We start from the raw sequence: 761,862 nt of genomic DNA, 5'->3' as shown, positions 1-761,862 counted from the left end.
GGTATCGAAATCATATAAAGAGGCTTCATCTTTGTATTCTTTTAAGGCAACTTTTGCAGCGAGTTTAGGGTGGTTTTCAAAGTATAAACGAGCGCCATCTTCAGACCATGTTAATGATGCTGTTTTGCCGATAGTCCAGCTGCTATCTGTAGAGTTAATGGTTGAAAGTGCGCCGTTTTGTAAAAGCTGTAAGCTGTGGTCGCGTCGGCGTGTATCATCATTAACGTAATTACCAACTAACAGCGCTGCGGTATTACTGTTTGGTTGCCATGCAATTTTATTTGCAACCACACCTGGCTCATCAATCAACACGCTAGTTGCAAAGCCATTATTAAGGTCAACTAACACTACTTGGTTGTCGGCCCCATCACTGTAGCTTTGGCTTGCTAGTAATTGCTCGCCAGTGCTGCTCATCGCATAGCTAAATACATTATTTACAGTGTGAGTGGTTTTGTCTTGTAGGTTAACAAGCACTAAATCAAAGCTTTTGTCTTTTTTGTCTGGCTTGATTTCGCTGCTGTTTTCGTCTTTTTCTTGGTCGTCTTTTTTATCTGCTTTTTCTGCTTTCTTATCGAGTCGGTAAGCAAGCCATACACCATCATCTGATAACGCGTAGTCTTTTACATCGTTAAACGTTTGTTGCTCACCATTTTTAGTATTCACTAAAACTAGGTTATTTTTTAGTTCATCTTTTTTCTTGGTGGTTTCTTTTTCAAGCAGGGTAGGTACCTGAGTAAAAGCCACCCAGTTTGCTGCTTTATTAATAGTAGGGCGAGTACCGCGCTCAACGCTGGCAAGCAGGGTGTTATTGTTTAATGTATAAACCTGACCTTGTGCATTACCGCGATAAGGGTCAGCACTAAAGCTAAGAATTTGGCCATCTTCAGAAAGTTGGGTGCCTTTTGCGTATTTAAAATCAAACACGTCTTTAAATTGCAGAGCTTCTTTCGCACTAACTTGTGCACTACCAAGGCTTGTCACCAAGGCTAAGCTCAAAAGTGATAATTGCGCTTTCATTCATCTTTCTCGTTGTTTTTAAAATGATGCACCCAGTGTAGCGTTTTAAATTAACAATTCGAGTAGATACGATAAGTGGCGTGTTTGGGGAGTTGGACGGGAAAGTTTCAAGGGAAAAGTTACAAGGGGAAAGTTAGAAAGCAACTCGTTAACTTTACTCTTTCCCCTAACAACTCACTACAACCAAATCTTTTGTAACTCTGGCCATTGTTTTTCAAATTGTGCACTTGGTTTTGCTTTAAAGTCGCTGCGCACGAATTGATTCATCTTACCTTCTACGTAGGCGAGTAAGAAGTTGGCTAGGGTGGTTTCGTCTGATTGAAATGCTTTGCCTTCGCGCAGTTTGCGTTCGCGTAGCACTTGCTTGAACTGAGTTTCTAGCTTTTCAAATAGGCCTTGTACACGCTCACGTAAACGCTCTTGTTCACCTTGCAAGGCATCACCGGTCAAAATGCGGGTAATACCCGGGTTTTTCTCAGCAAAGGCTAATAATAGCAGTAAAATATTGTACACACGTGTTTGGCTTTCTTTCTCATTTTCTAAAATGAGGTTAATGCGTGATAACAGGGTATCTTCAATAAACTCGATTAGGCCCTCAAACATCCGTGCTTTACTCGGAAAATGACGATACAACGCAGCTTCAGACACACCTACCTCAGCCGCTAGTTTTGCAGTTGTGATACGTTGACCTGGGCTGGTTTCTAACATTTGTGCGAGTGCTTGCAGAATCTGCTCTTTGCGATTACTTCTTTTTGTCGCAGGCATGACCATTCCTTTCTTATAATTTATTACTTGCGCTCTTAGGAGTCAGACAAGCCATTTTTTGTGCAAATGAGAGGCTTATGTTAATGTTTTATTCAGTTTCTTTCCAGCATTTTTACAAACGCTTGGCAAGCTCAGTCATCACGCTCATGGCCAAATCTTTTTTACTTCCCATCGCTAAATCTAGCTGCTCATTGTGCCAGAAAAGTGTTAAAGCATTATGATCAGAATTAAAGCCAAGGCCTTCTTTTGATACGTCATTTGCGCAGATCATATCGAGATTTTTGTTCTTTAATTTACCTTGTGCATAGCTTGCAACATCTTGGGTTTCGGCGGCAAAGCCCACGGTATAAGGACGGTTTTTGCTAAGCGCTGCAACGTTTGCGATAACATCTGGGTTTTTAACTAAGGTGAGGGTTAGTTCATCACCTTGTTTTTTCATTTTTTGCTCATGAATTGCTGCTGCACGGTAATCGGCTACTGCTGCACAGCCTATAAAGGCATCTGATTGTACGGCTAGTTGCATTGAGGCGGTGAGTAATTGCTCAGCACTTTCTATAGTAGTAAGCAGGGCATTAGCAGGTGCTTTAATTGTCACTGGGCCAGAAATTAAGTTGACCTTTGCACCTAAAGCAAGTGCAGCCTCGGCAAGGGCATAACCCATTTTGCCAGAGCTGTGATTAGAGATATAACGAACTGGGTCGAGGGCTTCTCGGGTTGGTCCTGCTGTAATAGTAATGGTTTTGCCGGCAAGTAATGGCTCAACTTCAGGTTGTGTACAAAGCGCGACTAACTCATGAGGCTCTAACATACGGCCTGCGCCTACATCACCACAAGCCTGCTCGCCTTTACCAGGGCCCCAAATAGCCACGCCGCGTTCGCGAAGTGTGGCAATATTTGCTTGTGTAGCAGGATGGGCATACATTTGCTGGTTCATGGCAGGTGCTACAGCCACTTTTGCAGGGGTGGCTAATAGAAGTGTTGTTAGTAAATCATCGGCAATACCCATTGCCATTTTCGCTAAAATATTACTGGTAGCAGGGGCAACTAAAATAAGGTCGGCCCATTTAGCAAACTCAATATGGCCCATTGCTGCTTCTGCTGCTGGGTCGAGTAATGAATCAGAAACAATTTCACCGCTTACCGCTTGCATTGTTAAAGGAGTAATAAAGTGTTTTGCTGAGTCGGTCATGACGACTTTAACTTCACAGCCTTGATCTTTTAAACGGCGGACAAGCTCTGCACATTTATAGGCTGCAATACCACCACTCATACCTAGCAGGATTTTTTTATTTACTGATTTAGTCATTACGTGAAATTTAACTTTTGTCGATATGGGCTAACGATAGCAAATCTTTACCGATAGCATGAAGTTTTCTTTTTCATGGCAGGAAAAAACTGGATTTTCTAGGTTTTATAGTACAGTTTAGTCATTGATATAGTTGTTTTAAGGATGAAGCAATGCCATTAACCGATTTACCTCTTTCAGCAAGGCCTCGCGAGAAGCTACTTGCTAAAGGTGCTAAAGCACTTTCAGATGCAGAGCTATTAGCAATATTTTTACGCACAGGCGTGCCGGGCATGAATGCTATTGAGCTTGCAGAGCATTTACTCAGTATAAATAGTACATTGCAAAACTTGTTTAACGCGAGCGAACAAGAATTCTGCGCACAAAAGGGCTTAGGGGCGGCTAAGTATGTTCAGTTGCAAGCGGTACTTGAATTAAGCCGGCGCTATATGCTTGAGCAATGTAAACGCGAGGCACTATTTAATTCGCCACAAGCTGTGTACGACTACTTAACTATTCAGTTGCGTGGTTTGCAGCAAGAAGTATTTATGGTGCTGTATTTAGATAATCAAAATCAATTAATTAAAGACGAAGTACTTTTTTACGGCACTATTAATGCAGCTTCTGTGTACCCACGCGAAGTCGTTAAAGCAGCATTACGTAATAATGCCGCGGCGCTGATTCTTGCCCATAACCATCCAAGTGGAGTAGCTGAGCCAAGTCAGGCTGATAAATTGATCACCACGAAATTGCAGCAAGCGTTAGCCTTAGTTGATATAAATGTGCTGGATCACATCATAGTGGGAGGTGAAAATTGTGTGTCGTTTGCCGAAAGAGGGCTTATATAAAGCTTGTTAGGCTAGAGAGTGTGTTAAAAATGAGCAGTTTAGGGCGATTTTAGAAATTAGTTTAATTTAAATGCAGTTTTTACTTTCCCTAAGGGCATTCGATCTTTATAATTAGCCGCTATCAAATTTACACATGAGCTGATTGGATAAGATCTGTTACTTGATCTTTGCCTGTATAAGCTGTATAAAGAGCGCCCTTCGATTTATCCCGGGGCACAAATACTGGCCTAAGGGAAAATTAAGCTCGAGCGAAGTTATTGGAGATATATAGACATGTCTAAAGTATGTCAAGTTACAGGTAAGCGTCCAGCGGTTGGTAACCACCGTTCACACGCGAGAAACGCGACTAAACGTCGTTTCCTACCTAACCTACAAACTCACCGTTTTTGGGTTGAAAGTGAAAAACGTTTTGTAACACTACGCACTACTACTAAAGGTATGCGTATTATCGATAAAAAAGGCATCGACGCGGTTCTTACAGAAATCCGTGCTCGTGGCGAAAAAGTTTAAGGAACTGAATCATGCGCGATAAGATCCGTTTAGTTTCAACTGCTGGTACTGGTTTTTTCTACACTACCGACAAGAACAAGCGTAACATGCCTGAAAAAATGGAAATCAAAAAATACGATCCTAAAGCTCGTAAACACGTGATTTTCAAAGAAGCTAAAATCAAGTAATTTTAGTTTTCAGAATCTCAAAAACCCAGCCTCGGCTGGGTTTTTTGTTTTTAGCGCTTAGAAAATTTTATTAGAGCACAATAATCTAGCTTGGCTTGCTGTTTTATCTTGCTTAATTATCAATCTAAGCGTAAAATGCGCGCTCATTTCGGCTTATTAAATTTAATTCCTTGCCTTAAACCGACTGGCCGAAACGGTAGAAGGCTCTATTAACCGTAAGGAATATCCATGCGTCATTACGAAATCGTATTCATGGTTCACCCTGATCAGAGTGAGCAAGTAGCTGGTATGATCGAACGTTATACTGGTTCTATCACTGAAGCTGGTGGTACTATCCACCGTCTTGAAGACTGGGGCCGTCGTCAATTGGCTTACCCAATCGACAAGCTTCACAAAGCTCATTATGTTCTTATGAACGTTGAAGCACCTACTGAAGTAATCAGCGAGCTAGAAACTACTTTCCGCTACAACGATGCAGTGCTTCGTAACTTAGTTATGCGTACTAAAGACGCTGTAACTGAAGCATCTCCTCTTGCGAAAGAAGAGAAGAAAGAAGCACCAGCTGCTTAATCGTTTTGAGTTCAAGCATGGCGCTTGCAGTTGAGACAAAAAGATGAGCCAACCGCTTAATCCTTATATGAATCAGCTGACATTATCTGGGGTTGTATGTAAAACCCCAAAATATAGTCAAAGCCCTGCTGGTATACCGCATTGTATTTTTGTTCTTGAACATAAATCGATGCAAGTTGAAGCAGACCTTAACCGTAATAGTTATGTCAGGCTTCAAGTTGTTGCCAGCGGCACGCCATTGCAACAACAGACTCAACAATTGCACGTTGGGCACCAAGTGCAGGTGACGGGGTTTTTAAACCGTCACGAAGGTCGAAACGGCTTAAGCCAATTGGTCTTGCATGCTCAACATATAGAAAGAATTTTTTGAGGAATTTTACTCATGGCACGTTATTTCAGACGTCGTAAGTTCTGCCGCTTTAAAGCGGAAGGCGTACAACAAATCGATTATAAAGATCTAGCTACTCTTAGAAACTATGTTACAGAAAGTGGCAAAATCGTACCTAGCCGTATCACAGGTACTAGCGCTAAATATCAGCGTCAGCTAGCAACTGCTATCAAGCGTGCTCGCTACTTAGCCCTTCTTCCATACACTGACTTACATAAGTAAGCAGCGGATTAACAGTTTTTAAAAGGTGTAGAGACATGCAAGTTATTCTACTAGACAAGATCGCAAACCTAGGTGGCCTAGGTGACCAGGTTGTAGTTAAATCTGGCTTCGCACGTAACTTCCTTTTCCCAAAAGGTAAGGCAGTTCCTGCAACTAAAGCTAACATCGAAACTTTCGAAGCACGTCGTGCTGATTTAGAAGCTAAGATCGCTGAAGATCTAGCTGCTGCTCAAGCTCGCGCTGACAAGTTAGAAGCATTAGCTGAAGTTACACTAGTTTCTAAAGCTGGTGACGAAGGCAAGTTATTCGGTTCTATCGGTACTCGCGACATCGCTGAAGCTATTTCAGCTGTTGGCGTTGAAGTTGCTAAATCAGAAGTTCGTTTACCTCTAGGTACTATCCGTGAGACTGGCGAATTTGACGTAGCAATCGCAGTACACTCAGACGTAACGGCTACTATCAAAGTAATCGTTATCGCTGAAGCTTAATAGCAATATTAAGTAAAAAAAGCCGCGCTTAGGTGCGGCTTTTTTGTGCCTGAAATTTGAGTAATAGCCACTTTCTGAATTAGCCTTAAACACGCTTAATTGTAGCGTTTTGTACCGCTATCAACTCATAGGTTTACGGTAAATAGTATTGGTTTTCATATTTTAAATACCTAATTTATAATCCTATAATCTTACCTATTTTACAAACAAACATTCTTTTTTCTTAATTTTATTTTTCTTATTAGTATAATCGGATGAATAAAAGTAAATTGGTTAAAATTGACACTGACAACGCTGTCATTTATATTGTTTTAACAAAAAAGTATTAGAGGTATTAAGATTGTTAAATGCGCTCGTGTTAAGTGGACAAGGTAAGCAACGTGGTTTTACATTAGTTGAATTACTTATTGTTGTAGCAATTATAGGTATTCTCTACAGTGTGGCATTACCCGCTTATACTGAGCATATGCAGCGCAGCCGACGCGCTGATATTCAACAAGAATTACTTCAATATAGTGCAAGTCTTGAGCGTATCTATTCGCGAAATGGTGGATATCCCAATACATTCACAACGCAAGATACTAGCTATTACTCTTTTACTTATACTGCCACCGATAAAGCTGCTGGTGCAGTGAGTGATTTTAAAAACCGTGGCTACAGTTTAAAAGCAACGCCTAATACGGGCTCTGCACAAGCGGGCGATCGCTGTGGTGAGCTTGTCGTTAACCATGATGGTAGTTACAGCGCGACAGCCAATGATTGTTGGGAGTAACTAAATTGCGTCGTTTAGTTGGTTTTACCCTAGTTGAATTATTAGTGGTGCTCGGTGTTATTGGGATTTTGGCAAGTCTTGCATTGCCATCTTTTAGCCAGCAGATTTTGCAAGATCGCGTCATTACTACCGCAAATCAACTCAACAACGTTTACAAATATGCACGCAGTGAAGCTGTAAAACGCGATAAGTCGATTCGATTAGTTGTGAGTGATAACCGCTGGGAAGTGACTTTAAATGAAGCCGGTGTTGATACTATTTTAAAAGCATTTTCTGTGACAAAAGCTGGCGTTAGCGTCAATTTGGTCTCATTAACGGTGAGTGCCAGTGGTGAGGTTGATAGACAAGCAAGTATTCGTATTCAAGATGAGCATGTTAACACCACAGACTATGTGATGTGTGTACTTAAAAGTGGGCAAAATTGGTTAGTTGAAAGTTCACAGCGAGGGTGTGCATGAAGAAACAAGCAGGTTTTTCATTACTAGAGGTCATGATTTCTGTTGTTATTGCTGGGATAGCGTTATTGGGTTTAGCTGCAGCGCAGTTGAAGTCTTTACAGTATGCGACCAATAGTTTTCATTATACGGTGTCACTTATTCAAGGCCAAAACACAATTGAGCGTTTATGGCCGCATGTGTGTGAAATTCAAAAAACCGATCCCGCTTTGTTTCAGGATGCCACTTTTAGAGAAAGCCTTAAGCCACAAGTAAACGACTACCAACTGACGATTCCGGCTTCTTACAGTAACGATATGCAAATAAATGTTGGTTGGGTTGATAAACGTATGACTGATAACGCTGAAAACCAAATTAGTTTAAACGCCAGTTTTCCCGATTTATCGGCGGCTTGCTAATGATGAAGCGTGGTAAGGGTTTTAGTTTAGTTGAGCTGATGGTTGCACTTGCAGCAGGGGCATTTTTACTTGCAGGCGTGAGTTTATCTTATTCGGCTATTAAAAGTACGATTGCGGTAAGTAAAGAACTTGAAAACGCCCAAGAAGTGATTCGCTTCACAAGTAAAGTGTTCACCCGAAGTATAAAACAAACGCAATTAACGCCAATCGTTAGTGCAGATAACAGCACGATCACAATTACGCAGCCAAGTGGCGTTATTGCCTGTGATGGCTCTATTACCACGTCTCAAGTGACAGAAATCTATCGTTTAAATGGCAACGACTTATTATGCTCGTTAAATGGTGCGGTTGCCGAACGCTTACTAACTGGTATTGAAGCATTATCGTTTAGTTTATCTGGTGACTTGGTCACGATAAGTGTCAAACCACGGGATTTACCAACTCAATTTGGTCAAGGTATCAACATCGATATTGCCTTAACGAACGCAATTTTACTCAAAGCATATGGGAATAGTCGTGTTTAATAAACAAGCTGGTTTTACGCTTTTTACGGTTCTTATTTTAACCAGCATGGCGAGTATTGTGGTGCTGAGTTCATTACGCGAAACAATTGTACAAGAGCGCTTAAGTGGTAATTTTCAGAAAAAACTAAACAGTCGTTTACTAGCCGAAAAAGGTGTTTTTGAACAAGCTAAGTTATTGCAGCAAACTATTAATCGAGAAGGTATTCTCGCGGTTGATGAGTTGATCAATAAAACAAGCGATGCCTCAGGAGTGGGCGTTATCGCTGCTGATGCCACGTTTAATGCCAGTGTAAGTAAAAATGCCGATGGTGAACTAGAAATTGCCAGTTTAGGTCAGCGTTTTGAGGGAGATGCACAAAGTAATCTAGTTGCACGTTTTGCACTGCAAGGAGCTAAAGGAAGCTCTGTATTTACTAATGCGATGGTGGGTTGTAAAGGAGTTAACTTATCGGGGAGTGGCAGTATTGATAGCTACGACTCTAGCAAAGGTAGCTATGAAGAAACAAAATCGAATGATGGCGATGTATCGACCATCGCTGGTGATTCGGATGTTGTGCTGTCTGGTCATTCACCTATAAGAGGTGATGTTAAGGCTACAGGGGTTATCTACTTAAATGGTTCATCACCGATTATAGGTAATATTCATTCAAATACCGGGGTGTATATTTCACCAGGTAGTGGTTTACGTGTTGACGGTAACGTCTACACGGGTGGGTATTATACCCATCGTGGTGGCACTGTGTCAGGTGTTGTTAGAGCTAATGGCGATGCCAAAATGCAGTGGTCGACGTTTATTACAAATAACCAAGGTGAAGCGCTGGATATTATGTATGGTGGAACTGGTGACTTTAAAGATACCTATAATAATCAGCAAAATGGTGTTCATTACAGTGATAGTAAGTTTAATGTAAACCCAAATGTTGCACCTGTTACCGTTGCAGATCCTAGTGCACCAGATTACGATCCGAGCAACCCAGACACCAACTGTGATCCTCTTATACTTCCAGAGAAAATGGTCGATATTCTCGATGAAGTTACTGACTATGATACTGTTTCGATTGGGCCAACACAGCAATTCAAGCTGAACACTCAAAAAGGTTTTTTTAGTCAAAATGGTCGACAAATTATCTTTCCGACGTTTGCGGATATTTTCTTGTTTGATTCAAATCCACAAACAAAAACAAGCGGTAGTAATAGTAAGGAATCTATATTTGCACTAGACCGATTAAAAATGACCAGTGACGGCAAAATGGAGGTCTCTGGTGGTGATGTTATTTTATTGGTTGATGGTGACTTCACAATGGAAGGCGACACGACTCTTACAATAAAGAAAGACAGCAGTTTAACCGTGTTAATCACCGGCAAAGTGAGCATTGGTGCGGGAGCAAAAGTAATCACTGAACAAGAAGGGTTAACCAGCAGTGGTCATCCTTCACTGTCATTTTATTCAACATTTAATGGCATCAATGGAGTGCAATTTAGTGGAGCTGCAAATTTATATGCTGCGATATATGCGCCCCTCACAACGGTAAAATTATCTGGTAGTGGTGAGCTATTTGGTAGCGTTCGTGGCTCAAGTATCACAGCAACAGGGGGCAGTGGTGCCCATTACGATGCAAGTTTGTTGCAGGTTAAAAATGGCACGACACCGTCATCTCCAGCTCGTATTGTGTTTTTAGGTTGGCGCTACAAAACCGCAGAAACAAGCGAAGACGAAAGCGACGCATCACCTGCAGAATAACGCAAATCCCCCAAATAAAATTGTGTAAGCTCAATTATTTGTAGCTTACACAAAAAAATTTAATTTCATTTAAACCTTTTGAATCCCCCCTTACGTCTAATACACTAAATTCACAATAATAATCATAAAGGACAACATCCAGGATGTTGATAGATGCAGAACAAGCGTTCGTCCAGCAAAGTGAGCATGCCTTGATCGAGCGGGTTAAAAGCGGTGATCAAGCTGCCTATGCAACACTTTATGAGTTGCATGTGAAGCGAGTATATAGCCTTTGTTTACGATTGCTTGCAGATAAAGAGCACGCAGAAGATGCCACGCAAGAAGTGTTTGTACAGCTTTGGCATAAAATTGCTAACTTCGATGGACGCTCACAGTTTTCGACTTGGTTACATAGTGTTACCAGCAATATTGCGATTAGCTACATTCGCAAACATAAGAGTTGGCTGCAAAAAGTCGTGAGTTTTGAACAAAGTGGTATGGATGAGCAAAGCGCTGCAGATTGCGACGGCTTTAACGGCCTCGATAAGTTGGTGCTGAGATTACCTGAACGAGCACGTATGGTCTTTGTGCTGCACGCCATTGAAGGCTATCGCCATGAAGAGATAGCGAACATGCTAAACATGGCAGTTGGTTCAAGTAAGTCGCAATTTCACCGTGCAAGGCAGTTATTAAAAGAGTGGTATGAAAATGAGTAAGCAAGAATTTGAACAATTTTTAAATGACTCGCTTAACCAGAAGCAAGATATTAGCCCAGATAAAGATCTCTGGCCGGGTATTGAGCGAGCAATTGCTGAGCCGCAAACGCAGCAAATTGAGAAACCAACTCATGGCTGGAATAAGCTCGCGGCTGTGGCTGCTTGTTGTATTGCTGCACTGTTGACCGTACAGCTTTTTGTCGGTCAAGGTGAATCAAATAGCATGATGGCAATGAGTGATTATTTCACTAAGCAAAAGCAAAGTTTATTGGTGCAGTATCAAAATCAACCTGCATTAACCGATAATTGGCAGCAACAGCTTAAAGAGTTAGAAGAAGCAGAAAGCGCCATCAAGCAAGCACTTGAGAATGAACCTGAAAATCCAGCTTTATTACAAATGCTCTCGCAGGTTTATCAGCAGCAACTGGACTTAATTAACAAGGTGCATGCACCGAAGTGGCAAACGATTTAGGAGTGACAATTATGAAATTACTAGCTTTAACATTAGGATTATTGCCACTGATGGCAATGGCAGGACAAACCATTAACGAACAAATTGATGTGCCTGTAAATAAACGTATTTTTATTGAAAATCAACGGGGTGATGTACGCATTGAAGGCTGGGATAAGCCTCAACTTAAAATCGAAGGTGAGCTTGATGATAAAGCCGAAGGTTATCGTTTAGATGTGGAAGGCAGCCGTGTTGAATTTATCGTCAAAATGCCGCGTAACTTACGTGGTTGGAATAACGGTGATGGTTCACGTTTAACCATTTACATGCCAAAAAGCAGTGAGCTTGAGTTTGCCGGTGTGAATGTAACCGTCAGTGCTAAAGAGCTTGAAGCAGGCGCTGAAATCGATACCGTCAACGGCGACATTACAGTGCAAAAAATTAGCGGCAATATGAGCTTTGAAACAGTCAATGGTGATGTAAATGCCCATGATCTTAACGGTGATATTCGCTTTGAAACGGTCAATGGTGAAATCAACGATAAAAACTCACAGGGTGCCTTACGCTTTACTGCAGTTAATGGTGATATAAAATCAAAAACCAAAGCGCAAGATGTTCGCCTTGAGAACGTAAATGGTGATATTGACTTTGCCTTTGATGCAATTAAAAAGCTACGCATAAATACAGTAAACGGTGAAGCGGAAGTTCACATCAACAAGCTGCTAGCAGATGCCAATATTCGTTTTGAATCAGTCAGTGGTGACGCCGAGTTTTACTTCCCTGCAGCTGTATCGGCAAAGTTTGAAATTGAAGCTCACGCAAACGGTAAAATCGTTAATGAGCTGAGTGATGACAGAGCAACGAAGGCTAAATACGGCCCATCTAGCGACTTAGAATTTAGTATTAACGGTGGCGATGCTGATATCGAAATGGATACGATTAGCGGACGCATTGAACTTCGTAAACAGAAATAACGATTACAGAATATACCCAATTACAATAAAGCGGGAGGACTTCCCGCTTATACCAATCGTGTTAAGTTGTTGGTCTTAAATAGCGACAGATAAATGAAGTGATAACAAGGCAGAAATTTTGACATGTAGTTACTCTACTTTAGACATTTCTAACGCAGTTAGCGCTTTATTTAGCACGCTAGAATGACCAAATATTTAAGTCGATTGGTATTAACTATTTGCACAGCCTTAGCAAGTCGATAGAATAGAGCCATTCAATTTAAGTTTTGTGAAGTTATGGCCAAACCAGATAAGCAAGTCGACACGTTAAAAGTTCCTCCCCATTCAATTGAAGCTGAGCAATCTGTTTTAGGTGGTTTAATGCTTGATAATCAAGCGTTTGACCGTGTTGCTGAGTTAGTGGTTGCACAGGATTTTTATACCCGCACCCACAAGCTAATTTTTGAAGCAATGGTGAGCCTTGCTGAAAGTGGCGACCCTATCGATTTGATCACTATTTCTGAAAGCTTAGAAAAAAATAATCAGTTAAGTAGTGTCGGTGGTTTTGCCTACCTTGCCGAAATTGCCAAAAACACGCCAAGTGCAGCGAACATTGATGCTTACGCGAATATTGTTCGTGAACGTGCTGTTATCCGTGAAATGATTGGTGTTGCGAACGAAATTGCCGAAGCTGGCTTTAGCCCTGAAGGGCGTACCAGCCATGATTTGCTCGACTTTGCCGAAAGTAAAGTATTTAAAATTGCAGAGCAACGCACAAAAAGTACTGAAGGGCCGCAAAGCTTACATAGCATCTTAGAAAAAACCGTCGATAAGATTGAAGAGCTTTATCAGTCGCCGCAAGATGGTGTAACCGGTGTAAGTACAGGTTATACCGACCTTGATAAAATGACGGCAGGTATGCAGCCTTCTGACCTTATCATCGTGGCGGCACGTCCATCGATGGGTAAAACCACCTTCGCGATGAACTTAGCCGAACACGCAGCTATGACACAAGATAAGCCTGTGCTTATTTACTCACTAGAGATGCCTTCAGAGCAAATCATGATGAGGATGCTGGCATCGCTAGGTCGCATTAACCAAACTAAGGTGCGTACTGGTCAGCTTGATGATGATGACTGGGCGCGCCTGTCGTCAACCATGGGCTTGTTGATGGAAAAAGGTAAGATGTATGTTGATGATGCATCGGGCCTAACACCCACAGATGTACGCTCGCGTGCACGTCGCATTGCCCGCGACCATGGCGGTATTAGTATGATCATGGTCGACTATTTACAGTTAATGCGTGTACCAAGCTTATCTGATAACCGTACCTTAGAGATTGCTGAAATATCTCGCTCATTAAAAGCACTGGCAAAAGAACTGCAATGTCCGGTTATTGCATTATCACAGCTAAACCGTACTCTAGAGCAACGTGCCGATAAACGCCCAATCAACTCCGACTTACGTGAATCAGGCTCGATCGAGCAGGATGCCGACTTAATCATGTTTATTTACCGTGATGAAGTGTATAACGAAGACAGTGCTGAAAAAGGCGTGGCCGAAATCATCATTGGTAAGCAGCGTAACGGCCCAATCGGTAAAGTACGTTTAACGTTCCAAGGTCAATTCTCGCGTTTTGATAACTACGCGGGTCCAGCTATGGATGACGAATACTAATGCGCTTAGCCATTGCCGAAATCAACCTTCAAGCACTTGCCCATAATTTAGCGCAAGTGAAGCGCTTTGCGCCTGGTTGCAAAGTAATGGCGGTGCTAAAAGCCAACGCCTATGGTCATGGCTTAGTAAAAATTGCCCAATACTTAAATGATGCCGACGCTTTTGCGGTAGCACGAATTGACGAAGCGTTAGCGCTACGTGCCGGTGGACTGACAAAACCGATTGTATTGCTTGAAGGTTTTTTTCATCAAGACGATCTGCCCATTTTGCTGGCAAATAACTTTCAAACCATCATTCATGATGAGAATCAGCTCACCAGCCTTGAAAATGCAATGCTTGATGCACCAATTGCATGCTGGTTAAAAGTGAATACGGGTATGCATCGACTGGGTATTGCTCCTTCGCAATTCGAGTCTTTCTACAATCGCTTAAAAGCAAGTCCTAATGCCCGTGATGACATTAAATTAATGACGCATTTCTCGTGTGCCGATGACATCAATGATGAAAAGACCGCTCAGCAAATTGCTTTGTTTGACTCATTAGCTGATGGCAAAAGCGAGCAGCATTGCCTTGCAAACTCAGCTGGCATTATTGCTTGGCCAAAAGGTCATGGCGAGTGGGTACGCCCGGGGTTGATGCTCTATGGCGTATCGCCAATGCTTAATGGTGTTGGTCAACAGCACGGGCTTGAACCTGTTATGCGTTTAACGACTCGCGTTATTGCGATTCGTGATGTTGAGGCTAATCAATGTGTTGGCTATGGTGGCCGTTGGTGTAGTGATAAAGCCACTAAGCTTGCCGTAGTTGCGATGGGCTATGGTGATGGTTATCCGCGTCATGCCGAGCAGGGCACACCGGTTATTATTAAGTCGCAGCGCTATGGTATTGTTGGCAGTGTGGCGATGGATATGATCACGGTCGATATTGGTGATAACCACGACAATATCAAAGTAGGAGATGAGGTGATCATGTGGGGGCCTGAGCTTCCTGTTGAAGAGATTGCCCAGTGTGCGACCACCATTCCTTACGAGTTACTGTGTAATATCACCCCGCGAGTAAGTTACGAGTATCAAGAATAACTATTCTTTAATAAAATACACGTCGCTAAAGCCCATTCGTGCGAATTCTTGATCACGAAAATTACGCACTGCTGCAGAACCTTTTGAAGTCATTTCGACTTGCTGTTCCATCTTTAAATAATTCGTTAAATCAATGCCTTCAGCCGCAGCTATCGCATGATACATATCGCGGTATTTATCTTTAGCAAAATTGATTTCGCGCGGTTGGTTTTTAAATTTATAAGTGATGCGGCGTGCCATAATGAGTCCTCAATGTTTATCGGGGCTGATTTTACACTAAAAAATAGCCAGAGCCATGACTTGTTAGTATAAGCGAGTTACAATGCAATACTTTGAAAATACTCGGTAACGCATATGAAACTTTCAGTAGAGATCAGCAAGTATCCACTTCACCAAGATTATATTCCGTTTATTAAAGGTTTTATTGACCGTGTAAATAGTTATGAAGGTCTAAAAGTGATCACCAATACCTTATCGACACAGATTTTCGGTGATTATGATTTAGTGATGTCTGTACTTAATACTGAAATCAAACGTTCATATGAAGAGTTTGGTAAAGCTATTTTTGTTTGTAAATTCTTACATGGTGACTTGTCGCCTAGCGAAGACTAATCTCTAAAGTAGCGCGTGTTATGGAATTTTTGAGCGAAACCTTCTCAGGCTTTACTGCCATGTCGCATTGGGAATACATTGCCGTTGCATTGTCGATGGCGTATTTACTGTTAGCGATTAAAGAAAGCCTATGGTGTTGGCCTGCCGCGTTTTTGAGCACCTTTATTTATACCGTGATGTACTGGAATGGCGCACTGTTGATGGAGTCGCTACTTAATTTTTACTACATGTATATGGCGGTATATGGTTGGGTAGTTTGGCGCCGGGGCATGAACAATAAAGATCATCTGCCAATAATTTCTTGGTCGTTGAAGCGCCATGCAGTGATTTTGCTTGCTACTTCATTAGCTTCAGTTGTTATTGGTTTTGTGATGACCAATTACACCCATGCTGATTTTGCTTATTTAGACAGTTTTACCACCTGTTTTGCTGTGGTGACAACCTACCTTGTTGCTAAGAAGGTACTGGAAAACTGGTTATACTGGATTGTGATTGATGCAGCTTCGATGTATTTGTACTTTGAAAAAGGTTATTACCCAACCTTAGTGCTTTTTGTGTTTTACACCATTATGGCAGCGTGGGGCTTTAAAACCTGGTACGAAGAATACGAGCAGCATCAGGCTAAGCCGCTTGCACAGCTATAGATGAAAACAGAGCAACAAATTCACGCGTTGTTTGCGCGTTTTGACCCCCATTTAATTATTACCTCAATCAGCCCGCTGGTTGAGGGATTAAGCAATGACAACTACTTAGTAAAAACCTCAAATAAAGATTTCTTGGTTAAGCATTATCGCGACCACTGGCCTGCAATTGGCCTTGCTGCGCAAACGCACTTTGCAAAGCAAAGCTGCTGTCCAGCACCGCTTTGGTTAGAGCAAGCAACCGATACCGCTATTTTTGAATACGTGGCAGGTAGCATTGCAAGCGGTGAGTTCTGTAGTAGCTTATTGCCTGATTTAGTGAATTTACATCGTTATCCTGTGCTAACTGAGCCTATGGATATTGCCTACGAAATTAACTATTACCAGCAAACACCCCGTTACCAGCAACACGCAGAGCTAATTAAGCAATCACTGGCTTATATTGCTTCAGCACCAAAAGATATGGGCTTTTGCCATAATGATTTAGTAAAAGAAAATATCATTGTGAATGAATCAGGTATGTTTTTGATCGACTTTGAATATGCCAAAAGTAACGATGTTTATTTTGACTTAGCGGCGCTAGTGGTGAGTTTTGCACTGAATGACGAGCAGCAACTAGCATTACTTAAAAGTTACCATGCGCTTGTGTGCGACCATCACGAGTTTAACTTATCAGTTGAAAAGCTCGCAGCGTTTCATGCACTGTTTTTACTTTTATGTATTTGCTGGTATGAACAACGTGGTGCGATGGACAAAGTGGCGCCACTGCTTACACAGCTTAACCACTTCATATTAAAAGTTAAAAACTAAAGACCGCCAATTCGCTCGGCAAGCTCTTTATATTTTTTTACGTCTTCTGGATCAAACAAAGGCTCACCTTTGTCATCTTGTGATTTAGAGATCAGTAAATGTTCGCGAGCAAGGCGTTTTACACGTTCAACTTTGACACCTAAAAATTCCGCCACTTGCTCTGTAGACATTAAACTCATGATCAAATTCCCCTTATGCGGCAATGAATGCCACCTTGTTATTAATTTTACTAAGTATACGTTAATACCTTGGTTCTGCCCGAAAGTGAAGTGTTTTAATGCAAATTGCTGAATTTATGTGCATATAGAGAGCTCGGCGCTAGCATTTAATGACAGATGCCATTATCATTGCCGGGTTGTCATGCTGATATCGCGAGTCAGTACTGGCGACGACAAATGTGCTCTCGTGGTGAAATGGATATCACGTGGCCCTCCGGAGGCTAAGTTGCAGGTTCGATCCCTGCCGAGAGCGCCATTTGCTCTTCACTTTAATATCTTCTAAGCTCGATTTACTCTTTAATAAAACTCAAAAGTAAAATGACCTATCAACCCATAGACTGTAGCGACTACGATAAGTACGAATTATGGTGCATGCATAAATCATTATTGAGTATTACCTTAGTATCTGGTGAACAGGTAGAGGGAAGGGCTGAGACACTCAAAATAGTTAACTCCGATGGCGAGCACCTGATTTTGGCGACAAAAAAAGGCGAACATGCCGTCCGCCTTGATTTAATTAAAAAGGTTATCGCGTTATAGCCACTTCTTATTTTTAAAGTAAATGCCAATTCCAACGGTTAGCACCAGCAAGAAAATAATAAACAAGCTAAATGCATAAGGGCTTTCAGTGCCCGGAATTCCACCCACGTTTACACCGAGTAAGCCTGTTAAGAAGCCAAGTGGTAAAAACAGTGCAGCAACTACCGACATCACATACATGCGTTGGTTTAGTTGCTCCGACACTTGGCTGGTAATCGCTTGTTGAATAATTTGCGCACGTTCAATCGAGCTGTCTAGCTCCTCTAAATAACGGATCAACATATTGGTTGTTTCGTTTAAGCGTGCTTTATCGTCTTCATCTAGCCACTTATATTTGTTGTTTAGCAAAGTAATAAGTGCTTCTTTTTGTGGTCTTAAATAACGTTTTAACGCGATTGTCTGACGACGAATTTGCGCTAGCGATTGATGATCAAAGCCTTTGTTTGGTTCATCAATTTCATCTTCAAAGCCATCGAGTGTGTCATCAAGGCTATCGATCACCGCTTGCATACGAGACGTTAGGTTTTGCGCTAATTGACACACTAATTCAGAGATTGAGCAAGGGCCATTACTACCATCGAACGATTCAACAACGTCTTGCACCGATAATAAACGGCGTTTACGCGTTGTAACAATAACATTCTCGTTGATGAATAAACGTAACGACACCATATCTTCTGGACTTTGCGCGGGGTTTAAATTTACACCACGTAAAAACAGCATGTTACCGTTGGTAACTTTAGTTAGGCGAGGGCGTGTTTCATCAGCAATAAGGGACTCAAGTTCGTAATCTGTTAATAAGTTACTTTGTTCAAGCCACTGCACTGCATCGGCCTGACTGTAGTCCATGTGAACCCAAAGTTTTCCGTGTGCAGGTTGCCAATTTTGCAGCTCAGTACTATTGTCAATAGCACGTGCGCCGCCTTGTTCGTCTAAGATTAAGACATGAAGTAACCCATTGATCATATTGAGCTCTCATTTTACAAATAGTGCGATATAGTTGAGTATATACATAAGTATAGTCAAGACTATATTAATGAAATCGATTTATCGAGGGGATAAATATATTTCGTTGGTGTTTCTAGCGCTGTAGCGTATAAGACACTTTTTTAAAGAGGGCACATGAATGACCGCAAAAATGATAGTTGGCTGGCGTGAGTGGCTGAGCTTGCCAGAACTGGGCATTGAGAAGATCAAAGCGAAGGTGGATACAGGTGCGCGTACATCTTGTATTCATGCGTTTGATATTGAGGAATTTTCAGAAAATGGCGAAAACTGGGTGAAATTTAGTACCCATCCTCTGCAAGAAGATGTAGAAACAACAGTGTTGTGTCGTGCAAAAATCGTTGAGCGTAAGTACGTGACCAGTTCGAGTGGTCAGCGTGAACTTCGTTACTTTATTGAAACAAAACTCGTTGCAGGAGACCAAAGCTGGCCTGTAAGAGTAACCTTAAGTAACCGTGCAACGATGAAATTTAGAATGTTGCTAGGGCGCACAGCAATGGAAAATCGTATAGTCGTTGATCCGGCTTTATCACACTTATTATAAAAAGGACTTATGACACATTTTTAATGTGTATGAGTTAAACAGTTAAGGTTTTAACTATGAAACTTGGTATTTTATCTCGCAACCAAAATTTATATTCAACACGTCGCTTGATAGAGGCAGCAGAACAGCGTGGTCATGAAGTAAAAGTGATTGATGCACTACGTTGCTACATGAACATTAATTCAGAGCAACCAGAAATTCATTATCGTGGCGAAAATTTAAAAGATTTTGATGCTATCGTGCCACGTATAGGTTCATCAGTAACTTTCTATGGTTGTGCGGTATTACGTCAGTTTGAAATGATGGGCGTATTTCCTGTGAACGAGTCTGTTGCTATTACCCGTTCACGTGACAAATTACGTTCACTACAGCTACTCTCGCGAAAAGGTGTGGGTATGCCAGTAACAGGCTTTGCGAGCAAACCTGATGACGTAAAAGACTTATTAAGCATGGTAGGTGGCACACCTGTAGTAATTAAACTACTTGAAGGTACGCAAGGTATCGGTGTGGTATTAGCTGAAACACGCAAAGCAGCAGAAAGTGTAATTGAAGCATTCATGGGCTTGAAAGCCAATATCATGGTGCAAGAGTACATCAAAGAAGCTGGCGGTGCTGATATTCGCTGTTTCGTACTAGGTGATAAAGTTATTGCTGCTATGAAGCGTCAAGCTCAAGAAGGTGAGTTCCGCTCGAACTTACACCGTGGTGGTAGTGCGACACTTGTGCGTATTACGCCTGAAGAAAGAAGAACTGCGGTTGCAGCTGCTAAAGCGATGGGCTTGAACGTAGCAGGTGTCGATTTACTTCGTTCTGCACGTGGTCCATTAGTGATGGAAGTAAATTCATCACCAGGCCTTGAAGGCATTGAAGTAGCAACAGGCAAGGACATTGCTGGCATGATCATCAATTTTATTGAGAAAACAGCCGCTACAAAAAGAACTGCAACTCGTGGTAAAGGCTAAGCCTTTACCCATAGGATAATAAGCGCTCTATTAAAAGGAACAGTGCGTGGCTAAGGTTAAGAAAAATACACCGTTTTCAATTTTAGGTGATACGGTGGGGGTTGGCGAACGTAAAACATTTTCTATTGAAGCTGCTAAGCTTTATACCCATTCGCCGTTAAATATTCCGATTGAAGTCGTCAATGGTGTGCAGCAAGGACCGGTATTAATGGTATGTGCGGCCATTCATGGTGACGAGCTCAATGGTGTTGAGGTTGTTAGGCAATTACTGGCTAAGATTGAGCCTGAGCAACTGCGAGGGACAATTATTGCAGTACCGATTGTGAATGTATTTGGATTCATTCACAAATCACGCTATTTACCTGATCGCCGAGATATGAACCGTAGCTTTCCGGGCTCAACCCGCGGTTCACTAGCTGGGCGCATGGCTAATGCATTTTTCTCGCAAGTAGCTATGCATTGTACGCATATTATTGACTTACATACGGGCGCGATACACCGGACAAACTTGCCGCAAATTCGTGCTAATTTAAGTGATCCTGCAACGGCAGCTATGGCGAAAGCCTTTGGTACTCCAGCGGTGATTGATGCATCACTTCGTAATGGCTCATTACGTAGTGAGGCGGCAAATTTAGGTATTCCAGTGATTACTTATGAAGCTGGTGAAGCGCTTCGCTTTGACCCTATTGCCATTGCTGCAGGTGTGCAAGGTGTTGATTATGTAATGCGCCATTTAAAAATGGTACGTGGTAAGCGAGCTAAGAAGCTACCAGAGCCGGTTATTGCAAGCTCAACAAGCTGGGTGCGCGCCGAAGTTGACGGTATTGTGCGTGCACAAGTATCACTTGGTGAGCGAGTAATGAAAGGGCAAGTGTTAGCTTATATCAGCAGCCCACTTGGTGATGCTGAGCTTGAGCTACTCGCTCCGCGCAGTGGTATTGTGATTGGTCAACAAACCATGCCGCTTGTGAACGAGGGGGATGCCGTATTCCATCTTGCTTACTTTGCTCATGCAAATAGTATTGTAGAGCAACAACTTGAAAACTTTATTGATGAAATAAGCGATATTGAAGACGAGTTGAAAACGGCAGATTTAAATAATTAGCCGATAAAGTATTTTATAAAAAAAGCCGCAATTGCGGCTTTTTTTTGCTGGACGTTAATTACATATATTTCTGATTAAGCAGATGTTGATTTAACTTTTCTAGTGTTTAAAATAGAGACAAATGGAATTGGTAAATTAATAAGGAAATTACCATGTCTGCACATGCTCGCCGTGCAATTGCACAAAGGCAACGTCAAAAAGAAATTCAAAACATACTCGCCAGTAATAATCATACAATGTTAATCATGAACTCAGCGGAGTTTGTTGACTACATTATTTCTGTAAAAATGAAACAGGGATATTCTCGTGCACAAGCAGTTGACTGGATTGACGGGAAGTTAAAAGAACATAAGTCTAGACCAAATCAATGGGAAAGATATAAAAATGAGCTAAAGTTCGGTGCTGGGTTATACCCTTTACTTAGTGATGTAAAAGCGCTAACCGTTTTGGCTATGGCACTTAAAGAGCAGGGGAATGTATTTGGAAAGTTTAAAATTAAAGTTTACAACGGCTCGCCTGCCATAATCATAGATTCATACCCACGAATTCGTGAACACTTAACAGGGACTCGGTATTTAGCTAGTAACCCAAAACTATTTACTGTTGGTGTGGGTAGGTTAGAAGCGGCAAAGTCAATGAAAGGTGGTTTTGTAGTTACTTTAATCATATCAGTTACTTTTCATGCTTTAGATCTCATTCTTAAAGATGAGAAAACATGGCATGATTTTGTTGCAGGTGTTGCTGTCGATATGACAATTGTTGCTACAACTATCGCTGCAACAATATTAGTTGCAAAAGTGCTCGTAGGTATTGTCGGTACCGCTGTTATTACTACAGCAGCCGTTCCATTAATTATTGTTGTTGTAGTTGGTGCTGGAGTTACGTATTTATCATCAGTTTTCAAAAAAGAAATAGATGAGGTAACTAGCCTTCTTTCAGAACAGCTTAGAGCTCTTGAAGAAGAGGTTACCAATGGTATCGTAAAAATAATTCCTAAAAATGTAATTTATGAGAAAAATTATTGTGATAACTTTTATAACTATTTCTATAAAATAACAGGAATACCAAGAGTAGGTATTAGCAAAAGTAAGAGCAATATATGCAAATTCTGAAGTGGGAAAAATCTGGAGAGAAATTCTCCGACCTTGAGCTAGGTAGAAGATTAACTATATATTTTGGGGTGATCTTATTTGTCGTTCTTACTTTTGTTTTTGTTCATGCAACTTATACAGGTTTTCTAAATTATATATTTATTAATACAAACTATTATTATATTTCTGAATATGGATATGTTGCCCCATTAATTTTTTTTGTACCATTTCCATTGCTTTTAACTGTTGCAGGTATTCAAAAGTTATTGAATTATAAGAATGAAAGAACTTTTTTATTAGCAGTTAAAGTTATGTTTGTAGCTATTCCTGTGTATTTTGCTTTTTCAATCATATGTAGTCTTTATATCGAATCTAACTTAAAAAACCATGGCTACACTTATTGTTCTTGGTATGAATTTTCACCAACACGTTCACCAGATGTATGGTTAAAGAATAGCGAGCTTTGTTTGAAAGTTCATCATAATATTGTGTCAGATATTGAAGAATGGTTTAAATGGCACAATGAGCAAGGTATTGAACCTCAACTTGATGAACTTAAAGCCTTTATTGCAAAAAAAAATAAAGAGCAAGGTCGCTAAAAGAAAGGAATAAAATTAGATATAAGGAAAGGAACTTCATGCCATTATTAAAGTGGGAGAAATCAGATGAAAAATTTTCTGATCTTAATTTCACTACTAAATGCTGGCTACTATTTGGCTTGATATTTTTGACTTGTATTGCAATTTTATTACTTTATGGAACAAATAAAGGAATGAATGAGCATGTGTTTTTTAATACAGATAATCATTATGTAAGTGAGGTTAGCATTCAGGCCCCAGCTTTCTTTTTATTGCCATTCCCGTTTTTAATGATGATTGGGATAATTCAGAAGATATTTAATTATAAAAATGAAAGAACTTTTTTGCTGATGATAAAGTCAACGTTAGCAGGTATAGTTTTGTACTTTATTTCGTCGATTTTGTTGAGTTACTATATTGAAGCAAACTTAAAAAACCATGGCTATACTTACTGCTCTTGGTATAAGTTTTCCCCGACACGCTCACCAGATGTATGGCTAAAAAATAGTGAGCTTTGTTTGAAAGTTCATCATTATGTTGTGTCAGATGTTAAAGAGTGGTTTGAGTGGCATAATGAGCAAGGTATTGAGCCTCAACTTGATGAACTTAAGGCCTTTATAGCTAAAAAAAATAAGGAGCAAGGTCGCTAACCGACTATTTTAGACTAGCCAGACATTTTTAGTGTGATTCAAAAGCCGCAAATTGCGGCTTTATTTTTTGGGCCCTAAAATACGCTTTATGGTTGGCGCTTTAGTCGCTGTTGGTGGGGTCTTTAACACCATCACAGGGCGGGTAACAAAGATGTTGTTTGGGTAAATGACTTTGTGGCCATCAACATGCTCAAGCACCACGTTCATTAACCCCATTTCGATAATACGCCCTTCTAAGAAGTTTGCACCGTCAATTACTCTCACCCAAAAACCAACCCGACAATCGTTTTGAATAAACATCAGCAAGAAGGCTGTTAGGTTGCTTAGTAACGACCAAGCAGCAAAAAGGGCTACACCCAACATGGCAAAAATGGATGAGCCTAGTACTAACAAGCCGCGCAGCTCTATACCCCAAAAAACTAATACTAAGCATAGCATTACGATCGCCAAAATAATGTTAAGGAGTAGCTCTGCACGGTACTCTCGATGCGGATCAGCTTTACCTTTAATGGCTTTTAAAAGCAGTTTTTTGGTGGTTTTACGTAGTAGCGGATAGAGCAAAACCGCGATGATTGTCACGATTAAATGATATTGCTCATTAAAAAATTCGACGAAGTCCAAAGGGGTTCCCAAGCTAATAATTTACGTCCGATTTTAGCGCGTTAGTTGCTGAATAACACTAGCTTAAAAGGTATTTTTAACAGTCACAAGCCATTGTACTGAATCTATCTCATCATCGTGATTATTTATCGGTGCGGCAACATCTAGATGGATTACTGTTCCTGCATTGGCACGACTAGGGGCTAAACGAAGACCCACACCGACATTTTGTAGTACATTGCCATTTTCACCATTGTTTTTGTCGTTATACCAAGCTCTGCCAATATCATAAAATGCCGCGCCACCGACTTTGAATAACTGCAATAAATCGTATTCCCAATAATAGCGTTTTTCTAAAGTCACTAAAAAGCTACGATCGCCTACTTGGTAATCGAGCGGGTAGCCTCTGAGGCCGTTTTCTCCACCTAGAGTAAGTTGTTTGTCGGCGGTCAGGTTTTTTGCGTACTGCAGGCGTGCTTTAGCATACCAGCTTTGCCTAAGAGTCGTATTAAGGTAATACTGAACTTGCGTGCTTGTAAAAAGATTTTCAACATCATCAAGGGCTTCGTTCCAATAGCCGTCTATGTCGGCTTTAAAGCGCCAAAGTTGATTATCTCCGCTGTAGTGTGCTTTTGATAATGATAGTGAGTAAATGGCACGACTTGAATCATCGCTAAAGTCTTTGCTTGAATAACCAAGAAGAGCTTGGATATTCCAACCAAGGTTGAGGTCTTCGGTACGATATATGCTGTCGAAGTTTCTTACTTTGATGTAATGATCTTCAAACCATTGCGCACTCACATAGGGGTAACTAAGGCTACGATCATCTGCAATAGGGAAGCGCGTTTGTGAAATGGCTTTAAAGGTCTCTTCGCGGTTTTCAATGCCGAGTTTTATGCGCTGGGTCCAATTATTGGCAAGTTGGGATGAGTGACCAAAGTAAGCGCGGCTTAATACAGTTTTTTGTTCAAACTCACTGACCACATCTCCCCGATAATAAAGTGATTCGCGGCGCTCATCAGAGTAGCTTGTTGCGCCATAACTATAAGGTGTATCGATAGAAAAAAACGGGTAACTTACATCGATGTAATGGCGCTTACCATCGTCGTTATCGGAATATTCTAGCCGCCCACGATAGCGGCTTGAAAAGATATTAGGATCATCATAAACAAATAGGTAACCGGTGCGGTCAGCATCATGCGTACGCGAGAACGACACGCGTTTACCCCAACCTAAAAAGTTTGACTCGCGAAACCCAAGGCTTGACTCATTTTCGCCACCGCTGCGGCTGAAACTTATTTCTGGCAGTAAGGTCCATAAATCGCGGGTGACAACATTAACGTGTACATTTCCGTCACAGTCAAGTTTGGCGTTAATACGGGCGTCATACAAATAACCTTGTTTACGCAGCAGTCGCTCAGACTCTAGTAATTTACGTGGATTGTAAACATCACCTTCTTTGAACAGTAAAACGCTATGTATTACATCCGGCTCAGTGGTCATGTGAGCACGATTAGCAAAGCGAAATAAAAAGTTATTTTCTTCTTCAAGCTCGGTATTAAATACATTGAGCTGCTCAAGTTTTATAGAAGTTATTTTGCTGCCTTCAGCAGCCTGCGGAAGTGGGTTATCGGTATCAAGTTGGCGGCGCAAATTGTTATCTTGGGATTTTAGTGTGCGCTGATTTTGACAATAGTTGCTATCGTCTATGTCTTGCTGTTCTGCATACACGTTCGTTACCAAGCTCACTGGCAACAAAATTAGTAGAGCAACGAAGTGCGACTGCTTAAAACCCATTTACACCCTTAGTTGATTGTTTCCTATACAGTCACTACATACTAAGCGTGGAAAAAAGTCTAGCTTATTATTGTAACTGTGTGACTAAATGCTGATAAAGCTCGCCTAATATCTCTGTAGCTTCTACGCCCTCAGCATTTATCCAAATACTTTCACTGTAATGTTCAAAGTTTAGATTAAAACTATGATCTGTAAAGTGAAATCTTAACTGATGTCGATCGGCTCCAGCATCAAAGTCGGCAATTTTTATTGCGGGTGTATGTAAAAACAAGGTAGCCCATAATTCAAAATCTTCGTCATGAGGAGGCTCGCTTGCTTGCACAATGATGACTGCATGTTCTGCATCAAAAGTAAGTTCAGTCATGGTTGTCCTAGTTTGCGGCTAAGTAGTTGCGGATAGTATTTAAAAATGGTGCGCCGTATTTATTTAGTTTAGTAAAACCAACACCCGACACTTTTAAGAACTCGCTATCATTAGTTGGCATAAGTTGCGCCATCTCAGCAAGCGTTTTATCGTTGAATACTACATAAGGTGGCACATCATCCGCATCAGCCAGTTCTTTACGTAAGGCACGTAATTTAGCAAACAGTTTTTTGTCGTAATTAAACTGGGCGAGTTTATCTTGGTATACGTGCTTGGCTTGTAAGCGAGGCTCGGCAAGTTGTAATGCATATTCACTTTTAAGAACTGCACGGGCGGCTTCGGTTAAGCGTAATGACGAACCTTGGGTAATATCTTGGCTTAATAACCCTTGGTGAATAAGTTGCCTTAAAATACTTAGCCAAAATTCCACACTGTGATCTTTACCAATACCATAAGTACTTAGCTGGTGGTGATTATTATCACGAATGCGGCTGGTATTTGCACCACGTAGTAGCTCAACAATATAGCCAATACCAAATCGTTGCTCGGCACGATACACACAAGATAGCGCTTGCTGCGCAACGAGTGTGCCATCAAAGCTGGTTGGTGGGTTTAAGCAAATATCACAGTTGCCACAGGTTTCGCGCTTATATTCACTAAAATAATTGAGTAAAATTTGTCTGCGGCATGTTTGTGCTTCGGCAAAGCTGGCCATCGCATTAAAGCGCTGTTCTTCAACGCGGCGTCGTTGCTCGTCTTCAATATCTTCAAAAAAACGGCGTACGCGGCCTATGTCAGCTGGATCAAAATACATAATCGCTTCTGCGGCAAGGCCATCACGACCAGCTCGGCCTGTTTCTTGGTAATAGGCCTCAATGCTTTTTGGAATATCGTAATGCACCACAAAGCGCACGTTTGGTTTGTTGATACCCATACCAAATGCAACCGTTGCAACCACAATTTGAATATCGTCTCGGGCAAAACCTGATTGCACAAATTGGCGTTGCTCGTTACTCATGCCTGCATGATAGGCTGCGGCATTAAAACCTGCATCAGCAAGTTTTTCAGCAACATCGTCAACCCGTTTACGGCTGGTGCAGTAAATAATGCCACTTTGATTCTGCTGCTCTTTTAAATAGCGAAGCAGTTGCACCATAGGTTTGAATTTTTCTTCAATGGTGTATCGAATATTAGGTCTATCAAAGCTGCCTGTGTGCACATACGGTTGGTTAAGCTGGAGCTGTTCGATTATATCGTAACGAGTTGCCTTATCTGCTGTCGCTGTAAGTGCCATCATAGGTACATGCATAAAGCGATGTTTTAACTCGTTGAGTCGACAATAATGTGGCCTAAAGTCATGGCCCCAATGAGACACACAGTGTGCTTCATCGATGGCAAAAAGTGCTAAATTAAGATGACTTAAACGTTCTAAAAATTCATGTTGCAACACTTTTTCTGGCGCCACATACAACAGCTTAATTTGCCCGTAGTGCAATTGCTGATACACCGCTTGCTGCTCTTCAAAGGGAAGGCTGTTATTAATATATGCAGCCTGTACGCCAAGCGCTCTTAGTTGGGCAACTTGGTCTTGCATCAGAGAAATAAGTGGCGAGATGACCACAGTCACACCATCGAGGATTAATGCTGGGACTTGATAGCATAAGGATTTGCCTCCACCTGTTGGCAGAAGTACAAGCGAGTCTTGTCCGTCTAGCGCTGCGGCTATAATCGCTTCTTGGCCATCACGAAAATCTTTGTAACCAAACACTTGTTTGAGTACGGCGTGTGGTGATCGAACGGGTGTGTTGGACATTGCGGTATTGGTATTCATCGCCGAGCATTTTAGTGGTTTTTTAAGGCGATGTCTTTAGCAATATACCAAATGACCTCAAGATGCAGAATTAAGCGTTTCACAGGTGCTTAATATCAAGGCGTTACTTTGCAACAATGGCAGTCCCTTTTTAGAAGTAAATACATGGGTTTATTTAACGCGTTTTGGTTGCGTCACTGCTTAGTGGGCGTAAAATAAGGTTTTTAACCTACAAAGCCAAGCTTATGCCTACCAATATTGAACAGCGAAAAGGGGTTATTTTCGCATGTTTAGCTTTTTTTATGTGGGGTCTTGCACCCATTTACTTTAAGTTTTTGCAGCAAATATCTGCATTTGAAATCTTGATGCACCGCGTTATTTGGTCGGTGTTATTTTTACTTCTTATTATCGCAGCTCGTCATCAATGGCAGCGTATTCGTATTGTGCTTGGGCAACCTAAATTACTACTGATGTTGGTGATAACAGCCAGTTTACTAGGCTTTAACTGGGGCTTATTTATTTGGGCTGTGAACAATAATCATATGCTTGATGCAAGTTTAGGATATTACATCAATCCATTGCTCAATGTGTTACTTGGTATGTTGTTTTTAGGTGAGCGACTGCGTAAATGGCAAGGCGTTGCGGTAGGTTTAGCACTTTGTGGTGTGTTACTTCAACTTGTGAGCTTTGGTTCATTCCCCGTGGTTGCTTTCTCACTAGCCGGTTCGTTTGCCATTTATGGATTATTACGCAAAAAGCTGCCAATTGAATCATTACCAGGCTTATTGCTAGAAGCGCTTATTTTATTGCCTGTGGCGCTTATTTACTGGTGGTTGATGGCGCCTTCAGCAAGCTCTGATTTAACAGCGAATGATTGGCACATTAACCTGTTACTCATCAGTGCCGGAGTGGTAACAACCTTGCCGCTGTTATGTTTTACAGGTGCCGCAAAGCGCCTGCAGTACAGCACGCTGGGCTTTTTCCAATACATAGGTCCAAGTTTAATGTTTATACTTGCAGTGGCTTTTTACGGTGAAGTATTTGATGCTGAGCGTGTAGTGACCTTTGCGTGCATTTGGAGTGCGCTGGCACTATTTAGTTGGGACTCGTATCGACAAAGCCGTAAACAACGAAAGGCGCAATTAGAAGCGGTGACAAAGCCTGTTTAGGCTTTAGCTAACTAACTTATTGCGTCCAGACTCTTTTGCTTGATAAAGCTTTAAATCAGCCTGTTTAATCAGTTCATCTAGACTGTAAATAGGCTGATGATGAAAGCCTATGGATAAAGTAAAATGAATTTGCTCTTTACTAAACTCTGGGCTGTGCTTTTCAATAAAAGCGCGAAATTTTTCTAGGCGTTGTAATGCTTCTTCTGGATCTTGATCTGCAAAATACACGGCAAACTCTTCACCACCAAAGCGGCCTACTAAATTATCTGCAAAATATTGGGTCATGTGATGTGATAACGCTTTGAGCACTTCATCACCTGCATCATGGCCATAATTATCATTAATAGATTTAAAATGATCAATGTCGATCATGCCAAGGGATACCGCCGAGCCAGCTTGTTTAGCGGCTTTTAAATGTCTATTTGCTTCACCGAAAAAGTAACGTCGGTTTGGTAGTTTAGTTAGGTAATCGGTATTTGCTTGTAAACGAATCGTTTTGATGTTTTCAAGCATGTCGACGTTTTGGCTTAGTCGACAGTAGAATTCTTCATTATTAAATGGCTTTCGTAGGTAATCGTCTGCGCCTGATTTTAAAAAACGCGTTGATAGATGCAAAGTATCATAAGCAGAAATACCGATAATTGCTTTTTCATCGTTGGAGTATAAACGGCGTATTTCAACACAGAGCTCAGCACCGCTCATGTTCGGCATTTCGTTATCAGTTATTATCACTGAAATTGTTGGGTTTTCAGCTAATACTCTGAGAGCATCGACGCCATCAACGGCTTCAATTGTCTGGTATTTGTGGCGAGCTAATAAATGACAAATTAGCTGACGAGTTGCTTTTGAATCATCGACCACTAACACCAGTATTTGCTCATTGCGAGGTAAACGCGCCAGTTGTTTTTCTAAGTATTGATAGGCTTGTTTATTTTCTTTGGTAATGTAATCAATGATTGGGTGCTTTTCGACGATATTACGCGTGGTTTCGTCAAGGTTACCGGTCATAACAATAGTCGGTATATCGGCAGCGATGGTGCAGGGGACGGCTTCACCTAAAGGTGCGTCTGGGAGAATAAAATCAACCACAGCACAAAAATAATTGTGCTCACTTATAAGCTTTTTTGCTTCGGCTAAATTACCTGCAATGTCTGCTTCATAGCCAACTTTTTGCGCGATATGTTTTTGCACTCGCGCAATGGTTGGCGTATCTTCAATTATTAGTATTCTTCGAGTCACAGCTTGCCTTGTAATAACTTATTGGCGAAACAAAAGTTATTACAAGTTTTAACCCTAAAAGGGTAAAAAAGCAAATCGTTATAAGCTATCTGACTCAGAATAATACTCAACACTTTGCGGTGTAGGACTGGCAATACGTGAACGACCAAACAAAGTGTGAAACTTCGTTTTACAGGTTGTTTGTTTTAGGTATTTCATCCAAGCGCGTTCAACTGGGTTTGTTGCTTCAAGGTTACCGGTAACAACTTGCACAAATTGAGTTTGAAATTCATTTTGTGGTTCTAGGGTTTTGTTGTATAAACCCTTTAATACAACACCATGCTGTTCGAGAATGTCGGCTTCTAGCAAAGTGAAGTGACCACTACGACCAAAACCGCGTGGGAAGTTTTGATCATCATAAAATTGACGTTGGCTTGCAAATGCCTGACGAAGTGATGAAATGTCATTGCTCATGGCTTTATCCTCATGCCCTAATTTCTTGCAGGAGTATGGATCAAGTTGTCGATTTTATTAAACAAGTTATTTTTATCGTAAGGGTAAAAAATGGATATCGATTTATTGAAGACTTTTGTCGAAGTGGTTCGTACTCGCCATTTCGGCAAAGCAGCTGAAAATTTATATATTACGCAGTCTGCAGTGAGTTTTCGGATCAGGCAGTTAGAGCAAGGTTTAGGCGTTAACTTATTTATTCGTCAACGTAACAATATTCAGTTAACAGCACCGGGTGAGCGATTACTGCCACATGCGCAAATGATCATTACCGGCATGCAACGTGCAAAAGTTGATGTGGCGCTTGCTGATAATATGCATAAGCAAATTAGTCTAGCAGGTACACCTAATATTTGGGATGCTTTTTTACAGTTTGGGATCACAAATATTGTTTCTGCCATGCCGGGTGTATCGTTAGTCGCTGAAGTAAAAGCACAACAAGAAAGCACTCGCTTACTATTAGAGCGTACATTAGATTTAGCGGTACTGTTTGATCCTCCTAAAGTGGATGAGCTAGTTGTTGAACGAATTTGTGAGCTGCCAATCATTCCTGTGAGTGCTTTTGAAACAGCTAACAGCGAAAACTTTTTCGACAATCAATATGTTTATGTTGATTGGGGTACTACCTTTTCTTTGTGGCATGCTCGTGAGTTTAACGGCCACGCGCCTCCTTACTTTAGAACCAGCACAGGACGTATTGCTCTTGATTTAATTTTGAAGTGCGGAGGTAGTGCGTTTATTCCTAAGTTATTAGTAGAAGAGCAGTTAAAAGCGGGTGATTTATATCATGTTGAAGATGTTGCTCATACCTCGCGAGATGTGTTTGTTGCTTACCACAGAGATAATGAACAAACACCTCTTTTAGAAAAGTTGGTAACCTTACTAACTGAGCTGCAAATAAAAACTTAAAATTTATTTAAATTAGCTTTTATAAAAACTTAACCGTGAAACAGTAAGTTACGTTTTTATTTCAGAAATAATTATATTTCGTGAAGCTAAATTGACGATTTTATTTCAATTGTCATCTTTCTGTCATTTTTCGCTGTCACACTGCGCGCATTGAAACACAACATGTGTTTTTTGTTGCGATTATTGAGGAAACGACATGAAATTTGCAAAGTCTAGCTTATTCCTAGCTTTATTTGGTGGCTTATCTTTTTCTGCATTAGCTGATGTAGATGTATATGGTAAAGCAAACGTGACTGTTCAATCATCAGATGATGGCGAAGGGTCTTTCACAGAAATTAAAAGCAATAACTCACGTTTTGGCTTAAAAGGCTCAGAGAAAATCTCTGAAGGCTTAGAAGCGGTTTATAAATTTGAGTTTGGTGTTGACGTATCTGACGCTGATTCAAAAGGCGACAATGATGACAACATCACTGCACGTAACCAATATGTAGGTCTTAAAGGCAGCTTTGGTCAGGTTGTTATCGGTCGTAACGATACAGCTATGAAGCAATCTCAAGGTAAAATTGATTTATTCAATGACCTTGAAGCAGATATCAAAAATGGTTTCAAAGGCGAAAACCGTTTAGGTGACACAATTTCTTATGCTTCTAAAGATTTCAGTGGCTTCAAAGTATTAGCAACGTATGTGGCTGAAGATGATGTAGATGCTGATAACGGTTACTCAGTAGCGCTAACTTACGGCGATGCAAAACTTAAAGAAAGCAAACTTTATGCATCAATTGCAGCTGACAGCGAAGTAAAAGGTTACGACATTGTTCGTGCAACAGTGCAAGGTAAAGTTGGTGACTTCAAACTAGGTGCTATGTACCAAACACAAGAGAAAGTGGATGGTAGTGCAGAAGCTGATGGTTACTTAGTAAATGCTGCTTACCAAATGAATAGCAACACCTTCAAAGTACAATACCAAGTAATTGACTTTGATGAAGGCGATAAGAAAACAGCTATCTCTGCAGGTGTTGATCACAAGCTTAGCAAAAACACGAAAGTATTTGGTTTCTACTCAACGTTTGATACAGATAATCAAGTTGACCAAGATTACTTAGGTGTTGGTATTGAATACAAGTTCTAATCCAACCCTTGGATAACTCCCTAACTTGTCAGCCCAGCTTATTAGCTGGGCTTTTTTATTGTTTAGTAGGAAATTTTTAACGCAGTTAGCGACAGGTTTAATCCCTCAAAATGATTAAGTATTATCGCGGATTGGTATTAGACACTTGCGATTAAGCTTGTGCGTAGTCTGATTTGCCAGCAAGCCAGCGTTGAATCAATTTATCGGTAAGTGTTGGGTAGTCGTTTAATATTTTGAAGGCAATGGGTCTTACATGGTCGAGTGTTTGTTTATCGCGGTTTAGGTCAGCAATTTTAAATTCAGCTAGGCCTGTTTGTTTGGTGCCAAGTACTTCGCCTGGGCCACGAATTTCAAGATCTCGTTCAGCAATCACAAAGCCATCATTACTTTCACGCAGCACTCCTAAGCGTTTTTGCGCTGTGGCTGACAATGGTGCATGATAAAGTAAAACACAGTGTGATGCAGTTGCCCCGCGACCAACGCGACCACGCAGCTGGTGGAGTTGTGCAAGCCCCAGCCGTTCAGGGTTTTCAATAATAATAAGGCTAGCATTAGGCACATCAACACCCACTTCAATCACCGTTGTGGCGACGAGTACATGAATATTACCTGCTTTAAACTCGCTCATAATGGCTTGTTTTTCAGTGGCTTTCATACGGCCATGTACTAAGCCGACGTTTAGCTCGGGTAGTGCTGCTTTTAATTGCTCTGCGCTATCTTCTGCGGCTTGGCATTGCAGTACTTCAGATTCATCAATCAGGGTGCAAACCCAATAAACTTGCCGACCTTGATCTGTACATGCGGTTTTAACACGTTGAATGATTTCGTCTCGACGGGCATCAGGAATAGCCACCGTTGTAATAGGCGTTCTACCCGGTGGTAATTCATCAATTACAGAGGTTTCTAAGTCTGCGTAGGCTGTCATGGCTAAAGTGCGCGGAATAGGCGTTGCAGTCATCACTAATTGGTGTGGGTAACAGTCACCAAAACGGCCTTTTTCACGCAGTGATAAGCGCTGATGAACACCAAAGCGGTGTTGTTCATCGATGATGATTAGCACCAGATTATTAAACTCGACCTGCTCTTGGAATAACGCATGGGTGCCAACAATCATTTGTGCTTCCCCAGAGGCGATTTTTTCCAAAGTTGCTGTGCGCTCTTTACCTTTACTTTTGCCACCTAACCAAGCGACTTCAACACCGAGTTGATTAAACCATTGGCTAAAGTTGATGCCATGCTGCTCGGATAAAATCTCAGTAGGTGCCATTAAAGCTACTTGGTAGCCTTCGCTTATAGCGGTGAGAGCACTGAGTGCTGCAACTAAGGTTTTACCTGAACCTACATCGCCCTGTACTAAGCGCATCATCGGAAACGGGTGTTGTAAGTCACCTTTGATTTCTGCCACGACACGACTTTGCGCGTTGGTTGGGCTGAAGGCTAAATTTGCTAAAAACTGTTGCTCAAGTTGGTTATGGGGCTTTAAAGGGACGGCTTTTACGGCTTGCCCTTTTTGGCGTAACTTTAAAAGGCTTAAATTTTGCGCAAGTAACTCTTCAAACACTAACCGTTGCTGGGCAGGGTGCATACCTTGTTCAAGGGCGGTTAAATCAACATCGTTTTGTGGGCGATGTAAGGTCATTAACGCATCGGCTAAGCTCATTCCGGTTGGTTGAAACTGTTCTGGCAGTAATTCTTCTACCGGGTATTTAGACAATAGCGCAAGCGCTTGATCGCTAAGCGCGCGAATAGATAATTGTTTTAGTCCTTCAGTAACAGGATAAACCGGCGTGAGCGTGGTATTTGTAGGTTGCTCTGAAGGGGTATCCGATAGGCTGTATTCAGGGTGTGTCATTTCAAAACCAACACGACCACGGCGTATTTCACCAAAGCAGCGAATGATCTTACCTGCACTTAAAGCATTTTTTTGAGCTGCGCTAAAGTTAAAAAATCGCAGCGTTAAACGGCCCGTGCCATCGTTAATTTGGCAAACCAGCATGCGTCTTTTACCAAAGGTGATTTGGCTGGTTTCAATGGTGGCTTCAACACTAACATGGCTATGCGGTTGTAGTTCGCAAATTGGGTGAATGCGGGTGCGGTCTTCATAGCGGTGAGGCAAATGAAACAGCATGTCTTGCACCGTATGAATATTTAGCTTAGCGAGGCGCTCGGCCATTTTCGGGCCGACGCCTTTTAATTCTGTGATTGGGTATAACGCTAAGCTAGGGTGACTCAAAGGTGACTCAAATTGTTAATTAGTAGACTATTTTTTCAGTTTACTTGCACTCGTTAGAGGCATCAAGCGATTGCGTATGTTTTAAGGTATGCCAAAACGCTTCATCAGCAATAATGTTGCCGTTTTCATCAAGCTCAGGATAAGGCAGTTCCTTATCTCGGCATTGCTCAGCAATAATAGGGTGGCAGCCTTCAAATAAAATACGATGCTTAACTTTAGCATCAAGCATATTGCGGTCGTAGAGCCCGGCTACTTCTCTTTGGCGCTGTGCTTCAAATAGAATAAGTGCAGCAGCAACAGACACATTAAGAGACTGCACCATGCCTTGCATTGGAATGATGATGTGCTTATCGGCATGTTCAAGTGCCCGAGGTGAAATTCCATCTCGTTCTTGACCAACAATAACAGCCGTCGGTTTGGTGTAATCAATGTCACGAAAATCAACGGCATCATCACTGAGATTAGTTGCTAAAATTTGTACCTCAGGATTATGGGCACGCATTGTGGCTACAGCCTCATCAATATTGCGGTGTAAATGAGTTTCAAGCCAATTCTTACTACCGCCTGAGGTATTGTTAGTTAACCACTTTTGGTTATCGGGCCACACTGCATGTACATGATGACACCCCGTGGCATCTGCTGTGCGGGCAATGGCTGATAAATTATGATGTTTATGTACTTCTTCTAAACAAACCGTTAGGTCCGTTTGGCGGCGATCTAACACGCGCTTTACACGCTCAAAGCGAGTTGTATCCATAGTTGTGTGCTCGTTGACGGATTCTAATTGGCGCTGATTATACCCTAGGGAACAACAGCACGGCTAATTGGGTTTTGAAGTGAGATCAGCGTTTCTGTTGATTGAATGGCTTCAATCGCTTGGATTTTATTGATCAGTACATCTTGTAAGTGATCAATTGAGCGAGCCATTACTTTGATAAAAATACTGTAATTTCCCGTGGTGTAATAGGCTTCAACCACTTCTTCTAGCTCTTTTAGGTGCAGCAAGGTTTGCGGATAATCACGGGCGTTATTGAGGTTAATACCAATAAAGCAACAGACATCATAACCAAGTTGTTTAGCATTAATACTTACTTGGGTGCCTGTAATAATACCTGCTTGTTTCATTTTTTCGACTCGTACATGAATAGTACCCGCGCTCACAGCAAAGCGTTTAGCAAGTTCTGCATACGCTGTTCGGGCATTTTCCATTAATGCGTTAAGGATGTTTTTATCGAGATTATCGATTTGATAATTTTCCATAGTATTTCTTGTTGCTAATTGTTGAATCAGTAATTTTTATAGCATTATTTTTATGAAAATTTCAATGTTAAGTTCTTTTTGTTAATGGTTATTGAAAATAATCTTGGTTTAGTTGAGGATTGATTTATCGGAGAAAGCCAAGCAGCGGGCTTTTCTCATAAAGCAAGTAACAATAACTGGGAATGAGGCCAATTATTATGAGTTCACACTATCTGCAGCAACAGCAGCAAATTAGTAAAGTAAAACAGTTCTTTTCAAGCCAATTAGAACAACAATTAGGGTTAGTTGAAGTACAAGCACCAATCTTGGCAAAGGTGGGCGATGGTATTCAAGATAATCTAAGTGGTACTGAAAATGCTGTCTCGGTCGCAGTAAAAACAATTCCTGGTAGTCAATTTGAAGTAGTTCATTCTTTAGCTAAGTGGAAGCGTAAAACCTTGGCTGATTACGGTTTTTCAGTAGGTGAGGGGCTCTATACGCATATGAAAGCACTTCGCCCTGATGAAGAGTCACTTAGCCCAATTCATTCAGTGTATGTTGATCAATGGGATTGGGAAAAAGTAATTTGCGAGAGCACGGAGCGTACTCTTGATAAGCTTAAAGAAACTGTGACATCACTTTATCAGGCGATTAAAGCAACCGAGCGCTTTGTAGCGAGTGAATTTGATTTAACGCCTTTTTTGCCTGAGCAAATCACCTTTATACATAGTGAGCAGTTGCGCCAGATGTATCCTGACTTTACTGCGAAACAACGTGAAAAAGCGGTGGCGCAAGAATACGGTGCGGTATTCTTAATTGGTATTGGCGGCACACTCGCGGATGGTAAAATTCATGACGTACGGGCACCGGATTATGACGATTGGTCAACGCAAACATGCAGCAAATTTGCAGGCTTAAATGGTGATATTTTAGTTTGGAATCCTGTGCTTGAAGATGCTTTTGAAATATCTTCAATGGGCATTCGCGTAAGCCCTGATGCTTTAGCTACTCAGTTAGCGATTACTGGCGATCAGGCTCGCTTAGAGTTTGATTGGCATAAACAGCTACTTGCGAAAAAGTTTCCGCAAACAATAGGTGGTGGTATTGGCCAATCTCGACTGGCTATGTTGCTGTTACAAAAGCAGCACATTGGACAAGTACAAGTAGGTGTATGGCCTGAGCAACTAAAACAGCAAGTGGAAGGAATTCTTTAAATTAAGATTAATGACCCTGGTAAAAAGAGGCTTTAAGCCTCTTTTTTATTAACTGGTTTTAAACTCTACCTCAACCTTGTTTTCTTCAAGCTTGACCTTACACGGTGGGTATTGGCGGTTTGTACGCAATACTTTGTCGAAAATATGAATTTCTACACCAGAGTGCAGTGTTTTATTAACAATGAGCTTTGCGTCTTCAAGTAAGTCATGTAGGTGGTTCTCAAGCGTTGATAGTTTTTTTTCTAACATTTCAGCTTGCTCACAGTAATGCATTTGTGTGGCACCTATTTTAGCGAGTAACAGTTTTTTCTTCTCAACATCTTTTACTTGATCCGCTTTTTCTATTGCTTCTTGAAGAGTGTCTAGTTGTGAGTCTGTCTGCGCAAGATCTTTTAGGCATTGATCTGTTTGTGCGGTGACGTCGGCACCTGATGCTGCTAAGTTTATTAACATTTTTGCGCCAGATTCATTGCCAATTTCACCAGCAATAACCATTTGTGCATCTAAAATCTCACCGCCAAACAGTTTGCCCTGCGGGTTATCTTCTTGACCAACTTGTAACAGCTTAGTGGCTTTCATGACACAGTGGCTAGATTGACGTTCAATAAGGATATTATTCGCTTCTAAGTAGCAGTATTGGCCATGAGATAAGTGAATATCACCTTGGCAAATAATATTACAGGAAAGACTTTTATCTTCTAGCTGATGACCAATGACGCCTTGCTTTATTGTGATGTTGCCAGCGGCGGATAAGTTACCTGACTCAACGGTGCCCATTACGGTAATGTCGCCTTTGGCGTTAATACGCATGCCAGGTTCAACGTTGTGAGTAACAATGACGCTACCTTCAAAGTCTACGTGACCACTTTTTACGTTTACATCGGCGATAGTAAAAATATCATCTACGCGCATTCCGTTGGCGATCTCAATCGGCACACCTGCAATGACAGAAATAAGTTCTAGTGGGTTGTTTTTAGAGATTTCGGTGCCTTCACCTGCGACCAAAGTGAGGCTCTCTCCCGGTTTGGCGGGAAGTACATCGCCTGTCACTGTAAAGCCTTCTTTTCCTGGAGTCGCTGGAATTTGCTTAATCAACAGCACGCCGGGCTCAACGCTAGCTAATTTACCAAAATCACGCATATCAACAGTGCCATCTTCGCGAAGTTTTGGTTTTTTTAGGCGATCTTTTAGTGTTTCGACTTGTGGCACAAACTTGGATGGCTGACCATCAATTGGAAGACGGCCTTTTGCTAAAACACCTTCTGTTTTGGTGCCTGCTGGTAATTCAAATTGCTGTTGTAATAACTTTTCTAAAAATGCCTGTTTGTAACCTCGTGCTACACCTGCTTTTATTAGCTCTTTTTTGGCGTCTTCTAAGCTCATAACTTTGCCGCCTTCAGCGACTGTTAATTCGCCTATCGCCTGCATTTTGTCATCACTTATTTTTACTTCTAGAGTTGCATCATGTTTAGAGGCAACAACGAGCGTACGCTCATTCGATTCACTTTTAAAAAAGTTATTAATAGAGTCGTGATCAACTCGGCACTCACTATAAGGTGATTTCTCAAGTGCTTCGATGATAAATGCAGCACTTGGTGGCGAATGTTCATGAACATCTAATAAAACGTTGCCATTGTGAGCGAGCTTAAACACGTGGAGATCCTTTTATACAACAATAGTGAAAGGGTTACTTAGTAAACCCAAACCATCTCAAAAATTTAGCTTCTAACTGGTATTCAAGCGCTTCTAATAAGGTTTTGATTCACATAATGGTAAAAATCAATAACGCAATATAAATCGCTTTTAAACCAATCGTTTGAACATTTCTTTGAGCCTAATGTTTATCGGTGGTACTTCTTCAAATAAATTGCCAACAAAGGCAAAGTAATACGTTGATATTAAGCCTATTTAAAATGCAAACTATGACATTTTGAGGTGATCTGAATACCTTTACTATACAGATTGCTAGAGAATCGTTGGTGAGTCAAGAATTTCGGATGAGGTAAAATAGAAATTTGTCAATAAAAGTGCCAGCAACAAATAGCTGCTGGCATAGCTGATTAGTTTGTTGAAGGCAGCTCCATGATACCGTCAATCTCAATTTGCACACCTTTTGGTAAAGCGCTAATACCAATTGCAGCGCGTGCAGGGTAAGGCTGCTTGAAGTATTGACTCATAACTTCGTTAACAATCGCAAAGTTTGATAAGTCAGTTAAGAAGATATTTACTTTCACCATATCTTGAATTTGACCGCCAGCAGCTTGGCAAACAGCAGATAAATTTTTGAATACTTGGTGTGTTTGTTCAGTAAAGTCTTCTGAGATCACTTCCATTGTTTCTGGCACTAATGGAATTTGACCTGATAAATAAACAGCCGTGCCTACTTTAACTGCTTGGCTGTAAGTGCCGATTGCTGCAGGCGCATTATCAGTAGAAATAAATGATTTGTTCATAATTATCCTTGTTACTTTTTACGATAGACTCTTTGTACATCAGGCATCACGCGAATGCGGCGCATAATGTTGGCAACGTGAACACGGTTTTTAACCGTGATACCTAGGTCTATCATGTATAAATTGCTTTCTTTTTCATCGGTGGCTATCTCAACTATGTTAGCTTGGGTTGAGGCTACAACATTGGTTAATTTAGCCAGCGCACCCTGATGATTGATGATCTCAATACGCAGAGCGGCTATATATTCTTTTTCTGGGTTATCGTCCCATTTTACAACTAAGTATTTTGAGCGTTCTTTTTCCCAACCTCGAATGTTCTTACATTCTTGGCGGTGGACAGTCAGGCCTTTACCTTGGCTGATATGAGCTGTGATGGCATCACCTGGTACAGGGCGGCAGCATTTAGAATAGTTAACTAACATGCCTTCTGTGCCTATGATTGTTGCTTTGGCTTTTTTGGCGATGTCATTTATATCTTCAACATCGTCTTGCATCAAGCGTTTAGCAATTAATACGCTCATAAGATTACCTGAACCAATCTCTACGAGTAATTCAAGTAAAGTATTTAGGTTATGTTCTTGTAATACTCGACGGATATTTTCATCTGGGATGTCATCTAATTTTGACTCACCAAGTGCAGAATCTAATAAACGGCGACCAAGCAACATCGCTTCTTCATGTTGTTGGCTTTTCAGATAGTTACGTATACCTAAACGTGCTTTACCGGTTACAACAAAGTTTAGCCACGTCGCATTTGGGTGCGCGCCAGAGCTGGTGATTACCTCAACAGTTTGCCCAGTATCGAGAGGTTTGCTCAAAGGGTGAGGTTTACGGTTTACTCTTGCACCCACACAGGTATTACCTACGTCTGTATGTACTGCATATGCAAAGTCAACAGCGGTTGCTCCCATTGGGAGCTCAACGATACGGCCATCTGGCGTGAAAACATAAATTTCCTCTGGGAAGAGTTCAGTTTTAACGTTTTCTACAAATTCAAATGATGAACCAGCACTTTGTTGCAGTTCAAGTAAGCTTTGCATCCATTGGCGAGCGCGTTGTTGCGCAGTATGTCCTGCGTTATCACCGGCTTTTTTATACATCCAATGTGCAGCTACCCCTTTGTCTGCCATATGATCCATATCGTGAGTGCGAATTTGAATCTCAACAGGAATACCATGCGGGCCAACCAAAGAGGTATGTAAAGATTGGTAACCGTTGGTTTTAGGAACCGCTATATAATCTTTAAAGCGGGTTTCAATTGGCTTATAAAGGTTATGTGCCACACCTAGTACGCGGTAACAGGTATCCATGTTATCGACATTGATCCGAAACGCGTAAATATCCATCACTTCGTTAAATGACAGCTCTTTATTTAGCATCTTCTTGTAAATGCTATATAGATGCTTTTCTCGGCCAGAAATGGTGGCGTCGATACCTGATTCTTCTAAGCGTGCTTCTATTTCTGTTTTAATATTGCTAATGACTTCTTTTCGGTTTCCACGGGCTTTGATAACCTCTGATTTCAAAGCGCGATGACGCATTGGGTATAACGCTTGAAAACCTAAATCTTCCAATTCGTTTTTAATATCATGGATACCTAAGCGATTGGCTATCGGGGCATAAATTTCGAGAGTTTCACGAGCAATACGACGGCGTTTGTCTGGGCGAAGTGCGCCTAAGGTGCGCATGTTGTGAGTTCGGTCAGCAAGTTTAATTAAGATCACGCGAATATCTTGGGTCATCGCCATGATCATTTTTCGATAATTTTCAGCCTGAAATTCTTTTTTATCTTTAAAGCTGAGTTTATCTAGCTTACTCACTCCTTCAACAAGCTCAGCAACGGTCTCGCCAAAAATTTCGGCTAAGTCTTGCTGGCTAAAATCGGTATCTTCAATCACATCATGCATCAAAGCTGCCATGAGTGTTTCATGGTCTAAGTGCATGCCGGCAAGTATTTGTGTAACTTCAACTGGATGAGTGATGTAAGGCTCGCCGCTTGAGCGAGTTTGGCCTTCGTGAGCTTCACGGGCGACCACGTATGCTTTTTGAACCAGCTCTATTTCAGCAGGTGGCAAATATTCGGTTATTTTCTTTTTTAGGCCTTCGAATAGATACAAAGTCACACTCCAATGCGCAAATGAAGTAAATCGGTAACGGTATGAATAGAATATACGATGAAAAGAAGGGCTTGCCAACGGCTAGTGTTGAAATACTAGCCGTTAAGCTAAATCAAAGCAGGGCGCTTGATTATTGGTTGCCACCAACGATAGCAGCAACAGCAGCCATTTCTGCTGCTTCTTGATGTTGTTGCTCTTCACGGTCGATCAGGTCCATAGACGAGCTATTTACTAACCCTTTTTCAATTTCACGTAGAGCAATTACAGTAGGTTTATCATTTTCAGCATCAACGAGTGGATCTTTACCACCAACCGCGATTTGGCGGGCACGACGAGCCGCAACTAAAATTAAGTCAAAACGATTACCAATTGCATCTACTGCATCTTCAACAGTTACGCGAGCCATCTTAGCACTCCAAATAAATTCTTAAGCAAAGGCGTAGTTTACTGTACCAAGTTAAATTCGCCAATAGCTTGTGGTTAATTTTTATCTTATTCTTAAAAAAGTATTATTTAAGTAAGTTCTCTAATAGCGCCTGATGGCGCACAGTTTGGCTTTTTAACGATAAACGTTTAGCCATCACGATCGTTTCGATTTCTGAAAGTGCAGTTTCAAAGTCATCGTTTACAACAACGTAATCATATTCATTGTAGTGGGAAGTTTCAGATTGTGCTTTTGCCATCCGTCCGGCTATTACTTCTTGTGAATCTTGACCACGATTATTTAAACGTGATTCAAGTTCTTCTTTTGACGGCGGAAGAATAAAGATAGTCTCAACATCATCAACTAATTTACGAATTTGCTGAGCACCTTGCCAGTCAATATCTAAAAATACGTCGATTCCAGCGTCTAACTGACTCTCGATTGCTTGTTTAGAAGTACCGTAGTAATTATCAAAAACTTGCGCCCATTCAAAAAAGTCATTTTTCTCGATCAATGCTTTAAACGCTTCAACAGAAACAAAATGATAATGAACACCGTTTTCTTCACCTGGTCGAGGTGAACGAGTCGTGTGTGATACTGACACTTTCATATCGTTGTGTTTTTTGAGTAAAGCACTTATAAGACTTGATTTTCCTGCACCAGAAGGAGCCGATAAGATAAATAAATTTCCGCGAGTTTGCGCCATGATCTGTCTCTAATAAAAAATAAATAGGCTTGGACTATTGCTAACCCAAGCCTTTAATTTATCCATTGTACTTTATTTCGCTAAATGCGCTCAAGTTCACACAAGCGAACCTTTAACATTAAGGAATAAGCTGTATAGATAATCTAAACAGTCTTTTGCAAATTAGATTTTTGCGAAAGCGTCTTGTAGTGGTGGTACAACTTGCTTCTTACGGCTTAATACACCATCTAACCAAACGCGACCGTCTTCTGATTTAACATCATAAGCAGCTTCGATTACTGCTACGTCATCAGACGCAATTAGCATTTCAGAGCCTTCTTTCATGATATCAGTTAACAGGAGTAATACTGAGTGGCGGCCGCCTTCTTCTTTAAGCTTTGCGATGTCTGCTTCAAGATCTGCTTTGATTTCATCAAATACAGTAAGGTCGATAACTTCTAGCTGGCCAATACCTACTAGCTTACCGTTCATATTGAAGTCTTTGAAATCACGCATTACTAAATCGCGTGCTGGCGTGCCTTCAACTGCTGATTTAACCTTGAACATTTCCATGCCAAGTTCTTTGAAATCTTCAATACCAGCGATTTCAGCAAGTGCTTCAACACACTTGATATCAGCCGTTGTGCAAGTTGGTGATTTAAAGATCACAGTGTCGCTTAGGATAGCGCATAACATGATGCCTGCGATATCTTTTGGAATTTCTACATTGTAGAAGTCATACATCATTTTGATGATGGTGTTTGAACAACCAACTGGGCGGATCCAACATTCAAGTGGTGTTGACGATGTTAAGTCGCCTAGTTTGTGGTGATCAACAACACCCACAACACGTGCTTCATCGATGTCATCAGGTGCTTGTGTTTTTTCTGTGTGGTCAACGATATAAACGTCTTCGCCTGCGTAGCTAAGTTTTAGCTCAGGTGCTTCGAAACCGAATTTATCTAGGATAAATTGTGTTTCAGGTGATACTTCACCTAAACGCGTTGGGATCGCAGGTTCATTGATCTGGTTTTTTAAGTAAGCAAGCGCAATTGCACCGCAAATTGAATCTGAATCAGGGATCTTATGACCCACTACATACATTGACATTGACGGAACTCCTTTAAATTTGGCGGATATTTTAGCAAAGTATCGACAGATTGATACATAACAGACATGAAATTTTGTTGATCAATTACAACTGCCAATTAATGTCCTTTTTGGTTACACTTTAAGATATTGAAAACTGAGGAAGATACTGATGCGTTTGAGCCGAAAAGCATGGAATAATGTGGTGATTATTTCGATGCTACTGATGATTTTTTTCTTCAATGGCCTACATAAAAAGCTCAATACTCAGCCCGTTGAAGAAGGAGTGCAAGCGTTACTCCCAGAGCAAAGCTTCATTTTGGCGATGGCATTTCCAGAATTAAAAATTGAGCGTATCGGCACCTCTTGGCGTAGCCAGTCATTGCAAGAAGCCTCTTGGCAAGGCGATGAACAACAGCTCGAACAACTCGTTGAGCTTTGGCAACATCAAAAACTCACTATTGCCAGTCTTCCTGTTAGTCAAATTTCTCAGTCGTCAGCAGATTATGTTGCTTCTGTGTGGTTAGCCGGGGAGCAATTGCCTGCTGTTTATCAGTTGTACCATATAGATAGTAAATATTATTTATTAGATAAGCGGTTACAGCGGGTGTTTGTGCTTGAGCAAGCTGATGCCGCTAAGTTATTTCCGTTATACCCGTTTTAAGAGAGTCACAGATGCCTGAATTACCAGAAGTTGAAGTTAGCCGTTTGGGAATAACGCCGCATGTGCTTAACCAAACAGTGACCAAAGTAAATATTCATAACGCCAGTATGCGTTGGCCTGTGCCGGATGATGTCTATCAATTACAAGGCCTCAAAGTGACATCAATTGAGCGCAGAGCAAAATATTTACTACTCGGCTGTGAGCTCGGTAGTGTTATTTTGCACTTGGGGATGTCGGGTAATTTGCGTGTTGTTAATGCAGATGAACCATTGAAAAAACACGATCATATTGAGTTTATTTTGGCCTCAGGTAAAGCGTTGCGGCTTAACGATGCTCGTCGCTTTGGTGCTTGTTTATGGCAGGCGCCAGGTGAATGCCATACTTTGCTGAGTAAGCTTGGGCCAGAGCCATTAACAGATGAGTTTGTGGCACAGCGAGTTTACGAACAATCGAGAAATAAAAAAGTACCGATTAAACAGTTTATTATGGATAACGCGGTGGTAGTTGGTGTAGGTAATATCTACGCTAACGAATCGTTATTTAAAGCGGGGATCCATCCAAAGCGAGAAGCTGGCAAGGTTTCTTTGCAGCGTTATCAGCAATTAGTGCCTATTATTAAAGAGACACTCGCTGCAGCCATCACGCAAGGCGGCACAACGTTAAAAGATTTTGCTCAAAGTGATGGTAAGCCAGGTTATTTTGCCCAGCAATTACTGGTGTATGGCCGCAAAGGTGAGCCATGTGTTAATTGCGAGGAGCCATTAAAAGAAATTAGATTAGGACAAAGAAGCACAGTGTACTGCTCTAATTGTCAAAAATAACAACGAATCCCTCATCTATGTAGTATTGCAACAGATAGCAAGATAGAGACAGGCTTAAGGAATGAGAAGGTTGTATGCTATTAAACAAATACCTCATAGGATATGTGTTGGTAATGGTGCTTGTTGGTTGCTCAAAAGAGCAACCAAACGAGGTAATTGAAGAAGTTGTTACTGCTAAGGTCAAACAGTTTGATGTGCCATTATACGGAAACTACGTGGCACGCACAGATGCGTCGCTGGATGTTGAAGTACGCGCGCGGATCACAGGCTTTGTAGAAAGTGTTGAGTTTGTCGAAGGAAGCTGGGTTGATGAAGGGGATTTACTCTATACCATCGACGATAGACCTTACCGAGCCAAGCTTAATCGCGTTAAAGCGGCGCTGCAAAAAGACCAAGCAGCGTTGGCTAAAGCCAAACGGGATGTAACTCGTTTAAAACCCCTTTACGAGCAAGATGCAGCAAGCCAGCTCGACTACGACAACGCTATTTCTATTCAAGAGCAAGCGCAAGCGTCATTATCAGCAACCCAAGCAGAGCTTGAAGAAACGAAGCTCGAACTCGAATATACCCGCATTACAGCGCCAATTAGTGGCATGGTAGGTAGCTCTGAAGCTGATTTAGGTGCGCTAGTCGGCACTAACGGTATTTCTTTGCTAACCACTATTCAGCAAATAGATCCTATCTACGTTAATTTTAATATGTCGGCACTGGATTACTTAAACGCAAAACGCCGTATGAATAGTTTGATGGATCAGCTACAAGCCGAACAAAAAGGTAAAGCGCTTGAAGGATTCGTGCGTATTTCTTTGCCAGATGGCAGCGAATATCGCTACTGGGGTGATGTGAGCTTTACTGACCCTAAGATTAGCCCGAAAACAGGCACCTTTAAAGTACGGGCACAATTACCCAATCCCGACAGTGAATTATTACCAGGCCAATATACTAAAGCGCGCATAAAGTTGTCGCAGATCAGTAACGCCATTGTCGTCCCTGAGGAAGCTACACAAGTTGAACAGGGTGGTATTTATGTGATGGTGGTGCTTGATTCAGGTGCGATAGAGCGGCGCTTTATTGTTGTTGAGCATTATGGTGAGCAAGGTATTGTGGTCAGCGGTGGCTTGAGTGCGGGTGAACTAGTCGTGGTTAAAGGCTTGCATCGTATTCGTCATGGCCAACAAGTGAAAGCGATTTCACTCGAGGAGTTTGAAAAGCATCAACTAACCCCAAACGCCGATCATCAACTGCTCGCCCCAGATAAACCTGCAAAACAGGAAGATAAAAATAAAGCGCAGGGAGTTTAATTATGTTTTCGCATTTTTTTATTAAGCGCCCGGTGTTTGCCATTGTTATTTCGCTAGTTATTTTACTCACTGGCCTGGTCTCGCTTTTTACTTTGCCAATTGATCAATACCCCGATATCGCCCCGCCATCGGTTAAAGTGTCGGCTTCATTTCCGGGAGCAACCGCCGAAACCGCATCTGAATCTGTAGCTATTCCACTTGAGCAAGAATTAAATGGCACGCCAAACATGTTGTATATGGAGTCAAAGGCCACTAACTCGGGGAGTGTTGGGATCACACTTACTTTTGATGTTGGCACTGACCCAGATCTCGCCCTTGTAGATGTGCAAAATACAGCAAGCCAAGCTGGCAGTAATTTACCTGTTGATGTGCAAACTGAAGGGGTGACAGTGTCTAATGAAAGCTCAGTCGAGCTTTTGAAGCTAGCGCTGACATCTGATGACCCTCGCTATGACGAAATCTACTTGAGTAACTATGCCAGCATTAATGTTGAAGCGGCTTTAAAGCGCGTACCAGGGGTTGGGCGAGTTCGTAATACCGGCTCGCGCTCTTATGCTATGCGGGTCTGGTTAAAACCTGACATTTTAGCGGGCTATGAATTAACCGTGAATGATGTGAGTGCAGCAATCAAAGCACAAAACAAAGAGGCCGCTGCCGGTGAGATAGGTGCACAACCTATGAAAGATGCCATTAAACTTAACTTTCCGGTACGAGCGCAAGGAAGGCTTAATAAGGTTGATGAGTTTAATAATATTATGCTGCGAGTTAATCGTGATGGCTCGATGATTCGCTTGCGGGATGTCGCAAGGGTTGAGCTGGCTTCCTCTGCGTATACCTTAAACTCAAAACTCAATGAACAACCAGCCACTATTTTACAGGTTTATATGTTGCCAGGCTCTAATGCATTAGCGGTTACTGAGCGTGTTAAGGCAGAGATGGAGCGCTTGAGCGCGGCTTTTCCGAAGGGAGTGAAATGGCAGCTTTTTTATGATGCCTCTGAGTTCATCAAGCTGTCGATTAATGAGGTGATCAATACCCTTATTCAAGCACTAGTTTTAGTGATTTTAGTGGTGTACTTATTTTTGCAAAATTGGCGAACGACCTTGATACCTGCTTTAGCTGTGCCAGTGTCGATAATTGGTACTTTTATCGCCTTGGCTGCATTTGGTTTTACCATCAACAATGTCAGTTTATTGGCTATGGTTTTGGCAATCGGTATCGTCGTTGATGATGCGATTGTGGTGGTCGAAAGTGTTGAGCGACTGATCAATGAGCAAAATATGGAGGTAGTTGCTGCCACTAAACAAGCCATGACAGAGCTTTCAGGTGCCATAGTAGCAACGTCTTTAGTACTTGCGGCAGTGTTTGTGCCGGTGTCGTTTTTAGCCGGTATTACGGGCATTATGTACCGTGAATTTGCGATTTCAATTACCGTTGCCGTGCTCATATCAACCTTAGTTGCTTTGACCTTGAGCCCCGCTTTATGTGCGATTTTCTTAAAACCTAGTATCCCCTCAAATAATAAGATTTTTGTTAAGTTTAATAGCTGGCTTGAAGGTATTGGCGAAAAATACACCTGGCTCGTAAAGGCTAGCTGTGCAAAAGCAAAGCGCAGCTACATTGCCTTTTTTATTATGTTAGTAGGAGGCTATTTTATGTTTAGCCAACTACCAAGCAGCTTTATGCCGCAAGAAGATCAAGGGCGCTTTTTTGTTGATATTACCTTGCCAGATGCGGCAACGGTCTCACGTACCAATGAAGTAATAAGCAAAGCAAACCAATTTGTTATGAACCATGCGGGGGTGGCTTATTCGTTCACTCTCGCGGGTGAAAACCGCCGTGCTGGTAGTGCGCAATCGCATGGTCAAATGGAGGTGATTTTACAACCTTGGCAAGTGCGTGCGGAGCAAGGATTTACGGTCACAAGTGTGATGAATGATATACGTAAGCAGCTGTATGCCATTCCCGATGCTGAGTTTAATGTGTTTCAACCATCAGCTGTGGCAGGGCTTGGTTCGGGCTCTGGCGTTGAGTTTGCACTACAAGAAAAAACAGGAGGCAACTTAACAAGCCTAGTTGAATCGCTTGAGGTTTTACTGGCAAATTTAAATAACCGCCCTGAAGTTGCTAAAGCAAGTAGTTCACTGCGTGGCTCAGTACCTCAGCTGTTTTTAGAGTTAGATAGAGAAAAAGCCATGGCATTAGAGGTGCCGATTGCCGATGTCTACAGCACAATGAAAGTGCTTACTGGCTCATCAACAATTAACGACTTTAACTTATTTGGCCGAGTTTATCGGGTTAAAGTTCAAGCTGAAGATGAATTTAGAGCACGCCCAGAAAACCTCAACGAATTTTATGTGCGTTCTAAAAATGGCGCTATGGTGCCATCAAATGTGCTTGCTAAGCTTAATCTAACAACCGGTCCGTCTGCGATAAATCGCTTTAATATGTTTACCAGTGCCATGGTGAATGTGTCACCAGCTACTGGCTATGCATCGGGTGACGTAATTAAAGTAATTAAAGAGGAAGTGGCTAAATTACCAACAAATATTGGCTATGAATGGACAGGCTTAACTTATCAAGAAATTCGCTCATCCGGTCAACTAGGCATTGCGGTGAGTTTGGCTATTGTGTTTGTTTTTTTGTTTTTAGCAGCGCTTTATGAAAGTTGGGCATTACCATTTGCGGTATTACTTATCAGCCCTATTGCCATGTTAGGGGCCTCTATATTGACCTTGGTGACGGGGCATGAAAACAACTTATTTTTTCAAGTCGCATTTATTGCATTGATAGGCCTTGCAGCGAAAAACTCTATATTGATTGTTGAAGTGGCTAATCAGCTTTACCAAGAAGGTATGAATGCCGTTGATGCTGCAATAGAAGCCGCCCGTTCTCGTTTTCGACCCATCTTAATGACCGCAGCCTCTTTTGTGCTTGGCGTTTTGCCGTTAGTACTTGCCTCTGGCCCCGGAGCAGTTGGTCGGCAGTCGGTTTCTATGCCTATTTTAGGGGGGATGTTACTGGCAAGCTCTATTGGCATCATTTTAGTGCCACTGTTTTTTATTACCGCGGCACGCTTTGTGAAAAAACAGCAAGCACCCGCCTCTAAAGTGTTATCAAAGGAGCAAGTTGATGCATAAATTGTTGCCATTGTTTTGTTTTACTTGCTTACAAGGCTGTGCTGTTGGCCCTGATTTTGAAGTGCCTGAGCATAGCAAAGTCACTAACTTTATGGGGGCCGCAGCAACGCCACAGTCTGAAGCTTTAGCTGGCTGGAAGCAAATATATAGCGACCCACATTTGCAAAAACTGATTAGCCAAGCGCTGGTCAATAATCAAGATATGTTAATTGCGCAATCGAAAATTATCGAAGCGCGAGCTCGATATCGGATTAGCGATGCCGCTTTATGGCCTGATGTAAGCGTAGGGCTTACCTCAGAACGAGAAGAAGAGCTTAATAGTAGCCCTGAAAACTCATTTGATTTAAAAGGTTACTTAAGTTGGGAGCTAGACTTATTTGGCAGCAACCGGCGCGCAAGCGAAGCCGCACTGGCAAATTATTATAGCCAAGAGCAAGCCCGAAATGCCTTGCAGCTCGCCTTGATTGCTGATGTGGCGCAGCAGTTTTTTGCCCTTAAAGAAGTAGAAGAGCAATTAAAAATTAGCCTAAGTACAATTAAGCTTCGTGAGAAAGAGCTTGAAATTGCGCGTATTCGTAAAAAAGGCGGTATTATTTCAGGGCTAGAACAACGCCAAGCTGAAGTAGAGTTAGAATCAGCAAAGGTGAAGATCCCGCCATTACAGCACAGTGAAAGGCGGATTATTAATCAGTTAAAGTTTTTAATTGGTGATGCCAATGCTGATGTGCAAGGGGGTAATGAATTATCTGTGCAAACCCTTCCTAAGCAACTACCAACAGGGTTACCTAGCGAGCTGTTAAAGCGTAGACCAGATGTGCAACAAGCAATGTATCAATGGCAAGCTGCAATGGCTGAGATTGGGGTCGCAAAAGCGGCGTTATTTCCAAAACTTAATTTGTATGCTGAGCTTGGAAGTGAAAGTACTGATTTTAGTGATTTGCTTGCCAGTAATTCGCAGGTTTGGTTGTTGGGCTCAGAGCTGTTAATGCCAATATTTAATATGGGCCGCAATCAGGCAAATTTAACAGTTGCGGAACAACGGGCTTATCAGGCAAGTATCAAATACCAAAAAACAGTGCTGGTGGCACTGCAAGAAGTGAGCAATCAGTTATCGAACTACCAGTCGGCAGAGCAAAGCTATGATGCGCAAAGAAGCTTGGTGCTCAGTAGTCAAGATTACTACCGCTTAGCACGCCTTAGGTATAGCAATGGTGTTGCCAGTTCACTTGACTTAATGGATGCCCAGCGGCAGTTATTTTCGGCAGAAATAGCGTTATCGCAGGCAAAGAATGACCGTCTGCAAAGCCTAGCAACACTCTATAAAGCCCTTGGTGGCGGATGGTATGAATTGAGCGAACAGGAATTAGAAAAAGAAAAAGTAGTGGATTAATTTAAAGAGCATGCAAAAGCATGCTCTTTAAAAACTTATAACTCAAATGGTGCTACGCCAACGGCTTTCATCTTGTAGCCTACTTGAGCAATTTCACCAGACCAGGTTTCGGTGCTGATAACGCCTGTCACTACGATCGCATCGTACAGGCTTTCGATTGGCACACCGCCTTTAATAGTAACATGCACAATTTGGTTTGGTGGCGGTGGTGGTACGTGAATACACGCTCCAAAATAAGGCACTAGTAAAAACTCGGTGATCACTTCGCTATCGCCTTCTAGTGGTACCACAAAACCAGGCAAACTCACTGATTTTCCATCAAGCTCTTTCACCACAGGTGCATCAAGGTCTGGTTGCACCCAGTTTTGCTCGCTACCTTCATGGTTTGCTTGTGCTTGGGTGTCGATTTGGACATGACCTTTGGGAATTAAATCTTCCCAGAAAATTTCTTTTGGTGCGCCAGCATTGGCTGTAGCGCACACAAATAATGTGACTAAAGCGACGAGTTTTCGAAAAAACGGCATAACATTCCTTAAATTTTAATACTCATACCATCAGCAAGAGAGTAGAAATACGCACGGGTTGCAGGAATTAACCCAACAATAAAGCCTGCGACCATTATCGCAGCTAAGAGCATAAGTTCATAGGATGACAATAAAGCTATATTTAGGCTTATTCCGGCATGGCTTTGCAAGTAATCTGCGCCGAGTAGCATTAAAGCATAGAACAATGCGGTGCCAACAATGCAGCCAAGCCCTGTAATGAGTAACGATTCGACACTGATCAAGGTGAAAATATGCCAAGGCCGTGCGCCAACAGAGCGTAAAATAGCAAGCTCTCTGCGGCGTTGATTTAAGCTTGAAAGCAGGCTCGTTAACATGCCAAGTAAACTGATCAGTACCACGACAATAGAAAATAACAGCAAGATTTTTTCCACGATAGAAAGCATTTCCCAAAGTTCACGCAAGGTAACGCCCGGCATAATGGCAAGCAGTGCTTCATCTTTGTATTGGTTGATATTACGACGCACTTGTAAGGTATAAAGCGGAGAGTCAAAACCAAGTAAAAAAGCGGTTATTTGTTTTGGTGTACCCACTAAATCAACATCATCATGCTGGTCGTGGTCGTGGTCGTGGTCGTGGTCGTGGTCGTGGTCGTGGTCATTTGCATCAGCCTGAGCGGGTTGATGTTGATGAGCATGGCCGCCATGAATCTCATCAATTGCTGCCAGTGGAATATGTAGGGTTTTATCAACAGGCGTCCCCGTTGCTTTTAAAATACCAACCACTTTAAATGGGTTATCGTCATGGTTATGAAAGCTGGTATTGCCCATGCCGTGTGCAATCACCACTTCATCGCCAAGCTGATAGCCTAAGGTGTTGGCAACCTCAGCACCTAACACAACCTCAAACAAGTGATTAAATTCATGACCTTGTGAAAAGCTTAACGGTTGCTTTTTAGCAAAGCGATAGTGCTCAAAATAGTCTTTATTTGTGCCAAGCACAGCTAAGCCTTTGTGGCTGTCGCCAAGCGACATAGGAATAGCCCATTTTACGCCGCGTTGCCCTGTGATGTATTGGTAACTTTTCCAGCTCACGCCATTGTTAGCATGACCAATACGAAATACTGAAGACAGCAGTAGTTGGATGTCACCGGTACGTGCGCCAACAATTAAATCAGTGCCTGAAATTGTATTGCTAAAGCTACTTTTGGCATCGACTCGAACGCGCTCAATCGACATCAGTAGCATAACGCTAATTGCTATCGTAAATAACGTGAGTAGGGCACTGGCTTTACGGTTTAATAAACTTTTCGCGGCGAGTTTAACGAGTAGCATGTGTGCCTCCTTGTAACTCGACAAGGCTGATACTACGAGTAAATAATGTTTGTAGTGTTTCATCATGACTGACAAACACCAGCGTGCTATTTGCCGCGCTTGCTTGCTCAAATAATAATTTTACGAAGGCTTGGCGATTTTGTGTATCGAGTGCTGAGGTAGGTTCATCTGCAATGATAATTTCAGGGCTGCCTATAAAAGCACGCGCAGCAGCAACTCTTTGTTGTTGACCAATACTAAGCTGTGCAACGGCTTGATGTTGCAAGGAATCATTTAGCCCTAAAGCACTGAGTAAGCGGCTTGCCTCTGCTGCTAATGTTGCACTATTTTTTAATGCGTTTGTTTGCCTTTGTTTTGAAAACTGGCATCCTAAAGTTACGTTTTCAATAGGGGATAAATAAGGTAATAGATTAAAGCTTTGAAAAATATACCCTATGTGGTCGGCACGAAAACGGTCACGTTGACTGTTGCTAAGCTCGTTTATCGCTTTATTAAGTAATTCGATACGACCTTGATTAGGAATAGTAACACCAGCGAGCAGTGATAATAAGGTTGATTTACCACAGCCGCTTGGACCATGAAGAAAAACATGTTCGCCTTGATCAATATCTAATTTAGAAATATTGATCGTCGGCTCAGGTTGTTTTGTGTGCCACTTGAATAGCACGTTTGCAAGCGTGATCATAACGACCTATCAATTGTTACCATCGCCAGTAATTTAATTTTTTGCGCATCTTAAAGTTACGAATAAAGTTACGTGGTTTTGGCTTAAGTGCTGGATTGCTCAATAGTAATTCATTGCTTGCAGCAAGTACACGTTGACTCGATAAGCCGTCTTGATAAGGGTGAAGCTGTTTACAAAACTGCTCAATTTTTTCCATTAATTCAGCTGGTCGTGTAAAGGCATAATCTATCGCCTCAGTTAGCTTATCGGCATCAGTGATATCTATTAGGTGTTCGCCAGGTGCTTGGTTACAGAAAGTGACAACAGGCTTTCTTTGTAAGATAAACATCAACAAAATAGACGAGGTATCACATAGCATGACATCTGCCGCTTGTAATAGCGGTAATACATTATCGGTCTCGACAAAGGTAAGATTCTCATTTTGAAGCGCTTTGTATTTCGCAACAAGCTCGCTTGGCATTTTCGGGTGAAACTGCATTAAAATACGCCACTTTCCTTGCTCACTGTACGCTTTTATCTGCTCGTATAATTTAGGGGCAAGAGATAGGTTGCGAGAAAATGTTGAACAAATTAAAAGCGTTTGCCTTTGATCGCTTTCATCTATGTATGGATTGTTCGCCATTTTCGAAAATAACGGATCAAGAGTTGGCCAACCTGTTTCTTTGGTTATAAAAAAGCCATGTGCTTTAGCTAACTCTGAAAATCTTTTACTCGTATTTGGGCCTTGAGTGCAATATAAGTCAAAACAACCTCTTATATTGAAGTGATCTTCATATCCTCTTCGATTTAACTTTCCTGAGTTAAAGCCATGAAAAACAGCTACTTTTTTACCGGGTATAAAGTTTGGAATAATATTGCCAGGTATAAAAGAAATATCCGGATTCCAATCTATTACCGATTCAATTGAAGTGAGACAAGATTCATCAGAGTGCAAAAAGTCAGGATTAACTTCATCACCCTCTAAAAACCATTTTACTTCGCCTCCGCGCGCTAGAATCTCTTTCTGTAAAGGGCGCAAAATAGCGTAAGAGTAGTTTTGAGAAATATACATTAAGTATTTTTTGTCTGCTGTAGCTGCTAAATAATCCAAGAACACCTCCTATTGCGAGACAATATTATAACGAAATCGCGGTTATGACAGCAAAATTACAGAATCGTGAATTATTTATTGTGTTTAGCGTTCTTGATTATGCGCAGATAACCGGGCAATGATTGAGCTTTAAGCACGTCTGGATTATTATAGGCGGCCATAACCCCAATCCCATACATGTGCTCACAGGAGCATGCCAAATACTATCGGAGATAGCATGACTAGCTATAAAGTTTTAGACGTAAACGATGATTTACCGATCCGTACAAAAGGTGCGGTTCATAGTGGTAAAGTGCGTTCAGTTTATTGGTTAACTGATGAAGACAGCGCTCGTTTAATTAGTGAAAAAGGGTACCAAGTTCCAAAAGGTACTGAGCTGGCTATTATGGTTATTTCTGACCGCATTTCAGCGTTTGATTGTATTTGGCAAGGTGAAAACGGCTTAAATGGCGTGCCAGGTAAAGGGATTGCACTGAACTCAGTGGCATCTCATTGGTTTAAGTTATTTGATAAAGCAGGCCTTGCAGGTAATCACATTGTTGATATTCCTCATCCATATGTGTGGATTGTCCGTAAAGCGAGTACGGTTAAAGTAGAAGCGATTGCTCGTCAGTATATTACGGGTAGCATGTGGCGTGATTACGCTAAAGGTACGCGTAATTTCTGTGGTATTGATTTACCTGAGGGACTAGCAGCGAACCAAAAGCTAGATGAAGTGTTAATTACGCCATCAACCAAAGGTATTATCCGCGGTGTTGCTGATATTCCAGAAGTTGATGATGTGAATATCACGCGTGAAAACATCACGAATAACTTAGCTGTTTTTAACTTTAAGTCTGAAGACGATGTCGCTAAATACGAGCAATTACTTGTTGAGGGCTTTAAGCTGATTAGTGATGAACTTGCACAGCTAGACCAAATCTTTGTCGATACTAAGTTTGAATTTGGTTATGTTGAAGACATTGATGGCTCAGATAAGCTTATTTACATCGATGAAGTGGGTACACCTGATTCATCACGCATTTGGGATGGCCCTGCTTATCGTGACGGTAAAATTATTGAAAACTCAAAAGAGGGTTTCCGTCAGTTATTAATTAATAACGTGCCAGACAGCGACGTGTTATTAAATAAAGACCGCATGGATGAGCGTGAGCAGTTAGCAAAAGATTACACATTGCCAGAATCTGTGATGCTTGAAGTGTCTAATACCTATGTTGGCATTGCCAGCAAAATAATTGGTCAAGAAATTACGATTCCAGCTGATCCTCGTAGTGAGGTCATTGCGATATTAGATAAAGAGTACGGCTTAATTAAGCACGGTTAACTTTTATCAATCAGATTTAGCAATTTGCTAGGTCAATAATACTAAAGCCAAGCTTTTTTCTAAGAAAACAGCTTGGCTTTTTCTTGCTTTTAACGCTTCTAGTCATTAACTTAAACTAAGATTAACCTATACTAATTAGCTAACTAAGCTAAGCAAGGATCTAATTATGTCGATTTTTGCGCATTGTGCTCGCGCTGTGTGTGGTCTTGCAATATTTTTCAGCTCTATAAACTTATTCGCTGCAGATCTTTCGTTTGTTGTGCGTGATCAATCTGGAGAGCCTTTAGCTAACGCCGTTATTGAGCTTGAAAGTTCAGCACATTCGTCACCGCAATCCTTGCCAGTAGCGATAATGGATCAGGTAGATAAACAATTCTCACCGTCAGTTTTAGTGATCCAACCAGGGCAGTCTGTGGACTTTCCTAACAGTGATAACATTCGCCACCATGTATATTCATTCAAGCACAGTAAAGTATTTGATATTAAATTATATTCAGACCGTCCAGAGCAGCCGGAGCGCTTTGAAGACCCAGGTGTTGTTGTGCTGGGTTGTAATATTCATGACTCAATGGTGGGGTATATCTATGTGGCAAATTCGAACAAAGTCATAAAAACCACAGCTGATGGCAAAGTGACTCTTAACGGCGTGACTTTACCTACTACCTTTACTGTGTGGCATCCTAATCAATTAACACCGCTCACTAAAAAGCAATCAGTCACCTTATCTGAGCAAGGCAAAGATGTAAGCATTAACGTTCAAGAACCTGCACCACGAAACACATTTGGTGAAATGTTTAAGGGCAACAATGATTAATAGTTTAAGAGGGCGCATCATTGCATTGTGTGTGAGCCTAGTCCTTTTGACTAGCTTAGTTAGCTTGGTAAGTTCCTGGTGGTCAGCGAATCGCTTTAATGATCAAAAGTTACTTGAAGACATTAATGTTGCTGAAAATGTTTTTAAACAGTATCTAAGTGCTAAAGAAAGTTTATTACTTACAGCTGCAAAAGTGTTGACCGCTGATTTTGGGTTTAAGCAAGCGGTTGCTACTCAAGACGCAGACACAATTAGTAGTGTGTTGAATAATCACAGTCGTCGCATAAATGCTGATGTGATGATGCTAATTGATTTATCTGGGCAATTAATTTCCGCAAATACTGATTTTAATCATACGCCTAGTGAATTTACCCCATTAATGAATCAGCTTATGGTCAATGCTGATCAATCGAACTTCATTGTGTTAGATAAAACGCTTTATCAGGTCATTTTATTGCCAGTTCGAGCTCCTCGTACTGTGGCATATAGTTTAGTGGGATTTGAAATCACGGACCTTGTGGCTGAAGAGCTAAAAAATCTCACCACGATGGATGTTAGTTTTATTGGCGAAGATGATGGTGTGGTTGAAACATCACTGGCAGAGCAGCCAAAAAATAACTCAGTATTAGCGCATTTTAATACGCAAACAACACAACGTATTTTTGGTGAAAAGCCCGTTTATCGTAATCGACTTGTGCAGTTACCTTCTCTACCAGGACATTTAGTTTCTGTATTGTTAAGTGCAGATCTTACTCATAGTTACCGAGAATTTGAGCAGCTGTTTTTTACTATTATTATTCTTGCTGCCATAACGGTTGTAATAGGTGTGCTTACTAGTGGCATATTAGCAAAAAACCTTACCACTCCCTTATCAAAGCTCACCTCACTGGCACAACAATTTGCGCTTGGAAACTATAAAGCTGAGTTTGTAGGTAATAAGCAAAGTACAGAAATCATTACCTTAGTTGATGCATTTAATAACATGGGTAATGACATAAAAGAGCGTGAGCGGCAAATAAGTTTTCAAGCAAGTCATGACTCTTTAACGGGCTTTTTAACCCGCTCTGCGATGTTAGAAGCAATGGAGTCATTATTTGAAGAAGGTGCAGAATACACGCTGGTTGCAATCGATATACGTGGCTTACGTCATATCAATGATAAGTTAGGACCACGTATTGGCGATGATTGTTTAAAAGCGGTTGCACAACGTATTGCCGAATTTGCAGCGCACTCAAAAGGAATGAACGCACGTATTGGGGGGGATGAGTTTTTAACCATTCTACCAGCAAGAGATACCGGGCAGTTTAAAGATGCTGTCATGAAGATGCTTGCACAATTACAAGCGGGTTATTTAATTCAAAGCTTAAACATCACGTTACGCTTTAGTGTAGGAGTTGTGCATTGCTTTTCACAAAGTGTCAGTCCTGAAGATCTAATGAGACGAGCATTGATTGCGGTTGACACCGCTTCTTGTGAGCACAAAGCCATTCATTATTACCAAGAAGGCGAAGATGAAGAACACCTTGAGCGTTTAGCGATTATTGATGAATTAAAGCAGGCATTATTGGATGATGACGGTCAGTTGTTTATGACTTATCAACCTAAGCTAAATATTAAAACACAGCGTATTGATAAAGTTGAATCGCTGATCCGTTGGCAGCGAAAAGACGGTCAATGGGTGTCTCCAGAGTTGTTTATCGACTTAGCAGAACAGTCGGGTGTTATTGTTGAGCTGACATCATGGGTTGTGAAGACCGTGGTTTCGCAAGTTGCACAGTGGCAACAGCAAGGGATTACGATGCAAGCTGCTATTAATGTTTCTGCACAAGATATTGCCTATCCTCACTTTTATTCGCACCTAGCAAAACAGCTAGAACAACATAATTTAAGTGGCCATTTGATCACGATAGAGCTAACAGAGCGCGACATGATCGAAAATGAAGAGCAAGGCATTAAAGCGCTAGAAAACTTAAAAACATTAGGTGTAAAAATATCACTTGATGACTATGGCGTTGGGCAAACCTCATTGGGGCGCTTGAAGCTACTACCTATTGATGAGTTAAAGCTGGATAAGTGTTTTATTTTACAACTCGATCAATCGAAGCAAGATCAATTTATTGTTGAGTCAACGGTGAACTTAGGCCACCAGTTAGGTTTTTCTGTTGTAGCTGAAGGTGTTGAAAATAAACCATCGCTAGACTTATTGATAGACATGAAGTGTGATTATGCACAAGGTTACTATTTGAGTAGACCACTAAAATCAGAGCAATTTTTGCAGTGGTTAGAGGTATACAATGAAGCATCTTAATGGGTTTTTTAGCTTAGTTCTTTTAGCCTTTGCAAGTACGGGACACGCAGCTTCAGGAAAATTATTAGCAACACCAGGCGTATCGCAAGTTGAAGGCAGCGCTGGCGGCGGTATCGTACCTTGGGCGCAACTTGCGGGCTATGCAAGCGATAACGAAATAGCCATCAATGGTTTTTGTAGCCGTGCAGATGTGAGTGATTACAGCTTAGATGTATGTGGTGCACAAGTTAACTTTTATGATCGTGTGGAGCTTAGCTACGCGGAGCAGCGCTTTGAAGTTCCAGCATTAAATACCGATATTGAGCAATCAATTACTAGCGCAAAAGTACGTGTCTATGGCGATATTGTTTACAGTAAATGGCCACAGTTGAGCTTGGGTGTACAACATAAATCATTGGATGATGGGAGTATTGCAAACCTATTAGGTGCAAAAGACACCAGCGGTACTGATATCTACTTAGCTGCCAGCAAGTTGCACTTGGGCGCTCTTGCAGGTTACAACTGGTTTTGGAATACCACCTTTCGCTACAGCGATGCGAATCAACTAGGTTTGTTAGGCTTTGGCGGTGCTGATAGCGATAAAGAGGTATTATTTGAAGCATCGACAGCGGTGTTTTTAACGCACCAATTAGCTGTAGGGGTTGAGTATCGTGAAAAATCCAACAACCTTGGCTTAGGGGAGCAAGATTGGCAGGATGTGTTTATTGCCTGGTTTCCTAATAAACATGTAAGTGTAACAGCTGCGTGGCTCGATTTAGGGCGTATAGCTGGTGCTGACGACCAAACTGGTTGGTATCTTTCTGTAACAGGGTATTGGTAATGATGAAACGTCTTTTTATTCTAGTGTGTTGTATTACTTTTCTTGGTTGTGCAGGCAAAAGTAATAACACCGTTTATCAGCAGATAGGCGGCCAACAAGGTATTGAAAGTCTGGTCGATAGTTTTATCAATCAAATAGGCCGTGATGCTGATATTTTGCCTTATTTTAAGCAAACGAATGTTGCACACTTTCGTCAAGGATTCATTATCCACTTGTGCAGTGTTACCAATGGCCCATGTGAGTATCAAGGTGATAGCATGGTCGATATCCATACTGGCATGCATATCACTGAAAAAGATTTTAATCGAGTTGTTGAACTATTAATAAACGCGATGGATGAGCAACAGATCCCGCAAACAGTGCAAAACAAGATTTTAAGCCGTTTAGCACCCCTTCGCCCTGAAGTCATTAATATTTAGCTTTTAACAAACTTTTTATTGATGGCTGAAACAAAAATGTAATTTATGTACAATGGCCGGCATTATCAACTATAAAGCTGTAAAAAATGCAACTATACTTTGATGTTCAACATCTTTATTACATTCCGCAGTACACCCCTGTATTAAAGGAGTTGTTATCAAATGGTCACCAAGTGTCGATGGTTTTCTATGAAAATCAAGATGCACGCAGTTTGGCTGCATGTAAAAGGTTTATAGAAGAACAGGGTATTAATGCGTTTTGGTTAACAAATAAAGAGGAAACCTTCTCTTTCTATCAAAACTCAGACGCAGATTGGGTTATTTTTGGTAATACCTTTGCCGGGGCTGAGCAGCTCAATAAGAAAACGGCGTTGATGCAACATGGTATTGGCCCCAAGCAGTGTTATTATGATGTATCGCATAATAAAACAACGGTACGTTTTGTTGAGGGAGAGCACAGGTTGCAGCGCCTCCAAGCGTTATACCCAGACGGTAACTTTGTTGATAGTGGCTACGCCAAATTAGATCCTATTTTCAACCAAACAATGAGTCATATTGACCTCAGTCGCTTAGGGTTAGACCCTAGTAAAAAAACACTTTTATATGCCCCTACTTTTTATCCAAGCTCGATAGAGTGTATGAGTGACAGTTTTCCTGCACACTGTGAGAAGTTTAATATCATCATTAAGCCGCACTTCTTTAGCTTGTTTAAACAAAAGTACAAAAAGCAGCGAACAAAACTTCAGCGATGGTCAGAGTTTAAAAATGTTTATGTAGCGAATGAGCATGACTTTGATCTAACGCCTTTTTTAGCAATCGCTGATATTATGGTATCTGATGCTTCATCAGCCATATTTGAATTTGCAGCACTTGAAAAGCCTGTCGTATGGTGTGATTTTTATAAGTTACGCTGGTCATATCGTGGTATTTTTTCATTCCGACTTAAATCTCGATTAGATGAAGATATTAAATACTTCAACAAGCTTTGCTCACGGGCAGGAGACTATAACGAGTTGCAAACTATACTTAACTCCGATTTTTGTGAGACAGCAGAGTTTAAAGAGTCAAGAAAACACATTATTAATAAACTAGCGGGTAAAACGGACGGTCGCTCAGCTAAAAGAATAGTATCTTATTTAGAGGAGCATAAATGAAACGTGTAATAACGTTTGGAACATTTGATATTTTCCATGTGGGTCATATTAATATTTTGGAACGGGCAAAAGCTTTGGGCGATTATTTAATCGTTGGAGTATCTTCTGATGAACTAAATCAAACTAAAAAGGGTCGTAAGCCTGTATATAGTGAATCAGACAGACTGAAAATTATTAGTTCTCTAAAGTGTGTTGATGAAGTGTTTGTCGAACACTCTCTTGAACTAAAAGGCGAATATATTAAAAATCATCAAGCTCACCTACTTGTTATGGGCGATGATTGGGCAGGACGCTTCGATCAATTTAAACATCTTTGCGATGTGACTTATTTAACGCGAACCCCTTCTATATCGACTACAGAAATAATTGAGGTCGTAAGGCAGCCATAATACTGTCATCTAAAATTAACATAATAGCTATATGCACATTTATCTTCTTTCTAATTTAGGTTTTAAGATTTTCTCATATGGCTTTTATTTTTATCTCTCGCAGCAATGTACATGCACGCTATTATAAAAAATTAATTAAACAACTATCCTTCAATTGCACACTGCATATTATGGGCGTACCGCGATTAGGCGCTTTAAAATACCTAAAAAAAGCGTCGCAAGTTGACTTTAATAAAGTTATTGCAAATCAACTTTTACGCAAGCAGGCGCGAAATAGCTTGTGGCGTAATGCAATAATCATAAAAGTTTATACGATGTTTATGTTATGTGTAGAGCGCTGCCGCTTTGCTAAGTACTATGATTTACTTAAATCAGAGTCACCCGAAGCTCTGGTAATTTGGAATGGTAATAAGCTGCCAAATATCACAGTATGTATGGCTGCTAAACAGCTAGGACTGACTACTTATTTTTATGAAAATGGGCTGCTACCGGGCACGACTAGTTTAGATCCGAGTGGTATTAACTATGCTGCATCTTTGCCAAGAAACAGTCAGTTTTATTTGAATTTCGACAAAGCGAAACAGCTACCATTTTCAGCTCCTGAGTTAATCCCTCGTATAAATCATAAAAAGCGTTGTCAATTTGATGCTATTGAGCTGCCCGAAAGGTATCTTTTTGTGCCTTTTCAAGTGCCTCATGATACACAGATAGCATGTTATTCACCTTGGTTAAAATCAATGGAAGCGTTATATGATGCAGTTGTGGCCTCGGTGAGAGAATTAGCAGATCCAAACCTTAAAGTTGTATTTAAAGAACACCCATCTTGGCATAAGCATTATGCGCACTTGTACGACAAAGACGACGTTGCAATTTTTGCAAATGGCAACTGTACTCGAGAACTCATCAATGGCGCTGAGGCAGTAATTACAATTAACTCGACAGTCGGCTTAGAGTCCTTATTACTAGATAAACAAGTGATTACCTTGGGACTTGCTTGTTACAACATTGATGAGCTTGTACTACACGCCAGTGATCAAGCTACTTTGATTAAGTCCTTAGAAAAACTACAAAATGGCTGGCAAGCAAATAGTATTGTAAGAGATAAATTTTTTACCTACTTAAAGCATGTGTATTGCTTGCCCGGTGTTTGGAAAGAATGTACAACTGAGCATGTTGAAGCGGTCGAAAAGCGCTTAACTCAGCAAGATACATTTGTACAGCTATCGCAAAAGGAAAGTTAATGAAAAACATTGTCTCGCCAGAGTGGCTTAACGAGCATTTAAACCACGATAATTTGGTTATTTTTGATGCCGGAATGGTGCGTCCTGGCCTGTCTGGGGAATATGCGCCTAAAGCAATGCTACCTAATGCACAGCGTTTTGATTTTAAAAATACGCTGGCAGATAGCACTAACCCTGTACCAAGTATGATGTGCAGTAGCGAGCAGTTTACAGAACATATGCAGTTTGCGGGGGTTAACCAAGACTCACTGGTTGTAATTTATGAAGACCAAGGCTTATTCAGTTCAGCGCGTGCGTGGTGGATGTTTAAAGCCATGGGTTTTGATAACGTAAAAGTTTTAAGTGGCGGTTTAGCTAAGTGGCAGGCACTTGGCTTTGCAACACAAGCAAGCTATTCAGCTGCTTCTGGGCAAGGCAATTTTGTTGCAAGCCCGCGTGCTGATTACTTTATTAGTGCTGAGCAAGTGCTTAACTCACTTGATGAGCAAAGCACACTAACACTCGATGCACGCCCTTATGCTCGATTTACAGGAGAGCAAGCTGAGCCGCGTGAAGGTATGCGCAGTGGTCATATTCCTAATAGTCGTTGTTTATCGCTGTCAACCGTATTGAATGATGGTGAGCTTAAACCGCTTAGCGAGTTGCAGGCATTATTTGAGCAACATATAGCGCCGCATCATACCCAATTGCAATTTAGCTGTGGTTCGGGTGTGACCGCTTGTGCAATAGCATTGTGTGCCGATGAATGCGGTTACGCTAACTTACGTGTTTATGATGGCTCTTGGAGTGAATGGGGCGCTCGTCACGACCTACCTATTGAAACAGGCCCGCATCAATAAACTCAGCGTAATTTTGCCAGCTGCCGATACTGTTTTTATTCAGTGGCTGGCGAATTTGTTTTTTACTCGCGGTGGCTGATGCTGCATTGTTTTTATAAAAAGTTAGGCAGTTTTCCTGCCAGCTTAAATCACAAAACGCATAGAGCTTCTGAGTTTGTTGGGTAGGCTCGGCCACTAATTGCTCATAGCTTTGTAAAAAAACGTTTTCAGGATACTTGTTGGCAAAATGACTGACTAAAGCCAAGTAATCTTGATGGAATGAGGCTATATCTTCAAGTGTAAAGCTGTAGTGATGAAACACACTTTGCGGGCTATACATCTGCCTAAAATTGGCAATGCTGCAATCACGCCACTCCCGTTGCATACAAACGATTTTAGCATTAGGAAATGCCGCTAAAATAAAATCAATATAGTAAAAGTTAAATGGCTGTTTATCACAACTTATAAGGCCATCACTCAGCAGCTGTGCTCTTTGCTGATAGCTAGCGAGTGCTTTAGTTACAGCGGTTGATGAATAAGCTTTATCAAGCATTTCGCTATCAATCACACGAGCTGATTGCGTGGCGTGTTGTATCAATTGCGCAATATCATTTAATTCCCCAATACCTCGTAGCTGTGTACTTTGATTAAGGATTTTTTCAACTAAGGTTGTGCCAGAGCGGGGCATACCAACAACAAAAACAGGCGAGAACTCAGAGTCACTTCTTGCAAGTACTTGCTGCTTACTTTGCGTAATGAGCTTTTGACAAAAGTGGTGGTGTTGGCTTGCTTGATAGTTAAGTTTACTTGCTATGACTTGCTTACTTAGTGCAAAGTACTTAAATGCATTTTTGTAGTCATTGAGGTGCTCATAATTAAGAGCAAGACTATGAAAATACACTTGTTGTTCAACAATGCTTTTTTCTTTATCCGCCAAAGTTTGTAGTTTTTGAATATGTTGCTCTGCATCTAGAACAGTATTGAGTTCAGCCAGCGAATAGTGGGCTTGATAAAAGCGAGGTTGCTTTGTAGTTAGTTGCTGTAACAAGCTTTTAGCTTCATCGAACAGTCCGTGAATTTTAAAACACACCGCCAAATTATAGCTAATTTGTAGGTTATCCTTGTTGCGTTGGTAGGCTGCTTTTTGCAAGTTAAGAGCGTCGTCATAATGCCCTAAACGGGTGGCAATATTAGCTAATGTATCAAAGTCAGCGGCGCTAAAGTCAGCTGTTTGCAACGCGCTTTGATAGTGCACAGCTGCATTACTTACTTTGCCTAACAGTACGTATAACTTGGCAAGGGCTAAATGGTAAATCGCAAAAGAGGCTAGGCTTAGCGCTTTTTCAAGGAGTTTAATCGCTTTGTTGATATCACCAGCTGCGGTGTTAACTTCGCTGAGTAAAAAGTAACAAACGTGGTCTTCAGGATTTTGCTTTAGGCGCTGCACAAGTAGGTAATGTGCATCGTTTAGTTGCTTGTTGCTTAACAACTGTTGGATATGAGCGCGAAGCGCTTGTTGGGTATCATTTAGCATAAGCGCATATTATATCAATTCACCAGAATACTTAATTATTAAAAAGCCCTGCCTAAAAGTGGCAAGGCTTTTATGGGTATGTTTAATTACAGCTCAAAGTTGTAGCTAAACTTCATACCGATAGTACGAGGCGCGGTGGTGTAGTGGCCATAAACACGCTGCAGCTCAGGTAGCTCTTTATTAAGCTCAGCATATTGCGACATACCAGCCCAAGACTTATCACGACGTACAGAAGTGAATGCATACTTATCGAATAAGTTGTCTACGTAAAGCGTTGCAGACCACATATCGCCAGTAATTTTGGCAGATAAGTTACTTAGTGCATAACCCGGTAATACTTCGCCGTCTGCTTTTAAGCCTACTTTGGTGATCACATCGCTTTGCGCTGTAATACCGTAGTTTACGCTTAATAGTTTATCGCCTAGGATATCTTGCTCGTAACGAAGACCAAATGAGAATTGATGCTCAGGAGCACCCGGTAAACGGTCGCCTTTGGCACCATCATAGTAGCTTTGGTATTGCGCTAGGTCGTCGCCTAATACACCAAATAAGTAAGGCGCATCTTCGGTCAATTCAGCCTTTGCATACGCATATGTTGCATACGCTGCCCAGTTATCACCAATCATTGCGCGAGTAGAAAGTTCAACACCTTTAGAATTAGCAGAGCCTGCGTTCGAGGTAATTAATTCTTGGCCATTTACAGTGCTGCTACCAACTTGCGCATCTTTCCAATCAACATTAAATAGCGCTGCATTGAAGTGTAGGCGGTTACGTAACCATGACGACTTAAAGCCTAGCTCATAGTTGACTGTTGTATCTGGCTTGTAATCTTCTTCGTTTGGTAGAGCACAAACAATTTGTTGTTCAGGTAGTACATCAGGGCACGGGGCAATACCGTTACCACCACCAATACGGAAACCCTCACTCACGGTAAAGTAAGCAAGCACACCATTATCGAATGTATAGTTAGCATTAAACTTGAATAAGTTTCCGTTATCGCTGGCGCTTACATTTTCCATAACTAGATTATCGAGTGAATCAAAATCCCCTGAGTAAAGCGGTGTTGCAGAACCTGATGTTGTTGATACATCGTATTCGTAAAAACGAGCACCTAAAGTTATATCAAACTGATCTGTGATGCTGTAGCCGATTTCACCAAAAAGTGCTTTTTCTGTGGTTTCACTATCTGAAATTAGAATATACTCAAGGTCTTGTTCAACATTGGGAATACCGCCACCCCAATACTCAGTCAGACCCGGCGTGTACTCACGGTCATCTGAGTAACTTTCTACTTTGTTGTAGAAGCCGCCTACAATCCAGTTAAAAGCACTATTACTATTTGATACTAAACGAAGCTCTTGCGTAAAGGTATCGCGATCTGAGGTATCGTGCGTGTAGCCAACAAAAGAAGGGAAGTCAGCATAACCTGACCAAATATCGTAAAGTAGATCAGTTTGATCGCGTTGACCAGACTGCTCATAGCTAGACCAACCAGATGCAGATACCAGCTCAGCAAAACCAAGATCTGCTTTTACTTCTAAACTTAATAAATCATTTTCTTCTTCGCCAGGCTCAAGTACACGAGCTACGTTTTCGTACTTTCCTGGGACACCTTGTAGTGCACTACTATCAGCAAGTGAGCCGTATTGCGATGTCGAGTTACCGCCATTTTCTTGCTTTTGATAAAAGTAGTTTAGCGTTGCATCAACATCTTCGGTTGCAAGCCAACGCAGTGATAAACGTGCTGTGGTGATTTGCTCATCGTTAACATCGCTTACGCTTTTTAAGTTGGCATTTACATCGCTGCTGTCTGAAAAGTCAGGGTTTGGGTTTGATACACCCGGTTCTTGAACCACGTGAGTGTAGTCAATGTAACCAGGGTTATCGTAATAGTTTAAGCTGGCACGAAATGCGAGTTTTTCTTCAATAAGCGGAGTGTTGAATACCACGCCAAACTCACCGCCGGTGCCGTCGCTTTCGTTGATACTAAATACATCGCCTGTAACCTGACCTTCTGTTAGATCTAGATCGGGCTGCTTAAGTAAGTAACGGATCGCACCGCCTAAAGTTCCCGCACCATAAAGTGTACCTTGTGGACCAATTAACACCTCTACACGGTCAACATCAGTTAAACGTAAGTCGATGCTAAGTGGAATTTCACCAACATAAGTGGCCACTGTGCCACTATCAGAAATACGATCAGAGGTATTTGTGTTTAAACCACGAACGATTATCGGAGAACCTTCACGGCCACCTTGATCAGAAATTGTTAAGCCTGGTACCCAGCGCGCGACATCTTCAAGATCACCAATGTTTTGGTCGCTAATTACATCACCATTTAGGGCTGTGATATTAAGCGGTGCATCTTGCACTGAACCTGCACGTCGTGTTGCAGTGATTTGAATAGTTTCAATTGATTTATCAACTTCTATAGCATCTTCAGCTGCAAACGTCATATTGCTATTGATTAAAACCGCAGAAATTGCACTTGCAAGTAGAGCAGGCTTAAAGGTGTTCATGATTGATTCCGATTATGTTGTAGTAAATTTATGCTCAAAAATTAAACAAAGTTAATAATTTAAGCGTAATTCTAGAGTGAATTAGTGAATTTATATCCAATTATAATGTATTTTTATTCTTTTCGTCATGTCTTATTTGCAAAAAAATTCACGTTATTTGAATAAATACTCTAGTGAGGAGTCGTTAGTCATTGAAGGGACAATGAGTACACCCGTTGGTGCAGCACTTACCACGCTTTAAAAAGAACCAGCGGCTAAACACCATATAGTTGTTTTCTAATGTGTAATCGAGGTTTTCAATCAAATTACCATGCTGGTAAAAGGGTTTCGCAAAGGCTATTTGCTCAGCCAGGGGCTGTTCATATAGTTTTGATAAAAAGATATTTATCTGTTTTATAGTACACTCACGACATAAGCAGGATGTTGCATTATTAATAGGTAAGATTGCAGGCAGTTCGTTACACCAGCAGGCATTTATATCATCAGCACGACATGTTAATGAGGCACCGCAGTGTGAGCAGGTAAGGGTTGTCATTGAGTCAAGGATTAACCGGTCAGTTTAAAAGGTAAGCATAGCAAATGGATAAATTACACGCATTAAGTCAGTTCGCTTGTTTTGGGGAGTTTTGGGATGAGGCTATCACTGTAATTGCTGCCTGCCCAGATAGCCAAGAGGGTGAATATATATTGACCAAGACAGTATTTCGCCAAGTTCTAGAGCGAGCTATTAATGGTGAAATTGATTTTGATGATCTGGTGCTTTGGGCCAGTGTTTTAGAGTCTCGTCAAGATATAGATGAGAGCGCCGTTGAAGGTGCTGTGTATGCTTTAAGTAATCATGAACAAATGGGTGAACTTACAAAGATGACATTAGTAAGGTTGTTAGCCTTGGTATAAAAATAACTCATCATTAGATGGTAGATTTCTATTACCATTAATTTTAGCTACAATATGCGCCGTTTAATTTTTCGGTAATCACAGTGGCTAATATTTTTAATAACGCAGTTTTAGCGCTTCGCGCACAGCAAATGAGCGAATCAAGGCGCGAATTTAAAGCACGAGGTGCAAAGCTTACTCGTTGTGAGCGTTGTTTATTAGCTGAAAACTATTGCATTTGTGAAGGTGTTGAACAAGCGCAGTGTAATGCCGCAGTGTGTTTACTGATGTATCATAATGAAAGCTTTAAACCATCGAATACAGGGCGTTTGATTGCTGAAATTATTCCTGAAAACTATGCCTTTAAGTGGGACAGAACAGAACCTGATCACGCATTATTAGCCTTATTACAAGACCCACAATATCAGCCAATGGTGATTTTTCCGGCGAGTGATGTTGAAGATGAAACGCGAGTAATCGATGAAGTATCGCCACAGCAAGGTAAGCGCCCATTGTTTATCTTTTTAGATGGTACTTGGCGTGAAGCAAAAAAGATGATTCGCAAAAGCCCTTATTTAGATAACTTACCTGTATTGTCTATTACCCCAGAAAAGCTTTCAGATTATCGTTTACGAGTTGCTCCACATGAGCATCAACTAGGTACAGCTGAGGTCGCGATAATGGTGCTTGCGCTTGCTGGTGAAGTAGATGCTACACAAAAGCTCGAAACGCACTTTATAAAGTTTAGGGATGCATATTTACTAGGAAAGCGAAATAAAGGACGCCCAGAGTAATACTAATTTGCTTAATTAATCCCTCAAAATGATTAAGTATTGTTGCGGATTGGAATAACTATTTTCAGGCAAAAGAAAAGCGCGAACTATTGCTAGTCGCGCTTGCGGAATCTTCTTAATTTTTTGCATCCTGCAATTGAATCTAATCAACTCCCTAAACTTTGCCTATCCATGCGATTGCACTTTACTTTTTGGTTCTATGCAATGTAAGGCTTTCCAGCCTTGTTTCCTTGTCACTCCTTTACATCCATGCGGGTAATTTCTTTACCTATCCTTTACGCGTCGTCCTGACACTATCCATATGTTAGCAATTCCATTGCGATACCTTTCGGCCTGTCCTTTAATCCACTTTTGAAACATCCTGTATAACAACGTCCTGTTGTTATGCCATTTCACATCATCCTGATGTTGTCCTTAGTGTGTCATTCCATTGCGATACTCTTCCTGAGCCTGTCCTTAGTTCCTTTTTATCCTAATGAACCTTATTCCGCGGTTTTATGAGTAATACTTCCATATCCGTTTACTCATTAAGCTTCTTGCTTAGTTGTTGTATTTAAGTATAGGGAATTAGTGAGCATCGAATAGGTCAAAATCGCAATTAAAATAACGGTTACATTATTGTAATTAATAATAAATCACTATTTATCAATGTTTTAAGCTTTTTTAGGGACCGTTTTTCGAGTTTTTTTACTCAATAACTGCCATTTAGGTGAGATATATCTTACAAGTAAGTTCTCAAATGGCAGTACGTAAACTTATAGGGGGAATATAAACGGGTGCACTTTTAGCAGAGTATAGGTAAAATATTTTGATAATTGTTATTATTTAGGTGCCAACAATGAAAAAAACAGCCTTACTGATTTTGACTACTTTAATGAGTACGTCAGCACTTTCTGCCGATGTGGTTAATATTTATTCGTTTCGTCAACCATTCTTAATTCAGCCAATTTTAGATGACTTCACCAAGCAAACTGGTATTAAAACCAATGTGGTGTTTGCGAAAAAAGGCTTAATTGAACGTGTGAAACGTGAAGGTAAGCACAGCAAAGCTGATTTGGTGCTTACTTCAAACTTTAGCGCACTTATTCAATTAGAAGATCTTGGCTTAACTCAATCAATAAAAAGCGATGTTATAGATGCAAATGTTCCTAGCACATTTCGTGATGCTGATGGCCAATGGATCGCTTTAACGAAACGAGTTCGTAATGTTTACTCTTCAAAAGAGCGTGTTGGCGCACTCGCTGATTTAAGTTATGAAGACTTGGCTGATCCCAAATATAAAGGCAAAATCTGTACTCGCTCAGGTAAGCATCCATACAATTTAGGTTTAGTTGCTTCTATGGTTGCGCATCATGGCGAAGCAAAAACTAAACAATGGTTAGAGGGCGTTAAAGCCAATTTAGCACGTAAGCCACAAGGTAACGACAGAGCGCAAGTCAAAGCTGTGAAAGAAGGATTATGTGATCTGGCATTAGGCAACAGCTACTATTTTGGTAAAATGATGCAAGATGAGCAGCAAAAGTCATGGGCTGAAGCGGTTAATATTAACTTTCCAAACCAAACCAATCGTGGCTCACATATTAATGTTTCGGGTGTTGTTATGACGCGATACGCTAAAAATCCGGAAAATGCCTTGAAACTGATTGAGTATATGACCGACAATAAAGCGCAAAATATGTATGCTTCGGTCAATATGGAATACCCAGTAAAGCGAGGGGTTGCATTGTCTGAGATGGTTGCGTCATGGGGTGAGTTTAAAGAAGATAGTCTTGCTCTTGATGAAATAAGTAAATACCGTCCTGTTGCGTTAAAGCTTATTGACGAAGTAAAGTTTGACTTATAACGAGGTTTTTCCTCGTCTTTTATAAAAGCTGTTTTTTAACAGCTTTTATTTTATCTGGTATTAATCCACTTATGCATGTGAAGTTTTCGTTGTCGCGTTGGCAAGTATTGGCTTGGCTAATCGGTTTGCTACTTGTTACGCCACTAGGTTTTTTATTGTTTGAATCTCTGCAAGGTGGTTCGGATGTCTTTCAGCACCTTTTCGATACTGTGCTGTGGGATTATACGCGTAATACCCTTGTACTCATAGCTGGGGTTGGGTTATTGAGCTGTGTTATTGCGCTGCCGCTTGCGTGGTTGACTGCGTACTGTGAATTTCCTGGTCGAAAACACTTTGAATGGGCACTGATGCTGCCTTTGGCAATGCCAACTTATCTCATTGCTTATGTTTATACGGACTTACTTGATTATGCTGGGCCTGTACAAATTGCGCTCAGGGACTGGTTTGATTGGCAGTCACCCGATGATTATTGGTTTTTTGATATTCGAACTTTGCCGGGTGCAATTATTATGATTGCATTAGTGCTGTATCCGTATCTTTATCTTATTTTTAAAACGGCCTTAAGAGAGCAATCTTTTAAATTAGTGCAAGCTAGTCAGTTAATGGGGTTATCGCCATTACAAAGCTTTTTACGGGTAAGTTTACCGCTTGGTCGAGGGGCAATTGTGGCAGGAGTTACGTTAATCAGTATGGAAGCTATGGCTGATTTTGCCACTGTTAATTACTTTGCAGTGAGCACACTAACGACCGCTGTTTACGATACCTGGCTTGGCTATTATTCATTAACCGCTGCGGCAAAAATATCAGGCATTATGCTGCTTATTTTGTTTCTCACTATTATGGTTGAGCGCTTTAGTCGTCGTAATCAAGCTGTGTATGAACGCCAGTCGAGCATTAACAGCGCAACTTTATATCGCTTAAAAGGTAGCACAGCATGGGCTGCAAGTTTAGTCTGCACAGTTGTGCTGGTACTTGCTTTTGTCTTGCCAGTTGGAGTGCTTGTTAAATACGCTATTGTTTATGCGGATGAAGCATGGAATGGGGCATTTTTTAATTATGCTTGGCAGAGCTTTAAAGTCGCCATTGTTGTCAGCCTAGTGACAATCCTTCTTAGCTTGTTGGTACTGTTTTATCAGCGTATTGCTAAACAAGCGTATCCACTTATTCCGGGGCGTTTAGCAAGTACGGGTTATGCGCTACCGGGTACGGTACTGGCGATTGCGGTATTGTTACCACTAACACAAATTGATGATGCACTTAATCAATGGCTTGAACCAATAGGTTTATCGCCGGGCTTACTTCTGAGTGGGACATTATTTGCGATGATTTTTGCGTATATTGTGCGCTTTTACGCGATTGCACATGGCGCCCTTGAAAGCAGCTTTTTACGTATTAGCCCTTCTCTTGATATGGCAAGTCAATCTATGGGTAAAAGTGCATTTCAAACCTTGTATAAAGTACATCTGCCTTTACTTAAACGCGGCATTTTAACCGCTGGGCTTCTGGTATTTATTGAATGTATGAAAGAGCTACCCGCGGCCTTGTTATTACGACCGTTTAATTTTGAAACTCTTGCAACTCATGTTTTTCAATATGTTAGTGATGAGCAGTTAGAGTTAGCGTCTATCTCGGCCCTGTTTATTGTGTTAGTCGGGCTTATTCCTTTGTATTTCGTTAATCGTTCGATGGAGCAAAATCATTCATGAGTCATTTGATAATTAAAAATTTAGCTTATCAATACAATGGCACTAAGGTATTGGATGCGCTTAACTTGAATGTTGAACAAGACGAAATCGTTTGCCTGCTGGGGGCAAGTGGTTGCGGTAAAACAACGACGTTAAAAGCGATTGCCGGAATTATAGAGCCCTCACAAGGTTTTATGAGCATTGATTCGCTTGTTGTTAATGACGACAAGCATTTTGTTGCACCAGAAAAACGTAATATTGGCATGATGTTTCAAGATTACGCGTTATTTCCTCACTTATCGGTGAGCGACAATATTGCATTTGGTTTAACCAATATGAGTAAGTCGCAAAAGCGTGATCGCGTGGATGAAATGCTGAGCTTAGTTAAGTTAACTGGCTGTGCAGAACGTTATCCGCATCAATTATCAGGTGGTCAACAACAGCGTGTTGCAATTGCTCGTGCGCTTGCTTATAAACCCAGCTTGTTATTACTTGATGAGCCATTTTCTAATATCGATACGCAGGTTCGCTTTGAGTTAATTGCCGACATCCGTCGTATCATTAAAGCTCAGCAAGTATCAGCAGTGTTTGTTACCCATTCGAAGGAAGAGGCGTTTGCGTTTGCTGACACCTTGGCTGTAATGCATGGTGGAAAAATAGCCCAACAAGGCTCATCAGAACAGTTATTTAGCCAACCTAACTCAAAGGAGGTTGCAGAGTTTCTTGGTACAGGCATATACTTAACGGCGAAAGTCTTAACGCCAACTGAATACGAAACGGCGTTTGGTGTAATACATTCACTCACAGTAAATAACAGTGCTCACAAACAAGGGCAAGTTTATGTACGGCCTCATTATATTCAGTTATGTGAAGCTGATCAGAGTGATGAAAATAGCCTGACAATTTTGCACAGACGCTTTATAGGCACACGTTATGTTTATCGTGTGAATATAGCGGGGCAGGAGTGTGAAGTCGCTGCAGAGCAAGACCGCGTGTTTGCAGTTGAGCAGCCTGTAAAAATAAAAATAATGCCGCACACAGTCAATTTTTTTCATGATTAGTACTGCTTAACAATCTTGAATTCTTGGCTAGGTGCAAATAACGAGAAGCTAAGGATTCACTATGGCGCAAGCGCAATCTGGGATTTGTGCTGAAGCAAACTTACATGGTTTGCACCTGTTTTTTAATGTTTATGATGGCCATGACGAGTCATTACGTAAAAAGCTAAAACGCGTGAGCGTCATTCAAGATGAGTTTGCGGATCAGTTCTCAGAAGCCATGCTGTCGTGCGTGGTTGCGCTTGGTGCGCAATATTGGCCGCATATTTTGCCTGAGTTTATTCCAAGTCAATTACAAAGCTTTCCTAATGTGACTCATAGTGAACATGTTATGAGTGCACAGCCATTTGATTTATTTGTACAAATTCGTTCAGACCGTGAAGATGTTAACCATCTTTTTGCCCTACAGATCCTTAAATTATTTACGCCAGATGTAGAGCTTGTGGAGCAAGTGCGTAACTTTCGTTTTTTAGATGGCCGCGACTTTAACGGCTTTATTTATGCGGGTGACACCCCTCATGGTAGACAAAAACGCAGTACCGCATTGATAGACAGACCGGGGCATTTTGAAGATCAAGGCAGCTACATTCATGTTCAGCGCTTTGTGCACGATTTAAGTGTTTGGCAACATTTGTCGTTATCAGAGCAAGAGCAAATTATGGGGCGTACTCGGCTTGATAACACCTTAATTATGCCTGCACTCGAAACTAGTCATGCAGTGCGTAGTGAACTAAAAGATGAAAATGGCCAGCCGTTGATACTTAATCAGAGCATGCCGTTTGGTGATGTTCATAAGCAGGGTATTTTAATGGTGTCATGTGCCGCGCAAGGTGATGCGTTTGAGCAGGTATTAAAGAGTCGCTTGGGGCAGGGCGATTGCTACGACCATTGGCTTGATTTTACTCAAGCCGATATGGGGTCGGCGTTTTTCGCCCCGTCAGTAAACTTTTTGAAGCAGCTTTAAACTGTATCGAATAAAGTGCGCACGCGATCAAGCGTGACATCTATTTCAGAAATCTTTGCAGGAGCGATAAAAATTGTGTCGTCACCTGCAATTGTACCAAGTACCCCATCAGCTTTACCTAATGAGTCTAGTAAGCGCGCGATAAGTTGTGCTGCACCTGGGCTGGTACGAATAATAATCATCATTTCGTTATGCATAATATCGATAACGAGTTGACGCAACGGGCTTTTCGCTGTTGGTACTCCCATTTCAGCGGGTAAGCAATACACCATTTCTTGTTTTGCATTACGGGTGCGTACCGCGCCAAACTTGCTTAACATGCGAGAGACTTTACTTTGGCTTATGTTGTCGAAGCCTTGCTCTTTTAATGCTTCGACAATCTCACCTTGTGAGCCGAAGTTTTCTTCTTTTAATAGCGCTTTGAACGCTTTGATTAGTGCTTCTTGTTTGTCTTGTGGTTGCATGTTGCCGTATCTGTAGTCATAAAACGTGAAGTAATTCTACACAACTCTGCATACTTATGCAGTACTAGTTTACATTTCTCGCCCTAAATGCTGTGTGTTTACAGTATAGTTTACAACTATGGTCGAAATTATACGCGAAATAAGCAGGATAAATTTGTTTTTAGTCGCTAATTTCATTATCTTTAGGGCCACAAATATTTCCTACCTCAAATTACGGAGAATTCCAATGAAAGTTGCTGTTTTAGGCGCAGCTGGCGGTATCGGCCAAGCATTGTCTTTATTATTAAAAACAAGTTTACCTGCAGGTTCTGAATTATCATTATACGATGTTGCCCCTGTTGTTCCTGGTGTAGCGGTTGATCTTTCTCACATCCCAACAGACGTTAAAGTTGAAGGTTTCGGTGCTGATAACCTAGACGATGCTTTAGCTGGTTGTGATATCGTTCTTATCCCAGCGGGTATGCCGCGTAAGCCGGGTATGGACCGTGCGGACCTTTTCAACGTAAACGCAGGTATCATCAAAACATTAGCTGAAGGCATCGTTAAAAACTGTCCTAAAGCGTTAGTTGGTATCATTACTAACCCAGTAAACGGCACTGTGCCAATCGTTGCTGAAGTATTCAAAAAAGCGGGTACTTACGATGCTGGCCGTGTATTCGGTATCACAACACTTGACGTGATCCGTTCAGAAGCATTTGTTGCTGAACTTAAAGGTTTAAGCGCTACTGACGTTAAAGTTCCAGTGATCGGTGGCCACTCAGGCACTACAATCCTTCCTCTTCTATCTCAAGTTGAAGGTGTTACTTTCACTGACGAAGAAGTGGCAGCATTAACTCCACGTATCCAAAACGCAGGTACTGAAGTTGTTAACGCTAAAGCGGGTGGCGGTTCAGCGACTCTTTCAATGGGTGCAGCAGCAGCACGTTTCTGTATGTCTTTAGTTAAAGGCTTACAAGGTGAAGAAGTAGTTGATTACGCATACGTTGCAGTTGAAAACGGTGACGCAGCATACTTTGCACACCCAGTACGTTTAGGTAAGAACGGTGTTGAAGAAATTCTTTCTTACGGTGAATTAAGCGCTTTCGAAGAGCAAGCTAAAAACGACATGCTTGAAACGCTTAATAAAGACATCCAAGAAGGTGTTGATTTCATCAACGGTTAATTCCGATAGATGATAGGTGCTATTAAAGCACCTAAAACAAAAAAGCCTGCATATGCAGGCTTTTTTAATGGCTCGAATAAATAGAGTTTAATGATCGCGGGCAACGGCGATGCGTGCCAAGCTCTCTAATGCTTGCTTGTATGGCGTTTCTGGTAAAAATGCAATACAGGCGATGGCTTTATCAGCCTCTTGCTCTGCCTTTTGCATTGTAAACTCAAGTGCTTTGGTATCAGCTAACGCCTCAAGAATGCTGTCTAGGTGATCCATACCATTGCCAAGTTCAATTGCTTCACGAACGAGCTTGATTTGCTCTGGCGTGCCTTTTTGCATGGCATAAATAAGCGGTAAGGTAGGTTTACCTTCGGCTAAATCATCACCAATGTTTTTACCAAGTTGCTCAGCATCGGCGTTGTAATCAAGCACATCATCAACAAGCTGAAAGGCTGTTCCTAAATGCATGCCGTAAAGGTTTAATGCCTCAAGCGTTTTATCATCTTGTTCAGTGATAATTGCTGCAAGGCCTGTTGCTGCTTCAAATAACTTAGCTGTTTTGCTGTAAATGACCTGCATATAGCTTTGCTCTGTGGTGTCAGGATCGTTACAGTTCATTAGCTGTAATACTTCACCTTCAGCAATGACATTCGTTGCATCAGCTAAAATTTCCATGATTGGCATTTTACCAAGACCAACCATCAACTGAAATGAGCGTGTGTAAATAAAATCACCAACTAGCACGCTAGCGGCATTGCCAAACTCAGCATTTGCTGTAGGCGTACCACGACGTAAATGTGACTCATCAACAACATCATCATGCAGTAAAGTTGCAGTGTGAATAAATTCGATGATAGTGGCCAGTGTAATGTGGTCTTTACCTTCATAGCCTAAAGCTTTTGCTGCTAAAATGGCCAACATAGGGCGAACACGCTTACCACCGCTGTTTACTATATATAAACCGAGTTGATTGACCAATGCGACATCTGAGCGCATTTGGGCATGTATAAGTTGATTGACGTCATTCATCTCATGATCGATTAACGTCTGGATAGCTTTTATATCCATTGATCTCCGAGCCAATATTTATGGGTATACGAGGCTGATTGTACAACAAAAAAAGCACTTGCTCGATATTTTGTGCTGATTCAGTAAAAAAACACTGTAAAGTTTTTTATTTTAAATCAAATTTGAACAGTTAATTGTAGTTGTTTGGTTGAATAGTAAACATGCTTGCATTTATTTAACGGCGCTTTTGACGTGTTAATTTAATTGTCATGAGATCGTAAAAACCGCTTGGCATACGGTGTTTTTAGGATAGAATAAGGAAAAATATTGAATTGCTCTCAATGCAGCTATTTTTTATTCATTTTATAGCAAAAGAGGCTTGCTAGTTTTTGCGCATTAGCGTAAACTTCGCGCCCTATTGAAGAATATTTTAGTTGCGTCGATTTGAGGGCGCACAGACGGAGTTAATTATGTACGCGGTTTTCCAAAGTGGTGGTAAACAGCACCGTGTGACTGAAGGTCAAACAATTCGTCTTGAAAAATTAGACGTTGAAACTGGTGCAGCAGTTGAATTTGATTCAGTACTTTTAGTTGCTGATGGTGAGAAAATCGAGATCGGTGTACCGTTCGTAAACGGTGGTAAAGTAACAGCTGAGGTTGTTTCACACGGTCGCGGTGAGAAAGTGAAGATTGTTAAATTTAGACGTCGTAAGCATTCTCGTAAGCAAATGGGCCATCGTCAATGGTTCACTGAAGTTAAAATCACTGGCATTAGCGCTTAATTAGAGGTACTGAGAAATGGCACATAAAAAAGCAGCTGGTAGTACTCGTAACGGTCGCGATTCAGAAAGCAAACGCCTAGGTGTTAAGCGTTTTGGTGGCGAATCAGTTCTAGCGGGTAGCATCATTGTTCGTCAACGTGGTACTCGTTTCCACGCTGGCGCAAACGTAGGTATCGGTAAAGACCACACTATCTTCGCAAAAGCAGATGGTAAAGTTCAATTCGAACAGAAAGGTCCTTTAAACCGTAAATACGTAAATATCGTAGCTGAGTAATCATCTCGATATTTGAAAAACCCCGCCTTTGCGGGGTTTTTTGTTTTAAGGCAAATAATAAGGCGTATAAATATATATCTAAGCTAAGCCTGCAATCAGAAGGGCTTAGGTATATAATAGAGTTATTAACAAGCCAATCTTAAAGTGAGTAATCATGAAGTTTGTAGATGAAGTAGAAATTCGTTGTGACGCGGGTGATGGCGGCAGCGGTGTCGTATCTTTCCGACGTGAAAAATATGTACCAGACGGCGGTCCTGATGGCGGCGATGGCGGCGATGGCGGCAGCGTTTATCTACAAGCCGATGAAAACTTAAATACCTTAATTGACTATCAATTTGAGCGTTTTCATAAAGCAGAGCGCGGCACAAATGGCCAAAGCCGTAACATGACAGGTAAAAAGGGCGCTGATTTGACGCTTAAAGTACCTGTAGGTACGCGTATCACTGACGTTGACACTGAAGAGTCACTAGGTGATTTAACTAAACATGGTCAAAAAATTGTAGTTGCGAAAGGTGGTTTCCATGGCTTGGGAAATGCACGTTTTAAATCAAGTACTAACCGTGCACCACGTCAAAAGACACTAGGTACACCTGGTGAAGTTCGCAGCCTACGTTTAGAGTTAATGTTACTTGCAGATGTTGGCTTACTTGGCTTACCAAATGCCGGAAAATCAACGTTTATTCGCAGTGTTTCAGCAGCGAAACCAAAAGTGGCGGATTATCCGTTTACGACGCTAATTCCTAACTTAGGCGTGGTTCGTCCTGATGCAAATAAATCATTTGTGATTGCTGATATTCCAGGTCTTATTGAAGGGGCTTCAGAAGGTGCAGGCCTTGGTATTCGCTTCTTAAAGCACTTAGAGCGTTGTCGTGTATTACTACACATTATTGATATTATGCCAGTTGATGGCACTAACCCTGTTGATAATGCCTTTGCAATTATTAACGAGCTGCACCAATACAGCCCTAAACTTGCAGAAAAGCCGCGTTGGTTAGTTTTCAATAAGATTGATTTATTGCCGGAAGATGAAGCCGAAGCGCTATGTAATGAGATTGCTCAAGAGCTAGGTGAAGAAACTAATGTTTACCGCATCTCTGCAGCAAATAAGCAAAATACCCAAGCATTATGTCATGACATCATGGCGCTGCTTGATAGTATGCCGAAAGAAAAATTCGCTGAAGAAGAGAAAGAAGAAGTTGAATTTAAGTGGGATACTTACCATCAGAAAGCAACATCTCAAGACGATGATGATTGGGATGACGACTGGGACGATGATGACTACGATGTAGAAGTTATCTACCAACGATAAAATTTGAAACTGAAAAGGAGCCATGCGCTCCTTTTTTATTAATAAGAAAAAAGTATTAAGGTTTAGTGTGAAAATTTCAATGATTGCTGCTATGGCAAATAACCGAGTAATAGGTCAAGACAACCAAATGCCATGGCATTTACCTGCCGATCTGCAACACTTTAAAAAAGTAACCATGGCAAAGCCGGTGATCATGGGGCGTAAAACTTTTGAATCAATTGGTCGTCCATTACCTGGCCGTCAAAACATTATTATTACTCGTAATGCAGATTATAGTGCACAAGGCATTGAGGTAGTCACTTCGCCTGAGGCAGCGTTGGCATTAGTCGCTGATGTTGAAGAAGTCATGATTATTGGTGGCGGAAATATCTACGAACAGTTTTTACCTCAGGCTGAGCGATTATATTTAACGTTCATCGATCTTGAAGTTGAAGGTGACACTCAGTTTCCAGATTACGAAAGTGTTGCTAATTGGACGGTTGCTGAGCAAGAACAGCATCAGCCTGATAACAAAAACCCTTATTCGTATACCTTTGTAACCCTGTATAAAAATTCGTAACATTATTGCGGTAAAACTAATTGGTTGGTATAATAATGTCCGATATTTCTACGAAGAAAGTATTGCATAAGGGCAAAATATGATGAAGTTATCTAACTTATTACTCGTGGCGGCAGTTGTTTCGGCTTCGGTTGCGTATACCGCACCAGCGAAAGCTGATGACCAATTAGCTGTATCTATCTGTGAATATATCGCGGCAGATGATAAAAACCGTTTACGTGATAAGCTTAAGAGCTCACGTGTTAAAATTCGTAACATTTTTGACGCTGTAAAATGTAATGGTAATAATATGCTTCGTCATGCTATCGAGAGCGGTGCTGCTGATACTGGTGAGTACATTGTTAAGAACTTATCAAAAAGCTCTTTAGAAGATGGTGCTGACATCGCATGGGCTGAAGCAAATGGCCATGGTGGTTCACCACTAATCGCTGTTATTAAGGACCGCGCAGGTCTTTAATACTAAAAGTAAACAGATTTTGAAAAAACCGCACAGAGTGCGGTTTTTTATTTGTATTATGCCAATACGTAATAATACGTAATAATGCTTAATCATGCTAAGACAATAAAAAGAGTAAGCCCAGCGATAGGCTAGGCTTTAGTCAACATTCGTGTTTTTAATCGTTAACTAAACTTATCAGTTTCCTTTTCTAAATCAGTTGTTAGACCTTTAATTAGATCAGTTGCTGTGTGCGCTTGATTAGAAACATCTGCCGTTTGTGATGCTGTATCAGAGATGATAACGATACGTTTGGCAGTGTCTTCGCCTGCATCGAGTTGCTCTTTAGCGGCAATTGCGATTTGGTCGCTCATTTGTGCTATGGCACTTAGTGAGCTGGCAACACGCTTTAACTCATCATTGGCTTTGGTGGATTTTTGCACTGTTTGTTCACTGGTTGAAATACTTAGCGAGACAGCAGACTTGGCATCCTGAGTTGCTGCTTGTAACTTGCCAATCATATTACGTATTTCTTCTGTACTGGTTTGTGTGCGCTGAGCAAGTCCGCGAACTTCGTCGGCAACCACAGCAAAGCCTCGCCCTTGTTCGCCGGCGCGCGCAGCTTCTATTGCAGCATTAAGCGCAAGTAAGTTAGTTTGCTCAGCAATACCTTGAATAACACTGAGCACATTTGCGATGTTATTTACTTCATCATCAAGCACTTGAATATTATTACCAGCGCTGTCAATTTGTTGCTCTAAAAGCGCGATAGTGTCAGCGGCTTCGCTGGTTAAGTGGCTGGCACTTTGACCTTGTTGCTCCGCCTCTTGCACTGAGTAGGCCGCTTGTTCTGCATGTTCAACAACTGTTTGCGCCGAAGCTGTTAACTCAGTGATAGCAGAAGCAACCATTTGAGTTTCTTCGTTGAGGCTACGAGTAAGTTTATCGAGCTCAACAGAACGTGATTCGTTATCAAGACTTTGGTTCTTTAGGCTATCTGTAACGCCTTTTATACCGTCCACAACGCCACGTAAGCCTTGCTGCATGTAATGCATAGCAGCAATAATGCTTTCAGGTGGGGCATCTTGGCGAATATGTGAGTTTAAGTTGCCGCGAGAAACGTTTTTAACAATACCGATTACTTCGTCAATTTCGCCGCCTAAGGCATTGGTGAGTGATGAGCCAAAGCGAGCAATAGCAAAAGTAAGTGCAATAGTGATGAGCATTGATAAACCCAGCAACCACTTTGCGGTATTCCAATAACGTTCATCAACTTCCTTGGCGCTAATGCCTGTACCAACATACCAGCCAAACAGCGGTGTTTTTTGTACTACAGAGGTTAAATCAACGGTTTCTCCATCTCGCACTGAATCCCAGTGATAGGTGATGATTTTATTGGTTGTATTACCCACGAGGTTTTCGACCATACGGCCGATGCTGTTGCCACTGGCATCTTTAAAATCGTTAAAGCTGGTGCCGTGCAGTTCAGGGTCGTGAGGAGTCGCAACAAAATCTAAGTTGTTGTCGACAACATAAACATATTCTGATTCGTGGTATTTATTTTCACGAAGCACCTGAATAGCAAGCTTCTTTGCTTGTGCTTCTTCGAGTTGATTGTTTTTAACCATCAACTCAAATTGCTCAACAATATTGGTGGTGCTCTTCATGAGCTGGTTGATACGCGCGATGTTGTCGCTTTCGCTGGCATGGCGTAAAGATTGTAAGCCAAGTAAAGCTATCGCAGATAACGCAATAAACATAGCGATAGCAAATAAGGTGATTTTTGTTTTTAAAGCTAATCCTGATAACACAGTCAGCCTCCTTTATTATTTCCCCTTATTACTTCTACCACGTTTGTATTATTTTATTAAGTAAAAATGACAGCGTTATCATGATATTTGCTCAAGTACCTATTTAGAGCTTCAGTTCGGCTTCTGTAAGCGCTCGATATTCACCGCTTGCAAGGTTTTCATCAAGAGTAATATCAGCTATTTTTTCACGATGTAATTCAACAACTTTATTACCTACAGCGGCAAGCATTCGCTTAACTTGATGGTATTTACCTTCGCAAATTGAAAGGCGTAAGCTGTAGCTTGCAAGTTTTTCAACAATAGCAGGGCGAGTTAGCTCTTTCTCGTTGTGCAATTGCACCCCTTGCTCTAACGCTGCAATTGCCTCGTCTTCAATAGGTTCTTGAGTTTCAACTAAATACGTTTTGAATTTGTTATGCTTTGGTGCGGTAATTTTATGCGACCAGTCGCCGTCATTAGTGATCAGCACTAAACCTGTGGTATCGATATCTAATCGACCTGCAACATGAAAGTCGCTCATGTTTGGCTCATCGATTAAATCAAATACAGTAGGGTGAAGCTCATCTTTATTAGCGCATACATAACCTGCAGGCTTATGTAGCATGTAGTAGCGTTTACCTAAAAATACTAGAGGCTCACCTTGCCAGCGAATATCATCATCTTGTGTTACAGACAAATCGAATGAGGTAATCACCTCACCATTAACAGTGGCGTATTTGCGTTTAATACCAGCTCTGGTCTTACTGCGCGGTAACTCAGCAATATGGCTAATAAATTTATCTAAACGGCATGGAAATTTCATTGGGATCACATTTTTAGTCAGCTACAATGGCGGCGAGTATAGCGGATACTAGTTACCTATGACAGTAAAGCAAGGACAAATATTACAGCACTACCAAACAGAGATAGCGAATGGCAACTTAACTGAGGATGTCGCTCAAAGAGCAGCTATAACCGCACTGGATCAGTTATCACAATTGCTAACAACGCCAAGTCATTGGTGGCAAAGAGCAAAGCCGATTAAAGGTGTGTATTTGTATGGCCCTGTTGGTCGCGGTAAATCAATGCTAATGGATATATTTTATCAACGAGTTAGCATTGAGGGTAAAATCCGTTTGCATTTTCACCATTTTATGAAGCAAGTGCATGAGCGTTTAAGTGAGTTGCAAGGGCAAAAAAATCCGCTAAATGTGATTGCTAAAGAATGGGCAGAGCACATTCGCTTGATTTGTTTTGATGAGTTTTTTGTGTCTGATATTGGCGATGCCATGATCTTAGGAGGCTTATTTAAAGCCTTGTTTTCGCAGCAAGTCGTGTTAGTGGCAACGTCGAACTGCCAACCGGAACAGTTGTATCGTAACGGTTTACAGCGAGCTCGCTTTTTACCCACTATCGATTTATTAAATGATCATTGCCATATTCTGAGTGTTGAAGGCCATACAGATCATCGCTTTCGCTTTGGTAAACAAACCGAACATTACTTTATTGATAATAAAGAGGCGCTAACAGAGCGCTTTTTAAAACAAGAGCAAGCAATACAGAGGCAAACAACGATAGAGGTTTGCCATCGCAAGCTTAGCTGTGTAATGCAAGCTCAAGACGCCATTATGTTTGACTTTATGACACTTTGCTCAGGGCCCAGAAGCACTGCGGATTACATTTACTTGGCAGAGTATTTTCAGCGTGTTTATTTACTCAATGTGCCGGTAATGGGGCGCGGAGCAACGGGCAAACAAATTGTGCATGGCATTGAAGATAGTTATCAGCGAGAAAAACAGGATTTACAAGAACACTTTTTTGATGATGAAGCACGGCGCTTTATTGCTTTGGTTGATGAGTTTTATGATCGCAACCGATTACTGGTGATCTCGGCCGAGGTCGGTATAAGCGATTTATATCAAGGGCAAAAGCTGGCATTTGAGTATGCGCGTACCGAGTCTCGACTAGTTGAGATGCAAAGCTGGAAAAGATAAAAGGCGCATTTTAAATGCGCCTTTGTTGTCAGCCTAGCTGGGGATCTTCATATGAAATGGTTAAAAGCTATATTGAGCACCTACATACACGTAGCGACCAGCACCACCGCCGTATGCGCTATAGTAGTTACCACGGCCATATGGATAAAAGTCACCTTTATTATCAAACACGTTATTTACACCACCGAATACGCGCAGTTGGCTCTGTTCACCAAGTGACATGGTGTAAGACGCTGAAAGGCTGTGCTTTAAGAACGAGCCATAATCTTGGTAGGCAAGTTTTTCTGGGTTACTGATACAAGTATCTTCACCAGCCTCACAGCGGGCATCGTTTTCGGCAATATACTCTTGATAGTCTTCTTCAAGACTCTGGCTTGCTTTAAACGAGCCTAAGTAATTTGTGCGCCAGCGAATACGTAAGTTATCGTTACGCCATGTAACTGACATTGATGCTTTATCTTTGCTGCTGCCATAACCTGCGTAGTGACTGGTTACCAAGCTGCCATCAAGGCCTTCATAAGTTTGCGAGTTTTCGATTACATGGTTGTAATCTAGTTTAAACGACAACTGACCCAGGTTATCTAAGTCTAATTTGTACTGTGCAACCACGTCATAACCCCGCGCTGTTAGCTCATCGAGGTTATATTGACGTTGTAAGATTTTAATAATATTACCTTCGCTGTTACGGGTAATGTCATTACAAAACACGTTGTCTTCGCCCCATGCTGCTTCTGAGTTGTAGCACTCACGCATGATGTTTTCATTACTGATCTGCGAAATCGCATCAACAATGGCAATATCATAGTAATCAACGGCAAGATTAAAGTTTTCTAAAAAGGTTGGAGCCACTGTAACCCCAAAGGTATAGGTATCAGCGGTTTCTTCTTTTAGGTTTTCGTTACCAGTACCCGGTGAATAGCTGTTGTTCTCATCGCTAAACTCAAAGTTAGGATCAGCAGCAAGTTGTGCAGCTAATGTAGGCTCCTTACGGCAGTTATCGTGACCTGGTTTAGTCGATGTTGCCGTTAAACCGTCACAAATATCGTCATAGCTGTCGTAATCGCCACGTGGTGGTGACATAAGCTCGGTGATCGTTGGCGCACGTTGAGCACGGGCGTAGTTTGCTCTAAATGCATAGCCTTCGATTGGCTCCCAAAATACACCTAGCTTGTAGCTGGCAACAGTATTGACGTTTTCCATGCTGTAGTTAGCTAAACGTAATGAAGTTTCTGCGCTTAAGCTTTTTGCTAAAGGAGCATCTTTTAACAGCGGGATCGCAAGCTCTGCAAAGGCTTCGTAGACTTCAACTTCACCATAAAAATTTGGTACATAGTTAAAGGTAATACCGCCAGCTTTCATGTCGTCGCTGGTTGATAGGTCTTGGCTGTCTTTACGGTATTCACCACCAAATACTGCGGATACTGAGCCTGCTGGTAATTCAAATAAATCACCTGTTATGTAGCCAACCACACCGTATTGCTTTATTTCGGTATCAATAATTGGGTTAGTGCGGATCCAAGCCGCCATCTCTTCGGTGATAGAGCCTTCACCAAATAAGTTAATTGGTACACAGCCTTCAGCGCGAGCTGCTTCATCAATACATTGAATGGTGCCATCCGCTAACTGTTCAGCTTGCAAAGCTTGATTAAGTTTTACGGTATTTAATTCATTGCTGCGAATTTGGTGCTGGGTAAAACGACCATAACTTGCAGATAGATCCCAGTCCCACTCATCGTTAAATAACGTGCCTTGAAGACCTGCCCAGCTACGAATCGTTTTACGGGTATTATCTGTGCTGATATTACCAACTTCGCTGAAGCGGCGATCCCAATAAATGCGATCTTTATATGGGTTGGCATCGAGGATTTCTTGCGGCACATACGGGTTGTCGATTGGGATATAGCCCGGTGCTACATCTGCAAGGGGCTCGCCAGTAGTAGGGTTGTAACGTGGTACATACGCACCTTCGTATTCATCTTCAGGCGACTTATTGTTAAACGAGCCACTTTCGCTGTATTGAACTTGTGCGTAAAACATCACATCGTCAGTTAAGTCATAATCAATTTTAACTGCCGCAGACACGTTATCGCTTGGAACATCAAGCATTACGTATTGATTTGAGTTAATACCGTAAATTTCTTCATTGCCTTTCCAGTCATCACGTAGAGTTTGACCGTCATACCAAAACTGCGTGTCGTTGCGGCTGTTTTCTAAGAATACACCGCCCGGAATACCATCACTTTTGCTAACCCAGTCAGCTTGTGTGATGTCGCGCATACATTGATCGCCATCTGCTGTTTGCATTACATTACACATGCGATCTGGATCGTAATCGTAACTATCTTCAATTTGTGCGCGTTTACGATCGTAAAAAGTCATACCAAAATCACGGTCCCAGTTGGCACTGAAATAAGCGTAGCCACGCTCATTAGCAAACGAGGTACCGTAGTTTAAATCAAGGGTAAATTCTTTACCGCCGCCATCAGTGGTTTCACCTGTGTTCGCTTTAAAATCAAAGCCTTCTTTTTTTGATTGGGTGATAATATTCACCACACCTGCTACGGCATCAGCACCATAGGTTGCCGATGCACCGCCACTGATTATCTCCACGCGCTCTACCATGCCGCTTGGAATGGTATTTAAACTAACATAGTTGCCGCTGTAGCTATTTGATACAACACGACGGCCATCAATCAGTGTTAGAGTGCGGTTAGCACCTAAATCTCGTAGTTGGACAGTAGATAACCCCGTTGCTGAAACACTTGATTGGCTGGTGGTGTTACCTATGCTCTCACTTAGAGCTGGCATGTTATCAACAAGAATATCTGATAAATTTGTTAAACCGGTATCGGCAATGGCTTCACGGTCCATTGTGACCAGCGGTGTAGGAATTGAAAAGCTATCACGCTTAATACGCGAACCCGTTACAACAATTTTTTCAGGCTCTTCAGTTTGTTCATTAGCTGTTGGGGTGGTGTTGGCGGTGCGGGCAATCTCAGCTTCATTGGCAAATGCATGTTGGCTAAAACCACTGGCAACAGCAAGTGCAATAGCACAGGGTTTGGTTAGTAGATTTCTCACAGGTGTTCCTAGTTGTTTTATTTTTAATTTTTAGAACCAGAGTGATGCTCTTTTTAAGGGCAGTTAAAATTTACAGTGAGCAACACTCTGGCTGGTCGGTATTGACGTAAAAATATTTATAGAAATGTGAACTTAACTACAATCTTAGGTGGCTCGTTTATGTCTCTATTTTATATCTACTGAATATCTATTCATTTAAAATCAGCGAGTTAAGAAATGTTCATTGTTAACTGTTTTGCAACGTTAAAGCTGGTGAAAGAAACGCTTTTAAGATAAATTGATAGGGCTTTATACTGCTGTACTTCTAAAATGGGGTTTTATTTAGAGTTAATGGAAACATCTAATCGCGCGTATCGGCTGGGTTCTTGTGTTATTAACCCACTCGAAAACAAACTTAACTGTAATGGTACTGAACAGATACTACAGCCTAAGTTTGTTGAACTATTAGGGTGTTTAGTCGCACGGTATCCTGAGCCCATCACACGCGAAGAGCTCATTAATCATGTCTGGGATGGTAACTTTTATGTTGGTGAAAAAGCCTTAACAAATGCTATTTGGCATCTACGAAAAGCATTTAAAGAACTCGACCCAGAACAAACTTACATAGAGACACTACGTAAAACGGGCTATCGTGTTTTGTTAAAGCCTGAGCCAATAGATACAGCTGATAAAGAAAAGTCAGTGGGTATTAGCATCACTACTGCGCAAATTCGTCAGCTGTTTGTGGCAATGTGTGTAATTAGTCTTGTGGTAATGTATTGGCTGTTCTCTTCGCCTTCGGAACAAATAAAGTCAAGCTTTGTGTTACCGCTTAATAGCATCGAAAGTGTTACTGCAAGCCCAGGTCGCGAGATTTACCCTTCAATTTCTAATGATCAGCACTATTTGGTGTATTCATGGCGACAGCTCGGTAAACCAAATAACTTATATTTACGCGATTTACATTTTCCTGAGCATCCAGCCAAGCAACTAACTGACTCTCCTTATACAGAAGGGCGCTCTGTGTTCAGCCCAGATGCAAATACTTTGTACTATTACCGCATGGGGTCTGATGTCTGTGAAATTGTTAAGTTGTCTTTGATTAATGCCACCAGTGTCGTATTAGGGGAGTGTAGTAATAAATATCCGACTGATCTCGATATTAGTAGTGATGGTAAAACCTTAGTCTATATTGCTGATCACACCACGCAATCAGGTGACTATGTCACTCGTATCAAACTGCTCGATTTACAGGCAAAACAAACAAATGAAACGTTTATTCCTTGTAATGATGACTGCGAAACTGTGTATGAGTCTGTGTCGTTTTCACCAGATGCACAGCGAGTTGTGGTTACGCGTAATGTTAAAAACAACCAAAAAGCGCTGTTTTTAATTGATGTAAAAACAGGGCAAAGCCAACGCCTAACTCATGATTTTGTTGATATTCATGGTGTAGATTGGCATCCATCTAAAGCGCAATTGGCGTTTAGTGCAGTTGAGGGTGGCAAACGTTATGGCTACTTCTACGATATTGATAATCAAACCCTAATCAACACGCAAATCGCTGGCATGAGCTCTCCTAACTACAGTAGCGATGGCAGTGTTTATTATCATCAGTGGGATTTAGATAAGGTGATCACGCGTCTGAAAATAGACGAACAAGTGGCCAGTTCACCGTTTTCTATGTTATCGACCAATTTTAGCTCGCTATTCCCAGAATATAATCAGCAGCAAAACAAACTGCTGTATGTGTCGAATGAATCGGGCAGTTCACAGCTTTGGATTGTTAACCCCGATAGCAGCTCGCGAAAGCAGCTTACTGACTTTGCACATAACACCGGGGAAATTCGTGACCCAACTTGGTCAGCCGATGGACGCTATATTTTGTTTTCATTGTATGACAATGGCAGTACCCGCTTATATTTTTATGATTTCAAAGTAGAGCAAAGCCAACAAATCAAACTGCCATTTAGCCATGCTGTTAAACCCAAGTTTAGTGCTGATAGCCAGCATATTTTAGTCTCTGATGGAGACTATCTTTACCGTTATGACTTAACAGCAAAAAGCTTCGGTAAAGCAGTTGAAGTGCCAGCGCAGTATGGTGTTGAAACACAAACAGGTGATATTTTATTTACTAACTCGCGCCATGCTATTTGGATTAAACATCATGATACGGGTGTAGAAGAAATGCTGGTGAATGATATTAAATTAGCGCGCAGCTATGCATGGTTGCTAGTGGCAAAGAATGCTTATCATGAGGGACGTATTTATTACTATAAAGAACGCTTAGGTGATTACCGTATTAGCTACTATGACTTAGCAAGTAAGCAGCATCATGATTTAATTGCTTTACCAGAGCGTGCTTATAGTCGCTCATCGGGCCTGACCTACATACCCAATGAGCGTTGGCTGGTTTACACTGCGTATTTATCGCCTGAGATAGAAATCAAACGCTTACCCGCAGCCTATTTACCAAAGTAATTAACACTTTCGGTAGATATCAGCATCCATATCGTAAATATTAACGCTTAGGCTATACGAGCGGCGACAGTATGTTCTTAAGCAACTTAGTAATTGCTCACTGAGCATTTGCTTTTGCTCTATGGTTCTTCCTGCCATGATTGATGCGCCGATGTGAATAAAGCCATCTTTGCCTTCACCTAATTCGTAATGCTGATAAGCAATTGCACGAGTCTTTATGGTCGAAAGCTCAAATAAGCCAGAGTCAAAAACGGCTTGGTGAACTTTTTCAACTAACACTTGTGGCAGAATTGGCAAATCTTCTGAGTGTTCTATAACAATGTGCGGCATGGGGTCTTCCTTAAAAGCGGTAACTAAAACCGATGTTTGTCTGAAATTGGTTTAACACATCACCATCAAAGTGCCATAGACATTGATTGTCTTCTGATGTTGGTAAAGTGCACGATACGTTACTTGCATTATTTACAATAGTTGCCAGCCAGCGAGTTTCAACATAAACCCGTGCTTGTTCAGTAAATAAATAATCGACGCCTGCATAAAGGCCCGAGGTAAAATACGTATCTGAGTCGGCAAAGTCAGTGCTGACGTGGTTTGCGCCAATTTGGGCGCCAACAAAGCTAACCACACGATTAGCCAGTGGCACTTCTATGGCACTTTGAAATAGCAGGTATTGCATCTCGACTTGCTTGTTGGTTTGGTCTTTCATATCAAGCTCGGTTGCCGAATAGAAGAAGCCATAGCGAGCATTATCAATGGTTCTATCGAAGCTGACAGTAAAATGGCTGTCATCCTCAAGCTCAATCTTTAGATTTTCTTCGGTTTGCACCGAGTTAGTAAAGTTTTTGCCGAAACCGGCGCTAATTGAGTAGCCAGCTTGAGCTGTACTACTTAAGAACATGAAACACAGTAAACCAAGCGATTTTTTCATTGTTTAGGTGCTCGTTGTTGAAGATATTTTGAGATAGTATTGAAACATAGCAAGCAAATCGTTGTAAACGGACAACTATCGCTTTTTAATAAGGAACACTAGGATGAAGTTACTAAAATTAGCTGGACTTACTGCGTCACTTATTTTGTTGAGTGGCTGCTCGGATGATGCTGCTTCGGTAAGTTTAGGGTTATTTACTACAAAAGACATTAAAGTAGTATCACAACAAGACCCAATTATTAGCGGTGTAACCTGTCACATCAGCCACATTGAAGCCAACCTAGACTTTGCTGATCCTTCTGATATGTCTATTGCCTGTCGTCAAACAGGGCCTATTACAGCGGAACAATTACAAAAAATAGATCGTAGTAAATCGGGTGAGGTGGTTTTTAAATCATCAAAAAGTATTTTATTTAAGTCATTAAAAGTGCGCCGTATTTATGATGCGCCAACACGTACACTTTTATATTTGTCGTATTCAACAAAAGAATCAAGTGGCAGTCATCATCACGCTTTATCAACAGTGCCTTTGTATAACACTGATGCATGGCAATGGGCACAATCACAAGAGTAATTTATGTTAGCGTTATTTAAATCAAGTCCCCTTATTGATGAGCAAGAGCAGCAGTGGCTAATTGATACCTTTTTGTGGGCTGTTGAGCACTTTGATAGTGATTATTTTTTAAAGCATACGAAAATCATTTTACCTAATGGGCAGTTCTTTCCTGATAGGGTATCAAGTGTAGCCGAAATGGCTGAAAAGGTATTTAGTCGGGTGGTTGATTATGCGGGTATGCAGGCGTGGCCAATTAACTTGGTTGCACCTTCTGGGCTGACACCTCAGGTGTTTCCACACTTCGAATTTTTAGACGCAATACGCGGCGAAAATGTACAGTTGATCGTTCCTGCAAATCATCACGTGAATATTTCATATAACCCGAACCAAATAAATCAGCCACAAGATTTAGTCGCCAGTTTTGCAGGGACATTAGCGACGATTTTGATTCACCATGTGGGTGTGTTACCACCTGGCGGTAAAGAGTATTTACCGCAGGCAAGTGATGCGTTGGCATGTTATTTAGGCTTTGGGGTGATGATGAGCAATACGGTGTATCAATTTAAAGGAGGTTGTGGCTGCGGTTATAACCCATATGCTAATCGTCAAGCGGCGCTGACTGAGCCACAAACGCTGTTTATGCATGCGCTGGTTACACACTTTAAAGGGGACAGTCAGTCGAAGACGTTTTTAAAGCCACATCTTCGCAGCCAATATAAAAAAGCGCAAAAACAAATTAAAGCTCTCATGCATGACAGTGCTAATCCTATGTTATTGGCATTAGATCAAAAAGCGATAGGGTAAGTAGTTGTGCAGTATCTAGATGAGTTTTTATTGATTGCCATTGCCCATTTTTTTGCGGTAGCCAGTCCTGGACCTGACTTTGCGATAGTGCTTAAGCAAAGTATTCAGCAAGGACGTAAAAATGCACTTTGGACTAGCGCTGGTGTTGGCGCAGCTATTTTGTTGCATATTGCCTACTGTGTATTAGGTGTGGCGTTAATTTTATCGCAGTCGCCTAGCTTATTTATGGCTTTAAAATACGTAGCGGGGGCTTATCTGGCTTACTTAGGCGTGCAAGCTTTACGCAGTGCCAAGCCGAGCGATAGTAAACAGCAACCCCTTGCTCAGGCTGAGCCAGAATCGGTGTATAAAGCATTTCGACGCGGGTTTTTTACCAATGCACTTAACCCTAAAGCAACCCTATTTTTTATGTCGTTATTTACCCTTGTAATTAGCCCTGAGACACCCGTTTTAGTACAAGCTGGTTATGGTTTATATATGGCTATTGCAACTTGGCTATGGTTTTCATTTTTATCTTTGGTGCTATCAAGAGCATCGGTTCGTTCATTTTTCTTAAAAAGCGGGTACTGGTTTGATAGAGGCATAGGTATTGTGCTTATTGCGTTAGCTATTCGCGTTGTTGTGTGAGGTGACTATGACTATTTATAACTTTTCATTTGGGTCAAATATGTCTTCGAGCCGTTTGCTTGCAAGGCTTCCAGAAGCAAAGCGTATTGGCACAGCTATTTTAAAAGGCTATGAGCTTACGTTTGATATGGTCAGTACCGACGGCTCTGCAAAGTGTAGTATTCGCGAAACAGATAATACAGATGCCTTGGTGTATGGCGTGGTATATCAGCTCAATGAGATGGAAAAGTCGATTCTTGATGAAATTGAAGGCCCGCGTTATGACTGTGTAGATATCACCGTTGAGCTTATTGATGGCGAGCGTGTATCAGCTCATTGCTACATTGCCAATACCGTTGATGACTCACTTTTACCATTCGACTGGTATCTTCAGCACGTTCATCGCGGAGCGCTTGAAGCGGGCGTACCAAATCATTACAGTGAAGCAATACTCGCAAGACAAAGTTGCGATGATCCAGATAAAACCCGGGCAGCGAGAGAATTCGCTATTCACAACAATAAAAATCACCAAGGGACATTATGATATTCCGTAAATTAGCCGTTGCAGCGGCATTGTTATCAAGCTGTTCATTTTACAGTTATGCCGACATTGATACTAAAAAAATAGAAGACGTTATCGAAACCTCAATGGCGCGTTTTGATGTGCCGGGTATGGCAGTGGCGATTGTTGAAAATGATAAAGTCGTGTTAGCAAAAGGCTTTGGTATCGCAAACCTTGATACTGGTAAAAAAGTGAATAAAGATACCTTATTTGGTATCGCGTCAAACACCAAAGCATTTACTGCCGCAGCGTTAGCTAAATTGATTGATGAAGGTAAGCTCAGCTGGGATGACAAAGTAATCGATCACTTACCTGAGTTTCGTTTATATGACCCTTATGTAACCCGTGAAATGACCATTCGCGATTTATTAAGCCATCGCAGCGGCTTAGGTTTAGGGCAAGGCGATTTAATGATTTGGCCTGATACTGACAAATCAATTGATGAAATTATTGCGGGCCTTAAGTATTTAAAACCGGCGAGTAGTTTTCGTAGTAAATACGCGTATAACAACCTGATGTTTGTAACCGCAGGTGAAGTGGTTGCGCGTGTATCTGGTATGAGCTGGAATGATTACATTGAGAAAAATATTCTCGAGCCACTCGATATGAAAAACTCACGTGCAGGGTTTTCACGCATTCCTAGTAGTAATAAAAACTGGGCGACGGGCCATATTCCAATGGATGGTCAATTACATCCATTTTTTGTGAACTACCTTGAAGATTTCCGTGGTGCAGGTGCAATCGCTTCTAGTGTGAGCGATATGAGCCAATGGCTACGCACGCAGCTTGCGCATGGTAAAATGCCAAATGGTCAGCAGTTATTCACTGAAAAGCAGCAACAACAAATGTGGCACCCGCACATTACCTCACTGGCATCAAAAAGCGCTTACGAAGCTTATCATCAACAATTTAGAGGTTATGGTTTAGGCTGGAGCATTGAAGACTTTCACGGTATTAAAAAACTGGGTCACGGTGGCGGCATCTTAGGCATGGTGTCTCAAGTGACGCTACTACCAGAGAAAAACCTTGGTATTGTTATTCTAAGTAACCAGCAAGCATTTAGTGCGCTATCTGCGGTGACCTATGAAGTGCTTGAAGATGCGTTAGATCTTGAAGACAAAGATTGGGTCGAAGAGTTGGCTAAAAAGCATTTCGAAAACAAAGAAAAAGCGTACGCAAATGCAAAACCAGAAACGCCAGCAGATTATCAACCAAAACTGCCAAACATCAACTACACAGGCACACTACATGACAACTGGTATGGTGATGTGGTCATTGAAGAATTAAATGGTCAGTTACGTATTGATTTTACTCATACAAAGCGTTTGAAAGGCCAGCTTGAGCATTACACCGGCAATACCTTTATTGTTAAGTGGGATGAAAAGTTACTTGAGGCCGATGCCTTTATTGAGTTTCAAATGAGCCCAGATAACCGTGTGAGTAGTGCGAAAATGCGGGCTGTCTCTACTGAAGTAACTGACTTTAGTTTCGATTTTAGAAATCTAGAGTTACACGCTAAAAAGTAAACAAAAGTCGCAAAGCCACCATCAGGTGGCTTTGTTATACTGGGGGAAAATAATCCAAGGAGTGTATTATGAGAACGGCTGTAATAACTCACCCATTTTGCCGTAAGCATAAAATGATTGACGATCACCCTGAATGTCCAGCACGCTTAGATGTGATCACAGACCGTTTACTCGCCAGTGGTGTTGATGTTGCAATTACTCACTTACAAGCTCCTAAAGCTACCCGAGACGATTTTTTACGTGCTCATGACGAATCTCTCGTTAACCACGTCGAGCAGACTATTCCTGATGAAGGGCTCGCTGAATTAGACGGCGATACTTGGTTATGCCCAGATTCAATGAAAGCAATTGAACGCGCTGTAGGCGCTGGATTATTAGCGGTTGATGAAATTCTTGCTGATAATCTCGACGCGGCTTTTTGCTCCGTTAGACCGCCAGGCCATCATGCAAACCGCAGCACCTCTGCAGGGTTTTGCGTTTTTAATAATCTAGCCATTGCGGTGAAATACGCGCAAAGCAAAGGCGTTAAGCGCATTGCTATTTTGGATTTTGATGTACACCACGGTAATGGTACCCAAGATATCTTTTTAGATGACGACAATGTGTTGTTTTGCTCTTTGTTTCAACATCCGTTTTATCCTAATACTGCCGTTGAAAATAATGCGACTTTAGTTAATTCGCCGCTGCCGATAGCCAGTGATGGTAATGATCTTAAAGCTGTTTACCTTGAGCAGTGGCTACCAAAACTTAATGATTTTAAACCTGAACTGTTGTTTATTAGCGCCGGTTTTGATGCTCACTTAGAAGATGACATGGCAAGCCTCAAATTTGTTGAAGACGATTACGCATGGCTAACTACGCAACTTGCTGAGTTTTGTCAGCAGCAAGAATGCAAGGGAATTGTTTCGTTTTTAGAGGGGGGCTATGCCTTATCAGCCCTTGGTCGAAGTGCCGTGGCGCATATTAAAGCGCTGGTGGACGCACCTTAATCTGCCAGCATCGCAAAGGCTTGCGTTGCAGTAAGCCTAGTTACTTTACTTAAACAGCACACACCTTCTTGTGCTAGATGCTCAGTCACTTTATTAGCAAGCTCTACGTCAGTTAACGCTTTAACACTTTCTCCCTGCAAGTTGACATAGTGCCCTGTTGCTAAAAGTATCCTCGCTTCTTGTTGCTGCTCTTCACTTAAACCATAAATAAAGCTTTCTATATCGGCTTCATCTTCAACTAATGCCAATTCATTAGATGAAAAAATTATCTTAGGAAAAGATGTGTGCATTTATTGTCCTGCGTCAAAGTTGCCAAGGATGAAATGATTATAATTGTCAGTCCATGCAAGAACTAGGATTATTTACCTATGAATCAACCAAGACGACATCAAAAGGTGTGCGATGTATTTTCGCAAAAGCTCGTTTCATGTCCTGCGCATACGCCTTTGGTTGATGCCGTAAGGTTGATGCATGTGCATGGTGTAACCGCCATTTTTATTAAACATGAAAAGTCGATTGTTGGTATCTGGACTGAAGCTGATTGCTTAAAGGTAGATATAACTAATCCCACTTACAAGAATCTTGCAATTCACGAAGTGATGTCGGCACCGGTTATCTCAGTGCCAAGTCAGTATCCAGTAAGTGATGCAACATTACGTTTTCAACAACACGGTATTCGTCATTTATTGGTAATTGATGATAATAGCCAGCCTTTAGGGATGTTGAACCTTTCTGATATCGTTCACAACCAAGGTTTAGACCACTATTTGCAGTTTAGGCCCATTCATGAGCAGTATTGTACAGAATTAGAAGTGGTTGATGCCGATACGCCTATTGAGAAAGTGGTTGAACTGATGCGCATGAAACACCTTGAAAGTGTATTGGTTTATAATCAATCACTTGAAATTTATGGCATCATTACCCAGCGTGACATCGTTGAGTTGATTTTACAAACAGAGTGGTTAAACCCGTGCTGGGAATACGCGAGTTATCCACTTATTGAAATTGATAATAAAAGTAGTCTTTTTGATGCTTATCGAGTCATGACAGAACGCAATGTGCGTCATTTGGTGGTCAGAGACACCGCTATTTGTGGAGTGATTTCATTTGCTGATTTAATAACAGAGATTGAGTCGGCTTATTGCTGCGAGCTTGAGCGAGCGATTGAACAGCGTGACATTGCTTTGCAAAAATCACAGCGAAACCTTTTTCTTGCAAATAAAATTATTGATGCCTCACTCGATGGCATTATGTTAACCCGTAAAGACGGCACTATTATTCAAGTTAACCCTGCTTTTACTAAACTGACTGGCTTTGCTGAGCATGAAGTTATTGGCAAGCGGCCCAACATTTTAAGTTCAGCAAAACATAGCCGTTCCTTTTATCAAAAAATGTGGCATGCCATTGAATACGAAGGGGTTTGGCAAGGAGAGATCTGTAATCGTAGAAAAGATGGCGAAGAGTATGTTGAGTGGCTAACGATCATTCAGATCAAAGATCCCAACTTTGACGAAGTGCTCTATGCCGCTATTTTTAGTGATATTACAGAGCGTAAACGTGCCGAAGAAAAGATTGCCCAACTTGCCTATTACGATGAGCTGACTGGTCTGCCTAATCGGCGTTTGTTTCATGATAGGTTATCAATTGCATTGAGTGCTGCAAAACGAAATCATGACCTACTGGCGGTGATGTTTATTGACTTAGATCGCTTTAAAGAAGTGAATGATAGTTTAGGACACGATGCTGGTGATAACTTGCTTGAGCAAGTTGCAGAGCGAATTTTATCGATCCTTCCGGATGGAGATACCTTGGCGCGGTTAGGTGGTGATGAGTTTGTTTTACTATGTGAAGTAAATCGTATTGAAGACTTGCTAAACTTTGCTGAGCAAGTGCTTCAACAAGTTAGTATGCCTTTGGCTATTAACGAGCATGTTGTGGCCATTACGGCATCGATTGGCGCAGCGGTTTACCCTGATGATGGTGTAGATAGCGCTACCTTACTTAAGCACGCCGATATTGCGATGTACCGTGCTAAAGAAGTTGGTCGTAATTCATTTCAATTATTCAAACCTGCGATGAATGCGCGCTCTTTAGAGAGACTTGCAATGATGAGCCGGTTACAAAATGCGATTGAGAGTGATGAGTTTGAGCTGTATTTCCAACCTAAGCAGCAGTTAACTTCAGGGAAAATTTTAGGGGTAGAAGCACTCCTACGTTGGCACGAACCAAGTTTAGGGGTGATTTCTCCAGCAAAGTTTATTCCCTTGGCTGAAGAGTTAGGCCTCATTGTAAAGCTAGACTTATGGGTGATAGAAGAGGCTTGCAAAGAGTTAGTTAATTGGCAGCAACAAGGCATTGAAGCAGGGCGCTTAGCCATTAATATTTCGGCGAATCATTTACGTCAGGGGCAACTAGCGTCGAATGTAGAGCGGTTACTTGAGCACTATGAGGTTAACCCCTATCAGTTAGAGATAGAGCTCACAGAAAGCTGTTTTATTAGTCACTTTAGTGAAGCGAAACAAGAACTCATGGCACTGAAAAAACTCGGTGTGCATATAACTCTTGATGACTTTGGTACGGGTTACTCTGCGCTTAGCTATTTGACTAAATTGCCAATCGACACACTAAAAATTGATGCCAGTTTTATCGCTAAAGTGCCTGATGAATACGGCAATAGTGAAATTGTAACGGCAATCGTCACATTAGCTAAAAGCCTTAATATGCATGTGGTTGCAGAAGGGGTTGAGAAAATAGAGCAGTTAAATTACTTACGTTCACTTAACTGCGATACTATTCAAGGTTATTACTATTGCCGCCCAATTACGAAGCAGCAATGGTATGCCTTTTACCTCAATACCGAAAAAAGTGCCTAAGCTAGGCTAATTTCGTAAGAAGTAAACTTACGAATATTAATGACGCCAGTATCAAAAATTAAGTACTGGCCTTTAATACCTTTTAAAATGCCCGATACTTCTGGCGCTTTATCAAAATTGAAAGAGCTGATTTTGCTAGGGTATTCACTCACGGGATACTCTAGCTCAACAACATCTTCATCTAGTTTTTCAATGGCTGTGGCCCCAAATAGCTCAGCGAGCTCACTGAGTTTTTCATCAATTTGTGGGATAAGCTCTTTGGCAGCGGCTTTCAAATCAATTGCTTCTGATGGGCCTTTTAGCATGTTTCGCCAATTCGTTTTATCAGCAATAAACTTGGCTAGTGCAACTTCAACTAATCCTGATTGCAAGCGAGTTTGTACTTTAAAAATAGGCAGTGCTTGCGTTGCACCTTGGTCAATCCAACGCGTTGGAATTTGTGTATGGCGAGTAATCCCTACCTTTAACCCTGATGTATTCGCTAAGTATACATAGTGTGGGATCATACAGTTTTCTTCGCCCCATTGTGGCTCGCGGCAGGTACCTTTATCGAAGTGGCAGGTTTCAGGCTTCATAATACACATATCACAGCTAGCTAATTTGCGCATACATACAAAGCAGTGTCCTTGTGAGTAACTCTTTTTGGTTTTTTTCCCACAGTTACAACAAAAAATATTGCCCGTAAACGTAAGTGTTAGTGGCTTACCAATATAGTCATTTAATGAAACTAGCTCATCACCAATAGGTAATTGATATTCGACTGGAGAGGTGAGGGTCGACTTTAATTTTCTGAGCGTACCTTGCATCTTCACTTGGCCCCTAAAGATGTTAAAAGAGGCAAGTGTAACATGGTCTATTTAAATTGTGTGGCAATAAACGTTAGATACTCACTTAATGGTATCGCTTTGCTGTAATAATAGCCTTGGCCTTGATCTGCGCCCATTTTTATAAGCATCTGTTCTGTTTCTTGATCTTCTATGCCTTCAATGGTGATATTCATATCGAGGTTATGGGCCATATCAATGGCTGTTTTCACGATAACTTGGTTGTTGTCGTTAGTTGTTAAATCAAGGGTAAATGATTTATCTACCTTGATAGTGCTAAATGAATAATTAACCAGATAATTGAGCGATGAGTAACCTGTACCAAAGTCATCTAAAACCACTTGGCTACCTAGTTTATTGAGCTCATTGATGAAAGATACCATTTCATTATGGTTTTTAATTAGCGCGAACTCGGTAAGCTCAAATTTTAATTGGCTGGCCATAATGCCATGCTTCATGATGGTATTTTCAACTTTTTCAATAAGCTTTGGAATGGTGAGATTTTTGGCACTTAAATTAACACTGATTGTATGGTCACGATAACCATGCTGATTAAGGCTTGCAACACTTTGACAGGCTTGATCAATTACCCATAAGGTAAGCTCGTTTATTAGCCCTGTGCGCTCAGCTAATAGGATCAGCTGCTCAATATGGATCTCTTTATCGGCGCAAGGCCAGCGTAATAAAGCTTCTGCGCCTGCCACTTTGCCTGTATTTAAGTTGATAATTGGTTGCAGGTAGATAGCTAAATTATTGTTTCGAATAGCGTGTTGCAGTGCAGCAGCTAAACTTAGATTCATATCTACATGAGGTTTTGCATGTTCAATATTATATTGAGGTCGTTGAGACAAGCTTAAGTAACCACGCTGTAACCAGGCATCAAATCCGTCGTCAGCAATCGGTTCTGCGACACTGCAGCGATAGTTAAGTTGTAGATCAAGACCCAAAATGCTGTATTGTTTTGGCAACTGTTTCGATAAGTCGTTAAGCTCTGCATAGAGCTCCTCTGGTGGCTGAATCTTTGTAGAGATAAATGCCAGTATTCCGTTTCCTAAGTCTGCTATTTTAGGGCTGTTATCGAGGGCTGATTCAAGGTTAATGAATTGCCTATGTTTACTTACTTGACGTTCTAGTGAATCAGCAACTGTGATGATGATATGACTGCTTTGTGTTGAATTTAGAATATTCATCAGTGCAGTGAATTGCTCTATCTTTATAAGGCACAGATTAGCTGATCTTTGTTGTTTTCTCAGAACCATATAAGCTTGTTTGAGCATGGCCTGATTTAGAAGTTGTGTTTGTTGAGTATGAGTTGCGTGATAGAGAGCTTTCTCTCTTTGATAGCGCACTCTATCTGCTAGAGCCATAGCCATTAATACAATCTCGCATAAAATAGCGACTAAAAATATATGCCTAACGGTAAAGCTATAAGGGATAAAGCCGGTAAGTTCTAACGGTTGAATTGCTGCGCCAACAATCAGAGGGACCCATGACATCACATAAAATTTTGCCCACCGAAAGCCACTCACTAATTTTTTATAAATCATGCAAATACATAAAATGTACAGCGGCACCATAATGGCAAAGAAAATTTTTGATGAGTGGTATTCGAGCATAAAAAAGCTAATTAAGCTTAAGCTGAACAGTAGGGCTAAAAAGCTGAGACTAAGTTTATATAAGCGGCAATTGTCTTTGTGGTAGCGTAAAAACATGGTGCAAAAAGCAACGGTAAAAAAGGCAATAGCGTAGTTACTAAATACCACCTGTTTATTTAAAAATAACTGCCACGATAATGGCCAGAGATAAAAGCCAAAGCCGAGCACTGAGCCCATCAATAACAGCGCCGAAATAATATAGCCTATGTAAATTAGGTATACACGATCTCGTATGCCAAAAAATAACACTAGGTTATAGAGCGCAGCCATGATCAGCACACCAATAAAAATTCCCCATACACCTACTTGTGCGCGAACTAAGTCTTGAAATTCATTTTTACCATAGATGTTAATAGGCGTTTTACTGATCCCCACGGTATCAACTTTAATGATGATGGATGTTTGCTCATTACCATTAAGAGTGAAAGACGTATGTGGGGTACTGTATTTAAATAGGCTTAGATCAGGTACTTTATCGCCTAACACTGTTTTTTTAATAAGCTGTTGTTGTGTGTTTACACGGTAAACAGTGAGGTAATCAACCATAGGGTTATCAAAGTGAATAATGAGATCAATCGGCTTCGTTTGACGGTTTTCTAAGTCGAGTTTTAACCAGTAATCTTGAGCGCCTAAATGCCACTCAATTTGCGAGAATGGCTTTTTTATAAGTTGTTCTGGCTCTGCAAGAAATTGGTTAAGGGTGAGAGACTTGCTTTGGTCAATACGATAAGCCATTTGAGAATACACTGGCGCTGTCTTATCAATTGTATAGCGAGTTGGACTGGCCAGATGCGCGCACAAATTGGCGATGATAAAAAACAAAGTAGCAAGAATAAAAAAAGAAACAAAATTATATTTCAATGCTTTATTATTCAAAACGCGTTCTTTATCTAGTTAATTATTCTTAATAGTGTAGCATTAAAAAAGCGCAGATAAACTGCGCTTTTAAGAGAAATAAGTTTTAACTTACTTACTTTTGTTCGCGAGCAATAGCGCGGTAAGCGATATCAGTACGATATTCCATGCCTTCCCAGCTGATTTGATCAACGAGTTTATAGGCACGTTGTTGCGCTTCAGTTACAGTGTTACCAAGTGCCGTTGCACAAAGAACACGACCGCCAGCCGTTACTACGTTATCGCCGTCTTGCTTAGTACCTGCGTGGAATACTTTCTCACCTTCAGGGTAAGTAACTTGCAAGCCGTTGATAGTGTCACCTTTCGGGTAGCTATCAGGGTAGCCTTTAGCTGCTAATACAACACCTACTGCTGCGCGCGGGTCGAACTCGATATCTGTTTTATCTAGCTCTTCACGGTTAGCCGCTTCGATTAGCTCAACAAGATCAGACTTAAGACGAAGCATCATAGGCTGTGTTTCTGGGTCACCAAAACGACAGTTGTATTCAATCACTTTTGGCGTGCCATCAGCGGTGATCATTAAACCTGCATATAAGAAACCAGTGTATGGGTGGCCTTCTTTTGCCATACCTTCAACCGTTGGGTTGATCACTTCTTTCATAATGCGTTGGTGAATTTCATCCGTCACCACAGGGGCAGGTGAGTATGCGCCCATGCCGCCAGTATTCGGACCTTGGTCACCATTGTAAGCGCGTTTGTGGTCTTGGCTGGTTGCAAATGGCAGTACGTTTTTGCCATCAACCATGACGATGAAAGAGGCTTCTTCACCTTCTAAGAACTCTTCGATAACTACACGGCTACCCGCTTCACCGAAGCTGTTGCCTGCTAGCATATCGCGAATAGCTTCTTCAGCTTCAAGCTCAGTCATCGCAACAATAACGCCTTTACCTGCTGCTAAGCCGTCAGCTTTAACAACAATTGGCGCACCTTTTTCTTTCAGGTAAGCAAGCGCAGGTTCGATTTGTTCAAACGTTTGGTAATCAGCTGTTGGAATATCGTGGCGTGCTAAGAAGTCTTTGGTGAACGACTTAGAGCCTTCTAACTGTGCTGCACCAGCCGTTGGGCCGAAGATAGCCAGACCGTTTTCACGGAATGTATCAACGACACCTAAAACCAGCGGTACTTCAGGGCCAACAATGGTTAATTCAACGTTGTTTTCTTTTGCAAAAGTAACTAAACCAGCTAGGTCTTCAACATTGATAGCTACGTTTTCAAGTTTTGGCTCAAGTGCAGTACCAGCATTACCTGGAGCGACGAAAACGGTGTTTACTTTACTATTTTGTGCAGCCTTAAACGCAAGAGCGTGTTCGCGGCCGCCACTGCCGATGACAAGTACATTCATGGCGTATAATCCTATTTAAAGCGGTTTTTTAAACTTCAGCGTCATACGATCACTTTCACCAATCGCTTTATACTTCGCGGCATCTTGCTCGCCTAAACGAAGGCTTGGTGGCAGTGTCCACACCCCTTTAGGGTGATCTGCTGTATCAAGAGGGTTTGCATTAATGTCACTGCTTGCCACTAGTTCAAAGCCAGCTTGTTTTGCAATATCAATTACATAGCTTTGCTTCATATAACCTGATGATTTCTGATCTTCATCGCTGCGCGACTCAGGAAGGCGGTGTTCAACTACGCCTAATGTGCCGCCCGGCTTAAGTGCTTTGTAAAATGCTTTAAATGCACTCAACGCGCCTTCTTTATCTTTACCCATGTACCAGTTATGAACATTTCTAAAGGTTAAAACAAGATCTGCGCTACCCGCTGGTGCAATATCAAGATGTGTTACTGGCGCAAATTCAGTCAGTTTAACTTCACTGAAGCGCGCGTCTTCGCTCATCTTTTTCTTAAAGCCAGCTAATGAACGTTGGTAATAACCTACTTCAGAATCTGCTGGGAAATGTGCCGCGTAGTAAACACCATGGCCTTTTACAGCTGGCGCAAGGATTTCGCTGTACCAACCACCGCCTGGTGCAATTTCAACGACTGTCATATTTGGCTTAAAGCCAAAGAAATCAAGTGTTTCAACTGGGTGGCGATATTGATCACGTGCGCTATTTTTAGCATCACGTTCGCTTGATTGTACAGCACTTGTAAGCGCTGATTCATGGCTGTGGCTTAAAGCCTGTGCTGATGTTAGTGCAAGGCCTGCAACTAGCAGTGTTTTTACGGCAAATTTCATCATCTATTCCTTCATTATATGGGTCATTATTATTAGTAATCAGAATACGTGAATTTGTGGCAAACAAAAAGGGCTAAACTTTTCGCTTAACCCTTTGTGTTATTAGTGACGGAAATGGCGCATACCTGTAAATACCATTGCCATACCAGCTTCATCAGCTGCAGCGATAACTTCCTCATCGCGCATTGAACCACCTGGTTGAATAACTGCTGTGATGCCAGCCTCTGCTGCTGCATCAATGCCGTCACGGAATGGGAAGAATGCATCAGATGCCATAACAGAACCTTTCACTTCAAGGTTTTCGTCAGCGGCTTTGATACCTGCAATTTTCGCCGAGTAAACACGGCTCATTTGGCCTGCACCAACACCGATAGTCATACCGTCACGTGCATACACAATCGCGTTAGACTTAACGAATTTAGCGACTTTCCAGCAGAATAATAAATCTTTTAATTCTTGCTCAGTTGGTTGACGCTTAGATACAACTTTAAGATCGCTCTGCGTTACCATACCTAGGTCGCGGTCTTGAACCAAGATACCGCCATTAACACGTTTAATGTCGTGACCTGTTGCATTACCAGACCATTCACCACATTCTAATAAACGTACGTTTTGTTTTGCAGAAACGATCTGTGCAGCGGCTTCAGAAACTTTAGGCGCAATGATAACTTCAACGAATTGACGAGAAACAATTGCTTCAGCTGTGTCTGCATCAAGTTCTTTGTTGAATGCGATGATGCCACCAAATGCTGATGTAGGGTCAGTTTTGAATGCACGGTCATACGCTTCAAGAATGTTGTCACCAATTGACACACCACAAGGGTTTGCATGTTTTACGATAACACACGCTGGTACGTCGAATTCTTTTACACATTCTAATGCTGCGTCAGTGTCAGCAATGTTGTTGTAAGAAAGTGCTTTACCTTGCAATTGAACCGCAGTTGCAACAGATGCTTCTGTTAGGTCGTTTTCAACATAAAAAGCGGCGTCTTGGTGTGAGTTTTCACCGTAGCGCATATCTTGCTTTTTAGTAAACTGCATGTTGATAGTGCGTGGGAACTTAGTCTCTTCAGCAGCTTCTTCTGTGTAATCAGGAACCATTTTGCCGAAGTAGTTTGCAATCATGCCATCGTACTGAGCAGTGTGCTCGTATGCTGCAATTGCAAGGTCAAAACGTGTTTTATACGTTGTTGAACCGTTGTTGTTTTGCATTTCGCTGATTACACGGTCGTAATCTTTTGCATTTACTACGATAGTTACATCTTTATGGTTTTTCGCCGCAGCGCGAACCATAGTAGGACCACCAATATCAATGTTTTCAATCGCATCTTCTAGGCTGCAGTCTTCTTTCGCAACAGTGTTTGCGAAGGGGTATAAGTTAACTACAACGATATCGATAGCAGAGATGTTGTGATCCTCCATTACGTCTTCATCTTGACCGCGACGCGCTAGGATGCCGCCGTGAATTTTTGGATGAAGTGTTTTTACGCGACCATCCATGATCTCAGGGTGACCAGTATGGTCAGATACTTCAGTGACTTTAATGCCGTTATCAGCAAGTAATTTGCAAGTACCGCCAGTTGATAAAATATCTACGCCTTGAGCTTCAAGAGCGCGAGCAAATTCAACGATACCGGTTTTATCTGACACACTTAATAGTGCGCGACGAATTGGACGATGTGTATCCATTGTAGTTTTGATTACCTCAATGTTTGAGCTAGCTTAGAAAGGCGGTATTTTAACTGAATATTGCTGAGAAAACGATGTTTAAAGCGTGAGGATTTTGCATAGTTTTTAACAGCAATAAAAAAAGCACCCTAAGGTGCTTTTTATTCAAAACTTTTATACCAGTTGTAATGGGGGAGTAAGCGTTTATTAGCACAATGAATATGCAGGCTTACTATCAGTCCATTAAGACGGGTATTAGTTCATGCCGTATTTTTTAAGCTTCTTACGTAAAGTACCACGGTTGATACCTAGTAAGATTGCTGCACGAGTTTGGTTACCACGCGTGTACGTCATTACTTCTTCAAGTAATGGTGCTTCTAGCTCAGAAAGAACAAGGTCGTACACGTCTTGAACGTCTTGACCATTAAGTTGCTTTAAGTAGTGATGAACAGCTTTTTTCACTGCATCACGCAACGGCTGTGGTTTCTCGTGTGACTGTACATGAGGGTTTGTGATAAATGGAGAAGTCACGTTTTGTTCGAACATCGTTATATGTCTCTTTCTTTCTTAGTTAGCTGCTAGTGTTTTAAAGTATTCTTCTAATGCGTCGACTTGTGCCTGTGGGTTATCTAACGCATTAAATACTCGCCTAAACTGACCGTCACTGTCATGGGTTTGCAAATACCAAGATACATGCTTTCGAGCGATACGCGCTCCCATTGGCTCCCCGTAAAACTGATGAAGATTGTCTAAATGCTCCATCAAAATGCTACGCACCTCTGCAATTTCAGGTGCTGGCAAATGTTCTCCAGTTCGCAAATAGTGGTCTATCTCCCTGAATATCCAAGGGCGACCTTGGGCGGCTCGACCAATCATAATGGCATCTGCACCCGTATAATCCAAAACCTGCTTTGCTTTTTCTGGTGAAGTAATATCACCATTGGCAACCACAGGGATAGACACTGAACGTTTAATATCCTTAATTGTGGCGTACTCAGCTTCACCTTTATACATACATGCGCGTGTACGCCCATGTACGGCCAATGATGCTATGCCATAACGTTCAGCGATTCTCGCAATCTCGACACCATTACGGTTTTCCTGATCCCATCCGGTACGGATTTTTAATGTGACAGGAACATCTACGGCATTGACTACCGCATCAAGTATCTCTTCCACTAATTCAGGAAACTGTAATAAGGCAGAGCCTGCAAGTTTCTTATTCACTTTTTTAGCTGGGCACCCCATATTGATATCTATGATCTGTGCGCCATTGCTGACATTGAATTGTGCTGCCTGCGCCATAAGCTCAGGATCGGCTCCGGCGATTTGCACCGAGCGAATTCCCGACTCACCGCTGTGATCCATACGGTTCATCGATTTTTCGGTTTTCCATACTTTCGGGTTTGACGAGAGCATTTCAGAAACAGCAAGGCCAGCACCTAAGCGACGGCAAAGTTGTCTAAATGGTCTGTCTGTAATGCCTGCCATTGGCGCGACAATTACGTTGTTCTCAAGTTGGTATGAACCGATACGCACGTTATTCAATTGGCCTCTTTTCAAGGGGCGCTAAGTTTACGGTTTTTTTTGCAAAAATCAAAGGCTATAAATTGAACAAAAGTGACTTTTTTTTGCCCTTTTCGTATTGACTTTTGATAACAGTTTGACGAGTAGGTTGATTTGTTTGTTATTTGAACAAAAATAATTTTGCTTGTACAAAGGCGAGAAACTGCAGACTGTAAAAATAAGGTAAAGCCTGTTAAATACTGGCTTTACCTATTAGCTTAGAGTTAATGCTCTAGAGAGGGTTAAGCCTTCTTCGTACCACTTACTCGGGTCCATTCACCTTCAATAGCAATCTCATCAAGTGCTAAAAACGGGGCATAAACGTCCGCTACAGACTGAGCTTGCTCTTCTAAAATACCTGACATAGCAATTTTACCATTCGGTTTTAAAAGGCCTAAGATCACTTCATGTAGTTCGCGAAGAGGCTGAGCTAAAATATTTGCAACGACTATATCGGCAGTAAACTCTGGTTGATCTTCTGGTAAATAGACTTCAAGTTTATCTGCGACACCGTTACGCTGTGCATTATCACGGCTTGCTTCAAGTGCTTGAGGATCAATATCGATGCCGATCATACGCTCAGCGCCAAGCTTGATCGCGGCTATTCCTAAAATACCCGATCCACAACCAAAATCGACCACGGTTTTACCTGTTAAATCTTGGCTTTCAAGCCACTTCAAGCAAAGCGCTGTGGTTGCATGGGTGCCTGTACCAAAGGCAAGGCCTGGGTCGAGTAATACATTAACAGCATTAGGATCGGGAATATCACGCCAGCTTGGACAGATCCATAAGCGCTCACCAAATTGGATAGGGTGGAAGTTATCCATCCATTCACGTTCCCAATCTTTATCTTCAAGCTGTTCTATTTTATAAACGAGCTTATCGGCAAGGGTTGCTTCAGCTTTTAGAGTTTCTACCACGCTGTCCATGTCATGGTTAGCGTCATAAAGACCAATTACAGTCGTATCGGCCCATAGTTGAACAGTGCCAAGCTTAGGTTCATAAATAGGGGTATCTTTGGCGTCAACATAAGTTACTGACGCGCTGCCAGTGTCCATTAATAAGTCGCTGATTAATTCTGCGTTGTCAGCATTTGCATTGATGCGAATTTGGATCCAAGCCATGAATATCTCTCGAATAGAAAAAAGGCCGCAACAGCGGCCTTTTAGTTAATAATGCGATACTAAGTTACTTAGCATCTAAGAAGCTTTTCAGTAAGTCTGAGCGAGAAGGGTGACGTAATTTACGTAACGCTTTCGCTTCGATTTGACGAATACGCTCACGTGTTACGTCAAACTGTTTACCTACTTCTTCTAATGTATGGTCAGTGTTCATATCGATACCAAAACGCATACGTAGTACTTTAGCTTCACGTGCTGTTAAGCCCGCTAGTACATCGTTTGTTGCGCCACGTAATGATTCCATTGTTGCAGAATCAATAGGTGAATCGATTGTGGTATCTTCAATGAAGTCACCTAAGTGCGAATCTTCATCATCACCGATTGGTGTTTCCATCGAAATTGGCTCTTTCGCGATTTTAAGTACCTTACGGATCTTATCTTCAGGCATTAACATACGCTCAGCTAATTCTTCTGGGCTCGGCTCACGACCCATCTCTTGTAGCATTTGACGAGAGATACGATTTAGTTTGTTGATCGTCTCAATCATGTGCACAGGGATACGGATGGTACGTGCTTGGTCAGCAATCGAACGTGTAATTGCTTGACGGATCCACCATGTTGCATAAGTTGAGAACTTATAACCACGGCGGTATTCGAACTTATCAACCGCTTTCATTAGACCAATGTTACCCTCTTGGATAAGGTCTAAGAATTGTAAACCACGGTTGGTGTATTTTTTCGCAATCGAGATTACAAGACGTAAGTTCGCTTCAACCATTTCTTTTTTCGCACGGCGAGCTTTCGCTTCACCAATACTCATACGACGGTTGATGTCTTTAATTCGCTCGATACTTAAACCCGTGCTTTCTTCAATTGCACGTAACTTGCTAATGCAACGGATGATTTCTGGTTTAACTTCTTCAAGTGCAACCGAATATTTCTCGTTTGCAGCAATTTCAAGGTCAATCCAGCTAGTATCTGTTTCGTTGTTAGCAAAATGCTTGATGAAGTTCTTTTTCGGTAACTTCGCAATTTGTACAGCTTGTTTCATGATGATACGTTCTTGTACGCGAACGCGGTCCATCATTTCACGCATGTTGTTTACCATGCGGTCAAACTGTTTAGGAACTAACTTAAAGGTTTTAAATAGTTCGCCAATTTCTGCAATAGCTGCTTGTGAATCTGGGTGAGCACGGCCTTTTGCTTCAAACGTATCACGTGCTTTGTTGTAAAGCTCACGTAAGTTTTCGAAGTGAATACGTGCTTCTTCAGGATCTGGACCTGTATCACCATCGCTATCATCATCGCTATCGTCATCATCGTCTTCATCGTCAGCTTCGTCGTCTTCGTCGTCAAGCTGCTCTTCGTTTAGCTCTGAACCGATGTGTGTGGCAGAAATTTGTGATTCGTCTTCATTATTAGGATCAAAGAAACCAGAGATAATGTCGCTTAAGCGCATTTCTTCGGCTTCAAACTTATCCCATTGCTCTAGTAGATAAGTAATTGCTTCTGGGTATTCAGCAACAGAAATCTGAACTTGGTTGATACCTTCTTCAATACGCTTAGCGATAACAATTTCGCCTTCACGTGTGAGGAGTTCAACAGTACCCATTTCACGCATATACATGCGCACAGGGTCGGTTGTTCGACCGATCTCTTTTTCTACAGTCGCAAGTGCAGCGGCCGCGGCTTCTGCTGCGTCTTCGTCTGTCGTTGTTTCTTGCATCATTAATTCATCAGCATCAGGCGCATTTTCGCTAACCTTGATACCCATGTCATTAATCATGCTAATGATATCTTCTACCTGATCTGAGTCGATAATGTCTTGTGGAAGGTGATCATTAACTTCTGCAAAAGTTAAATAACCTTGCTCTTTACCTTTTTGAATCAGAAGCTTTAATTGTGACTGAGGAGTTGGATCCATAGAGATTTATTCTTCCACTCTGAAAGTTGATACAACAGGCGCCAGCTCGCTTACTAAATAAGCGACACGAAAACTAACTAGACGCAGTGAATAGCACAGTATAACAGAATTATTCAGTTCTGACTAGCTGTTGCTACCTTTTAACGCTTGTGTTAGTAACAGACATTCTAGCCTTTCTTCGCTGCTTAAGCCTTGGGTCTTGTCTTTTATTAATAGGGTCTCTAGTCGATAATTTAAACACTGGTCTTCAATAAATTTAAAAGTATTTTTAAAAACTGTCTCTAAACGATCGTCATTTATTTGGTGCTGCCAAGTCGCTAATTTAATCAACGCATCGTACTCTTGGCTACCTCGGAACGATTCTAAAATTTGTGCCGTGGTGATACCTTGTCGCTCAAGCGCTAAATGCTGAATGCGTAAAAATAACTCAATACCGGCAATTTTCATTTCAGCAAGTTCTGGCATATAAGCAATGCTTGTCGCGAGATTTGGATGCTGTAATAAAATTCCGATAGCTTGGCGCATTGGCGTTATTTTAAATTTACGCTCAATAGCATGCTGTTGCTTTGGAGTCTTAACACGGTTGTTTAATTGTTCTCTTGTTCGACCAATTAAACGGCCTAAATGTTCCAAAATATTTTCTTGATAAAAATCACTTGGGATTTTTTCAATTAATGGTAAGGCATCACTGAGTAGCTTTGCTTTACCTGCATCTTGAGTTAGGTCAACTTCTTGGCTGAGCTTATTAAATAATACTTTACTAAAGTCGTCGGCATCGCTCAATCTTGCTTCAAAGGCATCTTTACCTTCTTTTTGTACCAGTGAATCAGGGTCTTCACCGTCAGGTAAAAATACAAATTTTAATGATTTACCATCGCCAAGATAAGGAAGTGCATTCTCAAGTGCACGCCATGCTGCATCACGACCAGCACGGTCACCATCGTAACAACAAATCACTTTATCTGTGGTTCTAAATAAAGTGTGCATATGTTCTGCGGTTGTTGCTGTACCAAGGGCTGCAACGGCATATTCGATACCTTGCTCAGCCAAAGCAACCACATCCATATAACCTTCAACAATCAAAATATGGTCAAGTTTTTTATGTGCTTGTTTTGCTTCGTATAAACCATAAAGTTCAAAGCCTTTATGGAAGATACGTGTTTCTGGTGAGTTGAGGTATTTAGGCCCTTGATCGGCCTGCATGACTCGGCCACCAAAGGCGATAACCCGACCGCGTTTATCGCGAATAGGAAACATGAGTCGATCACGGAAAAAGTCAAATTGGCGACCAGGCGACTTTTCAGAAGCAAGCTTTAGCTCTACTAACTGCTCTTTTTGTTCTTTGTTACGGCCAAGTTGCTGGCATAACGCCTCCCATTCACTAGGCGCATAACCAATCATGAATTTTTTCGCTGTTTCACCGCTTAAACCACGCCCTTTGATATAGTCGATGACCATTTTAGAATTAGCATGATGCTTCAATTGATGTTGATAAAAGCGAGCGGCGTGTAACATTAAATCGTAATCAGAGCGCTTTTGTTCTGCAGTGCGTTGAGGACCTGAGCTGCCACCTTGTTCACGAGGCACGTCTAAATTGAGCATACTCGCTAGCTCTTCAATGGCATCAACAAATTCTAGTTTGTCGTATTCCATAACAAACGAAATAGCATTGCCATTAGCGCCACAACCAAAGCAGTGATAAAACTGTTTATCTTGGGAGACAGTAAAAGAAGGGGTCTTCTCGTTATGAAAAGGACAACATGCTTGGTAGTCTTTTCCCGCTTTTTTTAAGCCAACTTTTGAATCAATTAGCTCCACAATATCTGTACGAGCGAGTAAATCATCAATAAATTGTCTAGGGATTTTTCCGGCCATAGCTGTTGTTTTTTCCTGCGCTATCTATGCGTTTTAAAATAAGATTTGAACACAAATACGGTGTTTATGAAAGACTAAAAGCAAGAAACCGAGCACTAGGCTCGGTTTGCTTGAATCATACATCTGTATGTGGGGGTTAGGCAGTTAATCGTTGCTTGATTAAGCCAGAAATCTTACCTAAATCGGCACGACCTTCAGCTTTGCTTTTGATAACTCCCATTACCTTACCCATGTCTTGCATACCCGCTGCATTTGTATCAGCAATAGCCGAGTCAATAAGAGCAATGATTTCTTCTTCACTCAATTGTTGAGGCAAGAATTCTTCAAGTGCTTTAATCTCATTGGCTTCAATTTCAGCTAAATCTTCACGACCCGCATCAATGTACTGGGTGTAAGAATCGCGACGTTGTTTTACAAGCTTTACTAAGACAGCGGTGATACCGTCGTCATCAAGTGTAATTTGCTCGTCAATTTCACGTTGCTTGATTGCTGCAAGTACCATGCGGATTGGCTTAAGACGTTCTTTGTCTTTTGCCTTCATCGCATCTTTTTGCGCATCTTTTAGCGTTAATAAAAGGCTCATTTATACAAGACCAAATACTGATTAGTATAATTTAACGCGACGTGCGTTATCGCGAGAAAGCTTCTTCATGTGACGCTTTACTGCAGCAGCTTTTTTACGCTTACGCTCAGCTGTTGGTTTTTCATAGTGCTCGCGACGACGAACTTCTGAAAGGATACCTGCTTTTTCACATGAACGCTTGAAGCGACGAAGTGCTACGTCAAACGGTTCGTTCTCTCTTACTTTAATTACTGGCATTAAAAATTCACCTACCTAAATAATGAGCGTTGCTCAAGTTGATCGAATAACGATCAAGTGGTTCAAAAATGGTGCGGTATTGTAATCCGAAGCAACACCACATGTAAAGGATAATATTAACAGAATCTGAGTCGGCAAAACAGTGCTAATTTGTTTCGCGTTGATACAATCTACAAAGGACTTGGCCTGCAGTTTTTTCTTTTAAAAGCAGCCAGTTATCAGGAATGTCTAAATTACTAAGCTCACTTTCAACCTCTACATAGATAAGAGCTTGCTCAGTTAACCAGTGATTTGATTCGAGCAAAAAACAACTTTTTTCGGCTAAATTCTGACGGAATGGTGGGTCAACAAAAACCAAATCAAATTTATCGTTCTCAGCATTATTGTTTAAGAGTGTTAGGCTGTCCCCATGCTTTACTGTGGCATTTTTAAGTTGCAAAGTAGCGATATTGCTATTCAACTGCGCCGTTGCGCTTTTGTCGAGTTCGAAAAATACCGCGCTGGCTGCAAAACGAGAAAGTGCCTCAAAACCAAGCCCTCCAGAGCCGGCAAAGCAATCGAGTACGGCTGCGTCACGTGTATCTTGCATTAGCCAGTTAAATACAGTCTCTTTAATACGATCTGTGGTCGGACGTAAGCCCTGCACATCTTTTACGGGCAGTTTTCTGCCACGGAATTGACCACTAATGATACGAATAAAGCCATTGGCTGTTTTATTGTTAGCGGCTTTAACTGGGCGTTTAGCTGTTGATTTTTTTCTCATTTAACTCACTAATCATTGGTAACTGACCACTTGCTCAGATAATATTGTAAGCAATGGCTAGCGTGTCATTTTTCTAAAGCGCTAAAAGTGTTAGTATTGCGACCCTAGCGATAGATGGTATCCGTTTTAGTTTGGCTAAATTAGCTGGACTACCACCAAACTATTATTCATGTAAGTTTATCAGATTTTTATAAGTGGTTATTAGCAAGTATGGCAAAAAAAAGTAAATTCTTGTCTTGGTTTGGTTTTGGCAAATCAGAAAAACAAAAAGCAGAGCAAACAGCGACTGAGGCTGATAACCAGAAGCAATTAGAAGAACAACAGCGCATCGCTGCTGAAAAGGTAGAAGCTGAACGTTTAGAGCAAGAGCGTATTGCTGCCGAAAAGGCCGAGGCGGAACGCTTAGAACAAGAGCGCATCGCTGCTGAAAAGGCTGAGGCTGAACGTTTAGAGCAAGAGCGTATTGCTGCCGAAAAGGCTGAGGCTGAACGTTTAGAGCAAGAGCGTATTGCTGCCGAAAAGGCCGAGGCGGAACGCTTAGAACAAGAGCGCATCGCTGCTGAAAAAGCAGAGGCTGAACGTTTAGAGCAAGAGCGCATCGCTGCTGAAAAAGCAGAGGCGGAACGTTTAGCTCAAGAGCAGCAAGCGGCAGAACAACAACGCCAAGAACAACAAGCTCGTCTTGCTGAGCAAGAAGCAGCAATGAAATTAGAGCAAGAACGTGCTGCAGCAGAACAGGCGCAGCGTGAAGCTGAGCAACTTGCAGCAGAAAAACGCGATGCTGAACGTGCAGAGCAAGAACGCATTGCTGCCGAAAGACGCGATGCTGAACGTTTAGAGCAAGAGCGCATTGCTGCTGAAAAAGCACAAGCAGAGCGTTTAGAGCAAGAGCGTATTGCTGCCGAAAAGGCACAAGCAGAGCGTTTAGAGCAAGAGCGTATTGCTGCCGAAAAGGCAGAGGCGGAGCGCTTAGAACAACAGCGTATCGCTGCCGAAAAGGCAGAGGCGGAGCGCCTAGAACAAGAACGTATAGCTGCCGAAAAGGCTGAGGCGGAACGCTTAGAACAAGAGCGTGTTGCTGCCGAAAAGGCAGAGGCGGAGCGCTTAGAGCAAGAGCGTATCGCTGCCGAAGAGGCGGAGCGTTTAGAACAAGAACGAATTGCTGCAGAACAAGCAGAGGCGGAACGTTTAGAACAAGAACGAATTGCTGCCGAAAAAGCAGAGGCGGAGCGCTTAGAGCAAGAGCGTATCGCTGCCGAAGAGGCGGAGCGTTTAGAACAAGAACGAATTGCTGCAGAACAAGCAGAGGCGGAGCGCTTAGAACAACAACGAATCGCTGCAGAACAAGCAGAGGCGGAACGTTTAGAGCAAGAAAAAGCTGCTCAAGCTGCGGCTGAAAAACCAAAGAAAGAAGGTTTCTTCGCACGCCTTAAAAAAGGCCTATTAAAAACTCGCGTTAATATAGGTTCAGGCTTTGCGTCTATTTTTAGTGGTAAGAAAATAGATGATGAGTTATTTGAAGAACTAGAAACACAATTACTGACTGCTGATTTAGGTGTTGATACAACAATGAAGTTGATTGATAACCTAACTGATGCAGCAGACCGAAAGCAATTAAAAGACGGTGATGCGCTTTACGAGCTGATGAAGCAAGAAATGGCAAGCATGCTCAAAACGGCTGAGCAGCCGCTGGTTATTCCTAGTGACAAAAAACCATTTGTTATCTTAATGGTAGGTGTAAATGGTGTTGGTAAAACCACCACGATTGGTAAATTAGCTAAGCAGTTCCAAAACGAAGGTAAGTCAGTGATGCTTGCAGCTGGTGATACTTTCCGAGCTGCAGCGGTTGAGCAGCTACAAGTGTGGGGCGAGCGTAATAGCATTCCGGTTATTGCCCAGCACACAGGTGCAGACAGTGCGTCAGTGGTATTTGATGCATTTCAAGCTGCAAAAGCACGTAACATTGATGTGTTAATCGCCGATACAGCAGGGCGCTTGCAAAATAAAGACAACTTAATGCAAGAGCTTGAAAAAATTGCTCGTGTAATGAAAAAAATCGACCCAGATGCGCCACATGAAGTCATGTTAACTATTGATGCTGGCACAGGGCAAAATGCAATTAGCCAAGTTAAACTATTTAATGAATGTGTTGGTTTAACTGGGATCACCTTATCTAAGCTTGATGGTACAGCTAAAGGTGGTGTGATCTTCGCTGTTGCAGATAAATTTAATATTCCAATTCGTTACATTGGTGTTGGTGAGAGTATTGATGATTTACGTACATTTAATAGTAATGACTTCATTGATGCACTATTCAGCCAAGATGAGGACGATGCATAATTAATTAAAAGGGAGCGTGCTCCCTTTTTCGCTGCAAGATGATTGATAATTAAAATGATAAATTTTCAGCAAGTCAGTAAAACATACCCAGGTGGCCACCGTGCCCTTGAGAAAGTTAGTTTTCATATAAAGCCTGGCGAGTTAGCCTTTTTAACGGGTCACAGTGGCGCAGGTAAAAGTACTTTGCTAAAGCTCATAAGTTTGATGGAGCGACCATCGGCAGGGCAGGTACTTATTAATGGTGTAGACTTAAACGCTGTTAAATCGCGGCAAATACCTTATGTGCGCCGCGATATAGGGATCATCTTTCAGAATCACCGCTTATTAGAACGTTACTCTGTGTTTGATAATGTTGCTTTGCCTTTAATAATCGAAGGGACGCATCATAAACAAATTGCAAAACGAGTAAATGGTGCGCTTGATAAAGTGGGCTTACTTGATAAAGCCAAATGTAATCCTGCGACACTATCGGGTGGTGAGCAACAACGTGTTGGTATAGCCCGAGCAATCGTCAACTCCCCCCCGATTCTACTTGCCGATGAGCCAACGGGTAACTTAGATCCTGAGCTTTCTATGGATATTCTGCGTTTGTTTGAAGATTTTAATAACCACGGTACTACAGTGCTTATTGCGACTCACGATATAGGTCTTATTGCACGCATGCGCTATCGCAGTTTAACGCTCAAAGATGGTCGTATGATTGAAGACCCGTTAGCTGAGGGGGCACTATGAGTTTATTATTTAAAAGCCGGCCTAGCCAAAATGAGCGCCAAAAAAAATCACTTTTAGCAGCGCCGTACTTCTTTATTCTTAACCTTATTCGTCAAGGTATTCACAGTTTGGGTGAAATGTGGCGAACGCCTCTTGCCTCGTTAATGACCATTGCGGTATTGGGGTTAAGTTTAACGCTCCCTGCGACACTTTATTTAGTAGTCAAAAATGTCTCACAAGTAAGCAGTGGCTTTGAAGATGCAGCAGAGATCTCATTGTTTGTTAAAGAAACTATGACAGAGCAACAAACGCAAACTTTAGTTAAGCGTTTAGCACTCTACCCAGAAGTTGATAAAGTGGAGTTTATCTCAAAAGGTGATGCCCTCACTGAATTCAAACAAGTATCAGGATTTGGTCAAGCACTTGAGTATTTAGATGCTAATCCGTTGCCAGATGTTGTGATTGTTACGCCTACAGCACGATACCGTCAGCCGAATACAGCCAAGCAATTACTGCAAAAGCTGGAGGCCGAAAGAGAAGTTGATTTTGGTAAGCTCGATATTGCTTGGCTTGAACGCTTAAATGCACTTTTAAGTTTATTAAAAGAAAGCGTTATTACCATTGCTCTACTATTATTAACTTCCGTCACTTTGATCATCGGTAACACTATCCGTTTATCAATTATGGATAAGAAAGATGAAATTCAAGTGATGAAATTAGTTGGCGCAACGAACACCTTTATTCATGCGCCATTTTTATGGACAGGGATTTGGTACGGCATTATTGGTGGTTTGTTCTCTTTTATTTGTGTTGCTTTAATGATGTGGTGGCTAGGAGCTGCGGTGAGTGAAGTGGCTGGCGTATATGAAACAAGCTTTGATTTAATCGGATTAACTTTGGCTGAGTTTGCTATTTTAGTTGCTCTTGCAACTGGATTAGGATTTGTTGGTTCTTACTTATCTGTAAACCGTTATATAAAAGAAATAGAACCTGATAAAGTTTAGCTAGTCGTATTGAGCGCTATAATTTTAGCGCTTTTTACTGTCGTTAATTTGTCATATTTAGCCGTTATGCTGTTTATTTAGGTTTTGAATGGATACTCTATTTACCTTTCAAAACGCCTAAAAAGCTAGAATTCATCGCTTATTCAGCGCCTTAAAGTAAAATAAAATTATCTTAAAAAAACCACTTGATTTGAACTTTAAAAAAGTTTTTAATTCAAGTTAGCACTCTCGCTTAAAGAGTGCTAAGATGGTTTCAAATGTTTATCACTGAGGTGAAAAATGAGTAAAGATTTATACGCAATGGCACTTACTGCAGGTCAACAGAGCGCAAGTATGGACGGCTACCTTCAAGCGGTTAGCACTATTCCTATGCTTGATGCAGAGAAAGAAAAGCAGTTGGCGACACGTCTTCAGGAAGAAGGTGATCTTGAAGCTGCGAAGCAACTCATTATGTCGCATCTACGCTTTGTTGCTCATATTGCGAAAAGCTATTCAGGTTATGGCTTACCGCAAGCTGATTTAATTCAGGAAGGTAACATCGGTCTGATGAAAGCGGTAAAACGTTTCGACCCAAGTGTAGGTGTTCGCTTAGTCTCATTCGCAGTACATTGGATTAAAGCTGAAATTCATGAGTACGTACTGAAAAACTGGCGTATCGTGAAAGTTGCAACAACAAAAGCGCAACGTAAATTATTCTTCAACCTACGCAAAAACAAAAAGCGTCTAGGTTGGTTTAACCAAGCTGAGGTTAGCACTGTTGCTAATGAGCTAGGTGTAAGCGAAAAAGAAGTACGTGAGATGGAATCACGTATGAGTGGCCAAGATATGGGCTTTGACTTAACGGGCGACGACAATGACGACGCACCGACAAGCACATACTCGCCAGTACAATATTTAACAGATGGCAGTGCTGACCTTGCTGACGATATCGAAGAGCAGCAATGGCAAGAGCAATCTCATGCTCGTTTATTCAGTGCGTTAAAAACCCTTGATGAACGTTCACAAGACATTGTAAGTGCACGTTGGTTAGCTGATGACAAAGCAACACTGCAAGAACTTGCTGAGAAATATAACGTTTCAGCAGAGCGTGTTCGCCAGCTAGAAAAAACAGCGATGAAAAAACTGCAATCAGCAATGAGCTAATAGCAATCGCTATAGCAAACCATCTTTAGTAGACTACAAAGCCTCGCAAATGCGGGGCTTTTTGTTTTAAGGACGCGGTATGTCACAGATTGATTATCAACACGTATTAGATGAAATCACAAAAGAAGTTCAGCCATTACTGAGTCAAGGTAAGGTTGCTGATTATATCCCTGCACTTGCAGAGGTTGAGCCCAACCAGTTCGCTATTGCGATTCATACCGTGGATGGGAAAACCTACTGTGCGGGTGATTGTGGTGCACGTTTTACTATTCAATCTGTTTCTAAAGTAATGACCTTAACCTTAGCACTTCAGCGTTATGGTGATGAGCTGTGGCAACGAGTCGGAAAAGAGCCTTCAGGTACTGCCTTTAACTCACTAACACAGCTTGAATTTGAACAGGGTATACCACGCAACCCATTTATTAACGCCGGTGCTATTGTCACCTGTGATGCTTTATATAGTCGTTTATCAGCACCGATGCATTCAATGCTTGAGTCATTTCGTCAGTTATCAGGGAATCCTCAGGTTGTTATAGATAAAAAAGTCGCAAATTCTGAATATGAGTTTCGTCACCGTAATGCCGCCATGGCGCATTTAATGAAATCATTTGGCAACTTTAATAATGAGGTTGATGATGTGTTATGGGCCTACTTTAACTTCTGTGCCATTGAACTTAACTGTATAGAATTAGCAAAAGCTTACAATTACTTAGCGAATCAAGGTAAAGATGCCAGCGGCAATAAAGTGCTCAACGCCAGACAAAATAAGCAGTTAAACTCGTTACTATTTACCAGTGGTTTGTACGATGCTGCGGGAGATTTTGGCTACCGTGTTGGCATGCCGGGTAAGTCAGGGGTATCGGGTACTATATTAGCTGTGTTACCGAATCAATTTACTGTGGCTGTTTGGGCGCCAAGGCTTAATTCGTATGGTAACTCAGTAGCTGGGATAGCCGCTCTTGAGCGTTTATCCCAGAAACTGGATATTTCGATTTTCTAAAAGCGGTTACTGATCCCAGTAAACTTGCTCTAAACAATCTTCACGTTCAGGTAAACCACGCGATAAACGTGGAGAGTGCTGAACAAGTACTTCATAACTTGCACGGTTAGCGTATTTACTAATTTGTGCAAGTGATGAGTAAGTCATTGCAGGTTGCTGATGCTTCGCTGAGTTTGCCACATTAAGTTTGTGGTAAACGTTTGCTGATAAGTCATGTAATACCGCAGCAAGAGCGCAATCGCCTGCACCATTGGTGTTTTTAATGCTGTCTGGGCCGCCCATAAATGGTGCTGTGTGGCTATAAGCACGAATAGGGTTTTGGCAATCGTCTTTACGCATAGCGCGCGAAAATTCATAGCGGTTAAAGTCAGCAATCGCACCTGGTAATAGTGGATATTCTGTTTCACGCTTGAATGAATCGTCTACATAACCTGCCATAAATAAGCCTTTTTCGCCGGCAGTGCAAATAACTAAGTCTGTCCAGTCTAGTGCTTTGTCGGCAGCCAGAAGTGGGTCTTCAAAGCCAGTAATAGCAAGCCCTTCTTCTTCGTTCATCGCAAGAATATCAACATGTTCTTTAACGAAATCAGCCCACCAGGTAGGGTCTTGTTCAATTAAGAACTTAGTTCCAAGCGTTAAAACCACAGGTACGCCTGCATCATTGGCATATTTTACTGCCTGCATGGTGGCTTCTGTCATGGTTTCATCACCTTGCGTACGCATTAGGTATGCGCTGATCACCAGTGCTGAAGAGTTCTCAATAAGTTCTTGATCGATAGATTCAGGGCGAAGATGATTCATAAGTCCAGCGCTGATCGCAAAGGTACGTTCACCTGTTTCGTCAATCAAGGTAAAGCAGCGACCAATTGGGCCGTCTACAGGCTGAAGATAATCAAGATCAACACGGCTAGAGGTATTACATAAAAAGCGGTATGCATAGCTACCAATTTTAATGTTTTCACTCATGACTCCTAATAACACTGAACGGTCGTCAGCTAGTGTTGAGTAGTTGTGCATGGTGTTACCTACTGTACCGCCGGCAAACTCATAGTCGATCATGTTGTCGAGTTTCAGTCTGTCGTATAACGCATTGGTAATATCGCTATCGATTACTTGCGACATGCCACGGCGCAATTGAAATTCATCTAGGAAAGCTTGATCAACTTTCGCTTCAATATCCACCACAATTTGGTCGATACCCGTAATATAACTACGTTGTAGTCGTTCGGTTGAGTTAAGTTGATTCGTCAGTGGATCTTTGGCTTCCACCGGAAAATAATGTTTATGCCTGCGGCGTCCAGGAAATTTCATTTGCTACCCGTGTTGTAAGCTAAATAAAAAAAGCGCGAGATTATAGCGCAATATGAGGCTGTTGAGCCATGAAAAAGCCACTAAATTTTGCGTTAATTTTTAAGTGTAGCAGTATTTATTGCCGACATTTTTCACTAACTAGGTATAATTACTCACAGTTTTACAAGATTTGTGTGATATATGAGCGAACAATTTAGCGACCAGTATTGGATGGAAAAAGCATTGAGCTTTGCCAATGAAGCGGCAGCGATTAATGAAATTCCGGTGGGTGCTGTGCTCGTAAAAGACAATCAACTAATAGCTTTTGGCTATAACCGCTCAATTACCGATAACGACCCATCCGCTCACGCAGAAATGATGGCAATCCGCGAAGCAGGCAAAGTACTTAATAACTATCGCCTAATAGATTGCACCTTGTATGTAACCCTCGAGCCGTGTTCGATGTGTGCAGGACTATTGGTTCATAGCCGTATCAAGCGACTCGTATACGGTGCTAAAGATGCCAAGACGGGCTCTGCGGGTTCTATTATGAATCTATTACAAGAACCAAGGCTTAATCATCAAGTTGAAGTAACCGGTGAAGTTATGAGTGAGCAGTGTGGGGCGGTGATATCTAAGTTTTTTAAGCGTCGTAGAGAAGAGAAAAAGGCGGCTAAGCTTGCAGCTCGCAACGCCTAGTTATACAACCGGCGTTGCAGGAACTTGAGCTTCCATTAACTGCATCGCAAATAAGCGGCGACGCCAAATAACTTTTTTGTGTGTATTACGCAGCATGATACGACGGCGTGTCGCTGTTGAGTAAATAACATTACGCTTGAACTTATGTGTCTTGCGTCTTCTTTTTAACATGTGTGCTCCTTAAGTGAGAGAAAAGCATTATATACCCAAGCCACCTCAAGATGCGAGTTTCAGTTGGAATTAAAAGCGATTTAGGCAAGGCATTGATTGCAAGTAATAGTGGTTCTATTGTTAAAATCAATAACGCAGTATAAATCGCTTTTAAACCAACCCTTTGGGCGTTTCACAGGCACTTACTCTCATCGTTGTTACTTCTTAAAAGGGATGGCCATTCTTGCAAAGTAACGCCTTGATATTAAGCACCTGTGAAGCGCTGAATTCTGCATCTTGAGGTGGCTTGGGTATATTGATCTCTACAGGAAGATAATGATCATTTGATGACAAGTAAACAGATTTCTGGTGCTTTAGGTTAGTTGTTTTCTAACGTCTGCTGCTCTTGGGGGTCTGGTTGTGTTGTGTCGTTTGGCTTTTCGCTCGTTTCTGTGGAAGTGTTAACCTCTTCAATGGTTTGCTCTTCTTCACTTGGGTCAGCAATTGCATCATTTTCATCAAGCCAAACCAACGCATCGTAATAACGACGAATATTGTCAACATACTGCACGGCAACATCGCCACGTGCATAACCATATTTGGTTTTACGATAATAACGCTTTTTAATTAAAAGCGGTAAGCGTTTTTTTACATCCGCCCACTTATCGGGGCTTGCCCCTTCTTGCTCGGTAATAATTCGCGCGTCATTTACGTGGCCCCAGCCAACATTATAAGAGGCTAAGGCAAACCAAGTTCTATCGGGTTGTGGAATACGTTCAGGGATCCACGAAATAACCTTCGCTAAATATTCGGCACCGCCTTTGATATTTTGCTCAGGCTCTAAACGGTTAGTAACACCAACTTGTTTTGCTGTAGTTTGCGTAAGCATCATGATCCCGCGAACACCTGTCGGTGACTTGGCTTTAGGGTTCCACATTGACTCTTGATAGCTCAAGGCGGCCAGTAAGCGCCAATCAATATTCCCTGAATATTGCTCAAACCAAGGTTGATATTTGGGTAGTGTTTCTTTGATAGCTTCGATATAGGCTAGGGTATTAACATAATTAAACTGACGAACGTGGCCAAAATACTTTTCTTCTAATACATAAAGTTGGTTGTTTTGTTTTACATCACCAAAAAAGGGCACCATCAAGGCATATAAAGAATCGTCACCATCCTTTCTTAGTAACCAAGCGATAGGGTCGTTACGAGTCACTGAAAAGCCAATACTTAAATTAGGGTGGTAGCGGCGAAATAATGACAAGGTGTGAGAGTCTGCGAGAGTGTAATCAATTTCACCATCAATGACAGCTTGCAGAAGTTCTTCTTCATCCATATCTTCTGTTTCATGCCATTTTAAGTCTGGATGAAGCTGTTTAAGTTGCTGTAATGCAAGTGAGTGACTACTTTTCGCAAGAACCGTTAGGTTCCCCGTTAAATCGGCAAATTCTCGAGGGCGAGTGCGGCCTTGCTTGTATACTAGCTTTTGGCTAATGGTGCGGTAAGTTGGCCCAAAACGATAATGTTCAGCCCGAATGGTATTATAAGTAAGTCCAGAGGCAATAATGTCTAAATCACCACTTTCGAGGCGAGAGAACATATCTGTAAGATTAAAAAAAGGCACCATCTCGAGCTCTACGCCAACATAATCGGCAAACTCTTGTGCTAATTCGTACTCAAAACCCTGCACACCTTGCGGTGCTTGATAGTAATTACTCGCGCCGGCTAAGGTGCCGACTCTTATCTTATTCTGTGCTTTGATATGAGCAAGTTGTGATGGTTGTTGTTGCATATCGCATGCACACAACATGAGCACAAGCGTAAATATAGCGAGTATTTTTTGCATAAATTAGAAATGCCCCTTAAACCATTACGTTACCGTTATAGCAAAACTTCACTGCCACGTCACTTCGCATATAGTTTTATATCTCTATTTAAAAATTAATAACTGTAATAGTAGCGGTAATAGATAAGTCATACAGAACAACAGCCTGCGGGAAAATAAAGAGTACTAAGATAGTTAATTGTTGCAACCATAATCGCGGTTATGAAGATTATTTAAATAAAAGCGCAATTTTGAGTTAAATCTAGACGTTATTTGCACTATAATACGCGCCTAAAATATCGTTCAATCCCTAACCCCGGATGAAAATACCTATGTTGATCCTTCGTGGTGCACCAGCACTTTCCGATTTTAGAGTTCAGAAAATTTTAGCGCGTTGCCAACAGGCACAACTTCCAGTCACTAACGTTTATGCTGAGTTCATGCATTTTGCTGATCTTACTGCTGAGCTTTCAGCTGATGAGCAAACAAAGCTTGAAAAGCTGCTTACTTATGGTCCAACGATTGCAGAGCACAGCCCTGCAGGCACGTTAATTCTTGTAACGCCGCGTCCTGGCACTATCTCGCCTTGGGCATCAAAAGCAACCGACATCGCACACAACTGTGGCTTAAGCCAAGTTCACCGTGTTGAACGTGGTATTGCATACTACGTTGAAGGTAATCTATCAGCTGAGCAAACAGCTGAAGTAGCAGCGTTATTACACGACCGTATGACTGAAGCAACGCATGCGGATATGGCTGATGCAGCTAAATTATTCCGCCACGATGAACCGCGTCCAATGTCATCAGTTGACATTTTAGGTGGTGGCCGTGAAGCACTTGCTAAAGCCAATGTTGAGCAAGGTTTTGCGCTTGCAGATGACGAAATCGATTACTTGGTAGAAAATTTCCAAAAGTTAGGGCGTAACCCGAACGACATCGAATTATTTATGTTTGCACAAGCAAACTCTGAGCATTGTCGTCATAAAATCTTTAATGCTGACTGGACAATTGATGGCATCGAACAGCCAAAATCATTGTTCAAAATGATCAAAAACACTTACGAGCAACACCCTGAAAATGTGTTATCTGCATACAAAGATAACGCAGCGGTAATGAAGGGCTCAGTAGCGGGTCGTTTCTTCCCGAACAGTGAAGGCGAGTACGCATACCATCAAGAAAACATCGAAATCTTGATGAAAGTTGAAACTCACAATCACCCAACAGCGATTGCACCATTCTCGGGTGCTTCAACAGGTTCTGGTGGTGAGATTCGTGACGAAGGTGCTACAGGTCGTGGTTCTAAACCAAAAGCTGGTTTAGTGGGCTTCACTGTATCTAACCTTCGTATTCCTGGTTACGAGCAACCATGGGAAACCGACTTTGGTAAGCCTGGTCGTATCGTTAATGCACTAGATATCATGACTGAAGGTCCATTAGGTGGCGCGGCATTCAATAACGAATTTGGTCGTCCTAACTTACTTGGTTACTTCCGTACCTACGAAGAAAAAGTATCAAGCCACAACGGTGAAGAAGTACGTGGTTACCACAAGCCAATCATGCTTGCAGGTGGTTTAGGTAACATTCGTTCTGAACATGTTCAAAAAGGTGAAATCCCAGTTGGTGCAAAACTTATCGCACTAGGTGGTCCGGCAATGAACATCGGCCTTGGTGGTGGTGCTGCGTCTAGTATGACATCAGGTCAATCGAACGAAGATTTAGACTTTGCATCGGTACAACGTGAAAACCCAGAAATGGAACGTCGTTGTCAGGAAGTTATCGACAAATGTTGGCAGTTAGGTGATGCAAACCCAATCGCTTTCATTCACGATGTGGGTGCAGGTGGTCTTTCAAACGCATTCCCTGAGCTTGTAGACGACGGTGGTCGTGGTGGTAAATTCCAACTTCGTGATATTCCAAACGATGAGCCGGGTATGGCACCACACGAAATTTGGTGTAACGAATCTCAAGAGCGTTACGTATTAGCAGTTGCAGCTGAAGACTTCGCGCGCTTTGAAGCAATCTGTAAACGTGAACGTGCACAATACGCAGTTATCGGTGAAGCAACAGAAGAGCGCCACTTAACGGTTGAAGATAGCTACTTTGGTAACAACCCTGTTGACCTACCGCTTGATGTTTTACTTGGTAAAGCACCAAAAATGCACCGCGAAGTGGAGTCTAAAAAAGCACAATCGCAACCATTAGACGTTGCAAACATTGATGCTGCAGATGCCGCACAACGTTTATTACGCTTACCAACGATTGCTGAAAAAACATTCTTAATCACCATTGGTGACCGCACGGTAACGGGTTTAGTTGCGCGTGACCAAATGGTAGGTCCTTGGCAGGTGCCAGTAGCAAACTGTGCGGTAACAGCCGCTGCGTTTGATACTTACCACGGTGAAGCAATGTCACTAGGTGAACGTACACCAGCTGCACTGTTAAACTATGGAGCTTCTGCTCGTTTAGCTGTGGCTGAGTCATTAACGAACATCGCGTGTGCTAACATCGGTGGCCTTGAAAATATCAAGCTATCTGCAAACTGGATGGCCGCAGCTGGTCACCCTGGCGAAGATGCGGGTCTTTACGAAGCTGTTAAAGCGGTAGGTGAAGAGCTTTGTCCGGCACTTGGTTTAACAATTCCTGTGGGTAAAGACTCAATGTCGATGAAAACTCAATGGGATGAAAACGGTGAGCAAAAATCGGTTACTGCACCATTATCACTAATCATCACTGCCTTTGGTCGTGTTGAAGATGTGCGTAAAACAGTAACGCCACAGCTACGCACTGATAAAGGTGAATCATCACTATTATTAGTTGATTTAGGTGCGGGTCAAAACCGTATGGGTGCATCAAGCCTTGCACAGGTTTATAAGCAATTAGGTGATGTAACACCTGATGTTGATAGCCCTGAGTTATTAAAAGGTTTCTATGAAGCAATGCAAGCGCTTGTTGCTGATAACAAGTTACTTGCCTACCATGACCGTTCAGACGGTGGTTTATTCACAACTGTTGCGGAAATGGCATTTGCTGGTCACACGGGTGTTACTGTTGACCTTGCAGGCCTTACAGGTTCAGACATCGAAGCGCTTTATAATGAAGAGCTAGGTGCGGTTATCCAAGTGGCAAACGCTGATTTAGATGCAGTTAAAGCCGTTCTTGCTGATCACGGCTTAGCAGCTATCAGCCATGAAATTGGTACACTAAACGCTGATGACCGCGTGGTATTCACTCGTGGTGATGATGTGGTGCTTAACCACACGCGTACTGAGCTTCGCACTATTTGGGCTGAAACAACTTACCAAATGCAAGCACGTCGCGATAACCCAGAGTGTGCTAAGCAAGAATTTGACGCTAAGTTTGACGCAAAAGACCCAGGTCTTAACGTAAAACTAAGCTTTGACTTAAACGAAGACGTTGCTGCGCCTTACATTGCAACTGGTGCGAAGCCGAAAATGGCGATTCTACGTGAGCAAGGTGTTAACTCTCATTTAGAAATGGCTGCGGCATTTAACCGTGCTGGCTTTGCAGCGGTTGACGTACACATGAGCGACATCCTTGAAGGTCGTTTAACACTTGAGCAATTTAAAGGCTTAGTGGCATGTGGTGGTTTCTCTTACGGTGACGTATTAGGCGCAGGTGAAGGCTGGGCTAAGTCAATCTTATTTAATGAGATGGCGCGTGAGCAGTTCCAAAGCTTCTTCCACCGCGAAGATACATTCAGCCTAGGTGTGTGTAATGGCTGTCAAATGCTTTCAACATTGAAAGAGTTGATCCCAGGCACTGAGCACTGGCCACGTTTTGTAACCAACAAGTCAGAGCGCTTTGAAGCTCGCTTTAGCCTTGTAGAGGTGCAAGAAAACCCATCAGTATTCTTTAACGGTATGGCTGGTTCTCGTATGCCTATCGCTGTTTCTCATGGTGAAGGTCATGCTGAATTCGCTAACAGCGATGCAGTTAAAGCTGCGCTTGAGTCAGGCACTGTGGCAGTGAAGTTTGTTGATAACTACGGTAACCCAACAACGCAATACCCAGCTAACCCGAACGGCTCGCCTGAAGGTATCACAGGTATTACCTCTACTGATGGTCGTGCCACGGTTATGATGCCGCACCCAGAGCGTGTATTCCGTACTGTTGCTAACTCATGGCACCCAGATGAGTGGCGTGAAGATAGCCCATGGATGCGTATGTTCCGCAACGCACGTAAAAACGTTGGCTAAAACTTAGCTATATACCTAGCTATACAAGCTAGGTTCATACAAATCGTTTAAACTAAAAAGGCTGCACTATTAAGTGCAGCCTTTTTGTTTATAATGGTGCTAGTAAGTGTAAGTTCAAAGGCAAGGAGAGTTTTTTGAGTTTTAAGCGGGTAAGCGTAGGGTTGCTAGGTATCGTGCTAAGCATGCTGCTGTTGGCGTATCTGTTCAGGCTACCACTGACATCGTGGTACTTAACGCCTATGCTTAGTAAAAATGGCGCTGAGCTTCACTGCATTGATTGGTCATTGACCAGCCAGCTTGATTTAAATATCGAGAAATTATGCTTAACTTATCAAGGGCAGCAAATAGAGTTAGCTGGCATCCTTGCTAACAAGCAACAGGTTAGGGTTTCTCGCGCTAATCTCATCGTTAGCGACCTTGCAAATAAACAACAACCAGAATCAGCACAGACTGAATTTAAAAAGCTCGCTTTAGTATTACCAGAGCAAAGACCGCTAATAAGCATTGAGCAGCTTGATGTAGTCTCACCGTTTACCGATAGCCCTGTTAGGTTGGCAATACAAGAAAAACGCTTAAACCATTTTACGATTTCACGTGATCTTAATGCAGATGTTGAAATATCTAATTATGAAATAAAAGCCGATCTTACCCTTGATGAGCAAGTAGCTAGGCGGTTCATAACATTGCCAGCAAGCAGCCATTTTGGCACTCAATCGCAGGTTAAGTTTGATGGTATTACGGTTGCAATTGAAAGCACCATCAATGCAAGTTATCAGCATGCTCTAGCGCAATGCGACCTAGGTTTTACCACTGAAGGGCAACTGAGTGCGAAGTATCAATTAAACCAACAGCATTTATCTGCGGATTTATCAGCGATACAAAATCAACTTAGCGCAAACCAAGCATGTTTAAGCATCATCAAAGACCAACAGCATCAATCATTTATTGAAGCGCAGCTACCGCTTACTTGGCAGTTAGAAATTGAAAAACCAGTTAGTGTAGAAGCCGAGCAGCTATCAGTCCCAATCGTAAAATTGCTAGCAGCTGAAGGGCAAAGTGAAGTGACAGTCATTAATACGACCCTTTCTTTACAGGATCCGCTCGCATCACTTAATAGCCAAGTTAGTATTGATTTTAACAGTAAAGATATTGATGAGCTAAAGCTCAATGCGCATTTGCATGAAAGTGACGTTAGCGCTGATTTTCAACTGTCACTTGATTCACTCCCTGCATTTTTGGATTTTCAGGCTGACGGTGCTCTGGTTGAGGGTATTGGGGCTAAAGGAAAGCTAAATATCGATGAGTTATTTTCTAGCCCGATAGCTGCTAGATTGAACGCAAATGTCAGTGTTAAAAACGCGCTTATATCGGCTGCTCAGATAGCCGACTTTACCAGCACGATTGAGGCAGAGCATAATGCCGAGCAACACTTAATTGTTAAAGCCAACAGTAAGGTTAAATCATTAAATTATAATGATATTAACGCAGCAAAAATCAGTAATGAGCTAACCCTTAGTACAGATCTCAGTGTGGGGGAATTATTTGCTGATATTGATGCCAAAACCACGGCTGCTAAATTATCAACACCTGAATTTACTTTAAATAAGTTGTCTGTCGTTACAAATGCCCTACAAAGCCGCGCTTTGCAGGCAACGCATCATGTGTTTGCTGATGGCTTTGAAGCGCTTGTTAGCCATCATATGTCTAAGGTTGCGCACCCATTTGAATTGGTGATACCTGAGCAGGCAGTATCCAAGCTTAATCCGATAATTGCTCAGTTTGAGCCCCTTGCAACCATCACTGATGGGGTGGTTTCAGGGATTATTAAAGGTGATGTAAATCTTCAGCAAGCAGAAGGTAGTGTTCACATTAATAAACTCAGTGCGCTTTATAATGACTACCTAGCAAATGATTTTGCCGTGGATTTAGATGGGACGTTTAATTCAGGGAAGCTTAATATTGCAGCGACTAAATTTACACTCAATGAACTGCGCGCAGGTGCTGTGGTCAAAAATATGCAGGGTCAGTTGCAGGTAACGGCTAATCAGCCTTGCGCAGCTGATCTAACCGGTCAAGTTATGGGCGGCAAATTTGTGGTGAATAAATACTGCCCACTGAGTGACAACCAAACCGCGACCGTTAAGTTTGAAAATATTGATGCCAGCAAATTAGTCACCCTTGATGCTGAGTCTGGAATTAGTTTAAGCGGGCGCTTAGCGGGCACCTTACCTGTTGTTATAAGCAAACAGGGAATAGAGGTAAAGCAAGGGCAGCTAGTTAATCAAGGTGATGGTAAATTACTGATCACCAATAATGCGGGTTTTGAAGCTGTAAAAGCGCAGCAACAGGAGCTGAGTACCACGCTGAGTTTACTTGAGAATTTAGATATTAAAAAACTACGCAGCAGTGTTAACCTCAAACCTGATGGTTGGTTACATTTAGGTGTTAATTTAGAAGGTTATAATGAAGCGCAGCAGCAAGCAGTGAACTTTAATTATAACCATGAAGAGAATGTATTTACTTTACTTAGAGCGCTGCGTTTAAGTGATGAAATTACTCAAAAAGTTGAGAAAGAGTATGCAAAAAAAGGAAGCAATGATGGCTAAGTGGTTAGTAATGCTGACGGCAGTAGGCATGCTGAGTGCCTGTACTCACCGTGTTGAGGTGGCAGCAAAAGAGCCGATTACAATCAACTTAAATGTAAAAGTTGACCATGAGATCCGCGTAAAAGTGGATAAAGAACTTGATACCTTATTCAGTGATGACAGCGAATTATTCTAAGGAGCACACATGCGTAAATTACAACTTAAAAAACTAAATGTGATCACCTTGATCAGTGCTGTTTGTTTCTCTTTTTCTGCGTGGGCTATTAGCCTTGATGACGCAAAGAGCCAAGGCTTAGTGGGTGAAGATAGCTCAGGCTATTTAGGTTTAGTGGTTAATAATAGTGAAGCAAAAGCAGTCGTTGATGAAATTAATGCAAAGCGCAAAGAGCAGTACTTAAAGCTAGCGAAAAAGAATAATCTTTCGTTAGCGCAGGTAGAAGCACTTGCAGCTGCTAAAACTATCGAGAAAACTAAGCCGGGTCACTACATTGAAGTGAACGGTGAGTGGGTAAAAAAATAACTCACTAAGTTAAATTAGAAAAGCCAGCATTGCTGGCTTTTTATCTTTATAACGCCGGCAGGCGTTAGCGTTTATCGATGCAGCTTTGTAATAGCTGCTGCCAAAAGTCGATGCCTTTACGTCTTGCAAGTTTAATGTTGTGCTCTGGGATAGACTCAGGTTCATTGTAGTTATCTAACGCTTCGCTCATACTGGCTTCACGGATCAAATGTAGTGTTGGATAAGGTGCGCGGTTAGTATAGTTTGCAGCATCGCTGTCATCGCTATCGGCAAACACATAGTCAGGATGAAAGTTAGCTATTTGATACTTACCCTCATAACCTTGTGCAGCTAAAAGCGCATTGGCTAAATCGACTAAATCTAAGAACTCTTCAAAATCCTTAAAGCCTTGCTCAAACATCAACAGGGTTGTTTCACGCTGTGCTTGTTGGTCTAACTCGCTACACTGCTCAAGCATATCCATTACCGCATCATCAAGTGTAATAGACTGGCTGATTTGATAATGAATGCAATTGCTTTCAACTTCTTTGCGGGCAAACGGGCAGAAATTGTATTTCACGATTACACTTGATACCCATTCACGCATTTGTTTTTCTGGGCGATTCATCACTTGCTTTGAAGTCACGTTATTTCTCTATTCTATGTCTCTATTTTACTTTTCTAAGTAAAGCTCAATTAAATTAACCGTTTTACTGATAGCACCTTGATTATTAGCCACGCATTTTGCAGCTTGTTGACCAAGCTTTATGGCCTGTTCTGCATCATTACTCAAAGCGATAAGCGTATCAGCAAGTTGGTTTTCATCAGTGACAATTTTAGCTCCTTGAGCACTAATCAGCTCAGGGTAAATATGGTCAAAGTTATAGGTATGAGGGCCTGCTAATACGCCAACCGAAAACGCTGCTGACTCTAACGGATTATGGCCGCCTCGCTCTATTAAACTACCGCCAATATAGCTGATGTTTGCCACTCCATATAAGCATTGTAGCTCGCCTAACGTATCCGCTAGCACAACTTGCTGGTTGTTATAGTTATCTGCACTGCGACGGCTAAAGCTCATATCTGAGTTTTTTAAAACTTCAGCGACTTTATCAAATTGCTCGGGGTGACGCGGAGCAATAATCAAAAGAGCGTTGGGCAAGGCTTTTAACAGCTTTTTATGAGCACTTAAAATAAGCTCATGTTCAACAGGGTGAGTGGAGCCTGCAACCCAGATAAAGCGCTCGTTGTTATACTGATTTTTAAGTGTTGCGACTTTATTTAATTGCTCATCTGACGGCGTGATATCAAATTTAATTGAGCCAAACACGCGAGCCTTTTCAGGTTTTAAACCTAGTTCAATAAAACGTTTGGCATCATCTTGATTATGACTAGCAAGGTCGCTAATTGATTGCATGATCAGCTTAGTTAATGGCATCACCTTTTGATAGCCTTGCTGTGATTTAGCTGAAAGCCGGGCATTTAAAACAAGTACTTTTGTGCCGTAGTTGTTGCTTTGAGCCATAAGGTTAGGCCACAGCTCTGTTTCTAAAATACACAGTACCTTTGGCTTGATACGCTTTAAAAAACGCTGTGTAGCGAAGAAAAAATCAATCGGTAAATAACAGCAGCTAACAGTATCGTTAAAGTTGTTTTTTATTTGCTCGCGGCCAGTTGGGGTATTGCAGGTTACTAAAATCGTAAGCGCAGGGTGTTCGAATTGAACTGCCTTAATAAGCGGGGTTGCCGCTAGCACTTCACCTACAGAGGCACAATGAAAAACAATATCGTGGCGCGATAAATCTGCATAGCCAAAGCGTTCAGCAAAATGCATTCGGTAGCCTTGGTTTTTCTTACCTCGCAAAACATATAAGTAAAAAACAATTAGCGGACTCAAAATGTATAGGAGTAAAGAATATATAATACGCGCCATTGGTTAGCCTATATGAATAAAACCCTATGATAGCGTGGAACATACGCTATCTAAATATAAAATGTTAAAAAGGGTTATCTATGAGAGTTTTAAGTGTTTAGTTTCAGGTAATTTGGTAGTATTTCGATTACTTATTAAATAAACGAAGCAGTTATGAAATTTAAAATGATAAAAGCCTCGGTAGTAGGTGCTCTCTTAAGTTGCGCTATGCCTTTATATGCAACACCCACCGCTTATTTACCTGTTGGCATGGACGCACAGCTTGATCATCAATTAGATACTTTGTTTGCACTAACAATTGGCACTCCTATGGCTAAACCATATCGTTTAGCAGAAGTCGAGAAAGCACTTCTTGTACTTGAAAAGGAAGAGCCTGGGTTAGCTGCTGCTATTCGTTCAAAAATAAAGCCATATCAAAGTGATGATGCAGTGACTCGTGTCGGTGTAAAACTACAAGTAGATACGGATAATGCAAAGAAAATAGCGAATCAAAGAGGCCTAAGCTCGGATGAATGGGGGCAAGGTTTTTTTGAAGGTATTTGGCGTGCTAATGATTACACCTTGGTACAAGTGGGTGTAGATTACCGAGCTAAAGCTAATAAATTTGTAAATTATAATTCGTTTATAAGTTTTGCAGGCGAAGATTTACAGTTAAATCTTGGTTATAAAGAACACTGGTTCTCGCCGTTTAAACATTCTGCGCAGATTATTTCTACCAATGCTAAAACAGCACCTTCGATTTCATTGGGTATGGTAAAACCAGCCCACAATTGGTGGAATTTTGATTTTGAGCTTTATTATTCTGAGCTTGAGCATGTCGATAATGGTATTCTTTATCAAAATGAGCTCCATAGCGGCACACCAAAGCTCGCTGGGACGCATTTTAGTATTGAGCCGATTGATGGTTGGAAGCTGGGCCTTAATCGTATGATGCAGTTTGGTGGGGGCCCCCGCAAAGTCGATGTTGGTGATGTGGTCGATGCATTTTTTGATCCTGCGGGCAATGACAACTCAGGGCTCACTGGTAGTAAAGATAATGAGTTAGGTGACCAATACGTAACAATTACCAGCACGGTGAATTTTAATTGGGGAATGCCAGTTGAACTTTACTTTGAATATGGTGGTGAAGACACAAAAGACCACAAAAACTACCAATTTGGTAATACTGTTAGCAATTTTGGCTTCTTCTTGCCAAAACTGAGTAATACAATGTCGCTTAGGTATGAATATACCAACATGCACAGCCTGTGGTACGTCAATGAGATTTATCCAGTATATGGTAATACAGTGGGTGGTTTTGTAACGGGTCATTATGCGGCTGATCAACGTTATACTGAGTTACATGCCAATGGTGTTGCGAGAGTTTATGCTGATGCGCCACCGACGCAAGTGCACAGCATGGAGTTAACTTATAGTGAAAACTACCGCTCACTTTGGCGCAGTAAACTCACACTGATAGAAAACGAAAGTAATTACCTAAATGAGTGGGGTCAAACGACCGGAGATTATGAGCGTGCCGTTGAACTGCAATTAAGCAATACACGCCAATTAAACGAGCATACATTAGAGACAACTCTTACCTATGGCGAAGATGTATTTGGCGATAACTATACGTGGTTATCTGTTGCCTATTTTTGGTAAGTAAGCCGTTAATACTTTTTAAGGAATTTATATGTCTAATCTTGATTCTGTAGCGGCAAGCTACCTCGAAAGTTTAAATCGCCATCAAATGTTGTTTGAAACGATGGAGACCTACCACCCAGAAGTGATGCAATTACTTGAAGCATGTCACAGTGCTTTGCAAGCGGGTGGCAAAGTCATTTGGTTTGGTAACGGCGGAAGTGCGGCAGATGCACAGCACTTAGCTGCTGAGTTTGTGGTGCGTTATAAATTAGAGCGCGGTCCACTTGCTTCAATCGCACTGACTACTGATACCTCAATTTTAACAGCGCACAGCAATGACTATCACTTTGATACTGTATTCGAGCGCCAAGTTCAGGCCCTGTGTAAGCCAGATGATTTGGTTATTGGCTTAACCACCTCGGGTACTAGCCCTAATATTAATTTAGCGCTTGCTGCTGCTAATGAAATCGGCGCTTTTACCGTAGCATTAACAGGCCGAGATGGTGGCAAAGTAAAAGACATCGCTAAGTTACCTATTATTATTAAAAATGATGAAACCGCACGTATTCAAGAAGCCCACATGTTCATCGGGCATTGGCTATGTGAAGCCATCGATATGGTTGTAGCGGAGCAAAAGTAATGGATTTAGCGTTACTAAAAAACCTTTCAAAGGCACGTATTTTAGTTGTTGGTGATGTCATGCTAGATAGATACTGGCATGGCGATTCTGGGCGAATTTCACCTGAAGCACCGGTCCCGGTTGTGAAAGTGAGTAAATTTGAAGACAAAGCCGGTGGTGCAGCAAACGTCGCAAAAAATATTGCTCGTTTAGATGGTAAAGTAGGCCTATTAGGTTTAGTCGGTGAAGATGAAAGCGGGCAAATTCTTGAAACCATCTTAAGTTCAGAAAAAATTGATTCGCAACTTGTAAGTGTGTGTGACTTACCGACAATTTCTAAAATGCGTGTTATTAGTCGTCATCAGCAAGTTGTTCGTTTAGACCTTGAAGAAACCTTCACTGACCAGCACAGTCAACTATTACTTAATCGCCTAGAGCTAGTATTGGATGATTATGACTTTGTGTTGTTCTCTGATTACAACAAAGGCTCACTGAGCTTAATTCAACAAATGGTTCAGGTTGCAAAGAAAGCAGGCAAAACAGTGCTTATTGACCCTAAATCATCAGACTTAAGCTTATACCGTGGTGCTGACTATATTACGCCTAACCTAAATGAGTTTAAGCTTGCTGGTGGTTTGACGGACTCTGAGCAAAACTTGACTGACAGTGCTCGTAAATTAATTAGTGAAGCGGGCATAGCTGCGATGCTATTAACGCGCTCAGAGCATGGTATGTCGTTAATTAGTCAGACAGAAAAACATGATTTTGCAGCCCAACAGCTTGAAGTTAGCGATGTAACCGGTGCCGGCGATACTGTAATTGCGACATTAGCAGTGATGCTAGGCGCTGGTATGGCAGCAAAAGATGCTGTTGAAATTGCCAACCTTGCAGCAGGTATTGCTGTAAGCAAGCTTGGAGCTGCCACTGTTTCGCCTGAAGAACTCAGCCGTAAGCTTGGTCAATATTTACAGCAAACTGGCGAGCATTATCAAACACCGTTTGAAGATGTACTTCAGCATATAGAGTTTGCCAAACAAAATGGTGAAAAAATTGTTTTCACTAATGGCTGTTTTGATATTCTTCATGCAGGTCACGTACGCTACCTTGCACAGGCAAAAGCTCGTGGTGACAGGCTTGTTGTTGGCTTAAATAATGACGAGTCTATCACTCGCTTAAAAGGCCCACAAAGACCAATTAATCCACTCGATGAACGTGCCATGGTTTTAAGTGCGCTGGCGTCTGTTGACTGGGTTATTCCATTTGGTAGCGTTGAAGAGAATGACACACCAGCTAAGCTCATTGAGCAAATTAGCCCCGATGTACTAGTAAAAGGCGGCGATTACACTGTTGACCAAATTGCCGGAGCTGATCATGTATTACGCCATGGCGGTAAAGTCGAAGTGCTTGAGTTTCTTAATGGTTGCTCAACATCTAACGTAATTAGCAAGATTAAGTCTTAAGCAAAGCTTGGTAGTCACATATTAGTGACTGCCAATCACTTTGTCGCCAATGCATTTCTTCGTTACGGCCTTGCTCTTTTGCAAATGAACGAGCAAGGCGTTTAATATTCTCTGTTTGCCAGCTAGGGTGCGGCTTTTTGATTTCACCGCGGTCAAAGTCGATGATAAACACCGTACCAGTATCATCGAACAAGATGTTATTGATGTTTAAATCTGCGTGGTATACCCCGTGATTGTGAAAATCGCTGAGGGTGGCTGCAATCGCTTTGAGTTCAGACTGGCTTAGTGGGCGAGTGATTAAAATATCTAACACACTTTTTGCGCCTGTCACTGCCTCGGTGATGATATCGCCCCGATAGATAAAGCCGCTGGTTTTAATTTTGGCCCCAATCGGTGTGGGCACATTCAGGCCAAGCTCACGCAAACGCATCATTAGTGTAAATTCTTTATAAACTCGGGTTTGTTTTAAGCCAAAGTATAGGTACTGATCGCTGAGTAGCTTACCAACGAGTCCTCCTCGCCAATAGTGGCGCAGAACACCTGTGAGCTGTTGATGTTTAAAAAACCACGCTGTTGCGCGGCCTTTTTTTGCGCCAACTATTTTTTCTTGTTGTTGCCAGTAGCTGGCATCGAACCACTGTTGCGTGAGCTCATCTTTGTAGTCAGGGTGACACAAAAGGGTGGTGTTTTGTAGATGCTGAGTTTCGAACATAACAACTTCAAGATTAAATAGAATTAGCGCTATCTTACCGTATTTTTAGCTTTTCGCATAAGTGCTTGCATTAGCATCAAGTTAATTTAAGATCGCATATTATTTGCTGTAGCTAAGGGCGCACGTGACTCAATCAACCTCCTATTCAGATATTTGTATTTTAAGGCTTTCGGCTATTGGTGATGTATGTCACGCCGTATCCGCAGTGCAAGCAATTCAAAAGGCACATCCGAAGGCAAAAATTACCTGGGTGATAGGTAAAGTTGAGGCTATGTTGTTGGCTGATTTACCGGGCGTTGAATTTGTTGTATTTGATAAAAAACAGGGTAAACAGGCCTATCAGCATCTAAAAGATACTTTCAAGGGGCGTAAATTTGATGTGCTCTTACACATGCAAGTGGCGCTAAGAGCAAATTTAGCAGCTCGTTGTATTCCGGCAAAAGTCAAAGTAGGGTTTGATTGGGCTCGTTCAAAAGAGTTACATAGTTTATTCATTAATAAGCGTATTGCTCCGCAATCTGAGGCACATGTCCTTGAGGGCTTTAAGGGCTTTGCTCAAGCGATTGGTGTACCTGACTATGCGCCTCACTGGCAAATGCCAATCACAGATGAACATCAACAAGCTGCTGATGCCTTATTGGGTGAAGAACGTTTAGCTGGGCGTATTTTTGTTATCTCACCTGCGGCAAGTAAAAAAGAGCGTAATTGGTTGCCCGAGCGTTATGCGGCACTTGCAGAGCACGCGTATCAGCAAGGTTTTTCGGTGGTTATCACAGGAGGACCAACACCTTTAGAAATAGAGTTGTCTGAACAAATAATTTCGCAAACGAATGCGCCTGTGCTTAACTTAGTAGGTAAAACTAAGCTTAAAGAGTTGTTGTGTGTGTTGAAGCGTGCTTCTTTAGTTTTAGCTCCTGATACGGGGCCTGCACACATGGCTGTAACTGTTGGTACACCTGTAATAGGTTTGTATGCCCACTCAAACCCGAAACGTACAGGTCCATACTTGTATCTAGATTACGTGGTTGAGGTGTACCACCAAAACTTACGTGAACAGACAGGGAAAACAGCTCAAGAGCTACCTTGGGGAACACGCGTTAAAGGAGCTGATTTAATGACGCAAATAAGCATTGATGAGGTTATAGCTATGTTTAACCGTGTTGTAGATAAAGAGCAATTGTCATGAGTAAAGTACTGTTTTTAGACCGCGATGGTGTGGTTAATGCTGATCACGGTTATGTATATAAACCGGATGAGTTTGAGTTTTTACCCGGTGTGTTTGATGCGTGCAAAAAGTTTATTGATGCAGGTTATGAAATTGTCATTGTGACTAATCAGTCAGGTATTGGGCGTGGCTACTATTCAGAACAAGACTTTTTAAACCTTACAGACTGGATGAAAGCTGAGTTTATGCGTCATGACGTGCCAATTCTTGATGTGTACTTTTGCCCGCATCATCCGACTAAAGCAGAGCCTGCCTATTTACAGGATTGTCATTGTCGTAAGCCTGCTCCTGGCATGCTGTTACAAGCCATTGAAGAGCATAGTATTACTCCCTCACAAAGTATTATGGTAGGCGATAAGCTGGGCGACTTAATTGCAGCAGAAAGAGCGAAAATCGCGACCCGTGTGCTGGTTCGTTCAGGGCAAAGTTATGCTGAATCAACAGAACAACATGCTGATTACGTATGTGAGTCTTTAGCTGATTTACCTGCTTTAATTTTACAGTCTTAGCAGGTAAGACCAGTTTTATTTCCTTAGCCTCAAGGTTTGCGACGAACTGCAAACAGTGCAATTGTTCGTCTAAGCTTTTACAATAGGCGCAAATTTTACAGTCATGCTAATCATTTCTGGTTAGATACAAGAATATTTGGAGATTACAGATGAGAGCATCTGCGTTTTTTAATCAGCTGCAACAGCAAATCGACGAAGTAAAAGCTGAAGGTTTATACAAAAGTGAACGTGTTATTACATCGCAGCAGCAAGCTCAAATTGAAGTTGCCTCAGGTGATAAGGTAATCAATTTTTGTGCGAACAACTATTTAGGTTTAGCCAATAGCCCTGAGCTGATCAAGGCCGCGCAACAAGGTTTAGATGACCATGGTTTTGGTGTTGCATCGGTGCGTTTTATTTGTGGTACTCAAGATATTCATAAAACATTAGAGCAAAAGATTTCTGAATTTTTAGAAACCGAAGATACGATTCTTTACTCATCTTGTTTTGATGCAAACGCTGGTTTATTCGAAACAATTCTCGGCCCAGATGATGCAATTATCTCTGATGCGCTAAACCACGCCTCAATTATTGATGGTGTTCGCCTTTGTAAAGCAAAGCGCTTCCGTTACGCTAATAACGACATGAGCGACCTTGAAAAGCAACTTATTGCTGCTGATGAAGCGGGTGCTAAAACAAAACTAATCGCAACTGACGGTGTTTTCTCAATGGACGGTGTGATTTGTAATCTTAAAGCGGTTTGTGACCTTGCTGACAAATACGATGCCTTAGTTATGGTTGATGACTCTCACGCTGTTGGTTTTGTTGGTGAAAATGGTAAAGGTACGCCGGAGTACTGTGGTGTTCTTGACCGTGTTGATATCATCACAGGTACACTTGGTAAAGCACTTGGTGGCGCATCAGGCGGTTACACATCTGGTAAAAAAGAAATTGTAGAGTGGTTACGTCAGCGTTCTCGTCCTTATCTTTTCTCAAACTCACTTGCGCCATCAATTGTTACTGCGTCGATTAAAGTACTTGAAATGCTGAGCAATGGCGGTGAGTTACGCGCAAAACTTTGGGATAACGCAAAATATTTCCGTGAACAAATGGAAGCGGCAGGATTTACCTGCGCAGGTAAAGACCATGCAATTATCCCAGTTATGTTAGGCGATGCAAAAGTCGCTTCTATGATGGCAGACAAATTACTTGCCGAAGGTATTTATGTAACAGGTTTCTCATTCCCTGTTGTACCTAAAGGCCAAGCACGTATCCGTACGCAGATCTCTGCGGCGCATACAAAAGAGCAATTAGATACCGCTATTGCTGCCTTTACCCGTATTGGTAAAGAAATGGGTGTTATCTAATTTTATTTCCTAAACCGAAGCTTTTGCTTCGGTTTTGTTTAATTGAGTGTAAATCATGAAAGCATTATCTAAATTAAAAGCAGAACCAGGGATCTGGATGACTGATGCGCCAAAGCCAGAAGTTGGCCATAACGATCTGCTTATTAAAATCCGCAAAACAGCAATTTGTGGAACAGATGTCCATATTTATAAATGGGATGAGTGGGCACAAAATACAATTCCAACTCCTATGGTTGTTGGCCACGAGTATGTTGGTGAAGTAATTGATATGGGTCAGGAAGTACGTGGTTTCCAAGTAGGTGACCGTGTCTCTGGCGAAGGCCATATTACTTGTGGTCATTGCCGTAACTGCCGTGCTGGTCGTGTGCATTTATGTCGTAATACAACTGGTGTTGGTGTTAATCGTGAAGGCGCATTTGCAGAATACCTTGTGATCCCTGCTTTTAATGCATTTAAAATTCCAGATAATATCTCAGATGAATTAGCCTCAATTTTTGACCCATTTGGTAATGCAGTTCACACCGCATTGTCGTTCGATTTAGTGGGTGAAGATGTATTAATTACAGGTGCAGGCCCAATTGGTATCATGGCAGCTGCGGTTGCTAAACATGTTGGTGCGCGTCATGTAGTTATCACAGACGTAAACGAATACCGCCTAGATTTAGCACGTAAAATGGGTGCGACTCGTGCAGTAAATGTAGCAAATGAAAAGCTTGAAGATGTAATGAAAGAGCTTGGCATGACAGAAGGCTTTGATATTGGTCTTGAAATGTCAGGCGTACCCGTTGCATTTAATAGCATGCTAAATAACATGAACCACGGCGGAAAAATCGCTATGCTAGGTATTCCGCCTTCAGATATGGCGGTGGATTGGAACCAAGTTATTTTTAAAGGCCTTATCATTAAAGGTATTTATGGTCGCGAAATGTTTGAAACTTGGTATAAGATGGCGAGTCTAATTCAGTCTGGTCTTGATCTTAACCCAATTATCACGCATCAATTCTCGGTAGATGACTTCCAAAAAGGCTTTGATACAATGATTTCAGGCCAGTCTGGTAAAGTTATCCTGAATTGGGATTAAATGAAGGTCTAAAAGCCTCAAAATTAAGGCGGCTTTAGGCCGCCTTTTTAGTTTAGAGAGTATTATGTCGTATAAACATATTTCAGTTAGCGAAACCTTTTCGCTGTTAGAAAAAGACGATGTCGTGATTGCCGATATTCGCGATCCGAATTCATTTCAAAGCGGACATATTCCAGGCGCTGAGCATTTATCGAATGCAAATATCAGCGAGTTTATGATGAACAAAGAGTTTGATCAGCCAATCATCATCGTTTGTTATCATGGCGTAAGTTCTCAAGGTGCTGCGAGCTATTTAGTTGAACAAGGCTTTGAAGATGTTTACAGCATGGATGGTGGCTTTACTGCGTGGCAAACGCAACTTCCGGAGCATATAGAACGATGATTGAACTGGGCAGCATTAATAATCCGCGCGCCGCACAAGGCTTTATTGACTACATTAAAAGTAAAGGATTACAAGGTGAGCTGCGCTCGCAAGATGGACAAACTGTGATTATTTGTGTTGCTCCAGAGCATTTTCATCAAGCTCAACCTTTATGGCAAGAGTTTGCTGAAAATCCCAACGATGAAAAGTACTTACAAGCTTCATGGCAGGTAGGAAGTACACAATCGCCGTTGTCATATCAAGGCCAATCACTTGATTTAAAAGCGCGATTTAAGGCTTTAAGTTGGCTTAATCGTACCGTAACCTTAGTATCTATAGTCATCTTTGTTGCTTTTCTGATGGGCGGCTTTGAAACTATTTATGGCATGCTCCAATTTAACCCTGCCAAGCCACTTACTTGGCTTACCCCTGCCATTGTGCATTTTAGCTCTATCCATCTTATTTTTAATTTGATCTGGTGGATGACGCTGGGTAACGATATTGAAAAGCGCAGCGGTAAATTAACCTTAGTAGGGTTATTTTTAGTTACAGCGTTTATTAGTAATTGGGCACAATTTATAGTTGTAGGCCCTAATTTTGGTGGATTAAGTGGCGTTGTTTATGGTTTGCTTGGGTTTTGCTGGATTTATAGTGCAATGCGCCCTAACGAACCACCTTTAGTCAGCAATAGTATTGTTGGTTTTATGTTGGTTTGGCTTATTCTAGGCTTTGTAGATATGTTGCCAGTGAGTATGGCGAATTGGGCTCACTTAGCAGGTTTGCTGGCTGGTATGGCATATGCTGTGTCTGATAAGCTGCTTACACGTAAATAAAAAAGGCGGTTAAACCGCCTTTTTTATTAAACAAACTATTAATGGTACAAATACTTAGTAAATAACACTTCTCTGACAATTTCTTGGCCAGTTTCTTGTTTAAGTAGTGACTTTAATTTTGCAGTACAGCGTTTTCTGATTTCTTCTCGACCAGTAAGCGATTTAATGTTTTCTTCAGGCTCTTTTGAGAGTATTTCAACAATCGCATCACGCAGTAGAGGGGTGTGATGTTCAACAACGCTGATATCGGCTGTATCATTTAGCATAAGGTCAACGGTAATGCGCACGTAGCCTAGCTTCTTATTACCTTGGCCTATGTAGTTGGTGATGATATCAGGCTCAAAACCAAAGTAGCCAACTTTTGACTCAGCCTGTGCAGACAGACTGGTCATTGCGCCAATTAGTAGCATACTGACTAAGTAAATTGATAACACTGATGTTTTCATAATTAAAAATATTCCACCCTTTCAATGGTTTTAGTCTATACCCAAATTCGCTTGAGATACAGGCTGTTCTGTGATTTTTAACCGTGCTTGAGATTAAATCATGACTTTTGCCAAACGTGCAGCAGTGATATCATTTGCACGGTTTTTAAAAATAATGAGTCGTTGTGATCACATTCCCAGTTTCATTAGCTGCAAATTGGCAGCCTGCTTCAGCATTTCCAGATTTGACGCAACAACAGCAAGGTTGGCTGCTTGAAGCCGGTTCATTAACAGCTAAGCTCAAAAGTCACTGTCAGGCTTTTTCAGTTGAGGTACTAAACGAAGCGCCTTTTGATTTAACTGCCGAGCAACAAGCGCTACTAAATACCTCTTTAAGTCAGGCATTAAACCGCGAGGTGCTATTATTGTGCGATGGTAAACCTATGGTTTATGCGCAGAGTTGGCTACCAGCAGACGATACTTTAAAGAAACAGCAGTTGTTAAATATGGGGACGAGGCCGCTTGGCGATGTTATTTTTCAAGACCCCAGCTTGCAGCGAACAGAAATCGAGGTGGCTGAATTTTCTCAGCAGCATGCCATTCAAGCGTTAACAGCTCACCTTGGCTTACCGTCAAATTCTTTGTGGGGCCGACGCAGCGTGTTCGCATTATCAAATGCTCACTTTCTTGTGGCTGAAGTGTTCTTACCTGAGGCATATATCTACTTATGAAATTAGCTGCATTACATCGCGCAAACATTCCTTATTACAAACAACTGATGCGAACGGATAAGCCAATCGGTACTTTGTTGCTATTGTGGCCAACATATTGGGCTTTATGGCTTGCTAATCAAGGCACGCCTAGTTTGTTAAATTTTGTAGTGTTTAGCTTAGGTGTCTTTGTGATGCGAAGTGCAGGTTGTGTGATCAATGACTTTGCCGATCGTAAAATCGATGGTTCAGTAAAGCGAACTGCTCAGCGCCCTCTGGCTGCAGGACTGGTTTCTAGTGCAGAGGCAATGAGTTTGTTTGTGTTACTTATTGCAGTGGCATTCGGATTGGTTATGTTACTTAGCTGGTCAACTATTTTGCTTTCATTTGGTGCTTTAGCACTGGCGTTTTGTTACCCATTTATGAAGCGTTATACCCAATTACCGCAAGTAGTGCTTGGTGCTGCATTTAGTTGGGCAATTCCGATGGCCTATATGGCATCAATTGGTTCAGTACCATTAGAAGCCTGGCTACTATTTACCGCTAATCTTGTTTGGACTGTGGCTTATGACACCATGTATGCCATGGTTGATAGAGATGACGATTTAAAAATAGGGGTTAAGTCAACGGCAATCTTGTTTGCCAGCTATGACAGACACATCATCTTTTTACTCAATGCCTTATTTATCGCGATTCTTGTTTTCATCGGCATGAGTAACCATCTTGGTTTGCCTTATTGGTTGGGTTTAGTGGCAGCGGTTGGGTTTTTACTTTATCAACAAATGCTTATTCATAAACGAGAGCGAGATCCTTGCTTCAAAGCATTTTTGAATAATCACTATGTGGGGTTAGTGATTTTTATCGGTTTAGCAGCATCCTTGCCACTGCCATTTTAATTATCTAGGTGGGTCGATAATGCCGCTGATCGAGGCATTTTTTCTGAACCAACCCGCAATAGAGTAGCGAACATCATTTGCGGGTAATACCTCATGCATAAAGCGTTCGCTTTCAAACATTACCAGCATGCCAGCTTGAGGTTTTACGACAATCTCGATATCTTTACTTTTCGGCTTGTAAATCACCAACTCACCGCCAGATTCTGGCGTATTTAAGTAACAAACTGTTGTGAAAATACGGTTCGAACGGCCTTTGAAGGCATCATAGTGCTTTTTATAAAAGTCACCTTGTTGATACTTTGCATAATGGCATTCGTAGTCAAATAACCCTAAATAAAAACTACGATTTAACTGCGTTTTTATTGCTTCCATGGTCGCCAGATAAGTAATTTGTGCTTGGCTTGAACTATCAAACCAAAAGGTCTTATCTTTACGGACATTTTTATCAATTTGTTGGTCGTTTAAACGACCAATACCCGCTGTGTGAAAATGCGGATTTATACGATAGCAGTCGGCGATTAAATCATTGATTAATGTTTCATCAATCGCGTTTTCAACAATAGCATAACCAGCTTGTTCAATTGCATCTAAATAAGTGTCAGAAATCAGCTGAGCGTTCATTTATATACACAATAAAAAAAAGGTGCGTAAGTGTATCTGAAAAATAATGCGATGCACGCTTTTTATGCAATAAATAAGTGATCAGTAAAAGACGGGAGAGCTAGCCTGTTTAATTCAGGCTAGCAGATATAAGAGACGACTAATGCTGGCTTGCTAAGGCCATTTTTTCAATAAGATCAAGCAAGTGACTTACATGAGAGTTGTCGTTGATTTTTTGATTTGTTTGTATAACAAGCTGCTCTTGAGCAACACCTTTGTTGGTTTTTAAAAGCTGCAAGGCCGGATCAGAAGCAACATTGTTTGCGTGTTCAATACTAGCTATTGCAATATGGTTCGATCGTTTTAGTCCTTCCATAACTTGTTCAATACTACCTACTTTAACACTGGCTGACTTATCGAATGAATCAATGGCGTCGTTTAGCATCTGTTGTACTTGTTTCGATTGTGAAAAGCAGCTGTACATAGGGTAGTCGGCAAAATCGCGTTTGCTGATATCACTCTTATTCGCTAATGGATGATCTTTAGCAACAAATAAAATCAGTTGGTCAGGTAAATGGATATCGCTTCCTATACTATTCATTGCTTGCGAACAAACACTAATATCAATTTCACCAAGCTGTAGCTTACGCATTAGCTCGCTTTGCTCTTGTAGTTGCATCTCGATTTTTACATGTGGATACTGCGCTAAAAATTGCCCGCAAGATACAGGAACGACAGCACTGGCTTTATTAGTGTAACCAATAACAAGCTTTTCGCTTGCGCAGCCATTTAGTGATTCGAAAAGATGTTGTTTTGTTTCTTCTAGATTGTCGAGGGTTTGTTGCGCATATTCTAAGAAAATTTCACCTTCTTTGGTTAACTTAACGGAGCGGGTTGAGCGAGTTACCAGCTCATAACCAATTTCGTCTTCAAGAGTTTGAATACTCCGGGTTAACGCTGAAGTGCTTATTTGTGTTTTTTCAGCAGCTTGGCGAAAATGCCTTAATACGCCTAATGCTACAAACTGTTCAAGTTGTTCAAATCTCACTTTATATAGTCCCTTGTTATAAGTAAGCCCTACATCCAGGCAATATAATTATAATCTACAGTGGCATAGTAAATTATAGTACCTGTTTTGGGAAGTTCGTTTTACAGAAAAGTTACATCTAGTCAGGGTAACGATCTTTAATCTCAAGGAAAAGTGGTAAATTTTCAAGTAACAAGTCAACAAGATTTGGATCAAAATGTTTCGAACGTTGCTCTTTTATCAATGACAGTGCTTCATCTAAGGGCCAAGCAAGCTTGTAGCAACGGTCGCTACATAGCGCATCAAACACATCGGCAAGGGCGGTTATGCGACCAACAATGTTGATTTCATTGCCAATTAAACCTTGCGGATAACCTGAACCATCCCATTTTTCGTGATGCTGATATGAAATCAAAGCGCCGCAAGTCAGAATTTCGTTACTTGAATTTTTTAAAATTTCGTAACCCACTTCTGCATGAGTTTGCATTATTTTCCATTCTTCATCAGTTAATTTACCTGGCTTATTTAAGATGCTATCAGGAATACTAATTTTACCAATGTCATGTAGTGGTGAAGCGAGCTTGATAATTTCACATTGAAATGGACTGAGTTGTGATAGTTTTGCAAGTAATTCACTATATAAAGCAACGCGCTTAACATGCGAGCCTGTTTCTTTAGAGCGTTTTTCAACGGCTTCACCTAAAATGTAAGACAACTCTTTTTGTGATTCTTTAACCATTTCTCTAAGCTTAAGGTTGTCGTAGGCTAGGGCAATATTGTTCGCGTAAAACTCTAATAGTTGATGATCGGTTGTTTGCAGTTTACTTCCTTTATGAACATATAACATGGTCTCAAGGCCTGCTTTTGTCGGAAAGTAACCAATATAGTCGGTGCTCGTTTTTAATGATGATTTACGCTCATGGGCGTCAATAAATAAACTTTTCACCTCATCTGGAATAGTATTTTGATTCGGCGTTGGTCCAACTCCCGACGCGGCTAATAGTTGAAAATCTTTCGCCGGCGAGGACTGAAAATTAACTGCTGCAGCGCAATAGATTTGTGCGTCATTAATCCCCATTACATTCGTGACGTGACTCAAAATAGTGGATGCAAATTCGTTAACACTATCGCATTTTAAGAAATTCGCAGACGCATTAATAATTTGCTCTAGGCCACTTTTATGGCGATCAATAATTTGTATATCGCGATGCCCTCTGAGTGCAGAATAAAGAAGCGTCTTAATTTTTATAGCCGTTAGTTCGGTTTTATTCTTGTAATCGTTTATATCATAATCACGGATAATCGACTCTTCAGGTGCCTCTCCAGGCTGACCTGTACGCAGAATTAAGCGAATATCATGGTTTTCTATTTCATCGCGAATGTATTGGATAAGCTCAAGCCCTGCATGGTTTGTTTCCATGACAACATCGACAAGTGCGACTGAAAAAGGAATATTTTGCTTTAATAACTCTTTTGCTTCGGCTGCTGAATAGGCGTCATAAAAGCGCAGACCTTTATTTTCGAAAGTGAAGCCAGCTAGCACTAATTTCGTAACTTGGTGAATATCTTCTTCATCGTCAACAACAAGAATATGCCAACATTCTGATTCATCAATAGGAACGTTATTTTCTTCTAGCTGCTCATCAGAAAATAAAAAATCTTCCACAAACACACCACTTATTGTTGCATCTCGTAACAATAAGTATAGAGGCAGAAATTTACTCTGCCTTATCAGCTACTGGTTTTTTTTCGATATTTTTTAATTCGATTTCGATGGCATCGCATGAAATGTGGATCTCATACAAAGAGGTTAAAAGTGACATCGCTAAGCAAGCTAGGCTAATCCCAAATAAGATGATGCCTGTGGTATTAAATTCTATAAATAAAGCGAACATTGATAAGGTGCACATTAAAAATGAGGCAACGCCGTATACTTGCATCACTCTTATTAACTTAATGCGCTTTCTTAAGTTGGTAATTTGTGCGACAACAAGAGGGCGAATACTTTCCCCTTCGCGCGCATTCAGTTCACGAATAAGTTGGGCGAGCACCAAAAAACGATTGGTGTAAGCGAGTAAAAGTAAAGAAATCGCAGGAAATAGTAGTCCTGGTGTCGTTAATGTCATGTAGTTACCTTGAAATAAGCATTGCGGCAAAGCTTTTGTAGTTTAGGTTTTATATTTAGAAAAGTAAAAGAGAAGTAATTTGCAAAATAAGAAATTAAATCAAACCGCTAGCTCAGAACCGTTCAAATGGGTACGAGTATTTCAGGCTGAAAACAGTCTTGAAGCGAATATTATTAAAGGGCTGTTAAACAGTAAAGGTATTGAGTGTCAGTTACAAGGTGAGCTCTTACAAGGGGCATTGGGAGAGATACCCTTTGAACAGACGGGAGTTGATATGCTTGTTTACGCATTAAAAGAGCGCCAGGCGCAAGAAATATTGTTAAACTATCAGCAAGTAAAACAATCGGCTCCTGATTGGGTGTGCCCAAAGTGTCAAGAGCTTAACGGATCAACATTTGAACTTTGTTGGTCTTGCGGGACTGTTAAAAATGACGAAAGCGAATAATTTTCAACGCATTAGAGAATTAAACTATTTACAAAAAGCAGTATTAGGTGGTGCTTTGTTAGAACGCATGCTGCCTAATTACAGTTTATTCTGTGAAGCCACAGGGTTTGGTGATGCTGCGGTTTTTCGTAGTGCTTTGAATGTTTGTTGGGAGAAGATTTTACTGCCAAAAAGTAAAATTAGCCTCGAAAAACAAATCGAAAAAATAGAGCCTAATGTGCCTGAACTAACTGATTTTGATATGTTTGGCACTTACCCTGCTATTGATACAGCAACAGCTTTACTGGGCATGTTACACGGCTTAATGGCAAAAGATGACCAAGAGTTTTTGAACATTAGTAAAATTTCACAGGCATCGGTGGCACGTTACATTGAATATCAACTTACCGTTGATGGTGAAGTAGCTGACAATAAAGCAGTTCGTGAACACCCATTAATGCAATATGAAATTGAAGTACTGGCTGAGTTAATTGATTTTGTAGAGCAAATGGGCCGAATTAGCTCTGAAAACGTAAAAGAACTCAAACAGCTTGCGGTATCAGACGGTCAAACCAACATTGGTATTGCAATTTAATATTCAGTAATGCGTATTTTCACTGTAAAATACGCGTTTATTTTTCTTGGCGGAGTAATTGATGCGAATTTTAGGTATTGAATCATCATGTGATGAAACAGGTATTGCCATTTACGATGATGAACAAGGCTTATTAGCACATCAACTGTATAGCCAAGTAAAAGTGCATGCTGACTACGGCGGTGTCGTACCTGAACTTGCGTCACGTGACCACGTGCGTAAAACCTTACCTTTAATTGATGCCGCCTTTGCACAAGCGGGCTGTGGCCCAGAAGATTTAGATGGCATTGCTTATACTGCGGGCCCTGGATTGGTTGGCGCACTCCTTGTGGGTACTTCTATTGGTCGTTCTTTAGCCTATGGTTGGAATATACCAGCGGTAGCGGTTCATCATATGGAAGGGCATCTTCTTGCGCCAATGCTTGAAGAAGACAAACCTGAATTTCCGTTTATCGCGTTATTAGTATCTGGCGGCCACACCATGATGGTTAAAGTATCTGGTATTGGTGAATACGAAGTATTAGGTGAGTCAGTTGATGACGCCGCAGGTGAGGCATTCGATAAAACGGCGAAATTACTTGGGCTTGATTACCCAGGAGGCCCGCGTTTGGCAAAACTTGCTGAGCAAGGTACACCTGAGCGCTTTGTATTCCCGCGTCCGATGACTGACAAACCCGGCTTAGATTTTAGTTTCAGTGGTTTAAAAACGGCTGCGTCACTCGCTATTCGTGATAGCGATGATGATGAACAAACTAAAGCGGATATTGCTCATGCATTCCAAACAGCGGTTATTGATACCTTAATTATCAAGTGTAAACGTGCATTAAAGCAAACCGGTATCAAGCGCTTAGTGATTGCTGGGGGCGTGAGTGCAAACGTGCAATTGCGTGCGCAACTTGAGCGAGTAATGCAAGGTATGAAAGGGCGTGTGTACTACCCGCGCACGGAGTTTTGTACAGATAACGGTGCGATGATCGCTTATGCAGGTATGCAGCGCTTAAAAGCAGGGCAGTTTGCTAGCCTTGATATGAAAACAAAGCCGCGCTGGCCAATAGACTCGTTAGAGGCTATTTAACATCAACCTTCTTCATGTTCAGGGGCTTTTTTCTTAGCCCCTACTTTTGGCTCTTCACCCGCGAGTAAGCGAGTGATATTTGCTCTATGACGGAAAATTATCAACACGGTTAAAAAGGTTACAGGCAACGTATACAAAGGTTTTATCCACCAAGTATAAAGAGGTGCTAACGAAACCGTGACTAACGCTGCAAGAGATGAGTAGCGCGTGATAGCAACAATTAAGATCCAAGTTGCAATTAACATCCCACCTAACGATAAACCAATGGGTAATAACGTGCCAAAAGCGGTCGCGACAGCCTTACCGCCTTTAAAACTGAAAAACAGCGGGTACATATGGCCTAAACAGGCTGCTACACCAATCAAGCCGAGCATAAGTGGCTCTATTTTTAAGAAGTAAGCACCCCAAACCGGAATGGTTCCTTTTAAAATATCAAAGACAAGAACAAGTACAGCAGGGACTTTTCCACCTAAGCGGTAGACATTCGTTGCACCTGGGTTGTTCGATCCGTGACTGCGTGGGTCCGGTAGTTTAAACAGCCGAGAGACAAGGATTGCGGATGAGACCGATCCCAGTAAATAGGCTAAAACTAACATTAGGGCTGTTAACACGCGCTTCCTTATTTTTAAATCTGCACTTTTGGGCTATCATTGGCGGCAAAACCATCTGCCACTATTTTTGAGTAGAACATGTGAGCAATAATGCATCGCATCTACCCGTTATTGTAGGGGTAATTTTTATATATTAAAACAGTATGACAACTTATAGCGCGGATTATTCAAATCAATAAGCGTTTAGTATGAGAGGTGTTTTAATATTTATGTCACTTGGAGTATCAATGGACAAGGTATATATATCACAATTGCATGTAGACACCATTATCGGTGTGTATGATTTTGAAAAAGAAAGTAAACAAAGCCTGTATTTTGATATTGAAATGCTATGTGATATTTCTGCGGCAGCTGCGACTGATGATATTAACCTTGCACTTGATTATGCAAAAGTCAGCGAGCGGGTTATCGCTCATACAACAGCAAAACCAGTAGAGCTGCTTGAAACCTTAGTTGAACAATTAGCGGCCATTATCTTAACTGAGTTTGCAACTGAGCAAGTGACCATTCGCGTGAGTAAACCTGCAGCAGTGCCACAAGCCAAAACGGTGGGAGTCGAAATCACCCGTCGCAAGGCATATTAACATGGCGCAAATTTTTATTAGTTTAGGCTCTAACGTTAATAAAGAGCATTATATTCGTCAGGCGCTTGATGCTCTAAAAGTACATTTTCCTGATTTTATTCACTCATCAGTTTTTGAGAGTGAAGCGGTCGGTTTTGCAGGCAGTAACTTTTATAACTCAGTATTAGGGGCGCAAACCGATATGCCACTACCTGAACTGTGTAAGTTATTGAAAGAAATTGAGCTTGAAAATGGCCGTACCCGTGATGACAAAAAGTTTAGTCCACGAACGCTTGACCTAGATCTTTTATTTTATGATGACGTAATTTGTGATTCGCCTGCACAGCTACCTCGCGATGAAATTACCAAAAATGCATTTGTTCTTCAGCCTTTAGCTGAAATAGCCCCTGATTTTTTTCACCCTGTAGCAAAATGCACGCTAGCAGAGCTATGGGATAATTATAATAATCCGCAACAAAAACTATGGAAGGTGGAGTTTTCTTACCCATGAGTATTATTGAGATAATTGTTTTAGCCTTAATTCAAGGATTGACTGAGTTTTTACCTATTTCGAGCTCAGCACATTTAATTTTACCTTCGCAAGTTTTAGGTTGGCACGACCAAGGTTTAGCATTTGATGTGGCCGTTCATGTTGGTACTTTAGGTGCCGTGGTATTGTATTTCCGTAAAGAAGTGGTAGACATTCTAGGCGCGTGGTTTAAATCGTTTGGCTCTCAAGGTGCCACCGATGACAGCCGCTTAGGCTGGTGGATTATTGTCGCAACCATTCCTGCATTATTAATTGGTTATTTGTTTAAAGATTTCGTTGAAAGTTACTCGCGAAATGCGTGGGTTATTGCCACCTCTACCATCGTGTTTGGTTTGTTACTTTGGTATGCCGATGTAAAAGCAAAGCAAGTTAAGAACATTTACCAAATCAATTTTTTCAGTGCGCTATTGTTAGGCTTTTCACAAGTGCTGGCTATGGTATTCCCTGGGACATCGCGTTCAGGTATTACCATCACCGTAGGTTTAATGCTGGGCCTTAACAAGCAAAGTGCTGCGCGTTTTTCATTTTTAATGTCAATTCCGGTCATTGCAGCAGCGGGTTCCTATTATGTGTATCAGCTTGCAACAGCGGGCGAGGCGATTGATTGGCATGCGATTTTACTCGGCGCTGGCTTATCATTTGTATCAGCTTATGCGTGTATTTTCTTTTTCTTAAAAGTTATTGAGCGCATGGGTATGATGCCATTTGTTATCTACCGCTTGTTACTTGGTGTTGGTTTGTTTGCATTCTTAATGCTGTAAATAACCATTCAACTTAATTCGAAAAACACCTCAAATTTGAGGTGTTTTTTATGATGGCTATTTGGCAATACTCTATTGACCGCTAGTCATGGTAAGTAAAGCTTATATTTGGCATTATAACGCCTTAGTTTATCTCTCATTCATTTTGCTCAGGACAGTAGATGCATATTCATATTCTTGGAATTTGTGGCACCTTTATGGGTGGTATTGCCGCAATCGCTAAATCGTTAGGTCATACAGTGACAGGCTCTGATCAAAATGTGTACCCACCGATGAGCACGCAATTAGAAGAGCTAGGTATTACGCTCACCCAAGGTTATGACGTTGCTCAACTAGAGCCTGCGCCAGATATGGTAGTAATTGGTAACGCTATGAGCCGAGGCAACCCTTGTGTTGAATACGTGCTTGATAAAGGCTTACCTTATACTTCAGGTCCTGAATGGTTAAAGCATAATCTGTTGCAAAATTCGTGGGTGTTGGCTGTCGCTGGAACACACGGCAAAACAACAACAGCGAGTATGTTAGCTTGGTTATTAGAGTATGCCGGAATGAAGCCTGGCTTTTTAATTGGTGGCATTGTGCAAAATTTTGGTGTGTCAGCACGGGTTGGTGAAACGCCATTTTTTGTAATCGAAGCCGATGAGTACGACACGGCATTTTTTGATAAACGCAGTAAATTTGTTCATTACTTACCACGTACCTTAATTCTTAATAACCTTGAATTTGATCACGCTGATATTTTTGAAGATTTAAACGCAATAAAGAAACAATTTCATCACTTGATGCGTACATTACCCTGTAGCGGTAAGGTTATTTGGCCAAGCCAAGATGAAGCCTTACAAGATGTGATTGAGCGTGGTCTTTGGAGCGAAAGCGAAACGCTGGCAGGTGATTGGGATTACCGTTTACTGAGAGCTGATGGTAGCGAATTTGAAGTGCTACTTGAGGGAGAAGTTCAAGGCGTTGTTAGTTGGCAAGCGATGGGCGAGCATAATGTGAAAAATGCTATCATGGCTATTGCAGCAGCGCGCCATGTCGGGATTGCCGTACCAGTCAGTATTGCGGGCTTGGCTGAGTTTATTTCTCCTAAGCGCCGTATGGAGCTTAAAGCCGATATTAACTCGATTAAGGTGTATGACGATTTTGCCCATCACCCAACGGCAATTAAAACAACTTTGGCAGGGCTTCGTGCAAAAGTGGGCGATGAGAAGATTATTGCCATTTTAGAGCCTCGTTCAAATACCATGAAAATGGGCGTGCATCAGCAAACCTTGATTGACTCACTTGAAGCTGCCGATGAGGTGTATTTATTTGAACCAGACAATTTAAGCTGGTCACTCAAAGAATACGCCGCTGCGGCAGGTATGCATTGTAGCTCTAGCACTGAAGAAATTATTAAACACGTGGTTGCAGGTAAAGCGCCTAAGCAGCATGTTTTAATTATGAGTAATGGTGGCTTTGAGGGGATTCATCAGCGCTTAATTACCGCTCTTGAACACAACTAATCGGTATATGGAGCGTCAAAATATGCAATTTAAAGATAAAATAACCTTAGCTTTTAGCGGTGCCTCTGGTGCGCCATACGGTTTACGGTTATTAGAAGTGTTACTTCAGCAGCAGTTTCAAGTTTATGTGTTGATCTCAAGTGCTGCTCGAGTGGTTTTTGATACCGAATCGAATATCAAGCTATCGGGTAACGAAGATAAAGCGACAGAACAGTTAAGCACGCTTTTTAATGCTGCGCCTGAGCAACTAAAGGTGTTTGGTAAAGACAACTGGTTTAGTCCTGTTGCGTCGGGCTCTGCTGCACCGAAAAAAATGGTGGTTTGTCCGTGTAGTGCAGGTTCAGTGTCTGCAATTGCGGTAGGTGCGTCAGATAACTTACTTGAACGCGCCGCCGACGTGGTTATTAAAGAACGGGGGCAGCTGATTTTAGTCCCGCGTGAAACGCCATTTAGCGAAATTCATCTTGAAAACATGCTGAAACTAGCAAGGCTAGGCGTAACGATTATGCCTGCGGCACCGGGTTTTTATCATCAGCCAGAGCAGATTTCAGACTTGGTTGATTTTATGGTGGCGCGAATTTTAGATCATTTAAACATTGAACATACTCTGACCAAGCGTTGGGGTTATGGAGAGGGCAAACAGTGAGCGAAAAAACGATCGCATTAAATATTGAAGGCCTAAAAAAGGTTTATAAAAATGGTGTTGAAGCCGTAAAGGGCATCGACTTACAAGTTCAACAGGGCGATTTCTTTGCTTTACTTGGTCCGAACGGTGCCGGTAAATCAACTACCATTGGTGTTATCTCATCGTTAGTGAACAAAAGCGCTGGCCGTGTCCAGGTGTTTGGGCATGACATTGATACAGATTTGGAAGCCGCTAAGTCTGAACTAGGTTTAGTGCCGCAAGAGTTTAATTTTAGCCAATTTGAAACACTGAACCAAATTTTGGTTAACCAAGCGGGCTATTATGGTGTACCAAGAAAGCTGGCGCATGAGCGTGCTGAAAAGTATCTAAAGCAACTGGGTTTATTTGAGAAAAAAGATAAGCAAGCGCGTACGCTGTCAGGTGGTATGAAGCGCCGTTTAATGATTGCTCGTGCTCTGATGCATGAACCTAAATTACTTATTTTAGATGAGCCAACAGCCGGTGTTGATATTGAGCTACGTCGCTCTATGTGGGATTTTCTTCGCGAGATAAATAAGCAAGGTGTGACCATCATCTTGACTACTCACTACCTAGAAGAAGCTGAGCTGTTATGTAAAAACATCGCGATTATCGACAGTGGCGTGATTGTTGAAAACACCACTATCAAAGCGCTACTAGCCAAGCTTGATAAAGAGACCTTTGTACTTGATTTAAAGCAGCCAGTGCAACCAATTAGCATTGAAGGTTACAAATATACACTAACTGATGACCACACTTTAGAAGTTGAAGTGGCGAAGTCTCAGGGCTTAAACCAAGTATTCAGCGCGTTGACCGAACAAGGTAATACCGTGCTCAGTATGCGAAATAAAGCAAATCGTTTAGAAGAACTTTTTGTAGGCTTATTAGAACAAGGGCGAGGCGAATAATGTTTAAATATGGAGTAGCGCTAAAAAGTATTTGGATCAAAGAGTGTATTCGCTTTTTACGTATTTGGGTGCAAACCTTAGTTCCGCCAGCAATCACGATGAGCCTTTATTTTGTTATTTTTGGTAACCTGATTGGTTCGCGTATCGGTGATATGGGTGGCTTTACTTACATGGAGTTTATTGTACCGGGTCTGATTATGATGTCGGTGATCACTAACTCTTACTCGAATGTAGCTTCAAGCTTTTATTCGACCAAGTTCCAAAAGAGTATTGAAGAGCTATTAGTTGCACCAGTGCCAAATTACATTATCGTACTTGGCTACATGGGCGGTGGTATGACCCGCGGTATGCTAGTTGGCTTAATCGTTACCTGTGTATCATTGCTGTTTGTTGATATCCAAATTCATAATATTTTTGTGATCATGGCGACGGTTATTTTAACCTCAGCGGTATTTGCTTTAGGTGGCCTTATTAACGCAATTTATGCAAATAGCTTTGATGATATTAGTATTATTCCAACCTTCATTCTTACTCCACTGACTTATTTAGGCGGAGTGTTTTACTCAATCAGCTTGTTACCTGAGTTTTGGCAAGGTGTATCGCAAGTGAATCCAATCATCTACATGGTCAATGCATTTAGATTTGGCTTTTTAGGCGTGTCTGATGTCGATTTATCGGTAGCTTTTGGGGTACTTGGTTTATTTATTGTGGGTTTATTTACTTTAGCGTTAACGCTTATTAAACGTGGTGTGGGGCTTAGACACTAATGACGGATGCAAATTCGAGAAGTATTGTATCGAATCAGCCTGGCTTACATGAAAAGTTAGACGAAATAGTTTTAAAGCACTTAAGTGCGGATTTTAAAAAGCCGATTGCACAGCATACGCAAGCGGCTTTTGATGAGGTAAATGCAAAGGTTCAAGCGTTTAACGGGCCTATAATCCTTGATTCGTGTTGTGGTGTAGGTGAAAGTACGGCTAACTTAGCTAAGCGTCACCCTGATGCGTTGGTGATTGGTATCGATAAGTCATCTCATCGCTTAGAGAAGCATGAGATAGAGTACAAGCAAACCGATGCGGGCCAGTATATTTTAGTGCAAGCAGACTTAAACGACTTTTGGCGTTTAGCGGTAGCTGCTAATTGGAAACCGACGCATCATTATTTGCTATACCCAAATCCATGGCCAAAAGCAAAGCACTTGCAAAGGCGCTGGCATGGCGCTGCTATTTTTCCGTTTATCATTAAATTAGGCGGTCGTTTAGAGCTCAGAAGCAATTGGGATATTTACGTGAAGGAATTTGCCCGCTCGCTCGAGCTTGCAGGACATCCTTGTGATGTTCAATTATATGAGAGCGATATAGCAATCACGCCATTTGAACGTAAATACTGGGCTAGCGGTCAGCAAAGCCACCGTTTAGTGATCAACCTTTAATGAATGTAGGGAGCTGGCGATGAAAAGTGGCTCCCCTGCATTAAATTAATCCCCGCACGAGACAGCGCGTCAGCAATTTGTTCGTTATCGACTTGTTCAGCGATAACTTGCAGGTTTAGCTGATTAGCGTACTTTACTAAATTCTCAATAAACAAAAAGTTATCATTATTACTGTGAATTTGACTCACAAGGTTTTTATCGAGTTTTAAACCATCGATCTCTAATTTTAGAATATGCGGTAAGTTTGAAAAGCCTGAGCCAAACTCATTAATAAACACCTGCGCTCCCTTATTTTTTAAAAGGCTAATAAAGGTTTTTACCTCACTAAAATAAGCAATAGCATCGCTTTCATGAAATTGAAAAATAATGTTATGAGGCTGTGGGTAGCGTCTTAGTTGCTGTTCGAAAAACTCACTTAAGCTTGGATCAAGAATATCTTGCGCGGTGATGTTAATGCTCCAGCTTAGGTTGGTTTTTCTAAAATGCTCAACACAACGGGTAAACATGGTACGTCTTAACAGCCCATCCATACGTGAGCGTTTGAGCACCGTCATAAAGTAGTCAGGACTATGAATACGGCCTTGGGCACTGGCTAATCTCGCTAGACATTGGTAGTGCTCAATCTGCTCAGTGTTGGTATCATAAATAGCTTGAAAGTAAGGCACAATGCGATTGTTATCAAATGCTTCTTTCACCTCTTTGGCAAGCGTTACATTATTTCTAAAGCGCTCTTCGACTTGTTTAAAAACATTTTCATAGCGAACAACTCGCTGATTATTAAACTTTGCTTGCTGTAAGGCTATGTGGGCATTTTCGATAAGCATAAGCTTGTTGCCAGATGCAATGCCTGCATACAAGCTAACGTAAATGAACGGTTCTTTTAACACCGGGATCGCATTGTTGAAGGTGTTAATTATTTCTTCTAATTCTTTGTCAGAGCTGCGCGTTTGCAACAAAGCTATCTTATTCGTGGCAAGGCGATAGGCATAGCAGTCATTTGGCAAACGTGCTTGAAAGTAGCCAAGTAAACTTGCCATTACTTTATCGCTGACTTCGGTACCGTAAAAACTACTGATATCGTCTAATTCATTAATGACGATAACCGCGAGCTCCATGCGATATTTTGTTGTCTTTTTTAAGTAATACTCTAGCGCTACATGGTTGGCAAAGCCTGTGCGAGCATCTGTTGATAGTGAACGTTTGAGTTGTAAAAAATAGAGGCCTGCAATTAATACTGCTATAAAGAAAAAGAAACAGGCTGTAATTGCTGCGCGAGTAACACTGTATTGCAATTGCTGATTAAAATCGCTAAGTGTTATGTCTGCACCGGTGATGTAGGTCTGGCCGTTGTTATCGACAAAGGTTACGAAAATGCTTTTAAAGTAGCCCCATTGATCTTGTGAAATTTCATAAACAGGTTCTGTTGAATTAAAGGCTTCTTTATTTAATTCTGTTGCTTCAGGGTAGATGTCAAAAAACTCGGTAACTTTGCCTGTATTTTGATCTTTTTGAGTATAGCTTGAAGCACTGAAGTAGACGGTATCATCACGCTTAACCATGGCATAGACATAGGCAAGTTGCATTTGTTTTGCATACTCAGAGAGTGCGCGACTTTTTTCTTTGTATACAGCAGGAGAGATAGCTAAACCAGCATTAACTCGATCATGGTAATCATCACCTAAGATATGTTTTACACTCACAGCAGCATTAAATAATTTGTTATCAACATGCGTGATTATTTCATTGCGAGTGGTTTCATAGGTATAGTAAATGTAACCAAATAAGCTAACAAAAAAAGCGGCAAAGCCATAAAGTAGCCAGCTGGTTTTTTGCATTCCTTTGGGCATAAGTGCTCCCTTAGCTGTTATTACTTGATTATACTGAAAAAAGACTTAATCGATAGTATAAAATTACCGCAAATGTCATTTTTAGATCACTTTTTTGTCATCGAAGACGTGGCTTTTTTGCTTTAGACGAGACATTTTCGTGATATTCCAGTAAAGTTAGCCAATTTCGTAGCAACAGTGCCGCAAAAGTGAAAACGGTGATGTTTCAACATCTAATTCATTTTTAGCTGCTTAGAATGGGTATTAGGATGGATCAAAAGCGTTGTGCCGTCGCCTCTAAAGAAAGCTTGATTCGTATATTTACGGTGCCAGAAGCACCTGACTCAACCTTGAGTAAAATCGAATCAGAAATTTCAAGCAATCTTGCTGGGTTCTTAAATGAGAACATAGCGGCGATTGAGAAGCCCTTGCACGAGATTGAAAAAGATTTTCAGTCGGCCACTATCCCTGAAGAGCCAACTTTCGTCTCTGACTATGCACAAGACATTATGGAGCAGTTAGTTGCGCATTCTGTTCATACTGCTGCACCAAGCTTCATTGGTCATATGACCTCGGCATTGCCGCACTTCGTTTTGCCATTATCAAAACTGATGGTGGGCTTGAACCAGAACCTAGTTAAAATTGAAACATCAAAAGCGTTTACACCCCTTGAAAGACAAGTGTTAGGCATGATGCACCATCTAGCCTATAGTGAAGACGATGCTTTTTACAGCAAGTGGATGCATAGCGCTAAAACCTCTCTTGGGGCGTTTTGTTCAGGTGGCACAGTAGCCAATATCACCGCATTATGGATTGCCCGCAATCGGCTATTAAAAGCCGATGGTGATTACAAGGGAATTGCAGCACAAGGTTTAATCGCCGGTATGTTGCACTACGGCTATAAAGGGTTGGCTGTGCTTGTTTCTGAGCGGGGTCATTACTCTTTGGGGAAAACGGTCGACTTATTAGGTATTGGTCGCGATAACATTATTGCCATCGAAACTGATAAGAATAATAAAGTTGACGTTAATGCCATGCGTAAGAAGGCTTATGAACTCGAAGCGTCAGGCATTAAAGTGATGGCATTAGTAGGGGTTGCTGGTACTACAGAAACCGGCAGTATAGACCCACTCAATGAAATGGCTGATTTAAGTGCTGAACTAGGCTGTCATTTTCATGTCGATGCTGCATGGGGGGGAGCCACTTTACTATCAACGAATTATCGCCACCTACTAAGCGGTATAGAGCGTGCTGATTCGATCACTATCGATGCGCATAAGCAAATGTATGTGCCTATGGGGGCAGGCTTAGTGTTATTTAAAGACCCTGCTGCTACAGATGCGATTGAACATCATGCCGAGTATATTCTTCGTAAAGGCTCGAAAGATTTAGGTAGTCATACACTTGAGGGAAGTCGCCCAGGTATGGCGATGTTAGTGCATGCTTGCTTACGTGTTATTGGCCGTAAAGGCTATGAAATGTTGATTGACCGCGGCATAGTAAAGGCGCGTACCTTTGCACAGATGATTAAAGAAGATGAAGACTTTGAGCTTATTTCTGAGCCTGAGCTTTGTTTATTAACGTACCGCTATGTGCCTAAAGAAATTCAGGCCAAAATAAAAGACGCCGACGAAGAGACCAAGCTCGACATCTATGCGTCATTAAATCGCTTTACTGCAAGTATGCAAAAGCGTCAGCGTGAAGCCGGTCGTTCTTTTGTATCGCGTACTCGTTTGACACCTGCAAAATATGACCATCAACCAACTGTGGTATTTCGAGTTGTATTAGCAAATCCGCTCACTTCTAAAGCCATCCTTAAAGATATTTTGGCGGAGCAAAAAGAGCTGGCGAAAACCGATCCGGTATTTAAAAAGTACTTAAGTAAGTACATGGATTAAAAAAGGGAGCGTGATGCTCCCTTTTTATTATACCCAAGCCACCTCAAGATGCAGAATTCAGCGTTTCACAGGTGCTTAATATCAAGGCGTTACTTTGCAAGAATGGTAGTCCCTTTTAAGAAGTAACAACGATGAGAGTAAGTGCCTGTGAAACGCCCAGAGGGTTGGTTTAAAAGCGATTTATACTGCGTTATTGATTTTAACAATAGAACCACTATTATTTGCAATCAATGCCTTGCCTAAATCGCTTTTTATTCCAACTGAAACTCGCATCTTGAGGTGGTTTGGGTATATTCACTAAAGCAGCTTGCTTTAATCATCTTGCTAATTATCTCTTGTGACGGTTTTATTTTTTCCATCGCTAAAAACTCATCAGGCTGGTGGGCTTGATTAATTGAACCTGGCCCCATCACAATCGTTTCGCAACCTAGTTGTTGAATAAAAGGAGCTTCAGTGCAGTAGTTTACAGCAACAGCAGGTTGTCCTGAGATTTTTTCAGCTAGTTTTACAAGCGCAGTATCTGTGCTGCCACTAAATGCAGGGATAGGTTCATGCATGTCGATAACACTCACTGCATTTGGGTATTGGGTATTTATTTCTTCAGCAGCACTTAGCAAAATCGCCTGCAGTTCTTGCACGCTCAAACCGGGCAATGGTCGCATATCGATGTGCATTTCACAGCAGCCACAAATACGGTTGGCGTTATCGCCACCATGAATATGACCAAGGTTCAAAGTAGGGTACGGAATTTCAAAGTGGTCAACTGAATATTTATTCTTTAATTCTTCTTTAATGATTAACAATTTTGTAATCATTTTATGCATCACTTCGATGGCGTTTAAACCACGTTCAGGATCAGAGCTATGGCCTGAGCGACCAATTACCCGAATGGCTGTACTCATATGTCCTTTATGAGTGAAAACAGGAGTCATATCGGTTGGTTCACCAATAATACAGCGCGCTGGTTTCAAGTTAGGGTGGCGGCAAATTTGTTGCGCACCCGCCATTGTGGTTTCTTCATCGGCGGTTGCTAAGATTAATAAAGGCTCTGTTTGCTTTGTTGCATCAAGCTCACTAATCGCTTGTAAAACAAAGGCAAAAAAGCCTTTCATATCAATACTGCCTAAGCCATATAATTTATTGTTATGCTCGCTGAGTTTGAAGGGATCATAATTCCAGCGGCTATCATCAAATGGCACTGTATCGGTATGACCTGCCAACATTAATCCACCGTCACCTTCCCCGCGTTTTGCCAATAAATTATAACGGCCTTTACCTTGCTCCAGTTCTGTTATTTCGCAAGTAAAACCGAGGCTTTCACACCAAGAGGCAAGCAAGGAGATCACCTCTTTATTGCTCATACATAGTGAATCTTCAATTGCACTGATTGAAGGCGCTGCAATCAATTGCTGGTACATAGATAAAAAAGACGGTAAAGACATAAAAAATCCAAAAATAATTATTCAATCTAATTGCATAACAATATAAAAGTATTTATGATGAATATCAATTCACTTTTTAAGCATAAATATTAGTGTAACTGTACTATGAACACAAAACGACGATAACCTGATTTCATTACTTTAGACAGTGTTTTTATTCGCTTTTCAGCGAGAAGTTTTAGGCGTATCGATAAATAGATTTAATAGGTAAAAGTAAGCAATGAATGTAGTGATTATTGGCGCAAGTGGTTATAGCGGCGCAGAGCTAGCAAGTTTAGTTGCTAAGCACCCTAAATTAACCCTACAAGCATGTTATGTCTCAGAGGGCAGTTTAGATAAAGGTAAATTATTAAGTGATTTATATCCTGAGCATTTAGGGCTGTTAGAGTATCCTTTACAAGCACTAACAACAGCTGCTTACAAAGATATTGAAAATAATGCTGATTATGTGTGCTTGTGTACTGATCACAAAGTAAGTGTCGACCTTGCGCCACAATTTTTAGCTATGGGTAAAAAAGTATTCGACCTTTCAGGTGGCTTCCGTTTAGCTGGGAATGAGGATTACCAAACTTATTACGGTTTCGCACATGAACACCCTGAGCTTTTAGCACAAGCTGCATATGGTTTAGCTGAATGGAATAGTGATGCGATCAGTAAAGCAAACCTTGTTGCTGTAGCGGGTTGTTATCCGACAGCAGCGCTTAACGCATTAAAGCCCCTTAAACAAGCAAACTTACTGGCTGAGCAGCCTGTTATTGTTAATGCTGTGTCAGGTGTGACAGGCGCTGGTAGAAAAGCCAGTGTTAATACGCATTTTTGCGAAGTATCACTTGCCCCTTATGGTTTATTTAATCATAGACACACGCCGGAGATTGAGCAGCATCTTGGACATCCAGTGTTATTCACCCCGCATTTAGGTAATTTTCCACGCGGCATCCTAGAAACCATTTATGTGCAGCTAAAGCCAGATGTTACCCCTGAACAGGTTAAAGAGGCATATCAAGTTTTAGCCGATGAGCCATTGATCCGCTTATTAGGTAATAAGATCCCAAGTATAAAAGGTGTTGCAAAACAACCTTATGTAGATATTGCATGGCAACAAAAAGGTCAGCAATTAATTGTAATGTCTGCGATTGATAACCTATTAAAAGGTGCTGCAGGCCAAGCGTTGCAATGTATTAATTTAGCGATGGGTGAACCTCATCATACAGGCCTTAGCGGAGCACTATGATGAAAACATGGGTTATTAAAATTGGTGGTGCAGTATTAAACACTGCCGATGCAGCAAAAGCATTGTTCGATGTTCTAGCATCGCAAGAACACGCTAATTTTGTGATTGTGCATGGCGGTGGAGCGCTTGTAGATGCATGGTTAAAAGAGGCGGGTTTTGTAACTGCAAAGCACCAAGGATTACGCATCAGTCCTAATGAACAAATGCCTTATATTGTCGGGGCGCTTGCAGGTTGTGCTAACAAACAGCTTATGAGTCAAGCTATCGGTGCGGGCCATAAGCCTGTTGGTTTGAGCCTTTATGAGGCGGGCGTTGTAGTTTCAGAAAAACTCAAAGTATTAGGCCAAGTTGGTCAATGTAGTGGAAGCTGTCATAGCGTGTTACCGAGCTTATTAGAACAAGGTCGCTTACCCCTTGTTAGTTCAATAGGCTTTGGAGAGGACGGTCAGTGGTATAACGTAAATGCCGATGAAGCAGCCGCAGCCATAGCGAAAGAGCTCAATGCAGAGCTTATTTTTATGACTGATGTAGAAGCTGTACTTGACGCAAATAAGCAGCCATTACATCAATTAAATACGCAGCAAATCGATACACTTATCCTTGAAGGAGTTATTCAGGGCGGGATGGAGGTCAAAGTAAAGACCAGCCTTCTTGCTGCCCAACATTTACGACGTGGTGTGTATATCTCAAGCTGGCTAAAGCCAGAAAACTTAGTCGCTTTATTACAAGGCGAGCACGTAGGAACGAAAATTACACCATAGGTATTTCATGTTAAATCATTTTTTATCGGGTCTAGAGTTAGACCAAAAAGGCGCACTTAAACTTCTTAACTTAGCGCAAAAAATTAAAGCAAATCCTGCAGATTTTAGCCAAGCGCTTGCAGGTAAATCAGTGGTTACTTTATTTGAAAAACCTAGTTTACGTACCCGTTTATCATTTGATATTGGTATTAATAAGCTAGGTGGTCATGCGGTCTATCTTGATTCACAAAATGGTGCCATGGGCGCACGTGAATCAGTTAAAGACTTTGCACTTAATATCTCAACGTGGGCAGATGGTATTGTTGCTCGTGTATTCGAACACAAAACACTTACCACTTTGGGTGAGTTTTCAAGCGTACCTGTTGTTAATAGCTTGTGCGACTTATATCACCCATGCCAAGCTTTGGCTGATTTCTTGACTCTTCAAGAAGTACATGGCGATGTTAGTAAACTTAAGCTAGCTTACTTAGGTGAGGGGAATAATGTAACTCACTCACTGATGCTATTAGCAGCCACTTTAGGTACTGATTTTGTGGCAGTTTGCCCTAAAGGTAGCTCACCTGATTCGCAAATTCTTAAGCAAGCTGAGCAAATTGCAGCGATGAATGGCGCCTCTGTAATGGTCAGTGACCGAATTGAAGCGGCAGTTGGTGCAAATGCAGTCTATGCTGATACGTGGGTTTCGATGGGTGATAAAACACCGCTTGAGCAAGTTAAAGCTAAGTATATGCCGTATCAGCTAAATCAGGCATTGCTTGAGAAGACTGGCGCACAAACTGTGCTGCACTGTCAGCCGGCTCATCGAGAGTTTGAAATTACCTCTGAGGTAATGGATGGCCCGGCATCAAAAATTATTCAACAAGCAGAGAACCGTATGCATGCGCAGAACGCTCTTCTTGTGACATTACTAAATCCAAATTTTGTTTAAGGAACACCAATGAGTTCAATTAAAAAAGTCGTATTAGCCTATTCTGGTGGTCTAGATACATCGGCAATCGTGCCTTGGTTAAAAGAAAACTATGGCTGTGAAGTAATTGCCTTTGTTGCTGATGTAGGTCAAGGCGCTGAAGAACTAGAAGGCGTTGAAGCAAAAGCGATTGCTTCAGGTGCGTCTGAGTGTCATATAGTTGATTTAAAAGATGAAATGGTAAGTGATTATATTTACCCAACATTAAAAACTGGCGCTATTTACGAAGGTACGTACTTGCTAGGTACGTCTATGGCTCGTCCGATTATTGCTAAAGCACAAGTTGAAATTGCCCGTAAAGTAGGAGCCGATGCGCTTTCGCATGGTTGTACGGGTAAAGGTAACGACCAAGTGCGTTTTGAATCATGTTTCGCAGCCCTTGCACCTGACCTAAAGGTGATTGCACCTTGGCGTGAGTGGGACTTATCAAGCCGTGAATCATTACTTGATTACCTTGCAGAGCGTAATATTCCGTGTTCTGCTTCTGCGACAAAAATTTATAGCCGTGATGCAAACGCATGGCATATTTCACACGAAGGTGGTGAGCTTGAAGATCCATGGTGCCAACCAAGTGATCAAGTATGGACTTGGACTAACTCTCCTGAACAAGCTCCTAATGAAGCTGAATATGTGACATTAAATGTTGTTGAAGGCGAAGTGGTTGCTGTGAATGGTGAATCACTAAAACCGTATGACTGCTTAGTTAAATTAAATAACATTGCTGCGCCACATGGTGTTGGTCGTGTTGATATCGTAGAAAACCGTTTAGTAGGCATGAAGTCGCGTGGTTGTTATGAAACGCCAGGAGGCACTGTGATCATGGCTGCATTACAAGCTGTTGACGAACTAGTGCTAGATAAATCAAGCCGTAAATGGAAAGAAGTACTTGGCGGTGAGTTTTCACACTTAGTGTATGACGGTCGTTGGTTTACACCGTTAAAAGACTCAATTTTAGCGGGTGCGGAGTCTCTGGCTAAATTGGCAACAGGTGAAGTAGTACTGAAGCTTTATAAAGGCCAAGTAACTGCGGTACAGAAGAAATCTCCAAACAGCCTTTACAGCGAAGATTTTGCAACCTTTGGTGAAGATGATGTTTATGATCAATCACATGCAGAAGGCTTCATTCGTTTATTCTCGCTTTCTAGCAGAATCTCAGCACTAACGAAAAAGTAATTTTATTATCGCCCCGCTTTGCGGGGCGATAGCCCAATTTGGAGACAGTTCAATGGCATTATGGGGCGGACGTTTTTCTTCGGGTCCAGATGAAGCGTTTAAACAATTTAACGACTCACTTCCTTTCGATTATCAGCTTGCAGAGCAAGATATTATTGGCTCAGTTGCATGGGCAGGTGCTTTAAAGCAAGTTGATGTTTTAAATCAGCAAGAGTATGACGATCTTGTTGCAGCACTGAATACTTTGTTAGAAGAAGTTAAAGCTAATCCACAAGCTGTAGCAGTTGCAGGTCATGAAGATATTCATTCATATGTTGAGTCAGCACTGATTGACAAAGTAGGTGATTTAGCAAAGAAACTGCACACCGGTCGTAGTCGTAACGACCAAGTTGCTACAGACTTCCGCTTATGGTGTCGTGACACCGCAGAGCACATCTTAACAGCAATTAGTGACTTAAAAGCGGAGTTTGTTGCCTTAGCTGAGCGTGAACTCGGTACTATTTTACCGGGCTACACACACTTACAGCGTGCTCAACCTGTGTTATTTAGCCATTGGTGTATGGCTTATGTTGAAATGCTTGAGCGTGATGAAAGTCGGTTAAATGATGCCAAAAACCGTATGAATTATTGCCCATTAGGAAGTGGTGCATTAGCAGGCACTGCGTACCCAATTGACAGGCAGATTCTTGCCGAGGGGCTAGGTTTTACCGGGGCAACACGCAATAGCCTTGACGCTGTATCTGACCGTGACTTTGTGGTTGAGCTATTAAGCTGTGCATCAATTTCGATGATCCACTTATCGCGTATGGCTGAAGATCTGATTTTTTATAATTCAGGTGAAGCAGGCTTTATAGAGCTTTCAGATGGCGTAACCTCTGGCTCATCATTAATGCCACAGAAAAAGAACCCTGATGCATTAGAATTGATCCGTGGTAAAACAGGCCGTGTTTTTGGTGCATTTAGCGCCATGATGATGACATTAAAAGCGTTGCCACTAGCCTACAACAAAGACATGCAAGAAGATAAAGAAGGCTTGTTTGATGCAATGCCAACTTGGCTTGCTTGTATTCATATGGCGCAAGCATGTATTAAAGGTATCAAAGTAAAAGCTGATAAAACGCTTGCAGCAGCTAAAGGTGGACACTCAAATGCGACCGAGCTTGCAGACTATTTAGTTGCTAAGGGAATTCCATTTAGAGAGGGTCACCACATTGTAGGAACCTTAGTGCAAATGGCTATTGCCCAAGGGAATAACTTAGAAGATTTAAGTTTAGAAGAATTTAAGTCTGTGCATAGTATTTTTGAGTCAGATGTTTATCCTGTACTAGAGATAGATGCTTGTATTAAAGCCCGCCGAGCTCTTGGTGGCACTTCATTAGAGCAAGTGTCGAGTGCAATTAAGCAGGCAAAAAAAACAGCAAATAACGGTTCGTGATGCAAACTTAGGTGATGTTGAATCGATAGCAAAGCTTATCCAATATTGGGCTGCGGTAGGTGAAAACCTTCCGCGAGCTAAAAGTGATATGGTTCATTCAATCAACGAGTTTGCTGTTACACAATGTAATAACAAAATTACTGGCTGCGCATCACTATATATCTATGATACCGGTCTTGCCGAGATCCGCTCGTTAGGCGTTGATCCACAAGCAAAGGTGTCGGGACAAGGTAAGCTACTTGTTGAGCACTTACTTGTAAAAGCCAAAAAATTGGCGCTTAGCAGGATCATTGTACTTACGCGTGTGCCAGAATTTTTTGCAAAGCAAGGGTTTAGCCACTGTAGCAAAGACAGCTTGCCCGAGAAAGTTATAAAAGACTGTGAGCTTTGCTTACGAAAAGATAATTGCGATGAAGTTGCAATGGAATTCATTTTAAAGCCAAGTACTAAAGCGGTGATCCCGTGTAAAAGCGTGGCTTAAATTCCCTGGATAGAAAAAACGCACGGTTACCCCTGTGCGTTTTTTTATGTCTAATAATAAGCTGAAGATCAAAAAGATCATATGTTAACGAAAAGTTGGATCGCTAATTGCTTTTAGATTAGTGTGGTGGCAACATCACATTAATGCACAAAAAAGCGTCAAAAAAAATGAGAACGCTTAACAAGTTACATATTTCATGTAAACCTTGGTGCAACAACAATTAACTTAAAGGAATTATCTTATGCAAATTTCAAATAATAGCCAATTGCAAATGCAAGCATACAGCCAAATGCAACAAACTAAGCCAGCTTTGGAACAAACTACTAGTAATAAAACCCTGCAATCTGATACAGTAACTTTATCAAGTGAAGCACTGTCTTTATCAGGTGGTGCAGAGATTCAACGTGGCGGTGGTGCAATGCTTCCACCTAGCAAGAAAGAGTACTAGGAACTGAATGTCTTTTATAGAGCAACTAGGTTTTTTTTCCCTGTCTGCGATGAGTGCATGGGGATTTTTAATGGCGTTCTTTTTTAATATTTTTGTCTATTGCATAGACGAAAATAAAAGAAAAACCACGTTGCTCTTTAGTTCATTTATTATGATGCTCTCTTATTTAGGGGGAGATTACTTTTTTAATTGGATAACTTACACTGCAACAACATTTCTAGATTGGGCTCTTTACGATCTGGCTACGCTAATATTCTTAGCTATTTCTTTCTTTGTTATTAAACGAACGACTCCTTCATTCATTTATCTTATTGTAGGCTTGATAATAAACACTATTTTATTCCTTGCAGTTTACTTGGACGTTGAAGTTTATAAAAATACAACTCATTGGATACTCTGGGATATTTATTCGCTTGGAGTTAACATTGTCGATTTTACGATGATTATTGCTTTAATAGTTGATCGTGACTTTCTCTTGTTAAACAAGTTAAAAAACGCAGTTTTTTCTGCTTCAAATACCCAAAGCTTAGCTTAAATATTTTCAATATGTACATAAGTGATGTTGTTGGAAGCTTGATAGGCTCCTTTATTGAGTGGGGGTTTTTGATGGCTTTTCTTTGCAATCTAGTGACTCACATAAATAAACCAGATAAACGCCTTGTTATCTTGGCATTTATCATGATGGTTTCGTACTTTTTAAGCGGTATTTTTAATTTTTCAGTTTATAGCTATATGAACTGGTTTTATTTTGACCTACTTACAATAACAGTCATATTTTCTTGGGGTTACTTTGCAAAGATCAGCTCTTTTTGCGCTCTTTATTACGCAATATTGGGATTATTTTTGAATTCCCTTTTGATGCTCTCAATTTATGTAGATATTGTACTTCTCGAAAACCGGACTCCATGGGGACTTTGGAGTATTTACTCTTTTGGTGTCAACATTATAGACATTACAATGATAATTGCATTGATAACAAACCGTGACTTTTTGTTTATTTTTAAGTTAGGTAAAGCTATAGAGAGTAAAGTTATTTTCTTTTCTAAAGAGTTTTCAAAAAGTGGTGCTAACGTTTCATAATGCCTTTTGTAAATTGAAGTCAAAAAGTTTGACGTTTGTATAATGCTTAAATTAATCCAAGAAAACTTTGGGGTCTATCTCGCCGCATTTATTATGTGGGGGTTTCTGATGTCTTTTTTATATAACATGGTGAAGAAGTCGTCTACGCCAAATGGTGATAAAACACTAATGTGGATGTCGCTGGCACTGTTTATCTCTTATATGATGAGTGATCCATTACTAAATATAGCGCTAGGCTATAATATTCTAGACTCGAGCTTTGCTTATATGATCTGGGCTGTTTCGGATCTACTAATACTTTTAATTATTAGCTTAATTGCTCGTGGCAGAAAGGTAACTTTGGTGCCAGCAAAGCTCTATATTTTTACTGGGCTTTTGATCAACACATCGCTTTTTTTAGGTATGTATTATGACATCAATTATGCCTATACGGGTGATTGGTGGTTCTGGAGCTTTTATACAGTTACAGTCAATGTCATGGACATCATGATGCTTATTGCACTTTTCTCTAATAAAGACTTTTTGGGGCTGGTGCGGCTCTATAAGGGCTTAACAGGTCAAGCTAGGCTAGCTTGACCTCAATTAGTTAAAAGCGGTATTCCCAGCTGGTTCTGAGGGCCGTGTTGGTTTCGTTGTTATCGTTTAATTCATCTCTTGAAATTAATCCAGTTACTTTCCAAAGACCGCTGAGTAATGCTTGTTGATAGCCTACTTCTAACTGCAATTGGCTACTCTTAATGATATTTTCACTATTAATCCAGCGTAGTTTAGCATGTCCGCCATAGCCGTTGAGGGTGTGATAATAAGCCCCAAGCACTGCTGATTTACTTTGCTCTGGTGTTGAGCTGCCAATTAAACGCGAGCGCTGAGTATAGCTGCCTGAGCCATACACACAGTCACTGGCAATATTACATTGTTGCTGAGTATTCGAGTATTCGAGATACGTTTTTAGCAAGCTATCAGTTGTACCAAAGTAGCTTTCAAAGCCAACGGTGTAAAACGGCTCACTTGGTGCCAAACCGCTTTCGTTGCGGCCCATTAATTCACCATATACGGCAATAGGAACTGACATTAAAGTGGTTGAGTATTTAACATCAATCCCTGTTAAACGATGCGTTTGCTCGTTATTCTCAAGATTAATAGGAGCTAATTCTGGAGTTGTTAAATAGTCAGACCCAGCTGTATTAACAGCCACTTCTAAACCATTTAAAGGGGTACTAGCAAACCTCAACGCCCAATAATCACCTTTGTCGCTTGTATTCAAATATGGCTTTTGTTTGGCATAAATACCAGTCAGTTGCCAATTACCAATAAATGATAACCAACTAGGGCCTACATATTGAGTATTCGCTCTTGTAAAGCGTAAACCTTTCATGGGAGCTGCATTATTTGAAAGTAGTAACGCGTTATCGTTACTTGGTCCCCACCAATGACTGACTTGTTCGGCACTGAGTGACCAATTACCAACCAGCACCGCTAAATAGCTATCTTGGTAGTTTACATGCTGTTCGTCGAGTGCATCATCTGCGTAATTAACACTCACTTTTGCACTTACACGTTTACCCGTTATTGAACCGTAGCTATTAACACCGCTTTGCTGTTGATGGCGTTTACCAAACCCTTGTTGAGTATCAGTGCTGCCATTGTAGTTTAGTCGAACCCCTGAATCTGTTTTTTGCTTGGCAATATTTAACGCGTGTTTCACATGTTGATAAGCAAATTGAGACTGTTCATCAAGTTGATTGCTATCTACAAGGCTAAGATCGCGAGCAATACCTTGCCACATCAAAGGGTAGCTATTTATAGGCTGTTTAATCACACCTTGGTTAAATAACATCTCAATTGAGGCGCGTAATAATGGATCGTCACTTTCAACCCAAGGGCCTGCTATAGTCGGTGTCGAGACCATAAAAAAGGCCCCTAGGGTAAGTATTTTTTTTAGCTTCATCCGCGAATTTTTTCCTGTAAAGCTTTAGCAACAATAGGATCAACAAACTCGCTAACATCACCATTGTGTCTTGCTACTTCTTTTACTAAGGTTGATGAGATAAACGAATTTTTTTCGGCGGGTGTTAAAAATACACTTTCTAAATCAGGGTTAAGTCGACGGTTCATATTGGCTAATTGAAACTCGTAATCAAAGTCAGAAACAGCTCGAATACCGCGAATGAGCACTTCAGCTTTATGGTCGCGAGCTAAATCTGCTAATAGTCCAGAAAAACCAATTACACTCACATTATCTAGGTGTGCCAAGATGTTATTAGCAAGTTCAACGCGCTCATCAAGTGTAAAACACGGTTGTTTACTTGGGTTGTGCGCAATAGCAACGATGACATGGTCGAACATTTTCGCTGCTCGGTGAATTAAGTCAGTATGGCCATTTGTAAGTGGGTCAAATGTACCCGGGTATATTGCAGTAACGTTCATAACTATCAGCGATTTAGAAATTTGCCTGCTATATTAACAGTGTTTTAGCCTGTCTGCAGCTTAGAAAATACGCGTATCTTATTAGATTGTAAAACCCATCTAAGGTACTGCACCGATTGAGGTTATTATTTTTCAAGGTAGTATTTAATTGTCACGCATTTGTTTATACTGCTTGGCTTAGCAGGGCAATAGAATGCAATAACCACAACAACAGAGTAAACAGCATATGAGTACAAAGGATAAAATCATACACACCAGCATCGAGTTATTTAATCGCCACGGTGAGCGTGCTATTACAACCAACCATATTGCTGCACATATGGGCATTAGCCCTGGTAACTTGTATTACCATTTTAAAAATAAAGAAGACATTATCCGTCATATCTTTGCTTTGTATAGTGAACATTTACATACGCATTTTAAACCCTTGTCTCCTGATGATGATGCACTTGAAAACCTAGCAGGTTACCTTGATTCGCTGTTTGAACTGATGTGGCGTTATCAATTTTTTTATGACAACTTGGGCGATATTTTATCTCGCGATGAAGTATTAAAAAAAGATTACATTGATTTTCAAGCGGCGTTGCTAGAGCAAGTGAAAGAAGTTTTATTAGCACTTCGTGCTGGCGGTATCATCTGTATTGAAGATGATGATGTTACAGAGCTTGCACACATGTTAAAAATGACGGTTAGCTTTTGGACCCCGTATATAAAGGCGCGTCGCTTAAGTGGTGAGTTAGCAAGGGAAGATATCTACAATGGTATTTTAAAAGTGCTATTGCTGTTAAAAGCGCATTGCACAGAGCAGCATTTACCACAGGTAAATCAGCTAAGGGCAAAATATTTAGCGCTCAGCGAAGCCTCAGATCCTGAACAATAACCCCAGCCAAGCAGTTTATTTCCTAGACGCTATAATTTTTGTTATAATCGCGCGCCCTTGAGGTTGGTATGCCTCGGGGCGTGTGAATCCCACAGTCTAAGAGTGAACTATGCTTAAATTTATCGTCAAATTACACCCTGAAATCGCTATCAAGAGTAAATCTGTTCGTAAGCGTTTTACCAAGTTATTAGAAAATAACATTAAGATCGTCTTACGTCGTGTTGACGAAAAAGTACAAGTTAGAAACAACTGGGATAATATTTCGGTTGTGAGCCTTTTAGATTCTGAGCAAGTTCGCCTAGATATCATCGATGGCTTAAAACGCATTCCGGGTATTGTGCAATTTATCGAAGTTACAGAAACAGACTTTGATTCGTTAGACGATATTTATCAAAAAGCCCTTGAGCTAATTGGCCACACTATCGAAGGTAAAACATTCTGTGTGCGCTGTAAGCGTTCGGGTAAACACGATTTTACTTCTAGCGATGTAGAGCGTTATGTTGGTGGCGGCTTAAACCAACATGTTGCAGGTGCAAGCGTAAAATTATCCCACCCTGAAGTAACCATTCGTTTAGAAGTGCGAGATGATAAAGCGTATATCGTTACTGAAACTCACTTAGGTATGGCAGGCTTCCCGTTACCAACACAAGAAGATGTACTGTCACTTATGTCGGGTGGCTTTGACTCAGGTGTAGCAAGCTACCAGATGATCCGCAAAGGCGCGCGAACTCACTTCTTATTCTTTAACCTAGGTGGGGCAGCTCACGAAATCGGTGTTAAACAAGCCAGTTATTATATCTGGAAACAGTTTAGCTCTACCCATAAGGTAAAGTTTGTCACTGTAGATTTTGAACCTGTTGTAGCTGAAATCTTAGAAAATGTAGAAAACAGTCAAATGGGTGTGGTGCTTAAGCGTATGATGATGCGTGCAGGTAGCCAAGTTGCAGAAAAGTTAGGTGTGCAAGCATTAGTAACAGGTGAAAGTATTGGCCAAGTATCAAGCCAAACACTGGCTAATCTAAGTGTGATTGACCGTGTAACTGAAACTTTAATCATTCGCCCGTTAATCCAACACGACAAGCAAGATATTATTAATATTGCTCGTAAAATTGGTACCGCAGAAATGGCAGAAAGCATGCCTGAATACTGTGGTGTGATTTCTAAAAAGCCAACGGTTAAAGCCAAAATTAAAACGATTCTTGCCGAAGAAGCTAAATTTGATTTTGACGTGTTAAATACGGTTGTTGAAAATGCCCGTGTGATGGATATCCGTGATATCGACACCGAAGCTAAGCAAGAAGTAAAAGAAGCCGAGTCTGTATCTGATTTACCAAAGGGAGCGGTTGTTGTTGATATTCGCTCACCTGAAGAAGAAGACGCAAATCCACTTGAGCTTGAAGGTATTGAAGTTGTGCATTTACCTTTCTTCCGCTTAGCGACTAAATTTGGTGACTTACCAAAAGATAAAGAATATTACTTATACTGTGCTAAAGGTGTGATGAGTCAGCTTCAAGCGCTGATCTTACACGAAGAAGGCTTCAGCAACGTAAAAGTGTATCGCCCGTAAGGGATGGTGATAAAAGCGCGACATGTTCGCGCTTTTTTAATGCCTGAAATAATTGTCAGAAGCTAGTAACTTTACTCTTTCCTCTAGTAGCTAGCTTTTTATTTTTATCATACTCAGCATGGCTTGGTTATATGGTGTTTTTACACCTAGCTTCGCGCCTTGTTCACACACATAACCACAAATTGCATCTATTTCTGATTGTCGGTTATGGCTGATATCTTGCTGCATAGAAGAAAAGTTTTCTGCAGTTGCAGTCATCACCGAGTAGGCTTGATCCAGTGCCTCGCAGAGCTTTACATCAACACCTTGTTTATTGGCTACCAGACACGCTTCACTCAGTAAATTAATGATGCGAGTGCTAAATTGCGGTGCACGGAGTTGGCCATTTTTAACGTTATGGATTGCTGTTAATGGGTTAATGGCAATATTGACTAACAGTTTTTGCCAGCGCAATGAGTGAATATCATCACTCACTGAAAAGTGTGGCAGGCTGCTAAATAGATGTTCAAGTTCATTGAGTTTTTCAGTTGCTGCTGCATTACATGCGCCAAGCACACTTTCGCCATTTCCTGTGTGGTTTACACTATAGGGCGTTGCTTTAAAGCCAGCTAAACGAGTTGTTAGAAACGATAACCCTTGAGTGTCTAACAGTTGGGCATTAAGTTCATCGACATTACCCATACCATTGTGAGAAATAACAAGTTGGCAGTTTTTAGTAAGGTAAGGTTTTATTTGCTTAAAAGCTGCTTGCACCTGAAATGCTTTAACAGTAATTAATACCAAGTCAAAGGGCGGCGATTGATTTAATTCTGCATAATTAATAAGGCGCGCTTTAATAGGATGTGATTTGCCATTACTTGCTTGATAAAAACGCGTGGTCAGGGTTGGCTTACGAGTCAGTAATGTGATGTCATGTTGTGCAGATAAAAAATGGCTAAATAGCAGGCCTATTGCGCCATCACCCACTACTAATAAATTAGCCATTACGTTGATTACTACCTAAATGAAAGCCAAGCTTTATAGCAAAATAGCTTACAGCACCAATAAAGTCAGCGATAAAGTCACCAACTGAGGCTTGGCGATAAGGCAGCATATCTTGCATAAATTCAATGGCGGCTCCGTAGCCTGCTAACAGTAAAATTTGTACCATTAGAGGTAACTTAAATGCCTTGTCCATCACCAAAGCGAGTATGAAGAAAATACCAAAGTGCGCTACTTTATCGACGTGAGGAAACAGGTTGCCAACCCCTTTAATTTCTTTGGCAAATAAAATCGTAAAGCCAATAATGCTGGCTAAGAAGATAACTTGGTAAACACGCCTTGTCACAATAACCCCTAAAAATGCCGAAATTGAATGGCCAGTATATCAAACAATTTTTGCATCGCACCTGAACAAATCGGATAAAAATAGAAAGAATCGACAAATAAGCGTTATAATTGCCAACCATAAACGAATTTAAAAAAGACTATGTTAGGAGAACCCCATGCCTTCATTTGATATTGTTTCTGAAGTAGAAATGAACGAAGCGCAGAATGCAGTAGATAATGCAAAGCGTGAACTAGAGACGCGTTTTGATTTTCGTGGTGTTGATGCATCAATCGAACTAAGTGACAAAGTAATTAAGTTAAAAGCTGAAGCACCACAGCAAGTGATGCAACTTTTTGACATTCTTGCAGCAAAAATTTCAAAGCGTGGTTTGGATGTATCTAGCCTTGAATTAAGAGACGAGTCACGTAGCGGCAAATACGTAATGCGTGACGTTGCACTTAAGCAAGGTATCGAAAAAGACGTAGCGAAGAAAATCGTTAAGTTAATTAAAGACTCAAAAATCAAAGTACAAGCCGCGATTCAAGGTGAAGAATTACGTGTAACTGGTAAAAAACGTGATGATTTACAAGAAGCAATGCAAGTTGTTCGTACTGCTGATTTAGGTCAACCATTCCAGTTCAAAAACTTCCGCGATTAAAACTTATGGCTTTAAGCTGTAAGCCAGTAAGTTTCTGAGCTTTACAAGGAGCGTATCATGAGACGAATATTAGGTTACAGAGAAAAAGATATCTTCTAGCTATTTTCAGCTAGAGGATATTTATGTCAGTAAAAAACAAAACAATTGACCGTAATAAATACGGTAAAATAAACAGAAAATACACAGGTCCACACAGTACTTATTTTTATCAACAAACACCAAGTTGGTGGGTAAAAATGACGATGACTAAGCCAAGAAGACGCTTAAATAAAGCACTTTGCAAGCGTGTGATGAATGGTGCTGACCCAGAAGGAATTGTTTTTCCGTTAGGAAACTCAAAACCTCATGAGTATTTCTGGTAATTATTTGTTTGATAAAAGCCAATCAGCATGCTGATTGGCTTTTTTACTTTCGGCTTACGGCTTACAGCTTAAAATTTGTCTTTAGCGGTATAGCCGTCCATTGACATTCTTCCCTAAAATCATCACAATAGCAGCCTATTTTCAAGGTGCTTGCTGTATCTACAAAGATACGTGTTATTTCAAAGGGTGAAATAGTCGCAAGATAATCGGGAAGTTGGTGCGTTTTCAGGGAGAAAACAATGCCAACACTGCCCCCGCAACGGTAATGTGTATGCCATACATACGCAGAGTCCGGAGACCGGCCTTGAAGTAACTTACTATTTGCGTGTGCGGTGGGCACAGGCTAGGGGATATCATGCTAAATAAATCTGCGTTAGGCGTAGCGATTGCTGCTGCGTTGTCTTTTTCTGTATCTGCTGACGAGCAATCAATCGAGCACATCACAGTTACTGCCAATAAATTCGAACAATCAATTAATGATGTATTAGCTAGTGTTACAGTTATTGACCGTGCTGATATTGAGGCAAGTTATGTTCGTGACTTACCAAGCTTACTGGCAACTCAAGCTGGCTTTCAAATTAATGCCAATGGTGGTTTTGGGCAAAGCTCAGGTGTTTCACTACGTGGTGCAAGCTCTCGCCATACGCTTATTTTAATTGATGGTGTACGTACAGGATCAGCAACACTTGGCTATAAAAGTATTAGCAATATTCCTTTAAACAGTATTGAACGTGTTGAAGTAGTAAAAGGCTCACGTGCTGCTGTATATGGTTCTGATGCGCTAGCGGGTGTGATCAATATCATTACGCGTAAAGCACAAAATACGACTTTAGATGTCACTTTTGGCTCAGATGCTTATCAAGAGTATCAAGTGGCGACAGGCGGTCAGTTTGCGGGCGTTGATGTTGCTGTTAATGCCGGCTATGAAAAAACAGATGGCTTTGATGTGCTGCAAGGTTTAGCGCCAGATGAAGACGGCTACGAGAACAAAAACCTTGGCTTTAATCTAGGTTATCAAAATGAGCAACTAGGTGAGTTTTTAGCGCAAGCACAATACTCAGAAGGCGAAGCACAATACGATAGTGCCTATAGCCCAGCAGACAGCACGGTAGAAAAAGGTGAGTTCGAAAATTACCAAGCATCATTAGGCTGGAAAAAAACTTTCGACAAACACAGCCATGCCATCGATATTGCCATATCAAGTGATAGTTCAGATGACTCACGTATTGATTACACAGGCGCAACGGTGGTCGATAAGTTTGAAACTGAGCGTGAGCAAATTGATTACAATGGCCAATACTTTTTCAATCAAGCATTAACACTAAGCGGCGGTTTAAATTGGTATAAAGATGAAGTAAACACTAACTCAGGTACTTACTTAAAAGACAGCCGTGAAGTATTCGCTGCGTTCATTGGCGCTTATTATGATGATGAACAAGTACTTGCAAACCTAACTGTTCGCCAAGATGATGACCAGCAGTTTGGTGATGAAACCACTTACACAGCCGCTGTTGGCTATCACTTAAATGACATCGCCACATTCCGTGTAAGTCAAAGTACTGGTTTTAAATCTCCAACTTTTAATGACCTATATTATCCAGGCTCGGGTAATCCAGAGTTAAACCCTGAAACATCAGATAACCAAGAGCTAGGCCTATCACTCAATGTGAATGATATTAGCCTTGATATTGCGATTTTCCGCAGCGAAATCGACAAAAAAATCGCCTGGGCGCCAAATGCATCAGGGCAGTGGATCCCCACTAATATAAACGAAGCTCGCCATGAAGGTGTTGAGTTTAGCTTTAAAAACCAAGTGTTTGGCTTTGATCACAGCTTTAACTTCACTTACCTCTCTGCTGAAGATACCGAAACCGGTCAGTCACTAACCTATGTGTCAAACCACAGTGTGAATTGGTCATTACATAAAGCATGGGGTGATTTTGATGCCGGTATTGATATGCAATACCGTGGTGACCGTGATGGCAAGTTAACGCACTTACCTTCGTATACGTTATGGAATTTAGTTGGTCACTACCAAGCAACTGACAACTTAACTGTGTCACTACGTGTAGAAAACCTATTCGATAAAGAGTACAACGCCGTTGATGCCTATGGTACAGACCTAGATGGTGATTACATCAACGACGAATTTTATTACTACAACACGGCCGAGCGCCGCTTGTTTGTAGGTGCCCGTTATCAGTTCTAATAATAAGGAAAATTATTAGTTCTGCGTCTAAAAGCTCGCTACCTACTTAGCGAGCTTTTTTCATTTTAGTTTATCAGCGAAGTATTGACCGAATTTCTCAAGTTTAGGCGCGATAAGGATACTGCAATAACCTTGATTCGGGTTTTCATTGTAATAGTCTTGGTGATATTGCTCTGCTGGGTAAAAGTTCGATATTGGGCTAAGCTCAGTGACAATTGGCTCACGAATTTGCTTCTGTAAAGCTGCTATCATTGTTTGCGCTTCAGCTTTTTGCTGCTCAGTATGATAATAAATAACACTACGATACTGTGTGCCTACATCGTTGCCTTGTCGATTTAATTGTGTGGCATCGTGTAAAGTAAAGAACATTTCAAGAAGGGTATTATAGCTCACAATACTGCTGTCAAAATCGAGCTGAACAACCTCAGCATGACCCGTTAAGCCAGTACATATTTGCTGATAACTTGGGTTTTCAATTTCACCGCCTGCATAGCCAGAACTGACATTAAGCACGCCTTTCACTCGTCTAAATGCAGCATCAATACACCAAAAGCAGCCACCGCCAAAAGTAGCTATTTGTATGTTGTTATCCATCGTTTATTCCCTCACTGTTTTGCTGACTATAGCCGAAAAAACAAAACGCCGTAAAGACGGCGTTTTATTGTTGCTTAAAGACAGTTCTAAATTTCTTCCAACGGTTTGTCTTTAGCTTGTTGTTCTAACTTGCTTTGTAAATACTCAGGCGACTGAGTATTACGGGCTAGGGCAGTATATGCTGCTGGCACAACAAATAGAGTTAGTAAGGTTGCCACTATTACACCTGTAAATACCACCACACCAATTACCATACGGCTCTCTGCACCCGGGCCACTTGCAAGTACCAGTGGTACCGAGCTCATCACTGTGGTCAGTGAGGTCATAATAATCGGGCGTAAACGCTGCGTTGCCGCTTGGGTAATCGCTTCGTTAAATTCAACGCCTTTATCACGCAGTTGGTTGGCAAACTCAACGATTAAGATACCGTTTTTCGCGCTTAAACCAATCAGCATTACGATACCAATTTGGCTGTAAATGTTCAGAGTGAGATCTGTGTACCAAAGGCCAAATAATGCGCCGACTAAGCCAAGCGGAACAGTCAACATAATCACAAATGGGTGAATAAAGCTTTCAAACTGTGCAGCAAGAACTAAGAAAGTTACTGTGAGCGCAAGAATAAACACATAGGTCATTGCTGATGCGCCTTCATAGAACAGTTGCGACTCACCTTTATAGTCAATTGCACCATCGATGTCGTTTTCTTCAGCGGCAACTTGATTTAAGAAGTTAAGCGCTTCTTCTAGGGTATAACCATCGGCTAAGTTTGCACTTAACGTAATTGCGCGCATACGGTTATAACGATTTAAACGTGATGCTGTGGCTTCTTCTTTTAAGCTAATTAAGCTATCTAGCGGCACTAATTCGCCACTGCGTGATTTTAAGTAGATATTTGAGATATCGGTCGGGTTCGCAAAGTCTTCTTTAGTACCTTTTAGTATCACATCGTATTCTTCACCACGGTCAATAAAGGTTGTTACGCGGCGCTGCCCCAACATGGTCTCGAGAGTGCGGCCTACATCAGACACCGAAACCCCTAAATCCGCTGCTTTGTTTTTATCAATGTTGATTAAAAACTGCGGGAATGTTTCTTTATAATCATGGTCGATTCTTACCAAACCAGGGTTTTTCTCTGCACGTTTAATAATGCGGTCTCGCCAATCGGCTAGTTGGTCGTAATCGTTACCTTGCAGTACAAACTCAATAGGACGTGATGAGCCACCGCCGCCAATACCACGGCGCATAATTGCAAACGCACGCACATCAGTTACTTCGGTCATTTTACTGCTTATCTCGTCCATTACTTCCCAGGTTGAGCGCTTACGCTTATCCCAGTCAGCCATGCCAATGATAGCAACACCACCTTGACCACCCCAGCCAGGCACACGAACAAGCACTCGGCTTAATTCGCCAGACTCTGAGTAAGGCATTAAACGTTCTTCAATTTTCGCCATGTTGGCTGCGTTATTTTCATAACTTGCACCCTCAGGCCCACTCATCATGATAAAGAAAGTACCCCGGTCTTCTTTTGGCGTAAGCTCTGATTGTACTTTTTGAAATAGCATAAAGCTGGCAACACCGGCCAAAATCATGGTTAGTAGTAAGCTCCACTTACGGCCCATATTAGAAGTAAGTGAGTTACGATAAGCATTTTCGATTTTGGCGAAGGTTTTATCCATCCACTGGCTAAATTTACTCTCTTTTTCAGAAGCCTTGAGTACTTTTGAACACAGTGCCGGAGAAAGTGTTAATGCTGTAATACTAGAAAAGAACACAGCAGCACTAACAGCCATCGCAAACTCGGTAAATAAAGCACCAATACGGCCATCCATAAACACCAGCGGTACGAACACAGAGATGAGGACGAGGGTAGTGGCAATAATCGCAAAACCAACTTCACGAGCACCACGGAACGCAGCCAATAAAGGTGGCTCGCCTAACTCAATGCGGCGGTGAATATTTTCTAGCATAACAATCGCGTCATCTACCACTAAACCAATAGCCAATACCAGTGCTAGCAGAGTTAATAAGTTGATTGAGTAGCCCATAGCAAGCAAGAATATAAAGCTACCCACTAACGCAACAGGTACTGTCACAGCAGGGATAAGCGTTGCGCGAATATTACCTAAAAATAAGTAGATAACTAACACTACCAGCGCCATTGAAATCGCAAGCGTTCTATATACTTCGTCAATTGATTCTTTGATGAAAATTGATGAGTCGTAGCTGTCTTGAATAGTGGTGCCTTCTGGCAAGTTACGCTTAATTTTTTCGAGCTCAGCGCGGGCGTTATCAACCACGGTAAGCGTGTTCGCTTTGGCTTGTTTTACAATACCCAAACCAATCATGTTACGGCCATTACCACGGAACAGGCTTTCGTCGTCAGCAGCTTCTAAATGAACATCAGCCACTTCACCTAAACGCACCAAATAGCCATCTTCACCCCGTTTAATTACTAGGTTTCGAAAGTCTCGCTGATCTTTATAACTACGCGCGGTACGTACTGTAAAATCACGGTCAATAGATTCAATTTCACCGGCGGGTAATTCAACGTTTTCTGTACGTAATGTATTTTCAATATCGCTACTGGTAATGCCGCGTGCAGCCATCGCTTTACGGTTTAGCCAGATTTTCATAGCGTATTTACGCTCACCACCAACGCGCACGTTAGAGACACCATCAACAACGGCTAATCGATCAACAATAAAGCGTTGTGCGTAATCAGATAACTGCAATGAATCCATGGTGGTACTGTTTAGTACGAACCACGCGATTGGGCTTTCATCACTGTTTGATTTAGAGACCTCAGGCGGGCGAACCTGCTCTGGTAAGCTATCAAGCGCGCGGGCTACACGTTCGCGTACATCGTTAGATGCGGCATCAATGTCGCGGCTGATATTAAACTCAATGGTGATGTTAGAGCGACCATTACGGCTTGATGAGTTAATGCTTTTGATGCCCTCAATACCCGAAATGCGATTTTCGAGTACTTGGGTGATTTTAGTTTCGATAATTTCTGCACTGGCACCGGTATAGTCAGTGCTTACACTGACTATTGGCGTTTCAATATCAGGGTATTCACGCAGTGGTAGCATTGAAAATGCCACCAAACCAAAGGTGAGTAATAACAGGTTTATTACGATCGCAAAAACCGGGCGTTTAACGCTAGTATCTGTAATTTTCATGGTTTATCCCTTGATACTAACTTTACTGCCGGTACGAATTTTAATAATGCCCTCGGTCACAACTTGCTGACCATTTTCAAGACCTTTATCAATAGCAACCCAACCATCATGACGACCAGCAACATGTACTTCTACTTTGTTTGCTACACCGTCTTCAATTTGGAATACGTAGTGTTTGTCTTGTTGAGGGATTACGGCTTTTTCTGGCACCATTAATGCCTGACTTGAGCTTAGCTCCAATGCGGTGTTTAACAGCATACCAGGTCGTAATAAACCGCTTTCGTTAATAAAGCTTGCGGTGACTTCAACGCTGCGAGTAACAGAATCTATGCGCGAGCTGATGTGGGTCACTTTACCTGTGAAGGTTTTATCAGGATAAGCATCATTTTGCGTCATCACTTTCATACCCAGTTGTAATTGCGCTAAGTACTTTTCAGGTACTTTAAAATCAACTTTAATGATGCTGATATCATCAAGGGTGGTGATGTTGGTAGTGTTGTTAACGTATGTACCGATAGAAATTTCGCGCTTGCCAAGTAATCCTGTGAAGGGCGCTTTGATGGTCATTTCAGCAAGCTTTGTTTTTGCACTTTCAAGTTGTGCTTCGGTTGCGTCTACGCGTGAAAGTTGCTCTTCTAATAACGATTTAGCGGTTGCTTGCGAGCGTGAAAGCTCGGTTAGACGGTCTAATTGGCGTTTTTCTTCGCGTAGGTTGATACTTAACTCTTTAACGGCGAGTTCTTCTTCTTGTGCTTGTAATTGTACGAGTTTTTGACCTTTACTTACTAAGTCGCCATCATTGAAAAAGATGTCAGTAACATAATCGTTTTGAGCGCTTCGTATGTAAATAGCCTGATTGGCACGTGCGCTGCCTATTGCTTCAATAAGCACTGCGTTTTCTTCAGCGGTGACTGTGTGTGCTTTTACTTGCGTTGTGCGATCGCCAAAATTTGATTGCTCGCCTTGACTTGAAGGTAAGTACAAATAAATACATAACCCTAGCAATAGTGTGATAATAAAAGGAAAAAGAGCTTTACCGGATTGTGTAGAATACATCATCGTGTTACCAGAAAATTAGTTGAGAGTAGTGTACAAAATTAGTACGTGCCACGTATGTCAGATATCTCGTTTATTTGTGAATTTGGCGTAAAAGTTAAAAGTTCGGCAAATTTGTTCCTTTTATGAGATGAAAAGAGAGGTTTTGGTGTGGGTAAAGAACCAAAGTGTAACTATTGTTTAACGATCCGAAAGATAGTTTTGGTCACTATTGTTATGTTTATTTTTTATTTTTCGTTTTATGGATAAGCAAGCCCCTATTTTGCGAGTGCGAGCCCAAGCATCTCGACATGGTATTGAATGTTTACTTGTTGGGGGCATTGGGTTGGTGTTTATTATGTTGATTAACCTGCTTAGGCCTGGTGAGATCAGCATTATCGAAATATTTTTAGCAACAAGTTGTATTGCCGCTATTTTCATTGGCTTTTTAAAGACTCAAGAACCATATTATAGTTTTACTTTTTCTGGGAAATTACTTATTTTTCATCATAAAGCTGGCAATTGGCAGTTGAATCGCGATAATTTTTACCAAAGTGGTATACCAAAAGTGCATCTAGACCTCGAATACCTTGAGTTAAACGCAGTTGGTATTAAACTCAATAATATAGATGAATTTTTAACGCAGCTCCCTCCCAGAATTGCCGGGCGATTATTGATAGAGCAACGTCATTTATTTATGCAAGTTATTAAAAATCATTGCAAAAATGGCGATTGCCCATCAGAATGGCTTATAGAAGACACGGAATACACTGCCCCAAGTGGTCAGCTTTACAAAGGATTGATTGCTATGTTTGCTAATCGCACGCAGCATTTAAGGCAATTGACTGGATATGATTTATTATTGCCTGCCAATGTTCTTGATACTGACATTTGGCAATTTAGTGCAGATTTAAATCGTTGGAAGTTAAACCCAAACAAGTTTATTAATACTCGCTTAAATAATGAGCAGTAGGTGGTAGTAAGTAGGAACAGGCTATGAGTCAAGAACGTGCTTTTATTAAAAGCGGTCGCAACACGATTATTCATAAAGATAAGAAGCTCGACTTGGTGATCGTCAATGGCGAAACTCACCCACGAATTAAAGTGACCCAAAATGGCCTAGAGCCGTTCAAAGATGAACTGCCAAAAAACCGCCGTGAAGCCAAAGAACGTTATTTAGAAATGGTTTATATTTCAAGCACTGATGTGTTTGCAGAAGAAAAGCGATTACTGTTTATTCAAGCCCTTGATGGCAGAGAGTACAAAGTAGACTACAGTAAAGTCGGTACCAAATTGTTTGTCCGTATCCACCAAGAAAGTTACCTATAACCCTTAGCTTGGCACTTAATTTGCTTATTACTTCCTTATTTGTCAGTTCCTAATAAATTGGCGTGGTTAATTTAAGGTGGTAAATATGAGATTAGTGCTTCTTACCTTTGTTGCATTAACGGCACTATCGGCCTGTGGCGGAGGAGGTGGTTCAAGTGAAACCCCACTTGCAGCGACTGTTAATGCAGGTCTTGATCAGCAAATTATCGAAAAAAGTGAGTTTACCGTTTCTGCGAAGGGCTCTCCCGCTGATGGTACGTTTACATGGCAACGCGTCAGTGGTCCTGTTATTGAAGGCTTTCCAGCACAAGGTGCTGAGCAAACACTGACTGCTCCTGATATTAAATTAGACTCAGAGCTTATTCTGAGAGTTAATTATCAAACGACGGATGGGCAACTGGTTTCTGACGAGGTGAGTATTTTTATCACCTCTAATAATCAATTGCCGGTCGCTGTAATCACTCAAATTGCCCCTGAAGAGCTGCCATCACAATATAACGACACAATCGTACTCAGTGGTGCAGAGTCAATCGATATTGACGAAAATGGCTCCGTTGACAGCTATCTTTGGAATAAACTCGATGGCCCAGAGCTCATCGTTGATAGCTTTGAAAATCAAACAATCAGTTTTACCCACCCATTACTTGAATCAAATACGCCAATTACTTGGCGACTCACGGTGACTGATGACGAAGGCGGTTCAGCCAGTACCGAGCAAACATTTACCTTAAACAAAACTCTTGAAGTGATTATTGCCAATGCCGGTGAAGATCAACAAGTAATTGAGTTTGATACGGTCACTCTTGATGCCAGTGGTAGCGAAATTGTTACCGCAACAAAAGAGTGTTTTTGGCAGCAAATGAGTGGCGAAACAGTCACTCTTGCTAATCAAAATCAGTGTATTACCACTTTTGTTGCCCCTGATGTTGATACCGATACCGAGCTTAGCTTTGAAGTAACAGTAACAGACAGTAAATCGCGTAGTGACACCGACACGGTGACTATCGATATTAGCCCAAAACCGCTTGGTTTAATTAACGATACTGGCATGAGTGATTGCTATAACAATTCACAAAAAATAAACTGTAAGAGCGCTGATTTTCCAGATCAAGATGCGGATCTTGGTCGCGATAGCGTTGCAAACCAACTGGATAAAATTGGTCAGGGCGATTTAGCATTCGATTTCACAAAAATGAATGAATTTGCTGATGAACTACCTGATGATGCGACCACATTTAGTTGTGTTCGAGATAACGTTACAGGATTAATTTGGGAAGTAAAATCCCCAAGCACAGCACTGCCTCCAGCCACAACAACTCGCGCTGCGACTAACCACTATACTTGGTATTTAACGACTTCAAACGGCATTCAAGCAGGCAGCGTTCAAGGCGCTGCAAATTCAACTTGCCCAAGTGCAACATCGTGTGGTTTACAAACTTATGTAAATGAAGTGAATGCCACTGACTTCTGCGGCGGAACGAATTGGCGTGTTCCTACTTATACTGAGTTACTCGGGTTACTCGATTATGCTAAACAAGGTGGTACAAGTTTACTATCAACTGAGTTTTTCCCCAATCAGCCAAATGCAATGCAATTAAGTACTGATGGCAGTGCATTCATGCCGTACTGGACTTCACAAACTGCAGCGGATGGTACCAGTTTGTCGCAAGCGTATATCATAAATATGAGTAACGCGAATGACTTAGCTTATCCAAAAGGCAACACGGCTTTTGTGCGTTTAGTAAGAACTCCGGGAGAGTAAAATGATGAAATATCTATCTGCAGCCGTTACTTTACTGGTTAGTGTACCGAGCATTGTCAGTGCTCAGGTCTGTTATGATGCAGCAACCGAAACAACCCCAACAAGCCGCTTTGTCACGCATATCGATGGTACTGTTAGCGATATTAAAACGGGTTTGATGTGGCAACGTTGTACTTTTGGGCAAAGCTATAATAGCGATATTGATGCATGTGAAGGCACCAGCCAGCAATTAACATGGGGTGAAGCGCTACGAGGTGCTAAAAATGCTACATTCGCTGGTTATTCTGATTGGCATGTTCCCAATATTAAAGAACTTGCAAGCATCTTAGAGCATAGTTGTGTGCAGCCTAGCATTAACGAAACAGTATTTTTATCAACTAAGCTGCAAAACTACTGGAGTAGCACATCCGGTATAACTCGCAGTGATTTAGCGTGGGTGTATCAGTTTGATAAAGGTATCAACAGTTTACATGCTAAAACATCGGATATTTATTTACGCCTTGTACGTTACGAGAAGTAACGACTAATGGCGCTGAGCCGCGCTTGTTCGAGCGCGGTTTTTATATCGGCCCCTTTAATACCTTGTGCGATAAATTGCTGAGGGTTAACAGCCTTTGCTTGGTTTGCAGCAAGTGTTAACGACTCATGGCATGGTACGGGGTGCTGTAAACTGATTTCTAACACTTTAAGTACCTGTTGAAAACGCTCTGGGCGTCGCCATAAATCAAGCTGGTTAAAGCAGTTAAAAACCTCGTCGCAACTAGGCTGTTCGCTAGCTAAAACTGCTTGATGGGTTTGCGCGTTAATAGCCAGAACGCGTACTTCATTCGGTAAGCGAATTGTATTTGCGATACTGTTAATTTCCTGACTAGATAAACTTAGCGTTACTTGGCTGAATAAGAGTGCAGTATCATGCAACTGATGGTTATTAGCATAATCGAACCGAGCTTTGAGTGTTTTATAAGTATCCTCATTCCACTGTTTTTCAAGCTCTGCACTGATCACACTCAGGCCACCAATACTTGCAAGAACATTTAAAAAATCGCTAAATGCACCATCGCTTAATGACTTTTCACACTCTAACCACACTCGCTCTGCAGTGAGAGTTGTGAGCTCACCCGCTTTAACCATAGCAATGAGTAACTGTTTAGTTTCGGGGGCAATGGTAAAGCCCAAGTAATGATACCGAGCAGCAAAACGCGCTACACGCAATATCCGTAATGGGTCTTCGCTAAATGCATCGGATACATGACGTAATACACGCTTTTTGATGTCATCTTGACCACCGAATGGGTCAACTAAGCTGCCATCTTCGGCTTGAGCAATGGCATTGACGGTTAAATCACGGCGAATTAAATCTTGCTCTAGAGTTACCTCTGGAGTGAAATCACAGATGAACCCTGTATAGCCTTGCCCTTGTTTGCGCTCGGTGCGAGCAAGCGCATATTCTTCTTTGGTTTTTGGGTGCAAAAACACCGGAAAATCTTTGCCAACTTGTTGGAAACCTTGGTTTATTAGCTGTTCAGGTGTGGCGCCGACAACCACATAATCGCGTTCTTTAATTTCACGACCAAGTAGAGCGTCTCTGACTGCTCCACCGACTAAATAAACCTGCATAGATCACCTTCAATTTTGTGTTTTCAGTATTTTACGTTATTTGTTCAATAAAATGCGAACAAGGTTTTAAGTAGCGTAGTTTTTTGCCATTATAGGCGGTGATTTTAAACGCAAGGAATATCACGGTGTATTTAAGCTATTTCGGCTTGTCAGAAAAACCTTTTTCGATTGCCCCCAATCCTGAGTATTTATTTCTGAGTGAACGCCATAAAGAGGCGTTGGCACACCTTACTTATGGACTCGGTGAAGCGGGTGGCTTTGTGCTATTAACAGGTGAAGTCGGTACAGGTAAAACAACATTAATAAGAAGCCTGCACGAGCAGTTGCCTGAAAACACCCAAGTAGCGCAAATCCATAATCCAGCTTTGTCGCAGCTAGAGTTGCTTGCCAGTATTTGCGACGAACTGAAAATAGATTACGACAGTGACAACGCGACATTAAAAACCCTCACTGATGTGATTAAAAAGCACCTTGAGGCAAATAACCAAGCTGGTGGCCATACCATCTTAATTATTGATGAAGCGCAATTACTCGCACCAGATGTGCTTGAGCAGTTGCGCTTACTGACCAACATCGAAACCGATCACAAAAAGCTGCTGCAAATTGTGTTAGTAGGGCAGCCAGAGCTACAGGAGCTTTTAAAACGTACTGAACTTCGACAACTTGCCCAGCGTATTACGGCACGTTACCACCTACTGCCACTGACTGAAGGGCAAGTATTTGCCTATGTAAAGCACCGCTTGTTTAAAGCGGGCACTGAGCAAGCCTTGTTCTCAGGTGATGCGTTAAAAGCGATTTATCAAGTTACTCAAGGCGTACCTAGATTAATCAATTTATTGTGTGAGCGTTGTTTGGTGGGGGCTTTTTCGCAGCAAAAACTTACCATAGACAGTGAGCTTGTGATGCGTTCGGCCGAAGAGGCATTGCCGCCAACCAGCACTGAGGTTATACCTAAAGGTGCTCGAGAGCCGAGCTATGTATGGCTTTATCCTGTTTCATTTTTAGCCGTATTAGGAATGGGTATTGGTTTATCCTACCTAATTTAACGAGTGATCAATTATGTCATTACTTTTAGATGCAATAAAACAATCGGCTCAACATGAGCAAACAGCCGTTGATCACGATCAGGCTGCTTTACAACTTAAACAGCAGCAAGAGTTAACACGCTATAAGCGTTTAGCCTTTTCATTTGGGTTATTACTGGCTGCAATTTTAACGCTAATGGCTGGTTTTTCGATTGGTAAGTGGTTACAGCAAAGTAAGCCATTTGCTGAGCAGCCAGTACTAGCAAATGAGAATGAAAAAGTACCCAGTGCGACAGCTGAAAATGTTGCGGGTTCTAAAGATCAAGAGCAACTTCAAACAGATAACTCTGTAGCTAAAGTACCGTCTGGTTCGCAACCTGTGGTGGCACAACAGCAAATGATGCAACAACCCCCTCAGCAACAAACCATGATGCAGCAAGTTCCTGTACAAGGTGCTCAGCAGTACCAATGGGTACAAGTGCCTGTAAACACAGTGCCAGTTTATGCAAATCAAGCACAGCCGCAATATGCTCAGCCAGTGTATCAAAATCAAGCCGCTTATCAGCCGCAGCCACAGTTTTCGCAACCGATGCAAATGCAGCAAGCTGCACCACAGCCGACAAATAGTAATGGTATTGATTACAGTAAATACAAGGTACTTGGTAAGCCCCTTGATGAGAACGCCAATAATCAAACTAAGCCAGATGATGAGTTAAACGAAGTGTCGGATTCGTTAAAAAAAGCTTTTGCGCAAGCGGTTCAGGATGTTGACCAGCAACGTTCTTCGCAGGTAACGCATAGTACTAAAAGTTCGTCTTATGCTGATCCGATAGAGCTGCTCCCTGAGTCTATTCAAAATGCAATTCCAACACTTAAATACCAAGCGCATATCTACGCATCTGAGCCATCAAAGCGTTGGATAAAACTCAATGGTCGTGAGCTTTATGAAGGTGATAATATCGGTGTGTTATCGTTAATCGAAATCACGCCAGAGCAGAGTTTACTTAGCTATGATGGCTATGAATTCACTTTAAAAGCACTGCAAGACTGGCCTGAGTAGCCAGTCATGATGAGTCAAGCTTAAGGTAGAATAGAGCTTTTGAAAAAACGGATTAGATCGATGTTAAATTCACTCGGTCTGACCGCTGCTTCAAGGCTGTCGTGGCAGCGACTGTTTGCTAAATCGATATCTTGTACTTCTGTATATCGGGTATGTTTAGCGTGATAAAAGACTTTCACTTGAGGTTTAAGTGGGCTTGTTGGGTTGCTGCGAGTAACCACACCAAGTTTTTGGCTTTCTAGCCTTACCAATGTGCCAACTGGGTGAATACCAATGCATTGAATAAATTTAGTGACCAAATCACCATCGAAACTATCTGGGCAGCCATCTTTTAAAATTTTGAATGCTTTGATTGGTTCCATTCCTGCCTTGTAGACTCTTTCTGCGGTCAATGCATCATACACATCAACAATCGAGGCCATACGTACATACAGGCTTATTTCATCGCCACTTTTACCAAAAGGATACCCACTACCATCTAAGCGCTCATGGTGAAAGCCTGCAATATCAACGGCAATACCACTGAGGCCAGACTGCTCTAATATTTCTTTGCTAAAGCGCGCATGATTTTGAACGAGTTGGTACTCTTCATCAGTCAATTTACCTGGTTTATTGAGTATTTTATCGGGGATATTAATTTTGCCGATATCATGAAGTAATGCACCGGTGGCAAGTTCTTGAATAATCGATTTTTCGATACCTAAATGCTTTGCAAAAATGCTGATCAAAATAGACACGTTAATTGAATGCTCAAGTAAGTAAGCATCTTTTTCTCGCATGCGAGTGATACAGGTTAATGCATCTTGATTTCTAAACACAGAATCGATAAAACCGCTTGCTAGCTCTTGAAAAGGGGCAACATCAATTTTGTTTCCTTCTCGAATGTCTGCAAATGCTTTGCTTTGGAGTGATTTGGCTTCTGTATAAAGACTATTTGCTTTTGTCATCTCTGCCGACATACTGTGCGTAGTGTGCCATGGATCGAATGGCTTAGAAGAGACGGCTGGTGCTGCAGGTTTTGGTTTTTCAGTGATTTTATTGTCACTATCAAGATTTAGCGTTTTATCAGGATCGATTTCAATTTCTAAAATACCAGCTTGCTTAAGCTTATCAATACTGCCTTGTGTTTTTACCCAACCTTGGTTTTTTATACGGATCTTGCCTGTCTGTTTTGTCACGCCGTGAACAAACATGCCAGGTTTAAGTTGATTGATAGGGAGTGTTTTCAAGGCCTTTACTTCTGCTCAGATACAATACTATTAAACTAGCAGAAAATGTGTATTCCAGTAAATATTAATAGTACTTAATGGTGTTTTAAACTGCAGGGCAACCTTAAAAACGACTATAAAAAAAGCCCCCAGCTGATAAGCTGGAGGCCCTTAGAAGTGACAATAAGTTAGATAAACTTATTTACTCGTCGTCTTCAACCAATGTCATAAGTGATGTGTTACCACCTGACGCTGTCGTGTCGATACTGATTGTTTTCTCAGTTAGTAGACGTTTGATTAGCGTATCGTAGTACTCAGAGCTAATTACCGGCAGGATTGCACCTTTACGTTGTGCTAACTGCTGGCTGAAATAGCCTAAGCGAGATGAACGCGCAGCAACAACGGCACCAGCAAGGTGAGGATGCGCTAAAATAGCTTGTAACTGATTAGGTTTAGCTACTTGGAATACACCCTCTGCAATACCTGTTGAGATAAACTTATCTTTAAACGCCACAGCTTCGTCATAGAACAACTCTGAAGCAACAGTGATAACAGTATTACCAGCCGCAAGTGCAGTGATAATAGAAATTGCCCAGAAGTTAAATGACGTACTCTTATCTGCATAACATACTACGCAACCACGTGGTTCTAAGTGTAGCGTGTTTGACTCACCCGTAGGTCCAGGCAACACAGTGTGTTTACGCATGTGCTTTTCAAGACGGTTAAGCTGCGCACGTGCATCAGCAAGGGTTAATGCTAAGTCATCAGCAAGCTCATCAATGATTTCAACGGTTGCAACTTTAGCAAGTAATTGACGCACAGCCGAAACTCGGTCATTTAACGGTGTTGAACGCCAGATCTTCTCATCACGTAATGAGTTTTCCATTAACTTAGCAACTTGCTCAGCCGCACCTGAATAGTGGTGAGTATCTAGCTCATCAGGTGTTAGGTTTGTCATTTGCACGTTATCTGGTGATGCTTTCTCTTTCACTAGACGTTGTAAGTAGTTAGGGCCACCTGCTTTCGGACCAGTACCTGATAGACCACGACCACCAAAAGGTTGAACGCCAACAATCGCACCAATCATGTTACGGTTGATGTAAACGTTACCTGCACGCGACATTTTCGCTAAGTATTCACAACGCTCTTCGATACGTGAATGCACACCCATCGTTAAGCCAAAGCCAGTGCCATTGATTTGATCAATCACGTTATCAAGCTCTGTACCTTTGAAACGGATGATATGTACACACGGGCCAAATACTTCACGTTTAAGCACAGATAAGTCTTTGATCTCATATAGACGAGGAGCAAAGAAATAAGCGCCATTTTCGTTGTTATCAGGAATTTCACACTCATAATGAAGTGTTGCGTTACCTTTTAGGTATTCAACATGTTCATTTAAGTTTTTCAGTGCTTTTTCGTCGATTACAGGACCAATGTCAGTCGAAAGTAACGAAGGATCGCCAACATGTAGCTCTTTTAATGCGCCTTTAAGCATTTCGATGATGCCATCAGCAACATCTTCTTGTAAGAACAACACACGGAGTGCAGAACAACGTTGACCGGCACTTTGGAAACCTGAGCTGATCACATCGTCAACAACTTGCTCTGGTAGAGCTGTTGAGTCAACGATCATACAGTTTTGACCACCGGTTTCTGCAATTAGTGGTACTTGAATATCGTTACGCGCAGCAAGTGTTTGCGAAATAAGCGTACCTGTTTCTGTTGAACCTGTGAACATAACAGCTTGAATTCGCTCATCAGGAACAATTGTTTTACCTACATCGCTACCACGTGCGATAACAGGTTGTACAACGTGCTCAGGTAAACCAACAGATAACATAAGCTCGATAGTACGTAAGGCAATTAAGCTTGTTTGTTCAGCAGGTTTTGCAATAACTGTGTTACCAGTCACGATTGCAGCAGCAACTTGGCCTAAGAAGATAGCTAATGGGAAGTTCCATGGGCTGATACATAAGATTACACCACGTGCTTCAAAACGCTCATCTTGTGCTAATTCTTCAGCTCGAGCTGCGTAATAGCGGCAGAAATCAACGGCTTCACGAACTTCATCAATACCATCTTTGGTAATTTTACCCGCTTCTTTAATACAGATAGCAACTAGCTCATCGTGATGACGTTCTAGAATATCAGCAATACGGCGTAGTAAGTTAGCACGCTCTTTAACCGGTGTTTGTGACCATGATTCAAATGCTTTTTCTGCATTTTCTAATAATGCTGTCATCTCTTCAGAAGAGTGAAGTTTTACATGACCAATCACTTCTTTGTGATTTGCTGGATTCTTCACTGCTAGAGAGCCTTCAGGCACATCATTTAAATCAATACGATGCTCTGCAAACCACGCATCTAGATTTTCTTTAAATGGAGTGATGACATTGATATCAGTTAAGTCCATGCCTTTTGAGTTAGCACGTTCTTCACCATATAAATCAATTGGCATTTTAATTTGCGTGTTGTACTTGTTACGTAAACCTTGCAGTGTTTCTACTGGGTCAGGTAAAAGTGACTCAACAGGCTTAGTGGTATCAACAATCGCATTTACGAATGATGAGTTAGCACCGTTTTCTAATAAACGACGAACTAAGTATGCAAGTAAGTCTTCGTGTTGACCAACAGGCGCATAAACGCGACATTGAATTTTTTCTTGGGTTACGATTTGGTCGAATAACGACTCACCCATACCGTGTAGGCGTTGGAATTCAAAGCCTTCGTGGTCGCCTTTAGCAACTTCTAAAATAGTTGCTGCAGTGTAAGCATTGTGTGTTGCAAATTGCGGGTAAAGCACATCACGTGCTTCAAGTAGCTTGATAGCACAGGCTTTGTAAGAAACGTCAGTTGTCGCTTTACGAGTAAATACAGGGTAGTGATCTAAACCATCTTGCTGAGTAGTTTTGATTTCTGTATCCCAGTATGCACCTTTAACAAGGCGAACCATTAATTTACGGCCAACGCGACGAGCAAGATCAGCAACCCACTCAACCACAAAAATAGCGCGTTTTTGGTATGCTTGAACAGCTAAACCAAAACCATTCCAGTTACCTAAATCGTCATCACTAAATACAGCTTCAATAACATCTAGTGAGATATCTAAACGATCAGCTTCTTCAGCATCAACAGTGAAGCCGATGTCGTAGCTTTTCGCTGCAAGGGCAAGTTCTTTTAACTTAGGTACGATTTCAGCAATTACGCGCTCGCGATGAGTGAATTCATAGCGTGGGTGAATTGCAGAAATCTTAACTGAGATACCTGGGCTTTTGATAGGACCACGGCCATTTGCCGCTTTACCAATTGCATGGATAGCCGTCATGTAGCTGTTGAAGTAACGCTCTGCATCTTTCATTGTGCGAGCGCCTTCACCTAGCATATCGTATGAGTAAACGTAGCCTTTTTGTTCTTTATCTGCCGCACGTTCAATCGCTTCGTCAATGGTACGACCCATAACGAATTGCTTACCCATGATCTTCATAGCGAAGTTCACAGATTTACGAATAACAGGCTCACCTAAGCGACCAATGGTCTTTTTCAGCACACCAAATTGTTGTTCTTTAGACTTGTCGCTGTAGTTAACCATTTTACCAGTTACTAACAGACCCCAAGATGATGCATTTACAAATAATGAGTCACTGCTACCTAAGTGCGAACTCCAGTCACCTTTAGCAAGCTTGTCACGAATTAGCGACTCTTGCGTTGCTTTATCTGGTACGCGTAGTAGTGCTTCAGCAAGACACATTAAAACAACGCCTTCTTCACTTGATAATGAAAATTCGTTAAGTAGTGCATCTACACCGCTTTGACCATCCTGATCGCGACGGATATTTAAAACCATTTGACGAGCACGTTCCCACGCTCGGCTACGCGCTTTCACGCCTACTTCAGCCAAAGGCAAAATATGATCAATTACCGCGTTTTCATCAATACGGTAAAAATCACGGATTTTTTGTCTTATTGGACATTCAGTTGTCAAATCGCCATTAAATAGCATATGTAACCCTCTGGTGTGTGGAGTCGAGAAATACAATTAACGCATTTCTTGCCATTGATATATTTCGTGCATTCTAATTAAAATCCAGCAGAATATGCTGGTTATATTTTTCGATTTACGATAATTTACAGGGCATACCGTTAACTTAGCCGCATAAAATTCTGTTATGACTAGTCCGAATAGATTACGCATGTTAGATCGCATCGATTTAGCAATTTTAGACGCTCTGCAAAAAAATGGCAGAATATCTAATGTGAACCTGGCAAAACAGGTAAATTTAAGCCCAAGTCCATGTCTTGACCGTGTAAAGCGTCTTGAACAAGAGGGCTATATTGAAGGCTATTATGCCAAGCTAAGTGAAGCAAAACTAAATCAAAGTTTATTAGCACATGTACAGGTATCACTTGTCACATCGAATACATCGGTGTTTAAAGTATTTCGCGAATATATTTTAAATATCCCACAAGTTGTTGAGTGCGATATGGTCGCAGGTGGCTACGATTACTTATTAAAAGTACGAGTTTCAGATATGGATGAATATCGTCAGGTATTGGGTGATTTAGTTGATATACCGGGGGTAGGCACCCATCACACTTATATGGTGATTGAGAAAATCAAGCAAGACAGTGGTTTGCTCTTTGATATCTAAATTAAACAGACAATAAAAAAGCACCTAACGGTGCTTTTTTATTGTTGATAGATTATGCCCAACCATCATATCGCTTACGGCGCGACAACATAATGGTAAGGATAATACCTAACAATAAACCAATAAATGCAATTGCGCCGCCATAGGTAAGTAGCTGACGTTTTTCTTTTGCACTGGCTGTTTGTTTAGCGTTGCGCTCAGATTCAATTGTGTTTTTAAGCGCTTGGATTTGCTCACTTAGTGCTTGGTTTTGCTCTGTGAGGGTTTTATTTTGCTCTTGTAACTGAGGCAGTTCAATTTCTGCTTGGCGTAGTTGCTCTTGCATTAAAGTCATATCATTACTTAATGCTTGAAACTGCTGTTGAATACCTGCATTTTCAGTCACAAACTTTGCTTCTACCCAGCCTTCACGATCTTTGTCGTCACGGATTTTAAAATAACCATTATCTTCAGCTGACAGTAAAGTAACTTGAGTACCTGCATCAACCGAACCTAAAATACGGTAGTTTTTACTCGGACCAGAGTGCATAAAGGTGTAGAGGTTATCGACTATGTATGCGGTGTTTTCGTTACTGCTTGGCGCTTCTTCTGCGTAACTAATAAAAGAGGTGGCCGCTAGGAGCAACCCAAAAATACACTGTTTTAACATCAATCTACCTTGTTAACGTAACCATTGCCTAGAAATGGCCAAATTTATAATTTCTTTATGTATAGAGATAGTAGGGATTTCAACTATTAATAGCAAGGAAGATATTGTAATCCATAGCCAAGCTCAAGATTAAAATTCAGGAAAAAGTTTGCATTAAGTAGCTGCTTTGTTTATTTTGAGCACTTAATTATTTTAAATGTACTCCGCAAAGCGAATGGATACTGAGATAGAACTGAAGTTTTTGGTGTCAGATGCCGTTGTTCCACTGATCCCCGCATTAATTACTCAATTTGCAAAAACCGTTACAAACAAGCCCTCACGTAGCTTACAAAATGCTTATTACGATACACCAAGCCGAGAATTGCGCGCATTAGATATTGGTTTACGTACGCGTTGCTGCGATAACCAATGCGAGCAAACCATTAAGCTTGCAGGCGAAGTGGTTGGTGGTTTACATCAACGCCCTGAATACAACTTACCGCTTGAGGGTACGCGCCCTGATTTACTTGCTTTTGATGCTGCAATTTGGCCGCATGGTATGCAAGTTGGGTCAATAGCCGATAACCTATACCCAATTTTTAGTACTAATTTTATTCGCCGTACATGGTTAATAGAAACTGACAGCGGTGCAAAGATTGAAGTCGTGCTTGATAAAGGTGAGATTTCTGCGTCGGGCAAAGTTGAACCCATTTCTGAACTAGAAGTTGAGCTAGTAGAAGGTAGTCGCCAAGAGTTATTTGCTTTAGCCGATAAGCTAGTGCGCGAAAGTAATGTACGTTTAGGCTTATACTCTAAAGCAGCTCGTGGTTATCGCCTTGCTGATGACAATCCGTTAAAAGCAAGCAAATCAATTGGTTTTGTGCCGTTAAAGCGTGATGCAACGCAAGAGCAAGCGCTTATAGAAAGCATCAACTATGCAATTCGCTTTGTGCAAAAACATGAAGCTTGTTACTTCATCAAGCCAAGCCTAAAAACCCTTAAACGTGTGACCGATGGAATTCGTTTGATTCGCCACACTTTCTGGTTGTTTGATGACATAGTAAGTAAAGATGACACTGATTTATTACGTACAGAGCTAAAATGGCTGCTAAGCGAACTAGCGTGGGTAGAAAATGCAATTCAGTTAAAAACCTACACATCTAAACGCCACGCTTATTATAAAAAAATTAATAGTGCGCCAGAACTCACGCAAGTTATCAACGACTTAAAACAGTTACAACCAAGCATCGAAGATGTACAAGAGCTGTTTCATAGTACTCGTTATAATCGTTTATTGTTACAACTAACTACATGGTTGATAGAAAAACAGTGGCGTAAATCATGGGGACAAGCTGAGTTTAAAGCGGCTGAAGAGCCCGTTGCTGATATTGCAAAGCGATTATTTGCTAAAGATTGGCACGACATGCATGAGCTCATTCCAGAGCAAAAAGTGTTTACAGACAAAGATTACTTAGCACTGCGCACGCGCCTAGAAAATTCTCTGCTTAGTGGAAATTGTTTAGGGGCGCTATTTAACAAAGACGACCGTAGTGAGTTTCGTATTCCATGGTTAGATATCTCTCATGGTATTTATGAACTAAGTACACTTGAGTATCTAAAACAGCTGTGTGCTGGTCATGAAGATTTAGAACTTGCAAAAATACAGTCTTGGTTGGAGCAAAAATCTGAATTTTTAGTAAGTGCAATGGAGCAAAGCCGTCACGCTACATTCGACACAGACCCTTACTGGCTATAAATAAAGTGCGTCTTTGCTTAATAGTTGGGTTAGCTTGGCTGAGTTTATCTGCCTGTGCTAATCCGATTGAATGGCAAATCTACAAGCAACAAGACGACATCAAGGTTAGTTATAAAAAGCATGACACCGGCATTATAGAAATTAATGCTTCTGTGCTGGTTAAAAACGCCAAAGCGAGTGACTTTATGGCGTTATTAAGTGATACAGAAAACGCGCCTAATTGGCTCGAAAACGTGAAAAGCGTAACCTTATTGGAGCGCTTAAGTCCCTCAGAAACTCTTGTTTATACCCACTTTAATTCGCCTTGGCCGGTATCAGATCGAGACTTGGTGAGTTACTCTTGTTATCGCGCTTTAGGTGAGCATAAAACTGAGCTACAAATTAAAAGCCAGCCCTATGCAAAAGCAGAAGTGGCAGGAGTTGTACGAATTAAAAACCTCACTGCATATTGGCGCTTAGAACAGCAACAAGATAATTTATTAGTGAGCCATCAAGCTTATGCAGATCCGAGTGGCTCTATCCCTTATTGGTTAAGTAACAAAGTGTCATTAAAAAGTGTTTATAAAACACTACAATCGCTCAGAGAGCAGTTAACTAATAATCAGTTTTCGCGCACCAAAACCAGCAGCATCCCCGGTAATTGCTAGCAATTAAAACAAGAGTCTTATGGTGACAGTGTAAGAGTTTATTATTATGATCAGGTTAATTCTGAGGCAGTAGGTAAAAAATGAAAGAACCAAAAATCCCCCTGGTCAATAAGCCAAATGGCCTTGGTATTGGACGCATTTTAAAAGCAACTAAATGCTCGATTAAAGGCTTTAAAGCGGCGTTTAAAGAAGAGTCTGCATTTCGTTCTGAAATTTATTTAGGACTGTGTTTGTTACCCTTGTCGGTCGTATTGGCGCAGTCACTTAATCACTGGTTAGTGTTGTTTATTCCCTATTTATTATTATTAATCGTCGAGTTACTTAACTCATCAATAGAAGCGCTGACTGACCGAGTTGGCATTGAGTATCATGTATTATCAGGGCGAGCCAAAGATATGGCCTCTGCAGCGGTGACATTGTCGCTGGTGGTTTTAGCCTTGGTATGGGGTGTGGCTGTTTACGAAAAAATAGTTTCCTACTTTTAAATCAAACACAAAAAAAGCGCCAAACGGCGCTTTTTTCATTTTATTTAACCTATTACAGGCCAGCAGCTGCGCGAAGTGCGTCAGCTTTGTCTGTGCTTTCCCAAGGGAACTCATTACGACCGAAGTGACCATAAGCCGCAGTCGGTTGATAGATAGGACGCTCAAGATCAAGCATTTGGATTAAGCCGTAAGGGCGTAGGTCGAAGTGCTCACGCACTAATTCGATTAGACGTGCTTCATCTAATTTACCTGTACCAAATGTTTCGATGCTGATAGATGTTGGCTCTGCAACACCGATAGCGTAAGAAACTTGTAGCTCACACTTGTCAGCAAGACCAGCAGCAACCACGTTTTTAGCAACGTAACGTGCAGCATATGCAGCTGAGCGGTCAACTTTTGATGGATCTTTACCAGAGAAAGCACCACCACCGTGACGAGCCATACCACCGTATGTATCTACGATGATTTTACGGCCTGTAAGACCACAGTCACCCATAGGGCCACCGATTACGAAACGGCCAGTTGGGTTGATGAAGAACTTAGTCGCGCTTGAGATAAGCTCAGCAGGAAGAACCGGCTTAATGATAGTTTCCATTACCGCTTCAACTAAGTCGTTTTGTGAGATTGAATCACAGTGTTGAGTTGAAAGAACAACTGCATCAATACCAACAGGCTTGCCATTTTCGTATGCAAACGTTACTTGAGATTTTGCATCTGGACGTAACCAGTTAAGCTCACCGCTCTTACGAACTTCAGCTTGACGCTGAACTAGACGGTGTGAATAAGTGATTGGTGCAGGCATTAAAACGTCAGTTTCATTACATGCATAACCGAACATTAAACCTTGGTCACCAGCGCCTTGGTCTTCTGGACGAGCACGGTCAACACCTTGGTTAATATCTGGAGATTGTTTACCGATAGTGTTTAGGATTGCACACGAGTCAGCATCGAAACCCATGTCTGAGTGCGTGTAACCGATTTCACGTACAGTTTTACGTGTAATTTCTTCGATATCTACCCAAGCGCTAGTAGTGATTTCACCACCAACCATAACCATACCAGTCTTTACGTATGTCTCACATGCAACACGGGCATGAGAATCTTGCTCTAAGATAGCATCTAGAACCGCGTCAGAGATTTGGTCCGCGATTTTATCCGGATGACCTTCAGAAACAGATTCAGAAGTAAATAAATGTTTTGCCATTGTATTTCTGCTCACAAATATTGCGCTCCACAAACGTCGGTAATAGCGCTAAAAAAATAAGGGGCGTATTTTATCTAAAACAAATATGTTTGCATAGTAATTTTACGCCTAGACGTCCATTTAAAATTACTAATAACGTATTGTTCTTAACAAACGCCCATAAACGGTGCATTTAATGCGGATTTTTAATTGCACTGTACCCTTACAATAAGTAAGAATGGAGCTTCATAAACAACCAGCGCAAATACATAAAGGTAGGAGAATTCATGCCATCACGCAAAGAACTTGCAAATGCTATTCGCGTCTTATCAATGGACGCAGTACAACAGGCCAAATCTGGCCACCCTGGCGCCCCTATGGGCATGGCAGATATCGCAGAAGTACTATGGCGCGATTATCTAAAGCACAACCCTACGAATCCAGAGTGGGCAGACCGCGATCGATTTATTCTTTCGAATGGTCACGGTTCAATGCTGATCTATTCTCTACTGCACTTAAGTGGCTATGACTTACCACTCGAAGAAATTAAAAACTTCCGCCAAATGCACTCAAAAACACCGGGCCACCCAGAATATGGTTATGCGCCTGGTATTGAGACCACTACGGGTCCATTAGGTCAAGGGATCACAAATGCTGTGGGCATGGCAATTGCCGAGAAAGCACTTGCTGCACAGTTTAACCGTGAAGGCCACGATATTGTTGATCACTACACCTATGCATTTATGGGTGATGGCTGTTTAATGGAAGGTATTTCTCACGAAGCCTGTTCATTAGCCGGTACATTAGGCCTAGGTAAACTAGTTGCGTTTTGGGATGACAATGGCATCTCAATTGATGGTGAAGTAGAAGGGTGGTTCAGTGACGATACACCAGCGCGCTTCAAAGCATACGGTTGGCACGTAGTAAGCGATGTAGATGGTCATAACCCTGATGCAATTCGCGCCGCTATCGAAGAAGCACGTAGCATTACTGATAAACCATCACTAATTTGCTGTAAAACAATCATTGGTTACGGTTCACCTAACAAATCAGGTAGCCACGACTGTCACGGTGCACCACTAGGTGAAGACGAAATCAAAGCATCTCGTGAGTTCCTAGGTTGGACAGGTGATGCATTTGAAATTCCAGCTGAAATCTACAGCGAGTGGGATGGCAAAGAAAAAGGTAAGCAACTAGAAGCTAGCTGGGATGAAAAATTTGCCGCTTATGCAAGTGCATACCCAGAGCTTGCAGCTGAGTTTAAACGCCGTACCAACGGTGAGTTACCAGCTGATTGGGCTGAAAAGTCACAAGCTTACATTGAAGAGCTACAAGCAAACCCTGCAAACCCAGCAACACGTAAAGCATCACAAAATGCACTAAACGCGTTTGGTCCGTTACTACCAGAATTCATGGGCGGTTCTGCTGACCTTGCTGGTTCTAACTTAACACTTTGGGATGGCTCAAAAGGCTTAGAAGCAAATGATGCAAGCGGTAACTACATTTTCTACGGCGTACGTGAATTTGGTATGTCAGCGATTATGAATGGTATTGCACTGCATAAAGGCTTTATTCCTTACGGTGCTACATTCTTAATGTTCATGGAATACGCACGTAACGCAGTACGTATGGCTGCACTAATGAAGCAACCAAGTATCTTCGTATACACGCACGACTCAATTGGTCTAGGTGAAGATGGTCCGACGCACCAACCTGTAGAGCAAATTGCAAGCATGCGTTTAACGCCTAACCTAGTGAACTGGCGTCCATGTGACCAAGTAGAGTCTGCGATTGCATGGCAACAAGCTATCGAGCGTAAAGATGGCCCAACGTCACTTATTTTCACTCGTCAAGGCCTTGAGCAACAAGCGCGTACTGCACAGCAGTTAGCTGATGTGAAAAAAGGTGGTTACGTACTTAGCTGTGACGGTGAGCCAGAGCTTATCCTTATCGCAACAGGTTCTGAAGTACAGCTTGCACAAGATGCAGCTGCAGAGCTTCGTTCACAAGGTAAAAAAGTACGTGTGGTATCTATGCCTTCAACAGACTTATTTGATGAGCAAGACGCTGCATATAAAGAAAGTGTACTACCAGCAAGCGTTACTCGCCGCGTAGCAATCGAAGCGGGTATCGCAGACTACTGGTACAAGTATGTAGGCCTAAATGGCGCAGTAGTAGGTATGACGACCTTCGGTGAGTCAGCACCTGCAGGCGAGCTATTCAAGCACTTTGGTTTCACTGTTGAAAACATCGTAAATAAAGCAAACGCTTTGTTCTAAGCTTAAGCCACTAAAATTTAAAAGCCCGCCCTGTATGTCACAGTGCGGGTTTTTTTATGCCGGTTTTGGGATCGGAATGAATCCAACACACTCGGAGCTGGTAGATTGGGTATAACGGATTGAAGTCCAACACATTCTAAGCTGTCAGCCATGATATAGTCCTTAATACCAATAGATACCTAGTTATGGTATCAGTTGAGCATGGATGTGAGATGTGTAACAAAGCTTTCAAGCCATATTTTTGAACTCAAACTAAATCAAGAATAATGCATTGGATGAGGTAAAGTAATGTCGTCGCTTATCATGCAGATACTCGTGCTAAAGCACGACCTACCACCATTGCACGATCGGCTTAAAACTGACAGCTAACCCGACTTGATTATTTCTCACCCAGCCACTCTTGAATGCTAAACCGACAACTGGCAATGTTTATACGTTAATAATAAAACATAACAGGAGTAAGTATGACTCAGTTTGACAGTGTAAGTGTTGTAAAAAAAGCGAATGTCTATTTTGATGGTAAAGTTTCGAGCCGTGTTGTGCTATTCGCCGATGGCAGCACTAAAACATTGGGCTTTATGCAGCCGGGAGAATTTGAGTTTGGTACAAATCAGAAAGAGCATATGGAGTTACTAGCAGGAGAGTGGCAAGTATTACTGCCTGGCGAAACTGAGTGGCAAGCCATGAAAGCTGGAGATTCATTTAACGTAGACGCACACGTGACATTCCGCGTGAAGGTATCAGATTTTGCTGACTACTGTTGTTCGTACACTTAATGAACTGTTGTTAACCTTTATAAAAAGCCCGTGTGATGCGGGCTTTTGCATATTTTATCCGCAACGCATGATCTAAATCATCTGTGGTTACAATCAATTACTAATTATCTGCAATTTTCGCTTGTGTTAATTCAATTCGCCCCCAATACTAACTGTGAGGTAACAAGAAAAAAGGATACCCTATGAAGATTAATATTTCTGGTCATCATGTTGACGTTACTGAGGCTGTTAGAGCTCATATCAACGAGAAGTTCTCGAAAATTGCTAGCCATTTTCCATCATTAATATCTCTCGATATTATTCTTTCAAAAGAGCATCACAAATACCAAGCTGAGATAAGCACGACCTATGAAGGCGCACGCTTATCAGTAAAAGGTGAAGACGAGGTGATGTACCCAGCAATTGCAAATGCTGCAAAAAAACTAGATGCATCATTGAAACATCGTAAAGGGCAAATGAAAGCCAAACTACACGAAAAGCCGGTCAGTACAACTCCGGAAATTGCCCACGAAATTATTCAGGAAATGGATTTAACTTAATTTTACTTAATAAAGTGCCGCGCTAGGTTTAGCTAGAATCTAGCGTTTACAATCAAACTAAGAAAGCCAACCGTTGTGAAACGTTTGGCTTTTTTGGTTTTAATATTCAGCCGTCAGATTGAAGTTTCAAAAGTTAGCGAGTTACTTGATTCGTTAGCTAACTTGCTAACGTGCTCTGCTTCCAATCTCACCTAAAACGCTGTAAGTTGCTTGTTACTAAGAATAAAACACACACAACTTATGCAATCAGCAGTATCAAATTGGCAATCTAAATTAAATGCATTAGGGCCGGGTATTTTAATGGCCACAGCTGCCATTGGTGGCTCACACTTAGTGGCATCAACACAAGCAGGGTCGTTATTCGGTTGGCAATTATTTTGGCTAATCATAGTAGTAAATGTATTGAAGTACCCATTCTTTCGATTTGGCATGGAGTACACCCTTGCGACCAAACAAAGTTTAGTTGAGGGCTACAAGCAAAAAGGGCCGGGGTATTTCTATAGTTTTATTGCGCTTAATATTGTTGCCGCTGTGGTGAACACCGCTGGAGTTTTATTATTAACGGCCAGCCTGCTGCACTACGCATTGCCTGTTACGGTTTCTGTAACGCTATTATGCTGGCTGATTTTGGCTGTGTGTTTGCTTATTTTGTTATTGGGGCACTTTAAGGCGCTCGATAATGTTTCAAAGCTAATTATGGGGTTGCTAACGGTTACGACATTAGCAGCACTAGTCGTCGCTATTAATAATGGCCCAATGGCTCCTGTTGACTACGTGGGCCCGTCGCCTTATGAGCTTGCCATGCTTGGCTTTATGGTCGCGCTCATGGGCTGGATGCCTGCGCCTATCGAGATATCAGCAATTAGCTCACTGTGGCTAAAAGAAAAGCAGCATCAACAAGCGCTGACAAAACAACAAGGCTTGTTTGACTTTAATTTGGGCTACTGGCTTACCGCAGCACTTGCATTAGTATTTTTCTCACTAGGTGTATTAGTGCAATACGGTCAAGCCCAGGCTGTGCAATTAGGTGGCGTTGCCTTTGCAAAGCAGCTAATTGATATGTACGCCCTCACTATGGGCGAGTGGGCAAGGCCACTGGTTTCAGGTATCGCTTTTTTATGTATGTTTGGCACCACGCTAACAGTGCTTGATGGCTACGCCAGAACATTAAATGAGTCGCATAAACTGCTACCGATTAAACAGTCTAAACACAGTTTAAATATGTGGTTATTACTGCAAGCATTTGCTGGCATGGCTGTGATTTTATTCTTTAAATCGGCCCTAGGCCCAATGCTTACTTTTGCAATGACCCTCGCTTTTGTCACGACCCCTGTCTTTGCGTGGCTGAACTTTAGCTTAGTGCGCTCAGAAGCCAGTATTCATCACTCAACCTTACTTCGCATATTGAGCTGGTTAGGCTTAGCTTATTTGGTGGGCTTTGCGCTGGTGTTTTTGGTTTGGAAGATAATGTAGGTTAGTAAAGTTTGCGCGATGTAAAATCGCGCCTACAATTTTAACTCAACTCCCTAATTGCATTACTAATCCCATCTAGCGTGAGTGGATACATACGGTTATCCATTAACTGCTTTATAAAATCAATTGATTGATAATAGCGCCAGTGTTCAACGGGTTGCGGGTTGAGCCAAGCGACTTTATCAAAGTGATTAGTTATGCGGTTTAGCCAAGCGCTGCCGGGTTCTTCATTCCAATGCTCAACGCTGCCACCGGGGTAGGCGATTTCGTAGGGGCCCATGGTGGCATCGCCAACAAAGATCACCTTGTAGTCGCTGGTGAACTTGTTAATCAAGGTCATGGTATCAAGTACGTTTGAGTGACGACGCTGATTATCTTGCCAAACATGCTCATATAAACAGTTATGAAAATAGTAAAACTCTAGGTGCTTAAATTCGCTATGAGCGGCGCTAAATAGCTCTTCGCAGGTATGAATGTAATCATCCATTGAACCGCCGATATCAAATAGCATCAATACTTTTACTGCATTGTGGCGCTCAGGTGCCATTTTTACATCGAGCATGCCGCCTTGCTTTGCAGTTGCGCGGATGGTTTCGGTTAAATCGAGGGTATCGCTGGCACCAGTACGGGCAAATTTACGCAGTTTTTTTAGGGCAAGCTTAATGGTGCGTGAGCCAATTTCACGGTCGCTATCAAGGTTTCGGTAGCTGTGTTTATCCCATACTTTTACCGCACGGCGATGTCGGTTTCCGTCTTGACCAATACGCACACCTTCAGGGTTATAACCATAGGCGCCAAATGGCGAAGTGCCACCGGTACCTACCCACTTATTACCTCCAGCATGGCGTTTCTGCTGCTCTTCAAGGCGTTGCTTGAGGGTTTCCATGAGTTTATCAAGGCCGCCCATGGCTTGTAATTGCGCCTTTTCTTCTTCGCTTAAGTGCTTTTCAAACTCTTTACGCAGCCAATCATCAGGCAAGGCATGTTGCTGTTTTAAGCTTTCGAGCAGATCAAGGTCGGCCACGCCACTAAAGTAATCAGCAAAGGCTTTATCAAAGCGATCAAAGTGGGTTTCATCTTTAACCATGATGGTACGCGCTAAATAATAAAACGCGTCAACATCGGCAAAAATAACCCCTTGCTTGAGCGCATTGATCAAATCAAGTAGTTCTCGCAAACTAACAGGTAAGCGGTATTCGCGAAGCTTAAAGAAAAACGCAATTAACATCTTAACGGCGGCTCATAAACGCAAGTTTTTCGATTAAGCTAATGTCTTGCTCGTTCTTTAATAACGCGCCAAACATTGGCATTAAACCGCCTTTTTGGCTTTTATCATGCAGTGTTTTAGCGTCTATATCTTCAGCCATCAGTAGCTTTAACCAATCGAGTAATTCACTGGTAGATGGTTTTTTCTTAATGCCATTAACTTCACGTAGATTAAAGAACACCTCAAGTGCTTGGCGTACTAGATCTTGTTTAACATGCGGGTGATGCACATCGATAATTTGCGCCATTTCTTCACTACTAGGAAAATCAATGTAATGGAAAAAACAACGACGTAAAAAGGCATCTGGCAGCTCTTTTTCGTTATTTGACGTGATGATCACAATCGGACGTTGCTTAGCAACAACGCGCTCACCGGTTTCATAAACATGAAACTCCATTTTATCGAGCTCTAATAGCAAGTCGTTGGGAAATTCAATATCGGCTTTGTCAATTTCATCAATCAATAATACAGGGCGTTTGTTATGTTGCTCACCATAAGTAAAGGCTTGCCATAATTTCCCTTTTACAATGTAGTTGCTGATATCGTGCACACGCTCATCACCTAATTGGCTGTCGCGAAGACGAGATACAGCATCATACTCATACAGGCCTTGCTGCGCTTTAGTGGTTGATTTGATGTGCCATTGAATTAGCGTGGTGTCTAAGCTTTTGGCAAGCTCTTCGGCCAGCATGGTTTTACCTGTGCCGGGTTCACCTTTTATAAGCAGGGGCTTTTCGAGCAAGATAGCTGCGTTAACCGCTTGTTTTAATGAATTACTGGCAATGTAGTTATCGGTTGAATTAAAAAGCACGATGTCACCTTATCTGGTCTGAGCAGTGATTAATAACGTCATGATGCCACAGTTAGTCGGCGTCTGAAAGGTATGCAAAGCGTGGTACGGTTTTACCCTCTACTATGACCGTTTCTGTAAACATACTAAGCGGGCGTGCCCACATACCAAATTCACCGTATAGCGCTTGGTATATAACAAGTGGCTCATTGCTTTCGCTGTGTGTGGCAACATACTCTACTTTGTATTTTGGGCCTTTATAATGTTGGTAAATGCCGGGTTTGATTGTCATGTGTTTATCTCGCATCTTGGAGTCATTTGGGTATAATTGCAGTTTGCACATTTTACCCTGAAACAAACTGCCTAAACTATGAATTATATTTCGTTAGATGAATACAAAAAAGCCTGGGTTTTTCGTCATAAAGATATGCCGATAAGCGCAGAAGATGCCGCACAAATAAAACCAATGACAGCTGAGCGCGCAGCGGTTTTATGGACCACTATGGTAAGCCGTGAGCATGATCACCCTGACTTTTTTGATAAAACAGATTGGTGCGGTAAAGATGACAGTTTTTCTGAAACTGTTAACTGGGAAAATGCATGGGAAGCGGGTGATGAGCAACTACCTGAAGAAATCCTTAACCATTTAGAGTGGGAAGCCAATACGACCGTGTATTTTTGTATGGCGCGCGACAATATTATCGAAACCAGCTTTGCCGTATTTAAGCGTTGTTGGCAAAACTTTATGTTTTTAGCCGATGGTAGTTTATTGCTAGGTAAAAAGCGTGATGCTGTGGTGCAGTTTTTAGAATCTGGTAATGCAAAACTGGGTAAAAAAGGTGCAGTAAAGTAGCGCTCAATAAACGCTCTATGCTATAAAACAGTCAAGCAATTGTTTTATAAGAGCGCGCATTGTCTATTTCTCATTCACAAAGTGAAACGTCACAACAAGCTGAAATTTGGCAAACAGATGCCGAACGAGCATTGTATGCACAGTTATGTAACGCGTTTTATGCTCGTGAGATCCCACGGTTAGTTGATGAACCTGATGCAGCAAGGCTAAAACGCTTATTAGCAAGTTTGCCTTACTACATAGAGCGTTTAGCGATGCGTATCGTAAGCGGTGATGCACCATTACAACTTGATTCGCAAAATGGTAGTTGGCTCGAGAAACAAAAGGCATCGCCTCCGGTCTACAGTAAAGAAGACTCAAAAAATTTTTACACTAAATATGCTAAGCGCGGGTTAATTGTTCCTGTGTTAATTAATGATGAGCAATGTACAAGGGTGCGCATAGACAGCTTAGATCAAGTAAGCGACAATAAGGTACATTGTAATGAGCTAGGTTGGTTTGATGTGTCGGGAGAGTCACTAGAACACATACCAGCGCAAATATTAAAGCCATCAAAATTGGTTATGACAGCTGCATGCTGTGGTCATCAGTGGCAATACAATAAGCGCATAACACCTAAGCGTTTGTCATTAAGAGAAATGCTACTAGCAAGTAATATAAATTGGCGTAATCTAAAACGCCCTTTGACTTAATTTAACCGCGAAGGAGTGTTCAATGCGGGTTTTTCAATTCGCCTTGTTATGTTTGGCATTATTTATTCAGTACCGTTTGTGGTTTGGCCATAATGGAGTGCAAGATTACACTCGTTTAAAACAAGCCGTAGCATCACATCAAGATACGAATGCTAAATTATTAAAACGTAATACGGTACTAAAAGCCGACATTAAAGATTTAAAGCTTGGTCAAGAGGGTATTGAAGAACGAGCGCGTAACGAATTAGGAATGATTAAACCTGGTGAAACCTTTATTCGAGTATTACCAGGTCAGCAGTATAATGAACAATAAACAAATTATTACCGCAATTGTTCCCGCTGCGGGAGTAGGGAGTCGAATGCAACATTCGGCGCCTAAACAATATATCGAGCTTGCGGGTAAAACTATTTTAGAGCATACCTTAAGCAAGCTTGCTGAGCTTGAATGCCTTAATACCATAAAAGTCGCTATTAGTGATGATGATGGCTATTTTGCCGATTTACCCTATATAGATGCGCGAATTGAACGTGTGAGTGGTGGTAAAGAACGCGCCGATTCAGTGCTAAATGCTTTGCTATCACTTGCTGACAACCCACCTGACTGGGTACTTGTTCACGATGCGGCAAGACCGTTAGTGTGCTTGGCAGATATTCAGCGTTTAATCGCTGAATGTACTGCTGCCAATGAAGGCGGTATTTTGGCATCAAAAGTAAAAGACACCATAAAGCGCGGCCATACCCACAGTGAGCAAACAGTGCCACGTGACGATTTATGGCAGGCGCTAACCCCTCAGTTTTTCCCTTACAAATTGCTGACCGATGCGCTATCAAATGCCCTTCAAAGTGGTGTGACTATTACTGATGAGGCATCGGCAATTGAATGGGCCAAACAGCCTGTTAAGCTGGTTGCTGGTCGCAGTGATAATATTAAAATCACCACCCCTGAAGATTTAGATTTAGCAGCATTTTTATTGCAAAAACAACAAAACGAGAGTACCTCATGATTCGAATTGGCCATGGCTTTGATGTACACAAATTTGGTGGCGAAGGGCCACTGGTGATTTGTGGTGAAAAAATTGATTATCCACAAGGCTTTTTAGCACATTCAGATGGTGATGTGGCAATTCATGCTTTATGCGATGCAATATTAGGTGCACTTGCAATGGGCGATATTGGCAAGCACTTCCCTGATACTGCTAGCGAATACGAAAATATTGATAGCCGAATTTTGCTACGCCACGTGGTTGGGCTTGCTAAAGAGCAAGGTTATGTTCTTGGCAATGCCGATGTCACGATTGTTGCTCAAGCCCCCAAAATGTTGCCACATATTCAAGCAATGCGTGAAAACTTATGCCAAGACCTTGAAGCAGATATTTCACAAGTGAATGTAAAAGCAACGACTACAGAGAAGTTGGGCTTTGAAGGTCGTAAAGAAGGTATCTCAAGCCATGCTGTGGTAATTATGAGAAAGCAAGATTGATGAGTGAACTAAATTACCTTTACGGCAAACCTCTTTCGAAAGCTGATTTTAAAACCACTGCCGAAGATTTTATGGTTGATGAAGACTTGGGCATTGAGTTTACAGGCTCTGGTGAGCATGTCTGTTTACAAGTGGTAAAAAAAGGTGAAAACACTCAGTTTGTTGCTAAACGTATTGCTGAAAAAGCCGGTGTTTCCCCGCGTGATGTGAGTTACGCGGGCTTAAAAGACCGTCATGGTGTATGTACACAATGGTTTAGTGTGCCAGTGCCAATTAAAAAGCATATTGAATTTAGTGAACTGAATAACGAGCAGTTTTTTGTTATTTCGCAACAGCGCCACAATCGCAAACTCAGAACCGGCTGCCATAAAGGCAACCGCTTCACCATCACTTTACGTAATGTGACTGAACCACTTGATATTTTATGCCGTATTAACGCGGTGCGTGCCGGTGTGCCTAATTACTTTGGTGAACAACGCTTTGGTCATGGTGGGCACAACCTTGAAATGGCAAAACGCATGTTTGCCGGAGAGCGTATTCGCGACAAAAAATTACGAGGTTTAGTGATCTCTGCAGCGCGCTCTTATGTGTTTAATGAAATTGTGAGCTTGCGCGTTGCTGAACATGGCCTTGCGAAAACCATGCACCGCGAAGTATTTATGTTAAGTGGCAGCAATGCCTTTTTTGAAGATAACATTAGCGACGATAATATTGCCCGCTTAGCGTCTGGCGATATCGTGATGTCGGCCCCTATGGTTGGTAAAGGTGAAAAAGGCCTTACCGAGGCCGAAAAAACGTGGCTCGAACCTTATCAGTCTTGGATAGCTGGCCTTAGCGAACTTGGTCTTAAAAACGAGCGTAGAATGTTACGCTTGATCCCAGATTCATTAGCGGTTGAAACCCTAGACGAGACAACATTAAAGCTGAGCTTTGGGTTACCAAAAGGGTGTTTTGCCACAGCCTTGTTGCGTGAGCTGGTGGACTATCAAGATGCCAGCCCAAAAGAACAAAAACAAAAGGATGCGTAGATGAAAATTTTATTAAGTAATGATGATGGTGTAAATGCAAAAGGGATCGCAGTTTTATATCAAGCCCTGACCCAAATTGCTGATGTGACACTTGTTGCACCTGATCGTAATTGCAGTGGTGCAAGTAATTCATTGACCTTAATGAATCCACTGCGTGCAACAACCTTAGAAAATGGTTTTATTTCAATTAATGGCACGCCAACTGATTGTGTGCACCTTGGTGTCAATGAGTTAATGGATGAGCAGCCGGATCTTGTGGTTGCAGGCATTAATCATGGTGCCAACCTCGGTGATGATACTTTGTATTCGGGCACTGTTGCTGCTGCAACCGAGGGACGCCATTTAGGGCTTCCGGCTATCGCCGTATCTTTGTGTTCTAAAGAAGGGAATCATTTTGAAACCGCCGCTGCTGTTGCTGTGAGTATCATTAAAGAATTAGCTTCGCACCCGTTACCAAAAGATCAAATTATCAATCTAAACGTACCTGACGTGCCACTTGTTGAATTAAAAGGCGTGAAAGTAACACGCTTAGGAGCACGCCATAAAGCCGAAACCATGACTAAACAGCAAGATCCATGGGGTCGCGATATATACTGGTATGGTACCTTGGGTGCTGAAAGTGATGCAGGGGAAGGCACTGATTTTTATGCCATTAATAATGGCTACGCATCAGTCACACCTCTTAGTGTTGATATGACGGCTAAAGAAAGCCTACAAGCCGTTGATAGCTGGTTAGCAAATATGGAGATTAACGGTGCTGACTAATTATAATCGCAGTGCACTTGCATTAGCTGAATTATTAAAGCGCGAGGGTGTCGAAGACAGTGTCGTGCTAGAGGCAATTGCAACAACGCCTCGCCATATCTTTGTTGATGATGTTTTACAGCATAAAGCCTATCAAAATACCGCATTACCAATTGGTCAAGGGCAAACTATTTCGCAGCCTTACATTGTTGCACGTATGACAGAGTTACTTCGTTTAGCTGGGGTTCGCGATAAAGTGCTTGAGATAGGCACTGGGTCTGGCTACCAAACAGCGATTTTAGCTAAAACCTTCACCAAAGTGTGCTCAGTTGAGCGCATTAAAGCACTACAGTGGCAAGCGAAGCGCCGCTTACATAAGCTTGATTTATACAATGTCACTATGAAGCATGGCGATGGCTGGCAAGGATGGCAGTCACAAGCGCCCTTTGAGGGGATCATTGTCACTGCTGCGGCAGCAACAATGCCGCACGGATTACTTGAACAACTTGCTGATGGTGGCGTGATGATTGCACCCATTGGTGAGCAAGATCAGCAATTAATGATGGTTGTTAGAAATGGCGACACATTTACAGAACATAAAGTTGCACCAGTGAGATTTGTACCTTTGGTGCCTGGTGATATTGAATAGGACCTAATACTTTGAAGTTGTTTACTAAGTTATATGATATGGCGCTTGTATGGGCTAAACACCGACATGCTGAGCGTTATTTAGCAGGGATGAGTTTTGCTGAATCTGTTTTTTTTCCGGTGCCGCCTGATGTCATGCTAGCACCGATGTCGCTTGCACAGCCAGATAAAGCATGGCGCTTTGCCAGCTTTACCACCATTGCTTCTGTGATTGGTGGTATTTTAGGTTATTTACTTGGCTTTTGGTTATTCGAACCAGTTGTTGAACCTCTTATTGCGCAAATGGGTTGGCAAGCTAAATTTGATACAGCCCTAAGCTGGTTTGAAAATTACGGTGTTTGGGTGGTTTTCTTAGCTGGATTTTCGCCTATCCCCTATAAGGTATTTACCATAGGCGCAGGTCTAATGCAGATGGCATTTTTGCCATTTTTACTTGCTTCTGCTGTTGGTCGTGGGGCACGCTTCTTTCTTGTTTCGGCACTAATGAAATGGGGTGGAGTTAAAATGGAGCAAAAATTACGTCAATATGTTGAAGCCCTTGGCTGGGGATTGGTTGTTTTAGTGGTGGTTGCGTACTTTTTACTACGATAAGCCATAAAACCATTAGTTAGTACGATAAGGAGCATTTTACGATGAGCAGGCAGATAACAGTCTATGTTACTTTGTTTACTAGTATTTTGCTCTTTGGCTGTACGTCTCGCGAAGCACCCGCTCCGGTCAATAGTTTAGATAATCATGTAAAGCCGACGACGCGCAAAGTAAATATCACAGGCTCAAAATACACAGTGAAAAAGGGTGATACTTTATATTCAATTGCCTTTAGTTCTCAACGAGATTTTCGAACCCTCGCAAAAATAAACAATATTCCAGCACCTTACACTATCTTTCCCGGCCAACGTATCTTGATTACAAAGCAGGAACAAAAACACAAAAAGGCGAAAAAATATACGAATTCGAGTAAAAAGTCTACTTTTTCCACACAAAAAAATAACAAAAAATTAAAGAAAGAGCTTGATCAGCCAAAACAACGAGAGTATGTTCAGAAACAAGCCAACAAAATAATTAGTGACAAAAACGGTAATTCTAATTCTAAAGTTGTATGGAGCTGGCCGGCTAAGGGCAAGGTCACGCGACGCTTTTCTAATAAAGAAAACGGCTTTAAAGGGTTACAGATCACTAACAAAGAGGGGGCTTCTGTTTTAGCTGCTGCACACGGAACTGTGGTATACGCGGGTAACGCGTTGCGAGGTTACGGTAATTTAATTATTTTGAAACATAATGATGATTACCTAAGTGCTTACGCGCATAATTCAACGTTGCTTGTAAAGGAAAAACAGGAAGTAAAGGCAGGGCAGAAAATAGCAGAAATGGGCAGTTCAGACTCTTCGGTTACGGCTTTGAGATTTGAAATTCGTTATCGGGGTCAAGCAGTCAATCCTGCTAAGTATCTACCTTAGCCATTAGGGTATTGATAAAAGTGATTTAGCTCAATCACATATTTGCTCGGGAGGACGCTTATGGGTCACACAGCAAAACTAGAGAAAACAACTGACGCGATTGACGATAAATTTGATGACACGGTAGTCGAAGATGATGCTTCTGAATTATTAGAAGAAGTTGATAACGAAGAAGATATATTTGCAAAAGACGAAGTTGCTAAAAACTTAGATGCAACCCAGCTGTATTTAGGTGAAATTGGTTTTTCTCCACTGTTAAGTGCAGAAGAAGAAGTATTTTTTGCTCGCAAAGCATTGAAAGGCTGTGAAGCCTCTCGCAAGCGAATGATTGAAAGTAATTTACGTCTAGTAGTGAAAATTGCCCGCCGTTATAACAATCGTGGCCTTGCACTACTTGACCTTATTGAAGAAGGTAATCTAGGCCTTATCCGAGCTGTTGAAAAATTTGACCCAGAACGTGGTTTTCGCTTTTCAACCTATGCAACATGGTGGATCCGTCAAACCATTGAACGCGCCATCATGAACCAAACACGTACAATTCGTTTACCAATTCACGTAGTTAAAGAACTAAATGTGTATTTAAGAACTGCACGTGAACTAACCCAGAAGTTAGACCACGAACCAACCGCAGAAGAAATTGCAGAGTGCTTAGATAAGCCGGTTGAAGACGTGACTAAAATGCTGCGTTTAAATGAAAAGATAACTTCAGTTGACACTCCTATTGGTGGTGAAAACGATAAAGCTCTGCTTGATATCATAGCCGATGAAAAAGGCTCTGGTCCTGAGGGAGAAGTACAAAATAACGACATTAACAAACACATTGTTGATTGGTTAGGTGAGTTAAACCCTAAACAACGCGAAGTACTCGCTCGACGTTTTGGTTTACTCGGTTATGAGCCATCAACTTTAGAAGATGTTGGTCGTGAAATTGGCTTAACACGTGAGCGTGTAAGACAAATTCAGGTGGAAGCATTACGTCGCTTAAAAGACATATTGCAACATGAAGGTTTAAGCACTGATAGCTTATTTGACCAATTCACCTGATATATAGCAAATTAGACAACAATACATAGGCTTTAGGGTCTAGAACACACAATAAAGCTGACATTGCGTCAGCTTTTTTTATATCTATGTTATACCTACAGTAAATCTTTTAATTGATACAGTAGTTGGTGTGCTTGTCTTGGCGTTAGGCTGTCTGGATCAAGCTGTTTTAAGGTTAATTCAAGCTCAGACGGTTCATCATCAAAACTTAATGTTTGTTGTTGCTGCTCAATGGGGGCCGTGACAGGTTGGTGGTTTTCGAGCATTTTTAGCTTTTGTTTGGCTTGTTGGATCACCGCTTTTGGAACACCGGCCAAGGCAGCAACTTGTAGGCCAAAGCTTTTGCTTGCTGCGCCTTCAAGCACAGTATGCATAAAGGCAATGGTGTCGTTATGCTCAATGGCATCTAAATGCACATTTACCAACCCTGTTTTTTGTTCGGCCAGCTCTGTTAACTCAAAATAGTGAGTTGCAAATAAGGTTTTAGCGGCAATTTTTGAAGCTAAATAGTCAGCTGTTGCATAGGCTAGTGATAAACCATCATAGGTCGAAGTACCGCGACCAATTTCATCCATTAGCACCAGTGATTGTGCTGTGGCGTTATTTAAAATAGTTGCCGTTTCTGTCATCTCAACCATGAAAGTTGAACGCCCTGATGCTAAATCATCGCTTGCCCCAATACGTGTAAAGATACGGTCAATATTTCCGATTTCAGCACTATCTGCAGGTACATAAGAGCCAATGTGTGCCATTAGCACGATAAGTGCAGTTTGACGCATATAGGTTGATTTACCACCCATATTTGGGCCTGTGATAATCAACATTTTACGGTCGTTATTAAGCTCCACTGGGTTGGCAATAAACGGGTCTTTCATTACCTGTTCAACCACCGGGTGGCGACCTTGTTTAATACTGATGTTATCGTTATCGCACAGTGTTGGCTTAGCATAATTAAGCGCTTGTGCTCGTTCTGCCAAATTGTTTAAAACATCTAAATCAGCCAGTACGGCAGCCATAGTTTGTAACTGTTCAATGTGCGGAGCAATAAATTCGAACAGTTGCTCGTAAAGCTGTTTTTCAAGCGCAAGTGCTTTTGATTGGCTACCGAGTACCTTATCTTCATGCTCTTTTAGCTCAGGGATAATATAACGCTCATTGTTTTTTAGCGTTTGGCGACGAATATAATCTGCAGGCACTAAATGAGAATTGGCGCGGCTTACTTCAATAAAAAAGCCATGCACTTTGTTGTAGCCAATTTTTAAAGTGCTAATGCCAGTGCGCTCTCGCTCACGCTCTTCAAGCTTTTCAAGAATATCGGTTGCACCTTGGCTTAGTGCACGCCATTCATCAAGCTCACTGTTGTAACCTGGTGCAATAACGCCACCATCACGAATAAGTACTGGTGGGGTTTCGATTACAGCACGTTCGAGTAAATCTTGTAGTTCAGGTAACTGTTGCGACTGAGCAATGATTTGGCTAATACGTGGGTCATTAGCATCCATCAGTAATTCGTGTAGTGGTGCTAGTGCTTGCAGTGCACTACGCAGGCGCGTTAAATCACGCGGTCTTGCGGTACAAAGTGCTAAACGGGCAATGACACGTTCAATGTCACCAATTTGTTTTAACGACTCTTGCAGTTCACCACATAATTGCGCATCAATAATGGCGCTAATAGCGTTGAGTCGAGAGTTGAGCTCTGTTTTACTGCGCACCGGTGTATGAATACGGCGTTTTAATAAGCGTGAACCCATCGCTGTCGCTGTTTTATCAAGTACTTGCGCAAGGGTATTTTCGTAACCGCCTGATAAGTTAACTGTAAGTTCAAGGTTTTTACGGGTGGCTGCATCTAAGATCACTGCATGTTCGTTTTGCTCAAGGGTAATGGCACGAATATGCGGCAGGGCAATGCGCTGCGTATCTTTTACGTATTGCATTAAACAGCCCGCAGCCACTAAAGCGGCATGTGCTTTGTCTACACCAAAACCAACCAGATCTTTAGTGCCAAATTGGTCGCACAGTAAATGCTGAGCAGTATCTAGATCAAATTCCCATTCAGGGCGACGACGTGCACCTTTAATGTGCTCAATTAAGTGCACATTCGCAAAGGTTTCACTATAAAGTAACTCTGCCGGTGCTAAACGCTGTAATGTTGAGCTAAATGCTTCATCAGTATTAACTTCTAATACATTGAATCGACCAGAGTTTATATCAAGATAGGCAACTCCATATAAGCCTTGCTTGTTTTGCCAAACACTGGTCAGAAGGTTGTCTTGGCGCTCTTGTAGTAACGCTTCGTCAGAAATTGTGCCAGGGGTAACAATACGCACAACTTTACGTTCCACCGGGCCTTTGCTGGTGGCGGGGTCGCCAATTTGCTCGCAAATAGCTACTGATTCACCCATTTGTACAAGGCGAGCTAGGTAGTTTTCAACGGCATGATAAGGCACACCTGCCATTGGTATTGGATCACCACCTGCTTTACCGCGATGAGTTTGAGAAATATCAAGAAGTTGCGCTGCACGTTTAGCGTCATCAAAGAAAAGTTCGTAAAAATCGCCCATACGATAAAACAATAAAATATCCCGATGCTCGGCTTTTATTTTTAGATACTGCTGCATCATAGGGGTTTGTTGTTTTATAGTGTGCGGTGCATAAAGATCAAACGACATGTATTTACCCAAAGGCTGAATATGGAATTACATCAAGAGATTAAAACACTTGCTGCGAAATTAGGAGCTATTTTAACGGATAAACGCTTATGGATCACTACCGCAGAATCATGCACTGGTGGTGGCGTTAGTTATGCGTTAACTGATACCCCCGGCAGTTCGAATTATATTGACCGTGCGTTTGTTACTTATAGCAATCTAGCAAAACAGCAATTAATAGGTGTTAGTGAGCAAACATTAAACAATTTTGGTGCTGTCAGTGAGCAAACCGTGCTTGAAATGGCATCGGGTGCTGCAAAAGCTGCAAACGCAGATATTGCAATTGCTATCTCAGGGATTGCAGGCCCCGGTGGTGGAACACTGGATAAACCTGTAGGGCTGGTATGGTTTTGTATTCATTTTGCCGGAAAAAACTACCCAAGCGAACAGGTTTTCTCAGGAGATAGAGCTGAAGTTAGACTGCAAGCTATTGTTTATTCATTAAAAACTGTAATTGAATTGATAAAATCAGAAAATTAGCTTGATACTGTGATTTCATACAGTATACTGTCTGCATTAGCCGGATTTGGAGAACAGAATGAACGATAACAAACAAAAAGCCTTAGATGCTGCTTTATCACAAATTGAGCGTCAATTTGGTAAAGGCTCAATTATGAAACTGGGCGACAACAAAGCCCTAGACATTGAAGCTATCTCAACAGGTTCACTAGGTATCGATATCGCATTAGGTATTGGTGGTTTACCTACGGGCCGTATTGTTGAAGTGTATGGTCCTGAATCATCAGGTAAAACAACGCTTACTTTACAAGTTATCGCTGAAGCTCAAAAGCAAGGTAAAACCTGTGCATTCGTAGATGCTGAGCACGCTCTGGATCCTGTATACGCTCAAAAACTGGGTGTAAACATTGACGAATTACTTGTTTCTCAACCAGATACTGGTGAGCAAGCATTAGAAATTTGTGACATGTTAGTTCGTTCAAGTGCTGTTGATGTTGTGATTGTCGACTCGGTAGCTGCTTTAACACCTAAAGCTGAAATCGAAGGCGACATGGGTGATTCACACATGGGCCTACAAGCTCGCTTAATGTCACAAGCACTACGTAAGCTTACAGGTAACATCAAGCGTTCAAATACGCTGTGTATTTTCATCAACCAAATCCGTATGAAAATTGGTGTTATGTTTGGTAACCCAGAAACAACAACCGGTGGTAACGCGCTTAAATTCTACGCTTCAGTACGTATTGATATTCGTCGTATTGGTTCAGTAAAAGAAGGCGACGAGGTTGTTGGTAACGAAACCCGCGTGAAAGTTGTTAAGAACAAGGTAGCGCCGCCGTTTAAACAAGCTGAATTTATCATCATGTATGGTGAAGGTATTTCTAAGCAAGGTGAGCTAATCGACTTAGGTGTTAAGCATAAGATTGTTGAAAAATCAGGTGCTTGGTACAGCTACAATGGCAATAAAGTTGGTCAAGGTAAGGCAAACTCAATTAAGTTCTTAAAAGATAACCCTGAGATCGCAGATGAGATCGAAGGTAAGTTACGTGAGATGCTATTACTACAGGCAACTGTACAACCAGAAGATGGTGAAGATGCAGGCCTAATAGCTGAAGACGAGCTATAAACACTACTAAAGAGTACAGTTAAGCGTGATTTGACCCGCACTTAACACAAAAAAGACCGCTACAATTGTTAGCGGTTTTTTTATGGGTGCTTATAGCTGCGATTTTATATCGCGTTTAATCACTAGATTGTTGGCGGTATTCTGTGGTTGCGTGTAGCTTTCAGCTGTCAGAACACGCGATAGTGACTGTAACTTTCCCCTTTCTAACTTTACTCTTGCAACTCTTTCATGAAAAAGCCGCAGATGATGCGGCTTTTCAGTACTTAAGCTTTAAACTTCTAGCTCAAAGCTTATAACTGCCAGTTGAAAGACACTGAGTAGTTACGTGGTGCGCCGTAATAGCCTTGTGCCCAGAACAGGCTATGAAGATATTTTTCATTAGTGACGTTGTTGATATTAAGGTTAATACTTACATTATCATTGATGTCATAAGTCGCCATTAGATTTAATAAGCCATAAGCATCTTGAGTTGTGGTAATGAGAGGGGCATTAGTATCAGCATCACGAACTTGTACACGCTTGGTGTCGTCTTGCCATTGATAATTTAAGCCAAAAGTTAAGCCATCAACTTCAGGTACTTTGTGTGTTACAGCAAGTTTGAATTGATTTTCTGGTGTGTAGTCTTTAACTAGCTCATCACCATCAATATTTAAATTACTGTAACTGAAACTCGCACTCAAGGTATCGTTAATTTGACCGCTTAATTCTACCTCAAAACCATCACTGTTTATGCCATCAGCACCATAATAACGTGTATCATCAGGAAGTGAGCCTGGCACGGCAACAGCAAGACCTTCCTGTTTAGCATCAAAATAGGCAAGAGTAACAAATAAGTTATCATCAAGTAGCTGTGCTTTTACACCAATCTCGCTGCTTTTACCTGTGATTGGGTCTAAGTAATCGCCATTGATGTCACGTTCAGTTTGTGGCACAAAGGTTTCAGTGTAGCTTGCGTAAGTTGATAAGCTTTCGTTGATATCATACACAGCACCGAAGTAAGGCACAGTTTGCTCACTGTCTTTATCTTTTGCTTTACCATATGACTCGCCCTCTGTTTCCCAGTTTACTTGGCTTACACCAGCTAAAATACTGAAAGCATCTGTGGCACGGATACGTGTTGAAATATACGCAGAACGTTGACGGCTGGTGATATCAGCACCTGTTAAACCATCAGTAAGTGTTGGCACTGGCGCAACACCATTCCACCCACCTAACTCCGGCATTGCAGGGAAACCATTACCAGTCGTGTAGTCATAGAGTGATTTATCTTTGTAATCAATATCTGCTTGGTTTACGCCAAAAGATAGGTCATGTTCCATACCAAATAAATCAAATTTACCCGTTGCGTAAATATCTAAAATGTCGTGCTTATCTTTGTGGTCATATTCACTTGCGTAACCTGTTAAGCCAAGACCTGTTTCTCTGTCTGGGGTACCGTAAACATAGAAAAGTTCTGAGTCTTGCTCATTTTCTAAGTGTGCGTAGCTTGCTTTTAAGAACCAAGTATTGGTAATTGCTTGCTCAATTGATAAAAACAACTGCTCTGTTGTGTTATTCCAGTATGACCAATCAGACGCTGTGCTGGTTGATGTATCAAAGTTTGTTGCAGTACCATCGCTATAATAAAGCGGTAGCGCGCCCCAGAGTGGGCTGTCGGCATCTTTCTTTTGATTTACATAGTTAGCAGTTACAACTGTGCTATCAGTAAGCTGACCTTCGTAGGCTAGGTAATAAATTGTTTTATCTTGCTCGTAACGGTCAAGGTATGACTCTGTTTTGTGCTTGGTGAATACAGCACGCACTGCATGGTTTTCGTTGATAGCAGTTGATGCATCAAGCTCTAGACGTTTGTTATCCCATGAACCATACGATACAGATGCATTTACTTGTGTTTGGTAAGTAGGGCGCTTTAGAACCATGTTGACGGTTGCAGATGGGTTACCAGCACCTGTCATTAAACCATTGGCACCACGTACAATTTCAACACTATCAAAAATAGAAGTATCTAGAGTACCTTGGATTGAACCGTTATCTTGTGGCATACCCATGCCATTAACTTGGAAGTTAGTGATCTCAAAACCACGGGCTTTAAAATAAGTACGGTCAGTTTCGATTTGTTCAACAGTCACACCAGGGGTGCTTTCTAATACGGCATTTAGGTTATCGAGGGAGAAATCATCCATTAATGCACGTGAAACAACAGAGATTGACTGTGGTGTTTCTTTAATTGTTAGTCCTAACTTAGTTGCTGACTGTGCTTCTTCGGTGATGTAATTTTTATGATGCTGGCCATAAACAGCTATTTTTTCAATAGCTTGTTCTTCTTTTTGTTGTTCAGCTAAAGCGTGTCCACTAAGTAGTGCTGAGGTCACTAGGCTTAACTGCGATAAGCGCAAAAATTTTGTTGATGACATGCAAAGTTCCAATTAGTTCAATTAATAATGAAATTAACGCGTAATCTAAACTAAATGAGAACGATTTGCAATTAAGTTTTTGTAGGACTTGAAATGTTTTTAAAAATGCAACGCAGGAGAATCCAAACGCTTGATAAAAAAAAGCGGCCGAAGCCGCTTCAGGAAGTAAAACTTTTAATTTTAAAACACGTATTTTGCAGAAAATTGCAGACGATCCATATCGCCATCAGTGCCACTTTCAAGCTCACGCTCTGCATGTTTGAATTCAACCCCAAAAGTCAATTTTTTAACTGGTGAATACAATAGGTTAGCGCTAAAGCTTTGGCTTGTCTTTGTTGGGTCAATAGACATAGCTAATAAGTCGGTATTGTTATCAGCAGAGAAGAATGAATACAGGAAGGTTGAGCGCCATTGGCTGCTCCAGTTTTGTTGATAAGCAATAAAGCCAGATGTTGAATCAATCGCATCTAGATCATCGCCATCAAGTACCGCACCATGAGCAACATTTAAACCAACATAGCGGCCTAAACCAGAACCTTGTGTAAGCATAAATTTAAGATTATTTTCACCAAAATTTACTTTACCTGATGCGCTGATACCAAACGATGATGTATCCGCATCAATGCCATTTTGTTTATAAGTAAGCTGGCGTGCCAGACCTGTTACAACAAGCTCACCCCAATCAGCCTTATGGGCATAACGTGCTGTAAAGTCAGGCATTGAAGCATCATCAGTCGCCACACGAGCACCACCTACAGTGACTGTGCTTTCTGGGTTTTCAACAGAGAATGACCAGTTACCTGTTGTATAGCGAATTTGTGCTTGGCGAGCAAACACAGTACCTTCTGCTGGGCCAACAAAGTCTAAGGTTTCAGGAAGGGCACCAACGTTTTGGAAGTTTGACCAAGCTTGACCAAATAACCATCCATCATAAGTTACAAATGCTTGGCGTATACGCGGTGCATAAGAGTTTGTAACACGCTCATTTCCACCTGGTGCAGAAGCAAGGAAATCGATTTCTATTTTGGTTTTAATTGTTTTCCCATCATCTAATTTAGTTGCTGTGCCTAGGCTAAATCGAGACTGGCGAGCATGCATATCAAAGACAGCATCACTGTCGCTGTCTGCGCCCACGGGGGTCGTACTTGGGACATAGAAGTCACGGCCAATGCTGCCACCGGCTGGTACACCTGCAGAGTAATCACTCCACATCGCATCTAGTTTTACATAGCCACCATAAGAAACGTCGGTGTTACCAATGGTTGCAGCGTTAGCGGTACCTGCAAGTGCACATAAAACAGCCGAAGCTGTCAGTGTTTTTAATGCGGTTACTTTTGTTGTTGTCATAATGTGTATTCCTGTCGAAGCTACTTGTTGATTGCATTAATGTTGTTGTATCACTGTTGTTTAAGAAATGACTTCTCTCAATTATCTATTGGTCTATTAGACTAAGGTGGTAAGCGACTCAAAATCGCTTACCTGCGAACATTGGACTAGATTATAGAAGGCGATTTCGAAGTTTTTTGTGAAATGACAAGATATACAACTAAGGTCTAATACTTTCAGGGGCTTTGCTGAGTGATCCTTGAGGCAGGCCGAAGGCAAGTAATTAAAATGGAGACGACAACAATGTCAGAAAGTATCTATCCAGTACCAGCGCATATCAAGAATGCAGCATTAGTTGATAACGATAAATATAATACAATGTATAAGCAATCTATCGATGACCCTGAAGGATTTTGGCGAGAGCACGGTAAACGCCTTGATTGGTCAACTCCTTATAATAAAGTAAAGAACACCTCATTCGACAAAGGCCACATCAGCATCCGCTGGTATGAAGACGGCCAACTTAACGCTTCATATAACTGTATTGACCGCCACCTTGCTACTAAAGCAGATAAAACAGCCCTTATTTGGGAAGGTGACAACCCTGAACACAGCGAAAATATCAGCTACCAACAACTTCACGACGAAGTAGCAAAATTGGCAAATGGCCTTAAAAAGTTAGGCGTATCAAAAGGTGATCGCGTTGCTATTTACATGCCTATGACACCGCAAGCTATTTACGCTATGCAAGCATGTGCGCGTATTGGTGCGATTCATTCTGTGGTATTTGGTGGTTTCTCTCCATCAGCGATTGCTGACCGAATTAATGACTCAGGCGCTAAAGTGGTAATTACTTCAGACGAAGGTCGCCGTGCTGGCAACTGTGTACCACTTAAAGCAAATGTTGATGAAGCGGTATCACAAGACTCAGTAACTACGGTTGAACACGTTATTGTGCATCAGTTAACCGGTGGCGAAGTTGAGTGGAATAGCCACGATGTTTGGTGGCATGAACTTGTCGCTGACCTACCTGCTGAGTGTGAACCAGAGCCAATGAATGCAGAAGATCCGCTTTTCATTCTTTATACCTCTGGCTCAACAGGCCAACCAAAAGGGGTGGTTCATACTACCGGTGGTTACCTCGTTTATGCATCAATGACACATGAATACGTGTTTGACCTAAAAGAAGACGATATCTTCTGGTGTAGCGCTGATGTGGGCTGGATCACAGGGCACAGCTACATTGCCTATGGGCCATTAGTAAACGGTTGTACGCAAGTGGTTTTTGAAGGTGTACCAACGTATCCAACGGCGGGTCGTATGGGTGAAGTGATTGATAAGCACAACGTGACTATCCTTTACACTGCACCAACAGCTATCCGTGCTTTAATGGCGAAAGGTGATGAGCCAACAGCTACCTCAACACGTAATAGTTTACGTATCATGGGTTCAGTGGGTGAGCCGATTAACCCTGAAGCGTGGGCTTGGTATTACGAGCACATTGGTAACGAAAACTGCCCAATTGTAGATACGTGGTGGCAAACAGAAACTGGTGGCATCATGATCACACCGTTACCAGGTGCGACAGATATGAAACCAGGTTCAGCAACTCGTCCTTTCTTTGGTATTGCACCGGCACTTTTTGATGCTGAAGGTAATACATTAGAAGGTGCGGTTGATGGCAACCTTGTTATTTTAGATAGCTGGCCGTCACAAGCTCGTACAGTTTATGGTGACCATGAACGCTTTGAACAAACCTATTTCTCAGCTTACCCTGGTGTGTATTTCACCGGTGATGGTTGTCGCCGTGATGAAGATGGTTACTACTGGATCACTGGCCGTGTGGACGATGTACTTAATGTATCAGGCCACCGCCTAGGTACGGCAGAAATTGAAAGTGCATTGGTTGCTCACGAAGCTGTAGCAGAAGCTGCTGTAGTTGGTTATCCGCATGACATTAAGGGTCAGGGCATTTATGTTTACATCACACCAAATGAGGGTGTTGTAGTGAGCGATGAACTAACAAAAGAAGTGCGTAACTGGGTTCGTAAAGAACTAAGCCCAATTGCTTCACCAGATATGATCCAATGGTCTCCGGGTCTACCGAAAACACGTTCTGGTAAGATCATGCGTCGAATTTTACGTAAAATTGCGGCAAATGAGCATCAACAGCTAGGTGATACATCAACTCTTGCCGATCCAAGTGTGGTAGATGAACTAATCGAAAACCGATTAAATCGTTAAAATCACGTTAAAAACTTGATTAGAAGTTGATTCTAAACGTAGTATATCGGCTGTCACTTAGAAATAGGTGTCAGCCGAATTTATTAGGAGTGAACCATGAGTCAGTTTTTAATAGCGGACGATCATCCGTTATTTCGTGAAGCGCTGAAAGGGGCATTAAGTGCTAAGTTCGCTGATTTAGAAGTGTTTGAATCGGAAAACTTTGAGACCACTTTACAGGTGTTAAACGAACAAGAAGATCTTGATATCTTACTACTAGACCTTCACATGCCAGGCAATGGCGATTTATACGGCCTTATTCGCATTCGCGAAGATTATCCTAGCTTACCAATTGCTGTTGTTTCTGGCAGCGAAGATATTAACGTTGTCTCTAAAGTAATGGCCTATGGTGCAATGGGATTCATTCCAAAATCATCATCGTCAGATGATATTGCCATGGCAATCAACCACATTCTTGAGGGGGATGTGTGGCTACCATCAGAATTAAAAGATAAAGTCTCTGATGTTGATGGCGAAGATAAAGAAATTGCCGCTCAAGTTGCATCGCTTACGCCACAGCAATATAAAGTTTTACAATACTTACACGAAGGCTTGTTAAACAAACAGATTGCTTACGAGTTACACATTTCTGAAGCGACAGTGAAAGCACACATTACAGCAATTTTTAGAAAGCTAGGTGTGTATAACCGTACTCAAGCGGTATTAATTGCCTCTAAATTACAACTAGAGCCTATTGAGTCGGCATAACAAAAGATAATAACAACAATAAAGAGGCCATACAGCCTCTTCATTTTATTGCTTAAGCGAACACCACGGTTCGATTTCCATTGATAAACAGTTTATGTTCAGACGCGAGTTGCAGCGCTTTGCAAAACACCGTTTTCTCAACATCTTTCCCCATTTTTGCCATCATCTCAGCGGTATCCGCATGGCTAACATGTGTCACATCTTGTAAAATAATCGGCCCTTCATCAAGCTCGTTATTAACAAAGTGAGCGGTCGCACCAATTATTTTTACACCGCGCTCAAATGCCTGATGGTAAGGCTTCGCACCAATAAAGGCAGGCAAAAACGAATGGTGAATATTAATAATCTTACCTTCAAAGCGCGCCACAAATTCAGGGCTTAAAATACGCATATATTTAGCAAGGCCGATAATGTCAGGCTGATAGCTGGCAATTAAATCACCCACTTGTTGATCATGCTCAGCACGGCTTAAACCTTCGTGCGATACTACATGAAACGGCACGCCAAAGCCTGCAGCCAGAGGAGCTAAGTCTGCATAGTTGGCTATCACAGCCAGTACTTCGATGTTTAATGCTTTTTCGAATTGCTTTAGTAATACACCACCTAAACAATGTGCTTCTTTGGTGGCCAGTAATACCACTTTGGTTTTTTCACTGCTGTGCAGGGCAAGCTCTGCGCCATCAGGAAGTAGCTCAGCAAGGCTTGGTAAAAAATCATCTGAAATAACGCCGCTTAACTCTGTACGCATAAAAAAGCGTTTAGCGTCTTTATCTACAAATTCGTTATTACGTGTAATGTTTAAATTATGCTGATGACAAAGACCGGTGATCTTGGCAATTAGACCAACATCATCATCGCATTGTGTGGTTAAAATCGTGTTCATAGTCCTCATTCTAATCCCGTTTGTGTGAGCCTCATTATTTGCTAATTTTTTAGCGCTGCATAGCGCAAATTGAACTATCTAATAATTTATCTGACTTCATTGTCTAACCTTACAAAATGTAATCATTATTTACTTTTCGTGTAAAAGTAAGCTGCTTTCACTATAAATGTGATTTTCTGTCCATAATTATGATTAATTGAGTGCCTTTCTATACCTTTTTCTACACTTTTTAACCTTAACGTAAGTAACTGTAAGTGAAGGTAATCGTTTGTAAAACATAGAATTTTATTGCTTTGGTTGAGTCAAAGTAGATTATTACAAACAATAAGGAATAAACTTCATGAAAAGTACTCTGCTTAAAACAATTGTTGCCACAAGTTTGCTTTCGGTGCTGGCTGCCTGTTCTAGTGACGACAGCAGCAATAGCAACAGCGGCTATGTGCAACTGTACAATGGCTCTTATAATAGCCCCTATACACGTTTATTTGTTGATGACACTGAACGTTCGGGCGCAGATTTTGGTGATGTATCAACCCGCCATAATTACAGCTCGGGTGAGTATGAGCTGAGTTTTCAGTATGTTGATGTCAACGATAGCTATATCACTATTGATGAAGAAACCATTAAAATTAAAGACGATCAAACCCAGTTGCTAGTAATGAATGGTGATTTTGCTGAGCCAACATTCACTGAGCTAAGTGTGCCATCTTCAAGCGATGAAGATGAGTTTAATGTTGGCTTTTTTAATATCGTCGGCGAAGACAATATTTACGACGTTTACATTGCCACTGATGACGGGTTATTTGATACCGCTGAGTTACTGATGACTTCGCAGTACCTTGTAGAGCCAGAACTATCTACGCTTGAGGAAGGTTATTACACTATTTATGTCACTGCTAGTGGTAGCACTGATGTGATTTTTGAATCACCAAAATTGTATTTTAATGATGAAGCAACTTACATGGCGATGATCCGCCCAAGTTATGCAACAGAAGAAGACGGCATTACCCTTGATGTAGTGACGGCAAGTAGCTCGGTGACTCAACTAAACCACCAAGACGCACAAGGCCAGTTGCGATTTATTAATACTATTGATGATTACACACAAACCCAATTTAAAGTAACCAGAGGAACAACGTCTACCAATACCGAAGTTGTAAGCAACGATAGTTACTCTGAATACATGAGTATGTCACCAAATAGTTACAGCGTAGCCATGTTAGATGAGGCTGGCGACAAGATTGTTGATAACTTCTTAATGACATTAGAGCGTGAGCAAAGTGCGGTTGGCCTATTCTACAATGACAAAGACTACGGCCCTCGTATGATGACCATTGAAGAAAACCTAACACCTAGCAGCTATAGCCACACAGTTACTGTGGTTAATTTAATTGATAACTATGCAGGGCAACAGATTGACGAAGTCGATGTGTATTTCACTCTCAATGGTGAAACCGTTGATGATACTAGTAATGTCGTTGAAGGTTTAGATCAATACGACCAAAAAAAGCAGGTGGTTGATAACGAAGTTTATACAACCTATGTGGTGTTTGAAGACAACGGCCAGCAGATTGTGCTATTGCAACAAAGCGACATGGATTTTACCGAAGAAGGTAACTATATCTTGGTGATTGAACATGATGAAACCACTGATTCAGGTTACAAAATGACCTTAGAGCGAACGGTGACTGAGCAGTCTTAATTGGCTTGAACGCAATATCGTTGTTTCTTTACTCTTGCTAAGTGTTTATTATATAAACAATTAAGGTTTTTGCTTTTTTGTTTAAAGCGTACACATGGAGTGAGTATGGACGACGGTATTGCGTTACTAGTATTACTAGCACTAGTTGTTGTAGGTGGCTCAATTGCTGGCATTATTGCCTTTTTTCAACTCTCTAGTTTGAAGCGTGAAGTAGCTGCTCTTCGAGTAGAACTTAACGCGACCTATATCCATAATTCACAAGCAACTATTGTAAATTCGTTTGATAATTTAAACGAAGATCTGACCGACGCTGCAAAACGAGAACCAAAGCCTGAAGCCATCAATAAGCCAACTGAGGCAATGGCTAAAAAGCCACAGCAAACGAAACCCAAGCCTGCAACTTTTAATCCGCTAGTTAGCCAACTAGTTACACAAATCAAAGCCAATTGGCTAACTTGGGTAGGAGCGGTTGCACTTGCCTTTGGTGGTATCTTTTTGGCCCGCTATTCACTTGAAGCCGGTTTATTATCCGAAACCATGCGACTCATACTTGGCGCTATTTTTGGCCTGAGTTTAATTGTTACAGCTGAGGTTTTACATCGTAAAGGTATTACCTTTGAAGGATTTAGCAACTATATTCCCGCGGCGCTGGCAAGTGGCGGCTTTATTAGTTTGTTTGCATTGACCTTGCTGGCCTACAGTCATTACGGCTTACTACAAGCCTTACCAGCATTTAGCATTTTAACCTTGGTTTCTTTGGCTGCAAGTTGGATGGCATTACGTTTTGGCCCCGTGCTGGCTGTAATTGGTATTATTGGCGCTTACAGTGTGCCTTTATGGGTAGATACTGGGAGTAATGACTTTATTGCACTCCTTACTTATGTTGCTTTTGTCAGTGTATCAGCTTCGCTAGTCGCACATTACGTAAAACGGCATTGGCTGTGGTATTTGTTATGGGCGGGGCATTTAGGCTGGTATTGCTTAGTTGCAATGAGTGCAACTAAAAACCTACACTGGTTTATTAACCTTTATGCGCTGTTTAGCATTGTATTGTTAATTGCAATTCCACGTTTAGGGCTAAGTATTAAACAAGTTGAATACCGCCCACACCGCTTTAAAACACTTCTGAAACAACTGCCCGACAACCCTCTGTTATTAGCAGTTGTCATGCCACTTTATCTTTTACTCATTAGTCATAATGATCTGCTTACTTGGCAGCTTAGTATGTTGTCGTTAGTGGCTTTACTGTTGTTTTTGGTATTAAAAAACAGTGCATGGGATCACTGGCTGATAATTGCTGTAGTGAGTGTGGTGTGTTTGCTAACAGGGCAATACAATGCTGTTGATTACTCTGAGCAGCTTTTTGTTTTTAGACAAAATTACGGAGCAGGGCTGTTTTTTATTGCTTTGTTTGCTGGTTATGGTTTTTTGTTTGGTCGTAAATACCCTAAACGCTTTGGCTTTACCTTACTCGCTTCACTTTCAAGCTTTGTGATTATTAGTTGCTTATATGTCATCACTCCTGATCATGCCTTAATGACGGCATACCCGGTTTGGTGCTTTGTATTACTGGCACTGTCTGCTTGGTTATTTAAGTTATCAATTAATAGCACGAATCCAATGCAGGTATTTAGTTACTGGCTTGGCGGTAATGCCAATATTAGTTTGGCGTTAACCATGCTTCTTGAAGGGAGTAGCTTAACCTTAGCGCTTGCTGCGCAGGTGTTGTTGATCAGTTTTTATGTCAATAAACAGTCACTCAGCATACCTACTTGGCCGCTAAAAGGTTTAGTTGGCGCTTTACTAGTTAGGTTAAGCTTTGCACCTTGGTCAGCTGATTACAGTGATGCGCTATTACTTGGTGTGCACTGGAGTTTAGTTGTTTACCCTGTGTCTGCTTGCTTATTTTACTTGGCAGCAAGACACTGGCAGCAGCAATCTGTTCGGGTGTGGCTAGAAGGTGCTACGCTTCATTGTATCGCTTTATTCATTACCACAGAGACGAGCTATCAGTTAGTGGGGCACTATCCTGACTTTGAGAACTTGTCTGTGTATGAGCATATTTTATTAACCTGTAACTGGGGTATATTGGGTTGTGTTTATTTACTGCGTTCACGTTTTACTGCGCAATTAGCTAAGCTCTATCAAGTGGCAGGTTTTGCGTTATTAGCATTAAGCGGATTGTTAGTTCTGAAAAGCTTTACCGCTGTAAATCCGTTTTTTGAGCCGATAAATATTGGCAGTTGGCCGATTATTAATTGGCTACTATTACTTTGGTTAGTTCCAGCCATCATTGCAATTTGGGCAAGCCAGCTGACAAAATCTCAGCGCTTTTTGCATAAGTTTTTTAGTGCACTTGCAGGTGTGATGAGTGTTTTATATATCAATGCGGAAATTCGCCACAACTGGCAAGGAGAGTATATAAATCTTGCTTTACCGACCTCAGATGCAGAGCTGTATAGCTACTCTTTAGTTTGGCTTATTATTGGTGCTTTGGTGGTCGTGGCGGGGCAGTTAAAAACTATTACGGTTTTACAAAAGCTAGGTCTTGGTTTATTAGCGCTGGTGGTATTAAAAGTGTTTCTGATAGATATGGCAAACTTAACCGGATTATTGCGTGCTATTTCGTTTATCGGCTTAGGCTTGTCGTTAGTTGCACTTAGTTGGTTGTTCCAAAAATTTAAGGCAAAGCCTACTGCTTTGCCTTAAATAAAGGGAATACATGGTGTTAAGTGCTATGGTTAAGCAGGGCTTTGAGTTTAGCTGGCTTAACGGGTTTGCTAAGGTAATGAATTTGCTCAGCTTTGGTTTGTTGTTTTAGCGCTTCATCACGTACTGCTGTGATTAAAATTGCCGGTACTGGGCTTTGCCAAATTTCCCTTAACGTTTTAATTAGCGTAATACCATCGCAATCATGGCCAAGCTGATAATCCATTAAGATCACATCAGGTGCGCCGTGGTCTTTAGCATAGGCCATGACAGTTTCAACTTGATCAAAGAGCTGATAATTGGCTTGCCATTTTTGCAACAGACTTGCCATAGCATTTAAATTCTCCGGATCATCATCAACCGCAATAATGTTCATTGCACTGCGATTTTCAACGCCTTTTTTAGGTGTGTCTTTTTGCTGAATAAACTGGCTTTCACCATATGGCACTTCAATACTAAAGCGGCTACCTTTGCCGGGCGTTGAAGTGACATCCATGCGTAGCGAAAGCAAGTCGACCATCCGTTTTACTACCCCTAAACCAAGTCCAACTCCTTTGTTATCGCCCGCTTCAATACGGTAGAAGTCATTAAATATTTTTGCTTGCTCCACTTCACTTATTCCCGGGCCTGTGTCCCAAACTTCAATACGTAAATGGTGTTTGCGTTTGCGACACGCAATTAAAACTCGGCCGCTTTCGGTATACTTAACCGCATTTGACACCAAGTTTTGAATAATTCGTCGCAAATAGGTGATATCGCTGTGTACGATTGTCCCTTTTGAACGCACTGTAAGCTTTAAGCCTTTTTCACTCGACATAATGGCGTATTCATTTTTTAGCGGTGCAAGTATGTCATCAATACTAAAATGACGTGGCGTTGGGGTCATTGCCCCTTGCTCGAGCTTGGCAATTTCTAACAGCGCCGACATCAAATGCACCGTTGAATCTAAGCTTGCACCCAGCTTTTCAAAGTTATTTAAGTTGTTGCTCGAAAGGGTTTTATCATCAATAGCTGCAAGGTATAGGCGCGCCGCATTCAGCGGTTGTAAAATATCGTGGCTAGCCAAGGCTAAAAATCGCGTTTTACTGTCATTAGCTTGTTCTGCCTCTTTTTTGGCTAAAGTAAGTGCTTGCTCAGTTTGTACTCGGCTATCGATTTGCGCTTGTAAATCTCTATTTATGGTGCGTATTTCTTGGGTACGCGCTTCGATGCGGTTTTCAAGATCCATGTTTACTTCTTCGAGGGCGTTTTGCGTTTCGATATGCACAGTAATATCAGAGAAGCTTGTCACAAAGCCGCCATCAGGTAATGGGTTACCTATCATTTCAAATACTTGGCCATTTCGGCGGTGGCGAATAAAGTGATGAGGTGTGCCGTTTTTAAGATGCTGTACACGCTTTTCTACATGACGTTCAACCTCACCCGGACCACATTCACCTCGCTCTGCGTTATAGCGGATCACTTCTTCAATTGGTTGGCCAACCTCTAGAAATTCATCAGGGTAGTTAAACATTTCGGCATAGCGTTTATTCCAAGCAACCAAATTTAGCTCTTTATCAACAACCGAAATACCATGACTGAGGTTCTCAAGGGATGTGAAAAGTAAATTTTGATTAAATTGCAGTGCTTGTGTGGTTTCATCAAAAAAGTTAACCACTTCTTCAAATGCCATGCGTTTACCAGAGGCAACCGTGTGGATCAGCGCTTGTGCTGAAGATGCGCCAAGCACACCGGTTAAGGCTCGCTCACAATAAGCGATAAACTCAGGGTCTGGATGTGCGTTGTTGTCATCTAAGTTATGTGACAAAGCAAAGTGAGCCAGTACTTGTTGCGAGCGTTGAACGCCTAAAAAGGTTTGTAGCAGCACTTTAAAGTCGTAAACGGTGGCTTTAACGTTTTTATTTAAGCGTCTGGCAAATACAGCTTGCTCTTTAGGGTTAACAAAGGCTGCAGCCTGAATCTTATCAATTAAACGCTCATCTGCACCGAGCGAAAAACTAATATAACAGCCAATATTGGCAAACAAGGCGATTAGGGTGCCACGCGTAATAAGTGTTTGTTGCAGCTCCGTATTTAAGCTATTACCCGCATCTAAAATAGGTAACATTAAGAATAATACCCAACAAATGAAGCCTGCTAATAATCCGGCATAAACGCCATAAGCGTGGCCTTTTCGCCAGTATAAGCCGCCAACAATGGCTGGGAGTAATTGCGACACCAAAGAAAAGGCCACTAACCCCATACTTGCCAGTGCTTTACCATGACCAAACCATTGCTGGTAGAAATACGACAAAATCAAAATACCGGCAATGGTGAAGCGCCTCACTAATAAAATTTGTGATTTATAGCTGCTGGTAATGAGGTTACGTTTAAATTTACGGCGTAGCATTAACGGTAGTACCACATCGTTTGAGATCATGGTGCTGAGGGTGAGTGTAGCCACTACAATCATTGCCGTGGCTGCTGAAAGACCACCAATAAATACAAAAGTCGTTAAGAAGGCATTTTCATGGATCAGTGGCAGGGCTAATACAAAGCTGTCGGGCGAAAATCCACTGCCAATACCAGGGTGAATAGCGGCAGTTGCAATAGGGAAAATCATTGCCGCAGTTAGCAGTAAATACAACGGGAACGCCCAACGTGCAGTAAAAAGATGGCGTTTATCTTGGTTATCAACCACGGTGACATGGAACTGCCTTGGTAAACAGATAATCGCTGCTGCCGCCATCATTGATTGGCCGATAAAGTTGAAGCTAAAAAAGTCAAAATTATGCCAATGCTGCCAAACTGAACCTGTTAATTGCTCTGCTTGTACCTCACTGAGGTTAAACAAAGTGTATAGTGCAAGTCCTGCCACAGCGACTAAAGCTAGTAACTTCACCATAGATTCAAAAGCAACAGCGAGCATCAGCCCTGAGCGATATTCGGTAACATCCACTTTGCGGGTGCCAAAGAATATCGCAAACATTGCCATGATTAAGGTTGCAGATAACGCCAACATAGAGCCTGAAATACGGCTATCGTTTTGTAGTAATAAGAAACTACCACTGAGAGCTTTTAATTGCAGAGCAATGTAAGGAATCGTCGCTAATAAAGCGATAATTGTCACCATAATGGCGGTAGTTTGTCGTTTACCGTAGCGCGCTGAAATAAAGTCGGCAATCGTGGTGATATTTTGCTTTTTACTTACCAAAACTAATTTGCGCAAAAAACCTTGGCCAAAGAAAAATAGCAACGCAGGACCAATTAAAATCGGTAAGTAATTCCAACTGTTAGTAGCGGCTGTTCCGACTGAACCGTAGTAAGTCCAAGACGTACAGTAAATGCCTAGTGAAAAAGAATAAACAAATGGATGGTGACTAATTCTTTTTGCAAGAGGAGTGGTTTTGTCCCCCCAATTTGCCAACCAAAACAACACGCCAATGTAGGCGAGTGCAACAAATAAAAGCGCAGCTGTCATGTTTAAATTCAGTAATTATTGTAATAACACTACCTTACCAGAATTATGCGCGATTTCGATGGCTAGATTTTTTGCAATAAAAATTAATAAAAAGTAAGTTGTTGATAATAAATGGATAGTTCTGTTTTATGCACGGTTATTAGACTAATGTCGCAGATCATTCGTTTTTACTATTTTCGCTATTTCGCAAATTTATCTTCATAGGTTAAGTTGTTGTTAATTATTGTTTTTTACTATTTATTAACAAATGGTGTTTTACAGTTTACGTAAACGTAAACCGACTGTTACGACTATGGTCTCAATTCCATAAATCAGAACCCTTGCTAACTTAGTTAATGACAACTAATACCACTCATTACTTTTTTGTAATGCATAAGGGGATAAAAATGGCTTTTAAAGATGAAGAACAAGCAAAAGCTTATTGGGCGGAAAACCTCGCACTGCTATTTAAATTATTAGCAATTTGGTTTGTCGTTTCATTTGGTTTTGGCATTTTACTAGTAGACGTACTCAATGAGATACGTTTCTTTGGGTTTAAACTCGGCTTCTGGTTCTCCCAGCAAGGCGCTATTTACACCTTTGTAGCTTTGATTTTTGTTTACGTTTTCAAAATGAATACGTTAGATAAAAAATACGGCGTAGACGAATAGGAGCTAAGCAATGGATGTTCAAACACTCACGTTTATTATCGTCGGTTTAAGCTTTGCGCTTTATATCGGCATCGCAATCTGGGCCCGTGCGGGGTCAACAAATGAATTCTATGTTGCAGGTGGTGGTGTACCGCCGCTGGCAAATGGTATGGCAACCGCTGCTGACTGGATGAGTGCGGCATCGTTTATCTCAATGGCGGGTATTATCTCGTTTGCGGGTTATGACGGTGGTGTATATCTAATGGGTTGGACAGGTGGTTATGTACTACTTGCGTTATGTTTAGCACCTTACTTGCGTAAATTTGGTAAGTTCACAGTACCAGATTTTATCGGCGACCGTTATTACTCACAAACTGCACGCGTTGTTGCGATTTTATGTGCGATCTTTATCTGTTTCACATACATCGCAGGTCAAATGCGTGGTGTAGGTGTGGTTTTCTCTCGCTTCTTAGAAGTGGATATTGAGACCGGTGTTTACATTGGTATGGTGATTGTATTCTTCTACGCTGTACTTGGCGGTATGAAGGGGATTACTTACACGCAAGTAGCTCAGTACTGTGTACTTGTATTTGCTTACCTTGTTCCAGCAATCTTCATTTCAATGATGATGACAGGTCACTTCTTCCCACAAACAGGTTTTGGTGCAACGCTTAGCGATGGCTCAGGACAGTTTGTACTTGATAAACTAGATGGGCTCAGTACCGAGCTTGGCTTTGCGCAATACACCGAAGGCTCGAAGAGCATGATTGATGTATTCGCAATCACAGGTGCGTTAATGGTTGGTACTGCAGGTTTACCGCACGTAATCGTTCGTTTCTTCACTGTTCCTCGTGTTAAAGACACGCGTATCTCAGCTGCATGGACACTTGTTTTCATTGCAATCGTTTATACAACAGCACCTGCTGTAGCGTCATTCGCTCGTGTAAACATGATTGATACAATTAATGGTAAAGACGGTAGCGGTACAGAGTACGCAGAAGCACCAGCATGGGTTAAAAACTGGGAAAGAACAGGCCTAATCACCTTTAACGATAAAAATGGTGACGGCAAAATGTTCTACTCAGCAGGTAAGATTGATGATCCAAACAGCGCTAACGAAGTTAAAGTTGACCGCGACATCATGGTACTTGCTAACCCTGAGATTGCAGACTTACCAGCATGGGTTGTAGCATTGGTTGCAGCAGGGGGTATCGCAGCAGCGCTATCAACTACAGCAGGCTTACTATTGGTAATCTCGACCTCGGTTTCGCACGATTTATTAAAACGTACCTTAAAACCAGATATTAGTGATAAACAAGAGCTACTTGCTGCGCGCTTAGCAGCGATGATAGCGATTGTGATTTCAGCTTACTTTGGTATTAACCCGCCTGGATTCGTGGCCTCGGTTGTTGCCTTTGCCTTCGGCTTAGCAGCGGCGAGCTTCTTCCCAGCCATCATTATGGGTATCTTCTCTAAGAAGATGAATAAAGAAGGTGCGATTGCGGGTATGGTGACAGGTATTACATTCACAGCGGCTTATATTATCTACTTCAAGTTCGTAAGCCCTGAATTGAATGCACCGGCACACTGGTTATTTGGTATCTCACCTGAGGGTATCGGTCTAGTTGGTATGATTGTTAACTTTGTAGTTGCAGCTATCGTACTTAAACTAACAGCTGAAACACCAGTTGAAATCCAAGAAATGGTTGAAGGTATCCGTAACCCTAAAGGTTCGAGCGCAGCACACGCGCACTAATAAAACCATTTTATGAGAACACACTCTTGAAGATCAAAAGCCCGACTTAAGTCGGGCTTTTTATTTATTTAAAACAGGGGTAGTGTAGATATTGTCTCTATTTTATAGCGAGAATGACCATGAATACCGAGCAACAGGAAGTAGCCCAATTTGTGATGCAACAAACGCCGTTTAATCAGCTAGATAGCGCTGCATGCGAGTATTTTGTTAATCATCTCGATATTATTTATCTGACCCGAGAGAATCAAAATCAGTGGTTAAGCTCTGATAATTTACGGTTATTTTTAATTCGCTCTGGCGACTACGACTTAGTCGACCCAAAAGGCGATGTGATCACTAAGTTATCAAGTGGCGATTACTTTGGTTTTCCGTCACTGTTAACTGGCGAAGCGATTCAAAATAGCATTTCAGTGCAAAAGGAAGGCATTGTTTACATGCTAAACCAAGCGGCATTTGATTACTTACGCCGAGAGTACAAGGTGTTTGAGCAATACTTTGTTCGCGCCCATAAAAACCGTTTATTGTCGTCTCATTATAAAAGTCAAAACGACAGTTGGTCGGAGAAAAAAATTTGCGAATTGATGAATCGCAAAGCGGTCACTTTGGCGCCAGAGGCAAGTATTCGTCAAACCGCTAAAAAAATGAAACAGCATGGTGTTTCGTCGATTATGCTAACTGAGCATGATCGCCTCGTTGGGGTCGTGACCGACAGAGACTTACGCAATCGCGTATTGGCCGATGAGGTTGACCCTCAAGAGTCAGTAAGTAGCATCATGACCTGTAAGCCCAAGTTTATTTTTGAAAATAATCGCGTGTTTTCGGCATTGCACTTAATGCTTAAGCACAATATTCACCATTTACCTGTGCTTGATGAACATCACAAACCGCTTGGTATGCTCACCAGCACAGATTTGCTGCGTCAGCAAAAAAGCGATCCAGTGCAATTGATTGGACGAATTTATAAAGCGCATAGCGTGGTAGATTTAAAGCGTTATTCGCAAGAGATACCCGGCTTGTTAAAAGGCTTTTCAAACAATATTGATGACATCTCCTTGATTGGTAAATTATTAAGTGGCTTAACCGATGCACTGACTTCGCGGTTAATCCGTTTGTTCCAAGAAGATAATGGCGCGGCACCAACCAGCTTTAGTTTTATTTGTTTTGGTTCACAAGCAAGGGAAGAGCAAACATTGCATTCAGACCAAGATAATGGCTTGTTACTACCTGATGATTTAACGGACGAACAACAAGATTACTTTAAGCGTATGGGCGAATATGTCTGTGAGCATTTAATTGAGTGCGGCATAAAACGTTGTCCTGGCAATATCATGGCGAGCAATGCAGAATGTCGAATGGGCATTAACGCTTGGACTGAAAAGTTTCATAAGTGGATCACCTCACCGACACCAGAGGCGATGCTCAATTGTAAGATATTTTTTGACTTACGTTTTATAGAAGGTTCCACTACCTTATATGCACGCTTTTGTGAGCAGCTAAAACGCATTTCTAAGAATGACTTATTCTATGCGGCTATGGCGAGCGACATTAAAAATACCCCAGTGCCCATTGGTTTGTTTAATCAGTTCAAATTAGAAAAAGACGATAAACAGCATAAATACCTCGACTTAAAAAAACGCGGTGTGGTGATCATTAACGACATAGTGCGTTTATATTCCCTCAAAGCGGGTATTCAGCGCGCTAATACCCAAGAGCGCATAGACGCGTTAATGAAGTTTTCGCTACTCAATAAAGATGACCTATATAACTTAAAAGACTGTTGGCGCTTTTTAACTCAACTGCGTTTAGGCACGCAAATTAACGAAGAGGGGCTGCCTAGCAACTGTATTAACCCAAATGCGTTGAATTCATTGGAGCGACATCAATTAAAAGAAGCATTTTATTTGGTTAAACAGGCGCAGCAAGCCGCCGCATTTAAGTTTGCTCGCGGTAGTTTATAGGAGGCGTTATGGTTAAACGCTGGTTAAGTCGGTATTTAGCGCGAAAGCAACTTTTGGCAGCTGATGCCTATAAAGAGCGCTATGTAGTGATAGACATGGAATTAACGGGCCTTGACCCTCGCCAGCACGAAATTGTTTCGGTGGCGTGGGTAATGATAGAAGATCAGTGTATCAAACTCAGTGGTGCGCAGCACTTAATAAATAAAGACGTGCAAAGCTTAGAGCAAAGCCCGATTTATCACGGTATCGCTAAACATGATATCGCTGCAGGTGAGAGCCTCGAAACCATTCTTGGCAAGCTGCATCAGCATTTTGGTGAGTGCATTCTAGTGTTTCATAACGCGGCACTAGATTGGGGGTTCTTAAAACAGGCGTGCAGAACGCTTGGTTTAGATGCAAAGGCGCGTTTAATTCTTGATACCTTCGTTATTGAAAAAAAACGCCTGCACCAGCAAGGCCACGAAATTGGCCACGATGATTTAACACTAAGCGAATGCCGCAAGCGCTACAACTTACCGCATTACAGCTCGCACCATGCCCTTACTGATGCGATGGCAACGGCCGAGTTATTCTTAGCACAGTGTCATCAAATTAGTCGTGGTAAGGCATTGAAAGTAGGAGAGCTTGTGTGAATCAGTTAGAATTAAAAGTGCCCCCAGTTGCGCTGGTTTTGATCATTGCGTTGATGATGTGGGGCACAGCAGAGTTGTTTACGAGTTTTAGCTTCTCGTTTTTTGCATCATCTTTTGTAGCACTACTCATTGCATTTTCAGGTGTGGTGTTTGCTTTATTAGGTGTTTATCAATTTCGCAAGCAAGGCACGACCGTTGATCCTCGAATTCCAGAACAGTCAGCAAGTCTTGTTACCAGTGGTGTTTATCAATTTAGCCGTAACCCAATGTATGTAGGTATGTTATTAATGCTAGTTGGTTGGGGAATCTATCTTGGTAATATTGCGAGTTTTATTATGCTGCCGATATTTATTCTTTATATGAATCGATTTCAAATTATGCCAGAAGAAACGTTTATGGCAGAGAAGTTTGGATTAGCATACCAGCAATACAAAAAATCTGTTCGTCGCTGGCTATAAAGGATTAAAGAAAGAGACTGAGGTTGCTAACGCAGATTTATTTACCTTGCCCTCTTATAATAATGTGTAAGGTCGATTACCAAAATTGTGCTATCTAGGGTTGTTAAAGTAGTTTTATTTACCTTGCCCTCTTATAAAAATGTCTAAGGTCGATTACCAAAACTGCGCCATCTAAAACATACTAAGCAATTTTTATTTTTGCAGACCTCTTATAAAAACTCTTCAGGTCGATTACCAAAATTGAGCCATCTAAAACATACTAAGCAACTTTTATTTCACATGACCTCTTATAAAAACTCTTCAGGTCGATTACCAAAACTGCGCCATCTAAAACATGCTAAGCAATTTTTATTTCACCTGACCTCTTATAATAATGTGTAAGGTCGATTACAATACCGCCATCTAAAAGGCAGCTGCCTTTATCTGCAAGCAAATAGAGTGGATTTTCTTCTTCATGGCAATCAAACTTGCAATTAATGGTTTTGGTCGAATCGGGCGCAATATCGTCCGTGCCCTGTATGAATCTGGGCTTGAAGATCAAATCAAAATTGTCGCTATTAACGAATTAGCCGACCCAAAGGGCATTGCCCATCTCCTTAAATACGATACATCTCATGGCCGCTTTTCATTCCCTGTTAATCTTGGCGAAGATACTTTAACGGTTGCTAACGACTCTATAGCCTTATTTGCAGAAGAAAACCCTGCAGAACTGCCTTGGCAAACACTAGATGTTGATGTGGTTCTTGAATGTACTGGGGTGTATCACTCACGTGAACATGCAGAGCTACACTTAGCTGCGGGCGCAAAAAAAGTATTGTTTTCACAGCCTGCAGATGCTGATGTTGATGCCACAATTGTGTATGGTATTAACGATGATGAGCTAAAAGCAGAACATACGATTGTTTCAAATGGTTCATGTACCACAAACTGTATTGTGCCAGTGATTAAAGTGTTAGATGACGCATTTTCAATTGAGTCTGGGGCCATTACGACGATTCATGCCTCGATGCATGATCAACAAGTGATTGATGCGTATCATCATGATTTGCGTCGTACTCGCGCTGCAAGCCAGTCTATTATTCCAGTAGATACAAAGCTTGCGCGTGGTATTGAGCGCATTTTGCCTAAGTTTCATAGTCGCTTTGAGGCCATTGCTGTTAGGGTACCAACTATCAATGTGACGGCGATGGATTTAAGTGTAACAGTGAATACCGATGTGAATTTAGCGACTGTCAATCAAGCACTGAAGTTAGCAGCAAAAGACCGCCTTGAAGGTATTTTAAGCTACACAGAAGAGCCATTGGTATCGGTAGATTTTAATCATGACCCACATTCTTGTATCATAGATGGCACTCAGACACGTGTTAGTCATAAACGACTGATAAAGTTGTTAGTGTGGTGCGATAATGAGTGGGGCTTTGCTAATCGTATGCTCGACACTGCGCGTGCGATGATGGCTGTAAGCCAATAATGTATAAATATAATATTAGTATCGTTAACTAAGGAGAAGTCCATGTCGGTCATTAAAATGGCAGATTTAGATTTAAACGGCAAACGCGTGTTAATTCGTGAAGATTTAAATGTGCCTGTAAAAGAAGGTAAAGTGACCTCTGATGCACGTATTCGTGCAGCATTACCAACTATTAAATTAGCGTTAGAAAAAGGCGCTAAAGTAATGGTGATGTCACACCTTGGCCGCCCTACGGAAGGGGAATATGATGAAGCGTTTTCACTCGCCCCTGTTGTTGATTATTTAAATAATGCTCTTGAGCAAACTGTTCGTCTTGAAAAAGATTACCTTGATGGTGTTGACGTAGCAGACAACGAAGTGGTTGTTTTTGAAAACGTGCGTTTTAACGTTGGCGAAAAGAAAAACGACGAAACACTGTCTAAAAAATTAGCTGCATTATGTGATGTTTACGTAATGGATGCATTTGGTACGGCTCACCGTGCACAAGCATCGACTCACGGTGTGGGCTTATTTGCTGATGTTGCATGTGCAGGTCCACTTCTTGCGGCCGAGCTAGACGCACTAGGTAAAGCGCTTGATAACCCAGCTCGTCCTTTAGTGGCTATCGTTGGTGGCTCTAAAGTATCGACTAAGTTAACTGTACTTGATTCGCTATCTAAAGTGGTTGATCAACTTGTAACGGGTGGTGGTATTGCTAATACCTTCATCGCGGCAGCAGGGCACCCAGTAGGCAAGTCTTTATATGAAGCTGATTTAATTGATGAAGCAAACAAATTAAGTGCAGCTGCAAAAGCGAATAATGGCGAAATTCCTGTACCAACAGATGTTGTTGTAGGTAATGAATTCTCTGAATCTGCAGTAGCGACACTAAAAGATGTGACTGAAGTAACAGATGAAGACATGATTTTTGATATTGGCCCTGATACAGCAAACCAATTAGCAAAAATTATTGCTAATGCGGGTACCGTTGTATGGAATGGTCCAGTAGGTGTATTTGAATTTGATCAATTCGGTAACGGCACACGTGCTATTGCAGATGCGATTGCTAACTCAAATGCATTCTCGATTGCTGGTGGCGGTGATACGCTTGCAGCGATTGATAAATACGGCATTGCCGATAAAGTTTCTTACATTTCAACCGGTGGCGGTGCTTTCCTTGAATTTTTAGAAGGGAAAAAACTACCAGCAGTTGCTATGCTTGAAGAGCGTGCTAAGTAATTAGTGCGAAAGCCAGCGTAGTTGTTAAGTAATTACGCTGGTTTAGCTGTTTATAAAATACCTCTCACCCTCATTTTATTTACAGCTATTACGGTAGGCGACAGCTTCTCGCGATGCAGTGATGCATCAAAAAATAACTTATATCCGTTCAAACTAGATGGTAGGTAACTACTGTCGATACAATTTGGAGAATACCAAATGGCTTTAATCAGTATGCGACAACTTCTTGATCATGCAGCTGAAAATGGTTATGGCGTACCTGCGTTTAACGTTAATAACCAAGAGCAAATGCGTGCAATTATGGAAGCGGCTGACAAAACAAACAGCCCAGTAATTGTACAAGGTTCTGCAGGCGCTCGTGCCTATGCCGGTGCCCCTTTTATTCGTCATATGATTTTAGCTGCCGTTGAAGAATGGCCACATATCCCAGTTGTAATGCATCAAGACCACGGTACATCACCGGGTGTATGTCAGCGTTCAATCCAATTAGGCTTTTCATCAGTAATGATGGATGGCTCATTAATGTCTGATGGTAAAACCCCTTCAAGCTACGAATATAATGTTGATGTAACACGTCAAACAGTTGAAATGGCGCATGCTTGTGGTGTGTCTGTTGAAGGCGAGTTAGGTGTTTTAGGTTCACTTGAAACAGGTGAAGCAGGTGAAGAAGATGGTGTTGGTGCAGAAGGTAAACTGTCTACGGATCAAATGCTAACAGATCCAGAAGAAGCGGCTGACTTCGTTCGTAAAACGAAAGTGGATGCACTGGCTATCGCTTGTGGTACATCACATGGTGCGTACAAATTCACTCGTCCACCAACAGACGATATCTTAGCGATTGATCGCATCAAAGAGATCCATGCCCGTATTCCTAACACTCACTTAGTAATGCATGGTTCGTCTTCAGTGCCACAAGAGTGGTTAGAAGTGATCAACCAATACGGTGGTGAAATCCCTGAGACTTATGGTGTGCCAGTAGAGCAGATCATCGAAGGTATTAAGCACGGTGTTCGCAAAGTAAATATCGATACCGATCTTCGTTTAGCATCAACAGGTGCAATTCGTCGTCACTTAGCTTTAAACCCTGCTAACTTCGATCCACGTAAATACTTAGCAGAAGCAACGAAAGCAATGACTGAGATCTGTGTTGCTCGTTACGAGGCCTTTGGTACTGCGGGTCAAGCGGCTAAGATCAAGCCTATCTCTTTAGATGATATGCACCTTAAATACTTATCGGGTGAACTTGATCCACAAATCAAGTAATTGATAATAAGTTGAAAAAGCCGGCTTTGTGCCGGTTTTTTATTGCCTTGATCAAGACGGATCATCGGTTTACTTACTCATGCACCTCAGGATCAGTGTTTTACTAACCTTGGCTTTCACGGATCATTATTTTACTAGTTGTAGACTGATCAGGGGCTTTTCTTTGTTCACCTTTTAAACAATGGGCTGATCGCCCTAACATTAAATCAACAAGTTAACGTACTCTCTAAGTAAAAAACTGATCTGTGATAGATCAACTTAGTAAAAACCTGATCCTGATCTGATTTAGTTGGTAGATCAGTGATCCGTGATTTTTATTTGAAATATCCTCTCCTTGCCTTGACCAAAAGCCCTTTATGTTCGATTTTTAAGTTACTGCTTAAATTAAGGATCGCTACCATGAAAAAACCTGCCATGATGTTGTCGAGCTTTGCTATGTGCTTTATTTCCTTTCATAGTGCTGCCGAAGCAGTGGATGTATATGGACGGGCTCATCTAGGGATTGCTAACAGCGACACTGGAAATGGCAGTGAAACTTCCATAGAGAGCTACAACTCACGAATGGGTATTAAAGGTAGTGGTGATATAAGTGATGGTTTAAAAGCCGTATATAAATTTGAATTTGCGGTTAATGCCGCTGATCAAGACAGCGATGGTAAAACTGAAGAGAATATTACTGCACGTAATCAATATGTAGGTTTACAAGGCAGTTATGGGCAAATTGTGATAGGCCGTCATGATACTGCGTTGAAGGTTGCGCAAGGCAAAGTTGATTTAATGAATGACTTTAATGGTGATATTAAAGCTTTGTTTAATGGTGAAAACCGTCTTGGTGATGTGCTGCATTATAACTCACCAATAGTTGGTAATATGCAGTTTGTAGTGACCTATATTGCTGAAGATAACTCCAAACAAAATGATGAAACAGGTATTTCTGCAGCGATAACATATGGTGATAGCAAGCTTAAAAAAGCGCCTTATTTTGTAAGTGTTGCCCACGACAGTAAAGTAGCAGGTTACGATACAACACGGTTTACTGCGCAAGGTAAATTAGGTGAGCTAACCTTAGGCGGTATGTATCAACAAAGTGAAAAAGTATCGGGTTCAAACAAAGAAGATGGCTTTTTAGTCAGTGCCTCTTATAAAATTGATAAATATAAATTACTCGCACAATATCAAGACTCTGATGGTGACTTCGGTAAGCTCAAAGATTCAGGCAGTGGTACCTCAGTCGGTGTGGAGCGAAGCCTGTCAAAACAAGCACGTATGTATATGTGGTATACGCAATTTTCACTAGATAATAATTCTGATGAAGATCATTTAGCAGTCACTTTAAGGTATGATTTTTAGCCTGAAAAGGCTGTTTTTTCCTTAAAATTGCTTATTTTTACGCTGATTTTTTTGAAGTTTTTGAATTACTCGTTAGACTTTCATAAAAATGTCATACTTAGTCATAATAATGAAACCAGTTCGCTAACGTAAGAGATAAATTGGAATGTCACGTAAAGTACTAGTCGTCGATGACGAAGCGCCTATCAGAGAGATGCTGGTTTTTGTTTTAGAACAAAATGGTTTTCAAGCAATTGAAGCAGAAGATTATGACTCTGCTATTGAAGCGATGGTTGAGCCATACCCAGATATGGTTTTATTAGATTGGATGTTACCTGGTGGTAGCGGTATCCAAATCGCTAAAAAGTTCAAGCAAAATGAATATACTCGTCAAATCCCTATCATAATGCTGACAGCGCGCGGTGAAGAAGAAGATAAAGTGCGCGGATTAGAAGTTGGTGCTGATGACTACGTAACAAAACCTTTCTCACCAAAAGAATTAATGGCGCGTATTAAAGCGGTTATTCGCCGTGTTTCACCTACTTCATTAGAAGAAGCTATTGAAGTTCATGGTTTACGCCTTGACCCAATTTCACACCGTGTAACATCAGAAGGTAGTGAATTAGATATGGGACCAACAGAATTTAGACTACTGCATTTTTTCATGACTCATCCTGAACGTGTTTACAGTCGTGAACAATTACTTGATCATGTATGGGGAACAAATGTATACGTAGAAGACCGTACTGTTGATGTGCATATTCGTCGTCTACGTAAAGCGATTGCACCATTGGGGCATGACCGTTTAGTGCAAACTGTTCGTGGTGCAGGCTATCGTTTTTCAAGTAAATTATAAGTGTCATAGGAATGACCTTAACAAGCTAATTTACATACTTAAGGTAAAGTGAGTGTATGTATCGAGTAGTGAATAAACAGGCGTTAGCAAAACGCCTGTTTATGTATTTCTTACCCTTGTTATTAGTTGGCGTACTTGTAGGTGCGCCTTTTTTGCTTTTATTTTTAGGCTCTTTTGCACTTCTAATTTGGCATTATCATCAATTATATCGCCTCAGCGATTGGCTTCTTAATCAACGTAGTTTTAACCCACCTGAAGGGGAGGGAGCGTGGGAGCAAGTCTTTGAAGGGATTTATCATTTACAACATCGTAACCGTAAAAAACGCAATGAACTGGCAGATTTAATACGCCGTTTTCGAGATGGTGCTGAAGCGGTACCTGATGCCGTTGTGGTACTACAAAAAGATCTCAGTATTATATGGTGTAACCAGCTAGCACTTAAAGTGTTAGGGCTACAATGGCCGACCGATCATGGCCAACGCTTAGATAATCTTATTCGCGATCCCAAATTTGCTAAGTATATGCACAAAGCCTGTTTCGATGAACCGCTCGAGCTTGATGGTGGCCACAGCTACGATCAAACTCTAGAGTTTCGTGTTATGCCTTATGCAAGTTCGCAGTTGATGATGGTGGTGCGTGATGTCACGCGCTTAAAGCAACTAGAACAAATGCGAAAAGATTTTGTGGCTAATGTGTCTCATGAGCTAAGAACACCGCTTACGGTGGTAACCGGTTACTTAGAAATGCTTGATTCAGAAAGCCTGCCACCTCCTGCAATGTGGCACAAAGCGCAAACGACTATGCTCGAGCAATGTAAGCGAATGGACAGCTTGGTTAATCAATTGCTGTCGCTGTCGCGGATTGAAGGGGCGCGTCGTCAAGATAACGACAAGCCTGTCAATGTACCGCAGCTGCTTACCTATATTCAAACTGAGGCACAGTCACTAAATCAAGATAAAGGTCATGAACTGATTTTTAACATTGATGCCAGCCTCGATATAAAAGGTGCTGAAGATGAATTGCGTAGTGCCTTTTCTAACCTTGTTTTTAATGCCATTCATTACACTAAGCCTGGCGGCAAGATCGTGGTTGATTGGCAGCGTAAAAATGACCAAGCTTTATTTAGTGTGACCGATAATGGCGATGGCATTGCGGCTGAGCACATAAACCGCTTAACGGAACGTTTTTATCGTGTAGACAAGGCTCGTAGCCGCACTACTGGTGGTTCTGGCTTAGGTTTAGCTATTACAAAACATGTACTTACACGTCATGACAGCCGTTTAGATATTCGCAGTCAATTAGGAAAAGGTTCAACTTTTTCGTTCGCATTTGGTAATGAAAAAATCGTATCGATAGTAGAAAAAATTGAAAAAACTGCAAAGTCATAAAAATGTCATTTTAGAGTAATCTAACTGTCATCTAGTGTCATTAGAGTAGACCGCAGTTAGGAAATGGGACGAACAAATCGGAGTAACCCCTATGAAATTCAAAAATCTCGTTGCCGCAATGGGTGTGGCTGTAACAACATTTGTATCAGCACAAGCAGCTGCAGTAGATAAAGATATGCCTGAGTACACAAAAACAAGTGGTATCTCTGGTAACTTCTCATCTGTAGGTTCTGACACGCTTGCAAACATGATGACATTCTGGGCAGAAGAGTACAAACGCTTCTATCCAAACGTGAACATCCAAATTCAAGCAGCGGGTTCTTCAACGGCTCCACCTGCATTAACTGAAGGCACAGCAAACTTCGGCCCTATGAGCCGTCGTATGAAGTCAAAAGAAATTGAAGCATTCGAAAAACGTTACGGCTATAAGCCAACTGAAGTACGCGTTGCAATCGATGCACTTGCTGTATTCGTACACAAAGACAATCCAATCAAAGGTTTACGTATTGACCAAGTTGACGCGATTTTCTCTTCTACACGTAAATGTGGTGCTGAAGCAGAAGTTAACCGTTGGAGCGATGTTGGTCTAGAAGGCGATTGGGCTGCAAAAGATATTCAGCTTTACGGTCGTAACTCAGTATCGGGTACTTACGGTTACTTTAAGAAAAAAGCACTTTGTAAAGGTGACTTCCGTAACAACGTAAACGAACAGCCTGGTTCTGCATCTGTAGTACAGTCAATCTCTTCGTCAGTGAACGCGATTGGTTACTCAGGTATCGGTTATAAAACATCAGGTGTACGTACAGTACCACTTGCTAAGAAAGGCGATAACTTTGTTGATGCAACATTAGAAAACGTAGCAACAGGTAAATACCCACTATCTCGTTTCTTATATGTTTACGTGAACAAGCACCCTAACAAGCCTCTTGCACCAATTGATGCAGAGTTCTTAAAAATGGTGTTATCTGTAGATGGTCAAAAAATTGTTGAGAAAGATGGTTATGTGCCACTTTCAGGCAAAATGGCAATGGCTGAACTTAAAAAGCTAGGCCTTCTGTAACAACCATACAGACATAGCTAAGAAAACCGCTCATTGAGCGGTTTTTTTTCGTTTAGCTTTTGGCAAAGAGCTTGGCTTTAATACGTTGCTGAGCAATACGTACTTGCTTGCGCTTTTTACCCGAGGGTGCCTTAAAGCTTTGGATAGGCATTACCGTTGGGTATTCATTGGGTAATGCAGGAACACTAAAGTCAGCATGTTCATCTTTTGGTAAACCAATTTCTTGTTGGTGTACACGAAGTGCCGCTAAAGTATCATCGTTTTCAACTTCACTTGGGCATAAAAATAAACCCATTTTACGCATTTTAACACCTAAGCCGATGCTACTTGAGTAGCGTACAATCGGTGCAGCCAAAATAAGACCCACTAAAATAGGTGATAACCACCAAAAGAAGGTTGGTGTGAAGTAGTAAGCGACGCCTCCCCAAATAATTGCGGTAATCGTCGAAAATAACGTATAACCAATCGCTTCTTTCCAAGGCACCATGCGGCCTTCACGAGGCTGTGCATCCCAACTGACTTTTTTACCCAAAAATACGCATACTACAAAATAGCTATGAAATACCATCATTAGCGGTGCAATCACAATCGCAAAAATGGTTTCGATGACTGAACCTGCAATAAGCTTCATGGTGCCGCCAAAGGCTTTGTTACGGTGTACTAAAGTTACAATAACACCCATTAATTTAGGCAGTAACAACAGCACGGCAGTAATAAATAATAACGAATCAATTAAATCTGTTTTGGCAATTTGCCAAGTAGGGAAAAGCTGATAAGCATGGTTAAAATACACGTCACTATTCAGCGCACGAGTCACCGCATCTAAGGTACTTAATGCCAGCATAGATAACCAAATTAACGATGAGATATAGGCTGTGGCACCAAATAAAAAGTGCATTTTACTCATTAGCTTAAGGCCAGATTTAGGCAATAAACCTAAATGCTGGATATTACCTTGCACCCAACGTCTATCACGAATCGCATAATCAAGAATATTACTTGGTACTTCTTCGTAACTACCTTCAACATCGCTCAGCAGTAACACATCCCAGCCACTACGATGAAGAAGTGAAGCTTCAACAAAGTCATGACTTAAAATTTCACCACCAAATGGGGCATTGCCTTTTAAAACTGGCAGACCGCAGCATTTAGTGAATGCCTCAACGCGAATAATGGCGTTGTGACCCCAGTAGTTTGCTTGGTTTGTTTGCCAAAAAGCAGAACCGGTTGCTAGCATCGGGCTATATAAAATTGAGGCAAACTGTAAAAAGCGACCAAAAAAAGTGTCTTGGCGAACTGGAATTGGAATAGTTTGGATTAAGCCTGATTTTGGATTACTGATCATGCTAGCAGTAAGCTCAAGCATACACTGACCCGTCATAATGCTATCAGCATCAAGTACAATCATGTGATCGTATTGGCTACCCCAACGTTCACAAAAGTCGGTTAAGTTACCTACTTTACGGTGTTTATTGTCTTCACGGCGACGATAAAAGGTATGCTTTGCTAAATCACCTAAGCGTTTAGTGAGTGCATTCCATGCTTTAAGTTCATTACGAGCAATTTCAGGGTCTTGCGTATCACTAAGCAAGTAAAAGTCGTAATGTGGCATCTGCCCTGTTTTTGCCAGCGAGCGAAGACTAACTTCAAAACCAGCTATCACACGTTCAGTATCTTCATTGTAGATAGGCATAACAATGGCTGTTTTAGTTTGGCTTAAGGCATGCTGATCAATCTCGATTGGTTTTTGACGTTTTAAGGTCAACGGGTCAATACGAAATAATTGCAGGATGAAGCCCATACAGCCACTACAAAAGGCTGTAACAATCCATGCAAAGGTAACAGTAAATAAAGCCAGTAATGCATACTCAAGCGGTGTCATGCCGTTAGAATTTAAAATATCGAACATGATCCACACGCCATAGGCGGTAATGGTGAGCGCTAGGCTCGAAAAAAGCCAAGCGCGTGTTTTTTTGAACGGCATTGCTGTTGCTTCTAATGCTTTACTATTGGACGTCGTTTGGATACCAGACATAGCTCCATACCTCGCTGATTTCTTTGTCACGTAGTTTTAACGATAAGCGCATATCTACAGGCTTATCTCCCTCTGGCGCCACTTTAAAGGCTACGCGCCATCCTTGATTATTTGGTAACTGCTGCACAGTTTTATCGCTCACTTGACCTGATGACAGGGTTAAATCGGCCATCATGGCAAAATTAGCTGAAAGTTGATTAATGTTTTCACCACTAAAATCAACGGTAAATTGACGATGGCTTTTCGGTGGTGGGTTTTTCTCACCTGGTAGCGCTGCACTGCCAATTCGGGTTCTTAACACGCTCGCTTTATCTTGAGTTGCCAGCGTGGCATTGAAAGTTGAAAGCTTGTAACTAAAGCTTAAGCTGTCACCGGCTTTCATTGGCTGCTCTGGCACCCAATAGCTAACAATATTGTCGTTGGTTTCTGTATCTGTTGGGATCTCAACTAACTCAACGCGACCTTTACCCCACGCACCAAGTGGCTCAATCCACATGCTCGGACGATTATGGTAATGCGCCTCGGTATCAAGGTAGTTATTAAAGTCACGGTCTCGTTGTGCTAAACCAAAGCCTTTTGGATTATCGTAGCTAAACGAAGTAACGCTTAATTTTTTTGGGTTATTCAGTGCACGCCAAACCCATTGACCTTGTTCTGATTGCATCAATAGACCATCAGAGTCATGCACTTCTGGGCGGTAATCATCAAAAAACTTGGTACTGTTTTCACCGTGATAGAACATGCTTGTTAAAGGGGCAATCCCAAGTTTTTTAATGTCTTTACGAGCAAAGATCTGCATCTCGGTTTTTACTTCAGTATTGGTAGAAGGTGTTAATTCAAAGCGATAAGCACCTGATACTGATGGGCTGTCTAATAGGGCATAAAGCACGATAGTGGTATCTTCGGGTGCTGGTTTTACTAACCAAAACTCTTTAAACACCGGGAACTCTTCACCTGAATTCAAGGCTGTATCAATAGCAAGACCGCGGGCTGAAAGACCATATACCTGATGCGGGCCAACTAAACGAAAATAAGAAGCGCCTTGGAATACTGCAACTTCGTCTTTGTACTCATTATTATTGAGTGGAAAATGCAAGCGGAAACCTGCATGACCAAGTTGTGTATCTGCAATTGCTTTACTGATCTCTTGCTCTAATGGTGCAGCGGTTGCATCGTAACGATAGTAATCTGTTTTAAATGGTAAACTTTTTACTTCAGCATTTTGCTCAACAGTATTAATAGCAACCGGTGAACGGTATAAAAAGCCTGGGTGGAATAACTGCACTTCATACAGGCTTTGATCTTTCCAAATTGCTTTATCAGTACGAAAACGGATTGCACGATAATCTTGATAGCCGATGCTTGTTAATGCTTCAAGCTCTAAATCTTTTGGTGCAACATACGGTTCAGACGCTAATTTTTTTGCGCGAGCCTTGATGACTTCAAATAGCTTTTCTTGAGGAATCGTGATCATTGCAGGCTTAAGCTCAACAGCAGTATTATCCTTTACTTGCTGTTTTTCATTTTCGGTAGCTTGAACCTTGACGGCTGTTTGTTCTGTTTCAGTCGCTTTTGGCTGGTCTGGGTCTTCAATAGCGTAACTAGTACCTGCACTCATGGCTAATAATACGCCCAAGAAGGTCTTCTTTTTGACAGCGCTGAAGAGCTTAGTTCGGGTTTCTGGTCTCATTCAATTTTCCTTTAGCCGTAAATCACGTTAATTCATTCATATCTCTTAGCAATTACTGAACCCATAATAAAAACTAATATTCTCAATGGCTTTGAGTTCGTACAGTAAATGCGAGTTGGTAAAAATTTGAAATTAGTGAGAAACAATTACACGGTTGCAGTTGTTTATTCGTCACCAATATGGAGAAGTTTAATGAACGAAAGCTTGCCCTAATATGAATAGCTTAAAGGACGAACAAAAATATGAACAAAATTACCATAGGCTTAATTGTGAATGCGAAATTGTAATCGAGGAGGGGAGTGCAGGCACTGAAGGTGTTTTCAGTGCCTCGAAAAATCAGCTTATTTAACTTCACCTAATTTTTCTGCATTGGCTTTACATTGGTTGTAAGCTTCAATGCATTTGTTGCTACAGACTTTATGAACTAAGCCATCAGCCGTGCTTTGTTGTTCACAGCTTGCTTCGCATTGATAGTTTTGCTGAGCACATTGCTGCATTTCTGGATTGTCAATTTTGTTTGAGCAGGCAGACAGTAATGTCATAGCAAACAATGTTGCTGCAATTGCTGGTAGTTTTTTCATGCTTATCCCTAGTTTATGTCTATTCTTTGCAATCCATCTTACCCAGATTGTTGCTATTTAATCCAGCTCAACTTGTAAATTGTCAATTAAACGCACTGTACCTAAATAGGCGGCAGCTAAAATAACAAGTTGTTTATCAGCCGCGGTGGCTGGTTTTAGTGTTGAGCGCTCTGCAATCGAATAATAGTCAGGTTTTAGTCCTGCCATTTCGAGCTGAGTTTTTGCATCAGCCTCAAGTGTTGCGATGTCTGCGTTACCTTGTTTAAGTGCTGTTGCTGTATTATTTAGCGTGGCAAACAGCACTTTTGCGGTGTCTTTTTGCTCATCAGATAAATAGCCATTACGAGAGCTCATGGCAAGCCCAGATATTTCGCGACAAGTAGGTACGCCAATAATTTCAACTGGAATAGATAAATCGCGTGTCATGGTTTTAATGACTTGTAGCTGCTGAAAATCTTTTTCACCAAAACAAGCAAAGTCAGGTTGAACCAAATTGAATAACTTAGTAACAACCGTCGCAACACCTTTGAAGTGACCAGGACGTGAGCCACCACAGTAACCCATAGACACACCCGGTACATCGACAAAACTTTGTTCGCCTAAACCATTCGGATAAATAGTCTCAACAGAGGGGGTAAACACAATGTCAGTACCAAGATCTGCTAAACCTTGCTTGTCTTCGTTCAACGTACGTGGGTAGCTATCAAGGTCTTCATTGGCACCGAACTGCATCGGGTTTACAAAAATACTCACAACGACTTTATCAGCCAGTGTTTTGGCTTTTTCAACAAGTGAAAAGTGGCCTTGATGTAAATTGCCCATGGTTGGCACAAGCGCAATGCTCAGGCCTGCTTGACGCCATGCTTTTACTTGGCTGCGTAACGATTTGATTTCAGTGATTGATTGCATTTATTTAAACTCGTGTTCGGCACTTGGGAAAGCACCACTTTTTACATCTTTACAATACTTTTGCACTGCTGCTGGCATATTGCCTGTCTCTAATAAAAAGTTTTTTGAGAACTTTGGAATATAGCCTGCTGAAATGCCAACTAAGTCGTGCATTACTAAAATTTGTCCATCAGTTTGATTGCCAGCACCAATACCAATGGTAGGAATATTCAATTCATCAGTAATACGTTTAGCAAGCTCACTTGGAATACATTCTAAAACAAGTAACTGTGCACCTGCCGCCTCAAGTGCTTTTGCATCACTGACCATTTTATCGGCTTGAGATTGCTCACGACCTTGAATTTTAAAACCGCCAAATACATGCACTGACTGAGGTGTTAAGCCTAAATGACCGCAAACTGGAATACCTTGTTGCGTCATAGCCTTGATGCTGTCGTGCAGCCACTCACCGCCTTCAAGCTTGATCATATTAGCGCCTGCACGCATTAGCTCTGCAGCATTTTTACACGCATCAGTTGGGTTGGCATAGGTCATAAATGGTAAGTCAGCAATCACAAACAATTCACGACTACCGGCACGTACGCAGCGTGTATGATAAGCAATCTCACTGTTGGTTACTGCTAATGTGTCATCACCACCTTGCAATACCATTCCTAAAGAGTCACCGACTAAAATCACCTCGACGCCATTATCATGAAACAATTTAGCAAAACTGGCATCGTAGGCTGTTAATGCGGTGATTTTTTGTTGTTCTTGTTTCATTTTATTGAGAGTTGAAACGGTGATTTTAGACATAATTTCCTCTAAGGCTTTGCCTTGGTTGATTACTGCTGAGGGAGTTGTTGTAAACCGTTTAAAGGCAACGTTTTTGTTATATCAGCAAGTGATTGATTGTTCGGTAAAATGAGTGATGGCGCGATTTCAAGTAGCGGATACACCACAAATTCTCGCTCTGTTAGGCCGTAATGAGGCACGGTTAGGCGAGGGGTGTCGATCACATCATTGGCGAACAATAAAATATCTATATCAAGGGTACGTGGACCCCAGCGTTCTTCTTTACGTACTCGACCATGTTCAAGTTCAATAGCTTGAGTTAAATCAAGTAGCTGTTCAGGTTGTAATGCTGTTTTAACACAGGCTACGGCATTTACATAGTCAGGTTGATCCTGTGGTCCCATAGGTTTACTTGCGTAATCGTGCGAGACACAGACAAACTCAACTTCCTTTAAGGCTTTTAACGCTTCAACGGCCGCATGAATTTGTTTACGTGGCGCATTTAAATTAGCGCCTAATCCTAAATAAACCGTGTTCATACTTAATCAGCTTTTTTCTTGCGAGGGCGGCGGCGACGCTTCGGCCCACCTTGATGGCCGAGGTTTTTAACCATTTCTTTTTGCCCGTTGATGTCTTGGCTTAGGTAGGTTGTCCACCAAGTTGCCAGCTCTTCGTGCTGCTCTTCGCCAGCTTGAACTCGAAGTAGTAAGAAGTCATAGGCTGCTTTAAAACGTGGTTGTTGCGTTAGCCTGTAGGCGCGCTGACCACCTCGTTTATCAAGACGTTGCTGAATATGCCAAATATCACGAGCACCTAATGTAAAGCGTTTTGGTACTGCAACATGTTGCGCGTTCTCACTGAGTACTTTATTCATTGCTTGCGCAAATGCATCGTATTCTGACAGTTGGTCGCGCTGTTGTAGTTTCTTCGCAATATTAAGTAGTGGAAACCACAATATAGCGGCAAAAATAAAGGCCGGAGTGACTTTTTTATCGGCATTAATACGCTTATCTGTGTTTTTAAACATTTGCAGAATAAACGCATGCTCAATACCATCTGGGTTAGCATCTAAGATTTTATCAAGCGCAGGAAACAGCGCTTTGAATAATCCATATTGGCGTAGCATTAAATAGTTTTCTTCGGCTTTGCCGTTTAAGAACAGTTTAAGTGACTCTTCAAATAAACGCGCTGGCGGAATATGATCTAGTAAATTAGCAAGGCCTTTAATGGGTTTTTCTGTGGCAGGCGCTATGCTCATGCCCAACTTTGTAGCAAACCTAACCGCGCGCAACATACGCACAGGGTCTTCACGGTAACGGGTTTCGGGGTCGCCAATCAGCTCAATTTGCTTCGCTTTTATTGCGCTGATACCGTTAGCGTAATCATAAATGCAAAAGTCATTAATCGAGTAGTACAGTGCATTAATTGAAAAGTCACGGCGTTCAGCATCTTCTTCAATACTGCCGTAGACATTATCGCGCAGGAGTTGCCCGTGTTCGCTTGATTGGCTTATTTGATTTTTACTTTCATCCGCTTCATGGTGACCACGCATGGTAGCAACTTCGATGATTTCGCGACCAAACACAATATGCGCTAGGCGAAAGCGACGGCCGATTAGTCGACAATTACGAAAGAGTTTTTTAATTTGCTCTGGAGTTGCATTAGTTACAACATCAAAATCTTTTGGTTGCTGGCCTAACAATATATCTCGAATACAACCACCTACTAGATAGGCATCAAACCCACCTTCTTTAAGGCGGTATAATACTTTGATTGCATTTGGGCTAAATTGTTTGCGTGAAATACCATGTTCACTGCGCTCGATCACCAAAGGTAACTCGCTCGTTTGTACAGCATTACTGGATGTCGTGGCATTTGGGCCAATAATCTGCCGACAAAATTGAAAAAGCTTGGAAATAATAATCTGTCTCCTACGACGCGGACTCTGCGACTCATCAAGTATAGCGCTTGTTTGTTACTTCGCCGATGAGAGATTGACTCGATAACGGAGTGTTTAATATGACGCTAAAGCAAGGTGTTGATGAATCGTACACTTTGGGTCGCTATCATATACCAGCGTGGCTGAAAAATTAAGTTACTCTACCTTTAAAATTGGCAATTTATTTTGTAATAGTAAGAAAGTCACAAAAAGCTGAGTTAGGATCCTCACTAACTTGGATTTCTAGGCTCTTAGGAACCAGTTCCATACGATAGGTTTTAATTGCCCACTCAAGCATTTGCTCAATGCTTAACGAGAGGATGGATGCCTCAGGCTGTAATCCTAAAAAGCGCAAGGCATCAAACAGTGCAGGTTTAGGATCTTTTTTAGAAATGGCCGGCGCATAATTTTGTTTTGACAATTTAAAACCTGGTTTTGCAACCGCAAGGGGTAAATGTGCATATTGTGGAGCCGGTTGATTAAGTTGCTTAAATAAGCTTAGCTGCCTAGCTGTGGGCTCAAGTAGATCCGCGCCGCGAACAACATGAGAAATACCTTGTGCAATATCATCAACAACCACAACCAGTTGATAGGCGAATAATCCATCACTGCGTTTAATTAGATAATCTTCTTGTGCAAGCTGGTTGTCTACATGGATCTCACCTTGAATTAAATCATCATAGTTGCTGGTAGCAAATTGCTGGGTTAAACGCAGCGCTGAGTCAGATAAAGAATGATTTTTATGTCGGCAATGACCTTGGTAAATGCCCCCGATAGCTTTAATTTCTTTACGGGTGCAATGGCATGCATAAACAAGGTTTTGAGAAATGAGTTCATCAACAATAGCTTGGTAATGTTCATGACGTTGGGTTTGGTAGATTACGCTTTCATCCCAGTGCAGGCCGTAAGCCTCTAGGGTGTGTAATATGTCGTCGCTAGCACCATTTACAACACGCGTTGTGTCGATATCTTCAATGCGCACTAACCATTTCCCTTGATTGGCTTTTGCATCAAGGAAGCTCCCCACAGCCGCTATAAGTGAACCAAAGTGCAATGGCCCCGAAGGGGATGGCGCAAAGCGGCCACGATATTCACGCTTTTGTGTATTAACGGCTGTGGTAGGCATGGGCTAATTAAGCAAATGGGTGTAATTAACCGCGTCCAGATTGTTTTTCTTTAATTTCCGCAAGCGTTTTACAGTCAACACATAAGTCTGCTGTAGGACGCGCTTCTAAGCGGCGGATACCAATTTCGATACCACATGATTCACAAAAGCCAAAGTCATCTTCTTTGATTAGTTGAATCGTTTTTTCAATCTTTTTGATCAGTTTACGTTCGCGGTCACGAGTACGAAGTTCTAATGAGAACTCTTCTTCTTGTGCTGCACGGTCTACTGGATCTGGAAAGTTAGCTGCCTCGTCTTGCATATGCGATTTAGTGCGGTCAACTTCGTTACGTAAATCATTACGCCAAGCTTCTAAAATTTTTTTGAAATGAGCACGTTGTGCTTCATTCATATACTCTTCACCTGGCTGTTCTTGGTATGGTTCCAACCCGGCCTGAGCCAATAACCCTAGTCTTTTTTGGTCTGGCATAACTTTCTCCTAAATCCTTAATATTTTGCCCAGCGTTAGCCGGCGGCTATAAATAGCAGAATCATTAGATTGAGGCAAATTTATTTTAGCTTAATTTATATGCCTCGACCCCTGATTGCATAAATTGCCATGAGTAGAGCCACTACTCATAATTTTAATAAATTTGCTAAGTTATATAGGCAAAAAAAAATAATACAACTTAAATCGTGTTTTTTATTGTCATTTTAGTAAAAGAGTTGGTTAGCTCAGAAAATCACATTTTTCTTGCAGTTTAATTTCTTCAGCAGAAATTTTTGCTTTGTAAGCAATGACTTCAACACCATTTTCTATTGCATCTGTTAAAAGCTGAGCATATTTAGGATCGATATGTGCAGCCGCACTTACTTGATTGATACCTTCATGTAAAACGGCAAAAAATAGCACTGCACGATACCCTTGCTGCGCCATCTCTATTAGCTCTCGAAGATGTTTTTGGCCTCGCTCCGTTTTTGCATCCGGAAAATAACCTTGTCCAGATTCTGGTTCTGCTTGCGAAAGCAATGTCACTGATTTTACTTCTACGTAGCAGTGGGGTTTGTGTTCATCTGTTAATAAAAAATCGATACGACTATTTTCTTGGCCGTATTTTACTTCTGAGTTTAGGGTTTGATAGCCAGCAAGCTCTTTAATCACCCCATTTTGCACTGCCTCGTGGACAACTTGATTGGCAATAGCGGTATTGACACAGATAAGCTGATTAAACGTGTTTTCAGTTAATTGTAAAGAGTGGGGATACTTACGTTTAGTGTTGTCACTCGTTGAGTAATAAGCCTTAAAGCCGGGTTCTGCACAACCAGTCATTTTACCAGTGTTAGCGCAGTGAGCGGTAAACTCGTGACCACAAGGCGTTTTTAAATCAGCTAAGAAGCGCTTATAGCGCTTGAGTAAAGTGGCAGATTGTAATGGTGGCGTAAATTTCATGGCGTTATTGGATCGCTTTTAATTTTTGTATGTAATTCAATACATGGACTGAACCACGTCGATATTGGCTATTTATCGCAAGCAGTTGGGAACTGACGCGTGCTGTAGTAAACTCGAGCGACAATTTCTAGCGCAAAGAGTATTCTAACATGTCAGAAAAATTTTTAGTTCAACTTAGCGAGCACAGTGCTGCCGCACATTGGGGCGAAAAAGCCACTCTTTCTTTTACTGAACAAGGCGCAACTGTTCATTTAACTGAGCATGATACACTTAAAAGTGTTCAAAAAGCAGCACGCACGTTAGCTAATCAAGGTTTAAAAAACATCGCGTTAGTGGGTGACGTTTGGTGCACAGAAACACAGTGGGCCTTTTACCAAGGTTTCGTATCACCAAAGAATTTAGATGCGATTGAATTTGTTGAAAACGCAAAAACAGACAGCAAAGAGCTAGCTTCATTAAAGCAAGCGGCTACATGGGCTCGCCAAATGATCAACGGCACAGCCGATGATATCTTCCCTGAAAGCCTAGCTGGTAAAGCGGCTGAGTTTATTCAGTCGTTAGCGCCTGAGCATGTAAGCTATCAAATCATCAAAGGCGATGCGTTGTTGGAGCAGCAATGGATTGGTATCCATGCAGTTGGTCGTGGTAGTGAGCGTCCGCCAGTTTTATTAGCACTAGATTATAATCCAACGGGTGATGAAAATGCGCCAGTTGCAGCAGCTTTAGTGGGCAAAGGTATTACGTTTGACTCAGGTGGTTATTCAATCAAACCAAGTGAAGGCATGCTAGGCATGAAGTGCGATATGGGTGGTGCTGCAACAGTAACAGCAGGCTTAGCGCTTGCTATCAGCCGTGGTATCAACAAGCGTATTAAATTGTTCTTATGTTGTGCAGAAAACCTTATTTCAGGTCATGCCTACAAACTTGGTGATATCTTAACTTACAAAAATGGCACCACAGTTGAAATCGTTAATACTGACGCTGAAGGCCGTTTAGTACTAGCTGATGGCTTAATGGCTGCGGGTGAGTCTGGCGCGCCATTAATTATTGATGCAGCAACGCTAACAGGCGCTGCACTTGTTGCTGTTGGTCAAGAGTACAACGCACTGTTTGGTCTTGATAAAGAGCTAGTACGTGACGTACAGGAATTTGCAGAGCAAGAAATGGAAGCGGCTTGGCCTCTACCTCTTGAAAAGTGGCATCAACAAAACTGCCCATCACCATATGCAGATACAGCAAATAGCCGTCCTCAAAAAGGGGGTGGCTTCGGTGGTGCTTCTAACGCGGCTGGTTTCTTATCACGCTTTGTGCCAAATGAAGGCAAAGGTTGGGTGCACATTGACCTTGCTGCAGCATTTAACATGGGTAGCACAAGCGAGTGGGCTGCAGGCGCTACAACACAAGGTATGCGTACCGTTGCAAGAACGTTACTAGAAAAAGCGTAAGTAATTTCCTTGTAGCTAATTAAGCGCCTTAACTTTACCTAAGTTAAGGCGCTTTTTTGATCTAAAGAGTAATTTTACAAACTGATACAAGCTTTTTTGAGTAAATTAGTATAAAATCCCGCCCCACATTTTCTCATCCTGTGGTTAGTTTTTATTAAATTAGCTACACTTGAATGATCATTCACACTGGGGTCTCTATTTATGTCAGATAAGTGCTATATCACAGCGCAGCAGCTTCTTGAAGATTCATTTCGTGTTGCGGCACAAGTTTATAAAGATGGTTTCCGTCCTGATTTCATCATTGGTATTTGGCGTGGTGGCGCACCAATCGGTATCGCAGTTCAAGAATATTACGATTACAAAGGCATTGAGACTGATCACATCGCGGTTCGTACTTCTTCGTATTACGGTATTAACCAACAATCAAAAGAAATCAAAGTTCACGGTTTGCATTACATCATTGAAAATGCCAATGCAGACAACTCATTATTAATCGTTGATGACGTGTTTGATTCTGGCCGCAGTATTTTTGCATTGAAAGAAAAGCTTTATGAGCTAATGCGTTTGAACTTACCACGTGATATTCGCGTTGCATGTCCTTACTACAAGCCTAAGAACTCAAAGGTAGATATGGTACCTGATTATTACATTCATGAGTCTGATGAATGGCTAGTATTTCCGCATGAGCTGTCAGGATTAACACCGGATGAGATTATTGAAGGTAAGTCTGATTTAAAAAATATCCACGATATTTTGTTAGAAAAGTAATCCAAGTATTTCTTCGCAGTTATGCTGTCATAACTGCGAAAAACTCTCTACATAATCACTCAGTTTTTCAATATCAACAACTTGCAGGCCTTGATTACTGCGTTGTACTAAGCCTTTTTCAACAAGTTCTGTTACTACACGTCTATAAGCTCTCTCAGTTGTGGCAAAGCGCTCAGCTTCTGCATTAACCGTTGGATATGCACGCAGCAGAGTGGGGTTGTTATTTTCTGCTCTCAGTAAACAATCTTTAGCTATGTTATAGCTAAGTGGTAAAAGTAACTTATCTAAATTTATTTTTTGATTTTCTTGGAATTTTGCAGCAATAGTTTGTGCTGTATATAAGCTCAGTTCAGGCTTTTCTAACAGTAGTGAACGCCAGTGCTTTAGTTCTATTAAGTTATAACTGACATCACTAAAGCAAGTTACTGTGTAAATACAGGGTAAGTTATTGAGCGCTTCAATTTCACCAATCAGGGTGTTGTTGCAATCAAGTTGACCTAATAACAGGCGACGGCCATTACCCACATCATAGCTAAACGATACAGTGCCACTTCTCACTAAAACAAGTTTACTGAGTGGTTGATCTTGGTGGATAAGCACTTCTTTTTTAGCTTGCTGAAAACTACTGCCTGCAAATGTCAGTAGCTGGTCAACAAGGTAGCTTGAAAAATGATATTGAAACATTAACGCCGCTCTTCGGACAATTGTCCTATTTATTACATCTTAATGACGCTAGCATTAAGATTCAAAGAATTTATGCTAACTTACTAGTAAGGTGATACACGTTACTGATACCTTCATTTCCCGTGTAATGATTTTAAAGCTAAGATGATTTCTTAAGCTTTACAAGGTTTTTAGTAGGTTAGCTTTTTTATTTATTGTCAAAGTAGCACTGAGTGCGTCAAAAAAAATGACAAGCCCCAATGCTAACCTAAAGCCTAGGAGAGAACAATTGAGTTGGGAATATTTAGGCTATTTAGCATCTGCACTGTTAGTTGCTTCTTTGACGATGAGTGATGTGGTAAAGCTCCGCTGGTTCAACCTAGCAGGGTGTATTGCTTTTACCTTTTATGGTCTTGCAATTGGTGCCGTTCCGGTGGCCTTCACCAATGGCTTACTGGCATTTGTAAATATTTACCACATCATAAAGTTAAAGCGTCAGCAAAAAACTGACGCTAAAAACCCTTAATCCTCTTTTTTATATTTAAGCTCGCCTGCAATCCAAGTTTGAGTAACGCTAATAGCGTGAATTTCTGATACAGGCACCTTGTAATAGTCTTTATCAATCAAAATAAAGTCAGCCCACTTGCCTTGCTCTAAGCTACCAACTTTAAACTCTTGATGTGCGGCATAAGCACCACCTAAAGTAAAAGCACGCAGCGCTTCATCGCGAGATAATAATTCTTGAGGACGCCAGCCGCCTTCAGGCTGTTGATTGTGATCCATTCGTGTAATGGCTGAATATAAACCATCAAATGGGTCGGCAAGCTCTACAGGAAAATCAGAACCCGCTGCAATTACTGAACCTTGCGCTAAAAAGGTTTTCCAAGCGTAAGCCCCTTCAAGTTGTTTCTCAGTTAAACGCTGCTCAGCCATATGCATATCAGAGGTTGCATGAACGGGTTGCATTGATGGAATAATTTTTAGTGTCTTAAAGCGAGGTATGTCATCAGGGGCAACAATTTGTGCATGTTCAATGCGGTTACGCAGTAAAATGCCTCCTGATTTTTTAAACACATTTTCGTAAGCATCTAGCACTACATGGTTGGCTTTATCACCAATGGCGTGAGTGTTCGCACTAAAGCCATGAGCAAAACTCAGGTTAAATAATTGTTCAAGTTTCTCTTGGGTTTCAAGCATTAAGCCATGATGATTTTTACGATCTGCATACTCTTCGATTAGAGCGGCGCCCCGACTACCCAAGGCACCGTCAGCGTATACTTTGACACTGCGAATAGACAGCATGTCGTTCATATCTTTATAACGACCAGCTTTAAGCATGACTTCTAGCTTAGGATCGGCGGCACTAAGCATGGCGACGATTCTAACCGGCAGGGTATTTTGCTCAGAACGCTGCTTGTATACTTGCCATGTATCATAATCGATACCAGCATCATGGGTTGAGGTGATCCCCAAACTTAGTAAATGCTCACCAGCATTGTCTAATGCTGTATTAATACTGGCATGGCTTACTTTTGGTACATGCTTTGTAATAAGCGTTTCGGCTTTATCAATAAATACGCCTGATGGCTCACCTGAAGTCAGTTTGATGATTTCTCCCCCAGCAGGTGAATCGGTGGCTGCAGATATCCCAGCTAATTCTATTGCTTTTGAGTTAACCCAGACCGCGTGGCCGTCAACCCGAGAAAGTACCACGGGTTTATCTTTTACATATTTGTCTAAATCAGCAGCGGTTGGAAACTGTCCGCCGGGCCATTGTTCTTGGTTCCAGCCGCGACCAATGATCCAGCCTTGTTTATCTTTAGCAAATTCAGCCAGCATTTTGCCAACCTCATCTGCTGAACGGGTATTTCTGACATCAAGTTGAGACAGATTATTACCTAAACCAATCACATGACCATGAGCATCGACTAAACCAGGTAAGAGAGTGGCTTGTTTGCCATCAATCGTGGTAGCGTCAGGGAAGCTTTTTTTAATCGAGTCATCGCCAGTTTTTACGACTTTACCGTCTTTAAAAACCAGTGCTGAAAAGTGTTGGGTTTCACCTTGGTAGGTCGGTGTATAACCATTTACATTGTAGATAACTGTGGTGTTGGCAAAACAACTCAGTGAAGCTGTTGCCAGTAGGCTGATGATAAGTTTCATAATCTTTTAATTATTTTTTTAATGTATGAAAACAGTATCAGAGTTGCAGTAAACTGCAACTCACAGAAGAAAATTTCGACTAAAAATAACGGCTATTTACTGGCATAAGCCTTGTATTCTGAGAGAGATAGCTTGTTATCTTTATTATTATCGTAATTACTAAACCGAGACCATAAAGCTGGATCTCGAGCAGATTCTGAGCGGCTCAAGAAGCCATCTTCATTACGGTCTAGTTGTTTAAATTTTTCACCAATACTATCTGCAGCGACACTGATTGTACTAAATACGCAACACATTGCGAGGCTGGCAAAGGTTAATTTTGACATTGCTTTAACTCTTATTTGTTAAGTAGTGTTTAAATTCAAGAAGCGATATTTGTTGATCCTTATTTTCATCCCACTGCGCAATATGCTTTTTTAAATGCGGTTGAGATGAAAGTTCTTCCAAAGATAAAAAGCCGTTTTTATCTTTATCTAGGTGATCAAAGCGTTGTTTTACATCCAATGCTAAGCTATTGAAGCTTATAGTAATTAAGGTGCATGAAGCAAGCCAGAAAATTCTCATAATTACTCTCCTTTATTAGGGCGCGCTGCCCTTCGGGTTCTTCCTAGGGGCGATTAACTCTTTATTGCTCGATCTTTACTTAGCCCACTAGGTTACAAATCTCGCGCCGCGATTGAATCGTCCCTAAAGTGAACAAATTTTAATCCACAAAGGTAAACACGCTTTGGTAAAAGTGCTTGCCATAATTTAAGTCCCAAAATTTAAATCCGTTTACACATTCCCTCTGGGATTATGGCAAGCACTTTAAGCCGTTAAGGTTTGAATTTCTCAAACTCTTGTTCAGACAGAACTTGATCGCCGTTTTCATCCAGATCGGCAAATTGCTTAAGTAAGTTATCGTGTTTGGTTGCTTCAGTTAATGAAATTTCGCCATCGGCATTGGTATCAAATTTCGCAAAACGCACATCCATTTGCGATGCTAAAACGGTGGCACTGATAACTAAAAACATCAACGAGAATGCTGCAAAAAGTTGTTTCATCACACACTCCTAATTAATAAATGATTTAAACTCTGCAAATGAAATTTGACCATCTTGATTGCTATCAATTTGAGTGAAGTTTCCATGTAATAAAGCGTCTTCAGATGCTTCAGCATCACTCAAAAAACCATTGCTATCTTTATCTAATTCATTGAATGTATCTTTTAAATCAAATGCATTACTGCTCATTGAAATTACACTCAACAGCACGGCTAGTGTGTAGGTCCTCGTTTTCATTTGCTGTCCTAATAAACTTATTTGTAAGTGCTAATACAATAACAGTGCCAACTTTTATTCTTCTTTTTTATCAATAATTTATGTTATTTTACTGTTATTGGGTACGAAATAGTTACAGAGTAATGTGTCTTTTTTGCAACGTAATTATTGGTTTTTATTTTTTTATCTTAATTTTCAATTGGTTGTGTTGTTGCAAAATAGCAACGTTGCGCCTGATTTAGGCAGTAAGTTGTCTTTTTTCAGTTCGGATTCAGCGAGTGTCTAAGTTCATTCACGAATAATGAATGCCAGCGTTTCTTATGAGGGTAAGTATGCAAAGTAGCATAGTAATTAAGTGCAAACAGTGTTTAAGCTGGCGACCAAGCCTAATTGGTCAGTTTGTATGTAGTATTTTACTTTCCTTATTACCATTGTGTTTAGTGGTGATTTTGTTTTTAAACGCACTGAATAAACAGCTGGCTGTTACGCAAGAAATTGTGGGTGATAATGATGAAATCACTAAGGTATTTAACAATTTAAAGCAAGACTTAAATAGCCTTGAAAGAGCAACGCGGCAAAATTGGGTACTCAAGAGTGAATCTTTAGATACATTAATTGAAAATAAGTGGAGTTCATCAATTCAGCGTATTGATGAACTGATCTTTTTAAGTCCTACGGCTGATTATATTTTGCAGTGGCGTCAATTAGCTGAGGTTCTGCAATTTGCACAGCAGCATCTTTTATTTGAACAAAAGCAAGATGGTGAGTTATTTGCCCCCGCAAGTAAGTTAATTAGTGAGCAAACCAATTGGCTTAGAGAGCAAAACGAATTACGTATAACTAAAAACCAGCAACAATTAAAAGCATTGCAAACATCTTTTATTAACTGGTTAGTAGCACTTATTCCTTTGACTCTACTCGTAGGCGGAGGGTTTTTATGGCGGATCAGTGGTCGTTTACGAGAGCTAACGAGCGTGATTGATAAGCTAGGTCAAGGCCATTGGCAGCAAAAAATAAATGTCCGAGGCTCGTCTGAGTTAGTTGAACTTGGCAACAAACTAGAATGGGTTCAAGCTCAGCTGTATATGTTGGAGCAGCAAAAAGATACGTTTTTGCGTCATGTAACTCATGAATTAAAGACCCCACTTGCTTCAATGGTTGAAGGAACTGATCTATTAACAGATGAAATTGTTGGCCCTATTAATGATGAACAAAAAGCAGTCCTTGAGCTAATCACCCAAAGCATGGTGCGACTTAGAGCAATGATAGAAAGTTTACTTAGTTATAATGCGATTCGTACTAGTAAAGAGACAGTAACTGAGCTTAGTTTTGCCGCCATAAAAGATAAGATTGAGCGTCACTTTGAACATCGTCTAGTTGCACGTGAACAATCACTGTTATGGGTTGATGAGCTGCCTAAAAAAGCACTTTATATTTCAATTGAGTTACTAGAAATGATCTTGATCCAACTCACTTCTAATGCAATCAAGTTTTCGCCTGAACAAGGCTGTGTCACGATTAAAGCGAATTTCAAACATGGCAAACTTATTATCAGTGTTATTGATCAAGGACATGGAATTGATGATTCCGAAAAGGCCGCGGTATTTGGTGCGTTTTATCAAGGCAAAAATGCAAAACAGCAGAGCGAGATGGGCAGTGGCTTAGGTCTCACAATTGTTAAAGAAACCGTAGAGCAATTAAATGGCAAACTCTCTATTACAGATAATGAACCTCAAGGGTGTGTTTTTACCGCCGAATTACCAATTCAATTAACCGAAGGAGTTTACTGACATGGGCTTAGCACATAAAGCCAGTTTTATCCTCATTGCATGCTCGATGCTTATCACGGGCTGTACATTAACGCAAAAGAAGCCCGTAACAGAGGTGAAGACAGAAAATAATCAGGTCGCATCGCAAGGAAAACCTAATCCTAAACCGCGCCCGAAAAGCGAGCCAAACTACCCGCCAGCAAGTACTGTGATTGCTTGGCATGCAGCACAGTGTGGTGGTTATAAAGCTAGTACGTCAAAGCTAAATTTTTTCGGTGAGAATGAATTGAAAAGCCTTTTTAAATCAATATGTTTGTTAAGTGCTACAGAACCTGAAAAAGCACTTGCTCAACTTGAAAAAAGCGATCACGCCTATTACTGGCCTGACGATATAAAGCAGTATCTTTGGTTGCAAAAGCAACATTTACAGCAAAGCTTAGCAGCAAAACAAGCAAAGCAAGCGCTAAGTGATGAAATGGAAAAAACCTTGTCGTCGCTTGCGACTATCGAACAACAACTTCTGCTACGTGAAGAAACCAAGGAGCAGTAATCATGAGTGAAGAAACAAAACCACGGGTTTTATTAGTTGATGATGATGCCAGCTTATTAAAATTACTGGCTATTCGGATTGAATCTAAAGGCTATCAGGTAAGCACAGTCGAAAGTGGTATTGAGGCGTTACAAGCGTTAAAAAATCAAACTTATGATGCGGTGATCACCGACTTAAGAATGGATGAAATGGACGGCATGGCTTTGCACCGTCAGCTACAAAGTCGTTATCCTTCAATGCCGGTGATTATGATGACAGCACATGGTTCGATACCTGATGCAGTTGAGGCAACTAAACAAGGTATATTTGCTTTTATTACCAAGCCTGTAGATAAAGATGAGCTGTTCGACAGCCTTGCTAAAGCTATCGAAATTCATGGTGTACACGGCGATGAAACACCGACACAAACTAATATTGTCACCCGTAGCGGGGCGATGTTGCATTTACTTGAGCAAGTTAAATTGCTTGGTCCAACGCAAGTGAATGTGTTGATCTCTGGTGCCAGCGGCACAGGTAAAGAGTTGCTTGCACAAGCAATACATCAACACAGCCATGTTAGTGACGGGCCATTTGTGGCAATTAACTGCGGTGCTGTGCCGGGGGAGCTTTTAGAGTCTGAATTATTTGGGCATAAAAAAGGCGCGTTTACAGGTGCAGTCAAAGATCATCAAGGTTTGTTTCAACAAGCACAAGGTGGTACCCTTTTTCTAGACGAAATTGGTGATATGCCGCTAAATTTACAAGTAAAACTGCTGAGGGTTTTACAAGAGAAAACGATTCGTCCTGTGGGCTTTCAAGAAGAGATCCCAATTGATGTGCGTGTGGTGTCGGCGACCCATAAGAACCTCCCAGAGGCAATCAATAATCAGCAGTTCCGAGAAGATTTATATTACCGATTAAACGTGGTGAACTTAAAACTGCCTCCGCTTTGTGAACGCCGAGAAGATATTAGTTTGCTAGCACAGCATTTTGCAGGTCTTATTGCTAAACGTATGGGGCAAGAGCAAAAGCAGTTTGCCAACGATGCGATGCATGCACTGGTTCGCTATGACTGGCCGGGTAATATTCGTCAATTACAGAATGTGATAGAGCAGGTAGTAGCTCTTACACCGGGTAAAGTGATTGCAGCTCAGTTGGTAGAGAGTGCATTAAACAGTAATATTAGTATTGCTGAACCGCTTTCGTTAAATGATGCAAAAAAAGAATTTGAGCGAGATTATTTAATTAATACGCTGAAGATGTCAGCAGGTAATGTTGCCGAAGCCGCAAAACTTGCGAAACGTAATCGCTCAGATTTTTATAAATTAATTAAAAAGCACAACATTAATGTTGAAAGCTTAATATAAGGAAAAACATGGCGCTTTTTTTAGTCTATCTGGGCGGTCGTATTCAAGGTTGCCACATTGAAATGCACGACGTTCGATTTGTCGTAGGCGATAACATTGAAAAAACCTATTCAAAACTTAAAGCACAATGGGTGGGTGATAAAAGCAATGTGCACATGGATAGCTATATGCAAATTCAGCATATTGATGGCTATCAGGTCGAAGTGGTTGATACCCAGCATCACCAAGCTGAAAAACTATACTTTGTAAATTTAGGTGCCTATCGAGCTGATAGTCTTGCTGAGCAACATGATTTTGCATTGTATGTTGCGCGTAGCAGTGAAGAAGCTAAACAACGCGCTAAAGAGTCTTTATTGGCTGGAATGACTCATCTACATAAAGATGATTTACATGATGTAGACGATTGTTTTGCGATTGATTTGTTAGATAGCAACTTATCAATCAAATTAACGCCAAGCGGGCAAGCACAAGCAATGAAGCCCGATTGGTTTGGCTATCACGTGCTATAAACTATTCTTGGTTATCGTTTTTACTGGCAACTTTAAAGGCGATAATCACCAATCCAAACAAGGCAAATGGCAGTGCAGCGAGTAAATACTCAACGGTATGGCTGTCTTGATAGTTAGGCTGAAGTAGGAAGTGACCTGCAACACAAAGTAAAATAGCCACGAACAAAACGGGCAGTAAAATCAGTTCTTTTTTAGGTGAGTGTTTTTTCATTACAAGGCGTTATATTCCAAAGGTGCGCCATTGTAATGAGCTACCCTTAGCTAGGTCAAATAAGTTGCTTTGTAGTTTGCTTTATATTGCGCTGTATCAACTTTTTTGGTGTCAGCTTTTACAGGCTGCTTTTTTGGAGCCGCTGGTTTATCGGTTGTTTCATTATAGCTAAATAGCCCCATAATGAACTCAATCTCTTCACGTTGTAATCCAGATCGCATGATGCCCTCCAAAAATAATTTGCCTTTTGTATTACAAATATTACGTCCTGTAATCTGAATTATCGGTGAATATCGCGCCACTAAACTGTAATCATATGTAACGCAAATGTGCTTATTTAATAGGCAGTTCCACAGTAAACACAACACCTGTGCCATCATCTAAATTTTCTGCTAATACTTTACCGTGATGGTAATCGCAAATAAGCCTTACAATATAAAGACCTAAACCCAAGTGGGGCTGCTGCTGATGTTGCTGACTTCTCACTGAGACCATTGAGTCGAAAATATGTTCAACTAATCCATCAGGTAATAGAGGACCTTGGTTGCTAATTGTTAGTACTGCGTGTTGATCTTGCTTGGTTAAACTCACGGAAATTGTGCTTTGCGGGGTTTTAAACTCAAGTGCATTGTTGATGAGCTTATCGAGTAATTGCGCAATAAATTCTGGTGCGCCGCTGACATTTAACGGCTCTTTATCAAGCGACAAGGTAAATAGACTTTCACCATAGGTTATTTGATAGCCCTGCATGCAGCCGGTGATCACCTTGGTCAGGTCAAACTCTTCTGCCTCGGCATTTTGAATACTTTGTTCAAGGCGCGTTGCTTCACTCATGGTGGTAATAATTTTACCTAACCGCTCAACCCCTTCACTGGCACGGTCGAGGTATTTTTGACTCAGTTCAGATTGAGGCTGCATTTGTAGGTTTTCAAGCGATGACCGCACAACAGCAACTGGTGTACGAAGTTCATGGGAGAGTCGCGATGACATATTTTCTAAGTAATCAGTATAACCACTTAAGCGACTAACAATGTTGGCAAAACTGCGAGAAAGGTCGCCAATTTCGTCATTCGAATCGGCATAAGTAATTTTGCCGGTGATGCGCCCTTGAGCATCAATAGCTTGCTCGGCATTGTCACGTAAGCGGCGAATACGGCTAGAAATTCTTGAAGCAAAAAAGAACAGTGTCACAGTGCCAACAAGCATCACCGCTAAAATGACATTAAAGAGCTTCTCTAACGATTTATTACGTAGGGTGCGCACGCCATTGGTGGTTTCTTCTGCGATTACTGCACCAATGACTTTATCTTGGATCCAAATAGGGTAGGCCGCCGATAAAATAACGGCTTTGTTATCTGGGGTTAAGCGCCATGATGATGCGGGTTTCCCATTTAAAGCACTGGCTATGTGAGTACCTTGCATCGCTGCGACATCATGTAAGGTATCAATAAACTCATTTTCAGGGCGAGTTAAAATTTTATAGTAAAGTGGGTGTAAGTAATCTTGCTCAAAGCGTTGCCACCAGGTTGTTGCTGGCTCCTCTTTTAGGCCGTCTGCCCACACGCCATCAGCATGATGAATTGAGCCTGATTGCGCAAGTACACGATGATGGTTATCGACGACCCAAATTCGACTACCACTGTGGCCCATGCCTTTCAAAATACGGTTAATTTCTGGCGAAGGCACCAAAACAGAGCCGATATCATTGGGATTTTGCAGGTTTGAAGTCGACATAAGCTGAGGCTCAACCTTGTCTTCATCCCAGTCTTCAATAGCAAAACCGAGCTTATTACCTAACATCGAAAGCGGAAAACGCAGCTCTATGTTGTAACCTGTGTCGGTGCTTTTAAAATAGCCTTGGATTTTAGTGACAGGCTCTTGTGTTGTGGCATCAAAGGCATTAACCCAGCCATCTTGACGGGCGGCCACCACATAACTTTTAAATTCACCTTCAGGTGTTTTTAACATGATCTGTAAGTGATCATTACGGGTAAAGCTAAGCACATTTTTAGCACGATACACCAGTGAGCTATCAGTGACTTTAAATGCCGCATAAAGGTAGTTTTCGTATTTGCCTACCATGTGATCAAAACTTAGATCACTATCTTGATGATCATTACTTAACCCCTGTAAGTAGCGCTTGTCATAATGCCAAAATAAGCTTTGATAAGGCTGCCATTCCGACAATTTACCATCAAGTTGAATCGGGTTATTTAGGTTATAGGCATATAAATCTCGGCCTTTTACAACTTGATCTAAAAAGTTGGTTTGCGAGTCAAACAAAGCAGGGCGCTCATGTAATGCGGTTGCAAGTGCGCGGGTGGTGCCCACTAAGGTTTTTTCTTGCCCTTGCCTTAAGAACTTTTCCATTTCCCAAACATATTCATAGCCAAGCCAAGGCAATAAAAATAAAAAGCAGGATAAGAAAATAAACTTAGTTCTAAGCCCCAAACGCAGCATTAAGCTTGCTCCCAGCGATAACCCATACCGTAAACGGTATCAATGCAGTCAAATGCACCATCTAAAGCAATAAATTTTTTACGAATGCGTTTTACGTGTGAAGTAATAGTGCTGTCATCAACATAAATTTTCGCATCACTCATTAATTCGTTGCGGCTTTTTACATGGCCTGGACGCTGTGCAAGTGAATGTACCATCCAAAATTCTGTCACAGTTAAATCAACCAGTTGCTCTTGCCAAAAAACCTGCATGCGCTGAGTATCTAACTTTAACGGGCCGCGATGCAAAAGAGCGGTTTGATCGGCGGGTTGATCAAAGGCATCAAGGCGTCTAAACAAGGCACCAATGCGAGCAGCAAGGTGCGCCATACTGATGTCTTTGGTTAAGTAATCGTCGGCTCCCATGCGCAGGCCGCATACGGTATCAATTTCGCTATCGCGGGCCGTTAAAAATATAATCGGTAAGGTTTTAGAAAGACTGCGTAATGTTTGGCAAAGTAAAAAACCACCATCCACTTCATGGCCAAGGCCAATATCAACAATGGCTAAATCGGGTAAAGATTGACTAAATGCCAGTTCAGCACTAGCTCTGTCAGCAAAGCCTACAACCTGATAGCCCTGAGCGCTGAGCATTTCTGTGTAGTTTTCGCGGATTGCTGTTTCATCTTCAACGATTGCTATTTTCTTCATTGTTAATACTTACTTAAATTCTTTCTATAGCGAACTATACCTAATTTTTTGCCTTACGTACTGGCAAAAACGCGATTGCCATTTTTCTGCCACAATTGCTCAGCAGTTTGCCTTTTTTGATCCCCTTTATTGCCATTTCGACTTGTTTTAATAGCTCCATACCAAGTTCGCAACATCAACCAATGTTGCCAAGCAATTAAGTAGAAAAAGGATTAAACCATGAAAAAATTAATTATTGCCGCTGTTATTACGTCTGCTGTATCTGTAGCCCCTTTTGCAGAGGCTGCGAGTAAAACAAAGCAAGAAACACCAAAAGAAACAGCCATTGGCTTAGGTGCTGGCGCAGTTGTCGGTGGTTTGTTAGGAGGCCCAGTGGGCGCATTTGTTGGCGCGTTTGCTGGCGGTTTAATTGGCGAAAAAGAAGCGGCAGACAACACTATTGATGAACAAGCCCACGCATTAGTTGTAATGAAAGAGCAAACCGCAGATTACCAACAAGTGATTGCCGATAACGCAGCCCTAAGTGAGCAGCTTGAATTATTGGCTGACGAAAAAGAGCAGTTACTACAAGCCCAATTAAACACCTTATTGGCGATGACGGTACAGTTTAAAACCGGCTCTAGCGAAATAGCCCCGCATTTTGCTAATCAACTCGACAAAGTCGCGCAGTTACTGATTGCCCAGCCAAATCTGGCTATCGACTTAAATGGCTTTGCAGATCAACGTGGTGATGAATTGGCTAATCTAATGCTTTCAAAACAGCGTGTAAATGCTGTGCAAAGCTACTTAATTAAACAAGGCGTACCTCATACGCGCTTAACCGCAACCGCTTTTGGTGAGCAGCAAAGTGTTGCTGATTCAAATAACTACGAAGAAAACGTGTTTGACCGCCGCGTAACCTTAACGACACGCCCTGTGTCACAAAGCAGCTTACGTACAGCACAAAGTAACCACTAATTCATCGGTCGATGGAGTGACATATTATGTTGAGTAACCGTACCAAAAGGCTCCTTTTTGGGAGCCTTTTTATCCTCTTATTAGGTTATGCAGTTAACCCTGCATTTGCGGCCAATGCCAGTGCCGAACTGCGTTTTTATGATGATTCAAATAGCCAAGTGTCGTCGGGCTTATTGGTGAAAAACGATGTCACTATGACGCTCACTGGGCTTATCAATCATGTTGTGGTTAAACAACGTTATCAAAACCCGCACCCGTTTGCAGTAAATGCCCGTTATGTGTTTCCGTTACCTGATGAAAGTGCAGTTCATGCCATGCAAATGCAAATTGGTGAGCGCATTATCACCGGTAACATTGCCCTTAAACAGCAGGCTGAGCAGCAATTTGAGCAAGCTCAAAAACAGGGTAAACGGGCTGCTTTAGTTCGTCAGCAGCGTGCGAACATTTTCTCAACTGATGTGGCAAACCTTGGAGCAGGGGAGGAGATTGAAATTACCTTGCAATACCAAGAGATAATCGGTTTTCGAGATGGTGTGTTTTCACTGCGCTTTCCAACCACTATTACGCCGCGCTACGAACCTTTAACGGCAGAACTGCAGCAAAAAGCGAATCTAGAAACAAAAGACACAGAACAACAGAGCGAAGCAACAGCTAATACAGCGCAAGTGGCATCAGCGTGGCTAAAGCCTGTTTTTCATCGTGCACAAAGCCAAGAGTCTGATGCGAGCCTAAACCTTGCAATTGCGATGGATATTGGCCTTGAACTCAGTGATATCAACGCTAATTTAGCGGGCATGCAAATCGATAATCCAAGTTTTGGTCGGTACCAGTTATCACTTAATCGTGATGTTCCAATGGATAGAGACTTTGAGCTGACATTTAAACCCCTTGATAAAGCCCACTCTCAGGCTGCATTTTTTACCGAAACAGTAGCAGGGCAAGAATATGGTTTACTAATGTTAGTACCGCCAAGCGATCACTTTACCTCGCAAGCTCGTCTGCCTCGCGAAATGGTATTTGTTGTTGATACCTCCGGCTCAATGCATGGCCAATCAATGGAGCAGGCCAAACAAGCCTTGTTTTATGCTTTATCGTTATTAGATGAAAATGACAGTTTTAACATCATAGGCTTTGATAACGAAGTGTCGGTATTAAGTGATACGCCAATGATTGCCAATGACTTTAACATTCGCCGTGCAGAGCGCTTTATTTATGGCTTACAAGCCGATGGCGGCACCGAAATCGCAAAAGCACTGACTCAGGTACTTGATGGTAAACAGCATGATGGTTTTGTACGCCAAGTGGTGTTTTTAACCGATGGCAGTGTGGGTAACGAAACGCAGCTATTTAAACAAATTCAAACAGATTTAGGTGACAGCCGACTCTTTACCGTCGGTATTGGTAGCGCGCCTAATAGCTTTTTTATGACCAGAGCTGCTGACATTGGTCGTGGTACATTTACTTTTATAAGTAGCACCAGCCAAGTACAGCCAAAAATGCAGCTACTTTTTGATAAGCTGGCGCATCCAGCAGTTACTGAGCTTGCTCTTGAAGGCGACAAAGCAGCCCTTGAGTATTGGCCATCGCCATTACCTGACTTGTATTTTTCAGAGCCGGTTTTGGTTGCCGTGAAGCTTGATGGCAGTCAGCACTTAACATTAAAGGGGCAGACAAACACAGGACCAATGACGATTAATTTAGCAACTGCCAATGCTGCACACGGCGAAGGTATCGCTAGACTCTGGGCCAGACAAAAAATTAAGTCGTTGCTGCTTTATAACGAAAAACAGGCGGTACGCGCAGAAGTCGAAGCTCTGGCACTTCAGCATCATTTACTTAGCCCTTTTACAGCCTTTATTGCAGTTGATAACTACGCGGGTAATGAGGTTGCAGAGCGTTCAATGCAAGTGCGAAACAAACTTCCTAACGGCATGACGCTACCGCAAACCGACGGACAAAGCCGGGTGTTTATGTTACTTGGATTGTTGTTGCTTTCATTCTCGTGGTTATGGCAATGGCGACGCTAAAAAAAGCGCTGCCGGTATGCAGCGCCTTACTTGGTATCGCATTGTTTGTTAATGGTGGCTATATGCAGGCGAAAGCTTGGCTGGCACAGGCATTGATTGAATCTGCTTGGCAGCAAGCTTTGCAAAGTCCTAATGAGCAAGTAAGGCCTTGGTTTTACGCCGATGGTTATGTCACTGCACACATAAATTGGCCAAGTCAGCAGCAAGAATTGACTGTACTTGCTGGTGCATCGGGGCGAAACCTCGCGTTTGCCCCCGGGCATTTTTTACCAAGTGGTGAACTTGGCAGCACAAAAGGGGTGTTAATTGCGGGTCATAACGACACCCACTTTGCATTTTTAAAACATGTTGCAGTGGGTGAGCAGTTCTCTATGCAGTTGCAAAATGGCCAGATTGAACACTATCAAGTTCGCAGCATTGATATTATTCATCAAAGCGAACAGGGCTTTTTAGCACAATCAGGCCTGTATTTATTAACCTGTTACCCTTTTGACTCGTTAGCTTCCGGGACTGAGTTTAGGCTATTGGTGTCGGCTGATAAATTATCGTCGTCTACGTCAACTTTCAGCTCTTGATGACGTTGACTAACAATAACACCGGCGAATACCACTGCGATACTCACCCATTGCCAAAGTGTGAGTACTTCGCCAAGTAGAATGGCTGACAAAATTAACGCAAAAATTGGAATGAGGTTTGAGTAAGCAGCAGCGGTTAATACCGACACTTTACTGATGGCGTAGTTGTACATGCCATAGCCGCCTAAAGTGACACATGAGCCTAAATATAAAATACTCAATAGGGCACTTAAATCGTGCTGATTTTCGCTGGGTAGTTCGATAAAAAATAAAAAAGGCGCAAAGAATAAGCTACCGCTGAACCCTTGAATTGCAATTAAAGTAAGTGGTGAGTAACGAGCTACTAGGTGTTTTACGCTCACGGTATAAAACGCCGCGCACACCATCGCCATCAATTCTAAAAAGTTACCGAGCAGTGGGTTAGGGGCTTGCTCTGTGCTTGGTGATAATAGCGTTAATAAAATACTGCCACCAATACACAAGGTAAAACCAACGACGATGGCTTTACTGATGTACTCTTTTAATATTAAGAACGCCAAAATAGCGACGATAATTGGTAAACAAGAGACAATTACCCCAGCTTGCGATGCAGAAGTATATTCAAGAGCATGCCCTTCAAATAAATAATAGAAACAAGGCTCAGCCAGTGACATACCAATTAAGTACTTCCAGTCACCTGGTTTGAACTCAAAGCGGATCACATAGCGCCATAAACATAAGCTAATCAATAACGTGGTTAGCATTCTTAAGAAAATGACTAACACAGGATCATAAACATTGATTGCATGCTTTAATGCAATGTAGGAGCTTCCCCATAAAAAGGTCGCGATAATTAAGCATAAACTGGCTGGCATAGGTGTCGCTATTGAGTAAAAAAACGAGAGCGCGATCCTAGCATGAATTTTTTTAACTTGTTCAAAAACTGTTAGCTGTTATATATATACAAACTACCTCAAGATGCAGAATATAAGAATCAAATGCAAAGGCCACACGTCGTTGTTGTAAAGCTGGGCACAAGCGTGCTGACAGGCGGTACCGACAAATTAGATAAAGCACACATGGTTGAACTTGTTCGCCAATGTTGTGAATTAAAAAAACAGGGTTATCAGGTTGTTTTAGTATCAAGTGGCGCGGTTGCCGCAGGTCGCGAGCAACTTATTACTCCCTGTGGTCGTTCTTTGATTGAAAAACAAATGCTTGCCGCTATCGGCCAAGGGCAGCTTATTCATATTTGGCAGAGCTTGTTTGCTTTGTATGGAGTGAATGTTGGGCAAATGCTCTTGACCCGCGCCGATGTAGAAGACCGTGAACGTTACTTAAATGCCCGCGATACCTTAAATGCGCTACTCGCTCATAATGTGGTACCAATTATTAACGAGAACGACGCCGTGGCCACCGCCGAAATTAAAGTCGGCGATAACGATAACTTATCTGCTTTAGTCGCAATTTTAGCAAATGCAGAAAAGCTGTTACTGCTAACTGACCAAGAAGGTTTATTTACCGGTGATCCGCGCTCTGATGTGAATGCCACACTCATCAATGAAGTGACGCATATTAATGATGAACTCAGAGAGCTCGCTGGTGGCAGTGGCACAACCCTAGGTACCGGAGGTATGGCAACCAAACTGCAAGCGGCCGATATTGCACGTCGCGCCGGTGTTGAAGTCATTATTGCCAAAGGCGCTGGCAAAAATGTGATTTTAAATTGCATGGCCGATAAGCTCCCAGGTACACGATTTTTAAAACTCACCGCACCAAAAGATGGCCGTAAAAAGTGGCTTCTTGCTGGGCCTAAAAGTAGCGGACAATTAGTGATTGATGATGGCGCAAGCGCCGCGCTTAAAGAACGTGGCGCAAGCCTTTTGGCTAAAGGCGTAAAAACAGTGCGAGGGCAATTTGAACGTGGTGATGTGATTGAAGTAGTGACGAGTCAAGGCCAGTGTATTGCTAAAGGTCTCGTTAATTTTAATCATCAAGAAATTGATCAAATTAAAGGTTGCCATTCATCGCAAATCACCCAGTTGCTTGCGTTTGCGCCGAGCAGTGAAGTTATTCACAGAGATGATATGATTTTGTTATAGTTTTTTAGTATTTCTGATAAAGTTAACTAAACTAAAGTTATATATAGTTTTGGGGACTTTATAGATGGCGTCTAACGCTTGCGGACATGACTGGGTTGTAGAAATTACGCAACAAGAAGAAGAGGCTGGACTTGACGAGGCGCTTATAAAATCTGTGAGCGAATTGGAAGAGTTTTCGCGCTATGCAATCTATATTAACAAAGTCTTCAAACCCGGTTTCCCAGCCCGTCTACTAAATAAAGACTCGTTGATAGAAGAGCTTACTGAGTCTGAAGTTAATGAACTTATTGATAAGGTTAGCCGTAACAAAATTCGTATAAGTCGAAACTATGGCTTTATTTCGACTTACATACCTGTTTATTACATGGGCAATGTGGTTGGCGTGCTTGTTGTTGAGTCTGAAAAAGAGTTGTCAGAGAGATGTAGTATGTTGGCAATTTATATGCTCAACATTTATGCCAACCAACTAGCGCTGCTTTATAAATCACAATTGGATCCCCTCACTGAGTTACTTAACAGGCAAACTTTTGATAAAAAAGTCATCGATATCGCATCAACTACTGTAAAAGGACAAAGCGAATTAGATCCCCATCATCGCCAATGGTATCTTGCTATTGTTGACATTGACCACTTTAAAAAAGTGAATGACAACTATGGTCATGTTATCGGTGACGAAGTGATTTTGTTAGTCGCTCAACTGTTAAAAAATAACTTTCGTATTGAAGATTACGTGTTTCGTTACGGTGGTGAAGAGTTTGCAGTGCTATTTCAAGCAAGCGACGAGTTAGATGCACGTAATGCACTCAATCGTTTTCGCGGATGTGTTGCCGAATACCCGTTCCCGCAAGTGGGTAACTTAACCGTGAGTAGCGGTTTTATGCCGATTTATGAGTTTGAAATGGTTGCCAGTCTTGTGCAAAAAGCCGATCAAGCCTTGTATCACTCAAAAAACAAAGGCAGAAATTGTGTTACAGCCTATTCTGAGTTAGATATCCCAGATTCTCAATGCAGTGATGACTCAATAGAGCTGTTTTAGCCTGTTGCAGCGTCTCTTGCTGTGTTAAAATTGGCCACTGTTTTTAGAACCCTATGAGAAGGTGAGATGAAGTTTGTTCGTTGGTTGTTAGGCCGCATCATTTTGTTTTTTGATTTTGTATTCACGCCACGTAGTAAAAAGCGTCCAGCTGCTGAGCAAGCGGCGCTTGATTCAGTGACATCACAATTTAAGTTATATCAATTTAAGGCCTGCCCATTTTGTGTGAAAGTTCGTCGTGCAATTAAGCGTCAAGGTCTTTCAGTTGAAACTCGTGATGCCAAAAGTAACGAGCAATTTCGCCAAGAGCTTTTAGAGCAGGGCGGAAAAATCAAAGTGCCTTGTTTACGTATTGAAGAAAACGGCCAAGTAACTTGGCTGTATGAATCAAACGATATCATTGCTTATTTAGATAAAGTCGCTGCATAAAGCGGCTTTACACTTCGATTATAGCCCGTGCTGTGCTAGCATTTGGGCAAATTTTTTAATTGTCTTTTGAGAGATATAACCATGACAATTCGCACCCGTGTTGCTCCGTCACCGACAGGTGACCCGCACCTAGGTACAGCATACATCGCATTATTTAACTACTGTTTTGCTAAGCAGCAAGGCGGTGAGTTTGTGTTACGTATTGAAGATACAGACCAAGTTCGTAGTACGCCAGAATCAGAGCAAGCTATTATGGATAGCTTGAAATGGTTAGGCTTAAACTGGGATCACGGTCCCGATGTTGGCGGTGAGTTTGGTCCATACCGTCAGTCTGAGCGTAGCGATTTATATAAGAAATTCGCGCATCAACTCGTTGAACAAGGTAAAGCGTTTTATTGTTTTGCTACGAGCGAAGAGCTAGATCAAATGCGTGAAGAGCAAATGGCCGAAGGTCTGCGCCCTAAATACGATGGTCGTGGTTTAAACCTTTCTGAAGATGAAATTAAAGCAAACCTTGAAGCGGGTAAGCCTTACGTAATTCGTATGAAGATCCCAAGTGAAGGCACGTTTAAGTTTAACGACTACCTACGTGGCGACATTGAGATCCCATGGGAAAATGTAGACATGCAAGTGCTACTTAAGGCCGACGGTTTCCCAACTTACTTCCTTGCCAACGTTGTTGATGATCACCACATGCAAATTAGCCACATTTTCCGTGGTGAAGAGTGGATCAACTCAGCGCCTAAGCTATTAAAATTATATGAAGACTTTGGTTGGGAAGCGCCAGTGCTTGGTCACTTACCGCTTCTTCGTAACCCAGATAAGTCAAAATTATCGAAGCGTAAAAACCCAACTTCAATCAACTACTATAAAGAAATGGGTTACCTACCAGAGGCACTATTAAACTATTTAGGCCGTATGGGTTGGTCAATGCCAGATGAGCGTGAAAAGTTCACTTTAGATGAGATGATTGAGCACTTCGATATGAAACGTGTGTCGCTTGGCGGCCCTATTTTCGACATCGATAAGCTTAGCTGGTTAAACGGTATGTGGATCCGTGAAAACTTATCTGATGCAGAACTAATGCAACGTTTTGTTGATTGGAAATTTAATACTGAGCTATTCGCCAAAGTATTGCCAGAAGCAAAAACGCGTATTAATACGCTTTCTGACATGGTTGACCTTGCCGGTCACTTCGTGGGTGGTATTCCAAGCTATGATCCTGCGCTATTAACAGCGGGTAAAGCTGATGAAGATGTAATCCGTCAAGCATTACAGTTCTTCATCTGGCAATTAGAAGGTTTACGCAGTTGGGAAAAACCAGCGATTTTTGCTATCGCAAAAGAAGTTGCAACTTTCCATGAGTTGAAGATTAAAGACTTCCTTGAGCCAATTTTCGTGGCTATTACAGGTAAGACATCTTCAACATCAGTACTTGATGCAATGGAAATTTTAGGTTCAGACCTTTCACGTGCTCGTTTACGTGTAGCATTAGCACATATTGGTGTGTCTAAAAAGCAAGCGAAAAACATCGAACGTGCCTATCGCGATTATCCGCAAGCTTAATCGTAATATAACTTTCAAAAACCGAGCTTTATGCTCGGTTTTTTTATGTTTGATTGACAGGTTAGATGGTTTTTAAGCAAGCTGAGTTAAATGTAATACCTTTTACAAAACAGGTTTGGAAGTTAGCTCTCATATTTGGCTACTGAAATAACCAAAATCAATAACTAAAAACTGAAAACCAATGTAGCAAAATGTACATACTATTTTATATTTCATTCAATATGTTAGATTTAATTGATAGGGGATCATAAGCTATTTTTAACAGTGTAGACTGGAAAATAATTATACAAAAATGTAGGCAAACGATATGATCGCACCTGTAAGCGTTAAGAGTAGGCTATTTTTAGAGTTATAGTTGCCATAACTGTTTTTAATTATGGTATCGAGGTGAATCAAGTTAATGAATAAATTGTTTGGCTTAGTATGTTGTTTAACTGCATCAACTGCGTTTGCGCAGGTTGATGATAAACAGCCGCAATTAATTAAAAAGTCGACAATTCATGCCAGCATTACTCTGGGCTATGGGGGAATCGAAAACCCTGTTCTTGATGCTGATGATATTACTTCACCAATTTTACCTAGCTTTGCTTACTATGGTGATAATTGGTATTTCGACGATTTTTCTATAGGTTACAGCTTACTCGAAACAGAGAGTTTTTACGTTGATTTACTTGGCCGATTTAACGATGATGGCTTTTTCTTTGAATTAGATGGCATAGATAAGCTCTATGCTGTGGGTGTGATAAGATCAAACAGTGGCCGACCTACCATTCCTACCGCTTCACCTATAAATTTAACGCCAATTAAACGTGATCTATCATACATGGCGGGCTTATCATCTGCATTGAATGTATATGATAATATCTGGCTTAGCGCAGCATATGTGCATGATGTAACCGCTGTGCATAATGGCTACGAAATTTTGTTTAATGGTTATCAAGCATTTGAGCTGCTTTCAGGAGTCGCAGGTGTTGAAATGGGCCTTACTTATAAAAATGAAGAGCTTATTGATTACTACTACACAGTTGCACCTACAGAAAGTAAAACCCGTGTATTTGATTATGACTTACAAAGTGCCATCAATTATTACGTAAAAATTAGCTACGAATACCCAATTAACGATAGTCTAAGTTTAGATTTCAAATTAAAGCACACTTGGCTTGATAGTAACTTAGCTAATTCAACGATGATCCATAAAAATGGCTATTTTTCAGGTTTTACTGGGATTACTTACCACTTTTAGGCCAGCGAATAGTGATCCTCGCCCCGCCAGTTTCTGAGCTATTAGCTAAGCTAATTTTACCGCCATGCCAGCTAGCGATACGATGGACTATATAAAGTCCTAATCCATAACCACTGGCCAGCTTATCACCTTCACCTTGTTTAAAAGGTTCTATTAAGGCATCGGCATTTATTGGTAAGCCGGGGCCATCATCTGTAATGCTTATAGAGTAATGGGCTGCTTGTTCTTCACTACTTATTTGAATAGTGTTTTTTGCGTATTTTGTGGCGTTGATCAGTAAATTTTGCACTGCAATAGCCATAAAGCTCGCTTCACAATATGCAGTATCTATTTTTAACTTTGCAATAAATTGGAGCTCTTTATACAAATCGAACTTAGCAATTTCACAATTGATTAGCTTAGTTAAATCAACTTTATCTTGATTAAATACACTTTGTTGATGCTCTAAGCGAGCAAACGATAAATACTGCTCCAAACGCAGTTCAATCTCATCGATATCGCGTTCTATTTGGCTACTTTGCTCTGGTTCTACGTCAGCAATGGATAAAGCAAACCGCATACGTGTAAGGGGAGTGCGAATTTCATGCGAAATAATACGTGATAAATCATTATGAAGCTGAACGAATTTGTTAATGCGTTCAGACATGTGAGTAAAGGTACTAGCAAGCGGTGCAATCGACGAGTTAGGCTTAATATCAAGCTCGATCCGCTGCGGTTTTTTACTGAATTGGTACGCTGCGCGCTGTAACGAGCTTAAATCACGAAACACGGGACGAATAAACACTAGGATCATAGCGCCGAGTAATAGGTAAAAAGCAAAGAACGCAAACCAGTCTGTTTTGGTTTGTGAAATCAAAGTGATCGGGCCTACTTTTTGAATAGTTCCATTACTGCCTTTGAGATACACAAACTGTTGATTATTTTCGACCACACTAATAATGCCATCGTTTTCGAAAGTAGTTTGTAAAGAACTTGGTAACACTAACTCATTTTGGTTTAAGGTGCTGATCCGTGAGTCTTTATGTTCGGCGATTTGTGTAAGCTCATGGACGCTGAGTTGTATACTCGGCTCATGCTCAGAAAAAAATTCATTATACAGCTGCCCAAACGCAAGAACTAAAGCGATTAGACTCACTGTGATGATTAAATATAATTTAAAAAACTGCTGCTTCATTAATGCGAGATATCCAAGCTGTAACCTTTACCTCTTACTGATTTTATATCAAGCGACTCTTTGTGCTCGCTAATCGTTTCTTTTAGTTTCTTTCTTAAGCGGCTGATTTTAAGGTCAATAGCACGGTCTAACCCGTCGTACTCACGACCAATGACATGTTTAAATAAAACTTCACGGGAAACAGGTTGTGGACTGTTTTTAGCCAAATAAGCAATGATCTCGAATTCACTATCGTTTAGGTTGAGTGCTTTACCTTTAAAAAAGATATCTCTTTTCTTTGAGTCAATCCGAAGTAGGTCATACTCATTTGAAAAGCTATCTTGGCCGATGGTATGAGCTATGATTGTTTTTATTTTTGCCAGCAATAGCTCAGGTTTAATAGGCTTGACAAGATAGTCGTAGGCTCCGAGATCTAAGCCTTTAATTTGTGATTGCACAGAATCCAGTGCCGTTAGAAAAATGACAGGGCAACTGTACTTTTCTTTCAACTGAGAAATTAACTCAAAGCCATTGCCATCCGGTAGCATAACATCACATATGATGAGTGAAGGCATGAAAGTGATGTCGCTGTTGCGATAGGCCTCAGCAGTATTAAACACATCTATGGTGTAGCCATGTTTTAGTAAAAACTTTTGAATTAAACTTGCTAGTTTCACATCATCTTCAATTAAAAAAATATGCTGCATTATAAACTCCAGCCAAAACGCCGTTTTATGCGGTAATCTTTAGCTTCGTAATTTGCTATTGAAAGTAGTTGTTTTTTTACAATCTGATTGCTCAATGGGTTTACTAATTTAATAGTCAGTGGGTGCTTTGTTTTAATATTAAGCTGTTCAACAATTAGGCCATTTTGTGTGTAGCACTGGGTGTACTGAGGGCGTTGAGTTACTTCTAAACATAACTCATCAAAAGGGGCGATGCGAAAATGAACTTGTATTTTGAATTCACATGCTTTTTGTTTTGCTTCAGTGACACAAACGGTGGGAGATACTTTAAAAAAAGGCTGATTAGAAAACTCTTCACTCAAACACAGCGACGAAAAAAAGAAACACAAAAGCAGCAATGCCAAATATAATCGTTTGATCATTTACGCACATCTCTGATTTTTAATAGTCTTTTTTTCAAAGTAACATTAACCGTCGAACGTTGATGTAACCAACTAGCACTCATTTGAGTACTTATCTTTGCCGCTTATTATAATTATTATTTATACAACCTAAATGGTGATTACACGATAAAAAACACAATTATCATACCTTATTTATTCTTTGAGCTACAAATAGCGGGATCAACTGCTTTAGATGTATTCAGCTTGTCAGATTGAGTCATTTATTTTGATTCATTAGTGTGTTGTTTTATCAAGAGAAGTGAATGTTTATCTAGTTTAAGTTAATAGTTTTTCACTACAGGCTTGTGAGGGGAAGTCTTATTATTCGCAAGGATTTGTTAATCACTTGCTACAAATTGATACAATGTTGCAGTGCTAATATTTGCTTTATTATTTTCAGTAACTTTGCTTAATTTTAACAGATTCGACCTCTCTTTATTTTTTTTCTGGTAGTATAGGTAGGTTATAAGTAGTTTAAGCAGTGAACAAATATGTTAAGTCCTTATTATCAGCAACATGCTGATTATGTTTCAATCTCGCGTGAGCAAGGCTGTCGTTTCGCCAAGTTAGTGGCTGATGATTTCAATCCATTACACGATAAAGACGCTAAAAAGTTTTGTGTACCGGGCGATTTACTTTTTTCGCTGGTTTTAAACCGTTATGGCATAAGTGAAAAAATGGAATTCACATTTGCTGGTATGGTTGATGAAAATTCAAAGCTCACTTTCCCTGAAGGTGCTGATGAGTTTGCCATTACTGATGGCGAAAAAGTCATGCTAAAAGTGAAACGAGAAGGGGCTGTTAGCCAGTGCCCTGAGTTAACAAATAGCTTAATTAAAAATTATGTTGAGTTTTCTGGCACCACTTTCCCGCATGTGATCATTCCACTAATGGGTAAGCAAGACGTGATGATTAACCCCGCGCGCCCAATGGTGATTTACGAGTCAATGCTAATCAACCTTGACCGCCTAGATATCAGCTCACCTGAACTGCAGTTTGCTGAGCCTGATTTTGAATTTACAGGTAAGCGCGGCAAAATTACGCTTCGCTTCAACTTGTTAGAAAATGGCGAGAAAGTAGGTTCAGGTGAAAAGCACATGCTTGTTTCTGGCATTCGTGACTATTGCCAAGCAACCGTTGATGATTTAATTAGTTTTTACAATCAGCGCAAAGAATCATTAAAACCAGTGTGATTTTTTCGGTTGATAGAAAAGGCGCTAATTGCGCCTTTTTTGTTTATTGTGTTAAGCGTACAATAGCGCTTTTATAGTAAACGTACCTCATATCATGTCAGCAGCGACCTTTTCAGAGTTAAATCTTGCACCAGCGCTTTTAGAAGCATTGCAAGCCGAAAATTATCACATCCCAACGGCTATTCAAGCGCAAACTATTCCTCTTATTTTGGCTGGTGCTGATGTAATGGGCAGCGCACAAACGGGTACTGGTAAAACAGCAGCATTTGTTTTGCCTTTATTAGATAAGCTATTGTCCTTAGAAGCGCTACCAAGTGCCGTCAAAGTGCTTATTCTTACGCCAACCCGCGAACTTGCCCAACAAGTTTTTGCAAGCGTAGAGCGCTACGCTGCGCACACTGATATCAAAGCCGCGCTTGCTTATGGCGGGGCTAGTATTGGTCCGCAAATTAAAGCCATTAAAGGGGCGCAGGTTGTAGTTGCAACACCAGGGCGCTTACTTGATCACCTGATCAAAGGCAGTATTAAACTCTCAAGTATTAGCACCTTGGTATTTGATGAAGCTGATCGCATGCTTGATATGGGTTTTATTGATGAGATTAAACGCATTTTGCGTCATGTGCCAAAAGAGCGCCAAACCTTACTTTTTTCAGCCACATTTGATGACAGTGTTTTTAAACTCAGTAAGCAGTTATTGAATGATCCTAAATTAGTTGAAGTGAATAAGCGTAACTCAGCCGCGGTTGAAATTGAGCAGCTAGTTTATGCCGTTGATGAAGATCGTAAGCGAGAGTTAGTTTCTCATATGATTGGCATGAAAAATTGGCAGCAAGTACTGATCTTCACTCGCACTAAACAAACAGCTGATTTGCTCGCTAAAGAAATGTGTAAAGATGGCTTAAAAACAGAGTCTATCCATGGTGATAAAAGCCAAGGAGCGCGTGATAAAGCACTACAAAACTTTAAATCAGGTGCAACAAGGGTGCTGGTAGCAACGGATGTTGCGGCGCGTGGTCTTGATATTGCTTCACTAAAGTATGTGATTAACTATGAGTTGCCTTATGTAGCTGAGGATTACGTACATCGCATTGGTCGCACAGGGCGTGCAGGCGAAAAAGGCGTTGCGATGTCATTAGTTAGCATAGATGAGCAGTGGTTACTGGACGAGATAGATATATTGCTCGACACAAGGCTCACGCCGCAGTGGTTACCAGGTTATGAGCCGGACTTAACAAAAGAGCCAAAACAGGTTCGTAAAAATACGAATAAAGCACGACGTTCCCGCGATAAAAAACGTATTTTAGGGCAAAAAAGTAGGAGACGTTCCTAAATTTGGCGTATATTTATACTATCCTCTGGCTAAAGATGAGAGTTTAGTATGTTAGAAGAGAATAAATGGACGTTTCGCCGCGCTGATAAGCAATTCTCCTTAGCAAAGTGGCAGAAAACAATAGATCTCATGACTGAGCTGTTTTCTGCACCCGCGGGCTTTATAGTCCACAAAACTGATAATGTTTATCGCATTATCGTCTCCAGTGAGCAGCAAGAAAACCCCTATGAGGCGGGGGCCGAGTTAAGTGCTGACGATAATATTTTCTGTAAAAAAGTACTGCGTGATATGGCACCGCTGTATGTTGATCATGCCAGTCAAGATAGTCAATGGGATGACAGCCCGCTGGTAAAAGATGGCTTTGAGTCTTACCTTGGGGTGCCTATTAGCTGGCCAAGTGGTGACCCGTTTGGTACTTTTTGCGTAATGGATTTTAAACAAACCCATTATCAACAGAGCTTTTTAGAATTGATAGAACAGCTTCGCGATATGGTCGAAGATGACCTTGCGCTTTTAGACAACTTCACACAGATGCGTGAAATTGCCATGCTTGATTCACTCACTAATATTTATAACCGCCGTGCAATAGACCTACTTTGCCAACATAAATTGAATATATCGAAGCGTCTTGGTTTTGATATTAGTTGTTTATTTATCGATATAAATAGCTTTAAACCGCTCAATGACACTTACGGTCACGAAGTTGGTGACTTAGCTTTGATTTGTTTAGCCGACACCATGAAAGAGTGCCTACGAGAAACCGATATTATCGGTCGCTTAGGCGGTGATGAGTTTATTGCCTTATTGCAAGTTCAGCCCGGTGATTGCATAGACAGTATCGCTGATAAGCTTAATACCGCTTTTCAGATAAATTTAGAGAAGCGGGGCATTCCTGTCACGAGCTTAAGTATTGGTTCAGGGGTAATAGCTCAGCCAAAAGAAAACTTTGCTGAGCTATTAAAGCGGGCAGATGAAGATATGTATGAGAAAAAGCAAGCCTCGAAGGCGGCACGCTAAGCTATTTGCTTCTCAGCTAGGTTTAATTCCATGATTGCTTTTAGTAAACGGTAAAGATTGATTGATGCATCAATTTCTTCTTTACGGTTAGTTAAGCTCTCAATATTTAAACCTAGCGGTACATCTAAATGTGCGCAGCTTTGTAAAATTAAGTCGAGATTTTCACGGCAGATGCGCACTGATTCGCTTAAAGTATTTGCAGCATCGAGCATACGGTACTTAGTTGCCTCAGGTACAGAAATACCCAACCATTCCATAAACTCTAAAGTTTTTTCACCACCACAAGGGGTAAACGTTAAAATAATGCGTTTTGGTGTTGTGCCTTGTGCTTTACAGCTACGCGCATAACTGGTGATCAAGTCTATTGTCGCTTGGGCATTATATACGGCTTGCGAAATAAAAAATTGACAGCCTTGCTGTGTTTTTTTAAGTAGTCTTTCATGCTCATTTCGCTTGCTCGCATGGCGCTCAGCAATCGTAACACCACCTAAAAATACATCACTATCTTGCTCTGCTAAGGTTTTGTATGCATCAGGTAGGCTTAATTTGATATCACCATCAGATGATGGACTACCGACTAGCACTAAGTTTTTTAACTCAAACTCATTTCGAGTTTCGTTTAGCCATTCGGTAAATTCAGCTTCGCCACGCTGGGCAATACTTTTATAGGTGATAACATCTTGCTGAGATAAGTTACGTAATAACTTAGAATACTCACGCGGGTCGACAGTCTCTTTGAATGGGAAAGGGCGCGGAATCGCTGTACGGCTGCTTTCATCTTGAATGTCATAAATGATTACACCATCGTATTCAATTTCGTGTAAACGACCAAGAAGCTTTTGCGCAATAGTTTCTAATGTGGCTTTATCTGTGCCTGATTTTGGCGGTGTAGTACCAATTAGGTAGACGCCTTGATTGGTGTCTTCAATTTTCTCTTGTAGTGATAAAGCCATAATCCTCATTCCAGCTCGTGCTCATGTCTATGACAAACAATATAGCAGCCATTTAGACGTCTAGATAGATTTTTTTCATGAAAGTTTTTCAATGACTATGAATTTTACTCATATTGAAAGCCGAGCGTTTCGCTAAATTGACACACCTGTTTACATAAATTATTGCACTGGCTCTCATATTTTCTGGCACTTTGATGCATAATCAATCAGCAATGATCATGAAAAAAATAACTAACAAGGGAACATTATGAAATTTAGATTACTAGCAACCAGTGTTGCTGTAACGCTAGCACTAAGTGGCTGCGCGAGTAATTCACAGTCAACTATGGTTAAAGAAGTCGAAATTGAGCAGCTAGCAAGCCAAGACGATAGTCGTGTATTCAGCCAAGACTACCTTTTAGAAGAGCTTGATAATGGCCTTCGCGTGATGGTGGTAAAAACCGATTACCCAGATGTAGTTTCACTGCAAATTCCGGTATCGGTAGGTTCACGTAACGAAGTTGAAGCAGGTAAAACCGGTTTTGCACACTTCTTTGAGCATATGATGTTTAAAGGCTCTGAAAAATTCCCGCAAGATGTGTATTCAGATATTTTAAAGAATTCAGGTGTTGATAATCGCGCGTACACGACCAACGATTACACTAACTATCACTTAAACTTTTCAAAAGAGCACTTAGACAAAGTACTCGAAATCGAAGCCGATATTTTCCAAAACCTCACATACAGTGAAGAACAGTTCCGCACTGAAGCGCTTACTGTTAAAGGTGAGTATCTAAAGAATAATGCCAGCCCAATTCGCAAGTTACTTTCTGCTGTTCGTAACGAAGCATTCGAAAAGCACACGTATAAGCATACCACGATGGGCTTTTTTGAAGACATTGAAGCTATGCCTGATCAAATGGCATATGGTAAAGAGTTTTTCGCTAAATTTTATAAACCAGAGTATGTATCTTTAGTCATTGTTGGTGATGTTGATCCACAAGAAACCATGGCAATGGTGAAAAAGCATTGGGGTAACTGGAAAAAGGGCGATTACCAAGCAGAAATTCCTGTTGAGCCAAAACAACAAGCTGCAAAATATGTACATGAAAAAAATGATGGTTTACCAGGTCACTGGTTGCTTGTGTCTTACAAAGGCACGGCATGGGATCCAACCCAAAAAGACCGTGCAGCCCTTGATTTAATCTCGCAGCTTTATTTCTCTAACAACTCGGCACTTTATCAAGAGCTTGTTGTTGATAAACAAATTGCTAGCCAAATGTTTACCTATAACCCAGATACTAAAGATCCGGGTTTATTACATGTGTTTGTAAAAGTCGAAAACGAAGCGGACCTTGCTAAAGCCCGTGATGCGATTAACCGTACTTATGCACAAGCACGTACTGAGTTAGTTGATGCACAAAAGTTAGCGGATTTAAAATCAAACCTTAAATACAGCTTTATTAATGGTCTTGATTCATCGCAGTCAATTGCGTCAACGCTTGCAAGCTACATGCATTTTGAACGCGACCCTGAGGTTATTAACCAACTGTACGCAACTGCTGATAGCATCACTCCTGAAGATATCAAAGCGGTAGCAAACAAGTATTTTGTTGATTCAAGCCGCACTACTGTGACAATGTCAGCGCTTGATAAAGTGGCTGGTTTTGAGCAAGAGGTTGATTTAAACGCGCTGGTTGCAAGTATTGAACAAGCCCCAACAGAGCGTCACTTTAAAGTACTTGATAAAACAAATAGCTCACCTTTAGTTGATGTTAACTGGTTATTTAATACCGGTGCAGCAGCTGATCCACAAGGTAAAAAAGGTTTAGCTGCACTCACTGCTGCGATGTTAGCGCAAGGTGGCTCAGAAACTATGAGCTATAAAGATATTCAAAAAGCCTTATACCCATTGGCGGGAAGCTTTGGGTATCAAATCGATAAAGAAATGATTTCACTACGTGGCCGTGTGCACAAAGACAATGCAGCGAAGTGGTATGCACTTGTTAGCGATCAGATGTTAAACCCTGGCTTTAGAGAAGATGATTTCAAGCGTCTGAAAAAAGAGCTTATCGATAGCATTAAAGCAGGCCTTAAAGCATCAAATGACGAAGAGTTAGGTAAAGAAGTGCTTTATCATCAGCTTTATAAAGGTCACCCATACGAAAGCTATAACTATGGTGATTTATCAGACCTTGAAGCGTTGACACTTGACGATGTGAAAGCGTTTTATGCTAAGCAGTTTACTCAATCAAAATTAACGGTTGGTTTAATTGGTGCTATTCCAAGTGAAGTTAAATCAGCAATGATGAAAGATTTAACATCGCTTCCACAAGGTAAAGAAAGCCGCTTAATGATCCCAGATGCACCAGCGCTAAAAGGTCATCATGCGACTATTGTTGAAAAATCAGCGCAATCTACCGCTGTATCATTTGGTTTCCCAATCGATACTATTCGTAGCAGCGATGACTGGACAGCGCTTTGGTTAGTTCGCTCTTACTTTGGCGAACACCGCAGCTCAAACAGCTTCTTGTATCAGCGCATTCGTCAAACACGTGGTATGAACTATGGTGACTACGCGTACATTGAGTACTTCCCGCGTGGTATGTTCCAAACAAAACCAGATGCTAATTTAGGTCGTTCAGAGCAAATTTTCCAAGTATGGTTACGTCCGCTTCGTTCTAATAACGATGCGCACTTTGCAACGCGTACGGCGTTATTTGAGCTTGATAAGCTAATTAAAAATGGCATCAGCAAAGAAGATTTTGAAGCGACTCGTAACTTCTTAATTAACTTTGTGCCACAAATGGTTGCAAGCCAAGATCGCCAATTAGGCTATGCGCTTGATAGTGAGTTCTACAACACTGAGAGCTTTGTTGACTATGTGCGTGGCAAGCTTGAAAAGCTAACACTTGATGATGTTAACCGTGTTATTCGCGATAACCTGCAAACTGAGAATATTCACTATGTGTTTATTACTGGTGATGGCAAAGACATGCAAAAACGCCTAGCCTCAGAGCAAACATCACCTATGGTGTATAACGCTGAAAAACCAGCAGAGCTTGTTGCTGAAGACAAACTGATTGCTGACTATAAACTTGCGATACCTGCAAAAAATATCAGCGTACTTGATGTTGAAAAGGTATTCCAATAACCGCTATTCAATGCCCCTAGTTAGGGGCATTTTGCTCACAATGTCAGTTTGTGTTTGTGCAACAACTAGCTTGTTTCGACCTGTTTCTTTTGCTTGATAAAGGGCTTTGTCAGCCATGTCAATTAACGTGGTCGCATTGTCTAAAAAACCAGGCACTAAAGTTGCTAAACCAATACTTACGGTTAGTTGTTGATTATGCAACTCTTCAATATGTAGCTCGGTTAATTGCGTCATAAACCGAGAGAGTAGTTGATAGGCCTGCTCGCTATGTGTGTTACCCAAAACTAATACAAATTCTTCTCCCCCGTATCTTGCACATAAATCACTGGGTCTGCGGGCAAATTGTGTAAGCAAGTTTGCTAGACTTTTTAAGCAAATATCGCCGACTAAATGGCCAAAGTTATCATTAAGCAACTTGAAATGGTCAAGATCAATCATGGCTATAGAAATGGGCTGTTTTAAACGTAAACAGCGACTCCATTCTTGTTCAAAGAAATTGTCGAAATGGCGACGATTCGCAAGTTGAGTAAGGCCGTCAATGTGCGCGAGCATTTTTAATTGCTGTTCTGCTCGCATTCTTTCAGTAATGTTTAAGTGACTAATAACGACATAGCGCTGTGATTGATATTCTAGTGGTACTGCACGCATCAAAAACCAGCGGCTTTCAGTATCACTGTGGCAAGGGTATTCTAAATAGTATTCTTGCTGTTGACTGTTGATGACTTTTTGTAGGCCTGCGAGTGCTTTTATACCAAATTCATCACCTTGTTTTGCAGCTGATTCACAAATTGCTAAATAGTTTTGTTGGCGCCACTGCACGTCACAACTGCAATTATTATCTTGGCCAAAAGTCTGCCAACTGCGATTAACAAAGATGATATCACCTAGTTCATTGATAACTACGATATGCTCAGAGATGCTATCGAGTATTAATTTTAAGAATTCTTTTGACTCAACCACATTATTACCCAGCCAATACCACTTATGTAAGATTAGCAACAAATGATAAGTTTTCACTGTTATGGTCGTAAAAAATAATCCTAAATAGCTAGCTTTTCTGTGCTGCTGCTTTTTAAGAATATATGGATACGTCTGATAATAGCGAGGAAGGTGGCAAAACGTATTTTAGAAAATTACGTCGTTTTGGGATGCAGCTTCGTGTCAGAATCAAGCCCGAGGCTCAACTCTGACAGAGAACTTATTAAAATAAAGAGGCAATTTTCACGGCAATGCCGCACAATATTGCTACTTTCATGAAGGCTATAAGTGTTGCATAGCCACGTTGTTCCTTGGTCATTGGCTGCTCCTAAAAAATAACTAATACCGTCGCCATACCAAGAGCAAAACTAATAAACGAAGAAGCCGCTACGATTGCAGCGAGATTTTGCTTACTCACTGCGTGTGTTGCGCTTTGTTCAGATACATCGTCATCGAGTTTAATTAGCTCACCTTGGCGTACTTCAAATACTGCGCATAGGCTCATGGTGGTTTCTTTTGATGCCGCACCTTCTTTTTCAACTCGCTGAATGGTACGTAGGCTTACATCACAGGCATCGGCCAATTGCTGCTGCGTCCAATCGAATTTAAGTCTAAGCGTCTTGATTGTATTGGGATTCAGCTGCATCAGTTACTTCCCAAGAAACGGTTCAATGAAAGTAACGACTGCGTAACCAAATATTGCACCACCAATAAAACAGCCTAAGGTAACCATAGCCACTTGTTTTGGGTTATCAGTAAGCGCGGTTTGTGTGCTTTGTTTTACTAATTTACCAGCTTTGTAAAACGAACATTCAAGCTTGCCTGTGAGTATGTTTTGCATCTCAAAATCGACAGCATAAGCAGTATCTTGGTAGTTAAAGTCGTGATGACTTTTAAAGCCGAAGCTGCGCTTTTCACTAACCAATTCGTCGTTTACATATATTTGTTCTTTACCGCTCATGATGTGACCAAAGCATGCGATTTGGTTATCACCATCTTGAAAGTAAAATTTATAACCTAGTTTATGTGAGTTTAGTACGTCGTTTTTCATCATCGTTTCCTTGTTAAGTTGATGATGTAAATTTAATGATTATTTTTGTTTTTTACGCCGTCAGCGATATGCCAGTGCCTATTTTGGCATATGACAGGTAAGATGTCATATCTGTTTTGTTATTGAAATATAAGAAGTTTAATTTAATTGTTGGCTTCAGCTCTGAGTTTGCTTCTGTCATATGAGATAGCCTTAAAACTCCCTTAAAATGAGCAAAAAGTGGTTTTGCTACTCTGGTTATTAGATATAACCAGAACAAATAAACAACGGGTTAGTACATCTTGCTACAAATCCGTTAAACTTAAGCCTTAGCAGTTAGGTACAACCAGAAAGGCAATATTATGCGTCATGAAATTTGGCAAAAGCTCCGTGAAGAAGCAAACGAAGTCGTTTCCCGTGAACCGCTTTTAGCAAGTCACGTTTATTCGTGTGTGTTAAATCATGAATGTTTAGGTTCAGCGCTGAGTTTTATTGTTGCTAATAAACTCGCTGATGCGGTGGTTTCGGCGTTTACTATTCGTGAATTATTCGACCAAGCCTTTGTTAAATGTGACTTAATGCTAACGCATGTTGCTCATGACATAAAAGCAGTTAAAGATCGCGACCCTGCAGCCGATAGTTACTTAACTGTCATTCTTAATCTAAAAGGCTTCCATGCAATTCAGGCTCATCGACTCGCAAACTGCTTATGGCAACAAAACCGAAAAGAGCTTGCTCGCTTCATTCAAAGTAGAACCTCAGAGGTTTTTGGCGTTGATATCCATCCTGCTTGTAAAGTTGGCCATGGTATTATGTTTGACCATGCAACTGGGATTGTAATTGGTGAAACAGCGGTTATCGAAGATAATGTATCGATTCTTCAATCAGTAACCTTAGGTGGTACAGGTAACGAGCAAGGTGATCGCCACCCTAAAATTCGTGCCGGCGTATTAATTGGCGCGGGTGCAAAAGTACTGGGTAACATCGAAGTAGGTGAGGGGGCGCGTATTGGTGCCAATTCTGTGGTGCTGAGTGCGGTTCCAGCACACACTACGGTTGTTGGTGTACCAGCTAAAGTTGTGGGTAAACCAAGCTGCCCTTGCCCAGCAGAAAGCATGAACCAAAACTTTTTAGATGATGGTACGACTACCGCTAGTAATGCATCGCACACCAGTGCTATGTTGTAGTTTTACACCAATAAAGTGCAATGGAATTGTCTAAATTATCTTTTGGGTTAGCTGTTATAGCGTCATTTATTTGTGGCGCTGTAGCCATGTCATTTTTTCAACCTGACCCACAACATCAGCCGCAAACTTATCAGCAAGAATTTGTTGAAATGCAAACAATGGAAGTCCCAGAGCAGCAAGCCACTGCTGTAGCGCCTGTTATTAAAAAACAAGTCGCTGAAGTTAATTCAGTAGCTGTTAGCAAAAGCGAGCTTGAGCAACAAGTCGCAGAGCTGAAGTTACAAGTCGAAAACCAACAAGCGGTGATTGCCAGTTACCGTTCAAGTGCGATACCTCCGCAGCAAATCAACTCACATCTAGAGGATCTTTATACTTTATTAGAAGAGCAATCTCGAGATGAGGCGTGGGCTTACCAAATTGAAACAGCCATGAGCGACTTTTTAATTATGGCAGACTTACCCGTGCAGCCAGAAATGAGTATCTCTAGATGCAAAAGCTCAGTTTGTCAGTTTAAACTGCTGCAACCTGAGGGGGTTGATGAGTTGCCAAGCCATTATTGGCGTAACATGACCGATAAAATGGTGGAGCAAAGCTGGTGGAAGCAATTTAAATTTACTTCCACCACCTCAAGTGACGATAGTCTAACCATTATTGCAAGCACGGAGTAATTTTATACAACTTTTGATTGCAGTTGACCATCGGCAAGTTCGGTAGTTATAAGCTCACCAGAACTTACATCGTTAACCGATTTCACCACCCCACCTTGTTGGTTTTTAGTAATGCTGTAACCACGCGCCAACACACTGAGCGGACTTACAGAATCTAAACGACTTGCCTGTAATGAAAGCTTGTTTCGAGAACCTGAAAGCTGTTGTTGCATTGCTTGTGTAAGCCTAGCATGTAATTGCGTCAGCTGATGCTCGCTCTTAGCTAACTGCTTTTCAGGAGAACGTTGCATTAAGCGTGGTGTTAAGTTAGCAAGTACTCGCTCATATCGCTGAATTTTACTATTCATCGCGCCGTGTAAGGCTAAACTTAGCTCATCTAATTTTTGCGCTTGTTGATTGAGTTGATTACGCGGATGACAAAGCTGTAAGCGGTGCTCAAATTGCGTTGCGGTACTGCGTTTTACTGCCAATGAATGTTTAAAGGCATGATTTAAGTGTCTAACTAACTGCTTAACTTTGTTGTGCAGCTCTTCGCTGTTTGGGCTAACAAGCTCCGCAGCAGCTGAAGGAGTGGCTGCGCGAATATCGGCGACATAATCACTAATCGTGGTATCAACTTCGTGACCGACCGCGCTAACGATGGGTAAGTGACTTGCAAAAATGGCACGGGCCAATTGCTCATGGTTAAAGCACCACAAATCTTCGAGTGAGCCACCACCGCGACCTAATATAAGAACATCTACTTCGTTACGCTGGTTGGCGATGTTTATTTTTTCTATTAGTTGGCTATGGGCATCTGCACCTTGCACCATTGCTGGGTAAATCACGACTTCAAGCTGCGGAGCGCGGCGTTTTAATACAGTAAGAATATCGCGAATAGCAGCCCCTGTGGCAGAGGTGATCACCCCAACACGATTTATATTGGTTGGTAATGGCTTTTTGTGGGCTGAGCTAAATAGACCTTCTGCAGCTAAGCGCATTTTAAGGGCGTCAAATTCTTGTTTTAATAAGCCTTCACCGGCAGGGGCCATGTGTTCAACAATCAGCTGATAATCACCGCGGGGCTCATACAATGACACGCGAGCGCGAACGGTCACTTGTGCACCATTGCTCGGGCGAAAAGTTTGGCCGCGATTATTGCCACGCCACATCGCTGCTTTTACTTGTGCTCGGTCGTCTTTTAAAGTGAAGTACCAATGTCCTGAGGCTGGGGCAATAAAGTTAGAAATTTCGCCGTTTAATACCAGCGACGAAAAGCCTTGCTCTAAAACATGACGAATTTCTTTATTTAGTCGCGAGACTGTATAAACAGGCTGTGTTGATTGCGTGAAAGCCATTAAAAACCCCAGTAAAAAAATCTGTGTGTACTTTAACACAAATAAATGAATAATTTTATTTACTCGTGCCAACAACGCTGATAAAATTTGGCCGCAATTCCTTATACTCAGATCCACATGTGAGAAGTTGCACTATGCTAAGAATCGCTAAAGAAGCTCTTACCTTTGACGACGTACTTTTAGTACCGGGTCATTCTACTGTTTTGCCACACACGGCAAATATTTCAACTCGTTTAACGCGTGGTATCAATCTTAACTTGCCGCTAGTTTCAGCATCTATGGATACTGTTACAGAAGCTCGCTTAGCGATTGCTTTAGCGCAAGAAGGCGGGTTAGGTTTCATCCACAAAAACATGACAATTGAAGAGCAAGCTAAAAACGTACGCAAAGTAAAAACGTACGAAGCAGGTATTGTTTCTTTCCCTGTTACTGTGACTGCGGATCTTACAATTGCTGATGCTATCGCGCTTTCAGAAGAAAAAGGTTTTTCAGGTTTCCCTGTAACCGATGCTGACAATAACCTTGTAGGTATTGTTACAAGCCGTGATATGCGTTTTGAAACTAAGCTTGAACAGCCAGTTTCTACAGTAATGACGAAAAAAGAATCGTTAGTTACTGTAAAAGAAGGTGCAGACCGTGATGAGATTTTAGGTCTAATGCACGAGCACCGTATCGAAAAAATTCTTGTTGTTGATGATGCATTTAAATTAAAAGGCATGATCACTGTAAAAGATTACCAAAAAGCACAAGACAAGCCACACGCATGTAAAGACGATCAAGGTCGTCTTCGTGTAGGTGCCGCTGTTGGTGTTGGTCCAGGTACTGACGAGCGTATCGCAGCCCTTGTTGAAGCGGGTGTTGACGTATTACTTATCGATACATCACATGGCCACTCACAAGGTGTAATCGACCGTGTTGCTCAAACACGTCAAACATACCCAGATTTACAAATCGTAGCAGGTAACGTTGCAACAGCTGAAGGTGCGATTGCCCTTGCTGATGCAGGTGTTGACGCTGTTAAGGTAGGTATTGGCCCTGGTTCTATTTGTACTACTCGTATCGTAACAGGTTGTGGTGTACCACAAATTACGGCTATTTCTGACGCAGTTGAAGGCTTAAAAGGCCGCGATATTCCTGTTATCGCTGACGGTGGTATTCGTTTCTCTGGTGACATCGTAAAAGCACTTGTTGCCGGTGCATCATGTGTAATGGTGGGTTCAATGCTAGCGGGTACTGAAGAAGCACCGGGTGAAGTTGAGCTATACCAAGGTCGTTACTACAAGTCTTACCGTGGTATGGGTAGCCTTGGCGCTATGAACCAAAAAGAAGGTTCATCAGACCGTTACTTCCAAAAATCGAACGAAGCAGACAAGCTTGTTCCTGAAGGTATCGAAGGCCGTGTTGCTTATAAAGGTCCTATCGCGACAATCATTCACCAACAGGTGGGCGGTCTTCGCAGCGCAATGGGCTTAACAGGCTGTGCAACAATTGAAGAGTTAAATACTAAACCTCAATTTGTTCGCGTTACTTCAGCTGGTATGGGTGAGTCACACGTTCACGACGTGCAAATTACCAAAGAAGCGCCAAACTACCGCTTAGGTTAATTACCTTAAGGTATTGAAATTACATGGGCTAGCATTTGCTAGCCCTAATTTATTGATCATCTCCCTTTGGGGGAGCAGTTCCTGACTAACGAGATACTCCATGAGCAAAGACATTCACGATTCACGAATTCTCATTTTAGATTTTGGTTCGCAATACACACAGTTAATCGCACGTCGTATACGTGAGATTGGTGTTTACTGTGAGCTATGGGCATGGGATGTAACTGAAGAGCAAATCCGCGAATTTAATCCACAAGGTATTATTTTGTCGGGTGGCCCTGAGTCTACAACACTTGAAAACAGCCCACGTGCTCCTGAGTATGTATTTAACGCAGGCGTTCCAGTACTTGGTATCTGTTACGGTATGCAAACAATGGCAACGCAACTGGGTGGTAGCGTACACAGCTCTGATAAGAAAGAGTTTGGTTATGCACAAGTTGAGAAAGTAGGTAACTGTGCGTTATTCGATGCTATCGAAGACCACATTACTGACGGCGGTGCTGGCGTACTAGACGTTTGGATGAGCCACGGCGATAAAGTAATGGAAATTCCAGATACTTTCAAAACTACTGCTAAAACATCAACATGTCCACATGCTGCAATGTCTTGGGAAGAAAAGCGTTTCTACGGCGTACAGTTCCACCCAGAAGTAACTCACACTCATCAAGGTCAACGTTTACTTGAGCGTTTTGCAATTGATATCTGTGGCTGCGAAAAGCTATGGACACCAGCTAAAATCATCGATGATGCTATCGAGCGTATTAAAGAAACTGTGGGTGATGATGAAGTTATCTTAGGCTTATCAGGTGGTGTTGATTCATCTGTTGTTGCTATGCTTATTCACCGTGCAATCGGCGACAAGCTAACGTGTGTATTCGTTGATAACGGTCTACTTCGTTTAAACGAAGGTCAGCAAGTTATGGACATGTTTGGCAACAAGTTTGGCCTAAACATTGTTAAAGTCGATGCTGAAGATCAATTCTTAGCAGACTTAGCTGGCAAGTCAGACCCAGAAGATAAGCGTAAAGCGATTGGTCATACTTTCATTAAAGTATTTGACGAGCAAGCTAAAAAGCTGAAAAGCGCTAAATGGTTAGGTCAAGGTACTATCTACCCAGACGTAATCGAATCTGCTGCATCAGCAACAGGCAAAGCACACGTAATCAAATCTCACCACAACGTAGGTGGTTTACCAGACGACATGGAAATGGGTCTTGTAGAGCCATTACGTGAGCTATTCAAAGATGAAGTACGTAAAATTGGCCTTGAGCTTGGTCTACCTTACGACATGCTTTACCGTCACCCATTCCCGGGTCCTGGTTTAGGTGTTCGTGTACTTGGTGAAATCAAGAAAGAATACTGTGACTTACTACGTCGCGCAGATGCTATCTTCATCGAAGAGCTACACAAAGCTGAGCTTTACCACAAAGTAAGCCAAGCCTTCACTGTATTCTTACCAGTTAAATCGGTAGGTGTAATGGGTGATGCGCGTAAATACGACTGGGTTGTATCACTGCGTTGTGTTGAAACAATCGACTTTATGACGGCACGTTGGTCACACTTACCTTATGAGTTCTTAGGTGTGGTTTCTAACCGTATCATCAACGAAATCGATGGTATTTCACGTGTTGTTTACGATATTTCAGGTAAACCACCGGCAACAATCGAATGGGAATAGGGCTAGCTCAAAAGAGCTAATAAAGCCTTAAGCCAATAAAAAATGCCAGTCAGTTTTACTGACTGGCATTTTTTTATAGGGATAATGACTGTTGGTTTTCAGAAATCAGCATATCCAGAAATCGACAACAGCTCTAACTCTGCATAAGCGTGCCAAATCTGAGTAAATAGCCAACCAAGTAGGCTGAACACAGCACACATTTGTGCTGGTAAGAGTTTGTGATTAAGTGACAAGGTCTTCCTGTTAACACTGTTGTTAGCCATGAAGCTTAAACTCTCGTGACAAATGTGACGGTTAATGAGTAAGCACCAATAGCTTTTGAGTCTTCGATTACACAGAATATGTAGCACAGTACGAGTTTTTTTGGTGAGCTGTAGATACTTAATAACAGTTTCCATCTTGGCGCAAAGAAAATGGAGAAGTATCGATAGCCCACCGTTTAAATTTTGAGCGTGTTGTAGTCAGCCTGTTAAATATTTAAGGTTAAACAAGCGTACCTTTCGAGCCATGTGGTTCAGAGCGCAAATATTGAGGCGGAGCCTGAACCTGAGCACCTAGCGCAACGGCAGCTTGCCAAGGCCAATGCGGATTAAAAAGTACAGAGCGACCTAATGCAACCAAATCGGCATCCCCTTGTTTCAGCGCTTCTTCAGCCTGCTGTGGCTCGGTGATTAAGCCTACACCTATTACCGGTATTGTAACTTGTTGGCGAATGGCATTAGCAAACGGAAGCTGATACCCTGGTTTTACATCAATGGATTGCTGCGGCGAAAGCCCACCACTGGAAACATGAAGATAGTCACAACCCAGCTGTTCCAGTTGCTGACCAAACACAATCGATTGCTCAACATCCCAACCGTCATCAACCCAGTCAGTTGCCGAGAGACGAACTCCAACCGGAACTGAAGAAGGGATGGCTTTACGCACAGCTTCAAATACTTCAAGAGGAAAGCGTAGGCGATTTTCCAGCGAACCACCATATTGGTCCTGCCTTTGGTTACTTAGTGGAGAAAGAAATTGGTGGAGTAGGTAACCATGCGCCGCATGGATTTCTATTAGATCAATTCCTACACGTACTGCACGAATTGCGCTGTCAACAAACGCCTGTTTAATACGCGCAAGACCCGCTAAGTCGAGTGACTCTGGCGTTTCGTCTTGCTCATTGAAGGCCAACGCAGAAGGAGCAACCGTTTGCCAGCCACCTTCATCCATCGTCAATTTATGACCTCCCTGCCATGGCACATGACAAGAAGCCTTTCGCCCGGCATGACCAAGCTGAATACCTATACGAATGGGAGACCAAGCGCGAACATCAGACAAAACACTGTCTAATGCGGCTTCTGTTGCGTCATCCCACAGTCCTAAATCTCCCGCAGAAATACGGCCAATAGGTTCAACAGCTGTGGCCTCCAAAATTAGCAACCCAGCGCCAGACGTTGCCAGCGAACCATAGTGCATGCGGTGCCAGGAGCTAGCCTGTCCAGATTCGGCAGAGTATTGACACATTGGTGCGATAACTATGTGGTTTGTAAGATTGAGCTCTCCGATCTTCGCGGCACTAAATAATTGGCTCATTTTAACCTCTCAATGTTGTTTTCAACAGAATGCCATAGGATGGCCTCACCCCCAATTTTTCTGAGCAAAGTAGGGGAGGCTGAATCCCTCCTGCTGGTACCTATTTTTTGTATTTGCTTAATCAGTTGTTATTTCTAAATAGCATGAATATGAAATGTGATTACTGTGTCTACTAATCATAAGGTTAAAGTGGTCATCACATGTTCCTTTTTCAAGGGCGGTCACTGTTGATACTCAATAAATTGCGAATAAGTGTCATTGGCTTTAATTTTAGTTAATTAATGGCTTCCTATTTTCTCATGCCTTGTGCATTTCAATATTCAAAGCGACGAGTCGCAAAAAATCTAAACGGCGAATTAGCGTGCTAATTCGCCGTTTTGTTTATTTAAGAAGCAGTTAAACTAAAAACTGTGTTTTTTTACTTTACCTTTGAAAAAAGCTCTATATAATTCGTCGTCATTGCAGGGGCGTAGTTCCAATTGGTAGAACAGCGGTCTCCAAAACCGACGGTTGGGAGTTCGAATCTCTCCGCCCCTGCCATTTCTTCCTGCTTTACTTTAATCGCAAATCTTCCTATATTACTTGCTCTTAATCATGATTGAGTTGTTATGAATCCAAGTTACGCTGCGATATTCTCTGTACAATCACTCGAGTTAAAACAACATTATCGAACTGTGCCTGAAACTCAGGATGAACAAGTCACTGTAACAGCACAAGCACCTTTAGTACTTCCACTGCAGCTACATCAAGATCTTGAAAAAGCGTTTGCTCCAATAGTGATCACACAGGTAGTAAAAGCTGAGAATATTAGCTGGCAGGATGGCTGTTTAGCCTTGCCGAGTGAGAAGCTCACAGCTGAGCAGAAAAAACAACTTTGGTCTTTAATTGGTGAACAACTTGATAAGCTTTAAACCTGTAGATGCAACCTATATTAGCCAGTTAATGGCTATTGAAAATGCCTGTCATAGTCATCCGTGGACAGAAAAGACCATGCTGTCGTGTTTAGCTGGTCGCTATTTTAACCTTGCAGCCTTTAGTGATGATGAAATGCTTGGCTTTTACATCGGTGAACAAGCAGGGCCTGACTTTACTCTAATGGATATTTGTGTAGCGCCAGCGTATCAAGGGCAGGGTATTGCAAAACAATTATTAAATGCATTTATTGAGCATGGTGAGCAATACCAAGCAGAGAACTTATTTTTAGAAGTGCGAGAATCAAACAAACCTGCAATTGGTTTGTACGAGAGTGCAGGCTTCAGCTCAATGTCAGTGCGTAAAAATTACTACCCAACTGCGACAGGTAATGAAGATGCTATTTTGATGGGGCTAACTTTAAGGCTTTAGTTAAGCGGCCTCTTTTAGGGCACTAATGAGTGCTTCATAACAGTCTGCAACTTGTGCCATTTGGTTCGTGCTCAATGCCGTTTCTAGTTGACCTGCCGTTTTGTGGATTTCTTCAAAGCTAAAACACCCAGCGCTGCCTTTAATACTGTGTGCAAGAGAGCGTAATGCCTCCCACTCTTTTGCACGATACAGTCGTACTACTTGGCTTAAATAATCAGGTAGTTTAGAACGGTAGTTATCATTGATCTGTTGGAATTTCTCACTTTTCAGTAAGTTTTCCCATTTATTTTGACTGTCTTTTTCAATATTTAAGTAGCTAACTAGTACTTTCTCGAGAGCGTGTTTATCGATTGGTTTAGCCAGCGCCTCATCGCAACCAGCTTCTAAATAAGTATCAACGTCATTTTTCATAACGTTTGCTGTTAAGGCTATGATAGGGCCATCGTATGCAGCATGACGGAGCATTTGCGTTGCTTCTAATCCACCCATTACTGGCATTTGCATATCCATGATAATCAACTGATAGTCATTAACCAGAGCCATTTCTACGGCTTCAGCGCCGTTTTTCGCAATGTCAGGCTCGAGCCCCCAAGTTTGTAGCAATAGTTTTATCAATAATTGATTATCTGGATTATCCTCAGCCACTAAAATATGAGCATCAAAACTATTTTCTGCGAAGGATAATTGTGTATCTGAACCCGGAGACAGTTGTTCATAGTTGTGAATAAACGCATTACGTTGTAATTGTTCAGGGTTTAAATGACAGGCCACTTGCACGGTAAAGCTACTACCTTTACCTAGCTCGCTGACAAGCTTTACATCTCCCCCTAATAGCTGAGCCAAGTTCTTTGAAATACATAAACCTAGGCCTGTTCCACCAAATCGGCGAGTTGTTGTGGCATCGGCTTGTTCGAACGGTTTAAATACTCGTTCTACTTCACGCTCAGACATACCAATTCCGGTATCTTCAATGACAAATTCTAATAGCTGTCGCTCATCGTTATAGTGAATATCAAGCGAGATAAAGCCTTGCTCAGTAAATTTAACAGCATTGCTAGCAATGTTTATTAATATTTGTTTTAAGCGTGTGGTATCACTGTTAATGCTTTGAGGAATTGGTAAGTTGTAATTAATATTAAACTGCAGTTGCTTTTGATTCGCTAATGGACGAATGATTGAATCAATATCATGAATTAATTGAACAACCGAGCAAGGGCTTCGTTCGACAGCCAGTTTTTCTGCTTCAATTTTAGATAAATCGAGAATGTTATTTATGAGTTCTAAAAGGTGTTTAGAGTTTCGCAAAATTGTACTTAAATGCTGCTCATCATTCACCGCATCTTTGTTGTGTAGCAGTTGCTCAGTAAAACCCATGATTGCGGTAAGTGGGGTGCGAATTTCATGGCTCATATTTGCTAAAAAGCGGCTCTTTAATTGGTTTGCTTGTTCAGCTTGGGCAATAGCCACTTCAAGTTTGTTATTCATAGCTTCAAGCGCTTTAGTTCGGCTTTCTACTTTTTCTTCAAGGTGGTGTTTGTACTCTTCGAGTTCATCTTGGTAGTCACGAATTTGATTTACCATGTGATTAAAATCGTTAAATAAGACACCTACTTCATCGTTAGTATGCGCAGGTAAATAAACTGATAAGTCACCATCACCTACTCGGTGACTCGCAGCACCTAATAATTCGACAGGGGTTAACAGTAAATTACGAACAACTATATAAATTAAAATTGGTAACGAGATCACTGAGATAATTACAATCAGTGCAGTTATTAAGCTAATTGCTTTACCTGACTGATAGAGTAAATCTTTGGGAGTTGTTGAAACCAAATAGTCGCCGTCCGTCATTTGCACAGCGTAGATAATTCGCTCTTCTTTATCGATACTTGATAATTCAATATCGGCCAGTTTTCCGTAATCAGCTAATCTCTTTATTTGCTCGAGCTCATATTCACTTAAGTAGTTGCCGCGCAAGTCATAATCAGAGCTAAATAAAATTTGCCCTTTAGTCGTTAAGAATAAATTTAGGGTGTTATTAAATGGGGCTTCTAAAATACTGGCGTTTAAAATAGATGGCTCAACATGTACCACAATAAAGCCAAGCTGCTGAGGCTGTTTTAGGTAGTAATCAATGTTATAAATTGGATGCACAAAATAGAGGCTGGTCGAACCGTCTTCTTTGGGGATCATAAATTGCTGTTGACGCAGGTTTGATTTGAGTACTTGTTTGAAAAACGGGTAGCTCTTTGGCGCTGGGGTCAATTGGCTTGAATAAAAAGCATCACTTTTGCCGTCTGGGGCAACATAATTAATACTAATTATATCTGGGTAAGCTTCTGAATAACTGGCAAATACATTCATTAATTCGCCAAGTCGCTCGATATATTGATTTTTAGAGCCCGGCTCTCGAGACAAAAAGTCGGCAAGTACAGGAGACGTTGATAATAAACGCGTAATAGAATGAAACGAGTCTATGTAGTTAAAGATCTTCTGTTGTTGTTGTTCAACAAAGCGACTCACAATCAGCTCAGCTTGTTTTTTTGTTGAATTGGTCACATTGGTTAACGTAAAGCCACCTAAAAACAACAAAGGTAAAATCACTAATGGGGTGATATACCATAATAATCGAATACTGAGCTTACTGGTTTTCATGACCTAAATTAATATCCTCCGTGCAATTTATCCATAGTATGCGTTACAACTTGATTACACAAGCTTAGCAAAAAAGTGAACAACGAAAATCCCTAACCCAAGGTGAATAATTACTTACAATCGCTGCTTTTTTGGCTAAGACAAACAAGGTATAATACTCGGCAATTCTATTTTATTTTTACAGTGCGCACCGAGCTTTATAATTTATAAGGCAGTTAAGTGCGCTTTGTTATGACTAAAAGCAGCTTACATGTCTAATTTAACTACCGAAATTAATAAACGACGCACCTTTGCGATCATCTCGCACCCTGATGCCGCCCAGCCTTTCAACGCTTAAAATCACCTTTCATTGCACACCACAATCACATCTCTAAGTACTGAATTTAAAGGCTTTTTGTCTTTTTCTCGTTTCTTTGCTTTTCAATGATGTTCAAGCGTAACCTCGGAAAGTGTGTACAAACTTGAGTACAAATTCCGTTTTAGAGGCCTTTGGCGAAAATCCTATGACACAAATCTGGCTGTAGGCCTTGTGGTTACTGGGTTTAACGTAAAAAGTACTACCATTAAAAAGAGTCTCTTTTTTTGGTAAATGTTTTCTTCTTTACCAAGTTACAAAATTTTATGAAGGGATATATTTGTTGGTGTGATTTTTGCTTTAGTGCTTATTTTGAAAGATGCTTGAAGCGAACCAATACGACTATTTCTAACTGAGATATCGGACTTACCTTCAAATTTAACTGCTGTTTATACCATCATTTTGCACTTGTTTTTTGGCCTGTGTGTACAAAATTTCCTGTAACTGTGTACAAATTTCCTTTTTGTTGCACTTATCCTTCGGTTATTTGACGCGAGCTGTTCTGTAGCCCTTGCTGTATAAGGGCTGAGCGACAAAAGTACTTAGAGGGTTTGATGCGTCAGTTCGCGATTATCAGCTAGAGTATCTCTCTTTTGTCGATGACAAAAAATCTCCATCTACTTATGTGTAATTGTGTATCATATTATAGCTATTGATATGTAATAGCTAATCATCTTTGTGTTCTTTCAGTTGGTGTGATATGTTTTGATATATTTTTTTCTTCAGTGATGCATTAAGGTGTATCGAAATGAGCTATGTAACAGAGCAGATACTAGAAAGCCTTCGAGAAGCTCGGGTACGTAAAGGTTTTAGTCAAAGAGACCTGAGCGCGCGTTCGGGTGTGCCGCAAAGCCATATATCGAAAATCGAGTCTGGCGGCGTTGATTTAAGAATGTCCAGTTTGATTGCACTTGCCCGTGTACTCGACCTAGAGTTATTTGTTGCGCCAAAAAAATCTGTACCGGCCATTAAGTCGATCATTCGAAGCAGTCAAGGGAGCATCGACGAAGGTGAGGCAATGTCGCCTGCATATCAGTTAGAGGATGACGACGATGACTAACCATGTTTCTACGCTCAACGTGTTGCTCTACGGAGAGCTCATCGCAACGATTACCAACGTTGGCAATGACAGAACGCTTTTTGCGTTTACGGATTCGTACATTCATGATGAATCGCGGCCCGTGTTAGGACTTGGTTTTAAAGATTCGCTAGGTGGCCTGCTGACTAGCTTCAAACCGACCCAAACTAAGTTAACCCCGTTTTTCTCTAACCTTTTGCCAGAAGAAACGATGAGAAATTACCTGGCAGAGCGTGCCGGAGTGAACCCCGCGAGAGAATTTTTTTTATTGTGGGTACTGGGACGGGATCTGGCTGGCGCGATCACGGTTGAGCCTGCGGATGGTGAAGCCTTACCACCTAATGTGCATCAAGACATAGAAGATGAAACGAAGACAGATGGGCCAATGCGTTTTTCATTGGCGGGAGTGCAATTGAAGTTTTCAGCTGTGCAGCAGGCAAATGGCGGTTTGACGATCCCAGCAACCGGTCAAGGTGGTTCTTGGATTGTAAAATTACCGTCGTCTCGATTTGAAGCTGTGCCAGAAAATGAATATTCAATGATGGAATTGGCTCGAATGTTGGGAATGGATGTGCCAGAAACGCAGTTACTCCCTATTAATAAGATTGCTAATATCCCAAATGGTATTGGTAAATTTGGTGACAGTGCGTTTGTGATCAAACGTTTTGACCGTGCAGATGGTCAAGCTGTGCACATTGAGGACTTTGCGCAAGTGTTTGGCGTTTATCCTCAAGATAAATACAAAAAAGCGAGTATGCGGAATATTGCTCAGGTTATCGGCATCGAAGGCCAAGACGATGATATCGCAGAATTTACTCGCCGATTGGTGTTCAATACGCTAATTGGAAATGCAGATATGCATTTGAAGAATTGGTCTGTGATCTATAAGGATAAGCTCACAGCATCGATAGCACCTGCTTATGACTTTGTCTCGACCATTCCTTATATCCCCGATGATAGTGCTTCGTTGAAGGTGAGCCGTAGCAAGAAATTCAGTGATTTCACGCTAGATGAGTTATCACACCTAGCAGCTAAAGCCATGCTACCAGAAAAATTGGTGTTAGATACCGCCAAACAAACCGTAGCAGGCTTTCATGAGGTATGGGCGAAAGAAAAAGCGCATTTACCGCTTACCAAATCGATGATTGAAGCAATCGAAACACACTTACGAAGCATACCGCTACGCTGAATTTCTAGAAGCTAGAGTGTGTATATCGATGTTTGTCGTAATGATGGTTTAACTTCACGCTAATTTACGGCGCTTTGCGCCGAAAATTGGACGTTTGGTAAACTGAATAATGATACCAGCGTTTTTATAAGGCTGATCTTCTGAACAAATCATGCATCTTTCTGACCATCAACAAGTGATGAATCAGGTGATGATAGCTTTACATTGATTTTCAGGAGAATGCAGATGACAGCAGTAGCGCACCAGGTAACCCCTTTTCTCACGTCTTACGAAGTTATGGCTCGTTACCACATTAGCTATACGACGCTCTGGCGAAGAATAAAAGATGGCAGCTTGCCGCAACCTCGTATCAACCGAAATACACGAAACAAGCTGTGGCACATTGAAGACTTGAAAGAGTATGAGAAGAAAGAGGAATGAGCCTCTTTCTTTTACTGTCCGAAACGCCAGTTGAATGGAAAGCCTGTCGGCTCGATGATGGTTTCTAGTTGTTGATACCAAACGTCGTAAGCATGACGCATTTCATCCAGGTACTGATATTGGTTGTAGATAGCATCCAACCCTTTTTTGCTGTGGCCAATCATCAACTCGGCAACTTCTTGCGTCGTGATGGCCGACATTCGCGTTCGCATCGTTCTTCGAAGATCATGCATAGACCAGTGTTCCATCTCAATACCAAGCGACCTGCGAGCCCAGATTTTCACATTGTTAGGACCACTAATGATTTGAAATTTAAATAAAGAAGATTAAAACTTGCAGTTGTGGTTATTTAAGCGTATCGTATATCCACGGCTTGAGAGAAAGCCAAGTTTATATGTTCATACCTCGTTGCATTATTTCATAATCCCTCGTGCTATCCTCAATTAAATTTTCGTTTTCTTCCCGCTTTATCTCCTGAATTTCAGGTCAATATTTTTATTTCTAGGATATCTATTATGTCTAATACAACAACAGGTTTAGTTAAATGGTTCAATGAATCGAAAGGGTTTGGTTTTATTGAGCAAAAGTCAGGTCCTGACGTTTTTGCACACTTTAGCGCGATTGTTAGCGATGGTTTTAAAACCTTAGCAGAAGGCCAAAGCGTTCAGTTTACCGTGACGCAAGGAGCTAAAGGCCCACAAGCTGAAAATATAGTTTGCATCTAATTGAGTTTTACTAATTCAAATACGTACTAAATTCGTATTGCTACTCGCTTACCCCTCAGGTTAAGCGAGTTATTTTCCTCATTAATTTTTTTTGAGTGCAACTGCTACTCAAACTACCCATACCCACTGCCTAATTCGCACTTTGTTTGAAACGACTACCAGTCAGCATTTTAATTTATTAAGTAAATAGCGAAGGGCATTTGTAAGAGAAAATCACTATTTTAAATCCCACAATAAACGTATCTGCCACTCATCATTATGAAAACCCCATTCCTGCTCGAGAGTATATTATTAGCCTCTTGGCTAATGTAAAAAAACACCTCGATCGAGAACAAATCGCTCAGGCTTTAAATCTTAAAAAAGTCACAGAAAAAGAAGCGCTTAGGCGGCGATTACGCGCTATGGAACGTGATGGCCAGCTCTTGTTCAAAGCCACTAGTGGCTATCAAGTTATCGATCAAAGCAACCTAGTAACAGGTACAATAAGTATTCACGCTGATGGTTTTGGCTTTGTTAAATATAACTCGGATGAGAAAGACCTTTTCTTACCTAAGAATCAATTAAAGCACGTATTTGATGGCGATACAGTGAAAGTATTGCCATCTCCAGCCTCGTTAAAAAGATCTAGTCACAAACTGATAAATGTTGTCACACGTAATACGACGCACGTGGCGGGTATTCTGAAAAAGAGCGGTAATAAGATAATTCTGTTAGCAGACAATGCCAAAATATGTCATCCACTATCGGTTGACAGAAGTCGCTTGGCTGGAGCTAAGATTGGACAATATGTTAATTGTGAAATCCTCCATTATCCCAATCGTCGACAACTAGCACTTGTTGGTGTAACAGAAGTCCTTGGTGAGCCTAATAGCTCAGGTCTTGAAACAAAACTGGCGTTGCTTCGTCATGGAGCCTGCCATACTTGGAGTGCTGACGTTGTTGCTCAAGCGGCATCACTTGGCCAGCAAGTTAGTGAAGATGATAAAAAGGAGCGAATCGACTATCGTCATTTACCTTTTATGACGATCGATGGCGAAGATGCCAAAGATTTTGATGATGCGGTTTATTGTGAACGTACTCAGCTTGGAGACTGGCGTCTATTAGTTGCAATTGCCGATGTGTCACATTATGTAAAGCCAGACGATATACTTGATGTTGAGGCGCAAACTCGGGCAACGTCTATCTATTGTCCTGGTTTGGTGGTTCCTATGTTACCTGAATCTCTGTCAAATGGGCTATGCTCACTGAATCCAAATCAAGACAGGTTAGTATTAGTGTGTGATATGACAATAAATTCAAAGGGAAAAATGACGCAAGCTGTGTTTACTGAAGGTGTCATTCATTCTCATGCTCGTCTCACCTATGAACAAGCTAATAGGGTGATCACAGGGAGAGAATCGCAAATAAAAAATGCGAAAAATATTATTCCACACATTAAGAATTTACACTCACTCTATAACCTACTAAATAAGGTCCGTAAAAGCCGTGACGCGATTGAGTTTGAAACAATCGAGCGTAAACTAAATTTAAACAAAAAAGGTAAAATTGAATCTATTACCGCCATTGATAGAAATGATGCACACCGCATGATTGAAGAATTTATGTTGTCTGCAAATGTAGCAACAGCCAATTTTTTGGAAAAGCATAAAGTGAACAGTTTGTTTAGAGTTCATGCAGGACCGCAATCGAAAAAGCTATCTTCACTCAAATCACTTTTGTCTGAAAAAGGGTTAATGTTAGGTGGTGACGATAACCCTACGACTAAAGACTATAATGCACTGTTAAGTCAAATTGAGCATCGTTCTGATGGCGATGTGATTCGGTTACTATTGCTCCGCTCACAGAGCCAAGCAGAGTATTCAGTCGAGAATAAGGGGCACTTTGGCTTGGCCTATGATGCCTATGCTCATTTCACTTCTCCTATTCGTCGATACCCTGACTTGATAACGCATAGAGCGATTCGAGCAAAGATTCAAAGTAAAGAAAATAGCACGCTGAATAGAATACTCGGCTTTTTAAGCCTCGAAAAATTTAAGCCGACTCCAATCGATAAGCAAGTTTATCCATATTCCTTTAGCGAATTGGAACAGCTCAGCCTTCATTGCTCATTACAATCGCGGCAAGCCGATGAAATTAGTCGGGAAGTTGAGGCTTCGCTTAAATGCCAGTATATGAAAAAATATATTGGACAGACATTTGAGGCCAGCGTATCCGGGGTAGCCAGCTTTGGTGTTTTTGTAGAGTTAAAAGACAGCGGTGTTGAGGGGATGATCTCGTCTGAAACTCTAGGGGAATTTGAGTTTGATGCCGATAGACAGCTGCTAGCAAGCAAAAATACGAAGTTTACGCTCGGTAAAAAGATCCGTGTAGTTTTAGAAAAAATAAACACTAAAGACAGGAAAATGAGTTTTACGCTGGCTCAATATTAAACCTATGGCACCTCTGAAATATACCATGAATTAAGCGATACTAGCTAAAACCAAACTAACGGACTAAATCATCTCTCAGTTCAGTTTTTCAGACGCCGAAGGTTAACCGAAAAACGTAAGCAAATATGACGCGAGAAATTATTATCTCAGATGGATGATTTGTTACCTTGGCGAGAGCTGGAACGGCCCATTGCCCGCTATTATTCCAAATCGCTGCGAGGCTGAAAGCTTTATCCGCTGTCCAATATGTTGCGCATCCACTGCATGCAGCCTTTCTACAATCTCAGCGATACCGCCATGGAAGATAGTCTGTGTGATGATAGAGTCCATGTCTCGTTTTGCTGGCATCACCATCTATACGGTGCCGGACGAAACTACAATCTTAAATTTCCGCCATATACTGAAAAACACAACCTCGGTGAAAAGCTATTTAATCGAATTAATCGCTACCTGGAAAAGCAAGGCTTAGCTTTTGTAAGAAGGCACCATCATGGATGCTCCTATCATTGAAGCCCCAAGCTTGACCAAGAACAAAAACGGACGTGATCCTGAAATGCACCAGACGAAGAAAGGCAATAAGTGACACTTCGGCATGAAAATGCACATCGGTGTAGATGACGTTTTTGGTCTCATCCATAGTGTTAAGAGCACCAAGGCCAATGTGCATGATATCTCTGTCAGCCAGAGCCTGATATCGACAGTCAGTTGCCTTGGAACATCAAGACTTAGGTGATGATCACCGGACGGACATCTAATAGCCATCAGTTAATGTCTGTATTGGACGCTTTTTAACCAAAGCGAATATCGATATTTGTCGTAATGATGGTTTAACTTCACGCTAATTTACGGCGCTTTGCGCCGTAAACTGGAAATTTGGTAAACTGCACAATGATACTGGTGTTGTGATAAGGCTGATCTTCTGAACAAATCATGCATCTTTCTGACCATCAACAAGTGATGAATCAGGCGATGATAGCTTTACATTGATTTTCAGGAGAATGCAGATGACAGCAGTAGCGCACCAAGTAACCCCTTTTCTCACGTCTTACGAAGTGATGGCTCGTTACCACATTAGCTATACGACGCTCTGGCGAAGAATAAAAGATGGCAGCTTGCCGCAACCTCGTATCAACCGAAATACACGAAACAAGTTGTGGCACATTGAAGACTTGGAAGAGTATGAGAAGAAAGAGGACTGAGCCTCTTTCTTTTACTGTCCGAAACGCCAGTTGAATGGAAAGCCTGTCGGCTCGATGATGGTCTCTAGCTGTTGATACCAAACGTCGTAAGCATGACGCATTTCATCCAGGTACTGATATTGGTTGTAGATAGCATCCAACCCTTTTTTGCTGTGGCCAATCATCAACTCGGCAACTTCTTGCGTCGTGATGGCCGACATTCGTGTTCGCATGGTTCTGCGAAGATCATGCATTGACCAATGTTCCATCTCAATACCAAGCAACCTGCGAGCCCAGATTTTCACATTGTTAGGAATAGTGGTATCAAAGCCATTTGTGGCAAGTTCTTCTTGTCCGTTAGCGGGAAACAAGTAAGTTGATTTACTCATCTGCATCGCCAGTTCAATCAGCTCTATAGCAGGTTTAATCAATGGCCGCATGATCGGCGCTCCAATTTTCTCACCTTGTTTACGGATCTCTATAGGCACTGTCCACATTGCAGATTGCAAGTCAAAGTGATGCTTTTCAGCTTGAATGAGTTCGCCCTTGCGACCGCCCAATAGCAGAAGCAATTTTATGTAGATGCGATTCTTCTCAGTGATTTTTGACTCATGCAAATAGCGCCAAAGTATCCTGATCTCGTTGTCATTTAGCACCCGAGTTCGTTTACCTTTCTTACCGCCAACCTTCTTTGCTGTGATCCCAGCAGCAGCGTTAATTTCCAAGATTTGTTCATCAATCAGCCAGTCATAAAACTTATGCAGAACAGACACTAGGCGCTCTGTGTTCGAAGGGGACGACTCCGAAACCTCACGAAGACAGTTTCGCAAGGACAATTCATTGATGTCAGTTAATGGGTACTTGCCAAGTCGGGGCAGCAAATATATTTCACTGCTTCGTTTTTGGTAGTGCCACGTTTTCTCCTTTAGCCCTTGCTTACCGGCAGAGTCTATCCAGTCTCGAAAAATCGATTCGAAGCTTTGGTTGGCAGAATACTTCGCCCGTTCCTGCTGTAGGTAGAGCTTGGGGTTTCGGCCTTGATCAAGTACTGCCCTTAACCTATCCAGCTCATTCCTGGCTTCAGCAAGCTTCATAAGTGGGTAAGTACCAATGTCTACCCGCTGTTGCTTGCCATCGAAACGATAACGAAACTGAAAAACAATTTTGCCCTTGGGCGATACCCGAGCACTTAGCCCATCTCGGTCGGCTTTTACTACGGTTTCTTTTGCTTCTTTATTTAACCTGGCATCGAGCCAGCTAACTGATAACGCCATGTTATAAGCCCAGCCCTAGTTTTGATTTTAATGATTGTTTACGTGATTCTGCTTTGGGTTCTGGCGCTGTACTCATAGAAGTCACGTCACCATCTGGTGCAAGGCCATCCATCGGTACAGATGTCGTGGATAGATTGGGTTGGCTCATGTGAATTAACCCAAAGGTGGCCAGCATCCGCAGGCGCTCAGCGCGTTCCCGTGGCGGCGTCTTTTCTAATTCTTTGAGCAGTTCTGGGTGGCTCCCTGGGGGAATGTTGACGACAACTCTCATGATCAGGCCCCATAAAACCAGAAGCCTCGGACGTTCGCCAAAACAGACTGTTCCGGCACGATGATCTTGCTTCGTGAAAAAATCTCTTTGGCCGCTTCCTTATAAGCCAAGGCTCCCCCTCCGGCGATCAAAACCAAGTCCGCATTGATGCTTTCGTCACGCATGGATTGGCGCATGGCTGTAAGAGCAACAGGCGCTACCTTTTTCATGGCAGCATTCAGATAAGGTGAAATATCGACTTTTTCTCCAAATAGCAGCACCTGCAAGTCGCCGGTTCTCATGGCTTTTTCAAGTCGATCCATACCCACTTTGGCACCATGATCTTCCGAAATCAGCTTATCAATCGTTTCCAGTAGCACGGACATTGCCTGAAGACTGGTTCCTGATGAGCTGTAGCGAATTTCTCCGGCCTCAAGGGCAACCCAGTCAACAGAAAAGAAGCCTGGATCTATGACGACGACGCGACCTTCTTCAATCAAGCCCAAATCACCACCTGTTTGAACCAGATCCATATAGGCACCGGCAGGCTGCGGCAGCACTTTGACGTCATGAACAGTGATGCTGCGCTTAGGCGTCACTTGATGGACACCTTTTAAACGCTGCACAAGGTCAGACTTACGTTGTGGTTCATGAAACTGGGAAACCGGTAATCCAGTGACAACCAAATCGATGGATTCTGTTTCAGCCATTAACAAGGCGGCATGAAAAAGCGCCTTATAGGTTTTTGTGGTGGGATATTCCGGGTGAAGCTCTCGTTCCCAGCCTTGAAGGCGTCCAGCAGGCACACCTGCCGCCCAACGCTCATTATCGACAGACACATACAAACAAGTTTCATCATCGCCTCCACCGATACGCTCCGGCATACGATCCGCAGGACCGGCACCCGCAGGCAGAATAATGGTTTTCGGTTCACTGCCTGATTGGCCAATTGCCAGCTTCAGGTTTGAGTAACCGATATCTACGCCTAGTACAAACATACTTATCTCCTGTGCACTCAAAGTGCTCTAACGGTTTTCAATCAACCGCACTGGTCACGCTTGGGTATGTCCAAGTGCTCTGGCGGTTCACTCAAATGTCATTATCAGGACTCGGTGCACTGGCGGTGGGCAGAAAGGTGACAAATCCTTTCATCTATCTGCCTATTGCATTTTCGCAAAAGTATGAGAATAGGCTCTGTTTGGCGGCGGATGACTGAGCCAAAAAAATCGAGACGCCAAACGTCGTTTGCATTCTGGCCTGAACTTGCCAAACGGTTTGTATTTTCATGGCAATACGTCTTTTTAGGCGTTTTTAAGTGAAATCGGCCTGTATCCCTTGTCAGGTATGGGATTGCGCGAGTTGATTTATATCGAGACGCCAAACAGTGATTGTTACGGCAGTTTTACGTTTGGCGTTTCGATCCAAAAGCCAAACGGATAGTGGTTTTGGCTTTTGGGGTTAATTGGATGGGGAAATTGGTTTGGTAGAAATCGTCAATGAACAATGGAAAGCAGAGGTATCAGATTTACTTCAGCAAGAAACGGACAGGCTAAAAGCACTGGCACGAGCTGAAGTTGATGACTTTTGGGTTACCCATTACAAGGTTCGCGAGAATGCGCCCTTTAAAGATTGGGGGCTGCTTGGTGTCCGTATCAGAGACTTTAAGTATGGCTTTGGCATTGAGTGGTACATCAACAGTTTTCACGGTCAACGAGGCAAACGCGCGGTCTTTAGCAAGGGGCTGCGTATTTCAAAGACGAAGCTGAGATACGCATTTTTGGACTGCCAAGGTTTGGCCAAAGAATGGGAGCTAGCGCTGGCCATGGAGAAAGAAGAATTCTTCAGTGATATTCGACGCCAGGTTGATAAGCTCAACATGCTGCGTCGCAGAGTGAATGCCTATTGAATCACCGGGTCTACTTCACTCGTGGTAACTGGTCCCAGCGTGTTGTGTAGGCGGGAGACAAATGCTCTCGCTTCATCGACCAATCTTTCTTCGTACCTTGTCCAGCAAAGAAAACCTTTCCGGCACCGCTTTGATTAATGGTGTCCAATACAGACATCAACTGTTGGCTATTAGAACGGGTCGATACGTCATCGAATAGTCCTGGTTGAAACATGCTAGGATCGTAAAAGTCAGACAGCATGACGCCCGCTTTGGCATAACGAAAACCATCCTTCCATATCCGCTTGAGTAAGTGACTGGCCAGCTCGATAAAATCCCTCGTATCACAACTGGGTATCAACAACTCGCCCGATGCGGAGTTGCTGTATTGCGGCTCGCTGTCCTTAAAGGGGCTGGTACGTATAAACACGGTCAGCACTTTGGCTTGCTGCTGTTCTTTGCGAAGCTTCTCAGTGGCGCGGGTTGCGTATTCGCAGACGGCTTCACGTAACAATTCAAATTGCGTTACTTTTACGCCAAATGAACGGCTACAGACGATTTGTTTCTTAGTTGGCGGGATCTCTTCAAGTTCAATGCACGACTCACCATTGAGCTCTCTGACGGTTCTCTCTAAAACCACCGAGAACTGGTCTCTGATGGCTCTAGGAGAGGCATTGGCTAGATCTAAGGCTGTGGTGATACCCAAAGCATTTAAACGCTTAGAAAGCCGTCTGCCAACGCCCCAAATATCATCAACCGGGACTAATGCGAGCAATCGACGTTGCCGATCTGGATTGGTCAGGTCTACAACCCCTTGAGTGGCTGGATACTTTTTGGCGGCATGGTTAGCCAGCTTGGCGAGTGTTTTAGTCGGTGCAATGCCTACACAGACGGTGATCCCAATCCAGTGGCCTATGCGCGCTCGCACTTGTTGTCCGAACTCGACAAGAGATATGGCAGACTCAATACCGGTTAAGTCCAAAAACGCTTCGTCAATGGAGTAGACCTCTACTCGTGGTGCCATCTCCTCCAAAGTGCGCATCACTCGACTGCTTAAATCTGCATACAGCGCATAGTTGGACGAAAAAGCCAAAATACCATGACGCTGCATTTCAGCTTTGATCTGAAAGACGGGTACGCCCATTTTAATACCGAGTAACTTGGCTTCACGCGAGCGTGCAACCACACATCCGTCATTGTTGGACAGCACCACAACCGGCGTATATTTTAAATCAGGACGAAACAGCTTCTCACAACTGGCGCAAAAGTTGTTGCAGTCCACCAAGGCAAATACAGGCATGGGATAGTCACGACTTGCGGCGCATGTTTCGCACCACATTGGTGACCACACCAAATATCTCTAACTCTGTTCCTTCAGGAATATGGATAGGTTCATACGCCAGGTTTCTTGGGTTCAGCTTGACGCACGGCCTCAGTTGCAGCTCCTTTACCGTGAGTTCACCATGGATGCCTGCGATGACAATGTCACCGTGTTCTGCTTGGACAGAGCGATCAACCACCAGAATATCATCTGGGTGAATCCCGGCATCAATCATTGAATCACCTTCAACACGTACAAAGAACGTTGCAGCCGGTCGCTTGATGCAAAGCTCGTTAAGGTCGAGCGTTTGCTCAACATAATCCTGCGCTGGTGAGGGAAAACCAGCAGAAACACGTTCCATGAACAATGGGATACGAAGGCGCTTGGCTTTGATGAAGGCAAGTGCGCCGCTACGGCCTATCAGCGAGACACTCATGACGAACCTCGAAAAATCATAATTAATACTGTTTGTTTGTACAGTATCTAATGCTATGCTGATTTCTACAAGTAAAATTGTAGGTAAAACTGTAGTTGTTCGAGTAAGACGTTGTGTCGTGGGTGACTTCTCTTTTGTGTTGAAAAGCTTGATGTGGGGGATCGCTCGCCCTCGTCAAAGCCTGCAAGGCTTGGACAATACTGCTTCTGCCTACTGCTCTTGTTTCTGTTATTGATCCTGTTACTGCTACTGGTTAACGCATGGGTCGAGTAACCGTCAGATAAGGCTTGTTGAACCCTTCGCAAAGGGTTTCAAAACAGTTAGTAAAATTCTGCTTCGTATTGAATTTACAGGCTTAAAGCGAAGTCAGGAGAATCATTAAAATGCTCAGTCGAACTCGGTTCAAGCCTTTTGCCACCGTTTGAAAAGGGGTTGGCTAAGCCATACGTAAAGGGTATCGGTAAGGGTTACCTAAACGGTTTAGCTAAGACTTTCTGAAAGGCTTAGCCAAAGCCTTCATACATGGGTTCACCCAGTAGAAAGATTAAAAAAACGCTGAGGTATCCAAGGTGCATTTAGAAAAACCTGTGGCACAGTGAAATAACCCAAAGCGAACAACAGAATTGAAGAGGAACCATCAATGACAAGAGCCCCTGCACCATTTCCGCTAGAGCGCCTCGCGGATATCCCAGAAAGACCAGAAGATTTTAGATTGCTGGAGCGCATTCCATTAACGCGTGAACCGCAGTCCTGGCCACTTGAACTTTCTGCTATGGTCGGCGATGAACAGCCAATGGTGCTGCTCGATACAGAGACAACTGGACTGTCTGCCGATGACGAGTCCATTATTGAGCTTGGTATGGTTAAGGTGCTTTACAGCCCCTCGGCTAAGCGGATTGTGTCGATTGTTGATGTGATCAGCTTGTATGAAGATCCCGGCAAGCCAATCCCCGAGCTGATTACCGAGTTAACCGGTATCACCGATGATATGGTGCAAGGCCAGCGCATTGATGATGCACTGGTTGCGAGTTGGTTATACGATGATCCGCTGGTGGTTGCGCATAATGCACAGTTTGATCGTCCTTTCTTTGAAAAGCGGTTTGCCGCATTAGGACATCTATCTTGGGCCTGTTCAGCCAGTGGCATAGATTGGAAGGCGCTGGGTTTTGAAAGTCGAAAGCTTGAGTACCTGCTGCTTCGCTTAGGTTGGTTCTATGAAGGACACCGAGCTGCAACCGATTGTTTGGCGATGGCCTGGTTGTTTCATTTGTTGCCCGAGTCCGTTGCAAACTTGTTGTCTGAAGCAGACAGGCGAACTGTGTTAGTTCGTGCGTTTGGTGCGCCGTTTGACGTAAAGGACTATTTAAAAGAGCGCGGTTACCGCTGGCATGACGGTGTTAAAGGTGCCAACAAACATTGGTGGCGCGAAATCAGCGAAGACGAGTTGCCGCAGGAACAAACTTGCCTGGATGATTTGTACCATCGCGGCTCAGAACATGCCCACTATGACTACAAAGATGCCCGCAATCGATTTAAAGCTTTGTAGCTCTCTACAAGGTAAGCCTTGCATATTTGAAAACCTCTGGAAAATGGAAAGTGAACTTACGTTATACCCAAACTACTTGGTGTTGCAGCTAGGCGGCAAGTGAGCGAGTCCCCATGAGCATAGATCTTCTATGTGATTGGGGTGAGCGAATGCAGGTAACACCGCTGCGGCTGCAAGTAGGCAGGGTATATAACCAACAAGAGGAATCTTTCCATGTACCAAGACACCTACATTGAATACTGGGGCGAAATCTTCGTCTCTGCCCGCATCATTGAGTTTGGCATCACGTTCGAGCGCTTTCTTAAAGATCCATGGAAGCACTTGATGTCCTGTGGCCAAGAGTCTGCCCCAGACGCGATTGCTGAAGGGATGCTGCCATTACTACCAGCCCAGGCAGAAGTTGCTAGGCGCGTTCGGGAGAGTGAGCAACGAGTCCTGATGTCTACTGAGTCGGATAAAGGGGTATCTCATCGCAGTAACATCGTGGTGCCACTGGTTCGGGTAGCGCATTGATAGCGGCTATCATCAATGGTATGAAACAATGTCTTCACGCCCATACCTGAGCGGCAATTGCAATCCAGATCAAAAAGTTGCCGCTTAGTCTTCCCTACAAAATAATTTGTGATAGGATGATACCTAATAAAATTAATTAGGTTGAGGCCTATTCAGTGTTTTATAGCCATCTGTCCAGCTTCAACCGGTAGAGATTGCTAAGTCATTGCGGATGAAGAGCGGCATTGAGTGATGCTTTTCAATGTGATTACGCGATGTCGGTCCGTACTTTATAAACAGAATTTTAAGAATCTGGTTGAATTGGATAAACAAGACGCATGACAAATGATGGTCTGAAACAAACGGTAGTGGCGAAGCCAGACAGGCTTTCGCAGATAGCGCAGTTGCCACAAGCAACCAGGGATCGCATTGCCCACATTGATTTCACCTTATTATTTAAGGGAGAAGCGGTGCGAGCGGATTTAGTCGATCGCTTCAGTATAGCCGCCGCTCAGGCAACGAAAGACTTCACAATGTACCGAGAGCTTGCACCAAGCAACATTGAGTATGACCAAAAGCTCAAGTTGCATAAACGTGGTGATGCATTTGAACCTTTGTTCGACTATGACGTTGTTCGAACACTGGCAACCATCAGCCAAGGGTACGGCGATGGCTTCACTGGAAAGGTAAAACCGCCTCTTGCGTGTGAAGCGCCTTATCACCTTAACAAGCCGAGTTTATCGATAGTGGCGAAAGTCACCGAGGCCATCCACAAAGGTAAAGCCTTGAGTATCACCTATGTGTCGTTATCGAGCGGTGAAACCACGCGAGAAATTGTGCCGCATACGCTGGTGGACAATGGCCTGCGTTGGCACGTTCGTGGTTTTGACCGCAAGCATGGTGAATTCAGAGACTTTGTTCTGACCCGAATTAAAGAAGCGGTTGTGCTTGAAGATTCCACTTTGTCGCCTTCTGTTATCAAAGAAAGTGAGCTCGAAACCCAAGACCGACAATGGAACCGCTTTGTTGAATTGGAGTTAGTGCCGCATCCGCGCATAGAGCACAGTGAAGCGATCGAACTGGATTATGGCATGAAAGGTGGCGTGATGAAGGTTGAGATTAGAGCAGCAACAGCGGGGTATTTGCTTAGACTCTGGAATGTCGACTGCTCCGAGAGTGCTTGCTTATCAACCAGTCAATGCCAACTGGCATTGAACAATCGTGCCGCGCTGTATGGTGTACAAAATCTCTCAATCGCACCCGGTTATAGCAATGAAACACCGTGTACAACTCAGACTACAGAATTTAATCATAAGAATTAATTAAGAATTTAAGGAATACCGATGCCAACATTGGATTTTAAAGGTAAGCAGTTTGTTTATTCACACCACCTGAGTGTGCCGTTTCGTGAACTAAAAGTGGTTGCAGATAAATCGTTACCGGAGGAAGGCAAGGCGGCATCGCTGGATGACAACCTCATCATCCATGGCGACAACCTTGAAGCCCTTAAGGCGTTACTGCCGACTCATGCCGGTAAAGTAGACTGCATTTTTATCGACCCGCCTTACAACACAGGCAATGAGGGGTGGTGTTATAACGACAATGTACGCTCACCATTGATGCAGGAATGGCTGAAAAAGTCAGCCAATCCTGTTGATAAAGAAGATATGGAACGTCATGACAAATGGCTTTGCATGATGTGGCCGAGGCTAATTCTGTTATACGAATTGCTAGCAGACGATGGTGTGCTATTCGTAACTATTGATGACAATGAGCAACATCGTCTCCGAATGATACTCGATGAAATCTTTCAAAAAGAAGAATCATTCTATGGTCACATCGCTTGGCAGAAAAAGTATGCAACGTCGAATGATGCTAAGGGATTTTCAGCAATGCATGATCATGTTTTGGTGTATCGAAAATCTGAGAGCTTCGAACGTAATTTATTAGAAAGAACTGAAGGGAATGACTCAAATTACAGGCATGAAGATCAAAATGGCGTATATCGAATTGATAATTACACCTGTAATAAGACATCAGACGAACGCCCTAATCTTTATTATCCAGTTATCAACCCGAATACAGGGGAAGAAATTTGGCCCAAAAAGACTTCGGTATGGCGGTATTCTAAAGAACGTCATCTAGAAAATATTCAAAATGGTCTAGTTTACTGGGGAAAAGACGGCAAAGGAGCTCCCGCCTTTAAAAGATATAAACATGCTCTAAAAGGTGGTGGTGGCACTGTACCAAGTACATGGTGGCCGCATGATTTTGCAAGCCATACGGATGAAGCTAAGAAAACGCTTCGAAATATCATGGGCAATGACAGTGTCGAGTTTTTCACGCCCAAACCTGTAACATTGTTGAAGAGAATCCTCGAAATAGCCACTGATCCAGAATCAATCATCCTCGACTCTTTCGCTGGTTCAGGTACGACGGCGCACGCTGTGTTGGAAGCCAATAAGAGTGACGAAGGTAATCGTAAATTTATTCTGATTGAATGTGAGGATTATGCGGACGAGGTGACAGCAGAACGCGTTCGCCGTGTTATCAACGGATGCCCCTTCAAAGGCAACCAGAAGCAAGAACTGCTTTCTGAAAAAATCACTTGGTCGGTCTTTGAGAAAAAGCACGCAGAACTCCTTGAAAAAATAGCCAAAGTTGAAGCAAAACACAGCAAAGATTTCGACAAAATCAAAAAAGAGCTCAAAGACGGTGTGCTCACTGTCACCGGTGAGCGCAAAGTGGATGAGTTTTCCCCTGGCATTGGTGGCAGTTTTACCTATTGCACCTTAGGCGAACCGATTCAAATTGAAAGTTTACTCACCGGCGATGTCATGCCGTCGTTCGACGCGCTCGCACGTTATGTGTTTTATACCGCCACTGGTCAGTCGTTAGAAACGGTCGCGAAAGCCTCTGCCGATGGTTTTATCGGCGAAACAGACTTATTCCGTATTCATCTGTTCTATCGCCCAGATAGCGAGTGGCTGCGCTCGAATGAAGCGGCATTAAACGCGGACAAAGTCGAGGTTATAGCGAAAAACAATGCTACGAAGAAGCGCACCATTGTCTTTGCTGTGGCGAAGTTTATGAGCCAGAAAGACTTAACTGAGAAACGCATTGAGTTTTGCCAGTTGCCTTACGCCATCCATCGCATTATGGGGGCGTAACATGGAGTTAAAAGACTACCAGAATGGTGTGTTGGATAAGCTGGACTATTATCTGAAAAAGCTGGCCGACACCAAGGAAGAAGCGGAAGACTTTGTTGCTTTTCAGAAAATGAAAGGCAAAGAGGCCCGCTTAACCGATTACGCCAAAGAGTCGTGGGAAGCTCTGGTACAGGAGCGCCGTATTGACCTACTTAAAGACAAAAGCGGTCACTTGGTGCCTGCGCCTTATGTCACAAGATTTGACGGTTTAGAGAGGCCAATCCCTAACGTGTGCCTGAAAGTGCCGACGGGTGGTGGTAAAACCTTACTTGGCGTGGCGGCGGTTGAGCGGTTGCAAACTGATTTGTTTACCCAACAAACCGGCATGGTGCTCTGGGTAGTGCCGTCGGATGCCATTTACAAGCAAACCTGGAAACAGTTGGCTAATCGTGAGCATCCGTATCGCCAAATGTTAGAGCGTGCTTCGGGTGGACGAGTCAAAATGCTCGAAAAGAACGACGCCTTTACCAAGCGAGATACCGACGAAAACCTGTGCGTTATGTTGTTGATGCTGCAATCCAGTGCGCGTCAATCGAAAGAAACACTACGCATGTTCCGCGATAGCGGGCGATTTACTACCTTCTTCCCGATTGAAGATGACACCATAGCCAATGAGGCGTTGCTAAGCAGTATTCGCAATTTAGATTGTAACGATCTATCCGATTACGGTTGGCAAGAAGGCATAGCCCCAGGCTCAGTGTCAGTCAAACAAAGCTTGGGCAATGTGTTACGTATGGTTCGCCCTGTGATTATTGTGGATGAGGGGCATAAAGCCTATAGCGAAACCGCAAGAGAAACCCTGTGTGGCTTTAACCCTAAGTTTATTCTTGAGCTCTCGGCCACGCCTAACGCTAACGGTAAGCATCACTCAAATGTACTGGTGAATGTGTCTGGGCAAGCGTTGAAAGATGAGCAAATGATTAAGTTACCCATCAACTTAATCAACGAAGATAAAAGCGAGTGGAAGCATACCTTGTCGCTTGCGCACGCTAAATTGGCAGAGCTTGAACAGGATGCCGGGCTGCTACAAAACGAAACCGGTCGCTATATTCGCCCCATCATGCTGATCCGTGTTGAGCGCACAGGTAAAGACCAACGAGATTCAGCCTTTGTGCATGCGGAAGACGCCCGTGAGTATTTGATGGAAAAACTGGGCGTGAATGAAAATGAAATTCGCCTGAAAACGTCTGACAAAGACGAGTTGGGTGATGATGATTTGCTCAGCGAAATGTGCCCCGTTAAATACATCATCACAAAGGATGCGCTACGTGAAGGTTGGGATTGCCCCTTTGCTTATGTGTTAACCGTGTTGTCTAAAATGACCGCAAAAACGGCAATCACCCAAATGATTGGCCGGGTGCTACGTCAACCACATGCGCGATTGACGCAAAAACCAAGTTTAGATGAGTGTTATGTCTACACCTTTGATCAGGATGTGATGGAAGCCGTTGCGGGTGTTAAGCAAGGTTTAGAAGAAGAAGGTATGGGAGATGTGGCGAATCAAGTTAAAGCTACAGAAGCCAATAAACCCGCCGCAGTAGTGAGCAAAGAAACCTTATTGCGTAGAGAACGTTTTCGTAACCTCCCTAAAATATTCCTGCCTCGGGTTTTGCATCGTGATGCAGGTTACAAAGACGGCTTCCGCTTGTTTGACTATGAACGGGATGTGCTGGGTGACCTAGATTGGGAGTCGTTGTCTTATTTGAACGCTGAGAACTTCCAGTTAGTGGACGACAAATTACAGCGCACGATTGCCCGTATCGACTACAAAATGTCCAAGGATAACCAAGGCGAATTGGACTTGGCCGATCCGGTTCACGAAAACATCGAGTTTGACCCCAGTGCAGGCCTGGATATCTCCTTTATGGTAAGGCAGCTCACCGATGTTATTCCAAACCCATGGCAAGCCATGCGGGTGTTAACGTACACCTTAGACACCTTACGTAGCAATGGGGTTACAGAGGAAGCGCTGTTTACTAACCGCCTTGAGCTACTCAAAGAAATGAAGCGCGATATTAAACAGCAGGTTGCGCAATTATCGGAGCAAATCTTCAGGTCTAAGTTGGACAAGGGGGATATTTCCCTACGTCTACTTGCTTCTGATAACGAAAAGCTAAATTGGGAGTTGGCGCAAACCCTAGAGGTTAATGTCAGTGAGCATGATCAGGTGCTTCGCCGCAAAGATGGATCTGAACTTGAAAAAAGCCTGTTCGAAAAGGTCTATCAAAATGGGCTGAACAATTTAGAGCGCGACACAGCTTGGTATTTGGATAAGCAAGAGTCTGTGTATTGGTGGCATCGCATTGCGGTAAATCAGCGTGAGTACAGCCTACAGGGCTGGCAAAAGCAAAAGGTTTACCCTGACTTGTTGGTGTGCGTCGAACAGCCGGACTCTGGCAGTTACCGATTCTCTGTGTTGGAAACCAAGGGCGAGCATTTAAAAGGGAATGACGACACTGTGTACAAACGCCGTTTGTTTGAACTTTTAACTGAGCACGTCAAGACGGCGGTAGATGCTGGTGAGCTTACGTTGGAAGCTGCATCGGGTGGTATGTCGTTCAGAATGCTGATGGAAGACAGTTGGTCACAAGAGATCGTGCCTGAATTGAATTAATGAGTCATTTGTTGGTGTTGTGTTGTCTCCAACCTTGTCGCCCCTTCTGAAAAAGGGGCGAAACTCAAAAGGAATATCAAGTTAACGAGGATTTAGATGAGTCAGCCAATACCGACTTCGTATAATCAAATCATTGCGCATACGATTGAGCAAGCACTTGCTCTATCGGTTAATGCAAAGAACGAAAATGCTATTGCTGGCTTTTGCCAGTTGCAAGGCCCAACAGGCGGTGGCAAAAGTAGTTCTCTTTATCGTAGCCCGGGCGGGAAGATACCTGCGAGCCTTGAATTTATAAAATCCAAAGGGTTGCAGGCCATCTTAGTTACCCATCGCTGGAATATCCTGCATGACATTTATGAAAGTGCCACGAGTGAAAAAGACAGCTCGGGTAACCCCTTGCTGGTTAGTATTCTTTATGCACAGGATGAAACTGTCGTTAGTGCGGTTTCGCAACGAGCACTGCCACATGAACAAGGTGTTCAAAAGTCTGACTTGCCCGATCCTTATAAGGCCATTGAGGATATTCATGGTTTAGGTGCGTTTCGTTCTAATGCTGATAAAGAGGCTCTAGTCCGTGCTTGCCACAACGTTTCAGCAATCGCCCGTAATGTTGAGTATAAAAAGAAAAACCCTGATTCGATGGGCGTCTTACTCGAACGAGAAGAGCAGGAACTAAGAAAACTGTGTGGCTTTGTCGAACGGACGCTACTTGGGTGCATGTCGTCCTTAGAGAAGGCTGTGAAGTATGCCAGTAAGCACCATGGCAAGACGCATGAGCTCACAGAGCAAGCAAAAGAAAAGCTTCGTTTATTCAGAGAAAATAAATGGGTGCGTCGAATTTTCCCGGCGATTGCCTGGCACGATGATAAGCAACATTTGCTGGTGTTAACAACGCAGAAGCTGTTCGCTTCCTTTTACGACGGTAAACAGAAAGTCAGAATGTCGAGCGGCCAACTGGCCGGAAAGGTTGTATTTGTTGATGAGTTTGATTACCAAGCGGACATTCTACAGACATTACTTGCCCAGTCCCAAATGGTGCAAGAGCCGCCTGAGTGTATTGGTCAATTACTTGAAGGCGGTAAGCGCCTGTTAGCGCGAATGCAGTTTGTTACTGCTGAACCTATACCTGAGCTTTACAGTGAGCTTAAACAGCTTATTGCGGAGCTAGAGGAGGATTTGATCAGCAAAGGAGTCGATCTGAATCAGTCTAGGGCACTGGTAATGCCTTTAAAACAGTATGAATCCGGTGTTCCGTTCGAAAAGAAATATCTGTTTCGCTCAGACCACTTAGTAACCAGTGAGCCTTTGCAATTACAGCAAAAACCTCATGGCTTTGAAGTGAAAAGTTATGAGCAAAGCGATGATGTATCGGTTGATGTTGGTGATTTTTTGCGTGTGATGGAGAAATATATCAGACGCTTCAGTTTGCTGTTGTCACAGTTCGCGACCGATGAGTCCGAAGCTTATGAATATCTTGTTCGGCTAAACCGGTTACTGTTCGACCCCGCGAACGATTATCGACCATCCTACTACAGCACAGCGTTACCCAGTTTATCGCTGTTCTCATTACCTCGCACAAGCTTACCTGAGTTAGAAGCGCTCAGTAGATCAAACCTATTACCTAATACTCAGACGAATATGTTTGGCCTAACAACCTGGCTGTTAACCACGGATGAAGCCGAGGCGGATATTGACCCGTTGAGGATCAAGATTAAACGCGCACTATTGCCGACAACGCCTGAAGGGTTAATGGTTTCGTTATCGAGTCGGAACCTGGTTTTTGCACTATCCGCAACCTCTTATATCGAAAGGGGGATTGGTCATTTCGATATACGCTGGATTGAAAGCGCTTTGCGTTACGTGGCTCAGGCCCGCAATCCACAATGTACCGAGAGTTTTCTGGGCGATAGCTTTGAGCAGCGCCCCGAAGATTGGTTTAAGAAGCCGATTCCATATTTACAAACTGACGAGGATAAGCAGTTACAAATGGCGGTGATCCGCTCGTTGGTTAAAGATAAATCTGAAAAGCGTCGCTCGACACTAAAAACCACGATCCACGACTTTGATGATGCTATCAATGCCCCAGTTTTTCAGGAGGCAAAACTGCATTTGAACGCTGCATTTTTTGAGGCTGAGCACTCAGATTACAAGTATGAATACCGGCAGTCTGTGTTGTTTAAATTACTGCACGTTCTGCATTTGGCAGCGAATGAGCCACAACATAAAGGGCACCTGGCCTTTGTTAACTCAGTCAAATACCTTCGGAAGTGGTTGATAAGTGATACCGCAGAGAACAGCAGAATGAGCGCTGATTGGCTTGAAATGGAGTGTTTAACCACTGGAGTATTGTCTTCATTTGACGATGTGTTTATTCCTTTGGCTGTCAACGGCAAGCCCATGATGATTTGCTTGCTCAATGCTGAAGCACAAAAGCGAGAAGGATTTGAGCACGCATATCAAGCGGCGTTCGACTCTGGCCGTACCGTGGTGGTAATGACACAAACTGCATCCGCTACCAATGGCATTAATTTGGATTACTCCTTGCCTAACTCTCAAGGGCAGATGGATCTGACGTCGCTGTTTATTATTGAAAGTAAGCACTTTTACTTTTCACCATGGGATAGCAATGACGATGATGACGAAATGTCTCATGCTGGCTTTCAGCTCAGAAACTTAGAAAAATTAGTCAGGCGTTCAGAGTTTTCACGTAAGCAGCAGCGGCAATTTATTATGCCGTTAATGAATAACTCAGTCGCTAAAATCCAGGAACTAAACAAGCTCTACAAAGCGACAAATGACTACGTTAAGAATCTTGCCGCTGACGTGCAGCAGCAAGTTGGTCGTATTGAACGTGCTTGGACGTATGTGCCCCATGTCGCTATTCATTTAAGCGATGATGTAGCAGGCCATCTTCGCAACTACGGCCAATTAACCGTTTGTACTAACAACCGAAATTGGGTTTCAAACCTTAATAATCAGCTGATTGATGATCTTACTCATTCCGAAGATGCATCGGTTTCCAACTTTCTTGCCCTGTTGAAAACGCGCTCCCAAGATGGCTCTGGTGCGGTAGATATTATTGATAATAAGTTAGTTTCCGCTATCCGAGATGCACGACAAGGTAAGGGTTGTATCGAAGATATTTCAGGACTTTGGCATGAATTAGGCCGCGCTGTATTACAGCATGATCTCCAATGGATGCCGCATAACAATACGTTTGGCATTATTGAGCCTTTGTGTCGTTGGGCGTGCTTTGAACGGCCCGAGGAATCAAAGGTTACTGGTGAAATATGGTACGACCCAAAAAGTTGGCAGTTCTTTGCAAAGCGTGCAGCGGGATTGATTAAGTATAACCCCCAGACGCTTTATGAGGTTGTTAATAGGCAACCTGCTATTTCGGATTGGTTTAATCGTAAAGGTTTTCGAACGTCGTTTCAGCCGTTTGCCAACGATATTGAAGAGCAATTCTCATTTCATCCCGTTGTGATTCAGCGAATTTTACAAGGGCGTATTGGTGAGGAAGGCATTCGCGCATTGCTAAGTGACAAGCAGCTAGCCACTAAACAAGACGTCTACAACCATGAGCTATTTGAACTATATGATTTTGAGATAGCCAACGCGGATGTTTTTGTTGATGCGAAATTTTGGTCTATTGCTGCTCTGGAACAGTCAGATGAAGGCTTTGAGCAATGGCTTGCTTCAGGCAAACATCCTGAATTTGCGCCTTTGGGATTAATTAAGAAGCTGGAGAAGATTCGTCAAATCCGTGGTGAAAACGCCATTTTGGTTATCGCGAATCTATTAACTGGTGAAGATTGTACCTTATCTGGCTTTTCTGAAATGTTGGAGCCAGTAAAAGTTGAGAATGCTTCAATCCTGTTTCTACCAGGTTGTTTGGTGAACGATGAGTATCAAATGACGTCTGGCTTCAAGTGGTTTTCGAAAATAGTTTGGCAGCGTATGAGGGAGCAAGGTTAATGGATAAAAATAAAGATTTGAGGAAGTTGCCGCTGTCTCATTTGGTTTATTTGAATAGCGAGGTTGATGCAGATAAAGCCAACAAATTTGTGGTTTATCACTATCCACTCATCAATAACAACTATCAGTGGAAAGAGAAGAAAGCCTGGGAAGAACGTATCGATGCTGAGCTAGACAGTCGGCAGTTTGCCTATTTAATGAAAAAAAATGGTAATCAGTTTGGTCTCTATGTGGCTTTACAAAGTTCAAGTGATATTCCTCCGTCTATTGTAGACGCTGAGTTGCAACCTATTACTCCAGTTCGAGTTGAATATTCACCGGTGTTAAATCCTGTGTGGATTCGACTAATGATGCGGTCATTGCGGGCTTTTGGCGGTCATTGTAAAGGTGCTTACAGCTTAGGTTGTCCGTTATTGAAAGTAGATAGCTGGGCTGGCGGTGTCAATGCGATCAGCCTAGATTGTAGAACTCAGCAGTTAAAAGATGGAAATACCACTGAGATTGCTCTGTTTTATACCAATGTTCCATTAAGACCGTTATCTAATGACGATGATATAGATCGCATTAAGAAGCCTCTATGGGTCTATGACAAAAATAAGGTACTCGTCAGGTGGTATCCTGGCCATGAAAGAAAACCGAGAGGTACGCTGTTTAAAGAAATTGGAAAGAGTAAAAATTCACGTAAACAGCGACCGTTTCTGGATCTTTCTACGCCAAAGAGGTTTGAGCAAAGTTGGCCTATGGTGTTAAAACCAGTGCAAGATGCGTTTATCCGTTTTGCGCGTGACTATGGTTTTGAACTTTCAGCTAAAACATTAAATCTCCAACCACTGACGTTGAAAACAAAGCATAAGTCCAATAAGGCTAAGTCATCTTTCCCAAGCATCGAGATATCCGGTGAAATCAAGGTTATAGACCTAAGAGTTAATACCGTTGTTGCTTGTGAAGAAATCTTAGACTTATTTAAATCGCTCATTGCACAGAAAGGCGTCGATGTTTCATGGGATTTGCTAGAGGGCATTGCACCAGATGACTTTGAACGGATAAAGCTTGATCGTTCGGACCGCGTTTTGATTTTGCTAGATCAGGAAAAAGGTATTGAAGATGATCGTTATCCACTAACGAAGTCGCTAGTTGGACGGTGTGCAGTTCAACATATCAACGTTAATCCTCATGATGTCACGGGAGACCCAGTCGAAAAAGGGTTGTTAATCGAATCAAAAAGAGACGATGACCCGATAAAGCTATACGTTGCGTCTGAAGGTGGATATTACACTTACAATTTCGACTTATTAGATACTAAAGCTTACAAAGAAGCGATTATTAGAAAGCTTGAAGTGGTACTTAAAGAGTTAGAGATCAAACGTTTACTGATTGATTCTGATAGGCCTGTTTCTCAAGTCTTGCCATTGCAACGCGCCTGTTTAAACGAATCAACCATTGTCATTACTGATGGCTATTTGTTTACGGTTTCAAACGACAGACCGGTGTTGATCCCCTTCTATCCCACTGATTCTGGTATGACTTTGAAAACAAATGAGTACCTGGCCAATTTCGAAACATCCGTAGATGATTTGCTCACTTTGATGAATGAGAATTGGCCCTATAGTTATCGTCAGAATGTCGTAATGGATTACTACGGTACTGAAGTTGATAAACAACGACGATTTGCGGCAAGAATTACGCTTGTTTTGAGTAAGGATAAGGACGAACAAGTATCAATCATGATGCAAGATCCATCTTACGACCAAACGAATGTATTGCCACTGGGTATGGAAGATGCGCTTTCGGATTTAACCAAGAAACAGAAGCCTTATCCGTTGACGGATTGGGTGCTGCCAGATAGTGAAGTATTGCTCAATATTGTCAAAGAGTTGAGTGATGATGGCGTGTTATCCAGCCAAAAGGCAACAATGCGATTTGAAAGTGAGTTACCCGAATTAGTTGAATTATGGCAAGAACAATTAGTTTCGCTCCATCAGCAAAATGAAACGAAGGTGACTTACTATCAGGTGAAAAAAGAGGTTATTCAGCGTTGGTTAGATAAGCGAGGTAAGAAAAAAGATACATCAATCAGTGGTAGTTTAGATACCTTGTTATCTCGATACTTCGATAAGCCTTTAAACGACATCAAACGCTGGATGAGTAACATACCGGGTATTCAACGCATATGGTACGACAAAGAAAAGGGATATTTTGTTGTCGGTGGATTAACCTCTCCAAAAGCTCAGTTGATGAGACAGCCAAGCATCCGACAATGGCACACCTTGCAAGGTGAATTGGACATCGAATTACTTGCTGATTTGCTAGATGTTGATTGGGTTCGTATGAATCAGCTTGCGGGTAACCCCTGCGTCACAACATTAATCAAGCGATGGAAAGAGATAAATCCCGACTCTAGAGATGCGATTTTGCTCAGTTGCTAAATGGCTTTGTTAAATAATTCTGTAAATGAAATTGAAGCGGTAAAAAGTGCTAAGTAATAGGATAAATAACCATGTTCACGGTAAATCATCAAACCAACAGGATTAGTCCTGTTAGGGCAAAGAAGTTCAGTGAGCTTGGCTTTTCTGAGCGAAAACACCTTCAGGAATGGTTGGCGCATGAGCCTTCTGCGCTGGGTGAAGAGTTATTAATTATTCAAAAGGAGTTCGATGGCTTTGATGATACCCGCGAACGTTTAGATTTACTTGCGCTAGATAAAGATGGCAACTTGGTCATCATTGAAAATAAACTGGATGACAGCGGCCGTGATGTGGTCTGGCAGGCACTTAAATATGCCTCTTATTGCGCCAGTTTGACCAAGGCGCAAATAGTTGAAATCTACCAGCAGTACTTGGACCGCTATGAACCTGTAACAGGAGATGTTGACCCGTTAAATGTCCCGCAGGTTGCTGAACTTAATGCCAGTCAAAGAATTTGCGAATTTCTGGATGCGCCAGATCTGGATGAGGTCAAGCTCAATCTAGGTAACAGCCAGCGTATTATGTTAGTTGCGGCAAACTTTCGCAAAGAAGTGACCAGTACTGCACTTTGGCTATTGGGGCAAGGTATTAGTATTGCATGCTTTAAAATTACCCCTTATTCGTTGGGTGAGCAGCTACTCATCAATATTGACCAGATCATCCCCACGCCCGAAGCGAAGGAGCTGATGATCGGTATTAATGCCAAAGAAGCGGAAGAAAAAACGACCGAAGTGGTACTGAAAAACCGTCATACGGTGCGTCGCGAATACTGGGAGCGAGCATTAGAGGCGTTTCAGAAAAGTCCGTGCCAGCTCTACAACAACATTAGCCCGAGTAAAGATCATTGGCTATCAGCCGGTTCTGGACTGAGTGGTTGTCCGTATAACCTGATTTTTCTGCAAAAAGAGCTTAGAGTTGAGCTTTGGATTAGCCGTGGGATTACCGAAGAGAATAAATATCTCTTTGATTCCTTGCTTGAGTCCAAACAGGAAATTGAACAAGTATTTGGTGCGGAGCTTGAATGGATGAGATTGGATGAAAAGAAATCTTGTCGTATTCAGTTTTCGACCAAAGCTGATGGCTTCAATAAAGATACGTGGCCCAAAGCGGTTGCATGGCACTTAGAGCAGATGACTAAGTTAGAAAAAGCTTTAAAAGGGCCGCTGCAAAAAGCGGCTGAAGCGCTAAAAAACAAACCGGCAGAGGTATCCTGATTCCCGTAACCTGAATTTTAGTATTTCAACGCGCTTATTTTATCGGGTTCAAAAAGACCTAAATACATTGTCTGCACATTTAAGTATTAAATCTTTGAATCTAATTAACCAGCAACACTGGATTGAACCTTCACACTATCGTGTCGGAGGTTCACTATGTTCAAAAACCTATTTTTTCAAGCCAAAGCACTACCAGAGCTGTCATCGCAACTGGATACGGAGATTCCACGCTACCCGCCATTCCTGAAGGGGTTGCCAGCTGCGTCACCCGAGGATTTGCAGTCCACACAAGACGAGCTAATTGCCAAACTGCGCCAGGTACTTGGCTTTAATCAGCGTGAGTTTCAAAGGCTGATTCAGCCCTGCATTGATCATCTGGCGGCTTATGTCCACTTGCTGCCAGCATCTGAGCATCATCATCACAGTGGTGCGGGTGGTTTATTACGTCATTCGTTGGAAGTCGCTTTCTGGGCGGCACAAGCAGCTGAAGGGATCATCTTTGTTGCCAGTGGCACACCTGTTGAAAAAAAAGAGCTGGAACCAAGGTGGCGTGTTGCGGCTGCTCTTGGCGGTTTGTTCCATGATATTGGTAAGCCTGTTTCAGACTTGTCCATCACGGACGAAGATGGACGCTATCAGTGGAACCCTTTTTTAGAAACCTTAACCCAGTGGACCACAAACAACAGTATTGAACGCTATTTCATTCGCTGGCGCGATGGACGGTGCAAGCGACACGAGCAATTTTCAATTCTGGTGTTAAACCGGGTGATGACACCTGAGTTGCTCGCCTGGTTAACTCAACCTGGCCCTGAAATTTTGCAAGCCATGCTGGAAGCAATTGGCAATACCGATCCCGAGCATGTCCTTTCTAAATTGGTCATTGAAGCCGACCAAACCAGTGTCCAGCGAGATCTGAAAGCTCAACGTATTTCCGTTGACGACAATGCCCTTGGTGTCCCAGTCGAACGCTATCTACTTGATGCCATGAGGCGATTACTTGCCAGTTCCCAATGGTTAGTCAATCAGCGAGACGCCAGAGTCTGGGTACGAAAATCAAATCAATCAACCCATCTTTACCTGGTCTGGAAAAGCGCGGCTAAGGACATCATTGAGCTATTGGCAAAAGACAAGATACCAGGCATACCAAGAGATCCCGATACCCTTGCGGACATCCTCATTGAGCGAGCATTGGCCACTAAATCCGCCTCAAATGAGCGATATGAAAGCCTTGCCCCTGAAGTGCTGATCAAAGACGACAAGCCAATCTGGTTACCCATGCTGCATATATCTGAAGCCGATTTATTGTTCAGCTCGAATGTGCCAAGTGGTGTTACGCTGTTTAGTAAACCTGAGTGGGAAGCAACACAACAAACACAAGCAGAACCTCAGAGTCGTTCCAGTGAGCATCCAGACTTGCCTGAAGAGTCATTATCAATTGAACACAGCAATTCGTCTGAGTTGCCATCAACAAAATCGTCCGAACAAGATGATGAACTTCGTCATGCCAGTGATGTTAATCACCTTCAGGCAAATGAAAATGTTCCAGGTGATGGATGCGAAAAGCCTCACCATTCAAGCGATGCTGCAATCGCGAATAACGCAAACCAGCACGATGCAGAGGCATTGAATCTCCCTGAATCTTTGGCGTGGCTCCCAGAGGCCAGCAGTGCGTTGGTTATGGTTGGTGAACAGATACTGATCCGCTATCCCGATGCCGTAAGGCGCTGGTGCGCTCCCCGAAAACTGCTTGCTGAACTCAGTCAATTAGATTGGCTTGAACTAGATCCAGCAAACCCGACACGTAAGGCCAGAACTGTGACTACGAATGATGGCGTTCAGGAGCAAGGGTTACTGCTGAAAGTATCGATTTCTAAAGGGCTTACTGCACTGATAGACCTCTCCAATCAAGACGCAGAATCAGTGTCAGTAATTCAGAACGATGAGGCTTCACAGCGTCCGAGTCGAACTGAGACAACCAATGCCCAAGCAAAGGAGCCCGCCAAAAGAGCGGAGCGTAAGCAAAAGCCGATTGCGCCCAATACGAACTCATGTACAGACCCCAAACACGCACAGCGCCAACAGATGGTTAATTTTGTGAAAGATTTGCCCATCTTACTGACCGATGGCGATTACCCAGACGTGGATCATAGTGCCGATGGTATTCGCGTCACAATTCAAACCCTACGCCTAGTCGCCAATGAGCATGGTATTCCAGCCGGACAGCTGCTTCGGGGGATCTCGGCCAGTGACGAATGCCAGTTTGATGAGGGGGAAACGGTTCTGTTTACCGCTCACGCTAAACGTTAATCCATTTGAAATTAAGCGGATTGCAAACGGTTATTTGCGGAGCATGAATGAAAGAAAACGCATATGAGATGCCTTGGCGCACGAATTATGAAGCCATGGCAGCAGCAGGCTGGCTGGTTGGGGCCACTGGGGCGATTGCCGCAGAAATGCTGACTGAGCTACCACCTGAGCCATTTTGGTGGATGACAGGGATTTCCTCGGGCATGGCGTTGTATCGCCTGCCTGAGGCTTACCGTCTTTATAAGTTGCAGATAGGATTAAAAGGTAAGCCATTGGCTTTTATGGAGCTTTCGCATTTACAAAAGGTGATGGCAAAACATCCTGATGAATTGTGGTTAGGGTATGGCTTTGAGTGGGACCAACGTCATGCTCAACGCGCTTATGAAATTCTAAAAAGGGATAAGCAAACCTTGCTTAACCAAGGTCACGGCAAACAAATGGGTTCGACCTGGATTCATGGTGTCGAGCCCAAAGAAGAAGATGTGTATCAGCCAGTTGGTCACACAGAAGGCCATACCTTAATTGTCGGTACGACCGGTGCCGGAAAAACCCGATGCTTTGATGCGATGATCACCCAGGCCATTTTGCGTAATGAAGCCGTGATTATTATTGACCCTAAGGGAGACAAGGAACTTAAGGATAATGCGCAGCGAGCTTGTATTGCCGCCGGTAGTCCAGAGCGCTTTGTGTATTTTCATCCGGGTTTTCCAGAGCATTCAGTACGCCTTAATCCCCTGAGAAACTTTAACCGGGGCACTGAAATTGCCAGCCGTATTGCGGCACTAATCCCATCTGAAACCGGGGCTGATCCATTTAAAGCCTTTGGCCAAATGGCATTGAACAACATAGTGCAAGGTTTGTTGCTTACGTCACAACGTCCTGATCTGAAAACACTGAGGCGATTCTTGGAAGGTGGCCCAGAAGGCTTGGTAGTAAAAGCCGTCACAGCCTGGGGGGAGCAGGTGTATCCAAACTTTAGTGTGGAGATTAAGCGCTTTACCGAAAAGGCTAATACCTTGGCAAAACAAGCTATGGCGATGCTGCTTTTTTACTATGAACGCATTCAGCCTGTTGCCGCCAATACTGATTTGGAAGGCCTTTTGAGCATGTTTGAACATGACAGAACCCACTATTCCAAGATGGTGGCTTCACTGATGCCGGTGCTCAATATGCTCACCTCAAGTGAACTAGGTCCACTGTTATCACCTATTGCAAACGACGTGGATGACAGCCGGTTAATTACGGATTCTGGCCGTATTATCAACAATGCCCAAGTGGCGTATATCGGCTTGGATTCATTAACCGACGCCATGGTTGGCAGCGCCATTGGTTCGTTGCTTTTATCCGATCTTACCGCTGTGGCCGGTGACCGCTATAACTATGGTGTGGAAAATCGTCCCGTAAATATCTTCATCGATGAGGCGGCTGAAGTCGTCAACGATCCCTTCATTCAACTGCTCAACAAAGGCCGTGGCGCAAAAATGCGTTGTGTGATTGCTACTCAGACCTTTGCTGACTTTGCCGCTCGTACAGGCAGTGAAGCTAAGGCTCGCCAGGTGTTAGGTAACATCAACAACCTGATAGCCCTTCGGGTGATGGATGCCGAAACGCAGCAGTACATTACCGACAATCTGCCTAAAACTCGGTTGCAGTACATCATGCAAACTCAAGGTATGTCGTCTAACTCGGATAGCCCCGCGTTGTTTACCGGCAATCATGGCGAACGCTTGATGGAGGAAGAAGGCGATATGTTTCCACCGCAGTTATTAGGTCAGCTCCCCAACCTGGAGTACATCGCCAAGCTTTCAGGTGGCCGCGTGATCAAAGGTCGCATTCCTATTTTAACCAGCTCTACACAGGCAGCATAAGGAGTCTGTATGCATCATTCTGTCTGTCTGAAAATGACAACACTTACCAGTAAAGAAATGATTGCTCAGTGGCAGCAACATAATCCCCAGTTCAAGGAAGCTCTAAGACTGCTTGAAACCGACTGGCCTCATGCTTTGGCCTCAGTGCACTGTTTGGCGGACTATTTAACAGATGCGCTCACTTTAGATGGCCATTCCATCTTTGATTTGTGTCTGTGTAATGGCTTGGGCAGTTATGAAGAAGTCAGTTGTGATGATGACAGTGTACGCCTTTGGCATTTCATTGAGGCCTTGACCTGGACTGCCGCCAGTGCTTTAACGGGGATTCGCCTGCGTGATCCTGACCATTTCGAGTGGGCCGCCGTGGATGGTGTGTATTTCCACACCTGGATGCGTAATCGTCCAAATCGGATGGCGTATCTGGCTGAAGGACGCATCGACGTGCGTTATGTCACTGGTCATACGACGACAAAGCGGCTTCAGCAAGTGATTAAAGCCCGGATTATGACGCCAACCGTTGCAGCCATGCTGGCGCGAGTAGAAGAGGATGTTTGGCATGAGCAAGCATAAGTCGGTTTGGCTGCTGTGTCTGGCACTGATGTTGGAGATTATTGCCATTGGCGTGTTAGTGCCCGGTGATTGGACTGGCCGGGTCATTAGTAAAGAGAAGCAGATGATCCAAAATCAATTGGGCGCTCAAACAAGCTATTGGATTGGTCAAACTAGCCATCGCTGGTATCAGTCATGGGTTGTGGATACGCAGATGGAGCAATCTGTGCGTGATTTTCTAATCCCCACTGAAGAGCAGCGACTGCGCTCTAAAGGGATGGAGAACATGGGAGGCTTTTGGTTTGTCTGGGTAGAAGACCGTATTCAGGCATTTTTTGATGTGTTGTACCAAGTGTTCACTCGATTTGCTTTGCTGATGGTCTGGTTGCCCTTTGCGCTTATTCTAATGTTACCAGCACTGTGGGACGGCTTGATGACATGGAAGATTAAGAAAACAACCTTTGATTTTTCGAGCCCTATCATTCACCGCTACAGCATGATTATCCTGGGCTCAGGCGTCATCTTGCTGTTTATGGGATTGTTCGCCCCGCTGGCTATTCCACCGGTGGTGTTACCGTCGTTGATCATCGGTTTAGCATTGATGGCGGGGTTGGCGTTAAGACACTTGCAGAAGAAAATTTAGTTTACATTTTAGTCTCTGGTTAACAAGTTGGTGGTAGGTTGACAAATTTAAAAATTAGCATATTATTGTCCATGGTATCTAATCCTATTGCTTTACTACCTGAGGTAACAAATTTGAATACACCGATGACACTAAACCCTAATTTTAAAGAAAGTCAGCTAATTGAAGTTGCTCAGCTTTTAGCAGATGTTCGAGCAGAAGTTGTAGATTTACACAACAGAGATTTGGGTGACACCAACAAATCATTGGGCATAAGGTCCTATGAGTGTTGTTGTACACATTTAGTAAGAAAGTCACTTGAAGTTGATTGGCTTAAGATACTGACTCCGAAAGGGAGGTTTACGTTTAGTATCGCTGACGTTCCAGTTCGTTTCTGGAAAGGTCAGCCTGACAAACTCCCATCAGGGAAACTGATACGTTCCCACGAAGCTATGATGCAAATGGAGTTATTTTCAACACAAGATAGTCCGTCAGAGATCATTTGGTTTTTTGTTCTGAGCACTGATCAAACTAAATGTGTAGATCGCGCCTTTTTCGTTGGTTATAGCGATGTTGGTGAAATTGTAGTCAACTGGGAAGTGCCAATGAATTCTAAGGTTACGTTAATAACAGATACTGATGAGAATGTTTCTCATGGTGTTGAACTTGAATCGGCTGTTTCTAAAATCAAAATTAAGAAAAAGTCGAAAAATGCAGTAAATCATGAATAACGAATTTTTTGGTGAAAAACTAAGACTGGCGAGATTGATGGCCGGAATTACTCAACAAGAACTTGGTGAGTTAGTTGCGGTCAGTCGTCAGTTTATACATCAGCTTGAAGCAGGTGTTAAACCACCTGCTGAAGACCTGCTTTTAGCATTGGCTGAAGTATTAAAAGTGAAAAGTGATTTCTTTTTTAAGAAACCACAAAATGATGTTAAGTATGAGCAATGCCACTTTCGCAAGCGCAAAACAACACCAGTTGGACTTGCAAATCGAGTATTGGCTCTGGGCACCATTTTTGAACTATTAGTTGAGATTATTGAAGATCATCTTGAGTTGCCTGTTGCCAATTTTATTGATTTTGAAGAATCAGATCTGAGTGCGGAGGATATCGAAAGAGCAGCGGAGCAATGTCGTATTAACTGGGGTCTGGGATTGGATGCACCAGTTACAAACATGGTAAGAGTACTGGAGAATAATGGCGCTGTAATCACTTGCTTTGATGGTGTTTCAGATAAAGTTGATGCGTTATCAATGAATCGAAAAAGACCCATCATAGTAAGAAATAATGCGAAGGAAAGCTGCTGTAGAATGCGCTTTGATTTGGCGCATGAATGTGGCCATTTGGTTTTGCATCAAGGTGTAGAAACTGGGTGTGCTAAAACAGAGAGAGAAGCTGATGCTTTTGCAAGTGCGTTTCTTTTTCCACGTAAGGCTTTTCTGAAAGAGTTTCCTCAATGTGTGGGACCTGTTCGAATCAGGTGGGAGAAAATCTTTGCATTGAAACTTAGATGGCGTGTTAGTGCGAGAGCAATAATTTATCGAGCTAATTATCTTGGGTTAATTTCGTCGCAACAGTACAGAACCGCCAATGTTTATTTGAATAAATCGGGTCAATCGAAAACAGAAGACTTGGATGATCAAATACCAATGGAACAGCCAGAGCTTTTATCAGCTGCAATAGATCAGCTTAACGAGCATCTGGGTATTTCGATTTTTGATATTGCAAACGATTTAGGTGTTTCAGAGCAGATAGTAGCTCAGTTAACCAGTTACGATTTGACTAAGCAAATCAATAAGTCAAATGTCAGAAATATCAATTTTTAAGACAACCACCTCCCTAGAACAGATGAACTAGCGCTCGATAGTTCAAAACCTTCAAGAATTCGATATCTACCTGACCACAGCCCTGAGTTATTTCGGGGCATCCTTCACTTCTCAATTCAAACAACGAGGAGTGACTATGGAACCTGTGAGTATTCCGTCCTATATCGATGACCCGCCGCACTTCCTGCTTTGGAGTGCCGACGAGATGGCTCCCATTCTGTTGGGGCTAGTGATCGGCATTTTTACCGGTAATGCCTTGGTTTTATGCCTGTTGGGGTTGGTGACAACCAAGCTCTATCGGCGTTTTCGTGATGGTCGCCCGGATGGTTTTATTCTTCACGCCATCTACTGGGCCGGACTGCTGCCAACCAAGGCCAAGACGATCCCAAACCCATTTATCAGGAGCTATCTGCCGTGAAGTTCGACGTGTTTTTAAAATCATGGCAAGGCACGCAATTAGAGAACCGATGGCAACGGTTCCTGATAGCGGTGCTGGTGCTATCAAACTTGCTACTTGCGGTAGCGGCATTTTCTCGCAATACCGTGGTAGCCATTCAACCACCAACCTTGTCTGAAACGGCTGAAGTGTCACGAAACCAAGCCACTCAGCCTTACCTGGAATCCTGGGGGCTCTACCTAGCTGAGCTTATGGGCAACGTGACGCCGGGCAATGTGTCCTTTATCCGGGTTGCTATCGAGCCGCTACTTTCACCTGCGGTGTACCAGCAAGTGGTCGATGCACTGGAGATTCAGGCAAGACAAATCCGTGAAGACCGAGTCACGCTCAAATTCCAACCCAGACAAGTGGAGTATGAGTATGAAACCGGCCATGTCTTTGTGACCGGTTATTCATTGGTCTCTGGACCATCTGGAGATGAACAGCGCCAAACTCGCACTTATGAGTTTGACATCGATATTGAGCAATACCGTCCAAAGCTCAGTTGGATGGATACGTACGAGGGGCAAGCTAGAACGAAGCGAGTTCGTGAAAAGTTGACCCAAGAGCAAAACCGGAGGGTGAATGATGCGAACAAAAATTAGTCGATGGATGACACCAAGCTTAATCGCAATCAGCTTGAGTGGCGTCTTGTTATCTCAAGCGTCGTATGCAGACGTGGAATTACCAATTGTGCCAGCCAGTGTGATGAAACAGTCTGCTACTGCAAATCCACCGGTTCAAAGCAATACGGTTGCAGCAGATACGCCAACAACACTACTGATGACACCGGGAGTTAATGAACTGATCCCTGTGGCACTTGGGCATCTGAATCGGATTGTGACGCCGTTTGAATCGCCTCAGGTGAGAACAACCAGTGATGCTCAGACGCAAATCAAGGGGAATGTTGTATATGTGGCCACGGACAAAGAATCACCGGTTTCACTTTACATCACTCCGCCTGGTCAGGAAGCGCCCGCGTTATCTGTCACCTTAGTCCCTCGTCGTATTCCACCGCGTGAAGTCACCTTAGCTATTGATGGTCAGCAGTGGCCTATTAAGGGCGTCGTGAACCGAAAAGCCGCCACTTGGGAAACAGCTCAGCCATACGTCGATAACCTACGAGACTTACTTAGACGCCTTGCATTAAATGAGTTGCCACAAGGTTATGACATCCGTTTGGCTGGCCAAACAGACATAAGCCCTAAATGTTTTCAGCCAGGCTTAAAGTTTGGTTTTAAGCAGGGGCAAATTGTGACGGGACATTACTTCACCGTCTATGTAGGACTGGTTGAAAGCTTTGCTGATGAACCGATAGAAGCCAGTGAAATAGCCTGTCATGCACCAGATATAGTGGCAAGCGCCTACTGGCCTCGCAATATCTTGTTGCCGGGTGAAAAGACTGAGTTGTATGTGGTTGTTCGCAATCATCGTGAAGAAGCGGTGGAAAGTCAGCGACCTTCGCTTCTTGTGGGAGGTGAATAACGATGAAAGCACAATGGGAACAAATGAGCCCGAACATGAAGCGTGGCCTATCGGTTGCTGGTATTGCTGGTGGTCTCATTCTTATGGTGACGGTGTTTTCACCTAATCCTGACGATGGCTCAAGCAGTCGGAACCGACAGGAAACGATCCGGCACATTCTTACGGATACCAATACTCGTGATGTTGGGGTCGATAGTTTGGCTGCGAACGTAAAACTACTCAGTGAGCGCAATGAACAGTTACGTCGTGAAGTTGAGCGCTTGCGTCGTGACGTCGATTCAGGACGGCTAAGCCCAGGTTCGCCTTCAATACCAAGTGAGGTTAATGCGGAGTTGGCTCGCCTTCGAGCGGAGCTTGATGATGTTCGCGCTGGAGGTGATTCAGCAGTTGAAGGCACAAATAGCCGTTTTGAAGTGCCTTTATCTGCCATGGAATTACCTAAAGAAGAAAAGCCACTGCCGTCTAACCCAGACGACTATTTTGCCAATGCGCCGCTGCCAGATCCGCTCTATCAGCAGCCAGCCAGTGGCCAAGGTTCACGAGCACGGGATGTTCCATTGCCGCCAATCACGATTCGTATGATTGAGCCTGAAGTGGTTGTCGAGCCAGAAGTTGTAGTGCAAGAAGCGCCGCCTTTGTATCTACCGGCGGGCAGCATCATCTCAGGTACTTTGATCACGGGTTTGGACGCACCTACTCACGAGTCTGCAAGACGTGAACCTTTTCCTGCATTGCTGAGGATTCAAAAGGAAGCCATTTTACCTAACCGATTTAGAGCGGATATCAAAGAGTGTTTCTTGATCGCCGCAGGTTACGGTGATTTGAGCTCTGAGCGTGCTTATTTGCGAGGCGAGACCATTTCATGTGTGAGAGAAGATGGTGGCGTCATTGAAACACGACTGGATTCTTATGCCGTGGGTGAAGACGGCAAAGCCGGTATTCGTGGCCGATTAGTGTCGAAACAAGGCCAGCTGGTGGCCAAATCGATGATGGCCGGATTCCTTCAGGGCTTGGCTGGCGCATTTGATGTGAATCCTGTACCAACGATTCAGACGGGTAATGCCGGTGATACTCAGCTGTACCAGCAAGTCATGAGCCAAGAAGCATTACAAGGCGCTGCGATTAAAGGCACAGGTAAAGCATTGGATCGAGTGGCCAAGTTCTATTTGGACATGGCTGAAAATATGTTCCCAGTCATAGAGGTAGACGCTGCAAGGAAAATTGAAGTCATAGTCACTCGTGGGGCCTCGTTGTCATTGGCCACTTCACAAGGGGTAGGTGCAAGAAGATGAAAAAATCCTGCATGTTGCTAACCGATCGAAGTCCGTTTCAGACAATAAGATGTGTATCCAGAGGAGAGTGAACCATGACGACATCAATGCAGAACAACCCAAAGCACCAGTCAAAACAGTGGTCTAAAGCTGGATTACTTTTATTGGCAGTCGGCTCAACCTTATTGTCTGGCTGTAGTTCATTGGGTCTTGGGAGTAGTGAATATGGATGCCCAGGTATGCCTGACGGTGTGCGCTGTTTATCCGCTCGTGAAGTCTATGAGCTTACCAGTAATGGCGCTGCACCCAAGACGATTGATGCTGTGGCGACTCGAATTGGTTCTCCCTCTGGGTATTCACAATCTGATTTAGAGACAGGACTGCTGAGCCATCCAGCATTACCTGAGACGCAGCAGTCTGCACCTATTCGCATTCCTTCAAGGGTGATGCGAATTTGGATTGCGCCTTGGGAGGATGAACGTGGAGATCTGAATTTATCCAGCTACGTGTTTACCGAAATTGAACCGCGCCGGTGGGATATTGGGGTGTCAGCACCTCGAACGGTTTCGCCAGTGCTACGTCCACTTCAGACTCAAAGCGATTCAGCCTCAGCGGGAGCTGATGGTAAGCGCGATAACTTGAGTATCTACGGAGAAACTAACGAATGACAAATGCAGTTCGCACCATTCAAACTCAGCGCCTAATGACCATTGGTGCGCTTGGTTTAATGGCGTTAATGATTTCGGAGCCCTCATTTGCGGGCACCGGTGGTGATGCTTTCACTGATGTGTGGGATACCCTAAAAGATTGGACCCAAGGTACTTTGGGACGGATCGTAGCGGGAGCCATGGTTCTGGTGGGTATTGTGGGCGGTATCGCTCGCCAAAGCTTGATGGCTTTTGCCTTGGGCATTGGTGGCGGTATGGGTCTCTACAATACGCCAACCGTCGTTGAAAGTGTTATGTCTGCAACCTTACCTGTTGTTGCTAGCACTCAAGAAGTCATTGGCACAACAGTTCCAGCAATCAGCGCCGTTTTACTGGGCACCTGAATGTGAGCCACAGTAGGCAGTTCACTTAAGGTAATCAAACTAGGTCTACACAACATCGGGTTATTGGTGGTGTTGTGTAGACCTTTTCATTTCAACAACGCCGCATTAGCGGGCTTGGTTTACAGTATTTGGTATATTAATACCTAAAGTGTTAAAATCACTGTCACAATAAACTATATGGTTTATACTGTTCGTGATATTCATACTTTTGGTGTTAAAATGTCATCTAAGATAAACTGGCTTGTTGCTCATACTTCTCCTGGTGCGCTAGTACTTCAGCAATGGCTGACTGAAAACGGCGTGAGCTACTCGTTGGCTCAGAAGTACGCGCAGAACGGTTGGCTGAAGAAGCTTAGTTCTGGTGTGTACTATCGTCCAAATGCGCAAGGCGATATGAAGCCAACTTGGGTTGATGCCATTCAAGCATTAGATGTGCAATTGGGCGTTTCAGTTCATTTGGCTGGATTGAGCAGCTTAACTCACCAAGGACTGAGTCACTATTTACAGCTGAACAAAGAGCAAGTTTGGATTTGCGTTAAAAACAAGTCGTCCTTACCAAAATGGTTTCGTGAATTCCCTTATCAGAATTGGTTTTACTGTGGAAACCATAAGCTTGAAGTGAATCCCGAGAAAGATTTGAAAAGGATCACGGTTAAAGAGAAAGAACTCACTGTCAGCTGTGCAGAACTTGCTGCCTATGAAGTGGTAGACGGGATTGGGAAGCTGATTTCATTTGAGCATGTCGCAGAATTATTTCAGGGTTTAGTCAATCTTAGCCCTAGAAAAGTACAAGATATTCTTGAACGAAGCAGTTCTGTTCAGGCAAACCGAATATTTCTATTTCTGGGTCGATACTACGATCACCAGTGGGTCAATCGCATAGATGAAACAAGAATTAAATTGGGAGCAGGAAAGCGGCAGGTTGTCGAAAAAGGACGTTTTGATGAGCGATATCAAATCACAGTGCCAGAGATATTAAGCGTCAAAAAAGGTGAGCAACATAATGGATAAAGATAGCCCATATTACAAACAGGTTTCCTTGCTCATAAGAATGCTTCCTGTGGTAGCAACAGAGACGGTTTTTGCACTTAAAGGTGGCACCGCCATTAATTTATTTGTGAGAGATTTTCCTCGGTTATCTGTAGATATTGATCTTGCTTATCTTCCACTTGAACCAAGAGATGAGGCTTTGGTTAATGTCAGAGCTGCATTGCAGCGGATTACAGACAGAATAAATACTCAACCAGAAATCCGAGCGGCATTTCAGGATAATAAAGCTGATGAACTGAGAATCGTTGTATCAAGTCCGGTTGCGACAATCAAAATTGAAGTGTCGCCCGTCGCCAGAGGTACATTGCATAGTGCAGAGATAATGCCAGTTAAAGAGTCTGTTGAAAACGAGTTTGGTTATGCTGAGATTCAGGTAGTCAGTCTTCCCGATCTGTATGGTGGGAAATTGTGTGCTGCAATGGATCGCCAACATCCTCGCGACATATTTGATGTGCGTATGTTACTTGGCAGTGAAGGGATTTCGAGAGAGATTTTGGTGGGTTTTTTAACCTATACATTAAGTCACCCTCGGCCCATTAATGAAGTCATGTCGCCAAACTGGCAGCCTCTGAATGAGAAATTTCAGGCAGAATTTGACGGAATGACTTTTGAAAAAGTTGAATGCGAAGACTTAGCCTCTGTTAGGCCCATGATGTTAATTGAACTGCAAAAACATTTCACAGAAAGGGATCATGCTTTCCTTATGTCATTCAAAAGAGGGCAACCTGACTGGGCATTGTTTGACTATCCTAATGCAGCAGACTTGCCAGCGATTCGTTGGAAGTTGCAGAACATTAACAAATTGGCAAAGAATCAAGCAAAACATCAAGAGCAATTAGATAAATTAAAGCAAGTGCTTGATGATTGGCTTGTTAACGCAAACGCCGAGTAATTCGTTTATAACAAACCTCAACGAGCTATAAGCCCCCTAGTTAGATTGCGATTTCTTCAATCTATCTAACCGAGTCCACATAGGACAACTGCATAGACTGGAGCCTCGATTTACATTAACGAGGACTCCTCATGCGAAAACTATCTCCAATTATTCTGGCGCTTGCGCTGTCTCCATTGGTTCAAGCTGAACCTGTGTCTGAAGTGTCGCCCGTTGGCAAAATTGACGGCATGGTTTCTTTACCTGTCACGGGTATGAAAGCGGTTGAAAGTAATGGCCGTATTGTTTTCATGTCAGACAGTGGCCGGTTCGTCATTGATGGCACACTCTATGATGCCTGGTCTAAAAAGCCGCTTACCAGCCTTGAAGAAATTCGAGAAGCGGGAAACACACTGGACTTAAGTCGTCTTGGTTTAAAAATGGATGATTTAAATCCACTGACGCTGGGTGAAGGCAAAAAGAAAGTGGTGGTCTTTGTTGACCCTCGGTGCCCGCATTGCCATGAGCTTTTGAAACAAGCCTTACCACTAACCAAAGAATACACCTTCCAAATTCTCCCTGTGCCAGTGCTTGGTCCTGATTCAGAGCGTCAGGTTCGCCAGCTTGGCTGTGCGCGTGACAAGAAAGCGGCCACCGATGCATTGCTCAATGGCCGGATTGGTAACCTAGAACAGGATGATGCCTGCAACTTAGAACCAATGCAGCGTACCTTGGTGACAGCTCAAATCCTGGGCATTCAAGGCGTGCCTTTCATTGTCGCCAATGATGGTCGCATCAGCCGAGGTCGTCCTTATGACCTTTCTGCTTGGTTGGAGGGGCGTTAATGAAAGCCTCTTTGTATTCAGGGCAACGAGCTTCTGAGCTATTGCCTGTGTTGGCCTATTCCGACGATGAGCAACTGTTTTTCATGGAAGACCAAAGTGTTGGCTTTGGTTTTCTATGTGACCCCTTGCCCGGTGGTGATGAGTCTGTTGCAGACAGGGTTAATGTTCTACTCAACAACGACTGGCCAAAAGACACTTTGCTGCAATTTGGCCTGTACGCCTCGCCTGATATTCAAACCGACCTTCAACGCATGATGGGCTTACGGCATCGTCAATCCGATCCATTGCTTAGGGCGTCGATACGCAAACGTGCGGATTTCCTCGATGGGGGCACGGTTCAACCGATAGAAGAATCGACCCAGACTCAGGTACGCAACTTTCAACTGATCGTCACCTGCAAATTGCCTTTGGAAAGTCCTATACCGACGGAGCGTGAGTTGAGTCGAGCATCCGCGCTTCGGGCTTCTTTCTCGCAAGCGCTGGCAACGGTTGGTTTTCGCGTCTCTGAGATGACTGACCGAAACTGGCTCGCGGCATTAAGTGCGCAGCTTAACTGGGGAAAAGATGCTTCTTGGCGTAATCCATCTCCAATTCGCAGCGAGGCAGATAAACCACTTCGAGAGCAAGTGTTGGATTATGACCGAGCTATCAAGGTGGATAGCCAAGGTCTGATGCTGGGTGATTACCGAGTTAAAACCTTATCGTTTAAGCGCTTGCCTGAGCGGATCTGGTTTGGTCATGCCGCAAGTTTTGCGGGCGATATGATGACGGGCAGTCGCGGTTTACGCGGAAGCTTTTTACTGAATGTCACCATTCACTTTCCTTCAGCCGAGGCGATGCGATCTCGTCTAGAGACGAAGCGTCAATGGGCGGTCAATCAGGCCTATGGCCCGATGCTCAAGTTTGTGCCGGTGCTTGCAGCCAAGAAAAAAGGGTTTGATGTTCTTTTTGAAGCCTTGCAGGAAGGTGATCGTCCCATTCGGGCAAATATGACCTTAACGCTGTTTTCCCCGACGGAAGAGGCGTCGATCAGCTCTGTTTCAAATGCTCGAACCTATTTCAAAGAACTCGGATTTGAGCTGATGGAAGACAAGTACTTCTGTTTGCCCATTTTCCTGAATGCCTTGCCATTTGGTGCTGATCGCCAGGCGATGAACGACTTGTTTCGATTCAAGACCATGGCGACACGGCATGTGATCCCTCTCTTGCCTTTGTTTGCGGATTGGAAAGGCACTGGCACGCCGGTGATTAACTTTGTTTCCCGTAATGGCCAGATCATGAGTGTATCCCTTTATGACTCGGGCAGTAATTACAACTGTTGCATAGCAGCGCAATCGGGTTCGGGTAAGTCATTCCTGGTGAACGAAATCATCTCCTCCTACTTATCTGAAGGCGGGCAATGCTGGGTGATTGATGTTGGCCGCTCCTATGAAAAACTGTGTGAAGTTTATGACGGAGAGTTCTTACAGTTCGGGCGGGACAGTGGCATTTGCTTAAACCCGTTTGAAATCGTTGAGGACTATGACGAAGAAGCGGATGTTTTGGTTGGGTTATTGGCCGCAATGGCCGCGCCTACGCAGTCATTAACCGATTTTCAGATGGCCAACCTAAAGCGTCAGACCCGTGAGCTGTGGGAGAAAAAAGGTCGTGCCATGTTAGTTGATGATGTGGCAGAGGCTTTAAAAAATCATGAAGACCGACGTGTGCAGGACGTGGGTGAGCAGCTCTATCCGTTTACGACACAGGGCGAATATGGCCGCTTCTTTAATGGCCACAACAATATTCGCTTCAAAAACCGTTTCACCGTTTTGGAGTTAGAAGAGCTCAAGGGGCGCAAGCACCTGCAACAAGTGGTGTTGCTTCAGCTTATCTACCAAATCCAACAAGAGATGTACTTAGGTGAGCGGGATCGTCGCAAGATTGTGTTCATTGACGAAGCCTGGGATCTGCTGACTCAAGGTGATGTCGGTAAGTTCATCGAAACGGGTTACCGTCGATTTCGAAAATATGGCGGCAGTGCTGTGACGGTAACGCAGTCGGTCAACGATTTGTATGACAGCCCTACAGGAAAAGCCATCGCTGAAAACTCGGCCAATATGTACCTGCTTGGCCAAAAAGCCGAAACCATCAACGCGCTCAAAAAAGAAGGCCGTTTGCCATTAGGTGAAGGCGGTTATGAGTACCTGAAAACGGTTCATACCGTCACGGGTGTCTATTCCGAAATTTTCTTTATTACCGAGATGGGCACCGGGATTGGCCGCCTCATCGTCGATCCGTTTCACAAGCTGTTGTACTCGTCCCGTGCAGAAGATGTAAACGCGATTAAGCAGTTAACGCGCAAAGGCCTTTCTGTTGCTGATGCCATCTCCCAGTTGTTAAAGGAGCGAGGCTATGAATAAGACCACGCTTTGGCCATTTATGGCCTCTATTACTTTGTCTATTGCTGGTAGCGGTTTAATGACCAGTTGGCTCTTAATGAAAACACTCGAACCCATCCACAGCCAGTTGGCGTTAAGTACGCCCATTGCAGTCGTGGATTTTGGGGAGGCGGTGTTGTCACTGGGTCCTAATGCCAGCGAACAAGACATCGAATCCAGGTTGTTTCAGACCAATCAGCAAATTGAAAAGTTAAAAGCAGCCGGTTTTATCGTGCTGGATGCCCAAGCGGTGGTGGGTGCAGATGATTCTGTATTCGTGCCAGTAGGCTCAAAGGAGGTGTCTCATGCAGATACTCCGTAAAAGAATGCCTTGGCGGCCATACCTCATCCGGTTGACCGTTCTTGCGTTAATCATGGCCTTGGTAGGCACCTACGCCATGATGCGCTACCGAATAGGTATTGATACCCAGCAAGAGCGCTGCCTGCCTGATACCACGGTGTACCTGATTGACCTATGGAATAAAGAGCCCGTTAAGGATGGTTTGTATGCCTTCCACTCAAAAGGACTTGCTCCGTTATATAACGACGGTACTCGTATGCTGAAACGCCTAACAGGGATGCCTGGGGATGAAGTCAATGTGACTCCTGAGCATGTGCTGGTGAATGGTGCTCAAGTCTCTACCGGCATGGCATTAGCCCAGCGTCTTGGTGTGGCTGAAACAGAATTTAGCCGCTCATTGACGCTGCAAGAAAACGAATATTGGTTTTCCGGCGAGGCTGCAACAAGTTTCGACTCCCGCTATTGGAATGCCGTTAAGCGCGAGCAGATTGTCGGTCGCGCTTGGCCGCTTTGGTAGGAGGTAGATGATGCAAAGACTATGTCTCTTATTTTGGTTGGTTGCTCCATTGTCTTGGGTTCAAGTTTCCTGGGCACAAGAGCCTTATCCGTTGTCAGACGAAGACAAAAAGATCGTCGAAATGAGCCGCAGCATTTTACAAAGTGCTGTGGATGGCTCATCTGAATTTATTGAGCCTTTTGCACCGGTTGAACAACCTGTGTCGCTCAAACACAGCGATGAATGGTTGATATTTGCGTCGTCCTCATTGGGTGATTCGTCACTGAAGCAGCTATTTAAAGAGGCCAGTGCTACCGGCGCTATTGTGTTGTTTCGGGGAATTCCTGAAGGAAAGACCTTGGGGGCGGCTATCCGTGATTGGCATACCCTGATGGCGGGACTTGATCCTGTTCCTCAGGTTCGAATCGATCCGAAAGCCTTTGTGCACTGGCGGGTGACTAGCGTGCCTGCCATTTTCCGCATAGACGATGACAAGGTGACTGCAAGTGCACTAGGGGTTTACAGCAAGGACTGGTTGCAGCGACAAATTGAAACTGGCAATAGCGGTTCATTGGGTCAACGCGGTCCGATTCATTCGATTTTAGAACCGGATTTGATGCAAGTGGCGATGCAGCGTTTACAGTCGCTTGACCTCGGCGCGTTAAAGAAAAAAGCCATTGAGCGTTTCTGGTCTCGCCAAACATTTACTGACTTACCCAAAGCCACGCAGTATCGGATAAGAATGGTTGATCCAACCATCGTCATGCAGCGGCCACTATTGGATGCTAATGGCCGAACATTGATCCCAGCAGGAACGCGTATTAACCCGCTCAAAGCCTTGCCATTTACTCAGCAGCTCGTGGTGTTTAATGCGTCGAACTCTGAGGAAGTGGACGCAGTAGCGCATTGGCTTAAGACGCAAGATAGGACACTGCGCCGCATTACGCTTATCACCACGCAGCTCGACCGTGCCCAAGGCTGGAATCGCCTCAATGCGCTCGAAAAGACATTGGATAGTCCGGTTTACCTTCTCAATGCCTCGCTAAAGCAGCGCTTTGATCTGCAAGTCACCCCATCGTTTGTTCAAGCAAAGGGGTTTGCGTTTGAAATAGAAGAAATTCCAGCAAAGGAGCTTGTTCATGAAAAAGCTCAATAATACGTATCGTCGGTTGCGGACTCTCGTTGTCATGCTTGTCCTGGGCGCATCTATTCCTGCTAAAGCCGACCTGACCTGCCCAGACGCGGGTTTATTGTCGGGCAAGTTGCTGACGGATGTTTGCTGGTCATGCATTTTTCCTATCCGGGTTGCAGGGCTTCCGCTTGGCTCAGGCAGTGTCCCAAGCGGCGCATCAAACAAGTCATTTTGCTTATGTGAAGACAACTTAGGCGTGCCAAGACCAGGTATTGTTACCAGCATGTGGGAGCCAGCTCGTCTGATTGAACTGGTCAGATCGCCGGGCTGTTCGCCTTCCCTGGGAGGGATTCGTTTACCGTTAGGTGATAGACGACTGCAAGGTGGTCATGGCGAGGGTGAATACGACACCGGTGATCTCGCTTTCTACCATTACCATTATTACGCCTTTCCGCTTTTGGTCATGCTCGATTTGTTCATGGATGGCAATTGCAATGCCGATGGTTACATGGACTTTGACTTGATGTATTTGTCGGAATTGGACCCAACATGGCTGAACGATGAACTGGCCTTTTTTACTCAGCCTGAAGCGGCTGCCGTTGCCAATCCATTGGCTATATCTGCTTGTACCGCTGACGCTGCCTCATCAACGCTTGGTAAACCCATCGACCAGTTGTTTTGGTGTGCTGGCAGTTGGGGGCATCTCTATCCGTTATCTGGCCATACCTTAGCCTTTGGCTCATTAGCAGAAAACACCAGCCATTTAGCGGCGCGTGCAATCGCAGCTCAACACAGGCGTGGTCTTGCAAGGCGAACAATGGGGAACAGTGCGCTATGCCGACCTGTTATCGAACCCATGCTGCCGAAATCCCAATACAAGATGAGTATGTTCTTCCCTGTACCAGAAACTGAAAGTGCGCATGTCATTGGTGAAAGCACCATGAAATGGGGAGAGTGGCGAACGATCCCCGGTGCCGGAGAAGATGCGCTCTACATTTTGTGGCGCTGGCAAGATTGCTGTAACTCGGGAGGTTAACCATGAAACCAACACTTTTTACCCGAGTGTTAGCGGGTATTTTATCAATCACTATGGCGTGCTTGCCCTTACATGGTGTGGCCGCTGATGTGCAGCGCCAATCCGGCCTAAGCGGACAACAAGAAGGTAAGCAATTGCTGCAAAACTGGACGATGCCCGCACTCAATGGCAATACATTGTCGGTGCCGAATGGCAGTGGTAATGAGTCCATTAACTTGCAAGAGCTTTTCCCTGGTATGGATCAGGGCTCATTGGATGTCTTAACGGGCGTTTATGGCTCTGATGCCAGCATGAATCAATTGGGGACGCAGCGCCAAGAGAGCATGGCATCCGAAATTGGCGCTACGGGTGACGCGTTTCGTTCGCTACAACAAATCAAAGACAGGTCTCGGCCAGATATGGTCAATGATCCCCTTTGGGCATTAACTGATGCGGTTCAAACTGACCCCAATCTATTAACCCAAAGCTTCCCAGGCTGTGAGTCTCAAGGTGAAGGCAGCCCAAATTACCAGCAATGTGACAGGCTCAATACAGCGGTTAACAGCTGCACTATTACTCACGATTACACGGCAGGCATTATTGAGCATGTTTCTGGACCGATGAACCTTCGCTCTTGTGGTGAGGGGTGTCTTGAAGTTTGGATAGGACGAATTGGTGACAACTACTGGAGTGGCCGTTGTAAAGTGTTTGAACAGGCCATCACACTCAAAGTCGTGAACCCCGATGCGATTACCTCAGCCGTTCTTGAGTACGCCAAATGGGATGACTACATGCAAGTGTGGCTTGGCGATCAGAAAGTCTGGTCTGGGCCGAACAATAACTTTCCACCAGAAACGGCAGGTCGCTGCGAGCTCAGTACCAGTTGGGAGCGCAATCCAAATACCGATCTCACTGCCAAGCTAAAAGCGGTAGAACCAGGTTTAGAAGTGCCGGTAAAAATTCGCGTATCGGTAACGGGTAGTGGTGAGGGGTATGCACGCATCAAGGTGCGCTTTGATCCAACCAAGGTGGTGATGAATGATAGTTGGTCGCCACAATCCTGTATCGAACAAGCAGCGGATATCCCGACGAAGTTTTCAGACTACAGCATTCAATGCACGGATCAGCCTTCTTCAACCAACGGATGTACGGTGGTCAATGGTGTTTCAGTTTGTGAATCCTATTTTGCCCCAAGCCCTGTGGCTGGCATATCGCCTTTGTGTCGGCGTGTACAAGTGAGTGTGGATGACGAAAGCTATAAGGGGATTGAAAATCAGGCCTGCCAAGTGCTTGAAGCAAATCCTTCCTGTGGATTCATGTCGTCAGAATGTGCCGAGACCAATGATAAAGGTGAATGCATTCGTTTTACCGATACCTATGACTGTGGATTGCAAACCAGCGATCCAAAGTGTGTGGTATCCAATCTTATGCCGAGTAGTTTTGAGGCCTGTGAGCCTACTCAGACGATTACGCCATTTACTGAAACCAAGCATGTACCGGATTACCAGGTGTGCGAGAAGATCAGCACGCTTACTCAGTGTCAGTTAGAGCGACGTGTATCCGCTGAAACACATCAACAAAGCTGGTCCATTGAGCGCGGTTGCTTTAGCTCTGAAACGCTCAGCTTTGTTCCACAGCACAGCAGTACTATGCAAACTGGAAACGCGACACTGAGGATTTTTGATAATCAAAATACTGAGATAAAAATCACCGAGTCGCCATCCAAGGCAAATGGTTGGAAAACGACACTCTCACTGACGGGCAATAAAGAATCGGTCACAGAGACGAAACCGTCCATTAAGTACCCTGAAATGACCTGTCCAAAAGGAACCTTGGTTGGCTCATTGTGCAAGGTCGTTAATGGGTCGATTATTTCGTGGCATGAACCTCAGGAAGTCACTCGTTCCAGATGTGAATCCGGCTGGAACAAAGTCGATTTCGACACTTGCAGCCGAGAAGTTCAGAAGTGTTTGGCTCCTGCGAAACTGAGCGCTTCATTGACCTTCTCTGGCAAATACTTAGAGCAAGACATTGTTCATCAATCAAGTGATCCGGGCATAGACCAATGCTTGATGCAAACGGATCAGTTTACTGCGGTGCAGTGGCAGTGTTTGGATACTGGCACAAAACGAATCGACGGGTTAACGGTTGGTAGTGGCGAGTTGGCTAAGCTTGGAAGTCTTTATCCGGCGGTTGTTTCGTCTCCTGCTCATTTAACCAGTCGTGGAAGCTCTGATGGACTGGGGCTCTCATGCTGGAGGGCAAGAGCGACCTACAATGCTTCGACTGCTCATCCTGAGTTCAACATGGGCAGCTCAGATAGCTGGGTAGATGCCAATGGTAATACTCAAACTATCGTCAATAACGGACAAAACACGACCACCAATACGTGTGCAGCGCTAGAGCAAAATCCGGCTTGCCAATATGTCAGAACCGAATGCACTGAAGGCGGAGCTGGTCATGAAGGCTTCTGTTATATCCAAAGTCTGGTGTATGACTGTGGACAAAGCGTTGAAGTGCAAAATGCACGAATGGAAACTCAATTCAACTGTGAGGGCCCAGTTCGCTGTATGGGCACAGATTGTTTAGAGCCAGAGTCAATCAAGCAGGCTAACTTTGCAGAGGCCGCTGCGATGCTCAATGCTGCGCAGTTTATGACCAATGATATGTCATGCACGGGAGCTGATGGCCAAGATAACGTCGAGTGTACGGTCTTTAAAGGTAATGCTGGCCAGTGCAAAAAAGCCGTTGGTGGCATAGTGGATTGCTGTGAAAAGCCAAGTGGCGTGTCGTTATCGGACTACATCACGATGATAGTGGCGGTTAACAAGCTTGATACGGCAGTCATGGCCATGAATCCGTCTTCGGCAATCTATGGTTCGTGGAATACGCTTAGGGAACCGATCACGAGTACCTGGAGTGCGGTTAAAGAGCCTTTTGTGTCTGCATGGGACTCTCTCATGGGGGCTGGGCCATCAGCGGCTGCTGGCGCGGGAGCGGAGCAAGCTGCGACTGGCTTTATGCAGGTGTTGACCAACAAAACGGCTGAGTGGGTAGGCTCTACCTTTGGTTCGGGGGCGCAATCGGCACTGTTTAGTAACGTTGGTGGCGCGGTTGGAGCCGATGGTGTTGTATCGGGTGGTAACTTTGCGCTGGGTGGCGCTGCTGGCGCGGTTCTGAGTACGGTTATGACGGCCTACATGATTTACTCAGTCACCATGATCCTCATTCAGCTTATCTGGAAATGTGAGCAGAGTGAGTTTGAGATGAACGCTAAGCGGGTATTGAAGAGTTGCCACTACGTAGGCTCTTACTGCAAGTCTAAGTTCTTAGGTGCCTGTGTTGAGAAACGGCAATCATATTGCTGCTTTACTTCGCCGCTTTCACGGATAATTCAAGAACAAGTACGTCCTCAATTGGGCCTTGGTTGGGGCAGTGCCAAGTCACCAAACTGTGAAGGTTTGACCGCGAGTCAGTTAAACCAGGTAGATTGGAGCCAAGTCAATCTGGATGAATGGATAGGTATTTTGTCGATCACGGGCAACCTACCTGAAGTGCCGTCACTGGATCTGGAACGACTCACCGGCTCAGGAAGCACGCTAAACGTTGATGGAAATCGTCAGAGTGCCGCAGACAGGGCCATTGAACGGCTAAACGGCATGGATGCCCAGAAACTGCGTCAGGAGGCGACGGAAGAAATTTCTGGAAATAATTGAGTGCACTCTTAGAACAGAAGGCTTTGTGATGCAAAGCCTTCTATATCGATATGAAATAACCATTGAACTTCTGAGAAAGCATTACCCAACCTTGGTATTTGTATTCCTTGCGTGCTGAGCTGTACAGTTCTCAATTTACATTTCACGTAAAAAATTTAGACAAATAGGTCTGATGTGTTGACATGTTAGACTTAATTGTCTAAATTGTTGTTGTGTTAGTCATATTTGTCTAGATGTTGGTATGGAAATGGAAGATAAATCGAAAGTCGCTGGTGCTGTTGGTGGCCTCGGCGGTGTAGGTGGTTCAATTGGTGCCGTATCAGCGGTAGGTTCCGTTGCAGGTTTAAGCGCTGCTGGTGTCACTTCCGGTCTTGCCGCCATAGGTGGTGTAGTTGGTGGTGGAATGGTTGCCGGGCTTGCAATTACTGCGGCAGCTCCATTGGCGATTGGTGCTGGAACTTACGGTATATACAAGTGGCTGAAATCATAGGTCTCAAAAATGAAACACGATGAACTAAATGAGCGTTTAAGAACTTTCTTAATTTCAAGCCGAGAAAATGCGGGTTTGTCCCAAAGTGATGTTGCTGCAAGGTCTGAGGTTTTTGGAATTGGAAGAACACTGGATCAACGGGCTGTTTCAAGAATTGAAAGTCAACCAATGAATGCTGATGCAATTAAGATTGCTGGGTATTTATCAGCTGTTGGGATTCAGCCAAGCAAGTATTATGAAATTTTAACGGAATACACTTATAAAGAGGATGATTACATTATGTCAGAAGTTGGTGAGCAAACTATCAAAATTAAGGTAGAGGCAGCGAAGTCGCTTATTTCATCAGTGAAAGATAGTATCGATTGCTACAATCATGAGTATATCGATTCAATAGGGCTTAAAAGTAAGGTTGAACAGCTTGAGGCTGTAGTAGATGGACTTAATAGAAAGCCTGTAATTGGATGTTTTGGTCATTTTGATGCAGGTAAGTCAACACTGATTAACACTGTTATCAATCAGTCATTGCTCCCGACCAAATACCAACCAGCAACATGTGTTGTTAATCTTCTTATGCACGAATCAGATAAGCCTGAAACAATTTCAGGAAATGTGGCTGTGTTTAAGAAGGGCTTTAAGCCGCATATGGTTCATTCACCAGTTGATGTCGAAAAATATTTAATTGAACAAGGTGGTTCAGAAATATTGGATAGATTAGGAGTACACAATCATGAAGATGATGTATTAAATGAGGCTTATATCGCAATTGTTTTTTCAGATTCCGAGATACTTCGTTCGGTTTGGTTGTTGGATACCCCTGGGGATCTTAACGGTTCAGATGAGTCTGATACTGAGAAGGCTCTCGGTGGTGTAGAACTTGCTGATGGTGTGGTTTTTGTTTCAAATCATACGGGTTTTTTCAAAGATAGTGATTTAGGGTTTGCATCAAATATCATCAGGCAGAGACCACCAGTGGATAAGGAGAAACCACTTGATCATTTAATGTTCATTCAGTCTCATTGTCACTCTGAAATAAGCAAGGATGATGTGGAAGCTGTAGGTCGTGTAACCTTCAAGAGAATTAAGAAGCAACTAGATAATTTAATATTTTCATCATGGATGGAAGATGGATTTATTACGCAATTACCAGAAAGTTCAGAACTAACAGCACGAGTTCAACCATTTTGGCGTGAAAATAATGACTATCGTAGTGATACATTGCGAAAAATCACCGAAATGGCTTCGTCTCTAACTTTGAACCAAGCATCAATAGTAGATAAGTATATTTCTAATATTCTAAAGAATATCGAAAATATGCTATTGAGTGAGATTGAAAATCTAAAAAACAAGAAATCGGAGACTTTCGAAAGAATTAAGGAGGTCAACGAGAAGGATGCGCGATTTCGTGAGTTGTCTACTCAGTTGATAAAAGATTTTAACTCTCTCATTGAATCATGTAATAGCCACAAAAAACACGACTTGGATGTTATGAGTACCTATTACAAATACAACACTTCTGTTGAAGGTCTCGAAGAGCTTATCAATGACACCTATTCGGACAAGAAAGAGGCTCAATCTGAGTTAGGCAATTATATTGGTCAGCTTTTGACTACAAAATTAGAAAGCACATTAAAGACTAGTGGTAAAGCCGTATCGACGGAATTAGATTCTTTGTTGCTGAGATGGCAGGAAGCTGCCCCCACAATCTCAACTACAGGAATTGATACCCAAATATCTGGATTGGGTGCAGAGTTTAGTGAATTTAACTCGAGAGCGGCTTTTGTTGGAGGTCTTGCGGGATTAGGAAGTCTTGGAGCTATGGCATTATATGTATCGACTATAGCAAGTAATTTAGGTGCATATATTTTAGTTGGAAAGGCAGCTGGAGTATTAGTGTCTTTAGGGTTGGTTGGAAGTGTTACTACAGTAACTTCATTCGTTGCAGCCATCGGTGGTCCTATTACCATAGGTATTGCTCTTGCTGCGGCAATTGGTTACATAATATATCGACTAGCTGGTGGTAGTTGGCAAAAATCACTCGCAAAAAAAGCCGCAGAAGCAATTCGTAAAGAGTCGGTGTTTGATGACATAGAGAAAGCTGTAACTGAGTATTGGAATAGTACATCTAAGGCAATCAAAGCTGGTTTGGATGAGCTAATCATCAAAACTGATGAATATATTGAAAATTTAAAGGCTGATGCGAAAGTTGAATATGATATTGATGAAGTTGATGTATGTGTCTCACTTATCGATGACACGTTATTAATTCTTAAGTCTAGCGACTAACTCTTGATGGGAGGTATTTATGGCTTGGTGGTTCGCTGCTCCTCTTGTTATATGGGGGGCAAAAAAAATATATGATGCTGTTACTGAAGATGATGAGCCATCATATAGCTCAAGTTCAAGTAGTACACTATCTTCTGCGAAGTCTACTCGTACAAAGTTAAGGAAAAAACTCATACGAGAAGCAATACTTGAGAATAGGAAGTCGCTAATATCAAAGGCTTTTAGCGATAGAGAGTCTGAACTTGTTAAGTTGGATGGCTCAAGTAAAGCCGATGCGATCTTAGACGTTTCCGGTTTTAATGCGGCTTTAGGTAATTTGTCTAGCACTGTAAGGTTGTTAAATCCTACTTATAGTGAGAGTTTTGAGGAAGTTGATGGTTCGTTGTTGGTTTTCACAGATTTAAACTCGGAGGTCAACAATGTTGCAAAAAAAGCTGACGATGAATATGGTTCAATGGCGGGCATTGATCACTACAATGAATACGATAGATCCATAGATCCATTCATAGCTAAGTTGCAAAGTGAGATTTCAAAATAAATACAGTTTAATTGGTGGGATCTAAAATAGGGGCATACTGCCCCTATTATTTTATTATCTATTTTATATGGTGGTTTTTATTGCCTTGTAAGGCTTTAATTCGATTGTCTCGTGTAATTTCCCATTCATCAACAGGGTCCATTCTTGACCAAGCTTCAAAAAGCTGAGTTTGTTGCCTGCTTAGTCTTAGGCCGTATTGATCTAGCATGTAGAAATAAATTCTAGCAATATCACCCTGACGGTTAGCTGGTGGTTCTGCTCGACGGTCTTTGAAATAAACTTCGAAATCACATAGACCATAGGCTCTTGGTTCATTCGGAAACATGCCAAATCGAAAATTTGATCTATCCCCATTGAGTTCTCCTACAGATGGTACAAGGTTATGGAGATCCGACACCATTTTAGAAAACTCAGCATCATTCTTTTCACAGTTCCGACGACCACCATTTTGCCAGCATTGGCGTTGATGGCCAATTTCCCAAGCTGAGACAACGTGCTCCCACTCTAAGCGTTCTCCTCGTTTCGGTTGCTTCCTTGGTTCATATCCGCAAGATGCAGCATCAATCGCACCATCATTGTTATAGCTACATCCACAGTAAAACGTACTCTGGTTGTCTTGGTAAATTTCTCGGGCAAATCGTTTTGCCTGGCTGAACGATGTTGGGTGTTCTGCAAATGCAGGGATAGCGAACAACGCTATTAAGAAGGTAACGAGAAAATTAGTTCTATTCATGTAAATTGGCCAAAAATGACAGTTAAATTCATTTTAATGATTTTGATAGAAAATACAGCAAGATGAAGAGCCCCTTCAAGAGGGGCAGTGTGATGGGAGCCTAGCTGGCTAGTTGGAGGGGGTATCTGTTTCCTCTTCAGTGATATCGTCATCGGTTGAAGGCACCGCTTGCTCAACTTCTGCTTCTTTACCCTTAGCTTGGGCTGATTTTCGTGCACGAATTTCGATATCAATAATGCGCCGAGCAAGTTTGATGATGCGCTGTTGCCATGCGTAGTTGCCATCAACACGTTGCTTGTTGCTAAGCACGCTAGATAACCAGAGGGTGTCCATTGAGATCATCAATGCATCGAGTTTGCGCACTAAGCCAACAAACTGGCCAACCTGAGGCGAGCTGATTTTGGCGATGAAGGTAATCGGGTCGGTGTAGTCAGGTACTTCATCGATGCCGTTGGACTCCATCAGTTTGTCCAAACGAGCTTGTTCTTTGTCTACCGCCTTAGCGCAATCCTCGATCAACTGGCTAATGATCTGTTCCACTTCATCAATTTCGTTCTCATCGCCAATGATGCGTAGGATGACATCGATTCCGTAAAGCGCACTGACCGTGCGCCTAAAAACACGGTCAACGACACGTTGCGCCTGTAAGCTGTTAATTGTGAATGATTGTTCAAAGATGGGTTTTGAGTAATTGGGTTTTGCTTGGGCCATAAGTTTGCTCCTGATATGACAATAATCAGTCCCTAGCCTAATCCTCTGTGAGGTAATGGCCTTTCAGCTAGGTGGAAGAATTGAGCATCTTTCTAACTATCCTGTCTGGATAAGACGGTTACACTGACTATCAAATATTGCTGATCTGTTTCAGTGATATCTGCGCCTGAGAGCATGAGCTCAAAGGAAGCCCGCCGCTGAGTTTTCTCAGTGGTACTAAGAGGTAGCTAGCCTCCTTAAACAAATAGCCTGCATGTTTTTACATGCTCAACCATGCGTTCCTTGCGGTTCGCCTTTTCACCACCCAACTGGGGGAGTTTTCCCCTGTTGGGGGTGACTCCTTCACAACCTAATTAAGGAGTCACCAATGGAATATATCTTCGGATTTATTATCCAAGTCGCAGGCATTATGTTGCTTGCAAAACTGAGCTGGTCGCTTTTGCGATTGCTTGCTCGTCAATGCGTGCGCCCGTTTCTATTTGTACTTATTCAAATCAAACGATTGCTCACACCAACATCAAAACGTCGTCCAATGGCAGTGCCTAAAGCTCCTGGTATGCCCCGTTTGACATCTGCGTATTACAAAGAGCCACATCAGTACGACATGGCTTTACTCGAAATACCAACCTATCTGCGTCGTCAGTCTTCTTTGCCCAGTCGGGTAGAAGCGACTGTGTGCACAGAGTTCAACTAAGACGAGGAGAACATCATGAAAAACCAAGTAACACTCATAGGCTACGTTGGCTCTGAGCCAGAGACGCGAGCCTATCCATCAGGTGATTTGGTGACCAGCATTTCGCTGGCCACTTCTGAGAAATGGCGCGACCGTCAATCCAATGAGCTCAAAGAGCATACGGAATGGCATCGGGTCGTTTTTCGAGATCGTGGTGGATTTAAGTTAGGGCTAAGGGCAAAAGATTTGATCCAAAAAGGAGCTAAGCTTTTTGTTCAAGGGCCTCAGCGCACTCGCTCATGGGAGAAAGATGGTATTAAGCATCGATTGACCGAAGTGGACGCGGACGAGTTTCTGCTTCTGGATAGTGTGAACAAAACATCTGAGCCATCAGCGGCGGATGATGCAAGCTCCCAAGCTCATTGGGCACAAACTTATCCTGAACCAGATTTTTAACCGAGCAAAAACGCTTTAACCCAGCCGGGAGTACTTTCCCGTCAGGGGCAGACTCCCACTTTGATTGTCGGAGTCCATAATGGAAAAACCAAAGCTAATCCAACGCTTTGCTGAGCGCTTTAGTGTCGACCCAAACAAACTGTTCGATACCCTAAAAGCAACAGCATTCAAGCAACGTGACGGTAGTGCACCGACCAATGAGCAGATGATGGCGCTCTTGGTGGTTGCAGATCAGTACGGCCTGAACCCTTTCACCAAAGAGATTTTTGCGTTCCCTGATAAACAAGCTGGGATTATTCCAGTGGTAGGTGTCGATGGATGGTCTCGCATCATTAATCAACACGACCAGTTTGATGGCATGGAGTTTAAGACTTCAGAAAACAAAGTCTCCCTGGATGGCGCGAAAGAATGCCCGGAATGGATGGAATGCATCATCTACCGGCGCGACCGTTCGCATCCAGTCAAAATCACTGAGTACCTGGATGAAGTCTATCGACCGCCTTTTGAAGGTAACGGCAAAAATGGCCCTTACCGTGTAGATGGTCCATGGCAGACGCACACTAAGCGAATGCTAAGGCATAAATCCATGATCCAGTGTTCCCGCATTGCGTTTGGCTTTGTGGGAATTTTCGATCAAGACGAAGCGGAGCGAATTATCGAAGGCCAAGCAACACACGTTGTTGAGCCATCGGTGATTCCACCCGAGCAAGTTGATGATCGAACCCGAGGGCTTGTTTACAAGCTTATCGAGCGGGCGGAAGCTTCAAACGCTTGGAATAGTGCATTGGAATATGCCAATGAACATTTTCAAGGTGTTGAACTGACGTTTGCGAAACAAGAAATATTTAATGCACAGCAACAAGCAGCCAAAGCGCTCACACAGCCTTTAGCTTCTTAGCGCCACGCATTCATTTTACTAACCCTGGCGGGATTATTCTCCCGTCAGGGGGAAGGTCTCGTCTTTTTTTGGAGATCTTCCATGACTAAATCAGCCTCACTTTTTCGCTTGGTATTGGTTGTTGCCCTTGTCGTAGGTTCGATTCAAGCCGGTAAAGCGGCAATTGATTCGGTTCAAGCAAGTGTTGTTCAGCACCAAACAGCGTTAGCACAAGCTGCAAAGTAACCACTTAACCCTGAAGGGGCGTTCTCTCCTTCGGGGGAGTCTCCCCCTCAAAGGAGACAATATGAAGGTTATCGACCTATCACAACGTACTCCTGCATGGCACCAGTGGCGCATTGCAGGGGTTACGGCATCTGAAGCCCCAATTATTATGGGGCGTTCACCCTACAAAACACCTTGGCGATTATGGGCAGAAAAAACTGGATTCGTATTACCGGAAGACCTGTCGAATAATCCAAATGTGCTTCGCGGTATACGGTTGGAGCCTCAAGCAAGGCGAGCATTTGAGAATGCGCATAATGACTTTCTTCTGCCGTTATGTGCAGAAGCCGATCATAACGCAATCTTTCGAGCCAGCTTTGATGGCATCAACGATGCGGGCGAGCCCGTTGAACTGAAATGTCCTTGCCAGTCAGTTTTTGAGGATGTGCAAGCTCACCGAGAACAAAGCGAGGCGTACCAGTTGTATTGGGTACAAGTACAGCATCAAATACTGGTCGCCAATAGCACGCGTGGTTGGTTGGTATTCTATTTTGAGGATCAACTGATTGAGTTTGAAATACAACGAGACGCGGCGTTCTTAACTGAGTTGCAAGAAACAGCGCTTCAGTTTTGGGAGTTAGTACAGACCAAAAAAGAACCGTCAAAATGCCCTGAGCAAGATTGTTTTGTTCCCAAGGGTGAAGCCCAATACCGTTGGACATCGCTGTCTCGACAGTATTGCTCAGCACATGCCGAAGTGGTCCGACTGGAAAATCACATTAAATCTTTGAAAGAGGAAATGCGAGACGCTCAGTCAAAATTGGTCGCCATGATGGGTAACTACGCTCATGCGGATTATGCTGGGGTCAAACTCAGCCGCTACATGATGGCGGGCACGGTGGACTATAAGCAATTGGCCACCGATAAGTTAGGCGAGCTGGATGAACAGGTTTTAGCCGCTTACCGAAAAGCGCCACAAGAGCGGTTGCGTATCAGCACCAATAAGCCAGAGCAGCCCGTTGAAACACCAATCAAAATCAGCCTTGAGCAAGAGAACTTGGTTCTGCCAGGTGACTCGCCGAGCTCATTTTACTTTTAACGTTCACTTGGAGCCGATTTCGGCTCCTTTCTCATGCGCTTACATCGAGTGCATCAGAAAGCAGTTTCACTCGTAGCCAATGCTGGGTACGAATGATAGAGCGAGCTGAACTCTTACATACACAGCCATACCACAATCAACACACCACCCGACGGGGACTTCATTCCCTGTTAGGGCATGGGGCCTCGTCAAAACAGATGAGGTTTACCATGACTGAACAATCTCCATTTTTGGTTCAAGTGAATCAAGCGTTTAATGTTCCGGCTCCTGATGCTTTCGTTCTGGAAGGATTTAGTGCCGACACTACCCATCCAAACATTCCCGTTCGCAAGGACGAGTATGTTTTTAGAAAAGAAGACTTACGTGACGTATTGGCGTTTTTGTCTAACCCAGACGGTGACGGTTTGTATATTACAGGCCCCACTGGATGCGGTAAGACCTCGCTAATTTGCCAAGTTGCTTCTCGATTGAATTGGCCTGTTCAGCAAATTACTGCGCACGGTCGATTGGAGTTGTCCGATCTTATCGGTCACCACACGCTGGTTAATGGCAACATGACCTTTGTGTATGGACCGCTGGCACTGGCTGTAAAGCATGGCCATTTGCTGATCATTAATGAAATGGATCTTGCTGAGCCTGCTGAACTGGCTGGGCTCAATGACATTTTGGAAGGTGCCCCGTTGGTCATCGCACAAAATGGCGGTGAGATCATCATGCCACATAACAAGTTTCGTTTTATCGCTACCGGCAACAGTGCGGGCAGCGGTGACCAAACGGGCTTGTATCAAGGCGTGCTTCAACAGAATTTGGCTTTTCTTGATCGCTTTAGAATCATCGAAGCGACCTATGCAGAGCCTTCTGTAGAGGAAGCCATTCTGGAGAATGTTGCGCCGGGCTTGCCAGAAGTCTTTCGCCAAAAAATGGTGAAAGTGGCTGGTGACATTCGTCGTCTTTTTATTGGGGGCGCGGATGGCGGTGCAGAGCTTAGTATCACCATGTCCACTCGGACCTTGGTGCGCTGGGCAAAGTTAACACTTGCTTTTAAAGGTGCTCCTAACGCAGTGGAGTATGCACTGGTTCGGTCTTTGACGGCTCGTGCTGAGTTGGAGCAACGTGAAGCCATTCACCGTATTGCCGCTGATGTCTTCGGTGACCACTGGGAGGATTGATGATGGAAAAGTGCTTTGCTCTTTACCGTTACAGTCATTCTGATGGGACAGCCAAAGAATGGGCCATTTACGTTGGACCAGACACCCAGGAGATTGAAGTTCGGTTTGGAAAAGCTGGTCAATTGTCGCAGCAGCGATTGATTGACTCGACTGATCCTAACGCTGAAGCAGACCGACGAATCAATGAGAAAATCAACAAGGGTTATCGATTGGTTGGACAAGTCGGCATCGATCATCAAGGGCGGCCATTTGAATTCTCAAATGCGCTAGATAGCGTCGCGTGCGCCAATAACGTCAGTTGGGAGTTTCGTACTCGCAAGGACGTCAATGGCCAAGTCTCGCTGGCTCAAAAAGCGTTGTTCGATATGGCAAAGCTGCTTGAAGCCTATGGCTTGGCTGTTATTGATGATAACCAGGTCAGGATTGGAGAATGGTCCTTAGGGTTTTGCAAAAGCAGATTACCTAGTACCAATCAAATCAGCATGGTGTCAGGTGAAGGCGCTGGCATTGTTAACACGGATGATGGCCCATGGCCATTGTTGCTGTTACTGGCCTTTAAGCGTCAATTACCACCTCTGTGTTCGCTCACAGTAGCGAGTCCTGAAGGGATAGAGGTATCCGACCAACTGAAGTTGGAAAAAGATGTATTGAGGCTATTAGGCAGTGATTTAGAGCGGGTTCGCCCGATTGCTGAAGCACTGGACTTAATGCCTGTGAAAATCGATCTCAACCAATCGTCGCCTGATTCGCAAAATTACTATTTCTGATAGTGGTATTGCCATTAGCGCGTCAACTACTACCACCCAAACGGGGGCCATTGCTCCTGCTGGGAGTGGTGCGTCCCCATCTCGCATGAGGATGCACTATGAGTATTCAAACCCTCGACAAACTTTTGATTTGTCACATCGACTGTTCCATCTGGAGCGGTAGAAAAAAACTAAGGCCTGAAGATTTCAGACTAGCCAATGGCAGCCAACTTCCACCGAAGGATGTTGCCAGCTTAGGGAGTAAAAAAATTTGCGACCCTGAGGCATTGGCGAACTTTGAAAGGCTTAAGAAAGAAGCGCAGCGCTTGTGTGAGCAAGTCGGTGTGCGGTTTTTAGGTGGCTATGCCGTCCCTGAAGACAGAATTGATCAGATTGTTCCAGAGCTTGACCGGATCGGTCAGGAGTTTGCGCAGTGCAAGCAGTTGTTCTTGGACAACTATGATCAGGTGACGTTTGACTGGGTTGCAAAACACCCGGAATTTGCAGATGCAATCCGGCGTGCATTATCGCCCATCGAAGACGTGGAACAACGGCTTCAGTTCGATTATGCCATTTATCGAATGCAACCAGCTGAACAAGCTGGTGGCTTAGATGACAAGGTCAATGGTATGGGACACACCCTCTTTAGGGAGGTGGCTCGTGATGCCAATGATCTTTTTGAGCGTTCCGTTGCAGGAAAGAATCAAATCAGTCAGCGTGCCCTTAATCCTCTGAAGCGGTTAAGAGACAAGTTGGATGGTTTGTCATTCCTGGATCATCGAGTTCAGCCGATGGTTGAAGCGATGGACAATTTATTTGTTCGTCTGCCGAAGACCGGCCCTGTGACAGACAATCTCTATCACGAACTGATGGCGACCATTTTAATTTTGTCTGATCCAGACAAGATGAGAATGCACGGTGAAGGTCAATTGGATATCAGACAACTGATGCCCAAACCTGAATCTAAACCCGCACAGCCAGTATCTGCTCAGGCAGATAACTTGCATGCAATACCCCAACCAACCGTCAGACCAAACCTTGGTTCGACTGTACCAAACTCATTTTATTTTTAACGTCCTTGAGGGCATGTTGCCCTGAAGGGCGCATGTCCTCTGAACTTTGTGAGAGGAAATTATGCAATCAACCATCCATAACCCCAGCCAACTGAACCAGTTTGAAGCACATTTTCGTGGTGTGACTGATGCGGTTGAAAGCGAATCGATACCAGAAGTGGCGTGTTGTCGAGCGTTAGTACAACGGTCCTACTCAACACATAGTGTCGTGATCCCCAAGAACCCTGTGCTGATCGCAGATGCGGACGGGCAAGGTGTTTGGGTAACGGCCATGGTATTTGTTCCAAACATGGCATTGCAGCAAACCGCTTTTGAGCGGGCCTGGCTGCAATATCAACACGAGGTGTCTACTCAGTTACAAGACCAGTACGGTCTGACATTGGATGACATCCTGAGTTTAGACCAGCTTAAAACGTCATTTGAACAGCACGAGAGTCCAGCTCAATTGGTGGCTTGGTTAGGTCAAAAATACGATCTGGATAAGCTAAAAGCACAGGTTTAAACATCCACATTCCCAGCGGGGAAACGCTCCCGCTGAGGGAGTATTCCCCCTAATGATTAGGAGACTCCCATGAATCATCCATTAAAAAACGCACTGCCAATCGTTGCCGCCGCTTATGGCGAAAAGTTTGGTGTGAAGGTGCTTATTCAAGGACAAGATGCGTTTACCGATGGTGAGCGGATTGTGATCCCAACAGCAAACCCAGACGACCCACACTATCAACAGATAGCTTGGGGTTATCTGGCTCATGAAGCGGCGCATATTCGGCATACTAATTTTGAAATGGTGCAGAAGGCGTCGTCCAAACCGATCCGTAAGGCACTTCTCAATATCATTGAGGACGTTCGCATTGAAAACGAATTGGCAAAGGATTACCCCGGAACCCGGCGCAGTATTTCGCAAGTGATTGAGTACATGGTGGACACACAGCAAATGTGTGTACCTGAACAGCTTGAGCCTGCATCTAACTTGCAAGCATGGTTGTTGTTCCGCTTGAGATGCCATTTTCTGGGCCAGAAAGCGCTGACGCCTTTGTATCAAGCAGTCGATAAAAGAGTGAGACAACTCTTTCCTGCCACAGCGATGAGCCGGTTAAGCGCCATGCTAACAGCAGTGCCTAGCTTAGGGTCTACAGGTGAAGTGCTGAAACTTGTCGATGCCATCGTTGCCATGTTGGAAGAAGAATCTCGTCCACCACAGGATGAGTCTGATGCTGATAGCGGTGATGACATTGGACAAGATGCGAGTAATGACAGCAATAACAGTAGTGATAGTCAAACCCCGGAAACAGACTCGTCTGCAACGGGGGATGTTGCTGAAACAGGTGATTCAGATAACTCTGATCAAGCTGACAATTTGCGACAAGCCCTAGAGGCCAGTGCCGCTCAGTTTGAACCCGATACCTTTGCACAAGTGGCAGAAGTGTTGTCGGAACAAGCTGAAGGACATCAGGGCGTCACTCCACTCAGTTTGCCCCAAACAGAGCAAGCTATGTTGGGTGACGAGGCCATCTTGACCTTATCGGCGTCTGAGTCCGCTCAAATTCGAGCCCGACTTAGGGGCATGGTTCAGTCCAGTCAGGACAATCGGAATCATGCTAAAGGGCACGGTCTTCGAGTTGCAACCCATCGTCTTGCCGCTTCACAAGCAGGTGAGTCGAGATTGTTTATTCAAAGGCAACCTCGCATTGCGCCCAATGCTGCTGTGCACTTGCTTGTCGATATATCGGGCTCAATGGGTAAGCCCATTGGCGAGGGTAATCGAAAGTACTTTCATGTTGCCAATGAAGCCGCTTTGGCTTTAGCCATGGCACTGGAAGGCATACCGGGTGTTGTACCTGCGGTCAGTTATTTTCCTGGTATTCATCAGGAAGTTTCTATCGCGTTATTGCCCAAGCAATCGGTTCGACATCGGGCTGCCTGTTTTGACCAAAAACCACGAGGTTGTACGCCTATGGCACAAGCGATGTGGTTTGCGGCAAATAGTTTGTTAGCGCAAAAACAGAAGCGAAAGCTAATGATAGTGCTAACGGATGGTGACCCAGATGATTGGGCTGCAACGCATGACATTGTTGACCGGTGCAGACGCAGTGGCTTTGAGCTGCTGGGGATCGGGATTCAAACACGCAGTGTTGAGAAATTCTTTCCTCAAAGCATTGTGATTAATGACGTCAAAGATCTAAAGCGTGAGTTATTCGAAGTAACACAACAACTGTTAATTCAGTAACCACATCAACTTTACCACCCTGCGGGGACGATTCCGTCCCCGCAGGGCATGGGTTCGTCTCCGCTTTTTTTTGGAGACTCCTATGAAAAACAAAAAGTTCTTAGCTGGCGAAGAAGTCGGTACTTACATCGTTCCTGAGCAAGTGACTGAAGCGGATATCATAGATATGGCGCTTAAACTTGCCCGTGGTCGATTGAGTAAAGGTCGCAAAATTGAACAGCCATCGTCGGCGTTCTCATACCTGCAAACACTGATGCACGAGTATGAGCATGAAGTCTTTGGCGTGCTGTTTCTTGATACAAAGCATCGCGTTATTCGATTTGAAGAGCTATTTAAAGGCACTTTAGATGCGGCGAGCGTATATCCAAGGGAAGTAATAAAGCGGGCTTTGGAACTTAATGCGGCAGCAGTGATACTGGTTCATAACCATCCATCGGGTGATCCTGAGCCTAGTGAAGCTGATAAACGCATCACTCATCGACTTCGTGACTCCTTGTCACTTGTTGATATTCGAACGCTTGACCATGTCGTAGTCGCATCCGAGGGCTGCGTTTCGCTTGCCGAACGCGGTTATCTTTAATGAATGGGCGCATTGCCCATTCTCCTACATCACAAAAGCAGTCCCATCAACACACATCATCACAGCTCGAATTTCTATTTGAGTTTGATGATGCCCCAGTCACTTGGTCTGACACGGAAATCTGGCAGTTACGCGAAGGCATTCTATTGGATGCGATGCGTGTATTGCTGGATGGTCGTGTCAGTACTCGGTTGCGCAAGGATGTATTGTCGTGGATTCAAAATGACGAAATAGCGCCATTTTGCTTTCGTGTTTGCGCGATGGCTGCGGTTGTCGATCCTGATGTGCTTCGTGATTCCATCATGTGGCTATTAAGACGACATGATATCCAGCTTGACTAACGTTCCTGCATTAACCAAACGGCTTAATGCAGGACCTAAGCTGACTTTTACCACCAGTGGTAGGAGTCGGCTTTTTACTTAAGGAGGTTATATGGCGTTACCTTTACAAATTGAAACAGTAAGGCCATATCTCAAGGGCCAATGGCTTCAAGTCTTGGCGGCATTGGTGCCAGAACTTGATGCCGCTATTGCTCGAAAAGGCCGTCATGTGGCTTGTCCTGTTCATGGCGGTCGTGATGGCTTTAGGCTGTTCAAAGATGCTGAATATAGCGGTGGTGGCGTTTGTAATACCTGCGGTATCTTTCATGATGGCTTTGAACTGTTGTCTTGGATTAATGGATGGAACTTTGCTCAGTCTATTGAAGCAATCGGCCAGGTTCTTGGTATTCAACCCGGACAAATACAAGCGCCTATTCGGCCAATACCGAGTAACGCAGTTGATTGGAGGGCTAGAAAGCAGGACGAGGACAAAGCGATTATCCATCGTTTGAATCAAACGTGGGGAGAAACGTTATCTCTTGCAGATACTCGTGCGCAACCGGTTTGGAACTACTTGCATCGTCGTGGCATTGTTACGCGGCTTCGTCCTGAATGGGATTCGGTGCTGAGGTTTCATCCAAACTTGCCTTACCATGATGAAGATGGTCTGTTTATCGATAGCTACCCAGCGCTGCTAGGTAAAATCGTTACTCAGCAAGGGCGTTCGGCCACGTTTCATCGGATCTACCTAAGTGAAGATGGATTCAAAGCGCCGGTTGAAAAGCCTAAAAAGATGATGCCGATACCCAGTGACAGAACAATCACTGGTGGTGCCATTCCTATAGGTGAGCCTGGTGAGGTATTAGGTGTTTCTGAAGGCATCGAAACAGCTTTAGCGGTTACCAGAGCAACGGGGCAAACATGTTGGTCGGTTGTGAATGCAACGCTACTGGCTAGGTTTGAACCACCAAGTAATGTGAAAATGCTGTACATCTGGGCAGACCACGATCTCTCTGAGACCGGCCTGAATGCAGCGAATGAACTCAAGAAAAAAGCCTGGCAGAAAGGCATTCTGACACAAGTCCTGATCCCTCCGATACCAACGTCACTCGGCGTGAAAAGTTGGGATTGGAATGATGTACTGAATGTTTACGGTGCCATGGGCTTTCCTAAAGTTCATATCTGATCCAAGGGGCTTCGGCCCCTTTTTTTGCGCCTTGCATATTTGAAAAAACATGGAGAATGAAAAATAGATAACCAATAGGAGAAACAAACATGATGGTATTAACCCTGTTAACAAAGCAGATTGATGGTGAGTTTATGGTTTACTGGAAGACCGGCCTTCGAAGAGGTGGTGAGCTAAAGGTCAATTTAGGTGAGCAATACGACAAGCTACCTGAGCAGCAAAAGCCAATTGCAGCTGAGCTTTATGCTATTCATCACCTACTGTCAGTGAAAGAGGTGATGGGGAGTAACCGAAGCGGTAATGGGCTTCAAATCCGGGTCAGTAAAGGAGCCATCAAAAAGTTACAGAAACAACGCTCAACTCAGCATTCACTTTACAGCCTGACTAGGTTTTTGCTCACCCGTTACGAAGAAGCACAGATCTCGGTAGAAAAGAGAGACGATTGGCTCTCACATTCCTTCGAAGAATACATCGTAGATAATGCTACAGTGAGAGAAATCGATGAGGTAATCAATGTGCCAAGTATTGGACCTGTCGTGGTTACTCGTCATGCACTGGAACGGTTTGTGGAACGGCTTTCAGACGGTGCACCTAAGCATCCTTGGAAGGCTTTGTGCTCAAAGCTGCTATGTTCTGCGCTAACTAAAGCCCAATTACCAAAAAGCATCGCTATCCAAAAAGCAAAAAAATATGCTCAAGAGGCTGAGTTCTGGCAGCACGTGGAGAGCAAGATGTACTTTGTTATGATTACGGGTGACTCAATGAAGACATTGGTTACGGTTTTTGCAGTAAAGTGAGCTAATGTAGTATTCGCACTTTATGAGTAATAATTATGTGCCTAAAGCTGGCCTTCAGCGAAACTCGTTTCTGCTGCCCCATTATGAGTTTCCGCATAACTTGGTAATCATGATAGTGGCAGGTGTAAACCTAAAGAATGCTAATATAAAATGACAAAAATATGTGCTTTAATTGTGTTCTTACGAGTTATGATCTTTTGTTCAATTGTTCAATTGTTCAATTGTTCAATTGTTCAATTGTTCAATTGTTCAATTGTTCAATTGTTCAATTGTTCAATTGTTCAATTGTTCAATCTTCCCCACCCACGCCAAGAGTGCACTTGTTCATTCTTGGGAGGACGATTGCCATTATAACCTTGCTCATAAGTTAAGCGATGAGTAAAAAATATCGCTGTAAGCAAGTTTAACCAAAACTGCTCCCTAAACATACCAGCTAAACTGACGCGTTCTATAGGATAAATTTGACCAAACCGACGCTCAAAAATGTCGCAATATTCTCTAATCTCTGGTTGTTCAAGTAATAAAAAAGCATGGTTTTGATATAGACTAACATGCCGATGATCACCGTGAGTAAAGTCTTTAATATCAACCCAAGTCGGAGTCATTATGCCTGCTTCTGCGAGTATACTCTTCCAAACATGCTCTAGCGGATTATTATAGCCTTTACCAACGACAATAAGCTGTTTAGTGCGCCAGCTAAAGTTTTCAATAAACTGCTCTGCCGCACGCATACCAATTACTTCCGCCTGTTGAGCACAGCTTTGCAAGTCAAGTTCAGGTAATGGCAAATCAAATTGCTTCCGGGCATACTCTTCAGCCAAGGCAGTTAGAGTCAGTATTGATTTGATATTAACAAAACGTTTATCTCGTTTAGGGAATTTACCAAATAGATAACTGCAGCGGATAGTAGAAAGTTTTTTAACTGCTTCGGACTCAGAGTTACATGTAATAATGCCCGCTTCATTTGAAGCATTAGCTATATTTTCAGCAGTATCGATAGCATCTTCTCCTTTGCCCGCAAAACTCAAGAGAATAGGGAAGAAAGAGGTTTTCAATGGGCTGGACTTATAATCCACTGCCGACATGAAAGTACTCATAATGCCATTAGTAACGCAAAGCTCTGCGCCATAACTAGCTGCAATTTTTGCAAAGCCAGAGCCGAGCCACAACGGATAGTTCGACGATAGTAGAGCAGTAATATGACACTGTGATTGTTCAACTTGATCTGATAACTCTTGAATTTCTTCACTGAGTTCCAACCGATTGCTCCATTCAAAAGAGGGGGAATATTTTACTAGTGGTAGCAATTCTTTGTAGTTGACAACCCGAATATTTAGCTTAGGGTCAATAGCTTCCCCTTTATACTCACGAACAGCATTTAATAGTTTCATTGTAGCCAGTGTATAGTAGACCAAGCAAACCTTGGTAGGGATCGCAACAACTCCATCACTCATGCCATAAGCATTAGAAACCATCTGTTGCTGGCTTGGCTCTAGATGTTCTGAAGGTCCTAAAATAATAGGAATTTCAGTAAGCCACTCACGATCTGCTTCTTTTGATACCCAGTCCCTACTGTCATTTGGTACTGCGCTTAAGATACGACTGATAGGCAGATCAATAAACTTCTGACGATGTCCACTCCAAGCTCGCACATGCCAACGAACAGGTGTTACTACTATCGAGTGGGGACAGATTAGGTCTTCCCTCTTTTCTGAAGATGAAAAAGCTCCAATCTCTACCTGCACTGGGGTTTCATATTTCCGACAGCGATTCAGGGTGCGAAAGATCTTAGGCTCCATCTTTTGCGGAATGCCCGTGATATCGACCAGACCGAGTAAATTTCCCACTTCCTTGTGTTGCTCCTGTTGAAGCCATTCTATCGGTTCATGCTCAAACAAAGGAGTGAATGACTCGCTAAGAAAAAACACCTTCGAACGGTTGTCAAACTTTATATTATTTGGAGCAAACTCTTTGTAAAGAGCAATATCAGCGGATGCTTGTTGAGTAGAAATAGCAAACCGAGTTACCAAGTCTTTTCGATTAAACTCGCCAATCCAACTTAGTTGACCCTCCATCCATTGCAAACGCTTAAGGATAGCTTGTCCATTCCGTTTCTGATTTAGATGTTCATATAGTTTCATTGACATGTATACTCAGTTTGCTAAAGTGTGTCTAGTGAATAGATATAATAGCATTTTAGGAGTTAAAAATGAATAGTAACAGTACTAGTAATGCGCTCGTTTCATCTCAACCCAATCTATTGCCTTTTTACTGCTTACTAGAAGATGAAACGACAATACCTACTAACTCGATTAATGCTCGTTATTCGCTCTTCAAAGAGTTTCGCGCCTTTCCTCAGGAGGTCTTTGCTCGTCTGCGTCATTTCCAACCACAAAGTGGATGCTTCAACAAGTGTAACTTTTGTAGCCAAGGTGCAAGCTCGCGTATCATAGAGTTTAGTTTAGAGAATCTGCGCAACATCATCGCTGTGATCAAAGCAGTAAGTTTAGAACAAAACTACTCTCCCAATCAGATAACGGATGTTATTGATTTTGATACTGGTCATTTCATCGATTCTAGAACTATTCACGATTCACCACTCATCGCCTATGGGCGAGAAGATCGTCGCGGAGTAATTTATTGCTATCTCGATAATGACCCTGCGATTTACCCACATATTGATACATTTGCTAGATTAGTTTACGAAAACTTGGGGGTGAAAACCCGCATAGCTACAGTTGGTTACAGCCGACATAATCAGCCAATCAGACAAGCATTTACAAACCTAAGCAGCTCGCTACGCTACTGCTTAGCAGGTGTAAGACTCTCAATATCTCCTTATACCTATGGTTGGACAGAAGCTGGAATGAGAGCTGGGGCGACCCATCGAGATGAATTTGAGAAAGACTTGGCTCACTTTCTTGACACCTTTAAAAATACTGGTGCACTATTCAGTGCAGAATTACGTTTTCGACCAATGATTGATGTGGGTGAGGTGGAGCTAACCAAATACTTCGATATACATATACTTACCTATAAAAATTATTTATATGTATCAGACACATCTCTTGACACCTTAACGACAGCAAGCATTAGTGATAGTCATGATCACGCACTGAAAATGGACACACCGGGGCATAAGGTGATCCAGCTAGAACTGAAAGGAAACTGGAGAAAATCAGCGGATCTATACCTTCGCGGCAAATTAGCGGGCACACCATGTTTAATACATAAACTGCAAAACGAAGATGGCATCTACTTTGGCGTAAATGTTGAGCGCAATCAAGCAAGGAAATGCTATGCAAAATTTTTCTACCCAAAATCAATAGCACGCCCAAACAGTGGCCACATTGATGGTGAACGGTACTTGCTCAATGCCATTATTGATACGAAAGCGACTACGAATAATGCCAGTTGGCAAGATATCGACGCACTTATCCAGAGCATCAAAAACAAAGCTCGAACATTAGCTTGTGCATTTCAGGCATCATCGAAATACATAGAGAAAGATCTTATTCCATTAATAGAGAGTTATGTTCGCACCTTAAAGATGGCGAGATTGCCAGCTAGCTCCTTTTTGGACAAGGAATTAACTATGGATACAGGGCAAATCTGTAATCTGGGGCGCGCTTATAATGAGTACAAATTCCTAGCTTCAAGGCAAGATTTACCAATGACACCGAATCACGAGCGAGCGTTTGGTAAAAAAGGCGACCTTGCCAATGAAGGTACAGTGTTCCGTCTATCGCCGGGTGGAAGACAACGTATATCAAATAAGTTGGGCCGCACTTACACCAAAGAAGACGAGTTTATTATTGAGGAACTAGATCTGACCTCAACGTCTTCGGAAGATGGGCAGTCCAAGCAACACTACAAATTTTTCTTGCCGGGCAATGTGGTCAAAAGCATGAAGAAGTTAGATGAGCCTATTATAGTTGGTCAAATTCCAACGAGAGTTACTTATGAATAAACAAAAAACCTATTTCACCAGAGAAGGATTAGCACGCGCTAACAATGAAATTGCGTCTCTTCAAAAGGAGATAAAGGTGTGTAATGTCAAGATCGGGAAAACAGTGGAGCTTGACAACGACTTACGAGAAAACCCGGAGTTCATGGCACTAAGAACAAAAGCAGAATATGAACTGCCAAGCAAGATTCAAGAGCTGGCTCAGCTACTTGAACACAAAGAGGTCATCGAAGACATGCCCCATATTCGGAATAACCTTTGCAGCTATGTCACAGTGGGACATCAGGTGACTCTCATTGATGAAGATGATAACACTAGAATGCTGACAATTCTTGGTTACGGCGACAGCAACCCAAAAGAAAATATTGTTAGCTATCTCACACCCATAGCTCAGATCCTACTCGAACATGAGGTAGGAGAGGAAGTGAGTCTACCCTCATCGCATGGCAATGTCCTGTATGAGATAGATGAAATCATTGTTTCGCCATTATTAAATAAATAAGGAGGACCTGTGGCTGGTAAATTTATTGTGATCACTGGACTGGATGGCTCTGGCACAACGAGCATTGGCAAAACACTCGCAGAGATGGATCAAGAAGGCTATTACCTCCAAACACCAGAAGGTGTGTTCTCTGAGCACCGTGAGCAATTCACTCAAGAGCTAAGAGAAAGCTACCCTGATGCACACTATCTGTATTATCTAACATCAGTAGTGAAAGCATCGAATGACATCAAGAAAAAACTCAAAACCCACAACGTCTACTGTGTGCGCTATCTTATCGACACTATAGTTTCACATCGTACTATGGGTCTGGATGTTGACCTTGACTACGAACTGGGTTTTACCAGCATAGTCAAACCGGATCTAACACTCTTTATAGACATTAATGAAGGAGTGCGCCAGCAACGTATTACAGAGCGAGGAAAGTCAATATTGGATAAAACTCTCGATGACACGGATTTTAGGATACGCTTCAAAAGTCAATTCGAGCGCTTGTCGTCTCATTATACAATCGTTGATAACTCTACAACGCTAGAAGCCTGCCTAGGCAGTGCGAAGAATAAAGTTGATAATTTAATCGCAGAAAAAGCCCTAGATAAAGCATAGCTGTTGTTACTGTTACTGGTCACAACATATAGTCAGCAACATACACGATTCCTTCATCTATCTGGCCAATCGCTCTTACGGGGATCTTTAGCATGTTAGCTCTGTGAAATTTCTGGAGCTGACAATGAGAACGCCTTTGTTACCTTGGTTCATCCTATGGGTGACCATCCCAATCATTATTTTCTTTCTATTCATCTTGCCCGCCTATGCTAGTGATGGGCAATTCTATCTGCGTGGTCAGGAAGGCTGGTTTTGGTATCAGGTTATTTCTGAGCCAGCGGAGTCTGAAGAGCAAATAAAGCCGGAATCTGGAGTCATGGAGCCCACAAAGGACGAGCTAAGACCCTTCAGTGCTGCCTGGTTCCGAGAGCACATGCAGTCGTTCATGGACAAGGCAATTGATGAGCCGACGAATGAGAATGTCAGAGCCTATCTGTATCTCCAGCGAGTCATGATGGATAAGGGCTCACAGTTTGCTGATGTTAGTCAGCAGGTGGTCATGGGCGATCCTGTTTTGGATGAAATCAGTCGCAGACCCTTGGCGACCTATGCTGCCAATCGGATGGATCGAGAAGCTGGCGCTCAACGTGATGTAGCTTTAGGTGAAGTAGCAAAACGGGCTGGCTTGTTCTTCTTCTATCGTTCGGATTGCCCTTATTGCCATGCTCAAGCGCCTATCATCGAATCCATGGCTTTGAACTACGGTTTCGAGGTGTTTGCTATTGCTGTCGATGGCTTACCTTTACCAAGTGGAGAATTTCCAAATTACAAAGTCGATTCAGGACAAGCTCAATCCTTGTCCGTTACGACTGTCCCTGCCGTGTTCTTAGTTGATCCGCCTAATGTCATCACTCCGATTGGCCAGGGCGCAATGAGCCTTGATGAGCTCAATAATCGAATCATTCTTGCAGCCCATCAAGCCGGTTGGATTGACGATCAAACTTACTATGCCACCAGACCTGTTCAGCCCGGCGTTTCACTCGCGATGTCAGCCCAAGAGCTTAACGAAAAAATATTACAGGACCCTGAGTTCCTTGTTCGCTATCTGCGTGCACAAGGAGGGTTATAACGATGAAAAAAGTATTCCGAGTATCGCTAATCGCCTGTGCGATTGGTTTTTCATCTATGAGCCAAGCAAGCTTGCAACAGGAGATGAATCAGTTGTTTGGTTCAATGACCAACACCACTGCGCCTGGTGTATTCGAGAGTCAGCGGCGTGGCGTTATATCTGGTGGAAGTGTTGTTGTTCGTAACAGGATCATGAACGAAAACCTCGTCTCTATGGTGCCACCGTCATTCCAAGCTGGTTGTGGCGGCATTGATATGTTCGCTGGAAGTTTGTCATTTGTTAACGCGGATCAGTTTGTTCAATTACTTCGCTCTGTTGCTGCAAACGCCAAGGGGTACGCATTCCAATTGGCGCTCAGTGCTATGTGTGAGAAATGCTCTCAGCACATGGAGACACTGCAAAAGAAAATCCAGCAGTTGAACGAGTATTTCGGCAATTCCTGTCAAATGGCTCAGGGAGTCGTGAACGATACCCTGGCTGCTTTTGGTAAAAAGGGGCAAACAGAAGCCAGCATGTTGAGCTCACTTAAAGGGGCTGGAGACGTTTTTACCAGTTGGAGTGAATCCAATGGTAAGAACCCATATGAGAACGCTTCGAGTGTCGCGGCAACTGATGTGAACAGAACGATTAAAGGTAATTTGGTTTGGCGAGCACTGAAACGTCACTCGGCATCAAGCTGGTTTGCATCGGGGGATGACCGTTTTCTTGAAGCGGTTATGTCGGTGACGGGTTCGATCATTGTTGGTGATCTTACTAATGCCGCTGATGGCCAAGGTAAAGCCCCAAAACTGACCAGACTGAATGGCAATAAAGTGACTATTGAGCATCTAATTCATGGCGGCAACGTCGCTATGTACCGATGTGACACAGTGACGCAAGACGGTTGTCTGAACCCAACAATCACTAACGTGACTCTTACCGGGTTATCAACCCAGGTAGAAAATTTACTTCTTGGTACAGGTTCCAGTAACGGCATTATTTTTAAGTTTGCTCGAAATACAGGGGCTGCTAACACCACTGAAAAGGCTTTTATGACCTCGGCTCCTGCGAGCATTGGCGGCATGATTCGAACACTTTCTGCATTAAATGAAGGTGCCGCTAGGTCGTTTGCTTCACGAGCAGCACCATTTATTGCTGTTGAGATGGCCCGAGCATTGGTTGAAGACATGCTCAATGCAGCTAGAAGCACCTCTGGTGTAGAAGATCATGCCTATGCGAAGTTATTAACTGAAGACCTTGAACGTGCACGTCGCCAAATCAACGAGGAATACGCCGCGTTACAGCGAAGATACGGTTCAGAGCAAGAATTGCTGGCGCATTTTAATCAGGTGATTCAGACCATTCGCAAGCAGCGTTATTACACCGTTAAATCTACGGCACTGGGGGAATAGATAATGTGGGAAATCTATTCCATCGGGGATTCGGCTTTTTTAGAGCAGGTCTTGAACGCTGTCGCGATGATCACTGGTACAGGCGACTTTACTTCAATGGTTCGCATTGGCTTGCTCATTGGGGTATTGATGGTCTCTGTTCAGGCCTTAATGCAAGGTGGTCGTGGGATTAACTTTCAACACGTTTTAGTCTCATGGCTAGTCTTTGCAACCATGTTTGGACCCAGTACCCGCGTGAGCATTGAGGATGCGTACACGGGACAAGTTCGAGTGGTTGATAATGTGCCCATCGGTGTTGCTGCCGCAGGTAGTACGATTTCGACTGTTGGCTTTCAAATCACGCGATTGTTTGAAACGGCGTTCTCAACTCCCGCCATGACGGAATACGGCTTTGCATCCAGTTTACAGTCACTGATTAAAGTGAGAAAACAGGTGATGGATCGCTCTGGGTTGGGTGATGCAAATCGTGTCGGTGGCTCAGATATCGAACAATCGTGGTTTAACTACATCAAAGAGTGCACCTTGATTGGTATCGACATCGGCCAAAAGAACCTCGATCAGGTGCTGAGTGATCCTAACCCGATGACTGCGATTAGGTTTGACTCGCGCATTTATGGCACGCGCATCATGCTCAGTGGTAGCAGTAGCGATTTGGACTGCACCGATGCCTATAGCCAGCTGAAACTCATGACAGAATCAACCTTCATTCCAAGGCTTAAACAGGTTTTGTCAGCCTCATTGGGGACTTCGTCAGCAACGGATACTGATGACGTGATCCGAAATGCACTGAATAATCTTGGTTTGGCCTCGGTTAACACCCAAGAGTACATGACCGCGTCGGTGCTTTTGCCTATTTATGAGCAAAGCGTGACGGGCAAGTATATGGATGATCAAGCTTTCACCGCAGCCGTGATGGTTAACCAAGCGATTGAGCAGCGCAATACGCAATGGGCGGCGGAGCAGACCCTGTTCCAAAGTATCGTTCGTCCGATGATGACGTTTTTTGAGGGTTTCATTTACGCCATCACCCCATTGATGGCCTTTGTGATTGCCCTTGGCCAAATCGGGATGCGAATGGCCGGGAAGTACTTGTTAATCCTGCTTTGGATTCAACTTTGGATGCCTGTCATGGCCATCATTAACCTATATATCCATTTAACCGTTGCTGGGAAAATGTCGGCTCTTGATGCCTTTGCAGGTACAGAAGTGCCATCTTTTGCTGGGATGATGCAGATGGATTCAGTGCTGCAAACCTGGATAGCTACTGGCGGCATGTTGGCGTCGAGTGTTCCGGCGATTTCGCTCATGCTCGTGTATGGCTCAGCAATAACCGCTACCCACTTGGCTGGACGTCTTCAAAACGGTGATGCAATTGATGAAAAGATGGCAAGTCCAGATGTCGCGAAAAATGCCCCGGTGATGCAATCACAGTCAATGTTCCAAAATTCAGCCCTCACTGGTTCTGCTATGACCGGCGCGTCAAACCTACTTAGCAGTTTCTCTGTCGGAAATGCGGTGGGTTCAATGGTCGGTTCTGCAAAAGAATCCATGACTCAGGCAACTCAAGCCTTTAGCCGTCAAGTTGGCAATACCATGAGTCGAACTTTTGGTGAAAAGCTAAGTTACGACAACCTTTCTTCGGTTGGACGTCAGATCGGTTCTTCTAATTCCGCATCTAGCGCCGTTGTTAATCAGGTCACTGATGACCTGCAAACACGGTATGGTTTCGGAGACGATAAAAAAGACGCTGTACGTGGCTTGGTATCGGGCGTGTTATCTGGCGGACTAAGGGTTGGTGGCGATGGAACCATTACTAATCCCGGTGAGAAAGAAGTTGCCGATAAGGGTTTTCTTGGGAGGCTTCTTGGAACGGGAGGCAATGATTCTCCACAAGGTAATTTGCCTGGAGTTGATAAGCCAGATTCATCTCGTGTACCAAAACTATCAAGGGTACGAGCTGGGTTGGATCTAGGTGGTAACTTTAGTGGCCAAGTTGAGTCGTCAGAAGGCAGTTCTCGGTCTACGACCGCAAATACGCTCACTGGGGAGATGCAAAGCTTGGCATCGAGTGATTCACGACGTGCTGAGTTTCGCGATGCGATGGTTAAGGACCTTTCAGATTCAAGACGCTCTGGCGTTGAGATGTCGTTGTCTAATCAAGACTATCAGTCACTTCAGAGTTCAGCACAAGACGTTATCACGGCATCAAACCGCTTTAGTGAGCTTGATCAGGCCAGCTACAGTCTATCAGGACAAAGGAACACGGATGGTGCGACGTTAACTCGATTAGCAGCGGATAATCCTGAAGTCATGGATTATTTAGGTCGCTATATGAACCAGCATGTTGAAGCAGGTAACCGATTACGTGAAAACCTTCCAATGTATCAGCGCTTGCTACCTGATGATAATCAGGCGTATGTGGCCGCAGCTATGGAGTCTTTAACCTATAGCAACTCCTCTACGCCCGCTGAACGAGACAATGACTATCAAGCAGCAATGACTGTTATGGCCATGGCTACCGGAGCCGATTTACGATCTATTCAGCCACGCTCTAATGAAGGCTTGTCATCAACGGCACCTACTTTTGGTGGCACTCAAAGCCAAGTTGAATCCGGTGTTCTGGGAGGCTATGAGGATGCTGCAACAGTTCAAACGCAGTTCAATTCGGCTCAATCTGCTTACCAAACCAATCTTTCTGGTGTAGATGGACAGCTGAATGCGCATCAGCAACAAGCCCAGCAGGCCGTAGCTTCTGACACAAGTACCTATCAATCTGGTCTAAACAGTGAAGCTGGCTCTCAGTGGCGATCTCGCATTATGGCTGATGATAGCGGAGTCTCTGGTGCTGAAATGTTCTTCAACAGCGCCAGTGCTATAGGTGATTTCAGTGGCAAGCATACTGATGCAGCACTGCATACCTTGAATCACTTTGGCGAAGACTATGAGAGTTACAAAGAACAAGCGCTTGAAGATCCTGGCTCACGAGGTTTCTTGCACAATGCAACGGTGGCCAGCAAATCAACCTGGGATGGGTTAAAAGCAGCCGTTGATGCCGGAACCTCTTTGGAAAATCCTTTGACGGCGTTTAATGATGCATACAGTGGATCGAGTTCGCAGTATGCCTCCGAAGTTAACTGGGGCACTAAGTCTGAAGCCATGTTGGCTGGGGCATTCGGTGCGGCAGTTAACAATCGATACGGTGAGTTCTTAGAACAGTACGCCGATGATTTTAAACAGGAAGCATACAGCGAAGGGCAGAGAATGGGATTGACCCCGATTCAAAGCCAAGTGTTCGCTCAAGCTTTCAATGAAGGTTTGGCGGGGCGCGTATTCAACTCTGAAGACTCATCGAGTTGGTCGCCTGAAATGCTAGGTCTAAGGGAGCAAATGCTAAATGAGTATCGTCAAAAGGATGAGAGTGGCGCTTACATTCCTGACAGTGTGTCCGAAGAAGATAAAGCATTTGTGGATAAGCAGATAGCGGTGATCTCAAATGCATCGCTTGCGGGAGATTATGCTCAGAACAACTTGATCGATATTAGGGCTTATAACCAGGCATCAGGAAGGAACTGAAAATAGAAGGTAGCCAGCTTGTGGTTGGCTGGCTATTTTTTTGGCTTTTTGGGATACCTTGGATAAAAGCCATCAAAAAACGAATGGAGCTTATACCAATACCATTTTTCTTCAATGCTCAAAGTTCTACCCGAATCTTTAACTTGGCTACTCAAGAATCTAATTCCAGTGCAAATAGCTAAGAAAAAGAGTCCCAAGCCAACAATTGTCCAACTCGCTTGCCAATATGCGATTGCTACAAGCATAGTGATTATGGCTATAAGTCCGATGGGATTACAGGTCGCTTTGAATCCCAAGTAGCTGAAAAAAACAACGGTGCAGAACAGAAATGGCAAAGCCGCTAACTTGGCAGATGTCGTTAATATTTCTGATGGAAAGAAATGAGCCGCAGCCAAAGTCGCCAGAAAAAGCCCCAGTGATATAAACCAGCAGCGTGCTGGTAAAGATTTAAGTAAGTTTGTCATCTTAGTACTCTCAAAGTGCACAGACGGTTCACAATAAAATCATGCATCAGCATGTTAGTTCTCAAAAAGTGCTCTAGTGGTTTGCTCGGCCATAATCTCACACACAGGGCATTTAAGCTGAATGCGCTGTTGTGATACCGTCAAATACAGACTGCCGCATCGACACCGGTGTAAGGATGCAAGCTGTGATCTTAAATCACGAGCTAGAACCCAACCTTCATTGATGGTCAGTTTTTTCCAGGGGATCTCAGCTGGAAGATCTGCTTCTTCTCTTGCAACCAAATACGCATCGTAAGCCTTCATCAAAGCATCGATATTTAATTGCTTGTAGACATTATCACCACCAATATTGACATAAAGCGCCATAAGCAGGGAGCCTTCAACTAATGCTCTTCTGCTTTTGACGATGGCATCAGATTCTGGCAGTTGACCAGGACAAGGTGACTTGCCAGTCACTTCTTTGTGGAGCCTTCTGATAATGTGTATTGGCAAACCTGTATCGAGCGCGATAATGGTTGTTCGAAATCCGTATTTAATAAGCAGCGAGGCTCGGGTAAACAGCTCACTTTTGGACAGGTTATCAATCATACATCCCCCTTGTTGTTTAGGGTTGATAATAAATAAGCGATTCTTGGGATACCTGTGCCTTTGCTCTTAACCATCTCAATCAGTTGGCTTTGGTTACCCCTTGGTTGAAACAGCATGAATGATGAGGTCGCCACTCGTTGCAGGTCGTCAACACCGGCATTAATCAGTGCATCCACCACGTCGCGTGTAAGTCCAAAGCGCAAGACCGCCTCTTGCGGATCAATTCGCGCTAATTCTCGTGCTGCGTGTAGGTACGCCAAATTTAATTGATAGAAGTCTTGTTGATTGGTTGTCATTGACGGACCTCCAGTTCATGTAAAATATTGCGATAGATAGAAAGCACTCTTTGCCCATACCAGCGTGCACGCTCTTCGTTCCAACTGTGATAGCGGCCTATGCCAAGCTCTAAATCATTTGGTGAAGACTTGATTGCTTCGGCCAAAATACTTGAGCCGACCGTAAGGTTGGTGATGGGGTCTAGCAGTTCCGCTGCTGAGCTCACCCGATGCCCATGCCAATGCAAATTGATTTGCATAAGGCCAATATCGAGCTGATATTTTTCAGTCTCTTGCAGTGCCTGGTTTAACAGTTGCTCAGCTTCTGTCTTAGATTTCGCGTAGGTTGCGTTTGAACCATTGCGAATTGCGTATGGCCATGGACTGGTCATGTTGAGACCACGATGTGAGGCCGACTCAGCCAAGGCAACGGCGTAGAGCATGACTGGATCAATACCAACGCTTTGTGCTGCTTTTTCCCACTGATAGCCCGGAAACGCATAGACTGAAGTGCTTGCAGACATGGCTATCACTAGGGCAATGGTTTTTGCTTTAATCGTTTTCATTTTTGTCCTCTAATTGATTTCCGAGAAGCGCCTGAATGGCTTTCGGGCTTATTCTTTTCAAAGGCACTGCGCTAAAGTCAGCGATACCTCTTGTATAAACTTGTGCTGCTTTTGACCAGTCGCCCACGGCAACCGGCGCTTGCATATCAAATCCTTTTTGCTGGTTCAGATGGTCTGCAATACCCTGTAATAGCCTTGGGTATTCACCCACTTCGTCCCGCAACAAGTAAGCCTGGTAGCGTGTTAAAAACTCTTTTTGTTTAAAGGGGTATTCCCTGTCATCTACCTTGCAGAGTTCAACCCATCCCCCCATGTCTGAAATAACGCGGTGAATAAGCGCATCGTCAAACATCACGGATGTCCAAGCGCCAACCTGACGAACAGCCTTGTCAACTTTGTTCCAAGCAACCATGGCTCTTGAACCCGAGTTGCCATCGATATGCTTGATGACGTCAGCGGGCTTTGGAAAAAATTGCCCAGTATCCGGTGATTGAATATGCCGAGTCAGACCGATTCGCACTTCTTCAATGCTGTAAGCACGAAGGGCTTCAAATGCGATGGATAGCAATTGTGGTGATACGCTTTTGCCATACATGGCCCAAGCAGCTCCCCAAACTTCAGCAAACTCGCGTTTATCAACCTCCAGCACTTGAACGAACCTCCCGAACTCCTAGTCTGGCCCAGCTTTCAGCAATGCGGCGATTGCTTTCTTCAATATTCAATTGGTGATTGCTGCCCTTTAGGCTCGTCGATGATTGCTGTACTTCATCAATGCGAACGTACTCGTCTTCCCATTGCCGGTTTAAAAGCCAATTATGTGGCATAGGGGTCTTAGTCCGATCTTGATACTGTAATCGGTTGTCTCGTTGCTCTTTCCAGCGTGTTAGCACTTCCAAGGCGAGTTCATGGTCTTCATTGAGGCCCATGCGTAGCCATTCTTCTTTGGCTTTCGCTTTTTTTTCTTTGCGTATTTGTACATCCCAGAAGTCTTCAAACTGTATGTGGTCAACAGTTCTAACTGTTGATTTATTACTTCTCTCAGAGTCATCCGACCGTTGAGAGTCCCTTACCGGGTTGCCATCAGGCATAAACAATGATGAAAATTCTTCTGGTAGCCGAGCTTGAAAAGCGGCAAGAGATTTCAAAAGCGATGCCATACCAATGAAGTCGGCAGGTACATCTTTAAGCAACCGAAAGGCTGCTTTACCTTGGTTTGGGTTTTCGATTGGGTTGTGCTTCAGAAAGCTCCGAATCAAAGTCCAACCGGATTCCTCGCAACGAATGAGAAACTGATCTTGTTCTAACTCATTTAGAGTCTTGGCAACCTGTTGCTCATCCCAGTTCAAGTCAGAAGCAACGTAACCAATCGGCAATCGAAAGCATCCAAGCAAATTACAATGTGGGCATGTAAGCAAATACAGTCCTAGCAACTTCGCTGAGTCACTCCAGGACAAAACGTTTTGCTTTAGCCAAAAGCGGGTATAGACCTTGCCATAATCACGCATGGAGGAACTCGCTTTTGTGTTTACGTAAAATGCTGACCATTACTTGCCCTTAATCCTACTGGTTACTGGCTTTTTGCTCGCTTGGGTATTCGGGATAGATGTCCGGTCTTAACTGGGAACGGGTTACCTGTCCTTGCGTAGCTTGTTCGATGGGTAAAACGAATTCAGCGGGAACACGCCCTGATTTATTCAACCAAAACCAGACGTTTTGCTGTTTTGAGTTGATGGCTCGTGCTAATGCTGATTGCCCGCCGACCAAGTCAATGGCACGGCGGAGATGTTTTTGTGTCGTGTTGAACACTTCCATACCGTCTCCTCTTACAATAATAACTGTTACAAGATTGAATGTTACAGTTTAAACTGTAGGTAAGTCAACAGTTAAAATTGTTGAAAGGCTACAGTTTTATTTGTAGAATACAGGCTTATGAAAACTTTATCCGAACGATTAAACCATGCCTTGCAGCTTACTGGGGTGACTCAGTCTGAGTTAGCTCGTCGCATTGGTATCAAACAGCAGTCGATCAGCCAGATTTGTTCTGGTAAATCGGCTAGGTCTCGTTACACGATGCAGATCGCGGAGGCGCTTCGCGTAAATGCTCATTGGCTCGCTACAGGTGATGGCGAGATTGGCTTGGGGGTCGGTAATGTAGAAGTAGGGCCTGACATTAAAGGGTGTATTCCTCTTATTAATTGGGTTCAGGCTGGGGATTGGACTGAAATAGCGGAGGGATTTGCCTTTGAAGATGCAGAGGAGTGGCGTGAAGTCACAGGGAAAGCACATGAAGGTTGTTTCGCGCTTCGCGTAAAAGGCGACAGTATGGAAAATCCAAGCGGCAAAAAATCAATACCAGAAGGTGCAGTTATAGTTGTAGATCCTGATGCTCCTTACTCATCTGGTTCATTGGTTGTAGCGCGGCTTGATGATTCAAGAGAAGCAACCTTTAAACAATTAGTCTTGGATGGTGAGCAAAAATATTTGAAGCCTCTCAATCCACAATATCCAGCAATACCGATCAACGGCAACTGCTCAATTATTGGCGTTGTTAAACAAGCTATCATCGATTTTTGGTAGCGAAGGAATTTGTGGTTTAACCACTGTTGTTCATGAGCTGAAGAAGCAACGATTGCAAACAGCTACAACAGAGCATTGGCGCACGCTGAGAGTAAACGGTAACTGATTAGATAACCATTGATTGTTTATAAAGTCAAGATCAGCGAAAATAGCAGCCAATTACGATTAACACGACGGATTTGACAAGCGAAGAACTGAAAAGAGAGTACTTCCAAAAGTGTGTACAAATCCGTGTACAAACTAAAAGAATTTATACATGGCAAACCAAGATTTTCTCAATGAAATCAATAAGCGAAGGACCTTTGCTATCATCTCGCACCCGGATGCGGGTAAAACCACCATTACAGAAAAAGTTCTGTTATTCGGACAAGCGATTCAAAAAGCGGGTACCGTAAAAGGTCGTGGCTCAAACCAGCACGCAAAATCAGACTGGATGGAAATGGAAAAAGAACGTGGTATCTCGGTTACTACGTCAGTTATGCAATTTCCTTACAATGAGCGTCTGGTTAACTTACTTGATACTCCTGGACACGAAGACTTCTCTGAAGATACCTACCGTACATTGACAGCGGTTGACTCTTGTCTAATGGTGATCGACGCTGCGAAAGGTGTTGAGGATCGTACTCGTAAATTAATGGAAGTAACACGCTTACGTACTACACCTATCGTCACCTTTATGAATAAGTGTGACCGTGATATTCGTGACCCAATGGAGTTATTAGACGAAGTTGAAACCGAGCTTAACATCGCCTGTGCACCTATCACATGGCCGATTGGTTGCGGTAAAGAGTTTAAAGGTGTGTATCACATTCACCGTGAAGAAACGATTTTGTATAGCACAGGCCAAGGCCACACTATTCAAGAAGTTCGAACAATCAAAGGACTCGATAACCCAGAGCTTGATCAAGCTATTGGTAGCGAACTGGCAGAGCAGCTTCGTGAAGAGCTTGAGCTAGTTGTCGGTGCATCACACGAATTTGACTTAGATCTGTTTTTAGCGGGCGAGCTATCACCTGTGTATTTTGGTACGGCATTAGGTAACTTTGGTGTTGACCATGTACTTGATGGCTTAACAGAGTGGGCGCCTGCACCACTACCACGCGAAACAGAAGACCGCCAAGTTGTTGCAACCGAAGAGAACTTCTCTGGCTTCGTATTTAAAATCCAAGCGAACATGGATCCTAAACACCGTGACCGTATTGCCTTTATGCGAATTGTATCAGGCAAATATAGCCAAGGTATGAAGATGAGCCACGTACGTATTGGTAAACAAGTGAGTATCTCTGATGCGGTAACCTTTATGGCCGGTGACCGTGAGCGAGCGCAAGATGCTTACGCGGGTGACATCATAGGTTTACACAACCACGGCACGATTCAAATTGGTGACACTTTCACACAAGGTGAAAAAATGAAGTTTGGTGGTATCCCTAACTTCGCACCAGAATTATTCCGTCGTATTCGCTTAAAAGATCCACTTAAGCAAAAGCAATTATTAAAAGGCTTAGTTCAGCTATCTGAAGAAGGTGCTGTGCAAGTATTTAGACCACTTATTAACAACGACCTTATTGTTGGTGCGGTCGGTGTACTACAGTTTGATGTGGTTGTTGCGCGCTTAAAAGCAGAGTACAACGTTGACGCCATTTACGAAGGTGTCAGCGTAAACACTGCTCGTTGGGTAAGCTCTGACGATGTTAAAAAGTTTGAAGAATTTAAGCGTAAGTGCGAGAGCAACTTAGCATTAGATGGCGGCGATAATCTTACTTATATCGCACCAAGCCGTGTTAACTTGAACTTATCGATGGAACGCTATCCAGACATCAAGTTTAATCATACACGCGAAAACTAATACACTAAGCTTGCATCAAATTTAAGTGCCCGTACTGCGGGCCATAAAGGTAAAAATTACAATGAATATTCGTACTCTTTTAATCGAAAAAGCAATTGCAGCTATGGTTGCAGCTGGATTACCAGAAGACACAAATCCAGCGGTTACACAAAGTACACGCCCGCAGTTTGGTGATTACCAAATCAATGGCGCAATGGGCGCGGCTAAAAAATTAAAATCAAACCCGCGTGAACTAGCACAAAAAATTATCGATAACCTAGACCTTGCTGATATCGCAGAAAAAACAGAAATTGCAGGCCCTGGTTTTATCAACATTCACTTAAAGCCTGAATTTTTATCAGCTAGCTTAAAAGCAGCAAACGAAGACGAAAAGCTGGCTGTTGCGCCACATGCAAAAGCGCAGAAAGTGGTTGTTGATTATTCATCACCTAACCTTGCCAAAGAAATGCACGTAGGTCACTTACGTTCAACTATCATTGGTGATGCGGTTGTTCGTGCCCTTGAGTTCCGTGGTGATGAAGTTGTTCGTCAAAACCACATGGGTGACTGGGGTACTCAGTTTGGTATGTTAATCGCGCACTTAGAAGATCAAATCAACCAAGGTGTTGATTTAGAATCTGTTGCACTTGCGGATTTAGAAACCTTCTATCGTGATGCGAAAAAACGCTTTGATGATGAAGAAGGCTTTGCCGATAAAGCGCGTAACTACGTGGTTAAATTGCAAAGCGGCGACGCGCACTGTGAAAAACTTTGGAAGCTATTCATTGCCACTTCTGTAAAGCACTCTGAAGAAGTTTACAAACGCCTAAACGTAACGCTTACGCAAGATGACATCATGGCAGAAAGTGCTTACAACAGCGAACTTGCAAACATCATCGCGCTATTAAAAGACAAAAACATTGCTGTTGAATCTGATGGCGCACAAGTGGTGTTCTTAGATGAGCTTGCTAACAAAGACGGTGAGCCTTCAGTATTTATCGTACAGAAATCAGGTGGTGGTTTCTTATATGCAACAACCGACTTAGCTGCATGTGATTACCGCTCAAATAAACTCGGTGCTGATCGTATCTTAATCTTTGTAGATGCACGTCAAAGCTTACACTTCAATCAAGTTGAGCTAACAGCACGTAAAGCGGGTTTATTACGTGATGAAACAAGTTATGAATTCTGCCCATTCGGCACCATGATGGGTGAAGACGGCAAGCCATTCAAAACACGTACAGGCGGCACAGTTAAACTTGCAGACTTACTGGAAGAGTCAATCACTCGTGCAGCAGCTAAACTTGCTGAGCGTGAGTCAGATTTAAGCGACGAAGAGCGTAGCGAAATTGCCCGTAAAGTGGGTATTGGTGCAGTGAAATATGCGGATCTGTCTAAGCACCGTACTAGCGACTATATCTTCAACTGGGACACTATGCTGAGTTTTGAAGGTGCTACAGCCCCTTATTTACAATATGCATACACGCGTGTTCGCAGTATTTTCCGTAAATCAGGTATCGATGCTGCCTCATTAACAGCAGACGTTGCAATCAACGAGCCACAAGAAAAAGCACTGGCACTTAAACTTCTACAGTTAGAAGAAGTACTTGATCTAATGATCAGCGAAGCGACACCGCACGTATTATGTGGATACCTATACGAACTAGCAAGCCTATACATGACGTTCTACGAAGCATGCCCAGTTCTTAAAGAAGGCGTAGAGCCAAGTGTTCGTGACAGCCGTTTAGTACTGTGTAATTTGGTAGCGAAGACGCTGAAGTCAGGATTGGATCTTTTAGGTATCGAAGTAATGGAGCAAATGTAATCTGCTTCGTGTAGTTCGCTTTAGCTGCGTTAATGAGTTTATTTAGCCTAAGTCACATACAAAACACGTATGCTCCTTGGCATAAATAAACTCATTGCCTTGCTAGCACTCCTACACTTGCAGAAAGTTTAAGAACTCAAAGGGATAAGTCGGTTTTCCGCCTTGTCTTAGGCTAAACTACTTAGGTGAATTCTGCTTCGTGTAGTTCGCTTTGAAAGCACTCTTACACTTGCAGATGATGCGCTTCGTAGGTTGGGTAGAGCAAAGCGAAGCCCAACAAATTGACAGCTCAACAACCTTGATTAATCTTTAGCTGATAGCGATAGAGGGAATTTTATGAAACTTGAAGATATTCGCCGTGAATATTTACAGGATGGTTTATCTGAAGACATGCTTGATGCGTCTCCGATCAAGCAGTTTGAAAAATGGCTTGAGCAAGCTGTTGCCACTAATTTGCCTGATCCTACGGCGATGGTAGTCGCAACGGTTGATGAACATGGCCAGCCTTCGCAACGTATCGTGCTGTTAAAGCATCTTGATGAAAATGGCTTTGTGTTTTTTACCAATACCGGCTCGCGCAAGGCGCAGGAGCTTAAAGGTAATAACAAAATCTCTCTGCATTTCCCATGGCACCATATGGAGCGACAAGTCATTGTTTACGGAGAAGCTAAACCTCTACCAACAACTGCTGTGGCTAAGTACTTTTTGTCGCGTCCTAAAGAAAGCCAATTAGCTGCATGGGCATCTCAACAAAGTCGTCCTGTGTCATCACGTAAGGTGTTAATGGAAACATTTGCGAAAATGAAGCAAAAGTTTTCTGATGGTGAAATCCCATTGCCTGATTTTTGGGGTGGCTATTGTGTTGAGCCTACTAAAATTGAGTTTTGGCAAGGTGGTGCGCACCGCCTGCACGACCGCTTTATGTATCAACGCCAAGCCGACGGTAGTTGGCAGTTTGGTCGTTTAAATCCGTAAATGCGTTTTATCGATTCCCACTGCCATCTTGATTTTAGCGAATTTGATGAAACTCGCACAGAGCTCATCAAAGCATGCAAGCAAGTAGGAATTGAGCATTTTATTGTGCCAGGTGTGAGCTTGGCACAATCTACAGCACTTCTTTCTTTTGCCAAATCAGAGCCAAGTATTTCAGTTGCTTTAGGCTTACATCCTTATTTTTTATCTGACCACCAAGCTCATCACCTCGCAGAATTAGAGCAGTTAGCAAAAGCCAATTTAGGGCAGTTTATTGCCATTGGTGAGTGCGGTCTTGATCGCAGTATCGACAACCTCGATAAACAAACGCTGCTTTTTGAAGGGCAGATAGAGCTTGCCAATCAACTTGCTTTGCCACTGATTGTGCATCACAGACAAAGCCATGATTTAATTGCCCGCTCATTTAAGCGCTGCAAACCCAAATATGGAGGGGTTATTCATGCTTTTTCAGGCTCAGAACAACAAGCCTCAAGTTATATAAAACAAGGTTTTAAGCTTGGAGTTGGTGGCGTGATAAGTTATCCACGCGCGGCGAAAACTCGTAAAGTCTTAAGCGCTATAGAGCCACAGCATTTAGTGCTTGAAACCGACTCGCCGTCAATGCCACTTGCTGGCTTTCAAGGGCAGGTAAATACGCCGCTTAAGGTGCGTGATGTATTTGCACATTTATGTGAGCTTAAAGGCGTGATAGGTGATGCAAAGCAGCAACTTGCTGCCGAACTTTACGATTCTTGCTCTGCGCTTTTTTTGATATAGCGATTAAATTGCCAGCGTTTTAGGCCACGGCCAAGTTGCCACGTAAAAATACAAGTAATTACGAGCATAAGTAATACTTGTCTGCCTAAGTCATGAAAGCTACTGTGGCTGGTGGCTATCGATGCTTGCGTAAGATACGTTATTGCCACAAACCCCAGTGGTCTCTCGTTATCACTTATAACGGGCTCAACAAATGGTGTTTTTAATTTACTAATGCCCGGCGTTGAATCCGGTAACAAACCAAAGGTATGGTGACTTTGCCAGTTATCACTGGCAGCTACTTGAATACCTTGTTGGTCGTAAATTATTGCAGCTAACACATACTCATCTGCAGCTATGTGGTTACATAGCGCTTTTAATTCTGGTTTGTTTTTTTCTAGTAGTGGGGTTTTAGCGTTTAGGGCCATAAACTTGGTTAAGCTTATCGCTGTGCTGTCTGCACTATCATAAAGTAACTGATGACTTTGAAAACTACTATTAACGGCAACCCAGCTCAGCAGCACAAAACAGGCTGCAGCTAGACTTAAACGCACCAAACGTTGGCGGTATGTAGCCGAAAATGGAGTTTTTAGTTGGTTATTTTTCATAGTCACCGTATACGCTGCTGACAGCTTTTCAATTTGATGGTACAACTAAACCAGTATAATAACCTTATTAGTTCATTGATTGCGAGTAGCTCATGCGCGCGCAAGGACAGACATAAGTCTAATGTGGAGCCACTATGTCACAGCTTAGCCTAGCTGCTACACCTTCAGCAAATTTAGCTGAACAAATCAGCCTAAATTGCTGGTATAAAATTGAAAACAAACACCTTATTACAACAGACTTTACGCCAAAAGCAAGTCAGGGCGTATTTAGCGTAGCATTCGGTAAAGTACTTGATGCTGAGCAAATACTGGCTATTAGTGAGTTTTTAGCGGCACAAGGGTTTAGCAATTTATCGCTATGTTGTTATCAGCCAATTGCAGACATGCCAGTGGCATGGAGCTTTCATAGCGATGCAACAACAACACTCAGCCCACTGGTATTAGTTGAGTTTGCCAAGCAAATTGGTATTCAACTGGTGCAGTTGACTAATCCACCTACGGTTGATGAGCCTGGTCTATTATTAATGGACATGGACTCTACCGCGATTACTATCGAGTGTATAGATGAAATAGCACGACTTGCTGATGTATATGATGAAGTGGCTGCTGTGACCGCCCAAGCAATGGCTGGGCAATTAGATTTTGCACAAAGCTTAAAACAGCGTGTTGCTAAGCTTGAAGGTATTGATGTTGATCTAATCGATGGCTTAAAAGCACGTTTACCACTTATGCCGGGTGTTAGTGAATTATGCCAATACTTAAAACAACATAATTGGCATTTAGCCATTGCATCAGGTGGTTTTGTACCATTTGCTGAGCAAGTGCAAACACTAATAGGTTTAGATGAAGTGCACGCTAATACCCTTGAGTTCAAAGATAATCGTTTAACAGGTAAAGTGATTGGCACTATTGTTGATGCTGAAGAAAAAGCCCGTGTACTTAAACGAATCGAAGCAAAGCTTGCCTTAAATAATCGTCAAACTGTTGCCATGGGTGATGGAGCTAACGATTTAAAAATGATGGCTGCGGCAGGGCTTGGTGTGGCTGTTCACGGTAAACCTAAAGTGGTTGAGCAAGCACAAACGGCTATTAACGAAGGTTCGTTGCTGCAAGTTGCTTACCTGTTAGGCCTACCGCTAGATTACTCGCTTTAACCAGATTGCTTTGCGTTTACTCATTTCGTCGATCAGCCTTTGGTCAATATCAAAATGGGTAAGCGCTTCTTCGGTTATATCAATTAAATCTCCCACACCAGCAACAGCCCATAATGCTTCCTCTAAATCTTTTGCTTTGTGTAAAGCATATTGGCTGATGTACTTAAGCTCATTCGATAAGTAATCAATATCAGGCCGGCCTGTACGTGATACATATAAACGAAATACAAACACTAAGTCGTTTTTCAGTGCTTTTTTTACAAATAGTGTTTGTGATGTGTAATCCTCATCGCTAATGCAGCGGCTGGTAATTGAGTCAGCAATTGTGCCTAAACGTGGGTTAAAACAAACAAAAAGTGTAAATGGCAAAGGAGCATCTTGACGACTGCGATCTTTGATAAGTGGGGTGATCACTTCGGTTATTTGGTCTGTCGACAACAAGCCATCAATGCTGGTGTTTTCATTAAGTAGTGCAAAATTTTGTAAAAGCACATGTAATGGACTTGGGTATAAGCCTTGCCCAATAGCACCTATTTTAAAATGCGCTGATTCTTTATGGAGATAAAGCGGAAATTGGCAAACACTTTTTGTTACCATGTTTCTAAGTGCAGTAGAGAGCCCAGGAATCTTAGGGGTTTCTTCACACACTTTTAGCTTATCTTTATTATTATCAATCAACACCGTGAAAAAGGTTATTGCCATATGAGGCAAATCGGTTACTCGATGTACTTTTAAATTCACAGTTGTAAGCGACTTACTTATTGCCATAACTTCATAGCTAAGATCACTTAGGTCGTGTTTTTTGGTGATTTTCTGTAGCTCAGGCAAGCTTAACTTAATGATATCGCCCTTTTTAAAGTCTACAGGTTTCTCACATTCAATTTGTAACCCCATAACTGAAAGATCACGTGTGTAGCCCTGCACAAGTTGCTCTTTATGCTTAACCGTGACAGATGTTTTATATAAGAATCGCTTATGCGCTCTTAAATTCACATACTCTAAGGCAACAGGCTCTAGATGAGGCGGTGACTTGTGTTTACTGTGGCCAAATTGTTTTAATTGATTAACCGCAGTTTTATCAAATACACGTTGTTGGTATTTTTTCTGCTCATACTCACTACCCACTGAAGTCAAAATCAACAAGTATTTAACGTCTTTTAGCATGCCTTGCACACGCGGGGTCGGTGGCTTATTGAGCTTTTCGATGTTTTTACCTGCGCTACTTGGTAACGTCAATGGAATGTATGAATCTTCTGGATGGCTTGGCATTAGCTGAAGTTTAAAACACTGCCAGCTATCTTTTTGACTACCAAACCCTAAAAACAAATCTTTTAAATGAGGCTGATTATTTAACTCAGAGCGAGTTGCTGAATAGTAATATATTCTGCCAGATACTGTATGAGTAAAAGTGTAAATATAGTCTTCTTTTACGGCATCAGGGCTACTGAGTAAGTGAGCAATGCGCTGCTGATTAACAATACTGTATAAACATGACACTTTTCGCTCATCACAAAAGTAACGCTGAATAAATATATTGTTTTCTGTTGTTAAGGCGAGACTTGGGTAAAGCTTGTCACCCTGCAAACTTAAAAACGTATAGAGCGAAGTCACTCGAGGAATATAGTATTGCTCATATCCTTTAGAGACAACAGCATCTAAGGTATTGTCTAAATTAACTTTATAGCGTCGTTTATTGCCGTGGATAAAGCTATTTAAAAAGTCGTCAAACTGCTTGTTATTTTCTATAAAGGTACGTTTTAAGCGCACATGATTATATTCACGCGATACCTTTTCGACGGCAATGACTTCATATTGAATACCATTTTTCAGACCCAGCTCAAAGTCTTGCTCGAGACCAACCAAGCGTAAGCCAATTAATTGGCCTTTTTTTAATTTATATCGGGGGGCAAGTTTGATTTTTGCACCGCTTAACGAGATATCAGAAGTTGATGCTGAGACTTTCGTTTCTTTATCAATTTCAACCGAGATCTTTATGGAGTAATTCATGCGCTCTTCAGAGCGGCTTTCATAAGAAGCAAATTTGATAACTTTTGCGGTTAACTGATTACTACTGTCATCGCTAATGAGGTCTTGCTCGGCGGCTTTTTTTTGCATCACTCGGTGATTGTTTTCGGTATTCATTACCGCTTCATAGACTGCAAGGGTATAGCCACCGTGGCGTTTAATCGCATCTTCAAACACTTCAATGGCGGTGTCATCCATAAAGTGCTGTTTGCCCTCATACTCGTAAGGTTTTACTTGTCCAGTGACTTGACCACGCAAATCGATAAAGCGTGCTACAGGCTGAGATAAACGCGACATCTCCATTTTGATCAAAAACTGCTCTGGCTTAGTTAAGCTGGCTGTTTTTGCTTTAAATAGCTTGTCGAATTGAGGTGTGCCTAAATTCGCCTTTAGTTCTTCAACTAGACTTTCGTATTTAAGCAAGATATCTTCAGGCATTTATAAAACCATCACTGTCTATCAAATAACGTAGTATTACTCGGCGGTGTTTTGCAGCTCACTACGCGAGTAGTAATTACTTTGTTGTTTTATTAGTTATTGTTATAAGTACTAGCCAATAAAATGGCAAGTTCTCTGGTATTTATTATTAAGCAAAAACTGTGCCCTTAACTTGTTCTTTAGTCAACAGTTAACATATAAGAAGCTCGATAGGGAGCAAGTTACCATGTATTATCTTCGATGTTTTTAAATCTACTATACATCAATTACCTTAGTAGTCAGTTTTACTTTGTCTACCAGATGCTTGAAAATAGTGGTTCAGTAAATACCAGCTATCCAAACAGGTAAGGCCGAATGGCAAAATCAGCAAAAATCGAATTTGTCTGCACTGAGTGCGGCATGAATTATCAGCGCTGGCAAGGGCAGTGTAAATGTGGTGCATGGAATACCCTTGCAGAGTTTAAACCGTCAGCAGGGCAGTCAAAGCAAGCTGCTAGTCGAGCTGCAATTGCAGGCTATGCCGGTAATGTGGGCGGCGGTTCAAAAAAAATAAATGAAGTTGCAACCACTGAAGCTGAAAAGCGCCTCACAGAAATTGGTGAATTAGACAGGGTATTAAGTGGCGGCGTGACCACAGGCTCAGTGAATATAATTTCTGGGGATCCAGGAGCAGGTAAAACCACCTTGTTGTCAGATTTAGTTGCACGTATGTCAAAAGTAATGCCGTCTTTATACTGTACAGCAGAAGAGTCATTATCACAGTTTAAAAATCGGGTTAACCGCTTACGCCTAGATTACAACGAAGATGAGCTGTACTTACTATCTGAAACCAGCGTTGAAGCAATCATTGAAGAACTTGATAAAAATAAAATAAAGTTTGCTGTTATCGACTCAATTCAGGCTGTTGTAACAGAAACGGCAAATGGTACTCCAGGGTCACCTTCACAAGTGAAAAGTGCGGCTCAGGCGCTCACGCAATATTGTAAGCAAAATGATGTGACCATGTTTATTATCGCTCACGTAAACAAAAATAACGAAATTGCTGGGCCACAAACCTTAGTACACATTGTTGATGCGTTATTACACATTGACACCAATGATGGGCAAGTAAGGACATTACGTGCCAATAAAAACCGTTTTGGCGATATCGACACTGTGGGCATTTTTAGAATGTGTGAGCGAGGTATGCTGAGCGTTGATAATCCGAGCGAAATCTTCCTATCAGGCTCAACGACTGAGTCGCCGGGCTCTGCGATTACTTGTATTCGTAAAGGCAATCGTAACTTACTACTCGAAATTCAATGTCTAACCACAGAAACCGAAGCTGAATTCCCTCAACGAGTGTGTGTTGGTTTAAACATGAATCGTATCAAGATGCTCACGGGGATTTTACGAAAACACACTAAAACAAAAATCTTCCATGATACGTTTTTTAATATAGTTGGTGGTTTAAAAATTGATGAGTCAGAAACCTGCATTGATTTAGCGTTAGTTACAGCACTTTTAAGTAGTTTGAATGAGTTTGTGGTGCCACGGACTACTTGTATTATGGGCGAGTTGAGTTTAAATGGTGATGTAAGACCAATAGACAGTGGCGTACCTCGAGTTAAAGAAGCGGCGCAACATGGCTTTACTGAAATCTTTATTCCTTATCGTAATTACCATAAATCAATGGAAGGCTTAGGCGCAAAAATTACCCCAGTGAAAACTGTGCATGAATTACTGTCGTTAATTAACTAAACACAATTTGATACACTGATAAAAAATTTACACCAATTAAAGGAAATAAAATGAAGAAGTTAATTATTGCGGCGGTTGTTGCTGCGGCAGTCGGTGGCGTAGCTTACGCAAACTATGCTGTGACACAGGAAGTGAAAACAGTGGTTGATCAGCAGCTGAGTGCTTTATCAACACAAAGTGGTGTAGATATTACTTATAGCGATATTTCAGCGAGTGTTTTTGATAGCAGCATGGAGCTTTCGGGTATCAAAGTACAAAGCCTTGATAGCAATGAAGCTATTGCAACCATAGATACGATTGAAGTATCAGGTTATGAGCAAGACAGCATTCCACCTCATACTGGGTTTGTGATGACAAACTTTCGATTCAGTGATGATTTCCTCGCTCAGTTACCGCAAAACGCCAACAACAAATTAGCGTCTACAAGCTATAACGTTAAGTCTTCGCTAGATTACAATAAAGACTCTGGTGATAGTGCGTTTGCAGTTAACGTGACTGCAAATGAAGTGGCCGATGTTCACTTTAATTTAGGGTTGGCGAAATCAACTCCTTTAATGGAAGCGTCATTGGCTATCAGCAAGATGCAAAACTCAACACAAAATGGCCAGCTCACATTAGAGCAGCAACTGCAGCAGCAATCAAAAATGATGGCGGCCATGAGCCAGTTAGAGCCACGAAGTATTTCACTGTCAGTTGCAGATGAAGGTGAGTTAAAAGCGGTTGTAGAGAGCTTCTTGCAAGCGCAAGGTATGACTCATGAACAGTTCCAGCAGGTTGTTGCTATGCAGTTACAACAAGCGCCGGTTAGCACTGACTTAGAGACTGCTATTACTAATTTTGCTCAAGGCTTATCATCATTCTCGGTTTCGGCAAACTTGCCAGAAGGTCAGTCTATGATGCAAATCAATCAGCAAATTATGGCGCTAATGGGACAACCTGAAGAACTTGCCAAATTTATTAACCTTCAAGCAAGCGGTAAATAAGGCTAAGGTGCAGACAACCTTAAAGTGTTGTTCCGTCTTGTGAGCTTACTTTAAGGTTGTTTTTAACTTTTCGGATGCCTCGGTTATGCTCCAAAAACTTTTGTGCTAAAGCACGTTGAAATCCTGTCTTGGTAGAGCCGATAAGCTCAACCGTATCACCCTCTACAATCACCTGTAGATTAGAAATAGTAAAGTTAGGGTTGCTGGTAAGTTTCTGCAAAGCATATTGTTGCAATCTAGGTTGTGCTGATGTGCTTGATGTTAAAACACTGGTATTTGCACTCACCTTTGTCGCACAAGCTAGTAAAAATAAACAACTTAATGAGATCAGTACTACGGTTAATTTAAAGCGGTTCATACGATTCCCTCGCGAAGACTCTGTTGCAGAACCAGTTACAATTATCATTCCAATTTTAAGTTTATGATTATAAAGTGATTTTATGCTTGATAGGTTAAAAGGTATGAACTAATTACACAGTAATTAGTAAAAAAGTACATGCAGCTGAGAGCAAAATGCCGAGACGAGCTCGGCATTTTCAAGTAAAGATATTAAGCTATTTTTTCTTTTTTACTTTTGCTTTGGCTTTTTTCTTAGCCTTGATCTTTGCAGGATCTTTTTTCTTTTTAGATGGGATCTTTGCTTCTTTGTGTTGAGGCTCAATACCTTTAATTACGCGACGTTTAAGCTTTTGCTCAATGTAGCGTTCAACCTTGCCCAGAATAGCCACATCGTGAGCTTCAATAAATGAAATCGCAATCCCTTTTTTGCCAGCGCGGCCAGTACGGCCAATGCGGTGTACATAGATATCTGCAGTACGCGGCATATCAAAGTTAATAACATGACTAATATCGGCGACATCAATGCCACGTGCAGCAACATCGGTTGCCACTAAGATATTATTGCGACCAGAGTGAAAGTTCTCCATCGCTTTCATGCGTTTGTCTTGTGGCATTTCACCACGTAGCCATGCAACGCGTAACCCTTCGTTGTTAAGCTCACCAATCAAGGTTTCTAAGCGTTCACGGGTTTTAACAAACACGATTGCTTTATGTATGTCTTCACCGTTTAGGATCTCAACCAACATTTTTAGTTTATGGTTATAGTCATCAGCTAGATGAACCCACTGATGAATTTTAGCTTTCTCTTTTCGGGTTGACTCTGCTTCAAGTAATGCAGGGTCATTTAAAATTCGTTCTGCAAATAACTCAACGCTGTCGCCTTCAAGTGTTGCTGAGAATAAGAAACATTGGCGACGATTACGTGCTTCGTCACAAATTCGCAGCATTTCTTTACGAAAACCCATGTCTAGCATGCGATCAGCTTCATCAAGAATAAGCAGTTCAACATTCTCAGCATGGAAATTCTCAGTTTCGAGGTATTCCATTAAGCGCCCTGGCGTGGCAATTAAAATGTCGTTATTACTCTCGAAAATTTCTTTATGTGTCCCGTAGTTAATACCGCCGGTTACTACACCAATTTTGAGGTGTGTTTGCGCAGCAAGTAATTCACATTGTTCATGAATTTGATAAGCCAATTCACGAGTCGGTGTCATGATCAGCACGCGAGCAAAGCCAGGATCGCGACGAGGGAAATCAAGCAAGTATTGAATTGCAGGGATCAAAAAAGCGGCTGTTTTACCAGTACCAGTTGGCGCAGATGCTAAAATATCGCGGCCTCTTAGCGCTTCAGGGATCGCTTGTTGTTGAATACTGGTTGGTGTATCAAAACCCATTTTATTAATGGCATTTAACAGCTTGTTATCGATATCAAATTCAGAAAATTGCATAGAGTGACGTAAATAGAGGACAATTAGGCCTAATTATACGCGTTAACGCGGCTGTGGTGAATGAAAAGGTGAAAAAATGTCAGGCTTTGTGTTTAAACAATTTTCGGTGGAGCAAACTCGTGCTGCAATGAAGGTGTCAACGGATGGCATTTTGTTAGGCGCATGGGCCACTCTTACTAACGCCACACGTATATTAGACATAGGGACTGGAACAGGGCTGCTGGCCTTAATGGCAAAACAGCGAGCGCCACAAGCAACAGTGATGGCGATCGAGATTGATCATGATGCCTGTATCGACGCCCGCGCTAATTTTACCAATAGCCCGTGGTCAGATATCCGTCTTTATCAAGGTGCCGTGCAGTCATTTGATTCACCAGAGCCCGTTGATGTTATCATCACTAACCCGCCATATTTTAACGCCAGCCTCAAAGGAGAGAATGCGCCGCGTAATGCTGCACGTCATTCTGATGGCCTTAGTTTTAACGAATTAATAGCTGCATGTAGCAGGCTTAGTCATGACAAAACGTTGTTGAATGTTATTTTACCTTGTCCGGAAGCTGAGCAATTTATTGCTATTGCAAAGCAATTAGGTTGGCATTTAAATCAACAATGTTTGATTCAAACAACGCCCAAAAAAGCGCCGAGCCGCTGCTTAATGTTATTTAGCCAACAGGCTATAGAGTGCAAAAAATCGCAGTTGGTTATTCATGCTCAGGATGGTAGTTACAGCGCCGATTATCAAAGGCTTTGCAAAGCCTTTTATTTGAAAATGTAACGCTAATATAAGATTTTTGGCGATTCTAATTACTGTTCGGGAATCGCAGGTGGACGTAATTGTATCACCTCATCAAGTTGAATTTGCTGAACATATTCAAGTTTAAGTAAAGCATCTAGTACTCTTTTACAATGTTGTTTATCAATATCAGCACTACAAAAGTTGATGATATTAAATTGTCGTTTGATGTTCAGTCCCGTTATGTCAGGCAGTGGTTGCGTGGTTTCAATTAATACACGAATGCTGGGATAGGGATCGGCATAACCAGAGTGTAATAATTTTTCGATGTTAAATAGGTTATCTTTAAGTTTGCCTAGTTCATTCGCTGTTTTCACGCTTTGTGGTATAAATACTTGTTCGTTAAGGCTATTTACTGTAATTTCGCCTTTGGCGTGAAGTGGGTTAATTTGATGATTGTCATATTGAATAACATCACCAGTCACTAAAGTGAATTGTTTCATTGTGTATCCTTTCAATTGGTTATCCATCCACCTCAAGCATAACAAAATGATGCGTCTAAAAAAATTAATTGTAGTAATAAATTCTTAATAAAGTAGGTGATCTATGTTCCGTTTAGCGTTTGTACTCGCTGCGATGTTATTTTCTCAACTATGCGCTGCAGCAATCAGCCCGGTAGGGCTTTGGAAAACAATTGATGAAGAAACGAATGAAGCGAAATCACTCGTGCGTATTAGTGAACAAAACGGCGTGCTGGTTGGCAATGTTGAAAAAATATTGAATCCAGCTAAGCAAGATGCACGTTGTGAAAAATGTAAAGGTGATAAGAAAAATCAGCCTATTTTGGGGTTGCAGATTATTGAAGGCGCAAAGGATGCCGGAGATGGAAGTTGGCAAGATGGTGAAATTCTTGACCCTAATAATGGCAAAACCTACACCTTAAAATTGACACCACAACAACAAGGTAAGGTGCTTGAAGTGCGTGGTTATATTGCTTTTTTCTATCGTAATCAATATTGGCAACGCGTTGAATAAAAAAAGCCAAGCATTGCTTGGCTTTTCCTGACAAGCGACTTTTACAAACTTTCGCTGTATTCAGTCATTATTTGCTCAACCCAGTTGGCAATACGCTCATCGCTGAGTTCGTATTGACTGTCTTCATCAAGGGCTAAGCCAACAAATTGTTTGCCATCTTCAGTCAGCGCTTTTGATGCTTCAAACTCGTAACTTTCATCGTTTGGCCACTTTCCTAATAAGGTGATGCTTTGATCACAAATTTCATCGTGCAGCATGCCAAGAGCATCTTGGAACCATTGACCATAACCTTGTTGATCACCCATGCCAAACAGAGCCACTGTTTTACCATTTAGATTAACATCTTTGATATCATCCCAGATAGACTCCCAGTCTTCTTGAAGCTCACCAAAATCCCATGTAGAAATGCCGAAGATAACGAAATCGAATTGTTCTGCATTTTTTAATGGTTCATCTTTGATGTTATGCAAGCTCACAACGTCTTGCCCAATAATATCGCGAATTTTCTCTGCCGCTATTTCTGTATAGCAGGTAGTCGAACCATAAAATAAACCAATCTGCATCGTATTTATCACCGTGTGTTTGCCTGATATGATAGCTACTCAAGCCGCTTGAAGTATCTACCTTCATGTAGTTTGGTAATATTTTACCGTAAGGCCTATTTAATTGATACCTTGATAAGGATGAGAGTAACCGTGGCGGATAATACTTCACAAGCACAAGCAGGTGTCATGACGGAACAAAATGCAGAGCATTTAGAGGTTTTTTTAGATACCTTGTATTTAGAACAAGGAGTCAGTGAGAATACTCTTGCCGCTTATCGAAGTGACCTCGATAAGTTTTGCCAATTTATTAAAGACACAGACTTACTTGCAGTAACAGCAGAAGATATAGAAGCTTATTTAGCATACCGTGTCGATTTAGGACTAAAGTCGCGCAGCACGGCTCGAAGTATCAGTGCGCTCAAGCGTTTTTATCAGTATTTTGTGCGTGAAAAAGCAATCCCCGACTCACCAATGGTTAATATTGCACAACCCAAGGCGGGGCAATCGTTACCAAAAACTCTCTCTGAAGCCGAAGTAGAAGCATTGCTTGCAGCTCCTAATATTGAAGATCCAATGGGGCTTCGCGATAAAGCCATGCTTGAACTGTTGTATGCCACCGGGCTGCGTGTTACTGAGCTGGTAGGGCTAAGAATGGAGCAAATAAACCTGCGCCAAGCAGTCGTATTTGTAAAAGGTAAAGGTAATAAAGAACGATTAGTCCCTTTGGGTGAAGAAGCAATGTACTGGCTTGAACAGTTTTTAAAAGTAGGGCGCTCGCAGATGATTAAACACGCTACCGACTTTGTGTTTCCGTCTAAGCGGGGCATTGGCATGACCCGACAAACTTTTTGGCATCGCATCAAACACTATGCTATTTTGGCAGCAATAGAGTCACCATTATCACCGCATACGCTCAGACATGCTTTTGCGACGCACCTTTTGAATCATGGGGCAGACCTTCGTGTTGTGCAAATGATGTTAGGTCATAGTGACTTATCAACAACACAAATTTATACGCATGTAGCGAATGAAAGATTAAAGTCGGTACACGAGCAGCATCACCCTCGTGCATAGTGCAACTTTTTTTAAGATGTACCGGTCTATGTAAAAAATGTTCAGGATATAGGATAGTTATGAAAAAGTTAGTTTTAGCCACGGCACTATTTGGCACAAGCTTAAATGTTTTTGCAAATGGCGTATCGACGACAGAAGCCGTTGACGCACCAATTGTTTCAAAATTTGCCGAGTTAGGTGTAAAGGTTAAGCAAGTTAACCCAAGCCCTGTGGCTGGTCTTAAAGAGCTAATTACCGATAAAGGCGTGTTATACGCAAGCCCTGATGGCCAATTCTTAATGCAAGGTACGTTGATTGACCTAAACAACCGTGTAAATCTAACCGAGCATGCGTTAAGTGATGTGCGTAAACAAGGCGTTGCAGAGTACGAAGACTCGATGATTGTTTACAAAGCAAAAAACGAAAAGCATTCAATCACAGTATTTACAGATATCACTTGCGGGTATTGTCGTAAATTACACCGCGAATTAGACGACTTTTTAGAGGCGGGTATTACTGTTAAGTATTTAGCTTTTCCAAGAGGCGGTTTAGCGGGCAAAGGTTATCAAGACTTAATGAATGTGTGGTGTGCTAAAGACCCAGCAGAAGCGTTAACAGAAGCTAAAGCGGGCGCAGAAGTAGCTACAGTCCCAGGTTGTAACGCCCCGATTGCAGAGCATTACCAACTTGGTCAAAGCTTTGGTATGTCAGGTACACCGGCAATTATTTTAGAAGATGGAACGATGATCCCAGGTTATCAATCTGCTGCGCAAATCAGCCAAGCACTTGATGCTTTACCAAAAACATCGTCATAACTATTTTTAAACGAAAAGGCCTATTTGTCGTAGGCCTTTTTTATTCGCCTTAAGTTAAGAAGTACACTTTCCAACATGGAAAAAATAATTCAAGTTCGTCCTCGCGTTGATGACTCACACCTGCCAAATCATTTACATCCAGTCATTAAACAAATTTACGCATCAAGACAGGTGCAAGACGCAATAGAGTTAGATAACAGTGCGGCTACGTTACATGACTTTCGGTTGTTTAAGGACATAGACAAAGCCGTGTTGTTGTTGCAAGACGCATTAAAAGCACAAAGCCGCGTGTTAATCGTGGGAGATTTTGATGCTGACGGTGCAACCAGTACAGCAACCTTGATGCAAGGTCTTGCCATGTTTGGTTTGAAAAACCTTGATTACTTAGTGCCAGATAGATTCAGTTTAGGGTATGGCCTAAGTCCTGCGCTTGCAGAGCAAATTGTGGCTATGCAGCCTGAGCTTGTGATTACCGTTGATAACGGTATTTCATGCATAGATGGCATTGCAATTGTAAAGCATGCGGGTATTAAGGTGCTGGTGACTGATCACCACTTGCAGGGCGAGGCATTACCTAATGCCGATGCCATTGTGAACCCGAATCGTCATGACTGCCATTTTCCATCGAAATCAATAGCAGGCGTTGGGGTGGCTTTTTATCTGCTTATCGCTTTACGTAGTCACTTACGTGATCAAGGGTATTTTCAACATCAGCCAATGCCGAATTTGGCCGAATTACTTGATATTGTTGCCCTTGGTACCGTTGCCGATGTGGTCGCCCTTGATGCCAATAACCGTACCTTAGTACATCAAGGTTTAGCTCGTATTCGTAGCGGTAAAACACGTCCAGGTATTAGTGCTCTCATTGAAGTGGCAAATCGTAATGCAGCGCGCTTAAGTGCCAGTGACTTTGGCTTTTCATTGGCACCACGCTTAAATGCAGCAGGGCGCTTAGATGATATGAGTTTAGGTATAGCCTGTTTATTATCGAGCGATATTAATCAAGCCCGCCGCATTGCCAGCGAGCTCGACAGCCTCAATCATGAGCGCCGTGAAATAGAGCAGGGCATGCAAACTGAAGCGCAAGCTGTGCTTGACCGTTTAGCCTTTAAAACAGATTCAGTGCCTGATGCCATTTGTTTGTATCAAGCTGATTGGCACCAAGGTGTTATTGGCATTTTGGCTGGTCGCTTAAAAGAAAAGTATCACCGTCCTACGATTATTTTTGCAGCCGGCGATAACGGTGAAATTAAAGGCTCTTGCCGCTCCATTGAAGGGCTGCATATGCGTGATTTACTTGAGCGCATAAATACCTTATACCCTCATCTGATCAGCAAGTTTGGTGGTCATGCTATGGCGGCAGGTTTAAGTATTAACGAGCAATGTTTTAATGAATTTAAAACAGTGTTTGAACACATGGTGGCACAAACACTCAGTGAAGAGCATAAGCAAAGTATTTTACTCACCGATGGTGAACTGCCAAATGATTGCTTCTCGATGGAGTTTGCCAACCTGTTAAAAAATGCAGGGCCTTGGGGACAACAATTTCCAGAGCCAGTGTTTGAACATGTGTTCGAAGTGGTACAGCAGCGTATTGTTGGTGAAAAACACTTAAAACTGGTTTTAAAACATCAATCTGGAAGGTTAGTTGACGCAATAGCATTTGCTGTTGACGTGCGTACCTGGCCCGACACCGAAGTACGCTATGTAAAAGCGGCATACCAACTCGATATAAATGAATTTCGTGGCAAATTCTCGTTACAACTAATTATCCGAGAGCTACAAAAAACCACATAAAAATATCGTTATAATCGACATAAAAGGCTAATAAAACGCTCGGTTTTTTGTTAAAATCGGGCGTTTTTAATATTTGTAGATAATTTACCGTAATTATTGTCGAAAGCGGTGCGCGGTAAATCAGCCATTTTGGAGTAATGTACATGTTTGAAGTGAATCCTGTGATTAATCAAATCAAGGAAATTCGCGAACGTACTGAACTGCTTCGGGGGTATCTTTGACTACCCTCTTAAGAAAGAGCGGTTAGAAGAAGTTAACGCAGAACTTGAAGATTCAGCAGTGTGGAATGAGCCAGAGCGAGCTCAAGCCCTAGGCCGTGAAAAGTCGGCACTCGAAGCTATCGTTGAGACCATTGATAATTTAGTGGCCGGTACCGAAGATGTTGAAGGCTTAGTTGAGCTTGCTGTTGAAGCAGAAGACGAAGAAACCTTTGCCGAAGCAGAAACTGAATTAGCCGATTTAAACGCACAGCTTGAAAAGCTAGAATTCCGTCGTATGTTCTCGGGTGACCATGACCAAAACGATGCGTACCTTGATTTACAATCAGGTTCTGGCGGTACTGAAGCGCAAGACTGGTGTAACATGTTGTTGCGCATGTACTTACGTTGGGGTGAAGCGAAAGGCTTTAAAGTTGAACTTGTTGAAGCAACTGATGGTGATGTGGCTGGTATCAAAGGCGCAACAGTGCGTTTTGTTGGCGAATATGCATACGGTTGGTTACGTACAGAAACCGGTGTTCACCGTTTAGTACGTAAGAGCCCGTTCGACTCAAGTGGTCGTCGTCATACCTCGTTTGCATCGGCATTCGTTTACCCAGAAATCGACGATAATATCGAAATTGATATTAATCCGGCTGACTTACGTATTGACGTTTACCGCGCATCTGGTGCGGGTGGTCAGCACGTAAATACAACAGAGTCGGCGGTTCGTATTACGCATATACCAACCAACACTGTTGTACAGTGCCAAAATGAGCGTTCACAGCATAAGAATAAAGACCAAGCAATGAAGCAGTTAAAAGCGAAGTTGTTTGAACTTGAAATTCAAAAGCAAAATGCCGAGAAGCAAAGCCAAGAAGATGCTAAATCTGATATTGGCTGGGGTAGTCAAATTCGTTCATACGTACTTGATGACTCGCGCATTAAAGATTTACGTACTGGCGTTGAAAACCGTAATACTCAAGCGGTTCTTGACGGCGACTTAGATAAATTTATTGAAGCCAGCCTTAAATCTGGCCTATAACCACCGAGCTAAAAAAGAGCTAAAAAATGACTGATCAAATCCAAGACGAAAATAAGTTAATCGCTGAGCGTCGTGGCAAATTAGACGCAATCCGCGAAAATTGCCCAGCCAACGGTCATCCAAACCAATTCCGTCGTGAACATTACACGGCTGATTTGCAAGCTGAGTTTGGTGATAAATCGAAAGACGAATTAGTTGCTGAGCAGCACGTTGTATCAGTAGCGGGTCGTATTCTTGCAAAACGTGGTCCTTTCCTTGCGTTACAAGATATGAAAGGCCAAATTCAAGCGTACGCGTCAAAAGACGTACAAAAAGAATTAAAAGCAAAATACGGTCAACTTGATATCGGTGACATCATCGGTGTTAAAGGTGCACTAAATAAATCAGGTAAAGGTGACCTATACGTAGAAATGACAGAGTACGAGTTACTAACTAAGTCATTACGTCCGCTACCAGAAAAATTCCACGGTTTATCTGACCAAGAAACTAAATACCGTCAACGTTATGTTGATTTAATTACCAATGAAGCGACGCGTGAAACCTTCCGTATTCGCTCAAAAGTTGTTGAAGGTATCCGTCGTTTCTTAGCTGATCGTGACTTCATGGAAGTTGAAACACCGATGCTACAAGTGATCCCTGGTGGTGCGTCTGCTCGTCCATTCGTAACACATCACAATGCACTTGATATCGATATGTACTTACGTATTGCACCTGAGCTTTACCTAAAACGTTTAGTGGTAGGTGGTTTTGAGCGTGTATTCGAAATCAACCGTAACTTCCGTAACGAAGGTTTATCAACACGTCATAACCCAGAATTCACAATGATCGAATTCTACCAAGCATACGCTGATTACATTGACCTGATGAACATCACTGAAGACATGTTACGTACTGTTGCTACAGATGTACTAGGTTCACCAATTGTTGTAAACACAACTAAAAATGAAAACGGTGAAGTGGTAGATTCAGTAGAGTACGATTTTGGTCAACCTTTTGCTCGTTTAACAATGAGCGAGGCTATCCTTAAGTACAACCCAGACTTTGATGCTGCGGTATTTAATGACCCTGAAAATCATTTTGAAGAGCTTAAAGCGTACGCTAAGCAAGTACACGTTAAGATCCCAGAAAACTGTGTATGGGGCCCAGGTAAGTTCTTATGTGAAATCTTCGAAGAGACTGCAGAGCATAAGTTAATTCAACCTACTTTCATCACAGCTTACCCATGGGAAGTGTCACCACTTGCACGTCGTAACGACGAAAACCCATTTGTGACTGACCGTTTCGAGTTCTTCGTAGGCGGCCGTGAATTAGCAAATGGTTTCTCTGAGCTTAATGATGCGCAAGACCAAGCAGAGCGTTTTTCTCGTCAAGTTGAAGAAAAAGACGCAGGTGATGATGAAGCAATGCACTACGATGAAGATTATATTCGCGCGTTAGAGTACGGCTTACCACCAACAGCAGGTGAGGGTATTGGTATCGACCGTCTTGTTATGTTATTCACTGACTCACCAACAATTAAAGACGTGATTTTATTCCCGCATATGCGTCCTCAAGCTGATTAATCAGTTTTTAGGATTAGAAAACGCCGCTTTTTTAGCGGCGTTTTTGTTATAGGAAATTTCTGATTTTTTCTTCGCTAGTGTTTTTATTTTTAATTTAAATTATTGATATATAGTGTATTTGTTGTTTTTGTTTGCTACGTAATTATTGCTTTGTTCGTTTTTAATACAAACTAAGGTTGATAAAGTCATTTTTCTAGTCAGAATGTTAATGTACTAAATAAAATCCGTTCACTGCTTAAATGGAATTAATTAAAATGACAACAAAACCAGCGCAGTTACCAACAGATGTAGCAAAAAGTGATGAACAACGTGAAAGCTTTTACCGAGCATGTATCTTTGAATTTCAAAAGTTAGGATATCAAGACCAATACCTAGCAGAATTAACTGATGAGCATATTCCTTTAACTGGTCTCGATTTATTGGCTGATAAAGAAAAAACGCCTAAAGCTTAAGCGATTTTAGGGAGTTTGAGTCAGTTGTGCACAATCTCTAACCATCTACTCGAAATTCCTTGAAAAGTGTTTGACTTATTTTCTGAAATCTTTATTATACGCCCCACAAGACGGAGAGGTGGCCGAGTGGCCGAAGGCGCTCCCCTGCTAAGGGAGTATAGGGTTTGTAGCTCTATCGAGGGTTCGAATCCCTCCTTCTCCACCATTTTTCCTAAAATGGCATGTCTTGAAAGTAATATGTGTGGACGCGTAGCTCAGCTGGATAGAGTACCTGGCTACGAACCAGGCGGTCGGAGGTTCGAATCCTCCCGCGTCCGCCACTTTTTACTTTAACTCTGCATCGAGTATAAACTTGAGTCTCTTGCTAAGAGAATAAATTAGCAATGTTCAAATGTGCGTGTGGACGCGTAGCTCAGCTGGATAGAGTACCTGGCTACGAACCAGGCGGTCGGAGGTTCGAATCCTCCCGCGTCCGCCATATTTGAAACTCACATCGAGTATAAAGATACAAATTTGGTCGGAGGTTCTCTCTTTCAAGAGACGTACCGCAACCGCCATATTTGAAAAATCATTGCAAGATTATAAAATGCAACTTTGCGGACGCGTAGCTCAGCTGGATAGAGTACCTGGCTACGAACCAGGCGGTCGGAGGTTCGAATCCTCCCGCGTCCGCCACTTCCTTCTAGGAAGTGACATAAGCCGACAAGCTGTCGGTTTTTTTGTCTTTAAGACACAGTCAATGCACGACTTAAACATGCAAAAACATAATGCGGACGCGTAGCTCAGCTGGATAGAGTACCTGGCTACGAACCAGGCGGTCGGAGGTTCGAATCCTCCCGCGTCCGCCACTTTCTTCTTGAAAGTGACATAAACCGACGAAAGTCGGTTTTTTTGTGCCTGCAATCCGCATAGGATTGGTTTTAGGAGAGACTTCAGTTGCGAATAAACACAACGTTTTATTGCGTTCATTTCTCTTAGAACGACTTTGAACCACGCAGCCGGAGGTTCACTGTTTCAAAATACGTCCCGCGTCCGCCACTTTCTCTCAAGTAGAGCTAAGTGAATCAAACCGACGAAAGTCGGTTTTTTTGTGCCTGAAATTCGCGTAGAAGTTTGAATGCTCAATATAAACTTGATGCAATAATTTTATATCGTGTTCATTTCTCTTAGAGCAACTTTGAACCACGCAGCCTACGGTTCACTGTTTCAAAATACGTCCCACGTCTGCCATATTATTTTTTATATCCCGCGTTTAATAGCAATTCACAACAATAGACCAGTTAATTAAGCGTATCGGTATAAGTAGCTTCAAATGACTAGCAAAAAGTGCATGGTAAGTTTGCTCGTTTCACTTTGTACCTTTTTACTTTCATATTTTCTTGATATTTAGCAATAAATCCCAGTTAACTTGCTTCACGGTCAAATTGTGTTAGATTTAATAAAATATTCCAAAAATAATAACTAATGGGAATTTTAGTTTATGAATACTAAAGCTGCATTTCAAAAGCGGCTAGCTTTATCATGTGGTTTTTTATTGCTAGCGGGTTGCCAAACGAGTGCAAGTAAGGTTGTTTTGTCTGATGAAGAGTACTTTGATAGGGTCATGCTAGCCCCTGCAATTCTTCCTGCTGATTTAACAAATACTGGTTGTTTAAGTTTAAATAATGATGATGATGCAAAAGACTATAAAACAGCATCGCAGGTGAATTATCAACAAGCAAATTGGCAATCTCGCGTGGCTGCTGACTGGCTGTACTTTGCAGATCCTCTGCAACCAGGCAAGTTGTTATTGATAGATTATCAGGTTAAGGGTGGGCAACTTGCTTACCGTTATTTAAGTGATGGTAGTCACAATGAGCTATATGAACCTTGGAGCTCATCAAAAATTCAAGCATTTACTGGCGCGTTATCAAGAGTGAGGCAAGCTCACCCTGAGCTAGGTGCAACTGCGTTTGCAGGAGATACAGCACTGGCTGATTTGATCAGCAGTATTAATAGCTACGAAGCATTTGGTAAAGCTGATGGTAATTCAAATGCTATTGCCAGTTATTTTGTTAATGTGGCAGGGCGAGAATACTTACGTGGGCTTTTTAATGAGGGCTGGCTGAAACTGCAGGATCAACGTTTGTTGTTTAACGGTGCATATGGCTCAGAGCAGTTTGCCCCATCAGACGACTATTGGCATAACCCGATAAATAAAGAGTTTGCTGCAAAGATAGACCGTTACACTGCAAGCAGTGATGATCCCGGTTATTTACGGTATCGTTGTGATAGTTGTGGTTTAACGGGTAATAAAGCAATGACCACACTTGCTCAAGCTGAATGGTTAAAGCGCCTAGTAAGTCATCAACGTGAGCCAATTACGCAAATGCCTAATTTACAAAGTAGTGATGTAGATGTGCTACTTAACGGCACAGGACATACCGATCAACAAGCTAAGGTTGGCGGTATGATGGTGGGTATAAGCCACATTGTTACAAATGCATTGGCAAATGTTATAGCCCCTAATGATAGTCGCTCTGCAAAAGAGGTGCTCGACACTGCAACTAATGGACAATGGCGTGTTTGGCAAAAAATAGGCTGGGGTCCAAGTGAAACGCGCTCAACCACAGAAACAGTGATGCTTGCACATGTGTGTTTAGGAAATTATCAAGGTGGTCGTGAATTTACTTTCAGCGTGCAGCAGTCAATAGGCGGAGCTGACGAAGCCAATTTGCCAAAAGTCGGTAAGCAAATGCAGCAAAAGTTGCAGCATGCGTTTACAAAATTATTAGATTCACGCATTCAATAAGAATTAAGGAACAGCTATGCGTCGTTCAATTATCGCGTTATCAATTAGCTTAGGTGTAGCCTTTTGTGCACCTATTCATGCTGAGGGCTGGCAATCAGATGTTATTGCGGTTACTCAGACGCAACTTTCGCCCAATTACTGGTTAGCGAAAGGTGCATCGGCAAAAATGATCATGACAGAGGCGCAAATTACAGCCTTTAACGAAAAACTGATTAAAGAAAATAAATATATTGTTGATCCACTGTCATTTCAAACAACATTGAGTAAAGAGGAATTAACAAGCGCGATTCACTCTGCAAGCTCTATCCCTAAAAGCCCGCGTTTTTTTACTGATGGTAGACAGTTAACCGCCAAAGACTTCGCCAAATATCAAGCTAACCTAAACCTTAATAAAGTGGCCAGTAGTAACAAGGTCCGTTTTGGTATGGTTGTTAAGCGAACTGCTCTGCGCACTTTTCCAACCTGGGACCGAGTATTAAATAGTGGTCTTGATCAAGACTTAGATCGCTTTCAAGAAAGCGGCATGTTCCCGGGTGAAGCGGTTGCTGTATTGCATCAAAGTGCAGATAAAAAATGGCTCTTAGTTCGTGCTTACAACTATTTAGCATGGGCACCTAGTGAAGATATAGCTTTTGCTGACGCTGATGAAATTAAAGCTTATCGAGAGCAAGATAACTTTTTGGTTGTAACCGGCGCAAAAGTAAATACCGCCTATGTGCCTAACGACACTGCAAGCTCAGAAGTCCAACTAGATATGGGTGTGCGTTTACCTTTGCTTGATAACGAACAAGTACCTAATTTGCTCAATGGTCAAAACACGTATGCAAGCCATGTTGTTCAGCTGCCCACCCGCAATGAGCAAGGCCAGCTTGTTATAAAACCGGCGATGATCAGTAAAACCGCCGACGTAAATTTAGGTTACTTAGAATACAACGAGCAAAACCTAATAAAACAAGGTTTTAAGTTTTTAGGTGAACGTTATGGCTGGGGACATGATTACAATGGCCGTGACTGTACAGGCTTTGTAGGCGAAATTTATAAAAGTTTTGGCTTATTAATGCCACGTAATTCAGGCCAGCAAGGCAGTAGTGAGTACGGACAAAATAATCGCTTTGATAAAAATACGACCGCAGACGCAAAATTACCGGTGGTTAAAAATATGGCGATTGGCGATCTTATTTATATTCCAGGTCACGTGATGATGTATTTAGGAGAGCACCAAGGCGAGCCGTATGTTATTCATGATGTGAAAGGCTTAGGCTATAACAAAGGCGATGGCAGCTTTTATAGTAGTGCGCTTAATGGCGTATCGGTTACCCCCTTGTTACCCCTGCGATTATCTCAAGAAACAAGTTACCTAGACCGTGTTTATAACATTAAGCGTATTCGATAGAGGCCTGTATGAAAATTAAAGCAGTTCGTTTTGCGAAACTTAAAGTGCCTTTGGTCACGCCATTTAAAACAGCGCTTAGAGAAGTGAGTTTTATTGAAGACCTAGTGGTTTTAATAGACACCGAATGTGGTCAAGTCGGTTATGGCTCGGCTGCTGCAACTCCCGTTATCACAGGTGATACACATCAAGGCATGATAGCGGTGATTCAGCAGTTTATTGCTCCTAAACTGATAGGGCATGAAATCGAAAACATCAACCAGCTTACTCACATTATTCAATCAACGGTGATTGGTAATAGCAGCGCAAAAGCGGCTTTAGAATTAGCGGTTTACGACTTATGGGGCAAGCTCTACAGAGCGCCTTTATACAAATTGCTCGGTGGTGGTAAGTCAGAGTTAAAGACTGATATTACCATCAGCGTAGATAACATAGATAAAATGCTTAGTGACTGTCAGCGAGCGGTTGAGCAAGGTTTTGATGTATTAAAAATAAAAATCGGCAATAACCTTAATCAAGATATTGAACGTGTAAAAGCAATTCACGCAGGGTTTGCCGCTAAGGCGCAGTTACGTTTAGATGTAAACCAAGGGTGGAATGCCAAACAAACAGTGTTTGCACTGCAACAACTTGAGCAAGCAGGTGTGGTGTTAGAGTTGGTTGAGCAGCCAGTAAAAAGCAGTGATATTCAAGGGCTCAAATATATTACTGAGCGAGTGAACACTCCGATCATGGCCGATGAAAGCGCCTTTTCACCTAAGCAAGTAATACAACTTTTAGAGCTTGGCGCAGTTGATATTATCAATATTAAATTAATGAAAACGGGCGGTTTAAGTCGAGCAATTGAGATTGCTAATATCACTGCCCAATACCAAGCAGAGTGTATGATTGGCTGTATGTTAGAGGGCAGTATTGCTGTGGCAGGTGCAGCGCATTTAGCTTCAGCCAAAGCGCAACAAATAAGCAAAATAGACCTCGACGGTCCAGCGCTTGGTCAATACGACCCGGTTCAAGGTGGGGTTGTATTTAACGGTCCACAAATTAACTTATCGGATGCCCCCGGCCTTGGTATTGAATCAATAAACGGTCTAGAACTAATAACAAACGGAGTATGGCCAGCATGAAAAAACTAGTCAGTCTTATTGCAGCTATGAGTTTAACCGCTTGTGCAAGCGTAGAATCACCTAAACCAGTCATTGATAACAGTCATCAGCAGCTCGTGGTGGTGGTCGCTAATGACAGTGATGCTATTGATGCCACGTTGTATCGCTTTGAAAAAAATGCTGGTAGCTGGCAACAACAAGGCCAGCAGCATGCTGTGGTGCTTGGCCGCACTGGTCTTGCTTGGGGGGTAGGGCTACATCCGCCACAACCTGGACAGCAAAAACAAGAGGGTGATGGTAAAGCGCCTGCGGGCATTTTTGAGTTAGGTACAGCATTCGGTTATTTAGATTCACTGCAAACAAACCTTAACTATCAAGCAATGACCGCTAACGACTATTGTATCGATGTGAAAGGCTCACCTTTTTATAACCAACTAGTTGATAAGGCGGTTGTTGGTGAAGAGGCGGTTAAGGACTCTTCGGAGTGGATGCGCCGAGATATTTATAGCCAAGATAATCTCTATAAAAAAGGCATTGTTGTTAAGCATAACCCAAGCAATATTAATGGCGCGGGCAGCTGTATCTTTATGCATTTGTGGCGAGCACCTAGTAAACCAACTGCGGGTTGTACAGCGATGACTGAAAGCGATATGGACACATTACTAGCCTGGCTTGATGAGCGTAAAAAGCCATTACTGGTAAGCCTGACCAAAGCGCAATATCAGCAAAAACAAAGTCAGTGGCAATTACCTAGCCTAGGTAACTAAAAATAATAAAATAAAAGTATTTTAATTTTGTCATAATGATGGAATAATATATTCCATCAAGGTTTGGGTTAGGATAATAAATGAGTGCAAATTACGCTTTACTCGATTGGCTAGTATTCGCAGGCTACGCGGCAATTTTGTTGTTAAGTGGTTGGTGGTTTAATCGCAAACGTGCTAACTCAAGCCAAGATTTTTTTCTAGGCGGAAATAGCATGCCAACGTGGATGGTTGCGATATCTGTACTGGCTACTTCGCAGTCAGCTGCCACTTTTATTGGTGGGCCAGATCAAGGCTACCAAGGTGACTTTTCTTATATTGCTACCAATATTGGTGCCTTTATTGCGGCGTTTATTGTTTCTGCATTCTTAATTCCAAAGTTTTATCAGCAAAAAGTTTATACGGTCTATGAGTTATTAGAAAAACGCATTGGTCCTAAAGCAAAGCGACGCAGCGGCTTGATGTACTTATTTGGCCGAGTGTTTGCAAGTGGTGCTCGTTTATATATGGCAGCGATTGCTGTTGCGATGATTTTATACGGAAATATCGATGCAGACAGTGTGGTTGTAGCCACTCTAGTGCTGGCACTAGCAGGTTTGTTGTATACCTTTTTGGGCGGGATCCGCAGCGTTATTTATTCTGATGTATTGCAAAGCATTGTCTATGTGAGTGCGGCTATTGCGGTTATTTGGAGCTTGCTGAACGTTATTCCAGCCGATTTTTCAACCATTATTGCAACCTTAAATGAACCAAGCCCAGGGGCAGACTCAAAGTTGGCACTGTTTAAGTTTGATTTAGACTTTGGCCCGTCAGGGGTGTTCAACATGGCCTCTGTTCTAACTGGTTTTGTGTTATTAAATATTGCCGCATTTGGTCTTGACCAAGATATGACACAACGCTTGTTAACCTGTAAAAGCCCGAAAGAGGGCAGTAAAGCTTTACTACTTTCAGTGGTCATGGTGATCCCGGTTATGGCTATTTTTATCTTTATTGGTTTACTGCTTTACATTGTTTATCAGCAACCAGCATTAATGAATAGCGAAGCTGGGCAAACGGTTGTTCAAGAGTTTAACGGTGAAAAAATCACTATCTTTATGTACTACGTATTAAACGAAGTACCAGCCGGAGTGAAAGGCTTAGTGAGTGTCGGTATTATTGCTGCCGCTATTTCTACTTTGAACTCTGGGCTTAGTTCGATGTCTTCAGTCATCGTGCAAGATTTATATCGCCCATATTTAGAGAAAGCCAATAAGCAAGTGAGCGATCAGCACTTTGTTAAAGCAGGTCGTGTGGGTATGGCGCTGGTAAGTCTTGCTTTAGCGCTAATGGCTATCCTTTGTTATTTCTGGCAGCAGTATAGCGATATGCCATTATTAAAATTTGCTCTAAGCGTAATGGTCTTTTCCTACAGTGGTTTATTAGGGGTGTACTTTACAACTTTATTTACCAAGCGTGGCAGTGAAGGGTCAGTATTAGCTGCCTTAATTACAGGATTTATGGTGACCCTATTCATGCAACCTTACATGATTGATTGGTTACTGCCTGAATCTATGCGCTTTTACTTAGGGTTTACGTGGCAATTATGTATTGGCACCTTGCTTGCCACATTAGTGTGCTGTATAGGAAAAGCAAGCAATGAGGCAACGGCATAAATGGCGCCATCATATATTTTAGCCATCGATGGCGGTGGCACTAAGGTGGTAGCTGAGCTTAAAGAGCTGGCAACGGGTAAGCAATTTCGTGCTCAGGCTGGCTCTGCATCACTGTCGAATGATCTTGATTTAGCAGTTGAAAACATTGTTAAAGTGACGCGCGAGGTGTGCGAACAAAGCAATGCTAAGCCTAGCGATATGGTTACCGTTATGGGGCTTGCTGGTGGTTCGTCAGTAAGCCTTGCTGAGCAAGTCAAAGTAATGCTCAAGCTTATTTATGAAATCGAATTTGCTTACTTAGAGATTACAAGTGATGCGACTACTTCACTGTATGGGGCAAATTTAGGTGCTCCTTGCGTTGTCGTAGCTCTTGGCACGGGAGCTGTCGGGGCACGATTAACGGCTCAAAATCAAATTAAATTGGTTGGGGGTTGGGGGTTCACTGTTGATGACTTTGGTGGTGGTGCCCGCATTGGCCTTATGGCTGTACAGCATTTATTAAACGATATAGATAGTTTTGATTTACCAAAAAGCCCTTTAACAATTCGCTTGAGTGAGCAGCTAGGATGTACTCGTCAAGCAATTAGTGATTGGCTTAAACTTGCTAAACCCGCAGATTACGCAGCATTTAGTCCGTTGGTGTTTAGCTTACAAGATGAATGTAAGGTGGCAAAAAGTGTTTTGGCAGAACATACACAGTCAGTGGTTGAGTTAATTAGCAAAAGCAGAGGCAACTCACCTTTACCGGTAATTTTAATAGGTGGTCTTGCGAAGGTGAGCAAACCATTATTACCACAAACCTTACAAAATGAACTATCTCCTTGTAAGGGAGATTCTTTAACTGGCGCCTCAATTTTAGCGGCAAAGCATTATTATGACATTATTGAAGAAGGACAACCCAATGAGCCCTGAGCACGTATTTAAGCAACAACGTGAATTACTCGAAGAGTTAAATGGCATTGTCTCAGAAGGACAAAACCCTGACACTTTGGATATTGACTTGCTCAGCACTACTGAGATCCTCACTAAAATCAATAATGAAGATCATAAAGTGGCTGCGGCAGTAAAACTTGTTATTCCGCAAATAAGTGCTGCGGTTGATCACATTGTAGAAGCGTTTCAGCAAGGCGGTAGGTTGATTTACATTGGTGCTGGCACCAGCGGTCGCTTAGGTATTTTGGATGCGGTTGAATGTGCTCCTACTTACAGTGTGAATGATCAGCAAGTGCAAGGAATTATCGCAGGAGGTGATACGGCCTTTAAAAAGGCTGTTGAAGGCGCTGAAGATAGCACGACCTTAGCTATTGAAGATTTAAAAAATGCCAACTTAACGAGCCGCGACGTTGTTGTCGGCATAGCTGCCAGTGGGCGCACACCTTATGTGTGCTCTGCAATTGAATATGCAAAATCAATAGGTTGTGTAACTGTAGGTGTGACTTGTAATCCTAATTCAGCGGTCATGTGTTTACCACAAATTGGCATTTGTCCGGTGGTCGGAGCTGAAGCTGTAACAGGCTCAACCCGAATGAAATCGGGCACAGCACAAAAGCTTGTATTAAACATGTTAAGTACCGCCAGCATGATACGCACAGGCAAAGTGTATAAAAATTTAATGGTCGATGTGAATGCCAGCAATGAAAAGTTGCATGCCCGCGCTATACGTATCGTGATGCAAGCGACTGATTGTACGCAGCAGCAAGCAGTTGATGCGTTAAAGCAAGCAGAGCAAAGTGCCAAACTAGCTATTTTAATTGTACTAACAGGAAAATCGGCAGTTGATGCTAAAGAGCTTCTATCCAAAGCTGATGGTTTTTTACGTAAAGCGGTGGAGGAATAATGCGCTTTTTAGTTGTTATGATTATCAGTTGTTTATCACTGTTAGGCTGTAAAGAGACTCCACAACAAGTCTCTGAAAACACCTTGCCATTGCAAGTTGGTGCTGCAAATTACGACGCTTATATACCAGCCCTTAAAGGTAAACGCGTTGGTTTAGTGGTTAATCAAACCTCAGAGATTAATGGTCAGCATTTAGTTGATTTATTGCTCGATAGAGGAGTTAAGGTAAGTAAAATATTTGCACCTGAGCATGGCTTTCGCGGCGATCATGATGCAGGCGCACATGTAAAAAGTACTGTTGATGCAAAAACAGGTATTGATGTTGTTTCTATTTATGGCAGCAATAAAAAGCCAACTCCTGAAGTACTTGCTGATCTCGATGTCATTATATTTGATATTCAAGATGTTGGTGTGCGCTTTTACACGTACATCAGCTCAATGCACTACATGATGGAAGCGGCAGCTGAGAATGATAAGTCATTTATCGTATTAGACAGACCTAACCCGAATATTGCTTATGTTGATGGGCCTATCCTTGATCCACAATTTCGTTCGTTTGTTGGCATGCATGAAATTCCTGTTTTACATGGTATGACAGTGGCTGAACTGGCTCAAATGATTAAAGGTGAGGGATGGATAAACAATGCAGATAAACTTAATTTAACAGTGGTTCCCGTTGCTAATTATGAGCGCACAATGAGCTATGAGTTACCGGTAAAACCAAGCCCTAACTTACCTAATGCTCAATCGATTCAGTTGTACCCATCACTTTGTTTCTTTGAGGCAACGCCTATTACCATTGGCCGTGGTACGGATTTTCCGTTTCAAGTTATGGGCTATTCGCCAATAAAACTAGGGGAGTTTAGTTTTACCCCTCGTGCAATTGAAGGCGCATCAATGAACCCTAAATTCAAAGAGATTGAAGTGTTTGGTCAAGATTTACGAGATGCTGATATTCATGGTCTAGATTTAAGTTTATTTATTTCAGCCTATCAAAAGCTAACTGCGAATAATCAAGAGTTTTTTGAACGTGCTGGCTTCATGGATAAGCTTGCGGGTACTGATAAATTGCGTTTAGCCATTGAAGCAGGTCAAACTGAGCAGCAAATTAAGCAAAGCTGGCAAGCTGACTTAAGTACTTTTAAACGAAAGCGAGCTCCGTATTTGCTTTATCAATAATAGCTAGGTAACTAGATAAATAAGAACGAGGCGCTTGCCTCGTTTTTTTATATCCATAAAAAGCTGTGTTATATTCAGGGGCTTGATTTATAAGGATATACCATGAAGACTTATTTCAGTTTAAGCATTGCTGCTTTCGCTTTACTAGCTGGCTGCTCACAACTCCCCAACACCTCAACAAGTAACTCAACCGATGCGCTTGATCTACGTGATAATAAAAACGCAGCAGAGCAGCTGTGGACACTAAAACATGCAACAAAGCCTATCTATCCTAAAGCTGCTTTAATTGCCAAACAGACGGGCTGTGCGCGCTTTGTTATAACTATTGATAATCAGGGCAATACGATTGATATCCGTTTTGTCGAGAGCTTCCCTGAAGGGCTGTTTGTCGATGTATCGCGAGAGTCGCTTAAAAGTTGGCAGTGGCAGGCAAGTACAAGTAATAGCGAGTCGCAAGCGATTATTCGCACTGTGCAGCTCGACTACTTTATGAAAGAAGCGGTTAATATAGATGCAGCAAAAGCATTTTGTACAATTTAAGTCTGTTCTTGAGACATAAAAAAGGGCCGCAATAGCGGCCCCAACAGGATTGATTAACTTAGAACTTGAAGTTAAAAGACAGCTGCACACGACGTGGGCTGTAGTAATTACGATACTCACCAAAGGTTTCTGACGATACATATGGGTTATTGTTATAACCTGTTTGACGGTCAAATACGTTGAAGATATCAGCACGGAATTGTAGTTCCATGTCACCTGAGAACTTAAAGTCTTGGGTGTAGTTTAAATCAAGCTGCCAATGGCTAGGGCTACGACGGCTACCTGCAGGTTCTCCATAACGTGCTGTACCACTTGAGTAGCCATAGATTGAACCATCCCATGCTTCCCAAGGTTTACCCGACTGGAATACAAAGTATGCACCGATGTTCGCATCCCATGGCACAGTATAGTAACCATAAACTTTTACTTTATGCGGTTTATCACCTGATAATGTGCCGTATTTGTAATCCCAAGGGTAGCGGCCACGGCCATCACCATAGTTCGAAGAACCAATGAAGGTATTCGCATCTGTTGTTGCTGTGGTGTTATCTTGGTCGAAGTTACCGTAGTAGTGACTCCAAACATAAGAAGCATTGATATAGCTGTTTTCACCTAAGTATTCAGCTTCGATGCTCGCTTCCCAATATTTCGTTTCGCCACCATCTACTTCGGCAATAACATATGATGAACCGCCGATCTCATCACGGATCGCGTCAAGGTTATCTACGTATAAGCCTTTATCAGCGATATGTTGTGGCACACCTTCAGCATCAACGCCAGAGTAGTCAGTTAAGCGCGCGTTATTTGGCATATCTTCCCAGAAATGCGATGCTTTACGGTGACGAACATGAGCACGTAATACTAAATCAGAACCCACATATTTAGTGGTACCAAGAGTAAACTCTTTGATTTGACGAGGCGTTAAATCATCAGCAAATACTTTACCAGATGAACCTTGACGCGGCTCTGCGTAAATTACTTTACCCGCTTCATCAAATTCAACTTCGATTTCGGCACGGGTATTACGGTCCCAAGAGGCTGCACGCGCTAATGAGCTTGCTTCAGGGTTATACATTGAGAAGTTAGCAAATACAGAGTCTTGATCTGCATAATTCCAATTCACACCTAAACGAGGCTGGATCATATCTGTCCAATCTGTTTGATACATTTCGTATTTTTCGCCTGGTGCTAACTCATAACCAGAGAGAGTACCAGATGCTGATTTAAGACCTTGACCATACCAAGTATCGCGGCTCACAAGCACACCCACATTGTAAGTCCAATCACCTACTTCAATGGTGTCGTTGATTTCGAAGTTCAGCGTTTCCATTTCTGAGTTAATAGCAGAAACCGCATCTCCACCTGCTACTAAGCTCATTTGTTGCACGCGAGCACGGTAAATAACCGGCGCAGAGCTGCCTTCTTCTAAGCTTTCATCTAGGCCGCCAACATAAGAAATTCTACCCCAACCATTTGAAAGGCGAGACAGAACTTCTTTACTTTCTTTCCATTCACCACCTAAATGTAATGTATGGTAACTATCGCCCCAGCTAAATTCATGTTCTAGATTTAACTCAAAGCTATCACGGTAAAAGTCGATATTATCGTATTGGTAATACGCACCAACACCGCCGCCACCTCGCATTTGCCCATCTTCGGTATAACCGTATTGTGCAATGAGTGGTGCAGCGCCTGCATTGTATGCAGCAATTTGCTCTGCTGTGTAGTTATCATCAGCATCTAATAAGCTTGGTACACTGAAGTAACCCATTTCAGTTAGATTACTTAAGTCAAGTTGACCCGTTAACGATGGTACTACAGATAGTTTTGTATCAGGTGTGGTACCAGACTCTATCTCTAATTTACTGTATTGGAATGAAAGAGTTGTTGCATCACCTAAAAGCCACGAACCATCTAAGGTAAAGATATCTTGATCGGCTTTATCACCTGCAGAAACACTGTCAGTTTCGTAAGCGCCAACAGAGCGACCTTCGATGGTTTTTTCTGAGGTACGCTGTGAAATATTAATTAAAATATCGTCAGTAGGTGCCCAAGTTAACTTACCAAAGTATTCATCTCGGACATTTTTATAGTCTTTTACTTCACCATAGGCTGTATCTTTATTAGTACGTGTTTCTTCAGGGCGATAATAAGAAGTGTAGAAGTATAAAGTGTCTTCAATAAGCGGGCCGCCTAAACTTGCTGTTAACCAGCTTTTATCAAGCTCATAGCTTTCTTGACCTGTTGGAGTCGCCACTAAGCTCTTAGGTTGAACTTTGTATTCAACATTACCGTGGAATTCGTCAGTACCTGATTTTGATACGGTATTGATTGAGAAGCCACCTGAACGGTTAAAGCCAACGGCTTTTGCACCACCGCGATCCATAGTAACGTAGGCAACGTCATGGGTTGATGGCTCTGATGCTAAGTTACCAAACATAGGGAGTGAAACATCAACACCGTCAAAGCCGTAAGAGTTATCAACACCCGAACCACCTGCTGATGGACCAAGGGTTGCGTTTTCAGATAGCTCAACACCCGGAACAAGTTTTAATAGGTCACGGTAATCTTGACCAACTGGCACGCTATTGATTGCTTCTTCACCTAATGAGTTAGTGAGTGCAGATTTACCTTCGCGGAATAACTTACTGCCGGTAACCGTGATAACCTCAACGTTTTCGTTAGCACCACCCATAGTGACGTTTAAGCTTGATGTTTGCTCAAGTAAAACGTCGACAGTCATGGTTTGCGTTACACCGTTTTTATCGGTGAAAGTCAGTTCATAAGTACCGGGCTTTAACTGCGGTAAGTCATAACTACCATCTTCACGCGTAACAACGGTACGAGGTTTTGGCATCACGTTACTCTTTGCTGTTACTGTGATCCCTGCCAGTGACTGCTGTGTCGCTGGTGATGATACTTTACCTTTAATACCACCGGTTAGATTTGCAAAGGCTGGTGCGCTGGCTAGAGCCGCGGCCATAACAACGCCGGTAAAGGCTGTTTTCTTTGCACGAAGTGCATTGCTTGTCGCTTTGGCTATATAGCTAATTGCGAGTGTGGATGCATGTTGTTTCATTGTTTCCCGTCCTTATATTTATATGCTTTGTTGGACTGCTTACCCAGTTGAGACTTATGAACTTTAATATTATGTTGCCCACATATTAAACAGGTGTTATTTACTATGGTCAAGAATATTTTTTTATTAACGTACCTTTTTTTAGGAATAAAATATATAACCTGTTTTAGGTAAAGTTCAGCAATCGCTCGCTTTAGCGGTGGCTCAATTATCATAAAGTTATTTTTGTAAGAAATTATGACTGTATAATCAGTGAGTTAATCCCAAAGATAAAGAGTAAAAGATGTGATTTATGGTAAGAGGAAAAGTCTGCTTCAATCATAAAAAAAGCAGCCTAGGCTGCTTTTTTGTTCTTAAATGTTATTTATTAAGAAATTAGTTATTCTTAAATTCACCGACAACTTCATTAGAATGTTCCAGTAGTTTACGGCCTTGGCGACTTGACTGGGTGAGAGCGATAAACAGAATATCTATAACAAAGTCTTGTGCCGTTCGTGCAAGAATTGACGATAAACGCACAGACTCACCTTCAGCCACTGAGTAAAGTTTTACATCGGCAGAGTCAGCAACAGGGCTACTGCCAAACTTTGTGACTGAGATCACTGAGCTGTCATTCTTTTTCGCTTGTTTAACTACTTCAGCAATTTCGCGGGTCATACCTGACTCACTTATCGCAATCACCAAGTCACCTTTTGAAAAGGTAGCAACGTATGCAAGCTGCGCGTGGCCATCTGGCTCCGCTATTGCAGGCATGCCGAGTTTTTGTAATTTATAAGAGAAGTCTTTTGCAACTAATGCTGAGCCACCTAAACCACAGATCAGTATGCGCTTTGCTGATTTTAAAAGCTCTACTGCTTTTTCGACTGCCACGGCCTCGTTGAGGTTCTTTGTTTCAGTGAGTACAGCCAGTTTACTACTTAATAATTTTTCTGCGATTTGTTCAAGTGAGTCATTAAGGGTGATTTTACCATGTAGTTTTGGTTCACTTGTTTCGTCATTGAGCGCATCAATCACCGCAAGTTTAAAAGCAGGAAAGCCTTTGTAACCTAATTTTTGTGAAAACTTCACCACACTTGACTGGCTCACTCCAACCACTTTCGCAAGCTCAACGGATGATAAGTTACGAATAGCATTCGCCGAATTTAGTGTGAAATCAGCAAGCTTTGCTTCGCTGCTCGATAAAGACTGGCGTAAAGCTTTAATTTTTACAAAAGTAGACATAGGGCTCACTTTGTTTAATTAACTTAAGTCACATTGCATAGTAATGTACTACACACCTTAAGTTGCGATACGTAATTGCTTTGATACCACGACTTATTTTTAGTTTTACTTGACCTAAGTTTGGAATATTTTTCTTTAATTAGATGGAATAATATAGTTTTATTCCATAATAGATACAAGATTATTTGTTGAGATAGCTGCATTTTTAGAGACTTAGCGATAATGTATGCTGTTTATTCTTCATTTAGCAAATAAAATATTTTACATGTTAAGTGGGTGTTGCTACTGTATTGCTGAGAATCGTCAACGCTTAAATCATCAGGTATGAATCTGTTATGAGTTTTACCCCTTTAAAAAAATTTCTTAAACAGCTGTGTTATCTCAGTAGTGCTGCTTTTTTAGTAAGCTGTGCCAGTCATCAATATACCTTCACACAATCAGCTAATTACAGTCACCGTGTAAAGTTTTTAGTAATGCATTACACCGCCATTGATTACGAAAAGTCGATGCGTGCGTTAGTGGATGAAGGGGGCTTAAGTTCACATTATTTATTACCAGAATCAGGCGATCCAAGTTATCCAAAAGACGATTTAGAAATTATTCAGCTGGTTGATGAAAAAGACAGAGCATGGCATGCCGGACGCAGCTTTTGGCAAGGCCGAGAAGATTTAAATGATCATTCAATTGGTATTGAAATCGTGAATGTACCAACCTGTCATATACCTGAGCAAGCAAACCTTGCGATGGAAAACGATGCCAGCAAATTGTGTATTTTTCCAGACTATGATGCTAAACAAATTGAGTTGTTGATTGAGCTTAGCAAAGGTATCTTGGCGCGAAACCCAGATATTGGCCCAACTCAAGTTATCGGCCATTCAGATATTGCGCCAAGCCGTAAGAACGACCCAGGCCCGCGTTTTCCTTGGTACCAACTTTATAAAGCGGGTATCGGTGCGTGGTACGACAGCGACACTGTTGATAAATATTGGCAATTATTTAGTGCATCAAAACCCTCTGTTGAGTTAATGCAAAAAGCACTGCGTAGCTACGGCTATGAGGTGATTGCTACGGGTCAGCTTGATTCGCAAACTTTAGATGCCTTAAGTGCTTTTCAAATGCACTTTTTGCCTTGGCATGTCAGTGGCAATAGTGATGCAAGAAGTGCCGCGGTGCTATTTGCATTACTAGATAAATACTTCCCTAAAAAGCTTGAGCGGTTATTTAAAGAATATCAGCAGCAACAGCAAGCGGTTGAGCCAGAGCCAAAAACACTGGCTAATGCACAAGTGATAGCGCGTATTCCTGCTCTTGAACCAAGCAGTCGCGCGCTTGTTAACGACAGAGGCACCTTTGTCGCCTATAAAGGTCGCGGTGAGATCATCATTGAAAACCAAGACGCAACCAGCGCCGACATTTATATTAATGGTGAAAAAATCAATATAGCTTCGCCTTTAACTGCCGAAAAAATATATCAATACAGTTTGGCTAAACGTACTCACAATGGCATCAACACCTATAAAGTTGAGAATGTATTGCCTGAAGGGGCAAGCTTAACCTTACGCTTTCCTTATCCAACGCTTGATAAAAACAGCAGTCAAAAGCGCTTTAGTGCCGTTGATGAATTAATTACTCAAGAAATTAAAGAGGGCTTTCCGGGCGCGGTACTTGCCGTTGTTAAAGATGGCAAACTGATTAAATTAAGCCATTACGGCGCAGCTAAAAAGTACCACGCTGATGGCAGTGAGCTCAAAAGCCCACAAGCTATGCAAAACGATACCTTGTTTGATATAGCCTCAAACTCAAAAATGTTTGCCACTAACTTTGCGCTGATGAAGCTTGCCAGCGAAGGAAAGCTCGACGTAGAAAAACCGCTGTTTTATTACCTGCCAGAATTTAGAGGCAGCGGCCGTGAGCAGCGTTTAGTAAAAGACTTACTTACCCATAGTGCTGGTTATCCTGCTGTGGTTGATTTTCATCGTAAAGACAATAAATTTGGTGAGCGCTTTTTTTCACAAAACAGTCTGCGTACTAAGAACCTGTTATTAACTGGCGTTCCCTTCGTGGCTGGGCGCAACGTAAAACACTTATATTCTGATATCGATTATATGTTGTTAGGTGTACTGGTTGAACGCATCAGTGGTATGGCGCTTGATATTTATGTTGAGAGCCAAATTTATCAACCGCTTGGTTTAACACATACGGTTTATAATCCATTGCAAAAAGGCTTTTTAACCTCACAAATTGCGGCCACAGAGATTAATGGTAACACCCGAGGTGGACGCATTGAATTTGAAAATGTTCGAACCGATGTTCTGCAAGGTGAAGTACATGATGAAAAAGCCTTTTATGCCTTAGGTGGCGTAGCGGGGCATGCAGGGCTTTTTAGTACTGCTGGTGATTTGTCAGTGCTTATGCAGGTATTACTCAATGGCGGTGGTTATGACAATAAGCAAATTTTTACGCCACAAGTACTTGAGCAATTCACAAACTCTCAAGCAAGTGATGAAACCTATGGGTTAGGGTGGCGACGAGCGGGGCATCAAGCGCGAACTTGGCATTTTGGCCCTTACGCCAGCCCGCGTGCTTTTGGTCATACTGGTTGGACTGGCACTGTGACCGTCATTGACCCCGAGTACGACCTTGCTATTGTGCTATTAACTAATGCGCGTCATACACCTATTGAAGGTTCGCAAGAAAATTACGAGTTTGTCGGAAAACGTTTCGAAACGGGTAAGTATGGCTCTATTATCTCACTGATTTATGAGAGTATATTAAATCACTAGTCGAATTAAGTTGAGTTTAATGGTAAAGCCATTAAGCTTAGCGAGTTTTCGCATAATAAAAATAAAATGCTGTTCTTAATTTAAAAGGGTTTTTATGTCTTGGTATTCAATTTTACCACCCTTGATTGCTATCTTAATTGTGTTTTGGCGCAAAGAAGTGATCATGGCGTTATTGGTCGCGGTTGCGTCGTCTGAGTTTTTACTTGCTATCAATGGTGAAGGTAATAGCTTATTTTACACCTTCATTAATACCATTGAGCGTGTTGTTGAAGTCGCCAGTTCCCCTGGTAATAGCCGTATCCTTATTTTTAGTATCTTAATAGGTGCATTACTTGCCTACATTCGTGAATCTGGCGGTGTCGCTGCTACCGTTAATTTACTAATGAACAAAGGGGTTGCCAAAAGTAAGCGCCAAGTTGGTTATTTAACCATGTTCTCAGGTATTGCAGTATTTATTGAATCTAACTTAAGTGTATTAACCTCGGGTATTTTATCGCGTGGTTTATTCGATAAATTTAAAATGAGCCGAGCACGCCTTGCTTACATTATCGATAGTACCAGCGCACCTGTGTGTATCTTAATCTTGTTAAATGGCTGGGGCGCATACGTGCTTGGTCTACTTGGCAACTACGAAATGGAAGAGTCTGCGGTATCAGTACTTTGGGGCAGTATAGGTTATAACTTTTACGCCATTATCACTTTACTTATCGTGTTCTATACCATTACTTTTGATAAGGTACATGGGCCATTAAAGCAAGCTGAAGATAATTTTGAACAACAAGAAACCGAGCTGTCTGAAGAAGTAAAAGGCTCTAAAGCGCGTTATATGCTTGTGCCACTTATCACCTTAATAGCTAGCATGGTTGGCTTTATGTTCTGGACTGGCGATGGCGATATTGCCAGTGGCAGTGGTTCTAAATCAGTGCTGTATGCAACTATTTTAGCTTGTGTTGTGGCTTACTTTTTAATGATTAGCTCTCGTGACTTTACTCATCATAAGCTTGTTGATATTGGCTTTAAAGGTATGGGTGAGTTGCTACCACTGGTAGCAATTGTATTGTTGTCACTTACCTTAGGGGCAAGCTTAAAAGACCTAGGTACGGGTGTGTTTGTAGCTGGTCTTGTGGGTGATTTCTTACCTATTTACTTGGTTGTGCCAGTGCTATTCTTAACCGGTGCGGTAATTTCATTTACCACTGGTACCTCATGGGGCACATTCGCGATTCTTATTCCAATTGGTGTACCGCTCATTCAAGCTTTAGGTTTACCACCTTCATTGGTCATTGCCGCTATTTTAGGCGGTGGCGTGTTTGGCGATCACTGCTCGCCAATCTCAGATACCAGCGCGGTATCGGCCATTGCATCAGGGTGTGACTTATTAACTCACGTAAAAACTCAAATGCCATACGCCTTATTCGGCGGCGCATTAACCTTCATTGCTTACCTTGTAACGAGTATAATTGTTTTATAAGTAATAGCTGTAAGCTTTAAGTTATAAGCAAAAAACCACAGAGAATTCTGTGGTTTTTTATTGCTTGAAACATAGGTCGTTATTTATGGCGACACATTTAATTCTTAAACAGTTACGGACCAAAGTCCGACCTACAAGAGTGTGGACAGAAACCATCGCGCGAAATAAATTTCACGCCTACGGTATTCCTTTACTCTTTTTCCTTGTAACTCGCTAAGTTGTTGGGTTTCGTTTCGCTCTACCCAACCTACGATTTAGGTACAACTTTATAAACACCGACACCATCAACACCAAGGTATAGATCACCATTAGGGTGGGTGGCGAGGCTACGTACACGACCTACACCTTCAAATACTTTGCTGTGGCCTGTTACTTTGTCACCATCTAGCTTCACTAACACAAGGTGGCCAAACTTCATCGAGCCTACGGCAATTTGACCTTGCCACTGTGGGTATTTATCGCTGGTGATAAACTCCATTCCAGAAGGGGCGATTGATGGCACCCAATACCAATCAGGTTGTTCCATTCCTTCGCGGCTGGTTTCGTCGGTAATTTTTGTACCAATGTAGTTGATCCCATGGGTGATCTCAGGCCAACCATAATTCGCGCCTGCTTTAACTATGTTGATTTCATCACCGCCACGAGGGCCGTGTTCATGGCTCCATATAACTCCCGTTTCAGGATGCATCGCCATACCTTGTGGGTTACGGTGTCCATACGAATAGATGCTTTTGTGAGTTGTTTTATGGTTATAAAACGGGTTTGATTTAGGGATAGAACCATCGCTATTGATACGGTGAATTTTGCCTGCATCGTAGTCTAGACTTTGTGGGTGAACGTCTCTTTTGCCACGGTCGCCAATAGAGAAATACAAGTAACCTTCTTTGTCGAACTCAATACGCGAACCATAGTGTTTCGTTGTTTTAATATTTGGCTCGCCATCAAATAATAATTGCTGATCGACAAGAGTCATATCTTTAAAGCGAGCGCGCATAATTGAGGTATTGTAACCCTCACCATCACCTTCATAGCCCGAGTACGAAAAGTAAATCCAGCCATTGTCGGCAAAGTTCGGATCAAGTTCTATATCTAATAAGCCCCCTTGACCTTCATCATGTACTTTAGGTGTGCCTTTAATTGCTTGCTCAACGAGTTTGCCATCACGAATTAACCTAAGCTCACCACGTCTGTCGGTAACGAGTAAGTCACGCTCGTTAAGCCAAGCCATACCCCAAGGAATTTGAATCCCTTCGCTTACTAATTCTAGTTTGTAGTTATTCGCGCTGGCATCCAGAGGAATCTTTTGCTCCGGCTGAGCACAACCTTGCAAGCTACATAAGCTAATTGAGGCAATGATTAAATTGTTAAACAAAGACCTTTTCATGGTAACTCCATAATATTTAAACACGATTTTATTAGCCTAGCTGGTTCAGCATTAAATTGTTATTAACATTAGAGTAATGTGCGATTATTGGCAGGAAAATCGAGGTAAGGAGCGGGGGAGTCGTCAGCCGTCTGATTTGACCCCGATAAAGTAAACTCGGGGTTTAATTAACTTGTTTGTTTTCACTCCGTTCTACCCAACGTCACGTAGGTCGTCATTTATGGCGACAAATTATCTTTTCATTAACGGGCTAAAGCCCGACCTACAAGAGTATGGATTGAGGCCATCGCGCGAAATAAATTTCATGCCTACGGTACTCCTTTACTCTTTCCCCTTGTAACTCGCTAACTTGCTTTAAATCTGCTAGCTTAGCAAGTTCTTATTCTTAAAAGGATTTAACAAGTCGTATGAAGTCAGAAAAGTTTTTTAAATGGGTGTGGAATGTTAACGGTCTAATTTTACTTATGGGCTTAATCATTGGAACAGCTGCAATAGGGTATAACTTTGTTTCTTACTTATTAAAGTCCGATAACCATGTACAGCAACAAACACTAAACTTAGCTGAAGATGAAAAGCAGCAAGAAAAGTGGAAACTGGGTTACCCCCGTAAGGTCGAGGGGAGTGATTTTTACTTTATCCCGTTGGAATCAGAAAAACTGGATATCGAGGTGAAAGCTGACGTAACAGTTTACAATAATTTTAGCGGTGGTTATAAATACAGACCTACGCGCTCAAAGAACATCTTGTTTCTTAATGACAAAACCAATCACGCCAAGTGGCTATTTAAAACAACGGATCAGTTGATCATAGAGTTTGGTGCTTTAAGCCGTTACAAAGAGTTTGATACTCGTCCTTACAAGGAGCAAAAAGTCGATGCTCCTAAGGCAGTTTCGTATGAAGTTATCAAAAACGATACCAACAACGACAAACTGCTAGATGGCAAAGATAAGCGCACCTTCGCGCTAAGCAAGATTGATGGTTCAAACTACGGCGAAGTTATTTCAGGTTACAACCGCATTGTAGAGTCTAATCTCAACGCCGAAGGCAATTTATTCGTTGTATTTATCAACAACGATGAAGTTTACTCTATGCTGATAGACCTAGATACATTTGAAGTGATTAGTAAAAGCATGCTACCGAAGGTAGGGGAGTGAAATTAATATTAGATATCAGATGTCAGAAGAATGATCTGATATCTAACTACGCGGGGTAAACCCGCTGCTACTTAAAAACTTGCGACTTTACTCTTGTAGCCCGCTAACTTGTTTTAAATCTGATAGCTGACGGCTTCGAGTGTTTTGGGTTTCACTCCGTTCTACCCAACGTCACGTAGGTCGTCATTTATGGCGACAAATTATCTTTTCATTAACGGGCTAAAGCCCGACCTACAAGAGTTGGATTGAGGCCATCGCGCGAAATAAATTTCATGCCTACGCTGGGTAAACCCGCTGCTACCTAAAAACTTGCGACTTTACTCTTGTAGCCCGCTAACTTGTTTTAAATCTGAAAGCTGATGGCTCGTCGAAACCTTCGCGCGAAATAAATTTCACGCCTACGGTACTCCTTTACTCTTTATCCTTGTAACTCGCTAAATTGTTGGTTTCACTCCGTTCTACCCAACGTCACGTAGGTCGTCATTTATGGCGACAAATTATCTTTTCATTAACGGGCTAAAGCCCGACCTACAAGAGTATGGATTGAGGCCATCGCGCGAAATAAATTTCATGCCTACGGTACTCCTTTACTCTTTCCCTTTGCTAACTGGCGAACTCGTTTTATTAAGATGCACACTTTTTCGCTTCGTGGGTTAGCTGTTTGAGAGCGATAATTTGGCCTTGCTTGTTTTGGTCAAGTGCCAGTAGGTCACCTTGGTGAATATGGGTATCTAGGGTGCCGTGCTTTTGTAATTCTTCAAGTAGCGATTGTTTAATTTGTACGAGTACATTTTGCTCGCAGTCTGCGATATACCAGTCGTTATCAACACTGACTAGACGCCCCGTGAAGCTGGTACGGGCTTGGTGATTGGCTAATGCTTGTTGGTAGTTAGTATCTAGCGTTTGCTTTTGCTGCTTTAGATTGCTTACATAACTGCCTTTAGAGTCGAGCTCGTGAACTTCTACCCATTGATAATCAGAAAGATCAACAGCATAAATGTTTGTTAGTTCTCGATAATTATATTCAAGCATAACAAAGCCAAACAATGCTAGGGCAACAAATAAACTGGCCATTTGTATTTTCAAAAAACGTTGTTTTTTAGGCTGTGTTACTTGTGGCGTTTGCATTTGTGCAAGTTGTTCGGTGCTTAAGCTATGCTGTGTTTTACGCTTTTGAAAATGTGCTTTTAAATCAGCATCGAGTTGCTCGTCGTTACGCTTCATGATGGCCTCCTAGTTGTTGTTTCAGGTTTTGACGGGCATATCGCAGCCGAGTTTTAATGGTCTCTGGGTTACTTTGTGTAATAGCAACAATATCTTCGAGACTAAAGCCTTCTTGCTGTAGGGTCAGTGCTTCTCGCTGTACAAAGCTAAGCGTCATTAATGCTTTATCAAAGGCTTCATAGTCGTAGTGATATTCTGCATCCTTTGGTTCAGAAAAAACTTGGTTGTCTTCTAATTCAACGAACTTTTGCTGCTTACGAAACTCATCAATCAACAAATTACGTGCTAAACGAAATAGCCACGCTTTTGGATTGTTCTGATCATTGTAAAAGTCGCGTTTATCAATAACTTTTAACCAAGTTTGCTGGCATATATCGAGAGCAAGATCTTTATCACTTTGGGTGACTAGGTAGTGATAAAGATCGTTCCCGTACTGAGCAACAAGTTGGTTAAGATAACGGTTGTCGCCTGTTTTGGCATACTGCGCCAAACAATCAGTGTTTGGCTTGTCAAATAACCATGTCTTGATGCTCATTAGCATAGGCCGTTATCCATCTATTTTAAAATCAAGTTGAACGCTTTGGTTTGTTTGTAATTGTGCCACACCTTCAACAACTTTAGGGCGATATTTCCAACGTTTAATCGCGCGAATTGCTTCGCGGTCAAATACCCGTTTAGGCTCAGCATCAATAATAACAGGGTCAATCACTTCGCCTGTCGGTGAAATACTAAAGCTAATTTGCACCCAGCCTTCAATGCCATCGCGAGCTGCTACAGGAGGGTATTTAGGGTTTATACGTACAATAGGTGTCGCATCTCCCGTTGGTTGATTAATGCTTTTGCTAAGCGTGTCGCCAATGTTATCGAATGTCATCGTTGGTGTTAAATCTGCTACCACAACCGTATCTGGATTATCACTCGTTGGGCGTGGCGGCGTTTTTGGTGGCATTTTAGCAACTGGTGGTGGCGGCAGTGTTTGCTTTACTTGCACTTTTGAATCTTCTGGTACTTCATAAATTTCAACCGTAATATCTGGGCCTTTTTTTACATCGGCTCTTTGCTCAGCAGAAATTAAGTACTGCATAAATGCAAATGCTGCAAAGGTCATTACACCGCCACCAATAATTGCTGCGGTTGTCTTTAAAGCTGTATTGCTGTTATTCAAGCTTGCTGAGTTTAGTGGTAAAGTATGCATAGCCGTTCCTCTTTGGATAATTGCTTTCATAGCTAAAACGGCTGGCAAATAAAAAAGGGGTGAAATTTTTTTCACTTTTTATTTTTCACAAGTTTTTTAGGTTGTTATGAAACTTATTCAAATAGATAAAGCCCGTTACCGTAAACATTTAAACCAAGTAATTATTGCTTGTGTAATTGCTTTAGCCGTTGGCAGTTTAGCCATTTCACAAACGTTAATAGCGTTATTTCCTGACCCAAGCGGTAGCCATTTTCATTGGAACCTATTAGGTGTTGTTGTGTGTAGTTTGCTGGTGGGCTTTGTGCTTAATAAATACCGCAACCATGATTACATGACTGAAATTGTCTATGTGTGGGAGCTTAAAAAAGCGCTAAATAAAATTACTCGAAAAATGCCAAAGTTAAAAGCTGCAGGGCGCGAGGGCAATGCAGATGCTTTATTAGCAATTCATTACAGCTATGCCGGTTCGCGTTTGTTATGGCAGCTTGATGACAACACCATTACCATGGATGAGTTGGCAATTAAGCAGGCAGAGCTTGATAGTGTGGCAGAAAAATACAATCTGTCACTTGATGCAGAACGTTATGATGAGTCAATCTTAAAGCAATTTTAAGGACGAATAATGAAAAAGGTTTTGATTGTTTGCTTGGGCAATATTTGCCGCTCACCTACTGCTGAAGCGGTACTTCGTAGCCGTGCCAAGGCATTGGGTGTCAATGTTAAAGTTGATTCTGCTGGCACTATTGGCTATCACCAAGGCAATCCACCTGATTCACGTTCAAAAGCAGCAGCCGAAAAGCGTGGTTATAGTTTTAAAGGGATATATTCGCGACCTGTGACTCAAGCTGATTTTTATGAGTTTGATTTAATCCTTGCGGCAGACAAGCAAAATCTTGCTGATTTACAAGCCCAGTGTCCAGAGCACTTACAATATAAGTTGTCGCTGTTTTTAAGTCATGGTGATGCAGGGCAGAGCGAAATCCCTGATCCCTATTATGGTGGCGATCAAGGTTTCGAAAAGGTACTCGATTTAATTGAGGATGCAGCAGATAACTTGTTAAGCAGGTTATAAAAAGGGTCGCATTGCGACCCTTCATTTTATTAGTTGATTTTAAAATCTAATTGCACCCGAGAAGTCGCAGCAATAGCTTGACCATTTTCAAACTTAGGCGCATAACGCCATTTTTTCATTGCTTTAACCGCTTCTCTTTCAAACGCAGTACCACCTTCAGAATCAACCACAGTTATGTTGTCTACAAAGCCTGACGGGGTTACTTCAAATTCCATCACGACACTGCCATCCTCCATACGTTGAGCTTTTGACATTGGGTATTTAGGTGGCACACGGTATAACGGCTCTTGTTCTTGGCTTTCTTTCCAAGGCACCATTTTCGCAATCGCTATACAATGTTTGGTTGCTTCGTCACTTTTACCTGTTTTTTCGTATAAGTGAACCAGCTTAGAATGGGCATCGAGTTCCGTTTTGTGATCAAAGTCTAGCTCTTTATCAAACACGCTTACTACATGATTTAAACGTTCAATGGCTGTGCTGTATTTACGTTGGCTTTCTGCAAATGCGGCAACTAAGAAGTCAGCGCTAATACGATCGACAGCGTTATCGGGTAAGTTTTCTTGGTAGTATTTATCGGCTTCTTCAAGATATTCCTTTGCTGTGTAATAGCGTTCACTATTAATTTTATAAGCAAGGATACGTGCCGCAGTCAATTTTGTGTCAGCAACAAGTTTGGCTGAATTTTGCTTTTCAGCTATGGCAATAGCGTCATCTAAATACGTATCAGCACGCTTAGCTGAAGGGGTGGATTCTGCCATGCCGATTAATGAGTCATACACTTGCACACTTAGCTTGCCGTGGTTTTTTTCGAGTATTTCGTAGGCTGTGCGATATAACTCAAAGCGCTGATCTTGTTCGCTTTTAGCGAGGCTGTTTGCATAGTTAATGGCAAGATTTGCGGTGTTGTCGGCGTTTTCGCCATAAATCTCTTTACCTAACTCAAATGCTTTTTTAGCAAGTTCGCTGCTGTCTTGTTGGTTTTCTACAGCGGCGACATAAGCGCGATAGGTGTCGTTAAATTCTTGCGCGGTCGTTTGATTGGCAATGCCTTGCTGACTAAATAGTAGTGCAATGCATAAGGCAAGTGAGCTCTTTTTCATAATAATCCTTATTATCTCTGCCCAGTTTTTGGATGATAACTGATACAAGTTAATGATAATGGTTATCATAACTAGGTACAAGGTATCAAATCGCTTTAGATGCATCAATGCTTGCTTTGTGTTTATGTTTTTAGATTATTTGTTGCAGTAAAAACCCCGGCTTTCATAGCGCAAAGCTCGTATCTTCAAGTGGTTTGAGTGTATAATACTTGAATTGCTGGTAACTGCCTCAATATTAGTTATCACTCGTCGTATGTTGCATTCTTACAACCTTCAAGCTGTTGTAATCACATTTGCAGTATCGCATTTATTTTTTAATTTTGGATTTGTCGTGGCGCAAGTAAGAGCAAGAGTCCAGCTAAATGTTGGCAAAAACAGTGATATTCCTGCAGAAATCGTATCTTTTAGTGGTTTAAAAGATGGTCAAGAGCATGTGGCATTAGTATTTAATCAAGCCGACACTGAGCAAGATGTGCCATTAATTCGCATGCATTCAGAGTGTTTAACTGGCGATGTATTTCACTCGTCACGTTGCGATTGTGGTGAACAATTAAATGAGTGTATCGAAATGATGCATCAGCAAGGCGGCATTTTACTGTACTTACGCCAAGAGGGCCGTGGCATTGGTTTATACAATAAGATTGATGCTTACGTATTGCAGTCACAAGGCATGAATACTTACGAGGCGAATAACCACTTGGGTTTTGCTGATGATTTACGTGACTTTTCAGATGCGGTTTTAATGTTAGAGGCTCTTGGGCAAAAGCACGTTAAGTTAATGACCAATAACCCAAATAAACTTAAAGCACTGCGTGATGCAGGCATTGAGGTTGACTCTGTTGTGGGCACGCACGCTCATATTAAAGCAGGTGTAGTAGGCAATCGTGCTTACCTCGAAACGAAAATCAAACATGGTTCGCACATGCTTGATATTAAAAAAATTAAAAAGCCTGAATAAATTTCACAACAGGTGACTATAAACAAGTAGCGCACCCAGTTATACTCGGTGCGTTTTGTCGTTATTGAATGAGAAATTATGTCAATCGAAGTTCGTGTTTTTAAAGCTGGTGCAGGCGTAAAGTGGTTTAAAGCAGGCTGGGAAATCTTTAAGCTGCAACCGCTTACTTTTATCTTAATGCATCTGCTAATAGTGGTAATTAGCTTTTTGGCGCTAGTACTGCCTCTATTGCAAGTTGTTGGTGCGTTTGTGACGCCGTTTTTAATGGCGGGGTTTTATCAAGCTGTGCTCACAAAACAACAAGGTGGGACTATCAGCCAAGCTGATATTTTTAAGCCATTTAGCAACAAAGGAAACCGTATTGGTTTAGTACGAGTCGCTGTGTATCAGATGGCGGCGGGTATTTTATTGGCATTACTGTCTAATTTTATCTTTGCAGATGCTTACGCGGTTATCTCGAGTCAGACTTTTGACCCTCAAAATCAAGCTCATTTGGCTGATTTATTAGCGACCATTTCTATGGGGCAAGTTGCGGTATTTTTATTGGCTATCTGTGTGTATTTAACGGCTTTTGCCTACGCAGTACCTTTGGTCTACTTTCAAAAGCAAAGCAACATGTTTGCGGTGTTAAAAACCTCTTTTATGGTATTTTATAAAAATATGGCACCACTGAGTGTGTATGGCCTTATTTGTGCCGTGTTAATGGTGATCTGTATTCCTTTATCGTTTATTCCTCTATTGGTTTTAATGCCAATTTGTTACATTAGTTTCTTCGTGTCATTTCAGGCTATTTTTATGCCGGTTGTACCAAAAAGTGATGACCAAGCTAATGCGCCTGAATCACCGTCGCAATCAGGACGTTTTGACGCGTAATGGATGATAAAGAACAAAAGTTAAAGAATTACGTACTTTGGTTACTATCTCGACAAGATTATTCGCGTCGGGATCTAACCCGAAAGTTACAGCAAAAAGAGGCGACGCCAGAGTTCACAGAGCGTTTGTTAGATTGGTGTGAGTCACACAACTTTATTAACGAGCAGCGCTATTGTGAAGGGTTTGTACGCCGCCATTTAGCAAAGTATCATGGTGCAAAACGCATTCAGAGCGAAGCGATGGCAAAAGGGATAGACCGAGCATTATTAGATAAGACGCTCGAAGAGTTCGAAATCGATTGGTTTGAACTCGCACAGGACGCATATTTAAAGAAGTTTTCAAATTCAGGTAAAGAACTCGACCAGAAAGAAAAAGCGAAACGTGTTCGCTACTTGATGTATCGAGGCTTTAATTACGAACAAATTGATTTTGCAATGCAAGCACAGCAATAAACGGGTGAGATTTTCACATGCAGCATATGACTACCGCACAGATCAGGCAACAGTTCTTAGACTTTTTTGCCTCTAAACAACACCAAATTGTTCCTTCAAGCTCGCTGATCCCGGGTAACGATGCCACGTTATTATTCAATAATGCCGGTATGGTGCAATTTAAAGATGTATTTTTAGGTGCGGAAAGCCGCCCTTATTCACGTGCAACCAGCTCACAACGTTGTGTACGTGCCGGTGGTAAACATAACGACCTTGAAAACGTAGGTTACACAGCACGTCACCATACATTCTTTGAAATGTTAGGTAACTTCAGCTTTGGTGATTATTTCAAGCAAGACGCAATTAAGTTTGCTTGGGAATTTTTAACTGAAGTTGTAAAACTTCCGCAAGAAAAGCTACTTGTTACCATTTATCACGATGACGAAGATGCTTTCAACATTTGGCATAAAGAAGTAGGTCTGAGTGAAGACCGCATTATTCGCATTGCAACTAGCGATAACTTCTGGTCAATGGGCGATACGGGTCCGTGTGGTCCATGTTCTGAAATATTTTACGATCACGGTGAGCACATTTGGGGTGGTCCTCCAGGTTCACCAGAAGAAGACGGTGACCGTTTCATTGAGATCTGGAACCTAGTATTCATGCAGTTTAACCGCCATGCCGACGGTACAATGGAGCCGCTTCCTAAGCAGTCTGTTGATACAGGTATGGGTCTTGAGCGTATCTCTGCAATTTTACAAGGCGTGCACTCAAACTACGAAATCGATTTATTCCAAGCACTCATTGCAGCTGCGGCTAAAGTGACTAACGCACAAGACTTAGATGATAAATCGTTACGCGTTGTGGCTGACCACATTCGTTCATGTGCATTCTTAGTATCTGACGGCGTTATGCCATCTAACGAAGGCCGTGGTTATGTACTACGTCGTATTATTCGTCGTGCGGTTCGTCACGGTAACAAGTTAGGCGCGAAAGGCGCATTCTTCTATAAGCTTGTTGCTGCGTTAATTGAGCAAATGGGTCAAGCTTACCCAGAGCTTGCTAAGCAACAAGAAATTATCGAAAAAGTACTACGTATTGAAGAAGAGCAGTTTGGTAAAACACTTGAACGTGGTCTGGCAATTCTTGAAGAAAGCCTAGCAGACATCAAAGGTGATGTGATCCCGGGTGATTTAGTATTCAAGCTTTACGACACTTATGGTTTCCCTGCTGATTTAACGGCAGACGTGGCGCGTGAGCGTTTTATGACCATTGATGAGCACGGCTTCCAAGAGTGCATGGCAGTGCAACGTAAGCAAGCACAGCAAGCTGGTAAGTTTGGTGCTGATTACAACCAACAACTTAAGTCTGAAAAACACACAGACTTTAAAGGTTACGATGCAGAGCATTACACAGGCACTGTGGTTGAGCTGTTCCATGAAGGTCAATCTGTTTCTGTACTTGAAGATGGTCAAGAAGGTATCGCAATCCTTGACCGCACACCGTTCTATGCTGAATCAGGTGGTCAGGTTGGTGATACCGGTGTGTTAAAAGTTGCTGGCGGTGAGTTTGTCGTTACTAACACCACTAAGCTTGGTAATGCATTTGCGCACCATGGTCGTGTACAAGGCCGCATTGGTACAAACGATAAAGCAGAGGCAACCATTGATGCAGCACGTCGCGATAGCATCAAGAAAAATCACACTGCAACACACATTTTACATGAAACGTTACGTCAAATTTTAGGTGAGCACGTAAATCAAAAAGGTTCACTTGTTGACCCAGAGCGTTTACGTTTTGACTTCTCACACTTTGAAGCAGTTACAAAAGACGAATTACGTCAAATCGAGCGCGCAGTAAACGATGAAATCCGTCGTAACTTTGCACTTGAAACTGAGCTAATGGCTATCGAAGATGCAAAAGCAAAAGGTGCAATGGCATTATTCGGTGAAAAATACGACGACGAAGTTCGCGTAGTAACCATTGGTGATTACTCAATCGAGTTATGTGGTGGTACTCACGTTAAGCGTGCAGGTGATATCGGTTTATTTAAAATCGTATCAGAAAGCGGTATCGCTGCCGGTATCCGCCGTATTGAAGCAGTAACAGGTGCTGAAGCAGTTGCTTATGTAAGTGAGCAAGAGCAACAACTAAACGATGTTGCAGCGCTAGTAAAAGGTGATAGCAGCACAGTACTTGAAAAAGTAACGGCATTACTTGAGAAATCAAAAGGCCTTGAGAAGCAAATTGCACAGCTTAACGACAAGCTAGCAAGCGCGGCGGGTGCATCGTTACTTGACTCTGTTGTTGAAGTGAACGGTATTAAGCTGCTGGTTGCTGATGTTGCTGGTACTGAGTCTAAAGCACTACGCGGCATGGTTGATGACCTGAAAACGAAGATTGGCTCAGGTGTTATTGCCCTTGGCGTAGCTAATGGCGATAAAGTAAGCCTAATTGCAGGTGTAACTAAAGACCTAACAGGTAAAGTGAAAGCCGGTGAGCTTGTAAATCACATGGCTGCACAAGTAGGCGGTAAGGGCGGTGGTCGTCCTGATATGGCACAAGCTGGTGGTACTCAGCCAGAGAACCTAGCTACAGCCTTAGAAAGTGTAACTGGTTGGTTATCTGAGCGTTCTTAACCACTAGTGGCACTTATCGTCCAAAAATTCGGTGGCACCTCAGTTGGCTCAATCGAGCGAATTGAGGCCGTCGCCGACCTTGTTGTAAAAACCAAGCAGCAAGGCCATCAAGTTGTGGTGGTGCTCTCGGCTATGTCGGGAGAAACTAACCGTCTTATTCAACTCGCTAAACAAATCGATTCTCGACCAAGCGCCCGTGAGCTTGATGTACTGCTTACCACAGGTGAGCAAGTGTCTGTTTCTTTACTGGCAATGGCTATTATTAAACGTGGCCACTCAGCGGTAAGTTTGCTGGCTGATCAGGTCAACATTCGCACCGACAATATGTTTGGTAAAGCGCGTATTGAAGAGGTTGCAGCGACTCGTTTAAAGCATGAGCTTGAGCACAACCGTATTGCTATAATCGCAGGCTTTCAGGGCCGAGATATCGAAGGTAATATCACCACACTTGGCCGAGGTGGTACTGATACTTCAGCAGTTGAGATTGCGGGGGCGATTAATGCTGACGAATGTCAGATCTATACCGATGTTGATGGCGTATATACAACTGATCCGCGTATTGAACCAAATGCTCGTCGAATGAGCCATGTTACTTTCGAAGAAATGCTCGAAATGGCGAGTTTAGGTGCTAAGGTATTGCATATTCGTAGTGTAGAAGCGGCAGGAAAATACAATATACCGCTCAGAGTACTATCGAGTTTTAACCCAGATCAAGGGACCTTGATCAGTTTTGAGGAACCGGAAGTGCAAGCAAATATTGTGTCAGGTATTGCTTTCAATCGTGATGAAAGTTTGATTTATATCAATCAAATGCAATATGGGATTGAAAACCTGGCTAAAATTACGAAACTTTTTGCAGAGTTTGGTATCGAAATTGATATGATTAATCAAGTTAATCATAACTTTGAAAAAATAGACTATGCTTTTACTGTGCACACCAATGATTATGAACAAGCATTGGAAGTTTTAACCTTAAATCAGGCTGCGCTTGGCGCAGATTCTATTAAAGGAATAAGCAATGTTGCTAAGGTGTCAGCAGTAGGAGTGGGGATGAAGTCACACTCTGGAGTAGCAAGTTTATTTTTTAATGCGCTTGCCGAAGAAAACATCAAAGTCATTTTGGTGTCGACATCTGAAATTAAGATTTCAGTTCTAATAGACGAAAAATATTTAGAGCTGGCAGTACGTGCGCTGCACAAAGTTTTTTTAACTGAAAATGAATAAGATTTAGAGTTTTTACTTACTTTTAAGTCTAGATTTCATTAGAATGTTTTTGACGCGGAATCTTTTAATTTTTTGGAATATGGGAGCAAGAGAATGCTAATACTAACTCGTAGAGTAGGTGAAACCCTTATGATCGGTGACGAAGTTACAGTTACTGTTCTTGGTGTTAAAGGAAATCAAGTTCGCATTGGTGTTAATGCGCCTAAAGATGTATCAGTACATCGTGAAGAAATCTACATGCGCATCCAAGCAGAGAAATCTAACCCAAATCCGGGCAACGTTTAATCAGCGAAAGATATTTTAAGAGCCACTCATTGAGTGGCTCTTTTATTTAGTTCTGCAACAATCTCTTCATTTAGCGCTTTTTTAGACAGGTATTGCATACCTCGACTAGCTTTCAAAATATAGCCTCGCTCAGTCTCAATTATGTCTGTGATTTGTTGCCATGTTAGTTGATAGTGTTTATAGGGATTTTCGGCTTTAACACCTTCATCATCAAACACGATAGTTACTTCACTACCTGAAGCACGACTCATCATTTGTCTGGCCACCCACCATGGACGTTTATAATAAAACGATAAGCACTCCACTACCGCAAGCATTATCATAAAACTACCTAAATAATGGTTTTCTAACTGGTAAAAGGCAAGTAGGCCTAATGTTATGAGCAATGCTAACAGAGGATATTTAGGTTTAGCCTGAGATGAGTAGGGTAAAGACTCATCAAAGCACTCGTAGTAATACGGTTTATCTAATGTGTAAGTTGTAGTTAATGTCATTCGTGGACTCACTTAATTTGCTGATAGCAGTTTAACATTGATAAAAAAAATCTGCCGCAGTTGGTTTTCATTTAGTTGTCATTGTGAGAGCTTAAGGTATGTGTATTTTAAAGGTGTAAGCTATATGTTTGTTAGTTCAATGTCGTTAGCACTTGCAATGACTACAAATACTTTTTTGGTTATGGGCGATATGCCATACACCCCGATAGATGAAATTAATCTCGCAGAAGGCGGAAAAATTGCCAAGGCAATCGCAGCGACACCTCATGAATTTTTGATGCACTTGGGCGATATGAAATCGGGCTCACTTGCATGCACGAATAAGCTTTTGCAAACTAACAAGGCGTTACTAACATCGTTGACCGAAAAACCTTTTATTTATACCCCAGGTGATAATGAATGGACCGATTGCGACCGAGAAAAGCTATCTGTGCGTTTTGATGAGCTTGAGCGGCTAAGTTTTATCAAACGCTTAATGTTCGACGATGCCTATACACAAAAAGCAAAGCGGCTACAGGGTTATGCGACACAAGCTGAGTTGCCAGAAAATGCCCGGTGGCAATTTAATGGCATTGAGTTTCGTACCTTGCATATCTCGGGCACCTTTAATGGTCGCTCGCAAATCTTAAAAAGTGATAAAAACGCAGCACTGGATGCCGCCGATATGCGTGATAAATACAATCTCGTTTGGCTAAAGCAAGCACATGTTCATCAGGATGCTAAGGCCTATGTGTTTGGCTTTCAGGCAGATATTTACCACCCAACCAGTAAATCCGCTTGCAGTGAGTCACAGCGCGCCGATTGTGATGCCTTTAAAGTATACCGAGATGCCATCAGCGATTTTGCAAAGCATACCAATAAGCCAGTGCTCGTGATGCATGGTGATACAGGGCCATACTGTACACAACAGTTAGCGAGTAACTTAACGCGCTTAAATGTCCCCGGTGATTTTGCCGTAAGTGATGTCGCAAAAGTGAGTTTTATCGACGGTCAGTGGCACATAGCGAGTGTAACGACAAACGTGCTCCTCACTAAGGAATGTGAGTGATAACGTTGGGTAGAACGGAGACGCACTCAGAGCCATCAGCTTTCAGCCGTCAGCTATCAGATTAAAACCCAATAAGTTAGCGAGTTTGAGGCTCACGTAGGCGTGAAATTTATTTCGCGCGATGTTTCTTAAATCTACGTGTAAGTCGTAGGTCGGGCTTCAGCCCGTCACTATATCAGTGATTAAGCATGTGTCGCCATAATTGACGACCAATATGACATAGGTTAGAACGGAGTGAAACCCAACAAGTTAGCGGGTTTTTATGGGAAAGAGTAAAGTTGCTAACTTGAGGCTCGCGTAGGCGTGAAATTTATTTCGCGTGATTTTCTCAATTAATGCGGCTGTAAGTCGGGCTTTAGCCCGTTATGTATGAGTGATAAAACATGTGTCGCCATAATTGACGACCTACGTGACGTAGGTTAGAGCGGAGTGAAACCCAACAAGTTAGCGAGTTTCTATGGGAAAGAGTAAAGTTGCTAACTTGAGGCTCGCGTAGGCGTGAAATTTATTTCGCGCGATTTTCTCAATTAATGCAGCTGTAAGTCGGGCTTTAGCCCGTTATGTATGAGTGATAAAACATGTGTCGCCATAAATGACGACCAATATGCCATAGGTTAGAACGGAGTGAAACCCAACAAGTTAGTAAGCTTCTTGACACAAGCAGTAGGCAACCTAAAGTTGCTAACTTACAAACACAAAAAAGCGGCACTAGGCCGCTTTTTTCGTAAGGGGTGATATTAGCAGTTAGTTTCTTCTGCTTTAACACCTTCTTTAACTTCTTCACATGCATCTTCAACTGCATTTTGTGTATCAGTGATTGCTTCATCTATACGCTCACCGGCTTCCTCTGCTGAATTGTCTTCACAACCCATAATGAATAAACCTGAAAATAGGGCGATAGTAGCGGCTTTTAAAGTTGAATTTTTCATAACTAAATTCCTTGTAAATTAAATATTAGGGTTAATTAAATTTTAACTTGCTTTACTTAGGTACGTTGCCTCTAAGAGCACCTGACACTAACGAAATAACAAGCAATACTAAAAAAATGAAAAAGATAATCTTAGCAATGCCTGCTGCGGCTCCAGCAATACCGCCAAAACCTAACACTGCAGCGATTAATGCAATAACTAAAAAAGTAATGGTCCAGCGTAACATAGTGGTCTCCTTGCCTAATTAATTTTTCAAATGGTCGAGTTGAATAAAGCGAGTTTTATGCCAAACATTATTATCATTATATTTCAGTCACTTAGCGGTTTTTGTGGGCGGGGCATGGTTATTCTTTTGGTAACTTTTACGATCAAGCGTGTAACTTATTCATAGTGATATTTTTTCATATTAATTAAATTCATTTTATATTTAGTTTTGTCTTTATTGGTAAGACCAATTTCACGCTTTGTCATGAGTTGTTACTGTAACACCTTGTTAAGCAGGGTTTTTGAACAGAACTTGCTTTTCGTCGGTTTGTTTTAATATAACTGATGGCTATATTCATTATTTTTATCATCTATAACGTAAGGTTAATTGCTGAAATAGTATGGTGTTAATTAGTTGTGCTCTATGTTATTTTGAGTTTAATTGGTTTTACCAATTTACAATAGGCTATACAAATTATTTTTGTTTGTTATTATTGCTGAATAAATATTTAACAAAAATGATTTTTTATTTTTAATCATCGAAGGGGAGTTGTATGGATATTGGTGAATTGCTCACAACTGCAGGCAGCTTAATGGTAACAGGCATGGTTGGCGTGTTTGTTTTTCTGAGCATTTTAATATCTGCGGTTATTTTAATGTCGAAAGTTGTAAGCCGATTCGATGATCCTACAAGTGTAGAGCCAACACGAACAGCAAAAATTCAACCTCAACAGGGTGTGCCTCAGGCACATATTGCCGCGATCAGCGCTGCAATTGCACAATTTCGAAATAAACAAAAATAATGGGGCAGCTTAAACATGGCTAAATTAAAACTTACAGAATTAGTATTGCGTGACGCTCATCAGTCTTTATTGGCCACGCGTATGCGCTTAGACGACATGCTACCCATGGCTGAAAAACTTGATAGTGCAGGTTATTGGTCTATTGAATCATGGGGTGGAGCAACCTTTGACTCATGTATCCGTTATTTAGGTGAAGATCCTTGGCAACGTATTCGCGAATTAAAAGCGGCAATGCCAAATACTAAACAGCAAATGCTATTGCGCGGACAAAACCTTTTAGGCTACCGCCATTATGCGGACGATGTTGTCGAAAAGTTTGTAGAACGAGCCCATAAAAATGGTGTAGATGTGTTCCGAATTTTCGATGCTATGAACGATGTACGTAATCTTGAAACTGCAATTAAAGCAGCGGTTAAAGTAGGCGCACACGCTCAAGGTACTATTTCTTACACCGTAAGCCCAGTACACACACTTGATATGTGGCTTAAACTTGCGAAACAGCTCGAAGAACTAGGCTGTCATTCTATTTGTATTAAAGATATGGCTGGTTTATTGAAGCCATATGATTGTGAGCAGTTAATCAAAGGTTTAAAAGAAACCGTATCTATTCCTATCGCGATGCAATGTCACGCGACGACAGGATTAAGTACTGCAACTTACCAAAAAGCTATAGATGCAGGTATCGATATGCTTGATACCGCAATTTCGTCTATGAGTATGACTTATGGTCATAGCGCCACAGAAACAATCGTGTCGATTGTTGAAGGCACAGAGCGAGATACCGGCCTAGATTTAAACCAACTAGAAGAAATTGCCGCTTACTTCCGTGATGTTCGTAAAAAATATGCTGCTTTTGAAGGTAGCCTAAAAGGTGTTGATGGCCGTATCTTATTAGCACAAGTGCCAGGTGGTATGTTAACTAACATGGAAAACCAGCTTAAAGAGCAAGGTGCTGCCGATAAGCTTGATCAAGTATTACTTGAGATCCCACGTGTTCGTGAAGACTTAGGCTATATTCCACTGGTTACTCCAACCTCTCAAATTGTCGGTACGCAAGCGGTACTTAATGTATTGACTGGTGAGCGCTATAAAACGATTACCAAAGAAACCGCAGGTGTACTTAAAGGTGAGTACGGTGCAACGCCGGCTCCTATGAATAAAGAGCTACAAGAACGTGTTTTAGATGGCGCAGAAGCAATTACTTGTCGTCCTGCTGATAAACTTGAACCTGAACTTGAGAAGCTAGAAGCTGAATTATTAAAAGAAGCTAAAGAGCAAGGTTTAGAGCTTGCTGATGATGTGATTGATGATGTGCTCACCTATGCATTATTTCCACAAATTGGTCTTAAGTTTATTAAAAACCGAAATAATCCTGATGCATTTGAAGCTATTCCTACAGGTGAAGTTGCTAAGCCAGAAAGCAAACCAGCTGCTGCAAACTCAGTAAAAGCTGAGCAATACAGCGTTAAAGTTGATGGCAAAGTTTACGATGTCGTTGTAGCACAAGGTGGTGAGCTTAAAGAGGTGACTTTAAAAGACAGTGAGTTAATTCCTCAGTCTGCTTCAGCGTCTGCTGGCGAAACTTTAAACGCGCCATTGGCGGGTAATATTTTCAAAGTGAAAGTAAAGCCAGGCCAAACAGTAAACCAAGGTGATGTAGTTATCATTATGGAAGCGATGAAAATGGAAACTGAAATTCGCGCTGCACATACCGGCACGGTTGCTGAAGTTTTAGTTGCCGAAGGTGATTCTGTTGCCACTGGCGATGCATTAATCGCGCTGGCGTAGGAGACAGAGAATGGATGGTCTTTTAAATCTCTGGCATGCAACAGGTATCGCTAACTTTACCTTTCCTGCCTTGATCATGATTGCGGTTGGTTGCTTATTGTTATATCTAGCAATTGCTCGTAATTTTGAACCCTTGCTATTGTTACCAATAGGCTTTGGGGCGATCTTAACGAATATTCCTGCTGCAGGCTTATCTGAACCGGGTGGACTGCTTTATTATGTGTATCACATAGGGATTGATTCTGGGGTGTTTCCACTTCTGATCTTCATGGGGGTTGGCGCGCTGACAGACTTTAGTGCCTTGATAGCAAATCCGCGTATGTTGTTGCTAGGCGCGGCTGCGCAGTTTGGTATTTTCGCTACTTTATTTGGTGCAATTCTACTTAACTTTATTCCGGGCTTTGAATTTACGCTACAAGATGCATCGGCAATTGCCATTATTGGTGGTGCGGATGGTCCAACGGCTATTTTCTTAGCATCTAAATTGGCACCAGACTTACTTGGGGCTATCGCAGTAGCGGCTTATTCATATATGGCACTAGTGCCAATTATTCAGCCGCCAATTATGCGTGCACTAACAACGCAAGCAGAGCGCGAAATTCAAATGCCACAACTTCGTACTGTATCGAAAAAAGAGAAGATTATTTTTCCTTTAATGGTGCTTAGTTTAACTATCTTGTTTTTACCAGCTGCAACACCGCTTGTAGGTATGTTCTGCTTAGGTAACTTGATGCGCGAATCGGGTGTGGTCGATCGTTTAAGTAACAGTGCACAAAATGAAATCATCAACATTACCACGATTTTCTTAGGCTTAGCGGTAGGTTCAAAGCTTGCTGCTGATAAGTTCTTAACTGTAGAAACTATCGGTATTTTGGTGTTAGGTGCATTAGCGTTTGCGATTGGCACAGCTTCAGGGGTGTTTATGGCAAAAGGTCTTAATAAGATCTCTAAATCGCCAATAAACCCATTAGTAGGCGCTGCAGGTGTTTCTGCGGTACCAATGGCAGCACGTGTGGTGAATAAAGTAGGTCTTGAAAGCAATCCGCATAACTTCTTATTAATGCATGCTATGGGACCAAACGTTGCAGGGGTATTAGGAAGTGCCGTTGCAGCAGGTATTTTGTTAGCGATTGTTGGCTAAGTCGATTTACTTCCAACCGACTGGCGCAGTAATTTTACTGCGCTTTTTTTTGCCTATAGACTAGGGTCACCCTAAAGAAATTGTAGTTAAATGATAGTTGTGTAAGGAAGCCACCATGAATATCTTTATTATCTTACTATGCCTTTTTGTTGCCTTGGTTATTCTAATACCGCTACTTGAAAAGTATCAGTCTAAAATGGGGCTTGATGGCGCTACAAAATACGCAAAGTACATTTGGCCACTGGTGATGATTTCGCTAATTATTCAACTTATTTATGTTTTATTAAGGTAATAATAGCTTCTGTGTTGTGTTTTATTTCAGGCATGAATCGCGCCTGCGCAAGCTCATACTTGCTTTCAATTATTGAAGAGAATAAAGGTCATTAAGGCTGATTTTGTGGCAGGCACTAAAAAGCCGCTTCATCATTGAAGCGGCTTTTTTAATGTTTACTCAATTACTTATTTAACGCTAATTGTAACTCACGGTTACGTTGTAATTGCGCTAAGAAGTTATCAGCAATCGGTTTAAACTTAGCTAGCTCATCACGCGGTAAAGGCTCTGATTTAGGTAGTTTGACCGTTTTCGGATTACGGTGTACACCGTTTACTAAGAATTCATAGTGTAAGTGTGGGCCAGTTACACGGCCAGTCGCACCAACCGTACCAATTTTTTGACCCTGCTTCACTTTTTGACCTGTTTTTACCAGACGTTTGTTCAAGTGAAGGTATTTAGTTACATATTGAGTACCGTGGCTAATAAATACGTAGTTACCATTGTATTTGCTGTAACCCGCTTTAATCACTTTACCATTACCCGATGAAACTACCGGTGTACCTGTGCGAGCAGCATAATCAATACCATTATGCGGCTTAACAGTTTTAGTTACAGGGTGTAAACGGCGAGGGTTGAAGCTTGAGCTAATATACTTAAAGTTAACAGGCGCGCGTAAGAAAGCTTTTTTCATACTACGGCCTTCAGGCGTATAGAAGTTACCATCAGTATGGCGAATCGCTGTATAACGTTCACCTTGGTTTATGAATTCTGCTGCAATGATTTTGCCATCACCAATGTATTCACCATCAACATAGTGGGTTTCGTAGATTAGACCGAATTGGTCACCCTTACGAATATCATTTGCAAAGTCGACATCCCAACCAAAAATATCGGCAAAGTTCATTATTTGACGCTCGCTTAAACCAGCGGCAATACCCGATGTCCAGAAGCTGTTGCTGATTTCACCACCGGCAGACTTGCTGAGAGTTTCAATTTCTTTGCTGTCGATTGATGTATCGTAGTTACCTTCGTCATTTAATGTAACGTATAAGGTATCTGTTTTTGAAATTACATAACGAAGCTGCGCTAATGAGCCATCTTCGGCGGTTGCAAAACTTAAAATTTCACCCGGATGAATTTTTGTTAACTTGCGCGTTTCAGCGTTTGTGTTAACTAGTTTGTGCAGAGTTTGCGCTGAGAAGCCCGCGCGCTTAAAAATAAGAGCTAAATTATCGCCATTGCGAACTTCATGATCAACAAGCTCATATTCTGGAAGTTTTGCTGCTGCTTGCTCCGAATTTAGTTCAGTTAGTTTTTCGTTATCATCAACTTTAACTTGTAATTCGTAGCGTTTACCAATTTCAAGTGCGTTTGCACTGTTATCCTTTGAGGCGGTGGCTTTTTCAGAAGGCAAAAGTGCCAAGCCGGCAATAGCAGAAACCAAACCTAGAATGAGCAGTTTGTGTTTTTTGGGGAGTTTGTGCACTACATGAACCATAACGTGCCTTTTCTGCTGTCAAGAAAATTAATTACTAATATTGCAGGATATACCTAAAATAGCGCAAATACCAGTGTTTTGTAGATTTAAACTGGCGCTAATTTGCGCTAGAATTGGCCTGCGCGTTAAACTTTTTTGGTTGAATTTGCAGCATGTGTCGTCAGTTAAACTAATTTGCTGTTAGTTAACTAAAGTACCTTCAATAAAATGCAATAACGCGGTATAAAGAACAATCATGCGCGCTGCCTGCAGGGCTGTTTCTTAAACTATTTAAGTTAGGCTTTTTTTAGTGTCACTCTTTTGATGCTAACTAGCTAAATTTTAAAGTTTTTAGCTCTATAATTATAACCCTGACAGGCCACCACGCCCCGGTAGCTGAATTTTTGGAGTAATACACAGTGGATTTACAAACCGCTCTAGCTGAGATAAAACGCGGTGCAGAAGAGATATTAATTGAAGACGAATTAGTTGAAAAACTAAAGTCAGGTAAGAAACTTAAGATCAAAGCGGGTTTCGATCCAACTGCGCCTGATCTGCATTTAGGTCATACAGTTCTTATCAACAAAATGAAAACCTTCCAAGACCTAGGTCACGAAGTGATTTTCTTAATCGGTGATTTCACCGGTATGATTGGTGATCCAACGGGTAAAAACGTAACACGTAAACCGTTAACTCGTGAAGATGTTTTAGCCAACGCTGAAACATATAAAGAGCAAGTATTTAAGATCCTCGATCCTGCTAAAACAACTGTTGCATTTAACTCTACTTGGATGGAGAACTTAGGTGCGGCAGGTATGATTAAACTGGCTGCGCGTCAAACAGTAGCACGTATGCTAGAACGTGATGACTTTAAAAAGCGTTATGCCAATGGTCAATCAATTGCTATCCACGAATTTTTATATCCACTGGTACAAGGTTGGGACTCAGTTGCATTAGAAGCTGACGTTGAGCTTGGCGGTACAGACCAACGCTTTAACTTACTAATGGGTCGTGAACTACAAAAAGACGAAGGCCAAAAGCCACAAACAGTGCTTATGATGCCACTGCTTGAAGGTACCGATGGCGTTCAAAAGATGTCTAAGTCATTAGGTAACTATATTGGTATTACTGATGAGCCGAACGATATGTTTGGTAAAGTGATGTCTATTAGCGATGAGCTAATGTGGCGTTACTATGACTTATTAAGTGCATTATCAATCGAAGAAATTGCAGCTCTTAAGCAGCGTGTTGCTGATGGTGCAAACCCGCGCGACATCAAGATTGAATTAGCAAAAGAACTGATTGCACGTTTCCACAGTGAAGAAGCAGCCGAAGGTGCTCATCAAGATTTCATCAAGCGTTTCCAAAAGAATGCATTACCAGATGAGATCCCTGAAGTGACAGTTACTATCGCTGAAGACACAGTGTTTATCACTAACTTACTAAAAGAAGCTAATCTTGTTGCAAGTACCTCAGAAGCGATGCGTATGATCAAGCAAGGTGCAGTTAAATTAAATGGTGAAGAAAAAGTAACGGATACTAAGCTTGAAGTTGCAAAAGGCACAACTCAGATTTACCAAGTAGGTAAGCGTAAGTTTGCTAAAATCACCTTAGCTTAATCAAGCTAATAGAAATAAAAAAACCAGCTACGGCTGGTTTTTTTGTGCTTATATTTTGATTAGTTTGTGAATAGGCTAATTACTTCAATCCCGACTATCAGTAGTAACCAAAATGCTTTCGCTTGGTTTAAACGATTCACTAAAGCGGCAATATCATCAGAATTTGGTAAACGGTCGGTACCTACACGCATCTTATTAAATCGCTCTTCTTGGTATAGCGCCGGACCGCCTAATTGCACTTGTAATGCCGCAGAGGTCACACTTAATAGCCAGCCTGTATTAGTTTGATAAAAGTGTCTTCCATAGTGCTTAATATAATGAATACTCTGCTTGCTGGCATTGCTTGCAGCAATCGTTAAAGCCAATAATCGAATGGGTAACCACTCTAATACAAACAGTAGTTTAGCTATGGTAGTTAAAAACGGGTTATTTGGCTTACGATTCTTACGCCATGCTTGATGTATTAAAGTGAGTAAGCGATAAACCAAAGCAAAGATAGCGCCGCCAATTATATAAAAGAAAATAACGGCAAAATAATGCCGCGCACTTTGCAGCACCAGTGACTCCATGGTGGCTTTACAAATTCCAGGAGCCGATAAACGTGAAACATCACGAGCAACAAGGCTTGTAAGTAGCTCTCTTGCTGTCGCTTTTTGATTTAGCTTAACTAATCTTGCTATCCGCAGTGATTTTTTCTCTTGGGCACGACTACTTAGTAATAAATACAAAATTAAGCCGTTTAATAGCTCAGGATAAAAAGCAAATTCTAAAAAAAGTACAACCAGTGTCACTATAACTAACACAGTGAAGGTGAATGCCAAGGTTGATGCTAAATACTGATAACTTTTGGGGTTAGAAGGGCTGTATAAACGCTCACCAAGAGCAGAAAAAATAACGCTTAAAAAGGTACTAGGATGATACCAACTAACCAAAGGAAAAAAGCGCTCAGCAATGAGCGCTACAAAAAATACAATAATGTCCAAATGGTTTTGAACAATATTTGTAATCACCTTATAAACTCACCGACGTCAGCTTCTCTAAAAGAGCAACAACCATTTTTGATGAGTTGATAGATGCAGTTTCGATATACTCTTCAAATGATTGCGGTGATTCTTTGCCTGCAATGTCAGACATTGAACGAATAACAACAAATGGTGTTTCTAATACGTGGCAAGCCTGTGCAATTGCTGCGCCTTCCATTTCTACTGCAAGCATAGTTGGGAATTCAGCGCGAGTTTTTTCAATTCGTACTGGGTCACACATGAATGAGTCACCTGTACAGATTAGACCAATCATGGTCTTAACATCACTAATTTGACTTACGCTTTGCTCTGCCGCTTCAATCAGTTTAGGGTGTGCAGCAAAGCCTGCTGGCATTTGTGGCACCTGACCGATTTCGTAGCCAAATGCAGTAACGTCTACGTCATGATGACGTACTTCTGATGAGATAACTACATCGCCAACGTTTAATGATGGCTCAAAACCACCTGCAGAGCCTGTGTTGATCACACAATCAGGGCTAAAATTATCGATAAGCAGTGTTGTTGCAACAGCAGATGCAACTTTACCAATACCTGACTGTACTAAAGTAACTTTATTACCCGCTAATTCACCAGTGTAAAATGTAAAGCCAGCCTTAGTCATAGTGCTTGGGTTTGCCATTGCTTCGCGTAAAATTTTTACTTCTGGCTCCATCGCGCCAATAATACCAACGTGCATAATATTTGATTCCTTAGATTGAATACCGAGATTATATACGCAACCAGGTATGGTTACGAGAATCAGCTAGCGGAAAAACAAAAAAGCAGACCTAAAGTCTGCTTTCGCCAAATTTATGACAGCTTATATTTCAGCAAGTGCTGTAGCTGTTGAATGTGCTTTTGCTTGTGATGGTGATAATACAGCTGGCTTAGTTACGCGATTTCGCGTTGGTCTAATTGGTGCTGCCGCAGGCTTACCAAGCTTAAACATGATTGCATCACGTACTTCTCTTGGTTGATATCCTGATTTTACTTTCATACGAATATGAGGAATACCCGCAGCTTCTAATGCGCCACTTACAAACCAATCACGCTGAGCTTTATGGCCATCGCGGTTAGTGTTGTTAACTAAATCAACAGCGGCAACAATGGTAAGTTTGTCTTTGTCGATTAGTACATAATCTAGTTGCTTATTTTTGGCTTTGGCAATAGCTGCGCGTTTAGCTTTAACAGACAAGCCTTGTTTGCAGTCAATTAAATCAATGAGTTTAACGCGACTCACGATTTTGTATTGATCGCCAACGGCACGTTCAAGAAGATGTAAAAATGCACTCTCTACTTGCGTAAAAACACTTTGCTTACGAGTGAAAGGATAAGGGTTTCCGCCTTCATCGGTAAACTTTGACGCAACAACAGAGGCTACTACGACTAAAACTAAAATTGATAATAAAGCGAATTCCATATGGTAACTCCACAACAACAAATTGACACTCAAAATAATTAGCAATTAGTGTGCCTAAGTGTGCGGAGTCACCTGAATTTTTTAAGCCGTGTAGCCGCCATCAATTCCTTTAACAGCAATTGCCACTGCATCGTGGGCATGAAGTGATTCGTAGTGGTTTATTTGTAGCCAGTAATCTGCGTAATTTTGCTCTTCGAGTAAGCCTTTAATTTTACGTGCAGCGTCTTCGCAGAACATTAGGTTTTGACCATTTAAGCGGGCAAACTCTTGCTCGTCTTCACGTTTAACGGCTGCTTGCACAGGCGTTTTAAGCTCTGCTTCTAAAGCATCAATCAAGCCAACCACATCAAAACTATCAATTTCGCTGTCGAGCTTTACTTTGACGTTTGCAATTGAGCGCTGTGAGTGTGGTGTAGCCACAATGCCATCTGTTGTGCCCAGCCATTCTAAAACAGTCTGCTTATCAATATCTTGCTCTGCAAACTTTTCGCTAAATGCATTTTGAATTAGTTGTCGTGCAAGGGCCGCTGAGCATGGGCATGTTGACGAGTAGGTCACATCAACCATTAATTCAAAGCTTAATACACCTTGGTTTATTTTAGCGATTAAGTGGATAGGGTAGTTTTTCCAGCCCACTTTACCACTTAATAGTGATTTGCGGCGCAAAGGCAGCTCAAATTTAAACTCGATCTGTGCTTGGTCACTTAGGTCATCATGACTACTGATAAAGGCATCAAGTGCTTGAGCAAGGGTTTGGGGATTAACTTGTTGCTCGGTTGATAAGGTATCAAGCGCCAAAAATAAACGCGACATATGAATGCCTTTGGCATCTTCTTTATGTAAATTAACAAAGGCGCGTGCTTTAGCAATTACATTTACTGGGGCTTGGTTACGAGTTTCAAAAATGAAAGGTAGTTCAATTTCACCCATGCCAACCCAGTCTAACTTACCCGTTTTTAACGCTGGGGCCGTATCAGCAATATCTGGCATTGTGGTTTGCATGGTAATACTCATTCTTTGCAATTAATAAAGCGCGATATTTTACATGAAAAAATATAAAAAGAAGTGCCATACGTGAAAAAATTATATGTTTATCGCACAATGTGAATATTTCTAAAGGATTAGTGATAAAATTAGCTATGCTGTTTTTTTCGATTATGTGCCTAAGCTTTAATATATGATTGATTCTTCTATGAGTCCGTGGGCTCGCACACTCTCAAGCTTTATTTCTAAATACGGTGAATTTAAGACCGCTGCGGCTTGCTATGCCTTATTATTAGTGATGTCGCTGATTTTATCTTGCATGTTTTATTATGTTGCAGTGGGTACTGTCACCTTGGTAGATGTTTTAGCGGTGATGTTTTTTACCGCAGTTGTATCGCCAATTTTGATTTCGGTACTGCTAAATTCAATTCGCCAGCTCGAAGCATCATATAGCTATTTAGATAGCGCCACTAAGCAAGAAAAACTATTAAACCAAACGTTAAAAGACAATATCAGTCGCTTAAATGAAGAGATTGATGAGCGTAAAATGGCGTTTCACGCTAAGCACAGAGCAATTGAAGAGCTCAGACGTGAAATAGCTGAGCGCAAGAAAACTCAACAAGAATTAGCCCAACAAGGTATGTTATTGCGCTCAATTGTCGACTCCTCTCCTGATTTATTTTATTACCGTGATAACAACGGCGTCTTTGCTGGCTGTAATAAAATGTTTGAGCAAGTGATTGGAAAAAGTGGCGAAGAGTTAATTGGCAAAAGTGTAGAGGAAATCTACCCAAGTAATTACTTACCTGAAGTACTGCGCACCGACAAAAAAGTATCGCAAACGCACCAAGCCCTAACGCTTGATGTTGAATATCCCGTTAATGGTGAAAAGCGCTGGTTTGAGATGCGTAAGTTACCGTTTATTAACGAAAAAGGGGAGTATATTGGTTTGCTCGCTTTCGGCCGTGATATCACCAGCCGTAAAGAAGCCGCACAGGCGCTTGAAGCAGCTTATAAAGACAAAGGGAAGTTTATTGCCACATTGAGCCATGAACTTAGAACGCCTTTGAATGGTATTGTAGGTTTAACACGCATGTTGCTTGATACCGAGCTTGATAAACAGCAGCGTAGTTGGTGTAACACAGTGTTTTCGAGTGCTGAAACCCTTGGTAATATTTTTAACGATATTATTGATTTAGATAAAATTGACCGTGAGCAGCTAGATATCGTTACTGACTCAGTAAATGTAGCTGACTTTATCAATGATGTTGTTAACTTTGCTGGCCTGATTGCTGAACAAAAGAGTCTTGATTTTAATATCAAACGAAAAGGCACGTTGGATGTGTATGCATCGCTTGACCCAACTCGGTTACGTCAAGTTGTATGGAACTTAATAAATAATGCCGTTAAGTTTACACAGCAAGGTCATGTTGAGCTTGAATGTATTCGTGAAAATCGCCCAGATGGTCCTTGGTTAGTGATGCGTGTTAGTGATACCGGTCAGGGGATCCCGCAAGAACAACTACACCGTATTTTTGACATGTACTACAAAGCACCAGACATCAATGGCACCAATGCTATTGGCTCAGGTATTGGGCTTGCAGTAACAAAAGCACTGGTTACTGCGATGAAAGGTGAAATACATGTAAGCAGCACAGAAGGTGAGGGCAGTGTTTTTGTGGTAGAGATCCCACTTAAACTCTGCATTGCGCCTACAGAGCAAAATTATGCGGTTCGTAGTTTAAACATTCTACTTGTTGAAGATGTTCCGCTTAACGCTGAAATTGCCACAAATTTACTTGAGCAGCGTGGTCACGAAGTTATTTGGGCTGAAACCGGTGAAGATGCGCTGTCGTTTGTCTACACAGAAGATGACTTAGACCTCGTATTACTTGATATGCAATTGCCAGATATCAACGGTGATGAAGTTGCTCGCCAAATTCGTGACGATGAGCACTTTGATAACCTACCAATCGTTGCCTTAACTGCTAACGTGCGTAGTGCTGAAGAAGAGCTTGCTGGTATTAACATTCAAGGCGCGCTTGCGAAGCCAATTAATACAACCAAGCTTGATAAAATGCTTGGTGAGCTGTTTGATATTAAACAACAAAAAAGTTGTCAGTCAGAAACAATCAAGCCAGTGTCAGTCAAAGATTTGTCAGGTATCCGCGTTGAGTTACTTGATATTGAAACCATTGAAGACTTTGTTGGTTCAATGGGGTTAACTATCTTCAACCGTAGTTGTGAGCTGTTTAATAAGCTAAACCCACAGTATCAAACTGAGCTTGCAGATGCGTTAGCAGCAGATGATAGAGAAGAGTACAAATCGGTGGCGCATAAATTAAAAGGCGCAGCTGGTTCTGTAGGCTTAAACGATGTTCAGTTACACGCTAAGAAGATGGAGCATGGAGCGCTTGAAGAAAGTAGTGAAGAGTTACAAAAGTGGCTTGATGAACTAGCAGTTAAAATAAATGAAGGGCGCGAAGCCCTCCAATTATTTTTACAACAACTAGAAAATTAATTCTAATTAGCTGTCGATTTTACCGATGAAACGATAGCCTTCACCATGGATGGTGCTGATTAGTTCAGATGTGCTGTTATCGCTTTCAAAGTGTTTTCTGATACGACGAATTGTTACGTCTACAGTACGGTCGTTAGCGCGAAGCTCACGGCCAGTCATGTGCTTGATTAATTGCTCACGGCTGAAAATACGGCCCGGTGAGTCAAGCATTAAGCGTAGCGCACGATATTCACCTTTAGGTAAACGTTTAGCGTCACCACTTGGAGATGTTAAACAACGGCTGTTTTCATCAAGTTCCCAACCGTTAAATGTAATAACACCATTTGTTTCGATATTTGCTTCTTCGCCGCCTAAAGCTGTGCGCGAAATTAGGTTACGAGCACGGATAGTTAGCTCGCGCGGGTTAAATGGTTTTGTGATGTAATCATCAGCACCAATTTCTAGACCTAAAATGCGATCAACGTCGTTGTCACGACCTGTTAAGAAAATTAAACCCACGTTTCGTTTTTGACGAAGTTCACGTGCTAAGATTAGCCCGTTTTTACCTGGTAGGTTGATGTCCATAACTACAAGGTTCACATCATCATTATTTGTAAGCTTGTCATGCATATCATCGCCATCAATGGCTTCAATAACTTTGTAACCTTCAGCTTCAAATAAACTAACGAGGTTTAGTCGAGTTACGTCTTCATCCTCTACGATCAGAATGACTGGCGTTTGCATTGTATATTAACCTTTTCGGAAATTTTATTTACAAAAATTCGGTATTATCAAGCAAAACCGAATACTAGAGATTATAGGATTAGATCCAATTGTTAACAAGTAAAATCAATTTGGATAAAACTTAGCCATAGCTAACAATCGAGATTGCACTTTAAAGTTATGCTGCAATACGTGCTGCTTATTGATATACAGTCGGATTTTATTTCCTTCTTGAACCAGAGAGGCTATACCGCCATTTTCTAAAAAACTAATACTTTCGCCTATTGTTAAAGTATTTAATGAAATTGTATCGGTCCAAAGTGGAAGTATATCATTTTCTAATGTTTCATCAATGTATGTGATATCACAAACTTGAGAAAGTTCAGAAATTTGCTGAGTTTTTTTCACTAAAATTACTTTGATTGGTTTTTTGTTAATTTGCAGTTCATTTTTCTCTTTAAGATACGAGCCCGGACCATTTTCTAAATCGTAAAAACAAAATGTAACAGGGGGAGGATCTACTTGATCATCAAACTTGGTGAACTTGGCAATCTGATATAAAAATGCAGACTTAACTTGCTCTGGTGACTTTGCGAAAGCAGAGTTCACACTAAGCAAAAGAACGACTAAATAACACACCCAACGCATCACATGTCACCTTCATGCAAAGGTAGTGTGATTATAAAGTGCACGCCTTCTTGATTAAGCTCATCATATACAATCGTTCCTCCAAGTGCTTGGGTTACAAGGTTGTAAACTAGGTGCATACCTAAACCGCTTCCGCCTTCACCTCGCTTAGTGGTGACAAAAGGATCAAAAATACGCTTCTTAATTGATTTATCAACACCAATACCATTGTCATAGTAATCGATAATAAGGCTGCTCTCATTACGTTCAACGTCAAATCTAACTTCGTTGCCAATATCATCAGTAAAGCCGTGAATAACAGAATTGCTTAAAAGTTGCTGTAATACTTGTTGTAACGGTCCAGATTTAGTTTCGATACTAAAGTTACTATTACAATTGATAATGATTTTTGGGTTGCGGTATTGTATTTCTGAGCGCATCGACATAATTACATCACTTAATAAGTCATGCAGATTTATTTTGGTACTCATTTCTACATCTTGATTCACAGCTACTTTTTTAAAGCTAGAAACCAATTCTGCTGCACGGTTAAGGTTTCGATAAATTAAGTCGAGGTTTTCAATACCATCATCTATGAAACGCTTTAGGTGTGATGAGGTTAAGGTTTTTTGCTCAAATAAACTGTTTATTTCTGCAAGTTTATCGCGAAGTAATGTTGAACCTGTGATACCTAAACCAATCGGCGTGTTAACTTCATGGGCAACGCCTGCGACCATTTGGCCAAGAGAGGCCATTTTTTCATTTTCTACAATTTGGTTTTGATATTGATGCATTCGCTCAAGGGTATTGAGTAGCTCTTGATTCGCTTCTCGTAGGGCGATTGTGCGCTGATTTACTTTTTCTTCAAGGCTTTGGTTCAGTTGCTTAATTTCTTGCTTGTCATTTTCATGGCGTTCAATCTGCTTTTGAGTACGGGCAAGCATGATATTTAAGCTATTAGCTAGTTGATTGATCTCGTCAACATTGGTTTTTTGCGCACGTGTTTCGTAGTTGTGGTTTCTAGATACGTCTTGCAGCAGGTTACTCAAATTATCGATTGGGTTTGCTATGCGTTTTTGAATGCGTCTAGAAACAAAATACACAATAACCAAGACAAAAAGAGTCAACAAAATATCGATAAAAATCTTCTTGTTAATATATTGGTTTAGTCTTTCTAAGTCACCACGGACATAGGCATAGCCAATCGTATTACCTTCATAAACAATAGGTTTTATTAGCTCTATCGCTTTGTTTTTAAATTGAGGTTCTAATAGCTCATCAATATTATTAACTTTAATTGGTACTGGAGGGGTTCTTATTGCGTTAAAACTACTAAAGAATTTAGGCTTATTTGATAACTCATCAATAGCATAAATATGCACATTTTTGATCATAGGCACAGATTCAAATAGTTTTAAACGCTCTGCTTCTGTTTCATTATCATCAAAAAGCACTGTTACTTGCGCATTGTAGGCAATGATTTCTGCAAGTAGGGTGATTTTATCAACGATTAACGCTTTTTGTTCTTTAACGTCAAGATAAGTCGATATCGAAATCGACAAAGATAGGCATAGCGCAGTGACGAGCATGACCGCATTTGCCAACGCTTTACGAATACTTGTTTGTGCCGAAAATAGTGACATGCGCGATAGAAGGCCAATCTTTTTATATTGTTATTAAAAATTAAGTCTAGCAAAAACAGAAAAAGTAACTAAATATTTAATAAAATATTTTTGTTATGAATAAGCTATTTTACAAATTGTTATGAAGCTGAGTAAACGGCAAATTTAGTATTTTTAAAATCGGTGCTGTACTGGCCAAATTGCGCTTCTAAAATGGGTGGATATTTTAAGAAGCTGTTAGCAACAATGGTCAATTTTCCTTGCTTACTCAAGTGCTGCTTTGCAGAGCTTAGAAAGGCCTCGGCAATGGTGTAGTCTGTGGCAATACCCGTGTGGAAAGGCGGGTTACTGATAATTAAATCAAATTTCCCCTCAATGCTTGCTAAACCGTCACTTAATATGGCTTCACCTTTGAGATTATTTAGTGCCAGTGTTTGTTCTGTGGCGTAAGTTGCAAGGGCACTTACATCGCTACAAACAAATTCTAGCTCAGGCTGCTTTAAACCTAAGTAGGTGGCAATTATGCCTGCCCCACAAGCAAAATCGAGCACTTTACCCTTGTTAATAGAAGGGGCATGGTTAAGTAGTACCGCGGTACCAATATCAAGAGCACCGTGATTAAATACCCCTGGTACACTGATAGCAGTGAATTCAGCATCACCAGCTTTAACTTGGAATTGTTTGTGATAGCGGCTGATATCGAAGTTATCATTTAACGTAAGCTCAGAGAACATATACAAAATACAATGCTTAGCACTATCGATTTTGTTACTAAAGCCGCAGTGGTCCTTTAGTTGTTTCTCTGCTGATTTTACGCCGCTTTTATTTTCACCAACCACAAAAAGCTGAGCATCTTGCTGGCAAACAGCACGGATATTATCAAGGCACATTAGTGCCTCTGGCTTAGCTTTTGGGTAGTAATAGATAACTAAATCGTAGTTACCATTTGGAATAGTGTGATCAACCACAGCATGTACACCTGCAATTTTGCTGGCATACATGGCATTAGCGTGGTTATAACTGAACGCAGTAATTTTTGCGTCTGGGTTTAGCGTTTTAAGTTCGCGTAAAAAGCCATCTTGCTCAAAGTTAACCACTAAAATCGACTGGCCAACAAGTTCGTCTTCATTTCGAAGCAATAATAAACTTGGGTTGGTTAACTTACTCATGCTGCTTTTACCTTTTATTACTTAGTACGCTCAAACATCAAGTCCCATACGCCGTGACCTAAGCGATGACCGCGTTGCTCAAATTTTGTCAAAGGACGTGAATCTGGGCGAGGAACGTAATCATTGGTTTCTGATTGGTTTTTGTAACCTTCAGCAACTTGCATTACTTCAAGCATATGCTCGGCATAGTTTTCCCAGTCAGTCGCCATGTGAAAAACACCACCAATTTTTAATTTGCTACGTAATTTTTGCGCAAACTCAGGCTGCACGATACGACGCTTGTGGTGACGCTTTTTATGCCATGGATCAGGGAAAAATAATTGCAGTTTAGATAAACTCTCATCAGCAATACAATCAGCAAGCACTTCAACTGCATCATGCTCGAATACACGTAAGTTGGTGATCCCTGCTTCGTCAGCGTCCATTAAACAAGCGCCAACACCAGGGCGATGAACTTCAATACCAATAAAGTTAAGCTCAGGTGCATTTTTAGCCATTTCAACCAGTGATTTACCCATACCAAAGCCGATTTCTAGTACGACATCGTTATCGTTACCGAATACTTCTTTTAGATCGAGCATACCATTTTTATGCTCAAGGCCCATTGTTGGCCAACACTTTTCGATGGCGGCTGCTTGGCCCTTTGTTAGGCGACCTTCGCGCTTAACGAAACTACGAATCGTGCGGATATATTTACCCTCTTGCTTTGCTTGCTCGAGGTTTGGGTTACTTGAGTCATTCATATAATTTGGCCTGATAAAAAACACTGACTATAGAAAAAGGTTGCGTATTATCCCTGACCTGCGCCTTGAGTACAATAGTAAGAACCTGTTTATCTTTCGAGATTAATTTTGCAGCCATATGTGGGCTATTTGGCAAGGCGGAGTCGGTTCGACTTGCTTGGCCTAACTAACTGCAATAGACTTGGCCGCAATGAGCTTCAGCAAGTAAAGATGTTATTTTGAATTTAAGCAATAAGGAGTCAACTTGGTTTGCAAACCAAGTGGTTGACTGGTATCACCTTCACGGCCGTAAAACTCTTCCATGGCAATTAAATAAAACCCCTTATAAGGTATGGATCTCTGAGGTCATGCTACAGCAGACTCAAGTCGTAACTGTTATTCCTTACTTTGAAAAGTTTATGCAAAGCTTTCCTGACATCATTGCGCTTGCAAATGCGGATGAAGATCAGGTGTTGCACCACTGGACTGGCCTTGGCTATTACGCTCGTGCACGCAACTTACATAAAACAGCAAAAATAGTTCGTGATAAATACCAAGGGCAATTTCCAACCACACTTGAAGAGGTGATGGACTTGCCGGGCATTGGTCGCTCTACTGCAGGGGCTATCTTGTCTTTATCGCTTGGACAACATCATCCAATTCTAGACGGTAATGTTAAACGAGTACTGGCGCGCTTTTTTATGATTGAAGGCTGGTATGGGGTGAAAAAGGTCGAAAACCAGCTTTGGTCATTATCATCGCAATTAACCCCTAAAGAGTCGGTCACTGAGTTTAATCAGGCAATGATGGATTTAGGTGCAAGCCTTTGTTCGCGTAGTAAATTTGATTGTGAGCCGTGCCCTTTAAATAGTAAATGCCTTGCTTTTAATGAAGGCAAAGTTAAAGAGTTCCCACATTCAAAACCGAAAAAGGCAGTGCCTAAAAAGTCATGTCATCAGCTTATCCTAGCCTGTGACAATAAAGTACTTATGGAAAAACGCCCGAGCTCTGGAATATGGGGCGGCTTGTTTGGCTTTTTTGAGTTTAGCGAACTAACTGAACTAGAAACATTTTTAGCTCAGCACGGTTTAACTGCAAATACGCAGGCACTTGAAGCCTTTACCCATGTGTTTTCGCATTTTGAACTGACTATTAATCCGCATGTTTTAACATTGCCAAATATTCCAGATCTCATCAATGAGCGACAACTGGTTTGGTATCCGCTTGATGAGTCAGTTGAAGTTGGCCTTGCAGCGCCAACGAAAAAGCTGGTTAAACAATTAAGCACAATAGATTACAATAGCATCACGCAATAAGAGTAGAGAGCAATTATGGCACGTACAGTATTTTGTCAAAAGTTACAAAAAGAAGCTGAAGGCTTAGGCTTCCAACTATACCCAGGTGAGCTTGGTGAAAAGATTTTCAACAACATCAGTAAAGAAGCGTGGGGCCAATGGCAACACAAGCAAACGATGTTGATTAACGAAAAGCATTTAAACATGATGGACCCAGAGCACCGTGCTTTTTTAGAAGAGCAAATGGTCGGTTTCTTATTTGAAGGTAAAGACGTAGAAATCGAAGGCTACCGTCCACCAGAAAAATAAACCAAGAAAATAAAGTAAAAAGGGCCGTTATGGCCCTTTTTTGATAAGTACTATTTGTTTTCTTGTTCGGCTTTTTGTATTTGCTCTTTTATATATTGAGCGACTTTAGAGTATTCAATTTCATAATTATCTCTAAGCTCAATTAATTCATCACTTGTAGGGTCTTCATTTTTACAGCGATGTTCAAATTGTTCAGCTAACTCAGCGACTTTCATTGCACCTATCGTTTTTGAGATAGATTTTAACTGGTGGCATGAGTTTATTATTTTCTCAAGATCAAGCTCGATAACCCCTGCATTTACTTCACGGCTAAGTTGATTACTTTGCTCTAAATACATTTTATAAAAGCGTAGCTTTTTAGCTTCATCATTATTTACGTATTTAGATAATACGCTCATATCAATAGGGATTGCAGGTTTAGGTGGGGCCAGTTTCACCTCTTCAGGGTTAGCTTTATAAGCACATTTATGAAGTGCGGCTTCAAGTACGTTTAACTCAACAGGCTTTGTTATATAGTCATTCATTCCTACATTTAAACAGCGCTCTTTTTCGCCTTTAAGAGCGTTTGCTGTGATAGCAATTATGTAAGGTTGAGCATTAATGTCTTCGAGTTGAGAAGCTTCATTGCGGATCTTTTCAACCATGTCATACCCTGACATTTTTGGCATGTGCAAATCAGTTAAAATAATTGAGTGATGGCCTGCTCGCCATATATTAAGACCTTTTTCGCCATTTTCAGCAAGCTCAACACCATAGCCTAACAAGTGAAGTTGATCTGTTAACACTTGCTGGTTTAGCACATTATCTTCTACTAAAAGCACGAGTTTGTTTTCGTCACGAGCTTGGTCAACGCTCAAGTAATCATTGAAAGATTTGGTTGAGACAACTTGTTTTGGTGTGTGTAAACCCGCAGCCACTAACAGCGACATCATGAAGTTTGACTTACAAAATGGTGACGCATTTAAGTAGAAGATATTTTTATGATTTACCGCCGCTTCATCTAATTTACTCAACACGATAACTTGCTGGTTATTATCTTCTAGTGTGTAGAGTAAACGGCGCAAGATATAGTTAATATCCTCCATTCCCTCTATACCATCGAGGATCCAGATAATGTTTTCGTTATCTTGTTCCGCCTCTATTAAATCATTGCTATCGGCAAAAACATGAGTCGCTCCCATAAAAGATAAATAACGGGCAAGCAAAGCTTTACGGCCACTATGTTGTGTTACCACAACAACACGATGGCCTTTCATTGTATGTCTGTGGGCGAGATCTACTTTACCTTCGGTGCTAAATGGTAAATCGACAACAAATTCACTACCAATACCTAAGTCACTACTAACAGAAATACTGCCCAACATAAGTTCTGTTAAGCTTTTACAAATTGATAATCCTAAACCGGTACCACCATATTCTCGAGTAATAGAGCCTTCGGCTTGAATAAAGGGGTTAAAAATTTCACGAAGCTGGGCTTGCGTCATTCCTTTACCATTATCAGAAACAGTAAAACGCAATGTGTAATGATCGGTTGTGTTCTGAGCAACCTCAACAGATATTTTTACATGACCTTTTTTGTTTTCATCTGTGCTTGTGAACTTAATAGCATTACTACATAGGTTATAGAGTACCTGACGAACTCGAACGGTATCGCCGATTAAGTTTGTGGGAATATCGGGTGCTATAGCAAGTTCAAGTTCAAGGTTTCGTTTTTTTGCAACTGATGACAGAACGCGAGCTACTTCTTCAACAGTATCCGAAACAGAAAATGGAATATTATCAATATTAAGTTTACCTGCCTCAATTTTCGAGAAATCGAGAATATCGTCTAAAATACCTAATAAAGAAAACGCAGAATCACGGATAATAGTACTTAGCCTGTGCTGGGCACCATCAAGCTCAGTTTGGCGAAGTAAATCAATGGTACCAATCACACCATTCATCGGTGTGCGAATTTCGTGACTCATGGTTGCTAAGAAGGTTGTTTTGGTCTCATTCGCTTGTTCTGCTTTTAAAGTTGCTTGTTCAAGCGCGAGAGTTCTGTTGTGTACTTCTGTTTCTAGGCTGCTTTGTAGTTTTTGCAGATCAGCTTGCGCTGCTTTGTTTTCTTTAATTGCGGATTGAACCTTTCTCAGCAATTGATTGATATTTTCAGCAACAATATCTAATCCGAACTCAAGATTCTCTGTAACATGCGTGTTGTAGTCTGCATTATTCGTGATCGCAATTAACTCTTGGCTTAAAGAGCCGCTACTTTTAGTAAAACGCTTATTGATAAATATACTCATCGCAATTGACAAAATTATCAGCGCTAATACAGCTAAAGCGGCTAAAGCATATGAAATCCCAGCTGACTGAACTACAGGCTGTTCAGTTGGATGCTGTTTAACTATAAGCTCGCCGACTGGTTGGTCGTTAAACTCAAGTACAGTATGAACAAGCATGTTTTGTTCGAGTTGCTGATTAACTTTACTTGCATCAATTCGCTCTTGATTACTTGCAAACACCAGTGAGACATCACCATTTACTTCATATCGGTATAAGTAGTAATCAAAATTATTGTTTAGCAACAAACTAACATCTAATACCTCTTTTACTTTATCTTGTCCTGGCATTGTTAATGCGCTTACCAAAGGAGCTGATAACTGAGATGCAACTTGTGATGCGGTGAGTTTGGGTTGTGATGATTGTTTTTCAGAATTGTTGGAAGGGTAAAAAGCTAAAGCAATAACTGCTAAAAGTGTGATAACAAGATTCGTAATAATAAAAAGCGGTAACAGGCCTTTTACAGGAGAAGTTGATTTACTTCGCATAGCTTTAATCCAACAATTTATACTGCAATAGTAGGTATATTCTTGATAATTAGATAATCCTACCATCAATGAAGAAAAATTCACCACGTTTTTAGACTAGGAAATTGATTAAAAACATAAGACGTTGTAAAAGCGCATAAGTTTGTTGAATAAATAGTCTAAAAACCATTAAAAACAGCAATCTTGATTGAAAACTGTGCAAACAGATAGAATCCTCAAAAAATAGTTGACTTGAGAAGGCAAAACCCGTTTAATACGCCGCACGCCCAGATAGCTCAGTCGGTAGAGCACTGTGGAAGTTGTATTGAAAATCCTATAAGATTTTCAGCTTAAAACCGAAGTTTGCCCAGATAGCTCCGTTGTAGAGCTGTTAGGGAATGCATTGAAAATCCTTGTGGATATTCTGCATAAAACTGAATATTGCCCAGATAGCTCAGTCGGTAGAGCAGAGGATTGAAAATCCTCGTGTCGGTGGTTCGATTCCGCCTCTGGGCACCATTATTTAATATATTGGTGCTTAAGACTAAGCATCAGTATCGTGCATAGCACACAGATTTAGTGTGCCGACTTAGCTCAGTTGGTAGAGCAACTGACTTGTAATCAGTAGGTCATCCGTTCAACTCGGATAGTCGGCACCATTTATTTTTAAACGAAAGTTTAAAATGCCCAGATAGCTCAGTCGGTAGAGCAGAGGATTGAAAATCCTCGTGTCGGTGGTTCGATTCCGCCTCTGGGCACCATTATTTGATAATCTCTTTTAAAGTGATTATAGTGCACAGCGCACACGATTTTAGTGTGCCGACTTAGCTCAGTTGGTAGAGCAACTGACTTGTAATCAGTAGGTCATCCGTTCAACTCGGATAGTCGGCACCATTTATTTAAACATCAAGCTTATAGCTTTTTGTTATGCCCAGATAGCTCAGTCGGTAGAGCAGAGGATTGAAAATCCTCGTGTCGGTGGTTCGATTCCGCCTCTGGGCACCATTATTTATAATCACAATGTGATTAAGTGCTAAATGCACACAGGTTTAGTGTGCCGACTTAGCTCAGTTGGTAGAGCAACTGACTTGTAATCAGTAGGTCATCCGTTCAACTCGGATAGTCGGCACCATTTATTTTTAAACGAAAGTTTAAAATGCCCAGATAGCTCAGTCGGTAGAGCAGAGGATTGAAAATCCTCGTGTCGGTGGTTCGATTCCGCCTCTGGGCACCATTTTTACTAGCGTCCCGCTGAAATCTAAAATATCGTTTCCTACTAAAACATACTTTCCCTACAAAAATATCTGTATTCGTCGTAATTGACGGAGGCGATTTTGCGAACGCCAGAAAGCAAAAAACCGCGATAAAGAAACTCAGATTAAGTTTGGCGACTTAAGTTTCCAACGCGGCTTTCATAAACATTCGAAAGTGTTTATATGGCTATCTTAGCTGTAGGGTAATCCTGTGTCTAGTAGGTAGTTAAAAATTTGCTGACGACGTTCCTGTCGAAAATGAGTTGAGTTACAACCAAAAAAATAAATTTGCACCAAATGCAAAGCAAAACTTGGGCAACCAAGGTAGAAAGAAGCAAGTCTTCTTCTCATTAGAAGTGCTGCATGAAACTAAATCTGATACCCAGGCATTAGTTTTAGGCCATATTGCGTATCACCATGCTAAACACGGAAAATTTAACTCCAGCGTTTCATCTATCGCAAAACACCTTTGCTATTCAATCAACGCGGTAAAAAATGCGCTGAGTCAGCTTCTCAGTGCTAAAAGTGATGAAAAACAACCATTATTGTTCGAAGAGTGTACAAAAGGCTATAGCCGTAAATTGAGGCTTAATTTAAAACACCCGCTAGGCTACCGACTACTTCAAAGCTACACGCAAATCATTCATGGCCAACAAGCAGCTAATACACTTCCCCTCTATGGTCTTCAGTTGCATTTATTCGACTCTAAAAGCCGGTATGATTCACGACATCAGCACAAAATGCTGATGCTACATGCGTTGATCAGCAGTAAAATCAAAGCTAGCAAACTATCTACACGCAATAAACGAGATACCTACCAACAAAGCATTTCCCAGCTTTCTAAAAAGTTGGGATGGGCATACATGACAGTAAAGTCTTTAATTGAAACGATGCGGCCACTTGGTTTGTTGTCTGTGATAAAAGAGCAAGTAAGTCGTGTAGCAAAGTTTATATTTGGTGAAGTGAAGGCAAGTAAAGCCAAAGTGCGCCGAACGATAATTCCCAAAAAAGAGCGCGAAGCAGCTCCAATCGAGCGATACCGCGATATTCCCATAGCTTAATTACAGCTTTCGCCAAGATAAATCAGAACTGCCTCGATGCTGGGCTTTGTCGTGCCTGAAATTCAAAAAATAAAGCACACAGCTCTTCCGTTGGCTTCCTCAGATGAGTGAAGGTCAGAGTTTTCCGAATTTAAGCAACTTAAAGGCCTAAATGCGCTCTTTGCACGCCTTGAGAGTACAGTGTATATAAATTAGTGATAGGTGTTTTTCGTTCAATTTAAATCAGTGCTAAAAGCTACAAACTTAGTGATCTATCACTTTTAGCTGGTGATGCCTTTAAATATAGTGTTTAAATATAAATAGATAGATTTTTACCAAAACGTAGTTTGGCCAAAATCATTTTTAAGTTTTTTAAAGGTAGCCGTTGTAATGGAAAAGATTGAGCTTGGAGTTGAGCCAGTAACGTTTCAGCATGATCTGAATGGTGAAAATGTATTTTTCTGTGTTGGTCAAACTGACTTTGAGCGATTTGGTGTCGAGTGCGTTTCAAAACGAGCTGTGTTGAAAGGTGTATCAGATGATGAAAGTGAAGCGATTCAAGACTATATGATGCAAGTTATTTTGAGCATGTCTGATGAAAAACCCTTGAGTAACAGTAGTACACACTAAAAGGTTAACAAGTCTAGGAGGTGGGACGATTCGCCGTGGTTGAGGCTTTAGATATTTCCCCCCCCTAGTTTCTTGCGTGGAGTACCTCCAGATTGATAACCGCTGTTTTACTATGAGAAACAGAGAGTTAATCTTTAATAATCGACGTGAAAGTGAAAACGATTTGTGAGTACCATTGGCTTTTTCATAAAGCAAAGTAGTGAAGTTGTTTGGGGTTCCAAACTCAAAATTCTTGCCTATACATACATAGTTCGCTAAGTTGTTAATTAGCTTACGGGCAGATTTTTGTTCGCGCTTCGCGAACAGTGAAAAAAATGTTCGAACGGACCGCCTATGAGGAAATGTATCATCACTTTAAGGTACTTCTCGACACGCGTAAGAGTGCCCGTAAGCTAATTACTTTTAAAGGATTTATATGAGTAAGCTTGCAAAGCTAAGAGCTGCAAAAACAAAACCTGAGTTGGCCGATGTGCTAGGAGTGCATCCATCTTTTCTTACATATACTCTGTATGTGCGAGGAACAAATTCGCTCTATACTTCCTTTAATATACCTAAAAAGTCTGGCGGTGTAAGAACTATACAATCCCCTGATTCTGGCCTCAAGTCAATTCAATCTGCATTATCCAACTTGCTTTTAGACTGTATCGATGAAATCAATTTAGCCAATTTTCCTGATTCAGAGTTAGCGTCACCGAAAGCTAGTCACTCGAATATATTGAAGGTCAAATGTAACAGTGCGAAAACTAAGCAGCCTTCACTTTCTCACGGTTTTACAAGGCATCGCTCAATTATTACTAATGCTATGATGCATGTTAATAAAAAAGCAATTTTGAATATTGATTTAAAAGATTTTTTCTCAAGCTTCAATTTTGGGCGGGTTCGTGGCTTCTTTATAAAAAACAAAAACTTTGAATTAGATGATAACGTTGCCACAACAATAGCTCAGATAGCTTGCCATGATAATGAATTACCTCAAGGAAGCCCTTGTTCTCCAGTAATCACGAATCTCATCACTCATTCATTAGATATTAGGCTTGCTGATTTGGCGAGGAAAAATTCATGTACATACAGTCGGTATGCAGATGATATAACTTTTTCAACTGGAAAGAGAAAATTTCCATCTGAAATTGTTAGTGAGGAAAATGGTATATGTGCTCTCGGAAAGAAGCTTAAATCTGAGGTTAGGCGCTCTGGTTTTTCTATAAACTCAAAAAAGACAAGGGTTCTTTATAAAGATTCAAGGCAAGATGTTACTGGCTTGATTGTAAATAAAAAGCCCAATATTAAAGCTGAATATTGGAGAACAGTTAGAGCACAATGCAATTTATTATTTAAGACAGGAAAGTTTTATGATCTTATAAATAACAAGGAGGTAGAGGGGAATATTTATGAGTTGGAAGGTAAGCTAAATTTTATAGACCAACTAGACCACTATAACAGGCTTCGTCAAAAGCCAGCGCTCAACCCACAGTATCACCGGCAAAAAGACGCCCTTGCTAAAGGGGGAAATCAAAAACAACGTAGGTACCTGTATAACAATCGGGAGAAAACCTTTAGCAATTTTCTGTTTTATAAGCTTTTCTATGCGAATCCTCTAACAATGATTTTAACGGAAGGGAAAACAGATAACATATATCTAAAAGCTGCTTTAAGTCGTTTAGCAACGGCGTTTCCATCGTTAGCTAAGTCTCAACCTTATGAACCACTTTGCCAGTTCTTTAAATATACAGAAAGAACACGTTTTTTGTTAGAGTTGCATGGTGGTGGGGACTATTTTAAAAGTTTTGTTGGCTCATACGAAGAGCGCTATCGATTATATAAAGCACCAAAGCCTGCAAATCCGGTTATTATTTTCGTTGATAATGATACAGGACCTGATCAGCTAATAAGCAGAATAAAAGGAATGAAAGGGATAGGGATTTACCCTACAAGCTTGAATAAGGGTGATATAAGGAAGTCGGATTTTGTTCATATTTCAAATAATCTGTACTTGATTCTAACTCCTCAATCCAACACTGGTGATAATACAGATATTGAGTACTTTTTCACAGATTTCGATCGAAAAAGGCCTTACAATGGGAAGTGCTTTAATACTGTAAAGCTCAGGAATGATAATGTAGACCTCAGTAAAGATGCTTTTTCAAGACATATTGTGCAAGCCAAGAAAAATGTTATAGACTTTTCAGGTTTTCATAAATTGTTAGAACGGATAGTATTAGTTCAGAATCATTATAAAACGTTGTAATTGTTAATTTAGTGGTTAGTGCCTTTTGATTATTTTGTTGTGGGTATCCTAGGATTGTCACTCTTTTATGACTGGTGAGAGGGCAACCATCACTGAGCTGATAAGCAAATATCAATCAACAATCTAATTTCCACCACTTCAAAAATCGGCAAATTTCTAGGCATTTCTTCCTATGGCTTTGTAATAAGTCTGATAGTGTCCATAAAAACCAAACAATTAAGGCCACAATAAAAATGACTAAATAGATAAGTTGAGAAGATACAAGCTTTTCCTGCTTTAAGTACTCTACTGTTAAGCTTGCCAAGCTAGTGAACAATATTAATAAAATTGGGGCGTTGAATATTCCGTTAGTTTCTAATTTTTCTTTACGTACCCCCTCCCACTCGATGAGCTTTTCTACAGATGTTGGAGTAAAAGTCTTTCTTTTAGTAAGTTCTTCAGCAAAAAGGATATATCTTAAATATCTCGTCCTCAAGAAGAAAGGATGAGACTTTAGATTATGGGTAATATAAAGATTCTTGTATTCATTCTGAATTCTAAGCTCTAACCAAACGTAGAGAATAATAGCTGCTAAAGCGACCAAAAATAGCGATAAATTAGAGTCTCTCCCTAAGAAAAAAGCACCCACAGAGACTGCAAGGTACATAAAAAATGCAAGAAAGTATGGCCATGACTTGCTTATCGGTTTGTGTCTATACAGAGATTTTACAATTCTTGAACGGTGTGTTTTCTTATAAATGCCGTATAACTCACCCCATTTGTTTAAGTTTGTCATCTTCCCTATCGCGATTTGAACATTTCTATGCATTTGATTTTTGCATATTTCTTATCCAGCACAAAGAAAAAAATATGCTTAAAAAGTACCTGATAAACCGCGTCATTCCGCGAAGCAAAGAGGAATGACGCGGTGGCAAACCCCGCGCTAAACCAAGAAGAACAAAGAGGGGAAATTATTTGTTGAACTTATGTGCGCGTTATGACACTCTAAAAATGATTCCAGCAAAAGCGAGACGAATGTCATCGCGTCAAGAAATAAAGCCTGTGGCTTTATCATATCAGTGAGATCTACTCACAACTAGAAACCAAGCTTTCGGGCTTTTTACCTAACAAATTAGTTCATCTGATTTAGGCACTTTTATGCCTTGAGTTTGGCTATTTGTACCTGCGTTTTGCAGAGAATTAAGCGATCCCTAACGAACTCAAATAGGAGAAGTGTTATGACCTAACTGACCTGTGCTGAGCACATTTTTATATGCGCTTTATCATGCACGCCCACTGCGGGAAGCATCTAAAGCGAGGCTAATTTGGCCATTTTGAACTGTTGTGCCTTTATTCGTATTTATACGGAAATTGTACGCTCCAACGTGCAGTTGGCATTTAAAACTTACCATTTGGATATTGGTTCAAATAGTTAGTTGGGTTGGTAACGTGTAATCGAACTTATAAACACGGTGAGTGAACAAATATTGAGTAATTTAAAATATCAGCTTCAAGGGCTTATGCTCAGAAACCAAGACGGCAGTTTTGGAGTTAAGGCTGAGCGAAAAAAAGTACTGGTCCAGATCTCTGCTCAGCTTAAACAGGGCGGGTACCGCTTGCAATCGGTGCAATCACTCAAACCCAAACACGTAAACTATCTTGTTGAGCGCTGGCAGGGGGAAGGGCTATCTGCTGGCACCATTAAAAATCGACTTAGCCATGTAAGATGGTGGGCGGAAAAAATCGGTAAAGCCTCGATGCTGCCGAAGTCTAATAATGGTGCAAACCAAGCAATCACACTTGATTTGGAAAAGCGAACCTACACACCTACCGAGTCAAAAGCAAAAGAACTAGAACAAAATAAGCTTGAGAAAGTCAGCGACCCGCTTGTTAAACTCTCACTTCGACTGCAGCGAGAGTTTGGCTTACGTAGAGAAGAAGCCATTAAATTTCGACCTAATTATGCCATTCGAGGCGAACAGTTAGTACTAAAGCCCAGCTGGACAAAGGGCGGTCGTCCCAGAGTCATTCCTATTAGAACAGAATCTCAGCGACATCTACTTCAACAAGTGCAAAAGCAAGTCGGTGGAGGCGCGCTGATCCGCCCCGACCGAAACTATATTCAACAACTCAAAGCATATGAACGGCAAACAAGCCAAGCAGGGCTAGATAAAAACCACGGGCTTAGGCACATGTATGCCCAACAGCGTTACTTAGAACTAACCGGTTGGCGCTCTCCAATCGCCGGTGGGCCAACAAGCAAACAACTCACACCAGAACAAAAACAAATTGATAGGCAAGCGCGATTACAGGTTTCTAATGAACTTGGCCACAGCCGAGAGCAGATCACAGTCATATATTTAGGTCGATGATAGGAGCAATTAGATGGCAGAAAAAATAAAGTACCGCGATGTGTACGGTATATTTATTCCTGACGCTGAATGGGCACAATTTTTAGATGATGTAAGTACTATTAAACTGCGCTCTACAGAACTGGAAAAAGTAAATGGTGAGCAACAGTACAAGTTAAAAAAGTTGGCAAGGATCATTCAACGTAAGGATAGACAGCTGGCTAAGTTCAATAATGGAGGAAGCCATGTTTGAAGGGACACTTGATTTCAAAAATGAAGCTGCACCGTTGCTAGTTCATGGAATATGTGAGCTTAGCGCTTATGATGGTATTGACTCCGCAGTGCAAGAACTTGGAATTAGCAGGCAGGCTGGTGTGTTTATTACCGAATTGACAGTATGTGAGCTGCATGAGTTTTGCCTTAAGCTGTCGAGTCAAAAAGCAGTTGAGGTAAAAGTTAACTTTAATACTGCTACAAAGTTGGCTGAGTTAGTTGCGGAACTAAATTTATATCAATTACAAAAGCTTAATGTATCGACTCAATTATACGTAAAGAGTTTGGGCGCAAGATTCGAGCATGATCAACTTTTAGCGAGTAAGTTTTTAGGTTTGTTGAGTGGTGCAATGGAACATGCGGAGCAAGCTCCAAGCAATTACTTTATGTTTCCGGTACCGTCCGAGTTAATAGTTGTAATGCAACGGTTACAAGCCGTTCATCTCAACTTGTATATGCGATTGTTAATTCAAAAAAGCGTGATTGGACTTGAAGTGGATAGTGCTAGGGTCGATAGAGCGGTTGCGTTAATGAAGATTCAATTACAAAAGACTCGGCCAATTAAAGAACTTATCGCAGCCGGAGCTGATTTAAGCTTTGTTCGCAAATATACAGGGGTAAAGCATGTTAGCAGCAAGCTCTTTACTCAATGCCGAATGCTGTATGGAGCCCATTGGCAAACCGAGTTCATCACTGCAAAAGATTGTGAAACAGTGTATGAGCAATTCAAGTCAATGGTGCAATCAAGAGCTTCTGTGGTAAAGATATACCTAGGCTTACATCATACATTTGGTTATCGAATTGAAACCTTATACAAGTTTATTCAAAAGACATTGGTTGCAGAGTTCGAACATGATGATTATCAGTTAAATTTAGAGGTGAGCAAACTACTCAATGATTAATAGACCTACTGAGTCTGTAAACCAGTAAACGTAATAACGAGGCATCGGCCATCGTAGATCAGAGCAAATAAGAAGAATTTAGTTGAGGCGTAGATTGGCTGCGGCTCGATGTTTTTGATTTACGAAATACGGAGCTTTGTATGAAAACATTTCTTAAAAATACCCTTATCATTTCAGTTGCAGTTCTGGCGGTTCAAGCCTTGTTGTTAGGCCTTGTTGTCAGTAATCCTAGCGCGATAGTGAACGGAGCTGATAGTTTCCTTGCTGGTTTAGTGGCCATGAATAAATCCACGGTAAGCATTGGTTTTATCACTGATATTCTGGTCATCGTTGCCGCCTTGGTGTTGATATTTCGCTTTGAAAAAGGCTTAGCCTGGTTAGTAAAGTCCAAGCGCTTATCACAAGCACAAGCAGACTATCTACAAACTAAGAAGATGCGCGTTCTGGTTGCATTGTTAGCCGTTCCAATATTGACGGTGATCGCATGACATTTACGAGCCTAAGTGACCTGTATTTTTTTGCTACAGGAGTATATGCCCTCAACACCATAACTGACATTGCTATCAGCACTAAACTGATAATTGCGCCTGTGATTGTGTTTGTTGTGACCCAATTATTAAAGGCGGCTGAAGGGGATGAAGAAGCTAAGGTAGGCATGCTTGGCAAGCTGGAAATTGGCACATACCTGCAAATGTTTGTGTTTATAACAGCTTTTTATCCAATGGTGCCGCTTAAGTTGGATAGTTTTCAGCTATACAGCAAGCAGTGCGAAGGCTACAAGCAACCAAAGATTAATAATGGCTTTTTTAAGAAGGGCGGCCCTGCAGAAGATTTAGGGGTAATGCTGTCGAACAATAAACTAAAAGTTCCGGTTATCGTTGCGCTGGCTAGAGCCTTTGGAACAGGCTTTTCTATTGAGTCGGTTGACCGCTTACCTTGCGGTTTTAACTTGCAGGGAGCAACGAATACCTTAATGAATAGTCGTATTGTTGATACAGTGCTACGTATCGAGACAAAGGAATTTATAAAACAGTGTTACCAACCGGCACTCAATAAAGCGTTACGCCAAGGCGATAAGAACATGCCGTGGATAGATGATCCTCGTACAGATGCTCAACCGTGGCCAGGACATAACTCATTTATGAATAACGCTTACTACGGAAACATAGGAAAGGGCTTCTATTCTCAAGTCTTGTTATCTGGTTGGCAGGGAGCGAGAACTAATAAGCATATCCCTAAGTGGTCTGAGAGCCAGCAAGCGGAAAGTAGAGGGGAAATTGATTGCAGCGGTGGCCAGTGCATCCACCAAGTAGGCGGTTTTCCTTCGTGTCGTGAGTGGTGGCAAGGTATCGGAGCTGGTTATGGCGGTATCAACGTTAGCAGTAACGATATGAGCCTCCGTAAGCGTCTATGGGATAGTATGCCGGAAGATGATAAAAGCAGTATATGGGTGCTTTTACAGGCATCTTACCATGATGTTTCTGATAGCTGGTATGAAGATAAACTAATGGAAAAGGCCTATTTCAGCAAGGTGGCCATGAACCGTATTCAAGGCGCAGAAACAAGGGATTATGGCCTTCAAGGTGAAGGGGTTATGGGTAAAATTGGTAGTTGGTTTAACCGACTAGTGGGTACTGTCGGTAATGTAATGTCCACTGTTCCTGATTATGCCGAAGCCAGTTTAGTTCAATCAGCCGCGCCTATGATTAAAGGTGCTGCGATACTGATTCTATTAGCGGCCTTTCCTTTGGTTCTCATGGTAAGCCAGTACAGTATCAAAATAGCTACCACCGTTGGGGCGCTATTTGTTTCTATACAGCTCTGGCCCTTCTTTTGGGAGCTGACAATTGTTTTTCAAAAATCATTTATTCAGACGGTTGCTAATAGCTCAAGCGTTCCCGTCGTTGATGTGTTAACGCAACCTAACGTTATGATGAACAGCCAGCGTATAACAGATATGATGTTTATTGCGTTCCCTTTCATCCTTACCTCGTTATTAACCTATGCTGGTTTGGGCTTGGGTGGCGCTATTGGAAGCTTTCAAGGCATGAGTAAAGGTGCAAGTGCTGGTAGGAAAGGTGGTGAGGCTGCAAATAAAGCTGGAGGTAAAGTTGGTAAGAAGGTGGCCACAAAAGGAATGAGTAAATAGACCTGCGTAAGCTGGTCTTTTACACTTTACGCATCCACTGGCCGCCGTTGCAGGCTGAGTTCTTACCTTCTAAGTCAGTTGCTATGTCACCGTCACCGTTAAGGCGGTATGAATTAGAAAAATCATCGCTATCCTCGTAGACGTTCCCTGAACATTTAGACGCCTCAACTCCCTCTTCTATTGTTTCTAGGATTGATTCTAGAAGTATTTTAGAAACGGATTTGATGTTGAACATATAACTAGTACCAGTCATGTTATCTTTTAAGCTACACCAATTATAGCATAGGAGTTCCTTTAACTTTATTATGTTTTAATTTAGTAATGAAATAACTAATAATGAAAGCTAAGAGCAGTGTCGCAAATGCTGTAACTTCTTGCCCATCTATAGGTTTAATAAAATCTACTACATGTGATGCAAATGACCAGGCGAAAAACCACCCCGCACTAAACATAATTAGGTTTCTAACAGAGTAACCCAAAAAATTATAAAACTTAGATAGTCTAATTTTTTCACTGTGTGATAACTTAAAGTTATCATATATGAGAGATACAGTTATGCTGAGTACTGATAAAACTAAAAATGGTATTATCATACTTTCCACTGAATATCTAAGAGTTAGGAAGTCCACAAGGAATTGAGGGAGCTCGGTCTCACCTGTCACACCAAAAAAGTTAATAGCAATAATTAAGATCCCCATCAACAATGGTGTGAAAAAAAAGCAAATACTACCTTTTTTGAAAGTTTGGATTATAAATTTCATATATACATTTTTATTATTTGTTAGTAATTTCCTTAATATATTTATTTGATTTAAAAATAAAATCAAGTCATTTCTAGTTTTTGTGATTTATCTCTATTTAAAACTTACCTGTTGTAATCTAAAAACTTATAAAGTACATTAAAAAACGCTGAAATATTGGGAAATCAGCAGAAATGAGCAAAAACGAAATTCTGATTATCGCGAATAAGGTTAGTCCCAAGCTGATTCACGGCTAGTTGTTAGTCGTGGTTACTTATTCGTTGGAGGATTTTGTGAGCACATTCCTATCTAAAACTGAAGTTGCTGAGTTAACTGGCCGTAAGCAGCGCCAGAAGCAAATTGAGCAACTGATCTCAATGCATATTACTTTCACCCTTGATGCCTTTGGCTGGCCTAAAGTTTTGCGTAAAACGATTGAAACAGAGCTGGGCGCGAGCGATAGCTGTCAAATTAAGCGTGGCGGGACTACGCTTAGAGGTGACGAGCTGTATACGGGGCAATAGCAGTCATGGGAAGAAAACGTTCTGCAGAAAATGCAAATCTGCCCAAGGGCATGATCTTTAATAAAAAAGGGAATACCTATTACTTAAGGGCAAGCGGTCAGAAAGATATGCGCCTTGGTAAAACTCTGAGTGAAGCTTTTCGCAATTACTACGCTTACGCATCGATTAATTTTGAATGCCAAACGATGCATGACTTGATTGACCGGTATCTCAAAGAGATTTCACCCACTAAGGCAGAATCGACACACAAGAGTAATATTAGTGCGTCAAAGCATTTGATAAAGCGTTTTGGTCATATGAACCCAAGTGTGCTTAGAGCCAGGCATGCCTATCAATATCTCGATCTTAGAAATCGAGAGGGGGCACCGGTAAGAGGCAATCGTGAGTTTGCGTTACTGAGCACCATTATGTCTCATGCTGTGCGCTGGGGCGTAATTGACGACACACCATTTCATGGAATTATACGTAACCCAGAACAGCCAAGAGATCGGCTAGTCACAGATGATGAATTGGCAGTGTTTGTTAAGTATTGCCCTCGATGGCTGCAATTATATGTGGCGCTAAAGCTGGCAACCGGCTTAAGGCAAACCGACATGCTTAAACTTAGCAGCAAAGACTGGGATGACGAAAATGGACTAAAAGTTCAAGCATCAAAAACAGGTAGCCGATTGCAGTTCGAAGCGGTGGATCACCTTAGCTTTATCATCAGCGAGCTTAAACAAATTAATGGTTACCGTACCACTAGAAAACACAGAACGCCGTTATTACATTGGTATTTCTTTGCATCAAGCGCTAATTCACGAAAGGAACAAGCATTGACCCCCGACGGTTTTAGAACTGCGTGGAATAAAGCGATACGTGCAGCAATCGAAAGTGGTGACTTACAACCTGAGCAGCGTTTTCAGGATAGAGATTTAAGAGCTAAAACAGCAAGTGAGTGCGAGACAATTACCCAGGCATTTGAGTTATTGGGCCACTCAAATGTGGCAACAACAAAGCGTGTTTATCGGCGAGGTTACTCACAAGTAACGCCAGTCACGCCAAAGTCGCCAGATGATAAGAAAAAACAAAGCATTGAAAAGTAGTGATAAAAAAGGCATTATTTTTAAATTAAGAATTGTATGTTTAGCTAAAATTTCTAAGCTATTAAAAACAAAGTAATTTTAGCTAAATTAACCATAAATATTAAACTAGACGAAAGTTATAGGAAATATTTTGTGGGTTTGTGTAGTAAAAACAGTATGTTAGATGCACAAGCGTTAAGGGTTGAAAATCCTCGTGTCGGTGGTTCGATTCCGCCTCTGGGCACCATTGATTCAAAGCCTCGCAATCGCGAGGCTTTTTTGTTTCTGTCCCCTCCAAATCACTACTTTACATCCCGTAGGCGTGAAATTTATTTCGCGCGATGAAGATAAGAGCTATCAGCTTTCAGCCGTCAGCTATCAGATTTTAAATACATAAGTTAGCGAGTTAGAAAGGGGAAAGAGTAAAGGGTAAAGGTACTAGTTTCGAGGCCCGAGATACGAGTTGTAGGAGGCGTTTTAACGTCGAAAAAAGTCGATTTGCTAGGGTGACCCCTTTAAGAATCCAAAACCGACACTACGCTGTTAGCACCTAGCACCTAGCACCTAGCACCTAGCACCTAGCACCTAGCACCTTTCTTACGCGATATAAAATCGCTGCTACAATTTTGAAAACTCGCAACTCGCAACTCGCAACTCGCAACTCGCAACTCGCAACTCGCAACTCGCAACTCGCAACTCGCAACTTGTAACTTATCTCCATTTATCTACCATTCATCGTCCCCAAATGTCAGGCAGTGTAATGTTATGTAAAGTCAGTTGAGCAAAACTTAAGGTAGTGCTTGAATTACAATCATAAATAGATGTTTTTCAGGTTTTTAGAATGAATTGGCAATATAAGCCGAGTTTATTGGCTTTAAGTGTAATTTTGCTAAGTGCATGTGCAAGCCAGACGACTCATAATGAACGAGTCGCTGAGCTTGAGACCTTACCAAGTGCATGGCAGCAATTACCTACGGACAACAAATTTCTTGCTGTTGAAGATAATTGGTTGCAGCAGTTACAAGACCCTCAAGTTTTTAATTTAGTTGAGCAAGCATTAGCCCATAACCAAGCAATTTTACAAGCAGGTTATGATGTGGCGATTAAAGAGCAACAGCTTATTGCTGCTGGGGCCGATTTATGGCCAAGCCTTGATTTATCAACACGAGCGAGCCGTAGTAAAGATAATCGCCCTGTTAGTTATAACAACGCTAGTTCTGCATCATTAGAATTAAGCTACGAAGTTGATTTATGGGGCAAATTATCGGCCTCTGAACGGCAAGCAAACCTTGAATATTTAGCTGAAAAAGCCACATTTTCGCAAAGCAAACAACAATTAGTAGCTGATGTGGTTTCGGGTTGGTTTGATGTAATTACTAACCACAAATTACTTGAACTATATAAGCAGCGCGAACAAAACGCCGAGAAAAACTTAGATATTATTGAGTCGGGTTATCGTCAAGGTTTAAATGAAGCGCTTGACGTTTACCTTGCCCGTAATGAGCTAAATACTGAGCGCTCGAATATTGCTGCACAGCAAGCTACCTTAACTAAATCAATTCGTGATTTAGAGCGTTTAACAGGCCAATATCCTGCTGGGGCATTATCGGTTAGTGCCGATTTGCCACTACTTGAGAACACAATTCCTTTGGGTTTACCTTCAGAGCTTATCACCCGCAAACCAGCGTTAATGGCGAGCTGGTATCAGTTGTTAAGTACTGATGCAGGACTTGCTTACGCGCACAAACAACGTTTTCCGAGCTTAAATCTTTCAGCATCTATCGGTGATAGCACAGATAGAGTGAGTGATTTATTTTCGCCTTCAAGCTTAGCTTGGTCACTGATTGGTAGTATTTCAATGCCGCTTTTTGAAGGTGGTCGCTTAAAAGCCAATGAAGAGCAGGCAAGGCTTAGCGTTAAACGTCAGGAGCAAGCTTACCTTGCCACACTCTATGATGCATTTAATGAAGTTGAAACTGCAATCAGCCAAGAGCAAGCCTTGAAAGTGCGTTATGAAAAAACCTTAGAAGCACAAGAAAATGCAATTGCCGCAGAGCGTTTGTCTTTTGAGCAATATCAAAGTGGTTTAGTAACATACACGACAGTGCTTGATGCGCAAGATCGCTCTTTTAACGCGCAAAGCTCTGTTATCGAACTCAAAAACCAACTTATTAAAAATAGAATCAACTTACACATTGCCCTTGGCGGCGACTTTAGTGAAGCAAATAGCGAAGTAGCAGAGCAATAATCATGAATACTAAGACACGTAAAATATTAATTCCAGTTATTGTCATTGTCGTGACGGTATTACTCGTCATGTTTATTAAAGGTAACCCGCCGCAAGCAAATCGTTTTTCTTCACCACCGAAAGCGAAAGTAAATGTGGCTGTTAAAACCTTAACGCCAGAAACTTATCAAGTGATGATTGATAGTTTTGGTACCGTAAAACCGCGAACGCAAAGTATGTTAGTCGCGCAAGCATCAGGGCAAATTATTGAAATAAGTGAGCAATTTCGCGAAGGTGGCTTTTTTGAAAAAGGCGATGTGTTGTTGCGATTAGATGATAGAGATCACCGTGCCGAAGTAAAATCAGCGCAAGCGGCCTTATTAACAGCCGAGCAAGGTTTACTTGAAGAACAGGCTCGTGGTCGGCAGGCCGAAACTGACTGGAAGCGCTTAGGTAAAGGCGAGCAAGCAAGTAGCTTGGTACTTCGTAAACCACAATTAGCAGCAGCCGAAGCCAGTGTGTTGTCTGCGCAAGCGACACTTGAAAAAGCGAAACTTGATTTAGAGCGTACAAAGATCACAGCACCATATGCGGGTCGTGTTTTAAGTCGTAGCGTTGATTTAGGCCAAGTGGTGAGTAATAACATGGAGCTTGCCAGTATTTATGCTATCGATAGAGTTGAGATCCGTTTACCAATCAAAAATAAAGACTTACCGTTTATTAATTTGCCAGAGCAATTTCGTGATGGGGCTAAAAATAGCGCGGGTTCATTAGTTGAATTCAGCTCAGACCTTGTTGGTAAACAGCATTGGCAAGGTCAAGTTATTCGTACTGAAGGTGCTATAGATGAAAATGCGCAGCAGCTTTATGTGGTTGCGCAAATTAACGACCCTTATAAAGCCACGACTGTGAATCAGTATCCAATTAAAATTGGTCAGTACATCAAAGCACAAATTACTGGTAAAGCTATTGAAAATGCCATTGTGATCCCAAATAGCGCAATTTACCAAGGCACCTATGTTTACGTAGAAGAGCAGGGTGTACTGCGTCGTAAAAATATTGCACTTGCTTGGCAAAACGCTAACCAAGCTGTTGTCGCTGATGGTTTGTCTGCAGGCGATAACTTGGTGATTACACCGCTTGGTCAAGTGAGCTCTGGTACGCAAGTTACCGTTATGGGTAGCGAAGAGTATCAGGCAACCAGAGGAAAAGCTAAGCGTTCAAGCAATCAACAGCCGCCTAAAGAGCAAGGAGCGCAATAATGATTGCTTGGTTTACAAAGAATCATGTTGCAGCAAACTTATTGCTGATCAGCATTTTATTAGCAGGTTTATTTAGCGTTTCGACGCAAATACCACTTGAAGTGTTTCCATCGTTTGAGTCTGACCGAATTAGTGTCAGTGTATCACTTCGAGGATCAACTCCTGAAGATGTTGAAAAAGGGGTATCAATTCGCATAGAAGAAGCGGTGCAAGATCTTGAGGGAGTTAAGCGTATCACTAGCCGCTCTTCTGAAGGTTCTTCTTCGGTAAGTATTGAAGTTGAGACTGGGTATGATCCTAGGGAGCTTTTGGCTGACATTAAAAGCCGAGTAGATGCAATTAACACCTTTCCCGTCGATGCTGAAAAACCAATAGTTTCGCTTGCTGAATGGAAGCGAGAAGTAATTGCCGTTTCTGTTTCAAGTATTTATGGCGAAAAAGAAACCCTTGAATACGCAGAAACCGTGCGTGATGAACTACTGCGTTTACCAAGTGTAACTCAAGTTGAGCTAAGTGGGGTTCGTGATTACGAAATAGCAATAGAGGTGAGCCAAGATACCTTACGCCAGTATGATTTAAGCTTAGCTGACATATCATCAGCAATTCGCAATTCTAGTACTGATGTTTCTGCCGGTAACTTAAAAACAGAAGGGGGTGATGTACTCATCCGCTCGAAAGGCCAAGCTTATCGCAAAGATGAATTTGCTAATATAGTGGTAAAAAACCAAGCTGATGGCACGATTATTCGTTTAGGTGATATAGCCCGTATTAGTGATGATTTTGAAGAAACCCCAGTTCGCACTCGCTTTAATGGTAAGCAAGCTGCATTTATTGATGTGTATCGTATTGGTCCGCAAAGTGCGATTGAAGTTGCTGATGCGGTAAAAAATTACATAACTGAGCATCAGAGCCAGCTTCCAGAAGGGTTTGAGTTAAGTTATTGGGATGATGACTCAGAAGTTGTAAAAAGCCGAATAGCAACGCTTACCAGTAACGCTATTCAGGGCGGAATTTTAGTCCTCGCACTACTCACCTTATTCTTGCGTCCAGCCATTGCATTTTGGGTATTTATTGGTATCCCAGTGTCGTTCATGGGCGCGTTTTTAATGATGCCGATATTTGGTATTACACTTAACGTTATCAGTTTATTTGGTTTTATTTTGGTACTCGGTATTGTTGTTGACGATGCCATTGTGACCGGTGAAAACGTCTATACCCATTTAAAAACTGCAGAAAGTGGTGAGCAAGCCGCTATTCGTGGAACGCAAGAGGTGGCAACTCCAGTCACCTTTGGTGTACTTACAACCGTTGCGGCATTTTTACCTCTCGCTTTTATTGAAGGTGCTCGAGGCGCCATTTTTGCACAAATTCCTGTCGTGGTTATTCCGGTTTTACTGTTCTCTTTGATTGAGTCTAAGTTTGTATTACCAGCACACTTAAAATACTTGAAGCTACGTCATGAAAAGGGCGAGCCATCGAGACTAGAGCGTCTTCAACAGCGTTTTGCTGATGGTTTTGAACACGCAATAATGAAGTATTACCAACCATTATTGAATCTAGCTTTAAAGAATAAAATGGCTACGGTTAGCTTATTTGTGGGGATTTTTGTAATAATTGTTACCTTGATCACAAGTGGTTGGACTAAATTTACCTTTTTCCCGCGTATTCCTAGTGAAACTGTACGTGCATCCGTAACTTTCCCTGCCGGAACACCGTTTGAAGTGACCAATAAATACGTCATTAAAATGTCAGACAAGGCAAAAGAATTACAAGACAAATACCGCGATGAAGACGGCCAAAGTGTAATTCTAAATATTTTGGCAACCACAGGTGGCCGTGGTGGTTCGTCAAATACCGGTAGTGTTAGATTTGAGATCATGCCAGCAGAAAAGCGTGAATCAGATATAGGCTCACGAGAACTTGCCAGCGAATGGCGTGATCTTATCGGTATTATACCGGGAGCAGAGAGTGTCACTTTCCGTGCTGAGTTTGGCCGAACATCTAGCCCGATTGATGTACAGTTAAGCGGTAGCTCAATCGACACCCTCGAAGCAGTTGCTGAAAAAGTTAAAGTGCGTTTATCGACGTATCCAACTGTGTACGAAATAGCCGATAGCATGTCAGATGGTAAAGAAGAGTTGCAAATTGAGCTGACAGAGCAAGGTTTAGCGCTTGGATTAAACCGTGTTGATGTATCGCAGCAAGTGCGTAACTCGTTTTTTGGAGCGCAGGTACAGCGCATTCAACGTGGGCGCGACGATGTGCGGGTAATGGTACGCTTACCGATTGAAGAGCGTCGCTCGGTTGCAGACTTAAAAGACATACTTATTAAAACACCTGCTGGTGGGACTGTGCCGCTTTCGCATGTGGCTACTTTAGTGCCGGGGCAAAGCCCATCGTCTATTTACCGTATTGACCGCTATCGAACATTGAATGTCACAGCTGATGTTGAAAAATCAAATACCAATATGACGGTACTACAAGCAGACTTAAAAACTTACTTAGATGAGCTAATGGTGCAATACCCAGGTGTTGATTACACACTCGAAGGTGAGGCCAAAGAGCAGCGTGAGTCATTTGGTTCACTGGCTTGGGGCCTCGTGTTTGTATTCTTTATTATTTATGCGTTATTAGCGATACCGTTTAAGTCGTATACCCAGCCATTGATCGTGATGAGTGTTATTCCGTTTGGCATGATAGGTGCGGTAATGGGGCACTGGGTAATGGGTATGGAGTTAACCATTATGAGCTTACTTGGCATGTTAGCCTTGATAGGCGTGGTAGTGAATGACTCACTCGTACTGGTTGATTTTATCAATAAGAAGCGTGAAGAAGGCGGTGACTTACTTGAAACCGTTAAGATTGCTGGGGCGGCACGTTTCCGTCCTGTTATGTTAACCAGTTTAACCACCTTTATTGGTTTAATGCCATTGCTATTTGAAAAAGCAACGCAAGCACAATTCCTTATTCCTATGGCGGTAAGCCTTGGCTTTGGGATTATCTTCGCAACGCTTATCACCTTGTTATTAGTGCCAGTTAATTACCTATTAATGGAGCGCTTTCAGGGATGGTTTAAGTAGGGGCGATAGGTTGAAAACATGTGTGTTGGGTAGAGTGAAATGAAACCCAACACACAGGAGCTATCAGCTTTCAGCCGTCAGCTATCAGAAAAACAAACAAGTTAGCGAGTTAGCAAGAGGAAAGAGTTAAGTTAACGAGTTTCGAGATGTAGGAAGCGTTTCAACGCCGAAAACTAAAATTTATTGTAAAGGGAAATATAGGGAAAGTATTGATAACTTGAAACTAAATAATACCGTAGGCGTGAAATTTATTTCGCGCGAATAAGAATAATAAGTTTTGTATAAGAGAAAAACTACATCGAAGATTTTCGATAGCTGATTGATCTGACTCCATAAAAGTAGACACCTTTTTGGAGTCAGTAATCATGAAAGTAAAGTCACAGCGTAGATATTCCCTCGAATTTAAAATAAAAGTCGTTCAAGAGTCGTTAGACACCACAGATACAGTTAAGATGGTCGCTAATAAGTACGGTATTCATCCTGACATGCTATCAAGTTGGAGAAGTCACATGACCTCGAAAAAGAAAACGGCAAAGCCACTAAAGAACCAAGGCCCTGACAAATCATACACAGATTTAGAACGCCAAATTCGCAAGCTTGAGAAGCAACTCGAAGATGCTCAGTTGGAGAATGACGTTTTAAAAAAGGCGAAGGTCTACTTCGACAGCCTAAAAGAATAAGGTTCGAATATATCCACAAGGTCACAGACGCCAAACGCACAGTGAAGAAGTTGTGCAGCTGGTTATCTGTGTCGCCGGCTGGATACTATAAATGGTTAAAGCAATTACCTAGCACACGCCAGAAAGAAAACAGTTCGTTACTGAAATTTCTAAAGTATGTCAGCGACCAAGAGCACTGTATTCCTGGTTATAGGAAGCTCTGGGAGGCAGCGGTAGCACATGGTTTTGATTGCAGTAAAGGGCGTGTGCAGAGACTATTACAAAGCGTTGGCTATCGTTCAAAGTCAGGTAAAAGACGCTATACAAGCCGCTCGAAGAAAGAAGGTACAATCAAAGCGAGTAATTTATTACGGCGCCAGTTTAATGTTGATGCAGTAAATACCGTGTGGGTATCAGATATCACACAAGTACGCTGTAAAGATGGTTGGCAGTATTTATGCGTCATCCTTGACTTGTACTCTCGTAAGGTTGTTGGCTGGGTAACAAGCCGTATAAACAACGCCGAGTTAGTTATTAAAACACTGAGGAAAGCATGGTCAGCACGTAAACCTGATGGTTCGAATTTGCTCTTTCATTCAGACCAAGGAGCTCAGTATGTCGCAAAGGAAACAGTGAAGTGGTTAACTAATAGAGGTGTCACAGTGAGTATGTCTAGAAAAGGCAACTGCTGGGATAACGCATGCTCAGAAAGCTTCTTTGCGCAGTATAAAAGGAGTGGATAAAGAATTTAAATGAACTGAGTCGTAGTGAAATGACAACACAAACGTATTTTTATATTGAAAAATACTACAACTCAGTAAGAAGGCATGGCACCCTAGGGTATAAAAGTCCCATGCAGTACGAACAAGTTAATTAAACCTTGTGTCTACTTTATCGGAGTCAGATCAGATAGCTGATAGCTGATAGCTTGATGGTGTTCCCCAAGTATGCGGTGCCCGGTGTCAGTCCTGAAACCTTGAGGTTTCAGGGCGGGGATCTGCGGTCTACCGTAGGCTTCTCGGTACATGCCGAGCTTGCACAATAGTAAACGAACAGAAACCCTAACATAAAATTTATCGGCTCAGGGACTTAACCAAGCTCCTGCACCCTAGGGAACACCTTCAGTATATAAGACAAGTTTCAATCCTTAAACCATAGAAGCAAAAAAAGCGGATCGTTCGCGTAGTTTTTCCCCACCTTTAACTGCTTATTTACTTTTCAGATTGCTTTTTGACCTCAATCATACAATTAATTGGAGTTGCGATTTATCGAGTGGTAGCATGACGTTACTTAGCCGAACAAAGAAAAAGTTATGAGCACGTTACCTGATTACCAACAAGCCCAATTGTTATTAGAAAAAAATGAAATTTTTGTCGCACCGTCAGAAGCCCATGGTGTGATAAGTGGTTTATTAGCCTGTGGCATCAATATTGAAGCCGATGAATACTTAGGTTTATTAAGTGATGTATTCAACGATGGCCAAGCTTTTAGTAAAGATTTAAAAGCATTTTTTGCTGATGTATATTCTCAGGTTGTTGCCAGTTTTAGTGATGAAGAATTTCAGTTTGACCTATTTTTACCAAGCGATGATGAAACGCTGATCGATTTAGCCAATGGCTTAGTATCTTGGGTATCGGGTTTTATGCTTGGTTTTGGTTTAAAACAAAAAGATTACGGCAAGTTATCAGCTGATGTGAAAGAAGTGATCAGCGACTTTAGTGAAATTACCCGCCTAGACACCATGTTTGAAGAGACCGAAGAAGACAGCCAAGCACTGCACGAAGTGATTGAGTATGTGCGTGTTTCTGCATTGCTATGTTTTGCTGAGCTAGGTAAAGAGCCAGTAGGAAAAAGTACTAAAAAGACCCTTCACTAATCAAATTACAGAGGTTTAGCATGTCGTCTATTGCTATCGATAAAGCTGAATTTAAAGCCCGTCGCGAGCGTTTACTTGCGATGATGGATAAAAACAGCGTGGCTATTATTCCAGCTGCTGGAGAAGTAACACGCAGCCGTGATACTGAATATGCATTTCGCCAAGACAGTGACTTTTTCTATCTTACTGGGTTTAACGAACCAGATGCAGTTTTAGTGCTTTGCCCGTCGAGCGATACACCAAGTACGCTTATTTGTCGTAACAAAGACAAACTAGCTGAAATTTGGCATGGCCGTCGAATTGGCTTCGAAAAAGCTAAATCTGAGTACTTATTCGACGCAACGTGCCCACTTAGTGAACTAGATGAACAATTATTAGATTTGGTGAACGGCCAGCAGATTTTATTTTATGCGCAAGGTACTTACGCAAATTTCGATGCAAAAATTTGGGATTTATTAAGCACACTTCGCAGCGCACCTAAAAAAGGCTATAAAGCCCCACACACTATTAAAGACATTCGTGGTTTAGTGCATGAAATGCGTTTGTTTAAATCTGATGCAGAATTAAACATTATGCGCACAGCGTGCGAAATTAGTGCACAAGGGCATATTCGCGCGATGCAGTTTGCCAAACCAGGCGCAACTGAATACCAATTAGAAGCAGAGCTTCATCATCATTATGCAATGAATGGTGCTCGTCACCCTGCTTATGGCACGATTGTCGGCAGTGGCGACAACGCCAACATTTTGCACTACACACAAAATGATGCTGAGCTAAAAGATGGCGATTTAGTATTAATTGATTCTGGCTGTGAACTTGAAGGTTATGCGGCAGATATTACACGCACCTTCCCAATTAATGGCAAATTTAGCGAACCACAAGCGGCGCTTTACAACATTGTATTAGCAGCCCAAGAAGCAGCATTTAGCCAAGTTAAGCCGGGCGGCAGTTTATCTAAAGCCAATGAATTAGCCTCAACAGTATTAACGCAAGGGCTTATTGATTTAGGCATTTTAACCGGCGAGCTTGATGAGCTTATGGCAAACCAAGCATGCAAAGCGTTTTACATGCATGGTCTTGGTCATTGGTTAGGATTAGACGTACACGATGTTGGCGAATACAAGCTTGATGAAAAAGAGCGCGTATTTGAGCCGGGCATGGTGCTAACTATCGAACCGGGTTTATATATTAGCGAAGATGCAAAAGCACCAGAGCAATATAAAGGCATCGGTATTCGTATTGAAGATAACTTACTTGTCACTGAAGATGGCCATGAAAACCTGACCATTTCGGTTCCTAAAACCATTAGTGACATTGAAGCAGTGATGCAAGCAAATAAAGGCTAGGAGCAAGCGTGGCAAAGCAGTTTGATGTTGTCATTATCGGCGGTGGAATGGCGGGAGCAAGTTGTGCTCTGGGCCTAAAACAGAGCAATAATCAGTTATCAATCGCTGTAATTGAAGCAAATGAAGTAAGCGCAGACTATCACCCAAGCTTTGATGATAGAAGCATTGCGCTGGCTCAGCAGTCTGTTCAGTACTTAAAATCAATCAATGCGTTTGATTGCCAAGCGTCATTTGCAGCAGCGATTGAAAAAGTAACCGTATCTGATCGTGGTCATTTTGGTAAAACGCATATTGATTGCCAAGAATATGGTCATGATGCCCTTGGCTATGTGGTTGAAGTGAATCCATTTGGGCGTAGTCTTCACCAGCAACTTACTCGTACAGATGTTAGTTTGTTTTGCCCTGATACGGTTGCCAAGCTTGAATACCAAAGCAACTGTGCCATCATCACGCTAAACTCTGGCGAGCAGTTAAGCGCAAAACTTGTGGTGATTGCCGATGGCGCTCATTCGCAAAGTCGTAAACTGGCTAATATTGAGTTTAATACTCGCGCTTATCAGCAAGCGGCAATTATTGCCAACATCGAAGTGGCTGGTGGTCATCATCATCATGCCTTTGAGCGTTTTACCGAGCACGGCCCAATGGCACTGTTGCCAATGAGTAACAACCGATACTCACTGGTATGGTGTATGGAGCCTGAGCAAATTGAGCACCATATGGCACTTGAAGACGATGCCTTTTTAGCTGCGCTGCAAAAAGCATTTGGTTATTGCGGTGGCTCATTTAGTAAAGTGGGTATGCGTGCAAGTTATCCGCTTGTTTACGGTAAAGCAGAATCACTGAGCAACCACCGTACAGTATTAATTGGTAATGCTGGCCATGCAATCCACCCAATTGCCGGACAGGGCTTTAATTTAGGCCTACGTGATGTGCAATTATTGTGTGATATGGCAAATAGAAGCGACCTTGGTGATTACGCTTTTACTCGTTATTACAGCCAAACTCGCAGTAAAGATATTACTACCGTGATGACACTCACAGACAGCCTAGTGCGTTTGTTCTCAAACTCATCACGATTGCTTGCGCTTGGTCGCAGCATTGGTCTTTTCTCAATGGATTTATTCTCCTCGTTAAAAACCCCACTGGCAAAACAGCTTATGGGTCAGGTTAAGCAAGGTAAACGGATATGAAACAAGCACAAGTTTGTATTGTCGGTGGTGGCTGTGTTGGCCTTACGCTAGCACTCGGTTTAGCAAAAGCAGATATCAGCGTTGTGGTGATTGATGCGAGTAAAAATCAAACTTTACCGGGTGATGATTACGCACTTCGCGTGAGCGCATTAAGCCTAGCTAGTCAGGGCTTATTTGAGTCATTAAATGTATGGCCAGAGATCATTAAACAACGTGCTACACCGTATACGTCGATGGATGTACGTGATCAAGACAGCTTTGGTAAGATTCATTTTGATCATAACGATCTCGATTTGCCGCAGTTAGGTCATATCGTTGAAAACGACATTATTCGCTACGCTTTAATTAGCGAACTTGAAAAGCAAAGTAATGCCACTTTATTGTTCGAAACCCGCTACCAGCAAATTCATCAAACTGATTCTGATGTGTTTATTACTCTTGAAAGCGGCGAGCCTGTAATTGCTAAGTTATTAGTGGCGGCTGATGGGGCTAACTCAGCTATTCGCAAGCAGTTCAACATGCCAATTACTTTTAAAGATTATGACCATCACGCCATTGTTGCCACAGTTAAAACCGCTGATGAGCATAACAACACGGCACGCCAAGTGTTTTTGCCCACTGGGCCGCTGGCGTTTTTACCCTTGCCAGATAAAAATACGCACTCAATTGTTTGGTCAACAAACCCAGAGCATTGCGACACACTTTTAGCGCTTGATGATAGCAACTTTAATAAAGCGGTCATGGCAGCTCTCGATGGCCAATGTGGTTTATGTGAAGTGCAAAGTGAGCGCATGGCGTTTCCACTTAAGATGCGTTATGCCCAGCAGTGGGTGTCGGGCAAAGTGGTATTAATGGGCGATGCAGCGCATACCATTCATCCATTAGCTGGTTTAGGTATGAACCTTGGCCTAAAAGACGCCGCTTATTTAATTGAGCTATTAAGTAATGAGCAAGGCGAGTTTGCAAGTGCACGCACGCTGCGTGATTATGAACGAACTCGTAAGCTTGATGCACAAAAACACATTGCCATGATGCAAGGCTTAAAAGAGTTATTTGCAGGCGCTAACCCACTGAAAAAACTCGTACGTGGTGTTGGTTTAAGCCTAGTTGATAACCTTGGTCCAATTAAACATTTGTTCGCCAAAGAAGCGATTGGTAAATAGCATCTAACTAGTTGTTACTATTTAGTTTAAGCCGCAGCTAAGCAATTAGCTGCGGCTTTTTTGCACTTATATGAACGCAAAATGATAGCGCTGTCATTTTTGTTAGTGTATGATTAAATTTTTGTGATTGGTATGGAAATTAAACAGCTTTATCGAGTTGTATACTAGATTCCAACCAAATAAAAATAATTAAACTAAGAGAACAATTATGGAAGCAACGGTTGAGTGTGACAACAACACAAAACAAAGCATCTGGCTGCCAATGGTATTGGCCGGCTCAATGTTTTTTATCTTAGGGTGTATAACGTGGCTTAATGGTGCAATTACACCATTTTTGCAGCAAATGCTTGAGCTTTCGCCGTTACAAGCTTCGTTTATCATCTCTTCTTTTTATATTGCAGTAACAGTTGCCGGCATCCCATCGGCGATGCTGATCAAACGCGTTGGTTATAAGAATGGCATGGCGATTGGCTGTGCGATTATGGCTTTATCTGCGCTGATGTATATTCCGGCTGCGAAACTGCAAATGATCGAAATTTTCTTGTTCGCACAGTTAATGATAGGTGTTGGACAAACCGTACTACAAACCGCTGTTAACCCATACGTGGTGAAAATGGGCTCTGAAAAATCAGCCGCTGTGCGCGTGTGTATCATGGGCTTATTAAACAAATTTGCGGGTGTTATCGTGCCGGTGATTTTTGCAGCTGTAGTTGTAAGCGGTGTTGTTGATGGCGCAGGTAAATTATCGCAAGAGCAAAAAGACATTATGGCAAATAGCCTTATCATGCCTTATGTATTGATTGCTGCGTTAATCATGTTATTTGCTGCCTTTGCGAAATTTGCACCATTACCTGATTTAGTGTTTGATGAAGACGAAACATCAAACGGTAAAGGTGAAATTAAAGAAACCCTAGCACACCCTCATTTAGTTTTAGGTGTAGTGGGTATTGCTTTATACGTTGCTGTTGAAGTTATTGCAGCAGATACCATTGGCTCGTACGCTTTACAGATTGGCGTTGCCGACTACTCAGTTATGACCTCTTACACCATGGCGTGTATGTTGATTGGTTACGCGATTGGTATTTTGACTATTCCACGCTTTATGAGCCAACAAACGGCGTTATTAATGTCGGGTATTGCTGGTATTATCACCGTGTTGTTAGTGGTACTTGGCAGCAATGACTCGTTCATTATTTCAAACCTATTATTAGTGCCATTTGGTGGCCCACAATTACCAGACCCATTGTTATGCATTGCGTTACTTGGCTTTGCTAATGCTATGGTTTGGCCTGCAATTTGGCCACTGGCTTTAGCTGGCTTAGGTCGCTTAACAGGCACCGCATCAGGGTTATTGATCATGGGTATTGCAGGTGGTGCACTAGGCCCATTATTAATCGGTTTAGGAAACGTAGCAGGCCTAGGCGCACAAGGCGCTTACATCGTTATGATCCCAAGTTATGTATTCATTTTATTCTACGCCTTAAAAGGCCATAAGATGAGAAGCTGGAAGTAACCCAGCAAACTAATTTTTCAAGTTAGACAAAGCCGCGGTACGCCCATCATCGCGGCTTTTTTGAGATTCTTTGATAACACACATCTCTATGTTTTTACGCAGGGTGAGAGTATTAAAAACACTTTTAAGTCAAAGTTTTACCAAGAAAACCCCTACTGCGCATCGCTTTCTTTTGCTTTTCAAGCATACTTTTTAATACTTGTCTCTGCTTTTAAATGATTGAAGTCGATATGCCTAAGCCCGGTGAATACCAATGCTGCTCCTTCACGCCTAAAATGGCAATCATCTTCTCTAAACCCCATATCTAAGCGCCAACATAATCCATTTTCAATTTGCCTGTGTTGACAAGCTGACACCACTAGTTTTTCTGCTGTTAAATGTGCTGAACTTATGTAATAGCGATAGCATAACTCATTATTTATTTTATCTTTTTCTTTCCTGTAAGAGACTATTACATCAATCGTTTTTGCGTCTCTCCAATGAACCGTTTCAAGTAATTTTTCTAAACCATGTTATTGCACAATTCCTGAATTCTTCTCTATTTCTTTGATAGTCGGCTTCATTAAACAGCACACGATCTCTTACTTGTTCGGTTAGCTTTGGTAATAGCTCACTCTCAATCTGCTTGAGTAAATGAGCCTTTTAATCGTTTCCTATCTAAGGCGATTACTTCGCCATAAGTAAGCTTACAACAAGCCTTCATCCAAGATGAAAATGAATCTTGAAATTGTGTTATGTCTATACAACTGATGACTCGCGCAATAGTATCGTGGCGAGGAATGTTATTTTTAAATGGGACAAACTTTCTAAGCCAATCAAGTCTATCGTGTCCAAAATCTTTTATATCTTGCCAACCTTGACATCCTGAAATAACAGTACTGACAGTTAAGAATATGATATCAAAGAGCTTGCTAACGACGATTAACCAAAGATAAGCTCAGCCCTGAATTCATCGTCAAAGCTGGCCCGAAAGCACTTACCACGAATCGAATCTTTACGGCCTGTGTGCTATTTTACCAGATTGCGAACAACCTGTTTGAATAGCGCGATATTTTCCGCCGAAATCGGCTCATCTATCTGGCAAGTGTCTTCCTTAAACACGACATCTAGCGCCCAATGCTGCTGGTTTTCTATGTGCCAGTGATGGCGGATCGCTTTTGTAACATATTTGCATATGGTTCGACAGAAGTAATAACAGTAACAGTGTGTGTCTATTTTTGTTGTCGAGCCGGACTTGTTGTATCTTTCAACTGCGACCAGTGAAATCAGCCTTTCTTAAAATCAGTGTTGAGAGTGTCGCTTTCTGACAATGTAGCGCATCTAATGTGACGATAGAATCTGAAATATCGAGCACATCTAATAAGGCTCTAACTGCTGGGATCTCGTTGGACCTACTTTCTACCGTACGCTGATACAAAGTTAAACCATACACACAATCAAAAGCTGACATCAAATGTAAGTTTTCCTCACGCTTTCTACTGGCACTGCGTAGGGTTTTGCCATTAAACGCAATTATTGGCTTACCAGACTGAGACCGCTGCTCGTTGACCTAACTGAACAAGGCCAAAACCAACGGATCAGTCTCCACTGTTTTAAGAATACGTGCAATGCTATGTCGCGTTGGAATACTGTGTTTAAATGCTCTGAATGCCTGAGATCGGGGAGTTTTCTTCAATATTTTTCCAGCCTTCATACCGGATAAAACCGCCGAGATGATAAGAAACAAAACATCAGTAAGATCATGATGTTGATAGATAAAAGAACTCATATCTTCAATAAGTTCAAGGTGGCTAAATAACGATATAATTAACAAGTAGATAGTGATTATGTAGGCGTTATTAGATCAGAAAAGAGCTGGGTGTTAAAGCCTTTTTACAAAATGCGGTCTCACCGTGTGTTGACGAGGGTCATCAATTTATTAGAAGTATTTTAGAAATAAGGGATCAGACATAAGAGCGCTAACTTAAAAAAGAAGTATAAGATCATATTTTTAAGTCAAGGTAAAGTTCGTGATCTTGCTCTGTGTTTTTACGTTCCTTCATATTATTAGTTATGTGCTCTGCCAAATACTCTTCAATCAATAATTTTCTAAAAATAGAATTTATCTTCTTCGTTTGAATATATTTCGTGAGAGTATTGAAATAATTCCTTTTCATGATCCGAAAAATGATTTTATAGACTTAATAAGTTATATGCTAATTTTTTGTTTTTTAGATTTTAATTTTGTTTTTTTTGTAGGGCTGAATTTTTAATCTGGATTATGAGTTTATTATTTTTTAAATTCACCAAATATGAATGTGGGTTTTGAAGTTGCTTTTTAAGTGGTTATTTTTCATTGTTTTTTTGTTTTTATTCAGCTTTTTTTCTATGTTTTTTATTTCTGTGTTTTATTTCTGTGTTTTATTTTTATAATTTATTGAAAATAAATAGTTATTTTGATTCAGTTACTTGTGGGTCTTGATGTTGAATTGAGTATCTGCTCGAGGTTGATATTAATTCTTTTTTTTTCATTGTGTTGCTTTGGGTTTTTTGTTTTTTCTATCTTTTTTACCTGTGTTTTTTTTGTGGTGAAAATGTTTGACATTCTTGAATGTTGATATAATAGTTGAAGTAGGAGTGAAATTATATTGTTATAATTTTTTAAAATGGAGTTTATCATGAGGCTTTTTTTGTTTTTATTTCTGTTTTTATTTCAGTGTATTTTGAGTTTGTCTATAAGGGCTGGGGAGGTGGAAGAAGTATCTGATTTAAATTATTTTTCAGATGGAATACAAAAACTATACTCTTTAAATGACGTTTTAAGTTTAAAGGAGTATCGGAAATTACTTCATAATAAAAAGACTAATTCAGAAGGAGAATTACTTTTTATTCAGTATTATATCGCTCTCATCAACTATAGGCTTGGGTTACTCGACTACGAAAATGGCGAAGCCTATTTTCAAAACTGTCTTGACATTAACGCTAATATACTCGCCAGGTCAGTAGAGTATACTGAAGCATATATTCTCATTGCAGCATGTTCTAATGCCATGATTCGTTACCAACCAGAACAAACTATGGCATTGTCACTTAAAAGTCGTGATGCCCTTGAAGCTGCGACGAAAATAGACAGTCAAAATCCTCGCTTGTTATTCATCAAAGGGACGAGTGCTGTGTATACCCCCCCACAATTTGGTGGAGGCGTAGAGAGAGCAAGTCAATTGTTTAGCAGTGCTATAGCGCATTTTAAAACTCAAAACTCAAATGGAGGTAACCCCTTACCTAAATGGGGTCTTGACGAAGCTTATCTTTGGTTAGGTATGCTCAAATCCGTATCTGGCGAGCAAGAAGAGGCAATATCTGCACTTACTCAATCGTTAGAGATTTCTGACAATGTTTGGATTAGGAACACATTGATACCAACTCTAGAGAAGGGGGAGTCAATCGGGCAGTACTTTGGCTTGAATAAATACTAAATAACAAACAACAAAAAGTAAATTCGCTTGGGGCTATTACTATGTCAGCTAACATTGAATCGACTGCAATTAATCAACAGTACCTGTCTTTGCCTTACATTACAGGAATCAAGGAAAGTAAAGGGTATGAAGAAATAAACTCTTATTATTACCCAAGGGGACCAATCAAAAGGATACTTAGTTATTTTAGAGGTTCGGGGGGGCTTACTATGTACACTGGGAACTGTGAATTCTATGAGTTTGATCATATTGCTCGAGATATTCTTGGCAAGAATTCTTTCGAAAGTAGTATACAACGGACCATTTTTGGTGGCGGTAAAGGCTTTGACTTACCTGCCATGATGGCCTCTTCCTTGGGCGAAGTTATCGAGAGGGCAATGGGAAGCTTCATCTCATTTGCATACGATGACCGGCTGATACATGGTACCTACAGAACTATGCAGGAAAAAGGATTCAACTGCTTGCATCCCAGTGAATTACCCTTGTTTGCAGATGAACAATACGAAAGAGAAGGATTTGAATACGAGAGATTTACTGAAGATACCTTTGTGGGATGGATTCAAGGTGAACGATTATTGGATAGTTCTGAGAAAATTTGGGTGCCTGCTCAAATTGTTATGCCATTTAGCTTACTGCATCCAAAAGAAAATATGTTTTGCTATGCCACAAGTGGTGGATTAGCGACTCACATTACAAAAGAACTCGCCGTTTATCATGGTATTTCTGAAGTGTTAGAGCGCGATGCTGTGAATGTACACTGGAATACAGGACATGCACCGAAGATCATTGAGTTGGACTGCTTGCCTGACGATTTTAAAGTGCAACGCATTTTAGAACACGCCAAAACCCTAGTTGACGATATTACTCTTTACTTACATATGACAGATGTAGAGGATTTTTATACTGTCACTGCTGTTGGTTTCGTTAAAGGTTTTAACAAATACAACTATATTTCCGGAGGCGGCGGTGGTCTAACAATTGAAGATGCCATCCTCTCAGCCTTAGGTGAATTTGCACAGGCAGAGGGAAGTAGCCGAATCATTCTAAATTGTCCTCAATGGGCATACTCAGAAAGAGTGAAAGAACTGTTTTTTGTTGAAGAGGATGTACCTGTAGAAAAGTTCGATATTTTCTACAAAGTAATTGGTCACTATGGTTACCCATCCCACGCCAAAAAGCTCCAATGGTATTTAGAAGGTTCTGGAAAAATAAAATTATCAGAGCTTATAAAAAAGCCTAAGAGTAATGAAAGTAAATACGAGCAAATGTTGGAAATTTCCAGAAAAAATGGTTTAAACCCAATATTTTTTAATTTTACGCTACCTAATTTAAAAACAGTCCATTTGACGAAAGTTTTCTGTACCAAACTTACACCTCCATACTTACATTCAATGCCTTCATATGGAGTTGATCGTTATTTCGAATTACCACAAGAATTAAATTGGAAAGACAGAAAATTAACTTTTGAAGACTTGACTAAATCACCACAACCATATCCATAGAAACTGGGTTACATGTAATTTAAAACCGGGTTAGCGGTAATGGGTGCTTGTTGCATTGCAACTTGCAGCGTTAGTAGGAAAACACACGGAATAACCGTGGGGTTGGTTTTTAAATTTAAATATAAGGAAGACAAATGAAACTCTCAAAATCTTCAGTTTTTGATCACAGATACGAGTCAGGATTAGCGTTTGCTCCTGGCGGTTGTAACTGCTGGTGCTGTTGCTGTTGTTGCTGTAATGGCGGTGATCAAACCAAAGCTAAGTAAATTAATGCCGGCCCTTTAACTAGGGTTGGCATTTTAAAAGAATCTATGTTGCCCAAAAATATAAGGTAATTATAAATGGAACTTGGAAACGAAAAATATCAGGTTAATCCACATCTTCGAGTGATAAAAGTCACCGAAAATGAAATATTGGTTAAACACAGTGCTCGCTCTTTCTTTTCCAAAAATTGGACGGATAAAGGGCGTACTGGTTTATTAGGTCGTGTTATTAACCATATGAACAGTCAAACTAATCTTCAGGAACTCAGAGAAAAGGGAATCGTTAAACACGAAGAACAAGAAGATGCCCGCCAACTCATTGAGCAATTAATTGAAGAAAAAATTCTGGTTGAGGCTGACCACGATTTAGTGGACGTTTACTACCGGGTTATTCAAGACGCCAAAACGCCATTGACGAATAAACGCATAGGGGTAATAGGCTGTGGTCAAGCGGGAAGTCGCATAGCCAAACAATTGGTGCAAAGCGGCATTCAGCACTTGATCTTGGCAGATGACGCCAAAATCAACAATACCAATACCGTTCATCGCTTCCTCGGTATTGAGCCCAGATATATGCAAGAGCAGGCTCCTATCGCTGACTGTTTAGCTGAATCTTTACAGCAGTACGACTTAAAGCGTATTTCCACCTTTACCGAGGACAGTTTTTCTAAAGAAAATATCGCCAGAGTATTTGAAGAGTGTGACTTTGTAGTAGCTGCACTGGATGAATATATGCAATCCATATTGCACACTATCAATGAACAAGCTCTTGAAGCGGAAAAGCCTTGGGCTATTAGTATATTTGATGGTTCTGAAGGCGTTGCAGGACCTATTTTTATTCCTGGGGAAACCGGTTGTTTTAACGAGTTCGACGTTCAGGGCATTGCCGCCGCCGGTACCTTAAAGCGCGATGTAATCACCTATTATGATGCAGTGAGTGCAATGGGGCAGCCAGATTTAGGAATAGCCCCCCCTCCCTATGTTGATGTGGTATCAGGACAGTTTACCGCAGGGCTGCTGACCTACCTTACAACTGGCAGAAGTTATTTGGTGAGTCGCGCCATACGGACTGACTTCGAGCGCATGTCGGTCGATTACGAAGATATTAAACGCATTCCACGCTGCCCGGCTTGTGCTCCATTCCGTCCATTTAGAAACGTGTTCTTGTAGGAGTCCGGTTATGCCATTTATCGATCCTGCTGATTATTTTCTAGATCAGAAAACTACAGCCGAAGGCACCTTTATGCCGCCGATTAACAGTATCGACTTACTACCGGAGGTATACAGGGAATTTCAATGCCGCTTCGGTGAGCTTTCCATTAACCCGGCGGAATTCTTTCACGAAAATTCGAAAGTATCTCGCCACACCACTAGGCGAATCGCTGAAAATCAAGAGAGCATAGATCAGATTATTCAGCATTATATGGACACTGCATACAACTACAGCCCAGACACTGTCAGTGATATGAATGTCAGTCCAATACTGCCGGCGTTTGAGTGGCATAAAGAAGTACCTCAGTGCTTGCATTCACTGGGACAATTTGCTCCCAGAAGATTTTACGCCATAGACGCTTATGTACTCACTGGCGACAAGCTGCGCAAGATCCTGCCCAACAAACAAATTCTAGTTAAAGACAGAAATTACGACGCCGCAAAGCTGGAAAAGCTAAATCAATCATTTTATGGACCCAGTGCAGGTTCAGTATCTACTCAAGATTCACTGGTCTTTCTAGTCGGCTGTCCTTGGAGATACATGATGATGTTCGGGACAAAAGGTTACCGCAAAATGCTATTAGACCTGGGCTATATCCTCGGATACTACGAGGAAGAAATGCAAAGTGGGAAAATGACTCAACTAGATTACTTCTACGATAACGAAGTGGATCGTTTCTTAGATCTCGACGGAATCGAACAGTCTATTCAATGCGTTCTCGGTGTCGCAAACGATAAGAATGGAGCAAACAGTCATGAATAATAGCGAACAAACCATAGATCAGGAAATGCCTGCTTCCGCACCTGCGGCTGAACAATCTAATCAAAGTTGTCCTTTTCCGAATGGAGATACGGTTACTCCTCTGTTGGAGCAACTGGATGCGGCAAATAAGGCGGCTATTGAAGTGTATATTAAGCGTGCTTTGGCTCGTCAGGAAGAAGGTTTACCTATTAGCCCTCTGGCCTTGGCTCACGATGGATTAAAGCTGGATGTTGATGTGGGTAAGCAGGTAATGAACAACATTTTGTTCTCTGACCGGCCCGCGATTAACCAAGGTGATGATAACAATACTTTGATCACGCTCCCTGAGCCAAGCGAGCAACCCACGGAAAAGTTTGAACAACTGATGCGCAGAAGAACATCAGTGAGAGATTACACTGATGAAGCCGTTTCTCTTGCTGAAATATCGAGTTTATGTGCATCCACAGTGAGTGCAAGAGATAGATTTAAAACTACTTCATCTCAGGTTATTCCCCATGCACCTCTAGCTCCTACCGGGGGAGGTTTGCTCTCTATCCAGCTTTACTATATTTCGCTGAATACGGAATCACTGTCCCGTGGAATATATAAGTACAGAGCCGACAAACACGCATTGGAGTTGGTCAGTGAAGGCGAAGTAAGAGGGCGCATATTTGAAATCACTTCATTTCAGGACTGGATTGCACGCTGCGCAGGCATCTTTGTATTGGTCAGTGACTTAGACAGAGTGCAATGGAAATATGAGGACAGGGCCTATCGCCTCACCCATATGGATGCAGGTGTATTGGGACAAAGCTTACACCTTGCCGCAACCTCAATTGATTTGGGATCCTGCATGGTATTTGGCTTTCTAGATGACGAGATGAATCAGCTCATGAGTATTGATGGAGACCGCCAATTTGTCTCTCTGATTATGCCAATTGGTAAACCGATACCGGACTACAGCTCCCTCTAATAGGTGATGGATATGGTGCTTTATTGGATACTTGGTTTTGTTCTGATTTTGGCAGTGGTATTCGCTCTTTCAGCACAGCTACTTACTAAGTTGCGCATTGATAGTTATGACTTTTTCGGCCGAAACAGCTTGCTAATGTACGCTGGTACCCTGGCCCTTCTGTTTGTTGCTGTATATTGGGCCTCTTCCCACTCTGAAGTTAATCAACAGTTCAAACTGCCATTGAGTTCTGAGCACAGGCTGGTATCGACAGCAATTATCCTGCTGTCCGCTATTTCAGGGCTATTACTCTTCAAACTCGAAGCTTGGTTAATATCGCTAAAAATCAAACAACAAGCACATGCTCACGCATCTGTAGTGCCCTATTGGCAAAAGAAATGGTTTGTTCCTGTCGTGGTGTCCATTGTGTTGATGGAAGAGATTATTTGGCGAGCCTATTTGCCATTAGCCATATTTCAGGAGTGGTCACTCTCTTTAACATGGGCAGCTGTCATTAGCTCACTGGCATTTGGATTGCACCACGTTTTCTTTGGCTGGATACACGTGGTTTTCAAATCAGTATACGGCTTTATATGGCTGTTAATGACTTTGAGTACTGAATCATTAATACCCGCCATTATCGCTCATTGCGCCTTTAATTTCGCAGTCTATTGGCACAGTGCAAATCAAACTAACACTTCAATCAAGGGGTACAAGGAGCAACAAGGCTGATATGTCAACAATACTCAATTTCAAAAATATTCATAAGTCCTATGACGCCAATCCAGCTGTCAAAGGTGTCAGTTTCTCTGTAGATGCTGGCAAGGTACTGGGAATTTTAGGCAGAAATGGAGCTGGAAAAACGACCATAGTCAATTTGTTGGTTGGGCTTCTTTCATCGGACGAAGGGCAGGTAGAGTTGTTCAATTCAATGCCTCCATATGACCAAACAACGCGCTCAAAAATAGGTTTGGCCCCCCAGAGAATCGCCTTGTACAGCAGTTTGTCCATAATGGAGAATCTGACTTTCTTCGCTACTCTGCAAGGCTTAAAGGGAAGTGAACTTGAAAAAAAAGTTAATTACGCCTCGGAAAAGATGGGTCTGGAGACCTTTATCCATCGCAAGGTAAAGGCTTGTTCAGAAGGAATGAAACGCAGAGCCAATATGGCGGTGGCACTGCTGAGTAACGCCGAACTGTTGTTGTTGGATGAACCTACCGCTGGAGTGGATATTCAAAGCCGGCAACACATTTTAGACGTGGTGTTAGATCTAAAAAACTCAGGTAAAACTGTGTTGTATACCACTCATTATATCGAGGAAGCGGATCAGGTCTGTGACGAGGTGCTGATACTACACGAAGGCCGGGCTCTGGCTTGCGCCTCCACACAGGATCTTATTGCTCAATACGGCGGTGATAGTCAAATTTCGTATCAGGAGACTGAGCAGGGGCAACCTTTTGTTCTGTCCAGCAGGGAGCCAGCCAAAGCGGTACATCAATTGTTTGATTCTCACTCCAGTATTTTTAATCTCAGGGTCATTCCGCCCAGCCTGCAAGACGTGCTGACAAATTTGTTGAACGGAGAAAAACTCAGTGCGTGAAATCATCCATTTAATTAAAAAAGATTGCATGTTAATTGTGCGTGATGCATCCAACTTGGTTATGATTTTGTTGTTGCCACTTTTGATCGCCACTATCTTCGGGGCCATTAACAGTGCCAGTGAGGAAACCAACAAATTGGCCGTAGCCCTGGTTGACAATGACAAGACACCAATCAGTGCTGCCTATATAGAACGATTGTCACAACGGGATGATCTGGAAATTATTCAGAGCACATTAGAAGAGGCCCAAAACGCCACGCGTTTGGGGGACGTTATTGCCTATATGATTTTAGAGCCGGATTTTGGTGCCAGATTACAGCAGTTTCCTTTTATCAGCTCTCCTCCTGAAATTCGCATAGTGTCCGATCCTAAGCGCAAAGTAATTTCCGGGATGATCACCGGCATCACTATCCCCACAGCGATGGAGTTAGTGCAGGAAAGACAAGACAGTGGCACATCGGGTATGGCCAGCCCAAGTCTGCAGCCGTTAAAGATCACCCATGAAGATTATGTTGTTGAAAGCGAGCTGCCCGTGAGTGCTTTTAGTATTACCGTACCGCAAGCTGCACTCTGGTCTATATTAGCCTGCGTGGCCATTATGAGTACTAGCCTGGCCACCGAAAGACTGCAACAAACCATATTGCGATTAAAAGTCTCCCCCACTCCTATGTGGGTGATTTTATCCTCCAAGATCCTGTCATGTATGTTCACTATTTTTATTTCCTGCGCCATTTTAATTGTGTACGGAAAGATTGCGTTTCAACTGAATATTCAATCTTTCGCTATGCTGAGTTTCGCCATTCTGTGTTCGGCGTTTTGTTTTGCCGGACTGATGCTAGCTATTGGCAGCCTTGGCTCTAACCCGGGTTCGGTGGCAGGTGCTGCCTGGTCAATTATGGTGATATTCGCCATGTTAGGCGGTGGCATGATGCCGCAGTTTTTAATGCCTGAATGGCTGTCTGCCCTTAGCAGTATCAGTCCCGGTAAATGGTCTATTTTGCTTATGGAAGGCGCAATTTGGCGTAATTATTCAATCGTAGAAGCACTATTTCCGGCAGCTATTTTAATAGGTTTGGGCGGGTTGGGTTGTGTCGCCGGCGTTAGAAACCTCAATCGAGAAAAATTCATATGAGCCGAATTCAAAGTAACCTAAGCAAAGACACCAATGAAGATATATTGTCCACCTTGCACAAACTTGAATTTGGTGAAACTGCACAGTTGCACAAACCAAGTAATCTCAAATTGATCTACTATCCAATTTTTGTGTTATTACTACTGGGAGTCAGCTATATTGCAGTTCAAAACCTATCAACAGATAAACCAACCGAAGTCGGCGTAATTGTTATCCCACAGGATACTAGTTCTTCAGGAATCGCTTTAGCTCCTTTGTTAGAGGTATCTGGCTTTGTTGTTGCGCCTGAGAGCACCACTGTATCAGCCAATGTAACGGGTAGAGTGACCGGTATTTCTGTAGAGCTAGGGGATTTGGTACAAGCAGGTCAAGCTGTTGCCACTTTGGATGACAGGCAAGCAAAGATAGAGCTCAATACCTTTGAAACCAAGTTGAAATCTCAGTTATCTCTCAGGGAGGTTAGATTAGAAGATTTGGCTTTAACACAAGCTTCCGGTGAAAGGGCGAAACGACTGTTTGAAAATCAGCTTATTAGTAACGAAGCCTACGAACAAGTACTCAGTCAGGTCATTAGCAAGAAAATAGCGATCATCCAGTTAGAGCAATCCATTGATGAATTAAAAAATGCCATTCTGCAAACTCAGCTGTATCTCGATGACCTAGTTATACGCTCGCCGTTCAGTGGTATAGTGACCGCTATGAGTGCTAACGTCGGCGAAATTATTTCCCCTGCATCTGCCGGAGGTACTTTTACCCGAAGCGGCATATGCACCATCACAGACTTGTCTTCTTTGGAGTTTCACTTTGACGTCAATGAACGCTTTCTTTCACAAGTGTTAAGCAGCGACAGCATACGTGTCAGTTTTACCTCTCAGCCCGATTTGCTAGTTGAAGCAAAAATTAAACAAATCGCGCCAATTACTGACAGTCAAACTGGCACAATTATAGTTATAACAGAACCTGTAGAGCAAGTGAATACAATCAACCCTGGCGCGACGGTAACAGGGGTTTTTACTAAAAAGCCAGACCATCTAAAAGACGCCCCCAGAGCTATTGTGATTCCCAATTCAGCGGTGCATTTTATAGATGGAAAAACCTATGTATTTGTCGAGGAAAACGGCGTTGCAAGATTGCGACTAGTAGATGCAAGACAAAACGCAAATGACGATTATCTGCTAACTGATGTACCACAAAGATTAACAGTTATCGCATCGTCAACTTCCCCTTTAACAGATGGCCAGACTATTACTATTAAGCGATAATATTATGTTTTTACAAATAAAAAAATTATCAAAAGAATACCGAAAAGGTGACACTCGGATTATCGCCTTGGATCAAATCAACCTGAATGTCGAACAGGGAGAGTTTATTGCTTTAACTGGCCCTTCGGGCTCAGGAAAAACCACACTGCTGAATATTATCGGTGGGTTGGATAGTCAGGATGAGGGTCAAATACTCATTGAAGGTCAGGCACAAATCAAAGGCAGCGATGCAGAATCTGCGTTTTGGAGAGCGAGAAATATCGGTTTTGTTTTTCAGTTTAGCAACTTGCTGCCCTATTTAAGCGCCGCACAAAATGTGGAATTGCCACTACTCCTTACCAGTATGTCATCAAAAAAGAGACGAGAACGAGTGGGTGCAGCACTTGAACTGGTGGGACTAGCAGACAGAGCGTCACACTATCCTAACGAATTATCTGGTGGACAGGAACAAAGAGTCGCGATTGCTAGAGCTTTTGTCAGTTCGCCAAAATTAATGTTATGCGATGAGCCTACCGGTGATCTGGACAGAGAATCCGCCAAATCCATTCTGAACTTACTCAATACGCTAAAAACAGAATTCAAGAAAACCATCATTATGGTCACTCACGATATGACAGCGGCAGGAGCTACCGACAGACGTATAGAGCTTTACAAAGGCAAACTGACTCAAGCTAGTGTTTGTTCAGAGATATTCCTATCTTCAGGTAAGGAGCATTAGTGTGAGCTTGTTGCAGATAATAGTGAAAAATATGCTGCGAAAGCCGGTACGACTTGTATTGACTGTAATACCTATGTGTTTGGCATTTTTTGTTTTCAGTCTGATTATTGGCATCGACAATGCCTACGACGTTGAGTTCGAACTGGACGATAAACGCCGCATAGTCACCATCAACCGACAGTCCATCACGCAGCCACTGATGCAACCTGCTATAGAGCGAGTGAGGCAAATGCAACAGGTGGACAATGCCACCTTTGTCACCTGGTTTGGCGGTTACTTTCTCAAACCCGATCAAGCGTTTTCGCAATACGCTATCGAACAAGACAACTACTTTGCGGTGTTTGATGGCATTCGCGTTCCCGATAGCAGCCTGCCTTTGTGGCAGGAAGACCCCACTTCAGTTTTAGTTACTCCGGCTCTTGCTGAACGCTTTAATTGGCAAGCAGGTGACAAAATTGTGCTCACAACCAGCATTTGGACCCAGAAGAATTTTAGTAATGATTGGCCTTTCACTATAGCGGGGGTTTTTTATCCCGAGGACGGCACTGAAGAGGAATCCATGTTAATCAAGCACACCTATTTGGAGCGCAATCGCTTATTTGGCAGAGGCATGACCAGCTTTTTTGTATCCCGGGTGAAACCTGACTTTGAAGTTAATAGCACTATTTATCAGTTAGACAACCTGTTTGAGAATAGCAAAAACTCTACCTTTACCTCTAAAGAAAGTGCTTTTGCCGAATCCTTTCGCCGGCAACTGGGGGATTTGGCATTAATGACCAAACTCGTGTTGGCCATTGCTGTGTTGGTGGTTTTTTTACTGACATCTAGCTCAATGGCCCAATCACTGGTGGAACGCAAAAGGGAGTTGGCACTTTTTAGTGCCGTGGGTTATTCCAAAAGGAAAATTAGTTCACTGTTCGTGATCGAAAACATATTAGTCGTAGTGCTGGCAATGTTGATTGCCACTTGCATTACCTTTGCCAGTTCTTGGCTACTGGGACAAATCCTGGTGGATGGTCCCTTCTCCGATATTGAGCTCAGATTCTGGGACATAGTTAAAATTTCAGTCATCGCTATTTCCCTTGGCGCTACTGGCGCTACCTTACCTTTGCTCAAACTGCTCCAGGAAGACTTGGCAGCTAACTTAAAATCGGCCATTTGATATGAATCTGTTTTTAAATTGTTTGCGATTGGATATCAAAAGCTCCGCCAAAAGGCGTTACGAAGTGGCTTCTATTCTGATTTGCTCCGCCAGTTTGACATTGATCATCCTAGTATTTTTATCGCTTCGCGTGGGATTGTCGGAAATGATTCAATCAGCCGGGTCGAGTAAACAATTGATCTTGTTGGGCAATGGCTCCGAAAGCGAAGTCATCAGCTCTTTTAACTTTCAACAAGTCGAACAGCTCAAAACCCTGGTCAACGCCAATTCCAGTAATCCGGTTATTGCGCCTGAGCTATTTACCAATATTCGGGTTGCTGATGCAGCCAAACACGAAGTTCAGGTGGTTGCCGTCAGAGGTGTAGGTGATGATTCACTGAAACTGAGAAGTCACTTCAGTATTCAAAGTGGTAGAATGTTTTCGTCAGGCAGACGTGAACTAATCGTTGGCGATAAGCTGGTTTCAAGATTTCCTTGGTTGGGGCTCAATCAAACAATCACTTTGGGTTCATTGGAGTGGACAATAGTGGGGGTTTTCTCAACAACTGAAACAGTTGCAGAGTCGGAGATCTGGGGTGACGTCAGCTTATTGCAGGATGCTTACAACCGGGGACCTATTTTTCAATCCATTAGAATTGGGCTTGAAGATGCAATAAATGCTCAAGCCATTGTTAAGATGCTCAACCAGGAAAACAACAGGATCAGCTTGGTTGCCAAAACACAGCGGCAGTATTATGCAGGCCAAATTGATGAGATGACCCAGTTTGTCGACATTATTGCTATTCCCAGCATTATCATTTTAATGCTAGCCACGGGGTTTTCGACATTGCAGAGCATGCATACCATGATCGAAGCGCGCCAGAGAGAAACCGCAGTGCTCAGAGCAATCGGCTTTCCCGCCGCCAATCTGGCATCCAGTATGTTCAGTGTCACCATACTTATCAGTATAGCTGGCGCAATAGTAGGAATATTGGTGACATTGGGAATATTTTCCCAAGCCAAAGCCGTGATCTTAAACCACCTGAGCCTAAGCGAAGTGGTTTTTCCATTCAGCATCACTTGGCAAAGCGCGTTAGTTGCCGTGTTGGCATCTGTTGCTATTGCCCTGGCTGGCGGATTACCCCCAACATTTATTTCGCTGAAACGCTCAATCGTCAACGCCATTAGAAAAGGCTAATTCAAGTGTGGAGCTAATGATGAATCAACAAATGCATCGCTTTTTAGATATTGAAGCGCAAATCTCGCAGCTAAAAATGGCTCATGATACCGGTGGATTAAAGCAGCTGTTTAGTGCCTTTTCTGAAGAACAAATCCCTGAGCAGTTGCAGCACTGGCAAATCTATTACCGCGCTTTTATATTGCTGACATTAAGCCAGTTGGGTGCGGACAGCAAAACACATTCACAACAGGCTACCGCTTTGCTAAAAGATGCTCATGGTATTGAAGACAAAAGCGATGAATTTTATACCCTGGTTGCCTGTTGCAGCGGTCACTTGGCGGCTGCCACATCTGAGCCGTTAGCCAAGGCTAGAGCCGGGATGACATCGGATAAGTCTTTCAAGATTTCCCTGGAAATAAATCCCGACAACCCCCGCACTTATTTGCTGCAAGGTTTGTCATTTATGAATAAACCCAGACTAGTGGGGGGCAGTAAGAAAAAAGCGCTGATGCTACTCACAAAGTCTGTGGAATTATTCCAATCGGCTCCCTCAGCAACAGAGAAAGTGCCATCATGGGGACATCTCGATGCCCTTTATTGGCTTTCTCATTGCCACCTGTACTTCAATCACTTCAAAGAGGCGGGCCAATACATAGACCAAGCTTTGCAAATAGATACCAGCTTCAACTGGGGCTTATCGCTGAAGCAAAAAATTGAACTGAAAAGTGCCAGTTGAGATTGGAGACAGAACTATGTTTAAGTCAAACTCAATTCACCTATTAACTCCCTTGTTTATCGGGATCAGTCTTCACACCCATGACGCTATGATAGCCAAGCCCTTAGAGAATTGGTCTACCGTTACACCCGAACCCTACATTGGCGTAGGTGAACTTGACTCCATTCAGCTTGCAGCAGATTTTGCGCTGCGTAGAAAGATTGCTTGGCAAATTTCAGCTGAGGTTTTAGCGCCAGCCAAACAACAAACGGGTTATGGTTTCGTAACGGAAAATAGCCCTGCATCATTGTGGCAAACCTGGTTTTCCCGTGATGACATTACGCAGCTTTTAAATGCGATAGATTTGAATTATGAAGTCACGGAGTCGGGACTGACTGAAACAGCAGCTCAAAAATTGTTATCCGGTATTCAACGGCCTAAATCGCCCAACTTTGATCCGGCGCCATTAACCGGGGGGTTTCAACCGTTTTCTCCTGCAGTTTACAACTCAGACTATGTGCTTCACATATTGCAGAACTTTCGAAATATTGCTAAATGCTCACCAGTGAGTATAAAGTTAATGAATGCACCGCTAATGAACAAAGTATCTCATTCCAATTGTATGGCTGAATTTCCCGCAACCGCCATTATGATGAAAGTCGCTTGGGGGGAAGTCAACTCTCAAAATACCAATGGCCTTTGCTATAAAGTCAACGTAAAAGATCTCAGTCCTTATGGCATCACTCAGGTGATATCCAACAGCGGTGCATGGCAGGTAAGCGGGAACCATTGCCTAGATAAAACCAACGCTTTTATGATGCGGGATAAAGATAGAACCTTTGCCTTAAAAGGACTACATATAGTCACTAAAGAACTTAAAGACTGGATATGGATTTCGCTTATTTGGCAGCCTAATCCGGATTTGGGCTTTGGTGGTGACAGGCCCGATACTATCAGCGACATCTATGCTAATTACATATTGACTGTGTCTGTGAACGAACGGGAATTAGATCCTTCTCCAGGCTTAGGTATGAATAATCTGCCACTTTTTTCAGGAAGTAAAAACTTGTTTTTAAGTTACAAGAACAGAGGAGAAACTATTACTTGGAATTCAAACCCTTTTATCGAAGGACCTGACTCGACTAGTAATTGTATTAGTTGTCACCAAGGAATATTTGCAACGGGTAAATTTGGGCCACATACAGAGCGCAAGCACTTTCCGTATGACTATACCTTTGGTACCCAAAATCGTGAGCCTACTCTGATGCCTAGAGTGTCATTTAGAGAAGCAATCGACCGAGCTGAAGCTAGGCTTGGATCTAGTTACAAAAGTGATAAATATCAATGATATCAATTTACAATAATTCTCAATCATTTTACTAACTAAACTTGGCGTTAGAGGTGGTCAAAATTCTCATATGTGATTCTCTAGATACAGTGATTGTCAGTTCAATTGAATCATGAAACTTCAGCTCTATCACTATTGAGGTCTCTTTTTTAAAAATTAACTCATTACATTATTTATTTAAAATCAAGGGTTTAAAATATTATGTGGTGTTCGAGTAGTAAACTAGAAGTATTAAGGTTTGAATGGTTAAGATATGAATAGTGAGAATGAGGATTTAAAACTATGCATAGCCTTGCAAAATGCTGAAATAATCCAAGGGCAAGCAACTCTAATCACACGATGATAACTTGTTTTTGCAATACGTTTAACCAGTCAAAAAGCCGTGGGATTTTCATCACACGGCTTTTGATATTTCGCTAAGTCGTTTTATTAGAACGAGTAGCTGTAACCTAGTTGTAGGGTACGTGGTTTACCCGGTTGAATACCGCCGTTTGCACGGTTTGCAACGTAGGTTTTGTCAAACAGGTTGTCTACTGTTAAGTATACTTTTTGTTTGTCGTCGATTAGGTATTTAGCAGCTAAATCCCATACCACGCGGCTGTCGATTGCATTGCGACCTGAGCTAGTTAAGTCTGCGTGTGCATCAGACACATAACGCATTTGCGTATCGAATACAAAGCTTGAGAACTCAGCACCCACTGAAAGCGCTAATTGGTTTTCTGGCACGTATGGCATTGCATCGCCTTTTTCTACGCTACCCCAAAGATCTGATTCAAACGCGTTGTCGAACTCAGAATCCGTGTAAGTGTAAGTTAAGCGAACAGGGAACGAAGCTGCATTAGTAGCAAATACTTTACCTGCACTTAGCTCAAAGCCAGACACAGATACTTCACCGTAGTTGTATTGATCGCCAATGTTGTCATCGCTACAACCTACAGCCGCAGTACAGTTACCGTGCATGTTTGTGTAGTCAGAGTTAAAGTAAATTACTTCACCTTGAATACCCGCGTAATCGTAACGACCACCTAGCTCAATGTTAACACTCTCTTCTTCTTCTTGATCCGCATTACCAGGGGCTGCTGGAGCGTAACCTTTTTGAATACCAGCAAGAAGCGTTAGGTTATCGCTTACAGTGTAAGTAGCACCTAGTGATGGTACTAAGATCTCAGTGTCGTTGCTGATGTCTTTTGTTAGGCCATTTTCACGGTTTGGATCAGACTTAGCCCATTCAACACGTTTGATTGTGATGTCTTCGTAGCGAAGACCTGCGCTAATAACTAATGCATCAAGTGACCACTCATCTTGAATGAAAAGGGTAGTCGCTTCTGCGCTATCTAAACGGTTGCTGTTTGAACCTGGAACGCCTTTTTCTGTAAGCGTCATTGATAGGTCTTGGTTAAGCGTGTACTTGTCTTCCCATTGGAAACGATCCATTTCATCTTCGTGGTAACGTGCACCAACAGTGATGTAGTGGTTGCCCGCTGGGATATGGAATTCAGTTTGTAAGCCTTTCGCTTGGTAATCACGGTTGTTTGCTTTTACGCCAACACCTTCAATACCTTCGCTTGTTGGGTTCGCTTCAAACTCGCTGTATTGCTCAAGGTAGCTGCTGCTTACTTTACTTGCTTTATACCAGTTACGGTGGAAGTCGTTTAGGTAAGCTGTAGCAAGTAGCTCGTAACCTTTACCAAAGCGGTATGCATAGTTGATTTGGTATGCATTGTGTTGTGTGTTCATCTCATCGTTTTGCGATGCAGCATAACGACGGTAAGGGTTTGCTTGGTAATCAGCGTCAGTTAAACCCATGTACGTTTCGTCAGAGCGCTCGTCTGAGTACTTTAACTTCATTTCTAGGCTGTGTGCTTCGTTTTCACCAAAGTCAAAGCCAAACTTTAATAAGAAATCGTTCTTTTCGAAGCCTGTGTTGTCGCTACCAACTGGTAAATCCTTAAAGCCATCTGTACCGTAAGTGAATACTTCTACAAGGCCGGCAGCATTGTTTTTCTTTTTACCGAAGTAAGCATGACCTTTGTAGAAACCGTCGCTACCAAGTTCAGCGTTAAGTAAACCTTTTGAACCTTCAGTTGGTAAGCTACGAGAAACTAAGTTTAAAACACCGCCTGTTGTACGCGGGCCATACTTAACAGATGCCGCACCTTTAAGTACTTCGATAGACTCCATACGACCCATAGTAGGGAAGTAGTAAGCAGAAGGCGCTGAGTAAGGTGCTGGTGCTACAAGTACACCATCTTCCATTACAGAGATTTTGTCGTTACGACCCGTACCCGTACCACGCATACCGATGTTAGGACGAAGGCCATAGCCGTCTTCTTCTTGTACATATACACCTGGTACAGCACTTAAAACACGAGAGATATCAGTATATTCAAACTTTTCTAGTTCTTGCTCATCAATAAAAGTAGCAGAGCCAGGAATATCGTTAATTGCAGATGCAGAGCCAATTACAGTGATTTGCTCGAAGTTTTTCTCTTCTTTAGTTACATCTTTTGCAAAAGCATTAGCGCTTAAAGATAAAGCGACCGCAGTCGAAAGCGTAGAAACAATAAACTTAGGTGTCATTGTGTGTCCTGTGTATGTTTAGATTTTTTTAACCGGCGCAATTAAAACATGTAAAATAATGCGAATCAATCCTATTTGTAATAAAACAGGTATGAACTGTAAGTTTATGAATTAAATCACTTATAAGAAATACAGTAGTATTGTATTACGATATTAGGTTTGGGGTGGTGTTAAGTAAAACTTAACGAATCCTAAAAGTTAGCAAGTTAGAAAGAGTAAAGGGGAAAGAAGCTTTAAGCTATAAGTCAGATCAGCCTGCATGCAGTCTCAGTGAAATGCTCACCTGTAGGCGTGAAATTTATTTCGCGCGATGCTTATCTAAACCACAGAAACAAGATGTAGGTCGGGCTTTAGCCCGTCAATTTTAACTATTATGTGTCGCCATAAATGACGACTTACATTGCTTGATTTATTAGCTCGTAGGTTGGGAAGAGCGGAGCGAAACCCAACGTTTCATTATTTTTTGCACAAAGAGAGGACAATGAGAAAAGAATGAGAAAGACCATAAAGCTATGTAGTTTTAACTCTAAAGCGTAGCGTCTCTTTTCCTCTTTGTGAGTATTACTTTTTTTATGTAGCGCGAAGCGCCTCGGTGTACTCTGTGGTTCAATATACTTTTGCACAAAGAGAAAACAATGAGAAGTGAATGAGTAACCCAATAAAACTATTAGTTACTTTCCTCTAAAGCGTAGCGTCTCTTATCACTCTTTGTGAGTATTCATTGAATTACGAGATATAAAATCGTTTTTACAATTTTGAAAACTCACACCTACGTTAAACGTAGGGCAATGAATTCGGCGAGTTTATCTACGGCGGTGCCGGGATCGTCGGTGCGTTTAATTAAACTAATACCTATTTGACCAAGCTCGGGGAGGTCTTTGGTTTGCAGTTGGTAGTTAAGCTCATTTGGCACGGTGCTTTTTGCCAGCACTGTAATGCCTAAGCCTTCTTTTAATGCCGCAGTCAGGCCGGTTAAGTCGGCATTACTGTAGGCAATGCGGTATTTAATACCCGCACTTTGTAGTGCTTCGATTGCGCGGCGACGATATATACATCCCTCAGGGGCGGTTACAAGCGTGACCACATCGTTCTGTGCAAGGTTTAAATCACCTACCCATACTAGTTGGTCTTGCATAAAAATAGGGAACTTAGCTGATTCTAGCTCTTCGTTTAATGCCAACACTAAATCGAATTGATCTTGGCGCGAGACCGACAATAAATGTTTACTCAAACGAGAACGCACTTCGAGCGATACATCAGGGTAGAGGGCCACGAAGTCACCAATAATTGAAGGTAGAATACGTGCGGCAAATTCACTGGGTATCCCCAAGCGCACTTTACCGGTCACGTTTTCGCTGGTGAACTGCTGCAAAATGGCATCGTTTTGTTGCAGCATTTGCTTTGCTAATGGCATAAGTAATTCGCCATACTGATTAAGCACTTGGCGCTGGCCTTGCTTTTTAAACAGCTTATGGCCCAGCATGTCTTCAAGGCGCTTTATTTGTAAGCTCACAGCCGGTTGCGATAGCCCCAATAATTCACCTGCTTTGGCAAATCCGCCAACTTCAACAACGGTGACTAAAGTACGTAAACTATCGGTAGAAATGTTTTTCATTAAAAAATTCTATTTATAGGGCTGTATATATAAGCATTATTTATCAATTGATAAATAATTACAATTTGTTGTTGCCAGCACGGCGCAATATACTTCAAGCATTAACGATTGATAGGTGTCACATATGACTTTTACGCCAATAATGTTTGCTCGCCACAGCCAAGCTGAGACCCCAGCAGACAACGTGCTACAAGCTAATAACGATACTGCCATTATGGATTTTAGTGGCACTGAAGCAATCCCATTTTTAACGGCTATTTTAGGTCTTGATATTAATAAGCTAACCGCCAGTGGTTTAGGCTTACGTAGTTCATTAGACGATGACCTAACAAGCAGCTACGCTTATGCCCTGTATTACTTTAACGAAACTGCATTTCGTTTTGTATTAGGTAAAGATGCCAGCGTGCAATTACAGTCGCTTATTAATGAGCAACAACTACGTTACGACATTGATTATGTAATGCGTGACGACTTAAGCGCGCTAACCCTTAGTGGTGAGCAAGCGTTTGATGCCTTGGTCGACAGCTTTAAGCTAACGCCGGGACTGCGTTTATCAGACATGCGCAGCTGCTATGGTGCACAAAGTGGTGAGGTATTTATTACCGCCATAGATAACCAAGCAACACAGCAATTTCAGCTGGTGGCGCGCCAAGCAGAGCTTGATAAATGGCAAACGCACTTACAGCAGCTCGGCTTTGATTTAGCCTTAGCCAACGTTGCTTAAAACATAAAATTTTTAAAACAGCTACGCACTTGAGTGTTTAGCTGTTTTTTAGTTACAAAATCGCAATTTGGGTGTGACAACTGTGCAACTAATGTATAATCGCCGCCCATGTTATTCCCCCTCATTAAATTGAGGCCACGCCCCACAACTTGTGGGTTAATTTAAAAGTGAAGGAATATTATGACTTCTAAAACAGTTTTACATGCTAAGCACCTTGAAGCTGGCGCAAAAATGGTTGATTTCCACGGCTGGGAAATGCCAATCAACTACGGCTCACAAATCGAAGAGCATAATGCGGTTCGCACAGATGCAGGTATGTTTGACGTATCTCACATGACAATTGTTGATGTTCAAGGCGAGCAAGCACAAGCGTTCTTACGTAAACTAGTTGCAAACGACGTTGCTAAGTTAACTGTACCGGGTAAAGCACTTTACACAGGTATGCTTAACGAAGAAGGCGGCGTAATCGACGACCTTATCATCTACTTCTTCTCAGAAACAAACTATCGTTTAGTTGTTAACTCAGCAACACGCGAAAAAGATTTAGCGCATTTAGCTAACGTTTCGGCTGATTTCGCCGTAACAGTTACTGAGCGTCCTGAGTTTGCAATGATTGCCGTTCAAGGCCCTAACGCACGTGCTAAAACAGCAACAGTACTTAACGCAGAGCAACAAGCTGCTGTTGAAGGTATGAAGCCTTTCTTTGGTGTGCAAGCAGGTGATTTATTTATTGCGACAACAGGCTATACTGGCGAAGATGGTTATGAAATCGTAGTACCTAACGATCAAGCTGCTGATTTATGGCAACAACTTCTAGACGCAGGCGTAGCGCCAGCGGGTCTAGGTGCACGTGATACGTTACGTCTTGAAGCGGGTATGAACCTTTACGGCCTAGATATGGACGAAAGTGTTTCTCCACTTGCTGCAAACATGGCGTGGACAATCGCATGGGAGCCAGAAGATCGTAAGTTTATCGGTCGTGAAGTATTAGAACAGCAACGCGCTGACAAGAGCACAGACAAACTAGTTGGTTTAGTGCTTGAAGAAAAAGGCGTATTGCGTAGCGGTTTAAAAGTCATCGTTGAAGGTGGTGAAGGGGTGATTACCTCTGGTACATTCTCACCAACTCTTGGTCACAGTGTTGCGCTAGCACGCGTTCCGCGTTCAACTGGCGAAACAGCCCAAGTAGAGATGCGTAAAAAACTGGTTAACGTTAAGGTTGTTAAACCTTGCTTTGTACGTAACGGCAAATCAGTTATCTAAACTATAAAAAATTTGGTGTTATCACCTAATAATGCCAATCATGTTGAGTTGTTAGCATGATTGGTAACAGAACCAAAGGAACAAAAAGATGAGCAATATCCCAAGCGAATTAAAATATGCTACTTCACACGAGTGGGTTCGCGACGAAGGTGACGGTACGTTTACTGTAGGTATCACTGAGCACGCACAAGAACTTCTTGGCGACATGGTATTCGTTGAATTACCAGAAGTTGGTGACGAAGTTGACGCGGGTGAAGACTGTGCAGTAGCTGAGTCTGTAAAAGCAGCATCAGACATCTACGCACCAATCGGTGGTGAAATCGTTGCAATCAACGAAGATCTTGAAGATTCGCCTGAAACAGTAAATAACGACCCGTACACTGACGGTTGGTTATTCCGTATCAAAGCATCTGACACATCAGAGCTTGATAACCTGTTAGACGCTGAAGGCTACGCTAACACAATCGACGAAGACTAATTAATTAGTCACGCCGACTAAAAGCCCCGTCTAGATCCCCAGCTAATAAAATACGTAGCTTGGGTTTCACAGGGGCTTTTATGATTTTATAGCTTACCTTTCCATACGCTGTAAGTTACTAAATCAACACGTTTTTAAGTTATTGCCAGTTACCCATTGGCAGTAACCACTTTTTTTTGGATCATAGGAATCTGGACAAATGTCAAACGCCAAATCTCTTGAACAATTAGAGCAAAAGCAAGATTTTATTCGCCGTCACATTGGGCCAAGCCCAGCGCAAGTAAGCGACATGCTGAGCGCTCTTGGAGTATCGAGTGTTGAAGAGCTGATCGGTCAAACGGTACCTGCAAGCATTCGCTTAGAGCAAGGTTTATCAATTGGCGAAAGCCGCACTGAAGTTGAAACACTAAGCTACTTAAAATCAGTAGCAAGCAAAAATAAAGTGTTCAAATCATACATCGGTCAAGGCTACCACCCAACTCACGTACCACACGTAATTTTACGTAACGTACTTGAGAACCCAGGCTGGTACACTGCGTATACACCATACCAACCAGAGATTGCACAAGGTCGTTTAGAATCATTATTAAACTTCCAGACTATGACCCTAGACCTAACTGGTCTTGATTTAGCAAGCGCGTCATTACTTGACGAGTCAACGGCTGCGGCAGAAGCAATGGGCCTTGCAAAGCGTGTTGCTAAGTCTAAAGCAAATGCATTCTTCATCGCTGATGACGTGCACACACAAACAATCGACGTTGTTGCAACACGTGCAGAGCAGTTCGGTTTTGACGTTATCGTTGGTAAAGCAGCTGAAGCACTAGACCACGACATTTTTGGTGCGTTATTCCAATACCCATCAACAACCGGTGAAATCACTGACGTAACCGATTTAATCGCTGGCGTACAAAGCAAAAAAGCGATTGCCTGTGTTGCTGCAGACATCATGAGCTTATTACTGCTTAAAGCACCAGGTAAGCTAGGTGCAGACGTAGTGCTTGGTTCAGCACAGCGTTTTGGTGTACCTATGGGTTACGGTGGTCCACACGCTGCATTCTTCGCAACACGCGACAAGTACAAGCGTTCTCTACCAGGTCGTATTATCGGTGTTTCTAAAGACCGTTTAGGTAACGACGCACTACGTATGGCAATGCAAACACGTGAACAACACATTCGTCGTGAAAAAGCCAACTCAAACATCTGTACAGCGCAAGTTCTACTAGCGAACATGGCAGCGTTCTACGCGGTTTACCACGGTCCACAAGGCCTTAAAACTATCGCTGAGCGTATCCACCGTTTTGCAGACATCTTAGCGGCAGGCTTAAAATCAAAAGGCTTAAACCTTAAGCACGATACATGGTTCGATACGCTAACTGTTGTTGCAGATAACAAAGACGAAATCGTTGCACGTGCAGTAGCACACGGCGTTAACTTTGCGTCTAACCGCGCAGGTGAATACTCAATTTCTGTATCAGAAACAACAACTCGTGCAGACGTAGCTGAGTTATTCGACATCATCTTAGGTGAAGATCACGGCCTAAGCGTTGACGCACTAGCAAACGAAATCGAAGTAAACGGCAGCAACTCAATTCCTGCAAGCCTAGTACGCGATGACGAAATTTTAACGCACCCTAACTTCAACTCGTACCACAGCGAGACTGAAATGTTGCGTTACATCAAGCGCCTAGAGAACAAAGACTTAGCGCTTAACCACTCAATGATCTCATTAGGTTCATGTACAATGAAACTTAATGCGACAGCTGAGATGATCCCAATCACTTGGCCTGAGTTTGCAAACTTACACCCATTCTGCCCACTTGATCAGGCTGCGGGTTACCAAATCATGATGACTGAGTTACATGATTGGTTAGTAAACATCACAGGTTACGATGCAGTTTCACTACAACCTAACTCAGGTGCACAAGGTGAATACGCAGGCTTAATCGCGATTCGTAAATACCACGAGTCACGCGGCGAAGGTCACCGTAACGTATGTTTGATCCCAAGTTCAGCGCACGGTACAAACCCAGCGTCTGCACAAATGGCAAGCATGAAAATCGTGGTTGTTGACTGTGATAAAAACGGTAACGTTGATATGGCAGACCTTAAAGCGAAAGCCGAAGAGGTATCTGAAAACCTATCTTGTATCATGATCACTTACCCATCTACACACGGTGTTTACGAAGAAACAATTCGTGAAATCTGTGACATCGTGCATGAGCACGGCGGTCAAGTGTACATGGACGGCGCAAACATGAACGCGCAAGTAGGTGTTACAAGCCCAGGTTCAATCGGTTCTGACGTATCGCACCTTAACCTACACAAAACATTCTGTATTCCACACGGTGGTGGTGGTCCAGGTGTTGGCCCAATCGGTGTTAAATCTCACCTAGCGCCATTTATGCCTAACCACAGCGTAATTAATGTTGCTGGCACAAATATCGGTAACGGTGCGGTTTCTGCTGCCCCTTACGGCTCAGCGGCTATTTTACCAATCTCGTGGGCATACATTGCCATGATGGGCTCTGAAGGCTTAAAACAAGCAACAGAAATGGCTATCGTGAACGCTAACTACTTATCTGAGAAGCTAAGCGAGCATTACCCAATTTTATACCGTGGCCGTAACAACCGCGTTGCGCACGAGTGTATTGTTGACCTACGCCCACTTAAAGAACAAACAGGCATCTCTGAAATGGACGTAGCTAAACGTCTACAAGACTACGGCTTCCATTCACCAACTATGTCATTCCCAGTAGCTGGCACACTAATGATTGAGCCAACTGAGTCTGAGTCTAAAGTTGAGATTGATCGTTTCATCGAAGCAATGGTGTCAATCAAGTCAGAAATCGACCGTATCGCATCTGGCGAATGGTCAATTGAAAACAACCCACTAGTGTTTGCACCGCACACACAAGCAGACGTACTAGGCAATGAGTGGGATCGTGCATACGACCGTTTCTACGCAGCATTCCCAGTACCAAGCGTAGCAAAAGACAAATTCTGGCCTACAGTAACGCGTATCGATGACGTATACGGCGACCGTAACCTAGTTTGTTCATGCCCAGCGGTAGAGACATACCGTGACTAAGGTTTGATTAAATTCAAATGCCAAAAAGCCGTTGCAGCAATGTAACGGCTTTTTTGTGTTTTGGAGAAAGTTAGCAAGGGGAAAGTTAGCGAGAGTAAAGGGGAAGGGAGCTATCAGCTTGTAGGTTGGGTAGAGCGGAGCGAAACCCAACAAGTTAGCGAGTTACAGGGGGTAAGAGGAAAGTTTCGAGAGACGAGATGCGAGTTATAGGAGGCGTTTTAACGCCGAAAAAAGAGTTATTAGATATCAGTGGTTAGAAGTTAGATTAAAAATACCCAAGCTAGCGAGTTAGCAAGAGGAAAAGGGTAAAGGAGCTTGATCAGCTTTAAGCTAAAAGGTTTAAGTTAGATTGTGCTTGCACACAACCAAGGCTAAACCCGATGCCGTAGGCGTGAAATTTATTTCGCGCGAAGAAGTTAGAGAAAAGTCAAAAAGCAAGACCTGACCCTATGTGTTCCCATGTGTTTTGAAGCAACTTACCCTTCTGCTGAAGTGATAGTGTGTTGTTTTAATAAAATCAAATATGGTCAGTTAAACTATAACAATTTGAAAAGAAATGAATTATATGGCATTTTCTATGTATAAAAATACATGGACAGTAAATGATGACCATAAATCAATTCGATGCTACAAGTTCTCTTCTTGGCTATATTTATCAGGTTAGGTACAGTTTACTTCTTTCTTTGAAAAAAATGAGGGAAGTCGATGATCCCGATGATTATCATGTATCAATAGAAACGATTGATGATATTGCTTTTGAAAAAGGCGGAACTCCAGAAGAATTACTACAAACCAAATACCACTCTAAGCCAGGTAATCTAAATGATAAAAGTCCTGATATTTGGAAAACAATTAGAGTCTGGGTAGAAACATACAAAAATAATCAACTCGATTTAAATAAAGCAAACCTTTATTTGATTACAACAGAAAATATTCTGTCAGATACGCTTGCAGAATTGCTTTCAACTTCCAGAAATAGGAACACTGAAAAAGCTCATGAATTAATGTGCTCTATTACTAGTGATAATCCCAGTGAGAAAAACAAGCAGGCTTTCATGCTATTCAATTCTATGTCTGAGACAGAGCAAAAAAAACTTTGCGATGCCATTTTTATTATTGATAGATCGGAGACGCTGGTTGAAATAGAAAAGCACCTAGAAAATAACCTAAGAGGGTATGCTCATTCAGCTCAATTAAAACCATTTTTAAACAGATTGGAAGGCAAATGGTTTTCAATGGCAATATCAGCTTTGGAAACTGGAGATGGGAGAGTTAACCTCGGAGAAATTGTAAATATAATTGATGATCTAAGAGAGCAATTTTTACCAATTAATTTACCTGATGATTATTCTTCAGCGGAAGTTGATGTGTCGCTCCTTCTTGAACAAGATCATAACTTTATTAATCAAATGAAGATATTTGGTGCTGGGGAAAGATTAATAAGAAAAGCTGTCTTAGATTTCTTTAGAGCCTCTGAACAAAGATCTAGGTGGGCTGGTGATGGACTTTTAAATCCAGGGGAGCTAGTGAACTATTTTAGGAAGCTGGAAGAGGAATGGGAATTCAACATAGGTTTAGCCGAGACAGAAATTGCTATAGAAGATGAAATATCAAAGAAAAAGCTAGCATTAGAAGTCTTTAAGAAGTGTCAAAATGAAGGTGCAATCCCTATACGTACCCACTTCTCAGAAAGTTATGTGGCTCGTGGAAGTTATCACCACTTGGCTGATGAATTAATAATAGGTTGGCACCCAGATTTTGAACAATTGTTAAATAAAAAAACGAAATCAGAGGTGGCTTAGATGGATTTTTCTAAGTTAACTAGAGAGGAATTTAATCTTCATAATCCTTCTTATTGTGGATTTCTGATATACAGTATCGTTCGAGAGTACGGAACAATAGATAAAAATGGTATGAATCCAGCTCTTCTTTATTTATGCTTGCCTATAGTTTTGACTAAATCGATATCATCACAATTACCGAGATCTTCTAAGACATCACTTATTGCATGGCTTGTTGAAAACGAAGGGCAATTCTTTAATTTTGCTAATAAAGTTACGAGTTTTTTTGAAATAACTCAGAATGCATTTGATTTTCTATATCAAAATAACCTCTTAGAGCTCACCGAAAACCACGATGTGATTGCCGTTGATAGTGGCCTAGCTCAATCTCCAGCTATTTTTAATAAAAGTGAAACGATGAAGTTACAGCTAAACGCTTCAAAATTAATGGGAAGATGGTTAGCCGTTAGCCCTAACGTAGCAACAATTTATTCAGTTTTAGGGATAAGACCATAATGCAAATCAAGCAAATATCACTATATGGAAAAAATAAAAAAAGGCGTGATGTTGAATTTGAAACTTCCAAATTAAATATTATCACAGGGGCTTCAAAGAAAGGTAAAACTTCACTTTTAGATATCATTGATTACTGTTTGGGTTCTAAAGAGTGTGATGTTGCCGCAGGTTACATTCGTAACACAGTAAGTTGGTTTTCTACTTTATTCCAATTAGGTAGTTCTCAAGTCTTCATTGCGAGAAAAGCGCCAGGGTTGGGAGCAAAATCAAGTGTAGAATGCATGTTGTTAGTTGGAGAGAACGTAAAAATCCCAGAGCCAGATGAAATTAGAAGTGATACTACAATAGACTCAGCAATCAAGCTTCTTTCTTCAAAGCTAGGTATGCCTGAGTACAATACTGAAGTTCCAGAAGGTCAATCAAGAAGCTCAATTTCACTATCATTTAAGCATTCAAAATTCTTTTTGTTTCAAAGCCAAGATGAAATAGCGAATAAAAAAGTATTATTTCACCGTCAATCTGAACAATTCATCCCACAAACAATTAAAGATGTACTTCCATTTTTTCTTGGTGCCGCAGATGATAATCGCTTTTCTGAAATGGAGAAGTTAAGGGGATTAAAGAGAGAACGAACCGTTAAAGTAAAAGAACTTAAGGAAATTGAGTCATTAAAAGGTAATGGTTTAAGCAAAGGGTTTGCCTTATTAGCTGAAGCCGCCCAAATTGGGCTTTATAACGGTTCCACATTTAATCTGTCTGATGAACAATTAATAACTCAATTTAAAAAATTGAGTACATGGAAGCCTGAAGATATCTCTGAGCAGACTGAAAGTGGCCCAGCAATCAACCAACTTGAATCTGAATATAGAGTGTTAAAAGAGCAGAAAAGTATAGTTAATAATATGCTTAAAGAGGCTGAGGATTACGAAAAGGCGATTAATGGTTTCGAGAATCAAGAGCATGAGCAAGGATTACGGTTAGAAACTATAGGTATTTATCAAAAGCTTGAAGTGTCTGAGTCGCCGGTAAAAGACGCACTTTTGATGTCATTGTCTAAGCTCAATGAAAGTTTATCTAAAACAACTAGAGCTAAACCTCACTTGAATTCAAGAATCGCGGAGCTTAGGGGAAGGCGAAGTGAACTTGCAAAGTCTATCAAGAAAACTCAGAGCATGTTATCTGAGTATCAGAAAAAGGATGAAGAGCTAGGTAAACTTCAAAATTTGAACTTGCGTAAAGCTAAAGTTATAGGACGGATTTCACTTTACTTAGACGGAATTGATTGGAATAAAGATACCACTTTATTGGAGAAACAAATAAGAGAACTGAATCAACGAATAGAAGAATTAGAGGAGGCGCTTGATCCCGAGTTGTTGATAGAGAAGTTAGATTCTCAGCTTAATCTAATTGGAAGGGACATGAGTCGTTGGGCCAAAGAGCTTGAATTAGAACATAGTGATTGTCCTATAAAGCTTGATTTAAAACGTCTTACTGTCGTCGCTGAAACACCTGATGGAAAAGTTCCATTATACCAAATGGGAAGCGGTGAAAACTGGGTCGGTTATCACTTGGTGACATACATGGCATTGGCAAAGTGGTTTACCAATAGAAACAGACCGGTTCCTCGTTTTGTACTGTTTGATCAGCCCACTCAAGTCTACTTTCCGACCGATATTGATGTAACGGGAAACATTGACGAAATAGCAGTCGATGAAGACAGATTAGCGGTTAAGAAAATGTTTAAGTGGCTTCATGACTTGATAGAAGAAGAGTTTGACAGTGATTTTCAAATAATTGTCACTGACCATGCAGATATCGATGAACCATGGTTCCAAGATTGTATTCGGGATAAAAAATGGAGAGGTGATGAGGCCTTGATTCCACTTAGCTGGATTGAATAACAAACAGTTAATTGGAGGATTGTAGTTCGTACTAATTTATATGCAGGCACGAAACTATGATTCTTCATAATGAATTTAATGCCTTGGAGTCATTACTCTATTTTGCGGAATGTTTAAATTTTCAGAATCAACGGGGTCAGGGCCTTTTTCTCTGATCCCTTTACCAACCCACAACCAACACTATGCTGTTAGCACCTAGCACCTAGCACCTAGCACCTAGCACCTAGCACCTTCAAACATTTAATTACGCGATATAAAATCGCAGCTACAATTTTGCTAACTTGCTAACTTGCTAACTTGCTAACTTGCTAACTTGCTAACTTGCTAACTCGCCCTAAAACCAGTTACTTTGTTCTCGATCATTGCGCTATAAGGTGCTCAAATCTATACTTTTTGTATCGATCTTGATTAACAATATCAGCACTTTATAAGCGAATGGAAAATCTGAACATAGCCATGGCTGGGCTAACCGCCATTATCCTTTTTATTTTTGGGCTTGAGAACTTTTCTCGGGAAATTGAAAGTATATCGGGGGAGCGCTTTCGTAAATCGTTGAGTCGCGCGACTAACATTCCTATTTTTGGGGTGTTAATTGGTGCTGTGGTGACGGCCTTTATTCAATCGAGTTCTGCGACGTCGGTGATCACCATAAGCTTGGTAAATGCGGGGGTGTTAACGTTTAAAAATAGTGTCGGTATTATTTTTGGGTCAAATGTGGGCACTACTATAACGGCTCAGCTGGTGGCTTTTAAGCTGACGGTATTTGCTCCAGTGATCATTATAATTGGCTTTTTTCTGTCGCTGACTCGCAACCGCTTTTCTATTTTTGGTAAGGCGATTTTCTATTTCGGTTTTGTCTTTTTTAGCCTTAACCTGATTTCTTCATCACTTGCGCCATTACAAAACAACCCAGCATTAATTGAGATTTTAACGCAGCCGCAAAACCCGCTTTTGGCGATTTTAGTAGGCTGTGTATTTACTGCTATGGTGCAGTCGAGTTCGGTGACTACTGGGCTTGCCATTGTTTTTACTCAGCAAGGTATTTTGGGGCTTGAGAACGCGGTACCCATTATTATGGGGGCGAATATTGGTACCACAGCAACTGCAATGATCTCGGTGTTTGGTATGGATATCGCAGCAAAGAAAGCAGCGTTGAGCCACCTGTTGTTTAATGTGGGTGGGGTGCTTTTGTTTCTGCCTTTCATTTTATTGTTTGGTGATAAGTTAAGTGAAATTACGCTTGATCCCGCTATCGCACTGGCAAACATCCACTTTATTTTTAATGTGGTTGCTAGTTTAGTTTTTATTGTTTTTGTTAACCCTTTTACGCGCTTTGTTGATTTTCTGCTTGGTGAAGGAAAAATGGACTTTGAACGCCTTGAATTGCCCACCTACCAAGAAGATGAAGAGTTTCAGCATGTCGTCGATAAGTTAGAATCAGGTAACCAACAGCTACTTAACTTCTTAAAAGAAAACTACAATCAGGTCACGCTGAGCTTAGAGACCAACTACAAGGGTATTCAAGATACTGCACAAAAACGCTTGGAATATGTCAGTTTTGTTGAGAAGGAATACATCACTTATTTCACTACTATTGTTAGTAAAATCAATGACGAAGAGCAGTCGCGAGAGTTAATGCTGCAAATTAACCGTTTTGATTATTTGTTCCAAATTCATGATTCCATCATTGATCTGTTTGAAAGCAAGCGGATTATGAATGAACAATTTATTGAATTAGAAAGCGATATTTTGATTATGATCCGCGAACTTTCGAGTGATACGCTGACCTTGTTCACCCATACCAGCGAGAATTTAGAACAACCTAAAAATGACGAAATAGATAAGGCAGCTAGGTTATTGCAACTGCATCTGAATCAGGCGCAGCGTAAGTTATTAATGCTACTTGCTGATACCAACAGAAAAGATGCCGGTACACTGACAAATTTCGTCACCTATTCACAGCGACTCAAAGATAAACTGCTGAACTTACATAAAATGTATTCACGCAAAAATGCTGAGTTGTAGGAGGCATTTTTAATGCTGAAACCCAACAAGTTAGCAAGTTACAAGGGGAAAGGGTAAAGGAGCTTGTAGGTTTAAGTCATAAGTTCTATGCTAGATTTTGCCTGAACATCGCCAAGGTCAACCCCGATACCAATGACGTGAAATTTATTTCGTGCGTCGTATTGAATTATGTTTCCCTCTAAAGCAGAGCATCTTTTGTCCTCTTTGTGATTATTGCAATCTCGGTGTAGCGCGAAGCGCCTCGGTGTGCTCTGTGGTTCAATCTTTTTTGCATAAAGCGTAACGGATGTGAAAGAGAAGCCCCTCCTAAGATTCAAGAGCCTATGAATGGAAAAACGTTTTTCGTTACAGTTATTCTTACAATTGCTCTTTAATATACTGTAATTTCTTTTTGTGACGTCTCTTATACCTTTTAATAACGAGGGAGCTAGTTTTAAGTTGCTTACTAAAGAATAACACCGCTAGTAATAAGTTAAACAAAATAAAAAAGCTAGATAACTTTAAAGCATTAACAGATTGGGAATAAAGTTCAGTGGATAAAATTATAAAAAAAGTAAAAAGTGATATTGAAATCGCTATAATAACCAGCCCTTTAAAAATTTTTATGACCCAGGTTTTACCAATAGATAAAAGTACACCAAGTGTTATACATGCACATGTTCCAGAAAAGAAAACAATTACTCTAGGTGTCAGATCTTTAAATGATTCATGAGACCAAAGAACCATTAATACTAAGAATGCAGCTGATGAGTAGCTAAAAATACTAGCAACGATAGATAAAGCGCAAGTTAGAATGTATTTAAAATTTTGCTCGATTTCAATCAAGGGGTATTTTTAGTCTTCACTCTCTTAGTTTTCATATAAATTAATTTTTATTTAATCATTATAAATCCTTTTAGTGAATTCGATAGCTTTGTTCTTTGTAAACCTTTTTACTGGTTTTATTATTTTGATACAGAAAATGTAATTGGTTTTGTTTTTTTGATGCTATGTTTTTTGCTTTTCATTTTAATTTTATAAGGTACTGTTTTAAAAGTTTAATATGTAAATTTTTTGTTTTTTCATAATTTAAATAAGCATTTAATTGATGTAGTCATTGCAACAGGTTAAAAACTAAGCTACAAATTAAAATGCTTAAATGTAAGCGCTTTCATTTTTGTTTTGTATTTAGATAAGCCTCAACCCGGCAACGCTATATTAAATGTAAGCGAGAGATTTAGAGGAATAAGTAATTATGGGGAATAATAATGAAGCAGAGTTTACATACATTAATTTTTATTAAAATCAATTGGGTAGGGAAGTTAATACATATTCAAAATGCTGCTCGCGAATATCAAGGAACTGAATTATGAAATTATTTTCAAAAACAGCTTTCGTGTTAGGGATGTTGTTGGTTGGCTACTTGCCAGCATCACATGCTGCTTGGGAGGCAATCAATGGCAATATTAAAATTGGCCAAGGTAAGCGCACCTACAATAAGAGCGAGAAAACATTAGGTGTTGTCGTTAAAATTAAAAATGAAAGTAATAATCAATATATTGAACCCTTAAGGTTAGTTATCTCTCAAAGTAGTCATAATGTCATAAACCAAGATGGGATTACCGAAAGTGGTTTACCTTATATTTTGCTAGAAGGTGTTATTTTACCGAGAAAAAAACTACATACATTTCTTGAGTTTTCTTACACACCATCGAAGCTATTTTTTGATGGTTACTTAGAGCAGTATATTGAAGACCCTGAGCCAGAAGATATTACGCCACCCGTTATAACTTTAGTGGGTGATGCAGAGTTTGCCCATGAACAAGGCACTTTGTTTGTTGATCCTGGTGCAACAGCTATTGATGATAAAGACGGTTCCGTCGATGTTGTTGTTGATGGTACTGTTGAAGAAGTTGCCGGTAGCTATACCTTAGTGTACTCAGCCTCGGATGTAGCTGGTAATAGTGCTTCAGTATCGAGATTAGTCACCGTTGCAGATACTTTATCACCAGTAATTACATTATTAGGCGATCGTGAAATTACTTTAGCCTATGAACAGAGTTATGTTGAACTTGGTGCTACAGCCTCAGATTTAGTTGATGGTGATGTCACGGTTGATATAAGCGGTGAAGTATTAGCAGAACCGGGGGAGTATACGATTACTTATACTGCATCAGACTTGGCTGGTAATTCGGCGACAGAAACGCGATTAGTGACGGTGTTGGAAGCACCAGTCTTTGAATTAATCGTGCTGAGAGGTGGTGAAGTTGGCCAAGAGTGGGACCGTAAGTTAAATGCGTTTGATGCAGCTATAGGTTACGCTGAATGCAATGAAGATGGTGGTGCGGGTTGTCCAAGTATTAGTTGGGAATGGGTATACGATACCGAGCGTGGTAACGTACTACAGATTTCACATGCTGATAATAATCAACTAGCGGGTTTCTTTATTGGTTCGTCAGATGCTGTAGATCTTTCTGCTTTTGAAACAGGGCAATTAAAATTTGATGTGCAAGTTGTCAGTGGTGATAGCAATATTACTTTCAAATTAGATTGTTTTTACCCATGTACGTCTGGTGACTATCCAATTGGCGAGAAAGGTAAAGAAGGTTGGGAAACGGTTACTATTGACGTAGCTGATTTAAAAAACCGCGGCTTAAACCTTCAACAGGTCAACACTGGAATTGTTATTTGGGCAAGCCAGTTCACTAATACCGTATTTAAGTTAGATAATATTCATTTTATAGGGAACGGTGATGTACCGCCTCCGCCGCCACCAGTTGATTTTGAATATCAAATATCAAATTACGGCTTAGGAACAATTTCAAATGCAATAAACCCGAACAGTTATCGCTGTGTCGTTGATTACGGTAACTGGATTTACAACGCTGGTGTTGTTGAGCCAGCGATTGATGCATGCGATGCTCTAACGGGTATTCCAACTGGCACTCCCAAAAAACGCTACCCTCAAGTTATTGGTGATGCAGCGACCAAACCGACACCAACACATAAGTGGTGGGGGTCAGTCTCATTCCTAGGGGAAATGACAATAGGCGATCCAAATGATGGAGCCTATATTACGCCAGATCCTATCACTGCCAGAATTACTGATCGCGGGTTTAGGATGATGGGTATTCCGGCTGGGCTGCGTACTTCGGGCAATAGTTTTGGCTATCAAATCCCAGATCCATTCAGTGAAGTATTTGACGGTTTAGCAATTGCCAATAGTATACACAGCGATTTAAACGCTTATGTTAGTGATTCTAGCGATGCAAGTGTCACTATTCAGTGGCTAAATAGTGACGAACTTGTGGTAATGCAAGCGACTTTTGTTCATGGATCATCTTATGTTTACCTTAAAGCATTTGACGGTGACTTTGTCATAAAAAGCTTGCGAGCCGATGGGGGTGAAAAAGGTGTTTATTTTCAAAAAGACAATCATTTGGGCATATGGACTAATGTCGCCGGTAATCACAATAACTTCTTGATAAGCGGCGAAGGTACAACGGTATTTGAAAATATAAGCTCAAATAGTATTGGCGTAATCAACGAAGCGAAAGAAATTACTGTAAGCTGGTTACCTGTGCTGAATGCAACACCTACTGAAGCGCAAATAAATGCCTTTGCTACATTAGCCCGAAATGTTGTTAACCAAGTAGAAATAGATTACGCGGTAGATAGAAGGGATAACAGTGTGACTGTTACTCACCGTTACTTTGATGCAAATAGCCAGCCTATTACGACGCTTGTAGGACTACAGCCGCTGCATTGGAAAAATGCAAACCTAGCAACTCAATACCCAGTGCGCTCAGCTCGTGGTATTACTAAGTATGCTCAAGTCAGCGAGTTTTCATATAAGTTACCTTATGTTGGGGTACTGCCTAGTTTGCCAACGCTTTCTGACAGTTTGGATGAACAAACCTTTGTGACCTTACTTGATGAGTTTTTTACGATTGAAAAAGCAATGTGGAATACCAGAACTGATGCTTATTGGTCTGGTAAAAACTACGGCAAAGTTGCCGAGTTAATTGCATTAGCTGACCAAGCAGGTTTGCAATTACAAGCAAACGAGATGCGTAATTGGCTTAAAGCAGAGTTACAAGATTGGTTTACTGCAGAAACTAATGATGCGTTAGATGAAGTGAAGTACTTTGTTTACGATAATGATTGGAATACGTTATTAGCGCTTGAAGAGTCATTTTCATCGCATCAACAATTGAATGATCATCATTTCCATTATGGCTACTTTATTCGCGCTGCGGCCGAAATTTGTCGCGTAGATAAAGCATGGTGTAGTGCAGATCAATTTGGTCCTATTATCGAATTATTAATCAGAGATTTTGCCGCAGGCAAAAACGATGAAATGTTTCCGTATGTAAGAAACTTTGATCCTGCTAACGGTTTTTCATGGGCGTCAGGTAGCGTTAACTTTGTTCGAGGTAACAACAATGAATCTACCTCTGAGGCTGCTAATGCGTACGGATCTATTGTTCTATATGGATTAATTACTCAAAACGAGGAGCTTGTTGAAAGAGGAATGTATTTGCATGCATCTACCTCGGCAGCATACTGGGAGTATTGGAATAATATTGATGGCTTTGCTCAAATGAATGATGAAGCAAATAATTTTCCTAATGATTATCCATATATCACAACATCGATTATTTGGGGTGATGGAGCCGTATTCTCTACTTGGTTTAGCGCAGCTTACGCGCACATATTAGGAATACAAGGATTGCCAACCAATCCGCTTATTATGCATGTAGGCTTATACAAAGATTATATGAATAACTATGTTGATCTTGGTTTGTCTGAATCGGCAAATAATTTGCCGTCAGGGTTAATACCTGGCCAATGGCGAGATATTTGGTGGAACTTGATGGCAATGATTGATGCAAGCAGCGCTATTGATGACTACAACTCAGTTGATAGTTACGAGCCAGAAGTGGGAGAAACTAAAGCTCATACTTATCACTGGATCCACACTTTAAATAGTTTGGGCCAAATTGCTACAGGTACCGGTGCGTTAACTGCTGACCTCCCTAGTGCAATGGCGTTTAATAATGCAGGTGTAATAACTTATGTTATTTATAACTACAACGATACCCCAGTCACAGTTTCCTTCAGTGACGGTACTGCAGTGATTGCCAATCCTAACCAGTTCACAGTTATAAAATAATTACGATATTAATACTTAGACATCACTAAAAAGCCCATTTTTAATGGGCTTTTTTAACTGAATGTAAGCGAAAATAAACGAACATAGACATCAACTTTTAGTAAACAACGCAATTTTTATATACCTAGCATCTCACCCCCTCTTTTTCTCCTAAAACCTAATAATTTGTACTTAAAAAACACCCAAAAGTTAAATTAATGTAAATTTATTCTTGCTTTCGTACCTGTTTGGTCTATGTTTTTGGTCGGAGGTCACTCCTCCAACCTGATAGATATAATTACAATCAACAGGAACACACATGAAAATAAAAACATTCTCACTAGTGCCAGCTTTAATGTTGGCAGCGGGTATCAGCCACAGTGCTTTTGCTGCGCAAGGAGTCGCATTTGTGCACGGTACAGGCCAGCAAAGCGATGCGTATAATGACTATTGGACAGGCAGTTTTGTCGACACGGTTCGCCAAGGTTTACCAAACAGTAGTAATTACACGGTCATTAATTGTGATTTTGATCAGTACATGTGGGCAGATGCGGCATCTGGCTGTTTAGCAGGACAGCTCACTACATTTATCAATAATAAAAACATCACTGATTTAACTCTGATCACCCATTCTAATGGCGGTAATGTGGTGCGTTGGATTTTATCTAACCCAACATGGGATAGCCGTTATCCAAATATTATTAGCAAAGTCACGCGTACCATTGCTCTGGCTCCTTCAAGTGGTGGTACGCCGTTGGCTGATGCAGTTATTGCGGGTAATTCGTTCGAGCAAAGTTTAGGTTGGCTGTTAGGTTATGGCAGCGATGCAGTAAAGCAACAGCAGGTATCTTGGATGGCGTCGTATAACGCACAGTGGTTGTATGGCACACCGAACCGCCCAAGTTTACCGTCTCGATTCGAGACCGTGGTGGGCAGTGATGTTGAATCAGCGGTATGGGATAGCGACAGCTATTGCGGTGGTTATCAAAATCAAGTGGGCCTTGAAGTAACACAAAACTGGTTGGACAGTTGTTCAGATGGCTTTTTAAATTGCAGTTCTCAGTCGTTAGCTGGGGTGGTGTGGTTTACCGATAAATCACGAACTAAAGGCCGTGAACCTTTGAGTCATCAGCAAAGCCGACGCAACTGCTTTGGTTTGCCAGACATGCTTAAAAATCGAATTTAGGAGCCCGCTATGATTAATAAGTTAACTACACTCGCTGCTGCAATTATGCTTGTAAGCAACGCAGTACAGGCTAATGAACAAACAGTTTATCAGTTTCCTCAAGTTCAACCAGCATTGAGCGCTCAACTTGAAACACTAGAGAAAGACAGCGTTGAGTATTGGCAGAAAGTTTCGGGTAAAGAGCTTAAGCGCGGCGTGCCTGTATTTGTAAACCAAGCTGATAACTTTATTCGCATTGCGCCAAAAGCACGTTTTGATAACGGCGAAGTATTTAAGCCTCATGGCTTACAGCTAGATAAGCTGTCGGTACGTGATGACAACTTTAGACAAATGCCAATGCAAACTATGGTTGCACAAGAACAAATGGAAAATGCAGGGTTTAGCGATGGCAGCGTTGGATTAAAGCTTGGTCAGGTAAATGGCAAAGCAATGTTAAGAACAAGCCAAGCGCTTAACGACAACGACACCTACTTGCTGCATGTGATCGAAAAAGGCTCGAGCAATGCTTTGCATGCTAAATCGCAGTTTAAAGTAAAAGATCAGCAACAACGTGTCGCTATGCAGCTAAGTATGGGTAAAAAGCACTTTAAAGATAGTGATGTGAAGTTAACGCTTTCAAGTCCTGATGGCGAAAAGCTAGATGTACGTTACGAAAATGGTGAGGCCGTATTTAATTACCCGCTTGAAACCTTAGGTGCAATAAATGGTTACTATGAGCTTGAGGCCAGCGTAGACACTAAAGTGAATGGTCAAACGGTAAAACGCTCTATAAAAATGCCGTTTGTGCATAGCTCACAAACCATCAGTATGGATAAAGCCAAAGTAACAGCGCTTGGCAATAATAAATACCAAGCCAAGGTACCGGTGCAAGTGACCGACTCAGGTCGCTACGCCATTCGTGCAACCTTAACTGGCAAAGGCGATAAAGGTGAACGCATCAAACTAGCAACGGTTGAAGTAGCAAAACAGATTGATAGCTATGATAGTTTCACCATGCCTTTTGCGGTCACCAAAGCAGCCAAAGCCCCATATGAGCTGGTGGATATTGAACTTACCGACCAAACGCGAATGTTAAAGTTTGCTGAGGAGTAAAGGATAGCTCTTATTGTATGTTGGGTGGAGCTAAGCGAAGCCCAACAAGTTAGCGAGTTACAGGGTAAAGTTTGCGAGATATGCGAGATATGCGAGATAAGAGTGTAGGCGTTTTTACGCCGAACCGGTAGCAGCGGGTTTACCCCGCGTAATTTACAGTTTTTCTCTGTTTAGCGCGAAGCGCCTCGGTGCACTCCGTGATTCAATTTATTTTTTTGCACAAAGAAAAGAGAATGAGAAGTGAATGAGATAAACCAAAAGAGTATTTTGTTTTTTCCTCTAAAGCGCAGCGTCTCTTATCATCTTTGTGAATATTATTTTTAAATGCTGTTTTTCTCAGTGTAGCGCGAAGCGCCTCGGTGTACTCTGTGGTTCAATATTCTTTTGCACAAAGAGAAGACAATGAGAAGTAAATGAGTAACCCAATAAAACTATTAGTTACTTTCCTCTAAAGCGTAGCGTCTCTTATCACTCTTTGTGATTATTCAGTGAATTACGCGATATAAAATCGCTGCTAAAATTTTGCTAACTCGCGCCCCTAGACCTTTTCACGTGTATTCTTTTACAATGCATAAAATGACTTAATTTAGAGAATGCGTTGAACTACTTGGCCCACCTTTACTTAGCACAACCGACGGCTGATTCACACTTTGGTAATCTGCTTGGGGATTTTGGTGGGCGTCGGTATTCAGCGCAGTTACCTGACGCGGTTAAAAATGGCCTTGAAAATCATTATTTGGTTGATAGGTTTACCGACTCACATCCCCTTGTAAAAGAGGCTAAGCAGTATTTTTCGCCAGCACGTAAACGCTTTGCAAGTGTCGCGATTGATGTGGCGTTTGATCACTTTCTTATTCAGCATTGGCATCGCTTTAATGATCAGCCATTAGCTGAATTCAAACAGCACAGCTATGGGCTTTTAAATGCGCGCCAAGCCATGATGCCTTCACGCATGCAGCAAGTTGTGACCAGTATGACTAATAATGATTGGTTTAAAGAATATGAAACACTCGATGGGGTCGGCCTAGCCCTTGATAACATCGCCAAGCGTATTCGTTTTGCTAACAACTTTGCAGGAGCGGCAGACGATATTGCCCGTCATTATCAGCAATTAGACGCGGTGTTTTTAGCGTTTTTCCCCGATCTGGTTGAGCACGTGAAGCTAAAGGGGATGGAATGATTTGGCGAGTTTCTAGAGTAAACGGGAAAGGAGCTATTTGCTGGTAGGTCGGGTAGAACGGAGTGAAACCCAACAAGTTAACTAGTAGCAGCTGGTTTACCCCGCGTAATTTACGGTTTATCTCCGTGTAGCGCGAATCGGCTCGGTGCATTACGTGGTTCAATTTGTTGTTTTGCACAAAGAGAAGAGAATGAGAAGTGAATGAGATACACCAAAAGAGTATTTTGTTCTTCCTCTAAAGCGCAGCGCCTCTTATCCACTTTGTGACTATTATTTTTAAATGCTGTTTTTCTCTGTGTAGCGCGAAGCGCCTCGGTGAACTCTATGGTTCAATTTATTTTTGATGCACAACAAAGAGAAGAGAATGAGAAGTGAATGAGATAAACCAAAAGAGTATTTAGTTCTTTCCTCTAAAGCGCAGCACCTCTTATCCTCTATGTGACTATTATTTTTAAAATGCTGTTTTTCTCTGTGTAGCGCGAAGCGCCTCGGTGAACTCTGTGGTTCAATTTGTTTTTTGCACAAAGAGAAGAGAGTGAGTAACCCACAAAACCACTAAATTTGTTTTTAATAATCCCTCTAAAGCGCAGCGCCTCTTATCCTCTATGTGAAAATTACCCACACTGCGGTTCATAAACCGATTTACCTCTTACCTTAAAATATGAAATGGCTGATATCTTGGCTGCTTGTTGCGGTTATATAGTCGGTTATCGATAGGTAAGTAAACTCCAAGGCGCTTAAAAGCTCGTTATTTAACTGAGCTGAACTACCCTTTGTAAAGCAAGTAAGCCTTAAATTAATACTTACCTCAATCGCAGTAACTTGAACATAGCAATGTAATGTAGCAACCGTGAGGGAATAATAATGAGTAAACCCATAATTGCAGCCGTTTCGCCGAAAAAAGTCACCTTAGAGCAGGGGCAAGAGTATTACTTTTGTGCCTGTGGGCGTTCTAAAAACCAGCCATTTTGTGACGGCTCACATGCCGGAACAGATTTCAAACCCAAAGCATTTACAGCAGAAGAGTCGGGCGATGCCTATTTATGCCAATGTAAGCACACCGCTAATGCGCCATTTTGTGATGGTAGTCACAAGCAATTTGATCAAAGCCAAGTTGGTCAAGAAGGGCCAGGCGTACAAATTCAAGCCTCTGATTCGCCTGTAGCTACTGCAACCAAAGAGGAGCCCACCGTTGAGCTTATTCATCAACTGGCACGTGAAGGGTTATCAAAGCTTGGTCATCATGGCCCTATGGTGTCGATGGGTGTGCCGCGATATCAATTACCTAAATGGGATGATTTACAACTAATGGTGGCACAAATGGCAACGCAACCGTTAATGGAAGATGTAGCCGTTAATACCGAACTTGTGATTGGTCCGCGAGCGAAAAAGCCATTAAAGCTGGCTATTCCGCTGTTTGTTTCAGATATGAGTTTTGGTGCTTTATCAGAAGAAGCTAAAGTATCGTTAGCAAAAGGAGCAGAGCTTGCCGGAACGGGTATTTGCTCGGGTGAAGGCGGTATGCTTCCTGAAGAGCAGCAAGCCAATTCACGCTATTTTTATGAGTTAGCAAGCGCGGGTTTTGGTTATAGCGAAGATAAATTAAAAAACGTGCAGGCCTTTCATTTTAAGGGCGGACAAGGCGCAAAAACAGGCACGGGGGGGCATTTACCGGGCAATAAGAATGTTGGCAAAATCTCTGAGGTTAGAGGGATTGAAGCGGGTACTTCGGCGATTTCACCCCCAACATTTAAAGACTTACACAGTGCGGCTGATTTCAAAAAATTTGCTGATAGAGTCCGCGAGGTAACTGGCGGTATTCCAATCGGTTTTAAACTGAGTGCTAATCATATTGAGGAAGATATTCAATTTGCGCTCGATGCGAGTGCCGATTACATCATTCTTGATGGTCGTGGAGGCGGTACAGGCGCAGCCCCTGAGATTTTTAGGGATCATATTAGCGTACCGACTATTCCTGCACTTGCCAGAGCAAGAAAGTACTTAGATGAACAAGGTGCAAGTGATGTTACTTTGATCATCACTGGCGGCTTACGTTTACCCATTGATTTTGTAAAAGCGCTTGCGCTTGGTGCTGATGGGGTGGCGATTTCGAATAGTGCAATGCAAGCAATCGGCTGTGTTGCTGCGCGTATGTGTAATACCAATAACTGCCCAGCAGGGATTGCCACACAAAAGCAAGACTTACGTCAGCGCTTAAATATTGAAAAGTCGGCAAATCAATTAAAGAACTTTTTTGAAGCCTCAACTGAGTTAATGTCGGTAATGGCTAGGGCATGTGGGCATGACTCTTTAGCTAAGTTTAATGCTAATGATCTAGCAACATGGCACAAAGATATGGCGTTGTTATCTGGCGTTAAGTACGCGGGCGTTGGCAGTGTGTAAGCTGTAACGCTTAATCGTAAAAGTTATTTCACTTTAATTTCTTCAATCACCGAGTACATATAGCGTACAGATTAATTATGGTAAACAATCTGTTGCTATGTGCCTCGGTGCATTCTTTGGTTTTTAGTGATTATTAATAAAAGTTTGTTTCTGGTTAGGTTTATCACCATGGGCTATAACTTATCTCACAAGAAAAATGTATTGCCTCCAAATTTTGAACAATCAAAGTTAACACATTCAAAGCATAGAAAAATGCGTTAGTAATTTTTCTTAAAACACCTGTTTAATCGACTTAGAGTATCTCTTCTAACCTGTAGGTTTTCTCACTAATCGTACAAAGACATTCCAGCTTTAATTAAGGTAGCACTTTGGGTTACATTTAGTTATTATAATATAAATGATAATTGTTAACATTACTTACCACCTTTAAAGACTTAACCGATTAGGCTGTATTTATACCCAAGAGATAAAATGACTATAATTAACCGATTCCACTGTTCTGTACTTTCAATTGCTATTAGCACAATTTTGACTCCAGCTGTTTATGCCAAAACAGCATCACCGAACATAGAAAAAATATCAGTTTCAGGTGTTAGGCAAGCGTTTCGTGGTGATGTTCCTATGAGTGAGCAACCACAGAGTGTTGAATTTATTTCTGCTGAAAACCTCGATGATGCGGCAGTGAACACTTTGACCGATATTTTTGATCTAACTCCAAGTATTGCTGAGCAAAATGATTTTGGTGGTTTATGGGAAAGCTTTGCAATACGCGGGTTAGTTGGCGATGAGAGTATTCCATCAGGTTTCTTAATTAACGGCTATTCATCTGGCAGAAGCTTCAGTGGTACACGTGATACAAGTAATATCGAATACGTAGAAGTGATGAAAGGACCTGGCTCTGCGCTTTATGGTCGTTCTGAGCCTGGGGGAACAATTAATATAATCACTAAAAAACCACAGTTTGCAAAGCAGGGTTATATAAAAGTAACAGCAGGGAGTTGGCAGAATTACCGAGCAGAGGCTGACTACACCAATGCTGTTTCAGACAATGTTGCTTTTAGAGTTAATGGTGCTGTTGAAGAGGGTGAAAGTTTTCGAGATCATCATGAGTCAAGCAAAACGGTCGTTACGCCTTCAATTCTATGGTTAATTTCAGATACATCAAAGTTGAATTATGAGCTTGAGTATGTAGATCAAAGTACAACCTTCGATCGTGGTATTGTCGCCATTGAGGGAAAAATAGATGCGTTACCAATTGACACTTTTTTAGGTGAACCAAGTGATAAACCTACAGAAGTTGACGCTATTTCTCATCAACTTACGTTTGAGAAGCAAATTGGACAGTGGTCTCTTTTGAATGGTTTAAGTTACAGTGACTCAAAATTTTTAAGTGAGTCGAGTGATGCCGAACTTGCTCCAAGTAGACAAATTTATTTCAAAGATGGCGAAACATTAAGTAGGCAGCATAATCAGCGCGACTTTCAAACTGAGTACCTTTCAGCGCGAATAGAACTTAGCGGTAGTGTTGAGCTTGCAGGTTTGACACACCACTTATTAATCGGAGCAGATGCCAGCAAGTTCGATTTTGATAAACTGTGGTATCGATATCGTCCAACACTTGAAGACACTCGTTACGCAATTAACATGTATAATCCAGTGTATGGAAAAGCAGCGCCTGAAGGGTCTCTTTTATTCAACAGTACTGAAGTACAACATAGTTATGGAGTGTATATTCAAGATCAACTAGACCTAACTGAGCAGTGGAAAGTGCAAGTAGGTGGTCGTTTTGATTGGTTTGATCAACAAATAGATAATCATATTAATCAGCAACAGTCTAAAAGTGATCAAAGCACATTTAGCCCGCGTGTCGGTCTAGTTTATGTCTACTCAGACAGCCTCCAATACTACACAAGTTACTCTGAAGGCTTCAGACCTAACAGCGGTTACGATAGTAAAGGAGATGCATTTGAGCCTGAAGAAACAACATCTTTCGAAGCGGGTATTAAGTTTACTACCGATAGTGTAAGTGGAAGTTTTACAGTATTTAGTGCCGAAAAGAGCAATATGCTAACTACAGACCTACAAGCTGGTGTATCTACAGCGCTAGGTGAAGTAACAAGTGATGGCATTGAGCTAGATTTACATGGCAACATTACAAGCAATGTATTATTTGATTTTGCTTATACTTACACAGACGCTAAAACAGCAAACGATACAGTCAACCCAGATTGGTGGGTAAAGCTGCCAAAAGGCAGTCCGTTACTTAATATCCCTAAACACAGTACAAATGCTCAAATTAAGAGAGAGCTAAACGACCTAATAGATTTAGATGCAACTGTTGGGCTTGCTGTACAATATGTTGGCGAGAGGCTTGGAGAAACCATTGATCCTACCTATTACTTACCTTCTTACACTTTGGTAAATATGTTTGCAAAATACAATGTGACTAATGACTTAAGCTTGCAATTTAATGTAAATAATTTGCTGGATAAAAAATATTATTCTAATTCGTACTCTGCTATTTGGACTCAGCCAGGGGAGCCGGTAAATTACAAGTTGAGCTTAAATTATAAATTTTAACTAAACGTCAGTTATTTACACCAGAGCTTAGGCCTACGATTATTGCAGCAGTTGCTGCTTAATCGTCTGGCCCTTTTAGGGTAAATACTAAATGCCTGCGCATATCTTTTAAAATCACGCCCTTTTTCAGCATTGCGCCACTCAGGCGCTTTTGCCACTTTAATAATTCTGGTGTGGCAGCATCAAGAGTTTGTTGATTTTCAAATTGAAAACATAAAAGCAATGAGCCTGGAAATAAGTGGTATTCCACATCGAACCAGCATTGCAACATGCCTTCAAGCTCAGCGCGGCCTTGCTCTTCAAGAGCATCGGCAACATTTAATACAAGGGCTTGTTGTTTTAATTGTACTTTAGAAAGCTTTTTCATTATTAACCCTTTGTAAGGTCATTTTTCAGAAGCTGGAAGTATACATAAGCTCACTCATTGCTAAAAGTTTTGATTTGCGACTAGTTTATTTTTCTTATTAAAACTTTTTAAAGTTAATGTAATGTTATTGAAAATCTTATTTTCTCTCAGAGATTCTTGCTCAATTAAGAAAAATAGGTACACTATTTTTATCCCTCTTCTGGGTACTTCAAAGGATGAAGTAATGATCAGTAAATCTTTATTTGTACTTACTAAATATCACACAGATTTATACAACGATGATTTTTTGTTGTTACTTAAAGTGTTAGAGACTGTCACCCCAAAGGTTAAGGTTGATAGCCGATTACCTGCTATCGACAGTCGTGCTAATTTTGCATTATTTTTAGTTGATGCGGCTTATAGCAGTTGTTCAGAATTGTTAAACGAAGAAATTATCGATTTGGCGAAAAGTAATCATGTTGCTTTATACAATGCCACGCCGACTAAAGTACACGAACAAACAGCATTATTGGCAAATATAAAAGGCATTATTTATAAAAATGATGAGCCTGAAAATACCTTTAAAGGAGTGAGACGGATTTTGTCTGGTGAGCTTTGGTTTTGTCGAAAAACAATGTCTAAAACTTTATCAGAACTCGTTCAGCAAGTGCCCAATTTTGTAAAAACACCGCAGACCGATTTGGTAAGTTTAAATGTGTTAACTGCTCGCGAAAAGTCAGTGATCTCTTTGCTGGCAAAGGGAGCAAAAAATGAGGATATTGCAAACACCTTGAATATTAGTTGCCACACAGTTAAAACACATATCTACAGCGCATTTCGCAAAACGAAGTCACGTAATCGTATCGAATTGGCAAATTGGGCGCAGCGCTTTATGCCCGCTGCATCCATTGTAACTAGGTGAGCAAGAGTTGTTACTAAATAATCTGAGGTGACCAAATACCCTTGTTTATTCCTTTATTTATGAGCAAAGTTAATGCTTTTTCAATAGCTTGAGAGACGCAAATATGCATAGGTTCGTTATCACTGTATCCTGCTTCAGCCTCAAGCAAGCGCTTGTAACTGATGTAGCGGAAAAAACCTGCTCGCATTTCTTTAGAGAGAACTTTCTTGCTTGTAGCCACTGACAGCAGCACTTGACCAGTTCGCACATCAACTGCACGCATGTAAATAGAAATAATATCTTCACGATAAATTTCTGATGCACCAATTCCAAAATACTCAGCACCTAAGCCACCTGTTTTGATATTTGTGTCGTAACTGATAATACCTCCCTCTAAAATTATTTTTGCAGTTGTTAGTGGTGGTAATTCAGGTGTTAAATTTTCGTTGTCGGTCATAGCTGCGCGAATAATTTTACGTTCGGTGAGTAGATTTTGTAGTCCTTCACGTTCAACAGGAATAAACCAGTCAGTTTCATGTAACGCTTGCATAAGAATAGAGTTAGCGCCTTGAGTGACAGCCGTTGAGAAGGAGCTTACATTTTCTTGAGGTTTATACTGACCTGTTTGATCTCGAAATGAATAAACAGAAACAGGAATGGCTCCTTTTGGTTTTGGCAATGCTTTTAGTTCAGCAAAGGTGTCTGTTAGTGTTATTTCTGTAGCAATTTGTTGTGCCGGAGGCAGTGTTGCTTTGAATGTTGAGCAAGCAGTCAAAAATACTAAAGAGAGTAGTAATGTTAGTATGCGTATCATTATCCGAACCTCGGCACTTCAATAATTGTGATAGTGCCATCAATTAAGTTGGTGATTTGCACCGTGATAGCATCAGATGAACTGGTGATTATTTGAATCTCATAGTCACCACTAACAAAGGTAGAGTCTTGGTTAAAGATACTCTCTTCAACATCATCACCAAAAGCGATATCAGTGATTTCACGGACCATTCTGTTTAGATAAGTTCGCTCTAAAGAATCCTGAAAATTTTCTGCGTAGCTTTTCTCATCAATAGGTGCTTTGTGTTTATTTTGAGCCTGAGCCTTAGATAAAAGCATGTTTGCGTTTAATGGATTACCGCCAAACGATGGATTAATGGGCTTGTAAACTAGCTCAGTAGCGAGCATTAATGGGGAGGTTAAAAATAAGGTCGCGAAAATTATTTTTTTCATTGTTATTACCATCCACTGGGTGCTAAATCTGGAGATGTTTGTTTAAAGCGTGCACGCGCAATTGCATCCATTGCCGCAAACATTGCGCTTTCTACTCTCTCTTTTAGAGGGCCGCCTCTACGTCCCATAAAAGTGACATAAATTAGTTCGTTATTAAGTAAAACTTCAAGTCGAGTTCCGGCGCGAGGTAGTACCGTTTCTTTGATTACAACATGAGTATCAGAGCTGTTAGGTAGGTCTAGCCACAATTGCGAAAAGCCATAGTAAAACTGATGACCAAAGCGACTGATGCTACGATCAAGCACTAAACCGTCAATTTCTACTTCATTAGCATCACAGCGTTGGAATACTGAAAAAAGCAAAATAATGGTTAAAGTTAAGTAGTTGATATTTTTCATAATCGCATCTAAGGAGGGGAGGGCCCCTCCTTACACTCTATTACTGTTGAATGACAGTTGCTGAATTGAAGTCACCAATCTGAGTAACTGATATAACGTTACCACTTCCCATGATAGACCCTTCAACTAGGTTACCTTCACCTACTTGGCTGATTGAAACAGAGTTTTCGTCTCCTGAAACAATAAAAGCACCCTCACTAATACCTGCAACTAAGTTAAAGTTACCTTCTTGCGCAATATCAATACTATTACCAAGACCCTCAATCATAAGATCAATTGCGTTAAGCTCTCCATTTTGAGCTAAATCAACTTGGTTATTCGAGCTTTCCATAACAGAGCTCAAGCTAAGGGTAGCTTCGTTAGCATAGCCATTTTGTGATATAACAATTTCATTCGCATTACTAGCAATGCTGGTATTTGGATAAGATGACTCAATTATTGCGGTATTTAGATCCCCTGTTTGCACCATTTCAATGTCATTATTTGAACCATTAAAGTTAACGGCATGAGCAATATTATCGCTTCCTACTTGAAGTGATATAAATTCGTTATTATTGCCGATAACTCCAAAGTAAGTGGTATTGTTATTGCCATTTTGAACAGACAACATGTCATTTTCGTCACCAATTAACTCTGCGGTTGCTATGTTGTCATCACCATATTGAATACTATCAACTTCGTTATCATTACCTGTGAACACACCTGAATTGAATTCGTTGTTATTTCCTCTTTGCTCAACTTCAATATTGTTTTCATTGCCGTTGATTGAATCAATGCTTACTTGGTTTTCATCACCATTTTGTTCAATACTGATTTCATTTTCATCGCCATAGAGTTCAGTGATACTAATTTCATTGTAAGAGCCAATTTGCTCACTGGTAAGTTCATTCATGTTGCCAGAGATGTCGTTAACAGTGAGCTGGTTCCAAAAACCGTCTTGTTCTATTTCTATGGTATTTTCATCACCATAGATGGCATATAGTTTTGCTTCATGCCAAATACCATACTGCTCAGCAGTTACTTCATTAGCACTGCCTTGCATGTTGTAGTTATAAAACCAATTTCCATCGCCATCTTGTGTTACAGTAATGTCATTTTCATCGCCATTTATGATATTGATTACTTCATTTGTAATACCAAAAAAACTTGCACCATTTTGAACTACTGAAAGCTGGTTGCTATCACCTGTTACTTCAGTTAGAGCTCCATTTTGCTCACCATCTTGCGTATAAGACTGTTGGTTGTTATCACCGTAAGTTGTTACAAGAATAAGATTCCCATTGCCCATTTGAACGGCATCGGTCTCATTGCCATCACCTGTGGTAATTATCTCAACTTGATTTGAATTACCTTGTTGTAATGTACTTGCTGCATTTCCTAAGCCTTGGATAGACGTTTGAGAAATGACGAGCAGGTTACCTTGTGCAGTAACACGCTCTACATTTGTCAACGCAGATGTTGAACTTGGTTTATCTGTATTTTGAGCATACGCAGCAGAAGATAAAGCCATTGCTATTGCGCAGGTTAAAATCGATTTAGATAGTTTCACGCTAATCTCCTTAATCAATAAAATATTTTTAGCCGCGATACACAAAGCGTTTTTACAAGGTTGCCGGCTTGTAATTTTGCTACTTAACAGGTGTGCGCGAATCCAAAATGTTTGTGCTATTTACTTGGTGGTGAAACACCAAAACTTCCGTGATTGCGTATGGCATCATTCGTATAGAAAAAAGAACCTTTGTTTGTATATCGAATACAGAGAAGCCCAAAAACGGCTGTGAAAATGGCTACTTCAAAACGTCGTTTCGCTTGTAGCGAATGAAAGAAGATAATTTCGCAACCGTGAGTATTAACTTTATGTTTACTTTACAAAGTGATAAATGGAATGTTTTTGTGATTTTTTTAATCTATTTAAGTCAATTGCTTAGGCTTACTTTTGCTTGGGGGCCTTTATGAAAATAGGATCTAGTACAAAAAAAGAATGAGAAAGATGACATGAGTTTCGGCAGGTTAAAGCTAACAAAAAAGCTTGAAACTCTAGATTTAATTTCATTTTAGATCACAAAAAAGAATGAAAATTTTAAGTTCTCTTCGTTTTGGTTTGCGTATTTTTTAAACAGTTACTAAAAAGGTTTTGTTGCCACAAGATTGTGTATCGGTGTTTCAGAGAAGAAATACTCTACGCTGTGTTTTCACAGCGTCTGTTTATGGAATAGCACTATGAAAACAAAATTATCAGCTTTAACACTGGCTATTATTCCACTCCTTACGGTTGGTGCACATGCAAGCACTCAGCCTAATAAATCGACAAAAAGTGTGGATGAAAATAGCATATTGGTAGTATTTAAAAAAGGAACGCCTGCAGCAGTTCGAGCACAAGCACGTTCTTTAGTTAAAGCAAAAATAAGAGACTTAAATTCAGATGGTATCGATGACCGTTACAAACACATTTTAGGTGGTCGGTTAGCAAACTTTAAGCTTTCAGAAGTAAACCAAAAAGTTGCATTAGAAGCCTTATCTAAGCATCCAGCAGTAGAATATGCAGAGCCTGATTATCAGTTACGGGTATTAGGTATTCCTGATGATACTCGTTTTGCTGAACTTTGGGGGATGAATAACACTGGGCAAACAGGGGGAGTTGCTGATGCTGATATCGATGCAGTTGAAGCATGGGACATAACCACAGGTTCAAGTGAGATAATCGTTGGGGTTATTGATACTGGTGTAGATTATAATCATCCTGACTTACAAGCAAATATGTGGGTAAACCCTGGCGAGATAGCTGGGGATGGTATCGATAATGATGGTAATGGCTACATTGATGATGTTTATGGCATAAATGCGATTACAGGAAATGGTGATCCTATGGATGATCAGGGGCACGGATCGCATGTATCAGGTACGTTAGGTGCTTCTGGTAATAATACGCAAGGAGTTGTGGGTGTAAATCATGAAGTATCTATCGCAGGTTGTAAGTTTTTGAGCTCAGCGGGAACGGGTTCTACGTCAGATGCAATTGAGTGTGTTGACTATTTTGTAGCCCTTAAAAATGCCGGTCATAATATTAGGGTAACGAATAATAGTTGGGGAGGAGGTGGCTATAGCCAAGCCTTAGCTGATTCTATTACAGCCAGTGAAAATGCAGATATTTTATTTGTCGCAGCGGCAGGTAACGATGGCGTCGACAATGATGTAAACCCTCATTACCCATCTAGTTATGAACATGATTCAATTTTGGCAGTGGCAAATACAACGCATACAGATGAAATGGCCTGGGACTCGCAGTGGGGCTTAACAAGCGTTGATATGGGAGCGCCAGGTAGTGCAATTTTATCAACAGTACCTGGGGGCGGTTATGCTTCTTATTCTGGTACTTCAATGGCTACACCACATGTTGCTGGGGCTGCAGCACTCGTGCTATCAATTAATCCTAATTTAACTGCGCTAGAATTAAAACAGTTACTAATGAGTAGCGGTGATGCTAATGCAAATTTAGCTGGGTTGACAGTTGCTGGCACCCGTTTAAATGTTCATCAGGCACTACTCGATGCAGATCCTGAGCCTAGTTTTAGATTGTCTGTTGCACCACGGAATCAAGAAATTGTAGCAGGTGAGAATGCAAGCTACGAGTTGAGTATTGGCTCCATTGCACAATGGCAAGGTGTGGTTGAATTATCGGTAGACAGCCCTATTAGCGGTGCTGTGTTATCATCAAATACAGCTCAGCCCGGCGAGTCTGTTACTTTAACCGTTCCTACAACTGAACAAACCACATGGGGAGATTACAGTGTAGCTATAAACGCTGTATCGGGTGACTTGGAGCAACAAGAAGTTGTCGGATTATATGTATTGCCGCAAGGTTTAACCGAGTTTAGCTATCAAAATGACACCCCGATGGCTATTCCTGATACTAACTCACAGGGTATTACATCTACTATTACCATTAATGATGACATCACCGTTTTTGATACAAATACCTTTGTAGATATAACACATACTTGGATTGGCGATTTAATTGTTACCTTAACATCTCCATCAGGTACGATGGTAACCTTACATAATAGGTCGGGTGGTAGTGCTGATGACATCAATGAAACTTATAATTCGGCGGCTTTCAATGGTGAAGTTGCCACAGGTGACTGGACTCTCTTTGTGTCTGATAATGCCAGCTCTGATACAGGTACTCTCAATGCTTGGTCATTAAACTTAACTGGGATTGGAGAAGTCTCTCCTCAACCGCCACAAGCTGGATTTACATTTACTGCAGATGGCTTAAATGTTCAGTTTTCAGATGCGAGTACTGATGTAAATGGTGATATTGTCAGTTGGATGTGGGACTTTGGTGATGGCGCAACAAGCTCTGATGCTAGCCCAACTTATACTTATGCAGAATCAGGAACTTACTCTGTAGCCTTAACAGTGACCGATAGTGAAGGATATACCGATACTGTAACCCAACAACTGTCAGTGAGCTCTGATGTAATTGAACTTGAATTAGTGCGCGCTAATAAAACACGCCTTGGCTACATGCGTGTGCAGCTTGGTTGGGAAGGAAGTAGTGCCGATAGCGTTAACATTTATCGTAATGGCGAGCTGATCAGTACTACAGAAAATACCGGCAAATACCTAGATTTTGAACGTAGAGCAACAGAAAGCTCGTACTCTTATCAGGTTTGTCAATCAGCAGATGTATGCTCAAATGAAGTAACTGTTACATTTGATTAGTGTCTGTTAGCGGTTGTGTTGGTGCACATAAGTATAAAACCGCGCATTTTTGCGCGGTTTTATATGTTTATAGAGCTAAGTTTATTTACCATATGTAGGTAATCGTTTGAATACATTTGAGCGCTTTTAAATCCCCTTTTAGTGTAGTCAAAATCATTAATAATTAAATAAGTTATCTTCTATCAAGCTTGGCGAAATGCATTACGCCAATCTCTAGGTGATAAGCCAAATTGCTTGCGAAAGTGATGCCTTAAAGTAACAGCAGAGCCAAAACCACATTTTTCTGACAAGTGCTCTAATGATAAATCGGTTGCTTCTAGTAATTGCTGTGCATAGTTTAAACGCTGATTCAAAAGCCATTGTCCTAGGCTTTGCCCTGTAAGAGACTGAAAATGGCGGGTGAAGGTTCGTCGGCTCATATGCATTTGTTTTGCAAGTTCATCTATTGTGTGTGTGGCACACAGATTTTTTTGTATTTGTTCAAGTAATGACGCTAAGCGCTCGTCTGTAACATTGTTTGGTACTGGTAAAGCGACGAACTGTGATTGTCCGCCTGTTCGATAGGGAGCTGTTACCATTATCCTTGCTATGGCATTGCTGTGCTTACTACCTAAGTACTGACGTACTAAGTGTAAACAGCAATCAATGGCTGCTGCGGTTCCTGCCGATGTATAAAGCTGGTTATGTTCAAGGTAAAGCACTTGATTGTTAAGCTTCACTTTAGGAAAACGTGCTTTGAAGTCATTGCTATAGGCCCAATGAGTGGTTGCTTCAATATTATCTAAAAGCCCAGTGTGCGCTAACGCATAAGCTCCTAAGCAAAGTCCTACAATAATAGCGCCACGCTGATGCGCGGTTAGCAAGCTGGTTGTTAATTCTTTAGAGGGAATTGTTTCAGGGAATGGCCAAGACGGAATAATTATAATATCTGCCTGATCAAACTTTGAAATTGAATGACGCGCTTGAATATCAAACCCCGAGCTTGAAGGCATTACAGCTTTACTTTCGCTGCACACTGCTAAGTTAAATTCTTTGATGCCTGCCGAGCGAGCACCCTCACCAAACACCATGCATGGTACTGCAAGATGAAATGGGCTGATATTTGGAAATGCTAATACAGCAACGTTCAAGGTAAAGCCTTATCAGATACTTTGGCCCAATATTATCGATAAATGGTGTTTGGGTCACTGTTTGCTGCGTTAAAAATTAAGCAAACTGTGCCACAACACAACTCCAAAAGGTTCTCACAATGACAAATACAGCTTTATTGATTATCGATTTACAGAATGATTATTTTGCAGGTGGCGCATTTCCTCTATGGCAGGCTAAACAAGTAAAAGATCAGCTTGTTGAGGTAATAAAACAAGCAACAGAATGTGGCATTTTACCTATCCATATTCAACATATTGCTGAATCACGACAAGGCTTGGCTCCTTTTTTTAACCAAGATACGATAGGGGTCAATATTCATCCTGATATTTTAAAAGCAGCACCAGAAGCCCCTGTGGTTGTAAAACACTATGCAGATAGTTTTTATCAAACAAATCTCGATGATATTTTAAAGCAGCACGGTATTAAAAAACTTTTGATCGCAGGTATGATGACTCAAAATTGTGTGACTCATACGGCGATATCTGAGCAAGCAAAAGAATACGACGTGGAAGTCTTAACGGATGCGTGTACAACCGTTACTGAAATGCTTCACTTAATCGCTTTAAATGCCCTTGCCCCACGAGTAAAGCTATTAGAGTCAAATCAAGCTTTGCTTAGTTTGCAAAGTAATTAATATTCGCAAAGGCTGAAATAACATCTTTGGCAAATGCAATGCGAGGATGCTTTAAGGCGCCTTTGTTCCATACTAAGTAAATTATGTTTTCTGGGCCTACAGGGCCCAGCTGTACAAGCTCTCCAGCTTTTATCTGATCGCGGCATAGGTAATCAGGCAACACAGAGTAGCCAATACCTGAGCGAATAATATTGCTAATTGCACGAATGTCAGGGCAAATAGCTATCACATTTGAATGGCATTTTGCGTTGAACACAGACTCAAAGTATTGCCTAATTAGAGGCAGCTCTTCATCATAAGCGACAACATTGTAGCTTGAGAGAAGGTCTGCGGTGATAGTGCTATCTTTAATTTCTCGTCCGTGAAGGCGGTTCATTACTAAAATAAGCTTTTCTCTATCAAGCACTAAGCTATCAAAAAGTGAAGGGTCGGGTTCGGAGGCGGCAATAGCGATATCTGCTGCACCAGATTGCAAGGCATCAAAAATACTCACCTTATTACCAATATGCAGAACAAGGTTTACATTGCCAGATTGCAATAAGTTGGCGATTTGTGGCCCTGACACACTACTAATATATTCGGCAGGCCCTGCGATATTTACAGTGCCATATACGGCACTTGAGCGGGCGCGGATTGACATAATTTTTTGCTCTAAAATATCAATGTGACCAGACACTTGCAGTGCTAAATCGTGCGCAGCAGCGGTCGGAGTAACTCCGCGAGCTTTGCGTTCAAACAACGCTTTACCAACGACTGACTCCATGGCTTGAATATGGGCCGAAACCGAAGGTTGCGACAAACCGAGGTTAGCTGCTGCTTTTGTTATATTTTTGCAGCGATAAACTTCCACAAAGGTTTTTAGCTGTGTGAGGTAAGACATAAAATAGGCGAGCCATAAATTTTCTGATTGCTTCTCTTAATTTATCCGAATTCACACAAGCGCGCAAACAGCCTATTCTAGATGCATTCAAATAAGAGGATAAATCATGAACAAGGTTTTGCAGTGTTTAACATTCGTAGCAGCTTCGACTATGTCATTATTTGCTGTGGCAAGTGAAGGCGAGGTATTAGTCATTTTATCAAGCGAGACAACCATGGAACTTGCTGGTGGGCACAGCATTGAGACAGGTTATTACCTTAACGAGTTTGGTGTACCTGCAAAAGCTCTCGCAGATGCGGGCTATGAGCTTGTGTTAGCAACGCCAAAGGGGAATGCTCCGCAGGTTGATAAAAAATCAATCAGCGTAGATTACTTTGCTGGTGATGAGCAAAAAATGAGAGAGATCCAAAAATTTATTGCATCGTTACCCAATATTAATGATACCGCTAGTTTGAGTGAGATTTTGGCAGGCGGTTTGAGCCAATATGATGCAGTGTTTATCCCTGGTGGTCATGCTCCGTTGATTGATTTAGCAAATAATCCTGAAGTCGGTGAAATTTTGCGCCACTTTAATCAACACGGTAAACCTACGGCGGCAATTTGCCACGGCCCAATTACCTTATTATCGGCACAAACTGAGCCGAAGGCGTATTACAGTGCAATCCAAACTGGGCAGACGGCGTCAGCAAGCAATTGGATTTATGATGGCTATAAAATGACAATATTTTCTGATCCAGAAGAGCGAGTGTTTGAAAGCAGTTTAGAAGGTAAAAAGCTTAAGTTCTATCCGGCTATGGCAATGGAAAACGCTGGTGGAAATATGGCATTTGCCAGCGAGTGGCAGCCTAACGTGGTTGTTGACCGCGAACTCATTACGGGGCAAAACCCATTTTCAGATACGTTGTTAGCTGAAAAACTATTAAAAATGTTAGCAAAGTAAATTTGTAAAAGTATTACCTATCAAAAATTTAGGAGGCAAATCGATGCTAAACTTTATTTATAAAAATCAAACAGAAATTTTATTTGGTAAAGGTCAAATTAGCGAAATTTCATCACGCTTACCAACCGATGCAAAGGTGTTGTTACTCTACGGTGGTGGCTCAATAAAGAAAAACGGCGTATACGACCAAGCTATGAGTGCACTAGCCGATGTTGACGTTATAGAGTTTGGTGGCGTTGAGCCAAACCCAACTTACGAAACACTGATGCAAGCGGTTACAACGGCAAAAGAGCACCATGTTAACTTTATTTTAGCTGTTGGTGGTGGCAGTGTTATTGATGGCGCTAAGTTTGTTGCTGCAGCCTATAACTATGCTGGGGAGCCGTGGGATATCCTTGTTAAAGGGGCAGAGTTTAGCAATCCTTTACCAATCGGTGCGGTATTAACCTTACCAGCAACAGGCTCTGAGAGTAATGGTAACTCAGTGGTAACTAAAAAAGAGACGTCACAAAAGCGCGCTTTTTCGTCACCAACAGTACAACCTGTTTTTGCTGTACTTGATCCTGAATACACGTTTTCGTTGCCTGCACGTCAGGTAAGTAATGGTGTGGTGGATGCGTTTGTTCACGTTATTGAGCAATACTTAACGTACCCTGTTAATGCACCATTACAAGACCGTTTTGCAGAAGGTATTTTGCAAACCTTGATTAGCGAAGGGCCAAAGGCGCTGAGCGAGCCACAAAATTATGATGTTAGAGCTAATGTGATGTGGTCGGCTACGATGGCACTGAATGGTTTAATTGGTCAAGGTGTACCGCAAGATTGGTCTACACATATGATTGGCCATGAATTAACGGCACTTTATAACCTTGATCATGCACAAACCTTGGCGATAGTTCTGCCTGCCTTAATGCATGTTCAAAAAGAACAGAAATCAATTAAAATTCAGCAGCTTGGTGAAAGAGTGTTCGGACTAAATTATAGCGACGAAGCTGAGCAAATCGATAAAACGATTAAAGCTGTACAGGACTTCTTTGAGGCCATGACGGTGAAAACACGTCTAGCTGATTATGACCTTGACGAGCAAGCTATTGAGGCCGTTGTTGCTAATTTAGAGAAAAACGAGCTAACGAAATTAGGTGAGCATGGTGATATTGATTTAGAAAAGGTGAAATCAATCTTAGCATTAGCACTTTGAGTTAGTTAAAACTTAATATGAAAGGGCGTAATAGTGATTAACTGTTACGCCTTTTTTAATGTCTAAAGCCCAAGCAATAAGCAAAGTGGGCAATGGCAAAATAGTCTAGATGCCAGAGCGCATTGAGTCTTTGCTCCTAAAAACTGCATATTCACAGAAGCAGTGCCTTTAACTTCAGTACTACCTAAAGCAGCTTGCTGTGGCAGTTTTTAATAATGCTATTTATGTGTTTGATGATGCGGGGAACATAACAAAGGGTTGACCGTGAGGTTATTAATTTCAAAGCAATTAATTTCAATGTAAAAGTACGAGGCGAGGAGCGAAAATAACGGGGTTTTGTATTGGTTGATGAGGGAATACGTTCGCTAAGTGAAGCAAGAATTGTGTTGTATTTTTTAGCAATTTTAACATGAAGGATACAATTACCTTGACCATGTGTTTCTGATAAGGGAAAATGCACGGTTTTTAAATTAAAAATATAACTTAATACCAACATCTAAAGTGAACTCACCTCCAGCTATTGTTTAATCGAGAGCTAAAGCACTACCTTAAGGATAGGGAAATGACCAAACTAACATGTCTAGCGATGCTTTTACTTAGCACGCAAGCTATCAGTGCGACTAAAAGCACACCTGAATATAATCAATTTGGCGATGCGACTTATTCAAATTCGCAACCAATTAATTATGACGAATCTTATTTTACAAGTCGCGCACAACAAAATATAGCGCCGACTACTTCGTTGAGTAAAACCTTAGCGACATCAACTACATCAGAATTAGAAAACATAGAGCTTACCTCGGTGTTTCGCCGTTTTTCATTAAGTAATTCAACAGGTCTCAATGGTCTTTATGCTGTTGACTTGTTCGGTAACGGTAATAAGCAAATTATTTCGGTGCAACAAAACGATTTTAATATTATTGAGTATAAAGATAATCAATATTCAGTCGTTGAAGGTTTCGATTCTCAGGATTACATCACTGATAGTACATTGGTAAAAAGCATTGCAGATGATACATATTATTTAATACTTATGACGAGCAGTCAGATAGTAAAAATTAACTTACTAACAATGAAAGTCGAAAGTACTAAGAATGTAGTTTCTAGCCAATCAGTTACGGCAAGAGATATTAATAACGATGGTCAGGACGAGCTTATTGCTATTGCCAATAGCCAGATTTTAATACTAGACCAGTCAGACCTTTCTGTTATTTCAGAGCTTGAGTATTACGGTAACAAATTTGTTGTTGGTTCGTTTACCGAGCAAAATGTTCACGAATTAATGCTTGAAGATGGCAAGTTGTATCGTATCTCTGAAAATACAATAGATTATATAAAAACACTGAACAGCCAACTAACAGGTATCCATTTACAAAGTGTTGATACAAACCAAGATGGCTTAGATGAAGTCATTAATGGCCAAGGCTGGTATTCAATTGAGTTAATCAGTCCAAATACAGACAGTATTGTGTGGACAGCCAATAGTGATTTAGATATTTCAAAAATTATAGTTGCAGATATCAATAATGACGGTGCCCAAGAGCTAGTATATGGCGATGGTCAGTGGGGGCAAATTCATGCTTTGTCTTTAAGTTCTGGCGAGGAGTTTTGGCAAATCAATAACCCTGAACACAGTGTTTCTAGTATTTTGGTGGATGATTTTAATCTTGACGGCAAAACAGATATTGCATGGGGAGCGGGTTACACATCTTCAGGTGATGACGGGTTTTATATTCATACCGTTGAAGATAAGTCTATGCAATGGTCGCAAACGATCACTGTCTATTCACAATTTTTGCTAGGACTTGCTGATATTGACGGTAAAGGTGGAATTGATGTTATTTTTTCTGAGAATGGCACAAATAAGCTTCAAGTTATTGATATAGAAACAAAAGAGCAGGTGTTACCTAGCATTGCTTTGACCGATGGTTGGAATGACTACCAGTATGTGATTACTGCTGATTTATTCAATGATGGCAAAAACTATTTAATTGTTGCTGGCTCAGAAACTTACACTGGAAATATACAAGTATTTTCACCAGAAAATGGAAACTTACTGTATACAGTACCTTTTCAAAGTGGCGACCAAATTTCAACGATTGAAGCCCATGACATCAATAACGATGGTCTGTTAGAGCTGATTGTAGGTAACGGCGCATCACACACCGGCAGTGAAGGCTCTTATATACGAGTTTTTAATGGGCAAACGGGTGAGCTACTTAAGCAATCACCTCGCTTACAGAACTTTTGGGGTGGGGTTTCTGGCATAGTCGCAGGCATAGATACACAGCAAAGCAGTAAAGAATTATTTGCTTTAACAGGTAACCAATTAGTTAAATATAATTACACTGATAATAGTGTCACTAATTACTCTTTAAACGACAGTTTTAAGTCGCTAGAGGGTGTTGTTGTTGATGGTAAAAAAGCGCTTTATGTTGCCAACCAGTATGGCCTTTTATTCTCGTTCAAAGAATCAGGAGAAATGTCAGAAGTTGCGCAACTATGTGACAATTCATTAAACAATATAGTATCTACACGCGCAGGCTTCATCTTATTTAGTTGTGAAGATAAGTTTGGAGAGTACGACTTAATTAATGATGAACTACTTTATGAAGTAGCGCGTGCAAATCAACGCAGTTCTATTGTGAGTGCAACATACAAAGGTGTGGACTATTCACTGCTTTCAGGAAAATCTATAGAGGTGTTCTCGAATGAAGCCGCAGCACCTTTAGCTACACCGCAAGATAGCGAGGTAACATCTCATGTGCTTGCAGCAATCGACGTTAATCTTAATTTGAGTGATATTGATTTTGTAGTGTTTGAAAATAGCCCTAGCCTTGGCCAATTAACGTTTATTGACCGCAAAACAGGGCAGTTCACATATACGCCTAACGGCACTGTAGGTGTTGATGAATTAGCGTTTTATACAGTAAAAGGTCGTTCACGTTCTGAGCTCGCAAAGTTCACAGCTACTTTAACAAATCAGGCGCCGGTCGTTGAAAACTCTACGATTAAAACACACTGGAATACACCCTTGATACTTAATTTGCCAGCCTCTGATGCAGATGATGAGCAACTTATTTTCACTGTAAAAAATGAGCCTCAACATGGTCATATTGAGTTACTTGATCAAAACATGGGTGAAATTAAATACACGCCGAGTGGTGAATCTTTACAGCCTGTTTCAATTACTTTTACCGCGCAAGATTCCCTTGAAGAGACGGCACTTGCCAATGTTGTTGTTGAATTAACAAATACCACACCAACAGCTACAGATTTAAGTTATGAAACTTATTACTCAACGGTAGTTAATGGTCGTTTTATTGGCAATGATGAAGATAGTGATGAGTTAGAATTTGAGCTAGTAACAAGCCCAAGTTCTGGCGAGCTTAGTTTTGATAAGGACACTGGCTTGTTTGTCTACGAGCCTGCGGGTGAGTCGACTTATGCTGTTAACTTTAGTTACCGAGCAAAAGACAGATTTGCTTCTTCAGAGGCTAAAACTGTCGTGATTAACGTAGTTGGCAAAGCTGACAACTCAAGTTCTGATTCAGGTTCTGGTGGTAGCGTGTACTACTTAATATCTTTGCTGTTAGCCATGGTCGCGTTTAGACGTAAACTTAAGCTATAAGTAAAAGTAGTTTATTTATGCTGTATCAATTTACTTGGTGCAGCATTTTTATGTCTGCTGTTAAATATCGGCATCACGAAAGATAAATAGTTCACAAAAAAAGCCTCCGTTAGGAGGCTTTGGCTTAGGTATATCACCTACAACAACATAATGAGTTAGAAGGTACCGCGAATACCTACGTAGTATTGGCGACCTGTAAAGTTGGTTGTCGCAATGATTGACTCATCGTTATTAAAGTAACGATCGAAGCGCTCATTGGTTAAGTTTGTCACATTGAATGTCAATGAGTAATTGTCATTGATTTTATATGACGAGCTTAAATCAAGCTGTTGGTAGTCGTTTACATGACGAGGGCCTGCGAAGAAACCAAATGATGGCTCAAGTAAGTATTTCTCACGATAGTTGTAAGATAAACGAACTGATGCTGGACCTTTTTCATAGTAACCAACTAAGTTATATACATTCTTAGATAGACCTGTGTAGCTGAATGTTTGACCTTCAAAGCCATCACCAAAGTTAGTGTCACTGTCTGTATAAGTGTAGTTTGCTAACATGCCTAGACCATCAAATGGAGCAGGTAAGAAATCAAACGTTGTTTGGAAACTTAACTCAGCACCAGAGATAGTTGCAGAAGCCGCATTTCGTGGACGGTCTACAGATGCCCAATCAATTCCAGCGATTGTTTCTGGCGCACTTGAATTAAATACGAAACCATCGATCTCTTTTTGGAATAATGCACCACTTAGAAGACCTGTGTCGTTGAAGTACCACTCAAGTGATAAATCGAATGAATCAGATTCAAACGGTTCAAGGGCCGGGTTACCCGCAGAACCTGTTAGAGTTGTAGTACTAAATGTAAAACGCGGTGAAAGCTGTGAAAGCGTTGGGCGTGTTACAGTTTTACTTGCACCAAAGCGTAAGTACACTTCGTCAGTTAATTCAGCATTTAAGCTTAAACTAGGTAAGACATTTGTGTAATTACTGCTCGTTGAGCTTGTTTCACCAACAACATCGTAGTCACCGGCACTGCGGATGATGATTTCTACAGGTAGTGCACCCGTTGCTTCTACATCAGTTTTGACTGCACGTACACCAACATTACCTTTTACTGGAATGTCTGCAACGTCAAAGGCCATGTTTGCTTTGATGTAAGCCGCGGCAATGTCTTCTTCAACTTTGAATGAGCTGATGCTATCAAACTGTCTTTCAACACCATACTTGTTGTGGAAATCAGTTGGGTCACCAATAACAAAGCTACGTATTACATTTGCATCTGGCGCTTCACCTAAGAAATCGTCAACAGGGAAGTCAAGTAAGTTGATTGCAGATGTTGGTAGTACCGCAGGAACACCATTTGCACCTGTAAAGCTATTACCTACATATGCTTTGATCTCTTTTGCACGTTGTGTGTAACGTACACCAGCTTCAAGACTTGTGAAGTAGTCATTGTCTAAGAAGTATTTGGCATCAAAAGCGAATGATAAAGACGTATCTTTTACATCACGGGCATTTGAATTACCAAATGCAACACGGTAGTTATCAGGATCATTCAGATCAGTGCCTGTAACATATAGATCAGGAATACCATTATCTGGATTACGTGCGTCATATACTACGTCTGCAAAGGCTTGTAGTAGTACGCTCTTCAGATCACGTGTTTGCTCGCCTTTTGAATAGCCGATATCAAAATCAAGTACCCAATCTTCATTTGGTGCCCAGTTCACGTGTGTACCAAGTGCTAGAGTATCTGATTCAAGTTTAGTTAATTCTGATACACTTCGGAATTGTGTTTGTGGTGCAACGGCATAAACAAGATTATCGTTTTCAACAACTGCTTCAGTAACTAAGAATGGGAAAATACCACCTACACCACGACCGTTTGGATCATTAATATCGGCAGCTACCCATTGACTTGGATCTTGTGGGCCACGGAATTGGAAACGAGCAGGCAGTTGCAGTGCTGTCTCATCAACATCGAATGTTGCATATAAACCATCGAATGTGATGTTCAACTCATCGCTTGGCTGAAATTCAATAACTGCATTTAAACCTGTACGAGTTCTCTCATCACCATAGTATTGAGTTAGTGGCTCAATTGGGTATAGAGAGTTAGGGTAATCGATACTACCATCGTTAGTACCACCTGGAACTGTGGCAAGATCAGGACGAATTTCAACACCGTCTCCTGTACCTGGGCCAAAGTTTACATTACCCCAAGAGAAGTATTCATCTTCACGCGTTTGACGTTCTGAATAGGTAACACCTACAAGTACACCAAACTTTTCATCGTCAGATTTCCAGTTCACGATACCTGACAAGCGAGGATCTGTTGAATCTGCAAGTTCACTGTAAACACCTTCGGCTGACCAAGCACCCGAAAAGCCTACTTCATCAGCATCAAGCGGTTTACGCGTTTTAATATCTGCGTTACCACCAATACCGCCTTCAAGTTGGTCTGCTGAAACGGTTTTATACACGTCCAGTTGTCCAATTAACTCAGAAGGAAGTACATCAAGAGAGAATTGACGGCCAATACTACGGCCAGACGATAACGAACGACCGTTTAGTGTTACCTGTGTAAAGTCAACTGGTAAGCCACGGATTTGTACATATTGACCACCAAGGCGACCATCTGTACTACCATTCGTGCCACCATTTGGGCTACCACGAGGACGGTCTATCGAAATACCCGGAACACGTTGCAGCGACTGCGCGACGTTTTCATCGGGAAATTTACCCATATCCTCAGCAGCAATTGAATCAAGAATTTTGTCCGAACCGCGTTTTGTCGCGATGGCTTCTTTCAAGCTCAATCTTACGCCGCTGACTGCAATTACTTCGATATCATCATTTTTAGCATCCTGTGCTTGTGTATTCTCCTCCGCCGCTACTGTGCTTCCCATTAGAGAGAGCGCTACAGATAAGGCTATTTGGCTTCTGGTGAATTTCATCATATTGACCCCCATCGCTCTAAGCGTATTGTTATCGTGAATGTTCAAATGTCCATTCAGTGATATATAAAGACTAAAATTCCGTCAACGCGCTTTAGTGATTACGTTGTTTAGATTTCTTAGTTAAAATTTTGCCAAGATTAATGTTTTATAAATGAAACAAGTTGGTTGCAAACCTGTTAACAAGACGTTTTCTGAATATTCCTGAAAAACGCTTTTTCACCAGAAAAACAGCACGTACCAAAAGACAAATAAGTATTTAAAAGTGGGGAGGTGAGGTAAGTGCATAATTAGTTGTGCATCCGTCAATTCTCGTCGTTAAAGCCCATTTTCTTTGAGATTAACAATGACGTGTCTTTAAGTTTTCTAATTACCTCATCAAAATTAGCATTACGAGATTCATCACGATACATAAGTATCGATGTTAATAATACGGCCACTGCATTATGGTAGTAATCAAATATAGGCACACCGATATCGTATACGCCTGTCAAAACAGGGCTCGGCATAGCTTCGTGGCCTTGCTCTTTTACCCTTAACCAAATATTTCGCAGTGCCATCAAATCAAGTGAAACCTCGGGGTGATTCTCTTGATATGCTTTAAGCATGCGCTCGCGATTATCATAAGATGCAAAAGCAAGTAACACATGACCAGCACAATTATCAGTGAGCGGGCCTCGCCCTCCGACTGGTAAGGTTAAGCAGTTACTGTTGGTGTCATAATCTTGGTGCGAAAGTATTAAACCGCCGCCATCGGAGTACACGACTAAATGACAAGATTGTTGAATTTCGCTACAAAGCGTTTGAATGATCGGAAATGCAACGTTGTTTAAATGGTGGACTGGGGCGTACCGGTGGGTTAGTCGATATAGTTTTAGGGACAGTCTGTAAACACGTTCTTGCTGAAAAAACTCAAGATAATGTAAATCATTTAGTACTGCGACCATACGAAATATTTCAGCTTTAGATTTCCCTAATGAATCAGAAATTTGCGTAAGGTTAAGGCCTTCAGGAGTTTTTGCCAGTAATTCTATAATGGCCATGCCTTTCTCAAGAGCAGGTGCTTTATACTTGGTATCTTTCTCAGTCATTGGGTACGTCTAATCACTTATAAAAAGAGGTTGGTGGTCATACATAAGTGTAGACTTTTTGTTAACTTATGCACTTTTATATCGCTGAAAAAAGCGGTAAAAGTATGTGTATATCTCATCTATTTCGTTTTGGTCAATAAACCAATTCTTATTTTTATATAAAAATTATAGCGTTAAGCTGCCTATAAATTATTCATCAAACGTTTTTTAAACAACGTTTAGTCTCCATTGAACCAAAACATAGCTAGGCAATAGTTAACAGTCTGCTTTGTAAATTTCATGTTTTAAATGTGAATGTTTTGTATTTGAAACCCTGCTTGCGTTTAGTTTCATTAAAAAAATCTCATTCATGTCAAAGTCACAAGTGATTGACCTAGTAAGTCGTCCGTTACTAACGTAAGTAACAGTGCATCAGTTGCTAGGAATAAAATTGTGAAAGTAGGTATTTGTGGTTTAGGTGATCGTTTGAGTTATGTCGCCAAAGTTATGCATGAGCTAATCCCAAACTTTAATTTGGTCGCTTTTGCTGATCCGGAATCTGTAAAAGTTGAGTACATGGAGTCCCATGGTATTTCAATGCGATCTTATGATGATCTTGCGGATATGTTAGCTAATGAGCAGCTAGATATGTTGATGATTGGATCACCCAATCATATGCATTTAGAGCACCTTAGATTAGGAATTGAAGCAGGTTTACTGATTTTTGCAGAAAAGCCAATTGTCATGTCAGAGCAGCAAACCTATGACGTACTTGAACTTATCGCTAAGCATAATGCGTTCGATAAAATTCTGGTAGGCATGGTTTTACGCTATGCTCCTTTATACAAAGATTTAATTGCAGCTGTTTCTTCAAAGCTATTGGGTGACATTACAAGTATTGAAGCTTCTGAGCATATTCCACCAGAACACGGTGCATTTTTTATGCGTGATTGGCGTAGACACCATGGTTTGTCTGGGGGCTTCTTACTTGAGAAATGTTGTCATGATCTTGATCTTTACCAAGGTCTTGTGAAGAGCCGTCCAAAAAAACTTGTTAGTTTTGGTGGTCGTAAAACATTTACGCCAGAAAACAAACACCTTGGTAAACACCCTGTTTATCATCAACGTAAGTCACGTTGGAATGGTATTGATGAAGTGTTTGATAACGACTCGGAGTTGGTGGATCACCAAACAGCGCTTATTGAGTATGAAAACGGCATAAATTTAAGTTTTCATACAAATTTGAACGTACCGAATGATTATCGTCACTTCAGTGTGTTTGGCACGATTGGTATGGCTGAAGGGGATTTTGTACGAAATTACTTTAAAGTACATGACTGTATTACCTCAGGCGCTCTTATCGATAAGTCATACATACATGATGATTCAGTTTCTATGCACTACGGTGCTGAAGAGGAAATGGCTGCCGATTGGATTGCTTACTTTGAAAATGGAACACCGTTACCAGTTTCAATTGTTGATGCTTTACAGGCTGGCTTAACGGCTATCAAGCTAGATGAAGCTCGCCAAACCGGCACAATTATAGACATGACTGAAACATGGAAAAAATTTGATAGCTACCTAAATAAAAATTAAAAGCATTGGGAGATTCACATGGTCTTAATTGATTGGTTAATAGTTGCGTTTTATGTAGTAGCAGCCGTTGTTATAGGGATGCTCTTTACAAAAAAGGCCAGTGAAAGTACGGCTGATTTTTTTGTTGCAGGTCGATCATTACCTTGGTACATAGCTGGCACATCCATGGTGGCAACGACGTTTTCCTCAGACACCCCCTTGTTTGTGGCAGGGGCCGTGCGTGAGCAGGGCATCTACGCAAACTGGATCTGGTGGGTTAGCGTAATCGGGGTAATTATCTCTGTATTTTTCTTTGCTAATTTGTGGCGTCGCTCTAAAGCACTGACAGAGATTGAATTAATCTCACAGCGTTATGATAAGAGCTTAGCCACAGATTTTTTGCGTATATTCAAAGCGATATTTGATGGTGTATTTGTAAACTGCATCATTATTGCTTCGGTTACGTTAGCAATGTCAAAAATTATAGTGGTAATTTTAGGGCTCTCACCAGAGCCCTTATTTGCAATTCCTTTATTTGGCGACATTACTGCGACGACATTAATTCTTATTGTATTAGCGGTTGCTGCTGTTGTTTATACCGCTATGTCGGGTTTATATGGTGTTGTGTACACCGACCTAATTCAATTTGCGCTCGCTATCATTGGTTCGATGGTTTTAGCTGTTATCGTTTATGTTGATTTGCAAGATCATGGAGGTATCGTAGCTGCAGTTGAAGCGTCACCTGGCTTTAATAGTGATACGTTAAAAATGATCCCTGATTTTGAGTGGGATCTAAAAACAGCCACTTTCTTAATTTTGGTTTGCATAGGCTGGTTAAACTATGCCCCAGGGTTTGGCTTTTTCCTTCAGCGAACATTAGCTGCGCGAAGCGAAAAAGATGCCATGCTGAGCTTGTACTGGTTTGCGTTTTGTCACTTAGTATTGAGAAGTTGGCCGTGGATCATTGTAGGTGTGGCGTCATTAGTGTATTTCCCAGCGATCGCCGATGCCGAACAATCTTATCCTATGATGATTGATGAGTTTTTACCTGTAGGTTTAAAAGGCATTATGGTGGCGTCGTTACTTGCTGCCTTCATGAGTACTTTAGATACGCAGCTAAACTGGGGGTCGTCATACTTGGTCAACGATGTTTACGAGCCTTATTTAGTGAAAGGACGTGAAAAAGCGCATTATATAAAAGTTGCACGCATCAGCATGCTAGCACTCACTCTGTTTGCTCTAATAGTCACGACTCAGCTGGAGAGTATTTTGGGAGCCTATGAGTATATTACCGTTATCATTATTCCGATTTCAGTTGTATTAATAGCTCGTTGGTATTGGTGGCGCATTAACGTTTGGTCAGAAATAAGTGCACTTTTATCTGCAGTAATTGTAGGTAATGCAATGATGTATATTTTACCAGATGAAGGCGATGCTAAATGGTTTGCTGTTCGTATGCTGATAACCACATGCGCAACTTTGGTTATTAGCTTAATTGTGACATTGCTTACAACGAGCAAAACACCCAGCCCGAAAACAATTGAATTTTATAGCCGCCTTAAGATTCACGGTAGAGGATGGAAAAAAGTTAGAGACATCACAGGTATAGAGCCAATAGCAGCTGGAATTAAAGATAATGCTATTGCCTGTGTCGCGAGTATTATCTTTATTTATTCCCTACTGCTTGGCATAGGTAACGCCCTGTTTGAAGATTGGTCTACCTTTGGTTATTACTTAATATTCATAATTGCATCTGGTTGGGTGGTAAAAATTAAGATGCCTCAAGTAATAGCCTCATTAAGGCAAGAAGTATAACAAAAGAGTTTTTTAGTTGTGTCGCAAGCCATGCAGTGCTCTTGTAAAGAGCATTTGCATGGCTTTTTTTTGTTTAAAAAATAGATTTTAAACACTTCAGCATACTGTTTATTTATAGCCATTTTATATCTGAAACGTAATTATTTTTAATGTCTTACAGATAAAACATAGAGAGAATAGTGAGGTGTAACTTTGTAATTTATTTGTTAATTAAAAGCGGTTGTGTAGACTCATATTATAGCCTTTAATCATCAGTGGTTTAGAAATAATGAATAATAAACTCCTCAAAATCGTTCCAAGCATTGCTCTAGCTTTTGCTTCATTGAGCGCTTGCTCATCAGAGTTACCTAAAGAGGTAAGGTGGATGCAAGATGCCAAGTGGGGCATTAGCCATCATTATCTGGCAGGTGGGACGTTAGATAACGCTTGGTATCAAATTACCGATTATGATGAATGGAATAACTATGTAAATGGATTTGATGTTGACGCTTATGCACAAAAGGCAGAAAAATTAGGTTACAGGTATGTGATTTTTACCTTGACCCAGAATCGCGGTTATTTGTCTACAACCAGTGAGATATACGATTTACATTCACCTGCTTGTCCAAAGGTTGAGGTTGCTCCAGGTTGTAAAACTCAACTTAACTCGAATCAAGCTGATTACACCCCATCACGCGACCTTGTTTTGGATTTGGCGCTTGCACTTAAAGCAAAAGGCATCAAGCTAATTGCATATCTACCTTCTCATTTAGGAGATAGATGGACGGGCACAAAAGTGAAAGCGCCTTATCCAGATTGGTTTTTAAAAGGGTTTATTAGTGAGCGAGCAAAAAAATGGGGCGATAATATTGCTGGTTGGTGGTTTGATGGTTGGTACCAAGCTGATGAGTCAGAGCAAGAATTAGCTGCAAACAATGCTTACCCAGTTGCTGATAAGTTAGCTGAGTCAGTGCGAAGTGGTAATCCTAATGCAGTTATCACTATTAGTGATGGATTTGACTATAGCTTCATTCCAAATGACCCACAAAGTAACTACACCCAAGGTGAGCATAATGAGCTTCCGCCCATTCCTGAATCAGGCGAAGTGACAACAGCACTTGGCACCAAAGTGCAGTGGCACGGCTTTACATATACATCACTGGAAGACCCACTTTTTGGTGGTTGGGGTCAAGTAAAACGAAGCCTAAAATACAGCAATGAAGAAGTCGCCGAGCGGGTGAAAGCTATTTCGCAAGTCGGGGGGGTTACTACTTTAGATGTTGCGATTAATCCAAATGGCACTTGGTTAGTCGACCGCTTGGTGCAGATCCAAACAGTCGGTAATACAGTGGGTACAACGCAAGATACAACTTACTCAGGCCTTGAATTAGTCAACGATGATGATCCACGTATCCAATACAGTGATAATGGGAGATGGCAATCTGTAAGCCAAACGAATACTGGAGAGTATAAGCAAGATATGCACATAACCGAAGTAAATGGAGCTTATTTTAGTTACCAGTTTACTGGCTCGAGTATTGTCTTTGCTACTTCAAAAGCAGCAAACCAGGGTGACGTAGAAGTGATCTTGGATGGTCAATCACAAGGGACGTATTCAATTTTTGACGGTAACAATTATCGACAAGTACAAAGCATTGTTTTTGAAAAGCATGACTTGGCAGCGGGGCCACATACTTTAACCGTTAAGAAAGTTTCGGGTGATGTTATGCCCGTTGATGTTGTGTTATCGAAAAAACCTGAAGAATATAAAGCCAAATCGCAATAGCGATACCTAAATCAAGGGTGGAGTGATGTCCCCCTTTTTATTCTAGAGCAAGCTTAGAGTCGTCCAAATTGTGCGTTTTTAAGCTTGCTTTTTCTTGTCTATATTGAGTTTACCTCTAAAAATCTGCTGCACCTTACATTTCCTTTTACCGTTTGCTAAAAATAATGCTATATTTGTGGTTCTTACAAAAAGTAATAAAATAATACAAATAAAAATCAATGATCAGGTTTCAATATGACATTACACACTAATAGCCCGCTAGTAGAGCAACGTGCCGACCCGTTTGTGCATAAGCACAGCGACGGCTTTTATTATTTTACCGGTTCTGTACCCACCTATGATCGCATTGAACTTCGTAAGTCTGCGACTTTAGAGGGCTTAAAAGACGCTGAGACCTTTGATATTTGGTTTAAACACGACAGCGGCCCAATGAGCCGACATATTTGGGCACCTGAAATTCATTACCTCGATGGTAAGTGGTATATCTATTTTGCAGCCAGCGAAGAACAAGATATCTGGGCACTACGCCCGTATGTACTTGAGTGTAAGGGTCAAGACCCATTAAATGACGAATGGGTTGAGCTTGGCATGATGCAAGCAGCTGACGGCGATGAAAAGTCGTTCACTGATTTTTCTTTAGATGCCACCATTTTTGAAAATAACGGTAAGCGTTACTTTTGCTGGGCAGAGAAAACCGGAGGCCAATTTGCGGCATCAAATCTTTATTTAGCTGAAATGGAATCGCCAATTAAGCTAAAAACCGCACAGTTTATGCTAACAACCCCTGATTATGATTGGGAACGTGTCGACTTTTGGGTAAACGAAGGCCCAGCAGTGCTTAAAAATAACGGGAAAATCTTCATTGCTTTTTCTGCAAGCGCAACTGGTGCATGTTACTGCATGGGCTATATGGAAGCTGACGAAAACAGTGACTTGCTTGATCGTAATTCTTGGACTAAAACACGTATGCCAGTGCTGGAGACCAACGTTGAAAAGAAAATTTTCGGCCCTGGTCATAACTGTTTTACTGTTGCTGAAGATGGACAAACACCACTGTGTGTTTACCATGCACGTGACTATGAGCACGCAGTAGGTGAGCCAAGTGTGGTGCCAAAAACAGATACGCGTCCACTTGAAGAGATTGTAAAAGATCCGCTTTACGATCCAAACCGCCACGCTCGTGTTATGGAAGTTAAGTTCGACGAAAACGGCCGCCCGTTATTTGAATTGTATTAATTTACTGTAATGCAGATTAAAAGTATTAAGCCACCTATATAGGTGGCTTTTTAGCTTTAAAGCTTGGTTAAGCGGTGATGGCAGGGTACCAGTTTGCCAGCGTCACCCCAAATAAGCCGATTAAAAATACAACAGATATTAACGCCATCAAAGATGCAGTAGCGAGAGTGATAGATTTATGGGGAGTTTGCTCTGCATAGCGGACAAGCTCAGCGATTAAAAGAGGAACTAAATAAGAGCAAAGGCTTACGGCAATCACTGCTGGCCCTGTGAAGGTCGCGGTATCAACGCCTAAGGTGCCAAATACTAAAAACCATGCAAATATCATTAATCTAAAAAACAACACACCATTAGCTGCAAGGTATAAGCGTATCGCCCAAGTTTTATGCGCGTTGAAGTCACGAGCCCGCGCAGTTTTAACCGCGAATATACTTGATACAATAACCACAAAGCCGCCAAACATCGTCAGTGCATGCATCAAGGTATTACCAACGGTGCCCCTTACTATCATTAAGTACATGCCCGCAAATGAAATACAGCAAGCTAAAACAACAAAGACACGGCCATTATAACGATGAAATGTTCTGTATTTTGCTCGCAATTTTTCAATGAGCTGTAAGCTTCCACCAAGGATCATCACGACTGCAAATAATACATGTACTGCATACATAAAATTCCCGGTAGCATCATTGGCAACATAGGCGGTGTTATTTAGTCGGTTCCAACCTGATAGGCCTGTTGTTAATCCTGTCATTCCATAACCAAGAATGAGGTAAACCACAAAGCAAATTTGTGCCATTAGCAGGCTAATAAACCAAAGTTTTTTACTGTATTCGAGCGCCTTCAAAGGCGTGACTTTGCTATTTCTGTTAGACATAACCAATTCCATTACATTTTTCTAATACCGCAAATATAAAGGGCTAGAGCAAGATTTCTTCTCAAATTCGAAATTTGAGCAATGAAAAACTGTATTTATTTATGACTACTAAAACAGGGATTGACACATTCACTAACAAACTCTTTTTGCTATGTTGATTTTGAGACAGTAAACTTGTCTGATTGGTAAATAATTCATCAAACACCCAATTTAAGGTATGCCGAGTTATGCAAAATACTTCCCCTTATTACGTGCTCGTTTTTGTCTGTATGGGGCTAATGCTGCTAAATGGCATGAAAAAGGATAAGCAGCTCATTCATTATCTGTTTGCTGTATTTTGTGGCTCGCTTTGCATGGTTGGTGTGCAAAAAATCAGTGCACCAAGTATAGGTGTTTACAGCTATTTAATTGGCTTATTTACCTGTGCCACCTGTAATATGTCTTGGCTGATTTCACGTACTTTATTTCGTGAGCACAAACCTATTTCTACCGTACATATTGTAGTGGCAGGCGCGATTGCGGGGTTAATTATGTTCAACCAAACTTGGCATTATTTAGTAAGTATTGATGTGCAGGTTTTCCCTGATAGCCAATTTATGTGGCGGTTAAAGCAAGGTATGGCCGAAATAACAGTGCTGCTATCTTCCAGTATTCTGGTGCTGTCTTTTTGGGAAGCATTACGAGGTTACAAAGGTAAAACCGACACACAAAAGTTGCAGGCAAAAATTTTTGCTAGTTGCTACTTTTTAGCGGTATTTAATGCCAGCATTTTGCCTAAGTTTTTATTTAGTGAAAGCGAATTTCAACGCTTTGAGCCGCTTATAATTACCTCATCTGCGTTATTGATTGTACTTGCTATGCAGTTAGTGATGTTTTTGCAAAAACGTGCTCATAGTAGCGTGCCTGAATCAGTTGATACTGAAGTAGTGAACTCTGAAGATGTAAGCACAGCTCACAAACAAACTGAGTTGTCTGAAAATAAAGAGGTAGAGCCTGAGATTATCACGGGTATAGAAGCACTGATCAACAAGCAGCTTTACTTACAAAGTAATTTAAAAATCTCTGATTTTGCACAAGTATTAGCAGTACCTGAGTACAAGATTAGCCGCGCTATTCGCCATCATTTTAAAGCCACTAATTTTAATTTATTTATAAATCAGTACCGAGTTCAATACGCACAAACGCTATTACTAAAAGATGAAGCAAGTCATTGGAGTATTCTTAGTATTGCATTGGAAAGTGGTTTTTCTTCGCTTGCTACCTTTAACCGTGTTTTTAAAAGCATTGTTGGGGTAAACCCTAATGAGTTTCGTAAGCAGAACAACTCATTAGTTGAACAACAAATCGTGGAGCTTACTGATTAGCGTTCACAGTGGTTTTTGAGTTAAATGCTCTGCAATGACCTCAAACATAGTTTGTACTTCTATAGGCTTGGCTATATAACCTTGCATCCCTGACTCTTTGGCTTTGGTGAGGTCGGCTTCCATGGTGTTGGCGGTCATGGCAATAATAGGGATATGGGCAAACTTTGGCTGCTCTTTAATTTTATTCGCTGCGGTATAACCATCCATTCTTGGCATTTGGCAGTCCATCAAAATACAATCGAATGTGTCTTTTTCGACAGCTTCAATGGCCGCAATACCATCTTCGGCAATATCAACAATAAAGCCATTTGAGCGCAGTATTTGTGATGCAATTTGTTGGTTAAGCGGATTGTCTTCAACTAATAAAATTCTTGAACCAGCGAGTTTTTTAAAACAGCTGGTATCAATTTTGTTTGTTTTCTTTTTCTCGATACCTAAGACGTGATCCAGTGATTTACATAAGTTAGCTTTGATAATTGGTTTTAATAAAATTTCATCAATATTTTTATCAAGCTTAGTTAAGCTACTTTTTACTTTTTGATTTTCAAATGAGGCAAGAATAATTATTTTCTTAATATTGATAGTAAGTTGTTTTTTTAGGTTATTGAGAAGGGAGCTGTGTTCATCATTAAAAATATGCCAATCAAGGAAAATAAAGTCATAGTCTTGGCAGGGATCTATGTTTAATAGTTTGTCATCATGATAAGAAATACTATCAACTTTTATGCCCAACTTTTCGAGTAATTTAAAAAGGTGCCTTTCTTTTACATGGTCTTGTTCAATTATTAGCGCACTTTTGTTTTTGTAATCGTTTGTATTATAGTTACTTTTTACAGCCGACTTACCAAAAGATGCGGTGAAGCTAAAGCAGCTGCCAGCATTTAGCTGGCTATCAACGTGAATATTGCCACCCATTAATTCAACTATTTTTTTACTGATCACTAAGCCAAGGCCTGTACCTCCAAATTTTCTTGTTGTTGAAATATCAGCTTGAGAAAATGGCTTAAATATCGTCTTGACCTGCTCCTCAGTCATACCAATCCCTTGATCAGTGACTTTAAATTCAATTTGAATATTCTCATCAGTTTGCGATACACATAAGAGTGTTAACTTAACATTTTTATTATTTGAAAATTTAATTGCATTACTAAGTAGGTTTAACAGTACCTGATTTAACCTTAACGTATCGCCAATGAGGTATTCGGGAATATTATCATCAATATCAAATATGACCTCAATGTTATGTTTTTCAATCAAGCTACTGGCTAAGTTAGCCAAAGTGGATAAAAGGTCATTAATATTGAAATCATTACTTTCTAATTCTAATTTATTCGCTTCGACTTTTGAAAAGTCTAAAATATCGTTAATGATCCCTAGTAAAGACTTAGCTGATAATTGAATTTTCTCAATGTAATCATATTGTTTGTCAGTTAACTCAGTATCTAAGGCAAGGTAAGCCATGCCTAATATAGCATTCATCGGAGTGCGAATTTCGTGGCTCATATTAGCTAGAAACATTGATTTTGCATTATTTGCAGTATCAGCAGCTATTTTGGCTTTGTTTAAGTCATCAGTGCGCTGGGCAACCTCTTGCTCTAGTGTTTCGGCTGCTTTTTTTAGAGTCATATTCGCTTCATATAACTCCATTGACTTCTGCTCAAGAAGCGCTTCAGCCTCTATTCTAGCTCGGCGCTCTCGCTCTAATCGACGTTTAAAAAGGTTCTCATCCACGCTAGATTACTTTTGTTAGGGTAAAAATGGCCGATTGATAATCAGGTTCAATCTCACTTTTAACGGTCAATGTTTCATTAAAATGTTCGCATGCTCCTTCGATTAACCCCTCAGCTAAATAAGCAAAAGGGTTATATGAGCGATAGAACATTTGCATTTGTGTATCACTAATACGTTGTGTCCAAAAGCTTGGCAGCTCTGCATCACTGTATAGCTTCTTGACTTCGATATGAACGTGACGGTCAATAGTATCAAGGAAGTCAAAGGTGTTACTGACGTTTTTGAAAAAATGTGGGAATAATACAAAGAAGCGACCTAACAGGTACTTACCACAGGCATGTACAAGCTCATCAACAGGCTTATCAATATGTTTACTTAGTGAAGTGACTAGCATGATCAATTCTTTATTATCATAGTTGCCCACACTCGTATAAGCACCATCAGTGAACAGTGAGTTTTCTGTGATTATTTTATCCACTAGTTCATATGAGAACTCATGTTCAACCATATCTATAAATTCAGTAAAAATAATACCTTTCATGCGTAAATCTAACGATTCCTCATAATAAGAGTTTAGATGTAAAAATTAGATTTACAATTTCACACGAGTAAGGGGCATCGTGCTCTATCCTTTATTGACAGATTATTAGCTGACTAACAAGCAAACAGGCAAAAGGGGATTATACTGGTAGTACTTAAGTTGTTCTTTTGTGGTTGGTGTACTGCTTTATGGTTATAGGAACGAGACTGAAAAAACGTTTACTTCTTGCTTTTACCTTTGCTTGCTTTGCTATTTTAGGTGCGCAGACCATTATTAGGCATTTTTGGATTTTGCCCTCTTTCGAGGCAATGGCTAAGCAAAACGACAAAATTGATATTCAACGAGTTCAATCACAACTACAACAAGAAATAGATGCTTTATCGAAAATGGTGTTCGACAGCTCGGCTTGGGACGTCATGTATAATGCAGCCAAAGAGCGCAATGCAGACTGGTTCAACAATGATTATATTATTGCAGATGCGCTTCAACGATTAGACGTTAATGGTTGGTATTTGTACGATACTGAAGCTGTAATTATTGCAGGAGGAAGCTTTGACAATGAGTACCAAGCCTATTCTCCAGTCATTCTTGAGACACCAAAACTACTCATAGATAATGATTTGATTGTTTTACCGAGTGATTTGAATAGTCAATCAGAGCCTTTAATTTCTAAAGTTCACTTTATACAAATTGATAACAAGCCAGCATTAACAGTGTCTTATAATGTTACTAAGTCAGATGGATTGGGCGAACCGACCGGCTCTTTAATGTTGTGGAGTTTTATTGATGAAGCATTTATTGAGACTTTAACGCCCGGGCTTGCCGAGGATATTGGCTATTACGAAGGTGAGGAAGCACAACGTTACTCTGATTACTTAACCACAGTTTTTGGCAAAAAAAATACAGATTTTCAGCCGATCACTTACAATGATCAACTCTATATTGGTGTTGAAGATAAATATTCTAACCTTCTGTTTGTATTATCAATTCCTACCAGAGAACATACCTATGATAAAAATTTATTTGATAGTTCTTTGCTAACCGGGTTAATGATATCTGGTTCTGTGTTTATATTGTTTTATCTTTACATTAATCAGCAAGTTTTACGCCCCCTTAGTAAAGTGAAAGTGTCGGTATATTCGGCAATCAGTAACAACGATTTTAGTATCCGTGCTAATTACCATGGTGACAATGAATTACACCAGTTAGGACAAGGTATTAATGAACTGTTCTCATTAATTGAAACACAGCGCGCTGAACTGTTTGCACGCCATGCAAAACTTGAGCAAATCAGTAATACAGATGCAATGACTTTACTGGCAAATCGTCGAGCATTGGATAAGCATTTAGAAGATCTTGCTAATGATCCGCAATGTGAAGAGACCGCAGTATCATTTATCGTAGCTGATGTTGATCACTTCAAACTCTATAACGACTATTATGGCCATGAACAGGGTGATAGAGCGTTGTGTAAAGTGGCCAAAGTTTTAATGACTATAGCAGCGCCCGAGGATTATTTTGTAGCTCGATATGGCGGCGAAGAATTTGTAATGGTGCTTAGTAACACCGATGCAAAGAGAGCGCTTGGTGTTGCAGAGACACTTCGTAAAGCGGTAGAGTCAGCAGCTATTGTGCATGAAGGACGAAGTGACGTTAAGTTTGTTACTTTATCGATAGGTGTTGCCAGTAAGGCTGCTAATGAGGCGTTTGATTCAGATAGCTTGTTTAAAATAGCGGATGACGCGCTTTATAAAGCGAAAAAGCAAAGCCGCAACTGCTGTGTTGCAGGGTGAAGCTCAGCTATTGCTTTATAGCTGAGCTTCACGCTTTAAATTGCAACTAAGCTTTGCTCAAGCATGGCTTTAATTTGCTTAACAATTTTAGCTTCTGTTTCTGGTTCAAATTGTTGAATACGTGGGGTGTGAATATGCCCTGTAGGGATGTCTGAATTAAGCTCATCACGTAGGCGAATACTACGATACGAGATTTCATTTGATAAGTAGCCGCCGCCACCGCCTTTTACTGCAATCGCACCTTCTAACTCTTTAAGTGATTTTGGCTCAAATGCTTTTTCAAGCGTGACGACTTTATGATTGTCGTTGATTGGGAATGGCCCTTTGGCTTGTTGCATTTGCTTAACTGGTAAGCTGAAAGTTACAAATTCATTGCCCGGAAGAGGGCGGTCGTTAAGGCTCGAAATTTTCGGTGCAGTTGCTGTGCCGCCATACACAATGTTGGCGTTATCGGGCGCCGTTACACTGCGGCGTTTACCCGGAAAGCGTTCAAGGTCAAAGTCTTTACCGCCCATACTAATAGTGGCAATCATATCGACATTGTTAAGCGCGTAATATGGCGCAAGTAATGATTCGATAATACCTTGGTCAAAGTCTTCGTAGCGTACTGGCACCATCACCGTATTGATCTCAGCGCTAATGCCATTGTAATTAATCACTTGGCCATCAAGTAATAATGCCGCAACACCGGATGGGTTACTTTGATTAATATTTCTATCTAAAAGGAACGGATCAAAACCTGTAATTAAAATGCGTTTGTCGGTTTTTTTACTGTAATCAAGGTCGGTGCGGCCACGACTGCCATTTTCAAGCATTGTTAATAACGCGGTTTGTTCACTATCGGTCATTGCAAACTGGGGTTTGCTGGTACGAATAATTTTGCTTGAAAGTAAACGCGCCCAATACAGCTCTCGGTCGTCGAAGCTGTTGGTTTTAATGATACGCGCTTTGGCATCGCGCCATAATTGTTTAGCGTAATCATCAATAAGGTCACTTGCTTGCTGATAACTAGCGGCAGCTTGCCACTGTTTTTCAAATTGATTTACTTGATCAGAAAAAGCACTCAACACCTTTGGCATGGCTTTGCTGGCTTTTTCAATACGCAGTTCTTCAACGGTTAAATTGGCTGCAAATGCAGTAAATGACGAGGCGATTAAACCGGTGGCAAGTAAAACTTTTTTCATGATTATCCTATTTAGTTACAGCACGTTTAGTAGGCTTGCGTTAACTATCCTATGGATAAAAGCCGAGCGCAAATAAAATCGCTCAGTATCAAGTCTGTCTAGCACAGAAAGTGAAATAGTTGAGTGGCACTTTTCTAGCTGTCTTCGTTATATAGGAATTAACGCAAAATGAGCTTTGTTTGTTTAGTTTGAGAGTCTTTCAGTAATCTGCGGTATTTTGCCGGGGTAATGTGCATTATGGCTTTGAATTCTTTAATTAAATGAGGCTGATCGGCAAAGCCACATTCTAGTGCGATAGCTGCAAAGCTCATTTCGGGGTTATCTTTAATCGCTTGTTTAGCAAGTTTTACCCGGTATATTCGCTCAAAATACTTAGGGGTGACACCGCATTGCTCCTTTACTTGCCTTTCAAGCTGGCGTTGACTGAGAGGGGCAAGTTGATAAGCGGTTTCAAGTGGTGTTAACTCAATAAGGTTACGAATTAAGTGTTTTGAGTGTTTGTTACTTTGGTTTATGTTTTTATTATTAGTAAAGTGGCGACTAATAAGCGCAACAAACGCTGCTAAGCTGGCGTTATCTTGCAGTCCTTCAGCTATGGCGCACAGTGAAGGCGTAGCAATCAGCGGATGGTCGTTTCTTTTTAGCTCTGGCAATACGGTTGGGTTAAAGCGAATACCACAAAATTGAGCACCTTTAGAAAAGCTGAGCTTAGAAGCATGAGTTGAGGTTTGTTGAAATGCATAGGGATGCGCAAGAGATTCATCATCCAATAAAACTTCACCTGTAACGGGAAAAATAACCCCAGTTGCACCATCACAAGCCAGCCATTGTTCACCTGCTAAGTGTGCTTTGGCATACCATATAGCCTGTATACTCTCGCCAAGATTGCCCTCTGGGGTTTTTAGTTCTAGCGTTAAATGGTTATTCATTAAACTCCACAGTAGGCTTAAATATCTTCACTACACGATTCCAACTATTAATCGCGTTAATAGCGATGGTGAGTGCAACCAAGCCTGGCTCTGTAAATTGATTTTCTAGGGTCTGGTAGAAAGTATCATCAATCGTTTGTGCTTGTGTCAATTTTTCACACAATTCTAAGGCTAGTCGCTCGTGCTGTGAGTAAATTGGCATGTCTTGCCAAGCACTTAAAGCAATAATACGGTTGTTAGTTACACCGTACTCTCTGGCTTGTTTGGTATGCATAGCAATGCAATACGCGCATTGATTTAGCTGGGATACTCTTAATTTCACTAGTTCCCAAGTCGTTAAGCCGAAAGTTGCCTCGGCTGCTTGTTTAATTAACTGTTCTTGATCAATTAGATGTTTTGTTAATTGAGGTTGTAAAGCAAAATAATTGGCTCGGTTCATGGTGATTCCTAAGCTGTTTGAAGAGCAATAAGTGTAACGATGGCAATAGGCGAAATATTGCAAAAAAACGACATTTATGGTGGCAAATTTACGCACTGGTTCGCACCTTATTCTTAATCCTGCTATGCTACGCCCATTAGCAATCACTGAGTATTTGAGATGATTAACGATAACGATGTAATTGAAACATTAGACGAATTAGAAACGTTTTTACGCCTAGTTGAAAATGGCGGTTTAGGGCTTGAGAATGTAACCGGTGTAGCCCTTGCAACCAACAATAGTGATGGCCGCCCATTTATCGCGGTACTTGATGATAAACATCAACTTTTACTAGGCCGTTACGTAAGCAATGATGTGTATGAAAACGGTAAAGATATGGTACGTTACGGTACTAAAAAACCGCACTAATTAGCAAAGGCTTAATACTAAAAACGGGGCTAGTAGGCCCCATTTTTATTGGTACTCGACAAGTTCTCTATGAATGCTCATTACCAATTCTCTAGGAATACATAATTGATTAGCCAGCGTTTCTAAGTAGTGTTTAGAGATTGCTTGGCTTAAATCAATTGCGCTGGCACTAGCTGCATAGACTTCAATACCCATTTGTGCGTTTGGCACAGCGGCAACTAATTCTGATAGTTGCATTGGTTTTCTTAGCTCATCGAACAGCATGGCCTTTTCTTGTACAGACAATTGCATTGTTTCTACTTGTGCGAAAATTTTTTGTCTTTCCGTTTCATCAATGTGGCCATCAGCATAGGCGGCTGCAATCATAGCGCGCATGAGTAATAATTGCCCATCACTGTGATTATCGTCGATTGCATCAGTAAATGACTGCTCAGGCAGCGTGGCGGGGGTAAAATCAAAACCACGTGAACTCGTTTGCTGAACTGGAGCCGCTTTTTGTTCTGAGTATTGTTTATAGGCTTTCCAAGCAAGGCCACCAACAGCAGCAAGCGCACCATATTTTACGGCTTTTTTACTGCTCTTTTTAGTTTTTCCGCCCATTAAGCTCGTTAGTCCGCCGCCAGCAACACCTCCTAAAAAACCACTCAGCGCACCTGATTTATTTAAATTACCCACTAATTTTTGTAAGTCTTTCATTGTTCTCTCCTTGCATGTGTTTTCTCAGGTTAGGTAATTCGCGCCGAAAAGAAAATGTGAGAAGTGTTACAAAAAACAACAATGAATGAACCTACTGCTGATTTAACTGGGTTTTTAGTCTTAAAACGGAGTTAAATACAAGCGTGTTAATTATGCTTTTCATTCTTTATTTTATGATAATCGTAAAATAAAGTTTGACAATCATAAATCCATTGCGTACTTTTTAGGCTATGAAAATACGAATCAACCTAGATATAGAATTGGCAAAGAACAAAATGCAGCTGAAGGAGCTATCTCAGCGCATTGGTATTTCTATGACCAATTTATCATTACTAAAAAACGGAAAAGTGAAAGCGATCCGCTTTAGTACCCTTGAAGCTATTTGTGAAGAGCTTAATTGCCAACCCGGCGATATTTTGGTGTACGAACGCGATAGCGAATAACTTTACAACGCAACAGGATTTTGGAGGGCATATGCTCAACCGTGACTATTTACTACCCGGCATAGCAGCAGGATTACTCGCTGTCATTTTTCCCATGTACTGGATTTCAGTATTTGGCGAAACACTTGATGGCTTAGGCGAAGCGCTTAAGCTCGATTTGCAAAGCTTAAACTTTTCAGACCTTGTGTTTGTACTCATTGGTGCACTTGAAATCTATGTGTACCTGAGTTTACGCAAGGCACTAAAAGATATGTTTGATGTTGAAGGCGTTCGCATCTTGTTATGCGTGTTAGCCGTGCTGGTATTGGCTTTTCATGCCACTGTGTTATGCGATGTTTATCTTGCCGTTGCTGGCGATAAAGTATCGAGCGATGTGGTTGAAAGTATTTCAATTATTGCCATGGTGGTCTCGGCTGGGAGTTTAGGCTTGTATGCGCTAGTGGGTTTGATCACCGCCGCGTTATTACTGACAAAACGCCATGGAATGTCGTCGTTGCTAACGGTGTTTTCTATTCTACTGTTACTGATGTGCATCTTACAGCTAACGGTTATTTTTGCTTATTTGAATGTGTTTTTATTCCCAGCAGCATTATTAATTTTAATGGTGTTCTTTATCAAAAAACCTGAACAAATCGAAGTAGTTTAAGGTCGCTTTGAGATACAAGGGATAGAGTATGGGCTGGTTTAAAACAATTTTGTTAACACTATTTTTGTCATCTGTTTGGGCTGCAATCTGTGTGTATGGTGGTGTTAGTGGTTGGTTTTTAAAACCCATCGCCGAAACGGGCAACACTGAGCAATTTATTGCCAACAGTCAGGCGCTGATTGCCAACAAACACGCAAACATAGCTCATGTTTTGATTGAAAATGGCCAAGTGGTTTTTCAAGATTACTCAAAAAGCAAAGATGAAATAACCGCCAATACTCTGTTCCCAGTGGCATCACTGAGTAAATTTATTACCGCCTATGGTGTGATGAGTTTGGCTGAGCAACAACAAATTCGTTTAGATCACGCGATTAATGAGCAACTGACGGGTTGGCAGTTACCTGAATCAGAGTTTGATAATCAAACAGTTAGCCTTGCTCATCTGTTATCTCATACTGCGGGGCTTGGTGATGGTTTAGGCTTTGCTGATATTGAGCTAAATGAAGCCGTACCAAGCTTGCTTGCGTCGCTAAACAAGCCGCTATCATCAACGGGTGTGCGTGAAATTAAAGTCACCAAGCCTGTGGGCGATTTTCAGTATTCTGGGGGCGGCTATTTGATGCTGGAGCTGCTGGTAGAAGAGAAAACCAATCAACGCTTTGCAACTTGGATGGCTGATAACGTCTTTAAGCCAGTTAATATGACTGATGCCAGTTACAATGTACTAACTGAGTTAGACAACATCGCACCTGCATATGATAAAAGCGGGCAAGCTGCTGGGCATTTTCAATACGCATCGGCAGCGGCAACAGGTTTATTAGCAAGTAGCCATGATTTAATCGCTTTAGTTAACGCATTAACATCACCTCAAAAAGGACAGTTAAGCTCACAAATGATTAGCACTATGCGAGCGCCTTTGGCAATTAGCTTAGGCGCACCAATTTGGGGGCTTGGTACCATGCTTTATGCACCAACAGCATCGGGAGATTTTGTCTTTGGTCATGATGGCGCAAATGAGCCGGCAATAAATAGCACGCTTCGCATTAACCCCGATAACAATGATGCAATCATCGTACTTAGCAGCGGCGGTGAACATATTGCATCAAAACTCGGTTATGAATGGACGCTTTGGCAAACCGGATACCCTGACTTTTTAGCGTTTGATATTGCCCTGCAAAGCGCTTTTGTACCTTGCTTAATAGGCCTTGGCGTCATCTTCATAGGTATGATTATTGTGCGTTTCAAAAAACGAAATAAGTAAATGATGTAAGGTCTTAATTATTTTCTACTTTACCTTTTAATTCGTTGCATTGTCATTGTTCATTAACGTGAACAGCTATAGTATTTGTTTTAAATTGATTTATCAGGGTAGGGCAAATGTTACGTTTTTTTTCTATAGACCAAGGTGTGATCACAGAAACTGAGCCAGCTGCAGATACGCCTCTTGTTACTTCTATTAAAAATGCCCACTGGATTGACACCATAAATCCGACTGAAGAAGAGCGACAAGCGCTGGCAAGCACCCTTAATATCACCTTACCCGGTGCTGATGATGTTGAAGAAATCGAGGCATCTTCCCGTTGTTTTATCGACCACGAAGGCCTACATGTGCATGCGCTTTTTATGTCACCAAATGAAGGGCGCTTTAATACGGTGACAGTGGCTTGTTTGTTAAAAGACAACTGTTTGCTGACAATCCGCGATGATGAATTAGCCGATTTTCGTTTATTACGACTTCGCGCTCGTAAAGGGCAAGTGGCGTGTGATAATCCCAAGCAACTTTTAGTGACTCTGTTTGACCAAAAAGTCGAAAACCACGCTGATATGCTTGAAGATATGCATCACCAGTTAGAAAAACTCAGTGCCTATGTACTTGAAGAGGACGACTCAGATTTAGAAGAAGCCGTCAGCCGGATCTCGCGCCTTGAAGATAACAACGGTAAGGTGCGTTTATGTTTGATGGATACGCGCCGAAATATTTCGTTTTTACTGCGTCATTTAGGTGCACCAACTGAAGACCGCGAGTCACTACGTGAAATTGTACTCGATATTGATACCCTTATGTCTCACTGTACATTTTTGTTTGATAAGGTGAATTTCTTAATGGACTCGACTCAGGGTTTTATTAATATCGAACAAAACCAAATTATTAAAACCTTCTCAATTGCCTCTGTGGTGTTTTTACCTCCGACCGTCGTTGCCAGTATTTATGGGATGAATTTTAATAGCATGCCTGAGCTGCAATGGGCATGGGGTTACCCGTTTGCGATTGGCATCATGTTGCTGTCTGGCTTTGCACCTTATTTGTTCTTTAAACATAAAGGTTGGCTGTAGCAAAGCATAAAAAAGCCCAGCAAATGCTGGGCAAGGGGTCTTCGGATAGACCTAGGGGGTTTTAGCCTTTCAATTCGCCAGTAGACGATTCGATATGCGCACGAACAAACCATTGGAATTGTTCTAGATCAGCCAGTTGGCCGGTGATCATATCTTCAGAAACTGGGTCTAACTCAGCAAGCTTTTCGATAGCTGCACGGTGATCTTTATTAACGCCGTTATACACTTTATCAAGCGCTGTTAGATGGTCAGTGACTAAGCCTTTGCCAATTGAGTAGTCTTGCCAAGTGCGACGATCAACAATTGATTGCGGTGTGCCAACAGGTACGCCGCCCATGGTTGCAATTCGCTCTGCAATCGTATCAGTCATCTCTTGCACTGCGCTTACTTGTGGGTCTAGCATTTCGTGTACACCAATGAAGTTAGGACCAACAACATTCCAGTGAATGTGTTTTAAAGTGAGGTGTAAATCGATTAAAGCGACCATACGCTGGTCTAAAATTGCAATCGTGTCAGCTGCAGCTTGGTCTTTAACACCGGGTGCTGTAAATTCTGCGATTTTTGATGATGAATTACTCATTACTCCTCCGAGATTATCTATAAATTTCCTTTCGCTTTTAGTTTAAAAGCGCGCTTGATTAGGTAGAAGCAAACGTTGTGCCTAAAATGGAATTTTGTTAACTGGTTGAATTTATAGGGTTAATTTTATTTTGTTTTGAGGTGGAGTGGTTGTGATGAGGTATGAGTATGAAAACTCTGCACACCTTCTGTAAAAAATTCAGTGTGCAGATACAAAGTTACGACTTAAGAAAGTAATGCCGCCGCTAAACGAACAAAGTCAGATGAGGTTAGAATTCCCACTAAGTTGTTATCTTTATCAACCACCGGCATGCAGCCATGACGATTTTCAACAAAAAACTTAGCAACTTCGTGTAGCGGCTGCTCTGGTGAGATACTGGTAAAATCAGTGGCCATAATATCAACCACTTTAGTTTGCTTTTCTTTGCGTTCAAGGGCGCTGGCGCTGTAATTCGCCATGATATTCATTACATGAGCAATCATGATTTTTTGCGTTAACATGCCAACTAAACCACCGTGCTCATTGATCACTGGAATATGGCGGACATTTTTCTCTTTCATTAGATTATGCGCGTCATGCAGGGTATTTTGCGCGCTAATGGCGAATGGGTCTGGCGTCATCAAATCACTAACTAGGTGTGTCATGGCTAAATCCTTACAATTAATCAAGCTGTGGTAAGTCTAGCGCTTATCGACTTAATTGCACTTTAGTGAGATCAAAGTTTTAGTGATTAACTGTGCATGTACCTGCATTACTTTGCTGACAATAATGAAAGTCTAGGTAATAGTGAGACTTGGCTGGTCGCTCACCTTTTGTTAGGTATTGATACATCAATTCGGCAGACAGGCGTCCCATTTCAAATGGATTTTGACCAATATTAGCCGATGATAATCCTTGTTTTAATACTTCTAATTGCATTTGTTCTGTATCGGCAGAAACAATGACCACCTCTTTACTGGCAATACGTTGTTTCTGTTTAGCAATCACTTTTGCGTAGTTAGGATTAAATTGGGCAAAACCTGCTACAGCTAAAAATAGTGGTGGGTTTTCAATATTAAGTAGTTTGTCGAGCTGACCCAGTGATACTTCACGTTTTCCTAAACTATATAAAGGGCAGCGGTCAAACTCGCTCCAGCCATTTTCACCAGTTAAGCGTTTATCTTTTTGCCCTGATAACGCATAACGAACACCTTCAATGCGTTTGTTTAAATTAGGTGTTGTAGAATGTCCAGATTGAATACAGACTTGGTTAACTTCTTTGTCAGTGAATTTTTTTAGTTCGTTCCCTAAAGCCACACCATAATCAAAATTATTAGTACCCACATAGGCTAAACGATACTGCTGATCATCTTCGAGCAAATCAGAGTCAAAGGTAATTACAGGAATATTATTGTCTTTAAGCTTTTTTAAAGCGCGTTCAACGAGGTAATTAGAGTCTGTTGTAGCGATTAATAAACCACTAATGTTGTTTCTGCGAACGAGGTCGGTGATCACTAATACTTGCGTGCGAATATCTTGAAAGTCTTTAGGGCCATCGTAAATACATTCAAAATCGAGATGCTGTTTTGCAAATTGCTCACACCCTTTAAAGGCTTGCTGATAGAAGCTATCGTTTTTGGTTTTACCCACAACAGCAACAACATATTTAGCCTGAATAGGCAGGGCAAAAAGCCATAAGCTGGCACAAATAAACAACCAGTTTAATTTAAAATTTAATAATACTTTTAAAGACATAGCACTACATATTGCAAATTAAGTATAAGCACGGACTAATTATAGTGGTAGAGTTTGAATTTACAAGATTAATACAAAAGCATTTACCAATTTGGTCTATTTGGTTCTTTATTCTGGTTTTGGGTGTTGATTTCGACTCGATTACGGCCATTATTTTTCGCTTCATAAACCGCTTTGTCTGCGCGATTCACTAAGCTTTCAAAGCTGTCATTTACTTGCCAGTTAGTTAATCCAAAACTAGCGGTAACCGATATACGATGCTCTTGAAAAGCTATTTGACTGGCTTCAATGGTTTTACGAAGACTGTCTAAAAATTGTCTCGCTGAGCTGATGTCGGCTGCAAAGAATAGCAGTAAGAATTCTTCACCACCAAGGCGACAACATAAGTCTTCTTTTTTTAAATGGTGTTTCATTAAATCAGAGAACACTTCGAGTACTAGATCACCGCCATCGTGACCGTATCTATCATTAATTTGCTTGAAGTAATCAATATCAACAACGCAGGCATAAAGGCTAGAAGTTTGGTTCGGGCTGAATAATTGCTGTTGTTCGATAATAAATTGCAGTCCGCGGCGGTTATAAAGTCCGGTAAGTGGATCTTTTAAAGACAGCTCCAAATAACGTTTCTTTTCGTCAACTAATAGTGTCGTGATGAGTCCAAGACCTGTCATAACAAATACAGTTGCATGGGCAATTACAGTAAGTGAATAAAGGGTTGCTAAGTTGTGCTCATGGGTAATGATACTCAGTTGTGAAATGGGCACTAACAGTAAGATACATTGCGCCATCGACAACACAGTATTGCCTATATTTTTCTCACATACAGCACGCTTTGTTGTGTAGTAAATCAGTGCAGGTAGCACGCTTAATGTATAACAAGCTTCGACTAAGGCCAGTTGGTTAATATTTTGAGTAAGGATGGCAAATACAGAAAAAATAGCCCCATGAGCAATAATTATCTTATTAAATCGACAGAGTTCGTCGTGGTTATAAATAGATAATTGCAGCAATGTCATGGAGATCATATAAATCACCACACCAGAGCGAAAGCTCGGCGCAAGGTTGAATAGATCTTGGATCCAAAGCCATGCAAAGCCAATTACACCGAGGTAAAAGAATAGATTAAATAGGTAAATTGAGCGGTTATTAAAACTACTGCGCATCAGGCGCGTAGCTATAATGGAGCAGGTTACTACCGTAATAAGTAAGAAGACGAAAAAGCCGTGGTAAAAGTAATTCTCTACGTTACTAGCCATGAATCGCACTGAAAAGATCTAGATAAATAAATCTTAGCACAGGGTAAATTTCTCATCTTAAAATCTTAAAGTGCGACTGCCAAAAGCTATGTACGTAATGACGTAATACTGCCTAGCAAATCTTGCTCATTTAAAACAAACTAAACATCACTGAAGCGATTAATAGTATTGCCATTAAGTAGTTAAATGCTTTTAAGCGCTTTGGGCTGGCAAGCCAGTGTTGAAGCTTTTCGCCAAGTAGAGTCCACGAGCTGACGCATGGCAGATTAATTAAACCAAATATGTGGCTTACTATTAACACAGAGGTGAGGTTTTTGTCTGGGGCATACAAGCTTACTGCGCTTAATGCCATTGCCCATGCTTTTGGGTTCACCCATTGGAAAAGTGCAGCCTGAATAAAGGTAAACGGCTTACTTTCACTATTGGCTTTTTGTTGAGCGCTACTTGTGGCAATTTTAAACGCCAGATAGAGTAAGTAAGCAATACAAAACACTTTTAATATCAAGTAGCTTGGTGGAAATAAATCAAATAGTTGCATGATGCCAAGGCCCACTAAAACCAGCATCAACATAAAGCCAAGCGTCACGCCAAGTAAGTGTGGTGTGGTTCTTTTAAAGCCAAAGTTGGCACCTGAGCTCATCAACATTAAGTTATTCGGTCCAGGAGTAATTGATGACACCAAGGCAAATAACGCCAGGGCTGTTAAAATTTCAAAACTCATTGCTATCTCTCCACTTTAATTTTATGCAATTATAAGTTGAAATAAGCGCAATTTTTGCGCTTAATGTTGCTATATGTATTCAAATTTCACAATGTAAAATGAAAAAAGATAAAATTAACGACAGAATATTGCATGAGCTTAAATGCAATGGTCGAATTGCCAATGCGGAGCTGGCAGATAAAGTGGGTTTATCGCCATCGGCATGCCTTCGTAGAGTGCAAGAATTAGAAAAACTTGGGGTTATTGCGGGGTATCGAGCAGTGATTAACAACCAAGCTGTGGGCCTAGGATTTATCGCTTATGTTGGGGTTGGCTTAAATGAGCACTCAACAGTATCTCAGCGAGCATTCGAGCAAGCCCTTGAGTTTATTGATGAAGTAAAAGAGTGCCACAATGTAACTGGCTCGTTTGAATATTTGCTGAGAGTCGAGACGGCAGATCTTAAGTCTTATAAAGCGTTTCATGCTGATGTGCTCGGCTCTATCCCACAAGTACGCACCATTACAACGCATGTAGTAATGGAATCACCCAAAGATGAACGTGCATAACGACAAAGTTTAAGCTTTTTAGTTGTTATTACTGATTTATAAAAACACATAGGCAGCAGTAAGCTGATACATAGCCATGCCTCAGTTACTGAATTTGCATCAAAACGTTAGCCGTCATTGGGAATACCATGTTGCCATCTTCAACTTTTATACGTAAGTTTTCAAAACGTGTGTTAAATGCAAGCGCCGTCTAGAAAGCACGTTTTACGCAAACTCTAAATCAATATTTTTTAATGCTGCACGGGTTCAATCACTAAAATCAAGCTTTATGACAATTTCGTGAAGATTGTGATAATGTAACTTTTTATCGTTTCTTTGCTTTATAATGCCATTTTATTTGTATGATAAACTTGGGTTTAGCTTGGAGTTAGTATGGTTTCACGTCGAGATTTTTTAGTAGGGGCGGGCACGTTAGCTTTTTTAGGATTATCAAAAAGTGCCATAGGAAAGGTGTCATTAGGTGATTTAAAAACAACGGCTGTCGGCTTTGGCCCGTTAATTCCCGATCCAGATAAGTTGCTCGATTTACCTGAGGGCTTTAGTTATCAAGTAGTTTCAAGCCTAGGTGAGAAAATGTCTGATGGTTTTACGGTACCCGATAAAGCCGATGGCATGGGCTGCCTTGCACTTGGTAATGACCGTGTTGCATTAGTGCGAAACCATGAGCTAAAACCAAAAGATTTAAAGAAAGCTGAAGCAAGTATTGCTAACCATAAAACGCCCCTGGCTTTTGATACTAACAGTGACGGTGTGGCGTTACCCGGTGGCACAAGTCATATCGTTTATAACTTAAAAACCCATCAAAAAGAGCAAGAGTACTTGTCATTAGTTGGCACTATTCGTAACTGTTCTGGCGGTATCACGCCATGGGGCACCTGGCTTACGTGCGAAGAAACCACCGATACTAAAGCCGATGGATTTAACCAAGACCATGGTTATATTTTTGAAGTACCCGCAAGTAGCAAAGGCTTAATTAAACCTGAGCCGTTAAAAGCCATGGGTCGATTTAACCACGAAGCGGCTGCCGTTGATCCGCGCACAGGCATTGTTTATTTAACTGAAGACAAGGGTGATAGCGTCTTTTATCGCTTTATTCCAAAAGAGTATGGCAAGCTGCATAAAGGCGGGCAACTACAGGCTATGGTGGTAAAAGGTAAGCCACAATTCGATAGCCGTAACTGGAACAATAAAGCCATGAGGCTACATCAAGAGCTTGAGGTTGAGTGGGTAAATCTAGATAACCCAGAAAGCCCGAAAGACGACTTACGGCTACGTGGATACAAGCAAGGCGCGGCACTGTTTGCTCGCGGTGAAGGTATTCATTGGGGTGATAAAGAGCTTTATTTTTGCTGTACCAATGGTGGTAAAAAACAACTTGGTCAGGTTATGAAATATCAACCATCAGAATTTGAAGGCACCGATAAAGAAGCACAGCAACCCGGTAAAATCTCGTTGTTTGTAGAAAGTACCAGCAAAACCTTTTACAACTTTGGCGATAACCTAACCGTGTCACCTAATGGGCATTTAATTGTCTGTGAAGACCAATACACCGATGTGGTTGATAACCATCTTCGTGGTGTTACACCTCAAGGCCAAGTTTATAATTTTGCCCGTTTGGTTGCGCAAACTGAGCTGGCAGGTGCCTGTTTTTCACCGGATGGAAGTACCTTGTTTGTTAATGTTTACTCACCTTCTAAAACGCTAGCTATAACAGGCCCATGGCACCAGTTTAGTGTTTAATTCTGTAGGCACTCTTTTATGAGTGCCTCAATTTACTGGAAGCTGTTAATATAGTTGGTCCGCATAGCCATGAATTCTAATTATTCTTACAGTTCACTTTATTAGCATGCTTGGCAATCCATTTAGTCATTTTTTTCATTAAAGCGGGTGGAAAATCATGGCCCATTCCGGGCACAACTTTTAACTTACTGCGCTTTATTAACAGAGCGGTGTTGATGCCCGCAGACAGTGGCATAACAGGATCAGCACTGCCGTGAATCACTAACGTTGGGGCTTTAATCTTCTTTAAAAGTTGCTCGCGATAGGGCGTTGCGGCAATGGCTGCAAGCTGACGTTTAAAGCCAGTTTGATTCGTGTTGGCACGCTCAATATAGCGCTCAGCATTGGCATATAAAGCGTGTTCATCTTGTGGGTAGGCCGGGCTGCCAATGAGTTGGTTCAGCCGAACATTGTAATCAATCGCAGCTTCTTTATTACTGCTACGGGGGCGTATTTTAGCGAGCTTTACCAACAGGTTAATGTTTGAACCCGAAAACGATAACGGCGAGCTGCTCGACATAATTGAAGTTAAGCTCAGTACACGTTTTTTATACTTTGCCGCGGCAATTTGCGCAATCATGCCTCCCATCGAAGCCCCCACTAAGTGCGCTTTTTTGATAGCCAGTGCATCCATTAATTCTTTTACATCGCGAGCCATGTCATCGAGCGAATAGGGCAGTTTTGCACGAATGGGTAATCGGCGGCTAAGCCAATGTTTTACAAGACTCGGCTTGCCTAACTCATCTAACGATGAAGATAGCCCTGCATCACGATTATCAAAACGAATAACCCGAAAACCTTTTTCGACTAAGCCAAAATAAAGCGACTCTGGCCAAACGGTAAATTGAGCACCTAAGCCAATAATCAAGATGATCACAGGCGCGTTTTCATCGCCTTCATCTTGATAACTAATACTGATACCGCTGGCTGTAAGGACATGTTCCATAGACCGACAAATAAGCTTACGCAGGTATCATCAGCTTAGTGTGTGAAGTTGGCAGTTTAGTGACAGCAAGAAAAATAGACAGCACATGACTGCATGCTGTCTATTTTCAGGGAGTTTTCTTAGAAGTAAGCGGTAACGCCAATCCAGAAGTTACGGCCTTTATCTTTAACGTTGTAGTCGTCTGTGAATGTGACTTCGCTAACTACACCGCGGCCTGTTAGGTATTCATACTCACCATCGCCATTTAGGTCGGTATAGCTTGTGCTATACGAGGTGAAATCTTCGTCTAATAGGTTGTTTACGCGGGCATTGATTTGCACGTACTCATTTACATAAAACTGCGCACCTAAATTAAGTAGGTTGTAATTTTTGTAGTACAGCGCTTTGTCGTGCACGTTATCCCAGCCGCGGTAACGGTCTGAACGATATACACCTTGTAGGTATAGGTTCATAAAGTCAGTCGCTTCCCAGTTTAGAGTAAGGTTTGCCATGTGCTCAGCGGAGTTCGTTAGTGGCTGACCTTGCTCTGGGCCGCTCTTTTGTTCGCTATCAGTCCAGGAGTAGTTACCGTTAACAGACACTGTTTTGGTGATAGTATATTGGCCTGCAATTTCAACACCTTGTAGGTCTACTTCGTCGATATTGATTTTTTGGCTATAGCTATCGTAGCCAAGTTGATCGTACTGACCTAAGTTCACACAAGGGCGTACATCGTTAGTTTGCTCACAGCTTAAAATAGTGTCGCCGCTGGCAATTTTGTCTTCAAACTTGGTGTTGTAGTAAGTCACATTGATGTTGTGATCGCCATCAAGCGAAGTCCAGTAAAGGGCGATTTCAGAGTTCACACTGGTTTCTGGTTGTAAGTCTGGGTTACCCGCAAACGGGCTTGTGCCTTGACCGCCAAATCCGGTAATACCGTCATAAAGATCAGTGGTTTGTGGTGTTTTATAACCCGTACTTACACCCCCTTTTAGCGTCCAAGTGTCGGAGAGGTTATAGACACCGTAAACGCGCGGTGATACTTGGCTACCAAATACATCATGATCATCGTAACGAGCGCCTAATGTGAAGGTAAAGTTGTCAGTTGCCATCCAGTTATCTTCGGCAAAGATTGAGTACATGTTTTGCTCTTGTACTTTACCTGCTTGGTCACTTTCAAGACCAAATACACCGTCTTTTAACTCGCCATCAATTAATTGACCACCAATTGCTAGATTATGGCTACCAAAGCTGCCTGTGATAGGAATATCAAAGCGTAAGTCATAGGTATACTGGCTGCTTTCTAGTGGGCGAGCAGGGCGCGGTAAGAATGTTTCTTCAGCTAAGTCTTTACGTGCTTGCTCGTCCATTTCTTCGTATTCGCCCGTACCATCGTACATCGCTTGCAGCTTCAATCGCTCGCTTACACTTAGCGGTAAAGTACGGCCATTATTTTGTGTATCAACATAAGAAACCGAGGCCTTCACCGTTGCCCAATCAAGCTCGCCATCGTAGCTGAATGACCACCATTCACGATCAAACTCTTGGTCTGCTGCATAACCTGCACGCGGGTTTACTTTGCCGCGGCGGTCTTGCCAAATTGATTCAATATTATCTTTAGTGCCAAGTGGGTAAGTAATGGTGCCTGATTCAATGTCGTAGCTTGGCGTGTTGTCGTAAACTTGGCTTGAGTTATCATAATCAAAACGTAAATGATGAGACTCAAACGGAGTATAAGTTAACGTAAAGCCATACTGCTCGTTGGTGTTATCAACGGTACGGCCACCACTCCCAAAGCCTAATGAACGAATATGTACAACACCATTAGGATCGGTTGCTGGTTCAAATGTTGGCGATGATGCTTGTTGCTCGTAAACACTGCCGCGTACACCTAAACTTAAAACGTCTTTGATAAGCGGGCCCATCACACTAAAGTCAGTGGTGATGTCATCACCAAAATCATCGTTTTGTTGTAATGAACGACTAAATGAAACAGCACCGCTCCAGCTATCAGTGTGCTTTTTAGTGATGATATTGATTACACCACCCAGTGCATCTGCACCATAAAGCGTTGATGCAGGGCCGCGAATAACTTCAACACGCTCAATGGCATCAACCGGTGGTACGTGGTTAAACGCGTTGCCACCAAAATTGTTTGGATAAATATCGCCATGGTTATTTTGGCGTTTACCATCAATGAGTAACAGGGTGTATTCACCTGTTAAACCACGCATACTCACACTGCCTTGGCCGGTTTTATCACGAGTTGTGCCAATGTCGATACCTTCTAAATACTGAACAGCATCAAGCACTGAGGTGAAGGAATGAGACTTAATATCTTCATTGGTGATAATTGAAATACTTGCAGGTGCTTCGGTAACTTTTTGCTCAAAGCCTGTTGCAGTAATCACTAAACGTTCCATATCTTGTTTAGGCTTAGCGTCATCAGCAAAGGCTGAAAAATGTGTTGCTATGGCAAATGCCAGTAAGCTTGGTTTTATTGATTTCATTGTAGGTTTCCAGTTCTTTATGTTGATTTTCCCTTTGAGGAACGGTGCGTATAGTACAGAAATTAAAAATACAATCAATAATTATTCGTATTTAGATTTTTGGATCTTAACTCATTAAATAATATTTTTTAGTTGAGTTGTTTTGGTTCTTAGCTAATTAATGCGGTGTTACAAATGAGCTGTAGATTAAATACTCTTAGCAGAGGTTATTGAGGTATATTGTTTTAACCATCACAATTAAAATTTTAGTAATGAATTCAGATATCTCTTTAGCGCGCTTTAAGCAGTTTCCTGTGCTTATGTGGATCTTCTTATTTGGCTCGTTTATTACCCGTGGCAGTTATTACATGGTGTGGCCATTTCTTGCGGTGATCTTGTACGAAAAGTTTGCGTTATCGGCGACTGAAGTCGGTTTGGTACTTACCAGTGCTGCCGTGATTTCGGTGTTCACCAGTTTTATTGGCAGCAGCCTATCCGATAAAGTGGGCCGGCATACGCTGATGTACATTACCGGCGTGCTGTATATCATTTCTTTCTCGCTGTTGGCTGAGGTAGAAACGGTGGCCGGTTATGTGATTGTAATGACCTTATGCTCGATAGCAACCGCACTTTGGCGACCATTAACCAGCGCGGCGATTGGCGATATTATTGATGATGCACAAACTCGCGAGCTGGCCATGCAGTCGCTGTACTTTATTGTAAATGTGGGCTGTGCGGTGGGGCCATTAGCTGGGGTATGGCTAGGTTTAACAGGTGAGCAGTCGAGCTTTTATATTACCGCAGCAGCATTTGCTATTTTATTGGTGCTACTTGTTTGGGGCTTCAATTTTAGTGATAAAGCCGCAAAAAATACTGCCGTAATTGACGAGCCCGAAGAGAAAAAACCAGCTGTACAGGGCAAGCAAATCTTACGTATTTTATTTGCCGATAAACTGCTGCAATGTTTAATTTTAGCCAATATTTTGTGCATGTTTATTTATGCGCAAATGGATAGTTCACTCATACAATACCTCACTCGTGCAGAGGCACCCGATCTACTTGCACTTATTTCAGCGCTGATATTTACCAATGCGTTAGTGATCATTTCGAGTCAATTTCTGCTGTTAAAAATGATGGCACGATTTAACCTAACGGTGCGAATTCAAATTGGTTTAGTGCTATTAATGGTGTCGCAGTTTTGGCTAGCACTTAATCCAATCGATTTATTTTGGGGCTGGATTGGTGCAATAGTGGTGATGAGTTTGGCCGAAACCATTTTATTTCCGACGATGAACGTGCACCTCGATAGGCTCGCGCCATCTCATTTACGTGGAGCTTACTTTGGCGCGGCTTCGTTTTACGATTTAGGGTTTGCTTTAGCGCCGCTCGGTGGCGGTTTAATTTTAGATTATTACGATGGCCCAACCTTGTTTTTTGTCGCGGGAGGGCTTTGCCTTGTAGTGATTTACTTATACGCCATACTTGAAAAGCTACCCAGACCAGATTTTGCAAACTCATTATCAAAGTAAATTTATAACGTGAAATTGCACAACAGCTGCTACCTTTATAACTCACACATTTAACGTTGAGGTGTAACATGGCTGTTTCTGCAATCCCAAAAGGTTTCCATGCGGTAACCCCGTATTTGGTTATTGAAGGTGCCACTAAGGCGATAGAGTTCTACAAACAAGCTTTTGCTGCTGAACTTGTAATGCAAATGCCTCTGCCTGATGGTGGGGTGGCGCATGCTGAAATAAAAATTGCCGATTCTCATATTATGCTTTCTGATAATTGCCAAGATGTGCAGTTTAAATCGCCGCAACAACTTGGTGGCACACCTGTGACCATTATGCTGTATGTTGAAGATGTCGATGCTGTTTTTGCTAAAGCCTTGTCGCTTGGCGCGAAAGAGCTACGCCCTGTGCATGACCAATTTTATGGTGACAGATCAGGGACTCTAGAAGACCCTTTTGGCCATATTTGGACTATAGGCACACACAAAGAAGACCTAACCGAACAAGAACTTATGCAGCGCATGGGCGAGCTTATGAGTAAAGAGCAGGATGCTTAAAAAGTTGTTTCAACCGACATTCCTATTTGCCATGAATCAACGTCTTGGTAACTGCCCAGAGGCGTACTAAAGTCGATATGGATAACATTATCGTTACTTGAGCGCGATGAGTAGAGGCGAATACCCACACCCGCACTGGTTAGCATTGAATCTGAAATATTCGCAGTTTCAGTGCTGCCAAATGCCTGCCCAACATCAACAAAGCCAACAAAGCCTACATCTACGAACTGATACAAATTAATATTAGGGTACATTCTTAGCTCAGCCGTTGCTTGTACGCTTGAAGTACCATGTTGGTAACTTTCTGGGAAGCCACGCATACCTTCTTCACCGCCAACAGCCAGTGGTTTGTCAGCAAATTCATGGTTTTGCCAATGACCATTTACATGCGCATAAAAAGCAAATGAGTCTGACCAGCGATAGTTCATTTGTGCTTTTGAATAAAGCGCTAAACGGTCATCAAGCTCAGTTCCGACATTGCCTTTTATTCCAGCGGCAAATCGATACAAGGCGTTATTGTTAAACCACGCTTTGGTAAGATTTGTATCAAATAAAAAGCCTTGGCCAAAATTTACGGTATCGATGGCAAACTTTGAATTTAGCTCCCAACCGAGGTTAACGTCTTCGTTGTGGTTTATTAGGTCAATATCGTGCAATACGGCGTAATTGTCCTCTATCCAATGTAATCCTACCCAAGGCGCTGCAATGGTGTAATCGTTAAGGCCTGCAAGCAAAGGCTCTGTTTCAAAAGGTCGGTAACTGACATCTTGGTAGTCAATCCCAGCAAGCCAGTGGAAGGTTTGCTGGCTGTCTTGCGATAAAATTCCGCCGTAAGCAAACTGGGCGATTAATTCATCAGTAAAAAACTCTGAACGAGTCATGCCATTTTGATAGATATAACTTTTTTGCTTTTGAGATTGTGCAAAGTAGCGCATTAGTGCGTCACTGCTGCGTTGATAAAAAGGCTGATGATAATCCACTAAAAAGACTTGCCCGTCATCGTAATCATCAGCTTGTAAAGTGAGAGTTGCATGAGGTTGCCAAGGCACTGGCATCTGCAGTACAGAGTGGTAGCCAGAGCGTTCATGATCTGATTTATACTTTAATGATGCGCGAATACCGTAGCCTAAAAAGTTTTCTTCTTTAAAGCCTAAGCTGTACTTATTATTGCCGCTACTACGGCCAAAATTAATGGTTGGTAATAAACTCCAGGTATCCCACGTATCGATTTGCACCACGCGTGGCTCATCTTCAAGGCAGTCGTTTGTATAGCTAATTTTGGCATCTCTTAAGTATTTTTTGCCGCGTAGGATGCGCTCTGCTTCTTGAAGCTGACGTTCGCTAACTTGGTCGCCTTCTTTAAAAGTTATCTGTTCGCTGATTACGTTTTTCTTGGTATCAATATGTAGCCAATTGATAAAGCGATGCAGTGCAGTCGTTTCAGGATCATTGGGGTCAAAAATCGTGTGTGTATCAATGTTGAGTTTATCAACGAAGATGTCTTTATCTTCACTCAACTCAGTTGTAGGTTTGCTTTTTACTTCACAAACAACATCTAAGCTTAAAGGTTCTTTTGCATAAACTGTCCCTGTAGCAGTGCATGAAAATAATAAAACGGAGGTTATTTTATTCATCTTTGTTATGCCTACTAAATACCAAGGAGACGCGGCGATTTGCTTTATCAACCTTTAAATTCTTTACAGTTCTCAGCATAAAATCGCTAACTTAAGAAAAACTTAACTAAAACTTAAACTTGATTGAAGATTGTAAGGTTATGATTAATAAGGGATATGATAATCAACTAAGGCGAAATTAATCGTGAAATAGCTGGCTTACGTATGATTTCTTAAGGTTTCTAATAGAGTAAGTAATGAAAAAGCGTGTTTTATATTGGCTGCAAAATGATTTACGCCTAGTCGACAATGAAATTCTATCTGAGTTAGCTGATTTTGATGGTGAGCTTGATTTAGTGTTTGTGATTGAGCCACGCTGGTTTAGGCAAACTAACTATCAGTCGAAATCGTTTGGTACGCATAAATTCAACTTTTTACGTGAGAGTCTCGCGGCATTTGCACAAACAGTTGAGAAGCTTGGGCAAACACTGCATGTGATCACTGGTGAGCCTGATCAAGTAATCAGTCAGCGATTGCAAAAATATGAAATTGAAACATTGGTTTGTACTGAGCAGGTTGGTGTTTATGAGCAAAAGCAGCTCAATAAAATCAAAGCATTATGCCTACATGTGACGGTGAAAACCTATCAGCAAGATACCTTGTTCAAGGCAAGTGACTTACCTTTTCAACTTGATAACCTACCAAAAAACTTTACTGCTTTTCGTAACAAGGTAGAAGCTGAGCCAACCTTTATAGCAGCGCCTTTGCCAGCGGTAAGCCACTTACCTCATCCTGTACAACTATGCCCTGACAACCCTATTGATGATGTTCCTGCTCACTCAGGCAGTTTTAAAGGTGGTTTAATTGCAGCTCAGCAGCATTGCAATGCTTACTTTTCGTCTAAAGCGCCAAGCAGTTATAAAGAAACGCGTAACGAGTTAGATGGTTTTAGTAACAGTACCAAGTTTAGTGTATGGCTCGCTGGTGGCACAATTAGCGCAAAACAGCTATACCGAGAAGTTGAAGTGTATGAGCTACAAAACGGTGCGAATGAGTCGAGCTATTGGATAAAGTTTGAATTACTGTGGCGCGAATATTTTAAGTGGCATGCGGTACAGGCTGGTGCAAAACTTTTCCATTTTAAAGGGCAAAAGCAAAGCGCGCCTTTGACTACCTTTAATAGTCAGCGTTTTGAGGCGTGGTGCCAAGGCCGCACGCCGTTTGCTTTGGTGAATGCAATAATGCATGAGCTTAATGCGACAGGCTATATTTCTAATCGCTCGCGCCAAATTGCGGCAAGTTGTTTGGTCAACGAACTTGAGCTTGATTGGCGCTATGGTGCGGCTTATTTCGAGCAACAGCTCATTGATTATGATGTAGCAGCTAATTGGGGGAATTGGCAATACATTGCGGGTGTCGGTGTTGACCCCAGAGGAGGGCGGCACTTTCATATTAATAAGCAAACAGCGCTGTATGATCCTTTGGCTCGTTTCATTCGCAAATGGCAAGGTGATGTTACAGTCTCTGAGCTTATTGATGTTGTCGATGCAGCTGATTGGCCAATAGCCACTTAGCTGTTGTAGATCAATATACTTGCCTACTCTGTTAGAGGTTTTATTGTTTGTTAACTAATATAAATATAGAGGCTTGATTGGTGCCATTGGGTTAGCGAGCAAGGAAAACTATGATATTTAGTGAAGGCTATGAGACGGTCAAATCTAAGCTAGGTTTAGATGTGGCTCAATTAATTCTTGATGGCAGTGATGCAGGCATTTGGCTTTGGAATATACAAACCGGCGAAACAATTTTTAATGATAAGTGGGCTAAAATCGTTGGCTTCACCTTAGACGAATTAAAGCCTGTATCGATAGAAACATGGATGAATTTAGCCCACCCAGATGATTTAGAAAATTCAGAAAAGCTTCTTAATGCTCACTTTCGTGGTGAGTCTGAGCGTTATATTTGTGATGTTCGTATGAAGCATAAAAAAGGGCACTGGGTAAAGGTGCTTGATAAAGGTAAGGTGCAAAGCTGGGATGAAGCAGGTAATCCTGAATGGATGCTAGGGGTTCACATTGATATTACAGAACAATGGCTCAAAGAACGTGAAATAGAGTTTTTGCACGCTAAGCTACAAACCTTTACTGACAATCTTCCCGGGTTTGTTTATCAATTTGTAATTGATGAGCAAGGCCATGCATCATTTCCTTTTGCAACAACTAAGGTGGTTGATATTTATGGGTGTACACCTGAAGAAATAAAACAATCAGCCAGTATCTTAACAGACACAGTTCATCCAGATGATTATGAACGTATTTACAAAAGTGTTGTGCGGTCACGCGCTAGTCTAGACGATTGGCATGAGGTTTTTCGGGTTAATCATCCAACCAAGGGATTAATATGGGTTGAAGGCAAGTCTTCACCTGTAGCACATAAAGATGGAAGTGTTGAGTGGAATGGGTACTTAGAAGATGTTAGCGAAGAAATTAAAAATAACGAGCAAATAAAACTACTTACAGCTGTTTTCTCGACAACCAGTAGAGGCATCATAATCACCACCTCAGAACCTAAAATTGTTGATGTAAACCCTGCTTTTGAACAGATAACGGGTTTTAAAAAATCGGAAGTTTTAGGAAAAAACCCTGCCATTTTATCTTCTAGCCGTCATCCTTCTGAGTTTTTCAAATCTATGTGGCAGACATTACTTGCTGATGGCTCTTGGCAAGGAGAAGTGTGGAATAAACGTAAATCAGGCGAGGTCTTTCCTGAGTTATTATCGATTGATGCTTTATATGATGACAGCGGCAATGTAAGCCATTACATTGGCGCATTTGATGATATTTCACAAGAGGTGGCAAACAGACAATTATTAAGTGAATTAGTCAATCAAGACCCATTAACTAAATTACTAAACCGACGTGGCTTAGATATTCAATTGAATGCATTTTCAATGCAAGCGCCCGTTGAGCATAATCACTTTTCGTTAATCTATATAGACCTCGATAACTTCAAACTTGTTAATGATACTTTTGGCCATGAAAAGGGCGATAATTTACTGTTAGATATCAGTGAGCAACTTTCATTACAGTTAAGAGATAATGATGTGTTGGCGCGTATTGGCGGGGACGAATTTGTTATTCTACTGCCGACCTTAGCAAAACGCTTTGTTTGTCAGGATATTGCCGAGCGCTGTCAAAAAGCGGTTGAAGCAGTTGCCAAGCGTTACGCAACATTGTTACCCGTTAGTGCAAGTTTTGGTATTGCGATGTTTCCAGAGGATGGTAAAAATGCCAAACAGTTGCTCGCCTCAGCTGACGAGCAAATGTATAAGATGAAGCTTAAACATAAAGCATCACCACTCGGTTGATATTTCGACACTCGGCAATTTATTTAAAAGCGGTAGTAAGGCGCGCTCTTTGCGTAAATCTTTGCGTTCGTTTTCTAAATCTTTGCGTTCTCGATAAAGCTCTTTTTGCTGGCCATTATCAAGCTGATTGCTATTAAGCTCTGCGCGAATATCTTTTAAGCGGCGGTCAATGTCGTCAATTCGCTCATCAATGTATATCAGTCTTTGCTGTACTTCGTACCTATCATTACCTTCTTGCCATGCTTTACGAAAAGCAGTGCTGTTACAAACGCCATTGTAAGATGCGCCTTGCATGCCAAGGGTAAAGCCATTTTCGGGCTCACAATATACCGCCAGACCCTGATCATATCCCACTTTATATTCAGCAATATTGGCACTTACGCCATATTCGCTGCATTGTGATAAGGCATCTATGCCATCACGATACTCAGTGCCATCTGCACCATGCTTATAACCAATACCATGCCAATTGGCTTGTAAACATTCATCTTTACTTACTGAGGTACAGCCTGCTAATACGGTTAAAGGAAGCAGGGCAAGGATCCATTTTCTCATTGAAATTTCAGCTTGAACTATTAATAACTTACTTGATTCTAGCCTGAAATATTATTTTTTAGAAAGTTGTTTTTGTATTTCATAACAATGCCCTCACATGATTAAGTATTATTGCCGATTAGTATCCATCACCACTGACAGAACCGCTGGGCGATGCGAATATTTGGCTGTGCATTTTTTAAATGTACTAATTGCAATATACATAACGCGGTAAAGTGACTGCGTTTTATAAGCTGATGACGGTCAAAGCGCATGATCTCGTACCATAGCTTAAACAGTTCACCAAAACGCATCAGGTTGTTATTGTTAAATTGCCACTGCGACTGGTAGTTTACTTTGATTGGGCAGGGCATATGGCCCGGATAGGCTTGCCATGGTGCAAGCATGGCACGCGGATAACTGGTTTTCAGCCAGCGCTGATAAAAACGGTGCTTACGAACATATTCAACAGAGACTGCTAAAGGATATTGCAGCACTTTCCACGAATAAAACGGATGGAAGAACTCCATTTTAAACTCGCATACTTGCTCGTTTGGAATGCTCAAATGATGGTGCTGATCATTGAGTAGCAAAAACAATTGGAATGCTTTTTCGAGTGGCAATTCAGCCAAGGGTTTAAAACTAAGTTTTAGGTTATCAATTAGTTTTTGTTGCAGCATAGACGCATTATGTACCACTGACTTTGGCAAATAAGCGTACTGCTGATCTAAATAAGCTTGAATGAGTTTATCAAGATTGTTTTCTTTTGCCGCAGCATAAATAGCGTCGCCATAAAACACCGCACCTAAGCCAACACTGCCGCCATTACCAGACCAACTAATTTGTGGTCTTGAAACGGTTTTATATTCATTGTGATGTGCTTTGCGCCAGTATTTGCCAAGGCGCTGTTCAACAGAGAGCTTTTGCGTGTCGCGTACTTGCACAACTTCAAGTTTAAGGGCATTTTGCGAAGCATATTGTTTTGCGCAGTAGAGATCTTGGCTATCTGATTGCGAAAAATTAAACGACTTTAGCTGAACCCCTTGGCGTAATAGCTCGCAGTTAATTAATCGTGAATCTAAGCCGCCCGACAGGGTACTGAGCACTTTTCTATCGGTGTGCATCGCTTTTGTGACAACACTGCGAAAAGCCTGAGTAACGCCTTCAATTGCATCGGTCACCTCTCGGTTTTGTTTGGCAAGGGCGACCCAATCAAAGTAACGTTGTTTTACCACGCCGTGGCTGGCATCAAAACGTAATATTTCGCCTGGGTATGAGCATTTAATGTTTTTATAAGGCGTGTGATCTAAAAGCGGGTAGCCAAGTACCGCAAGCTCTGTGAGTGCTTCGGCATCGCTTTCAAGCTCAATACTTAGCTGTTTAAATATCCCCAAGTTGGTTGAAAACAGTAAGCCTTGCGCCGTTTTTAAGGTGTAAAATGGTTTTAAGCCAAGTGGGTCTGTGGCAAGAACTAAGCTGCCTAATTGGCTATTAAACTGGCAAAAGCTAAATACTCCTTCACATTGCTGTAAGCAGGTGTTGAGCGAGCTTGTATTTGCCATGGCCTTTAAATCATCACTACGAGAGCTACTGAGTAAGGGATGACCAATCAGCGTTGCAATTTGCGACTCAGTTTGCAACCAACTCGCTTGTTGGTATGCATCAAAATCATATTGAAAAATAGCTCCATTATCACAATCAAAGCGCTTAACATCTGCTTTTTTATAGCGATTAAACACATCAGCTAGTTGATTAATATAATGAAATTCTGTTTTGCCTAATTCATTGAATTGGATATAACCTGCGATAACAGCCATGTTAACCACCTTTTCGTTTGCTAACTTATTAGTAAAATTGCAAGCCATAGGCCAAAACGAATAAAGGCCTTAAACAAGGCCTTTGGGTAACATTACAAAATTACAAACGCAGATCAGCGATTGTTAAGTTGTTGGTTGATCTCATCAAATATACTCGCATCATCAATGGTAGATGGAATTTGTAGTTCTTCACCATCGACCAATTGACGTAAGTTCTTTCTGAGTATTTTCCCTGAGCGGGTTTTTGGGAGGCGCTCAACATGCAAAATGTTTTTTAAGCAGGCAATGGCGCCAATTTGATTTCTTACCGAGTGAACTAACTGTTGCTCGACTTCTTTGCTATCGCCAAGGTAATCATCTTTGAGCACTATCATCGCCATGGGTAGTTGCCCTTTGAGTGCATCATTAACCCCAAATACTGCGCATTCAGCAACAGCAGGGTGGGCAGCTACAATTTCTTCCATCTCACCGGTTGATAAGCGGTGCCCCGCCACGTTAATCACATCGTCGGTACGACCCATAATAAATAGATAACCATCATCATCAATATAGCCGCCATCACCAGAGAGATAATAACCCGGGTACTCGCTTAAATAGCCCGCTTGAAAGCGTTCATTGTTTTGCCAAATTGTAGGTAAACAGCCCGGTGGTAAGGGAAGCTTTATAACCACAGCGCCACTTTCGTTTGCTGCACACTGCTCACCGTTCATATCAAGAATTTGTACATCAAAGCCCGGCGTCGGTACCGTAGAGCTGCCCGGTTTAGTGGCAAGTTGTTCAATACCAATTGGGTTACACGCAATCGCCCAACCTGTTTCTGTTTGCCACCAGTGATCGAGTACGGGCAAGCCCGTTTTGTCTTTTAGCCACTCATAGGTGGGCGGATCGAGGCGCTCGCCGGCCAAAAATAAACGCTTTAAACTTGAGGTGTTGTGTTGTTTAAAGCCCTCAGCGTTAGGGTCTTCTTTTTTAATTGCGCGAAACGCAGTAGGAGCACTGAATAAGGCGCTGACTTTATAATCTTCGACAACACGCCAAAACGCACTGGCATCAGGGGTTCTAATAGGTTTGCCTTCATAAAGTACGGTGGCACAGCGATAAATGAGCGGCGCATATACAATGTATGAGTGACCAACTACCCAGCCAATATCAGAAGCTGCCCAAAATACCTCACCGGGTTTCATGCCATACACGGTTTCCATGCTGTAATGCATTGCAACTGCGTGCCCTCCGTTTTCTCGAACCACCCCTTTAGGAGTTCCTGTAGTGCCTGATGTGTAAAGAATATAAAGCGGGTCGTCACCTGCAACAGGTACTGCAGCGACTGCACTTGCTGCCTCAGAGGCTGATTGCCAATCGATGTCTCGGCCATCTTGCATCTCGGCGATGGCTTGTTCACGCTGAAATACAATACAGTGTTCAACAGCATGCTTGGCGTTGTCGAGTGCTTCATCAAGCAGTGGTTTATATTCAATCACATGATTGATTTCGACCCCGCAAGACGCAGTAAGCACAAGCTTTGGCTTTGCATCATCAATACGCACCGCGAGTTCGTGCGGTGCAAAACCACCAAATACAACGGAGTGAATGGCACCGAGGCGCACACACGCCAGCATACCAATAACCGCTTGTGGGATCATTGGCATATAAATGACTACGCGGTCACCTTTGCTTACGCCAAGGGATTGCATGAGTCCTGCAAATTTAGCAACTTGAGTTTGTAACTCGCCATAAGTGTATTGTTGTTTGGTATTGGTAACAGGAGAGTCGTAAATCAATGCAGTTTGGTCGCCAAAGCCTGCCTCGACATGTTGGTCGAGGGCTAGGTAACAAGTGTTTAGCTGACCATCGGCAAACCAATGGTAAAAATCATTATCGTCATATTGATAAGGAGCACTTGGCTCTTTAAACCAAGGAATTCGTTTACTTTGCTCAAGCCAGAACTGACCCGGATCGCGCTGGAACTGTTGATATTGTTGTTGATATTCGCCCGCCATTGTGAGGCTCCTATACTTTTTAGTGAGAGATTTGTACAACGTACTAAAAAATATAGGGCGGTTTTTGATTAAATAATATGCGACCTTGGTCGGCATTAATTGGGCTAGATGTAGTGAAACCGCCCGGTTTAGGGGCGATTTCAGGGAATTGTGATACTAAACCTGTTGTTCACTAATAAGCGGTAAGCAAATAATGATCTTAACGCCACCTAGCTCACTGTGCTCAGCTTTTATAGTGCCTTTGTGTGTTTCAATCAGGCTTTTACAAATCGCCAGACCAAGGCCTGAGCCCCCCGTTTGACGGCTGCGCGACTTATCAACGCGGTATAAACGTTCGAAAATTTCAAGCAACTGATTATCAGTAACCCCGGGTGGGGTATCTTCAATACTAAAAGTAATACTCTGCTCTGAGGCTGTCGCTACAAATTTAATTTTGCCGGGTTTATCAGTATAAAAAGTACTGTTCGATAAAAGGTTAGTCAGTACTTGCTTAATTTTATCGATATCCCATGTCACCTTGATATCAGCAGCAACGCGAATGTTACTGGTAAATTCAAAACCTTTGTTTTCTACAAAAGCAGCAAAGTCTTGCTGCCAAAGGGATAGTACATCAGCAAGTAAGTAGGGTTTTAAGTTAAGGTACAGGCTATCTGAATCTGCTTGTGCTAGTTGATGGATATCACGGATCAGTATATTGATATCGGTAAGTTTTCGATTAATTGCATCGTAAGAGGCATCAACGTCTTTGGCGATATTGTATTGCAATGCTTCAACTTGCAATTGTAGTGCTGTGAGTGGCGTGCGAATTTCATGAGATACATCGGCTAGTAAGCGGTTCTTTTTATCAACAACTTCTTGGAGTAGCTGTGCTCGTTCGCTGGCAAGTTTACGCTTTTTAAATGAGCGGTAGCCAAAGCCTGATATCAGTAAAATCACGCAGCTTAAGCCCAATAACCACGCTTTAAATTGCCATTCACTTTCGCTTAGTTGGGCGGCTTGAATTTGCTTATCAGCACTCAATTGATTGATTTCTTGCTGATTTCGCATAAAAGCCACTTGGCTTTGCATTGCGGCCACTGTTAAGTCGTGCTGATTTTTACCGGTATTATCTTCAAGGGTTTGATAGCGGCTTTGCGATTCAAATGCTTGTTTATACAGTTGTAATGCAAGGTAAGAGTCAGTGAGTAGTTTATTTAAGCTGATTTGATCTTCAACATCATGCAGTTCGTCAGCCTGTTTTAAAGCTTGCTCTGCGGTTTTAATAGCTTTTGAATGATCATCAAGGGCTTGATAGATGCGTGTTTGAGTGATCCCTAAAGACACTAAGTGTGATCGAAAATTATAGTCAGTAGCGATTGCTAAAGCGCGATCAATATATGCTTGCGCTTCACTAATGTTGCCTTGTTTTATAGCAATTAACGCCATTAAATTATACGAGCGACATAGCCCTGTGTTTGAAGATGATTGTTGATAATAGCTAATCGACTTCTCAGCGTAATCGGTGGCTGTAGCAAGTTCACCTTGTTTAAGTGCAGCATAGCCAACTTTCATGGCACTATTACCAATATCGACTTTAGAGCCAATTTCTAAATCCAACACGTGAGACATTTTAAAGTGCTTTAACGACTGAGCATTGTCACCCATACGTCGATAAACTTCGCCAATTTCATAAAGCGCATCTGCAATACCTTTTTTATCATCAAGTTTTTGATGCAAAGAAAATGATAAAGTTAAATTAGCAAGCGCCGCATTGTGATCGCCAATAATGGCTTCAATAATACCTAAGTTTTGTAGCGCAGATGCATACGATTTTTCGTCATCGAACTCGCGTAAAATATTGACTGCTTTTTGTGCTTCGCTTAGAGCAGCTATGTATTTATCTTGCCAGCGTAAAATAGCTGCTAATCGCTCATAAGACTGGGCTATCAGCATAGAATCTTGTATCTGTTTGGCAATGGATAATGCATCTCGGTAGTGCTGCTCTGCTGTTAGAAAGTTACTTTTTCTACCTTGTGCGTAACCCTGAATAAGCATTGCTCGTACCGTTACAGCCTGATTATTTTGTGTTTGTCCGTAATCTAGTAGTTGCTCTGCATAGCTCAGTGCTTGGTCATAATCGCCATTGCTTACATTCATAAACGCCAACGATTCGAGCGCTTCTTGAATGATCTGTGGCTGATTGATGAGGGTTGTATCGTTAGTTAACTGCTCAAATATATCCGTTGCTTGGCTTGGATCACTGTTACGTAGCAATTGTGCTTCGTTTAGTTTTTCTTGAGCCTGTTCAGGAGTTATTGCAAAGGCGCTTAACGGTAGGCAGCTAAGGGCGCAAGCCAAAGCTAAGCTTTTATAAAATAATGGAGTGTTTTTCATTTTTAATTAGGTAAAGGCAACTGCCATTTTTGTAATATTGCTTGGTATTGACCACTTTGCTTCAAAGCTTCAACCGCGTTTCTTAATTGCGCTGCGAGTTGTTTATCTAAATTAAGGTTTGCAGCTAAATAAAGACCTGACGGAAAGTCATCTAAGTGTAGGCTTTTATGAATATCACTAGGTTCAACTCCAGATAATGCCAGTTCGTTTTGCAAGGTTAGAGTGTTGGTAAGCACAAAGTCTATGCGCTCTTTTTCAAGCAATTGCCAAAGTTGATGGTAATGACTGACTAGCACCAAGTTTTTATCTTCATTAAATCCCGCTTGCTTCAAATAATGTTCACTTGAATAGCCTCGAATAGTCGCGACACGGTACTGCTGAGCTTGCTTTAAACTAAATATTTTGTGGCTTTTGCTCGCAAGGTCAACGAGGTAAGCATCTGAAAAATAGGTTTGTGCTAACCACTTAAACCGGCTTTCACGAGCTGGATTTTTTAGTAACGAAATCATTAACATGTTTGGATTGTTTTCAAGCACATAAAAAGCCCGTGCCATTGGCATAATTCTGAATTCGCCGGAGATGTTTGCGCGTGCCAGAGCTGTTTTTACTACTTCAACAAGCGCACCGTCTGCTTCGCCTTGCTGATTTTTAAAATGGTACGGTGGTAAATCTTCGGCAAGAAAGGTCAGTGTTTTCGCAGCCGTCGCACAACTGATGAAACAAAGCAGGGTAGCAATCAGAAATGAGCGGAGCAGCATAAAGACCCTTTATCCTTAAACAAGTTATTAACATATTAATTAATATTAGTGAAAAGGTATAGGTTTTTAGCTGCTGCGTAAGATTTAGTTACTTTTTTTACTGCGAGGAGCACCCAGTAAAATACCTATATGACAAACACATACAGATAAAAATGCGCTTACGCCAAGTGCGCCGCCGTAGCCATGCAAACGTGGCACTAAGTATTCAAACAACATTGCAAATAGTAACGAAGATATGGCTAACGTGAAGATACCAAAGCGCTTTGGTGCGCTCATGCCAATGAAAGTCCCGCCAAAGAAAGCCACGCTGTAGAGCTCCACATCAACAGATAAAAGGCTCAAGACACTAAATGCAATAATGCTGGTAGCCGCTGATGCACGGATGCCATCAAAGCGATTATGATGCGCTAAAAAGTACGTTGAGTAGGCACCTAATAAAGCGGTAATAGCAATAAATAAATCCATTAAAAGACCCCTTTTGCCAGCATATAAAGCGCCACACTGGCAAAAGCAACACTACCAAGACGACCACCAAAACCTGCAAATAGATTCATAGTTAATACGTAAAGGCAGGCACCAATTAAAGAGATAAAGCTCAGTTCCCAGTAGCTGTTAATTAAACTTGATGAGCACATGCCAGCAAAGCTGCCAGCGTATATGGCTGCATATGGGTGATTACCAAAACGAGCAGGAAAAGGAATGAATGTGCCAACTAACCCAGTAACTGCGGCAGATAAAACAAGGGCAACATTAGCTTGATCATGAAGTAAAAAACAGGCAAAACAGCCAACAGAAAAGGCCAAAAACTTGACCATGAAAAATGTAATATGTGCCATTAATTGACGATACACCTCGCTTAAGTAGGTAAACGAGGTGCATTATCTCATTGATGCGTTTAGTCCTGCAACTGCGCTTTGGCGGGTATTGCTGCTACTTTGGTATGGTGACCATACAAAGCAACAATTAAAAAGCAAACAAGTGGTACAACAAACGAAACCGCAGTGTTAAAGGCATCTATAGTTGCGGCTTGGATCAGCGGTAAAAATGCGCCTCCTAAAATAGCCATTACTAAGCCTGCTGCACCCACTTTTGCATCTTCACCTAGGCCTTCAAGTGCTGTGCCGTAAATGGTTGGAAACATCAAAGATAGACAGCTCGAAATAGCAACAAGTGCGACTACGCCTATTAAATTAACTTGCGTTGCAACAATAAAACAAAGTACAGCTGCAACTAAAGCCATAAAACGCAGTAATTTAGCGCCGCTCATAAAGCGCATGAGCCATGTCATAATGAAGCGAGATACTAAAAATACCAACATCGAATATTGTAATACTTGGCCACCAGTCACCTCTGTGGTGTTAAGTGCTTCCATGGTGTAGCCAATGGTGTAGGTCCATACACAGGTTTGAGCGCCAACATTAAAAAATTGTGCCAGCACACCAAATCGATAATGCTTGTTTTGATACAAATGTTGAAAGGTCTTTTTAAGTTTGTATGGCTGCGCTGCTACTTTTGTTTCTGTTGCAGGAGAGCGGCTAAAGAAAATACATAGCCATAGCAAGATTAAACAACAGGCCATGCCTACATACGGCACCATCACAGCATCGAGTTCAGCACTAACAACGGTTTTTAATTGTGCCTCATTCATCAAAGCACGGCTTGCACTATCGGCTTGATTTAAGTTTGGTAAGATCAACGTCGCCGCCAAAAACACACCAATATTAGTCCCAACGGGGTTGAAAGCTTGTGCCAGGTTAAGTCTGCGGGTTGCTGTTTGCTCGCATCCTAACTGCATGACATAGGGATTTGCAGAGGTCTCTAAAATAGATAAACCACCTGCAAGTATAAACAAGGCCAATAAAAAGTGACTATAGAGCATGGTTTGGCTAGCAGGGTAAAACAATAAAGCACCACAGGCGGCCATGGCTAAACCTACTAACAGCCCCGTTTTATAATTAAACCGTCTATTGATCATTGCCGCCGGTAAAGCTAAGCAAAAATATGCGCCGTAATAACTAAACTGCACCAGTGCTGATTGCAAGGCACTCATCGAAAATGTTTTGCTAAAAACTTTCACTAATGGGTCTGTCATATTGGCTGCAGTGCCCCAAGCAGCAAAGCAAATTGTAAGCAGAATAAAAGGCCATAGCATTTGGCGCGATACAATAGCGGACTGTGTTTGCATAGTTCACCAGATTAATGTGTTCATATTGTTGTGGCCGACAGTATTCACGACTACAAATAATAAATCAACCTAGTTGATTTATTATTTTGACTGGTAGATAGTACGCCAAACAGGTCTAATAGGCCGCTTATCAGGTTGTATCAAGAAGGATGTTATGAAGAGCAGTTTATCGCGAGCACCAAGAAGCAATAACGAGCGCGCAATTTTAAGTTTAATTAGGCAGCAGCAAAGCATGCCTAAGGCACAAATAGCGAAGGCGTTAGCTTTGTCTGCTCAGGCGGCAACAGTGAATATCAACAAGCTCGAAGAAGATAAGCTATTGCTTCGTGATGCACCTGTTAAAGGCCGAGTAGGGCAGCCAAGTGTGCCATTTAGGCTTAACCCTGATGGCGCGTTTAGTTTTGGTTTAAAAATCGGACGACGACGCTTCGATCTGATACTCGTTGATTTACAAAGCACACAAAGAGCGTCTGTATCTTTGGAGGTGAATGAGGCATCGGTTGATGAACTTAAAGTATTTTTAGAAACACATATTCCACAATTAATAAGCCAATTAGAACCTGAGCTGCGCTCACATGTGTGCGGGCTTGGGGTCGCTATGCCGTTTGATATTTGGCAATGGCAAGCAACTTCAGACTCAGCAAAAAATCCCCTTAGCCAATGGCAAAACTTTGATTTGAAAGGCTACTTAGAAAGTCAGTTTCAGTTACCGGTTTATATTAATAACGACAATAACGCAGCCTGCTGTGCAGAGTTAAGCCTCGGAAATCCTAATAACTATAGCGATTTTTTATATGTCTATTTAGGGGCTTTTTTAGGTGGCGCTGTGGTGATTAACCATCAGCTTCTCGAAGGCAAAAGTGGTAATGCCGGTGCAATAGGATCCATGCTAAACGCTGAACGCGAACAGTTACTTAGCCAATGTTCGTTACTGTCATTGCAAAGCGAGTTTGATAAGCAGCAACTTAGCATTTCAGTTTACGAGCTTACCGACAGTCAGTTTGCAGAGCATAAACGGCTAGTTCAGCCTTGGCTTGAAAAAGCCGCAGAGGCTATCAGTATTGCCATGCATAACAGTTTAAGTTTGTTAGATATGCAAGCTGTGATTATTGATTCGCCGTTACCGAGTAAAGCGCTTGAACAGCTCAAGCAGTTATCAATTGCAGCATTTGCACGCTTAGATAGTCGTGGACTACGTAGCTGTGAAGTGAGTTTAGGTGTGTGCGGAGAAAAAGCGCAGTCGATAGGCTCTGCCCAACTTGCGCTTAGTCATCATTATTTTTAAACAGGAGTGAGCAGCTCACTCCTGTTTAATTTATTACTTCTGATATTGTTTGAACCACGCAAGCGTGTATTCAATTTTCGAAATCATACGCGATGGACGACCCGCAATACCATGTGGTGAGCCCGGTACACGAATAAGTACGGTATCTACCTTTTGCAGTTTTAATGCTTGATAGAATTGCTCTGATTCTGAAATTGGCGTACGGCGGTCTTCTTCACCTGTCATGATCAATGATGGCGTGGTTACGTTACCCACTAATGAAAGCGGCGAACGTTTCCAGTAGTGTTCAACATTATCCCATGGCATGCCCGGGAACTGGTTACGAATTTGACCAATGTAGCTGTCGGCAGTCAGTGTTTTACTTAACCAGTTGATCACTGGTTTGGTAATTGCCGCAGCGTTGAAGCGGTTTGTTAAACCAACCGCATAAGCCGTTGCAATACCACCTGCTGAACCACCAGCAATAAATAAGTTATCTTTGTCGATAAACCCTTTCGCGATCATGGCATCAACCGCTGAGTTATGGTCAGCAAAGTCTTCTTCTGAGCTGTATTTACCATCTAACAGCAATGCAAAGTCTTTACCGTAACTTGTTGAACCACGGTAATTTACATATACAACCACATAACCTTCAGCGGCATAACGTTGTAATTCAGCAGTAAAGCTTGGGCCATAGGCTAGATGTGGACCGCCGTGAATTTCAACCATTAATGGATATTGCTTGCTCTCATCAAAATCAGGTGGCGTGATGTACCAACCTTGAATGGCTTGGCCGTCAAACTGCGACTTAACATTCAACTCGTGTACTTTACCTAGCTTTTTATGGCCTAATATATCTTCGTTTAATGAAGTAAGCGTTTTAGTTTTACCTTTGTATAGGTAGCCTAAATCAGCTGGGCGATACTCGTTGCCTTTTGTATAAGCAATTGCGCCATTGTTGGCCATGCTAAAACTACCGCTAACATACGGGCGACCAATTGAAGTGCCCGATAGCGTATCAGTTAAATCAGTTACCTTACCGCGGCTGGTTACTTTAGCGAGCTTACGCTTACCAAAATCATCGTATTGAATAACAAAGTCGCCATCGCCTGACCACTTATAATCAGCCACTGAACGGTCTAATTTTTCAGTAATATGCTTGATTGATTTATCATCTAAATCAAGTAATGACAGCGTTGAGTTAATATAAGGCACAGGGGCGTTATCACGAGCAACAAAGGCTAGTTCATCACCGTCTTTAGCATAGTAAGGATTGCTTTCTCGGCCCGGTAAATCTGTTAGCTGTGTAAGCTCACCTGATTTTACGTTAATTTCATAAAGGTCTGACTCAGTAGTGCGGTATTCCCACTCATCATTGCGATCAGCAGAAAAAGCCAGTTTTGTGTTACTTGGATCCCAAGCAAGTGGACCATAGTGCTGATAATCACCCGATGTTAATTGGCGTGGTGTGCCACCCGAAACAGGAATAACAAAAACGTGACGATATGAAGGTTCTAAAAAGCCTGCACCATCAGCTTGATAACGCGCTTTTTCAATTACTTTAACTGGTTTTGACCACTCGGCGCCTTTTGGTTTTTTTGGCAGCTTTACTGATTTAGCGAACGCAGATTTACCTTCAGGAATACTCATGGTGAAGGCAATTTGTTCAGAATCATTTGACCAAGTTAAGTTACGTACTGATTTTGGTAGTTGCGTTAATAATGCTTGTTTGTCTTGTGCTAACCAATAAACGTGAAGTTGATTTGAGCCACTTGAGTTGCTGGTAAAAGCAATTTTCTTGCTATCTGGAGACCAAGTTGGTTGGCTGTAGTTATGTTCATCAGAAAACAGCGGCGTGTGTTGACCAGACTTTAAATCGTACAGCCAAAAGCTACGTTTGTTGCCATCTTTCATGATGTCGTAGCCGCTACGCACATAAACAATTTTTTTACCGTCTGGGCTTATTTGTGGGTCGCCTGCGTATTCAAGTTGAAAAATATCTTCAGAAACAAATTTGTCGTTAGCATATACCTGAGCTGTTGTTGCTGCGCACAGCAAGCTGGCTCCAATAAAAATTGATTTTTTTAATTGCATGGAATGGTCTTTTTTTAGCCGTAAAATTTTATCCTAAAAGCAGACCATGCTGTGCGCAAGCACATTGAGATAAAGTTGCATTTACCCCAGTTGAATTGACTCAAAGTCTATATGTGCTTCGCTAGTACCTGATTTTAAAGGCTTAGGCAAACTTAAAATAGTCATCCCAACGACTATCTAAGCGTTGTTTGGCATTGGCTAAATCAACCGCCGAATAAAGATCATTGTTTTGATTAACCAGTTCAAGCTTGATGAGTTTGTCTAAAGCATCATCAATTTCAAAGTCGAGCTGGCAATGATGTTGCTCGTTAAACCATTGCTCAATTTGCTTATCTAATTGCTCTGCCGTCATCTCAGATTTGCTCTTTAATAAAAAGGTGTAGGCAAGCAGCGCTTCTTTTACATCTTCTTCTTCAGCTGCATCAACGAGGGTATGAAAAACACCTGCGTTGTTATCGAGGTTTTTAAAATACAAGTTGTCGGCCAGTGCTTTCATAAAGCGAATTTTACGATTTTTAAACTTGCTCCACTCTTTAAATATAAAGCTGCCAAACACACCCATGCCGATTGCAAAGGTAATAAAGTGCTGCTGACTCATATGCACTTCTTCGCTGCGCCAACCGCCCCAAAAAGCAATCAAGGCAATAAGTAGTAAAATTGACGCGCCTAATTTTGTTACCAACACCACAGCACCACCAATCAGGGCAGATGAGCCAATGATAAGTTTATCAATCGGGCGCATTTTTACTTCGCTATTCGGAAACAGCATTTCTAAATCGGCTTTGGGGACATTCTGGAATAATTTGACGATGGTTGAATTGGGCTCGAATCCTACCGGCATTTTGCCTTTTTCTAAAAAGTACTGCTCGTCTTTAAAACGGATGAAAATGGCAACGCGGTCATAGTTGGTGAACTGAATTTGTTTTTTGCGCAGTCCCCAAAAACTGCGTAGCGTCTCGGTTTTTTGCGATTCGCCGCGACGATAAAAGACCACTTCTGCAAAGTCGTTAAACTCAACAGCCAAACGGACTTTAAATAAAGACTCTTCTTTAAGTGCATCTTGCAAGTCTTGATTGGTAATGGTTTCAAAATTGGCGGCATTGAGTACCGTGGCAAAATCTTTAGCAAAAGCTGATTGATAGTTGGCACGCTCAGCATCGGTAATAGGTTTCAGCGTGCGGGTATCGCTATTAGGGTCAAATGGCGCATAGTTGTTTTTTAATGACTCCAGCAACCCGTGATATTGATAATGGGTCACGCTTTGCAAAAGTGTAGCAAACTCCTTAAACGAATTTGATTGCGACTCACCTAAATAGGCTTGGCAAAGGTTGATGATGTCGTGTTTACGAAAAGGAATAAAGCGTGCGTTAATCATTATGCTAATATTTATTTAAACAGAATTCGCTCAGATGATAAAAAATTAATCTCGAGAATGCGACTGTTACAAACAAATAGCATGACGTTAGACTTTTTTGCTGGTTAAAAGGGATTGTTTTAGGTTAATTACTCCAGCCAAAATGCTGGTTTTTAAAATTCACGGTCGCTTTGTCATGCACTTTTAAACACGCTTTGCTAATGTTGAGCCAATTGCAGTAAGTTGTCGTGATCTGTTATGAGTATACAACCTCCACCAATCGAAGTTAAAGCTGAGTTAAACTCAGTACCTCTAGTTATAAAGCAGCTTTTTATAAGCGTGTTCATTATTTCATTGTTGATGATTGTGGTGACATATCTTTACCATTTTAATCGATTAGAAAATGATATTTATCTCAATGGCGTATTAACAGATGCCATTAATCTATTGATCCTCATATGTATATTTGCCTTTGTGCAAACATCGGTAGTAGCACAAAGAAGCTATTTATTTTTAAGTATTGGTATTTTTCTATGGAGTGTCGGGCTGACCTTCGACTTTCTAGATGAACTTGTGTTTCAGCCTATTTGGGTGGGAATTTATATCGAGGATATTGCTCGAACAATTGGTATGTTGGTTACTGGCTTTGGTTTGTTTTTAGCTTTATCAGACTTAGCTAAAACCCGCGAGCAACTTGAAGAAGAGCTAAAAACAGATGTGCTTACCAAAGCCTATAATCGCCGTTATTTCTACCACTATGTACTGCAAAATCAAGATACACCGCATAGTATTGTAATTGTAGATATTGATCACTTTAAAGCGATCAATGATGAACATGGTCATGATGTTGGCGATCAGGTGTTGATTGATTTTGTATCGCAATGCCATAAGGCATTAGACCCGCAAATTTTATTTGCCCGTATAGGTGGTGAAGAGTTTGCTTTATTTGTTCCAACTGAAGATCAAGAAATATTGAGTCAGACATGTCAGCAACTATTGTGCTTGGCCAGTAACGTGATGGTTACGCCGAGTAAAACACTCAGTGTGAGTGTAGGTTCAGCTATAAAACGCGCCACAGAAACATTTAGTAATGCAATGAAACGAGCTGATCAGGCACTATATCAGGCTAAAAACCAAGGCCGTAGCCGTTATATTCATAAACCGTAAGGGACGGTTAAGGGTTTTTGTTGTACCCTAAAGCCGAGCAAAACGATTAAGGATGAATAATGGCAATTGCTAAAAAGTTAAAGCAAAAAACACGGCAGTTTATCGACTCTAAACATATGCTTAAATCGATTACGGTGGCATCATTTTTAGAGTCAACCATAGTGCCTATTCCGCTTGAAGCTGTGCTTGTTCCGTTAATGCAAGCTCGCCGTGAAAAGCTGTGGTTAATCGCATTAATGGCGACCATTGGCTGTATTATTGGTGCTATTTTTGGTTATGCCCTTGGTTATTACCTATTTGATGTAGTAGGCGATTGGGTAATTAATACCTTCTCAAATCCTGAGCAATTCGAGCAAGTTAAACAAAAAATGCAAGCACAAGGCTTTTGGTTTGTATTGACGCTCGGTATAGTGCCCATTCCATTTCAAATTGCCATGCTTGCCGCGGGTGCAACTAAGTATTCAATTTTTCTCTTTTTACTGGCTACGGTCATTGCGCGCTCAATCCGTTACTTTGCCCTTGCTGCAGTTGTTTATTACGCGGGTAATCAGGCTGAGCGAATTATTCAAAAGCACAAAACCAAAGCCTTAGTCGCTATTTCTGTGTTAGTACTGTTAATTTGGTGGCTTAGCACACTCATTTAACAAATAAAAAATACTGATTATGGTTATCCTGTCTATACTTTTAATTAAGGAAAGCACTAAAAAACAACAGGATGACCCATGAATACCCTAGTGGCTGCACTGCCTATTTTGCTATTGATCTGGATGATGGTAAAACGCAGCCCCATCGCTTCTTACATTGCTTTACCAATAACGGCGCTGCTCGCTGCTTTACTGCAACTGTTTTACTTTCAAGCTGATTTAAGGCTGTTGCTTGCCAATGTGTTTGCTGGTGTGTTGTCTGTCATGACGCCCATTTCGATTATTGCCGGGGCTATTTTACTTAATCGCATGTTGGCAATATCAGGAGCCGAAACCACGATTAAACACTGGCTCGAATCAATAAGTAGTAATCAGGTTGCGCAATTGATGATCATAGGTTGGGCATTTGCATTTATGCTCGAAGGTGCATCGGGGTTTGGTACGCCAGCGGCTATTGCTGCGCCTATTTTAGTCGGGCTTGGTTTCTCGCCTTTTAAAGTGATTGTTTTCACTCTTATTTTAAACTCAATTCCCGTTTCTTTTGGTGCTGTGGGCACGCCAACGTGGTTTGGCTTTTCGGCGCTACAGTTAGATGATGGGCAAGTGCTGGCTATCTCAAAATGGACGGCACTTTGTCATGTTATTGCTGCTTTGGTTATTCCTATGATTGCGCTGTGTCTAGTGCTGCCACTAAAAAAGGTGCGTCAAAATAGCGTATTCATTTATCTAAGCGTGTTTTCATGTGTCTTGCCTTATTGGTTGTTTGCCCAGTGGAACTATGAGTTTCCATCACTGATTGGTGGTGCAGTGGGGCTATTAGTCACTATTTATTTGGCAAGCCGGGGAGTGGGTTTAGATAAATCAGCTGCAAATACACAAAGCTCGAAAAACAAGGTTGAGTTCACACCTAAAACGCTGTTTGTAGCCTTATTCCCGCTATTACTCTTGATTGTTGTGCTGGTCATAACCCGTATTCATCAGCTGGGTATTAAAGCACTGCTTAACGACGAAACGCTCTGGCTGAGTGTCAATTTGGGCTTTGCGCAATTTGAATCAAGTAAAGCGCTGATCTTATCTTTACATGAGATATTCGGCACCTCAGTGGAGTGGTCATATAAAACCTTGTTTGTTCCAGCCTTGATCCCGTTTGTATTGGTGGTGTTGATCTGCGTGCCGTTACTTAAAATGAGTAAGCCACAAGTAAAGCAAATGTGCTCCGACACCTTAGGCCGTATTGCTATGCCATGTATTGCTTTAATCGGGGCGCTGGTGATGGTGAATATTTTAATGCAAGGCGGCTATAATGCGCCCATATTTTATATGGCGAGTACCTTTGCTGATTTAAGCGGTGAGCACTGGGTGTTATTTGCCTCGTACTTGGGGGCACTCGGCACTTTCTTTTCAGGCTCGGCAACGGTGTCTAATCTTACCTTTGGCGGTATTCAATATGGTATTGCTGAGCAAGTGGGCTTATCAGAAACCTTAGTGCTTGCGTTGCAATCAACAGGGGCGGCGATGGGGAATATGATCTGTATTAGCAATATTATTGCTGTAGCCAGTATTGTTGGAGTGAATAATCAAGAAGGGCCAGTGCTTAAGAAAACCTTTTTGCCGATGCTAATTTACGGAGCAATAGTTGGGGGCTTTAGTTACCTATTTTACTGATTAAACATGTGCAGATAAAAAAGGTGCTCAGATAAACCGAGCACCTTTACGGAGTAATTTATTGAATAGCTTTTTTTACTTCGCGCCAATCAATAATCTTAAAGTTTTGCGGTGCTTGCGGCATACGGTTGTAACCATCTTGCACAATTAGCACCCCTTCAGGGTAGCCCGGAAGCGCAGCCGGTGTTACCGTTAAGCCATCGGTTTCTGAAACGCCATCTATTGCTAACTCTAAGTTATTGCTGATTGCAAACTTACCTGCAAATTCAAGGCTAGGGGTATTGCCATCGATAATTTTATAAAGCACATAGCTGTAATCACCTTGGCTAGAAACCACTAAATAACGGGCATCTTTCGCGTGATAGATTTCCATGCCTTCTACATCATCAACCAACATATCGTTCACGGTTTGTAGCATTACAGGTTTATTTCCTGCTGTTGGCTCAGCGCCAATAAACCAAATACCTTCGTCTTCTTCACCTAAAAATAGCTGTGCGGTTTTATCATCTGCACTGCAACCTTCTGGTTGGCTCGGTACACTAAATTCGCGTACTAGTTGTGCTGATACGCTCTCATTATTACCAGTTAGTTTGTATTGCTGAAATAGGCCTGATTTGTCATTCATAAACACATAGTTGCCTGTGTTTGATGAGTACATACACATACCGTAAATTTCGTTTAGAGTCGTTGGCAGCTCAGCAAGATGTTGCACCTGATTGTGAGTATCCACGCTATAAACACTGATGCTGTTATGAGAACGGTTACTACCTGCAATCCAGGTATTCGTTGCGTTGTTGATACTAGCATGTTGGCGCACATCAACATTATTTAAACGGCCTGTTTCTAGCGCTTGTAGCTCTTTGCCAGCAAGGTTATATACCATTAAACCACGGCGTTTATCGGTGCCTAAAATTAGGCTTTTTGCTGCATTTTTTGGATTTACCCAAATGGCAGGGTCATCGGCGGCATCACCAAAAGCACGTACTGCATCGGTTTGCGCTTGTGCATTGATGTAAGTAACAGCGGCTGTTTTAGCGCTATTATGTTGTTTAGCCTGCCCATCTATTTGACCTTTTACATAATGACCTGATTCGTCATCGTATAACACGATATCAGCTTGCTTATTGTTAAAGCGCACTGCGGCAGATTCAATCGCCAGTTCACCAGCAAATTGCCAGCTGCTAAAACGTTTAGTACTCTTTTCGTAGCGATGTAATTGGTTATCTTCAGAGGTGGTGAACCATAAGCTACCATCATCTGTTGTGCTTAAACCGCCAACTTCAGGCGCTAAGCTGCCAAATGGCGACATCAAAGCCACGGGCTTTTTATCGGCGCGCGATTCAGCATCTGCGTTAATTTGCCAAATGCCTAGCTCGCCTTCACTTAAATAAAGAGTTTTACTGTTATCATCAACCGCACAGCCTGATGTTTCACTTACGCCAGCAAACTCACGTAATTCAAGGTTTAATGCGCGTTTGTTTGCCATATCAAACACCAGTGTTTCGCGGATAAGACCACGAGCGTCTGTCACAAACGCCGACACAGCTTGAGTGGTCGGGTTAGCAAATAAACACACCGCTTCAGGTTTTGCTTTGGGTGGGCTGATCCGGCTAATTTCAGTCAGCTGCCATTTAGGCGCTTTTTGTAAGCTAAAAATCACCGCTTGGTCGGCTTCGTTGTCGATGCTAGCAACAAGGTAACTGTTTTTGTTGATTGCTTTAACAGATAGCGCTTCGAAGTTACCTTTTTGTAATCCGTGCTGTTTACCTGTGGCATCAATAAGTTGTAGGCCTTGGCTTTGTGAGCTTAATAGCCAAGTGTCATCAGCAAGGGCTGCCGCTTGTGAGCCTTGCATATTTTCAGTTGTGCCAAAGGCTGTTAATTGGTTTTTGCTTGGTGCCTCGGTTGCCGTTGTTTGGCTACACGCAGCTAGGGTGCTTAGCATTACTGCACTGGCAACAAGATTAAGTGGTTTTTTAAAATTCATGGGATCCCCAAATATACAACAAGGCAGCAATGCGCTGCCTTAATAACTCTTATGTGTATTAAAACGCGTAGCGCAGCATTAACTGAATAACAGGGCCTGCTTCTTCAGACTCCAATTCATACTCGTCAAAGTCGCGGTTGATTTGGTCATCAACCGTGTCGAACTTGTTAAAGGTTTCGTCTTTACTTGCATCTAATAGGTTTGAGCCCACTAAACGAAGCGTGACGTCTTGCCAGCGTTTTTCTACGAATAGTTCAAGGTCTGCGCCGTAGTGTGTGGTTACTTCTTCACCCACGATACGGCCATAAGCATCACCTTGTTTACGGTAAGTTGCACCGAACGAAGCGCCTAAATCAGGTAGGTCTTGAATAAAACCAACGTTAAACACGTAGTCAGATTGGTCGTTGAATTTACGGCTACCGAAAGTGTCATCTACTTCTGAATCAAGCCATGAGTAGTTAAAGAATACCCCTGTGTTCGGCATGCTAATAGCGCTTAGCGGCGTTGATAAATCAAGCTCGATACCTTTTACGTTGCCATCACCGGTGTTACGCGGTTGCAAAATGTAAGTACCATCACCTTCTGAACCTTGTTGGCCTGTATTGGCTATTTCGATAAGGTCTGTGACATCACGATAGAACACGTTGATACCCACGACGCCGCTTTTACCTAAGCGATATTCATAGCCTAAGTCCATACCCCACGATGATTCTGGTTGTAGGTCTGGGTTTCCTAAAAAGTCGTTATCGCCTAGCTCTTTTTCAAGTAGAGCTGGGGTGATGTAATCAAAGTCAGGACGACGTAAGCTACGTGCAACCGACGCACTTACACGGCCGTTTTCAGAGACGTTGTAGCGTAAATGTGCCGATGGTAAGAAAAAGTCATAATCGTTTTTAGCGCTGACACCTTCTGCTTTGTCAGTAATGGTTGAGTCAGTTGTTTCGTAGCGCACACCTAACTCCCACGAGAAGTCTTGGTCTTCGTGCTTAACTAATGCAAACACATCTAGGCGGTCTTCTTCGAGTTTATTGACGCCACCAGCGGCTGCTTCAAACTCGTTGTTAAAGCCTGCCAGTGACATTGGTGTTTGGCTTAACTGATCCCAGCTAGTAAAGCTTTGTTCGCTTTCACTTTCGGCTTGATAAACCGCAGTATCGCGCTCTTTACCTTGTACAAAGGCACCGAATTGTATGGTTTTGCTCTCGCCTGCAAATAAGCTATGTTGCCATTGTAATGACCATTCTTTGTCATCAAGGTCTACGGTTTCTTCTTCTTCCTCAAACACCATAGGTAACTCAGAGGTATCGATTTCTACTTCTTGCTCGTAAACAGACTCTTCAAAGCTTGCAAAACCAAGCTTAAATTTACTGGTGCCACCAAAAAGGGGTAACTCATAACCCGAGTTGATGTTGTAGTTGGTTTGATCGATGAAAGATACATTGGCGTTGTCGGTTTCAAGGTTACCGCCTTCAACAATTGAGTTATTGATTGCTGTTGGATCGTCATATTCGAATGAACGCTCATCTTCAGTACGGTCGGTATCAACCCAAATTGCGCTGATATCGAACTTGCTGCCATTATCAAAAGCAATTTCGTAGCTGGCGTTTAGCGAGGTATCGTCACCGTCGCGAATATCTGATTGATCTTCGCGGTTATCAAATTCTTCGGTTTTGTAATTAGCGTTATTCTCTGGGCTGTCGCCATAGCGTAGGCTTGATTTTTGTTTTGGGTTATAACGACCTTGTAAGTTCGCACCAAGTAGTAAACGGCCGCCAGCAAACTCAGTGCCGTAAACACCAGCAAAGCTTTCTTTTAATTCGCCATCGTCATAACGCAGGCCACCCGCACGAAGGTAACCACCATCTAGGCTGTAACCGTCACGCAATACAATGTTTAGCGTACCGGCAATGGCATCGGCAGAGCGGTTTGCACTTGAAGCACGAATAATTTCTACACGCTCAATTAGCTCGGCAGGAATACGGTCAACAAAGAATGAGCGGTCAGCACCTGCACCAGGTACTTCTTCACCGTTGATAAGCACCTTTGTGTAAGCTGGGCTTAAGCCACGCATACGGGCGCCATCAGACTCTAAAACATCCGATAAAAACGTCACACTTGGTACGCGTTTTAATGCATCACCGGCAGTCAGCGGTTCAAAACGTTGAAAGTATTCTTGTGAGTATTCAAGCGTCGGTGCCAGCTCTTGTGAGCGGTTGCGATAACCAATCTCGCCATATACAACAAGCTCTTCAGAGACTTTTACTTTTTTCTCATCGCTGCTTTGTTCGTCTTGTGCGTAAGCGGCAAATTGGCATAAGGCGAGGGCACTTACTAACGCCTTCGTTTTAAATTGTTTCATGGGTTTGCTCCTGGTTGTCCTTGGTTTGATGAGCAAAGTACGCAGCTTAAATGACGCAAATGTGACAGAAAATCGCTAACAGCCAGTAAAAACAAGTGATTAGCGGATTTTAAAAGTACTTTTGAGCTGCAATAACCCCATCTTTTTAAGGTAAATACAGTGCTTAAGGGGTTTAACAAGGTTTGACTGTCGTTTTGTTGTCACATCATTGAGCTAATATGACCCTGCTGCTTTAAACGCCAACGAGTTAGCATGGCAGCGTGAATTATTGTTAGGTAACGAGAATGCGATATAACCCTTTTACTCATCATCGATTTTTAACCAATGCTGTTATTGCACTGTTTGTAATTGCGTTTTTGCTAAGCGCACAAGCAGGAGAATTAAAGCCTCTAGCCGATATCGCATGGTTAGATATTTTAGGCGAGGGTGGCATTGTGCTTATGACCCTTACTTGGATAGCTGCGCTGCTTATTTCGAGGCCGCCCGGCAAAGTCACCAGCTTTTTAGTGCTTGGACTTGGGCTTTTTATGTTTTCAGCTTCCCTTGATTTATTTGATGAGTGGTTACATCAACCAACCAATACTTGGCTTACTTGGATTGAATCATTGCCTGCGCCGATTGGTATGATTTTCACAAGCCTTGGGCTGTATCAATGGCACCAAGAGCAATACGTACTGAATAGGCAGTTAAAGCGCCGTGAAGCACAGCATCGTGAGCATGAGTTAGTGTGTTCAATAACCGGGCTGTATAAGGCTGATTACTTACAAGCTGTGTTAAAAGAGCAGTTAAGTGAGCCACAGCCATTGCAACTAGCCGCCATTGATATTCGTGGTTTTGCTGATTTTAACGCTGAATTTGGCTTTATCGAAGGCGACCGCTTACTAGGTGAAGTAAGCGAGCTTTTATTGATGAATTGCCGTCTTAGCGATGTGGTGTGCCGCTATGCAGGAGACTGCTTTATGGTGCTAATGCCAAATACCAGCGCAGTACAAGCGAAAGAGCTGGTGGCGCAAATTACCTCGGCGCTGAGTCATTGTGCTTTTAAGGTCGAAGGTGCAAAGCACGCGAAGTTTCAAGATGTAACAGCGGCCTTAGTAGGCAGTATACAAGGCGATACACCACAAAGTTTAAGCTCGCGTTTACACGCTAAGTTACAACAACAAAAACAACAAAGAGTCAGCCATTGTGAAGCCGTATCTTAATCAAGATGACAAATACCTCACCGCACAGGGGCTGATCACCACGCTGGTGGAACTGGCCTTAAGTCGCGGCATTGCACTGCATAAGTTACTCAGAGGCACAGGGGTGTTTGAGCAAGACTTAATGAGTGTGCAGCATCAGTTTAGTATTTCACAGCAAGTGCGCTTATTGACGCAGTTTAAGCAGTTGATGAAGTCCGCCGACAGCGGTTTTTTATTAGGCAGTCAACTAGCAAACGATACCTCTGTTGCCGCCCAAGGCGTGTTACATGCAGCGCACATCGGCCAAGCTTTAAAGCAGTTACACAATTTGCGAATGCAACTGGCACCTTTGTTATTTAGTTATAGTTATGTGCATAACGAGCAGTATTACATTGTGCTGCAAAATGCTGTGGGCTTGGATGATGAAATAAGCCAGTATGTTATGGAAATTTACAGCGCTGCGTTTTACCAAATTCTTAAAAAAGTGGCGGGTGAGCGAGTCCCTTGTCAGTTTGAGTTTGCCTATAAACGCGCCAGACATAGCCAAGAATACGAGCAGCATTTAGGTCTTAAAGTCGCTTTTGAAAAGCCTATAACCCGTTGGGTATTGAATAAACACGCGCTTAGGCTCACTAACCCCGCGTTTAGTAGTTTTAGGTTTTCACAAATTAACTCGCAACTTGCGGCATTAAATACTGCAAACAGCACTTTTGTGGAAGCCGTAAGCCGATTAATTTATCAACATCCGGCGTTAAATTTAGAGCAGGTAGCCAGCCAATTTGCTATGAGCCCCGCAACCTTCAAACGCAAACTGAAAGCCCATGGCGTGCGTTTTTCTACTTTGTATGATGAGCAAAGCAAGCGCAAAGCGATTTACCTACTTGCCATGCGCGAGCAATGCAATGAGCAAGTCGCCATGCGCTTATCATTTTATGATATTGCTAATTTCAGACGAGCATTTAAACGCTGGACCGGGCTTACGCCAAGTCAATTGAAGGGCTAATACTCACTTAGTTTTACTGAGTGATAATTGAAAAAAGTCCTTAAGCTCACCTATATGACTGATTGGATGAAGATAAAAATATATCAATTACGGGCAGTTATTTTAATTAAGCTGCGTTAGACTACTGTTATTGATGTAATTAACCGAGGTCTCAAATGATTGAGTATCCTGTTGACCAACTTCCCCAGTTAATTGATGACTTGCTTCAGTGTGACACTACAACACGTAAAAATAAGTTACTTGCTGATGCTAAAGAAAAGCTTTCTACTGAGCATTTATCGTTATTGTTTGAAGCATTACCTAAAGAACAACGTTTAGAAATTTGGCAATTACTTGATGAAGATACCCAGCATGAAATTTTCATTAACTTAGGTGGTGATAGTTGTCGCTGGTTGTTACAGAGTTTAGATGAAGCTGAGGGCTTTAAGTTACTTGACGAAGTGAGCGTTGAAGAGCTACTTGAACTTGAAGAAATTATTCCCGAACGCTTTGTTGATTATGCACGCAGACAACTTGATGAAGTTCAAACGAAGCAATACGACCTTGCACAGCAATATAACCCTGAGCAGCTAGGTCACTGGCTCGATTTTGATGCGCTTAAAGTGTCAGAAAAACTCACCGTAGCTGGCGCGCGTAAAATTTTTCAAAAAGGCTTACCACAGTTCACCGAAGTGATTTATTTGGTGAGTCGTAAAGGCACACTCATTGGTGAAGTGGCAATTAATTCGTTATTTAAAGCCAATGATAACGACAGCCTGCTGGATTACGCGAACCTTGATGTGTCGGCTTTACACGCTGATGACGACTTATATGAAGCGGCCGAAGTGGTTATTCATAGCGAAAAAATGGCGATGCCAGTGGTTAACACCGACAACAAACTATTAGGCCGGTTATCAGTGTCATCAGCTTATGAATTGCGTCAAGAAGTAACAGACGAAGCCGCTGCAAAAGCGGGTGGTCTACGTGAAGACGAGGATCTGTTCTCAAGCGTCACTAAATCGGCAAAAAACCGCGGTATTTGGCTTGGTATTAACCTAGCAACGGCGTTTTTGGCCTCTTGGTTTATCGGTTTGTTTGGTGCAACTATCGAGCAAGTGGTTGCACTAGCGGTACTTATGCCGGTTGTCGCTTCTATGGGCGGTATTGCAGGTAGTCAAACGTTAACGGTTATTGTGCGCGGTTTAGCACTCGGTCAGGTGACCGACTCTAACCGCAGAGCGCTGTTGAAAAAAGAGCTAAGAGTAGGGGCATTAAATGGCTGTGTTTGGGCCTTTGTGATTGGCGTGCTTACTTATTTCTGGTTCAACGATGGCATGTTAAGTTTAACCATTACTATCGCTATCTTACTTAATTTAGTGGCTGCCTCGTTATCGGGAGTCGTGATCCCATCTATTTTGGATAAGCTCAAAATCGATCCTGCTCTTTCAGGCTCTGTGATTCTTACCACAGTCACCGACATTGTGGGTTTTGTCACCTTTCTTGGCTTAGGTAGCTTGTTGCTACTCTAAATAATTTTAAAGCAGGTTAACTCGGTGCTTAGCCTGCTTTTTTGTTAGTCATGCAATTTCAAACTTATTAAGTGTATAAAAATGCTTAAATTCACTGTGTGAAGAATCTAAATTATTAATATTAACTATAAGTTTAGCTAAAAAGTGCTGTAATATAGCAGGATATTTTGTTATTTTTCTGTGTGTATTGTCACTTAGAAGTTAGTAGATGAAGAAAAGTTTAACCTTTTTGTTATTTAGTTTCTGCAGCTTTAATGCTTTAGCATCAGAGAACTTTAGTGACCATGAGATATTCTGTAGCCAACAACCTCAGGCTCTATGCTTAGATTATATTAATCAACAGCTAGCGGTAGCAGAGCCTGGTTCGGCACGCTGGTATGAAATTAAGTCGTATCAGTTTGATTACTTTTACGACAAAATGGAATATCTCGCCCTTAAAGATAGCACCGAGCCATTTATAAATGGCAAAGACCTTCCGGTTGTTTTTCAAGTTCAAGTTTATTTTTATTACGCAAAGTCGATGCAATATTTCGGCAATCATGAACAAGGCCGCAAATTCGCGACTTTGGCATTTGAAAACCTACAGGCTATTTTCGATTCATTCGGTAACCCAATGCGCATGGTTGAATTGGCCAATTTGCAATACGTGTTTGGCAACAAAGAAACAGCATTGCACATATTAGATAGGGCTGAACGTCGCTTTGGAAAGAGCAAAGATCCTATTTTTCATTTTGAACTTGCTTCAAATAAAGCCAATGTTTTCCATTCACTGGGTGATGTAGATGGAGCACTCGCAAGTCGTCGGGTTGCTGTAGATTGGATTTTAAAAACAAACCATAAGCGTAAAATCTCTGTAGCATTAGGCAATTTAGCGAGAACGTATCAAATACTTGCTCAGTACGACGAAGCAGATAAATTGTATGTTCAATCACTTAAGTATATTGATGTAGAGTCTGATCGTTTTGTTCTTGCTATTTATAAGCTACGCTTGGCTGAAATCAATTGGCAGGCAGGCAAGCCAGAACAAGCTTTAAAGTGGTTTAAGCAAGTGCATAAAGGTGACATTCGTAAAACACACGCGAAGCTTTATGCACAGCTAGAAAACGTACTTTAAATATTGTAAAAACAGCCCGGTTTTTCGTCTTCACCCGGCGCTAAAATTTGTAGGTGAGTTGACTCACCTTGTTCCATCAACGGTTTCATAGTTTTATCAAATTGTTTAGCGGCATGTTCAATTAATTTTGCTTGCTGTTCTAACGCTTTAAAATCGGCATCATGAGCAGCCATAAGTTTATTGAGTTCTTTAGCCAGTTTATCTTGCTCTTTTAATAAGCTTTTATTAATTCGTAGGTGGTTCTCGTCTTCAATAACTGCTTCTTCGGTGATCGCTTCTATTTGCTCAGAATAGTCAGTAACTTGTTGTTCTATGTCACTAATTGGTTGTTCTAGCGCTTCTAGTTTTACTTGTTCACGTTCAAGCTCTAGGTATGCAGCAATCTGTTCGTTATTGAGGGTACTTTCGCTTACCTTTTTACAGTCTTTAAAAGTAATAACGCGATAATCGCCCTGAGAAACTGCATTATCTGCGTTTGCTAAACTGATGCATGCAGCACTTGCAGTGATGAGGAGTGCTCTTGTGGTAAAATTTCGTAAATTCATGATGCTGTCCTTCCTAATAGGTAATGTTAATTAGTTAGTCGCAGCAAGTGGGAATAAAGTTTATGGCATAGGCGCTTTTTTAAAAATTATTTAAAAAAGCGCCTAATTTTAAAAAGTTAGCTGTGTGCTAGCCTAAACCAGCACACATTAATTTAGAAGCTATAAGTGATGTTACCGTAAATAAAACGGCCATCTAAGCTGTATGGCGCAAAGCCACTATAAGGGAATATGTGGTTAAAATCGCTATAACCAATATTGCTTACAGTATCTTGAGGGTACTGATCGAATAGGTTATTGGCACCTAATGCAAACTTCCACTGCTCATCAGGGCGATAAGCCACTTCTAAGTCAGCAATCCATTTTGCATCAAGTACTTCATCGTTTTCAGCACTATTTGAGGTATCAATAACTTCACCATAACGAGTTGCTCGTAATGTGGTTTGGAAGTTTTCATAATCCCACGTTGCAGATAGGTTCCATTTATCCGCTGGTGTACCTTTTTCAAAACGAGTTACTTCTCGACGAGAAAAATACTCGTAGCTGTCACCTAACGCCTCTAATTCCGGTGGATTTTCTTTAACGTGTGTTACTTCAGTGTCGTTAAAGTTAACCGCAGCACTTAAGCGTAAATCACCATAGCTTTCTAAGCCTAATGAGTAAGTAGCAACAATATCAACACCTTGTGTACGTGAATCAATGGCATTGGTGAAGTAGCGAACGCGTTGTGTATTAACTTCGCCAGCTTCGGCTAAAATCGCTTCAACTTCTGGGCCGCTTAAGTTTTCAGATAATACGATACGGTCATCAATTTCAATGCGATACGCATCAAGCGTTAAGCTAAAACCGCCTTGAGTAAAGATGAAACCTGCCGTCATATTAACTGACTCTTCAGCATCTAAATCACGAGCCCCTAGTGCTTGCGCTGCAGGTTCATCTACAGGGAATAAACCTACTTCACTTGGCACACCATTCTCAAATAAAGTACTTACCGACTTATATGAAGTTTGGGCAAGTGATGGTGCTCTAAAACCTGTGCTAATTGCACCACGTAACGACAGTGACTCATTAATGCTGTAACGCGAAGCTAGTTTAGAGGTAAAGGTGCTACCAAAATCGCTGTAATCTTCAAAACGACCTGCTAAAACAAGGTTCCAATCTGTTGTTAGATAAGTATCAAACTCAGCAAATATTGCAATGTTATGGCGGCTTTTATCAGTTGCACTTTCAGGTGAGAAACCCGGTAATACTTGTGCGCCACCGGCAGCAACAGGGTTACCTTCGTCATCTAATACGGTTAGGTAAGAGGCCGTTTCACCCGCTTTGATTTGATAGTTTTCGTGGCGGTATTCAGCACCAATCGTCACAAACACATCATCAGGTAAACCTAAATCTAGCGTGCTGCTGGCATCCATATTGACTAGGTATTGCTCATATACGAGCGAGCCATCATCAAACTCTGTTGGGCTGCTAACACCCATAGAGGTATTTAAACTATTGCTTACGCCAATACCAAAGTCATTGCGACCATAATTGCTGCTTACATCCCACGCCCAGTCATTGGTTTCGCCATTAAGGCCAATTGCAAATGAGTAGTCATCTACATCAGTATCTATTTGCGGTAAGAAGCCGTCAGGATACACTTCAGTTAAGTTACGAGAGTCTTTGGCACGACGATAAAAGCCACCCGAGTTACCTTCACGGTTTGAGTAACTTGCAAAAGAGTAAAGTGATAACGAGTTATCAAACTCATAACCTAGGTTATAAAAAAGCGCGAAATCTTCAATGCTTGCTTTACCAAAACGGTGGTTATAGCGGTCAAAGTCGAATTCACGAGGGTCTAAATTGCCATTTGCGTCACGGCTGTACTGTTCGCGTTGGTCAAAACCAGAGCGATTCGTTGGCTCGTTATTTCGTGACTCAATAGACAGGTTAATAAAGCCATTATCACCCAGCGCAAAACCCGCGTTAGCGCTTGCTGTGCGTGAAATACCATCATTTACTTCACGGTCGCCACCAGTCTCAAAACTTAGGTTGCCTTCGCTATCAGTTGTGGTGTTTAGTAGCTGAGGAGACCCTGCCATTTGTGTATCGTATTCACCATATGTGAAGCTCACGCTGCCGCCTTCATCGGCGTCTTTTAATACAATATTGATCACACCAGCAATCGCGTCAGAGCCGTATTGAGCAGCAGCACCATCACGAAGTACTTCTACGCGTTTAATTGCTGAAGTAGGAATATTATTTAAATCAACAGCTGTTGAACCACGGCCTACTGTACCGTTTAAATTTAATAGTGCACCCGCATGGCGGCGTTTACCATTGATAAGTACTAATGTGTGGTCAGGAGCAAGGCCACGTAAAACAGCCGGTTTTGCATGGTCAGTTCCATCAGCAATGGTGGCACTAGGGTAGTTAAAGCTAGGTAACTGAGAGGCAAGTACTTGGCTCATATCAAGTTGGCCAGTGCTTGTTAGATCGCGACTTGTTAATAAATCGACAGGTACAGTACTTTCAGAAATACTACGAAGGCTTCGGCGAGTACCTGTTACAGAAATAACTTCAACATCTTGAGCAGTGTTTTCTGTTGTTTGCTCAGCAGCGATTGCAGTCACTGATGTAGCTAGCGTACTTGCAATAGCGAGTTGCAAAGGTACTTTTTTAAAAAGTGTCATTGTTGGATCCCTTGTGACGTTGATTTCACGTTGCAGTTTATCAATAAAAAAGGAACAAACAAATAACATAAAAGTATACTATATGATTATCTAAACAAGCTATTTAGCTCATAGTTCTACACTAAAATAACCTTTTATGCGCTTATGCTTATTTTATTTCTGCCCTCTGTTTTTGCTCGGTATAAAGCAGTATCTGCAGCACAAATTAGTGCCTCAGAAGTACGGTATTGATTATTAAACTCGCAAGCAATTCCTTGGCTTACACTTATTCTAAAATCACTCGGTAGGCCAATTTCAGTAAATGACATATTGTTTATTTTTATTTGAATATGTTTTGCAATAACTGCTGCCGTATCTTTTTGACACCTTGGTAATATAACCGCAAATTCTTCACCACCATAACGGGCTGCCAAACAGTCATGAGAGGGGAGTGATTCTGCAATTATACTCGCTACTTTTTGTAAGCACTTATCGCCTTTAACATGACCAAATCGGTCATTAAATAATTTAAAATAATCAATGTCGATTAATATAGTGCTAATAGCTTGGTTGGTTTGCACGCTTTCTTGCCAATGCTCTTTTAATGATTCCTCAAGGGTTAATCTATTTGCAAGGCCGGTTAAATGGTCAGTGGTGGCCTGTTTAACTAAGCGATTATATTGCTCTTTGTGCGATGATAAATCATGTAATACACAAATAAATAAATTATCTGCAACGGCAATGTTTTTTGGCAAGCTTGAAATACATAAATCCGCTTCAAGGGTTTTACTATCGGCGCGGTTTATTTTAACTTCGTTTGGACCAAGGCTTATCGGCGAGTCTTTATGATCTAACCAACTGAGTAGGGTATACATGTATTTATCACGGTCGGTGTCGTGTAGGTAATGTAACAGGTTTTGACCGATTAAGGCTTCTTGGTTGTCACCTAAAAGTTGTGCCGCCATCGGGTTTGCAAATTCAAACGTGCCTTGACCATTAATGATAAACACCCCTTCAGGAATGTTCTGAAACATTTGGGCAATTAGTGCAAGTTGCTCTGAATTGATAGACTGCGCAAGTGCGTTTTTAGCTTCTGATCTAGCAGTGCTTGGTTGTTCATTTTTGTTGTTAGTAGACACGTTCGTTTCCTTTTTGCCGATGCAAACGATTTTGGTGTCTATAAAGTTACTTAAAAAAGTGCAAATTAACCTTCTGGTAATCTTCTGGTTTTAATTGTTTGTTTTTAAATGTAAAAAAGCTCCATAAAAGGAGCTTAAAGTGAGTGTTTCTTAGTCTTCTTTATCATTTTTCACTTGTGGATCGGCACTTTCATAGCTTGTGCCATTGCACTCTACAATGAAAATCATACACGCAGTACCGCTATTTTCATCAGTATCCGCTATTTCAATTGTTTGACCATCATTAGTGACTTTAAAGCTAAAGTCTTGCTCGCAATCACCTTCAAGGTTTGCAAATTTCGCGCCTGTAAATTGAAAGCCAGCTTCAACTGTTGCGTCATCAAGTGTATAAATGCCTAGGCTGTTTCTTTCATTGATAGTACCGCCTCCAGAAACTTGCTGACCGTTTTGGAAGTATGTAAATACAGCTTCATTTTCAGTGTTAAGTTTAATATTCACTGTAAAGTTGAAAGTTTGACTTTCGCTCATTATTATTACCTTCTAGTTGTTTTTTATAGTTCAAAGTTAGTAATGCCTAACTCTATTAGTTTACTTTTAACTGTGTTTACCTCACTTACCCTATTTAAACAGGTGTAGGCTTGAATAAGTGGGTAAGTTCTTTTTATACTTTTATCGCCGTTTTTATTTTCTTCAATTGCATTAATAGCTTCTTGGCATGCTTTTTGTCTTGCTATTTTGTCTTCAGAAAGCTTTGCTTTAATTAAATTAACCTTTATTAGAGCAGCGAGGTTTTCTATTTTGCTAGTGTCAGATATTCTCTCAATAAAGTCTGAGTTGCTCTCTAATTTTAACAAGAGGTCTTTGGCTTCGTTTAAAAGGTTTCGATTGATTAAATAATGAATCACTCCTATTTGAATATTTATTAAAGTTGTATCTGAAACCCCTTGGTTATCAATGTAACTTAAAACATCTTTTACTCTTTCACTTGTTTTACTTTTATCTAACAGCATTAATTGGTATGCAAGTGTTCTATAAAAGGTGCGTTGAAAGTTTTGATTTTTTGGATCTTGGATTCTTGCTCGATTAATTGCATCAGTTGCTTTTTCAGCTTTTAAAAATGCTGCTCTCTTATTTGGAAAATAGCTCAATAAAAAGCTTTGTTGCATAAAAGTGTTTGCTAAATAATTATGTAAGCTTGCGTCATTCGGTGATGTTTCAAGCATGTTGATTAGCTCTTGAGAGGCTTGTTCAAGTAGTTCGAGTGCAGCGTTTAAATTACCGAGCCTTTCTTCTGTGGTTGCAATCCAACTAATGGTGTCTGTTTTATCGCGTAATAAATTTTTGTTATTCGGTTTAAGCTCAAGGGCTTGGTTTTTCAGTTTTAAAGATTCAGTAAAGCTCTGTTTTGCAAGTGCATAATTAAACTGCTTTAAATACAACGAACCAAGAGAATTGTGCGAGTAAGATAGCTCCATAATAGAGTTAAAGTCATTAGGGGCAAGCTGATACATTTTTTCACTGTAAGCCAAGTAACGTTTAAACATTGGCTCAGTCGCTAAGTAATTACTTTGCTCATAAGTTAAATTACCAAGCCAGAACGCATTGGCCCCTGCGAGCATTAAAACATCTAGGTTATTGGGTTGAACTTTTAGTAAAGATTCTAGGCGCGTTCGCGCATTTTCAAAGGCAGTGAAGGCTTCGTCGGTTTTGCCGCGCGAGTAGGCCACTTCGCCCATAGCCTCTAAGGTTTGAGCGTATTGAAAACGGTTATTAAACTCGGCTTGTGTATCGCTAAAGTCAAACAACGAGGCAGCTTCCTCGTCTTGATTGGTAAAATACTCAAGGGCTTTGTTGCTAATACCATCAAGTAAATCCATACGTTCAACGCTTCTAAGTTTGTCGGCAAACTCACCAACCATAAAACCCAATAAACTCTCAGCCTCTTGGCGTTTTTGTTTTGCTATTTGTTCGGCGTGATAGCTGCGCACGCTCATAAATGTAGCAATAAAGGTTAAGCACACAAGTGCAGCCGCTGTTATTTGTAACACGCGTTTTTTACGTTTGGCTTTATTGTTAGAAGCCTTAATTAACGCTTGTTCGTTGCTCGATAAGCTAAACATAGGGTTTTTAACTAGGCTTTGTGCTTCTTGCAGCGGTTTGCCTTGCGCTAATAAAAAGTCGCTGTGTTTATGTTCTAGCAGCCATCGCTCGGTGGCAAGTTGCACGCGGCTTTGAATTGCTAAGCTTTGTTGGTGCTCTTGCACCCAATCTATGGCGCGTTGCCAATGGCGCAGCAGCGCTTCGTGGGCAAGACTAAAGCAGGCTTGCTCATTTTTAAGGTGCGACACAAACAAACGGCTGTCGACCATAGCCTGAACAAGCTTGGTCGCAGCAGGGCTGGTTAATTCGCTCCAACGTGCAGCGCGGCTGGTGAGCGTTTCGCCATCTGGATTTAAAGTGATCAGCTTAGAAAGAACTGCGGCAAGTTCAGTTTGTTGGTCTTTGGGTAATTGGCAAAATACTTGTTCGGCTTTTTGGCCGATGGCTCCTTCGATGGTGCCTAGGGCTTGGTATTCAGAAAACAATAATTCGTTGTCTGGGCTGCGCTGCAAGTAAAGCTGCTGCAAGGTGTATTGCAGCATTGGCAATGCATCTGGGTTATTGGCAGTATCGTTACAAAGTTGTTCATCAAGCGGTGTGTGATGCTCTGGGTGATGTTGCCAACTTAAGCCTGCTGCAAGTGCTGGCAAACGGATCATTTGCTTAAGCTCAGAGCGAGTTGGCGCTAATAAGTCAAAATGTGCGCCATTGGCTTTGCCCGACATTAAACTTGGTTGACTCACTACTTGCGGGTAAAAGTCATTACGACAGGCACTAAAAATGATCATGCAGCCACTTGTTGCTAAGCGCTCAATAAGAGCTAAAAGCTGGTTGCGCTCGTCATCGCTAAATAGCGGCGATGACAATAGCACTTCGAGCCTGTCGATAAATAAAAATAAATAGGGCGTAGTGCGCTCTGTATTTAGCGCTGCAAGTGCTGCTTTACAGCGGGAAATAACCTGTTCTGGGTCTTTTAATAACAATTCAGCCAACGCATCGGCACTTATATCGCTAAGTACAGGTGCGTCGTTTATTTCTAAATCGAGCAAGGTTGAGGCTAAATCAAGCAGTAAGCGCTCTTTGCTGACATCGGCAAAGTCGAGTTGGCAGTAACTGTGTACTCTTATGCCATCGTAGCCATTACTCGACATTAAAGCGGGCAATACACCTGCGTTAACTAACGACGATTTACCCGAACCACTGGCTCCCAAAATTAAGCAAAATGCGCGACCAAATTCTATTTGAGCCGATACCCGCTGTAGCAAAGTGGCAATTTGTTTGTTCCGACCAAAAAATACATCGGCTTGCTCTGGTGCAAACGCACTTAAGCCAACAAAGGGCGAATCACCTTGCCAACTGGTTTGGCTGGCTTTTTGTTCTTCGTTGAGTGGAAAGTTGATTTCGGCAATAACCCGATAACCACGTTTACGAATGGTTTCGATGTAATGCGGATCGCTTGCTTTATCGTCAAAGGCTTTACGTAATTGGGTGATCACTTTATGTAGGGGGTTGTCACCCAGCGCCACATTTTGCCAGCAATGGCTGATAATTTCTTCGCTCGTTAGTAGTTCACCTTGTTTTTCGCATAGCAGCAGTAATACATCCATCGCCTTGGGTTCAAGATGCTTTGTTTGTTCACCGCGCCTGATTGAATTAGTGGCCGGGGTAACTTGCCATTCGCCAACGAAAAACAGTGCCGTATTCATAGTGTTATCTTCATTGTTATTGTTAGAAACGCAGTCCGATTGGACCGATTTTATATTAGATTACGGAATTCTTTGATTAATACAATATTATGAGATTAACAGCAAGCGCCTTGCCTTTTCTGACATTAAAAAATCATATTGGTGTCATGTATATAAAACTTTTTGTAAAGTTTGTTTGACTTTTTGTGTTGCTTGGTTAATCTTTAGTCAAGTTTACTTTACTTTTAAGGTGAGAATAATGGATCAGACAGGATTAACCTTTAAACAACGTAATAAGCAGAACACGCTAAACCTCGCGAAATGGACATCAGCATGGGTGATTACTTTAGCAATTGCCTCATTTGGGCCGCATCTTTTATGGCAAGAGCAGGCTGTTTTTAGTGTTGTGGCAATCTTAATTAATGTAGTAGTTGGCATTATGATGATTTTATCGAACAAACGACAACTTCAAGGAATGGATGAGCTGCAGCAGCGTATGCACCTTAATGCAATGGCGATTACCTTGGGTGCAAGCTTAGTATTTGGTTTAGCTTATTCGGTAGTGCAATCAAGCGGTTTAATTAGCTTTAAAGAAGATATTTCACACCTTGTACTCTTTATGGGCTTAACCTATTTGGTGAGTCTTTTAATGATGAATAAGCAGTTAAACGACGAGGGCGAAGAATGAAAAACCGCTTGAAAGTGCTTCGTGCTGAGCACAACTACACCCAAGCGAAACTCGCAGAGCTTTTGGATGTATCTAGGCAAACTATTAATGCGATTGAAAAAGGTAAATTTGACCCAAGTTTGCCATTAGCATTTAAAGCCGCGCGTTTATTTAACCTGAGTATCGAAGAGATATTTCAGGATGAGTAAGTTTGATAGCCTTCAGCCTTCAGCCTTCAGCCTTCAGCCTTCAGCCTTCAGCGATCTGATCTGACTCCGATAAAGTAGACACAAGGTTTAATTAACTTGTTCGTACTGCATGGGACTTTTATACCCTAGGGTGCCATGCCTTCTTACTGAGTTGTAGTATTTTTCAATATAAAAATACGTTTGTGTTGTCATTTCACTACGACTCAGTTCATTTAAATTCTTTATCCACTCCTTTTTATACTGCGCAAAGAAGCTTTCTGAGCATGCGTTATCCCAGCAGTTGCCTTTTCTAGACATACTCACTGTGACACCTCTATTAGTTAACCACTTCACTGTTTCCTTTGCGACATACTGAGCTCCTTGGTCTGAATGAAAGAGCAAATTCGAACCATCAGGTTTACGTGCTGACCATGCTTTCCTCAGTGTTTTAATAACTAACTCGGCGTTGTTTATACGGCTTGTTACCCAGCCAACAACCTTACGAGAGTACAAGTCAAGGATGACGCATAAATACTGCCAACCATCTTTACAGCGTACTTGTGTGATATCTGATACCCACACGGTATTTACTGCATCAACATTAAACTGGCGCCGTAATAAATTACTCGCTTTGATTGTACCTTCTTTCTTCGAGCGGCTTGTATAGCGTCTTTTACCTGACTTTGAACGATAGCCAACGCTTTGTAATAGTCTCTGCACACGCCCTTTACTGCAATCAAAACCATGTGCTACCGCTGCCTCCCAGAGCTTCCTATAACCAGGAATACAGTGCTCTTGGTCGCTGACATACTTTAGAAATTTCAGTAACGAACTGTTTTCTTTCTGGCGTGTGCTAGGTAATTGCTTTAACCATTTATAGTATCCAGCCGGCGACACAGATAACCAGCTGCACAACTTCTTCACTGTGCGTTTGGCGTCTGTGACCTTGTGGATATATTCGAACCTTATTCTTTTAGGCTGTCGAAGTAGACCTTCGCCTTTTTTAAAACGTCATTCTCCAACTGAGCATCTTCGAGTTGCTTCTCAAGCTTGCGAATTTGGCGTTCTAAATCTGTGTATGATTTGTCAGGGCCTTGGTTCTTTAGTGGCTTTGCCGTTTTCTTTTTCGAGGTCATGTGACTTCTCCAACTTGATAGCATGTCAGGATGAATACCGTACTTATTAGCGACCATCTTAACTGTATCTGTGGTGTCTAACGACTCTTGAACGACTTTTATTTTAAATTCGAGGGAATATCTACGCTGTGACTTTACTTTCATGATTACTGACTCCAAAAAGGTGTCTACTTTTATGGAGTCAGATCAATCAGACTGAGAGCTGAGAGCTGAGAGCTGAGAGCTGAGAGCTGAGAGCTGAGAGCTGAGAGCTGAGAGCTGAGAGCTTAAGGCTTATAGCTTTGTCTTTTCATCTGCATCGCACTTAACGACCACATTAAAAAACCACCTAAGAATAGTGCCGCCGAAACATAGCCTGTTTGACTAGGGAGTGCGCCTTCGGCAATAGCCATGCCGCCAAGCCAAGGGCCAATCGCATTGGCTGTATTAAACGCACACTGTACTAGTGCACCAATCATGGCATGCCCTTGTGGTGACACATCCATTAATAATGATTGGATCACGGTACCTAAACCAACACTAAAGCCAATAAAGAAAATCACCGCGTATAACAGCCAAATATTATGGCTTGCGCTTACATAACTGGCTGCAAATACTACAGCGCCAATTAGCGCTGCGCCTGTGGTTTTCAGCGGTGAATGGTCGGCGGCTTTACCTAATACATAGTTTCCTAAAGTACAGCCAATACCAAACATAATCATCGCAATAGAGATAGTGTAAGCAGGGGTATGGGTGACTTCTAAAATAGTGTCGGCAATGTAAGTGTAAACACAAAATACGCCACCAAAACCAATAATGATGATACCCAGAATAGTCCATACGAGCTTGTTCTTTAATACACTTAACTCATCGAGAATCGATGTTGGCGCGGTATTCTTTACGTTAGGTACGTATTTCACAATCAATACCAAGGCAACTAACGCAAGTACAGCGGTGCCTGCCAAACAATAACGCCAGCTAAAGTTTTGCCCCACTAGGGTGACCATGGGCACACCAACAATAGTGGCAATGGTTAAACCCATAAATACTTTTGACATAAAGCTTGCGCGTTTATCGGCAGGGGCGATATCGGCAGCCAATAAAATAGCAGCGGCGAAGTAGGCACCGTGTGGTAAACCACTTAAAAATCGAAATAAAATAAGTTGCTCAAGCGAGTTTGCAAAAGCACTTAAACCATTGAATAAAAACATCATACTGACAAACATCAACAGTGCATTTCGCTTACGCATGTTGGCGGTTGTGATCATAAATAGTGGGGCACCGACAACTACGCCAATCGCGTAAGCACTGATGGCATAACCACTTTGCGCTGGCGTAGACGAAAATGTTTCGCTGATCAGGGGCAACATTGGCATCATAGAAAATTCTGATAGGCCCAAAATGAATGTGCCTAAAGCCAATACTATCAGAATGGTAAACGTGCTTGCGTTGCCTTGGGAGTTGGCTACGTTAGTCATGTAATTCCTTTAAAATTAATTTAAAAACAAAATAGATTTTTGATAATTGAAAATGCCAGTAACAAATACTTTGTTCTGGAGTAGATGTGTGTGCCCAGCGCTATTGTAATACAAATTAATGGGGTTGATACAGTACTTTTTGGAACGTTCTATATTTGTTTGCTATAAGAAAATAACCTGAACTTCTTAAGTCTTTGCTGTTCAAAATAAATACAGAGAAAAAGCCAACTATACTTGGTTAATTAAATTGGTTTGAAGGAGAGCGCAATGAAAAAGATATTTGCTTGTATCGACGGTTCATGCATGACCGATGCGGTGACGGAAGCGGCGATTTGGATTTCTAAGCGCTCCAGCCATCCAATTAATTTTCTGCATGCATTAGAGCCACCTTTGCCGCAAGGCAGTGATGATTTAACCGCAATTATAGGTTTAGGTTCGCAAACCTCATTGTTAGAGCAATTGGCAAAACTTGAGCAAGAGCGCAACAAAGTAGCGTCGCAGCATGGTCAATTATTGCTAGATGAAGCAATGAAAAAAGCCGAGCATGCAGGCATAACCGAGATTGAGCAACAGCAGCTTTCAATGAGTCTTGTTGATGCCTTACTTGAACATGAAGACAATGCCCGTGTGATGATTATTGGCCGCTCTGGTAAAGGCCATTACGATGATTTTAAAGTACTGGGCTCGCATATTGAAACGCTGATCCGTCAGGTACATACCCCGGTTGCGATTGTGCCGCCGCAATTTCATGAGCCTACAAACTTTATGCTGGCTTATGATGGCAGCGAAAGTACCGACAAAGCGATTACACAAATTATCAATGGCGGGATTTTATCCGGCTTAGATTGCCACTTGGTGATGGTTGATAAACAAGATGGTCACTGCCAAGACAAACTTGATACTGCCTCAGCAAGGCTGGCAGAAAATGGCTTTAATGTGAGAGCGCGCATGCTCGATGGCGATGTTTACCAAGCGCTGTGGCGATATAAAAGTGACCACGCCGTTGATTTAATGGTGATGGGCGCATTTGGTCACTCTAAATGGCGGCAGTTCTTTTTAGGCAGCACGACCTTAAAAATGCTTGAAGATAGCCGTATTCCTTTAGTGGTGCTGCGCTAAGTTATTCACCTGTGACAGGGTGCGACAATATGTCACGTGTTCAGACTAATTAATGAGTTTTATAATCGGCGTCATTAATTATTTGCTTTGATTTTAAAAGAGTTATGAACACGCTATCTTCTCGCCCTGGTTTTTTATTTTCTAAAATTGCTGCAGCACTTAGCTGTGTTTTAAGTATTTCGGCCTTTGCTGATGATTCAATTGAAGTGATAGAAGTACAAGGTCATGCCCAAAATAACCATCAATTAGTTAGCTCTGCAGACGCGTTACTGAAAGATTTAGGTGTTGATTTTTCAGCGGCCGGAGGAGTGTCTAACTTGCCGGTGATGAACGGCATGATGGGCGATAGAGTTAAAGTTTTAGTCGATGGTGCTGATGTTACAGCAGCGTGTGCTAACCAAATGAACCCGCCACTCTCTTATGTGTCGGCAAACCAAATTGCCTCTTACAGTGTCGTTGCTGGTGTATCACCGGTAAGCAGTGGCGGTGATAATATTGCCGGTGTTATTAGGGTAAATACGATTGCCCCTGAATTTAGTGATACAGACTCAGTGAACTGGCGCGCAGGCTATGTTACCGCCCAGTACAAGAGCGTTAACGATAGCCAAGCATATGCTCTAGGTGCTAGCCTTGCGAGCAAACAGTTTAGCTTGTCTTACCAAGGCAGCTTTGAAGATGCTAACAGCTATGATGATGTGCATGGTGAACGTGTACTTGATACCTTATATCGAGTGCAAAATCATGCGTTAACGGGCGCTATTCGTGATGAGAAACAACAGCTTGTAGTTAAGCTGACGCATCAAAAGATTCCTTACCAAGGCTTTGCAAATCAATACATGGATATGACCGATAACACCAGTTATGGTTTCGTTGCTCAGTACCAACGTGAGCTTGAAAATGGTGATTTGCAGGTGCAATTGAATGCGCATGATGTAAAACACGAAATGGGTTTTTTCAGTAATGAGAAAACCGGCATGATGCCAATGAATACCGATGCACAAGATTACAGTTATCAAGTTCATTGGCGCACTGATTTATCAAAACAGTCATCATTAATGCTAGGGCAAGAATATTACGGTTATCGAATTGATGACTGGTGGCCAGCGGTTGCAGGGTCAATGATGATGGGCCCAAATGAATACGTAAACATTAACGATGGCAAACGTGACCGCCTTGCGGCATTTGCTGAGTACCAAAACCAAGTAAACCAAGCATGGTGGGTGTCGGCAGGTGTTCGTGTTGAGCAAGTCACCACAGATACTGGCGAAGTGCAGGCTTATAACGAAGGTGGCATGAGCGGTATGGCTAATATGGGCTCAATGATGGACATGTCAAAAACCGACGCCCAAGCTGCGATGGAATTTAACCAATTAGACCGTAAACGTGACGACACTTTAGTTGATATCAGTTTACTTGCTCGCTATCAATTATCGAATAACGATGAGCTGCAATTTGGTTTAGCTCGTAAAAACCGCGCACCTAATTTATATGAGCGTTACAGCTGGGGTGTAGGTACGATGGCAACCACCATGATTGGTTGGTTTGGCGATGGTAATGGTTACATTGGTAACCCAGATTTAGAAGCCGAAACAGCTCATACGTTAAGCTCTAGCTACACCAAATTAGCCAAAGACGATAGCTGGCAAGTAACGGCAAATGTTTGGTACACGCAAGTAAATGATTATATTGATGCTGAAGTGACTAAGAGCTTTAATCGCACCGATATGGCGCATACCAAGCGTAATATTCTTACCTTTACGAATTTAGATGTCACTCTTTACGGTGCAAAACTGGCGGGCTTAATTGAACTTTACAACACAAAGCAAGCAGGAAAGTGGCAATTAAAAGGCTCACTAACCAGTACTTATGGCGAACGTGATGATAGCAATGAAGACTTATATCAAATTATGCCACTGCACACTGAGCTGAGCCTAGAGCACGAATACAAAGGCTGGCAAAACGTACTGAGCTGGCAATGGGTTGATAGTAAAACCCATGTTGATGAGCGCCGTTTAGAAAACCAAACCGACAGCTATCAGTTACTGGCTATATCAAGTCAGAAAACGTGGCAAAATTTAACCTTTAAGTTAGCAATTACCAACTTACTTGATGAATACTACCAACAGCCGCTTGGCGGTGTAAGTATTGCTAATTACAAGCAAGATATGAGCAATGGTTTTGAACAACTTGCTGGACAGGGCCGCTCGTATAATGCCAGTGTGAGTTATAGGTTTTAGAGAAAGCTATCAGCTCGTAGGTTGGGTAGAGCGGAGCGAAACCCAACGCACAAAGAGCGATCTGCTATCAGATGGTGTTGCTTACAGGCCTTTACCAAATGCCTAGCTCGTAGGAGGTACTTTGGTGCCGAAATATCTTCACAAAGAGAACTGAATGAGAAGACAATGAGGTAACCTTAGAAGTTAGTTTAATCTTTTCCTCTAAAGCGCAGCGCCTCTTATCCTCTTTGTGAGTTAAAGATTTTTTCTAACCACAGAGGTCACAGAGAGCACAGAGAAAGAGAAGGAGAGACCATTATCTCTTTGTAAATATTGTTTTCTCTGTGTAGCGCGAAGCGCCTCGGTGTGCTCTGTGGTTCAAATTGTCTTTTTCACAAAGAGAACTGAATGAGAAGACAATGAGGTAACCATAGAAGTCAGTTTAATCTTTTCCTCTAAAGCGCAGCGTCTCTTATCCTCTTTGTGAATCATAGAAGTGTTGCGCGATATAAAATCGCGCCTACAATCTTACCACTAGGCATTTTAACTTTCCTGCTCAGCTTCTTGCTGTGCTAATTTTTCGCGATCTGCCTTTGAGATGTATGCCGGCTTATTGCTTTTATGCAATTTTGCATTGGCGCGCTTATCTTTTTGCTTAAGTTTAGTGAAGATCTTTTTTCTGCGGTTCATGAGTCTAACAAACGAATTAATAGGGTGAGTGGCTATTGTACCTTGTTGGTATTTTTAAGCGATCTATTTTGCTTGAATTAGAGATGTTATGTCGGCGTTATAAGCGTTACAATCAAGGTGACTTTCTAAAAACCTTCTTAAACTCTGGAGCTTATCTTGAAACATTCATTACTTGCTGCATTTTTATTAACTGCTTTCTCTAGTCAGGCAACTGTGTCTGAGCAAAGTGAAAAGCTGGCTAACTACGCGGTAGAGCAATATCAACAAGCGCAAATTCATACCTTAGAGAATTTAGTTTCTTACCCAACGGTGAATAAAGAAGGTTTAGCGACTCCTGATAACCCAGATTTTATTGGCTTTAAGTCATTCTTAAAAATGAAAGCGGCGCAGTTTGGTTTTGATTATCAAGATTTAGGTTACACAGTATTAATTGGCATGGGTAACCAAGCTGATAAAGTAACCATAGTAACCCATGGTGATGTGCAACCAGCCGATGCCAGTAAATGGCAACAAAGCCCATTTAAAATGGATAAAACCTCTGAACCTGGAAAGCTAATTGCACGTGGTACAGAAGATGATAAAGGTGCTATTGCCACAGCATTGCATGCAATGAAGGCGATTAAAGATAACGGCATTACTTTAAATAACCGCATTGAATTAATGGTTTACCTTGCTGAAGAGTCTGACTGGGCACCACTCGAAGAGTTTATGAAAACCTATCAGCAACCAAAATATGCTGTCACTATTGATGCTTCTTACCCTGTGGTTGTTGCAGAAAAAGGCTGGAGCTTAATTGCGCCGACTTTTTCAGCAACCTCTGCAAAAACAGGCTTATATGTAAGTAATTTAAAAGGCGGTGCTTTTGTTAGCCAAATCCCTGAAGATGCCAGTGTGCTTGTGCATAACGCCGATGCTGCGACAGTAGCTAAATTACACGACAATGTCGCTAAGCTTAAAAACGTAAAAGTGGCGATGACAGAGCAAGATAATGGCTTGCTAGTGCAAGTGAAGGGGATTTCAGCGCATTCATCTGAGCCAGAAGCGGGTGAAAATGCCATTGCGTACCTTGCAGAAATCTTCAAAGGCATCGACCTTGAGAACAATAGCGATGGTCAAGCAATTGAGTTTATTAATCAGCTAATAGGCCTTGATTTATATGGCGCGCAATTCGGTGAAATTGCTTATAAGCATGATTTTATGGGGCCGATGACTGTTTCGCCAACGTTATTAAGCCGCGATGGTAACGATATTAAATTGTCGGTTAATATGCGCCGTCCTGTTGGTAAACAAAAAGCTGTGCTCAAACAGCAAATTAATGAAGCACTTAGCGCTTGGCAAACCACTAATAATGTCACTTTAAAAGACACAAAAGTGGTAATTGGTACGCCAATGCTGTTAGATGGTGCACCTCACGCCCAAGCTTTACTTGATATCTTTAAGCACTTTACCGGCGATAAAGACGCGGGCTTTGTGTCAATCGGTGGTGGCACCAATGCGAAGCTATTTGATAATGCTGTTTCATTTGGTCCATCAATGCCAGGTAAAAAGTACACAGGTCACTCAGAACATGAGTTTATTACCGAAGAGCAGTTAGCGCTGAACTTAAAAATGTACACTGCAATGATGATGAAGCTAGGTAATATGTAGTATCTATATATCAAAAAACGCCACTTTTAAAGTGGCGTTTTTGTTTAAAGCTGTTGACTCATTACTGTTTAGAATTGGGCAACAAACTTGAGGTTGTAGAGTTCAGCTGAGCCGCTTTCAGTGTAATTAGCGGTTAAATAATATTTATCATTAATAAAGTACTTACCTTGTAAAACGAGTTCAGAATCATCCAAACCTGCACCTATGGCATAGTGTTCGCCAAAGTAATAGCTGATCATGGCATTACTTGCTGAATCATTAACGCTGTCTTGATGGCCAACATCAACGGTAATGTAATGGCTGCCGCTTAAGTGATTAAAGTATCTGGCCGAGAGATTCCAAACGTCGAGTTCATCATCTGTTTCTGCGCTAAAACCAAGGTAATCCTTATCGTTGATTTGGAGGTTATACTGCGCTTTCAAGCGGAAATAATCATCACCATATTCACGCACATCCCTATTTACAGAAACTTTTAAGGCATCGGCAAATAAGTAGCCTATACCTAGAGTGTAATTGTCTAAATCCCTCACATCCCTTATATCGGCTACAGCAAACCAGTTATTTAAAAAATACTCGCCAAATATACCAATGTCATTGTAATAGTCTCCTCCTGAGTAATTGACTAGGATGTTTGAATCTGTATCTAGGTAGCCATAATCATCGAGCACACCTGAGCTCTGCTGCTCTTCAAAGTAATAATGGCTTGCTAATTGGTAGCCATTAAAGCTATATCTGTCATGTTCTACGTGAGTGTAATTGATACTATTGAACCACTGTTTACTCACCTGTTGCTCTGTTGCTGCTGTTGAATAGCTTGAATAAGCGAGCGTTGCAAGTGCAATAGGGGCTAGTTGTTTAAACATACATATCCTTGTTGTATTTGGTTTTTGTTTCATAAAGATAATACAACAAGCAGGAATTTACATTGTAATAAAGTGTTGTGGGCCTGTTAGAATATGAAAAGGCCAAGCAGTGCTTGGCCGAACGGGATTAATTAAGCTTTGTGGTGAGTGATATCTCAGCATTCATGAGTTTTGAAATAGGGCAGCCTTGCTTGGTTTGCTCGCAAAGTTGCTCAAATTTTTCAGTCGAAATATCATTTATTTTCGCACTAACATCAAGTGCAATGTGGCTCACTTCGAAGCCATCGTCAACCTCATCTAGGCTAACGGTTGCTTTGGTGGTTATGTCGTCAGCCACAAAGTCTGCTTCGGTTAGTGCCAGCGACAGCGCCATACTAAAACAACCACTATGAGCAGCAGCAATAAGTTCTTCGGGGTTAGTGCCCGGTTTGCCTTCAAAGCGGGTGTTAAAGCCAAATGGCTGTTTATCAAGTGCACCGCTTTCACTAGAAATGTAGCCTTTGCCAGATTTAATATCACCAGACCAACTTGTATGTGCAGATTTTTTAATCGTCATCGTCATCTCCTTTGTAAATTTTTCGGCGACCGTGAAAAGCTTTCAGGGTTTCGTGCCGAAAAGTGTGAGTTAACGATATAGTTGCAACTTAAACGCCAATATTTCTTTTCGCTTCGCGCTTGCAACGCTCAGAGCAATATTTAACATGCTGCCAGTCTCGTTGCCACTTCTTACGCCACACAAATGGCCTGTCACATACGGGACAGGTTTTGCTGGGTAAATTAAGTTTTTTATGTGCCATGACGTTGCCTTTTTAGGCTAATCACATGCTTACGCAGTACGGCTTTTGTGCCGCGTTTTACATCATCACGTTCTCGGAATGACCATAATCGCTCACGTGCTTGCTTGGCAGCCTTTTCTATATCGACCATAGGCTCGGGGTAGTCTTCGCCTAGTTTAAAGTTATTAAACAAAGCTTCCATTGGCGGCAGTTGCCATGGCTGGTGGATATCTTCTACAGGCAGCTCTTTAAGCTCAGGACACCATGTTTTAATAAATATGCCATCTGGGTCTTTATCTTCAGATTGCTTTATTGGGTTATATAAACGAATGATGTTGGTTCCTGTGACCGATGCTTGCATTTGGATTTGTGGGTAATGAATTCCCGGTTCAAAATCTAAAAAATAACGCGATAAAATTAAACTAACAGGATGCCAGTGAATGTTCATATGGTGGGTCATAAAGCTGACTAACATAGCGCGCATTCTAAAATTAATGTAACCAGTTGCTTTGAGGCAGCGCATACAGGCATCAATAATAGGAATGCCTGTTTGGCCTTGCTCAAAGCGATTTAGGTGCTCATCAAGGTGATCATCATCGCGATAAGGGTAGTGCTGGTAGCCTGTGTTTTGCGGAGCAAACTCCATGCTGCATTGAGTTTCAAACTTTTGCATAAAATGGCAATGCCAATGTAATCGAGACTCAAAGGCATGCAATGAACGTCGCCAACTTTTAGGTTGTTTTGGTAGGTAGTATCTCAATGTTTGATAAACCTGTCTTAGGCTTAAATTCCCCCATGCTAAATATGGAGAGAGTCTTGAGCATGAATCTCTACTTTTTGATGGGCTTGAAATACCGCTTTGGTAGCCTTTAGCTCGCTGTTCTATAAAGCTTTTAAGACAGGCTCTTGCTGCATGAGGGCCGCCATATTGAAACTGAGGATCGTGGTTTAGAAAATCGTCAAAACACTCTGCTGCTTGATAATTATTAGGTAGTACGGCTTTAAAAGCTTGCCAATTTGGTTTTACGAGAGGTTGGTTCATCACCTCGTGCCAATGAGTTTGCCAATCAAACTGTTTTGGTCGTGCTCGTTTTACTCCTCCTAATGGCGTTTCATGCCATGGAATAGCTTTATTATTTAGCCAGAGTTTTACTTGTTTATCTCGCTCGAAAGTGTTGTAAAGCCCAATTTCTTCATGACTATAAACTCCAGCAATTTCAAACTCGTCATTGAGTGTTTCTAGCAATGTAATCATCTGTTGATTATAAATGGCGATTTCAGCGTTGTATTTTTCGAGTTGTTGGTTGATGTCTTTAAGTGACTGAGCAACAAAACGCCAGTGCCTTAAGCTGTAATGGGGATCTTCGAGCAACAGTGGCTCAAAGTTATAAATCAGTATGCAGGGCAGGTCTGATGCAATCGCATTGGCAAGTGGTTGATGATCAGAAAGTCTTAGGTCACGTTTGAACCAAACAAGATTCACTTTTTGCTTATTTGAGCTTGCCATAATCGTTGTGTTGGAAAATTGTTTTGCTTTTCATACGTAACAAGTTACAACTTCGATTAATTGCTAACGCAATCCACAAAGTTTCCACATTTGTTGCATATTACCCACACACTTTTGGTTGACATTCAGATTATGCTTACGGTCAATTGAATGACATAAGAGGTTCGCTATGAAGCATTTATCTGCACTTTCTGTTTTAGCTATTTCGTTGTTAGCCACAGCGCCCGCTTGCTTTGCTCGCGACCATCAAGGCGGTCCACCTCCACGACCTGACTTTACGACGATTGACATTGATGGCAATGGGGTGATTGGTTTTACTGAGTTTAGTGAGCAGCCTATGCCAGAAGATATGCTGCAAACCATTTTTAATGACATGGATGCTGATCAAAATGGTGAAGTAACTGAAGACGAGTTCAACAAACATAAACCACCAAAACGTAAGGAAAATCAACGATGATCAACAGTGTTTCATCGAGTGCGAATTTTCAGCCCATGCAACGACCGCAAGCAGAGCCGTTAACCAGTGAACAAACAGAGTTAATGAATGAAACCTTAGCTCAGTTTGATCCTGAAAACTTAACTGCAGAAGATGCACAATCCATTATGCAAACATTTATGGACGCAGGTATTCAACCTGGTCAAGAAATGGAAGCAATTATGGCTGAAGCTGGCTTTGATGCCGCTGAAGTCGGTGAATTAGGTCGTCCTGAAGGTGAACGCCCGCCTTGTCCACCACCGCCGCCGCCAAGTGGTAACTCACTAGAGCAGGTTGATACTGAAGAGGTTGTCAGTTATTTAGATGAGTTGTTAGCGCAATATTCTGATCAACTGGGAGAAGAAGATAAAGAAGCGATTCTAGCCTCTGTGCAAGAAAAGTTTGCTTTATCTGAAGGTGATTCGCTGTTATCGGTCACAGCGTAAATCACAAAGCGGTCATGATGACCGCTTTTTTATACTTTGCTGATTATAGTGCTGCAGCAAACGTGTTGATTTCGTTTTTCGCTGCTTCTAGACTTTGCTCTGCGTCTGGCATCGCTAGGCCCTCAGCATAAATAAAGTGAACGTCAGTCATACCCACAAAACCAAGTACATCTTTTAAGTATTTAGTTTGTGTATCCATGTCGGTGCCTTGATAGATACCACCACGCGCTGCAAGTACCACTACTTTTTTGCCTTCAACTAAACCTACAGGGCCTTGCTCAGTGTACTTAAAGGTAATACCTGCACGGGCAATACGATCAATCCAAGCTTTAAATGTCGAAGGAATACCAAAGTTATACATTGGCATACCAATAACGATTAACTCGTTGTCGTTAAGTTCAGCGATTAAATCATCAGATATTGCAGCAAGTGCTTTTTGTTCATCATTGCGTTCGTTTGCATCAGTCATCCAGGCAGCCATTTCTGTCTGCGTTAAGTGAGCAATGGCATTGTCGCTTAAATCGCGAGTTGTTACTGAAATTTGTTGGTTGTTAGCAAGCTGCTCAACAAATTGTTGGCTAAGCTTGGTTGAATTACCTTGTTCACCATTTAAAGATGAATTTAACACAAGTACTTTTTTCATCATGTCACCTAAGAAAACTGAATTTGTGCAGTCATTATAATTAGCAAAAAATAAATTAATAATGCTTTTAATCGAGTACTTTGTTCGTTTTAAACGAATGATTGTCAGAGGTGAAATTTCTTACATAGTCTTTTATTTTCTTTTAATGTTATTATTTAGGAACAGTAAAAAATGAAATGGACTTTATGATGAAGTACTTACTGCTTTCACTATTTGCGGTACTAAGCTTAATGCCCCGTGCTGCTGAAAACACGCAACTCCCTGTAGAATCATTCGCCTCTTTACGGGCTTTTAGCCAAGTAAAATTCTCACCAAATGGTAGTCATCTATCGTTTATTCGAAATGTAAATGGAGAGTTGGTGTTAACGGTTTATAACCGTAAAACAGAAGAAGTCAACTCTCTGATCCGCTCAGATAACCACACTATTTTCTTTGATTGGTATGAGTGGGCGAATGATGAAGTTTTGTTGATAGGTGCACGCCGTATCCAACGTCAATTTGGTGGCCCAAAATATTCAACAACTTTTATGTATGCTTATAACATTAACGATAAAGGCAAAGTTAGACCAGCCAATGAAGCAGACTTTAATCGTGACAAGCGGCAACCGCAATTTGGCGATCAGGTCATCAGTTTTTTACCGAGTAAAAAAGACAAAATCTTAGTGCAAGGTGACTTTGATTTTGCTAATGCGCCAGGTGTGTATGAACTTGATTTATATACACTTCGTAAAAAGAAAGTGCAGCGTTCATTCAACAAAGTTACCGATTGGATTATTGACCGCCAAGGCAATGTACGTATTGCCCTTAAAATGGATGAAGACGAATTTGAATATATTCTATATGACGAAGATAGAGATAAACGTAAAACATTATTCAAATATAAAGCATTTAGCCCTGATGTAGTAAGTGTTTTGGGCTTTGATAAAGACCCTAATATTATTTATTACAAAGCACTTAAAGATGGCTACGATGCGCTTTATAAAATGAACCTAACGACCATGAAAAAAGAGTTAGTGTTTAGCGATGATAACTCTGACTTCGACGGTCATATATTCTATTCACCTTTAACTGGTGAAGTCGCAGGGTTTACTCACTCACAGCTTGATGAGGGGATCCATTACTGGGATGAAGATTTAAGCAACCTTTATAATGGCTTACGCGCTGTACTGCCAGCAGATAAGTTTGATATTGATATTATTGATACCAGCAAAGATCAACGTCAATATGTGGTTTTGGTTACAGGTGAGCAAATCCCCGGCACCTATATGTTAGGTAACCGTGATACGAACGAGTTAACAGTATTTGTATCGGCATTTCCGGATATTGATGACACAGTTTACAGCGGTAAAAAGAAAATCAGTTATAAAGCCCGTGATGGTTTAACTATTGAAGGGTATTTAACCTTACCTGTGGGTTATAAAAAAGGTGATAAATTGCCTACCATTGTGTTCCCACATGGCGGCCCAATGGCTCGAGATTACGCAGACTTTGACTACTGGACTGCGTTGCTTGCCTATAATGGTTATGCAGTGCTACAACCAAACTTTCGTGGTTCAAGTGGTTATGGTCATGAATTTGAAATGGCTGCTGTACAAGGTTTTGGTAAAGAAATGCAAGATGACTTGCAAGATGCCGCGAATTGGCTTGTTGGTGAAGGTATCGCAAATAAAGATAAAATCTGTATTGGTGGAGCAAGTTATGGTGGTTATGCCGCACTAATGGCGGTGGTTAAGCACCCTGAAACATTCAAATGTGCGGCCAGCTTTGCTGGTGTCACAGATCTTGAGCGTATTGTTAGTAAGGCACGATATTTCACCAATAAAGAAATTGTGCGTAAGCAATTTGGTACTGATGGCGATAAATTAGAAAAGGTCTCGCCAGTTAATTTTGCAAAACAAATTAATCGCCCAGTGTTACTCGTTCATGGTTCTGATGATAACGTGGTGCCTGTTTATCATAGCCGAGAAATGGAAGATGAGCTTAAAGACGAAGGCAAAGACGTAACCTATATTGAGCTTGAAGATGGTGACCACTACTTGTCGCATCAGCCGTATCGAATTAAAACATTGAAAGCGTTTTTAGAGTTCTTCGATAAGAATTTGAAAAACTGAAGAGAAAAGGCGACTTCGGTCGCCTTTTTGAATTAAGTTTCTGGTAAAAACCAAGCACTAATAGCGCCTACCAAGCCTAAAAGGCTATAAAATAATATAAGCTCGGCGGTGCTTAAGTACGCATTTAGTAAGCCAACGCTGCCAAGTAACAGTAAGACAACCCCGATCACTGTATTACTAACAGAGACATAGTCTGTACGCTTGTTACCTTCTGCCATATCAACAAGGTAGGTTTTACGGCCAAGGCGTACTCCTTGATGAGCTACAGTGAGTAAAAAATAACACAGTGGTAATAACCAAAACTCATTGAGAGTGGATGGGCTTAAGTAAGCAACCAAATAAACAGCAAAGCCATTAAAAGTAACGAGTATCGCAGCAAGCACTAAAACGCGGCGACTAGATAAATCACTGAGCCTACCCCAAATAGGAGCGGATACTAAGTTTGCTAGTCCTGATAGCGCCATAAACGTAGCAAGCAATGAAAAGTCGAAAGCTTGCTCACTGGCAAGTACGATGTAAAAAGGGGCGCTCAAGGCCGAGCACAATAACAATGCACGAGTAATTATAAAATGTGCAAATTGCTTGTCTTGGTAAAGCAGTTTTAGTTTTTTAAGAGCATGTAGCAAGCCGTTTTCAGCGCCTTCTGTTGCGCCTTTGTATTCTTTAATACGACTGTAACTAAGCGCTGCGAAAACCCACATAAGCACTGCTAGCATCAGTGCAATATACACTCCATTCTCATAACCAAGACTTTGTAGATACCACAAACCAAGACCGAAGGTGAGTGTTGCAAATCCGGCAAAGCTGGCAGCAAGACCACTTATACCTCCGCGCTGTTGTTTAGGAATAACCTTACCTAATACATCTTTTGCAGCAATAGAGTTAAAGCCGCGAGCTAGGCTAAAAACAATCAAAAGAGCAATAATAGCAAACCCAGCGTTTGTACCTTGCAGCGTTAAAGCACAAACCAACATGCCCACAATACACAAAGCCTGCACAATCGCGCCAATTACCCACACCCACTTTCTGACGGGCAGCTTACGAATGGCACTTGCTATCGCCAGCTGTGGCAACATAGAACCTGACTCACGAATAGGCACAAGCCAAGCAATAAAACTGCTCGGCACATTAATGCTTTGTAACAGCCAAGGCAGGGTTACCTTTGGGTTTAACAAGGCATCGGCAAACTTACTAAATAGTTGGCTAACTAATAAGGTAATAAAATTGCCGGGTACGACTTTACAAGCCGCCTCATCAATTGCTTTGCAGGCACGGGCATCTTCGGTGTTACTAAGGCGTTGGTATATGTCTTCTTTGCTGAGTTTTTTCATATAGTTAGTATTTATGAAAAAGGGCCGTTAAGCCCTTAAAAATCATCTTTAGAGTGGCGTTCAGCTAATTGTTCAGCTTCATCACCCCATGTGCGGTTTACTCGGCGACCACGTTTTACGGCAGGGCGACGTTCGATTTGTTTTGCCCAGCGTATTACATGACTATATGACTCGACATCTAAAAACTCAGCTGCATCATATAAATAGCCAAGCACTAGGCTGCCATACCAAGGCCAAATAGCAATGTCGGCAATTGAGTATTCACTGCCCGCCATATAATCATGGTCACTTAGGTGACGGTTTAACACGTCTAACTGACGTTTAACTTCCATTGTGAAGCGGTCAATCGGATACTGCATTTTATAAGGTGCATAGCTATAAAAATGGCCAAAACCACCGCCTAAGTAGGGGGCAGAACCCATTTGCCAAAACAACCAATTGCGACATTCTGTTTTACTAGTATGATCGCTTGGGATCAGTGCATCAAACTTCTCTGCTAAGTACTGTAAAATAGCCCCTGACTCAAACACGCGAGTAACAGGTGTAGTACTGTGATCCATTAAGGCTGGAATTTTTGAATTAGGATTTACACTAACAAACCCAGAAGAGAATTGATCACCATCGCCGATCTTAATTAAAAATGCATCGTAGTCGGCTTCATCAATACCTAGCTCTAATAGCTCTTCGAGCATAATTGTGACTTTTTGACCATTCGGTGTTGCAAGTGAGTAGAGTTGAAGGTTGTGTTTACCAACGGGCAAGTCTTGTTCGTGGGTCGCACCTGAGACCGGGCGATTAGTCTTAGCCCATTCACCACCGTTTTCTGCATCCCATTGCCACACTTTAGGTGGCGTATAACTGTCGGTATTACTCATTGAAACTCCCTAAATTGTGCTTTAATGAATGTTATTACGAGATTACCATCCTAGTTGATCAACCTAAGCAAGGGAAGTAGAGTTATAAAATAGTATTATGTCGATATTGTTAACTTGTTAAGTTTAAATAATTTTCAGGAGGCTGTTATGAAAAAGCATGGCTTAGCTATTGGTTTAGAGCGAACAGGCACTACCTTTTACCTTACCTTAAAAGTGGTGGGTAAATTGACTCACGACGATTATTCGACCTTAACGCCACTGGTTGATAATGCACTTGCTTCGGTGCCTCGGGTCAAAATGAGAGTGTTTGTAGATATAACAGAGCTTGAAGGATGGGAATTACAAGCGGCGTGGGATGATTTTAAATTTGGCTTAAAACATAACAAAGAGTTTTGTCGCATTGCGGTACTGGGTAATAAAAAATGGCAACAAGTTGCTAGTAAAGTTGGTAATTGGTTTACCAGTGGCGAAGTTAAGTATTTTGAAGATGCAACAATCGCTCGCGAATGGCTATATGAACAAGGACATAAGTGACAGACTATAATCAATTAAAGGTCGCAACATTTAATTTATATAATTATTTAGCGCCACCTGACGCATTTTATGATTTTCAGCGTATTTATAGTGCTGAGCAATGGGCCAAAAAGCAGCGCTGGTTGGCCGATTACCTTAAAAATCAGCAGCCAGACATTATTGGCTTTCAAGAAGTGTTCAGTATCAATGAACTGAAACAACAAGTTAACGCAGAGGGTTACCCCTATTTTGCAGTAGTTGATGAGCCGACTGTCATTGATGACTTTATTTATCGCGATCCAGTTGTCGCGATTGCCTCACGCTATAAAATTGTCGATGTAAGTCAGGTTGAGGCAGAGCAAGATGATGCTTTAGCCATGGGCTTAAGCGCTAATTTCAACTTTAGTCGCCGCATTATTCGCGCGACACTTGAAGTGCCTCACTTAGGGCACGTCGATTGCTATGTGGTGCACTTTAAATCAAAGCGCAGCATGCTCCATCATCAGGATGATGAAAGCCACAGTGAACAGCAAAACTTAGTTATGCAGTTAAAATCACAAGCTCTTGGACGCTGGGCATCCAGCATACAGCGTGGCAGTGAAGCCGTATTGTTACTCGTTGAAATTATTAAACGCAGAGCGCACAGCAATAACCCGGTGATTGTAATGGGGGATTTTAATAATGAGTTACACGATGGCGTGCTTAACCACCTAATAGCTGATCATCTTCGCTTTAGCGGTCATAGGCAAAATAGCCCATCTCGTTCAGAGTTTAAACTACAAGATAGTTGGCAACTGTATCAGCGCCATGTTGTAATCGAAAATAATAGAGAAGCAACCCACTATTTTGGCAGTAGCAGCTCAGTGTTTGATTATATTTTGTTATCCCGTGAGTTTGATGCTGGGTTTCAGAGCAGTTTTTTTGAAGTGGTGGATTATCACACCTACGATCAGCACTTGATCAACCCGCAATTTGCCTATGATGATCAAAGCACCGACCATGGCGTTGTGATGGTGACAATGAAGCTGAGAAGCTAGAAGCTTTAAGTTTAAAGCTTCAGATTCTTATGTTTATCACGTTTTGCCATAATATAGCCGATGAATGCGCCGCTAATTGCGCCGAATAAATGGCTTTCGAATGAAATATGGATGCGCTGCGGGAATACACCCCAAATTAGGCCGCTGTATAACACAACAACCGCAATACTGATTAAAATGGCTTTGAATGAGCGGTGCATAATGCCGTAGCTAATTAAGTAGCCCCATAAACCGTATATAACACCACTTAGTCCAACATGAATGTTGCTGCGACCAAATAGCCATACTAATAACCCACCAATAAGCGCTGTGCCTGCAAACACCAGCCAAAAGCGTTTTACGCTAAATTGGCAAACTAGCCATGCAAGAATAGCAAAAGGCACTAGGTTACTAAAAAGGTGCGCCCAACCACCATGTAAAAATGGCGCAAAAAACACCCCTGATAGACCTGACATTTGCCTTGGTAAAATCCCTAAACCATTCAAATTGATGCCGGGTAGGGTATTAATTATTTGCAGTACCAAGCACACCAGCATAATGCCTAAAATGGCGAATCGCTTACTACTGATAGGAGGAAGTTTGACAGCTTTTTTTTCAGTCATGATGAGAAGCTCTTAAATCAAGGTGACCGAACGAGTATAACTTATTAAAAGTGAAGGTAAACACCCTGCTAAGCAAGGTGTTTACTAAAGGCTTGGGTTAACCTAATTTGGTAAGTAGTTTTTTCGCAGCAAGCTCTGAACTTGCTGGGTTTTGCCCTGTGATTAGTAGGCCATCTTCAATCGCAAGCTCGCCCCAATCATCGGTTTTTTGATACTGACCACCTTGTTTAATTAACTCATCTTCAACAAGTAATGGCACTACATTGGTAAGTTGTACGGCGTCTTCTTCTGAGTTACTAAAGCCAGTTACTTTTTTATCAAACACTACAGATTTACCAGCTGCATTTTTCGCATTAAGTAATACTGCACTGGCGTGACACACTGCACCCACTGGCTTATCTGAATTAAGAAATTGCTCAATTAAATTGATCGAATCTTGGTTATCAACTAAATCCCACAGCGGACCATGGCCGCCTGGGTAAAACACCGCATCGTAATCACTGGCTTTTACGTCAGCCAGAGGTTTTGTATTAGCCATTAAGGTCTGTGCTGCGCTGTCTTGATCAAAGCGTTTTGTGGCATCAGTTGCAGCATCAGGTGCCGCACTGTTTGGATCAATCGGAGGTTGGCCACCTTTAACAGAGGCTAAAGTTACCTCTGCACCAGCATCAATAAAGGCGTAGTAGGGCGCGGCAAATTCTTCAACCCAAAAGCCCGTTTTATGGCCGGTATCGCCAAGCTCATCGTGTGAAGTAAGTACCATTAAAATTTTCTTAGCTGACATAGTGAATCCCTTTTTTGCTTATTAAACATCGTTAATAACACTATAGGGGTGAAAATCGAGTTAAACAACGCAGATAAATTTGACTTCATTGGTTTAATAATTGATACAATTATTCAGGTTAGATTAGGAGTTTGTATGAAAGTATCGTTTGAGCAATTAAAAAGCATGGTGGTGTTTGCCCATATTGTGCAGCAAGGCAGCTTAACTAAAGCGGCTCAACAACTTGGTTTATCAAGGGCCGTTGTCAGTTACCACTTAAAGAAATTAGAACAGCAATTAAAGCTGACGTTACTTAATCGCTCAACGCGCACCATGACCCTCACCGAAGCAGGGATGGCTTATTACGAACGTTGTCAGGCTATCACTGAGCATGCTGAGGCTGCTAACTTACATCTTGAAAACTTAAAGAGTGAGCCCGTTGGGGTTATTAAATTGAGTTGTCCGGTGAATGTTGGCTTACAACTTGTGGTACCGGCACTGGCTCAGTTTAAGCGTTTGTATCCAAAAATTGATATCGATTTACAGCTCAGTGATGATGTGGTTGATATCATCAAAGAGGGCTATGACTTAGCGATTAGAGGCGTAGCCCTTGAGAGCTCAAATCTACAAGCCACTAAGTTTGCAAGTCTGGCGACCTGCATATGTGGCTCAGTCGATTACTTTACAAAATACCCTATACCAAAGAGCATTGCCGATTTAGCTGAGCATACGTGGGTGGTGTATCAACCAAGTAGTGCCATTGTCACACTCGAAAAAGATAAACGCCGCTATGAGGTGCCTGTTAGTGGTGGCATAAGTACCAATAATGCTGCTGCGCGAACAGCTTTTGTTGAAGCTGGGCATGGTTTAGCGAAGATCCCTGTTTATGATGCACTGCCAAGGATCAAAGCGGGATTGTTACGGACAATCTTAGATGATTACAAAACCGCAGATATTGAACTTTATGGCGTATTCCCGCCAGGGGCGGCGGGAAGTAAAAAGCTGCGGGTTTTACTTGATTACTTGAAGGATTATTTTACTAATCAAGTAGCTACTATGACGATTTAAACAAGCGTGCGGTTAAATAAAGCAACGGCTTGTTGATACATGCTGATGGCAAGGGCTGGGTCGTATCGGTCGCCTTCGTCGCGCATAAAGGCATGTTGGGCGTTAACCTCTTGCCACTGGTAATTAATTCCTGTTGCCACCGCTTGTTGGTAAATTTTAAGGCGGCCTTCTTTTGGTACATGTGGGTCTTGTTTACCCCAAATAAAATGAATTTCACCTTTAATATCTGCCATGCGCTCAAACGAGTTATTACCCGCTTGTGCAGGCAAGGTATCGCTGTGTATATCTGTCGCGTATAAACAAAAAGCGGCCTTGATACTTGGGTTTAATGCAGCGCGGTACGCGAGGTGACCACCAATACATACGCCCATGGCACCTACATTTCCTGTGCAGTAATCTTGCTGACGCGCAAATGCAATTAAAGCGTCAGTATCTGAGTCATGGCTCTCAAGCGGTTTTGCCCATTTGTCGGCATTGCCTTTGTCTTTACCTGCATCATCGTAGGCAAGTACCGTTCCAATAGGATTTAACTCATGAAAAACTTCTGGCACTAATACGACAAAGCCATGACCAGCAAGTATTGCAGCAGAGCGCGCAATCGGCGCTGTTTCTTGGAAGATCTCAGAATAGAAAATAACACACGGGTATTTACCTTCTTCTACAGGACGATAAATGCTGGTGCGCATTGCGCCTGTGTTGGTCGCTATGTCGTGGCTATGGTGCTGAATAATCATGTTAATCCTTGTAAAATCGGTTTAGCTAATAATACCTCAGCCCCACCTTTTGGACGAGTCAAAGCCCTTGAAATTTATTGATGCTCAGCTAATTTTTTGAGGCAGGGTACTGCATACAGCTTGCGTAATAGGTAAGAGTAGCAGGCCAGTCAGAGAAAATGGCCATCACACCCACTTGCTTAGCAAGGACGTCTATTACATTCATCATTTGTCCATCTTGTTTAATCACGCTGGCAATTGACTGGTAATAATAACCCCCGCCATTATCTAATGGACCAGAGCGCTCTAAACTCCAAGTAATGATGTTCAGCCCGGCTTGTTTAGCTTTAATAGCATAAAGTGAAGGCACAATTTTACCTGACTCATCAAGGCTTAAAAGCATCCACATTGGCGGTGCGATAATGCGTACTCCATCGTTATACAGAGCCTGCATTGATGGCTGCCAAGTTGTTTCATCCATGGCATTAAAGTGTGCTTGCTCATCTCTGCCATCAAGATAAATACTGTTGTTTGCAAATTCAGGGTGATTGTTTAGCCAATACTTCACATCTTCAAGATTAAATGATTGCGGATAAACATCTTGGCTATTCACACCTAAAGCTCGATACTCATCAAGCATTTTTTGCGCATAATCTTGCTGGCTAAAACCGTTAAATGGCATGCTGACTTCTGGGCTTTTTAGCTCGGGCGTCATTTTTACACCTAGTGATTTAAATAACTCAATGCTTTGCTGGTGGGTCATTACGGTGCCACTGTTTGCGTATAAATCAGTGCGCCAGCTTGGTGTGCCTTGTATATATTCTGCGACCGTTTTGGCACTTGTATTGGCGCCATCCATTTTAGCTTTTAGGGTTAAAAACTCAGCTTGGGTGATATCGCTGGTGCAGCATTTAGCCTGAGCTGGTTGGCCGTCTTTGGCCGGAGTAAAAGGTTGGCTGCATTTTGCTGCGAGCTCAGGAATCGCTAAAATGTTGGTAGTAGTGTGTAAATCACACTGTGAATGACGACACACGAGTTGTTTGTCTTTTGTAAAGGCGACGTCACATTCAAGTACGCCAGCGCCCATTCTTGCAGCAGCTAAATATGACTCTTTGCTGTGCTCAGGAAACTGCATGGGGGCGCCGCGATGACCAATGACAAAATCAGTTTTGTAAAAAGGGCCATTACCGCATGCCGCAAGTTGCTGCTTTAAAGGCCCATCAGGCATATTGTCGATTAAATAGTAAGGCCTAGCGCCAACTTGCACTGCCTGCTCCTCAGGCAGACTCTTACAACCTTGAATAATGAAAACTAAACAACATAAAACCAGTGCGCGCATAACAGCATTCCTCTAATCTAATAGAGTTTAGCCTATCATTACTCCATGGCAGTTTTATTAAGTTTCTGATTTATAATAAGTGCTAATAAGATAATCGCTGCGCCAATGGCAAGCTTGATGATATCAGCATCACGGTTCCAAATAACAATGTTAACGATGATCCCTGCTGGGATCAGTAGATTATTCATTACTGCCAGCGCACCTACATTGACGATGGTCGCGCCCTTATTCCAAGCGAAATAACCAAGCCCTGAAGCAATCGTGCCTAAGTAAATTAACACGCCCCATTGTGTAGTAGTGGTGGGCAGCTTACTGGTATCACCAAATAAGCCGTAACAAATTAGTGCGACAATTAAAGCGCCAATGAAGAACCAAGCAAACACCCGAGAGTGGTGGAGTTGCTCATCTTGCATTAAACGTTTGTAAGTTACTTGACCGGTAGCAAAGCAAATATTAGCAGCCTGCACCATTAACATACCAATGAGATAGTTTTCATCGACGCCTTCATAGCGAATAGCAACGGCACCTAAAATAGCTAGCATTGCGGCGAATAAAAACTTGGCATTAAAACGCTTTTCAAGCAAATCGTTTAACAAAGTGATGTAAAGTGGCGTCATTACCGTGAATAGCAGTACCTCGGGCACGCTAAGGTACAAAAACGAATGGTAATAAAAGCTGTACATCACACCAAGTTGTACTGCGCCTATTGCCATGAGCTTTAGTGCTAAGGCTTTAGGGGTTTTACGCCAGTGTAAAAAGGGCAAAAACACGCAAGTTGCCAAGCCAATGCGCATTAACACACTAAACCATGCATCCACTTGGCCTGCTAAATAAACACCAATAAGACTAAACGAAAAGGCCCAAAGCAGGGTTACAGCAAATAAGTAGGTCATGTTATTCGAATTATGTGCAAAAAAGGGCAGTGTATATGAGATGGCTGAAAATTAAAATTGCCCATGACGGATAATACGCGGTCATGGGCAATGGGGGGGTTAGGGTTGGCTGGCAACAAAGGCTTTTGCTTGTTGCTTTAATAGCTCGAGTGCGTTGCTATCGTAAAACGTGCTGTGCGAGACAACACCCTTTAGTGTTTGTGTGTTACGAATATCAATAAGTGGGTTTTCTGAAAGTAAAATGAGATCGGCTACTTTGCCTTCGGTAAGGGCACCGTATTGCTGTTGTTTATTTAAAAACTTAGGCCCCGCCAGAGTTGCAGCTTGCAGTGTTTGCAGTGGTGTTAGGCCATATTCAGTAAAAATACTCAGTTCTTGGTGCAAAGAAAGCCCCGGATAAATATACGAATTTAAAAAGCCCGCATCTGTGCCTGCAATAATGCTCACACCTGCTTGTTGGGCGATAGGGAGTAACTGGGCGGTTTTAATAAAACGCTCTTTGCGCTGTTTGATTTGTGCAGGGGTGTCTTTGTTAGCTCTATCAACTCGCCACTGATAAGTTGCTTTTAAACCTTTACCTAAATAATCTAAATAGGCATCGTCTTGATGATTGTCTTCATCAATGTAAGCCGTTATTTTGCCACCAATCAAGGTCGGCACCACGGCGGTGTTATTGTTGGCAAGAACTGTAAATTTATCAATGGCTGTTGGTTCATCAAACTGCGCGGTGATAATGGGCAGTGCAGTGCGATAACTTAGCTCTTTTGAGGCAACCTTTGCGGAAATATCTGCTTCGTTTTTAGCTGCAGCTTTAAGCATATAGGTCATATGCTCAATCGCATCAAGACCCGCCTTAGAAACATCAGTTACAGACAACGAAAATGGGATATGACCTGAAATTTGGTAACCCCGTTTTTTAACCTCTTTTACTGCCTTAAGATAAAGCTCAGGCGTTAAAGCGCTGTCGGTAATTTTGATAAAATCGACGTCCATGCTGTCTAACAGATCCATTGCAGCATGCATTTCTGCGGTTGTTTCTACTTCTAAATCACCGGGCCAAATAGACCCTTTACCTTCTAATTTCGGACCAGAGGTAAAAATAGTTGGGCCCACTAACTGACCTTGTTTTACTTGTTCACGCCAGCTAAGTACAGATTCACTCAAATCAGCCGCAGCATCACGAACGGTTGTTACGCCATAGGCTAAATACAGTGGCAGTAGCTGTTTATTCTCTTCAATAAGCTCATCACCACCGCCAAAATGGACATGCATATCCCATAAACCTGGCATTACATACTGACCTTTTGCATCAATAAATGTTGAGCTTTGATATTGGCTACTTAAAGGTTTATCACTACGTTTGATGATGATCCCATCGCGAATGGCAAGTGATTGCTTTGCTGTGATAGCCCCAGTTTGCATATCAATAATTTGGGCGTTTTCTATCACGATATCGGCGCGCTCATCTGGGGTTGATGAACATGCAGCTAAAGCTGAGCAAAGTCCTAAAAGTAAAGCGTTTTTCATGAGTGAACTCGTGTTTTTCTTTGAGATTAGCAAAAACGAGTTAACTGACAATTGCTTTGAGGTGAATAGGAATAAAAGCGGGGTGAAAATTAAATTAATAACTAAAAAGTATGAGGGTTTCCCCTCATACTTTAAATAACGGTGTGATTATTCAACTAAACCACGACGCTTTAATAGTGCGTCTGTAGTTGGTTTTTGACCACGGAACTCAATATAGCTTTGCATTAAGTCGCGGCTGTTACCTTTAGATAAAATCTCTTTACGGAAATTGTCACCATTTTCGCGTGTTAAACCACCTTGTTCAGTCATGTGTGCAAACGCATCTGCTGCGAATACTTCAGTCCAAAGATAAGCGTAGTAACCAGCTGAGTAACCCCCAGCAAAAGTGTGGCTAAAGTAGCAAGACTTATAACGTGGTGGTACTGGGTAGTACGCGATACCGTGCTTGTCTAATGCATCATGTTCAAACTTTTGTACGTCAGTGATATCAGCATCAACACCAAATGAGTGCCATTCCATATCAAGCAGTGCCGCCGCTAAGTACTCAGTAGTATCGAAGCCTTGGTTGAACTTTTGTGACTCAAGTACTTTTGCAAGTAACTCTTTTGGAATTGGCTCACCTGTTTTGTAGTGCTTGGCGTAGTTTGCAAGTACTGTCGGTTCAATATTCCAGTCTTCGTTTGCTTGTGAAGGGAATTCAACAAAGTCACGTGCAGTCGCTGTACCCGCTAAGCTTGGGTATTTAACATCAGAGAATAAACCGTGTACAGCATGACCAAATTCATGGAACATCGTTGTTACTTCAGAGAAAGTCATGAGTGTTGGTTGACCTTCAGCTGGCTTAGGAATGTTCTGTGCGTTGTAGATCACAGGCTTGGTGCCTTTTAAACCGCTTTGGCTAACATAGGCGCTCATCCATGCACCACCTCGTTTACCTTCACGTGCATAAGGGTCCATATAGAACAGGCCGATAGCGCTACCGTCTTCATTGAATACTTCAAACACCATCACGTCTTCGTGATAAACAGGCAGATCTTTACGCTCTTTGAACGTAATGCCATAAAGTTTATTCATCGCAAAGAATAGGCCGTCATGGATCACTGACTGCATTTCAAAATAAGGCTTAACTAAAGCTGGGTCTAAGTCGTACTTCTGTTGACGAACTTTTTCAGCATAAAACGCCCAGTCCCATGGCTGTAGTGCAAACGTTTCACCTGATTTTTTGATTACTTGCTGGATTTGTTCTGCTTCTGCTTCTGCTTTAGCAACCGCTTTTGGCGCTAAATCATCAAGAATGCCGTAAACGTTTTCAGTTGTTTGTGCCATACGGTTAGTCATCACATATGAAGCCCAATCTTTATAGCCAAGTAATGCTGCTTTTTCTGCACGTAACTTGGTTTCTTTAATGATAATAGGGCCATTTGTCGCTTGGGCACGCGTTGCAGATGTAGTCCAAATTTTTTCACGTAGCTTGCGGTTTTCAAGGCTTTGTAAGATAGGTTGGCGAGTCGTGTTCACTAGTGTGATCATGTAGCCTTCTTTACCTGCTTTTTTGGCTGCTGCTGCAAGGCTTGCGATTTCGCCTTCAGATAAACCTGCTAACTCGCTTTTATCTTTAACTAAAATCACATCTTCTTTAAATGATTTTAAGATGTTTTGTGAAAACATCGTTGAAAGCTTGGCAAGCTCTGCGTTTATTTCACGCATTTTTGCTTTTTCAGCTTCAGTTAGTTTTGCACCCGCGTTAACGAATTTTTTGTAGTAGTAATCAACAAGGCGTTGATCTTCAGCATTTAGTGACGATTTGTTGTCGTAAATGCTTTGTACGCGAGCAAATAAAGCTTTGTTTAAGTAAATGTCATCAGTGTGAGCTGACATAATCGGCGCCATTTTCGCGGCGATACGTTGGTACTCACTGTCAGAGATTAAACCCGATAAATTAAAAAATGCCGCAGAAGCGCGGTCTAATAATTCACCCGAGTATTCCATTGCAACAAGGGTATTTTCGAATGTTGCTGGCTCTGGGTTATTTGCAATCTTTGCAATTTCAGCTTTTTGTTGTGCGATCCCTGCTTCAAACGCTGGCTCATAGTCTTTAGTCGAAAGCTTATCAAACTCTGGTGCCATGTACTGTAAAGGGCTTGGCTTAAAAAGAATATTTTCAACATTGGCTGTTTGTGTTTCAGCGGCTGTTTCAACTTGAGTTTGAGTGTCAGCTTGTTGTGAACTACAAGCAGATAATAAAAGAACACTAGCAATGGTGGTTGCTACTAAGGTTTTACGCATGAGAGCTCCAAAAATGTGGATAAATCTTCTCTAACTTATCAAATTTATAAGTAGAAAGAAGCAAGTTTGTCGCTTTAATAGGTAAGTATGCCGCAAAAAAGAGTGATTCAGGGATAAAGTGTTTAAAAAGCCATCAAATAAAGGTGATGGCTAGCTTAAATTGAAAATGGCGCTGATTGCCAAATTAGATTTTTGTTAGAGTTAACTGGCATTGATCAGTTGTAGCCCAACACAAACTTTTTCTCTGAACCAAAGTTTTCAGGCATTGCATTACCAAATTCTTTATTGATTAGTGCAAGTGTCTGTTCTTGTTCAGCAAGTAAGTTCAAGATGCGGTTGCGATATTCTAGACTTGATTCAAATAAGTTTAAATCAACCAGTGGTTGTAAAGTGGCAAGTTTTTGTGTGAGTGTCATTTGTGACATTGTGTTCTCCTCGTGCTATTCAAAGCCTGCTAAACCTACAAGCTTTACCTATGTATATAGCAGCTATGGGCTAAAAGAGTTAATAATTAGCGCATTTTGCGCATAAAGAACTTAGTATTTACCAAGTTTTACCCTATTATGCCGTGCTAAACTTAGTCAAAACTGAATCAAACTCTCTTTTTACCAGGAATGTTAATTTATGACCTTTGCTGATCTGCAATCTGCATTATCGTTTGTGTTGTTCACCTATAACGATGTGCAAATTACCGTACTTAAAGTAATTCAAGTGCCTCTGGTGCTGTTTTTAATGTGGTTTGTGGTCACATGGATAGGTCGATTAATTAAAAAAGCATTGTTGGCAAAAAACCTAGGGCCAGACACAGTTCATTTATTCACCCGTATTTACCTTGTTGTAACCATCGCGGTGCTGGTGTTTACTTCACTTGAGGTACTCAATATTCCGCTGACGGCGTTTGCATTTGTCTCTGGTGCCATTGCAATCGGTGTTGGTTTTGGTGCGCAAAACATTATCAATAACTTTATTAGTGGTTGGATATTAATGTGGGAGCGACCAATTCGTATTGGTGATTTTTTAGAAGTGGGTACAGCAAAAGGAGTGGTTGAAACAATTAATACTCGTTCAACGCGTATTCGCCGTAACGATGGTGTGCACATGCTAGTACCAAATAGTCACTTGCTAGAGAATACTGTAACAAACTGGACCTTGATTGACCGTAATGCTCGTTCATTTGTGAATGTTGGTGTTGCTTATGGTTCAGACGTGGTGTTAGTTGAAAAGCTGATGAAGCAAATTCTTGATGAGCATCCTGCCATTTTAAAAACACCGGCATCATCCGTATTATTTGATGACTTTGCAGATAGCTCTTTAACTTTTAGCGCTATTTTTTGGGTGTGTGCCGAATCAGAAGCACCGCTTCGCCAAGTGCGTAGTGAACTGCGTTTTAGCATTTATAAAGTATTTGCTGAAAACAACATTACCATTGCTTTCCCACAGCGCGATATTCATATCGATGGTGAAATTGCCCTAACAAGGCGTAATAGTCAAAAATAAAAAAGCGGCTTAGCCGCTTTTTTTATGCTTGTTCATTAAGTTTTTTAAGCTTGAAGGCTAGCAACACCATCATAATACCAAACACGATGGCATAGCTTGCAACTAGCCAAAGTAGGGTAATTATGCCCGCACCCGGGTTAAACATCAGGTAACCACCAAAGATAATTGAAATAATACCGCTGCCAATTAGCAGCCATTCGTTAGTTATCTCTTTACGAAGTTTGCTGGCTATTGCAATTTCAATTACCCCTATAGCAATTGCCCACGCAGCAATAAAGTACAACATTAAAATAGCAGTCACATTCGGTGCAAACAGAGTAACGAGTGCTGCGGCAATTGATATCAAGCCACCTATTAATAGCATCCACCAAAGCGGGTTGTCTTTTTTAGATGCAATTGCAAGCCAGGTTCGAATGGAACCATCTACAAAGAAGTAAGCGGCAAATATAAACATTAATACGGCTAAAGAGGCTTGAGGTGCAAACCAACCACATAAACCAAAGATAATGGCGATAGCCCCATGAATAAGTAAAGATGACCAATGAGGGATCAGTGAACTTGAGATCTGCATTATATTTTTCCTTTGCTAATGTTCCTTTATAACTAACATTTAGCTGACTGCTTGCATAGGTATTTAATTATTTTTTGTACAGTTATCCAAACCATGCTCTAATTTATAGGATAAAATTTGTAATCGTATTTAATGTTTTTCGAACAAGGAATGATGTGTGAAGAGTTGCGCTAACAAGTTTCCGCTATATTTAGCCAGTTTATCGGTGTGGTTATTGACATTGTTTTTTAACCCAGTATTCGCTACAACACCTGAAGTAACCGTGAAATCGCTCATCGATAAAGATAGCAAAGAACAGCAAGAAGAAAAAAAGTCCCCCCTTCAAGTTGAAGAAGTAACAACCACTGTCGCTGACCCCAGCGTTGAACAAGATGATGATCAGCCATTTGATGTCTTTGATCGACTCACCCCACGAAGTGCCATGCAAGGTTACTTAAAAGCTGCTCGAAACCGTGACTTTGAACGTGCGAAAAATTACCTTGATTACAGAAACCTGCCGCAAGAGGTGCTAGCTGTAGGTCAATTACAACTTGCAGAGAACCTTTCAGTCGTGCTTGATCGCACGTTGTGGGTAGATGTAGATAGCTTAAGTAATAAACCCAAAGGGAAGCAAAAAGAAGATGTGCCAAGCTATCGCGACTTAGTGGGAGAAATTAAAACATCTGAAGGAAAAGTGCAGGTTTTATTACAGCTTGTGCCAGATGAAAAAACAGGTAATCGGATCTGGAAAATCTCTAACGCAACCGTTAGTCAAATACCTCTTTTAACCAAGGAGTTTGGCTATAACTTGATTGGGGAATGGTTATATAAGCATTTGCCTGATTTAGAATTTTTAGGCGTAATGTTATGGCAATGGATTTATTTTGCTTTTTCATTTGTATTGTTTTTAGTTGCAGCGATTGTCATTACTCGGCTAATTACTTTTGTGCTTGGACATAAAAAGGTAGCGGTTGAAGACGACGTCTTGAGCTTTGTAAATGGTCCTATTTGTTTATTACTTGCAGTATTACTGTCACGTTCATTAAGTGATCAGTCTAATGTCACTATTGCGGTGATGGCTCTATTTCATGGTGCAACTGTGTTACTTATTGCCTGGGGCTGGGTGTGTTTGCGCGCTGTTGATTTAGCAAAGCATAGGTTAAGCCAACGCTTTATAAATCAAGATAAACCACAAGCTGTATTTTTATTGAGACCTGTTAGCAATGTTGTAAAAACGACGATCGTTATTTCGTTGCTATTTGTGTGGTTTGAGAATCTAGGCTTCAATGCAACAACCTTATTAGCAGGTTTAGGCATTGGCGGCCTTGCCATTGCTTTGGCTGCGCAAAAAACAGTCGAGAACATTATAGCGGCTATTACAATTTACATTTCGGCTCCGGTTAAAATTGGTAGTTTGTGCAAATTTGGTAATCATCTTGGTACGATTGAAGAAATAGGGCTAAGGGCTACGCGTATCCGCACCCTTGATCGCTCTGTTATATATGTTGCTAATGCTAAATTTATTGATATGCAGCTTGAGAATATTTCTGAGCGTGAGCGTATTTCTTATCGACCTAAACTGATGCTTAGCGCTAATACCCAACAGCAAAACTTACAAGCTTTTATGACAGCCCTTCGTGAGCTTTTAGAGCAGCACCAGCATATTGCATTTGAACCTTGTAGAGTGCGTTTTAAAGGGTTTACACCTTGGGCTTTACAAATTGATGTACTAAGCTACGTAGAAACGGTTGACTTTGCATTTTATATGGAAGTAATTGAAGAGTTAAACCTTGCTATTCTAGGATTATTAAATGAGCATAATTGTGAATTGGCTAATCCAGAATTCGCGCGCGTTGGTGAATAGTTACTAAAAAAGGGTTAAATGAAAGTGGCTCTCATCTGTACACAATGCCTACACATTGTCGTGATTATTTGCACAGGACATATGTCCGCTTTGTTGAAAAATAATTGCATAAAATCTTCTAAATGCGGCGATGTTGCCGCTAATTGTTGTAAAAAATTTGTATATTTATAATTTTTAATGCAGTAAAAGTGTCATAAAGTGTTATAATCGTCAGCGTTCGTTCAGCCTCTTTACCTCGTTTTGCACTCTCGATTAAGAGGTCCGCGCAGCTTATTACAAGGCGCGAAAAATTGGCCGAGCCCGTCAAATGAATTGACGCAACATCATCACCGTTGAATAAGAGTGCATAAAAAAGGTTAAAACCCGACATGAAAGCAATGAAAAGATCTACGTTAGCAACACTTATCAATGCAACGTTGTTCTCTGCCGTAGCAGGTACTTCATTTTCAACTCTTGCTGCAGACGAAGCACCAGCAGCAAAAAACAACCAATTAGAAGTTATTCAAATCACTGCACGTAAACGTGTAGAGAATGCACAGGAAGTACCTGTAGCAGTATCTGCACTACAAGGTGACAGTTTAGACGCTTATAGCTCAGCTGGTATGGATATTCGTTTTATGAACGCGAAAATCCCAAGCCTATCAATCGAATCTTCGTTTGGTCGTTCTTTCCCACGCTTTTATGTTCGTGGTCTAGGTAACACTGACTTTGACCTAAATGCCTCTCAACCAGTTTCGCTAGTTGTAGACGAAGTTGTTCAAGAGAACGCAATTTTAAAAGGTTTCCCTGTATTTGACGTAGCACGCGTAGAAGTTCTACGTGGTCCACAAGGTACTTTATTCGGTCGTAATACACCGGCAGGCCTTGTTAAATTTGATACAGTAAAACCATCACAAGAATTTGATGGCTATGGCTCAGTTTCTTACGGTAGCCGTGGCGCAGTTGATTTTGAAGGTGCTGTTGGTGGTGGCTTAACAGACCGTTTATCAACACGTGTTTCTGTTCTTTGGCAAGAAAAAGACGATTATATCGATAACCGTGCACCAGGTTTTGAGCAAAATGACGTATTAGGTGGTTACACTGAGAAAGCGGCACGTGTTCAATTCTTATATGAAGGCGACGATTTCACGGGTCTTTTCAACTACCATGTACGTGATATGGATGGTACACCAATCGCATTCCGTGGTAACGCTATCAAAGCAGGCACAAACGATTTAGCTGATAACTACGAGCACGATGTGGTTTACCACGATGCTGCTTCTCGTGCGACACAGCAAGTTGAATCTCAAGGCGCAAGCTTAAAGCTTGAGTGGGATATCAACGATTTAACTCTTACGTCAATCTCTGCATGGGAAAGTGCTGAAATCTATTCTCGCGCTGACATCGACGGTGGTTACGGTGCAAGCTACTTACCAGATATGGGCCCTGGTTTTATCCCATTCTACTCTGAAAGTGCTGACGGTATTCCAGACCAAGACCAGTACACGCAAGAACTTCGTTTATCTAGCAACTATGCTGGCGACGTTAACTTCCAAGTAGGTGTATTCTACTTTGACGAAGCGTTAACAATCGAAAACTTCAGCTACGATACATACGGTTCAACGCCAGGTGAGTTAAACGGCTATGTTATCCAGCAACAAGATACTAAAGCATGGGCGGTATTCGGTTCATTAGATTACACAATCACTGACGACTTAAAAATCACTGCGGGTCTTCGTTACTCAGATGACGAAAAAGAGTTCTCAGCAGACCGTACTTTAAGCCCAATTGGTGGTAGTGCGTTATACCTTACAGAAAACCCAAGTGACGACCACGTTAGCTGGGATTTATCTGCTAACTACAAGATCAACGATGACGTAAACTGGTACGCGCGTGTTGCTAACAGCTTCCGTGCTCCAAGTATTCAAGGTCGTATCTTATTCGGTGACGAAGTAACTGTTGCTGAGTCTGAAACTGTGACGTCTTTCGAAACAGGTATCAAATCTGACGTACTTGACGGCCAAGGTCGTGTAAACGCGACAGTGTTCTACTACACAATGGATGACCAACAATTAACAGCTGTAGGTGGTGGTGCAAACTTCAACCGCTTAGTTAATGCTGATAAGACAACTGGTTACGGTTTCGAGTTAGACACTGAGTGGGTATTAACAGACAACCTAAACGCTACATTTAACTTAAGCTACAACAACACTGAGCTTAAAGATAAAGACTTAGCCGTTGACGTATGTGCACAGTGTACTGTTACAAACTCATTAAACAGCGCAGGTCAAGCTGTCCTTGATGGTAACAGCTTACCGCACGCACCTGAGTGGATCTCAAACTTAACTTTACGTTATAGCCGCGAAGTTGCTGACGGTGAATTCTTCACTTACGCTGACGTGTCTTACCGTAGCGAAATCAACTACTTCTTATATGAGTCAGTTGAGTTTGAAGGCAAGCCATTAACTGAAGTTGGTTTACGTGCAGGTTATGCTTGGGCTGAAGGCGACAACGAATATGAAGTATCAGCATTCGTTCGTAACATGTTCGACGAGCAGCAATCAATCGGCGCTATCGACTTTAATAACAACACAGCAATGGTGAACGAAGAGCGTTACATCGGTGCTGAGTTCAAAGTAAGCTTCTTCTAAGCTGAAATTAAAAGCCTATTAAAACCCGCTGTATAGCGGGTTTTTTCGTTTATAATCGCATTTGTAACTGCTAAAGTGGCAGGATTAATTTAAGAGAAGAGAATTTCTATGGCTGGATTTTGGAACTACCGCGTTATTTTTTGTGAAGCAACAAAGGATGAAGCGGCACAATATCAAATTCATGAAGTTGAATATAACCTCAATGGTAAAGTAACCAATTGGTCTGAAACAGGAGCTGCTCCGTTTGGTCACACTGTTGAAGAACTAGAAGCAGATGCTGAGCGTTTAAAAACGGCTTTTTCTAAACCGATTTTAAAAGTAGTTAGAAAGCAACGAGGCTATGAGCTGGTCGATGTAGAAACAGGTGAAGAAGCGTTTGCTGAACCTCCGGCAGGCTTAACCGAGTAATTATATTGAATTATTTAAAGGTGCCATAGGCACCTTTTAGTTTTTAGATCGTAAAAGGAATGAGGATGACTTTAAAAGCGGTTTTGTTTGATATGGATGGCACTTTGGTAGATTCAGAAAGTGTGCATTTTAATATTTGGAACGACTTATTAGCGCCTTTTGGTGTGCAATATGATGAGACTACGTTTTGTCAGCGCTTTTCTGGTAGGCCAACCCTTGAAGCAGCTAAAGAGGTTGTTACCAACTATCAACTTAACATCAGTCCAGAGCAGCTAACAGATGATAAATATGCTGCATTTGGCCGTTTTGTCAGTACAAACTTACCAACTTTCATGCCGCACGCAAAAGCAGTGCTAGAGCAAGTAAAAGCCAGTGGTTTAAAAATGGCATTAGTAACAGGCAGTGCCAAAGATGAAGCCTATCCTATTTTAAAAGGCTACGGCATTTTTGATTGGTTTGATTGTGTGGTTACCAAAGATGATGTTAACAATCCCAAACCTGCTGGCGATCCATACCAATTAGCGCTTGATACGTTAAATATCACGGCCAATGAAGCCGTCGCAGTCGAGGATACGTTTACTGGTGTTACAGCCGCTAGCAACGCTGGTGTTGCTGTGTATGCAGTGCCTAATCACTTTACCCAAGAGCATGATTTTAGCAAAGCGGCTGGGGTGTTTAGTGATTTGCATGAATTTTATAATTGGCTAGAAACTAAACTATAATTAAACGGCTATTGCTAAACAGTTATTTTTAAGCAGTAATAACCAGTTAATACTTACAAATTTGCAAGGAAGCAATGATGGTTATGTTCACTCGTGCATTGGTATGCGCAATCTCGTTACTTTTGGCTTTCTCAGTAAAAGCTCAACAAGCTCCCTCAGTACTTTTGGCAAACGTCTATGAAGCCGAAAAGGTTAATGTATCTGACTATTTAGTTAGTGAAAAATATGATGGTGTACGTGCCATATGGACAGGTAAGCAATTAATTACCCGTAATGGTAACCCTATTAATGCTCCAACCTGGTTTACTGCGCCACTGCCTGATATATGGTTGGATGGTGAACTTTGGACCAAGCATCAAGATTTTGCGAAGGTCAGTGGTATTGTGCGATCGCAGCAACCTGTTGATAGCGAATGGCAGACCGTTAGCTATCTAATTTTCGATATGCCAAATGCAGAGTTACCATTTAGTAAACGCTATGAAAACTATTCACGCTTAGTTAGACAGCTAAATAGCCCCCATATAAAAGCAGTTGAACAGAAGCACTTTGATAATAATCAACAGCTTAGTATGTTTATGGATGAGTTGATTGCACAAGGTGCCGAAGGCGTTATGCTGCACTTAGCAAAAGCGGAACACACCGCGGGTCGCAGTAATGTACTATTAAAATTGAAGCCTTACCTGGATGCTGAGGCTGTTGTTATTGAACACATAGCAGGAAAAGGTAAATATAAAAATATGCTTGGGGCGCTAAAAGTACGCAACAATGAAGGGATTGAATTTAAAATTGGCTCTGGATTTTCTGATCTGCAAAGAAAGTCTCCTCCAGCGATTGGCAGTACGATTACTTATAAATATCATGGTTTTACAAAAAATGGCTTGCCACGCTTTGCCAGCTTTTTACACGAAAGGCCATAGCGTCATTCAAAAATGGCCGCGACTGTGTTAAATTTCGCGGCCTTTTTAATGATGTATAGGTGGTAGTATGTTTGCAGGCTTTGATTATGGTAGTTCAAATTGTGCAATCGGTGTTTTAGATAACGAGCAACAAGTGTCTTTAGTACCGCTTGAGCAAGGCAAACAGTATTTACCATCAACCCTTTATACTCATCACAGTGCGTTGGTTGTTGATTTTGTCGCAAAACACCTTGCTGGCAGCCCATTTGAGCACGATTTTAAAACTGAGCGTCAAGCGCTTTTAAATACCATTCCCCGCATTAAATCAGATTTAGATATTCAAGCTGGAGATGACACCTTATTCATTGGTCGTGAAGCTATTAGCGAGTATGTGCAATTTCCTGAGGAAGGTTATTTTGTAAAATCGCCAAAGTCGTTCTTTGGCGCTGTGGGCTTAAAGCAAGGGCAAATTAATTTCTTTGAAGACATTGCTACGGCGATGATCTTAAAAATAAAACAACGCGCTGAGCAATCACTGCAAGAGTCATTAACAGAAACGGTAATTGGACGACCGGTAAACTTTCAATCAGTAGGTGGTGAAGAGTCTAATCAACAAGCGCTGGGTATATTAGAGCGAGCGGCAAAGCGTGCTGGCTTTAAAGAGGTTTCATTTTTATATGAGCCATTAGCGGCAGGGATTGATTATGAAACCTCATTGCAGCAAGACCAAAAAGTATTGGTTGTTGATATTGGCGGGGGGACCAGCGACTGTTCATTCGTACAAATGGGACCAAGCTTCCGTCAAAAACAGTGTCGTGACAATGACTTTTTAGCTCACAGTGGTAAGCGTGTGGGAGGGAATGATTTAGATATTGCGCTGAGTTTTCATGGTTTAATGCCATTGCTTGGTTTAGGCACAGAGTTTAAATCTGGGCTGCCATTACCTAATCAACCGTTTTGGCAAGCATGTAAAATCAATGATGTGAATCTACAAAGCCAGTTTTATAGTGATGCTCATCATCGTGAGTTATTGACTCAGCTGCGTGAAGTTAAAGAGCCAGCGCTATTTAAACGCTTAATTCAATTGCAGCAAAATAAGCAAGGTCACCAATTAGTACAGCAAGGCGAAGCGGCAAAAATTGCATTGTCGTCAGCGAATGAATTTACCACAGACTTGCATTTCTTAGATTCAGAACTAACACAGTGTTTAACGTTGAAAGATTTAGCCTTAGCTGTTGATGACTCGATAAGCCAAATAGTGAGCTTAGCTAAACAAGCGATTAAAGAGGCAGGCACAACGCCAGATGTTATTTACTTAACGGGTGGTAGTGCGCAATCACCGCTGATCAAGGCCGCGTTAAAATCCCATTTAGGTGATATTACTATGCTGAACGGGGATCACTTTGGTAGTGTTACTGCAGGTTTAACTAAGTGGGCGCAAAAGCTTTATAGCTAATAGCCCCCACTTTGAGATATCGACTTTAAGAATTAAAGAGTCACTTGGCGCGTTGCGAGGTATTTTTCGTAATCTGGCAGCGTGCGACAAAGCTCTGTTTCCATCATAGGTGAGCTTAATAGCATATCGGCACTGACTTCATTACAGGCAACAGGAATATTCCAAACAGCAGCTAAGCGTAATAATGCTTTCACATCAGGGTCGTGTGGCTGCGATGCAAGTGGGTCCCAGAAAAATACCAACATATGCACTTCATGTTCAGCAATTTTAGCGCCGAGTTGCTGATCGCCACCCATTGGACCACTTAATAGCTTTATCACTTCAAGCCCTGTGGTGCGCTCAATTAAATGACCTGTTGTGCCAGTACCGTAAAGGGTATGCTTACTTAACACATCTTGATGCTTTTCACACCAAGCTTGCAGCGCTGCTTTTTTACCATCGTGGGCAACGAGGGCTATATTTTTTTTGGCGGGGAGGGCTTGTTGTTTTTGTTCCATAAGTGCTCTTATATCAATAGGTTAATTGCTAAGGCAATAAATACTATGCCCGTGATCCGATCAATCCAAATTTGGGTTTGTGGATTCTCACGAAAATAGCTGGCTATCTTATCGCCGAAATAAATATACGTGCAGTCGATTGGAAAAGCAAAAAGCGGGTAGAGTAAACCAAAAAAAGCGAGCTGAAAGGTCGTTGAAGATAAACTTGGATCAACAAACTGTGGAATGAACGCAATAAAAAATAAGGCTACTTTCGGATTGAGGACCTCAGTCATCATCGCTTGAAACATCACATTTTGCTTTTTACTGGTGCTCACATGAGGTTTATCTTCACAGTGCGGTTCTGGCTGACTAAAGGTGTCCTTTAGTGTGATGATACCTAAATAACAAAGATAGGCGGCACCAAGGTATTGTACCGTTGTATACGCGACACTAGAGGCTTTAAGAATTGCGGTTAAGCCTACGACTGCAAAAAAGGTATGCACAATGCCACCGAGTGCAAAGCCAAAGGCACTTTGCATTCCGGCTTTACGGCCATTGGCAAAAGTTTGCGCCATTAAAAATGCATTAGAAGGGCCGGGGGCTACGGCAATTAAAAAACTGGCGCCTAAAAACGACAGTAACGATTCTGGATTGATCATTGGCACAAATTAAAAAAGCAGGTAGCTGATTTTAACAAGCTTATTAAAAAAGAAAAAGCGGGCATTAATGCCCGCTCATATTGGTTTGGGGAAAGTTTTAAAAAACCACAGTGCTATTGTTTGAACAAACAGTTGTGCTTTGTGCCTCACATACTTGGTATGTGTAACTACCACCGCCTTTTGTTGTGATGGTATCTGTGTAGCTATTTGTGTTTGCTACAGAACCTACCAAAGTACCATTACGGTATACATCAACAGTACTAGTCGCTGCGCCACTCCAGCTTAAATCAACATAGGCTGTGCCTTTTGATTTATAACCAGATGCTGAAAGGCTAACTTCATCACCACCCGGTGTTGGATCGCCACCATTATTGCCGCCAGCACAGCCATTTGCAGTTAAATATGCATCCGCATCGGCTGCTTTAACAATACCGTGACCAAAGTACACATCGTGGCCAGCTGCGCCTTGGTCTTGTGCTGTTGCTTTTAATGCGTCACGAATTTCTGTACCTGTACACTCAGGGTGATTTGACCAAACGAGTGCTGCGATACCTGAAACGGCAGGTGTTGCCATTGATGTACCACTCATGAAACCGTAGTCACTAGTACCGATGGTAATATCAATCGTTGTACTTGCAAGCAGCGCTGAACGGTCTTCAAGTGCAGCACCTACAGCAGGAATCGTTGTATCGTTGGTATCACCTAATGTAGCGTATAACATGCCCGCTTCGTTATTGATGATAACAGCACCAATACCACCTGAGTTTTCACAGTTATTTACTTTGTCATAGAATGAGATATTACCGCGGTCAATCATACAGATTTTACCAGCTGCACCAGAATCAATGCTCTCAGCAGTACCCATGTAATAAGCAGTACCAGATGCATTACCTGAGTTTTCCATTGACGATGTTGCAAAGCCCGCGCCATCAGCAGCTAAGCTTGCAGAAGTTGCCATGCCTGCAGGGTAAGTAGACAGTGTATCAACACCACCTGCTGTCACTTCAACGCAGATAGTTTCATCTGTAGTAGCGCGTTTACCACGACCAGATGTACAGCTAGGAAATTGCGAGAAATCTGCAATTTGATTGTTCGCATCATTTGCACCAACCATCATTACAGATGAATAACCAGCAGGGTACGAGCGTACGCTGTTACCATCGTTACCCGCCGCCGCAACAACAAGACCGCCTGCATTAGTGAAATTAGCAAAGGCGTTAGACTCTGTGCTATTTGCACCACCACCACCTAAGCTCATGCTGATGATATTTGCGCCTGCTTGAGAACATAAATCTGCTGCATGTGCTAAATCAGAAGAATAACCCCAACCTTCGGCATTGAATACTTTGATGATGTGCATTGCAACACCCGGTGCCATACCAACCACACCGATATTGTTATCTGCAGCACCAATTGTACCTGCTACGTGAGTACCATGAGGGCCACCATTGTCATACCAGTTACCTGTGCCACTATCGTTGTCACCCGTGATATTACCCCAAATGAAGTCAGGGTTTGATGCATCAAGACCTGAGTCAATAACACACACCTTCATGCCCGCATTAGCATCAAAAGTTACTAGGTCAGCTTGTGATTGGTAAACTGCGTAAGGCGTTAATTGCTGCTGCATTGCATTACCAGCATCATCGTTATAAAGCGCCATTGGTACACGTTTTTGGTCTTCTTCAATCAGTTTGATATGTGGGTTATTAAGCAAGCCTTTAATGCTTGCTAAATCTTGACCGGTAAATTGTGCTGCAATAAAGCCATTACCGTCGACTTTTATATCACCGCCGAGTTTTTTAGCGAGTGCTTTAACTACGCCTTTTTTGTTGTTATCTACTTGGATGATGAAGCGATCGTTTGCTGCATTTGCTGTACCCGCAGCACAAAGGCCACTTAGGATTAGAGCTAAAGCTAATTTATTCTTTTTCATAAATAGTATCCCTGACATATTGTTTGGTTAACTTTGCGTTAACGAGACTAAACAATAAATTAACGAAAGTATGGGTACAAGGTAAATTACTCAGAAAAACGGAACAATTTATTCTATAAAAAGGCTTTTTATAGTTTATTGGTATAACAGGAAGTCTAAACGGGTAAATAAAGTATAACAATTCTCATTTACCCGTATTTAGTATAAAAGTGCGGGTGAACTTTTTTATGATAGTTGCTTATACCTAAATAATAGATACGCAAATGGTATGAGCAATAAAAAGTGTACCCCAATCAGTGATGGGGTTGTTAAATTTAGAAACTGTGTAAGAAATACCAGTAAGCTGGCACCACTCATTTGCATTACACCAATAAGAGCTGAAGCGGTGCCTGCTTGTTTCGAAAACATACTTAATGCGCGACCAGCTGATGAGCCGAGCGTAAGTGCAAAGCCAAATGCAGCAATAAACATAGGAAACATTAATGCCAGTGCAGTGCGTTGTTGGTTTAGTGCCAACATTAAGACACCAGATATAACAAGTAATAAGAGACCAGCTTTTAATGCGCGCTTTGGTTGACGTTTGATGTACAGCGGCATAATAAAGCTGGCAACAATGCTTAATACCGCATTACAAGTAAACCAGAATGTAAAATCGCTAACACTGCCTCCTAATTCAGTAATAAGCCAACCAGGTGCTAATGTTACAAACACTAATATAGCCGACATAGTTACTAAACAAATTAAGCTATGAAATAAAAACAAAGGTGTGCTAATAATCGGAATAAAACGACGTAAATCAAGCAGGTGACCGCTGTAAATGCTGTCTGCAGGGCGTGTTTCTTTGTACATTAACAAAGTTATGAATAAACCAATTAGCGCAAAGCCAGCCATGAATAAAAAGTTCATGCGCCAACCAAACTGTACTGTGAGCCAAGCACCGAGAATAGGCGCAAGAGCGGGAATAAAGCAGACAATACCATTGAGATAAGTGATGATTTGGCCACTTCGTTCACTACCAAACCTATCTCTTACGATGGCAAATGCCACCACAAACGTAGCGCAAGCTCCTAAACCTTGTAAGGCCCTTGCTACCATAAGGCTTGCAAAATCAGGTGCCAGATAAGCGCCAAAAGCAGCTAAACCATAGATTATAACACCTGCTAAAGCCACGGGTTTACGACCGAATTTATCAGCTAAAGGGCCAGCAATGAGTTGGCCAAGCCCTACAGTTAACATAAATATGGCTACAGTTTGTTGCACTTGCTTTTCTGAAGCATTGAACTGTTCAGCAATAGTAGGAAATGCTGGAAGGTAAATATCTATTGCTAATGGACTAAATATAACCAGAAGGCCCAGGATGAATAATAGACTTAGGTTTTTGTGCTGGCGTGACTGCATTCGCTCTCCTTTAAAACGGTATTTTATGTGCCCCTAAAGGAAAAGAAAAGCATTCACTTAGCGAAATGTGTAATCATTAAAACTGCTTACAAAAATTTTCCATTTCGCTATCTGGTCTGATGTGTTAGCTTTTTATCTCACATCATAAAAATAATGGATAAACGTCGTGAGCTCACAATCATCATTATTAAAAATTTGGACTAAATGCCAGTCATTACCAAAAGGGAAGTGGTTATTTAGTAAAGCGGTGTGTTTTAAAGCCCCTTATTTTGGCTCAATAAAACCATTGATCACAGAGTTGTCAGCAGGGCATTGCAGCGCAATCGTTAAAAATCGCCGAGCAATTCATAATCATATTGGTACTATCCATGCCATTGCCCAGTGTAATGTAGCAGAGCTTTGCGCAGGCTTAATGGTGGATGCAACTGTGCCTGCCAAAACACATCGTTGGATCCCAAAGGGGATGACGGTAAATTATTTAGCGAAAATTGATACTGATATGCGTGCAGTCGCACAGATTGAGGTGCCAAACGAGTGGTTAGATAAGCTAGATATCGTTGTCCCGGTGAAGGTTTATAATAGCCGCGATGAGTTAGTGTTCACCGCGGATATTACGATGTATGTAACGGCTAAAAAACGTTAAGACTTATCAGCGGCTTGTTTGTTCACAAACGACAAGTCGTTGCTATCGTCAGGGAGTATTGATGGGCTACTTTCATCGCTTGAGCTTGGCTTGATAGGAGCAATTTTGTCTTCTTCATGACGATGCTTTAAGCTGCCTTCGATATTGGCACCTGCTTCAATACTTAATGTATCGTGAAACACATCACCGTGAACTTGAGCCGTACTTTCTATGGTTACCTTATTCGCAATCAAGGAGCCAATGATCTTGCCTTTAATTACGACACTATCTGCTTCTATAAGACCTTCAACCATGCCTGTTAGGCCGATAACAAGATGTTTTACTCTTAAATCACCGTCAATACGACCATCAAGTTGAACTTCACCTTGGCTTACTAAAGTGCCAGTTAAGCGAACATCTTCTGCAATAATAGAGGGAGTATGGTTTGTTCTTTTTAAAGTAGAGCTAGTTGAGCTAGCTGGAGCTTGTTTTTTTTTACCGAACACGAGAAAGCGCCTTTGTTATTTTAACTGGGTTGACATGCTTGCCATTTACTAAAACTTCGTAATGTAAATGAGTACTTGTACTGCGACCTGTACTACCCATTAAGCCAATAACGTCATCTTTATTAACTGTTTGGCCTTTTTTTACTTTGATTTTATTTAGGTGGCCAAAACGTGTGACAAAACCGTTTTTATGCTGAAGTTCAATAAAGTTGCCGTAGCCACCGTTTCTTCCTGCGCGAAGTACGGTTGCATCTGCGGGGGCAAAAATTTCGGTTTTATGCCAGCCAGCTAAATCAACCCCTTTATGAAATGCTCGACGGCCATTCATTGGATCTTTTCTCAGACCAAAGCTACTGGATATATAATAATCTGCAGCAGGGAGGGTTTGCGGTAATTCACTTAACAGATTTTCAAGGTTATTAAGCGCTAGCAATTTATCTGCAATCGTTAGAAATTCAGCGGGAATTTTTGACTCGTCAAATAAATCTAAAGGACCACCTTGGGCTGTGTCGCTTTCGTCAGTTGCGCTTCGGACAAGCGCATCATTAAGCCCTGCACCTTCAAGCATTGCTAAAATTTCTTGATGGCGTTGTTGGATTTGTTGCTCGAGCATGCCAAAAGTGTAGTTATAGCTTTTATCAAGTCGTGCTATACGCTCTGAAAAGCTCTCAAGTTGCATTGCTTGTTTAGGGTGTTCATCTTCTAACGGTGCATGAAACTCTTCGGCATGTTCTTTAATTGGGAGCAGTACCGGCTCGATACTGCCCTCAGGAGTGGTTTTATTGATTGATTCAGGTAATGACTCAATCATGCTTTGTAATAACGCTTGCTTTTGCTCTAGTATGGCCAACTGTTCTACTTGTTTTTGGTATGTAAGCTGTTGTTGAGCATGCTTTTTTTGCCATTCTTGTTGCTTGCTAAGTTGTGATTGTTCAATGCTGGATATTTGATCGGCTTGCGAAATGATTTGCAGCGTCGAAATGCTCAACCAAGCAACTGTTGTTAATACAATTAAAAACGTCGTTAGTTGTAACCAAGGCGCAAGGATAAGGTGCTTTACTTCGCCGTTCTGACGGATCAACAGCTGCCTAGCTGGAAAAAACGTGCGATAAAAAGACTTAAGTTTAACTAACATAGCGTATAAAAAATGACTAATAACCGAGTTAAGATAGCAATATGATTCAAAAAAGCTAGCAAAAATTTGTAACCCAGTTATAAAAAATGCAAAAAAAAGGGCAAAAATTGCCCTTATAACAAATGATTACTTTTATTTTGCAGGTAACACTGTACCTTCAACTGAACCAAAGCCAATGCGTGCAAAACCGTCTTTTTCACACCAACCACGCATAATTACGTTATCACCGTCTTCTAAGAAAGTACGTTGCTCGCCATTCGCTAGAGTGATCTTTTCTTTACCACCGCGAGATAGCTCTAGTAATGAACCGGCTTCTTCATGCTCAGGACCAGACTGCGTGCCCGAACCTAACATATCGCCCGGTTGGAAGTTACAGCCATTTACTGTGTGGTGAGCGACCATTTGCGCAACTGTCCAGTAAGAGTGCTTGAAGCTTGATTTAGATACCTGTGTTGGCGCTTCACCAGCTGCACGCATCTTTTCAGTTTCAATTTGCACATCCATTTTGATATCGAATGCACCAAACTCACGGTTATGAGCTGACTCTAAATAGTCCATTGGTTGAGGATCGTTTTCGTCACGTGTCCAGATTGTTCTAAATGGTGCCAGTGCTTCTGTTGTAACAATCCAAGGTGATACTGTCGAAGCGAAGTTTTTCGCAAGGAATGGACCTAATGGTTGATATTCCCACGCTTGTAAGTCACGCGCAGACCAGTCATTAAATACACAGAAACCAAATACGTGGTTTTCAGCGTTTTCAATGGCAATTGCATCACCTAATTCATTACCTTTACCAAGGTAAATACCTAGTTCAAGTTCGTAGTCTAGGCGTTTACAAGGGCCGAATGAAGGTACGTCAGCATCAGGAGCTTTAGTTTGACCGTTAGGGCGGTGGAACGTTTGACCTGATACATCAATTGACGATGAACGGCCGTGATAACCAATTGGTACCCATTTGTAGTTAGGTAAAAGAGGGTTATCTGGGCGGAACAGGCTACCTACTGCTGTTGCGTGGTAAATAGAAGTATAAAAGTCAGTGTAATCACCAATGCGACACGGTAGCGCAAATTCGATGTCTGCTTGAGCGATAAGCGCTTCGCTTAATTGTTCTTGCTCACTGGCACCTTCACGGAGTGCTTTTGATAGGGCAAGACGAAGTGCAGACCAATATTGCTGACCAAGGCCCATAAATTCATTTAATGTAGCTTGGCTTGCTGCTTTAACAGCAACCTGTGCATCACCAGAGAATAAACCAAGTTCGTTTACTTTCGCTAAATCGATAACTTGGTCACCAATTGCTACAGCGCCACGGAACGCTTCGTCTGAATTTTTACGACGTACTTCTGCAAAAGGAAGGTTTTGAATTGGGAAGTCACAGTTCGCTTCGTTAGCAGATGCAACCCAGCTTTTTAAATTAATATCGTGGGTTTCGTTAATTAGGCTCATACTCTTTCCTTATTTGTTCGCGCTGATTTGTTAGTTATCTATATGGAGGCAATCAACGCAATTTAAACAGTTACTTTAAAACAGAATTCAAAACGAGAAAAAGCAGCGTGTGAATAACGCTGCTTTTTATTCATGATGATGATTTAGATTACACCACGACGCTCTTGATCACGTTCGATTGATTCGAAAAGGGCTTGGAAGTTACCTTCACCGAAACCGCCGTCATCTACACGTTGGATCATCTCGATGAAGATAGGACCGAATAGGTTCTTCGAGAAGATTTGCAGTAGGTAACAGTTTTCGCTTTGGCTATCTACTAGGATTTGATGCTTACGGATCTTCTCTTTGTCTTCTTTAACCCAAGGCACACGGTCAAAAATGGTGTCGTAGTACTCAGGGATGATATCAAGCGTCGCAATCGTTGATTGGTCAAGCTTATCAAGTGAGCTTACTAGGTCATTGGTAAGGAATGCTAAATGCTGTACACCCGGACCATTGTACTCATTTAAGTACTCATCGATTTGGTTGTTGTTGTTATCTTTACCTTCGTTGATTGGAATCGAGAAAGTGCCGCACGGTGATTTAAGTGCGTAAGATAATAACGCTGTTTTTTGACCTTTAATGTCGAAGTAACGTACTTCGGTAAAACCAAATACGTCTTTATAGAAGTTAGCCCATGTTTCCATCGTACCTTTGTAAACGTTATTGGTTAAATGGTCGATACGGATGAAGCCTTTGTCTTCAACAATGTTTTGTTCGCTTAGATCTTCGAAGTCTGACTCATAGATAGACCCTTTGTCGCCAAATTGCTCAATGAAATAGATTAAGCTGTCGCCGATACCGTAGATAGCTGGGTAAGGTAAATCTTTGTGTGTTGAATCTGTGGCAGGTTTTGCACCGCGCTCAACAGCAACCTCGAATGCTTTTTGTGCATTCTCTACACGCCAACCCATAGAACAGATCGCTGGACCGTGGCTTTTAGCGAATTCAGCAGAGAAACCATCACGCTCATTGTTTAGTAAGAAATGAATGTCATGCTGGTTATAATAAACAATGTCTTTACCTTTGAATTTTTTTAGCTTTGAAAAGCCAAAATCAGTAAACACTTTGTCCATGTAATCTGCATCTGGTGTTGCGTATTCAGTGAATTCAATGCCCACTAGGCCTAACGGATTATTTACTTCGCTCATTGTCATTACTCCCGCAATTATAAGCACTGCGCTAAAAAGAATTATTGTTCTGTAATGAGCGGATGATTAACCAGAATCCTAATAAGGGGAAGATCTCGACTACATTTAGTCAAAGCAGCCTTTGTAAATTAAATGGGACAATGATTTTAATTTCAGCAGTTGCAGTTTCAAAGGCAATGAGCAGGGCACTATTTTGACTAATGGATGTTATCCTTTATTTTATTTATCTACTTGTTTTTAATCATTAATTTTAGTATTTGCAAGGCGATAAAAAAGGCCTGAAACGGCCTTTTTTATTAAGTTGATTGTATAGTTTAGTTTACGGTTTGGCGCGCTTTGTTAAAAAACTTGCTACGTTGTTGTAACCAAGGATTACTCATAATTTGTGGTGCAGCTTGATAATGACGCTCAACCACTTGGTTTAGGGTACGGGTTGATTGGGTGAAATTGAGTTGTTGCTGTGCTGCGCCCATATTGGCAATTTCGGCATCAGTCATCGCACGACCAGCAAATAACAAGGCGTTTAAGTAACCCGGCTTAGTTTCGTAGTCATTATCGGTTAAAAGCAGCGCCGCGTTGTTAATTGCCCAGCGTTCACCAATCTCACCTTCATCTTTAAAACCAATTAGCTCGCCATCAAGGTAAATTTTTAGTGCACCATTGTTTGGAGCAGCATAAAACACAAAGGCAATACGATGCCAACTGTTAGCAGGTACTTCACCAAAATAGCCGCTGTCGGTGGTGGCAATACCAATGGCGTTATCTCGGCTAACGTACAGGTCTGCGTCATCACTATTAGTCATATCGGTTTGTAATAATGAACGCCACTCATTGGTGCTTTGTTCTGGCCACATAATATCCATCACTAAGGTGTAATCAGCGATAAACCCTTCTGTTTGGTAATCACCGTTGGCAGCACTATTAGCCGTTAAGATTAAGCCTTGGGTTGGGCTATGGCGAGCGAAAGCTAACACGCCTGAGGCACCAGTTGGTAAATCAGCAATTTCAAGCTCTGTGGTGGTGGCAAATTGACTATTCTCTGGCCCCCAGTTTTTGTCTTCAGGGTCATAAAAGCTAAGTGTTGCGGGGCCAAAGTCACTACTAAAACCTTGCTCAGGGTTATTAAAATTCCATACTGTGACTGCATCATCCGTTTTACAGGCGTTAAGTGTGTTATCGGTGTCGATATATAAACATTGGCTGGTGCGTGATCGCGCGTAGTTATCAAGCAACCACCAACTTTCAGCGACCAATTGGGCTTCTAAGCTTGGCAGAGTAGGAAAGAACAACCCAGTATTAAGCGCTGGGCCTTTAAATAGGGCAACCTGATAAGTGCTTGCATCGTTAATGTTATCTGGCACTAAAGAGACCCATTCAGGCTGGCTTGCAAGCATGGTTTTTAATTGGCTACCAGTCACCGCGATTTGATAAATGGCATTAAACCCTGAGGTATTTGATGGCTGGCGTTCAACCTTAAACGCGGCATGAAAGTCTTCTTGGGTTAATGTACCCGGTAGCCAGCGATCTTGTACTTGGCTTGCATCAAGCAAGACGGCATCAATAGCAGGGAACTGCTGCATAGTCGCTTTGGCTGTAATTGCAGTGAGTTCTTCTGCGGTTGGGTAATTTTCTGAAACGGCAATTTCGGTGTTTGCATCTGGCGCATAACGACCCATGATTTCATCGATGGCAGTTTTAGTGCTTTCATCTAGGGTCGTAATGCTGGTTGTTGCTACGGTATTATAATCAACATCAGCAAGAGTTTTGTCTTCAAGGTTAAAGGTTAAGGTAAGATCAGTTAGCCCTTGTGCAAAAAAGTTTGGCTGAATAACAATGCTGCCGTTATCTAAGGTTTGATAACTTTCACCGCCATGGGTATGCCCACCAAGCACTAAATCAATGCCCGCTACATTTTGTGCAATTCGGGTATCTGTGCCTTCACCTAAGTGACTTACCATCACTATGTAATCAACATCTTGACGGTATTGGTTAACAATCTGCTCCGCCACTTCTTGCCATTGCCAATTCATTTTGAAATTAGCGATAAAATCGGGAATTGGATCGTCTTCAACTGGTTCATCAAGTTCATTCCAAGGCACTGAAGTCATGCCAAAAAAGCCAATTCGAAGACAACCAACTTGAACAACTGAAAAATCGACACCGGCAAACGGCGTATCATCGCTACCATCATATTTGGTATTACTTGATAACACGATAGCATTATCGTCATCGGCAAAATCTAGCAGTTGCTCTGGTCCCCATGCATAGTCGTGGTTACCAATCACACGTACGTCAAAGGCCATGGCTTTTATTGCTTCGACAGTGGCTAACCCTTGTGATGTTTGTTCAGCTACGGTGCCTTTTTCATAATCGTCGCCGCCATTGGTAAATAAGGTATTTGGGTTTTCAAGTTTGGCATTGTCGTAGTAACTGCGAATACGGCTAAATAACTGCTCTTTAAAGCCAAAGCGCGCGTGTAAATCAGCAACATGGATAAAGCGTACAGTTTGGTTACTGGTTGTGTCACTACATTGCTCGCCAATGGTTTTACTTACTGCAGGCACGGTGCGCGACATTAAAGCAAAACTGCCAAATTCAGTGATAGCGCTGACTGCAAATCCATCGTCGCTTAGCTCAGTGGTAAGTGTTTGCCATTGCTCATCGACTAACTGCACTATGCTAAAGGCAAGGTTAGTTTGCTCATTTGGTAACTTAATCGCTAAACTTAATGGTTCAGCAAATATCAGGTTATTGGGGCGAAAAGTATGAATTGCGGAGACAATACCTTGCTCTATATCTGTGCTTGAAGCGGTTGTTTCAGTGTAAGTAAACGTGGTATCTGTTGTAACCGTGTTACTTGTTGCGTTAAGTGTGACATCGCCTTGTGCAAATTGTGCGGAAAAACCATTTTCAACAGAAATAATTAAACCAGACTGATCAGGAGCTGTTGCGACTTCTTTTGTTGTTTTATCGCCACCACATGCTGTCAGTAATAAGCTAGTCAGAACAATGACCAGTAGTTGAGTGTTTAAGCGCACTTGCTCAGTTCCTTTGCAAACCAAATTAATATCGGAATATAGTATCAGTTTTAAGGACGCAGAGGGAATAGGGAAGAGAGAAATACCCCGCAGCGGGCGCTACGGGGAATAAATATTATTGCTTTTCAGCTGTCACTTCTAGCTCTTCAGCTAAGATGTGCTCAGTAGTTTGTGGCTCATGTTGGCCTTCAGCTCCATGCATCCAAGCTACTAGTTTGTCGCTTAGTAAGTACATGATAACAGCAGAAAGAACCGCTGTTGCGCCTAAACCAATGAAGATACCCATAGCGTTATCTAGCGCTTCTTCACCTTCACCTAGGAATGAACCTACGAAACCAGCAATCTTGTTTGCAACCGCTGTACATAGGAACCAAATACCCATAAGCATTGAAGCTAAACGTAGAGGTGCAAGTTTACTCACCATAGATAAACCAATTGGCGATAAACATAACTCACCTAGCGTGTGGAATAAGTAGAATAATACTAACCACATCATGCTGATTTGTAAGTGCTCACCTTGACCTTGTGTCATAAGCGCTAGGATCATAGTGATGAAACCAAGTGCTAAGAAAATAAGTGCAATAGCAAACTTAACTGGTGAATTAGGTTCACGTTTATCAAGCTTTAACCAAATAATGGCAACTAAAGGTGCAAATACAATAATGAAAATTGAGTTTAAAGATTGGAACCAAGAAGCAGGCACTTCAAAACCAAGTAACATACGGTCAGTGTAGTCGTTAGCAAACAAGTTCATAAGACCACCTGCTTGCTCAAAGCCCATCCAGAAGATAATGCTGAATACACTCATAGTGAAAATAACTTTGATGCGATCAGTTTCAACTTTAGTCAGTGGCTCTTTAGTGTTTGATTCAGATTGAGCTTGTGAAAGCTTAGCCGAAGGTACAACACCAATATCGCCTAAGTATTTGTTACTTAATGCAAGTTGCATAAGTACAGAGATCACCATACCGATACCCGCTACGATGAAGCCCCATTGCCAACCCATTGCTGCTGCAGCATAACCTGCAACAAGTGGACCTAATGCACCACCTAAGTTAATACCCATGTAGAAGATAGTGAACGCGCCATCACGACGTTGGTCGCCTTCTTTATATAGGTCACCTACCATGGTTGAGATATTTGGTTTAAATAAACCGTTACCTAAACAAAGCAGTGTTAAACCAATGTAGAAAACGTTTTCTTCTTGGCCAGCTAAATAGTTGTGAGGAATACCCATAGTGAAATGACCCGCAGCCATTAATAAACCACCAAGGATAATCGCTTTACGTTGCCCTAAAACATTATCAGCTAACCATCCACCCAGTAACGGTGTAATGTAAACAGCCATAGTGAAGGTACCGTAAAGGCTTAGTGCATCGGCATTTGACCAGCCAAAACCACCTTCTTGCACAAGAGCAACTAAATATAATACTAAAATAGCGCGCATGCCGTAATAACCGAAACGTTCCCACATCTCTGTGCCGAACAACAGGAATAACCCTTTAGGATGCCCTAAAAAGTCACCTGCTTTAGGTAATGAACTCATATTTACTTCCTAACTCTAAGATTTTTATTGAGGCCTTATTGTTTTTGCTTTAGTCGTTCTATATTTAGAATGAGTGAACGGGTGGCCATGTTTTTTGATGCAGCTAAGATAATGGTTTGTTGCTCAAGTTTTGTACTTGAAGGAAAGGGACACACCCTTATCCTAGCTACAAGTGCGCTACAGTATACATAGACCTTATGGTGAGGGGAAGATCTTGCGACACTTCCCCTTTGTAGTGCGATAGTTAGTAGTTTGCATAAGGCACAACAGGTTTACCCGGGAAAGCCAGCTCACTGTAGACTGGATTAAAGTAATAACGGAAATACAACTGACCGTAGTTCGGCTCATAAAAATCGGCTCTATCTAGGTTAAAATAACCGCCAAAGAACCAGTGGGGCGTGAACCTGTATTCAAAGCTTGCCCCTAAGTTATACGATAAACCACTGCTGATATCGCCCTCAAAGTAAGGCACAACACCCGTTACAGCAGTTTGTGCCTCAGCTTGGCCTTGTAAAATAGGGTCGTTCGGGAAAAACGCGATGTCGTCAGTGGTGGTGGTAGACCAAGATACCCCAGCACGAAGCCTATAAATAAAATTATGACCAACCCGTTTATCAAAAATAACAGGTAAAGATGCACCCAAGTAGTTTTGTGGGCTGTAATAGCCTCCGTGCCCCCAGGTTTCTTCACTTAAATTATACTTATATGACCAGTGCAATAAGTTAAGTCCTAGGCTTAATTCGGTGTTTATTTCACGAATATAGCGATAATAACTACCACCCATAAGGCTGTAGCTTTGGTTATCTTTAACGTTTTTACCTTGCAAGATTTGATAGTTGGTACTTGCCCAAAAACCCCAGTCTAGGCCTAGGTCATGGGATAGGCTAAGTTGTAATTGTGTTGCTCTAACGCCACCCCATACTTGGTTGGTAAAGACATCTTCTAACCCCGCATACGATAATACAGAGCTGGTGACTGGGCGTTTATTAAACGTGACGCCATAACCAAAATCGCCTAAATCACCTTTGTAATTAACGCCCCACACAATGTCTTCGACTAAAAACCCCAATGGGGTAGTGCCAATATCAAAGCGCCATTGCTCATTTTGCCAGGCAAGGCCAATATCCGTGCCTTGTTGCTCTGGTTTAATTGTTAAAAATGGACAGTCAAAAATACACAGAGCCCCTTGTCCATAGCGACTGCCTGCAAAGGTTTGATCAAAGCGGGTTTCTTGGCTCGATATTGTCATCGGGTCTAGTTTAACAATTCCTGTGCCACCCCAAAGTGGAAAACCAGCTTCAATAGGTGTTGCACCAGCGCCAAGAGTTGACTCATTTTGCGTACTGGTTTGGCTGCTTAGGTTGATTGCTGCAGTGATATACGCCTGCTCATCGCGCTCGATGCTTTGCAATTGACGTTTGGCATTATTGACATACCAAGCTTCATTTTCATCAAGGGCATACAGCTCATAGTTCTGCTCATCAGTTAAATTGCTTGTTGCAGTTTTTTTATCAACGGCTGCACGGTACCAGCTTTGTGCAAGCGTAGTTTGTTGTTTAGCTTGTGCAACTGCTGCCGCTTGATAATAGAGCTCTTGGTTATTGTTTGATTTAGCCAGCAATTGCTCAGCGAGATTAATGGCACTTTGTGTATCTGTAAATTGTTCAAGTGCGGTCATTAATTGCTGTTGACGATAACTTTGCTCAGTTGAAACTTGATTAATTTGCCCAGCAATGATGCGATCAGCTAAATCATCTCTTTGCTGCTGACGAGCAAGTGCCGCAATAGCTAAAGCAGTATCCGTTGACACAGTTTGTCCTTTTGCGGTGTGCTGCTCAAAGCGAGTAATAGCCTCTTTGTTATTGCCTTGCTCGATATGAGCATTGATCAGCGCCTCTGCCAGTTCTGAGTTATCGGGGTATTGCGTTGCAAGTTCAGATAGCTTGGCAACTCTATGATTATTATCAATAAAACGATTAATATAACTAACTTGCAGTGCTAACCATTGTGATTGATCAGCATCGGTTGCGTTCCTCGGCAGTTGATAGTCTGCAAACCAGCTCTCAGCAGCGTTTTTATCGTTGCTTTCAATTAGCCAATTTGCATAAGTCATATGCCAATAAGGGCTCAAGCTTGGGTCACGAGTAAGGGCTCTCTTCAGTTGCCTAATCGCATACTGTTGCTCATTGATTTGCTGCCACTGGCTGGCAAGCTCAGCTTGCATTAAAGGCGTTAATGGTTGAGCTTCTAACTCGGTGAGCTTATAAATCATCGTGGCTTTATTAGTCTCTGTATTGTTGACAGAGAGTCTTTCAAGCTTAGTATTAATGCTTAGCTGCTCTGTTAGTACATTAATTTGTTCAGTACGTGCGTTATTTGGAATGTAATCTAAGGTTGCCAGTGCGCCTTGGTAATCATTTAACGAACGTAAAAATAAAGCATGGCTGTAGCGTAGCTCGGCATCTAACGGAAATTGCCACAAGGTTTTTTTATAAAGTGCTTTGGCATGATCAACCAAACCCTGTTGTTGATATAAGTTTGCAAGGTCGTAGTAAAGCCAGCTTTGGCGAGGACTTTGTTTGATTGCTACCAGTAATACATCAACCGCTTCATCAAGCTTGCCTTGCGCTGTAAGTTCGTCTGCACGGGCTCGTAATTGTTGGGTTTGTAAGAGGGTATAATCCTCAGCAACCAATGCCTGTTGCTGACGAGTTAAACCATTATAAAATTGATGGCTACGTGCATAATTACCATCAGAGGCAGTTAATTCAAGCATGGCACGCAAAGTAGGCTGTTGTAGGGGATCGTCTTTTAGCACTTGCTTATAAAGGTTCATCGCGTTTTGATATTGCCCAGCTTGTTTGGCAAGTTCTGCGCGGTAAAACAACACGGTATTAGGGTCTTCATTTAACGTATCTGCTAAATCAAGTTTAAGATCAGCCTGTTTTAATTCATTGCTACTGATGGCCGATTTAGCTTCATCTATGTATTGCCAAAAACGTGCGGTATTGGCGAGACCTTTTAATACCGTTATGCGATTTGCATCTATGCTGTATTTTTGAGCTTTTTTAAAGTACTGGTAGGCATTGGCATTTCTGCCTTGCCTTAGGTTCAGTAAACCTAGGCTGTTGTATATTTCGGGGTCATCTGGGCGACCCTGCAAGGCGCGTTTAAATAGCGCTTCGGCCTTTGTAAAATTTTGCTTTTCTAGTTCGACACTGCCTTTTTGCCATGTTTTGAAAGCAGGATCGGCTTGTTTTTTTAGCTCCGCTTGGTAATCCTTTTTAAAATCATTAAATTGAAGTTTTCCCTTACTGCTGAGTGGGAAAGCATCTAAATACTGCTCGTAAGCGTGAAGCGTGTTTTTATCAAGAGGCATCGCCTTTAGTGTTGATAGCCATGCACTTTCAGCTTCAACGCTGTAAAAATTACTATGAGCATAATGACTTAATAGATCCAAGCCTTGTTTATTTGTTGGGTTTTTACTTAATAGATGGCGCGCATAAGCAAGCTCGATACGACCGCTGTGCGGATATCGAGACATTAAGGAGCGATAGCCATTTAAAGCATACTCATATTGTTCATCGTCTTGCGCAAGCCAGTTAATATGCTCAAGCTCAAATTCAATACTTGGGTAGGTTGATTTAAATAAGCGGTTATAAATTTTCACAGCCTCAATATACTGACCTGCACGAGCACGTAAACGGGCTTGTTGGATAACCGCCTTGTCTTCGTTATCGACCCGAATAAGCAATGCAATGTTGGCTACACATGGGTGTGATTTTTCAGACAGTTCACTCAGTCGTGAACGTGCTTTTGTCGTTTCTTTAAGGGCATACAATACACGTATTTCAGCACATTTTACTTGGGGGTTTTGCGGCGCAATACTTAACAGCTTTTCTAAGCTGTCAGACATTAATTGCGTATCGCGCTCGACTTCACCTAAATGTATTTGGCTAATTAGCCAATCAATAGACTGAGTATTAAGGTCTTTATTTGTTGCTGCGAATGCACTGGAGCTTGCTAAAAACACAGCAAGTAGCCACTTTATTGGCATTTATTGCTCCAGTTGGTTGTTAAGGCACCGTTTTTATCAAGACTAAAACGTTTTGTCATAAAACCATTGCTAAATAGATAAAGTACACTGTCGTAGTATCGATTAGTTGTAAAGCGTGTATCCATCATTAGTGTTTGTTGAATAGCACCGACAGCTTGTGATTGATTCTCAGTTTCTAGAAGAGGCAGCATCGCAGCGCTAAATCCTGTTGGGCCTGTGCCACGAGTTTTACCGTTAATAGCATTAGTTTGTAATGGCACTTTACCAGATGCAGTTACGCTATTGGCCATGGGTTTGAACTGCTGCATAAGTGCTGTTTTGTATTTTGCATCTTCTGCCATCATACTAGCCCAAAGGTAAACACGAATAGCATTATAGCTCCCTGTTGGCGGCGCATGTTCATCATGATAAAAACCCTTATCGGTATTGTAATTAACCCAATCAGGACTGAAACCTTTGGGAGCAGTGCTAATTAGCATGTCTGCGGAGTTATCATGTAATTGCTGCCACGGTGAATGAGGGTATAACTGGCTAAATTGGGCCAAAATAAATAATGGCGCATAACTAGGGTTTAGTTTCCAATGTGTTTCTTTCTCAAAGCCGTTTGGCCCTGGCAATAATGTAAGGCCAAGGTTGGGAATATAGGCTGTTTCTTCGCGAATAATGCGTTCAGCCATCACTGAGCTAAGTACTGCGTATCGTCTTTCATTCCATAAAATAGCAGCTTGTGACAGGGTGTAAGCAATCCATAAGTCTGAATCAGAAGCGGGGTTAGAGTCTAAAATTTGTGGTTGATTGTTTTTAATCCCCCATTGCCATGCAGGTAAGCGTGTACTTAAGTCACCCTCAGAAAGCTGCACTTCGGTCCACTCGAGTAACTTATCAAAGCTTGCTTTGTCATTAGCAAGTAAAGCGAAAAAAAGTGCGTAAGACTGTCCTTCTGAAGTCGTTATATCGTATTGAGAGCCTAAATCGATCACGCGACCTTCAGGCGAGATAAAGTGGTGTTTAAATGTATTCCATTGAGGCCAAGCCGCACAGTTTTGCTCGGCTGACACATTGATAGACAATGTCAAAACGAATAGTAAAGAAGCAAAGATTTTCATTATGTGTTATCTCCTTCAGATAAACGTTTTTTCGTTAGTAGTGCCAACAATCGCCAAAAAATAAATGAAATAAGTAATAATGTAATAAGCGATAAAATTGCTAAAACAAAGGGGCGATCTGAGAGATGGAACCATATTAAAGTATGGATTGGCACTTGGCCTACATAGTACTGTTCATCCGTTTTAATCGTTTTTATACCCTGACTATTTATGATCGCTGAGCTACCCATAATTTGGGCTGTTTTTTCGTCACTTAAGAGTGTGTCAGATAACAGCGTGTAAGCATCGTCGTTAGTGGCGATTAACGACACCACTGAGCGCTCAGAATCGAACGGTGATTGAAAGCCTGATATTACCGCTAATCGACCAACACTCTTTATGCTTACTTTAACTTTGTCGCTATCTTGTGTGTCGTATGCACCATTGTAGATCGCTTGATCAACAATACGTTGGCTATTATTGATTAACACACTGAGATCACTGTCTTTTGTAAGTGATTGTGTGAATGAGTCGGGCTTACCAATAATGATAATATCTTTATCAGTGAGGTTTAACGGTTCGCTTGGGAACTGGATATCTAACTGATGCGTAGGATAGCCTGTTATCGCTCCTAAGTGACCGGTAAAATTGAGCAGTAAACTGATCGCTTTAACAGAGCTATTTGCCTCCATCAATAATGTACTTTGATGTAAGTCAGCAAATTTAGTAAACGGAAAGCCTGCATTGGCAAAAGCGCGCAAGTTTGGCATTGCAATATAGTGGTGAAAGCGGCTTACATCAATACTTGAACTGCCGTCAATTGCACCAAACTCACCGCCAGCTGGTATTGCACTACATTCACCAGACTTAGAAACAGCAAAGTTAAAATCATAAGTAAGCTGATTATTTGTTGATAAGTCGAGACCATTAAGCTCAAAATCTTGTCGAGATTGGTTCAACTTTTCGTTTGCCAGTAGAGGTAATATGGTCTGGCTTGATAGGGTGTCACTGCTTTTATTACTTAAAATAAAGCCATCAATAAACTGACCGTTTATCAGCATATTTAAACGTGACAGCATGTTTGGCTCAACGGGAGTGTTACGGTAATTTAAGGTAATAGGGATACCATTTTCACGCCAAGTAAATAAGTCTGGTGCAAAGCGTAAATCAAGACGCACTGGCTGACCACGTAAGCCCTCTGACTGTAATTGGGTTGGGTAATCAATAAGCTCAGCAAATGTGACTGCGCGATCTGAGCGCACCCAAAAAGGCGCATCGTAGGCTTTTCTAAGAGGAAGCGTGTTTATGCCATCTATTGTTGCGCTTCGACCCGTCATTACTTTGTAGCCAAAGACTAGACCAACAACGGCTTCTTTTAATTGTGCAGTGTCTTTACCTAATACTAGAAGTACTTTGGCGTAGCGTTGAGTCGGGCTGCTGATAATTTCTACAGTAGGTTTTTCAACATCAGGGTAATTCAACAAAAAATCAGGCTTATTGTTATTGGTGGCAAAAACAACGCTGTGCTGAGTAGGCGCGTGATTGATTTTTACTGGGAACTGCGCTTTGCGCCATTTGGCTTGCGCACCAAAGAAGCTTGATAATGTGGCAGCAGCCTCAAGTGTTTGTTCATCAGGTTGTGATGCAAATATAAAAGGTAAATTGACCTTCGTTGAATCACGGTTATCAAAAAATGGTGCTGGGAAATATTCAAATAAACTGTCAAGTGCTAGTGACTGATTATCAACTGTGATCCGGCTACTTTTACTTAGCTCAGCCCAAATGGTGGCACTGTGATCATCTTGGCAAACGAGGTCATAGAAACCGACAAGTTCAAAGCGAATTTGGTTAAAGTCCTTGATTAACTTGGGATTAAGAGGAACTTTATGCTCATATTTGTTACCAATAAGATTATTTTTATCACCGATGGGTAATACCGTCATTAGGTTTTCATTTAAGAACACTTTTAAGTGAGACACCTTGCCAATCAAAGACGGTGAATGTGTATACGAAAAGTCTAGCGTTAACTGCTTACCTAACTTGTCTAATCGGTTTGTAAAATCAACACGGGCACTATTATTGATACCATCTAACTTGAATGTACTTAACCCTAGGCTTTCAAAGCTCATAGTCAGCGTTTCTACAGGTGCCTGCTCTGGATAGCCATCTTCAAAAATAGCTTTATTTGCAAGAGGCTCTGCACTGACGACCCACTGCGAAAAACTTAGTGCGTAAACAGTCAGCAATAATGTTGATATTGTTTTTATCATGATGATTTTAATGCTTTTATTGGTTTTTTAGGTAATAACGACGCTACAAAATTTAATATGTTTGATACAAATAGAATCAACGGTCTTAATTGATTTGGAGCATGAAATATTAAGTTTTTAAAGCCTCTTAGGCTGGTATAGAAAACATGTGAAAAACTGTATGACGGTTTGTCATGTTTGAAGTTGTCTTGCCAATCAAGCCACGCATCTGCACGTGAAAAAGTACATTGGATAAATGCTTTTTGCTTCTCTAAATCGAGCTCTTTAAGGGTTAACCCCATCAATGAATCACGGGTATTGCAGACATAGGTGTCAAACGAAAATTGTTTTAAACCACGACTCATTAATAGCTCGATTTTATCGTTTACTTGGCACAAATGATTGTGGCCTGTGTCAATACCAACCCCATTATTTGAGTAGTCGGTTACGCGAACTTTGATAGTGCGTCCATTTGCTAAGCGGATGGCAGCGGGGAAGTTGGCTTTGACTCTGTGTGAGCTACGCACTTGCTTTGCTTCAGCTGCAACAGCGACTGCGGCACCTAAAATGATAATATTGTAACTTGCCCATAACATGCTAATGAGTAAAACCCCGATATGAGAACTATCACCAAAGAGTAATCGCGATAGGCCATAAGCCATACCAATTACGTTGATAAGTAACAGTAATATATACGGTTTTGATATTATCCAATCGTAATGCTCTGACTTGTTCAAGCCGCCTTTTTCGGTGACATTGAACTTACCTTTATTTGGATTAATCAGGGCAACCGTTGTGGGTTTTAAAATGTACCAAGCAAGTACTGATTCATAAACCTCACCCCAGAAAGAGTATCGGTACTTTCCTTGGATACGAGAATTGGTCATTTTGACTTGCAATAATGTGGGAACAATATATAGAAATATGGCGATAAAGGGGGCATAGATAATTTGCGCATTAAAGTAAATTAATGCCAGTGGTGCAGTAAGAAAAACAATACGCGGTATGCCCGATAAAAAGTGCAGCATGGCATTGAGGTAACATACGCGTTGCGCAATACTCAAGCCTTTGCCTAATAATGGGTTATCTAAACGGAATATTTGCGCCATGCCGCGTGCCCAGCGAATACGCTGACCTACGTGTGCAGATAAACTGTCGGTGGCAAGGCCAGCAGCTTGCGGAATATTAATGTACGTGGTTTTGTAGCCAGCGCGCTGCATTCTAAGAGCTGTATGGGCGTCTTCTGTGACGGTTTCTACGGCAAAACCCCCAATTTCTTCTAGGGCACTGCGCCTTAAAACAGCACACGAACCACAAAAGAAGGTCGCATCCCACATATCATTGCCATCTTGAATTAACCCATAGAACAGCATGTTTTCATTAGGGATTTTTCGGTGATTTTTTAGATTTCGTTCAAACGGATCGGCTGAGAAAAAGTGATGAGGTGTTTGCACCAAGCACACTTTACTATCATTGATGAACTGGCCCATTGTCATCTGTAAAAATGAGCGAGCAGGGATGTGGTCGCAGTCAAAAATAGCAATGTAGTCGCCATTGGTTACTTTCATCGCATGATTCATATTGCCAGCTTTGGCATGTTTGTTATCAGGACGAGTTAAATAGCCAACACCAATTTGCTTTGCGAATTCGGCAAACTCAGGGCGCTTACCATCATCTAAAATATAAATGTTAAGCTTATCTGCTGGCCAATCAATACTTTGAGCGGCAATTGTTGTTGGTTTAACGACATCAAGTGGCTCGTTATACGTTGGTATATAAATATCGACAGTCGGCCAACTAGACGTATCTTTACTCAATGCGATCGGTTTACGCTGTAATGGGTTGATGGTTTGAAAAAAACCTAAAATTAGCACTAACCAAGCGTAGGTTTCTGCCAGCAATAAGCCGATCCCTAATACAAGGGCAAGTGGATCGCCAAAGTTTAGTGTATCTGAATAGCGCCACCATAGGTAACGTGTTGATGTTGTGATTGCTAAAGTGACTAAGACAATCGTTGCCATTTGACCCTTTACTCGTCTCAAAGAATATGCGACGACTAAAATTAAACTAATAAATATTGCTTGTGCTTCAATACTAAAAGGCACAGTGACAAACACTGCAACAGCGAAAAAGAGCAGCACTGCAAATAACACTTTTAGATAGCGGTGATGCCACAACTTTGAATCAAAAGGTTGTCGATAAGGTGCTGCTTTTACACGCTTTACACTAAATGACCATGTGCGTTTGCAAATTCTTACTAACAGCCGATCGATTAAATTTAAATAGCGAAAAAAAGCACTAACCTTTTGGCAAGATAGTATGTTGCTTTTATCGTTTGATGTTTTGTTTGTTACTCTAAATAAGGCAAGGTAAAACGCCTGTAATAAAATACGGACACAATTGCTAGCAGTGAATACAGGCTGATTTATATGCGGAAAATAATATGTTAGCTTTTGTTTTATTTGGTATTTTCGTTGCTTGTCTAACTTTATAAATACAGACGTTAGTAATAAAAGAAACGGCAATGTGAATGCGCCAATCAGGCTCATTTTGTGTTGGTTATAGTAACCATGAAATTTATAAAAAACAAAGCGAACGAGCTTCTTAGTCAAAAAGAAGCTTAATATTATTCTGCTGACTCGCTCAGGCCAACTGAGTGTTTTATTGTGGTTATTTGTCATAACTTGCACGGCTTACAAGCCAGCCTGCGAGTGTTTCAAAATCGTCATTGGCAACACTGTACGGAGCACAATTGATAGCAACATTGCGAAAAGCGGTGGCTTCTTTAATCACTTCGTCTTTATTAATAAATAGCGGTGCTAGCAGCGGCAATTCCGATTGCCATAATTGTAATAGGTCGGACTCAATTTCTGAGGCTGAATGGTATTTGTTGATTAAAAAATAGTGCTGCCAAGTTGAAGTAGCCGTTTTTAGAGACTGTAATCGCTTATATGCCAAACTATGACAAATGGCATCACAGTTAACGATTTCAAGTACTATATCATTGCTATTTAGTGGATAGCGAAGCACATCGATATGCGCAGGACAATCGAATAACATCCATGTATTTTCATCACAATCAAGTTGCAATGAGTGTTTGATAATACTTGAAAAATCAAGCCCCATATTGGTTTGATTACCATAGGGTAAAAAAATGACGCCATCATTATCTTGGTGAAACTGCTCGCAAGCAGAAGCAAAATCAGCGTAATCAGTCCATCCTAAGCGGTGTTCCCAAGCTAGTCCGAAATGAAGCCCTAGATCTCCTTTTTGGTCTAAGTCTATGACAAATACAGACTCATTTGATTTTCTTAACGCGCAGGCAAGGTTTGCAACCACTGAGGTTGTGCCTGTGCCTCCTTTAATTCCTTTTAAGAAAACTCTTTTCATGATGACTCTTTAACTACTTTATTATTCTTGTGTATTGGGCATCTGCTATTGCGTTTGAAATATCGCTAATAAGAGGATACTTCTCTATTGTTTTACGATTTTTTTCGACATCTGTAATTTCGACATACTCTTGCTGCCTGCCACCAAACTTTTGCAATAAGTTGTCTATGTCGTATTGAGTTAATGTATTCGATTTAGTTACTGCAAAGTTATTCATTTAAAACTCATAGAAAAATATTTGTTTAAAAAATATCAACAAGCGATGGACATAGCCTGCATTATATATAGAATATCGCTTAAAACTAGTACTAAAGTATTTTTTTAAAGGAAATATTTGTGTCATATTTAGACATAACAGGGTTAAAGGCTGCGTATTCTGAGTTAAGGCGAGGGGCAAGCTATGCGTTTCTTTCACCTTTAAATAGCCAGCTTTTGGAGTTAGTTGGGCATATGTTGTCTAACAATAAAGAACCTGTATTTGTCTTGTCTGAACAAATTGATTTGTTTTTTGATAACCAAGGCTCGGATGTTTTGTTTAATTTATTTGAGCAAGGGTTACTCTATCCGTTTCATTTACAGCATAGTAATAACGTATCAAAAAGCGCCTCTTTTTCACGAGGCATCATCCGAGAATTAAAGCACTACAAACAGCTACAAAATAGCAGTGTCTTTGTGCATTTAGACTCTGCTGTTATCGCATCACTAAGCGATGAGCAATTAATTGAGAAGCTTACCCTCTACCAAGCACTCACTAAAACTAAGGATGTGACTTTAGTCTTTTTAATTTCAGGTGCGCAGCTTGGTGAAGCGAGACAGCGATTACACGCTATGAATCGCTTTTTTGATGGTTTAGTTCATATGACAAAAGAAGCGTCAATTCGCTCGCTTGAGTATGATTTTTGGGCGCATAGAGAGGGTGTAATTGCTGGACGTACAATTAACCTGCAATTATTTAATGGTCAATTAGCACTAATAGATTCAGACGTTAATCGTACTGTAGAGAGCGATGTATTATTACAACAAGATTTAGACGAAGACGAGGTATGGCTGACTAGGAATGCAGTTCCTCAAGGTACCAAGCTCCCGGCTTCATTTAAAATGATAGATGATAATGATACTTTGTTTTCAATCAGTCTAACTAAGAAGGCGGCAACCATAGTTTTTGCTGTTTCACGCCATACAGACTTATTAGCGTTAGCTAAAGATTGTTTTTCACTTCGTAAAAAGTGTGGTCGAAAATTAAAGTTGGTAATACAAAATGTAGATGGTGTCATTCGTCACCAAGATGAGTGCTTATTTTTAACGCTCGGTGTAAATCTTATTTTATATAGTTTTTCAGAGCCATCACGTTTGTTATCTCAAATTCAATCAATTCAAGGGTTTCAATTTTCTAGAGCGCTTCCTCACTCATTGGATGATGTGCTTAAAGAAAGCGAAAATGTATTATCAAAAGGTTATTTGCCAATCACGAAATTTTCTGAGCAAGTATTAAAGCACAGTGATTCAGCAGCTAATTTAGGTGTCAGTGGGGTGTTTGTAAAACTTCAATTGTTACCAAGAATAGATGCTATTCATCCGCTGCATTTATTTCACGTAAAACGAGAGGGGGACATTCTTAGTTATGCAGATGGGTATATCTATTTGTACCTTCATGCTTGTCGTGAACACGATGTAGAGAATGCGATTAAACATTTGTTTAAGTTGCAAATAAGTGATTTCTTTTCATCAAAAAATATCATTGCAGATCATTTTTATATTCAACAGGCGTGTCGACGTATTCACCAACGCTATGCTGACAGCGATGTACCTGATTACACAAAAGAATTGCAAAATAATGTGAGAAATATATTAGATGCAAAGCCGGCAGGTATCGCAAACTTGGATAAAGAGAAGCCTGAATTTAGAGAGCTTAGCCGGCCAATTTCAGAACAGGTTAAAGTGACCTTAAAAAGCGAAGTATTATGAGCTTAAATCAATTTTTCATCACCTTTGCTGTTGCATTGGTGTTAGGGCTCTTTGTTAGTAAAGCAGGTAAGTTACTGTTTAAAAGAGCTTTACTTTTATATCGCACATTGACATTTAGGCATGTGATATTGACCCCCTATACCCCTAAAAAGCAAAAGAAGGATAACAAGTGAGGTTGTCAGGTCTAGGTATTTGGAATTTATATTTTTTAATTAAGTTTGTATTGTTTAGCCAAGGAGCTATTTCCTTTGATCTATTTGCAAATTTAGCGTTCTTTTGTTTTCTGGTTATTTCATTTGATAAGGTTTGGTTAACACGGCTTAAACAGGCTATCAGTGTCGTCATTGGCATTGTCTTGATGTATCAGGATTCTTGGCTGCCGCCTATTTCGCGTTTAACAAAGCAAGCAGATAATTTACAAGATTTCAGTATTAGCTATTTTTTTGAAATAGCCTTTCGCTTGATCAATTTAGATTTTGTCTTCGCTTTATTTATTGCAATTGTTTTTTATTTTCTAACTGTTAAATGGTTACGATATACCAGTTTATCAGTTGTTGGTTTTATCTATGTATACTGGCTTGGCTCAACACCTTTAAATGATAGCTCTTCACCGGTTTTAATGGCTACTAATGAAAAAGCTCAAACGCCTGTCACTGTGACGCACAGTGCTCAGCAGAGAACACCAGATCAACAGCTAGGTGACTTTTATCAACAGCAATCGCAGCTTATTAGTCAGTTTCCGAAAGCCTTTAATGGCGAACCATTTGATGTTGTTGTGCTTAACATATGTTCATTGGCTACGGCAGATCTCAATGCAATTGGCGTAAAGCCTAGTTCACTTTTTGCTAATTTTGACATTTTATTTAGTCAATTTAATTCTGCGACCTCGTATAGTGGTCCGGCAGCTATTCGCTTGCTGCGAGCAAGTTGTGGACAAACAAGCCAAGCTGACTTATTTAAACCTGCCAGACAAGAGTGCTTACTATTTAATAATTTGGCAGAGTTAGGATTTAACACAAATGTGGCTATGAATCATGATGGACATTTTGATGATTTTATTGGCTTGATCAGACAGTATGGTGGTGTTTCGGTACCTAAACTTGATTTTAGTAATCTAAAGCCTGCTCAATATGGTTTTGATGGTGAGCCTATATACTCTGATGCTGATATTTTATCTAATTGGTCGAAAAAGCATCAGAATAGTCAGCAGCCTCAAGCACTTTACTACAATACCATTAGTCTCCATGATGGCAATCAAGTTGCTGGCCGTGAGAGGATGAATAGTTTGGCAAGTTATCCGCTTAGACAGCAACGTTTATTCGATGACATTGATACTTTTATTAGTCAATTAGAAAGTTCAGGGCGAAATGTATTGCTTGTGGTAGTGCCAGAGCATGGCGCTGCTTTAGAAGGTGATAAGCTTCAGTTTGCAGGCTTACGAGAAATTCCGAGTCCTTCTATTGTTTCTGTGCCAGCAGCTGTGAAGTTTATTGGCCCTAAAATACAGCATTCTCAGTTAACCGAAGTAAATGAAACGATGAGCTATTTTTCGTTATCTGAGCTTATTAATAATGCCTTTGAACTTGATATATTCGCCGCTAAAGTGCCTGTTAAGCGTGTATTAGATAATCTGCCTACCTCTGCGAAAGTAGCAGAAAATCAAGACACAGTAATGATGTATTTTAAAAATGAACCTTATATTCAGCTTGATGGTGGAGAGTGGACGAAATATCCCGGTAAATAGACAGTTTACTTAAATTTGTCCAAAATTCTTTACAATAGACTACCCAGTTGATGGGACTTAGCGTATTATTCTCATACTATAGGTTCCCGTTTTTTGAGGATGTAATGCGTTTAGATATCCACTGTGCTGACCGAATAGGTATCGCACAAGAGATTCTCAATATCTTGGTGAGTTACCAGGTCGATTTAAAAGGCATCGAAGTAGATTCGGTAAATTGTCGTATGTACGTCAGTTTCCCACCTATTGAGTTTGAACAATTCCAAAAAATTATGCCATCAATCCGCCTGATTGATGGTGTAAAAGATGTCCGTACCACTGCATTTTTACCTTCTGAGCGAGAGCATAATGAATTAAATACATTACTGCGTGCATTACCTGATGGTGTTATTTCTATTGATGCAAAAGGGTGGGTGCGCTTGTGTAATGATGCTGCTTGTCGCGACCTGCAATTATCTGAAAGTGAGGTTATAGGTGCCAACATCAATAACTTGCTAAAAGGGTTTAATTTTACTCGTTGGCTTGAAGGGAAAGAGGTTCTTGGTCAAACCACACGGGTAGAAGTGGCAGGTGAAGACTTTATTGCAGATATTTTGCCTATTTCTGTACCACAAGGCGCTGAAGGGGATGTATTAGCTGGCGCGGTGATTAATATTAAGTCGCAAAGTCGCCTAGGTCAGCAAGTGAGTGCGTTTCGTCGTTACGGCCAAGAAAGCTTTGCTACCATACATAATTTTAGTACAGCAATGCGCCGTGTTGTTCGCGAGGCGCGTAAAATGGCGCAGTTAGAGGCTCCGATCCTCATAACAGGTGAAACCGGTACTGGTAAAGAGCTCTTAGCTCGTGCCTGTCATTACGCGTCAAATCGTTCTGTAAAACCATTTATTGCATTATCGTGTGCTTCACTGCCGGATGATGTCGCAGAGTCTGAATTATTTGGTTATGCGGGCTACGAAGAAAACGCAGCACCAAAACGCGGCGTTTTAGAGCAAGCTGATGGTGGTACGGTATTTTTAGATGAAGTTGGCGAAATGTCGACTCAGCTGCAAACTAAGCTACTACGTTTTTTACAAGACGGTACCTTCCGTAAAGTTGGCGATGAAAACGAAGTAAAAGTAAATGTGCGTATCGTTGCTGCAACACAAAAAGATTTACCTGCTATGGTTCAAGAGGGCACATTTAGAGAAGATCTATATTATCGTATCAATGTACTAACTCTAGAAATTGCACCACTACGCGATAGAAAAGCTGATATTGGCCCGTTAGCAGAGCATTTTATTCAAAAATATGCCCAGCAGAATGGTCATTCAGTACCTGTATTATCGGAAGATTGCTTACGTTTTTTACAGGATTATCCTTGGCCTGGAAACGTCCGCCAATTAGAAAATGCGATTTACCGTGCTGTGTCCTTGTTAGATGATAACGAATTACGTATTGAGCACCTGCAGTTACCAACTTTTACCCATGATTTAGGTTATCTTGAGTCTGACTTTGAAGGAACCTTAGACCAAGCGGTAAAACGTTTTGAAGCAACGCTATTGCGTAAGTTATACCCTGCATACCCAAGTTCTCGTCAGCTCGCTAAACGTTTGGGGTTGAGTCATACCGCAGTGGCAAACAAACTTAGAGATTATGGGATTAACCGAAAGACTGTGAAGGTTTAATGGTAACAGCTTGCAATACTATTTAATTAAGCAAAAAAGGCTTAGGTGAAAACTAAGCCTTTTACTTTTCTATTGAATACTATTGTTTGGTACCCATATCTTTGGTGACACCATCAATGGCGATATTTTTTATACCATCGTGATCGAATTTGATCACGATACTAATATTATTGCGGGCAAAAAAGTAATCTCGGTTATCAAGGCTAATTACGTAATCACCTTTAACAGAATCACTGAACTTTCTCTTTTCAAGTTTTAAGGTGTGATCGGCAATATTCCAACTAAAGCCTTCAATGAAGCCATTATTGAATTCTTGAACCCACACTTGCTCTTCATCTTTACTAAGCGTGATGGCTACAGAGTAAGATTCTGGTAGTGACATGTCATAACTTTTATCGCCAATGGTGAACTTCTCAGCTTCTTGTTGCCACGCAAAACCAAACTTAAATGCCTTTTCGACACCCGTTGGATAGCGTAAAGAGCCCTCACCAGGAAAGTTAAAGTCAGCAAATGCTGAGCTGGTGAAAAAGCTTGCACTAAATAGAGTTACCAAACTAAATAATTTCATTAGGTTATTCTTTTTTTATACTAATATATGCACAGATTAGAGCAGATTATTCGCCTTAGCAATATGCTGTGATACACTTTGTGCATTATCAACTGGTTAGACCTTTACTGTGAACCTCTATTTTCGACTAATACTGCTGTTTTTTAAAATTAAACGTAATCGTGATTATCAACAATTATTAGACACGATTGATATTGAATTCAAAGCGTTACCAACCGATTGCGATATTAATTTCCATCTGACTAATTCTCGTTATTTAGCGATGATGGATCTTGCTCGTACCTGGATGACTGAGCGAGTAGGCTTACTAAAACATATTATGAAACGCCGTTGGTTCCCAATCGTTAATGCGACTGCAATTACCTATATTCGTGATATCAAACCTCTTCAAAAATACACAGTGAGTACGCGTTTAGTTGGCTGGGATCATAAATACTTTTATATTGAGCAAAAGTTTCACTCTGAGCGTGGTCTACATGCGATTGCTTATGTGCGTGGTGTATTTAAACGTAAGAATGGCGTTGTGAGCGTTGAGGAAATGCTTGAAGTCGCTGGCTTTAAAGGTGTAACACCTATTTTGCCAACAGAAGTGATGCATTGGAAAGAAATGTTAGAGCAAAAGAAACTAACAAATAAATGATACCAATTTAGTGATTAATAAAAAAATGCCAGCTTAGCTGGCATTTTATGGCTTTAAACTCAGTTTACTTCATGCAAACTGCTTCACTAACAAATGTTAAATCGCTTACATGTGACGGGCCTTCCATCACGAATGTCGCTTCTGCTGTGTTTTGATCTAAGGTATAGATTTTCGCATTCTCACCGTTTTCTCTACCTGAAATATAAATTGTACCATCATCAGCAATTGCAAGGCCTGATGCCCAATTAACACCGTGCTCACCGACTTGGGTTAATTCAAAACTACCCATATCTAAAGTATAAAGTGCTTTACCTGTTAAAACGTATAGCACGTTGAAGTCACTTGAGTATGCAATGTCGCCATCAGAGAAAGTATCCCCCTCATACGAAAGCTTCCCTAATACTGTTTTCGCACCTGTTGCTAGGTCAAAATCGTACATGTATGTTTTGCTTGTAGCACGTAAAGATAGGCCATCCGGGGTTACCGTCGAGCGATAAATCGGGAATGATGTTACATCTGCAACTTCAGCTTGTGTGTCAGTGGCTAAATCTAGGCTGTAGATTTTTGATGCTTTACTACTGCTATCAAGCTGCTCCATGAAGTAAAGCATACCATCTTTGCTAGCAATGTTTGATGCTGTATTGTTAAGGCCAGCAATAATCGACACAGCGCTTGACTCTGGATTAAAGTGATAAACGTATCCCTCTGTTTCTGAGCCAAAGTTGTTGATGCCGTATAAACCGGTAGTAACAGCACAAGGTTCAGCAACTTCTGTCACAACAACGTTATCAATAAAACCACCAATACCTGCATGACTACCTGTACCTGCTAATTCGATAAGAGAACTTACATCCGTGCCTTCAACAGTGTAACTATACTTAGTCCAACCACGCTGAGTCGTGTTTAATGCTTCTAGTAATTCACCATTCCAAAACACCTCAACATTATTAACATCTTCAGCATTATCTACTCGACCAGAGTAGTAAAAGCTAAATTCATATTGTTTACCAGCTTCTGTAGGTATCTCTTGAAAAGCGCTATAAGCACCATTTGAATTTAACTCTAAGTACTGCTCACCATCTTGAGCATCAATCTTATTTAAAGAAGACGATTGTAATTCAAGCCAAAGATTTTCATTGGCGCTCCAGTCAGTTAAGTTTTCAAAAAATTGATAACGGCCATCAGCAGAGGCTACTCTGTCTACTTCGAAAGAGCCATTTTGAACTAAGTTTGTTGTTGGGTTTGTAACTTCTATAACAGATATATTATCTACTAATCCACCATAGCCGTTTGCTGCACCGGCACCGGCAATTGCGATTTCAGATTTTGTTCCTGTAGCTTCGATAGTATAGGTGTATTTTGTCCAACCTTTTTGACTACTATTTAAAGCTTCTAATAATCTACCATTCCAATATACCTCTATATTATTTGTACCTTGTGCACCGTTAACACGTGCAGAATAATAGAGGCTAAATTCATATGTTTTACCAGGAGTTGTTGTTATTTTTTGCGAGATACGATAATTTTTTGTTGAGTTAAGTTCTAAATACTGATCACCATCTTGTGCTGTCATTTCCTTTAAAAGGTTGGTTTGAACTTCAAAATATACACTTTCACTGCTGCTCCAATTTGAAAGTTCATTATAAAGCTGCCAAGTACCAGATCTTTCACTTATTTCATCAGCTTCAAATGAACCATTCTCAACTAAATTAGTATTTGAAACAGCAAAAGTTGATGCGATAGCTAAAGGTAATATTGCTAGTTTTGATATTTTTTTAATCATGATTAACCCATTTATATTTGGTTTTATTTATGTATGAGTTAATTTTATTTTAATTAAAGTGGTTTTCAATTGTTGTTTGTGTTTTCTTGTTTTGGCTAGGTTTGTAATTTTGTATGTTATTGAAAGTTATAGGTTAAGATGCTTCTAGGAATTTTCATATTATTTTTTGGCTTTGTTTTATACTTTACTATTGTGTTTATTTTAAATTTTAGTTTGTTTTTATTGTTTTGGTGGTCGTTATTAGGGTTTTCTTTAATGCTATTTAAAAGCTTGTTTTTTCTTTTTAGTTTCGCGAGATAAAAAAATGCCAGCACAAGCTGGCATTTTATGGCTTTATATCAATTTACTCGAATGAGCAAATTGCTTCACTAACATAAGTTAAATCATTAACATGTGCAGGACCATCCATTACGAATGTCGCTGCAGCAGTATTTTGATCTAGAGTATAAATTTTTGCGTTTTCTTTGCTTTCACGGCCAGATACATAGATGGTACCGTCATCCGCAATCGCAATACCAGATGCCCAGTGAATACCATGCTCACCGACTAATGTTAACTCAAAGCTGCCTTCATCAAGGGTGTATAAAGCTTTACCAGTTAGTACGTAAAGCACATTATTGTCACTTGAGTAGGCAATGTCACCATCAGTGAATGTATCACCCGAGTATGTTAATTTTCCAACGATGTCCTTCTCACCGGTCACTAGGTTAAAATCATACATGTAGGTTTTACTTGTAGCCCGTAAAGTCTCGCCATCTGCTTTCACTACAGAACGGTAAATAGGGTATGAAGTGGTATCAGCAACTTCTCCTTGCACACCACTTAATAGATCATAGCTATGAATCTTTGAAGCTTTCGTTGTGCTATCTAACTGTTCTACGAAGTAAAGCATACCGCCATAACTTGCAATATTTGATGCAGTATTAGACACGCCTGAAACAATGGTTACAGCATTTGACTCTGGGTTGAAGTGGTAGATGTAGCCTTCGGTTTCTGAACCAAAATTATTAATACCATATAAGCCTGTTGTGACAGGGCAAGGCTCAGGAACTTCAGTTAAAGAGATGTTATCAATATATGCACCATATGAATCAGAGGTTCCCGCACCAGAGAACATTATTTCAGATGTACCGCCAGTTGCTTCAACAGTGAAGTTATATTTTGTCCAACCTCGAGTAGTACTGTTTATTAAAGCTATAGAGGTACCATTCCAAAAAACTTCTGCTTTATTTGTTGTTTCATTTCCTTCTGAACGAGCAGAATAGTAAAAGGTTAACTCATACTTTTTACCTGCTTGTGTCAATACATTTTGTGAGATGCTGTAATTTTCTGTTGAATCAAGCTCTAGGCGTTGCTCACCATCCTGTGCTAGTAAGCTCGTTTGTTTGTTTGTTTGTATTTCAAATTTAGCATTACTGCTTCTAGTCCAGCCTGGAATTTGATCAAATAACTGCCATTCGCCGTTATGATCGGTTACAGGATCAGTATTTTCGAAAGAACCATTTTCTACCAAATTTGTACTAGACATTGCAATGCCAGATGCGATAGCTAAAGGTAAAACTGCTAGTTTGGTTACAAATTTTTTCATGACATTCTCCGTTATGTATTAATATTAAAATTCTAATATTATTCGGCTCTTTTTCAAATGTATATTAGTCTGTTTATATTAAGTGTTGTCGAGTTTAACTGTTAACCTGTTGACTTTTATTGCGTTGTTTTTATCTAGGAAATTTCTTATTTTAAAGTTTGTTTTTTTTGATTTATTTTTGGGTAGGTTTTTTGTATTTGTGTTTTTATTTTTTCTAGTTAAAAAGTTATTGATTTTTTCGAGGTGTTTTTTCTGAAGGTCTTATTTATTGTGTGTTTTATTTTTCATATTTGTTACGCGTAATTTTAAATCAATGTTGAGGAGAGGTTTTTATATAAAAATGATGGGATGTTGAAATAATGCCAGTATTAAACTGGCATTAAAATATCAAATGTATTTATTCAACTGAGCAAACTGATTCACTAATGTAAGTTAGGTCATTCAGATGTGCAGGACCGCGTAATACAAAAGTTGCTTCAGCAGTATTTTGATCTAGCGTATAAAGTTTCGCGCTTTGACCACTCTTTCTGCCAGTAACGTAGATAGTACCATCATCGGCAACTGCTAGGCCTGATGCCCAATTTACACCATGCTCACCAACTAAAGTTAGTTCTAACGTGCTTTCATCTACAGTGTAAAGTGCTTTATCAGTTAATAAGTAAAGTACGTTATTATCATATGAATAAGCTATATCACCGCCAGTGAACTCTTCACCTTCGAAGCTAAATTTACCTAATACTTCTTTCGCCCCAGTTTCAAGGTTGAAGTCGTACATGTAAGTTTTGCTTGTTGCACGCAAGTTAAGTCCATCAGGAGAAACTGTCGAACGGGTAATAGTGTACGAGTTAGTATCTGCTAGTTCGCTTTGTGTATTTGTTTCTAAATCAAGACTATAGATTTTTGAATCTCTAGTTTCGCTATCTAACTGCTCCATAAAGTAGAGCTTTCCGTCTTTACCAGCGATATTTGCAGCAGTGTTAGTAACACCAGCAATTGGTGAAACTGCAGATGTTTCTGGATCTAAGTGATAAATGTAGCCTTCAGTATCAGAACCAAATTTATTAATCGCGTATAAACCAGATTTAACTGAGCAATATTCTGCAACTTCAGCGACAGATACATTGTCTATAAAGCCACCGGTACTACCACCTGTTCCAATACCTTTTAGGGTGATTTCTGAACTGGCTTCACTCGCTTCTACAGTAAAGCTGTATTTTGTCCAACCTTTAAATTTAGCATTAACAACGCCTAAAGATTCACCATTCCAAAATACTTCAACTTTACTAGCTGTGTCATCGCCAGAAGCACGTGCTGAGTAATAGAAGCTAAATTCATACATTTTACCAGCTTCTGTTGATACAACTTGAGACACGCTATATTGTTGCGTAGAGCCAAGTTCTAGGTATTGTTGGCCATCTTTTGCTTTAAGAATACCCAAACTATTTGTTTGTACTTCAAAAGGGGCATTAGCGCTGCGTGTCCAACCTGTAATTTCATTGAATAATTGCCATTGACCACTAACAACTTCTGCTTCAAATGATCCATTTTCAACAAGATTTGTGTTTGCTACAGCAAACGCTGAGGCAACCGCTAGTGGCAATACAGCTAACTTACAAACTAAATTCTTCATAAAATATCCTTTCTTTGATTAGATAAAGTGTTTTTATCTTCTTTATTTTCATCCTTTATATGAATATTTTCAATTTAGGTACAGGGTTTATTTGTGGGTTTTACAGGGTTTTCTAATCTAAGTTTATGATAGTTTTATGTTTCTTAATTTAATAGGAAAATTCTGATTTTTAATGTGCGTTTTGCTCTTGTTTAAATTTTAAATAATTAAGTTTTATATTGTTTTAATATAATCGACATAAAGTTAGTCTTATTTCGATTTCTTAGTAAACCACCCTGAGCTTTGGTTTCGATTCATCTCACTAAGTAATTTTATCGCTTTTTCTAATGTTATGCGTTTTTCAGCAATATCATCATAAATTTGAATGGCTCGCTTTTTACGCTTAACAGCAGCACCTGCATCTAAAAATGATTCGATCATTTGATTTAAATAACGAAGTGCACGAGGTTGCGAATTCTCTTCGTTTACTGACGTATTATCGCTAGAAATTTTCTCTTGAAGAGCAGTTATTTCAGCTTGGCAAAACTCATTTTGTGCAAGCTGGCTTTTCTTAAGAGTAACTAAGTTTTGCTTTAAATAATCTATTTCTAATAAATTAAATGATACAATCATATTTAAGTTTGTTAATGCCGTTCTAAATTCTTTTGCAGAGCAATGTTTGCTCAGCATTTTTGTTATAGTTTGAGATACCTTTTGCCACTGTTGCCAAGCGTATACGTAATTTAATCCCGCTCCCTTAATATTTTGCATGCCCACAATCACTTGATGGGTATTCGGTAAAGCTAGGTTTGCAATAGCTTTGGTTATCTCATCTGCGGATATGTTGCTGTCGTCAAGTAGAGTAACTTTTGACTTTGTGATTAAAATTAATCGCTCTTTTATCTCATCCCTGTACTTTTGCATATCACCCTTTAAAGAATCTAAAGCTATACGCTGATAGTAGTGGCGCAGGGTATAGAGAATAGTCGCGATTTCTTGAGATGAAATGTCTCCGGTGATTTCTTTTATACAAGACTTATTGACACTTCCTTCGCTTAGGGTGAGAAGGTTTTCTGCTATCATGCTGCCATAAGCACTACTTAGCCTCGCCTTTACTTGTGAGCCTGTGAGTAGGTTAAATTGCTCTAGTAGTGTCTCTAAGTTTTCAATATCATTAATTTCAATTAACTTATCGACTCTCTCTGTGAGCGCATCTAAAAAATAGCTATAAAATCCATCTACATTGCTACCAATCACTACGATTCGGTCAAAGCGGAGATCATTGCTTAATATTGAGGCAAATACCTTTGAACGTGCAACACGATCATTACGGTTGTTAATTAGTGCGATGACCTGAGTTTTAGGATCGTCGTTTAATTGATATATATTGAGACGTTGCCAATTTTCTAATGTTGCTAATCGCTCGTTTGCGGACATGCTATTTACGAATGATTGGCTTATTGTTGCAATTGGTGCTTTGGCAAAATGTTGTAATACACCTATATCTGGAACAATTCGTGCTGATGTTTCTTTAAATACATAGTCTTTATTTAAGCCTATATGCTCAGCCATTTTACAAACCAGTGCGATGTTGGCAGGGTGCTCTTGGTATGGATAAAGAGAGCGTATGTCCTCTGTTATTTGTAAGCTATCAGCCCAATGTACTTGAATTAAATTTGAGTTCTTTTGTTTCGCATTTAAGTCAAGAATTGGAGCCATATTTTGTTCGCTGGTGAATACTAGGCTATTTTCACCAATAAAATGACTTGTTTCATTTGCGACATCTATTCCTGTTGGCCCTAAAATATCCTCATGGTCTGGATAAGCATTGGTAATCGTAGAGAAATTATCATTCATCCAGTTTCTTAAAATTTTCACGTAACGTGGGGTTAACCCCATACATTCCCAAAGAAATACATCAGCTTTCACGTTTGTTGCAAAATGAAGTACATCACTTTGTTCCCAAATACTCGCTTTATCAAAAGGTCTGAACAATGGAATTTCGAACTGCTCTCCACTTGCTCTTGCATAAATAAGTGTAGCTTCACAACCTGTTGTTTTACTTATTACTTTTAAGGTTAAACTACTAAATAATGCAGCTTTTAAGCGTTCAGTTCCTGATTTACCCCGGGTGCCCCAGCCACCGATTGAAACGGGGATCTTTGCTCTATCCGATTTTATTTGTTTACTTATCCTAATATGGCGCGCCCAAAAGTATGTAGAAAAAGCCAAAACAAAAAAGATTAATTGGCCAATACTATTTTGATAAAGTGAATAGGCATACTCTTTAAAACTTGCCCACATATTGAATAAAAAAGGCGTTATAGATAGTTTCTTATATAAGTTGGCAATACTTGATTCCACTGGAAACTCTGCATCAAGAACAGACCCATATTGCTGAAATTCAAGTACAAAACCTTTACTTCTTATGAGATCTAAGAAATCTCGCTGTTCAACCTCTGAACCATTTCGTAGATCATCTAATTTTTCAAAGTTGAATGAAATCCAACTATACGCATACATACGTTTGAGTATGTTAGAGGGTGGCGTGATAACTAAAATACCATCAGGTGTAAATGATTTTGCAGGTGTTTTTAAGTTATCCTGCGACAAAATACTTAATAAAAAATCAAGCATGGGTAAGTGTGGTCGAGCGCTGAACTGCTTATCATCGAAGCGAGGCTCGCCAGGCACTTCTGTTTTGCTGATCTCTGCAACAGTGCAGCTCGGGACGTGCATAAATGCACTTGGCTTTCTAGCTTGTGTATGATTAAAACTTTGGCGTTTTCCTGTGCTTGGGTTTCTAAATTCGTGCCAGAGCCGCCAAAAGCGGAAACCACGCTTATATCCCCTTGTTATTAGATAGCTTTTACTTTTTTCTTTTACGTTGAAGGCTTCATTATTTTGTGCTTGTTTGCTTAAAAGTCGGCCAAGTAAATCTTGCTCTATCTCCTTCGAGCTTAAATTTATATCTAAATGAGAGTTTAAATTAAATTCGATCTCAGCAACTTGTTGCTGATACATAAAGCTGACTAACTGCTCTCGAACACGGGTAATAACGCGTCTGACGGCATTACTTTGTTCATTCTCAAGTTGTTTATTTAATACATTAATAAATGACTTAAATAATATATCTGCTTGATTTTGCTCTTCACATTCAACTTGTAAATTAAACATGATCCGTGGCGTAAGCTCCAACAGCAATCGTTTTTCTGCAAAGCTTTGTACTTTTTTTAACTGTTGGCGCCATATATGAAACGATTGTAGCTCTTCGGTAAAACGAGGATCTGTTAATTGCTTGATGAGTGTCAGCCTTACAGCTTGTTGAGTTTCTTTTTGTAAGCGAACTATTAAAAGCTTGATAGCAAAAGGCCACTGTAATAGTGGGCATTGTTCAATAACACTCTGTCTTACACGGGGATAGGCGTGTTTTGCAAGCAAGATTAGTAATTTATAATTAGCCTCATTTAATTTTGGTTGTTTACATATAATTTTTGAAAAAGATGTCAGTAGAAACAAATGTTGTCGTTCTACTTTAGCATTTGGCAAGACATCTAAATCAATTTGTGAACGCATAAAATAGCGGGTAAAAGTGGGTCTTAAATTGATCAGGATCTCTAAAATATCCACTTTAGCGGCATGAGGTGTTGATTGCTTCTCAAGAGAAAACAGTAGTAGCTCAACAAGATTGGAATCGAACTTAGTTTCGCCGACATATTCACTAATTAAATTAACTTGGTTGGCAAGAGCGCGAAAAATAGAGTTACGAATTGCTTCATTCTCAGTTTTTTCTAATAAACCTAAAAAGAAACTTTCTAAGTTAAGTGTTAACCATGATTTAGTTATTTCTCCCGAGTGAATACGTAAATAACGATTAGTTAGATCACCTAGTTTACCTATTAAGAATTTCAATGATTGCTCAAGCTCAGAGACTTTATCTTGGTATCGGTTTACGATGGCTCCTTCATCAAACCAACGTTGAAATGCCTCTTGATCCTTTTGCAGTTGCAATTTGCTTGCGCCAAGCGCTGCTGCATAGTCTAAAATATGAAATTGTCTTTCCGCTTTTAACTCAGCATGATTTAAACGTTCAATAAAGCGTCTGTGATCGCTATCAAGCTTGGTCAATTGATTTTGTAAGGTATCTATTTTATGAGTTAAAAATGCAATGGCTTGCAGTAATAGCCAGTCATCTTCGTCATAATCTTCAGGCTGATCCTTGATTAGCTCCCATTGACTTAATTCATCTACGAGTTCGCGGTATTTTTGACGATATAAATCTAACCAGAAACTGGCAATATCTGCGAAAAGCAAATTTTCAAGGCGTTTTGTAAGTCCGTTACTACTCATAGTCACTGTGCTCTAGCAAATGATTTAACTGAAGTGTTGGGAATATAATTTCATCATGTGCAAAAGGGGCAAAACCTGTATGCTGATTATTACCTGATGAAAATTCGATACTTATATTGTGGTTATCCCATACCCAATCCTGTTGTAATCGAACCTTTAACCAACCATGCGAGAAATCACCTAAATTAATTTGCGTTTGCCAAGCAAATTGTGTGATGTATTGCCAAGTGGCTGTAGCACGGTTTTCATCTTTAAAGCGGTAATAACTATCAATGCCGAGTTGGAAAATATGGTCATGATAATATTGGTTCCAGCTTGTGTTGAAGCGTAAATAATCTAGGCTTGTCCAATCATCATTTGAACTGGATGAAACACTAAAATTTAAATAATTGTCGACCCAAGGTTGATAGCGGTATTGATAAAATCCCTGCCAACCAGATGCATGGTTTTCACGATAAAAATTGAACACACTTGAATTAAGTAAGTCGTCACGGAGATAATCGTTTAAATCAGCGCTGCTATAGCGAATAAATGGTGACAGTTGCCATTGATGGCGATGTGTTGAGTCACGTTGCCATTTTTGCCCAACATAAAGGCTGCCATCAAGAGCATATTGACTGTCAAAGCCATCATGACTTGGTTGCCAGCGGCTTTGAAGTTGCGCACCCGCATACCAGGGGGTTGTATCATCTTGCCATGAATAATAGCCATTAAGTGCCATTATGTCTGTCTGGTTTTCACTAAATGAATAATAGCCTTCTAATTGATACCAATTGTTTTCGTCGTTAATACGTAAGCGAGCACCAACATCAATGTCTCGTCGCGTTGGGATATTTTCAGCGCTCTGAAATATTTCTTGTTGATCGTAAAGAATGAAAGCTTGCCAATTTAAATCATCACTTTGAAATGATGTTTGCTCACTTACTATTTTTTGCTGCTCAGGTGCTTGATAAGTGACTAAGTCTGGCAAAGGAATTTGCGCTTGAGTAAACTCTGAAATCTTATTGTTAAGATCACTCAGTTCCCATGTATAAAGGCGTACATGCTCAAGCTCAGCGGCTTTGACTTCAATTTTTCCTGCTGGGTGGAAAAATTGACGTTCGTTACGACTGTAGTTATTCATTTTCTCTAATTTAATCAAGCGATCTGCATTCAACGTTGCCACTAGTGGTGTGTTAGGAACTACAGAATAAAATAGCATGGTTGTGGGTAAATCTAACTTTCTCCAACGACCTGCAATATATTGTTGTGCTTCAACTTTTAGTTGCTGAGATAAATAGGGATTAAGCCAGTGAAGGGCAATAATGTTATTATCTAGCTCTTGTTTGTTAAATGTAAAAGGAATGCTCTGCTGCTCGGTAACTGACCATATTTTTAAATTGTTAGCGAGTTTTATAGATAAGTTTGCCACATTAGCTTGAGCCAGCTCTGCAGTAGAAAAACTAAATACGAAACGAATTTGTTCTCCCTCTGTTTGAGCTAAATCTATGTAAAGTGTGTGGAATGGTCGAATCAATAATCCTTCATTATTTTTTAAATGCGTTTTGAATTGGTTAAACCTATCAGCAAAGCTAGTTTGTGCAGAACTTTGGATATCGAAAAGGCGTGTACCAGCATAATCTACAAGGCTATCTAGAGGTTGCCAGTGACCAAAACTTTCTATTCTATTTTGTAAAAAGGTCAATGAAGCGGAGGCGGGTATTGTAGCGATCCGCTGTAATAGTTGCGTGTATTCATTATTGTTTAAACGCTTTTTAGATAATAAATATAGGCCATTAATTAACAGCTCACGTTGTGTTGCATCATAAGCATAAATTAGCGACATAATATCGCCTGTGATTACTTTGTTCGTAGCATCAGAATAATACTCAAATCGTGTAAATAACGAATCAGAGATATCTTTGACATCTAGAAAGGTCTTCTGATCTGCTGATAAATTAAGTGTTTCTCCAGCTTGCAGACTAACGATCATCGTTGAAGAAACAGAGGCTGCTTGTTGGCTTTCAACGACCAATGTGTTTGAAGGTATATCACTAAAGATTGGTATTAATTTATGCTGGTATTCACTATCAGCCATTAACCATGCGGTTTGATACTCGCCATTTTGCTTGGCTTCAGTCCGTGCACTTATGCTCAGGTGGACTGGTTCTAATGCTGTATATTGCCAAGGCATATGTTGAGAGAGTACGGTGTTTTGCAACTTCCCTTGTGAATTTATTAACGTTTCTTGCGCACCCGAAAGTAATTCATACTGTTTATTTTCGGCTTTTATCGTAGAGCTCAAACTATGGTAGTTTAGAGCCGTATAACTTTGTTCGGCAATCTGAGTTTCTTCTGCTTGATGTGCAAGCCAAAGCGCAAGTCGGTTTTTCTGTTGCTTAGTTGCAAGTTCGATCAGTATATTTCTGCACTCGCTTAATATATTTAGGTTACCAGCACATAGCGCAAACAGTTTAAGCTCTTGCTGTTCGGCTTGATAAGTTTCTAATAGCGATCTTAATGCAAACTGTTGCAATTCCTTTTGTTGCGTACTTTTATATAGTCCTTCTAAATAACTCGTAGCAAGATGAAACTGGTGTTGTTCACGTAAAATATCTATTTTAACTTGCCATGCTTGCTCTGCGACTGATGGATCGGGGTTTTGCGTTAATGGTTTTAAAAAGGCAAGTGCATCTAATGGTGCCGATTTAGCTAAATCCTTAGCGGTTAGCATAGATTGCTGCCAATTTAGTAACTTAACTTTTCTCCTTGCTGGCGCATAGGGCTGTATCATCGCAAGATAGTCACTATATAACTTTCTTAAGTGGTTAGTTACCAGTTGAGCTGTGATAGGGCTGTTCTGATCAAGAGCTCCAGGTTGTAAGTAGAGTACTTCGTTACTAGGAAAATCAGTGAGTGTTCGAGCATAAACTGCAAACTCAATAACGGGAACGTCGTCAGTAGTTTTTTGAATTGTCATGGTTTTGTGGTTTACAGGAACTGACACACTAATCGTTTGGTAATGTTGTGTTGCCTTGATATTTATTAACCAGCTCATGCCACCAGCTGTCAGTTTTAACTGACTATCTTCATCGCTTCGAGCTACAAATGTAAGCCAAGGGGTCGCACGTTTTTGACTCGATAAGTCATAACGAAGGGGGACTTGAGAAAGTGATGTAATATCCCTAACTTGCTTATTAATGCGAGGATAAAACTGATCATCAACTAATCGTTGTTCTTCAAGCTCAGTGATTAGAACACTTTTTGATGATGTAGAGGCATGCACTACGCTGCTGCCTTTTAGTAGAGTCTGAGTAGACATTAAAGAAAGCAAGTCATAATGGCGTTTTACAGCCAAAGGCTCATTGTGCGTAAATACGTCATCACTAAAAACGTTGAGGGAATATTTACTGTAAACTGATTCCATCGCGTCATTAGCGGTTTTTAACCAGTAAGGTAGCAGCAACTTTTCCTTGGTTTTGTTAGCTGTTGTGTCATCGAATATAGCTCGATGGCTTTGTGTTATTTTTACGTAAGCATCTGTGTGGCTTCTTATCGTTAAATATTGCCCTGCATTAATGGCTAAATAGTCACTATTTACCAGACCTACTTGTTGATCTTGATATTCAAGAGCTTGGTTATTAATGATGTTTACTTTTGCTGTGAGTACTTCATCAACATAGGCATACACAGCGCCGTGGCGCTCCAGTGATTGCATATTTTTTCTAACAGAAAGCTTAATTTTTTTAGCATCAGGGAAGTAAAGAGTAACTTCTTCGCCTTTATCGAATTTATAAAAACGTTCACTGCCTTGCCTTGAAGAGAGTAATATTGAAGGTTTGGCAAGTTTTAATGCGCGTTTAAAGCTATCAATTTTTGTTTGATAGTGGCCAACTAAAGCTGAAAACTCAGCCTGTTCATCCTGACGGTTTTGAATTGCCACAATACGGTTGTGGCCTAAGGCCGGAAGTTGGCAGCGGTTATTAGAACACAGTAAGTCTCGTTCCAGTTGTATCCGTTGCTGAATATATTGTGTGTTGCCTACACTCATAATGAACTTATCTAACAGTTCTGAGTTGATCTCCAACCAATGCCCTTCAGGTAGCCATAAATATTGGTGTTCAAAAGAATCAACTTGTATCTTTTGTGTCGTTGCCAGCACATCTAATTTAGGTGAAGTTTTTAACCAAATCGGCGGCTGAAGTACTGCATGCTCTTGCTGTTCAGCATGAGCAGGTTTAAAGGCTAGCAGCGTAAGTGTTATAAAAGCGATTATGAAATAAGGCATTGGCTAAACTGCTTTAAAAGTAAGTTATTGGTAATTAAGCGCTCTCGAAGTTCGCGACTTAACTCGATATGGAAAAAGTGACTATTCACAGGACCTAGCGAATTAAGAATGTTTTGTGTACCTCCTAGTTCATATACATCCTGCCCATAAACTAGGGCATTTACATCAAGTTTAGAATTCAGGCATTTAGAGATGTGTATGCTGCGTTGCGATGCATGTAAATGGCCTTCGCTGATGATGATATCTGCTTTTCGTCCTTGCTCTGTAGTGCGCTTTTCCTTTGCAAATCCATGGATTTGATAAATTGAAAATGTTTCAACAATTTTACCGTATGCCAGAATGAAGGCATTACTACTGCTATTTTGGTATTGACTAAAGTCTATAATTTTACCTTGGAGGTCGCGGCTGCTTCTATGCTTAGTATTCGTCAACAAAACTTGGCACTCACTAAACAGAGCTTTAGCAATTAGTAAAGTATGCTTGTCAAAATATCTATGCGGTGCATAAGAAATACAAGGTTTACCTTTTGGCTTAAAATGTATTTCGCCACCTGAAGTTAAAGATTTCTTGGCATACAACACACCCTCGCTAAAAGTAAAGTGCTTAGGGACTTCATCTTGGTTATTGAGCCAAGCATGCAAGGTTAATGTGAGTTGCTCAAAATCACTCTCAACACTTGGTAACGGAGTAAATAATAATGCAAAAACAATAATAAAGTTAAAGTTCATTATTCCACCACCTTACTTTTTGCTCCTGCATTGGGTACTCTTCAAGTATAGACAACCAAATTGTTTCTGAAGAACTTAAAGTCACATACTGCAGTGTCTCTATATCATTAGCTAGATTGAGTGTAACGCTCGGGTAACTCGTTATTTGACTTTTTTTAGGATGGATCAAAAAAGACTTTAATAGTTCAGAGTTGTGAAGTTGGAAACTTTGCTTCGCAATACTGTATTCACTTGTAAGCCCAAGCTTGTATTTTGCAGAATGCGAAATGTTTAAAGTTACAGGTTCATTGCTTTGGGCACGAAATACTTTAAAAACAATGCTAATTGGACGTTTCTTTTTATCATATGATAGCTTCACTGGCTTATTTTTAACCAATTGATAAAGGCGCTGTTTTACCCATGGGCGATGACCATACCAATTTTGATAAATTACACTGGCTTCGTTAACTAACTGCTGTTGATCAGCAAATGAGATGTCATCAGTTTTAAGTTCTTTTGCACTGTTACTATTTAATCGAGAGATTAAGCGGTTATCATTTGAGCTAGCAGAGGGAATAGCCTGATTTTTATCATAGAGTCCAAAATTAAACTCCTCTGCAGGTTGCTGTTCCTCATAATAACGGTTCGGGCTTAACCCAAGAGCCACATTTGATAGTGGTAACAGATTGAAAAGCTCTTTAGATTGGTAATATGTTGTAGTTTGCTCAACATCTGGAGGCGGAGCAAATGTACGAATATTTACAAACAGATCACGTTGCGATAAGTCATAGTGATTACGTGCTTTTTGTTCATACCATGCTGCAATATCATAAAAGCCATTAGTAGACTCAGTAAGAATTGGCTGGTGTGCAATTCGGCGTTGATAATGAAAACTCGCGAGTCTTGATTTCAATCGCACGTACACATCGTTATTAGCCGTAATTTTTACATATTTTGTCTCTTTCCCAGTACGAAGGTAGTAGGGGGTAAGCATACCTACGACTTGTCTTTGAGTGTTGTCTGCTATTAATCGATCAAAGTCAGAGATTTCACCTTTGATCGTAATAGAGTAACGATCTATTTGGATTTGGTTTTCATCGTATAGAGAAATATCTAATTGACTCGTTTCGAGAGCCCTGAGCTCAAGGTTCAAATGGCTTAATGGCACAACATCGAACTCTACGTGCTCTTGCGCATTAATCAGGTAACTACCAGCATAACTTGTTAAAATAGCGGTACCAGATTCAGTTCGCCATTGGGTTAGCAGCTCTTGCTCACTGCAAATTGTAATTAATCCCGGCTCAAGAGGCTGAGTTTGATATGTGTTTTCTTTATCTGTTAGCGTGTAATTTATAACTTTTGGTGCTTCAAACTGAAGTTTGTCATACCAGATTAATGACGGAGTCTCTTGGTCATTACTAACAGTGAAATTTAAACGATCACTATTGTCTAATGTGATACTGGCGCATAAACCATGTTTGGTATAGTAAGCAGCAAGACTATGCTGTTGCTGACTAAAATCATAGGTTAGTACATTATACGGTAAGCTTTCATAAAGAATATCTGATTTAAAGTCGATTCCAGGAATACCTTGTGGCGCTATTTTTTGCCACCAAAACGCCATTGCATTCGTTATTTCAGTATTTGTTAAGGTATTTTCACCCATCGTGAGGTAATCAGTTGCACGTTTACGTCTATCGACGGGGCGTTTTAGCCAACTATTGAGTGGATCAACGTTTTGGTCAGGTGTTTTAGCATGCACTCGAACTACCACTCCTTGAATTGTCTTTTCTTCAGGAATAAGTGTAAGTGCTAAGCTTTTCGCTTGTGGGTAATGTTTAATGGGTAGGTAAAATGATTGCCCAGAAGCCACATTCAAAGACTGCTTATTTTCAATGATTTGCTTAATTTGTTGATCTTGACTGTTATTAACTAACTTTGAAGCGTGGTGATAAACTTTATCTACAATCACCTCTTTCTTGTCATTATAAAGAGTGTATTTGATGGCGTAATTTACCGGCTGTTCAAGAGTGACAGACTGATCAAATACGGCGTTTGATAAGATCCTAAGTGAGTGTGTTCGCTGATTTGAAAATGTATAAGTCAGTGGTTTTGTGCTACTAAGCCACTGTACTTTTGAGCGAGTTTCTTTACTGGTTTGGGGGTTAACTGGCTCAGCAGAATCTAGCCAAATTAAAAAGCTATTCCAAGCAAATAAGGCTGTTAACAATACAATTATAAGAACTAAGATAGCGAAGAAGCGTTTAATTAGATACATCAAAGCCTCCCCCCATCATTTTGTTGAAAACATCCACATCGATCAATTGATTGCTCGCCGGATTATATATAGCGACTAGACTATTGTGCTGCTTGATCATCAGTGCGAATTTATCTAAATTTTCTAATTTTATGGTTTGTAATACGCACTCATTAAGCTCTGAACATATTGTTTTCAGTACAGCAATTTGCTTATCGGCGGTATATTGATTAATTTTTCTAAAGATAATTTGTTTATCGCTGTCAGGTAACGTTAACCAGTTAGAAGGAGATAAAGTGGCTAGGTTAATAGTGGTGACTGTTGGATAAGTAGAAATCGCAAGAAGGCGCATAAGCAAACTATCTTGATCCATTGAAAACTGTTCTTTAAAGTCTGAGGCTATCCATAAAGTAGCGAGCTCGCTGTTTGCATTAAACTGTTGATAGCCATATTGCGGTGAGCTACCAATCTCAAGACCCCGAGTGGCTTTTTGGCCCGTTACTACTTGGTAATTAACACCTAAAATGCTTAAGTCTTTGGTTAGTTTTTCCATTAAAGGGGCAGCAACGTCACTTACCTGAGTATTTGAAAATGCAATTGCATTAGGGCGGATCCATGACGGAGCACTGTGGCTGCGAATTTGGATATTTAAGCTCGGTTGTTGTGCTTTAAAACGCGAATAGCTTTGATGGACGATATTGAATAATGAATCGACGTTGTCTGCAGCAAGTACATTAGCCTTCGGGTGAGCATATGGGTGTGCTCCTGCAATTAATAAGTTAGCGGCATTTGAAGTCGTAAAAAGTTGGCTGGCAAAACTAAGTGTATTTCCTTCAAAAACAGGTCTTGGCACGCTTAAACTTATTGCTTCATGTTTGCTAAGCGCAAACGCATACAGACCTTGGCCAAGATCCATTGCTTCATTATTTTGTAAGGGACTTAATAGTAAATATCGGCCACTATTATTCTGTACTAGTTGTAACTGATAGTTAAGTAACTCTGCAGTGCCATTTATCTGCTTCAGGTGATTTAAAATATCCTCGTTCAGTGAGGCATTGCCGATTTGCTGTATCAATCTATATAGTGGTGTTAGTACTTCAAATTCCCAAAGCGCAACTTGGCTGTGTGTCAGTGGTTGATAATTGAGACTGCCTTTACTACTTATATACGATGAGAAATCTTCGACAATTTTGACCATTTCTTCATTGATTATGTTGAGTTTTAAATTGCTATAACGGTAATTTTCACGGTATATATACGCCAATATGTTGGTGTAATTATCTCCATTAAGAAAGACTTCTAGCATAGACCCTTTAAAACTACTCGAAGGTAAGCTACTCGCTGTTGCCTTACCAAAATAAGTGGCTTCACTGCCGATAAACTCATGCATTTCGCGTTGGCTTATAGAGGGCGGAAGTCGATTAAAGATCCAATACTGGCTTTTAACTTCAGCAGGCGTGCTTTTTAGTAAAGCTGCGGTGTAGCGGTTAGATTCACGAACTTGCAATAATTCTTGCGCCTCTAATGCGTTAATAAATGCTTGGTAAAAAGGGCTTTGCTGGTTTTCCTTCGCTAATGTTATTTGAGGCGTTTTTGTTGCCCCAAATACTAAAGCTTTACTTTTTAGATGCTGAAAAATAAGGGCTGCAGAGTCGCTAGCAAGATTTTCAGTGATAGGATACGGAACTGTGATCATGAGTGGCGTTTGTGGCGTTTTGTTAATCACAAATAAACCGCGTTGCTGATTCTCAACAATATCTATTAGGTATACATAGTTTTCATCACTAACAAGTTTAAACCCGATAGAGTTAAATAAAGCGCTAAGGTGACCTATTTTTTGCTTACCTTTAATCGCTTCATTTAACTGATAAACCGCATATTTGAAATCAGAGACTGCCTGACTGGCTTTGTAGCTACTTACGGTTACCTTATTGGAACGCGTAGTATATAAGTAGCTTTTGTATTGACTCACTTGCTGATTGAGCGTGATGACTTGCAACTGTTCTGCTTCAGGATCAATATTTTGTTTTGTTAGTAAAGAAGGGATAAGCATTACTAAAAAGCCAACAATAATAGCAAGGCTTCCACCTACAACAGATGTTTGAAAAGTGGCTCTGAGCACAAGGCCTAACGCATTTTTTTGATAGATCTTTAGGGCAAGTAAGGTGGCCAGCATGTAACCAAATGCAAAAGTGTCGGTTACTTTTACCGTTGGAAAAAACCAAACGACGATATAGTTTAAAATAAGCTTAAAGATAAAGCCTATAGTAAAAAATAACATCAATAATCTAGCACCTTCGATATGTGCATGTTTTAGGCGAGTGAAATGAATGAGAGAGCCGCCAACGGCTAAGATAACAGCTGTTTCAATGAATGAGGTTAAAATCTTACTTGGTTGGGTAAGCTGCAAAGCTAATAGGGCTGGTAGCATGATACCATTGAACTCCCAACCATATTTTAAATTTGCTCTGGAAGCTAAAAAAGCGGTAATAACTAAAATAATATAGGCTTTTGGCGCTGCAATGATTGATGCGGCAACAGCTTCATACATAATACCTAAGTTAGCGATACTAAAATTGGTAAATGGCATAAGTACAAATCGTACTAAAATATAGGTAATGAACAACTGAATGAAAGTTACTTTCAGGCCGTACTTAAAGCCACCATTCCACATTACATTGGCAGTTAGTGCGATGATGATAAGACCCAAAGAATAAAGTTGTGATGCATAATCGAAAGTGATATCCCATTGGCTCAACTGATCTGCAATAATTGGCCAAAACAGGGTATCCATACAAACACGAACTAAAATACTAATTAGGATGATGGCAAAAAAACGGTCCCTGCCAAACATTTCACTGTAGCCAAAACGCTCCATCAAGTAATTTGCACTAAAGCGCATAACCCCAAACACAACAATTGCTTCTATAATAATCACCGCGGCAGAGGTGGGGCTTATTATCAAAAGTGGCACAATGTAACCAGGTACAACAAGGCCTGTGAGTGGAAAACCAAAGCGCAAATTCAGTAGGCACACTACAGCCGTGCCGACCCAAACAGTTGTTATTACTGATTGGCCCAGTCCACTACCTGCAGGAAAAAGCGCTAAAACGAAATCCATTAAAGTTTAGCCTCCGAAGTTATTTCAGGAGTATTTGCTATAAACTCAAATAAAATTCCAGATACTTGAAAAGGTGCACCTGATGCAGTTTGCGAGTTATCTGAATGAAGCGCTCTAATAATTAGAGTGTAATGATGTGCACCAAGTTTAGCAGGAAGCTCAACGGTCGCTTTATTAAGTGTAATGTAACGTAATTTACCCTTTGCAATCTCAATATCAAGCTCACAACTTTTACACAGCAAATCAAGCGCAGTGGTTTCAAAAATAGCTATTTGATGCTGCTTAGCAAAACGCTCTAAAGATGCATTGGTTTGAATAACTTGACCAAACAGATTAAAAAGCACAGTTGCTGGGCTTGTGTGGTTAAAAACCATCTCTAAGGTAGTAAGCTTTTGCTCCATTTCGTTCAGGGAGCTTTTTACCTTTTGGCTAATAGGCTCGTGCAGCTTAAAGGTGAGTAGCCTGTTTAATAAGGTACGGTTTTTAGCCTGTGTTGTTTTGAAAATATGGTAATGGAATAGTAGTTCAGCAACCTGAGCTGCAAATTTATTAACGTTTTGCTCAAAGGCTTGTTGGTTAAAGTTATGATTAGGAATAATTGATAAAGCCCAAAACCCACGGACATCTCCGGCATATACCAGTGGTGCGATAAACTCGATTTCACCCTCAATGATTTGCTTAAAAAATGGACGGTTGATCTTTACAATACCCAATGACTTTAACGCATTACTATAAGGCGTTCGCTGATAGTCACGTCTCATTTCTTGAATATCATCAAGTTGGCAGTTGATAGCCCGAATTTCAACGACGCGATGGTCGTCTTCTTTTCGAGCTAAAAAAATTGATTTTTCTAGATCTAACTGTTGGCTAATTAATTGTATTATGGGATCCCATGGAGAAGGGTGCTCTATAAAGCTTTGCGGAATATAACGGCCCATCATCATTTGCTGAATGTTATTTACATCAGTTGTAAGCTCTTTATCTTCAGAAATCTTCCTCGCCACCACAACCCAAAATAATGTGACAAAGGTCAGAATGATGTATTGGCCGATAGGGATAAATAACTTTGCAAAGTTCACTAAAAAATAGCCAGCGCAACACCAAATGATAGTTATGCTTAGTGCGACTAAAAATGAATAACTAATCGACATTTTTTGAAAGAAAAACAGTAGGACAAATACCAGTATCAGCGCAAGTACTATCGAGATAACAAAATTAAGCTCATTTATTGTGCTGTTTTTTTCTAGACTATCAGCGATATAAGCAAAAAGAAGTAAGGGGTCATTAAGCCCTTCTAATTTAGGGGCATGTATCAGCACATTAAATTCAGCTGATTGCTGACCGACAATAATCACTTTATTTTCGAGTTGCTCACTCATCACATCAAAGCCAAGAACTCGCTTAGCTGTAAATTTAGGTAGCGCAGAAACTGCCAATTTAAAGTTAATCAGTCTTGATTTTTCGTGCTTATAACCAAAAACAGCTTGCCACACACTTTCACACTCAAGGTTAGTCGCTGCTGGAATACGCATTTGATATGTTGCCCAAATCTCTACATTTGGCACACAGTACTTACTTAGCGAATAAGGGTAGAAAACACGCTCATTGTCTACAGGTGCTAAAGGTTCATCTGCTAAAACAATGATTGCTTTTGGCTGGTACTCTGTAAGCTGGGTGACTAATTGTGAATGGTTAGCACTAAGGTTTTGACTGGTGATAAGCACTACATTTGTTTGCTGAGTGTTACTGAGAGATTCTATTTTTTTATATAAAAAGGCATTACTTGCTTGAAATAAATTCAGCAGGTTACTGATAATCACAATTGCAAATAAGCAAACAGTAAACCAAAAGGCTCTTTGTTGCGTTAATCGCAACAATTGTTGTAATACAACCACAATTCCTCCTTAATCAAGTACAGTGAATGTCAGCGTTAAGCTCACTTCACTACTTGAATTGACTTTTAAAAAGTCAAAACCGTGCATTTTATCGGTCTTCCATTGTCCGTTTTCTAGGTTGATACTTTGTTGCCAGCTGATCATTGCGACATCATCTAGACGCGTGATCGCTTCTCCTGTATTGGGTGGATAGTGCCTAAATTGTAGTTTTACGCCACGAGGTGGTAATTTTTTAGGTCCAAGTGTTAACTCATCAGAAGGTAAACTAAAGTCATGGCTAAAAACATGCCATGGTTGATTACCTCCTTCGCTAACGGGAATTTGGTTTTCTGCGAAGGTAAGGTCATCAATTTCTGTTGTATAAGTAAGCAAGGCCTCAAGCTGACCACCATTTTCAGATTGCAAATAGGTCAGTAATGAAAAGTCTTTACTTAACTCTAGTGCACCTGTTTCGTCGGTTAACTCCATAACCCGCATAGTGTGTCTAAATGGAATAATAGAGGGAGTGTTGTCAAACTTATCACGGGTTGAGCACAGAGCTTGCAAACCATTGAATGGCTTATCAGTGCAAGGCAACACACTTTCACTGCTATGATCCCATCGACTTACTTCAAAGGTGTCTGCGTCGTTATCCCAATCTTCAAAATCGCCAAAGACCATAATATCTCGGCCCACTAAAAGCGTATCTAAAGAACCACTATTAACGTCTATGGATGAAACGTAAGCAGCAGATGATGGTGAATATTGTCTCAAGTCTATGATGTCAGTGTTGGCATCAATGTTGATAGTCACTTGCTGAGTATTTTTTGTTGCTTGATTTGCAGCAAAATATATTTCAGCGTAGCTTTCTCGGGGAACAAGCGTAATATTGTCATCAGAAAGTTCGGCGATTCTTCTCAATAAATAGTGACTTAAAAAACCAGTGGTGAATCGAGGTTTATAGTCTTCTAAATAAATAGGATAAGCAAAACCACGAGTGATTTTTTGGCTTTGCGTATCAAGATCCAGCAGAACTGCAAGGCCTAATAAGGTATCAAGTCTGGGTTGGTCAAATACAAAGTTACCCAAGCCCAATATGGCTGGTATTTCATTAAATACAGCAAAGCCTTGGGCAATGTGTGGGTGATGGCCAATTAGTAGATCAGTATTTTGTGAAGAAAGAACTTCAAATCGGCTACCTATATAAGGTGATGGAGTATACGAGTATTCATCACCACCATGCATTTGTGCAATGACAAAGTCAGTAGGATCTAACTGTTCAAGTGCAGCTTTGACTGCCGCTGAATTTGTTAAATCAGCAGCCCCACCTTTATTGGTGTCAGCAACGTAGGTATATTGATGTTCTTTTCCGGTAATTGAAGTTGCAGCAAAGAGCACTAAATTAACATTATCAAGGTTATGCTCGACAGTTTTAAAAGCGTCAGTTTCACTTAAACCCGCACCGCTATTTAGGAACCCTGCATTTGACACTTCAAGGAGTGTATCTTCAAGGCCATTTTGCAAATAGTCATAGATGTGATTATTACCAAGGCCAACATAATCAATACCAATTTCAGTAAGGCTTTGCAGTGATTCAGGCAAAGAGAAAAAGCTGAATTCTTTAGTCGGATGAACTGTTGTTGGCATTGTCGTAATAGGTGACTCAAGATTAACCGATGAAAAGTCAGCAGCTTTAAAGAGCGCTGCAACTTCTGTGGTTATGGCGATACTATCTTCGCGGGCTGAGTCAGGTCGAATGAGCGCAGTGTTAACATTAGGTACAGATGTGCCCATCGTCTCTAAATTGGGGTCTAGGAAGCGTCGACCAAACATTGTATCACCAGCAAATAACAAGCTTTTTGAATTTGCTGATTGTGTTTCTAATTGGATGTGTGAGGTTACAGAGTTAGGTTGGTTTACTAAAATACCTGCCTTTGGGAAATAACCTGATTGTGCAATAAAAACAGCGTGATTACCAAAAGAGAGGTTGCTAATAGAAACACGTCCATTTTCATCGGATAGGTACTCTTGACCTGCAACGTCAACGCTCACATTGTTGAGAGGTGTTTGATTTTCATTGGTAATAGTAAATACGATGTCAGCGGTGCCCGCAATTAGCGCTTCACGATCACTAATTGTATCTTGCTTTTGTTGTTGCGGTTTATCTTCACTAGGATCTTTTACTTTGCACGAGATTAGAGCTGTGCAAAGAATCAACACTAACGAATTGACAATTACTTTCAATTAACACCTCGAGCTGCCACCTAATTTATTTTAGATAGGTCAAAATTATTACAACCATTTTATAATCGCGAGCAAATAGGAACAACACGTCTTTGGCTCTGAAAATTCAGATATTGCAATGAAAAACAGTAAAATAAGTAACGGTTAAATAAACAAAAAATAAAAACCAGTAAAAAGAAATGGGTTATTTTTATAGTGTAGTCTAAATTGATTAGTTGGTTGAACCTGAGCGAGAATCAAGTTCGTGTTGCAGGTTTTTCTAGAGTGGGAACAAATAAAAAAGGCCATTTAATGGCCTTTTTGTGCGTATGGGCTTTCACAAAATGAAAGTTAGAATTTGTATTTAATACCAAACATAGCAACGACAGGGTCAATTTCTACTGTTGATGTTAGTGCTTTCGAGCCGCCAGCATATACAGTTGCATCTGTATCGATATCAATAAGTGAAACCATGCCATGTAGACCCCAGTTTTCACTCATCATGTAGTTGAAACCAGCTTGAGCTGCAAAGCCAAATGAGTCGTCTAGTTTGACTTCTACGTCGTCAGTACCTAATGTTGCTTTTAGTGCAGCTGAAGGCTCTTCATCAAAGAAAACTGTATAGTTTACGCCTACACCTACAAATGGACGGAATTTATAGGTTGCATCAAAAAAGTGATATTGTGCTAGGAAAGTTGGTGGTAAGTGTTTAATTTTAGCAATCTTATTACCAGCTAAGCCTCCAGCACCTTGAACATCATGACTAAATGGCGTTGCAGCAACTAACTCAAGAACCCAGTTATCGTCTAGTGCATAATCTATAGTAATACCTAATTGCGTGTCATCATCTGCGCGTAAGCCTAGTGCCGGAGCTTCATTGATTTTTGAGCTATCGTTGTCAGGGTTTACGTTAATAGCACCCACGTTCACGCTTAAGTTTGCGTTTGCAACAGGAGAGAGTGCTAATAGTGAAGTAAGTAATGCAATGCTTAATTTGGTTTTCATGTTGTTCTCCGCGAACTACTTGTCTTATTTGGTTGAGGCTATTATTACTAAGTTGGAGGGGACAAAACCTGTTCTAGATCAAAGTTTCAAAAATGTTTGAACTAAGTGAAGCCATTTATTGATTTAGATTAAGTTTTTAAACGGGTACAGCGAAAAAAAGATTGACTCTCATTGACTTTATGTTCATTTGCGGCTGTTAAACTAACGATGTTATTAGTTTATTAGGTGTGTTTCATGGCTGATCCCCAGCATTTATTTCTTCATGGCTCGATTTCAAAAGCGTTACTTAAATTAGGTATCCCGATCATCTTAATTAATATTTTGCAGTCTGCTTATCAGTTAACCGATGCTTTTTGGGTAGGGCGCTTGGGGGCAGAGCAAGTAGCTGCCGTTTCTGTCAGTATGCCGGTTACTTTTTTAGTTATTGCTATTGGCTCAGGGTTGGCAATGGCGGGAGCCATTTTATCTGCTCAATATATGGGAGCTGGCCAGCAAGATAAGGTAAACCATGTTGCTGCTCAAACCATGTTAATGGTGACAATTACCGCAACCATACTTGGTTTAATAGGTTATGTGTTATCGCCTTACTTTTTGACTTTATTAGGCGTTGAAGAGCAAGTGTTTGGTGATGCGCTTAAGTTTATGCATGTATCTTTCATTGGTGTTGTGTTTGTGTTTATTTATGCCATGTTTCAGGCTTTAATGCGTGGCATCGGGCAAACTAAGGTGCCACTGTATATTGTTAGCGGTACTGTTTTACTCAATTTTGTGCTCGACCCTTTACTGATTTTTGGATTTGGTGATTTCTCTGGTTTTGGCGTAATGGGGGCTGCATTAGCCACTCTCATTACGCAAAGTTTAGCGGCATTAATAGGCGTTTGGGTATTTTTGCGAGGCCGTCACGGCATTCAACTTAAACTCTCTAGCTTCAAACCAGATTGGCAATATATGAAACAAGCGTTCTTTTTAGGGGCTCCTGGCTCGGTTGAACTCTCTGCAAGAGCCTTTGGGTTAATTATTATGTCGTTTTTGGTTGCCAGCTTTGGTACGCACACCATTGCCTCTTATGGTGTTGGCTCTAATATTTTGCAAATGGTGATGATCCCGGCAATGGGTCTTTCAATGGCCGTTTCTACCTTGGTAGGTCAAAACATGGGAGCAGGAAACCCGCAGCGTGCAGCACAAATAACACGTTTAGCCGCGCTTTGGGGGCTGCTAGGCCTGACATTAGTGGGCGTTTTAGCTTATGTATTTGCTGAATACTTGGTGGCTTTTTTTATTCCTGATGATGAGTCTGTGATCGCTGGTGGCGCAGAGTTCATTCGCGTCATGTGCTTAACTTGGGGCGGAATAGGCGTGCAGCTTTGTGTTGTTGCTGCATTTAGGGCTTCAGGAAATATGCTCAATGCGATGATTGTGTCACTGCTTTCGCAATGTGTTATTCAATTTCCTGCAGCGTATATTTTGTCTAAGCATACTTCACTGGGACCACAGGGCATATGGTATTCGTTTGCTATCACCAATGTACTTGTGGCAATCATTACTTATCTTTGGTTCGCCGCAGGTCGTTGGCAACGAACACAATTAACCAAAGAAGATAAAGACATAGCCAAGGTGACCCAAGAAACCCTCATTGAAGAAGGAAATCATTAATTTAAGTTTCATATTGCGGTCATAAACTCTCGTTGTAATAACCCAAGCTTTCTACATAACTAGGGTTATTATGAGTTTGATATCAAATGCAGAGTTAGCAACGCACCTATCAGAGCAATCTGAGGTGGTAGAAACATTACAAACCTTGATCCGATTTAAATCGGTAACGCCCGAGCAAGCTGGGGCAATTGACTGGCTCGAAAGTAATTTAAGCCAGCTAGGCTTTGATTGTGAGGTATTTAGTTTTAATCATGTTACTAATTTAATTGCTAAAATCACTTTTGGCGAAGGCCCTATCGTTGCTTTTTCAGGTCATATTGATGTGGTACCTGCAGCGCAAGGTGATTGGCGAGTTGATCCATTTAGTGGTGAGATAGTGGATGGCAGTGTCTATGGTCGTGGCGCAGCAGATATGAAAGGCGGCGTTGCCGCTATGCTTTGCGCAACCAAACGGTTTTTAGCGCAAAATAGCAATAAACGCGGCACATTTTACTGGTTAATTACCTCAGATGAAGAGGGCGAGGCTGAATATGGCTCTTTACTGATTGCTGAACGTCTTGCCAAACAAGGTGTTGTGCTTGATGGTTGTCTCGTTGGCGAGCCAACAAGCCATCAGCATGTGGGTGATACCATAAAAAATGGCAGGCGGGGTGCCCTCTCTGCACGATTATCTATTCAAGGTAAAGCAGGGCATGTTGCCTATCCAGAAAACACCATAAACGCAGCACATTTAAGTGCCGAGGTTGTAAAGCGCTTAATGGCAATTAGCTGGCACAAAGATGAAGCTAGCTCGGCAACAACACTGCAAGTAACCGGAATTAATATTGCCAATGTGGTCGATAACCTTGTTCCTGCTCAGTGTGAGCTCACCTTTAACGTGCGTTATAGTCATGGCTATAAAAGCAAAGATGTTAAAGAAGAAATTCAATTTGCATTGGCTGATTTAGCATCGCAGCTAACGCTTGTTTGGGAGCGTCCGTGTGAATCATTTTATACCCTGCATCAAGCAAGTAATTGCTTGTTGCAGCAGCTTGAACAAGCCGTGCATGAAATCACTGGCAGCTTTCCAATGCTTAGTACAAGTGGTGGCACATCCGATGGTCGGTTTTTTGCCAATGAGCACACGCAAGTGATTGAATGTGGCGTGCGAAACCATACCATTCATCAAGTTAATGAACACGTACCCATAGTAGACTTAAAAACTATTGAGCAAATATATTTAGCTGCGCTTAGAAATATATTTAGTTAAAAAAGAAAAAGTCGGCGAACATGCCGACTTATTTTTTAATGACTATTAGCGTGTCTGTCCCAAATACCTTTTGGCTTTACTGGCTTTTACTTTATCTAAGTCGACAAGTACTAATCCATCAATGCAATTATTAAACTCAGGGTCGATGCTAAAACTTAAAAACTGTACGCCGCCTGGCTCGCAAAGTTCAGTGTATTGTTTGAATAGGGTTGGGACCTGTGCGCCGATATTGGCAAGCACATGTTTAAGTTCAACAAAGTCTTCTTTAATATCATTACCAGAAAATAACTGAGCACATTGTGCTTTTTGTGATTCTGTATGACGATATTCATTATTGGGGATTGCTAACACTTGTTTAGCACCATAATAATGTTGGTAATAATGAACTAGTAGCGATTTAGCTTGCTCGGGTAGTGCATTTGACACACTAACCGCGCCAAACAAATAGCGGTATTGCGGGTAACGGTTAACGAATGCGCCGATGCCAAACCACAAATAATCTAGGCTCTTTCTGCCCCAGTATTTGGGTTGCACGAAGCTTCGACCAAGCTCTATACCTTTTTCTAAATACGGTGCCATATCATCGCTGTAGCTAAATAGGCTATCGGTATATAAACCTTTGCGGCCATGTTTTTCTATGATGTCTTGTGCGCAGGCAAGTCGATATGCGCCAACTAGTTCAAGTTGTTTGGCATCCCATAGTACAAGGTGTTGATAATCCATGTCGTATTTATCTATATCTCGGCGTTTACCACTGCCTTCACCGACTGCGCGAAACGCAATTTCACGAAGTCGGCCTAGCTCACGAAAAATCGGCGAGCTGCCACAGTATTGATATAAGTAAATTTTCATTCCATCAGAGGTTTCACCTAATAATTCACACTCCTCAATGGCTTTTTTAAGGTCTTTAGTCGCTTCTGGGCTGGCTATGGGGGTTTGTGTTTTTAACGGCAGAGGTTTTTTAGTAATAAGTCGATACAGTTGCTTTCTTATCAGCTGAGCTATTTCTTTATCTTTTAAATTCTCGATTAAATATGACTCAGGTGGGATAGATGCACCAATTTCAAACTCTAATGATTTTTGTCGTTGTTTAAACATCTCTTTGACCAATAACAAACTGGCTAATGGTTTATAAATCATTGAGGTGCCGTAAAATAGCGGGCTGTTTTTCGCTTTGATGTAAATAGGTAAAATAGGCGCGTTAGCTTTTTTTGCCATACGTAAAAAACCACTGTTCCATTTACAGTCTTTAATTCCCGTTGGACTTAATCGCGATACCTCGCCTGCAGGGAAAATTAATAACGCACCGTCTGATTTTAAGTGCTGTTGGATATTAGCAAGTTCTTTCTTTTTACTCGTACCAGAGAGGTTATCAACGGGTAGTAGCAACGAGTGCATTGGGGTGATAGACATTAGCATGCGGTTTGCAACAACCTTTAAGTCAGGGCGCACAGTTGATAAGACTTTTATTAGCGCTAATGCATCGAGTGAACCAATTGGGTGGTTTGCCACAATAATAATATTGCCTTCACTAGGTATATGCTCCATTTGCTTTGGCTTGTAGCGTGTGTCAAAGTCTAGCTCTTCGAGCACCTGCTCTACAAACTCAAGTCCTTGTAAGTGTGGGTATGCATCACCAAAGGCAACAAACTCTTGCTCATGTAATAAATAACCCAGGCCTTTTTTTACTAAGCCTTTTACTTTTGGTGAATTTTCTAACTGTGGTAAGTTTGCTTCTATTACTTTATCAACACTGATCATACACACCTCAATCTTAAGCGCATTTAGCGATGAAATTAGGTTAAGAGTTTGCTGTGACAGTTAGGTTGCAGTTGTGTGACTTTTTAATGAGCGCTTTGAGTACGAGGCAAAATGGAGAAGACAATGATTTTACTTGTGGCTATAACAGGCCGAGATTGCAGCCAATTAATTACTAAGCTGCAAGCTTTATTACCAGAGGTCAAGGTACAGCTTTGGTCAGAGTGTACTGATTACGAAGCGGTTGAATTTGTGCTTGCTTGGAATGCGCCCGCTGATTTATGGCCAAAATTAGTAAATTTAAAAGCCGTTTCTTCTTTTGGGGCGGGTGTTGATAGCATTGATTTAACTAAGATTGCTGCACATGTTCCCGTTGTTAGAATTGTTGATGATAACCTGGCTAATGATATGGCAGAGTATGTGTTGACCCATGTATTGGCACACAAGCTTAGGCTTAAAGAGTATTATTTAAAACAATCAGCCGGCAGTTGGAAGCCAAAGCGAGCGTATTCACAGCAACATGTGGGTATTTTAGGTTATGGTGAACTAGGCAAAGCTTGTGCTAAGCGCTTACTTGCAAATGGCTTTAAAGTGAGCGCTTGGTCTAATAGTGAAAAACATGATTCTGAGGTGGACACGTATTACACACAGCATGGATTAGATGACATGCTTGGTCAAATTGATTATCTCGTTTGCTTACTACCACTTAGTCAGCACACTCAAGGCATTATAAATAAATCACTCATTAGCAAACTGCAAAGCCATACGGTACTAATTAATGTTGCCAGAGGCAAACATGTCGTTGATGAAGATTTACTCGAGGCACTTGATAATGAGCAATTACGTGGCGCTACGCTAGATGTGCTTAGCGAAGAGCCTTTGCCTAACACACACCCTTATTGGTCTCATGACAAAGTGACCTTAACCCCACACTGTGCTGCATTGTCAGATATAGAGTCAGTTACTTTGCAAATTTCAGATAATGTAAAGAGACTAATCGAAGGTAAAAACCTAATGAATCAGATTGATAGAACAAAAGGTTATTGACAAATTACAAATTAGTTTAATAAACACCTTGTTAACATCTGTAACTTTGTTATTCTGTTGTTGCTCAATAAAAAAACAACAATAAAAAAGAGGCGTTATGAAATCTAATCAAGGTGGAGCTAAATTTAGTCTGGTCGTAGTGTCAGTTATCGTTCTTGGTGTTTCAGCATGGTTTAATCAAGCTAATGCATCGGAGCAGCCAGCTCAGGCCACTGAAGTTAGCAAATCATAACCAACCAATCTCAGTGAGTATGTGCAGCATGTTTTAATGCTGCACTTCAATCGCTTTTTCTATTAACTTCTTTTTGAATGGATTTCTCTGTTCTCGTGTTTCTTCTCGTCTGACTTTTTAATCATCACATACGTTGCACCGCTACCACCATGATGCTTAAGGGCACTATGAAACGCTAAAACTGCTGGAATTTCTTGTAGCCACTTATTGGTATAGCTTTTTAAAATACCTGGTTGTGATTTATTTTTGATACCAATGCCGTGACGTATAAGCACGACACGAATATTTCGTTTGTGGCAGTCATCAATAAAATTTAAAAGCGTGCTGCGAGCTCGTTGAAGAGGCTGACCATGCAAATCAAGCGTGGCATCAAGTTGATATTTAGCTAAACGCAGATTTTTATATACTTGGCCTTGTACACCATCTTTTTTAAATGCCAATATGGCATGGGGATCTAACAGCTCAACAAACTCACTGCGTAAATAGTTTTCATCAATTGCTAAATCACACTCAGCTGCTTTACGTTTTTCTTGTTGCGCTAGTGAAGGGCCTTGTTTCATGGAATCAAATTGAACAGTGTCATGCTTAAGAGGTTTTACGTCTTCCATTGACGAAAGAAATAAGTCGAAGTCGTTAAATGACACAGTGCACCTCCAAATTATTTATATACGACTAATATGGTATCTCAGTTCAGTCATCTTGTAAGCAAAAAAAAGCCCAAACAGAATGCTGCTTGGGCAGAAAAGATGATAGATGGGATAGCCTATTCTATCAATTTATCTTAGGAGAAGATTAACCTTGATTGATATTCAGTTGGCCAAATGTATAGACCTTGAATAAATAAAATGTATTGATCAACACTAAGCTCATATTCGAGATAACACTTGACGACATTAGATCTAAGCTAAATGATAGAAACAATAAACTACACGCGCTGATCGCTGCAAAACGTAGTAATGTCAGCTGGTTAATAAAAAATGCACCTAATCCTAGGGCAAGTAGCGTTAAGTTTAAAAGCCAATCTAGCTCGTTTACCATGGTCGTATCAATTCATATCTGTGTTGAAAAAGGAGCGCCATTATGGTGATCTTTTACACAGCTTTCAACCAAGTAATTTTTAATTTTCAGATTAGTTTTTTTAATCTATTGTTAGTTTTTTCATTGCTGCGAAGAAACCACTTTTATCTGTCACACGGTACTTCTGGCAAGTGTCTGGTTTACGCTTATCTTGGCAAAGATAAATAACGTTACGACTTAGGTCTGCACGGGGACTGAGGGTTGAATCAAATAAGTTTGCTCCATAGCCAAAAATGCCTGGCCAGAACACACTCTGAGATACCATACCAAGCTTTTCATAGGTGATTAAAATAGGTTTTGGTGTAATTAGTAGAATTAATACAACCGCTGCGAGTGTATACCAACGTGCTTTACTTTTTTTAAGCTCGATTTCAGGAATGCTTTGCTGCGCGGCTTGTGCGCGTGCTTGTTGTTGGTTTACTGGTCTTTGTCGCTTTGCTTGTGTTGGTTTTTTTCGTTCAGGTGTTTTACCAAGCAAAGATTGTTTTTTTATTTTATTAGACATAAAGCTTATCTGGCCTTTTATATATAGCTCTCTATAATGAGATTATAACGAAGTTTTTGATATAATAGTCAAATTCAAAGCGTAAATTATTTATTTAAGTTAATATTGTATTAGCAATAAGTGTTATCTTTAAAGATTAGAGGAATAGTATGGACACGCAGCTTTCAATTCTTATCGTGGACGATGTTGGCACCGTGCGTAGCTTTTTAAACCAAACGCTTATGCACCTAGGTATCGATAATGTTCGAGAGGCATCCACAGCAGCGCAGTGTTTAAGCGCGTGCAAAGAGAAGGAGTTTAATATTATCTTTTTAGATATTGAACTACCTGACGGTGACGGTAAGGAAATCATCTCACAGATAAATGATATTTCACCTGAAGCAAATGTTGTTATGGTGTCTGCACATTCAACAGTGGAAAATGTTAAAGAAGCGATTGAAAAGGGCGCCAAAGGTTTCGTTGTAAAGCCTTTTACCCCAAAGAAGATCGCGGCAATGCTGAAAAAGTTTTACCCCGATTTAGAGATTGCATAGCAGTTATCTGAAAAACATTAAGATAAAAAAAAACCGGCAAAAGCCGGTTTTTTTATATTCATCAAAAACAAATTATAGCGCTTTGATTTTAGCTGCTAAACGGCTCTTATGACGAGCTGCTTTGTTCTTGTGGATTAGACCTTTAGTTGCGTAACGGTCTAGGATAGGTGTTGCAACAGCGAATGCCGCTTGTGCAGCTTCTTTGTCGCCCGCTTCAATTGCAGCAACTACTTTTTTGAAGTAAGTGCGCATCATTGAACGACGGCTTGCGTTATGTTGACGATTTTTTTCGCTCGTAATAGCGCGTTTTTTTGCAGACTTGATGTTAGCCAAGGTTTGCTCCTAACAATCTTAAAATAAGCTTAATTTAAAGGCCGTGGAATATGCCTGTTTTTATCATGAATGTCAACGAAATTTTGACATCTCAAGAAAAACTGCTCCTTATAACGAACATCAATTTGCCGCTTTAGCAGTTAATATCGCTATTGTAACAAAGGGTCGGGTTCGAGCCTAGTGCTTTAAAGATATTTTAGGCATAATCGCCCATCTTATAAGATTTTTGATAACGGGTTTAAGGTGGCAAAAGGATTATTTCGTTCCGGAATGATAGTCAGTGCTATGACAATGATTTCGCGTATTTTAGGATTGGTGCGAGATGCTGTAGTGGCTAATTTACTGGGTGCAAGTGCCGCAGCGGATGTTTTTTTGTTTGCCAATCGAATTCCTAATTTTTTACGTCGCTTATTTGCAGAAGGCGCTTTTGCACAAGCATTTGTACCTGTTCTATCTGAGATAAAAGAACAGCAAGGCGATGATAAGGTCAGGTTGTTTGTTGCTCAAGCTGCCGGTACTTTGGGTACCATTTTATTAGCGGTTACTCTATTTGGTGTGGTTGCCTCGCCTGTCATTGCCGCATTATTTGGTACTGGCTGGTTTATTGATTGGTGGCAAGGCGGCGAAAATGCCGAAAAGTTCGTTCTTGCCAGTGCGCTGTTAAAACTGACTTTCCCGTATTTATTTTTTGTGAGTTTGGTTGCCCTGAGCGGCGCGGTCATGAACGTATATAATCGCTTTGCCGTTGCCGCTTTTACACCCGTACTTTTAAACGTATCAATTATTACTTGCGCTATTTTTCTACATGATAAGTTTTCGGTGGGGGCGTATGCGCTTGCCATCGGCGTATTTGTGGGTGGTCTAGTTCAGTTACTGTTCCAGTTGCCGTTTTTGTATCGTGCCCGCATGCTGAGCCGCCCTAAATGGGGGTGGCAAGATGAAAACGTCAAAAAAGTTAGAAAGCTCATGCTACCTGCCTTGTTTGGCGTTTCGATAAGCCAAATAAACTTGTTACTCGATACCATGATTGCCTCTATGTTAATGACAGGCTCTATCGCTTGGCTTTATTACTCAGACCGATTGATTGAGTTTCCTCTAGGCTTATTTGGTATTGGTATCGCAACGGTCATATTGCCTGCATTGTCAAAATTACATAGCACAAAAAGTACAAAAGATTTTCAGCTGACCCTTGATTGGGGGGTAAGGTTTGTTATTTTCTTAGGCTTGCCTGCCATGTTTGGTTTAATGGTAATTAGCCCGCTTATTATTACGGTTTTATTTGACCACGGCGCGTTTCAGGACGGTGAAATTGATCATGTCCAAGCGGTGAGCTACGGTGTGATGGCTTATTCAGTGGGATTAGTTAGTTTTATGCTAATCAAAGTGCTAGCACCAGGCTTTTATTCGCGTCAAGATACAAAAACCCCCGTTAAAATTGGTATTAAAACTCTGGTTTTAAACATGGTGTTTAACATTATGTTGGCACCATTTATTGGTTATTTAGGTCTGGCTTTGGCCACATCAATGTCGGCTAGTTGTAATGCTTATTTGTTGTATCATCAATTACGTAAAGAAGGGGTCTATCAGTTTTCTGCGATGAGCCTTGGTTTTACCTTTAAGTGTTTGTTTTCAAGTTTATTAATGGCTGCGTCTGTGTGGTACGTAGGCCAGCAATTTATGTGGCAAACTTGGCACTTTACTGAGCAAGTGTTGTTGTTGGGCGGGTTATTAGTGTTGGCGGTTTTTGTATATTTTGCAGCCTTATTCATTTTAGGCGTGCGACTAAATACGATAAAAAGTGTTGCAACTACTGAATCAAACTAAAAAAAAGATTATAATCGGCGCTTCAAGCCCGATATCAATGTTTTGGGCTCGCTGATAAAGGCAAAAAGGTGGCATGGAGTTAATTAGAGGTATTCACAATATTCGCGCGCAGCATTATGGCTGTGTGTTGACCATTGGTAATTTTGATGGTGTGCACTTAGGTCATGCAGAAGTGATTAAAGGCTTGCTGCAAGACGCAGAAAAGCATCAATTGCCAAGTACCGTGATGTTATTTGAGCCTCAGCCACAAGAATTTTTTGCTAAAGATAATGCTCCAGCGCGTTTAACTCGACTACGTGATAAGCTTAGCTTACTTGCTAAATTGGGAGTGGAGCGAGTGATTTGCATTAGCTTCAATCAGCAATTTGCCAATATGGAAGCAGAGCAGTTTGTAAGCCAAGTATTGGTTGATAAGTTAGGTGTAAAAGCTCTGACTGTAGGCGATGACTTTTGCTTTGGAAAGCGGCGCCGTGGTGATTTTGCGTTGCTTAAAGCCATGGGTGCTGAGTTAAACATGGATGTGAAAAGTACTGCGAGTTTTCGCAGGCTCAATGATAGAGTGAGCAGTACTCTTATTCGCCAGGCACTTGCTGCAGGGCAATTAGAAGACGCAAAAACCATGTTAGGTCATGGTTATGCAATTTCTGGACGTGTTATTCATGGCTGGGCAAAAGGTCGTGAATTAGGGTTCAGAACGGCCAATATAGCATTAAAACGCCAAGTATGCCCTGTAAATGGGGTGTTCGCGGTACGAGCAAAAGTTGGCGAAAAAGAATTATTTGGGGTTGCAAATATTGGCAACAAACCCACATTTAATGGAACACGCGCTTTGTTAGAGGTTCATCTGTTCGACTTTGCGCAAGACATTTACGGACAATTTATGCACGTGGAGCTAATTAAAAAGCTTCGCGATGAGAAAAAATTCGAGACATTAACACAACTGACGGCGCAGATTGCAGATGATGTGACCGCCGCTAAGCAGTGTTTTGGTTTAAATTAGGTAGCCGATACGGAAAGTAGGATTAATGAGCGACTACAAACATACTTTGAATTTACCGGAAACAGCGTTTCCAATGCGCGGCAATTTGGCTCAACGTGAACCAAAGATGCTTAAGACATGGTATGAAGACGATCTTTATGGTCAAATTCGCAGCGCTAAAAAAGGTAAAAAAACCTTCATTTTGCATGACGGCCCTCCGTATGCAAACGGTGATATCCATTTAGGCCACTCGGTAAACAAAATTCTTAAAGATATTATTGTTAAGTCAAAAACCTTGTCTGACTTTGATGCACCTTATGTGCCTGGTTGGGACTGTCACGGTTTACCAATTGAGTTAATGGTTGAGAAGAAGGTAGGCAAGCCAGGTGTGAAAGTGTCTGCTGCTGAGTTCCGTGAAAAGTGTCGCGAATACGCTAAGAAACAAGTTGAAGGTCAAAAAACAGACTTCAAACGTCTTGGTGTGTTTGGTGATTGGGACAAGCCTTACCTAACAATGAACTTTGACTTTGAAGCGAATGCTATTCGCGTACTTGGTCGCATCATTAAAAATGGTCACTTACATAAAGGTGCTAAGCCTGTTCACTGGTGTACAGATTGTGGTTCAGCACTTGCTGAAGCAGAGGTTGAATACCAAGATAAACAGTCACCAGCAATCGATGTGCGTTTTGAATTTGCTGATCAAGAGGCAGTAATTAATGCGTTTGAACTTGCCGAAGGCCATGAAGGTAGCGGTGCAGTTAGTACTGTTATCTGGACAACTACACCTTGGACATTACCAGCTAACCGTGCAGTAGCAGTTCACGAAAAGCTTGAATATGCCCTTGTTCAAGTTGATGACGAAGGCGCACAGCAGCGTTTAATTTTAGGTTCAGAGCTAGTAAAAGATGCAATGGACCGTTATGGCTTTAAGCATTACCATGTACTAGGTTATGTAAAAGGTGCGGCACTTGAGAATTTACAGGTTGCTCACCCGTTCTATGACTTCACAGTGCCTGTAATTGTTGCTGATCACGTAACGACTGATTCTGGTACTGGTGTTGTTCATACTGCGCCTGGTCACGGTCAAGAGGATTTCGCGGCAGGTCTTGCTTATGGTTTAGAAGTTGCTAACCCTGTTGGTGCAAACGGTGTTTACTTACCTGACACACCGATGTTTGCTGGTCAGCACGTATTTAAAGCAAATGCGAGCGTGATTGACGTATTAACTGAAAACAATGCGTTATTACACCATCATGCGCTTACACATAGCTACCCACATTGCTGGCGTCATAAAACACCTATTATCTTCCGTGCTACGCCACAGTGGTTCGTAAGTATGGATCAAGCTAACCTTCGTCAAGATTCATTAAACGAAATCAAAAAGACTGAGTGGTTACCTGAGTGGGGCGAGAGCCGCATTGCAAACATGGTTGAAGGCCGTCCTGATTGGTGTATTTCACGTCAACGTACATGGGGTGTGCCAATTGCATTATTTGTTGATAAAGACACAGGTGCGCTTCACCCAAATACGCAAGAGCTAATCGAAGAAGCCGCAAAACTGGTTGAGAAATCAGGTATTCAAGCTTGGTATGACTTAGACCCTGCAACCTTACTTGGCGATGACGCTGAGCAATACATGAAAGTACAAGATACGTTAGATGTATGGTTTGACTCAGGTGTGACTCACGCATGTGTGGTTGATGCACGTGAAGATTTAACCGGTCCTGCTGATCTTTACTTAGAAGGTTCTGATCAACACCGTGGTTGGTTTATGTCGTCAATGATGACATCGGTTGCTATCAATGGTCATGCGCCATATAAGCAAGTGTTAACACATGGTTTCACAGTTGATGAAAACGGCCGCAAAATGTCTAAATCATTAGGCAATGTAATTTCGCCACAAAACGTGATGAACAAACTAGGTGCTGACATCTTACGTTTATGGGTTGCATCAACTGACTTTACAGCAGAAATGACTGTATCTGATGAAATCTTTAAACGTTCTGCTGACCGTTACCGTCGTATTCGTAACACAAGCCGTTACTTACTTGCGAACCTTAATGGTTTTGATCCAAAAACTGATAAAGTTGCGATTGAAGACATGGTTGAGCTTGATCGTTGGATTGTGGGCCGTGCAGCTGAGCTTCAAGATGAAATTTTAGCGGCTTACGATAAGTATCAAATGCTGCTTGTAACGCAAAAGCTAATGAACTTCTGTACTGGTGAACTTGGTTCGTTCTACTTAGACGTAATCAAAGATCGTCAATACACAGCGAAAAGCGATAGCCATGCCCGTCGTTCATGTCAAACTGCGCTTTACCACATTGCTGAAGCAATGACGCGTTGGATGGCACCGATTTTAAGCTTTACTGCACAAGAAATTTGGGAAGCATTACCAGGCGAACGTGATAATTTTGTGTTCACTTCAGTTTGGTATGATGGTTTACAAGCCTCTTCACAAGGTAAGTTCAGCAACGATGATTGGTTAACAATCCTTAATGTTCGTGATGAAGTAAACCGTGTACTAGAAGCGGCTCGTAAAGAAGAAATCATTGGTGCAACATTACAAGCAAACGTAAGTATTTACGCAGGTGAAGAGCTAAGTTCGAAATTAGCTGCGTTAGGTGATGAGTTGCGCTTTGTGCTATTAACTTCGGGCGTAACTGTTGAAACTGTGACAGCACAGCCTGAAGGTACTCAAGCTACAGAAATTGATGGTTTATTCATTAAAGTTGCTGCAACAATCGCTGAAAAATGTGAGCGTTGTTGGCATTACTGTGATGATGTAGGTGCAGAGCCAGCGCACCCTGAAATCTGTGGTCGTTGTGTTAGCAATGTTGACGGCGATGGTGAACAGCGTCAGTTCGCGTAGGAGTTGTTTGTGAGCAAACTAGCCGGAAAAAGTGGCTTAGTTTGGCTATGGCTGAGTCTACTACTTTTAGTAGTAGACCATGCGACAAAAACACTTGTTGTTAATACCATGGCCTACAAAGAGTCGATAGATATTCTGCCTTTCTTTAATTTTACATACGTACATAACTATGGTGCGGCATTTAGCTTTTTAAGTGATTCAGGTGGTTGGCAGCGTTGGTTTTTTAGCATAATAGCGGTAACGATCAGTGTACTTTTAGTATGGTGGCTTAAACGCTTACCCGCGACGAACAAGGTATTATGTTCTGCATATGCGTTAGTATTAGCCGGTGCAATTGGCAATTTGTATGACCGCATTGCTTATGGCTATGTTATTGACTTTTTGCATGTATATTACGAAAACTGGCACTTTCCTGTTTTCAATATTGCCGATTGCGCAATTTGTATCGGTGCCGCATTACTATTATTTGATGCCTTCACAGGCGAAAGTCCGAAGGAGCAACAAGCATGAGCCAAGCTGTAATTGGTGAAAACTCTGAAGTGATCTTTCATTTCTCAATTAAGTTAGAAGATGGCTCTGCAGCCGACTCAACTAAGGTACACAATAAACCTGCAAAATTGCGAATGGGTGATGGTAGCCTGACAGAAAACTTTGAAAAATGTTTACTAGGTTTAGCCGCCGGTGACAGCAAGTCATTTGCATTAGAGCCTGAAGATGCATTTGGTCAGCCAAATCCAGATAACATTTATTATGTGGATCGCAGTAAGTTTGGTGCAGATACCCCTGCTGAAGTAGGTAATATTATTGCCTTTACTCAGCCTGATGGCACTGAGTTACCCGGTCTTGTTCGTGAAGTTCAAGGTGAGTCGGTCACAATTGACTTTAATCACCCACTTGCAGGGCAGCGCTTAACCTTTGAAGTTGATATTTTAGAGGTAACAGGTTAATGGATATTTTATTAGCGAATCCACGTGGTTTTTGCGCTGGTGTCGACCGTGCAATTAGTATTGTGGAGCGCGCACTCGATATCTTTGAAAAGCCAATCTATGTGCGTCATGAAGTCGTTCACAATCGATATGTTGTTGATGGCTTAAAAAATCGCGGTGCAGTTTTTGTTGAAGAGCTAGATCAGGTTCCTGACGATAGTATTGTTATCTTCAGTGCGCATGGTGTTTCGCAAGCCGTTCGAAGTGAAGCAAAACGTCGCGACCTTAAAGTGTTCGATGCAACCTGCCCACTGGTAACAAAAGTACATATGGAAGTAACACGAGCCAGCCGTAAAGGTATTGAGTGTGTATTGATTGGTCACCATGGCCATCCTGAGGTTGAAGGTACTATGGGTCAGTACAACAACGAAGCGGGCGGTATTTACTTAGTAGAAACCCCTGAAGATGTTGCCGTTTTATCTGTTAAAAACCCTGAAAACCTTTTTTACTGTAGCCAGACCACGTTATCTGTTGATGATACGGCAGATGTGATTGATGCACTACGTACTAAGTTTCCGGCCATTGATGGCCCGCGCAAAGACGACATTTGTTATGCTACGCAAAACCGTCAAGATGCGGTTCGTGACTTAGCTGATAAAGTGGATGTACTGCTTGTAGTAGGGGCTAAAAATAGTTCTAACTCAAATCGTTTACGTGAGCTTGCTGACAAAATGGGCACCACTGCTTATTTAATTGATGATGCAAGTAATGTTGAAGCGGATTGGTTTAACAATGTAAATGCCGTAGGTGTGACTGCTGGGGCATCTGCGCCAGAAGTTTTAGTTCAACAGGTTATTACTCGTTTAAAAGAATTAGGTGGTAATCAAGTTGTTGAAAATCCTGGTGAAGAAGAGAACATAGTATTTGCCGTTCCTGTTGAGCTACGCTAATCTAAGCAAATAGTAGTCAACAGTTAAAAGAGGAGCCCATGAGCAAACAGCCAAATTCACACGGCTTGCTGATTGCGGCTCTTTTCCAATCCCGTGGTGTACTCGCCATACTTATCGTCAGTCAAGTTATTGCTGTTTTATTGGCGTTTTCACCGTTAAGTTTTGGTGATGTATGGTTGCGTCTGGCCATTTTTAGTTTCTTTTTGCACCTTATTTTCTTATCTAGTCTTTCTTGTCTTTATCTATCACGGTCTGTGCTTACTAAATTATCTCAGGCAGTACAGTTATCTATCTTAGTAATTGTTTTACTGATTTTTACATACTTGTATAGCTTTGCAGTACTTAACGTATTCGCAGATATCTTTGAAATGGTATCTAAGACGCACTTTATCGTGAGTAACCTACTGATAATCTTTTTGGTTACAGTGCTTTTTGTTCAATTTTTGCTGATGCATAATCAAAAGGAGCAGCAAACAAAAGCTCTGGCTAAAGCCAAATTAGATGCGCTTCAAGCCCGCATTCGTCCTCATTTCCTATTTAATAGTTTGAATACTGCTGCTGAGCTAACCCACTATGATGTGGTGGCGGCAGAACAAGCTATTCTTGCATTAGCTGCACTCTCTCAGGCTGCTATGAAAAGTGGTAAAGCTATTTTACTTACCGATGAAATAACACTATGTCAACAATATATAGCACTAGAGCGTTGGCGTTACGGAGAACGGCTAACAGTAAACTGGCAGTTACTTGATAAACTACCTGATATCGATATCCCATGTTTGACTCTCCAACCTCTTATTGAGAATGCAGTATTTTATGGGATCGAGACAGCAGAGCACGGTGAAATAAATGTCGAAATGCACCAGTCTGATAAAACATACACATTCATTATTACTAACCCAGTAGTGAAGAACATCATGAATGAAAGGTCGGGTAATGGTATGGCACTTGATAATATTCGTGAACGCTTATCACTGTTTTATCAACGAAAGGCAACAATAACAACCACTCATCGCGATGGAATATTTAGGGTAAAACTTGTATTACCAAGGCAGAAAACAGCATGATAAAAGTATTAATTGTTGATGATGAACCGCTAGCTCGAGCACGTATTTCACGATTATTGTCAGAGCATAGTAATTATACAGTGATTGGTGATGCCTGTAATGGCGAACAGGCAATTGAATATTGTAAACAGTTACAGCCTGATGTCGTGCTACTCGATATTAATATGCCCAAGCTTAATGGACTGGAGGTTGCTGCGACATTAAAACAATTAACTATACCACCTGCCATCGTATTTCTTACAGCTCACCCTGAGCACGCACTAGAGGCATTCCAACTCTGTGCTGATGGTTATTTAGTAAAACCAGTTTCTGAGTCTTCGCTTAATCAAACATTATCGCAACTTAGCAAGCTTAATCGAACTCAATTAAGTGACTCTGCTAAAAGCTACATAAGTTATCAGCTCGGTGGTGTATTGCGCAGAGTAAATATTGAGAATGTGATTTGTTGCATTGCGGAACAAAAATATACTCGTGTCGTATTTGAAGGGGGCGAAGCAATCATTGAACAGAGCCTTAAACAACTCGAGCGTACTTTCCCTTTACAATTATTGCGAATACATCGTAATACCCTTGTAAATAAGCAACATATTTATAGTTTAAACAGCCGACAGCCTGGTGGGCATACTTTAATTATGAACCAACTAGAAGAGCCTTTAACTGTTAGTCGTCGGGAATTAAAAGCGGTAAAAGCTGCATTGGGTAACTAGGAGCGAGAGTTTCACTGACCGTTCATCTAACATATTGACCGTTTATACATACACCTATTGCTATTCTTTTTAGGCTTCTTATGCTTAAGGTATGTCAATTTATTAGCCACGTTCATTATGAAAAATAACTCTCATCAACAGGGCTTTACCTTAATCGAGGTGCTCATTGCATTTATTATATTGAGCCTTGGTTTATTAGGTGCTATCGCGCTTCAAGCGAAAGCAAAGCAAGCAAGTTTTGATGCTATGCAGCGCTCGGCTGCAATTGCGTTAGGGAATGATATTATCCACCGCATGAGAGCAAATGATACGGCTACTTTTTCAGCGCTATATAGTGGGCAGTTTCATAGTCAAACAGCATTAGGTAAAGTCTCTAGCTGTTATCAGGCTACATGCTCTCCACAGCAAATCGCTGCACTTGATAAACAGCAATGGGTGCGAGCAATTCAGGCACGTGAAAACACCGGAGCTCTGGATGAAGCAAGGGTGTGCATTAAAGCCACTGCAGTCTCAGGGGGCCTTCCAAGTGAGTATAATATTGAAGTGATTGTTAGTTGGCGTGGTCGACAAGAGTTTAAAGCAAGCGCAGAAAACTTAAAAACCGGATGTGGTTCAGTAAATGACCGTCGTCGCCTTGTCGTTCTTGACAGCTATATTTATTTAAGGTCGTAAGATGAATAAGTATAAAGGTTTTACATTAATTGAAATGATGGTTGCCTTATTCATAGGTGGTATTGTTTTAGGTGGTGTAATGTTTACTTATGTAAGTATGAAAGCCACAACTAAAGACACGATGATGATTGGCGAGCTGCAAGAAACTGGCAGATTAGCCCTCAATATACTACAGCGGGATATTGAGCAAGTTGGTTTTTGGGGCACTTTTTACGAGGATTCCTTTTCTGCTGCTAATACGAAACTTAGTCTAGTTGCAAATCCAAGTCCTGACTGCTCTGCTGGTTTAAATAACGGTAGTTTCCCTGACCTAGCTTCTAGTACTAATTTTCGTTCAATTTATGCAGTGCAGGCTGCAGGCTCCTCCGCGCTGGGCTGTATTCGTGACGCTGCAGCAAATACGGATGTATTACAATTAAAGTTTTTAGAAGGATTTCAAAATGAGCCTAAGTACACAAGCAATAATTCTTATTATTTTGTTGCAGAGCAAGAATTTGCATTGTTTACTCGTGGACCTGTGAATGCAGCAACAATAAATGTCAACGCAACGGTGTGGCGCTACCGCCATAATGTTTATTATGTTTCTAAAGAAACTATTTATATCAATAAAAAACGTGTTGTTATTCCTGTTCTGAAACGAAAACGACTGACCCCAGGAAACGGTATGTATACAGAAACTGTTATGGAGGGAGTTGAAAATATGCGGTTTGTTTTTGGCTTAGACACCACTAATGATAGTCGAGTTGATACCTATAAAAGTATTAATCAAATGACGGCTACTGATTGGGAGAATAGGCGTGGAATTTTGACAGTACAAGTATTTTTACTTGCTAGATCTCTGATGCCAGATGGCGACTTACAAATTAAAAATCAAACCTATGAGTTAGGAGAAGGGGCTAGTGGTAGAACACTTACATTCAATGATAAATATCGACGCGCAATTTTTACAACAACCATTAGATTAAACAATGTAGGAGCAAATTTGTGGCGCATTTAAACCCTCCTAAAAAGCAACAGGGCATAGTATTGATCCTTGCTCTAATTATGGTTGTTGCAGTAACAGGGATTGCTGTAACTTTAATGAATAGCAGTAGTATTGATGCAAAAATAACAGCCGCGGTACAAGAGCGTGAAGTTGCTGAAAATGAAGTTATGGGTACAGTGCTGAAGGTGATTGCAAATCAAGCTGCTGCTGGAAGAAATAGTGCTTTTTTTAAAAAGCCTGAGCAAATACCTGAGGCTGGCTTCGATTTGGGCGCTATCGGTGACTCCACAAATAAAATGATTAATTTAAATAATGGCGAATTGGATTTGCCATGTCCTCGCAAGTACAACTTCACCTCTGGTGTGTCATGCAACATGGTCGAAGTTAATACCACAATTACCTATGGTAAAAAAAGTATTCATACATTAACTGTTAAAACGGGCGTTGCTCAAGAAATGGCAAGTTTAAACACGGGTGGCTAGAGAGGGAATTGTAATGAAGGTCGTTAACTTTAAATATGTATTTATATATGTTTGCACGCTTGGGTTTCTAACCGCAGCAAATGCAGATGATACTGAGCTTTATGTTAATTATGATAAAGATCTTGATGAAAAATCGCGTGTTATTTTTGTACTTGATACCTCTGGTAGCATGATGCAGTCTGCTAATACAGGTGTTAAATGTTTTCATCCAGTTGATGGTTACTGGATGGAATGCCCTGATAGCCGAATTGCAGCAGCTAAATCATCGCTCATAAAAGTAATCGATAATAACCCTGATATTGATTTTGGATTTATTCGTTTTTCTCCATTTGGAAATGGTGGTTTTATCAGAGCCAAATTGGGAACTGAGCATAGTAAATTGAAAGAACTCATTTCGGATAATGGTGCATTAGGAGCTACGCCTATTACAGAAACACTGTGGGAGACTTATCTATATTTGACAGGGCAAAATGTTGAGTTTGGTGCATTATTTCCGGCTGAGCTGCGTGATACCACTGCAGAAAAAGGTGGCAAATATATTTCTCCTTTAGATTCAACCTTCACAAAAAACGCCAGATGTAACAATGATGTTCATATTATGATGATAAGTGATGGCTCGCCTCAACATGATAATGAAAGCAATACTGCTATTGAGTCATTGCATCAACATTACTTCTCTGAGCCTGCAACAACATTTTTAGACGACTTTAATGGTCAGAGTTATTTAGCTCCGCTTGCAAAAATAATTCACGGTACAGACGATGTTGATATAGATTTGTACCCCAAAACGTCAAAGGTACATGACCGCGGTATTGTTAATACAATCGGATTTGGTAACGGCTTAACAGAGAGAGGGCAAAAAAACCTAGAAGAAACGGCCAAAGCGGGAGGCGGAAGCTATATTCTTGCTACGAATCCAGAAGAGTTATCAAAAGCTCTTGAGACTTCATTCGCAGCTTTAAGAAAGGAGGGTGGGGCTTTTTCTTCACCATCTATTGCATCGAACAATACTGATCAAACTCGTAGTCGGGATGCACTGTATAATACGATGTTTTACCCTAGCACAAGTGCTCGTTGGCGAGGTAATTTAAAAAAGCTTAAGGTATCTGGTGATAAGATAGTTGGTTTAGGTGGGGTTTCTGCTTTAGATGATAGCGGAAAAATTGCCCCTAATGTTCATACATTCTGGTCAGCTGACAGCGAAAAACCAGATGGCAATGATGTTAAACTTGGTGGGGTTAATGCTTATTTGGCTAAACAAGATAGCATACCATATGCTCAAGGCAGACGAGCAATATTATCAAACTTAAAGGATGAAATATTGCGTCATTTCAGTGGTTGGAATGCTATTACCTACTATGGAAGTGTTGATAAAGCAGCAGAAGCTTTTGGGGCCAAAGGCGCGACTAGACAAGAGATATACGATTTAGCATTTTGGTCACGTGGTGTAGATATTTATGATGAAGATAATGATGGCCTAACAACGGATACTCGTGAGGATGTCTTTGGTGATCCACTTCATTCAAAACCCGTCACTATTGATTATGGAAATAATGACGTACGTATCTTAATAGGTACGAATGCAGGCTATCTGCATATGTTTAAAGATCAAAATGATGTTTTAACTGAAACCTGGGCGTTTATTCCAAGAAGTTTATATAAAATTATCAAACCATTAAGAGACAATGATAAAAATACAAAGGTCTATGGTGTTGATGGACCTATTTCTATCTTCTTTGACGATAAAAACAAAAATGGTGTTGTAGATACACGAACAGATAGGGTTTGGGCATTTTTTGGCTTAAGACGTGGCGGAAATGAGTATTACGCTTTAGATATTACTAACCCTAATCGCCCACAAATAATGTGGGGTGGACCAATTGTCGGTGGCTCAGGTGATTTCAAAGAGTTGGCACAAAGCTGGTCAAAAGCACAAGTAACCTATATCAATTTAGCTGGATATAAAGATCGCCCTGTGCTTATCTTTGGAGCTGGCTATGATACTAATAAAGATAATAGTCGACGAACTAATGACTCTAAGGGGCGAGGAATTTACATTGTTGATGCTGAGACAGGTAAAAAAGTCTGGGCATTGACTCCTTCTGAAAATGGTTTTCAAGGTAAACACAGTATCGCATCTGATATTGCTCTTTTAGACTCTGATTACGACGGATATATAGATCGTTTGTATGCCACTGATACAGGTGGTGATGTTTGGCGAGTGGACATGCCTACGCAAAACTCACGGAACTGGACGCACTTTAAACTTGCTAGTCTTGGGGGCACTCGGGCTAACAATGACCGGCGCTTTTTTTATAAACCGACTATTGCGAGAAGTGTATATAGCAAAGTATCTGAAGTTGTTGTAAATGGTAAATCCACAGTAACTCGCGTTGATACTCCGTTTGATGCCGTATTAATTGGCAGCGGGAATAGAGCAAATCCGCTTTCATCAGCGGTGAATGATCAGTTATTTATGATCCGCGATATAAATACTGTGACTAAGTCTTTTACAGGGAGTAAAGTCCCGAACACTATCACACAATCAGATTTAATGAATGTAAGTTCAGATCCTTTTGCTAAGAAACTTGATAATGTTGATGGCTTTGTCAAGCTTGAGGTTGAATTAGCGCGCTTTAATGGTTGGTACTATAACTTGCCGCTTCAAGGTGAGAAATCATTAGCTGCGAGTACCGTTGTAGGAGGTGTTGCTTACTTTACAAGTTTTGCACCAGGCTCGACAACCAATGTTGTCGACCAGTGTAGTCTAGGTAGTGGTACTGGTGGTCTTTATGCTTTTCACCTACATTATGGAACCAAAGTATATGATGAACTTAAGTTCCAAACAGGGAATGATGTACCTGATACTCCGCAATTATTCTTTGGTGAATCGGATAAAGGTGAAAGTCAGTTTATGTTGATTGGTACCGGGATTGTTGGCCAAAAAGATCCGTTTGTTGCCAAAGGGGTATTGGGCCCTGGCTTACATACCGTAAATGGTAAAATTAAATTACTGAGTGATGAGGTTCTTGGATTTAAAGTTCAACAAACTTATATATATAAACAAGAGAAGTATGACCGAACTCAATAATAGTATATGCAATGTTTTTATCATATTATTTAGTCGCAGCTTTATACTTGTATAATGCAGCTGTAATAAGGGCACCAATTTTAAAGTGGTGTCCTTTTTATAATTGTAAGTCCATAAATTTCTATTAAAATTCAATGTATTACTTTGCTTCGTAGAAAGCAATCCCTTTCGCTTACCTTTCTTTTAAAGTTGGCTCTTTTTTATTATTTTTGTTAATAGTTAAAGCAATACACTGCAAAATATGTATTGAATTCAGTGAATAGCCAAAGCTCTAGTTATTTTTAGTGAAATTCTAAGAAAAAATGGTGCAAATAATTAATTTATTTGTAGCACTTATGTTTTAATTCAAAATAATTAGTTATAATTTAACTTGTATCAATTTTAAATTTATTTGCATTACGTCAGCTACAAGTATTTAGTCATCGTGTTGTTAGAAGGTAACTTACTCTTGGGCTTTCGAGATAACTTTTTTCAATTAGGTTATTGGTTTTGAACGTTGGTGTTTAGTGGGGGTTGTAATGAATATAGGAAAATTAATCAGCAAAATCTTGCTTGGTAGTGCTGTTATTTTCAGCTCAATGGCCCATGCTGAAGACATTGAACTGTACGTTAATCATAATGTAAAGCTCGATGAGAAACCCCGTGTTCTGATAGTTTTCGATACCTCAGGTAGTATGGCATTCTCAACAAGCTCAGGTTTTAACTGTGGTTTTTCGTATGGGCGATATATTCTTTGCCCTGATAGCCGGTTAGGTATCGCTCAAGATGCTATAACTAATTTAATTGATGGAAATGACGATATAGATTTTGGCTTAATGCGTTTTAATGGACTTGATGGGGGATATGTTCTTGCGGGTATCGGTTCTTCTAACTCTTTTCTAAAGCAAACGATTGCTACATTACCTGCTAATGGGGGGACGCCCTTAACCGAAACACTCTGGGAAGCTTATTTGTATATCACTGGGAAAAGCCTTTACTACGGTGCAAAGGTGGCTGAGGCGCTACGTGATAATTCAATTGAGAACAAAACAGTTTCAGGTCCATGGTGGAATCGTTACTATACCTATTCATACATCTCTCCCTTTGATAATACAGAAGAAGTTAAACGCTGTGACCATTCTGTAAATGTTATCTACATGACTGATGGCGATCCTAGCTCAGGTTCGGATAATGAACAAGATGGCACTATCAGTAATCTGTATCAATCATATTTTGGCCGCTATTTAGGCGACTCAGATCGTATCGCGGGTGTATACCTCCACAAGCTTGCGCAAATAATTCATGGCTCGGAAAATGTTAAAGTTGACTTATTTCCTTCGACTAGTGAGATCCATGAGACAGGCCGCGTTTATACTATCGGATTTGGTAGTGGTATGAGCGAAAACGGTAAGCGTTTACTGTCTGAGACAGCAAAGTTAGGGGGGGGGAAATACCTTCACGCAAATACTGCTGATCAGCTTTCTGATGCACTTAAAAATACGATAACTCAAATTAGGGAAGTGAACGATAGTTTTACCTCTCCTTCTGTTGCGAGTAACAATGTTGACCAAACACGTAGCAGAGAGTCGATTTATTATGCGATGTTTTATCCTAAAACAGGGGCTCGTTGGCGCGGAAATTTGAAAAAATTAAAAGTGTCTGGCGACAAAATCACTGATAAAGATGGAAAACCTGCTTTAAATGAAGATGGCCTAATTGATAAAAATGCGAAAACATTTTGGTTACCAAGTGGCGAAGGAGCAGATGGTAGCTCAGTAGAGCTCGGTGGGGTGAACGCATATTTGGCACTTCAAGAT

General features: G+C 41.6%; 657 protein-coding genes, 14 tRNA genes, 1 other RNA gene, 5 pseudogenes and 1 riboswitch (1 of these 678 running past the window's edge). Of the genes and pseudogenes, 418 read left to right on the top strand and 259 right to left on the bottom strand.

Annotated features, from left to right (window positions below; translation table 11 throughout):
• The 3 genes and pseudogenes from E5N72_RS17025 to coaBC form a co-directional block, all read right to left on the bottom strand.
• Positions 1-1,017: pseudogene (locus E5N72_RS17025) on the bottom strand (S9 family peptidase); the annotation flags it as partial.
• A gap of 177 nt (positions 1,018-1,194) precedes the next feature.
• Positions 1,195-1,782 carry a nucleoid occlusion factor SlmA gene (slmA, locus tag E5N72_RS17020; RefSeq protein WP_063699831.1) on the bottom strand — a complete coding sequence of 196 codons (588 nt, stop codon included), beginning with the start codon at positions 1,780-1,782 and terminating at the stop codon, positions 1,195-1,197.
• Positions 1,783-1,894: 112 nt separating this feature from the next.
• Positions 1,895-3,088, bottom strand: coding sequence for a bifunctional phosphopantothenoylcysteine decarboxylase/phosphopantothenate--cysteine ligase CoaBC (gene coaBC, locus E5N72_RS17015; protein WP_135926191.1), 1,194 nt, complete (start codon positions 3,086-3,088; stop codon positions 1,895-1,897).
• 152 nt (positions 3,089-3,240) lie between these two features.
• Between coaBC and radC (E5N72_RS17010) the strand changes: the two genes are divergently transcribed.
• The 17 genes from radC (E5N72_RS17010) to alr all read left to right on the top strand — a co-directional run bounded on the left by radC (E5N72_RS17010) (position 3,241) and on the right by alr (position 15,005).
• The gene (radC, locus tag E5N72_RS17010) at positions 3,241-3,915 is read left to right on the top strand and encodes a DNA repair protein RadC (RefSeq protein ID WP_135926190.1); all 675 of its coding nucleotides are present in this window, start codon (positions 3,241-3,243) and stop codon (positions 3,913-3,915) included.
• Positions 3,916-4,188: 273 nt separating this feature from the next.
• Positions 4,189-4,425, top strand: a complete 237-nt coding sequence (rpmB, locus tag E5N72_RS17005) for a 50S ribosomal protein L28 (protein ID WP_036973115.1) — start codon at positions 4,189-4,191, stop codon at positions 4,423-4,425.
• An 11-nt stretch (positions 4,426-4,436) separates the two neighbouring features.
• On the top strand, positions 4,437-4,592 hold the full coding sequence (rpmG, locus tag E5N72_RS17000; protein WP_022946036.1) for a 50S ribosomal protein L33: 156 nt from the start codon (positions 4,437-4,439) through the stop codon (positions 4,590-4,592).
• A 228-nt stretch (positions 4,593-4,820) separates the two neighbouring features.
• Positions 4,821-5,162, top strand: coding sequence for a 30S ribosomal protein S6 (gene rpsF / locus E5N72_RS16995; protein WP_135926189.1), 342 nt, complete (start codon positions 4,821-4,823; stop codon positions 5,160-5,162).
• Between the two features lie 67 nt (positions 5,163-5,229).
• On the top strand, positions 5,230-5,532 hold the full coding sequence (gene priB, locus E5N72_RS16990; RefSeq protein WP_135926322.1) for a primosomal replication protein N: 303 nt from the start codon (positions 5,230-5,232) through the stop codon (positions 5,530-5,532).
• Between the two features lie 12 nt (positions 5,533-5,544).
• Positions 5,545-5,772: a 30S ribosomal protein S18 gene (rpsR, locus tag E5N72_RS16985; RefSeq protein ID WP_002962753.1), complete on the top strand. Its 228-nt coding sequence runs from the start codon at positions 5,545-5,547 to the stop codon at positions 5,770-5,772.
• A gap of 35 nt (positions 5,773-5,807) precedes the next feature.
• The gene (gene rplI, locus E5N72_RS16980) at positions 5,808-6,260 is read left to right on the top strand and encodes a 50S ribosomal protein L9 (protein WP_135926188.1); all 453 of its coding nucleotides are present in this window, start codon (positions 5,808-5,810) and stop codon (positions 6,258-6,260) included.
• A 340-nt stretch (positions 6,261-6,600) separates the two neighbouring features.
• The gene (locus tag E5N72_RS16975; protein WP_206769175.1) at positions 6,601-7,032 is read left to right on the top strand and encodes a type IV pilin protein; all 432 of its coding nucleotides are present in this window, start codon (positions 6,601-6,603) and stop codon (positions 7,030-7,032) included.
• Positions 7,033-7,037: 5 nt separating this feature from the next.
• On the top strand, positions 7,038-7,490 hold the full coding sequence (locus E5N72_RS16970; RefSeq protein WP_135926187.1) for a GspH/FimT family pseudopilin: 453 nt from the start codon (positions 7,038-7,040) through the stop codon (positions 7,488-7,490).
• Positions 7,487-7,885 (top strand): prepilin-type N-terminal cleavage/methylation domain-containing protein, encoded by a 399-nt coding sequence (locus E5N72_RS16965; RefSeq protein ID WP_135926186.1) that lies wholly within the window; start codon positions 7,487-7,489, stop codon positions 7,883-7,885. Before E5N72_RS16970 ends, E5N72_RS16965 begins: the two co-directional genes overlap by 4 nt.
• Positions 7,885-8,409 (top strand): prepilin-type N-terminal cleavage/methylation domain-containing protein, encoded by a 525-nt coding sequence (locus tag E5N72_RS16960; protein ID WP_135926185.1) that lies wholly within the window; start codon positions 7,885-7,887, stop codon positions 8,407-8,409. The genes E5N72_RS16965 and E5N72_RS16960 overlap by 1 nt, the downstream gene beginning before the upstream one ends.
• Positions 8,402-10,150, top strand: a complete 1,749-nt coding sequence (locus tag E5N72_RS16955) for a polymer-forming cytoskeletal protein (protein WP_240704533.1) — start codon at positions 8,402-8,404, stop codon at positions 10,148-10,150. The genes E5N72_RS16960 and E5N72_RS16955 overlap by 8 nt, the downstream gene beginning before the upstream one ends.
• A 143-nt stretch (positions 10,151-10,293) precedes the next feature.
• Positions 10,294-10,845 (top strand): sigma-70 family RNA polymerase sigma factor, encoded by a 552-nt coding sequence (locus E5N72_RS16950; RefSeq protein WP_135926183.1) that lies wholly within the window; start codon positions 10,294-10,296, stop codon positions 10,843-10,845.
• Positions 10,832-11,317, top strand: coding sequence for a hypothetical protein (locus E5N72_RS16945; protein ID WP_135926182.1), 486 nt, complete (start codon positions 10,832-10,834; stop codon positions 11,315-11,317). Before E5N72_RS16950 ends, E5N72_RS16945 begins: the two co-directional genes overlap by 14 nt.
• Positions 11,318-11,328: 11 nt before the next feature.
• The gene (locus tag E5N72_RS16940; RefSeq protein ID WP_135926181.1) at positions 11,329-12,270 is read left to right on the top strand and encodes a DUF4097 family beta strand repeat-containing protein; all 942 of its coding nucleotides are present in this window, start codon (positions 11,329-11,331) and stop codon (positions 12,268-12,270) included.
• 276 nt (positions 12,271-12,546) lie between these two features.
• On the top strand, positions 12,547-13,926 hold the full coding sequence (dnaB, locus tag E5N72_RS16935) for a replicative DNA helicase (RefSeq protein ID WP_135926180.1): 1,380 nt from the start codon (positions 12,547-12,549) through the stop codon (positions 13,924-13,926).
• On the top strand, positions 13,926-15,005 hold the full coding sequence (alr, locus tag E5N72_RS16930) for an alanine racemase (protein WP_135926179.1): 1,080 nt from the start codon (positions 13,926-13,928) through the stop codon (positions 15,003-15,005). Before dnaB ends, alr begins: the two co-directional genes overlap by 1 nt.
• On the opposite strand, the gene E5N72_RS16925 is transcribed toward alr, so the two are convergent.
• Positions 15,006-15,245, bottom strand: a complete 240-nt coding sequence (locus E5N72_RS16925; protein WP_054554201.1) for a DUF2960 domain-containing protein — start codon at positions 15,243-15,245, stop codon at positions 15,006-15,008. It abuts the gene before it with no gap.
• A gap of 114 nt (positions 15,246-15,359) precedes the next feature.
• Between E5N72_RS16925 and E5N72_RS16920 the strand changes: the two genes are divergently transcribed.
• From E5N72_RS16920 to E5N72_RS16910, 3 genes are read left to right on the top strand one after another with little or no spacing between them, the layout of a single operon-like run.
• Positions 15,360-15,617 carry a YkoF family thiamine/hydroxymethylpyrimidine-binding protein gene (locus E5N72_RS16920; RefSeq protein WP_054563401.1) on the top strand — a complete coding sequence of 86 codons (258 nt, stop codon included), beginning with the start codon at positions 15,360-15,362 and terminating at the stop codon, positions 15,615-15,617.
• A gap of 20 nt (positions 15,618-15,637) precedes the next feature.
• A complete protein-coding gene (gene pnuC / locus E5N72_RS16915) occupies positions 15,638-16,261 on the top strand; it encodes a nicotinamide riboside transporter PnuC (protein ID WP_135926178.1) in 624 nt (207 codons plus the stop codon).
• Positions 16,262-17,068 (top strand): phosphotransferase, encoded by an 807-nt coding sequence (locus E5N72_RS16910; RefSeq protein ID WP_135926177.1) that lies wholly within the window; start codon positions 16,262-16,264, stop codon positions 17,066-17,068.
• Here E5N72_RS16910 and E5N72_RS16905 read toward each other — a convergent pair.
• The gene (locus tag E5N72_RS16905) at positions 17,065-17,247 is read right to left on the bottom strand and encodes a helix-turn-helix domain-containing protein (RefSeq protein WP_054563404.1); all 183 of its coding nucleotides are present in this window, start codon (positions 17,245-17,247) and stop codon (positions 17,065-17,067) included. The genes E5N72_RS16910 and E5N72_RS16905 overlap by 4 nt on opposite strands.
• A 220-nt stretch (positions 17,248-17,467) precedes the next feature.
• On the opposite strand from E5N72_RS16905, the gene E5N72_RS16900 reads away from it, so the two are divergent.
• Positions 17,468-17,542, top strand: a tRNA-Arg gene (locus tag E5N72_RS16900).
• A 278-nt stretch (positions 17,543-17,820) separates the two neighbouring features.
• Here the strand turns inward: E5N72_RS16900 and zntB are convergent.
• Entirely contained in the window at positions 17,821-18,792 is a 972-nt protein-coding gene (gene zntB, locus E5N72_RS16890; protein ID WP_135926175.1) for a zinc transporter ZntB, read from the bottom strand.
• A gap of 160 nt (positions 18,793-18,952) precedes the next feature.
• On the opposite strand from zntB, the gene E5N72_RS16885 reads away from it, so the two are divergent.
• The 6 genes from E5N72_RS16885 to E5N72_RS16860 all read left to right on the top strand — a co-directional run bounded on the left by E5N72_RS16885 (position 18,953) and on the right by E5N72_RS16860 (position 23,761).
• Entirely contained in the window at positions 18,953-19,375 is a 423-nt protein-coding gene (locus E5N72_RS16885) for an ATP-dependent zinc protease (RefSeq protein ID WP_135926174.1), read from the top strand.
• 56 nt (positions 19,376-19,431) lie between these two features.
• Positions 19,432-20,337: a 30S ribosomal protein S6--L-glutamate ligase gene (gene rimK / locus E5N72_RS16880; protein WP_135926173.1), complete on the top strand. Its 906-nt coding sequence runs from the start codon at positions 19,432-19,434 to the stop codon at positions 20,335-20,337.
• Positions 20,338-20,383: 46 nt separating this feature from the next.
• Positions 20,384-21,442 (top strand): succinylglutamate desuccinylase/aspartoacylase family protein, encoded by a 1,059-nt coding sequence (locus E5N72_RS16875; RefSeq protein ID WP_135926172.1) that lies wholly within the window; start codon positions 20,384-20,386, stop codon positions 21,440-21,442.
• Between the two features lie 152 nt (positions 21,443-21,594).
• Positions 21,595-22,554 (top strand): hypothetical protein, encoded by a 960-nt coding sequence (locus E5N72_RS16870; RefSeq protein WP_135926171.1) that lies wholly within the window; start codon positions 21,595-21,597, stop codon positions 22,552-22,554.
• Entirely contained in the window at positions 22,542-23,132 is a 591-nt protein-coding gene (locus tag E5N72_RS16865; RefSeq protein WP_135926170.1) for a DUF1240 domain-containing protein, read from the top strand. Before E5N72_RS16870 ends, E5N72_RS16865 begins: the two co-directional genes overlap by 13 nt.
• Before the next feature lie 38 nt (positions 23,133-23,170).
• Positions 23,171-23,761, top strand: a complete 591-nt coding sequence (locus E5N72_RS16860) for a DUF1240 domain-containing protein (RefSeq protein ID WP_135926169.1) — start codon at positions 23,171-23,173, stop codon at positions 23,759-23,761.
• 60 nt (positions 23,762-23,821) lie between these two features.
• Here E5N72_RS16860 and E5N72_RS16855 read toward each other — a convergent pair whose 3' ends face one another.
• The 4 genes from E5N72_RS16855 to recQ all read right to left on the bottom strand — a co-directional run bounded on the left by E5N72_RS16855 (position 23,822) and on the right by recQ (position 28,353).
• Entirely contained in the window at positions 23,822-24,382 is a 561-nt protein-coding gene (locus tag E5N72_RS16855) for a mechanosensitive ion channel domain-containing protein (RefSeq protein ID WP_135926168.1), read from the bottom strand.
• A gap of 63 nt (positions 24,383-24,445) precedes the next feature.
• Positions 24,446-26,158, bottom strand: a complete 1,713-nt coding sequence (locus tag E5N72_RS16850; RefSeq protein ID WP_135926167.1) for a POTRA domain-containing protein — start codon at positions 26,156-26,158, stop codon at positions 24,446-24,448.
• 67 nt (positions 26,159-26,225) lie between these two features.
• Positions 26,226-26,522: a DUF3630 family protein gene (locus E5N72_RS16845; RefSeq protein WP_135926166.1), complete on the bottom strand. Its 297-nt coding sequence runs from the start codon at positions 26,520-26,522 to the stop codon at positions 26,226-26,228.
• Positions 26,523-26,529: 7 nt separating this feature from the next.
• The gene (gene recQ / locus E5N72_RS16840; RefSeq protein ID WP_135926165.1) at positions 26,530-28,353 is read right to left on the bottom strand and encodes a DNA helicase RecQ; all 1,824 of its coding nucleotides are present in this window, start codon (positions 28,351-28,353) and stop codon (positions 26,530-26,532) included.
• Positions 28,354-28,577: 224 nt separating this feature from the next.
• Here recQ and rarD point away from each other — a divergent pair, with 224 nt between their 5' ends.
• Positions 28,578-29,501 (top strand): EamA family transporter RarD, encoded by a 924-nt coding sequence (rarD, locus tag E5N72_RS16835; protein ID WP_135926164.1) that lies wholly within the window; start codon positions 28,578-28,580, stop codon positions 29,499-29,501.
• Between the two features lie 3 nt (positions 29,502-29,504).
• Here rarD and E5N72_RS16830 read toward each other — a convergent pair whose 3' ends face one another.
• Both E5N72_RS16830 and E5N72_RS16825 read right to left on the bottom strand, forming a co-directional pair.
• On the bottom strand, positions 29,505-30,740 hold the full coding sequence (locus E5N72_RS16830) for a diguanylate cyclase (protein WP_135926163.1): 1,236 nt from the start codon (positions 30,738-30,740) through the stop codon (positions 29,505-29,507).
• 78 nt (positions 30,741-30,818) lie between these two features.
• Entirely contained in the window at positions 30,819-31,193 is a 375-nt protein-coding gene (locus E5N72_RS16825) for a DUF413 domain-containing protein (protein WP_135926162.1), read from the bottom strand.
• Positions 31,194-31,283: 90 nt separating this feature from the next.
• On the opposite strand from E5N72_RS16825, the gene E5N72_RS16820 reads away from it, so the two are divergent.
• Positions 31,284-32,138, top strand: coding sequence for a LysR family transcriptional regulator (locus E5N72_RS16820; protein WP_135926161.1), 855 nt, complete (start codon positions 31,284-31,286; stop codon positions 32,136-32,138).
• Between the two features lie 196 nt (positions 32,139-32,334).
• Positions 32,335-33,267 (top strand): porin, encoded by a 933-nt coding sequence (locus E5N72_RS16815; RefSeq protein WP_135926160.1) that lies wholly within the window; start codon positions 32,335-32,337, stop codon positions 33,265-33,267.
• A gap of 151 nt (positions 33,268-33,418) precedes the next feature.
• Here the strand turns inward: E5N72_RS16815 and recG are convergent, their stop codons facing one another.
• The 3 genes from recG to asnC are packed head-to-tail and all read right to left on the bottom strand — an operon-like array spanning position 33,419 to position 36,760.
• Positions 33,419-35,500, bottom strand: a complete 2,082-nt coding sequence (recG, locus tag E5N72_RS16810; protein ID WP_135926159.1) for an ATP-dependent DNA helicase RecG — start codon at positions 35,498-35,500, stop codon at positions 33,419-33,421.
• Positions 35,501-35,540: 40 nt separating this feature from the next.
• Positions 35,541-36,257 carry a tRNA (guanosine(18)-2'-O)-methyltransferase TrmH gene (gene trmH, locus E5N72_RS16805; protein WP_135926158.1) on the bottom strand — a complete coding sequence of 239 codons (717 nt, stop codon included), beginning with the start codon at positions 36,255-36,257 and terminating at the stop codon, positions 35,541-35,543.
• 44 nt (positions 36,258-36,301) lie between these two features.
• Entirely contained in the window at positions 36,302-36,760 is a 459-nt protein-coding gene (gene asnC / locus E5N72_RS16800; RefSeq protein WP_062567385.1) for a transcriptional regulator AsnC, read from the bottom strand.
• A gap of 197 nt (positions 36,761-36,957) precedes the next feature.
• Here asnC and asnA point away from each other — a divergent pair, with 197 nt between their 5' ends.
• Positions 36,958-37,953, top strand: a complete 996-nt coding sequence (gene asnA / locus E5N72_RS16795) for an aspartate--ammonia ligase (RefSeq protein ID WP_135926157.1) — start codon at positions 36,958-36,960, stop codon at positions 37,951-37,953.
• A gap of 48 nt (positions 37,954-38,001) precedes the next feature.
• Here the strand turns inward: asnA and E5N72_RS16790 are convergent, their stop codons facing one another.
• The 6 genes from E5N72_RS16790 to E5N72_RS16765 form a co-directional block, all read right to left on the bottom strand.
• The gene (locus E5N72_RS16790; RefSeq protein WP_135926156.1) at positions 38,002-39,606 is read right to left on the bottom strand and encodes a FapA family protein; all 1,605 of its coding nucleotides are present in this window, start codon (positions 39,604-39,606) and stop codon (positions 38,002-38,004) included.
• Between the two features lie 407 nt (positions 39,607-40,013).
• Entirely contained in the window at positions 40,014-40,406 is a 393-nt protein-coding gene (locus E5N72_RS16785; protein ID WP_135926155.1) for a RidA family protein, read from the bottom strand.
• An 11-nt stretch (positions 40,407-40,417) separates the two neighbouring features.
• Entirely contained in the window at positions 40,418-42,523 is a 2,106-nt protein-coding gene (spoT, locus tag E5N72_RS16780) for a bifunctional GTP diphosphokinase/guanosine-3',5'-bis pyrophosphate 3'-pyrophosphohydrolase (protein WP_135926154.1), read from the bottom strand.
• A 130-nt stretch (positions 42,524-42,653) separates the two neighbouring features.
• The gene (rpoZ, locus tag E5N72_RS16775; protein WP_036973056.1) at positions 42,654-42,929 is read right to left on the bottom strand and encodes a DNA-directed RNA polymerase subunit omega; all 276 of its coding nucleotides are present in this window, start codon (positions 42,927-42,929) and stop codon (positions 42,654-42,656) included.
• 103 nt (positions 42,930-43,032) lie between these two features.
• Positions 43,033-43,653, bottom strand: a complete 621-nt coding sequence (gmk, locus tag E5N72_RS16770) for a guanylate kinase (RefSeq protein ID WP_135926153.1) — start codon at positions 43,651-43,653, stop codon at positions 43,033-43,035.
• A gap of 162 nt (positions 43,654-43,815) precedes the next feature.
• Complete coding sequence (locus E5N72_RS16765) at positions 43,816-44,742, bottom strand: manganese-dependent inorganic pyrophosphatase (protein WP_135926152.1); 927 nt, start codon at positions 44,740-44,742, stop codon at positions 43,816-43,818.
• Between the two features lie 151 nt (positions 44,743-44,893).
• Between E5N72_RS16765 and E5N72_RS16760 the strand changes: the two genes are divergently transcribed.
• From E5N72_RS16760 to E5N72_RS16740, 5 genes are all read left to right on the top strand, one after another.
• Positions 44,894-45,385 carry a hypothetical protein gene (locus tag E5N72_RS16760; RefSeq protein WP_199527348.1) on the top strand — a complete coding sequence of 164 codons (492 nt, stop codon included), beginning with the start codon at positions 44,894-44,896 and terminating at the stop codon, positions 45,383-45,385.
• An 11-nt stretch (positions 45,386-45,396) separates the two neighbouring features.
• Positions 45,397-46,206: a bifunctional DNA-formamidopyrimidine glycosylase/DNA-(apurinic or apyrimidinic site) lyase gene (gene mutM, locus E5N72_RS16755; protein WP_135926150.1), complete on the top strand. Its 810-nt coding sequence runs from the start codon at positions 45,397-45,399 to the stop codon at positions 46,204-46,206.
• Between the two features lie 74 nt (positions 46,207-46,280).
• A complete protein-coding gene (locus E5N72_RS16750; protein ID WP_135926149.1) occupies positions 46,281-47,507 on the top strand; it encodes an efflux RND transporter periplasmic adaptor subunit in 1,227 nt (408 codons plus the stop codon).
• A gap of 2 nt (positions 47,508-47,509) precedes the next feature.
• Positions 47,510-50,647 (top strand): efflux RND transporter permease subunit, encoded by a 3,138-nt coding sequence (locus tag E5N72_RS16745; protein ID WP_135926148.1) that lies wholly within the window; start codon positions 47,510-47,512, stop codon positions 50,645-50,647.
• On the top strand, positions 50,640-52,037 hold the full coding sequence (locus E5N72_RS16740; RefSeq protein ID WP_135926147.1) for an efflux transporter outer membrane subunit: 1,398 nt from the start codon (positions 50,640-50,642) through the stop codon (positions 52,035-52,037). The genes E5N72_RS16745 and E5N72_RS16740 overlap by 8 nt, the downstream gene beginning before the upstream one ends.
• Positions 52,038-52,072: 35 nt before the next feature.
• Here E5N72_RS16740 and E5N72_RS16735 read toward each other — a convergent pair whose 3' ends face one another.
• The 4 genes from E5N72_RS16735 to E5N72_RS16720 are packed head-to-tail and all read right to left on the bottom strand — an operon-like array spanning position 52,073 to position 55,649.
• Complete coding sequence (locus E5N72_RS16735) at positions 52,073-52,561, bottom strand: DUF3299 domain-containing protein (RefSeq protein ID WP_135926146.1); 489 nt, start codon at positions 52,559-52,561, stop codon at positions 52,073-52,075.
• An 8-nt stretch (positions 52,562-52,569) separates the two neighbouring features.
• Positions 52,570-53,874, bottom strand: a complete 1,305-nt coding sequence (locus E5N72_RS16730; protein ID WP_135926145.1) for an ABC transporter permease — start codon at positions 53,872-53,874, stop codon at positions 52,570-52,572.
• Entirely contained in the window at positions 53,861-54,559 is a 699-nt protein-coding gene (locus E5N72_RS16725) for an ABC transporter ATP-binding protein (protein WP_135926144.1), read from the bottom strand. Before E5N72_RS16725 ends, E5N72_RS16730 begins: the two co-directional genes overlap by 14 nt.
• A gap of 16 nt (positions 54,560-54,575) precedes the next feature.
• Positions 54,576-55,649, bottom strand: coding sequence for a CDP-glycerol glycerophosphotransferase family protein (locus E5N72_RS16720; protein ID WP_240704532.1), 1,074 nt, complete (start codon positions 55,647-55,649; stop codon positions 54,576-54,578).
• Between the two features lie 217 nt (positions 55,650-55,866).
• Here E5N72_RS16720 and E5N72_RS16715 point away from each other — a divergent pair, with 217 nt between their 5' ends.
• The 9 genes from E5N72_RS16715 (at position 55,867) to E5N72_RS16675 (ending at position 64,957) form a co-directional block, all read left to right on the top strand.
• Positions 55,867-56,973 (top strand): phosphoribosylaminoimidazolesuccinocarboxamide synthase, encoded by a 1,107-nt coding sequence (locus tag E5N72_RS16715; RefSeq protein ID WP_135926143.1) that lies wholly within the window; start codon positions 55,867-55,869, stop codon positions 56,971-56,973.
• 166 nt (positions 56,974-57,139) lie between these two features.
• Positions 57,140-57,787: a methylamine utilization protein gene (locus tag E5N72_RS16710; protein ID WP_135926142.1), complete on the top strand. Its 648-nt coding sequence runs from the start codon at positions 57,140-57,142 to the stop codon at positions 57,785-57,787.
• Positions 57,780-60,095 carry an EAL domain-containing protein gene (locus E5N72_RS16705; RefSeq protein WP_135926141.1) on the top strand — a complete coding sequence of 772 codons (2,316 nt, stop codon included), beginning with the start codon at positions 57,780-57,782 and terminating at the stop codon, positions 60,093-60,095. The genes E5N72_RS16710 and E5N72_RS16705 overlap by 8 nt, the downstream gene beginning before the upstream one ends.
• A complete protein-coding gene (locus tag E5N72_RS16700) occupies positions 60,082-60,915 on the top strand; it encodes a DUF3034 family protein (RefSeq protein WP_135926140.1) in 834 nt (277 codons plus the stop codon). The genes E5N72_RS16705 and E5N72_RS16700 overlap by 14 nt, the downstream gene beginning before the upstream one ends.
• Before the next feature lie 2 nt (positions 60,916-60,917).
• Positions 60,918-61,334, top strand: coding sequence for a group 1 truncated hemoglobin (locus E5N72_RS16695; RefSeq protein ID WP_135926319.1), 417 nt, complete (start codon positions 60,918-60,920; stop codon positions 61,332-61,334).
• 86 nt (positions 61,335-61,420) lie between these two features.
• Positions 61,421-62,488 (top strand): CDP-glycerol glycerophosphotransferase family protein, encoded by a 1,068-nt coding sequence (locus E5N72_RS16690; RefSeq protein ID WP_135926139.1) that lies wholly within the window; start codon positions 61,421-61,423, stop codon positions 62,486-62,488.
• Positions 62,485-62,877 carry an adenylyltransferase/cytidyltransferase family protein gene (locus E5N72_RS16685; protein ID WP_135926138.1) on the top strand — a complete coding sequence of 131 codons (393 nt, stop codon included), beginning with the start codon at positions 62,485-62,487 and terminating at the stop codon, positions 62,875-62,877. Before E5N72_RS16690 ends, E5N72_RS16685 begins: the two co-directional genes overlap by 4 nt.
• Positions 62,878-62,954: 77 nt before the next feature.
• Positions 62,955-64,118: a capsular biosynthesis protein gene (locus tag E5N72_RS16680; RefSeq protein ID WP_135926137.1), complete on the top strand. Its 1,164-nt coding sequence runs from the start codon at positions 62,955-62,957 to the stop codon at positions 64,116-64,118.
• Complete coding sequence (locus E5N72_RS16675; protein ID WP_135926136.1) at positions 64,118-64,957, top strand: sulfurtransferase; 840 nt, start codon at positions 64,118-64,120, stop codon at positions 64,955-64,957. The genes E5N72_RS16680 and E5N72_RS16675 overlap by 1 nt, the downstream gene beginning before the upstream one ends.
• On the opposite strand, the gene E5N72_RS16670 is transcribed toward E5N72_RS16675, so the two are convergent.
• From E5N72_RS16670 to E5N72_RS16660, 3 genes are all read right to left on the bottom strand, one after another.
• Positions 64,932-66,470, bottom strand: a complete 1,539-nt coding sequence (locus E5N72_RS16670; RefSeq protein ID WP_135926135.1) for a sulfotransferase — start codon at positions 66,468-66,470, stop codon at positions 64,932-64,934. The two genes, E5N72_RS16675 and E5N72_RS16670, sit on opposite strands and share 26 nt — an antisense overlap.
• An 86-nt stretch (positions 66,471-66,556) precedes the next feature.
• Positions 66,557-68,989 carry a TonB-dependent receptor gene (locus E5N72_RS16665; protein ID WP_135926134.1) on the bottom strand — a complete coding sequence of 811 codons (2,433 nt, stop codon included), beginning with the start codon at positions 68,987-68,989 and terminating at the stop codon, positions 66,557-66,559.
• 184 nt (positions 68,990-69,173) lie between these two features.
• Positions 69,174-69,524: a DUF5522 domain-containing protein gene (locus E5N72_RS16660; protein ID WP_135926133.1), complete on the bottom strand. Its 351-nt coding sequence runs from the start codon at positions 69,522-69,524 to the stop codon at positions 69,174-69,176.
• 44 nt (positions 69,525-69,568) lie between these two features.
• Between E5N72_RS16660 and E5N72_RS16655 the strand changes: the two genes are divergently transcribed.
• From E5N72_RS16655 to E5N72_RS16630, 6 genes are all read left to right on the top strand, one after another.
• Complete coding sequence (locus E5N72_RS16655) at positions 69,569-69,886, top strand: hypothetical protein (protein ID WP_135926132.1); 318 nt, start codon at positions 69,569-69,571, stop codon at positions 69,884-69,886.
• A gap of 131 nt (positions 69,887-70,017) precedes the next feature.
• On the top strand, positions 70,018-70,659 hold the full coding sequence (locus E5N72_RS16650) for a tRNA-uridine aminocarboxypropyltransferase (protein WP_135926318.1): 642 nt from the start codon (positions 70,018-70,020) through the stop codon (positions 70,657-70,659).
• Positions 70,660-71,497: 838 nt separating this feature from the next.
• Entirely contained in the window at positions 71,498-72,502 is a 1,005-nt protein-coding gene (locus E5N72_RS16645) for a Fe(3+) ABC transporter substrate-binding protein (protein ID WP_135926131.1), read from the top strand.
• Positions 72,503-72,573: 71 nt separating this feature from the next.
• Positions 72,574-74,208, top strand: a complete 1,635-nt coding sequence (locus E5N72_RS16640; RefSeq protein WP_135926130.1) for an iron ABC transporter permease — start codon at positions 72,574-72,576, stop codon at positions 74,206-74,208.
• Positions 74,205-75,248, top strand: coding sequence for an ABC transporter ATP-binding protein (locus E5N72_RS16635; RefSeq protein WP_135926129.1), 1,044 nt, complete (start codon positions 74,205-74,207; stop codon positions 75,246-75,248). Before E5N72_RS16640 ends, E5N72_RS16635 begins: the two co-directional genes overlap by 4 nt.
• A 61-nt stretch (positions 75,249-75,309) precedes the next feature.
• Positions 75,310-76,209, top strand: coding sequence for a Dyp-type peroxidase (locus E5N72_RS16630; protein WP_135926128.1), 900 nt, complete (start codon positions 75,310-75,312; stop codon positions 76,207-76,209).
• On the opposite strand, the gene argR is transcribed toward E5N72_RS16630, so the two are convergent.
• Positions 76,206-76,673 (bottom strand): transcriptional regulator ArgR, encoded by a 468-nt coding sequence (gene argR / locus E5N72_RS16625; RefSeq protein WP_054551012.1) that lies wholly within the window; start codon positions 76,671-76,673, stop codon positions 76,206-76,208. The two genes, E5N72_RS16630 and argR, sit on opposite strands and share 4 nt — an antisense overlap.
• Positions 76,674-76,899: 226 nt before the next feature.
• Here argR and mdh point away from each other — a divergent pair, with 226 nt between their 5' ends.
• On the top strand, positions 76,900-77,835 hold the full coding sequence (gene mdh, locus E5N72_RS16620; protein ID WP_135926127.1) for a malate dehydrogenase: 936 nt from the start codon (positions 76,900-76,902) through the stop codon (positions 77,833-77,835).
• Positions 77,836-77,922: 87 nt separating this feature from the next.
• On the opposite strand, the gene ispB is transcribed toward mdh, so the two are convergent.
• A complete protein-coding gene (gene ispB, locus E5N72_RS16615; RefSeq protein ID WP_135926126.1) occupies positions 77,923-78,894 on the bottom strand; it encodes an octaprenyl diphosphate synthase in 972 nt (323 codons plus the stop codon).
• Positions 78,895-79,304: 410 nt separating this feature from the next.
• Here ispB and rplU point away from each other — a divergent pair, with 410 nt between their 5' ends.
• The 5 genes from rplU (at position 79,305) to E5N72_RS16590 (ending at position 82,215) form a co-directional block, all read left to right on the top strand.
• A complete protein-coding gene (rplU, locus tag E5N72_RS16610) occupies positions 79,305-79,616 on the top strand; it encodes a 50S ribosomal protein L21 (protein ID WP_036965957.1) in 312 nt (103 codons plus the stop codon).
• Between the two features lie 16 nt (positions 79,617-79,632).
• Positions 79,633-79,890, top strand: coding sequence for a 50S ribosomal protein L27 (rpmA, locus tag E5N72_RS16605; RefSeq protein WP_054551015.1), 258 nt, complete (start codon positions 79,633-79,635; stop codon positions 79,888-79,890).
• 154 nt (positions 79,891-80,044) lie between these two features.
• Positions 80,045-81,199 carry an Obg family GTPase CgtA gene (gene cgtA / locus E5N72_RS16600; RefSeq protein ID WP_135926125.1) on the top strand — a complete coding sequence of 385 codons (1,155 nt, stop codon included), beginning with the start codon at positions 80,045-80,047 and terminating at the stop codon, positions 81,197-81,199.
• A gap of 67 nt (positions 81,200-81,266) precedes the next feature.
• On the top strand, positions 81,267-81,758 hold the full coding sequence (gene folA, locus E5N72_RS16595; protein ID WP_168246750.1) for a type 3 dihydrofolate reductase: 492 nt from the start codon (positions 81,267-81,269) through the stop codon (positions 81,756-81,758).
• Between the two features lie 79 nt (positions 81,759-81,837).
• Positions 81,838-82,215, top strand: coding sequence for a DUF3718 domain-containing protein (locus E5N72_RS16590; protein WP_135926124.1), 378 nt, complete (start codon positions 81,838-81,840; stop codon positions 82,213-82,215).
• A 164-nt stretch (positions 82,216-82,379) separates the two neighbouring features.
• Here E5N72_RS16590 and E5N72_RS16585 read toward each other — a convergent pair whose 3' ends face one another.
• Positions 82,380-83,954 carry a methyl-accepting chemotaxis protein gene (locus tag E5N72_RS16585; protein ID WP_135926316.1) on the bottom strand — a complete coding sequence of 525 codons (1,575 nt, stop codon included), beginning with the start codon at positions 83,952-83,954 and terminating at the stop codon, positions 82,380-82,382.
• Positions 83,955-84,108: 154 nt separating this feature from the next.
• On the bottom strand, positions 84,109-84,807 hold the full coding sequence (gene rsuA, locus E5N72_RS16580) for a 16S rRNA pseudouridine(516) synthase RsuA (protein ID WP_135926123.1): 699 nt from the start codon (positions 84,805-84,807) through the stop codon (positions 84,109-84,111).
• 58 nt (positions 84,808-84,865) lie between these two features.
• Between rsuA and zapE the strand changes: the two genes are divergently transcribed.
• Positions 84,866-85,978: a cell division protein ZapE gene (zapE, locus tag E5N72_RS16575; protein WP_135926122.1), complete on the top strand. Its 1,113-nt coding sequence runs from the start codon at positions 84,866-84,868 to the stop codon at positions 85,976-85,978.
• Positions 85,979-86,038: 60 nt separating this feature from the next.
• Here zapE and E5N72_RS16570 read toward each other — a convergent pair whose 3' ends face one another.
• Positions 86,039-89,059, bottom strand: coding sequence for a TonB-dependent receptor (locus E5N72_RS16570; RefSeq protein ID WP_135926121.1), 3,021 nt, complete (start codon positions 89,057-89,059; stop codon positions 86,039-86,041).
• A 330-nt stretch (positions 89,060-89,389) separates the two neighbouring features.
• On the opposite strand from E5N72_RS16570, the gene E5N72_RS16565 reads away from it, so the two are divergent.
• A complete protein-coding gene (locus E5N72_RS16565) occupies positions 89,390-91,519 on the top strand; it encodes a winged helix-turn-helix domain-containing protein (RefSeq protein WP_168246749.1) in 2,130 nt (709 codons plus the stop codon).
• Here E5N72_RS16565 and E5N72_RS16560 read toward each other — a convergent pair whose 3' ends face one another.
• Positions 91,520-91,849 (bottom strand): 5-carboxymethyl-2-hydroxymuconate Delta-isomerase, encoded by a 330-nt coding sequence (locus tag E5N72_RS16560; protein ID WP_054560998.1) that lies wholly within the window; start codon positions 91,847-91,849, stop codon positions 91,520-91,522.
• 10 nt (positions 91,850-91,859) lie between these two features.
• On the bottom strand, positions 91,860-92,447 hold the full coding sequence (locus E5N72_RS16555; RefSeq protein ID WP_135926119.1) for an outer membrane beta-barrel protein: 588 nt from the start codon (positions 92,445-92,447) through the stop codon (positions 91,860-91,862).
• A 103-nt stretch (positions 92,448-92,550) separates the two neighbouring features.
• Between E5N72_RS16555 and E5N72_RS16550 the strand changes: the two genes are divergently transcribed.
• From E5N72_RS16550 to E5N72_RS16525, 6 genes are all read left to right on the top strand, one after another.
• Positions 92,551-93,021 (top strand): CreA family protein, encoded by a 471-nt coding sequence (locus E5N72_RS16550; protein WP_135926118.1) that lies wholly within the window; start codon positions 92,551-92,553, stop codon positions 93,019-93,021.
• Positions 93,022-93,024: 3 nt separating this feature from the next.
• Complete coding sequence (locus tag E5N72_RS16545; RefSeq protein ID WP_135926117.1) at positions 93,025-93,807, top strand: hypothetical protein; 783 nt, start codon at positions 93,025-93,027, stop codon at positions 93,805-93,807.
• Between the two features lie 6 nt (positions 93,808-93,813).
• On the top strand, positions 93,814-94,434 hold the full coding sequence (locus E5N72_RS16540) for a LysE family transporter (RefSeq protein ID WP_135926116.1): 621 nt from the start codon (positions 93,814-93,816) through the stop codon (positions 94,432-94,434).
• A 7-nt stretch (positions 94,435-94,441) separates the two neighbouring features.
• Positions 94,442-94,957, top strand: a complete 516-nt coding sequence (locus E5N72_RS16535; protein ID WP_135926115.1) for a gamma-glutamylcyclotransferase family protein — start codon at positions 94,442-94,444, stop codon at positions 94,955-94,957.
• Complete coding sequence (locus E5N72_RS16530; RefSeq protein WP_135926114.1) at positions 94,954-96,501, top strand: serine hydrolase; 1,548 nt, start codon at positions 94,954-94,956, stop codon at positions 96,499-96,501. Before E5N72_RS16535 ends, E5N72_RS16530 begins: the two co-directional genes overlap by 4 nt.
• Before the next feature lie 68 nt (positions 96,502-96,569).
• On the top strand, positions 96,570-97,490 hold the full coding sequence (locus E5N72_RS16525) for a histone deacetylase family protein (RefSeq protein ID WP_135926113.1): 921 nt from the start codon (positions 96,570-96,572) through the stop codon (positions 97,488-97,490).
• Here E5N72_RS16525 and E5N72_RS16520 read toward each other — a convergent pair.
• Positions 97,487-97,780: a hypothetical protein gene (locus E5N72_RS16520; protein WP_135926112.1), complete on the bottom strand. Its 294-nt coding sequence runs from the start codon at positions 97,778-97,780 to the stop codon at positions 97,487-97,489. The two genes, E5N72_RS16525 and E5N72_RS16520, sit on opposite strands and share 4 nt — an antisense overlap.
• 78 nt (positions 97,781-97,858) lie before the next feature.
• On the opposite strand from E5N72_RS16520, the gene E5N72_RS16515 reads away from it, so the two are divergent.
• Complete coding sequence (locus tag E5N72_RS16515) at positions 97,859-100,363, top strand: EAL domain-containing protein (protein WP_135926111.1); 2,505 nt, start codon at positions 97,859-97,861, stop codon at positions 100,361-100,363.
• On the opposite strand, the gene E5N72_RS16510 is transcribed toward E5N72_RS16515, so the two are convergent.
• The 13 genes from E5N72_RS16510 to rsmD form a co-directional block, all read right to left on the bottom strand.
• On the bottom strand, positions 100,360-101,169 hold the full coding sequence (locus E5N72_RS16510; protein WP_135926110.1) for a DUF2797 domain-containing protein: 810 nt from the start codon (positions 101,167-101,169) through the stop codon (positions 100,360-100,362). The two genes, E5N72_RS16515 and E5N72_RS16510, sit on opposite strands and share 4 nt — an antisense overlap.
• Before the next feature lie 47 nt (positions 101,170-101,216).
• Positions 101,217-103,718: an EAL domain-containing protein gene (locus E5N72_RS16505; protein WP_135926109.1), complete on the bottom strand. Its 2,502-nt coding sequence runs from the start codon at positions 103,716-103,718 to the stop codon at positions 101,217-101,219.
• A gap of 94 nt (positions 103,719-103,812) precedes the next feature.
• Positions 103,813-105,099, bottom strand: coding sequence for a phosphoribosylamine--glycine ligase (purD, locus tag E5N72_RS16500; RefSeq protein WP_135926108.1), 1,287 nt, complete (start codon positions 105,097-105,099; stop codon positions 103,813-103,815).
• Between the two features lie 15 nt (positions 105,100-105,114).
• Positions 105,115-105,936 (bottom strand): class I SAM-dependent methyltransferase, encoded by an 822-nt coding sequence (locus E5N72_RS16495; RefSeq protein WP_135926107.1) that lies wholly within the window; start codon positions 105,934-105,936, stop codon positions 105,115-105,117.
• A 102-nt stretch (positions 105,937-106,038) separates the two neighbouring features.
• Positions 106,039-107,625, bottom strand: coding sequence for a bifunctional phosphoribosylaminoimidazolecarboxamide formyltransferase/IMP cyclohydrolase (gene purH / locus E5N72_RS16490; protein WP_135926106.1), 1,587 nt, complete (start codon positions 107,623-107,625; stop codon positions 106,039-106,041).
• A gap of 234 nt (positions 107,626-107,859) precedes the next feature.
• A complete protein-coding gene (fis, locus tag E5N72_RS16485) occupies positions 107,860-108,150 on the bottom strand; it encodes a DNA-binding transcriptional regulator Fis (protein ID WP_002957804.1) in 291 nt (96 codons plus the stop codon).
• Between the two features lie 21 nt (positions 108,151-108,171).
• Positions 108,172-109,143 (bottom strand): tRNA dihydrouridine synthase DusB, encoded by a 972-nt coding sequence (dusB, locus tag E5N72_RS16480; RefSeq protein WP_171040393.1) that lies wholly within the window; start codon positions 109,141-109,143, stop codon positions 108,172-108,174.
• Between the two features lie 269 nt (positions 109,144-109,412).
• Complete coding sequence (gene prmA, locus E5N72_RS16475) at positions 109,413-110,294, bottom strand: 50S ribosomal protein L11 methyltransferase (protein ID WP_135926104.1); 882 nt, start codon at positions 110,292-110,294, stop codon at positions 109,413-109,415.
• A 64-nt stretch (positions 110,295-110,358) separates the two neighbouring features.
• A complete protein-coding gene (rpoD, locus tag E5N72_RS16470) occupies positions 110,359-112,215 on the bottom strand; it encodes an RNA polymerase sigma factor RpoD (RefSeq protein ID WP_135926103.1) in 1,857 nt (618 codons plus the stop codon).
• 123 nt (positions 112,216-112,338) lie between these two features.
• A complete protein-coding gene (dnaG, locus tag E5N72_RS16465) occupies positions 112,339-114,090 on the bottom strand; it encodes a DNA primase (protein ID WP_135926102.1) in 1,752 nt (583 codons plus the stop codon).
• Positions 114,091-114,226: 136 nt separating this feature from the next.
• Positions 114,227-114,673 (bottom strand): GatB/YqeY domain-containing protein, encoded by a 447-nt coding sequence (locus E5N72_RS16460; protein WP_062568695.1) that lies wholly within the window; start codon positions 114,671-114,673, stop codon positions 114,227-114,229.
• Between the two features lie 21 nt (positions 114,674-114,694).
• Positions 114,695-114,910 (bottom strand): 30S ribosomal protein S21, encoded by a 216-nt coding sequence (gene rpsU / locus E5N72_RS16455; RefSeq protein WP_002957797.1) that lies wholly within the window; start codon positions 114,908-114,910, stop codon positions 114,695-114,697.
• A gap of 145 nt (positions 114,911-115,055) precedes the next feature.
• Entirely contained in the window at positions 115,056-115,673 is a 618-nt protein-coding gene (rsmD, locus tag E5N72_RS16450) for a 16S rRNA (guanine(966)-N(2))-methyltransferase RsmD (RefSeq protein WP_135926101.1), read from the bottom strand.
• Positions 115,674-115,883: 210 nt separating this feature from the next.
• On the opposite strand from rsmD, the gene ftsY reads away from it, so the two are divergent.
• The 5 genes from ftsY to glsB all read left to right on the top strand — a co-directional run bounded on the left by ftsY (position 115,884) and on the right by glsB (position 121,871).
• Complete coding sequence (ftsY, locus tag E5N72_RS16445; protein ID WP_135926100.1) at positions 115,884-118,013, top strand: signal recognition particle-docking protein FtsY; 2,130 nt, start codon at positions 115,884-115,886, stop codon at positions 118,011-118,013.
• 54 nt (positions 118,014-118,067) lie between these two features.
• Positions 118,068-118,745, top strand: a complete 678-nt coding sequence (gene ftsE, locus E5N72_RS16440; protein WP_135926099.1) for a cell division ATP-binding protein FtsE — start codon at positions 118,068-118,070, stop codon at positions 118,743-118,745.
• Entirely contained in the window at positions 118,742-119,728 is a 987-nt protein-coding gene (gene ftsX, locus E5N72_RS16435; protein ID WP_135926098.1) for a permease-like cell division protein FtsX, read from the top strand. The genes ftsE and ftsX overlap by 4 nt, the downstream gene beginning before the upstream one ends.
• 279 nt (positions 119,729-120,007) lie before the next feature.
• Entirely contained in the window at positions 120,008-120,871 is an 864-nt protein-coding gene (rpoH, locus tag E5N72_RS16430; protein WP_054551048.1) for an RNA polymerase sigma factor RpoH, read from the top strand.
• Positions 120,872-120,950: 79 nt separating this feature from the next.
• Positions 120,951-121,871, top strand: a complete 921-nt coding sequence (gene glsB / locus E5N72_RS16425; protein WP_135926097.1) for a glutaminase B — start codon at positions 120,951-120,953, stop codon at positions 121,869-121,871.
• A gap of 6 nt (positions 121,872-121,877) precedes the next feature.
• Here the strand turns inward: glsB and E5N72_RS16420 are convergent, their stop codons facing one another.
• Positions 121,878-123,182, bottom strand: coding sequence for an inosine/guanosine kinase (locus tag E5N72_RS16420; protein ID WP_135926096.1), 1,305 nt, complete (start codon positions 123,180-123,182; stop codon positions 121,878-121,880).
• Between the two features lie 180 nt (positions 123,183-123,362).
• On the opposite strand from E5N72_RS16420, the gene tadA reads away from it, so the two are divergent.
• On the top strand, positions 123,363-123,860 hold the full coding sequence (gene tadA, locus E5N72_RS16415) for a tRNA adenosine(34) deaminase TadA (protein ID WP_135926095.1): 498 nt from the start codon (positions 123,363-123,365) through the stop codon (positions 123,858-123,860).
• Here tadA and E5N72_RS20645 read toward each other — a convergent pair whose 3' ends face one another.
• Positions 123,861-124,031 carry a hypothetical protein gene (locus tag E5N72_RS20645; RefSeq protein ID WP_167658517.1) on the bottom strand — a complete coding sequence of 57 codons (171 nt, stop codon included), beginning with the start codon at positions 124,029-124,031 and terminating at the stop codon, positions 123,861-123,863.
• Positions 124,032-124,389: 358 nt separating this feature from the next.
• Positions 124,390-125,856, bottom strand: a complete 1,467-nt coding sequence (gene mltF / locus E5N72_RS16410; RefSeq protein WP_135926094.1) for a membrane-bound lytic murein transglycosylase MltF — start codon at positions 125,854-125,856, stop codon at positions 124,390-124,392.
• A gap of 311 nt (positions 125,857-126,167) precedes the next feature.
• Here mltF and purL point away from each other — a divergent pair, with 311 nt between their 5' ends.
• From purL to E5N72_RS16390, 4 genes are all read left to right on the top strand, one after another.
• Positions 126,168-130,052, top strand: a complete 3,885-nt coding sequence (gene purL / locus E5N72_RS16405; protein ID WP_135926093.1) for a phosphoribosylformylglycinamidine synthase — start codon at positions 126,168-126,170, stop codon at positions 130,050-130,052.
• Between the two features lie 134 nt (positions 130,053-130,186).
• Positions 130,187-132,658, top strand: a complete 2,472-nt coding sequence (locus E5N72_RS16400) for a YdbH domain-containing protein (RefSeq protein ID WP_135926092.1) — start codon at positions 130,187-130,189, stop codon at positions 132,656-132,658.
• Positions 132,651-132,833, top strand: a complete 183-nt coding sequence (locus E5N72_RS16395) for a YnbE family lipoprotein (protein WP_054551055.1) — start codon at positions 132,651-132,653, stop codon at positions 132,831-132,833. Before E5N72_RS16400 ends, E5N72_RS16395 begins: the two co-directional genes overlap by 8 nt.
• Before the next feature lie 9 nt (positions 132,834-132,842).
• The gene (locus E5N72_RS16390) at positions 132,843-133,178 is read left to right on the top strand and encodes a YdbL family protein (protein WP_135926091.1); all 336 of its coding nucleotides are present in this window, start codon (positions 132,843-132,845) and stop codon (positions 133,176-133,178) included.
• 64 nt (positions 133,179-133,242) lie between these two features.
• Here the strand turns inward: E5N72_RS16390 and E5N72_RS16385 are convergent, their stop codons facing one another.
• Entirely contained in the window at positions 133,243-133,785 is a 543-nt protein-coding gene (locus E5N72_RS16385; RefSeq protein ID WP_135926315.1) for a DUF1415 domain-containing protein, read from the bottom strand.
• Between the two features lie 45 nt (positions 133,786-133,830).
• Complete coding sequence (gene waaA / locus E5N72_RS16380) at positions 133,831-135,090, bottom strand: lipid IV(A) 3-deoxy-D-manno-octulosonic acid transferase (protein ID WP_135926090.1); 1,260 nt, start codon at positions 135,088-135,090, stop codon at positions 133,831-133,833.
• A gap of 153 nt (positions 135,091-135,243) precedes the next feature.
• On the opposite strand from waaA, the gene E5N72_RS16375 reads away from it, so the two are divergent.
• Genes E5N72_RS16375 through hldE form a run of 3 tightly spaced genes read left to right on the top strand, consistent with a single transcriptional unit; the run spans position 135,244 to position 138,792 of the window.
• Positions 135,244-136,731 (top strand): capsule assembly Wzi family protein, encoded by a 1,488-nt coding sequence (locus E5N72_RS16375; RefSeq protein ID WP_135926089.1) that lies wholly within the window; start codon positions 135,244-135,246, stop codon positions 136,729-136,731.
• Between the two features lie 31 nt (positions 136,732-136,762).
• Complete coding sequence (locus tag E5N72_RS16370) at positions 136,763-137,353, top strand: SIS domain-containing protein (protein ID WP_135926088.1); 591 nt, start codon at positions 136,763-136,765, stop codon at positions 137,351-137,353.
• Complete coding sequence (gene hldE, locus E5N72_RS16365; protein WP_135926087.1) at positions 137,353-138,792, top strand: bifunctional D-glycero-beta-D-manno-heptose-7-phosphate kinase/D-glycero-beta-D-manno-heptose 1-phosphate adenylyltransferase HldE; 1,440 nt, start codon at positions 137,353-137,355, stop codon at positions 138,790-138,792. Before E5N72_RS16370 ends, hldE begins: the two co-directional genes overlap by 1 nt.
• Here the strand turns inward: hldE and E5N72_RS16360 are convergent.
• A complete protein-coding gene (locus tag E5N72_RS16360) occupies positions 138,782-139,504 on the bottom strand; it encodes a 3-deoxy-D-manno-octulosonic acid kinase (protein WP_135926086.1) in 723 nt (240 codons plus the stop codon). The genes hldE and E5N72_RS16360 overlap by 11 nt on opposite strands.
• A gap of 124 nt (positions 139,505-139,628) precedes the next feature.
• Between E5N72_RS16360 and E5N72_RS16355 the strand changes: the two genes are divergently transcribed.
• The 6 genes from E5N72_RS16355 to glpG all read left to right on the top strand — a co-directional run bounded on the left by E5N72_RS16355 (position 139,629) and on the right by glpG (position 144,859).
• Positions 139,629-140,690 carry a glycosyltransferase family 9 protein gene (locus E5N72_RS16355; RefSeq protein ID WP_135926085.1) on the top strand — a complete coding sequence of 354 codons (1,062 nt, stop codon included), beginning with the start codon at positions 139,629-139,631 and terminating at the stop codon, positions 140,688-140,690.
• On the top strand, positions 140,687-141,238 hold the full coding sequence (gene gmhB, locus E5N72_RS16350) for a D-glycero-beta-D-manno-heptose 1,7-bisphosphate 7-phosphatase (RefSeq protein ID WP_135926084.1): 552 nt from the start codon (positions 140,687-140,689) through the stop codon (positions 141,236-141,238). Before E5N72_RS16355 ends, gmhB begins: the two co-directional genes overlap by 4 nt.
• Positions 141,239-141,387: 149 nt before the next feature.
• A complete protein-coding gene (locus E5N72_RS16345) occupies positions 141,388-142,584 on the top strand; it encodes a glycine C-acetyltransferase (protein ID WP_135926083.1) in 1,197 nt (398 codons plus the stop codon).
• Between the two features lie 55 nt (positions 142,585-142,639).
• Positions 142,640-143,665, top strand: coding sequence for an L-threonine 3-dehydrogenase (gene tdh, locus E5N72_RS16340; protein WP_135926082.1), 1,026 nt, complete (start codon positions 142,640-142,642; stop codon positions 143,663-143,665).
• A gap of 64 nt (positions 143,666-143,729) precedes the next feature.
• Complete coding sequence (glpE, locus tag E5N72_RS16335) at positions 143,730-144,047, top strand: thiosulfate sulfurtransferase GlpE (protein WP_135926081.1); 318 nt, start codon at positions 143,730-143,732, stop codon at positions 144,045-144,047.
• Positions 144,044-144,859: a rhomboid family intramembrane serine protease GlpG gene (gene glpG / locus E5N72_RS16330; protein WP_135926080.1), complete on the top strand. Its 816-nt coding sequence runs from the start codon at positions 144,044-144,046 to the stop codon at positions 144,857-144,859. The genes glpE and glpG overlap by 4 nt, the downstream gene beginning before the upstream one ends.
• A 38-nt stretch (positions 144,860-144,897) precedes the next feature.
• Here the strand turns inward: glpG and E5N72_RS16325 are convergent, their stop codons facing one another.
• Positions 144,898-145,269, bottom strand: a complete 372-nt coding sequence (locus E5N72_RS16325) for a flagellar basal body-associated protein FliL (RefSeq protein WP_235383316.1) — start codon at positions 145,267-145,269, stop codon at positions 144,898-144,900.
• Between the two features lie 200 nt (positions 145,270-145,469).
• Here E5N72_RS16325 and E5N72_RS16320 point away from each other — a divergent pair, with 200 nt between their 5' ends.
• Together E5N72_RS16320 and ubiA are read left to right on the top strand one after the other, a co-directional pair.
• Positions 145,470-146,015: a chorismate lyase gene (locus E5N72_RS16320; RefSeq protein WP_135926078.1), complete on the top strand. Its 546-nt coding sequence runs from the start codon at positions 145,470-145,472 to the stop codon at positions 146,013-146,015.
• A complete protein-coding gene (gene ubiA / locus E5N72_RS16315) occupies positions 146,012-146,890 on the top strand; it encodes a 4-hydroxybenzoate octaprenyltransferase (RefSeq protein WP_135926077.1) in 879 nt (292 codons plus the stop codon). The genes E5N72_RS16320 and ubiA overlap by 4 nt, the downstream gene beginning before the upstream one ends.
• On the opposite strand, the gene E5N72_RS16310 is transcribed toward ubiA, so the two are convergent.
• The 4 genes from E5N72_RS16310 to E5N72_RS16295 form a co-directional block, all read right to left on the bottom strand.
• Complete coding sequence (locus E5N72_RS16310; RefSeq protein WP_135926076.1) at positions 146,891-147,511, bottom strand: 2OG-Fe(II) oxygenase; 621 nt, start codon at positions 147,509-147,511, stop codon at positions 146,891-146,893.
• Between the two features lie 139 nt (positions 147,512-147,650).
• On the bottom strand, positions 147,651-148,538 hold the full coding sequence (locus E5N72_RS16305) for a LysR family transcriptional regulator (protein WP_135926075.1): 888 nt from the start codon (positions 148,536-148,538) through the stop codon (positions 147,651-147,653).
• Between the two features lie 118 nt (positions 148,539-148,656).
• On the bottom strand, positions 148,657-150,183 hold the full coding sequence (locus E5N72_RS16300; protein WP_135926074.1) for a DUF3369 domain-containing protein: 1,527 nt from the start codon (positions 150,181-150,183) through the stop codon (positions 148,657-148,659).
• Between the two features lie 52 nt (positions 150,184-150,235).
• Entirely contained in the window at positions 150,236-150,643 is a 408-nt protein-coding gene (locus tag E5N72_RS16295) for a DUF2721 domain-containing protein (protein ID WP_135926073.1), read from the bottom strand.
• Positions 150,644-150,722: 79 nt separating this feature from the next.
• Here E5N72_RS16295 and E5N72_RS16290 point away from each other — a divergent pair, with 79 nt between their 5' ends.
• The 3 genes from E5N72_RS16290 (at position 150,723) to tsaD (ending at position 152,737) form a co-directional block, all read left to right on the top strand.
• On the top strand, positions 150,723-151,088 hold the full coding sequence (locus E5N72_RS16290) for a DUF2007 domain-containing protein (protein WP_135926072.1): 366 nt from the start codon (positions 150,723-150,725) through the stop codon (positions 151,086-151,088).
• Complete coding sequence (locus tag E5N72_RS16285; RefSeq protein ID WP_135926071.1) at positions 151,072-151,662, top strand: YjaG family protein; 591 nt, start codon at positions 151,072-151,074, stop codon at positions 151,660-151,662. The genes E5N72_RS16290 and E5N72_RS16285 overlap by 17 nt, the downstream gene beginning before the upstream one ends.
• A 61-nt stretch (positions 151,663-151,723) precedes the next feature.
• The gene (gene tsaD / locus E5N72_RS16280; RefSeq protein ID WP_135926070.1) at positions 151,724-152,737 is read left to right on the top strand and encodes a tRNA (adenosine(37)-N6)-threonylcarbamoyltransferase complex transferase subunit TsaD; all 1,014 of its coding nucleotides are present in this window, start codon (positions 151,724-151,726) and stop codon (positions 152,735-152,737) included.
• A 2-nt stretch (positions 152,738-152,739) separates the two neighbouring features.
• Here the strand turns inward: tsaD and plsY are convergent, their stop codons facing one another.
• On the bottom strand, positions 152,740-153,348 hold the full coding sequence (gene plsY / locus E5N72_RS16275; RefSeq protein WP_135926069.1) for a glycerol-3-phosphate 1-O-acyltransferase PlsY: 609 nt from the start codon (positions 153,346-153,348) through the stop codon (positions 152,740-152,742).
• A gap of 227 nt (positions 153,349-153,575) precedes the next feature.
• Here plsY and folB point away from each other — a divergent pair, with 227 nt between their 5' ends.
• The 8 genes from folB to E5N72_RS16235 all read left to right on the top strand — a co-directional run bounded on the left by folB (position 153,576) and on the right by E5N72_RS16235 (position 159,731).
• The gene (gene folB / locus E5N72_RS16270; protein ID WP_135926068.1) at positions 153,576-153,932 is read left to right on the top strand and encodes a dihydroneopterin aldolase; all 357 of its coding nucleotides are present in this window, start codon (positions 153,576-153,578) and stop codon (positions 153,930-153,932) included.
• A gap of 1 nt (position 153,933) precedes the next feature.
• Positions 153,934-154,422, top strand: a complete 489-nt coding sequence (gene folK, locus E5N72_RS16265) for a 2-amino-4-hydroxy-6-hydroxymethyldihydropteridine diphosphokinase (protein WP_135926067.1) — start codon at positions 153,934-153,936, stop codon at positions 154,420-154,422.
• The gene (locus tag E5N72_RS16260) at positions 154,419-155,222 is read left to right on the top strand and encodes an undecaprenyl-diphosphate phosphatase (RefSeq protein WP_063703109.1); all 804 of its coding nucleotides are present in this window, start codon (positions 154,419-154,421) and stop codon (positions 155,220-155,222) included. Before folK (E5N72_RS16265) ends, E5N72_RS16260 begins: the two co-directional genes overlap by 4 nt.
• Before the next feature lie 161 nt (positions 155,223-155,383).
• On the top strand, positions 155,384-156,727 hold the full coding sequence (mpl, locus tag E5N72_RS16255; RefSeq protein WP_135926066.1) for a UDP-N-acetylmuramate:L-alanyl-gamma-D-glutamyl-meso-diaminopimelate ligase: 1,344 nt from the start codon (positions 155,384-155,386) through the stop codon (positions 156,725-156,727).
• Between the two features lie 22 nt (positions 156,728-156,749).
• Positions 156,750-157,373, top strand: coding sequence for a flavin prenyltransferase UbiX (locus E5N72_RS16250; protein WP_135926065.1), 624 nt, complete (start codon positions 156,750-156,752; stop codon positions 157,371-157,373).
• The gene (locus E5N72_RS16245) at positions 157,370-158,299 is read left to right on the top strand and encodes an ABC transporter ATP-binding protein (RefSeq protein WP_054551082.1); all 930 of its coding nucleotides are present in this window, start codon (positions 157,370-157,372) and stop codon (positions 158,297-158,299) included. Before E5N72_RS16250 ends, E5N72_RS16245 begins: the two co-directional genes overlap by 4 nt.
• Complete coding sequence (locus E5N72_RS16240; protein WP_135926064.1) at positions 158,299-159,066, top strand: ABC transporter permease; 768 nt, start codon at positions 158,299-158,301, stop codon at positions 159,064-159,066. The genes E5N72_RS16245 and E5N72_RS16240 overlap by 1 nt, the downstream gene beginning before the upstream one ends.
• A complete protein-coding gene (locus E5N72_RS16235; protein WP_135926063.1) occupies positions 159,066-159,731 on the top strand; it encodes a methyltransferase domain-containing protein in 666 nt (221 codons plus the stop codon). The genes E5N72_RS16240 and E5N72_RS16235 overlap by 1 nt, the downstream gene beginning before the upstream one ends.
• Here E5N72_RS16235 and E5N72_RS16230 read toward each other — a convergent pair.
• Positions 159,728-161,578, bottom strand: coding sequence for a GGDEF domain-containing protein (locus E5N72_RS16230; protein ID WP_135926062.1), 1,851 nt, complete (start codon positions 161,576-161,578; stop codon positions 159,728-159,730). The two genes, E5N72_RS16235 and E5N72_RS16230, sit on opposite strands and share 4 nt — an antisense overlap.
• A gap of 248 nt (positions 161,579-161,826) precedes the next feature.
• Between E5N72_RS16230 and panP the strand changes: the two genes are divergently transcribed.
• Entirely contained in the window at positions 161,827-163,455 is a 1,629-nt protein-coding gene (gene panP / locus E5N72_RS16225; protein ID WP_135926061.1) for a pyridoxal-dependent aspartate 1-decarboxylase PanP, read from the top strand.
• 251 nt (positions 163,456-163,706) lie between these two features.
• Here the strand turns inward: panP and argE are convergent, their stop codons facing one another.
• A complete protein-coding gene (gene argE / locus E5N72_RS16220) occupies positions 163,707-164,897 on the bottom strand; it encodes an acetylornithine deacetylase (protein WP_135926060.1) in 1,191 nt (396 codons plus the stop codon).
• Positions 164,898-165,117: 220 nt separating this feature from the next.
• Between argE and argC the strand changes: the two genes are divergently transcribed.
• From argC to E5N72_RS16170, 9 genes and pseudogenes are all read left to right on the top strand, one after another.
• Positions 165,118-166,128 carry an N-acetyl-gamma-glutamyl-phosphate reductase gene (gene argC / locus E5N72_RS16215; protein WP_135926059.1) on the top strand — a complete coding sequence of 337 codons (1,011 nt, stop codon included), beginning with the start codon at positions 165,118-165,120 and terminating at the stop codon, positions 166,126-166,128.
• Positions 166,128-166,889 carry an acetylglutamate kinase gene (argB, locus tag E5N72_RS16210; RefSeq protein ID WP_135926314.1) on the top strand — a complete coding sequence of 254 codons (762 nt, stop codon included), beginning with the start codon at positions 166,128-166,130 and terminating at the stop codon, positions 166,887-166,889. The genes argC and argB overlap by 1 nt, the downstream gene beginning before the upstream one ends.
• Positions 166,890-166,896: 7 nt before the next feature.
• Positions 166,897-167,817 carry an ornithine carbamoyltransferase gene (locus tag E5N72_RS16205; protein ID WP_135926058.1) on the top strand — a complete coding sequence of 307 codons (921 nt, stop codon included), beginning with the start codon at positions 166,897-166,899 and terminating at the stop codon, positions 167,815-167,817.
• A gap of 9 nt (positions 167,818-167,826) precedes the next feature.
• Positions 167,827-169,029: an argininosuccinate synthase gene (locus E5N72_RS16200; protein WP_135926057.1), complete on the top strand. Its 1,203-nt coding sequence runs from the start codon at positions 167,827-167,829 to the stop codon at positions 169,027-169,029.
• A 52-nt stretch (positions 169,030-169,081) separates the two neighbouring features.
• A pseudogene (gene argH, locus E5N72_RS16195) lies at positions 169,082-170,945 on the top strand (argininosuccinate lyase).
• 241 nt (positions 170,946-171,186) lie between these two features.
• Positions 171,187-171,393, top strand: coding sequence for a hypothetical protein (locus E5N72_RS16185; RefSeq protein ID WP_135926055.1), 207 nt, complete (start codon positions 171,187-171,189; stop codon positions 171,391-171,393).
• A 7-nt stretch (positions 171,394-171,400) separates the two neighbouring features.
• Positions 171,401-171,928 carry a hypothetical protein gene (locus E5N72_RS16180; RefSeq protein ID WP_135926054.1) on the top strand — a complete coding sequence of 176 codons (528 nt, stop codon included), beginning with the start codon at positions 171,401-171,403 and terminating at the stop codon, positions 171,926-171,928.
• An 11-nt stretch (positions 171,929-171,939) separates the two neighbouring features.
• Positions 171,940-172,473: a hypothetical protein gene (locus tag E5N72_RS16175; RefSeq protein WP_135926053.1), complete on the top strand. Its 534-nt coding sequence runs from the start codon at positions 171,940-171,942 to the stop codon at positions 172,471-172,473.
• Between the two features lie 108 nt (positions 172,474-172,581).
• Entirely contained in the window at positions 172,582-173,049 is a 468-nt protein-coding gene (locus tag E5N72_RS16170; protein WP_135926052.1) for a hypothetical protein, read from the top strand.
• 10 nt (positions 173,050-173,059) lie between these two features.
• On the opposite strand, the gene E5N72_RS16165 is transcribed toward E5N72_RS16170, so the two are convergent.
• On the bottom strand, positions 173,060-174,421 hold the full coding sequence (locus E5N72_RS16165) for a capsule assembly Wzi family protein (RefSeq protein ID WP_135926051.1): 1,362 nt from the start codon (positions 174,419-174,421) through the stop codon (positions 173,060-173,062).
• Positions 174,418-174,900 (bottom strand): pantetheine-phosphate adenylyltransferase, encoded by a 483-nt coding sequence (gene coaD / locus E5N72_RS16160; RefSeq protein WP_135926050.1) that lies wholly within the window; start codon positions 174,898-174,900, stop codon positions 174,418-174,420. The genes E5N72_RS16165 and coaD overlap by 4 nt, the downstream gene beginning before the upstream one ends.
• Before the next feature lie 226 nt (positions 174,901-175,126).
• Between coaD and E5N72_RS16155 the strand changes: the two genes are divergently transcribed.
• Both E5N72_RS16155 and thiI read left to right on the top strand, forming a co-directional pair.
• Positions 175,127-175,780 carry a TetR/AcrR family transcriptional regulator gene (locus E5N72_RS16155; protein WP_135926049.1) on the top strand — a complete coding sequence of 218 codons (654 nt, stop codon included), beginning with the start codon at positions 175,127-175,129 and terminating at the stop codon, positions 175,778-175,780.
• Between the two features lie 109 nt (positions 175,781-175,889).
• On the top strand, positions 175,890-177,347 hold the full coding sequence (gene thiI, locus E5N72_RS16150) for a tRNA uracil 4-sulfurtransferase ThiI (protein ID WP_135926048.1): 1,458 nt from the start codon (positions 175,890-175,892) through the stop codon (positions 177,345-177,347).
• Positions 177,348-177,437: 90 nt separating this feature from the next.
• Here thiI and E5N72_RS16145 read toward each other — a convergent pair whose 3' ends face one another.
• Both E5N72_RS16145 and E5N72_RS16140 read right to left on the bottom strand, forming a co-directional pair.
• A complete protein-coding gene (locus E5N72_RS16145; RefSeq protein ID WP_135926047.1) occupies positions 177,438-178,331 on the bottom strand; it encodes a 2-dehydropantoate 2-reductase in 894 nt (297 codons plus the stop codon).
• Positions 178,324-178,674, bottom strand: coding sequence for a VanZ family protein (locus tag E5N72_RS16140; protein WP_135926046.1), 351 nt, complete (start codon positions 178,672-178,674; stop codon positions 178,324-178,326). The genes E5N72_RS16145 and E5N72_RS16140 overlap by 8 nt, the downstream gene beginning before the upstream one ends.
• 157 nt (positions 178,675-178,831) lie before the next feature.
• Between E5N72_RS16140 and E5N72_RS16135 the strand changes: the two genes are divergently transcribed.
• The 3 genes from E5N72_RS16135 (at position 178,832) to E5N72_RS16125 (ending at position 181,885) form a co-directional block, all read left to right on the top strand.
• The gene (locus E5N72_RS16135; protein WP_063703177.1) at positions 178,832-179,314 is read left to right on the top strand and encodes a YajQ family cyclic di-GMP-binding protein; all 483 of its coding nucleotides are present in this window, start codon (positions 178,832-178,834) and stop codon (positions 179,312-179,314) included.
• A gap of 122 nt (positions 179,315-179,436) precedes the next feature.
• Positions 179,437-179,676, top strand: coding sequence for a hypothetical protein (locus tag E5N72_RS16130; RefSeq protein ID WP_135926045.1), 240 nt, complete (start codon positions 179,437-179,439; stop codon positions 179,674-179,676).
• 167 nt (positions 179,677-179,843) lie between these two features.
• A riboswitch (cobalamin riboswitch) is annotated at positions 179,844-179,998 on the top strand.
• A 33-nt stretch (positions 179,999-180,031) separates the two neighbouring features.
• Positions 180,032-181,885: a TonB-dependent receptor gene (locus tag E5N72_RS16125; RefSeq protein ID WP_135926044.1), complete on the top strand. Its 1,854-nt coding sequence runs from the start codon at positions 180,032-180,034 to the stop codon at positions 181,883-181,885.
• 60 nt (positions 181,886-181,945) lie between these two features.
• On the opposite strand, the gene msrA is transcribed toward E5N72_RS16125, so the two are convergent.
• The 3 genes from msrA to E5N72_RS16110 all read right to left on the bottom strand — a co-directional run bounded on the left by msrA (position 181,946) and on the right by E5N72_RS16110 (position 186,720).
• On the bottom strand, positions 181,946-182,479 hold the full coding sequence (gene msrA / locus E5N72_RS16120; RefSeq protein ID WP_135926043.1) for a peptide-methionine (S)-S-oxide reductase MsrA: 534 nt from the start codon (positions 182,477-182,479) through the stop codon (positions 181,946-181,948).
• An 86-nt stretch (positions 182,480-182,565) separates the two neighbouring features.
• Positions 182,566-185,664 (bottom strand): efflux RND transporter permease subunit, encoded by a 3,099-nt coding sequence (locus tag E5N72_RS16115; protein WP_135926042.1) that lies wholly within the window; start codon positions 185,662-185,664, stop codon positions 182,566-182,568.
• Between the two features lie 3 nt (positions 185,665-185,667).
• Positions 185,668-186,720, bottom strand: a complete 1,053-nt coding sequence (locus tag E5N72_RS16110; RefSeq protein ID WP_135926312.1) for an efflux RND transporter periplasmic adaptor subunit — start codon at positions 186,718-186,720, stop codon at positions 185,668-185,670.
• A gap of 241 nt (positions 186,721-186,961) precedes the next feature.
• Here E5N72_RS16110 and E5N72_RS16105 point away from each other — a divergent pair, with 241 nt between their 5' ends.
• From E5N72_RS16105 to E5N72_RS16090, 4 genes are all read left to right on the top strand, one after another.
• The gene (locus E5N72_RS16105) at positions 186,962-187,672 is read left to right on the top strand and encodes a DUF2982 domain-containing protein (protein ID WP_135926041.1); all 711 of its coding nucleotides are present in this window, start codon (positions 186,962-186,964) and stop codon (positions 187,670-187,672) included.
• A 23-nt stretch (positions 187,673-187,695) separates the two neighbouring features.
• On the top strand, positions 187,696-188,028 hold the full coding sequence (locus tag E5N72_RS16100) for a hypothetical protein (protein ID WP_135926040.1): 333 nt from the start codon (positions 187,696-187,698) through the stop codon (positions 188,026-188,028).
• 85 nt (positions 188,029-188,113) lie between these two features.
• The gene (locus E5N72_RS16095; RefSeq protein WP_135926039.1) at positions 188,114-189,790 is read left to right on the top strand and encodes a DUF1566 domain-containing protein; all 1,677 of its coding nucleotides are present in this window, start codon (positions 188,114-188,116) and stop codon (positions 189,788-189,790) included.
• Between the two features lie 4 nt (positions 189,791-189,794).
• Positions 189,795-190,310, top strand: coding sequence for a DUF1566 domain-containing protein (locus E5N72_RS16090; protein WP_135926311.1), 516 nt, complete (start codon positions 189,795-189,797; stop codon positions 190,308-190,310).
• Here E5N72_RS16090 and E5N72_RS16085 read toward each other — a convergent pair.
• Complete coding sequence (locus tag E5N72_RS16085; RefSeq protein ID WP_135926038.1) at positions 190,298-191,407, bottom strand: tRNA nucleotidyltransferase; 1,110 nt, start codon at positions 191,405-191,407, stop codon at positions 190,298-190,300. The genes E5N72_RS16090 and E5N72_RS16085 overlap by 13 nt on opposite strands.
• 125 nt (positions 191,408-191,532) lie before the next feature.
• Between E5N72_RS16085 and E5N72_RS16080 the strand changes: the two genes are divergently transcribed.
• Both E5N72_RS16080 and E5N72_RS16075 read left to right on the top strand, forming a co-directional pair.
• Positions 191,533-192,453 carry an AAA family ATPase gene (locus E5N72_RS16080; protein WP_135926037.1) on the top strand — a complete coding sequence of 307 codons (921 nt, stop codon included), beginning with the start codon at positions 191,533-191,535 and terminating at the stop codon, positions 192,451-192,453.
• Positions 192,454-192,466: 13 nt separating this feature from the next.
• Positions 192,467-193,492 (top strand): general secretion pathway protein GspB, encoded by a 1,026-nt coding sequence (locus E5N72_RS16075; RefSeq protein WP_135926036.1) that lies wholly within the window; start codon positions 192,467-192,469, stop codon positions 193,490-193,492.
• A gap of 20 nt (positions 193,493-193,512) precedes the next feature.
• Here the strand turns inward: E5N72_RS16075 and E5N72_RS16070 are convergent, their stop codons facing one another.
• Complete coding sequence (locus E5N72_RS16070) at positions 193,513-194,721, bottom strand: HD-GYP domain-containing protein (RefSeq protein WP_135926035.1); 1,209 nt, start codon at positions 194,719-194,721, stop codon at positions 193,513-193,515.
• A gap of 181 nt (positions 194,722-194,902) precedes the next feature.
• A complete protein-coding gene (gene putA / locus E5N72_RS16065; protein ID WP_135926034.1) occupies positions 194,903-198,706 on the bottom strand; it encodes a bifunctional proline dehydrogenase/L-glutamate gamma-semialdehyde dehydrogenase PutA in 3,804 nt (1,267 codons plus the stop codon).
• 166 nt (positions 198,707-198,872) lie between these two features.
• Between putA and E5N72_RS16060 the strand changes: the two genes are divergently transcribed.
• Positions 198,873-199,355, top strand: coding sequence for a winged helix-turn-helix transcriptional regulator (locus E5N72_RS16060; protein WP_135926033.1), 483 nt, complete (start codon positions 198,873-198,875; stop codon positions 199,353-199,355).
• 52 nt (positions 199,356-199,407) lie between these two features.
• Here the strand turns inward: E5N72_RS16060 and E5N72_RS16055 are convergent, their stop codons facing one another.
• Positions 199,408-200,004 (bottom strand): TIGR04211 family SH3 domain-containing protein, encoded by a 597-nt coding sequence (locus E5N72_RS16055; RefSeq protein ID WP_135926032.1) that lies wholly within the window; start codon positions 200,002-200,004, stop codon positions 199,408-199,410.
• Between the two features lie 214 nt (positions 200,005-200,218).
• On the opposite strand from E5N72_RS16055, the gene E5N72_RS16050 reads away from it, so the two are divergent.
• The 3 genes from E5N72_RS16050 (at position 200,219) to E5N72_RS16040 (ending at position 202,871) form a co-directional block, all read left to right on the top strand.
• Entirely contained in the window at positions 200,219-201,739 is a 1,521-nt protein-coding gene (locus E5N72_RS16050) for a CYTH and CHAD domain-containing protein (protein WP_135926031.1), read from the top strand.
• A 5-nt stretch (positions 201,740-201,744) separates the two neighbouring features.
• Positions 201,745-202,386, top strand: a complete 642-nt coding sequence (locus E5N72_RS16045; protein ID WP_168246748.1) for an START domain-containing protein — start codon at positions 201,745-201,747, stop codon at positions 202,384-202,386.
• 80 nt (positions 202,387-202,466) lie between these two features.
• On the top strand, positions 202,467-202,871 hold the full coding sequence (locus tag E5N72_RS16040; protein WP_135926029.1) for a diacylglycerol kinase: 405 nt from the start codon (positions 202,467-202,469) through the stop codon (positions 202,869-202,871).
• Positions 202,872-202,923: 52 nt separating this feature from the next.
• Here the strand turns inward: E5N72_RS16040 and metK are convergent, their stop codons facing one another.
• Entirely contained in the window at positions 202,924-204,075 is a 1,152-nt protein-coding gene (gene metK, locus E5N72_RS16035; protein ID WP_135926028.1) for a methionine adenosyltransferase, read from the bottom strand.
• Between the two features lie 266 nt (positions 204,076-204,341).
• Between metK and tkt the strand changes: the two genes are divergently transcribed.
• The 4 genes from tkt (at position 204,342) to E5N72_RS16015 (ending at position 209,121) form a co-directional block, all read left to right on the top strand.
• Positions 204,342-206,333: a transketolase gene (gene tkt / locus E5N72_RS16030; RefSeq protein ID WP_135926027.1), complete on the top strand. Its 1,992-nt coding sequence runs from the start codon at positions 204,342-204,344 to the stop codon at positions 206,331-206,333.
• Positions 206,334-206,797: 464 nt separating this feature from the next.
• Positions 206,798-207,109, top strand: coding sequence for a pyrimidine/purine nucleoside phosphorylase (locus E5N72_RS16025; RefSeq protein ID WP_135926026.1), 312 nt, complete (start codon positions 206,798-206,800; stop codon positions 207,107-207,109).
• A gap of 182 nt (positions 207,110-207,291) precedes the next feature.
• A complete protein-coding gene (raiA, locus tag E5N72_RS16020) occupies positions 207,292-207,648 on the top strand; it encodes a ribosome-associated translation inhibitor RaiA (RefSeq protein WP_135926025.1) in 357 nt (118 codons plus the stop codon).
• A gap of 240 nt (positions 207,649-207,888) precedes the next feature.
• On the top strand, positions 207,889-209,121 hold the full coding sequence (locus E5N72_RS16015; protein WP_135926024.1) for a divalent metal cation transporter: 1,233 nt from the start codon (positions 207,889-207,891) through the stop codon (positions 209,119-209,121).
• A gap of 40 nt (positions 209,122-209,161) precedes the next feature.
• Here E5N72_RS16015 and E5N72_RS16010 read toward each other — a convergent pair whose 3' ends face one another.
• The 3 genes from E5N72_RS16010 to E5N72_RS16000 are packed head-to-tail and all read right to left on the bottom strand — an operon-like array spanning position 209,162 to position 211,470.
• Positions 209,162-210,349, bottom strand: a complete 1,188-nt coding sequence (locus tag E5N72_RS16010; RefSeq protein ID WP_135926023.1) for a VWA domain-containing protein — start codon at positions 210,347-210,349, stop codon at positions 209,162-209,164.
• Position 210,350: 1 nt separating this feature from the next.
• Positions 210,351-211,199 (bottom strand): MoxR family ATPase, encoded by an 849-nt coding sequence (locus E5N72_RS16005; RefSeq protein WP_135926022.1) that lies wholly within the window; start codon positions 211,197-211,199, stop codon positions 210,351-210,353.
• Between the two features lie 52 nt (positions 211,200-211,251).
• Positions 211,252-211,470 carry a DUF1653 domain-containing protein gene (locus tag E5N72_RS16000; protein WP_135926310.1) on the bottom strand — a complete coding sequence of 73 codons (219 nt, stop codon included), beginning with the start codon at positions 211,468-211,470 and terminating at the stop codon, positions 211,252-211,254.
• 78 nt (positions 211,471-211,548) lie between these two features.
• Between E5N72_RS16000 and E5N72_RS15995 the strand changes: the two genes are divergently transcribed.
• From E5N72_RS15995 to rpoS, 11 genes are read left to right on the top strand one after another with little or no spacing between them, the layout of a single operon-like run.
• Positions 211,549-212,031, top strand: coding sequence for a DUF2947 domain-containing protein (locus E5N72_RS15995; RefSeq protein ID WP_135926021.1), 483 nt, complete (start codon positions 211,549-211,551; stop codon positions 212,029-212,031).
• A gap of 59 nt (positions 212,032-212,090) precedes the next feature.
• Complete coding sequence (locus tag E5N72_RS15990) at positions 212,091-212,723, top strand: hypothetical protein (RefSeq protein WP_135926020.1); 633 nt, start codon at positions 212,091-212,093, stop codon at positions 212,721-212,723.
• 22 nt (positions 212,724-212,745) lie between these two features.
• The gene (gene ftsB, locus E5N72_RS15985) at positions 212,746-213,036 is read left to right on the top strand and encodes a cell division protein FtsB (protein ID WP_135926019.1); all 291 of its coding nucleotides are present in this window, start codon (positions 212,746-212,748) and stop codon (positions 213,034-213,036) included.
• Positions 213,026-213,727 (top strand): 2-C-methyl-D-erythritol 4-phosphate cytidylyltransferase, encoded by a 702-nt coding sequence (ispD, locus tag E5N72_RS15980; protein WP_135926018.1) that lies wholly within the window; start codon positions 213,026-213,028, stop codon positions 213,725-213,727. The genes ftsB and ispD overlap by 11 nt, the downstream gene beginning before the upstream one ends.
• The gene (gene ispF / locus E5N72_RS15975) at positions 213,724-214,203 is read left to right on the top strand and encodes a 2-C-methyl-D-erythritol 2,4-cyclodiphosphate synthase (RefSeq protein WP_135926017.1); all 480 of its coding nucleotides are present in this window, start codon (positions 213,724-213,726) and stop codon (positions 214,201-214,203) included. Before ispD ends, ispF begins: the two co-directional genes overlap by 4 nt.
• Positions 214,203-215,231 (top strand): tRNA pseudouridine(13) synthase TruD, encoded by a 1,029-nt coding sequence (locus tag E5N72_RS15970; protein ID WP_135926016.1) that lies wholly within the window; start codon positions 214,203-214,205, stop codon positions 215,229-215,231. The genes ispF and E5N72_RS15970 overlap by 1 nt, the downstream gene beginning before the upstream one ends.
• Positions 215,232-215,996, top strand: a complete 765-nt coding sequence (gene surE / locus E5N72_RS15965; protein ID WP_135926015.1) for a 5'/3'-nucleotidase SurE — start codon at positions 215,232-215,234, stop codon at positions 215,994-215,996.
• A complete protein-coding gene (locus E5N72_RS15960) occupies positions 215,986-216,624 on the top strand; it encodes a protein-L-isoaspartate(D-aspartate) O-methyltransferase (RefSeq protein ID WP_135926014.1) in 639 nt (212 codons plus the stop codon). The genes surE and E5N72_RS15960 overlap by 11 nt, the downstream gene beginning before the upstream one ends.
• Before the next feature lie 11 nt (positions 216,625-216,635).
• A complete protein-coding gene (locus tag E5N72_RS15955; protein ID WP_135926013.1) occupies positions 216,636-217,214 on the top strand; it encodes a YqaA family protein in 579 nt (192 codons plus the stop codon).
• A gap of 41 nt (positions 217,215-217,255) precedes the next feature.
• On the top strand, positions 217,256-218,080 hold the full coding sequence (locus tag E5N72_RS15950; RefSeq protein ID WP_135926012.1) for a peptidoglycan DD-metalloendopeptidase family protein: 825 nt from the start codon (positions 217,256-217,258) through the stop codon (positions 218,078-218,080).
• Positions 218,081-218,140: 60 nt separating this feature from the next.
• Positions 218,141-219,124 carry an RNA polymerase sigma factor RpoS gene (rpoS, locus tag E5N72_RS15945; RefSeq protein ID WP_135926011.1) on the top strand — a complete coding sequence of 328 codons (984 nt, stop codon included), beginning with the start codon at positions 218,141-218,143 and terminating at the stop codon, positions 219,122-219,124.
• A gap of 95 nt (positions 219,125-219,219) precedes the next feature.
• Here the strand turns inward: rpoS and mutS are convergent, their stop codons facing one another.
• Complete coding sequence (gene mutS, locus E5N72_RS15940; RefSeq protein WP_135926010.1) at positions 219,220-221,793, bottom strand: DNA mismatch repair protein MutS; 2,574 nt, start codon at positions 221,791-221,793, stop codon at positions 219,220-219,222.
• 21 nt (positions 221,794-221,814) lie between these two features.
• On the opposite strand from mutS, the gene E5N72_RS15935 reads away from it, so the two are divergent.
• Together E5N72_RS15935 and recA are read left to right on the top strand one after the other, a co-directional pair.
• On the top strand, positions 221,815-222,312 hold the full coding sequence (locus E5N72_RS15935) for a nicotinamide-nucleotide amidohydrolase family protein (protein WP_135926009.1): 498 nt from the start codon (positions 221,815-221,817) through the stop codon (positions 222,310-222,312).
• Between the two features lie 58 nt (positions 222,313-222,370).
• Complete coding sequence (gene recA / locus E5N72_RS15930) at positions 222,371-223,417, top strand: recombinase RecA (protein WP_135926008.1); 1,047 nt, start codon at positions 222,371-222,373, stop codon at positions 223,415-223,417.
• Positions 223,418-223,707: 290 nt separating this feature from the next.
• On the opposite strand, the gene E5N72_RS15925 is transcribed toward recA, so the two are convergent.
• On the bottom strand, positions 223,708-225,831 hold the full coding sequence (locus E5N72_RS15925; RefSeq protein ID WP_135926007.1) for a TonB-dependent siderophore receptor: 2,124 nt from the start codon (positions 225,829-225,831) through the stop codon (positions 223,708-223,710).
• Between the two features lie 180 nt (positions 225,832-226,011).
• Positions 226,012-227,178: a DcaP family trimeric outer membrane transporter gene (locus tag E5N72_RS15920; RefSeq protein WP_135926006.1), complete on the bottom strand. Its 1,167-nt coding sequence runs from the start codon at positions 227,176-227,178 to the stop codon at positions 226,012-226,014.
• Between the two features lie 282 nt (positions 227,179-227,460).
• On the opposite strand from E5N72_RS15920, the gene acs reads away from it, so the two are divergent.
• Both acs and E5N72_RS15910 read left to right on the top strand, forming a co-directional pair.
• Positions 227,461-229,401: an acetate--CoA ligase gene (acs, locus tag E5N72_RS15915; protein ID WP_135926005.1), complete on the top strand. Its 1,941-nt coding sequence runs from the start codon at positions 227,461-227,463 to the stop codon at positions 229,399-229,401.
• Positions 229,402-229,497: 96 nt separating this feature from the next.
• Complete coding sequence (locus tag E5N72_RS15910) at positions 229,498-230,148, top strand: response regulator transcription factor (RefSeq protein WP_135926004.1); 651 nt, start codon at positions 229,498-229,500, stop codon at positions 230,146-230,148.
• Between the two features lie 52 nt (positions 230,149-230,200).
• Here the strand turns inward: E5N72_RS15910 and purU are convergent, their stop codons facing one another.
• Positions 230,201-231,031: a formyltetrahydrofolate deformylase gene (gene purU / locus E5N72_RS15905; protein WP_055021009.1), complete on the bottom strand. Its 831-nt coding sequence runs from the start codon at positions 231,029-231,031 to the stop codon at positions 230,201-230,203.
• 340 nt (positions 231,032-231,371) lie between these two features.
• On the opposite strand from purU, the gene E5N72_RS15900 reads away from it, so the two are divergent.
• Positions 231,372-232,733, top strand: coding sequence for a hypothetical protein (locus E5N72_RS15900; protein WP_135926003.1), 1,362 nt, complete (start codon positions 231,372-231,374; stop codon positions 232,731-232,733).
• A gap of 105 nt (positions 232,734-232,838) precedes the next feature.
• Positions 232,839-235,442, top strand: a complete 2,604-nt coding sequence (locus E5N72_RS15895) for a DUF2339 domain-containing protein (RefSeq protein WP_135926002.1) — start codon at positions 232,839-232,841, stop codon at positions 235,440-235,442.
• A 19-nt stretch (positions 235,443-235,461) separates the two neighbouring features.
• Here the strand turns inward: E5N72_RS15895 and E5N72_RS15890 are convergent, their stop codons facing one another.
• Positions 235,462-238,902, bottom strand: a complete 3,441-nt coding sequence (locus E5N72_RS15890) for a PAS-domain containing protein (protein WP_135926001.1) — start codon at positions 238,900-238,902, stop codon at positions 235,462-235,464.
• 386 nt (positions 238,903-239,288) lie between these two features.
• On the opposite strand from E5N72_RS15890, the gene E5N72_RS15885 reads away from it, so the two are divergent.
• From E5N72_RS15885 to E5N72_RS15830, 12 genes are all read left to right on the top strand, one after another.
• Positions 239,289-239,552: a DUF4212 domain-containing protein gene (locus E5N72_RS15885; RefSeq protein ID WP_054551160.1), complete on the top strand. Its 264-nt coding sequence runs from the start codon at positions 239,289-239,291 to the stop codon at positions 239,550-239,552.
• A 10-nt stretch (positions 239,553-239,562) separates the two neighbouring features.
• Positions 239,563-241,287 carry a sodium:solute symporter family protein gene (locus tag E5N72_RS15880; RefSeq protein ID WP_135926000.1) on the top strand — a complete coding sequence of 575 codons (1,725 nt, stop codon included), beginning with the start codon at positions 239,563-239,565 and terminating at the stop codon, positions 241,285-241,287.
• A 119-nt stretch (positions 241,288-241,406) separates the two neighbouring features.
• The gene (locus E5N72_RS15875; protein ID WP_135925999.1) at positions 241,407-243,245 is read left to right on the top strand and encodes a DUF294 nucleotidyltransferase-like domain-containing protein; all 1,839 of its coding nucleotides are present in this window, start codon (positions 241,407-241,409) and stop codon (positions 243,243-243,245) included.
• A gap of 8 nt (positions 243,246-243,253) precedes the next feature.
• Positions 243,254-243,877 (top strand): 3'-5' exonuclease, encoded by a 624-nt coding sequence (locus E5N72_RS15870; RefSeq protein WP_135925998.1) that lies wholly within the window; start codon positions 243,254-243,256, stop codon positions 243,875-243,877.
• Positions 243,874-244,335 carry an isoprenylcysteine carboxylmethyltransferase family protein gene (locus tag E5N72_RS15865; RefSeq protein ID WP_135925997.1) on the top strand — a complete coding sequence of 154 codons (462 nt, stop codon included), beginning with the start codon at positions 243,874-243,876 and terminating at the stop codon, positions 244,333-244,335. Before E5N72_RS15870 ends, E5N72_RS15865 begins: the two co-directional genes overlap by 4 nt.
• 454 nt (positions 244,336-244,789) lie before the next feature.
• The gene (gene epd / locus E5N72_RS15860) at positions 244,790-245,806 is read left to right on the top strand and encodes an erythrose-4-phosphate dehydrogenase (protein ID WP_135925996.1); all 1,017 of its coding nucleotides are present in this window, start codon (positions 244,790-244,792) and stop codon (positions 245,804-245,806) included.
• Between the two features lie 42 nt (positions 245,807-245,848).
• On the top strand, positions 245,849-247,024 hold the full coding sequence (locus tag E5N72_RS15855) for a phosphoglycerate kinase (RefSeq protein WP_135925995.1): 1,176 nt from the start codon (positions 245,849-245,851) through the stop codon (positions 247,022-247,024).
• Positions 247,025-247,222: 198 nt separating this feature from the next.
• A complete protein-coding gene (fba, locus tag E5N72_RS15850) occupies positions 247,223-248,287 on the top strand; it encodes a class II fructose-bisphosphate aldolase (protein WP_135925994.1) in 1,065 nt (354 codons plus the stop codon).
• Positions 248,288-248,686: 399 nt separating this feature from the next.
• Positions 248,687-249,637 carry a porin gene (locus E5N72_RS15845; RefSeq protein WP_135925993.1) on the top strand — a complete coding sequence of 317 codons (951 nt, stop codon included), beginning with the start codon at positions 248,687-248,689 and terminating at the stop codon, positions 249,635-249,637.
• Between the two features lie 145 nt (positions 249,638-249,782).
• Complete coding sequence (gene phoB, locus E5N72_RS15840) at positions 249,783-250,472, top strand: phosphate regulon transcriptional regulator PhoB (protein ID WP_054551169.1); 690 nt, start codon at positions 249,783-249,785, stop codon at positions 250,470-250,472.
• Positions 250,473-250,528: 56 nt separating this feature from the next.
• The gene (gene phoR, locus E5N72_RS15835) at positions 250,529-251,860 is read left to right on the top strand and encodes a phosphate regulon sensor histidine kinase PhoR (protein WP_135925992.1); all 1,332 of its coding nucleotides are present in this window, start codon (positions 250,529-250,531) and stop codon (positions 251,858-251,860) included.
• A 91-nt stretch (positions 251,861-251,951) separates the two neighbouring features.
• Positions 251,952-252,920 (top strand): phosphate ABC transporter substrate-binding protein PstS family protein, encoded by a 969-nt coding sequence (locus E5N72_RS15830; protein WP_135925991.1) that lies wholly within the window; start codon positions 251,952-251,954, stop codon positions 252,918-252,920.
• Positions 252,921-252,972: 52 nt separating this feature from the next.
• Here E5N72_RS15830 and mdoH read toward each other — a convergent pair whose 3' ends face one another.
• From mdoH to sfsA, 10 genes are all read right to left on the bottom strand, one after another.
• Positions 252,973-254,955 carry a glucans biosynthesis glucosyltransferase MdoH gene (mdoH, locus tag E5N72_RS15825; protein WP_135925990.1) on the bottom strand — a complete coding sequence of 661 codons (1,983 nt, stop codon included), beginning with the start codon at positions 254,953-254,955 and terminating at the stop codon, positions 252,973-252,975.
• Complete coding sequence (locus E5N72_RS15820) at positions 254,927-256,645, bottom strand: glucan biosynthesis protein G (RefSeq protein WP_135925989.1); 1,719 nt, start codon at positions 256,643-256,645, stop codon at positions 254,927-254,929. The genes mdoH and E5N72_RS15820 overlap by 29 nt, the downstream gene beginning before the upstream one ends.
• A gap of 341 nt (positions 256,646-256,986) precedes the next feature.
• The gene (locus E5N72_RS15815; RefSeq protein ID WP_062564854.1) at positions 256,987-257,226 is read right to left on the bottom strand and encodes a hypothetical protein; all 240 of its coding nucleotides are present in this window, start codon (positions 257,224-257,226) and stop codon (positions 256,987-256,989) included.
• 57 nt (positions 257,227-257,283) lie between these two features.
• Positions 257,284-258,135, bottom strand: coding sequence for a pantoate--beta-alanine ligase (gene panC, locus E5N72_RS15810; RefSeq protein WP_135925988.1), 852 nt, complete (start codon positions 258,133-258,135; stop codon positions 257,284-257,286).
• Complete coding sequence (gene panB / locus E5N72_RS15805) at positions 258,136-258,930, bottom strand: 3-methyl-2-oxobutanoate hydroxymethyltransferase (protein ID WP_135925987.1); 795 nt, start codon at positions 258,928-258,930, stop codon at positions 258,136-258,138.
• A gap of 29 nt (positions 258,931-258,959) precedes the next feature.
• Positions 258,960-259,448, bottom strand: a complete 489-nt coding sequence (folK, locus tag E5N72_RS15800; RefSeq protein ID WP_135925986.1) for a 2-amino-4-hydroxy-6-hydroxymethyldihydropteridine diphosphokinase — start codon at positions 259,446-259,448, stop codon at positions 258,960-258,962.
• A 2-nt stretch (positions 259,449-259,450) separates the two neighbouring features.
• Complete coding sequence (pcnB, locus tag E5N72_RS15795; RefSeq protein ID WP_235383261.1) at positions 259,451-260,737, bottom strand: polynucleotide adenylyltransferase PcnB; 1,287 nt, start codon at positions 260,735-260,737, stop codon at positions 259,451-259,453.
• 292 nt (positions 260,738-261,029) lie between these two features.
• Entirely contained in the window at positions 261,030-261,974 is a 945-nt protein-coding gene (gene gluQRS / locus E5N72_RS15790; RefSeq protein WP_135925984.1) for a tRNA glutamyl-Q(34) synthetase GluQRS, read from the bottom strand.
• 25 nt (positions 261,975-261,999) lie between these two features.
• Positions 262,000-262,443 (bottom strand): RNA polymerase-binding protein DksA, encoded by a 444-nt coding sequence (gene dksA, locus E5N72_RS15785; RefSeq protein WP_135925983.1) that lies wholly within the window; start codon positions 262,441-262,443, stop codon positions 262,000-262,002.
• Between the two features lie 240 nt (positions 262,444-262,683).
• Positions 262,684-263,403: a DNA/RNA nuclease SfsA gene (sfsA, locus tag E5N72_RS15780; RefSeq protein ID WP_135925982.1), complete on the bottom strand. Its 720-nt coding sequence runs from the start codon at positions 263,401-263,403 to the stop codon at positions 262,684-262,686.
• A gap of 149 nt (positions 263,404-263,552) precedes the next feature.
• On the opposite strand from sfsA, the gene pepB reads away from it, so the two are divergent.
• Both pepB and E5N72_RS15770 read left to right on the top strand, forming a co-directional pair.
• Positions 263,553-264,848, top strand: coding sequence for an aminopeptidase PepB (gene pepB, locus E5N72_RS15775; RefSeq protein ID WP_135925981.1), 1,296 nt, complete (start codon positions 263,553-263,555; stop codon positions 264,846-264,848).
• 201 nt (positions 264,849-265,049) lie between these two features.
• Positions 265,050-265,616 carry a phosphoribosyltransferase family protein gene (locus tag E5N72_RS15770; protein ID WP_135925980.1) on the top strand — a complete coding sequence of 189 codons (567 nt, stop codon included), beginning with the start codon at positions 265,050-265,052 and terminating at the stop codon, positions 265,614-265,616.
• 27 nt (positions 265,617-265,643) lie between these two features.
• Here E5N72_RS15770 and E5N72_RS15765 read toward each other — a convergent pair whose 3' ends face one another.
• Positions 265,644-266,300, bottom strand: a complete 657-nt coding sequence (locus tag E5N72_RS15765) for a Crp/Fnr family transcriptional regulator (protein WP_135925979.1) — start codon at positions 266,298-266,300, stop codon at positions 265,644-265,646.
• Positions 266,301-266,568: 268 nt separating this feature from the next.
• Here E5N72_RS15765 and E5N72_RS15760 point away from each other — a divergent pair, with 268 nt between their 5' ends.
• A complete protein-coding gene (locus E5N72_RS15760; protein ID WP_235383264.1) occupies positions 266,569-266,805 on the top strand; it encodes a uroporphyrinogen decarboxylase in 237 nt (78 codons plus the stop codon).
• Here the strand turns inward: E5N72_RS15760 and E5N72_RS15755 are convergent.
• The 5 genes from E5N72_RS15755 to E5N72_RS15735 form a co-directional block, all read right to left on the bottom strand.
• Positions 266,802-268,442, bottom strand: a complete 1,641-nt coding sequence (locus E5N72_RS15755; protein ID WP_135925977.1) for an amidohydrolase — start codon at positions 268,440-268,442, stop codon at positions 266,802-266,804. The two genes, E5N72_RS15760 and E5N72_RS15755, sit on opposite strands and share 4 nt — an antisense overlap.
• A gap of 92 nt (positions 268,443-268,534) precedes the next feature.
• Complete coding sequence (locus E5N72_RS15750; RefSeq protein ID WP_135925976.1) at positions 268,535-268,768, bottom strand: EF-hand domain-containing protein; 234 nt, start codon at positions 268,766-268,768, stop codon at positions 268,535-268,537.
• A gap of 4 nt (positions 268,769-268,772) precedes the next feature.
• Positions 268,773-269,006: an EF-hand domain-containing protein gene (locus E5N72_RS15745; protein WP_135925975.1), complete on the bottom strand. Its 234-nt coding sequence runs from the start codon at positions 269,004-269,006 to the stop codon at positions 268,773-268,775.
• A 251-nt stretch (positions 269,007-269,257) separates the two neighbouring features.
• Positions 269,258-269,485, bottom strand: a complete 228-nt coding sequence (locus tag E5N72_RS15740) for a hypothetical protein (protein WP_135925974.1) — start codon at positions 269,483-269,485, stop codon at positions 269,258-269,260.
• A gap of 9 nt (positions 269,486-269,494) precedes the next feature.
• Positions 269,495-269,674, bottom strand: coding sequence for an EF-hand domain-containing protein (locus E5N72_RS15735; protein ID WP_235383269.1), 180 nt, complete (start codon positions 269,672-269,674; stop codon positions 269,495-269,497).
• 359 nt (positions 269,675-270,033) lie between these two features.
• Between E5N72_RS15735 and E5N72_RS15730 the strand changes: the two genes are divergently transcribed.
• Genes E5N72_RS15730 through E5N72_RS15715 form a run of 4 tightly spaced genes read left to right on the top strand, consistent with a single transcriptional unit; the run spans position 270,034 to position 273,875 of the window.
• Positions 270,034-271,491 (top strand): HAMP domain-containing sensor histidine kinase, encoded by a 1,458-nt coding sequence (locus tag E5N72_RS15730; RefSeq protein ID WP_135925972.1) that lies wholly within the window; start codon positions 270,034-270,036, stop codon positions 271,489-271,491.
• 1 nt (position 271,492) lies between these two features.
• Positions 271,493-272,020, top strand: a complete 528-nt coding sequence (locus E5N72_RS15725; RefSeq protein ID WP_135925971.1) for a hypothetical protein — start codon at positions 271,493-271,495, stop codon at positions 272,018-272,020.
• A 2-nt stretch (positions 272,021-272,022) separates the two neighbouring features.
• Positions 272,023-273,366, top strand: a complete 1,344-nt coding sequence (locus E5N72_RS15720) for a sigma 54-interacting transcriptional regulator (RefSeq protein ID WP_135925970.1) — start codon at positions 272,023-272,025, stop codon at positions 273,364-273,366.
• Between the two features lie 8 nt (positions 273,367-273,374).
• Positions 273,375-273,875, top strand: coding sequence for a DUF1543 domain-containing protein (locus E5N72_RS15715; RefSeq protein WP_135925969.1), 501 nt, complete (start codon positions 273,375-273,377; stop codon positions 273,873-273,875).
• 1 nt (position 273,876) lies between these two features.
• On the opposite strand, the gene E5N72_RS15710 is transcribed toward E5N72_RS15715, so the two are convergent.
• From E5N72_RS15710 to pdsR, 4 genes are all read right to left on the bottom strand, one after another.
• A complete protein-coding gene (locus E5N72_RS15710) occupies positions 273,877-274,086 on the bottom strand; it encodes a hypothetical protein (protein ID WP_054551195.1) in 210 nt (69 codons plus the stop codon).
• 50 nt (positions 274,087-274,136) lie between these two features.
• A complete protein-coding gene (locus E5N72_RS20640; RefSeq protein WP_158685596.1) occupies positions 274,137-274,307 on the bottom strand; it encodes a hypothetical protein in 171 nt (56 codons plus the stop codon).
• A gap of 112 nt (positions 274,308-274,419) precedes the next feature.
• Positions 274,420-276,546, bottom strand: coding sequence for a proteobacterial dedicated sortase system histidine kinase (gene pdsS / locus E5N72_RS15705; protein WP_135925968.1), 2,127 nt, complete (start codon positions 276,544-276,546; stop codon positions 274,420-274,422).
• Complete coding sequence (pdsR, locus tag E5N72_RS15700) at positions 276,546-277,235, bottom strand: proteobacterial dedicated sortase system response regulator (protein ID WP_054551197.1); 690 nt, start codon at positions 277,233-277,235, stop codon at positions 276,546-276,548. Before pdsR ends, pdsS begins: the two co-directional genes overlap by 1 nt.
• 219 nt (positions 277,236-277,454) lie before the next feature.
• Between pdsR and pdsO the strand changes: the two genes are divergently transcribed.
• Genes pdsO through E5N72_RS15685 form a run of 3 tightly spaced genes read left to right on the top strand, consistent with a single transcriptional unit; the run spans position 277,455 to position 280,794 of the window.
• Positions 277,455-278,192, top strand: a complete 738-nt coding sequence (pdsO, locus tag E5N72_RS15695; protein ID WP_135925967.1) for a sortase-associated OmpA-like protein PdsO — start codon at positions 277,455-277,457, stop codon at positions 278,190-278,192.
• Between the two features lie 26 nt (positions 278,193-278,218).
• The gene (locus tag E5N72_RS15690; RefSeq protein WP_135925966.1) at positions 278,219-280,219 is read left to right on the top strand and encodes a marine proteobacterial sortase target protein; all 2,001 of its coding nucleotides are present in this window, start codon (positions 278,219-278,221) and stop codon (positions 280,217-280,219) included.
• A complete protein-coding gene (locus E5N72_RS15685; protein WP_135925965.1) occupies positions 280,207-280,794 on the top strand; it encodes a class GN sortase in 588 nt (195 codons plus the stop codon). Before E5N72_RS15690 ends, E5N72_RS15685 begins: the two co-directional genes overlap by 13 nt.
• Here the strand turns inward: E5N72_RS15685 and E5N72_RS15680 are convergent.
• A complete protein-coding gene (locus E5N72_RS15680) occupies positions 280,701-281,648 on the bottom strand; it encodes a DMT family transporter (protein WP_105174819.1) in 948 nt (315 codons plus the stop codon). The genes E5N72_RS15685 and E5N72_RS15680 overlap by 94 nt on opposite strands.
• 123 nt (positions 281,649-281,771) lie before the next feature.
• Here E5N72_RS15680 and proB point away from each other — a divergent pair, with 123 nt between their 5' ends.
• From proB to E5N72_RS15655, 5 genes are all read left to right on the top strand, one after another.
• A complete protein-coding gene (gene proB, locus E5N72_RS15675) occupies positions 281,772-282,875 on the top strand; it encodes a glutamate 5-kinase (RefSeq protein ID WP_135925964.1) in 1,104 nt (367 codons plus the stop codon).
• A gap of 64 nt (positions 282,876-282,939) precedes the next feature.
• Positions 282,940-283,911: a GGDEF domain-containing protein gene (locus E5N72_RS15670; protein WP_135925963.1), complete on the top strand. Its 972-nt coding sequence runs from the start codon at positions 282,940-282,942 to the stop codon at positions 283,909-283,911.
• A gap of 66 nt (positions 283,912-283,977) precedes the next feature.
• Positions 283,978-284,337, top strand: coding sequence for a glutathione S-transferase N-terminal domain-containing protein (locus E5N72_RS15665; RefSeq protein WP_135925962.1), 360 nt, complete (start codon positions 283,978-283,980; stop codon positions 284,335-284,337).
• 81 nt (positions 284,338-284,418) lie between these two features.
• The gene (gene gltX, locus E5N72_RS15660) at positions 284,419-285,903 is read left to right on the top strand and encodes a glutamate--tRNA ligase (protein ID WP_135925961.1); all 1,485 of its coding nucleotides are present in this window, start codon (positions 284,419-284,421) and stop codon (positions 285,901-285,903) included.
• Between the two features lie 400 nt (positions 285,904-286,303).
• A complete protein-coding gene (locus E5N72_RS15655) occupies positions 286,304-287,146 on the top strand; it encodes a MipA/OmpV family protein (protein ID WP_135925960.1) in 843 nt (280 codons plus the stop codon).
• Here the strand turns inward: E5N72_RS15655 and E5N72_RS15650 are convergent.
• The 3 genes from E5N72_RS15650 to E5N72_RS15640 are packed head-to-tail and all read right to left on the bottom strand — an operon-like array spanning position 287,130 to position 289,407.
• Positions 287,130-288,320 carry an ATP-binding protein gene (locus E5N72_RS15650; RefSeq protein ID WP_135925959.1) on the bottom strand — a complete coding sequence of 397 codons (1,191 nt, stop codon included), beginning with the start codon at positions 288,318-288,320 and terminating at the stop codon, positions 287,130-287,132. The genes E5N72_RS15655 and E5N72_RS15650 overlap by 17 nt on opposite strands.
• Positions 288,320-289,006: a response regulator transcription factor gene (locus E5N72_RS15645; protein WP_135925958.1), complete on the bottom strand. Its 687-nt coding sequence runs from the start codon at positions 289,004-289,006 to the stop codon at positions 288,320-288,322. The genes E5N72_RS15650 and E5N72_RS15645 overlap by 1 nt, the downstream gene beginning before the upstream one ends.
• Positions 289,006-289,407 carry a DUF3019 domain-containing protein gene (locus E5N72_RS15640; RefSeq protein WP_135925957.1) on the bottom strand — a complete coding sequence of 134 codons (402 nt, stop codon included), beginning with the start codon at positions 289,405-289,407 and terminating at the stop codon, positions 289,006-289,008. The genes E5N72_RS15645 and E5N72_RS15640 overlap by 1 nt, the downstream gene beginning before the upstream one ends.
• A gap of 512 nt (positions 289,408-289,919) precedes the next feature.
• Here E5N72_RS15640 and E5N72_RS15635 point away from each other — a divergent pair.
• From E5N72_RS15635 to E5N72_RS15625, 3 genes are all read left to right on the top strand, one after another.
• Entirely contained in the window at positions 289,920-290,621 is a 702-nt protein-coding gene (locus tag E5N72_RS15635; RefSeq protein ID WP_135925956.1) for a DUF3581 domain-containing protein, read from the top strand.
• Between the two features lie 94 nt (positions 290,622-290,715).
• Positions 290,716-291,951: a DEAD/DEAH box helicase gene (locus E5N72_RS15630; RefSeq protein ID WP_135925955.1), complete on the top strand. Its 1,236-nt coding sequence runs from the start codon at positions 290,716-290,718 to the stop codon at positions 291,949-291,951.
• 48 nt (positions 291,952-291,999) lie between these two features.
• A complete protein-coding gene (locus tag E5N72_RS15625) occupies positions 292,000-292,968 on the top strand; it encodes a sensor domain-containing diguanylate cyclase (RefSeq protein WP_135925954.1) in 969 nt (322 codons plus the stop codon).
• Here E5N72_RS15625 and E5N72_RS15620 read toward each other — a convergent pair.
• Positions 292,965-293,921: a hypothetical protein gene (locus tag E5N72_RS15620; RefSeq protein ID WP_135925953.1), complete on the bottom strand. Its 957-nt coding sequence runs from the start codon at positions 293,919-293,921 to the stop codon at positions 292,965-292,967. The genes E5N72_RS15625 and E5N72_RS15620 overlap by 4 nt on opposite strands.
• A 247-nt stretch (positions 293,922-294,168) precedes the next feature.
• On the opposite strand from E5N72_RS15620, the gene E5N72_RS15615 reads away from it, so the two are divergent.
• Positions 294,169-297,054 carry a M16 family metallopeptidase gene (locus tag E5N72_RS15615; RefSeq protein ID WP_135925952.1) on the top strand — a complete coding sequence of 962 codons (2,886 nt, stop codon included), beginning with the start codon at positions 294,169-294,171 and terminating at the stop codon, positions 297,052-297,054.
• 3 nt (positions 297,055-297,057) lie between these two features.
• Here E5N72_RS15615 and E5N72_RS15610 read toward each other — a convergent pair whose 3' ends face one another.
• From E5N72_RS15610 to E5N72_RS15600, 3 genes are all read right to left on the bottom strand, one after another.
• On the bottom strand, positions 297,058-298,071 hold the full coding sequence (locus E5N72_RS15610; protein WP_235383280.1) for a sensor domain-containing diguanylate cyclase: 1,014 nt from the start codon (positions 298,069-298,071) through the stop codon (positions 297,058-297,060).
• A 289-nt stretch (positions 298,072-298,360) separates the two neighbouring features.
• The gene (locus tag E5N72_RS15605; RefSeq protein WP_135925951.1) at positions 298,361-298,678 is read right to left on the bottom strand and encodes a helix-turn-helix transcriptional regulator; all 318 of its coding nucleotides are present in this window, start codon (positions 298,676-298,678) and stop codon (positions 298,361-298,363) included.
• Positions 298,679-298,681: 3 nt separating this feature from the next.
• Entirely contained in the window at positions 298,682-299,086 is a 405-nt protein-coding gene (locus tag E5N72_RS15600) for a hypothetical protein (RefSeq protein WP_135925950.1), read from the bottom strand.
• Between the two features lie 338 nt (positions 299,087-299,424).
• Between E5N72_RS15600 and cysE the strand changes: the two genes are divergently transcribed.
• Together cysE and E5N72_RS15590 are read left to right on the top strand one after the other, a co-directional pair.
• Positions 299,425-300,249, top strand: coding sequence for a serine O-acetyltransferase (gene cysE, locus E5N72_RS15595; protein ID WP_135925949.1), 825 nt, complete (start codon positions 299,425-299,427; stop codon positions 300,247-300,249).
• Positions 300,250-300,335: 86 nt separating this feature from the next.
• Positions 300,336-300,917, top strand: a complete 582-nt coding sequence (locus E5N72_RS15590; RefSeq protein WP_135925948.1) for a hypothetical protein — start codon at positions 300,336-300,338, stop codon at positions 300,915-300,917.
• A gap of 2 nt (positions 300,918-300,919) precedes the next feature.
• Here the strand turns inward: E5N72_RS15590 and xseA are convergent, their stop codons facing one another.
• Positions 300,920-302,254 carry an exodeoxyribonuclease VII large subunit gene (xseA, locus tag E5N72_RS15585; protein WP_135925947.1) on the bottom strand — a complete coding sequence of 445 codons (1,335 nt, stop codon included), beginning with the start codon at positions 302,252-302,254 and terminating at the stop codon, positions 300,920-300,922.
• Between the two features lie 134 nt (positions 302,255-302,388).
• Here xseA and guaB point away from each other — a divergent pair, with 134 nt between their 5' ends.
• On the top strand, positions 302,389-303,858 hold the full coding sequence (gene guaB, locus E5N72_RS15580) for an IMP dehydrogenase (protein ID WP_135925946.1): 1,470 nt from the start codon (positions 302,389-302,391) through the stop codon (positions 303,856-303,858).
• Positions 303,859-303,958: 100 nt separating this feature from the next.
• Positions 303,959-305,536: a glutamine-hydrolyzing GMP synthase gene (gene guaA / locus E5N72_RS15575; protein WP_135925945.1), complete on the top strand. Its 1,578-nt coding sequence runs from the start codon at positions 303,959-303,961 to the stop codon at positions 305,534-305,536.
• A 98-nt stretch (positions 305,537-305,634) separates the two neighbouring features.
• Here guaA and E5N72_RS20825 read toward each other — a convergent pair whose 3' ends face one another.
• Both E5N72_RS20825 and E5N72_RS15570 read right to left on the bottom strand, forming a co-directional pair.
• The gene (locus E5N72_RS20825; RefSeq protein ID WP_276605833.1) at positions 305,635-305,769 is read right to left on the bottom strand and encodes a hypothetical protein; all 135 of its coding nucleotides are present in this window, start codon (positions 305,767-305,769) and stop codon (positions 305,635-305,637) included.
• Between the two features lie 250 nt (positions 305,770-306,019).
• Positions 306,020-307,111, bottom strand: coding sequence for an NADH:flavin oxidoreductase/NADH oxidase (locus tag E5N72_RS15570; RefSeq protein ID WP_135925944.1), 1,092 nt, complete (start codon positions 307,109-307,111; stop codon positions 306,020-306,022).
• Between the two features lie 463 nt (positions 307,112-307,574).
• Here E5N72_RS15570 and E5N72_RS15565 point away from each other — a divergent pair.
• The 3 genes from E5N72_RS15565 to rimI all read left to right on the top strand — a co-directional run bounded on the left by E5N72_RS15565 (position 307,575) and on the right by rimI (position 308,455).
• Positions 307,575-307,651, top strand: a tRNA-Trp gene (locus tag E5N72_RS15565).
• Positions 307,652-307,719: 68 nt separating this feature from the next.
• The gene (locus tag E5N72_RS15560; protein WP_135925943.1) at positions 307,720-308,022 is read left to right on the top strand and encodes a hypothetical protein; all 303 of its coding nucleotides are present in this window, start codon (positions 307,720-307,722) and stop codon (positions 308,020-308,022) included.
• A complete protein-coding gene (gene rimI, locus E5N72_RS15555; RefSeq protein WP_171040450.1) occupies positions 308,009-308,455 on the top strand; it encodes a ribosomal protein S18-alanine N-acetyltransferase in 447 nt (148 codons plus the stop codon). Before E5N72_RS15560 ends, rimI begins: the two co-directional genes overlap by 14 nt.
• On the opposite strand, the gene E5N72_RS15550 is transcribed toward rimI, so the two are convergent.
• Positions 308,456-311,110 carry a hybrid sensor histidine kinase/response regulator gene (locus E5N72_RS15550; protein ID WP_135925942.1) on the bottom strand — a complete coding sequence of 885 codons (2,655 nt, stop codon included), beginning with the start codon at positions 311,108-311,110 and terminating at the stop codon, positions 308,456-308,458.
• Positions 311,111-312,213: 1,103 nt separating this feature from the next.
• On the opposite strand from E5N72_RS15550, the gene E5N72_RS15545 reads away from it, so the two are divergent.
• The 3 genes from E5N72_RS15545 (at position 312,214) to E5N72_RS20850 (ending at position 314,152) form a co-directional block, all read left to right on the top strand.
• Positions 312,214-312,525 (top strand): helix-turn-helix transcriptional regulator, encoded by a 312-nt coding sequence (locus E5N72_RS15545; RefSeq protein WP_135925941.1) that lies wholly within the window; start codon positions 312,214-312,216, stop codon positions 312,523-312,525.
• On the top strand, positions 312,518-313,732 hold the full coding sequence (locus tag E5N72_RS15540; RefSeq protein ID WP_135925940.1) for a HipA domain-containing protein: 1,215 nt from the start codon (positions 312,518-312,520) through the stop codon (positions 313,730-313,732). Before E5N72_RS15545 ends, E5N72_RS15540 begins: the two co-directional genes overlap by 8 nt.
• 225 nt (positions 313,733-313,957) lie before the next feature.
• Complete coding sequence (locus E5N72_RS20850; protein WP_135925939.1) at positions 313,958-314,152, top strand: DNA-binding protein; 195 nt, start codon at positions 313,958-313,960, stop codon at positions 314,150-314,152.
• 11 nt (positions 314,153-314,163) lie between these two features.
• Here the strand turns inward: E5N72_RS20850 and E5N72_RS15530 are convergent.
• Positions 314,164-314,445: pseudogene (locus tag E5N72_RS15530) on the bottom strand (integrase); the annotation flags it as partial.
• Positions 314,446-314,667: 222 nt separating this feature from the next.
• On the opposite strand from E5N72_RS15530, the gene E5N72_RS15525 reads away from it, so the two are divergent.
• A complete protein-coding gene (locus tag E5N72_RS15525) occupies positions 314,668-314,877 on the top strand; it encodes a cold-shock protein (RefSeq protein ID WP_055464828.1) in 210 nt (69 codons plus the stop codon).
• A 212-nt stretch (positions 314,878-315,089) separates the two neighbouring features.
• A complete protein-coding gene (gene rnr / locus E5N72_RS15520; RefSeq protein ID WP_346763508.1) occupies positions 315,090-317,306 on the top strand; it encodes a ribonuclease R in 2,217 nt (738 codons plus the stop codon).
• Positions 317,307-317,745: 439 nt separating this feature from the next.
• Here the strand turns inward: rnr and E5N72_RS20635 are convergent, their stop codons facing one another.
• On the bottom strand, positions 317,746-317,973 hold the full coding sequence (locus E5N72_RS20635) for a hypothetical protein (protein ID WP_168246747.1): 228 nt from the start codon (positions 317,971-317,973) through the stop codon (positions 317,746-317,748).
• 337 nt (positions 317,974-318,310) lie between these two features.
• Between E5N72_RS20635 and E5N72_RS20845 the strand changes: the two genes are divergently transcribed.
• Positions 318,311-318,505: a DNA-binding protein gene (locus E5N72_RS20845; protein WP_000127614.1), complete on the top strand. Its 195-nt coding sequence runs from the start codon at positions 318,311-318,313 to the stop codon at positions 318,503-318,505.
• Positions 318,506-318,516: 11 nt separating this feature from the next.
• On the opposite strand, the gene E5N72_RS15505 is transcribed toward E5N72_RS20845, so the two are convergent.
• From E5N72_RS15505 to E5N72_RS15495, 3 genes are all read right to left on the bottom strand, one after another.
• Positions 318,517-319,758, bottom strand: coding sequence for an integrase family protein (locus tag E5N72_RS15505; RefSeq protein WP_135925937.1), 1,242 nt, complete (start codon positions 319,756-319,758; stop codon positions 318,517-318,519).
• A gap of 1 nt (position 319,759) precedes the next feature.
• The gene (locus E5N72_RS20630) at positions 319,760-319,906 is read right to left on the bottom strand and encodes a hypothetical protein (protein WP_168246698.1); all 147 of its coding nucleotides are present in this window, start codon (positions 319,904-319,906) and stop codon (positions 319,760-319,762) included.
• Between the two features lie 125 nt (positions 319,907-320,031).
• Positions 320,032-321,006: a ParM/StbA family protein gene (locus E5N72_RS15495; protein WP_000497807.1), complete on the bottom strand. Its 975-nt coding sequence runs from the start codon at positions 321,004-321,006 to the stop codon at positions 320,032-320,034.
• Positions 321,007-321,470: 464 nt separating this feature from the next.
• Here E5N72_RS15495 and mobI point away from each other — a divergent pair, with 464 nt between their 5' ends.
• Positions 321,471-321,914: a conjugative transfer protein MobI(A/C) gene (mobI, locus tag E5N72_RS15490; protein WP_135925935.1), complete on the top strand. Its 444-nt coding sequence runs from the start codon at positions 321,471-321,473 to the stop codon at positions 321,912-321,914.
• Positions 321,915-321,924: 10 nt separating this feature from the next.
• On the opposite strand, the gene umuC is transcribed toward mobI, so the two are convergent.
• Both umuC and umuD read right to left on the bottom strand, forming a co-directional pair.
• On the bottom strand, positions 321,925-323,193 hold the full coding sequence (gene umuC / locus E5N72_RS15485) for a translesion error-prone DNA polymerase V subunit UmuC (RefSeq protein ID WP_135925934.1): 1,269 nt from the start codon (positions 323,191-323,193) through the stop codon (positions 321,925-321,927).
• A 7-nt stretch (positions 323,194-323,200) separates the two neighbouring features.
• Positions 323,201-323,650 (bottom strand): translesion error-prone DNA polymerase V autoproteolytic subunit, encoded by a 450-nt coding sequence (umuD, locus tag E5N72_RS15480; protein ID WP_135925933.1) that lies wholly within the window; start codon positions 323,648-323,650, stop codon positions 323,201-323,203.
• Positions 323,651-324,290: 640 nt separating this feature from the next.
• Between umuD and E5N72_RS15475 the strand changes: the two genes are divergently transcribed.
• Positions 324,291-325,196, top strand: coding sequence for a 3'-5' exonuclease (locus tag E5N72_RS15475; protein ID WP_135925932.1), 906 nt, complete (start codon positions 324,291-324,293; stop codon positions 325,194-325,196).
• A 72-nt stretch (positions 325,197-325,268) separates the two neighbouring features.
• Here E5N72_RS15475 and E5N72_RS20625 read toward each other — a convergent pair whose 3' ends face one another.
• Positions 325,269-325,517, bottom strand: coding sequence for a hypothetical protein (locus tag E5N72_RS20625; protein ID WP_168246697.1), 249 nt, complete (start codon positions 325,515-325,517; stop codon positions 325,269-325,271).
• On the opposite strand from E5N72_RS20625, the gene E5N72_RS15470 reads away from it, so the two are divergent.
• The 31 genes from E5N72_RS15470 to E5N72_RS15320 all read left to right on the top strand — a co-directional run bounded on the left by E5N72_RS15470 (position 325,410) and on the right by E5N72_RS15320 (position 365,741).
• A complete protein-coding gene (locus tag E5N72_RS15470) occupies positions 325,410-325,709 on the top strand; it encodes a hypothetical protein (protein WP_135925931.1) in 300 nt (99 codons plus the stop codon). The genes E5N72_RS20625 and E5N72_RS15470 overlap by 108 nt on opposite strands.
• A gap of 317 nt (positions 325,710-326,026) precedes the next feature.
• On the top strand, positions 326,027-327,010 hold the full coding sequence (locus E5N72_RS15465; RefSeq protein ID WP_135925930.1) for a WYL domain-containing protein: 984 nt from the start codon (positions 326,027-326,029) through the stop codon (positions 327,008-327,010).
• A gap of 21 nt (positions 327,011-327,031) precedes the next feature.
• Positions 327,032-328,858, top strand: coding sequence for a site-specific DNA-methyltransferase (locus tag E5N72_RS15460; protein ID WP_135925929.1), 1,827 nt, complete (start codon positions 327,032-327,034; stop codon positions 328,856-328,858).
• A gap of 1 nt (position 328,859) precedes the next feature.
• Positions 328,860-331,511: a DEAD/DEAH box helicase family protein gene (locus E5N72_RS15455; RefSeq protein ID WP_135925928.1), complete on the top strand. Its 2,652-nt coding sequence runs from the start codon at positions 328,860-328,862 to the stop codon at positions 331,509-331,511.
• 96 nt (positions 331,512-331,607) lie between these two features.
• A complete protein-coding gene (locus E5N72_RS15450) occupies positions 331,608-335,489 on the top strand; it encodes a hypothetical protein (protein WP_135925927.1) in 3,882 nt (1,293 codons plus the stop codon).
• On the top strand, positions 335,489-337,915 hold the full coding sequence (locus E5N72_RS15445) for a hypothetical protein (RefSeq protein WP_135925926.1): 2,427 nt from the start codon (positions 335,489-335,491) through the stop codon (positions 337,913-337,915). Before E5N72_RS15450 ends, E5N72_RS15445 begins: the two co-directional genes overlap by 1 nt.
• A gap of 71 nt (positions 337,916-337,986) precedes the next feature.
• The gene (locus tag E5N72_RS15440) at positions 337,987-339,168 is read left to right on the top strand and encodes a DUF4268 domain-containing protein (protein ID WP_135925925.1); all 1,182 of its coding nucleotides are present in this window, start codon (positions 337,987-337,989) and stop codon (positions 339,166-339,168) included.
• Positions 339,169-339,324: 156 nt separating this feature from the next.
• Entirely contained in the window at positions 339,325-341,475 is a 2,151-nt protein-coding gene (gene mobH, locus E5N72_RS15435) for a MobH family relaxase (protein WP_135925924.1), read from the top strand.
• Between the two features lie 47 nt (positions 341,476-341,522).
• A complete protein-coding gene (traD, locus tag E5N72_RS15430) occupies positions 341,523-343,343 on the top strand; it encodes a conjugative transfer system coupling protein TraD (protein WP_135925923.1) in 1,821 nt (606 codons plus the stop codon).
• A 9-nt stretch (positions 343,344-343,352) separates the two neighbouring features.
• A complete protein-coding gene (locus tag E5N72_RS15425) occupies positions 343,353-343,913 on the top strand; it encodes a conjugative transfer protein (RefSeq protein WP_135925922.1) in 561 nt (186 codons plus the stop codon).
• Positions 343,900-344,535 (top strand): DUF4400 domain-containing protein, encoded by a 636-nt coding sequence (locus E5N72_RS15420; RefSeq protein WP_135925921.1) that lies wholly within the window; start codon positions 343,900-343,902, stop codon positions 344,533-344,535. Before E5N72_RS15425 ends, E5N72_RS15420 begins: the two co-directional genes overlap by 14 nt.
• 38 nt (positions 344,536-344,573) lie before the next feature.
• On the top strand, positions 344,574-345,245 hold the full coding sequence (locus E5N72_RS15415; protein ID WP_135925920.1) for a hypothetical protein: 672 nt from the start codon (positions 344,574-344,576) through the stop codon (positions 345,243-345,245).
• Positions 345,238-346,344, top strand: a complete 1,107-nt coding sequence (locus E5N72_RS15410; RefSeq protein ID WP_117286417.1) for an XRE family transcriptional regulator — start codon at positions 345,238-345,240, stop codon at positions 346,342-346,344. The genes E5N72_RS15415 and E5N72_RS15410 overlap by 8 nt, the downstream gene beginning before the upstream one ends.
• A gap of 136 nt (positions 346,345-346,480) precedes the next feature.
• Positions 346,481-346,762, top strand: coding sequence for a type IV conjugative transfer system protein TraL (gene traL, locus E5N72_RS15405; protein ID WP_000433891.1), 282 nt, complete (start codon positions 346,481-346,483; stop codon positions 346,760-346,762).
• Complete coding sequence (locus tag E5N72_RS15400; RefSeq protein ID WP_135925919.1) at positions 346,759-347,385, top strand: TraE/TraK family type IV conjugative transfer system protein; 627 nt, start codon at positions 346,759-346,761, stop codon at positions 347,383-347,385. Before traL ends, E5N72_RS15400 begins: the two co-directional genes overlap by 4 nt.
• Entirely contained in the window at positions 347,369-348,265 is an 897-nt protein-coding gene (locus tag E5N72_RS15395) for a type-F conjugative transfer system secretin TraK (protein WP_135926307.1), read from the top strand. The genes E5N72_RS15400 and E5N72_RS15395 overlap by 17 nt, the downstream gene beginning before the upstream one ends.
• Before the next feature lie 2 nt (positions 348,266-348,267).
• The gene (locus E5N72_RS15390) at positions 348,268-349,557 is read left to right on the top strand and encodes a TraB/VirB10 family protein (protein ID WP_135925918.1); all 1,290 of its coding nucleotides are present in this window, start codon (positions 348,268-348,270) and stop codon (positions 349,555-349,557) included.
• A gap of 74 nt (positions 349,558-349,631) precedes the next feature.
• Positions 349,632-350,204, top strand: a complete 573-nt coding sequence (traV, locus tag E5N72_RS15385) for a type IV conjugative transfer system lipoprotein TraV (protein WP_135925917.1) — start codon at positions 349,632-349,634, stop codon at positions 350,202-350,204.
• Positions 350,201-350,587, top strand: coding sequence for a TraA family conjugative transfer protein (gene traA, locus E5N72_RS15380; RefSeq protein ID WP_000180225.1), 387 nt, complete (start codon positions 350,201-350,203; stop codon positions 350,585-350,587). Before traV ends, traA begins: the two co-directional genes overlap by 4 nt.
• 219 nt (positions 350,588-350,806) lie before the next feature.
• Complete coding sequence (locus E5N72_RS15375; RefSeq protein ID WP_135925916.1) at positions 350,807-351,598, top strand: type IV toxin-antitoxin system AbiEi family antitoxin; 792 nt, start codon at positions 350,807-350,809, stop codon at positions 351,596-351,598.
• Complete coding sequence (locus E5N72_RS15370; RefSeq protein ID WP_135925915.1) at positions 351,591-352,529, top strand: nucleotidyl transferase AbiEii/AbiGii toxin family protein; 939 nt, start codon at positions 351,591-351,593, stop codon at positions 352,527-352,529. Before E5N72_RS15375 ends, E5N72_RS15370 begins: the two co-directional genes overlap by 8 nt.
• Positions 352,530-352,660: 131 nt before the next feature.
• Complete coding sequence (locus E5N72_RS15365; protein ID WP_001228924.1) at positions 352,661-353,353, top strand: DsbC family protein; 693 nt, start codon at positions 352,661-352,663, stop codon at positions 353,351-353,353.
• Positions 353,353-355,752: a type IV secretion system protein TraC gene (traC, locus tag E5N72_RS15360; protein ID WP_135925914.1), complete on the top strand. Its 2,400-nt coding sequence runs from the start codon at positions 353,353-353,355 to the stop codon at positions 355,750-355,752. The genes E5N72_RS15365 and traC overlap by 1 nt, the downstream gene beginning before the upstream one ends.
• Positions 355,745-356,092 carry a plasmid-related protein gene (locus E5N72_RS15355; RefSeq protein WP_072155948.1) on the top strand — a complete coding sequence of 116 codons (348 nt, stop codon included), beginning with the start codon at positions 355,745-355,747 and terminating at the stop codon, positions 356,090-356,092. Before traC ends, E5N72_RS15355 begins: the two co-directional genes overlap by 8 nt.
• Entirely contained in the window at positions 356,076-356,588 is a 513-nt protein-coding gene (locus E5N72_RS15350; protein WP_025673472.1) for a S26 family signal peptidase, read from the top strand. Before E5N72_RS15355 ends, E5N72_RS15350 begins: the two co-directional genes overlap by 17 nt.
• Before the next feature lie 10 nt (positions 356,589-356,598).
• A complete protein-coding gene (locus E5N72_RS15345) occupies positions 356,599-357,723 on the top strand; it encodes a TrbC family F-type conjugative pilus assembly protein (RefSeq protein WP_135926306.1) in 1,125 nt (374 codons plus the stop codon).
• On the top strand, positions 357,707-358,735 hold the full coding sequence (locus E5N72_RS15340) for a TraU family protein (protein ID WP_135925913.1): 1,029 nt from the start codon (positions 357,707-357,709) through the stop codon (positions 358,733-358,735). Before E5N72_RS15345 ends, E5N72_RS15340 begins: the two co-directional genes overlap by 17 nt.
• 2 nt (positions 358,736-358,737) lie before the next feature.
• Entirely contained in the window at positions 358,738-362,430 is a 3,693-nt protein-coding gene (gene traN, locus E5N72_RS15335) for a conjugal transfer protein TraN (protein ID WP_135925912.1), read from the top strand.
• A 247-nt stretch (positions 362,431-362,677) separates the two neighbouring features.
• Complete coding sequence (locus E5N72_RS15330; RefSeq protein WP_240704530.1) at positions 362,678-362,920, top strand: hypothetical protein; 243 nt, start codon at positions 362,678-362,680, stop codon at positions 362,918-362,920.
• A gap of 9 nt (positions 362,921-362,929) precedes the next feature.
• On the top strand, positions 362,930-365,203 hold the full coding sequence (locus E5N72_RS15325; protein WP_135925910.1) for a dynamin family protein: 2,274 nt from the start codon (positions 362,930-362,932) through the stop codon (positions 365,201-365,203).
• A 19-nt stretch (positions 365,204-365,222) separates the two neighbouring features.
• Complete coding sequence (locus E5N72_RS15320; RefSeq protein WP_135925909.1) at positions 365,223-365,741, top strand: hypothetical protein; 519 nt, start codon at positions 365,223-365,225, stop codon at positions 365,739-365,741.
• Between the two features lie 58 nt (positions 365,742-365,799).
• Here the strand turns inward: E5N72_RS15320 and E5N72_RS15315 are convergent, their stop codons facing one another.
• Entirely contained in the window at positions 365,800-366,474 is a 675-nt protein-coding gene (locus E5N72_RS15315; RefSeq protein ID WP_135925908.1) for an endonuclease, read from the bottom strand.
• Between the two features lie 108 nt (positions 366,475-366,582).
• A complete protein-coding gene (locus E5N72_RS15310) occupies positions 366,583-367,185 on the bottom strand; it encodes a hypothetical protein (RefSeq protein WP_135925907.1) in 603 nt (200 codons plus the stop codon).
• A gap of 367 nt (positions 367,186-367,552) precedes the next feature.
• Between E5N72_RS15310 and E5N72_RS15305 the strand changes: the two genes are divergently transcribed.
• The 14 genes from E5N72_RS15305 to E5N72_RS15245 all read left to right on the top strand — a co-directional run bounded on the left by E5N72_RS15305 (position 367,553) and on the right by E5N72_RS15245 (position 378,613).
• The gene (locus E5N72_RS15305) at positions 367,553-367,879 is read left to right on the top strand and encodes a plasmid-related protein (protein WP_135925906.1); all 327 of its coding nucleotides are present in this window, start codon (positions 367,553-367,555) and stop codon (positions 367,877-367,879) included.
• A 15-nt stretch (positions 367,880-367,894) separates the two neighbouring features.
• Entirely contained in the window at positions 367,895-368,314 is a 420-nt protein-coding gene (ssb, locus tag E5N72_RS15300; RefSeq protein ID WP_135925905.1) for a single-stranded DNA-binding protein, read from the top strand.
• A 79-nt stretch (positions 368,315-368,393) separates the two neighbouring features.
• On the top strand, positions 368,394-369,212 hold the full coding sequence (gene bet, locus E5N72_RS15295; protein WP_000414662.1) for a phage recombination protein Bet: 819 nt from the start codon (positions 368,394-368,396) through the stop codon (positions 369,210-369,212).
• 81 nt (positions 369,213-369,293) lie between these two features.
• Complete coding sequence (locus E5N72_RS20620) at positions 369,294-369,437, top strand: hypothetical protein (protein WP_000167275.1); 144 nt, start codon at positions 369,294-369,296, stop codon at positions 369,435-369,437.
• A 61-nt stretch (positions 369,438-369,498) separates the two neighbouring features.
• Positions 369,499-370,515 (top strand): lambda-exonuclease family protein, encoded by a 1,017-nt coding sequence (locus tag E5N72_RS15290; RefSeq protein ID WP_000862954.1) that lies wholly within the window; start codon positions 369,499-369,501, stop codon positions 370,513-370,515.
• 209 nt (positions 370,516-370,724) lie between these two features.
• The gene (locus tag E5N72_RS15285; protein WP_007104990.1) at positions 370,725-371,684 is read left to right on the top strand and encodes an AAA family ATPase; all 960 of its coding nucleotides are present in this window, start codon (positions 370,725-370,727) and stop codon (positions 371,682-371,684) included.
• Entirely contained in the window at positions 371,684-372,451 is a 768-nt protein-coding gene (locus tag E5N72_RS15280; RefSeq protein ID WP_135925904.1) for a WGR domain-containing protein, read from the top strand. The genes E5N72_RS15285 and E5N72_RS15280 overlap by 1 nt, the downstream gene beginning before the upstream one ends.
• Positions 372,452-372,549: 98 nt before the next feature.
• Positions 372,550-373,503 (top strand): DUF3150 domain-containing protein, encoded by a 954-nt coding sequence (locus tag E5N72_RS15275; RefSeq protein ID WP_135925903.1) that lies wholly within the window; start codon positions 372,550-372,552, stop codon positions 373,501-373,503.
• A 61-nt stretch (positions 373,504-373,564) separates the two neighbouring features.
• Positions 373,565-374,005 carry a hypothetical protein gene (locus E5N72_RS15270; RefSeq protein WP_135925902.1) on the top strand — a complete coding sequence of 147 codons (441 nt, stop codon included), beginning with the start codon at positions 373,565-373,567 and terminating at the stop codon, positions 374,003-374,005.
• Positions 374,006-374,074: 69 nt separating this feature from the next.
• Positions 374,075-375,730 (top strand): VWA domain-containing protein, encoded by a 1,656-nt coding sequence (locus E5N72_RS15265; RefSeq protein WP_135925901.1) that lies wholly within the window; start codon positions 374,075-374,077, stop codon positions 375,728-375,730.
• Positions 375,731-375,812: 82 nt separating this feature from the next.
• Positions 375,813-376,310, top strand: a complete 498-nt coding sequence (gene radC / locus E5N72_RS15260) for a DNA repair protein RadC (protein ID WP_135925900.1) — start codon at positions 375,813-375,815, stop codon at positions 376,308-376,310.
• Positions 376,310-376,651 carry a plasmid-related protein gene (locus E5N72_RS15255; protein WP_135925899.1) on the top strand — a complete coding sequence of 114 codons (342 nt, stop codon included), beginning with the start codon at positions 376,310-376,312 and terminating at the stop codon, positions 376,649-376,651. Before radC (E5N72_RS15260) ends, E5N72_RS15255 begins: the two co-directional genes overlap by 1 nt.
• A 91-nt stretch (positions 376,652-376,742) precedes the next feature.
• On the top strand, positions 376,743-377,816 hold the full coding sequence (locus E5N72_RS15250) for a primase-helicase zinc-binding domain-containing protein (protein WP_135925898.1): 1,074 nt from the start codon (positions 376,743-376,745) through the stop codon (positions 377,814-377,816).
• Positions 377,817-377,905: 89 nt separating this feature from the next.
• Positions 377,906-378,613 (top strand): hypothetical protein, encoded by a 708-nt coding sequence (locus tag E5N72_RS15245; RefSeq protein ID WP_135925897.1) that lies wholly within the window; start codon positions 377,906-377,908, stop codon positions 378,611-378,613.
• A gap of 281 nt (positions 378,614-378,894) precedes the next feature.
• Here E5N72_RS15245 and E5N72_RS15240 read toward each other — a convergent pair whose 3' ends face one another.
• Positions 378,895-380,754, bottom strand: a complete 1,860-nt coding sequence (locus tag E5N72_RS15240; RefSeq protein WP_135925896.1) for a hypothetical protein — start codon at positions 380,752-380,754, stop codon at positions 378,895-378,897.
• 68 nt (positions 380,755-380,822) lie between these two features.
• Between E5N72_RS15240 and E5N72_RS15235 the strand changes: the two genes are divergently transcribed.
• The 6 genes from E5N72_RS15235 (at position 380,823) to E5N72_RS15210 (ending at position 389,721) form a co-directional block, all read left to right on the top strand.
• Positions 380,823-382,583 carry a hypothetical protein gene (locus tag E5N72_RS15235; RefSeq protein WP_122067066.1) on the top strand — a complete coding sequence of 587 codons (1,761 nt, stop codon included), beginning with the start codon at positions 380,823-380,825 and terminating at the stop codon, positions 382,581-382,583.
• Positions 382,576-383,082, top strand: coding sequence for a GreA/GreB family elongation factor (locus E5N72_RS15230; protein ID WP_122067067.1), 507 nt, complete (start codon positions 382,576-382,578; stop codon positions 383,080-383,082). Before E5N72_RS15235 ends, E5N72_RS15230 begins: the two co-directional genes overlap by 8 nt.
• Before the next feature lie 27 nt (positions 383,083-383,109).
• Complete coding sequence (locus tag E5N72_RS15225) at positions 383,110-383,688, top strand: hypothetical protein (RefSeq protein ID WP_168246746.1); 579 nt, start codon at positions 383,110-383,112, stop codon at positions 383,686-383,688.
• 124 nt (positions 383,689-383,812) lie between these two features.
• Complete coding sequence (locus tag E5N72_RS15220; RefSeq protein ID WP_122067069.1) at positions 383,813-384,757, top strand: thioredoxin family protein; 945 nt, start codon at positions 383,813-383,815, stop codon at positions 384,755-384,757.
• A 2-nt stretch (positions 384,758-384,759) separates the two neighbouring features.
• Complete coding sequence (locus tag E5N72_RS15215) at positions 384,760-386,148, top strand: conjugal transfer protein TraH (protein WP_135925895.1); 1,389 nt, start codon at positions 384,760-384,762, stop codon at positions 386,146-386,148.
• Between the two features lie 3 nt (positions 386,149-386,151).
• Positions 386,152-389,721, top strand: coding sequence for a conjugal transfer protein TraG N-terminal domain-containing protein (locus E5N72_RS15210; protein WP_135925894.1), 3,570 nt, complete (start codon positions 386,152-386,154; stop codon positions 389,719-389,721).
• Positions 389,722-389,753: 32 nt separating this feature from the next.
• Here E5N72_RS15210 and eexS read toward each other — a convergent pair whose 3' ends face one another.
• From eexS to E5N72_RS15175, 7 genes are read right to left on the bottom strand one after another with little or no spacing between them, the layout of a single operon-like run.
• On the bottom strand, positions 389,754-390,185 hold the full coding sequence (gene eexS / locus E5N72_RS15205; protein ID WP_110076562.1) for an entry exclusion protein EexS: 432 nt from the start codon (positions 390,183-390,185) through the stop codon (positions 389,754-389,756).
• 54 nt (positions 390,186-390,239) lie between these two features.
• The gene (locus tag E5N72_RS15200; protein ID WP_000566753.1) at positions 390,240-390,773 is read right to left on the bottom strand and encodes a FlhC family transcriptional regulator; all 534 of its coding nucleotides are present in this window, start codon (positions 390,771-390,773) and stop codon (positions 390,240-390,242) included.
• Complete coding sequence (locus tag E5N72_RS15195; protein WP_055064012.1) at positions 390,770-391,069, bottom strand: flagellar transcriptional regulator FlhD; 300 nt, start codon at positions 391,067-391,069, stop codon at positions 390,770-390,772. The genes E5N72_RS15200 and E5N72_RS15195 overlap by 4 nt, the downstream gene beginning before the upstream one ends.
• Positions 391,066-391,614 carry a lytic transglycosylase domain-containing protein gene (locus tag E5N72_RS15190; protein ID WP_008843242.1) on the bottom strand — a complete coding sequence of 183 codons (549 nt, stop codon included), beginning with the start codon at positions 391,612-391,614 and terminating at the stop codon, positions 391,066-391,068. The genes E5N72_RS15195 and E5N72_RS15190 overlap by 4 nt, the downstream gene beginning before the upstream one ends.
• On the bottom strand, positions 391,601-392,263 hold the full coding sequence (locus tag E5N72_RS15185) for a DUF6475 domain-containing protein (protein WP_135925893.1): 663 nt from the start codon (positions 392,261-392,263) through the stop codon (positions 391,601-391,603). The genes E5N72_RS15190 and E5N72_RS15185 overlap by 14 nt, the downstream gene beginning before the upstream one ends.
• Positions 392,250-393,119 carry a hypothetical protein gene (locus E5N72_RS15180; protein ID WP_135925892.1) on the bottom strand — a complete coding sequence of 290 codons (870 nt, stop codon included), beginning with the start codon at positions 393,117-393,119 and terminating at the stop codon, positions 392,250-392,252. Before E5N72_RS15180 ends, E5N72_RS15185 begins: the two co-directional genes overlap by 14 nt.
• A 55-nt stretch (positions 393,120-393,174) precedes the next feature.
• Positions 393,175-393,426: a helix-turn-helix domain-containing protein gene (locus E5N72_RS15175; protein ID WP_135925891.1), complete on the bottom strand. Its 252-nt coding sequence runs from the start codon at positions 393,424-393,426 to the stop codon at positions 393,175-393,177.
• A gap of 117 nt (positions 393,427-393,543) precedes the next feature.
• Here E5N72_RS15175 and E5N72_RS15170 point away from each other — a divergent pair, with 117 nt between their 5' ends.
• The 5 genes from E5N72_RS15170 (at position 393,544) to E5N72_RS15150 (ending at position 399,590) form a co-directional block, all read left to right on the top strand.
• Positions 393,544-394,191: a LexA family transcriptional regulator gene (locus E5N72_RS15170; protein ID WP_135925890.1), complete on the top strand. Its 648-nt coding sequence runs from the start codon at positions 393,544-393,546 to the stop codon at positions 394,189-394,191.
• A 256-nt stretch (positions 394,192-394,447) separates the two neighbouring features.
• Positions 394,448-396,037, top strand: a complete 1,590-nt coding sequence (prfC, locus tag E5N72_RS15165; RefSeq protein ID WP_135925889.1) for a peptide chain release factor 3 — start codon at positions 394,448-394,450, stop codon at positions 396,035-396,037.
• 61 nt (positions 396,038-396,098) lie between these two features.
• Positions 396,099-397,841 carry an arginine--tRNA ligase gene (argS, locus tag E5N72_RS15160; protein ID WP_135925888.1) on the top strand — a complete coding sequence of 581 codons (1,743 nt, stop codon included), beginning with the start codon at positions 396,099-396,101 and terminating at the stop codon, positions 397,839-397,841.
• Positions 397,842-398,177: 336 nt separating this feature from the next.
• Positions 398,178-398,816: a pyridoxamine 5'-phosphate oxidase gene (gene pdxH, locus E5N72_RS15155; RefSeq protein WP_135925887.1), complete on the top strand. Its 639-nt coding sequence runs from the start codon at positions 398,178-398,180 to the stop codon at positions 398,814-398,816.
• On the top strand, positions 398,817-399,590 hold the full coding sequence (locus E5N72_RS15150) for a TatD family hydrolase (protein ID WP_135925886.1): 774 nt from the start codon (positions 398,817-398,819) through the stop codon (positions 399,588-399,590).
• Here the strand turns inward: E5N72_RS15150 and E5N72_RS15145 are convergent.
• A complete protein-coding gene (locus E5N72_RS15145) occupies positions 399,557-400,177 on the bottom strand; it encodes an AhpA/YtjB family protein (protein WP_135925885.1) in 621 nt (206 codons plus the stop codon). The two genes, E5N72_RS15150 and E5N72_RS15145, sit on opposite strands and share 34 nt — an antisense overlap.
• Positions 400,178-400,311: 134 nt before the next feature.
• On the opposite strand from E5N72_RS15145, the gene serB reads away from it, so the two are divergent.
• Entirely contained in the window at positions 400,312-401,331 is a 1,020-nt protein-coding gene (serB, locus tag E5N72_RS15140; RefSeq protein WP_135925884.1) for a phosphoserine phosphatase SerB, read from the top strand.
• On the opposite strand, the gene E5N72_RS15135 is transcribed toward serB, so the two are convergent.
• Entirely contained in the window at positions 401,314-403,794 is a 2,481-nt protein-coding gene (locus tag E5N72_RS15135) for a PilZ domain-containing protein (protein WP_135925883.1), read from the bottom strand. The two genes, serB and E5N72_RS15135, sit on opposite strands and share 18 nt — an antisense overlap.
• Positions 403,795-404,148: 354 nt before the next feature.
• Here E5N72_RS15135 and radA point away from each other — a divergent pair, with 354 nt between their 5' ends.
• Positions 404,149-405,534 (top strand): DNA repair protein RadA, encoded by a 1,386-nt coding sequence (radA, locus tag E5N72_RS15130; protein ID WP_135925882.1) that lies wholly within the window; start codon positions 404,149-404,151, stop codon positions 405,532-405,534.
• A 50-nt stretch (positions 405,535-405,584) separates the two neighbouring features.
• Complete coding sequence (locus E5N72_RS15125; protein WP_135925881.1) at positions 405,585-406,517, top strand: hypothetical protein; 933 nt, start codon at positions 405,585-405,587, stop codon at positions 406,515-406,517.
• A 19-nt stretch (positions 406,518-406,536) separates the two neighbouring features.
• On the opposite strand, the gene E5N72_RS15120 is transcribed toward E5N72_RS15125, so the two are convergent.
• Positions 406,537-406,875 (bottom strand): BON domain-containing protein, encoded by a 339-nt coding sequence (locus E5N72_RS15120; RefSeq protein WP_135925880.1) that lies wholly within the window; start codon positions 406,873-406,875, stop codon positions 406,537-406,539.
• Between the two features lie 196 nt (positions 406,876-407,071).
• Positions 407,072-408,304, bottom strand: coding sequence for an ATP-dependent RNA helicase SrmB (gene srmB / locus E5N72_RS15115; protein ID WP_135925879.1), 1,233 nt, complete (start codon positions 408,302-408,304; stop codon positions 407,072-407,074).
• Positions 408,305-408,380: 76 nt separating this feature from the next.
• On the opposite strand from srmB, the gene E5N72_RS15110 reads away from it, so the two are divergent.
• Positions 408,381-409,079, top strand: coding sequence for a methyltransferase (locus E5N72_RS15110; RefSeq protein WP_135925878.1), 699 nt, complete (start codon positions 408,381-408,383; stop codon positions 409,077-409,079).
• Positions 409,080-409,108: 29 nt separating this feature from the next.
• Here E5N72_RS15110 and E5N72_RS15105 read toward each other — a convergent pair whose 3' ends face one another.
• Entirely contained in the window at positions 409,109-409,540 is a 432-nt protein-coding gene (locus E5N72_RS15105) for a hypothetical protein (RefSeq protein ID WP_135925877.1), read from the bottom strand.
• 133 nt (positions 409,541-409,673) lie between these two features.
• On the opposite strand from E5N72_RS15105, the gene E5N72_RS15100 reads away from it, so the two are divergent.
• The gene (locus E5N72_RS15100; RefSeq protein ID WP_240704552.1) at positions 409,674-410,072 is read left to right on the top strand and encodes a DUF2147 domain-containing protein; all 399 of its coding nucleotides are present in this window, start codon (positions 409,674-409,676) and stop codon (positions 410,070-410,072) included.
• A gap of 41 nt (positions 410,073-410,113) precedes the next feature.
• Here the strand turns inward: E5N72_RS15100 and fldB are convergent, their stop codons facing one another.
• A complete protein-coding gene (gene fldB, locus E5N72_RS15095) occupies positions 410,114-410,635 on the bottom strand; it encodes a flavodoxin FldB (protein WP_135925875.1) in 522 nt (173 codons plus the stop codon).
• 120 nt (positions 410,636-410,755) lie between these two features.
• On the opposite strand from fldB, the gene xerD reads away from it, so the two are divergent.
• The 20 genes from xerD to E5N72_RS14995 all read left to right on the top strand — a co-directional run bounded on the left by xerD (position 410,756) and on the right by E5N72_RS14995 (position 428,793).
• A complete protein-coding gene (gene xerD / locus E5N72_RS15090) occupies positions 410,756-411,691 on the top strand; it encodes a site-specific tyrosine recombinase XerD (RefSeq protein ID WP_135925874.1) in 936 nt (311 codons plus the stop codon).
• Positions 411,692-411,750: 59 nt separating this feature from the next.
• A complete protein-coding gene (dsbC, locus tag E5N72_RS15085; RefSeq protein ID WP_135925873.1) occupies positions 411,751-412,485 on the top strand; it encodes a bifunctional protein-disulfide isomerase/oxidoreductase DsbC in 735 nt (244 codons plus the stop codon).
• A gap of 75 nt (positions 412,486-412,560) precedes the next feature.
• Positions 412,561-414,282 (top strand): single-stranded-DNA-specific exonuclease RecJ, encoded by a 1,722-nt coding sequence (gene recJ / locus E5N72_RS15080; protein WP_135925872.1) that lies wholly within the window; start codon positions 412,561-412,563, stop codon positions 414,280-414,282.
• A 143-nt stretch (positions 414,283-414,425) separates the two neighbouring features.
• Positions 414,426-415,524 (top strand): peptide chain release factor 2 gene (prfB, locus tag E5N72_RS15075; RefSeq protein WP_135925871.1). Its coding sequence is split into 2 segments (ribosomal slippage): positions 414,426-414,500 and positions 414,502-415,524, totalling 1,098 coding nucleotides; the frame shifts between segments, so codons are not numbered across the junction.
• Positions 415,525-415,550: 26 nt separating this feature from the next.
• Positions 415,551-417,086, top strand: coding sequence for a lysine--tRNA ligase (lysS, locus tag E5N72_RS15070; RefSeq protein WP_135925870.1), 1,536 nt, complete (start codon positions 415,551-415,553; stop codon positions 417,084-417,086).
• A gap of 254 nt (positions 417,087-417,340) precedes the next feature.
• Positions 417,341-417,538 (top strand): hypothetical protein, encoded by a 198-nt coding sequence (locus E5N72_RS15065; protein WP_135925869.1) that lies wholly within the window; start codon positions 417,341-417,343, stop codon positions 417,536-417,538.
• Between the two features lie 112 nt (positions 417,539-417,650).
• Positions 417,651-417,743, top strand: a tRNA-Ser gene (locus tag E5N72_RS15060).
• A 38-nt stretch (positions 417,744-417,781) separates the two neighbouring features.
• Positions 417,782-417,858, top strand: a tRNA-Arg gene (locus E5N72_RS15055).
• An 81-nt stretch (positions 417,859-417,939) separates the two neighbouring features.
• Positions 417,940-418,016, top strand: a tRNA-Arg gene (locus E5N72_RS15050).
• Between the two features lie 120 nt (positions 418,017-418,136).
• A tRNA-Arg gene (locus E5N72_RS15045) sits at positions 418,137-418,213 on the top strand.
• A 96-nt stretch (positions 418,214-418,309) separates the two neighbouring features.
• Positions 418,310-418,386, top strand: a tRNA-Arg gene (locus E5N72_RS15040).
• A gap of 632 nt (positions 418,387-419,018) precedes the next feature.
• Positions 419,019-420,329, top strand: coding sequence for a hypothetical protein (locus E5N72_RS15035; RefSeq protein ID WP_135925868.1), 1,311 nt, complete (start codon positions 419,019-419,021; stop codon positions 420,327-420,329).
• A gap of 16 nt (positions 420,330-420,345) precedes the next feature.
• The gene (locus E5N72_RS15030; protein WP_135925867.1) at positions 420,346-421,722 is read left to right on the top strand and encodes an SH3 domain-containing protein; all 1,377 of its coding nucleotides are present in this window, start codon (positions 420,346-420,348) and stop codon (positions 421,720-421,722) included.
• A gap of 8 nt (positions 421,723-421,730) precedes the next feature.
• On the top strand, positions 421,731-422,843 hold the full coding sequence (locus E5N72_RS15025; protein WP_135925866.1) for a dipeptide epimerase: 1,113 nt from the start codon (positions 421,731-421,733) through the stop codon (positions 422,841-422,843).
• Positions 422,840-423,589, top strand: coding sequence for a L,D-transpeptidase family protein (locus E5N72_RS15020; RefSeq protein WP_135925865.1), 750 nt, complete (start codon positions 422,840-422,842; stop codon positions 423,587-423,589). The genes E5N72_RS15025 and E5N72_RS15020 overlap by 4 nt, the downstream gene beginning before the upstream one ends.
• An 80-nt stretch (positions 423,590-423,669) precedes the next feature.
• Complete coding sequence (locus E5N72_RS15015; RefSeq protein ID WP_135925864.1) at positions 423,670-425,238, top strand: sodium:solute symporter; 1,569 nt, start codon at positions 423,670-423,672, stop codon at positions 425,236-425,238.
• On the top strand, positions 425,239-426,150 hold the full coding sequence (locus tag E5N72_RS15010; RefSeq protein WP_135925863.1) for a BadF/BadG/BcrA/BcrD ATPase family protein: 912 nt from the start codon (positions 425,239-425,241) through the stop codon (positions 426,148-426,150). It abuts the gene before it with no gap.
• Complete coding sequence (murQ, locus tag E5N72_RS15005) at positions 426,140-427,075, top strand: N-acetylmuramic acid 6-phosphate etherase (RefSeq protein ID WP_135925862.1); 936 nt, start codon at positions 426,140-426,142, stop codon at positions 427,073-427,075. Before E5N72_RS15010 ends, murQ begins: the two co-directional genes overlap by 11 nt.
• On the top strand, positions 427,075-428,253 hold the full coding sequence (locus tag E5N72_RS15000) for a DUF1343 domain-containing protein (protein ID WP_240704529.1): 1,179 nt from the start codon (positions 427,075-427,077) through the stop codon (positions 428,251-428,253). The genes murQ and E5N72_RS15000 overlap by 1 nt, the downstream gene beginning before the upstream one ends.
• Before the next feature lie 102 nt (positions 428,254-428,355).
• Positions 428,356-428,793 (top strand): energy transducer TonB, encoded by a 438-nt coding sequence (locus tag E5N72_RS14995; RefSeq protein WP_135925861.1) that lies wholly within the window; start codon positions 428,356-428,358, stop codon positions 428,791-428,793.
• Between the two features lie 58 nt (positions 428,794-428,851).
• Here the strand turns inward: E5N72_RS14995 and E5N72_RS14990 are convergent, their stop codons facing one another.
• Both E5N72_RS14990 and E5N72_RS14985 read right to left on the bottom strand, forming a co-directional pair.
• Positions 428,852-431,872 carry a carboxypeptidase regulatory-like domain-containing protein gene (locus E5N72_RS14990; protein ID WP_135925860.1) on the bottom strand — a complete coding sequence of 1,007 codons (3,021 nt, stop codon included), beginning with the start codon at positions 431,870-431,872 and terminating at the stop codon, positions 428,852-428,854.
• A 375-nt stretch (positions 431,873-432,247) separates the two neighbouring features.
• Positions 432,248-433,093, bottom strand: coding sequence for a MurR/RpiR family transcriptional regulator (locus E5N72_RS14985; RefSeq protein WP_135925859.1), 846 nt, complete (start codon positions 433,091-433,093; stop codon positions 432,248-432,250).
• Between the two features lie 335 nt (positions 433,094-433,428).
• On the opposite strand from E5N72_RS14985, the gene pbp4b reads away from it, so the two are divergent.
• Positions 433,429-435,876 carry a penicillin binding protein PBP4B gene (gene pbp4b / locus E5N72_RS14980; protein ID WP_135925858.1) on the top strand — a complete coding sequence of 816 codons (2,448 nt, stop codon included), beginning with the start codon at positions 433,429-433,431 and terminating at the stop codon, positions 435,874-435,876.
• Between the two features lie 94 nt (positions 435,877-435,970).
• Positions 435,971-437,347, top strand: coding sequence for a Na+/H+ antiporter NhaC family protein (locus E5N72_RS14975; protein WP_135925857.1), 1,377 nt, complete (start codon positions 435,971-435,973; stop codon positions 437,345-437,347).
• Positions 437,348-437,594: 247 nt separating this feature from the next.
• Here E5N72_RS14975 and E5N72_RS14970 read toward each other — a convergent pair whose 3' ends face one another.
• A complete protein-coding gene (locus E5N72_RS14970) occupies positions 437,595-438,731 on the bottom strand; it encodes a PQQ-dependent sugar dehydrogenase (RefSeq protein WP_135925856.1) in 1,137 nt (378 codons plus the stop codon).
• Positions 438,732-439,138: 407 nt separating this feature from the next.
• Between E5N72_RS14970 and E5N72_RS14965 the strand changes: the two genes are divergently transcribed.
• Positions 439,139-439,885, top strand: coding sequence for a hypothetical protein (locus tag E5N72_RS14965; RefSeq protein ID WP_135925855.1), 747 nt, complete (start codon positions 439,139-439,141; stop codon positions 439,883-439,885).
• 624 nt (positions 439,886-440,509) lie between these two features.
• Here the strand turns inward: E5N72_RS14965 and E5N72_RS14960 are convergent.
• From E5N72_RS14960 to E5N72_RS14950, 3 genes are read right to left on the bottom strand one after another with little or no spacing between them, the layout of a single operon-like run.
• Positions 440,510-441,109 (bottom strand): hypothetical protein, encoded by a 600-nt coding sequence (locus tag E5N72_RS14960; protein ID WP_135925854.1) that lies wholly within the window; start codon positions 441,107-441,109, stop codon positions 440,510-440,512.
• Positions 441,099-441,650: an RNA polymerase sigma factor gene (locus E5N72_RS14955; protein ID WP_135925853.1), complete on the bottom strand. Its 552-nt coding sequence runs from the start codon at positions 441,648-441,650 to the stop codon at positions 441,099-441,101. Before E5N72_RS14955 ends, E5N72_RS14960 begins: the two co-directional genes overlap by 11 nt.
• Positions 441,651-441,656: 6 nt before the next feature.
• Positions 441,657-442,304, bottom strand: a complete 648-nt coding sequence (locus E5N72_RS14950) for an energy transducer TonB (protein WP_135925852.1) — start codon at positions 442,302-442,304, stop codon at positions 441,657-441,659.
• 106 nt (positions 442,305-442,410) lie between these two features.
• Here E5N72_RS14950 and E5N72_RS14945 point away from each other — a divergent pair, with 106 nt between their 5' ends.
• Positions 442,411-442,917, top strand: a complete 507-nt coding sequence (locus E5N72_RS14945; protein ID WP_135925851.1) for a DUF3087 domain-containing protein — start codon at positions 442,411-442,413, stop codon at positions 442,915-442,917.
• 9 nt (positions 442,918-442,926) lie between these two features.
• Positions 442,927-443,376 (top strand): low molecular weight protein-tyrosine-phosphatase, encoded by a 450-nt coding sequence (locus E5N72_RS14940; RefSeq protein ID WP_135925850.1) that lies wholly within the window; start codon positions 442,927-442,929, stop codon positions 443,374-443,376.
• A 29-nt stretch (positions 443,377-443,405) separates the two neighbouring features.
• On the opposite strand, the gene E5N72_RS14935 is transcribed toward E5N72_RS14940, so the two are convergent.
• Positions 443,406-444,476 (bottom strand): energy transducer TonB, encoded by a 1,071-nt coding sequence (locus tag E5N72_RS14935; protein WP_135925849.1) that lies wholly within the window; start codon positions 444,474-444,476, stop codon positions 443,406-443,408.
• A gap of 331 nt (positions 444,477-444,807) precedes the next feature.
• Here E5N72_RS14935 and ribA point away from each other — a divergent pair, with 331 nt between their 5' ends.
• From ribA to csrA, 6 genes are all read left to right on the top strand, one after another.
• Positions 444,808-445,434 carry a GTP cyclohydrolase II gene (ribA, locus tag E5N72_RS14930; RefSeq protein WP_135925848.1) on the top strand — a complete coding sequence of 209 codons (627 nt, stop codon included), beginning with the start codon at positions 444,808-444,810 and terminating at the stop codon, positions 445,432-445,434.
• 78 nt (positions 445,435-445,512) lie between these two features.
• On the top strand, positions 445,513-446,307 hold the full coding sequence (locus tag E5N72_RS14925) for a BPSS1780 family membrane protein (protein WP_135925847.1): 795 nt from the start codon (positions 445,513-445,515) through the stop codon (positions 446,305-446,307).
• Positions 446,307-446,759: a regulatory protein RecX gene (locus tag E5N72_RS14920; protein WP_135925846.1), complete on the top strand. Its 453-nt coding sequence runs from the start codon at positions 446,307-446,309 to the stop codon at positions 446,757-446,759. Before E5N72_RS14925 ends, E5N72_RS14920 begins: the two co-directional genes overlap by 1 nt.
• Before the next feature lie 17 nt (positions 446,760-446,776).
• Complete coding sequence (gene alaS / locus E5N72_RS14915) at positions 446,777-449,377, top strand: alanine--tRNA ligase (RefSeq protein ID WP_135925845.1); 2,601 nt, start codon at positions 446,777-446,779, stop codon at positions 449,375-449,377.
• 6 nt (positions 449,378-449,383) lie between these two features.
• Entirely contained in the window at positions 449,384-450,601 is a 1,218-nt protein-coding gene (locus E5N72_RS14910; RefSeq protein ID WP_135925844.1) for an aspartate kinase, read from the top strand.
• 93 nt (positions 450,602-450,694) lie between these two features.
• Complete coding sequence (csrA, locus tag E5N72_RS14905; protein ID WP_036970495.1) at positions 450,695-450,886, top strand: carbon storage regulator CsrA; 192 nt, start codon at positions 450,695-450,697, stop codon at positions 450,884-450,886.
• Between the two features lie 26 nt (positions 450,887-450,912).
• On the opposite strand, the gene E5N72_RS14900 is transcribed toward csrA, so the two are convergent.
• Positions 450,913-451,380, bottom strand: coding sequence for a YcxB family protein (locus tag E5N72_RS14900; protein ID WP_135925843.1), 468 nt, complete (start codon positions 451,378-451,380; stop codon positions 450,913-450,915).
• Between the two features lie 124 nt (positions 451,381-451,504).
• Between E5N72_RS14900 and E5N72_RS14895 the strand changes: the two genes are divergently transcribed.
• A complete protein-coding gene (locus E5N72_RS14895) occupies positions 451,505-452,428 on the top strand; it encodes a hypothetical protein (protein ID WP_135925842.1) in 924 nt (307 codons plus the stop codon).
• A 737-nt stretch (positions 452,429-453,165) separates the two neighbouring features.
• On the opposite strand, the gene E5N72_RS14890 is transcribed toward E5N72_RS14895, so the two are convergent.
• Both E5N72_RS14890 and E5N72_RS14885 read right to left on the bottom strand, forming a co-directional pair.
• A complete protein-coding gene (locus E5N72_RS14890) occupies positions 453,166-453,357 on the bottom strand; it encodes a hypothetical protein (RefSeq protein ID WP_135925841.1) in 192 nt (63 codons plus the stop codon).
• 52 nt (positions 453,358-453,409) lie between these two features.
• The gene (locus E5N72_RS14885; protein WP_064485886.1) at positions 453,410-453,583 is read right to left on the bottom strand and encodes a DUF1328 family protein; all 174 of its coding nucleotides are present in this window, start codon (positions 453,581-453,583) and stop codon (positions 453,410-453,412) included.
• Positions 453,584-454,115: 532 nt separating this feature from the next.
• Between E5N72_RS14885 and E5N72_RS14880 the strand changes: the two genes are divergently transcribed.
• The 4 genes from E5N72_RS14880 (at position 454,116) to E5N72_RS20615 (ending at position 457,585) form a co-directional block, all read left to right on the top strand.
• Positions 454,116-454,364, top strand: coding sequence for an OadG family transporter subunit (locus E5N72_RS14880; RefSeq protein ID WP_135925840.1), 249 nt, complete (start codon positions 454,116-454,118; stop codon positions 454,362-454,364).
• Between the two features lie 15 nt (positions 454,365-454,379).
• Positions 454,380-456,152, top strand: coding sequence for a sodium-extruding oxaloacetate decarboxylase subunit alpha (oadA, locus tag E5N72_RS14875; protein ID WP_135925839.1), 1,773 nt, complete (start codon positions 454,380-454,382; stop codon positions 456,150-456,152).
• Between the two features lie 10 nt (positions 456,153-456,162).
• Positions 456,163-457,293, top strand: coding sequence for a sodium ion-translocating decarboxylase subunit beta (locus E5N72_RS14870; RefSeq protein WP_135925838.1), 1,131 nt, complete (start codon positions 456,163-456,165; stop codon positions 457,291-457,293).
• A 115-nt stretch (positions 457,294-457,408) separates the two neighbouring features.
• Entirely contained in the window at positions 457,409-457,585 is a 177-nt protein-coding gene (locus tag E5N72_RS20615; protein ID WP_165385086.1) for a hypothetical protein, read from the top strand.
• A 163-nt stretch (positions 457,586-457,748) separates the two neighbouring features.
• Here the strand turns inward: E5N72_RS20615 and E5N72_RS14865 are convergent, their stop codons facing one another.
• Positions 457,749-459,065, bottom strand: coding sequence for a peptidoglycan DD-metalloendopeptidase family protein (locus E5N72_RS14865; protein ID WP_135925837.1), 1,317 nt, complete (start codon positions 459,063-459,065; stop codon positions 457,749-457,751).
• Between the two features lie 398 nt (positions 459,066-459,463).
• Here E5N72_RS14865 and tyrS point away from each other — a divergent pair, with 398 nt between their 5' ends.
• Positions 459,464-460,663 carry a tyrosine--tRNA ligase gene (tyrS, locus tag E5N72_RS14860; RefSeq protein WP_135925836.1) on the top strand — a complete coding sequence of 400 codons (1,200 nt, stop codon included), beginning with the start codon at positions 459,464-459,466 and terminating at the stop codon, positions 460,661-460,663.
• Between the two features lie 59 nt (positions 460,664-460,722).
• Here tyrS and ampE read toward each other — a convergent pair whose 3' ends face one another.
• From ampE to folE2, 4 genes are all read right to left on the bottom strand, one after another.
• Positions 460,723-461,673 carry a regulatory signaling modulator protein AmpE gene (ampE, locus tag E5N72_RS14855; RefSeq protein ID WP_135925835.1) on the bottom strand — a complete coding sequence of 317 codons (951 nt, stop codon included), beginning with the start codon at positions 461,671-461,673 and terminating at the stop codon, positions 460,723-460,725.
• A 1-nt stretch (position 461,674) separates the two neighbouring features.
• Positions 461,675-462,382, bottom strand: a complete 708-nt coding sequence (mtnN, locus tag E5N72_RS14850; RefSeq protein WP_135925834.1) for a 5'-methylthioadenosine/S-adenosylhomocysteine nucleosidase — start codon at positions 462,380-462,382, stop codon at positions 461,675-461,677.
• A gap of 123 nt (positions 462,383-462,505) precedes the next feature.
• Positions 462,506-463,105 carry a DUF2726 domain-containing protein gene (locus tag E5N72_RS14845; protein WP_135925833.1) on the bottom strand — a complete coding sequence of 200 codons (600 nt, stop codon included), beginning with the start codon at positions 463,103-463,105 and terminating at the stop codon, positions 462,506-462,508.
• A gap of 81 nt (positions 463,106-463,186) precedes the next feature.
• Positions 463,187-464,107 (bottom strand): GTP cyclohydrolase FolE2, encoded by a 921-nt coding sequence (folE2, locus tag E5N72_RS14840; protein ID WP_135925832.1) that lies wholly within the window; start codon positions 464,105-464,107, stop codon positions 463,187-463,189.
• A 175-nt stretch (positions 464,108-464,282) separates the two neighbouring features.
• Between folE2 and arcB the strand changes: the two genes are divergently transcribed.
• Positions 464,283-466,610, top strand: a complete 2,328-nt coding sequence (arcB, locus tag E5N72_RS14835; protein WP_135925831.1) for an aerobic respiration two-component sensor histidine kinase ArcB — start codon at positions 464,283-464,285, stop codon at positions 466,608-466,610.
• Positions 466,611-466,616: 6 nt separating this feature from the next.
• Here the strand turns inward: arcB and arcA are convergent, their stop codons facing one another.
• The 5 genes from arcA to trmB all read right to left on the bottom strand — a co-directional run bounded on the left by arcA (position 466,617) and on the right by trmB (position 471,473).
• Complete coding sequence (arcA, locus tag E5N72_RS14830; protein WP_054551295.1) at positions 466,617-467,333, bottom strand: two-component system response regulator ArcA; 717 nt, start codon at positions 467,331-467,333, stop codon at positions 466,617-466,619.
• Between the two features lie 105 nt (positions 467,334-467,438).
• Positions 467,439-467,960, bottom strand: a complete 522-nt coding sequence (locus tag E5N72_RS14825; protein WP_135925830.1) for a YfiR family protein — start codon at positions 467,958-467,960, stop codon at positions 467,439-467,441.
• The gene (locus E5N72_RS14820) at positions 467,960-469,582 is read right to left on the bottom strand and encodes an ATP-binding protein (RefSeq protein ID WP_135925829.1); all 1,623 of its coding nucleotides are present in this window, start codon (positions 469,580-469,582) and stop codon (positions 467,960-467,962) included. Before E5N72_RS14820 ends, E5N72_RS14825 begins: the two co-directional genes overlap by 1 nt.
• 119 nt (positions 469,583-469,701) lie before the next feature.
• Positions 469,702-470,730 (bottom strand): methyltransferase, encoded by a 1,029-nt coding sequence (locus tag E5N72_RS14815; protein ID WP_135925828.1) that lies wholly within the window; start codon positions 470,728-470,730, stop codon positions 469,702-469,704.
• Positions 470,731-470,747: 17 nt separating this feature from the next.
• A complete protein-coding gene (gene trmB, locus E5N72_RS14810; RefSeq protein ID WP_135925827.1) occupies positions 470,748-471,473 on the bottom strand; it encodes a tRNA (guanosine(46)-N7)-methyltransferase TrmB in 726 nt (241 codons plus the stop codon).
• Between the two features lie 215 nt (positions 471,474-471,688).
• Here trmB and mutY point away from each other — a divergent pair, with 215 nt between their 5' ends.
• Positions 471,689-472,768, top strand: coding sequence for an A/G-specific adenine glycosylase (gene mutY, locus E5N72_RS14805; protein ID WP_135925826.1), 1,080 nt, complete (start codon positions 471,689-471,691; stop codon positions 472,766-472,768).
• Between the two features lie 15 nt (positions 472,769-472,783).
• Complete coding sequence (locus E5N72_RS14800) at positions 472,784-473,056, top strand: oxidative damage protection protein (protein ID WP_036970432.1); 273 nt, start codon at positions 472,784-472,786, stop codon at positions 473,054-473,056.
• Positions 473,057-473,106: 50 nt separating this feature from the next.
• Here E5N72_RS14800 and E5N72_RS14795 read toward each other — a convergent pair whose 3' ends face one another.
• Positions 473,107-475,869 carry an ATP-binding protein gene (locus tag E5N72_RS14795; protein ID WP_135925825.1) on the bottom strand — a complete coding sequence of 921 codons (2,763 nt, stop codon included), beginning with the start codon at positions 475,867-475,869 and terminating at the stop codon, positions 473,107-473,109.
• 422 nt (positions 475,870-476,291) lie between these two features.
• Between E5N72_RS14795 and E5N72_RS14790 the strand changes: the two genes are divergently transcribed.
• The 10 genes from E5N72_RS14790 (at position 476,292) to E5N72_RS14745 (ending at position 481,016) form a co-directional block, all read left to right on the top strand.
• A tRNA-Phe gene (locus tag E5N72_RS14790) sits at positions 476,292-476,367 on the top strand.
• Positions 476,368-476,431: 64 nt separating this feature from the next.
• Positions 476,432-476,507 (top strand) — tRNA-Thr (locus E5N72_RS14785).
• A gap of 26 nt (positions 476,508-476,533) precedes the next feature.
• Positions 476,534-476,609: transfer RNA gene (locus E5N72_RS14780), tRNA-Phe, on the top strand.
• Between the two features lie 57 nt (positions 476,610-476,666).
• Positions 476,667-476,742, top strand: a tRNA-Thr gene (locus tag E5N72_RS14775).
• A gap of 35 nt (positions 476,743-476,777) precedes the next feature.
• Positions 476,778-476,853 (top strand) — tRNA-Phe (locus E5N72_RS14770).
• 51 nt (positions 476,854-476,904) lie between these two features.
• A tRNA-Thr gene (locus E5N72_RS14765) sits at positions 476,905-476,980 on the top strand.
• A 26-nt stretch (positions 476,981-477,006) separates the two neighbouring features.
• Positions 477,007-477,082, top strand: a tRNA-Phe gene (locus E5N72_RS14760).
• Between the two features lie 282 nt (positions 477,083-477,364).
• Positions 477,365-478,162 (top strand): hypothetical protein, encoded by a 798-nt coding sequence (locus E5N72_RS14755; RefSeq protein WP_135925824.1) that lies wholly within the window; start codon positions 477,365-477,367, stop codon positions 478,160-478,162.
• 369 nt (positions 478,163-478,531) lie between these two features.
• Complete coding sequence (locus tag E5N72_RS14750) at positions 478,532-478,771, top strand: hypothetical protein (protein WP_135925823.1); 240 nt, start codon at positions 478,532-478,534, stop codon at positions 478,769-478,771.
• A 415-nt stretch (positions 478,772-479,186) separates the two neighbouring features.
• On the top strand, positions 479,187-481,016 hold the full coding sequence (locus tag E5N72_RS14745; protein ID WP_135925822.1) for a retron Ec67 family RNA-directed DNA polymerase/endonuclease: 1,830 nt from the start codon (positions 479,187-479,189) through the stop codon (positions 481,014-481,016).
• 115 nt (positions 481,017-481,131) lie between these two features.
• Here E5N72_RS14745 and E5N72_RS14740 read toward each other — a convergent pair whose 3' ends face one another.
• The gene (locus E5N72_RS14740) at positions 481,132-481,824 is read right to left on the bottom strand and encodes a hypothetical protein (protein ID WP_135925821.1); all 693 of its coding nucleotides are present in this window, start codon (positions 481,822-481,824) and stop codon (positions 481,132-481,134) included.
• Positions 481,825-482,482: 658 nt separating this feature from the next.
• Between E5N72_RS14740 and E5N72_RS14735 the strand changes: the two genes are divergently transcribed.
• The 5 genes from E5N72_RS14735 (at position 482,483) to E5N72_RS14715 (ending at position 486,670) form a co-directional block, all read left to right on the top strand.
• Complete coding sequence (locus E5N72_RS14735) at positions 482,483-483,367, top strand: phage integrase N-terminal domain-containing protein (protein ID WP_119852716.1); 885 nt, start codon at positions 482,483-482,485, stop codon at positions 483,365-483,367.
• A gap of 13 nt (positions 483,368-483,380) precedes the next feature.
• A complete protein-coding gene (locus E5N72_RS14730; RefSeq protein ID WP_135925820.1) occupies positions 483,381-483,599 on the top strand; it encodes a hypothetical protein in 219 nt (72 codons plus the stop codon).
• Positions 483,592-484,521 (top strand): hypothetical protein, encoded by a 930-nt coding sequence (locus E5N72_RS14725; protein ID WP_135925819.1) that lies wholly within the window; start codon positions 483,592-483,594, stop codon positions 484,519-484,521. The genes E5N72_RS14730 and E5N72_RS14725 overlap by 8 nt, the downstream gene beginning before the upstream one ends.
• Before the next feature lie 140 nt (positions 484,522-484,661).
• A complete protein-coding gene (locus E5N72_RS14720) occupies positions 484,662-485,009 on the top strand; it encodes a hypothetical protein (RefSeq protein ID WP_135925818.1) in 348 nt (115 codons plus the stop codon).
• Positions 485,006-486,670 (top strand): conjugal transfer protein TraG N-terminal domain-containing protein, encoded by a 1,665-nt coding sequence (locus E5N72_RS14715; protein WP_135925817.1) that lies wholly within the window; start codon positions 485,006-485,008, stop codon positions 486,668-486,670. The genes E5N72_RS14720 and E5N72_RS14715 overlap by 4 nt, the downstream gene beginning before the upstream one ends.
• Before the next feature lie 275 nt (positions 486,671-486,945).
• Here the strand turns inward: E5N72_RS14715 and E5N72_RS14710 are convergent, their stop codons facing one another.
• A complete protein-coding gene (locus tag E5N72_RS14710) occupies positions 486,946-487,431 on the bottom strand; it encodes a hypothetical protein (protein ID WP_135925816.1) in 486 nt (161 codons plus the stop codon).
• Positions 487,432-487,703: 272 nt separating this feature from the next.
• On the opposite strand from E5N72_RS14710, the gene E5N72_RS14705 reads away from it, so the two are divergent.
• The 6 genes and pseudogenes from E5N72_RS14705 (at position 487,704) to E5N72_RS14680 (ending at position 497,103) form a co-directional block, all read left to right on the top strand.
• On the top strand, positions 487,704-487,934 hold the full coding sequence (locus E5N72_RS14705; protein WP_205994309.1) for a DUF4224 domain-containing protein: 231 nt from the start codon (positions 487,704-487,706) through the stop codon (positions 487,932-487,934).
• 5 nt (positions 487,935-487,939) lie between these two features.
• The gene (locus E5N72_RS14700; protein WP_135925814.1) at positions 487,940-489,019 is read left to right on the top strand and encodes a tyrosine-type recombinase/integrase; all 1,080 of its coding nucleotides are present in this window, start codon (positions 487,940-487,942) and stop codon (positions 489,017-489,019) included.
• Between the two features lie 820 nt (positions 489,020-489,839).
• A complete protein-coding gene (locus tag E5N72_RS14695; protein WP_135925813.1) occupies positions 489,840-491,246 on the top strand; it encodes an efflux transporter outer membrane subunit in 1,407 nt (468 codons plus the stop codon).
• 2 nt (positions 491,247-491,248) lie between these two features.
• Positions 491,249-492,487: an efflux RND transporter periplasmic adaptor subunit gene (locus tag E5N72_RS14690; RefSeq protein ID WP_135925812.1), complete on the top strand. Its 1,239-nt coding sequence runs from the start codon at positions 491,249-491,251 to the stop codon at positions 492,485-492,487.
• Positions 492,487-495,567 carry an efflux RND transporter permease subunit gene (locus E5N72_RS14685; RefSeq protein ID WP_135925811.1) on the top strand — a complete coding sequence of 1,027 codons (3,081 nt, stop codon included), beginning with the start codon at positions 492,487-492,489 and terminating at the stop codon, positions 495,565-495,567. The genes E5N72_RS14690 and E5N72_RS14685 overlap by 1 nt, the downstream gene beginning before the upstream one ends.
• A gap of 365 nt (positions 495,568-495,932) precedes the next feature.
• Positions 495,933-497,103: pseudogene (locus tag E5N72_RS14680) on the top strand (IS3 family transposase).
• Between the two features lie 57 nt (positions 497,104-497,160).
• Here the strand turns inward: E5N72_RS14680 and ssrS are convergent.
• Positions 497,161-497,344, bottom strand: a non-coding RNA gene (gene ssrS / locus E5N72_RS14675) — 6S RNA.
• Between the two features lie 194 nt (positions 497,345-497,538).
• Between ssrS and E5N72_RS14670 the strand changes: the two genes are divergently transcribed.
• From E5N72_RS14670 to E5N72_RS14650, 5 genes are all read left to right on the top strand, one after another.
• On the top strand, positions 497,539-498,102 hold the full coding sequence (locus tag E5N72_RS14670) for a UPF0149 family protein (protein WP_135925810.1): 564 nt from the start codon (positions 497,539-497,541) through the stop codon (positions 498,100-498,102).
• Between the two features lie 20 nt (positions 498,103-498,122).
• Positions 498,123-499,448 (top strand): Xaa-Pro aminopeptidase, encoded by a 1,326-nt coding sequence (gene pepP, locus E5N72_RS14665; RefSeq protein ID WP_105174778.1) that lies wholly within the window; start codon positions 498,123-498,125, stop codon positions 499,446-499,448.
• Between the two features lie 8 nt (positions 499,449-499,456).
• Positions 499,457-500,638 (top strand): 2-octaprenyl-6-methoxyphenyl hydroxylase, encoded by a 1,182-nt coding sequence (ubiH, locus tag E5N72_RS14660; protein WP_135925809.1) that lies wholly within the window; start codon positions 499,457-499,459, stop codon positions 500,636-500,638.
• Complete coding sequence (locus E5N72_RS14655) at positions 500,635-501,801, top strand: FAD-dependent monooxygenase (protein WP_135925808.1); 1,167 nt, start codon at positions 500,635-500,637, stop codon at positions 501,799-501,801. The genes ubiH and E5N72_RS14655 overlap by 4 nt, the downstream gene beginning before the upstream one ends.
• 208 nt (positions 501,802-502,009) lie before the next feature.
• Complete coding sequence (locus E5N72_RS14650) at positions 502,010-503,314, top strand: MFS transporter (RefSeq protein ID WP_055198117.1); 1,305 nt, start codon at positions 502,010-502,012, stop codon at positions 503,312-503,314.
• A gap of 921 nt (positions 503,315-504,235) precedes the next feature.
• Here the strand turns inward: E5N72_RS14650 and E5N72_RS14640 are convergent.
• Positions 504,236-505,118 (bottom strand): annotated as a pseudogene (locus E5N72_RS14640) (ISAs1 family transposase).
• A 925-nt stretch (positions 505,119-506,043) separates the two neighbouring features.
• On the opposite strand from E5N72_RS14640, the gene E5N72_RS14635 reads away from it, so the two are divergent.
• The 14 genes from E5N72_RS14635 to E5N72_RS14570 all read left to right on the top strand — a co-directional run bounded on the left by E5N72_RS14635 (position 506,044) and on the right by E5N72_RS14570 (position 520,536).
• A complete protein-coding gene (locus tag E5N72_RS14635) occupies positions 506,044-506,769 on the top strand; it encodes a hypothetical protein (protein ID WP_135925807.1) in 726 nt (241 codons plus the stop codon).
• Between the two features lie 41 nt (positions 506,770-506,810).
• A complete protein-coding gene (locus tag E5N72_RS14630; RefSeq protein WP_062564946.1) occupies positions 506,811-508,271 on the top strand; it encodes a YcaO-like family protein in 1,461 nt (486 codons plus the stop codon).
• A gap of 341 nt (positions 508,272-508,612) precedes the next feature.
• Positions 508,613-509,704, top strand: coding sequence for a ThiF family adenylyltransferase (locus E5N72_RS14625; protein ID WP_135925806.1), 1,092 nt, complete (start codon positions 508,613-508,615; stop codon positions 509,702-509,704).
• A gap of 10 nt (positions 509,705-509,714) precedes the next feature.
• The gene (locus tag E5N72_RS14620; RefSeq protein WP_135925805.1) at positions 509,715-510,509 is read left to right on the top strand and encodes a hypothetical protein; all 795 of its coding nucleotides are present in this window, start codon (positions 509,715-509,717) and stop codon (positions 510,507-510,509) included.
• Positions 510,502-511,461 carry a SagB/ThcOx family dehydrogenase gene (locus E5N72_RS14615; RefSeq protein ID WP_168246744.1) on the top strand — a complete coding sequence of 320 codons (960 nt, stop codon included), beginning with the start codon at positions 510,502-510,504 and terminating at the stop codon, positions 511,459-511,461. The genes E5N72_RS14620 and E5N72_RS14615 overlap by 8 nt, the downstream gene beginning before the upstream one ends.
• A 12-nt stretch (positions 511,462-511,473) precedes the next feature.
• A complete protein-coding gene (locus E5N72_RS14610) occupies positions 511,474-512,172 on the top strand; it encodes a type II CAAX endopeptidase family protein (RefSeq protein ID WP_062564950.1) in 699 nt (232 codons plus the stop codon).
• 1 nt (position 512,173) lies between these two features.
• The gene (locus tag E5N72_RS14605) at positions 512,174-513,040 is read left to right on the top strand and encodes an ABC transporter ATP-binding protein (RefSeq protein WP_062564951.1); all 867 of its coding nucleotides are present in this window, start codon (positions 512,174-512,176) and stop codon (positions 513,038-513,040) included.
• Entirely contained in the window at positions 513,033-514,172 is a 1,140-nt protein-coding gene (locus tag E5N72_RS14600) for an ABC transporter permease (RefSeq protein ID WP_062564952.1), read from the top strand. The genes E5N72_RS14605 and E5N72_RS14600 overlap by 8 nt, the downstream gene beginning before the upstream one ends.
• The gene (locus tag E5N72_RS14595) at positions 514,169-515,434 is read left to right on the top strand and encodes an efflux RND transporter periplasmic adaptor subunit (protein WP_135925803.1); all 1,266 of its coding nucleotides are present in this window, start codon (positions 514,169-514,171) and stop codon (positions 515,432-515,434) included. The genes E5N72_RS14600 and E5N72_RS14595 overlap by 4 nt, the downstream gene beginning before the upstream one ends.
• Positions 515,435-515,438: 4 nt before the next feature.
• Positions 515,439-516,152: an ABC transporter ATP-binding protein gene (locus E5N72_RS14590; protein ID WP_135925802.1), complete on the top strand. Its 714-nt coding sequence runs from the start codon at positions 515,439-515,441 to the stop codon at positions 516,150-516,152.
• Position 516,153: 1 nt separating this feature from the next.
• A complete protein-coding gene (locus tag E5N72_RS14585) occupies positions 516,154-517,314 on the top strand; it encodes an ABC transporter permease (protein WP_135925801.1) in 1,161 nt (386 codons plus the stop codon).
• A gap of 1 nt (position 517,315) precedes the next feature.
• Positions 517,316-518,491: an FtsX-like permease family protein gene (locus tag E5N72_RS14580; RefSeq protein ID WP_135925800.1), complete on the top strand. Its 1,176-nt coding sequence runs from the start codon at positions 517,316-517,318 to the stop codon at positions 518,489-518,491.
• Between the two features lie 16 nt (positions 518,492-518,507).
• On the top strand, positions 518,508-519,209 hold the full coding sequence (locus E5N72_RS14575; RefSeq protein ID WP_135925799.1) for a hypothetical protein: 702 nt from the start codon (positions 518,508-518,510) through the stop codon (positions 519,207-519,209).
• A 16-nt stretch (positions 519,210-519,225) separates the two neighbouring features.
• Positions 519,226-520,536, top strand: a complete 1,311-nt coding sequence (locus E5N72_RS14570) for a hypothetical protein (RefSeq protein WP_135925798.1) — start codon at positions 519,226-519,228, stop codon at positions 520,534-520,536.
• 429 nt (positions 520,537-520,965) lie between these two features.
• Here the strand turns inward: E5N72_RS14570 and E5N72_RS14565 are convergent, their stop codons facing one another.
• Positions 520,966-523,116 carry a TonB-dependent receptor gene (locus tag E5N72_RS14565; RefSeq protein ID WP_135925797.1) on the bottom strand — a complete coding sequence of 717 codons (2,151 nt, stop codon included), beginning with the start codon at positions 523,114-523,116 and terminating at the stop codon, positions 520,966-520,968.
• Positions 523,117-523,885: 769 nt separating this feature from the next.
• Positions 523,886-524,731, bottom strand: coding sequence for a LysR family transcriptional regulator (locus tag E5N72_RS14560; RefSeq protein WP_054560757.1), 846 nt, complete (start codon positions 524,729-524,731; stop codon positions 523,886-523,888).
• A 124-nt stretch (positions 524,732-524,855) separates the two neighbouring features.
• On the opposite strand from E5N72_RS14560, the gene E5N72_RS14555 reads away from it, so the two are divergent.
• From E5N72_RS14555 to E5N72_RS14485, 15 genes are all read left to right on the top strand, one after another.
• On the top strand, positions 524,856-525,455 hold the full coding sequence (locus tag E5N72_RS14555; RefSeq protein WP_062570363.1) for a hypothetical protein: 600 nt from the start codon (positions 524,856-524,858) through the stop codon (positions 525,453-525,455).
• 180 nt (positions 525,456-525,635) lie between these two features.
• The gene (gene gcvT, locus E5N72_RS14550) at positions 525,636-526,718 is read left to right on the top strand and encodes a glycine cleavage system aminomethyltransferase GcvT (RefSeq protein ID WP_063700514.1); all 1,083 of its coding nucleotides are present in this window, start codon (positions 525,636-525,638) and stop codon (positions 526,716-526,718) included.
• An 88-nt stretch (positions 526,719-526,806) separates the two neighbouring features.
• Entirely contained in the window at positions 526,807-527,196 is a 390-nt protein-coding gene (gene gcvH, locus E5N72_RS14545; protein WP_062570365.1) for a glycine cleavage system protein GcvH, read from the top strand.
• Between the two features lie 199 nt (positions 527,197-527,395).
• Positions 527,396-530,284, top strand: coding sequence for an aminomethyl-transferring glycine dehydrogenase (gene gcvP, locus E5N72_RS14540; RefSeq protein WP_135925796.1), 2,889 nt, complete (start codon positions 527,396-527,398; stop codon positions 530,282-530,284).
• A 602-nt stretch (positions 530,285-530,886) separates the two neighbouring features.
• Entirely contained in the window at positions 530,887-532,086 is a 1,200-nt protein-coding gene (locus E5N72_RS14535; protein ID WP_135925795.1) for an ABC-three component system protein, read from the top strand.
• Entirely contained in the window at positions 532,087-532,581 is a 495-nt protein-coding gene (locus E5N72_RS14530) for a three component ABC system middle component (RefSeq protein ID WP_135925794.1), read from the top strand.
• Positions 532,581-534,482 carry a DUF3732 domain-containing protein gene (locus E5N72_RS14525; protein WP_135925793.1) on the top strand — a complete coding sequence of 634 codons (1,902 nt, stop codon included), beginning with the start codon at positions 532,581-532,583 and terminating at the stop codon, positions 534,480-534,482. The genes E5N72_RS14530 and E5N72_RS14525 overlap by 1 nt, the downstream gene beginning before the upstream one ends.
• Before the next feature lie 435 nt (positions 534,483-534,917).
• The gene (locus E5N72_RS14520) at positions 534,918-536,507 is read left to right on the top strand and encodes a Na/Pi symporter (protein ID WP_135925792.1); all 1,590 of its coding nucleotides are present in this window, start codon (positions 534,918-534,920) and stop codon (positions 536,505-536,507) included.
• A gap of 532 nt (positions 536,508-537,039) precedes the next feature.
• Positions 537,040-537,219: a hypothetical protein gene (locus tag E5N72_RS14515; RefSeq protein ID WP_135925791.1), complete on the top strand. Its 180-nt coding sequence runs from the start codon at positions 537,040-537,042 to the stop codon at positions 537,217-537,219.
• Positions 537,220-537,855: 636 nt separating this feature from the next.
• The gene (locus E5N72_RS14510; protein WP_135925790.1) at positions 537,856-541,662 is read left to right on the top strand and encodes a glycosyl hydrolase; all 3,807 of its coding nucleotides are present in this window, start codon (positions 537,856-537,858) and stop codon (positions 541,660-541,662) included.
• Between the two features lie 298 nt (positions 541,663-541,960).
• Positions 541,961-542,827 carry a hypothetical protein gene (locus E5N72_RS14505; protein ID WP_135925789.1) on the top strand — a complete coding sequence of 289 codons (867 nt, stop codon included), beginning with the start codon at positions 541,961-541,963 and terminating at the stop codon, positions 542,825-542,827.
• Between the two features lie 9 nt (positions 542,828-542,836).
• Positions 542,837-543,919: a DUF4785 domain-containing protein gene (locus E5N72_RS14500; protein WP_135925788.1), complete on the top strand. Its 1,083-nt coding sequence runs from the start codon at positions 542,837-542,839 to the stop codon at positions 543,917-543,919.
• Positions 543,920-544,517: 598 nt separating this feature from the next.
• Entirely contained in the window at positions 544,518-545,099 is a 582-nt protein-coding gene (locus tag E5N72_RS14495; protein ID WP_135925787.1) for an ACP phosphodiesterase, read from the top strand.
• A gap of 864 nt (positions 545,100-545,963) precedes the next feature.
• Positions 545,964-547,502 (top strand): glutamate synthase-related protein, encoded by a 1,539-nt coding sequence (locus E5N72_RS14490; RefSeq protein ID WP_135925786.1) that lies wholly within the window; start codon positions 545,964-545,966, stop codon positions 547,500-547,502.
• Positions 547,503-547,973: 471 nt separating this feature from the next.
• Positions 547,974-550,082, top strand: a complete 2,109-nt coding sequence (locus tag E5N72_RS14485) for a TonB-dependent siderophore receptor (protein ID WP_135925785.1) — start codon at positions 547,974-547,976, stop codon at positions 550,080-550,082.
• A gap of 58 nt (positions 550,083-550,140) precedes the next feature.
• Here the strand turns inward: E5N72_RS14485 and E5N72_RS14480 are convergent, their stop codons facing one another.
• Positions 550,141-550,449 (bottom strand): hypothetical protein, encoded by a 309-nt coding sequence (locus E5N72_RS14480; protein ID WP_054560743.1) that lies wholly within the window; start codon positions 550,447-550,449, stop codon positions 550,141-550,143.
• Between the two features lie 223 nt (positions 550,450-550,672).
• Here E5N72_RS14480 and E5N72_RS14475 point away from each other — a divergent pair, with 223 nt between their 5' ends.
• Positions 550,673-551,350 carry a response regulator transcription factor gene (locus tag E5N72_RS14475; protein WP_135925784.1) on the top strand — a complete coding sequence of 226 codons (678 nt, stop codon included), beginning with the start codon at positions 550,673-550,675 and terminating at the stop codon, positions 551,348-551,350.
• A 13-nt stretch (positions 551,351-551,363) separates the two neighbouring features.
• Here the strand turns inward: E5N72_RS14475 and E5N72_RS14470 are convergent, their stop codons facing one another.
• From E5N72_RS14470 to E5N72_RS14455, 4 genes are read right to left on the bottom strand one after another with little or no spacing between them, the layout of a single operon-like run.
• Positions 551,364-552,143: a CsgG/HfaB family protein gene (locus E5N72_RS14470; RefSeq protein ID WP_135925783.1), complete on the bottom strand. Its 780-nt coding sequence runs from the start codon at positions 552,141-552,143 to the stop codon at positions 551,364-551,366.
• On the bottom strand, positions 552,143-552,556 hold the full coding sequence (locus E5N72_RS14465; RefSeq protein WP_235382655.1) for a curli assembly protein CsgF: 414 nt from the start codon (positions 552,554-552,556) through the stop codon (positions 552,143-552,145). Before E5N72_RS14465 ends, E5N72_RS14470 begins: the two co-directional genes overlap by 1 nt.
• 5 nt (positions 552,557-552,561) lie before the next feature.
• Positions 552,562-552,954: a CsgE family curli-type amyloid fiber assembly protein gene (locus E5N72_RS14460; protein WP_135925781.1), complete on the bottom strand. Its 393-nt coding sequence runs from the start codon at positions 552,952-552,954 to the stop codon at positions 552,562-552,564.
• A 40-nt stretch (positions 552,955-552,994) separates the two neighbouring features.
• Positions 552,995-554,503, bottom strand: a complete 1,509-nt coding sequence (locus E5N72_RS14455; protein WP_135925780.1) for a curlin — start codon at positions 554,501-554,503, stop codon at positions 552,995-552,997.
• 671 nt (positions 554,504-555,174) lie between these two features.
• On the opposite strand from E5N72_RS14455, the gene E5N72_RS14450 reads away from it, so the two are divergent.
• Entirely contained in the window at positions 555,175-557,679 is a 2,505-nt protein-coding gene (locus tag E5N72_RS14450; RefSeq protein WP_135925779.1) for a S8 family serine peptidase, read from the top strand.
• Between the two features lie 182 nt (positions 557,680-557,861).
• Here the strand turns inward: E5N72_RS14450 and E5N72_RS14445 are convergent, their stop codons facing one another.
• Entirely contained in the window at positions 557,862-558,809 is a 948-nt protein-coding gene (locus tag E5N72_RS14445) for a helix-turn-helix domain-containing protein (protein ID WP_135925778.1), read from the bottom strand.
• Between the two features lie 119 nt (positions 558,810-558,928).
• Between E5N72_RS14445 and E5N72_RS14440 the strand changes: the two genes are divergently transcribed.
• Positions 558,929-559,465 carry an isochorismatase family protein gene (locus E5N72_RS14440; RefSeq protein ID WP_135925777.1) on the top strand — a complete coding sequence of 179 codons (537 nt, stop codon included), beginning with the start codon at positions 558,929-558,931 and terminating at the stop codon, positions 559,463-559,465.
• On the opposite strand, the gene E5N72_RS14435 is transcribed toward E5N72_RS14440, so the two are convergent.
• A complete protein-coding gene (locus E5N72_RS14435) occupies positions 559,446-560,345 on the bottom strand; it encodes a LysR family transcriptional regulator (protein ID WP_135925776.1) in 900 nt (299 codons plus the stop codon). The genes E5N72_RS14440 and E5N72_RS14435 overlap by 20 nt on opposite strands.
• Before the next feature lie 106 nt (positions 560,346-560,451).
• Here E5N72_RS14435 and E5N72_RS14430 point away from each other — a divergent pair, with 106 nt between their 5' ends.
• The 3 genes from E5N72_RS14430 (at position 560,452) to E5N72_RS14420 (ending at position 566,114) form a co-directional block, all read left to right on the top strand.
• A complete protein-coding gene (locus E5N72_RS14430) occupies positions 560,452-561,285 on the top strand; it encodes a type 1 glutamine amidotransferase domain-containing protein (protein ID WP_135925775.1) in 834 nt (277 codons plus the stop codon).
• A gap of 43 nt (positions 561,286-561,328) precedes the next feature.
• A complete protein-coding gene (locus E5N72_RS14425) occupies positions 561,329-562,483 on the top strand; it encodes an iron-containing alcohol dehydrogenase (protein ID WP_135925774.1) in 1,155 nt (384 codons plus the stop codon).
• A gap of 562 nt (positions 562,484-563,045) precedes the next feature.
• A complete protein-coding gene (locus tag E5N72_RS14420; RefSeq protein WP_135925773.1) occupies positions 563,046-566,114 on the top strand; it encodes an Ig-like domain-containing protein in 3,069 nt (1,022 codons plus the stop codon).
• Between the two features lie 155 nt (positions 566,115-566,269).
• On the opposite strand, the gene E5N72_RS14415 is transcribed toward E5N72_RS14420, so the two are convergent.
• Entirely contained in the window at positions 566,270-569,068 is a 2,799-nt protein-coding gene (locus E5N72_RS14415; protein ID WP_168246743.1) for a TonB-dependent receptor, read from the bottom strand.
• Positions 569,069-569,370: 302 nt separating this feature from the next.
• Positions 569,371-570,156, bottom strand: coding sequence for a helix-turn-helix domain-containing protein (locus E5N72_RS14410; RefSeq protein WP_135925771.1), 786 nt, complete (start codon positions 570,154-570,156; stop codon positions 569,371-569,373).
• A 432-nt stretch (positions 570,157-570,588) separates the two neighbouring features.
• On the opposite strand from E5N72_RS14410, the gene E5N72_RS14405 reads away from it, so the two are divergent.
• The 4 genes from E5N72_RS14405 (at position 570,589) to E5N72_RS14390 (ending at position 576,526) form a co-directional block, all read left to right on the top strand.
• Positions 570,589-571,731: a Gfo/Idh/MocA family oxidoreductase gene (locus E5N72_RS14405; RefSeq protein ID WP_135925770.1), complete on the top strand. Its 1,143-nt coding sequence runs from the start codon at positions 570,589-570,591 to the stop codon at positions 571,729-571,731.
• 18 nt (positions 571,732-571,749) lie between these two features.
• A complete protein-coding gene (locus tag E5N72_RS14400; RefSeq protein ID WP_135925769.1) occupies positions 571,750-573,525 on the top strand; it encodes a sodium:solute symporter family protein in 1,776 nt (591 codons plus the stop codon).
• Between the two features lie 268 nt (positions 573,526-573,793).
• Entirely contained in the window at positions 573,794-575,290 is a 1,497-nt protein-coding gene (locus E5N72_RS14395) for a hypothetical protein (protein WP_135925768.1), read from the top strand.
• A 234-nt stretch (positions 575,291-575,524) separates the two neighbouring features.
• Positions 575,525-576,526: a family 43 glycosylhydrolase gene (locus E5N72_RS14390; RefSeq protein WP_135925767.1), complete on the top strand. Its 1,002-nt coding sequence runs from the start codon at positions 575,525-575,527 to the stop codon at positions 576,524-576,526.
• 67 nt (positions 576,527-576,593) lie between these two features.
• Here the strand turns inward: E5N72_RS14390 and E5N72_RS14385 are convergent, their stop codons facing one another.
• On the bottom strand, positions 576,594-577,403 hold the full coding sequence (locus E5N72_RS14385; protein WP_135925766.1) for a DUF2306 domain-containing protein: 810 nt from the start codon (positions 577,401-577,403) through the stop codon (positions 576,594-576,596).
• Positions 577,404-577,630: 227 nt separating this feature from the next.
• On the opposite strand from E5N72_RS14385, the gene E5N72_RS14380 reads away from it, so the two are divergent.
• Positions 577,631-578,767, top strand: coding sequence for a helix-turn-helix domain-containing protein (locus E5N72_RS14380; protein WP_240704528.1), 1,137 nt, complete (start codon positions 577,631-577,633; stop codon positions 578,765-578,767).
• A gap of 3 nt (positions 578,768-578,770) precedes the next feature.
• On the opposite strand, the gene E5N72_RS14375 is transcribed toward E5N72_RS14380, so the two are convergent.
• Both E5N72_RS14375 and E5N72_RS14370 read right to left on the bottom strand, forming a co-directional pair.
• A complete protein-coding gene (locus E5N72_RS14375; protein WP_135925765.1) occupies positions 578,771-580,498 on the bottom strand; it encodes a response regulator in 1,728 nt (575 codons plus the stop codon).
• Position 580,499: 1 nt separating this feature from the next.
• On the bottom strand, positions 580,500-581,039 hold the full coding sequence (locus tag E5N72_RS14370; RefSeq protein ID WP_135925764.1) for a heme NO-binding domain-containing protein: 540 nt from the start codon (positions 581,037-581,039) through the stop codon (positions 580,500-580,502).
• Between the two features lie 188 nt (positions 581,040-581,227).
• On the opposite strand from E5N72_RS14370, the gene E5N72_RS14365 reads away from it, so the two are divergent.
• The gene (locus tag E5N72_RS14365; RefSeq protein WP_135925763.1) at positions 581,228-582,832 is read left to right on the top strand and encodes a diguanylate cyclase; all 1,605 of its coding nucleotides are present in this window, start codon (positions 581,228-581,230) and stop codon (positions 582,830-582,832) included.
• A gap of 35 nt (positions 582,833-582,867) precedes the next feature.
• Here the strand turns inward: E5N72_RS14365 and E5N72_RS14360 are convergent, their stop codons facing one another.
• The 3 genes from E5N72_RS14360 to E5N72_RS14350 form a co-directional block, all read right to left on the bottom strand.
• A complete protein-coding gene (locus E5N72_RS14360; RefSeq protein WP_135925762.1) occupies positions 582,868-584,016 on the bottom strand; it encodes a hypothetical protein in 1,149 nt (382 codons plus the stop codon).
• Between the two features lie 158 nt (positions 584,017-584,174).
• Entirely contained in the window at positions 584,175-584,945 is a 771-nt protein-coding gene (locus E5N72_RS14355; protein ID WP_135925761.1) for an AraC family transcriptional regulator, read from the bottom strand.
• Positions 584,938-585,384, bottom strand: coding sequence for a carboxymuconolactone decarboxylase family protein (locus E5N72_RS14350; protein WP_135925760.1), 447 nt, complete (start codon positions 585,382-585,384; stop codon positions 584,938-584,940). The genes E5N72_RS14355 and E5N72_RS14350 overlap by 8 nt, the downstream gene beginning before the upstream one ends.
• A gap of 159 nt (positions 585,385-585,543) precedes the next feature.
• Between E5N72_RS14350 and E5N72_RS14345 the strand changes: the two genes are divergently transcribed.
• Positions 585,544-585,792 (top strand): hypothetical protein, encoded by a 249-nt coding sequence (locus E5N72_RS14345; protein ID WP_135925759.1) that lies wholly within the window; start codon positions 585,544-585,546, stop codon positions 585,790-585,792.
• 45 nt (positions 585,793-585,837) lie between these two features.
• On the opposite strand, the gene E5N72_RS14340 is transcribed toward E5N72_RS14345, so the two are convergent.
• The gene (locus E5N72_RS14340; RefSeq protein ID WP_135925758.1) at positions 585,838-586,488 is read right to left on the bottom strand and encodes a tellurite resistance TerB family protein; all 651 of its coding nucleotides are present in this window, start codon (positions 586,486-586,488) and stop codon (positions 585,838-585,840) included.
• Positions 586,489-586,718: 230 nt separating this feature from the next.
• On the opposite strand from E5N72_RS14340, the gene E5N72_RS14335 reads away from it, so the two are divergent.
• From E5N72_RS14335 to corA, 4 genes are all read left to right on the top strand, one after another.
• Complete coding sequence (locus E5N72_RS14335) at positions 586,719-586,931, top strand: helix-turn-helix transcriptional regulator (protein ID WP_130050899.1); 213 nt, start codon at positions 586,719-586,721, stop codon at positions 586,929-586,931.
• A gap of 31 nt (positions 586,932-586,962) precedes the next feature.
• Positions 586,963-587,577 (top strand): hypothetical protein, encoded by a 615-nt coding sequence (locus E5N72_RS14330; RefSeq protein WP_135925757.1) that lies wholly within the window; start codon positions 586,963-586,965, stop codon positions 587,575-587,577.
• Between the two features lie 28 nt (positions 587,578-587,605).
• Entirely contained in the window at positions 587,606-588,838 is a 1,233-nt protein-coding gene (locus tag E5N72_RS14325) for a serine hydrolase domain-containing protein (RefSeq protein ID WP_135925756.1), read from the top strand.
• A 116-nt stretch (positions 588,839-588,954) separates the two neighbouring features.
• Positions 588,955-589,911: a magnesium/cobalt transporter CorA gene (corA, locus tag E5N72_RS14320; RefSeq protein WP_135925755.1), complete on the top strand. Its 957-nt coding sequence runs from the start codon at positions 588,955-588,957 to the stop codon at positions 589,909-589,911.
• A 61-nt stretch (positions 589,912-589,972) separates the two neighbouring features.
• On the opposite strand, the gene dps is transcribed toward corA, so the two are convergent.
• The 5 genes from dps to E5N72_RS14295 form a co-directional block, all read right to left on the bottom strand.
• Complete coding sequence (dps, locus tag E5N72_RS14315) at positions 589,973-590,491, bottom strand: DNA starvation/stationary phase protection protein Dps (protein ID WP_135925754.1); 519 nt, start codon at positions 590,489-590,491, stop codon at positions 589,973-589,975.
• A 224-nt stretch (positions 590,492-590,715) separates the two neighbouring features.
• A complete protein-coding gene (locus tag E5N72_RS14310) occupies positions 590,716-591,135 on the bottom strand; it encodes a CBS domain-containing protein (protein ID WP_135925753.1) in 420 nt (139 codons plus the stop codon).
• A 79-nt stretch (positions 591,136-591,214) separates the two neighbouring features.
• Positions 591,215-592,225: a substrate-binding domain-containing protein gene (locus tag E5N72_RS14305; RefSeq protein ID WP_135925752.1), complete on the bottom strand. Its 1,011-nt coding sequence runs from the start codon at positions 592,223-592,225 to the stop codon at positions 591,215-591,217.
• An 83-nt stretch (positions 592,226-592,308) separates the two neighbouring features.
• Positions 592,309-593,388 carry a GGDEF domain-containing protein gene (locus tag E5N72_RS14300; RefSeq protein ID WP_168246742.1) on the bottom strand — a complete coding sequence of 360 codons (1,080 nt, stop codon included), beginning with the start codon at positions 593,386-593,388 and terminating at the stop codon, positions 592,309-592,311.
• 223 nt (positions 593,389-593,611) lie between these two features.
• The gene (locus tag E5N72_RS14295; protein WP_135925750.1) at positions 593,612-594,202 is read right to left on the bottom strand and encodes a LysE family translocator; all 591 of its coding nucleotides are present in this window, start codon (positions 594,200-594,202) and stop codon (positions 593,612-593,614) included.
• A 98-nt stretch (positions 594,203-594,300) separates the two neighbouring features.
• Between E5N72_RS14295 and E5N72_RS14290 the strand changes: the two genes are divergently transcribed.
• Together E5N72_RS14290 and E5N72_RS14280 are read left to right on the top strand one after the other, a co-directional pair.
• Positions 594,301-594,750 (top strand): Lrp/AsnC family transcriptional regulator, encoded by a 450-nt coding sequence (locus tag E5N72_RS14290; protein WP_135925749.1) that lies wholly within the window; start codon positions 594,301-594,303, stop codon positions 594,748-594,750.
• Between the two features lie 372 nt (positions 594,751-595,122).
• Entirely contained in the window at positions 595,123-596,490 is a 1,368-nt protein-coding gene (locus tag E5N72_RS14280) for an alkaline phosphatase PhoX (protein ID WP_135925748.1), read from the top strand.
• Between the two features lie 76 nt (positions 596,491-596,566).
• Here E5N72_RS14280 and E5N72_RS14275 read toward each other — a convergent pair whose 3' ends face one another.
• Both E5N72_RS14275 and E5N72_RS14270 read right to left on the bottom strand, forming a co-directional pair.
• Entirely contained in the window at positions 596,567-597,475 is a 909-nt protein-coding gene (locus E5N72_RS14275) for an alpha/beta hydrolase (RefSeq protein WP_135925747.1), read from the bottom strand.
• Positions 597,476-597,594: 119 nt separating this feature from the next.
• Entirely contained in the window at positions 597,595-599,964 is a 2,370-nt protein-coding gene (locus E5N72_RS14270; protein WP_135925746.1) for a TonB-dependent receptor, read from the bottom strand.
• Positions 599,965-600,215: 251 nt separating this feature from the next.
• On the opposite strand from E5N72_RS14270, the gene E5N72_RS14265 reads away from it, so the two are divergent.
• Together E5N72_RS14265 and E5N72_RS14260 are read left to right on the top strand one after the other, a co-directional pair.
• A complete protein-coding gene (locus E5N72_RS14265) occupies positions 600,216-601,472 on the top strand; it encodes an MFS transporter (RefSeq protein WP_135925745.1) in 1,257 nt (418 codons plus the stop codon).
• Positions 601,473-601,540: 68 nt separating this feature from the next.
• On the top strand, positions 601,541-602,014 hold the full coding sequence (locus tag E5N72_RS14260; protein WP_135925744.1) for a VOC family protein: 474 nt from the start codon (positions 601,541-601,543) through the stop codon (positions 602,012-602,014).
• Here E5N72_RS14260 and E5N72_RS14255 read toward each other — a convergent pair.
• The gene (locus E5N72_RS14255; protein ID WP_135925743.1) at positions 602,011-603,648 is read right to left on the bottom strand and encodes a hypothetical protein; all 1,638 of its coding nucleotides are present in this window, start codon (positions 603,646-603,648) and stop codon (positions 602,011-602,013) included. The genes E5N72_RS14260 and E5N72_RS14255 overlap by 4 nt on opposite strands.
• Before the next feature lie 236 nt (positions 603,649-603,884).
• On the opposite strand from E5N72_RS14255, the gene E5N72_RS14250 reads away from it, so the two are divergent.
• The gene (locus E5N72_RS14250) at positions 603,885-605,201 is read left to right on the top strand and encodes a DASH family cryptochrome (RefSeq protein ID WP_135925742.1); all 1,317 of its coding nucleotides are present in this window, start codon (positions 603,885-603,887) and stop codon (positions 605,199-605,201) included.
• Positions 605,202-605,311: 110 nt separating this feature from the next.
• Positions 605,312-606,994: a sensor domain-containing diguanylate cyclase gene (locus E5N72_RS14245; protein WP_135925741.1), complete on the top strand. Its 1,683-nt coding sequence runs from the start codon at positions 605,312-605,314 to the stop codon at positions 606,992-606,994.
• On the opposite strand, the gene E5N72_RS14240 is transcribed toward E5N72_RS14245, so the two are convergent.
• From E5N72_RS14240 to fucP, 8 genes are all read right to left on the bottom strand, one after another.
• Positions 606,980-607,549, bottom strand: a complete 570-nt coding sequence (locus E5N72_RS14240) for a DUF2799 domain-containing protein (protein ID WP_135925740.1) — start codon at positions 607,547-607,549, stop codon at positions 606,980-606,982. The two genes, E5N72_RS14245 and E5N72_RS14240, sit on opposite strands and share 15 nt — an antisense overlap.
• Before the next feature lie 128 nt (positions 607,550-607,677).
• Positions 607,678-609,345: an asparagine synthase-related protein gene (locus E5N72_RS14235; RefSeq protein ID WP_168246741.1), complete on the bottom strand. Its 1,668-nt coding sequence runs from the start codon at positions 609,343-609,345 to the stop codon at positions 607,678-607,680.
• Between the two features lie 113 nt (positions 609,346-609,458).
• Complete coding sequence (locus E5N72_RS14230) at positions 609,459-611,342, bottom strand: acetate--CoA ligase (RefSeq protein WP_135925738.1); 1,884 nt, start codon at positions 611,340-611,342, stop codon at positions 609,459-609,461.
• Between the two features lie 156 nt (positions 611,343-611,498).
• A complete protein-coding gene (locus tag E5N72_RS14225) occupies positions 611,499-613,715 on the bottom strand; it encodes a tetratricopeptide repeat protein (protein WP_135925737.1) in 2,217 nt (738 codons plus the stop codon).
• Positions 613,716-613,717: 2 nt separating this feature from the next.
• Positions 613,718-614,473, bottom strand: coding sequence for a transporter substrate-binding domain-containing protein (locus E5N72_RS14220; protein ID WP_135925736.1), 756 nt, complete (start codon positions 614,471-614,473; stop codon positions 613,718-613,720).
• Positions 614,474-614,557: 84 nt separating this feature from the next.
• A complete protein-coding gene (locus tag E5N72_RS14215; RefSeq protein WP_135925735.1) occupies positions 614,558-614,938 on the bottom strand; it encodes a hypothetical protein in 381 nt (126 codons plus the stop codon).
• Positions 614,938-615,288, bottom strand: a complete 351-nt coding sequence (locus E5N72_RS14210; protein ID WP_135926302.1) for a hypothetical protein — start codon at positions 615,286-615,288, stop codon at positions 614,938-614,940. Before E5N72_RS14210 ends, E5N72_RS14215 begins: the two co-directional genes overlap by 1 nt.
• Before the next feature lie 80 nt (positions 615,289-615,368).
• Positions 615,369-616,658, bottom strand: coding sequence for an L-fucose:H+ symporter permease (fucP, locus tag E5N72_RS14205; RefSeq protein ID WP_135925734.1), 1,290 nt, complete (start codon positions 616,656-616,658; stop codon positions 615,369-615,371).
• A gap of 154 nt (positions 616,659-616,812) precedes the next feature.
• Here fucP and E5N72_RS14200 point away from each other — a divergent pair, with 154 nt between their 5' ends.
• Positions 616,813-617,943: an ROK family transcriptional regulator gene (locus E5N72_RS14200; protein WP_135925733.1), complete on the top strand. Its 1,131-nt coding sequence runs from the start codon at positions 616,813-616,815 to the stop codon at positions 617,941-617,943.
• A gap of 33 nt (positions 617,944-617,976) precedes the next feature.
• Here E5N72_RS14200 and E5N72_RS14195 read toward each other — a convergent pair whose 3' ends face one another.
• Positions 617,977-620,016 carry a S9 family peptidase gene (locus E5N72_RS14195; protein WP_135925732.1) on the bottom strand — a complete coding sequence of 680 codons (2,040 nt, stop codon included), beginning with the start codon at positions 620,014-620,016 and terminating at the stop codon, positions 617,977-617,979.
• Positions 620,017-620,158: 142 nt separating this feature from the next.
• The gene (locus tag E5N72_RS14190) at positions 620,159-621,391 is read right to left on the bottom strand and encodes a TMEM143 family protein (protein ID WP_135925731.1); all 1,233 of its coding nucleotides are present in this window, start codon (positions 621,389-621,391) and stop codon (positions 620,159-620,161) included.
• Between the two features lie 237 nt (positions 621,392-621,628).
• Between E5N72_RS14190 and E5N72_RS14185 the strand changes: the two genes are divergently transcribed.
• The 3 genes from E5N72_RS14185 to E5N72_RS14175 all read left to right on the top strand — a co-directional run bounded on the left by E5N72_RS14185 (position 621,629) and on the right by E5N72_RS14175 (position 624,846).
• A complete protein-coding gene (locus tag E5N72_RS14185) occupies positions 621,629-622,537 on the top strand; it encodes a GGDEF domain-containing protein (protein WP_135925730.1) in 909 nt (302 codons plus the stop codon).
• A gap of 59 nt (positions 622,538-622,596) precedes the next feature.
• Positions 622,597-623,181, top strand: a complete 585-nt coding sequence (locus tag E5N72_RS14180; RefSeq protein WP_135925729.1) for a VTT domain-containing protein — start codon at positions 622,597-622,599, stop codon at positions 623,179-623,181.
• Positions 623,182-623,259: 78 nt separating this feature from the next.
• The gene (locus E5N72_RS14175; RefSeq protein ID WP_135925728.1) at positions 623,260-624,846 is read left to right on the top strand and encodes an L-lactate permease; all 1,587 of its coding nucleotides are present in this window, start codon (positions 623,260-623,262) and stop codon (positions 624,844-624,846) included.
• A gap of 58 nt (positions 624,847-624,904) precedes the next feature.
• On the opposite strand, the gene E5N72_RS14170 is transcribed toward E5N72_RS14175, so the two are convergent.
• Both E5N72_RS14170 and E5N72_RS14165 read right to left on the bottom strand, forming a co-directional pair.
• A complete protein-coding gene (locus E5N72_RS14170) occupies positions 624,905-626,833 on the bottom strand; it encodes a phytase (protein ID WP_135925727.1) in 1,929 nt (642 codons plus the stop codon).
• Between the two features lie 58 nt (positions 626,834-626,891).
• Complete coding sequence (locus tag E5N72_RS14165) at positions 626,892-629,192, bottom strand: TonB-dependent receptor (RefSeq protein WP_135925726.1); 2,301 nt, start codon at positions 629,190-629,192, stop codon at positions 626,892-626,894.
• A gap of 284 nt (positions 629,193-629,476) precedes the next feature.
• On the opposite strand from E5N72_RS14165, the gene E5N72_RS14160 reads away from it, so the two are divergent.
• The 4 genes from E5N72_RS14160 (at position 629,477) to E5N72_RS14145 (ending at position 633,998) form a co-directional block, all read left to right on the top strand.
• Complete coding sequence (locus tag E5N72_RS14160) at positions 629,477-630,394, top strand: sensor domain-containing diguanylate cyclase (RefSeq protein ID WP_130166939.1); 918 nt, start codon at positions 629,477-629,479, stop codon at positions 630,392-630,394.
• Positions 630,378-631,376: an AraC family transcriptional regulator gene (locus tag E5N72_RS14155; RefSeq protein ID WP_135925725.1), complete on the top strand. Its 999-nt coding sequence runs from the start codon at positions 630,378-630,380 to the stop codon at positions 631,374-631,376. The genes E5N72_RS14160 and E5N72_RS14155 overlap by 17 nt, the downstream gene beginning before the upstream one ends.
• Positions 631,377-631,531: 155 nt before the next feature.
• Positions 631,532-632,884: a magnesium transporter gene (locus E5N72_RS14150; protein WP_135925724.1), complete on the top strand. Its 1,353-nt coding sequence runs from the start codon at positions 631,532-631,534 to the stop codon at positions 632,882-632,884.
• 208 nt (positions 632,885-633,092) lie between these two features.
• Positions 633,093-633,998, top strand: coding sequence for a tetratricopeptide repeat protein (locus tag E5N72_RS14145; protein ID WP_135925723.1), 906 nt, complete (start codon positions 633,093-633,095; stop codon positions 633,996-633,998).
• On the opposite strand, the gene E5N72_RS14140 is transcribed toward E5N72_RS14145, so the two are convergent.
• The 5 genes from E5N72_RS14140 to E5N72_RS14120 form a co-directional block, all read right to left on the bottom strand.
• Positions 633,995-634,543, bottom strand: coding sequence for a hypothetical protein (locus E5N72_RS14140; RefSeq protein ID WP_135925722.1), 549 nt, complete (start codon positions 634,541-634,543; stop codon positions 633,995-633,997). The two genes, E5N72_RS14145 and E5N72_RS14140, sit on opposite strands and share 4 nt — an antisense overlap.
• 152 nt (positions 634,544-634,695) lie before the next feature.
• Positions 634,696-637,215, bottom strand: coding sequence for a TonB-dependent receptor (locus tag E5N72_RS14135; RefSeq protein ID WP_135925721.1), 2,520 nt, complete (start codon positions 637,213-637,215; stop codon positions 634,696-634,698).
• 134 nt (positions 637,216-637,349) lie between these two features.
• Positions 637,350-638,333 carry a diguanylate cyclase gene (locus tag E5N72_RS14130; protein ID WP_135925720.1) on the bottom strand — a complete coding sequence of 328 codons (984 nt, stop codon included), beginning with the start codon at positions 638,331-638,333 and terminating at the stop codon, positions 637,350-637,352.
• 150 nt (positions 638,334-638,483) lie between these two features.
• Positions 638,484-638,861 (bottom strand): DP-EP family protein, encoded by a 378-nt coding sequence (locus tag E5N72_RS14125; protein WP_135925719.1) that lies wholly within the window; start codon positions 638,859-638,861, stop codon positions 638,484-638,486.
• Positions 638,862-638,884: 23 nt separating this feature from the next.
• Complete coding sequence (locus E5N72_RS14120) at positions 638,885-642,139, bottom strand: winged helix-turn-helix domain-containing protein (RefSeq protein ID WP_135925718.1); 3,255 nt, start codon at positions 642,137-642,139, stop codon at positions 638,885-638,887.
• A 238-nt stretch (positions 642,140-642,377) separates the two neighbouring features.
• On the opposite strand from E5N72_RS14120, the gene E5N72_RS14115 reads away from it, so the two are divergent.
• Together E5N72_RS14115 and E5N72_RS14110 are read left to right on the top strand one after the other, a co-directional pair.
• Positions 642,378-642,806: a hypothetical protein gene (locus E5N72_RS14115; protein WP_168246740.1), complete on the top strand. Its 429-nt coding sequence runs from the start codon at positions 642,378-642,380 to the stop codon at positions 642,804-642,806.
• Positions 642,803-642,994, top strand: a complete 192-nt coding sequence (locus tag E5N72_RS14110; protein WP_054551820.1) for a helix-turn-helix transcriptional regulator — start codon at positions 642,803-642,805, stop codon at positions 642,992-642,994. The genes E5N72_RS14115 and E5N72_RS14110 overlap by 4 nt, the downstream gene beginning before the upstream one ends.
• 87 nt (positions 642,995-643,081) lie before the next feature.
• Here E5N72_RS14110 and E5N72_RS14105 read toward each other — a convergent pair.
• Both E5N72_RS14105 and E5N72_RS14100 read right to left on the bottom strand, forming a co-directional pair.
• Positions 643,082-644,253, bottom strand: a protein-coding gene (locus E5N72_RS14105; protein ID WP_135922821.1) for an IS3 family transposase whose coding sequence is annotated in 2 segments (ribosomal slippage) — positions 643,082-643,980 and positions 643,980-644,253 — 1,173 coding nt in all. Because the reading frame shifts where the segments join, the coding sequence is not laid out codon by codon here.
• A gap of 122 nt (positions 644,254-644,375) precedes the next feature.
• Complete coding sequence (locus E5N72_RS14100; protein ID WP_063528937.1) at positions 644,376-645,566, bottom strand: MFS transporter; 1,191 nt, start codon at positions 645,564-645,566, stop codon at positions 644,376-644,378.
• Between the two features lie 267 nt (positions 645,567-645,833).
• On the opposite strand from E5N72_RS14100, the gene E5N72_RS14095 reads away from it, so the two are divergent.
• Positions 645,834-646,685, top strand: a complete 852-nt coding sequence (locus E5N72_RS14095) for a universal stress protein (RefSeq protein WP_135925717.1) — start codon at positions 645,834-645,836, stop codon at positions 646,683-646,685.
• Between the two features lie 104 nt (positions 646,686-646,789).
• The gene (locus E5N72_RS14090) at positions 646,790-648,922 is read left to right on the top strand and encodes a TonB-dependent receptor (protein ID WP_135925716.1); all 2,133 of its coding nucleotides are present in this window, start codon (positions 646,790-646,792) and stop codon (positions 648,920-648,922) included.
• A 522-nt stretch (positions 648,923-649,444) separates the two neighbouring features.
• Here E5N72_RS14090 and E5N72_RS14085 read toward each other — a convergent pair.
• Entirely contained in the window at positions 649,445-649,591 is a 147-nt protein-coding gene (locus E5N72_RS14085) for a DUF2986 domain-containing protein (RefSeq protein WP_105174679.1), read from the bottom strand.
• Between the two features lie 156 nt (positions 649,592-649,747).
• Here E5N72_RS14085 and E5N72_RS14080 point away from each other — a divergent pair, with 156 nt between their 5' ends.
• On the top strand, positions 649,748-651,238 hold the full coding sequence (locus E5N72_RS14080) for a dipeptidase (protein ID WP_135925715.1): 1,491 nt from the start codon (positions 649,748-649,750) through the stop codon (positions 651,236-651,238).
• Positions 651,239-651,306: 68 nt separating this feature from the next.
• Here E5N72_RS14080 and E5N72_RS14075 read toward each other — a convergent pair whose 3' ends face one another.
• The 4 genes from E5N72_RS14075 to E5N72_RS14060 all read right to left on the bottom strand — a co-directional run bounded on the left by E5N72_RS14075 (position 651,307) and on the right by E5N72_RS14060 (position 654,384).
• A complete protein-coding gene (locus E5N72_RS14075; RefSeq protein ID WP_135925714.1) occupies positions 651,307-652,101 on the bottom strand; it encodes a putative porin in 795 nt (264 codons plus the stop codon).
• A gap of 127 nt (positions 652,102-652,228) precedes the next feature.
• A complete protein-coding gene (locus E5N72_RS14070; protein ID WP_135925713.1) occupies positions 652,229-652,657 on the bottom strand; it encodes an OsmC family protein in 429 nt (142 codons plus the stop codon).
• An 88-nt stretch (positions 652,658-652,745) separates the two neighbouring features.
• Positions 652,746-652,898 (bottom strand): DUF2256 domain-containing protein, encoded by a 153-nt coding sequence (locus E5N72_RS14065; protein WP_135925712.1) that lies wholly within the window; start codon positions 652,896-652,898, stop codon positions 652,746-652,748.
• Entirely contained in the window at positions 652,888-654,384 is a 1,497-nt protein-coding gene (locus E5N72_RS14060; protein ID WP_135925711.1) for a deoxyribodipyrimidine photo-lyase, read from the bottom strand. The genes E5N72_RS14065 and E5N72_RS14060 overlap by 11 nt, the downstream gene beginning before the upstream one ends.
• Positions 654,385-654,553: 169 nt before the next feature.
• Here E5N72_RS14060 and E5N72_RS14055 point away from each other — a divergent pair, with 169 nt between their 5' ends.
• Together E5N72_RS14055 and E5N72_RS14050 are read left to right on the top strand one after the other, a co-directional pair.
• The gene (locus tag E5N72_RS14055) at positions 654,554-654,841 is read left to right on the top strand and encodes an EF-hand domain-containing protein (protein ID WP_135925710.1); all 288 of its coding nucleotides are present in this window, start codon (positions 654,554-654,556) and stop codon (positions 654,839-654,841) included.
• Positions 654,838-655,305, top strand: coding sequence for a hypothetical protein (locus E5N72_RS14050; protein ID WP_135925709.1), 468 nt, complete (start codon positions 654,838-654,840; stop codon positions 655,303-655,305). The genes E5N72_RS14055 and E5N72_RS14050 overlap by 4 nt, the downstream gene beginning before the upstream one ends.
• 43 nt (positions 655,306-655,348) lie before the next feature.
• Here E5N72_RS14050 and E5N72_RS14045 read toward each other — a convergent pair whose 3' ends face one another.
• Entirely contained in the window at positions 655,349-655,948 is a 600-nt protein-coding gene (locus E5N72_RS14045; protein WP_135925708.1) for an NAD(P)H-dependent oxidoreductase, read from the bottom strand.
• A gap of 185 nt (positions 655,949-656,133) precedes the next feature.
• On the opposite strand from E5N72_RS14045, the gene E5N72_RS14040 reads away from it, so the two are divergent.
• Entirely contained in the window at positions 656,134-658,059 is a 1,926-nt protein-coding gene (locus E5N72_RS14040) for a S9 family peptidase (RefSeq protein WP_135925707.1), read from the top strand.
• Between the two features lie 32 nt (positions 658,060-658,091).
• Here the strand turns inward: E5N72_RS14040 and E5N72_RS14035 are convergent, their stop codons facing one another.
• Together E5N72_RS14035 and yghU are read right to left on the bottom strand one after the other, a co-directional pair.
• Complete coding sequence (locus E5N72_RS14035) at positions 658,092-659,390, bottom strand: MFS transporter (protein WP_135925706.1); 1,299 nt, start codon at positions 659,388-659,390, stop codon at positions 658,092-658,094.
• 35 nt (positions 659,391-659,425) lie between these two features.
• Positions 659,426-660,265, bottom strand: a complete 840-nt coding sequence (gene yghU / locus E5N72_RS14030) for a glutathione-dependent disulfide-bond oxidoreductase (RefSeq protein ID WP_135925705.1) — start codon at positions 660,263-660,265, stop codon at positions 659,426-659,428.
• A 147-nt stretch (positions 660,266-660,412) separates the two neighbouring features.
• On the opposite strand from yghU, the gene E5N72_RS14025 reads away from it, so the two are divergent.
• Together E5N72_RS14025 and E5N72_RS14020 are read left to right on the top strand one after the other, a co-directional pair.
• On the top strand, positions 660,413-660,799 hold the full coding sequence (locus E5N72_RS14025) for an STAS/SEC14 domain-containing protein (protein WP_135925704.1): 387 nt from the start codon (positions 660,413-660,415) through the stop codon (positions 660,797-660,799).
• Positions 660,796-661,815 carry an endonuclease/exonuclease/phosphatase family protein gene (locus tag E5N72_RS14020; RefSeq protein ID WP_135925703.1) on the top strand — a complete coding sequence of 340 codons (1,020 nt, stop codon included), beginning with the start codon at positions 660,796-660,798 and terminating at the stop codon, positions 661,813-661,815. The genes E5N72_RS14025 and E5N72_RS14020 overlap by 4 nt, the downstream gene beginning before the upstream one ends.
• A gap of 11 nt (positions 661,816-661,826) precedes the next feature.
• On the opposite strand, the gene E5N72_RS14015 is transcribed toward E5N72_RS14020, so the two are convergent.
• Both E5N72_RS14015 and E5N72_RS14010 read right to left on the bottom strand, forming a co-directional pair.
• A complete protein-coding gene (locus tag E5N72_RS14015; RefSeq protein ID WP_135925702.1) occupies positions 661,827-662,417 on the bottom strand; it encodes a rhomboid family intramembrane serine protease in 591 nt (196 codons plus the stop codon).
• 97 nt (positions 662,418-662,514) lie between these two features.
• A complete protein-coding gene (locus E5N72_RS14010; protein ID WP_135925701.1) occupies positions 662,515-663,201 on the bottom strand; it encodes a type 1 glutamine amidotransferase domain-containing protein in 687 nt (228 codons plus the stop codon).
• A 135-nt stretch (positions 663,202-663,336) separates the two neighbouring features.
• Between E5N72_RS14010 and E5N72_RS14005 the strand changes: the two genes are divergently transcribed.
• Positions 663,337-664,248, top strand: coding sequence for a LysR family transcriptional regulator (locus E5N72_RS14005; RefSeq protein WP_135925700.1), 912 nt, complete (start codon positions 663,337-663,339; stop codon positions 664,246-664,248).
• Here the strand turns inward: E5N72_RS14005 and E5N72_RS14000 are convergent.
• The 6 genes from E5N72_RS14000 to E5N72_RS13975 form a co-directional block, all read right to left on the bottom strand.
• Complete coding sequence (locus E5N72_RS14000) at positions 664,245-664,982, bottom strand: dienelactone hydrolase family protein (protein WP_135925699.1); 738 nt, start codon at positions 664,980-664,982, stop codon at positions 664,245-664,247. The genes E5N72_RS14005 and E5N72_RS14000 overlap by 4 nt on opposite strands.
• An 88-nt stretch (positions 664,983-665,070) precedes the next feature.
• The gene (locus E5N72_RS13995; protein WP_135925698.1) at positions 665,071-666,300 is read right to left on the bottom strand and encodes a glycerophosphodiester phosphodiesterase family protein; all 1,230 of its coding nucleotides are present in this window, start codon (positions 666,298-666,300) and stop codon (positions 665,071-665,073) included.
• A 38-nt stretch (positions 666,301-666,338) separates the two neighbouring features.
• A complete protein-coding gene (locus E5N72_RS13990; protein WP_135925697.1) occupies positions 666,339-667,193 on the bottom strand; it encodes a carboxylate/amino acid/amine transporter in 855 nt (284 codons plus the stop codon).
• A gap of 99 nt (positions 667,194-667,292) precedes the next feature.
• Positions 667,293-668,720: an amidohydrolase family protein gene (locus E5N72_RS13985; protein WP_135925696.1), complete on the bottom strand. Its 1,428-nt coding sequence runs from the start codon at positions 668,718-668,720 to the stop codon at positions 667,293-667,295.
• A gap of 147 nt (positions 668,721-668,867) precedes the next feature.
• Positions 668,868-671,006 carry a M3 family metallopeptidase gene (locus tag E5N72_RS13980; RefSeq protein ID WP_135925695.1) on the bottom strand — a complete coding sequence of 713 codons (2,139 nt, stop codon included), beginning with the start codon at positions 671,004-671,006 and terminating at the stop codon, positions 668,868-668,870.
• A 215-nt stretch (positions 671,007-671,221) separates the two neighbouring features.
• The gene (locus tag E5N72_RS13975; protein WP_135925694.1) at positions 671,222-671,431 is read right to left on the bottom strand and encodes a hypothetical protein; all 210 of its coding nucleotides are present in this window, start codon (positions 671,429-671,431) and stop codon (positions 671,222-671,224) included.
• Positions 671,432-671,630: 199 nt separating this feature from the next.
• Between E5N72_RS13975 and E5N72_RS13970 the strand changes: the two genes are divergently transcribed.
• The gene (locus E5N72_RS13970) at positions 671,631-672,503 is read left to right on the top strand and encodes a mechanosensitive ion channel domain-containing protein (RefSeq protein WP_135925693.1); all 873 of its coding nucleotides are present in this window, start codon (positions 671,631-671,633) and stop codon (positions 672,501-672,503) included.
• A gap of 22 nt (positions 672,504-672,525) precedes the next feature.
• On the opposite strand, the gene E5N72_RS13965 is transcribed toward E5N72_RS13970, so the two are convergent.
• A complete protein-coding gene (locus E5N72_RS13965; RefSeq protein WP_135925692.1) occupies positions 672,526-673,074 on the bottom strand; it encodes a DUF308 domain-containing protein in 549 nt (182 codons plus the stop codon).
• A 157-nt stretch (positions 673,075-673,231) separates the two neighbouring features.
• Between E5N72_RS13965 and E5N72_RS13960 the strand changes: the two genes are divergently transcribed.
• The 6 genes from E5N72_RS13960 (at position 673,232) to yegD (ending at position 681,029) form a co-directional block, all read left to right on the top strand.
• A complete protein-coding gene (locus E5N72_RS13960) occupies positions 673,232-674,917 on the top strand; it encodes a mechanosensitive ion channel domain-containing protein (protein ID WP_240704527.1) in 1,686 nt (561 codons plus the stop codon).
• A 368-nt stretch (positions 674,918-675,285) separates the two neighbouring features.
• Positions 675,286-677,547 carry a TonB-dependent receptor gene (locus E5N72_RS13955; RefSeq protein ID WP_135925691.1) on the top strand — a complete coding sequence of 754 codons (2,262 nt, stop codon included), beginning with the start codon at positions 675,286-675,288 and terminating at the stop codon, positions 677,545-677,547.
• Between the two features lie 108 nt (positions 677,548-677,655).
• Complete coding sequence (locus tag E5N72_RS13950; RefSeq protein WP_135925690.1) at positions 677,656-677,955, top strand: hypothetical protein; 300 nt, start codon at positions 677,656-677,658, stop codon at positions 677,953-677,955.
• 65 nt (positions 677,956-678,020) lie between these two features.
• Positions 678,021-678,677 carry an HAD family phosphatase gene (locus tag E5N72_RS13945; RefSeq protein WP_135925689.1) on the top strand — a complete coding sequence of 219 codons (657 nt, stop codon included), beginning with the start codon at positions 678,021-678,023 and terminating at the stop codon, positions 678,675-678,677.
• An 83-nt stretch (positions 678,678-678,760) separates the two neighbouring features.
• On the top strand, positions 678,761-679,594 hold the full coding sequence (locus tag E5N72_RS13940) for a DNA ligase (RefSeq protein WP_135926299.1): 834 nt from the start codon (positions 678,761-678,763) through the stop codon (positions 679,592-679,594).
• 67 nt (positions 679,595-679,661) lie between these two features.
• Positions 679,662-681,029 (top strand): molecular chaperone, encoded by a 1,368-nt coding sequence (gene yegD, locus E5N72_RS13935; protein ID WP_135925688.1) that lies wholly within the window; start codon positions 679,662-679,664, stop codon positions 681,027-681,029.
• 32 nt (positions 681,030-681,061) lie between these two features.
• Here yegD and E5N72_RS13930 read toward each other — a convergent pair whose 3' ends face one another.
• The 4 genes from E5N72_RS13930 to E5N72_RS13915 all read right to left on the bottom strand — a co-directional run bounded on the left by E5N72_RS13930 (position 681,062) and on the right by E5N72_RS13915 (position 685,501).
• Complete coding sequence (locus E5N72_RS13930) at positions 681,062-681,526, bottom strand: methylglyoxal synthase (protein WP_135925687.1); 465 nt, start codon at positions 681,524-681,526, stop codon at positions 681,062-681,064.
• Positions 681,527-681,534: 8 nt separating this feature from the next.
• Positions 681,535-682,167 carry a LysE family translocator gene (locus tag E5N72_RS13925; RefSeq protein ID WP_135925686.1) on the bottom strand — a complete coding sequence of 211 codons (633 nt, stop codon included), beginning with the start codon at positions 682,165-682,167 and terminating at the stop codon, positions 681,535-681,537.
• 97 nt (positions 682,168-682,264) lie between these two features.
• A complete protein-coding gene (locus tag E5N72_RS13920; RefSeq protein WP_135925685.1) occupies positions 682,265-684,103 on the bottom strand; it encodes a S8 family serine peptidase in 1,839 nt (612 codons plus the stop codon).
• A gap of 225 nt (positions 684,104-684,328) precedes the next feature.
• Complete coding sequence (locus E5N72_RS13915) at positions 684,329-685,501, bottom strand: multidrug effflux MFS transporter (RefSeq protein WP_135925684.1); 1,173 nt, start codon at positions 685,499-685,501, stop codon at positions 684,329-684,331.
• A 166-nt stretch (positions 685,502-685,667) separates the two neighbouring features.
• On the opposite strand from E5N72_RS13915, the gene E5N72_RS13910 reads away from it, so the two are divergent.
• Positions 685,668-686,144, top strand: a complete 477-nt coding sequence (locus E5N72_RS13910; protein WP_135925683.1) for a hotdog fold domain-containing protein — start codon at positions 685,668-685,670, stop codon at positions 686,142-686,144.
• Here E5N72_RS13910 and E5N72_RS13905 read toward each other — a convergent pair.
• The 12 genes from E5N72_RS13905 to bcsR form a co-directional block, all read right to left on the bottom strand.
• Positions 686,141-686,629, bottom strand: coding sequence for a polymer-forming cytoskeletal protein (locus tag E5N72_RS13905; protein ID WP_135925682.1), 489 nt, complete (start codon positions 686,627-686,629; stop codon positions 686,141-686,143). The genes E5N72_RS13910 and E5N72_RS13905 overlap by 4 nt on opposite strands.
• Entirely contained in the window at positions 686,619-687,764 is a 1,146-nt protein-coding gene (locus tag E5N72_RS13900) for a M23 family metallopeptidase (RefSeq protein WP_135925681.1), read from the bottom strand. Before E5N72_RS13900 ends, E5N72_RS13905 begins: the two co-directional genes overlap by 11 nt.
• A 132-nt stretch (positions 687,765-687,896) precedes the next feature.
• The gene (fahA, locus tag E5N72_RS13895; RefSeq protein WP_135925680.1) at positions 687,897-689,210 is read right to left on the bottom strand and encodes a fumarylacetoacetase; all 1,314 of its coding nucleotides are present in this window, start codon (positions 689,208-689,210) and stop codon (positions 687,897-687,899) included.
• 143 nt (positions 689,211-689,353) lie between these two features.
• The gene (hppD, locus tag E5N72_RS13890; RefSeq protein ID WP_062564358.1) at positions 689,354-690,400 is read right to left on the bottom strand and encodes a 4-hydroxyphenylpyruvate dioxygenase; all 1,047 of its coding nucleotides are present in this window, start codon (positions 690,398-690,400) and stop codon (positions 689,354-689,356) included.
• A 314-nt stretch (positions 690,401-690,714) separates the two neighbouring features.
• Complete coding sequence (locus E5N72_RS13885) at positions 690,715-693,438, bottom strand: metallophosphoesterase (protein WP_135925678.1); 2,724 nt, start codon at positions 693,436-693,438, stop codon at positions 690,715-690,717.
• 115 nt (positions 693,439-693,553) lie between these two features.
• On the bottom strand, positions 693,554-694,984 hold the full coding sequence (locus E5N72_RS13880) for a peptide MFS transporter (RefSeq protein ID WP_135925676.1): 1,431 nt from the start codon (positions 694,982-694,984) through the stop codon (positions 693,554-693,556).
• A 244-nt stretch (positions 694,985-695,228) separates the two neighbouring features.
• On the bottom strand, positions 695,229-699,041 hold the full coding sequence (locus E5N72_RS13875) for a cellulose synthase subunit BcsC-related outer membrane protein (protein ID WP_135925674.1): 3,813 nt from the start codon (positions 699,039-699,041) through the stop codon (positions 695,229-695,231).
• A complete protein-coding gene (gene bcsZ, locus E5N72_RS13870; RefSeq protein ID WP_135925671.1) occupies positions 699,032-700,147 on the bottom strand; it encodes a cellulose synthase complex periplasmic endoglucanase BcsZ in 1,116 nt (371 codons plus the stop codon). The genes E5N72_RS13875 and bcsZ overlap by 10 nt, the downstream gene beginning before the upstream one ends.
• Positions 700,147-702,396 (bottom strand): cellulose biosynthesis cyclic di-GMP-binding regulatory protein BcsB, encoded by a 2,250-nt coding sequence (gene bcsB / locus E5N72_RS13865; RefSeq protein WP_135925668.1) that lies wholly within the window; start codon positions 702,394-702,396, stop codon positions 700,147-700,149. The genes bcsZ and bcsB overlap by 1 nt, the downstream gene beginning before the upstream one ends.
• Positions 702,393-705,056: a UDP-forming cellulose synthase catalytic subunit gene (gene bcsA / locus E5N72_RS13860; RefSeq protein ID WP_135925666.1), complete on the bottom strand. Its 2,664-nt coding sequence runs from the start codon at positions 705,054-705,056 to the stop codon at positions 702,393-702,395. Before bcsA ends, bcsB begins: the two co-directional genes overlap by 4 nt.
• Positions 705,046-705,765 carry a cellulose biosynthesis protein BcsQ gene (gene bcsQ, locus E5N72_RS13855; protein ID WP_135925664.1) on the bottom strand — a complete coding sequence of 240 codons (720 nt, stop codon included), beginning with the start codon at positions 705,763-705,765 and terminating at the stop codon, positions 705,046-705,048. The genes bcsA and bcsQ overlap by 11 nt, the downstream gene beginning before the upstream one ends.
• 13 nt (positions 705,766-705,778) lie before the next feature.
• Positions 705,779-705,982: a BcsR/BcsP family cellulose biosynthesis protein gene (bcsR, locus tag E5N72_RS13850; protein WP_135925662.1), complete on the bottom strand. Its 204-nt coding sequence runs from the start codon at positions 705,980-705,982 to the stop codon at positions 705,779-705,781.
• Positions 705,983-706,101: 119 nt separating this feature from the next.
• On the opposite strand from bcsR, the gene bcsE reads away from it, so the two are divergent.
• From bcsE to tyrR, 3 genes are all read left to right on the top strand, one after another.
• Positions 706,102-707,730, top strand: a complete 1,629-nt coding sequence (gene bcsE / locus E5N72_RS13845) for a cellulose biosynthesis protein BcsE (protein ID WP_135925659.1) — start codon at positions 706,102-706,104, stop codon at positions 707,728-707,730.
• 169 nt (positions 707,731-707,899) lie between these two features.
• Positions 707,900-709,474: a cellulose biosynthesis protein BcsG gene (gene bcsG, locus E5N72_RS13840; RefSeq protein ID WP_135925657.1), complete on the top strand. Its 1,575-nt coding sequence runs from the start codon at positions 707,900-707,902 to the stop codon at positions 709,472-709,474.
• Between the two features lie 104 nt (positions 709,475-709,578).
• On the top strand, positions 709,579-711,135 hold the full coding sequence (tyrR, locus tag E5N72_RS13835) for a transcriptional regulator TyrR (RefSeq protein WP_135925654.1): 1,557 nt from the start codon (positions 709,579-709,581) through the stop codon (positions 711,133-711,135).
• Positions 711,136-711,214: 79 nt separating this feature from the next.
• On the opposite strand, the gene E5N72_RS13830 is transcribed toward tyrR, so the two are convergent.
• On the bottom strand, positions 711,215-711,703 hold the full coding sequence (locus E5N72_RS13830; protein ID WP_135925652.1) for a hypothetical protein: 489 nt from the start codon (positions 711,701-711,703) through the stop codon (positions 711,215-711,217).
• 109 nt (positions 711,704-711,812) lie between these two features.
• On the opposite strand from E5N72_RS13830, the gene E5N72_RS13825 reads away from it, so the two are divergent.
• Positions 711,813-712,343 carry a thioesterase family protein gene (locus E5N72_RS13825; protein WP_135925649.1) on the top strand — a complete coding sequence of 177 codons (531 nt, stop codon included), beginning with the start codon at positions 711,813-711,815 and terminating at the stop codon, positions 712,341-712,343.
• 64 nt (positions 712,344-712,407) lie between these two features.
• Here the strand turns inward: E5N72_RS13825 and E5N72_RS13820 are convergent, their stop codons facing one another.
• The 11 genes from E5N72_RS13820 to E5N72_RS13770 all read right to left on the bottom strand — a co-directional run bounded on the left by E5N72_RS13820 (position 712,408) and on the right by E5N72_RS13770 (position 737,127).
• Complete coding sequence (locus E5N72_RS13820; RefSeq protein ID WP_135925647.1) at positions 712,408-714,126, bottom strand: DUF642 domain-containing protein; 1,719 nt, start codon at positions 714,124-714,126, stop codon at positions 712,408-712,410.
• A 343-nt stretch (positions 714,127-714,469) separates the two neighbouring features.
• Positions 714,470-715,714, bottom strand: a complete 1,245-nt coding sequence (locus E5N72_RS13815) for a DUF642 domain-containing protein (RefSeq protein WP_135925644.1) — start codon at positions 715,712-715,714, stop codon at positions 714,470-714,472.
• Between the two features lie 397 nt (positions 715,715-716,111).
• Positions 716,112-717,344 (bottom strand): DUF642 domain-containing protein, encoded by a 1,233-nt coding sequence (locus E5N72_RS13810; RefSeq protein WP_135925642.1) that lies wholly within the window; start codon positions 717,342-717,344, stop codon positions 716,112-716,114.
• Between the two features lie 249 nt (positions 717,345-717,593).
• Positions 717,594-721,673, bottom strand: coding sequence for a poly-gamma-glutamate synthase PgsB (locus tag E5N72_RS13805; RefSeq protein ID WP_135925640.1), 4,080 nt, complete (start codon positions 721,671-721,673; stop codon positions 717,594-717,596).
• Complete coding sequence (locus tag E5N72_RS13800; RefSeq protein ID WP_135925637.1) at positions 721,666-725,940, bottom strand: TonB-dependent receptor; 4,275 nt, start codon at positions 725,938-725,940, stop codon at positions 721,666-721,668. Before E5N72_RS13800 ends, E5N72_RS13805 begins: the two co-directional genes overlap by 8 nt.
• Positions 725,925-726,668 carry a hypothetical protein gene (locus E5N72_RS13795; RefSeq protein WP_135925635.1) on the bottom strand — a complete coding sequence of 248 codons (744 nt, stop codon included), beginning with the start codon at positions 726,666-726,668 and terminating at the stop codon, positions 725,925-725,927. Before E5N72_RS13795 ends, E5N72_RS13800 begins: the two co-directional genes overlap by 16 nt.
• Positions 726,658-728,925: a hypothetical protein gene (locus tag E5N72_RS13790; RefSeq protein WP_135925633.1), complete on the bottom strand. Its 2,268-nt coding sequence runs from the start codon at positions 728,923-728,925 to the stop codon at positions 726,658-726,660. The genes E5N72_RS13795 and E5N72_RS13790 overlap by 11 nt, the downstream gene beginning before the upstream one ends.
• Positions 728,912-732,025: a poly-gamma-glutamate biosynthesis protein PgsC/CapC gene (locus E5N72_RS13785; RefSeq protein WP_135925630.1), complete on the bottom strand. Its 3,114-nt coding sequence runs from the start codon at positions 732,023-732,025 to the stop codon at positions 728,912-728,914. The genes E5N72_RS13790 and E5N72_RS13785 overlap by 14 nt, the downstream gene beginning before the upstream one ends.
• The gene (locus E5N72_RS13780; protein ID WP_135925628.1) at positions 732,025-733,920 is read right to left on the bottom strand and encodes a hypothetical protein; all 1,896 of its coding nucleotides are present in this window, start codon (positions 733,918-733,920) and stop codon (positions 732,025-732,027) included. Before E5N72_RS13780 ends, E5N72_RS13785 begins: the two co-directional genes overlap by 1 nt.
• A gap of 9 nt (positions 733,921-733,929) precedes the next feature.
• Positions 733,930-736,143: a CapA family protein gene (locus E5N72_RS13775; protein WP_135925625.1), complete on the bottom strand. Its 2,214-nt coding sequence runs from the start codon at positions 736,141-736,143 to the stop codon at positions 733,930-733,932.
• A gap of 330 nt (positions 736,144-736,473) precedes the next feature.
• Positions 736,474-737,127: an OmpW family outer membrane protein gene (locus E5N72_RS13770; RefSeq protein ID WP_135925623.1), complete on the bottom strand. Its 654-nt coding sequence runs from the start codon at positions 737,125-737,127 to the stop codon at positions 736,474-736,476.
• A gap of 234 nt (positions 737,128-737,361) precedes the next feature.
• Here E5N72_RS13770 and E5N72_RS13765 point away from each other — a divergent pair, with 234 nt between their 5' ends.
• Positions 737,362-738,780: an MATE family efflux transporter gene (locus E5N72_RS13765; protein ID WP_135925621.1), complete on the top strand. Its 1,419-nt coding sequence runs from the start codon at positions 737,362-737,364 to the stop codon at positions 738,778-738,780.
• Between the two features lie 70 nt (positions 738,781-738,850).
• The gene (gene dapE / locus E5N72_RS13760; RefSeq protein ID WP_135925619.1) at positions 738,851-740,029 is read left to right on the top strand and encodes a succinyl-diaminopimelate desuccinylase; all 1,179 of its coding nucleotides are present in this window, start codon (positions 738,851-738,853) and stop codon (positions 740,027-740,029) included.
• Positions 740,030-740,074: 45 nt separating this feature from the next.
• Here dapE and E5N72_RS13755 read toward each other — a convergent pair whose 3' ends face one another.
• On the bottom strand, positions 740,075-741,790 hold the full coding sequence (locus tag E5N72_RS13755) for a lysophospholipid acyltransferase family protein (RefSeq protein WP_135925617.1): 1,716 nt from the start codon (positions 741,788-741,790) through the stop codon (positions 740,075-740,077).
• 123 nt (positions 741,791-741,913) lie between these two features.
• Between E5N72_RS13755 and E5N72_RS13750 the strand changes: the two genes are divergently transcribed.
• Positions 741,914-742,834: a glyoxylate/hydroxypyruvate reductase A gene (locus E5N72_RS13750; RefSeq protein WP_135925614.1), complete on the top strand. Its 921-nt coding sequence runs from the start codon at positions 741,914-741,916 to the stop codon at positions 742,832-742,834.
• Between the two features lie 97 nt (positions 742,835-742,931).
• Entirely contained in the window at positions 742,932-743,066 is a 135-nt protein-coding gene (locus E5N72_RS20820) for a hypothetical protein (protein ID WP_276605832.1), read from the top strand.
• Between the two features lie 62 nt (positions 743,067-743,128).
• Here the strand turns inward: E5N72_RS20820 and smrA are convergent, their stop codons facing one another.
• From smrA to E5N72_RS13735, 3 genes are all read right to left on the bottom strand, one after another.
• Positions 743,129-743,710, bottom strand: a complete 582-nt coding sequence (gene smrA / locus E5N72_RS13745) for a DNA endonuclease SmrA (protein WP_135925612.1) — start codon at positions 743,708-743,710, stop codon at positions 743,129-743,131.
• Between the two features lie 148 nt (positions 743,711-743,858).
• Complete coding sequence (locus E5N72_RS13740) at positions 743,859-744,104, bottom strand: hypothetical protein (RefSeq protein ID WP_135925610.1); 246 nt, start codon at positions 744,102-744,104, stop codon at positions 743,859-743,861.
• A 100-nt stretch (positions 744,105-744,204) separates the two neighbouring features.
• Positions 744,205-744,648, bottom strand: a complete 444-nt coding sequence (locus E5N72_RS13735; RefSeq protein ID WP_135925608.1) for a hypothetical protein — start codon at positions 744,646-744,648, stop codon at positions 744,205-744,207.
• Between the two features lie 149 nt (positions 744,649-744,797).
• Between E5N72_RS13735 and E5N72_RS13730 the strand changes: the two genes are divergently transcribed.
• Positions 744,798-745,181 carry a response regulator gene (locus tag E5N72_RS13730; RefSeq protein WP_135925605.1) on the top strand — a complete coding sequence of 128 codons (384 nt, stop codon included), beginning with the start codon at positions 744,798-744,800 and terminating at the stop codon, positions 745,179-745,181.
• A gap of 72 nt (positions 745,182-745,253) precedes the next feature.
• Here the strand turns inward: E5N72_RS13730 and rpsT are convergent, their stop codons facing one another.
• Positions 745,254-745,514, bottom strand: a complete 261-nt coding sequence (gene rpsT, locus E5N72_RS13725; RefSeq protein ID WP_036967030.1) for a 30S ribosomal protein S20 — start codon at positions 745,512-745,514, stop codon at positions 745,254-745,256.
• 243 nt (positions 745,515-745,757) lie between these two features.
• On the opposite strand from rpsT, the gene murJ reads away from it, so the two are divergent.
• The 13 genes from murJ to E5N72_RS13660 all read left to right on the top strand — a co-directional run.
• Positions 745,758-747,338, top strand: coding sequence for a murein biosynthesis integral membrane protein MurJ (murJ, locus tag E5N72_RS13720; RefSeq protein WP_276605831.1), 1,581 nt, complete (start codon positions 745,758-745,760; stop codon positions 747,336-747,338).
• A gap of 73 nt (positions 747,339-747,411) precedes the next feature.
• Positions 747,412-748,338 carry a bifunctional riboflavin kinase/FAD synthetase gene (ribF, locus tag E5N72_RS13715; RefSeq protein WP_135925600.1) on the top strand — a complete coding sequence of 309 codons (927 nt, stop codon included), beginning with the start codon at positions 747,412-747,414 and terminating at the stop codon, positions 748,336-748,338.
• Positions 748,339-748,363: 25 nt separating this feature from the next.
• Positions 748,364-751,189: an isoleucine--tRNA ligase gene (gene ileS / locus E5N72_RS13710; protein WP_135925598.1), complete on the top strand. Its 2,826-nt coding sequence runs from the start codon at positions 748,364-748,366 to the stop codon at positions 751,187-751,189.
• A gap of 9 nt (positions 751,190-751,198) precedes the next feature.
• Positions 751,199-751,699: a signal peptidase II gene (lspA, locus tag E5N72_RS13705; RefSeq protein ID WP_135925595.1), complete on the top strand. Its 501-nt coding sequence runs from the start codon at positions 751,199-751,201 to the stop codon at positions 751,697-751,699.
• Positions 751,696-752,136, top strand: coding sequence for an FKBP-type peptidyl-prolyl cis-trans isomerase (gene fkpB / locus E5N72_RS13700; protein WP_135925593.1), 441 nt, complete (start codon positions 751,696-751,698; stop codon positions 752,134-752,136). Before lspA ends, fkpB begins: the two co-directional genes overlap by 4 nt.
• The gene (ispH, locus tag E5N72_RS13695) at positions 752,136-753,065 is read left to right on the top strand and encodes a 4-hydroxy-3-methylbut-2-enyl diphosphate reductase (RefSeq protein WP_135925591.1); all 930 of its coding nucleotides are present in this window, start codon (positions 752,136-752,138) and stop codon (positions 753,063-753,065) included. The genes fkpB and ispH overlap by 1 nt, the downstream gene beginning before the upstream one ends.
• Positions 753,066-753,103: 38 nt before the next feature.
• On the top strand, positions 753,104-754,129 hold the full coding sequence (locus E5N72_RS13690) for a histidine kinase (protein ID WP_135925589.1): 1,026 nt from the start codon (positions 753,104-753,106) through the stop codon (positions 754,127-754,129).
• Positions 754,126-754,836, top strand: coding sequence for a LytTR family DNA-binding domain-containing protein (locus E5N72_RS13685; RefSeq protein WP_268842577.1), 711 nt, complete (start codon positions 754,126-754,128; stop codon positions 754,834-754,836). Before E5N72_RS13690 ends, E5N72_RS13685 begins: the two co-directional genes overlap by 4 nt.
• 117 nt (positions 754,837-754,953) lie before the next feature.
• Positions 754,954-755,508, top strand: coding sequence for a type IV pilus modification protein PilV (gene pilV, locus E5N72_RS13680; RefSeq protein WP_135925587.1), 555 nt, complete (start codon positions 754,954-754,956; stop codon positions 755,506-755,508).
• A gap of 1 nt (position 755,509) precedes the next feature.
• On the top strand, positions 755,510-756,505 hold the full coding sequence (locus tag E5N72_RS13675; RefSeq protein ID WP_135925583.1) for a PilW family protein: 996 nt from the start codon (positions 755,510-755,512) through the stop codon (positions 756,503-756,505).
• Entirely contained in the window at positions 756,493-756,975 is a 483-nt protein-coding gene (locus tag E5N72_RS13670; RefSeq protein ID WP_135925580.1) for a pilus assembly PilX N-terminal domain-containing protein, read from the top strand. Before E5N72_RS13675 ends, E5N72_RS13670 begins: the two co-directional genes overlap by 13 nt.
• Positions 756,976-756,988: 13 nt before the next feature.
• Complete coding sequence (locus E5N72_RS13665) at positions 756,989-760,066, top strand: PilC/PilY family type IV pilus protein (RefSeq protein WP_135925578.1); 3,078 nt, start codon at positions 756,989-756,991, stop codon at positions 760,064-760,066.
• A 518-nt stretch (positions 760,067-760,584) separates the two neighbouring features.
• Positions 760,585-761,862, top strand: the 5' end (the start) of a protein-coding gene (locus E5N72_RS13660) for a PilC/PilY family type IV pilus protein (RefSeq protein WP_135925575.1). Its footprint extends 1,896 nt past the window's final position; only the first 1,278 of its 3,174 coding nucleotides appear in the window; its start codon is at positions 760,585-760,587; its stop codon lies off the right edge, out of view.

The sequence above is a fragment of the Pseudoalteromonas sp. MEBiC 03607 genome (assembly GCF_004792295.1).
Classification (GTDB): domain Bacteria; phylum Pseudomonadota; class Gammaproteobacteria; order Enterobacterales; family Alteromonadaceae; genus Pseudoalteromonas; species Pseudoalteromonas lipolytica_C.
The sequence above is the reverse complement of the archived record's forward strand: the minus strand, read 5'-3'. Positions and strand labels throughout refer to the sequence as shown.

Excerpts from the sequence above, each read along its gene's own strand:
- slmA (WP_063699831.1), bottom strand. The coding sequence starts at position 1,782 with ATGCCTGCGACAAAAAGAAGTAATCGCAAAGAGCAGATTCTGCAAGCA.
- coaBC (WP_135926191.1), bottom strand. The coding sequence starts at position 3,088 with ATGACTAAATCAGTAAATAAAAAAATCCTGCTAGGTATGAGTGGTGGT.
- radC (WP_135926190.1), top strand. The coding sequence starts at position 3,241 with ATGCCATTAACCGATTTACCTCTTTCAGCAAGGCCTCGCGAGAAGCTA.
- rpmB (WP_036973115.1), top strand. The coding sequence starts at position 4,189 with ATGTCTAAAGTATGTCAAGTTACAGGTAAGCGTCCAGCGGTTGGTAAC.
- rpmG (WP_022946036.1), top strand. The coding sequence starts at position 4,437 with ATGCGCGATAAGATCCGTTTAGTTTCAACTGCTGGTACTGGTTTTTTC.
- rpsF (WP_135926189.1), top strand. The coding sequence starts at position 4,821 with ATGCGTCATTACGAAATCGTATTCATGGTTCACCCTGATCAGAGTGAG.
- priB (WP_135926322.1), top strand. The coding sequence starts at position 5,230 with ATGAATCAGCTGACATTATCTGGGGTTGTATGTAAAACCCCAAAATAT.
- rpsR (WP_002962753.1), top strand. The coding sequence starts at position 5,545 with ATGGCACGTTATTTCAGACGTCGTAAGTTCTGCCGCTTTAAAGCGGAA.
- rplI (WP_135926188.1), top strand. The coding sequence starts at position 5,808 with ATGCAAGTTATTCTACTAGACAAGATCGCAAACCTAGGTGGCCTAGGT.
- E5N72_RS16965 (WP_135926186.1), top strand. The coding sequence starts at position 7,487 with ATGAAGAAACAAGCAGGTTTTTCATTACTAGAGGTCATGATTTCTGTT.
- E5N72_RS16960 (WP_135926185.1), top strand. The coding sequence starts at position 7,885 with ATGATGAAGCGTGGTAAGGGTTTTAGTTTAGTTGAGCTGATGGTTGCA.
- E5N72_RS16950 (WP_135926183.1), top strand. The coding sequence starts at position 10,294 with ATGTTGATAGATGCAGAACAAGCGTTCGTCCAGCAAAGTGAGCATGCC.
- E5N72_RS16945 (WP_135926182.1), top strand. The coding sequence starts at position 10,832 with ATGAAAATGAGTAAGCAAGAATTTGAACAATTTTTAAATGACTCGCTT.
- E5N72_RS16940 (WP_135926181.1), top strand. The coding sequence starts at position 11,329 with ATGAAATTACTAGCTTTAACATTAGGATTATTGCCACTGATGGCAATG.
- dnaB (WP_135926180.1), top strand. The coding sequence starts at position 12,547 with ATGGCCAAACCAGATAAGCAAGTCGACACGTTAAAAGTTCCTCCCCAT.
- alr (WP_135926179.1), top strand. The coding sequence starts at position 13,926 with ATGCGCTTAGCCATTGCCGAAATCAACCTTCAAGCACTTGCCCATAAT.
- E5N72_RS16925 (WP_054554201.1), bottom strand. The coding sequence starts at position 15,245 with ATGGCACGCCGCATCACTTATAAATTTAAAAACCAACCGCGCGAAATC.
- E5N72_RS16920 (WP_054563401.1), top strand. The coding sequence starts at position 15,360 with ATGAAACTTTCAGTAGAGATCAGCAAGTATCCACTTCACCAAGATTAT.
- pnuC (WP_135926178.1), top strand. The coding sequence starts at position 15,638 with ATGGAATTTTTGAGCGAAACCTTCTCAGGCTTTACTGCCATGTCGCAT.
- E5N72_RS16910 (WP_135926177.1), top strand. The coding sequence starts at position 16,262 with ATGAAAACAGAGCAACAAATTCACGCGTTGTTTGCGCGTTTTGACCCC.
- E5N72_RS16905 (WP_054563404.1), bottom strand. The coding sequence starts at position 17,247 with ATGAGTTTAATGTCTACAGAGCAAGTGGCGGAATTTTTAGGTGTCAAA.
- zntB (WP_135926175.1), bottom strand. The coding sequence starts at position 18,792 with ATGATCAATGGGTTACTTCATGTCTTAATCTTAGACGAACAAGGCGGC.
- E5N72_RS16885 (WP_135926174.1), top strand. The coding sequence starts at position 18,953 with ATGACCGCAAAAATGATAGTTGGCTGGCGTGAGTGGCTGAGCTTGCCA.
- rimK (WP_135926173.1), top strand. The coding sequence starts at position 19,432 with ATGAAACTTGGTATTTTATCTCGCAACCAAAATTTATATTCAACACGT.
- E5N72_RS16870 (WP_135926171.1), top strand. The coding sequence starts at position 21,595 with ATGTCTGCACATGCTCGCCGTGCAATTGCACAAAGGCAACGTCAAAAA.
- E5N72_RS16865 (WP_135926170.1), top strand. The coding sequence starts at position 22,542 with ATGCAAATTCTGAAGTGGGAAAAATCTGGAGAGAAATTCTCCGACCTT.
- E5N72_RS16860 (WP_135926169.1), top strand. The coding sequence starts at position 23,171 with ATGCCATTATTAAAGTGGGAGAAATCAGATGAAAAATTTTCTGATCTT.
- E5N72_RS16850 (WP_135926167.1), bottom strand. The coding sequence starts at position 26,158 with ATGGGTTTTAAGCAGTCGCACTTCGTTGCTCTACTAATTTTGTTGCCA.
- E5N72_RS16845 (WP_135926166.1), bottom strand. The coding sequence starts at position 26,522 with ATGACTGAACTTACTTTTGATGCAGAACATGCAGTCATCATTGTGCAA.
- recQ (WP_135926165.1), bottom strand. The coding sequence starts at position 28,353 with ATGAATACCAATACCGCAATGTCCAACACACCCGTTCGATCACCACAC.
- rarD (WP_135926164.1), top strand. The coding sequence starts at position 28,578 with ATGCCTACCAATATTGAACAGCGAAAAGGGGTTATTTTCGCATGTTTA.
- E5N72_RS16825 (WP_135926162.1), bottom strand. The coding sequence starts at position 31,193 with ATGAGCAATGACATTTCATCACTTCGTCAGGCATTTGCAAGCCAACGT.
- E5N72_RS16820 (WP_135926161.1), top strand. The coding sequence starts at position 31,284 with ATGGATATCGATTTATTGAAGACTTTTGTCGAAGTGGTTCGTACTCGC.
- E5N72_RS16815 (WP_135926160.1), top strand. The coding sequence starts at position 32,335 with ATGAAATTTGCAAAGTCTAGCTTATTCCTAGCTTTATTTGGTGGCTTA.
- trmH (WP_135926158.1), bottom strand. The coding sequence starts at position 36,257 with ATGGATACAACTCGCTTTGAGCGTGTAAAGCGCGTGTTAGATCGCCGC.
- asnC (WP_062567385.1), bottom strand. The coding sequence starts at position 36,760 with ATGGAAAATTATCAAATCGATAATCTCGATAAAAACATCCTTAACGCA.
- asnA (WP_135926157.1), top strand. The coding sequence starts at position 36,958 with ATGAGTTCACACTATCTGCAGCAACAGCAGCAAATTAGTAAAGTAAAA.
- E5N72_RS16785 (WP_135926155.1), bottom strand. The coding sequence starts at position 40,406 with ATGAACAAATCATTTATTTCTACTGATAATGCGCCTGCAGCAATCGGC.
- rpoZ (WP_036973056.1), bottom strand. The coding sequence starts at position 42,929 with ATGGCTCGCGTAACTGTTGAAGATGCAGTAGATGCAATTGGTAATCGT.
- gmk (WP_135926153.1), bottom strand. The coding sequence starts at position 43,653 with ATGGCGCAAACTCGCGGAAATTTATTTATCTTATCGGCTCCTTCTGGT.
- E5N72_RS16765 (WP_135926152.1), bottom strand. The coding sequence starts at position 44,742 with ATGTCAATGTATGTAGTGGGTCATAAGATCCCTGATTCAGATTCAATT.
- E5N72_RS16760 (WP_199527348.1), top strand. The coding sequence starts at position 44,894 with ATGCGTTTGAGCCGAAAAGCATGGAATAATGTGGTGATTATTTCGATG.
- mutM (WP_135926150.1), top strand. The coding sequence starts at position 45,397 with ATGCCTGAATTACCAGAAGTTGAAGTTAGCCGTTTGGGAATAACGCCG.
- E5N72_RS16750 (WP_135926149.1), top strand. The coding sequence starts at position 46,281 with ATGCTATTAAACAAATACCTCATAGGATATGTGTTGGTAATGGTGCTT.
- E5N72_RS16745 (WP_135926148.1), top strand. The coding sequence starts at position 47,510 with ATGTTTTCGCATTTTTTTATTAAGCGCCCGGTGTTTGCCATTGTTATT.
- E5N72_RS16740 (WP_135926147.1), top strand. The coding sequence starts at position 50,640 with ATGCATAAATTGTTGCCATTGTTTTGTTTTACTTGCTTACAAGGCTGT.
- E5N72_RS16735 (WP_135926146.1), bottom strand. The coding sequence starts at position 52,561 with ATGCCGTTTTTTCGAAAACTCGTCGCTTTAGTCACATTATTTGTGTGC.
- E5N72_RS16730 (WP_135926145.1), bottom strand. The coding sequence starts at position 53,874 with ATGCTACTCGTTAAACTCGCCGCGAAAAGTTTATTAAACCGTAAAGCC.
- E5N72_RS16725 (WP_135926144.1), bottom strand. The coding sequence starts at position 54,559 with ATGATCACGCTTGCAAACGTGCTATTCAAGTGGCACACAAAACAACCT.
- E5N72_RS16715 (WP_135926143.1), top strand. The coding sequence starts at position 55,867 with ATGACTAGCTATAAAGTTTTAGACGTAAACGATGATTTACCGATCCGT.
- E5N72_RS16710 (WP_135926142.1), top strand. The coding sequence starts at position 57,140 with ATGTCGATTTTTGCGCATTGTGCTCGCGCTGTGTGTGGTCTTGCAATA.
- E5N72_RS16705 (WP_135926141.1), top strand. The coding sequence starts at position 57,780 with ATGATTAATAGTTTAAGAGGGCGCATCATTGCATTGTGTGTGAGCCTA.
- E5N72_RS16700 (WP_135926140.1), top strand. The coding sequence starts at position 60,082 with ATGAAGCATCTTAATGGGTTTTTTAGCTTAGTTCTTTTAGCCTTTGCA.
- E5N72_RS16695 (WP_135926319.1), top strand. The coding sequence starts at position 60,918 with ATGAAACGTCTTTTTATTCTAGTGTGTTGTATTACTTTTCTTGGTTGT.
- E5N72_RS16690 (WP_135926139.1), top strand. The coding sequence starts at position 61,421 with ATGCAACTATACTTTGATGTTCAACATCTTTATTACATTCCGCAGTAC.
- E5N72_RS16685 (WP_135926138.1), top strand. The coding sequence starts at position 62,485 with ATGAAACGTGTAATAACGTTTGGAACATTTGATATTTTCCATGTGGGT.
- E5N72_RS16680 (WP_135926137.1), top strand. The coding sequence starts at position 62,955 with ATGGCTTTTATTTTTATCTCTCGCAGCAATGTACATGCACGCTATTAT.
- E5N72_RS16675 (WP_135926136.1), top strand. The coding sequence starts at position 64,118 with ATGAAAAACATTGTCTCGCCAGAGTGGCTTAACGAGCATTTAAACCAC.
- E5N72_RS16670 (WP_135926135.1), bottom strand. The coding sequence starts at position 66,470 with ATGCTAAATGATACCCAACAAGCGCTTCGCGCTCATATCCAACAGTTG.
- E5N72_RS16665 (WP_135926134.1), bottom strand. The coding sequence starts at position 68,989 with ATGAACACCTTTAAGCCTGCTCTACTTGCAAGTGCAATTTCTGCGGTT.
- E5N72_RS16660 (WP_135926133.1), bottom strand. The coding sequence starts at position 69,524 with ATGACAACCCTTACCTGCTCACACTGCGGTGCCTCATTAACATGTCGT.
- E5N72_RS16655 (WP_135926132.1), top strand. The coding sequence starts at position 69,569 with ATGGATAAATTACACGCATTAAGTCAGTTCGCTTGTTTTGGGGAGTTT.
- E5N72_RS16650 (WP_135926318.1), top strand. The coding sequence starts at position 70,018 with ATGAGCGAATCAAGGCGCGAATTTAAAGCACGAGGTGCAAAGCTTACT.
- E5N72_RS16645 (WP_135926131.1), top strand. The coding sequence starts at position 71,498 with ATGAAAAAAACAGCCTTACTGATTTTGACTACTTTAATGAGTACGTCA.
- E5N72_RS16640 (WP_135926130.1), top strand. The coding sequence starts at position 72,574 with ATGCATGTGAAGTTTTCGTTGTCGCGTTGGCAAGTATTGGCTTGGCTA.
- E5N72_RS16635 (WP_135926129.1), top strand. The coding sequence starts at position 74,205 with ATGAGTCATTTGATAATTAAAAATTTAGCTTATCAATACAATGGCACT.
- E5N72_RS16630 (WP_135926128.1), top strand. The coding sequence starts at position 75,310 with ATGGCGCAAGCGCAATCTGGGATTTGTGCTGAAGCAAACTTACATGGT.
- argR (WP_054551012.1), bottom strand. The coding sequence starts at position 76,673 with ATGCAACCACAAGACAAACAAGAAGCACTAATCAAAGCGTTCAAAGCG.
- mdh (WP_135926127.1), top strand. The coding sequence starts at position 76,900 with ATGAAAGTTGCTGTTTTAGGCGCAGCTGGCGGTATCGGCCAAGCATTG.
- ispB (WP_135926126.1), bottom strand. The coding sequence starts at position 78,894 with ATGGATATAAAAGCTATCCAGACGTTAATCGATCATGAGATGAATGAC.
- rplU (WP_036965957.1), top strand. The coding sequence starts at position 79,305 with ATGTACGCGGTTTTCCAAAGTGGTGGTAAACAGCACCGTGTGACTGAA.
- rpmA (WP_054551015.1), top strand. The coding sequence starts at position 79,633 with ATGGCACATAAAAAAGCAGCTGGTAGTACTCGTAACGGTCGCGATTCA.
- cgtA (WP_135926125.1), top strand. The coding sequence starts at position 80,045 with ATGAAGTTTGTAGATGAAGTAGAAATTCGTTGTGACGCGGGTGATGGC.
- E5N72_RS16590 (WP_135926124.1), top strand. The coding sequence starts at position 81,838 with ATGATGAAGTTATCTAACTTATTACTCGTGGCGGCAGTTGTTTCGGCT.
- E5N72_RS16585 (WP_135926316.1), bottom strand. The coding sequence starts at position 83,954 with ATGTTTATTGCGTTATCTGCGATAGCTTTACTTGGCTTACAATCTTTA.
- rsuA (WP_135926123.1), bottom strand. The coding sequence starts at position 84,807 with ATGAAATTTCCATGCCGTTTAGATAAATTTATTAGCCATATTGCTGAG.
- zapE (WP_135926122.1), top strand. The coding sequence starts at position 84,866 with ATGACAGTAAAGCAAGGACAAATATTACAGCACTACCAAACAGAGATA.
- E5N72_RS16565 (WP_168246749.1), top strand. The coding sequence starts at position 89,390 with ATGGAAACATCTAATCGCGCGTATCGGCTGGGTTCTTGTGTTATTAAC.
- E5N72_RS16560 (WP_054560998.1), bottom strand. The coding sequence starts at position 91,849 with ATGCCGCACATTGTTATAGAACACTCAGAAGATTTGCCAATTCTGCCA.
- E5N72_RS16555 (WP_135926119.1), bottom strand. The coding sequence starts at position 92,447 with ATGAAAAAATCGCTTGGTTTACTGTGTTTCATGTTCTTAAGTAGTACA.
- E5N72_RS16550 (WP_135926118.1), top strand. The coding sequence starts at position 92,551 with ATGAAGTTACTAAAATTAGCTGGACTTACTGCGTCACTTATTTTGTTG.
- E5N72_RS16545 (WP_135926117.1), top strand. The coding sequence starts at position 93,025 with ATGTTAGCGTTATTTAAATCAAGTCCCCTTATTGATGAGCAAGAGCAG.
- E5N72_RS16535 (WP_135926115.1), top strand. The coding sequence starts at position 94,442 with ATGACTATTTATAACTTTTCATTTGGGTCAAATATGTCTTCGAGCCGT.
- E5N72_RS16530 (WP_135926114.1), top strand. The coding sequence starts at position 94,954 with ATGATATTCCGTAAATTAGCCGTTGCAGCGGCATTGTTATCAAGCTGT.
- E5N72_RS16525 (WP_135926113.1), top strand. The coding sequence starts at position 96,570 with ATGAGAACGGCTGTAATAACTCACCCATTTTGCCGTAAGCATAAAATG.
- E5N72_RS16520 (WP_135926112.1), bottom strand. The coding sequence starts at position 97,780 with ATGCACACATCTTTTCCTAAGATAATTTTTTCATCTAATGAATTGGCA.
- E5N72_RS16515 (WP_135926111.1), top strand. The coding sequence starts at position 97,859 with ATGAATCAACCAAGACGACATCAAAAGGTGTGCGATGTATTTTCGCAA.
- E5N72_RS16510 (WP_135926110.1), bottom strand. The coding sequence starts at position 101,169 with ATGCAAGGTACGCTCAGAAAATTAAAGTCGACCCTCACCTCTCCAGTC.
- purD (WP_135926108.1), bottom strand. The coding sequence starts at position 105,099 with ATGAATGTACTTGTCATCGGCAGTGGCGGCCGCGAACACGCTCTTGCG.
- E5N72_RS16495 (WP_135926107.1), bottom strand. The coding sequence starts at position 105,936 with ATGAAATTTGCCGTAAAAACACTGCTAGTTGCAGGCCTTGCACTAACA.
- purH (WP_135926106.1), bottom strand. The coding sequence starts at position 107,625 with ATGGATACACATCGTCCAATTCGTCGCGCACTATTAAGTGTGTCAGAT.
- fis (WP_002957804.1), bottom strand. The coding sequence starts at position 108,150 with ATGTTCGAACAAAACGTGACTTCTCCATTTATCACAAACCCTCATGTA.
- prmA (WP_135926104.1), bottom strand. The coding sequence starts at position 110,294 with ATGGCTTGGATCCAAATTCGCATCAATGCAAATGCTGACAACGCAGAA.
- rpoD (WP_135926103.1), bottom strand. The coding sequence starts at position 112,215 with ATGGATCCAACTCCTCAGTCACAATTAAAGCTTCTGATTCAAAAAGGT.
- dnaG (WP_135926102.1), bottom strand. The coding sequence starts at position 114,090 with ATGGCCGGAAAAATCCCTAGACAATTTATTGATGATTTACTCGCTCGT.
- E5N72_RS16460 (WP_062568695.1), bottom strand. The coding sequence starts at position 114,673 with ATGAGCCTTTTATTAACGCTAAAAGATGCGCAAAAAGATGCGATGAAG.
- rpsU (WP_002957797.1), bottom strand. The coding sequence starts at position 114,910 with ATGCCAGTAATTAAAGTAAGAGAGAACGAACCGTTTGACGTAGCACTT.
- rsmD (WP_135926101.1), bottom strand. The coding sequence starts at position 115,673 with ATGAGAAAAAAATCAACAGCTAAACGCCCAGTTAAAGCCGCTAACAAT.
- ftsY (WP_135926100.1), top strand. The coding sequence starts at position 115,884 with ATGGCAAAAAAAAGTAAATTCTTGTCTTGGTTTGGTTTTGGCAAATCA.
- ftsE (WP_135926099.1), top strand. The coding sequence starts at position 118,068 with ATGATAAATTTTCAGCAAGTCAGTAAAACATACCCAGGTGGCCACCGT.
- ftsX (WP_135926098.1), top strand. The coding sequence starts at position 118,742 with ATGAGTTTATTATTTAAAAGCCGGCCTAGCCAAAATGAGCGCCAAAAA.
- rpoH (WP_054551048.1), top strand. The coding sequence starts at position 120,008 with ATGAGTAAAGATTTATACGCAATGGCACTTACTGCAGGTCAACAGAGC.
- glsB (WP_135926097.1), top strand. The coding sequence starts at position 120,951 with ATGTCACAGATTGATTATCAACACGTATTAGATGAAATCACAAAAGAA.
- E5N72_RS16420 (WP_135926096.1), bottom strand. The coding sequence starts at position 123,182 with ATGAAATTTCCTGGACGCCGCAGGCATAAACATTATTTTCCGGTGGAA.
- tadA (WP_135926095.1), top strand. The coding sequence starts at position 123,363 with ATGAGCGAACAATTTAGCGACCAGTATTGGATGGAAAAAGCATTGAGC.
- E5N72_RS20645 (WP_167658517.1), bottom strand. The coding sequence starts at position 124,031 with ATGTTAAAAAGAAGACGCAAGACACATAAGTTCAAGCGTAATGTTATT.
- mltF (WP_135926094.1), bottom strand. The coding sequence starts at position 125,856 with ATGCAAAAAATACTCGCTATATTTACGCTTGTGCTCATGTTGTGTGCA.
- purL (WP_135926093.1), top strand. The coding sequence starts at position 126,168 with ATGTTGATCCTTCGTGGTGCACCAGCACTTTCCGATTTTAGAGTTCAG.
- E5N72_RS16395 (WP_054551055.1), top strand. The coding sequence starts at position 132,651 with ATGGCTAAGTGGTTAGTAATGCTGACGGCAGTAGGCATGCTGAGTGCC.
- E5N72_RS16390 (WP_135926091.1), top strand. The coding sequence starts at position 132,843 with ATGCGTAAATTACAACTTAAAAAACTAAATGTGATCACCTTGATCAGT.
- E5N72_RS16385 (WP_135926315.1), bottom strand. The coding sequence starts at position 133,785 with ATGAATCGCCCAGAAAAACAAATGCGTGAATGGGTATCAAGTGTAATC.
- waaA (WP_135926090.1), bottom strand. The coding sequence starts at position 135,090 with ATGGCGCGTATTATATATTCTTTACTCCTATACATTTTGAGTCCGCTA.
- E5N72_RS16375 (WP_135926089.1), top strand. The coding sequence starts at position 135,244 with ATGAAATTTAAAATGATAAAAGCCTCGGTAGTAGGTGCTCTCTTAAGT.
- E5N72_RS16370 (WP_135926088.1), top strand. The coding sequence starts at position 136,763 with ATGTCTAATCTTGATTCTGTAGCGGCAAGCTACCTCGAAAGTTTAAAT.
- hldE (WP_135926087.1), top strand. The coding sequence starts at position 137,353 with ATGGATTTAGCGTTACTAAAAAACCTTTCAAAGGCACGTATTTTAGTT.
- E5N72_RS16360 (WP_135926086.1), bottom strand. The coding sequence starts at position 139,504 with ATGTTCGAAACTCAGCATCTACAAAACACCACCCTTTTGTGTCACCCT.
- gmhB (WP_135926084.1), top strand. The coding sequence starts at position 140,687 with ATGAGTAAAGTACTGTTTTTAGACCGCGATGGTGTGGTTAATGCTGAT.
- E5N72_RS16345 (WP_135926083.1), top strand. The coding sequence starts at position 141,388 with ATGAGAGCATCTGCGTTTTTTAATCAGCTGCAACAGCAAATCGACGAA.
- tdh (WP_135926082.1), top strand. The coding sequence starts at position 142,640 with ATGAAAGCATTATCTAAATTAAAAGCAGAACCAGGGATCTGGATGACT.
- glpE (WP_135926081.1), top strand. The coding sequence starts at position 143,730 with ATGTCGTATAAACATATTTCAGTTAGCGAAACCTTTTCGCTGTTAGAA.
- glpG (WP_135926080.1), top strand. The coding sequence starts at position 144,044 with ATGATTGAACTGGGCAGCATTAATAATCCGCGCGCCGCACAAGGCTTT.
- E5N72_RS16325 (WP_235383316.1), bottom strand. The coding sequence starts at position 145,269 with ATGCTACTAATTGGCGCAATGACCAGTCTGTCTGCACAGGCTGAGTCA.
- ubiA (WP_135926077.1), top strand. The coding sequence starts at position 146,012 with ATGAAATTAGCTGCATTACATCGCGCAAACATTCCTTATTACAAACAA.
- E5N72_RS16310 (WP_135926076.1), bottom strand. The coding sequence starts at position 147,511 with ATGAACGCTCAGCTGATTTCTGACACTTATTTAGATGCAATTGAACAA.
- E5N72_RS16295 (WP_135926073.1), bottom strand. The coding sequence starts at position 150,643 with ATGACATTAACGACACCAGGACTACTATTTCCTGCGATTTCTTTACTT.
- E5N72_RS16285 (WP_135926071.1), top strand. The coding sequence starts at position 151,072 with ATGACGAAAGCGAATAATTTTCAACGCATTAGAGAATTAAACTATTTA.
- tsaD (WP_135926070.1), top strand. The coding sequence starts at position 151,724 with ATGCGAATTTTAGGTATTGAATCATCATGTGATGAAACAGGTATTGCC.
- folB (WP_135926068.1), top strand. The coding sequence starts at position 153,576 with ATGGACAAGGTATATATATCACAATTGCATGTAGACACCATTATCGGT.
- folK (WP_135926067.1), top strand. The coding sequence starts at position 153,934 with ATGGCGCAAATTTTTATTAGTTTAGGCTCTAACGTTAATAAAGAGCAT.
- E5N72_RS16260 (WP_063703109.1), top strand. The coding sequence starts at position 154,419 with ATGAGTATTATTGAGATAATTGTTTTAGCCTTAATTCAAGGATTGACT.
- mpl (WP_135926066.1), top strand. The coding sequence starts at position 155,384 with ATGCATATTCATATTCTTGGAATTTGTGGCACCTTTATGGGTGGTATT.
- E5N72_RS16250 (WP_135926065.1), top strand. The coding sequence starts at position 156,750 with ATGCAATTTAAAGATAAAATAACCTTAGCTTTTAGCGGTGCCTCTGGT.
- E5N72_RS16240 (WP_135926064.1), top strand. The coding sequence starts at position 158,299 with ATGTTTAAATATGGAGTAGCGCTAAAAAGTATTTGGATCAAAGAGTGT.
- E5N72_RS16235 (WP_135926063.1), top strand. The coding sequence starts at position 159,066 with ATGACGGATGCAAATTCGAGAAGTATTGTATCGAATCAGCCTGGCTTA.
- E5N72_RS16230 (WP_135926062.1), bottom strand. The coding sequence starts at position 161,578 with ATGCCCAAAGGAATGCAAAAAACCAGCTGGCTACTTTATGGCTTTGCC.
- panP (WP_135926061.1), top strand. The coding sequence starts at position 161,827 with ATGGATCAAAAGCGTTGTGCCGTCGCCTCTAAAGAAAGCTTGATTCGT.
- argE (WP_135926060.1), bottom strand. The coding sequence starts at position 164,897 with ATGTCTTTACCGTCTTTTTTATCTATGTACCAGCAATTGATTGCAGCG.
- argC (WP_135926059.1), top strand. The coding sequence starts at position 165,118 with ATGAATGTAGTGATTATTGGCGCAAGTGGTTATAGCGGCGCAGAGCTA.
- argB (WP_135926314.1), top strand. The coding sequence starts at position 166,128 with ATGAAAACATGGGTTATTAAAATTGGTGGTGCAGTATTAAACACTGCC.
- E5N72_RS16205 (WP_135926058.1), top strand. The coding sequence starts at position 166,897 with ATGTTAAATCATTTTTTATCGGGTCTAGAGTTAGACCAAAAAGGCGCA.
- E5N72_RS16200 (WP_135926057.1), top strand. The coding sequence starts at position 167,827 with ATGAGTTCAATTAAAAAAGTCGTATTAGCCTATTCTGGTGGTCTAGAT.
- E5N72_RS16185 (WP_135926055.1), top strand. The coding sequence starts at position 171,187 with ATGCAAATTTCAAATAATAGCCAATTGCAAATGCAAGCATACAGCCAA.
- E5N72_RS16180 (WP_135926054.1), top strand. The coding sequence starts at position 171,401 with ATGTCTTTTATAGAGCAACTAGGTTTTTTTTCCCTGTCTGCGATGAGT.
- E5N72_RS16175 (WP_135926053.1), top strand. The coding sequence starts at position 171,940 with ATGTACATAAGTGATGTTGTTGGAAGCTTGATAGGCTCCTTTATTGAG.
- E5N72_RS16170 (WP_135926052.1), top strand. The coding sequence starts at position 172,582 with ATGTCTTTTTTATATAACATGGTGAAGAAGTCGTCTACGCCAAATGGT.
- E5N72_RS16165 (WP_135926051.1), bottom strand. The coding sequence starts at position 174,421 with ATGAAGCTAAAAAAAATACTTACCCTAGGGGCCTTTTTTATGGTCTCG.
- coaD (WP_135926050.1), bottom strand. The coding sequence starts at position 174,900 with ATGAACGTTACTGCAATATACCCGGGTACATTTGACCCACTTACAAAT.
- E5N72_RS16155 (WP_135926049.1), top strand. The coding sequence starts at position 175,127 with ATGAGTACAAAGGATAAAATCATACACACCAGCATCGAGTTATTTAAT.
- thiI (WP_135926048.1), top strand. The coding sequence starts at position 175,890 with ATGCTTAAATTTATCGTCAAATTACACCCTGAAATCGCTATCAAGAGT.
- E5N72_RS16145 (WP_135926047.1), bottom strand. The coding sequence starts at position 178,331 with ATGGCTAATTTATTAGTAGTGGGTGATGGCGCAATAGGCCTGCTATTT.
- E5N72_RS16135 (WP_063703177.1), top strand. The coding sequence starts at position 178,832 with ATGCCTTCATTTGATATTGTTTCTGAAGTAGAAATGAACGAAGCGCAG.
- E5N72_RS16130 (WP_135926045.1), top strand. The coding sequence starts at position 179,437 with ATGTCAGTAAAAAACAAAACAATTGACCGTAATAAATACGGTAAAATA.
- E5N72_RS16125 (WP_135926044.1), top strand. The coding sequence starts at position 180,032 with ATGCTAAATAAATCTGCGTTAGGCGTAGCGATTGCTGCTGCGTTGTCT.
- msrA (WP_135926043.1), bottom strand. The coding sequence starts at position 182,479 with ATGGATAACAACATACAAATAGCTACTTTTGGCGGTGGCTGCTTTTGG.
- E5N72_RS16115 (WP_135926042.1), bottom strand. The coding sequence starts at position 185,664 with ATGAAAATTACAGATACTAGCGTTAAACGCCCGGTTTTTGCGATCGTA.
- E5N72_RS16110 (WP_135926312.1), bottom strand. The coding sequence starts at position 186,720 with ATGTATTCTACACAATCCGGTAAAGCTCTTTTTCCTTTTATTATCACA.
- E5N72_RS16105 (WP_135926041.1), top strand. The coding sequence starts at position 186,962 with ATGGATAAGCAAGCCCCTATTTTGCGAGTGCGAGCCCAAGCATCTCGA.
- E5N72_RS16100 (WP_135926040.1), top strand. The coding sequence starts at position 187,696 with ATGAGTCAAGAACGTGCTTTTATTAAAAGCGGTCGCAACACGATTATT.
- E5N72_RS16095 (WP_135926039.1), top strand. The coding sequence starts at position 188,114 with ATGAGATTAGTGCTTCTTACCTTTGTTGCATTAACGGCACTATCGGCC.
- E5N72_RS16090 (WP_135926311.1), top strand. The coding sequence starts at position 189,795 with ATGAAATATCTATCTGCAGCCGTTACTTTACTGGTTAGTGTACCGAGC.
- E5N72_RS16085 (WP_135926038.1), bottom strand. The coding sequence starts at position 191,407 with ATGCAGGTTTATTTAGTCGGTGGAGCAGTCAGAGACGCTCTACTTGGT.
- E5N72_RS16075 (WP_135926036.1), top strand. The coding sequence starts at position 192,467 with ATGTCATTACTTTTAGATGCAATAAAACAATCGGCTCAACATGAGCAA.
- putA (WP_135926034.1), bottom strand. The coding sequence starts at position 198,706 with ATGCTATTTAATGGCGATTTGACAACTGAATGTCCAATAAGACAAAAA.
- E5N72_RS16060 (WP_135926033.1), top strand. The coding sequence starts at position 198,873 with ATGACTAGTCCGAATAGATTACGCATGTTAGATCGCATCGATTTAGCA.
- E5N72_RS16055 (WP_135926032.1), bottom strand. The coding sequence starts at position 200,004 with ATGTTAAAACAGTGTATTTTTGGGTTGCTCCTAGCGGCCACCTCTTTT.
- E5N72_RS16050 (WP_135926031.1), top strand. The coding sequence starts at position 200,219 with ATGGATACTGAGATAGAACTGAAGTTTTTGGTGTCAGATGCCGTTGTT.
- E5N72_RS16040 (WP_135926029.1), top strand. The coding sequence starts at position 202,467 with ATGAAAGAACCAAAAATCCCCCTGGTCAATAAGCCAAATGGCCTTGGT.
- metK (WP_135926028.1), bottom strand. The coding sequence starts at position 204,075 with ATGGCAAAACATTTATTTACTTCTGAATCTGTTTCTGAAGGTCATCCG.
- tkt (WP_135926027.1), top strand. The coding sequence starts at position 204,342 with ATGCCATCACGCAAAGAACTTGCAAATGCTATTCGCGTCTTATCAATG.
- E5N72_RS16025 (WP_135926026.1), top strand. The coding sequence starts at position 206,798 with ATGACTCAGTTTGACAGTGTAAGTGTTGTAAAAAAAGCGAATGTCTAT.
- raiA (WP_135926025.1), top strand. The coding sequence starts at position 207,292 with ATGAAGATTAATATTTCTGGTCATCATGTTGACGTTACTGAGGCTGTT.
- E5N72_RS16015 (WP_135926024.1), top strand. The coding sequence starts at position 207,889 with ATGCAATCAGCAGTATCAAATTGGCAATCTAAATTAAATGCATTAGGG.
- E5N72_RS16010 (WP_135926023.1), bottom strand. The coding sequence starts at position 210,349 with ATGTTAATTGCGTTTTTCTTTAAGCTTCGCGAATACCGCTTACCTGTT.
- E5N72_RS16000 (WP_135926310.1), bottom strand. The coding sequence starts at position 211,470 with ATGACAATCAAACCCGGCATTTACCAACATTATAAAGGCCCAAAATAC.
- E5N72_RS15995 (WP_135926021.1), top strand. The coding sequence starts at position 211,549 with ATGAATTATATTTCGTTAGATGAATACAAAAAAGCCTGGGTTTTTCGT.
- ftsB (WP_135926019.1), top strand. The coding sequence starts at position 212,746 with ATGCGGGTTTTTCAATTCGCCTTGTTATGTTTGGCATTATTTATTCAG.
- ispD (WP_135926018.1), top strand. The coding sequence starts at position 213,026 with ATGAACAATAAACAAATTATTACCGCAATTGTTCCCGCTGCGGGAGTA.
- ispF (WP_135926017.1), top strand. The coding sequence starts at position 213,724 with ATGATTCGAATTGGCCATGGCTTTGATGTACACAAATTTGGTGGCGAA.
- E5N72_RS15970 (WP_135926016.1), top strand. The coding sequence starts at position 214,203 with ATGAGTGAACTAAATTACCTTTACGGCAAACCTCTTTCGAAAGCTGAT.
- surE (WP_135926015.1), top strand. The coding sequence starts at position 215,232 with ATGAAAATTTTATTAAGTAATGATGATGGTGTAAATGCAAAAGGGATC.
- E5N72_RS15950 (WP_135926012.1), top strand. The coding sequence starts at position 217,256 with ATGAGCAGGCAGATAACAGTCTATGTTACTTTGTTTACTAGTATTTTG.
- rpoS (WP_135926011.1), top strand. The coding sequence starts at position 218,141 with ATGGGTCACACAGCAAAACTAGAGAAAACAACTGACGCGATTGACGAT.
- mutS (WP_135926010.1), bottom strand. The coding sequence starts at position 221,793 with ATGTCGTTTGATCTTTATGCACCGCACACTATAAAACAACAAACCCCT.
- E5N72_RS15935 (WP_135926009.1), top strand. The coding sequence starts at position 221,815 with ATGGAATTACATCAAGAGATTAAAACACTTGCTGCGAAATTAGGAGCT.
- recA (WP_135926008.1), top strand. The coding sequence starts at position 222,371 with ATGAACGATAACAAACAAAAAGCCTTAGATGCTGCTTTATCACAAATT.
- E5N72_RS15925 (WP_135926007.1), bottom strand. The coding sequence starts at position 225,831 with ATGTCATCAACAAAATTTTTGCGCTTATCGCAGTTAAGCCTAGTGACC.
- E5N72_RS15920 (WP_135926006.1), bottom strand. The coding sequence starts at position 227,178 with ATGACAACAACAAAAGTAACCGCATTAAAAACACTGACAGCTTCGGCT.
- acs (WP_135926005.1), top strand. The coding sequence starts at position 227,461 with ATGTCAGAAAGTATCTATCCAGTACCAGCGCATATCAAGAATGCAGCA.
- E5N72_RS15910 (WP_135926004.1), top strand. The coding sequence starts at position 229,498 with ATGAGTCAGTTTTTAATAGCGGACGATCATCCGTTATTTCGTGAAGCG.
- purU (WP_055021009.1), bottom strand. The coding sequence starts at position 231,031 with ATGAACACGATTTTAACCACACAATGCGATGATGATGTTGGTCTAATT.
- E5N72_RS15900 (WP_135926003.1), top strand. The coding sequence starts at position 231,372 with ATGAAAAGTACTCTGCTTAAAACAATTGTTGCCACAAGTTTGCTTTCG.
- E5N72_RS15895 (WP_135926002.1), top strand. The coding sequence starts at position 232,839 with ATGGACGACGGTATTGCGTTACTAGTATTACTAGCACTAGTTGTTGTA.
- E5N72_RS15890 (WP_135926001.1), bottom strand. The coding sequence starts at position 238,902 with ATGACAGCTGCGCTTTTATTTGTTGCACTCGCCTACATTGGCGTGTTG.
- E5N72_RS15885 (WP_054551160.1), top strand. The coding sequence starts at position 239,289 with ATGGCTTTTAAAGATGAAGAACAAGCAAAAGCTTATTGGGCGGAAAAC.
- E5N72_RS15880 (WP_135926000.1), top strand. The coding sequence starts at position 239,563 with ATGGATGTTCAAACACTCACGTTTATTATCGTCGGTTTAAGCTTTGCG.
- E5N72_RS15875 (WP_135925999.1), top strand. The coding sequence starts at position 241,407 with ATGAATACCGAGCAACAGGAAGTAGCCCAATTTGTGATGCAACAAACG.
- E5N72_RS15870 (WP_135925998.1), top strand. The coding sequence starts at position 243,254 with ATGGTTAAACGCTGGTTAAGTCGGTATTTAGCGCGAAAGCAACTTTTG.
- epd (WP_135925996.1), top strand. The coding sequence starts at position 244,790 with ATGGCAATCAAACTTGCAATTAATGGTTTTGGTCGAATCGGGCGCAAT.
- E5N72_RS15855 (WP_135925995.1), top strand. The coding sequence starts at position 245,849 with ATGTCGGTCATTAAAATGGCAGATTTAGATTTAAACGGCAAACGCGTG.
- fba (WP_135925994.1), top strand. The coding sequence starts at position 247,223 with ATGGCTTTAATCAGTATGCGACAACTTCTTGATCATGCAGCTGAAAAT.
- E5N72_RS15845 (WP_135925993.1), top strand. The coding sequence starts at position 248,687 with ATGAAAAAACCTGCCATGATGTTGTCGAGCTTTGCTATGTGCTTTATT.
- phoB (WP_054551169.1), top strand. The coding sequence starts at position 249,783 with ATGTCACGTAAAGTACTAGTCGTCGATGACGAAGCGCCTATCAGAGAG.
- phoR (WP_135925992.1), top strand. The coding sequence starts at position 250,529 with ATGTATCGAGTAGTGAATAAACAGGCGTTAGCAAAACGCCTGTTTATG.
- E5N72_RS15830 (WP_135925991.1), top strand. The coding sequence starts at position 251,952 with ATGAAATTCAAAAATCTCGTTGCCGCAATGGGTGTGGCTGTAACAACA.
- mdoH (WP_135925990.1), bottom strand. The coding sequence starts at position 254,955 with ATGTCTGGTATCCAAACGACGTCCAATAGTAAAGCATTAGAAGCAACA.
- E5N72_RS15820 (WP_135925989.1), bottom strand. The coding sequence starts at position 256,645 with ATGAGACCAGAAACCCGAACTAAGCTCTTCAGCGCTGTCAAAAAGAAG.
- E5N72_RS15815 (WP_062564854.1), bottom strand. The coding sequence starts at position 257,226 with ATGAAAAAACTACCAGCAATTGCAGCAACATTGTTTGCTATGACATTA.
- panC (WP_135925988.1), bottom strand. The coding sequence starts at position 258,135 with ATGCAATCAATCACTGAAATCAAATCGTTACGCAGCCAAGTAAAAGCA.
- panB (WP_135925987.1), bottom strand. The coding sequence starts at position 258,930 with ATGTCTAAAATCACCGTTTCAACTCTCAATAAAATGAAACAAGAACAA.
- folK (WP_135925986.1), bottom strand. The coding sequence starts at position 259,448 with ATGAACACGGTTTATTTAGGATTAGGCGCTAATTTAAATGCGCCACGT.
- gluQRS (WP_135925984.1), bottom strand. The coding sequence starts at position 261,974 with ATGCCTACCACAGCCGTTAATACACAAAAGCGTGAATATCGTGGCCGC.
- dksA (WP_135925983.1), bottom strand. The coding sequence starts at position 262,443 with ATGCCAGACCAAAAAAGACTAGGGTTATTGGCTCAGGCCGGGTTGGAA.
- sfsA (WP_135925982.1), bottom strand. The coding sequence starts at position 263,403 with ATGAAATTTACGCCACCATTACAATCTGCCACTTTACTCAAGCGCTAT.
- pepB (WP_135925981.1), top strand. The coding sequence starts at position 263,553 with ATGTCAGAAAAATTTTTAGTTCAACTTAGCGAGCACAGTGCTGCCGCA.
- E5N72_RS15770 (WP_135925980.1), top strand. The coding sequence starts at position 265,050 with ATGTCAGATAAGTGCTATATCACAGCGCAGCAGCTTCTTGAAGATTCA.
- E5N72_RS15765 (WP_135925979.1), bottom strand. The coding sequence starts at position 266,300 with ATGTTTCAATATCATTTTTCAAGCTACCTTGTTGACCAGCTACTGACA.
- E5N72_RS15755 (WP_135925977.1), bottom strand. The coding sequence starts at position 268,442 with ATGAAACTTATCATCAGCCTACTGGCAACAGCTTCACTGAGTTGTTTT.
- E5N72_RS15750 (WP_135925976.1), bottom strand. The coding sequence starts at position 268,768 with ATGTCAAAATTAACCTTTGCCAGCCTCGCAATGTGTTGCGTATTTAGT.
- E5N72_RS15745 (WP_135925975.1), bottom strand. The coding sequence starts at position 269,006 with ATGAGAATTTTCTGGCTTGCTTCATGCACCTTAATTACTATAAGCTTC.
- E5N72_RS15740 (WP_135925974.1), bottom strand. The coding sequence starts at position 269,485 with ATGAAACAACTTTTTGCAGCATTCTCGTTGATGTTTTTAGTTATCAGT.
- E5N72_RS15735 (WP_235383269.1), bottom strand. The coding sequence starts at position 269,674 with ATGAGCAGTAATGCATTTGATTTAAAAGATACATTCAATGAATTAGAT.
- E5N72_RS15730 (WP_135925972.1), top strand. The coding sequence starts at position 270,034 with ATGCAAAGTAGCATAGTAATTAAGTGCAAACAGTGTTTAAGCTGGCGA.
- E5N72_RS15725 (WP_135925971.1), top strand. The coding sequence starts at position 271,493 with ATGGGCTTAGCACATAAAGCCAGTTTTATCCTCATTGCATGCTCGATG.
- E5N72_RS15720 (WP_135925970.1), top strand. The coding sequence starts at position 272,023 with ATGAGTGAAGAAACAAAACCACGGGTTTTATTAGTTGATGATGATGCC.
- E5N72_RS15715 (WP_135925969.1), top strand. The coding sequence starts at position 273,375 with ATGGCGCTTTTTTTAGTCTATCTGGGCGGTCGTATTCAAGGTTGCCAC.
- E5N72_RS15710 (WP_054551195.1), bottom strand. The coding sequence starts at position 274,086 with ATGAAAAAACACTCACCTAAAAAAGAACTGATTTTACTGCCCGTTTTG.
- E5N72_RS20640 (WP_158685596.1), bottom strand. The coding sequence starts at position 274,307 with ATGCGATCTGGATTACAACGTGAAGAGATTGAGTTCATTATGGGGCTA.
- pdsS (WP_135925968.1), bottom strand. The coding sequence starts at position 276,546 with ATGCTGCGTTTGGGGCTTAGAACTAAGTTTATTTTCTTATCCTGCTTT.
- pdsR (WP_054551197.1), bottom strand. The coding sequence starts at position 277,235 with ATGAAGAAAATAGCAATCGTTGAAGATGAAACAGCAATCCGCGAAAAC.
- pdsO (WP_135925967.1), top strand. The coding sequence starts at position 277,455 with ATGAAAAAATTAATTATTGCCGCTGTTATTACGTCTGCTGTATCTGTA.
- E5N72_RS15690 (WP_135925966.1), top strand. The coding sequence starts at position 278,219 with ATGTTGAGTAACCGTACCAAAAGGCTCCTTTTTGGGAGCCTTTTTATC.
- E5N72_RS15685 (WP_135925965.1), top strand. The coding sequence starts at position 280,207 with ATGGCGACGCTAAAAAAAGCGCTGCCGGTATGCAGCGCCTTACTTGGT.
- E5N72_RS15680 (WP_105174819.1), bottom strand. The coding sequence starts at position 281,648 with ATGCCAGCCAGTTTATGCTTAATTATCGCGACCTTTTTATGGGGAAGC.
- proB (WP_135925964.1), top strand. The coding sequence starts at position 281,772 with ATGCAAAGGCCACACGTCGTTGTTGTAAAGCTGGGCACAAGCGTGCTG.
- E5N72_RS15670 (WP_135925963.1), top strand. The coding sequence starts at position 282,940 with ATGGCGTCTAACGCTTGCGGACATGACTGGGTTGTAGAAATTACGCAA.
- E5N72_RS15665 (WP_135925962.1), top strand. The coding sequence starts at position 283,978 with ATGAAGTTTGTTCGTTGGTTGTTAGGCCGCATCATTTTGTTTTTTGAT.
- gltX (WP_135925961.1), top strand. The coding sequence starts at position 284,419 with ATGACAATTCGCACCCGTGTTGCTCCGTCACCGACAGGTGACCCGCAC.
- E5N72_RS15655 (WP_135925960.1), top strand. The coding sequence starts at position 286,304 with ATGAATAAATTGTTTGGCTTAGTATGTTGTTTAACTGCATCAACTGCG.
- E5N72_RS15650 (WP_135925959.1), bottom strand. The coding sequence starts at position 288,320 with ATGAAGCAGCAGTTTTTTAAATTATATTTAATCATCACAGTGAGTCTA.
- E5N72_RS15645 (WP_135925958.1), bottom strand. The coding sequence starts at position 289,006 with ATGCAGCATATTTTTTTAATTGAAGATGATGTGAAACTAGCAAGTTTA.
- E5N72_RS15640 (WP_135925957.1), bottom strand. The coding sequence starts at position 289,407 with ATGATCAAACGATTATATTTGGCATTGCTGCTTTTGTGTTTCTTTTTT.
- E5N72_RS15635 (WP_135925956.1), top strand. The coding sequence starts at position 289,920 with ATGTTAAGTCCTTATTATCAGCAACATGCTGATTATGTTTCAATCTCG.
- E5N72_RS15630 (WP_135925955.1), top strand. The coding sequence starts at position 290,716 with ATGTCAGCAGCGACCTTTTCAGAGTTAAATCTTGCACCAGCGCTTTTA.
- E5N72_RS15625 (WP_135925954.1), top strand. The coding sequence starts at position 292,000 with ATGTTAGAAGAGAATAAATGGACGTTTCGCCGCGCTGATAAGCAATTC.
- E5N72_RS15620 (WP_135925953.1), bottom strand. The coding sequence starts at position 293,921 with ATGGCTTTATCACTACAAGAGAAAATTGAAGACACCAATCAAGGCGTC.
- E5N72_RS15615 (WP_135925952.1), top strand. The coding sequence starts at position 294,169 with ATGAAATTTAGATTACTAGCAACCAGTGTTGCTGTAACGCTAGCACTA.
- E5N72_RS15605 (WP_135925951.1), bottom strand. The coding sequence starts at position 298,678 with ATGCAGCTGAATCCCAATACAATCAAGACGCTTAGACTTAAATTCGAT.
- E5N72_RS15600 (WP_135925950.1), bottom strand. The coding sequence starts at position 299,086 with ATGATGAAAAACGACGTACTAAACTCACATAAACTAGGTTATAAATTT.
- cysE (WP_135925949.1), top strand. The coding sequence starts at position 299,425 with ATGCGTCATGAAATTTGGCAAAAGCTCCGTGAAGAAGCAAACGAAGTC.
- E5N72_RS15590 (WP_135925948.1), top strand. The coding sequence starts at position 300,336 with ATGTCATTTTTTCAACCTGACCCACAACATCAGCCGCAAACTTATCAG.
- xseA (WP_135925947.1), bottom strand. The coding sequence starts at position 302,254 with ATGGCTTTCACGCAATCAACACAGCCTGTTTATACAGTCTCGCGACTA.
- guaB (WP_135925946.1), top strand. The coding sequence starts at position 302,389 with ATGCTAAGAATCGCTAAAGAAGCTCTTACCTTTGACGACGTACTTTTA.
- guaA (WP_135925945.1), top strand. The coding sequence starts at position 303,959 with ATGAGCAAAGACATTCACGATTCACGAATTCTCATTTTAGATTTTGGT.
- E5N72_RS15570 (WP_135925944.1), bottom strand. The coding sequence starts at position 307,111 with ATGAGCCAATTATTTAGTGCCGCGAAGATCGGAGAGCTCAATCTTACA.
- E5N72_RS15560 (WP_135925943.1), top strand. The coding sequence starts at position 307,720 with ATGAATCCAAGTTACGCTGCGATATTCTCTGTACAATCACTCGAGTTA.
- E5N72_RS15550 (WP_135925942.1), bottom strand. The coding sequence starts at position 311,110 with ATGAAAACCAGTAAGCTCAGTATTCGATTATTATGGTATATCACCCCA.
- E5N72_RS15545 (WP_135925941.1), top strand. The coding sequence starts at position 312,214 with ATGAGCTATGTAACAGAGCAGATACTAGAAAGCCTTCGAGAAGCTCGG.
- E5N72_RS15540 (WP_135925940.1), top strand. The coding sequence starts at position 312,518 with ATGACTAACCATGTTTCTACGCTCAACGTGTTGCTCTACGGAGAGCTC.
- E5N72_RS20850 (WP_135925939.1), top strand. The coding sequence starts at position 313,958 with ATGACAGCAGTAGCGCACCAGGTAACCCCTTTTCTCACGTCTTACGAA.
- E5N72_RS15525 (WP_055464828.1), top strand. The coding sequence starts at position 314,668 with ATGTCTAATACAACAACAGGTTTAGTTAAATGGTTCAATGAATCGAAA.
- E5N72_RS20635 (WP_168246747.1), bottom strand. The coding sequence starts at position 317,973 with ATGCACATTGGCCTTGGTGCTCTTAACACTATGGATGAGACCAAAAAC.
- E5N72_RS20845 (WP_000127614.1), top strand. The coding sequence starts at position 318,311 with ATGACAGCAGTAGCGCACCAAGTAACCCCTTTTCTCACGTCTTACGAA.
- E5N72_RS15505 (WP_135925937.1), bottom strand. The coding sequence starts at position 319,758 with ATGGCGTTATCAGTTAGCTGGCTCGATGCCAGGTTAAATAAAGAAGCA.
- E5N72_RS20630 (WP_168246698.1), bottom strand. The coding sequence starts at position 319,906 with ATGAGCCAACCCAATCTATCCACGACATCTGTACCGATGGATGGCCTT.
- E5N72_RS15495 (WP_000497807.1), bottom strand. The coding sequence starts at position 321,006 with ATGTTTGTACTAGGCGTAGATATCGGTTACTCAAACCTGAAGCTGGCA.
- umuC (WP_135925934.1), bottom strand. The coding sequence starts at position 323,193 with ATGCCTGTATTTGCCTTGGTGGACTGCAACAACTTTTGCGCCAGTTGT.
- umuD (WP_135925933.1), bottom strand. The coding sequence starts at position 323,650 with ATGAGTGTCTCGCTGATAGGCCGTAGCGGCGCACTTGCCTTCATCAAA.
- E5N72_RS15475 (WP_135925932.1), top strand. The coding sequence starts at position 324,291 with ATGACAAGAGCCCCTGCACCATTTCCGCTAGAGCGCCTCGCGGATATC.
- E5N72_RS15470 (WP_135925931.1), top strand. The coding sequence starts at position 325,410 with ATGTACCAAGACACCTACATTGAATACTGGGGCGAAATCTTCGTCTCT.
- E5N72_RS15465 (WP_135925930.1), top strand. The coding sequence starts at position 326,027 with ATGACAAATGATGGTCTGAAACAAACGGTAGTGGCGAAGCCAGACAGG.
- E5N72_RS15460 (WP_135925929.1), top strand. The coding sequence starts at position 327,032 with ATGCCAACATTGGATTTTAAAGGTAAGCAGTTTGTTTATTCACACCAC.
- E5N72_RS15455 (WP_135925928.1), top strand. The coding sequence starts at position 328,860 with ATGGAGTTAAAAGACTACCAGAATGGTGTGTTGGATAAGCTGGACTAT.
- E5N72_RS15450 (WP_135925927.1), top strand. The coding sequence starts at position 331,608 with ATGAGTCAGCCAATACCGACTTCGTATAATCAAATCATTGCGCATACG.
- E5N72_RS15445 (WP_135925926.1), top strand. The coding sequence starts at position 335,489 with ATGGATAAAAATAAAGATTTGAGGAAGTTGCCGCTGTCTCATTTGGTT.
- E5N72_RS15440 (WP_135925925.1), top strand. The coding sequence starts at position 337,987 with ATGTTCACGGTAAATCATCAAACCAACAGGATTAGTCCTGTTAGGGCA.
- mobH (WP_135925924.1), top strand. The coding sequence starts at position 339,325 with ATGTTCAAAAACCTATTTTTTCAAGCCAAAGCACTACCAGAGCTGTCA.
- traD (WP_135925923.1), top strand. The coding sequence starts at position 341,523 with ATGAAAGAAAACGCATATGAGATGCCTTGGCGCACGAATTATGAAGCC.
- E5N72_RS15425 (WP_135925922.1), top strand. The coding sequence starts at position 343,353 with ATGCATCATTCTGTCTGTCTGAAAATGACAACACTTACCAGTAAAGAA.
- E5N72_RS15420 (WP_135925921.1), top strand. The coding sequence starts at position 343,900 with ATGAGCAAGCATAAGTCGGTTTGGCTGCTGTGTCTGGCACTGATGTTG.
- E5N72_RS15410 (WP_117286417.1), top strand. The coding sequence starts at position 345,238 with ATGAATAACGAATTTTTTGGTGAAAAACTAAGACTGGCGAGATTGATG.
- traL (WP_000433891.1), top strand. The coding sequence starts at position 346,481 with ATGGAACCTGTGAGTATTCCGTCCTATATCGATGACCCGCCGCACTTC.
- E5N72_RS15395 (WP_135926307.1), top strand. The coding sequence starts at position 347,369 with ATGCGAACAAAAATTAGTCGATGGATGACACCAAGCTTAATCGCAATC.
- E5N72_RS15390 (WP_135925918.1), top strand. The coding sequence starts at position 348,268 with ATGAAAGCACAATGGGAACAAATGAGCCCGAACATGAAGCGTGGCCTA.
- traV (WP_135925917.1), top strand. The coding sequence starts at position 349,632 with ATGACGACATCAATGCAGAACAACCCAAAGCACCAGTCAAAACAGTGG.
- traA (WP_000180225.1), top strand. The coding sequence starts at position 350,201 with ATGACAAATGCAGTTCGCACCATTCAAACTCAGCGCCTAATGACCATT.
- E5N72_RS15375 (WP_135925916.1), top strand. The coding sequence starts at position 350,807 with ATGTCATCTAAGATAAACTGGCTTGTTGCTCATACTTCTCCTGGTGCG.
- E5N72_RS15370 (WP_135925915.1), top strand. The coding sequence starts at position 351,591 with ATGGATAAAGATAGCCCATATTACAAACAGGTTTCCTTGCTCATAAGA.
- E5N72_RS15365 (WP_001228924.1), top strand. The coding sequence starts at position 352,661 with ATGCGAAAACTATCTCCAATTATTCTGGCGCTTGCGCTGTCTCCATTG.
- traC (WP_135925914.1), top strand. The coding sequence starts at position 353,353 with ATGAAAGCCTCTTTGTATTCAGGGCAACGAGCTTCTGAGCTATTGCCT.
- E5N72_RS15355 (WP_072155948.1), top strand. The coding sequence starts at position 355,745 with ATGAATAAGACCACGCTTTGGCCATTTATGGCCTCTATTACTTTGTCT.
- E5N72_RS15350 (WP_025673472.1), top strand. The coding sequence starts at position 356,076 with ATGCAGATACTCCGTAAAAGAATGCCTTGGCGGCCATACCTCATCCGG.
- E5N72_RS15345 (WP_135926306.1), top strand. The coding sequence starts at position 356,599 with ATGCAAAGACTATGTCTCTTATTTTGGTTGGTTGCTCCATTGTCTTGG.
- E5N72_RS15340 (WP_135925913.1), top strand. The coding sequence starts at position 357,707 with ATGAAAAAGCTCAATAATACGTATCGTCGGTTGCGGACTCTCGTTGTC.
- traN (WP_135925912.1), top strand. The coding sequence starts at position 358,738 with ATGAAACCAACACTTTTTACCCGAGTGTTAGCGGGTATTTTATCAATC.
- E5N72_RS15330 (WP_240704530.1), top strand. The coding sequence starts at position 362,678 with ATGGAAGATAAATCGAAAGTCGCTGGTGCTGTTGGTGGCCTCGGCGGT.
- E5N72_RS15325 (WP_135925910.1), top strand. The coding sequence starts at position 362,930 with ATGAAACACGATGAACTAAATGAGCGTTTAAGAACTTTCTTAATTTCA.
- E5N72_RS15320 (WP_135925909.1), top strand. The coding sequence starts at position 365,223 with ATGGCTTGGTGGTTCGCTGCTCCTCTTGTTATATGGGGGGCAAAAAAA.
- E5N72_RS15315 (WP_135925908.1), bottom strand. The coding sequence starts at position 366,474 with ATGAATAGAACTAATTTTCTCGTTACCTTCTTAATAGCGTTGTTCGCT.
- E5N72_RS15310 (WP_135925907.1), bottom strand. The coding sequence starts at position 367,185 with ATGGCCCAAGCAAAACCCAATTACTCAAAACCCATCTTTGAACAATCA.
- E5N72_RS15305 (WP_135925906.1), top strand. The coding sequence starts at position 367,553 with ATGGAATATATCTTCGGATTTATTATCCAAGTCGCAGGCATTATGTTG.
- ssb (WP_135925905.1), top strand. The coding sequence starts at position 367,895 with ATGAAAAACCAAGTAACACTCATAGGCTACGTTGGCTCTGAGCCAGAG.
- bet (WP_000414662.1), top strand. The coding sequence starts at position 368,394 with ATGGAAAAACCAAAGCTAATCCAACGCTTTGCTGAGCGCTTTAGTGTC.
- E5N72_RS20620 (WP_000167275.1), top strand. The coding sequence starts at position 369,294 with ATGACTAAATCAGCCTCACTTTTTCGCTTGGTATTGGTTGTTGCCCTT.
- E5N72_RS15290 (WP_000862954.1), top strand. The coding sequence starts at position 369,499 with ATGAAGGTTATCGACCTATCACAACGTACTCCTGCATGGCACCAGTGG.
- E5N72_RS15285 (WP_007104990.1), top strand. The coding sequence starts at position 370,725 with ATGACTGAACAATCTCCATTTTTGGTTCAAGTGAATCAAGCGTTTAAT.
- E5N72_RS15280 (WP_135925904.1), top strand. The coding sequence starts at position 371,684 with ATGATGGAAAAGTGCTTTGCTCTTTACCGTTACAGTCATTCTGATGGG.
- E5N72_RS15275 (WP_135925903.1), top strand. The coding sequence starts at position 372,550 with ATGAGTATTCAAACCCTCGACAAACTTTTGATTTGTCACATCGACTGT.
- E5N72_RS15270 (WP_135925902.1), top strand. The coding sequence starts at position 373,565 with ATGCAATCAACCATCCATAACCCCAGCCAACTGAACCAGTTTGAAGCA.
- E5N72_RS15265 (WP_135925901.1), top strand. The coding sequence starts at position 374,075 with ATGAATCATCCATTAAAAAACGCACTGCCAATCGTTGCCGCCGCTTAT.
- radC (WP_135925900.1), top strand. The coding sequence starts at position 375,813 with ATGAAAAACAAAAAGTTCTTAGCTGGCGAAGAAGTCGGTACTTACATC.
- E5N72_RS15255 (WP_135925899.1), top strand. The coding sequence starts at position 376,310 with ATGAATGGGCGCATTGCCCATTCTCCTACATCACAAAAGCAGTCCCAT.
- E5N72_RS15250 (WP_135925898.1), top strand. The coding sequence starts at position 376,743 with ATGGCGTTACCTTTACAAATTGAAACAGTAAGGCCATATCTCAAGGGC.
- E5N72_RS15245 (WP_135925897.1), top strand. The coding sequence starts at position 377,906 with ATGATGGTATTAACCCTGTTAACAAAGCAGATTGATGGTGAGTTTATG.
- E5N72_RS15240 (WP_135925896.1), bottom strand. The coding sequence starts at position 380,754 with ATGAAACTATATGAACATCTAAATCAGAAACGGAATGGACAAGCTATC.
- E5N72_RS15235 (WP_122067066.1), top strand. The coding sequence starts at position 380,823 with ATGAATAGTAACAGTACTAGTAATGCGCTCGTTTCATCTCAACCCAAT.
- E5N72_RS15230 (WP_122067067.1), top strand. The coding sequence starts at position 382,576 with ATGAATAAACAAAAAACCTATTTCACCAGAGAAGGATTAGCACGCGCT.
- E5N72_RS15220 (WP_122067069.1), top strand. The coding sequence starts at position 383,813 with ATGAGAACGCCTTTGTTACCTTGGTTCATCCTATGGGTGACCATCCCA.
- E5N72_RS15215 (WP_135925895.1), top strand. The coding sequence starts at position 384,760 with ATGAAAAAAGTATTCCGAGTATCGCTAATCGCCTGTGCGATTGGTTTT.
- E5N72_RS15210 (WP_135925894.1), top strand. The coding sequence starts at position 386,152 with ATGTGGGAAATCTATTCCATCGGGGATTCGGCTTTTTTAGAGCAGGTC.
- eexS (WP_110076562.1), bottom strand. The coding sequence starts at position 390,185 with ATGACAAACTTACTTAAATCTTTACCAGCACGCTGCTGGTTTATATCA.
- E5N72_RS15200 (WP_000566753.1), bottom strand. The coding sequence starts at position 390,773 with ATGATTGATAACCTGTCCAAAAGTGAGCTGTTTACCCGAGCCTCGCTG.
- E5N72_RS15195 (WP_055064012.1), bottom strand. The coding sequence starts at position 391,069 with ATGACAACCAATCAACAAGACTTCTATCAATTAAATTTGGCGTACCTA.
- E5N72_RS15190 (WP_008843242.1), bottom strand. The coding sequence starts at position 391,614 with ATGAAAACGATTAAAGCAAAAACCATTGCCCTAGTGATAGCCATGTCT.
- E5N72_RS15180 (WP_135925892.1), bottom strand. The coding sequence starts at position 393,119 with ATGCGTGATTATGGCAAGGTCTATACCCGCTTTTGGCTAAAGCAAAAC.
- E5N72_RS15175 (WP_135925891.1), bottom strand. The coding sequence starts at position 393,426 with ATGGAAGTGTTCAACACGACACAAAAACATCTCCGCCGTGCCATTGAC.
- E5N72_RS15170 (WP_135925890.1), top strand. The coding sequence starts at position 393,544 with ATGAAAACTTTATCCGAACGATTAAACCATGCCTTGCAGCTTACTGGG.
- prfC (WP_135925889.1), top strand. The coding sequence starts at position 394,448 with ATGGCAAACCAAGATTTTCTCAATGAAATCAATAAGCGAAGGACCTTT.
- argS (WP_135925888.1), top strand. The coding sequence starts at position 396,099 with ATGAATATTCGTACTCTTTTAATCGAAAAAGCAATTGCAGCTATGGTT.
- pdxH (WP_135925887.1), top strand. The coding sequence starts at position 398,178 with ATGAAACTTGAAGATATTCGCCGTGAATATTTACAGGATGGTTTATCT.
- E5N72_RS15150 (WP_135925886.1), top strand. The coding sequence starts at position 398,817 with ATGCGTTTTATCGATTCCCACTGCCATCTTGATTTTAGCGAATTTGAT.
- E5N72_RS15145 (WP_135925885.1), bottom strand. The coding sequence starts at position 400,177 with ATGAAAAATAACCAACTAAAAACTCCATTTTCGGCTACATACCGCCAA.
- serB (WP_135925884.1), top strand. The coding sequence starts at position 400,312 with ATGTCACAGCTTAGCCTAGCTGCTACACCTTCAGCAAATTTAGCTGAA.
- E5N72_RS15135 (WP_135925883.1), bottom strand. The coding sequence starts at position 403,794 with ATGCCTGAAGATATCTTGCTTAAATACGAAAGTCTAGTTGAAGAACTA.
- radA (WP_135925882.1), top strand. The coding sequence starts at position 404,149 with ATGGCAAAATCAGCAAAAATCGAATTTGTCTGCACTGAGTGCGGCATG.
- E5N72_RS15125 (WP_135925881.1), top strand. The coding sequence starts at position 405,585 with ATGAAGAAGTTAATTATTGCGGCGGTTGTTGCTGCGGCAGTCGGTGGC.
- E5N72_RS15120 (WP_135925880.1), bottom strand. The coding sequence starts at position 406,875 with ATGAACCGCTTTAAATTAACCGTAGTACTGATCTCATTAAGTTGTTTA.
- srmB (WP_135925879.1), bottom strand. The coding sequence starts at position 408,304 with ATGCAATTTTCTGAATTTGATATCGATAACAAGCTGTTAAATGCCATT.
- E5N72_RS15110 (WP_135925878.1), top strand. The coding sequence starts at position 408,381 with ATGTCAGGCTTTGTGTTTAAACAATTTTCGGTGGAGCAAACTCGTGCT.
- E5N72_RS15105 (WP_135925877.1), bottom strand. The coding sequence starts at position 409,540 with ATGAAACAATTCACTTTAGTGACTGGTGATGTTATTCAATATGACAAT.
- E5N72_RS15100 (WP_240704552.1), top strand. The coding sequence starts at position 409,674 with ATGTTATTTTCTCAACTATGCGCTGCAGCAATCAGCCCGGTAGGGCTT.
- fldB (WP_135925875.1), bottom strand. The coding sequence starts at position 410,635 with ATGCAGATTGGTTTATTTTATGGTTCGACTACCTGCTATACAGAAATA.
- xerD (WP_135925874.1), top strand. The coding sequence starts at position 410,756 with ATGAGAGTAACCGTGGCGGATAATACTTCACAAGCACAAGCAGGTGTC.
- dsbC (WP_135925873.1), top strand. The coding sequence starts at position 411,751 with ATGAAAAAGTTAGTTTTAGCCACGGCACTATTTGGCACAAGCTTAAAT.
- recJ (WP_135925872.1), top strand. The coding sequence starts at position 412,561 with ATGGAAAAAATAATTCAAGTTCGTCCTCGCGTTGATGACTCACACCTG.
- lysS (WP_135925870.1), top strand. The coding sequence starts at position 415,551 with ATGACTGATCAAATCCAAGACGAAAATAAGTTAATCGCTGAGCGTCGT.
- E5N72_RS15065 (WP_135925869.1), top strand. The coding sequence starts at position 417,341 with ATGACAACAAAACCAGCGCAGTTACCAACAGATGTAGCAAAAAGTGAT.
- E5N72_RS15035 (WP_135925868.1), top strand. The coding sequence starts at position 419,019 with ATGAATACTAAAGCTGCATTTCAAAAGCGGCTAGCTTTATCATGTGGT.
- E5N72_RS15030 (WP_135925867.1), top strand. The coding sequence starts at position 420,346 with ATGCGTCGTTCAATTATCGCGTTATCAATTAGCTTAGGTGTAGCCTTT.
- E5N72_RS15025 (WP_135925866.1), top strand. The coding sequence starts at position 421,731 with ATGAAAATTAAAGCAGTTCGTTTTGCGAAACTTAAAGTGCCTTTGGTC.
- E5N72_RS15020 (WP_135925865.1), top strand. The coding sequence starts at position 422,840 with ATGAAAAAACTAGTCAGTCTTATTGCAGCTATGAGTTTAACCGCTTGT.
- E5N72_RS15015 (WP_135925864.1), top strand. The coding sequence starts at position 423,670 with ATGAGTGCAAATTACGCTTTACTCGATTGGCTAGTATTCGCAGGCTAC.
- E5N72_RS15010 (WP_135925863.1), top strand. The coding sequence starts at position 425,239 with ATGGCGCCATCATATATTTTAGCCATCGATGGCGGTGGCACTAAGGTG.
- murQ (WP_135925862.1), top strand. The coding sequence starts at position 426,140 with ATGAGCCCTGAGCACGTATTTAAGCAACAACGTGAATTACTCGAAGAG.
- E5N72_RS15000 (WP_240704529.1), top strand. The coding sequence starts at position 427,075 with ATGCGCTTTTTAGTTGTTATGATTATCAGTTGTTTATCACTGTTAGGC.
- E5N72_RS14995 (WP_135925861.1), top strand. The coding sequence starts at position 428,356 with ATGAAGACTTATTTCAGTTTAAGCATTGCTGCTTTCGCTTTACTAGCT.
- E5N72_RS14990 (WP_135925860.1), bottom strand. The coding sequence starts at position 431,872 with ATGAAACAACATGCATCCACACTCGCAATTAGCTATATAGCCAAAGCG.
- E5N72_RS14985 (WP_135925859.1), bottom strand. The coding sequence starts at position 433,093 with ATGTCTACTTTTGTAAAAATTAAAGCTTTACGCCAGTCTTTATCGAGC.
- pbp4b (WP_135925858.1), top strand. The coding sequence starts at position 433,429 with ATGAGTTTTACCCCTTTAAAAAAATTTCTTAAACAGCTGTGTTATCTC.
- E5N72_RS14975 (WP_135925857.1), top strand. The coding sequence starts at position 435,971 with ATGTCTTGGTATTCAATTTTACCACCCTTGATTGCTATCTTAATTGTG.
- E5N72_RS14970 (WP_135925856.1), bottom strand. The coding sequence starts at position 438,731 with ATGAAAAGGTCTTTGTTTAACAATTTAATCATTGCCTCAATTAGCTTA.
- E5N72_RS14965 (WP_135925855.1), top strand. The coding sequence starts at position 439,139 with ATGAAGTCAGAAAAGTTTTTTAAATGGGTGTGGAATGTTAACGGTCTA.
- E5N72_RS14960 (WP_135925854.1), bottom strand. The coding sequence starts at position 441,109 with ATGAAGCGTAACGACGAGCAACTCGATGCTGATTTAAAAGCACATTTT.
- E5N72_RS14955 (WP_135925853.1), bottom strand. The coding sequence starts at position 441,650 with ATGCTAATGAGCATCAAGACATGGTTATTTGACAAGCCAAACACTGAT.
- E5N72_RS14950 (WP_135925852.1), bottom strand. The coding sequence starts at position 442,304 with ATGCATACTTTACCACTAAACTCAGCAAGCTTGAATAACAGCAATACA.
- E5N72_RS14945 (WP_135925851.1), top strand. The coding sequence starts at position 442,411 with ATGAAACTTATTCAAATAGATAAAGCCCGTTACCGTAAACATTTAAAC.
- E5N72_RS14940 (WP_135925850.1), top strand. The coding sequence starts at position 442,927 with ATGAAAAAGGTTTTGATTGTTTGCTTGGGCAATATTTGCCGCTCACCT.
- E5N72_RS14935 (WP_135925849.1), bottom strand. The coding sequence starts at position 444,476 with ATGAAAAAGAGCTCACTTGCCTTATGCATTGCACTACTATTTAGTCAG.
- E5N72_RS14925 (WP_135925847.1), top strand. The coding sequence starts at position 445,513 with ATGTCAATCGAAGTTCGTGTTTTTAAAGCTGGTGCAGGCGTAAAGTGG.
- E5N72_RS14920 (WP_135925846.1), top strand. The coding sequence starts at position 446,307 with ATGGATGATAAAGAACAAAAGTTAAAGAATTACGTACTTTGGTTACTA.
- alaS (WP_135925845.1), top strand. The coding sequence starts at position 446,777 with ATGCAGCATATGACTACCGCACAGATCAGGCAACAGTTCTTAGACTTT.
- csrA (WP_036970495.1), top strand. The coding sequence starts at position 450,695 with ATGCTAATACTAACTCGTAGAGTAGGTGAAACCCTTATGATCGGTGAC.
- E5N72_RS14900 (WP_135925843.1), bottom strand. The coding sequence starts at position 451,380 with ATGACATTAACTACAACTTACACATTAGATAAACCGTATTACTACGAG.
- E5N72_RS14895 (WP_135925842.1), top strand. The coding sequence starts at position 451,505 with ATGTTTGTTAGTTCAATGTCGTTAGCACTTGCAATGACTACAAATACT.
- E5N72_RS14890 (WP_135925841.1), bottom strand. The coding sequence starts at position 453,357 with ATGAAAAATTCAACTTTAAAAGCCGCTACTATCGCCCTATTTTCAGGT.
- E5N72_RS14885 (WP_064485886.1), bottom strand. The coding sequence starts at position 453,583 with ATGTTACGCTGGACCATTACTTTTTTAGTTATTGCATTAATCGCTGCA.
- E5N72_RS14880 (WP_135925840.1), top strand. The coding sequence starts at position 454,116 with ATGGATATTGGTGAATTGCTCACAACTGCAGGCAGCTTAATGGTAACA.
- oadA (WP_135925839.1), top strand. The coding sequence starts at position 454,380 with ATGGCTAAATTAAAACTTACAGAATTAGTATTGCGTGACGCTCATCAG.
- E5N72_RS14870 (WP_135925838.1), top strand. The coding sequence starts at position 456,163 with ATGGATGGTCTTTTAAATCTCTGGCATGCAACAGGTATCGCTAACTTT.
- E5N72_RS20615 (WP_165385086.1), top strand. The coding sequence starts at position 457,409 with ATGAATATCTTTATTATCTTACTATGCCTTTTTGTTGCCTTGGTTATT.
- E5N72_RS14865 (WP_135925837.1), bottom strand. The coding sequence starts at position 459,065 with ATGGTTCATGTAGTGCACAAACTCCCCAAAAAACACAAACTGCTCATT.
- mtnN (WP_135925834.1), bottom strand. The coding sequence starts at position 462,382 with ATGCACGTTGGTATTATTGGCGCGATGGAGCCAGAAGTAAAAATTTTA.
- E5N72_RS14845 (WP_135925833.1), bottom strand. The coding sequence starts at position 463,105 with ATGGAATTCGCTTTATTATCAATTTTAGTTTTAGTCGTAGTAGCCTCT.
- folE2 (WP_135925832.1), bottom strand. The coding sequence starts at position 464,107 with ATGCAAACCACAATGCCAGATATTGCTGATACGGCCCCAGCGTTAAAA.
- arcB (WP_135925831.1), top strand. The coding sequence starts at position 464,283 with ATGATTGATTCTTCTATGAGTCCGTGGGCTCGCACACTCTCAAGCTTT.
- arcA (WP_054551295.1), bottom strand. The coding sequence starts at position 467,333 with ATGCAAACGCCAGTCATTCTGATCGTAGAGGATGAAGACGTAACTCGA.
- E5N72_RS14825 (WP_135925830.1), bottom strand. The coding sequence starts at position 467,960 with ATGCGTTGGGTGTGTTATTTAGTCGTTCTTTTGCTTAGTGTGAACTCT.
- E5N72_RS14820 (WP_135925829.1), bottom strand. The coding sequence starts at position 469,582 with ATGTCACTATTTTCGGCACAAACAAGTATTCGTAAAGCGTTGGCAAAT.
- E5N72_RS14815 (WP_135925828.1), bottom strand. The coding sequence starts at position 470,730 with ATGAGTAAGTTAACCAACCCAAGTTTATTATTGCTTCGAAATGAAGAC.
- trmB (WP_135925827.1), bottom strand. The coding sequence starts at position 471,473 with ATGAATGACTCAAGTAACCCAAACCTCGAGCAAGCAAAGCAAGAGGGT.
- E5N72_RS14800 (WP_036970432.1), top strand. The coding sequence starts at position 472,784 with ATGGCACGTACAGTATTTTGTCAAAAGTTACAAAAAGAAGCTGAAGGC.
- E5N72_RS14795 (WP_135925825.1), bottom strand. The coding sequence starts at position 475,869 with ATGCGAAGTAAATCAACTTCTCCTGTAAAAGGCCTGTTACCGCTTTTT.
- E5N72_RS14750 (WP_135925823.1), top strand. The coding sequence starts at position 478,532 with ATGGAAAAGATTGAGCTTGGAGTTGAGCCAGTAACGTTTCAGCATGAT.
- E5N72_RS14745 (WP_135925822.1), top strand. The coding sequence starts at position 479,187 with ATGAGTAAGCTTGCAAAGCTAAGAGCTGCAAAAACAAAACCTGAGTTG.
- E5N72_RS14740 (WP_135925821.1), bottom strand. The coding sequence starts at position 481,824 with ATGCATAGAAATGTTCAAATCGCGATAGGGAAGATGACAAACTTAAAC.
- E5N72_RS14730 (WP_135925820.1), top strand. The coding sequence starts at position 483,381 with ATGGCAGAAAAAATAAAGTACCGCGATGTGTACGGTATATTTATTCCT.
- E5N72_RS14725 (WP_135925819.1), top strand. The coding sequence starts at position 483,592 with ATGTTTGAAGGGACACTTGATTTCAAAAATGAAGCTGCACCGTTGCTA.
- E5N72_RS14720 (WP_135925818.1), top strand. The coding sequence starts at position 484,662 with ATGAAAACATTTCTTAAAAATACCCTTATCATTTCAGTTGCAGTTCTG.
- E5N72_RS14715 (WP_135925817.1), top strand. The coding sequence starts at position 485,006 with ATGACATTTACGAGCCTAAGTGACCTGTATTTTTTTGCTACAGGAGTA.
- E5N72_RS14710 (WP_135925816.1), bottom strand. The coding sequence starts at position 487,431 with ATGAAATTTATAATCCAAACTTTCAAAAAAGGTAGTATTTGCTTTTTT.
- E5N72_RS14700 (WP_135925814.1), top strand. The coding sequence starts at position 487,940 with ATGGGAAGAAAACGTTCTGCAGAAAATGCAAATCTGCCCAAGGGCATG.
- E5N72_RS14695 (WP_135925813.1), top strand. The coding sequence starts at position 489,840 with ATGAATTGGCAATATAAGCCGAGTTTATTGGCTTTAAGTGTAATTTTG.
- E5N72_RS14690 (WP_135925812.1), top strand. The coding sequence starts at position 491,249 with ATGAATACTAAGACACGTAAAATATTAATTCCAGTTATTGTCATTGTC.
- E5N72_RS14685 (WP_135925811.1), top strand. The coding sequence starts at position 492,487 with ATGATTGCTTGGTTTACAAAGAATCATGTTGCAGCAAACTTATTGCTG.
- E5N72_RS14670 (WP_135925810.1), top strand. The coding sequence starts at position 497,539 with ATGAGCACGTTACCTGATTACCAACAAGCCCAATTGTTATTAGAAAAA.
- pepP (WP_105174778.1), top strand. The coding sequence starts at position 498,123 with ATGTCGTCTATTGCTATCGATAAAGCTGAATTTAAAGCCCGTCGCGAG.
- E5N72_RS14655 (WP_135925808.1), top strand. The coding sequence starts at position 500,635 with ATGAAACAAGCACAAGTTTGTATTGTCGGTGGTGGCTGTGTTGGCCTT.
- E5N72_RS14650 (WP_055198117.1), top strand. The coding sequence starts at position 502,010 with ATGGAAGCAACGGTTGAGTGTGACAACAACACAAAACAAAGCATCTGG.
- E5N72_RS14630 (WP_062564946.1), top strand. The coding sequence starts at position 506,811 with ATGTCAGCTAACATTGAATCGACTGCAATTAATCAACAGTACCTGTCT.
- E5N72_RS14625 (WP_135925806.1), top strand. The coding sequence starts at position 508,613 with ATGGAACTTGGAAACGAAAAATATCAGGTTAATCCACATCTTCGAGTG.
- E5N72_RS14620 (WP_135925805.1), top strand. The coding sequence starts at position 509,715 with ATGCCATTTATCGATCCTGCTGATTATTTTCTAGATCAGAAAACTACA.
- E5N72_RS14615 (WP_168246744.1), top strand. The coding sequence starts at position 510,502 with ATGAATAATAGCGAACAAACCATAGATCAGGAAATGCCTGCTTCCGCA.
- E5N72_RS14610 (WP_062564950.1), top strand. The coding sequence starts at position 511,474 with ATGGTGCTTTATTGGATACTTGGTTTTGTTCTGATTTTGGCAGTGGTA.
- E5N72_RS14605 (WP_062564951.1), top strand. The coding sequence starts at position 512,174 with ATGTCAACAATACTCAATTTCAAAAATATTCATAAGTCCTATGACGCC.
- E5N72_RS14595 (WP_135925803.1), top strand. The coding sequence starts at position 514,169 with ATGAGCCGAATTCAAAGTAACCTAAGCAAAGACACCAATGAAGATATA.
- E5N72_RS14590 (WP_135925802.1), top strand. The coding sequence starts at position 515,439 with ATGTTTTTACAAATAAAAAAATTATCAAAAGAATACCGAAAAGGTGAC.
- E5N72_RS14580 (WP_135925800.1), top strand. The coding sequence starts at position 517,316 with ATGAATCTGTTTTTAAATTGTTTGCGATTGGATATCAAAAGCTCCGCC.
- E5N72_RS14575 (WP_135925799.1), top strand. The coding sequence starts at position 518,508 with ATGATGAATCAACAAATGCATCGCTTTTTAGATATTGAAGCGCAAATC.
- E5N72_RS14570 (WP_135925798.1), top strand. The coding sequence starts at position 519,226 with ATGTTTAAGTCAAACTCAATTCACCTATTAACTCCCTTGTTTATCGGG.
- E5N72_RS14565 (WP_135925797.1), bottom strand. The coding sequence starts at position 523,116 with ATGACACCTAAGTTTATTGTTTCTACGCTTTCGACTGCGGTCGCTTTA.
- E5N72_RS14560 (WP_054560757.1), bottom strand. The coding sequence starts at position 524,731 with ATGAAAAACATTTCTACCGATAGTTTACGTACTTTAGTCACCGTTGTT.
- E5N72_RS14555 (WP_062570363.1), top strand. The coding sequence starts at position 524,856 with ATGACTTTTACGCCAATAATGTTTGCTCGCCACAGCCAAGCTGAGACC.
- gcvT (WP_063700514.1), top strand. The coding sequence starts at position 525,636 with ATGACTTCTAAAACAGTTTTACATGCTAAGCACCTTGAAGCTGGCGCA.
- gcvH (WP_062570365.1), top strand. The coding sequence starts at position 526,807 with ATGAGCAATATCCCAAGCGAATTAAAATATGCTACTTCACACGAGTGG.
- gcvP (WP_135925796.1), top strand. The coding sequence starts at position 527,396 with ATGTCAAACGCCAAATCTCTTGAACAATTAGAGCAAAAGCAAGATTTT.
- E5N72_RS14535 (WP_135925795.1), top strand. The coding sequence starts at position 530,887 with ATGATGACCATAAATCAATTCGATGCTACAAGTTCTCTTCTTGGCTAT.
- E5N72_RS14530 (WP_135925794.1), top strand. The coding sequence starts at position 532,087 with ATGGATTTTTCTAAGTTAACTAGAGAGGAATTTAATCTTCATAATCCT.
- E5N72_RS14525 (WP_135925793.1), top strand. The coding sequence starts at position 532,581 with ATGCAAATCAAGCAAATATCACTATATGGAAAAAATAAAAAAAGGCGT.
- E5N72_RS14520 (WP_135925792.1), top strand. The coding sequence starts at position 534,918 with ATGGAAAATCTGAACATAGCCATGGCTGGGCTAACCGCCATTATCCTT.
- E5N72_RS14510 (WP_135925790.1), top strand. The coding sequence starts at position 537,856 with ATGAAATTATTTTCAAAAACAGCTTTCGTGTTAGGGATGTTGTTGGTT.
- E5N72_RS14505 (WP_135925789.1), top strand. The coding sequence starts at position 541,961 with ATGAAAATAAAAACATTCTCACTAGTGCCAGCTTTAATGTTGGCAGCG.
- E5N72_RS14500 (WP_135925788.1), top strand. The coding sequence starts at position 542,837 with ATGATTAATAAGTTAACTACACTCGCTGCTGCAATTATGCTTGTAAGC.
- E5N72_RS14490 (WP_135925786.1), top strand. The coding sequence starts at position 545,964 with ATGAGTAAACCCATAATTGCAGCCGTTTCGCCGAAAAAAGTCACCTTA.
- E5N72_RS14485 (WP_135925785.1), top strand. The coding sequence starts at position 547,974 with ATGACTATAATTAACCGATTCCACTGTTCTGTACTTTCAATTGCTATT.
- E5N72_RS14480 (WP_054560743.1), bottom strand. The coding sequence starts at position 550,449 with ATGAAAAAGCTTTCTAAAGTACAATTAAAACAACAAGCCCTTGTATTA.
- E5N72_RS14475 (WP_135925784.1), top strand. The coding sequence starts at position 550,673 with ATGATCAGTAAATCTTTATTTGTACTTACTAAATATCACACAGATTTA.
- E5N72_RS14470 (WP_135925783.1), bottom strand. The coding sequence starts at position 552,143 with ATGATACGCATACTAACATTACTACTCTCTTTAGTATTTTTGACTGCT.
- E5N72_RS14465 (WP_235382655.1), bottom strand. The coding sequence starts at position 552,556 with ATGAAAAAAATAATTTTCGCGACCTTATTTTTAACCTCCCCATTAATG.
- E5N72_RS14460 (WP_135925781.1), bottom strand. The coding sequence starts at position 552,954 with ATGAAAAATATCAACTACTTAACTTTAACCATTATTTTGCTTTTTTCA.
- E5N72_RS14450 (WP_135925779.1), top strand. The coding sequence starts at position 555,175 with ATGAAAACAAAATTATCAGCTTTAACACTGGCTATTATTCCACTCCTT.
- E5N72_RS14440 (WP_135925777.1), top strand. The coding sequence starts at position 558,929 with ATGACAAATACAGCTTTATTGATTATCGATTTACAGAATGATTATTTT.
- E5N72_RS14435 (WP_135925776.1), bottom strand. The coding sequence starts at position 560,345 with ATGTCTTACCTCACACAGCTAAAAACCTTTGTGGAAGTTTATCGCTGC.
- E5N72_RS14430 (WP_135925775.1), top strand. The coding sequence starts at position 560,452 with ATGAACAAGGTTTTGCAGTGTTTAACATTCGTAGCAGCTTCGACTATG.
- E5N72_RS14425 (WP_135925774.1), top strand. The coding sequence starts at position 561,329 with ATGCTAAACTTTATTTATAAAAATCAAACAGAAATTTTATTTGGTAAA.
- E5N72_RS14420 (WP_135925773.1), top strand. The coding sequence starts at position 563,046 with ATGACCAAACTAACATGTCTAGCGATGCTTTTACTTAGCACGCAAGCT.
- E5N72_RS14415 (WP_168246743.1), bottom strand. The coding sequence starts at position 569,068 with ATGATGAAATTCACCAGAAGCCAAATAGCCTTATCTGTAGCGCTCTCT.
- E5N72_RS14410 (WP_135925771.1), bottom strand. The coding sequence starts at position 570,156 with ATGACTGAGAAAGATACCAAGTATAAAGCACCTGCTCTTGAGAAAGGC.
- E5N72_RS14400 (WP_135925769.1), top strand. The coding sequence starts at position 571,750 with ATGGTCTTAATTGATTGGTTAATAGTTGCGTTTTATGTAGTAGCAGCC.
- E5N72_RS14395 (WP_135925768.1), top strand. The coding sequence starts at position 573,794 with ATGAATAATAAACTCCTCAAAATCGTTCCAAGCATTGCTCTAGCTTTT.
- E5N72_RS14390 (WP_135925767.1), top strand. The coding sequence starts at position 575,525 with ATGACATTACACACTAATAGCCCGCTAGTAGAGCAACGTGCCGACCCG.
- E5N72_RS14385 (WP_135925766.1), bottom strand. The coding sequence starts at position 577,403 with ATGTCTAACAGAAATAGCAAAGTCACGCCTTTGAAGGCGCTCGAATAC.
- E5N72_RS14380 (WP_240704528.1), top strand. The coding sequence starts at position 577,631 with ATGCAAAATACTTCCCCTTATTACGTGCTCGTTTTTGTCTGTATGGGG.
- E5N72_RS14370 (WP_135925764.1), bottom strand. The coding sequence starts at position 581,039 with ATGAAAGGTATTATTTTTACTGAATTTATAGATATGGTTGAACATGAG.
- E5N72_RS14365 (WP_135925763.1), top strand. The coding sequence starts at position 581,228 with ATGGTTATAGGAACGAGACTGAAAAAACGTTTACTTCTTGCTTTTACC.
- E5N72_RS14360 (WP_135925762.1), bottom strand. The coding sequence starts at position 584,016 with ATGAAAAAAGTTTTACTTGCCACCGGTTTAATCGCCTCGTCATTTACT.
- E5N72_RS14355 (WP_135925761.1), bottom strand. The coding sequence starts at position 584,945 with ATGAATAACCATTTAACGCTAGAACTAAAAACCCCAGAGGGCAATCTT.
- E5N72_RS14350 (WP_135925760.1), bottom strand. The coding sequence starts at position 585,384 with ATGAACCGAGCCAATTATTTTGCTTTACAACCTCAATTAACAAAACAT.
- E5N72_RS14345 (WP_135925759.1), top strand. The coding sequence starts at position 585,544 with ATGATTAACGATAACGATGTAATTGAAACATTAGACGAATTAGAAACG.
- E5N72_RS14340 (WP_135925758.1), bottom strand. The coding sequence starts at position 586,488 with ATGAAAGACTTACAAAAATTAGTGGGTAATTTAAATAAATCAGGTGCG.
- E5N72_RS14335 (WP_130050899.1), top strand. The coding sequence starts at position 586,719 with ATGAAAATACGAATCAACCTAGATATAGAATTGGCAAAGAACAAAATG.
- E5N72_RS14330 (WP_135925757.1), top strand. The coding sequence starts at position 586,963 with ATGCTCAACCGTGACTATTTACTACCCGGCATAGCAGCAGGATTACTC.
- E5N72_RS14325 (WP_135925756.1), top strand. The coding sequence starts at position 587,606 with ATGGGCTGGTTTAAAACAATTTTGTTAACACTATTTTTGTCATCTGTT.
- corA (WP_135925755.1), top strand. The coding sequence starts at position 588,955 with ATGTTACGTTTTTTTTCTATAGACCAAGGTGTGATCACAGAAACTGAG.
- dps (WP_135925754.1), bottom strand. The coding sequence starts at position 590,491 with ATGAGTAATTCATCATCAAAAATCGCAGAATTTACAGCACCCGGTGTT.
- E5N72_RS14310 (WP_135925753.1), bottom strand. The coding sequence starts at position 591,135 with ATGACACACCTAGTTAGTGATTTGATGACGCCAGACCCATTCGCCATT.
- E5N72_RS14305 (WP_135925752.1), bottom strand. The coding sequence starts at position 592,225 with ATGTCTTTAAAAGTATTATTAAATTTTAAATTAAACTGGTTGTTTATT.
- E5N72_RS14300 (WP_168246742.1), bottom strand. The coding sequence starts at position 593,388 with ATGCGCAGTAGTTTTAATAACCGCTCAATTTACCTATTTAATCTATTC.
- E5N72_RS14295 (WP_135925750.1), bottom strand. The coding sequence starts at position 594,202 with ATGAGTTTTGAAATTTTAACAGCCCTGGCGTTATTTGCCTTGGTGTCA.
- E5N72_RS14290 (WP_135925749.1), top strand. The coding sequence starts at position 594,301 with ATGAAAAAAGATAAAATTAACGACAGAATATTGCATGAGCTTAAATGC.
- E5N72_RS14280 (WP_135925748.1), top strand. The coding sequence starts at position 595,123 with ATGGTTTCACGTCGAGATTTTTTAGTAGGGGCGGGCACGTTAGCTTTT.
- E5N72_RS14275 (WP_135925747.1), bottom strand. The coding sequence starts at position 597,475 with ATGGAACATGTCCTTACAGCCAGCGGTATCAGTATTAGTTATCAAGAT.
- E5N72_RS14270 (WP_135925746.1), bottom strand. The coding sequence starts at position 599,964 with ATGAAATCAATAAAACCAAGCTTACTGGCATTTGCCATAGCAACACAT.
- E5N72_RS14265 (WP_135925745.1), top strand. The coding sequence starts at position 600,216 with ATGAATTCAGATATCTCTTTAGCGCGCTTTAAGCAGTTTCCTGTGCTT.
- E5N72_RS14260 (WP_135925744.1), top strand. The coding sequence starts at position 601,541 with ATGGCTGTTTCTGCAATCCCAAAAGGTTTCCATGCGGTAACCCCGTAT.
- E5N72_RS14255 (WP_135925743.1), bottom strand. The coding sequence starts at position 603,648 with ATGAATAAAATAACCTCCGTTTTATTATTTTCATGCACTGCTACAGGG.
- E5N72_RS14250 (WP_135925742.1), top strand. The coding sequence starts at position 603,885 with ATGAAAAAGCGTGTTTTATATTGGCTGCAAAATGATTTACGCCTAGTC.
- E5N72_RS14245 (WP_135925741.1), top strand. The coding sequence starts at position 605,312 with ATGATATTTAGTGAAGGCTATGAGACGGTCAAATCTAAGCTAGGTTTA.
- E5N72_RS14240 (WP_135925740.1), bottom strand. The coding sequence starts at position 607,549 with ATGAGAAAATGGATCCTTGCCCTGCTTCCTTTAACCGTATTAGCAGGC.
- E5N72_RS14235 (WP_168246741.1), bottom strand. The coding sequence starts at position 609,345 with ATGGCTGTTATCGCAGGTTATATCCAATTCAATGAATTAGGCAAAACA.
- E5N72_RS14230 (WP_135925738.1), bottom strand. The coding sequence starts at position 611,342 with ATGGCGGGCGAATATCAACAACAATATCAACAGTTCCAGCGCGATCCG.
- E5N72_RS14225 (WP_135925737.1), bottom strand. The coding sequence starts at position 613,715 with ATGAAAAACACTCCATTATTTTATAAAAGCTTAGCTTTGGCTTGCGCC.
- E5N72_RS14220 (WP_135925736.1), bottom strand. The coding sequence starts at position 614,473 with ATGCTGCTCCGCTCATTTCTGATTGCTACCCTGCTTTGTTTCATCAGT.
- E5N72_RS14215 (WP_135925735.1), bottom strand. The coding sequence starts at position 614,938 with ATGGATTTATTTATTGCTATTACCGCTTTATTAGGTGCCTACTCAACG.
- E5N72_RS14210 (WP_135926302.1), bottom strand. The coding sequence starts at position 615,288 with ATGGTCAAGTTTTTGGCCTTTTCTGTTGGCTGTTTTGCCTGTTTTTTA.
- fucP (WP_135925734.1), bottom strand. The coding sequence starts at position 616,658 with ATGCAAACACAGTCCGCTATTGTATCGCGCCAAATGCTATGGCCTTTT.
- E5N72_RS14200 (WP_135925733.1), top strand. The coding sequence starts at position 616,813 with ATGAAGAGCAGTTTATCGCGAGCACCAAGAAGCAATAACGAGCGCGCA.
- E5N72_RS14195 (WP_135925732.1), bottom strand. The coding sequence starts at position 620,016 with ATGCAATTAAAAAAATCAATTTTTATTGGAGCCAGCTTGCTGTGCGCA.
- E5N72_RS14190 (WP_135925731.1), bottom strand. The coding sequence starts at position 621,391 with ATGATTAACGCACGCTTTATTCCTTTTCGTAAACACGACATCATCAAC.
- E5N72_RS14185 (WP_135925730.1), top strand. The coding sequence starts at position 621,629 with ATGAGTATACAACCTCCACCAATCGAAGTTAAAGCTGAGTTAAACTCA.
- E5N72_RS14180 (WP_135925729.1), top strand. The coding sequence starts at position 622,597 with ATGGCAATTGCTAAAAAGTTAAAGCAAAAAACACGGCAGTTTATCGAC.
- E5N72_RS14175 (WP_135925728.1), top strand. The coding sequence starts at position 623,260 with ATGAATACCCTAGTGGCTGCACTGCCTATTTTGCTATTGATCTGGATG.
- E5N72_RS14170 (WP_135925727.1), bottom strand. The coding sequence starts at position 626,833 with ATGAATTTTAAAAAACCACTTAATCTTGTTGCCAGTGCAGTAATGCTA.
- E5N72_RS14165 (WP_135925726.1), bottom strand. The coding sequence starts at position 629,192 with ATGAAACAATTTAAAACGAAGGCGTTAGTAAGTGCCCTCGCCTTATGC.
- E5N72_RS14160 (WP_130166939.1), top strand. The coding sequence starts at position 629,477 with ATGCGATATAACCCTTTTACTCATCATCGATTTTTAACCAATGCTGTT.
- E5N72_RS14150 (WP_135925724.1), top strand. The coding sequence starts at position 631,532 with ATGATTGAGTATCCTGTTGACCAACTTCCCCAGTTAATTGATGACTTG.
- E5N72_RS14145 (WP_135925723.1), top strand. The coding sequence starts at position 633,093 with ATGAAGAAAAGTTTAACCTTTTTGTTATTTAGTTTCTGCAGCTTTAAT.
- E5N72_RS14140 (WP_135925722.1), bottom strand. The coding sequence starts at position 634,543 with ATGAATTTACGAAATTTTACCACAAGAGCACTCCTCATCACTGCAAGT.
- E5N72_RS14135 (WP_135925721.1), bottom strand. The coding sequence starts at position 637,215 with ATGACACTTTTTAAAAAAGTACCTTTGCAACTCGCTATTGCAAGTACG.
- E5N72_RS14125 (WP_135925719.1), bottom strand. The coding sequence starts at position 638,861 with ATGAGCGAAAGTCAAACTTTCAACTTTACAGTGAATATTAAACTTAAC.
- E5N72_RS14120 (WP_135925718.1), bottom strand. The coding sequence starts at position 642,139 with ATGAATACGGCACTGTTTTTCGTTGGCGAATGGCAAGTTACCCCGGCC.
- E5N72_RS14115 (WP_168246740.1), top strand. The coding sequence starts at position 642,378 with ATGGATCAGACAGGATTAACCTTTAAACAACGTAATAAGCAGAACACG.
- E5N72_RS14110 (WP_054551820.1), top strand. The coding sequence starts at position 642,803 with ATGAAAAACCGCTTGAAAGTGCTTCGTGCTGAGCACAACTACACCCAA.
- E5N72_RS14100 (WP_063528937.1), bottom strand. The coding sequence starts at position 645,566 with ATGACTAACGTAGCCAACTCCCAAGGCAACGCAAGCACGTTTACCATT.
- E5N72_RS14095 (WP_135925717.1), top strand. The coding sequence starts at position 645,834 with ATGAAAAAGATATTTGCTTGTATCGACGGTTCATGCATGACCGATGCG.
- E5N72_RS14090 (WP_135925716.1), top strand. The coding sequence starts at position 646,790 with ATGAACACGCTATCTTCTCGCCCTGGTTTTTTATTTTCTAAAATTGCT.
- E5N72_RS14085 (WP_105174679.1), bottom strand. The coding sequence starts at position 649,591 with ATGAACCGCAGAAAAAAGATCTTCACTAAACTTAAGCAAAAAGATAAG.
- E5N72_RS14075 (WP_135925714.1), bottom strand. The coding sequence starts at position 652,101 with ATGTTTAAACAACTAGCCCCTATTGCACTTGCAACGCTCGCTTATTCA.
- E5N72_RS14070 (WP_135925713.1), bottom strand. The coding sequence starts at position 652,657 with ATGACGATTAAAAAATCTGCACATACAAGTTGGTCTGGTGATATTAAA.
- E5N72_RS14065 (WP_135925712.1), bottom strand. The coding sequence starts at position 652,898 with ATGGCACATAAAAAACTTAATTTACCCAGCAAAACCTGTCCCGTATGT.
- E5N72_RS14060 (WP_135925711.1), bottom strand. The coding sequence starts at position 654,384 with ATGGCAAGCTCAAATAAGCAAAAAGTGAATCTTGTTTGGTTCAAACGT.
- E5N72_RS14055 (WP_135925710.1), top strand. The coding sequence starts at position 654,554 with ATGAAGCATTTATCTGCACTTTCTGTTTTAGCTATTTCGTTGTTAGCC.
- E5N72_RS14050 (WP_135925709.1), top strand. The coding sequence starts at position 654,838 with ATGATCAACAGTGTTTCATCGAGTGCGAATTTTCAGCCCATGCAACGA.
- E5N72_RS14045 (WP_135925708.1), bottom strand. The coding sequence starts at position 655,948 with ATGAAAAAAGTACTTGTGTTAAATTCATCTTTAAATGGTGAACAAGGT.
- E5N72_RS14040 (WP_135925707.1), top strand. The coding sequence starts at position 656,134 with ATGATGAAGTACTTACTGCTTTCACTATTTGCGGTACTAAGCTTAATG.
- E5N72_RS14035 (WP_135925706.1), bottom strand. The coding sequence starts at position 659,390 with ATGAAAAAACTCAGCAAAGAAGACATATACCAACGCCTTAGTAACACC.
- yghU (WP_135925705.1), bottom strand. The coding sequence starts at position 660,265 with ATGAGTAATACCGACAGTTATACGCCACCTAAAGTGTGGCAATGGGAT.
- E5N72_RS14025 (WP_135925704.1), top strand. The coding sequence starts at position 660,413 with ATGAAAAAGCATGGCTTAGCTATTGGTTTAGAGCGAACAGGCACTACC.
- E5N72_RS14015 (WP_135925702.1), bottom strand. The coding sequence starts at position 662,417 with ATGACTGAAAAAAAAGCTGTCAAACTTCCTCCTATCAGTAGTAAGCGA.
- E5N72_RS14010 (WP_135925701.1), bottom strand. The coding sequence starts at position 663,201 with ATGTCAGCTAAGAAAATTTTAATGGTACTTACTTCACACGATGAGCTT.
- E5N72_RS14005 (WP_135925700.1), top strand. The coding sequence starts at position 663,337 with ATGAAAGTATCGTTTGAGCAATTAAAAAGCATGGTGGTGTTTGCCCAT.
- E5N72_RS14000 (WP_135925699.1), bottom strand. The coding sequence starts at position 664,982 with ATGATTATTCAGCACCATAGCCACGACATAGCGACCAACACAGGCGCA.
- E5N72_RS13995 (WP_135925698.1), bottom strand. The coding sequence starts at position 666,300 with ATGCGCGCACTGGTTTTATGTTGTTTAGTTTTCATTATTCAAGGTTGT.
- E5N72_RS13990 (WP_135925697.1), bottom strand. The coding sequence starts at position 667,193 with ATGACCTACTTATTTGCTGTAACCCTGCTTTGGGCCTTTTCGTTTAGT.
- E5N72_RS13985 (WP_135925696.1), bottom strand. The coding sequence starts at position 668,720 with ATGAAAAACGCTTTACTTTTAGGACTTTGCTCAGCTTTAGCTGCATGT.
- E5N72_RS13980 (WP_135925695.1), bottom strand. The coding sequence starts at position 671,006 with ATGCGTAAAACCTTAGTAGCAACCACCATTGCTAGTGTTCTTTTATTA.
- E5N72_RS13975 (WP_135925694.1), bottom strand. The coding sequence starts at position 671,431 with ATGTCACAAATGACACTCACACAAAAACTTGCCACTTTACAACCACTG.
- E5N72_RS13970 (WP_135925693.1), top strand. The coding sequence starts at position 671,631 with ATGACCTTTGCTGATCTGCAATCTGCATTATCGTTTGTGTTGTTCACC.
- E5N72_RS13965 (WP_135925692.1), bottom strand. The coding sequence starts at position 673,074 with ATGCAGATCTCAAGTTCACTGATCCCTCATTGGTCATCTTTACTTATT.
- E5N72_RS13955 (WP_135925691.1), top strand. The coding sequence starts at position 675,286 with ATGAAAGCAATGAAAAGATCTACGTTAGCAACACTTATCAATGCAACG.
- E5N72_RS13950 (WP_135925690.1), top strand. The coding sequence starts at position 677,656 with ATGGCTGGATTTTGGAACTACCGCGTTATTTTTTGTGAAGCAACAAAG.
- E5N72_RS13945 (WP_135925689.1), top strand. The coding sequence starts at position 678,021 with ATGACTTTAAAAGCGGTTTTGTTTGATATGGATGGCACTTTGGTAGAT.
- E5N72_RS13940 (WP_135926299.1), top strand. The coding sequence starts at position 678,761 with ATGTTCACTCGTGCATTGGTATGCGCAATCTCGTTACTTTTGGCTTTC.
- yegD (WP_135925688.1), top strand. The coding sequence starts at position 679,662 with ATGTTTGCAGGCTTTGATTATGGTAGTTCAAATTGTGCAATCGGTGTT.
- E5N72_RS13930 (WP_135925687.1), bottom strand. The coding sequence starts at position 681,526 with ATGGAACAAAAACAACAAGCCCTCCCCGCCAAAAAAAATATAGCCCTC.
- E5N72_RS13925 (WP_135925686.1), bottom strand. The coding sequence starts at position 682,167 with ATGATCAATCCAGAATCGTTACTGTCGTTTTTAGGCGCCAGTTTTTTA.
- E5N72_RS13920 (WP_135925685.1), bottom strand. The coding sequence starts at position 684,103 with ATGAAAAAGAATAAATTAGCTTTAGCTCTAATCCTAAGTGGCCTTTGT.
- E5N72_RS13915 (WP_135925684.1), bottom strand. The coding sequence starts at position 685,501 with ATGCAGTCACGCCAGCACAAAAACCTAAGTCTATTATTCATCCTGGGC.
- E5N72_RS13900 (WP_135925681.1), bottom strand. The coding sequence starts at position 687,764 with ATGTTAGTTAAACTTAAGTCTTTTTATCGCACGTTTTTTCCAGCTAGG.
- fahA (WP_135925680.1), bottom strand. The coding sequence starts at position 689,210 with ATGAGCCTAATTAACGAAACCCACGATATTAATTTAAAAAGCTGGGTT.
- hppD (WP_062564358.1), bottom strand. The coding sequence starts at position 690,400 with ATGAGCGAAGTAAATAATCCGTTAGGCCTAGTGGGCATTGAATTCACT.
- E5N72_RS13880 (WP_135925676.1), bottom strand. The coding sequence starts at position 694,984 with ATGAGTTCATTACCTAAAGCAGGTGACTTTTTAGGGCATCCTAAAGGG.
- E5N72_RS13875 (WP_135925674.1), bottom strand. The coding sequence starts at position 699,041 with ATGCCAATAAAGTGGCTACTTGCTGTGTTTTTAGCAAGCTCCAGTGCA.
- bcsZ (WP_135925671.1), bottom strand. The coding sequence starts at position 700,147 with ATGAAAATCTTTGCTTCTTTACTATTCGTTTTGACATTGTCTATCAAT.
- bcsB (WP_135925668.1), bottom strand. The coding sequence starts at position 702,396 with ATGATAAAAACAATATCAACATTATTGCTGACTGTTTACGCACTAAGT.
- bcsA (WP_135925666.1), bottom strand. The coding sequence starts at position 705,056 with ATGACAAATAACCACAATAAAACACTCAGTTGGCCTGAGCGAGTCAGC.
- bcsQ (WP_135925664.1), bottom strand. The coding sequence starts at position 705,765 with ATGAAAAGAGTTTTCTTAAAAGGAATTAAAGGAGGCACAGGCACAACC.
- bcsR (WP_135925662.1), bottom strand. The coding sequence starts at position 705,982 with ATGAATAACTTTGCAGTAACTAAATCGAATACATTAACTCAATACGAC.
- tyrR (WP_135925654.1), top strand. The coding sequence starts at position 709,579 with ATGCGTTTAGATATCCACTGTGCTGACCGAATAGGTATCGCACAAGAG.
- E5N72_RS13830 (WP_135925652.1), bottom strand. The coding sequence starts at position 711,703 with ATGAAATTATTTAGTTTGGTAACTCTATTTAGTGCAAGCTTTTTCACC.
- E5N72_RS13820 (WP_135925647.1), bottom strand. The coding sequence starts at position 714,126 with ATGATTAAAAAAATATCAAAACTAGCAATATTACCTTTAGCTATCGCA.
- E5N72_RS13815 (WP_135925644.1), bottom strand. The coding sequence starts at position 715,714 with ATGAAAAAATTTGTAACCAAACTAGCAGTTTTACCTTTAGCTATCGCA.
- E5N72_RS13810 (WP_135925642.1), bottom strand. The coding sequence starts at position 717,344 with ATGAAGAATTTAGTTTGTAAGTTAGCTGTATTGCCACTAGCGGTTGCC.
- E5N72_RS13805 (WP_135925640.1), bottom strand. The coding sequence starts at position 721,673 with ATGAGTAGTAACGGACTTACAAAACGCCTTGAAAATTTGCTTTTCGCA.
- E5N72_RS13800 (WP_135925637.1), bottom strand. The coding sequence starts at position 725,940 with ATGCCTTATTTCATAATCGCTTTTATAACACTTACGCTGCTAGCCTTT.
- E5N72_RS13795 (WP_135925635.1), bottom strand. The coding sequence starts at position 726,668 with ATGAACTTTAACTTTATTATTGTTTTTGCATTATTATTTACTCCGTTA.
- E5N72_RS13790 (WP_135925633.1), bottom strand. The coding sequence starts at position 728,925 with ATGTATCTAATTAAACGCTTCTTCGCTATCTTAGTTCTTATAATTGTA.
- E5N72_RS13785 (WP_135925630.1), bottom strand. The coding sequence starts at position 732,025 with ATGGATTTCGTTTTAGCGCTTTTTCCTGCAGGTAGTGGACTGGGCCAA.
- E5N72_RS13770 (WP_135925623.1), bottom strand. The coding sequence starts at position 737,127 with ATGAAAACCAAATTAAGCATTGCATTACTTACTTCACTATTAGCACTC.
- E5N72_RS13765 (WP_135925621.1), top strand. The coding sequence starts at position 737,362 with ATGGCTGATCCCCAGCATTTATTTCTTCATGGCTCGATTTCAAAAGCG.
- dapE (WP_135925619.1), top strand. The coding sequence starts at position 738,851 with ATGAGTTTGATATCAAATGCAGAGTTAGCAACGCACCTATCAGAGCAA.
- E5N72_RS13755 (WP_135925617.1), bottom strand. The coding sequence starts at position 741,790 with ATGATCAGTGTTGATAAAGTAATAGAAGCAAACTTACCACAGTTAGAA.
- E5N72_RS13750 (WP_135925614.1), top strand. The coding sequence starts at position 741,914 with ATGATTTTACTTGTGGCTATAACAGGCCGAGATTGCAGCCAATTAATT.
- E5N72_RS20820 (WP_276605832.1), top strand. The coding sequence starts at position 742,932 with ATGAAATCTAATCAAGGTGGAGCTAAATTTAGTCTGGTCGTAGTGTCA.
- E5N72_RS13740 (WP_135925610.1), bottom strand. The coding sequence starts at position 744,104 with ATGGTAAACGAGCTAGATTGGCTTTTAAACTTAACGCTACTTGCCCTA.
- E5N72_RS13735 (WP_135925608.1), bottom strand. The coding sequence starts at position 744,648 with ATGTCTAATAAAATAAAAAAACAATCTTTGCTTGGTAAAACACCTGAA.
- E5N72_RS13730 (WP_135925605.1), top strand. The coding sequence starts at position 744,798 with ATGGACACGCAGCTTTCAATTCTTATCGTGGACGATGTTGGCACCGTG.
- ribF (WP_135925600.1), top strand. The coding sequence starts at position 747,412 with ATGGAGTTAATTAGAGGTATTCACAATATTCGCGCGCAGCATTATGGC.
- ileS (WP_135925598.1), top strand. The coding sequence starts at position 748,364 with ATGAGCGACTACAAACATACTTTGAATTTACCGGAAACAGCGTTTCCA.
- fkpB (WP_135925593.1), top strand. The coding sequence starts at position 751,696 with ATGAGCCAAGCTGTAATTGGTGAAAACTCTGAAGTGATCTTTCATTTC.
- ispH (WP_135925591.1), top strand. The coding sequence starts at position 752,136 with ATGGATATTTTATTAGCGAATCCACGTGGTTTTTGCGCTGGTGTCGAC.
- E5N72_RS13690 (WP_135925589.1), top strand. The coding sequence starts at position 753,104 with ATGAGCAAACAGCCAAATTCACACGGCTTGCTGATTGCGGCTCTTTTC.
- E5N72_RS13685 (WP_268842577.1), top strand. The coding sequence starts at position 754,126 with ATGATAAAAGTATTAATTGTTGATGATGAACCGCTAGCTCGAGCACGT.
- pilV (WP_135925587.1), top strand. The coding sequence starts at position 754,954 with ATGAAAAATAACTCTCATCAACAGGGCTTTACCTTAATCGAGGTGCTC.
- E5N72_RS13675 (WP_135925583.1), top strand. The coding sequence starts at position 755,510 with ATGAATAAGTATAAAGGTTTTACATTAATTGAAATGATGGTTGCCTTA.
- E5N72_RS13665 (WP_135925578.1), top strand. The coding sequence starts at position 756,989 with ATGAAGGTCGTTAACTTTAAATATGTATTTATATATGTTTGCACGCTT.